Annotated in this window: 865 protein-coding genes, 12 tRNA genes, 1 rRNA gene, 2 other RNA genes, 4 pseudogenes and 4 riboswitches (2 of these 888 only partly in view); of the genes and pseudogenes, 591 read left to right on the top strand and 293 right to left on the bottom strand. The window is 72.8% G+C overall.

Annotation, left to right across the window (positions count from 1 at the left end; all coding sequences use genetic code 11):
- Positions 1-61, top strand: partial view of a methyltransferase domain-containing protein gene (locus BJZ21_RS14875; RefSeq protein WP_179664461.1) — the final stretch only. The gene continues 680 nt to the left of window position 1, outside the view; only the last 61 of its 741 coding nucleotides appear in the window; its start codon lies beyond the left edge, outside the window; its stop codon occupies positions 59-61.
- Between the two features lie 20 nt (positions 62-81).
- Here the strand turns inward: BJZ21_RS14875 and BJZ21_RS14870 are convergent, their stop codons facing one another.
- The 5 genes from BJZ21_RS14870 to BJZ21_RS21465 all read right to left on the bottom strand — a co-directional run bounded on the left by BJZ21_RS14870 (position 82) and on the right by BJZ21_RS21465 (position 4,733).
- The gene (locus BJZ21_RS14870) at positions 82-816 is read right to left on the bottom strand and encodes a FliA/WhiG family RNA polymerase sigma factor (RefSeq protein ID WP_179664460.1); all 735 of its coding nucleotides are present in this window, start codon (positions 814-816) and stop codon (positions 82-84) included.
- 72 nt (positions 817-888) lie between these two features.
- Positions 889-2,940 carry a peptidoglycan DD-metalloendopeptidase family protein gene (locus BJZ21_RS20640; RefSeq protein WP_218851507.1) on the bottom strand — a complete coding sequence of 684 codons (2,052 nt, stop codon included), beginning with the start codon at positions 2,938-2,940 and terminating at the stop codon, positions 889-891.
- 50 nt (positions 2,941-2,990) lie between these two features.
- A complete protein-coding gene (locus BJZ21_RS14860) occupies positions 2,991-3,566 on the bottom strand; it encodes a hypothetical protein (protein WP_179664459.1) in 576 nt (191 codons plus the stop codon).
- 34 nt (positions 3,567-3,600) lie between these two features.
- Complete coding sequence (locus tag BJZ21_RS14855; protein ID WP_179664458.1) at positions 3,601-3,972, bottom strand: hypothetical protein; 372 nt, start codon at positions 3,970-3,972, stop codon at positions 3,601-3,603.
- Positions 3,973-4,295: 323 nt separating this feature from the next.
- Complete coding sequence (locus BJZ21_RS21465) at positions 4,296-4,733, bottom strand: prepilin-type N-terminal cleavage/methylation domain-containing protein (protein WP_179664457.1); 438 nt, start codon at positions 4,731-4,733, stop codon at positions 4,296-4,298.
- A 241-nt stretch (positions 4,734-4,974) separates the two neighbouring features.
- Here BJZ21_RS21465 and BJZ21_RS14845 point away from each other — a divergent pair, with 241 nt between their 5' ends.
- From BJZ21_RS14845 to BJZ21_RS21835, 5 genes are read left to right on the top strand one after another with little or no spacing between them, the layout of a single operon-like run.
- Positions 4,975-5,481 carry a GspH/FimT family pseudopilin gene (locus BJZ21_RS14845; RefSeq protein ID WP_179665722.1) on the top strand — a complete coding sequence of 169 codons (507 nt, stop codon included), beginning with the start codon at positions 4,975-4,977 and terminating at the stop codon, positions 5,479-5,481.
- A complete protein-coding gene (locus BJZ21_RS14840; protein WP_179664456.1) occupies positions 5,474-7,246 on the top strand; it encodes a type IV pilus modification PilV family protein in 1,773 nt (590 codons plus the stop codon). The genes BJZ21_RS14845 and BJZ21_RS14840 overlap by 8 nt, the downstream gene beginning before the upstream one ends.
- The gene (locus BJZ21_RS14835) at positions 7,222-7,929 is read left to right on the top strand and encodes a PilW family protein (protein WP_425490517.1); all 708 of its coding nucleotides are present in this window, start codon (positions 7,222-7,224) and stop codon (positions 7,927-7,929) included. The genes BJZ21_RS14840 and BJZ21_RS14835 overlap by 25 nt, the downstream gene beginning before the upstream one ends.
- Positions 7,930-7,939: 10 nt before the next feature.
- Positions 7,940-9,337 carry a hypothetical protein gene (locus BJZ21_RS14830; protein WP_179664454.1) on the top strand — a complete coding sequence of 466 codons (1,398 nt, stop codon included), beginning with the start codon at positions 7,940-7,942 and terminating at the stop codon, positions 9,335-9,337.
- A gap of 15 nt (positions 9,338-9,352) precedes the next feature.
- Positions 9,353-10,162 (top strand): HNH endonuclease signature motif containing protein, encoded by an 810-nt coding sequence (locus tag BJZ21_RS21835; RefSeq protein ID WP_343052158.1) that lies wholly within the window; start codon positions 9,353-9,355, stop codon positions 10,160-10,162.
- 257 nt (positions 10,163-10,419) lie between these two features.
- Here the strand turns inward: BJZ21_RS21835 and BJZ21_RS14820 are convergent, their stop codons facing one another.
- The 5 genes from BJZ21_RS14820 to BJZ21_RS14800 all read right to left on the bottom strand — a co-directional run bounded on the left by BJZ21_RS14820 (position 10,420) and on the right by BJZ21_RS14800 (position 16,469).
- A complete protein-coding gene (locus BJZ21_RS14820) occupies positions 10,420-11,640 on the bottom strand; it encodes a type II secretion system F family protein (protein ID WP_179664453.1) in 1,221 nt (406 codons plus the stop codon).
- A gap of 31 nt (positions 11,641-11,671) precedes the next feature.
- Complete coding sequence (locus BJZ21_RS14815; RefSeq protein WP_343052157.1) at positions 11,672-13,054, bottom strand: type IV pilus twitching motility protein PilT; 1,383 nt, start codon at positions 13,052-13,054, stop codon at positions 11,672-11,674.
- 106 nt (positions 13,055-13,160) lie between these two features.
- On the bottom strand, positions 13,161-14,846 hold the full coding sequence (locus BJZ21_RS14810) for a GspE/PulE family protein (RefSeq protein WP_343052156.1): 1,686 nt from the start codon (positions 14,844-14,846) through the stop codon (positions 13,161-13,163).
- Positions 14,847-14,848: 2 nt separating this feature from the next.
- The gene (locus tag BJZ21_RS14805) at positions 14,849-15,364 is read right to left on the bottom strand and encodes an RsiG family protein (RefSeq protein WP_179664451.1); all 516 of its coding nucleotides are present in this window, start codon (positions 15,362-15,364) and stop codon (positions 14,849-14,851) included.
- A 4-nt stretch (positions 15,365-15,368) separates the two neighbouring features.
- A complete protein-coding gene (locus tag BJZ21_RS14800) occupies positions 15,369-16,469 on the bottom strand; it encodes a type IV pilus twitching motility protein PilT (RefSeq protein WP_179664450.1) in 1,101 nt (366 codons plus the stop codon).
- 223 nt (positions 16,470-16,692) lie between these two features.
- Here BJZ21_RS14800 and pilM point away from each other — a divergent pair, with 223 nt between their 5' ends.
- The 7 genes from pilM to BJZ21_RS14765 are packed head-to-tail and all read left to right on the top strand — an operon-like array spanning position 16,693 to position 24,074.
- Positions 16,693-17,856 carry a type IV pilus assembly protein PilM gene (gene pilM / locus BJZ21_RS14795; protein ID WP_179664449.1) on the top strand — a complete coding sequence of 388 codons (1,164 nt, stop codon included), beginning with the start codon at positions 16,693-16,695 and terminating at the stop codon, positions 17,854-17,856.
- Entirely contained in the window at positions 17,853-18,653 is an 801-nt protein-coding gene (locus BJZ21_RS14790; RefSeq protein WP_179664448.1) for a PilN domain-containing protein, read from the top strand. The genes pilM and BJZ21_RS14790 overlap by 4 nt, the downstream gene beginning before the upstream one ends.
- Positions 18,653-19,288 (top strand): hypothetical protein, encoded by a 636-nt coding sequence (locus tag BJZ21_RS14785; protein WP_179664447.1) that lies wholly within the window; start codon positions 18,653-18,655, stop codon positions 19,286-19,288. Before BJZ21_RS14790 ends, BJZ21_RS14785 begins: the two co-directional genes overlap by 1 nt.
- Before the next feature lie 28 nt (positions 19,289-19,316).
- Positions 19,317-20,678 (top strand): hypothetical protein, encoded by a 1,362-nt coding sequence (locus tag BJZ21_RS14780; protein ID WP_179664446.1) that lies wholly within the window; start codon positions 19,317-19,319, stop codon positions 20,676-20,678.
- 18 nt (positions 20,679-20,696) lie between these two features.
- Positions 20,697-21,506, top strand: coding sequence for a hypothetical protein (locus BJZ21_RS14775; protein ID WP_179664445.1), 810 nt, complete (start codon positions 20,697-20,699; stop codon positions 21,504-21,506).
- Complete coding sequence (locus tag BJZ21_RS14770; protein WP_179664444.1) at positions 21,506-22,324, top strand: prepilin peptidase; 819 nt, start codon at positions 21,506-21,508, stop codon at positions 22,322-22,324. The genes BJZ21_RS14775 and BJZ21_RS14770 overlap by 1 nt, the downstream gene beginning before the upstream one ends.
- Before the next feature lie 16 nt (positions 22,325-22,340).
- The gene (locus tag BJZ21_RS14765) at positions 22,341-24,074 is read left to right on the top strand and encodes a diguanylate cyclase domain-containing protein (protein ID WP_179664443.1); all 1,734 of its coding nucleotides are present in this window, start codon (positions 22,341-22,343) and stop codon (positions 24,072-24,074) included.
- 428 nt (positions 24,075-24,502) lie between these two features.
- Here the strand turns inward: BJZ21_RS14765 and BJZ21_RS14760 are convergent, their stop codons facing one another.
- Positions 24,503-27,697 carry a sensor domain-containing protein gene (locus BJZ21_RS14760; RefSeq protein ID WP_179664442.1) on the bottom strand — a complete coding sequence of 1,065 codons (3,195 nt, stop codon included), beginning with the start codon at positions 27,695-27,697 and terminating at the stop codon, positions 24,503-24,505.
- 413 nt (positions 27,698-28,110) lie between these two features.
- On the opposite strand from BJZ21_RS14760, the gene BJZ21_RS14755 reads away from it, so the two are divergent.
- Positions 28,111-30,138, top strand: coding sequence for a PAS domain S-box protein (locus BJZ21_RS14755; protein ID WP_179664441.1), 2,028 nt, complete (start codon positions 28,111-28,113; stop codon positions 30,136-30,138).
- On the opposite strand, the gene BJZ21_RS14750 is transcribed toward BJZ21_RS14755, so the two are convergent.
- The gene (locus BJZ21_RS14750; protein WP_179664440.1) at positions 30,120-32,954 is read right to left on the bottom strand and encodes a sensor domain-containing protein; all 2,835 of its coding nucleotides are present in this window, start codon (positions 32,952-32,954) and stop codon (positions 30,120-30,122) included. The two genes, BJZ21_RS14755 and BJZ21_RS14750, sit on opposite strands and share 19 nt — an antisense overlap.
- Positions 32,955-33,084: 130 nt before the next feature.
- Here BJZ21_RS14750 and BJZ21_RS14745 point away from each other — a divergent pair, with 130 nt between their 5' ends.
- The gene (locus BJZ21_RS14745; protein ID WP_179664439.1) at positions 33,085-33,891 is read left to right on the top strand and encodes a GGDEF domain-containing protein; all 807 of its coding nucleotides are present in this window, start codon (positions 33,085-33,087) and stop codon (positions 33,889-33,891) included.
- A 21-nt stretch (positions 33,892-33,912) separates the two neighbouring features.
- On the opposite strand, the gene BJZ21_RS14740 is transcribed toward BJZ21_RS14745, so the two are convergent.
- The 3 genes from BJZ21_RS14740 to BJZ21_RS21830 form a co-directional block, all read right to left on the bottom strand.
- A complete protein-coding gene (locus tag BJZ21_RS14740) occupies positions 33,913-36,657 on the bottom strand; it encodes an EAL domain-containing protein (RefSeq protein ID WP_179664438.1) in 2,745 nt (914 codons plus the stop codon).
- Positions 36,658-36,763: 106 nt separating this feature from the next.
- Complete coding sequence (locus BJZ21_RS14735) at positions 36,764-39,397, bottom strand: hybrid sensor histidine kinase/response regulator (RefSeq protein ID WP_179664437.1); 2,634 nt, start codon at positions 39,395-39,397, stop codon at positions 36,764-36,766.
- 66 nt (positions 39,398-39,463) lie between these two features.
- Entirely contained in the window at positions 39,464-40,597 is a 1,134-nt protein-coding gene (locus BJZ21_RS21830) for an RsbRD N-terminal domain-containing protein (protein WP_179664436.1), read from the bottom strand.
- Between the two features lie 89 nt (positions 40,598-40,686).
- Between BJZ21_RS21830 and BJZ21_RS14725 the strand changes: the two genes are divergently transcribed.
- Entirely contained in the window at positions 40,687-42,336 is a 1,650-nt protein-coding gene (locus tag BJZ21_RS14725; protein WP_179664435.1) for an FAD-binding dehydrogenase, read from the top strand.
- Positions 42,337-42,354: 18 nt separating this feature from the next.
- On the opposite strand, the gene BJZ21_RS14720 is transcribed toward BJZ21_RS14725, so the two are convergent.
- On the bottom strand, positions 42,355-42,678 hold the full coding sequence (locus BJZ21_RS14720; RefSeq protein WP_179664434.1) for a DMT family transporter: 324 nt from the start codon (positions 42,676-42,678) through the stop codon (positions 42,355-42,357).
- Between the two features lie 111 nt (positions 42,679-42,789).
- On the opposite strand from BJZ21_RS14720, the gene BJZ21_RS14715 reads away from it, so the two are divergent.
- Positions 42,790-43,341, top strand: a complete 552-nt coding sequence (locus BJZ21_RS14715; protein WP_179664433.1) for a TetR/AcrR family transcriptional regulator — start codon at positions 42,790-42,792, stop codon at positions 43,339-43,341.
- Here BJZ21_RS14715 and BJZ21_RS14710 read toward each other — a convergent pair.
- Positions 43,328-43,696, bottom strand: coding sequence for a YidH family protein (locus BJZ21_RS14710; protein WP_343052155.1), 369 nt, complete (start codon positions 43,694-43,696; stop codon positions 43,328-43,330). The two genes, BJZ21_RS14715 and BJZ21_RS14710, sit on opposite strands and share 14 nt — an antisense overlap.
- A 184-nt stretch (positions 43,697-43,880) precedes the next feature.
- Here BJZ21_RS14710 and BJZ21_RS14705 point away from each other — a divergent pair, with 184 nt between their 5' ends.
- A complete protein-coding gene (locus BJZ21_RS14705; protein WP_179664431.1) occupies positions 43,881-45,200 on the top strand; it encodes a hypothetical protein in 1,320 nt (439 codons plus the stop codon).
- Here the strand turns inward: BJZ21_RS14705 and nadE are convergent, their stop codons facing one another.
- Positions 45,201-46,220, bottom strand: coding sequence for an NAD(+) synthase (gene nadE / locus BJZ21_RS14700; protein WP_218851506.1), 1,020 nt, complete (start codon positions 46,218-46,220; stop codon positions 45,201-45,203).
- Positions 46,217-46,477, bottom strand: a complete 261-nt coding sequence (locus BJZ21_RS14695) for an acyl carrier protein (protein ID WP_343052154.1) — start codon at positions 46,475-46,477, stop codon at positions 46,217-46,219. The genes nadE and BJZ21_RS14695 overlap by 4 nt, the downstream gene beginning before the upstream one ends.
- A gap of 244 nt (positions 46,478-46,721) precedes the next feature.
- Between BJZ21_RS14695 and BJZ21_RS14690 the strand changes: the two genes are divergently transcribed.
- Positions 46,722-48,140, top strand: coding sequence for a DUF222 domain-containing protein (locus BJZ21_RS14690; protein ID WP_179664430.1), 1,419 nt, complete (start codon positions 46,722-46,724; stop codon positions 48,138-48,140).
- A 30-nt stretch (positions 48,141-48,170) separates the two neighbouring features.
- On the opposite strand, the gene BJZ21_RS14685 is transcribed toward BJZ21_RS14690, so the two are convergent.
- Complete coding sequence (locus BJZ21_RS14685; protein WP_179664429.1) at positions 48,171-48,782, bottom strand: hypothetical protein; 612 nt, start codon at positions 48,780-48,782, stop codon at positions 48,171-48,173.
- Between the two features lie 200 nt (positions 48,783-48,982).
- Here BJZ21_RS14685 and BJZ21_RS14680 point away from each other — a divergent pair, with 200 nt between their 5' ends.
- From BJZ21_RS14680 to BJZ21_RS14665, 4 genes are read left to right on the top strand one after another with little or no spacing between them, the layout of a single operon-like run.
- On the top strand, positions 48,983-49,738 hold the full coding sequence (locus tag BJZ21_RS14680) for a CHRD domain-containing protein (RefSeq protein WP_179664428.1): 756 nt from the start codon (positions 48,983-48,985) through the stop codon (positions 49,736-49,738).
- A gap of 16 nt (positions 49,739-49,754) precedes the next feature.
- Complete coding sequence (locus BJZ21_RS14675) at positions 49,755-50,468, top strand: sortase domain-containing protein (protein ID WP_179664427.1); 714 nt, start codon at positions 49,755-49,757, stop codon at positions 50,466-50,468.
- Positions 50,465-50,887, top strand: coding sequence for a hypothetical protein (locus BJZ21_RS14670; protein WP_179664426.1), 423 nt, complete (start codon positions 50,465-50,467; stop codon positions 50,885-50,887). The genes BJZ21_RS14675 and BJZ21_RS14670 overlap by 4 nt, the downstream gene beginning before the upstream one ends.
- 9 nt (positions 50,888-50,896) lie before the next feature.
- Complete coding sequence (locus tag BJZ21_RS14665) at positions 50,897-51,709, top strand: thioesterase family protein (RefSeq protein WP_179664425.1); 813 nt, start codon at positions 50,897-50,899, stop codon at positions 51,707-51,709.
- Positions 51,710-51,767: 58 nt separating this feature from the next.
- On the opposite strand, the gene BJZ21_RS14660 is transcribed toward BJZ21_RS14665, so the two are convergent.
- Both BJZ21_RS14660 and BJZ21_RS14655 read right to left on the bottom strand, forming a co-directional pair.
- Positions 51,768-53,141, bottom strand: a complete 1,374-nt coding sequence (locus BJZ21_RS14660) for a hypothetical protein (RefSeq protein ID WP_179664424.1) — start codon at positions 53,139-53,141, stop codon at positions 51,768-51,770.
- Between the two features lie 59 nt (positions 53,142-53,200).
- On the bottom strand, positions 53,201-54,754 hold the full coding sequence (locus BJZ21_RS14655) for a hypothetical protein (protein ID WP_179664423.1): 1,554 nt from the start codon (positions 54,752-54,754) through the stop codon (positions 53,201-53,203).
- 312 nt (positions 54,755-55,066) lie between these two features.
- Between BJZ21_RS14655 and BJZ21_RS14650 the strand changes: the two genes are divergently transcribed.
- Positions 55,067-58,360 (top strand): hypothetical protein, encoded by a 3,294-nt coding sequence (locus BJZ21_RS14650; protein WP_179664422.1) that lies wholly within the window; start codon positions 55,067-55,069, stop codon positions 58,358-58,360.
- Positions 58,361-58,640: 280 nt separating this feature from the next.
- On the opposite strand, the gene BJZ21_RS14645 is transcribed toward BJZ21_RS14650, so the two are convergent.
- Positions 58,641-59,642 (bottom strand): hypothetical protein, encoded by a 1,002-nt coding sequence (locus tag BJZ21_RS14645; protein ID WP_179664421.1) that lies wholly within the window; start codon positions 59,640-59,642, stop codon positions 58,641-58,643.
- Positions 59,643-59,693: 51 nt separating this feature from the next.
- On the opposite strand from BJZ21_RS14645, the gene BJZ21_RS14640 reads away from it, so the two are divergent.
- Together BJZ21_RS14640 and BJZ21_RS14635 are read left to right on the top strand one after the other, a co-directional pair.
- Entirely contained in the window at positions 59,694-60,098 is a 405-nt protein-coding gene (locus tag BJZ21_RS14640) for an NUDIX domain-containing protein (RefSeq protein WP_179664420.1), read from the top strand.
- Positions 60,099-60,102: 4 nt separating this feature from the next.
- Positions 60,103-60,414 (top strand): hypothetical protein, encoded by a 312-nt coding sequence (locus tag BJZ21_RS14635; RefSeq protein WP_179664419.1) that lies wholly within the window; start codon positions 60,103-60,105, stop codon positions 60,412-60,414.
- A 105-nt stretch (positions 60,415-60,519) separates the two neighbouring features.
- Here the strand turns inward: BJZ21_RS14635 and BJZ21_RS21460 are convergent, their stop codons facing one another.
- Positions 60,520-60,699: an excalibur calcium-binding domain-containing protein gene (locus BJZ21_RS21460; RefSeq protein WP_343052270.1), complete on the bottom strand. Its 180-nt coding sequence runs from the start codon at positions 60,697-60,699 to the stop codon at positions 60,520-60,522.
- A gap of 27 nt (positions 60,700-60,726) precedes the next feature.
- A pseudogene (locus BJZ21_RS14630) lies at positions 60,727-61,350 on the bottom strand (HNH endonuclease family protein); the annotation flags it as partial.
- A 119-nt stretch (positions 61,351-61,469) separates the two neighbouring features.
- On the opposite strand from BJZ21_RS14630, the gene mshB reads away from it, so the two are divergent.
- Genes mshB through BJZ21_RS14615 form a run of 3 tightly spaced genes read left to right on the top strand, consistent with a single transcriptional unit; the run spans position 61,470 to position 64,149 of the window.
- Entirely contained in the window at positions 61,470-62,369 is a 900-nt protein-coding gene (gene mshB / locus BJZ21_RS14625) for an N-acetyl-1-D-myo-inositol-2-amino-2-deoxy-alpha-D-glucopyranoside deacetylase (protein ID WP_179664418.1), read from the top strand.
- Positions 62,369-62,761: a hypothetical protein gene (locus tag BJZ21_RS14620; RefSeq protein ID WP_179664417.1), complete on the top strand. Its 393-nt coding sequence runs from the start codon at positions 62,369-62,371 to the stop codon at positions 62,759-62,761. The genes mshB and BJZ21_RS14620 overlap by 1 nt, the downstream gene beginning before the upstream one ends.
- A gap of 11 nt (positions 62,762-62,772) precedes the next feature.
- Complete coding sequence (locus tag BJZ21_RS14615; RefSeq protein WP_179664416.1) at positions 62,773-64,149, top strand: peptidoglycan binding domain-containing protein; 1,377 nt, start codon at positions 62,773-62,775, stop codon at positions 64,147-64,149.
- Between the two features lie 39 nt (positions 64,150-64,188).
- Here the strand turns inward: BJZ21_RS14615 and BJZ21_RS21825 are convergent, their stop codons facing one another.
- The 4 genes from BJZ21_RS21825 to aspS (BJZ21_RS14595) form a co-directional block, all read right to left on the bottom strand.
- Positions 64,189-64,755 (bottom strand): WHG domain-containing protein, encoded by a 567-nt coding sequence (locus BJZ21_RS21825; RefSeq protein WP_179664415.1) that lies wholly within the window; start codon positions 64,753-64,755, stop codon positions 64,189-64,191.
- Positions 64,748-65,569: an alpha/beta fold hydrolase gene (locus tag BJZ21_RS14605; protein ID WP_179664414.1), complete on the bottom strand. Its 822-nt coding sequence runs from the start codon at positions 65,567-65,569 to the stop codon at positions 64,748-64,750. Before BJZ21_RS14605 ends, BJZ21_RS21825 begins: the two co-directional genes overlap by 8 nt.
- Positions 65,570-65,693: 124 nt before the next feature.
- The gene (locus tag BJZ21_RS14600; RefSeq protein WP_179664413.1) at positions 65,694-66,773 is read right to left on the bottom strand and encodes a molybdopterin-dependent oxidoreductase; all 1,080 of its coding nucleotides are present in this window, start codon (positions 66,771-66,773) and stop codon (positions 65,694-65,696) included.
- 43 nt (positions 66,774-66,816) lie between these two features.
- Entirely contained in the window at positions 66,817-68,118 is a 1,302-nt protein-coding gene (aspS, locus tag BJZ21_RS14595) for an aspartate--tRNA(Asn) ligase (RefSeq protein WP_179664412.1), read from the bottom strand.
- 247 nt (positions 68,119-68,365) lie between these two features.
- On the opposite strand from aspS (BJZ21_RS14595), the gene BJZ21_RS14590 reads away from it, so the two are divergent.
- The gene (locus BJZ21_RS14590; RefSeq protein WP_179664411.1) at positions 68,366-69,364 is read left to right on the top strand and encodes a DUF389 domain-containing protein; all 999 of its coding nucleotides are present in this window, start codon (positions 68,366-68,368) and stop codon (positions 69,362-69,364) included.
- Positions 69,365-69,380: 16 nt separating this feature from the next.
- Here the strand turns inward: BJZ21_RS14590 and BJZ21_RS14585 are convergent, their stop codons facing one another.
- A complete protein-coding gene (locus tag BJZ21_RS14585; RefSeq protein ID WP_179664410.1) occupies positions 69,381-70,319 on the bottom strand; it encodes a GNAT family N-acetyltransferase in 939 nt (312 codons plus the stop codon).
- Between the two features lie 66 nt (positions 70,320-70,385).
- Here BJZ21_RS14585 and fdxA point away from each other — a divergent pair, with 66 nt between their 5' ends.
- Both fdxA and dapC read left to right on the top strand, forming a co-directional pair.
- Entirely contained in the window at positions 70,386-70,712 is a 327-nt protein-coding gene (gene fdxA, locus BJZ21_RS14580; RefSeq protein ID WP_179665717.1) for a ferredoxin, read from the top strand.
- Positions 70,713-70,717: 5 nt separating this feature from the next.
- Positions 70,718-71,854, top strand: coding sequence for a succinyldiaminopimelate transaminase (dapC, locus tag BJZ21_RS14575; RefSeq protein ID WP_343052153.1), 1,137 nt, complete (start codon positions 70,718-70,720; stop codon positions 71,852-71,854).
- Positions 71,855-72,053: 199 nt separating this feature from the next.
- On the opposite strand, the gene BJZ21_RS14570 is transcribed toward dapC, so the two are convergent.
- The 3 genes from BJZ21_RS14570 to dapD form a co-directional block, all read right to left on the bottom strand.
- Entirely contained in the window at positions 72,054-73,553 is a 1,500-nt protein-coding gene (locus BJZ21_RS14570) for a helix-turn-helix domain-containing protein (protein WP_179664409.1), read from the bottom strand.
- Between the two features lie 73 nt (positions 73,554-73,626).
- Positions 73,627-74,586 (bottom strand): VldE C-terminal domain-containing protein, encoded by a 960-nt coding sequence (locus tag BJZ21_RS14565; protein ID WP_179664408.1) that lies wholly within the window; start codon positions 74,584-74,586, stop codon positions 73,627-73,629.
- Between the two features lie 24 nt (positions 74,587-74,610).
- Positions 74,611-75,564: a 2,3,4,5-tetrahydropyridine-2,6-dicarboxylate N-succinyltransferase gene (gene dapD, locus BJZ21_RS14560; RefSeq protein WP_179664407.1), complete on the bottom strand. Its 954-nt coding sequence runs from the start codon at positions 75,562-75,564 to the stop codon at positions 74,611-74,613.
- Positions 75,565-75,792: 228 nt separating this feature from the next.
- Here dapD and BJZ21_RS14555 point away from each other — a divergent pair, with 228 nt between their 5' ends.
- The 7 genes from BJZ21_RS14555 (at position 75,793) to BJZ21_RS14525 (ending at position 83,796) form a co-directional block, all read left to right on the top strand.
- Entirely contained in the window at positions 75,793-76,614 is an 822-nt protein-coding gene (locus BJZ21_RS14555) for a hypothetical protein (protein ID WP_179664406.1), read from the top strand.
- Positions 76,615-76,902: 288 nt separating this feature from the next.
- Entirely contained in the window at positions 76,903-80,265 is a 3,363-nt protein-coding gene (gene ileS, locus BJZ21_RS14550; protein WP_179664405.1) for an isoleucine--tRNA ligase, read from the top strand.
- Between the two features lie 166 nt (positions 80,266-80,431).
- A complete protein-coding gene (gene dapE / locus BJZ21_RS14545) occupies positions 80,432-81,547 on the top strand; it encodes a succinyl-diaminopimelate desuccinylase (RefSeq protein ID WP_179664404.1) in 1,116 nt (371 codons plus the stop codon).
- Positions 81,547-82,278, top strand: a complete 732-nt coding sequence (locus tag BJZ21_RS14540) for an LOG family protein (RefSeq protein ID WP_179664403.1) — start codon at positions 81,547-81,549, stop codon at positions 82,276-82,278. The genes dapE and BJZ21_RS14540 overlap by 1 nt, the downstream gene beginning before the upstream one ends.
- Positions 82,279-82,301: 23 nt before the next feature.
- Positions 82,302-82,574, top strand: coding sequence for a DivIVA domain-containing protein (locus tag BJZ21_RS14535; RefSeq protein WP_425490537.1), 273 nt, complete (start codon positions 82,302-82,304; stop codon positions 82,572-82,574).
- Positions 82,575-82,589: 15 nt separating this feature from the next.
- Positions 82,590-83,015 (top strand): hypothetical protein, encoded by a 426-nt coding sequence (locus BJZ21_RS14530; protein ID WP_179664401.1) that lies wholly within the window; start codon positions 82,590-82,592, stop codon positions 83,013-83,015.
- 13 nt (positions 83,016-83,028) lie between these two features.
- Positions 83,029-83,796, top strand: a complete 768-nt coding sequence (locus BJZ21_RS14525; protein ID WP_179664400.1) for a M14 family zinc carboxypeptidase — start codon at positions 83,029-83,031, stop codon at positions 83,794-83,796.
- A 297-nt stretch (positions 83,797-84,093) separates the two neighbouring features.
- On the opposite strand, the gene BJZ21_RS14520 is transcribed toward BJZ21_RS14525, so the two are convergent.
- A complete protein-coding gene (locus BJZ21_RS14520; protein WP_179664399.1) occupies positions 84,094-84,900 on the bottom strand; it encodes an enoyl-CoA hydratase/isomerase family protein in 807 nt (268 codons plus the stop codon).
- Positions 84,897-85,718, bottom strand: coding sequence for a PaaX family transcriptional regulator (locus tag BJZ21_RS14515; RefSeq protein WP_179664398.1), 822 nt, complete (start codon positions 85,716-85,718; stop codon positions 84,897-84,899). Before BJZ21_RS14515 ends, BJZ21_RS14520 begins: the two co-directional genes overlap by 4 nt.
- Before the next feature lie 151 nt (positions 85,719-85,869).
- Between BJZ21_RS14515 and BJZ21_RS14510 the strand changes: the two genes are divergently transcribed.
- The 3 genes from BJZ21_RS14510 to BJZ21_RS14500 are packed head-to-tail and all read left to right on the top strand — an operon-like array spanning position 85,870 to position 87,969.
- Complete coding sequence (locus BJZ21_RS14510; protein ID WP_081795029.1) at positions 85,870-86,037, top strand: DUF3117 domain-containing protein; 168 nt, start codon at positions 85,870-85,872, stop codon at positions 86,035-86,037.
- A gap of 13 nt (positions 86,038-86,050) precedes the next feature.
- Positions 86,051-87,634, top strand: coding sequence for a M17 family peptidase N-terminal domain-containing protein (locus tag BJZ21_RS14505; protein WP_179664397.1), 1,584 nt, complete (start codon positions 86,051-86,053; stop codon positions 87,632-87,634).
- Positions 87,631-87,969 carry a hypothetical protein gene (locus BJZ21_RS14500; protein WP_179664396.1) on the top strand — a complete coding sequence of 113 codons (339 nt, stop codon included), beginning with the start codon at positions 87,631-87,633 and terminating at the stop codon, positions 87,967-87,969. Before BJZ21_RS14505 ends, BJZ21_RS14500 begins: the two co-directional genes overlap by 4 nt.
- A gap of 38 nt (positions 87,970-88,007) precedes the next feature.
- Here BJZ21_RS14500 and BJZ21_RS14495 read toward each other — a convergent pair whose 3' ends face one another.
- Positions 88,008-88,610, bottom strand: a complete 603-nt coding sequence (locus BJZ21_RS14495) for an O-methyltransferase (protein WP_343052152.1) — start codon at positions 88,608-88,610, stop codon at positions 88,008-88,010.
- Between the two features lie 317 nt (positions 88,611-88,927).
- Between BJZ21_RS14495 and sigE the strand changes: the two genes are divergently transcribed.
- The 3 genes from sigE (at position 88,928) to BJZ21_RS14480 (ending at position 91,598) form a co-directional block, all read left to right on the top strand.
- Positions 88,928-89,575 (top strand): RNA polymerase sigma factor SigE, encoded by a 648-nt coding sequence (gene sigE, locus BJZ21_RS14490; RefSeq protein ID WP_179664395.1) that lies wholly within the window; start codon positions 88,928-88,930, stop codon positions 89,573-89,575.
- Positions 89,572-90,111 (top strand): anti-sigma factor, encoded by a 540-nt coding sequence (locus tag BJZ21_RS14485; RefSeq protein ID WP_179664394.1) that lies wholly within the window; start codon positions 89,572-89,574, stop codon positions 90,109-90,111. Before sigE ends, BJZ21_RS14485 begins: the two co-directional genes overlap by 4 nt.
- Before the next feature lie 389 nt (positions 90,112-90,500).
- Entirely contained in the window at positions 90,501-91,598 is a 1,098-nt protein-coding gene (locus BJZ21_RS14480; RefSeq protein ID WP_179664393.1) for a trypsin-like peptidase domain-containing protein, read from the top strand.
- Between the two features lie 36 nt (positions 91,599-91,634).
- Here the strand turns inward: BJZ21_RS14480 and BJZ21_RS14475 are convergent, their stop codons facing one another.
- Entirely contained in the window at positions 91,635-91,874 is a 240-nt protein-coding gene (locus tag BJZ21_RS14475; RefSeq protein ID WP_179664392.1) for a helix-turn-helix domain-containing protein, read from the bottom strand.
- A gap of 101 nt (positions 91,875-91,975) precedes the next feature.
- On the opposite strand from BJZ21_RS14475, the gene BJZ21_RS14470 reads away from it, so the two are divergent.
- Positions 91,976-92,692: an SAF domain-containing protein gene (locus BJZ21_RS14470; RefSeq protein ID WP_179664391.1), complete on the top strand. Its 717-nt coding sequence runs from the start codon at positions 91,976-91,978 to the stop codon at positions 92,690-92,692.
- 2 nt (positions 92,693-92,694) lie between these two features.
- A complete protein-coding gene (locus BJZ21_RS21095; protein WP_179664390.1) occupies positions 92,695-94,056 on the top strand; it encodes a nucleotide-binding protein in 1,362 nt (453 codons plus the stop codon).
- On the opposite strand, the gene BJZ21_RS14460 is transcribed toward BJZ21_RS21095, so the two are convergent.
- Positions 94,019-95,362 carry a hypothetical protein gene (locus tag BJZ21_RS14460; RefSeq protein ID WP_343052151.1) on the bottom strand — a complete coding sequence of 448 codons (1,344 nt, stop codon included), beginning with the start codon at positions 95,360-95,362 and terminating at the stop codon, positions 94,019-94,021. The two genes, BJZ21_RS21095 and BJZ21_RS14460, sit on opposite strands and share 38 nt — an antisense overlap.
- Before the next feature lies 1 nt (position 95,363).
- Positions 95,364-95,726, bottom strand: coding sequence for a hypothetical protein (locus BJZ21_RS14455; protein WP_179664389.1), 363 nt, complete (start codon positions 95,724-95,726; stop codon positions 95,364-95,366).
- 136 nt (positions 95,727-95,862) lie between these two features.
- Here BJZ21_RS14455 and BJZ21_RS14450 point away from each other — a divergent pair, with 136 nt between their 5' ends.
- From BJZ21_RS14450 to pruA, 3 genes are all read left to right on the top strand, one after another.
- Positions 95,863-97,368, top strand: coding sequence for a WS/DGAT/MGAT family O-acyltransferase (locus tag BJZ21_RS14450; RefSeq protein ID WP_179664388.1), 1,506 nt, complete (start codon positions 95,863-95,865; stop codon positions 97,366-97,368).
- Positions 97,365-97,820: a DUF6912 family protein gene (locus BJZ21_RS14445; protein ID WP_343052150.1), complete on the top strand. Its 456-nt coding sequence runs from the start codon at positions 97,365-97,367 to the stop codon at positions 97,818-97,820. Before BJZ21_RS14450 ends, BJZ21_RS14445 begins: the two co-directional genes overlap by 4 nt.
- 97 nt (positions 97,821-97,917) lie before the next feature.
- Positions 97,918-99,546, top strand: coding sequence for an L-glutamate gamma-semialdehyde dehydrogenase (pruA, locus tag BJZ21_RS14440; RefSeq protein ID WP_179664387.1), 1,629 nt, complete (start codon positions 97,918-97,920; stop codon positions 99,544-99,546).
- 229 nt (positions 99,547-99,775) lie between these two features.
- On the opposite strand, the gene BJZ21_RS14435 is transcribed toward pruA, so the two are convergent.
- Positions 99,776-100,849 carry an oxidoreductase gene (locus tag BJZ21_RS14435; RefSeq protein WP_179664386.1) on the bottom strand — a complete coding sequence of 358 codons (1,074 nt, stop codon included), beginning with the start codon at positions 100,847-100,849 and terminating at the stop codon, positions 99,776-99,778.
- A gap of 169 nt (positions 100,850-101,018) precedes the next feature.
- Between BJZ21_RS14435 and BJZ21_RS14430 the strand changes: the two genes are divergently transcribed.
- Positions 101,019-101,174, top strand: coding sequence for a hypothetical protein (locus BJZ21_RS14430; RefSeq protein WP_179664385.1), 156 nt, complete (start codon positions 101,019-101,021; stop codon positions 101,172-101,174).
- On the opposite strand, the gene BJZ21_RS14425 is transcribed toward BJZ21_RS14430, so the two are convergent.
- Positions 101,159-101,641: a DUF2505 domain-containing protein gene (locus BJZ21_RS14425; protein ID WP_179664384.1), complete on the bottom strand. Its 483-nt coding sequence runs from the start codon at positions 101,639-101,641 to the stop codon at positions 101,159-101,161. The two genes, BJZ21_RS14430 and BJZ21_RS14425, sit on opposite strands and share 16 nt — an antisense overlap.
- A gap of 76 nt (positions 101,642-101,717) precedes the next feature.
- On the opposite strand from BJZ21_RS14425, the gene BJZ21_RS14420 reads away from it, so the two are divergent.
- From BJZ21_RS14420 to BJZ21_RS14390, 7 genes are all read left to right on the top strand, one after another.
- Positions 101,718-102,521, top strand: a complete 804-nt coding sequence (locus BJZ21_RS14420; RefSeq protein WP_179664383.1) for a tryptophan 2,3-dioxygenase family protein — start codon at positions 101,718-101,720, stop codon at positions 102,519-102,521.
- A 76-nt stretch (positions 102,522-102,597) separates the two neighbouring features.
- Positions 102,598-107,484, top strand: coding sequence for an NAD-glutamate dehydrogenase (locus BJZ21_RS14415; RefSeq protein WP_179665712.1), 4,887 nt, complete (start codon positions 102,598-102,600; stop codon positions 107,482-107,484).
- A gap of 140 nt (positions 107,485-107,624) precedes the next feature.
- Entirely contained in the window at positions 107,625-109,415 is a 1,791-nt protein-coding gene (locus BJZ21_RS14410; protein WP_179664382.1) for an ABC transporter ATP-binding protein, read from the top strand.
- The gene (locus BJZ21_RS14405) at positions 109,412-111,301 is read left to right on the top strand and encodes an ABC transporter transmembrane domain-containing protein (RefSeq protein WP_179664381.1); all 1,890 of its coding nucleotides are present in this window, start codon (positions 109,412-109,414) and stop codon (positions 111,299-111,301) included. The genes BJZ21_RS14410 and BJZ21_RS14405 overlap by 4 nt, the downstream gene beginning before the upstream one ends.
- A 58-nt stretch (positions 111,302-111,359) precedes the next feature.
- The gene (locus BJZ21_RS14400; RefSeq protein WP_179664380.1) at positions 111,360-112,766 is read left to right on the top strand and encodes an amidase; all 1,407 of its coding nucleotides are present in this window, start codon (positions 111,360-111,362) and stop codon (positions 112,764-112,766) included.
- 116 nt (positions 112,767-112,882) lie between these two features.
- Positions 112,883-113,779 carry an ATP-binding cassette domain-containing protein gene (locus BJZ21_RS14395; protein ID WP_179664379.1) on the top strand — a complete coding sequence of 299 codons (897 nt, stop codon included), beginning with the start codon at positions 112,883-112,885 and terminating at the stop codon, positions 113,777-113,779.
- Entirely contained in the window at positions 113,776-114,849 is a 1,074-nt protein-coding gene (locus BJZ21_RS14390; protein ID WP_179664378.1) for an ABC transporter permease, read from the top strand. The genes BJZ21_RS14395 and BJZ21_RS14390 overlap by 4 nt, the downstream gene beginning before the upstream one ends.
- A gap of 95 nt (positions 114,850-114,944) precedes the next feature.
- Here the strand turns inward: BJZ21_RS14390 and BJZ21_RS14385 are convergent, their stop codons facing one another.
- Positions 114,945-115,706 (bottom strand): VOC family protein, encoded by a 762-nt coding sequence (locus BJZ21_RS14385; protein WP_179664377.1) that lies wholly within the window; start codon positions 115,704-115,706, stop codon positions 114,945-114,947.
- Positions 115,707-115,884: 178 nt separating this feature from the next.
- Complete coding sequence (gene ku / locus BJZ21_RS14380) at positions 115,885-116,871, bottom strand: non-homologous end joining protein Ku (protein ID WP_179664376.1); 987 nt, start codon at positions 116,869-116,871, stop codon at positions 115,885-115,887.
- Between the two features lie 165 nt (positions 116,872-117,036).
- On the opposite strand from ku, the gene ligD (BJZ21_RS14375) reads away from it, so the two are divergent.
- The 6 genes from ligD (BJZ21_RS14375) (at position 117,037) to BJZ21_RS14350 (ending at position 122,405) form a co-directional block, all read left to right on the top strand.
- Complete coding sequence (gene ligD / locus BJZ21_RS14375; protein WP_246298509.1) at positions 117,037-118,029, top strand: non-homologous end-joining DNA ligase; 993 nt, start codon at positions 117,037-117,039, stop codon at positions 118,027-118,029.
- A gap of 12 nt (positions 118,030-118,041) precedes the next feature.
- Positions 118,042-118,764, top strand: a complete 723-nt coding sequence (locus BJZ21_RS14370) for a L,D-transpeptidase family protein (protein ID WP_179664375.1) — start codon at positions 118,042-118,044, stop codon at positions 118,762-118,764.
- Positions 118,765-118,767: 3 nt separating this feature from the next.
- On the top strand, positions 118,768-119,676 hold the full coding sequence (gene ligD / locus BJZ21_RS14365) for a non-homologous end-joining DNA ligase (protein ID WP_179664374.1): 909 nt from the start codon (positions 118,768-118,770) through the stop codon (positions 119,674-119,676).
- 237 nt (positions 119,677-119,913) lie between these two features.
- Positions 119,914-120,459 (top strand): hypothetical protein, encoded by a 546-nt coding sequence (locus BJZ21_RS14360; RefSeq protein WP_179664373.1) that lies wholly within the window; start codon positions 119,914-119,916, stop codon positions 120,457-120,459.
- A gap of 43 nt (positions 120,460-120,502) precedes the next feature.
- Complete coding sequence (locus tag BJZ21_RS14355) at positions 120,503-121,204, top strand: response regulator transcription factor (RefSeq protein ID WP_246298508.1); 702 nt, start codon at positions 120,503-120,505, stop codon at positions 121,202-121,204.
- Positions 121,197-122,405 (top strand): histidine kinase dimerization/phospho-acceptor domain-containing protein, encoded by a 1,209-nt coding sequence (locus BJZ21_RS14350; protein ID WP_179664371.1) that lies wholly within the window; start codon positions 121,197-121,199, stop codon positions 122,403-122,405. The genes BJZ21_RS14355 and BJZ21_RS14350 overlap by 8 nt, the downstream gene beginning before the upstream one ends.
- Before the next feature lie 33 nt (positions 122,406-122,438).
- On the opposite strand, the gene BJZ21_RS14345 is transcribed toward BJZ21_RS14350, so the two are convergent.
- The 3 genes from BJZ21_RS14345 to BJZ21_RS14335 all read right to left on the bottom strand — a co-directional run bounded on the left by BJZ21_RS14345 (position 122,439) and on the right by BJZ21_RS14335 (position 126,301).
- The gene (locus tag BJZ21_RS14345) at positions 122,439-123,914 is read right to left on the bottom strand and encodes an exopolysaccharide biosynthesis polyprenyl glycosylphosphotransferase (RefSeq protein WP_179664370.1); all 1,476 of its coding nucleotides are present in this window, start codon (positions 123,912-123,914) and stop codon (positions 122,439-122,441) included.
- Positions 123,915-124,181: 267 nt separating this feature from the next.
- Positions 124,182-124,865, bottom strand: a complete 684-nt coding sequence (locus BJZ21_RS14340) for a LuxR C-terminal-related transcriptional regulator (protein WP_179664369.1) — start codon at positions 124,863-124,865, stop codon at positions 124,182-124,184.
- The gene (locus BJZ21_RS14335) at positions 124,862-126,301 is read right to left on the bottom strand and encodes an ATP-binding protein (RefSeq protein ID WP_179664368.1); all 1,440 of its coding nucleotides are present in this window, start codon (positions 126,299-126,301) and stop codon (positions 124,862-124,864) included. The genes BJZ21_RS14340 and BJZ21_RS14335 overlap by 4 nt, the downstream gene beginning before the upstream one ends.
- Positions 126,302-126,912: 611 nt before the next feature.
- Here BJZ21_RS14335 and BJZ21_RS14330 point away from each other — a divergent pair.
- The gene (locus tag BJZ21_RS14330; protein ID WP_179664367.1) at positions 126,913-127,638 is read left to right on the top strand and encodes a helix-turn-helix transcriptional regulator; all 726 of its coding nucleotides are present in this window, start codon (positions 126,913-126,915) and stop codon (positions 127,636-127,638) included.
- Positions 127,639-127,825: 187 nt separating this feature from the next.
- A complete protein-coding gene (locus BJZ21_RS14325; RefSeq protein WP_179664366.1) occupies positions 127,826-128,617 on the top strand; it encodes an HAD-IIA family hydrolase in 792 nt (263 codons plus the stop codon).
- Positions 128,618-128,629: 12 nt separating this feature from the next.
- Here BJZ21_RS14325 and BJZ21_RS14320 read toward each other — a convergent pair whose 3' ends face one another.
- A complete protein-coding gene (locus BJZ21_RS14320; RefSeq protein ID WP_179664365.1) occupies positions 128,630-129,898 on the bottom strand; it encodes a glycoside hydrolase family protein in 1,269 nt (422 codons plus the stop codon).
- Between the two features lie 123 nt (positions 129,899-130,021).
- Between BJZ21_RS14320 and BJZ21_RS14315 the strand changes: the two genes are divergently transcribed.
- The 11 genes from BJZ21_RS14315 to prfB all read left to right on the top strand — a co-directional run bounded on the left by BJZ21_RS14315 (position 130,022) and on the right by prfB (position 140,379).
- Complete coding sequence (locus tag BJZ21_RS14315) at positions 130,022-131,431, top strand: cytochrome P450 (RefSeq protein ID WP_343052149.1); 1,410 nt, start codon at positions 130,022-130,024, stop codon at positions 131,429-131,431.
- A 140-nt stretch (positions 131,432-131,571) separates the two neighbouring features.
- Entirely contained in the window at positions 131,572-132,663 is a 1,092-nt protein-coding gene (locus BJZ21_RS14310) for a hypothetical protein (RefSeq protein WP_179664363.1), read from the top strand.
- 127 nt (positions 132,664-132,790) lie between these two features.
- Positions 132,791-134,203: a zinc metalloprotease gene (locus BJZ21_RS14305; RefSeq protein ID WP_179664362.1), complete on the top strand. Its 1,413-nt coding sequence runs from the start codon at positions 132,791-132,793 to the stop codon at positions 134,201-134,203.
- A gap of 153 nt (positions 134,204-134,356) precedes the next feature.
- Positions 134,357-135,610 (top strand): TadA family conjugal transfer-associated ATPase, encoded by a 1,254-nt coding sequence (locus BJZ21_RS14300; RefSeq protein ID WP_343052148.1) that lies wholly within the window; start codon positions 134,357-134,359, stop codon positions 135,608-135,610.
- Positions 135,611-136,465, top strand: a complete 855-nt coding sequence (locus tag BJZ21_RS14295) for a type II secretion system F family protein (protein ID WP_179664360.1) — start codon at positions 135,611-135,613, stop codon at positions 136,463-136,465.
- Complete coding sequence (locus BJZ21_RS14290) at positions 136,462-137,403, top strand: type II secretion system F family protein (RefSeq protein ID WP_179664359.1); 942 nt, start codon at positions 136,462-136,464, stop codon at positions 137,401-137,403. The genes BJZ21_RS14295 and BJZ21_RS14290 overlap by 4 nt, the downstream gene beginning before the upstream one ends.
- A gap of 79 nt (positions 137,404-137,482) precedes the next feature.
- Positions 137,483-137,680, top strand: a complete 198-nt coding sequence (locus BJZ21_RS14285; protein WP_179664358.1) for a hypothetical protein — start codon at positions 137,483-137,485, stop codon at positions 137,678-137,680.
- Positions 137,681-137,682: 2 nt separating this feature from the next.
- On the top strand, positions 137,683-138,075 hold the full coding sequence (locus BJZ21_RS14280) for a TadE/TadG family type IV pilus assembly protein (RefSeq protein WP_179664357.1): 393 nt from the start codon (positions 137,683-137,685) through the stop codon (positions 138,073-138,075).
- On the top strand, positions 138,072-138,521 hold the full coding sequence (locus BJZ21_RS14275) for a hypothetical protein (RefSeq protein ID WP_179664356.1): 450 nt from the start codon (positions 138,072-138,074) through the stop codon (positions 138,519-138,521). The genes BJZ21_RS14280 and BJZ21_RS14275 overlap by 4 nt, the downstream gene beginning before the upstream one ends.
- 14 nt (positions 138,522-138,535) lie before the next feature.
- Positions 138,536-139,045 (top strand): pilus assembly protein TadG-related protein, encoded by a 510-nt coding sequence (locus BJZ21_RS14270; RefSeq protein WP_179664355.1) that lies wholly within the window; start codon positions 138,536-138,538, stop codon positions 139,043-139,045.
- Positions 139,046-139,260: 215 nt separating this feature from the next.
- Positions 139,261-140,379 carry a peptide chain release factor 2 gene (gene prfB, locus BJZ21_RS14265; RefSeq protein WP_179664354.1) on the top strand — a complete coding sequence of 373 codons (1,119 nt, stop codon included), beginning with the start codon at positions 139,261-139,263 and terminating at the stop codon, positions 140,377-140,379.
- A 33-nt stretch (positions 140,380-140,412) separates the two neighbouring features.
- On the opposite strand, the gene BJZ21_RS14260 is transcribed toward prfB, so the two are convergent.
- Positions 140,413-141,072: a hypothetical protein gene (locus tag BJZ21_RS14260; protein WP_179664353.1), complete on the bottom strand. Its 660-nt coding sequence runs from the start codon at positions 141,070-141,072 to the stop codon at positions 140,413-140,415.
- A 41-nt stretch (positions 141,073-141,113) separates the two neighbouring features.
- Between BJZ21_RS14260 and BJZ21_RS14255 the strand changes: the two genes are divergently transcribed.
- The 8 genes from BJZ21_RS14255 (at position 141,114) to ssrA (ending at position 149,280) form a co-directional block, all read left to right on the top strand.
- The gene (locus BJZ21_RS14255) at positions 141,114-143,030 is read left to right on the top strand and encodes an alpha-amylase family protein (RefSeq protein WP_179664352.1); all 1,917 of its coding nucleotides are present in this window, start codon (positions 141,114-141,116) and stop codon (positions 143,028-143,030) included.
- 100 nt (positions 143,031-143,130) lie between these two features.
- A complete protein-coding gene (gene ftsE, locus BJZ21_RS14250) occupies positions 143,131-143,820 on the top strand; it encodes a cell division ATP-binding protein FtsE (RefSeq protein ID WP_179664351.1) in 690 nt (229 codons plus the stop codon).
- A gap of 79 nt (positions 143,821-143,899) precedes the next feature.
- A complete protein-coding gene (gene ftsX, locus BJZ21_RS14245; protein WP_179664350.1) occupies positions 143,900-144,811 on the top strand; it encodes a permease-like cell division protein FtsX in 912 nt (303 codons plus the stop codon).
- Between the two features lie 55 nt (positions 144,812-144,866).
- Positions 144,867-146,153: a peptidoglycan DD-metalloendopeptidase family protein gene (locus BJZ21_RS21820; RefSeq protein WP_179664349.1), complete on the top strand. Its 1,287-nt coding sequence runs from the start codon at positions 144,867-144,869 to the stop codon at positions 146,151-146,153.
- A gap of 68 nt (positions 146,154-146,221) precedes the next feature.
- Positions 146,222-146,713, top strand: coding sequence for an SsrA-binding protein SmpB (gene smpB, locus BJZ21_RS14235; RefSeq protein WP_179664348.1), 492 nt, complete (start codon positions 146,222-146,224; stop codon positions 146,711-146,713).
- Positions 146,714-146,720: 7 nt separating this feature from the next.
- The gene (locus tag BJZ21_RS14230; RefSeq protein WP_343052147.1) at positions 146,721-147,617 is read left to right on the top strand and encodes an amidohydrolase family protein; all 897 of its coding nucleotides are present in this window, start codon (positions 146,721-146,723) and stop codon (positions 147,615-147,617) included.
- A 151-nt stretch (positions 147,618-147,768) separates the two neighbouring features.
- Positions 147,769-148,857: a PNPOx family protein gene (locus tag BJZ21_RS21815; RefSeq protein WP_179664347.1), complete on the top strand. Its 1,089-nt coding sequence runs from the start codon at positions 147,769-147,771 to the stop codon at positions 148,855-148,857.
- Between the two features lie 52 nt (positions 148,858-148,909).
- Positions 148,910-149,280, top strand: a transfer-messenger RNA (tmRNA) gene (ssrA, locus tag BJZ21_RS14220).
- A gap of 201 nt (positions 149,281-149,481) precedes the next feature.
- Here ssrA and BJZ21_RS14215 read toward each other — a convergent pair.
- Positions 149,482-150,402, bottom strand: a complete 921-nt coding sequence (locus tag BJZ21_RS14215; protein ID WP_179664346.1) for a GNAT family N-acetyltransferase — start codon at positions 150,400-150,402, stop codon at positions 149,482-149,484.
- Positions 150,403-151,046: 644 nt separating this feature from the next.
- Between BJZ21_RS14215 and BJZ21_RS14210 the strand changes: the two genes are divergently transcribed.
- Positions 151,047-152,021 (top strand): ArsR/SmtB family transcription factor, encoded by a 975-nt coding sequence (locus BJZ21_RS14210; RefSeq protein ID WP_179664345.1) that lies wholly within the window; start codon positions 151,047-151,049, stop codon positions 152,019-152,021.
- A 238-nt stretch (positions 152,022-152,259) separates the two neighbouring features.
- Here BJZ21_RS14210 and BJZ21_RS21810 read toward each other — a convergent pair whose 3' ends face one another.
- Positions 152,260-153,234 (bottom strand): helix-turn-helix domain-containing protein, encoded by a 975-nt coding sequence (locus BJZ21_RS21810; protein ID WP_179664344.1) that lies wholly within the window; start codon positions 153,232-153,234, stop codon positions 152,260-152,262.
- 340 nt (positions 153,235-153,574) lie between these two features.
- Between BJZ21_RS21810 and BJZ21_RS14200 the strand changes: the two genes are divergently transcribed.
- The gene (locus BJZ21_RS14200; RefSeq protein WP_179664343.1) at positions 153,575-155,329 is read left to right on the top strand and encodes an ABC transporter substrate-binding protein; all 1,755 of its coding nucleotides are present in this window, start codon (positions 153,575-153,577) and stop codon (positions 155,327-155,329) included.
- A gap of 493 nt (positions 155,330-155,822) precedes the next feature.
- Positions 155,823-156,455, top strand: coding sequence for a nucleotidyltransferase domain-containing protein (locus BJZ21_RS14195; RefSeq protein ID WP_179664342.1), 633 nt, complete (start codon positions 155,823-155,825; stop codon positions 156,453-156,455).
- Between the two features lie 67 nt (positions 156,456-156,522).
- Here BJZ21_RS14195 and BJZ21_RS14190 read toward each other — a convergent pair whose 3' ends face one another.
- The 3 genes from BJZ21_RS14190 to BJZ21_RS14180 all read right to left on the bottom strand — a co-directional run bounded on the left by BJZ21_RS14190 (position 156,523) and on the right by BJZ21_RS14180 (position 159,023).
- Positions 156,523-156,876 carry a molybdopterin-binding protein gene (locus BJZ21_RS14190; RefSeq protein ID WP_179664341.1) on the bottom strand — a complete coding sequence of 118 codons (354 nt, stop codon included), beginning with the start codon at positions 156,874-156,876 and terminating at the stop codon, positions 156,523-156,525.
- An 81-nt stretch (positions 156,877-156,957) separates the two neighbouring features.
- The gene (locus BJZ21_RS14185; protein ID WP_179664340.1) at positions 156,958-158,340 is read right to left on the bottom strand and encodes a sensor histidine kinase; all 1,383 of its coding nucleotides are present in this window, start codon (positions 158,338-158,340) and stop codon (positions 156,958-156,960) included.
- Between the two features lie 2 nt (positions 158,341-158,342).
- A complete protein-coding gene (locus BJZ21_RS14180; protein ID WP_179664339.1) occupies positions 158,343-159,023 on the bottom strand; it encodes a response regulator transcription factor in 681 nt (226 codons plus the stop codon).
- 160 nt (positions 159,024-159,183) lie between these two features.
- Between BJZ21_RS14180 and BJZ21_RS14175 the strand changes: the two genes are divergently transcribed.
- The 5 genes from BJZ21_RS14175 to BJZ21_RS14155 are packed head-to-tail and all read left to right on the top strand — an operon-like array spanning position 159,184 to position 162,876.
- Positions 159,184-159,630 carry a hypothetical protein gene (locus BJZ21_RS14175; protein WP_179664338.1) on the top strand — a complete coding sequence of 149 codons (447 nt, stop codon included), beginning with the start codon at positions 159,184-159,186 and terminating at the stop codon, positions 159,628-159,630.
- A gap of 13 nt (positions 159,631-159,643) precedes the next feature.
- Positions 159,644-160,669 carry an FAD:protein FMN transferase gene (locus BJZ21_RS14170; protein ID WP_179664337.1) on the top strand — a complete coding sequence of 342 codons (1,026 nt, stop codon included), beginning with the start codon at positions 159,644-159,646 and terminating at the stop codon, positions 160,667-160,669.
- A gap of 58 nt (positions 160,670-160,727) precedes the next feature.
- Positions 160,728-161,366: a ferric reductase-like transmembrane domain-containing protein gene (locus tag BJZ21_RS14165; RefSeq protein ID WP_179664336.1), complete on the top strand. Its 639-nt coding sequence runs from the start codon at positions 160,728-160,730 to the stop codon at positions 161,364-161,366.
- Positions 161,366-162,661: an NADH-ubiquinone oxidoreductase-F iron-sulfur binding region domain-containing protein gene (locus tag BJZ21_RS14160; RefSeq protein ID WP_179664335.1), complete on the top strand. Its 1,296-nt coding sequence runs from the start codon at positions 161,366-161,368 to the stop codon at positions 162,659-162,661. Before BJZ21_RS14165 ends, BJZ21_RS14160 begins: the two co-directional genes overlap by 1 nt.
- Positions 162,661-162,876 (top strand): ferredoxin, encoded by a 216-nt coding sequence (locus BJZ21_RS14155; RefSeq protein WP_179664334.1) that lies wholly within the window; start codon positions 162,661-162,663, stop codon positions 162,874-162,876. Before BJZ21_RS14160 ends, BJZ21_RS14155 begins: the two co-directional genes overlap by 1 nt.
- A 218-nt stretch (positions 162,877-163,094) precedes the next feature.
- Here the strand turns inward: BJZ21_RS14155 and BJZ21_RS14150 are convergent, their stop codons facing one another.
- Genes BJZ21_RS14150 through BJZ21_RS14135 form a run of 4 tightly spaced genes read right to left on the bottom strand, consistent with a single transcriptional unit; the run spans position 163,095 to position 167,788 of the window.
- Entirely contained in the window at positions 163,095-164,765 is a 1,671-nt protein-coding gene (locus tag BJZ21_RS14150; protein WP_179664333.1) for a SpoIIE family protein phosphatase, read from the bottom strand.
- A 32-nt stretch (positions 164,766-164,797) separates the two neighbouring features.
- Complete coding sequence (locus tag BJZ21_RS14145) at positions 164,798-165,280, bottom strand: hypothetical protein (RefSeq protein WP_179664332.1); 483 nt, start codon at positions 165,278-165,280, stop codon at positions 164,798-164,800.
- Positions 165,277-166,149: a universal stress protein gene (locus tag BJZ21_RS21805; RefSeq protein WP_179664331.1), complete on the bottom strand. Its 873-nt coding sequence runs from the start codon at positions 166,147-166,149 to the stop codon at positions 165,277-165,279. The genes BJZ21_RS14145 and BJZ21_RS21805 overlap by 4 nt, the downstream gene beginning before the upstream one ends.
- On the bottom strand, positions 166,136-167,788 hold the full coding sequence (locus tag BJZ21_RS14135; RefSeq protein WP_179664330.1) for an APC family permease: 1,653 nt from the start codon (positions 167,786-167,788) through the stop codon (positions 166,136-166,138). Before BJZ21_RS14135 ends, BJZ21_RS21805 begins: the two co-directional genes overlap by 14 nt.
- Positions 167,789-168,189: 401 nt before the next feature.
- On the opposite strand from BJZ21_RS14135, the gene BJZ21_RS14130 reads away from it, so the two are divergent.
- A complete protein-coding gene (locus BJZ21_RS14130; protein ID WP_179664329.1) occupies positions 168,190-168,723 on the top strand; it encodes a DUF1269 domain-containing protein in 534 nt (177 codons plus the stop codon).
- Between the two features lie 57 nt (positions 168,724-168,780).
- Here the strand turns inward: BJZ21_RS14130 and galE are convergent, their stop codons facing one another.
- Positions 168,781-169,797 carry a UDP-glucose 4-epimerase GalE gene (gene galE, locus BJZ21_RS14125; protein WP_179664328.1) on the bottom strand — a complete coding sequence of 339 codons (1,017 nt, stop codon included), beginning with the start codon at positions 169,795-169,797 and terminating at the stop codon, positions 168,781-168,783.
- Positions 169,798-169,877: 80 nt separating this feature from the next.
- Here galE and BJZ21_RS14120 point away from each other — a divergent pair, with 80 nt between their 5' ends.
- From BJZ21_RS14120 to BJZ21_RS14105, 4 genes are all read left to right on the top strand, one after another.
- The gene (locus BJZ21_RS14120; RefSeq protein ID WP_179664327.1) at positions 169,878-171,302 is read left to right on the top strand and encodes a M15 family metallopeptidase; all 1,425 of its coding nucleotides are present in this window, start codon (positions 169,878-169,880) and stop codon (positions 171,300-171,302) included.
- 13 nt (positions 171,303-171,315) lie between these two features.
- Entirely contained in the window at positions 171,316-171,741 is a 426-nt protein-coding gene (locus BJZ21_RS14115; protein WP_179664326.1) for an HIT family protein, read from the top strand.
- A gap of 68 nt (positions 171,742-171,809) precedes the next feature.
- A complete protein-coding gene (locus BJZ21_RS14110) occupies positions 171,810-172,973 on the top strand; it encodes a hypothetical protein (protein ID WP_179664325.1) in 1,164 nt (387 codons plus the stop codon).
- A gap of 71 nt (positions 172,974-173,044) precedes the next feature.
- Positions 173,045-173,812, top strand: a complete 768-nt coding sequence (locus tag BJZ21_RS14105; protein ID WP_179664324.1) for an SDR family NAD(P)-dependent oxidoreductase — start codon at positions 173,045-173,047, stop codon at positions 173,810-173,812.
- 294 nt (positions 173,813-174,106) lie between these two features.
- Here BJZ21_RS14105 and BJZ21_RS14100 read toward each other — a convergent pair whose 3' ends face one another.
- On the bottom strand, positions 174,107-175,165 hold the full coding sequence (locus BJZ21_RS14100; RefSeq protein ID WP_343052146.1) for an IS110 family RNA-guided transposase: 1,059 nt from the start codon (positions 175,163-175,165) through the stop codon (positions 174,107-174,109).
- A 327-nt stretch (positions 175,166-175,492) separates the two neighbouring features.
- Positions 175,493-175,635, top strand: a riboswitch (cyclic di-AMP (ydaO/yuaA leader).
- An 18-nt stretch (positions 175,636-175,653) separates the two neighbouring features.
- Here BJZ21_RS14100 and BJZ21_RS20635 point away from each other — a divergent pair.
- The gene (locus BJZ21_RS20635; RefSeq protein ID WP_218851504.1) at positions 175,654-176,232 is read left to right on the top strand and encodes a C40 family peptidase; all 579 of its coding nucleotides are present in this window, start codon (positions 175,654-175,656) and stop codon (positions 176,230-176,232) included.
- A gap of 125 nt (positions 176,233-176,357) precedes the next feature.
- Positions 176,358-177,377 (top strand): DUF3048 domain-containing protein, encoded by a 1,020-nt coding sequence (locus BJZ21_RS14090; RefSeq protein WP_179664322.1) that lies wholly within the window; start codon positions 176,358-176,360, stop codon positions 177,375-177,377.
- Positions 177,378-177,413: 36 nt separating this feature from the next.
- On the opposite strand, the gene BJZ21_RS14085 is transcribed toward BJZ21_RS14090, so the two are convergent.
- Positions 177,414-178,094: a TetR/AcrR family transcriptional regulator gene (locus tag BJZ21_RS14085; protein WP_179664321.1), complete on the bottom strand. Its 681-nt coding sequence runs from the start codon at positions 178,092-178,094 to the stop codon at positions 177,414-177,416.
- Between the two features lie 136 nt (positions 178,095-178,230).
- On the opposite strand from BJZ21_RS14085, the gene BJZ21_RS14080 reads away from it, so the two are divergent.
- The 5 genes from BJZ21_RS14080 (at position 178,231) to BJZ21_RS14060 (ending at position 182,220) form a co-directional block, all read left to right on the top strand.
- Complete coding sequence (locus tag BJZ21_RS14080; RefSeq protein WP_179664320.1) at positions 178,231-178,761, top strand: hypothetical protein; 531 nt, start codon at positions 178,231-178,233, stop codon at positions 178,759-178,761.
- Between the two features lie 78 nt (positions 178,762-178,839).
- Entirely contained in the window at positions 178,840-179,397 is a 558-nt protein-coding gene (locus BJZ21_RS14075; RefSeq protein WP_179664319.1) for a YqgE/AlgH family protein, read from the top strand.
- Between the two features lie 57 nt (positions 179,398-179,454).
- The gene (locus BJZ21_RS14070; RefSeq protein WP_343052269.1) at positions 179,455-179,706 is read left to right on the top strand and encodes a DUF3039 domain-containing protein; all 252 of its coding nucleotides are present in this window, start codon (positions 179,455-179,457) and stop codon (positions 179,704-179,706) included.
- Positions 179,703-181,556 (top strand): DEAD/DEAH box helicase, encoded by a 1,854-nt coding sequence (locus BJZ21_RS14065; RefSeq protein WP_425490514.1) that lies wholly within the window; start codon positions 179,703-179,705, stop codon positions 181,554-181,556. The genes BJZ21_RS14070 and BJZ21_RS14065 overlap by 4 nt, the downstream gene beginning before the upstream one ends.
- A gap of 22 nt (positions 181,557-181,578) precedes the next feature.
- Positions 181,579-182,220 carry an IclR family transcriptional regulator gene (locus tag BJZ21_RS14060; protein WP_179664317.1) on the top strand — a complete coding sequence of 214 codons (642 nt, stop codon included), beginning with the start codon at positions 181,579-181,581 and terminating at the stop codon, positions 182,218-182,220.
- A 140-nt stretch (positions 182,221-182,360) separates the two neighbouring features.
- Here BJZ21_RS14060 and BJZ21_RS14055 read toward each other — a convergent pair whose 3' ends face one another.
- Entirely contained in the window at positions 182,361-182,858 is a 498-nt protein-coding gene (locus BJZ21_RS14055) for an Lrp/AsnC family transcriptional regulator (RefSeq protein ID WP_246298506.1), read from the bottom strand.
- A 59-nt stretch (positions 182,859-182,917) separates the two neighbouring features.
- Between BJZ21_RS14055 and hppD the strand changes: the two genes are divergently transcribed.
- Complete coding sequence (hppD, locus tag BJZ21_RS14050) at positions 182,918-184,162, top strand: 4-hydroxyphenylpyruvate dioxygenase (protein WP_179664316.1); 1,245 nt, start codon at positions 182,918-182,920, stop codon at positions 184,160-184,162.
- Between the two features lie 90 nt (positions 184,163-184,252).
- Here hppD and BJZ21_RS14045 read toward each other — a convergent pair whose 3' ends face one another.
- Together BJZ21_RS14045 and BJZ21_RS14040 are read right to left on the bottom strand one after the other, a co-directional pair.
- On the bottom strand, positions 184,253-185,521 hold the full coding sequence (locus tag BJZ21_RS14045; protein ID WP_343052145.1) for an MFS transporter: 1,269 nt from the start codon (positions 185,519-185,521) through the stop codon (positions 184,253-184,255).
- Entirely contained in the window at positions 185,518-186,057 is a 540-nt protein-coding gene (locus BJZ21_RS14040) for a MarR family winged helix-turn-helix transcriptional regulator (protein WP_179664315.1), read from the bottom strand. Before BJZ21_RS14040 ends, BJZ21_RS14045 begins: the two co-directional genes overlap by 4 nt.
- A 75-nt stretch (positions 186,058-186,132) precedes the next feature.
- Between BJZ21_RS14040 and BJZ21_RS14035 the strand changes: the two genes are divergently transcribed.
- The 3 genes from BJZ21_RS14035 (at position 186,133) to BJZ21_RS14025 (ending at position 189,897) form a co-directional block, all read left to right on the top strand.
- Entirely contained in the window at positions 186,133-186,678 is a 546-nt protein-coding gene (locus BJZ21_RS14035; protein WP_179664314.1) for a DUF1697 domain-containing protein, read from the top strand.
- Between the two features lie 129 nt (positions 186,679-186,807).
- Positions 186,808-188,670 carry a bifunctional metallophosphatase/5'-nucleotidase gene (locus tag BJZ21_RS14030; protein ID WP_179664313.1) on the top strand — a complete coding sequence of 621 codons (1,863 nt, stop codon included), beginning with the start codon at positions 186,808-186,810 and terminating at the stop codon, positions 188,668-188,670.
- Positions 188,671-188,919: 249 nt separating this feature from the next.
- Positions 188,920-189,897 (top strand): type IV toxin-antitoxin system AbiEi family antitoxin domain-containing protein, encoded by a 978-nt coding sequence (locus tag BJZ21_RS14025; RefSeq protein ID WP_179664312.1) that lies wholly within the window; start codon positions 188,920-188,922, stop codon positions 189,895-189,897.
- Between the two features lie 162 nt (positions 189,898-190,059).
- Here BJZ21_RS14025 and BJZ21_RS14020 read toward each other — a convergent pair whose 3' ends face one another.
- The 4 genes from BJZ21_RS14020 to BJZ21_RS14005 all read right to left on the bottom strand — a co-directional run bounded on the left by BJZ21_RS14020 (position 190,060) and on the right by BJZ21_RS14005 (position 193,574).
- A complete protein-coding gene (locus BJZ21_RS14020) occupies positions 190,060-190,830 on the bottom strand; it encodes an enoyl-CoA hydratase-related protein (RefSeq protein ID WP_179664311.1) in 771 nt (256 codons plus the stop codon).
- Between the two features lie 16 nt (positions 190,831-190,846).
- Positions 190,847-191,422, bottom strand: a complete 576-nt coding sequence (locus BJZ21_RS14015) for an isochorismatase family protein (protein WP_179664310.1) — start codon at positions 191,420-191,422, stop codon at positions 190,847-190,849.
- 84 nt (positions 191,423-191,506) lie between these two features.
- The gene (locus BJZ21_RS14010) at positions 191,507-192,277 is read right to left on the bottom strand and encodes an alpha/beta hydrolase (protein WP_179664309.1); all 771 of its coding nucleotides are present in this window, start codon (positions 192,275-192,277) and stop codon (positions 191,507-191,509) included.
- A 10-nt stretch (positions 192,278-192,287) separates the two neighbouring features.
- A complete protein-coding gene (locus BJZ21_RS14005; protein ID WP_343052144.1) occupies positions 192,288-193,574 on the bottom strand; it encodes a nicotinate phosphoribosyltransferase in 1,287 nt (428 codons plus the stop codon).
- A gap of 75 nt (positions 193,575-193,649) precedes the next feature.
- On the opposite strand from BJZ21_RS14005, the gene clpS reads away from it, so the two are divergent.
- The 6 genes from clpS to BJZ21_RS13975 all read left to right on the top strand — a co-directional run bounded on the left by clpS (position 193,650) and on the right by BJZ21_RS13975 (position 196,587).
- Entirely contained in the window at positions 193,650-193,946 is a 297-nt protein-coding gene (gene clpS, locus BJZ21_RS14000) for an ATP-dependent Clp protease adapter ClpS (RefSeq protein WP_179664308.1), read from the top strand.
- The gene (locus tag BJZ21_RS13995) at positions 193,943-194,530 is read left to right on the top strand and encodes a DUF2017 family protein (protein WP_179664307.1); all 588 of its coding nucleotides are present in this window, start codon (positions 193,943-193,945) and stop codon (positions 194,528-194,530) included. The genes clpS and BJZ21_RS13995 overlap by 4 nt, the downstream gene beginning before the upstream one ends.
- A gap of 71 nt (positions 194,531-194,601) precedes the next feature.
- Entirely contained in the window at positions 194,602-195,072 is a 471-nt protein-coding gene (locus BJZ21_RS13990; protein WP_179664306.1) for a hypothetical protein, read from the top strand.
- A gap of 90 nt (positions 195,073-195,162) precedes the next feature.
- Positions 195,163-195,591: a Mov34/MPN/PAD-1 family protein gene (locus BJZ21_RS13985; protein WP_179664305.1), complete on the top strand. Its 429-nt coding sequence runs from the start codon at positions 195,163-195,165 to the stop codon at positions 195,589-195,591.
- Positions 195,592-195,644: 53 nt separating this feature from the next.
- Positions 195,645-195,923, top strand: coding sequence for a MoaD/ThiS family protein (locus BJZ21_RS13980; RefSeq protein ID WP_179664304.1), 279 nt, complete (start codon positions 195,645-195,647; stop codon positions 195,921-195,923).
- A 67-nt stretch (positions 195,924-195,990) separates the two neighbouring features.
- Complete coding sequence (locus tag BJZ21_RS13975; RefSeq protein WP_179664303.1) at positions 195,991-196,587, top strand: NYN domain-containing protein; 597 nt, start codon at positions 195,991-195,993, stop codon at positions 196,585-196,587.
- A 58-nt stretch (positions 196,588-196,645) separates the two neighbouring features.
- On the opposite strand, the gene BJZ21_RS13970 is transcribed toward BJZ21_RS13975, so the two are convergent.
- Positions 196,646-198,970, bottom strand: a complete 2,325-nt coding sequence (locus BJZ21_RS13970; RefSeq protein WP_179664302.1) for a M6 family metallopeptidase — start codon at positions 198,968-198,970, stop codon at positions 196,646-196,648.
- 208 nt (positions 198,971-199,178) lie between these two features.
- Here BJZ21_RS13970 and BJZ21_RS13965 point away from each other — a divergent pair, with 208 nt between their 5' ends.
- Both BJZ21_RS13965 and BJZ21_RS13960 read left to right on the top strand, forming a co-directional pair.
- Positions 199,179-200,126 carry a cysteine synthase gene (locus BJZ21_RS13965; protein ID WP_179664301.1) on the top strand — a complete coding sequence of 316 codons (948 nt, stop codon included), beginning with the start codon at positions 199,179-199,181 and terminating at the stop codon, positions 200,124-200,126.
- A gap of 134 nt (positions 200,127-200,260) precedes the next feature.
- The gene (locus tag BJZ21_RS13960) at positions 200,261-201,238 is read left to right on the top strand and encodes a ribose-phosphate diphosphokinase (protein ID WP_179665704.1); all 978 of its coding nucleotides are present in this window, start codon (positions 200,261-200,263) and stop codon (positions 201,236-201,238) included.
- Between the two features lie 45 nt (positions 201,239-201,283).
- Here the strand turns inward: BJZ21_RS13960 and BJZ21_RS13955 are convergent, their stop codons facing one another.
- Entirely contained in the window at positions 201,284-202,609 is a 1,326-nt protein-coding gene (locus BJZ21_RS13955) for a PP2C family protein-serine/threonine phosphatase (RefSeq protein WP_179664300.1), read from the bottom strand.
- A gap of 155 nt (positions 202,610-202,764) precedes the next feature.
- Between BJZ21_RS13955 and murI the strand changes: the two genes are divergently transcribed.
- The 7 genes from murI (at position 202,765) to BJZ21_RS13920 (ending at position 210,524) form a co-directional block, all read left to right on the top strand.
- On the top strand, positions 202,765-203,595 hold the full coding sequence (gene murI / locus BJZ21_RS13950) for a glutamate racemase (RefSeq protein ID WP_179664299.1): 831 nt from the start codon (positions 202,765-202,767) through the stop codon (positions 203,593-203,595).
- On the top strand, positions 203,592-204,359 hold the full coding sequence (locus BJZ21_RS13945) for an MBL fold metallo-hydrolase (RefSeq protein WP_179664298.1): 768 nt from the start codon (positions 203,592-203,594) through the stop codon (positions 204,357-204,359). The genes murI and BJZ21_RS13945 overlap by 4 nt, the downstream gene beginning before the upstream one ends.
- 122 nt (positions 204,360-204,481) lie before the next feature.
- Positions 204,482-205,861 carry an IS1380 family transposase gene (locus tag BJZ21_RS13940; RefSeq protein ID WP_218851501.1) on the top strand — a complete coding sequence of 460 codons (1,380 nt, stop codon included), beginning with the start codon at positions 204,482-204,484 and terminating at the stop codon, positions 205,859-205,861.
- A gap of 395 nt (positions 205,862-206,256) precedes the next feature.
- The gene (locus tag BJZ21_RS13935) at positions 206,257-207,615 is read left to right on the top strand and encodes an ISL3 family transposase (protein ID WP_218851431.1); all 1,359 of its coding nucleotides are present in this window, start codon (positions 206,257-206,259) and stop codon (positions 207,613-207,615) included.
- A gap of 276 nt (positions 207,616-207,891) precedes the next feature.
- On the top strand, positions 207,892-208,356 hold the full coding sequence (locus BJZ21_RS13930; RefSeq protein WP_179664297.1) for a hypothetical protein: 465 nt from the start codon (positions 207,892-207,894) through the stop codon (positions 208,354-208,356).
- Positions 208,357-208,509: 153 nt separating this feature from the next.
- Positions 208,510-208,959, top strand: coding sequence for a hypothetical protein (locus tag BJZ21_RS13925; RefSeq protein WP_179664296.1), 450 nt, complete (start codon positions 208,510-208,512; stop codon positions 208,957-208,959).
- A gap of 185 nt (positions 208,960-209,144) precedes the next feature.
- Positions 209,145-210,524, top strand: coding sequence for an IS1380 family transposase (locus tag BJZ21_RS13920; protein WP_218851501.1), 1,380 nt, complete (start codon positions 209,145-209,147; stop codon positions 210,522-210,524).
- Between the two features lie 147 nt (positions 210,525-210,671).
- Here the strand turns inward: BJZ21_RS13920 and BJZ21_RS13915 are convergent, their stop codons facing one another.
- The 3 genes from BJZ21_RS13915 to BJZ21_RS13905 form a co-directional block, all read right to left on the bottom strand.
- Entirely contained in the window at positions 210,672-210,956 is a 285-nt protein-coding gene (locus BJZ21_RS13915) for a Fe-S cluster assembly protein HesB (protein WP_179664294.1), read from the bottom strand.
- Between the two features lie 158 nt (positions 210,957-211,114).
- Positions 211,115-211,780, bottom strand: coding sequence for a response regulator (locus tag BJZ21_RS13910; protein ID WP_343052143.1), 666 nt, complete (start codon positions 211,778-211,780; stop codon positions 211,115-211,117).
- Positions 211,777-212,937 (bottom strand): sensor histidine kinase, encoded by a 1,161-nt coding sequence (locus BJZ21_RS13905; RefSeq protein ID WP_343052142.1) that lies wholly within the window; start codon positions 212,935-212,937, stop codon positions 211,777-211,779. Before BJZ21_RS13905 ends, BJZ21_RS13910 begins: the two co-directional genes overlap by 4 nt.
- A 131-nt stretch (positions 212,938-213,068) precedes the next feature.
- Here BJZ21_RS13905 and BJZ21_RS13900 point away from each other — a divergent pair, with 131 nt between their 5' ends.
- From BJZ21_RS13900 to rdgB, 4 genes are read left to right on the top strand one after another with little or no spacing between them, the layout of a single operon-like run.
- Positions 213,069-213,983 (top strand): ATP-binding cassette domain-containing protein, encoded by a 915-nt coding sequence (locus tag BJZ21_RS13900; protein WP_179664292.1) that lies wholly within the window; start codon positions 213,069-213,071, stop codon positions 213,981-213,983.
- Entirely contained in the window at positions 213,980-214,789 is an 810-nt protein-coding gene (locus BJZ21_RS13895) for an ABC transporter permease subunit (RefSeq protein WP_179664291.1), read from the top strand. The genes BJZ21_RS13900 and BJZ21_RS13895 overlap by 4 nt, the downstream gene beginning before the upstream one ends.
- Before the next feature lie 19 nt (positions 214,790-214,808).
- Complete coding sequence (gene rph / locus BJZ21_RS13890) at positions 214,809-215,531, top strand: ribonuclease PH (protein WP_179664290.1); 723 nt, start codon at positions 214,809-214,811, stop codon at positions 215,529-215,531.
- Complete coding sequence (gene rdgB, locus BJZ21_RS13885) at positions 215,528-216,139, top strand: RdgB/HAM1 family non-canonical purine NTP pyrophosphatase (protein ID WP_179664289.1); 612 nt, start codon at positions 215,528-215,530, stop codon at positions 216,137-216,139. The genes rph and rdgB overlap by 4 nt, the downstream gene beginning before the upstream one ends.
- 425 nt (positions 216,140-216,564) lie before the next feature.
- On the opposite strand, the gene BJZ21_RS13880 is transcribed toward rdgB, so the two are convergent.
- Positions 216,565-217,155: a TMEM175 family protein gene (locus BJZ21_RS13880; protein ID WP_179664288.1), complete on the bottom strand. Its 591-nt coding sequence runs from the start codon at positions 217,153-217,155 to the stop codon at positions 216,565-216,567.
- A gap of 76 nt (positions 217,156-217,231) precedes the next feature.
- On the opposite strand from BJZ21_RS13880, the gene BJZ21_RS13875 reads away from it, so the two are divergent.
- Entirely contained in the window at positions 217,232-217,594 is a 363-nt protein-coding gene (locus BJZ21_RS13875) for a pyridoxamine 5'-phosphate oxidase family protein (RefSeq protein ID WP_179664287.1), read from the top strand.
- Between the two features lie 7 nt (positions 217,595-217,601).
- Here BJZ21_RS13875 and BJZ21_RS13870 read toward each other — a convergent pair.
- The 3 genes from BJZ21_RS13870 to bcp form a co-directional block, all read right to left on the bottom strand.
- Positions 217,602-217,683 (bottom strand) — tRNA-Leu (locus BJZ21_RS13870).
- A 13-nt stretch (positions 217,684-217,696) separates the two neighbouring features.
- Positions 217,697-218,236 (bottom strand): HNH endonuclease signature motif containing protein, encoded by a 540-nt coding sequence (locus BJZ21_RS13865; protein WP_179664286.1) that lies wholly within the window; start codon positions 218,234-218,236, stop codon positions 217,697-217,699.
- A gap of 28 nt (positions 218,237-218,264) precedes the next feature.
- Complete coding sequence (gene bcp, locus BJZ21_RS13860) at positions 218,265-218,762, bottom strand: thioredoxin-dependent thiol peroxidase (protein ID WP_179664285.1); 498 nt, start codon at positions 218,760-218,762, stop codon at positions 218,265-218,267.
- A 56-nt stretch (positions 218,763-218,818) separates the two neighbouring features.
- Between bcp and BJZ21_RS13855 the strand changes: the two genes are divergently transcribed.
- The 6 genes from BJZ21_RS13855 to gndA all read left to right on the top strand — a co-directional run bounded on the left by BJZ21_RS13855 (position 218,819) and on the right by gndA (position 224,209).
- The gene (locus tag BJZ21_RS13855) at positions 218,819-219,067 is read left to right on the top strand and encodes a DUF3618 domain-containing protein (RefSeq protein ID WP_343052141.1); all 249 of its coding nucleotides are present in this window, start codon (positions 218,819-218,821) and stop codon (positions 219,065-219,067) included.
- 38 nt (positions 219,068-219,105) lie between these two features.
- Positions 219,106-219,405, top strand: coding sequence for a GroES family chaperonin (locus BJZ21_RS13850; RefSeq protein WP_179665701.1), 300 nt, complete (start codon positions 219,106-219,108; stop codon positions 219,403-219,405).
- 49 nt (positions 219,406-219,454) lie between these two features.
- The gene (locus tag BJZ21_RS13845) at positions 219,455-219,907 is read left to right on the top strand and encodes an SRPBCC family protein (protein ID WP_179664284.1); all 453 of its coding nucleotides are present in this window, start codon (positions 219,455-219,457) and stop codon (positions 219,905-219,907) included.
- A gap of 4 nt (positions 219,908-219,911) precedes the next feature.
- Positions 219,912-221,537 (top strand): FAD-dependent oxidoreductase, encoded by a 1,626-nt coding sequence (locus tag BJZ21_RS21800; RefSeq protein WP_179664283.1) that lies wholly within the window; start codon positions 219,912-219,914, stop codon positions 221,535-221,537.
- A gap of 55 nt (positions 221,538-221,592) precedes the next feature.
- Positions 221,593-222,687, top strand: coding sequence for a YihY/virulence factor BrkB family protein (locus BJZ21_RS13835; protein ID WP_179664282.1), 1,095 nt, complete (start codon positions 221,593-221,595; stop codon positions 222,685-222,687).
- A 61-nt stretch (positions 222,688-222,748) separates the two neighbouring features.
- Entirely contained in the window at positions 222,749-224,209 is a 1,461-nt protein-coding gene (gene gndA / locus BJZ21_RS13830; protein ID WP_343052140.1) for an NADP-dependent phosphogluconate dehydrogenase, read from the top strand.
- Between the two features lie 43 nt (positions 224,210-224,252).
- Here the strand turns inward: gndA and BJZ21_RS13825 are convergent, their stop codons facing one another.
- Complete coding sequence (locus BJZ21_RS13825) at positions 224,253-224,672, bottom strand: PPOX class F420-dependent oxidoreductase (RefSeq protein WP_179664281.1); 420 nt, start codon at positions 224,670-224,672, stop codon at positions 224,253-224,255.
- Between the two features lie 88 nt (positions 224,673-224,760).
- On the opposite strand from BJZ21_RS13825, the gene BJZ21_RS13820 reads away from it, so the two are divergent.
- The gene (locus BJZ21_RS13820; protein WP_179664280.1) at positions 224,761-225,396 is read left to right on the top strand and encodes an RsmD family RNA methyltransferase; all 636 of its coding nucleotides are present in this window, start codon (positions 224,761-224,763) and stop codon (positions 225,394-225,396) included.
- Between the two features lie 27 nt (positions 225,397-225,423).
- On the opposite strand, the gene BJZ21_RS13815 is transcribed toward BJZ21_RS13820, so the two are convergent.
- The 3 genes from BJZ21_RS13815 to BJZ21_RS13805 all read right to left on the bottom strand — a co-directional run bounded on the left by BJZ21_RS13815 (position 225,424) and on the right by BJZ21_RS13805 (position 227,104).
- Positions 225,424-225,681: a CDGSH iron-sulfur domain-containing protein gene (locus BJZ21_RS13815; protein WP_179664279.1), complete on the bottom strand. Its 258-nt coding sequence runs from the start codon at positions 225,679-225,681 to the stop codon at positions 225,424-225,426.
- The gene (locus tag BJZ21_RS13810) at positions 225,678-226,628 is read right to left on the bottom strand and encodes an iron-containing redox enzyme family protein (RefSeq protein WP_179664278.1); all 951 of its coding nucleotides are present in this window, start codon (positions 226,626-226,628) and stop codon (positions 225,678-225,680) included. The genes BJZ21_RS13815 and BJZ21_RS13810 overlap by 4 nt, the downstream gene beginning before the upstream one ends.
- A gap of 80 nt (positions 226,629-226,708) precedes the next feature.
- The gene (locus BJZ21_RS13805) at positions 226,709-227,104 is read right to left on the bottom strand and encodes a hypothetical protein (RefSeq protein ID WP_179664277.1); all 396 of its coding nucleotides are present in this window, start codon (positions 227,102-227,104) and stop codon (positions 226,709-226,711) included.
- Between the two features lie 269 nt (positions 227,105-227,373).
- Here BJZ21_RS13805 and BJZ21_RS13800 point away from each other — a divergent pair, with 269 nt between their 5' ends.
- Positions 227,374-228,792 (top strand): VTT domain-containing protein, encoded by a 1,419-nt coding sequence (locus tag BJZ21_RS13800; protein WP_179664276.1) that lies wholly within the window; start codon positions 227,374-227,376, stop codon positions 228,790-228,792.
- A gap of 61 nt (positions 228,793-228,853) precedes the next feature.
- On the opposite strand, the gene BJZ21_RS13795 is transcribed toward BJZ21_RS13800, so the two are convergent.
- Together BJZ21_RS13795 and BJZ21_RS13790 are read right to left on the bottom strand one after the other, a co-directional pair.
- Positions 228,854-228,929, bottom strand: a tRNA-Lys gene (locus tag BJZ21_RS13795).
- 112 nt (positions 228,930-229,041) lie between these two features.
- Complete coding sequence (locus BJZ21_RS13790) at positions 229,042-230,610, bottom strand: FAD-dependent oxidoreductase (RefSeq protein ID WP_179664275.1); 1,569 nt, start codon at positions 230,608-230,610, stop codon at positions 229,042-229,044.
- A gap of 114 nt (positions 230,611-230,724) precedes the next feature.
- Between BJZ21_RS13790 and BJZ21_RS21795 the strand changes: the two genes are divergently transcribed.
- The 6 genes from BJZ21_RS21795 to BJZ21_RS13760 all read left to right on the top strand — a co-directional run bounded on the left by BJZ21_RS21795 (position 230,725) and on the right by BJZ21_RS13760 (position 237,912).
- Positions 230,725-232,746 (top strand): ATP-binding protein, encoded by a 2,022-nt coding sequence (locus tag BJZ21_RS21795; RefSeq protein ID WP_179664274.1) that lies wholly within the window; start codon positions 230,725-230,727, stop codon positions 232,744-232,746.
- A gap of 82 nt (positions 232,747-232,828) precedes the next feature.
- Entirely contained in the window at positions 232,829-233,773 is a 945-nt protein-coding gene (locus BJZ21_RS13780; protein WP_179664273.1) for a pirin family protein, read from the top strand.
- Positions 233,774-233,935: 162 nt separating this feature from the next.
- Positions 233,936-235,000 carry a glycosyltransferase family protein gene (locus BJZ21_RS13775; RefSeq protein WP_343052139.1) on the top strand — a complete coding sequence of 355 codons (1,065 nt, stop codon included), beginning with the start codon at positions 233,936-233,938 and terminating at the stop codon, positions 234,998-235,000.
- Between the two features lies 1 nt (position 235,001).
- Entirely contained in the window at positions 235,002-236,069 is a 1,068-nt protein-coding gene (locus BJZ21_RS13770; protein WP_218851500.1) for a glycosyltransferase, read from the top strand.
- Entirely contained in the window at positions 236,066-237,091 is a 1,026-nt protein-coding gene (locus BJZ21_RS21790; RefSeq protein ID WP_179664272.1) for a glycosyltransferase, read from the top strand. The genes BJZ21_RS13770 and BJZ21_RS21790 overlap by 4 nt, the downstream gene beginning before the upstream one ends.
- Positions 237,088-237,912: a galactosyltransferase-related protein gene (locus BJZ21_RS13760; RefSeq protein WP_179664271.1), complete on the top strand. Its 825-nt coding sequence runs from the start codon at positions 237,088-237,090 to the stop codon at positions 237,910-237,912. The genes BJZ21_RS21790 and BJZ21_RS13760 overlap by 4 nt, the downstream gene beginning before the upstream one ends.
- Before the next feature lie 19 nt (positions 237,913-237,931).
- On the opposite strand, the gene BJZ21_RS13755 is transcribed toward BJZ21_RS13760, so the two are convergent.
- Positions 237,932-238,366, bottom strand: a complete 435-nt coding sequence (locus BJZ21_RS13755; protein ID WP_179664270.1) for a ferric reductase-like transmembrane domain-containing protein — start codon at positions 238,364-238,366, stop codon at positions 237,932-237,934.
- Between the two features lie 64 nt (positions 238,367-238,430).
- On the opposite strand from BJZ21_RS13755, the gene BJZ21_RS13750 reads away from it, so the two are divergent.
- Positions 238,431-238,760, top strand: a complete 330-nt coding sequence (locus tag BJZ21_RS13750) for a hypothetical protein (protein WP_179664269.1) — start codon at positions 238,431-238,433, stop codon at positions 238,758-238,760.
- Positions 238,761-239,317: 557 nt separating this feature from the next.
- Here BJZ21_RS13750 and BJZ21_RS13745 read toward each other — a convergent pair.
- From BJZ21_RS13745 to orn, 3 genes are all read right to left on the bottom strand, one after another.
- Positions 239,318-240,100, bottom strand: coding sequence for an SCO family protein (locus BJZ21_RS13745; protein ID WP_179664268.1), 783 nt, complete (start codon positions 240,098-240,100; stop codon positions 239,318-239,320).
- A gap of 137 nt (positions 240,101-240,237) precedes the next feature.
- Positions 240,238-240,313 (bottom strand) — tRNA-His (locus BJZ21_RS13740).
- A gap of 40 nt (positions 240,314-240,353) precedes the next feature.
- Positions 240,354-240,998: an oligoribonuclease gene (orn, locus tag BJZ21_RS13735; protein ID WP_179664267.1), complete on the bottom strand. Its 645-nt coding sequence runs from the start codon at positions 240,996-240,998 to the stop codon at positions 240,354-240,356.
- Positions 240,999-241,059: 61 nt separating this feature from the next.
- Between orn and BJZ21_RS13730 the strand changes: the two genes are divergently transcribed.
- Genes BJZ21_RS13730 through BJZ21_RS13720 form a run of 3 tightly spaced genes read left to right on the top strand, consistent with a single transcriptional unit; the run spans position 241,060 to position 243,346 of the window.
- The gene (locus BJZ21_RS13730) at positions 241,060-241,533 is read left to right on the top strand and encodes a MauE/DoxX family redox-associated membrane protein (RefSeq protein ID WP_218852186.1); all 474 of its coding nucleotides are present in this window, start codon (positions 241,060-241,062) and stop codon (positions 241,531-241,533) included.
- A gap of 3 nt (positions 241,534-241,536) precedes the next feature.
- Positions 241,537-242,262: a DsbA family protein gene (locus BJZ21_RS13725; protein ID WP_179664265.1), complete on the top strand. Its 726-nt coding sequence runs from the start codon at positions 241,537-241,539 to the stop codon at positions 242,260-242,262.
- A 46-nt stretch (positions 242,263-242,308) separates the two neighbouring features.
- Positions 242,309-243,346 carry an adenosine deaminase gene (locus BJZ21_RS13720; protein WP_179664264.1) on the top strand — a complete coding sequence of 346 codons (1,038 nt, stop codon included), beginning with the start codon at positions 242,309-242,311 and terminating at the stop codon, positions 243,344-243,346.
- Between the two features lie 55 nt (positions 243,347-243,401).
- Here the strand turns inward: BJZ21_RS13720 and BJZ21_RS21435 are convergent, their stop codons facing one another.
- From BJZ21_RS21435 to BJZ21_RS21785, 3 genes are read right to left on the bottom strand one after another with little or no spacing between them, the layout of a single operon-like run.
- Positions 243,402-244,199 (bottom strand): glycosyltransferase, encoded by a 798-nt coding sequence (locus BJZ21_RS21435; RefSeq protein ID WP_218851498.1) that lies wholly within the window; start codon positions 244,197-244,199, stop codon positions 243,402-243,404.
- Complete coding sequence (locus BJZ21_RS13710) at positions 244,196-245,539, bottom strand: PIG-L family deacetylase (RefSeq protein ID WP_179664263.1); 1,344 nt, start codon at positions 245,537-245,539, stop codon at positions 244,196-244,198. The genes BJZ21_RS21435 and BJZ21_RS13710 overlap by 4 nt, the downstream gene beginning before the upstream one ends.
- A complete protein-coding gene (locus tag BJZ21_RS21785; RefSeq protein ID WP_179664262.1) occupies positions 245,536-246,597 on the bottom strand; it encodes an acyl-CoA dehydrogenase family protein in 1,062 nt (353 codons plus the stop codon). Before BJZ21_RS21785 ends, BJZ21_RS13710 begins: the two co-directional genes overlap by 4 nt.
- A 119-nt stretch (positions 246,598-246,716) precedes the next feature.
- Between BJZ21_RS21785 and BJZ21_RS13700 the strand changes: the two genes are divergently transcribed.
- The 3 genes from BJZ21_RS13700 to BJZ21_RS13690 all read left to right on the top strand — a co-directional run bounded on the left by BJZ21_RS13700 (position 246,717) and on the right by BJZ21_RS13690 (position 249,328).
- On the top strand, positions 246,717-247,373 hold the full coding sequence (locus BJZ21_RS13700; protein WP_179664261.1) for a LuxR C-terminal-related transcriptional regulator: 657 nt from the start codon (positions 246,717-246,719) through the stop codon (positions 247,371-247,373).
- Between the two features lie 234 nt (positions 247,374-247,607).
- Entirely contained in the window at positions 247,608-248,465 is an 858-nt protein-coding gene (locus BJZ21_RS13695; RefSeq protein ID WP_179664260.1) for a sigma-70 family RNA polymerase sigma factor, read from the top strand.
- Between the two features lie 212 nt (positions 248,466-248,677).
- Positions 248,678-249,328, top strand: coding sequence for a ribonuclease FAU-1 family protein (locus BJZ21_RS13690; protein ID WP_179664259.1), 651 nt, complete (start codon positions 248,678-248,680; stop codon positions 249,326-249,328).
- A 69-nt stretch (positions 249,329-249,397) separates the two neighbouring features.
- On the opposite strand, the gene BJZ21_RS13685 is transcribed toward BJZ21_RS13690, so the two are convergent.
- Both BJZ21_RS13685 and BJZ21_RS13680 read right to left on the bottom strand, forming a co-directional pair.
- Positions 249,398-249,474, bottom strand: a tRNA-Arg gene (locus BJZ21_RS13685).
- A 255-nt stretch (positions 249,475-249,729) separates the two neighbouring features.
- Positions 249,730-249,942: a hypothetical protein gene (locus tag BJZ21_RS13680; protein ID WP_179664258.1), complete on the bottom strand. Its 213-nt coding sequence runs from the start codon at positions 249,940-249,942 to the stop codon at positions 249,730-249,732.
- 91 nt (positions 249,943-250,033) lie between these two features.
- Here BJZ21_RS13680 and BJZ21_RS21430 point away from each other — a divergent pair, with 91 nt between their 5' ends.
- The 4 genes from BJZ21_RS21430 to BJZ21_RS20625 all read left to right on the top strand — a co-directional run bounded on the left by BJZ21_RS21430 (position 250,034) and on the right by BJZ21_RS20625 (position 252,419).
- A complete protein-coding gene (locus BJZ21_RS21430) occupies positions 250,034-250,165 on the top strand; it encodes a hypothetical protein (RefSeq protein WP_281380841.1) in 132 nt (43 codons plus the stop codon).
- 496 nt (positions 250,166-250,661) lie between these two features.
- A complete protein-coding gene (locus BJZ21_RS13675; RefSeq protein WP_218851497.1) occupies positions 250,662-251,690 on the top strand; it encodes an FtsX-like permease family protein in 1,029 nt (342 codons plus the stop codon).
- 10 nt (positions 251,691-251,700) lie between these two features.
- A complete protein-coding gene (locus BJZ21_RS20630) occupies positions 251,701-252,000 on the top strand; it encodes a response regulator (protein WP_218851496.1) in 300 nt (99 codons plus the stop codon).
- Between the two features lie 14 nt (positions 252,001-252,014).
- Complete coding sequence (locus tag BJZ21_RS20625; protein ID WP_218851495.1) at positions 252,015-252,419, top strand: winged helix-turn-helix domain-containing protein; 405 nt, start codon at positions 252,015-252,017, stop codon at positions 252,417-252,419.
- Positions 252,420-252,454: 35 nt separating this feature from the next.
- On the opposite strand, the gene BJZ21_RS13665 is transcribed toward BJZ21_RS20625, so the two are convergent.
- The gene (locus tag BJZ21_RS13665; RefSeq protein ID WP_179664257.1) at positions 252,455-253,027 is read right to left on the bottom strand and encodes a hypothetical protein; all 573 of its coding nucleotides are present in this window, start codon (positions 253,025-253,027) and stop codon (positions 252,455-252,457) included.
- Positions 253,028-253,337: 310 nt separating this feature from the next.
- Here BJZ21_RS13665 and BJZ21_RS13660 point away from each other — a divergent pair, with 310 nt between their 5' ends.
- The 7 genes from BJZ21_RS13660 to BJZ21_RS21780 all read left to right on the top strand — a co-directional run bounded on the left by BJZ21_RS13660 (position 253,338) and on the right by BJZ21_RS21780 (position 259,743).
- Positions 253,338-254,015 carry a response regulator transcription factor gene (locus tag BJZ21_RS13660; RefSeq protein WP_179664256.1) on the top strand — a complete coding sequence of 226 codons (678 nt, stop codon included), beginning with the start codon at positions 253,338-253,340 and terminating at the stop codon, positions 254,013-254,015.
- Positions 254,008-255,375, top strand: coding sequence for an ATP-binding protein (locus BJZ21_RS13655; RefSeq protein WP_179664255.1), 1,368 nt, complete (start codon positions 254,008-254,010; stop codon positions 255,373-255,375). Before BJZ21_RS13660 ends, BJZ21_RS13655 begins: the two co-directional genes overlap by 8 nt.
- Before the next feature lie 77 nt (positions 255,376-255,452).
- Positions 255,453-255,767 carry a PepSY domain-containing protein gene (locus BJZ21_RS13650; RefSeq protein WP_179664254.1) on the top strand — a complete coding sequence of 105 codons (315 nt, stop codon included), beginning with the start codon at positions 255,453-255,455 and terminating at the stop codon, positions 255,765-255,767.
- Positions 255,768-256,501: 734 nt separating this feature from the next.
- Complete coding sequence (locus BJZ21_RS20620; RefSeq protein ID WP_246298504.1) at positions 256,502-257,023, top strand: ATP-binding cassette domain-containing protein; 522 nt, start codon at positions 256,502-256,504, stop codon at positions 257,021-257,023.
- Positions 256,978-257,805: a Mu transposase domain-containing protein gene (locus BJZ21_RS13640; protein ID WP_246298503.1), complete on the top strand. Its 828-nt coding sequence runs from the start codon at positions 256,978-256,980 to the stop codon at positions 257,803-257,805. The genes BJZ21_RS20620 and BJZ21_RS13640 overlap by 46 nt, the downstream gene beginning before the upstream one ends.
- Positions 257,805-258,668: an IS21-like element helper ATPase IstB gene (gene istB, locus BJZ21_RS13635; RefSeq protein WP_281380840.1), complete on the top strand. Its 864-nt coding sequence runs from the start codon at positions 257,805-257,807 to the stop codon at positions 258,666-258,668. The genes BJZ21_RS13640 and istB overlap by 1 nt, the downstream gene beginning before the upstream one ends.
- 100 nt (positions 258,669-258,768) lie before the next feature.
- Positions 258,769-259,743, top strand: a complete 975-nt coding sequence (locus tag BJZ21_RS21780) for a helix-turn-helix domain-containing protein (RefSeq protein ID WP_179664253.1) — start codon at positions 258,769-258,771, stop codon at positions 259,741-259,743.
- 608 nt (positions 259,744-260,351) lie between these two features.
- On the opposite strand, the gene BJZ21_RS13625 is transcribed toward BJZ21_RS21780, so the two are convergent.
- Genes BJZ21_RS13625 through BJZ21_RS20615 form a run of 5 tightly spaced genes read right to left on the bottom strand, consistent with a single transcriptional unit; the run spans position 260,352 to position 265,477 of the window.
- Positions 260,352-261,074: a response regulator transcription factor gene (locus BJZ21_RS13625; RefSeq protein ID WP_179664252.1), complete on the bottom strand. Its 723-nt coding sequence runs from the start codon at positions 261,072-261,074 to the stop codon at positions 260,352-260,354.
- A gap of 9 nt (positions 261,075-261,083) precedes the next feature.
- Complete coding sequence (locus BJZ21_RS13620) at positions 261,084-263,708, bottom strand: FtsX-like permease family protein (protein ID WP_179664251.1); 2,625 nt, start codon at positions 263,706-263,708, stop codon at positions 261,084-261,086.
- Positions 263,705-264,418, bottom strand: coding sequence for an ABC transporter ATP-binding protein (locus BJZ21_RS13615; protein WP_179664250.1), 714 nt, complete (start codon positions 264,416-264,418; stop codon positions 263,705-263,707). Before BJZ21_RS13615 ends, BJZ21_RS13620 begins: the two co-directional genes overlap by 4 nt.
- Complete coding sequence (locus BJZ21_RS13610) at positions 264,415-265,065, bottom strand: ABC transporter ATP-binding protein (RefSeq protein ID WP_179664249.1); 651 nt, start codon at positions 265,063-265,065, stop codon at positions 264,415-264,417. Before BJZ21_RS13610 ends, BJZ21_RS13615 begins: the two co-directional genes overlap by 4 nt.
- A gap of 7 nt (positions 265,066-265,072) precedes the next feature.
- Positions 265,073-265,477, bottom strand: a complete 405-nt coding sequence (locus tag BJZ21_RS20615; RefSeq protein WP_218851489.1) for a hypothetical protein — start codon at positions 265,475-265,477, stop codon at positions 265,073-265,075.
- A 385-nt stretch (positions 265,478-265,862) separates the two neighbouring features.
- Here BJZ21_RS20615 and BJZ21_RS21035 point away from each other — a divergent pair, with 385 nt between their 5' ends.
- The 5 genes from BJZ21_RS21035 (at position 265,863) to BJZ21_RS13580 (ending at position 270,360) form a co-directional block, all read left to right on the top strand.
- A complete protein-coding gene (locus tag BJZ21_RS21035; protein WP_179664247.1) occupies positions 265,863-267,179 on the top strand; it encodes a HAMP domain-containing protein in 1,317 nt (438 codons plus the stop codon).
- A 47-nt stretch (positions 267,180-267,226) separates the two neighbouring features.
- Positions 267,227-268,018, top strand: coding sequence for a COG4705 family protein (locus tag BJZ21_RS13595; protein WP_246298502.1), 792 nt, complete (start codon positions 267,227-267,229; stop codon positions 268,016-268,018).
- Between the two features lie 29 nt (positions 268,019-268,047).
- A complete protein-coding gene (locus BJZ21_RS13590; RefSeq protein ID WP_179664246.1) occupies positions 268,048-268,485 on the top strand; it encodes a hypothetical protein in 438 nt (145 codons plus the stop codon).
- A gap of 100 nt (positions 268,486-268,585) precedes the next feature.
- Entirely contained in the window at positions 268,586-269,539 is a 954-nt protein-coding gene (locus tag BJZ21_RS13585) for an ABC transporter ATP-binding protein (protein WP_179664245.1), read from the top strand.
- Entirely contained in the window at positions 269,536-270,360 is an 825-nt protein-coding gene (locus BJZ21_RS13580) for an ABC transporter permease (protein ID WP_179664244.1), read from the top strand. Before BJZ21_RS13585 ends, BJZ21_RS13580 begins: the two co-directional genes overlap by 4 nt.
- A 665-nt stretch (positions 270,361-271,025) precedes the next feature.
- Here BJZ21_RS13580 and BJZ21_RS13575 read toward each other — a convergent pair.
- The 5 genes from BJZ21_RS13575 to BJZ21_RS13555 all read right to left on the bottom strand — a co-directional run bounded on the left by BJZ21_RS13575 (position 271,026) and on the right by BJZ21_RS13555 (position 277,266).
- Positions 271,026-272,345: an anaerobic sulfatase maturase gene (locus BJZ21_RS13575; RefSeq protein WP_218851487.1), complete on the bottom strand. Its 1,320-nt coding sequence runs from the start codon at positions 272,343-272,345 to the stop codon at positions 271,026-271,028.
- A 65-nt stretch (positions 272,346-272,410) separates the two neighbouring features.
- A complete protein-coding gene (locus BJZ21_RS13570) occupies positions 272,411-273,658 on the bottom strand; it encodes a cation:proton antiporter domain-containing protein (protein ID WP_179664242.1) in 1,248 nt (415 codons plus the stop codon).
- Positions 273,659-273,693: 35 nt separating this feature from the next.
- Entirely contained in the window at positions 273,694-273,846 is a 153-nt protein-coding gene (locus BJZ21_RS13565; protein WP_179664241.1) for a hypothetical protein, read from the bottom strand.
- Position 273,847: 1 nt separating this feature from the next.
- Entirely contained in the window at positions 273,848-274,306 is a 459-nt protein-coding gene (locus tag BJZ21_RS13560) for a DUF6325 family protein (protein WP_179664240.1), read from the bottom strand.
- Positions 274,307-274,362: 56 nt separating this feature from the next.
- Positions 274,363-277,266 (bottom strand): arylsulfatase, encoded by a 2,904-nt coding sequence (locus BJZ21_RS13555; protein WP_179664239.1) that lies wholly within the window; start codon positions 277,264-277,266, stop codon positions 274,363-274,365.
- A gap of 665 nt (positions 277,267-277,931) precedes the next feature.
- On the opposite strand from BJZ21_RS13555, the gene BJZ21_RS13550 reads away from it, so the two are divergent.
- Both BJZ21_RS13550 and BJZ21_RS13545 read left to right on the top strand, forming a co-directional pair.
- Entirely contained in the window at positions 277,932-279,077 is a 1,146-nt protein-coding gene (locus tag BJZ21_RS13550; protein WP_179663798.1) for an IS110 family RNA-guided transposase, read from the top strand.
- Between the two features lie 5 nt (positions 279,078-279,082).
- Positions 279,083-279,364 (top strand): integrase core domain-containing protein, encoded by a 282-nt coding sequence (locus BJZ21_RS13545; protein WP_218851485.1) that lies wholly within the window; start codon positions 279,083-279,085, stop codon positions 279,362-279,364.
- 26 nt (positions 279,365-279,390) lie between these two features.
- On the opposite strand, the gene BJZ21_RS13540 is transcribed toward BJZ21_RS13545, so the two are convergent.
- Positions 279,391-280,749 (bottom strand): ISL3 family transposase, encoded by a 1,359-nt coding sequence (locus tag BJZ21_RS13540; RefSeq protein WP_218851431.1) that lies wholly within the window; start codon positions 280,747-280,749, stop codon positions 279,391-279,393.
- A 228-nt stretch (positions 280,750-280,977) separates the two neighbouring features.
- Between BJZ21_RS13540 and BJZ21_RS13535 the strand changes: the two genes are divergently transcribed.
- Positions 280,978-281,904: a methylenetetrahydrofolate reductase gene (locus BJZ21_RS13535; RefSeq protein ID WP_179664238.1), complete on the top strand. Its 927-nt coding sequence runs from the start codon at positions 280,978-280,980 to the stop codon at positions 281,902-281,904.
- A 113-nt stretch (positions 281,905-282,017) separates the two neighbouring features.
- Here the strand turns inward: BJZ21_RS13535 and BJZ21_RS13530 are convergent, their stop codons facing one another.
- On the bottom strand, positions 282,018-282,467 hold the full coding sequence (locus BJZ21_RS13530) for a VOC family protein (protein WP_179664237.1): 450 nt from the start codon (positions 282,465-282,467) through the stop codon (positions 282,018-282,020).
- 279 nt (positions 282,468-282,746) lie between these two features.
- Positions 282,747-283,202 (bottom strand): MarR family winged helix-turn-helix transcriptional regulator, encoded by a 456-nt coding sequence (locus tag BJZ21_RS13525; protein WP_343052138.1) that lies wholly within the window; start codon positions 283,200-283,202, stop codon positions 282,747-282,749.
- Positions 283,203-283,275: 73 nt separating this feature from the next.
- Here BJZ21_RS13525 and BJZ21_RS13520 point away from each other — a divergent pair, with 73 nt between their 5' ends.
- Positions 283,276-283,947: a maleylpyruvate isomerase family mycothiol-dependent enzyme gene (locus tag BJZ21_RS13520; protein ID WP_179664236.1), complete on the top strand. Its 672-nt coding sequence runs from the start codon at positions 283,276-283,278 to the stop codon at positions 283,945-283,947.
- Positions 283,948-284,182: 235 nt separating this feature from the next.
- Positions 284,183-284,755 (top strand): DinB family protein, encoded by a 573-nt coding sequence (locus BJZ21_RS13515; RefSeq protein ID WP_179664235.1) that lies wholly within the window; start codon positions 284,183-284,185, stop codon positions 284,753-284,755.
- Positions 284,756-284,950: 195 nt separating this feature from the next.
- Here BJZ21_RS13515 and BJZ21_RS13510 read toward each other — a convergent pair whose 3' ends face one another.
- Positions 284,951-285,730 carry an SDR family oxidoreductase gene (locus BJZ21_RS13510; RefSeq protein ID WP_179664234.1) on the bottom strand — a complete coding sequence of 260 codons (780 nt, stop codon included), beginning with the start codon at positions 285,728-285,730 and terminating at the stop codon, positions 284,951-284,953.
- A 29-nt stretch (positions 285,731-285,759) separates the two neighbouring features.
- Positions 285,760-286,428 carry a Type 1 glutamine amidotransferase-like domain-containing protein gene (locus BJZ21_RS13505; protein WP_179664233.1) on the bottom strand — a complete coding sequence of 223 codons (669 nt, stop codon included), beginning with the start codon at positions 286,426-286,428 and terminating at the stop codon, positions 285,760-285,762.
- Positions 286,429-286,708: 280 nt separating this feature from the next.
- Between BJZ21_RS13505 and mraY the strand changes: the two genes are divergently transcribed.
- Positions 286,709-287,794, top strand: a complete 1,086-nt coding sequence (gene mraY, locus BJZ21_RS13500) for a phospho-N-acetylmuramoyl-pentapeptide-transferase (protein ID WP_179664232.1) — start codon at positions 286,709-286,711, stop codon at positions 287,792-287,794.
- 39 nt (positions 287,795-287,833) lie between these two features.
- Here mraY and BJZ21_RS13495 read toward each other — a convergent pair whose 3' ends face one another.
- Positions 287,834-288,418 carry a cysteine hydrolase family protein gene (locus tag BJZ21_RS13495; protein WP_179664231.1) on the bottom strand — a complete coding sequence of 195 codons (585 nt, stop codon included), beginning with the start codon at positions 288,416-288,418 and terminating at the stop codon, positions 287,834-287,836.
- 210 nt (positions 288,419-288,628) lie between these two features.
- Between BJZ21_RS13495 and BJZ21_RS13490 the strand changes: the two genes are divergently transcribed.
- Together BJZ21_RS13490 and BJZ21_RS13485 are read left to right on the top strand one after the other, a co-directional pair.
- Entirely contained in the window at positions 288,629-290,170 is a 1,542-nt protein-coding gene (locus tag BJZ21_RS13490; RefSeq protein WP_179664230.1) for an Ig-like domain-containing domain, read from the top strand.
- A 111-nt stretch (positions 290,171-290,281) separates the two neighbouring features.
- On the top strand, positions 290,282-290,671 hold the full coding sequence (locus tag BJZ21_RS13485) for a hypothetical protein (RefSeq protein ID WP_179664229.1): 390 nt from the start codon (positions 290,282-290,284) through the stop codon (positions 290,669-290,671).
- A gap of 22 nt (positions 290,672-290,693) precedes the next feature.
- On the opposite strand, the gene BJZ21_RS13480 is transcribed toward BJZ21_RS13485, so the two are convergent.
- Together BJZ21_RS13480 and BJZ21_RS13475 are read right to left on the bottom strand one after the other, a co-directional pair.
- Positions 290,694-291,923, bottom strand: a complete 1,230-nt coding sequence (locus BJZ21_RS13480; RefSeq protein WP_179664228.1) for a glycoside hydrolase family 3 protein — start codon at positions 291,921-291,923, stop codon at positions 290,694-290,696.
- A 120-nt stretch (positions 291,924-292,043) separates the two neighbouring features.
- Positions 292,044-292,214 carry a hypothetical protein gene (locus BJZ21_RS13475; protein WP_179664227.1) on the bottom strand — a complete coding sequence of 57 codons (171 nt, stop codon included), beginning with the start codon at positions 292,212-292,214 and terminating at the stop codon, positions 292,044-292,046.
- A gap of 156 nt (positions 292,215-292,370) precedes the next feature.
- Between BJZ21_RS13475 and BJZ21_RS20610 the strand changes: the two genes are divergently transcribed.
- Entirely contained in the window at positions 292,371-293,108 is a 738-nt protein-coding gene (locus BJZ21_RS20610) for a helix-turn-helix transcriptional regulator (RefSeq protein ID WP_218851484.1), read from the top strand.
- A gap of 15 nt (positions 293,109-293,123) precedes the next feature.
- Here BJZ21_RS20610 and BJZ21_RS13465 read toward each other — a convergent pair whose 3' ends face one another.
- Positions 293,124-294,548 (bottom strand): aminopeptidase P family protein, encoded by a 1,425-nt coding sequence (locus BJZ21_RS13465; protein ID WP_343052137.1) that lies wholly within the window; start codon positions 294,546-294,548, stop codon positions 293,124-293,126.
- Between the two features lie 58 nt (positions 294,549-294,606).
- On the opposite strand from BJZ21_RS13465, the gene BJZ21_RS13460 reads away from it, so the two are divergent.
- From BJZ21_RS13460 to ettA, 5 genes are all read left to right on the top strand, one after another.
- Positions 294,607-295,728, top strand: coding sequence for a PrsW family intramembrane metalloprotease (locus tag BJZ21_RS13460; RefSeq protein WP_179664225.1), 1,122 nt, complete (start codon positions 294,607-294,609; stop codon positions 295,726-295,728).
- Positions 295,725-297,476, top strand: coding sequence for a dynamin family protein (locus BJZ21_RS13455; RefSeq protein WP_246298501.1), 1,752 nt, complete (start codon positions 295,725-295,727; stop codon positions 297,474-297,476). Before BJZ21_RS13460 ends, BJZ21_RS13455 begins: the two co-directional genes overlap by 4 nt.
- 64 nt (positions 297,477-297,540) lie before the next feature.
- Positions 297,541-299,205 carry a GTPase gene (locus tag BJZ21_RS13450; RefSeq protein ID WP_179664224.1) on the top strand — a complete coding sequence of 555 codons (1,665 nt, stop codon included), beginning with the start codon at positions 297,541-297,543 and terminating at the stop codon, positions 299,203-299,205.
- A gap of 174 nt (positions 299,206-299,379) precedes the next feature.
- The gene (locus tag BJZ21_RS13445; RefSeq protein WP_179664223.1) at positions 299,380-299,871 is read left to right on the top strand and encodes a single-stranded DNA-binding protein; all 492 of its coding nucleotides are present in this window, start codon (positions 299,380-299,382) and stop codon (positions 299,869-299,871) included.
- Positions 299,872-299,985: 114 nt separating this feature from the next.
- On the top strand, positions 299,986-301,668 hold the full coding sequence (gene ettA, locus BJZ21_RS13440) for an energy-dependent translational throttle protein EttA (RefSeq protein ID WP_179664222.1): 1,683 nt from the start codon (positions 299,986-299,988) through the stop codon (positions 301,666-301,668).
- 82 nt (positions 301,669-301,750) lie between these two features.
- On the opposite strand, the gene BJZ21_RS13435 is transcribed toward ettA, so the two are convergent.
- Together BJZ21_RS13435 and BJZ21_RS13430 are read right to left on the bottom strand one after the other, a co-directional pair.
- Entirely contained in the window at positions 301,751-302,239 is a 489-nt protein-coding gene (locus tag BJZ21_RS13435) for a MarR family winged helix-turn-helix transcriptional regulator (RefSeq protein WP_179664221.1), read from the bottom strand.
- A gap of 63 nt (positions 302,240-302,302) precedes the next feature.
- The gene (locus tag BJZ21_RS13430; protein WP_179664220.1) at positions 302,303-303,532 is read right to left on the bottom strand and encodes an acetyl-CoA C-acetyltransferase; all 1,230 of its coding nucleotides are present in this window, start codon (positions 303,530-303,532) and stop codon (positions 302,303-302,305) included.
- A gap of 153 nt (positions 303,533-303,685) precedes the next feature.
- Here BJZ21_RS13430 and BJZ21_RS13425 point away from each other — a divergent pair, with 153 nt between their 5' ends.
- Positions 303,686-304,549, top strand: a complete 864-nt coding sequence (locus tag BJZ21_RS13425; RefSeq protein ID WP_343052136.1) for an acyl-CoA thioesterase — start codon at positions 303,686-303,688, stop codon at positions 304,547-304,549.
- On the opposite strand, the gene BJZ21_RS13420 is transcribed toward BJZ21_RS13425, so the two are convergent.
- The 3 genes from BJZ21_RS13420 to BJZ21_RS13410 form a co-directional block, all read right to left on the bottom strand.
- Entirely contained in the window at positions 304,516-305,079 is a 564-nt protein-coding gene (locus tag BJZ21_RS13420; RefSeq protein WP_179664219.1) for an RNA polymerase sigma factor, read from the bottom strand. The two genes, BJZ21_RS13425 and BJZ21_RS13420, sit on opposite strands and share 34 nt — an antisense overlap.
- 888 nt (positions 305,080-305,967) lie before the next feature.
- A complete protein-coding gene (locus BJZ21_RS13415; protein ID WP_179664218.1) occupies positions 305,968-306,663 on the bottom strand; it encodes a hypothetical protein in 696 nt (231 codons plus the stop codon).
- A gap of 126 nt (positions 306,664-306,789) precedes the next feature.
- Positions 306,790-307,173, bottom strand: coding sequence for a globin (locus BJZ21_RS13410; RefSeq protein WP_179664217.1), 384 nt, complete (start codon positions 307,171-307,173; stop codon positions 306,790-306,792).
- Between the two features lie 82 nt (positions 307,174-307,255).
- On the opposite strand from BJZ21_RS13410, the gene BJZ21_RS13405 reads away from it, so the two are divergent.
- Positions 307,256-307,681, top strand: coding sequence for an OsmC family peroxiredoxin (locus BJZ21_RS13405; RefSeq protein WP_179664216.1), 426 nt, complete (start codon positions 307,256-307,258; stop codon positions 307,679-307,681).
- 94 nt (positions 307,682-307,775) lie between these two features.
- Here the strand turns inward: BJZ21_RS13405 and BJZ21_RS13400 are convergent, their stop codons facing one another.
- The gene (locus BJZ21_RS13400) at positions 307,776-308,837 is read right to left on the bottom strand and encodes a mechanosensitive ion channel family protein (protein WP_179664215.1); all 1,062 of its coding nucleotides are present in this window, start codon (positions 308,835-308,837) and stop codon (positions 307,776-307,778) included.
- Between the two features lie 114 nt (positions 308,838-308,951).
- Between BJZ21_RS13400 and BJZ21_RS13395 the strand changes: the two genes are divergently transcribed.
- Positions 308,952-309,308, top strand: a complete 357-nt coding sequence (locus tag BJZ21_RS13395) for a hypothetical protein (RefSeq protein ID WP_179664214.1) — start codon at positions 308,952-308,954, stop codon at positions 309,306-309,308.
- Entirely contained in the window at positions 309,286-309,684 is a 399-nt protein-coding gene (locus BJZ21_RS13390) for a DUF5130 family protein (RefSeq protein WP_179664213.1), read from the top strand. Before BJZ21_RS13395 ends, BJZ21_RS13390 begins: the two co-directional genes overlap by 23 nt.
- A 613-nt stretch (positions 309,685-310,297) precedes the next feature.
- On the opposite strand, the gene pepN is transcribed toward BJZ21_RS13390, so the two are convergent.
- On the bottom strand, positions 310,298-312,853 hold the full coding sequence (gene pepN / locus BJZ21_RS13385) for an aminopeptidase N (protein WP_179664212.1): 2,556 nt from the start codon (positions 312,851-312,853) through the stop codon (positions 310,298-310,300).
- 83 nt (positions 312,854-312,936) lie between these two features.
- Here pepN and BJZ21_RS13380 point away from each other — a divergent pair, with 83 nt between their 5' ends.
- Positions 312,937-313,536, top strand: coding sequence for a mycothiol-dependent nitroreductase Rv2466c family protein (locus BJZ21_RS13380; protein ID WP_179664211.1), 600 nt, complete (start codon positions 312,937-312,939; stop codon positions 313,534-313,536).
- Between the two features lie 162 nt (positions 313,537-313,698).
- Positions 313,699-315,333, top strand: coding sequence for a CHAP domain-containing protein (locus BJZ21_RS13375; RefSeq protein ID WP_179664210.1), 1,635 nt, complete (start codon positions 313,699-313,701; stop codon positions 315,331-315,333).
- Positions 315,334-315,393: 60 nt separating this feature from the next.
- Here the strand turns inward: BJZ21_RS13375 and BJZ21_RS13370 are convergent, their stop codons facing one another.
- Complete coding sequence (locus BJZ21_RS13370) at positions 315,394-316,074, bottom strand: GOLPH3/VPS74 family protein (protein ID WP_179664209.1); 681 nt, start codon at positions 316,072-316,074, stop codon at positions 315,394-315,396.
- A gap of 68 nt (positions 316,075-316,142) precedes the next feature.
- Between BJZ21_RS13370 and metG the strand changes: the two genes are divergently transcribed.
- The 12 genes from metG (at position 316,143) to BJZ21_RS13310 (ending at position 327,864) form a co-directional block, all read left to right on the top strand.
- On the top strand, positions 316,143-317,957 hold the full coding sequence (gene metG, locus BJZ21_RS13365; RefSeq protein ID WP_179664208.1) for a methionine--tRNA ligase: 1,815 nt from the start codon (positions 316,143-316,145) through the stop codon (positions 317,955-317,957).
- A 76-nt stretch (positions 317,958-318,033) separates the two neighbouring features.
- Complete coding sequence (locus BJZ21_RS13360) at positions 318,034-318,546, top strand: ribose-5-phosphate isomerase (protein ID WP_179664207.1); 513 nt, start codon at positions 318,034-318,036, stop codon at positions 318,544-318,546.
- On the top strand, positions 318,539-319,393 hold the full coding sequence (locus tag BJZ21_RS13355) for an Fpg/Nei family DNA glycosylase (protein ID WP_179664206.1): 855 nt from the start codon (positions 318,539-318,541) through the stop codon (positions 319,391-319,393). The genes BJZ21_RS13360 and BJZ21_RS13355 overlap by 8 nt, the downstream gene beginning before the upstream one ends.
- Positions 319,394-319,418: 25 nt before the next feature.
- Positions 319,419-320,519, top strand: coding sequence for a PP2C family protein-serine/threonine phosphatase (locus BJZ21_RS13350; protein ID WP_179664205.1), 1,101 nt, complete (start codon positions 319,419-319,421; stop codon positions 320,517-320,519).
- 138 nt (positions 320,520-320,657) lie between these two features.
- Positions 320,658-320,731, top strand: a tRNA-Gly gene (locus BJZ21_RS13345).
- A 23-nt stretch (positions 320,732-320,754) separates the two neighbouring features.
- Positions 320,755-320,827 (top strand) — tRNA-Pro (locus tag BJZ21_RS13340).
- A gap of 34 nt (positions 320,828-320,861) precedes the next feature.
- A complete protein-coding gene (gene tig / locus BJZ21_RS13335) occupies positions 320,862-322,283 on the top strand; it encodes a trigger factor (RefSeq protein ID WP_179664204.1) in 1,422 nt (473 codons plus the stop codon).
- A 291-nt stretch (positions 322,284-322,574) separates the two neighbouring features.
- A complete protein-coding gene (locus tag BJZ21_RS13330; RefSeq protein WP_179664203.1) occupies positions 322,575-323,759 on the top strand; it encodes a PGAP1-like alpha/beta domain-containing protein in 1,185 nt (394 codons plus the stop codon).
- A 105-nt stretch (positions 323,760-323,864) separates the two neighbouring features.
- On the top strand, positions 323,865-324,470 hold the full coding sequence (locus tag BJZ21_RS13325; protein ID WP_179665690.1) for an ATP-dependent Clp protease proteolytic subunit: 606 nt from the start codon (positions 323,865-323,867) through the stop codon (positions 324,468-324,470).
- 5 nt (positions 324,471-324,475) lie between these two features.
- Entirely contained in the window at positions 324,476-325,087 is a 612-nt protein-coding gene (locus tag BJZ21_RS13320) for an ATP-dependent Clp protease proteolytic subunit (protein WP_179664202.1), read from the top strand.
- Positions 325,088-325,199: 112 nt separating this feature from the next.
- Entirely contained in the window at positions 325,200-326,483 is a 1,284-nt protein-coding gene (clpX, locus tag BJZ21_RS13315; RefSeq protein ID WP_179664201.1) for an ATP-dependent Clp protease ATP-binding subunit ClpX, read from the top strand.
- A gap of 178 nt (positions 326,484-326,661) precedes the next feature.
- A complete protein-coding gene (locus BJZ21_RS13310) occupies positions 326,662-327,864 on the top strand; it encodes a hypothetical protein (protein WP_179664200.1) in 1,203 nt (400 codons plus the stop codon).
- Positions 327,865-327,887: 23 nt separating this feature from the next.
- Here the strand turns inward: BJZ21_RS13310 and valS are convergent, their stop codons facing one another.
- Positions 327,888-330,518: a valine--tRNA ligase gene (gene valS / locus BJZ21_RS13305; protein ID WP_179664199.1), complete on the bottom strand. Its 2,631-nt coding sequence runs from the start codon at positions 330,516-330,518 to the stop codon at positions 327,888-327,890.
- 80 nt (positions 330,519-330,598) lie between these two features.
- Here valS and BJZ21_RS13300 point away from each other — a divergent pair, with 80 nt between their 5' ends.
- From BJZ21_RS13300 to BJZ21_RS13290, 3 genes are all read left to right on the top strand, one after another.
- The gene (locus BJZ21_RS13300; RefSeq protein ID WP_179664198.1) at positions 330,599-331,510 is read left to right on the top strand and encodes a GNAT family N-acetyltransferase; all 912 of its coding nucleotides are present in this window, start codon (positions 330,599-330,601) and stop codon (positions 331,508-331,510) included.
- Positions 331,511-331,597: 87 nt separating this feature from the next.
- Entirely contained in the window at positions 331,598-332,986 is a 1,389-nt protein-coding gene (gene folC, locus BJZ21_RS13295; protein WP_179664197.1) for a bifunctional tetrahydrofolate synthase/dihydrofolate synthase, read from the top strand.
- Positions 332,983-333,372 (top strand): DUF4233 domain-containing protein, encoded by a 390-nt coding sequence (locus tag BJZ21_RS13290; RefSeq protein ID WP_343052135.1) that lies wholly within the window; start codon positions 332,983-332,985, stop codon positions 333,370-333,372. The genes folC and BJZ21_RS13290 overlap by 4 nt, the downstream gene beginning before the upstream one ends.
- 36 nt (positions 333,373-333,408) lie before the next feature.
- Here BJZ21_RS13290 and BJZ21_RS13285 read toward each other — a convergent pair whose 3' ends face one another.
- The gene (locus tag BJZ21_RS13285) at positions 333,409-334,635 is read right to left on the bottom strand and encodes an aminotransferase-like domain-containing protein (RefSeq protein WP_343052134.1); all 1,227 of its coding nucleotides are present in this window, start codon (positions 334,633-334,635) and stop codon (positions 333,409-333,411) included.
- Between BJZ21_RS13285 and BJZ21_RS13280 the strand changes: the two genes are divergently transcribed.
- The 12 genes from BJZ21_RS13280 to BJZ21_RS13225 all read left to right on the top strand — a co-directional run bounded on the left by BJZ21_RS13280 (position 334,528) and on the right by BJZ21_RS13225 (position 347,390).
- Positions 334,528-335,259: a pyridoxamine 5'-phosphate oxidase family protein gene (locus BJZ21_RS13280; RefSeq protein WP_343052133.1), complete on the top strand. Its 732-nt coding sequence runs from the start codon at positions 334,528-334,530 to the stop codon at positions 335,257-335,259. The two genes, BJZ21_RS13285 and BJZ21_RS13280, sit on opposite strands and share 108 nt — an antisense overlap.
- Positions 335,260-335,269: 10 nt before the next feature.
- Positions 335,270-335,689 (top strand): nucleoside-diphosphate kinase, encoded by a 420-nt coding sequence (gene ndk / locus BJZ21_RS13275; protein WP_179664195.1) that lies wholly within the window; start codon positions 335,270-335,272, stop codon positions 335,687-335,689.
- Between the two features lie 250 nt (positions 335,690-335,939).
- The gene (locus BJZ21_RS13270; protein WP_179664194.1) at positions 335,940-336,968 is read left to right on the top strand and encodes a rod shape-determining protein; all 1,029 of its coding nucleotides are present in this window, start codon (positions 335,940-335,942) and stop codon (positions 336,966-336,968) included.
- A complete protein-coding gene (mreC, locus tag BJZ21_RS13265) occupies positions 336,968-337,885 on the top strand; it encodes a rod shape-determining protein MreC (protein ID WP_179664193.1) in 918 nt (305 codons plus the stop codon). Before BJZ21_RS13270 ends, mreC begins: the two co-directional genes overlap by 1 nt.
- On the top strand, positions 337,882-338,391 hold the full coding sequence (gene mreD / locus BJZ21_RS13260; RefSeq protein WP_179664192.1) for a rod shape-determining protein MreD: 510 nt from the start codon (positions 337,882-337,884) through the stop codon (positions 338,389-338,391). Before mreC ends, mreD begins: the two co-directional genes overlap by 4 nt.
- Positions 338,391-340,532 (top strand): penicillin-binding protein 2, encoded by a 2,142-nt coding sequence (mrdA, locus tag BJZ21_RS13255; protein WP_179664191.1) that lies wholly within the window; start codon positions 338,391-338,393, stop codon positions 340,530-340,532. Before mreD ends, mrdA begins: the two co-directional genes overlap by 1 nt.
- Position 340,533: 1 nt before the next feature.
- Positions 340,534-341,730 (top strand): rod shape-determining protein RodA, encoded by a 1,197-nt coding sequence (rodA, locus tag BJZ21_RS13250; protein ID WP_179664190.1) that lies wholly within the window; start codon positions 340,534-340,536, stop codon positions 341,728-341,730.
- A gap of 80 nt (positions 341,731-341,810) precedes the next feature.
- Complete coding sequence (locus BJZ21_RS13245) at positions 341,811-343,475, top strand: MDR family MFS transporter (protein ID WP_179664189.1); 1,665 nt, start codon at positions 341,811-341,813, stop codon at positions 343,473-343,475.
- A gap of 77 nt (positions 343,476-343,552) precedes the next feature.
- Positions 343,553-344,473 (top strand): TIGR03086 family metal-binding protein, encoded by a 921-nt coding sequence (locus tag BJZ21_RS13240; RefSeq protein ID WP_179664188.1) that lies wholly within the window; start codon positions 343,553-343,555, stop codon positions 344,471-344,473.
- A gap of 47 nt (positions 344,474-344,520) precedes the next feature.
- On the top strand, positions 344,521-344,703 hold the full coding sequence (locus tag BJZ21_RS13235) for a hypothetical protein (RefSeq protein ID WP_179664187.1): 183 nt from the start codon (positions 344,521-344,523) through the stop codon (positions 344,701-344,703).
- A 150-nt stretch (positions 344,704-344,853) separates the two neighbouring features.
- On the top strand, positions 344,854-346,824 hold the full coding sequence (locus BJZ21_RS13230) for a TIGR03960 family B12-binding radical SAM protein (protein WP_343052132.1): 1,971 nt from the start codon (positions 344,854-344,856) through the stop codon (positions 346,822-346,824).
- A gap of 20 nt (positions 346,825-346,844) precedes the next feature.
- On the top strand, positions 346,845-347,390 hold the full coding sequence (locus BJZ21_RS13225) for an AAA family ATPase (RefSeq protein ID WP_179664185.1): 546 nt from the start codon (positions 346,845-346,847) through the stop codon (positions 347,388-347,390).
- 20 nt (positions 347,391-347,410) lie between these two features.
- Here BJZ21_RS13225 and BJZ21_RS13220 read toward each other — a convergent pair whose 3' ends face one another.
- Complete coding sequence (locus BJZ21_RS13220) at positions 347,411-348,619, bottom strand: MFS transporter (protein WP_343052131.1); 1,209 nt, start codon at positions 348,617-348,619, stop codon at positions 347,411-347,413.
- Between the two features lie 75 nt (positions 348,620-348,694).
- Between BJZ21_RS13220 and BJZ21_RS13215 the strand changes: the two genes are divergently transcribed.
- Positions 348,695-349,909: a winged helix DNA-binding domain-containing protein gene (locus tag BJZ21_RS13215; RefSeq protein ID WP_179664184.1), complete on the top strand. Its 1,215-nt coding sequence runs from the start codon at positions 348,695-348,697 to the stop codon at positions 349,907-349,909.
- A gap of 306 nt (positions 349,910-350,215) precedes the next feature.
- Entirely contained in the window at positions 350,216-350,446 is a 231-nt protein-coding gene (locus BJZ21_RS13210; RefSeq protein WP_179664183.1) for a hypothetical protein, read from the top strand.
- A 340-nt stretch (positions 350,447-350,786) separates the two neighbouring features.
- Here BJZ21_RS13210 and BJZ21_RS13205 read toward each other — a convergent pair whose 3' ends face one another.
- Positions 350,787-351,323: a hypothetical protein gene (locus tag BJZ21_RS13205; protein WP_179664182.1), complete on the bottom strand. Its 537-nt coding sequence runs from the start codon at positions 351,321-351,323 to the stop codon at positions 350,787-350,789.
- Positions 351,324-352,176: 853 nt separating this feature from the next.
- Between BJZ21_RS13205 and BJZ21_RS13200 the strand changes: the two genes are divergently transcribed.
- From BJZ21_RS13200 to BJZ21_RS13140, 13 genes are all read left to right on the top strand, one after another.
- Positions 352,177-353,514 carry an HNH endonuclease signature motif containing protein gene (locus tag BJZ21_RS13200; protein WP_179664181.1) on the top strand — a complete coding sequence of 446 codons (1,338 nt, stop codon included), beginning with the start codon at positions 352,177-352,179 and terminating at the stop codon, positions 353,512-353,514.
- Between the two features lie 66 nt (positions 353,515-353,580).
- A complete protein-coding gene (locus BJZ21_RS13195) occupies positions 353,581-354,297 on the top strand; it encodes a TIGR03936 family radical SAM-associated protein (RefSeq protein ID WP_179664180.1) in 717 nt (238 codons plus the stop codon).
- Between the two features lie 336 nt (positions 354,298-354,633).
- Positions 354,634-358,065, top strand: a complete 3,432-nt coding sequence (locus BJZ21_RS13190; protein ID WP_179664179.1) for a ribonuclease E/G — start codon at positions 354,634-354,636, stop codon at positions 358,063-358,065.
- Positions 358,066-358,277: 212 nt separating this feature from the next.
- On the top strand, positions 358,278-358,580 hold the full coding sequence (rplU, locus tag BJZ21_RS13185) for a 50S ribosomal protein L21 (protein WP_179664178.1): 303 nt from the start codon (positions 358,278-358,280) through the stop codon (positions 358,578-358,580).
- Between the two features lie 45 nt (positions 358,581-358,625).
- A complete protein-coding gene (gene rpmA / locus BJZ21_RS13180; protein ID WP_179664177.1) occupies positions 358,626-358,880 on the top strand; it encodes a 50S ribosomal protein L27 in 255 nt (84 codons plus the stop codon).
- Positions 358,881-359,020: 140 nt separating this feature from the next.
- The gene (gene obgE, locus BJZ21_RS13175; RefSeq protein ID WP_179664176.1) at positions 359,021-360,574 is read left to right on the top strand and encodes a GTPase ObgE; all 1,554 of its coding nucleotides are present in this window, start codon (positions 359,021-359,023) and stop codon (positions 360,572-360,574) included.
- Positions 360,571-361,686: a glutamate 5-kinase gene (gene proB, locus BJZ21_RS13170; RefSeq protein WP_179664175.1), complete on the top strand. Its 1,116-nt coding sequence runs from the start codon at positions 360,571-360,573 to the stop codon at positions 361,684-361,686. The genes obgE and proB overlap by 4 nt, the downstream gene beginning before the upstream one ends.
- Positions 361,687-361,721: 35 nt before the next feature.
- The gene (locus BJZ21_RS13165) at positions 361,722-361,955 is read left to right on the top strand and encodes a hypothetical protein (protein WP_179664174.1); all 234 of its coding nucleotides are present in this window, start codon (positions 361,722-361,724) and stop codon (positions 361,953-361,955) included.
- Between the two features lie 68 nt (positions 361,956-362,023).
- Positions 362,024-362,443, top strand: a complete 420-nt coding sequence (locus BJZ21_RS13160) for a hypothetical protein (protein ID WP_179664173.1) — start codon at positions 362,024-362,026, stop codon at positions 362,441-362,443.
- 46 nt (positions 362,444-362,489) lie between these two features.
- Complete coding sequence (locus BJZ21_RS13155) at positions 362,490-363,719, top strand: cysteine desulfurase family protein (protein ID WP_179664172.1); 1,230 nt, start codon at positions 362,490-362,492, stop codon at positions 363,717-363,719.
- Positions 363,720-363,729: 10 nt separating this feature from the next.
- A complete protein-coding gene (mnmA, locus tag BJZ21_RS13150) occupies positions 363,730-364,851 on the top strand; it encodes a tRNA 2-thiouridine(34) synthase MnmA (RefSeq protein WP_179664171.1) in 1,122 nt (373 codons plus the stop codon).
- Entirely contained in the window at positions 364,848-365,855 is a 1,008-nt protein-coding gene (locus tag BJZ21_RS13145; RefSeq protein WP_179664170.1) for a uroporphyrinogen decarboxylase/cobalamine-independent methonine synthase family protein, read from the top strand. The genes mnmA and BJZ21_RS13145 overlap by 4 nt, the downstream gene beginning before the upstream one ends.
- Positions 365,856-365,935: 80 nt before the next feature.
- Entirely contained in the window at positions 365,936-366,472 is a 537-nt protein-coding gene (locus BJZ21_RS13140; RefSeq protein ID WP_179664169.1) for a type 1 glutamine amidotransferase domain-containing protein, read from the top strand.
- Positions 366,473-366,553: 81 nt separating this feature from the next.
- Here the strand turns inward: BJZ21_RS13140 and BJZ21_RS13135 are convergent, their stop codons facing one another.
- The 3 genes from BJZ21_RS13135 to BJZ21_RS13125 all read right to left on the bottom strand — a co-directional run bounded on the left by BJZ21_RS13135 (position 366,554) and on the right by BJZ21_RS13125 (position 369,562).
- Complete coding sequence (locus tag BJZ21_RS13135; RefSeq protein ID WP_179664168.1) at positions 366,554-368,146, bottom strand: MFS transporter; 1,593 nt, start codon at positions 368,144-368,146, stop codon at positions 366,554-366,556.
- Positions 368,147-368,177: 31 nt separating this feature from the next.
- Positions 368,178-368,777, bottom strand: coding sequence for a TetR/AcrR family transcriptional regulator (locus BJZ21_RS13130; protein WP_179664167.1), 600 nt, complete (start codon positions 368,775-368,777; stop codon positions 368,178-368,180).
- A 95-nt stretch (positions 368,778-368,872) separates the two neighbouring features.
- A complete protein-coding gene (locus tag BJZ21_RS13125) occupies positions 368,873-369,562 on the bottom strand; it encodes an alpha/beta hydrolase (RefSeq protein ID WP_343052130.1) in 690 nt (229 codons plus the stop codon).
- A 74-nt stretch (positions 369,563-369,636) separates the two neighbouring features.
- On the opposite strand from BJZ21_RS13125, the gene ligA reads away from it, so the two are divergent.
- The 9 genes from ligA to BJZ21_RS13080 all read left to right on the top strand — a co-directional run bounded on the left by ligA (position 369,637) and on the right by BJZ21_RS13080 (position 381,253).
- Positions 369,637-371,760, top strand: coding sequence for an NAD-dependent DNA ligase LigA (gene ligA / locus BJZ21_RS13120; protein ID WP_343052129.1), 2,124 nt, complete (start codon positions 369,637-369,639; stop codon positions 371,758-371,760).
- 127 nt (positions 371,761-371,887) lie between these two features.
- Positions 371,888-372,187, top strand: a complete 300-nt coding sequence (gatC, locus tag BJZ21_RS13115; protein WP_179664165.1) for an Asp-tRNA(Asn)/Glu-tRNA(Gln) amidotransferase subunit GatC — start codon at positions 371,888-371,890, stop codon at positions 372,185-372,187.
- Positions 372,184-373,728, top strand: coding sequence for an Asp-tRNA(Asn)/Glu-tRNA(Gln) amidotransferase subunit GatA (gatA, locus tag BJZ21_RS13110; protein WP_179664164.1), 1,545 nt, complete (start codon positions 372,184-372,186; stop codon positions 373,726-373,728). Before gatC ends, gatA begins: the two co-directional genes overlap by 4 nt.
- The gene (gatB, locus tag BJZ21_RS13105; protein WP_179664163.1) at positions 373,725-375,233 is read left to right on the top strand and encodes an Asp-tRNA(Asn)/Glu-tRNA(Gln) amidotransferase subunit GatB; all 1,509 of its coding nucleotides are present in this window, start codon (positions 373,725-373,727) and stop codon (positions 375,231-375,233) included. Before gatA ends, gatB begins: the two co-directional genes overlap by 4 nt.
- A gap of 568 nt (positions 375,234-375,801) precedes the next feature.
- Positions 375,802-376,950, top strand: coding sequence for a prenyltransferase/squalene oxidase repeat-containing protein (locus BJZ21_RS13100; RefSeq protein WP_179664162.1), 1,149 nt, complete (start codon positions 375,802-375,804; stop codon positions 376,948-376,950).
- Position 376,951: 1 nt separating this feature from the next.
- Positions 376,952-377,638 (top strand): hypothetical protein, encoded by a 687-nt coding sequence (locus tag BJZ21_RS13095; protein ID WP_179664161.1) that lies wholly within the window; start codon positions 376,952-376,954, stop codon positions 377,636-377,638.
- Positions 377,635-378,744 carry a CbiQ family ECF transporter T component gene (locus BJZ21_RS13090; RefSeq protein ID WP_179664160.1) on the top strand — a complete coding sequence of 370 codons (1,110 nt, stop codon included), beginning with the start codon at positions 377,635-377,637 and terminating at the stop codon, positions 378,742-378,744. Before BJZ21_RS13095 ends, BJZ21_RS13090 begins: the two co-directional genes overlap by 4 nt.
- Positions 378,741-380,333: an ATP-binding cassette domain-containing protein gene (locus tag BJZ21_RS13085; protein ID WP_179664159.1), complete on the top strand. Its 1,593-nt coding sequence runs from the start codon at positions 378,741-378,743 to the stop codon at positions 380,331-380,333. The genes BJZ21_RS13090 and BJZ21_RS13085 overlap by 4 nt, the downstream gene beginning before the upstream one ends.
- Before the next feature lie 20 nt (positions 380,334-380,353).
- Positions 380,354-381,253 carry an ECF transporter S component gene (locus BJZ21_RS13080; protein WP_179664158.1) on the top strand — a complete coding sequence of 300 codons (900 nt, stop codon included), beginning with the start codon at positions 380,354-380,356 and terminating at the stop codon, positions 381,251-381,253.
- On the opposite strand, the gene BJZ21_RS13075 is transcribed toward BJZ21_RS13080, so the two are convergent.
- From BJZ21_RS13075 to BJZ21_RS13060, 4 genes are all read right to left on the bottom strand, one after another.
- Positions 381,206-382,345, bottom strand: coding sequence for a PQQ-dependent sugar dehydrogenase (locus BJZ21_RS13075; protein WP_179664157.1), 1,140 nt, complete (start codon positions 382,343-382,345; stop codon positions 381,206-381,208). The genes BJZ21_RS13080 and BJZ21_RS13075 overlap by 48 nt on opposite strands.
- Entirely contained in the window at positions 382,346-383,296 is a 951-nt protein-coding gene (locus tag BJZ21_RS13070) for an alpha/beta fold hydrolase (protein ID WP_179664156.1), read from the bottom strand.
- Positions 383,297-383,592: 296 nt separating this feature from the next.
- Positions 383,593-383,847 carry a hypothetical protein gene (locus tag BJZ21_RS13065; protein ID WP_179664155.1) on the bottom strand — a complete coding sequence of 85 codons (255 nt, stop codon included), beginning with the start codon at positions 383,845-383,847 and terminating at the stop codon, positions 383,593-383,595.
- A 168-nt stretch (positions 383,848-384,015) separates the two neighbouring features.
- Positions 384,016-384,870 carry an EamA family transporter gene (locus BJZ21_RS13060; protein ID WP_343052128.1) on the bottom strand — a complete coding sequence of 285 codons (855 nt, stop codon included), beginning with the start codon at positions 384,868-384,870 and terminating at the stop codon, positions 384,016-384,018.
- Positions 384,871-384,955: 85 nt separating this feature from the next.
- Here BJZ21_RS13060 and BJZ21_RS13055 point away from each other — a divergent pair, with 85 nt between their 5' ends.
- Positions 384,956-386,038: a WD40/YVTN/BNR-like repeat-containing protein gene (locus BJZ21_RS13055; protein WP_179664153.1), complete on the top strand. Its 1,083-nt coding sequence runs from the start codon at positions 384,956-384,958 to the stop codon at positions 386,036-386,038.
- Positions 386,039-386,122: 84 nt separating this feature from the next.
- Here BJZ21_RS13055 and BJZ21_RS13050 read toward each other — a convergent pair whose 3' ends face one another.
- Positions 386,123-387,733, bottom strand: a complete 1,611-nt coding sequence (locus tag BJZ21_RS13050; RefSeq protein WP_218851481.1) for an amino acid permease — start codon at positions 387,731-387,733, stop codon at positions 386,123-386,125.
- A 280-nt stretch (positions 387,734-388,013) separates the two neighbouring features.
- On the bottom strand, positions 388,014-389,372 hold the full coding sequence (locus tag BJZ21_RS13045) for an MFS transporter (protein WP_179664151.1): 1,359 nt from the start codon (positions 389,370-389,372) through the stop codon (positions 388,014-388,016).
- Between the two features lie 299 nt (positions 389,373-389,671).
- Here BJZ21_RS13045 and ilvD point away from each other — a divergent pair, with 299 nt between their 5' ends.
- Together ilvD and BJZ21_RS13035 are read left to right on the top strand one after the other, a co-directional pair.
- A complete protein-coding gene (gene ilvD, locus BJZ21_RS13040; RefSeq protein ID WP_179664150.1) occupies positions 389,672-391,366 on the top strand; it encodes a dihydroxy-acid dehydratase in 1,695 nt (564 codons plus the stop codon).
- A gap of 70 nt (positions 391,367-391,436) precedes the next feature.
- Positions 391,437-392,690: an aminotransferase class V-fold PLP-dependent enzyme gene (locus tag BJZ21_RS13035; RefSeq protein WP_179664149.1), complete on the top strand. Its 1,254-nt coding sequence runs from the start codon at positions 391,437-391,439 to the stop codon at positions 392,688-392,690.
- On the opposite strand, the gene BJZ21_RS13030 is transcribed toward BJZ21_RS13035, so the two are convergent.
- Complete coding sequence (locus BJZ21_RS13030) at positions 392,576-393,601, bottom strand: DMT family transporter (RefSeq protein WP_179664148.1); 1,026 nt, start codon at positions 393,599-393,601, stop codon at positions 392,576-392,578. The two genes, BJZ21_RS13035 and BJZ21_RS13030, sit on opposite strands and share 115 nt — an antisense overlap.
- Positions 393,602-393,802: 201 nt before the next feature.
- On the opposite strand from BJZ21_RS13030, the gene BJZ21_RS13025 reads away from it, so the two are divergent.
- From BJZ21_RS13025 to BJZ21_RS12975, 11 genes and pseudogenes are all read left to right on the top strand, one after another.
- Complete coding sequence (locus tag BJZ21_RS13025) at positions 393,803-394,789, top strand: GlxA family transcriptional regulator (RefSeq protein WP_179664147.1); 987 nt, start codon at positions 393,803-393,805, stop codon at positions 394,787-394,789.
- 188 nt (positions 394,790-394,977) lie between these two features.
- Complete coding sequence (locus BJZ21_RS13020) at positions 394,978-395,394, top strand: VOC family protein (protein ID WP_179664146.1); 417 nt, start codon at positions 394,978-394,980, stop codon at positions 395,392-395,394.
- Positions 395,391-396,062, top strand: a complete 672-nt coding sequence (locus tag BJZ21_RS13015) for a VOC family protein (RefSeq protein WP_179664145.1) — start codon at positions 395,391-395,393, stop codon at positions 396,060-396,062. The genes BJZ21_RS13020 and BJZ21_RS13015 overlap by 4 nt, the downstream gene beginning before the upstream one ends.
- Positions 396,063-396,317: 255 nt before the next feature.
- The gene (locus tag BJZ21_RS13010; protein ID WP_246298499.1) at positions 396,318-398,084 is read left to right on the top strand and encodes an acetolactate synthase large subunit; all 1,767 of its coding nucleotides are present in this window, start codon (positions 396,318-396,320) and stop codon (positions 398,082-398,084) included.
- Complete coding sequence (gene ilvN, locus BJZ21_RS13005) at positions 398,081-398,626, top strand: acetolactate synthase small subunit (protein ID WP_179664143.1); 546 nt, start codon at positions 398,081-398,083, stop codon at positions 398,624-398,626. The genes BJZ21_RS13010 and ilvN overlap by 4 nt, the downstream gene beginning before the upstream one ends.
- A gap of 57 nt (positions 398,627-398,683) precedes the next feature.
- A pseudogene (gene ilvC / locus BJZ21_RS13000) lies at positions 398,684-399,724 on the top strand (ketol-acid reductoisomerase); the annotation flags it as partial.
- A 154-nt stretch (positions 399,725-399,878) separates the two neighbouring features.
- Positions 399,879-400,610, top strand: a complete 732-nt coding sequence (locus tag BJZ21_RS12995) for a DsbA family protein (RefSeq protein WP_179664141.1) — start codon at positions 399,879-399,881, stop codon at positions 400,608-400,610.
- A 456-nt stretch (positions 400,611-401,066) separates the two neighbouring features.
- Positions 401,067-401,984: an iron uptake transporter permease EfeU gene (gene efeU / locus BJZ21_RS12990; protein ID WP_179664140.1), complete on the top strand. Its 918-nt coding sequence runs from the start codon at positions 401,067-401,069 to the stop codon at positions 401,982-401,984.
- 106 nt (positions 401,985-402,090) lie between these two features.
- On the top strand, positions 402,091-403,260 hold the full coding sequence (gene efeO / locus BJZ21_RS12985) for an iron uptake system protein EfeO (protein WP_179664139.1): 1,170 nt from the start codon (positions 402,091-402,093) through the stop codon (positions 403,258-403,260).
- 2 nt (positions 403,261-403,262) lie between these two features.
- Positions 403,263-404,612: an iron uptake transporter deferrochelatase/peroxidase subunit gene (efeB, locus tag BJZ21_RS12980; RefSeq protein WP_179664138.1), complete on the top strand. Its 1,350-nt coding sequence runs from the start codon at positions 403,263-403,265 to the stop codon at positions 404,610-404,612.
- Positions 404,613-404,729: 117 nt separating this feature from the next.
- The gene (locus tag BJZ21_RS12975; protein WP_179664137.1) at positions 404,730-405,233 is read left to right on the top strand and encodes a GNAT family N-acetyltransferase; all 504 of its coding nucleotides are present in this window, start codon (positions 404,730-404,732) and stop codon (positions 405,231-405,233) included.
- 4 nt (positions 405,234-405,237) lie between these two features.
- On the opposite strand, the gene BJZ21_RS12970 is transcribed toward BJZ21_RS12975, so the two are convergent.
- Positions 405,238-406,890, bottom strand: a complete 1,653-nt coding sequence (locus tag BJZ21_RS12970) for an ABC-F family ATP-binding cassette domain-containing protein (protein WP_179664136.1) — start codon at positions 406,888-406,890, stop codon at positions 405,238-405,240.
- A gap of 188 nt (positions 406,891-407,078) precedes the next feature.
- On the opposite strand from BJZ21_RS12970, the gene serA reads away from it, so the two are divergent.
- Complete coding sequence (serA, locus tag BJZ21_RS12965) at positions 407,079-408,665, top strand: phosphoglycerate dehydrogenase (RefSeq protein WP_179664135.1); 1,587 nt, start codon at positions 407,079-407,081, stop codon at positions 408,663-408,665.
- A 50-nt stretch (positions 408,666-408,715) separates the two neighbouring features.
- On the opposite strand, the gene yczR is transcribed toward serA, so the two are convergent.
- A complete protein-coding gene (gene yczR / locus BJZ21_RS12960) occupies positions 408,716-410,179 on the bottom strand; it encodes a MocR-like transcription factor YczR (protein ID WP_179664134.1) in 1,464 nt (487 codons plus the stop codon).
- Between the two features lie 62 nt (positions 410,180-410,241).
- Here yczR and yczE point away from each other — a divergent pair, with 62 nt between their 5' ends.
- Positions 410,242-410,961, top strand: a complete 720-nt coding sequence (gene yczE, locus BJZ21_RS12955; protein ID WP_343052127.1) for a membrane protein YczE — start codon at positions 410,242-410,244, stop codon at positions 410,959-410,961.
- 63 nt (positions 410,962-411,024) lie between these two features.
- Here yczE and BJZ21_RS12950 read toward each other — a convergent pair whose 3' ends face one another.
- The gene (locus tag BJZ21_RS12950; protein WP_179664133.1) at positions 411,025-411,591 is read right to left on the bottom strand and encodes an O-methyltransferase; all 567 of its coding nucleotides are present in this window, start codon (positions 411,589-411,591) and stop codon (positions 411,025-411,027) included.
- Positions 411,592-411,989: 398 nt separating this feature from the next.
- Here BJZ21_RS12950 and BJZ21_RS12945 point away from each other — a divergent pair, with 398 nt between their 5' ends.
- The 5 genes from BJZ21_RS12945 (at position 411,990) to cimA (ending at position 418,060) form a co-directional block, all read left to right on the top strand.
- Positions 411,990-412,127 (top strand): hypothetical protein, encoded by a 138-nt coding sequence (locus tag BJZ21_RS12945; RefSeq protein ID WP_179664132.1) that lies wholly within the window; start codon positions 411,990-411,992, stop codon positions 412,125-412,127.
- A 10-nt stretch (positions 412,128-412,137) separates the two neighbouring features.
- On the top strand, positions 412,138-413,238 hold the full coding sequence (locus BJZ21_RS12940) for a 3-isopropylmalate dehydrogenase (protein WP_179664131.1): 1,101 nt from the start codon (positions 412,138-412,140) through the stop codon (positions 413,236-413,238).
- Positions 413,239-413,322: 84 nt separating this feature from the next.
- The gene (locus BJZ21_RS12935; RefSeq protein WP_179664130.1) at positions 413,323-414,396 is read left to right on the top strand and encodes a branched-chain amino acid aminotransferase; all 1,074 of its coding nucleotides are present in this window, start codon (positions 413,323-413,325) and stop codon (positions 414,394-414,396) included.
- A gap of 59 nt (positions 414,397-414,455) precedes the next feature.
- The gene (locus BJZ21_RS21420) at positions 414,456-416,219 is read left to right on the top strand and encodes a protein kinase domain-containing protein (RefSeq protein WP_179664129.1); all 1,764 of its coding nucleotides are present in this window, start codon (positions 414,456-414,458) and stop codon (positions 416,217-416,219) included.
- Between the two features lie 236 nt (positions 416,220-416,455).
- Positions 416,456-418,060, top strand: a complete 1,605-nt coding sequence (gene cimA, locus BJZ21_RS12925; protein WP_179664128.1) for a citramalate synthase — start codon at positions 416,456-416,458, stop codon at positions 418,058-418,060.
- Between the two features lie 95 nt (positions 418,061-418,155).
- On the opposite strand, the gene BJZ21_RS12920 is transcribed toward cimA, so the two are convergent.
- Complete coding sequence (locus tag BJZ21_RS12920; protein WP_179664127.1) at positions 418,156-418,629, bottom strand: hypothetical protein; 474 nt, start codon at positions 418,627-418,629, stop codon at positions 418,156-418,158.
- A 357-nt stretch (positions 418,630-418,986) separates the two neighbouring features.
- On the opposite strand from BJZ21_RS12920, the gene BJZ21_RS12915 reads away from it, so the two are divergent.
- The 5 genes from BJZ21_RS12915 (at position 418,987) to BJZ21_RS12895 (ending at position 424,479) form a co-directional block, all read left to right on the top strand.
- Entirely contained in the window at positions 418,987-419,538 is a 552-nt protein-coding gene (locus tag BJZ21_RS12915; protein ID WP_179664126.1) for an NAD(P)H-dependent oxidoreductase, read from the top strand.
- Positions 419,539-419,742: 204 nt separating this feature from the next.
- Positions 419,743-420,954: a sugar ABC transporter substrate-binding protein gene (locus tag BJZ21_RS12910; RefSeq protein WP_179664125.1), complete on the top strand. Its 1,212-nt coding sequence runs from the start codon at positions 419,743-419,745 to the stop codon at positions 420,952-420,954.
- Positions 420,951-421,727: an ATP-binding cassette domain-containing protein gene (locus BJZ21_RS12905; RefSeq protein WP_179664124.1), complete on the top strand. Its 777-nt coding sequence runs from the start codon at positions 420,951-420,953 to the stop codon at positions 421,725-421,727. The genes BJZ21_RS12910 and BJZ21_RS12905 overlap by 4 nt, the downstream gene beginning before the upstream one ends.
- On the top strand, positions 421,724-423,028 hold the full coding sequence (locus tag BJZ21_RS12900) for a sugar ABC transporter permease (protein WP_179664123.1): 1,305 nt from the start codon (positions 421,724-421,726) through the stop codon (positions 423,026-423,028). Before BJZ21_RS12905 ends, BJZ21_RS12900 begins: the two co-directional genes overlap by 4 nt.
- A gap of 59 nt (positions 423,029-423,087) precedes the next feature.
- The gene (locus BJZ21_RS12895) at positions 423,088-424,479 is read left to right on the top strand and encodes an amidase (RefSeq protein ID WP_179664122.1); all 1,392 of its coding nucleotides are present in this window, start codon (positions 423,088-423,090) and stop codon (positions 424,477-424,479) included.
- Positions 424,480-424,529: 50 nt separating this feature from the next.
- Here the strand turns inward: BJZ21_RS12895 and BJZ21_RS12890 are convergent, their stop codons facing one another.
- Genes BJZ21_RS12890 through BJZ21_RS12880 form a run of 3 tightly spaced genes read right to left on the bottom strand, consistent with a single transcriptional unit; the run spans position 424,530 to position 426,480 of the window.
- Positions 424,530-425,141, bottom strand: a complete 612-nt coding sequence (locus BJZ21_RS12890) for a CbiQ family ECF transporter T component (protein ID WP_179664121.1) — start codon at positions 425,139-425,141, stop codon at positions 424,530-424,532.
- Positions 425,138-425,827 carry an ATP-binding cassette domain-containing protein gene (locus BJZ21_RS12885; RefSeq protein ID WP_179664120.1) on the bottom strand — a complete coding sequence of 230 codons (690 nt, stop codon included), beginning with the start codon at positions 425,825-425,827 and terminating at the stop codon, positions 425,138-425,140. Before BJZ21_RS12885 ends, BJZ21_RS12890 begins: the two co-directional genes overlap by 4 nt.
- A complete protein-coding gene (locus BJZ21_RS12880; protein ID WP_179664119.1) occupies positions 425,824-426,480 on the bottom strand; it encodes a biotin transporter BioY in 657 nt (218 codons plus the stop codon). Before BJZ21_RS12880 ends, BJZ21_RS12885 begins: the two co-directional genes overlap by 4 nt.
- A 124-nt stretch (positions 426,481-426,604) precedes the next feature.
- Here BJZ21_RS12880 and BJZ21_RS12875 point away from each other — a divergent pair, with 124 nt between their 5' ends.
- Positions 426,605-427,171 carry a TetR/AcrR family transcriptional regulator C-terminal domain-containing protein gene (locus BJZ21_RS12875; RefSeq protein ID WP_179664118.1) on the top strand — a complete coding sequence of 189 codons (567 nt, stop codon included), beginning with the start codon at positions 426,605-426,607 and terminating at the stop codon, positions 427,169-427,171.
- A 61-nt stretch (positions 427,172-427,232) separates the two neighbouring features.
- On the top strand, positions 427,233-427,994 hold the full coding sequence (locus BJZ21_RS12870; protein ID WP_179664117.1) for an AAA family ATPase: 762 nt from the start codon (positions 427,233-427,235) through the stop codon (positions 427,992-427,994).
- Positions 427,995-428,039: 45 nt separating this feature from the next.
- Here BJZ21_RS12870 and BJZ21_RS12865 read toward each other — a convergent pair whose 3' ends face one another.
- The 5 genes from BJZ21_RS12865 to BJZ21_RS12845 form a co-directional block, all read right to left on the bottom strand.
- On the bottom strand, positions 428,040-428,657 hold the full coding sequence (locus BJZ21_RS12865) for a pentapeptide repeat-containing protein (RefSeq protein WP_179664116.1): 618 nt from the start codon (positions 428,655-428,657) through the stop codon (positions 428,040-428,042).
- Complete coding sequence (locus BJZ21_RS21010; RefSeq protein WP_179664115.1) at positions 428,650-428,964, bottom strand: DUF2087 domain-containing protein; 315 nt, start codon at positions 428,962-428,964, stop codon at positions 428,650-428,652. Before BJZ21_RS21010 ends, BJZ21_RS12865 begins: the two co-directional genes overlap by 8 nt.
- A complete protein-coding gene (locus BJZ21_RS12855; RefSeq protein WP_179664114.1) occupies positions 428,961-429,533 on the bottom strand; it encodes a M23 family metallopeptidase in 573 nt (190 codons plus the stop codon). Before BJZ21_RS12855 ends, BJZ21_RS21010 begins: the two co-directional genes overlap by 4 nt.
- Positions 429,534-429,604: 71 nt before the next feature.
- Complete coding sequence (locus BJZ21_RS12850; protein ID WP_179664113.1) at positions 429,605-430,873, bottom strand: DUF2254 domain-containing protein; 1,269 nt, start codon at positions 430,871-430,873, stop codon at positions 429,605-429,607.
- 9 nt (positions 430,874-430,882) lie between these two features.
- Positions 430,883-431,752, bottom strand: a complete 870-nt coding sequence (locus BJZ21_RS12845) for a 3-methyladenine DNA glycosylase (protein ID WP_179665684.1) — start codon at positions 431,750-431,752, stop codon at positions 430,883-430,885.
- A 41-nt stretch (positions 431,753-431,793) separates the two neighbouring features.
- On the opposite strand from BJZ21_RS12845, the gene BJZ21_RS12840 reads away from it, so the two are divergent.
- From BJZ21_RS12840 to thiD, 12 genes are all read left to right on the top strand, one after another.
- The gene (locus BJZ21_RS12840) at positions 431,794-432,603 is read left to right on the top strand and encodes a fumarylacetoacetate hydrolase family protein (protein WP_179664112.1); all 810 of its coding nucleotides are present in this window, start codon (positions 431,794-431,796) and stop codon (positions 432,601-432,603) included.
- A gap of 53 nt (positions 432,604-432,656) precedes the next feature.
- Positions 432,657-434,099: a glutamate--tRNA ligase gene (gltX, locus tag BJZ21_RS12835; RefSeq protein ID WP_179664111.1), complete on the top strand. Its 1,443-nt coding sequence runs from the start codon at positions 432,657-432,659 to the stop codon at positions 434,097-434,099.
- Between the two features lies 1 nt (position 434,100).
- Positions 434,101-435,063 carry a CPBP family glutamic-type intramembrane protease gene (locus BJZ21_RS12830; RefSeq protein WP_179664110.1) on the top strand — a complete coding sequence of 321 codons (963 nt, stop codon included), beginning with the start codon at positions 434,101-434,103 and terminating at the stop codon, positions 435,061-435,063.
- Between the two features lie 43 nt (positions 435,064-435,106).
- Positions 435,107-435,178, top strand: a tRNA-Gln gene (locus BJZ21_RS12825).
- A 90-nt stretch (positions 435,179-435,268) separates the two neighbouring features.
- Positions 435,269-435,341: transfer RNA gene (locus tag BJZ21_RS12820), tRNA-Glu, on the top strand.
- Between the two features lie 262 nt (positions 435,342-435,603).
- A riboswitch (TPP riboswitch) is annotated at positions 435,604-435,713 on the top strand.
- A complete protein-coding gene (locus tag BJZ21_RS12815) occupies positions 435,707-437,068 on the top strand; it encodes a purine-cytosine permease family protein (RefSeq protein WP_179664109.1) in 1,362 nt (453 codons plus the stop codon). Its footprint overlaps the riboswitch before it by 7 nt.
- A complete protein-coding gene (gene thiE, locus BJZ21_RS12810; protein WP_179664108.1) occupies positions 437,065-437,697 on the top strand; it encodes a thiamine phosphate synthase in 633 nt (210 codons plus the stop codon). The genes BJZ21_RS12815 and thiE overlap by 4 nt, the downstream gene beginning before the upstream one ends.
- Complete coding sequence (gene thiO, locus BJZ21_RS12805; protein ID WP_179664107.1) at positions 437,694-438,815, top strand: glycine oxidase ThiO; 1,122 nt, start codon at positions 437,694-437,696, stop codon at positions 438,813-438,815. Before thiE ends, thiO begins: the two co-directional genes overlap by 4 nt.
- On the top strand, positions 438,812-439,012 hold the full coding sequence (gene thiS, locus BJZ21_RS12800; RefSeq protein ID WP_179664106.1) for a sulfur carrier protein ThiS: 201 nt from the start codon (positions 438,812-438,814) through the stop codon (positions 439,010-439,012). Before thiO ends, thiS begins: the two co-directional genes overlap by 4 nt.
- A gap of 1 nt (position 439,013) precedes the next feature.
- A complete protein-coding gene (locus BJZ21_RS12795) occupies positions 439,014-439,790 on the top strand; it encodes a thiazole synthase (protein ID WP_179664105.1) in 777 nt (258 codons plus the stop codon).
- Positions 439,787-440,374 (top strand): thiamine phosphate synthase, encoded by a 588-nt coding sequence (locus tag BJZ21_RS12790; protein WP_179664104.1) that lies wholly within the window; start codon positions 439,787-439,789, stop codon positions 440,372-440,374. Before BJZ21_RS12795 ends, BJZ21_RS12790 begins: the two co-directional genes overlap by 4 nt.
- Positions 440,374-441,174, top strand: coding sequence for a bifunctional hydroxymethylpyrimidine kinase/phosphomethylpyrimidine kinase (gene thiD, locus BJZ21_RS12785; RefSeq protein WP_179664103.1), 801 nt, complete (start codon positions 440,374-440,376; stop codon positions 441,172-441,174). Before BJZ21_RS12790 ends, thiD begins: the two co-directional genes overlap by 1 nt.
- A 64-nt stretch (positions 441,175-441,238) precedes the next feature.
- On the opposite strand, the gene BJZ21_RS12780 is transcribed toward thiD, so the two are convergent.
- A complete protein-coding gene (locus BJZ21_RS12780; RefSeq protein WP_179664102.1) occupies positions 441,239-442,282 on the bottom strand; it encodes an LCP family glycopolymer transferase in 1,044 nt (347 codons plus the stop codon).
- Between the two features lie 181 nt (positions 442,283-442,463).
- Between BJZ21_RS12780 and BJZ21_RS12775 the strand changes: the two genes are divergently transcribed.
- Positions 442,464-444,002: an AlkA N-terminal domain-containing protein gene (locus BJZ21_RS12775; RefSeq protein WP_179664101.1), complete on the top strand. Its 1,539-nt coding sequence runs from the start codon at positions 442,464-442,466 to the stop codon at positions 444,000-444,002.
- A gap of 1 nt (position 444,003) precedes the next feature.
- Positions 444,004-444,477, top strand: a complete 474-nt coding sequence (locus BJZ21_RS12770; protein WP_179664100.1) for a methylated-DNA--[protein]-cysteine S-methyltransferase — start codon at positions 444,004-444,006, stop codon at positions 444,475-444,477.
- Between the two features lie 213 nt (positions 444,478-444,690).
- Here BJZ21_RS12770 and BJZ21_RS12765 read toward each other — a convergent pair whose 3' ends face one another.
- A complete protein-coding gene (locus tag BJZ21_RS12765) occupies positions 444,691-445,413 on the bottom strand; it encodes an IclR family transcriptional regulator (RefSeq protein ID WP_179664099.1) in 723 nt (240 codons plus the stop codon).
- Between the two features lie 129 nt (positions 445,414-445,542).
- Between BJZ21_RS12765 and leuC the strand changes: the two genes are divergently transcribed.
- Positions 445,543-446,967, top strand: coding sequence for a 3-isopropylmalate dehydratase large subunit (gene leuC / locus BJZ21_RS12760; RefSeq protein WP_179665683.1), 1,425 nt, complete (start codon positions 445,543-445,545; stop codon positions 446,965-446,967).
- 10 nt (positions 446,968-446,977) lie between these two features.
- Positions 446,978-447,577 carry a 3-isopropylmalate dehydratase small subunit gene (gene leuD, locus BJZ21_RS12755; protein WP_179664098.1) on the top strand — a complete coding sequence of 200 codons (600 nt, stop codon included), beginning with the start codon at positions 446,978-446,980 and terminating at the stop codon, positions 447,575-447,577.
- A 6-nt stretch (positions 447,578-447,583) separates the two neighbouring features.
- On the opposite strand, the gene BJZ21_RS12750 is transcribed toward leuD, so the two are convergent.
- Positions 447,584-448,279 (bottom strand): GNAT family N-acetyltransferase, encoded by a 696-nt coding sequence (locus BJZ21_RS12750; protein ID WP_179664097.1) that lies wholly within the window; start codon positions 448,277-448,279, stop codon positions 447,584-447,586.
- 454 nt (positions 448,280-448,733) lie between these two features.
- On the opposite strand from BJZ21_RS12750, the gene BJZ21_RS12745 reads away from it, so the two are divergent.
- Positions 448,734-449,474 carry an HU family DNA-binding protein gene (locus tag BJZ21_RS12745; RefSeq protein WP_179664096.1) on the top strand — a complete coding sequence of 247 codons (741 nt, stop codon included), beginning with the start codon at positions 448,734-448,736 and terminating at the stop codon, positions 449,472-449,474.
- A 45-nt stretch (positions 449,475-449,519) separates the two neighbouring features.
- Here BJZ21_RS12745 and cofC read toward each other — a convergent pair whose 3' ends face one another.
- Positions 449,520-450,152 carry a 2-phospho-L-lactate guanylyltransferase gene (gene cofC / locus BJZ21_RS12740; protein WP_179664095.1) on the bottom strand — a complete coding sequence of 211 codons (633 nt, stop codon included), beginning with the start codon at positions 450,150-450,152 and terminating at the stop codon, positions 449,520-449,522.
- Positions 450,153-450,160: 8 nt separating this feature from the next.
- On the opposite strand from cofC, the gene BJZ21_RS12735 reads away from it, so the two are divergent.
- From BJZ21_RS12735 to BJZ21_RS12725, 3 genes are all read left to right on the top strand, one after another.
- The gene (locus BJZ21_RS12735) at positions 450,161-450,445 is read left to right on the top strand and encodes a hypothetical protein (protein ID WP_179664094.1); all 285 of its coding nucleotides are present in this window, start codon (positions 450,161-450,163) and stop codon (positions 450,443-450,445) included.
- Positions 450,446-450,658: 213 nt separating this feature from the next.
- Complete coding sequence (locus tag BJZ21_RS12730; protein ID WP_179664093.1) at positions 450,659-451,429, top strand: 1-acyl-sn-glycerol-3-phosphate acyltransferase; 771 nt, start codon at positions 450,659-450,661, stop codon at positions 451,427-451,429.
- Positions 451,426-452,448 carry an NAD(P)H-dependent glycerol-3-phosphate dehydrogenase gene (locus BJZ21_RS12725; protein ID WP_179664092.1) on the top strand — a complete coding sequence of 341 codons (1,023 nt, stop codon included), beginning with the start codon at positions 451,426-451,428 and terminating at the stop codon, positions 452,446-452,448. Before BJZ21_RS12730 ends, BJZ21_RS12725 begins: the two co-directional genes overlap by 4 nt.
- A gap of 158 nt (positions 452,449-452,606) precedes the next feature.
- Here the strand turns inward: BJZ21_RS12725 and BJZ21_RS12720 are convergent, their stop codons facing one another.
- Positions 452,607-453,734, bottom strand: coding sequence for a trans-sulfuration enzyme family protein (locus BJZ21_RS12720; RefSeq protein WP_179664091.1), 1,128 nt, complete (start codon positions 453,732-453,734; stop codon positions 452,607-452,609).
- 32 nt (positions 453,735-453,766) lie between these two features.
- Here BJZ21_RS12720 and BJZ21_RS12715 point away from each other — a divergent pair, with 32 nt between their 5' ends.
- Positions 453,767-454,909, top strand: coding sequence for a D-alanine--D-alanine ligase (locus tag BJZ21_RS12715; RefSeq protein ID WP_179664090.1), 1,143 nt, complete (start codon positions 453,767-453,769; stop codon positions 454,907-454,909).
- 18 nt (positions 454,910-454,927) lie between these two features.
- Here BJZ21_RS12715 and BJZ21_RS12710 read toward each other — a convergent pair whose 3' ends face one another.
- Together BJZ21_RS12710 and BJZ21_RS12705 are read right to left on the bottom strand one after the other, a co-directional pair.
- Positions 454,928-455,416 (bottom strand): DUF3515 family protein, encoded by a 489-nt coding sequence (locus tag BJZ21_RS12710; protein ID WP_179664089.1) that lies wholly within the window; start codon positions 455,414-455,416, stop codon positions 454,928-454,930.
- A gap of 33 nt (positions 455,417-455,449) precedes the next feature.
- Entirely contained in the window at positions 455,450-455,686 is a 237-nt protein-coding gene (locus BJZ21_RS12705; protein ID WP_179664088.1) for an Lrp/AsnC ligand binding domain-containing protein, read from the bottom strand.
- A 116-nt stretch (positions 455,687-455,802) separates the two neighbouring features.
- On the opposite strand from BJZ21_RS12705, the gene BJZ21_RS12700 reads away from it, so the two are divergent.
- Entirely contained in the window at positions 455,803-456,762 is a 960-nt protein-coding gene (locus tag BJZ21_RS12700) for a thiamine-phosphate kinase (RefSeq protein ID WP_179664087.1), read from the top strand.
- Between the two features lie 628 nt (positions 456,763-457,390).
- On the opposite strand, the gene rpmB is transcribed toward BJZ21_RS12700, so the two are convergent.
- Positions 457,391-457,576, bottom strand: a complete 186-nt coding sequence (gene rpmB, locus BJZ21_RS12695) for a 50S ribosomal protein L28 (protein ID WP_179664086.1) — start codon at positions 457,574-457,576, stop codon at positions 457,391-457,393.
- Positions 457,577-457,796: 220 nt separating this feature from the next.
- Here rpmB and BJZ21_RS12690 point away from each other — a divergent pair, with 220 nt between their 5' ends.
- The 11 genes from BJZ21_RS12690 (at position 457,797) to smc (ending at position 471,156) form a co-directional block, all read left to right on the top strand.
- Entirely contained in the window at positions 457,797-459,494 is a 1,698-nt protein-coding gene (locus BJZ21_RS12690; protein ID WP_179664085.1) for a DAK2 domain-containing protein, read from the top strand.
- A 40-nt stretch (positions 459,495-459,534) separates the two neighbouring features.
- A complete protein-coding gene (locus tag BJZ21_RS12685; protein WP_179664084.1) occupies positions 459,535-461,775 on the top strand; it encodes an ATP-dependent DNA helicase RecG in 2,241 nt (746 codons plus the stop codon).
- Positions 461,776-461,794: 19 nt separating this feature from the next.
- A complete protein-coding gene (rsmD, locus tag BJZ21_RS12680) occupies positions 461,795-462,412 on the top strand; it encodes a 16S rRNA (guanine(966)-N(2))-methyltransferase RsmD (protein WP_179664083.1) in 618 nt (205 codons plus the stop codon).
- Positions 462,413-462,415: 3 nt separating this feature from the next.
- Positions 462,416-462,913, top strand: coding sequence for a pantetheine-phosphate adenylyltransferase (coaD, locus tag BJZ21_RS12675; RefSeq protein ID WP_179664082.1), 498 nt, complete (start codon positions 462,416-462,418; stop codon positions 462,911-462,913).
- A 379-nt stretch (positions 462,914-463,292) separates the two neighbouring features.
- Positions 463,293-463,733 carry a YceD family protein gene (locus BJZ21_RS12670; protein WP_343052126.1) on the top strand — a complete coding sequence of 147 codons (441 nt, stop codon included), beginning with the start codon at positions 463,293-463,295 and terminating at the stop codon, positions 463,731-463,733.
- Positions 463,734-463,775: 42 nt separating this feature from the next.
- Positions 463,776-463,961: a 50S ribosomal protein L32 gene (gene rpmF, locus BJZ21_RS12665; protein WP_135080093.1), complete on the top strand. Its 186-nt coding sequence runs from the start codon at positions 463,776-463,778 to the stop codon at positions 463,959-463,961.
- Positions 463,882-464,733, top strand: coding sequence for a ribonuclease III (gene rnc / locus BJZ21_RS12660; protein WP_179664081.1), 852 nt, complete (start codon positions 463,882-463,884; stop codon positions 464,731-464,733). Before rpmF ends, rnc begins: the two co-directional genes overlap by 80 nt.
- Positions 464,734-464,757: 24 nt before the next feature.
- Positions 464,758-465,708: a bifunctional DNA-formamidopyrimidine glycosylase/DNA-(apurinic or apyrimidinic site) lyase gene (gene mutM / locus BJZ21_RS12655; protein WP_179664080.1), complete on the top strand. Its 951-nt coding sequence runs from the start codon at positions 464,758-464,760 to the stop codon at positions 465,706-465,708.
- Positions 465,709-465,783: 75 nt separating this feature from the next.
- Positions 465,784-465,990 (top strand): hypothetical protein, encoded by a 207-nt coding sequence (locus BJZ21_RS12650; protein ID WP_179664079.1) that lies wholly within the window; start codon positions 465,784-465,786, stop codon positions 465,988-465,990.
- An 82-nt stretch (positions 465,991-466,072) separates the two neighbouring features.
- A complete protein-coding gene (locus BJZ21_RS12645; protein WP_179664078.1) occupies positions 466,073-467,329 on the top strand; it encodes an MFS transporter in 1,257 nt (418 codons plus the stop codon).
- 242 nt (positions 467,330-467,571) lie between these two features.
- Positions 467,572-471,156, top strand: coding sequence for a chromosome segregation protein SMC (gene smc / locus BJZ21_RS12640; RefSeq protein WP_179664077.1), 3,585 nt, complete (start codon positions 467,572-467,574; stop codon positions 471,154-471,156).
- 31 nt (positions 471,157-471,187) lie between these two features.
- Here the strand turns inward: smc and BJZ21_RS12635 are convergent, their stop codons facing one another.
- On the bottom strand, positions 471,188-471,970 hold the full coding sequence (locus tag BJZ21_RS12635) for an aminoglycoside phosphotransferase (protein ID WP_179664076.1): 783 nt from the start codon (positions 471,968-471,970) through the stop codon (positions 471,188-471,190).
- A gap of 44 nt (positions 471,971-472,014) precedes the next feature.
- Between BJZ21_RS12635 and BJZ21_RS12630 the strand changes: the two genes are divergently transcribed.
- The 12 genes from BJZ21_RS12630 (at position 472,015) to BJZ21_RS12575 (ending at position 483,737) form a co-directional block, all read left to right on the top strand.
- Complete coding sequence (locus tag BJZ21_RS12630; RefSeq protein WP_343052125.1) at positions 472,015-472,455, top strand: acyl-CoA thioesterase; 441 nt, start codon at positions 472,015-472,017, stop codon at positions 472,453-472,455.
- An 85-nt stretch (positions 472,456-472,540) separates the two neighbouring features.
- Positions 472,541-472,795, top strand: a complete 255-nt coding sequence (locus tag BJZ21_RS12625) for a hypothetical protein (RefSeq protein ID WP_179664075.1) — start codon at positions 472,541-472,543, stop codon at positions 472,793-472,795.
- Positions 472,796-472,817: 22 nt separating this feature from the next.
- Positions 472,818-473,978: a signal recognition particle-docking protein FtsY gene (ftsY, locus tag BJZ21_RS12620; RefSeq protein ID WP_179664074.1), complete on the top strand. Its 1,161-nt coding sequence runs from the start codon at positions 472,818-472,820 to the stop codon at positions 473,976-473,978.
- Positions 473,979-474,151: 173 nt separating this feature from the next.
- Complete coding sequence (locus BJZ21_RS12615) at positions 474,152-475,468, top strand: ammonium transporter (protein ID WP_343052124.1); 1,317 nt, start codon at positions 474,152-474,154, stop codon at positions 475,466-475,468.
- On the top strand, positions 475,465-475,803 hold the full coding sequence (locus BJZ21_RS12610; RefSeq protein ID WP_179664073.1) for a P-II family nitrogen regulator: 339 nt from the start codon (positions 475,465-475,467) through the stop codon (positions 475,801-475,803). Before BJZ21_RS12615 ends, BJZ21_RS12610 begins: the two co-directional genes overlap by 4 nt.
- Positions 475,804-475,971: 168 nt before the next feature.
- Positions 475,972-477,396: an ammonium transporter gene (locus BJZ21_RS12605; RefSeq protein WP_179664072.1), complete on the top strand. Its 1,425-nt coding sequence runs from the start codon at positions 475,972-475,974 to the stop codon at positions 477,394-477,396.
- Positions 477,393-477,731: a P-II family nitrogen regulator gene (locus BJZ21_RS12600; protein ID WP_179664071.1), complete on the top strand. Its 339-nt coding sequence runs from the start codon at positions 477,393-477,395 to the stop codon at positions 477,729-477,731. Before BJZ21_RS12605 ends, BJZ21_RS12600 begins: the two co-directional genes overlap by 4 nt.
- Positions 477,732-477,755: 24 nt before the next feature.
- A complete protein-coding gene (locus tag BJZ21_RS12595) occupies positions 477,756-479,987 on the top strand; it encodes a [protein-PII] uridylyltransferase (RefSeq protein ID WP_179664070.1) in 2,232 nt (743 codons plus the stop codon).
- A 57-nt stretch (positions 479,988-480,044) separates the two neighbouring features.
- Positions 480,045-481,619, top strand: a complete 1,575-nt coding sequence (ffh, locus tag BJZ21_RS12590; protein WP_179664069.1) for a signal recognition particle protein — start codon at positions 480,045-480,047, stop codon at positions 481,617-481,619.
- Between the two features lie 213 nt (positions 481,620-481,832).
- Complete coding sequence (locus BJZ21_RS12585) at positions 481,833-482,204, top strand: NYN domain-containing protein (protein ID WP_179664068.1); 372 nt, start codon at positions 481,833-481,835, stop codon at positions 482,202-482,204.
- A 34-nt stretch (positions 482,205-482,238) separates the two neighbouring features.
- On the top strand, positions 482,239-483,321 hold the full coding sequence (locus BJZ21_RS12580) for an amidohydrolase family protein (protein WP_179664067.1): 1,083 nt from the start codon (positions 482,239-482,241) through the stop codon (positions 483,319-483,321).
- Complete coding sequence (locus BJZ21_RS12575) at positions 483,318-483,737, top strand: VOC family protein (RefSeq protein WP_343052123.1); 420 nt, start codon at positions 483,318-483,320, stop codon at positions 483,735-483,737. The genes BJZ21_RS12580 and BJZ21_RS12575 overlap by 4 nt, the downstream gene beginning before the upstream one ends.
- Before the next feature lie 26 nt (positions 483,738-483,763).
- Here BJZ21_RS12575 and BJZ21_RS12570 read toward each other — a convergent pair whose 3' ends face one another.
- On the bottom strand, positions 483,764-484,720 hold the full coding sequence (locus BJZ21_RS12570) for a VanW family protein (protein ID WP_179664066.1): 957 nt from the start codon (positions 484,718-484,720) through the stop codon (positions 483,764-483,766).
- Positions 484,721-484,965: 245 nt separating this feature from the next.
- Between BJZ21_RS12570 and rpsP the strand changes: the two genes are divergently transcribed.
- The 7 genes and pseudogenes from rpsP to BJZ21_RS21005 form a co-directional block, all read left to right on the top strand.
- Positions 484,966-485,508, top strand: coding sequence for a 30S ribosomal protein S16 (gene rpsP, locus BJZ21_RS12565; RefSeq protein WP_179664065.1), 543 nt, complete (start codon positions 484,966-484,968; stop codon positions 485,506-485,508).
- A gap of 5 nt (positions 485,509-485,513) precedes the next feature.
- Entirely contained in the window at positions 485,514-485,756 is a 243-nt protein-coding gene (locus BJZ21_RS12560) for an RNA-binding protein (protein ID WP_179664064.1), read from the top strand.
- Between the two features lie 117 nt (positions 485,757-485,873).
- Entirely contained in the window at positions 485,874-486,437 is a 564-nt protein-coding gene (gene rimM, locus BJZ21_RS12555; RefSeq protein ID WP_343052122.1) for a ribosome maturation factor RimM, read from the top strand.
- 2 nt (positions 486,438-486,439) lie between these two features.
- Positions 486,440-487,585 (top strand): tRNA (guanosine(37)-N1)-methyltransferase TrmD, encoded by a 1,146-nt coding sequence (gene trmD, locus BJZ21_RS12550; RefSeq protein WP_179664063.1) that lies wholly within the window; start codon positions 486,440-486,442, stop codon positions 487,583-487,585.
- Positions 487,586-487,858: 273 nt separating this feature from the next.
- Positions 487,859-488,212, top strand: a complete 354-nt coding sequence (gene rplS, locus BJZ21_RS12545; protein WP_179664062.1) for a 50S ribosomal protein L19 — start codon at positions 487,859-487,861, stop codon at positions 488,210-488,212.
- Positions 488,213-488,247: 35 nt separating this feature from the next.
- Entirely contained in the window at positions 488,248-489,051 is an 804-nt protein-coding gene (lepB, locus tag BJZ21_RS12540; protein ID WP_179664061.1) for a signal peptidase I, read from the top strand.
- 8 nt (positions 489,052-489,059) lie between these two features.
- A pseudogene (locus tag BJZ21_RS21005) lies at positions 489,060-489,710 on the top strand (ribonuclease HII); the annotation flags it as partial.
- A gap of 9 nt (positions 489,711-489,719) precedes the next feature.
- Here the strand turns inward: BJZ21_RS21005 and BJZ21_RS12530 are convergent.
- Both BJZ21_RS12530 and BJZ21_RS12525 read right to left on the bottom strand, forming a co-directional pair.
- Complete coding sequence (locus BJZ21_RS12530; protein ID WP_218851478.1) at positions 489,720-490,544, bottom strand: YqjF family protein; 825 nt, start codon at positions 490,542-490,544, stop codon at positions 489,720-489,722.
- Positions 490,541-491,782 carry an FAD-dependent oxidoreductase gene (locus BJZ21_RS12525; RefSeq protein ID WP_179664059.1) on the bottom strand — a complete coding sequence of 414 codons (1,242 nt, stop codon included), beginning with the start codon at positions 491,780-491,782 and terminating at the stop codon, positions 490,541-490,543. Before BJZ21_RS12525 ends, BJZ21_RS12530 begins: the two co-directional genes overlap by 4 nt.
- Before the next feature lie 70 nt (positions 491,783-491,852).
- Here BJZ21_RS12525 and BJZ21_RS12520 point away from each other — a divergent pair, with 70 nt between their 5' ends.
- The 5 genes from BJZ21_RS12520 to BJZ21_RS12500 all read left to right on the top strand — a co-directional run bounded on the left by BJZ21_RS12520 (position 491,853) and on the right by BJZ21_RS12500 (position 496,378).
- Positions 491,853-492,161 carry a DUF2469 domain-containing protein gene (locus tag BJZ21_RS12520; RefSeq protein ID WP_179664058.1) on the top strand — a complete coding sequence of 103 codons (309 nt, stop codon included), beginning with the start codon at positions 491,853-491,855 and terminating at the stop codon, positions 492,159-492,161.
- A 115-nt stretch (positions 492,162-492,276) separates the two neighbouring features.
- Positions 492,277-492,651 (top strand): YraN family protein, encoded by a 375-nt coding sequence (locus BJZ21_RS12515; RefSeq protein ID WP_179664057.1) that lies wholly within the window; start codon positions 492,277-492,279, stop codon positions 492,649-492,651.
- Positions 492,651-494,240 (top strand): YifB family Mg chelatase-like AAA ATPase, encoded by a 1,590-nt coding sequence (locus BJZ21_RS12510; RefSeq protein ID WP_179664056.1) that lies wholly within the window; start codon positions 492,651-492,653, stop codon positions 494,238-494,240. The genes BJZ21_RS12515 and BJZ21_RS12510 overlap by 1 nt, the downstream gene beginning before the upstream one ends.
- Positions 494,237-495,373 carry a DNA-processing protein DprA gene (gene dprA, locus BJZ21_RS12505; RefSeq protein ID WP_179664055.1) on the top strand — a complete coding sequence of 379 codons (1,137 nt, stop codon included), beginning with the start codon at positions 494,237-494,239 and terminating at the stop codon, positions 495,371-495,373. The genes BJZ21_RS12510 and dprA overlap by 4 nt, the downstream gene beginning before the upstream one ends.
- A 105-nt stretch (positions 495,374-495,478) precedes the next feature.
- Complete coding sequence (locus BJZ21_RS12500) at positions 495,479-496,378, top strand: tyrosine recombinase XerC (protein WP_179665677.1); 900 nt, start codon at positions 495,479-495,481, stop codon at positions 496,376-496,378.
- A 177-nt stretch (positions 496,379-496,555) separates the two neighbouring features.
- Here BJZ21_RS12500 and BJZ21_RS12495 read toward each other — a convergent pair whose 3' ends face one another.
- Positions 496,556-497,221, bottom strand: coding sequence for a M23 family metallopeptidase (locus tag BJZ21_RS12495; RefSeq protein WP_179664054.1), 666 nt, complete (start codon positions 497,219-497,221; stop codon positions 496,556-496,558).
- A 389-nt stretch (positions 497,222-497,610) separates the two neighbouring features.
- Here BJZ21_RS12495 and rpsB point away from each other — a divergent pair, with 389 nt between their 5' ends.
- The 9 genes from rpsB to BJZ21_RS12450 all read left to right on the top strand — a co-directional run bounded on the left by rpsB (position 497,611) and on the right by BJZ21_RS12450 (position 505,063).
- Positions 497,611-498,612 (top strand): 30S ribosomal protein S2, encoded by a 1,002-nt coding sequence (gene rpsB / locus BJZ21_RS12490; RefSeq protein WP_179664053.1) that lies wholly within the window; start codon positions 497,611-497,613, stop codon positions 498,610-498,612.
- Positions 498,613-498,708: 96 nt separating this feature from the next.
- Positions 498,709-499,521, top strand: coding sequence for a translation elongation factor Ts (gene tsf / locus BJZ21_RS12485; protein WP_179664052.1), 813 nt, complete (start codon positions 498,709-498,711; stop codon positions 499,519-499,521).
- A 209-nt stretch (positions 499,522-499,730) separates the two neighbouring features.
- Positions 499,731-500,444, top strand: a complete 714-nt coding sequence (gene pyrH, locus BJZ21_RS12480) for a UMP kinase (protein ID WP_179664051.1) — start codon at positions 499,731-499,733, stop codon at positions 500,442-500,444.
- Positions 500,445-500,490: 46 nt separating this feature from the next.
- Positions 500,491-501,045, top strand: coding sequence for a ribosome recycling factor (gene frr / locus BJZ21_RS12475; RefSeq protein ID WP_343052268.1), 555 nt, complete (start codon positions 500,491-500,493; stop codon positions 501,043-501,045).
- Between the two features lie 22 nt (positions 501,046-501,067).
- Positions 501,068-501,955, top strand: coding sequence for a phosphatidate cytidylyltransferase (locus tag BJZ21_RS12470; protein WP_179664049.1), 888 nt, complete (start codon positions 501,068-501,070; stop codon positions 501,953-501,955).
- A gap of 13 nt (positions 501,956-501,968) precedes the next feature.
- A complete protein-coding gene (locus BJZ21_RS12465; protein WP_179664048.1) occupies positions 501,969-502,517 on the top strand; it encodes a histidine phosphatase family protein in 549 nt (182 codons plus the stop codon).
- 166 nt (positions 502,518-502,683) lie between these two features.
- On the top strand, positions 502,684-503,058 hold the full coding sequence (locus BJZ21_RS12460) for a hypothetical protein (RefSeq protein ID WP_179664047.1): 375 nt from the start codon (positions 502,684-502,686) through the stop codon (positions 503,056-503,058).
- Between the two features lie 35 nt (positions 503,059-503,093).
- A complete protein-coding gene (rlmN, locus tag BJZ21_RS12455) occupies positions 503,094-504,254 on the top strand; it encodes a dual-specificity RNA methyltransferase RlmN (RefSeq protein ID WP_179664046.1) in 1,161 nt (386 codons plus the stop codon).
- The gene (locus BJZ21_RS12450) at positions 504,251-505,063 is read left to right on the top strand and encodes an N-acetyltransferase (protein WP_179664045.1); all 813 of its coding nucleotides are present in this window, start codon (positions 504,251-504,253) and stop codon (positions 505,061-505,063) included. The genes rlmN and BJZ21_RS12450 overlap by 4 nt, the downstream gene beginning before the upstream one ends.
- Before the next feature lie 8 nt (positions 505,064-505,071).
- On the opposite strand, the gene BJZ21_RS12445 is transcribed toward BJZ21_RS12450, so the two are convergent.
- Genes BJZ21_RS12445 through BJZ21_RS12435 form a run of 3 tightly spaced genes read right to left on the bottom strand, consistent with a single transcriptional unit; the run spans position 505,072 to position 508,740 of the window.
- Complete coding sequence (locus tag BJZ21_RS12445; RefSeq protein ID WP_179664044.1) at positions 505,072-506,673, bottom strand: TIGR03767 family metallophosphoesterase; 1,602 nt, start codon at positions 506,671-506,673, stop codon at positions 505,072-505,074.
- A gap of 11 nt (positions 506,674-506,684) precedes the next feature.
- Complete coding sequence (locus BJZ21_RS12440; protein ID WP_179664043.1) at positions 506,685-507,791, bottom strand: SLOG cluster 4 domain-containing protein; 1,107 nt, start codon at positions 507,789-507,791, stop codon at positions 506,685-506,687.
- Positions 507,792-507,825: 34 nt separating this feature from the next.
- A complete protein-coding gene (locus tag BJZ21_RS12435; protein WP_179664042.1) occupies positions 507,826-508,740 on the bottom strand; it encodes a serine protein kinase RIO in 915 nt (304 codons plus the stop codon).
- 214 nt (positions 508,741-508,954) lie between these two features.
- Here BJZ21_RS12435 and BJZ21_RS21775 point away from each other — a divergent pair, with 214 nt between their 5' ends.
- Positions 508,955-510,436, top strand: a complete 1,482-nt coding sequence (locus BJZ21_RS21775; RefSeq protein ID WP_179664041.1) for a M1 family aminopeptidase — start codon at positions 508,955-508,957, stop codon at positions 510,434-510,436.
- Between the two features lie 15 nt (positions 510,437-510,451).
- Here BJZ21_RS21775 and BJZ21_RS12425 read toward each other — a convergent pair whose 3' ends face one another.
- Both BJZ21_RS12425 and BJZ21_RS12420 read right to left on the bottom strand, forming a co-directional pair.
- On the bottom strand, positions 510,452-511,840 hold the full coding sequence (locus tag BJZ21_RS12425; protein ID WP_179664040.1) for an NAD(P)/FAD-dependent oxidoreductase: 1,389 nt from the start codon (positions 511,838-511,840) through the stop codon (positions 510,452-510,454).
- The gene (locus tag BJZ21_RS12420; protein ID WP_179664039.1) at positions 511,837-512,322 is read right to left on the bottom strand and encodes an Lrp/AsnC family transcriptional regulator; all 486 of its coding nucleotides are present in this window, start codon (positions 512,320-512,322) and stop codon (positions 511,837-511,839) included. The genes BJZ21_RS12425 and BJZ21_RS12420 overlap by 4 nt, the downstream gene beginning before the upstream one ends.
- A 209-nt stretch (positions 512,323-512,531) precedes the next feature.
- On the opposite strand from BJZ21_RS12420, the gene BJZ21_RS12415 reads away from it, so the two are divergent.
- From BJZ21_RS12415 to BJZ21_RS12395, 5 genes are read left to right on the top strand one after another with little or no spacing between them, the layout of a single operon-like run.
- Positions 512,532-513,725 (top strand): polyamine ABC transporter substrate-binding protein, encoded by a 1,194-nt coding sequence (locus BJZ21_RS12415; protein WP_179664038.1) that lies wholly within the window; start codon positions 512,532-512,534, stop codon positions 513,723-513,725.
- The gene (locus BJZ21_RS12410; RefSeq protein ID WP_343052121.1) at positions 513,718-514,881 is read left to right on the top strand and encodes an ABC transporter ATP-binding protein; all 1,164 of its coding nucleotides are present in this window, start codon (positions 513,718-513,720) and stop codon (positions 514,879-514,881) included. Before BJZ21_RS12415 ends, BJZ21_RS12410 begins: the two co-directional genes overlap by 8 nt.
- 7 nt (positions 514,882-514,888) lie before the next feature.
- Positions 514,889-515,746, top strand: a complete 858-nt coding sequence (locus BJZ21_RS12405) for an ABC transporter permease (protein WP_179664036.1) — start codon at positions 514,889-514,891, stop codon at positions 515,744-515,746.
- 22 nt (positions 515,747-515,768) lie between these two features.
- Positions 515,769-516,620: an ABC transporter permease gene (locus BJZ21_RS12400; RefSeq protein WP_179664035.1), complete on the top strand. Its 852-nt coding sequence runs from the start codon at positions 515,769-515,771 to the stop codon at positions 516,618-516,620.
- Complete coding sequence (locus BJZ21_RS12395; RefSeq protein ID WP_179664034.1) at positions 516,617-518,122, top strand: CoA-acylating methylmalonate-semialdehyde dehydrogenase; 1,506 nt, start codon at positions 516,617-516,619, stop codon at positions 518,120-518,122. The genes BJZ21_RS12400 and BJZ21_RS12395 overlap by 4 nt, the downstream gene beginning before the upstream one ends.
- A gap of 91 nt (positions 518,123-518,213) precedes the next feature.
- Here BJZ21_RS12395 and BJZ21_RS12390 read toward each other — a convergent pair whose 3' ends face one another.
- Positions 518,214-519,647, bottom strand: coding sequence for an aspartate aminotransferase family protein (locus tag BJZ21_RS12390; protein WP_179664033.1), 1,434 nt, complete (start codon positions 519,645-519,647; stop codon positions 518,214-518,216).
- Between the two features lie 133 nt (positions 519,648-519,780).
- Between BJZ21_RS12390 and BJZ21_RS12385 the strand changes: the two genes are divergently transcribed.
- The 7 genes from BJZ21_RS12385 (at position 519,781) to BJZ21_RS12355 (ending at position 528,418) form a co-directional block, all read left to right on the top strand.
- Positions 519,781-521,439 (top strand): amidohydrolase, encoded by a 1,659-nt coding sequence (locus BJZ21_RS12385; protein ID WP_179664032.1) that lies wholly within the window; start codon positions 519,781-519,783, stop codon positions 521,437-521,439.
- 109 nt (positions 521,440-521,548) lie between these two features.
- A complete protein-coding gene (locus BJZ21_RS12380; protein ID WP_179664031.1) occupies positions 521,549-522,982 on the top strand; it encodes a gamma-aminobutyraldehyde dehydrogenase in 1,434 nt (477 codons plus the stop codon).
- A gap of 123 nt (positions 522,983-523,105) precedes the next feature.
- A complete protein-coding gene (locus tag BJZ21_RS12375; protein WP_179664030.1) occupies positions 523,106-524,359 on the top strand; it encodes a saccharopine dehydrogenase family protein in 1,254 nt (417 codons plus the stop codon).
- A gap of 1 nt (position 524,360) precedes the next feature.
- Positions 524,361-525,434 (top strand): ATP-binding cassette domain-containing protein, encoded by a 1,074-nt coding sequence (locus tag BJZ21_RS12370; RefSeq protein ID WP_179664029.1) that lies wholly within the window; start codon positions 524,361-524,363, stop codon positions 525,432-525,434.
- A complete protein-coding gene (locus BJZ21_RS12365; RefSeq protein ID WP_179664028.1) occupies positions 525,431-526,669 on the top strand; it encodes an ABC transporter substrate-binding protein in 1,239 nt (412 codons plus the stop codon). The genes BJZ21_RS12370 and BJZ21_RS12365 overlap by 4 nt, the downstream gene beginning before the upstream one ends.
- Before the next feature lie 2 nt (positions 526,670-526,671).
- Entirely contained in the window at positions 526,672-527,595 is a 924-nt protein-coding gene (locus BJZ21_RS12360; RefSeq protein WP_343052120.1) for an ABC transporter permease, read from the top strand.
- 7 nt (positions 527,596-527,602) lie between these two features.
- Positions 527,603-528,418, top strand: coding sequence for an ABC transporter permease (locus BJZ21_RS12355; RefSeq protein WP_179664027.1), 816 nt, complete (start codon positions 527,603-527,605; stop codon positions 528,416-528,418).
- 290 nt (positions 528,419-528,708) lie between these two features.
- On the opposite strand, the gene gabT is transcribed toward BJZ21_RS12355, so the two are convergent.
- On the bottom strand, positions 528,709-530,064 hold the full coding sequence (gene gabT, locus BJZ21_RS12350; RefSeq protein WP_179664026.1) for a 4-aminobutyrate--2-oxoglutarate transaminase: 1,356 nt from the start codon (positions 530,062-530,064) through the stop codon (positions 528,709-528,711).
- 135 nt (positions 530,065-530,199) lie between these two features.
- Between gabT and dxr the strand changes: the two genes are divergently transcribed.
- The 4 genes from dxr to BJZ21_RS12330 all read left to right on the top strand — a co-directional run bounded on the left by dxr (position 530,200) and on the right by BJZ21_RS12330 (position 535,201).
- Positions 530,200-531,309 (top strand): 1-deoxy-D-xylulose-5-phosphate reductoisomerase, encoded by a 1,110-nt coding sequence (dxr, locus tag BJZ21_RS12345; RefSeq protein ID WP_343052119.1) that lies wholly within the window; start codon positions 530,200-530,202, stop codon positions 531,307-531,309.
- Complete coding sequence (locus tag BJZ21_RS12340; RefSeq protein ID WP_179664025.1) at positions 531,306-532,667, top strand: M50 family metallopeptidase; 1,362 nt, start codon at positions 531,306-531,308, stop codon at positions 532,665-532,667. The genes dxr and BJZ21_RS12340 overlap by 4 nt, the downstream gene beginning before the upstream one ends.
- A gap of 31 nt (positions 532,668-532,698) precedes the next feature.
- Positions 532,699-533,850 (top strand): flavodoxin-dependent (E)-4-hydroxy-3-methylbut-2-enyl-diphosphate synthase, encoded by a 1,152-nt coding sequence (ispG, locus tag BJZ21_RS12335; protein ID WP_179664024.1) that lies wholly within the window; start codon positions 532,699-532,701, stop codon positions 533,848-533,850.
- Between the two features lie 385 nt (positions 533,851-534,235).
- The gene (locus BJZ21_RS12330; RefSeq protein ID WP_179664023.1) at positions 534,236-535,201 is read left to right on the top strand and encodes a universal stress protein; all 966 of its coding nucleotides are present in this window, start codon (positions 534,236-534,238) and stop codon (positions 535,199-535,201) included.
- Here the strand turns inward: BJZ21_RS12330 and BJZ21_RS12325 are convergent.
- A complete protein-coding gene (locus BJZ21_RS12325; RefSeq protein WP_179664022.1) occupies positions 535,133-536,770 on the bottom strand; it encodes a GAF domain-containing protein in 1,638 nt (545 codons plus the stop codon). The genes BJZ21_RS12330 and BJZ21_RS12325 overlap by 69 nt on opposite strands.
- A gap of 144 nt (positions 536,771-536,914) precedes the next feature.
- Here BJZ21_RS12325 and BJZ21_RS12320 point away from each other — a divergent pair, with 144 nt between their 5' ends.
- Genes BJZ21_RS12320 through BJZ21_RS12310 form a run of 3 tightly spaced genes read left to right on the top strand, consistent with a single transcriptional unit; the run spans position 536,915 to position 540,275 of the window.
- Positions 536,915-538,198: an alkaline phosphatase family protein gene (locus tag BJZ21_RS12320; RefSeq protein ID WP_343052117.1), complete on the top strand. Its 1,284-nt coding sequence runs from the start codon at positions 536,915-536,917 to the stop codon at positions 538,196-538,198.
- Complete coding sequence (locus tag BJZ21_RS12315; RefSeq protein WP_343052116.1) at positions 538,195-539,370, top strand: alkaline phosphatase family protein; 1,176 nt, start codon at positions 538,195-538,197, stop codon at positions 539,368-539,370. The genes BJZ21_RS12320 and BJZ21_RS12315 overlap by 4 nt, the downstream gene beginning before the upstream one ends.
- A 59-nt stretch (positions 539,371-539,429) precedes the next feature.
- Positions 539,430-540,275 carry a GNAT family N-acetyltransferase gene (locus tag BJZ21_RS12310; protein WP_179664019.1) on the top strand — a complete coding sequence of 282 codons (846 nt, stop codon included), beginning with the start codon at positions 539,430-539,432 and terminating at the stop codon, positions 540,273-540,275.
- Between the two features lie 70 nt (positions 540,276-540,345).
- Here BJZ21_RS12310 and BJZ21_RS12305 read toward each other — a convergent pair whose 3' ends face one another.
- Entirely contained in the window at positions 540,346-541,332 is a 987-nt protein-coding gene (locus BJZ21_RS12305; RefSeq protein ID WP_179664018.1) for a hypothetical protein, read from the bottom strand.
- An 89-nt stretch (positions 541,333-541,421) separates the two neighbouring features.
- On the opposite strand from BJZ21_RS12305, the gene BJZ21_RS12300 reads away from it, so the two are divergent.
- Positions 541,422-543,188, top strand: coding sequence for a proline--tRNA ligase (locus BJZ21_RS12300; RefSeq protein WP_179664017.1), 1,767 nt, complete (start codon positions 541,422-541,424; stop codon positions 543,186-543,188).
- Positions 543,181-543,894: an HAD-IA family hydrolase gene (locus BJZ21_RS12295; RefSeq protein ID WP_179664016.1), complete on the top strand. Its 714-nt coding sequence runs from the start codon at positions 543,181-543,183 to the stop codon at positions 543,892-543,894. Before BJZ21_RS12300 ends, BJZ21_RS12295 begins: the two co-directional genes overlap by 8 nt.
- 153 nt (positions 543,895-544,047) lie before the next feature.
- Here the strand turns inward: BJZ21_RS12295 and BJZ21_RS12290 are convergent, their stop codons facing one another.
- Both BJZ21_RS12290 and BJZ21_RS12285 read right to left on the bottom strand, forming a co-directional pair.
- A complete protein-coding gene (locus BJZ21_RS12290) occupies positions 544,048-544,482 on the bottom strand; it encodes a DUF4439 domain-containing protein (protein WP_179664015.1) in 435 nt (144 codons plus the stop codon).
- A complete protein-coding gene (locus BJZ21_RS12285; RefSeq protein ID WP_179664014.1) occupies positions 544,479-545,006 on the bottom strand; it encodes a hypothetical protein in 528 nt (175 codons plus the stop codon). The genes BJZ21_RS12290 and BJZ21_RS12285 overlap by 4 nt, the downstream gene beginning before the upstream one ends.
- Positions 545,007-545,157: 151 nt before the next feature.
- Here BJZ21_RS12285 and rimP point away from each other — a divergent pair, with 151 nt between their 5' ends.
- The 8 genes from rimP (at position 545,158) to BJZ21_RS12245 (ending at position 554,113) form a co-directional block, all read left to right on the top strand.
- Positions 545,158-545,673: a ribosome maturation factor RimP gene (gene rimP, locus BJZ21_RS12280; RefSeq protein WP_179664013.1), complete on the top strand. Its 516-nt coding sequence runs from the start codon at positions 545,158-545,160 to the stop codon at positions 545,671-545,673.
- Positions 545,673-546,647: a transcription termination factor NusA gene (gene nusA, locus BJZ21_RS12275; RefSeq protein WP_179664012.1), complete on the top strand. Its 975-nt coding sequence runs from the start codon at positions 545,673-545,675 to the stop codon at positions 546,645-546,647. The genes rimP and nusA overlap by 1 nt, the downstream gene beginning before the upstream one ends.
- A 188-nt stretch (positions 546,648-546,835) precedes the next feature.
- A complete protein-coding gene (locus BJZ21_RS21415) occupies positions 546,836-547,507 on the top strand; it encodes a YlxR family protein (RefSeq protein ID WP_343052115.1) in 672 nt (223 codons plus the stop codon).
- Between the two features lie 132 nt (positions 547,508-547,639).
- A complete protein-coding gene (gene infB / locus BJZ21_RS12265) occupies positions 547,640-550,552 on the top strand; it encodes a translation initiation factor IF-2 (protein ID WP_179664010.1) in 2,913 nt (970 codons plus the stop codon).
- Positions 550,553-550,735: 183 nt separating this feature from the next.
- Entirely contained in the window at positions 550,736-551,254 is a 519-nt protein-coding gene (rbfA, locus tag BJZ21_RS12260; protein ID WP_179664009.1) for a 30S ribosome-binding factor RbfA, read from the top strand.
- Entirely contained in the window at positions 551,251-552,126 is an 876-nt protein-coding gene (gene truB / locus BJZ21_RS12255) for a tRNA pseudouridine(55) synthase TruB (RefSeq protein ID WP_179664008.1), read from the top strand. The genes rbfA and truB overlap by 4 nt, the downstream gene beginning before the upstream one ends.
- Positions 552,127-552,149: 23 nt before the next feature.
- The gene (locus tag BJZ21_RS12250) at positions 552,150-553,091 is read left to right on the top strand and encodes a bifunctional riboflavin kinase/FAD synthetase (protein ID WP_179664007.1); all 942 of its coding nucleotides are present in this window, start codon (positions 552,150-552,152) and stop codon (positions 553,089-553,091) included.
- Positions 553,088-554,113 (top strand): hypothetical protein, encoded by a 1,026-nt coding sequence (locus BJZ21_RS12245; protein ID WP_179664006.1) that lies wholly within the window; start codon positions 553,088-553,090, stop codon positions 554,111-554,113. The genes BJZ21_RS12250 and BJZ21_RS12245 overlap by 4 nt, the downstream gene beginning before the upstream one ends.
- A 107-nt stretch (positions 554,114-554,220) precedes the next feature.
- Here the strand turns inward: BJZ21_RS12245 and BJZ21_RS12240 are convergent, their stop codons facing one another.
- From BJZ21_RS12240 to BJZ21_RS12225, 4 genes are read right to left on the bottom strand one after another with little or no spacing between them, the layout of a single operon-like run.
- A complete protein-coding gene (locus tag BJZ21_RS12240; protein ID WP_179664005.1) occupies positions 554,221-554,478 on the bottom strand; it encodes an HPr family phosphocarrier protein in 258 nt (85 codons plus the stop codon).
- A gap of 51 nt (positions 554,479-554,529) precedes the next feature.
- Positions 554,530-556,656 (bottom strand): PTS fructose transporter subunit IIABC, encoded by a 2,127-nt coding sequence (locus tag BJZ21_RS12235; protein ID WP_179664004.1) that lies wholly within the window; start codon positions 556,654-556,656, stop codon positions 554,530-554,532.
- Positions 556,657-556,658: 2 nt separating this feature from the next.
- A complete protein-coding gene (locus BJZ21_RS12230) occupies positions 556,659-557,618 on the bottom strand; it encodes a 1-phosphofructokinase family hexose kinase (protein ID WP_179664003.1) in 960 nt (319 codons plus the stop codon).
- Positions 557,615-558,388: a DeoR/GlpR family DNA-binding transcription regulator gene (locus BJZ21_RS12225; protein WP_246298496.1), complete on the bottom strand. Its 774-nt coding sequence runs from the start codon at positions 558,386-558,388 to the stop codon at positions 557,615-557,617. Before BJZ21_RS12225 ends, BJZ21_RS12230 begins: the two co-directional genes overlap by 4 nt.
- A gap of 94 nt (positions 558,389-558,482) precedes the next feature.
- On the opposite strand from BJZ21_RS12225, the gene ptsP reads away from it, so the two are divergent.
- The 5 genes from ptsP (at position 558,483) to BJZ21_RS12200 (ending at position 565,082) form a co-directional block, all read left to right on the top strand.
- Positions 558,483-560,240 (top strand): phosphoenolpyruvate--protein phosphotransferase, encoded by a 1,758-nt coding sequence (gene ptsP / locus BJZ21_RS12220; RefSeq protein WP_179664002.1) that lies wholly within the window; start codon positions 558,483-558,485, stop codon positions 560,238-560,240.
- A gap of 116 nt (positions 560,241-560,356) precedes the next feature.
- On the top strand, positions 560,357-560,602 hold the full coding sequence (locus BJZ21_RS12215; RefSeq protein ID WP_179664001.1) for a DUF6458 family protein: 246 nt from the start codon (positions 560,357-560,359) through the stop codon (positions 560,600-560,602).
- Between the two features lie 251 nt (positions 560,603-560,853).
- On the top strand, positions 560,854-561,129 hold the full coding sequence (gene rpsO / locus BJZ21_RS12210; protein ID WP_056862426.1) for a 30S ribosomal protein S15: 276 nt from the start codon (positions 560,854-560,856) through the stop codon (positions 561,127-561,129).
- 301 nt (positions 561,130-561,430) lie between these two features.
- On the top strand, positions 561,431-563,680 hold the full coding sequence (locus BJZ21_RS12205) for a polyribonucleotide nucleotidyltransferase (protein ID WP_179664000.1): 2,250 nt from the start codon (positions 561,431-561,433) through the stop codon (positions 563,678-563,680).
- 97 nt (positions 563,681-563,777) lie between these two features.
- Positions 563,778-565,082 carry a M16 family metallopeptidase gene (locus BJZ21_RS12200; RefSeq protein WP_343052114.1) on the top strand — a complete coding sequence of 435 codons (1,305 nt, stop codon included), beginning with the start codon at positions 563,778-563,780 and terminating at the stop codon, positions 565,080-565,082.
- A 216-nt stretch (positions 565,083-565,298) separates the two neighbouring features.
- On the opposite strand, the gene BJZ21_RS12195 is transcribed toward BJZ21_RS12200, so the two are convergent.
- The 3 genes from BJZ21_RS12195 to BJZ21_RS12185 form a co-directional block, all read right to left on the bottom strand.
- The gene (locus BJZ21_RS12195) at positions 565,299-565,850 is read right to left on the bottom strand and encodes a hypothetical protein (RefSeq protein WP_179663998.1); all 552 of its coding nucleotides are present in this window, start codon (positions 565,848-565,850) and stop codon (positions 565,299-565,301) included.
- The gene (locus tag BJZ21_RS12190) at positions 565,847-566,446 is read right to left on the bottom strand and encodes a transposase (RefSeq protein WP_179663997.1); all 600 of its coding nucleotides are present in this window, start codon (positions 566,444-566,446) and stop codon (positions 565,847-565,849) included. Before BJZ21_RS12190 ends, BJZ21_RS12195 begins: the two co-directional genes overlap by 4 nt.
- A gap of 77 nt (positions 566,447-566,523) precedes the next feature.
- Complete coding sequence (locus BJZ21_RS12185; protein WP_179663996.1) at positions 566,524-567,039, bottom strand: class I SAM-dependent methyltransferase; 516 nt, start codon at positions 567,037-567,039, stop codon at positions 566,524-566,526.
- A gap of 62 nt (positions 567,040-567,101) precedes the next feature.
- Between BJZ21_RS12185 and dapB the strand changes: the two genes are divergently transcribed.
- Both dapB and BJZ21_RS12175 read left to right on the top strand, forming a co-directional pair.
- Positions 567,102-567,854: a 4-hydroxy-tetrahydrodipicolinate reductase gene (dapB, locus tag BJZ21_RS12180; RefSeq protein WP_179663995.1), complete on the top strand. Its 753-nt coding sequence runs from the start codon at positions 567,102-567,104 to the stop codon at positions 567,852-567,854.
- Positions 567,855-568,060: 206 nt separating this feature from the next.
- Positions 568,061-569,662 carry a M4 family metallopeptidase gene (locus BJZ21_RS12175; RefSeq protein ID WP_179663994.1) on the top strand — a complete coding sequence of 534 codons (1,602 nt, stop codon included), beginning with the start codon at positions 568,061-568,063 and terminating at the stop codon, positions 569,660-569,662.
- A gap of 122 nt (positions 569,663-569,784) precedes the next feature.
- Here BJZ21_RS12175 and BJZ21_RS12170 read toward each other — a convergent pair whose 3' ends face one another.
- From BJZ21_RS12170 to BJZ21_RS12160, 3 genes are read right to left on the bottom strand one after another with little or no spacing between them, the layout of a single operon-like run.
- The gene (locus tag BJZ21_RS12170; RefSeq protein WP_179663993.1) at positions 569,785-570,093 is read right to left on the bottom strand and encodes an AzlD domain-containing protein; all 309 of its coding nucleotides are present in this window, start codon (positions 570,091-570,093) and stop codon (positions 569,785-569,787) included.
- Positions 570,090-570,797: an AzlC family ABC transporter permease gene (locus BJZ21_RS12165; protein WP_179663992.1), complete on the bottom strand. Its 708-nt coding sequence runs from the start codon at positions 570,795-570,797 to the stop codon at positions 570,090-570,092. Before BJZ21_RS12165 ends, BJZ21_RS12170 begins: the two co-directional genes overlap by 4 nt.
- 10 nt (positions 570,798-570,807) lie before the next feature.
- Positions 570,808-571,350, bottom strand: coding sequence for a GNAT family N-acetyltransferase (locus BJZ21_RS12160; RefSeq protein ID WP_179663991.1), 543 nt, complete (start codon positions 571,348-571,350; stop codon positions 570,808-570,810).
- A 128-nt stretch (positions 571,351-571,478) separates the two neighbouring features.
- Here BJZ21_RS12160 and BJZ21_RS12155 point away from each other — a divergent pair, with 128 nt between their 5' ends.
- A complete protein-coding gene (locus BJZ21_RS12155) occupies positions 571,479-572,483 on the top strand; it encodes an aldo/keto reductase family protein (RefSeq protein WP_179663990.1) in 1,005 nt (334 codons plus the stop codon).
- Between the two features lie 59 nt (positions 572,484-572,542).
- Here BJZ21_RS12155 and BJZ21_RS12150 read toward each other — a convergent pair whose 3' ends face one another.
- Entirely contained in the window at positions 572,543-573,136 is a 594-nt protein-coding gene (locus BJZ21_RS12150) for a DUF3043 domain-containing protein (protein ID WP_179663989.1), read from the bottom strand.
- Between the two features lie 125 nt (positions 573,137-573,261).
- On the opposite strand from BJZ21_RS12150, the gene BJZ21_RS12145 reads away from it, so the two are divergent.
- From BJZ21_RS12145 to BJZ21_RS12125, 5 genes are read left to right on the top strand one after another with little or no spacing between them, the layout of a single operon-like run.
- Positions 573,262-574,047, top strand: a complete 786-nt coding sequence (locus BJZ21_RS12145; RefSeq protein ID WP_179663988.1) for a PspA/IM30 family protein — start codon at positions 573,262-573,264, stop codon at positions 574,045-574,047.
- On the top strand, positions 574,044-574,322 hold the full coding sequence (pspAA, locus tag BJZ21_RS12140; protein ID WP_179663987.1) for a PspA-associated protein PspAA: 279 nt from the start codon (positions 574,044-574,046) through the stop codon (positions 574,320-574,322). Before BJZ21_RS12145 ends, pspAA begins: the two co-directional genes overlap by 4 nt.
- Before the next feature lie 47 nt (positions 574,323-574,369).
- Entirely contained in the window at positions 574,370-575,305 is a 936-nt protein-coding gene (htpX, locus tag BJZ21_RS12135; protein ID WP_179663986.1) for a zinc metalloprotease HtpX, read from the top strand.
- On the top strand, positions 575,305-575,877 hold the full coding sequence (pspAB, locus tag BJZ21_RS12130) for a PspA-associated protein PspAB (RefSeq protein ID WP_179663985.1): 573 nt from the start codon (positions 575,305-575,307) through the stop codon (positions 575,875-575,877). The genes htpX and pspAB overlap by 1 nt, the downstream gene beginning before the upstream one ends.
- Positions 575,874-577,079 (top strand): ATP-binding protein, encoded by a 1,206-nt coding sequence (locus BJZ21_RS12125; RefSeq protein ID WP_179663984.1) that lies wholly within the window; start codon positions 575,874-575,876, stop codon positions 577,077-577,079. The genes pspAB and BJZ21_RS12125 overlap by 4 nt, the downstream gene beginning before the upstream one ends.
- Positions 577,080-577,089: 10 nt before the next feature.
- On the opposite strand, the gene nadA is transcribed toward BJZ21_RS12125, so the two are convergent.
- Positions 577,090-578,274 carry a quinolinate synthase NadA gene (gene nadA, locus BJZ21_RS12120; protein ID WP_179663983.1) on the bottom strand — a complete coding sequence of 395 codons (1,185 nt, stop codon included), beginning with the start codon at positions 578,272-578,274 and terminating at the stop codon, positions 577,090-577,092.
- A gap of 19 nt (positions 578,275-578,293) precedes the next feature.
- Positions 578,294-579,175, bottom strand: coding sequence for a GNAT family N-acetyltransferase (locus BJZ21_RS12115; protein WP_179663982.1), 882 nt, complete (start codon positions 579,173-579,175; stop codon positions 578,294-578,296).
- Between the two features lie 85 nt (positions 579,176-579,260).
- On the opposite strand from BJZ21_RS12115, the gene BJZ21_RS12110 reads away from it, so the two are divergent.
- Positions 579,261-580,355 (top strand): glycerate kinase family protein, encoded by a 1,095-nt coding sequence (locus tag BJZ21_RS12110; RefSeq protein WP_179663981.1) that lies wholly within the window; start codon positions 579,261-579,263, stop codon positions 580,353-580,355.
- 104 nt (positions 580,356-580,459) lie between these two features.
- Positions 580,460-580,822 carry an iron-sulfur cluster insertion protein ErpA gene (erpA, locus tag BJZ21_RS12105; protein WP_179663980.1) on the top strand — a complete coding sequence of 121 codons (363 nt, stop codon included), beginning with the start codon at positions 580,460-580,462 and terminating at the stop codon, positions 580,820-580,822.
- A 99-nt stretch (positions 580,823-580,921) separates the two neighbouring features.
- Here the strand turns inward: erpA and BJZ21_RS12100 are convergent, their stop codons facing one another.
- Entirely contained in the window at positions 580,922-581,182 is a 261-nt protein-coding gene (locus BJZ21_RS12100) for a hypothetical protein (protein ID WP_179663979.1), read from the bottom strand.
- Between the two features lie 64 nt (positions 581,183-581,246).
- Between BJZ21_RS12100 and BJZ21_RS12095 the strand changes: the two genes are divergently transcribed.
- On the top strand, positions 581,247-582,230 hold the full coding sequence (locus BJZ21_RS12095; RefSeq protein WP_179663978.1) for a carbohydrate kinase family protein: 984 nt from the start codon (positions 581,247-581,249) through the stop codon (positions 582,228-582,230).
- Here BJZ21_RS12095 and BJZ21_RS12090 read toward each other — a convergent pair.
- The gene (locus BJZ21_RS12090; protein WP_343052113.1) at positions 582,223-582,465 is read right to left on the bottom strand and encodes a sulfurtransferase TusA family protein; all 243 of its coding nucleotides are present in this window, start codon (positions 582,463-582,465) and stop codon (positions 582,223-582,225) included. The two genes, BJZ21_RS12095 and BJZ21_RS12090, sit on opposite strands and share 8 nt — an antisense overlap.
- A complete protein-coding gene (locus BJZ21_RS12085; RefSeq protein ID WP_179663977.1) occupies positions 582,462-583,628 on the bottom strand; it encodes an aminotransferase class V-fold PLP-dependent enzyme in 1,167 nt (388 codons plus the stop codon). Before BJZ21_RS12085 ends, BJZ21_RS12090 begins: the two co-directional genes overlap by 4 nt.
- 145 nt (positions 583,629-583,773) lie before the next feature.
- On the opposite strand from BJZ21_RS12085, the gene ctaC reads away from it, so the two are divergent.
- The 4 genes from ctaC (at position 583,774) to BJZ21_RS12065 (ending at position 588,208) form a co-directional block, all read left to right on the top strand.
- Complete coding sequence (ctaC, locus tag BJZ21_RS12080) at positions 583,774-584,670, top strand: aa3-type cytochrome oxidase subunit II (RefSeq protein WP_343052112.1); 897 nt, start codon at positions 583,774-583,776, stop codon at positions 584,668-584,670.
- Positions 584,667-586,430 (top strand): aa3-type cytochrome oxidase subunit I, encoded by a 1,764-nt coding sequence (ctaD, locus tag BJZ21_RS12075; protein WP_179663975.1) that lies wholly within the window; start codon positions 584,667-584,669, stop codon positions 586,428-586,430. Before ctaC ends, ctaD begins: the two co-directional genes overlap by 4 nt.
- Complete coding sequence (locus BJZ21_RS12070; protein ID WP_179663974.1) at positions 586,430-586,828, top strand: cytochrome c oxidase subunit 4; 399 nt, start codon at positions 586,430-586,432, stop codon at positions 586,826-586,828. The genes ctaD and BJZ21_RS12070 overlap by 1 nt, the downstream gene beginning before the upstream one ends.
- 135 nt (positions 586,829-586,963) lie before the next feature.
- Entirely contained in the window at positions 586,964-588,208 is a 1,245-nt protein-coding gene (locus tag BJZ21_RS12065) for a L,D-transpeptidase (protein WP_179663973.1), read from the top strand.
- 646 nt (positions 588,209-588,854) lie between these two features.
- Here the strand turns inward: BJZ21_RS12065 and qcrB are convergent.
- Genes qcrB through ctaE form a run of 4 tightly spaced genes read right to left on the bottom strand, consistent with a single transcriptional unit; the run spans position 588,855 to position 593,235 of the window.
- Positions 588,855-590,600 (bottom strand): cytochrome bc1 complex cytochrome b subunit, encoded by a 1,746-nt coding sequence (qcrB, locus tag BJZ21_RS12060; protein WP_425490509.1) that lies wholly within the window; start codon positions 590,598-590,600, stop codon positions 588,855-588,857.
- Positions 590,601-590,602: 2 nt separating this feature from the next.
- On the bottom strand, positions 590,603-591,619 hold the full coding sequence (qcrA, locus tag BJZ21_RS12055) for a cytochrome bc1 complex Rieske iron-sulfur subunit (protein ID WP_343052266.1): 1,017 nt from the start codon (positions 591,617-591,619) through the stop codon (positions 590,603-590,605).
- 44 nt (positions 591,620-591,663) lie between these two features.
- Positions 591,664-592,533: a cytochrome bc1 complex diheme cytochrome c subunit gene (qcrC, locus tag BJZ21_RS12050; RefSeq protein WP_343052111.1), complete on the bottom strand. Its 870-nt coding sequence runs from the start codon at positions 592,531-592,533 to the stop codon at positions 591,664-591,666.
- 54 nt (positions 592,534-592,587) lie between these two features.
- The gene (gene ctaE / locus BJZ21_RS12045) at positions 592,588-593,235 is read right to left on the bottom strand and encodes an aa3-type cytochrome oxidase subunit III (protein ID WP_179663971.1); all 648 of its coding nucleotides are present in this window, start codon (positions 593,233-593,235) and stop codon (positions 592,588-592,590) included.
- Between the two features lie 66 nt (positions 593,236-593,301).
- Between ctaE and BJZ21_RS12040 the strand changes: the two genes are divergently transcribed.
- From BJZ21_RS12040 to trpD, 3 genes are read left to right on the top strand one after another with little or no spacing between them, the layout of a single operon-like run.
- Positions 593,302-594,285, top strand: a complete 984-nt coding sequence (locus BJZ21_RS12040) for a cytochrome c oxidase assembly protein (RefSeq protein ID WP_179663970.1) — start codon at positions 593,302-593,304, stop codon at positions 594,283-594,285.
- Between the two features lie 10 nt (positions 594,286-594,295).
- Positions 594,296-594,718, top strand: a complete 423-nt coding sequence (locus BJZ21_RS12035) for an Rv3143 family two-component system response regulator (RefSeq protein WP_179663969.1) — start codon at positions 594,296-594,298, stop codon at positions 594,716-594,718.
- 8 nt (positions 594,719-594,726) lie between these two features.
- Entirely contained in the window at positions 594,727-595,764 is a 1,038-nt protein-coding gene (gene trpD / locus BJZ21_RS12030) for an anthranilate phosphoribosyltransferase (RefSeq protein WP_179663968.1), read from the top strand.
- Between the two features lie 55 nt (positions 595,765-595,819).
- On the opposite strand, the gene BJZ21_RS12025 is transcribed toward trpD, so the two are convergent.
- Both BJZ21_RS12025 and BJZ21_RS12020 read right to left on the bottom strand, forming a co-directional pair.
- The gene (locus BJZ21_RS12025) at positions 595,820-596,098 is read right to left on the bottom strand and encodes an Lrp/AsnC ligand binding domain-containing protein (RefSeq protein ID WP_179663967.1); all 279 of its coding nucleotides are present in this window, start codon (positions 596,096-596,098) and stop codon (positions 595,820-595,822) included.
- A gap of 22 nt (positions 596,099-596,120) precedes the next feature.
- Entirely contained in the window at positions 596,121-597,902 is a 1,782-nt protein-coding gene (locus BJZ21_RS12020; protein WP_179663966.1) for a DEDD exonuclease domain-containing protein, read from the bottom strand.
- A gap of 105 nt (positions 597,903-598,007) precedes the next feature.
- Between BJZ21_RS12020 and BJZ21_RS21770 the strand changes: the two genes are divergently transcribed.
- The 5 genes from BJZ21_RS21770 to BJZ21_RS11995 all read left to right on the top strand — a co-directional run bounded on the left by BJZ21_RS21770 (position 598,008) and on the right by BJZ21_RS11995 (position 603,471).
- Positions 598,008-599,312 carry an NYN domain-containing protein gene (locus BJZ21_RS21770; protein WP_179663965.1) on the top strand — a complete coding sequence of 435 codons (1,305 nt, stop codon included), beginning with the start codon at positions 598,008-598,010 and terminating at the stop codon, positions 599,310-599,312.
- 91 nt (positions 599,313-599,403) lie between these two features.
- A complete protein-coding gene (locus tag BJZ21_RS12010) occupies positions 599,404-599,610 on the top strand; it encodes a hypothetical protein (protein ID WP_179663964.1) in 207 nt (68 codons plus the stop codon).
- A gap of 159 nt (positions 599,611-599,769) precedes the next feature.
- A riboswitch (cyclic di-AMP (ydaO/yuaA leader) is annotated at positions 599,770-599,918 on the top strand.
- Positions 599,919-599,979: 61 nt separating this feature from the next.
- Positions 599,980-600,963, top strand: coding sequence for a C40 family peptidase (locus tag BJZ21_RS12005; RefSeq protein ID WP_343052110.1), 984 nt, complete (start codon positions 599,980-599,982; stop codon positions 600,961-600,963).
- A 37-nt stretch (positions 600,964-601,000) separates the two neighbouring features.
- The gene (locus BJZ21_RS12000; protein ID WP_179663962.1) at positions 601,001-602,209 is read left to right on the top strand and encodes a hypothetical protein; all 1,209 of its coding nucleotides are present in this window, start codon (positions 601,001-601,003) and stop codon (positions 602,207-602,209) included.
- Positions 602,206-603,471 carry a M48 family metalloprotease gene (locus BJZ21_RS11995; protein ID WP_343052109.1) on the top strand — a complete coding sequence of 422 codons (1,266 nt, stop codon included), beginning with the start codon at positions 602,206-602,208 and terminating at the stop codon, positions 603,469-603,471. Before BJZ21_RS12000 ends, BJZ21_RS11995 begins: the two co-directional genes overlap by 4 nt.
- A 37-nt stretch (positions 603,472-603,508) precedes the next feature.
- On the opposite strand, the gene BJZ21_RS11990 is transcribed toward BJZ21_RS11995, so the two are convergent.
- Entirely contained in the window at positions 603,509-605,296 is a 1,788-nt protein-coding gene (locus BJZ21_RS11990; protein WP_179663961.1) for an AMP-binding protein, read from the bottom strand.
- 130 nt (positions 605,297-605,426) lie between these two features.
- Here BJZ21_RS11990 and BJZ21_RS11985 point away from each other — a divergent pair, with 130 nt between their 5' ends.
- From BJZ21_RS11985 to BJZ21_RS11965, 5 genes are all read left to right on the top strand, one after another.
- On the top strand, positions 605,427-605,879 hold the full coding sequence (locus BJZ21_RS11985) for an SRPBCC family protein (protein ID WP_179663960.1): 453 nt from the start codon (positions 605,427-605,429) through the stop codon (positions 605,877-605,879).
- A 21-nt stretch (positions 605,880-605,900) separates the two neighbouring features.
- Positions 605,901-607,121, top strand: a complete 1,221-nt coding sequence (locus tag BJZ21_RS11980; protein ID WP_179663959.1) for a TRC40/GET3/ArsA family transport-energizing ATPase — start codon at positions 605,901-605,903, stop codon at positions 607,119-607,121.
- A 65-nt stretch (positions 607,122-607,186) separates the two neighbouring features.
- Positions 607,187-607,627, top strand: a complete 441-nt coding sequence (locus BJZ21_RS11975; RefSeq protein WP_179663958.1) for a hypothetical protein — start codon at positions 607,187-607,189, stop codon at positions 607,625-607,627.
- On the top strand, positions 607,624-608,565 hold the full coding sequence (locus tag BJZ21_RS11970) for an ROK family glucokinase (RefSeq protein WP_179663957.1): 942 nt from the start codon (positions 607,624-607,626) through the stop codon (positions 608,563-608,565). The genes BJZ21_RS11975 and BJZ21_RS11970 overlap by 4 nt, the downstream gene beginning before the upstream one ends.
- 16 nt (positions 608,566-608,581) lie before the next feature.
- Entirely contained in the window at positions 608,582-609,586 is a 1,005-nt protein-coding gene (locus tag BJZ21_RS11965) for an ROK family protein (RefSeq protein WP_179663956.1), read from the top strand.
- Here the strand turns inward: BJZ21_RS11965 and BJZ21_RS11960 are convergent.
- The 3 genes from BJZ21_RS11960 to BJZ21_RS11950 all read right to left on the bottom strand — a co-directional run bounded on the left by BJZ21_RS11960 (position 609,519) and on the right by BJZ21_RS11950 (position 612,164).
- Positions 609,519-610,763, bottom strand: coding sequence for an ornithine cyclodeaminase, nickel-pincer nucleotide-dependent (locus tag BJZ21_RS11960; RefSeq protein ID WP_179663955.1), 1,245 nt, complete (start codon positions 610,761-610,763; stop codon positions 609,519-609,521). The two genes, BJZ21_RS11965 and BJZ21_RS11960, sit on opposite strands and share 68 nt — an antisense overlap.
- Positions 610,764-610,924: 161 nt before the next feature.
- Positions 610,925-611,308, bottom strand: a complete 384-nt coding sequence (locus tag BJZ21_RS11955; RefSeq protein WP_179663954.1) for a hypothetical protein — start codon at positions 611,306-611,308, stop codon at positions 610,925-610,927.
- Between the two features lie 85 nt (positions 611,309-611,393).
- A complete protein-coding gene (locus BJZ21_RS11950; protein ID WP_179663953.1) occupies positions 611,394-612,164 on the bottom strand; it encodes an alpha/beta hydrolase in 771 nt (256 codons plus the stop codon).
- Between the two features lie 131 nt (positions 612,165-612,295).
- Here BJZ21_RS11950 and BJZ21_RS11945 point away from each other — a divergent pair, with 131 nt between their 5' ends.
- From BJZ21_RS11945 to BJZ21_RS11925, 5 genes are all read left to right on the top strand, one after another.
- Positions 612,296-613,045, top strand: a complete 750-nt coding sequence (locus BJZ21_RS11945) for a 1-acyl-sn-glycerol-3-phosphate acyltransferase (RefSeq protein WP_179663952.1) — start codon at positions 612,296-612,298, stop codon at positions 613,043-613,045.
- On the top strand, positions 613,042-614,196 hold the full coding sequence (gene macS / locus BJZ21_RS11940; protein ID WP_179665669.1) for a MacS family sensor histidine kinase: 1,155 nt from the start codon (positions 613,042-613,044) through the stop codon (positions 614,194-614,196). Before BJZ21_RS11945 ends, macS begins: the two co-directional genes overlap by 4 nt.
- 25 nt (positions 614,197-614,221) lie before the next feature.
- Complete coding sequence (locus BJZ21_RS11935) at positions 614,222-614,731, top strand: flavin reductase (protein ID WP_179663951.1); 510 nt, start codon at positions 614,222-614,224, stop codon at positions 614,729-614,731.
- A gap of 90 nt (positions 614,732-614,821) precedes the next feature.
- On the top strand, positions 614,822-615,487 hold the full coding sequence (locus BJZ21_RS11930; RefSeq protein ID WP_179665668.1) for a response regulator: 666 nt from the start codon (positions 614,822-614,824) through the stop codon (positions 615,485-615,487).
- A 33-nt stretch (positions 615,488-615,520) separates the two neighbouring features.
- Entirely contained in the window at positions 615,521-616,420 is a 900-nt protein-coding gene (locus BJZ21_RS11925) for a hypothetical protein (RefSeq protein WP_343052108.1), read from the top strand.
- Here BJZ21_RS11925 and BJZ21_RS11920 read toward each other — a convergent pair.
- Positions 616,417-617,619 (bottom strand): FGGY family carbohydrate kinase, encoded by a 1,203-nt coding sequence (locus BJZ21_RS11920; RefSeq protein ID WP_179663950.1) that lies wholly within the window; start codon positions 617,617-617,619, stop codon positions 616,417-616,419. The two genes, BJZ21_RS11925 and BJZ21_RS11920, sit on opposite strands and share 4 nt — an antisense overlap.
- Complete coding sequence (locus BJZ21_RS11915; protein ID WP_179663949.1) at positions 617,616-618,455, bottom strand: DUF1028 domain-containing protein; 840 nt, start codon at positions 618,453-618,455, stop codon at positions 617,616-617,618. Before BJZ21_RS11915 ends, BJZ21_RS11920 begins: the two co-directional genes overlap by 4 nt.
- Before the next feature lie 111 nt (positions 618,456-618,566).
- On the opposite strand from BJZ21_RS11915, the gene BJZ21_RS11910 reads away from it, so the two are divergent.
- Positions 618,567-619,595, top strand: coding sequence for a 6-phosphofructokinase (locus tag BJZ21_RS11910; protein WP_179663948.1), 1,029 nt, complete (start codon positions 618,567-618,569; stop codon positions 619,593-619,595).
- Positions 619,596-619,636: 41 nt separating this feature from the next.
- Here BJZ21_RS11910 and BJZ21_RS11905 read toward each other — a convergent pair whose 3' ends face one another.
- The 3 genes from BJZ21_RS11905 to BJZ21_RS11895 are packed head-to-tail and all read right to left on the bottom strand — an operon-like array spanning position 619,637 to position 621,794.
- Positions 619,637-620,308: a response regulator gene (locus BJZ21_RS11905; protein WP_179663947.1), complete on the bottom strand. Its 672-nt coding sequence runs from the start codon at positions 620,306-620,308 to the stop codon at positions 619,637-619,639.
- Positions 620,301-621,527 carry a sensor histidine kinase gene (locus tag BJZ21_RS11900; RefSeq protein ID WP_179663946.1) on the bottom strand — a complete coding sequence of 409 codons (1,227 nt, stop codon included), beginning with the start codon at positions 621,525-621,527 and terminating at the stop codon, positions 620,301-620,303. The genes BJZ21_RS11905 and BJZ21_RS11900 overlap by 8 nt, the downstream gene beginning before the upstream one ends.
- A 45-nt stretch (positions 621,528-621,572) precedes the next feature.
- Positions 621,573-621,794: a hypothetical protein gene (locus BJZ21_RS11895; RefSeq protein ID WP_179663945.1), complete on the bottom strand. Its 222-nt coding sequence runs from the start codon at positions 621,792-621,794 to the stop codon at positions 621,573-621,575.
- Between the two features lie 159 nt (positions 621,795-621,953).
- On the opposite strand from BJZ21_RS11895, the gene BJZ21_RS11890 reads away from it, so the two are divergent.
- Positions 621,954-623,291, top strand: coding sequence for a class II 3-deoxy-7-phosphoheptulonate synthase (locus tag BJZ21_RS11890; RefSeq protein ID WP_179663944.1), 1,338 nt, complete (start codon positions 621,954-621,956; stop codon positions 623,289-623,291).
- Positions 623,292-623,304: 13 nt separating this feature from the next.
- Here the strand turns inward: BJZ21_RS11890 and BJZ21_RS11885 are convergent, their stop codons facing one another.
- Positions 623,305-623,622 (bottom strand): hypothetical protein, encoded by a 318-nt coding sequence (locus BJZ21_RS11885; RefSeq protein ID WP_179663943.1) that lies wholly within the window; start codon positions 623,620-623,622, stop codon positions 623,305-623,307.
- Positions 623,623-623,667: 45 nt separating this feature from the next.
- Here BJZ21_RS11885 and BJZ21_RS11880 point away from each other — a divergent pair, with 45 nt between their 5' ends.
- Positions 623,668-624,663 (top strand): GntG family PLP-dependent aldolase, encoded by a 996-nt coding sequence (locus tag BJZ21_RS11880; RefSeq protein ID WP_179663942.1) that lies wholly within the window; start codon positions 623,668-623,670, stop codon positions 624,661-624,663.
- 74 nt (positions 624,664-624,737) lie between these two features.
- On the opposite strand, the gene BJZ21_RS11875 is transcribed toward BJZ21_RS11880, so the two are convergent.
- The 3 genes from BJZ21_RS11875 to BJZ21_RS11865 all read right to left on the bottom strand — a co-directional run bounded on the left by BJZ21_RS11875 (position 624,738) and on the right by BJZ21_RS11865 (position 628,136).
- A complete protein-coding gene (locus tag BJZ21_RS11875; RefSeq protein WP_179663941.1) occupies positions 624,738-625,595 on the bottom strand; it encodes an NADase-type glycan-binding domain-containing protein in 858 nt (285 codons plus the stop codon).
- A 259-nt stretch (positions 625,596-625,854) separates the two neighbouring features.
- Positions 625,855-626,640 (bottom strand): peroxide stress protein YaaA, encoded by a 786-nt coding sequence (gene yaaA, locus BJZ21_RS11870; protein ID WP_179663940.1) that lies wholly within the window; start codon positions 626,638-626,640, stop codon positions 625,855-625,857.
- A 53-nt stretch (positions 626,641-626,693) separates the two neighbouring features.
- Positions 626,694-628,136, bottom strand: coding sequence for an HNH endonuclease signature motif containing protein (locus tag BJZ21_RS11865; RefSeq protein ID WP_179663939.1), 1,443 nt, complete (start codon positions 628,134-628,136; stop codon positions 626,694-626,696).
- 224 nt (positions 628,137-628,360) lie between these two features.
- On the opposite strand from BJZ21_RS11865, the gene BJZ21_RS11860 reads away from it, so the two are divergent.
- From BJZ21_RS11860 to BJZ21_RS11845, 4 genes are all read left to right on the top strand, one after another.
- On the top strand, positions 628,361-628,786 hold the full coding sequence (locus tag BJZ21_RS11860) for an ester cyclase (protein WP_218851466.1): 426 nt from the start codon (positions 628,361-628,363) through the stop codon (positions 628,784-628,786).
- Positions 628,783-629,205, top strand: coding sequence for a cupin domain-containing protein (locus BJZ21_RS11855; RefSeq protein ID WP_218851464.1), 423 nt, complete (start codon positions 628,783-628,785; stop codon positions 629,203-629,205). The genes BJZ21_RS11860 and BJZ21_RS11855 overlap by 4 nt, the downstream gene beginning before the upstream one ends.
- 101 nt (positions 629,206-629,306) lie before the next feature.
- Entirely contained in the window at positions 629,307-630,755 is a 1,449-nt protein-coding gene (locus tag BJZ21_RS11850; protein WP_179663937.1) for an RNB domain-containing ribonuclease, read from the top strand.
- Positions 630,756-630,821: 66 nt separating this feature from the next.
- Positions 630,822-631,559 carry a hypothetical protein gene (locus BJZ21_RS11845; RefSeq protein WP_179663936.1) on the top strand — a complete coding sequence of 246 codons (738 nt, stop codon included), beginning with the start codon at positions 630,822-630,824 and terminating at the stop codon, positions 631,557-631,559.
- 22 nt (positions 631,560-631,581) lie between these two features.
- Here BJZ21_RS11845 and BJZ21_RS11840 read toward each other — a convergent pair whose 3' ends face one another.
- The 5 genes from BJZ21_RS11840 to rnpB all read right to left on the bottom strand — a co-directional run bounded on the left by BJZ21_RS11840 (position 631,582) and on the right by rnpB (position 635,905).
- A complete protein-coding gene (locus BJZ21_RS11840) occupies positions 631,582-632,205 on the bottom strand; it encodes an isochorismatase family protein (RefSeq protein ID WP_179663935.1) in 624 nt (207 codons plus the stop codon).
- Between the two features lie 38 nt (positions 632,206-632,243).
- Positions 632,244-633,665, bottom strand: a complete 1,422-nt coding sequence (locus BJZ21_RS11835) for an MFS transporter (RefSeq protein ID WP_179663934.1) — start codon at positions 633,663-633,665, stop codon at positions 632,244-632,246.
- Positions 633,662-634,105, bottom strand: coding sequence for a MarR family transcriptional regulator (locus BJZ21_RS11830; RefSeq protein ID WP_218851463.1), 444 nt, complete (start codon positions 634,103-634,105; stop codon positions 633,662-633,664). Before BJZ21_RS11830 ends, BJZ21_RS11835 begins: the two co-directional genes overlap by 4 nt.
- A 252-nt stretch (positions 634,106-634,357) precedes the next feature.
- Positions 634,358-635,380 (bottom strand): cytochrome c oxidase assembly protein, encoded by a 1,023-nt coding sequence (locus tag BJZ21_RS11825; RefSeq protein WP_246299317.1) that lies wholly within the window; start codon positions 635,378-635,380, stop codon positions 634,358-634,360.
- A 109-nt stretch (positions 635,381-635,489) separates the two neighbouring features.
- Positions 635,490-635,905, bottom strand: an RNA gene (gene rnpB, locus BJZ21_RS11820) — RNase P RNA component class A.
- A gap of 59 nt (positions 635,906-635,964) precedes the next feature.
- On the opposite strand from rnpB, the gene BJZ21_RS11815 reads away from it, so the two are divergent.
- Together BJZ21_RS11815 and BJZ21_RS11810 are read left to right on the top strand one after the other, a co-directional pair.
- Positions 635,965-636,513, top strand: a complete 549-nt coding sequence (locus tag BJZ21_RS11815) for a GNAT family N-acetyltransferase (RefSeq protein WP_179663932.1) — start codon at positions 635,965-635,967, stop codon at positions 636,511-636,513.
- A 12-nt stretch (positions 636,514-636,525) separates the two neighbouring features.
- Positions 636,526-636,957: a tetratricopeptide repeat protein gene (locus BJZ21_RS11810; RefSeq protein ID WP_179663931.1), complete on the top strand. Its 432-nt coding sequence runs from the start codon at positions 636,526-636,528 to the stop codon at positions 636,955-636,957.
- Between the two features lie 571 nt (positions 636,958-637,528).
- Here BJZ21_RS11810 and map read toward each other — a convergent pair.
- On the bottom strand, positions 637,529-638,377 hold the full coding sequence (gene map, locus BJZ21_RS11805) for a type I methionyl aminopeptidase (RefSeq protein ID WP_179663930.1): 849 nt from the start codon (positions 638,375-638,377) through the stop codon (positions 637,529-637,531).
- Between the two features lie 36 nt (positions 638,378-638,413).
- Here map and BJZ21_RS11800 point away from each other — a divergent pair, with 36 nt between their 5' ends.
- Together BJZ21_RS11800 and BJZ21_RS11795 are read left to right on the top strand one after the other, a co-directional pair.
- Positions 638,414-638,635 (top strand): SPOR domain-containing protein, encoded by a 222-nt coding sequence (locus tag BJZ21_RS11800; protein ID WP_179663929.1) that lies wholly within the window; start codon positions 638,414-638,416, stop codon positions 638,633-638,635.
- 74 nt (positions 638,636-638,709) lie between these two features.
- The gene (locus tag BJZ21_RS11795) at positions 638,710-638,925 is read left to right on the top strand and encodes a hypothetical protein (RefSeq protein WP_179663928.1); all 216 of its coding nucleotides are present in this window, start codon (positions 638,710-638,712) and stop codon (positions 638,923-638,925) included.
- A 43-nt stretch (positions 638,926-638,968) separates the two neighbouring features.
- Here the strand turns inward: BJZ21_RS11795 and BJZ21_RS11790 are convergent, their stop codons facing one another.
- The 9 genes from BJZ21_RS11790 to BJZ21_RS11750 all read right to left on the bottom strand — a co-directional run bounded on the left by BJZ21_RS11790 (position 638,969) and on the right by BJZ21_RS11750 (position 646,860).
- Entirely contained in the window at positions 638,969-640,033 is a 1,065-nt protein-coding gene (locus tag BJZ21_RS11790) for a PQQ-dependent sugar dehydrogenase (protein WP_179663927.1), read from the bottom strand.
- A 231-nt stretch (positions 640,034-640,264) separates the two neighbouring features.
- Positions 640,265-641,467 carry a PQQ-dependent sugar dehydrogenase gene (locus tag BJZ21_RS11785; protein WP_179663926.1) on the bottom strand — a complete coding sequence of 401 codons (1,203 nt, stop codon included), beginning with the start codon at positions 641,465-641,467 and terminating at the stop codon, positions 640,265-640,267.
- Between the two features lie 47 nt (positions 641,468-641,514).
- On the bottom strand, positions 641,515-641,814 hold the full coding sequence (locus BJZ21_RS11780) for a hypothetical protein (RefSeq protein ID WP_179663925.1): 300 nt from the start codon (positions 641,812-641,814) through the stop codon (positions 641,515-641,517).
- A 155-nt stretch (positions 641,815-641,969) separates the two neighbouring features.
- On the bottom strand, positions 641,970-642,839 hold the full coding sequence (gene panB, locus BJZ21_RS11775) for a 3-methyl-2-oxobutanoate hydroxymethyltransferase (protein WP_179663924.1): 870 nt from the start codon (positions 642,837-642,839) through the stop codon (positions 641,970-641,972).
- Between the two features lie 124 nt (positions 642,840-642,963).
- Complete coding sequence (locus BJZ21_RS21765; protein ID WP_179663923.1) at positions 642,964-644,883, bottom strand: alpha/beta hydrolase; 1,920 nt, start codon at positions 644,881-644,883, stop codon at positions 642,964-642,966.
- Positions 644,880-645,203 carry a hypothetical protein gene (locus BJZ21_RS11765; protein WP_179663922.1) on the bottom strand — a complete coding sequence of 108 codons (324 nt, stop codon included), beginning with the start codon at positions 645,201-645,203 and terminating at the stop codon, positions 644,880-644,882. Before BJZ21_RS11765 ends, BJZ21_RS21765 begins: the two co-directional genes overlap by 4 nt.
- Entirely contained in the window at positions 645,200-645,709 is a 510-nt protein-coding gene (locus BJZ21_RS11760; protein WP_179663921.1) for a hypothetical protein, read from the bottom strand. The genes BJZ21_RS11765 and BJZ21_RS11760 overlap by 4 nt, the downstream gene beginning before the upstream one ends.
- A 77-nt stretch (positions 645,710-645,786) precedes the next feature.
- The gene (locus tag BJZ21_RS11755; protein ID WP_179663920.1) at positions 645,787-646,308 is read right to left on the bottom strand and encodes a hypothetical protein; all 522 of its coding nucleotides are present in this window, start codon (positions 646,306-646,308) and stop codon (positions 645,787-645,789) included.
- A gap of 75 nt (positions 646,309-646,383) precedes the next feature.
- On the bottom strand, positions 646,384-646,860 hold the full coding sequence (locus tag BJZ21_RS11750) for a VOC family protein (protein ID WP_179663919.1): 477 nt from the start codon (positions 646,858-646,860) through the stop codon (positions 646,384-646,386).
- Positions 646,861-646,974: 114 nt separating this feature from the next.
- Between BJZ21_RS11750 and BJZ21_RS11745 the strand changes: the two genes are divergently transcribed.
- The 8 genes from BJZ21_RS11745 to BJZ21_RS11710 all read left to right on the top strand — a co-directional run bounded on the left by BJZ21_RS11745 (position 646,975) and on the right by BJZ21_RS11710 (position 657,343).
- Entirely contained in the window at positions 646,975-647,748 is a 774-nt protein-coding gene (locus BJZ21_RS11745) for a methyltransferase domain-containing protein (RefSeq protein ID WP_179663918.1), read from the top strand.
- 37 nt (positions 647,749-647,785) lie between these two features.
- Positions 647,786-649,843, top strand: coding sequence for an NAD(+) synthase (locus BJZ21_RS11740; RefSeq protein ID WP_179663917.1), 2,058 nt, complete (start codon positions 647,786-647,788; stop codon positions 649,841-649,843).
- A 221-nt stretch (positions 649,844-650,064) separates the two neighbouring features.
- Positions 650,065-650,700, top strand: a complete 636-nt coding sequence (locus tag BJZ21_RS11735; protein WP_179663916.1) for a hypothetical protein — start codon at positions 650,065-650,067, stop codon at positions 650,698-650,700.
- A 111-nt stretch (positions 650,701-650,811) separates the two neighbouring features.
- The gene (locus BJZ21_RS11730) at positions 650,812-651,480 is read left to right on the top strand and encodes a hypothetical protein (RefSeq protein WP_179663915.1); all 669 of its coding nucleotides are present in this window, start codon (positions 650,812-650,814) and stop codon (positions 651,478-651,480) included.
- A gap of 356 nt (positions 651,481-651,836) precedes the next feature.
- Positions 651,837-653,174, top strand: coding sequence for a glutamine synthetase family protein (locus BJZ21_RS11725; protein ID WP_179663914.1), 1,338 nt, complete (start codon positions 651,837-651,839; stop codon positions 653,172-653,174).
- 13 nt (positions 653,175-653,187) lie between these two features.
- The gene (locus BJZ21_RS11720; protein WP_179663913.1) at positions 653,188-653,604 is read left to right on the top strand and encodes a hypothetical protein; all 417 of its coding nucleotides are present in this window, start codon (positions 653,188-653,190) and stop codon (positions 653,602-653,604) included.
- A 9-nt stretch (positions 653,605-653,613) separates the two neighbouring features.
- Entirely contained in the window at positions 653,614-654,357 is a 744-nt protein-coding gene (locus tag BJZ21_RS11715) for a glutamine amidotransferase-related protein (RefSeq protein ID WP_179663912.1), read from the top strand.
- A 7-nt stretch (positions 654,358-654,364) separates the two neighbouring features.
- Entirely contained in the window at positions 654,365-657,343 is a 2,979-nt protein-coding gene (locus BJZ21_RS11710) for a bifunctional [glutamine synthetase] adenylyltransferase/[glutamine synthetase]-adenylyl-L-tyrosine phosphorylase (RefSeq protein ID WP_179663911.1), read from the top strand.
- A gap of 99 nt (positions 657,344-657,442) precedes the next feature.
- Here BJZ21_RS11710 and BJZ21_RS11705 read toward each other — a convergent pair whose 3' ends face one another.
- The gene (locus BJZ21_RS11705; protein ID WP_218851460.1) at positions 657,443-657,889 is read right to left on the bottom strand and encodes a GNAT family N-acetyltransferase; all 447 of its coding nucleotides are present in this window, start codon (positions 657,887-657,889) and stop codon (positions 657,443-657,445) included.
- Between the two features lie 371 nt (positions 657,890-658,260).
- Between BJZ21_RS11705 and BJZ21_RS11700 the strand changes: the two genes are divergently transcribed.
- Positions 658,261-658,782, top strand: coding sequence for an ATP-binding protein (locus BJZ21_RS11700; RefSeq protein ID WP_179663909.1), 522 nt, complete (start codon positions 658,261-658,263; stop codon positions 658,780-658,782).
- A 41-nt stretch (positions 658,783-658,823) separates the two neighbouring features.
- On the opposite strand, the gene BJZ21_RS11695 is transcribed toward BJZ21_RS11700, so the two are convergent.
- Positions 658,824-659,774, bottom strand: coding sequence for a proline iminopeptidase-family hydrolase (locus tag BJZ21_RS11695; RefSeq protein WP_218851458.1), 951 nt, complete (start codon positions 659,772-659,774; stop codon positions 658,824-658,826).
- Positions 659,775-659,812: 38 nt separating this feature from the next.
- Here BJZ21_RS11695 and BJZ21_RS11690 point away from each other — a divergent pair, with 38 nt between their 5' ends.
- Positions 659,813-660,619, top strand: coding sequence for an isocitrate lyase/PEP mutase family protein (locus BJZ21_RS11690; protein WP_179663908.1), 807 nt, complete (start codon positions 659,813-659,815; stop codon positions 660,617-660,619).
- Positions 660,620-660,638: 19 nt separating this feature from the next.
- Here the strand turns inward: BJZ21_RS11690 and BJZ21_RS21760 are convergent, their stop codons facing one another.
- Genes BJZ21_RS21760 through BJZ21_RS11675 form a run of 3 tightly spaced genes read right to left on the bottom strand, consistent with a single transcriptional unit; the run spans position 660,639 to position 663,253 of the window.
- Positions 660,639-662,021 carry an ATP-binding protein gene (locus tag BJZ21_RS21760; RefSeq protein ID WP_179663907.1) on the bottom strand — a complete coding sequence of 461 codons (1,383 nt, stop codon included), beginning with the start codon at positions 662,019-662,021 and terminating at the stop codon, positions 660,639-660,641.
- Positions 662,018-662,680, bottom strand: coding sequence for a response regulator (locus tag BJZ21_RS21755; protein ID WP_179663906.1), 663 nt, complete (start codon positions 662,678-662,680; stop codon positions 662,018-662,020). The genes BJZ21_RS21760 and BJZ21_RS21755 overlap by 4 nt, the downstream gene beginning before the upstream one ends.
- Positions 662,681-662,719: 39 nt before the next feature.
- Positions 662,720-663,253, bottom strand: a complete 534-nt coding sequence (locus BJZ21_RS11675; protein ID WP_179663905.1) for a DUF2231 domain-containing protein — start codon at positions 663,251-663,253, stop codon at positions 662,720-662,722.
- 130 nt (positions 663,254-663,383) lie between these two features.
- Here BJZ21_RS11675 and BJZ21_RS11670 point away from each other — a divergent pair, with 130 nt between their 5' ends.
- Together BJZ21_RS11670 and BJZ21_RS11665 are read left to right on the top strand one after the other, a co-directional pair.
- Positions 663,384-664,589 carry a beta-eliminating lyase-related protein gene (locus BJZ21_RS11670; RefSeq protein WP_179663904.1) on the top strand — a complete coding sequence of 402 codons (1,206 nt, stop codon included), beginning with the start codon at positions 663,384-663,386 and terminating at the stop codon, positions 664,587-664,589.
- Positions 664,590-664,661: 72 nt separating this feature from the next.
- The gene (locus BJZ21_RS11665; protein ID WP_179663903.1) at positions 664,662-665,015 is read left to right on the top strand and encodes an Hpt domain-containing protein; all 354 of its coding nucleotides are present in this window, start codon (positions 664,662-664,664) and stop codon (positions 665,013-665,015) included.
- A 13-nt stretch (positions 665,016-665,028) separates the two neighbouring features.
- On the opposite strand, the gene BJZ21_RS11660 is transcribed toward BJZ21_RS11665, so the two are convergent.
- Entirely contained in the window at positions 665,029-665,754 is a 726-nt protein-coding gene (locus BJZ21_RS11660; protein ID WP_179663902.1) for a response regulator transcription factor, read from the bottom strand.
- A gap of 145 nt (positions 665,755-665,899) precedes the next feature.
- Here BJZ21_RS11660 and BJZ21_RS11655 point away from each other — a divergent pair, with 145 nt between their 5' ends.
- Positions 665,900-666,880: a patatin-like phospholipase family protein gene (locus BJZ21_RS11655; protein ID WP_179663901.1), complete on the top strand. Its 981-nt coding sequence runs from the start codon at positions 665,900-665,902 to the stop codon at positions 666,878-666,880.
- A 59-nt stretch (positions 666,881-666,939) separates the two neighbouring features.
- Here BJZ21_RS11655 and BJZ21_RS11650 read toward each other — a convergent pair whose 3' ends face one another.
- Complete coding sequence (locus BJZ21_RS11650) at positions 666,940-668,004, bottom strand: 5'-3' exonuclease H3TH domain-containing protein (RefSeq protein WP_179663900.1); 1,065 nt, start codon at positions 668,002-668,004, stop codon at positions 666,940-666,942.
- A 131-nt stretch (positions 668,005-668,135) separates the two neighbouring features.
- Between BJZ21_RS11650 and BJZ21_RS11645 the strand changes: the two genes are divergently transcribed.
- The 3 genes from BJZ21_RS11645 (at position 668,136) to BJZ21_RS11635 (ending at position 671,373) form a co-directional block, all read left to right on the top strand.
- Complete coding sequence (locus BJZ21_RS11645) at positions 668,136-669,449, top strand: amino acid permease (RefSeq protein ID WP_179663899.1); 1,314 nt, start codon at positions 668,136-668,138, stop codon at positions 669,447-669,449.
- Positions 669,450-669,685: 236 nt separating this feature from the next.
- Positions 669,686-670,042 carry a hypothetical protein gene (locus BJZ21_RS11640; protein ID WP_179663898.1) on the top strand — a complete coding sequence of 119 codons (357 nt, stop codon included), beginning with the start codon at positions 669,686-669,688 and terminating at the stop codon, positions 670,040-670,042.
- A 149-nt stretch (positions 670,043-670,191) separates the two neighbouring features.
- The gene (locus BJZ21_RS11635) at positions 670,192-671,373 is read left to right on the top strand and encodes a hypothetical protein (protein ID WP_179663897.1); all 1,182 of its coding nucleotides are present in this window, start codon (positions 670,192-670,194) and stop codon (positions 671,371-671,373) included.
- A gap of 74 nt (positions 671,374-671,447) precedes the next feature.
- On the opposite strand, the gene BJZ21_RS11630 is transcribed toward BJZ21_RS11635, so the two are convergent.
- Positions 671,448-672,068 (bottom strand): PAS and ANTAR domain-containing protein, encoded by a 621-nt coding sequence (locus BJZ21_RS11630; RefSeq protein WP_179663896.1) that lies wholly within the window; start codon positions 672,066-672,068, stop codon positions 671,448-671,450.
- 253 nt (positions 672,069-672,321) lie between these two features.
- Here BJZ21_RS11630 and ctlX point away from each other — a divergent pair, with 253 nt between their 5' ends.
- Entirely contained in the window at positions 672,322-673,356 is a 1,035-nt protein-coding gene (ctlX, locus tag BJZ21_RS11625) for a citrulline utilization hydrolase CtlX (protein WP_179663895.1), read from the top strand.
- Between the two features lie 85 nt (positions 673,357-673,441).
- On the opposite strand, the gene BJZ21_RS11620 is transcribed toward ctlX, so the two are convergent.
- Entirely contained in the window at positions 673,442-674,164 is a 723-nt protein-coding gene (locus BJZ21_RS11620) for a serine aminopeptidase domain-containing protein (protein WP_218851454.1), read from the bottom strand.
- An 86-nt stretch (positions 674,165-674,250) separates the two neighbouring features.
- Between BJZ21_RS11620 and BJZ21_RS21400 the strand changes: the two genes are divergently transcribed.
- Together BJZ21_RS21400 and BJZ21_RS11610 are read left to right on the top strand one after the other, a co-directional pair.
- Positions 674,251-675,576: a SpoIIE family protein phosphatase gene (locus BJZ21_RS21400; protein ID WP_218851453.1), complete on the top strand. Its 1,326-nt coding sequence runs from the start codon at positions 674,251-674,253 to the stop codon at positions 675,574-675,576.
- 58 nt (positions 675,577-675,634) lie between these two features.
- Positions 675,635-675,976, top strand: coding sequence for a DUF1801 domain-containing protein (locus BJZ21_RS11610; protein ID WP_179663893.1), 342 nt, complete (start codon positions 675,635-675,637; stop codon positions 675,974-675,976).
- Positions 675,977-675,996: 20 nt separating this feature from the next.
- On the opposite strand, the gene BJZ21_RS11605 is transcribed toward BJZ21_RS11610, so the two are convergent.
- Positions 675,997-679,221: an SNF2-related protein gene (locus BJZ21_RS11605; protein WP_179663892.1), complete on the bottom strand. Its 3,225-nt coding sequence runs from the start codon at positions 679,219-679,221 to the stop codon at positions 675,997-675,999.
- A gap of 219 nt (positions 679,222-679,440) precedes the next feature.
- On the opposite strand from BJZ21_RS11605, the gene BJZ21_RS11600 reads away from it, so the two are divergent.
- The 3 genes from BJZ21_RS11600 (at position 679,441) to BJZ21_RS11590 (ending at position 681,996) form a co-directional block, all read left to right on the top strand.
- Entirely contained in the window at positions 679,441-679,665 is a 225-nt protein-coding gene (locus BJZ21_RS11600) for a tautomerase family protein (protein ID WP_179663891.1), read from the top strand.
- A gap of 104 nt (positions 679,666-679,769) precedes the next feature.
- The gene (locus tag BJZ21_RS20970) at positions 679,770-681,386 is read left to right on the top strand and encodes a LuxR family transcriptional regulator (protein WP_179663890.1); all 1,617 of its coding nucleotides are present in this window, start codon (positions 679,770-679,772) and stop codon (positions 681,384-681,386) included.
- Between the two features lie 181 nt (positions 681,387-681,567).
- Positions 681,568-681,996, top strand: a complete 429-nt coding sequence (locus BJZ21_RS11590) for a hypothetical protein (RefSeq protein WP_179663889.1) — start codon at positions 681,568-681,570, stop codon at positions 681,994-681,996.
- Between the two features lie 108 nt (positions 681,997-682,104).
- Here the strand turns inward: BJZ21_RS11590 and BJZ21_RS11585 are convergent, their stop codons facing one another.
- Together BJZ21_RS11585 and BJZ21_RS11580 are read right to left on the bottom strand one after the other, a co-directional pair.
- The gene (locus BJZ21_RS11585) at positions 682,105-682,554 is read right to left on the bottom strand and encodes a VOC family protein (protein ID WP_218851450.1); all 450 of its coding nucleotides are present in this window, start codon (positions 682,552-682,554) and stop codon (positions 682,105-682,107) included.
- A gap of 98 nt (positions 682,555-682,652) precedes the next feature.
- Positions 682,653-683,186, bottom strand: a complete 534-nt coding sequence (locus tag BJZ21_RS11580; protein ID WP_218851449.1) for a GNAT family N-acetyltransferase — start codon at positions 683,184-683,186, stop codon at positions 682,653-682,655.
- Positions 683,187-683,465: 279 nt separating this feature from the next.
- On the opposite strand from BJZ21_RS11580, the gene BJZ21_RS11575 reads away from it, so the two are divergent.
- The gene (locus BJZ21_RS11575; protein WP_179663887.1) at positions 683,466-684,659 is read left to right on the top strand and encodes a sensor histidine kinase; all 1,194 of its coding nucleotides are present in this window, start codon (positions 683,466-683,468) and stop codon (positions 684,657-684,659) included.
- A gap of 97 nt (positions 684,660-684,756) precedes the next feature.
- Here BJZ21_RS11575 and BJZ21_RS11570 read toward each other — a convergent pair whose 3' ends face one another.
- The 4 genes from BJZ21_RS11570 to BJZ21_RS11555 all read right to left on the bottom strand — a co-directional run bounded on the left by BJZ21_RS11570 (position 684,757) and on the right by BJZ21_RS11555 (position 686,989).
- Entirely contained in the window at positions 684,757-685,152 is a 396-nt protein-coding gene (locus BJZ21_RS11570) for an ArsA-related P-loop ATPase (RefSeq protein ID WP_179663886.1), read from the bottom strand.
- Positions 685,153-685,165: 13 nt separating this feature from the next.
- Positions 685,166-685,936, bottom strand: a complete 771-nt coding sequence (locus tag BJZ21_RS11565; protein ID WP_179663885.1) for an NAD(P)H-dependent oxidoreductase — start codon at positions 685,934-685,936, stop codon at positions 685,166-685,168.
- Between the two features lie 149 nt (positions 685,937-686,085).
- On the bottom strand, positions 686,086-686,436 hold the full coding sequence (locus tag BJZ21_RS11560; protein WP_179663884.1) for a hypothetical protein: 351 nt from the start codon (positions 686,434-686,436) through the stop codon (positions 686,086-686,088).
- A 328-nt stretch (positions 686,437-686,764) separates the two neighbouring features.
- A complete protein-coding gene (locus tag BJZ21_RS11555) occupies positions 686,765-686,989 on the bottom strand; it encodes a hypothetical protein (protein ID WP_179663883.1) in 225 nt (74 codons plus the stop codon).
- Positions 686,990-687,345: 356 nt separating this feature from the next.
- Here BJZ21_RS11555 and BJZ21_RS11550 point away from each other — a divergent pair, with 356 nt between their 5' ends.
- The 6 genes from BJZ21_RS11550 (at position 687,346) to BJZ21_RS11525 (ending at position 692,562) form a co-directional block, all read left to right on the top strand.
- Complete coding sequence (locus BJZ21_RS11550) at positions 687,346-688,392, top strand: GmrSD restriction endonuclease domain-containing protein (protein ID WP_179663882.1); 1,047 nt, start codon at positions 687,346-687,348, stop codon at positions 688,390-688,392.
- A gap of 2 nt (positions 688,393-688,394) precedes the next feature.
- Entirely contained in the window at positions 688,395-689,213 is an 819-nt protein-coding gene (locus tag BJZ21_RS11545; RefSeq protein WP_179663881.1) for a zinc ribbon-containing protein, read from the top strand.
- 119 nt (positions 689,214-689,332) lie between these two features.
- Entirely contained in the window at positions 689,333-690,160 is an 828-nt protein-coding gene (locus BJZ21_RS11540; protein ID WP_179663880.1) for a hypothetical protein, read from the top strand.
- A 191-nt stretch (positions 690,161-690,351) separates the two neighbouring features.
- Entirely contained in the window at positions 690,352-690,732 is a 381-nt protein-coding gene (locus BJZ21_RS11535) for a hypothetical protein (RefSeq protein WP_179663879.1), read from the top strand.
- A gap of 46 nt (positions 690,733-690,778) precedes the next feature.
- The gene (locus tag BJZ21_RS11530) at positions 690,779-691,492 is read left to right on the top strand and encodes a hypothetical protein (protein ID WP_179663878.1); all 714 of its coding nucleotides are present in this window, start codon (positions 690,779-690,781) and stop codon (positions 691,490-691,492) included.
- Positions 691,493-692,064: 572 nt separating this feature from the next.
- Positions 692,065-692,562, top strand: coding sequence for a hypothetical protein (locus BJZ21_RS11525; protein WP_179663877.1), 498 nt, complete (start codon positions 692,065-692,067; stop codon positions 692,560-692,562).
- On the opposite strand, the gene BJZ21_RS11520 is transcribed toward BJZ21_RS11525, so the two are convergent.
- Entirely contained in the window at positions 692,552-693,820 is a 1,269-nt protein-coding gene (locus BJZ21_RS11520) for an IS256 family transposase (protein ID WP_179663876.1), read from the bottom strand. The two genes, BJZ21_RS11525 and BJZ21_RS11520, sit on opposite strands and share 11 nt — an antisense overlap.
- Before the next feature lie 280 nt (positions 693,821-694,100).
- On the opposite strand from BJZ21_RS11520, the gene BJZ21_RS11515 reads away from it, so the two are divergent.
- Positions 694,101-694,619 (top strand): tyrosine-type recombinase/integrase, encoded by a 519-nt coding sequence (locus BJZ21_RS11515; RefSeq protein WP_246299268.1) that lies wholly within the window; start codon positions 694,101-694,103, stop codon positions 694,617-694,619.
- Between the two features lie 207 nt (positions 694,620-694,826).
- Here BJZ21_RS11515 and glnA read toward each other — a convergent pair whose 3' ends face one another.
- Complete coding sequence (glnA, locus tag BJZ21_RS11510; RefSeq protein WP_179663874.1) at positions 694,827-696,251, bottom strand: type I glutamate--ammonia ligase; 1,425 nt, start codon at positions 696,249-696,251, stop codon at positions 694,827-694,829.
- 191 nt (positions 696,252-696,442) lie between these two features.
- Here glnA and BJZ21_RS11505 point away from each other — a divergent pair, with 191 nt between their 5' ends.
- Entirely contained in the window at positions 696,443-696,856 is a 414-nt protein-coding gene (locus tag BJZ21_RS11505) for an RDD family protein (RefSeq protein WP_179663873.1), read from the top strand.
- Positions 696,857-696,923: 67 nt separating this feature from the next.
- Here BJZ21_RS11505 and BJZ21_RS11500 read toward each other — a convergent pair whose 3' ends face one another.
- Both BJZ21_RS11500 and lipA read right to left on the bottom strand, forming a co-directional pair.
- The gene (locus BJZ21_RS11500) at positions 696,924-697,640 is read right to left on the bottom strand and encodes a DUF4191 domain-containing protein (RefSeq protein ID WP_179663872.1); all 717 of its coding nucleotides are present in this window, start codon (positions 697,638-697,640) and stop codon (positions 696,924-696,926) included.
- Positions 697,641-697,702: 62 nt separating this feature from the next.
- The gene (gene lipA, locus BJZ21_RS11495) at positions 697,703-698,647 is read right to left on the bottom strand and encodes a lipoyl synthase (protein ID WP_179663871.1); all 945 of its coding nucleotides are present in this window, start codon (positions 698,645-698,647) and stop codon (positions 697,703-697,705) included.
- A gap of 74 nt (positions 698,648-698,721) precedes the next feature.
- Between lipA and BJZ21_RS11490 the strand changes: the two genes are divergently transcribed.
- Complete coding sequence (locus tag BJZ21_RS11490; protein WP_179663870.1) at positions 698,722-699,159, top strand: hypothetical protein; 438 nt, start codon at positions 698,722-698,724, stop codon at positions 699,157-699,159.
- Between the two features lie 37 nt (positions 699,160-699,196).
- Here the strand turns inward: BJZ21_RS11490 and BJZ21_RS11485 are convergent, their stop codons facing one another.
- The 3 genes from BJZ21_RS11485 to lipB form a co-directional block, all read right to left on the bottom strand.
- Complete coding sequence (locus tag BJZ21_RS11485) at positions 699,197-700,168, bottom strand: hypothetical protein (RefSeq protein ID WP_179663869.1); 972 nt, start codon at positions 700,166-700,168, stop codon at positions 699,197-699,199.
- Entirely contained in the window at positions 700,165-701,118 is a 954-nt protein-coding gene (locus tag BJZ21_RS11480; RefSeq protein ID WP_179663868.1) for an ABC transporter ATP-binding protein, read from the bottom strand. The genes BJZ21_RS11485 and BJZ21_RS11480 overlap by 4 nt, the downstream gene beginning before the upstream one ends.
- Positions 701,119-701,237: 119 nt before the next feature.
- Positions 701,238-701,969: a lipoyl(octanoyl) transferase LipB gene (gene lipB / locus BJZ21_RS11475; RefSeq protein WP_343052105.1), complete on the bottom strand. Its 732-nt coding sequence runs from the start codon at positions 701,967-701,969 to the stop codon at positions 701,238-701,240.
- 71 nt (positions 701,970-702,040) lie between these two features.
- Here lipB and BJZ21_RS11470 point away from each other — a divergent pair, with 71 nt between their 5' ends.
- A complete protein-coding gene (locus BJZ21_RS11470) occupies positions 702,041-702,700 on the top strand; it encodes a hypothetical protein (RefSeq protein ID WP_179663867.1) in 660 nt (219 codons plus the stop codon).
- Here the strand turns inward: BJZ21_RS11470 and BJZ21_RS11465 are convergent.
- From BJZ21_RS11465 to lpdA, 4 genes are all read right to left on the bottom strand, one after another.
- Positions 702,685-706,266: an ATP-binding cassette domain-containing protein gene (locus BJZ21_RS11465; protein ID WP_218851445.1), complete on the bottom strand. Its 3,582-nt coding sequence runs from the start codon at positions 706,264-706,266 to the stop codon at positions 702,685-702,687. The two genes, BJZ21_RS11470 and BJZ21_RS11465, sit on opposite strands and share 16 nt — an antisense overlap.
- Positions 706,267-706,352: 86 nt before the next feature.
- Positions 706,353-707,264 (bottom strand): TIGR01777 family oxidoreductase, encoded by a 912-nt coding sequence (locus BJZ21_RS11460; RefSeq protein ID WP_179663866.1) that lies wholly within the window; start codon positions 707,262-707,264, stop codon positions 706,353-706,355.
- A gap of 297 nt (positions 707,265-707,561) precedes the next feature.
- Entirely contained in the window at positions 707,562-709,355 is a 1,794-nt protein-coding gene (gene sucB, locus BJZ21_RS11455) for a 2-oxoglutarate dehydrogenase, E2 component, dihydrolipoamide succinyltransferase (protein ID WP_179663865.1), read from the bottom strand.
- A 57-nt stretch (positions 709,356-709,412) separates the two neighbouring features.
- On the bottom strand, positions 709,413-710,804 hold the full coding sequence (gene lpdA / locus BJZ21_RS11450; protein WP_179663864.1) for a dihydrolipoyl dehydrogenase: 1,392 nt from the start codon (positions 710,802-710,804) through the stop codon (positions 709,413-709,415).
- A 140-nt stretch (positions 710,805-710,944) separates the two neighbouring features.
- Between lpdA and BJZ21_RS11445 the strand changes: the two genes are divergently transcribed.
- Complete coding sequence (locus BJZ21_RS11445; protein WP_246298493.1) at positions 710,945-711,310, top strand: hypothetical protein; 366 nt, start codon at positions 710,945-710,947, stop codon at positions 711,308-711,310.
- Between the two features lie 72 nt (positions 711,311-711,382).
- Here the strand turns inward: BJZ21_RS11445 and BJZ21_RS11440 are convergent, their stop codons facing one another.
- Entirely contained in the window at positions 711,383-712,879 is a 1,497-nt protein-coding gene (locus tag BJZ21_RS11440) for a leucyl aminopeptidase (protein WP_179663863.1), read from the bottom strand.
- A 56-nt stretch (positions 712,880-712,935) separates the two neighbouring features.
- On the opposite strand from BJZ21_RS11440, the gene gcvT reads away from it, so the two are divergent.
- The 4 genes from gcvT to BJZ21_RS11420 all read left to right on the top strand — a co-directional run bounded on the left by gcvT (position 712,936) and on the right by BJZ21_RS11420 (position 717,074).
- Positions 712,936-714,069 (top strand): glycine cleavage system aminomethyltransferase GcvT, encoded by a 1,134-nt coding sequence (gene gcvT, locus BJZ21_RS11435; protein ID WP_179663862.1) that lies wholly within the window; start codon positions 712,936-712,938, stop codon positions 714,067-714,069.
- Between the two features lie 3 nt (positions 714,070-714,072).
- On the top strand, positions 714,073-714,333 hold the full coding sequence (locus BJZ21_RS11430; RefSeq protein WP_343052104.1) for a hypothetical protein: 261 nt from the start codon (positions 714,073-714,075) through the stop codon (positions 714,331-714,333).
- A gap of 168 nt (positions 714,334-714,501) precedes the next feature.
- Positions 714,502-716,151 carry a SigE family RNA polymerase sigma factor gene (locus tag BJZ21_RS11425; RefSeq protein ID WP_179663861.1) on the top strand — a complete coding sequence of 550 codons (1,650 nt, stop codon included), beginning with the start codon at positions 714,502-714,504 and terminating at the stop codon, positions 716,149-716,151.
- Between the two features lie 59 nt (positions 716,152-716,210).
- Positions 716,211-717,074 carry a PhzF family phenazine biosynthesis protein gene (locus tag BJZ21_RS11420; RefSeq protein ID WP_179663860.1) on the top strand — a complete coding sequence of 288 codons (864 nt, stop codon included), beginning with the start codon at positions 716,211-716,213 and terminating at the stop codon, positions 717,072-717,074.
- Between the two features lie 6 nt (positions 717,075-717,080).
- Here the strand turns inward: BJZ21_RS11420 and BJZ21_RS11415 are convergent, their stop codons facing one another.
- Positions 717,081-717,227 carry a hypothetical protein gene (locus tag BJZ21_RS11415; protein ID WP_179663859.1) on the bottom strand — a complete coding sequence of 49 codons (147 nt, stop codon included), beginning with the start codon at positions 717,225-717,227 and terminating at the stop codon, positions 717,081-717,083.
- 366 nt (positions 717,228-717,593) lie between these two features.
- On the opposite strand from BJZ21_RS11415, the gene BJZ21_RS11410 reads away from it, so the two are divergent.
- The 3 genes from BJZ21_RS11410 to BJZ21_RS11400 all read left to right on the top strand — a co-directional run bounded on the left by BJZ21_RS11410 (position 717,594) and on the right by BJZ21_RS11400 (position 719,916).
- Entirely contained in the window at positions 717,594-718,403 is an 810-nt protein-coding gene (locus BJZ21_RS11410) for a thymidylate synthase (protein ID WP_179663858.1), read from the top strand.
- The gene (locus BJZ21_RS11405; RefSeq protein WP_179663857.1) at positions 718,393-718,887 is read left to right on the top strand and encodes a dihydrofolate reductase; all 495 of its coding nucleotides are present in this window, start codon (positions 718,393-718,395) and stop codon (positions 718,885-718,887) included. Before BJZ21_RS11410 ends, BJZ21_RS11405 begins: the two co-directional genes overlap by 11 nt.
- A 102-nt stretch (positions 718,888-718,989) precedes the next feature.
- Positions 718,990-719,916: an LLM class F420-dependent oxidoreductase gene (locus BJZ21_RS11400; protein ID WP_179663856.1), complete on the top strand. Its 927-nt coding sequence runs from the start codon at positions 718,990-718,992 to the stop codon at positions 719,914-719,916.
- On the opposite strand, the gene BJZ21_RS11395 is transcribed toward BJZ21_RS11400, so the two are convergent.
- Positions 719,863-720,765: a slipin family protein gene (locus BJZ21_RS11395; protein WP_179663855.1), complete on the bottom strand. Its 903-nt coding sequence runs from the start codon at positions 720,763-720,765 to the stop codon at positions 719,863-719,865. The two genes, BJZ21_RS11400 and BJZ21_RS11395, sit on opposite strands and share 54 nt — an antisense overlap.
- Before the next feature lies 1 nt (position 720,766).
- Positions 720,767-721,315, bottom strand: coding sequence for a flavodoxin domain-containing protein (locus BJZ21_RS11390; RefSeq protein ID WP_179663854.1), 549 nt, complete (start codon positions 721,313-721,315; stop codon positions 720,767-720,769).
- 109 nt (positions 721,316-721,424) lie between these two features.
- On the opposite strand from BJZ21_RS11390, the gene dapA reads away from it, so the two are divergent.
- The 3 genes from dapA to BJZ21_RS11375 are packed head-to-tail and all read left to right on the top strand — an operon-like array spanning position 721,425 to position 725,831.
- Complete coding sequence (gene dapA / locus BJZ21_RS11385) at positions 721,425-722,327, top strand: 4-hydroxy-tetrahydrodipicolinate synthase (protein WP_179663853.1); 903 nt, start codon at positions 721,425-721,427, stop codon at positions 722,325-722,327.
- Positions 722,328-724,013, top strand: coding sequence for a ribonuclease J (locus tag BJZ21_RS11380; RefSeq protein ID WP_179663852.1), 1,686 nt, complete (start codon positions 722,328-722,330; stop codon positions 724,011-724,013).
- Positions 724,014-724,034: 21 nt separating this feature from the next.
- On the top strand, positions 724,035-725,831 hold the full coding sequence (locus BJZ21_RS11375) for a sensor histidine kinase (RefSeq protein WP_179663851.1): 1,797 nt from the start codon (positions 724,035-724,037) through the stop codon (positions 725,829-725,831).
- 26 nt (positions 725,832-725,857) lie between these two features.
- On the opposite strand, the gene BJZ21_RS11370 is transcribed toward BJZ21_RS11375, so the two are convergent.
- Entirely contained in the window at positions 725,858-726,502 is a 645-nt protein-coding gene (locus BJZ21_RS11370; RefSeq protein WP_179663850.1) for a lysoplasmalogenase family protein, read from the bottom strand.
- Positions 726,503-726,639: 137 nt separating this feature from the next.
- On the opposite strand from BJZ21_RS11370, the gene BJZ21_RS11365 reads away from it, so the two are divergent.
- The 5 genes from BJZ21_RS11365 (at position 726,640) to BJZ21_RS11345 (ending at position 736,469) form a co-directional block, all read left to right on the top strand.
- Positions 726,640-729,261 (top strand): FtsK/SpoIIIE family DNA translocase, encoded by a 2,622-nt coding sequence (locus BJZ21_RS11365; protein WP_179663849.1) that lies wholly within the window; start codon positions 726,640-726,642, stop codon positions 729,259-729,261.
- Positions 729,261-731,165, top strand: coding sequence for a helix-turn-helix domain-containing protein (locus BJZ21_RS11360; RefSeq protein WP_179663848.1), 1,905 nt, complete (start codon positions 729,261-729,263; stop codon positions 731,163-731,165). The genes BJZ21_RS11365 and BJZ21_RS11360 overlap by 1 nt, the downstream gene beginning before the upstream one ends.
- Before the next feature lie 196 nt (positions 731,166-731,361).
- Positions 731,362-732,843 carry a MiaB/RimO family radical SAM methylthiotransferase gene (locus BJZ21_RS11355; protein ID WP_179665658.1) on the top strand — a complete coding sequence of 494 codons (1,482 nt, stop codon included), beginning with the start codon at positions 731,362-731,364 and terminating at the stop codon, positions 732,841-732,843.
- Positions 732,840-733,460: a CDP-diacylglycerol--glycerol-3-phosphate 3-phosphatidyltransferase gene (gene pgsA, locus BJZ21_RS11350; protein WP_343052103.1), complete on the top strand. Its 621-nt coding sequence runs from the start codon at positions 732,840-732,842 to the stop codon at positions 733,458-733,460. The genes BJZ21_RS11355 and pgsA (BJZ21_RS11350) overlap by 4 nt, the downstream gene beginning before the upstream one ends.
- A gap of 105 nt (positions 733,461-733,565) precedes the next feature.
- On the top strand, positions 733,566-736,469 hold the full coding sequence (locus BJZ21_RS11345) for an ExeM/NucH family extracellular endonuclease (protein WP_179663847.1): 2,904 nt from the start codon (positions 733,566-733,568) through the stop codon (positions 736,467-736,469).
- 10 nt (positions 736,470-736,479) lie between these two features.
- On the opposite strand, the gene BJZ21_RS11340 is transcribed toward BJZ21_RS11345, so the two are convergent.
- Together BJZ21_RS11340 and BJZ21_RS11335 are read right to left on the bottom strand one after the other, a co-directional pair.
- Complete coding sequence (locus tag BJZ21_RS11340; RefSeq protein ID WP_179663846.1) at positions 736,480-737,547, bottom strand: DUF2157 domain-containing protein; 1,068 nt, start codon at positions 737,545-737,547, stop codon at positions 736,480-736,482.
- Positions 737,548-737,653: 106 nt separating this feature from the next.
- Positions 737,654-739,423 (bottom strand): glycoside hydrolase family 15 protein, encoded by a 1,770-nt coding sequence (locus tag BJZ21_RS11335; RefSeq protein ID WP_179663845.1) that lies wholly within the window; start codon positions 739,421-739,423, stop codon positions 737,654-737,656.
- A gap of 36 nt (positions 739,424-739,459) precedes the next feature.
- Here BJZ21_RS11335 and BJZ21_RS11330 point away from each other — a divergent pair, with 36 nt between their 5' ends.
- Positions 739,460-739,948, top strand: a complete 489-nt coding sequence (locus BJZ21_RS11330) for a CinA family protein (RefSeq protein ID WP_179663844.1) — start codon at positions 739,460-739,462, stop codon at positions 739,946-739,948.
- A gap of 69 nt (positions 739,949-740,017) precedes the next feature.
- Positions 740,018-740,326 carry a helix-turn-helix domain-containing protein gene (locus BJZ21_RS11325; RefSeq protein ID WP_179663843.1) on the top strand — a complete coding sequence of 103 codons (309 nt, stop codon included), beginning with the start codon at positions 740,018-740,020 and terminating at the stop codon, positions 740,324-740,326.
- 35 nt (positions 740,327-740,361) lie between these two features.
- Here the strand turns inward: BJZ21_RS11325 and BJZ21_RS11320 are convergent, their stop codons facing one another.
- Both BJZ21_RS11320 and BJZ21_RS11315 read right to left on the bottom strand, forming a co-directional pair.
- Positions 740,362-741,159, bottom strand: coding sequence for an Fpg/Nei family DNA glycosylase (locus tag BJZ21_RS11320; protein ID WP_179663842.1), 798 nt, complete (start codon positions 741,157-741,159; stop codon positions 740,362-740,364).
- Positions 741,152-745,726 (bottom strand): ATP-dependent helicase, encoded by a 4,575-nt coding sequence (locus BJZ21_RS11315; RefSeq protein WP_179663841.1) that lies wholly within the window; start codon positions 745,724-745,726, stop codon positions 741,152-741,154. The genes BJZ21_RS11320 and BJZ21_RS11315 overlap by 8 nt, the downstream gene beginning before the upstream one ends.
- 135 nt (positions 745,727-745,861) lie before the next feature.
- Here BJZ21_RS11315 and BJZ21_RS11310 point away from each other — a divergent pair, with 135 nt between their 5' ends.
- The 12 genes from BJZ21_RS11310 (at position 745,862) to BJZ21_RS11255 (ending at position 755,414) form a co-directional block, all read left to right on the top strand.
- Positions 745,862-746,788: an ABC transporter ATP-binding protein gene (locus tag BJZ21_RS11310; RefSeq protein WP_425490508.1), complete on the top strand. Its 927-nt coding sequence runs from the start codon at positions 745,862-745,864 to the stop codon at positions 746,786-746,788.
- A complete protein-coding gene (locus BJZ21_RS11305; protein ID WP_179663840.1) occupies positions 746,788-747,621 on the top strand; it encodes an ABC transporter permease in 834 nt (277 codons plus the stop codon). Before BJZ21_RS11310 ends, BJZ21_RS11305 begins: the two co-directional genes overlap by 1 nt.
- A gap of 2 nt (positions 747,622-747,623) precedes the next feature.
- Complete coding sequence (locus BJZ21_RS11300; protein ID WP_179663839.1) at positions 747,624-748,436, top strand: ABC transporter permease; 813 nt, start codon at positions 747,624-747,626, stop codon at positions 748,434-748,436.
- A 117-nt stretch (positions 748,437-748,553) separates the two neighbouring features.
- Positions 748,554-748,748, top strand: coding sequence for a DUF3046 domain-containing protein (locus BJZ21_RS11295; protein WP_179663838.1), 195 nt, complete (start codon positions 748,554-748,556; stop codon positions 748,746-748,748).
- Positions 748,745-750,022, top strand: coding sequence for an MFS transporter (locus BJZ21_RS11290; protein WP_179663837.1), 1,278 nt, complete (start codon positions 748,745-748,747; stop codon positions 750,020-750,022). The genes BJZ21_RS11295 and BJZ21_RS11290 overlap by 4 nt, the downstream gene beginning before the upstream one ends.
- Positions 750,023-750,026: 4 nt before the next feature.
- The gene (locus tag BJZ21_RS11285; protein WP_179663836.1) at positions 750,027-750,857 is read left to right on the top strand and encodes an S-methyl-5'-thioadenosine phosphorylase; all 831 of its coding nucleotides are present in this window, start codon (positions 750,027-750,029) and stop codon (positions 750,855-750,857) included.
- Between the two features lie 220 nt (positions 750,858-751,077).
- Entirely contained in the window at positions 751,078-752,118 is a 1,041-nt protein-coding gene (recA, locus tag BJZ21_RS11280) for a recombinase RecA (protein ID WP_179663835.1), read from the top strand.
- Positions 752,108-752,827 carry a regulatory protein RecX gene (locus BJZ21_RS11275; RefSeq protein ID WP_179663834.1) on the top strand — a complete coding sequence of 240 codons (720 nt, stop codon included), beginning with the start codon at positions 752,108-752,110 and terminating at the stop codon, positions 752,825-752,827. The genes recA and BJZ21_RS11275 overlap by 11 nt, the downstream gene beginning before the upstream one ends.
- Positions 752,828-752,848: 21 nt before the next feature.
- On the top strand, positions 752,849-753,343 hold the full coding sequence (locus tag BJZ21_RS11270; RefSeq protein ID WP_179663833.1) for a phosphoribosyltransferase family protein: 495 nt from the start codon (positions 752,849-752,851) through the stop codon (positions 753,341-753,343).
- A gap of 72 nt (positions 753,344-753,415) precedes the next feature.
- Entirely contained in the window at positions 753,416-754,258 is an 843-nt protein-coding gene (locus BJZ21_RS11265) for a polyphosphate kinase 2 family protein (protein ID WP_179663832.1), read from the top strand.
- The gene (locus tag BJZ21_RS11260; protein ID WP_179663831.1) at positions 754,255-755,034 is read left to right on the top strand and encodes a HipA family kinase; all 780 of its coding nucleotides are present in this window, start codon (positions 754,255-754,257) and stop codon (positions 755,032-755,034) included. The genes BJZ21_RS11265 and BJZ21_RS11260 overlap by 4 nt, the downstream gene beginning before the upstream one ends.
- On the top strand, positions 755,031-755,414 hold the full coding sequence (locus BJZ21_RS11255) for a DUF3037 domain-containing protein (RefSeq protein ID WP_179663830.1): 384 nt from the start codon (positions 755,031-755,033) through the stop codon (positions 755,412-755,414). Before BJZ21_RS11260 ends, BJZ21_RS11255 begins: the two co-directional genes overlap by 4 nt.
- 65 nt (positions 755,415-755,479) lie before the next feature.
- Here the strand turns inward: BJZ21_RS11255 and BJZ21_RS20965 are convergent, their stop codons facing one another.
- The gene (locus BJZ21_RS20965; RefSeq protein ID WP_218851444.1) at positions 755,480-756,757 is read right to left on the bottom strand and encodes an alpha/beta fold hydrolase; all 1,278 of its coding nucleotides are present in this window, start codon (positions 756,755-756,757) and stop codon (positions 755,480-755,482) included.
- Between the two features lie 140 nt (positions 756,758-756,897).
- Positions 756,898-757,863: an NAD(P)-dependent alcohol dehydrogenase gene (locus BJZ21_RS11245; protein ID WP_179663828.1), complete on the bottom strand. Its 966-nt coding sequence runs from the start codon at positions 757,861-757,863 to the stop codon at positions 756,898-756,900.
- Positions 757,864-758,009: 146 nt separating this feature from the next.
- Between BJZ21_RS11245 and BJZ21_RS11240 the strand changes: the two genes are divergently transcribed.
- Complete coding sequence (locus tag BJZ21_RS11240) at positions 758,010-758,477, top strand: GNAT family N-acetyltransferase (protein WP_179663827.1); 468 nt, start codon at positions 758,010-758,012, stop codon at positions 758,475-758,477.
- Between the two features lie 55 nt (positions 758,478-758,532).
- On the opposite strand, the gene BJZ21_RS11235 is transcribed toward BJZ21_RS11240, so the two are convergent.
- Positions 758,533-758,940 carry a hypothetical protein gene (locus BJZ21_RS11235; RefSeq protein ID WP_179663826.1) on the bottom strand — a complete coding sequence of 136 codons (408 nt, stop codon included), beginning with the start codon at positions 758,938-758,940 and terminating at the stop codon, positions 758,533-758,535.
- Positions 758,941-759,051: 111 nt separating this feature from the next.
- On the opposite strand from BJZ21_RS11235, the gene BJZ21_RS11230 reads away from it, so the two are divergent.
- The gene (locus BJZ21_RS11230) at positions 759,052-759,648 is read left to right on the top strand and encodes a hypothetical protein (protein WP_179663825.1); all 597 of its coding nucleotides are present in this window, start codon (positions 759,052-759,054) and stop codon (positions 759,646-759,648) included.
- Positions 759,649-759,774: 126 nt separating this feature from the next.
- On the opposite strand, the gene BJZ21_RS11225 is transcribed toward BJZ21_RS11230, so the two are convergent.
- From BJZ21_RS11225 to BJZ21_RS11210, 4 genes are all read right to left on the bottom strand, one after another.
- Positions 759,775-760,518 (bottom strand): sirohydrochlorin chelatase, encoded by a 744-nt coding sequence (locus tag BJZ21_RS11225; RefSeq protein ID WP_179663824.1) that lies wholly within the window; start codon positions 760,516-760,518, stop codon positions 759,775-759,777.
- 85 nt (positions 760,519-760,603) lie between these two features.
- On the bottom strand, positions 760,604-761,350 hold the full coding sequence (locus BJZ21_RS11220) for a phosphoadenylyl-sulfate reductase (protein WP_179663823.1): 747 nt from the start codon (positions 761,348-761,350) through the stop codon (positions 760,604-760,606).
- On the bottom strand, positions 761,347-761,514 hold the full coding sequence (locus BJZ21_RS11215) for a hypothetical protein (RefSeq protein ID WP_179663822.1): 168 nt from the start codon (positions 761,512-761,514) through the stop codon (positions 761,347-761,349). Before BJZ21_RS11215 ends, BJZ21_RS11220 begins: the two co-directional genes overlap by 4 nt.
- A complete protein-coding gene (locus BJZ21_RS11210) occupies positions 761,514-763,241 on the bottom strand; it encodes a nitrite/sulfite reductase (RefSeq protein WP_179663821.1) in 1,728 nt (575 codons plus the stop codon). The genes BJZ21_RS11215 and BJZ21_RS11210 overlap by 1 nt, the downstream gene beginning before the upstream one ends.
- 428 nt (positions 763,242-763,669) lie before the next feature.
- Between BJZ21_RS11210 and BJZ21_RS11205 the strand changes: the two genes are divergently transcribed.
- Positions 763,670-765,118 carry a glycine hydroxymethyltransferase gene (locus BJZ21_RS11205; RefSeq protein ID WP_179663820.1) on the top strand — a complete coding sequence of 483 codons (1,449 nt, stop codon included), beginning with the start codon at positions 763,670-763,672 and terminating at the stop codon, positions 765,116-765,118.
- Positions 765,119-765,244: 126 nt separating this feature from the next.
- Here BJZ21_RS11205 and BJZ21_RS11200 read toward each other — a convergent pair whose 3' ends face one another.
- Positions 765,245-765,934: a response regulator gene (locus tag BJZ21_RS11200; protein WP_179663819.1), complete on the bottom strand. Its 690-nt coding sequence runs from the start codon at positions 765,932-765,934 to the stop codon at positions 765,245-765,247.
- On the bottom strand, positions 765,931-767,598 hold the full coding sequence (locus BJZ21_RS11195; RefSeq protein WP_179663818.1) for an ATP-binding protein: 1,668 nt from the start codon (positions 767,596-767,598) through the stop codon (positions 765,931-765,933). Before BJZ21_RS11195 ends, BJZ21_RS11200 begins: the two co-directional genes overlap by 4 nt.
- Before the next feature lie 131 nt (positions 767,599-767,729).
- Between BJZ21_RS11195 and BJZ21_RS11190 the strand changes: the two genes are divergently transcribed.
- Positions 767,730-769,136: a cation:dicarboxylate symporter family transporter gene (locus BJZ21_RS11190; protein ID WP_179663817.1), complete on the top strand. Its 1,407-nt coding sequence runs from the start codon at positions 767,730-767,732 to the stop codon at positions 769,134-769,136.
- A gap of 161 nt (positions 769,137-769,297) precedes the next feature.
- Here BJZ21_RS11190 and BJZ21_RS11185 read toward each other — a convergent pair whose 3' ends face one another.
- Positions 769,298-770,956, bottom strand: a complete 1,659-nt coding sequence (locus tag BJZ21_RS11185; RefSeq protein WP_179663816.1) for an acyl-CoA dehydrogenase family protein — start codon at positions 770,954-770,956, stop codon at positions 769,298-769,300.
- A gap of 17 nt (positions 770,957-770,973) precedes the next feature.
- Here BJZ21_RS11185 and BJZ21_RS11180 point away from each other — a divergent pair, with 17 nt between their 5' ends.
- From BJZ21_RS11180 to BJZ21_RS11170, 3 genes are all read left to right on the top strand, one after another.
- Positions 770,974-771,957 carry a YihY/virulence factor BrkB family protein gene (locus BJZ21_RS11180; protein ID WP_179663815.1) on the top strand — a complete coding sequence of 328 codons (984 nt, stop codon included), beginning with the start codon at positions 770,974-770,976 and terminating at the stop codon, positions 771,955-771,957.
- A 20-nt stretch (positions 771,958-771,977) separates the two neighbouring features.
- Complete coding sequence (locus BJZ21_RS11175) at positions 771,978-773,075, top strand: NAD-binding protein (RefSeq protein ID WP_179663814.1); 1,098 nt, start codon at positions 771,978-771,980, stop codon at positions 773,073-773,075.
- A gap of 97 nt (positions 773,076-773,172) precedes the next feature.
- Positions 773,173-775,359: an ATP-binding protein gene (locus tag BJZ21_RS11170; RefSeq protein ID WP_179663813.1), complete on the top strand. Its 2,187-nt coding sequence runs from the start codon at positions 773,173-773,175 to the stop codon at positions 775,357-775,359.
- A gap of 116 nt (positions 775,360-775,475) precedes the next feature.
- Here BJZ21_RS11170 and BJZ21_RS11165 read toward each other — a convergent pair whose 3' ends face one another.
- Positions 775,476-775,805 (bottom strand): STAS domain-containing protein, encoded by a 330-nt coding sequence (locus BJZ21_RS11165; RefSeq protein ID WP_179663812.1) that lies wholly within the window; start codon positions 775,803-775,805, stop codon positions 775,476-775,478.
- Positions 775,806-776,334: 529 nt separating this feature from the next.
- Here BJZ21_RS11165 and BJZ21_RS11160 point away from each other — a divergent pair.
- A complete protein-coding gene (locus BJZ21_RS11160) occupies positions 776,335-776,745 on the top strand; it encodes a hypothetical protein (RefSeq protein WP_179663811.1) in 411 nt (136 codons plus the stop codon).
- Positions 776,746-776,978: 233 nt separating this feature from the next.
- On the opposite strand, the gene BJZ21_RS11155 is transcribed toward BJZ21_RS11160, so the two are convergent.
- From BJZ21_RS11155 to BJZ21_RS11145, 3 genes are all read right to left on the bottom strand, one after another.
- Complete coding sequence (locus BJZ21_RS11155) at positions 776,979-777,233, bottom strand: hypothetical protein (RefSeq protein ID WP_179663810.1); 255 nt, start codon at positions 777,231-777,233, stop codon at positions 776,979-776,981.
- A 108-nt stretch (positions 777,234-777,341) separates the two neighbouring features.
- A complete protein-coding gene (locus BJZ21_RS11150) occupies positions 777,342-777,560 on the bottom strand; it encodes a hypothetical protein (RefSeq protein ID WP_179663809.1) in 219 nt (72 codons plus the stop codon).
- Between the two features lie 103 nt (positions 777,561-777,663).
- Positions 777,664-778,197 (bottom strand): GNAT family N-acetyltransferase, encoded by a 534-nt coding sequence (locus tag BJZ21_RS11145; protein ID WP_179663808.1) that lies wholly within the window; start codon positions 778,195-778,197, stop codon positions 777,664-777,666.
- Positions 778,198-778,256: 59 nt separating this feature from the next.
- On the opposite strand from BJZ21_RS11145, the gene BJZ21_RS11140 reads away from it, so the two are divergent.
- From BJZ21_RS11140 to BJZ21_RS11130, 3 genes are all read left to right on the top strand, one after another.
- Positions 778,257-778,967 carry a DinB family protein gene (locus BJZ21_RS11140; RefSeq protein WP_343052102.1) on the top strand — a complete coding sequence of 237 codons (711 nt, stop codon included), beginning with the start codon at positions 778,257-778,259 and terminating at the stop codon, positions 778,965-778,967.
- A gap of 391 nt (positions 778,968-779,358) precedes the next feature.
- Positions 779,359-780,531 carry a tyrosine-type recombinase/integrase gene (locus BJZ21_RS11135; RefSeq protein ID WP_179663806.1) on the top strand — a complete coding sequence of 391 codons (1,173 nt, stop codon included), beginning with the start codon at positions 779,359-779,361 and terminating at the stop codon, positions 780,529-780,531.
- A 56-nt stretch (positions 780,532-780,587) separates the two neighbouring features.
- Entirely contained in the window at positions 780,588-781,025 is a 438-nt protein-coding gene (locus tag BJZ21_RS11130; RefSeq protein ID WP_179663805.1) for a hypothetical protein, read from the top strand.
- A gap of 2 nt (positions 781,026-781,027) precedes the next feature.
- Here BJZ21_RS11130 and BJZ21_RS11125 read toward each other — a convergent pair whose 3' ends face one another.
- Together BJZ21_RS11125 and BJZ21_RS11120 are read right to left on the bottom strand one after the other, a co-directional pair.
- The gene (locus BJZ21_RS11125) at positions 781,028-781,441 is read right to left on the bottom strand and encodes a helix-turn-helix domain-containing transcriptional regulator (protein ID WP_179663804.1); all 414 of its coding nucleotides are present in this window, start codon (positions 781,439-781,441) and stop codon (positions 781,028-781,030) included.
- Between the two features lie 244 nt (positions 781,442-781,685).
- Complete coding sequence (locus BJZ21_RS11120) at positions 781,686-782,333, bottom strand: helix-turn-helix domain-containing protein (RefSeq protein WP_179663803.1); 648 nt, start codon at positions 782,331-782,333, stop codon at positions 781,686-781,688.
- A gap of 186 nt (positions 782,334-782,519) precedes the next feature.
- Between BJZ21_RS11120 and BJZ21_RS11115 the strand changes: the two genes are divergently transcribed.
- Together BJZ21_RS11115 and BJZ21_RS11110 are read left to right on the top strand one after the other, a co-directional pair.
- Positions 782,520-783,434, top strand: coding sequence for a hypothetical protein (locus BJZ21_RS11115; RefSeq protein ID WP_179663802.1), 915 nt, complete (start codon positions 782,520-782,522; stop codon positions 783,432-783,434).
- Complete coding sequence (locus tag BJZ21_RS11110) at positions 783,431-783,889, top strand: DUF4440 domain-containing protein (protein ID WP_179663801.1); 459 nt, start codon at positions 783,431-783,433, stop codon at positions 783,887-783,889. The genes BJZ21_RS11115 and BJZ21_RS11110 overlap by 4 nt, the downstream gene beginning before the upstream one ends.
- Positions 783,890-784,019: 130 nt before the next feature.
- Here the strand turns inward: BJZ21_RS11110 and BJZ21_RS11105 are convergent, their stop codons facing one another.
- The 3 genes from BJZ21_RS11105 to BJZ21_RS11095 all read right to left on the bottom strand — a co-directional run bounded on the left by BJZ21_RS11105 (position 784,020) and on the right by BJZ21_RS11095 (position 787,511).
- Positions 784,020-785,981, bottom strand: a complete 1,962-nt coding sequence (locus tag BJZ21_RS11105) for an AAA family ATPase (protein ID WP_281380952.1) — start codon at positions 785,979-785,981, stop codon at positions 784,020-784,022.
- 97 nt (positions 785,982-786,078) lie between these two features.
- Entirely contained in the window at positions 786,079-786,360 is a 282-nt protein-coding gene (locus BJZ21_RS11100) for an integrase core domain-containing protein (protein WP_218851442.1), read from the bottom strand.
- A 5-nt stretch (positions 786,361-786,365) separates the two neighbouring features.
- Positions 786,366-787,511, bottom strand: coding sequence for an IS110 family RNA-guided transposase (locus tag BJZ21_RS11095; RefSeq protein ID WP_179663798.1), 1,146 nt, complete (start codon positions 787,509-787,511; stop codon positions 786,366-786,368).
- A 359-nt stretch (positions 787,512-787,870) separates the two neighbouring features.
- Here BJZ21_RS11095 and BJZ21_RS11090 point away from each other — a divergent pair, with 359 nt between their 5' ends.
- Complete coding sequence (locus BJZ21_RS11090) at positions 787,871-788,224, top strand: flavoprotein (protein ID WP_179663797.1); 354 nt, start codon at positions 787,871-787,873, stop codon at positions 788,222-788,224.
- 444 nt (positions 788,225-788,668) lie between these two features.
- Here BJZ21_RS11090 and BJZ21_RS11085 read toward each other — a convergent pair whose 3' ends face one another.
- The 4 genes from BJZ21_RS11085 to BJZ21_RS11070 all read right to left on the bottom strand — a co-directional run bounded on the left by BJZ21_RS11085 (position 788,669) and on the right by BJZ21_RS11070 (position 791,695).
- On the bottom strand, positions 788,669-789,109 hold the full coding sequence (locus tag BJZ21_RS11085; protein ID WP_179663796.1) for a hypothetical protein: 441 nt from the start codon (positions 789,107-789,109) through the stop codon (positions 788,669-788,671).
- Between the two features lie 149 nt (positions 789,110-789,258).
- Positions 789,259-790,425 carry a hypothetical protein gene (locus BJZ21_RS11080; RefSeq protein WP_179663795.1) on the bottom strand — a complete coding sequence of 389 codons (1,167 nt, stop codon included), beginning with the start codon at positions 790,423-790,425 and terminating at the stop codon, positions 789,259-789,261.
- Entirely contained in the window at positions 790,419-791,207 is a 789-nt protein-coding gene (locus BJZ21_RS11075; RefSeq protein WP_218851437.1) for an ATP-binding cassette domain-containing protein, read from the bottom strand. The genes BJZ21_RS11080 and BJZ21_RS11075 overlap by 7 nt, the downstream gene beginning before the upstream one ends.
- Positions 791,204-791,695, bottom strand: a complete 492-nt coding sequence (locus tag BJZ21_RS11070) for a hypothetical protein (protein ID WP_179663794.1) — start codon at positions 791,693-791,695, stop codon at positions 791,204-791,206. Before BJZ21_RS11070 ends, BJZ21_RS11075 begins: the two co-directional genes overlap by 4 nt.
- 452 nt (positions 791,696-792,147) lie before the next feature.
- Between BJZ21_RS11070 and BJZ21_RS11065 the strand changes: the two genes are divergently transcribed.
- Entirely contained in the window at positions 792,148-792,354 is a 207-nt protein-coding gene (locus BJZ21_RS11065) for a helix-turn-helix domain-containing protein (protein ID WP_179663793.1), read from the top strand.
- Between the two features lie 100 nt (positions 792,355-792,454).
- Here BJZ21_RS11065 and BJZ21_RS11060 read toward each other — a convergent pair.
- From BJZ21_RS11060 to BJZ21_RS11050, 3 genes are all read right to left on the bottom strand, one after another.
- Positions 792,455-792,526 (bottom strand) — tRNA-Val (locus BJZ21_RS11060).
- 41 nt (positions 792,527-792,567) lie between these two features.
- Positions 792,568-792,638 (bottom strand) — tRNA-Cys (locus tag BJZ21_RS11055).
- A gap of 32 nt (positions 792,639-792,670) precedes the next feature.
- Positions 792,671-792,743: transfer RNA gene (locus BJZ21_RS11050), tRNA-Gly, on the bottom strand.
- Between the two features lie 138 nt (positions 792,744-792,881).
- On the opposite strand from BJZ21_RS11050, the gene BJZ21_RS11045 reads away from it, so the two are divergent.
- Positions 792,882-793,712 (top strand): aminotransferase class IV, encoded by an 831-nt coding sequence (locus BJZ21_RS11045; protein WP_179663792.1) that lies wholly within the window; start codon positions 792,882-792,884, stop codon positions 793,710-793,712.
- On the opposite strand, the gene BJZ21_RS11040 is transcribed toward BJZ21_RS11045, so the two are convergent.
- Positions 793,709-794,143 (bottom strand): SsgA family sporulation/cell division regulator, encoded by a 435-nt coding sequence (locus BJZ21_RS11040; RefSeq protein WP_343052101.1) that lies wholly within the window; start codon positions 794,141-794,143, stop codon positions 793,709-793,711. The two genes, BJZ21_RS11045 and BJZ21_RS11040, sit on opposite strands and share 4 nt — an antisense overlap.
- 170 nt (positions 794,144-794,313) lie before the next feature.
- Here BJZ21_RS11040 and BJZ21_RS11035 point away from each other — a divergent pair.
- Together BJZ21_RS11035 and BJZ21_RS11030 are read left to right on the top strand one after the other, a co-directional pair.
- Positions 794,314-794,385, top strand: a tRNA-Val gene (locus BJZ21_RS11035).
- A gap of 264 nt (positions 794,386-794,649) precedes the next feature.
- Positions 794,650-795,261: a hypothetical protein gene (locus BJZ21_RS11030; RefSeq protein WP_179663790.1), complete on the top strand. Its 612-nt coding sequence runs from the start codon at positions 794,650-794,652 to the stop codon at positions 795,259-795,261.
- 100 nt (positions 795,262-795,361) lie between these two features.
- Here BJZ21_RS11030 and BJZ21_RS11025 read toward each other — a convergent pair whose 3' ends face one another.
- Positions 795,362-795,616 (bottom strand): hypothetical protein, encoded by a 255-nt coding sequence (locus tag BJZ21_RS11025; protein ID WP_179663789.1) that lies wholly within the window; start codon positions 795,614-795,616, stop codon positions 795,362-795,364.
- Between the two features lie 46 nt (positions 795,617-795,662).
- The gene (locus BJZ21_RS11020) at positions 795,663-796,136 is read right to left on the bottom strand and encodes a DUF5994 family protein (RefSeq protein WP_179663788.1); all 474 of its coding nucleotides are present in this window, start codon (positions 796,134-796,136) and stop codon (positions 795,663-795,665) included.
- Between the two features lie 77 nt (positions 796,137-796,213).
- Between BJZ21_RS11020 and BJZ21_RS11015 the strand changes: the two genes are divergently transcribed.
- Both BJZ21_RS11015 and thrS read left to right on the top strand, forming a co-directional pair.
- Positions 796,214-797,008: an NAD(P)-binding domain-containing protein gene (locus BJZ21_RS11015; protein WP_179663787.1), complete on the top strand. Its 795-nt coding sequence runs from the start codon at positions 796,214-796,216 to the stop codon at positions 797,006-797,008.
- Positions 797,009-797,127: 119 nt separating this feature from the next.
- Positions 797,128-799,122, top strand: a complete 1,995-nt coding sequence (gene thrS / locus BJZ21_RS11010) for a threonine--tRNA ligase (RefSeq protein WP_179663786.1) — start codon at positions 797,128-797,130, stop codon at positions 799,120-799,122.
- A gap of 19 nt (positions 799,123-799,141) precedes the next feature.
- Here thrS and BJZ21_RS11005 read toward each other — a convergent pair whose 3' ends face one another.
- Positions 799,142-799,624 (bottom strand): GNAT family N-acetyltransferase, encoded by a 483-nt coding sequence (locus BJZ21_RS11005; RefSeq protein ID WP_179663785.1) that lies wholly within the window; start codon positions 799,622-799,624, stop codon positions 799,142-799,144.
- 34 nt (positions 799,625-799,658) lie between these two features.
- On the opposite strand from BJZ21_RS11005, the gene BJZ21_RS11000 reads away from it, so the two are divergent.
- The 16 genes from BJZ21_RS11000 to BJZ21_RS10925 all read left to right on the top strand — a co-directional run bounded on the left by BJZ21_RS11000 (position 799,659) and on the right by BJZ21_RS10925 (position 814,233).
- Positions 799,659-800,225, top strand: coding sequence for an HIT family protein (locus BJZ21_RS11000; protein WP_179663784.1), 567 nt, complete (start codon positions 799,659-799,661; stop codon positions 800,223-800,225).
- Complete coding sequence (locus BJZ21_RS10995) at positions 800,222-801,004, top strand: inositol monophosphatase family protein (RefSeq protein WP_179663783.1); 783 nt, start codon at positions 800,222-800,224, stop codon at positions 801,002-801,004. The genes BJZ21_RS11000 and BJZ21_RS10995 overlap by 4 nt, the downstream gene beginning before the upstream one ends.
- Before the next feature lie 55 nt (positions 801,005-801,059).
- Positions 801,060-801,599, top strand: a complete 540-nt coding sequence (locus tag BJZ21_RS10990; protein WP_179663782.1) for a GNAT family N-acetyltransferase — start codon at positions 801,060-801,062, stop codon at positions 801,597-801,599.
- 103 nt (positions 801,600-801,702) lie between these two features.
- Complete coding sequence (locus BJZ21_RS10985) at positions 801,703-802,317, top strand: antibiotic biosynthesis monooxygenase (protein ID WP_179663781.1); 615 nt, start codon at positions 801,703-801,705, stop codon at positions 802,315-802,317.
- Positions 802,318-802,358: 41 nt separating this feature from the next.
- Complete coding sequence (pgsA, locus tag BJZ21_RS10980) at positions 802,359-802,985, top strand: phosphatidylinositol phosphate synthase (RefSeq protein ID WP_179663780.1); 627 nt, start codon at positions 802,359-802,361, stop codon at positions 802,983-802,985.
- 87 nt (positions 802,986-803,072) lie between these two features.
- Positions 803,073-804,005, top strand: coding sequence for a pyridoxal 5'-phosphate synthase lyase subunit PdxS (pdxS, locus tag BJZ21_RS10975; RefSeq protein WP_179663779.1), 933 nt, complete (start codon positions 803,073-803,075; stop codon positions 804,003-804,005).
- The gene (gene pdxT / locus BJZ21_RS10970; protein ID WP_179665654.1) at positions 803,999-804,607 is read left to right on the top strand and encodes a pyridoxal 5'-phosphate synthase glutaminase subunit PdxT; all 609 of its coding nucleotides are present in this window, start codon (positions 803,999-804,001) and stop codon (positions 804,605-804,607) included. The genes pdxS and pdxT overlap by 7 nt, the downstream gene beginning before the upstream one ends.
- Before the next feature lie 31 nt (positions 804,608-804,638).
- The gene (locus tag BJZ21_RS10965) at positions 804,639-805,406 is read left to right on the top strand and encodes a YebC/PmpR family DNA-binding transcriptional regulator (RefSeq protein ID WP_179663778.1); all 768 of its coding nucleotides are present in this window, start codon (positions 804,639-804,641) and stop codon (positions 805,404-805,406) included.
- Between the two features lie 130 nt (positions 805,407-805,536).
- Positions 805,537-806,139: a crossover junction endodeoxyribonuclease RuvC gene (gene ruvC, locus BJZ21_RS10960; protein WP_179663777.1), complete on the top strand. Its 603-nt coding sequence runs from the start codon at positions 805,537-805,539 to the stop codon at positions 806,137-806,139.
- Positions 806,136-806,735, top strand: a complete 600-nt coding sequence (gene ruvA, locus BJZ21_RS10955; protein ID WP_179663776.1) for a Holliday junction branch migration protein RuvA — start codon at positions 806,136-806,138, stop codon at positions 806,733-806,735. Before ruvC ends, ruvA begins: the two co-directional genes overlap by 4 nt.
- 4 nt (positions 806,736-806,739) lie before the next feature.
- Positions 806,740-807,813 carry a Holliday junction branch migration DNA helicase RuvB gene (gene ruvB, locus BJZ21_RS10950; protein ID WP_179663775.1) on the top strand — a complete coding sequence of 358 codons (1,074 nt, stop codon included), beginning with the start codon at positions 806,740-806,742 and terminating at the stop codon, positions 807,811-807,813.
- 207 nt (positions 807,814-808,020) lie between these two features.
- Positions 808,021-808,311 (top strand): preprotein translocase subunit YajC, encoded by a 291-nt coding sequence (gene yajC, locus BJZ21_RS10945; protein ID WP_179663774.1) that lies wholly within the window; start codon positions 808,021-808,023, stop codon positions 808,309-808,311.
- Between the two features lies 1 nt (position 808,312).
- Positions 808,313-810,106 (top strand): protein translocase subunit SecD, encoded by a 1,794-nt coding sequence (gene secD / locus BJZ21_RS10940; protein WP_179663773.1) that lies wholly within the window; start codon positions 808,313-808,315, stop codon positions 810,104-810,106.
- Positions 810,106-811,353: a protein translocase subunit SecF gene (secF, locus tag BJZ21_RS10935; protein ID WP_179663772.1), complete on the top strand. Its 1,248-nt coding sequence runs from the start codon at positions 810,106-810,108 to the stop codon at positions 811,351-811,353. The genes secD and secF overlap by 1 nt, the downstream gene beginning before the upstream one ends.
- On the top strand, positions 811,350-811,904 hold the full coding sequence (locus BJZ21_RS10930; protein WP_179663771.1) for an adenine phosphoribosyltransferase: 555 nt from the start codon (positions 811,350-811,352) through the stop codon (positions 811,902-811,904). The genes secF and BJZ21_RS10930 overlap by 4 nt, the downstream gene beginning before the upstream one ends.
- A gap of 97 nt (positions 811,905-812,001) precedes the next feature.
- On the top strand, positions 812,002-814,233 hold the full coding sequence (locus tag BJZ21_RS10925; RefSeq protein WP_179665653.1) for a RelA/SpoT family protein: 2,232 nt from the start codon (positions 812,002-812,004) through the stop codon (positions 814,231-814,233).
- 256 nt (positions 814,234-814,489) lie between these two features.
- On the opposite strand, the gene BJZ21_RS10920 is transcribed toward BJZ21_RS10925, so the two are convergent.
- A complete protein-coding gene (locus BJZ21_RS10920) occupies positions 814,490-815,719 on the bottom strand; it encodes a DUF349 domain-containing protein (protein ID WP_179663770.1) in 1,230 nt (409 codons plus the stop codon).
- 121 nt (positions 815,720-815,840) lie between these two features.
- Between BJZ21_RS10920 and BJZ21_RS10915 the strand changes: the two genes are divergently transcribed.
- The 20 genes and pseudogenes from BJZ21_RS10915 (at position 815,841) to BJZ21_RS10820 (ending at position 839,758) form a co-directional block, all read left to right on the top strand.
- Positions 815,841-816,551 carry an MBL fold metallo-hydrolase gene (locus BJZ21_RS10915; RefSeq protein WP_179663769.1) on the top strand — a complete coding sequence of 237 codons (711 nt, stop codon included), beginning with the start codon at positions 815,841-815,843 and terminating at the stop codon, positions 816,549-816,551.
- A 6-nt stretch (positions 816,552-816,557) separates the two neighbouring features.
- On the top strand, positions 816,558-817,910 hold the full coding sequence (gene hisS, locus BJZ21_RS10910; protein ID WP_179663768.1) for a histidine--tRNA ligase: 1,353 nt from the start codon (positions 816,558-816,560) through the stop codon (positions 817,908-817,910).
- Complete coding sequence (aspS, locus tag BJZ21_RS10905; RefSeq protein ID WP_179663767.1) at positions 817,907-819,679, top strand: aspartate--tRNA ligase; 1,773 nt, start codon at positions 817,907-817,909, stop codon at positions 819,677-819,679. Before hisS ends, aspS (BJZ21_RS10905) begins: the two co-directional genes overlap by 4 nt.
- Before the next feature lie 177 nt (positions 819,680-819,856).
- Complete coding sequence (locus tag BJZ21_RS10900; protein ID WP_179663766.1) at positions 819,857-820,885, top strand: ABC transporter permease; 1,029 nt, start codon at positions 819,857-819,859, stop codon at positions 820,883-820,885.
- Positions 820,886-820,951: 66 nt separating this feature from the next.
- Positions 820,952-822,715: an ABC transporter substrate-binding protein gene (locus BJZ21_RS10895; RefSeq protein WP_179663765.1), complete on the top strand. Its 1,764-nt coding sequence runs from the start codon at positions 820,952-820,954 to the stop codon at positions 822,713-822,715.
- 110 nt (positions 822,716-822,825) lie between these two features.
- A complete protein-coding gene (locus tag BJZ21_RS10890; RefSeq protein ID WP_179663764.1) occupies positions 822,826-823,833 on the top strand; it encodes an ABC transporter permease in 1,008 nt (335 codons plus the stop codon).
- Entirely contained in the window at positions 823,830-824,933 is a 1,104-nt protein-coding gene (locus tag BJZ21_RS10885; protein WP_179663763.1) for an oligopeptide/dipeptide ABC transporter ATP-binding protein, read from the top strand. The genes BJZ21_RS10890 and BJZ21_RS10885 overlap by 4 nt, the downstream gene beginning before the upstream one ends.
- A gap of 116 nt (positions 824,934-825,049) precedes the next feature.
- A complete protein-coding gene (locus BJZ21_RS10880; RefSeq protein ID WP_218851904.1) occupies positions 825,050-826,231 on the top strand; it encodes an ABC transporter ATP-binding protein in 1,182 nt (393 codons plus the stop codon).
- 94 nt (positions 826,232-826,325) lie between these two features.
- The gene (locus BJZ21_RS10875) at positions 826,326-827,702 is read left to right on the top strand and encodes a replication-associated recombination protein A (RefSeq protein ID WP_343052100.1); all 1,377 of its coding nucleotides are present in this window, start codon (positions 826,326-826,328) and stop codon (positions 827,700-827,702) included.
- A gap of 11 nt (positions 827,703-827,713) precedes the next feature.
- Positions 827,714-828,199 carry a hypothetical protein gene (locus BJZ21_RS10870; RefSeq protein WP_179663761.1) on the top strand — a complete coding sequence of 162 codons (486 nt, stop codon included), beginning with the start codon at positions 827,714-827,716 and terminating at the stop codon, positions 828,197-828,199.
- On the top strand, positions 828,196-828,549 hold the full coding sequence (locus BJZ21_RS10865; RefSeq protein WP_179663760.1) for a DUF6167 family protein: 354 nt from the start codon (positions 828,196-828,198) through the stop codon (positions 828,547-828,549). The genes BJZ21_RS10870 and BJZ21_RS10865 overlap by 4 nt, the downstream gene beginning before the upstream one ends.
- A complete protein-coding gene (gene alaS / locus BJZ21_RS10860; RefSeq protein WP_179663759.1) occupies positions 828,549-831,281 on the top strand; it encodes an alanine--tRNA ligase in 2,733 nt (910 codons plus the stop codon). The genes BJZ21_RS10865 and alaS overlap by 1 nt, the downstream gene beginning before the upstream one ends.
- Position 831,282: 1 nt before the next feature.
- Positions 831,283-831,744, top strand: a complete 462-nt coding sequence (ruvX, locus tag BJZ21_RS10855; protein ID WP_179663758.1) for a Holliday junction resolvase RuvX — start codon at positions 831,283-831,285, stop codon at positions 831,742-831,744.
- A complete protein-coding gene (mltG, locus tag BJZ21_RS10850; RefSeq protein ID WP_343052099.1) occupies positions 831,741-832,988 on the top strand; it encodes an endolytic transglycosylase MltG in 1,248 nt (415 codons plus the stop codon). Before ruvX ends, mltG begins: the two co-directional genes overlap by 4 nt.
- Positions 832,989-833,014: 26 nt before the next feature.
- Positions 833,015-833,830: a shikimate dehydrogenase gene (locus BJZ21_RS10845; RefSeq protein WP_179663757.1), complete on the top strand. Its 816-nt coding sequence runs from the start codon at positions 833,015-833,017 to the stop codon at positions 833,828-833,830.
- Entirely contained in the window at positions 833,827-834,603 is a 777-nt protein-coding gene (locus BJZ21_RS21750; RefSeq protein WP_179663756.1) for a prepilin peptidase, read from the top strand. The genes BJZ21_RS10845 and BJZ21_RS21750 overlap by 4 nt, the downstream gene beginning before the upstream one ends.
- 34 nt (positions 834,604-834,637) lie before the next feature.
- Positions 834,638-835,816: a chorismate synthase gene (gene aroC, locus BJZ21_RS10835; protein WP_179663755.1), complete on the top strand. Its 1,179-nt coding sequence runs from the start codon at positions 834,638-834,640 to the stop codon at positions 835,814-835,816.
- Positions 835,817-835,824: 8 nt separating this feature from the next.
- Positions 835,825-837,459 (top strand): 3-dehydroquinate synthase, encoded by a 1,635-nt coding sequence (gene aroB, locus BJZ21_RS10830; protein ID WP_179663754.1) that lies wholly within the window; start codon positions 835,825-835,827, stop codon positions 837,457-837,459.
- Positions 837,456-837,887 carry a type II 3-dehydroquinate dehydratase gene (locus BJZ21_RS10825; protein WP_179663753.1) on the top strand — a complete coding sequence of 144 codons (432 nt, stop codon included), beginning with the start codon at positions 837,456-837,458 and terminating at the stop codon, positions 837,885-837,887. Before aroB ends, BJZ21_RS10825 begins: the two co-directional genes overlap by 4 nt.
- Before the next feature lie 604 nt (positions 837,888-838,491).
- Positions 838,492-839,758: pseudogene (locus tag BJZ21_RS10820) on the top strand (IS256 family transposase).
- 74 nt (positions 839,759-839,832) lie between these two features.
- Here the strand turns inward: BJZ21_RS10820 and BJZ21_RS10815 are convergent.
- Entirely contained in the window at positions 839,833-840,048 is a 216-nt protein-coding gene (locus BJZ21_RS10815; protein WP_179663752.1) for a hypothetical protein, read from the bottom strand.
- Positions 840,049-840,224: 176 nt separating this feature from the next.
- Here BJZ21_RS10815 and BJZ21_RS10810 point away from each other — a divergent pair, with 176 nt between their 5' ends.
- The 9 genes from BJZ21_RS10810 to BJZ21_RS10770 all read left to right on the top strand — a co-directional run bounded on the left by BJZ21_RS10810 (position 840,225) and on the right by BJZ21_RS10770 (position 848,376).
- Positions 840,225-841,562, top strand: a complete 1,338-nt coding sequence (locus BJZ21_RS10810) for an HNH endonuclease signature motif containing protein (RefSeq protein WP_179663751.1) — start codon at positions 840,225-840,227, stop codon at positions 841,560-841,562.
- Between the two features lie 73 nt (positions 841,563-841,635).
- Positions 841,636-842,142 (top strand): hypothetical protein, encoded by a 507-nt coding sequence (locus BJZ21_RS10805; protein ID WP_179663750.1) that lies wholly within the window; start codon positions 841,636-841,638, stop codon positions 842,140-842,142.
- 12 nt (positions 842,143-842,154) lie between these two features.
- Positions 842,155-842,559 carry a GNAT family N-acetyltransferase gene (locus BJZ21_RS10800; RefSeq protein ID WP_179665650.1) on the top strand — a complete coding sequence of 135 codons (405 nt, stop codon included), beginning with the start codon at positions 842,155-842,157 and terminating at the stop codon, positions 842,557-842,559.
- 134 nt (positions 842,560-842,693) lie between these two features.
- Positions 842,694-843,491, top strand: coding sequence for an SIMPL domain-containing protein (locus BJZ21_RS10795; protein WP_179663749.1), 798 nt, complete (start codon positions 842,694-842,696; stop codon positions 843,489-843,491).
- 140 nt (positions 843,492-843,631) lie between these two features.
- A complete protein-coding gene (gene efp, locus BJZ21_RS10790; RefSeq protein WP_179663748.1) occupies positions 843,632-844,195 on the top strand; it encodes an elongation factor P in 564 nt (187 codons plus the stop codon).
- On the top strand, positions 844,195-844,602 hold the full coding sequence (nusB, locus tag BJZ21_RS10785) for a transcription antitermination factor NusB (RefSeq protein WP_179663747.1): 408 nt from the start codon (positions 844,195-844,197) through the stop codon (positions 844,600-844,602). Before efp ends, nusB begins: the two co-directional genes overlap by 1 nt.
- A 50-nt stretch (positions 844,603-844,652) precedes the next feature.
- Positions 844,653-846,047, top strand: coding sequence for a dihydrolipoyl dehydrogenase family protein (locus tag BJZ21_RS10780; protein WP_179663746.1), 1,395 nt, complete (start codon positions 844,653-844,655; stop codon positions 846,045-846,047).
- A gap of 42 nt (positions 846,048-846,089) precedes the next feature.
- On the top strand, positions 846,090-846,923 hold the full coding sequence (locus BJZ21_RS10775; RefSeq protein WP_179663745.1) for a DUF1206 domain-containing protein: 834 nt from the start codon (positions 846,090-846,092) through the stop codon (positions 846,921-846,923).
- A 106-nt stretch (positions 846,924-847,029) separates the two neighbouring features.
- Positions 847,030-848,376: a MinD/ParA family ATP-binding protein gene (locus BJZ21_RS10770; protein ID WP_179663744.1), complete on the top strand. Its 1,347-nt coding sequence runs from the start codon at positions 847,030-847,032 to the stop codon at positions 848,374-848,376.
- A 27-nt stretch (positions 848,377-848,403) separates the two neighbouring features.
- Here BJZ21_RS10770 and BJZ21_RS10765 read toward each other — a convergent pair whose 3' ends face one another.
- Complete coding sequence (locus tag BJZ21_RS10765; RefSeq protein ID WP_179663743.1) at positions 848,404-848,811, bottom strand: PPOX class F420-dependent oxidoreductase; 408 nt, start codon at positions 848,809-848,811, stop codon at positions 848,404-848,406.
- Positions 848,812-848,870: 59 nt separating this feature from the next.
- On the opposite strand from BJZ21_RS10765, the gene BJZ21_RS10760 reads away from it, so the two are divergent.
- The 33 genes from BJZ21_RS10760 (at position 848,871) to BJZ21_RS10600 (ending at position 880,167) form a co-directional block, all read left to right on the top strand.
- Positions 848,871-849,893: an NADPH:quinone reductase gene (locus tag BJZ21_RS10760; RefSeq protein WP_179663742.1), complete on the top strand. Its 1,023-nt coding sequence runs from the start codon at positions 848,871-848,873 to the stop codon at positions 849,891-849,893.
- Between the two features lie 126 nt (positions 849,894-850,019).
- The gene (gene pyrR, locus BJZ21_RS10755) at positions 850,020-850,673 is read left to right on the top strand and encodes a bifunctional pyr operon transcriptional regulator/uracil phosphoribosyltransferase PyrR (protein ID WP_179663741.1); all 654 of its coding nucleotides are present in this window, start codon (positions 850,020-850,022) and stop codon (positions 850,671-850,673) included.
- Positions 850,670-851,635 carry an aspartate carbamoyltransferase catalytic subunit gene (locus BJZ21_RS10750; protein ID WP_179663740.1) on the top strand — a complete coding sequence of 322 codons (966 nt, stop codon included), beginning with the start codon at positions 850,670-850,672 and terminating at the stop codon, positions 851,633-851,635. The genes pyrR and BJZ21_RS10750 overlap by 4 nt, the downstream gene beginning before the upstream one ends.
- 5 nt (positions 851,636-851,640) lie before the next feature.
- The gene (locus BJZ21_RS10745; protein WP_179665649.1) at positions 851,641-852,936 is read left to right on the top strand and encodes a dihydroorotase; all 1,296 of its coding nucleotides are present in this window, start codon (positions 851,641-851,643) and stop codon (positions 852,934-852,936) included.
- Positions 852,937-853,031: 95 nt separating this feature from the next.
- Positions 853,032-853,427: a VOC family protein gene (locus tag BJZ21_RS10740; protein WP_179663739.1), complete on the top strand. Its 396-nt coding sequence runs from the start codon at positions 853,032-853,034 to the stop codon at positions 853,425-853,427.
- 135 nt (positions 853,428-853,562) lie between these two features.
- The gene (carA, locus tag BJZ21_RS10735; RefSeq protein ID WP_179665648.1) at positions 853,563-854,756 is read left to right on the top strand and encodes a glutamine-hydrolyzing carbamoyl-phosphate synthase small subunit; all 1,194 of its coding nucleotides are present in this window, start codon (positions 853,563-853,565) and stop codon (positions 854,754-854,756) included.
- A gap of 1 nt (position 854,757) precedes the next feature.
- Positions 854,758-858,084 carry a carbamoyl-phosphate synthase large subunit gene (carB, locus tag BJZ21_RS10730; protein ID WP_179663738.1) on the top strand — a complete coding sequence of 1,109 codons (3,327 nt, stop codon included), beginning with the start codon at positions 854,758-854,760 and terminating at the stop codon, positions 858,082-858,084.
- The gene (locus BJZ21_RS10725) at positions 858,074-859,255 is read left to right on the top strand and encodes a quinone-dependent dihydroorotate dehydrogenase (protein WP_425490507.1); all 1,182 of its coding nucleotides are present in this window, start codon (positions 858,074-858,076) and stop codon (positions 859,253-859,255) included. The genes carB and BJZ21_RS10725 overlap by 11 nt, the downstream gene beginning before the upstream one ends.
- A complete protein-coding gene (locus BJZ21_RS21745) occupies positions 859,252-860,145 on the top strand; it encodes an iron-sulfur cluster-binding protein (RefSeq protein ID WP_179663737.1) in 894 nt (297 codons plus the stop codon). The genes BJZ21_RS10725 and BJZ21_RS21745 overlap by 4 nt, the downstream gene beginning before the upstream one ends.
- On the top strand, positions 860,142-860,990 hold the full coding sequence (locus tag BJZ21_RS10715; protein WP_179663736.1) for a tRNA-dihydrouridine synthase: 849 nt from the start codon (positions 860,142-860,144) through the stop codon (positions 860,988-860,990). The genes BJZ21_RS21745 and BJZ21_RS10715 overlap by 4 nt, the downstream gene beginning before the upstream one ends.
- A complete protein-coding gene (pyrF, locus tag BJZ21_RS10710) occupies positions 860,987-861,886 on the top strand; it encodes an orotidine-5'-phosphate decarboxylase (RefSeq protein WP_179663735.1) in 900 nt (299 codons plus the stop codon). The genes BJZ21_RS10715 and pyrF overlap by 4 nt, the downstream gene beginning before the upstream one ends.
- Positions 861,887-861,918: 32 nt before the next feature.
- On the top strand, positions 861,919-862,386 hold the full coding sequence (locus BJZ21_RS10705; protein ID WP_179663734.1) for a hypothetical protein: 468 nt from the start codon (positions 861,919-861,921) through the stop codon (positions 862,384-862,386).
- Between the two features lie 160 nt (positions 862,387-862,546).
- Positions 862,547-862,867, top strand: a complete 321-nt coding sequence (gene mihF / locus BJZ21_RS10700) for an integration host factor, actinobacterial type (protein WP_179663733.1) — start codon at positions 862,547-862,549, stop codon at positions 862,865-862,867.
- Positions 862,860-863,489: a guanylate kinase gene (gmk, locus tag BJZ21_RS10695; protein WP_179663732.1), complete on the top strand. Its 630-nt coding sequence runs from the start codon at positions 862,860-862,862 to the stop codon at positions 863,487-863,489. The genes mihF and gmk overlap by 8 nt, the downstream gene beginning before the upstream one ends.
- A gap of 75 nt (positions 863,490-863,564) precedes the next feature.
- A complete protein-coding gene (gene rpoZ / locus BJZ21_RS10690; protein ID WP_179663731.1) occupies positions 863,565-863,897 on the top strand; it encodes a DNA-directed RNA polymerase subunit omega in 333 nt (110 codons plus the stop codon).
- Positions 863,898-863,901: 4 nt separating this feature from the next.
- Complete coding sequence (gene coaBC / locus BJZ21_RS10685; protein WP_218851898.1) at positions 863,902-865,158, top strand: bifunctional phosphopantothenoylcysteine decarboxylase/phosphopantothenate--cysteine ligase CoaBC; 1,257 nt, start codon at positions 863,902-863,904, stop codon at positions 865,156-865,158.
- A gap of 106 nt (positions 865,159-865,264) precedes the next feature.
- Positions 865,265-866,455: a methionine adenosyltransferase gene (gene metK, locus BJZ21_RS10680; protein WP_179663729.1), complete on the top strand. Its 1,191-nt coding sequence runs from the start codon at positions 865,265-865,267 to the stop codon at positions 866,453-866,455.
- A gap of 243 nt (positions 866,456-866,698) precedes the next feature.
- On the top strand, positions 866,699-868,741 hold the full coding sequence (locus BJZ21_RS10675; RefSeq protein WP_179663728.1) for a primosomal protein N' family DNA-binding protein: 2,043 nt from the start codon (positions 866,699-866,701) through the stop codon (positions 868,739-868,741).
- A 48-nt stretch (positions 868,742-868,789) separates the two neighbouring features.
- Positions 868,790-869,335 (top strand): peptide deformylase, encoded by a 546-nt coding sequence (gene def / locus BJZ21_RS10670; RefSeq protein ID WP_179663727.1) that lies wholly within the window; start codon positions 868,790-868,792, stop codon positions 869,333-869,335.
- Positions 869,336-869,340: 5 nt separating this feature from the next.
- Positions 869,341-870,267 carry a methionyl-tRNA formyltransferase gene (gene fmt, locus BJZ21_RS10665; RefSeq protein ID WP_179663726.1) on the top strand — a complete coding sequence of 309 codons (927 nt, stop codon included), beginning with the start codon at positions 869,341-869,343 and terminating at the stop codon, positions 870,265-870,267.
- Positions 870,264-870,431, top strand: a complete 168-nt coding sequence (locus tag BJZ21_RS10660) for a hypothetical protein (protein WP_179663725.1) — start codon at positions 870,264-870,266, stop codon at positions 870,429-870,431. Before fmt ends, BJZ21_RS10660 begins: the two co-directional genes overlap by 4 nt.
- The gene (locus tag BJZ21_RS10655) at positions 870,424-871,836 is read left to right on the top strand and encodes an RsmB/NOP family class I SAM-dependent RNA methyltransferase (protein WP_179663724.1); all 1,413 of its coding nucleotides are present in this window, start codon (positions 870,424-870,426) and stop codon (positions 871,834-871,836) included. Before BJZ21_RS10660 ends, BJZ21_RS10655 begins: the two co-directional genes overlap by 8 nt.
- A 129-nt stretch (positions 871,837-871,965) precedes the next feature.
- Positions 871,966-872,940 carry a non-homologous end-joining DNA ligase gene (gene ligD, locus BJZ21_RS10650; RefSeq protein WP_179663723.1) on the top strand — a complete coding sequence of 325 codons (975 nt, stop codon included), beginning with the start codon at positions 871,966-871,968 and terminating at the stop codon, positions 872,938-872,940.
- Positions 872,933-873,196: a hypothetical protein gene (locus BJZ21_RS10645; RefSeq protein ID WP_179663722.1), complete on the top strand. Its 264-nt coding sequence runs from the start codon at positions 872,933-872,935 to the stop codon at positions 873,194-873,196. The genes ligD (BJZ21_RS10650) and BJZ21_RS10645 overlap by 8 nt, the downstream gene beginning before the upstream one ends.
- A 46-nt stretch (positions 873,197-873,242) precedes the next feature.
- Complete coding sequence (gene rpe, locus BJZ21_RS10640) at positions 873,243-873,923, top strand: ribulose-phosphate 3-epimerase (RefSeq protein ID WP_179663721.1); 681 nt, start codon at positions 873,243-873,245, stop codon at positions 873,921-873,923.
- A gap of 165 nt (positions 873,924-874,088) precedes the next feature.
- Positions 874,089-874,244: riboswitch (FMN riboswitch) on the top strand.
- Between the two features lie 83 nt (positions 874,245-874,327).
- Positions 874,328-875,374 carry a bifunctional diaminohydroxyphosphoribosylaminopyrimidine deaminase/5-amino-6-(5-phosphoribosylamino)uracil reductase RibD gene (gene ribD, locus BJZ21_RS10635; protein ID WP_246298488.1) on the top strand — a complete coding sequence of 349 codons (1,047 nt, stop codon included), beginning with the start codon at positions 874,328-874,330 and terminating at the stop codon, positions 875,372-875,374.
- Positions 875,374-876,021 (top strand): riboflavin synthase, encoded by a 648-nt coding sequence (locus BJZ21_RS10630; RefSeq protein WP_179663720.1) that lies wholly within the window; start codon positions 875,374-875,376, stop codon positions 876,019-876,021. Before ribD ends, BJZ21_RS10630 begins: the two co-directional genes overlap by 1 nt.
- The gene (gene pnuC / locus BJZ21_RS10625) at positions 876,021-876,698 is read left to right on the top strand and encodes a nicotinamide riboside transporter PnuC (protein WP_179663719.1); all 678 of its coding nucleotides are present in this window, start codon (positions 876,021-876,023) and stop codon (positions 876,696-876,698) included. The genes BJZ21_RS10630 and pnuC overlap by 1 nt, the downstream gene beginning before the upstream one ends.
- Positions 876,695-877,945, top strand: a complete 1,251-nt coding sequence (locus BJZ21_RS10620; RefSeq protein ID WP_179663718.1) for a bifunctional 3,4-dihydroxy-2-butanone-4-phosphate synthase/GTP cyclohydrolase II — start codon at positions 876,695-876,697, stop codon at positions 877,943-877,945. Before pnuC ends, BJZ21_RS10620 begins: the two co-directional genes overlap by 4 nt.
- Positions 877,942-878,430 carry a 6,7-dimethyl-8-ribityllumazine synthase gene (ribH, locus tag BJZ21_RS10615; protein ID WP_179663717.1) on the top strand — a complete coding sequence of 163 codons (489 nt, stop codon included), beginning with the start codon at positions 877,942-877,944 and terminating at the stop codon, positions 878,428-878,430. The genes BJZ21_RS10620 and ribH overlap by 4 nt, the downstream gene beginning before the upstream one ends.
- A gap of 136 nt (positions 878,431-878,566) precedes the next feature.
- Positions 878,567-878,830, top strand: coding sequence for a phosphoribosyl-ATP diphosphatase (locus tag BJZ21_RS10610; RefSeq protein WP_179663716.1), 264 nt, complete (start codon positions 878,567-878,569; stop codon positions 878,828-878,830).
- A gap of 13 nt (positions 878,831-878,843) precedes the next feature.
- Positions 878,844-879,722, top strand: a complete 879-nt coding sequence (hisG, locus tag BJZ21_RS10605; RefSeq protein WP_179663715.1) for an ATP phosphoribosyltransferase — start codon at positions 878,844-878,846, stop codon at positions 879,720-879,722.
- Positions 879,706-880,167 (top strand): PH domain-containing protein, encoded by a 462-nt coding sequence (locus BJZ21_RS10600; protein WP_179663714.1) that lies wholly within the window; start codon positions 879,706-879,708, stop codon positions 880,165-880,167. The genes hisG and BJZ21_RS10600 overlap by 17 nt, the downstream gene beginning before the upstream one ends.
- Before the next feature lie 31 nt (positions 880,168-880,198).
- Here the strand turns inward: BJZ21_RS10600 and BJZ21_RS10595 are convergent, their stop codons facing one another.
- The 4 genes from BJZ21_RS10595 to BJZ21_RS10580 form a co-directional block, all read right to left on the bottom strand.
- Positions 880,199-881,122: an aldose 1-epimerase family protein gene (locus BJZ21_RS10595; RefSeq protein WP_179663713.1), complete on the bottom strand. Its 924-nt coding sequence runs from the start codon at positions 881,120-881,122 to the stop codon at positions 880,199-880,201.
- A 99-nt stretch (positions 881,123-881,221) separates the two neighbouring features.
- The gene (locus BJZ21_RS10590) at positions 881,222-881,764 is read right to left on the bottom strand and encodes a uridine kinase family protein (protein ID WP_343052095.1); all 543 of its coding nucleotides are present in this window, start codon (positions 881,762-881,764) and stop codon (positions 881,222-881,224) included.
- A 71-nt stretch (positions 881,765-881,835) separates the two neighbouring features.
- Positions 881,836-883,068 carry an amino acid deaminase/aldolase gene (locus tag BJZ21_RS10585; RefSeq protein ID WP_179663712.1) on the bottom strand — a complete coding sequence of 411 codons (1,233 nt, stop codon included), beginning with the start codon at positions 883,066-883,068 and terminating at the stop codon, positions 881,836-881,838.
- Positions 883,069-883,108: 40 nt separating this feature from the next.
- Positions 883,109-883,534 carry a hypothetical protein gene (locus BJZ21_RS10580; RefSeq protein WP_218851433.1) on the bottom strand — a complete coding sequence of 142 codons (426 nt, stop codon included), beginning with the start codon at positions 883,532-883,534 and terminating at the stop codon, positions 883,109-883,111.
- A 67-nt stretch (positions 883,535-883,601) separates the two neighbouring features.
- Here BJZ21_RS10580 and BJZ21_RS10575 point away from each other — a divergent pair, with 67 nt between their 5' ends.
- From BJZ21_RS10575 to pheT, 8 genes are all read left to right on the top strand, one after another.
- Positions 883,602-884,171, top strand: coding sequence for an SseB family protein (locus BJZ21_RS10575; RefSeq protein ID WP_343052094.1), 570 nt, complete (start codon positions 883,602-883,604; stop codon positions 884,169-884,171).
- Between the two features lie 262 nt (positions 884,172-884,433).
- Positions 884,434-885,180 carry a translation initiation factor IF-3 gene (gene infC, locus BJZ21_RS10570; RefSeq protein ID WP_179665642.1) on the top strand — a complete coding sequence of 249 codons (747 nt, stop codon included), beginning with the start codon at positions 884,434-884,436 and terminating at the stop codon, positions 885,178-885,180.
- Between the two features lie 81 nt (positions 885,181-885,261).
- A complete protein-coding gene (gene rpmI, locus BJZ21_RS10565; RefSeq protein ID WP_179663711.1) occupies positions 885,262-885,456 on the top strand; it encodes a 50S ribosomal protein L35 in 195 nt (64 codons plus the stop codon).
- 77 nt (positions 885,457-885,533) lie between these two features.
- On the top strand, positions 885,534-885,926 hold the full coding sequence (gene rplT / locus BJZ21_RS10560) for a 50S ribosomal protein L20 (protein WP_179663710.1): 393 nt from the start codon (positions 885,534-885,536) through the stop codon (positions 885,924-885,926).
- 2 nt (positions 885,927-885,928) lie between these two features.
- The gene (locus BJZ21_RS10555) at positions 885,929-886,735 is read left to right on the top strand and encodes a TrmH family RNA methyltransferase (RefSeq protein WP_179663709.1); all 807 of its coding nucleotides are present in this window, start codon (positions 885,929-885,931) and stop codon (positions 886,733-886,735) included.
- Between the two features lie 38 nt (positions 886,736-886,773).
- A complete protein-coding gene (locus BJZ21_RS10550) occupies positions 886,774-887,865 on the top strand; it encodes a sensor histidine kinase (protein WP_343052092.1) in 1,092 nt (363 codons plus the stop codon).
- A gap of 153 nt (positions 887,866-888,018) precedes the next feature.
- Complete coding sequence (pheS, locus tag BJZ21_RS10545) at positions 888,019-889,122, top strand: phenylalanine--tRNA ligase subunit alpha (protein ID WP_179663708.1); 1,104 nt, start codon at positions 888,019-888,021, stop codon at positions 889,120-889,122.
- Positions 889,123-889,125: 3 nt separating this feature from the next.
- The gene (gene pheT, locus BJZ21_RS10540; protein ID WP_179663707.1) at positions 889,126-891,609 is read left to right on the top strand and encodes a phenylalanine--tRNA ligase subunit beta; all 2,484 of its coding nucleotides are present in this window, start codon (positions 889,126-889,128) and stop codon (positions 891,607-891,609) included.
- A 470-nt stretch (positions 891,610-892,079) separates the two neighbouring features.
- Here the strand turns inward: pheT and BJZ21_RS10535 are convergent, their stop codons facing one another.
- Entirely contained in the window at positions 892,080-892,877 is a 798-nt protein-coding gene (locus tag BJZ21_RS10535) for a maleylpyruvate isomerase family mycothiol-dependent enzyme (protein WP_179663706.1), read from the bottom strand.
- 92 nt (positions 892,878-892,969) lie between these two features.
- On the opposite strand from BJZ21_RS10535, the gene argC reads away from it, so the two are divergent.
- The 12 genes from argC to BJZ21_RS10475 all read left to right on the top strand — a co-directional run.
- Positions 892,970-894,013 (top strand): N-acetyl-gamma-glutamyl-phosphate reductase, encoded by a 1,044-nt coding sequence (gene argC / locus BJZ21_RS10530; RefSeq protein ID WP_179663705.1) that lies wholly within the window; start codon positions 892,970-892,972, stop codon positions 894,011-894,013.
- Complete coding sequence (locus tag BJZ21_RS10525) at positions 894,010-894,459, top strand: ACT domain-containing protein (RefSeq protein ID WP_179663704.1); 450 nt, start codon at positions 894,010-894,012, stop codon at positions 894,457-894,459. Before argC ends, BJZ21_RS10525 begins: the two co-directional genes overlap by 4 nt.
- Positions 894,456-895,607, top strand: coding sequence for a bifunctional glutamate N-acetyltransferase/amino-acid acetyltransferase ArgJ (gene argJ / locus BJZ21_RS10520; RefSeq protein WP_179663703.1), 1,152 nt, complete (start codon positions 894,456-894,458; stop codon positions 895,605-895,607). The genes BJZ21_RS10525 and argJ overlap by 4 nt, the downstream gene beginning before the upstream one ends.
- 26 nt (positions 895,608-895,633) lie before the next feature.
- Complete coding sequence (gene argB / locus BJZ21_RS10515) at positions 895,634-896,566, top strand: acetylglutamate kinase (protein ID WP_179665641.1); 933 nt, start codon at positions 895,634-895,636, stop codon at positions 896,564-896,566.
- A complete protein-coding gene (locus tag BJZ21_RS10510) occupies positions 896,563-897,759 on the top strand; it encodes an acetylornithine transaminase (RefSeq protein WP_343052091.1) in 1,197 nt (398 codons plus the stop codon). Before argB ends, BJZ21_RS10510 begins: the two co-directional genes overlap by 4 nt.
- Positions 897,756-898,694, top strand: a complete 939-nt coding sequence (gene argF, locus BJZ21_RS10505; RefSeq protein ID WP_179663702.1) for an ornithine carbamoyltransferase — start codon at positions 897,756-897,758, stop codon at positions 898,692-898,694. The genes BJZ21_RS10510 and argF overlap by 4 nt, the downstream gene beginning before the upstream one ends.
- Positions 898,691-899,218: an arginine repressor gene (locus BJZ21_RS10500; protein WP_179663700.1), complete on the top strand. Its 528-nt coding sequence runs from the start codon at positions 898,691-898,693 to the stop codon at positions 899,216-899,218. The genes argF and BJZ21_RS10500 overlap by 4 nt, the downstream gene beginning before the upstream one ends.
- Before the next feature lie 76 nt (positions 899,219-899,294).
- Entirely contained in the window at positions 899,295-900,728 is a 1,434-nt protein-coding gene (gene argG, locus BJZ21_RS10495; protein WP_179663698.1) for an argininosuccinate synthase, read from the top strand.
- On the top strand, positions 900,728-901,201 hold the full coding sequence (locus BJZ21_RS10490; protein WP_179663696.1) for an NUDIX hydrolase: 474 nt from the start codon (positions 900,728-900,730) through the stop codon (positions 901,199-901,201). Before argG ends, BJZ21_RS10490 begins: the two co-directional genes overlap by 1 nt.
- Positions 901,198-902,661, top strand: a complete 1,464-nt coding sequence (gene argH, locus BJZ21_RS10485) for an argininosuccinate lyase (protein ID WP_179663694.1) — start codon at positions 901,198-901,200, stop codon at positions 902,659-902,661. The genes BJZ21_RS10490 and argH overlap by 4 nt, the downstream gene beginning before the upstream one ends.
- On the top strand, positions 902,645-903,241 hold the full coding sequence (locus BJZ21_RS10480) for a DNA-3-methyladenine glycosylase (protein ID WP_343052090.1): 597 nt from the start codon (positions 902,645-902,647) through the stop codon (positions 903,239-903,241). The genes argH and BJZ21_RS10480 overlap by 17 nt, the downstream gene beginning before the upstream one ends.
- A 479-nt stretch (positions 903,242-903,720) precedes the next feature.
- Positions 903,721-903,840: ribosomal RNA gene (locus BJZ21_RS10475) — 16S ribosomal RNA — on the top strand (it continues 1,398 nt past the right edge of the window).

Genomic DNA, 903,840 nt, shown 5'->3' with positions numbered 1-903,840 from the left:
GCGCGACGCCCCGGATCGGCCCGGGCGCGAGTGGGCGTTCGTGGCCCGGCGTACCGCCTGACGGGCGACGGACCGAGCGGATCAGCCGGCGGCGTCGAGCAGCTTGCGCCGCAGCGTCATGGTGGCCCGGCTGTGCAGCTGGCTGACCCGCGACTCGGTGACGCCGAGGACCTGGCCGATCTCGGCGAGCGTGAGCCGGTCCCAGTAGTAGAGCGCGACGACGATCTGGTCGCGCTCGGGCAGCTCGCGCACCGCGGCGAGGAAGCCGGCGGGGATGTCGTCGTCGCCGTCGGGCAGGTCGACCGCCGCGCGGGGGGTGTCCTCGTCGCCGAGGGTGGCGCCCTCGAAGCTGACCACGCTGGTGTGCGCGGTCTGGGAGTACATCGCGCGCAGTTCCTCGACGCTGATGCCGAGCTCGGCGGCGACCTCGGGGTCCTTCGGCGGCCGGCCGAGGCTGCGCTCGAGGCGGGCCTGGGCGGCGTCGATGTCGCGGATCTTCTCCCGCACCGAGCGCGGCACCCAGTCCGAGGCGCGCAGCCCGTCGACGATCGCGCCGCGGATGCGGGAGACCGCGTAGGTCTGGAACTGCAGGCCGCGCGCGGGGTCGAACTTGTCGATCGCGTCCATCAGCCCGATCACGCCGTCGGAGACCAGGTCGTTCTGGTCCACCGAGGACGGCAGCCCGGAGCGGACCCGGCCGGCGACGTACTTCACCAGCGGCGAGTACTGCAGCACCAGCCGGTCGCGGGCCTCGCGGTCACCGTTCTCCTTGAACCGTTGCCACAGCAGGTCGACGGAGTGGTCGATGGTCTCCAACGTCGTCCTCCCCCGCAGCGTGGTGGCGGTGCCGCCGGTCGGCGGGTTCCGGGGGTCAGGTTAGCCGAATCCTCAGCCCTCGTACTCGAAGTGCCACGGCTCCGGGCGGCTGCCGCCCGGCTCGGCCCACGACGGGTGGCGCCAGCCGTACGCCGGGCCGTGCGTCATCATCCACGCGTGCTCGGCGGTGTCGAAGCTCTCGATGCCGCCGCACAGGTCGACCGCGAGCCCCCAGCCGTGCACCGAGGTGCCGGGCGTGGCGGTGAGGTTGGGCTTGAGCACGTGCACCCGTTCCTGGCCCGCGCGGGAGCGGTAGGAGTCGGTGATGCAGAGCGGCGCGCCGTTGTCGGCCTCGAACTGCGCGCCCATCAGCCGGAACGCCACGGCCGCGTCGCAGCGCAGCTGCTGCACCCCGCCGGGGGTGGCGGCGCACAGCGCGTCGGCCGGCAGCTCGCCGTTCGTGTACGTCGGCCGCGGGACCTCCGGCACGTCGACCACCTGGGTGGGGTCGACCGGGATGCCGTCGAGCCGGACCTCGAAGTGCAGGTGCGGTCCGGTGGTGTTGCCGAGGTCGCCGACCAGCCCCACCGGGTCGCCGGCCTCGATCGTCTGGCCGGTGGTCACGTCGACGCGGGAGAGGTGGGCGTAGAGCGTCTCCACGCCGCCGCCGTGGTCGATCCGGACCAGGTTGCCGGCCCAGGACGGGTGCTCGACGGTCACGGTGCCGGGGCCGGCCGCGGCCACCGGCGTACCGATGGGGGCGGCGAAGTCCTGGCCGGTGTGTGCGCCCGAGGACCACAGCCCGCCGCCGTCGCCGAAGCCCGCGGAGATCCGGTAGCTGCCCGCCGCCATCGGCAGCGAGAGCGGTCCCGAGCCGTCGACGACCGGGATCGGGGTGGCCGGGCCGCAGACGCCGCCGGAGGGAGGCTGCGGGTTGTCGGTGGGGCTGGCCAGCGTGGCCCGGCGGACGCCGAGGAAGTGCGCCGGCAGCGGCTGGACGCCGGCGACGCCGGTGGCGGGGTCGGCGACGATGATCCGCTGCGCGCCGACGTAGACCGCGGTCTGCGCCAGGCCGTCGTGTTGGCCGCCGAGCACGACCACGTCGCCGGGCTGGACGGTGCTGCGGGGCACCGCGTGCAGGTCCTGCCACTGGCCGGTGGCGTCGGCGGGCAGGGTGGCCGAGGATCCCCAGGCGTTGGCGAGCAGGCCGCCGCAGGCGTACGTCGTGGCGTCGATGCCGTCGGGCACCGTCGACAGGCCGAGCCGGTGGAAGGCCTCGGAGACCGCGCGCACGGTCTCGCGGGGCAGCACGGTGACCGCGCGGCCGTCGCGGAGCCGGGCCTGCGCGACGCCAGGCACGGCGCGGTAGGACGTGTTGCGCAGCGGCTCGAGCGGCTTGTCCAGGTGGTGCGGGTCCTCGAGCTGCTTGGCGGCGGGCGGTACGACGGCGGCCGCGCCCAGGCTGTGCAGGTAGTGCGTCCACGCCCGCAGGGCCGCGCGGTTGCGGTGGTCCTGGTGGCCGGTCGCGTCGTACGCCGCCTGGAACTGCGCGTGGTCGATCGCGTCGGCGACGACCCGCTTGGCCGACCAGGTGGCCTCGAGGCGGTCCTGGTGCTGCTGGGCCTGCTCCCAGGTGAGCCGGTCCTGCTCGGTCCGGTCGATCGCCGCGTTGAGCGCCGCCTGGGCGGCGTCGGCGAGGGTGCGGGCGACCTCGGCGTTGTCGGCGGCCTCGGCGGCCTTGTCAAGGTCGGACTGGCCGGGGGAGAGCCAGTCGCCGAGCGACTGGATGATGCCGCCGTGGTCGTCGGCCACCGTCGCGCGCAGCCGGTCGGCGATCGCCGCGGCCGCCTTGGCGTTGGCGTTGAGGCGTTGGGTGTGGGCGCTCAGCGCCTCGACCTGCTGACGGCTCTGCACATAGGCGGCGTAGGCGTCGGCCACCTTCTGCTGGGTCGTCGCCGCCTTGGTCGAGGTGCTGGCGAGCGAGGTGAGGGTGCTCCCGCCGGTGCCGGCCAGGGCGGGGGAGGGGAGCGCGGTGGCGCCGACGGTGGCCAGCGAGAGCGCGGCCAGGGCAGCACGCACCCGCCAGCGGTGCGAGACCGGTGACGGGTGCGTGCGGCGGTTCATGTGCTCCTGCTCGTGGTGCCTGGTGGTTCGGGGTGCTGCGTGGTGGTGCGTCAGTCGTCGAGGAACGCGAGCTCCTGGAGCAGCGCGGCCCGGCGCTCGTTGGAGAGCGTCGCGACCTCGGGCTGGCGCGGCTCGATCGGCGCGGGCACCGGCACGATCGGCGGGACCTCGGCGAGCGTGGGCACGACCAGGGTCGGCGTCTCGAACTCGGGCTCGGGCTGCTCGGCGACCGGCACCTCGACCGCGGGAGCCGCCGTGGCGTCGCAGGTCTCGCCGCTCTCGTCCAGCGCCATGCCGGGGACCTCGATGCTGGGGAACTCGATCCCCGGCATCGGGATGCCGGCGGAGAAGTCGGGCATCGGGATCGAGGAGGGCCCGGTGGGCGCACCGTGGGCGGACACGCTGGGCTGTACGACGGAGAGCGTCGGCGCGGCCTGCGTCGAGAGCTGGGCGGCGTTCGCGGCCGCCTCGGCCTCGGCACGGGCAGCGAGCTCCGCCGTACGGCGCGAGGACTGCAGCCCCACCCCGAACACGGTGCGGATGACGGCGGCCATCTCGCGGATGGTCTGCTGGGCGGTGCCGGGCGTGAGCACCGGACCGGCCTGGTGGTTCGCAGCGATCGACATGACGTTCAGCTCCTCGAGAAAGCGGACGGGGGGATCATGAGACGTACGGGAGTGGGTCCACCGTGACGGTGGTGCTCACTCGTGCGAGAGGGGCGAGCCAGGAGAAGTGGTGGAACAGGATCGTGGGAGCGGTCTTGGTCCCGGTCAGCGTCACCTTGCCGCCGGGGTAGATGACGAACGAGGTGTCCTTGACGGTGATGCCGTGGCTCTCGGCATCACGCTCGGCCACGTGGAGGGCGACGACCGCCGCCTGCTGGTTGGTCGGCATCTTCTCCGCCACCGCGGCCGCCGCGTAGCCGGCGCCCCTCACGTCGTCGGGGGAGGACATCTTGGTCAGGAGAACCGAGCCGCCGTCGATCGCGAACAGCACGATCGCGGCAGTGACTAAGAACAGCAGTCCGCGCATGCTGACCAGCCGATAAGTCGACACGTTGCTGCTCCGTTCTGAGTTGCTCAGCTAGTCGATCGGCATTCTGCGGAGCAAAGTTGAGAGCGAATGGGAAAGGATTGAGGTGCAGTCGACCGGTGGTCGCATTGAGGAGACCTTGTCTGCGCCTTTTGGCGCGCGGCTCACGGTGCTGAAGGTTCAGGCGTGGCGATTTGGGTGGACTTATCCTCGTGGATCGGACTGTGAACGACGCGAGCCATAGGCTTCGGTGCACCGTTGAAACGACCCTAGGCGGTGGGTCGACTTGAGGTCGGCCCACCGCCGGATCGTGTGAAGGAGACTTAGAAGGAAGCGCAGGCGCCGCCGGGCTTGACGTTGGGCTTGTTGCTGAGACCGCCCGCGCTCGAGTCGTAGTAGAAAACACCGCCCGAGCCCTTGCTGCTCGTGCCCGAGATGCAGTAACCGTCACCGGCAGTCTTGATCACGTACGTGTTGTTGGTGGCGTCCGTTGCCCGGAAGTCCGTGAACGTCGACTGTGCGGCAGAGGTGCTGGCGGCGTTGGCGTAGCCCTGGTTGTCGACGTAGTACGTCTCCTCCAGATCGGCCAGTTGCTTGATGTCGGACTTGACGCCGGCGTCGACGCCCTTCTTCTGCTGGCTGAGGAAGATCGGGATGGCGATGGCGGCGAGGATGCCGATGATGATGATGACGACGAGGAGCTCGATCAGGGTGAAGCCCTGGTCCTTCTCCTTCATGGACTTCTGAAGTCGAGCGAGCATGTTGGATTCTCCTGTGGAGCTCGGTGGCTGCGCCTTCCCTGGGCAGTGCCAGAGCCTCAGCGCGACTTGTCGCTGAGAACTTCGGCCCCCGAGCGGTCCCGCTTTAGCCCCGGGTGAGAAAACTCCTCCGGACAGCGTGTTTGAGGGCGCGGTACTCAAGTGACACCGCCCCCACGCCGAAGACGACTCATGTAAGGGATCGCCCGCTCGGGGACGTCCGCCGGCTCCGATCGGAGGTCACATGTCGCCGCCTGTCCGCGACGCCGGCTTCACGCTCATTGAGGTGCTGGTGACCATCGCCCTGATGGGCGCCATGATGGCGATCGCGGTCACGGGCTTCTCCCACTACTCAGGAGCGCATGAGCAGGCAGGCACCGCGCGGTCCCTGCAGTCCGCGCTGCGCCAGGCCCAGCAGCGCGCCGTCACCGAGGGCCGGGCCATCTGCGTGAAGTTCGCAGACGGGGACTGGTCGGTGTGGCGCACGACGTGCGACGCCGCGACCGGACTGAAGCTCGACGGCCCCACGTCCACCGAGTCGACCAGTGTTCACCTGGACCCCAGCCACGACTCCGAACTGATCTTCACGCCGCGCGGGACGGCCACCTGGTCCTCGATCGGCACAGACCCGGTGGACGACGAGTGCGGCCACGTCCAGGCGTTCAAGCTGTGGGTGACACGCGACGGATCGACCAAGACCTACCGGCTCTGCGTGCCGGCGCTCACCGGCCGGGTGGAACTCAATGGCTGAGCCGAGAAACGGTATCCACCGGCGAGCGGGCGACGCCGGATTCACCCTGATCGAGGTCATCGTTGCCCTCGGCATCTTCGTCGTCATCGTCACCGCCCTCCTGCCGATGTTTGTCGGCGGCATCCGGTCGGTGGCGCAGGCCGACCACGAGGGAGTCGTCAAGGGACTGCTCCAGCAGGAGGTCGAGCAGCTGCGCGGCCTGCCGTACCGCGTGTCCCTCGGTGCCAGTGGCGACGGCACGGACGCGGACGTCGACCTGCTCGATCTCTACTACCCGAACGTCAGTGACCTGGCCCCGGTCAGCGTCACCTGTCCCGGAGTGGCGGGCTTCTCCATGAGTGACGTCCCCAGCTGGAAGGGGTACGTCGGGGCGGGTGCGCCGGCGGCGGCGCGGTGCTCGTTCGAGCCCCCGGGCGCCTTCTTCCGCACCGTCGTCACGAGGACGAACGCCCGGCTCGGACCGATCGCCATCGTGCGAGACCTACAGTTCCTCAGCGGGGGCACCCTCTCGTCGCCGACGCCGACCCCGAAGGCACCCAGCGCCACCTATGACAGCGCCCACGCCACGACCAACTACCCGCCTTCCACACAAGTCGGGGTGACGGTCAGCGTCGTCTTCACCGATCGCGGCACGACGAAGGTGCGCTCCCTGTTCAGCCAGATCGAGAAGCGCGACGCAGGACCGACGTTGGTGACCACGAAGGTGGACGCGCAGGCGGTCGAGATCAGCTCACTGGCCCCGGGGGGTGCCACCGAGTCGCTGTCTGGTGGCGGGGTCAGCCTGGCGGGGTCCGTGGGGGACATCAGCACCGCCAACGTCAGCCTCTCCGGGGTGGTGGCGCGCACCGCGACTGGCGACCCCACCACCAGCCAGTTCGCTTACGGCGCCGCTATGACCGTCTCCGCCCCACCCTCTGTGCCATCGCTGACGCCGGTCGACGTCACGCCGGTCTGGGGCGTGAGCGGCTGCACCGCCCTGCTCTGCTACGGCACCAGTCACACCGGCCCGGATTCCGGCGGCGGAGTGCTCACCGACGGCGGCCTGCCCAAGGCAGGCTCGAGCACCAGCCCGCTTCGTGCCGCGATCACAGACACCGGCGGAGACGCCCTGCGCTTCGACAACGTCGGCGCCTCGACGGCCGTGGGCGACCTGGCCAAGGTTGTGGTCCGGCTGGTCGGGACCGCGCCGGGCGCTTCGACGATCCCCGCCCCGACCGCGTGCCCCCAGGGTGCCGGCGCCTCGGCGCGCCTGTCGGGGGCCGGCTATCTGGACACCGTGCTCCACGACGGGTCCGAGACCTTGCGCGACACCGCGGCGTGCGCCTCGACGCGGTCCGCCGCTGTCGGCATCCTGCCCACTTCGTGGGCTCCGGACGGAGTGCTGAAGGTGACGATCAACCGATCGTTCGCGTGGTGCACCGTCACCGGCGGCGTGGCGAACGGCGGCATCGGGCTCAGCGCCACGGTGCAGGTGTCCAATGGAGACGGGACTTATCAGCCGGCCGTTCCGGCCCAGAACTTCGTCCTCGCGGACGCCAAGGTCTCGGATGCGAAGGGGATGGTCTCCAACTTCATCACCGGCTGGAGCTACGGCGCCGGTCAGACGCCGACCCCGACCGGCGGCCAGGTGAGGGCCGAGGTCCCGGGCATCCAGGTCACGACAGCGCCCACGCGCTATGAGGCTGACGGCACTACCAAGGACCTCGACTCATCGGTCGTCGTGACATTGGGCGCCGCCTCATGCAGCTCGGAGAGCACGTCGTGAGGCCGTGGACCGAGCGATCGCTGCGTCGCGACGCAGGCATGACGCTCATCGAGGTCCTCGTCGCCATGGGCATCTTCGGCGTCCTCGGCTCGCTCCTGCTCTCCTTCGGCATCGAGACCTCGCACATCACCGACGAGACCTCGAACTCCGTCGACCTCAACGAGGAGGCGCGGGTCGCGTTCGAGCGCCTTGCCCGGGACCTGCGCGACGCCGACCACGTCACCCAGGTCCTGCCGGACTCGTCGGGAAGTTGCGGCGCCGACGAGTTCGCCGGGGTGTCCTTCACCGAGGGCACGACCGAGGCTGCCGACGTGCCCCACGCCGTGTCGTACAAATGGGACACGGTCAATAAGCGGCTGATCCTCAGCGAGGCGATTCCGGACCCCGAGCAGCAGCCGATTCTTGCCGCGAAGGTGTCCCGGCTGTGCATCCAGCTCTGGAGCAGCCGATGGAGCCCGATCCCCGTCCAGCCGGACAAGGGAACCTCATGGGCCGAGCTCAACCCACCCAGCCCACCGAACCTGACCGACTGGTGGTGCACGGCCCAGCTAGCGGACGTGGACCGGGTCTCCTTGTCGATGACCGCCGAGATGCACGGACACGCGAGGACCTACACGACCGATGTGTTCCTCCGCAACGCCCGCATCGGAGAGGAGGCTGCTGATGGCTCCTACTGCCCGTAGAAGCTCCCAGGTGGTCGGCCACACGAGCCGCGACGAGGGCTCCGCGATCATCCTGGTGCTCATGGTCCTGGTGCTGGCCACTGCGCTGGGCACCACCCTCGCCGCGGTGACGCTGAACAACCTTCAGAGCGCACGCCGGTCCGACGAGGCGACGAAGGTGCTCAACGCCGCGGAGGCGGGTGTTTCCCAGGCAGTGACCTTCATGCGACAGAACGGCGTCGCCGCGCTTCGCTGCCGCGACACCGGCACCCCCGACAGCCCCAGCTGGACCGATTGCGGCACTGCGTACGGCCGGAGCAACCCGGTTGGGCCAGCCGGAGCCAGTGCCGGCGGCGCCCACTACTCCGCCTGGGTCGAGGAGGTCACGCGGCTCACTTCCTCCGTGGACCAAGGGGTCTACCGCGTGCACGCTGTCGGAACCCTCGCCCCGGGAGCTGTCGCCGACTGCGCGACGGTTGCCGCGGCCTGCCGCAGCATCACGGCCGAGGTCGTCGTGTCGAACTTCGACCTCAGGGGGGTCTACTCCAAGTCGATCGAGGGCAACAGCAGCGGCAACGCGACGATCAAGAACGAGAGCATCTTCACCACAGACTGCTTCCCGATGCGCGGACGTGCTTCGCTGTCGATCACCGGTTTTGACAGTGCCCACAACATCCCGGCCGGAGTGCACACCTCGGGGATCATCGTCAACGGTCCCGCCAGCCGCTGTAACGACTTGACCAAATCGATCCACCACAGCGGCCCGTGCAACCCAAGCTTTCCGTACGATCAGGACAGCCAGGGCGGCTCGCTCGGAGGAACGGGCTGCGAAGCGGGCACTGCCGCCTACCCCGGTGTCTACGGGGTCAAGAGCCCCGCCTCGGACGGTGTGTGGGGTTCGAAGATCGAGAGCCAACAAAGCATGCAGCAGGTCTTCGGTCTCGCCTACCCGCCCTTGACCGACGACGTGGTCGACAAACTCAAGGCCATCGCGGAGGAGGACGGCACGTTCAGGAGCACGAACACGTGGCCGACGCAGACGGTGGCGGCGGCCTCCCGTGGCGTGTTCTTCTTCGACCTGAGCGGCAAGACGGGGAATGCGGCCAAGCTCGACCTCGCCGGCCTGCCGTCGCCCTTCAATCAAGAGAGCGCCGCGTGCAACGGCCCGATCATCATCGTCAGGAATGGCAACGCGGTCATCTCTCCGAGCAACAGCGATGCAGTTGTCGGAGCGTCCGTCTTTCTGCTCTCGCCGGGGGGCGGCACCGGGATCGCAACGCTGAACGGCGGGCACCTGTATGGCGGGATCTTCGCGGAGGCGATCGACTTCAGCGGCAACACCTACCTCGAGCCTCCGACCTGCACTGACGGAGTGTTCAACGCCGCCCTGCTCGCGATCAGCATCAGGTCGTACTCGGAGGACGACTGAGTTGAGTCCGGGCTGATGCCCTCCGCCGCCAGCTCACTTGCACTGGCTGGCAGAGCATGTGGCGGCTCCGCGGATACAGCTCTGCGTCGGGTCGCCGAGACGCCGGCTCACGGCGGCTCACGGATCCTCAAGGCCGCCCTGCTGCCGTTGACCAAGCCCGCCCCCGCGATCGACCCCCGGAGACCCCGACAACCCGGAAGAGCAGGTGCAGGCCGACCCGCGGGATCACGGCACCCGGATGTGGGACGCCCTCGTCCAGGTCGCCCAGCACGCGCTGGCCGCCGATCTGCCGCCCGAGTGTCATGGGGCCCGGCCCAGGCTCGCGGTCCCGGGGGAACCGATGGCGGGGTCACCGAGGACGGTGGGCACCTCTCGCCCGGGGCGGTGCGGCGGCTGGCCTTTGATGCCGATGTGGTCCCCGTCGTGCTCGGCAGCCGGGGTCGGGTGTTGGACGTGGGCCTGGCCAACCGGCTGGTCACCGCCGCGCTGTGGACCGCGCTGGTCTGCCGGGATGCGCACTGCGCGTTCCCGGGTTGCACCCGGCCCCCGGTGATGTGCCAGGCCCATCACATCCATCACTGGGCCGACGGCGGCCCCACTGCACTGCCGAACCTGGTGCTGCTGTGTGCGGGCACCACCACCGGGTCCTCCACCAGACCCCGTGGCAGGTCCGCCTCGATCCCGCCGACGGGCGCCCGGAGTTCAGGCCCCCACCCAAACACGGCGTCGAGCAGGCGTGGCGCCGCAGCCGCCAGGAACGTCCCGCCCCAGGCGAGAAGCGCGAGGCCCCAACCGCGGACGACGCTTGCGGCGTGGGCCGGGTAGATCGTCGAGTGGATGCCGAACCAGCATCCGGTCACGGCGAGGCAGAGCGCCACGAGGAGGAGCTGGGCCAGCGGCCTGCAGCGACGGCCTGACGGCCAGAGCGACGAAGGCGCCCGTCACCACGACCGTGTAGAGGAGCCCCCAGCCGGTCTTGAGTAGGTAGCCGTCGTAGGAGCTGGGCGTCTGGACGATCGGCCAGAAGGCGAAGCCCCACCCCAGGGCAGACAGCGCGGCGATGCCTCGCGCCAAGGCGCCCCCTAACCGATCAGATCGAAGACCTTGAAGATCGGCATGTAGAGCGCCACGATCATCGACCCGACGACGGCGCCCAGGAAGGCGATCATGAGCGGCTCGATGAGGGCGGTCAACGACTCGGTCATCGCCTCGACCTCTTCGTCGTAGAACTCCGCGATCTTCTTCAGCATCTGGTCGATGGCCCCGGCTTCCTCGCCGGAGGCGATCATCTGCACCACCATCGGCGGGAAGACCGCATGCTCGGCCAGCGGGGCGGCGACGGACTCGCCGCGCCGTACCGACTCCTGCACCTGTGCCAGGGCGCGGGCGATGACGATCGAGCCCGTCGTCTCCGCGACGATGTCGAGCGACTGCAGGATCGGGACGCCGGAGGAGAGCAGGGTGCCGAGGTTGCGGGAGAAGCGGGTGAGCGCGAGCTTCTGGAAGAGCTTGCCGAAGACCGGCAGCTTCAGCTTCAGCGGGTCCACCACGTTGCGGACGCGTTCGGAACGGCCGAACTTCCGCCACCAGATCGTGAAGCCGATCATGGACACGATCCCGATCGGCATCAGGTACTTCATGGCACCCGAGAGCATCACCAGGATCTTCGTGGGCAGTGGCAGCTCGCCGCCGAGATCGCTGAACATCTTGCTGAAGACGGGCACCACGAAGATCAGCATGGCCGTGCACATCAGCATGGCGAGGATGAAGACGACGACCGGGTAGGTGAGCGCGGCCTTGATCTTGCCGCGCAGCCGGACGTCGGCCTCGAAGTTGTCGGCGATCTGGCGCATCGCGCTGTCCAGGAAGCCGCCCGCCTCACCGGCCTTGGTCATGTTCACCATCAGCGGTGGGAAGGTCTCGGGGAACTTCCCGAACGACGCCGAGAGGCTCAGGCCCGCCTCGACGTCGCCCTTGACCGCGCGCAGGATCCGGCGCAGCTCGGGGTTCTCGGACTGGTCGGCCATGATCGACAGCGCCCGGATCATCGTCAGGCCCGCGTCGATCATCGTGGCGAACTGGCGGGAGAAGACCGCGAGGTCCTTGGTCTTCACCCGCTTCTTCGGGCCGATGTTGATCTCGCGGTTCATGCCGGCGTTGGCGGCCTTGACCTCGAGGGGCACGTAGCCCATCGAGCGCAGCTTGTCGGCGACCGCGGCCTCCGAGGCCGCCTCGACCTTGCCCTCGACGAACTTGCCCGCGCCGTCGCGGACCTTGTAGGCGTACTGCGTCGCGGTGCTCACGGTCGTCTCCTGGGGTGGGGCACGGGAAAGGTCACTGCCAGCTGGGCCGCGCCGCCGACGAGCCCGCCAGGGTCTCGAAGTCCGCGCGGTTCGTGCACGCCTCGAGCCCTGCGGCGTAGGTGATCCGGCCGTTGCGCACCAGCGAGGCGAGGTGCGCGTTCAGCGTCTGCATGCCGTCCTTGGCGCCGGCCTGCAGGGCACCCTGGATCTGCTGCAGCTTGTCGTCGCGGATCATCGCGCGGATGCCGGTGTTGCAGACCATGATCTCCACCGCGGCCACCCGGGAGCGCTCGTCGGCGGTCTTGACCAGGGTCTGGCAGACCACGCCCTGCAGGGTCGCCGCGAGCTGGGTGCGCACCTGCTGCTGCTGGTCGGCCGGGAAGACGTCGACGATCCGGCTGATCGTGTCCTGCGCCGACTGGGTGTGCAGGGTCGCGAGCACCAGGTGGCCGGTCTCGGCGGCGGTCAGCGCCACCGAGATCGTCTCGAGGTCGCGGAGCTCGCCGACCAGGATCACGTCGGGGTCCTGGCGCAGCGCGTGCTTCAGCGCCGCCCGGAAGCCGTGGGTGTCACCGCCGACCTCGCGCTGGTTGACCAGGCAGCCGCGGTGCTCGTGCAGGAACTCGATCGGGTCCTCGACGGTCATGATGTGCCCGCGCCGGGTGCGGTTGATCTTGTCCAGCACCGCCGCCAGCGTCGTCGACTTGCCCGAGCCGGTCGGGCCGGTCACCAGTACCAGGCCGCGGGGGAGGCCGGCGAAGCCACCGACCACCTCGGGCATGCCGAGGTCCTCCAGCGAGATGATCTCCCACGGGATCACCCGCATCACCGCGCCGACCGCCTCACGCTGCTGGAAGACGTTGACACGGAACCGCGCGTGCCCCGGCACCGCGTAGGCGAAGTCGAGCTCGAGCTCCTCCTCGAAGACCTTGCGCTGCCGCTCGGTCATCACGCCGTAGATCGTGCGGCGCAGCTGCTCGCCGGTGAGCACCGGGTAGCCCGGGATCGGCTCCATCTCGCCGCGCACGCGCACCGTCGGCGGCGCGTCGGCGGTCAGGTGCAGGTCGGAGCCCTTCATGTGCAGCACCCGGATCAGCAGGTCGTCGAGCACCAGCCCGCCGCGGGTCGGCGGCAGCGACGCGTCCGGCTCCGCCACCGGCTGAGCGATCGGCTGCGCGGTCACCTGCGGCGCGACGTACGGCGTGGCCGCGTGCTGCGTCGGCACCGGGATCGACGCCGGCGGAGCCGCCTGCTGGGTCGCCGCCTGCGCGGGCGCAGCCGGAGGGGCCGCAACCGGAGGGGCCGCAGCCGGCGCGGCCGGGGCCGGGGCCGGGGCCGGTCGCTCCGCCTCCTTGGTGGCCGGCGGGTTGTTGGCGAACGACAGGCCGAAGCCCTGCTTGAGTACTTCGTTCACGGGTTGGCTCCTCCGAGCGGGGCGGTCGGGACTCGTCCACCCTGTTCATCGGCCACCCGTGGGCCCGCCTTGAGCCGTGCGCGCGGTCAACCAGCGCCGGCTCGCCTCAGGCGACGACCCGCAGGACCTCCTCGATCGAGGTCCGCCCGAGCAGCACCTTGCGCCAGCCGTCGAGCTTCAGCGCGGTCATGCCCTGGGCCTCCGCGGCCCGGGTGATCTCGTCGGTCGACGCGCGGGCGACGGTCAGCCGGGAGATCTCCTCGGTCACGCTCATCACCTCGTGCAGCGCGAGCCGGCCGCGGTAGCCGGTCCGGGAGCAGGCCGAGCAGCCGACCGCGCGGTGCAGCGTCGGCAGCGGCTCGTCGGGCTGCCACAGGAAGCCCACCCGCGTGAGCTCCTCCGGCTCGGGCGTGTAGGGCTCCTTGCAGCGCTCGCACAGCGAGCGGCACAGCCGCTGGGCCAGCACCGCGTCCAGCGCGGAGCCGACCAGGAACGGCTCGATGCCCATCTCCACCAGGCGGGTGACCGCCGACGGCGCGTCGTTGGTGTGCAGCGTGGAGAGCACCATGTGGCCGGTGAGCGCGGCCTCGACCGCGATCTGCGCGGTCTCGTGGTCGCGGATCTCGCCGATCAGCACGATGTCGGGGTCCGAGCGCAGGATCGAGCGCAGCGCGGAGGCGAAGGTGAGGCCGGCCTTGGCGTTGGTCTGCACCTGGTTGATGCCGGCCAGGCGGTACTCCACCGGGTCCTCGACGGTGATCACGTTCACCTCGGGCCGGTTCAGCTGGTTCAGCGTGGCGTAGAGCGTGGTCGACTTGCCCGACCCGGTCGGCCCGGTGGCCAGGATCATCCCGTAGGGCTTGGAGTAGGACTCGGAGTAGCGGTTGAAGTTGTCCTCGCTGAAGCCGAGGTCCTGCAGGTCGAGCTGGGTGTTGGTGTTGTCGAGGATCCGCGCGACGACCTTCTCGCCCCACACCGTGGGCAGCGTCGCGACCCGCAGGTCGATGCGCCGGCCCTGGTGGTTGACCGACATCCGGCCGTCCTGGGGCACCCGCCGCTCGGCGATGTTCATGTCCGCCATGATCTTCAGCCGCGAGGTCACGCCGTTCTGGATGTTCTTGGGGGAGTGGTGGGCGTCCTTGAGCACGCCGTCGATGCGGTAGCGCACCCGCAGCTCGCGCTCGGTGGGCTCGATGTGGATGTCGGAGGCGCGGTCGGAGATCGCCTGGCTGATCAGCAGGTTGACGAACCGGACCACCGGCGCCTCGTCGGAGACCTCGGTGAAGTTCGTGAGGTCCTCGGCCTCCTCGTCCGCGGTCAGGTTGGAGGTAAGGTCGTGCAGCTCGCCCTCGGCCCGGTAGACCTGGTTGAGCTTCGCGTTGATCTCCTGGCGGCCGGCGATCGCGAAGCGCACCCGGCGCTGGGTCATCCGGCTCAGGTCGTCCTTGAGCTCGATGTTGCCGGCCTGGCGGATGCTCACCGCGACCACCAGCTCGCCGTTCTCCATCCGCAGCGGCAGCACGCTGGAGCGGCGGGCGAAGTCGCCGGGCAGCAGCGAGGCAGCGCCCATGTCCACGGCGTACTCGGCGAGGTCGACCCACTCCAGCCCCGCGGAGGCGGCGGCGGTGCGGACCACGTCGGTCTTGTCCACGGTGCCGTTCTGCAGCAGCACCTCCAGCACGCTCAGGGAGCGCTGGTCGGCGACCTGCTCGGCCTCCTCGACCTGGGCGGTGGTCACCAGCCCGGCGTGCAGCAGCGTCTGGACGGTCTCGCGAGAGGCTTGAGGGACCACGGTCACTCCTTCGGGATGATGGCGAGCGCCGCGCGAGGGTCCTCGCGGTAGCGCAGGATGAGCTCCCGAGTGGCTTCGTCGATGTGCTCGTGCAGGGCACGGCGGTACGTCGTGAGCTGCTGCTCGGCGACCCGCAGCCGCTCCAGGGCGTCCGCGACCTGGCCCGGGTCGTGCGGGTCGACCTCGGTCACCCACATCTCGCTGAGCACCGGCAGGTCCGGCAGCGGGTCGGCCGCCCGGAACCGCACCAGCGCGCGCCGGCTCTGCCCCGACCCGGTGTCCCCGAGCACCCGGACCAGGTCCTCGACGGCGAGCGGCGTGCTGGTGTGGGACTCGGCCTCGAGCACGTCGAGCCGGGCGTGCACCAGGCGCCGCCAGTAGGAGACCTTCTCCTCCTCGGCCTCCAGGCCGTGGCGGTAGTCGCGCAGCTGCTGGAGCTCCAGCCCGGCGAGGTCGGGCGACGGCACCGTCGAGGTGACCGAGCGGCGGCGGGTGTCGGAGGCGGGCTTGGCGTTCACGGCCTCACACGCTCTCGTCGACCAGCGCGGGGTCGACCCCCGCGCGCTTGAGCATCACCGAGAAGTCGTGGGTGTTGGAGCTGGCCAGCTTCGCGTCCTGGATCGAGATGGTGCCGTCGAGCACCAGTCGGACCAGGTGCTGGTCGAAGGTCTGCATCCCCGAGTAGCCGCCCGAGGCGACGATGTCGTTGATCGAGTCGGTCTTGTCCGGGTCGGCGATCGCCTCGGCCAGCCGCGGGGTGTTGGTGGCGATCTCCATGATCACCGTGCGCCCGTTGCCGTCCGCGGTCGGCACCAGCCGCTGGCAGACGATGCCGCGCAGCGAGGTGGCCAGCCCGAGCCGCACCTGCTTCTGCTCGTGCGGCGGGAAGAAGTCGATGATCCGGTTGACGGTCTCGCGCGCGTCGGTGGTGTGCAGCGTCGACATCACGAAGTGGCCGGTCTCGGCGGCGGACAGGCCGGCCTTGACGGTGTTGGAGTCCCGCATCTCGCCGATCAGGATCACGTCGGGGTCCTGGCGCATCGCGGCGCGCAGCGCCACCGCCCAGTCGGCGGTGTCGGTGCCGAGCTCGCGCTGGTTGACGCTGGCCATCTTGTCCTTGTGCACGACCTCGATCGGGTCCTCGACGGTGAGGATGTGCACCGCCCGGCTTTCGTTGATCGCATCGACCATCGCCGAGAGCGTGGTGGTCTTGCCCGAGCCGGTGGGCCCGGTGACCAGCACCAGTCCGCGCGGCTCGAGCGAGAGCTGGCGGATCACGTCGGGCAGCCCCAGGTCGTTCAGCGACATCGGGTTCGCGCTGACCAGGCGGAGCACGCAGCCCGCCGTACCGCGGGCCCGGAAGGCGTTGACCCGGAAGCGACCGATCCCGGCGACCGAGAGCGCGTAGTCGGCCTCGTTGGTGGCGTCGAACTGGGCGGCCACCTCGTCGGACATGGTCTCGCGGATCAGCACGTTGGTCGCGGCCGCGGTCATCGGCGGCACCTGCAGCGGCACCAGGGTGCCGGAGATGCGGATCTTCGGGGGGCTGCCGACCTTGATGTGCAGGTCGGAGCCGTGGTTGGCCACGACGGCCTGCAGGTAGGGGGAGATCTGGAGAGTCAAGGGTGGTGCCTTCCGGGGGTGGCGGTCGAGGTGCCCGCGACAGATGACTCGACGGTGCTCTGTGTACCACGGTTCCCACCGGTTGCGTGAGCAACTTCCGACGAATGGCGCCCCACTGGTCAGCGGCTCGGGAAATACACCCGGGGCCGTCAAGTAGCCGCCCCGCCACGCCGATGAATCCGTCGTACCGAACTGATCGCCCACTACCGCCTGCGAGGTCTTGATGGCACGCACCCTGGTCGGACTGGACATCGGCAGCACCGGGGTCCGGGCAGCCGAGTTCGTCCCCGGCCGGCGTCGCTCCACGCTGCGCCGCTTCGCGTCGGTGCCGCTGGCGCCGGGCGTCGTGCGCGCCGGCACCGTGGTCGACGGAGAGGCGCTGAGCGCCGCGCTCAAGGAGCTGTGGTCGGCCGGCAAGTTCGGCACCAAGGACATCAGCCTCGCGGTCGCCAACTCCGGCGTGATGGTCCGCCAGATGGCGCTGGACTGGATGCCGGCCAAGGACTTCCGCCAGGCGCTGCGGTTCCAGGTTCAAGACGCGCTGCCGATGCCGGTGGACGACGCGAACCTGGACTACCACCTGCTCGACGAGGTCGAGGAGGACGAAGGCGAGGGGAGCCCGCGCCGGATGAACCGAATCCTGCTCGTCGCGGCCGCCCGCGAGGTCGTCGACCCGTTCGTCGACGCCGCCGGCGCCGCGGGCCTGCGCACCCAGAGCGTGGACCTGCTGCCGTTCGCGCTGGTCCGGGCCCGGACCAGCGGCGGCCTGGACCCCGAGGGCGAGGCCGAGGCGATCGTCGACATCGGCGCCGACGTGGTCACGGTCGTCGTGCACGCCGGTGGCGCGCCGCGCTACGTGCGGATCATCCCCGGCGTCGGCGGCGACTCGATCACCCAGGCGGTCATGCACCGCTACCAGTGGACCTGGGAGGACGCGGAGCGGACCAAGGTCTTCGTCGGGCTGCCCGGCCACGCCCACCTCGACGAGTCGCAGCGCGCGGCGATGCCGGTGCGCGACGACGGGCTCGACCACCCCGCCCAGCAGGTGGTCGGCGAGGCGGCCGCGGACCTGGTCGCCGAGATCAGCACCACGCTGGACTTCTACCGCGACTCCGCCCGCGAGTCGGCCCGGGAGTCGGCCAGGGAGTCGGCCGGCGAGCCCCTGAGCCCCGACGAGCCCCCGGTCGAGGTCTCCCGGGTGGTACTGACCGGCTCCGGCGCCCGGCTGGGCGGCCTGAGCGAGCTAATCGAGGAGCGGGTCGGCCTTCCGGTGGAGTGGCACGACCCGATGGTCCGGGTGAAGGCGGCGCGCAGCGCCCGGCTGTCCCCGGAGGACCGGTCCGCGCTGGCCGTGGCCGCCGGGCTGTGCGCGGGGGTGTCGCGATGAAGCTGACCCGCGAGAAGGCCCACCCGCGGCCCGGACTCCCCACGGTCAACCTGCTCTCCCAGTCACAGTTCGACCGGCTGGCGGTGCGCCGCCTGCGCAAGCGGTTCGCCGCGGGCGCGGTCGCGCTGGTGCTCGTCGCCGGCGCCGGCTGGTTCGTCCAGCACACCCGGGTCGCGGACCAGCAGAAGCTGGTCGCTGTCGAGCAGGCGCAGACCAGCCGGCTCAGCGCCGAGACCAGGACCCTGACCACCATCCGCACGTTCGTCACCGGCGTGGCCGCCCAGCAGCAGACGATCTCCACGACGATGGCCCACGAGATCTACTTCTCCAAGGTCCTCGAGGGCATCCGGCAGGCCAGCCCGTCGGGCACCGACCTGCAGTCGATCGCGGTCACGCTGGCCGCCGACCCCGCCGCCGGTGCCACCGGCGGCTCGGTGTGCCCCGGCCCGGACCCGTTCAAGACCGAGACGCTGGTCGGCTGCGTGACCCTGTCCGGCACCGCAGTGAGCCGTGCCGAGGTCGGTGACCTGGTCACCACGCTCGGCGGCATGGACCTGTTCGTGGAGCCGTTCATCTCCACGACCACCACCGGCGACCAGACCTCGGTCTCGTTCAGCGGCTCGGTCGGCCTCTCGGAGAAGGTCTACAGCAACCGCTACGCACCCGCCGCGGCGAAGCCGGCCGACGGCACCGACGGCACCGACGGCACGGGCAGCACCGACGGTGCCGACAGCAGCGCCGGCACGAGCGACTCGACGAACACCACGGCCGCCGCGGACGCGGGAGGTGAGTCCTGATGGACCTCAGCACGCCCAACGCGACCAAGGTCGTCGGCGGCCTCTCGCTGCTCGTGGTCGCCGCCGCGAGCTGGATGCTGGCCGTCGGCCCGGAGACCGGCAAGCTCGCCGACGCCCGCGCCGAGGTGGATTCGGCCCGCCAGCAGAACACCGTGCTGGCCCAGCAGCTCACCCAGCTCCAGCAGCAGCGCAGCCAGGTCGCCGCGACCCGTCGTACGGCGCGCAAGCTGGCCCTGAAGTTCCCGCCCACGGCCGACCAGCCGGGGCTCTTCCAGCAGGTCACCGACGCCGCGGTCGCCGCGGGCATCGGCCCCAAGGGCGTCACCACGCTCGCGCCGAGCCCGCCGGTGATCGGCGGGACCGAGAACGGCGTGCCGGCGGTGCCGCCCGCGGGCGGCTCGCACCTGCTGGCCAGCCAGACCGTGTCGGTCTCGGTCACCGGCACCTACGACCAGACCCAGCAGCTGCTCGAGAACCTCGAGCACATGCCACGGGCCTATCTGATCAACTCCGTGAGCCTCTCGGGCGGTGGGACCGACGGGGCGTTCACGACCACCATCGCGGGCCAGATGTTCGTCATGCCGCCGGTCCCGGACCCCGGCAAGACGATCAACATGAACGCGACGACCAACTAGCACCAGTGCCATGACCGGGGGGAAACCGATGACTACGACGACGCAGGCAGGGCTGGTCCTCGCCTTGCTCGCCATGCTCGTGCTGCTGCTCGGCCTGAGCCGACGCCAGCGCCGGCTGCGGGCCGAGGCGGCCCAGGGGGAGGGGTACGGCGAGTCCGCCGTGCCGGCCGACCCGCGCGACGAGCAGCAGGACGCGCAGCAGGACCAGCACGATGAGCCCGAGCAGCACGAGCCCGCGCGGGCCGCGACGTCCGACGAGTCGGCCACCGCGGTGCTCGCCGCCGTGCCGGCCGCGGCGGACGAGCCCGTCGCCGAGGAGCCCGTCGCGACGGCCGACGCCCAGGACGACCTGGACGAGCGCCTCGAGGAGGACTCGATCGCCGAGCCGCCGGCCGAGGTGCCGTCCGAGGCGGCCGCCCCGGCGCAGCGCCGACGCGGGCTGTTCCGACGCCGCAAGGCCGTGCCGGAGCCCGACTTCGGCGACCTGCCGCCGCTCGTGGTGGCGCAGGAGGCCGACGACCAGCCCGCCGACGAGGCGAGTCCCGAGGCGGTCGAGGCGACTGCCGACGAGCCGGCCGACGCCGAGGTGCGCGAGGGCGAGACCCGCGAGCAGGCCGAGCTGCGCACGCTGCGCGAGCAGCTGCGCGCGCTGGAGCAGGTGGTCCAGGAGCAGGCCAGCGAGCCGCCGACCGCCGCGTTGGCCCGGGTCGAGCAGGCGGCCGCCGAGCAGTCGGCGGCGTACCTGCGCCAGGTCTCGATGGTCGTGCAGGGCCTGGCTGCCCACGTGCCGCACGAGGAGCACCCGCAGCGCACGCTGGCCCGGGTCGCCGCCGCGGTGGAGCGACTCGGCGTGCCGAACACCATGCGCCGCCCGGTCCTGCCGGTGACCACGCAGCCGCCGACCAGGCGCGCGCCGAGCCACCGCCGCGAGGTGCCGGAGCTCGAGGGCCCGGCGTCCGGAGCCCCGGAGTCCGGAGCCGCGACCGAGGGGCAGGTGCCCGAGGCCCCCGCCGCGTACGAGCCGGACACCGTCGTCGACGTGTTCAGCAACCTCGACATCGCTGGCGAGGAGTACCACCGGACCCCGCCCTCGGCGGCGCCCACGACCTGGGCCGCCGAGCCGGTGGTCGACGAGACCGTGTCGCTCGACGAGGCCCCGCTCACGCACGCCCTGCTGACCGAGGACCCGCCGGTCGAGCAGGCCCACGGCGCGGTGGGCTTCGACCAGTCGTCCGCAGCCGCGGAGCTGTCCGGCGGCCTGCCCGGCGGCCTCGACGACCTGGTGATCCCGCCGCCGCTTGACGAGCCCGAGCTCGTGCTGCCCGTCCCCCCGCCCGCCGTCATCGCCCTGGACTCCCGTCGCCGGGGTCGCCGCCGCTCGTCCACCTGATCTCGAGGAGATGGACCCATGACCATGGTCACCGACCCCGACACCCCCGACGTCCCGGAGCGCCACAGCGTCCCGGAGCGGTTGGTGCGTCTGGCCGACCGCTACGCCGCCGAGGGCGACGTCCGCCGCGCGCAGATCGCGGCGTGGGCCGCCGACGTCTACGTGCTCGAGGAGCTGCTGTGGGAGAACGGCCTCGCCGAGGCCGCCGACCCCGTCGCCCAGCTCGCGGCCGTGGGCGAGGCGGTCGCGTCCGCGCTGGAGACCCTGGCCGACGGCACCACCGGTGAGCTGACGCCCCGCGCGGTCGCCGAGGCGGCCCGCTGGGCGATGGTCTCGACGTTCGACGAGTCCGTGCACGAGGTGCTCCTCGCGCAGCTGCCCGCGCTCGACGGGCTGGACGCGCTCGACCCGCAGACCACGGCGCCGCGACCGCCGCGCAAGGAGCATCCGGCCCTGGCCCGGCTGGACGGGCGCTGCCCCGAGGACCTGGTCGCCGAGCTGCGCGAGGCCGCCGCGGACTGCCTGCACGTCGGCGAGGTGATGCTCGTCGAGGGCGAGGAGACCGCGGCCGGCCGGATGGCCCACCAGGCCGACGTCGCGACGTTCGAGGCCTACCTGATCGCGGCCGCGCTGCACGCCGGGGACCACGACCTCGCCACCGTCGACCTGCGCTGGGACCTCGCCGGCGACCTCGACCCCGACGCGTTCACCGCGGGCAACGACCGCGGCGACGTGTTCGCGACGCTGCGCCGCGAGCTGATCTCGCTGGTCGGCTCGGCGGAGATGGAGACGCTCTGGCGCTCCTTCGAGTCCGCGGACGGCCCGTGATGGACACCTGGTCCACCGCGACCGACGCGCTGCCGGCGGCCGTCGTCTCGTCGTTCCTCGGCGTGCTGGGGCTGCTCATCGGCTCGTTCCTCAACGTGGTCGTGCACCGGGTGCCGGCCGGCCTGTCGCTGGTCTCCCCGGGCTCGGCCTGCCCGGCCTGCGCCCACCCGGTCCGGCCGCGCGACAACGTGCCGGTCGTCTCGTGGCTGGTGCTGCGCGGCCGCTGCCGTGACTGTGCGGCGCCGATCTCGATCCGCTACCCGACGGTGGAGCTAGCCACCGGCCTGCTGTTCGCGCTCACCGGCTGGCGGTTCGGCGCGTCGCCCTTCACCGGGGCGGCCCTGGTCGTGGTCGCCGCCGGCGTGGCGCTGTTCCTCATCGACCTCGAGCACCGCCGGCTGCCGTTCGCCGTCACCGGTGCCGCGGCCGCCGGCACGGTCATCGCGCTGGTGGTCGACGTCGTGCTGCACGGCCCGGGCCTGCTGCCCACGGCCCTGCTCTCCACCGGGCTCTGGCTCGTCGTGTACGGCGGGATCTGGCTGCTGACCCTGGGCCGGGGCATGGGCCTGGGCGACGTGGCCCTCGCCCCGGTGCTGGGCCTCGCGCTGGGCTGGCTCGGTTGGGGCCCGAGCGTGGTCGGGCTGGCACTGGGTTTCGGCATCGGCGCGGTGGTCGGCGTGCTGCTGATCGCCAGCGGCCGCAGCCGGGTCGGCATGCGGGTGCCGCACGGCCCGTTCCTGCTCAGCGGCGCGGCCGTGGGCATGTTCGCCGGCGCGCCGCTGTGGCACGGCTATCTCGGCCTCGTCGGCCTGGCCTGACGCGGGAGATCTCGGGATGGACGACCTGGAGACCCGCCGGCTGCGGCGTACCCTCACACCGACGGCCGTGACCGCCGCGCCGGTCGCCGCGACCGGCGTGAGCGCCGCGCCGGCCGCTACGACCACCGCGACCGGCGTGACCGCGGCCGCCCCGGCCCCCGTGGTCTGCGGGCCGTGGACCGCGTGCACGCTCTCGCTGGGTCTCGACGGCACGATCCTCGCCGCGGGCAGCGGGGCCCGCGAGGTGCTCGGCTGGGCGCCGGAGGACCTGCCGGGCAGCCACGTCCGCGGGCTGGTCCCGCAGCTGGCCGCGGAGCTCGGCGAGCGGCACCTCGACGCGCTGCTGGCCGACGGCGAGGTCGCGATGCTCGTCGAGGAGGGGCTGGCCCGCGACGGGCGGGCGTTCACCGCGTCGATCAGCCTGGGCGCCGAGCGGGGCCCCGCCGGTGAGCTCACCGGCGTGACCGCGGTCGTGCGTGACGTCTCCGCCGAGCTGGGGCGCGGCACCGGCGAGCGGGCCGGCGAGCGGGCCGGCGAGCAGGCCGTGGTGGTCACCGACGCCGACCTGTCGATCGCCTACGCCGCGCGCGCCGCCTCGCAGCTGCTGGGCTACGAGCCGGAGGAGCTGCTGGCCCGCGGCGTGCTGCAGCTCGTGCACGTCGCCGACCAGCCGGTCGTGACCGCGGCGGTGGACCGGGCGCTGGCGGACCCGGACCGCGACGAGCGGTTCCTCGCCCGCATCCACGACAAGGCCCGCCGCTGGCGATGGGTGGAGGGCACGGTCACCAACCTCCTCGACGACCCCGACGTGCTCGGGCTGGTGGTCGCGTTGCGCGACGTCACCGACCGGGTGCGCAGCCGCGAGGCGCTGCGCCTCTCGCGGGCCCTGCACCGGGCGCGGGTGGAGGCCGCCGAGGAGGGCATCGTGGTGGCCGGGGAGGACGGCGTCGCGAGGTACGCCAACGCGGCGGCCTCCCGGCTGCTGGGCATCCCCGCCGAGCAGCTCTACGGCGTCGACCTCGACGGGCTGCTGGACCAGCCGCCCGCGGGCGGCCCGGTGCCCGTGCCGCGCGCGCACGGCGAGGTGTCACCCCGCGAGATCGGCTACGCGCACCCGGACGGCACGCACCGGATCTTCGAGGTCACCCGCGACGCCCTCGGCGACGACGAGCCCGACGGTGCCGGCTGGCTGGTCACGGTCGCCGACGTCACCGAGCGGCGCCGCTCCGAGCGGGCGCTGCGCCACCGCGCGCTCTACGACCAGCTCACCGGCCTGCCGAACCGCTACCTGCTGCGCGACCGGCTGGAGATGGCCGCGGCCCGCCAGCAGCGCGCGGGCGGCCACGGGACCGCGGTGATCTTCCTCGACCTCGACCGGTTCAAGGCGGTCAACGACACCCGCGGGCACGCCGCCGGCGACCAGCTGCTGCGCCAGGTGGCCAGCCGGCTCGGCGCGGTGGTCCGGGCCACCGACACCGTCTGCCGGCTCGGCGGCGACGAGTTCGTGGTGGTCTGCGAGGACATCGACGGGCCCGGCGCCGAGTCGGTCGTGGAGCGGGTGCGCACCGCGCTGCGTCGTCCGTACGACGTGGCCGGCGGCCCGGTCGAGGTCGGCGCCAGCATCGGCGTCGCGCTCTCGCCGCCGCATCCGCTCGACGAGCTGGTGCACCTCGCCGACCTCGCGATGTACCGCGCCAAGCACCGCGACGGCGACCGGACCGGGCCCGCCGGACCCGACGACCAGCGCTGACCGAGGCCGCGGACCGGCTTCCGCAGCCCGGTCTCCGCGGCCCGCCCTGGCGACCGGTCTCGCGGGTGCAGGGATCCCCGGCCAGCCGGGGATCCCCTCGGTTGGGGGCCGTTGCAACGCCCATCAAGCGAGGGAACGGGCCCTCAAGTGGGGCTGGCGGGGCGGGTGTGGCGGCAGCCGAGACCGGGCAGACCCGGCGCTGGCCCGACCCGGCTGCTGACCCCGGTCAGCGGGTCGCGGACCCGGCCCGACGGCTGTGCTCGCGGGTGCAGGGATCCCCGGTCAGCCGGGTATTCCCTCGGTTGGGGGCCGTTGCAACGCCCATCAAGCGAGGGAACGGGCCCTCAAGTGTGGCTGGCGGGGCGGGTGTGGCGGCAGCCGAGACCGGGGAGACCCGGCGCGGGCCCGACGACGGCTGCTGCCAGAGGTCAGCGGGTCGCGGCCGTGCCCGGCAGCTCGTAGCGGCGGGTCAGCGCGCCGGTGGCGACGGCCTCCGCGCACGGGACGGCCTTGCTCCACAGCCAGCCCTGGGCAGCCTCGCAGCCGAGCCCCTGGAGCAGCTCGGCGTGCTGCTCGGTCTCCACGCCCTCGGCCACGACCGTCAGCCCGACCGCCCGGGCCAGGTCGACGATCGAGGCGGCGATCGCCAGCGCGCTGGGGTCGGTGGCGATCTCGGCGACGAAGCTGCGGTCGATCTTCAGCACGCTCAGCGGCAGGCTGCGCAGGTAGGCCAGCGAGCTGTGGCCGGTGCCGAAGTCGTCGACCGCGATCGGGAAGCCCCGCTCGCGCAGCCGGGTCAGCACGCCGACGGCGGTGGTGGTGTCGGCCATGATCGCGCTCTCGGTGACCTCGACCAGCACGTGGGCCGGCTCGAAGCCGGCCTCGGCCACGGTCGTGGCGATCCACCGGTCGAGCTCCGGGTCGCCGAGCGTCCGGGCGGAGAAGTTGACCGCGACGTAGCTGTCCGGACCCATCGCGCCGGACGCGCGCAGCTCGCGGGCGTCGGCGAGCGCGCGTCGCAGCGCCCAGCGGTCCAGCTGCGGCGCGAGGCCGACCTGCTCGGCGACCGGGACGAACCGGTCGGGGGTGACCACGCCGTGCACCGGGTGGGTCCACCGGGCCAGCGCCTCGGTGCCGATCACCCGGCCGGTGGCCAGGTCGACGACGGGCTGGTGGTGCAGCGTGAGCTCGTCGTCCTCCAGCGCCCGGCGCAGGTCGCCGCCCAGCCGTTGCCGCTCCGCGGCGTCGGCGGCCAGCACCGCGTCGAAGGCGCGCACCGCGTGGCCGCCGGCGCTCTTCGCCGCGTGCAGCGCGATGTCGGCGTGGTTGAGCAGCTCCTCGACCGTGGCGGCGGGCGAGGTGGCGACCCCGACGGAGGCGGTCAGCGTCACCTCGCCCTCGGAGACGCGGTACGGCGAGGCGAGCGTGTGCTGCACCGCCCGCGCCAGCTCGCAGGCCTCCTCCTGGTCGACGGACTCGCACACCACGAGGAACTCGTCGTCGGCGAACCGGGCCACGGTGTCGGTGGGCCGGACCACGGCCTGCAGCCGGGTCGCGACGTGCACCAGCAGCTCGTCGCCGGCCACGTGCCCCCAGACGTCGTTGACGATCTTGAACCGGTCGAGGTCGACGAGCAGCACCGCGGTCGCGCCGGTCTCGCGGACCAGTGCGCGCTCGAGCCGGTCGAAGAGCAGCGCCCGGTTCGGCAGCCCGGTGAGGCTGTCGTGCAGGGCGGCCCGTCGCAGCTCGTCCTCGAGGCGCCGGGCGTCGGTCACGTCGGAGACCATCGCCAGCGACCCCTCGCTCGCGCCGCCGGCGTCGTCCAGCGGCGCCGCGGAGACCCGCAGCGTGCGCCGCCGGCCGTCGGGGTGGAAGTACTCGACCTCGTAGCGCTGCGGGCGCCGTTCGGGCGTCGGCGTCGCGCCGGCGGCGAGGCGCCCGTCGGCGTCCAGCAGCTCCACCAGGCACCGGTCGCCGAGCCGCACGCCGTCCAGGCCGAGCATCTCGCGGAGCCGGGCGTTGACGTAGACCGAGCGGCCGTCGGGCGTGAAGACGCACAGGCCCTCCTCGGCGTTGTCGGCGATCGCCCGGTAGCGAGACTCCGAGGCCCGCAGCGCCGCCTCGGCCCGCACCCGGTCGTCGACGTCGCGCAGGTTCCACAGCACGCCGCCGACCGCGGTGTCGAGCAGGTTGGTGGCGGTCGCCTCCAGCCAGTGCCACGCGCCGTGCGCGTCGCGGATCCGCAGCGGCACCCCCGCGGAGCCGCCGCGGCGCAGCACCCGGGCCAGGGCCACGGCCACCGGACGCCGGGCGTCGGGGTGGAGCAGCCCGCCCCCGAGGGTCCCCGGGACGTCCTCGGCCGCGCGACCGGCCAGCGCCGCCGCCGCGGGGGAGACGTAGACGACCAGCCCCGCGGGGTCGGTGACCACGGCCAGGTCCCCGGCGCGCTGGGCCAGCGCCAGGAAGAAGCTCTCCTGCCGGTCCCGTCGGGCCTCGACCTCGCGCAGCGCGGGGAGGTCCTGGACCGAGGCGACCACCCCGGTGGCGCGGCCGGTGCGGTCGTGCAGCACGGTGCCGCTGACCACGGCCGGTACGCCGCGGCCGTCGCGTCGCTCGAGCACCCGCTCGCAGACCAGGCCGCCGCTGCCCGGGAGCAGCCCGTCGAGGGCGTCGGCGCCGCCCGGGTCGGAGCGGTGCAGCAGCTCGCGGGCGGGCCGCCCGACCAGCTCGGTCTCGGTCCGGTCGACCAGCGTGCACAGCGCCGCGTTGACCGCGGTCAGCCGGCCGCTGCGGTCCCACAGCAGCTGGGGGACCGGCGACCGGTCGAAGAGCGTGCGGATCCGCGAGGCGGCCAGCCCCTGCGCGCGTTCGGCCTCGCGCAGCTCCTGCACGTCGTGGGCGTTGCCGACGCTCGCGGCGACCTCGGGGTCCCCGCGGTGGTCGGTCAGCACCTGACGCACCAGTGACCAGCCCCGCCGGGCGTCGGCGAGGCGGAACTCCAGCACCTCCTGGCCACTGCCGCGCAGCAGCCGCGCCCAGGCGTCCCGCAGCGCGGCTCGGTCCTCGGGGTGGGCGAGCTCGAGCACCGAGCTGCCGAGCAGCGCGTCGAGCGGCCGCCCGACGTGGCGGACCGTCGCCGGGGTCGCGGTCAGCAGCACCCCGTGCTCGTCGGCGGTCCAGGCCGGGTCGGCCGACTCGGCCAGCAGCGCCTCCCAGAACCGCGCGCCCGCGGTCTCCCGGGCCTCGTCGAGGCAGAGCACCAGCAGCGACTCGGGCGCCCCGCGGGCGTCGCGGACCAGGGTCCAGACCAGTCGCATCCGCAGCGTGGGACGGCCGTCCCCGACGGACCAGCGCTGGGTGAAGCCGCCGCACGGCGTGCCCGCCCGCGCGGCGGCGAGCGCGCGCCGGCCGCGCTGGGCGTCGGTCGGGTAGGCGCTCAGCGCGCGCAGGTCGCAGCCGACGAGCTCGTCACGCCGGCGACCCACCAGCCGACACAACGCGTCGTTGGCGTCGACCAGATGCCCGTCGAGCGCCAGGCTCGCGGCCGGCAGGCTCGTCTCCACCACGGTCCGCACGAGGCCGGAACCCGTGGAAGTCGCGAGCAGCGCATCGTGCGCGTGCATTCGATCTCCCCCCACCATGGACCCCGAGCACGAGGGACACCGTAAGCACCAACGACCACATCTGTACCGGAAATGGGAGAACTGGTCCGCGTGTCGGGGCTCCGCGCGCCTCCCGGTGGTGTAGGGAGGCCTCGCGCGGGACCCGGTCGCAGTCCGCGGTGGGCGCCGCCACGGGAAATAGACGGAAATAGGCGGCGCCGGGGTGTCAAGTCGGCGACCGGGGCTGCCGATCAACTCGATACCACGGTCCGGACCAGTGGCGGCGGGGCACGGGGCCCGCCGCTGCCGGACCGCGGCGGGTGGGGGATGGGTCGGGGGGCCCCAGCGTGACAACGACGAAAGCGGCGCTCGGTCAGCCGCCCACATCATGTCGCCCAGCGGAGGATCCCGCGCGGGCGGCCATGGGGGGTGACGTGCAGCAGATCGACCAGGGCCAGCTGTTGGCCAGCATCGCCGCGACCTCGCACGACTGCATCGTCTCCGTCGACGCGCGCGGCACGATCCTCTGGGCCAGCCCGGCCACGCTGGGGCTGCTCGGCTGGCGACCGGAGGACCTCGCGGGCAGCGAGCTGGCCGTGCTCACGCCGCGGCAGGGCGGTGACGTCCACGCGGCGTACCTGGACCGGCTGCTCGCCGGCGAGCGGGTCGACCCGTTCCTCGACACCGTCGTGCGCCGCGACGGCAGCACCTTCAAGGCCTCGGTCACGCTCGGCCCGGTGCACGACGCGGCCGGCGCGATCACCGGGGTCACCGTCATCCTGCGCGACGTCACCGCCCACCTGCTCGAGCAGCGCGAGCTCACCCAGGCGCTCGAGGTCTCCCGGGCCCACTTCGAGCAGGTGGCCACCCCCCAGGCGATCCTCGACCTGCGCGGCCACCTCACCTCGGTGAACCCCGCCTGGTGCGAGCTGTTCGGTCACCCCGAGGAGCACTTCACCGACCGCGACCTGCTCTCGCTCGTACACCCGATGGACCTCCACCAGGCGGCCGAGCGGCTCGACGCGCTCGGCTGGGGGAGCCTGGACTCGATCACCTACCAGGGCGTGTTCTGCGACGCGGACGGCCGCAGCCTGTCGCTGCTGCTCGACGCCACCGCGCTGCGCGAGGCCGACGGGTCGGCGTACGCCGTGGCGGTCTCGGCGCGCGACCTCGCGCTGGTCGACGAGGCGCGCCGGGCCGCGGCCGTCCGGGCCAGCCTCTACGAGGCGCTCGGCCGGCGACCGTGGGCGGCCGCGCTGGTCATCGACACCGAGCTGCGGATCACCTCGGTCACCCCCGCGGTCACCGCGATGCTCGGCTACGCGCCCACCGAGGCGGTGCGGGTGGCGGCCTGGGAGGGCGTGGTGCACCCGGCCGACTCCGCGACCGTGACCGAGACCCTCGAGCGGGTCCGGGCCGAGCCCTGGCGCACCGAGCGGTTCGTGCTGCGGGCGCGTCACCGCGACGGGCGCTGGCTGTGGGTGGAGGAGACCGTCACCAACTGCCTGGAGGACCCCGACATCCGCGGGCTGGTGGCCAACCTGCGGGACATCACCGAGCAGGTGCGCACCGAGGAGGCGCTGCGGCTCTCCGAGGCGCTGCACCGGGCGCTGCTGGAGACCGCCCAGGACGGGATCCTGGCCGTCGCCCGCGACGGTCGCACCACGTTCGCCAACGCGCGGGTCGCCCAGATCCTGGGCCGCCCACTGGCCGAGATGTACGGCGTGGAGGCCGATCACCTGCTCGGGCTGCCGGCGTGGGAGGACACGGCCGGCCGGTTCGAGCTGCGCTACCGCCACCCCGACGGGCACGAGCGCACGCTCGAGGTCGCGCGCAACCCGCTCATGGGCGCCGACCCGGAGCCGCTCGGGTCGCTGGTCACCGTCGCCGACGTCACCGAGGCGCGCCTGGTCGAGCGCACGCTGCGCCGCCAGGCGCTGCACGACCCGCTGACCGGGCTGCCGAACCGCTACCTCTTCCTGGACCGGCTCGAGACCGCCGCGGCGCGACACCTGCGCACGTTCGGCCGCGGCACGGCCGTGCTCTACCTCGACCTCGACCACTTCAAGCCGGTCAACGACGGGCACGGCCACCAGGTGGGCGACGAGGTGCTCCAGGAGGTCGCCCGCCGGGTCGCCGGCGCCGTCCGCGCCACCGACACCGTCGGCCGGCTCGGTGGCGACGAGTTCGCGATCATCTGCGAGGACACCGACGAGGGGGCCGCGGTGCTGGTCGCGGCGAAGGTGCTCGGCGAGCTGCGCCGCCCGTTCAGCTCCGACGGCGAGGAGCACCAGCTCGGGGTCAGCATCGGGGTCGCGCTGGCCCCGCCGTACCACGTCGAGGAGCTGGTACGCCGGGCCGACGCCGCGATGTACCGCGCCAAGCAGCTCGGTGGCAGCCGGGTCGCGGTCTCGCGCCCCGGCGAGGCCGGCGGCGGGGACGGTCAGGCGCTGATGTCGTAGCGCCGGGCCAGCGCGCCGGTGCCCTGCGCCTCCAGCGGCGCGACCGCCGGGCTCCACAGCCAGCCCTGGGCGGCGTCGCAGCCGAGCTCCCGGAGAAGCCGGGCGTTGACGGCCGTCTCCACGCCCTCGGCCACGACTGTGGCCCCGACCGCGCCGGCGAGCTCGATGATCGAGGCGACGATCGCGCAGGCCCCGGCGTCCTCGCCGAGCTCGGCGACGAACGTGCGGTCGATCTTCAGGATCGTCACCGGCAGGTCGCGCAGGTAGGCCAGCGAGCTGTGGCCGGTGCCGAAGTCGTCGACCGCGATGCCGTAGCCGCGCTCGCGCAGCCGCTGCAGCAGCTCCAGCGCGCTGGCCGGGTCGACCATGATCGCGCTCTCGGTGAGCTCGAGCACCACGTCGCGGGGCTCCAGCCCGGCCGCGGCGACGCCGGCGTCCACCCACCGCTCCAGCGCCGGGTCGCCCAGGGTGTTCGCGGAGATGTTGACCGCGACGTAGGCCTCCGGCGACAGCGCGCCGGTCGCCCGCATGGTGCGCAGGTCGCGGGTCGCCCGGGCCACCGCCCAGCTGTCGAGCCGGGCGGTCAGGCCGACGTCCTCGGCGACCGCCACGAACCGGCTGGGCGGCACCGATCCCCGGTTGGGGTGGGACCAGCGGGCCAGCCCCTCGGCGCCGAGCACCCGGCCGGTGCGCAGGTCGACCACCGGTTGGTAGTGCATGTCGAGCTGGTCGCGGCTCAGCGCCCGGCGCAGGTCGTTGGCGAGCCCGAACCGGTCCTCGGCCTGCGCGGCCATCGCCGAGTCGAAGACCCGGACCCGGCTGCGGCCGGCGAGCTTCGCGGCGTACATCGCCGCGTCGGCGTGCCGCAGCAGCGCCGAGCCGGTCGTGGTCGTCGAGGTGACCGCGACCCCGACCGACGCCGAGAGCACCGCCTCGCCCCCGTCGACGACGAACGGCTCGTCGAGGACCGCGAGCAGCCGCTCGGCCACGGCGCAGGCGCCGGCCTCGTCGGTGTCCTCGCAGACCACGAGGAACTCGTCGCCGCCGAAGCGGGCCACGGTGTGGGCCGGCCCGGCGGCCGCCTTGAGCCGTCCGGCCACCGCCTGCAGCAGCGCGTCGCCGACGGCGTGGCCGCGGGCGTCGTTGACGATCTTGAACCGGTCGAGGTCGATGAACAGCACCGCGGTCCCCGCGCCGCCGCCCACGAGCGCGGCCTGCAGGTGCTGCATCAGCCGGGCGCGGTTGGGCAGCCCGGTGAGGTCGTCGGTGAGGGCCGCCTCCCGCAGCTGCTCCTCGGCGCCGCGGGCGTCGGTGACGTCGGAGACCATGGCCAGCCAGCCGCCGGGGGCGTCTCGCTCGCCCTCGAGCGCCACCCGGGCGACGCTGAGGATCCGCCGCCGGCCGCCGGGGTGCGGCCAGACCAGCTCGGAGCGGTCGGCGCCCGGGCGCGCTGCGCCGTTGGGGCCGGCGGGGTCGGTGGGGCCGGCGGGGCCGTGCCACACCTCGGCCGCCGCCAGCACCGCCGACATCGGGCGGCCGAGGATCTCGGACTCGGGCAGCCCGAGGATCTCCACGAGCCGGGCGTTGACATAGATGCCGTCGCCGTCGGGGGCGGTCAGCCACAACCCCTCGTCGGCGTGGTCGGCGATCGCGCGGTAGCGGGCCTCGGAGGCCTTGAGTGCGGCCTCGGCGCGGATCCGGTCGGAGACGTCGCGCAGGTTGAACACCACCCCGCCCACCGCGGTGTCCAGCAGGTCGGTGGCGGTCTGCTCCACCGTGTGCCACTCGCCGCCGGCGCCCCGCACCCGCAGCGTGGAGGTGGCCGACCCGCTCTCCGCGACCACGCGGGCGAACATCGCCGCCGCGTCGGACGCGTCGTCGGGGTGGACGAAGTCCAGGCCGCGGGCGTAGAGCACGTCCTCGGCGCCGTGGCCGAGCATCTGGGTCAGCGCGGGGGAGACGTAGAGGATCCGCCCCTCCGCGTCGCTGACCAGCGCCAGGTCGCTGGCCCGGCGGGAGAGCGCGAGGAAGAACTCCTCCTGCTGCTGGCGGCGCCGCTCGACGTCGCGCAGCAGCGTCAGGTCCTGGAAGTACGCCGCCGCGCCGGCCGGTCGGCCCGCGGCGTCGCGCAGCACGGTGGCGTCCACGAGCACCGGCACCGGCCGGCCGTCGGCCCGGGCCAGCGAGCGCTCGTAGCGGTCCGCGGCGACCTCGCCCCGCAGCAGGCGGGCGAGCCGCGAGTCGGCGGCCCCGGCGTCGGAGCGGTGACTGAGCGAGTGCACCGGCCGGCCGACCAGCTCGTCGGCCGGGTGGTCCACGAGCAGGCAGAACGCCGCGTTCACGTCGGTCACCCGGCCCTGCGCGTCGCAGACCGCCTGCGGGGCGGTGGACTCCTCGAACCCGGCGCGCAGCGGGGGGCGCCCGTCGACGGCCCCGTCGACCGCCCCGTCGCGGGTGCCGGTGCGGTCCAGCACGAACGCCGTGACCTCGCTGGGCGCCCCGTCGTGCCGGTCGGTCACGGCCCAGGCCAGGTGCAGCCGCAGCGGCCTGCCGTCCGCCTCCGGGTCGGTGTGCGGGTCCATCGCCAGCACCGTGTCCCCGGCCGGGACGCCGTCACGGACCGCGGCCAGCAGCTCCTCGACGGCGGCCGCATCGTCGGGGGTGTGCGCGAGGTCGCGCAGCCGGACCCCCTGCAGCGGCCGTCCGAGCAGCTCGGGGAGCCCCGGGCCGGCCCGCAGCACCAGTCCGTCGGGGCGCAGCACGAGCAGGGGCAGGCCCGGCACCGGCGCGGACCCGGATCGCGCTTGCTCGGACATCGTCTGTGTCTCCCCCTGCCCCGGTGCGCAGCGACACCGGACGCCGAGTCGGACTCTACCCACGCGGGTGCGGCGACATAACCAGGATCCGGCGGCGCGGCCTTCGCCGGGCTGTCACAGTTGTCGCACGATGGACACCCATGACCCTGCCGAGCCCCACGACCCCGCTGCGACGGCGGTCGTGCTGCGGGCGGTGCGCACCCTGCTCCGCGCGGAGACCCGGGCCGAGGCCGCGGCCGCCCTGCACACCGCCGTGCGCGAGCTCGGCGGCGAGGTGGTGCCCGAGCGCAGCGCCGGCCTCCGCGCCCTGCCGTACGAGATCTCGCTGGGGCTGGGCCCGGCGTGCCTCGCCGAGCCGGTCACCGGGCCGGAGGCCGAGCGGCGGCTCGCGACCCACCTGAAGCCGCTGCTCGACGACGCCGAGGCGGTCGCGGCCCGCTGCGACCGCTACCAGCGGCAGGCCACCCGGGCCCGTACCGACGCGCTCACCGGCCTCGCCGGCCGGGGCGAGGTCGACCTGCGGCTCGCGGAGGCCGCGGTCGACGACGTGGTCTGCCTGCTCGACCTCGACGACTTCAAGTCCCTCAACGACACCCGCGGCCACGCCGCCGGCGACGCGGCCCTGCGCCGGTTCGGCGAGCTGCTGCGCGCCGGGGTGCGGGACCTCGACATGGTCGGGCGGTACGGCGGGGACGAGTTCCTGGTGCTCTTCACCGGCATCCCGGCGCTCGTGGCCGTGGAGCGGATGCGGGAGCTGGTGCGCCAGTGGACCCTCGAGGGGGCCGGCTCGGGTGTCTCGGTGGGGCTGGCGGTCGTGGACGTCCGCGGCCCCGGCCGCGCCCTCGCCGCGGCCGACCGGGCCCTCTACCGCGCCAAGGCGGCCGGTGGTGGCGCGGTCGCGCAGGCCCACCTGGCCGACTACGAGAAGCCGGTCTGACCAGCGCGTCCGCGCCCGGGCTCAGGAGGCCGTCGAGCCGCGGAGGGTGCCGTGGTGCCAGGCGACGTGCTCGTGTCGGGTGCACACCTCGGCGTGCCGCAGGGCGAGCGGGTGGTCCGCGTCGTACCCGCACCAGACGGAGACCCCGGTGACGTCCTCGAGCTCCTCCCACAGGCCCTCGACCGCGGACGCGGCGGCCGGCTCGTCGTGCTGCTGCAGCAGCCCGGTGAGCTCGGCATAGATCCGCACGGTGGTGCTGCTGCGGTGCAGGTGGCGGACCAGCTCGCCGATCGAGCCGTCGAACCGCTCTCGGGAGGGGGCACCGCCGTCGCAGAGCCGGGCGAGGATGTCGGCCGCGTCCAGCTCGACGTACCCGCCACGGACCGCGGCCGCGACGTGGTCGGGGCCGAGCGCCGCCCGCAGCGCCTCGCGGTGCTCGTCGGTGGCCACGACCAGCCACGCCTCGCCGGCCTCCAGGCCGGCGCGCACCGCCTCGGCGACCTGGTGGCCGGCGTCCGGGGGCGTGGCGGGCACGGTCCCCGGCACCCCGCCGGGCAGGACCGCCGGCCCGGCGCCGGCGACCGGCGTACGCCGCCACCCGGCGCGGCCCCAGCGGCGACCGGGGTGGCCGCGGCGGGCGGCGTGCCGGCCGGGCACGAGCGGCGCCACCGGACTGCCGAGCGACGCCTGCGCCAGCACCTCCGCCAGCGGCAGCGCCCGGCTCCACAGGTGCCCCTGGGCGTTGGCGCAGCCCAGCCGGAGTAGCAGCGCACGCTGGTCCTCGGTCTCGACGCCCTCGGCCACGGTCTCCAGGCCGAGGCCGGCGGCGAGGTCGACGATCGACTGGGTGATCAGCCGGTCCTCCTGGTTGCGGGCGACGTTGCAGACGAACGAGCGGTCGATCTTGACCTGGGTGACCGGCAGCTCGCGCAGGAAGCTCAGCGAGGAGTAGCCGGTGCCGAAGTCGTCCAGCGCGATGCCGACGCCCAGCCCGCGCAGGCCCTGCAGCGACCGCCGGGCGGTGGCGATGTCCTGGAGCAGCGCGGTCTCGGTGATCTCCAGGACCAGCGAGTCCGCCGACAGCTCCTCGGCATCGAGCACGGCGCGGACCAGCGCCACCAGGTCGGGGTCGGCGAGCGAGCGGGCGGAGAGGTTCACCGACACGCGTACGCCGTCGGGCAGCGTGCCCGCGACCTGGCCCGCGCGGACCTGGCGGCAGGCCCGGGCCAGCACCCACCGGTCCAGCTCGCACACGAAGCCGCTGTGCTCGGCCAGCGGCACGAACTCCGAGGGCGGCACCATCCCGCGGGTCGGGTGGTTCCACCGGGCGAGCGCCTCCACGCCGACCAGCCGCTGCCCGTCGAGCGCGACGATCGGCTGGTAGTGCACCTCCAGCCGGTCCCGCGCGAGCGCGTCCCGCAGGTCGCCGGACAGGCTCAGCTGGTCGCGGGACCGCTCGGCGAACGAGACGTCGAAGATCTGGCTGCGCGAGCGGCCGCGGGCCTTGGCCTCGTACATCGCCGCGTCGGCGTGCCGCAGCAGGCTCTCCGCGTCGGGGTCCAGCGGCGGGGAGACCGCGATACCCATGCTCGCGCTGATGTGGACCGCCCGGCCCTCCAGCCGCACCGGCGCCGCCAGCGCCGCGAAGATCCGGTCGGCGATCGCCGCCGCGGCCGCGGTGTCGGTGTCGCGGCTGACCAGCACGAACTCGTCGCCGCCGAGCCGCGCCACCATGCCGTCCTCGGGCAGCAACCGCAGCAGCCGGCCGGCGATCTCGGCGAGCACCCGGTCGCCGGCGACGTGCCCCTGTGCCTCGTTGATCCGCTTGAACTGGTCGAGGTCGAGGAAGAACACCGCCACCGGACGCCCCTCGGCGGCGTCGCGGGCCAGCGTCCGGGAGAGCCGGTCGACCAGCGAGGCGCGGTTGGGCAGACCGGTCAGCCCGTCGTGCATGAACGCCCGGAGCAGCTCGTCCTGGAGGTAGCGGCGATCGCCGATGTCGCGGGCCAGCACCGTGACGCCGCGCAGCTCCCCGGTCGGCCCCGCCTCGGGGCAGGCCGTCAGCGAGACGTGCACCGGCACGCCGTCCTTGCCGTGCCGGACGGTCTCCAGCGCGCGCACCGGCTCACCCCGGCGCAGCGCGGACATGATCGGCGCGTGCTCGTGGGTGTCGGGCGGGTGCAGCAGGTCGACGTGCCGGCCGAGGACCTCCGCGGAGGTGTAGCCGTAGAGCTGCACCGCGCCGTGGTTCCAGGAGGTGATGATGCCCTCCGGGTCGTGGCAGTAGATCGCGTCCGGCAGCACGTCGAGGATCGCGGACATCCGCCGCGTCGCCTCCTCGCTGGTGCGCAGCTCGCTGATCACCCGGGCCCGGTCCAGGAGCCGTCGCCAGAGCCGGGGGGTGGGCGGACCGACGAGCAGCTCGCGGCCGATCACCTCGTCGGCCAGGTGCAGCCCGGCGTGCGCGTCGTCCTCGGACCCGTCGACCAGCGCCAGCAGCACCGCGCCCCGGCTGTGCGCGCGCAGCGCCCGCCAGGTCTCCGGGTGGTGGGCGTCGGGCAGGCCGAGGTCGACCGCCACGCAGTCCACGGGCCGGGAGGCGAGCAGGTCGAGCGCGGCGGCCAGTCCCGGGGCGCGCAGCATCGCCGGCGGACCGACCGGAACGTCGGTGCCGGTCCGTGGTCCGTCGTACCCTCCGGGTTCGGGTCCGACGAGGAGCACGGAGGCCGTCACCGAGGAGGACGGCGGAACGGTGCCCTCCAACATGGCTCCTCGTGCCTTCCCAAGATCTGCGGTGCACAGTCTGCCTGTTCCGGGTGGGACTCGTGGGGTTTTCGCGGAATGCGGGTGGCGAGGGGCCGGTGGCGAGGGCTCAGGTGGCGGCGGGGAGCCAGCGGCGCAGCGCCGCGTCGAGCTCGTCGGGCATGACGGGCTTGGCCACGTAGTCGTCCATCCCCGCGGCCAACGCGCGCTCGCGATCGCCGGCGACCACCCCGGCGGTCATCGCGAGGACAGGCGTGCGGAGCCCCTGCTCGCGCTCGCGCTCGCGCAGCCGCCGGGTGGCCTCGTAGCCGTCCATCCCCGGCATCTGGCAGTCCATCAGTACCGCGTCGAAGCGGCCCCGGGCCAGCAGCGCGAGCGCCTCCTCGCCGTCGGCGGCGACCTCGCTGCCGAACCCCAGGTGCGCGAGCATCCCGACCGCGACGAGCTGGTTGGTGACGCTGTCGTCGACGACCAGCACGTGGCCCCGGACCGGGTCGGGCACCGGCGGCGCGGCGGCGGTGGGGGCGGAGGCGATCGGCGCGGTGGGCGCGGTCCCCGGTCGCGGGTGGGGGATGGCCTCGGCCTCGGCATCGCCGTCGGCGCCCGGCGCCAGCGCGTCCAGCAGCGCCGCCCGCAGCCGGTCCAGGTGCACCGGCTTGGTGAGCACCGCCCGGATCCCGGCGCGGGTCGCGTGCGCCGGGTCGACCTCGGGCGCGGAGCTCAGCAGCACCAGCCCGATCCCCGCCAGCTCGGGCGCGGTCGAGATCCACTCGGCCAGCTCGATCCCGTCCATGTCAGGCATGCACTGGTCGAGCACCGCCAGGTCGTACGCCGCGCCACGGGCGGCCGCCGCCCGCAGCCGATCCAGCGCGGTGGGCGCGTCGGCGACCGCGTCGGGGAGCATCCGCCACGCCCCGAGCTGCTTGACCAGGACCATCCGGTTGGTCTCGCTGTCGTCGACCACCAGGACCCGGCGGCCGGCCAGCTCCTCCTCCAGCCGGGGGAGGGGCCGGCGCGGCTCGTGGGCCAGCGGCAGTGGCAGCGTGAACCAGAACCGGCTGCCGGCGCCGGGCCGGCTCTCCACGCCCAGGTCGCCGGCCATCAGGCCCACCAGCTGGTGGCAGATGGCCAGCCCGAGCCCGGTGCCGCCGAACCTGCGGGTGGTGGAGGAGTCGGCCTGGGAGAAGGGCGTGAACAGGTGCCGCAGGGCCTCCGGCTCGATGCCGATCCCGGTGTCGGCGACCTCGAACCGGACCAGCACGCCCCGGTCGGTGACGTCCTCGAGCCGGGCGCTCATGGCGACCTCGCCGGACTCGGTGAACTTCACGGCGTTGGCGGCCAGGTTGAGCAGCACCTGGCGGATGCGGGACGGGTCGCCGCGCAGCTGCACGGGCAGCTCGGGGGAGCAGAAGGCGAGCAGCTCCAGCCCCTTCGCGCGGGCCGGGCCGCTGACCAGCTCGGCGACCTCCTCGACGACCTCGAGCAGGTCGAAGTCGATCGCCTCGATGTCCAGCCGGCCGGCCTCGACCTTGGAGAAGTCCAAGATGTCGTTGATGATCCCGAGCAGCGACTCGCCGGCCTGGTGCACGCCCTCGGCGTACTGGCGCTGCCGGCGGTCGAGGTCGGTGGTCAGCAGCAGGCCGGTGAGCCCGATGACGCCGTTCAACGGCGTGCGGATCTCGTGGCTCATCGTGGCCAGGAACGACGACTTGGCGAGCGAGGCCGCCAGGGCGGCGTCGCGGGCCACGGCGAGCTCCGTGCGGGCCCGGGCCTCGGAGCGCAGCAGTCGCTCGGTGCGGAAGAACGCCAGCGTCAGCAGGGCGATCAGCCCGAGCGTCGGCTCCAGCGGGTTGAGGCGGTGGCCGACCGCGGTGCTGACGATCCGGATCGCCGGCGGCACGGCCAGGGGGAGCACGGCGATCGCCAGCGTCCGCCGGACGTGCCGGTGCTCGGTCGTGTCCGGCAGGAGCGGCTGCGGGACCGGTGGCCACCAGGTGGACAGGGCCACCAGCACCGCCCCGAGGATCCAGCCGCCGTCCTGCCAGGGGGTCCACGCGTTCGAGGCCTCGGGGAAGAGGCGGCCGAGGTCCGCGCCCAGCCAGCACAGCACCCCCACCGCGAGCGGGAGGCCGGCGTCGCTCAGGTAGCGCCGCGCGGTCAGCGCGCGGAGCACCAGCGCCAGCAGGATCGCGTCGGCGATGGGGTACGCCGCGAGCAGGGCGCGCGTCCCGGCCGGCATGCTCGAGTCGCGCACGACCGAGCCGATGGAGACCGTCCAGAGCACCAGCACGCTGACCACGACGATCGTGAGCGCGTCGATGACCGCGTCGACGTCGAGGCGCCGGCCGCCGTCGGTGCGGACGAGCAGGACGACGGTCAGGGAGGCGCCGATCAGCAGGTAGCCGGCGAGGTGGAGGACGTCGGCGAGCAAGGGATCGGGCTCGCGGCCGCTCCACAGGAACAGGCGCCGGACCAGGTCGCCCACCGCGGCACACGTGAGGCCGACCGCGACCAGGGCCGGCACCAGGTGTCGCCGCGGGGGCGCCACGCGCACGCCCCACCAGGCCACGGCCGCGGCCGCCCAGACCCCAAGGAGGTAGCCGGTCTCGCCCAGGCCACCGGCGGGACGCCACAGGTGCAGCGCCAGCAGGGCGGCGGTGACGCCGGCGACCGACCACAGCGTCGTACGCCGGGTCCGCGGCCGCGCCGCGACCCGCCGGGGCGGTGGCTCGACCGGGAGCATGGCGCAGAGGGTACGCGGCGACGACTCTCCTCGCGTCGTCCGCGCGCCGGTGGGGGGCCGGCCGGGCTACCGCGCGGGCGCGGGCGCGGGACCGTCCGCTGCGGCGATCGTCCGGGCGACCTCCAGCACGAACCGGTCCCAGGGCCGGCGCGGGTCGCGGCCGGTGCGCTGGACGAGTCGGCGCAGCCGGTGCCGCATGGTCTGCGGATGCAGGCCCAGGGTCGCGGCCGCCGCGCTGGCGCTGCCGGTCTCGAGGTAGGCGTCGAGGCCGGCCACCAGGTGCGGCTGGTCGGCCAGCGGGCCGAGCACCAGCCCGGCCAGTCGGGCGGGGTCGGCGTCGCGGTGGGCGGCCAGCAGCGCCAGCACCAGCGCGTCCGCCTCGCCGAGCGGGCCGCCGGCGGTGGCCCGGGCCGGAGCGTGCTCGACCGCGAGCGCGGCCAGGCGGTGCGCGCGCGGCACGTCGTCGGTGCTGCGGGCGGTGACCAGGCAGCAGGTCACGGGCATGTGGGGGAGCGGGCCCTGCGGCGCCCGCTCACCCGCACGACCCGGGTCTGCCAGCAGCGCGACGGTGGTCCGCTCCCGGGTCCGGGCGAGGAGGGCATCCGCCGGCGCCGGCCCGGTGGTCACCAGGACCGCGGGCGCGGCCGGCAGCGTGACGCCGAGCTCGCGGCACCGGTCGGCGAGCGCGGTCCGGGTGGCCTGGCGACCGTCGAGCAGGTCCTCGAGGAGGTCCGCCAGCGCCCGGTCCCGGTCGCCGCTGAGCCGTTCGCTGGCCGCGGAGTGGCCCGCGTAGAGCGCCTCGGAGAGCGTGTCGACGCTGGCCATCCACAGCCGGGCCAGGGCGAGCGCGTCCTCGACGGTCAGCCGGTCGCCGCCGGCCTCGGCGACCAGGTCGGTCACCCGGGTGCCGGCCACCCGGTAGGCCCGGAGCACCACCGGCAGCGGCCGGCCGTCCAGCGCCCGCGCGGCGCCGATGCCCCGGAACCGCGCCACGTCGGCGGGCGCCAGCTGCTCGTCGGCCACCCACAGCTCGAGGATGCGCGAGGCGGCCCAGCCGGCGATCGCCGAGACCTCCTCGAGCTGGGCTGGCGAGAGGGCGCGGTACGCCGGGATCTGGGCCCGGATCGCGCCCACCACGTCGTCCACCACCCGGGCCGGGTCGGCGACCAGGGCCCGTCGTACCGCCTCACGCTGCTCCACGACCCCATTGTCACCACATGACAACACCCGTGCGCGAGGAGTGAGCGACCTCCTTGACCGGTGCGCCCGGTCCTCCCGACGATGCCCGCATGGACACCGACGTCGTCGTGGTGGGGGCCGGGCTGGCCGGGCTGGTCGCGGCCGCCGAGGCCGCGGACGCCGGCCGCCGCGTGGTGCTGGTCGACCAGGAGGGCGAGCAGTCGCTGGGCGGCCAGGCGTTCTGGAGCCTCGGCGGGCTGTTCCTCGTCGACACCCCCGAGCAGCGGCGGATGGGCATCCGGGACTCCCACGACCTCGCCCTGCAGGACTGGCTCGGCAGCGCGCAGTTCGACCGCGCCGAGGACCACTGGCCGCGGCAGTGGGCCGAGGCGTACGTCGACTTCGCCGCCGGCGAGAAGCGCGCCTGGCTGCGCGCGATGGGCCACCGGCTGTTCCCGGTCGTCGGCTGGGCCGAGCGCGGCGACGGCCGGGCCGAGGGGCACGGCAACTCGGTGCCGCGGTTCCACCTCACCTGGGGGACCGGGCCGGGCGTGGTCGAGCCGTTCGAGCGGCGGGTGCGCGAGCACGTGGCGAGCGGGCGGATCCGGTTCGCGTTCCGGCACCGGGTCGACGAGGTGCTGGTCGAGGACGGTGCGGCGGTGGGCGTGCGGGGCGCGGTGCTCGTGCCGACCGGCGTCGACCGGGGCCGCCCGAGCAGCCGGGTCGTGACCGGCGACTTCGAGCTGCGCGGCCAGGCGGTGATCGTGACCAGCGGCGGCATCGGCGGCGACCACGACCTGGTCCGCCGGTCGTGGCCGGCGCGGCTCGGCGAGCCGCCGCGGACCATGGTCTCCGGGGTGCCCGCGCACGTGGACGGCCGGATGCTCGCGATCAGCGAGGCCGCCGGCGCCCGGGTGATCAACCCCGACCGGATGTGGCACTACGTCGAGGGCATCCGCAACTGGGACCCGATCTGGGAGAACCACGGCATCCGGATCCTCCCCGGCCCGTCGTCGCTGTGGCTGGACGCGACCGGCCGCCGGCTGCCCGCGCCGTACTTCCCGGGCTTCGACACGCTCGGCACCCTGCGCCACCTACGCACGACCGGGCACGACTACTCGTGGTTCGTGCTGACCCAGAAGATCATCGAGAAGGAGTTCGCGCTCTCCGGTTCCGAGCAGAACCCCGACCTCACCGGCAAGGACGTCCGGCTGCTGCTGTCGCGGGTGAAGAAGGGCGCGCCCGGGCCGGTCGAGGCGTTCAAGCAGCACGGATCGGACTTCGTGGTCGCCTCCACGCTGCGCGAGCTGGTCGAGGGCATGAACCGGGTCGGCGAGCCCGGCCTGATCGACGAGACCGCGCTGCGCCGGCTGATCGAGCAGCACGACCGCGAGATCGACAACTCCTACGGCAAGGACGCCCAGGTGACCGCGATCCACTGCGCCCGGCGCTACCGCGGCGACCGGCTGATCCGGGTTGCCCGGCCGCACAAGCTGCTCGACCCGAAGGCCGGCCCGCTGATCGCCGTCCGGCTGAACATCCTCACCCGCAAGACCCTCGGTGGTCTCGAGACCGACCTGTCCGGACGCTGCCTGACCCCCGCCGGCCCCCCGCTGCCCGGGCTGTACGCCGCCGGCGAGGTCAACGGTTTCGGGGGTGGGGGCATGCACGGCTACAACGCGCTCGAGGGCACCTTCCTCGGCGGCTGCCTGTTCAGCGGCCGGACCGCGGGCCGGGCCGCGGCCGCGGCCTGCCTGTAGGGCGGCCCCCGGCCCGGCTCAGTGCGACCCCGCCAGGTTGAGCCCGACCACGCCGACCACGATCAGCGCCAGCGAGGTGGCCTTGACCCAGCTCATCGACTCGCCGAGGAACATGAAGCCGATGCCGGCGACCACCGCGGTGCCGACGCCGGACCACACGGCGTACGCCACCGAGACCGGCATCGTGCGTACGACGATCGCGAGCAGCCAGATCGACACCGCGTAGCCCACGAGCACGACTGCGCTCCAGCCGAGGTCGGTGAACCCCTGGGCGCGGGGGAGCAGGGCCGTCGAGGCCACCTCCATGCCGATCGCGATCATCAGCAGCACTGCGCCGAACATGTCCCACTCATCCGAAGTCGTCGTGCGGGTCCGGGCTCGTCGAGGGAGCCGCCGGAGCCCGATGTAGCACTCGCTACATCACGCCAATGTAGCACTCGCTACGCTGGGACGGTGAACCGTCGCGAGGACCTGCTCGACCAGGTGACCGACCACGTGCTCGAGCACGGGCTGATCGGGTTGACCCTGCGCCCGCTGGCGGCTGCGATCGGCACCAGCGACCGGATGCTGATCTACCACTTCGGCGGCCGGGACGCCCTGGTCTCGGAGGTCGTCGACCGCTGCACCGAGCGCGCGATCGCGGCCGTGACGGCGATGCCGGGCGCGCCCACGGTCCGGTCGGCCGTGAACCGGCTGTGGGCGGCCTACCGGACCGAGCCGCTGCACGGCTGCCTCGACGTCTACTGCCAGGCCGCGGCGAGCGGGCTGATCGGCCGGGAGCCCTACCTCAGCGGCGCCCGGGCGAGCAACGAGCGGTGGAGCGCCGGGCTGCGCGACTACTTCGTGCGCAGCGGCGCCCCGCCGCGCCGCGTGGCCCGGGTGGTCACGCTGGTCGACTCCGCGCTCTACGGCTTCCACCTCGACCTGACCACCGACCGGCCCGAGGAGCTCGCCCGCGGCGTCGACGACCTGGCCCGGGCGGCCCAGCAGATCAGCGGCCGCTGACCGCCAGCACCAGCGCGAGCAGCACCGAGACGAGCACGATCGCGACCGTCAGCCACATGCCGGCCGCGAACGCCGGCAGCGGGGCCCGGTGGCGCATCGCCCGCTCGACGCGGGCCCAGTGCAGGTAGGCCAGCCCCGCCATCAGCCCGCCGAAGAGCATCAGCCCGACCACCACGGTCGTCCGCAGCGCGGTCGAGGTGGGCAGCCCCAGCTGGTGCAGCGCCACCGCCCCGGCGATGACCGCGAGGGCGGTGCGCACCCAGGCCAGGAAGGTCCGCTCGTTGGCGAGGCTGAAGCGCGGGTCGGGCTCCTCGCCGGCATCGTAGACCCAGTGCGGGCGGCGGCGTTCGGTCACGCCGCCCACTCTAGGAGCAGGGCACACTCGAACACGCAGTCTGCTCATCCGCGGTAGGGCCGTTCGGCCGGGACACCGCGAATTACCCGGAATCGGGTGCCCCGGCCCACCAGAACTGGTGAAGGCGGCGCCGTCCGGATCAGTCGAGCCCTCCCGCGTCTCACGGTCCTCCCAGGAGGCAGCCATGGACCGAGGTCGGCGGGTCGTCGTGAGGGCGCTCACTGTGGCCGTGGGCCTGGCGGCGGGCCTCGGTGGCACCCCGGTCGCGCACCCGACGCCGTACGCCGCCGCCGGCCGCGACCCGGCCGGGGGGGTCATCCGGTCCAGCCCCGACGACACGGTCTCGTGGCTCCGGGCGACCGAGCTGCCCGGCTGGCAGAACCAACCCCAGGACCGCGGCCCGTGGTCGTTCCGCACCTGGTCCTTCGCGCAGTACCCGCTCAACTGTGGCGCGCAGTCCGGCGTGGCCTACCAGTTCATCTGGGCGCAGCGGGCCGGGGACGCGCACGCCTCGCTGCTGGCGACCCGCCGGCCCGCCGTACGCGCGGCGGTGCGTCGGGCCAGCTCGGTCTTCGCGGCGTCGTGGGCGCACGTGATCGACTCGGCGCCCGCCAAGCTGGCCGACCACACGCCGCGGGTGGTGACCGAGCCCGGGCCCGACGGTCTCTGCCAGGTGGCCTACGACCGGGTCCAGGTCCCCATCGACGTCTGGCGCCGCGAGCCCTACGAGAACTACGACAACGACGGCGACCCGGCAACCCCGCGCCGGCAGGGCCTGTTCCCCTGGCTCGAGGCGCTCGGCTACGACCGGCCGGACCGCCGCTACGTGGTGATCGAGCAGGGACCCGGCGGCTGGAACCCCGGTGGTGGCGCCGCCGTCATCGCCGCGGACGGGACGTTCCAGCGCCTCGACGACCAGCCGGGACCGCAGAACCGTAACGAGGCGGCGGGCACGTGGATCGCCGTCAACGTCCGCCAGGACGGGGCGAACCTCGACCCGGCCGCCGGCGGCAGCCTCGGGGAGGTCCTGGCCCACGAGTGGGCGCACAGCCTCGGCGCGATGCTGCCGTCCGCGCCGCACTACAACCCGCTGAACCCCGTCGGTCACGCCTCCGACTGCGCCGACCTGCTCTGCTACAACGACTACGACGCGGACGGGCAGCACTACGACGCGTGCGGCGGCGCCACGGCGGACACCTTCGCGGCGTTCGGCACCGACCCGGACGACCCCAAGTGGGGCCTGAACGCGCCGGAGTGGAGCCGGGCGGCCTACCGGCTGGACTGCCACCGCGACGACTACTGGGGCGTGGACGCTGGCACCGGAGCCGAGAAACGCTGGGTCGACCGGCGCTGGTCCATCCACCGCTCACGCTGGCTGTGGGGCAACCCCGACGTCTACACCGGCCCGGATCTCGACATCAGCGCCTACGACGTACCGCCGGAGTGTGCCTACGACCCCGGCGGCTGGTGCCCCGACGGCACGCCGGGCGGCCTGCGAGGCTGACTACGTGAGGGACCGGATCTCCGCAACCGGCTCCACCAGACGCGACGCGAGGTGCTGGCGGCGGGTCTCCCGGCGCCGCTGGTCGAGGTCGCGGAAGACCCGCTCGACCTGCTCGGGGCTGAGACCGGCGGCGGCCGCCGCCGCGGCGGCCGGCAGCGCCCGGTTGTGCGCGAAGAGGCACAGGTCCATCTGGGCCGGGGGCAGCGCGAAGCAGAGCTCGCCGCCCGAGCGGGGCGGCGCCAGCGGGTCGGTGCTCGGGGGGCGGTTGCGGACCGGCCCGGGGATGCCGAGGTACGCCGCCAGCGCCTGCACCTGGGTCTGGTAGAGGTGCGCGAGCGGCTTGATGTCGCCCTCCCCGTCTCCGAGCCGGACGAACAGCCCCTGGTCGTGCTCGAGGCGGTTCGAGGTCCCGGTCGTGACGAAGTTGAGGCGGTCGGCGTGGTGGTGCTCCAGCATCTTGCGCACCCGCGGCTTGAGGCTGAGCGCCGCCAGCAGTGCCAGGTAGGAGTCGGGGGTGAGGCGGTGCTGCTCCGGGGGCCCCTCCGGCGGCTGGACCAAGACCGAGCACAGTCGGATGCCGTCGGACTCCAGGACGCTCGGCAGCACCAGCTTGGAGCGCCAGCCCTCGCCGTACGCCGGGCAGACCAGCCGGACCGCGTCGTCCCTCCTTCGGTAGCAGCCCACCGCCTCGAGCGCGGGTGTCACGTCCTCGAGCAGCGTCTCGACGCCGAGCGAACCGGCCGCCAGCCGGGCCAGCCGCAGCATGTCCTCGGCGGACTCGCGCTCGGGCAGCAGGAGCGCGAGCACGCGGTCCTGCCCGATCGCCCGGACGCAGAGCGCGGCGGTGACCGCGGAGCCGACGTCCCCGGCGAGCGCGACCACGGCGCCGCGGCGCATCGAGCGGCCCGCGTGGTCGACGACGGCCCGGCAGATCCGATCGGCCTCGCCTTCGACGTCGATAGCGAGGTCCTCGAGGCTGAGCGGCCGCCCGCCGCCCACGGAGCCGACGACGCTGCTCAAGCGACGGCGCACTTGGTGAGGACGAACCGGGTCAGCCCGGAGATGCTGTCGAGGTTGCCGAGCACGGTCTCGTCGTCACACACCTCGATGCCGAACTGCGCCTCGAGGAACTCGATCAGCTCGAGCACCCCGGCGGCGTCGAGGATCCCTCGCTCGAGCAGGGAGTCCTCGTCGCCGGGGAAGCGCGAGACGTCCCCGAACAGGTAGTTCGCGCTGATGAACTCCCTCAGCTCGGTCCTGACGCTCTGCTCCACCACCGTCGTCTCCTCCGCCTCCGCTGGCCCGGTCCGACGCCCGCCGTCCCGGCCCCCACCTTGGCGACCGGAGCGGCTGCCCGTCCTGAACGCTGGGTGGGAATACCCAAAAGTCGACGGCAACGGCCCCCGGTCGGGACTGCGCCACCGCGGCGGCCGTCACCGAAACCTGTCGAGGGTCAATTCCGCGCCCTGTGGATTATTCGAAGACCTTGACGAATAGCGTCCTTGGTGCCTATCCTGTGGTATGGCTCCGATCGACGACCTCGACCCCCAGGCCCTGCTGGCCCGGGCCGAGCAGTGCGTGGTCGAACGCCGTCGCAGTGGGCTCACCGAGCTGCTCCTGGCCTCGCAGTGGGCGGTGCTGCATGCCACGGACCCGAAGGACGATCCCGGGCACCGCGAGGTCCCCGGCGGGGACCGGCTGGTCCGGGTCGGTGGCGAGGGTACGCCGCGGCTGCGACAGCTCAGCCTGGCCGAGCTCGGCATCGCGTTCGACACCCACACCACCGGGGCCCGCGCGCTGGTCGCCGACGCCCTCGACCTGGCCCACCGGCTCCCACAGACCTGGGCCGCGGCCCAGGAGCTGGGCTGTGATACCTGGGTGGTCCGCAAGGTCGCCAAGCTGACCCGCGAGCTGTCGGCCCAGGCGGTCGGCCTGGTCGACACCGCGGTCGCCCCGGTGCTCAACACCCTGCCGACCGGGAGACTGCTCGCGCTGGTCGAGGCGAAGGTGATCGAGGCCGACCCCGAGGCCTACGCCGAGAAGGTCGAGGCCGAGCTGCGCCGCCGCTTCGTGGGCCTCTCCCGCACCGACACCCACGGGCTGCGCACCGTCTACGCCCGCCTCGACGCCGGCGACGCCACCTGGCTCGACGCGATCATCGACCAGCTCGCCGACATCCTCGACCAGCGCGAGGACCTGCGCCCCCAGACCCCGCGCGACCTGGGCCGCGACGAGCTGCGGGCCCTCGCGTTCGGATGGCTGGCCCGGCCCGCCGAGGCCCTCGAGCTCATCTTGGACTCCACCCACGGCCAGGCCCCCGCGGAGGTGGAGGAGGAGCCCTCCCGCGCGGTCGCGCTGTCCGAGCGGGCCCTGGAGCTGCTCGGCTCCCTGGACCTGACCAGGCTGCGGCCCACCGCCCAGCTGTTCTGCCACCTCCACCAGGACGCCCTGACCGGCCGGGTCCCAGGCGTGGCCCGCATCGAGGACCTCGGCCCCCGGCTGCTGGCCCACCTGGCCACCCTGCTGGGCCACACCAACGTGACCCTGACCCCGGTGCTCGACCTCGCCACCCAGCGGGCCGTGGACGGCTACGAACACCCCACCAGCATGCGGACCCGCACCCGGCTGCGGAACCCCGCCGACACCTTCCCCGGCTCGACCACGATCACCGGCACCGGCCGCCAAGCCGTCGACATCGACCACCCGGTGCCCTACGACCCCGACGGACCACCCGGCCAGACCCGCGACACCAACGCCCAACCCCTCACCCGCGGCCACCACCGAGCCAAGACCCACCTGCCCTACCAGGTCTGGATCATCGACTCCACCACCAAGCTGTGGAAAACCCCCCACGGCCGCTGGCGCATCGTCGACCACCAAGGAACCCACCTGCCCCAGGTCCTCGAGCTCGACCCCACCTTCCCCACCTGCGTCGCCTGATCGACTGCGTGGATCGCGGCACCTCCGTGGTCACTCGCTCCAGCAGCCGACGACCGCGGCCGCGACGCCGTAGGCCACCTCGGTCCGGGTGAATCCCGCGGGCAGGCTGGTCGCGGAGAGGTCGCCGGCCTGCACCCACAGGGTCTTGTGGTCCTTGAGGAAGACGACGTCGCCGGTGGTGGTCTCGTACGCCGGGAGGCCGAGGTTCTCCAGGCCCCGGATCGCGGTGGCGCCGTCGAGACGGTGGCGCAACCGGTCGAACCAGGCCCGGCCCTGCGTGGCATCGGAGAGGTCCTTGACCGAGAGCCGCAGGGTCTGCGCGCCGATCGGGTAGTCGCAGGTGTAGAGGCGGTTGCGCCAGGTGTCGCGGCCGGTCGGCGGCGCCGCCAGGTCGAGGGTGCGTTGCACGGCGCCGGCGATCTCGTCGCTGCACACCATCCGCGCCGCCGGGGACGGTTGAGCGCCGTTCATCTCGGCGTCCGTCATGACGGTGCCGTCGGCCATCGTGTGCGAGCCGGAGGCGACACCGTGGGGGGTGTGGCGGGTCGCGTCGTCCGATGCCTTCGTCGACGAGCCGCAGGCCGAGACCAGCAGTGTGAGTGACAGCGCGACAGCCGCGCGCCCCGTTCGGTTCCTGTGCATGCCGGCTCCTCGCGTGGTGGTCCTTCGCCGGTGGTTCGGCACCGGTAGTTCGGCGCCGACCGGGCCCCGGTTTGCCCCGAGGTCGGCCCGGGACCAATCCGGAGGCCGCACGGCAACGGATGACCCACGTCAGAGTCCCGGGGCGGGAGACAGATGGTCCGCCGGCAGGGGCGCACGGACCGATCCGATTCGAGGAGCACATGCGCAAGGCACTGCACATCCTGGTACCGCTCGCGGCCGCGGCAGTCCCGCTGGCCATGGCCACGGCTGCCCACGCCGAGGGAACGTCCTACCAGGCCACCCTCGATCCGCTGAATCACTCCGGCGGCTCGGGCATGGCGACGGTCACCCTCACCGGCAACACCGCCGACATCGACGTCAGCTGGTCGGGGCTCGCCTCGACCTTCGGGGGGAATCCCTACCCGCACGTCCAGCACATCCACATCGGCGGACAGGGCACCTGCCCCACCCCCGCGGCGGACACGAACGGCGACGGCGTGATCAGCACGACCGAGGGCGGCCCGGCGTACGGCGGCATCGGCACCACGCTGTCGGTCAAGGGCGACACCTCCCCGGCCGCGGGCACCAACATCAAGATCGCCCCCAGCGGGGACTCGACCGACTACCACCGCACCATCACCCTGGATGACAAGACCCTGGCCTCGCTGAAGTCCGGCACCGGCGTCGTCGTCGTCCACGGTCTTGACCCGGCCACCTTGTCCAAGCAGGCCCAGAACGAGAAGAGCGACCTGGTCAAGAGCCTGCCCCTGGCCGCGACCTCCCCGGCGCTGTGCGGTGCGCTGACCGCGATGCCGGCCGGCGGCGTGGCCGCCGGTGCCGGGACCACCGCCGGCATCGAGGACGCCGGGCTGCTGGCCGCGGGCGGCGGGCTGGTGGCCGGTGCCGCCGGGCTCGCGCTCTACGCCGTACGCCGCCGCCAGGCCGCCGAGGCGTGAGCTGAGCGGGGACCCGGTGAGCTCTGCTTCGCACGACCGGCGCCCGCGCCGCCGGGGCCGGCTGCTCGTGCTGGCCTTGGCGGTCGCGGTCCTCGGGGCCGTCCTCGTCACGGTGGCGGTGCGCGACCAGCAGAGCGCGCCGAGTCCCCGGGCCGCCGGACGGGTGCAGGCACCGACCCGTCCGGCCGCCGCCGGCCCGGACGGCCCGGGCGGCGGCAGGGGGAGTCGGCAGCCGGTGCCCCTGGGACCTTCGCGGCCGGTGCGCATCGCGATCCCCGCGATCGGCGTCGACTCCCCGGTCAACCCGATCGGCCTGGCCGAGGACGGCTCTCTCGCGGTGCCGCAGCCGGGCCCCCGTCTCGACGAGGCCGCGTGGTTCGAGAACTCTCCCACCCCGGGGCAGCCGGGCCCGGCGATCATCGAAGGCCACGTCGACAGCCCCGAGGGGCCGTCGGTCTTCTTCCGCCTCGGCGCGGTGAAGCCGGGGGAGATCATCAGGGTCTGGCGGGCCGACGGCATCGTGACCACCTTCCGGATCAACGCGGTCCGCGACTTCTCCAAGGCCAGCTTCCCGACCCAGCTGGTCTACGGCGGCGACCTGAGCGCGCCGACGCTGCGCCTGATCACGTGCAGCGACTTCAACACCACCACCCATCACCACGAGGGCAACGAGGTCGTCTTCGCCCACCTGGTCCACCACACCGACCACCCCGGAAGGGATGCCTCATGATCGCCCTGCACTCCCCGTGGCGGTGGGCCGTCGCGTCGCTGCTGCTGATCGATGCTGCCGTCCACGTGCCGCTGATCGGGGAACACCTCGAGGAGGCCCCCTACATCGGGGTCCTGTTCATCGTGCTGGCCGCGGCCTGCGTGCTCCTGGCAGCGGTGGTCGTCCTGGTCGACAGCCCGCTGGTGTGGCTCGGTTGCGGGATGTCGAGCCTGTTGGCGCTCGCCGCGTTCCTGCTCTCCCGCACCGTCGGCCTGCCCGAGATCGGTGACGACGTCGGCAACTGGGGCGAGCCGCTGGGCTACCCCGCGATCGCGGCCGAGGTGCTCACCATCTCGTTCGCCGCACTGGTGCTGGCCTCCGGCCAGCGGACGGCCCACAGCCACCGGCGTGGCACGCCCGCCAGGACGTCCCACCCGTAGGGTTTCGCCATGGGCTACGAGTTCGACGAGCAGGTCGAGGTCAGAGGCGCCGACGGTGAGTACGCCGCGGAGCTGTCGCCGGGCTGGCTGGTGGGCGGTGGCCTCAACGGTGGCTACCTGCTCGCGGTGGTCGGCAACGCGCTGCGCGCCTCGCTGCCCGGCAAGCCGGACCCGCTCACGATCAGTGCCTACTACCTCTCGGCCTCGGTGCCGGGCCCGGCGACGGTGAGCGTGGAGGTCCGCCGCGACGGCGGCAGTGTCGCCACCGCGGCGGTCGACCTGCGGCAGGGCGAGGAGGCTCGGCTGACCGCGCTGGCGACGTACGGCGACCTCGGCCGGCTCGGCGACGACGTGCGCACGACCGCGGAGGAGCCGGTGATGCCGCCGCCGGAGGAGTGCGTCTCGCACGCGTTCGCTCCGGAGCAGGTGCGCCGGATGGCGCCGATGCTGCAGCGCTTCGATATGCGCTTCCATCCCGGCCAGGTGGGCTGGGCGGTGGGGCAGCCCAGCGGCAACGGCCTGCTGAGCGCGTGGTTCCGGCTGGCCGACGGCCGGGAGCCGGACCCGATCTCGCTGCTGATGGTGGTCGACGCGCTGCCGCCGGTGACCTTCGACCTGGGGATGCCCGGCTGGGCGCCGACGCTCGAGCTGACCGCGCACGTGCGTGCGACGCCGGCCCCCGGCTGGCTGAAGGTCCGTCACGCGACGCGGAACATGGCCGGCGGCATGTTCGAGGAGGACTGCGAGGTGTGGGACTCCGCCGGGCGCCTGGTGGCCCAGAGCCGCCAGCTCGCCCGCCAGCCCCGGCCAGCGGCGGACTAGGCGCCCGCGCGGAAGCGACACGAGGCCCGGACCAGGGGCTGGTCCGGGCCTCGAGGGCTCAGTGCGTCGGCGGCGGCGGGGGAGGCGGCGGGGGCGGGTCGCTCGGCGGTGGGGGAGGCGGTGTGGATCCACCGCCGCCGGTTCCACCGCCTCCGCCACCACCGGTGCTGGGTGGAGCCTTGGTGGTGAGCTTCATCGCCGAGGAGCTGTTGCCGACGGTGCCGCCACCGTTGCCGACCTTGATGCGCCAGTAGCTGGTGCCGACGGTCGACGCCTTCAGGGAGACGCGGAACCTGCCGTCCCTGCCGCTCCTGCCGCTCTTGACCGCCTTCCACTGCTTGTGGACGTAGTGCTGGAGCACGACCTTGGCGGCTCGGCCAGGCAGCACCCGGCCGGTAGTGGTGAAGGTCTTGCCCTTGGTCACGGTCGCGTCGACGAGCCCGGCCTTGACCTTCGAGCGGACCAGGATCTTCAGCACCTTCGAGCCGCTGGCCTCGTACTTGGCGTTGCCGGCGTACTTCGCGTGGTAGGCCGAGTTGCGCGACGGGTACACCTTGAGCTGGTGGCCGGCCCTCGCGACCTTGAACGACTGGTGCTTGGTCCACTTCTTGCTGGACAGCGCCCGGGAGTCGAGGCGCAGCTTGCCCGCCATCGCCCTGCCGCCCACGGCCTGCCGCAGCAGTGCGGTCAGGCGGACGCTCTTGCCGTAGTCGATGGTGATCTTCGAGGGCGTCTTGCTGCCCTTGTTCAGCAGCGTCCGGGTGCGGTACCCCTCGAAGTCGTAGATCTTGTTGCCGTCGGCGCTGGCGACGCTGAGCCCGTCGACGTAGAAGGCGTTTCCGTCGCAGCCGAAGATGAAGCCGATGCGCGCCCCCTGGGCGTCGCCGCCGTGGGCTGCGACGAAGTCGGCGAGCGTGGCGTTCGGAGCGTCCTGGTCAGCGGTGCCGGTCGCGTCATAATGACGCCATTGGTACGAAGGGGTCGCGACGTTGATCGCGTGCCAGCCGGTGGAGGAGTCGGCCGGGAGCACGTACCTGCCTCGCCACAGGCCGGTGTCACCGTTGGGAACGAAGTCGACGATCGATTGCCCGCTTGCGTGGTCGCCGGGCGCGAAGACCCGGATCTGCGTGCCCGTCACGGTCGACGGGCTGGACACGTGCACGGTGGGCCCGTCTCCGAAACCGCTCTCCGAGGGCGCCCAGCCGATGGAACGGGTGCCGTACGGGGGCTGCTTCGGTCCCTTCGCGATCCGGAAGGCAGCATGCTGGTCGGCGTTGGCACTGGGGTCCAGGCAGCCGCGGTCTGCGATCTTGATGTCGCTGGCGGCGAAGTGATCGCCGTCCACGCGGGTGGTGCCGACAGCGGTCGCGGTGGCCATTGACGTCAGGACGAGCGCGGCGGTGCTGAACGCACCGATGAGGACTCTGCGCATGATCTTCCTCGCCGAGAGTGGGTGGTTCCCCGAGCCGGTCTCAAGGGGGCGTCAAGGTATCACCGGACTCCGACGAGCTGGTCGGGATCGACGTCGCCGTCGTGCACGGCCGGACCGTGCTCTACCCACCACCGGGCACCCGCGGCCGCCCAGTGGCCGTCGTGCCCGGCCAGCTCCGTCAGCTGGGGTGCGCCACTCATGCCGAGCGCGAACATCGCTGCATGCTGCTCGACCGGTCGGGAGGACTCGGTGATGCCGCCGAGGATCTCTTCGGCCTCGGGGGCCGGCAGCGCACCGCGGGCCAGCCCGATATTCAGCAGCGACCGGGAGCGCACCGAGCTGCGCTGCTCCTCGAGTGCTGCCTGCAGCAGGTGACGACGACCGTGTGGGTGACCCACGCGCATCAGGACGGTCCAGGCGCGGGCCGCGATGACGTCGTTCTCATGCCCACCGAGCTCGAGGCACTCCTGGGCGACGGCGGGGGCGTAGGGACTCGCCGCCAGCAGCAGTGCGGCCTGGTGGCGGCGTGCCTTGTGGGCGTGGAAGAGCGCCTCCCGCATCAGCCGGGTGAGCATCGCGTCGGGGTCGGCAGGGCCGTGTGTCGGCGTCCCGCGCTGCACCTTCGTCGAGATCTCCTGGACGACCGCCGCGGTCTGGGACCACGGCAGCAGCTCGCCGTCCTGGCGGGCGCGGGTCACGAGCTGGTAGGCACGCCGGGTGCGCAGGGCGCCGGAGAGCCGCTCCCACGACCAGTCCGGCAGCTGGACCGCGAGGTCGAAGGAGTCCAGGCGGGTGTCGAGCGAGTCGCCGCGGCGCAGGTTGCCGACGACGTGGCGTTCGAGCTCCTCACACACCTCGTCCGGGAGGTGGCCGCGCGCGAGCTTGGTCGCGGACACCGACTGTGCGGCGCGGCGTAGGCCGGGGTTGTCGGAGTGCAGCATCCGCAGGACCAGGTCGTTCGCCGCCGGGTTCGGCACTTCGGCCAGCAGGTTCAGCACCGGGGCCATGACCTGGCTGTCGGGGTGGACCACGAACGAGCCGAGCGCACGCGTCAGGTGGCGCTGGCCCTCGGGATGACGGATGAGAAGCGCCGCGGCCTCATAGCGTCGGACGAAGCCGGCGCCGCTGGCCGTCGCCAGCTCCCTCACCAGGCGGTTGCACAGCCGCTGCCACTCGGCGGACCGGAGGAAGACTCGGTCATAGCCGGAGAGCTCGCTGACCAGGCGTAGCCACTCGCCGCCATGGGCGAGTCCCCCCACGGCTCGGTCGATGAGGTCGTCGACGTCGTCAGCCGTGATCGTGTTCTCGGTGGCGGCGACCTCACGTAGCGATTTCCCGCTGCCGAACGCCCGGCGGAGACCCGCCACGACGGCCACCAGGGAGCCTTCCGCTGCGCCGAGGGCGGTCTCGTAGGAGGCGATCACGTGTAGCGGAAGCGGCTGTTGCCCAGACTCCCACCGCGAGACGCGGGAGTTGTCGACCTTCACCCCGCGGTCTCGCAGAGCCTTGAGGAAACCCTCACGACGGGCGAGTGCGGCGTCCGGGCCCAACAGCCTGGAGGTGGTCAGCAGCCACGCGATCCGCTGGTCACAGCCGATCGCGTGTGAGGCCATGGGGGAGCGGTCCTCAGGCAGCCGTTGCGGTCGCCCGCGCCGCCGATCTGCGCCGTCCGAAGCCCCCGGCTGCGGCATTCGTCTTCCCCCCGATCCCCCGGTTCCCATCCCAGCCCCGCGACTGGCGGGCCCATTTATTGCAGAAACCTGTGACCTCTGCAACAAGAACGCTCGAACTGGTCTGGTCTCCCTACTGTCCCAACTGTCACCTGAGGAATCAGTGCTCGGGTGCTTCGAAACCTGGGCCCTCGTGTCGGCCCGATGCTCGGGCGGGGGAGTGCCTCGGCCGAATCTTCATCCGGAAGGAACAACATGAACAGCAGCGGCATCAAGCGGGGGCTGGCGGCTGGCGCCATCTCCGCTCTGGCGGTGACGGGTCTCCCGTTCCTCGCCTCTTCGGCCTCGGCCAACCCGGCGGTGGACCAGCTCCCGGCGAACGCCGTGGTGCTGCAGACCCCGGACGACCTCGGCGCGGCCTCCATCAAGAACGACGGCCAGAACGCCACCGTGCACCTGCTCGCCAACGCGGGCAGCGACGCGGTCCAGGTCCGGTTCGAGTACTCCACCACCGGTGTGGCCGGCAGCTGGTCCACCATCGCGACCGTCGGCCGTAGCAACGGTGTGTTCTCGACCGAGTGGGCCCCGCCGACCTCGGTCTACAACCTGGACGTCCACGTCCGTGCGACCGCGATCAACAACGTCGGCACCGACGGCGCCAGCGACGACAACGTTGCGACCGTGACGAGCAACGCCGACTCGATCGACATCTCCAACGCCGCCGGCTCGGCTGTCGGCGTCTTCGACCAGCCGTACGCCACGACGGGTGGTGGCCGCGCGACCGCGGCGACCTCCGAGCTGGGTGCGGCCTCCGCCACCACGTCCGACGTGTCTTCCAACCCGGCCGTGAAGTTCTCGACGCCGTACAACACGACGACCACCGACGAGGACGTCGCCGGTACGCCGGCCGACGGCTCGCGCTCCGTCTCCGGGCCCGTGGACTTCTCCGGCTACAACTGGGGCACCGCGACGGACGCCGACCAGGCGATCGTGAAGGCGAACGTCGGCACCGGCGGCTCCGACGCCGAGGCCGTCACGCTGTACCAGCAGAAGATCACCGCGGTGACTGCCGCGGCGACCTCGCCGACCGTCCAGGGCAGCAAGCCGACTTCGGCCACCGTCACGGTCAAGGACCAGAACGGCAACCCGGTCGTCGGCGCCGAGGTCGTGCGCGAGGACAACAACGCGATCAAGTACACCGACTCGAAGGGCGAGGCGTCCTTCGACAACCTGACCGGCTCGACCTCCGGCACGACGTACAAGTTCTACGTCAACACCGGTGACGACGTGACCTACAACAACGGCGCCGACTTTGAGCGCTCCGTCACGGTCACCTCGTACAGCGCGAGCGCTGCGTCGATCACCCCGTCGTCGGCCGACGGCACCGCCTTCGACGACAACGAGTACTCGACCGGTGACATCACCGCGGTGGTCAAGGACCAGAACGGCAACCCGCTCGACGGTCAGGTCGTCCGCTACTACTGGACGGTCACCCCCTTCGACGCCACCACCGGCTACCCGAAGGACCTGCCCGAGTCCTCGGCCACGTCCCAGAACGGCGGGGTCGCGACTCTCGACTTCCCGACCGGCCAGCCCTCGGGCACCTACGTCCTGCACACCTACATCAACCAGGACGGCACGCCCGGCCAGGGCGACAAGGACCTCGGTGGCCAGGCACTCACGGTGAAGGCCGGCCAGGCCGACATCGAGTGGGCCGACGGCTCCGTGGCGCAGGCGCAGTCCAACAGCACCAAGACCTTCGGTGCCTCCCTCGTGCTCGAGGACGGCACCCCGCTGGCGGGTCGCAACATCCTGCTCAACTGGAGCCCGACCGGCAACGCCATCGTCGCGGCGCAGTCGGCGCAGCCGGCGGGCACCACCCGCACCGGTGACACCACGGCCAAGACCACGACGGGCGCCGACGGCTCCTTCGCAGTGGCGCTGACCGACCCGCCGGCGACCGGCACGCCGCCGACCCCGGCGAACGAGAAGGGTGGCAAGCTCACCGCCTCCACCACTGCGACGCCGAAGATCGGTGACGCCGGTGACTCGAGCGACCTGACCGTGGACTTCCTCAAGTCCACCGCGCCGGCCGACGCGAGCGACATCACCGTCAAGATGGATGACCTGATCAACGGCGAGGCGACCCCGGGTCGTCCGGTCGACCTGGACATCAGCGTCACGAACGCCGACGGCGACACGCTGACCGACTACCCGGTCACCGTCTCCGTTGACCACGGCTTCCTCAGCCCTGACGCCGAGACGGCGAGCAAGCTGACCGCCGACCCGGCTGCGGCCGAGGGTGGTCTGTACGGCGAGTGGAAGCCGGTCGGCACGTCGAAGGAGCTCAGCACCGACGACACTGGCGCCACCGGCATCGTTGCGGCGATCGAGGACGACAAGGGCTTCGACACCAGCGACACCGTGACCACGACGGTCACGATCAAGGCCGGTGACATCACCGTGACCAAGTCGATCAACTTCGAGTCGATCGACCCGCTCAACGGTGGTGCTGTCAAGGTGGAGCGTGCGGCTGCCAACCAGCAGTCGGTCACGATCCTGCCGAAGGCCCCGACCAACGAGTCGGTCGAGTACAACGTGTTCACCACCGACCAGTTCGGCAACCTGGTTGAGGGCGAGAACGTCGACCTGACCGACGACCTGGCCGGCGCGTACATGAACACCCATGACGACAGCGAGACGGTGCAGTCCCAGCTGAAGAACCAGAGCCCCGCTCTGGAGGTCAGCTCGGATGTCGAGGGCGACCAGACCGTTACCGGCACCTGGACCGCCCCCACCACCACGTGGACCGACGGTCAGCCTCTGGTCGATGGCTTCCAGAAGGAGACGACTCTCGGGGCGAACAGCACCAAGAGCGGCACGAAGAAGCTCACCGACGACGGCGAGACCGTCAACTGGTACATGATCGACTTCGCCAAGTCCACCTACACGATGACCCACGACACCGCGGACACCGTCCCGGTGGGGAGCACCGTGCTGGAGACCTACAAGGCGATCGACCAGAACGGTGAGCCGATCGAGGGCGTTCAGGTCGGGTTCTTCCGCACCGGCCCCGACCAGTACCAGGACGGCGACTTCAACAGCTACGTGACCACCAACTCGGCCGGTCAGGCGAGCTACGTGTTCGCAGGTGCTGACGAGGGCAAGGCCACCATCCAGGGTCTGATCACCGACTACAGCAACTACGGCGGTGACCAGATCGTCCCCGAGAGCCGGGCGACCGACACGGTCACCTTCGCCCGCAAGGCGGTCCACTACCTGAACATGAAGCTTCAGGCGTGGAACAACGGTGGTCACGACGACGTGCTGCACGTCAACGCCAACAAGTACGGTGCTGGCCTGACCGCCACCATCTACCGCCACACCAAGCACGGCCTGAAGAAGGTCACCTCGGTCGTCCTGAACGGCCACGGCAACAACAAGGTGACCGTGGCGGACAAGAACGGCCGCAGCTTCACCAAGTACGTGGCTCGCGTCGCTGCGACCGACGCCACGCACAAGGCCCACGCCAAGCGTCGGGTTCGCTGACCTAGCGGTCACACGGTGAGAGATTCCCGGGGCGCCTCTGGCGCCCCGGGATGACCTCCCAGAAGGGGGCCCTGCTCCCGCAACCCCCAGCACTCTTGGTAGTACCAAGTCGGGACACACAGACGCGGTCCGGGCCATTCCCTGTTTGCCGCTGCGCGAGAATGGTCCGGACCGCTTGTCTCACCCTAGGGCATGTGGTCTAGCAAGCCCGGCAGCAGGCGCCACTCAGCGAGTGGCGCCTTTCTGCGTTTCCCGGGCGATTCGGCGGTCGAATCCCGGGTCACCCGGGTGGGCGGAGCGCGACGAGCCAGCGGCGGCGCGGGTGCTCGGTGACCGTCCACAGCTGGTCGCGGGACGGCCAGGCCGACAGGTCCTCCGGGCCCATGGGGGACGCCCAGCGGTGGGACCGGAACGAGCCGGGCGTGCCGGCGTACAACGAGCCCGGCGTGCGGGTGCCGTGCGAGACCGACAAGAACGTGCGCCCACCGAGGCAGGCGACGCCCTGCACGCCCTTGACCCCGAGGTCCTCCACCGCCAGCGGCGCGGCGACCCCGCCGGCGTCGGTGGCGGGCAGCTGTGAGACCGGGTCCAGCGCGAAGCGGGCGAGCCGGGTGGTCTGCCGGCCGCGGCCGTACTCGCCGACGACCAGCTGCGGTGGAGCGGTGCTGCGGTCCAGCGAGAGGCAGGAGTAGCGCAGCGGCTGGGTGCCCTCGTCACTGTCCGCCCGGTGCTGGAATCGGGCCGGCAGCGCGTAGCGGTAGCCGAGCGCGTCACGCGGGTCGCGGACCCGCACCAGGTCGTCGAGGCGGAACGTCCAGAACCCCCGGGCGGTCGCGGTGACGTGGAGGTGGGGACCCCACCACACCAGGCCGCCGGCGTGCACCCGCAGCGGCTTCCCGCCGGGAGTCAGCAGCAGCACGTGCTGGTAGCACCGCGCGTCCAGGTCGAGGAACGAGATCCGCGTGCCGTGCGTGGGCTCCCCGCCGACGGGTTTGGCATACCAGGACACCGCCACCATCCGCCGCCCGTGCACCTCGCCGGTCTCCGAGGCGTCCGCGGAGGTCGAGACGCCCTGCGGCCACCACTGCGTCGTACGCCGGTCCTCGCGGTCCCACGTGAGCGCGTGGCGCACCCGCAGGCCGGGGCCGAACCCGCGCCGGGCCCGACGCGCCAGGTCGTCGAGCACACCGGGCAGCCCCACCCGCTCGCCCAGCCGCCGCACGAGCGCGTCCAGCTCCGGGCCCGGGTCGGGCGAGCGGGTCAGGCGCAGGGCGGACGTCATGAGCTCACCGTAGGCGAGCAGCGGCGGCCCGGCTTCGCTACGGTCACGGGCGTGATCGACGTCGTCGGAGCCGCGCTGGTGCACGAGGGCCGGGTGCTCGCGGCCCGGCGTACCCACCCTCCCGAGGCCGCCGGCCGCTGGGAGCTGCCCGGCGGCAAGGTCGAGGACGGCGAGACCCGCGACGCGGCCCTGGTCCGTGAGATCGCCGAGGAGCTCGGCTGCCGGATCGTCCTCGACCACTGGCTCGACGGCGCCGTCCGCATCGGGCCGCGCCACCGGCTGCTGGTGGCCCTGGCCCACGTGGTCGAGGGCGAGCCCCGGCCGCACGAGCACGACCTGGTGCGCTGGCTCGGCCCCGACGAGCTCGACGACGTCGACTGGCTCGAGCCGGACCGGCCGTTCCTGCCCGAGCTGGGCAGGCTGCTGCGCGGCCACGTCGGCCGACCGGGACAATAGAGAGGTGCGTGGCATCTTCTTTGACGAGGGCGACGCCCGGGCGGTGGCCGCCCGGCTGATCGGCGACGGGTACGACGCCTCCGTGGTCCGCGAACGCCTCGCCGGCGAGGACGACGACGAGGACCACCCCTGGGCGGTGCTGACCGACGCGCCGGCGATCGCGCTGGAGCTCCTGGTCGACGAGTACGCCGGCTGGCTGGACGAGGATCTCGACGGGCACGGCCACCGATCAGCCGGGTCCGATCAGCGGTCGGTGGGCCCCGCCGTGCCGCCGCTGGACCTGCCGAGCGCGCCGAAGCGGATCAAGAAGCCGTAGGCCGCCGGCCCCAGGCCCAGGTTGAGCTCCGGAGTGTACGAACGTGCGTACACCGCGGAGCGAGCTGTGACGCCCGGAGCCGCCTGCTCGATCCGGCCGACGTTCTCACTCGCAGGCGACCCCGTCGCCGTCGCCGTCCAGCCGGGTCGAGTAGCCCGGATCGCCCCGGTGCAGCGGCGCCGCGCCCGCCGCCCGGGCGGCGTCGCAGCTCGCGTACGGGTCGGAGCCAGAAGCGCCGTCCGCGGTCGGCGAGGCGGGCGGGTCGGCGGGGTCGGTGACCCGCACCGGCACCAGCACCGGCGCCCCGGAGTCGGCCGGCAGTCGCTGCTCGGGGCAGGAGCCCAGCACCCGCTCGATCGCGGCCCGTTCCGCGGGGGTGACCCACAGGTCGTACTTGGTCTTCACCGCGACCTGCCGGGCGACGTAGCTGCAGCGGTAGGCCTTGTGCGGGGGCAGCCAGGTGGCCGCGTCGCCGTCGCCCTTCTGGCGGTTGGCCGAGGCGTCGACCGGGAGCAGGTTGAGCGGGTCGTTGGCCAGCGCGGCCCGCTCGCGGATCGGCTCCCGGAACGCGCCGGTGGCCCAGGCGTCGCCGAGCGCGACCACGTGGTCGATGTCGACCAGGGTGCCGTCGCCGCGCACGAAGTGGATCGTGGTGTCGGTGTAGGGGTCCGCCAGGTCCCCGGCGGTGACCACGCAGTCGTGGGTGCCCGGCTCGACGACCACGTCGGTCAGGTGGGCGGCGAGCACGTCGTTGCGGGTGTCGCAGCCGTTGCGGTCCGCGTCCAGCCACGCCGGCCCGAACCGGTCCCGGTCGTAGCCGGTCATCGGCGCCCGGCCCTTGACCGGCAGCCGCTCGAGCGCGGCCAGCGCGGCGCCGCCGCCGGCCGGTGCCCGGGTGTGGCCGGGCCGACCGCCGGTCGCGGCCGGCACGTCCACCGCGCAGCCGGCCAGCCCGGAGGCGAACAGGGTCGGCAGCAGGGCCGCGAGCAGGGTCGGGGCGGTCGGGGGGAACGGCACGCGCCGTATCGTGCCGGGTCGCTCACTACGATCGACGCATGACCCCTGACCAGCGTCTCCTGCTCGTGCACGCCCACCCCGACGACGAGTCGATCAACAACGGCGCCACCATGGCCAAGTACGTCGCCGAGGGCCGCGGCGTCACGCTGGTGACCTGCACGGGCGGCGAGATGGGCGAGATCCTGGTGCCCGAGCTGGAGCACCTCGAGCCGCACGAGCTCGCCGAGCACCGCCGCGGCGAGCTGGCCGCCGCCATGAAGGCGCTCGGCGTCACCGACCACCGCTACCTCGGCGGCTTCGGCACCTTCCACGACTCCGGCATGCAGTGGCACGAGCAGGGCCACGCGGTGATCGGCGACGAGGTGGGGGAGCAGGCGTTCTGGAACGCCGACCTCGCCGAGGCCGCCACCCACCTGGTCGAGGTGATCCGTGAGGTCCGTCCGCAGGTGCTGGTGACCTACGACCAGTTCGGCGGCTACGGGCACCCCGACCACATCCAGGCCCACCGGGTGGCGATGTACGCCGCCCAGCTGGCCGCGGTCCCGTCGTACCGCCGCGACCTCGGCGAGGCCTGGGACATCGCGAAGATCTACTGGACGGCGATGTCGGAGAGCCGGATGCGCGAGGGCCTGCGCCGGCTGCGCGAGGCCGGCGACACGGTGAGCTACGAGGGCATGGACCCCGACGGGCCGCTGCCGTACTTCGTGGTCGCCGACGAGGACCTCACCGCCGCGATCGACGCCCAGGAGCACGTCGAGGCCAAGATGGACGCGATGCGCGCGCACGCCACCCAGATCACCACCGAGGGCCCGTTCTTCGCGCTGTCCAACAACGTCGGTAGCGCCGCCTGGGGCATCGAGCACTACCGGATCGCCAAGGGCACCCCGGGGCCGGCCGGCCCGGACGGCCTGGAGACGGACCTGTTCGCCGGGCTGTGATGCGGCTGCTCACCCGGGTCGCGGTCGCGGTCGCGCTGCTGGCGCTCGGCGCCGGCACCGCGGTCGCCTCGGTCGCCGTGCACGAGCTGGGCTGGGCGCTGCCGCTGGCGGTCGCGGCCACCCTGCTGACGCTGGTCGCGCTGCCGGCGGGCTGGTGGACCCGGCTGCCGTTCGCGCTCGGCTGGACCTGCCTGGTCGCCTGGGTGGTCGGTCCGCGCCCGGAGGGCGACTACGTGATCAGCTCCGACGTCCAGGGGTACGTCGTGGTCGGGCTGGCGCTGCTGGTGCTGGTCCTCGGCATCGCGACTCTGCCGCGGCCGGGCGGCCGGGCCCGCGAACCGGACGCCACCGGGACGGCGGGTGAGCGCGAGAGCGCCGGGATCCGCTCCTAGGATCGGTGCCCGTGGAGGAGCGACGCGAGCGGGCCGGCGGCGGCGTCGTGCTGCTGGTGGTCGCGGTGCTCGCGCTGCTGGTCGGCGGCGGCTGGGCCGCGGCCTACTACCGGGCCGGCGACACCCTCGCCCACGGCACCAGCGTCGCCGGCGTCCGCGTCGGAGGCCGGACCGCCGCCGAGGCGGCGGACGTGCTGCGGGCGGCGTTGCGCGGTCGGGCCACCCGGCCGATCACCGTCAGCACCACCCGGCGCACGCTCGCGGTCAGCCCGGTGCGGGCCGGCCTCGGCATCGACTACGCCGCCAGCGTCGACCAGGCCGCCACCCGGCGCAGCTGGCGGCCGGCGAAGCTGTGGCAGCACTACTCCGGCGGCTCCGACCTCGACCCGGTGATGAGCGTCGACGAGACCCGGATGGCCGCGACCGTCGCCCGGCTGAACCGCCGGCTCGGCACACCCGCCCGCGACGGCGCGCTCGCGTTCCACGGCGACCGGGTCCAGGTCACCCGGCCCCGCACGGGTCACCAGCTCGACCCCGCCGAGACCGCGGCCGCGTTGGAGGCCGCGTTCGTCGACGGCGTGCCCCAGGCGCAGCTGACCCTGCACGACGTCGCGCCGGTGATCGACGACGCGGACCTGCAGCGGGCGCGCAACCAGGTGGTGAACCCGGCGCTCTCCGGGTCGGTCCGACTGCTCTTCGGGGCCACCCCGGTGCGGCTCCAGCCGCGGGCGTTCACCGCCGCGCTGCGCCTGGTCGCCCGCGACGGCCGGCTGGTGCCGCGGGTCGACGCCGGCCGGCTCGCCCGCGTGGTCGGCGACCCTGCGACCTACGACCGGCCCGCGGTCGACGCGACCGTCCGGCTGGCCGACGGCCGGATCTCGGTGGTGCCGCCGACGCCGGGGGTCGGCTACCGGGCCGACGACGTGGCGCGGGCGTTCGGCCGGGCGGTCCGCCGGCCGCCGGGGCGCCGGACGGCCCGGGTCGCTGGCCACGCCGTACCTCCTCGGGTGACCGCCCGCGACGCCCGGGCCTGGCGGGTCCGCCAGGTGGTCGCGACCGCGTCCGCGCGGACCCGCAGCGACCGGCTGGGCCCAGCCGTGCAGGCCCTCGACGGCGCGGTGCTGGCGCCGGGCCGGACGCTCGTGCTGTCTCAGGTGCTGCGCGACCTGGACACCACCCCGGGCGCGGACCGGCTCGCCGGCGCGCTCGGCACGGCGGGGGAGCGGGCCGGGCTCGAGGTCAGCGGCGACGGCACCGGACTGCGGCTGCGCAACCCGGGCGGCTCGGCCGTGCTGCTGCACGTGACCATTCATGGCTCGGCGCACGGCTCGGGGCACCGCGCGGGACCGCAGTGGGTGGTGCGGGTGCAGGCCTGGTCCCGCGGCTGACCGCCCGGCCGGCCGGGCCGCCGCCTCGCCGACCGGCGCTCAGCGCGCCCAGCCCTGCAGCGTGGTGTCGAGGCTCGCGACCAGCCGGGTGTAGCTGCGGTCGACGTCGACCGGCAGGCCGAACCCGCCGCCGGCCTCCAGGTGCACGAAGCCGTGGAGCCCCGCCCGGAGCGCGCGGGCGGCGTCGATCGCGTCGTCGCCCGCCAGGCGATAGCCGCGCAGGATGGCCTCGATGACCTCCATCGCCGCGGCGGCCGCCGCCACGTGCTCGGCGTCGTCGGCCGAGGGGGCCGGGATGCTCGCCTCGTAGAGGCCCGGATGGCGGTGGGCGAAGTCGCGGTAGGCGACGGCCACCGCACGCAGCGCCTGACCGCCCGCACAGCCCAGCGCCGCGCTCCTCATGGCCTCGGCCAGCTCGCGGGTGGCGTGGGTGCGTACGCCGGAGCGCAGCGCCTCAAGGGAGGCGACGTGCTTGTAGAGGCTCGGCAGCCGTACGCCGAGCCGCTCGGCGACCGCCGCGAGCGTGAGCCGGTCCCAGCCGAGCTCGTCGGCGACGTCGGCCGCCTCGCGCACCACCTTCTCGGGGGTCAGCCCGGCCCTAGGCACCGGCGGTCACCCGCCGGCAGAACCCGACCAGCCGCGGATTGACCTGCTCGGGGTACTCCGTGTGCGGGTAGTGCCCGGAGCCGGTCACCAGCAGCGTCTCGGCGTGCAGCCGGTCGGCCACCCAGGCGGCCTCGGCGGCGGCATCCTTGAAGTCCGGGTCCGCGGTGCCCATCACCACCAGCGTCGGTGCCCCCACCTCGGCGAGCCGCGCCTCGGCCGGCGCGTGGCTGGTACGGGTGGTCCGGGAGAACGCCCGGGCGTGACCGGGCCGGCGCATGCTCTCGCGGATGAGCCGGCGGTGCTCGGCGAAGTCCTCGGGCTTGCGACCCGGGTAGAGCGAGGGCAGGTAGCCGCCCCACACCGCCGGCGCCCAGGGGCCGGACATCGCGGCGCGGAACGCCAGCGCCAGGAGCGGGTTCATCGGCGGGTTGCGCACGAACGGCCCGACCAGGGCCAGCCCGGCGACCGCGGCGGGCCGCTCGGCGGCGGCCCACACCGCGGCGCCGGCGGACATCGAGCTGCCCACCAGTACGGCGGGGCCGCCGAGCTCCTCGACCAGCGCCAGCGCGTCGCCGCCGGCGGCGACGTCGTCGTACCGGCCGAACGTCGCGTCGCTCTCGCCGTGGCCGCGCAGGTCCAGGGTGGCCACCCGGAAGCCGGCCGCGACCAGGGCGGGCACGGTGAAGCGGTAGGAGCTGCGCAGCTCGCCCATCCCCGGCAGGCAGACGACGAGCGGGCCCTCGCCGGCCACCTCGTAGGCGAGACGACCCTCGGGCCGGGTCAGGTGACGGGTGGTGCTGGGGGAGTCGTTCATGGGAGACCTCACGGGTGGCTTGGTTGAGTAGCCATAAAGCTAATGTCATTAGCCAAGGATGTCAAGGGTGCGCCGGACCGGCCTGGACCGGACCGGCCTGGACCGGACCGGATCGGGCGGCTGCCTACTCGACGATCACCGGGTGCCGCAGCACCGCGTCGAAGAGGTAGCCGTCCTCGTTGTCGGCGGCGAGCTCGGGCTGGGTGCGCCCGTCGCTGTCGGTGGCGCGGGCGAGCAGCACCTGCTCGCCGGGGGCCGCGGGCGTCCAGGGGTGCTCCCAGGCGGCCCAGGCCGACGGCTGGTTGTCCCCGGTCAGCGACGCCTCGTCCCAGGTCCGGCCGCCGTCGGTGCTGACCTCCACCATCCGGATCGACGCCTCGCCCGACCAGGCGCGCCCGCGCAGCACGGTCAGCTGCCCGGCGCGCAGCGGACCGGTCGCATCGATGACGCTCTTGGGTGGCATCCGGTCCAGGACCGCGTCGGCGCCGGACCAGCCGTCGCCGTGCATCCGATACCACCGGGTCGTCCACGGCGAGTCCTCGGCCGTGGTGGTGACCCGGAGCTCGCCGAGCCACTTGATGCTCGCGATCCCGATCCAGCCCGGCACCACCAGCCGCGCCGGGAACCCGTGGTCGGTCGGCAGCGGCTCGCCGTTCATCTCCCAGGCGACCAGGGTGTCGTCGAGCGCCTTCGCCAGCGGCAGCGGCCGGCGTACGTGCCCGTGGTCGACGCCGTCCTCGACGTACGGCGCGTCGAGCCCGACCGCCATCACCTGCACCGCCGCGGGGCGCAGGCCGGCGCGCTCGAGGACCGTGCGCAGCGGTACGCCGGTCCAGCGCGCCAGCCCGATCGCGCCCATCGCCCACTGGGTGCCCGGCCGGACACCGCCCTGCTGCTCGGCGAAGTAGCGGCGGCCGTTGCCGGTGCACTCCAGGGTCCGCTCGTAGCTGGCCTCGCCGAGCGCGCGCAGGTCGGCCAGCGACAGCTCCAGCTCGCGCTCGACCCCGTCGCCGGTCACCCGGAGCCGCCAGGTGGCCGCGTCGAGGCGGGGCGGCTCGGTGTGGTTGCGCACGAAGAACCGGGCGGTCGGGGTCAGGTGCGGGACCCAGTCGTCACGGCCGTCCCAGCGGGTCTCGACATCGGTGCCGTGGGCGACGAACCAGCCGCCCTCGTCGATCGGGCGTCCCTCGGAGTCGCGCAGCACGCTCGCCACCCTACAAACCGGGGCGGCCACCGTCCCCGGTTCCTCAGGGGGTCAGGCGGTGCAGGTCGCGCGGGAACAGCGTGACCTCCCGGACGTTCGCGGCCTCCACCAGCCGACCGGTCCACCGCTCGAGCCCGATCGCGAACCCGCCGTGCGGGGGCATGCCGTGCTCGAAGGCCTGCAGGTAGGCCGCGTAGGCGGCCGGGTCCTCGCCGCGGGCGCGGATCGCGGCGTCGTACGCCGAGGGCCGGTGCAGCCGCTGCCCGCCGGTGACCAGCTCCAGGCCGCGGAAGAGCAGGTCGAAGCTGTTCGACCAGCGCGCCTCCTCGGCCCCGTCCCGAGACCAGGGGTGGGTGTAGAACGGCCGCTTCGCCATCGGGTAGCCCTCGACCGCGACGAAGTCGCTGCCGTGCTCGGCCTTCGCCCAGGCGCCGATCGCCCGCTCGTGCTCGGGCGCGAGGTCGGGCTCGTCGGCGGGGGCGCCGACCAGCGCCAGCGCGTCGCGGAAGTGCAGCACCGGGATCTCCTCGGGCACCACCGGCACGTCCGCGCCGGCCAGCCCGACCGCGGCGCTCGCGTGCTCGTGCACGCTCGCGACCATGCCGGCCAGCACCTCCCGCAGCACCCGCAGCACGTCGCGGTGGTCCTCGACGAAGCCGAGCTCGGCGTCCAGCGAGACGTACTCCGCCAGGTGCCGCACGGTGTCGTGCGGCTCGGCCCGGAACACCGGCCCGACCTCGTAGACCCGCTCGAAGACGCCCACCATCTGCTGCTTGTAGAACTGCGGGCTCTGCGCGAGGTAGGCCGGCCGGCCGAAGTAGTCGACGCAGAACACGTTGGCCCCGGACTCGGTCGCGGACTCCACGAACTTCGGCGTGTGGATCTCGGTGAAGCCGGCCGCGTCCAGGGTCTCCCGGAAGCCGCGCAGGCTGGCCGCGGCGAGCTGCCAGCGGGCCTTCTGCGCCGGGTGCCGCCAGGTCACCGGCGCGTGGTCGAGCAGCGTCGGCAGCGAGACGTTGAGCGCCGGGCGCCACAGCTCGACCGGCGGGGTCGCCGCGGGCTCGGTCAGCGCGGTGATCGCCGGGTCGGTCACCTCGAGGCCGCCGGGCGCCTGCGGGTTGGCGGTCGCCGTACCGACCACCTCCACGGTGGTCTCCTCCGGCGGCACAACGAGGTCGGTGTCCTTCACGACCACCTGGGCCAGGCCGGTGCGGTCGCGCAGGACCAGGAAGGTGAGCGCCGCGAGCTCGCGGCGACGGTGCACCCAGCCCTGCAGCCGCACCGTGGAGGCGGGCTCGGCGGCGGGCAGCTGGGCGCAGAGCGTGCGGGGTGGTGAAGACGTCATGGTGACCTCCAGTCGCAGGAAGCCCTGGAGGTGTGGGCGGGGGCAAGGTCGCGGTGCCACCACACCTTCGCCGGCGGTCCGCCCCGCAGGGCTGCCGGCCTCTCGTCGGTACGCCGATCCGCGCGGGCACACGCTCCGGCCGGACCGGGCGAGGGTCGTCACTCCTCGCGTGCTGCCGGGGAGATCGTAGGACGGCCCGGCGTACCGGGGAAATCGGATTGCCGTCGTCCCGCCTTACGCTGTCGCCGTGCTCGTCCACTTCCGGCTCACCGTGCCCGACGACCTCTCCCAAGACGTGCAGCAGCTGCTCGACGACAACGAGTGCGTCACCAACCTGACCGTGCACGAGGGCGTCTGCCGCGCGCCGCGGGGCGACCTGGTCGAGGCCGACGTGGCCCGGGAGCGGGCCGGCGTGCTGCTGCACCACCTCAACGAGCTCGGCCTCGACGAGCGCGGCGGGATCCTGATCGAGACCCCGACCGGGGCGCCGTTCCAGGAGGCGGACCGGCTCGAGGCGCTCGCGCCGGGCCACCCCGACGACGCGGTGATCTGGGAGCAGGTGCTCGCCGAGGCCGAGGACGGCGCGCAGCCCACGGTGTCCTACCTGGTGTTCCTGGTGCTCGCGGTGATCCTGGCCGGGATCGCGGTGATCACCGACTCCGCGGTGCTGGTGGTCGGGGCGATGGTGGTCGGGCCGGAGTTCAGCGCGATCGCCGCCGCGTCGATCGCCCTGGTCTTCGGCCGGTGGGGACTGCTCGGGCGCAGCATGCGGCTGCTGGCGCTGAGCTTCGTGTTCGCGATCCTGGTCGTGGCCGCGCTGGCGTTCCTGGCCAGCCGGATCGGGCTGGTGGACACCGCCATGATCACCAAGTCCCGGCCCAACACGGGCTTCATCTGGAAGCCGGACCTCTGGTCGTTCGTGGTCGCGCTGGTCGCCGGCGCCGCGGGCGTGCTGGCGCTCGCGATCGAGAAGACCCAGACCATGGTCGGCGTCTTCATCAGCGTCACCACGGTCCCGGCCGCCGGCAACCTCGCCCTCGGCCTGGCGCTGTGGCAGACCAGCGAGATCGTCGGCTCGCTGGAGCAGCTGGGCGCCAACATCGGTGGCATGCTGCTCGCCGGCGTGCTGGTGATCGCGTTCATGCGCGGTTGCTGGGGCTGGATCACCGAGCGCTCCGAGCGGGTCTTCGGGATGCGCCCGTTGCGCCGGGGGCTGCAGCCCAAGCGGGTGCGGTCGGCGGGCTGAGCCCGCCCGGTGCGCGTCAGCTGGGCGATCCGCCGCCCGCCGGCGGGACCAGGTAGCGACAGGTGTGGTGCCGGGTGAAGCCGAGCGCCTCGTAGAGCGCGATCGCGGGGGAGTTGTCCACCTCGACGTGCAGCCACGCGGTGGTGGCGCCGCGCTCGGCACCCCACTCCAGCAGCTCGCCGACGACGGCGGTGGCCAGCCCGCGCCGCCGGTGAGCCGGGTCGACGGCCAGGCCGTGCAGGCCGAGCCAGTCGTCGCGGTAGGCCGCCCGGCCGGACGCGGCCCCGTCCAGCCGGACCACCGCTGCGTCACCGTCCTCCTCGAGCACCGGCTCCCCGAGGTCGGCGGCGCGGCGGTGCCGCCGCGCGGCCCGCAGCGCCCACGACAGCGAGGCGAGCAGGAAGTGCGCGTCGCCGCCGGGCACCGGGGTCCAGCCGCGGTCGACGAGCGCCGACTCGAGCTCGCCGGCGAGCGGCAGCTGCACGACCACGTCGCGGCCGCGGGCGGCGTAGAACTCCTCGACCCGCGCCAGCGCGGCCGGGAGCGGCAGCCCCGGTGAGCCGAAGGCCAGGCAGGAGTTCGCGCGCTTGAGCAGCCGACCCACCGGCGCCGGGTCGCTGCGCAGCTGCCACTCGCCGAGCGCCTCCACCTCGAGGTGCGGCCACAGCCACCGGGTGTGCTCCTCCGCGGCGCGCGGGGAGACCCGCAGCCGGGGGGAGGGCCGCGGCGGCACCGGCTTGCCGGAGACGATGTCGGCGATCGCGATCGAGACCGGCTCCCCGGACTCCGGCGCGATCACGCAGCGGCCGTCGCCCCAGGCCAGGCAGACGCCGAGCAGGTCGGTCATCGCGGGGCCGCCCGAGGGGCCGGTCTCGCCGGGCAGGACCCGTCGTACGACCACTCGTCGGCCGACCACGTGGGGGCCCAGTCGGTGGGCTTCCGAGGGTGCGGGCACCCCGGGATACTAGGCTTGTCCCTGAAGAAGCAGCAGTGCTGTCCCGCGCTCCCTCAGGAGGACCTGGTGACCTACGTCATCGCCCAGCCGTGCGTCGACCTCAAGGACCGCGCGTGCGTCGACGAGTGCCCCGTCGACTGCATCTACGAGGGGAAGCGGATGCTCTACATCCACCCCGACGAGTGCGTCGACTGCGGCGCCTGCGAGCCGGTCTGCCCGGTGGAGGCGATCTTCTACGAGGACGACACCCCGGAGGAGTGGAAGGAGTACTACAACGCCAACGTGGGCTTCTTCGACGACCTCGGCTCGCCCGGCGGCGCGGCCAAGATGGGCGTGATCGAGAAGGACCACCCGTTCGTCGAGGCGCTCCCGCCGCAGAACCAGGACAGCTGAGCCCGGTGCCGGCGCCGGGTCGGCGGCCGAGCCGGCCCACGGTCTCGGGCCGGCTGCCGGACTTCCCCTGGGACCACCTCGCCGCGCATGCCGCGCGCGCCCGGGCGCACCCCGACGGCCTGGTCGACCTCTCGGTCGGCACCCCCGTGGACCCGACCCCGGCCGTGGTCCAGCGCGCGCTGGCCGAGGCCGCGGACTCACCGGGCTACCCGACCACGCTCGGCCGGGCCGACACCCGGCAGGCCTGCCTGGACTGGCTGGCCCGCCGGCACGGCGTGACCGGGCTCGGCCTGGACGGCGTGCTGCCGGTGATCGGCTCCAAGGAGCTGATCGGCTCGCTGGCGCTGCACCTCGGCCTGGGGGCCGGCGACCTGATCGCCTACCCCGAGCTGGCCTATCCGACCTACGAGGTCGGCGCCGCGCTGGCTGGCGCCCGGGCGGTGGCCCGGGACTCGCTGACCTCGTTCGGGCCCGAGGTGCCGGCGCTGCTCTGGCTGAACTCCCCGTCCAACCCCACCGGCCGGGTGCTGCCGCCCGAGCACCTGAAGAAGGTCGTGGACTGGTGCCGCGAGCGCGGCACGATCCTGGTCTCCGACGAGTGCTACCTGGAGTGCGCCTGGGAGACCACCCCGGTCTCGGTGCTGCACCCGTCGGTCTGCGGCGGCTCCTCCGAGGGCATCCTCGCGGTGCACTCGCTCTCCAAGCGGTCCAACCTCGCCGGCTACCGCTGCGCCTTCGTCGCCGGCGACCCGGCCCTGGTCGGCGAGCTGCTGGCGGTGCGCAAGAACCTCGGGCTGCAGATGCCCGGGCCGCAGCAGGCCGCGATGATCGCCGCGCTCGACGACGACGAGCACGTGCGCGAGCAGCACGCGCGGTACGCCGCGCGCCGGGCGAGGCTGCGCGAGGCGCTCGAGCGCGCGGGCTTCCGCATCGACCACTCCGAGGCCTCGCTCTACCTGTGGGCCGCCCGCCAGGTCGACGGGGCCGACGAGGACTGCTGGGACACCGTCTCCTGGCTGGCCGACCGGGGCATCCTCGCCGCGCCCGGCACCTTCTACGGGCGCGCCGGTTCCGGTCATGTCCGGGTGGCCTTCACCGCCACCGACGAGCGGATCGACGCCGCGGTCAAGCGGCTGGCCTGACCCCCCGCTGATCCGCCAGCCGATCCGCCAGCCGTTCCACGCCGTTCCATGAGCCGGCCGATGTGAAACAAACTCGGCGCGCGGCCGAGGTTGTGCCTACCCTCTTCCCGCTCGGGTCTCCCTTGACGTTGGGATCCGGGCGGCCAGTGGGGTGGGCTGCCTCGACGGGGGAAGGTAGCCCACTCCGCCCGGCCCGCCGTCAGCGCGGCAGCCGGCCGCCCCGGTCGCGCCACCACCGGGCGCCGCCGCGGACCCAGCCGGCCCGGGTCGGGTCGTTCTCGATCTCCTCGAGCCGCCGGTCGTCGCCCTGCATGCCCAGGCAGTAGAGGGTCCGGCGTACGACGAGCTCGTCGCCGGCCAGCCCGCGCGCGACGACCTCGGGGTCGAGCGGCCGGTCGAGCCGGCTGGCCAGGGTCAGGCCGTGGGTCACCTCGACCGGGTCCGCGCTCCCGAGCAGCCGGTCCAGGGGGACCGGGTCGCCGGCGTGGCAGAAGGCGGCGAGCCGCAGCGCTTCCAGCCAGCTGGTCCGGTCCGGTGCCGCGTCGGGCCGCTCCAGGATCAGTCCCGCCACGTGCGCGGAGAAGGGCGACGCCACGAGCAGCATCTGGGCGTTGGCCCGCCGCACCCCACGCGGGTCGAAGAACGACTCGAACAGCAGCCGGGCCAGCAGCGGCTCCTCGGCGTGGCCGAGCCGCGCGCAGGTGTCGGTGGCGAGGGACTCGGCGTAGACGTAGTGGGGGTTGCGGCGGTCGCGGCTCCACCTTCGTGGTGCCGGCGCGTAGGCGGGGTCGGGGCAGCAGACCTCGGGGACCCGCTCCCTCAGCTGCGGAGGCAGGGCGTGGCAGAGCTCGCGGAGCGCGGCGCGCCGAGCGGGATCCCCCTCGACGGGCTCCCAGGCCCGCGCCAGCCGGGGCACCATCGGGAACCAGTCCTCGAGGGTGAGGACCCCCTTGAGCAGCAGGGTCTGCAACAGGAAGGTGGCGCCGAGCACGTTGTACGTCGACGGGTCCGAGAGCAGGTCGCCGGCCCAGGGGATGAGGTCCGGCGTCGGCGAGGAGGACAGGGTGTCCATCAGGTCCCAGTGGCCCTGCGAGCTGGGGTCGGCGACCAGTCGGCGTGCCACGTCGGCGACCACCCCGGCGTACGGACCGCGCCGGAGCAGCGTCACGGCCATCCGTCTGGAGAGCCGCGGTCCGGTGAGGCTGCGGGCCGTCTCGAAGGCGAGTCGCTCGATCTCGCGCTCCATCAGCCGCCCGGGGAGCCCGAAGCCGGAGCCGCCGAGGTGCATGCGCGCGAACTCCAGCCAGTCACCGGCGGTGCCGACGTCGGAGGAGACGGCCTGGTACGTGCGGCTGAACTGGGCCAGCGTCACGGGTTCGGTCGGGGTCGGGAACAGGGTGTGGCGGAACGTCTCCGACAGCGCCTCGGCCTGGGACCGCAGCGACCCCGCCGGCAGCCCCAGCACGGTGGCGTACCCGTCCAGGGCGGTGGCGGAGAGCTGCCCCTCGTTCTCGATCCGGCTCAGGGAAGCGGGGGAGAGCGCCACGCCCCGGTCACGCAGCGCTGCCGACATCTCGCGCAGCGAGAGCCCCGCGACCGTGCGGTGGGTGCGCAGCAGCCAGCCGATCCGGGCCCCGATGTCGAGCCGCGGCCCGGCGATCGGCGTACGGTCGTCGACCGGCTGGGAGGAACGTGACACCGGTCCATCATCGGCGAGTGTCCGATTCTCCGTGAGATTTAGTTCGTTGTGTCCGCTGACCGCAACCGAATCGTCACGCGAAGACGTCGACGTGCACGTGGTCGCGGTGCTCGAGCACCGCCCGGTCGCCGGACCGCTCCGGCGGCGTGTAGGTCCGCCAGCCGTCGGCGGAGGAGTCGGCGGACCAGATCCGGCCGTCGAAGATCACGTGCTCGATGTCGAGCCGGTCGGCCTGGGCGACGAGGTACTGCGCGATCGCCCAGCCCCGGATCTTGTGCTGGGCGGTGACCGGCCGCTCGAAGATGTCGATCGCGCGGCCGTCGTAGTGCGCCGAGCCACCCATGTGGCCGCTGGAGACGCCCCCGGGGGCGAAGCCGCCCAGCGACTGCTTGCCGAAGACCGCCTCCACCTCCCGGCGGACCCTGGCCGCGCGGCGGGTCAGGCCCTGGGCGTCGAGCTTGCGGCTGGCTGGGGCCACGTCGCCGTCGACGGTGCAGCTGAACGCGTGGGGCGAGTTCCCGGTCAGCGCCGAGGCCAGCACGCGAGCGTCGCTCTCGTGCGCGGCGTACGCCTCGGGGAAGCCGGAGCGCTGCACCTCCTGGGCCGCCTCGGTGATCCGCATCGTGTCGTAGCCGTGCACCTTGTCCAGCGCGTCGTAGAACGCGGTGGTCGCGTAGTAGGGGTTCATCAGCTGCCGGCGGGTGCCCCAGCCCTGCGACGGGCGCTGCTGGAACAGCCCGACCGAGTCGCGGTCGCCCTGCTCGAGGTTGTAGAGCTTCGACTCCTGGTACGCCGTCGCGAGCGCGATCGAGGCCGCGCGCGCCGGCATCCCGCGCTGCACGGAGACCGCCGTGATCAGCGCGGCGTTCTCGGCCTGTTCCTGGCTCAGGTCGACGGTGCGGCCGGCCACGGTCGCGGTGCAGTCGGCGCGCGGCAGCAGCGGGCCGACGTGGTGCAGCACGAAGTAGCCGGTGACCGCGACCACGACGAGCGCCGCCGCGGCGGCCAGCCCGGCGGCGGTGCGTAGCCTCATCGGGACCTCACCGGTGCCGGGCCGCTAGTTGGCGTGGAGCGAGGCGTTGAGCGCCACGCCCTCGCTTTTCCACGGCACCGCCTCGACCGCGCCGGACACCGAGTTGCGGCGGAACAGCACGTTGCTGGCCCCGGAGAGGGTCAGCGCCTTGACGACCTTGGGCTTGCTGTCGATGTCCTTGATCGTCACCTTGGTGCCGGCGGTGACGTAGCAGCCGGCCTCCACCACGCAGTCGTCGCCGAGCGAGATGCCCAGCCCGGCGTTCGCGCCGAGCAGGCAGCGCTCGCCGATCGAGATGGTCTCCTTGCCGCCGCCGGACAGCGTGCCCATGATCGAGGCGCCGCCGCCCACGTCGGAGCCGTCGCCGACGACCACGCCGGCGGAGATCCGGCCCTCGACCATCGAGGCGCCGAGCGTGCCGGCGTTGTAGTTCACGAAGCCCTCGTGCATCACCGTGGTGCCCTCGGCCAGGTGGGCGCCGAGGCGGACCCGGTCGGCGTCGGCGATGCGGACGCCGGTGGGCAGCACGTAGTCGACCAGCCGCGGGAACTTGTCCACGCCGAACACGGTCACGTGCTGGCCGCTCGCGCGCAGCCGGGCACGGGTGGTCTCGAAGCCGGCCACCGCGCACGGGCCGGCCGAGGTCCACACGACGTTGGTGAGCAGCCCGAAGACGCCCTCCATGTTGATCGAGTGCGGCCGGACCTGGCGGGTCGAGAGCAGGTGCAGCCGCAGCCAGACGTCCTCGGTGGTCGCCGGGGCCGCCTGCAGGTCGGCGATCTCGACCAGCCGGACCTCCCGGCTGACCCCGCGGACGTCGTCCCTGCCCTCGAGCGCGGTCAGCTCGCCAGGCGCCTGCGCGCCCTCCTGGGGGGCGCCGAGCGCGGGCTCGAGGAACCACACGTCGAGCACCGTGCCCTCGGAGTCGAGGGTGGTGAGGCCATGGCCGTGGGCTGGACCGGTGACGGGGGAGGTCATGGCCGGCAAGTCTACGGACGGACGCCGGGCCGCAGCCCGCCCGGGATCCCGCCCCGGATTGCCGGGGGACGGCGATCATGCCGACACCCCTGCGGGCGCTAAGGAGAAGGGCACACCTGCGCCCCTCTCCTTAGCGCCCGACGGGGGGCCCGAGGGGCGGGCCGGTCTGGGCCCTCGGGTGCGCGCAATCGACCGTGCGGAGCCCCGAGGAGCGGCTATCGTGCGCCCATGCAACGACCGTTCCGCAGCTGGCCGCTCGCCTGCGTGGCCCTTCTCGTGGCGACCGGTCTTCCCCTGATCACCGGGAGCCCGGCGTCGGCGGACATGGTGGACTTCTGGACCTTCGACCAACGTCCGGACGGGGTGACGCCGTCGAGTGAGCCCACGCACGCCCTGGTCTCCGCCAGCGGCTCCGTGCTGTACGGCGCGGACGTCGAGGTCGAGGTGCAGGTCCAGCTGGGTGACGTGCCGACCGCGGACGACGTGGCGACCCTGCACGTGGCCCTCGGGTCGCCCGACGAGGCGGGTTCGTGCGTGCCGGCCTGGGAGACCACCGTGCCCACGTGGGACCCGGTGGCCCCGGCCGCGACCCCGGAGATCGAGGTGAGCGGGACCTCCGCGCTCGGTGCGGAGCCATGGAGCTGCGGCGCCGTGTGGCTGACGTCTCCCGACGGTGGGCAGACCTACGACCGGCTGGACGGCAGGGTCGCCGGCCACGTGATCGCGGACCCCGGAGCCTCGCTGCGGCTCGACAGGATCCGCGGTACCCGGGTCACGCCGCACCGCTGGCAGACCCTGCACCTGCGGGTGAGGAGCTTCGGCAGCCCGATCGACGGCGTACGGATCCGGGGTCGCGGCCACCAGGTCAGGGTGCGCCGCGGCTGCATCGCCACGCCCCTGGACAACGGGGAGTCGGCGCGCATCGCGGTGCGCGTGCGCCTCGACGCCACGCATCCGCGCCGGCTCCTGCTCGAGGTCACGCCGTACGGCCACCTGGCCTTCCGGCACAGCGCGCTCGAGCGCGTCTGGCTGACCCCGCGGCACGTCTGAGTCGCCGGCACGAGGCAATCGGTTTCCGTGCGGCCCGGCCCACGCCGTACCATCTGCAGCACAGGCGCTCGAGCCGTCATCAGCGGCGATGCCTCCGGAAGAACAGCGGCCCCGACCCGGGGGCGCGCCCAGTAGAACCGGACGGGTAGGCCCGTCACAGCCGTGAACGAGCGGTCGTTCCCCCGGTGGTCGAGCTAGTCGGCACCGGGCAGCGACAAGCGAGGTGGTACCGCGGTCCTCGGATCGTCCTCGCGCCGGCCAGCGCGACGACGTACCAGGAGATGACCCGTGACCTATCCCAAGGTCTCCACCGCAGGCTCGAGCAACGTCCCCTCCTCCCCGAGGTTCCCGGAGATCGAGGAGCGGGTGCTGGCGTACTGGGAGCAGGACGGCACCTTCGCCGCCAGCGTCGAGCAGCGCGACCCCGGCGAGCGCGGCGAGAACGAGTTCGTCTTCTACGACGGCCCGCCGTTCGCCAACGGGCTGCCGCACTACGGCCACCTGCTGACCGGCTACGTCAAGGACCTGATCCCGCGCTACCAGACGATGCGCGGCAAGCGCGTCGAGCGCCGCTTCGGCTGGGACACCCACGGGCTGCCCGCCGAGCTGGAGGCGATGCGCCTCAACGGGATCAAGACCACCGACGAGATCCTCGAGCTCGGCATCGAGAAGTTCAACGCCGCCTGTCGCGAGTCGGTGATGAAGTACACCGGCGAGTGGCGCGAGTACGTCACCAGGCAGGCGCGGTGGGTCGACTTCGACAACGACTACCGGACCATGAACCCCGACTACATGGAGTCGGTGATCTGGGCCTTCAAGCAATTGCACGAGAAGGGCCTGGTCTACGAGGGCTTCCGGGTCCTGCCGTACTGCTGGAACGACGAGACGCCGCTGTCCAACCACGAGCTGCGGATGGACGACGACGTCTACCAGAACCGCCAGGACCCCGCGGTGACGGTCGGCTACCGGATGGACGGCACCGGCCCGGACGACGACCTCGCCGGCGCGCTGCTGCTGATCTGGACCACCACGCCGTGGACGCTGACCTCGAACCTCGCGGTGATGGTCGGCGAGGACATCGACTACGTCGTGGTCGAGTCCGACTACACCGGCGTCACCGAGCGCTACGTGCTGGCCGAGGCGCGGCTGGCGACCTACTCCCGCGAGCTGCGCAACGAGGACGTCGAGGACGTCTCCCAGCAGGTGGTACGCCGGCTCAAGGGCAGCGAGCTGGTCGGGCGCACCTACACCCCGCCGTTCTCCTACTACCTCGACCACGCCTCGCCGGAGCACGGCGCGGCCTTCCGGGTGGTGGCCGCCAACGACGCGGTGACGACCACCGACGGCACGGGCCTGGTGCACACCGCCGGCGCGTTCGGTGAGATCGACAAGGAGGTCACCGACCGCGAGGGCATCGAGCCGGTGATGCCGGTCGGCAAGGACGGCCGGTTCACGTTCCCGGTCACCGACTACGAGGGCATGCAGGTCTTCGACGCCAACCTGCACGTGATCGACCACCTCAAGGCCGCCACCCGGGGCGTGTCGGCGGAGCAGGGGGCGGTCACGCCCGGCACCGTGCTGCTGCGTCGCGAGACCTACGACCACTCCTACCCGCACTGCTGGCGGTGCCGCCAGCCGCTGATCTACAAGGGCGTCTCGTCGTGGTTCGTCGAGGTGACCGCGGTCAAGCAGCGGATGCTCGAGCTGAACGACAAGATCCGCTGGGTGCCCGAGCACATCAAGCACGGCCAGTTCGGCAAGTGGCTGGAGAACGCCCGGGACTGGTCGATCACCCGCAACCGGTTCTGGGGCTCGCCCGTGCCGGTGTGGAAGAGCGACGACCCGACGTACCCCCGCCTCGACGTCTACGGCAGCTTCGAGGAGCTCGAGCGCGACTTCGGCCGGCTGCCGCGGGACCAGGACGGCAACCCGGACCTGCACCGGCCCTTCGTCGACGACCTGGTCCGGCCCAACCCCGACGACCCCCGGTCGATCGAGGAGGGCAAGTCGATGATGCGCCGGGTCCCCGACGTGCTCGACGTGTGGTTCGACTCCGGCTCGATGAGCTTCGCCCAGGTGCACTACCCGTTCGAGAGCGCGGAGTGGTTCGCGGGTGCCGAGGACGGGTCCAAGGTCGGGCACTTCCCGGCCGACTTCATCGTCGAGTACATCGGCCAGACCCGCGGCTGGTTCTACACGCTGCACATCCTGGCCAGCGCGATCTTCGACAAGCCGGCCTTCGCGACCTGCCTGAGCCACGGCATCGTGCTCGGCTCGGACGGCAACAAGATGTCGAAGTCGCTGCGCAACTACCCCGACGTGCGCGAGGTCTTCGACCGCGACGGCGCCGACGCGATGCGCTGGTTCCTCATGTCCAGCCCGATCCTGCGCGGCGGCAACCTGGTCGTCACCGAGCAGGGCATCCGCGACTCGGTGCGGCAGGTGCTGATCCCGCTGTGGAACAGCTGGTACTTCCTCTCGCTCTACGCCAACGCGGCCGGCGGTGCCGACGGGCAGGGGTACGACGCGCAGTGGCGCACCGACTCCAGCCACCCGATGGACCGCTACATCCTGGCCAAGCTGCGCCAGTACGTCGGGGCGATGACCGAGCAGCTGGACGACTACGAGGTGGCGAACGCGTGCGACTCCACGCGCTCGTTCCTCGACGTGCTGACCAACTGGTACATCCGGCGCTCGCGCGAGCGGTTCTGGGCGGCGGACGGCGACCTCGACCGCGACGCCTTCGACACCCTGCACACCGTGCTGGAGGTGGTCTGCCGGGTGACCGCCCCGCTGATGCCGCTGACCACCGAGGAGGTCTGGCGGGGGCTGACCGGCGGCCGCTCGGTGCACCTGGCCGACTGGCCGGCCGTCGAGGACCTGCCCGGCGACGACGCGCTGGTCGCGGCGATGGACGAGGTGCGCGAGGTCTGCTCGGCCACGTCGGCGCTGCGCAAGGCCGGCAGCCTGCGCAACCGGCTGCCGCTCGCGCAGCTCACGGTCGTGGTGGCCGACGCCGCGTCGCTGGCCGGCTTCGAGTCGATCGTCGCCGACGAGGTGAACGTGAAGTCGGTGCGGCTGCTGGACGCCGACGCGCCCGAGGCGGCGTCGTACGGCGTCTCGCGGAAGCTGACCGTCAACGCCCGCGCGGCCGGCCCGAGGCTGGGGCGCGACGTGCAGACCGCGATCAAGGGCTCGAAGTCCGGCGACTGGTCGGTCGCCGACGACGGCACCGTCACCGCCGGTGGGCTGGCGCTGGTCGAGGGGGAGTTCACCCTCGAGACCGTCGCCGGCTCCGCCGACGAGGGGGCGGCGGTCGGCATGCTGGCCGCCGGCGGCTTCGTCGTGCTGGACACCACCGTGACGCCTGAGCTGGCGGCCGAGGGCCTGGCCCGCGACCTGGTCCGCGCGGTCCAGCAGGCCCGCCGCGACGCCGGCCTGGACGTCTCGGACCGGATCGCGCTGGTCCTCGGCGGCTCGACGGCCGTGCAGGAGGCGGCCCGCACCCACGAGGCGCTGATCGCCGGCGAGACCCTGGCCACGTCGTACGAGGTGGTCGAGGACGGCGGCCCCGGCGAGGGCAGCGGCGCGACCGTCACCGTCACCGTCGGCGACAACGAGAAGGCGAGCATCCGGGTCGCCCGCGCCTGAATGTTGAGTTGGGCCCCGCGCCGGTCCGAGTTGGGCCTTGTGCCGGTCCGAGTTGGGCCTTGTGCCCCGCCGGCCCGGCGGCGGGCCCAACTCAACGCGGTGGCGGGCCCAACTCAACGCGGTGGCGGGCCCAACTCAACCGGGCGGCGGGTGGTTGGATGGGGCCATGCCACGTCTCGACCTGTCCGCCGACGTCGTCGCGCTCACCGAGCAGCTGGTCAACATCGAGTCGGTGAGCCACCACGAGCGGGAGATCGCCGACGCGGTGGAGGAGGCGCTGCGGGCGCTCGGCCACCTGCAGGTCAGCCGGCACGGGCACACGATCGTGGCCCGCACCGACCTCGGGCGCGCCGAGCGGGTGGTGATCGCCGGACACCTCGACACCGTGCCGCTCAACGACAACCTGCCGGCCCGCCGCGAGGGCGACCTGCTGCACGGCCTCGGCACCTGCGACATGAAGGGCGGCGACGCGGTCATCCTCAAGATCGCCGCGACCGTGCCGGAGCCCAACCGCGACCTGACCTTCATCCTCTACGAGGCCGAGGAGGTCGAGGAGGCGCACAACGGCCTGAACAAGCTGGCGGCCAGCGCGCCGGAGCTGATGGCCGGCGACTTCGCGATCCTGATGGAGCCCTCCAACGCCGGTGTCGAGGCGGGCTGCCAGGGCACGATCCGCGTCGACGTCCGCACCACCGGTGTGCGCGCCCACGCGGCACGCAGCTGGCAGGGGGAGAACGCGATCCACGCCGCCGCGGGGATCCTGAACCGGCTGGCCGGCTACGAGCCGCGGCGGCCGGTGATCGACGGGCTGACCTACCACGAGGGCCTCAACGCGGTCGCGATCCGCGGCGGCGTCGCCGGCAACGTCATCCCCGACGCGTGCGTGGTCGAGGTCAACCACCGGTTCGCCCCCGACCGCAGCGAGGCCGAGGCGGAGGCGTTCCTGCGCGAGTTCTTCGACGGGTACGACGTGGTCGTCACCGACAGCGCCCCCGCCGCGCTGCCCGGCCTGCACCTGCCCGCCGCGAAGGCGTTCCTCGACGCGGTCGGCGGCGAGGCCCACCCGAAGTTCGGCTGGACCGACGTCGCCCGGTTCAGCGGGCTCGGCGTGCCCGCGGTGAACTTCGGGCCCGGGGACCCGCTCTACGCCCACAAGCAGGACGAGCAGGTCCCGGTCGAGCACATCGAGCGGTGCGAGCGGCTGCTGCGCGCCTGGCTGGGCGCCGGGCCGGACGCTGGGCCGGACGCTGGGCCGGAAGCCGGGCCGGGAGCCGCCTCGTGATGGACAAGCTGACCGGGCCGATCCTGCGGCGGCGCGGGCAGGCCCAGGAGGCGAGCACCACCGACCAGCGGCTGCTCGACACCCGGGGCCCGAGCGACTGGGTGCACCAGGACCCCTGGCGGGTGCTGCGGATCCAGGCCGAGTTCGTCGAGGGGTTCGGGGCGCTGGCCGAGCTCGGCCCCGCGATCGCGGTCTTCGGCTCGGCCCGGACCGCGCCCGACGACCCGACGTACGCGCTCGCCGAGGAGGCCGGCCGCAAGCTGGTCGAGGCGGGCTTCGCGGTCATCACCGGCGGCGGCCCGGGCGCCATGGAGGCCGCCAACAAGGGCGCCTCCCAGGCCGACGGGCTCAGCGTCGGCCTCGGGATCGAGCTGCCCTTCGAGTCCGGCCTGAACCCGTGGGTCGACAAGGGCATCAACTTCCGCTACTTCTTCGCCCGCAAGACGATGTTCGTGAAGTACTCCCAGGGCTTCTTGGTGCTGCCCGGCGGCATCGGCACGCTGGACGAGACGTTCGAGGCGCTGACGCTCGCGCAGACCCGCAAGGTCACCCGGTTCCCGATCGTGCTGGTCGGCGTGGAGTACTGGTCGGGGCTGCTGGCCTGGCTGCGTGGGACCGTGCTCGCGGACGGCAAGATCACCGAGGCCGACCTCGACATGCTCACGCTGACCGACGACCTCGACGAGGCGGTGGCGCTGATGGTGGCCGCGCGGGACGGGGAGAGCTGGTGACCTGGGTCTTCGCGATCCTGATCGTGCTCGTCCTCGGCGGGGTGGCGGTCGTCGCCGCCGGCCGGGGCACGCCGATGGCCGAGGTGTACGACGACCGCCCGGACGCGACCGTGCCCGCCGGCGGCCCGCTGAGGGCGGAGGACCTGCGCCGGGTCCGGTTCTCCGTGGCCCTGCGGGGCTACCGGATGTCCGAGGTCGACGCGCTGCTCGACCGGCTCGCCAGCCAGCTCGAGGGGCCCGCGGACGGCGAGCGGCCGGTGGACGGGGAGGGTCGTGGCGACGAGGACGCCGGGTAGGGCACACTTCCCGCCATGTCCACCGCGGCCATCGTCTACGTCCTGACCGTGCTGGCGGCCGTCGTGGTCGTGCTGACCCGGGTCCGCCTGGCCCGGCCGGCCGGCGGCGCCGGGCGCTTCGAGGTGGGCCGGCGGCTCGTCGACGTCCACACGGTGGCCGGCGTACTCGCCCTGGTGGTGTGGACGGCGTTCCTCGTCGCCGGGGAGGACTCGACCCTCGGCAGCGCCACCGCCGGCATCATCGCGCTCGCGCTGTGGTGGGTGGTGGTGGTCGCCGGGCTGCTGATCCTGGTGCGCTGGATGCCCAGCCGCGGACGGCACGCCAACGAGGCGCGCCGGGACAGCTGGTCGGAGGGGCCCGGCCTCTCGGTGCTCGCGCACGTCGGGATGTTCGTCGGCGTGTGCGTGTTCACCTGGGCCTACCTCACCTCGGCGGTGTGAGAGCGTCGTCATCATGAGACGACTCGGGATCGCGCTGACCACCCTGGCCCTGGCCGCCGGTGGACTCGTCGGCGGAACGGGCGGCGCCCCGGCGTACGCCCGCACCGCCGCCCCCGCCCCGGCCCGCCCGGCGGTGCTCGGGACCCGCACGATCGGCCACTCGGTGCAGGGCCGCAGGATCGTCGCCTGGCACCTCGGGCAGCCGGGGAAGCCGAAGGTGGTGCTGATCGCCACCATGCACGGCAACGAGCAGGCGCCCCGCCAGATCCTGCAGGTCCTGCGGGACGGGAGGCCGATCCGCGGCGTGAACCTGTGGGTGGTGCCGACCTACAACCCCGACGGCGCCGCGCACCACACGCGCAAGAACGCCCACGGCGTGGACCTCAACCGCAACTACCCCCGCGGGTGGCGCGACCTGGACGGCAACTACGAGTCCGGCACGCACGCGGCCTCCGAGCCGGAGACCCGGGCGATGATGGGGTTCCTGCGCTGGGTCAAGCCCCGGTGGGTGCTCAGCTTCCACCAGCCCCTGCACGGCGTGGACACCGACACCAAGCGGCCCGCCTTCGCCCGCAAGGTCGGCCGGCACCTGCGGCTGCCCGCCAAGCGGTTCACCTGCGGTGGCGTGTGCCACGGGACGATGACGATGTGGTTCAACCACTGGTTCCACGGCACCGCGCTCACCGTCGAGTACGGCGACCGTCCGTCGCGCCGGCTGCTGCGCCACCGCGCGCCCCGGCAGGTGCTGTCGATCTGGGGCGCGCGGCGGGTCGCCCGCTGACCCTCCGCTCGCGGCGCCTGGTTGCGGCGCGGCCTGGTTGCGGAATGGCGACAGTCCGCAGATCTGGGGGTGGCTGGGTTGCGGTCTGTCGCCATTCGGCGGCGGCGGGGGCGGGGGCGGGCCGAGTGGCTGGGTTGCGGAATGGTGACATTCCGCAGGTCGGAGGGTGGCTGGGGTGCGGTTTGTCGCCAGTCCGCAGGTCGGTCCTGGCGCGGCGGCTGACTGCACCCGAGCCCACTGCCCCCGAGGCCACCGCCCCCGAGCCCACCGCCCCCGAGCGAGCCGGCGCCCAGGGCCTCAGCGCCCGTGGAAGACCGGCTTCTCCTTGGCCACGAACGCGGCGACGGCGGCGGCATGGTCCTCGGTGGCGCCGGTGAGCGTCATCATCGAGCTCTCGAAGGCCAGCGACTCCTCGAAGGAGTGCCCCGCGGCGTACGCCACCGCCTGCCGCATCGCGCCGAGGGCGACCGTCGGCCCGGCCGCCAGCCGCCCGGCCAGCTCGGCCACGGTCGCGGACAGCTCGTCGGCGGACACCACCCGGGTGGCGAGCCCGAGCGAGAGGGACTCCTCGGCCTTGACCGTGCGCGGGAAGTAGAGCAGCTCCAGCGCCCGGGCGCGGCCAACCAGCCGCTGCAGGTGGTAGCTGGCGCCGGTGTCGCAGGACAGCGCGACGTTGGCGAAGGCGAGGTTGAAGCCCGCGGTGTCGGCCAGGATCCGCAGGTCGCTGGCGAACGCCAGCGAGGCCCCGGCGCCGGCCGCGACCCCGTTGACCGCGGCGATCACCGGCTTGGCCATCCCGGCCAGGGTGCTGACGATCGGGTTGTAGTGCTCGTCAACGGTGCTGAACAGCGAGGCGCTGTCCTGGCTGCGCAGGATCTCGATGTGCTCCTTGAGGTCCTGCCCGGTGCAGAACGCCCGGCCGGTGCCGGTGAGCACCACGCACCGGGCGGCCGGGTCGTCGGCGACCTCCCGGACCGTCGCGAGCAGCAGCTCCTTGGTGGCGACGTCCAGGCTGTTCATGGTCTCGGGTCGGTTCAGCGTGATCGTGGCGACCCCGTCGGTGAGGTCGAGGAGCACGGACGGGTCGGCAGCGGGGTCGGTCATGGCAGGCAGTCTGCCGGATGGTCGGGGCTCGCCGGCCCGGGCGGCCCGCCCAGGCAGGAGGCCACGAACCGGTCCGACCCGGGCCGCAGTCGCTCGGCCTCGGTGGCGAACAGCTCGGCGGCCGCCCATCCCGGCCAGTCCTTCGGCAGCAGCTCGCGCGGCAGGTCCGGGTCGCCGAAGAGGAACTTGCGCCACTCGTGCACCAGGTGGAAGCGCGCCGCGAACGCCGCCTCGTCGGGCTCGGCGTGCCCCTCGAGGTGGTCGGCGATCAGGCGGGGGGCGGTCTCCAGCCACTGGGCGTACGCCGTGCGCAGGGCACCGAGGTCCCAGGCCTCCACGGGCGGCGGGACGAAGTCCACGGCCCGGGCCGTGCGGGCCGTGGCGCCCGCGCGGTCGAGCAGCGAGTCCAGCTCGGCCCGCGGCCGGGGGCTGACCCAGACGTGCTCGGCGAGCTCGGCGTACCCGACGAAGACCAGATCGGCGCGCAGCCGGGACCGGGCCGGCCGGGCCGCGGGAGGCGTGACGAACACCAGCTGCCAGCTGCCGTCCCAGGCCCCCTCGGCACGCCGGTAGATCCGCTGGGCGGCCTGGTCGAGCCGGCGGATCGCGCGCGGCGTGGCGCGGTAGCCGCGGCCGGTGCCGATCTGGGCTGCCTCCAGCCAGCCCTGCATGACCATCCGCGAGATCGCGGTCCGCACCGCCGGCGCGGCGATGCCCACCGGGTCGAGCAGCCGCACCAGCGCGGCCACCGGCGCCTGGTCGCCCCGGGACCGCAGGTGGTCGCCGTACACGTCGAAGAGGGCGGAGCGTGCGTGCATGCACGGAGTCTGCCAGCAGCCGCCGACGAGGCGGCCCGGAGACGCACGGGGCCTGTGGGCCGCATCACCGGCCACATGGGGGATAATGGTCGCGTGCGGGGTCGTTCGGGCCTCGCACCGCTGTGACACGACAACAGGAAGAGGTGCGCGGATGGCGGCCATGAAGCCGCGGACGGGCGACGGTCCGCTGGAGGTCACCAAGGAAGGGCGCGGCATCGTCATGCGCGTCCCGCTCGAGGGTGGGGGCCGCCTGGTTGTCGAGCTGAACGCCGAGGAGGCGGGCGCGCTCGGGAACGCTCTCAAGGACGTCGTCGGCTGAGCCGGCACCCGTCGTGAGCACTTCTGAGAACCCCACGTCCCTGCCCGCCCAGGTCTCCCCGCCGGAGTTCGCGCTCAGCGCGACCGCGCCGCACGCCTTCCTCGGAGCCGAGGTCGTCGCGCTGCCCGTGCTGCCTGCAGAAGGGGCCGCAGAGGGGGCCGGAGAAGGGGCAGACGGGGGCGTCCTGATCGGCCCGGGCGCCGAGGAGCTCTCGACCCTGGTCGGGACCGACCTGCTGGCGCTGCTGGAGATGCACGGCAGCACCGGCCGGGCCGGCGAGGTCGTCTCGCTGCCGGTGCCCGGTGGCGTGACCGGCAACAGCGGGCTGCGGTGGGTGCTGCTGGTCGGCATCGGCGACCAGCGGCCCGCCGACTTCCGGCGCGCCGGCGCCGCGCTGGCCCGCGAGACCCGCAACCGCGACAGCGTGGCCACCTCGGTCCCGGCCCTGGCCACGGCCGACGGGCTGGAGGCGTTCGTGGTCGGCGCGATGCTGGGCTCCTTCGCGTTCCACTGGCGCTCGCAGCCGCCCGAGCAGGTGCCGGTACGCCGGGTCGTGCTCGCCGGCCTGCCCGAGCCCGAGGCGCTGGCCCCCGCGCTGGAGCGCGGCCTCGCCCTCGGCGGCGCCGGCTGGCGCGCGCGGATGCTCGCCACGGTCCCGTCGAACCTGAAGAACCCCGCCTGGCTGGCCGAGCAGGCCCACGAGGTCGCCGGCGAGTGCGCGCTCGGCATCACCGTGTGGGACGAGCAGCAGCTGGCCGCCGAGGGCTTCGGTGGCATCGTCGGCGTCGGCCAGGCCTCGGCGACCCCACCGCGGCTGATCCGCCTCGACTACAGCCCGCCGAAGGCCGGTCGCAAGACCCCCACCGTCGTCCTGGTCGGCAAGGGCATCACCTTCGACTCCGGCGGCCTGTCGATCAAGCCCGGCGAGGCGATGGTCAACATGAAGCGCGACATGACCGGCGGCGCCGTCGTCATCGCGGTGATGGGCGCGCTGCGCGCGCTCGGCTGCCCCGTGAAGGTGGTCGGCCTGATCGCCGCCGCCGAGAACGCGGTCAGCGGCAACGCGCTGCGCCCCGGCGACGTCGTCCGCCACTACGGCGGCCGCACCAGCGAGGTCAACAACACCGACGCCGAGGGCCGGCTGGTGATGGCCGACGCCCTCGCCTACGCCGTCGCCGAGGTCAAGCCGGCCGCGATCGTCGACGTCGCCACGCTCACCGGCGCGATGAAGGTCGCGCTCGGCCAGCGCCTGGGCGGCTTCTTCGCCAACCACGACGGGCTGGCGGAGGTGGTCGCCACCGCCGCGGAGGCCGCCGGCGAGCCGCTGTGGCGCCTCCCGCTGGCCGAGGTCTACGAGGACAAGCTCGCCTCCGAGGTCGCCGACGCCGACAACGCGCCCGGCGGGCCGGGCGCGATCACCGCCGCGCTGTTCCTGCAGCACTTCGTCGGCGACGTGCCCTGGGCCCACCTCGACGTGGCCTCGGTCGGCGACTCGCCGAGCGAGCACTACGAGTGGACGACCGGCCCCACCGGGTACGGCGCCCGCGCGCTGCTGCAGTGGCTCGGCTCGGAGCAGCCCCTGGCGGTGCTGTCGTGAAGGCGCTGACCGTCCGCTGGTCGCTGGCCGACGCCCCCGCGGGGGTCGAGGAGCGGCTGGCGTCGTACGTCGCCGACAGCTCGCACGCCCGCTTCACCGGCATGGACGGGCTGCGCTTCAAGACCTGGCGGATGCGGCCGGGGGAGTGGTTCGAGGGCTGCTACGTCTTCGCCACCGACGAGGCCCGGGCCGCCTTCCAGCGCAGCTTCAGCGAGGGCGCGGCCGAGTCGCCGGGCTCGCAGATCGTCGGCAGCTCCCCGGTGCTGATCGAGGAGTGCGACGTCGTCGCGGTCGCCGAGGGGGCCGACGGCTTCCTCGCCGCCCCGCGGTACTGAGCCCGGCGCGGCCTCCGCGCCGGCGGTCCCCGGGAGGCTCAGGCCTCGGGGGACCACTCCTTCTTGGCGACCAGTAGTCCGTCGCCGACCGGCAGCAGCACCGAGACGAGGTCCTCGTGCTCGGCGACGGCGCGGCCGAGGTCGCGGATCGCCACGGTCTCGGGGTCGCGCTGGGCGGGGTCGGCGACCCGGTCGTGCCACAGCGCGTTGTCGAAGGCCACCACGCCGCCGGGACGCAGCAGCCGCAGCGCCTCCTTGAGGTAGGCGGCGTACTCCCGCTTGTCGCCGTCGCAGAACACCAGGTCGTAGTGCCCGTCGGTGAGGCGGGGGAGCACGTCGAGAGCGGCGCCGGAGATGGTGCGGGCGCGCTGCGGGGGGATGCCCGCGTCGGCGAAGGACTGGCGGGCCAGGCGCTGGTGCTCGGCCTCGATGTCGACGGTGGTGAGCACGCCGTCCGCGCGCATGCCGCGCAGCAGCCACAGGCCGGAGACACCGGTGCCGGTGCCGATCTCCACCACCGCGCGCGCGTCGAGCGCCGAGGCCAGGAAGCGCAGCGCGGCGCCGCCGCCGGAGCCGATCGGGGCGACCCCGACCTCCTGTGCCCGCGCCCGGGCCGAGGCCAGGGCCTCGTCCTCGGTCACGAACCCCTCGGCGTAGCTCCAGCTCGCGGGCTTGATCGGCGTGGTGATGGCGGGCCTCCTGGTCGATGCGTCGTCGGCGGGCGACGACGGCGGCGGGGGTTACCGTACCGCGTGTGCCGGCCCCGGCCCGGGAACACCGGCGGACTGCCGCTCGTTCCTGCTGACGAGGGCCGAACGGCCCCGCCGCCTCGGGACCCTGCTCACAGGGTCTTCTCAGTCGGCTCCCCTACGGTGAGAGGGTCAGGACGCTGTTCTCCAGGCACACCGGACCGACGGCCGGATCGAGCAGGCACCGTCGGCGCGACGAGGAGGCCCCCATGGACCCCAGGAACCACGCCGGCGCCGGCGAGGGCGACGGCGAGGCCGACGCTGCCGTCGAGGGCGTGCCGACCTGGGACCAGATCGTCGAGCGGCACTCCGACCGCGTCTACCGGCTGGCCTACCGGCTGACCGGCAACCGCCCGGACGCCGAGGACCTGACCCAGGAGGTGTTCGTCCGGGTCTTCCGCTCCCTCGACACCTACACGCCGGGCACCTTCGAGGGCTGGCTGCACCGGATCACCACCAACCTCTTCCTCGACCAGGCCCGGCGCAAGCAGCGGATCAGGTTCGACGCGCTCTCCGACGAGCGTGCCCACCGCCTCAGGAGCTCGGCGCCCAGCCCGGACGCGGCGTACGCCGACCAGACCTTCGACGACGACATCGAGCGGGCGCTGGCGACGCTGCCGCCGGACTTCCGCGCCGCGGTCGTGCTGTGCGACGTCGAGGGCCTCGCCTACGAGGAGATCGCGGAGATCCTCGACACCAAGCTCGGCACCGTGCGGTCCCGGATCCACCGCGGCCGCGCGATGCTGCGCAGCGCGCTGGCGCACCGCGCGCCCGCCCCCGGACGGGCCCGCTACTCCGGACCGCGGGTCCCCGACGGCGGGCTGACCGGGCTCACCGGACAGGCGACGGCGACGTGATCGGACACCTCGGCTCCCGCGTGAGCGCGCTGCTCGACGGCCAGCTCTCCCCCGAGGAGACCGAGCGGGCCTGGTCGCACGTGCACACCTGCCACCTGTGCCGCGACCTGATCGAGCGCGAGGGCTGGGTCAAGACCCGGCTGGCCGGGCTCTCCGTCGGTAGCGCGCACGCCCCGGCCCACCTCAAGGGCTCGCTGCTCGGCGGTGGCGGCGGTGCCGGCGGTGGTGGCCTGGCCGTGGCCGCCGACGTGTTCCTCGAGGACCACCGCCCGGCCGGCACCCGCCGCACCGCCGGGCTGGCCGCGCTCGGCGGCGGTGCCCTGGGCGCGGCCGTGATGGGCGTCCTCGTGCTCGGGGTCGGGCCGGCTCAGGCCCCGACCATGGAGCAGCGCGCGCCGGTCAGCCAGCTCAACCCGCCCACCGCCCGGCTGGTGGCCCCGGTGCCCAGCCCGGTGCCCAGCCGGGTGCCCAGCCGGATGCCCAGCGTCGGCGCCTCCGCGACCCCCGCCGCCCACTCCTCGCGCGCCGCCCGCTGAGGCTCCGACCGGCGCGGGCACGACCGCGTTCGACCGGATTTCGGGGTTCGCGCCAAGATAGGGGCGTGAACGAGGACGACGAGGGCCGCGCGCCCGAGCCCGAGAGCGACCCGAGGCCCGACACCGGGCCGGACGCGGGGCCGGACGCGGGGCCGGAAGTCGGGCCGGACGCCGAGCCGACGCGGCCGTTGTCCGCCGGCCGCCCGCCGGCCGCCCCGTCGTGGCTCCCCCCGACGAACCAGCCCCCGCCGGGCTACTGGCCGGGCCACCCGCCGCCGGCGCACCAGCCGGGACACCAGCCGGCCGGCGGACCCTCACCTCTTGGGCCGCCCCACCTCAACGAACCGTTCCCGGCCGCCCCGGCGCCCCCTTCTGCGCCCCGCGGGAGGGTGCCCGCCGCGCTCTGGCCGGTGGTGTGCGCGCTCGCGCTGGTGGTGGGCGTGGTCGGCGGCGTGTTCGGCAGCGCGGCCTACGAGAGCGTCCTCAACGCCCAGCACCCGGGCAGCGTGCGCTCCGGGCTCGCCGGGGTGGACACCGTCTCGACCCCGCCGCTGAGCGCCCGGAAGGGCTCGGTGGCCGCTGTCGCACAGTCGATGCTGCCGAGCACGGTCCAGATCTCGGCGGAGTACGCCGGCCAGAAGGGCGGCGCCACCGGCTCCGGCTTCGTGCTGGACCGTCAGGGCCACGTGATCACCAACAACCATGTCGTCGCCGACGCGGCCTCCGACGACGGCCCGATCGAGATCGTCGACCAGGACGGCAACCGCTACGAGGCCACGCTCGTGGGGCGGAGCCCGGTCTACGACCTCGCGGTGCTCTACGCCGACGGGATCCGCCAGCTCAAGCCGGCCCCGCTCGGCGCCTCCCAGGCGCTCCGGGTCGGCGACGGCGTGGTCGCGTTCGGCTCCCCGCTGGGGCTGAGCTCCACCGTCACGGCCGGGATCGTCAGCGCCCTGCACCGGCCGGTCACCACCGGCGACAGCGCCAGCGAGTCGTCGTACATCAACGCGGTCCAGACCGACGCGGCGATCAACCCCGGCAACTCGGGCGGCCCGCTGGTCAACCTGCGGGGCCAGGTGGTGGGCGTGAACTCGGCGATCGCCACCACCGGCAGCGGCACCGACGGCGAGTCCGGCAACATCGGGGTGGGCTTCGCGATCCCGATCGAGCAGGTCGAGGTCACCGCCGACCAGATCCTGCGCACCGGCGAGGCGCGCTACCCGGTCATCGGTGCCCAGGTGCGCACCGGCGAGGAGGGTGGCACCGGCGCCCAGGTGACCAGGGTGCTGCACGGCACCCCGGCGGAGCGGGCCGGCCTCGAGGACGGCGACGTGATCACCGCCGTCGACGGCCGACGGGTCACCGACGGGATCGCGCTGATCGTGGCGATCCGCGCCCACCAGCCCGGCGAGACGGTGCGGTTCACCGTCGAGCGCGACGGCGACCAGCTCAAGGTGCCGGTCACGCTCGGCTCCGAGGTCGGCTGACCCGGGCCGCCCCGGCCGTTGCGGGCTGGCCCGGGGTCACTCCGGGGCCTGGTCGGCCTCCACGAACGGGTGCTGGTCGACGAAGTCGCGGGTCTCGGCGTACATCCGCGCGATGAACTCCTCGAGCTGTGCCGACTCGACCCGCCACTGCCCCCGGCCGCCGATCTTGATCGCCGGCAGGTCCCCGCGGCGCACCAGGGCGTAGACCTGGGCGCTGGAGGTGTTGAGGACCTCGGCCACGTCGGCCAGGGTCAGGAATCGGGGCGTGCCGGCCATGCCCCCATGCTCGCACCTCGCGCCGGACGCCGGTGGGACCGACCCGGGGCCGTTGTGGAGAACCGGCTGACCCGACCGCCGTTCAGCGGCATCATGGCGGCGTGGCCACTGACCTCGGGGCACCCGCGACCTCCACGAGCGCGACCGGGAGCCCGCCCGCGACCAGGGCCCCCCGCGCCGGGTGGCGCGACCCACGGCTGTGGATCGGTGTCCTGCTCGTCGCCGTGTCGGTCGTGGCCGGAGCCCGGCTGGTCGGGGCCGCCGACGACACCACCCGGGTGTGGGCCCTGGACCGGGACCTCGCCGCCGGCGAGACCGTGCAGCCCGAGGACCTGACCGCGACCCGGGTGCGGTTCGCCGAGGGCGACACCGGTGCCGGCTACTTCACCGTGGACGACCAGCTGCCCGCCGACCTGACCCTGGCCCGCGGCGTGTCGGCCGGCGAGCTGCTGCCGCGCGCCGCGATCGGGGCCGCCGACCGCACCGACACCCTCGAGGTGCCCGTCGCCGTCGAGGGCGACCAGGTGCCGCCCTCGGTGGGCCCGGGCTCGGTCGTCGACGTCTGGCTCCTCGGCGCCGGCACGGGCAGCCGCCGAGCGGCGCCCGGACCGTCCGGGGCGTCCGGGCCGTCCGGGGCGCGCGACGGCCCGGCGCTGTCCGCGGTGCGGGTGGTCTCCGCCCCGCCGCCGGACCAGGGCTTCACCGCCAGCGGCAAGCGACAGCTCGTGCTGGCCGTCGGCGAGCAGGACGCCCGGGCGTTCTTCCGGCTGCTCGGCTCCACCGACACCCCGGTCCTCACCGTGGTCCGCCGGGACTGAGCGTGGTCGTCGTCCTGATCGTGGCCGCCGGCGCGGCGTGGGAGTCCCGGGCGCTGGAGCACCTCCGCGGGCACCCCGGCACCGTGGTGCTGAAGCGGTGCGTCGACGTCGCGGACCTGCTCGCCGCCGCCACGGCCGGGCAGGCGGGGGTGGCCGTGGTCGGTCTGGACGCGCCGGGCCTGGACGCCGCCGCCACCGAGCACCTGCGCCGCCACGGCGTGCAACCGGTCGTGGTGGTGCCCGACGGCCTCGACGGCGACGCGGCCCGGCTGCGGGCCGCGCGGATCGGGCTGCGCACGCTCGTGCTCGAGGCCGACCTCGCCGCGCTGCCCGCGACGGTCTGCGCCGCCGACCGGCCCGCTCCGGAGCCTGCCGGGGCCGAGCCGGGGCAGCCGGGTCCCGCGCTGCCCGGCACCGCAGCCCGGGCCGGCACCGGGCCGGTCGGGCACGTGCCGCCCGGTCGCGTGATCGCGGTGTGGGGCCCCGGCGGCGCTCCGGGCCGCACCACCCTGGCCGCCGGCCTGGCCGCGGAGCTCGCCCGGCGACGGCTGCGCACCGTGCTCGTCGACGCGGACCCGTACGGCGGTGCCGTCGCCCAGCAGCTCGGGATCCTGGACGAGGTCTCCGGACTGCTCTCGGCGGCCCGGCTGGCCGCCGCCGGCACCCTGGCCGAGGGCTTCGCCGGCGTGCAGCGCAGCCTGGACGCGCACCTGTCGGTGATCACCGGCCTGCCCCGTCCCGACCGCTGGAGCGAGGTCCGGACCGGCGTCGTGGAGGAGCTGCTGGACGCCGGCCGCGAGCAGGGGTTCGTCGTGGTCGACACCGGCTTCGGCCTGGACTCCGACCCGGGGGCCGACCTGGGCCGGCCCACCCGCAACCAGCTGACGCTGGCCGCGCTCGAGGTCGCCGACGAGGTGGTCGTGGTCGGCAGCGCCGACCCGGTCGGGCTCTCCCGGCTGGCCCGCGGCCTGGTGGACCTGCGCGAGCTGACCGGCCCGGTGCGGGTGGTCGTGAACCGGATGCGGCCCACGCTGGGCTGGTCGGAGAAGGAGCTCGCCGGCATGGTGTCCGGCTTCGGGCGGGTGCACGACCTGCACTTCCTGCCCGAGGACCGCGCCGCCGTGGACCGCGCGCTGGTCGCCGGTCGCACGCTCCTCGAGGTGGGGGACTCCCCGCTGGCCCGCGCGGTCGCGGCCGTCGTCGACGCGCTGGTCCCGGAGCTCGCGCCGGCGGGGACGGCCGGGACTTCGGGCTCGCCGCCGGGGTCGTCGCCGGGGTCGCCCGGCCCGTCCGGCTCGGTGCCCGCGCCGCGCGCCCCGGCCCGGCTCAGGCGGCGAAGAGCAGGTAGAGCCCGCCCACGGTGAAGGCCACCATCGCGAGCAGCAGCGGCAGCTGACCGGTGAGCTGGTGGCGCCGGGGCAGGATGCGGACCGCCCGGTCGTGCGCCGCGATCACGCCGACGACGTGGCCGAGCACCACGCAGAGCACCTTGAGGCTGGCGAGGAACGTCGGGTGGTAGGAGAGCCAGTAGTTCACGCCCAGGTCCGCGGTCCCGAACCAGTTGCTGCCGGTGCCGAACGGGTCGGAGGCCTCGATCAGCGTCTGCTGGCCGACCTCGACGAGGTAGGTCAGGTAGTGGGCGAAGATGTAGCCCACGATGATCGGCACCACCGAGTGGGCGAACAGGTTCGGCAGCTCGCGGTGCCGCAGGTCGTCGCCGACGCCGGTGAGCACGCAGCCCAGCGAGAAGACCAGGCCGACCACGAGGCAGAAGCCGAGCAGCCCGAGGTTGTCGAGCAGGAACGCCGGCCACCGGGAGTCCTGCACGCGGGTGACCCACGGGACGGAGTCCTTGAAGGAGTCGAACGCCGTGCTGCCGAACAGCACGGCGACGACGGCGACCAGGCCGCGGCGCACCGGGACCGTGTCGAGGTTGGCCAGCGGGCTGCGCAGCACCAGCAGCCCGTCGCGGCGGCCCCACACCGAGAGCCGGCCCACCAGGCTGGAGTAGACCTCGAAGGGGTCGGCGTACTCGAAGAACCGGCTGCCGAACAGCGCGCCGCCGACGATCATCACGGCCAGGTAGACCGCGCACCACAGCCGCACCGGCCCCAGCTCGACGGCGTGCGGGTAGACCAGCTCCATCCAGACGAACGCGAACAGCCCGACCGCCGCGGGCCAGTGGCCGAGCTTCTCGGGGTAGTCGTACATCCCGCGCTCCGGGTCGCTGCGGGAGACCCGGGCGATGGCCAGGTGGATCGTCCGCACCGGGCTGATCGCCTTCCAGACCGGGCCGAACAGCAGCGAGGCCGGCACCAGGCCGACCCACCACCAGACGTAGAAGATGCCGAACAGCGGGTTGGTGACCAGGTCCTTTCCGAGCACCGCCGTCATCGCGGTGTAGGCCAGCAGCAGCATCCCCACGACCCGCCACAGCACCGCCCAGGCCGCCGAGTCGACGATCCGGGTCAACCGGCCCGGCGCGGGCCGGCCGGACGTCGCGGCGTCGTACCGCGGCTCGCGCCACGCGACCGCGAGCACCGTGAACGAGACCACCAGCGCGGCCACCGCGCCGGCGATCGCCAGCTCGGGGGAGACCGGCAGGTCCTTGGCGCCGCCGATGCCGTGGGCGAACGGCACCGCGGCCAGCGGCAGCGGGCCGAGGCTCACCTCAGCGGACCTCGAGCTGGACGATGGTCTTGTCGAGCGCGTGCGACTCGACCTCGACGATGCCGGGCTTGTCGATCGGCTGCAGGTCCACGGTGGAGGTGCCCTTGTCGTAGGACAGCTCCTGCTCGGGGGAGGAGTGCACGTGGATCTCGCCGGGCGCGTCCGCGGTCACCTTCAGCTCGATCGGCTGGCCGACCGAGACCTGCACGCGGTCGCCGTTCGGGGTGACCGAGTCGCCGGAGAAGGTCACCTCGATCACCTTCGGCGTCGTGCTCGAGCCGGAGGAGCCCGACGAGGAGCCGCCGCAGCCGGCGAGCGCGAGGGCGAGGAACGCGGCGAAGACCAGGGCCAGGACGCGACGCATGCGTGAGGATCCTTACTTGTGGGTAGCACGTGAGGGGACGGCCCGCGGGCGCGCCGTCGCCTCTGGCAGGATCCCACGGTGAGACAGTCACCGGGCCGGCACCCCCGGGCCGGCCGGTGCGACGAAAGGGCAACAGATGAGCGAGCGGCTGCGGCCGCGGGACGTGGCCTTCCTGGCCGCCGAGTCCCCCTCGACGCCCATGCACAACGCCACCGTCGAGGTCTTCGACCCGGGTGAGTCCGGCTTCGACCACGACCGGCTGCTGCGCCTGATCGAGGAGCGGATCTCGTTCGTCCCGCGCTACCGGCAGCGGATCCGGACCGTGCCGGGCCGGCTCGCGAACCCGGTGTGGGTCGACGACGAGCACTTCGACCTCGCCTACCACGTACGCCGCTCCGCGCTGCCGCGGCCGGGCAGCCTCGACCAGCTGCGCGAGCTCGTCGCCCGCATCGTGTCCCGGCCCCTGGACCGCAGCCGCCCGCTGTGGGAGATGTACTTCGTCGAGGGCCTCGCCGACGGCCGGGTGGCGCTGCTGTCGAAGTCCCACCAGGTGCTCGTGGACGGGGTGCACACCGTCGACCTCGGCCAGGTGCTGCTCGACACCTCGCCCGAGCCCAAGGAGCTCGGCGCCGACGAGTGGCGCCCGGGCCGGCCCGCCTCGGCGCCCGCGCTGCTGCTCGAGGCGGCGCGGGACACCGCCCTGCACCCCCGCACCGCCCTGGACACGGTGCGCAGCCGGGCCGGGTCGCTGCTGCGCAGCGCCGACGCCGCGAGCCGGCGTACCTCCCGGGTCGTCGGCGGCCTCGCCGGCCACGACCCCGAGCGGGAGACCCCGATCAACGGGCCGCTGTCCCAGCAGCGGTGGGTGCTGGCGGTGCGCACCGAGCTCGCCGACCACCGGGCGGTGAGCCGGGTCCACGGCAGCACCGTCAACGACGTGGTGCTCGCCACCGTCGCCGGTGCGCTGCGCGCCTGGCTGATGTCGCGGCCGGACTCCTCGCGCGAGCTGCGCCAGATCCGCGCCCTGGCCCCGGTCTCGGTCATCGACGAGGAGCGCGAGGCCACCTCGCTCGGCAGCCAGATCGCGCCGCACTTCGTCGACCTGCCGGTCGGGGAGCCCAGCCCCGTGGTGCGGCTGCACCAGGTGTCGTACTCCTTCCTCGCCCACCGCGAGACCGGACGCGGCGTCGCCGCCAACCGGCTCGCCGGCATCGCCGGCTTCGCCCCGGCGACCTTCCACGCCATCGGCTCCCGGGTCGCCGCCGAGGAGCTGCGCCGCGGCTTCCAGCTCTGCGTCACCAACGTGCCCGGCCCGCAGTCGCCGCTCTACGCCGCCGGCGCCCGGATGGTCCGCACCTACCCGGTGCCCCCGCTGCTGCCCGGGCACGGCCTCGCGATCGGCGTCACGTCCTACGACGGCGGGGTCTACTACGGGCTGACCGCGGACCGGGCCCTGCTGCCCGACGCCGACCTGCTGGTGCCCTGCCTGCGCGAGGCGCTCGACGAGCTGGTCGACACCACCTCCGGAGCCCGCCCCCGGGCGCCGCGTGGGCGCACGCCCGGCGGCAGGTCCGCCCGGTCGGGCGGGTCGTCGAAGTCGTCGGGGTCGTCGGGGTCGTCGAAGGCGGGGGAGCGGTCGTGAGCGTGCGGATCTACCTGCCGGCCACCTCCTCGCTGCTCGCGGCACTGCAGTCCGAGGGGCGCCTGGCCGGGCCGCTGCGGGCGCACGCCGTGACCGACGCGCTGCGGGCGCAGTGGCCGGAGGGCGACGAGGAGTCCCTCGAGTACGCCGCGATGATGGCCGCCGCGGCCGACTCGCGGTCCCTGCGCGGGGTCGAGGACCGGCCCCGGCGGTACGTCGTGGCGGCCGACGTGCCCGACGTCGTACCCGTGCCGGGGGAGGACCCCACGCTCGTCGACGTGGCCGTGGACCTCGTGCTCAAGCGGGTCGCCGCGGTCCACGCCGACACCGAGGATGAGGACGCCGGGGACCAGGACGCCGGGGATCAGGCCGGGGACCAAGCAGGGGACCGGTCTGGGGAGGACGACGACCTCGCGTGGTTCGCCACCCAGGAGCTGCCGTACCTGCTCTGAGGACGCCGAGTGGGCGCTCGTCGACCTCCGCGCTGCCCTCCTCCGGTCGAACCGCGCCGACTCGGCCGCGACCCGTTCCGCTCGCTACCCTCGCTTCATGGACGCGATCACTTTCCCTCCGGCTCCGACCAACGAGCCGAACCAGACGTACGCGCCGGGCAGCCCCGAGCGGGAGGCCCTGCTCACCGAGATCGACCGGCTGCAGGCCACCCAGCACGATCTCCGGGCCCACATCGGCGGCACCTGGCGCGACGGTGGCGGCGAGGAGATCCAGGTCGTGCAGCCGCACGCCCACAGCCACGTCCTCGGCACGATGCGCAACAGCACCCAGGCCGACGCCAAGGACGCCGTCGCGGCGGCTACCGAGGCCGCGCCGGAGTGGCGCGCGATGCCGTTCGACGAGCGCTGCGCGATCCTGCTCAAGGCCGCCGACCTGCTGTCCGGCCCGTGGCGCCAGCGGCTGAACGCCGCCACGATGCTCGGCCAGTCCAAGACGGCCTTCCAGGCCGAGATCGACAGCGCCTGCGAGCTGATCGACTTCTGGCGGTTCAACGTCCACTACGCCAAGCAGATCCTCACCGACCAGCCGATCGCGAACAGCCCCGGCGTGTGGAACCGCACCGACCACCGCCCGCTGGAGGGCTTCGTCTACGCGATCACGCCGTTCAACTTCACCGCGATCGCCGGCAACCTGCCGACCGCGCCGGCGCTGATGGGCAACACGGTCCTCTGGAAGCCCTCGCCCACCCAGCAGCTCGCCGCGCACCTGACGATGCAGCTGCTCGAGGAGGCCGGGATGCCCCCGGGCGTCATCAACATGCTGCCCGGCGACGGCCTGGAGGTCTCCGAGGTCGCGCTGGCCCACCCCGACCTCGCGGGCATCCACTTCACCGGCTCCACGCCGACGTTCCAGCACCTGTGGCGCACGGTCGGGGAGAACATCAGCTCCTACCGTTCCTACCCGCGCATCGTCGGCGAGACCGGCGGCAAGGACTTCGTCGTCGCCCACCCCTCGGCCGACCCCGACGTGCTGGTCACCGCGCTGATCCGCGGCGCCTTCGAGTTCCAGGGGCAGAAGTGCTCGGCCGCGTCGCGGGCCTACGTCGCCCGCTCGGTGTGGGACAAGGTCAAGGACCGGCTCGTGGCGGAGACCGAGGCGATCTCCGTCGGCGACGTCCGCGACCTGTCCCACTTCATGGGCGCCGTGATCGACCGGCGCGCGTTCGCCAAGCACGAGGCCGCGATCACCCGGGCCAAGGAGTCCTCCAGCCTCGACGTGATCGCCGGCGGCACCGTGGACGACTCCGAGGGCTTCTTCGTGCGGCCCACGATCGTCGAGACCGGCGACCCGACCGACGAGATGTTCGCCACCGAGTACTTCGGCCCGATCCTCGCCGTGCACGTCTACGACGACGCCGACTTCGAGAAGGTCGTCGCGCAGATGGAGTCGTTCGCGCCGTACGCGCTGACCGGCGCGATCCTCGCGCAGGACCGCCGGGTGATCGCCTGGGCCCAGGAGCAGCTGCGGTTCGCGGCCGGCAACTTCTACATCAACGACAAGCCCACCGGTGCGGTCGTCGGCCAGCAGCCCTTCGGTGGCGCCCGCGCCTCCGGCACCAACGACAAGGCCGGCGCGGCGGTCAACCTGCTGCGCTGGAGCAGCCCGCGCTCGATCAAGGAGACGTTCGTCCCGCCGACGGACTACCGCTACCCCTACATGGGGTGAGCCCTACCTGGGGTGACTGAGCGCCCCGACGGCCCCACCGGTCTGCCGGTGGGGCCGTCGTCGTCGTGGCGGCTGCAGGAATCCCCGGCCAGCCGGGGATTCCCTCGGTTGGGGGGCGTTGCAACGCCCCCCAACCGAGGGAACGGGCCCTCCGGCGGGGCGGGTGGGGCGGGTGCGACACCGCGCCGAGGGCGCAACTCGCGGCGACCCCGGCCGGCCTCGACCCGGGTCAGTCCTCGAGGAACGGGTAGTCGGTGTAGCCCTCGGCCCCGCCGCCGTAGAAGGTGTCGGGGTTCGGCTCGTTCAGCTCGGCGCCGGTCTCCCAGCGACGCGGCAGGTCGGGGTTGGCGAGGAACAGCCGGCCGACGGCGACCGCGTCGGCGAGGTCGTCGTCGAGGATCGCCTGGGCCTTCTCCCGGGTGGTGATCTCGCCGAAGCCGTCGTTGAGGATCACCACGCCGCCGAAGTCCTTGCGCAGCCGCTGGGTCAGGTCGGCCCGCGGGTCGGCGAGGATCGAGAGGTACGCCAGGCCGAGGGGCGCGAGGCCCGCGATCAGCGTGGAGTACGTCGCCTCGACGTCGGCGGGGTCGTCCTCGGTGGCGCCCTGGATGTTGTGCGCCGGGGAGATGCGGATGCCGACCCGCTCCGGGCCGATCGCCTCGGCCACCGCCCGGGTGACCTCCAGGGTGAGCCGCGCGCGGTTGTCCGGCGACCCGCCGTACTCGTCCTCGCGGTGGTTGGACCCCGGCGCGAGGAACTGGTGCAGCAGGTAGCCGTTCGCGGCGTGCACCTCGACGCCGTCGAGGCCGGCCTCCACCGCGTTGCGCGCGGCACTCACGAACTCCGCCACGACCGCGGGCAGCTCGTCGGCCGCCAGGGCGCGGGGGACCGGGTGCGGCTTCATGCCGTCGGCGGTGAACATCTGGTTCGGGGCGGCCAGCGGGCTCGGCGCGACCGTCTCGAGGCCGTGCTTGTTGTCGGGGTGCGCCACCCGCCCGGCGTGCATGAGCTGGGCCACGATGCGCCCGCCCTTGGCGTGCACGGCGTCGGCGACCCGGCGCCAGCCGGCCACCTGCTCGGGGCTGTGCAGGCCGGGGGTGTTCAGGTAGCCCTGCCCCACGGCGCTGGGCTGGGTGCCCTCGGTGATGATCAGGCCGGCCCCGGCGCGCTGGGAGTAGTACTCCACGGCCAGGTCGCCCGGCACCCCGTCACCGTCGGCGCGGTTGCGGGTCAGCGGCGCCATCACCAGCCGGTGGGGCAGCTCCCAGGACTTCACGGTCAGGCTGTCGAACAGATCGGGCACGATCTCGCACTCCTCGTCCAATGGTCGTCCAGTGAAAGTTGAACATTGGACAAAATGCCCGCGGGGGCCCGGATCAATCCCGATCCGGCGGTGAGGAGCCTCACCCGTCGGACGGGAAGAGGACGGGCCCCGCCGGCAGCACGGCAGGAACCGGCCGGAGAATGGGCCGATGACGACGCCGGTCCCGCCGCTGCACCTGGGCGGCCTGCACCCCTACGAGCAGGGGCTCACGCTGCTGCTCGCCTTCGGTCCGTTCCTGCTGCTCGCGGTCGTGGTGGTGCTGCGCCGGCGCCAGGACCGCCGCGAGGATCAGCGCGACAGGTAGTCGCGGCCCACCTTGTTCTCGGCCTTGAGCGCCTTGAGCAGCATGTCGGCGACCAGGCCCTCGATCTTGGCCCCGACCAGCGGGATGCCGACCCGGATGTCGAAGCGCACCTCGTGGGTGGTGGCGCCGGCGGCCTCGACCAGCGTGCCGGTGCCCTTCATCTCGCCCGGCTTGCCGGGGATCACCACGTGGATGTCGGCGCCGTCCATGGAGGTCCAGGTCTCGCGCTGGACGATGTTGATCTCGTCGCCGACGATCTTCGTGGCGAACGACGGGAGCCCACGAGCCTCCTGCACCTGGTCGACCACGACCTCCATCCCGCTGCCGGTGCGCTCGATGGTCACCGAGCGACGCAGCACCCGCTGGTAGTCGCACACCTCCTCGCGGAAGGCGGGGTCGGCCAGCATCGCGGCGACGGCGTCCGCGGGGGCGTCGTAGGTGAGGTCGTGCGCGAGCTTCTTGGTCATCGGGTTGCCTTCCCTTCGTCCGGCACATCATGGCCCACCCGCACCTGCGCCGAAACGTGCCCTAGCCTCCAGCCTCATGAGTGAAACGTTCGTCTCCTTCGGTGAGCAGGGTGCCCAGCTGACCTACGGCAGCTACCTGCGGCTGCCCCAGCTCCTGGACTCCCAGCACCTGGAGTCCGACCCGCCGGCCCACGACGAGCTGCTCTTCATCACGATCCACCAGGTCTACGAGCTGTGGTTCAAGCAGCTGCTGCACGAGGTCGAGGCGGCCCGCGACGCGATGGCCGGCGGCCTCGAGGGCGGCCGGCTGTGGTGGGCCCAGCACCTGCTGGGCCGGGTGCACGTCATCGAGCGGGTGCTGGTCCAGCAGGTCGACGTGCTGGAGACGATGACCCCGCAGGACTTCCTGGAGTTCCGGCAGCGGCTGGCCCCGGCCAGCGGCTTCCAGTCCGTGCAGTTCCGGGAGCTGGAGTTCCTGTCCGGCGCGAAGGACCCGTCGTACGTCCGGCGGTTCAAGGGCCTCACCGAGGCCGAGCAGGACCGGCTCGCCGGCCGCCTCGCCGAGCCGACGCTGTGGGACGCGTTCCTCGACGTGCTGCGCTCCTTCGGGCTGCCCGCCGGCAGCGACGAGGAGGTCTCGGCGTCGTTGCGCACCGCCGCCCACGACCGCACCCAGTACGCCGTGGTCTGGGCGCTCGCCGAGGCGCTGCTGCAGCACGACGAGCTGGCCGCCGGCTGGCGGGCCCGCCACGTGGTGATGGTCGAGCGGATGATCGGCGCCAAGTCCGGGACCGGCGGCTCGAGCGGCGCGGGCTACCTGCGCTCGCGGCTGCCGCTGCAGTACTACCCGCTGCTGTGGGAGCTGCGCTCGGAGCTGTGATCCGGCCCGCGAGACACCCTGTCATGGGGCCGTGTTGGCGGCGTCACATCCGGGGTCCTAGGGTCGGAACGTGTCAATGACGACGCTGGACCAGGACAAGGCTGAGCTGATCAAGAAGGCCATCGAGGTGGCCGTCTCCCGGAGAGGGACCGGCGGACCGCCGCACGAGCAGGCCGACACCCTGCTGCGGGCCTACTACCGCCACGTCGCCCCCGAGGACGTCTGCGACCGCAGCGAGGTCGACGTGTACGGCGCGCTCGCGTCGCACTGGAAGCTCGGCCTGGCCCGGCCGCAGGGCACCGCCCAGGTCCGGGTGTTCACCCCGACGCTCGCCGAGCACGGCTGGTCGGCCAGCGGCCACTCGGTCGTGGAGGTCGCGGTCGACGACATGCCGTTCCTCGTCGACTCGCTGACCATGGAGCTCTCCCGGCAGCTGCGCGACGTGCACGTGGTGATCCACCCGCTGCTCGACGTCGAGCGCGACATCACCGGGGCGCTGCAGCGGGTGCGGCCGGTCGAGGACGGCTCGCTGGAGCCGCCGGCCGGCTTCGTCCGCGAGTCGTGGATGCACGTGGAGATCGACCGGATCCGCGAGGACGACGACACCACCGCGATCGAGGACGACATCCAGCGGGTGCTCCGCGACGTCCGCGAGTCGGTCGAGGACTGGGACAAGATGCACGCCCAGGTGGACGCGATCGTGGCCGACCTGCAGTCCGACCCGCCGCCGCTGGACCCCGAGGAGCTCCGGCAGGGCCGCGAGCTCCTCGAGTGGCTCGCCGACGAGCACTTCACCTTCCTCGGCTACCGCGAGTACCGGCTCGAGCGCAAGGGCGACGACGAGCTGCTGCGCGCGGTCCCCGGCACCGGCCTGGGCATCCTGCGCGCCGACCAGGACATGTCGGCCTCCTTCGGCAAGCTGCCGGCGATGGTCAAGGCCAAGGCCCGCGAGAAGACCCTGCTGGTGCTGGCCAAGGCCAACTCCCGCTCCACGGTCCACCGCCCGGCGTACCTCGACTACGTCGGCGTGAAGACCTTCGAGAACGGCGAGGTGGTCGGCGAGCGCCGCTTCCTCGGCCTCTACTCCAGCGCCGCCTACACCGAGTCGCTGACCCGGATCCCGCTGCTGGCGGAGAAGGCGGCCGCGGTGCTCAAGCGGCTCGGCTTCGACCTGCGCAGCCACGCGGGCAAGGCGCTGATGGACACCCTGGAGACCTACCCCCGCGACGAGCTCTTCCACACCACCGTCGACGAGCTCGCGCCGATGGCCGAGGCGGCCATGCACGCCCGGGAGCGGCGGCAGCTGCGGATGTTCATCCGTCGCGACACCTACGGCCGCTACGTCTCGGTGCTGGTCTACCTGCCGCGCGACCGCTACAACACCAGCGTCCGGGAGAGGTTCTCCCAGATCCTCAAGGACCGGCTCGGCGGTGAGTCGGTCGAGTTCAACGTGATGCTCGGCGCCTCGACCACCGCGCGCGTCCACTTCGTCGTGCACCCGCCGAAGGGCGGCACGGTGCTGGAGGTCGAGGACACCGACGACCTCGAGCGCCGGCTCACCGACGCGTCCCGCTCGTGGCGCGACGACTTCGTCCAGGCGGTGATCGCGGAGTACGGCGAGGAGGTCGGCGCGACCCTGGGCCGGCGCTACCTGGACTGCTTCCCCGAGGCCTACAAGGAGGACTTCGACGCGCGCACCGCCGCGGTCGACCTCGGGCGGCTCGAGGCCCTGCAGGGCGAGGAGGGGATCGACCTCTCGCTCTACGAGCAGATGGACGCCGGCCGCGGCGAGGCCCGGCTGAAGGTCTACCGGATCGGCTCGCCGCTGTCGCTGTCCCAGATCCTGCCGATGCTCAGCTCGATGGGCGTCGAGGTCGTGGACGAGCGGCCCTACGAGCTCGAGGGGCTGGCCCGCCCGACCTACGTCTACGAGTTCGGCCTGCGCTACGGCACCGCGCTGCCGGCCCACGCCCGGGAGCTGTTCCAGGACGCGCTGCGCGCGGTGTGGGACGGCTTCAACGAGATCGACGGCTTCAACGCGCTGGTGCTGGCCGCCGGGCTGACCTGGCGGCAGGCCACCGTGCTGCGGGCCTACGCCAAGTACATGCGGCAGGGGAACTCGCCGTTCGCGCTGGACTACATCGAGGGCGCGCTGCGGGGCAACGTCGACATCACCCGGCTGCTGGTGCAGCTGTTCGAGGCCCGCTTCCAGCCCGGCAACAACGGGCTCGGCGCCCGGTCCGAGGCACGGCTGGCGCGCATCGAGGCCCTCGAGGAGCGGATCGGGCGGGCGCTGGGCGACGTCGCCAGCCTCGACCACGACCGGATCCTGCGGTCCTACCTGACCCACATCAAGGCGACGCTGCGCACCAACTACTTCCTGCCGCTGGAGGACCACGACGGCGGCGGCCCGCGGACCTACATGTCCTTCAAGCTCGAGCCCTCGGCGATCCCGGACCTGCCCGAGCCGCGGCCCCGCTTCGAGATCTTCGTCTACTCGCCGCGGGTCGAGGGCGTGCACCTGCGCTTCGGCGCGGTGGCGCGCGGGGGACTGCGCTGGTCGGACCGCCGCGACGACTTCCGCACCGAGGTGCTCGGCCTGGTCAAGGCCCAGATGGTGAAGAACACCGTGATCGTGCCGGTCGGCGCCAAGGGCGGCTTCTTCTGCAAGCAGCTGCCGCCCGCCTCCGACCGGGACGCCTGGCTGGCCGAGGGCATCGCCTGCTACCGCACCTTCATCTGCGGGCTGCTCGACATCACCGACAACCTCGTCGACGGCGAGACCGTGCCGCCGCGCCACGTGGTGCGCCACGACGGGGACGACTCCTACCTGGTGGTGGCCGCGGACAAGGGCACCGCGACGTTCTCCGACATCGCCAACAAGGTGGCGCAGGACTACGGCTTCTGGCTCGGCGACGCGTTCGCCTCCGGCGGCTCGGTCGGCTACGACCACAAGGCGATGGGCATCACCGCCAAGGGCGCCTGGGTCTCGGTGCAGCGGCACTTCCGCGAGCGCGGCATCGACTGCCAGGCCGAGGACTTCACCGCGGTCGGCATCGGCGACATGTCCGGCGACGTGTTCGGCAACGGGATGCTCTGCTCCGAGCACACCCGCCTGGTGGCCGCCTTCGACCACCGCGACATCTTCGTCGACCCCAGCCCGGACGCGGCCACGTCGTACGCCGAGCGCCGCCGGCTCTTCGACCTGCCCCGGTCGAGCTGGCAGGACTACGACCGGTCCCTGATCTCGGCCGGCGGCGGGATCTGGCCGCGCTCGCTGAAGTCGATCCCGGTCGGCCCGGAGATGCGCGAGGCGCTCGGCCTCGCCGCCGAGGTCACCGCGATGACGCCCGCGGAGCTGATGAAGGCGATCCTCCAGGCGCCGGTCGACCTGCTCTGGAACGGCGGCATCGGCACCTACGTCAAGGCCGCCGACGAGACCCACGCCGACGCCGGCGACAAGTCCAACGACCCGATCCGCGTGAACGGCCGGGACCTGCGGGTGAAGTGCGTCGGCGAGGGCGGCAACCTCGGCTTCACCCAGCTCGGCCGGATCGAGTACGCCCAGCTCGGTGCCGACGGGCGCGGCGGCCGGATGAACACCGACTTCATCGACAACTCCGCGGGCGTGGACACCTCCGACCACGAGGTGAACATCAAGATCCTGCTCGACCGGGTGGTCAAGGACGGCGACCTGACCGAGAAGCAGCGCAACGCGCTGCTCGCGGAGATGACCGACGAGGTCGGCGAGCTGGTGCTGCGCGACAACTACGAGCAGAACCTGGCGCTGGCCAACGCCGCGGCCCACGCGCCGTCGCTGCTGCACGTCCACGAGGACTGGATGCGCCGGCTGGAGCGCAAGGGGGTGCTCAACCGCGAGCTCGAGGGGCTGCCCAGCACCCGGCAGGTCAAGCGCCGCCTCGAGCGCGGCGAGGGCCTGACGACGCCGGAGCTGTCGGTGCTGCTGTCGTGGACCAAGATCGTGCTGGCCGACGAGCTGCTCTCGACCGACCTGCCGGCCGACGCCTACCTCGACGTCGACCTGCGGGCCTACTTCCCCTCGGGGATGCGCGAGCGCTTCGAGCCGCAGATCCACCAGCACCAGCTGCGCCGGGAGATCATCGTGACCCAGGTGGTCAACGACCTCGTCAACGGCGCCGGCATGACCTTCTGGCCGCGGCTCGAGGGCGAGACCGGGGCCACGGCGGCCGAGCTGACCCGGGCGAACTTCGTGGCCCGGGAGATCTTCGGCTCGCTGCCGCTGCGCGAGGAGCTCAACACCTACGACAACGTGCTCGACGCCGCGGTGCAGACCCGGATGCGGCTGGAGATGCGCACCCTGGTCGAGCGGGCGTCCCGGTGGCTGGTGACCAACCGCCGACCCCCGCTGGACAGCCAGGCGGCCGTGGAGTTCTTCTCCGGGCGCGTGCAGGCGGTGATGGAGCAGCTGCCCGAGCTGGCGACCGGACGCGAGCTCGCCGCGCTCCAGAGCCGCCGGGACGCGCTGGTCGCCCAGGGGGTGCCCGAGCCGCTCGCGACCCGGGTCGCGGTGCTGCCGCCGGCGTACGTGCTGCTCGGCCTGGTGGAGATCGCCGAGCGGGAGGGCATCGACCCGGCCGAGGTCGCGCGGGTGCACTTCGCGCTCGGCGAGCGGCTCGGCCTGTCGGCGCTGACCCAGCGGATCCTGGCGCTGCCCCGCGAGGATCGGTGGCAGACGATGGCCCGCGCCGCGCTGCGCGACGACCTGAACGCCGTGCACGCCCAGCTGACCGCACAGGTGCTGCGCACGACCTCCTCCGAGGAGTCCGCCCCCGCCCGGATCGCGGCGTGGGAGGACCAGGACAGCGTGGTCGTGCCGCGGGCGGCCGGGACGCTCGAGGAGATCTGCGTCGACGAGGCGGCCGACCTGGCGCGGCTCTCGGTCGGGCTGCGGGTGGTGCGGGGGCTGCTGGCCACCGGCTGAGCCCCGGGGGCGGCTCCGGCATCCCCCGCACGCCGTGCGGCGACCCGCTGTTCATCGGGGTGGACCTGTGACCCCGGCGACGGCCGGGCACCGATAATCGGTTTCCCGAATGTCGGTGCGTCCGCCTAGGATGGATGACGATGTCAACCATCTCTCGCACGGACCCGCCCGCCGGGGTCCACTCGCTGTGGCGCCTGCGCGGCTACCTCCGCCCCCACGCGCTGTCCCTGACCGTGATGGCCGCCGCCTCCGTCGCGGGGGTCGGGTTGACCATCGCGATCCCGCTGGTGACCAAGGCGCTGATCGACGGCCCGATCACCGACCGGGAGATCGGGCCGGTGCTGCCGCTGGGGCTGCTCGCGCTCGGCCTGGGCATCCTCGAGGCGGTGCTGATCTTCATCCGCCGCTGGGTCCAGTCCAACGCGGTGCTCGGCCTCGAGACCGCCATGCGCCACGACCTCTACGAGCGGCTGCAGCAGCTGCCGATGAGCTTCCACACCAAGTGGCAGTCCGGCCAGCTGCTCTCCCGGGCGACCACCGACCTGTCCGCGATCCGGCGGTTCAGCGGCTTCGGGCTGCTGTTCCTGGTCATCAACATCCTCCAGGTCACGGTCGTCACCGGCGTGCTGCTGCACATGTACTGGCCGCTCGGGCTGGTGGTGGCCGCCACCGCCGCCCCGATCGTGTGGCTCTCGATGCGCTTCGAGAAGGCCTACGTCGTGGTCTCGCGGCGGGTCCAGGACGAGCAGGGCGACCTGGCGACCCGGGCCGAGGAGGGCGCGGTCGGCATCCGCGTGATCAAGTCCTTCGGCCGCAGCGCGCACGTCTCCGAGCAGTACGACGCGGCCGCCCGGCAGCTGCACGCGACCAGCATGGACAAGGTCCGGCTCTCCGCGCGGTTCTGGACGTTCCTCGAGGTGATCCCCAACCTGGCCGTGGTCGTGGTGCTGCTGCTCGGCGCGATCGGCGTCGGCCACGGCCGGCTCACCCCCGGCGAGCTGGTCGCGTTCATCACGCTGATGCTCTCGCTGGTCTGGCCGGTCTCCTCCCTCGGCGTGATCCTGGCGATGGCCCAGGAGGCGATGACCTCGGCGGCCCGGATCCTGGAGATCTTCGACACCGAGCCCGACATCGTCTCCGGCACCACCGAGGTGGCCGAGCCGCGCGGGCACCTGCGCTTCGAGCACGTCGACTTCGCCTTCCCCGACGCCCCCGACGAGCCGGTGCTGCGCGACGTCAACCTCGACCTCGCGCCGGGCGAGACGGTCGCGCTGGTGGGCGCGACCGGGTCCGGCAAGACCATCCTCACCGGCCTGGTGCCGCGGCTCTACGACGTCACCGGCGGCCGGATCACGATCGACGGCGTCGACGTGCGCGACCTGCCGCTGCCGCACCTGCGGCAGCTGGTGGCCACCGCCTTCGAGGAGCCCACGCTGTTCTCGATGAGCGCCCGGGAGAACCTCACCCTCGGCCGCGCCGACGCGGGCGAGGACGAGATCGCCTCGGCCCTCGACGTCGCCCAGGCCGGTTTCGTGCACGACCTGCCCTGGGGCCTGGACACCCGGGTCGGGGAGCAGGGCATGGCCCTCTCCGGCGGCCAGCGCCAGCGGCTGGCGCTCGCCCGCGCGGTGCTGGCCCGGCCCCGGGTGCTCGTGCTCGACGACACGCTCTCGGCGCTCGACGTGCACACCGAGCGGCTGGTCGAGGAGGCGCTGCGCCGGGTGCTCGCTGACACGACCGGGCTCGTGGTCGCCCACCGCGCCTCGACCGTGCTGCTGGCCGACCGGGTGGCGCTGCTGCAGGACGGCACGATCACCCACGTCGGTGACCACCGGGTGTTGCTGGAGACCGTCCCGGAGTACCGCGAGCTGCTCTCGGCCGAGAGCCTTGACCCCGAGCTCGAGCTGGACCCCGAGGCGGTGGAGGCGTGAGCACGACGACCGGGACGACCCAGCCGTCCACCCCGCCGCCCGGCCAGCCGGCCACCCAGCCGGTCGAGGAGCAGGAGTGGCGCGGCGTCGCCGCCGACGACCTCGGCGAGGAGCTCACCCACGCCACGTCGGTGCGGCTGGCCGACCGGTCCCGCCGGCTGCTGCGGTCGCTGCTCGCGCCGTACGGCCGGGCCCTGAAGCTGCTGCTGCTCGTCGTGGTCGTGGAGAACGTCGCGCGGCTGTCGATCCCCTACCTGGTCAAGGAGGGCATCGACCGCGGCATCCCGCCGATCCGGGCCACCGGCGACACCGGCCCGCTGCTGTGGATCGTCGGGCTGGTGCTGGTCGCGACGCTGACCCAGGCGATCGCCCGCAACCGCTTCCTGGTCAGCTCGGGGAAGATCGGGCAGGACATCCTGTTCGAGATCCGGCGCCGGATCTTCCGGCACTTCCAGGCGTTGAGCCCGGCCTTCCACGACCGCTACACCTCGGGCCGGGTGATCTCGCGGCAGACCTCCGACGTGGACGCGATCTACGAGATGCTCGAGACCGGCTTCGACGGCTTGGTGACCGCGGCGCTGACGCTGGTCGGCACCGCGATCCTGCTGCTGGTCCTCGACGTCAAGCTCGGCCTGGTCGCGCTGCTGTGCGGGCCGCTGCTGGCCTGGCTGACCAACTGGTTCCGCCGGTCCTCGGCGAAGAGCTACCGGGTCACCCGCGAGAAGGTCGCGCTGGTGATCGTGCACTTCGTGGAGTCGATGGGCGGCATCCGCGCGGTCCAGGCGTTCCGCCGCGAGCCGCGCAACCAGGAGATCTTCGACGACGTCAACGACCAGTACCGCCGGGCCAACCTGCACGCGTTCCGGCTGGTCGCCTGGTTCATGCCCGGCATCAAGCTGATCGGCAACGTGACCATCGGCGTGGTGCTGCTCTACGGCGCCTACCGGGCCTACCACGGCGACGTCACGGTCGGGGTGCTGGCGGCGTTCCTGCTCTACCTGCGCCAGTTCTTCGAGCCGATGATGGAGATCTCGCAGTTCTACAACACCTTCCAGTCCGCCTCGGCGGCCCTGGAGAAGCTCAGCGGGGTGCTCGAGGAGGAGCCGTCGGTGCCCGAGCCGGCGCAGCCGGTGCCGCTGTCCGCGCCGGCCGGCGAGCTGCGCTTCGAGCACGTCCGGTTCGCCTACGTCGACGACGCACCGGTGCTGCCCGACCTCGAGCTGACCATCCCCGCCGGCCAGACCGTCGCCCTGGTCGGCACCACCGGCGCCGGCAAGACCACGCTGGCGAAGCTGGCCACCCGCTTCTACGACCCGGTCGACGGCCGGGTCCTGCTCGACGGCGTGGACCTGCGCGAGCTGTCCTCGCAGTCGCTGCGCGAGGCCGTGGTGATGGTGACCCAGGAGAACTACCTCTTCTCCGGCACGGTCGCCGACAACATCCGCTTCGGCCGGCCGGAGGCGACCCGCGAGGAGGTCGAGGCCGCCGCCCGGGCGCTGGGCGCCCACGCGTTCATCAGCGCGCTCCCGCAGGGCTACGACACCGACGTCGCGAACCGGGGCGGCCGGCTCAGCGCGGGCCAGCGCCAGCTGGTCGCGTTCGCACGCGCGTTCCTCGCCGACCCCGCCGTACTCATCCTCGACGAGGCGACCTCGTCGCTCGACGTGCCCTCCGAGCGGATGGTCCAGCACGCGCTGCGCACCGTGCTCGCCGGCCGCACGGCCGTGATCATCGCCCACCGGCTCTCCACCGTGGAGATCGCCGACCGGGTGCTGGTGATGGAGCACGGGCGGATCGTGGAGGACGGCAGCCCGGCCCAGCTGATCGCCGGCGGCGAGGGGCGTTTCTCCGACCTGCACCAGGCCTGGGTCGACTCGCTGGCCTGAGTCCAGGCCGGCCCGTCCACCTGAGCCGTCGTTCTGGTACACGTTCTAGGCTGGCCGGATGACCGACCTAGCACGCGCCGGCGTCGCCGAGACCGCCCGGCTCCTCACCACCGGGAAGACCTCGGCCCGCGCGGTCGTGGATGAGGCGCTGGCGCGCATCGACGCCGGCAACGCCGCCCTGAACGCGTTCACGGTCGTCCTCGCCGAGCAGGCGCGGGCCGAGGCCGACGCGCGCGACCGGGCGCTGGCCGCGGGGGAGACGCCCGGTCCGCTGCACGGGGTGCCGATCGCGATCAAGGAGGAGGTCGACGTCGCCGGCTGCGTCACGACGTACGGCGGGGACGGCAACGAGACGCCGGTGACCGCGGACGCCGAGCTGGTCCGCCGGCTCCGCGCGGCCGGCGCGGTGGTGATCGGCAAGACCGCGATGCCGGAGTTCGGCGCCTGGCCGTTCACCGAGTCGGTCTCGCGCGGCCTGACCCGCAACCCGTGGGACCCCTCGCGCACCCCCGGCGGGTCCAGCGGGGGCACGGCCGCGGCGGTCGCGGCCGGCCTGGTGCCCGCCGGCATCGGCGGCGACGGGGGCGGCTCGATCCGGATCCCCAGCGCCTGCTGCGGCCTGTTCGGCCTCAAGCCGCAGCGCGGCCGGGTCTCCACCGCGCCCGCGCCGCACCTGTGGTGGGCGCTGGGGACCGCGGGTCCGCTCACCCGCAGCGTGCGTGACAGCGCGCTGGTCTACGACGCGATCCGCGGCAACGTCGAGGGCGACCTCTTCCGGGCCGGGGAGAGCGAGTCGTTCGTCGGGGCCGCCGAGCGCGAGCCCGGCCGGCTGCGGATCGGCTGGACCACCACGCCGTCGGCCCGGGGCGTGCGGCCCCACCCGCGGCACGTGCAGGCGGTCCAGGACACCGCCCGGCTGCTGGCCGACCTCGGCCACGAGGTGAGGGAGGTGGACCCGGCGCTGCCCGACCCCACCGCGGCCTTCGTGCCGCAGTTCTTCGCCGGGATCCGCGCCGAGGCCGGCGAGGTCGAGCACTACGACCGGCTCGAGCGGCGCACCCGCCAGACCTGCCGTCTCGGCGGCTGGGTGACCCCGCGGGTGCGCGAGTGGGCGCTGCGGGAGACCGGCAAGGTCTCCTCCCGCGCGAACCGGGCCTTCGACGACATCGACGTGCTGCTCACCCCGGCGATCGCGCCCCGGCCGCCGCGGGTGGGCCGGCTGGAGGGCGTCGGCTCGCTGCGCGCCTCGCTCCGGGCGATGCCGATGATCGCCTATGCCGCGCTCTGGAACGTCGCCGGCAACCCCGCCGCCGCGGTGCCCTGCGGCCCGGCCGCAGACGGGCTGCCGGTGGCCGTCCAGCTGGTGGGCCGCACCGACGACGAGGCGACCCTGCTCTCGCTCTCCGCGCAGCTCGAGCAGGCACGCCCCTGGCCGCTGCTGGCCGGGGACCGAGCCGGAGGCTGAGGGCCCCCGACCTTGGTCGGGGGCCGGGGCGACCATCGGCGACTTCTGCCGGTCGCGCCAGGTGCATCCGGGGAATGTCGCCGACGCGGGCGCCCGGTCCTCGCTAGGGTCCGGCTGTGGTAGCGATCGAGGTGGTCGACCTCGCACTCGCCTACGGGGAGCTGCGAGCGGTCGACGGTGTCAGCCTGGACGTGGCGGAGGGCGAGTTCGTCGGCATCCTCGGCCCGAACGGCGCGGGGAAGACCAGCACGCTGGAGCTCGTCGAGGGCCTGCGGCGCCCCGACTCGGGGACCGTCCGGGTGCTGGGGGAGAGCCCCTGGCCGCGCAACCCTCGGCTGCTGCCGAGGATGGGCGTCCAGCTGCAGGCCTCGTCGTTCTTCGAGCGGCTGACGGCCCGGGAGCAGCTGCGCACGTTCGCCTCGTTGTACGCCGTGTCCGCGGGGCGCGCGGACGAGTGGCTGGAGCGCGTGGGACTGGTCGAGAAGGCGGCGACCCGGGTCGGCGACCTCTCCGGCGGCCAGGCGCAACGGCTCTCGATCGCCTGCGCGCTCGTGCACGACCCCGAGCTGGTCTTCCTCGACGAGCCCACCGCGGCGCTCGACCCGCAGGCCCGCCGCAACCTGTGGGACCTGCTGGTCGGCATCAACGAGGCCGGCCGGACCGTGGTGCTCACCACGCACTACATGGACGAGGCGGAGACGCTGTGCGACCGCGTCGCGATCATGGACCGCGGGCGGGTGCTGCGCTTCGACACCCCGGCCAAGCTGGTGCGCGGGCTGGACGCGCCGACCCGGATCACGGTCGCTCCCGGGCCGGACCTCGAACGGTTGCGCGTCGTTCCCGGCGTCGGCGACGTCGTGGCGACGCCGGACGGGACGGTGCTGACCACGCGTGAACCGACCCTGGTGCTGACCGGGCTGGCCGAGCGCGACCTGCTCGACGGGGTGCAGGTGCACACCGGCACCCTCGAGGACGTCTTCCTCGACCTGACCGGACGGGAGTACCGCGCATGAGCGCGTCCACGTCAGCCTTCCGCAGCCTGTCGGCCGCGATCCTCAAGGGGTTCGTGCGCGACCGGGCGTCGGTCTTCTTCGCCGTCGTGTTCCCGCTCATGTTCCTCGTCCTCTTCGGCGGCATCCTCGGCGACCAGGGTCAGTCCCGCGTCGAGATGATCGAGATCGGCGATGTCGCGGTCTTCGACTCGCTGCCGGCCGGCGCCGAGCAGGCGTTCATGCACACCTTCGAGGTGAGCCACACCCAGGACCGGGCCGCGGCGATCGCCAAGGTCCGCAAGGGCGACGCGGACGTGGCGGTCGAGATGGACGGCGACCGCGTCGTAGCCCACTACACTCAGACCGACCGGACCAAGGCGGCGATGACGCAGGGCGCGCTCGCGTCGTTCGTGGACGCCAGCAACCTCGCCGCCAGTGGTCAGCCGCCGCGCTACTCGCTCGATGTCCAGCAGGTCGAGGACGACTCGCTGGGTGCGATCCAGTTCGCGACACCGGGGCTGCTCGGCTGGGCGGTGGCGATGAGCGCGAGCTTCGGAGCCGCCGCGACGCTGCAGGGCTGGCGGCAGAGCAAGCTGCTGCGCCGGCTCCAGCTCGCCCCGGTCTCCACGCGCACCGTGGTCGGGGCCAGGGTCGCGGTGACCGTGACGATCGCGCTGGTCCAGATGGCGATCTTCGTCGGGCTGGGCTCGGCGGCGTTCGGACTGCGGCTCACCGGGGCGTGGCCCGCGGCCGTGCCGCTGCTCGTCGTCGGCACCCTGTGCTTCATGGCGGTGGGGCTGCTGGCCGGTGCGGTGGCCCGCACCACCGAGGGCGCCGTGAACATGGCCAACTTCTGCGTTCTGCCGATGTCGTTCCTCAGCGGCTCGTTCTTCCCACTGGACTTCATGCCGCACTGGCTCCAGGTGCTCTCCGAGATGCTTCCTCTGCGGCACCTCAACGACGGCATGCTCGACGTGATGGTGCGCGGCGAGCCCGCCTCGGCGGTCCTCCTCCCGATGGCGATCCTCGCCGGTTTCACGCTGGTCCTGACCCTCCTCGCGGCGCGGCTGTTCCGCTGGGAAACCGTCTGAACCACGTTGAGTTGGGCCCCGCGCCGCGTTGAGTTGGGCCCTGCGCCGCGTTCAGTTGGGCCCCGCGCCGCGTTCAGTTGGGCCTGGTCAGTCGGTCAATCGGTGGCCGGCCCCATCAGGGCGAACGGCACGCCCTCGGGATCGAGCAACACCGCCGGCCGGCCGTACGGCGTGTCATCGGGCGGCACGACCACGGAGCCGCCGGCGCCGACCGCCCGCTCGACCGCGGCGTCGGTGTCGGCGACCTGGAGGTAGCACTGCCACCGCGACGGTCGCTCGCCCAACATCGCGGCGGCGTCCATGATCCCGGCCCGCGCGTGCTCGTCGCGGCCCAGCGTCGTGTAGCGGAAGTCCGGGGTGTCGCTCATGGTCTGCACGTCCCACCCGAAGACGTCGGCGTAGAAGCGCACGGACGTCTCGTAGTCCTTGCTCAGAACCTCGAACCACGCCGGCGCCCCGTCCACGGCCCGGTCGACGGTCCCCGGGAACGACAACGCCTGCCACGCGCCGACCGCGGCCCCCGCCGGGTCCACGACCATGGCCATGTGGCCGAGTTCGCCGACCTGCATCGGCTCCACGACGACCTGGGCGCCGGCGTCCCGCGCCTTCCGCACGGTCGCCGCGGCGTCGTCGGTGGCGAGGTAGACCGACCAGGCGCTGGGGCCAGCCATGGAGGCGTCCTTGCGCATCAGACCGGCGACCGGCCGGCCCTCGCGCTCGAACATCCGGTAGCCGCCGTACTGCTCGTCGGGCTCTGTGGCGGTCCAGCCGAACAGCCGGCCGTAGAAGGCCGCCGCGGCATCTGTATCGGTGGTGAACAGCTCGATCCAGCAGGGCTCCCCGGGCATGGTGCTCATCGCGTACTCCCGTCGTCGTGTCCTGCCGATGCTGACCGCCGCGGCGTGCGGAAGTCATCGCCGAAACAGGCCGGCCCGACTGAACCCGGGGCGAGGCCCGACTCAACCCGGCGGGAGGCCCGACTCAACCCGGCGGGAGGCCCAACTCAACCCGGCGGGAGGCCCAACTCAACCTCGCTCAGCTGGCCTTCTTGCGGGTCGAGGACTTCGCCGGGGACTTCTTGGCAGCGGTCTTCTTCGCGGGAGCCTTCTTGGCCGGGGCCTTCTTGGGGGCCTTCTTCGCAGCCGGCTTCCGGGCGGGTGACTTCTTCGTCCCGGTCTTCTCGGCCGGCTCCTCCTCTGCAGCCTCGGCCGCTGCCTCGCCGGCGGACCCGCCCGCGGAGGCGGACTCGCCCCGGGCGGTCTTGGCGGCGTCGACCGAGCGCTGGAGGGCGGCGAGCAGGTCGACGACCTCACCCGAGGACTTCGTCGAGGTGGGGGTACGGCGGACCTCGCCGCCCTCGATCTTCGTCTTCACCAGCGCGTCGACCGCCTCGGCGTAGTCGTCCTCGAACTCGGAGGCGTCGAAGTCGCCGGCGAGCGTCTCGACCAGCATGTGCGCCATCTTCACCTCGGCGTCCTTGACCTCGCCGGTCTCCACGGAGAAGTCGGGCGTGCGGATCTCGTCCGGCCACATCATCGTCTGCAGGACGATCACGTCGTCGCGGACCCGGAGCACCGCGACCGTCGTGCGCTGCCGCAGGGCCACGGTCACGACCGCCATCCGGTCGGCGTCGAGGAGCGCCTGGCGCAGCAGCGCGTAGGGCTTGGCCCCGGACTTCTCCGGCTCGAGGTAGTAGGACTTCTCCAGCAGCATGGGGTCGATCTGACCGCTCGGCACGAACTTCTCGACCGAGATCTCACGCGAGGACGTGGACGGCAGCTCGGCCATGTCGTCGTCGGTGAGGACGACCATCTCGCCGTCCTCGGTCTCGTAGCCCTTGGCGATGTCGGCGTAGGCCACCTCCTCGCCGTCGATCGCGCACACCCGCTGGTAGCGGATCCGGCCGCCGTCCTTGGCGTGGACCTGGCGGAAGGACACGTCGTGGGACTCGGTGGCGGCGTAGAGCTTCACCGGCACGCTGACCAGCCCGAAGGACACCGCGCCCTTCCAGATCGCACGCATGGGGAAGCCTCTCGGGTGGACGACTGTTCGGTCGCGGGCATCGTTGCCCCCGGCCAGTATCGCCACAGTTCCCGGCTCCCGCATCCCACATGCATGCGGGCGGGGCCCGGGGTTCCGGTACGGGGTTCAAGTGCGGGGTTCGAGCGCGGGGTTCGAGTGCGGGGCATGATGGTGCGCATGCTGCCGATGCTCGCCTCCCCGGGCCGGCACGTCCCCACCGGTGAGGCGTGGGCGCACGAGGTGAAGTGGGACGGCGTGCGCATCCTCGCCGACGTCACCGCGGGCGGCGACACCGCCCGGCTCACCACCCGCAACGGCAACGACGTCACGATCGCCTGGCCCGAGCTGAGCACGCCCCCGCTCGGCGCCCGCGACCTGCTCGTCGACGGCGAGGTCATCGCGCTCAACGCCGAGGGCCTGCCGGACTTCCGCGAGCTCGCCGAGCGGATCCACGTACGCCGGGCCACGGCCGCGGCCCGGCTGGCCCGCGCCACGCCCGCGACCTACATGGTCTTCGACCTGCTGCGCCTCGACGGCCGCGACCTGACCCGCGAACCGCTCGAGCGGCGCCGCGAGCTGCTGCTCGGCCTCGGCCTGGAGCAGTCGACGTGGCAGGTGCCGCCGTCCTACGACGACGGATCGATGCTCTTCGACGCGACGCTCCAGCAGGGCCTGGAGGGCATCGTGAGCAAGCGTCGCGACTCGCGCTACGACTTCGGGGTCCGCTCACCGCACTGGTTGAAGTTCGCCCACCGGCACCGGATCTCCTACGTCGTGGGCGGCTGGCGGCCGGTCGAGGGGACGACGGACCGGCTCGGCGCCCTGCTGGTGGGGGAGCCCACGGCCGCGGGGCTGTCCTATCGGGGCCGGGTCGGCAGCGGCATCGGCGCGCGGGCGGCCCGGGTCCTCACCGAGTTGCTCGCCCCGCTCGGCCGAAAGGACAGCCCGTTCGACGACGAGGTGCCCCGGGAGGACGCGCGCGGGACCCGGTGGGTCCGGCCGGTCGTCGTGGTCGACGTGGACACCCACCACGCCTCGCGCCGGCAGCGGTTGCGGCAGCCGTCGTACCAGGGGGTCCGCAGCGACCTGGCGCCCGACGACCTGGCGCCCGCCGCGCCGACCGATCCGGCCGGGCCCGGCCGGGCGCCCAGGATCTGACAGGGTGAGTTCGTGCGCTCCCTCCAGGCTCCGCTCCTCGCCGCCGCGCTGATCGCCACGACGCTCGTGCTGGCGCCCGGCTCACCCGGGACCGGCCCGGCCCAGGCCGCGACCGACTCGGTGGTCCTCGACGGCGTCACGGTCCACCCGCGCCGCGGCACCCGCCAGGTGGTGACCGTGCGGCACACCCGCGGCTACCACGCGCGGGTGACGCTGTGGGCGCTGCGCCAGCGCGGCTGGGTGCGCCGGATGCGGGCCGCCGACGGCCGGATCGGGTACGGCGGCCTGGTCGCCGCAGGCCGGCGCGAGCAGGGCACCGGCACCACCCCGCTGGGCACCTTCCGCCTCCCATGGGCCTTCGGCACGCACGCGAAGGCCGCGGGCTGGGACCTCGGCTACCGCCGGATCCGCGCGGGCGACTTCTGGGTCGAGGACAACGGCTCGCGGTTCTACAACCGCTACCGCAACCAGCGCCAGGGCGGCTTCCGCTGGTGGCTGCCGGCCAGCGACGAGAACGGCTCGGAGCGGCTCAGCGACTATCCCGTGCAGTACGAGTACGCGCTGGTGACCTCCTTCAACCACCGGCAGGTGCGCCACCGGGGCGCCGGGATCTTCCTGCACGTCAACGGCCGGGGCGCCACCGCGGGCTGCGTCAGCGCCCCGCGCTGGTTCCTGCGCCGCCTGCTGACCCGGCTCGACGGGGCCCGGGTCCCGGTCGTCGCGATCGGACGTTGAGCCGTGGCGTCGGGGGAGGAGGTGCACGTCGACGTCGACGGCCGGACGCTGCGGATCTCCAACCTGCACAAGGTGCTCTATCCCCGCACCGGGACGACCAAGGGCGAGGTCCTCAACTACTACGCCCGCGTCGCGCCGGTGCTGCTGCCGCATCTCGCCGACCGGCCTGTCACCCGGATCCGCTGGCCGCACGGGGTCGGCGGCGCCAGCTTCTTCGAGAAGAACGTCCCCGCCGGCACCCCCACCTGGGTCCGGACCGCGACCGTGCCCACGACCGGGTCGCGCTCCGGTTCCGGGACGAGCGACACGATCACCTTCCCGATCATCGACGACCTCGCGACGCTGACCTGGCTGGTCAACCTGGCCGCGCTGGAGCTGCACGTGCACCAGTGGACGGTGGGGCGCAACGGCCGTCCGCGCAACGCCGACCGGCTGGTCATCGACCTCGACCCCGGGGAGCCGGCCGGGCTGCACGAGTGCTGCCGGGTGGCGCTGCTGGTCCGCGACAAGCTCGAGCAGCGGGGGCTGGCCGCCCGTCCGGTCACCAGCGGCAGCAAGGGCCTCCACCTGTACGCCGGGCTGCCGCGACGGCTGCCGCCGGAGGAGTCGACCGCGCTGGCCCGCGAGGTCGCCGAGGAGCTCCAGGGCGAGCACGCGCGGCTGGTCACCGCCACGATGACCAAGGCGAAGCGGTCCGGGAAGGTGTTCTTGGACTGGTCGCAGAACGCCGGCTCCAAGACGACGGTCTCGCCGTACTCCCTGCGCGGCCGCGAGCGACCGCTGGTGGCCACGCCGGTGACCTGGGCGGAGGTCGAGGCGGGAGCGGAGGACCCGCTGGGGCTGGAGCAGTTCTCCTTCGAGGAGGTGCTCGGCCGGGTGCAGGAGCGCGGGGACCTGTTCGCGGAGTCCTGACGGCGGCCGTTACCGAACCGTTGAGCTCCCGTGGACCTGGTGTTGCCCCGGCGCGGGCCGCCGAGCCGTAGGCTCCCTCCGGGCCCGGGCGACCGGACCCACAGGGGGCGGGAGGTCGGCAGGTGCTCGGGGAGGGAGCACCCGCCGGTCGCCCGACACCGTGAGTGGGTGGCCGGTTCGGGGCGGGGGGCTCCGGGTCGGCCGCCGCTCCAGCTCCTGTCCTCGGGAAAGGGCTCGATGGAGATCGTCGTCTCGTCGTCACGGCCGGCCACGTCGTCGTGGTTCCGGCTGCTGGTGGTGCTGGCCATCTGTCTCCCGGTCACGCTCCTGGTGCTGCTACCGGCCTGCTTCGGCCTGCACCGCTACGTCGTGACCGGTGCCGACCTGCTGCCCGGGGTGTCCCGGGGGACCCTGCTGATCGAGCGGGCGGTGCCGCTGAGCGACGTCCGGGTGGACGACGTCGTCACGTTCCGGGAGTCCACGGCGCAGGGTCCGCGGACCGTGACCCGCCGGGTCGTCGCCGTCGACCACGGCCGGGTCCGCACCGCCGGGGAGCCGCCGTCCGCGGCGGGCTCGGGGACCCCGGAAACGCTGGCGACCGGGCGGCCGACCGTGCACCGGGTGGTGCTCGCGGTGCCGTGGGTCGGCTACCCCTACCTGGTGCTGCTCGCCCTGGGACCGCCGGCCCGGGCCGGCCTGCTCGTGGGGGCCGGGCTGCTGCTGGTGCTCGCGGTCGTGCTCGGTCGGCGCGATCGGGCCGGCCGGGCACGCGCCGCCGGCTGACCGTTCGTCCCACGAGTCATCCCCTGCCTCTATGCTCCCTCCCATGGCACAACGGGTCCTCGTGGTGGAGGACGAGGAGGACATCGCCTTCCCCCTGGTCCGCACGCTGGAGCGCGAGGGGTACGACGTCACCTGGCTCGACAGCGGCGAGAAGACGCTGGAGCACGTCGCCGGCAACCCCGTCGACGTGATGATCCTCGACCTCGGGCTGCCCGACATGGACGGGCTCGAGGTCTGCCGACGGGCCCGCGAGAGCGGGTTCTCGGGCGCGATCATGATCGTCACCGCCCGGGCCGGCGAGCTGGACCGGGTGGTGGGTCTCGACTACGGCGCCGACGACTACCTCTCCAAGCCGTTCGGGCTGGCCGAGCTGCAGGCCCGCGTGCGCGCGCTGCTGCGGCGCACCGCCACCGGCGGGGCCACCGACGGGCACGGGGACGAGGCCGCCCAGGGCCTGCGCATCGACGTGCCGGCCCGGCGCGTGTACGCCGGCCAGGACGAGGTGGCGCTGACCGGCAAGGAGTTCGAGGTGCTGACCATCCTGGCCGCCAACCGCGACAAGGTGGTCTCCCGGAGCCGGCTGATGGCCGACGTGTGGGACGCGAACTGGTACGGCTCGACCAAGACGCTCGACGTCACGATCGGTCGGCTGCGCCAGAAGCTCGAGGGTGTCGGCGTGACCGACCGTGTCGTGGCCGTCCGGGGCGTGGGTTTCCGCCTCGAGGGCGGCCCCCCGGATGCGTAACCGTCTCACCGCGGCCTTCGTCGTCCTCTCCATCCTGGTGCTCCTCGGGGCCGGCATCGTGCGCGCCTTCGTGCTCCGCGACCTGGTCCGGGAGCAGGAGAGCGAGCACCTGCAGCAGGAGGCCGCGCTGATCGTGCGCATCCTGGACGCCCGCGAGACCTCCGGCGGCCGCGTCGACCGGGAGCTGCTCACCGAGCTGGTGCCGAGCGCCAGCCGCCTGACCTACCTGCCCCACCAGGGTCGACCGATGAGGGTCGAGGGGCCCGGGTACGACGGCTCCGGCGACGACCTGTCCGCGACCGCGACCGTCTACGACGGGACCGTCGTGGTCGCGCACTCGGCCGAGGTGGTGAGCGACGTGATCCGCCGCGACATCGGCTCCGCGATCGTGCTGCTGGGGGTGCTCTCCACGCTGGCCGGCCTGCTGGGCTGGCTGCTCTCCCGGATGCTGTCCGCGCCGTTCCGCCAGCTCGCGGTCGCCGCCGCAGCGCTGGGCCGTGGTCGCTTCGACCTCGAGCTGCCCCGCTCCAAGATCCCCGAGGCCCGGGCGATCGCCCAGGCGCTGCGCACCAGCGCGGGCCAGCTGGAGGACCGGATCCGCCGCGAGCGGGACTTCGCCGAGCGGGCCTCGCACGTGCTGCGCACCCCGCTGACCGGCCTCCGGCTGGAGCTGGAGGAGCTCGCGCAGCGTGCGGACCTGCCGGCCGACGTCCGCGCTTCGGCCGGGCGCGGGCTGGCGCGCCTGGACGCGATGGACGAGGTCACCGGCGAGCTGGTCGAGCTCTCCCGCGGCGGCACGCTGGTCGCCGGGGCCGAGCTCCCGCTCGTCGACCTCGCCACCCAGCTCGCCCAGCGCTGGGCCGACCGGCTGGCCGCGCGGGGCCGGACGCTGTCGGCCTCCGCGGAGGGCGACCTGGCGCTGACCTACACCCCGGGCCCCGTCGAGCAGGTCCTGGACCTACTCCTCGCCGACGTCGTCCACCGGGGCACCGGCGCCGTGCGCATCGTCTTCCTGGGCCAGGACGGCGGCCACCTGCGCGTGCGCGTGACCTCGGAGGGCCTGGCCGGCGTGACCCAGGGCGCCCGCGCCGCCGACCTGACCCGCCTCGAGGCGGCCCGGGCCGTGGCGGAGTCCCTCGGCGGGCGGATCCTCGGCGACGACCCCTCGCGCACGATCGTGGTGCTGTTCCCGCGCCGCTGAGCGTCCCCGGCCGCGGACCGGCAGCTGGCCCCTTCAGTAGGCCCCGCGCCGCCCGACCACGGCACCGAAGGTGCGGGCCAGGATGGCCAGGTCCCCGCGCAGCGTCCAGTTGTCCACGTAGGTCTGGTCCAGCCGGACCGCCTCGTCCCAGGGCAGGTCGGAACGGCCGGAGACCTGCCACAGCCCGGTGAGACCGGGCTTGACCACCAGCCGGCGCCGGACGTCGTGCTCGTAGGCGTCGACCTCGGTCGGCAGCGCCGGCCGCGGGCCGACGAGCGACATGTGGCCGCGCACGATGTTGATCAGCTGCGGGAGCTCGTCGAGCGAGGAACGCCGCAGCAGCCGGCCGAGCCGGGTCACCCGCGGGTCGCTGCGGATCTTGAAGAGGTTGCCGTCCACCTCGTTGTGCTCGGCCAGGGCAGTGCGCCGGTCCTCGGCGTCCACGGTCATCGTGCGCAGCTTGAGCATCGAGAAGGGGCGGTCGTGCCGGCCGACCCGGGTCTGGCGGAAGAGGGCGGGGCCGGGGGAGTCGAGGCGCACCGCGACCATCAGCACCAGCAGCGCCGGCGCGAGCAGCAGCAGGGCGAGCGTCGCGGCGAGTCGTTCCCAGATCTCCTTGACCACGCGGGCCGGCCCGCGCAGCCGGGCGTGCCGCACGTGCACCATCGGCAGGGACGGGTCGCCGACCGCGGCGAGCCGGGCCCGCGACGCGGCCACGCCGTGCAGCGGGGTCCCGACCAGGAGCCGGGTGCCGCGCGCCTCCAGCTGCCAGGCGGTCCGCCGGACCGTGGCGGCGTCGAGGTGGGAGCAGGGCAGCAGTACGACGGTGTCCGCCCGCGACATCGCCACGACCCCGGCCAGGTGACCCAGCCCCGCCGCGACCGGCACGTCGTCGCTCAGCCGCAGCAGGTCGACCTGCTGGTCCAGCAGGCAGACCCCGACCACCTCGAGGCCCTCCGCGCGGGCCCGGGACGCCTCGCGGGCCAGCTCGTCGACCGCGCCGGGGTGACCCACGACGACGGCACGGTGCCGGTGGCCCGGCAACGCGACCCCGCGCCGGCTCGCCCAGGCCCGCAGCGCCCGGCGGTGGCCCAGGCTGCCGGCCGCGACCAGCGCGGCGACCAGCGCGAGGACCTCGCCCGGGAGGCGGTGGCCGGTCGCCGCCGCCAGGGTCCAGCCGGTGGCGGCGAGCAGCACCGCGTTGCCCAGCAGGGAGTCGCTGCGGGTCCGCGGCCCGGCGTACCAACCGGTGCCGGCGAGCAGCGCCACCCACATGACGGGCACGGCCGTCAGCACCAGCAGGCTCCCGGAGGCGGGACCGCTGAGGCGCCAGCCGAGCACCACGACGGCGGCGGTCACGAGGTCCGCGGCGGCGAGGCAGAGAGCGAGCGTGCGCACCCGCCAAGAGCCCAGCGCCGCGATCCGCGGACGCCGGGCGGCGAGCTCGGGTGCCGGATCGGTGGCGGGCTCGGGCGCGACCGCCAGGCCCTTCCTGACCGCGAAGCTCATCCGAGCACCGCGTCCCGTCCGGTCGGCATCGACCGGCTCGCCCCCCGGCTTGCTGAACTCATCGGCTTCCTTCCCCCCCTGCCCGGCCCGCGCCAGTCCCGAGCCGGTGCACTCAACGTAGGGAGCGGCCGAGGGGAGGTCATGCCGAAATTGGGGCATCCCCCGCGCGCCGCCATAGTCCCGGCGGGGTACGCCGCGCCGCGTCAACGGCGCAGCCCACCGGCGGCGGCACGGAGCCGCCGCCGGTGGGCCGGTGGTCTGGACGGGTCAGACGTCGGAGGGCCGCCAGCCGGCCTCGTGGGCGAGGCCCACGGCGGCCAGCTGGGAGGAGACCTCCAGCTTGGCGAGGATCGACTTCACCTGGGTGCGCACGGTGGCCTCGGAGACCACGTTGATGCGGGCGATGTCGCGCACCTGGTGGCCCTGCATCAGCTGGCGCAGCACCTCGCGCTCGCGCGGCGTCAGGTCGTCGAGCCGGCGCCGTGCCTCGTGGTTCTCGACCCGGTTCTGGTGCCACTCGGCGATCAGCTCCTCGCGCACGGCCCGGTCGATGACGGGGAAGCCGTCGTTGAGCCGGCGGACCGTGGCGAGGATGTCGTTTAGCGGTGAGGTCTTGGTCAGCACCGTGCGGGCGCCGTAGCGCAGGCACTCGCCCCAACGGGTGCGCTCCAGTGAGCCGGTGACCACGACGACCGCGATGCCGGCCTTGGCGAGCGGCTCGATCAGGCGTACGCCGTTGCCGTGCGCGCCGAGGTCGAGGTCGAGCAGCACGATCCGGGGCTGGACGCGGAGCACGCTGGCCAGCACCGCGCCCAGCGAGCTGGGTCGCGCCGGCAGTGGGATCCGGCGGACCTGGTAGCCCTCCATGCCGAGCGCGATCTCGAGCGACTCGGCGAACAGCAGATGGTCCTCGACCAGGGCGACCTTGGTCGATCCACGCGGGTTTCTCATGGCGTCCCCGGAGGGCAGCTCGGGATGGTGAGAACGAAGGTCGCGCCCCCCGGGCGACCGCGGTCCTCGAGCGTCAGGTTCCCCGCCTGTTCCAGCATCAGCCGCTTCGCCAGCTGCAGGCCGATGCCCTGCCCGGGCGATCCGGCGCGGCGACCCCCCCAGGTGAACAGCGAGGCGCGCAGCGAGGCCGGGACCCCCGGCCCCTGGTCGGCCACCCGGACCTCGGTCCGGCCGTCGGTCGTCCGGCTGGCGCGCACCGTGACCGGCGCGCCCGGAGCGTGCCGGGCCGCGTTGCTGAGCAGGATGTGCACGACCTCGGCCAGGTCGTCGGCCCGGCCGAGCACCCGCAGCGGGGTCGGCTCGAGGTCGATGTCGGCGCCCAGCGTCAGCTGCGTCTCGACCAGGGGCCGGAGCAGCTCGTCCAGGCACACCGCGCCGACCGGTTGCCGCCCCCGCCGGCTCAGCATCCGCTCGAGGCGGGCCATCTCGGAGTCGAGCAGCGCCTCGAGGCGGCGCCGCTGTCCGCCGGACGGGCCGCCGCCGTGCAGGAGCAGCCGGGAGGCCTGGGCGATGCCGGCCACGGTGGCGTGCAGCTCGTGCATCCGCTCGCGGCCGTCCCGGACGTTGACCTCCGCCGCCGCGGCCCGGTGGGCCAGCGTGGCCAGCTGGCGGACGTTGTCGCGGATGCCCTGACGCAGCATCACCGCGGCGGCCCCGAGCAGCGCCGCGACACCGGCGACCAGCACCAGCACCGACAGCGCGGAGCGCAGCTGGGACGGGGACCCGGTCGCCAGCAGGCGGCTGGCCACCAGGCAGCCGAGGAACGCCCCGAACCGCAGGCGGGCCCAGCCCGGCAGCAGGTGGGAGCGGGAGAGCACCACGATCGTCGCGACCACGACCAGGGCCACCAGGACGGCGTCGACCACGCGGGCCGGGCCGTCGAGGGCCAGGCTCGGGTCGAGGCCGGCGCGGAAGAGCACCAGCCGCGCGGCCGCCACGGCGCCGCCGAGGAGGAGGCCGGTGGTGAGCGGATTGCGCACCGGGATCCAGGTGCCGCGCGCCGCCATCGCGACCAGCGCGAGCACGACCACGGTGGCCGGGACCTGGGCGGTGCCCACGACGGAGTCGAACCGGCCGGCTGCCGGGGCCTGCAGCGAGAGCAGCGCGAACGGGATCGTCTGGGCGGCCTGGAAGCCGAGCGCCATCGCGAGCCAGCCGGTGCTGGCACGGCGGGTGAGCCGCCACTCGTACTTGAGGATCACCGCCGCCGCCAGGATGCCGTTGGTCGCGAGCAGCCGACTCATCTCGTCGGCGGTGTGGAGCCGCTCCGCCCCCGTCGAGGGCAGCGCGAGCACGAGCAGGTAGGGGTGCAGCAGCACCGCGAACATCAGGATGGATCCGCGCCAGGACCACCCGCCGGTGATCGGCAGCGCCACGGGGAGGTGCGCCAGTCTGGTCAGCCGGCGTGCGCGCCGGCGGCTGCGATCGGGCCGGACGTCCGTCGCCTCCCGAGCTACGAGCGTTACGTGCGGCGGTCGCGTTGCGAACGTGATTCCCGCCATGTCCAGGAACGCTACGGCGCTCCTTCGGGACTCGTACCGCGTTTTGACGACGGATACCATTTATTGAGGAACACTTGCGTGTTGCGCTTGACCCGCCCCTCCCATGCGTCCCCATGCTCCGTCGAACACCCGACGACCCACCAGTCGCGTCGCGGCGATCCGCCTCCGCGGGGGCCGCGCGGCGACACCGCTGGACCGTGCCGACGACCTGCGGCCGCCGAGCTGTCGGTCCATGACGCGACTGGTGAGTCGCTTCAATCGAGTGGGGGGACTCGACCACTCAACTGTCCGCCTGGTGCCCGGATCGGGGAATCCCCAAAAGTAGGGGACTACCGCCTAGCCGCCGTCGGGGCCCGCGTCGCCGCCGCCAGCATGAGGGAAGCGACGATCGATGAGGGGACGGACCGTGCCACCATCAACACCACGTGCACCCGCGCACCCAGGTGTGGCCCACGTGGTGCCCACCGGACCACCTCGGGGGACCGATGACCATGACCTCCGCGAACCCGGGACCTGAGCCGCGGCGGACACCGGTCGGACTCTTCGCCGACCAGTACCTGGTGGGGCAGGCCGTCCGCACCGCGCTCGCCACCCGGGGCTTCCCGGTGGCCAACTACCGGTGGCCGACCGGTCCCCGCCAGCTGCGCGAGGCCGCCGCCCACCTGGTGCAGATCGAGGCAGTCGTCGGGGTGCTGCTGTGCGACCTCGACCGGCCCGAGCGGCTCGCCGAGGTCGCGGACATGGTCGAGACCGCCGACTCGGTCCGGTGGCTGCTGCTCACCAACGCCCCCGAGAGCCCCCGCTGGGGAGCGGCGCTGACCCACGGCGTGCTCGCGGTGATGCCGACCTCGACCGGGCTGGACGACCTGGTGGTCGCGGTCTCGTCGGCGGCGGCCGGCGGCACGGTGATGGACGAGACCGTCCGCCGCCGGCTAGTGCGGGAGTGGCGCGAGGTCGAGGAGGACGAACGCCGGCTCGTCGCCCGCATGGACTCCCTGACCGCCCGCGAGCTCAACGTGCTCTCCCTGCTCTACGACGGCCGCTCGGTCCGCGGCATCGCGGAGATGGCGGGGGTCTCCGAGGCCACCGTGCGCAGCCAGGTCAAGGCCGTGCTGCGCAAGCTCGAGGTCAACTCCCAGCTGGCCGCGGTCGCGGCGTACCGCCGCGCCAAGGACGTCGCCCGCACCCACCGCCCCGCCCGCAACCACTGACCCCCTGCCACTGACTCCCTGCGGGTGGGCGTGGCGGTGCAGGAATCCCCGGCTGGCCGGGGATCCCCTCGGTTGGGGGCCGTTGCAACGCCCATCAAGCGAGAGAAGAGCCCATCAACCCCTCGTGCCGAGGCGCCAGGGAGTGCCGCCCGGCGACCAGGAGCCGGGGTCCACCACAATGGCCACCATGACCTCGACCCGCCCGGTGCATACGTGGCTGACCGACATGGACGGCGTGCTGGTCCACGAGGAGGTGCCGATCCCTGGCGCGCAGGAGTTCATCGAGGCGCTGAAGGCCTCGGGGCTGCGCTTCCTGGTGCTGACCAACAACTCGATCTTCACCCCGCGCGACCTGCGCGCCCGGCTGCTGGGCAGCGGCATCGACGTCCCCGAGGAGGCGATCTGGACCTCGGCGCTGGCCACCGCGCAGTTCCTCGCCGACCAGCGTCCGCACGGCACGGCGTACGTCGTGGGCGAGGCGGGACTGACCACCGCGCTGCACGACATCGGCTACGTGATGACCGACCGGGACCCCGACTACGTGGTGCTGGGGGAGACCCGGACCTACTCCTTCGAGGCCATCACCAGGGCGATCCGGCTGATCGAGGGCGGGGCCAGGTTCATCGCGACCAACCCCGACCCCAGCGGCCCGAGTATCCAGGGCACCCTGCCGGCGACCGGCTCGGTCGCGGCGCTGATCTCGACCGCGACCGGACGCCAGCCGTACTTCGTCGGCAAGCCCAACGCGCTGATGATGCGCAGCGCGCTGAACCGGCTCGAGGCGCACTCCGAGACGACCGTCATGGTCGGTGACCGGATGGACACCGACATCATCAGCGGGCTGGAGGCCGGGCTGCGCACGGTGCTGGTGACCACCGGCTCGACCCGCCCGGACCAGGTGGAGACGTTCCCCTACCGCCCCACCCGCGTCGTGGACTCGGTCGCGGACCTGGTCGAGGTCGTGCAGCAGCGCTCCTGAGCGTGGCGCGCCTCAGAGCGGCCAGACGCGCAGGGCCCCGCGGCCGGCGAGCAGTCGGTGAGGCGGTGCGAGCGCACCGCCCAGCAGCCCGTCAGCGCCGGCCACCTCGACCACCGGCCCGTCCACGAGCACCCGCAGGTCGCCCCCTGACCAGGGCATCGACGAGTCCGCGTGGCCAGGCCGCTCGAGGGTCACGGTCCCGTGCCCGACCACGAGGCTGGTGCTCGCGCCGGAGGGGGGGACCAGCTCGAGCCGGTCGCCGTCCGGGTCGGGCGACCACTCGAGGTCGACCGGGCCCGCCGCGAGGTCGGGCTCCGGGTCCGGGGACGGCCCCCGACGTGCGGCCAGCTCGGGGTGCGGGGTGGCCCGCAGGCGCCCGTCGGCGACCGAGAGCACGTACGGCACGCTCAGGCAGCCGCTCCAGCCCGCGTCGGCGCCGCCCACGCCGCGCATCCAGAAGATCAGGCAGGGTCGGCCCGCGCTGTCCTCGAAGTACGACGGGGCGTAGTAGGCGTCACCGAAGCTGAGCCGACCCCAGTCAGCCGCCACGAACCGGCCCCGGTCGGAGGAGCCGAGCCCGTAGCCGACGTGATGCAGCACCTCGGCCTCCCACACCGACGCCAGCAGCACCGTGTGACCGTCCACCTCGACCAGCTGCGGGCACTCCCACAGCGAGCCCATCCAGACCGGGTCGCGCTCGGTGGTCGACCGCGAGGCCGCGACCCCGTCGTACGCCCACGCCTCGAGGTCGCTCGACGTCCAGGTCAGGGCCATCGCCTCGCCGCTCGCGGTGCCGGCGCCGACGAACATCCGCCAGCCGGGGCCCTCGCGCACGACGAACGGGTCGCGGAAGGCGACCAGGTCCAGGCCGTCGGGCGGCTGCAGCACCACGTCGCCCTTCTTCCAGGTGTCCCAGCCGTCGTCGGTCGGGGTCGCCACCCGGACCCGGCCGAGCCCGAGGTCGGGGTGGGTCACGGAGGTGTAGAGGATGCGGGCGCCGGCCCCGTCGGTGACCAGGCAGCCGGTCCAGACGCCGTCGTCGCCGTCGCCGGGGGCGAGGGCCACGGGCCGCTGCTCCCAGCGCAGCAGGTCGGTGCTGACCGCGTGGCCCCAGTGGCAGTGCGGCGCCCAGACCGGGCTGTCCGGCACGTACTGGTGGAAGAGGTGGTAGGCGCCGCGGTGGAAGGTCAGTCCGTGCGGGTCGTTGATCCAGCCGGTGGGCGCGGTGAAGTGCAGCAGCGGGCGAGTCGGGTCGGCGCGGCCGCCGGGGTGGTTCGTCACGCTCCCATGATGGCGGAGACCGGCGACGCCGGTGCGGAGGGCCGTTGACAGCCGCACCCGACGCACCGGAGGCTGGACACCTGCTACTGAATCGGCGTCAACAACCCGTTGGGGGGGCGCAGCGTGCGCAACGACTGGTCCGGCCAGGTGCTCCCGCACGCCCCCGGGCGGCGCCGCCTCGTCGGCGACCTCGCCGGCCTGGCGCCGGAGACCGCCGTCCAGACGATCATGGCCCGCAACGCGGCCAGCGGGCCGATCTTCGAGCAGCGGATCTTCCGGCAGAAGTTCGTCTTCGTCGCCAGCGGCGAGCTCTGCGCCGAGCTCTGCGACGAGTCCCGGTTCGAGAAGGCGCTGCCGCCCGCGCTGGTGGCGCTGCGGGACTTCGCGGGCGACGGACTGTTCACGGCGTACAACGACGAGCCGAACTGGCAGCTGGCCCACGACCTGCTGCTGCCCGCGTTCACGCGTCCGGCGATGCAGCGCTACCACGGGGTGATGCTGCAGGCGGTGCGCGAGCTCTTCGAGGTGCTGCCCACCGACGGCCGCTCGGTCGAGGTGGCGCCGCTGATGACCAAGCTGACCATGGAGACCATCGCGCGCACCGCGTTCAGCCACGACTTCGGGTCGTTCACCCGGCCCGAGCCGCACCCGTTCGTGCCTGCGATGGTCACCGCGCTGGAGACCGGGCGGCGGCTCGGGGCGCTGTCGTCGCTGCCCGGGTCGTTCCTGCTGCGCCGGCGGCTGCGGCGCCGCAACGCCGGCCACCAGGCCTACCTCGACTCGATGCTCGACGAGCTGATCTCCGAGCGCCGGACCGGCGGGCGCCACGAGCCGGACCTGCTCGGGATCATGCTCGAGCAGGCGCACCCGGAGACCGGCGAGCGGCTCAGCGACCGGGCGATCCGCTACCAGATCCTCACGTTCCTCGTCGCCGGCCACGAGACCACCTCCGGGGCGCTCTCGCTGGCGCTGCACCACCTCGCCCGGCACCCCGAGGTGCTGGCCCGGGCGCAGGCGGAGACCGACGCGGTGCTCGGGCCCGACCCGGACGCCGAGCCGGCCTTCGAGCAGGTGCCCCGGCTCCGCTTCGTACGCCGGGTCCTGGACGAGACGCTGCGGCTGTGGCCGACCGCGCCGGGCTTCGCCCGCACCCCGCGGGAGGCCACGACCCTGGCCGGCTACCGGATGCGGCCGGGGGACTGGGCGCTGGTGCTGCTGCCGATGGTGCACCGCGACCCGGACGTGTGGGGGCCGGACGCCGAGGCGTTCGACCCGGACCGGTTCCTGCCCGAGCGCAGCCGGGGGCGGCTCAAGCACGCCTACAAGCCGTTCGGGACCGGCGAGCGGGCCTGCATCGGCCGACAGTTCGCCCTGCACGAGGCGGTGCTCGTGCTCGCCCGGATCCTGCACCGCTTCGACCTGACCGGCGACCCGGCGTACCAGCTGCGGATCACCGAGCGGCTGACGCTGATGCCCCGCGACCTGCGGCTGGTGCTGCGGCCCCGGGTGCCCGCGCCGACCGCGGGGGCCTGACCCCGGAGGCGGTGCCGCGGGGTCCCCGGGGGGCGTGGCGGCGAGCGGTCGTGACATCGCTGGGCGCACCCGCGTCCGGACCCTCCGGTGGGGCGGTTGGTCCCTACCCCGGGCGGTCGGCGGCCACGCACGCTGGAGACGTGTCGAGGAAGCGGCGGGTCAGGTGGGCGGTCATCGCCCTGGCCGCGGCGGCCGCGGCCGGGATGGCCGCCATCGCCGCGCAGGTGCCCGCGCAGTCGGCCCTGCCCGTGTGGACGGCGCGGCTGGCGACCGCGGAGCCGCCGGCGGCACCGGCATCGCCGGCCCGCATCGACCCCTCGTCGCTGCGGCGAGGCGCCGACCCGTCGGTCCCCTACCTCCGCCACAACACGATCCGCGACGGCCCGGTCGCGGTGCGTGCCCCCGCCGGCGCGCACAGCAAGCTGTGGGAGGTCGCGCGCGGCTACCTGGTGCTCAACGGCGGCGGCCGGCTCACCTACGTCAGCCGGCACGGCGACCAGCAGCTGCTCGGGACCAAGGTCTACACGGTGGCGGTCTCGCCGGGGCTGCGCCGCGTCGTCTGGGGGTCCTACGACGACCCGAGCTTCGGCCCGCCGGTGCACCTGACGGTCGCCGACACCGTGGACGGCCGGTCCCTCGGCCGTCGTACGTTCCACCAGGTGCGGTGGGCGACCACCGTCGAGCGGGACCGGGTGATGCTCGCGACGTCGTTCGCGGCGCCCGCACCGGCGACCTGGTGGTGGCATCCCGGCCACGCCCGGCTGCACCGGATCGCCCGGCAGGCGGCGCTGGGGGCGGACCTGCCACACGACCGGATGACCTTCTCCATCGGCAACCCCGACGCCTTCTGCAACCGGGTGGCCCGGGTCTCGCACCCGCACGCGACGCTGTGGCGCAGCTGCCGGCGCATCCCGCACCAGTGGTCGCCCGACGGGCGGCACGCCCTGGCCACGCACAGCTACTTCGACGACACCGGCACCGACTACTGGGCGGTCCTGGACGGCGCGACCGGGCGCGGCCTCTCCCGGGCGGCCGGTCGCCTGGACTGGAACGCGGTCTGGGAGGACAGTCGGCACTTCCTGACCTCCGCGATGGGCGAGGACGGGAACGCGGCCGTCGTCCGCTGCGACCTGCACCGGCACTGCGAGCGGGCCAGCCGCCTGTGGCAGACCGGCTGGACCGAGTGGCCCCCGTTCTACGTCGGCCCGCCCGTGCTGCTCGCGCTGAACTGACGCCCGTCCCCCCAGCGGTCGCCCAGTGGCCGCCCAGCGGCTGGTCGCTATTTCGCGTCCTCGGCTCAGGTCGGGCCTGTTTGGAGCCGATACCCAGATTGATCGCGCTCCGACATTGAAGGAAGTCATGCGCAGGACGTCCGCATCCCTCAAGCTCGCGACGCTCGTCGCGGCCGGCCTGGTCGCCGTCGGCGTGGCGGGCCCGGTCGGCGCCGTCACCCCTGGCCCGGCGACCAGCACCACGGGGACGGCCGCGGCCGTGCCCCTGGCGCCACGCGCGGGAGCCTCGGAGGGGGAGACCCGCATGGTCTCCTTCGGGTTCCCCTCCACCCACGAGTGGGAGACCGCCCAGGTCGTCGGTGTCCGCGCCGAGGTCGACACCACCCAGCCGACCGTCCTGCGGCTCCAGCGGGCCGTCGGCGGGGACTGGACCGACGTGGCGGTGGTCGCGGTGCCGACCGGGGGCTATCAGCACGACTTCGTGCTGCCCACCGAGCAGGCCGGCTCGGTCACGCTCCGGTTCGTCGTCGACGCCGACCCGGTGTTCCCCGCCTACGTCTCCGCCGAGTACGCCTACACCGTCACCGACCCGACGCCGGTCGTGAGCGAGCCCGCCACGATCACGCTGACCGAGCCCGGTGTCGCCGCCGCCACCTTCGGCAAGGCGCTCACCGTGACCGGCCGGGTCGGCGGGCCGGACCCCGCCGGCCGCGCCGTCCGGCTCGAGCTCGACACCGAGAACGGCTGGACGGGGCTGACGAGCGTGCGCACCGATGCCACCGGCGGCTACACCGTCGAGGTACCCACCGACTGGTACTACTCCGGCACGCTGCGCGCGCAGGTGCTGGCCACCGAGACCGACGAGGCCGCGGTCTCGCCGGCCACGTTCCCGATGCGGGTCCGCCCCGGCTACCGGCCCGGCGGTCGGGCGCACCAGTGGAACGCCCTCGTGCGCGGCTACCGGTGGAACCCGTGCGACGCGATCAGCTACCGGGTGAACCTCACCGGCGCCCCGAAGCACGCACGGGCCCAGGTCGAGCGGGCGTTCGCGGCGGTGCACGCGGCGACCGGGCTCACCTTCGTCTACGACGGCGCCACCACCGCGATCCCGTACCGCACCGACCACCGAGGGTCCCAGCGCAGCGGCGCCGAGCTCACCCTGGCCTTCGCCACCGCTCGACAGGTGCGCGGCCTGGCCGGGAACACGATCGGCCGCGGCGGCTGGCTGAGCGGTTCGGGCGGCGAGATCCAGGAGGGCGCGGTCGTCCTGGATCGCCGGGCGCACCTGCGGTCCGGCTTCGGCGAGGGCGCCACCTGGGGCGGCCTGCTGCTGCACGAGATCGGGCACGCGATGAACCTCGACCACACCCGGGCGCGCAACGAGGTCATGCACGCGGGGCTGGGCAGCCACTCCCCGGGCCACTACCAGGCCGGGGACCTGACCGGACTGGCCAGGATGGGCGCGATGTCCGGCTGCATCGGCGCTGGCGACGCGACCGTGAACCGGGCCGGCGCGCCGCGGTGGCACGTGACGTCCTGACTCGCGCCGGCCCGCCGACCGTCTCCGGCAGCCGCCTTCCGACGGGCATGGTCTGTACCTTGTCCACAGATTCCGAAGTGACCCTCGCGGGCCGCGCCGGTTGGCCCTAGTGTCGGCAGCAGTTCACTCCGGACGGGGGACGTGACGGTGCCGGTGACTGCCGCGGACGCGCACGGCGAGCTGGTCGAGCTGCTCGACGGCCACGTGCGTGACCTGGTGCGCCGCGAGGGCGTGGACCCGCAGCGCGACGCCGGGGTCGTACGCCGGATCGCCGAGAGCGTGGTCCGCGAGCACGACGAGCGCAGCCTGACCGGGGTGGTCGCGCCGGTCGCGGACGTCGACGCGGTGGTGGGCGAGCTGGTCGCCCGGGTCTCCGGGTTCGGCCCGCTCCAGCCCTTCCTCGACGATCCGGAGGTCGAGGAGGTGTGGATCAATGATCCGAGCCGGGTGTTCCTCGCCCGCAACGGCCGCCACGAGCTGACCAACCTGGTGCTGACCGCCGCCCAGGTGACCGAGCTGGTCGAGCGGATGCTGAAGTCCAGCGGCCGGCGGATCGACCTGAGCCAGCCGTTCGTGGACGCGATGCTGCCGCAGGGGCACCGGCTGCACGTGGTCCTCGAGGGGATCAGCCGCGGCTTCTCGGCGGTCAACATCCGCAAGTTCGTGCTGCGGGCCGCGCGGCTGAGCGACCTCGTCGAGCTGGGCAGCCTGACCGCCACCGCCGCGGCGTTCCTCGAGGCCTCGGTGCGCGCCGGGCTCAACGTGCTCGTGGCCGGAGGCACCCAGGCCGGCAAGACCACCATGCTCAACTGCCTGGCCGCCGCGATCCCGGGTGGGGAGCGGGTGATCTCGGCCGAGGAGGTCTTCGAGCTGCGCTTCCCCCACCCCGACTGGGTGCCGTTGCAGACCCGGCAGTCCGGCCTCGAGGGCACCGGCGAGATCCGGCTGCGCGACCTGGTCAAGGAGTCCCTGCGTATGCGGCCGAGCCGGATCATCGTGGGCGAGGTCCGCTCCGAGGAGTGCCTCGACCTGCTGCTCGCCCTGAACGCCGGGTTGCCCGGCATGTGCACGATCCACGCGAACAGCGCACGGGAGGCGCTGGTCAAGATGTGCACGCTCCCGCTGCTGGCCGGGGAGAACATCTCCGCCCGGTTCGTGGTGCCGACGGTCGCGTCGTCGGTCGACCTGGTCGTGCACCTGGGCCTGGGGCACGACGGCGTACGCCGGGTCAACGAGATCGTCGCCGTGCCGGGCCGGGCCGAGAACGACGTCATCGAGACCGAGCCGGTCTTCCACCGGCGTGGCGGCGAGCTGCGGCACGCCGGCGGCATGCCGCCGCGGACGGAGCTCTACGAACAGGTCGGCATCGACGTGCACCGGATCCTCGCCCGGGACGGGGTGGCCTGAATGGGCGCGCTGGTCGGGCTGGGTGTGGGGATCGGGCTGCTGCTGGTCTGGTCGGCGTTCTTCCTGCCCCGCCGGCAGCGGCCGGCGACGCGACGCCCCGGCCGGACCGCGCAGCTGCTGGCCCGGGCCGGTCTGGGCCAGGTGTCGGTGACCGGGTTCGTGCTGCTGTGTGTCTGCCTCGGGGTCGTGGCGACCCTGCTGGTCGAGGTGGTCTCCCGGACGCCGCCGGTGGCGCTCGCGTTCGGCTTGATGGGGGCCTGGTCACCGGTGGCGGTGGTGTCCGGTCGGGCCCGGCGCCGGCAGCGGGAGTTCGCCGAGGTCTGGCCCGAGGCCGTGGACAACCTCGCGTCGGCGGTCCGGGCCGGCATGTCGTTGCCCGACGCCCTGGCCGCCCTCGGCCACCGCGGTCCCGAGCCGCTGCGGCCGGCGTTCGACGCGTTCGCGCTCGACTACCAGGTGACCGGCCGCTTCGGGGAGTGCCTCGACCGGCTCAAGGACCGGCTGGCCGACCCGGTGGGCGACCGGGTGGTGGAGGGGCTGCGCATCGCCCGCGAGGTCGGGGGCGGCCAGCTCGGCCGGCTGCTGCGCAACCTCTCCGGCTACCTGCGCGACGAGGCCCGCACCCGCTCGGAGATGGAGTCCCGGCAGTCGTGGACCGTCAACGGGGCCCGGCTGGCCGTCGCCTCGCCGTGGCTGGTGCTGCTGTTCATGTCGTTCCAGTCCGAGATCATCCACCGCTACGCCTCGCCCGGCGGCGTGGCGGTGCTGGTCTTCGGCGCGGTCGCCTGCGTGGTGGCCTACCGGCTGATGATGCGGATCGGGCGGCTGCCCGCCGAGCGGCGGATCCTCTCGTGACCCCGGCGGCGTGGGGCGGGCTCCTCGGCGCGGTGCTGGGGGCCGGGCTGCTGGTCGTGGCCGGCCGGGTCGCCGCCCTGCGCCGCACCCAGCTGTCGGTGCGCGTGCTGCCCTACGTCCGCGACCTGCCGCAGGTGGGGCAGGCCCGCGGGCTGCGCCCGGTGCCGGGTCCGGCGACGTCCGCGGCCGCCGGCGTGTTCGGCCCGCCGCTGCGCTCGGCCGCGGACGCGGTGGAGCGGGTGCTCGGCGGGGCCGCGTCGGTCCGGCGGCGCCTCGAACGCGCCGACCTCGACAAGAGCGTCCACGACTTCCGCGTGGAACAGGTCCTGTGGGGACTCGCGGGGTTCGCGATCGCCGCGGCGTACGGCGTGCTCCGGGCCCTCACCGACCCGTCCGGCGGGCTCGTGTCCCTGGTCCTGTGCCTCGTCGCGTTCGTCACCGGGGTGCTGGCCCGGGACACCCACCTGTCCGGCCAGGTGAAGCGTCGCGAGCGGCAGATCCTCGCGGAGTTCCCCACCCTGGCCGAGCTGCTGGCGCTCGCCGTGGCGGCCGGGGAGAGCCCGGTCGCGGCGCTGGACCGGGTGGTCCGCCGTAGCGGCGGGGCCCTCTCCACCGACCTGGCCCGGGTGCTCGCGGCCATCCGCACCGGCGAGCCGGTCGGCGCCGCGTTCGACCGGATGGCCGCCGCCAGCGGGCTGCCGCTGGTCGCCCGGTTCGCGCAGGGGATCGCGGTGGCGGTCGAGCGCGGCACACCGCTGGCCGACGTGCTGCACGCGCAGGCCGCCGACGTCCGCGAGGCGGGTCGGCGCGAGCTGATCGAGGTCGCCGCGCGCAAGGAGGTGCTGATGATGGTGCCGGTGGTGTTCCTCGTGCTCCCCGTCACCGTCCTGTTCGCCTTCTGGCCCGGCGTCATCGGCCTCCACCTGGCGACCCCCTGACCACCCCCGACCGCCCCCCTGTCGCCTGGCCGCCCCTGCCCCATGACCCCCGGTTCGCGTTCGGAGAAAGGACGAACCCATGGAACACCTCTCACTGGCCCTCGCCCGGCTGCTGCTCACCGTGCAGGCCCGGCGGCCGCGAGACGACCGCGGCGACGTGCCGGGCTGGGTGCTGATCACGGTGATGACCGCCGGTCTGGTGATGGTCATCTGGGGCATCGCCCGTGACCAGCTGGGCGCGATGCTGCGCGACGCCCTCAGCTCCGTGCACAACTGACCATGCTCGTCATTCGGGGCCGGCGCCTCGAACGGGGCGCCGCGGTCGTCGACTTCGTGCTGGTGCTCGTCGTGCTGGTGCCGCTGTTCCTGGGGATCGTGCAGGTCGGGCTGGTGCTGCTCGTGCGCAACACGCTCGCGGCCGCGGCCTCGGAGGGCGCGCGGTATGCCGCCACCCGCGACGCCGACCTCGCCCAGGGGGCGGCCCGCACCCGCGAGCAGATCGCGGGCGCGCTCACCGGACGCTTCGCCGAGGACGTCGCCGTACGCCGGACCGCGGTCGACGGCGCCCCCGGCGTGGAGGTGGTGGTCCACGCCCGGGTCCCCGCGCTCGGCCTGGGCGGTCCCGCGGTGGAGCTCACCGTCAGCGGGCACGCGGTGGAGGAGCAGCCATGAGGGCGGGTGGCCGGCGCCGGGGCGACCGGGGGAGTGCGCTGGTCGAGGTGAGCTGGCTGGGCATCCTGCTGCTGGTGCCGATGCTGTGGATCGTGCTCTCGGTGTTCGAGGTCCAGCGCGGCGCCTTCGCCGTGAGCGCGGCCGCCCGGGCCGCCGGACGCGCCTACGCGCTGGCCCCGGACGACGCGCAGGGCCGAGCCCGCGCGCTGGCTGCCGCGCGGCAGGCGCTGGCCGACCAGGGCGTGGCCGACCAGCCGCTGGCGGTCGACGTGACCTGCCGGCCGTTCCCGGGCGACTGCCACAACGGGACGTCGGTCATCACGGTGCGGATCCGGTCCCGGGTCGATCTCCCGATGATGCCCGACGTCTTCGGCGGCCAGGCCCCCGGCTTCGCCCTCGACGCCAGCCACACGGTTCCCCTCGGGCAGTTCCAGGAGGTCCGGTGACCCGGGTTGAACAAATGTATGTTCAACCGGCGGGGGCACCTGTCGGCCCCCGCCCCCGCCCCCGCCCCCGCCCCCGCTCCCGCTCCCGCCCCGAGCAGGGCCAGGCGACCGTCATGATCATCGGCCTCGCGGTCGTGCTGGCGATGCTCGTGGCGGTGGTCGTCGACGCGTCCGCGGCGTACCTGCAGCGTCAGGGCCTCGACACCGTCGCCGACGGTGCGGCGCTGAGTGGCGCCGACCTCGGGGCGACGGGGCAGGAGACCTACACGACCGGTGTGCCCGAGGAGGAGCTGCGGCTCACGCCCGAGGCGGTCCGGGACGCGGTGCGTGCCTACCTCGCGGCCACCGGTGCCTACGCGCACTACCCGGGGCTCACCTTCGACGTCGCCGTCGACGCCAACGAGCACCGGGTGCTGGTGGAGGTCCGCGCCCCGATCGACCTCCCGCTCACCGTCCCCGGCGCGCCGGGCCGGGCCTCGATCGGCGCCACCGGCTCGGCCGTGGTCGCCGTGGACCGGCCCTGAACCCCGAGCAGATCTCCTTCGGCCACCACACCCGACACGGGCGGCGTGATCCGGTTTTCGGTCTCGGTCGCCAAGATGCGCCCCCGCTCGTCGCGTCCCGGCCAGTCTGGGCCGATCGCCGCCCGCCTGGACTCACCCCGCCCGGGTGAGGTGTGGACTCACCCCGCCCGGCTGAAGTTAGGGCGGACCCCGGCCGCCGGGTAGGCTCGTCCCTCGTGGCAGGCCCCGACTTCGACACCGAGATCAAGCAGCTCCAGGCAACGATGCACACCGTCGAGCAGGTGCTCGACGTGGACGCCATGCGCAAGGAGGTCGCCGACCTCGGCGAGCAGGTCGCCGCACCCGACCTGTGGGACGACCAGGCCAACGCCACCCGGGTGACCGGCCGGCTCTCCGCGCTCCAGGGTGAGCTGGAGCGGTTCAGCAACCTCATGAGCCGCGTCGACGACCTCGAGGCGCTCGTCGAGCTCGGGCAGGACGAGGGCGACGCCGACTCGATGGCCGAGGCCGAGACCGAGCTCGTGCGGATCAAGAAGGCCGTCGAGGCCCTCGAGGTCCGCACCCTGCTCTCCGGCGAGTACGACGCCCGCGAGGCGCTGGTGACCATCCGCGCCGGAGCCGGTGGCGTCGACGCCGCCGACTTCGCCGAGATGCTGATGCGGATGTACACGCGCTGGGCCGAGCAGCACAAGTACCCGGTCGAGGTCTTCGACACCTCCTACGCCGAGGAGGCCGGCCTGAAGTCGGCCACCTTCGCGATCCACGCGCCCTACGCCTACGGCACCCTGTCCGTCGAGGCCGGCACCCACCGGCTGGTCCGGATCAGCCCGTTCGACAACCAGGGCCGCCGCCAGACCAGCTTCGCCGCGGTCGAGGTGGTGCCGGTGCTGGAGCAGACCGACGAGATCGACGTCCCCGACGAGGAGATCCGCGTCGACGTCTACCGCTCGGGCGGCCCCGGCGGCCAGTCGGTCAACACCACCGACTCCGCCGTACGCCTGACCCACCTGCCCACCGGCACGGTCGTCAGCTGCCAGAACGAGAAGAGCCAGCTGCAGAACAAGGCCAGCGCGATGGTCGTGCTCAAGGCCAAGCTGCTCGCGCTGAAGAAGGCCGAGGAGAAGGCCCACCTCGACGAGATGCGCGGCGACGTCGCGGCGTCGTGGGGCGACCAGATGCGCAACTACGTGCTGAACCCCTACCAGATCGTCAAGGACCTGCGCACCGGCTACGAGGTCGGCAACCCGGCCGCCGTGTTCGACGGCGACCTCGACGGCTTCCTCGAGGCCGGCATCCGCTGGCGCCGCGGCGCCGACAAGGCCGCCGCTAACTGACCTTGGCCCGCGACGGGCCCGGACGGCCCGCGGCTAGGCGGTCCCCGAGGCCGCCTGGGCGACCGCGGCGCACCACCGGTCGGCGCGCTCGACGAGGTCGGGCGGCTCGGTGGCCGCTGTGGTGCCCAGGGTGCAGCCGAGCCAGGCGTCGCCGAAGAGGCCGAAGTAGCCCAGCTCGGTCCCCTTGCCGGTGGCGCGCGGCCCGCACGACGTGGCGACCGACGGCGCGCCGAAGCCGGCGCCTGCCTTGATCGCCGAGCAGCCGGGGCGCAGCTGGGCGTGCGCCAGCCGGCGGCCCTGGGCACGGGTGACCGGGGGAGCGAAGACCCACGCCTTGGCCACGACGCCGTCGGAGGTCCGCCACGAGCAGCCGTACTCGTGCGCCACGTCCGTGACGCCCCGGGCCAGCCGGGCCCGGTCCCCGTTGCCGTACGACGCGTCGTCGTAGACGTGGCTGTCCAGCGCCGCCTCCACCGCGGTCGGCGCCACCGCGTCGCAGAAGGGGGCCCGGGCGACGACCAGCCGGTCGGTCGCCAGCGACGCCAGCGGCGTGCCGACCTCGGTGGGCGTGGCCCGGGGTGCGGGCGCGCCCGCGTCGTCCCCGTGGTCGCAGGAGGTGACCCCGACGAACGCCAGCGCGGCGAGCGCGACCGCGGGCAGCAGGCGGCGCAGGTCGGAGGCGGAGGCGGACACGGGCTCAACATACGGCGTCGGGTGCGCTTGAATGCATACCGATGGAGACCCCTGCCGACCTCCGCGTCGCCGTCGCCGAGGAGCTGCACGCCGTGCCGGCCGAGCGGCGGGAGGCGTTCGCGCTGCGCGTGGACCGCTGGTGGCCCGACCTGTACGACGGGGTCCGCGCGGTCCACCCGGACCCGGAGCCGGTGGCCCGGCGGCTGGTGCTGCTCGCGGCCCGCGCCTACGCGGCGCGCCCCGACGACCTGCACCGGCTCGACCAGCGGCGGCTGCTGAGCCCGGACTGGCTGCAGCAGCCCGGGATGTTCGGCTACGCCTGCTACACCGAGCGGTTCGCCGGCGACCTGCCCGGCGTGGCCCGCCACCTCGACCACCTCGCCGACCTCGGGGTGACCTACCTGCACCTGATGCCGCTGCTGCAGCCCCGTCCGGGCGACAACGACGGCGGCTACGCGGTGCAGGACTACCGCCGGGTCCGGCCCGACCTCGGCACGAATTCGGACCTGCGCGAGCTCGCGACCACGCTGCGCGGCCGGGGGATCAGCCTGGTGGTCGACCTGGTGCTCAACCACGTGGCGCGGGAGCACGAGTGGGCCGAGAAGGCGCGAGCCGGCGACCCGGCGTACCGCTCCTACTTCCACGTGTACGACGACCGCACGCTCCCGGACGCCTTCGAGCAGTCGCTGCCGGAGGTCTTCCCGGACTTCGCGCCGGGCAACTTCACCTGGGACGAGGAGCTGGCCGGCTGGGTGTGGACCACGTTCAACGAGTTCCAGTGGGACCTGAACTGGGCCAACCCCGAGGTGATGCTGGAGCTCGCCGACGTGATCTTGTGGCTGGCCAACCTGGGCGTGGAGGTGCTGCGGCTGGACGCGGTGGCGTTCCTGTGGAAGCGCCTCGGCACCAGCTGCCAGAACCAGCCCGAGGTGCACGCGATCGTCCAGGCGCTGCGGGCCACGGCCCGGATGGCCGCGCCCGCGCTCGCGTTCAAGGCCGAGGCGATCGTCGGCCCGCGGGACCTGGTGCAGTACCTCGGCACCGGGCCGCACACGGGCCGGATCAGCGACCTCGCCTACCACAACAGCCTGATGGTGCAGGTGTGGTCGATGCTGGCCACCGGCGACACCGTGCTGGCCCGGCACGCCCTGGCCGCGCTGCCGCCGGCGCCGACCACCTCGACCTGGATCACCTACGTCCGCTGCCACGACGACATCGGGTGGGCCATCGATGACGGCGACGCCGCGGCGGTGGGCCTCAGCGGCCCGGCGCACCGCCGCTTCCTCGCCGAGTGGTACGCCGGGGAGTTCCCAGGCTCCTGGGCCCGGGGGCTGGTGTTCCAGCGCAACCCGGCCACCGGCGACATGCGGATCAGCGGCACCGCGGCGTCCCTGGCCGGCCTGGAGCACGACACCGACGGCGGCCTGGCCCGGCTCTTCCTCGCGCACGCGATCGTCGCCGGCTGGGGCGGCATCCCGGTGCTGTGGAGCGGGGACGAGCTCGGCCAGGCCGACGACGCCGACTGGGCGGGCGAGCCCGGCCACGCGGACGACAACCGCTGGGCGCACCGGCCGCGGCTGGATCGGGAGCTGGCCCGGCTGCGCCACGACCCGACCACGGTGCCCGGCCGGGTCTTCTCCGGGCTGGCGCACCTGGCCCGGGTCCGGGCCGGCCTGCCCCAGCTGCACGCGGCGGCGACGAGCCGGGTGCTCCCCGACACCGACCCCGGGATCCTGGCCGTGGTGCGCAGCCACGCCAGCGGCACCCTGGTCGGGCTCTACAATGTCACCGGCGAGCCGCGGCCGTTCCCGGTCGACCGGCTGCACGCGGCCGGCCTCGGCACGCCGTACGACGCACTCGGTGGCCATCTCGTGACCACGGGCGCCGACGGCGTGGCCTGGCTGCCGCCGTACGCCGCCTGGTGGGTGGTCGAGGCGCCCGGGACGGAACCCTCGTGAGTCCGCACGTCAGCCCCTACTCAAGCCCGCACGTGAGCCCCGACACGACGCGCGTCGCGGTGTCGGTGACTCTCAGGTTGCTGGTCTAGGCTCGCTGCCCGTGATTCGCTTCGAGAAGGTCTCCAAGACCTACCCCGGCACGGGCCACCCTGCCCTCGACCAGGTGTCGGTGGATATCGAGAAGGGCGAGTTCGTCTTCCTCGTGGGCGCCTCGGGGTCCGGCAAGTCCACATTCCTGCGCCTCGTGCTGCGGGAGTACCGGCCCACGTCCGGCCGTGTCTACGTCGCGGGCAAGGAGATCAACCGGCTCGCCGGGTGGAAGGTGCCGCGGCTGCGCCGCTCGATCGGCACGGTCTTCCAGGACTTCCGGCTGCTGCCCAACAAGACGGTCGCCGAGAACGTCGCCTTCGCGCTGCAGGTTATCGGCCGGCACCGTGGCGACATCAGCAAGGTGGTCCCCGAGACCCTGGAGCTGGTCGGCCTGGAGGGCAAGGCCGACCGGATGCCCGACGAGCTGTCCGGCGGTGAGCAGCAGCGGGTCGCGATCGCCCGGGCCTTCGTGAACCGGCCGATGATCCTGATCGCTGACGAGCCCACCGGCAACCTGGACCCGACCAGCTCGGTGGGGATCATGAAGCTGCTCGACCGGATCAACCGCACCGGCACGACCGTGATCATGGCCACCCACGACGCCGGGATCGTCGACCAGATGCGCAAGCGCGTCATCGAGCTCGACAACGGCCGCGTGGTGCGTGACCAGGCGCAGGGCGTCTACGGCTTCCAGCACTGACCCCGTCCACCGACCGCACGACCAGCCACCCGACTCCCAGCCACCCGACTCCCAGCCCCGAAGAGAGCAACCACTCCTCATGCAGCTGCGTTACGTCTTCTCCGAGCTCGGCCAGGGCCTGCGCCGCAACCTGTCGATGCACATCGCGGTGATCTTGACCCTCATCGTCTCGCTGACGCTGGTGGGCCTCGGCGTGCTGTTGAACAAGCAGGCCGAACGGGCCGCCGACCAGTGGGGCTCGGAGCTGCAGATCACCGCGTTCCTCTGCAAGGCCAGCGACGACAACCCGGCCTGCACCAGCGAGGTCACCGACGCCCAGAAGAAGGCGATCCTCAAGGTCGTCGAGCAGAACCCGGAGGTGGCCGGCTACCACACCGAGTCCAAGCAGGAGGCCTTCGCCAAGATCAAGGAGCTGCTCGGCCCGGACAAGTTCGAGGGCCCGAACCCGGCCGCGACCGCCGCGGACATGCCGGAGTCGGTGTGGATCACGCTGAAGGACCCCAACAAGTACCAGGGGATCGAGAGCGCGATCGTCGGCCTGGACGGCGTCTCCAAGGTGCGCGACCAGCGCCAGGTGGTCGGGCCGGTGCTGCAGGGGCTGGGGCTGATGCAGAAGGGCGCCCTGGGCATCGCCGCGTTCCTGGTGCTAGCGGCGCTGCTCCTGGTCGCCAACACGATCCGGCTCGCCGCGTTCGCACGACGGCGTGAGATCGGCATCATGCGGCTGGTCGGCGCCTCCACCCTCTACATCGCGCTCCCGTTCCTCCTGGAGGCGCTGGTGACCGCGGCGATCGCGGTGGCGATCGCCATCGGCCTCCTCGGTGCCTTCATGTGGTTCGGGGTTCGCGGGCAGCTGGAGAACCTCGTGGGGTTCATCCCGTGGATCGGGGTGGACGCGTTCACGGTCTCCGCCGTCGCCGTCGCGATCCTCGGGCCGGTGCTCACGCTGCTGCCGACACTCGTGCTGACCCGCAAATACCTCAAAGTCTGACCTCGAGCCGCTACGGTCGCAGCGTTCATCTTCCCCGGAGAACGAAGGCAGAACGGTGCGCTCCTTCCCCCGTACCGCCGGCCGACGTCTCGCAGCGGCCTCCCTGGCCGGTGCGGTGTCGCTCGGCGTGCTCGCCGCCCCCTCGGCGCAGGCCGACGACCACAAGCTCAAGGACCGGCAGAAGCACGTCCAGGGCCAGATCCACTCCGCCTCGAAGGACCTCGACGAGTCCAGCGCCCGGATGCGCCGGGCCGCGGCGGCCCTCGACCAGGCCCGGGCCCAGCTCGACCAGGCCCGCGGCGAGCTGCACGCCGCCCAGGCCAAGCGCGACGCCGCCCGGCTGCGCGACCAGCAGATGCAGGCCGCGCTCCAGGCGGCCCAGGCGCGGCTGACCCAGGCCCAGTCCGACGTGAGCCAGGGGCAGCAGGCGGTCCTGGACCAGCAGGACCAGGTCACCGACACCGTCACCTCGATCTACGAGGGGGGCGACCCGCAGCTGACGGCGTTCTCCTCGATGCTGGACGCCCAGAGCCCGTCCGACCTGACCCGCCGGATGGAGGCCAACAGCGTCATCGTCGGCCGCGAGACCCGCGCCTACGACAGCCTGCACGCCGCCGAGGTGCTGCTCCAGGTCCGCGAGGACGAGGTGCAGCAGGCGCGCGACGAGGTCGAGGCCCAGCGCAAGGCGGCCGCCCGGCACCTCGTGGTGATGCGCCAGCTGGTCGGGCAGACCCACGACGCCAAGGACAAGGTGCGCCAGCTGGTCGACTCCCGGCGTACCGCCAAGCAGGGGGCGGTGGCCGCCCACCAGCAGGACCGCCGGCAGCTGGCCAACCTCCGGGCCCACGAACGCAAGATCAAGCAGCGGATCATGCGCCAGGCCCGCCGCGCCGCCCGGCTGGCCGCCCGGCGCCACCACACCGTCGGCTACCGCGGCAGCACCGGCGGCTTCCTCGAGCGTCCCGTGGCCAACAGCTACGTGACCTCGCCGTTCGGCTGGCGCGAGCACCCGATCTACCACTACTGGGGCCTGCACGACGGCGACGACTTCCACGCGCCGTGCGGCACGCCGCTGCACGCCGCCGGCACCGGCCGCGTGATGTCGGAGTACTACTCCTCGGTGTGGGGCAACCGGCTCTACCTCAACCTCGGCATCGTCAACGGCAAGAACGTCACGGTGATCTACAACCACCTGACCAGGTACGCCGTGGGCAGCGGCGCCACCGTGGCCCGCGGCCAGGTGGTCGGCTACGCCGGCACCACCGGCTGGTCGACCGGCTGCCATCTGCACTTCACGGTGATGGTCAACGGCACCGCCGTGGACCCGATGAAGTGGTTCTGACACCTCCACGCGGCGCACCCGGCGCACACCCGGCGAACCGGATTGACCCAACCTGAGAGACTTGCGGGATGGCGAAGGACGCGAAGGACAAGGCGGGCGCGCAGAAGGTCGTCGCGCAGAACAAGAAGGCGCGCCACGACTACGCCATCGAGGACACCTACGAGGCCGGCCTGGTCCTGATGGGCACCGAGGTCAAGTCGCTGCGGGCCGGGCGGGCCTCCCTGGTCGACGGCTTCGTCGACATCGACGACCACGAGGCCTGGCTGCACGGCGTGCACATCCCGGAGTACTCCCACGGCACGTGGACCAACCACGCGGCCCGGCGCAAGCGCAAGCTGCTGCTGAACCGCTCCGAGCTGGACAAGATCGAGCGCCGGGTCACCGAGAAGGGCCTGACCATCGTGCCGCTCGCGCTCTACTTCGTGGACGGCCGGGCCAAGGTCGAGATCGCGCTCGCCCGCGGCAAGAAGAGCTGGGACAAGCGGCACGCGCTCGCCGAGCGGCAGGCGGACCGCGAGAAGGAGCAGGCGCTGGGCCGCCGGCTCAAGGGCATGGACTGAGCCGCCGGTGTCCGACGCGAGGGGGCTGGACCCGGTGATGCAGGACGAGGACGTGCCGGGCTGGTGGCAGGCGCTCGGCCTGCCCGGCCTCTTCGGCGCGCACGTGCACTTCCTGCCCGAGAACGTCCAGCGCAAGGTCTTCGCGCAGTTCGACCAGGCCGGCCCGAAGATCGGCCGCGAGTGGCCGATCCGCTACCGGCAGAGCCACCAGGAGCGGGTCGAGCACCTGCGCGCGATGGGGGTGCGCCGGTTCCCGTCCCTGCCGTACGCGCACCGGCCGGGCATCGCGACCTACCTCAACGACTGGTCCCGCGGCTTCGCCGAGGATGTGCCCGAGTGCCTGTGGTCGGCGACGTTCTTCCCCGAGCCCGAGGCCGCGTCGTACGTCGGGAAGCTGCTCGCCGACGGCGTCGAGGTGTTCAAGGTGCACGTCCAGGTGGGGGAGTTCCACCTCGACGACCCACTGCTCGACGAGGTGTGGGGCCAGCTCGAGGACGCCGGCACGCCGATCGTGGTGCACGCCGGCTCCGGGCCGGTCGGCAACGCCTTCACCGGCCCCGACCCGCTGGAGCGGGTGCTGCGCCGCCACCCCCGGCTCACGGTGCTGATCGCCCACATGGGCGCCCCCGAGTACGACGCGTTCCTCGGCCTCGCCGAGCGGTTCGAACGCACGCACCTCGACACCACCATGGTCTTCACGGGCTTCTTCGAGGCGGAGGCGCCGTTCCCGCGCGAGCTGCTGCCGCGGGTGGCCGACCTGGGGGAGAAGGTGCTGTTCGGCAGCGACTTCCCGACCATCCCGTACCCCTACGCCCACCAGCTCGAGGGGCTGGAGCGGCTGGAGCTCGGCGACGACTGGCTCCGGGCCGTGTGCTGGCACAACGCCGCGCGTCTCTTCGGCTGAGACGACCGTCCCGCCCCTCGGACGGGAGATCCCGGTCGGCTGAGGACCTTGGTCCCTGTGACCCTTCTGTGACCTGGGGTGAACTGGAGGCCATGCACCCCTTCACCCCTGTTGACACGCGCGTGCAGGCGCTCGACGTGGGACGACGCCCGTGACGGTGTCGACCCGCGACTCCGTGGTCGCGGCGCGCACGGAGGTGCCCACCCGGGCCCCCTCTGTCGTGCGCTGGACGGCGCTCTGCGCCGCCGCGGAGGCCCTGGGCATGACCGCAGCAGCCGGAGCATCCCGAGTCGGACACACGCTGGCCGACCGGACCGGACTGCTCGGTGGTGCCGGGGCGGCGCTGGCCGTCGTCGTGGTCGGCGGGCTGGTGGAGGGGGTGGCGCTGGGCTCCGCCCAGGCCTGGCCGCTGGGACGCTGGTTGCCGGCGTTCCGCCGCGGTCGCTATGTGCTCGCGACCGTCCTGGTCGCGGGCATCGGGTGGGCGGGGGCCTCGGCGCCCGCCGTCCTCACGGGGGAGGGCGGCGGGACCGGACCGCCGTTCTCGCTGGTGCTTCCCGGCGCCGCGGGACTGGGACTGCTGATGGGCGCCCTGCTGGGCTCCGTCCAGGCGATCGCCCTACGCGGTGCGACGTCCCACCCGTGGCGCTGGGTAGCAGCCAACGCACTGGCCTGGCCTCCGGCCATGGTCGTGATCTTCGTCGGCGCCGGGCTGCCGTCCGCCGACACCCCGCTGGCGCTGCTGCTGCTCGACGGCGCGGTCACCGGGGCCGTCGCCGGCGCGGTGCTGGGCGTGGTCACCGGGTGGCACCTGGCGTCGCTGACCGGGCCACCGGCGCACAACCGGGTCGTGCTCGACCTGCTGGCCTCGCCGTGGCGGGGCCGCCTGGACCGTCGGGTGCTGGGCCTGGAGGTGCGGGGCCGCGCCACCGGACGCCGCTACCGGCTGCCGGTCCAGTACGCCGTGGACGACGACGGGCTCGTGGTCGTGCCCGGTCGCCCCGAGCGCAAGACCTGGTGGACCAACCTGACCGCGCCGGCCACCCCGGTGGCGGTGCTCTGGGGCGGGGACTGGGTCCCCGGCGCGGCCGAGGTGCTGCGCCCCGGCCGACCCGGCTACGAGCACGCGCGGACGACGTACGCCCGGCGCTGGCGCCGCACCCGGCTGCCGGCGGCCCAGCCCGTCGTACGGATCCGGTACGCCGGGCCCCGGATCGAGTCCCGTGCCGGGAATCCCTGATGCACGCGCCTTGTTGAGTCAGGTAACCTGCCGTTGCAGGCACAACTCAAGAGGGGCTGATCGGTTTCGACTTGGGACGTTAGTTCCAGGGGAAGCGGGTCGAGGAGCCAGCGTCATCTCGTAAACGATCGCTGGAAACCAATAACTGCCAACGCTAAGCGCAGTTCCTTCGCTCTCGCCGCCTGAGCGGTGATCGAAGCGTCCAACCGGGTATCCGTCTCCGGCCCGGACCTGGGCGTCATCTAGGAGACTTGCTGATCGACTGCTGTCGGGGTGGTTGATCGGGACTTAAACCCGACTGAGCCTGTCGGGGACGTGTCCGTGCGAGCCCCGGGGCTGAGAAATGCGACATCACGGACTGCACCCGGAGAAGACCTGGATCGACGCTCGAGGACGCGGGTTCGATTCCCGCCAGCTCCACGAGCGGGGCCTTCGCAGAATTAGCGGAGATCTTCGCACAATCGCCGGTCCCGATGGGGTAGCCCATCGAGAGCCAGCCCTCTTGAACGAGAGCCGCTCCGACATCCGTCGGGGCGGCTCTCGTGCTGTCTTCCGGTGGTCGAGGAGGTCGCGCAGCGATCCTCGCGACACCACACGCGAGCCAGTCCGCTTCGGCGAGAGCCTTCAGGCGAGTTCCTGAGCGACGTCGACGTAGCCTGACGCTCGCACGAAGCCGAGGGTCCGGTTGGCCGCCAGGATCGCCTCGTTCCCCTCCATGTTCTGGGTGAACACACGCGCGACGCCACGGTCAGCCATCAGCAGCGCTTGCCGGGTCTTGAGCGCCGTCGCGATCCCGCGACCGCGCGCGGCCGCGCTGACGCCGGTGAAGAATGTGTTCATCGCGCTCGGGTCGCCCGGGCGCCGCATCACCTGCGTGACCCCGACCAGCACAGCACCGTCTCGTGCCGTCAGGAGCATCCACGGCTCGTCGACCATGTCGCGAAACGACTCGTAGGGCAGGTCACCTCCTCCGTCGGTCGAGTCCGGGGCCTCGCGGAGCCGGGCTTGGACGAACTCATGGAGCGCACGCCACGCCGCGTCGTCCGAGTCGCCGAGCGCCAGCTCGGCGATCTCGACTCCCGGCACGATCGCCGTGGCCCTGTAGTGCGCCTGGTCGACCGCTGCCAGGTCGAGCACGCTCTCGTGGTGGTGACCGACCACAGGCAGACTCCACGCGCGTACGGCGGCCTCGCTGTCGGCCTCGCCCTCGACGTAGCTGTATGTCAGGCCGGGTCGCTGGCCGCGGGCCACGTTCTCCACCACCCCGCGCAGGGCGCTCCCGAGGCCACGTCGTCGATTGTCGGGGAGCACGTGGACGATCGCCGCCCCGTTGCCTCCCGCAGCGACCGGCAGCGGACACACCGCAGCGAACCCGGCGGGCACCCCGTCCACCAAGCCGATGAACCACCGGATGTCCATCGTGGCCGACAGGTCCTGCCACCACACCGCCTGCCAGGCCATCGGGTTGCCGGCGTTCACGGTCGCCAGGTCATCCTCGTCAGTCATGCGCCGCACGGTCACCAGATCGCTCACGTACCGCAGCATCGCACCGGGGCGCGACGTACGCGGTGGATAGAAGACTTCGAGGAGCAGGTCGACGGCGTCGTGGCGATCCGCAGCGCTACGCCGAGCTGGCCGCCGAGGCCCGCTGGTTGCCCCGCCGCTCGGGCCCGTCGCGACGCACCGAGTGGCAGTATTTCGATGTAGAGCGTCATCTCTGCCACTCGTGGGGGCGCGGGGGCGGCTCGAGGATCGACGCATGGCCGCCATTCGCTTGCCGAGCACGCGCAATCCAGGCGCGGGACCTCGAACGTGGATCGGCCTCGGGCGAGGTCTGCTCGGACGCCTGCGGGAGGCCACCGCTGCCCAGGCCGAACTGCACGAGCGGGCGACGTTGCGCCGGGAGCCCTGGCTGGAGGAGTTGCTGCACTGGTCGCACGACGGTGGGGAGTGGCGGCTGCACGGCACCCGCATCCCCCCTGACGGCCGTCGTCGAAGCGTGACTCGAAGTGGCTGGTGTCCCCGCTCCTCCTTGCCGGCCTGAGCGGGAGGAGCGCCCCCGCGCCTCATGGCGGTCGGAACGGCCGCCAGCCGAAGCGAACCGCAATTGAGGTGCCCGCGCTGCTTGCCTCATGATTCGATTCCCGACCGGCCGTTCCCCAGACGGCCCCGACACAGGACGGGCAGCCATGGCCATCCACCTCAGCCTCGAGACGCAGGACCTCCTGCAGGTCAGGTTTGCTCCCAGCACGCTGTGGGAGACGACCGGCAGCCTGCACGTCCTCGGGGACCGGCAGCCGACGTACGTGCACCAGAGGTTCCGCAGCCGGCTGCTGCGGCGGGCGGATCGCGACCTTCTCTCGCTGCTGGAGTTGACCACGATCTCCGGCTGGATTCCCGACACGCTGACCCCGATCCCCGGCGGCACGAGGGCCTCTGCCGTCGAGGAGCTGGCGGCGGTCGCCGCGACGCCGGACGAATCGGTCGACGCCGATCTGGCGGTTCTCGGGCGGCACCGGCCGCGTTCGTCATGGGCCGGCATGACCCGCGTCGAGTTCCGGGAGCGGCTGGCCGAGATGCTGGTGCGCTACTGGCGTGCCGAGCTCGAACAGCACTGGGAGCGGGTCGAGGCGATCTGGGCCTCTGACATCGCGCACCGGCAGCGCATTCAGAGTCGTCACGGCCTGGAGACGACGTTCCACTCGCTGGGGAACGCCATCACCTATCAGAGCTCAAGCCTGGTCCTCGGTTGCTTCCCAGGCGTCTCCACACTCGACGTCGGCGGACACCGGGTCTTGCTGGTGCCCTCCGTGTTCCAAGGACAGGGGCTGGCGACCGCCCCGGGACAGCCGGCCGGCATCAGCTATCCGGCGCGGGGGGCCGGGACGATGTGGGAGACCGAGCTGGCCGCGAGCCGCGAGCTCGGGGCGTTGATCGGTCGCACCCGAGCACGCATCCTCAGCGAGCTCGGGTTGCCGCGCACGACCACCCAGCTGGCACGGTCACTCGAGCTGGCGCCCGCGACCGTCAGCGCCCACCTGGGTGCGCTCGCAGCCAGTGGGCTGGCTCGCGGGGTCCGTGACGGCCGGGCGGTGAGGTACGAGCTGACCGCGATCGGCAGCCAGCTTCTCGACGCCTCGGAGTGTCACGAGCAGTCCGCCTGACCCGGCGGGCGTTCGCCCCTCGCCGAATCGTGGCAGCACACGTGGGCCGTCGGCAGTCTGTTCGGGCCACGTGCGCGCACCAGCCGTCGCGCCTCGTGGGCGCCGGGCCCTGGAGAGAACGCCGTCCCCCGGCAGCGTTGGGCCTGGCACCGTCTGCGGCCCGTGTCCCTCCCCCTAGGGCTTCCGAAGCACGGGTTGGGGTGACAGGTCGACGTCTCTGGCTTGCTTGACCGGATGGTCAGGCAGCAGTCTGCCGGATGCGGCGCTTGAGTTCCTTCTTGACCTGCAGCGGGGTCCGGCCGGCCATGTAATCACCGTGATTCGGACGCTCGTTGTTGTAGTCGGTGACCCAGGCCTGCAGCGACCGGTCGAGCAGAGCGACGTCCTCGACGCGGCCGCGGTGGAAGTGCGGGCGGTAGAACTCGTCGAGCACGGTGCCGTGGAACCGTTCGCACACGGCGTTGTGGTTCGGCGACCTGGGCGGGATCCGGTGATGGTGGAGCCCCAGCTCGCCCACGCGGCTTTGGAAGGCCTTGCCGACAAACTCGGGGCCATTGTCGGTCAGGATCCCTTCCAGGGTGATGCCGTGCTTGCGTAGCGCCTTCTTCAAGTGCGTCAGGAGGAGCGCTGTGACCGCGGCGGTCTTGTCGCCCACCACGAGCTGGACCACCGCGACACGGGTCGCGATGTCGACCGCGGTCAGCTGCCATACCGCGCCGACGCCCTTGAGCTTGCCGACGTAGAACGCATCGAGGGCTACGACCTGCCCCGGCCGCGAGGCGTACTGGCAGAACCCGAACGGGCCCTCCATCGCGGCCTCAGTGAGCTGACCGGTCTCGGTCGCGGTCAACGACGCCAACGCGATCACCCGCTGCTTCGCGGTGCCGAGGTTGTGCCGTCGCAGGACCTTCGCGACCCCCGATGCTGACCGGTCGACACCACGCTTCCTGAGGTGGCGCAGCAATGACTTCGGACCCAGCGTCGGTCGGGCGATCGCCTCGGACACGATCACCGCGACCTCCTCGGAGGTCATCTCGTTCGGCTGGTGCGGCCTACGTCGATCACGCGGTAGCAACGCTGAGAGGCCGTATTGCTCGGCCATGTTGACCCACTCGTAGTAGGTCTTCCTGGAGACGCCGAAGACCCGGCAGGCCTCGCTGACGTTCCCGATCTTGGCGGCGTGCTCGATGAGCCGGACACGCCTGTCGTACACAATGTCCTCGTGGGCCACGGAATGACTTCCTGTTCTCTAGATCTCAGCAATCCAGAGACTGTCTTCCGTGGCCCACACCTACGTGCAGGCTCACCGGGTGTCACCCCAACCCGTGATTCCTAAGCCCTAGGGACACGGGCCGCGCGCCACTTCGAGCTGTGCCGCGTGCACTGGCCGTGACCAGTTCTTGACCGTTCCGAGATCGGAACGCTGCGTGTCCGGCAGGACCTTTCCGCTGAGGACGAATCGTCCCCCGGCTCAGCAGCGCACCGGCATGCTCCACGCCTCTGACTCAGTCGCCCGGCCGATCGGCGGGCGGCATCACCTGAGAGGTAGGCACATGAGACTGAGCAAGCCGTTGGCGGCCCTCGCGGGCGTCACGATGTTCTCTCTCGCTGCGTGCGGAGGCTCCGGGGGCGCAGCCCCTTCGGCCCGCGGCAGCTACAAGGACATGCAGGGGTCGGTCGCACAGGACCCGAACCGGACGGGACCGGCGCCCGAGGTGGTCGGCGCCCGCACCGGAGGAACGGTGACGGTCTACGTCACCAAGGATCCCGGCTTCGACGACCTCGACCCGAGCAATGCCTGGTCCGCACTCGGCAACACGCTGCTCCAGGACTTCACCAGCAGATCGCTCACGCAGTATTCGCGGGACCCCAAGACCGGGGACATGGTCCTGGTGCCGGACCTGGCCACCGACCTGGGTCACCACAACGCCGACTACACCGAGTGGACCTTCACCATCCGCAAGGGCGCCCGCTGGGAGGACGGCTCGCCGGTGACGGCGAAGCAGGTGGCCTTCGGTATCAGCCGTTCGATGGACACCGGCACGTTCCCGGGTGGCCCGGGGACCGAGTACTCGCAGACGTACTTCAAGGGGGCCGGCTCCTACAAGGGCCCCTACAGCGACCCGGGTGCGCGGTGGGACGGCGTCACCGTGGACGGGGACAAGGTGACCATCCACATGGCCCGGCCGTTCGCGGACATGCCGTACTGGGGTGCGTTCCCGGCGATGGGGGCCGTGCCGCTGGGCAAGGCGAGCAACCCGCCCGACTACGGCCTGCACCCGATGTCGGACGGCCCCTACAAGGTCCAGAGCTTCGGGCCCAACGAGGAGCTGGAGCTGGTCAGGAACAACCAGTGGGACGCCAAGACCGATGCTGGGCGCCACCAGTACGTCGACAAGTGGGTCATCAAGTTCAACCAGGACCAGGCGAAGGTCGACCAGATCATGCTGAGCGGCAATGCGATGTCGCAGACCGCACTCAGCACCGCCCTGGGGTCGAGCAACTACAACGTGGCGAAGGCGAAGCTGGGTGACCGGCTCGTCCAGACCGCCACCCAGTGTGGCGTCTACCTCGAGCCGGACTACACCAAGATCACGGACATCCGGGTCCGGAAGGCCATCGCCTACGCCTACCCCTACGACGACAAGTGGCTGTCCGAGGGCAACGTGCCCGGTGTGACCCGGGTGCCTGCGGACTCGATCATGCCTCCGGCCATGGCGGGCAAGCACGACTACTTCGTTGACGGCCAGCAGTTCACCTACGACCCGGAGGAGGCGAAGGAGCTCCTGAAGCAGGCGGGCTACGCGCCGGGGGAGTTCCAGCTCACGATGATGTACTACGAGCCCGACGCGTTGGCCGTGGCCAGCCAGAAGGTGCTGGTCAAGGGGCTGGAGAACGCCGGGTTCAAGGTGAAGTCGATCCCCGTGCAGGAGTCGGTCTACGCGATCGCGACGAACCCGGACGATCCGGTGAACAAGCAGCTCAACGTCCGGTACCTCTCCTGGTGCGCGGACTGGCCGACCGGTCTGACGATGCTGCCTCCGATGGTTCGTTCCGGAGCGGCCTACAACTTCTCCCACTTCTCGGAGAAGTCCATCGACGAACGCATGAGCAGGATCAGCTCCCTGCCACTGGGCAAGCAGGCGGACGCCTGGGGCGCGCTGGACGAGGAGATCGGACGGAAGTACCTGCCGATCATCCCGACGGCGTTCCGCAACGAGCTGTTCCCATTCGGTTCGCGGATCGGCAACGCGTCCGGTGACACCGAGATGGGAATGCCGAACTTCAAGGACCTCTACGTCAAGTGAGCAGCAGGGCCGGCCGGGGAACTCCCGGCCGGCCCTGTCGCCCGTGGCGGACCTGACGCCGAAGGAGAGGTTGAGCCAGCCAGTGGCTCAACCTCTCCTCCGGGATCTCGTGGCCCCGATTCGAGCAGCAGGTCAGTCGCGTCCACCACCCTGACCCTGCCATGGCCGGTGTCCTGGGGGCCGGCGGCGTCAGGGGCGCATCAGCGGGCGCCAACCCGGCGATTTCGCCGGTGCGTCACGACCGAGAGGGCCCCTAGAGTCGCGGGATGATGATCAACCCTGCCGGCCCGACGACGAGCCGGCCCGAATGCGACCATGCCCCCTGTCGCGGCGTCGACCCGCGGAGTATCCCGGAGCGGTCCACAGGTGGCTGGCCGGCCGCCGCACACGGATCCGCCGCTCGGCCGCGCACGATCGCGCCCGCCTCTCGGGCCACCGAGTGAACCGCGCAGACACCTCCGCCGCATCGCCGTCAGCCGGGCAGCCGCCCTCGGTGCAACCTCCCGCGGCCGGCCACCTCCCTCCCGAGGAGTTCACCCGCTGGTACGGCGGCTGGGACCCGCTGGACCCGACCAGCATCGCCGAGTTCATGGACGGGTTCGACCGACCGTGGTGGATCATCGGGGGCTGGAGCATCGAGGCGTTCACCGGGGTCGCCCGCCCGCACGAGGACATGGACATCTCGATCCTGTCCAGCGACGCCGAGGCGTTCCGGCGTTTCCTCGGCGACCGGTGGACCCCGTGGAACGTCGACGAGGGCTGGTTCCGGCCCTTCGACGCCCGGTTCACCGACGTCCGGCCGGACAGCCAGGTGTGGATCCGCCGGGACGCCCGGTCGCCATGGGTCCTGGATGTCCCCTTCACCCCGGGCACCGGCGGCCGGTGGACCAACAAGCGTCACCTCGCGCACACCGAGGAGCTCGAGGACGTCACCTGGGTTCGGACCGACGGTCTGCGCTACGCCCGGCCCGAGGTCACCTTGATGTTCAAGGCGGCCCAGGCCAGGGCGAAGGACCAGCGCGACGCCGAGGTTGCCCTTCCGCTGCTGGACGCGGCCGCCCGCCGGTGGCTGCGCGACGCGGTCGCCCGCCTGAGCCCGGACCACCCATGGGTGCGCGAGCTGTAGGGAACCCGCCGGTCGGGCCTACGACGCGAGGATCGCGCAGGGATCGCGCGGGGATCGCGCGGCGCGATCACCGAGGGTGGGCGGCCCCAGTCGGCTGGCGCCACGCAGCCACGCTGCGCGCGGCCCAGCTCAGTCGTGCCGCGGCGTCGCCGGCCAGCCGTCGGACGCCGGCACCGAGCCAGGAGCCGCCGACATGCACGGTGACGGCGTGGATCCCGCGGACCCCATGCGGGTACGGCGTGGTGGTGCCCTGCTCCTGCCACTGGCCGGTGGTCGTGCGGCACCGCACCCGTAGCTCGTGCCGGCCGGGCGTGGCCCGCCAGCTCATCGACCAGGGCCGCCAGGCGTCCGGGCCGAGGTCGACTCCCAGGGTGGCCTCGGCCCAGGGGCCGTCGTCGATCCGCACCTGCACGGCGTCCACACCGACGGGGGGAGCCCAGGCGTAGCCGAGGACCTCACCCGACGCCAGGTGAACACCTCGACGGGCGGTCCGCGTCCACGATCAGCGTTCGTCCCCTCGAGGCGCGCCGTCGACCGCCCCTGGAAGCTCCAATGACACCACAGCCCCACCCCCGGGCCGGTTGCGCGCCGCCGCGCGCCCGCCGTGCGCGCGCGCGATGGCGCTCACGATGGCCAGGCCCAGGCCGGCGCCCCCGTCGCTGCGAGCACGGCTGGAGTCCGGGCGCGCGAAACGCTCGAAGGCGTGGGGAAGGAACTGTTCCGGGAAGCCGGGGCCAGAATCCGCCACCTCGAGCGTCAGGTCGCGGCCGACCGCCCGGCCACGGATCACGATGGCCGTCCCCGTGGGGGCGAACCGCAGGGCGTTGTCGACCAGGTTGTCGATCGCCTCGCCCACGCGGTCGGGGTCCACGTCTGCTGTCAGGTCGGCAGGGGCGTCGACCTGGCACCGGACACCGCCCGCGCGGGCGCGGGTGGCTGCGTGGTCCGCGCTGCGGTCGAGCAGCTCCCTGACATCGGTCCGCTCCTGCTGCAGGGGGAGCCTCTCCTCATCGCCTCTGGCGAGGAACAGGAGCTGATCGGTGAGCCGCGCCAGCCGCGCTGCCTCCTCGCCGGCTCGCTCCACGGCCGCCGCGAGCTCGTCGCGGCTCCTGCCGGGGAGGCCGGCCAGCTCGAGCTCGCCTCGCAGCACGGCGAAGGGCGTGCGGAGCTCGTGGCTGGCATCTGCGACCAGCGCCCGCTGCCGCGCGAGCGCGCCCTGCAGCCGGCTCAGCAACAGGTTCATCGTCGTCGCGAGTGCGGCGATCTCGTCCCGCGTGTGCGGCACCCGCACTCCTGCCGCCGCGTCACGCTCGGAGAGCGCAGCGACCTCGCGACGCATCCGCTCGACGGGGGAGAGGGCGGCGCGGGCCAGCCCGTAGGCGCCGGCCCCTGCGCCCAGCACGAGGATCCCGCCCGCGATGAACAGCTCCCTGACGACATGGCTCAGCGTGCTGTCGAGCGCTTCGAGCGAGACGTCCGCGACCGCGACCCAGCCCGGGTGCTGCTTCAGCGGCCCGGCCAGCACGCGCTCGCGCTCGCCCTCGACGGAGCTGGTCCGCAGCACCCGGCCGTGCTGCGCCTGCCTGATCTCGGCCGGGCTGAGCAGCGGGGTCGCCCCTACATCCGCGCTCGCGCCACGGACCCGACCGGTGGAGTCGATGACCTGCACGACGTACTCGCCGGGCGCGGGGACCCGCCCGGTGGGTGTAGCTGCACCCGAGGGCGTCAGGTAGCGGTCGGCCTGCGCGAGCTGGGCGGCGAGCTGGGAGTCGATGGCCGCCTGCTGGGAGGAGGCGAGCTCGCTGACGAAGAGCCAACCCGCCAGGCCGAGCACGACCGCAGAAGCGATCGTGAAGACGACTGCGAGCCTGAGGCGGATCGACATCGTTATCCGGGTTCCTCGTCGCGCAGCCGGTATCCCATGCCCCGCACGGTCTGGAGGTCACTGCGCCCGAACGGTGTGTCGACCTTGCGGCGCAGGTAGTTCACGTACTGGTCGACCACGTTGGACGTGCCGTCGTAGGCGAAGTCCCACACGGCCTCGATGATCTGGGAGCGAGTCAGCACGACGCCCGGGTGGCGGAGGAAGAGCTCGAGCAGGGCGAACTCCTTGGGGGAGAGGTCGACCTCGGTGCTGCCGCGCCACGCCCGCTTGGTCGCGGGGTCCAGCTTCAGCTCCCCGACCGAGAGCACCGCTGGGCGGCGGTGGTCGTCTCGCCGGGTGAGCGCCCGTAGCCGGGCGGCGAGCTCCATCAGGCTGAACGGCTTGACCAGGTAGTCGTCCGCGCCCGCGTCCAGGCCCCGGACCCGGTCGCCCACCTCGTCGCGCGCGGTGAGCATCAGCACCGGCGCCCAGACATCGGCCTCGCGCAGCCTCCGGCACAGCTCGAAGCCGTCGAATCCCGGAAGCATGACGTCCAGCACGATCGCGGCATAGGCGTTCTCGGTGGCCATCCACAGTCCCTCGGGGCCATCCCCGCAGACGTCCACCGCGTGGCCCTCCTCCTCGAGGGCGCGCTTGACCAGCCGCGCCATGCGCACCTCGTCCTCGATCACGAGCACCCGCATGCCAGCGAGGCTACGAGGCCCGGCGCGGGATCGAGCAGAGCCGGAAGACCGGCAGATGTGAGGCCTCACATCGTTCTCTCACGGTTGGCACACGCCCCCGCGCGCACTCTGGAATCGCCGGAGTGGATCCGGTCATGACGAGCCCGGAAGGGGGCCCCTGATGAACAACGAACGTGATCCCCGCAGCGGGCAGGTGCCGCTGCCGGGAGTCACCCGCCCCGCCCCGGCCGACGGCTGGGTGCCCCTACCGGACCTCGGCCGGAGCACTCCCGAGGGCAGGGCCAGGCAGGCGCGGGACCAAGGCCTCCGCCGAGTACGGCGGATCTCCAACTGGACCGCGGCCGCCCTGGTCGTCGGCACCGGCGCCGCGGCCATCACCTTGGCGCACAACGCGGTCCCGATCACGCCGCCCGCGTTCCCGGGCAGTGCGACGTCCGGCACCACGCAGACCGGCACCACTGCGGTCACGCACGGAGCGAGCGGACCCCAGGTGGGGCACTCCGTCGCGACGACCAGCGCGTCCGGCGTGACGACGACCACCACCACGCTCCCGAACGGCAAGACCGTGGTCGCTCACAGCGGGCACGCCACCTACCACGACGACTGATGAGGTGACCCCGATGCCTGCACCCAGCCTGACCGCCGCGTGGCGGCCCGTCGACACCGGTGACGACACCGTCGCCGTTGCCGAGCGCGCCGCCATCGGCACCACCGCCCGGGTGGCGGTGTGGCCCCCGGACGACCTCCCCGCGGCGCTCGCCGCCACGGACGATGTCCTCGACGCCCTGGATCACCAGGCCAGCCGCTTCCGGGAGGATTCCGAGATCTCCTGGCTGCACCGGCGCAACGGCGGCCTGTTCCTGCTCAGCGACGGGCTCGCGGAGGCCCTCAGCGTCGCGCTGGCGGCGGCGCGCTGGACCGGCGGGCTGGTGGATCCCACCGTCGGCGAAGCGTTGATCTCCCTCGGATACGACCGCGACTTCGCGACCATCGATGCATACGGACGTGAGGCCGCCGGCCCCTCGGCCCCGGTGCCCGGCTGGCGGACCGTCTGGCTGGACGGCCCGATGCTCCGCCTGCCGACCGGTGTGCGGCTCGACCTGGGCGCCACCGCCAAGGCCCTGGGGTCCGACCGCGCGGTCAGGGCGGCGATGGCGGCCACAGACGGAGCCGGCGGCGTGCTGGTCAGCCTGGGGGGTGACCTCGCGGTCGGCGGACGTCCCCCTTGCGACGGATGGCCGATCCAGGTGGCCGACGAGCCGGAGCCGGGCGCCTCGGCCCGGACCCAGTCGATCCGGCTGGTCAGCGGGGCGGTGGCGACCTCGTCGACCACCTGCCGCCGGTGGCGACGGGCGGACCGGGTGATGCACCACATCGTCGATCCCCGGACGGGGCTGCCTGCGAACGGCCCCTGGCGCACGGTGACGGCCGGTGCGGCGACCTGTGCTGACGCCAACGCTGCGGCCACGGCCGCGATCGTCGCTGGCGACCTGGCGGAGGACTGGCTGGCACGAGCCCGCGTGCCGGCGCGACTCGTCTCCCACGAGGGGGAGGTGCGCCACGTGGGCGGCTGGCCGGACACCGACGGCGACCCGATCGCGGTCCGATCGCGCAGCCACGTCTACGACCGGGCCTCTCGGCCCTGACGCGGGGCTGCAGCGCCCCGGCAACCTCGAGACACAGATGACGCGAGGAGCGACCACGATGACAACGGCAGCACCGATGCTGGCCGGGGCGACCTCCGCCACCGGCTCCCAGGGCCTGTGGTTCGTCTCGCGTGCCAGCGGGCTGACGCTGCTGGTCCTGCTCAGCGTCGTGATGGTGCTCGGCGTCTCGACGCGGCTGGGTTCGGCGCCTCGTCGATGGCCCCGCTTCGTCTTCGCCGAACTGCACCGAACGCTGGCGCTGCTCCTGGTCGCGTTCCTCCTCCTGCACGTGGTGACCGCACTCCTGGACCCGTTCGTGACGATCGGCTGGGCGGCCACGGTGCTGCCCTTCATGTCCGGCTACCAGAGGCTCGCGATCGGGCTGGGCACCCTGGCGGTGGACCTGGGCGGCGCCGTGCTGGTCACGAGCCTGGTGCGCCGCCGACTGGGCTTCCAGGCATGGCGGATGGTGCACTGGCTGGCCTACCTGGCGTGGCCGCTCGCGTTCGTGCACGCGCTGGCCGCCGGCCCCGACCGGGGGCTCTGGTGGGTGGCGCTGATCGTGTGGGCTTCTGCGGCCGCCGTGGCCACCGCGGCGCTGGCTCGCGTCCTGGCCACGCTCACGCACACCGCGCGGCCGGCCAGGCCGTCGCCCGGGTTCGAGCGGCTCACGCCGCCGGAAGCGCGAGGTGGGTGATGGGCACCACCGAGCGCGTGCGACGGCAGGGAGAGGCAGCCGGCACACCTTCGCCGGTCCACCTGCCGCGCCTGCTGCCGGCCGGCTCGCCGGCAGGCCCCACCGGCCTGCCGGCCCATCTCGACCGGTACGGCGGGCTGCGGTCGGTCGGCTCGGTCCGGCAGCGGGACGCTCTCCTCGAGGAGGTGAGCCGGGCGGGGCTCACCGGCAGGGGCGGCGCCGCGTTCCCCACCGCCAGGAAGCTTGCTGCGGTGGCTGCCGGACGCCGTCCCGTCGTGGTCGGCAACGGGACCGAAGGAGAACCCGCGAGCGCGAAGGACAAGGTCCTGCTCGCCCAGTCACCGCACCTGGTGCTCGACGGGGCTGCTGTCGCCGCGGAGCTGGTCGGCGCCAGCCGGGCGATCGTCGTCGTGCATCACTCCGTGCGCGAGATCGTGGACGATGCAGCCGCGGAGCGCCGCCGTGCTGGATCCGACCGGATCCGGATCGAGATCATGACCGGCGCCGACAGATTCGTCGGCGGCGAGGCCAGCGCCCTCGTCCACTGGATCGAGCGCGGCGTTCCCACGCCGACCAGGACACCGCCGAGGGCTTCCGAACGAGGGCTCCGCGGGAGGCCGACCCTAGTCCAGAACGTCGAGACCCTGGCACACGTCGCCCTCATCGCCCGCTACGGCGCCGACTGGTTCCGCGCCGTCGGCACGAGCCGGGAACCGGGCTCGATGCTGGTCACCGTCCAGGGAGCGGTGAACCGGCCCCGCGTGGACGAGATCACGATCGGCACCCCGATCCACGAGGTGCTCAGCCTCGCCGACGGCGCATCCGCGCCGCTTCAGGCGCTGCTGCTCGGCGGGTACTTCGGCACGTGGGTGCCCGCAGCCGCCGCGGACCTCCCCTTCAGCCGGGCGGCGCTGGCGCCCTTGGGTGCGAGCGTGGGTGCCGGCCTGGTCGCGGCACTGCCCGACGACGTCTGCGGACTCGTGGAGACGGCGAGGGTCGTGCGCTTCCTCGCGGACGAGTCGGCGGGCCAGTGCGGGTCTTGCCTCTTCGGCCTGGACGCGATCGCCGGCGAGCTGCACCGACTCGCTGACGGCAGCGCTGCTGACCAGGGCACCCTGCGGCGCTGGCTCGGCCAGGTCGAGGGCCGCGGCGCCTGCAGCCTTCCCGACGGCGCCGTCCGGCTCGTCCGCAGTGCCCTCACCGTCTTCGGGTCCGAGCTGGAGCAGCACGCACGGGGCTGGTGCTGCGCGACCCGCACGGCCGGCATCCTGCCCCTCCCGCCGCGGAGGCCGTGATGGCCACCGGCATCAGGCTGCGAGTCGACCCCATTGCCTGCGAGGGGCGCAGGCTCTGCGCCGAGATCCTCCCCGAGCTGATCACCCTCGACGACTGGGGCTTCCCCATCGTCAGCGACGACGACGTGCCTGTCGACCTGCTCGACGAGGCCCGTGAGGCCGTCCGCGTCTGCCCCAAGCTGGCGCTCTGGCTCGAGGGCCCCCGTCAGACCTGACAGCCGGACGACCCCGGCCAGGGTGGCTCCTCCTCGGGTCGGCTCGAACCTAGGCGGTCCGGCGGCACCCGCCGTACCAGCTGTCACCGGCGCGCCCTCGGCAGCGGACGTCGGCGCGTCAGCCGCTGGGGGTTGTCAGGGCGTTCCCTCGCTTGATGGGCGTTGCTACGGCTGACAACCGAGAGAATCCCCGGCTGGCCGGGGATTCCTGCAGCGGCTCACCAAGCCAGCCGTGCCCACACGGTCTTGCCCTCGAGCTCCTCGACCACACCCCACTCGGCGCAGACGGCCTCGATCATCAGCAGGCCCCGGCCGCCGGTGGCGTCGAGGTCGGTGTCGCTGAGGACGGGCATCCGGTGCCCGCGGTCGAAGACCTCCACCCGCACGCCCCGGTCCTCGGCCTGGAGGGTGGTGCGCACCGCGCCGTCGGCCTGGCGGACCGCGTTGGTCATCAGCTCCGAGACGACCAGCAGCACGTCGTCGCGGTGCTCGACCGCCACCTGCGCGGCCAGCCAGCCCTCGGCCCAGGACCGGACGAGCGGGACGGACATCGGCTGGGCCGGCAGCTTGCGCACCACCCGGCGCGCCGACCCGCCCGGCACCGGCGGGACCCGCGCGGCCAGCACCGCCACGTCGTCGCCGCGGCTGCCGATGGGCAGCAGCTCCAGGGCCTGGTCGAGCAAGCGTCCCGGACCGGCCTGGGGCGGCACCGTGGCGATCAGGGTCTCAAGCCGGTGGATGCCCTCGTCGATGTCCCAGTTGCGGGTCTCCACCAACCCATCGGTGTAGAGGAGCAGGTAGGCGTCCGCCGGCAGGTGCGTGCTCCGCTCCTCCCACACCTCGCCGACGCCCAGCGGCGGCCCGGGCTCCACCTCGATCGGGCACAGCGTCGTGCCGTCCTCCTCGATGCCCAGCACGACCGGCGGCAGGTGCCCGGCGCAGGCGATGGTGGCCAACCGGGCGTGCGTGTCGAGGTGGACGACGAGCACGGTGGCGAGCAGGTCGCTGCCGAGCCGCTCGAGGTAGTGCGCGGTGCGGGCCAGCACGTCGGCCGGCGGGTGTCCGTCGGAGGCGGTGGCGCGTACGACGGTGCGCAGCTGGCCCATCATCGCCGCGGCCTGGATGTCGTGACCCTGCACGTCGCCGACGACGAGGACCAGGCCGTCCTCGACCTCGATCGCGTCGAACCAGTCACCGCCGACGTGCACGCCGGGGTCGCCGGTGCGGTAGCGGGCGGCGAGCTCGACGGCGCCGATGCGGTTCGGGATCTGCGGGAGGAGGCTGCGCTGGAAGGCGGTGCCCAGGGCCCGCTCCTCGGCGAGCTCCCGCTCCCGCTCCTCGTCCCAGCGGCTCCGGTCGATCGCCATCCCTACGGTGCGGACCAGCACGTCGATCAGCGCCAGGTCGCCGGCCTTGGGGCGGGAGGGCGCGGGGTAGTACATCGCGAACGTCCCGAGCAGCCGCCCGCCGCCACCGAAGATCGGCGTGGACCAGCAGGCGCGCAGCCCGGCACCCACCGCCAGGTCGCGGAAGTCCGCCCACAGGGGGTCGGCCTCGATGTTCTCGACGATCACCTGGCGCCGTCGCCAGGCCGCGGTGCCGCACGAGCCCACCGACGGCCCGATCCTCAGTCCGTCGATCGCCTCGTTGTAGTGGTCGGGCAGGCTCGGCGCGGCGCCGTGCCGCAGTTGCCTGCCGTCCTCGCTGAGCAGCAGCACGGAGGCCAGCAGGCCGCCCGTCGAGACCCGCTCGACCACCCGCAGCAGCGCGTCGAGGGCGGGTCCGAGCTGGTGTCCCGACACCACCCCGGACAGCAGCTCGAGCTGGGCAGCCAGGAGCAGGGCGTCCCGGCTCTCGGCGGGCGCCGTCGCCCGGGCGGTGGAGGTCATGATCGTTCGAGGGTACGACAGAACCGTCGTGTTCAGTGCAGCAAGGACTTCAGCACGATCATGGCCAGGCCCAGGGCGGTCGCCACCGCCGTCGAGAGCCCCCGCTCCCTCCGGCTGAGGGCGCCGTGGCGGCCCATCTCCCAGCCGGCCAGCGCGAGCAGCAGCGTGCTGCAGCCCAGCCCCAGCAGCACGGCGGTGTCGAGGTCCGCGCCCACCCGGCCTGCCACCGAGAGCACCGCCAGGGGCAGCAGGGTGGCGGTGACGATCTCCCACCCGGTGGCGAGCTCGCGGCGTACCTCCTCCCGGCCCGGGCGGTGCCCGGCGTGGATGCGCCGGGCGACCAGCCGGGCGTACCGCTCGGCCGTCCAGTAGACGAGCAGCGTGCCCAGGACCGCCGCGTCGAGGGCCGCCACCGACTCCGCGTGCGCCGCGGCCATCACGGCCGCCCCGACGATTACGCCGTAGACCCCCGCAGTGGTGCTCTCCTGGGTGTCTCGGTGGGCCAGGAGCCTCAACGCGCGATGACCACCGGGCAGCGGGCGTGGTGCAGCACCGCCTGCCCGACCGAGCCGAGCAGCATCGCGGCGAACGCGCCGCGGCCCCGCGCGCCGACCACCAGCAGCCCGGCCTGCTCCGAGGCGTCGCTGAGCACCCGGCCCACCGAGCCGGCGACGACCTGCCGGTCGAGGTCGACCGAGGGGTGCGCCCGGGCGTCGGCGGCGAGGGCCTCGTCGATCAGCGGCTCCGCCTCCGAGAGCTGGCGGGCGAACCGGTCCGAGACGTAGCGGCTGGCGTACGGCGGGCCCGGCGCCCAGGTCTGCAGCACGTGCAGCGCGGTCAGGGGCGCCCCGGTGCGCTCGGCGTGCTCGAAGGCGAAGCGCATCGCCGGCGCGCAGCCCTCGGAGGCGTCGACCCCGACCACCACCCGCCTCTCCTCGGGGCTCGACGGCTCGCGCACCACCACGACCGTGCACGGCGCGTGCATGGCGACGTGCTGGCTGACCGAGCCGGCCAACGCGCTGGACACCCGGCCGTGGCCGCGGCTGCCGAGCACGATCGTCGAGGTCGGGTCGGCGCCGACGATCAGCGCCGGCGCCGGACCGGCGTCGACCAGCTCGAGGCTCTCCGGCGGCAGCGGCGCGGCCGCGACCGCGGTCCGCGCGTCAGCGGTCAGCTCCGCGAGCCGGTTGCGCTCCCATTCCTGGTCGAGCTCGGTGACCTGGCGCATCCGCATGTCGCCGGTCGCCACAACAACCCGCAGCGGTGACTTCATGTCCTCGGCGTACCTCGCACCCCACGCCAGGGCGCGCTTGGCGTCCGGCGACCCGTCGTAGCCGACGATCACCGTGCCGTGGCCCGGCCCGGTCGTCTCAGTGCTGGACACCGGCCACTCCCTCCTCCTCGGGCAGCACGACTTCGCTGATCATCGCCTCGATCTGCTCGCTGGACAGGGCGACCTGCATCGCCCAGAAGTAGATGACGAGGCTGAAGCCGGCGACCACGGCCATGTCCCACCACAGCGGGATCCAGCCCTTCGGGCCGAACGTGCTCATGTAGACGATGGCGCCCATGCCGAGGAGGTACGGCGGCAGCCACATCGCCGCGTGCCAGTTCAGCACCGGCGGCTTGTCGTTGAGGTGGAAGACGCGGCTGATCGCCAGGATCACGTAGCCGAGCAGGATCGCCACGCCCAGCTTCCAGTCGGTGGTCCAGCCCGACCACAGGATGATCAGGTTGGCCACGATGAACGCGAACGGCGACAGCACATGCGCCCACGGCAGCCGGTAGGGCCGCTCGGTCTCGGGGAGGCGGCGCCGGAACACGCCCAGCGACAGCGGGGCCCCGGCGTACATCAGCACGCTCGCGCTGGTGATCAGCCCGACCAGCGACTGCCAGCTCGGGAACGGCAGGAAGCAGATGCAGCCGGTGAGGAACGCGGCGATCAGGCCGACCCACGGGACCGCCCGCGTGTTGGTCCACTCGAACGCGGTCGGGACGTACCCGTTGCGGCTCAGCCCGTAGGAGACCCGGGAGCTGCCGGTCGTGTAGATCAGGCCGGTGCCGGCGGGGGAGATGATCGCGTCGGCGTAGAGGATCGCCGCCAGCCAGCCGAGCCCGACGAGCGTGGCGATCTCGGCGAACGGTCCGGTGAAGACCGTGTAGTAAGCCGTGCTGCTGGTGTCCGACCAGGTGCTGCCGATCGCGCTCGACGGCAGCGCGCCGAGGAACGCGATCTGCAGGGCGGTGTAGATGATGATGCCGAGCACGATCGAGCCGATGATGGCGATCGGGATGTCGCGGCGGGGGTTCTTGCTCTCGCCGGCGAGCTGGTCGGCCTGCTCGAACCCGAGGTAGCTGAAGATGATGCCGCCGGTGGAGACGGCGGCCAGGATCCCGTGGGCCTTGTCGGGGTTGAAGCCGTTGGCCGCGGAGAAGTTCCCCGGGTGGAAGTTGGCCAGCGCCAGCACGAAGATGGTCAGGAGCGGGATCGCCACCTTCCACCACGTCGCCGCGCTGTTGGCGGCGGCGAGCCTGCGGATCCCGAGGAAGTTGATCGACGTCAGGAACGCCATCAGCAGGACCGCGACGATCAGGCCGCTGGTCGTCAGCACGCCGGTCTTCGGGTTCAGCCAGCCGTTCGCGAAGGAGTAGTGCTGGCCGTAGGTGATCATCGCCGAGACCTCGATGGGGGCCACCGTGGCCGCCTGCAACCAGGAGAACCACCCGAACGACGCTCCGGCGAAGCCGCCGAAGGCGTAGTGCGGGAACCGGGCGGTGCCGCCGGAGACGGGGTACATGCCGCCGAGCTCGGCATGGACCAGGGCGAGGGCCAGGATCACCACGCCGCCGATCACCCAGGAGATGATCGCCGCGGGCCCGGCGACGATGAGCGCCTTCTGGGCGCCGAAGAGCCAGCCGGAGCCGATGATCGAGCCCATCGAGGCCCAGGTGAGGCCGACGAGGCCGACCTCGCGCTTCAGGGACGTCGTGTGACGCCGCTCGGCGTCGGCAGGAGCAGCCATCTCGCATGACCTCCCGTGAGGAGAGGCCTGGCCGACGGTGGTCAGGCCTCACGAGGCTAGGCCGGACGGGCCTGGTCCCGGCACGGGCGAAAGTCCCTAGCGAAGGACGGCTGGGGCTCGTGGGGCGTGCTGGTGGAAGGCGCCGGCCCCGGTGCGGCGTCGCGGCAGCGGTTGGATCAGGCCCCGGCCGGACCGTCGAGCCGGGAGAACCCCTTCCGGGGTGGACGAACGTTCGTCCACCACCCCGGACCGGCGACCGGGACAACCGACACGCGAGGGGCGCCCGGCGCACCCTGCACGGCCGGGGCGGATCGTCGGGGGTCATCCGCCACGGGCGATGCCGGCCGGAGGCGCCGCGACGACCGTGGGTCGGGACGGCGACAGCCCCAGGAGGACTCCCCATGGCCAAGCAGGAGAAGGACACGCTCTACGTGATCGCGGCGGCGTACGACGACGTCGACTCCGCGGTGCAGGACTACGAGAACGTCAAGGCGCTCTACCGCGAGATCAAGACGTCCAACGACTTCGACGCCTCGGTGATCGCCAAGGGCGAGGACGGCAAGATCCGCATCGTCAAGAAGCACGAGCAGCCCACCCGCCACGGCGCCGCCAAGGGCCTCGGCTGGGGCCTGGCCGTCGGGGTCGCGGCGGCGATCTTCCCGCCGGTCGGCATCGGGATCGCCGGTGCGGGCGCGGGTGGCGCCGCGATCGGCGCGGTGGTCGGGCACGCGACGGGCGGCATGTCCCGCGCGGACCTCAAGGACCTCGGGGAGACTTTGGACGCCGGCCAGGCCGGGCTGATCGTGGTCTACGAGACCAACCTCGCCGACCAGGTGGCCGCGAACATCAAGGCCGCCAACCGGATGGTCTCGAAGATGGCCGACGTCCGCGCCGACGAGCTCGCCGAGGAGATCCGGGCCGCCCAGTCCGCCTGAGCGGACCGACCATCGGCCGACGACCCAACGACCACGGGCCGACCACCGGCTGGGGCGTCAGCCGACGGGGTAGCCCTCGGGGTTGGCCGACTGCCAGCGCCACACGTCGGCGCACATGTCGTCGATGCCGCGCTCGGTGCGCCAGCCGAGCTCCTCCGCGGCCCGGGACGGGTCGGCCCAGTACGCCGGGAGGTCGCCGGCCCGGCGGCCCACGATCTCGTGCGGGATCGGACGCCCGACGGCCCGCTCGAACGCGTGCAGCACCTCGAGCACGCTGGTACCCCGGCCGCTGCCGAGGTTGTAGGCCCGCACCGGGGTGGCCATGGCGTCGAGGTGCTCCAGCGCGGCGACGTGCCCCGCCGCGAGGTCCTGGACGTGGATGTAGTCGCGCTCGCAGGTGCCGTCCGCGGTGGGGTAGTCGTCACCGAAGACCGACAGCTTCTCCCGGCGCCCCACCGCGACCTGGGCGAGGAACGGCACCAGGTTGTTCGGGATGCCCTGCGGGTCCTCGCCCATCCGCCCGGACGGGTGCGCCCCGACCGGGTTGAAGTAGCGCAGCAGCGCGACCCGCAGGTCCCCGGCCCGCGCGACGTCGGTGAGCACGTGCTCGATCATCACCTTGGTGCGGCCGTAGGGGTTGGCGGCGACCAGCGGCTCGTGGTCCTCGCGGTACGGCACCGGCGCGTCGCCGTACACCGTCGCCGAGGAGGAGAAGACCAGCCGGCGCACGCCGTGGCGTCGCATCGCCCGCAGCAACGAGAACGTGGTGTCGAGGTTGTTGGTGTAGTAGTCCAGCGGCTTCTCGACGCTCTCCCCGACCGCCTTGAACCCGGCGAAGTGCACGACCGCGTCGATCCGCTCGGTGGCGAACAGGTGGTCGGTCTTCTCGGTGTCGGTCAGGTCGAGCGCGTGCACCGGCACGTGCACGCCGGACAGCTCCTCCACGCGGTTGACCACGGTGGGCTTGCTCATCGAGAAGTCGTCGACGACCAGCACCTCGTGACCGGCCTCGAGCAGGGGCAGGACGGTGTGGGAGCCGATATAGCCGGCACCCCCGGAGACCAGGACGCGCATGGTCCGGCAGCGTAGGCGACCGGCTCGCCCGGGTCGGGGAAGTGGCGGCCGGCGCGTCCGGGCTCGGGCACAATCGCCCCATGCGACTCGGGTCACGCACCCTCACCAGCCTCCTCGCGGTCCTCACCGTCCTCGCCAGCACGCTCGTCGGCACCGGGCTGGTCGGCACCGGCCTGCCGGCCCGGGCCGAGGAGCCGCCCCCGACCACGCTCACGCTCGCCGGGGAGCCGGCGCACGCCGACCAGGCCGTGCCGCTGCAGGTCGACCTGGTGCAGTCCGGCGACGAGGCCCCGGTGGCCGGCGCGCAGGTCGTGGTCGAGCGGCGCACCGACGGCGCCTGGGCGACGCTCGGCCCGGTCGTCACCGACGAGGCCGGCCACGCCGAGGTCGAGGCGACGCTGGCCCGCCGCAAGGAGGACAACGTGTTCCGGGCGTCGTACGCCGGGGACCCGGGGCACGCGCCGGCCGAGACCGGCCCCGTGCAGGTCGCCCTGCAGCGCCGCGACAGCCGGGTGCGGCTCACCGGACCCGACTCGGTCGTCGACGAGGACCGGGTGAGCCTGCAGGTGCGCTGGACCGCCGGCGACGGCACGCCGGTGAGCGGGCCGGTGGCCGTCTACCGCCGCAAGGCCGGCGGCGCCTGGAAGCACGTGCTCGACGTCGCCACCGACGACCGCGGGCAGGCGACGTTCTCGGCGCGGCCGCGCACCGACACCCAGTGGCGAGCGACCGCGCCCCGGCTGGACTGGGTCCGCGCCGGCCGCAGCCCCGTGCACGCCGTCGACAACCTGCCGCCCGGGCGACCGGTGGCGCTGCCCGGCCGGGCGCCGCGGCCCCGCGTGCACGTGCCCACGCAGCCGCACGCGAAGGGCGCGGGCGCGCACGTCGTGACCACGCGGATCCCCGCCGCGGTGTGGCGCCAGATGGTGGGCCGGACCTGGCACCCCGGCTGTCCGGTCGGCCGCGCCTCGCTGCGCCTGGTCCGGATGAACTACTGGGACTTCCGGGGCTATCGCCGCCGGGGCGAGCTGGTCGCCAACGCCGACGCGGCGGGGCGGATCGCGGGCGCGCTGGCCGAGATGTACGACGACCGGCTGCCGATCCGCTCGATGTATCGCGAGGACCGCTTCGGCTGGTCGCAGCGGGTCCACGGGGCCGACGACTTCCGGTCGATGGCCGCGGGCAACACCTCCGTGTTCAACTGCCGCGAGGTCGTCAACCGGCCCGGGGTCCGCTCCCCGCACGCCTGGGGGCGCGCCCTGGACCTCAACACCTGGGAGAACCCCTACCGCTCGGCCCGCGGCATCGTGCCCGACACCTGGTGGCAGTCGCACTCGCACCCGCGGGTCGCCTGGCGCTCCAGTCGCCACCAGGTGGTGCAGATCATGGCCCGGCACGGCCTGCGCTGGACCTACGGCCTCGGCGACACCCAGCACTTCGACGCGCCGGCCGGCAACGGCCGCTACGCCGCCCGGCCGGCCGGCTGCCGTGGGGTCTGCGAGTGACGGGCGGGCGGCGATGAGCACCGGCGACTGCGTCTTCTGCGCGATCGCGGCCGGTGAGGTGGCCGCCGAGAAGGTGCTCGAGACCCCGGACCTGGTCGGCTTCCTCGACCAGCGACCGGTCTTCAAGGGGCACGTGCTGCTCGTGCCCCGCGAGCACGTCGTCACCCTGCCGGAGCTCCCGGCCCGGCTGCGCGACCCGTTCCTCGCCGCCGGGCAGCGGCTCGCGACGGCGATGGTCGAGGGGCTCGGCGCCCAGGGCTCGTTCGTGGCGATGAACAACACCGTCAGCCAGTCCGTGCCGCACCTGCACCTGCATGTCGTGCCGCGCACGAAGGGCGACGGGCTGCGCGGCTTCTTCTGGCCCCGGCACAAGTACGCCGACGACGAGGAGCGCGCGGCGTACGCCGGTCGGATCCGGGCGGCGCTGGAGAAGTCCTGACCGGGTTCGCAACCCCGGGACGCCGCCGGGCGTCTCCCCAGAGAACCCCTCGACCTCCCGGAGGACCCGTGCCCCTGCGACTCGCCGCGCGCACCCTGCTCGCCGCCACGACCGTCATCGCCCTCGCCGCCGGCGGATGGGCCGCCGCCGCGACCCCGGGGGGCAGCCCCGCGACCGCCCGGGGCGCCGCCACCGCGCGCGCGGTGCCCACGCCGGGCTCCGGGTGGTTCCTCACCGTGGTCGAGCACGGCCGGCGCAACCGGTACGGCGAGCTCGAGGCGCGACGTCAGCGCCTGGAGCTGGTCAGCCCGGCGGGGGAGCGCACCGGCGTCTACGCGCGGGACCTCGGGCCGCACGGGAGGGGCGCGTTCCTGATCGCCGACTGGTCCGCCGACGGCCGCACCGCGCTGCTGGTGACCAACCCCGGCCTGAAGTCCCAGCACGCCCTGGTCGTCGACGTCGGCACCCGCGTCGTGCGCAACGTGTCGCTCGGCGACTCGGTCGCCTCGGCACTGCTCGACGGCGACGGCGGCCTGCTGCTCACCGGCTACAGCAAGGGCGGGGACCGCGGCGCGCCGCTGTGGCGGCTGCCGCAGGACGGGCAGCGGACCAGGCTGGCGGCCCGGGTGGACGGGCCGGTGCTGCCCTCGCCGGACCACCTGTCCCTGGTCACGGGTACGACGAGCTGGCGGGGCCACGGCCTGCGCGTGCTCGACCGCAACGGCGAGCTGCAGAAGCGGATCGCGACCGGCGCCCACTGCACGCCGGTGCGCTGGTGGGACACCTCGACGGTGGAGGTGCAGTGTGCGCACCGCTCGACCCTCACCCTCTCGCTGGTCGACCTGACCACCGGGTCGGTCACCGCGTTGACCCGTCCGCACGGACGCGACAGCGCCGACCTCGGCGACCTCGACGCCCGCCGGGTGGCCAGTGGCCTCTATCTGCAGGCGTCCGGCCCCTGCGGCTACCTCTTCCTCGCCCGCCAGCGAGACGACGGCTCGGTGGCCGAGGTGCGGGTGCCGCACGCGGTCGGCAACGTGCTGCTCATCGGTGCCGAGGACGACCGGCTGGTCATCGAGCACGCGGCCAGCTGCGACGGCGCGACGCCGCGCGCGGTGCTGGCCCGCTTCGACCCGGCCAGCCACGAGGAGCAGCCGATCGTGAGGCTGGGGCGGCACGCCGACTTCGGCCGGGTGCTCGCCTACGGCGAGCGGCCCGCCTCGTCGTACTGATCACGACCCCCTAGGGTGTGCGGGCAGGCTCGGCCACCGAGAGCCGGCCGCTCACCGGACGAGGAGCACCCATGGGTCGTTACGACGGACGTGTCGCACTGGTCACCGGAGCCGCCCGCGGCATCGGGTTCGGGACCGCCAGCCGGTTCGCCGAGGAGGGTGCCTCGGTCGCCGTCATCGACCTCGACGAGTCCGCCGCGGCCGAGGCCGCCGGGCGGCTGCCGCTGGTCGAGGGTGCGAAGGCCGTCGGCGTCGGCTGTGACGTCAGCGACGCCGGCTCCGCGGACGCCGCCGTGGCGCGCGTGGTCGAGGAGCTCGGCGGCCTGCACGTGCTGGTCAACAACGCCGGCATCACCCGCGACAACCTGCTGTTCAAGATGACCGAGGAGGACTGGGACCTGGTCATGAACGTGCACCTGCGGGGCGCCTTCCTGATGACCCGGGCGGCGCAGAAGGTCTTCGTGGCGCAGAAGTACGGCAAGATCCTCAACCTCTCCAGCGTCTCCGCGCTCGGCAACCGCGGTCAGGCCAACTACTCGGCCGCCAAGATGGGGATCCAGGGCTTCACCCGCACCCTGGGCCTCGAGCTCGGCCCGTTCGGCATCAACGCCAACGCGATCGCCCCCGGCTTCATCGCCACCGAGATGACCGACGCCACCGCCGCCCGGCTGAAGATGGACGTCGAGGAGTTCCGCCGCCTCAACGCCGAGGCGAACCCGGTCAAGCGGGTCGGCGCACCTGAGGACATCGCCGCCGCCGCGGCGTTCCTGTGCAGCGACGAGGCCTCCTACATCACCGGCCAGACGCTCTACGTGGACGGCGGCGCCAAGCTCGGCTGATATGTAGGCCCTGGCTGTCAAGGGCATGGTGAGGCGCCGTTCGGCACTGGTTGTGTCGGCGGCGCCTCGTCTTGGTCCGGTCAGGTCACCTGTCGCAGCGTGTTCGTGTACGACGCGCGGTCAATGCTGATATGCGCGGGTTGGTTACCGCAGGACGATGTTCGGCAGGAGCGTTCCGCGGGTCTGAGGTCGAGCGTCACGAGCGTGGCTCGTGGCTCACAGCCGAATCGCGGGTGGTCTCCTCGCGCTGCTTCGTCAGGTTCGTCGACCGGCCAAGGTCATGGGGGGTCGGGCCTAGTCCAAGGTGGCCAAAGACCAACACCAGCCAGCGAGCTCGCGAGCGATGGCGGTGTTGGCGACGGTGTGCTTCTTGTGGCGGCGGGCGTAGCCGGTCCACCGGTCGTGGAGGCGTTGGTTGCCGGTGTGGGCGCGGATCCGGGCGGCTTCGGGGGCCTGCTCCCAGCGCGAGCGTAGGACGGCGCCGACGACATAGCGGGGCTTGTGGTGCCAGGCTGCTTCGATCAGGAGTCGCCGGGCGTGGCTGTTGCCGGTCTTGGTGATCGCACCAAGTCGGCGTGAGCCGCCCGAGGACTGCTCGGAGGGCACGAGCCCGAGATAGGTGCCGATGCTCGAGCCGGTGAACCGGTGCCAGTCGCCGAGCTCGACAGCGAGCGCGAACCCGGTCAGGGTCGAGATCCCGCGCAGGCAGCACAGACGTCTGGTCACCGCGGCGAACTCACTGTCAGCGGCCATCGCGGCGATCGCCTTGTCGAGCCGGTCGCGGCGAGTCAGGGCGAACTCGACGGCTTCGAGCTCGGCTTCGTAGGCGGCCTGAGTGCCGGCCAGGTCGAACCGGATCCGGTGCAGCCAGGCGTGGTGTTTGCCGGTCCAGGCCGCGCCGCCGTAGTAGACGTGACCGTGTCGCAGGAGCAGCTTCGAGACCCGGTGCCGGGCCCGCATCAGGTCGCCACGGACATCCTCGCGGGCCCGGACCAGATCGCGGGCGGCCTCCTCGGTCACGGTCGGGATCCGGATCGGGGTCAGGTCATCGTTGCGCAGCAACCGCGCCAGCAGCACCGCGTCGCGGGCATCGGTCTTGACCCGCTCACCGGCGGGTCGGTTCAGCTTCGAGGGCGCCGCGACCTGGCAGCGGATCCCAACTGCGTCTAGGGCACGGACCAATCCGAAACCAGTTGGACCGGCCTCGTAGGCCACCGCCACCGGACCCGGCAGTCCCCGCAGCCAGTCAATGACGACCTCGTTGGACGGGACCAGCCGCTCCTTGAAGAACTCTCCGGTCGTGGTGTCGATCGCCGCAGCAGAGATTGATCGGGCGTGCACATCCAGTCCCACACTCGTACGCTCAGTGAACACCGGGGCCTCCTATGCCTGTGGATAGGTCGAGCAGGCCGCTCCTGCCCGACAACCCACGTACATGCATGTGAGAGGCCCCGGCCTGCAACCCCCTCACCCCGAGGCGGTCACGTCATAGCGTCTGACCACCCGGTCGGCCCCCGTCCGACCCCCATGTGGGGGACGGAAGTCCCCCTGATCGGGACTTTCGTCCCCCAGACGGGGGAGCGGCGCTTTTCCCGCGGCTCCGCTTCTGCCTAGTTTGCCTCGTCGCCATTCGCGACCGAGGCCGGGTACGCCGAGTCCTGCCCGCCCGGCCCTCGACCCCCTGATCGCACCAGGGCAGGAGTGGGGGACCCACAGTTCGATGCCGCACCCAGGTGCGGCTCGGGGTGAAGCCGGCGCCGACTTTCTCGGGCAGGCCCGGCGGAGGACCTTTCCACCTCCAACCCGACAGCTCACCTCACAGGCGTGGGAAAGGCCCGACCATGTCCGTACGCCTGCGCGCCCTCCTCGCGCTGCCCGCCATCCTCGCCAGCGTGCTCACCGCCGCGGTCACCACCGACGCAGCCACCGCCCCCGCGGCCAACGCAGCGAGCCACCACCACGGCCACCACCACCGCCACCATGGCCACCACCACGCGCATCACGCGCATCACCACAGCCAGCACGCGTCGCACCACGCCGCCGGCCAGCCCACCAAGATCCTGCACGCCCGCAACATCGCGCTGCAGCACGTGGGTGCGCCGTACAAGTGGGGCGCCGCCGGCCCGCACGCCTTCGACTGCTCCGGGCTGGTCTACTACAGCTACCGCCACGCCGGCCTCTCCGTGCCGCGGACCGCGGCCGAGCAGTCCGGCGTCGCGCGGCACATCCCGCGCAGCCAGATGAAGAGCGGGGACTTCTTGTTCTTCAGCAACGGAAGTGGCGTCTACCACGTCGCGATCTTCCTGCACTGGGCGAACGGGCACGCCGTGATGCTGCAAGCGCCGCGCCCCGGCGAGCGCGTGCAGCGGGCCGTCCCCTGGACCAACAGCTGGTTCGCGGGCACCCTGCGGGGCCGCTGAGCCGGGAGCGGCTGCTACCTTCCAGCCGGTCTGCCGTCCGCCGCGGGCGCGCCTCCTCCGGGGGGCGCGCCCGCGCGGCAGACTGGAAGTCGACTGGATCACTCACACGAAACGGAGCTCGCCCCGTGCGCCGTGCCCCCCTGCCCCTCGCCGTCCTGGTCAGCGCGAGCCTGCTGCTCGCCGGCTGTGGAGGCGGTGACGACGGGAGCCCGTCCTCCGAGAGCTCCTCGCCCGCCGCGCAGAAGGTCGCCGGCGGCGCCACGCTGGACGCCACCTGGCCGCTGACCGGGTTGCCGGTCTCCGGCGACCAGAGCGCCTCGCAGGACCACCCGGTGCTGGTGGCGAAGATGGACAACACCGCGTCCAGCGCCCCGCAGATCGGCCTCGGCAAGGCCGACATGGTCGTCGAGGAGCTCGTCGAGGGCGGCCTGACCCGGCTGGCGGCGTTCTACTACTCGCAGATCCCCGGCACCGTGGGGCCGGTCCGTTCGATGCGCGCCAGCGACGTCGGCATCGTCTCTCCGGTGGACGCCGACGTCGTCACCAGTGGCGCCGCGCCGCGGACGATCGCGCTGATCAAGAACGCGGGCATCCGCTTCTTCGGCGAGGGCACCAAGGGGTTCGCGCGTGACAACAGCCGGCCAGCGCCGTACAACCTCTTCGCGAACCTGAGCGAGGTCGCCTCCACGATCAAGCAGGGCGACAAGCGGCCCGCCGACTACCTGCCCTGGGGCGACGAGAAGGACCTGCCCAAGGGCGTCGCCGCCAAGACCATGGCCGCGCAGTTCTCCGGCGGGCACACCACCGACTGGGTCTACCGCGGAGGCGGCTACATCAACGAGAACACCTACGCCGCGGACGGCGACGAGTTCCCGGCCGACACCGTGCTGGTGCTGCGGGTCCAGGAGGGCGACGCGGGCTACCTCGACCCGGCCGGCAACCACGTCCCCGAGACCAAGCTCGTCGGCAAGGGCGCCGCGATGCTCTTCCACGGCGGCCGGATGGTTCGCGGCACCTGGTCGAAGGACAAGCTGGACAGCCCGCTGCAGCTCTCGACCAAGGGCGGCAAGCTCACCGTCCCGGCCGGGCACACCTGGATCGAGCTGGTCCCCGCGCAGGGCGGGAACGTCACCTTCAAGAAGTGACCCCGTTGCCGTGACCCCGTCGTAGGGACCCCGTGGTCAGGGGCTGGTGGGCAGCGCGGCGCCGTGGTCCACCAGCTCGCGGAACCCGGCGAGGATCACCCCGATCGCGGTCTCGACCCGCGCGGCCGCGGCCACGGGGTCGTCGGCGCTGGAGACCGACTCGCCCGCCGAGGACATCGCCCCGAAGAAGATCCGGGCGAAGGTCTGCACCATCGCGTCGTCGAGGTCCCAGGTGCTCGCGCTCAGGACTCCCTCGACGATGTCGAGGACGTTGGCGAAGGTCGAGCGCTCCTCCTGCTCGCGGTAGCGCTCGTAGCCGAGCACCGAGGGCCCCTCCTGGATCACGATCCGGCGGTAGCGCGGCTCCTGCACGACGCCGAGGAAGGCCCGCAGCCCGGCGCGCGCCTTCTCCCACGGGTCCCGGTGGCCGCGCAGCGACTCCTGGATGGTGCGGGACGCGTCGGCCTCGGTGCGCTCGAAGACGGCCTCGAACAGCGCCTGCTTGCCGCTGAAGTGGTGGTAGAGCGCGCCCTTGGTCACCCGGGCGCCCGCGACGACCGCGTCCAGCGAGGTCGCGGCGTAGCCGTTGGTGGTGAACAGCTCCTCGGCCACGTCGACCAGCGCGCGCTTGGTGGAGGCGGAGTACTCCTGCCGCCGGCTCGCCCCGGGCACGTGCGGGACCTTGGGCACCAGCCGGGAGACCGAGGACTTCGTCATCCGCGCAGTCTAGATACCGCCCGGGCGCCGGGGTGAGTGACGTCACCGCCGACCAGGTTGAATACCGGGAGTATGTCTCCGTACCGTGGGTATGTACATACCGTCGGTATGCACGAGCTCGAAGCAAGGAGCCCCCATGACCTGGAAGTCCTTCCACCGGCGCGGAGAGATCCTCCGCGCCGTCCTCGCCACCGTCGACCAGCGCCGGGACGGACTGCTCCCGATGGACCTCGACGGAGTGGCCGAGACCTTCGGGGACGAGACGGCGCTGCTCGCGGCGCTGCAGCTGCGCTGGCACGCCCGCCTGGCGGGTCGCATCGAGCGCGAGCTGATGGAGCAGCCGATGGACCTCGAGCGCGGCGTGGTCGCCGCGTGGCGGACGACCGCCCGCGAGCTGCCCGGGCTGCGGGCGGTGATCGACCACTACCGCGCCGAGCCCGTCGACGCCGCCATGGCCGAGATGCTGGCCAGGTCCGCGCGCAAGGAGCGGGTCCTGCTCGCCTCGATGGCCGGCCGCGCCAGCAGCGCGGACGCGGCCGCGGTCCGGGTGGGGGAGCGGATCGAGGAGGCGGCCCGGGCGTCGTACCCGCGGGGACCGGTGACCGGCCACCGCGCCGACCCGGCCCCGGGCCTGCTCAGCCGGCTCCGGGCCGCGCTCGCGGCCTGAGCCCCGCCCGTCTGCGCACCTCGGCGAGCCCTCCACCGGGGTGATGCCAACACGGGCCGGGCGCGCGATGATGGAACCGTGATCGAGGTGGAGGCGGGCGTGCTGCTCGTGGCGACGCCTGCCCTGCTCGACCCCAACTTCGCCCACACCGTGATCCTGCTGCTCGACGCCGACGAGGACGGGGCGCTCGGCGTGGTGCTCAACCGGCCCTCTCCAGTGCTGGTCTCCGACGTCCTCGAGGGCTGGGGCGAGGTGGTCGCCGAGCCGGAGGTGCTCTTCCACGGCGGCCCGGTCAGCACCGAGGGTGCGCTCGCCGTCGGCGTGCTCAGCGCCCCCGATGACGTGCCGGTCGGCTTCCGCGAGGTCGCCGGGCATCTCGGCCTGGTCGACCTCGACACGCCCGTGGAGCTGATCGACGGCAGCCTGGCGGGCGTGCGGATCTTCGCGGGGTACGCCGGGTGGGGGGCCAGCCAGCTCGCCTCCGAGATCGAGGAGGGCAGCTGGTACGTCGTGCCGTCGGTGCCCGGCGACGTGTTCCGCACCGACGCCGGCGACCTGTGGCGCGCGGTGCTGCGGCGTCAGCCCGGGGAGCTGGCGTGGCACTCCACCCGCCCGGTCGACCCGGACCTGAACTGACCTGCGCGATCCGCTGGATCGTCGCCTCGTCACCTAGACTCGACCCTCGTGACCACCATCGGATTCTCGACCGACACGGACATCCGTGAGGACCGGCGGACCGTCCCGACCGACGAGGGCGACCACGAGCGCTTCTCGCACTACGTCGACAAGGACAAGCTGACCGAGGCCATGGTGATGGGCACCCCCGTCGTCGCCCTGTGCGGCAAGGTGTGGGTCCCGAGCCGGGCTCCGGAGAAGTTCCCGGTCTGCCCGGAGTGCAAAGAGGTCTGGGAGTCGATGCGCGACTCGGGCGGGGGCGACGAGTGACGGGACGGCCCGCCCAGGACCCCGCCCGCCACGACCCGACCGACTCCCGGCTCGACCTCGACATCGACCCGGCCCTCCCGCCCGCCTATCCCGACCGGGCGGCGTGGGGGACGGCGCCGTCGCTGCGCGCCTGGCAGACCGCGGCGATGCACAAGTACTTCGCCGACCTGCCGCGGGACTTCCTCGCGGTGGCGACGCCCGGCGCGGGCAAGACGACCTTCGCGCTCACGGTCGCCGCCGAGCTGCTCGGCCGGCGGCTGATCGACCGGGTGACCATCGTCGCGCCCACCGAGCACCTGAAGGTGCAGTGGGCCGACGCCGCGGCGCGGGCCGGGATCCCGGTCGACCCGACGTACTCCGCCGGCAAGGGCCGGACCTCGCAGGACTACGTCGGGATCGCGGTCACCTACGCCGGCGTCGCGGTCAACCCGCTGGCGATGCGGATCCGCACCGAGCGATTCAAGACCCTGGTGATCCTCGACGAGGTGCACCACGCCGGTGACGCGCTGTCGTGGGGCGACGGGGTCCGCGAGGCGTTCGAGCCGGCCGCCCGCCGCCTGGCCCTGACCGGCACGCCGTTCCGCTCCGACATCAACCCGATCCCGTTCGTCACCTACGCTCCCGGCGAGGACGGCATCCCGCGGTCGGTGGCCGACTACGCCTACGGCTACGCGCACGCGCTGGCCGACCACGTCGTGCGGCCGGTGCTGTTCATGGCGTACTCCGGCGAGATGCAGTGGCGCACCCGGGCCGGCGACGAGATCGCGGCCCGGCTGGGGGAGCCGCTGACCAAGGACATGACCGCGCAGGCGCTGCGCACCGCGCTGGACCCCAAGGGCTCGTGGATGCCCTCGGTGCTCGCCGCCGCCGACAAACGGCTCTCGGAGGTACGTCGGCACGTGCCGGACGCCGGCGGCCTGGTGATCGCCTCGGACCAGGAGTCCGCACGGGCCTACGCCAAGCTGCTGCGCGAAATCGCCGGCGAGGCGCCCACGGTGGTGCTCTCGGACGAGAAGGCCTCGTCGAAGAAGATCGCGGCGTTCGGCGAGAACACCGACCGGTGGATGGTCGCGGTCCGGATGGTCTCCGAGGGGGTCGACGTGCCGCGGCTGGCCGTCGGCGTCTACGCCACGACGTACTCCACCCCGTTGTTCTTCGCCCAGGCCGTCGGCCGCTTCGTGCGGGCCCGCAAACGCGGCGAGACCGCGTCGGTGTTCCTGCCGTCGGTGCCGAACCTGCTCGGGCACGCCTCGGAGATGGAGGTGCAGCGCGACCACGTGCTGGGCCGCAAGGTCACCGACGAGGGCGACATCTTCGCGGCCGAGGACGCCCTGATGGCGCAGGCCAACGCCTCCGAGCAGGCCTCCGCGGAGCTCGAGCTCAGCTTCGAGGCGCTCGGGTCGCAGGCCACCTTCGACCGGGTGCTCTACGACGGCGGCGAGTTCGGCCACTCCGGCGAGGTGCACGTGGGGTCGGAGGAGGAGATGGACTTCCTCGGCATCCCCGGCCTGCTGGAGCCCGACCAGGTGCGCGAGCTGCTGCACTCGCGGCAGAGCGAGCGCGCCCGCAAGCAGAAGCGGGACGCCGCCGACCGAGCCGGCCGGGACGACGCGGGGGACCGGGGTGACTCGGTGGCCCAGGTGTCGACCCACGAGCAGCTCGCGGTGCTGCGCCGGGAGCTCAACGGCCTGGTCGCCGCCTGGCACCACCGGACCGGCCAGGCGCACGGCATCACCCACGCCGCGTTGCGCAAGGAGTGCGGCGGGCCCGCGGCGGCGGTGGCGACCGCGGAGCAGCTGCACGCCCGCATCGACCGGATCCGCGAGTGGGCGATGCGGAAGTCCTCCTGACCGGCGGCCCTACACTCTGGCCATGCCGGCCGAGACCTCCCAGACCCTCGACCGCGGGTTGCGCGTCCTCGACGTGCTCGCCTCTGCGCCGGGGGGTCTGACGGTCACCGAGCTCTCGGTCCGGCTGCAGGTGAACCGGACCGTGGTCTACCGGCTGGTGAGCACCCTCGAGCAGCACGCCCTGGTGCGCAAGGACGCCCGGGGGCGGCTGCACGTCGGGCTCGGCGTGCTGCACCTGGCCTCGGCGGTGCAGCCGGTGCTGCGCGACCTCGCCGTACCCGTGCTGCGCCGGCTCGCCGAGCAGGTCGGCTGCACCGCGCACCTGACCGTCGCGGACGGGGAGGAGGCCCTCGCGCTGGCGGTGGTCGAGCCGTCCTGGACCGACTTCCACGTGAGCTACCGGATCGGCTCGCGCCACCCGCTCCGGCAGGGGGCCGCCGGCAAGGCGATCCTGCTCGGCCGCGCCCCGCGCGACCCGGCGCACCCCTACGAGATCACCGAGGGCGAGCTCCAGCCCGGCGCGCGCGGCCTCGCCGCGCCGGTCCGCGGCGTCGAGGGGCTCGACGCCAGCGTCGGCATCGTCACCCTGGGTCCGCTGGACGTGGAGGCGATCGGCCCGGTCGTCGCCGCCGCGGCCGCCGAGGTCGCCGCCGCCGTCCGGTGACCCGGGCCTGCTGCGGCGTGGGGCCCGACTCAACGCGGCGGGGGGCCCGACTGAACGCGGCGCGGGGCCCAACTCAACGCGGCGGGGGGGCCCAACTCAACGCGGCGGGGGGCCCAACTCAACGCGGCGGGGGGCCTAACTCAACGGTCGGCGGCCTCGTGGGCGAGCGGGAGGACGCGGTAGGGGACCTGGGTGGCGAGGGCGATCACGGTGGAGCTGCGCACGATCGCGGGGTCGGCGAGCACCCGGTCGATGACACGCTGCAGGTCGGTGTTGGAGCGGGCCACCACCCGGGCCCACATGTCGCCGGCGCCGGTGATCGTGTGCGCCTCGAGCACCTCGGGGATCGCGGCGAGGTGCCGGCTGACCGCGTCGTGGCCGCCGTGCTCGCTGGCGTCCTGGCGGATCTCCAGGGTCAGGAACGCGGTGACCGGGTAGCCGAGCGCCTCCGGGGCGAGGTCGGGACCCCAGCCGGTGATGACGCCGTGGTCGACGAGCTTGTCCAGCCGCGCCTGCACGGTGCCGCGGGCGACGGCGAGCCGTCGGGACGCCTCGAGCACACCGATCCGCGGCTCGTGCGCGAACAGATCGATCAATCTGCGGTCGAGCTCGTCCATCATCGCTCCCGGAATGGTCAAGTTGTACAGGAGAACGTCGTACTGTTGCACAGTATGTCGCAGCCCGACAGTCTGGCCCCATGACTTCCACGGTTTCGACAGGCTCAACCACCGACCAGGCCTCCACCGGCGGGGCGCTCACCGTCGACGAGCTCCGCGCCGACCTGACCCTCGACCAGCTGCAGCAGCTGGTCGGCCTCGTGGAGTACGACGAGGACGGCGACGTCTTCCCGGTCACCGGCTGGGACGCGATCGTGTTCGTGGTCGGCAACGCCACCCAGGCCGCGCACTACTACCAGTCGGCGTGGGGCATGGAGCTCGAGGCCTACTCGGGCCCCGAGAACGGCAACCGCGACCACAAGTCCTACGTGCTGCGCTCCGGCTCGATCCGCTTCGTCCTCAACGGCGCCGTCGACCCCGACAGCGCGCTGGTCGAGCACCACCGCAGGCACGGCGACGGCGTCATCGACATCTCCCTCGAGGTGCCCGACGTCGACCGGTGCGTCGCGCAGGCCCGCAAGGCCGGCGCGCGGGTCGTGCGCGAGCCCGAGGACGTGACCGACGAGCACGGCACGGTGCGGATCGCGGCGATCGCGGCGTACGGCGAGACCGTGCACACGCTGGTCGACCGCAGCCGCTACGAGGGCCCGTACCTGCCCGGCTACGACGCGGCCGCGAGCACCTTCAAGAAGCCCGCCGGCCAGCCCAAGCGGCTCTTCCAGGCCCTCGACCACGTGGTCGGCAACGTCGAGCTGGGCCACATGGACGAGTGGGTCGAGTTCTACAACCGGGTGATGGGCTTCGTGAACATGGCGGAGTTCATCGGTGAGGACATCGCCACCGACTACTCGGCGCTGATGTCGAAGGTGGTCGCGAACGGCAACCACCGGGTGAAGTTCCCCCTGAACGAGCCGGCCCCCGGCAAGCGCAAGTCGCAGATCGACGAGTACATCGAGTTCTACCGCGGCGCCGGCGCCCAGCACCTCGCGCTGGCCACCGGCGACATCATCGCCACCGTCGACGCGCTGCGCGACAACGGCGTGGAGTTCCTCGACACCCCGGACTCCTACTACGAGGACCCCGAGCTGCGTGCCCGGATCGGTGAGGTGCGGGTGCCGATCGAGCAGCTCCAGCAGCGCGGGATCCTGGTGGACCGCGACGAGGACGGCTACCTGCTGCAGATCTTCACCAAGCCGATCGGTGACCGCCCGACGGTGTTCTTCGAGCTGATCGAGCGGCACGGCTCGCTGGGCTTCGGCAAGGGCAACTTCAAGGCGCTCTTCGAGGCGATCGAGCGCGAGCAGGAGAAGCGCGGCAACCTCTGAGGTCGGCCGGAAAACATGTAACGCCCGGTTAGGGGCTCAGGTGCGCCGTTCCACCGGCGCCCTGGACCACCTAACCGGGCGTTACATGTCTCAGCCGATGTCGCCGACCAGCTCGGCCTCCGCCTCGTCCCGGCTGTGCGGGGCCGGCGCGCCGCCGTGCAGCGCGGTGCGGATGGTGCGGGAGCCGGCGGCTACGACGACCACCCCGACGGCCACCGCGATCGCGCCGAACCAGAACGGGGCGTGCACGTCGATGCGCTCGCCGAGCTTCAGCGCGACGAACGGGCCGATGGCGCCGCCGGTGAACCGCACGAACGAGTACGCCGCGGACGCGACCGGGCGCTCGACCGGGGCGGCGCCCATGACCGCCTCGGTGACCAGGGTGTTGTTGATGCCGATGAAGGCGCCGGCGACGATGATGCCCACCGTCACCACGGGCTCGTGCTCGGCGAAGACCGCCATCACCCCGAGGTCCACGGCGAACAGCGCGAGCACCGTCGTCAGCGTCGGCAGCGTGCCGAACCAGCGCTGCAGCACCGGGGCGACCCACACCGAGGTGACCGCGAGCAGCACGCCCCAGCCGAAGAACGTCCACCCGATCTGCATGATGCCGAAGGTCGGCAGCGCGAACGGCCCGGCGGCCAGCAGTGTGAAGAAGCCGAGGTTGTAGAAGACCGCGACGAGGGCGAGCAGCAGCAGCGCGGGGTAGCGCAGCGCGCGGAACGGGTCGGCGAGCGACGTACGACGGCCGGTCGGCGGGGTGGCCGGCAGGAAGAACGTGGTGGCGATCAGCGCGATGGTCATCAGCACCGAGACGCCGAAGAACGGCCCGCGCCAGGACTGCTCGCCGAGCAGGCCGCCGATCAGCGGCCCGGAGGCGATGCCCAGGCCGAGCGCCGCCTCGAAGAGGATGATCGCCTGGCCCACCGAGCCCTTCGAGGCGCTGACGATCGTGGACAGGGCGGTGGCGACGAACAGCGCGTTGCCGAGGCCCCAGCCCGCGCGGAAGCCGATGACCGCGCCCACGCTGCCGGAGGAGCCCGCGAGGCCGGCGAAGACGATGATCAGCACCAGCCCGGTGAGCAGGGTGCGCTTGGGCCCGATCCGACTGGACACCACGCCGGTGACGAGCATCGCGATGCCCATGATCGCCATGTAGCTGGTGAACAGCAGCGAGACCTGGCTCGGCGTCGCCTGGAGCTTGGCCGCGATCTCCTTGAGGATCGGGTCGACCAGGCCGATGCCCATGAACGCGATCACGCAGGCGAAGGCCACGGCCCACACCGCGCGCGGCTGGTTGAGGAACGAACCGGCGGACGCGGAGCCGTCCGATCCGTGGGTGGTGCTGGGGGAGGTCACGGGGTTCCCTTCTCGGTGCTGGACCCGGGGAGAGGCCCGGGGCTGGACTCGTGGCTGGACTCTGGGCTCGACGCGGGGCTGGCCCCGGTGCTGGACCCGGGGTTGGGCTCGGGGCCGGCGTCGAGGACGTCGCGGAGCACGGCGACCGCCGTGGCCAGGTCCTCGAGGCTGTGCGGGTGCGGGGCCGCCGCGAGCCGGGCCGCCACGAACTCGCCGTTCATCCGGCGGATGCGGTGCAGCTCGGCGCGCCCGGCGTCGGTGAGGGTCACGACACTGCTGCGGGCGTCGGCCGGGTTGGGCTGCTTGTCGACCCAGCCGCGCTCGACGAGTCCGGCGATCGCGCCGGACATGGTCGGCTGGGAGCTGCGGTCGGCGGCGGCCAGCTGGGTGACGCCGAGCGCGCCGTACTGGTCGAGGAGCGAGAGCACCCGCATGCCGGCGGGCTGCTCGAGGGCCCGGCGTACGGCGCGGACCAGTCGCACGGCGTGCACGACCAGGTCGCTGCTCAGCTCGCGGAGCTCCTCCGGGGTGGCCATGCCCCCACTTTACATCGGAAACCTATGCAAATGGAACGTGAGGCCGGCCACGCGCGACTGCGGCATGATGCGCGGATGGCGACCTACATCGCGTTCCTGCGGGCGATCAACCTGGGGGCGACGCGCAAGTTCCCGAAGGACGCGATCCGGGCGGCCACCGAGGCCGCCGGCGGGCAGCGGGTCGAGACCTACATCAACACCGGCAACGTCCGCCTGGACTCCCGGCTGCGCTCCCGCGAACGCGTCGAGGAGGTCCTCGAGGAGGCCTACCTGGCCGACCGCGGCTTCCCGGTGCCGACGATCGCGTTCACGCCGGAGGAGCTGGGCGCGATCGCCGAGGATGCGAAGCGGTTCGCCGACGAGCACCGGGACGGCGGCGGGGGCGGGCACTACGTCTCCCTGCTCAAGCAGGAGCCCTCCGCAGAGGCGATCGCGGCGCTCGAGGAGCGGAGCTCGGCCGGGCAGGTGGCCCGGGTCGGCGGGCGCGCCGTGCACCTGCTGATCTCCACGGACTACCACCGGGCGACGCTCACCAACACCCAGGTCGAGCAGCACCTCGGGGTGTCGACCAACCGGAACCTCACGGTGGTCCGCACGCTGGCGGAGCGCTGGGGCGGCTGACGTTGTTGCCCCACGGGGAGCCCGAACGGGTGATCTTCTGAGGAGATCGGCGTGGTCCGCGAGACGTGGGCCAGATCACGGGGTACAACTGTTCGGCTCGACCCGTCCGAATCCTGAGAGGTACTCCGCATGACCAACCCCATGACCTCGCGTCGTTCCGTGCTCACCAGCGGCGCGGCGCTCGCTGCCGTCGGCTTCGTGGCCAACCCCGCGCTCGCCGACGTCAGCAGCGGTCGCCTCGACCGGCACTACACCAAGCACAGCAAGCACGTGCGCCTGACCGTGCTCGGCACGACCGACCTGCACGGCCACGTCTTCAACTGGGACTACTACAAGGACGCGGAGTACGACGACAAGGCGCAGAACGACGTCGGCCTGGCCAAGGCGGCCACGCTGATCAAGGCGATGCGCAAGGAGCGTCACGGCGAGCCGATCCTCACCCTCGACGCCGGTGACACCATCCAGGGCACCCCGCTGGCCTACTACTACGCCAAGGTCGACCCGATCACCGGCGGCGCGACGCACCCGATGGCCAACGGCATGAACCTCGTCGGGTACGACGCCGCCGCGCTCGGCAACCACGAGTTCAACTACGGGATCGAGACGCTGCGCACCTTCGAGTCGCAGCTGAACTTCCCGCTGCTGGGCGCCAACGCCGTCGACCCGGCCACGAAGCGCCCGGTCTTCCAGCCCTACGTCATCAAGACCTTCCACGTGGGCATGGGGCGGACCCTCAAGGTCGGCATCCTCGGCCTGACCAACCCCGGCATCGCGATCTGGGACAAGGCCAACGTCGAGGGCAAGATGGAGTTCCCCGGCCTGGTCGAGCAGGCGAAGAAGTTCGTGCCGGAGATGAAGGCGAAGGGCTGCGACATCGTCATCGTCTCGGCGCACTCGGGCGCCGACACCTCCTCGTCGTACGGCGACGCGCTGCCCTACCCGGAGAACGCCGCCTCGCTAGTGGCCTCCGAGGTCAAGCACGTCGACGCGGTCCTGGTCGGCCACGCGCACGTGGAGATCCCGCAGCGGTTCGTGCAGAACAAGCACACCGGGCAGCAGGTGCTGCTCTGCGAGCCGTACTACTGGGGCATGCGGGTGGCCGTGATGGACCTGGTGGTGCGCGAGGTCTACACCAAGCACGGCCGCCAGAAGTGGGCCCTGGTCGCGACCGGCTCGCAGCTGCTGAACTCCAACACCGTCGACGCCGATGACAAGGTCCTGGCCGCGGTGCAGAAGCAGCACGACACCGTCATCGACTACGTCAACTCCGTCGTCGGCACCTCCAAGGAGGAGATGCCGGCCGCGCGGGCGGTGGTCGAGGACGTCGCGATCATCGACTTCGTCAACTACGTCCAGGCCGACGCGGTCAAGGCGGGGCTGACCGGCGACGACGCGAAGCTGCCGGTGCTGGCGATCGCGGCGCCGTTCAACCGGGCCGCCTCGTTCAAGGCCGGGGACGTGACCGTCCGCGACGTGGCAGGCCTCTACATCTACGACAACACGCTGCTCGGCGTGAAGGTCTCGGGCAAGGACGTCAGGGACTACCTGGAGTACTCCGCCCGCTACTACAAGCAGGTGTCCGGGACCGGCCCGTTCACGATGTCCCAGGTCACCAACGCCGTCACCCCGACGGCGCCGAACGGCACGCCCGACTACAACTACGACGCGATCGCCGGCCTGGACGCGCCGCTGACCTACGACATCGACATCGCGCAGGCCGTGGGGTCGCGGATCAAGAACCTCGCGTACGGCGGGGCGCCGGTCACCGACGACATGATGTTCGCGATGGCGGTCAACAACTACCGCCAGTCCGGCGGTGGCGGCTTCCCGGCGGTCTCGACCGCGCCGGTGGTCTACAACCGGCAGAACGAGATCCGCCAGCTGCTCATCGACTGGGTCACCGCCAACAAGGTCATCGACCCGAGCCAGTTCGCCTCGGTGGACTGGAGGCTGGTCTCCGACGGCAAGGTGATCTCGGTCCTGCCGGACTGAGCCGGCGGCGTCGTACCGCATGTAACGCCCGGTTAGGGGTGGCAGGAACCCGTTCGAACGGGTGTCTCGAGCCCCTAACCGGGCGTTACATATTTGGCCCGGGCGGTCGCACGTTCGTGCGCCGGGCGGCCCGCGAACCGTCCACAACGGGTGCTCCCGCACGCTCGTCCCCAGGTCGAGAGGCAGCGGCCGCCGCGACGGAGCCGGAGTGGCGACCGTGGGGCGATGAACAAGGGGATCGCGGCCGTCATGACCGAGCAGAGTGGGCTCGTCCTGCGTCGTCAGGCGCTGGCCACCGGGATGTCGGCCGAGGAGATCAAACGTACGGTGCGTCGGGGGGAGTGGGTGGCGGTCCGCCGCGGCGTCTACACGACCCGAAGCCTGTGGGACGCGCTCGAGCCGCGCGAGCGTCCGCTGCTGGAGGTGCGTGCCGCCAGCCTCAACATGGTGATGCCGCACGTGATCAGTCACGACTCGGCGGCCCTGCTGCACGGCATGCCCATCCTCGAGGCGTCCCCGGCCCTGGTCCACATCACTCGGTTCGGGGTCCAGGGCGGTCGGACCCGGCACGGTGTCAAGCACCATCTCGCCCCCTTCGAGTCCAAGCAGATCGTCTTCATCGACGGCCTGCCCGTGCTCGACGTGGCCCGGACGGCGGTGGACATCTGCCGCGAGCACGGGCGGCGCCACGGGCTGGTGGCCTGCGACTCGGCGCTGAGGCTGCTCGGCGACCGCAGCCTCCTCCACGAGGCCGCCGCGCCGATGCGCAGCTGGCGCCACATCACCGTCGTCCGCGACTGCGTGGACCGCGCCGACGCGGGGGCGGAGTCGGTGGGTGAGGGGCTGTTCCGAGACCTGCTCGACGAGCTGGGGCTGGGGCCGGTCGAGACTCAGTTCGGGCTGCGTGCCGACGGACGCGTGGTCTTCTGCGACATGCGCGTCGGGCGTCAGATCTTCGAGTTCGACGGGCACCTCAAGTACCGGCCCGAGGCCGAGGGTGGGGTGGCGAAGCGCGATCCGGCTGACGTCTTGTGGGCGGAGAAGAAGAGGCAGGACTTCGTCTGCGGCTTCAAGCTCGGCATGTCCCGCGCGGTCTGGGCCGACCTCATGCCCGACCGCCGGGAGGCGACGAAGCGGCGTGTCCTGCGTGAGTACACCGACACCTGTGCGCGCTTCGGAACCTCGATCGAGGACCTCGCGCCGTACGTCGTCCGACGTCTTCGCTGACGCCCCGCCGGCGGCTGCGCTGGCGCCCGCCCCGTCGGCGGCTGCGTCGATGAGCTCCGGTCCGCGGCGACCCGTCATATGTAACGCCCGGTTAGGGGGCCGACGCGCCCGTTCTACCCGCGCGGTCGAGCCCCTAACCGGGCGTTACAAGCAGAGGGCCGGCTACTCGCCGCGGAAGGTCGGCCGGCGCTTGGCGGCGAAGGCGCCGATGCCCTCGGCGGCGTCGGCGGTGCGGAGCAGGACCGACTGGCCGGTGCGCTCGCGCTCGAGGGCGTCGTCGAGGTGGGGGAGCGTGGCGGCGTTGACGGCCTTCTTGGCGGCGGCGAGGGCGAGCGGGGGACCGGCGGCCAGCCGGCGCGCCAGGGTCGCCACCAGGTCGGGGAAGTCGGCGTCGGCGGCGAGGTGGGTGACCAGGCCGGCGTCGTACGCCTCCCGCGCGGTGAGCGGCTCGGCCAGCAGCGCCATCCGCATCGCCCGGGCGCGGCCGATCGAGGCGGCGACCGTGGCGGTGGCGCCGCCGTCCGGCATCAGCCCGACCCGCGCGAAGGCCAGCAGGAACGACGCGGACTCCGCCGCGACCACCACGTCGGCGGCCAGCGCGATCGAGCAGCCCACGCCGGCGGCGATCCCGTTGACCGCGGCGAGCACCGGCGTGTCCAGCCGGGTGATCGCCCGGATGATCCGGTTGGCCCGGTCCAGCGCGGTGACGTCGAGGCCGGCGTGCGCCTCCGGGCCGGCGATGTCGGCGCCGGTGCTGAACGCCGCACCGGTGCCGGTCAGCACCACCACCCGGACGTCGTCGCGGGCGGTCGCCGCCTCGAGGGCGGTGGCGAGCGCGTCGGCCAGCGCCCCGCTGAGCGCGTTGAGCACCTCCGGCCGGTCGAGCCGCAACCACAGGGCGCCGTCCTCGGCCCGTACCTCCAGGCCCGCCACTCCCGGTCGGTCCGCGTCAGCCAACGCTCACGCCCGCCTCGAGCATCTCCTCGAGCGCCCGCTCGGTGGTCTCCGGCGCGACGCCGGCACACAGCGCCGGCAGCAGCCGGGTGCGGAAGCCGTGGGTCACCGCGTCCAGCGCCGTGGCCCGCACGCAGTGGTCGGTGGCGATCCCGCACACGTCGAGGTCGGTCACCTCGTGCCGGCGCAACCAGTCCGCCAGGGAGGTGCCGGAGGTGGTCCGCCCCTCGAAGCCGGAGTACGCCGCGGCGTGGTCGCCCTTGAGGAAGATCGCGTCGAACGGTTGCGGGTCGAGGTTGGGGTGGAACGCCTCCCCGTCGGTGCCGACCCGGCAGTGCACCGGCCAGCTCTGCACGAAGTCCGGCTCGCGCGACCAGTGCGCGCCCGGGTCGACGTGGTGGTCCTTGGTCGCCACGATGTGGGCGTAGTCGGGCGCGTCGAGGTCCTTGGCCGCCCAGTGGTGCACCAGCTCGGCGATGTCGTGCGCGACCTGCGCGCCGCCGGCCACCGGCAGCGACCCGCCCTCGCAGAAGTCGTTCTGCACGTCGACCACGACCAGTGCGCGCTTCATGCCGGGAGCCTAGCCACAACCGGCCCGGCAGGCCCAGGATCCTCAGGCCAGCATCCTCCGGCCAGCATCCTCAGGCCGGCGCCCTCAGGCGGGGGAGGTACGCCGGGGAAGCCAGTCGATCACGTCGCGGACCACCGCGTCCCACAACCCCCACTCGTGGTCGCCGGGGCGGTAGTCGGTGGTGACGTCCGCCCCCGCTTCGAGGGCCGCGGCCGCGAACCGCTGGGTCCCGTCGAGCAGGGCGTCCCCGGTGCCGCAGGAGACGTGCAGGGCGGGCAGCCGCTCGCCCCGGCGGCGCCCGAGCAGCTCGAGGAGGTCCTCCTCCGGGGCCGGGTGGCCGTCGAAGACCCGGGCGAAGAGCTCGCGCCGCTCGGGCTTGCGGACCAGTTCGGCTAGGTCGAGGGCGCCGGAGAGCGACGCGGCGGCCGCGTACCGCTCGGGATGGGTGAGGGCCAGCCGCATCGCGCCGTACCCGCCCATGGAGAGGCCGGCGACGAAGGTGTCCTCGGGGCGGTCCGAGACGCGGAAGAACGTCCGGACCACCTCGGGCAGCTCCTCGGAGACGTAGGTCCAGTAGGGGTGCCCGTGCCGCTCGTCGGCGTAGAAGCTGCGGCCCACCGCGGGCATGACCACGGCCAGCCCCGCGGCCGCGGCATACCGCTCGATGGAGGTGTAGCGGGTCCAGGCGGTGTGGTCGTCGGAGAGCCCGTGCAGCAGGTAGAGCACCGGTGGCGGGCCGAGCGGCCCGGACGACGAGACCCCGATCTGGGCCCGGGTGGGCTGGGGGAGCACCACGGAGACCGAGGTGCCGACCTCGAGCGCCTCGGAGAAGAAGTCGCAGGTGAGCGTGGCCATCCCGGTCTCCTCAGCCGCCCACGTGCAGGGTCTCGAGGACCGGCTCGCCGCGCGACAACGACTGCGCGGCGACCGGGAGCTCGGCACGGGAGCGCTCGTGCCTGGCCCGCGCCTGCTGCAGCGGCTCGCGGCCCACGATCTCGCCGTCACGCACCAGCGGCACCAGCAGCGGGCGGTCGTCGCCGTCGTCGACGGGTGGTTCGCCGATGCCGACCACCTCGGCCTCCGCGACGCCCCGGGGGTCGCGGCGCCGCAGGGCGTACTTCCGACCGCCGATCGAGGCCTTGTCCTTGCTCTGCTTGGCCACCGACACCATCTCCCCGGTGTCGTCCTCGTGCGCCACCAGCTTGTAGACGAAGCCGCAGGTGGGGTGCCCGGAGCCGGTGACCAGCTCGGTGCCCACGCCGTACCCGTCGACGGGGGCCGCGGCGAGCGAGGCGATTGCGAACTCGTCGAGGTCGCTGGTGACGATGACCCGGGTGCCGGTCGCGCCGAGCGAGTCGAGCTGGGCGCGCACCTGGTGCGCGAGCACGCCGAGGTCGCCGGAGTCGATGCGCACCGCGCCCAGCCCGGGGCCGGCGACCTCCACCCCCAGCCGGACCGCCTCGGCGACGTCGTAGGTGTCGACCAGCAGCGTGGTGCCCTTCCCGAGCGACTCGACCTGCGCGCGGAACGCCTGCTCCTCGGAGTCGTGGAGCAGCGTGAAGCTGTGCGCGGAGGTGCCCGCGGTCGGGACGCCGTAGCGCCGGCGGGCGGCGAGGTTGGAGCTGGTGGCGAAGCCGGCGACGTACGCCGCCCGGGCGGCCGCGACCGCGGCCTCCTCGTGGGTGCGGCGCGAGCCCATCTCGATGCACGGTCGCTCCCCGGCCGCCATCGTCATCCGGGAGGCGGCCGAGGCGATCGCGGAGTCGTGGTTGTAGATCGAGAGCAGCACGGTCTCCAGCAGCACCGCCTCGGCGAACGGCGCCTCGACGGTCAGCAGCGGGGAGTAGGGGAAGTAGGTCTCGCCCTCGGCGTAGCCCCAGATGTCGCCGGTGAAGCGGTAGGACGCCAGCCAGTCCAACGTCGGCCGGTCGACGATCTCCTCGAGGACGGCCAGGGTCTCGTCGTCGAAGCGGAACGCCTCGAGCGCGTCCAGGGCGCGGCCGACGCCGGCGACCACGCCGTACCGCCGGCCGGTGGGGAGCCGGCGCGGGAACAGCTCGAACACCGACCGCCGGTGGGCGGTGCCGGAGCCCAGCGCCGCCTGCAGCATCGTGAGCTCGTAGTGGTCGGTCAGCAGGGCGGTGGAGGTCACGCCGCCACCCTAGGGGGCCCGCGGGTGGTCGAGCGTGGTGCCGGCCGAGCCGCTCGGGTGTGCCACGATGGAGACGTGTCCGCCGCCAGTCCGGTCGAGGTCGAGCCGACCCCCACTTCCGACGAGGTCGTCGTCCCGGCGGTGCCGTGGGTGACGATCGTCTGGAACGACCCCGTGAACCTGATGTCCTACGTCACCTACGTGTTCCAGAAGTACTTCGGCTACCCGAAGTCCCGGGCCGAGAAGCTGATGATGGAGGTCCACGAGGACGGCAAGTCGGTCGTCAGCACCGGCAGCCGCGAGGAGATGGAGCGCGACGTGCAGGCGATGCACGAGTACGGCCTGTGGGCCACCCTGGAGCGTGCCGAGTGAGCGGTGGCTTCGCCCGGCACCGCCGCAGCCGGCGGCTGATCGCGAACTTCACCGGCTTCGAGGCCGACCTGCTGCGGTCGCTGGCCGGTCAGCTGGTCGAGCTGCTGCGCAACGAGGCGGCCCAGCCTCGCGACGACGTGGACCCGTTCGAGGCGCTGATGGACTTCTCGGGGCCGACCACCGAGCCCGAGGACCCGGTGCTGGCCCGGCTGTTCCCGACCGCCTACCCCGGCGACGAGGAGTCGGCCTCGGAGTTCCGGCGCTTCACCGAGGGCGCGCTGCGCGACGGCAAGGCGGCCGCCGCCTGCACGATCATCGAGGGCCTCGAGGAGGCCGGCCTGCCGCCGGAGCTCACCGAGGACGGGCTGATGATCGACGTCGAGCTGGACGAGCCGGCCGCGGAGACCTGGCTGCGCTCGTTCACCGACCTGCGGCTGGCGCTGGCGACCCGGCTGGGCGTCGAGGACGGGGACGAGGCCTACTGGCACTCGCTGCCCGACGAGGATCCGCGGGCCCAGGCGCACGACATCTACGAGTGGGTGGGCTACCTGCAGGAGACGCTCGTCGACGCCCTCTCGTCCTGACCTGTCCTCCTGGCCGGTCCCCAGACCCCCACCCGGCCGGGCCGGGTCCGCCGGATGATGTGATCGGACGCATGCGTCTTCTCACCCGCACCATGCTCACCGTGTCCGCCCTCGGCCTGGCCGTCACGGCCTCCGCGTGCAGCAGCGACGACAGCACGAGCGACGCCAGCGCCTCCGCGGCCGAGCCCAGCGCCGCGGCCACCACGGAGGCCCGCACCAGCTGCCGGGTGCAGGTCGCGCTCACCGGGGACGTGCAGGCCACGTGGAAGGGCAAGGGCTTCGCCACCACCGAGAACACCTCCGGACCGCCGGCGTTCTACCAGGCCGCGGGCAAGGGCTTCACCCTCTCGATGTATGCCGAGGGCAACGGCTTCGACCACGCCAGCGCCGTCGTGACCGCCGACAAGGTGACCTACACCACCCAGCCGGGCTCGGGCCACGTGCAGGTCGACGACAGCGGCAAGGGCGGGCAGGTCGATGCCGACGCCACCGGGATCAAGCCGCACACCCAGGTCCACGTGAAGGCGTCCTTCGACTGCTGAGCCCGGCTCCGCACCGGGGCGGCCGGTCGACCGTCCGCATCGTGGCCCCGGGCGGACCCCGCCGACCGGGCGGCAAATAGGCTGGCCCCCGTGCTGACCATCTCCCAGGCGACGTACGACGCGATCGTGGCCCACGCCCGGCGTGACCATCCCGACGAGGCCTGCGGCATCGTCGCCGGCCCGGAGGGCACCGACCGGCCCGAGCGCGTGGTCGAGATGGTCAACGCCGCCGGGAGCCCGACGTTCTACGAGTTCGACTCCACCGAGCTGCTGCAGCTCTACAAGGAGATGTGGGCGAACGACGAGGAACCGGTCGTGATCTACCACTCGCACACCGCCACCGAGGCCTACCCCAGCCGCACCGACATCGGCCTCGCCAGCGAGCCCGGCGCCCACTACGTGCTGGTCAGCACCCGGGAGCACGGGAATAACGACGGCCCCGTGGAGTTCAGGTCCTACAGGATCGCCGACGGCGAGGTGACCGAGGAAGTGGTCGCCGTGGTGCCCGAGCTGACCTGAGACACCCACCTGAGAACCCCCCAGAACCCCCCCGAGCACCGAGGAGCTTCCGCATGGCCATCGAGGTCCGGATCCCGACCATCCTGCGCACCTACACCGACGGCGAGAAGGCGGTCACCGGCGACGGCGGCAGCCTGAGCGCGCTGATCGACGACCTGGAGGCCAACCACCCCGGCCTGAAGGACCGCCTGATCGAGGACGGCGACCTGCGCCGCTTCGTCAACGTCTACGTCAACGACGAGGACGTCCGGTTCATCGGTGGCCTCGAGGCCGAGCTCAGCGACGGCGACCAGGTCGTCGTGCTGCCCGCGGTCGCGGGCGGGGCGGCCTGACCTGCCCCGGTCGACCCAGCCAGGTGTCGCCGGGCGCGCGGGCGCCCGGCGACCCTAGAGTGCTCGGATGAGCACCACCTCCTCGGCCGTCCCCGCCGCGTCGACCCCCGGCGGCGGACGCCGCACGTTCGTCCTGGTGGACGGCGAGAACATCGACGCCACCCTCGGCAACTCCGTCTTCAACCGCCGCCCGAACCCCGACGAGCGGCCGCGCTGGGAGCGCGTGACCGCCTACGCCGAGGCGGTGTGGGGACAGCCGGTCACCGGGCTGTTCTTCCTCAACGCCTCCAACGGCCAGCTGCCGACGTCGTTCGTGCAGGCGCTGCTGGCGATGGACTACCGCCCGGTCCCGCTGTCGGGCCGGGCGGACCAGAAGGTCGTCGACATCGGCGTCCAGCGCACCCTCGAGGCGCTCGTCGACCGCGACGCGGACGTCTTCCTGTGCAGCCACGACGGCGACTTCGTGCCCCAGCTCAAGGCGCTGGTGGGCGAGGACCGTCGGGTCGGCGTGATCGCGCTGCGGGAGTACGCCAACGCGCAGTTCACCGCGATGGGGCTGCGCATCCACGACCTCGAGGAGGAGGTCGGCGCGTTCAACGTCGCGCTGCCGCGGGTGCGGGTCATCCCGCTGGACGAGTTCGACCCGGCGGTCTTCCTGCGCTGACGCGCAACGGGGCCCCACGACCGAGTCGTGGGGCCCCGCTGCTCGCGCTCGAGCGGTGCTACTGCTGGCCACCGCCGGGCTGGGCCACGCCGTTCACCGTCAGGGTGTACGGCGCGTACTTCGTCGACAGCTCGGTCGGGTCGTCGTACATGACGACCGCGCCGACCTTCCGGGACTCGCCGAGCGCCTTCGCGATCGCGTCACCCGACAGCGAGCCGTGGAAGGAGCCGTCCAGCTTCAGCGTCTTGTGGTACGCCGGAGCCTTCCGGCCGCCCAGGCCGACCAGCTGCACGGTGTAGCCGGCCACCGCGACCGGGTGGGTCTGGGTGATCGACTTCCAGCCGTCCAGGGAGTCGGTCGGCACCGTGGTGCCGCCCACCTGGACGTTGCGCACCCAGAAGCCGCCGAGCTCGTAGGCCGCGTCGGTCAGGTAGCGGAAGTTGATCAGCACCTGCTTGCCGGCGTAGTCCGACAGGTCCGCCTTCTCGGTGGTCCAGCCGTCCGAGCTGCCGGTCAGGCCGGGCAGCTGGGCGGTGATGCGGGCCTCCGCGTCCGGGTCGTGGTCGCTGGTCGCGTCGGTCAGCGCCAGGCTCTTCCAGCTGGCGCCGCCGTCGGTCGAGACCTGGGCCATGCCGAAGTCCCAGCCCTCCTCGATGTCGTAGAGCGCGTCGAAGGAGAGCGTCGGGTCGTCGGCCGGCACGGTCACCTGGCGGACGATGGAGTTGTCGAGCTCGTCACCGCAGTCGGACCACAGCGCCGCCGGGCCGGTGCCGTCGGGCAGTCCGGCGTTGACGTCGTCGCAGGTGCCGTTGCCGTCCGCGTCCGCGGGGACCGAGTCGGGCGGGGTGCTGTCGGCCTTCCACATCACCGGGTCGGTGGGCAGCGTGCCGGCCCCCGCGAAGTCGATCGACTCGATGTCGCCGGCGGGGAGGAACTTGCCGGCGGCGTCGCGCAGCCGGACGTAGTCGGCACCGTTGGAGGGGGCGCCCGGGGTGTCGTAGGCCTGCGGGTCGCCCCACTTGATGCGAGCCTTGAGCGTCTCGGTGGTGTAGTGCTTCACCCCGCCGCCCACGAGCCGGTGGCCGTTGCGGTCCACGGCGTGGTCCAGGGCCAGGCCGGCCGCCCAGCGGTGCAGCAGGGTCTGCGCCGACATCCTCTTGCCGGACTGGTCCAGCACGGCGTCCAGGCCCGCCAGGCCGTTGCCCTGGGCACGGTGCAGCGCCGACATGAAGTCGTCGCCGAAGTGGCTGTCGAGGTACTCCATGAACGAGTACGCCGCGCCGTAGTCGCAGAGGATCTCGGGACCACCCTGGTCGCCCCAGCGGGTCAGCGAGTTCTCCGGGCCGCCGTACGAGCGGGGCAGGTAGCCCTGGATGCAGCCGAGGTGGCTGTCTGCGTCGTCGGCCTTCGGGGAGGTGTTCGGGTTCACGTAGCCGGTGGCGGTCTGTGCCCAGTCCGAGAGCCCCTCGTTGATCCAGCTGACCTCGTCGGAGTCCTGGTAGTGCTCGAGGAGGTGCTGGTACTCGTGGGCGAAGGTGCCCTCGTAGTCGTGGGCGCGCGGCTTGCCGGTCAGGCCGCACTGAGCCCAGGCCGGGTCCGAGCTGTCGTCGGGCGGGTTCGCGCCGGTGCGGTGCCGCCAGTCGAACGCGTCGATCGTCATCACGTTGCGACCGGTGTAGTCGTTGAACTGGGAGGAGAAGAACCCGGCGATGTAGGTCTGGCCGTCGGGCGTGGTCGGGTCGTAGAAGTTCGCGTCCCGGACGTTGTCGACGAGCACCACGATGTCGTCGGACTGCCGCTTGCCGACCTTGTAGTAGTTCGGGTCCTTGAGGACCGGCCCGGCGATCAGCGACTCGCTGCCGTCGAGGCGCGGCGGCTTGGAGAACGCCTTCGACTCGATCGGGTACATGTGGTCGTCGAACGCGTTCACGAACTGGTGCACCTGGGCGTCGGTGACGTCGGTGGTGCCGAGGTTGTTGCGGCAGTCGTCGGTCGGGAAGGCGCGGTCGTTGGCGACCCACACCTGGACGTGCTTTCCGACGCCGCGCAGGGTGTAGCGCTTGAGGTAGACCGACCCGTCGGTGTCGTCGTTGGCCAGCCAGGTCTTCTGCTGCCCGATGGTCATCGGCCGGCCGCGCAGCGCGTCGCGGTTGGCCTCCTTGATCGCCTGGCGCGAGGCCGCCTTGTCCAGCGGCAGCGGCTTGCCGCCGTTCAGGTCCGGGCTGTCGGGGCGGACGTCGTCGGCGGTGCCGGCCGGGTTGGCCGTCGGTGCCGGGTGGGGGTGGGACGAGTCCGCGACGGCGGCTTGCGAAGACAGGCTGAGGCCGGTCAGGGCAAGGGCGCCGGCCGCGGTCAGGGCGCGAGCCCGTGTCCAGCGATGCATGCTGCTCCTTCACGAGGGGAGTGGAGGCGCATGAGAAAGAAGGGGCCCCCGTGGCTCCCGAGATCGGTGTGACCCGTGAATTAGATCACGGTTCGTCAGGCGTCGAACCGGGAACGGGAGCAGGCTCGAGTCGGGACGAGCCGGGACGGGTCCCGGTCGTGCCCCGGACGGGTCCCGGGCGTCGGACGCCGGGTGGCATGCTGGACCGGTGCGCTACGACAACCTCCTCGCCTCCGTCGGCCACACCCCGCTGGTCGGGCTGCCGCGGCTCTCGCCCACCCCCGAGGTGCGGCTGTGGGCGAAGCTCGAGGACCGCAACCCGACCGGCTCGATCAAGGACCGCCCGGCGCTGCGGATGATCGAGGAGGCGGAGAAGGACGGCACCCTGCGACCGGGGTGCACCATCTTGGAGCCGACCTCGGGCAACACCGGGATCTCGCTGGCGATGGCGGCGAAGCTGAAGGGCTACCGGCTCGTGTGCGTGATGCCGGAGAACACCTCCGAGGAGCGCCGCCAGCTGCTGCGGATGTGGGGCGCCGAAATCGTCTCCTCGCCGGCCGCGGGCGGCTCGAACGAGGCCGTCCGGGTGGCCAAGCGGATCGCCGAGGAGCACCCCGACTGGGTGATGCTCTACCAGTACGGCAACGCCGCGAACGCGCTCGCGCACGAGGAGGGGACCGCCCCGGAGATCCTCGAGGACCTGCCGTCGGTCACCCACTTCGTCGCCGGCCTCGGCACCACCGGCACGCTGATGGGCGCCGGCCGATTCTTCCGCCGCGCCCGGCCCGAGGTGAGGATCGTCGCCGCCGAGCCGCGCTACGGCGAGCTGGTCTACGGGCTGCGCAACCTCGACGAGGGGTTCGTCCCCGAGCTCTACGACGCCGACCTGATCGACGCCCGGTTCTCGGTGGGCCCGCGCGACGCCGTACGCCGGGTCCGTGAGCTGCTCGAGCTCGAGGGCATCTTCGCCGGCATCTCCACCGGCGCGATCCTGCACGCCGCGCTCGGCCAGGCCGCGAAGGCGGTCCGGGCGGGGGAGCGCGCCGACATCGTGTTCGTCGTCTGCGACGGCGGCTGGAAGTACCTCTCGACCGGCGCCTACGAGGGCACCGTCGACGAGGCCGAGGACCGGCTCGAGGGCCAGCTCTGGGCCTGACCCCCAGTGGTGGTGCCACGCGCCGCGACGTCCGGGGGCGAGCGACCGCACCGGTGGGCCGGACGTGGTGCCCGGAGGTCGTCGCACGGCTAGGGTGGGCACGCCCCCCTTGGCCTGCTCACTTGGAGTCGCTCGTGCGCGAGATCGTGGTCTTCAGCGGCAGTGCCCACCGCGGCCTGGCCTCGGCCATCTGCGACGCCCTCGGGGTGCCGCTGTCCTCGGTCGAGCTGACCCGCTTCAGCAACGACTGCCTGCAGGCCCAGCTGCAGACCAACTGCCGGCAGCGGGACGTCTACATCGTCCAGCCGCTCGTGCCGCCCACCCAGGAGCACCTGATGGAGCTGCTGTTGATGGTCGACGCCGCGCGGGGTGCCTCGGCCGCCCAGATCACCGCGGTGGTGCCTTACTACGCCTACGCCCGCTCGGACAAGAAGGACGCCTCGCGGCTCTCCATCGGCGGTCGCCTCGTGGCCGATCTGCTGGCCACCGCCGGCGTGCACCGGGTGATGACGATGACGCTGCACGCCCCGCAGGTGCATGCGTTCTTCTCGGTGCCGGTCGACCACCTGACCGCCCTGGGCGTGCTCGCCGACCACTTCCTCGCCCAGGACCTGACCGACTCGGTGGTCGTCTCACCAGACTTCGGCAACGCCAAGACCGCGACCCAGTTCTCCCGGCTGCTCGGGCTGCCGGTGGCTGCGGGCAGCAAGAAGCGGCTGGCCGACGACCGGGTCGTGATCGACGAGATCGTCGGGGACGTCGAGGGCAAGCGGGCCATCGTGCTCGACGACGAGATCGCCACCGGCGGCTCGATCGTCGAGCTGCTCGACCGGCTCGCCGAGCGGGGCTGCACCGGGGCCGCCGTCGCCTGCACCCACGGTCTCTTCGTCGCCAAGGCCGTCGACCGGCTGCGCGACCACCCGATGATCACCGAGGTCGTGACCACCGACACCGTGCCGCCGCCGGCGGACTGGCCCGCGCTACGGGTGCGCTCGGTGGCCGACCTGTTCGCGCGGGCGATCGAGGGTGTGCACGCCGGGGAGTCGGTCAGCAGCCTCTTCGACGGCGTCGACCCCTCGCTGGCGCCACCGCAGCCGCGGCTGTTCGACTGAGCCCAGCCTCGCTCCGGGGCCCGCGACCCCCGACCCGCCCCGAGGTCAGCGGCCCCCGGGTGAGCGGCCGGAGTCCGGGTGGATGTCGGCGCCGTTGAAGGTGTCCCGCTCGCGCCCATGATCGCCGTGCCAGTCGAGGCAGAGCACGGTGGCGTCGTCACCGAGGGCGCCACCGCAGACCTCGAGCACACGATCGGCCATGGCCCGGACGGCGTCGCGGGGGTGGGACCCGCGGCTCTCGGCGATCACCCGGGCGAGGTCGAGGCCGGTGGCGTTGCGCTCGAGCATGCCGTCGGTGACCAGGACGAGCCGGTCGCCCGGGCGCAGGACGAGCTGGGTGCTGCGATAGGTGGTGTCGGGGAACAACCCGAGCGGGAGGTCCGCGGGCAGCTCCACGGGCATGATGTCCGGGCCGCGGGCGAGGTACGGCGAGACGTGCCCGGCGTTGACCAGCTCCATCGAGCTGCTCGCCAGGTCGACCCGGCCGATCAAGCCGGTCACGAAGTCCTCCTGGCCGGTCGCAGCCGTGTGGTCGTGCAACTCGGAGTTCGCCGTGGCGACCTGGTCGAGGAGGGTCGCTCCGACGTACCGCGTGTTGCGCAGGCTTCCGACGCACAGCGTCGCGCTGAGCGCGGCCGCGACGCCGTGTCCCATCGCGTCGGTCAGGGACAGGTGCAGCAGGTCGCGGTCCAGGCTGAAGTCGAAGGTGTCGCCGGCGATCTGCGCGGACGGCTCGAGCCACGCCGCCAGCGTGAACGCTCCGGCCTCGCACGTCTGGGGGCCGGGGAGCAGCCGGTGCTGGATCTCCGCCGACAGGCTCAGCGGTCGGGTGCGTTGACCCCATTCGTAGAGATCGGTGTGCCTGCGGTTGGCGATCACGACGAACGCGAGCAGATGCGCCAGATGGGCCACCTGCTGGGTCGTGCGGACCGACGGAATGTCCGGAAGCAGGAACTCGAGGAGACCGATCACCTCACCACGCTCGGTCACCGGGGCGAGGACCCGCCACTGGAGCGGATGCCGCGGGTCGGAGAACTCGGTCGCCGGAGGGACCACCCGCACCTCCTGGGTGACCACCGCCTGCTCCTCCGGGCCTCCGTCGAAGGGCAGCACCATGGCCCGCTCGCGCGCGTTCCAGCGTTCGGCCTCCGCCGGGTGTCCCCCGCGCGTGCGGTCGGTGGTCGTCAGCGGCACGTACGCCAGCCGGACCAGCCCGCGCCCGGAGAGATCGGCGATGAGGAAGGACACCGCCGAGGCGCCGAGGGCCAGCCCGAGCGCGCGGCTCACCGCCTCCACGGCCTCGACGGGGGAGGCGTTCTCGGCGGCGGTGAGCACCTCGCCCACCGCCCCGACACGCCAGTCGAGCTCCATCCCCAGAGCCTAGGGCAGTCCGCGGCCGCGTCAGGGCCTGAAGGCCATCAGCCCGGGCCCGGCCCGGCTCGCGCTGAGATCGCGGTCACCGCGCCACGGGCCGAGGACACCGATGCCCTGACGTCCGTCGCCGCGCTGATCTAGCCTGTGCTCTTGTGTCGGTCCTGAGCAGCCCCGAGCGGCGTGATGCGCCCATCGGCATCTTCGACTCCGGCTTCGGCGGCCTCACGGTGGCCCGGTCGGTGATCGACCAGCTGCCGCACGAGTCGATCGCCTACGTCGGCGACACCGCGCGGGCGCCGTACGGGCCCAAGCCGATCGGCGAGGTGCGCGAGTACGCCCTTGAGTGCCTCGACCACCTCGTCGAGCGCGGCGTGAAGGCGCTGGTCATCGCGTGCAACTCCGCCAGCGCCGCGATGCTGCGCGACGCCCGGGAGCGGTACGACGTGCCGGTGGTCGAGGTGATCCTGCCGGCCACCCGCCGGGCGGTCGCGGCCACCCGGACCGGCCGGATCGGGGTGATCTGCACCCGGGCCACCGCGGAGTCGCTGGCCTACGAGGACGCCTTCGCCGCCGCCCCGCACGTGGAGCTGGTGACCCGGGCGTGCCCGCTGTTCGTGCCGTTCGTCGAGCGCGGCATCACCGGCGGCGAGGAGCTGCTCGCCGCCGCCCACGAGTACCTCGACCCGCTGGTCGCCGCCGAGGTCGACACGCTGATCCTCGGCTGCACCCACTACCCGCTGCTCACCGGCGTGATCTCCTACGTCGTCGGCGACCAGGTGACGCTGGTCAGCAGTGCCGAGGAGTGCGCCAAGGACGTCTACAAGATGCTGGTCCGCACCGGCCTGATGCGCGAGACCGGGGACCCGGCGTACGACTTCTGGACGACCGGGGCCCCCGAGGAGTTCGAGACGATCGGCCGGCGGTTCCTGGGCGCGGAGATGGCGGCCGCCTCGCAGTTCGCCGGGGGACGGGTCCGCCCGTGAGGCTGACGGTCGTCGGCTGCTCGGGGTCCTACCCCGGGCCTGACTCGCCGGCCAGCTGCTACCTGCTCGAGGCCGAGCACGACGACGGCACCGGCAGCCGGACCTGGCGGGTGCTGCTGGACCTGGGCAGCGGCGCCCTCGGCGCCCTGCAGCGCTACGCCGACCCGCTGGCCGTGGACGCCGTGCTGCTCAGCCACCTGCACGCCGACCACTGCCTGGACCTCGCCGGCTTCTACGTGCTGCGCAAGTACCACCCCCACGGCCCCCAGCCGCGGATCCCGGTCTGGGGACCGGTCGGGACCGCGGACCGGATGGCCCGGGCCTACGACCTGCCGGTCGACCCGGGCATGACCGAGGAGTTCGACTTCCACGAGTGGGACGGGCCGGTCCAGGTGGGGCCGTTCGCGGTCGAGCCGATCGCGGTCGACCACCCGGTGCCGGCGTACGGCCTGCGGGTCGCCGCGGACGGGGCGACGGTGGGCTACAGCGGCGACACCGGCCCGTGTGCCGGGCTGGACGCGGTCGCCAAGGACGCCGACCTGCTGCTCGCCGAGGCGTCCTTCCGCTCCGGCGACGCCAACCCGCCGCGGCTGCACCTGACCGGCACCGACTGCGGCGAGGCGGCCGCGCGGGGCCGGGCGCAGCGGCTGCTGCTCACGCACGTGCCGCCGTGGTTCGACCCGCAGGACGCGCTGGCCGAGGCCCGGGCGGTGTACGACGGGCCGGCGTCGCTGGCCCGGGCGGGCCAGGTCCACGACCTCTGAGCCCTGATCCACCGATGAGGGTCGGCGTGTGAGCGTGGCGTAGAACGAGAATGCCCTTGCTGGGCGGGAGAATCTGAGTTACCACACCAAGATTCGATCGCCGAGCAAGGGACACCTCGTAAGTGAAAGCCTCTCACGCCGTGCGGCCTGTTTTCGACGATCCGAATCTCGTGTCGGCCGCGGGTCTGGTGCCGGCGCTGCGGCTGGCCGAGTCGGCGGGTCTGCATGACCTCCTCACCGGGCGGCTGCGAGTCGCGTCGCCGAACCCGGTGGCCAAGTCGGTCAGTGTGATCGGGGGGATGCTGGCCGGGGCGGACTGCATCGATGATCTCGATCTGCTCCGTCATGGCGGGTGGGGCGGGTCTTCGTCGGGGTCCGGGCACCCTCGACACTTGGCACGTTCCTGCGCTCCTTCACCCACGGTCACGTTCAGCAGGTCGACGCGGTCGCCTCCCGGGTCCTGGCCGGGCTCAGCGAGCAGGGTCCCGGGGCTGCTCGCGGGCGCCACCACGCTCGACGGGCTGGCATTCCTCGATGTCGACGACACGATCCGCGAGGTCCACGGCTACGCCAAACAGGGCGCCGCCTATGGCTACTCGCGGGTGCGGGGGTTGAACGCCCAGCTCGCGGTCCTCTCGAGTCCGACCGCGGCGCCGGTGATCGCCCGGGCCCGGTTGCGTCGCGGCAACGTCGCCTCGGCGGCCGGGGCGGGACGGCTGCTGGCCCAGGCCATCAGCACCGCCCGCAAGGCCGGCGTCAGGGCCAGGATCCTGGCCCGAGCGGACTCGGCCTACTACGGCCACGCGTTCGTCGCCACCGCGCTGCGCCACGGCGCCTGGTTCAGCGTGACCGCACGCATGACCGCGACCGTGAAGGCCGCGATCACCAGCATCGGCGAGGACGCGTGGGAACCGATCGCCTACCCCCACGCGGTCTTCGAGGAGGCCGAACAGCGCTGGATCAGTGACGCCGAGGTCGCCGAAGTGCCGTTCGTCGCGTTCACCGGACGCCGCAAGGCCGAGCACGTCACCTGCCGCCTGGTCGTGCGACGCGTCAAGAGGTTGCAGGCGTTGGCCAGCGATGGCACCGAGCAGGGCGAGCTGTTCGCGACCTTCCGCCACCACGCGTTCATCACCAACTCCACCCTGGGCCTGGTCAAGGCCGACCAGACCCACCGCGACCACGCGATCGTCGAGCAGGTCATAGCCGAGCTCAAGGACGGACCGTTGGCGCACTTGCCGTCCGGGAAGTACGCGGCGAACGCAGCCTGGCTGGCCCACGCGGTGATCGCGTTCAACATCGCCCGCGCCGCCGCGGTGGCGGCCGGGCAGGCCAAGGCCCGCTGGGCGACCCTGCGCAGCCGGATCATCAACGTCCCCGCCCGGATCGCATCCACCAGTAGGCGCCTCGTGCTGCACCTACCCGAGCACTGGCCATGGGCACCGGCATGGCTTTCGCTGTGGTCGGTCGCAACAGGGCCACCAGCAGCCGCCACGACCTGACCACCCAGCCGAAGACGGCACAACCCGAGGACCAAGTGGAAGAGCCGGACAGACCGGCCGATCACCCACGCCCCTATCACCGCGGAACACCACCGACCCCAGAACTCAGCGCCCCAGAATCATCGTCGGTGGATCAGGGCTGAGCCAGAACACCTGGGCAAGGCGGAGGTCGGCTGGACACGCGGGGCTGAGGCCGTTGACAAGCCGATATGCGGGCGACAAACTCTGCCTCCCAAACAACGTACGGGGGAGATTGCATGACAAGAACGACAATGCGGCTCTTCTTACCTGCGGTGGGGGCAGTGAGCGACACGACCTGAGCGCCTGACCCAGACAGGGGTCGAGGCCTTCCAGGATCGGTAGCGACCAAGCTGACCGACCGAAAGGCCTCGACGATGCTCGAGCCTACGGCGTGCGACCGCGCGCGCCCACGTTCTCAACGCTCCTGCTACTGCGACCGGTGTGACCTCCTCGTCGGCCTCGATGGGTTCCACGTCATCGGCGTCGGCGAACACGCCGGCGCGGTCCGTGTCGTTGTCGAGACACCGCCTGAGCCGACGGGCTGTCGTAGGTGTGGGGTGATCGCACACAGCCACGGTCGACGCGACGTGCGCCTGATCGACGTGCCCTGCTTCGGGCGCCCGGTCCGGCTGGTCTGGCGCAAACGAACGTGGCGCTGCGGCGAGGAGAAGTGCACGGCCAGGTCGTTCACCGAACAGCGCGAGGATCTGGCGGGCCCGCGGGCGTTGCTGACGGTGCGTGCGTGCTGGTGGGCGATCAACCAGCTCCGCCGCGAGCACGCCTCGGTCGCCGGCCTCGCGCGGCAGCTCGGCACGACCTGGCGCACGCTATGGCGCTCGATCGAGCCGCTGCTCGAGGCCATGGCCGTCGACCCGGCACGCTTCGAGAACGTCACCAGCCTGGGCGTGGACGAACACATCTGGCACCACGTCTCGACCAGACCGATCAAGGACGGCGGCCGCGGCCCGAAAGAGCTCACCGGGATGGTCGACCTGAGTCGTGACCAGGAAGGACGCGTGCGTGCGCGGCTGCTCGACCTGGTCCCGGGCCGATCCGGCAAGGCCTACGCCGACTGGCTCGAAGAACGCGGCAACGCCTTCCGCGACGGCGTGAAGGTCGCCGCCCTGGACCCTTTCCAGGGCTACAAGACCGCGATCGACGACAAGCTCGAGGACGCCGTCGCGGTGGTTGATGCGTTCCATGTCGTGAAGCTCGGCACCGCCGCGGTCGATGAGTGCCGGCGCCGGGTCCAGCAAGAGACCCTGGGTCGCCGCGGCCGCAAGGGCGACCCGCTCTACGGCATCCAGAAACTGCTGCGCGCGGGCGCGGAGAAGCTCACCGACAAGCAGTGGGCCAGATTCGAGAAAGCCATCGCAGCCAGACCCGATGAGCACCTGCAGGTCTGGATCGCCTGGTCGTGCGCCCAACAACTCCGCACCGCCTACCGCCACCCCGATCCGGCCGAGGGCCGCAAGATCGCGACCAAGATCCTCGACTCGTTCCCGACCTGCCCGGTCCCCGAGATGGCCCGACTCGGTCGCACACTGAAGCGCTGGAAAGAGGCGTTCCTGGCCTACTTCGAGACCGGCCGATCCAACAACGGCGGCACAGAGGCCATCAACGGCCTGATCGAGCTCCATCGACGCGTGGCCAGAGGATTCCGCAACCGCGAGAACTACCGCCTACGCATGCTGCTCATCGGCGGCGGGCTCAGCCACCCCCACCTGAAGTAAGAAGAGCCGACAATGCGCCACGGGCGCAGCGCCGAGAGCAGGCTCGCGCTGCCACTGTTGGCCAGCACGATCCTGTTCGCGGGGTTTATGGTCGGATGGCTGGCTTCACCCGCCTCCGCGGCAAATGATTCCAAATCCTGCATTTCGAACGCGGACAAGTCCGTAGTCGGCTGGGAATACGCTGGCTCGTCTTTCGACAACAACTCGAAGGGAACCGAGGCTAGCATCTGGGCGCCGTCCGGTTCTGCGCAGTGCGAGCGGATCAGCAGTGCCTAAGTGCTTTCGACTGACAAGTTGTCAGACGCAGAGGTCGGGATCTTTATTGGCTGGAACGCCTGCGATGCATCAGATACGCACTTTTACATCAACCCGACGGTTTTCCGACAAGGTCACAGCGAGGGCGGGGTGGCCCAGTGCACTGCCTTCACGACCTATCACCCGGACGATGACACGTTCGATACCTACTCGGTGTCGGACGTAAACACAGCCAACACCTACCAGTTCTTCTGGAATGGAACCTCGTTGGGAACGCATTCATACGATTTCACCCAAGGCTATAACGCGGTGGGCACGGAACGTAAGAGCGACGATCCCGGTAAGGCTAAATTTCACGATCTGAATGAGTTCCACGAAGGCAACGGGTGGACAGTGTGGAACACCCTTAGCCTTTACAGCGACAATGATTCAGATTGGAAACTCGATATCGTGGATGGTCATACGGGGAACGTGGTGACGCAATGATGCAGGCTCGATGGATGCGAGTCTCAGTTCGAGTTGGACTCGCCGTCACTCTCGCGGTCGTCGGCTACGCGACGGCTTCGTCCCTACGACCCGACCCGAAGGCCGTCACCGGGGGGGGCTCGGGCCGTTGACTCGCGGCCGTACAACGCCCGGATGGATGCCTTTCTGACGCGTGCCGACCTGAAGCCCGGGCAGCCGTGCGCGAACGCGGCACAGGTTGCGGTCGACGAGGCCGCAGCGAGTAGCGACAAGCCCGATTGGCTGCCTTTGTCAGAAGGTCGGCCCACCGACGCGTGGACGTGTGGCCAGGCCCCTTATTTCGGGTTCGGACAAGGCGCTCAGGCCGTGTTCGTCACTCTGGAGTCGGGGTGGGCAGGCTTCGATCCGAGCACGGGATTCGACGATTTGCTCGGGCCAGGTGGGAGCATCCAGGAGTTGCACGGAAACCCGATGCTCATCCAGCCCGCCGTCAGTAGCGAATACTCGAATGAGGTCATCGTCGTTCATGACGACGAAGCCGTGAAACTTCTGTCGGCCTCGGGTGTGTCGATAGACAAGTTGGTGGGTATCGCGCACGCATTCGCGATTCCGGGTAAGAACTGAGCTTGACGAAGCCGTCCCTACGAAATTGCGGGGGGCTACGCGCTTGCTGCCTTGGTCGGCTGAGCCCTGATCCACCGATGAGGGTCGGCGTGTGAGCGTGGCGTAGAACGAGAATGCCCTTGCTGGGCGGGAGAATCTGAGTTACCACACCAAGATTCGATCGCCGAGCAAGGGACACCTCGTAAGTGAAAGCCTCTCACGCCGTGCGGCCTGTTTTCGACGATCCGAATCTCGTGTCGGCCGCGGGTCTGGTGCCGGCGCTGCGGCTGGCCGAGTCGGCGGGTCTGCATGACCTCCTCACCGGGCGGCTGCGAGTCGCGTCGCCGAACCCGGTGGCCAAGTCGGTCAGTGTGATCGGGGGGATGCTGGCCGGGGCGGACTGCATCGATGATCTCGATCTGCTCCGTCATGGCGGGTGGGGCGGGTCTTCGTCGGGGTCCGGGCACCCTCGACACTTGGCACGTTCCTGCGCTCCTTCACCCACGGTCACGTTCAGCAGGTCGACGCGGTCGCCTCCCGGGTCCTGGCCGGGCTCAGCGAGCAGGGTCCCGGGGCTGCTCGCGGGCGCCACCACGCTCGACGGGCTGGCATTCCTCGATGTCGACGACACGATCCGCGAGGTCCACGGCTACGCCAAACAGGGCGCCGCCTATGGCTACTCGCGGGTGCGGGGGTTGAACGCCCAGCTCGCGGTCCTCTCGAGTCCGACCGCGGCGCCGGTGATCGCCCGGGCCCGGTTGCGTCGCGGCAACGTCGCCTCGGCGGCCGGGGCGGGACGGCTGCTGGCCCAGGCCATCAGCACCGCCCGCAAGGCCGGCGTCAGGGCCAGGATCCTGGCCCGAGCGGACTCGGCCTACTACGGCCACGCGTTCGTCGCCACCGCGCTGCGCCACGGCGCCTGGTTCAGCGTGACCGCACGCATGACCGCGACCGTGAAGGCCGCGATCACCAGCATCGGCGAGGACGCGTGGGAACCGATCGCCTACCCCCACGCGGTCTTCGAGGAGGCCGAACAGCGCTGGATCAGTGACGCCGAGGTCGCCGAAGTGCCGTTCGTCGCGTTCACCGGACGCCGCAAGGCCGAGCACGTCACCTGCCGCCTGGTCGTGCGACGCGTCAAGAGGTTGCAGGCGTTGGCCAGCGATGGCACCGAGCAGGGCGAGCTGTTCGCGACCTTCCGCCACCACGCGTTCATCACCAACTCCACCCTGGGCCTGGTCAAGGCCGACCAGACCCACCGCGACCACGCGATCGTCGAGCAGGTCATAGCCGAGCTCAAGGACGGACCGTTGGCGCACTTGCCGTCCGGGAAGTACGCGGCGAACGCAGCCTGGCTGGCCCACGCGGTGATCGCGTTCAACATCGCCCGCGCCGCCGCGGTGGCGGCCGGGCAGGCCAAGGCCCGCTGGGCGACCCTGCGCAGCCGGATCATCAACGTCCCCGCCCGGATCGCATCCACCAGTAGGCGCCTCGTGCTGCACCTACCCGAGCACTGGCCATGGGCACCGGCATGGCTTTCGCTGTGGTCGGTCGCAACAGGGCCACCAGCAGCCGCCACGACCTGACCACCCAGCCGAAGACGGCACAACCCGAGGACCAAGTGGAAGAGCCGGACAGACCGGCCGATCACCCACGCCCCTATCACCGCGGAACACCACCGACCCCAGAACTCAGCGCCCCAGCATCATCGTCGGTGGATCAGGGCTGAGGGGTCAGGAGGCGCGCCGGACCACGAACTCGATGCGGCCCTGCGGGTCGGTGCGGGCGTCGAGGCGACCGCCGTCGTACCGCTCCGCCGCCAGCGGACCGAGGAAGACCCGGGCGCCGTCGTCGTCGAGGACCTCGTCGCCGCGCCGCGGGGCGTGGGTGAGCGAGGTGAGGAACACGCCGTCCCCGGCCTGGGACCGGGAGATGCGCAGTCCGGCGCCGGGGCCGAGCTCGGGCTGGTGGGGAACCTTCCGCAGGATGTCGCGGGCGTTCTCGGTCAGGGTGAGCATCGGTGCTCCTTTCGTCGCGAGGCCTCCCACCGTGTCCCGGGCCACGGGGCGACGCAACCGGGGTCACGCTGGGCCCGTGACCAGGTGTTGTGACGTTGTTATCGGCCCGTGACCCGTTGTCGGCCCGTGACCCGCCGAGCGGCGCGGCCGGGCCGGGGTCAGGCCAGGCCGGCGTCGTGGACGCAGATCGCGATCTGCACCCGGTTGGTGACCTCGAGCTTCTCGAACAGCCGGGACACGTGCGCCTTGACCGTCGGCACCGAGAGGAACAGCTCGCCGGCGATCTCGGCGTTGGTCAGCCCGCGGCCGACGGCCAGCGCGACGTCGCGCTCCCGGCCGGTGAGCCGGCCCAGCCGCTCCTGCGCGGCCGAGAGCCGCTCGGCGGCCAGCCCGTCGGCGTGGTCCGAGCGCAGCCGGCGCAGCAGCGTCCGGGTCACCGAGGGGGAGAGCATCGGCTCGCCGTCGGCGACCTTGCGGATCGCGTCGAGGATCTCGGCGGGCGGGGTGTCCTTGAGCAGGAACCCGTCGGCGCCGGCGCCCAGCGCGCCGACCACGTGGTCGTCGGCGTCGAAGGTCGTCAGCACGATCACCCGGGGCGGGCCGGGCTCCGCGTGCAGCTGCCGGGTCGCGTCGAGCCCGGACAGGTGGGGCATCCGGATGTCCATCAGCACCACGTCGGGGTCGAGACGGCGGGCCAGCGCCACGCCCTCGCGGCCGTCACCGGCCTCGCCGACGACCTCCAGGTCCGACTGCCCGCCGAGCATCAGCGCCAGCGCCGAGCGGACCAGCGGGTCGTCGTCGACGATGAGCACCCGCGTCGTCACGTCGCCCACGGTATCCACCCCTGGAGCACGAACGACGAGCCGTCCCGCCGGTGCTCCAGCCGGCCGCCGCGCAGCTCCGCGCGCTCGGTCAGGCCGACCAGCCCCAGGCCCGCACCCGGGGTCGCGGTGCCGAAGCCCAGCGGGTTGCGCAGCACCACCCCGACCCCCTCGCCGGGGGACCCGCTCACCCGGATGGTCAGGTGGCTGCCCGGCGCGTGCTTGCGGGCGTTGGTGATGCCCTCCTGGACGATCCGGTAGACGGTGCGCCCGACCACCTCCGGCATCGGGTCGTCGTCGGGGTCGAGCTGGTCGTGGAAGTCCACGTTCAGCCCCGAGTCCCTGGCCTCGGCGACCAGCTCCACCAGGTCGTCGTACGTCGGCTGCGGGGCGCCGAGCAGCTCGCCGGTCCCGGCGTCGCGCAGCACCCCCAGCACGCCGCGCAGGTCGGTGAGCGCCTCGTGCGCCTTCTCCCGGATCACCCCGGCGCTGGCCCGCATCTCCTCGGCGCCGAGATCCTCGCGGAAGGCCAGGGCCCCCGCGTGCAGCGAGATCTGCGAGATCCGGTGCGCGAGCACGTCGTGCATCTCCCGGGCGATCCGGGCGCGTTCGTTGCCGCGCGCCTGCGCCACGCGCAGCGACTGCTCGGCCTCGGCCCGCTCGGCGCGGTGCTTCAGGGTCCAGATCAGCTCGCGGCGCGAGCCGAGGTACATGCCCCAGCCGAGCACCCCGATCGTGAAGACCGCGGTCACGGTGAGGTTGAGCCACATCGGCTGGGTCTGGTCGGTCGGCTGGACGCGCACCACGACCATCCCGGCGACCACGTTGGCCAGCCCCACCAGCGCGACCTGCCACAGCCGGCGCCGGGTCGCGACCGAGACCGCCGCCAGCACCGCGGGCCCGGCCGCGATCCCCGAGACCGCGCCCAGCGCGGCGGTGACCAGCGCCACCGACAGCGGCCACCGCCGCCGGCGTACGACCAGCGCGAACCCGACCGCGCCGCAGCCCAGGTCGAGGGCGAGCAGGCCGTGGTGGTGCAGCTGGCGGGGGAGCATTGGGCCCCACGCGATGCCGACCACGACCAGCGCGCCCAGGATCCGCCAGGCGTGGCGGGCGGGGGTCAGCGCCGGCTGGCACTGGTCGGGGGTCGGGCGATCCACGAGATGAGGTTAGGCGCAGGCCCGGTCGGCGCGCAGGCTGCCGGCGTCGCGGTCAGGACGCTACTTTGGTCACCCGCGACACGTGCCGCAGCACGATGCGGCGGTCGGCGGCGTACGGCAGGGTTGAGCCCATGATCAAGGTCGAGGGGCTCACCAGGACGTACGGCGCGTTCACCGCCGTGGACGACGTCAGCTTCGAGTGCCGGCCCGGCACCGTCACCGGCTTCCTGGGGCCCAACGGCGCTGGGAAGACCACCACGATGCGGATCATGGTGGGGCTGACCCCCGCGACCCGCGGCGAGGTGACGATCGGCGGGCTGCACTACGGCGACATCCCCAACCCCGGGCGCCATGTCGGCGTCCTCCTCGACGCCTCCGCCCAGCACGCCGGCCGCACCGGCCGGGAGGTCCTGACCCTGGGCGCCCTGGCGATGGGGCTGCCGTCCTCCCGGGTCGACGAGATGCTCGCGCTGGTCTCGCTGGACGAGCGGGAGGCCAAGCGCCGGGTGCGCAACTACTCCCTCGGCATGCGCCAGCGGCTCGGGATCGCCCACGCCCTGCTGGGCGACCCCTCGGTGCTGATCCTCGACGAGCCCGCCAACGGGCTGGACCCCGCCGGCATCCGCTGGATGCGCGGCCTGCTCAAGGGGTATGCCGAGCGCGGCGGCACCGTGCTGCTGTCCAGCCACCTGCTGCACGAGGTGGAGATCATCGCCGACGAGATGATCCTGATCGGCCGCGGCCGAATCGTGGCCCGCGGCGACCGGAAGTCCCTGATGGCCGGGGCCGGCAAGAGCGCCACCTTCGTGACCGCGCTGGACAACGAGGCGCTCGCGACCGGCCTGAAGGAGAAGGGGCTGGCCGTCAGCGGCGCCGGCGAGGGGCTGCGCGTGGAGGCGGAGCCGGTGGAGGTCGGCCGCGTGGCCGCCGAGCGCGCGATCGTCCTGACCGACCTGCGGGCCGCCGACGGTGGCCTCGAGGACCTGTTCCTCTCCCTCACCGCCGACACCCAGCGGGAGACCACCACCGAAGGAGCCCCGGCATGACCGGCCAGACCGCTGCCCTCCCCGCCCGCCTCGACGTCTCGGGCACGTCCGCCATCCCGTTCTCGCGGCTGGTGCGCCTCGAGGGCCGCAAGCTCGCCGACACCCGCGCCGGGCGCTGGCTGCTGATCTCCATCGCGGCGCTGACCGCGCTGGTGCTCGTCATCCAGCTCGCGGTCGTGGTGGCGCAGGACCTCGTCGTACGCTTCAGCGACTTCCTGGTGGCCATGAACACCCCCATGGGCGTGCTGCTCCCGGTGCTCGGCGTCATGTCGATCACCAGCGAGTGGAGCCAGCGCACCGCGATGGTGACCTTCGCGCTGGAGCCGTCGCGCCAGCGCGTGGTGGCGGCCAAGCTGGTCAGCGTGCTGCTCGTGGCCGTCGTGGCCGTCGTGATCGGGCTGCTGCTGGGCGTGCTGGCGAACCTGCTCTACGGCGGGCTTTCGGGCAACGACGTGGTCTGGTCGATCGGTGTGCGCCAGCTCTTCGGCTTCCTGCTGCTGCACGTGTTCGGCATGTCCACCGGCTTCGCGTTCGGCATGCTGTTCCTGAACACGCCCGCCGGGATCGTGGTGTTCTTCGTCTACTCCTTCGTGCTGCCCGGCCTGTTCCAGCTCGGCGCCGCGCTGATGCACTGGTTCGGCCAGCTGCAGCCGTGGATCGACTTCAACGCCGCCCAGGCCCCGCTCATCGTCGACCAGGGGATGGCCGGCAAGGAGTGGGCCCAGCTGGTGGTCTCCGGGCTGCTCTGGCTGGTGCTCCCGTTGGTGGTCGGGGTGTGGCGGGTGCTGCGGACCGAGGTGAAGTAGCCCGGCTATCGTGCCGGGCATGACGACACGCGCCGACGGCCGCTCCGATGACGAGCTCCGTCCGATCACCCTCACCCGCCACTGGCTCGACCACGCCGCCGGGTCGGTGCTGGTGGAGTTCGGCAAGACCCGGGTGCTGTGCGCGGCGTCGGCCTCCGAGGGGGTCCCGCGCTGGCGCAAGGGCTCCGGGCTCGGCTGGGTGACCGCGGAGTACGCCATGCTCCCGGCCTCCACCAACACCCGCTCCGACCGCGAGTCGGTCAAGGGTCGCATCGGGGGGCGGACCCACGAGATCAGCCGCCTGATCGGCCGGTCGCTGCGCGCGGTCATCGACTACCAGTCGCTCGGGGAGAACACGATCGTCCTCGACTGTGACGTACTGCAGGCCGACGGCGGCACCCGCACCGCCGCGATCACCGGCGCGTACGTCGCGCTCGCCGACGCGATCACCCACCTGCGGTCCTCCGGGGCGCTGGCCGGTGAACCGCTGACCGGGTCGGTCGCGGCGGTGAGCGTCGGCATCATCGACGGCGTGCCCCGCCTCGACCTGCCCTACGAGGAGGACGTGCGCGCCGAGACCGACATGAACGTCGTGATGACCGGGGAGGGCAAGTTCGTGGAGGTGCAGGGGACCGCCGAGGGCGTCGCCTTCGACCGGACCGAGCTCGACGCGCTGCTGGCGCTGGCCGAGAAGGGCTGCGCCGACCTGACCCGGCTGCAGTCCGAGGTGCTGTCCACGTGAGCCGCGTCTTCCTCGCCTCGCGCAACCGCAAGAAGATCGAGGAGATGCAGCGCATCCTGCGTGAGCACGCCCCCGACCTCGACGTCCTCGGCATCGACGACGTGGACGGCTACGAGGAGCCCGTCGAGGACCAGCCCACCTTCGAGGGCAACGCGCTGCTCAAGGCCCGGGCCGGGTTCGCCGCCACCGGGCTGCCCTCGCTCGCCGACGACAGCGGCCTCTGCGTCGACGCCCTCAACGGCATGCCCGGGGTGCTCTCGGCCCGCTGGTCCGGCACGCCCAAGAGCGACCCCCGCAACAACGAGCTGCTGCTCCAGCAGCTCGCCGACGTCCCCGACGAGCGCCGGGGCGCCCACTTCGCGTGCGCGATCGCGTTCGTCCACCCCGGCGGCGAGGAGGTCGTCGAGGGCCGGATGTCCGGCCGGGTGATCCGCGAGCTGCGCGGCACCGGCGGCTTCGGCTACGACGTGCTCTTCGTCGCCGACGAGCACGACGCGGAGGGCCTCACCTCCGCCCAGCTCGACCCCGCCGAGAAGGACCGGATCTCCCACCGAGGCCGAGCCCTGCGCGAGATCGCGCCCCGGGTCGCCAAGGCCGTCGCGGGCTGACGTCGCTGGGCCCTGGGTCTGGCCTGGGTCTGGTCCGGGGCCGGCCGCAGGTCTGGTCCGGGGTGGTTGCGGAATGGCGACAGACCGCAGTTTTCGGGCCGGGTCGGCTGCGGTTTGTCGGCATTCGGTGTCGGGCCGGAGCTCGGTGCGGGGGTCGGCGGTGGGTGAGCCACCGATTTCTGGTCGGGATCGGTGGAGGACTCACCGCTGGCGGGTGGGCCCGGGTCCGGTCGGGAGTGGCTTGGTCTGGCAGTCGGGGGTGGTTGCGGAATGGCGACAGACCGCAGTTTTCGGGGCGGGTCGGCTGCGGTTTGTCGGCATTCGGTGTCGGGCCGGGGCTCGGTGCGGGGGTCGGCGGTGGGTGAGCCACCGATTTCTGGTCGGGATCGGTGGAGGACTCACCGCCACCGTCGCGCGGCCGGGAGCTACTCCGTCAGGCCGTGCTCGGCGACGTACGACTCCATCCGCCGGTCGGGGACCAGCCAGATCGCGGCGACCACGGCGTAGAACACCAGGGCCGGCCAGCCGGCGAGCCAGGCGGCCAGGGTGCCGGCGAGGTAGATCAGCGGCGAGACCTTGCCCTTGACGTCACGCCCGACGGCCTCGCGCAGCAGCCCGTCGGCCCCCTCAGCGCGGAAGATCGCCAGCTGCAGCAGGTAGTAGGCGAGGGCGGCCGCGAGCAGGTTCAGGCCGTAGGCGACCAGGGGAGTGCGGGCCAGGTCGGTCTCGTCCATCCAGGCCGTGGTGAACGGGTAGAGCGAGAGCCAGAACAGCAGGTGCAGGTTCGCCCAGAGCACCGTGCCGTTCACCCGGCGGACCAGCTGGAACATGTGGTGGTGGTTGTTCCAGTAGATGCCGATGTAGACGAAGCTCAGCACGTAGGTCAGGAAGCCGGTCGCTGAGTCGGCGAGGTCCGCGAGCCGCGGGCCGTCCGGCACGTGCAGCTCGAGCACCATGATCGTGATGATGATGGCGAGCACGCCGTCGCTGAACGCCTCGAGCCGGCTGGTGCGCATGGCGTCAGGATGCCAGCCGGACGCCGTGATGACCCGAGGTTGACCTCGAGCGCGCTGGAGGTCCTAGCGTCAGGCCGTGATCCCACCGGACCTGGACGAGTTCTGGGCCGAACCGCGCCTCGCGACGCTCGGCACCGTGCGCCCCGACGGCAGCCCGCACCTGGTGCCGGTCAAGGCGATGCGTCAGGACGAGGCCTTCTGGGTCCTGACCCGGCGCGACTCCGTCAAGGTGCGCAACGTGCTCGCCACCGGCCGCGCCTCGTTGGCCGAGCACACGCGTACGACGTGGGTCAGCGTCGAGGGCAAGGCCCGGATCCGGTACGACGCGGACCTGCTCGCTGCCGCGCGCACGGCGTACGAGCGCCGGCACGGCAACCCGTCGACCTGGGGGGACTGCGTGCTCGTCGTCGAGGTCGACCGCGTCCTGCACGGGAGCTGACCAGCTGTGCCGAAGGGGGGACTTGAACCCCCACGCCCGAAGGCACGGCATCCTAAGTGCCGCGTGTCTGCCTGTTCCACCACTTCGGCTGGCGTCGTGATTCTAGGAGTCTTCCCCCTCGCGGTCGGCTGGAGTGCCACCTGAGAGCCCCGGCCAGGCCACCTGGCTGTACCTGCCACGGCTGAGCCCGCTGAAGTTGTCAGTTTGGGTATGGCAGTTGGGGCAGAGGTACCTCAGGTTCTCGGCTTCGTTGTCGTGGTAGTCACCGTCGATGTGATCGATCTCGAGCCGAAGTGGTTTGCCCTGCCAGAAGCCGGGGTTCCCACAAAGCACACAACGTCTCTCCCTGCCGATCTCGTCGAGGGCGCGACGCAACAACGGCGGCTTTGTCCGCTTCGATCCCCTCGGGATCCGCACGAGCAACTGGTCGGCTGTGAGACGCGGTCGACTCCCGCCTCCCTGGAAACGCACGAAGTGGGAGGTGTCGATCCCAAACGCCTTGATGGTCCGGCTGATGTGAGCATGAGTTCCACCGGCTTGATTCAAACCGAGCTCCCGCAAGACACCGGCTACAGATGTGGAACGGGACACTGCATCCCGCAAAATCTCTTCGGTGTACTTCCGCCACACGCCCTTGCCCATGCCCGGACGTTAGGCCGGACCACCGACATCAGGCGCCGTTGTGCGGCTCCTCCTCGGCGTTGTTGAGCGCGAGGTCCTTGCGCAGCTTGGCGACGTGGCCGGTGGCCTTGACGTTGTACTGGGCGAGGAAGACCTTGCCGTCCTCGTCGACCACGACGGTGGAGCGGATGACCCCCTCGACGGTCTTGCCGTAGAGCTTCTTCTCGCCGAACGCGGCGTACTGCTGCATCACCCGCTTGTCGGGGTCGGAGAGCAGGGTGATCGTCAGCCCCTCCTTCTCGCGGAACTTCGCCAGCTTCTCGGGCTTGTCCGGCGAGATGCCGAGCACCTCGTAGCCCGCGGCCCTCAGCGACTCGAGGGAGTCGCTGAAGTCGCACGCCTGCTTGGTGCACCCCGGCGTCAGGGCGGCGGGGTAGAAGTAGACGATCACCTTGCGGCCCAGGAGGTCCGAGAGCGCGACCTGCTCGCCGCGGTCGTCGGTCAGCGTGAACTCGGGGGCGGTGTCACCGGGGGAGAGCCGTTCCATGGGCGAAACCCTAGGACACCGGACCGACTCCGCGAACCGGTTGGTAGCCTGCGCGGGTGAGCAACGAGATGTCTTCCCTCGAGCGCGAGATCGAAGAGACGCGCCAGCACCTGGCCGTCACGATCGATCAGCTGCTCTACCGCGCCCACCCGAAGACGATCGTGAGCCGCGAGGTCAACAGCGTCAAGGCCCACTACGTCGACCTCGAGACCGGCCGGCCGCGCACCGACAACATCCTCAAGACCGTCGGCGCGGTCGCGGGCGTGGTCGTGCTGTTCGCGGTGATCCGCAAGATCTCCCGCTGACCCGGCTGCCGCCCGTGAGCGACAAGACCCCGATCAAGATGCTCCACGACCGGATCCTGGTCGAGCTGGACCGCGAGTCCGGCGAGCGTCGTTCCTCCGGCGGCATCGTCATCCCCGCGACCGCGGCGATGGGCGCCCGCCGCCTGACCTGGTCCAAGGTCGTCGCGTTGGGCCCGCAGGCCCGCGCCGTCGAGGTCGGGGACCGGGTGCTGTTCGACGCCGAGGACAAGGCCGAGGTCGAGGTGCACGGCGAGCTGTACGTCGTGATGCGTGAGCGCGACGTGCACGCGGTGGCCGCCGACCGGCTCGGCGACGAGGCCACCGGTCTCTACCTGTGAGGTCCCTCGGCCGTGGGTGGATCCCGCCCCGGCGGGGTACCTAGAAGGCATGAGCCACAACACGCGCGTGATCGCGACCACCCCGGACCGGGTCTGGGCGGTGCTGGCGGACGGCTGGCTCTACCCGCTGTGGGTGGTCGGCGCGACCCGGATGCGGGAGGTCGACGACGACTGGCCCGCCGCCGGCAGCCTGCTGCACCACTCGGTGGGCGTGTGGCCGCTGGTGATCAACGACAACACCGAGGTCCTCGAGTGCGAGCCGGGCCGGCGGCTGCTGCTGCGCGCCCGCGGCTGGCCGCCCGGCGAGGCCGACGTGGAGCTGACGCTGCGGGAGGTCGAGGGCGGCACCGAGGTGCTGATGCTGGAGGACGTCACCTCCGGCCCGGCGAAGATCGTGCCGAAGCCGGTGCGTGCCCCGCTCATCGCCTGGCGCAACACCGAGAGCCTGCGCCGGCTGGCGTTCCTCGCCGAGCGGCGGGCGGCCCGCCGGGGCGACGGGTGAGCGGGTGAGCAGCGAACACGACGCGATCGTGATCGGCGCCGGCCCCAACGGTCTCGCCGCCGCCAACCACCTCGCGGACGCCGGCTGGTCGGTGCTGGTGCTGGAGGCCCAGCCCGAGGTCGGCGGGGCCGTGCGCAGCGACCGGGAGGTGCACCCGGACTTCGTCCACGACACGTTCAGCGCCTTCTACCCGCTGGCGGCGGCCTCGCCGGCGCTGCTGGCGCTGGACCTCGAGCGGTACGGCGTCACCTGGCGGCACGCGCCCGCCGTGCTGGGCCACCTGCTCGGGCGGCTGCCGGGGCGCGACCCCGGTGACGCTCAGGGCGAGCCCCGCTGGGCGCTGCTGCACCGCGACCGCGAGGTGACCGCGACGCTGATGGACCAGCAGCACGCCGGCGACGGCGAGGCCTGGCTGGACCTCTGCGCAATGTGGGACAAGATCGGCGAACAGGTGATCGGCGCCTTCCTCTCGCCGTTCCCGCCGGTGCGCTACGGGCTGGGCACGATGGCCCGGCTGCCCCGGGTCGGGGGCCTGGACTTCGTCAAGACGCTGCTGACCCCGGTGGTCGAGCTCGGCCGGGCCCGGTTCGGCGGCGAGGCTCCGCGGATCCTGCTGGCCGGCAACGCCGGTCACGCCGACATCCCCCTGGACGCGCCCGGGTCCGGGCTGATGGGGCTGCTGATGTCGATGCTCGGCCAGACCGTGGGGTTCCCGGTGCCCGAGGGCGGCGCGGGGGAGCTCTCCCGGGCGCTGGCCCGCCGGCTCACCGACCGCGGCGGCGACGTCCGGTGCGGCGCCGAGGTGGCCTCGGTCGAGGTCCGCGACGGCCGCGCCGTGGGCGTGCGCACCCGGGACGGCCAGGCCTTCGCGGCCCGGCACGCGGTCGTCGCCGACGTCGCGGCCCCGCACCTGTACGGCGGCCTGGTCGCGGCCGAGCACCTGCCCCGGCGCACCCTGGACCGGATGCGCGACTTCGAGATGGGCCCGGGCACGGTCAAGGTCGACTGGGCCCTCTCCGGGCCGATCCCGTGGGCCGCGGAGCCGGCGTACGCGCCGGGCACCTTCCACGTCGCGGACTCGGTCGAGCAGATGAACGAGGCGCTCGCCCAGGTCGCCTCCCGGCGCATCCCCGCCCGGCCGTTCATGCTGGCCGGCCAGATGACCACCACCGACGCCACCCGCTCCCCGGCGGGCACCGAGTCGGCGTGGGCCTACACCCACGTGCCCCAGCAGACGGTCTCCGACGCGGGGGACGGGGGCGTCCGGGGCGTGTGGGACGAGGCCGACAAGGAGCGCTTCGCCGACCGGATGCAGGCCCGGGTCGAGGAGCTGGCGCCGGGCTTCGGCGACCGGGTGTTGGCCCGCCGCATCCTCGGCCCGCGTGAGCTCGAGGCCCGCGACGCCAACCTGATCGGGGGCGCGCTCGACGGGGGCACCGCCCAGCTCCACCAGCAGCTGGTGTTCCGGCCGGTGCCGGGCTCCGGGCGGGCCGAGACCCCCGTGAAGAACCTCTACCTCGGGTCGGCCTCAGCGCACCCGGGCGGGGGCGTGCACGGGGCCGCCGGCCGCAACGCGGCCCGGGCCGCCCTGGCGCACGCCCGGTTCCGACGGTGGACGCTGCGGGGGTGAGCCGCCCCGGGCACCGATCGGTGTGGCGAGCGCTGGCGGGGGGTACGAGTCCGGTATGAGCCATGCAGCCCACTCGCGTGACGTCCCCGCCGACCGGGTGGAGGACGACTCCGACCCCGACTCGCCCCTGGCGCTGACCAAGCGGTCCTGGCACTACGTCGCACGCAAGACGCTGCGCGAGTTCTCCAAGGACCAGTGCACCGACCTGGCTGCCGCGCTCACCTACTACGCCGTGCTGGCGATGTTCCCCGCCGCGATCGCGCTGCTCTCGCTGGTCAGCCTCGTCGGTCAGGGCCAGCACTCGGTCGACACCATCGTGACGATCCTCAGGCAGATCGGTGCCCGTTCGCAGGCTCACACGATCAAGCCGATCCTGACGGACCTCAGCAACACCCCCGGCGGTGGCCTCGCGCTGGTGCTGGGACTCCTCGGCGCCCTGTGGTCGGCCTCGGGCTACGTCGGGGCGTTCGGCCGCGCGATGAACCGGATGTACGAGATCCAGGAGGGGCGACCGATCTGGAAGCTGCGCCCGACGGTCCTGCTGGTCACCGCGCTCCTGGTCGTGCTGGCCGCGGTGACGATGGTCGGGCTGGTGGTGTCCGGGCCGGTGGCTGGGGCGATCGGCGCCCAGCTCGGCCTCGGCTCGACCGTGGTCAACGCCTGGAACATCGTCAAGTGGCCGGTGATGCTGCTGATCATCGGCCTGATCGTCGCGATCCTCTACTGGTCCACGCCGAACGTGCGCCAGCCCCGGTTCCGGTGGCTCAGCGTCGGTGCCGGCGTGGCGATCGTCGGGTGGATCGTCGTGTCGGCGCTGTTCGCGCTCTACGTCTCCCACTTCTCCTCCTACGACAAGACCTACGGCTCGCTGGCCGGGGTCATCGTGTTCCTGCTGTGGCTGTGGCTGACCAACCTCGCGCTGCTCTTCGGGGCCGAGCTGGACGCCGAGCTCGAGCGCGGCCGCGAGCTGCAGGCGGGCATCGCCGCCGAGGAGCGCATCCAGCTGCCGCCGCGCGACGACCGCAACATCAAGAAGGCGGAGAAGAAGCAGCGCAAGGACGTCGAGAAGGGCCGCCGGATCCGCCTCGAGAACGGCAACGGCAACGGCAACGGCTCGAGCGCGGGCGAGGACGCCGGCTCGCGACGCTGACCGCGGGCTCGGGACCCCCGACCGACCACCCGCCCCATCCACCGTCGAGCAGAGGAGAACCGTGCCTGAACAGCTGGCCACCATCGGAGTCACCGGACTCGCGGTGATGGGCCGCAACCTGGCCCGCAACCTGGCCCGCAACCTGGCGCCCGACGGGCAGCGGGTCGCCGTGCACAACCGGACCGCGGCGCGGACGACCGCGCTGCTCGAGGAGTTCGGCGGCGACGGCGACTTCGTCGGCTCCGAGAGCCTCGAGGACTTCGTCGCCTCGATCGAGCGTCCCCGGGCGATCGTCGTGATGGTCAAGGCGGGCGAGCCCACCGACGCCGTCCTCGACGAGCTGGTCCCGCTGCTCGACGAGGGCGACATCGTCGTCGACGCCGGCAACGCCCACTACACCGACACGATCCGGCGCGAGGCCGCACTGGCCGACCGGCGGCTGCACTTCGTCGGCATGGGGGTCTCCGGCGGCGAGGAGGGCGCGCTGCGCGGCCCCTCGATCATGGTCGGTGGCTCCGACGAGGCCTACGAGCGGCTCGGGCCGATCCTGGAGCGCATCGCGGCCCAGGTCGACGGGACGCCCTGCTGCGCCCACGTGGGCGCGGGGGGCGCCGGGCACTTCGTGAAGATGGTGCACAACGGCATCGAGTACGCCGACATGCAGCTGATCGCGGAGTCCTACGACCTGCTGCGCGAGGTCGCCGCGCTGGAGCCGGCCGGGATCGCCGAGGTGTTCCGCGACTGGAACGACGGCGACCTGGAGTCGTTCCTGATCGAGACCACCGCGGACGTGCTGACCCACACCGACCCCGACGGCACGCCGTTCGTCGACGTGGTCCGCGACGAGGCCGAGCAGAAGGGCACCGGCCGCTGGACCGTGCAGAGCGCCCTCGACCTCGGCGTACCGGTGACCGGCATCGCCGAGGCGACCTTCGCCCGCAGCCTCTCCGGGCACGGCGAGCAGCGTGCCGCGGCGCGGGCGGCGTTCGCCGACGCCCCTGCCGCCGCCGGTGACGGGCCGGGTGACGGGGCCGGTGAGGCGTTCGTCGACGACGTCCGAGCGGCCCTCTACGCCTCGAAGGTCGTGGCCTACGCGCAGGGCTTCGACCAGCTCGCCGCCGGCGCCCGCGAGCACGGCTGGCACGTCGACCTCGGGCAGTTGGCCACGATCTGGCGCGGCGGCTGCATCATCCGGGCGCAGTTCCTGGACCGGATCCGCGAGGCGTACGCCGAGGAGCCCGACCTGACCACGCTGCTGACCGCGGCGTACTTCGCCGACGCGGTGCGCGACGGCCTCGAGGCCTGGCGCCGGGTCGTGGCGACCGCGGTCCGGGCCGGTGTCCCGGTGCCGGCGTTCTCCTCGTCGCTGGCGTACTTCGACGCGCTGCGGCGCGACCGGCTGCCCGCCGCGCTGATCCAGCTGCTGCGCGACGACTTCGGCGCGCACACCTACCAGCGCACCGACCGCGAGGGCACGTTCCACACCGACTGGGCGGGGGACCGGGCCGAGCAGCGGATGTGACGACCCCGCCCCGGGTGCCGGGGCACACCCGGGGCGGGAGGCGTCAGCGGAGCAGCCCGTAGGCGTAGGTCGGGCGGATCCGGACCACGACCCGCTGCTCGCGGACCATCGCCGCGCGGTAGTCCTCCCAGTCCTCGTGCTCGCCCGAGAGCGAGCGGTAGAGGTCGACCAGCTCCTCGACCGCCGGGTCGTCGGGGGCGGCGGCCACCTCGGAGAGCTCGACGTCGCCCTCGAGCACCACGTAGGACCAGAAGTCGTCGCCGTTGACGTGCAGCGCGGCCCACGGCGTACGCCGGAGGTTGGCGTACTTGGCGCGGTCGGCGGTGGTGGAGATGCGGATCAGCCCGGTGTCGTCGACGCCGTGCAGGACGTTGGAGAGCTGTGGCCGGCCGTCCCGACGCAGGGTGACCAGCGTGGAGCGGTGGTGGTGGCGTGCGGTGGTGAGGGCCTGGTCGATGTCCATGGCGCCAGCATGCCGGGTCCGGTCCGGACGCGCAGTCGGACACCGGCGCGCAGGTGTGACCGACCCCGGCACCGGGTACCTGCTGAGCATGACCGGACTCGGGAACTCGGTCGTGGCTCGCAGCAGCGGCTTCGGCGACCTCATCATCGACTTCGACGACCGGGTGCTGGAGCCGCGGCCGTGGACCGTCGCCCAGTCCCGCTGGGCGGCCGAGCTGCTGCGCAACGCGCCGGACGCGCCGGTGCTGGAGCTCTGCGCGGGCGCCGGCCAGATCGGGCTGCTGGCCATCTCCCACGAGCCCCGGCCGCTGGTCAGTGTCGACCTCAACCCGATCGCCTGCGACTACACGCGGGCCAACGCCGAGCGCGCCGGACTGGCCGACCTCGTCGAGGTCCGGGAGGGCGCGATGGACGCGGTGCTCGCGCCCGAGGAACGGTTCTCGCTGGTCATCGCGGACCCGCCGTGGGTGCCGAGCGCCGAGACCGGCCGGTTCCCCGCGGACCCGCTGCTCGCCATCGACGGCGGCTCCGACGGCCTCGCGCTCGCCCGGCAGTGCTGGCTGATCGCCGACCGGCACCTGCAGCCCGGGGGAGCGGCCCTGCTCCAGATCGGCACCGCCGCGCAGGCGCGCCAGCTGGCCCGCGAGCTGCGGGGGAGCAGCCGGCTGCGGGTGCGGGAGACCCGCAGCTTCGCCCGGGGCGTCCTGGTGGCGCTCACCGCGTGACCTCGCGGACGGGGCAGGCGGCCCGCGTCAGGGGCGTGCCTGCGGCGGCAGCACCTTGTGGGTGCCGTCGCACCACGGCTTGATCGCGGACTTGCCGCAGCGGCAGACCGCGCTGACCGGCCGCGTCGTGCGATGGCGGCGGCCGTCCTCGTCGGTGACGACGTGGTCGCCGCGCAGCAGCATCGGCCCGCCGGGGCAGAGGATCACGTCGGGGTGGCCGGTCTCCTCCGCCGACGGTGCGCCGGCCGGCTCGCCCCGACCCCCGGCCGGGCGCGGGGTGCTCATGCCGCCCACGACGCGAGCAGCGAGCGGGCGACCCGGTCCTCGAGGTCCAGGCAGCTGAACGCCCCGAGGAACACGTCGTCGATCAGGGCCGGCTCCTCCTCGACCAGCGCACCGCAGATGGTGCGTACGGCGAGCTGCTCGTGCACGGCGTCGGCGGCCACGTGCTCGTCGTAGTAGTCGATCATCTCCTGCGCCATCCCCAGTCGGGCCAGCCCCTGGGCCATCCGGCGTGAGGGCATCGAGCTGGTCGCCTCGAAGGCCGCGAGGTGGCCGAGGGCGGCGCCGCGCAGCCGGCGGTGCAGCCCGAAGAGCGCCATCGCGTTGTTCTGCTCCAGGACCTCCAGGGGCACGTCGTCGACGTACCAGCCGTACTCCGAGCGCAGCCCGATCGCCTCCATGCCACGGACGAACAGGTGGCTGTGCAGGCGGTTCGGGTCGCCGGCGCCGTACTCGTCGTACATCAGCTCCATCAGCGCGGCCTTGGGCCGGGTGCCCAGCCGCGGGATCACCCACGCGGTCGGGTCGGCCTCCTTGAGGTGGTAGACCGACCGCATCCGGAACAGGTCCAGGACCTGGTCCTCGTCGGCCTCGCGGTGGACGTAGGAGGCCAGGGAGGCGCCGTCGTGCCCCTCGATGAACGCGAACAGCGCCTCGGCGAACGTCTCGGGCCCCGGCAGCGGCGGCGCGGTCCACCGGTCCCGCAACCGACCCTCGAGCGAGGCCTCCAGCCGTCGGCGCAGCGCCAACAGGCCGGGATGCCACTCCAGCTCGTCGTCGACGTCGTCGAAGCCGCGGTGGTGGAGCTCGTAGAGCGTCCACAACGAGATCTGCTCGTCCTCGGGTCCGTCCGGCTCGAGCTCGAGCACGGCGCCGAGGTCTCGCGGCTGATGGCGCAGGGCCGGGAAGAGCGCGTCGCTGAGCGGACCGCGCGGCTTCGGGGTCAACATGTCGTCCTCGTACCCCGCCCGGTCCGGCGCCATGCCGGAATCGGGGGTCGGCCCCGCGGCGGAGGGGCGCAGCGCCAGGCTCAGCCGCGCCGGTGGACCGCCTGGGGGCTGCGGCGCAGCGTCCGGGCCGCGATGATCGACACTGCGGCCTCGGCCGCGACGGCGGGGAACCCCAGTGGTTCGGTCCAGTTGCCGACGTCGTCGCCGAGCTCGGGCAGGCCCGCGGTCCGCGAGGCCACGAACGCGAGGAGCGCCAGCAGCGTCACGAGCCCGCTGGCCGCCCACACCAGCCGGGTGTCCCTGGTCACCAGGAGTGCAGCGAGGACGACGCTGACCACCGCCAGCGCGAGGAAGAGCACCCCCACGTAGGGCGCCTCCTCGAGGTGGTCCGGCACCAGCGGCACGTGGACGGCGGCGACCACCACGAGCAGGGCCGCGGCCGGCCACCGCAGCGGCGAGGTCAGGGACCGGGACACGATCGGGCCTCCCAGAGCTCGGAGTTCACCCGCGCCGGCAGGCGTCGGGTGCGCGAGGGGATCAGGGTACGCCGGGCCGTGTTCCCCGGTGGCCGGGACGCGGGGCGCGCCGGTCGGGGGTGTGGAGGCGGAGCGGGCTTCATGGTGCGCTCATTCGCAGATACCTAGGTTCATGGGGTGACGCCCAGCCGGACCCCGATGACCGAGGCACTCGTGCCTGCCGTGAGAGACGGTGCCACGACTGCCACGGCGCCCGGCGGTGAAGACCGGTGACCGACCGCGTCGCGGCGATCGTGCTCGGCCTGCCCGGATGGGCGGTGCTCGTGGTGGTGTTCGCGCTGCCGGCGTTGGAGTCCTCCGCGTTCGTCGGGTTCGTGTTCCCGGGTGAGATCGCGCTCCTGCTCGGCGGAGTGCTCGCCGAGCAGGGCCGGGTGCCGCTGTTCGCGGTGCTGGCCGCCGGGTTCGTCGGCGCTGTCGTCGGCGACAGCGTGGGCTACGCCGTGGGTCGTCGCTACGGGCGGCGGCTCGTCGAGGGCACGCTCGGGCGGTTCGTGAAGCTCGACCACCTGGATCGCGCGGAGCGCTACCTGGCCGCCCGGGGCGGCCGCGCGGTGTTCGTCGGCAGGTTCACCGCGGCGTTGCGGGTCATGGTGCCCGGGGCCGCCGGCATGGCGAGGATGCGCTACCCGACGTTCTTGGTCTTCAACGTCGCGGGCGCGGCGGGGTGGGTGGTGCTGTCGGTCCTCCTCGGCTACCTGGGCGGCAGCAGCTGGCGCCACGTCGGGCACGTCGCATCCCGGATCGGGCTGGTCGCCCTGGCGGCGCTGGTGCTGCTCGTCCTCGGGGGTGCGGCGTGGCGGCGGGCCCGCGGGGTCTCCTGGGCGGCTCTGGCCGAGCGGCTGCAGGACCTGCCCCTGGCTCGCCGGACCCAGGCCCGCTTCCCGCGAGCCGCGGGCACGATCGGGCGCCGGCTCGACCCGCGGCTGCCTCGGGGGCTCCCGGCCACCCTGGCCGCAGCCGTGCTCGTCGCCTCCACCTGGACCTTCCTCGGTCTCACCGAGGACGTCGTGGCGGGCAACGGGCTGGCCCGCGACGATCGGGGCATCCACGACTGGGTGGTCGCGCACCGCGTGCACTCCTTGGACGTGCTCTTCGGGCTCGCCACGCACCTGGGTTCGAACGCCGTCGTGGTGCCGTTGCTGGTCGCGGTCGTCGGCCTCGTGTCGTGGCGGCTGCGGTCCTGGCGGCCGGTCGTGGTGACCGGCATCGTCTACGGGGTCGCCGTGGCGCTCCACGCCGGCATCGCGGCGGGGGTGCACCGGGCTCGGCCGCCCGCGGCCGACTGGATCGCGCCCGCGTCGGGCTGGGCCTACACCTCCGGGCACACCACGCAGGCGTGGGCGGCCTGGGGCATGCTCGCGCTGCTCGCGCTCGTCCACGCCGGACGCCGGGGCCGGATCGCCACCGGGCTGGTCTCGGTGACGGTCGCGGTCCTGGTGACCGTGAGCCGGGTCTACCTGGGCGTGCACTGGCCCACGGACGTGCTCGCGGGCGCCACCATGAGTATCGCCCTGCTGGCGGGCTGCAGCCTGTGGTGGCTGCTCCGGTCCCGGGCGCCCGAGGTTTCCCCGCCCGACCCGGGGGAGCGGGGCGGGGCCCGGGCGGTGGCGGCTGTCCGAGACTCGTGAGCGCAGGAACGTCACCGCAACGACGAAGGCCAGGACGTCGGTGACGTCCTGGCCTTCGATGTGGTACGCCATCAGGGACTCGAACCCCGAACCCGCTGATTAAGAGTCAGCTGCTCTGCCAATTGAGCTAATGGCGCCCGGTGAAGCGAGTGAAACTCTAGCAGCGCCCGGGTGGCGGAGAGAAATCGGGCCCGGGGGTATCGACAGGCTCGACCACCGACTCGACCTCACCCCGACCTCACCTCGACCTCACCTCGACGCCAGCACCGCCTGGGCGGCGTTGTGGCCGCCGATGCCCGAGACGGCGCCGCCGCGGCGGGCGCCCGACCCGCAGAGCAGCACTGAGGGGGACTCGGTCTGGACCCCCCACTGCTGGGCGGGCGTGTCGAGCCGGGCGCGGTTCGCGGCCCAGGGCCACTCGAGGTCGCCGTGGAAGATGTGCCCGCCGGGCATCGCGAGGTCGCGCTCGACGTCCTGGGGGATCTTCGCCTCCAGGCACGGGTTGCCGTCCCGGTCCCGGGCGAGACAGGTCGCGATCGGGTCGACCAAGTGCTCGTCGAGCGCGGCCAGCGCGCGGGAGACCGCGAGCTGCTTGGTGGCCTCCGGGTCCTGCGCGAACAGCGAGGCGGGGGTGTGCAGCCCGAAGTAGGTCAGCGTGTGGGTGCCGTCGGTGTCGCCGAGGATCGAGGGGTCGGTCAGCGAGTGGCAGTAGACCTCGCCGGGCAGCGTCGCGGGCAGTCGGCCAGCGGCGGCCTCGGCGTACGCCGATTCGAGCCGGCCGTAGTCCTCGGCGAGGTGCAGGGTGCCGGCGAACGCGACCGCCGGGTCGACGCCCGAGCGCAGCCGCGGCAGCCGGTCGAGCAGAAGGTTGATCTTCAGCTGCGAGCCCTCGGGCTTGGTCTCCGGCTCCTCGGCGTCACCGAGCAGGATCCTCAGCACCCACGGCGCCACGTTGGCCAGCACCTGCCGCGCGGTCACCGTGTGCGAGCGGCCGCCGTCGTGCCAGGTCACCTCGGCGCCGTCGCCGGTCTCGCGGATCCCGCTCACCCCGGCCGAGGTGATCACCTCGGCACCCGCCCGGTCCGCCGCGCGGGCGAGCGCGTCGGTCACCGCGCCCATGCCGCCGACCGGCACCCGCCACTCACCGGTGCCGTTGCCGATCAGGTGGTAGAGGAAGCAGCGGTTCTGCACCAGCGAGGGGTCGTGCAGCGAGGCGAAGGTGCCGATCAGCGCGTCGGTGGCCACCACGCCGCGCACCAGGTCGTCCTGGAACCGCTTCACGATCGTCTCGCCGAGCGGGGAGGTGACGAAGTCGCGCCACAGGCCGGCGTCCACCTGCTCGCGGACCTGCCGCTCGGTGGGCAGCGGGGACAGCAGCGTGGGGGCCACCACCTGCGCCAGCTCGGCGGCGTCGGCGTAGAACGCGCGCCACGCGGCGTACTCCTCCTCGCTGCCGGTGAGCTCGGCGAACGAGCGCCGGGTCGCCTCGCCCTCGGTTCGCTCCACCAGCAGGCCGAGGTCGCGGCCGTCCCGGCGGACCGGGGTGTAGGACGCGGTCGGACGCGAGACCAGCCGGATGTCGAGCTCGAGGTCGCTCACGAGCTGCTCGGGGAGCAACGAGACCAGGTAGGAGTAGCGGGACAGGCGGGCCGGGCGGCCGGCGAACGGCTGCGCCGAGACGGCCGCGCCGCCGGTGTGGCCGAGCCGCTCCAGGACGAGGACCGAGAGGCCCGCTCGGGCGAGGTACGCCGCGGAGACCAGCCCGTTGTGGCCGCCCCCGACGACGACGACGTCGTACCGCTGCTTCGCCGAAGTCACCCGGTCAACCTAACCGTCCCGCCGAGTCGGGCGGCAAACCGCCGATCCGCGCCGGGGGCGAGTCGAGTGTGATTGGATCCTTCCCGTGGGTGCTCGGGCCACCAGGAGGAGCGAGTGAGGACGTCTCGGCCGCTGCTGCTGGCGGCCCTCGCGCTGGGCGTGTCGGGCTTCGGGGTCGCCGCGGTGACCGCGGTCCCCGAGGGCGGCCACGGCATCGGGATCTGGCCGGTCGGCGGTGCCACGGCCACCCTGCTGCTGGCACCGCGCCGGTGGGTCCCGGCGCTGGCGGCCGGGGTCGGTGTCGTCGCGCTGCTCACCTTCCTGGCCGGCGGGCTGCCGGGCGCGTTCATGCTGGCCGTGGCGGTGGGGATCGCCGTCGGCGTGTGGGCGAACTGGCGCGTGCTGACGGCCGGCCGCGAGGGCCGCCCGGCGCTGAGGACCAGCGAGGACCTGGTGCGGTTCTTCGGCGGTGCCGGCCTCGGGGCGCTGGTCGTGGGCGTCGCCGCCGCGCTCGGCTCGCTGCTCTCCGACTGGGGCAACCCGCTGCTGGTGGGGCTCACCGTGATGGCCGCGCAGGCCGCCTCCCACCTCACCGTGGTGCCGTTCTTCCTGCGGCTGCGCAGCCGCGAGTCCGTCGCTCCCGCAGGCGAGCGCGTCCTGCAGTGGGTGCTGCTGTCGGTGGTCACGATGCTGGTCTTCCTGCCGCACGACTTCCCGAGCCTGGTCTTCGCGGTGCTGCCGGTGCTGGCCTGGGGCGGGCTGCGCGCCAACCCCTACGAGGCGCTGGCGCAGGGGTTCGTCGTGTTCGCGATCGCGATCCAGCTCACGAGCTACGGGTTCGGGCCGTTCTCGGACATCCCACAGGCCTACGGACTCCCGGTGGACACCCGGCCGCTGCTGCTCGCCGTCTTCGGCGTGGACTGCGCGGCGGTCGTGGTCCCGATGGTGCAGGTCGTGGGGGAGCAGCTGGTCCTGGCGCGCGAGGCCGCGGCCGAGCGCGACAAGGTGCAGAGCATCGTCAACGGTGCGACCGGTGTCGCGATCATCGGCACCGACGCCCAGGGGCGGATCACCCTGTTCAACCCCGGAGCCCAGCGACTGCTCGGCTACGCCCCGGAGGAGGTGATGGGCAGGTCCACCCGGATGTTCCACACCGAGCAGGCGATCCGCGAGAAGGCCGCCGAGCTGGGCGTGCGGGACGACTTCGGGGCGGTGGCGCTCGCGATGGCGGCGCCGGCGCGGGGCTCCGACGACATCCGGTTCGTCCGCAGGGACGGCACCGAGCGCACCCACTCGATGACGCTGGACCGGATCGTCGACGACCGGGGGCGGGTCACCGGCTACGTCAGCACCTCCGAGGACGTCACGGAGCGCGTCGAGCTCCAGCGCACCCTCGTCGAGGCGCTGGCGACCGAGCGGACCGCGGTCGAGCGGCTGCGCGAGGTCGACCGGGTGAAGGAGACGTTCGTGTCCAGCGTCAGCCACGAGCTGCGCACGCCGATCACCAGCATCGTGGGCTACCTCGAGATGCTGGACAGCGGGGACTTCGGGACGCTCACCGAGGCTCAGGCCGACGCCGTACGCCGGGTCAGCGTGAACAGCTCCCGCCTGCTGCTGCTCATCGACGACCTGCTGACGCTCTCCCGGATCGAGGACGACGGCCTGGTGATCTCCGACCGGGCCCTGGACCTGCGGGTGCTGCTGCGGACCGGCTACGACGTGGTCGCGCCGGCGTGGGCGGGCCGGGACCTCGACGTCCGCCTGGAGATGCCGGCCGAACCGGTGCCGTTCCTCGGCGATCGCGACATGATCGAGCGGGTCGTGGTCAACCTGCTGGGCAACGCGGTGAAGTTCACCCCCGAGGGCGGCGAGGTCGCCCTCTGCCTGGCGACCCGCGGCGACAGCGCGCTGGTCGAGGTCCGCGACACCGGCATCGGGATCCCCGCGGAGGAGCACGCGCGGATCTTCAGCCGCTTCTTCCGCTCCTCGACGGCGCAGCGGAACGCCATCCCCGGCAGCGGCCTGGGGCTGTCGATCGCCCGAGCCGTGGTCGAGCGCCACGGCGGCCGGATCGAGCTCGCCTCGGGCGAGGGACGCGGGACGACGTTCCGGGTCTGGCTGCCGATCGTGGTCTGACCGGGCCCGCGGCCTGGAGGAATATCCAACTTTCAACTACCGTTGGACTCGGTGTCACCCCCGACGCCGCGAAGGAGCCCCCATGCCTGCGATCACCGTGCCCGACCTGACCGTGCTCGACCGCCTCCGCACACCCGGCCTGGGCGACCAGCCGCGCCCGGTGTGGCAGGTGACGACGGCGCCGCAGGGCTACGAGGGCGAGGGCTTCCCGGTCCGGCGCGCGTTCGCCGGCATCGACCTGGCCCACCTCGACCCGTTCGTGATGATGGACCAGATGGGGGAGGTGGAGTACGCGCCGGGCGAGCCGAAGGGCACCCCCTGGCACCCGCACCGCGGCTTCGAGACCGTGACCTACATCATCGACGGGGTCTTCGACCACCAGGACAGCCACGGCGGCGGCGGCACCATCACCAACGGCGACACCCAGTGGATGACGGCCGGCAGCGGGCTGCTGCACATCGAGGCGCCCCCGGAGTGGCTGGTGCAGCAGGGCGGTCTGTTCCACGGCATCCAGCTGTGGGTGAACCTGCCGCGGGACGCCAAGATGAACGACCCCCGCTACCAGGACCTGCGCTCCGGCGAGGTCGCGCTGCTGACGTCCCCGGACGCCGGCGCGCTGGTGCGCGTGATCGCGGGCTCGGTCGACGGCCACGACGGCCCCGGGTCGACGTACACCCCGATGACGCTGGTTCACGCCACGCTCGAGCCCGGCGCGCGCCTCGAGCTCCCGTGGGAGGTCGACTTCAACGCGCTGGTCTACGTGCTCAACGGCCACGGCACCGTCGGGGACGGCTCCCCGGTGCACACCGGCCAGGCGGCGGTCCTCGGTGCCGGCGACTACCTGACCGTCACCGCCGACGGCAGCCAGGAGAGCCGGTCGCCGAAGCTCGACGTGATCGTCGCCGGCGGCCGCCCGATCCGCGAGCCCCTCGCCTGGGCCGGCCCGTTCGTGATGAACACCAAGGCCGAGGTGCTGCAGGCCTACGAGGACTTCCAGCGCGGCCACTTCGGGCACATCCCGGCCTAGGTCCGGCGGCCGCTCACCCCGCCGGGTGAGGGTCGGCCGGCGCGGCCGGGGTACTGCCCATGGGTGACGACCCTCTCCACCTCTTCGACCTCCCGCTGGACCGGCCGTTCGGCCCCCGCCTCCGCCCCCCGTTCGACCGGCGCCGGGGCCGATGACGCCCCCGTGGTGGTGGCCTCGGTCCCCGCCAACCACGTCTACGTCCGCCACCTCGCCCCCGAGCTCGGCGAGGGACCGCGGAGGCTGCCCGACCCCGACCCCGACGACCCGCGCCGGTCCGCCGCGCAGCGGTGGTGGCCGCCGGCGATGCTGGACCCGCACTGGGCGGCCGAGGCGGAGTTCGACGTGTTCCACGTCCAGTTCGGCTTCGACTCCCGCGACCCGGCGGACCTGCGTGACCTGGTCGAGGTGCTCCGCAGTCGCGGCAAGCCCTACGTGCACACGGTGCACGACCTGCGCAACCCCCACCACGCCAGCAGGGAGCTGCACGACGCCCAGCTCGACGTGCTGATCCCCGCGGCGGACGCCGTGGTGACCCTCACCCGCGGCGCCGCCGACGAGATCGCCCGCCGCTGGGGCCGCGAGGCGATCGTCCTGCCACACCCCCACGTCGTCGACCTCCCGACGATGCGCCAGGCCCAGGAACGGCGCCGTGCTCGGCCCCGGGACACCTTCCGCGTGGGGCTGCACGTGAAGTCCCTGCGGGCGAGCATGGACCCGCTGCGCCTGCTGCCCACGCTGATCCGGACGGTGGGTCGGCTGCCGGGGGCGGTGCTGCAGGTCAACGCCCACCACGACGTCCTGGACGACGACGGGCCGCGCCGAGACGCGCAGCTCGCCGAGCTCCTCACCACCGCGGCGGCGGCCGGCGACCTCGATCTGCGGGTGCACGACTTCCTCCCCGACGACGAGCTGTGGGCCTACCTGTCCTCGCTCGACGTGTCGGTGCTGCCCTACCGGTTCGGCACCCACTCCGGCTGGCTCGAGGCCTGCCGCGACCTCGGCACGACCGTCGTCGCCCCGACCTGCGGCTACTTCGCCGACCAGGGTCCGGTGCTCAGCTACCGTCACGACGAGGACGGCTTCGACCCCGACAGCCTCATGGACGCCGTCGGCACCGCCTACCGGGACCGGCCGGACCTCGGCGCGAGCGTCGAGGAGCGGCGACGGCAGCGCCGGGACGTCGCCGACGCCCACCAGCAGCTCTACCGATCCCTGCTGGGGGCCTGACTTGCGGATCTGCCTGATCGCGTCGAGCCGCCACCCGGTGCGCCAGCCGTTCGCGGGCGGCCTCGAGGCCATGACGCACACGCTGGCGCGCGGGCTGGCCGCACGCGGCCACGAGGTCGCGCTGTTCGCGGCGCCTGGCTCCGACCCGGACCTGCCGGTGGAGCACCTCGCCCACCGCCCGTTCGCGCCCAGCGAGATCTCCCTCGGCGACGTCAACGCTCCGTCGCGGGCGTGGATGGCGGACCACCACGCCTACCTGTCGCTGATGATGCAGCTCGCGCGGGACGGCGCGCGCCGCTTCGACGTCGTGCACAACAACAGCCTCCACCACCTGCCGGTGGCGATGGCCTCCATGGTGCCGGTGCCGGTCCTGACCAGCCTGCACACGCCGCCGCTGCCCTGGCTCGAGTCCGCGGTCGCGCTCGACCCGGACGGATCGCGGTTCACCGCGGTGAGCCGGGTCATGGCGCGCGCGTGGGCCCACGTCGTCACCAGCAGGCCGGTGCTCAACGGGATCGATGTGCGGGCGTGGACCCCCGGCGAGGGCGGCGGCCCGGCCGTCTGGTTCGGGCGGATGGTCCCGGAGAAGGCGCCGCACGATGCCATCGACGCATGCCGGCTGGCGGGCGTGCCGCTGGTCCTCGCCGGGCCGGTGTCGGATCCGGGGTACTACGCCGCGGAGGTGGCGCCCCGTCTCGGACCGTACGCCGTGCACGTGGGGCACCTGGACCACGCGGCCCTGGACCGCCTGCTGGGCCGGGCGTCGGTGGCCGTGGCCACGCCGGCCTGGGACGAGCCCTACGGCCTGGTCGGTCCGGAGGCGATGGCCTGCGGGACCCCGCTCGCGGCGTACGCGCGCGGGGCGCTCCCGGAGCTGGTGGACGACGAGGTCGGCGCGCTCGCCGAGCCGGGCGACGTCGCGTCGCTGGCCGAGGCCGTGCTCGTCGCCGCGACGCGGGACCGGGCCGCGACCCGCCGGCACGCGGAGCTGGACTGCTCCCTCGACCGGATGCTCGACGAGTACGAGGAGTGCTACGCGGAGCTGCTCGAGGGGGACCGGGTCGCGTGATCGGCTACTACGTGCACCACCAGGGCCGCGGGCACCTCCACCGGGCCCGGGCCCTGGCCGCGACGCTGGACGTCGAGGTGGCCGGGCTCTCGAGCCTCGAGCGGCCCGCGGGCTGGCGCGGCCCCTGGATCCAGCTGCCCCGGGACGACGACCACCCTCCCCACCGCGAGGTCACGGCCGCGGGTCGCCTGCACTGGGCCCCCCTCGGACACCGGGGCCAGGCGGCGCGAGCGGCGCGGGTCTCGCGGTGGATCGAGCAGAGCGCCCCGCAGGCGGTCGTCGTGGACGTCTCGGTCGAGATGGTGCTGCTGTGCCGCCTGCACGGTGTCCCCGTGATCTCCGTGGTGCTGCCCGGCTGCCGGGACGACGCGCCGCACCGGCTGGGGTTCGACATCGCGGAGGCGCTGGTGGGGTTCTGGCCGGACGGTGACGGTCGGGCGACGACCACGCTGCTGCCCGCGGTCCCGGCGGAGGTTCGCGACCGGGTCCGAGCGGTGGGCGCGCTGGCGCGGTACCCCGTCGCCGAGGGCGCCGCCCCGGTCCCACACCCTCGGGGCCAGCAGCGCCGGGTGACGGTGCTGCTCGGGAGCGGGGGAGACGTGCTGGACCGGAGCCGGCTCGCCCGGATGCAGGCCCAGGCCCCGGGCTGGGCATGGACGGTCCTGGGTGGCGACCACGCCTGGGTGGAGGATCCCCGCGAGGCGGTCGCCGGGGCCGACGTGGTGCTCACCCACGCCGGGCAGAACGCGCTCGCCGAGGTTGCGGCGCTGCGGCGTCCCGCGGTCGTCGTGCCCCAGCGGCGGCCCTTCGACGAGCAGCACTGCACCGCGGTGCTCCTCGCCCACGGGCCGTGGCCGGCCACCGTGCTGCCCGAGCTGCCGGAGAACCCGGCCGCCGGGTGGGGCGCCGTGCTGGCGGCCACCGCGCGCCTGGACGGCGGCCGCTGGGAGCAGTGGTGCGACGGCGGTGCGGCGGCCCGGTTCGCCGCGGTCGTCGACGAGGTGCTGGCGGCGGCGGCGTGAGGCGCGTCGCGGTGGTGACGATCGCCCGCGGCCGCCACGCCCACCTGGCCGCCCAGCACCGCTCGCTCGCGGCGCAGGAGCGGATCCCCGACCGGTACGTCGTGGTCGCCATGGGAGACCCGCTGATCCGTCCGGTCGTGCGCGACGGGCTGCGCCGCGAGGTCGTGGCGGTCGACATGGCGCCGGAGGCCGGGGCGCGCCTGCCGCTCGCGCACGCGCGCAACCGCGGGGTGGCCGCGGCACTCGGGGCGGGGGCGGACACCGTGGTGTGCCTCGACGTCGACTGCCTGGCCGGGGCGGGCCTGGTCCAGGCCTACGAGGACGCGGTCCGCGAGGAGCCGGAGGTCGTCTGGTCCGGTCCGGTCACCTACCTCGCGCCCGCCGCGGACCATGCCCCCGGCGCCCTGGCCGACCAGGACGCACCCCACCCCGCCCGACCCGCCCCGGCGCCGGGCGAGCGGCGGAGCGGCGCCGACCCGCGGCTGTTCTGGTCGCTCTCCTTCGCCCTGTCCGGTGAGGCGTGGCGACGCAGCGGCGGCTTCGACGAGGCCTACACGGGCTACGGGGCCGAGGACACCGACTTCGGGTTCCGGGTCGAGCGCGCCGGGCTGGAGCTCGGCTGGGTCGGCTCGGCACGCAGCTACCACCAGCACCACCCGACGCAGGACCCTCCGGTCCAGCACCTCGAGGACATCTTGCGCAACGCGCGCACCTTCCACGACCGGTGGGGGGAGTGGCCGATGCCGGGCTGGCTGGAGGCGTTCGCGCGGCTGGGCCTGGTCGAGCGGACCGACGACGGCTGGCGGCGCGCCGAGGTCTGACCCACCGGCCCGGCGTTCGTCAGCGCCAGTCGAAGTGCTCGCGGTGGATCCGCAGGGCCGAGACGCCGTCCGCGCGGAACCCCTGCTGCAGGTCGCGCACCATCGGCTCGGGGCCGCACATGAAGATCGACAGGTGCCGGGGGTCGGCGCCGGAGCGCTCCAGGACGCGCCGGGCGGTGAGCCGGCCGTCGACGGCGGAGCGCACCACGTGCAGGTCGACCTCGGGGTGGCGCTCCAGGATCGCGCGCATCTCGGCGAGGTAGGGCACCTCGCCGTCGGACTCCTGGGAGACGGAGTAGAAGAAGTCGACGCGGTCCGGCGGCGGCTGCTCGTCCAGGGAGCGCAACCAGCTCAAGAACGGGGTGACGCCCACCCCGCCGGCGATCCAGACCTGGCGGTCGGTGCCCTTGCCGTGCACGAACCGGCCGTGCGGCCCGCTGAGCACGGCCGGCATCCCGGGCCGGGCCAGGGTGTCGACCCGGGAGGTGTAGTCGCCCAGCGCCTTGATCGTGACCCGGATGTCCGGCTCCGACGGGCTGCTTGGCGAGCGTGAACGGGTGGCGGTGCCAGCCGTCCTTGGCCTCCAGGTGCAGCATCGCGAACTGGCCGGGCCGGTAGTCCAGGGGCCGGCCGAGCGGGCGCAGCACGATCTCGGTCAGGCCCTCGCCCACCGGGCGGAGCTCCCGGACCTGGTAGTCGCGCAGGCCGTGGCCGCGCCGGGCGAGCAGCTCGCGGTAGGCGTAGACGGCCAGCCCGATCCCGCCCACCACCAGGTAGGACCAGCGCAGCAGTGGGCTGTGCGCGAACGGGGAGGCGTCGCCGAGGCCGTGGGCGAAGCCGATCGCTAGGAAGATCCCGGTGGTGCGGTGCACGGCCCGCCAGATCTCGTAGTCGCCGAGCACCCGGGCCACCAGCCGCGACGGCGCCCAGTCGTGCGCGGCGCGGATCAGCCGGCGCCCCAGCTCGGGCACCACCGACCGCCATCTCGGCAGGATCGCCCACACCGCCAGGGCGACCAGGCCGACGGTCGCGATCACGCCCGCGGGGTTCGCCCACCCGGCGCCGCCGTGGTGGGACATCAAGATGTGCGGCAGCAGCAGCACCAGGCCGGTGATCGCCACCCGCCGGTGCCAGACCGCCGCCCGGTCGATGCCGTCGAAGTAGGTGTCGAGCCAGGGCAGCGTGCTGACCAGCACGACGCCGATCGACATGAGCAGGACCGACTCCGCCCCGAGCAGCTGGCCGTAGTAGGAGCCGGTGTCCTCGCCGGCGGGGCGGGCCCACCACCACAGCAGCGCCTGGCCGAGGACCAGCGCCCACAGCACGATGGGCCCCAGGTGACGACGCAGGAAGCTCGCGGTCAGCGGCATGCGCCGACCTTAGGCCAGGCGAGCCCGGATCCGGGTCAGGTGGGACGGTGGTGCAACCAGGCCAGCACGCCCAGGGCCTGGGTCGCGGTCCAGCCCGAGTCCCTCCGCTCGTTGCGGTGCCCCCGCGCGCTCATGAAGCGCTGGAGGTCGCCGGGGATCCGGCGCTCGCCGAGCGAGGGCATCCCGTCGAGCAGGTACTGCTCCGCGCCGCTGCCGTCGAGGAAGAACACCTCGTCGGAGTGCTGCACGTCGTAGGTGAGGGGCTGCCCGGTACGCCAGTTCCGGACGGCGCCGTCCTGCGGGACCTTCTCGACGTAGACGCCGAGGAACTTCCACAGCGCGGCCAGGTCCGCGGGCGAGCCGGTCAGCAGGTGCCACTGGGGCAGCTGGTCCCCGGCGCCGGCGTACTGCCTGCGGTAGGCGCGCAGCTGGGCCGGCGTGTCCCGTTCCGGGTCCACGGTGACGCTGAGGAAGACGGTGTCGGAGGGGTCGTCGGCGCGGTCCTGGTACTGCCGGGCGGTGCTGACGAACGTCGCGGTGTCGATCGGGCACAGCTCCTGGCACAGGGTCGTCACGTCCTGCAGGACGACGGTCCTGCCGGCGTAGTCGGACAGGTGGACCGTGCGGCCCTGCTCGTCGGTGAGGGGCATCCGCCTCAGCCCGGCCGGCAACGGCCGGCCCACCTCGGTGCCGGAGGCGTAGTGCGGCGCCGATCGGGGAGTGTTGTGGGCGGAGCCGCCGCACGCCGTCAACTGGACGGCGGCCAGCAGGCCGACCGCGCCGCGCAGCAGCGCCGAGCGGAGGCGAGAGGAGGTCACGGACTCCGAGGCTAACGCGCGGTCCTTCCCGCGGTGGCCGCCCCCCGGTCCACGGCACGGCAGGCGGGGAGACCATAAGCATCGAGCCCCTGACCGCATCTCTGCAGGTCAGGGGCTCGAGGCCGCCGCTTGGGCACTGGGGTGAGTGACGGGACTTGAACCCGCGGCCACCTGGACCACAACCAGGTGCTCTACCAGCTGAGCTACACCCACCATGCAAGATCCCGGCGCGGCCGGGATCGAGAGAACTGTACTAGGCCCCCGCCGGATTCCCGGAATCGGGCTCCTCGGTGAGTCCGGTCAGCGCGCCGCCGTGCCGCGCGGCGATCCGGCGGGCCGCCTCGCTGTCGGGGCCAGGGGAGGGCACGAAGACCGCCTCGCGGTAGTAGCGGAGCTCCTCGATGCTCTCCCGGATGTCGGCCAGCGCCCGGTGGTTGCCCCGCTTGGCGGGCGCCTGGAAGTAGGCCCGGGGGAACCAGCGTCGCGAGAGCTCCTTGATCGAGGAGACGTCGACGATCCGGTAGTGCAGGAAGGCCTCGAGCTCGGGCATGTCGCGGGCGAGGAACGCGCGGTCCGTGGCGACCGTGTTGCCGGCCAGCGGAGGCCGGCTGCCCTCGGGGCAGTGCTCGCGGATGTAGGCGAGGACCCGGTCCTCGGCCTCGGCCATCGTGATGCCGTGGTCGAGCTCCTCGAGCAGGCCGGACTTCTCGTGCATGCTGCGCACGAAGTCGTTCATCTGCGCGATCGCCTCGGTGGGCGGCTTGACGATGAGGTCGACACCCTCCCCGAGCACGTTGAGGTCGAAGTCGGTCACCAGGGCCGCGACCTCGATGAGCGCGTCGGCCTCGAGGTCGAGCCCGGTCATCTCACAGTCGATCCAGACGAGTCTCTCGTTCACGAGGGCACCATACTGCGGGGTTCTCAGGCGCGATTCAGACCCGCCTTCTAGGGTCGAGGGTGTGAAGGAGTGGTTCGGGCTGGCGGCCAGGCTGGTCGTCGGTGCGGTGTGGATCGTCGCCGGCGCCATCAAGCTGCCCGACCCGGCCAGCAGCGTGCAGGCCGTGCGGGCCTATCAGCTGCTGCCGTCCTCGATGGTGCCCACGGTGGGACAGCTGCTCCCGGTGATCGAGATCGTGATCGGGCTGGCCCTCGTCGTCGGCGTGCTCACCCGGGGTGCCGCGGTCGCCTCCGCGCTGCTGCTGGTCGGCTTCATCGCCGCGATCTGGTCGGTGTGGGCGCGGGGACTGACCATCGACTGCGGCTGCTTCGGCGGTGGCGGCTTCGACCCGAACGCCGCGTCGAAGTACCCGTGGGAGATCGCCCGGGACGTCGGACTGCTCCTCCTCTCCGGCTACCTCGTGTGGGTCGGCCGGACCAGGCTGGCGGTGGACCGCCTGCTCTTCCACCCCACCACCGCCTCCGAAGGATCCTGAGCAATGTCGAAGCAGACCCCTGAGAGCCGCAGCGACCGCGCGGCCGCCGCGCTGCGCGACCAGCAGCGCGCCGAGCGCCGCCGCGCCACCCGGATGATCGCGATCGTGGTCGCGGTGATCATCGTGCTCGTCGGCGGCGGCTTCCTGCTCACCCGTTCCCTGGACACCAGCACCAACGTCTCCGCCCCACCGGCCGGGGCCGGCACCTGGGGCGTGACCGTCGGCGACAAGAACGCGCCGCACTCGGTGGTCGTCTACGAGGACTTCCTGTGCCCCTACTGCGGCGAGTTCGAGCGCGCCACCCACGACAAGCTCGCCACCCTCGCCGACCAGGGCAAGGTGTACGTCGAGTACCGCCCGTTCAACCTGCTCCAGACCGACTACTCGGTCGCCGCCGCCTCCGCGTTCAAGGTGGTGCTCGCCGACTCCGGACCCGCCGTCGCCAAGAAGTTCCACGACCTGCTCTACGCCGACCAGCCCCAGGAGCAGGGCCCCTACCCGTCCAGCAGCTGGCTGGTCGACAAGGCGGTCGCCGCCGGGGCGTCGGAGTCCGCGGTCAGGTCCGACATCGAGCAGGAGTCGCAGAAGGCCTGGGTGGACCGGGCCACCCAGGCCGCCGCCGACGCCGGCGTACGCAGCACCCCGACGATCCTGCTCGACGGGAAGGTCTTCGTCGACGGCACGACGATCGACCAGCTGGCGCAGAACCTGCTCGCCCGCGTGGGGTGACGCCGGATTTGGGGTCCGCGCACCCCGCGCTGAGATGATCGGCCCGATGACTACCTCGCACCCTCTCTCCAGCTTCATCGCCGGCCTCCCGAAGGCCGAGCTGCACGTCCACCACGTCGGCTCGGCGTCCGCCCGGATCGTCAGCGGCCTGGCCGCGCGCCACCCCGGCACGGTTCCGAGTGACCTGGAGGAGCTCAAGCGCTTCTACGAGTTCCGCGACTTCGCGCACTTCGTCGAGGTCTACCTCGCGGTGGTCGACCTGATCCGCACCCCCGAGGACATCCGCTACCTCACCTACGAGGTCGCGCGCGAGATGGCGACCGCCCAGAACCTCAGGTACGCCGAGCTGACCTGCACGCCGTACACCTCCGTGCGTCCGCACGAGGAGGGCAAGGGGATGCCGATCGAGGCCTACACCGAGGCCGTCGAGGACGCCCGGGTCGCCGCCGAGCGGGACTTCGGCCTCGTGCTGCGCTGGGTCTACGACATCCCCGGCGAGTTCGGTCTGCCCGCGGCGGAGGCGACGCTGGACTACGCGCTCAACCACCGGCCCGAGGGCCTGATCGGCTTCGGCCTCGGCGGCCCCGAGATCGGCGTGCCGCGCCCGCAGTTCCAGCCCCACTTCGACGCCGCCCGCGCCGCCGGGCTGCGCAGCGTGCCCCACGCCGGGGAGACCACCGGCCCGCAGACCGTCTGGGACGCCCTGACGCTGCTGGGCGCGGAGCGGATCGGCCACGGCACCTCCTCCGCGCAGGACCCGGCCCTGCTGGCGCACCTCGCCGAGCGCGGCATCCCGCTCGAGGTCTGCCCCTCCTCCAACATCGCGACGCGGGCGGTCAGCACCCTCGAGGAGCACCCGCTGCGCGCGTTCCGCGACGCCGGCGTGACGGTCACGATCAACTCCGACGACCCGCCGATGTTCGGCACCGACCTGAACCGGGAGTACGAGATCGCCGCCGACCTCCTCGAGCTCGACGAGGGCGGCGTCGCCGACCTGGCCCGGGCCGCGGTGCACGCGTCGTACGCCGAGGACGACGTGCGGAAGCGGCTGCTCGCCGAGATCGACTCGTACGCCGGGGCCTGACCGCATCGGCCGGGGCCCCCGGCGCGCGGTCGAGGACGCACTCGGCCCCGCGCACTCATACTGCGCGGGGCCGTTCCTCTTCTACCCGGCCCGGGGCGCCGCAAACCGCCTCGGGCCCGGTCGCGGGGGCCGGGCGGGTGACGTCGGTCGCGTGCAGGTCGCGGAGGAACCCCGCGAAGCCCCCGCTCACCCGGCTCCGGCGGCGGGCCGAGGTGGTCACCTCGGTGGTCGCGGTCGCGCACCACGGCAGGCCCGCCCGCTGCACCGCCCGGACCAGCAGGACGTCCTCGCCGACGGCGACCGGGGCGAAGCCCCCCACCCGGTGCAGGGCCGCCAGGGAGACCCCCAGGTTCGCGCCGTGGACGTAGGGGTGGCCCTCGCCGAGCGAGTGCACCCGGTGCCACGCGCGCAGCACGGCCGGGTCGAGATCGAGGTGGTCCGGCCGGACCGTGCCGACGACCATCCGGTGCCCGGTGTCGGCGAGCGCGAGCTGCCGCAGCAGCCAGTCGCGGGGCACCACGGTGTCGGCGTCGGTGTTGGCCACCCACACCCGGTCCGCCGCGACGGGGCCGGCCAGCTCGGTGGCCCGACGCACCCCCGCCTGGCGGGCCCGGCCCACGCAGCCGGCGTCGAGCTCGACCAGGTCGATGCCCGCGGCGCGGGTCAGCGCGGCGGTCGCGTCGGAGCACCGGTCAGCGACCACGGTCACCCGGGTGAGGACCTCCGGACGGTGCCGGCGCAGCTGCGAGGTCGCGGCGCGCAGCGAGCGCAGGCAGGCGGGGAGCAGGTCCTGCTCGTCGTGGGCGGGCACGACCACGTGCACCACGGCGTACGGCGGGGCGGGTGCGCTCACGCGGTCGGGTCCGGCCAGAGGTCGGGCGAGCACAGCACCGAGATCTCGACGTCGCGATCCTCGTAGCGCGCGACCTCCGGCGGCAGCCGGCTGGCCCGGAACCGCTCGTGGACGTCGGGCCCGTCCAGGACCCAGCCCTCGACCGGGTGGCGCCAGTGGCAGAGCACCACGGTGCCGTCCGGTTCGAGGCTGTCGCCGATCCGGGCCACGAGCCGGTCGAGGTCACCGGGGCTGAGGAAGTAGCCGACCTCGGAGACCACGACCAGGTCGAAGCGGCCGGCGGGCCACTGGGTCGGCACGTCTCGGACCTCGACGACCGCGTGCGGCAGGTCCGCGAGCCGGGCCTCGGCCCGGGCCGCCGCGGTCGGGCTGCGGTCGACGGCGACCAGCTCGGTGCAGCGGCCGGCCAGCTCCTCGGCGAGCGCGCCGCGCGAGCAGCCGACCTCGAGCCCCCGCCGGAAGGTCGGCCGGGGGAGCGCGGCCAGGGTGAGCTGGCGCTTGCGCTGCTCGTACCAGCGCACGTCGACCCCCCACGGGTCGGGCTGGTCGCGGTGCAGCCGGTCGAGGGTCTCGTCGTCGGCGGCCTCGGTGACGAAGTGCTCGACGGGGGTGCGGAAGTGGGCGAGCACCCCCGCGGGCAGCATCGCCCCGTCCTCGGGGTGCGAGGAGAGCGGCCGGACCTGGCTGGCGTGGGCGTGGATGGCCAGCCACTTGCGCTGGCTGACCTGCGGGGAGAGGTCGACCCGATTCATCCGCGGCCACGGCGCGTCGTCGGGACCGTCCTTGTGCCACATCCACACGGGGTACTCCGCCAGCCGGGCGCCGGTGCGCAGCGCCGCCGCCGCCGCGGCGCGACCGGCGGCCTCGTGGTCGGTGTGCCCGTCACGGCGCCACGGGGCGACCAGCAGCGTGCTGCGGCCGTCGCCGATCAGGTCGACCAGGCTCGAGGTCACCTCGGCCTCGACCTGGGCGACCTTGCCGTCCGAGGCACCCAGGAACACCAGCGGCGCCTCGGGCGCGAGGATGCCCAGGGCGCGCTCGGCCTCCGCGAGGCGCCGGGTGGCCAGCGCGTGCCGGGTCAGGGTGGGGGATTCGGGGTGCGAGGCCTCGCCGGCGGTGAGCAGCACGACGTAGACCGAGAGGCCGACGGCGGAGGCGGTGGCGATCAGCCCGCCGGCCCCCAGGCTCTCGTCGTCGGGGTGGGCGGCGACCACGACCAGCCGGGTGCACGGGACCTCGCCGTTGACCAGCGTGAGCTCCGGCACCGTGCCCCAGGCGGGGTGCCGGCGCCACTCCTCGGCCGCGGTCCCCGTGCCGTCGTGGGTGAACGAGGCGGTCACCAGGGCGACCCCTCCGCGGGCAGGTCCTCGACGAGGCGGGCTCCGAGCGCCGCCGCGTCGCGCTCGGCGTGGTGCTGGCGCAGGTAGAGCCGCAGGTCGGCGACCCGCCCGGCGTGCACCGGCTCCAGCGAGAGCGGCCCGGGCCCCAGGCCGTGGTCGACGGCGGTGAGGACCCGCTCGGCCGCGTCCGCCACCACGTGGCGCAGGCGCAGCGCCAGCAGCGCGCCGGTCTGTCCGCCGGCCGCCCCCTCGTCGACGCGGAGAGCGGCCTCGACCAGCGCCGAGCGTGCGGCGGCCAGCGCGGCGTCGACCGTGCCGAGGTGCATCAGCGCCACCTGGTCCGGGGTCCGCTCGCGCGCCGCCTGCAGCAGCCGGCGCGCCACGCCCACCGCCCCGCCGTACCAGATAGCGGCCACGCCCATGCCACCCCAGGCGAAACCGTCGCGCTGGAGGTACCATCCGGGCGCGCCCACGGCCCCGGCCGGTACGTCGGTGAAGCGGACCGGGCCCGAGCGGACCTCGCGCAGCCCGCGGGCGTGCCAGGTGCCCTCCAGGGGCTCGACCCCGGGGTGGCGCAGGTCGACCGCGAAGAGGCCACGATGGCTGTCGTCGACCCAGGCGGTGACCAGCGCGTGGGTCAGGTCGCCGGCCAGCGAGCACCACGGCTTGAGCCCCGCGAGCCGCCAGCCCTCGCCGTGCTCGCGCGCCTCCAGGCGGGCGCCTGGCCCCTCGGCGGCGTACACGCCCCAGCTGGTGTCCTCGTCCGGCGCCGGGGCCCCGGACTCGGCGAGGATCGCCAGCGCGTCGACGTGCGGCTCCATGATCCGGGCCACCGAGAGGTCGGTGGCCGCCACGGTCGCCAACGCCTCCCAGAGCTCGGTGGTGGCTCCGCGGCCGGGAAGCGGGAGCCGGCTGCCCCAGGTGCGGGCCAGCTCGACGGCCGCCGCCGGCAGGTCGTCGGCCGCGGCGCGAGCGGCTTCGGCGACGAAACCGAGCGAGGCGGTGACCAGGCCGGGTTCGGGGCGAAGCACGACGGGCGAGGGGGACTCGTCGGGCACAGCTGTCCTTTGTCCTTCGGATCGGGGTGCGGCCGCCCGGACGGGTGGCACGTCAGGTTAGGAGATCACGACACGTGGTCGCCTCCTCCTCGCGGGTGAACGGTGAATAGAGTTGGGCCATGTCCACCGACCAGACGTCGCCGATCAGGCTGGCCATCGTCAACGACTACGAGATCGTGGTGGCGGGGGTCGCGGCGATGCTGACGCCGTACTCCGACCGCGTGGCGATCGTCGAGCTCGACTCCGGCATGCCGGTGGCCAGCGACGTCGACCTGATCCTCTACGACACGTTCGGCCAGGTCCAGGGCGACGGTGTCGACCTGGACAGGCTGCTGCACGGCAACGACGCGCGGCTGGTGGTCTTCAGCTGGAACGTGCAACGCGACCTGGTCCAGCGCGCCCTCGAGCACGGCGCGGCGGGCTACCTGTCCAAGGGCATGACCGCCGAGGAGGTGGTCGACGCGCTCGAGCAGGTGGCCGAGGGGAAGATCGTGATCCCGGCGGACCGGCGACTGGACCACCACTCGGGTCAGTGGCCCGGCCGCGAGCACGGCCTCACCGAGCGGGAGGCCGAGGTGCTGGCCCTGATCACCCAGGGGCTGAGCAACCAGGAGATCGCCGAGCGGACCTACCTCAGCATCAACTCCGTCAAGACCTACATCCGCACCGCCTATCGCAAGATCGGGGTGGTGCGCCGCTCGCAGGCGGTGGTGTGGGGCATGCAGCACGGCTTCGAGCCCGATCGGACGCGCGTGGTGGAGTCCGCCGGCGACTGAGCCCTGCTCCCGGGAGCTGCGGGGGCCTCGATCCCGGGTCGCGGCGGGACGTCGGCCTTGAGATCTGGAGAGCAAGGGACGGATGGGGGTCTCCGGGGCCGCTGTGACCTGAGGATTCCCCAAGACTCTCGGTGAGGATGTGTGATCCTCGCGAGAACGGGCACGGGCAGGGGAGTACGTCATCTGCTCCGCTGAAACAGTCCGGTGGGCGATCGCACGACCTCGGGAGCCCGCATGACCATCGCAGCTTCGCCATCCCCCGCCCCGGACACCTCCTTCGCAGACCTCGGTCCCGAGCGCTCCGGCACGCTCTCCCTCCCGCGCGAGAGGAGGATCCGGCTGACCGCGGAGCTGCTGCAGCAGGCCGCGGACACCCGCGACGCGGCCCGGCGCGAGGAGATCCTCGACCGTGTCGTGCTGATGAACATGGGCGTCGCGCGCACCATCGCGCACCGCTACGGCCAACGCGGCGTGCCGAGTGAGGATCTCGAGCAGGTGGCCTACCTGGCCCTGACCCGGGCGGCCCGCCACTTCGACGTCTCGATGCACCACGACTTCCTCTCGTACGCCGTGCCGACGGTGCGCGGCGAGATCCGCAAGTACTTCCGTGACCTCGGTTGGTTCGTGCGCCCGCCCCGCCGGGTGCAGGAGACCCAGTCGAAGGTCGTCGCGGCCCGCGACAGCCTGAGCACCGCCGGCGGGCGGCCGGTCACGGCCGCGGAGATCGCCGAGAAGCTCGGGGAGGACGTCGCGACCGTGGAGGAGGCGCTCGCCGCCCAGGGCTGCTTCACCCCGACCTCGCTGGACCTGCCCGTGCACGACGGCGCCACGGCCACGCTCGGGGACGAGCTGACCGACTCGGTGGTCGACGGTCTCGGTGCCGCCGAGGCGAGGGTCGTGCTCGCGCCGCTGATGCGCAGGCTGTCCGATCGGGACCGCCGGATCGTGTGTTTGCGGTTCTTCGTCGACCGGACCCAGCAGGAGATCGCCGAGGAGATCGGGGTGACCCAGATGCAGGTCTCCCGGCTGCTGGCCCGCATCCTGCGGGACCTGCGCCGCATGATCGAGGAGGAGGAGGCGGTCGCCTCCTGAGCGGTGAGGGATGACCGGGAACCGACGGGGGAGACGGCCCCCGGCCATCACGGCAAGCCTACGTCGGCGGCCCGCACGATCCGACAGCGCGCAGCGGCGCGGCGAACGGATGAGACCGATGATCTGCTCGCGACGCCGAGCGCGTGCCTCACTCGCTGATGTCCGACACCCCGGACGGCGAAGGTGGGGCGGGCGCATGCTTGGGTCGGCGCATGTTCTGGCAACCGGGTGAGCACGTCTACTGGCACTACCGCCGCCCACGCTGGGAGCCTGGCGACGCCGAGTACGTCGACCCGGTGACGGTTGTCCGCGACGACGACCGTGGCTTGGTCGCCTGGCTCGCGCCGGGGACCGAGCTACTGAAGTCGGTCTTGCCAGACGGAGGGCCGCCAAGATCTGCGCCGCCGGACGTTGCGTTCTCGATCGGCCGGGTCTCCGCGCGTGGTCGTTGGCAGGGCCCGGGCATTCTGCGCATCGCCCCGTCCGGGGTGCCGTGGAGCGTCTGGCTGTTCTGGGACGAGGACTGGACCTTCGAGGGCTGGTACGTGAACCTCGAGGCGGTCCATCGTCGGGAGGGGCGCGATCTGTTCTCCTGCGACCACGTGCTGGACGTCTGGATCGCCGCGGGCGGCGACTGCCAGATGAAGGACGAGGACGAGCTCGAGGCCGCTGTCGAGCAGGGGCTGTTCACCCCGGCGGAGAGACAACAGATCGAGGACGCCGCCGGCGCCGCCCTGCGCACGTTTCGGGCCGGCCGGTTCCCCTTCGACGAACCGTGGTCGGACTGGCGCCCTGATCCCGCCTGGGAACGGCCGAGCCTCCCCGACGACGCCACGTGGGAGTTCGACCAGCTGGATGCGTAGCCCGGTGGTGGGGAGATGCCGGATCCGCTGACCGGCGGATTCGTGGGCTCCGCTCGACTTCGCGAGTGGTGGCGCCCCCGGCAGGACTCGAACCTGCGACCTAGAGATTAGAAGGCTCTTGCTCTATCCAGCTGAGCTACAGGGGCGGGGGGTAGGAACTCCAGTCGAGCAAAACATAGGAAATCCAGCTTTGTAGTTCTGCGCGCCCGGGGGCCTACCCGGCCGCCAGTATGCCGCATGGGGAACGGGGCCACGGCGGTCCCGTGCAACCGCGCCTCCGGCGATCGTGGGCGCGCTCCCTAGTAGGGGGCCGACGGATTTCGACGAGGCTCGCAGGCGGCGAGGTGACGCAGGCGGTCGCTCCGAACGCCACCGGCTTCAGCAGGAAGTGGGCCGGCTACCTACTCCTCGTCCGCCGTCGCGACCCCTTCGGCCGAGCCCTGGACCAGTTCAAGGGCTGGCCGGTACACGAATGGCACCCAGTAGTCACCGAAGCGCGGCTCGAAGAAGCCGATGACCACGAGTTCCTCGGCGAGCCTCGCTGCCTCGGCTTCCGGAACCCCCCAGACCGCGGCCAGGCTCGCGGCGTTGTGGCGCGTCTTCTGGCCCTCCATCTTCTCGATGTAGGGACGCAACGTCGGGTGCTCTGCGTACAGAGTCTGCCGAAGGCGCGCCTCTGACGACAGGGCAGCGGGAGCACACGTCGTGAACGTGCTGCTCCAGGCCGCCGACCAGCTGGGGGCCGGACTGGTCCTGGCCACCCACGACGCGACGGTGGCCGAGCGCCTCGACGCAATCTGGAAGATGCACGACGGAGAGCTGGTGATCACCTCATAACGTGGATCTGGCTGGCCGGTCTCCTCCGCAGGAGGCCCGCTCGGGTGCTCGCGGCGGCGGGGGGGCATCGGAATCGCCGTTGCGCTCGTCGCCGGGCTAGGCAGCTTCCTCGTCACCTCCGAGTCCACGATGACGCAGCGAGCGGCAGCCCAAGTGGCAGTGGACTGGCAGGTGCAGGTCGCGGCCCACCACAACCCGGCGCCGGTGCTGCGCGCCGTGCGGGCGACCCCAGGCACCGTCTCGGCGCTACCGGTCGGCTTCGCCGACTCCCCGGGCCTGCGCGCCACCGCGGGAGGCACCACCCAGGAGACCGGCGCCGCCCGCGTGCTCGGCCTTCCCCAGGGCCTTGCGCACACGTTCCCGCTGGCGATCCGGCTGCTGACCGGGCACGCCCAAGGTGCGCTGGTCGCCCAGCAGACCGCCGCGAACCTGCACGTGGGCCCCGGGCGACCGAGTGCTCGTCCGGCGCGCCGGCCTCCCGGCGTACTCCGTCAAGGTGGCCGGCATCGTAGAGCTCCCTCAGGCCGACTCCCTGTTCCAGCGAGTGGTGGCCCCGCCCCAGTCGCAGCCGGCCGCGCCTCCGGACAACGTGGTCCTTCTCCCCGCCGCCCGGTTCGCCTCGGAGTACACCCGGATGGCTCACACCCGGCCGGACCTGGTCACCACCCAGATCCATGCGGTCCGTGACCACGCCGGCCTTCCTTCCGACCCCTCCTCCGCCTTCATCGAGGAGACCGGTGCGGCCAACAACCTAGCGTCCCGCCCGGACGGCGTCCTTGTCAGCGCCGAGACCGTGAACGACTTCCAGCTCAATCAGGGCGACCTCATCCGGCTCCGGCTGCAGGACGCGAAGACCCACACCTACCGGACCGTGCCGTTCCACTACGTCGGCATCGTCAACGAGTTCCCGACCGCACCGAAGGACAGCTTCCTGGTGGCCAACTCGGGCTACGTGGCGCAGCAGACCCACAGCAACGCTGTCGGCACCTTCCTCGTCAACACCGGGGGCAGCGATGTGAACGGCGTGGCGAGCCGGATCAGGGGCGCGATCGGCACCAGCGGCAGTGTCGCCACGTTCAACCAAGCACGCGGGCTCGTCGGGTCCAGCCTGACCTCCGTGGATCTGTCGAAGCTGACGCGGCTCGAGCTCGGCTTCGCGCTGCTGATCGCGGCCGCCGCGGGCGGCCTCGTCATCGGACTCGGCATCGCCGAACGACGGCAGACCGTCGCTGTGGCCACCGCCCTGGGCGCCACCCGACGGCAGGTACGCCGGTTCGGGTCGGCCGAGCCCGTCTACGTGCTGCTCGTGGGCACCGTGTGCGGGCTGACCGCCGGCTGGGGACTCTCCTACCTGCTCGTCAAGGTCCTCACCGGCGTCTTCGACCTACCGCCCACCGTGCTCTCGTTCCCGTGGGGCTACCTGACGGCACTCGTCCTCGTGACCGCCGCGGCGGTCGGGGTCGTATCGGCGGCAGTTGTGGAGCGCGCCCGCCGACAGGCGCGGGACCTGCTGAGGACGATCTAGGCTGCCTGTCGTGGCGCAGGTGCTGGTCGTTGAGGACGAGGCGAAGATCGGCGCACTGCTGTCCTCGGCCCTGGAGGCCAATGGCTCCGGCGTGACGTGGTGCCGAGACGGCCGGGCGGCGCTGTCGGCGGTGAACGCCCGCGCCTTCGACCTCGCGCTGCTCGACCTCGGGCTTCCCGACGTCGACGGCATCGAGGTGTGCCGGCTGCTGAAGCGTCGCCAACCCCAGTGCGTGGTGGTCGTGCTCACCGCTCGGCGCGACGAGATGGACGTCATCGAGGGCCTGAGTCGGGGGCGGACGACTACCTGACCAAGCCGTTCCGCATGACCGAACTGCTGGCGCGGGTGCGGGCCCATCTGCGGCGCGCCTCGGTGGGTGACTTCGTGACCGGCGTCTTCACCAGCGGAGACCTCACTCTCGACCCGGCCGCGCGGCGACGCCTGGTCGGCGGCCGCGAGGTGCCTCTGCGGCCGAAGGAGTTCGACCTCCTGGCACGGCTGGCCTCGGACGCCGGGCGCGCTGTGACTCGCGAGGTGCTGATGGACGATGTCTGGGACCGCAACTGGTTCGGCTCCACGAAGACCCTGGGTGTCCACGTCGCCGCGCTGCGGCGGCGGCTCGCCGAGGCTGCCGAGCTCGTCGAGCCGCCCGCCCGGGTCCCTGCCATCATCACGTTGCGCAACCACGGCTACCGGCTGGACGTGGAACCTGGTCCGGCGGCCGACTGACCTTGCGGCTACGCCGGGGCCCCAGGTGCCGGGCGTCAGGGCCGGTGCACCGAGACCAGGTGGAACGACTCGTGGCCGCCGGCCATGTCGCCCTCGCGGATGATCCCGAGGTGGGGGCCGTAGAACTTCACCGACACCACGCCCTTCTCCAGCCGGCTCCACTCCAGCGACCTGACGACGTGGTGCACGGTGCCATAGGCCACTTTCGCGGTGAATCCCCGCTGCACGATCCAGGCCTGGTCCTCGGCAGACCCGCGCTGGTACTCCTGCCGGTAGGCGTCGGTGGGCCGCGGGTTGTGCGGCATGATCACGCCCGGCACGGCGCCCTTCATGCCCGCCTGCCAGGAGCCCTCGCGGCTCTGCACGTGGCCGTGCTTGTCGTAGGTCGCGGTTCGCTCGCCGAAGTACCAGACGTTGCCGGTGTTGTCGGCGGCGTACCAGTCGGACGTCTTCTCGGCGAGGCTGCCGTCGGTGCGGCGGAGCACGTCGGAGAGCACCCGGGTGCGGACGCCCTCGATCATCTTCGTGCGGTGGGTGATTGCCAGCGTCTCGCGGTAGTGCTGCGGCCCGTCGGTCCCGCGGTAGCGGAACACCGTGCCCGGAGCCATCGGGAAGTAGACGTTTGGCCTGGGGTGGGCGAAGTGCGCCGGGTCGACTGCGCGGGCTGCGTGAGTGTTGTGTGCTGCATCTGCGGAGGTGGCGATGGTTGCCACCGTTCCGGCCGCACCGGCTGCCAGCACGGCTGCTGCGGTGATGGCGATCCTTGTCCTCATGGGTGTGCTCCTTGGCTTGTGAGCTGATCTCCTGCCTGGCACGAGCCTTCATCACCAGCCCTGAAGCCACGCTGAAGAGCGCGCTCAGACGACTGGGTGCCGGGGTTCAGTGTGTATTCAGCAACGGCGTGGCACCGTTCGGAGCATGCGGATCCTGGTGGTCGAGGACGACAAGCGCGTGGCCTCCGCGGTGCGCCGCGGCCTGCAGGAGCACGGGTACGCCGTCGACGTGGCGCTGACTGGGACCGACGGCCACTGGCTGGCCACCGAGAACGCCTACGACGCGATCGTGCTCGACTCGATGCTGCCGGGGATGAGCGGCGAGGAGATCTGCAATGACCTGCGCGAGCAGGGCGACTGGACGCCGATCCTGATCCTGACCGCGCGGTCGGGCGCGGCGGAGGAGGCGACGGCGCTGGACGCGGGTGCGGACGACTTCCTGGCCAAGCCGTTCTCCTACGTCGTGCTGCTGGCGCGGCTGCGGGCTTTGCTGCGCCGTGGTGGGAAGGAACGGCCGGCCGTCCTGACCGCGGGCGATCTTCGGCTCGACCCGGCCACCCACCGGGCCTGGCGGGGCGATGCCGAGCTCGCGCTCACGCCTCGGCAGTTCTCGCTGCTCGAGTTCTTGTTGCGCCGCAAGGGCGAGGTGCTGCCGAAGTCGGAGATCTTGGCCCACGTGTGGGACTTCACCTTCGACGGCGACCCCAACATCGTGGAGGTCTACGTCCGCCAGCTGCGCACCCGCATCGACGAACCGTTCGGGCGGGCCAGCGTGCAGACGGTCCGGCTGGTCGGCTACCGGATGGACCCCGACGGTGGCTGAACGACGTCTCGCGCCCTCCGTCCGGCTCCGCACCACGCTGCTGGCGGCGGCGCTGGTCGCCGTCGCCCTCGTGGTCGCCTCGCTCGCCCTGGTCGCGACGCTGGACCGCTCGGTGGTCACCAACGGTGACGGCCTGGCGCGTTCGCGGGTCAGCGACCTCGCGGTGCTGGCCCGGCACGGCGACCTGCCGGCCGTGCTAGCCGCCGTCGGAGGCAACGGTGTGGCGCAGGCCGTCACCGCTGGCGGCCGGGTGCTGGCTGCCTCGCCCAACGTCCGGAGCGCGGGCCCGATCACCGGGTTACGCCCTCCGCTCGGCGCGCCTCCCGAGGTGCACACCCTGCGGGGTGCGCCGGACGACAACCAGACCGAGGACTACCGGGTCTGGGTGCAGACCGCGCCGTCGCCCGACGGGCCGGTCACGATCGTGGCCGGCTCGAGCCTGGAGTCGGTGCACGAGGCGTCCCTCGCGCTGCGCCGAGCCCTCTGGGTCGGTACGCCAGTGACCGTGCTCGTGCTGGGCGTGCTGATCTGGCTGGTCATCGGCCGCGCGCTGCGACCGGTCGAGGAGATCCGCGCCCGCGTCGAGAGCATCTCGGGCAGCGCCCTGGACCGGCGGGTGCCCGTGCCGCGAACGCACGACGAGATCGGCCGGCTGGCGGTCACCATGAACCAGATGCTCGACCGGCTCGAGGCGGCCCAGCGTCGGCAGCGCGAGTTCGTGGCCGATGCCTCCCACGAGCTTCAGAGCCCGGTCGCCGCCATCCGCGCCCAGGTCGAGGTCGCGTCGGCGCACCCGGAGGGCACCGACTGGCCGGAGCTCGCGCGCGGCATCCTGGCCGACTGCGACCAGACCGAGCGCCTGCTGCGCGACCTGCTCTTCCTGGCCCGCCACGACGAGTTGGGCGTGATCGAGGCGGCACATCCGCTGGACCTCGACGACTTGCTGCTGGAGGAGGTGGCGCGGGTGCGCCCGATGGCCGCCGTGACGATCGTCACCGGCGGCGTCTCGGCCGCCCCCGTCGACGGGCGCGGCGACGAGCTGCGCCGCATGGTGCGCAACCTGCTCGAGAACGCGGTGCGACACGCCGAGCACCGGGTGACGGTCACGGCGGGCTGCGTCGACGGGCGGGCCCGGGTCGAGGTGCTCGACGACGGCAACGGCGTCCCGGACGATGAGCGGGACCGCGTGTTCGAACGCTTCCACCGCGCCGACCCCTCGCGCGCCCGCGACACCGGCGGCACGGGCCTCGGGCTGGCCATCGCCCGGACGGTCGCGGAGCGCCATGGCGGCACCCTCGACCTCGCGGACAGCCAGCGCGGCGCCCGCTTCGTCGTCGAGCTGCCCCGGCCAGCGCGCTGAGGCCGCGCGCTCATTCAGGGAGGCTTCAGCGGCCGCCGGGCACGATGGACGCTCCGACAACCAGAGGAGTGTCAACCATGAGGAAGCGCTCAGCTGCCCTCGCCGGCGCCGCCGGCGTGACCGTGGCCATCGCCATCGGCGGCGTGGCCGCCGCGACGAACGGCGACGACGGCCAGATCAGCCACCAGTACACCCAGCAGCAGGCCGACGTCGCGAAGAAGGCGGCCCTGGCATCCACCGGCGGCGGCCGGGTCAACAGCCTCGAGACCGACAGCGAGAACGGCGCGACCTACGAGGTGGAGGTGACCAAGCCCGACGGCGACACCGTCGACGTTCGACTCGACGAGAACTACAGCGTGGTCGTCATCGAGGGCGACTCCGAGAGTCACTGAGCGCGCGAGCGGTTCCTCGCCGGGCTCCCGGGTACCCGCCCGCTACGCATCGCAGCAGCTCTGTGTGATGTTTACTTGGCCTCCGCTCTCCACGGGACCCTGATCGTTGCGAACATCCCTGGTTGGCCGTGAGCACGGACTGGAGTCACGACACGTGCCTCGGTTGGGACCTGGTGCCCTGTGGAGGGGTTCAAGCCGAGGCGGTAGGCGATCCGGCGGGGCCCGGCGTCGGGTCACCCGCGGCTTCACGATCCACCGCTGGGCGCGCTGGGGCGGGAGGACCGATCGACCATTCGGGTCTTCACCGACTCGCGGTAGCGAACGGCCCACCGCCGGGCGTTAGCGATGCCGACCGAGGGCCGTTCGGCCGCGGGAGGTAGGTCCAGCCCTTGTCGACGCTGAGCTGAGCCAGACGCAGCGCTACGGCAGGGGTCAGGCGGCGTTGGCGGGCCTCCTCTTGGAGTCGGCGGACCTGCGGCCGCTCACCCGCATGACAATCGGCACGCCCGGCGCCTCAACAGCACCTCTCGGCGGGGACCGAGAGGAGCTGCAGCGCGAGGTACGCGACCGCGTGTCGGGCCAGTCACCGGCGCCGGCAGACGGATCTGCGACCCTGTCAACCGCGGCGGATCCTCGCCGGCGCGAGGCTACGGTGCAACATTGCTCCCTGGCGGTCAACCGAAATCTCGCGCGTGTTCAGCGTGGCTTCAGCGTCAACTTGCGAACCTTGGGTCATGACCCTCGACAACGCCATCGAAGCCGAGGGTCTCAGCAAGTCCTATGGAAATCTGCGTGCAGTCGACTCATTCACTCTGGAAGTTCCGCAGGGCGTGGTGCTGGGTTTCCTGGGTCCCAACGGGGCGGGCAAGACCACGGTCATCCGGATGCTGGCGACCCTGATCGAGCAGGACACCGGCACGTTCAGCGTCGCCGGGGTGCCGGGTTCTCGTCCCGCGGAGTTGCGTCGAAAGGTCGGCGTGCTCGCCGAGAGCGCCGGATACCCCGAAGGGCAGTCTGGCCGGACCTGGCTGACCTACCATGCCGAGCTCTTCGGGCATCGGCGCGTCGCCGCCGAGGGCGGGCGCGGCCGACAGGCTTCTCGCCGATGTGGGTCTGAGCGAGCCCGCGCCTGGCGACGCGGCTCAGTGCGATCTGTGGTTCCCGCCGAAGAAGATCCCGCTCGAGGACGGCACGAAGGCGCCTGCCGGTCATGGTCATCACCGCGGCGCACTCGCGGTTCATGGTCGGACGGATGATCCCGACCCGGCACACCGAGGATCTGCTGTTGGGGATGTGGGAGTTGCTCCAGGAACTCGGCCGGGTTCCGCGACGCTTGATTTGGGACAACGAGTCCGGCATCGGGCGCGGTGAACGCCATGCGCAAGGTGTGGGCGCGTTCACCGGCACCCTGGCCACCACGCTGGTCCGGCTCAAGCCCTACGACCCCGAGTCCAAGGGCATCGTGGAGCGACGCAACGGATTCTTCGAGACCTCCTTCATGCCGGGCCGCGACTTCGCGTCGCCGGCCGACTTTGACGCCCAGTTCACCGACTGGTTGACCAAGGCGAACGCCCGGATCGTGCGGACCATCAAGGCGCGTCCGGTTGACCGACTCGACGCTGATCGGGCCGCGATGCTGCCCCTTCCGCCGGTCGCGCCGGCTGTCGGGTGGGTCAACCGGGTCGGGCTGGGACGCGACTACTACGTCCGCGTCGACAGCAGCGACTACTCCGTCGACCCTGCCGTGATCGGCCGGTTCGTCGATATCCGTGCCGACCTGGCCCGCGTCGAAGTCCGTCACGAAGGACGCCTCGTCACGGCCCATCACCGAGTCTGGGCGCGCGGCCAAACCATCACCGACCCCGCCCACGTCGCCGCCGCGAAGCAGTTGCGCGAGCAGTTCCAACAACCCCGGCCCGCGAGCGATCCGCACGACGGCCTGGTGCGGGACCTGGCCGACTACGACCGCGCGTTCGGCCTCACCTACGGCGGTGCCGACCAGCCGGCCGAGACCCTCGCTGATGGTGAGGTGGCCTGATGGCAGCCAAGACCAAGAGCGACGCGACGGAGGCGCTCAAGCAGCTGACCTACCTCGCATCCGCGTTGAAGGCACCCCGGATCACCGAGTCCGCAGCACGACTGGCCGGCCACGCCCGTGACGCCGGCTGGACCCACGAGGAGTACCTCGCCGCGGTGCTCGATCGTGAGGTCGCCGCCAGGAACGCGTCCGGTGCCCAGTTGAGGATCCGGGCCGCCGGGTTCGCCGCCAGGAAGACGATCGAGGAGTTCGACTGGGACGCCCAACCCGCCGTGCGCCAGCAGATCGCCGCGCTCGCATCAGGTGGGTTCCTCACCGAGGCACGCAACGTCGTCTTGCTGGGGCCGCCCGGCACCGGCAAGACCCACCTGGCCACCGGCCTGGGCATCGCCGCCGCCAACCACGGTCACCGCGTGTTGTTCGCGACCGCGACCGAGTGGGTAGCCCGGCTCACCGACGCCCACCACAGTGGCCGGCCGCCCCAAGAGCTGGCCAGGCTGCGGCGCTACGGGCTGATCATCGTCGACGAAGTCGGCTACCTCCCGTTCGAGCAAGACGCCGCGAACCTCTTCTTCCAACTCGTGTCCAGCCGCTATGAGCACGCGTCGTTGATCCTTACGACCAACCTGCCGTTCAGCGGCTGGGGTGGCGTCTTCGGCGATCAGGCCGTCGCCGCGGCGATGATCGACCGCGTCGTCCACCACACAGCTCCTCGGCGAGCAGCTCGGGGAGCTCTCCGACGTCCTCACCCTGAAGGGCGCCAGCTACCGGCTACGCAACCGCGGCATCGACACCCTGCCCAGCATCCACGAGACCGTGGACCACGAGCAGCACTAGGCCTTAGGAATCACGGGTTGGGGTGACACCCGGTGAGCCTGCGCGTAGGTGTGGGCCACGGAAGACAGTCTCTGGATTGCTGAGATCTAGAGAACAGGAAGTCATTCCGTGGCCCACGAGGACATTGTGTACGACAGGCGTGTCCGGCTCATCGAGCACGCCGCCAAGATCGGGAACGTCAGCGAGGCCTGCCGGGTCTTCGGCGTCTCCAGGAAGACCTACTACGAGTGGGTCAACATGGCCGAGCAATACGGCCTCTCAGCGTTGCTACCGCGTGATCGACGTAGGCCGCACCAGCCGAACGAGATGACCTCCGAGGAGGTCGCGGTGATCCTGTCCGAGGCGATCGCCCGACCGACGCTGGGTCCGAAGTCATTGCTGCGCCACCTCAGGAAGCGTGGTGTCGACCGGTCAGCATCGGGGGTCGCGAAGGTCCTGCGACGGCACAACCTCGGCACCGCGAAGCAGCGCGTGATCGCGTTGGCGTCGTTGACCGCGACCGAGACCGGTCAGCTCACTGAGGCCGCGATGGAGGGCCCGTTCGGGTTCTGCCAGTACGCCTCGCGGCCGGGGCAGGTCGTAGCCCTCGATGCGTTCTACGTCGGCAAGCTCAAGGGCGTCGGCGCGGTATGGCAGCTGACCGCGGTCGACATCGCGACCCGTGTCGCGGTGGTCCAGCTCGTGGTGGGCGACAAGACCGCCGCGGTCACAGCGCTCCTCCTGACGCACTTGAAGAAGGCGCTACGCAAGCACGGCATCACCTTGGAAGGGATCCTGACCGACAATGGCCCCGAGTTTGTCGGCAAGGCCTTCCAGAGCCGCGTGGGCGAGCTGGGGCTCCACCATCACCGGATCCCGCCCAGGTCGCCGAACCACAACGCCGTGTGCGAACGGTTCCACGGCACCGTGCTCGACGAGTTCTACCGCCCGCACTTCCACCGCGGCCGCGTCGAGGACGTCGCTCTGCTCGACCGGTCACTGCAGGCCTGGGTCACCGACTACAACAACGAGCGTCCGAATCACGGTGATTACATGGCCGGCCGGACCCCGCTGCAGGTCAAGAAGGAACTCAAGCGCCGCATCCGACAGACTGCTGCCTGACCATCCGGTCAAGCAAGCCAGAGACGTCGACCTGTCACCCCAACCCGTGCTTCGGAAGCACTAGGCTGCCCCCGCACCGTTCACTTTTCGAGCGTCGGAACCGACCAGAGTTCGAGCGTTGTCGACAATCGCTCGGACAGCGGTGGTCATGTCTGCGACGGTACGCCGTTCCAAGGCGCAGGGAATCGAGTCATCAGCATTCGCCGAAGTTCTGATCGCGGCAGACATGCGACTTGCTGCTGGTCCATTTGGGTTGGACAGCGCGTGCACACGCCGGGCCCGGCACCTGACGGGCCGGTTCCAGCGCCCCGGGACCGATGAGCGTGACTGCCGGACTTCTACGACATCTTCGGCAGCCGGCCATCGCAAGCCGGTCGCCATCAGCGAGACCGCCGCCCTGTACGCACCCCATGCGGGCGGCGCCGACGAGAAGAAGCCCAAGTCCGCCTGGTGGCGCCAGGTGTTCGCCCCGCGTCTGCTCCAGCGGCTTCCCCCGGTGGCCGCGCCTACGTCGCAGGCACGCGCTCACTCAGGTCCGTCGTACACCACTCTTGTGGACTCCACTCCGGTTCACGACCCGCGCCGACAGGCGGTGGAAGGGGCGACCGTCACCGGAATGGGTTGGCTTCCGGGGACTCCAGCCGGTACCCGTGACCGCGCAGGGTCGTGATGGCGGGCACGACTGCGGCCGGCTCGAAGGACTCCGCCGCTTCGCAGAGCCGGTGGCGCAGTGCCGCGATGTGCACGTCGAGGGTCTTGGTGGAGCCGAACCAGTTGCGGTCCCACACGTCATCCATGAGCGCCTCGCGTGTGACCGCTCGCCCGGCTTCGGCGGCGAGGCGTGCGAGCAGGTCGAACTCCTTGGGTCGCAAGGCGACCTCGCGGTCCCTGACCAGGCAGCGTCGGGCCGCGGTGTCCAGGACGAGCTCTCCGCCGGAGAACGTCGTCTGGGAGCCGAAATCACCCACAGATGACCGGCGCAGGTGGGCTCGCACTCGCGCCAGGAGCTCGGCCATCCGGAAGGGCTTCGTGAGGTAGTCGTCGGCTCCTGCTTCTAGCCCCTCGATGACGTCCATCTCGTCACGACGGGCCGTCAGCACCACTACCAAGGACTGGGGTTGGTGTCTCTTGATCAGGCGGCACACCTCGATACCGTCCAGATCTGGCAGGCCGAGGTCGAGCAGCACCAGGTCGAACGAGGCGCCGAGTGCCGCTTGTACCGCTTCTGCCCCCGACCGGAACCAGGTCACCTGGTACCCGTTGGCGCCCAGGGAGGAGACGAGAAGCTGACCGATCTTCTCCTCGTCCTCCACCACCAGCAGCTCGACCATTCCCTGAGCCTAGATCGCGCGCAGCAGGTCGGGTGCCTGGCGCCTCGCACGTTCGATCACCAGGACCGAGACGACACTGACGGCACCTATCGTGCAGACGACCAGGGTGGACAGGTACAGCCACGGAACCGTCAGGGCTGTCGGGGGTGGGTCGAACACGCCGGTGAGCACCTTGACGAGCAGGTAGGACAGCCCCCATCCGGAGCCGAGCCCGCAGAGCGTTCCGATGACGAGCACGAAGGCGGGCTCCGCGAATCCGAACCGACGTACCTGTCGACGGGTGGCGCCCAGTGAGGTGGCGACCGCGATGGCCCGGCGGCGTTCCGCGAGTCCGAGGCCGATCACCAGCCCGCCAGCGGCAGCCGCGATGACCAGGGCGAAGGAGAGTTCGAGACGTGTCAGGTGGCCGAGGTCGACGGAGGTCAGGCTCGATCCCACGAGTCCTCGCGCGTCCCTGATGGTGCCGACCCTGCCGGTCGTGCCGACCACGGCGCGTACCCGGTCTGCGACCGCGGACACGTCGTGTCCGTTGGTGTTGACCAGGAAGGTGCCGACGGCGGCGCTGCCAGTCTGTTGGGCGACGTAGTCGGCGTTGGCGACCAGGAAGCTGTCCTTCGGGGCGGTGGGGAACTCGTTGACGATGCCCACGTAGTGGAAGGTCACCGACTGGTAGGTGTGGGTGTGGGCGTCTTGGAGGCGGAGCTTGATGAGGTCGCCGAGGTTGAGCTGGAAGTCGTTGACGGTCTCGGCGCTCACCAGCACGGCATCGGGTCGAGAGGCAAGGCGTTTCAGGGACTCCGCAGCGGTGGCGCCCTGGAAGTAGGCGTCTTGGAGGGTGGTGGCCCGGGTGAGCATGGCCGGGTCGATGCCGTAGAGGTCCTGCAGGTCGTTGCCGACGTAGGCGAACCGGTGCTGGAGCGGCGAGACGGCCGTGACGCCGGGGATGGAGGAGAGCTTCGTGGCGTCGGCCGGTCGTGCGTCCGCACCGGGGGACTCGGTCACGGTGACGTCGGCGCCATTGGTGAGCTGGGCGTCGACCTCGGCCTGTACTTGGTAGGTCACGTTGAACGTGGCCGTGGAGATCGCGAAGGCCAGGGCGAGCGCAACGAGCACCGCAGAGCGTGCCACGAGCCGGCGCTGTCGCATCAGCATTCCGCTGACGGCACGCGCCAGGGGGCCCAGGAACGGTGTGGCCGCGAGGGCGACCACCGCGCGACCCCGTACGAGCAGGGTGTCCGCGATCCGCCAGCAGAGCAGGGCACCACCGAGCCAGGCCAGGGCCGGGGCGAGGAATGCCCAGTAGCTGACTGAGATCGTGGGGACGCCTTCTGGGGCGAGCACGAGGGTGTACTTGTTGCGGCCTGCCGCCCAGAAGACGGCTAGGCCCAGCGCGATGAGTGCCAGGTCGAGGCCGAAGCGCAACCAGATGGGCCGGGTGCGGTGTTGTTGCCGGTGGCCCTGGTTCGCGGCGAGGGACCTGAGGTCCCGCGCAGCTGGGATGGCGACGACCAGGCCGGCGATCAGCAGACCGGTCAGCGCGGCGGCCAGGTCCCAGGGCCACGAGGTCGCAGCGCCGATGGCCGCCGCGACCCCGAGACCGATCAGGGCGCCGAGCACACCGACAACGGCGGCCTCGACGAGGACGAGCCTGAGCAGCTGGGTGGGGCTGCTTCCTCGCGCCCGCAGGAGTGCCTGCTCCTTGCGGCGTCGCTCGGCACCGGCCTGAGTGATCGCGGCGGTCAGCGCGCCGGCCAGCAGCGCACCCGGCGCACCGAGGAAGAGGAACAGGATCCGTGAGTAGCTGGCGTCCTCGCGTGCCGCGTCCAGGGAGGCGCCCAGGTTGTTGCCCACGATCGCGGCTCCGCTGGTGCGAACCGACAGGTTGTTCGCCGCGCCGGTCTCGGCCACGAATGCGGACGAGGGGTCCGAGGCCAGGGCGGCGTGGTCGCGCTTGACGTGGATCTGGGTGGAGACCAGGTCGGGCCGGGTCCGGGACAGCGCGTGGTAGTGGTTCGCGAACTGTGGCGCTGGCAGCAGGACGACGTTGTCGGGCGGGGCGACCGGCTGCGACTGGCTCGGAGCCCCGACGTCCTGGAAGAGGGAGTCGGCCTGCGGGAGCTCGACGATGCCGGCGACGTGTACCGAGTAGGGGGCACTGCCGGCTCGCTTGACCTCGATCCGGTCACCAGGTGCGACGTGCAGGTTTGCAGCGGTCTGCTGCGCCACGAGCGGTCCGTCGAGGCTACCGGTGAGCAGCCTGATCGAGAGCGGAAAGGTGTCGACGTAGCCCGCCGGGAGCCCGAGCACCTTCGCGGCGCCGGTCTCCTGGGTGGTGCCGTCGGTGGTGGCACGTAGGCCCGGTGAGTCGGCGAACCCCACCGGGAGCGCCTTCAACGTGCCCGGTGCGGCGGTGACGGCTTTGAGGACCGCTGCGGGATCACGATGCGCCGCCACCTTGACCTGCCAGTCGACGGCCACCTGCGCGGCCGCCCGGGTGGTCATGGTGGCTTGGGAGGTGACCAGGAAGCTGCCCAGGCCCGCCACGAGCGCGACGGCGATGGCGATGCCGGCCGCGGCGGCAAGCAGCCGTGCCGGACTTCTGCGGAGGAGACCCGCGAGCCAGAGGTGGATCATGTCGTCACCACCAGCTGGCCGTCGCGCATTCGCCACTGCTCGTCCAGTCGTGCCGCGACGGTGGAGTCATGGGTCGAGACGACGAGGCCGGCACCGAGGTGGGCGGCCGCCTCGAGGAGCACATCGATCACCCGTTCGCCCGAGACGTGGTCGAGCTGGCCGGTGGGTTCGTCGGCGAAGATCAGCCGGGGGCCGCTGGTCACGACCCGGGCGGTCGCGACCCGTTGGGCCTGGCCGCCGGACAGCTCGTCGGGGAGCTTGTCGCCGAGCGCGCCGATGTCGAGCAGCGCCAGTGATCCTCGGGCCCGAGACATCGCCTCGCGGTCCTCGACCCCTTGCAGCAACAGGGGGAAGGCCACATTCTCCGCAGCGGTCAGTCCCGGGATCAGGCTGAGGCCCTGGAAGATCACCCCGGCACGTGACGGGTCCTGGAACGGTCCCCCCGGCCAAGCGGGCCAGGCGATCGTGCCGGAGGTGGGCTGGTCGAGCCCGGCCATCAGCTGCAGAAGTGTCGACTTGCCTGATCCCGAGGGTCCGAGCAGTGCGATCCGGCTCGTCGAGGTGATCGTGCACGAGACTTCGTGCACCGCCACGACCGCCACGTTGCCCTTGCCGAACGTGCGACCGGCGGCCTCGCAGACGACCAGGGTCTCGACCGGTGTCTGGCGGCTTGTGCTCGACCGCACCGATGAGGGAGTTGAGCCGGTCATGCGACGAGGCTCCCGTCGTCGAGGATGAGCACGCGGTCAGCGGTGCGACGGACCGCAGGACTGTGGCTGGCGACCAGGACCGCGCATCCGGCGTCGGCGCGGTGGCGCACCAGCGTCAGGAGGCGGGCTTCGGTCGCCTCGTCCAGCTCGCCGGTCGGCTCGTCGGCGAGCAGCACTGCCGGTGCGTTGACGAGCGCGACGCCCAGCGACGCACGGGCCAGCTCGCCGCCGGACAGCTGGTGGGGCCAGGCCTTGGCCCGGTGGTCGATTCCCAGGTCGCTCAGGAGCTCCTGGATGCTCGCCCTCCCACCGCGGATGTAGCGGGCGAGGCGCAAGTTGTCGGCCAGGGACAGGTGCGCCACCAGGTTGCCCGACTGTGCCATGGTGCCGATGTGGCGTCCCCGCAACGCGGCGCGGGTGGCCTCGGAGCGGCCACTCATCCGGTGTCCTTCCACCCAGACTGTCCCGCCCGACGGTTCGTCGGTGCCCGCCAGGCAGGCCAGCAGGGTCGACTTGCCTGAGCCCGAGGGTCCAGAAAGTGCCACGACCTCGCCGGGCAGGATCTCCAGGGAGACCCCCTGGACGGCGAGGGTCTCCTCGTCACCTGCTCGGTAGAAGCGGTAGAGGTTCTCCGCACGCAAGCTCATCGGCTGCTCACTTCCACTGCAGGGAGTCGGAGACGATCCGCCAGGGGTCGACGTTGTCGGCGTGCTGGGGGCCGGTGAGGGTGAGGATGGCCTCCTGCCCCTGGTGCCAGAACTCGAAGCGCTCGGCCACGTCGCGCACCACCTTGTCCGTGACCGGGTTGGGCGCGGAGTCGAGTAGGTAGGTGATGTGGACGGCGGGGCCGTGGGCGCGGGTGACCATGCTGACCTCGCCCGGCGCGAAGTTGGGGACGGACCGTCGCAGCTCCGGGATATCCTCCCGCTTCGCGCTGGCCACCGTTGGCGCCGTTGCTCGCTTCCGCACCTTGATGCTGATGCTGTTGTACTTGTCGGTGAACGTCGTGACGGGACCAGAGGTGGATCGTGCCCAGCCCTCCGGGACCGAGAAGTGCACGGCGGATCCCGGTGCGGTGTGGTCGACGAAGACCGCGTTGTCGGGGATGTCGCCCGGTGGGTTGAACTCCGTGGCGTGCGGCGCAGACGGGGACGCCGAGGACGAACCGCCTGATGATGGCGACGGCGCGCCGGACCCGCCACCGGTCCCCGGGGTGGCTGCTTGTGAGGTGGCCGCGGTTGCCGGGTCCGCGCTGGGCGAAGTGCCGGTTCCGGAGCTGCAACCCGCCGTGAGGACTGCGAGAGCGATGAGCGCGGCAGCGGGAGGGGCGTTGGTGGGTCGCATGAGACCAACCTAGAAATCCGCGGGCCAGGGGTTGGCCAACGCCGGGTTAGCGTTCGGCAAGAACGCCGGCCGTGGGGCGTCGCGGTGAGAGGCTGTCGGCGTGCGCCGCCGGATCCTGACCGTAGCCCTGTCGGCGGTCGTCCTCGCGGTCGCACTTCTCGGTCTGCCGCTGGCCATCGCGATCCAGCGGAACGCGGTTGCCGCAGAGCGCAGCGAGCTCGAGCGCGCGGCGCTGCAGGCCGCCGTGATGGTCTCGCCCAGCTACCGCACCGGGGATCCCGTCGAGCTCCCCCCGGCACCGGCCGGCAGCCAGGTGGGGCTCTACTCCGCAGACGGGACACGGGTCGCGGGGACCGGCCCGTCCCGGCTCGAGCCTCCGGTCGGCAGGGTGGTGGGAGGCGCCGTGGTTGACGCTGCCACCGAGCACGACCTGGTCGAGGCGGTCCCGGTCAGCGTGGACGAGCACGTGATCGGCATCGTCCGGGCCGCTTCCCCCCGCTCCGCAGTACGCGCCACCATCCTCAGGGACCTGCTCGCGCTCGCAGGCCTGGCCCTGCTGGCACTGCTCGGTGCCGGGTCGCTCGCCTTCGGGCAGTCGCGGCGACTCACCAGACCGATGCGGGCACTCGCGATGGCAGCCAGGGATCTGGGTGCCGGCGACTTCTCCGCCCGCCCCCCCGTGAGCGGCGTGAGCGAGATCGACCAGACCGCAGACGCTCTCGCTGCCACGGCTCGACGCCTCTCCGAGCAGATCGCTCGGGAGCGCGCCTTCGCGACCCGGGCCTCCCACCAGTTGCGGACACCACTGACCCGGCTGCGCCTCGAGCTCGAGGCCGGGCTCGAAGGGGATGTCACCGCACTCGTACCCGCCGTCCGCGAAGCGCTCGTCACCGCCGACCACCTGTCCCAGACGATCGATGACGTGCTCGCGCTGGCCCGGGAGCGACCCGAGGTGTCCTCGACCTTCGACGTCGACCACCTCCTCACAGAATGCGTGGCCCAGTGGCAGGGGATCTTCGCGACCGCCGACCGCCCACTGCGCCTGATCATCGACGACCCGCCGGTGGCCTCGGCGTCCCAGGTCGCGGTGCGCCAGGTGCTCCAGGTGCTGATCGACAACGCCTACCGTCACGGCCAGGGCGCGGTCACTCTGACCGGCCGCGAGAGCGGCGACGCCGTCGCGATCGACGTGGCCGACCGAGGCACCCAGCCCTTCACCTGGCCGACCCAGGAGACCTCACCGGGCCGGCTTGGCTTGACGATGGCCCGGGCCCTGGCCGCCTCACAGAACGGTCGACTCCTCCTGGCACACGAACCGTCCGGCACCAGGTTCACGCTCCTGCTCCCCGCTGGTGGTCCAGGAGACGCAGAAGGTGCGGCGAGCAAGAGCCCGCCGCACGTGGCTGGACCGAGCTGACGGCTCGGTCAGGTCTTTGGCAGGGTTGTGGGCACAGCATGGGGTGTATGACGACTGCGAATGTCACATCGACGAGCCGCCGGATGCTCAACAAGGTCCCCGAGGTCACCGTGTACTTCTGGGTCATCAAGATCTTGTGCACGACGGTGGGTGAGAGCTTTGCGGACTACATCAACGAGACCCTCGGCTTCGGTCTGACGAACACCACGCTCGTCTTCTCCATCGCCCTGGTCCTCGTGCTGGTCGCGCAGTTCAAGGTGAACCGCTACGTGCCTGGGATCTACTGGCTCGCGGTCGTCCTCATCAGCGTGGTCGGCACGTTGCTCACCGACAACCTCACCGACGGCCAGGGCGTGCCGTTGTGGATCAGCTCGACGGTGTTCGCGGTCCTGCTCGCCGCGGTCTTCGGTATCTGGTACTCCCGCGAGCGGACCCTGTCCATCCACACGATCGTCACCACCCCCCGTGAAAGCTTCTACTGGCTGACCGTCCTCGTCACGTTCGCCCTCGGTACCGCGGTGGGCGACTGGACACTCGAGCTGACCGGCTGGTCGCCGGGAGTGTCGGTCCTGCTGCCGCTGGGCCTGATCCTTGCGGTGCTGGTGGCCTGGAAGCTCGGCGCCGGCCCGGTGCTGTGCTTCTGGCTGGCCTACATCCTCACCCGCCCACTCGGCGCCAACATCGGTGACTACCTCGGCTCCGACAAGAGCGAGGGCGGCCTGGGGTTGGGCACGTTCGGGACCAGCATCTTGTTCCTCGGCACGATCCTCGCCGTCGTGGTCTACCTGACGGTCACCGATAAGGACCGCTCCGAAGCCATCCACTCGGACCACGACTGATCTTGCTCGCGTCACACAAGGAGCCCGTCATGCTCGAAGAGCGAACCCTGCGCATCCTGGTCGTCTCCGACCACGCCGAACCGACTCCCGAGCTGCGGGAGGCCATCCGGCACCGTGCGGCGGCCGGAGGCGTCCAGTTCCGGCTGATCGTGCTCAACCCCGCTCGTGCCGAGCTGCACCTGCTCCATCCCGAGCGGCACGACAAGGCCACAGAGGCGGAGCAGACCCTGCGGGCGGCGCTGCCGCAGCTCGAGCAGGCGGCCGGGGCGCCGGTGATCGGTTCGGTCTCGGTGCGGCACGACCCGATGGATGCCATCGAGGAGACCATCTACAGCGAACCGGTCGACGAGATCATGCTGGCCATCCCCGCCCATCACGTCTCGACCTGGCTCCACCAGGACCTGCCGCACCGGCTGCGGCACTTCGACCTCCCGGTCACCGTCGTCGGCGCCGCCCCGACCGACTGACCCCGGCCCCGGCCCGCAGGCGAGCGGCAGCAGGCCTGACGACCAGGGGGTCGGCGGGGACCCCTGCCTATGCTGGCTAGAGCTTGAGGAAGGGACACCGATGATCGAGGCACGAGGGCTGACCAAGCGGTACGGGGAGAAGGTGGCCGTCGACGACCTCACCTTCGACGTCAAGCCCGGGATGGTCACCGGCTTCCTGGGTCCGAACGGGGCAGGGAAGTCCACGACCATGCGGATGATCCTCGGCTTGGACACACCCACCTCGGGCTCGGTGACCGTGGACGGTCAGCCCTACTCCCGTCTGGCCAAGCCGATGCAGGCCGTCGGAGCGTTGTTGGAGGCACGCGCCGTACACACCTCGCGGTCGGCCTACAACCACTTGCGGGCGCTCGCCGCCACCCACGGCATCTCCCGCACCCGGGTCGACGACGTCATCGACATGGTCGGGCTACAGGACGTGGCTCGCAAGCGCGCCGGCGGCTTCTCCCTGGGCATGGGGCAGCGCCTGGGAATCGCCTCGGCCCTGCTCGCCGATCCCACCACGCTGATTCTGGACGAGCCGGTCAACGGCCTCGATCCGGAGGGCATTCGCTGGATCCGAGACCTGCTTCGACAGTTCGCGGCGCAGGGACGCGCGGTGTTCGTCTCGAGCCACTTGATGAGCGAGATGGCGCTGACCGCCGAACACGTGATCGTGATCGGCCGGGGCCGGCTGATGGCGGACATGCCGATGGCTGATCTCATCGCCCAGGCCTCCAGCAACGTGGTCACCGTGCGCGCCCCGCAAGCCGCGGCGCTCGCCGCCGCACTGGCCGGGCCGGACGTCACCGTCACCAGCAGCGCCTCGGACCTGCTCGAGGTGAGCGGTCTGACCGCAGCGCAGATCGGCGAGCACGCCCGCGCCCTCGACATCGCGCTGCATGAGCTCACACCCCAGCAGGCATCGCTGGAAGAGGCATTCATGGAGATGACCCGCGACCAGATCGACTATCACGCCCACGCCACCGGCAGGGACCACGCCGATGCCGGCGACAACTCCGGGAGCATCGCATGAGCACGACCGATGCCCGTCCCGGCGGCGTCCGGTCAGCGGTCCGGGTCGCGCCGGTGACCCAGGGCCGGGTGCTGGCCTCGGAGTGGATCAAGATGCGCTCGCTGCGCTCCACGATGCTGACGCTGCTGGCCGCCGTGATCGCGATGCTGGCCCTGGCTTGGCTGGTGGGCTGGGCCACCAACGCCCACTGGTCCTCCATGCACCCCGACGAGCGGGCGAGCTTCAACCCGATCGACCGCAGCCTCGCGGGGGTCAACCTGGCTCAGCTGGCCATCGGCGTTCTCGGCGTGCTGCTGATCACGGGGGAGTACGCCACCGGGATGATCCGGGCGACCTTCGCGGCGGCCCCACGCCGCCTACCGGTTCTCTGGGCCAAGGCGGCCCTCTACGCCGTGGTCACGTTCGTGTTGATGCTCGTCTCGGCGTTCCTCGCCTTCCTCATCGGGCAACACTTCCTCGCCTCCCACGGGACCACCCTCGGCGCACCGCACGCCTGGCGCGCCATCGTGGGTGTTGCTGCCTACCTGACCCTGGTAGGTGTGCTGGCCATCGCCTTCGGGTGCCTGATCCGCAGCACAGCCGGCGGTATCGCAACCCTGTTCGGTCTGCTTCTCGTGCTGCCCGGCGTCGGCCAGCTGCTGCCGACCAGCTGGCAGTCTCACACCCTGCCGTACCTTCCCAGCAACGCCGGCTCGGCGATCTTCAGCGCTCGCCCCGACCCCACCGCGCTCTCCCCGGCGACCGGCCTGCTGGTGCTCTGCATCTGGGTGGCGGTTGCCCTCACTGCAGCGGCAGTGATGCTCCGACGTCGCGACGCCTGACGGCCAAAGGCACTTGGGCTCTGGTGCCCGGAGAAGCTGACCGCGGGTGCCCGCGCCAGGGCTCGGAGTAGGCCTGGTTCTCTGGGGACTGAGGCGGTGCCGCAACGACGGGAAGGACAAAGATCGGGAACCTGGCCACGGGCAGCTGCGCGGTCGCGGCACCGTCCGCTGCTGGCGTTCCGAAGATGCGGTTGTGCCGTTCCGGATCAGCGAGAGCGACCGTGCGGAGATGCGACCTCGGCGCAGGTCAGAACTGGATTTTCTACCCCCCACAGGGGCGGGGGGTAGGAGATCCAGTCGAGCAAGACTTGGGAAATCCAGCTTTGTAGTTCTGCGCGTCAGATGCCTACCCGGCCGCCAGTATGCCGCATGCGGCAGGCGTCCCCGGCGGTCGTGTGCAGCTCCGGCGGCGGTGTGTGCGTCGCCGCGCGTCGGAGCCGCCATGCCGGGGCGTAGCGCGTCGTTGCTTCAGCGGAAACCTTCCTCCGGGGAACGCGACCGCCGTAGCACGTTCGGCGCCGCCGTCAGGCCGCCGAATGGGATCGGCGTTGCCGAGATCGTGGTACAGGTCGACGAGTTAGAAGTCGCCCGGCTGGACCGTCGCCGTGACGTCCCGTACGCGCGCGAGGACCCCGATTGGGCGCCTCCATCAGACCCCGGGCGATTCAACGACGTCCTGGCCGAGGGCTGCCGCCGCGCACCGATCCGTGGCACTTCTTCCACTTCTTGCCCGAACCACAGGTGCAAGGCTCGTTGCGGCCGCGGGCCGCGTCGTCGCGGGCGTAGACGGGCATCAGCTCTGACGGGGCACGGCCCTCCCGCAGCAGCAGGACCATCGCCTGCATCGGCTCGCGGACGTGGTGGAAGAACTCCAGGTAACCCGGGCACAGGTAGTGCTGACCGGATTCCCCGTTCGGAGCGGTCGTGAATCGATCCTTGGGGCAGCCCCCGTTACAGGCGAAACGTACGTCGCAGTCGCGGCAGAACTGGGTCAGCGTGTCGCGCTTGTCCTGCCCGAACTTCCGCTGCTGCGGCAGGTCGATCAGCTCGAGCATGGTCCGATCGCCGATGTTGCCGAGTAGGTAGTTCGGCTCGACGAAATGGGCGCAGGAGTACAGGTCGCCGTTGTGTTCCAGTGCCAGCTGGGATCCACAGGTCTCCGCGTGGACACACAGGCCTCCGCCCTCGCCGTACCAAGAGGCCAGTGCCGTGTCGAACGCCAGGACGTACACCGCCCCGATGTCGTGGCGGACCCATTCTTCGAACACCTCGATCATGAACCGGCCGTACTGTTCAGGGGCGACCGAGCGTCGCGTCACCAGCGAGCCGGCCTGGACGTACAGGGGTCGGCTGCGCACCTCGCTGCCCCAGCCCTCGTCCGCGATCGGTAGGGTCTCCGGGGTCGCCCGCTCGATGATCGGGATGAACTGGATGAACGACGCGCCCAGCTCGTCACGCAGGTAGCGGTAGACCTCGCCACCGTGGTGGGCGTTCGCGGAGTGGATCGTGGTCAGCACGTTCCATTCGACGCCGTGCCTTCTCAGCACGTCGAGACCTTTCAGTACCCGGTGCGACGTGGGCTTGCCACCCTTGTCGACCCGGTAGGCGTCGTGCATCGCCGGCGGACCGTCGATCGAGATCCCGACCAGAAAATTGTTCTCCCGCAAGAAGGCACCCCACTCGTCGTCGAGCAGGGTTCCGTTGGTCTGCAGGGTGTTCAGGACCTGCTGGTCCGGACGTTTGTACCGCGCCTGGAGCTCCATCGCCCGCCGGAAGAAGTCCAGCCCCATCATGGTCGGCTCGCCGCCCTGCCAGGCCATCACGACCTCGGACGAGCTCGGGTGGGCCTCCAGCAATTGACGGATGTACGCCTCCTGCAGGTCCTCGGCCATCCGGAACCTGCTGCCGGGGTAGAGCATCTCCTTGGACAGGAAGAAGCAGTACTGGCAGTCCAGGTTGCACACGGCACCCGTCGGCTTCACCATCACGTGGAACAGGCGTCCGGGCCCTACCCCGGTGGGGGTGGGGCCCGTCGTGACCGGCCTCTGCGTCATCGCCCCAGCCCCCTGCGCAGAGGGGTGACCGTGACGGGCTCGCCGGGCTCTGGCCCCGACGCAGCCGCGACCCGGCCGTAGCGACGTGCGAGCGGTGCCGCGGTGAGCCCGTGGGCGACCACACTGATCAGGATGGTCGTTGCCAGCACGGTCACGGCGTCGTCGGCGTGCGTCCCCAGCGCCTCCAGGGCCAGGAGCGCGAAGACCAGCGAGGCCAGGCCGCGCGGGCCGAACCAGCCGACGAACAGGACGGTGGTGCGGCCCAGCCCCGCACCGATCGAGGCCACCGCGACCGGCAGCATGCGCACCACGGTGAGGCTGAGGGCGGCGTAGACGACATCGCTGGTGCCGATGCGGTCGATCATGATCGGGACGGCGACGGCTCCGAACGCCATCCACACCAGCGAGGCCAGCAGGGTTCCCATCTGCTCGAGGAACTCCAGCTCGGCCGGCGCCCGGCGACCCGCGCAGGCCCCGAACGCCACGCCGCCGCAGAACGCCGCCACGAACCCGTTTCCGTTCAGCGTCAGCGCCAAGGCATACGCCGCCAGCGCGAGGGCCAGGACGGCGATGCCGGCGAACTCCTCGGCGGCCGTCCCGTGTCGGCGGGCCTCGCGCAGCGCCACACCGCCCGCCCCGCCGACCCCGGCGCCCACCGCCCCCCCGATGAGCAGCTCGAGGGCGGCCCGCCCGGGGCTCTCGGCGTGCTCCAGACCCGCAGCAGCGGCGGCCCCCGCGATGGCCAACATCACCACCGGGGTGGCGATGCCGTCGTTGAGGCCGCTTTCGACGGTGATGAGCTGGCGGATCCGCGAGGGAACGACCGGGTTGGTCACCACCGGCACACCGAGGGCGGCGTCGGTAGGGGCCAGCGCCGCTCCGACGAACAGCGCCAACCACAGCCCGAGGCCTGGGAACATCCAGGCCGCCAGACCCCAACCGAGAAGAATGGTCAGCGGCAAGCCGACCGCCAGCAGTCGCAGGTAGCGGCCGACGTCACTGCGCAGCTCCTGCACGGGCAACCGCGCCGCGTCGGAGAACAGCACCCACACGAGCGTGAGCTCGACCAGCGGGGTCAGAGACTCGGGCCCCGCCGGGCCGTCGACCAGGTCACACCCGGCCAGAGCGACGCCGACGGTGATGAACGCGATCGGCGCCGTGACGTCCGCCCGCTCCAGGCGATTCGAGACCAGCCCCCAGGCGAACAGCGCCGCGGTCGCGACCGCGACGGCCGTGACGTCCATGGCGGGCGCTCCGATATCAGTCGGACGGGGCCGGGTCAGCGACGGTCGCGCCGGTCGTCGCGGCGGTCGCGCCGGTCCTCACGCCGGTCCTCGCGCCGATCGCTTCGACGGTTGATGCCGTGCGCCACCACGACGGCTCCTCCGACCGCGGCCACGGTCCTGCGCCTGCGCCTTGCTGCCATGGGCATGTCAGTCTCCTTCCTCGTCCGCCTCTGCGGCGTCGGCCTCGACAGCCGCGACCACCGCCTGTACTGGGATGCGGCCACTGGCGGCCAGCTGCCCGCCGGCACGGCGGACGGCGGAACCGAACGGGGCGGCCCACAGGTTCTCCCACACGAGCACGGCGGCAGAGCTCCCCGGTTGGATGGTCTCGACCAGGTCGGTGACATCCTGCTCGCTCAGCAGCATCGCCAGCTCCGTCTCGTAAGTGCGCAGCGCACCGATGTCGCTGTCCTCCATGTCGGTGGCCTCGAAGACCTCGTAACCGCCGTTCTCGTCCTTGCTCAGGAAGATCAGGTCCAGGACGCGGATCAGCTCGCGGTCGACCAGGTCCTTCAGGATCGGGGCAACCTCCCCGGTGAACTTCGGTTCAGGGAACTCGACCACGATCCAGTCGACCGGGCCGAGCTCGTCGACGTTGATGCTCATGCGTGACTCCTCTCGTGCTGCGGGTGCGCCGGACCGATCGGTCCCGGCGCGGACGCTCAGCCGGCTGCCCCGTGGGCGAGTGCGGCCTGGGCGGTGGACTCGTGGAGGGAGAGGTCGTCGTCGTGGGCATGGGGCGCGAGGTCGAAGACGACGTTGCGGACGGTGCCGGTGAACGGGTATGGCGCCCGGTCCTCGTAGTCGAGGTCGACGACGCCGCCGTTGTCCCGGGAGATGTCCATGCCTGCGTAGGTGGTGAAGATCAGCGAGACGGTGCGCGGGATGTCTCCCTCCCCGATCTGCTTGCCATCGGCCCACAGGGTGACGTGGCCACCGGTGCCTGGGGTCGCCTGGTCGGCGTCGAACAGCATCTTGAGGGTGACGTCGCCGCTGGGGATCGGCTCGGTCGAGGTCTGCCGGTAGGTGTCGATGCCGAGATACTGATAGGTGTGGTTCAGCAGCCCATTCTCGTCGACCCACAGCGCGAACCCACCGATGAAGTCCGCGAAGGCCACCAGGACTCCCTCTGCCCCACTCTTGGGCACGTGGACATCGGCCTCGATGGCGTAGGAGCGTCCGATGATCCGTGGGATCTGCGTGGTCTGGATGTTCTGCACGTCGCCGGCGAACGGGAACCGGGTCTGGGTGGGCACCGGCGGCAGCATCCCGAAGAACACCGCGAACCCGCCCAGGAGTGGCAGCACCCGGTTGCGCTCGGCCTCGGCCCAGAAGAGCTCGACCAGCTCCGCGACCTTGTCGGGGTGCTCGGCCGAGAGATCGTGGGCCTGGGAGAAGTCGTCGGGCAGGTAGTAGAGCTCCCAGTGATCCTTCCCGGGATCCCAGTCGCTGCCGGGCCCGAACCGGGCGAGGGTGGCCGGTGAGAAGTCCCAGGGCAGCTTGTCGAGCTTGGTGCAGGCCCACCAGCCGTCCTTGTAGATCGCGCGACTGCCGTACATCTCGAAGTACTGGACCGTGTGCTGCTCGGCGGCCTCGGGGGCGTCGAAGGTGTAGGCGAAGCTGGTGCCGTCCATCGGCTCCTGCTCGACACCGTCCACGACGGTCGGCTCCGGGAGTCCGATGACGTCCAGGACCGTGGGGACGATGTCGATGCAGTGGGTGAACTGCGTCCGCAGGTCGCCGCCGCCGGTGATCCTCTTGGGCCACGAGATGACCATCGGGTCGCGCGTCCCACCGAGGTGGCTGGCCATCTGCTTGCCCCACTGGAACGGCGCGTTGTTCGCGTGCGCCCAGGCTGCCGCGAAGTGCGGGGCGGTGTGGAAGCCGCCGAGCTCCGCGAGGCCGCCGTACTTGTCGATCATCTCGAACTGCTCCTCGGCGTCGAGCACCACGCCGTTGAAGAACGTGGTCTCGTTGAACGAGCCCGTCACCGTGCCCTCCATCGAGGCCCCGTTGTCGCCCCAGACGTAGATCACCAGCGTGTCGTCGAGCTCGCCCATCTCCTCGACCGCGTCGAGCATCCGGCCGACGTTCCAGTCGGCGTTCTCCGAGTACCCGGCGAACACCTCCATCTGACGGGCGTACAGCTTGCGCTCCGCGTCACTAAGGCCGTCCCAGGCGGGGTACGCCGCGGGTCGCTCGGTGAGCTCGGTGTCGGCCGGAACGATGCCGAGCTTCTTCTGCCGTTCGAGAGTCTTCTCGCGGTACACGTCCCAGCCGTCGTCGAACTGGCCCTTGTACTTGTCCGCCCACTCCTTGGCCACGTGATGCGGGGCATGGGTCGCACCGGTGGAGTAGTAGACGAACCACGGCTTCTCGGCGTCCTGGGCACGGACCGCGTGCAGCCACTCGACCGCCTTGTCGGTGATGTCGTCCGGGAAGTAGTACAGCTTCCCGTCCGCCCCCTCGGGAACGCCGAGGGTCGAGTTGTCCTGGGTGATGATCGGGTCGTACTGACCCGCGGCCCCGGTCAGGAAGCCCCACCAATGGTCGAAACCCCACCCCGTGGGCCAGTGGTCGAACGAGCCCGCCGCGCCCATGTCATGCCCAGGAGTCATGTGCCACTTGCCGAACCCGCCGGTGACATACCCGTTCTCCTTCAGGATGCGAGGCAGTGCGGTGCAGGACCGCGGGCGGATACCGGTGTAGCCGGGGAACGGGGCGGGGAACTCGGCGATCCCGCCCATTCCCACGCGGTGGTGGTTGCGACCGGTCAGCATCGCGGCGCGGGTCGGGGAGCACACCGCGGTCACGTGGAACCTGTTGTAGGTGATGCCCTGCTGCTGCACGCGGGTGAGGTTCGGCGTCCGGATGCCACCGCCGAAGGTGTCGGGGCCGCCGAAGCCGGCGTCGTCGATGAGGATGATGAGGACGTTGGGCGCACCGTCGGGTGCCTTCGCCGGCGCCACGATGCTCCAGTCGCCCTCGGACTCGTCGATCGTCCGACCGCCGACCCCGCTGAAGCTTCGGTCCGGCATCGGGAGGACGCTGCGATCGGGCTTGAACTTGCCCATCGCCTCGGACAGCTTCGCCTTGAGCTCGTCGATCCCGCGCTCGTCGCTCTCCACCACGGACTTGAGGGGTGCGCCCGGAAGGGCCCGCTCGACGTCGAGGCGGGACTCGGCCGGGAACACGCCGATGATCACCGCGGTGCCCGCCTTCAGGGCGGCACCCACCTGCGCCTGGACGGTCGCGGTGAGCTTGTGGCCGGCGAAGTGGCCGACGACCCCACCGGCCGCCGCGCCCACCGCCACCGCACCGAGCATGGGCGGCGCGAATACCCCCACGAGCAGGCCCGCGCCCCCGCCCCAATCCGCGCCACGACGACCGAGGTGGTTCCCTGTGTCCAGCAGTCGAGGTGTCCCGTCGGTGTCCTTGCCGACGAGGATCATGCCCTGGCTCGACAGCTTCCTGGCCCCGACCTGACCCGCCAGCGCGCGGAACTCGGCGGTGGCGACCTCGACATCGGGGTAACCCGCCACGATGAGCATCTGCGTACTGGACATGGTCCGACCCCGTCTCTCGGCTCCGGTCTGAGCGCTCACTAGGAGGCTGGCCGCGGCCCTCGGGGGTGCCACAGAGGCAAAAGACCCGGGTAGGCCGCGGTGCGACCCGGCTCCGACGGGCAGCGGGCGGCGGGCGAGACTCCGGGTTTCGCGGAGGGACCCATCGTTGCCCCGGTCTCAACCCGGACGCCGGAGTGATCACCGGTGGCCATTACTTCCCAGGTAAGGGCCTTCTCGACGGACCGTGCAGCCCGTCATGGCGACAAGGTTGACTTCACCGGCTGCGACTAGCCGGCCAAGACCTCACCGGACTGACGCACCACAGCGACTGAGGAGTCCAGTATCGAGCGATCCGCTACACCGAGAGATTGGCCGAAGCTGAGGCCGTCGCTCCGGTTGGGTCGAAGGGCGATTCGTATGACTGCGAGCATCCTGTCTGCGCCACCCCCTGGGGTCTGACCCTTGCTTATGACCGGCCCTGCGGGTGCCCTCGCGTTGACGTGTCGGCCTCGGGTGGTGGCGTTCACCAGGCTGCTGGCCGGGTGGGCAGTGACCTGATAGGAGCCTGACTCGACCAGGGTCTCATCGCAGTCCTGTCCGCCCACTCCGGCCAGCTGAGCCATGGACAGCCCGCCCGGAAAATGCGAGAGAGGATCCACAGCCCGATGCCCAGCATGCAGCTTCGCCGCGACGATGTCATCGTCGGCGTCGACACCCACAAGGACAACCACGTCGCCGTCGCGATCGACGGCCTTGGCGGTCGACTCGGCGACATCATCGTGCCCACCACCATCGCCGGCTTCGAGGAGCTCCTCGCCTTCTGCCTGGCATTCGTCGGGCCCGCCGGTCGCCTGATCGGGTTCGGCATCGAGGGCACCGGCTCCTACGGAGTCGGTCTGGCTCGCTACCTGCGCAACCACGGCCACGACGTCCACGAGATCGCCCGGCCCGCACGCGCGGTGGAACGCCGACTCGCAGGCAAGAACGACACCATCGACGCCGAGCACGCCGCACGCCAACTCCTCGCTGGACACGGGCTGTCGACACCCAAGACCGCCGACGGCGCGGTCGAGATGATCAGGCTGGTCAAGATCGCCTACGACGGTGCCGTTCAGGCGCGCACCACCGCGATGATCACGCTCAAGGCGACCCTCGCGACCGGGAGCGAAGCACTTCGTGCCGAGCTGGAGAAGCTCACCGACCACAAGCTGATCACCGCGTGCGCGGCACTGGAAGGCCCGGCTCCTCTGCCGCCCGTCCGGCGTGGAGCGCCCGCTGTGGTCGTGCCTGGCGACCCCGACGCTGCGATGCGGCACGTGCTCTCATCGATGGCGAAGCGTTGGCTCGCGTTGCACGAGGAGGCCAAGGCACACGCCGCATCGCTGAAGGCCCTCACGGCAGCCGCGGCGCCCCAGCTCGTCGAGGCCGTCGGCGTCGGCTACGACACCGCCGCGCAGATGCTGATCACCGCCGGCGACAACGCCAACCGGATCAAGTCCGAGGCGGCATTCGCCAAGATGTGCGGTGCGTGCCCGATCCCAGCCGGATCAGGCAAGACCAACAACCGACACCGCCTGTACCGCGGTGGGAACCGCCAGGCCAACGCAGCGCTGTATCGCGTTGTCATCGTTCGCATGAGATGGCACCAGCCGACGATCGACTACGTAGCCCGCCGCACAGCCGAGGGCATGTCGAAGCGAGAGATCATCCGGTGCCTGAAGCGCTACCTGGCTCGCGAGCTCTTCCGGCTTCTGCCAGCACCGGACGCCGTCGCCAGTCCAGTCGGCAGAGAGCTCGAAATCGCGGCCTGAACGACTTGACGATCTATAGGAGCATCAACGCGATGGCCGAGGCGCTCAACTCGCTCTTCAAGGCCGAGTGCATCCGCAACCCGGTCATGCGGCCCAAGGGCGGCTGGAACAACGTGAGCGACGTCGAGATCGCGGTCGCCGAATACGTCGACTGGTTCAACCACCGACGCCTGCACGGCGAGATCGGCCAGGTCCCACCAGCAGAGTTCGAGGCCACCCACTGGGCATCGGTCAAGAACGAGAACTACCCTGCAATCCCGGTCCCGATCGAGGTCGGTTCCAACTAAACGAGCCTCCACGAAACCGGCTCTTCTTACTTCAGGTGGGGGTGGCTGAGCCCGCCGCCGATGAGCAGCATGCGTAGGCGGTAGTTCTCGCGGTTGCGGAATCCTCTGGCCACGCGTCGATGGAGCTCGATCAGGCCGTTGATGGCCTCTGTGCCGCCGTTGTTGGATCGGCCGGTCTCGAAGTAGGCCAGGAACGCCTCTTTCCAGCGCTTCAGTGTGCGACCGAGTCGGGCCATCTCGGGGACCGGGCAGGTCGGGAACGAGTCGAGGATCTTGGTCGCGATCTTGCGGCCCTCGGCCGGATCGGGGTGGCGGTAGGCGGTGCGGAGTTGTTGGGCGCACGACCAGGCGATCCAGACCTGCAGGTGCTCATCGGGTCTGGCTGCGATGGCTTTCTCGAATCTGGCCCACTGCTTGTCGGTGAGCTTCTCCGCGCCCGCGCGCAGCAGTTTCTGGATGCCGTAGAGCGGGTCGCCCTTGCGGCCGCGGCGACCCAGGGTCTCTTGCTGGACCCGGCGCCGGCACTCATCGACCGCGGCGGTGCCGAGCTTCACGACATGGAACGCATCAACCACCGCGACGGCGTCCTCGAGCTTGTCGTCGATCGCGGTCTTGTAGCCCTGGAAAGGGTCCAGGGCGGCGACCTTCACGCCGTCGCGGAAGGCGTTGCCGCGTTCTTCGAGCCAGTCGGCGTAGGCCTTGCCGGATCGGCCCGGGACCAGGTCGAGCAGCCGCGCACGCACGCGTCCTTCCTGGTCACGACTCAGGTCGACCATCCCGGTGAGCTCTTTCGGGCCGCGGCCGCCGTCCTTGATCGGTCTGGTCGAGACGTGGTGCCAGATGTGTTCGTCCACGCCCAGGCTGGTGACGTTCTCGAAGCGTGCCGGGTCGACGGCCATGGCCTCGAGCAGCGGCTCGATCGAGCGCCATAGCGTGCGCCAGGTCGTGCCGAGCTGCCGCGCGAGGCCGGCGACCGAGGCGTGCTCGCGGCGGAGCTGGTTGATCGCCCACCAGCACGCACGCACCGTCAGCAACGCCCGCGGGCCCGCCAGATCCTCGCGCTGTTCGGTGAACGACCTGGCCGTGCACTTCTCCTCGCCGCAGCGCCACGTTCGTTTGCGCCAGACCAGCCGGACCGGGCGCCCGAAGCAGGGCACGTCGATCAGGCGCACGTCGCGTCGACCGTGGCTGTGTGCGATCACCCCACACCTACGACAGCCCGTCGGCTCAGGCGGTGTCTCGACAACGACACGGACCGCGCCGGCGTGTTCGCCGACGCCGATGACGTGGAACCCATCGAGGCCGACGAGGAGGTCACACCGGTCGCAGTAGCAGGAGCGTTGAGAACGTGGGCGCGCGCGGTCGCACGCCGTAGGCTCGAGCATCGTCGAGGCCTTTCGGTCGGTCAGCTTGGTCGCTACCGATCCTGGAAGGCCTCGACCCCTGTCTGGGTCAGGCGCTCAGGTCGTGTCGCTCACTGCCCCCACCGCAGGTAAGAAGAGCCACGAAACCCGGGGCCCTTCAGTAAGTCGCAAGTCCGTCGTCGTGCGGATCGCAGGTGTGTCCGGGCGGTATCGGGGCGGCGGCGCCGATCAGTCCGTTACGGTCGCGGCGTGGATCTCCAGAGGCGCATCCGCGAACGTCGGGGCGAGTTCCTGCTCTTCGCGCTGACACCACCACGTCGAGCGACCTCCCCGGAGAAGAGTCAAGAGATCGCCGACGTGACACTCGAGCGCCTTCAGGAGTTGGACCTGGACGGCCTGGTGCTTTACGACATCGATGACGAGAGCGACCGAAACTCTGAGGAGCGCCCGTTCCCGTTTCTGCCGACCCTGGACCCCGCGGAGTATCTGTCCAGGCATCTCAATCACTGGAACACCCCGGTTGTTGTCTACCGCGCGGTCGGGAAGTACGACGAGGCCCAACTCGGATCATGGCTCGAGGCGCAAGAACCCGATCGGGTGCTGTCGGTCTTCGTCGGGCCCTCCTCCCGCGACAAGCCGGTGGCGACCACGTTGACGCGAGCCCAGGCGCTGGGGACCAAGATCAAGCCTGACCTGTTGCTCGGCGGGGTCGCGATCCCGGAGCGCCATACACGCAATGGCGATGAGCATCTGCGACTGCTCGCCAAACAGGCGGCCGGCTGCGCCTTCTTCGTGACCCAAGTGGTCTACGACCTCAACGCAGCAAAGAACCTTGTCTCGGACTACCGCTACGAGTGCGCCGCACGGGGCCAAGATCCGGTCCCGATGGTGTTCACGTTCTCGGTGTGCGGCTCGATGAAGACACTGGAGTTCCTCCGGTGGCTCGGCGTAGACGTCCCACGCTGGATCCAGAACGACCTTCGGCACGCCGACGACACCCTCGACGCGTCCTTCGAGCAAGCACTGGCGACGGCTCTCGAGCTGATTGCATACTGCCGACGTCTCGGCGTGCCATTCGGGCTCAACGTCGAGAGCGTCTCGATCCGGCGTACCGAGATCGAGTCTTCCGTGAATCTCGCCGCCCGTCTGCAGGCCGAACTCCGCCGCTCGGAGTGACCGCCCAATCCAGCGGATCCAGTCCGCACGGTGCGCCGACTGGCGGGGGTAGGACGCAGTACCCGGTCCGGCAACCGTCGCTTCCCGGAGCCGGCCGTCTCGGTGATGAGGGACTACCGGTCCGGCGGCCGCGGCGTCATCGTGCTCCCGCCCCACTCCTCGGGTGCCACGTCGGCCAGCGTCTGGTTGATGACCCATTGGTGGCCGAACGGGTCGTCGAGTGTGGCCTGTCGCTCGCCGTACTGCCAGTCGTGCGGTGGATCGACCAGGGTCGCGCCGCGACTGACCGCAGTGTCGACCACGCGCGCAACATCGTCGACCTTGAACATGATCTGGTGAGAACGTCCGCGCTCTGGTGTGCGCCGACCTGGCCGGACCTCGCTGAGCACGAGCTCGGCCGGAGGGCCGTTCGGCAACCCGAGCTGTGAGCGGTGCCCGTCGCCGACGCGGACGTGTTCGACGAAGCCGAAGACCTCGCTGTACCACGCGACGGCAGCTCGGACGTCCGCCACGGTCAGCACCGGGGTCACCCGGGCGCGCGGCGCCGAGCGGTTCACGAGCACGGGGTCACCATAGGTCCGCGAGCTCACGAGCGCACGGCCGTCCGTGCGGATTCCTCATCCTGCCCTCCGGCGCAGCCCGACCAGGCATGTCATACGACAGCCCCGGTGGCACCCTGGCGGCGGCGTGACGCACTTGCTCGGAAGGGGTCAACGACTTGCCTAAGACCGATCTGCGCGACCGCCGAAGCGTCTCGTGTTTCTTGTCGCGGCTGGGCGTGGTCGATGCCCTTATGACACTGCGCACCACGCGTGACGACTCGATCTCGAGCGGGCACAGAGTCACTCTCCGGACTGCACGTCGGTGATCTCCTTGAGCTCCTCGAGCATGTGCCGCAGGTCCGTCATCCGTTGCGAGCCGAGTCGGGCCTCCCACTCCGCCTCGACGCGCCGCTGCTCGACCAGCGCGACCGCCACCACGTCACGGCCGCGAGGAGTGATCCGGATCAGGCGGGCTCGCCGGTCCGTGGGGTCCGGGACGCGTTCGACGTAACCACCGGCCTCGAGGTCGTCGATGAGGAAACCGGCCGCCTGCTTGCTTACCTGAGCGGCCCGCGCAAGATCGGTGAGGCGCGAGCCGTTGCGGTCCAGACGCTGGAAGAGCCGGGCCTGGGCCAGTGAGATGTCGTAGCCCCCAGTCGTCACCGCGACCAGGATTCGCTGCTCCATGTGCCGGTAGGGGATGAACAGCAGCACCCCCACACTGATCGGCGTCTCCTCGGGTTCGATGATCGTCACGAGAACCCCCTTGCCGGATCGGTCGTCTCAGTTGCACAGTAGTCAAAGAACTTGACTACTGGTGGTGGTAATCATGGATGAGCCGGTATGGCACCTGATCCGTGACGAGCGCCTGAGCCTGGCTCAGATGCTCGAGGGCCTGCCCGAGGAGCGATGGGCCACCCGATCGTTGTGCGAGGAGTGGTCCGTGCGCGACGTGCTCGCCCACTTGGTCATGACGCCGGCCGGCGAGCCCCGCCCTTGGACCATGACGAAGGCGCTCTTGCGAGCGCGTGGCCGCCTGTGGACCGCTGGTCGAGACGTCGCTGTCACCTACGCGCGACGGAGCCCGGGGGAGCTGGTGTCATCGCTGCGGGCGAGCGCCGAGCTGAGGACCAAGCCGGTGTTCGTGGTCAGCCAGAACATCCTGCTCGACCTCGTTGTGCACGGCCAGGACATCGCCGTACCGCTCGCCCTGCCCAGACCTGTGCCGGACGCTGCTGCGGTCCTCAGCCTCCAGCGGATCTGGGCCATGGGTTGGCCCTTCCGAGCTCGCCGGCGCCTGGCCGGGGTGCGCTTGGAGTGCCAGGGCGACGCAACGCCAGAGCTGGTGTGGGAGGCCGGCTCTGGCCCACAGGTCCGTGGTTCGGCGGGCGACCTCGCTCTGCTCATGACCGGTCGGATCCGCGCCGCGCTGCCGCATCTGGTTGGACCCGGGGTGGAGATGATCGCCGCCCGACTGCATCCCGCGGGAGCGTCTTATTGAGACCCGACGGACTGCGTCCGTTTATCGAGCTGGTGGTCTGCACCACCCTGCCGCCCCCAGATGAAGTTCCGCGACGACTGGCCGTCTGGTCGCGACGAAGACGCGCACTACCCACGAGAGAGGAACAGAGAGAATCAGCGGGCGTACGACAGGGATGCTTGGCGGCGATCAACGCACCACCTGGAGCTTCCTGCGGGCCAAACCCGGGTGCGCCCGGCTGTGACAGGCTGCGCGCATGGTCACCGCACCCAAGGAAGTGCTTAAGGACTACCTGCAAGGGGCTCGCGATGTGCTGCTTTGGAAGCTGGAGGGCCTCTGCGAGCGGGACCTGCGACTGCCTCGCACGCCGACCGGCACCAACCTGCTGGGTCTCGTCAAGCACGCCCTGAACACCGAAGTGATCTACTTCGGACCTACCTTCGGCCGCGAGTGGCCGACACCAGGCGAGCTCGTTTCTCCCAACAACCCCGACCCGCTGGCCGGTTGGCACGCCACCGAGGCAGAAACCGCGGCCGGGATCGTCGACCTCTACCGCCGAGTCCAGGCCTTCGCCGACGAGACCATCGACGCCCTGCCGCTGGACGCGCTCGGGCACGTGGCCCACTGGGGCGACGCGAAGGTCACGCTCGACGAGATCCTGGTCCACACGACAGCCGACCTGCAGCGCCATGCGGGCCACGCCGACATCCTCCGCGAGCAGCTCGATGGCTCGGTCGGCCTGCTGCCGAACCACAACAACCTTCCCGACACCATCGACTGGCCGTCGCACAACCAGCGCCTGACAGAGATCGCCGCCCGATTCGAGTGAACAGGCTGAAGCGGCTCGGTCGCGAAACAGGTCGCGCCGTGCGGTGGCGATGCAGGCGACCTGCAGCCAGCGTCGCTGGGGTGGTGGTGTCCTCAGACGACTTCGCGGGGCGTCGCGAGGGTGACCCGGCCGTGCCTGGACCGTCCGGTTCGGGGACCCCCAGCGCGGCAGTTCCTAAGGTCCGGTCGTGGGTGGTCAGCGACGGAATCCGCCCTCGGAGTTGAGCACCTGTCCGACCATCCACTCGCCCTCGTCGCTGACGAGCCAGGCGATCAGGCGCGCAGGGTCCTGTGGTGCTCCGAGCCGGTGTTGCGGGAACCGGTCGAGCACGGCCGGCGGAGCACCATCGAGGTATCCGGTGTTCACGGGACCGGGGTTGATGGTGTTCAGCATGATCCCCCTGCCGACGAGGTCGTCCGCGACGGACCACGTGGCTCCTGCCAACGCAGCCTTCGACGCGGCATAGGCGAGGTTGTCGCTCATCGGCCCCAGAGCCTGTCCTGAGGTCATCCAGATCACCCTGCCGCCGGTGCGGCCGTCGTGTTGGGCCGCGAAGGCCTTGGTCAGCAACAGCGTCGCTCGCGTGTTGACAGCCCAGTGCCGGTCGAGACTCGTCGCCGTGAGGTCCGCAAGCCCGACCGCGTCACCGCCGTGGGCGTGGTTGCAGACGAGCACGTCGACATGGCCGAGCATGCCGTTCACGGCGTGGATCAACCCCTCTGCTGTCTCGGCGTCGCCCAGGTCGCCGGCCACGTCGACGATGCTTGCGTTCCCACTGAGGCGGGCCCGAAGGTCTGCAAGGAGCTCAGCGAGATCCTCGGAGGCGCCGTACTCGTCCGAGTCATGCCGAAGGTGGTGGTGGACTGCCAGGGAGGCACCCATCGACGCCAGTCGAGATGCGACCGCGAAACCGATGCCCCGCCTCCGGCTGACACCTGTGACCACCGCTGTACGTCCCGCGAGAGGTAGCGACATGCACGCGAGCCTAGGGGGGCCCGCGGCCGTCAGGTCAACCGCTTCCAGTGCCCTTCCGACACGACCTCGACCGCGCCGTCGACCACCTTGATGGCCGTCTGGTCGTCGATGGCGTACGCCGGGGCGGAGATGCTGGCCGCCCATTGCTCCGCCTCCGCCATGGAGTTGCCCGGCAGGCCGTCCGGAGCCAGGTGTGGGCAGATCGAGAAGTCGACGAGGCCCAACGTGCTGTCGTCACCCGTCGCCGGCCTCCACTGGATGAAGTCCTCCCCGACCTCGGGAGTCATCACCATGCTCCCGGCGCTCAGTCCCACCCACACCGTCTCGGTCAGCGACGGAAGGAGGTCGGCGAGTCCGGACTGCCGCATCCAGTGGCACAGGTAGAGGACGTCTCCGCCCGCCACCAGCAAGACGTCCGTCTTCCGGACCAGCGGGATCCAGTGCTCCTCGTCGATGCTGGGCAGCGCGGTGAGCTCCAGCACGCCCATCGACTTCCAGCCCAGGTCGACCATGGGATTGCCGGACTTCCCGCTGATGAACTGCCAGGCCCTCTCGCCCGGTCCGACCGAGGGGTGCCCGTACTGCGCGGTGGGGATGCACAGGGCGTCGGCATCGGAGATCGGCTTGCCCAGCAGCTCGACCAGGGCCTCGCGGATGCTGGTGTTCGTGACGCCGCCGGACGTCAGCAGAAGCTTCAAGATTCCTCCCGATTCGATCGCGATGGATCGTTGCGGGATACGGACCGGTCGCCACCGCGAGACTCATCGCCGCTGAAGGGGGCAAAGGTATCCGAAGTCGGGCCGCTCGCTGCGGACGCCGGGCGGTGATCCAAGGAGTCCGAACCGTGACCCGGGCGTCGACACGCGCCGAGGTCGTTGATGCTCGCCTGTTGATGTGATGTCGTGTCGAGTTCTGACCACGGCGAGCCGACGAGACCGGACGGTCTTGATGGGGCGCCCTCACAGGATCGGCACGAGGTTGAAGGTCATTCTGATGAGCGGCACGTGCGCGCTCGTGGTGTCGTTGTTCGCTACTCGCTGGGCGATCCGGCAGTTCGCCTCGTGGGGGCTGGGGCAGCTGATCCGGGAGGACGGCCCGCAGACGCATCACGTGAAGCGGGGCACCCCCACGATGGGCGGCACCGTCATCGTGATCTCGGTGCTGATCGGCTACGGCTTCGCCAAGCTGTTGATGTGGGAGGCGCCCACGCGATCCGCGCTGCTGGTCCTGTTCCTCCTGGTGGGCATGGCCGGCGTGGGCTTTCTCGACGACTTCATCAAGGTCAGGATGCAGCGCAGCCTGGGTCTGCGAAGCAAGGCCAAGTTGATGGGACAGACCGTTGTCGGTCTCGTGTTCGGAGTCGTGGCACTGCACCCTGCCCTCGGAGACGCGGCCACGGTCGTCTCTCACCGGCTGTCCCTCGTTCGTGACGTCGGACCGGCACTGCCCTGGATGATCGTCCTGGCGCTCGTCTGGTTCATGGTGAGCGGGACCAGCAACGCCACCAACCTGATCGATGGTCTCGACGGGCTGCTGACCGGGAGCGCCGTGATGGTCTTCGCGGCGTACACGATGATCGGCATCTGGCAGAACAACCACCTGTGCGGGTCCTCCAGTGCGACCAGCGGACTGTGCTACCAGGTGGCCTCGCCGCTCGACCTCGCCGCCGTCGCCGCCGGGCTGACCGGCGCCTGCTTCGGGTTCCTGTGGTGGAACGCGTCGCCGGCGAAGATCATCATGGGCGACACGGGCTCCCTCGCGCTGGGAGCAGCCATGGCCGGGCTGGCACTGATGACGCGGACCGAGCTGCTCCTGGCCGTCCTCGGCGGCTTGTACGTCGCAGTCACCGGGTCGGTGATGCTCCAGGTGTCGTGGTTCAAGCTGACCCGTCGTACGACCGGAGTGGGGAAGAGGATCTTCCTCATCGCGCCGCTGCACCACCACTTCGAGATGGCGGGCTGGGAGCAGGTGACGGTGGTGATCCGCTTCTGGATCATCGCCGGGGTCTGCGTCGCGGCTGGGCTCGGGATCTTCTACGGCGACTGGCTGGGAAGCCTCGCCTGAATCGTCGGCCGCCCGGGCGCGCGTGGACCTCGCTGGGTCTCAGAGCCGGCCTATCGCGGCGCCCCCGAGGGCACGGACGACCTGGGCGCTCGTCACGACGGTGGCGAACTCTCCGTGCAGGTTCGTTGCCGTGGCCCGGGCGAGCTCCTCGGCGGTCATCGTCGTGCCGTCCGGGCCGGTGCGGTCGAAGGTGTGGGTCGCGTCGAGCGCGAACCACACGTCGTAGCCGAGGTTTCCGCCGACCCGCGCCGTGGTCTCGCAGCAGTGGTTGGTGGTGATGCCCACGACCACGATCGTGCCGACGTCTCGCCCCCGCAGCCACGCGTCGAGGTCGGGGTCGCCGTGGAAGCTGGAGTTGACCGACTTGGTGACCACCAGGTCCGGCCGATGCCGGGCCAGGTACGGCTTGAGGGCGTTGCCCGGCCGTCCGGGGTGGAGCGGACTGTCCGGGTTCTCCGACTCGTGCCGGACGTAGACGACCGGCCGGCCGGATCCGACGAAGGCGTCGGCCAGCGCGGCGATGTTCGCGTCGCAGTCCGGGTTGTCGCGGGGCCCCCACCACGGATCGTCGAAGCCGACCTGGGCATCGACCACGACCAGCGCGGTGTTCTCGGGCAGCTGCATCGGATCCCTCCAGATCGGCCTGCTTCATCGGTGGCCGGCTCGCCACGAGACAGCTCGGCCGGCTCCCGCCCTTCCCGGAGGTCAGTATCCCTGGGCCGGCCACCGCTGTCTGCCTCGACCGCTGCGAGCCGCCCCGAAGAGACGGCTGCGGAGGCGGCGGCGTCGTGCCACGATGAGGCGCACCAGTCGCGCTCCTCGGGGGAGGACCCAATGCCCGTCTCCATGGCCACCGCGGTCAGGGCCTGGGTGGCCGTCGCGGCCGCGGGTGCCCTGCTCGGTGCCGGCGCGTCCGTCCCTGCGTCGGCTGCCGCCGCCGCGGCACCCGACACGTCGTACCTCAACCCCTGCGTGATCCCCGACAACGCGCCGCCGACGGTCGAGTCGGTGACCTTCTCGCCGTCGGCCGTCGACGTGAGCGACGGGCCGCGGGACGTCACGCTGACGATGCAGATCCCCGACGCGGGCGGCCCCGGCGCCGCGAGCGGTGTCCACCACGCCACGGTCTCGGTGCTCGCGCCGGGCCATTCGTTCGGAGCGCGGCTCGAGCTCGAGCACGGGGACGGCGATGCCTGGTCCGGCACGTTCACCGTCCCGCAGTACGCCGGGACCGGCGACTGGACGCTCGGCCCGGCGTACATCTTCGACCACGCCGGCAACTACGCCGCGCCGCCGCCCGACACCAGCCTCACGGTGACCTCGGCGGCACCGCCGGAGACCGACCCGCCCAGCGTGACCGGCCTGAGCGTCAGCCGGACCGTCGACGCCTCCTCGCACCCGGGCACCGCGCACGTCGTCGTCCAGACCTCGGACGGAGAAGGCGGCAGCGGCGTCGAGGAGGTCCGCGTGCGCGTCCAGCACACCAACGACCACCAGGTGGCGGGCACCCTCGCCGACGAGGGGGACGGCACCTTCGCCGGGGACCTCAGGATTCCGCGCTGGGTCACCGGGACGTGGAAGGTCAAGGAGATCTACCTGCGCGACCGGGCCGGCAACACGCGGGACTACCGGTACCGCTGGGTCAGGGCGCTGGGTGACACCGCCTTCGAGGTGACGGGCCGCAACGACGCCGCTGCGCCGGTCCTGCGCCACCACCGGGTCGGTCCCCGCCGCCTCGACGTGCGGCGGCACGCCGGCTCGGTCACCGTCACGGCGCACCTCCTCGACGCCAGGTCCGGTGTCGCCGAGGTCGAGGCCGGCATCGGCTGGGCCACCGGCCGGCTGACGCGCGTCAGCGGCACCCCGCAGGAAGGGATCTGGCGCGGCCGGGTCCGGATCAGCCCGTGCCTCCGGCTGCTGGGCCACCGCCTGTGGGTGTCCCTGGACGCCCGGGACCGCGTCGGCAACCTCGCCGACGAGCTCCTGGCGCGGGTGAGGATCCGGCACCAGGACCTGCGGCCGCCGCGAGCCGGCATGCCGGTTCACCGGACCGGCCCCGACGGGCCGGTGGCGGTGACCTTCGACGAGCCGGTGCACGGCCTCGACGACGCCAGCGTCGTCGTCCGGGCGTACGGCGGGACCGCCACGGTCGCCGGCAGCTGGGCCTGCCGCGACGACGCGAGCGCCGCGGTGCCGTGCCGGACCGGTCCGGTGAGCACCGCGAAGTGGACGCCGGACGAACCGCTCCCGGCCGGCTCGACGTACGAGATCGTGCTCAACCCGACCGGCAACCTCGGCGTGGTCGACCTCAACGGCATCCCGGTCCGCAAGCCGGGTCCGGACGACGACCACCCGCTCACGTTCGGCATCGAGTGACCGGGCGGGTCGGGCCCGGACGCGGACGCAACGGCCATCGGTCCCTGTTCCTGCGCAACCGGATGTGCCCACGCTCGTAGGGACGGGGGCCGACACCCATGGAGGTGGGTCATGAGACTCAAGCATCTGGCCGTCCCGGCACTCGCCCTCGGCGTGGCAGCGGGGTTGACGACGAGCGGTTCGGTGGCGGCGGCCGCCGGCGACTCCGCCACCACGGTGACCATCAAGGCGCAGGGCACGGACCTGTCCGGGCTCGTGAAGAGCTCCCACAGGAAGTGTGTCGACGGCCGCAAGGTGATCGTGTTCAAGCAGAAGGGCGCCCGCGGCGGCGGTGACGACACGCGGTTCGCCAGCGACACCGCATCGCTGACCATGAGCGGAGCCGCGCAGTGGTCCACCGGGAACACGGGCACCCCCGGCCGGTTCTACGCCAAGGTGCGCCACATCGACGGCTGCCGGGCCGACACCAGTCCGACGATCCGGGCGAGCCGCAACTCCTGACCCGGCCGGGGGACCGGTCGCGTCAGCGGCCCAGGAGTCCCTGGCGCTGCTTGAGCTCGAGCAGCCGCAGCGCCGACTCCCGGACGCGCGCGCGGAAGTGCCGGTCGGTGCGGGCCCGATGCAGCACCGCGGCGTACATGGCCGGGGTCGTGCGCGGGTCGACGGTCAGCACCAGGTCACCGCCCGCGCGCAGGAAGGACACCGCGCGGGCGCCGTACGACCACGGCGCGACCTGCCGGGCGAGGCCCAGGTCGTCGGAGACCACGACCCCGTCGAAGCCGAGGTCGTGGCGCAGCATCGTGCGCAGGACGAACGGCGAGAACGCCGCCGGACGCTTCGGGTCGAGCCGGGCATAGATGGCGGTCGACACCATCACGGCCGGAACCCCGGCGTCGACGGCCCGCTGGAAGGGGACCAGGTAGCGGTCGTGGCGGCGGGTCACGCGGTCGACGACGTGGGTGTCGGTGTCGGTGTTGGCGTGCACACGGCCCAGGCCCGGGAAGTGCTTGGCGGTGGGCACCACACGCCCGGAGCGCATGCCCCGGGCGAAGGCGAGACCGTGCCGGGAGACGGTGCCGACCCGGTAGCCGAACTCCCGGTCGTAGTGGCCGATCGGCGGGTTGTGGGCAGCGGCCCGAGGACCCGGGACGGTGTCGAGGATCGGCGCGAGGTTCATGTTCACCCCCGCCCGGTGCAGCTGCCCGGCCCAGGTCGTCGCCGCGTGCTCGAGCCGCCCCGGTGACCAGGAACCCTGGGTCAGGGCGGTCGGGATGCTTGGGAGTCCACGGCCTCCCAGCACCTGGACCTGGCCGCCCTCCTGGTCGGTCGCGACCAGCAGGCGTACGCCGCCGGTGGCGGCCGACGTGGCCCGCGCCTGAGCGGCCGCCGCGACCCGGGCGGGGGCGCGGACGCCGGCCCGGCTGCGGCCGGTCAGCATCACGTTGCCCACGTGCAGCCGGCGGATCTGGTCGAGCGTGGCCGGGCTCGCCGAGGTGGCGGGCGTGCCGACCATGAACAGCTGGCCGACCTGCTGCGGCAGGCTAAGCCGCGCCAGGCGCCGGGCGGCCGGGGAGCGGCGCTCGAGGGGCTGGTGCCGGTGGACGACCCGCTGGGGAGAGGCGACCAGCTGGGGGGAGAGGTCCGCGGTGGGCAGCAGGTCGGCGACCGGCGCGGACGAGGGACCGGTCAGACCCACCACGAGGGCGACCGCTGCCGCGCACGCGGCGGTGAACCAGACCGAGACCCTCACCACCTGACCGACTCCCCGTCACGACGACATCACCGACGCCGTCCGACGAGGACGGCCTCGCCCTAGGCTGCCACGCGAATGCCATCCGCGCCGTCCCGGGACACGCAACCGGGCGCGTGAGCCTCAGCACCGTGGCTGCGGCCCGTCCAGGCCGACGTTCCAGTGCGCCTGGACGATGAAGCAGGGACGGTCGTGGTGACCGGTCTGGCCGGCGGCGGAGACCGGGACGGCGAGGGCGGCGAGGCCGGAGGCCACGAGCAGTGCGGCGAGCCGGCGGAGCAGGGTGTGCGACATGGTGTGCTCCTGGTCGGGGGTGGGCCCGAGAGCCACTCCTCACGCTAGGAAGGTCGGCCGCCCGACGGAATCCGCGGTTCCGCGTATGTCGCGCCCGGCGAAACGGTCCTACCCTGGAGGAGGTGGGGGGAGCCGCCGGTCGGGCGTGGAGGAACCATGGCGGGCATCACCCTGAGCGAGCGCGACACCTCGTTGCTCCAGGAGATCATCGACGAGCTCGCGCGGCTCGAGCCCGAGCCGATCCCGTGGCCAGCGCTCGAGAAGCTGGCGGAGCTGTTGCACACCGACCAGGTCAACCTCGGCGGCTACTGCACCGCCCCTGCGCACGTCTGGTTCCTCAACGCCGTCGACCACGACGGCCACGGGACCGAGCAGGAGACCCCCGAGGAGGCGCTCGCCAACCCGTTCTGGCAGCACTACTGGCGCGTGGACTGCAGCTACCCGGACCGCTCCGGCGACTACGACTCCATCACCACGCTCTCCGACTTCACCAGCCTGCGTGAGCTCCGCCGGACCAGGGTCGAGCCGGTGCCCTACGAGCGCGAGATCATGGCGTGCATCCCGCTCGCGGCGCATCGTCAGCTGCGCCTGCTGGGCTGGCGCCACGGTCCGGACTTCACCGAGCGGGATCGCTTCCTGCTGCGGCTGCTGCGCCCCCACGTCCGCGAGCACTACCTGCGCTGGCGCCAGCAGCACACGAGCGCGAACGAGCTCACGCCGCGTCAGCTCGCGGTGCTGTCCCTGGTGCGCGAGGGCTACACCAACGGCCAGATCGGGCGCCGGCTGCAGCTCTCGGAGGGCACCGTGCGCACCCACCTGAACAACGTCTACGAGCGGCTGGGCGTGCAGAGCCGGACCGCCGCCGTCGCGGCGGTCTACCGCGACGCCGGCTGACGCCGCGCCGGACGGTCAGCCCCGGCGGCTGCCCATCCACTCCTCGACGTCGGCCGACGTGCGCGGCAGCGACGCCGAGAGGTTCCGGTGGCCGTCGGCGGTCACGAGGATGTCGTCCTCGATGCGGATGCCGATGCCGCGCAGCTCCTCGGGCACCAGCAGGTCGTCCTCCTGGAAGTACAGCCCGGGCTCGACCGTGAGCACCATGCCCGCCGCGAGGTCGCCCTTGGGGTAGACGTCCATCGCGGCGTTGGCGCAGTCGTGCACGTCCATGCCGAGCATGTGGCTGGTCCCGTGCAGGGTCCAGCGGGCGTAGACCTTGCTGTCGGGGTCGAGCGCCTCCTCGGCGGACACCGGCAGCAGCCCGAGGTCCTCCAGGCCGTGGGCCAGCACGCTCATCGCGGCGTCGTGGGCGGCCAGGAACGGTACGCCGGGCCGGACCGCCTGGATCCCCGCCTCCTGGGCGGCGTGCACGAGGTCGTAGAGGTTGCGCTGCAGGTCTGTGAACCGGCCGTCGACCGGCAGCGTGCGGGTCACGTCGGCGGTGTAGAGGTTGTGGCCCTCCACGCCCATGTCGAGCAGCACCAGCTCGCCGGGCGTGATCGGCCCGGAGTTCTCGATCCAGTGCAGCGTGGTGGCGTGCCGGCCGCCGCCGACGATCGAGTCGTAGCCGACGTCGTTGCCCATCGCCCGGGCCCGGCGGAAGAACGTGCCCTCGAGCCAGCGCTCGCCGTACTTGAGCACGTCGGCCCACTCGCGCACGGAGTCCTCGAAGCCGAGCGCGGTGATGTCGCAGGCCTCCTGCAGCTCGCCGACCTCCCAGTCGTCCTTGACCAGGCGCATCTCGGAGACCACCCGGGCGAAGTCCTCGTCGCGGGTGGCGTCGGCGGCCACCAGGCCGTCGACCAGGGCCGAGACGCCGCGGTGGACGCGGGTCTTGCCGGAGCCGGCCAGCGCCTGCGGCAGCTCGTCGACGTGGCGCACCGGCAGCCCGAGTGAGCTGGCGATCTCGTGCGCCGAGGGCCGGCGACCGGCCCACAGCTCGCCGTACTGCCGGTCGCGGAAGAACTCGTCGGTGTCCCGCGAGGACCGCGGCCGCGCGTAGAGGGTCGCCTCGCCGTCCTCGATCACCAGCACCGCGTCGCTGGTCTGGTTGCCGGAGAAGTAGGTGTGGGCGGTGTCGGGACGGAACCGGTAGTCGGTGTCGTTGCTGCGCACCTTGTAGGTGCCGGCCGGCAGCACCAGTCGCTCACCGGGGAACGCCTCGGCCAGCGCGGCGCGACGCCGGGCGGCGTGCTCGGCGATCGGGTGCGCTGGCAGGTCCAGCTCCCTCTCGCCCCACCCGGTCCGCATGAAGCGGGCCCAGGCGTCGGGCACCTTCGGGTCGTGGGACTCGGTCTTCGGCTCGGCCGGGGCGTCGTGCTGGGTCTGGTCGCTCACGTCGTCATGGTACGACGGGACGGCGGGCCGTGCCTCGACTGCCGATAGGCTGCAGCCCATGCCCGGGGCCCGTCGCGACAGCATCGCGTTCACGGTCGTCGTCACCGTGCTCGTGGGGCTGGGTGCGCTGGCGATGCTGCTGCTGATCGCGCTGTCGGGGGCCCCGTCGTCCCTGCTGCTGGCGACCGTGCTGGCCGCGCTGCCGGTGGGGCCGCTGGTGGCCTGCTACCTGTGGCTGGACCGCTACGAACCCGAGCCGCGACGGCTGCTCGCGCTCGGCCTGCTCTGGGGCGGCTTCGCAGCCACCGCGGCGGCCCTGCTGATCCAGGGCGTCGGCGGCTTCGTGGTCGGTTTCAGCGACCGCACCAGCCTCGAGGTCGTGGCCCCGATGTCGGAGGAGGCCAGCAAGGGCCTGTTCCTGATCCTGCTGCTGTGGTGGCGCCGCGCCGAGCTCGACGGCGTCCTCGACGGGCTCGTCTACGCCGGGATGGTCGGCATCGGGTTCGCGTTCACCGAGAACATCCTCTACCTCGCCGCGGCGTACAACGGCACCGACGGGACCGGCCCGGGCGGCACCGACGCGCTGACCGGGACCTTCGTGGTCCGGTGCCTGTTCTCGCCGTTCGCGCACCCGTTCTTCACCACGTTCACCGGCATCGGCGTCGGCATCGCCGTCAACGCCCGAGGCCGGGGGCTGCGCGTGCTCGCCCCGCTGGCGGGCTACGTCGCCGCCGTGGTCGCGCACGCGGCGTGGAACACCTCGACGGTCTACGGGCTGCAGGGGTTCGTGGGGGTCTACCTGCTGCTGATGACGCCGGCGTTCATCGGAATCGTCGCGCTGGCCACCTGGGCGCGCCGCTCGGAGCGGCGGATGCTGACCGCCTCGCTCGGTGACGCCGCGGCCCGCGGGCTCATCCCGGCCACCGACATCGGCTGGGTGGTCGACCTCGGCGCCCGGCGCCGCAGCCGCGCCTTCGCCCGCCAGCAGGGCGGCCGCCCGGGGGAGCGGGCGATGCGCGACTACCAGCAGGCCGCGATCGAGCTCGGCTTCCTCCACCACCGCTTCCTGCGCGGCACCCCGCCGCCCGACTTCGCCGCGCGTGGGCACGAGTACGTTGCGCGGATCAGCGCCGTACGCCCCACGATCGCCTTTCCCGGACAGGTGGTACCCACCCGATGAGCACGCCCCCGCAGTCCCCGGCCGCGGAGCCGCCCGCGGACGCGCAGATGCTGACCGCGCTGGTCCGGCTGCGCGGCTCGTTGCAGGACGCGTCGCTGCCGCTGGAGCTCGCCGACGTCGCCGAGCAGCGGGCGGCGCGAGAGGAGATGGTCGACCAGCTCGAGGACTACGTGCTGCCCCGACTGACGACCCTCGACGCGCCGCTGCTCGCGGTCGTCGGCGGCTCGACCGGCGCCGGCAAGTCCACGCTGGTCAACACCCTCGTCGGCCGGCGGGTCACCGAGTCGGGCGTGCTGCGCCCCACGACCCGGTCCCCGGTGCTCGTCCACCACCCCGACGACGCGGCCTGGTTCGGCCAGGACCGGCTGCTGCCCGACCTCGAGCGGGTCGCCCGGGCCACCACCGACCCCGGCGCGCTCCAGCTCGTGGCCTCCGAGACCGTGCCCGCCGGTCTGGCGATCCTGGACGCGCCCGACGTGGACTCGGTGGAGGAGCACAACCGGCACCTCGCCGCGCAGCTGCTCGCGGCCGCCGACCTCTGGCTGTTCGTCACCTCCGCGGCCAGGTACGCCGACCAGGTGCCCTGGAAGTTCCTGCGCCAGGCGGCGGACCGCTCCACCGCGGTCGCGATCGTGCTCGACCGCACGGCCGCCGACGCGGTGCAGACCGTCGCCACCCACCTGGCCCGGATGCTGGCCAGCCGGGGCCTGAAGGACTCCCCGCTGTTCACGGTCCCCGAGGGCCCGGTCTCCGCGGACGGGCTGCTCGACGCCGGCTCGGTGGCCGACATCAGGGGGTGGCTCGCCTCGCTGGCCGACGACGCCGAGGCGCGTGGGGCCGTGGTGCAGCAGACGCTCGACGGGGCGATCCGCACGATCAGCCGGCGCAGCCACGCGGTCGCCGACGCGGCCGGCGAGCAGGTCGAGGCGTGCCTCCGGCTGCGGGCGGACGCGGACTCGGCGTACGACCGGGCGGTCGAGGCGGTCGCCGAGGCCTCCTCCGACGGCACCCTCCTGCGCGGCGAGGTGCTGGCCCGGTGGCAGGAGTTCGTCGGCACCGGCGAGCTGCTGAAGTCCCTGGAGAACCGGGTCGGCTGGATCCGGGACCGGATCGTCAACGCGGTGAAGGGCAAGCCGGCGCAGGCCGAGCGGGTCACCGTCGCGGTGGAGTCGGGGCTCGAGACCCTGATCCTCGAGCACGCCGAGGCCGCGGCCGAGCGGGCCGCGGGGTCCTGGCAGTCCTTCGGGCCCGGCAAGGCGCTGCTCGCCGACGCCGGGGAGGACCTCGGCCGCGCGTCCCGCGACCTGCGCCTCCGGGCCGAGCGCGCCGTGCGCGACTGGCAGCAGGACGTGCTGGAGATGGTCCGCACCGAGGGCGCGGACAAGCGCAGCACCGCCCGCTTCCTCGCCTTCGGGGTCAACGGGCTGTCGGTGGCGCTGATGGTCGTGGTCTTCGCGCACACCGCCGGGCTGACCGGCGCCGAGGCGGGCATCGCCGGGGGCTCGGCGGTGCTCGGCCAGAAGCTGCTCGAGGCGGTCTTCGGCGACCAGGCCGTGCGCAGCCTCGCGGAGCGCTCGCGGCGCGCGCTCGACGCGCGCGTCCGGGCGCTGCTGGAGGCGGAACGGGCCCGCTACACCGACCTGCTGGACAGCCTCGGGGTGGACGCCGAGGCCCCCGAGCAGGTCCGGGCCGCCGCCCGCCGGGTCGACGACCTGCGCTTCGCCCGGACCCAGCGGAGCACCGATTGAGCCGGGTCGGCCGGGGAGGCCCTAGGGTTGGCCCCGCACCAACGGACCGGGGTCGAGGGGAACAATGACGTCCTTGCTGGAGGGGGCCAGGAAGCTGGTCACCCGAGGCTCCGACATCGGCGCCCGCATCGAGGGGCTGCAGGCGGCGACCGAGGCCGCCCGAGGTCGCCTGGACGACGAGGCCGTCGACCCGGCGAGCGCGGTGGTCGAGCGGGCGTCCGGACGGCTGCGGCTCTCCGCCGACCACACGGTGGTCGCGATCGCGGGCGCGACCGGCTCGGGCAAGTCCTCGACGTTCAACGCGCTGACCGGCCTGGAGCTCTCCGCGGTGGGAGTGCGGCGGCCCACCACGTCGTGGGCGACCGCCTGCGTGTGGGGCCGTGAGGGCGCCGACGAGCTGCTGGAGTGGCTCGGGATCCCGCCGCGCCACCAGACCACCCGCGACTCGATGCTCGACACCGGCCGGCGCGGCCGCAGCGAGAACGAGCTGGACGGCGTCGTGCTGCTCGACCTGCCCGACCACGACTCCACCGAGGTCTCGCACCACCTCGAGGTCGACCGGCTGGTGCAGCTCGCCGACCTGCTGGTCTGGGTCCTGGACCCGCAGAAGTACGCCGACGCGGCGATCCACGACCGCTACCTCGCGCCGCTGGCCGGGCACCAGGGCGTGATGGTCGTGGTGCTGAACCACATCGACACCGTGCCCGAGGACCGGCGGGAGGCGATGGTCGCCGACGTACGCCGGCTGCTGGTCGCCGACGGCCTCGACCAGGTGCCGGTGCTGCCGGTCAGCGCCCGCCAGGGCCTCGGGATCGCCGAGCTCAAGCGCGAGATCGCCGACCGGGTCGCCGCCAAGAAGGCCACCCGGGCCCGGCTGGAGGCCGACGTCCGGGCCGCCGCCGCCCGGTTGGACGCGGCCTGCGGGGACGCGCGCACCCGCGCCCTGTCCGAGGACCGGGTCGCGGCGCTGGAGGAGGCCTTCGCCGAGGCGGCGGGTGTCCCCACCGTCGTGGCAGCCGTGGAGCGCTCGACCCGGATGCGCGCCGGCCGCGCGACCGGCTGGCCGGTCGTGGCGTGGTTCTCGCGGCTGCGTCCGGACCCGCTCAAGCGCCTGCACCTCGACCTCGGTGACGCCGGGCGGCAGCTCACCGGCCGCGCCCGCACGTCGGTGCCCGCGCCCAGCCAGGTCCAGCGGGCCCGGGTCGATGCCGAGGTGCGCGCGCTGGCCGACGACGTCTCGACCGGGCTGGCCCGCCCCTGGACGGCCTCGGTGCGCCGGGCCTCGACCGCCCGCCTCGACGAGCTCGGCGACCGGCTCGACGCCGCGCTGGCCGAGACCGACCTGGGGGCCTCCCGCACCCCGCTGTGGGTCGGCGCGGTCCGGGTGGTCCAGTGGGTGCTGCTGCTGGCCGCGCTGGTCGGCGTGCTGTGGCTGCTCGCCCTGGCCGGGGCCGGCTTCCTGCAGCTGCCCGCGCCGCCCACGCCCGACGTCGGAGGGCTCCCGGTGCCGACGCTGCTGCTGGTCGGCGGCGTCGCGGCCGGCGTGCTGCTGGCCCTGCTGTCCCGCGCGCTCGTGCGGGGCACGGCGCGGCGCCGGGCCCGGGCCGCCGACCGCCGGCTCCGGGAGTCGGTCGGCTCCGTGGCCCGGGAGCTGGTCGTGGCGCCGGTGGAGCAGGAGCTCGCGGCGTACACCTCGGTGCGCTCCGGGATCAGCCGGGCCCTCAAGTAGCCCCCGGCGCCGGGTCCGGACCGCCGTCCGCCGGCCCGGATCCGGTCCACAGGCGCGGTTGCCGCACGGCCCTCCACAGGCGGACCCCGCGGGCGCCGACGATGTCGGTCCGGTCCTCCAGCCTCGTGCCCGGACGGGGAGCCTCCCCGGCCGGTCGACTGAGGGGAGACCGAGATGAACGAGACCATGGTGACGCTGCAGGGCTGGCTCGGCGGCGACGTCGTGCTGCGCCAGGCGGGCGAGGCGCAGGTGGCGACCTTCCGGGTGGCCTGCACCCCGCGGCGCTACCGCAAGCAGTCCAACGAGTGGGTCGACGGCGAGACCCAGTGGTACTCCGTCAACGCCTGGCGGGGGCTGGCCGAGAACTGCGAACGCTCGTTGCGCCGGGGCGACCCCGTCGTCGTGCACGGGCGCCTCAACGCCCAGACCTGGACCAACTCCGCCGGGGTCGCCGTGACCTCCTTCGAGGTCGACGCGCTGCTGGTCGGCCACGACCTGAACCGCGGCACCAGCCGGTTCACCAAGGCCGGCGCCACCCGGCCGCTGGGGGGCGACGCTCCCGAGCCCGGCTCACCCGTCGGCCCGGCGCCCGCATCCGGGCCCGAGGGCGAGGACGCGCCTCAAGGCGAGGGGGAGGGAGCGGGGGAGGGGGCGGCCGCGGCCTGACCGCCGAGTCGGCGCAGGTTGACGGCACACGGAGTGGCAAGGGGCGCCGCCGCCGCCTCGGCGCCCGAGACCCCGGATCGGCGTACGGCGGCTGTGCCCGTAGGCTCATGGACCATGGCGGAATATGTGTTCACCCTGCGCAACGTGCGCAAGGCCCATGGCGACAAGGTCGTCCTCGACAACGTCACGCTGTCGTTCCTGCAGGGCGCCAAGATCGGCGTCGTCGGCCCCAACGGCACCGGCAAGTCCACCCTGCTGAAGATCATGGCGGGGCTGGAGCACGCCAACAACGGCGACGCGATCCTCGACCCCGAGGCGACCGTGGGGATGCTCCAGCAGGAGCCGCCGCTCACCGAGGGCAGGACGGTGCTGGAGAACGTCGAGGAGGCCGTCGGCGACATCAAGGGCAAGCTCGACCGGTTCAACAAGATCTCCGAGGAGCTGGCCGACCCCGAGGCCGACTACGACAAGCTCCTGGCCGAGATGGGCGACCTGCAGACCGACCTGGACCACGCGAACGCCTGGGACCTCGACAGCCGCCTCGACCAGGCGATGGACGCGCTGCGCTGCCCGCCGCCGGACGCGCTGGTCGACAACCTCTCCGGCGGCGAGCGCCGCCGGGTCGCGCTCTGCAAGCTGCTGCTCCAGCAGCCGGACCTGCTGCTGCTCGACGAGCCCACCAACCACCTGGACGCCGAGTCCGTGCAGTGGTTGGAGGGCCACCTCGCGACGTACCCCGGCGCCGTGCTGGCCGTCACCCACGACCGGTACTTCCTGGACAACGTGGCGCAGTGGATCCTCGAGCTGGACCGCGGCAAGGCCCACCCCTACGAGGGCAACTACTCCACCTACCTGGAGACCAAGAAGGATCGCCTCAAGATCGAGGGTCAGAAGGACGCCAAGCGCGCCAAGATGCTCGAGAAGGAGCTGGAGTGGGTCCGCTCCAACCCGAAGGCCCGCCAGGCCAAGAGCAAGTCCCGCCTCGCGCGCTACGAGGAGATGGCGGCCGAGGCCGACCGGATGCGCAAGATCGACACCTCCGAGATCAACATCCCGGCCGGGCCGCGCCTCGGTGACGTGGTGCTGGAGGCGAAGGGCCTGGGCAAGGGGTTCGAGGGCCGCACCCTGATGCACGACCTGTCCTTCAGCCTGCCCCGGGCCGGTATCGTCGGCGTCATCGGCCCCAACGGCGTCGGCAAGACCACCCTGTTCCGGATGATCACCGGCCAGGAGCAGCCCGACGACGGTGAGCTGAACGTCGGCCAGACGGTCAAGATCTCCTACGTCGACCAGAGCCGCGGTGGGCTCGATCCCACCAAGAACGTCTGGGAGGTCGTCTCCGACGGGCTGGACTTCATCAAGGTCGCGAACTTCGAGATGAACTCGCGCGCCTACGTGGCGTCGTTCGGGTTCAAGGGTCCCGACCAGCAGAAGAAGTCCGGCGTGCTCTCCGGTGGTGAGCGCAACCGCCTGAACCTCGCGCTCACCCTGAAGATGGGCGGCAACCTGCTGCTGCTCGACGAGCCCACCAACGACCTCGACGTGGAGACCCTGTCCTCGCTGGAGGACGCGCTCCTGGACTTCCCGGGCTGTGCCGTGGTCACCTCGCACGACCGGTGGTTCCTCGACCGGGTCGCCACCCACATCTTGGCGTGGGAGGGCGACGACGAGGACGACGCCAAGTGGTTCTGGTTCGAGGGCAACTTCGCCGCCTACGAGGAGAACAAGGTCGAGCGCCTCGGTGTCGAGGCGGCCCGGCCGCACCGGGTCACCCACCGCCGCCTGACCAGGGACTGACGAGCTGACCCCGCGCCGGCGAGAGACCAGCCCGCGCGAGATCGGCCCGCGCGAGACCGGGTAGCCCCAGCGCGCGCTGGGGCTACCTGATCTCCATCTCGGGGTGGGCGGGGACCAGGTGATCGGCCACGGTGTTCATCACCCGGCCCACCGCCGCGAGGTCGTCGCTGCCGACCAGGTCGACGAGGTGCTCGCGGACTCCGCGGACGTGGACCGGCGCGGCGCGCACGAGCAGGTCCCAGCCCGCGTCGGTCATCCGGGCGACCACGCCGCGCCCGTCCTCCTGGGAGGTGCAGCGCTCGACCAGGCCGGCCTTCTCCATCCGGGAGACCGTGTGGGTGACCCGGCTCCGGCTGTGCGCCAGGGCGTCGGCGAGCTGGGCCATCCGCATCTGGCGGCCCTCACGCTCGGAGAGCCGGACGAGGATCTCGTACTCGGTCATCGACAGGTCGAACGTGCGCCTGAGCTCGTCGTCGAGCCGGTCGAAGAGCAGCGTCGTGCCCAGCACCAGGCCGCGCCAGGAGCGCTGCTGGCCCTCGTCGAGCCAGCGTGTGTCCGGGGAGCCCGTCATGCGCCCAACCCTAGTGGCGGTCCTCGCGCGGGCGCCGGAGGACCGCCGTACGACGTGAGCCGGTCAGGAGAGCCGCTCGAGGATCAGCGCCATGCCCTGGCCGCCACCGACGCACATGGTGATCAGGCCGGTGGTCTTGTCGTGCCAGTCCAGTGAGTTCAGCATGGTGTTCTGCAGGCGGGCGCCGGTCATGCCGAAGGGGTGCCCGACCGCGATCGCGCCGCCGTTGACGTTGAGGCGGTCGAGGTCGATGCCGAGGTCCTGGTAGGAGGGCACCACCTGTGCGGCGAAGGCCTCGTTGATCTCGACCAGGTCGATGTCGCCGATCGTCATGCCGGCGCTCGCGAGGGCCTTCTTGGTGGCCTCGACCGGACCCAGCCCCATGATCTCGGGGGAGAGCCCGCTGACCCCGGTGGAGACGATCCGGGCCAGCGGCGTGACGCCCAGCTCGGCGGCCCGGGTGTCGGACATGATCACCACGGCGGCCGCGCCGTCGTTGAGCGGGCAGCAGTTGCCGGCGGTCACGACGCCGTCGGGGCGGAAGACGGGCTGCAGCTGCGAGATCGCCTCGTAGGTCACGCCGGCGCGCGGGCCGTCGTCGGCGGCGACGACGGTGCCGTCGGGCGTGGTGACGGGGGTGATCTCCCGGGCCCAGAAGCCGTCCTTGATCGCCTTCTCGGCCAGGTTCTGGGAGCGCACGGCGAACTCGTCGAGCTCCTTGCGGTCCAGCCCGCGCAGCCGTGCGACGTTCTCGGCGGTCTGGCCCATCGCGATGTAGACGTCGGGCAGCTCGCCGTTCTCGCGCGGGTCCCGCCACTCGCTCTGTCCCTCACTGGCGCCCTCGGCGGTCTTCGCGGTGCGCGCCTTGGCGTCGTCGAAGAGCGGGTTCTGGGTGCCGGGGAGGTGGTCGGAGGTGCCCTTGGCGAACCGGGAGACCGTCTCCACCCCGGCCGAGACGAAGATGTCGCCCTCGCCGGCCCGGATCGCGTGGAACGCCATCCGGGTGGTCTGCACCGAGGAGGAGCAGTAGCGGGTGATCGTGGCCCCGGGGACGTCGTCCCAGCCGTTCAGGACGCTCACGACCCGGCCCATGTTGTTGCCGGACTCACCGCCGGGGAGGCCGCAGCCGAGCAGCAGGTCGTCGATGTCGTGGGGGTCGAGCCCCTCGACCTTCCCCACCGCCTCCTTGACGATCAGCGCGGCGAGGTCGTCGGGACGGAAGTCCTTCAGCGACCCCTTGTTCGCGCGGCCGATGGGGGAGCGGGCGGCGGAAACGATGACTGCCTCGGGCATGGGAACTCCGTTCGAGTGGGATCTGCTGCGCTCGTCACCCTAGACGGTGGGAGGTGGGGCCGGACGAGGCGTTGGTCACGGCCGCCCGGCCGGGATCGCTCACGCACTGACCGGCGGCGCGGCCGCGGCACGGCGTCTGGCACCATCGGGCCCGTGCGCCACGTCTACGAGTGCCCGATGCGTTGGGCCGACATGGACCTGCTGGGTCACGTCAACAACGTCACGTACGTCGACTACCTCCAGGAGGCGCGGGTCGACATGCTGCGCACCCACGGGCCCGCGGCCCGGACGGGGGAGCTCGCCGAGGGCGTCGTGGTGGTGCGGCACGAGGTCACCTACCTCTCGCCGCTGACCTTCCAGTTCCGGCCCGTGAAGATCGAGTCCTGGGTGACCGAGCTGCGCGCGGCGTCGTTCACGATGGCCTACGAGGTCTTCCACGACGAGCCGGACGGTGGGCGCCGGGTCTACCTGCGGGCCGCCACGGTGCTCACGCCGTACGTCTTCGCCACCGAGCGTCCGCGCCGCCTCAGCGAGGGCGAGCGGGAGACGCTGCAGGCGTTCCTCGAGCCGTGGGACCGGGCGCCGCGCGTGCCCCTGACGCCGACGCGTCGCGAGGAGATCGGGCACTTCCCGGTGCACGTGCGGTTCTCCGACGTCGACGTCTACGGCCACGTCAACAACGTGAAGTACTTCGAGTACCTCCAGGAGGCGCGGATCCAGCTGATGGACCGGTTGTGGAGGGACCTGCCCGAGGGCACGCCGCGGGTCAGCATGGTGGTGGCGCAGACCGACGTGGACTACAGGGTGCCGATCCTGTTCCGCCCCGAGCCGTACGACGCCTGGTCGTGGGTGTCCCGCGTGGGCAGCCGCTCCGCGACCATCGAGTCGGTCATCTGCGACGGCGACACCTTGCTCTCCCAGGCCCGCGTCTCGATCGTCTTCTTCGACCAGGCGACCCAGCGCTCGACGCCGCCGCCCGAGGTCTACCGCGAGCGGCTGATGGGCGTGCTCGCTTGAGCAGGCGCTGAGTCCTTCGCGCGCAGCCGCTTCAGGGCCCGGTGCCGGGCGACCCGCACGGCGACCGCGCTGATGTCGAGCGCCCGGGCCGTGCTCTCCACGTCCAGGCCGACCACCTCGGTGCAGGCGATGACGTCGCGCTCGCGCGGCGGCAGCCCCCGCAACGCGAACTCGACCCAGTCCCGGGCGACGAGCGCGGGTTCGGGGCCCTCGGCGTGCTCGCGGTCCGGCAGCTCGGGCACCGGTTCGGTGAGCCTGCGCCGGCTCCGCCGTGTCGAGTTGGTAGAGAGGTTGCGGGCGATCCCGAACAACCAGCCGGCGAAGTCGGAGGAGGTGCCGGTGAATCCGTGGATCTTCTGGGCGGCGGTCAGCCAGGCCTCGGCCGCGAGGTCCTCGGAGGAGATGGCGGCATCCTCGCTGGGCCGGACACCCAGCCAGACGACCAACCTGCCCGCATGGGTGCGGTAGAGCTCTCGCCATGCCTGTGCGTCGCCGGCCTTGGCCCGCGCCACCAGGTCGTCGTCACTCATCCAGCCGTGAGTGGTCCGACGCCGCCGCTGCTGCCTGCGGTGCCGTGACCGCTGTGGGAGCCGGAAGCGGGGTCGATCGCCCGGCCATCGCCGACGCTCCCGTCGTCGGCGGACGGCACGCCCGGATCTGCGCTCAGAGCCGCGTCCGGGTGGGTGCCCGGGCCCGTGCCGGCGTCCGTGCCCCGGTGGGACCCGCCGTGGTCGGCCGATGGGGAGTGGTGGTTCCCGTGCTTGCCCTGGGCTCGGCCGTGGCCCCGCTCCTGCCCGGGGTCCTGGCCGTGGCCCCGATCCTGGCCGTGGCCCCGATCCTGGCCGTGGCCCTGACCCTGGCTCCCGGGGTGGGCGTGGATGCTCGCCTGGGGTGGCAACGTGTGCCGGGGCCGGGTGGGAGCGGTCCCGGTCGTGGCCCCGGGGCCCCGGTCGGTCGGTGACGGTCCGTCTGTTGCCAGCGGACCTCGGGCGCCGTCGGACGTGGCGGGCCGGTCCGGTCCGCTGGTGGAGGCGGGGAGCGGAGCAAGCGGGCCGGGGGTCTTGGTGGATCCGGAGGCCGGGCCGGGCGCGTGATGGTGGGGAGCGTGGTGCTCGGAAGCCGTCATCGCCGCAGCGACCCAGGTGCCACCGCCGACCACGGCGCCGACACTTGCCGCGGCCACGCCGATCCGCCAGCCGGTCCGGGCGCGTCGCGCGGCGCCAACGGCCGGTCGGGAAGCGGCCGCGATCGTCGCGAGCCGGCCGACGAAGTCGTCGGCGGGCTCGAGCGTCGGCACCGGCAGCCGCAGCTGCCCGGGTCGGGGGTCGTCGGTCATCACTGGCCTCGGGTGGAGAGGGGCGCCCCGACGGTAGCGCAGGGGAAGCTACCGTCGGGACGCCGATCGGGGAGGACGCGGATCAGTCGTCGCCCTGGGTGTCGTCGCCCTGGGTGTCGTCGCCCTGGTCGTTCGGAGCGGAGTGGCCGTGGCTCTCGGTGGACTGGCCGTGGCTCTCGGTGGACTGCTCGCCGCCCTGGCCGTGGTCCGCCTGGTCGCCGCGCGTGGTGGCGTGGGCGTTCGGGTGGTCTCCGGCGTCGGGGCTCGGACCGCTGTGCGCGGTGTGGTCACCGTTGGCCACCGCGTGCTCGTCGGGGTGGTCGCCGGCGTGCTCGTTCGGGGTGGTGCCCGGGTGCTCCGACGAGGCGCCGGAGGTCGTGTCGGACGTGTCGTCGGACGTGGTGGTGTCATCGGACGTGGTGTCGTCGCCCGCGGTCGACGTGGAGTCGTCGGTCGAGGACTCGGTGGTCGAGTCATCTCCCGTGGCCGTGCTGTCGTCCGTGCTCTCCGGGTCCGTGCTGGGGTCCGTGTCGTCCCCGGTCGTGTCGCCCTGGTCGCTGGTCGCCTGGTGCTGGTCGCGAGCCAGAGCGGCGCGTGCCTGCCCCTGGGCGGCGTGCTCGTCGACGGCGTGTCCGTTCTTGTTGACCGCGGTGGCGGTGTCGGCCCGGCCGGTGTGGTCCTCGGTGTGGGCTCCGGAGGCGTACGCCGCCCCGAACGAGGTGACGGCGGCAATGGCGGCGCTGGCCGCGATGGCCCGAGCTGCGGTGGTCCTGCGCATGGTGTGACTCCTTGGATCGTCGGCGGACCGCACGGCCCGCGTCGGCGTTGGTCACTCACTACCTGTCGCGACCGGCCCCGGGCGTTACACCTCGATCGGAACCTTCTCGGAGAACCTTCGTGGGCGTCACTCCAGCGCGTTGACCATGAACTGCGCCGCGTGCGTGACGTACTCCCAGAATCGCGCGTCCTGCTCGGGCGTGAGCTCGACGGCGTCGAGCCCGGCGCGGAAGTGCGTGAGCCAGTGGTCGCGGGCCTCCGGCGTCACCTTGAAGGGCGCGTGCCGCATCCGCAGCCGCGGGTGGCCGCGGGTCTCGGAGTACGTCGTCGGGCCGCCCCAGTACTGCACGAGGAACAGCAGGAACCGCTCCTCGGCCGGGCCGAGGTCCTCCTCGGGGTAGAGGGGCCGCAGCACGTCGTCGGTCGCCACCCCTTCGTAGAACCGGGCGACGATCTTCTGGAAGGTCTCGAAGCCGCCGATCTCGTCGTAGAAGGTCGTCACGGGTCCCATTGTGCCGAGCGCCGGGCGGCGGCCGTGCACCGGCGTGGAAGACTCGAGCCGTTCACCACGCCTATGTCGAAACGAGGAACACATGGCAACCACCCGCAAGGCCACCACGCGCTGGGAGGGCTCGCTCTTCGAGGGCGCCGGCAAGGTCACGCTGGAGTCCTCCGGTCTCGGGACGTACGACGTGTCGTGGCCGAGCCGCGCCGAGGAGCCCAACGGCAAGACCAGCCCCGAGGAGTTGATCGCGGCCGCGCACTCGTCCTGCTTCTCGATGGCGCTGTCCAACGGCCTGGCCCAGGGCGGCACCGCCGCGACCTCGCTGGACACCAGCGCCGAGGTCGAGTTCACCCCGGGCACCGGGATCACCGGCATCAAGCTCACCGTCCGCGGCGTCGTCGACGGCATGAGCAACGAGGACTTCGTCAAGGCCGCGGAGGCCGCGAAGACGGGCTGCCCGGTCAGCCAGGCGCTGTCCGGCACCACGATCACGCTGGACGCCGCGCTCGCCTGAGCGGCGCGGAGCCGAGTACGACGCGGGGCGGTGACCAGAGGGTCACCGCCCCGCGGTGCGTCTCGGCCGCGATGCGTGTCGGGCCGCGGAGTGGTCAGGCGGTCGGAGTGGGGTCCCCGAAGCGCGGCGCCTGCGCCTCTGCGGTGCGCTCCTCGGCGGCCCGCGCCTCGGCCAGATCCTGCCGGTGCCAGACGACCCGCTGGGGGAGCGGGATCTCGATGCCCTCGTGGTCGAAGCGCGCCTTGACCCGCTGGCGCAGCTCCCGGGCGACGCCCCACTGCTCCATCGGGGCGGTCTTGAGCAGCACCCGCAGCGTGATGGACTCGGGGTCCAGCGCCTCGACGCCGGTGACCTCGGGCTCCTCGATGATGCGCCCCTTGAAGTCCTCGTCGTCCCACAGGTCGTGGGCGACGTCCTTGAGCACGCGCGTGACCCGGGCGAGATCCTCGTCGTAGGCGACGCGCACGTCGACGACCGCGCGCGACCAGTTCTGGCTCATGTTGCCGACTCGCATGATCTCGCCGTTGGGGACGTACCAGACGGTCCCGTTGAGGTCGCGGAGCCGGGTGACCCGGAGGCTGACCGCCTCCACGGTCCCGGTGGCCTCGCCGATGTCGACCACGTCGCCGACGCCGTACTGGTCCTCGAAGATCATGAAGACGCCGGACAGGAAGTCTTTGACCAGCGACTGGGCGCCGAAGCCGAGGGCCAGGCCGATGATGCCGGCGCTGGCGATGATCGGCGCGATGTTCACGTCCAGCTCGCTGAGCGCCATCGTGCCGATGATGGCGACGAGGACGCCGGTGATCACGCTCTTGAGCAGGTCGCCCATGGTCTTGGCCCGCTGGACCCGGCGGGTCGCCGTCGCCATGTCTCGGGCGGCCGCCGCCTGCGCGGTGGAGCGGCCCCGCATCCCGAACCGGGTCACCCGGTCGGGAAGCACGCCGTCCTGGGCCTGGGCCACCAGCCGGTCGACCAGCCGGTGCAGGACCCATCGGATCACCAGTCCCAGGACCACCAGCCCGAGGATCGACAGTGGCTTGCCGATGAAGACGTCGGAAGCGTGGGCGAGCGGTTTGCTGTTGGTCCATTCGTAGACCTGCTGGCAGACCTGCTCGCCGTCGGCGCATCCCTGGGTGCTGTCGAGGCCGAACATGGGGCCCAGTATGTACACGGCGCAGGGGCGGTTATCGAGTCCCCGCACCGTGGTGTGACCCAGTCGACGAGGCTCCCTTCGGCGAGGGAGGGGGATGCCGATATCCTCGTGCGCGTGACCCACACGCTCCCCTTCGTCCGTCGCGCCGCCCTCGTCCTCACGACCTCGGCAGGCCTCGGCCTCGTCGGTCTGGCGGGTCCCGCCAGCGCGGCCGTGCCCGAGGGGTGGAGCAACCCGCCGTCGGTCTCCGCGCTGCACGCCGTGCTGCTGCTCGGCGGCGTCCCGCTGCTGGCGTACGTCGTGCTCACGCTGCTGGTCTACCTGCCGTCCATGCTCCGCGGCGAGCGGCGCTCGTCGGGCGCCCACCCGGGGGAGAGCCAGTGGTTCGGCGGCCCGAGCAAGGGCACCTCGGAGCTCCCCGCGCCGGACAACGAGGAGTCGAAGGCCGGTGGCGCAAGTGGCCGCTGGTGACTTCAGCGACGCCGAACGCTATGTGATCGACGAGGCGATCCGCCGCGCCGAGACGCTCTGCCGCTTCGAGTTCTCGGTCTTCGTCGGCAGTGCTGCCGGCGACCCTCGGGCCTTCGCCACCCAGCTGCACAACTCGCTGGTGGCGCCCTCGCGCAGCATCTTGATCATGGTCGACCCGTCGGCGCACGCCCTCGAGGTCGTCACCGGCGGCCTCGTGCGCCGCAACGTCACGGACAGCGAGGTCGAGCTCGTCATCCTCGAGATGGGCACCCGCTTCGCGGAGGGTGATCTCGTCGGCGGTCTCAAGCGCGGCATCGAGATGCTCGCCGAGCACGCCAAGGCGCCCCAGACGCTGCACACCGAGCCCCAGCCCTGACCGCCGGGCCCGACCGGCGATCCCGCCGAGTCGGCGCTCGTTGACGGGTGTGGGGCGGGGCGTGGGGCGCGTGCGGTTGTCGTACGGCGTCAACCTGCGCCGACTCGGCGCTCGTTGACGGGTGGGCGGGGCGTGGGGCGCGTGCGGTTGTCGTGTAGGGCGTCAACCTGCGCCGACTCGGCGTTCGGTGATGGGGCGCGCGGTCGTCGTACGGCGTCAACCTGCGCCGAGTCGGCGTTCGTTGACGTGTGTGGGGCGGGGTGTGGGGCGCGTGCGGTTGTCGTACGGCGTCAACCTGCGCCGAGTCGGCGTTCGTTGACGGGTGTGGGGCGGGACTTGGGCTTCGTGCGGTCGTCGTACGGCGTCAACCTGCGCCGAGTCGGCGTTCGTTGACGGGTGCGGGGCGGGCGTGGGCCCCGCGGGGTCGGCGTACGGCGTCAACATGCGCCGACTCGGCGTTCGGTGATGGGGCGTGCGGTCGGCGTACGGCGTCAACATGCGCCGACTCGGCGAGATGACGAGGGCCCCCACCGGATGATCCGGTGGGGGCCCTCATCGTGCTCGTGGCCGCGGTCCCGGAGTGTCGGGGCCGGGCCGCTCAGACCTGGTGAGGCTACGCGTCCTTGGCCTGGGCGTCCTTGGCCTGGGCGGCCAGGGCCCGGGCGACGTCATCGCGGCCCTCGTGGACGTAGCGCTTCGCCGCAGGGTTGGCCTGCGAGCTCTGCAGCCAGGCGTCCACCCGGTCGAGCAGCTCCTGGCTGGCCAGCGGGCTGGGGAAGATGTACTCCAGCGCCGTGGACGCGCGCTGGGTGCCCTTGTCCTCCCACATGGTCTCAGCCGCCTCGAGGTACTTCTCGACGTACGGCGCCAGCACCTCCTCCTGGCCGTGGGCCTGGAAGGCCAGCACGATGCTGCGCTGGGTCTCGTTCGCGACGTCGTCGCGCACGATGGCCAGCTCCCACGCCTCGGCCTTGGCCTCGGCGGTGGGACGGGAGGCGCGGGCCGCGGCGGCGTGCTCCTGGCCCGAGATGGTGTTGTCGCGGGCCAGCTCGGCGTCGATCCGCTCGGCGTCGGCGCGGCCGGCGCGCGCGAGCGCGGTCAGCAGCGTCCAGCGCAGGTCGGTGTCGACCTCGAGCCCCTCGAGCGTGCGGGTGCCGTCGATCAGCGCCTCCAGCTCGTCGAGCGCCTGGTCGCTGTGGGCGGCCGCGGCGTACGCACGCACGAACGAGAGCTGGTGGTCGCTGCCGGCCGGGGCGTTCTCCAGCAGCTTGCGCAGGCCCTGCTCCCAGGTCTGCTGCAGCGCCGCGCGGTTCTCCGGCGCGCTGAAGGTGTTGGCGGCCTGGGCGGCGTACGACGGGATCCGGCTGACGCCGAACGCGTCGGTCTCCGCGGCGATCCCGGAGAGCACCAGCGCGACGAAGTCGGTGGCCGACAGCTCCGCGTCCCGCGTCATGTCCCAGGCGGCACCCCAGCACAGGGCCCGGGCGAGGGAGTCGTCGAGGGTGGAGATGCCACCGATGACGGTGGCCAGCGAGCGCTCGTCGAGGCGGATCTTGGCGTAGGCCAGGTCGCCCTCGTTGAGCAGCAGCAGCGCCGGCTGCTTCACGCCGACCAGCTCGGGGACCTCGGTGAGCTCACCGGCCACGTCGGTCTCGAAGGAGGACCGGCGCACGAGGCGGCCGTCGACCTCGTCGTACAGGCCCACGCCCACCCGGTGGCGGCGCAGCGTGGCGTGCTCCGCGGCGGCGGTCTGGCGGATCGCGAACGAGGTGTAGGCGCCGTCCTCGCCGAGCTGGAACTGCGGCGCCAGCGTGTTGACGCCGGCGGTCTGCAGCCACTCCTGCGCCCAGGACTGCAGCTCGCGGCCCGAGGACTTCTCCAGCGCGGCGAGCAGGTCGCCGAACTCGGAGTTGGAGTACTCGAAGTCCTTGAAGTAGGCGCGGACGCCCTCGATGAAGTTCTCCAGCCCGACCCAGGCGACCAGCTGCTTGAGCACCGAGGCGCCCTTGGCGTAGGTGATGCCGTCGAAGTTCACCTCGACCGCGCGCAGGTCGTAGTTGTCGGCGGCGATCGGGTGCGTGCTGGGCAGCTGGTCCTGGCGGTAGGCCCAGTTCTTGCGAGCGTTGGTGAAGCCGGTCCAGGACTCGGTGAACTCGGTGGCCTCGACGGCGGCGTGGTAGCAGGCCCACTCCGCGAAGGACTCGTTGAGCCAGAGGTCGTCCCACCACTTCATGGTGACCAGATCGCCGAACCACATGTGGGCCATCTCGTGCAGGATGACCTCGACGCGGAACTCGTAGAACGCGCGGTCCTGGCGGCTGCGGGGGAGGTACTCGTCGCGCAGCGTCACGCAGCCGACGTTCTCCATCGCGCCCATGTTGTACTCCGGCACGTAGAGCTGGTCGTACTTGCCGAACGGGTACGGGTAGTCGAAGAGCTCCTCGAAGAACGCGAAGCCCTGCTCGGTCACCTTGACCAGCTCCTCGACGTCGAGGTGCTCGGCCAGCGACTGGCGGCAGTAGTGGCCCAGCGGGATGTCGCCGTGCTTGCCGCGGTAGACGTGCGTCACCTCGTGGTACTCACCGGCGACGATCGCGGTGACGTAGGTCGACATCGGCTTGGTCTGCGGGAACGCCCACAGCTGCTTGTCCCCGGCGAGGTCCTGCGGCTCGGGGGCGGGCGCGTTCGAGACGACCTTCCAGCCGGCGGGCGCGGTGACGTTGAAGGTGAACGGCGCCTTGAGGTCCGGCTGCTCGAAGGTGGTGTAGACGCGGCGGGCGTCCGGCACCTCGAACTGGGAGTACAGGTAGACCCGGTCGTCGGCGGGGTCGACGAACCGGTGCAGGCCCTCGCCGGTGCGGGAGTAGGTGCAGTCGGCGCGCACGACGAGCTCGTTCTCGGCGGCGAGGCCGCTGAGCGCGATGCGGTTGTCGGCGTACGCCGTGGCCGGGTCGACCGACTCGCCGTTCAGCGTGATCTCGTGGATGTGGGCGTCGACGAGGTCCGCGAACGTGGAGGCACCGGGCTCGGTGCAGCCGAAGCGGATCGTCGTGGTCGAGCCGAAGGTCTTCTCGCCAGTCGTGAGGTCCAGGTCGACGGAGTACGACGTGACGTCCAGGAGGGCGGCGCGGGTGGCGGCCTCGTCCCGGGTCAGGTTGGTTCCAGGCATGGTGAGCATCCTCTCACCCGTCCGGGCCGGGTTGTGAAATCGTTATTCCGGAATGCATAGGCGTCCGATGGTGTTGCCCGGACATGACGAATGCCGAGTTCTGGTTCGACCCGCGCTGCCCGTTCGCCTGGATCACCTCGCGGTGGATCCTCGAGGTGGAGAAGGTCCGTGACATCGACGTCACCTGGCACGTGATGAGCCTGGCCTACCTCAACGAGGGCAAGGACATCCCCGAGGACTACCGCAAGGCGCTGGCCGATGCGTGGGGCCCGGTGCGCGTGGTGATGGCGGCGGAGCAGAAGTTCGGCAAGGACGCGCTGCTGCCGCTCTACACCGCGCTGGGCACCCGGCTGCACAACGAGCAGCAGCCCCAGTCGCGTGAGCTGGTCGAGGCGGCGCTCGCCGAGGCCGGGCTGCCCGTGGAGCTGGTCGAGGCGATGGAGGACCCGTCCTACGACGAGGACATCAAGAAGTCACACCACCTCGGCATGGACCAGGTGGGCGAGGAGGTCGGCACCCCGACCATCGCCTTCGAGGGGGCCGCGTTCTTCGGCCCGGTGATGACCTCGATCCCCAAGGGCGAGGAGGCCGGCCGGGTCTGGGACGCCGCGGTCGAGCTCGCGCGCTACCCCTACTTCTTCGAGCTCAAGCGCACCCGCAACCGGCCCCTCGACTTCAGCTGAGCCCCGGCGTACGGTGGACAGGAGACGGCACGTGAGTCGTCTCCTGTCACACCGGCACCGTTGGTAACGGTTTCGTAAAGATAGATTTTCCCCGGCGTGTCGCTTGACGGCAGGCCCTACGGTCCCCAAGTGCTCATCGTCCGGGGAGGTCCGCGATCCCGAGTGCGGCTGGTCGTCGCCGCGCTCGTGCTGTCGCTGGTCCCGTTCCTCTTCGCTCCCGCCCCCGCCCGCGCCGACTACACCGCGCTCTGCAACGGCTACGCCGGCTGCCGGGCCGCCGGCCTCGGCAACGCGGGGTACGCCAGGCACAACGACACGATGTACTGGCGGATGTACGGCGGGCACAACTGCACCAACTACGCGGCGTACCGGATGGTGCACGCGGGCATGCCGAACAGCCGTCCCTGGACCGGTGGCGGCAACGCCGAGAACTGGGGCCACGCGATGGCCTACCTCACCGACCAGACGCCCACCGTCGGGGCGATCGCCTGGTTCGACGCCTACGACGGGTACGCCGGCAGCGCCGGCCACGTCGCCTACGTGGAGCAGGTCGTCTCCAGCACCGAGATCGTGGTGTCGGAGGACATGTGGGGCGGCGACTTCCACTGGCGCCGGATCACGAAGTCCGGCCGCGGCTGGCCCAGCGGCTTCATCCACTTCCACGACGTCGCGCTGCAGAACCAGGGCGCGCCCACGATCAGCGGCACCGCCCAGGTGGGCCAGGTGCTGACCGCGACACCCGGCGAGTGGTCGAGCACCCCGTCGACGGTCGCCTACCAGTGGTTCGGCGACGGCCAGATGATCACCGGCGCGACCGACCCCACCTACACGCTCCCGGCCGGCCGGGTCGGCCAGCAGATCAGCGTGCAGGTGGCCGTGACCGCCACGGGCTACGCCTCGGCCATCGCCACCTCGACGGCCACCGACCCGATCGCCCCCGGGGTGATCACCCCTGTCGCGACCCCGGTCATCAGCGGTGACCCCGAGCTCGGCCAGGTGCTGACCGCGAGCAAGGGCGACTGGGCCCCGGGCACGACCAGGAAGAGCGTCCAGTGGCAGTCGGACGGCGTCGTGATCCCCGGCGCCACCACCTGGAGCCTGGAGCTCGGTGCCGACCAGGTCGGCACCCGCGTCACCGCGGTCGTGACTGCGACCCGGAAGGGGTACGACCCCGCCACCGCGGCCACGCCGCCGACCGAGTCGGTGCTCGGCGGGGACGTGAAGGTGACCTCGCCGTTCGCCGTCGACGGCGCCGCGCCCGGTGGCCCGCGGCTCGGCCAGACGCTCACTGTCGCCCCGGGCACCGTGGAGCCCGCCGACGCGACCGCGGCGTACACCTGGCTGCGCGACGGCACGCCGATCGCCGGTGCGACCGCCGACCACTACCAGCTGACCGCCGACGACGTCGGGGCCCGGCTCTCCCTGCAGGTCGCGCTGACCCGTGACGGCTACAAGCCGCTGACCGTCACCACCGAGCCGACCGCGCAGGTCCTGACCGTGCCGACGCTGGCCGTGCGCACCGTGGGCCGGCCGCAGCGGGCCGTGGTGGTGGTCAACGTGACCGCGCCCGGCCTCGACAAGGTCACCGGCAGCCTGGTGATCCGGGTCGGCAGGCACCGGCAGAGCGTCGACCTGGTCCGCCGCGGCCACGCGCGGCTGGTGGTCACCGACCTGCGCGCCGGGACGCGAGCCGTCGTGGTCAGGTACGCCGGCGACGGCGCCCTGGTGGTCGCGGCCCCCCGGGCCCGCGCGTCGGTGGACGTGCTGCGCCCGAAGCGGCCGTCGAAGGGGCACTAGGAGCGGCCGGGGAGCTGTCGGCCGGGGAGCTGTCGGCCGGCGACCGCCGCGGACCGACTCTCAGCTGCTCCCGGCGGACGACGCCGCGGCCGAGGACGCCGCGATCGCGGCCACCGTCGCCGCGGTCGCCGCCTGCACGGCCTCGCGGACCGCGTCCGCGGCCCAGTCGCCCTCGGCGACCTGCTTGGCGCGCCGGCGCACCTCCCGCGAGGACAGCCCCTCGTGGTCGACGCTGCGGTGCGCGCGGTCGACGGCGGACAGCAGCGCCACCAGCGTGCCGGTGCGCTCGTCGGGCTCGGCGCCGGCGCACAGCGTGGCCGTGAGCTGCCGGCGCAGCTGCTCCTCGTGCGTGGAGTCGACCTCCGGCCACCGGGTGCGGGGGAACAGCCCCAGGACCCGTTCGTCGCGGCGCTGGAGGATCCCGCGTGCCACCAGTCGCTCGCCGAGCCGCTCGCGCAGGCCCTTCCCGAGCCGGCGGACCAGGTCCTGCGCCGAGCGCTCCTTCTGCGCGACGAGCGCCAGCCCGTCGCGGAGCACCTCGTCCTCGACCACCGCTCCGGGCACGACCCGCACCCTGGCGGACCGCCACATCCCCTTCCGCTCGGAGACCGTGACGGCCCCCAGCAGGGCGAGCTCGGCGAGCACCGCTCCGCCCAGGCAGAGGTCGGTGTGCTGGCTCGCGGGTGTCCCTCGCCGGTCGTCGAGCAGGAGCAGCAGCAGGTCCTCGGCGATGAGCCTCATGTCACGGAAACGTACGCCAGCCGGATTCGGTTGCGGGACCTTCGCGGGCGACTCCTAGGATCAAGCCCATGAGCACAGTCCTGTCCGCCGTCGCCTGGCCCTACGCCAACGGCCCGCGCCACATCGGCCACGTGGCCGGCTTCGGCGTGCCCTCCGACGTCTTCAGCCGATACATGCGGATGGCGGGCCACGACGTACTCATGGTCTCCGGCTCCGACGAGCACGGCACGCCGATCCTGATCGCGGCCGACGAGGCGGGGCTCACCCCCCAGCAGCTCGCGGACCGCAACCACCGGATCATCGCCGAGGACCTGGCCTCGCTGGGCTGCACCTACGACCTCTACACGCGCACGACCACCCGCAACCACCACGCGGTCGTGCAGGAGCTGTTCCTCGGCGTCTACGAGAACGGCTACTTCGTCGAGCAGACGACGTTCGGCGCGATCTCGCCGTCGACCGGTCGCACCCTGCCCGACCGCTACATCGAGGGCACCTGCCCGATCTGCGGGTACGACGGTGCGCGCGGCGACCAGTGCGACAACTGCGGCAATCAGCTCGACCCGATCGACCTGAAGAACCCCCGCTCCAAGATCAACGGCGAGGTGCCGCAGTTCGTCGAGTCGCAGCACTTCTTCCTCGACCTGCCCGCGCTGGCCGACGCGCTGGGGGAGTGGCTCGACGAGCGCGAGGCGTCCGGCACCTGGCGGCCCAACGTGATCCGGTTCAGCCAGAACATCCTCAAGGAGATCCGCCCGCGGGCGATGACCCGCGACATCGACTGGGGGATCGCGGTCCCGCTCGACGGGTGGCGGGAGAACCCGACCAAGAAGCTCTACGTGTGGTTCGACGCCGTCATCGGCTACCTGTCCGCCTCGATCGAGTGGGCCCGCCGCAGCGGCGACCCCGAGGCCTGGCGCCGGTGGTGGAACCCTGCGACCGGCTCAGGGACCGAGACCGCGCTGTCCTACTACTTCATGGGCAAGGACAACATCACCTTCCACAGCCAGATCTGGCCCGCGGAGCTGCTGGCCTACTCCGGCAAGGGCGCCAAGGGGGGATCGCCGCGGACCTACGGCGAGCTCAACCTGCCCACCGAGGTGGTCTCCTCGGAGTTCCTCACGATGGAGGGCCGCAAGTTCTCCTCCTCCAAGCGCGTCGTGATCTACGTGCGTGACCTGCTCAGCCGCTACCAGGCCGACGCGTTCCGCTACTTCGTGGCCGCCGCCGGGCCCGAGAACCAGGACTCCGACTTCACCTGGTCGGAGTTCGTCCGGCGCACCAACGACGAGCTGGTCGCCGGGTGGGGCAACCTGGTCAACCGGACCGCGAACCTGATCGCCAAGAACTTCGGGGAGATCCCGCCGGCGGGCGCGCTCACCGCCGAGGACGAGGCGCTGCTCGCGGCCACCGAGAGGGCCTTCGACGTGGTCGGGGACCTGATCGCGCGGCACCGGCAGAAGCAGGCGGTCGGCGAGGCGATGCGGGTCGTGGCCGAGGTCAACAAGTACGTCTCCGACACCGAGCCGTGGAAGCTCAAGGGCGAGGAGCAGCGCGAGCGGCTCGGCACCGTGCTGCACGTCGTGGCCCAGTGCGTGGCCGACCTCAACCTGGTGCTGGCCCCGTTCCTGCCGTTCGCGGCCAACGAGGTCGACCGGGCGCTGGGCGGCAAGGGCGAGATCGCGCCGATGCCGCGCATCGAGGAGGTCGACGACCTCGACGGCGGTGCGCCGTACCCGGTGATCACCGGCGACTACACCGGCGCCCCGGCCTGGCACCGGCACCCGCTCGTGGTCGGCACCCCGGTCGCCAAGCCCACCCCGGTCTTCACCAAGCTCGACCCCTCGGTCGTCGACGAGGAGCTCGCGCGGCTGGCCGGCGACTGACGGCCGGCCCCCGCCGCACAGGATCCTGGGGCAGGTGGCCGGCTCCCGGCGCGGCCCCTCTGAGAAGATCTCCGCCATGCGCGTGCACCTGGGCTCCGACCATGCCGGACTCGACCTGAAGGACCACCTGCTCACCTGGCTGGCCGACCACGGCTACGAGGCCGTCGACCACGGGCCGTTCGTCTACGACGCCGTCGACGACTATCCGGTCTTCTGCCTGCGCGCGGCCGAGGCCGTCGCGGCGGAGCGGGCCGAGGGGCACGACAGCCTCGGCGTGGTCATCGGGGGTTCCGGCAACGGGGAGCAGATCGCGGCCAACAAGGTGATCGGCGTCCGCGCCGCGCTGGTCTGGTCCGAGGAGACCGCGGCGCTGGCGCGGGAGCACAACGACGCCAACGTCGTCTCCGTCGGCGGCCGGCTGCACCCGCTGGCGGACATGACCAGGTTCGTCGAGGTGTTCCTGACCACGCCGTTCTCCGGCGAGGAGCGGCACGTGCGCCGGATCGGCCAGCTCGCGGTCTACGAGACCACGCGCGAGCTGCCGCCGCTGCCCGAGTCCGCCCTCGGGGGCCCGGCGGCCGATGCCTGAGGGGCACACGCTCCACCGGTTGGCCCGCGGGCTCACCGAGGCCTTCGCCGGTCGGGAGGTGCGGGTGACGAGCCCGCAGGGCCGGTTCGCCGACTCCGCCGCGATCCTCGACGGCGGGCGGGTGGAGGGCGCGGAGGCCTGGGGCAAGCACCTGTTCGTGGAGTTCGCGGAGGAACGGTTCGTGCACGTGCACCTCGGCCTCTACGGCCAGTTCGCCGTGCACCGCGACCTGTCCGGTGCCGTGGATCAGGTGCCGCCGCCGGTCGGGCAGGTGCGGCTCCGGCTGGTCTCCAGGGACGGGCGGGCGTACGCCGACCTCCGGGGCGCGACGACCTGCGAGCTCGTGACCACCGAGCAGCGCGACGCGGTCGTGGCGCGCTCCGGGCCGGACCCGCTGCGCCCGGACGCGAGCTGGGAGCCGTCCTGGGCCCGGGTCCGCCGCAGCCGCGCGCCGATCGGCGGGCTGCTCATGGACCAGACCGTGCTCGCCGGCGTCGGCAACGTCTACCGCGCGGAGCTGCTCTTCCGGCACCGGATGCACCCGCTGCGACCCGGCCAGAGCCTGCGGGTCGGCCAGTTCCGGGTCCTGTGGGCGGACCTGGTCGAGCTGATGGCCGAGGGCGTGCGGACCGGACGCATCGACACCGTGCGGCCCGAGCACACGCCGGAGGCGATGGGCCGGCCGCCGCGGGTCGACGACCACGGGGGCGAGGTCTACGTCTACCGTCGTGCCGGGCAGCCCTGCCACGTCTGCGGCGCGACCGTGCGGACCGAGGAGCTGCTCGGGCGCAACCTCTTCTGGTGTGCGCGTTGCCAGCCGCGCTTCCGTTCCCGCGCCGTAGAGTGAACCGACCAAGCCCGAGGATCCGACCATGACCGCGCTGCGCGAGCCCCTGAGGCCGGCCCGTCCCACCGGGACGCGTCGTGCCTGGAACGGCCTGCTCCGGCGCGCCTCGAGACCCGAGGGCCGGACCACCACGGGGCTGGTGATCGGCACCCTGCTCATCGCCGGGCTGATCGACCGGTTCGACGTCGTACCGCTGAGTGCCCTGGTGGTGCCGCTGCTGGTCGGCAGCCTGCTGCTCGGACCCCGGCAGCTGCCCTGGTTCGTGGTGTTCGTGCTGGTCGTGCTGATGCTGCTGCTCACCACGCGGCCGCACCTGGACGCCCGCACCGTCGGCGCGGTGACGATCCTGTTCCTGCTCAGCTTCATCATCCTGCTGACCAGCTTCCGCCGTTCGCGCCTCGGGGTCGCCGGCGCGCTGGGGGAGTCGATGCTGGTCGACCTGCGCGACCGGATCCTCAGCCAGGGCGGCATCCCGCCGCTGCCGGCGGGCTGGTACGCCGAGTCCGCGCTCCGCTCGTCCGGCGGCACGCCGTTCGCCGGGGACTTCATCGTCGCGGCCAAGTCGCGCGCCGGCGACCGGCTCGACGTGGTGGTCGTCGACGTGTCCGGCAAGGGGGAGCAGGCCGGCACCCGGGCCCTGCTGCTCTCCGGCGCCTGCGGGGGGCTGCTGACCTCGCTGCCCTCGGCGGAGTTCCTGCGCGCCTCCAACGACTACCTGCTGCGCCAGGAGTGGGAGGAGGGCTTCGCCACGGCCGTGCACCTCTCGCTCGACCTGGTCAGCGGGGCGTTCCAGCTGCACTCGGCCGGCCACCCGCCGGCCGTGCACTTCGCCGCGGGGGCGGGGCGCTGGTCGGTGCTGGACATCGAAGGGCCGGTCCTGGGGCTCATCGAGGACGCCGAGTTCCCGGTGGTCGAGGGCGTGCTGCGGCCGGGGGACGCGCTGCTGCTCTACACCGACGGTCTGGTGGAGACCCCGCGACGCGACATCAGCCTGGGCATCGACCGGCTGCTGGGGCAGGCCGAGCGCCTGCTGCGGGGCGGCTTCGAGGGCGGGGCGGCCCGGCTGGTCGACGCGGTGGGCTCCGACAACGACGACCGCGCGCTGCTGCTGGTCCATCGGGCCTGAGGCGCCACGCGGTCGGCGCCGGGCCGGCGAGCCGGGGACCGGTCGGGTCCGCCTCGGTTGGGGAGGTCGGCCGGCCTTGTGGCACGATGACACCGGCGGACTCCCCCCTTCGACCCCGAGGGGAGGGCGATCTCGCGCGCGGATGTAGCTCAATGGTAGAGCCCCAGTCTTCCAAACTGGCTACGCGGGTTCGATTCCCGTCATCCGCTCCAAGGAGCCTCTCGGGGCGACTTGGCGGGGCGTAGCGTAGTGGCTAGCGCGCCTGCTTTGGGAGCAGGAGATCGCAGGTTCGAGTCCTGTCGCCCCGACGCACAACCGGAACCCCAGATGAGGAGACAACCTGTGAAGAGCGCCGTCGAGACCTTGAGCCCGACCCGGGCCAAGCTGACCGTCGAGGTGCCCTTCGAGGAGCTCAGGCCGAGCCTCGACGCGGCGTACAAGAAGATTGCCCAGCAGATCAACGTGCCCGGCTTCCGCCGCGGCAAGGTGCCGCCGATGGTGATCGACCGCCAGGTCGGTCGCGGTGCGGTCCTCGACCAGGCCATCAACGACGTGCTGCCCCAGAAGTACATCGAGGCGCTGCAGGAGAACTCCCTGACGCCGCTGGCGCAGCCGGACATCGAGGTCACCAAGTTCGAGGACAACGCCACGCTCGAGTTCACCGCCGAGGTCGACGTGCGTCCCGAGGTCGAGATCCCGGCGTACGACGGCCTCGAGGCCGAGGTCGAGGACATCGAGGTCTCCGACGAGGACGTCGAGGAGCAGGTCAAGGCGCTGCGTGAGCGCTTCGGCACCCTCAACGACGTCGAGCGCGAGGCCGCGGACGGCGACTTCGTGGTGATGGACCTCCAGGCCCGCAAGGACGGCGAGGTGCTCGAGGGCGCCGAGGTCGCCGGGATGTCCTACCAGGTCGGCCGCGGCGGCATGCTCGACGGTCTCGACGAGGCGCTGACCGGCATGAAGGCCGGCGAGACCAAGACCTTCTCCTCGCAGCTGGTCGGTGGTGACCTGCTCGGCGAGGAGGTCGAGGTCGAGGTCACCGTCTCCCAGGTCCAGGAGCAGGAGCTGCCGGAGTTCGACGACGAGTTCGCCCAGATGGCCTCGGAGTTCGACACCGCCGAGGAGCTGGCGGCCGACGTGCGTGAGCGCCTGGGTCGCGGCAAGCGCCTCGAGCAGGCCGCCGCCGCCCGCGACGCGGTGCTCGAGGCCCTGCTGGAGAAGGTCGAGATCCCGCTGCCCGAGACCATGGTCACCGACGAGCTGAACGCCCGGCGCCAGAACATCGAGCAGCAGCTGATGTACGCCGGCATCACCATGGAGAAGTACCTCGAGGACGCGAAGCAGACCCAGGAGGAGTTCGAGGCCGAGCTCGAGCGCCGGGTCCGCGACGCGGTGGCCGCCCAGTTCGTCCTGGACGAGATCGCGAAGACCGAGGACTTCAACGTCAGCCAGGAGGAGCTCTCCGAGCACCTCGTGCGTCGCGCCCAGCAGTCCGGCCAGGACCCGCAGGAGTTCGCGAACCACATGTTCGAGCACAACCACATCCCGGACCTGGTCCAGGAGATCCTGCGCGGCAAGGCGCTGGCCACGATCGTGGAGGCCGCGGTCGTCAAGGACGCCTCGGGCAACGTGGTGGAGCTGAAGAACCTGCGCCCCGACGGCACCATCGGTGAGCCCGAGGCCGCCGAGGAGGCTGCTCCCGAGGCAGCCGACGCCGAGGCCACCGAGGCTGAGGCCACCGAGGAGTCGGCCGACAAGGCCTGACCTTCGCGCTCACCCAAGCCTGACCACCGACCCGCCGGGAGCTCCCGGCGGGTCGGTGTCATTGGGGGCCGGTCGCTGCAGGTCGCTGCAGGAATCCCCGGCCAGCCGGGGAGTCTCTCGGTTGGGGGCCGTTGCAACGGCCCCCAACCGAGAGAAGAGCCTGACAAGTCGGGCGCCCCGGCCCCGGGCCTCCTGCGGCCGCGACCTCGCCACGCCGGGCCACGGTGCGCGCCACGCCGGGCGGGCGGCATTCGGTGCACATCCGTGCACTCGATTGGGTACGGTGCGGCCGTGTCCCCCACGCGAGGTCGTCCCACCACCGAGCCGGGCCTGCTCGATGCCCTGTCCCTGCTCTCGCAGGTCGCCGACGAGCTGGTCGTCCACACGGTCCGCGACACCCACCTCGCCTGGGCCGACCGGTTCCACGGCCTGACCCGTCGTACGACGGGCCCCGCGGCCGCGGTGCCGCACCTGGCGCACCGCGGGATCGCGGCGGCGGTGTACGGCGGGCTCTCCGCCGGGCTGCGGGCGACCTCCCGCGGCCTGGACCGGGCGGCCGCGACCGGGCTCGGACCGCGCCTCGACGAGCGGCCCGCCGGTCGGTTCCTGGCCTCGGCGGTCAACGGGCTGATCGGCGACCGGTTGCGAGACGAGCGGCCGCTGATGGCCATCCCGCTGGCGGTGCGGGTGGGCGGCCGCGACGTGGTCCCGCGGGCCGACGCGCTGGCGGAGGCCTTCCCGGACGCGACCGGTCGCGTGGTGGTGCTGCTCCACGGCCTGTGCGAGGACGAGTCCCACTGGGGCAGGGGGCGGGAGCAGGTCGGCGCGACCTACGCCGAGACGCTGGCGGCCGCGGGCTGGACGCCGGTGCTGCTGCGCGCCAACACCGGGCTGGGGCTGCGGGAGAACGGCGCGGGGCTCTCGGCGCTGCTGCAGCACCTCGTCGAGCAGTGGCCGGTCGAGGTCGAGCGGATCGCGCTGGTCGGGCACTCGATGGGCGGGCTGGTGATGCGGGCGGCGGGCGCCGTCGCCGCCACGGCCGAGCGGCCGTGGGCGCAGCGGGTCTCCGACGTGGTCACGCTCGGTACGCCGCACCTCGGCGCGCCGCTGGCCCGGGGCGTGGGCCACGGCAGCCGCGGGATGGCCGTGCTGCCGGAGACCGCCGCGTTCGGCCGGATCCTGGACTGGCGCTCCATAGGCGTGCACGACCTCGTGGCCGGGCTCACCGAGGACGTCCCACCGCTCCCGCACGCGCGCTACCACCTGGTCGCCGCGACGCTGACGCGCTCGGCGGGCCACCCCCTCGCGGAGGTCCTCGGCGACCTGCTCGTGCGCCCGGAGTCGGCGTACGGCCGGGACGCCCGGGGCCGGGAGCTGTTCCCCGGGGCGGACCTGCTGCACGTCGGCGGCACCGGCCACTTCGGCTTGTTGAACCACCCCGAGGTGCACCGGGCCCTGACCGCCTGGCTGGCCTGAAATCTGCTGTCGGCGAACAGCGAGGGGCAAACCGTGGAAGTGTCCCCGCTTGCGACTAGGGTCGCTCTCGTGACCCAGAATCCCAGCCCCAGCCTCGCGCCCCAGATGAACGGGGCGTCGGGCTTCAACGTCCTCGACGACCACATCTACCAGCGCCTGCTTCGTGAGCGGATCGTCTTCCTCGGCTCCGAGGTCCGCGACCAGAACGCGAACGCGATCTGTGCGCAGCTGCTGCTGCTCTCGGCGGAGGACCCCGAGGCCGACATCTTCCTGCACATCAACAGCCCCGGTGGCTCCGTCGACGCCGGCATGGCGATCTACGACACGATGAACTACATCCCCAACGACGTGGCGACGGTCGGCATGGGCCTGGCGGCGTCGATGGGCCAGTTCCTGCTCTGCGCCGGCACCAAGGGCAAGCGCTACGCGCTGCCGCACGCGCGGATCATGATGCACCAGCCCTCCTCCGGCATGGGTGGCTCGGCCTCGGACATCAAGATCCAGGCCCAGCAGTCGCTGCACATCAAGAAGGTCCTGCTCGAGCTGATCGCCGAGCACACCGGCCAGCCGGTCGAGCAGGTCGAGGCCGACGCCGACCGGGACCGCTGGTTCACCGCCGAGCAGGCCGTGGAGTACGGCCTGGTCGACCAGGTGGTCAAGAGCGCCCGCGACGCGGCCGACCACGGCCGCCCGGCCCACGAGAAGGGTTGATCGACATGAACTACTACATCCCGCAGTGGGAAGAGCGGACGTCGTACGGCTTCCGTCGCATCGACCCCTACGCCAAGCTGTTCGAGGACCGCATCATCTACCTCGGCACCCCGATCTCCGACGACGTCGCCAACGCCGTGATCGCCCAGCTGATGTGCCTGGAGTCGATGAACCCCGACCAGGACATCCAGATCTACATCAACAGCCCCGGTGGCTCGTTCACCGCGCTGACGGCGATCTACGACACGATGAACTTCATCAAGTGCGACGTGCAGACCGTCTGCATCGGGCAGGCCGCCTCGGCCGCCGCGATCCTGCTGGGCGCCGGTGCCGCCGGCAAGCGGATGGCGCTGCCGAACAGCCGGATCCTCATCCACCAGCCCTACACCGAGGGCACGTTCGGCCAGACCTCGGACATCGAGATCCAGGCCAACGAGATCCTGCGGATGCGTGAGCTGCTCGAGAAGATGATCAGCGACCACAGCGGTCGCAGCATCGAGCAGGTCTCCAAGGACATCGAGCGCGACAAGATCCTCACCGCCGAGGGGGCCGTCGAGTACGGCCTCATCGACGCGGTGGTCGAGTCGCGCAAGGGCACGCCCGCACTCTCGGCCTGACCCATCAGCTCGTCGACGCGAACCTCGTGTCCCGCCCCCGTCCGGGGGCGGGACGGGGTACCGTCGAGGGGCTTTGAAGATCTTTGGATTTCGAACCGGAGGATGACCGCCCGTGGCACGCATCGGTGACGGAGGGGACCTGCTGAAGTGTTCCTTCTGCGGCAAGAGCCAGAAGCAGGTCAAGAAGCTGATCGCCGGTCCCGGTGTCTACATCTGTGACGAGTGCATCGATCTGTGCAACGAGATCATCGAGGAGGAGCTCAGCGAGGGCGCCGAGGTCGGTCTCGAGGAACTGCCCAAGCCGCGGGAGATCTTCGAGTTCCTCAACTCCTACGTGATCGGCCAGGAGCAGGCGAAGAAGTCGCTGGCGGTGGCCGTCTACAACCACTACAAGCGGGTCCAGGCCGGCCTCCAGCCCGTCGCGGGCAAGCACAGCAAGGAGGAGTCGGTCGAGGTCGCCAAGTCCAACATCCTGGTGATCGGCCCGACCGGCTGCGGCAAGACCTACCTCGCCCAGACGCTGGCCCGGATGCTCAACGTCCCGTTCGCGATCGCCGACGCCACCGCGCTCACCGAGGCGGGCTACGTCGGTGAGGACGTCGAGAACATCCTCCTCAAGCTGATCCAGGCCGCCGACTACGACGTCAAGAAGGCCGAGACCGGCATCATCTACATCGACGAGATCGACAAGGTGGCCCGTAAGGCCGAGAACCCCTCGATCACCCGTGACGTCTCCGGCGAGGGCGTGCAGCAGGCGCTGCTGAAGATCATCGAGGGCACCACGGCCTCGGTGCCTCCCCAGGGTGGGCGCAAGCACCCCCACCAGGAGTTCATCCAGATCGACACCACGAACATCCTGTTCATCGTCGGCGGCGCCTTCGCCGGGCTCGAGCACATCGTCGAGCAGCGGGTCGGCAAGAAGACGCTGGGCTTCACCGCCGAGGTGCGCGGGCAGGCCGAGCGCGAGGCCGAGGACCTGCTGTCCCAGGTGCGCCCCGAGGACCTCACCAAGTTCGGGCTGATCCCGGAGTTCATCGGCCGCCTGCCGCTGATCGCGTCGGTCTCCAAGCTCGACCAGGCGGCGCTGGTGCAGATCCTCACCGAGCCCCGCAACGCGCTGGTCAAGCAGTACCAGAAGCTCTTCGACATCGACGGCGTCGAGCTGGAGTTCACCGCCGAGGCGGTCGAGTCGATCGCCGACAAGGCACTCGAGCGGGGCACGGGCGCGCGCGGACTCCGCGCGATCATCGAGGAGGTGCTCCTCCACGTGATGTACGAAGTGCCGTCGCGCGGCGACGTCAGCAAGGTCATCGTGACCCGCGAGGTGGTCATCGACGACGTGGCCCCGACCCTGGTGCCACGCGAGTCCGAGGCGAAGAAGAAGAAGTCCGCCTGACGACCGGCCGACGCCGGCCGCGAGCCGGCGTCGGACAGATGGACTAGTCATTTCCGACTAGTTCATCTGGGTCGATCGGGTCATGGTCCCCTGGCGCCCGTCCCGGTTGGATGGAGTCTGGGTCGCTCCACGCCCTTCTTTCCGGACACCGCCTCTCGGACATCGAGGACTTCGACTGATGAGCGCCGACCACAAGCGACCGCTGTACGCGTTCGTGCTCGTCGCCATCATCTGCGCGCTGATCATCGCGAACGCGCTGCGCAGCCAGGCGGTCGTGGGGGTGCTGCAGGCCGACGTCGCCCGGGTGCTGCCCGGCGTGGAGCTGCAGCACCGGGTGCCCGCCGAGCCGCCGCTGCTGGCCGTGCCGGCGCCCGCCCCGCCCGCGCCCGCCTCGCCGGCGCCCGCGGCCTCATCGGCGTCCTCGTCCTCCGCGGCGGGATCCTCCGCGACCGGCGGGTCGCCCGCGGCTCCCGCGTCGGCTCCGGCCCTGCACGGCCAGCACGGCCAGCAGCCCGGACACATCGCGCACCACCCCGATCCGGGGGCCTCCACCTCGCACCAGTCGCCCCAGTGGCCCGGGGCGCCGGTCGCCGGGCTCGCCCACCACGCCGTCGGCCAGGTCGCCCACCACGCCGTCGGCCAGGTCGCCCACCACGCCGTCGGCCAGGTCGCCCACCACGCCGTCGGCCAGGTCGGCCACACGGTCGGCCACACAGTCGGCCAGGCCGGACACGGGATCGGTGGCGGGGTCGGGGGCGGGTTCGGCCACGCGGTCACGTCCGCGATCGGCCCGGGTGTCGTGCACCAGGTGTTGCCCGGCGTCACAGAGCCGGGTGGGCCGCGGACCGCGCACCTCGCAACCGGCGTTCACGACGGCCACCCGGCCCGCGGCCCGCTCGCCGCGCCATCCGGCCTGATCGCCCACCCGCTCGGTGGCGCCATCGGGTCCCGCCACGGCCACGGGTCCACTCCTGGCCACCGCCACGGGTCCACTCCTGGCCACGGCCACGGGTTCGCTGCGGGCCACGGCCAGGCCCACGGTCACGGCCTCGGGCATGTCGTCCTCGGCCCGCTCGCCGCGGGCGGCGCGCTCGGCCAGCACTGGCCGGTGGTCCCGCACCCCGGCCACCACGGAGCTCAGGGCGGGGGCCAGCACGGCCACGGCCAGCGCGGCCACCGCGGCCACGACGTCAGCCACCGGCCCGGCCACCGCGGCCACGACGTCAGCCACTGGCCCGGGCCACCGGCACGCCGGGTAGCGCTTCGCCTCACCGGATCGGTGAGGACCGGCTGGGCTCCAACGCTCCAGCGAACCCGGTCGACGCCGAGCGGGTCGTCGACGAGCCGCGCCCCCGGTCCTCAGGGACCGGGGGCGCGGTGAACCGTCAGGGAATCAGCCGGGAATCAGGCCGGGGGAGTCTCGGCCAGCTCGGCCTCGACGCTGATCTCGCTGTCGTCGGTGGCGGTGAACACGAGGTCGCCGGTGATGCGACCGGTCTTGCGCAGGTCGTCGGCCGCCCGCTCGGCGGCGCGCACCTTGGCCTCGGGGCCGCGGACCTCGACCCGGGCCAGCTCGGCGCGCATCGAGACCTTCGCCTTCGACTTGGCGCCGCGGATCCCGATCAGCACCGCCGCCACCGCGTCGACCATCGACGGGTCGGCCGCCGCGGCCGAGCCGAGGTCGAGCTCGGTCGGCCACGCCGCCCGGTGGATCGAGCCCTCCTGCCACCACGACCAGACCTCCTCGGTCACGTAGGGCAGGAACGGCGCCAGCAGGCGCAGCTGCACCTGCAGCGCCAGGGCCAGCGTGGCCCTGGCTGACGCGGTCGCGGTGCCCCCCGCGCCGTCCTGGTCCGTGCTGGCGTACGCCCGCTCCTTGACCAGCTCGAGGTAGTCGTCGCAGAACTCCCAGAAGAACTTCTCGACGGTCTCCAGCGCGGTGGTGTAGTCGTAGGCGTCGAAGGACTCGGTCGCCTTGGTGATCACGTTGGCCAGCCGGCCGAGCAGGGCGCAGTCGATGGGCTCGGAGACCTCGAAGGCATGCAGCTCGGTCGCGCCGACACCGCCGAGGACGAACTTCGAGGCGTTGAGGACCTTCATCGCCAGGCGCCGGCCGACCTTCATCTGGCTCTCGTCGAACGGCGAGTCGAGGCCCGGGCGGGCCATCGCCGCCCGCCAGCGCACCGCGTCGGCGCCGAACCTGCCCAGGATCTCGTCGGGGACGATCGCGTTCCCCTTCGACTTCGACATCTTCTTGCGGTCGGGGTCGACCACGAAGCCGGAGATCAGTGCGTGCGACCAGGGCGCCACGCCGTTCTCGAAGTGCGCACGGACGACCCGGGAGAACAGCCAGGTGCGGATGATCTCGTGGGCGTGGGTGCACAGGTCCATCGGGAAGACCCGCGCGAACAGGTCGTCGTCGCTCTCCCAGCCGCCGGCGATCTGCGGGGTCAGCGACGAGGTGGCCCAGGTGTCCATGACGTCCGGGTCGCCCACGAAGCCGTTCGCCTTGCCGCGCTGGTCCTCGGTGTAGCCCCGCGGGGCGTCGGTGGACGGGTCGACGGGCAGCTCGGCCTCGGTCGGCATCAGCGGGTGCTCGTAGTCGGGCTCGCCGTCGGCGTCGAGCGGGTACCAGACGGGGAACGGGATCCCGAAGAAGCGCTGGCGCGAGATCAGCCAGTCGCCGTTGAGGCCGCCCACCCAGTTGTCGTAGCGGTGCTTCATGTGGGTCGGGACCCAGGTGATCTCCGCGCCCCGGTCCAGCATCTCCTGGCGCAGCGCGGCGTCGCGGCCTCCGTTGCGGATGTACCACTGGCGGGTGGCCACGATCTCGAGCGGCTTGTCGCCCTTCTCGTAGAAGTTCGCCATCCGCTGCGTCGGCCGGGGGTCGCCGTCGAGGTCGCCGCTCTCGCGCAGCAGCGCGACCATCGCCTCCCGGCCGGAGAACGCGGTCTTGCCGGCTAGCTGCTGGTACGCCGCCGAGGCCGCCTCACCGCTGAGCCATGCGGGGGTCTCGCGGGAGAGCCGGCCGTCGCGGCCGATCAGCGTGCGGACCGGCAGCTGCAGCTCGCGCCACCAGGTGACGTCGGTCAGGTCGCCGAACGTGCAGCACATGGCGATGCCCGCGCCCTTGTCCATCTCCGCGAGCGGGTGGGCGAGCACGGGGATCTCCACGCCGAAGACCGGCGAGGTGACCGTGGTCCCGAACAGCGGCTGGTAGCGCTCGTCGTCGGGGTGGGCGATCAGCGCCACGACGCTGGGGATCAGCTCCGGGCGGGTGGTCTCGATGTGGACCGGGGAGCCGTCGGGCCGGTGGAAGGCGACCCGGTGGTAGGCCCCGGCGTACTCCCGCGCCTCGAGCTCGGCCTGGGCCACGGCGGTCTGGAAGGTGACGTCCCAGAGAGTCGGCGCCTCCTGGAGGTAGGCCTCCCCGCGGGCGAAGTTGCGCAGAAAGGCGCGCTGGCTGACCGTCTGGGACTTCGGCCCGATGGTCGTGTAGTGCTCCTTCCAGTCCACCGAGAGCCCGAGGGTGCGCCACAGGGACTCGAAGACCTGCTCGTCCTCGACGACCAGTCGCTCGCACAGCTCGATGAAGTTCGGCCGGCTGATCGGGACCTGCTTCTTGGGGTCGGGCTTCTCGGGCGGGGTGAAGTCGGGGTCGTAGGGGAGGCTCGGGTCACAGCGGACGCCGAAGTAGTTCTGCACCCGCCGCTCGGTGGGCAGGCCGTTGTCGTCCCAGCCCATCGGGTAGAACACGGACTTGCCGCGCATCCGCTGGTAGCGGGCGATCAGGTCGGTGTGGGTGTAGGAGAACACGTGGCCCACGTGCAGGCTGCCGCTCACCGTCGGCGGCGGGGTGTCGATGGAGAAGACGTTCTCCCGCGGCTGGCTGCGGTCGAAGCGGTAGGTGTCGTCGTCCTTCCACCGCTTGCTCCAGGTGGCCTCGAGGCCCTCGAGCGCAGGCTTGTCCGGTACGACGGCGGCACGCTGGTCGGTGCTCGTCGCGTTCGGGGCCTGGGGGTGGGTCTCGGTCATGGCAGAAATCCTAGGGTGAGGGACGCCACGCGGGGAAACCGGTTGCGCCACGGGGACGGCACGGACCTACGCTGCGGCCCATGAGCGCTGCCACCGGGCGAGTCGAGCACCGCGTGCTCCTCACCGAGGACCCGGCCGAGTTCCTGGTCCTCGCCGAGGCGCACCTGGCCGCCGACCCGGTGCTCACGACGGTCGTCTCGACGGTCACCCACCGCGCCCTCGCCGAGGTCCGGGAGGGGCGGCCGGCGCCGTCGTACCCGCGCTGGTGGGCGGTGGTGCGCGACCCCGCCGGCGGGGTCGCCGGCGTGGCGATGCGCACCGCGCCGTTCGCGCCGTACCCGCTCTTCGTGCTGCCCATGCCCGACGCGGCCGCCGTTGCCCTGGCCGGGGCGTTGCGCGAGCGCGGCGAGGAGGTCCGCGGCGTCAACGGCGCGCTGCCGGCGGTCCACGCGCTGGCGGGGGAGCTGGCCCGGCTGCAGGGCCGGACCGCGGAGGTCTGGGAGCACACGCGGCTCTTCGAGCTCGGCGAGCTGGTGGAGCCGGCGCCGGTGGCCGGCCGGTTGCGGGTGGCCGGCCCGGACGACGTCGAGGTGTGCCTGGCCTGGTTCCGGGCGTTCTTCGACGACGCGGCCGAGCAGGCCGGCCGCTCGGAGGACGAGGAGCGGGAGGAGTACGTCACCCGCGAGGACATGCTGGAGCGCTGCGCCGCCGGCCGCGTGTGGTTGTGGGAGGACGGCGGCGAGGCGGTGCACATGACCGGCTTCAGCCAGCCGAGCTTCGGTGTCGCGCGGGTCGGGCCCGTCTACACGCCCAAGCGGCACCGCGGCCGGGGGTACGCCAGCGCCGCGGTCGCCGCGGTCTCGCGGATGCTGCGCGACCAGGGTGCCCGGGTCTGCCTGTTCACCGACCAGGCCAACCCGACGTCGAACCGGATCTACCAGGCGCTGGGCTACCGACCGGTCGTCGACATGGCGAACCTCCGCATCCGCTGAGCCCGGGCGGTCACGTCCGTGGTCACCCCGGTCGGGGCGCCGCTCGGTTCGGGCCGTCGGCAGCCGCGCCCCTAGACTCGGGGGGACATGAGTGAGACCCCCGCCGCCCCCCGGTACGCCGAGACCTTCGAGGAGGTCGAGGACGCGCTGCTGTCGCGGTGGCCCGAGACCCGGCTCGAGCCGTCCCTGGACCGGATCCGGGCCTTCACCGAGCTGCTCGGCGACCCGCAGACGGCGTACCGCGTCGTCCACCTGACCGGCACCAACGGCAAGACGTCGACGTCCCGGATGATCGACACCCTGCTGCGCGCGCTCGAGCTGCGCACCGGCCGGTTCACCAGCCCGCACGTCGAGCGGATGAACGAGCGGATCTCCATCGACGGGGAGCCGCTCACCGACGAGGCGTTCGTGCGCGCGTTCAACGACGTGGCGCCCTACACCCACTTGGTCGACGAGGACCAGGAGCACCCGCTGTCGTTCTTCGAGGCGGTCGTCGGGATGGCCTACGCCGCGTTCGCGGACGCGCCGGTCGACGTCGCCGTGGTCGAGGTCGGCATGGGTGGCTCGTGGGACGCGACCAACGTGGCGGACGGCGACGTCGCGGTGGTGCTGCCGATCGCGCTCGACCACGCGCAGTACCTCGGCTCCTCGCCGGTCGCCATCGCCGAGGAGAAGGCCGGCATCATCAAGCCGGGCGCGTCCGTGGTGCTGGCCGAGCAGTCGCCGGAGGTGGCCGAGGTGCTGCTCGCCCGGGCCGCCGAGGTCGGTGCCACGGTCGCCCGCGAGGGCCTGGAGTTCGGGGTCGTCTCCCGCACGCCCGCGGTCGGCGGCCAGCTGGTCTCGCTGCAGGGGCTCCAGGGCCGGTACGACGAGGTGTTCCTGCCGCTCTACGGCGCCCACCAGGCGCAGAACGCCGCCGTCGCCCTGGCCGCGGTCGAGGCGCTGGTCGCCAGCGGCCCGCAGGCCCAGGCCCTGGACGAGGAGATCGTCCGCGCCGCCTTCGCGGAGTTCACCTCGCCCGGGCGGCTGGAGATCATCCGGCGCAGCCCCACGATCGTGCTGGACGCCGCGCACAACCCGCACGGCGCCGAGGCGCTCGGGGCCGCGCTCGACGACTCCTTCGCGTTCTCCCCGCTCATCGGGGTGCTCGGCGTGATGGCCGACAAGGACCACGAGGGGCTCCTGGTCGCCCTCGAGCCCCACCTGGCCCACGTGATCTGCACCCAGAACTCCACCAAGCGGTCGATGCCCGCGACCGAGCTGGCCGCGGCCGCGGTCGAGGTCTTCGGCGAGGACCGGGTCTCGGTCGCCGTTCGCCTCGCCGACGCCATCGACCAGGCCGCCGCGCTGGCCGAGGCCGGGGAGGCCTTCGGCGACCCGCTGGGCTCCGGCGCGGTCCTGGTGACCGGCTCGGTCGTGACGGTGGGCGAGGCGCGCAGGCTGCTGCGCCCGCGTGGCACGGAGGCCGAGGCGTGAGCGGCGGCCCGCGGGACGAGCGCACCCGCTCGCCGCGGCGCGGCATGTGCGCCGCGGTGCTGAGCCTCGAGGCGATCACGCTCGGCCTCACCACCCCGGTGATGGTGTCGGTGACCGGCGTCGAGCTCGGCACGGCACTGTGGGTCGGGCTCGGGCTGACGGTGGCCTGCCTGGTGCTGGCCGGGATGCTGCGCGCCGAGTGGGCCTACGGGGTCGGCTGGCTGATCCAGGCGGCCGCGATCGCCCTGGGGACCGTGGTCCCGTTGATGTTCTTCCTCGGCGCGGTCTTCGGCCTGCTGTGGGGCACGGCGTACTTCCTGGGGCGCAAGATCGAGCGCGAGCGCGCCGCCGCCTTCGCGGCGTACGACGCGCGCCGCGGCGCCTGAGCCCCGGGCCCCCGGTGAGGCCGGCGGCGCGCGGGCTCAGCGCAGCGCGCCGACCAGCACCGCCAGGGCCGCGTCGAGCTCGGCGTCGCTGACCCCGCCGAAGCCGACGACCAGGCCGGTCAGCCGCGCGGAGCGGCAGTAGTCCGAGAGCAGGTTGACCCGGAAGCCGGCCCGGGCGGCCGCGTCCCGGGCCCGTCGGGCCGCGGCCTCGGGCAGCAGCCACGTGGAGTACATCCCCGCGGGCGTGCCGGCCAGCTCGGCGTACGGCGCGAGCGCCGCCACCACCCGGGGCGCCCGCTCGGCGTAGACGCGCCGGGCGGTGCGGACGACCTTGTCGACGTAGCCCTCCCGCAGCAGCGCGACGAACGCCCGCTGCACCGGCCAGGGCGTCGCGTCGTGGGTGACCCGGCGCCGCTCGTCGATCGCCGCCAGCAGCCGCGGCGGGGGCACCAGCCACCCCAGCCGCAGGCTCGGCGCCACCGACTTCGAGGCCGTGCCGAGGTAGGCCACCCGGTCCCGGTCCAGCGTCGCCAGCGCCGGCACCGGCGCCACGTCGTAGCGGAACTCGGAGTCGTAGTCGTCCTCCAGCAGCAGCGCGTCCGCGTCCCGGGCGGCGGCGAGGGCCGCGAGGCGGTCCGGCGCGGGCATCACCCGGCCGAGCGGGTGCTGGTGGGCGGGGGTGAGGTACGCCGCGGCAAGGCCGGCCAGGTCGGTGACCGGCTCGGTGGCCGGCAGATCGTGCACGCGGCGGCCGGCGCCGCGGATCGTCTCCACGGCCGCCCGGTAGCCCGGGTCCTCGACCGCGACATCGCCCGGAGCCAGCGCCGCCAGGACGTGGCGCAGCGCATCGGTCGTGCCGTTGGTGACCAGCACCTCGTCCGGGTCGACCCGCAGCCCGCGGGTGCGGGCGAGGCGCTCGGCCAGGGCCCGGCGCAGCTCGGGCAGGCCACGGGGGTCGTCGTACCCCCGCGGCGGCCGGGCGGCGGCGACCTCGCGCCACGCGCGGCGCCAGCCGGCCGCGTGGCGGGGGTCGATCCACGGGGTGCCCGCGTCGAGGGGGAGCAGCGCGGGCTCCGCGGGTGCCGCGGGCGGCCGTCCGCGAATGAGCCTTGATTGGCCCGTGACGACGGGCCACTCGCGGACGACGATAGGCGGGTGACCAGCACCAGCACCAGCACCGGCGGCTCGCCGCTCTCGCCCACCGCGCGCACCACCGTGACCCGCGGCCGCAACCGGGCGGTGGTCGACCGCGCCGCGCTGCACGCCCTGCTCGCCGATGCGCTGGTGGCCCACCTCGGGGTGGTCCTCGACGGGCACCCGCTGGTGCTGTCCGCGGCGTACGCCTTCGACCCCGCCGGCCCGGACCGCGACGGCACCCTCTATCTGCACGGGTCGGTGGCGGCCCGCTGGCTGCGCGCCTCGGGTGCCGCCACCGTGTGCGTCACCGTGACCCAGCTCGACGGGCTGGTGGTGGGCAGGTCGGCGTTCCACCATTCGATGAACTACCGCTCCGCGGTCGTGATCGGGCTCGCCCGTCCGGTCGTGGACCCGGCCGAGAAGGACCGGGCGCTGGCGATGGTCGTCGACCACATGCTGCCCGAGCGCTCGGCCACGCTGCGCGCGAGCACCCGCAAGGAGCTGGCCGCGACCGCCGTGCTCGCCGTGTCCCTGCACGAGGCCTCGGTCAAGGAGCGGGCCGGCGGCCCCGGGGACGAGCCCGAGGACGTGGCGGCGGGGACCTGGGGCGGGCACATCCCGCTGCGGGTGGTCGCGGGCGCTCCGGTTCCCGACGAGGACGCCCGCGGCGCGGTGCCGCCGGACGTGACCGCCCGCGCCGTCCGGATGGCGCCGGGAGGCCCCGCGGCGAGCCGGCCGGGCGCTCGGTAGGGTGCGGGCCATGACGCAGCCGTCGACCCAGCGCACCCTCGTCCTGCTCAAGCCCGACACCGTCCGGCGCGGGCTGGTGGGCGAGGTGATCGGCCGCTTCGAGGCCAAGGGCCTGTCCCTGGTCGCGATGGAGCTGCGGACCATCGATGCCGCCAAGGCCGACGAGCACTACGCCGAGCACGTGGAGCGCGACTTCTACCCGCCGCTGCGCGCGTTCGTGACCAGCGGCCCGCTGGTGGCGATGGTGCTCGAGGGCGACGAGGCGATCGAGGTCGTCCGCGCGCTCAACGGCGCCACAGACGGTCGCAAGGCGGCCCCCGGCACCATCCGCGGCGACCTGTCGCTGTCGAACCGCGAGAACCTCGTGCACGGGTCCGACAGCCCGGAGTCGGCCGAGCGCGAGATCAAGATCTGGTTCCCCGGCCTCTGACCCTCGCCGGCGGCCGCCGCCCGGCGCCGCGCCGGCCCGGTCCCGGCCCTGATCCCGGGCCCAATTTCTGGCCGGATTCCTGGCCGGCCCCCGGATCCTCCGGCCCCCCTGCCGCGAGCTCACCCCTGACCGCGTGTCCTGCCGGGGTTGGGCCCCTCGCCTTCCTACGCTTGCCCTGGGACCGTCACACCAGCACCTGGCGCCCCGACTTCCCCACCCAGCGCTAGTCAGCTTGCGAGGCACCACGGCAATGGCGAACAGCTTCATCGGTCGGGACATGGCCGTTGACCTCGGCACCGCCAACACGCTCGTCTACGTCCGCGGCAAGGGCGTGCTGCTCGACGAGCCCAGCGTCGTGGCGCTCAACGCCACCACCGGCGAGATCCTCGCCGTCGGCCACGAGGCCAAGCGGATGATCGGGCGCACCCCCGACAACATCACCGCGATCCGCCCCATGAAGGACGGCGTGATCGCCGACTTCGAGGCGACCGAGCAGATGTTGCGGTTCTTCATCCAGCAGGTGCACCGGCGCCGCTACTTCGCCAAGCCCCGGATGGTCATCTGCGTGCCCAGCGGCATCACCGCGGTCGAGCAGCGCGCGGTCAAGGAGGCCGGCTACCAGGCCGGCGCGCGCCGCGTCTACATCGTCGAGGAGCCGATGGCCGCGGCCATCGGGGCCGGGCTGCCGGTGCACCAGGCCACCGGCAACATGGTGGTCGACGTCGGTGGCGGCACCACCGAGGTCGCCGTCATCTCGCTGGGCGGCATCGTCACCAGCCTCTCGATCCGCACCGCCGGCGACGACCTGGACCAGGCGATCGTGCACTGGATGAAGAAGGAGTACTCCCTGATGCTCGGGGAGCGCACCGCCGAGGAGGTCAAGATGACCCTCGGATCGGCGTTCCCGCTGCCCGACGAGCCGGAGGCCGAGATCCGCGGCCGCGACATGGTCTCGGGCCTGCCGCGCACGGTCGTGGTGTCCAGCGCGGAGGTCCGCCAAGCGCTCGAGGAGCCGCTGCACGCGATCGTCGACGCGGTGCGCGCCACGCTGGACCAGACGCCCCCCGAGCTGGCCGGCGACATCATGGACCGGGGCATCGTGCTCACCGGCGGCGGCGCGCTGCTGCGCGGCCTCGACGAGCGGCTGCGCCACGAGACCGGGATGCCGGTGCACGTGGCCGAGCACCCGCTCACCTCGGTCGCCCACGGCGCAGGCAAGTGCGTCGAGGAGTTCGAGGCCCTCCAGCAGGTGCTGGTCACCGACCCCCGGCGGTACTGATGGCGCTGCTCGACAAGCGCTTCCGCGGCCCGCTGGACGACCGGCGGCGCCCCTCCCGCGCGCTGCTGGTCGCGCTGGTGCTTGCCAGCCTGACCCTGATCACCCTCGACTACCGCGGCGGCGATGACTCCCCGGTGGAGCCGGTGCGGCGCGCGGTCGGCGAGGCGCTCGGCCCCATCGAGAACGGCACCGCCGACGCGGTCCGGCCGTTCACGGCGGTCCCCGACTGGTTCCGCTCCCGCAACGACCTGCGCGACGACGTGGCCCGCCTCCAGGCCGAGAACTCCCGGCTGCGCTCGCAGGCGGCCACCGCGGACTACGACCGCAACCGGCTCCAGGAGTACGACGGGCTCACGGCCGCCGCGAAGGACCTCGGCTACGCCCTGGTGCCCGCCCGGGTCGTGGCCCTCGGCAGCGCCCAGTCGTTCAGCGACACCGTCACGATCGACGCCGGCTCCGCCGCCGGGATCCACCCGGACATGACGGTCCTGAACAACGACGGCCTGGTGGGACGGGTGCTGCGGGTGACCCGCACCACGGCCACCGTGCTGCTGATCATCGACAGCGACTCGGTCGTGGGCGGCCGGGTCGGCCAGAGCATGGAGGTCGGCTTCCTGCACGGCCGGGGCGAGCTCGGCGACGGCGGCAGCCTGGACCTCCAGCTCGTCGACGAGGCCCAGCCGCCGGCCAGGCACGACACGGTCGTGACCTGGGGCAGCCGCGACGGCGCGCCGTACGTCTCGGGCATCCCGGTCGGCACCGTCACCAGCGTCTACAGCAGCGTCCGCGAGACCACCCAGCGCGCCGTGATCGACCCGTTCGTCGACTTCGGCTCGCTGGACCTGGTCGGCGTGGTGGTGCCCTCCGGCACCCGCAGCGACCGCGCGGTCGTCGAGGCCGACGGGAGCATGCGATGACGTTCGTGCGCGGCGCGGTCGCCGCGCTCGCGGTGCTCGTGGCGCTGGTGCTGCAGGTCTCGGTCTTCCCGCACTTCGCCTGGGAGGGCGTCGTGCCCAACCTGTGCCTGCTGGTGGTCGTCGGGGCCGCCCTCACCCGCGGCGCCCAGTTCGCGGCGGTGCTGGGCTTCCTGGCCGGGGTCGCGCTCGACCTGGCGCCGCCGGCCGACCACGTCGCGGGCCGCTGGGCCCTCGCGCTCGTCATCGTCGGGTACGTCGCGGGGCGGGTCCGGCAGGACCTCCGGCCCGGCGCCGGCGCGATCGTGGCGACGGTCGCGGCCTCCTCCTTCGTCGGCACCTCGATCTACGCGATCAGCGGCCTGCTCCTCGACGACCCGGGCCTGGGCGTGCCGCAGCTGCTCAAGATCATCCTCGTCGCGGTCGCCTGGGACGTGCTGCTCACGCCCTTCGTGCTGCCGCTGGTGATGCGGGCGTTCACGCGCCTCGAGCCGGCGCGGGTCGCCTGATGGCGCCGCCGAACCTCTCCGGGCGGCTCTCCGCCGGCCAGACCACCAAGAGCCGGCTGCGGCTGCTGGTGATCCAGGCGCTGGTCTTCTCGCTGTTCGTCACGCTCTTCGCCCGGCTCTACTACCTGCAGGTCGTCGGTGGCGACGCCTACCACGCCCAGGCGGCCTCGCAGTCCGTCCGCGAGGTCGTCGTGCAGCCGCAGCGCGGCCTGATCGTCGACGACGAGGGCCGGCCGCTGGTCGCCAACCGTCCGTCGTGGGTGGTCTCGGTGGATCGCACGATGCTGGACAAGATGTCGCACGGCGAGCGCACCCGGCTGGTCGAGCGTCTCGCCGCGGTGGTGGGGGAGCAGCCGGGCACCATCCGCAAGCGGCTGGTCACCTGCGGGGACCCGGGCAGCGTGACCGGTGTGTGCTGGAACGGCTCGCCCTACCAGCCGGTCCCGGTCGCCAGCGACGTCCGCCGGACCGTCGCGCTGCGCATCCTCGAGCAGCCCGAGGACTACCCGTCGGTGGTCGCCGAGCAGCAGAGCGTGCGCGCCTACCCGCAGCCCTACGGCGTGAACCTCGCCCACGTGCTGGGCTACCTGAGCCCGATCACGAAGGAGGAGTACGACACCGCGCAGGCCGACGGCGACCACTCGCTCAACGGCGCCTCCTCGGTCGGGCGCGCCGGCGTCGAGAAGCAGTACGACGCGTGGCTGCGCGGCATGCCCGGCTACAAGCGGGTGGCGGTGGACTCGATGGGCCGGATGCTCGGTGACGACAGCGAGGTCGGGAGCCAGCCCGGAGACACGCTGGTCACCTCGATCGACGCCAAGGTGCAGGGCGTGGTCGAGCGGCAGCTCGCGCAGACCATCCGGACCGCCCGGCACACCTACGACCCGGTCACCCACCAGAACTACAAGGCCGACTCCGGCGCGGTGGTCGTGATGGAGGCGAAGACCGGTCGGATCGTGGCGATGGCCAGCCAGCCGACGTACGACCCCTCGGTGTGGGTCGGCGGCATCACCGCCAAGCAGCTGGCGCACCTCTACTCCGACAAGGCCGGCACGCCGCTGCTCGGCCGGGCCACCCAGGGCCAGTTCGCGCCGGGCTCGACCTGGAAGCCGATCATGACCGTCGGCGCGCTGAACAACGGGTTCACCCCGCAGACCCGGCTGGACTGCTCCTCGGGCTTCCAGGTCGGCAACCGGTGGTTCAAGAACTACGAGTCCGAGTCCTACGGGATGATCGACTTCGCCCGGGCCCTCCAGCTGTCCTGCGACACCTTCTTCTACCGGGTCGGGTTCCACTTCTGGCAGAAGTACGGCTCGGACCCGACCGACGTGAACGCCAAGGACCCGCTCGTCGAGGCGGCCAAGGGCTTCGGGTTCGGCAAGGAGACCGGCATCGACCTGCCGGGGGAGGCGTCCGGGCGGATCGCCGACCGGCACTGGAAGCTGGCGTACTGGAAGTCCATGAAGGACTACTACTGCAAGATGGACCGGCAGCACAGCGCGCCGAACTCCTTCCTGCGGCTCTACTCCCACGAGTTCTGCCTCGAGGGCAGCTACTACCGGGCCGGCGACGCGGTGAACTTCTCGATCGGGCAGGGCGACACGATCGTCACCCCGCTGCAGCTCGCCCGCGCCTACGCCGCGCTCTCCAACGGCGGCACGCTGTACGAGCCTCGCATCGGCAAGGCGGTCGTCAGCCCCGGCGGCAAGGTGCTCAAGCGCATCGCACCCCAGGTCGCGGGCCACGTGCACTACTCGAAGGCCAGCCTGCGCTACGTCAACCAGGCCCTGCTCGGCACGCCCAAGGTCGGCACCCTGGCCTGGAAGTTCATCGGCTTCCCGCTCGACAAGGTCCACATCCGCGGCAAGACCGGCTCTGCGGAGGTCTACGGCAAGCAGTCCACGTCCTGGGTCGCGACGTTCGACGACAACTACGTCGTGGTCATGATGGTCGCCCAGGCCGGCACCGGCTCGGGCACCTCCGGCCCGGCGGTCCGCAAGATCTGGGAGTCGCTCTACGGCATCCGGGGCACCCACGTCGACCCCGGCAAGGCGGCGATCCCGGGCACCACCCCGCCGGCCGGGATCCCCACGTTCATGAAGGACGGGTCGATCCTGCCGCCGGCCCGGAAGGAGCACTGAGGTGTCGTCCGCAGCCACCCCCCGACCCACGCGTACGACGCTGCGCGCGCCCGGGATCGACTGGGTGCTGCTGCTCGCGGTGCTCGCGCTGGTCGGGCTCGGCAGCCTGCTGGTGTGGTCGGCCACCAGCCACCGCGAGGACCTCACCGGCGGCGACCCCACGGCGTACCTGAAGAAGCAGCTGGTCAACGTGGCCATCGGCCTGGTTCTGCTGGTCATCGTGATGGCGACCGACCACCGATGGGTCCGGATCGTCGCGCCGCTGGCCTACCTCGCCTCGATCCTGGGGCTTCTTCTGGTGCTGACCATGGGCTCGACGATCAACGGCTCCCGCTCCTGGCTGGAGTTCGGCGGCATGTCCATCCAGCCCTCGGAGTTCGCCAAGCTCGCCGTGGTCATCGGCATGGCGCTGCTGGTCGCGGAGCGTGCCGAGGGGCACTGGCAGAACCGCGTCGGCACCGTCGAGGTCGCCGGGATGCTGGTCATCGCCGGGGTCCCGGCGGCGCTGATCCTGCTGCAGCCCGACCTCGGCACGATGCTGGTGCTCTCGGCCACCGTGTTCGGGGTGCTGGCGACCTCGGGCGCCCCGCGGCGCTGGCTGGCGCTGCTCGCCGCCGGCGGCGTCACCGCGGCGGCGGCCGCGGTCGCGCTGGGCTTCCTCAAGCAGTACCAGGTGGACCGGTTCATGGCGTTCACCAACCCCGACCTCGACCCGCGAGGCGCCGGCTACAACACCGAGCAGGCCCGGATCGCGGTCGGCAACGGCGGGCTCTTCGGGCAGGGGCTCTTCCACGGCAGCCAGACCCGGGCCGGCTTCGTGCCCGAGCAGCACACCGACTTCATCTTCACCGTCGCGGGGGAGGAGCTCGGGCTGGTCGGTGCCGGCGTGCTGATCGCGCTGCTGGCGCTGGTGATCTGGCGCGCCCTGGCGATCGCCCGGCACACCGACGACGTGTTCGGCCGGGTCGCCGCCGCGGGGATCGCCTGCTGGTTCGGCTTCCAGGCGTTCCAGAACATCGGCATGTGCCTGGGCATCATGCCGGTCACCGGCGTGCCGCTGCCGTTCGTGTCGTACGGCGGCAGCTCGATGTTCGCGGGCATGCTCGCGATCGGGCTGCTGCAGAACATCCACCTGCGCTCGACCGCCTCGCTGCCCACCCGCTACGTCATGCCGGTGCGGGTGCTCGCCTCCCGCTGAGCCTGCCCCCCCTGCGGCGCAACCCCGTCCCACGCTCGGGCGAGGCCGGCGTGCTGGGCGGTGCGCCTAGGCTCGAGCCGATGAGCACCCGAGCCGATGCCCCCGAGACGGGTGGGTACACACACGCGCAGGTCCTGACCATCCTCTCGGGGCTGATGCTGGGCATGTTCCTGGGGGCGCTGGACCAGACGATCGTCTCCACCGCGATCCGCACCATCGCCGACGACCTCCACGGCCTGTCGGTGCAGGCCTGGGTGACCACGGCGTACCTGATCACCTCGACCATCGCGACGCCGATCTACGGCAAGCTCGGCGACCTCTACGGCCGCAAGAAGCTGTTCATGTTCGCGATCACGATCTTCATCCTCGGCTCCGTGCTGTGCACGTTCGCAACCTCGATGTACATGCTCGCCGCGTTCCGCGCGGTGCAGGGCATCGGCGCCGGCGGGCTGTTCTCGCTGGTGCTGGCGATCATCGGCGACATCGTCTCCCCGCGGGAGCGGGCCCGCTACACCGGTTACTTCATGGCCATGTTCGGCACGTCGAGCGTGCTCGGTCCGGTCATCGGCGGCTTCTTCGCCGGGCAGAGCACGCTGCTCGGCGTCGCGGGCTGGCGGTGGGTGTTCCTGGTCAACGTGCCGATCGGGATCGCCGCGCTGATCGTGGTGGCCCGGACGCTGCACCTGCACCACCATCGTCACGAGGTCCGCATCGACTGGTGGGGCGCGGTCTGGCTGGTGGTGGCCCTGGTGCCGCTGCTCACCGTGGCCGAGCAGGGCCGGGACTGGGGCTGGAGCTCGCCGCGCTCGCTGACGGCGTTCGCGGTGGGGGCGGCCGGCGTCGTGGCGTTCGTGGCCACCGAGGCCCGGATGCGTGACGCGGCCCTGATCCCGCTGCGGATCTTCCGGATCCGGGCCGCCGCGGTGGCGATCGGTGCCAGCGTCATCGTCGGCATGGCGATGTTCGGCGGCATCATGCTGCTGCCGCTCTACATGCAGATCGTCCACGACGCCTCGCCGACCGAGTCGGGCTTCCTGATGCTGCCGATGGTCGTGGGCATGATGAGCGCGTCCATCGGCTCCGGGCAGGTCATCGCCCGCACCGGGCACATCCGGCTGTTCCCGATCGTCGGCTCGCTGGTGGTCACCATCGGCCTGCTGCTGCTGTCCTTCACCGGCGCCGACACGCCGCTGCTGCTGGTGATGGGCGCGATGTTCGTGCTCGGCCTGGGGCTGGGCAACTGCATGCAGCCGCTGCTGCTGATCCTGCAGAGCGCGGTGCCACCGCGGGAGATCGGCGTGGCCTCGAGCTCGTCGACGTTCTTCCGGCAGATCGGCGGCACGCTGGGCGTGGCGATCTTCCTGTCCATCCTCTTCGGCAGCGTCGGCGGCAACATCGCCGATGCGGTGCGCGCCGACTCGCACACCCCGGCCTGGAGTGCGGCCGTGCACGACCCGCAGGTGATGGCGAACCCGGTGAACCGCGCGGTGGTCGGGTCCCTGCAGCACCCCGGCACCGGCGGCGGCGTCCTGGCCCGGGTCCAGGACGACTCCTCGATCATCGGCCGGATGGACGCCACCCTGGCCCACCCCTTCAAGGTCGGCTTCGCCGACTCGATGAGCACGGTGTTCGGGATCGCCTCGGCAGCGGCCTTCGTGGCGTTCCTGATCCTGCTGCTGATGCCGGCGGTCGAGCTCCGGGCGACCTCGGCGAGCGTCGCGGCACGGTCCGAGGCGGTCGACTGATCCCCAAGCCGGGTCATCGGCGCAACGACCCGAGCGGACCATGGTCCGGGGCCCGGTCGTGGTGTGACCGTGGAGAGATGGACCTGGGCACCCTGTACGCACGGACGGTGGAGGGCTGGGCGGAGCGGGTGAACGCCGTACCTCCCGAACGGTGGGACGACCCGACCCCGTGCCGCGACTGGACGGTGCGCGACCTGGTGAACCACGTGTGCGGCGAGGACCGGTGGACGGCCCCGTTGGTCGAGGGCCGCACGATCGAGGAGGTCGGCGACCGCCTCGAGGGCGACCTGCTCGGCGACGACCCGATCAGCAGCGCGCTCGCCGCGGCCGCCGACGCGACCCGGGCGGTGGCCCACGGCCTGCCCGAGGACCGGCCGGTGCACCTGTCCTACGGGGACGAGCAGCTCGGCGAGTACGTCCACCAGCTCGCCGCCGACCACCTGATCCACGGCTGGGACCTGGCCGTGGCCACCGGCGGCGACCCCCGGCTCGACCCGGCGCTCGTGGCCGAGGTGTCGCGGTGGTTCGCCGAGCGCGAGGAGCTCTACCGCTCCGTGGGTGCCGTCGGCCCCCGGGCCGCCGCCTCGCACGGCGACCCGCAGAGCGAGCTCATCGCGGGCGCCGGCCGCGACCCTGGCTGGGGGCCGAACCACGCCGCGCTCACCCGCTTCTCCCGCGCCTTCGGGGACCGTGACGTCGACGCGATCATGGCGCTGATGACCGAGGACTGCGTCTTCGAGGCCACCGGGCCGGCGCCCGACGGGGTTCGCCACGAGGGCGCGCCGGCGGTCCGCGCCGCCTGGACGCAGCTGTTCGACGACACTCGGGACGCCACCTTCGCGGAGGAGGAGGCGTTCGTCTGCGGTGACCGAGGCGTGCTGCGCTGGCGCTTCGCGTGGACCGACGAGCAGGGCGCGCCCGGCCACGTCCGCGGGGTCGACGTGCTGCGGCTGCGGGACGGGAAGGTCGCCGAGAAGCTGTCGTACGTCAAGGGGTGAGGTCGCGGCCGGGCGGGCCCGCCGGGCGGGCGTGCTTGGATGGGGGCATGACCGAGCAGACCATTGACCCGGCCATTGACCCGGCCATCGACCCGGCCATCGCCGAGGCGGTGCAGTCCGTCGCCAACCGCTTCGGCGTCTCGGGACTCGAGGACCTGATCGCGGAGGCCCAGCGCGAGCTGCGCGAGGCCCGGGCCGCCTACGCCGAGCTCGCGCCCGACACCGACTGACCGAAGACCGGTCCGAGCGGACCGGCCCGGCTCCCCGGCGGGCGGGGGCTCCTGCAGCCGCCGGCCGCGACCCGCAAGTTCGCCGCGAGCCGGAGGGTCGACGTACCCTTGGCCGTTCCCGATCCTGTGAGGTTTCCCTTGTCTGCCAGCGTGACGGCCAGCGTCTTCCCCCGTCTCGAGCCCCGCCTCTCGTCGGTGTCGAAGCCGATCCAGTACGTCGGCGGCGAGCTCAACTCGACCCTCAAGGACTGGGACTGCGGCGCCGCCGCCACCGGGGAGGGCGAGACCGTCCGGTGGGCGCTGATGTACCCCGACGCCTACGAGGTCGGGCTGCCCAACCAGGGCGTCCAGATCCTCTACGAGGTGCTCAACGAGCGCGACTGGATCGTCGCGGAGCGCACCTACGCGGTGTGGTCCGACATGGAGAAGGTCATGCGCGAGGGCGACGAGCACGGGCCCATCCCGCAGTTCACCGTCGACGCCCACCGGCCGGTGCGTGACTTCGACGTCTTCGGCCTGAGCTTCTCCACCGAGCTGGGCTACACCAACATGCTCAACGCGCTGGACCTCGCGGGCATCCCGCTGCACGCCGCGGACCGCGGCGAGGACGACCCGATCGTGCTCGCCGGCGGCCACGCGGCGTTCAACCCCGAGCCGATCGCGGACTTCCTGGACGCCGCCGTCCTCGGCGACGGCGAGGAGGTCGTGCTCGCGATCTCCGAGGTGGTGCGCGAGTGGAAGGGCGAGGGCCGGCCGGGCGGTCGGGACGAGCTGCTGCGGCGCCTCGCCGTCAGCGGCGGGGTCTACGTGCCGCGGTTCTACGACGTGGCGTACGGCGACGACGGGTCGATCGAGGCGGTCGTGCCGAACCGGCCCGGCATCCCGTTCCGGGTGCGCAAGCACACGCTGATGGACCTCGACGCCTGGCCGTACCCCGCCAAGCCGCTGGTGCCGCTGGCCGAGACCGTGCACGAGCGGTTCTCGGTCGAGATCTTCCGCGGCTGCACCCGCGGCTGCCGGTTCTGCCAGGCCGGCATGATCACCCGGCCGGTGCGCGAGCGGTCCATCGAGACCATCGGCGACATGGTGGAGAACGGCATCCGCAAGTCCGGCTTCGAGGAGGTCGGCCTGCTCTCGCTGTCGAGCGCCGACCACACCGAGATCGGTGAGGTGGCCAAGGGGCTGGCCGATCGCTACGAGGGCTCGAACGTCTCGCTCTCGCTCCCGTCCACCCGGGTCGACGCCTTCAACATCACGCTGGCCAACGAGTTCTCCCGCAACGGCCGCCGGTCCGGCCTGACGTTCGCCCCCGAGGGCGGCTCGGAGCGGATGCGCAGGGTGATCAACAAGATGGTCACCGAGGAGGACCTGATCCGCACCGTCGCCGCGGCGTACTCCCACGGTTGGCGCCAGGTCAAGCTCTACTTCATGTGCGGGCTGCCGACCGAGACCGACGAGGACGTGCTCGCGATCGCGGACCTGGCGAAGAAGGTGATCGCCAAGGGACGTGAGGTCTCGGGCCGCAACGACATCCGCTGCACGGTCTCGATCGGCGGGTTCGTGCCCAAGCCGCACACCCCGTTCCAGTGGGCGGGGCAACTCGACCACGAGACCACCGACGAGCGGCTGAAGAAGCTGCGCGACACCGTGCGCGAGGACAAGCGCTTCGGCCGGGCGATCGGCTTCCGCTACCACGACGGCAAGCCCGGCACCATCGAGGGACTGCTCTCCCGGGGCGACCGCCGGGTCGGCCGGGTCATCGAGGCGGTGTGGCGTGACGGCGGTCGGTTCGACGGCTGGAGCGAGCACTTCTCCTACGACCGCTGGGTGGCCTGTGCCGAGCAGGGGCTCGCCGGCACGGGCGTGGACCTGGCGTGGTTCACCACCCGCGAGCGGGAGTACGACGAGGTCCTGCCCTGGGACCACCTCGACTCCGGCCTCGACAAGGACTGGCTCTGGGCCGACTGGGAGGACGCGCTCGCGGCCGCCGACGGTGCGGACATCGAGGTCGAGGACTGCCGCTGGACGCCCTGCTACGACTGCGGCGTCTGCCCGGAGATGGGCACCGAGATCCAGATCGGCCCCACCGGCCAGAAGCTGCTGCCGCTGTCGGTGGTCTGAGCCGCCGCTACCCTCCGGACGTGGCCAGGCTCATCCACCTCAACGGCGCTCCCGGCGTCGGCAAGAGCACGATCGCCGAGCGGTACGTCGCGGAGCACCCCGGCGTCCTGAACTGCGACGTCGACCGGCTTCGCGGCCTGGTCGGCGGCTGGCGGGAGGACTTCGGTGGCACGGGCGCGATCATCCGCCCGGTGGCGCAGGCGATGATCCGCGCGCACCTGGCCGGCGGGCACGATGTCGTGCTGCCCCAGCTGCTGGCGGACGAGGTCGAGCGGGCCAGGTTCCGCGCGGTGGCACTCGAGTCCGGGCACGCCTACGTGCACCTCCTGTTGCAGGCGCCGCCCGGCGCGGCCCGCGCTCGGTTCTACCGACGGCCGCCGGGCGACCCGCTGCACGCGGTGGTCCGCGCCGTCGTGGACGGCGAGGGCGGCGGCGACACGATCGATGACCTGGACGTTCGTCTCGCGGGCACCGCCGCCTCGGCGCGCGGGGCGATCCGCATCGACGCCGGGGCGGGCATCGAGGACACGTACGCCGCAGTGCTCGGAGCGCTCGGCGGGGCCTGAACCCCCTCCCTGATGGGCCCTCAGGCCTGTTGGGGCGCGCGGTCGCGGGCGCGCAGCTGGTCCTCGAGGAACACCGGGCGGGCGACGTAGAGGCCGATCGCGATCTGGGGCACGGTCAGCGCGGTGAGCATCACCAGCGGCCACGTCCAGCCGCCGGTGGCGTCGTGCAGAGTGCCGACCCCGAACGGCCCGATGGCCGCCATCAGGTAGCCGATCGACTGGGTGAAGCCGGAGAGCGCGGCGGTGCCCTGGGGGGTCCGCGAGCGGAGGCCGATGAGCACCAGCACGATCGGGAAGGTCACCGCGCCGAGGCCCACGAGCAGCGCCCACACGATGGCCAGGGCGTGCGGGGCGAGCATCAGGCCGCCGTACCCGACCGGGTAGCACAGCATCACGGCCAGCAGGATCCGGCGCTGGTCGTCGCGACGGGCCACGGCGGCCGGCGCCCACAGCGACAGCGGGATCGAGACGGCGGCGACCAGCCCGACGAGCGCACCCGCCTCGGTGGCGCTGAAGCCGTTCTCACGCCACAGCTGGGCGAACCAGCCGAAGACGGCGTACGCCTGCAGCGACTGCAGTCCGAAGAACAGCGCCATCGCCGGGCCGATCCGGGTGCGAGCGACGTCGCCGAACCGGATCGACCTCGGGGTCGGCTCCAGGGACCGGTCGTGGGCGATCAGGCCCAGCCACGGCACGGCCGCGACCAGCGCGACGAACGCCCACGCGCCGAGGCCCTCGCGCCATCCGCCGAAGGTGTGCGAGATCGGGACGGTGAGCACCAGGGCGCCGGTGAGGCCGATGGACAGGGCGGTGGTGTAGATCGCGGTGACCGGACCGACCTTGTCCGGGAAGTGCAGCTTCACCAGGGAGGGGAGGAGCACGTTGACCATGGCCATCCCCGCGAGCGCGAGCATCGAGAGCAGCAGGAAGAGTGCCTGGCTGTGGGTCAGCGCGCGGCCCAGCAGGCCGGCGGCGACCAGCAGCAGCGCGAGCAGGGTGACCCGGTGGACCCCGAGGAGGCGCGCGGCGACCGGAGCCAGGGCGCCGAAGAGGGCGAAGGCCAGCACCGGCAGCGAGGTCAGCAGGCCGGCGGTCGCGCCGGACATGCCGAGCCCGTCGCGGACCTCGGCGAGCACCGGCCCCACGCTGACCGCCGCGGGTCGCAGGTTGAGCGAGAGCAGGACCAGTCCGAGTAGGACCAGGAGCGAAGCGCGGCGGGAGGGGGTCACTGCCTGATTCTCCCAGCCGGTCCGGGCGCCCGCGGCGGCGGTCCGCCTGTCGGCGGCGTCGTGGAGGATGGTGGCATGCGGGAGCTAGGGGACGCGGAGCGGCGGGTGCGCCTGGCCCGCAGGCACGGCCTGGCGCCCGGGCACCGGCTGCCCGACCCGGTCGCGGTGACCCGGGCGATGACGGTGCTGCACGCGACGGAGTTGGCCAGCGTCCACCTCGCGCTGCACGCGCGGATCGACGGGCTGGCGGTCGCCGACGTCGAGGCCGCGTTGTACGACGACCGGGCGCTGGTCAAGCAGCTGGCGATGCGCCGCACCCTGTTCGTGTTCCCCCGGGAGCTGCTGCCGGCGGCGTGGGGGAGCGCCTCGGCCCGGGTCGCGACCCAGCTGGCCGCGCGGCTGGTGAAGGAGGTCGAGGGGGCCGGCATCGCGACGGACGGCGCGGCCTGGCTCCAGGCCGCCCGGGCGGCGGTGCTGGAGCGGCTCTCCGGTGGGCAGGAGCTCTCCGCGCAGCAGCTGCGGGAGGAGGTCCCCGAGCTGGCAGGGCGGCTGGACCTGGCCCCCGGCAAGTCCTACGGCGCGAACGTGCCCGTCGCGCCGCGGGTGCTCACCCAGCTCGGCGTGGAGGGTGCGCTCGTGCGTGGCCGCAACGACGGGCACTGGCGCACGTCCCGCCCCCGGTGGACCCGGATGGACACGTGGCTGGGGGAGGTGCCCGCGGCCCTGAAGGCGGACGAGGGGTACGCCGAGCTCGTGGCGCGCTGGTTGGCCGGGTTCGGTCCCGGCACGGCCGCCGACCTGCAGTGGTGGCTCGGTGGCACGGCCACCGCGGTCCGGGCCGCGCTGACGGCCGTGGGAGCCGTGGAGGTGGCCCTCGAGGACGGCTCGACCGGGTTCGTGCTTCCGGACGACGTGGCCGCCGAGCCGGCTGACGATCTCGGCCCGGAACCGTGGGCAGCCCTGCTGCCGGTCCTCGACCCGACAGTGATGGGCTGGAAGGACCGCGCGTTCTTCCTCGGCCCCCACGGCGCGGCCGTCTTCGACAGCAACGGCAACGCCGGGACCACCGCCTGGTGGGCCGGCCGGGTCGTCGGCTGCTGGGTGCAGGACCCGGACGGTGTCGTGCACGTGGACCTGCTCGAGGAGCTGCCGGCCGCCGGCCGGGAGGCCCTCGCCGTCGAGGCCGAGCGGCTGACGTCGTGGCTCGGCGGCACGGTCGTCAACACGGTCTACCCGTCCCCGGCCATGAAGGCGGCTCGTGCGCGTATCGCCGCGCTCCAGGAGAGGTGAGCACGGGCGAGCAGGCCCCCCTCAGCGCCGTCCCTCAGCGCCATCCCGATGAGGTGCTCGAAACCGTCAGGGCTCCCGCCTTCGGTTGATACAAAGGGTTCGGTCAAGGTGCACACGGTCGTGTTGAGCGTGGCAGGTGGGGCCGATCCTGCCGGTGTGCCGCACCGACTCGAAGGGCGCTTCAAGCGGCGTCTCGTGCGGCACCATGGATTCATGAATGGAACGACACCCTTGGCTGGCCCCCGCTCGCCTGCACGATGGAGCGTCTCGCCAGCCGGTCGTCTGTGCGCGGGCGCGGCGGCCAGCGTGTCGGTGAACCTGGCGGTCGCCGTCGTCGCCTGGCTCTGGGCGCCGTCGATCGACGGGGAGCTGGTGTTTCTGACGCCGGTCACGATCGCGTTCGTGGTCTCCGTGGCGGTCGGGGTCGTCCTGCTGAGGAGGTTCGGGCGGCGCTGGTCCGGAGCGGGGGTCGTCGTGGGCGCGCCGCTGGCGGTCGTGCTGACCCGTCCGGTGCTGACCCTGCTGTTCGGCTGGTAGCTCGCCCCCGCGCCGGGACGGCCCGGGCAGTCAGTGCAGGTGCGCGCCGGCGGTGATGCCGACCCACTGGACCGGGGGGCCCTGGTGGGCTTTCGAGGTAGTCGCGGATGCGGCGGGCGTGGTCGTCGACCTGGCCCCGACCGCGGCGGTGCAGGCGTCAGGTCCCGCAGCCGGCTGGTCCGCACGGTGTTGCGCAGTAGTTGGGAGCGGTCCTTGATTGCGGACCGGATCGTGGCCAGCTAACTAGGTGTGTCCCATTTGGGGTCGAGGCCTGAATCCGGCTGCTTACCGGATCTGTAGCCGATGAGCGGTTATCGCTTACGCGGCGGTGGATACTCGGTCAGCCGCGTGACACCCACGGACTGAAGCTCAGGAACTTGTTCGGGACCCTGTCTCGCTTGTGGGTGAGGCTCACAAGCATGACGTTCGCTCGGACCCGTTCGTCATGGGGTTTGCTCATGCAGGAACGTGGGAGGCGGATGTCGGCCCGGTCGTTTGCCCAAGTCAGCTTCAACCGGGCACACGGGGGCAGTGTCGTGCCGCCTTCGGCGTAGAGCCGCACCCACGACAGCCGCTTGGCGAACCCGCCGTGTGCACGTCGCTTGAAGACGATCACGTACCCCCGACCGAGTAGCTTGCCGACATCCAGCTCCGACCTGACCAATCGGACGCGGGACCTGTGCAGGTCTGCGAAGTGCATATGGATCCGTACGGCGTGCTGCGCGTTGTCCACGCGGATCCGGGTGACGTCAATGGCCCGTGGTGCGTCGCCTTTGGGGTCCTGCACGGCGACGGACTCCGCAGATGCCACGGCCGCCGTCGTGACCAGAGCGATCGTGGCGAGCAGGCTGATTGCGAGGTTCATTACGAAACGCACGGATTCCCTCCTTGTCCTACGGCCGCCCTGCCGCCGTCTGCGTGGTCCGAGGGCAGGGGCGTCCTCGCATCGGCCACGCTAGGCGGACGAGGGGGACGGAAAGAGAGCCGAATGTCCCGTGCCGCCCGAGCTGCTCGCACAAACGCGAAGCAGGTTCAAGAACACCCTGACCTTTGGGCACGATTCGAGTCGCACTCAAATGCCGCAATCCGCGCGCTTGGTCAGGGGTCGACCGGTCAGGCTGCAGTGCTGGGCGCCGGTGGGTCTGCTCTCGGGGCAGGTGGCGCAGCGTGGTGGCGATGCAGGCGACTTGGAGCCAGCCGGTGGCTGAGGCGGTGGTGTTCTCGAACGACTTCGCCAGCCGGCAGGAACGGCCAAGGCGGCCGTGGGCGACCTCGACGCGCCAGGCGTGCCGGATGGGTCGGAAGGTCGGCTGCTTGTCGTCCCACCCGACAGCCTCGAGCCCGCCGATCGACTTCGGCAGGTGCCGGGGCCGCCGGGTCACGAGGTCCTCGCGGATCCCCGCGTGGCGGACCATCCAGGTCAAGACGGTATTCGTCTGCCACTTCCGCACGAGCTTGAAGCAGGCGTCACAGTCATCGACTGAGCGGAGCGCCCGGTCGGCGGCGCCGGCCCGCGCGGTGCGGGCGGTGCACATAGGCGACCCGGGAGCCGACCGCGACCACCGCCTGGGCGATCACCCGGCCGCGAACCCGTGCTGCGGGCCCTCGAAGTCAGCGTCTATGTGTCAACCGATTGCGGAAGCCAACCGTTATCGTTTCGTGATCTAGGGCCTGTGGGTAACCCGTCCGGAGGGGCTCTGACCGTCGGTGGTCGCTGGTTGAGTCGTCTCATGGAGCAGCCGCCGACCCTCGCACCGACCAGCCCCGCGGGCGTGGTCGCGGCGGCCAACGCCCTGGTCGGGGATGTCGATGGTGTGCTGTGGGCGGCCCGGTCGGGCGAGGAGCTGGTGGCGGCGAACGAGCAGATCGAGGTTCTGCGCTCTCACTTGGCCGCGGTGCAGGCCTCGATCGTGACGGAGGTCGAAGCCCGCGGTGTCGCGAAGCGGGAGTTGGCGTGGGGGTCGACCGGGGACTGGTTCACCCACACCGCGGGCCGGCACCGCCGGTCGGGGCGGCGAGTGGTGCGGCAGGCGCCGGTGCTCGTGGGCGAGCGGACCGCGACCCACGTCGCGCTGACCCGTGGGGAGGTGTCGCCGGAGCAGGCGGCGGTGATCGTCGACGCCGTCGACGCGCTGCCCCACGACGAGGCCCTGCGCTGCCGCGCCGAGCAGGTGCTGCTGGCGGAGGCTGCCAGGTTGGATGCCACCGCGCTGGCGGTGGTGGGCAAGAAGATCGCCGCGGTGGTCGACCCAGACGGCGAGGAACGCCGCCAGCAGCAGAAGCTCGACCGCGAGGAACGCGCCGCCCACCTGCACCGGTTCCTCTCGATCACCGACGACGGTGCGGGTGGGGCGTGGTTGAAGGGCCGCGGGACCGTGGAGGACGCCGCGATCCTCAAGGCCGCCCTGCTGCCGCTGACCAAGCCCGCCCCCGCCCTCGACCCCGACCACCCCGACGAGCAGGTGCAGACCGACCCGCGTGACCACGGCACCCGGATGTGGGACGCCCTCGTCCAGGTCGCCCAGCACGCGCTGGGCACCGATCTGCCGCCCGAGTGCCACGGCGCCCGGCCCCGGCTCGCGGTCACCACCGACCTGGACTCGCTACGCACCCAGCTCAGATCACGGAGCCCCGGCGGGACAGATGGCGGGACGACCGAGGATGGTGGGCACCTCTCACCCGCCGCGGTCCGGCGGCTGGCCTGCGACGCCGACGTGATCCCCGTCGTGCTCGGCACCCTGGGCCAGGTGTTGGACGTGGGCCGGGCCAACCGGCTGGTCACCGCCGCGCTGTGGACCGCGCTCGTCTGCCGCGACGCGCATTGTGCGTTCCCCGGCTGCACCCGGCCACCGGTGATGTGCCAGGCCCACCACATCCATCACTGGGCCGACGGCGGTCCCACCTCCCTGCCGAACCTGGTGCTGCTGTGTGGCCACCACCACCGGGTCCTCCACCACACCCCCTGGCAGGTCCGCCTCGATCCCGCCGACGGGCGCCCGGAGTTCCGACCCCCACCCAGACACGGCGTCGAACAGGCGTGGATCCGGTGGAGACCCCGACGAGAATGAGGCTCGGCGCGGCTTCCGACGCCGCCGGATGAGGCCCTGACGCGCCAAGCCCTCTAGCCTGCTGCGGTGCGTCAACAGCCCGAGCAGCAGGCCCCGCCCGTCCAGCGACTGCGGATCCGCTACGCCAAGCGTGGCCGCATGCGCTTCACCAGCCACCGCGACTTCAGTCGGGCCTTCGAGCGCGCCGTCTTCCGGGCCCGGGTGCCCATGGCCTACTCCTCCGGCTTCAACCCCCACCCGCGCATCTCGTACGCCGGAGCGGCGCCGACCGGCTCCGCGAGCGAGGCGGAGTACCTCGAGATCGGGCTGGCCGAGGTCGTGAGCGTCGACGAGGTCCACGGAGCCCTGGCCGAGGCCCTGCCCGACGGGCTGGACATCCTCGAGGTCGTGGAAGCCTCCGGCGGCTCCCTGGCAGACCGTCTCGAGGCGAGCCACTGGGAGCTGGACGTGGCCGCGCCGCTGGCCGATGCCTCCGCCGCGGTGGAGCAGTTCCTGGCCACGGACTCGGTGCGGGTCGAGCGGATGACCAAGAAGGGTCTGCGGGAGTTCGACTGCCGGGCCGCGGTGGTCTCGTTCGCGGCGGCGCCGTCCGAGCGCGGAGCGCGCCTCGACCTGGTGCTGCGACACGCCGTGCCCGCCGTACGCCCCGACGACGTGCTGTCCGGGCTGGCCCGGGTCTCCGGGCTGGTGGTGGGGGGGGCGCCGCTGCTGACCCGCCTGGCCCAGGGCCCCCTGGACGAGACGACCGGTTCGGTCGGCGACCCGCTGCACTCGTCGGTATAGGGGCGAATCGGGGGCCGTGTGCGATACTCGCCGTGGTCGACGACGTACGGCTTGCCGTGCACCAGTCGATCCGACGACGTTCTCGCCGTCCCGCTCGCGGGTCGGCACAGTGGGACACGTCCTCGCCAGACCGCGACGCGGCAGAGGTTCGGTGACAGCGGACCTTGGCAGTCCCAGGACTGCGCCCGGCGACCGCGGCAGGTGGGCGATGTGCTTCCAGTGACGCACTGCGGAGGGTGTCGCCGCCACCGAAGGCTTTGCGCCGTCGGCCCAGCCTGACCGGGTCCACGGCGTCCGACACGCCCGGTGCCACGGCGCCGGGTCGAGGAGCAGTACATGCCCGACGAACTCCAGCCCGCAGGCACCACCACGGAACCGGAGGTCGCCGACGGCGCCCCGGTGACGTCCGCGCCGGCGAAGAAGGCCGCCAAGAAGACGACGGCCAAGAAGGCCGCCGCCAAGAAGGCGCCGGCGAAGAAGACCACCACGAGGAAGAGCGCGGCCAAGAAGGCCACCGCTCCCGCTGAGCAGCCCGACGCCACGGACGACCCCCTGCTCGTCGACGCGGGCGAGGCGCAGGTGCCCGGCGCGGAGGCTGAGCCCCCCAAGGCAGCCGCGAAGAAGACCGCCCGCAAGGCCGCGGTGAAGAAGACCACGACCCGGAAGAGCGCGGCCAAGAAGGCCGCCGCCCCCGCGGAGCCGACCGACCCGGCGCAGGACGTCCTGATCGCTGCGGCCGAGGACGCCGAGGAGACCGAGGAGACCGAGGCCGCGACGTCCGTCGCCGCGGCCCCGATGGTGCTCTTCCAGGCTCCCGAGCCCACGAAGAAGGCGCCCGCGCGACGCGCCCGCAAGACCACGAAGCCGCCGGTCGAGCCCGCCGAGGCCGCGCAGGACGAGAGCGTCGAGACCGCAGCCGGCGAGACCGAAGCCGCCGTCATCGAGGCCGGCCCCGAGTCCGCTGAGACCAAGCCGAAGCGGGGCCGGGGCCAGCAGTCCGAGGCCAAGCAGTCCGAGGCCAAGCAGGCCGAGGCCAAGCAGTCCGAGGGCAGGCAGCCCAAGGCCAAGGCCGGCCGGCCCGAGCAGCACCAGCCCGACGTCGAGGAGGCCACCGCCTCCGCCGAGGACGAGGACGAGGCCGGGACCGCCACCGCGGAGGAGTCCTCCGGGGTCACCGAGGAGTCCGGCGACCAGTCCGGCGAGCAGGAGTCCGAGGGTGGCGGCCGTCGTCGTCGCCGCCGCGGGGGCCGTCGGCGCCGCAAGTCCGGCGACGGGGACAACGCCGGCCAGGACAACCACGACCACCACGACGAGCAGGGCGAGACCGGCGCGACCCAGCCGAAGGACTCCGAGGGCTCCGACAAGGAGGCCGAGGGCGAGTCGGGCGAGGGCACATCCCGCCGCCGCCGGCGCCGTCGCCGCTCCGGGGACGACTCGGGCGACGGCTCGACCGACGACTCGTCGAGCACCGTCACCCGGGTCCGCCGCCAGCGCTCGGCGGAGGACGAGATCACCGCGGTCTCCGGCTCGACCCGACTCGAGGCCAAGAAGCAGCGTCGCCGCGAGGGTCGCGAGGCCGGCCGACGCCGGGCCCCGATCGTCAGCGAGGCCGAGTTCCTGGCGCGCCGCGAGGCCGTCGACCGGGTCATGGTCATCCGCCAGCACGAGGAGCTCACGCAGATCGCGGTGCTCGAGGACAAGGTCCTCGTCGAGCACTACGTGGCCCGCGAGTCGCAGACCTCGCTGATCGGCAACGTCTACCTCGGCCGGGTGCAGAACGTGCTGCCCTCGATGGAGGCCGCCTTCATCGACATCGGCAAGGGCCGCAACGCGGTGCTCTACGCCGGTGAGGTGAACTGGTCCGCGCTGGGCCACCGTGACGGCCAGCCGCGCAAGATCGAGTCCGTGCTCACCTCCGGCCAGCCGGTGCTGGTGCAGGTCACCAAGGACCCGATCGGCCACAAGGGCGCCCGGCTCACCAGCCAGGTCAGCCTCGCCGGACGGTTCCTGGTCTACGTGCCGGACGGCACCACGAGCGGCATCTCCCGCAAGCTCCCCGACACCGAGCGCAACCGGCTCAAGGCGCTGCTGAAGGAGATCGTGCCGGACAGCGCCGGTGTCATCGTGCGCACCGCCGCCGAGGGTGCCAGCGAGGACGAGCTGACCCGGGACGTCGAGCGGCTCAAGGCGCGCTGGGAGGACATCGAGAAGAACGCGAAGTCCGGCAGCGCCCCCAAGCTGCTCTACGGCGAGCCCGACCTCACCCTCAAGGTCGTCCGCGACCTGTTCACCGAGGACTTCGGCAAGCTGGTCATCCAGGGCGACGACGCGTGGGACACCGTGCAGGGGTATGTCACCCACGTCGCCCCCGACCTCGAGGAGCGCCTGGAGCGGTACGACGGCGAGGGTGGCAAGGACGTCTTCGCGGCGTACCGGATCGACGAGCAGATCGCCAAGGGCCTCGACCGCAAGGTCTGGCTGCCCTCCGGTGGCTCCCTGGTCATCGACCGCACCGAGGCGATGACGGTCGTCGACGTCAACACCGGCAAGTTCACCGGCTCCGGGGGCAACCTCGAGGAGACCGTCACCAAGAACAACCTCGAGGCGGCCGAGGAGATCGTCCGGCAGCTGCGGCTGCGCGACATCGGCGGCATCATCGTCGTCGACTTCATCGACATGGTCCTGGAGTCCAACCGCGACCTGGTGCTGCGGCGGCTCGTCGAGTGCCTGGGTCGCGACCGCACCCGTCACCAGGTCGCCGAGGTCACCTCGCTCGGCCTGGTCCAGATGACGCGCAAGCGGATCGGCACCGGCCTGCTCGAGGCCTTCAGCGAGAACTGCGAGCACTGCCACGGCCGCGGCGTGGTCGTGAAGGACGCGCCGGTCGAGCCCAAGCGCGGCGAGGACGAGTCCCGCCGCAGCGGCGGCAGCAGCAGCAGCGGCCGCCGCAGCCGGGGTGGCCGTGGCCGGGGTCAGGAGGCCGAGAACGAGCAGGCCCGCAGCTCGGACGGCCACGACCACGACCACAAGGCGCCCTCGCCGAAGGACGTCGCCGCCATGGCCAAGGAGCACGCAGCCGAGCGTGCCGCCGAGGAGCCGGTCGAGGCGTCGAGCGACGGCCAGCCCCACGACAACCAGCCCCACGACAACCAGCCCCACGACGGCCAGTCGGGGGACGGGCAGCCTCGTGACGGCCGGTCGAGGGGTCGGCAGGCCCCCGCCGCCTCCACGCCCGCACCGGCGCAGGCCGCCCAGGCCGAGGAGGCGACTCCGGAGGCGCTCGAGCCGGCCCAGCCCGCCGCGGAGGCCTCGCCGCAGCCGGCCGCCGAGCCGGCGCGCCCGCAGGTCGTGACCCGCACCCGCACCCGCCGGACCGCGAGCCGGCCGGCGGGGCAGCCCGAGCACCTGCCTGCCCCCGAGCCGGTCGTGCTGGAGGCCCCGGTCGCGGCCCCGGTCGCGACCGAGCCGGTCGAGCAGGCTGCCCCGGTGGAGCAGGCCGCCCCGGTGGAGCGCCCCAAGGTGGTGACCCGCACCCGCGGCCGCCGCGCCACCCGTCCGGCCGGGCCTCCGACGTCCGCTGCTTCCGGGCCGTCGGGGCCGGGCAGCGTCGGCTCCGTCGGCGCGCCGCCGGAGCACGGGGCCGTGGAGCCCGGCACCGCGCTGAGCGAACCCGGCGCGGCCGGGGACGGTGAGAACGCCGACGACGCGCACCTCGAGGCGCACGTCGAGCACGTGCCGATCAAGAAGAAGGGCTCGCGCAAGCGCTGAGCAAGGACGCGCCCGGTCATCCCCAACGGGGCACCGTTTTGCGGTGACCGGGCGCGATCCGTAGTATTGACCTTCGGTGCGCCACGGCGCGCCCTCTCTGTGCGGCGGTTCTCCGTAGTCACGTTGCCGGCCCGAACTCCTGAGCCTCGGTGTGTGCGACCCGCCCCAGACCAACAGACGCAAGCCAAGAAGTTTCGACGAAGGAGACCGCGGTGTACGCGATCGTGCGCGCTGGCGCCAAGCAGCAGAAGGTTGCCGTGGGCGACGTCATCGAGATCGACAAGGTCGCGACGACCGTCGGCGAGACGGTGACGCTGCCTGTGGTCATGGTCGTCGACGGCGAGCAGGTCACCGCGACCGGCCTCGACAAGGCCGCCGTGACCGTCGAGGTGCTCGGCGCCACCAAGGGCCCGAAGATCGTCATCCAGAAGTACAAGAACAAGACCGGCTACAAGAAGCGCCAGGGTCACCGTCAGAAGTACACCCAGGTCAAGGTCACCGACATCTCCCTCTGAGCCTCCGGGCTCGCACCAGGCCCAGCAGACACCTAAGGACTCGAAATGGCACACAAGAAGGGCGCGGCGTCCACCAAGAACGGTCGCGACTCCAACTCGCAGCGGCTCGGCGTCAAGCGCTACGGTGGCCAGGCGGTCAACGCGGGCGAGATCATCGTGCGCCAGCGTGGCACCCACTTCCACCCGGGCAGCGGCGTCGGCCGCGGCGGTGACGACACGCTGTTCGCGCTGGTCGCGGGTGCGGTCGAGTTCGGCACCCGGCGCGGTCGCCGGGTCGTCAACATCGTCCCGGGTGAGTGACTGACGCTCACCACCTGAACTTCATCGAAGGGCGTCCCTGGTCACCGGGGACGCCCTTCGACATTTCGTCCCGAACCGCCTCACCCGGGCCGCACCCGGGCCCGATCCGATCGAACCCTCCGGCTGATAGGAACCCCCCCATGGCTGTCCCGACCTTCGTCGACCGGGTGACGCTGCACGTCAGCGCCGGCCGCGGCGGCAACGGCGTCGCGTCGGTGCACCGCGAGAAGTTCAAGCCGCTCGGCGGCCCCGACGGCGGGAACGGCGGCCCCGGCGGTTCGGTGATCCTGCGGGTCGAGCCCAACGTGACCACGCTGCTCGACTACCACCACAGCCCGAAGCGGCGTGCCGAGCACGGCGGGCACGGCGCCGGCAGCCACCGCAACGGTTCCCACGGCGCCGACCTGGTGCTGCCGATCCCGGAGGGCACGGTGGTCAGCGACGCCGAGGGGACCGTGCTCGCCGACATGGTCGGGATCGGCACCGAGCTGGTCATCGCCCAGGGCGGGCGCGGCGGACTCGGCAACGCCGCCCTGGCCTCGTCCAAGCGCAAGGCCCCGGGGTTCGCGCTGCTCGGCGAACCGGGGGACGAGCTGGAGATCGTGCTCGAGCTCAAGGTTGTCGCCGACATCGGCCTGGTCGGCTTCCCGAGCGCCGGGAAGTCCAGCCTGATCGCCGCGATCTCGCGGGCCCGCCCGAAGATCGCGGACTACCCGTTCACCACCCTGGTCCCCAACCTCGGGGTGGTCACCGCCGGCGACCTCACCTTCACCGTCGCCGACGTCCCCGGCCTGATCGAGGGCGCCAGCGACGGGCGGGGCCTGGGCCACGACTTCCTGCGGCACATCGAGCGCTGCGCCGCGATCGTGCACGTCATCGACACCGCGACCATCGAGCCGGGCCGCAACCCGGTCGAGGACCTCGACATCATCGAGAACGAGCTCAGCAGGTACGGCGGGCTGGAGGACCGGCCCCGCCTGGTGGCGCTGAACAAGGTCGACGTCCCCGACGGGCGGGACATCGGCGAGTTCGTCATCGACGAACTGCGGGAGCGCGGGCTGCGGGTGTTCCCGGTCTCGGCCGCGTCCGGGGAGGGGCTGCGCGAGCTGACCTTCGCGATGGCCGAGATCGTCGCGCAGGCCCGAGCCGACAAGCCGGTCGCGGAGGCCAAGCGGATCGTGCTGCGACCCGCCTCCGCGGACGGCGCCGACGACTTCACCGTCAAGGCGACCGGCGAGGGCTGGCGGGTGCGGGGCGAGAAGCCCGAGCGCTGGGTCCGCCAGACCGACTTCAGCAACGACGAGGCCGTCGGCTTCCTCGCCGACCGGCTCAACCGCCTCGGGGTGGAGAGCCGGCTGCTCGAGCTGGGCGCCGAGGAGGGCGACGCGGTCCTCATCGGCCACCCCGACAACGCGGTGGTGTTCGACTTCAAGCCGGGCATCGACGCGGTCGCGGAGATGCTGGGCCGCCGCGGCGAGGACCAGCGCTTCGACCACTCCCGGCCTGCGGCCCGCCGCCGCCGCGCGATCGACGAGGCGATGGAGGACCGCGAGGAGGGCGAGACCCGCGCCGACGTGGCCCGCCGGCTCGATGGGCCCGCGCGAGGCGGGTCCGGGCACGGACCCACGTCGTACGAGATCGGTACCAGGGAGGACCCGGACTGGCTCGAGGAAGACCCGGGGACGGCGGAGTGAGCTCGCGGCGGGAGGTCACCGACGCCCGACGGGTCGTGGTCAAGGTCGGCTCCTCGTCGCTGACCACCGCCGCGGGCGGCATCGACCCGGAGCGGGTCAGCCGGCTGGTCGACGTCCTGGCCGGGCTACGCGCCCGGGGCCGGGAGGTGGTGCTGGTGTCCTCCGGCGCGATCGCCGCCGGCCTGGCTCCGCTCGGGTTGGCGCGCCGGCCACGCGGCCTGGCGGCGCAGCAGGCCGCGGCCTCGGTCGGCCAGGGGTTGCTGGTGCACCGCTACACCGAGGAGCTCGCCCGCTACGGCGTGATCGCGGGGCAGGTGCTGCTCACCGTCGACGACGTCACCCGCCGCGCGCACTACCGCAACGCCTACCAGACCTTCGCCAAGCTGCTGGAGCTCGGCGTGCTCCCGATCGTCAACGAGAACGACACCGTGGCGACCTCCGAGATCCGCTTCGGCGACAACGACCGGCTCGCCGCGCTCGTGGCGCACCTCGTGCACGCCGACCTGCTGGTGCTGCTCTCCGACGTCGACGGCCTGTACGACGCCGACCCGGCCCACCCGGACAGCTCGCTGGTCTCCGACGTGGTCCACCCCGAGCAGCTGCAGCAGCTGCGCATCGGGAGCACCGGCGCCGGCGGCCTCGGCACCGGCGGCATGCAGACCAAGGTCGAGGCGGCCCGGATCGCCACCGGTGCCGGCATCCCCGTCGTGCTCACCTCGGCCGCCAACGCGGGGGAGGCCGTCGCGGGTGCGTCCGTCGGCACCCTCTTCCACGCCCACGGACGGCGCCGGCCCACCCGACTGCTGTGGCTGGCGCACGCGACCGAGCCCCGGGGCAGCCTGCACCTCGACCAGGGCGCGGTGCGCGCGGTCGTCGAGCGCCGGGCCTCGCTGCTGGCCGCCGGCGTGACCGGCAGCGAGGGCTCCTTCGTCGCCGGGGACCCGGTCGACCTGTGCGACCCCGGCGGGATGCCCGTCGCGCGCGGACTGGTCAACTTCGACGCCGCGGAGGTCCCGCAGCTGCTGGGCCGCAGCTCCCACGAGCTCAAGCGCGAGCTGGGCGCGGGCTACGAACGCGAAGTGGTCCACCGCGACGACCTGGTGCTGCTGTGACGGGTGGCGGAGTGAGGCCGCGGTAGCGTCACGCGGTGACCAGCTGGCAGCCCACGCCCGAGGAGGACGCCGAGGAGCGGGAGTTCCAGCGGCCTTACGGTCCGTGGGAGGCCTTCGACCGGCCCAAGGACCGGCCCAAGAACCGGCCCAAGGACCGGGCCGACCTCGAGGTCACCTGGCCGCGGCTCGGCCGGGCCGAGCAGGAGTGGCTGCGCGCCGCCGTACGCCGCCTGCACCCCGGCCACGCGCGGCCGGAGCGCCCGGGCTGAGGGAACCGGCCGGTGCTCCGGCTCGTCCGATCATCAGGCACCGGACGGTCCGAGCCGGGAGGGGAAGCATGGGAAGGCAGCCGAGAAGAGTGCGACTGGCCGGGCTCGCCGCGCTCGCGGTGGTGCTCAGCGCCTGCGGGAGTGCCACGACGACCACGGACGCGGGGGAGGCCGGGCGGTCTCCCGGACGGTCGCAGGCCCCGTCCCCGTCGCCCGCGCCGGTTCCGCACTGGCCGGCGCAGGGCTGCGCCACGCACTCGCGGTCGGTCATCGACTACGCCGCGGACAGCCACGGCGCGCCCAGCCGGCGGGCCGCGATGGCGAGGTACGTCGACGCCGGCACCCACGTCGTCCCGGCGCGCCGCACGCCGCACGGCGAGCCCAGCTGGCTGGTCGTCAAGGACGACGGCGAGATCGTCCGCGCGGTCTACGTGGAGCACTTCGACGGCGGCTGGCTGGTCAGTGGCGTGGAGCAGTGCAGCGGCTGAACCGGTTGGGCGCGGCGACCGGTCGCGCCGTACTCTGGTCGCTGCCATGTCAATCGCGACGTCCACCCCGACGGTCTACCTCGACCACGCCGCCACCACGCCGATGCGTCCCGAGGCGGTCGAGGTGATGACCCGGCACCTGCTCGAGGTCGGCAACCCGAGCTCGCTGCACGCCTCCGGGCGCAAGGCCCGCCGGATCGTGGAGGAGTCCCGGGAGACGATCGCCCGGGTGATGGGGTGCCGGCCCGGGGAGATCGTGTTCACCTCCGGCGGCACCGAGGCGGACAACCTCGCGCTCAAGGGCATCTATTGGGCCCGCCGGGCGGCCGACCCGGGCCGCACCCGCCTGTTGACCACGGCGGTGGAGCACCACGCCGTCCTGGACCCCCTGCACTGGCTGGCCGAGCGCGAGGGCGCCGAGGTGGAGCTGTTGCCCGTCGACGCCCGGGGTCGGCTCGACGTCGGCGCCCTGCGCGCCTGCGTCGAGCGCGACCCCGGCTCGGTCGCGCTGGTCTCGGTGATGTGGGCCAACAACGAGGTGGGCACGCTGCAGCCGCTGGACGAGGTCGTGGCGATCGCGTCGGAGCACGGCATCCCGGTGCACACCGACGCGGTGCAGGCCGTCGGGTCGGTGCCGGTCGACTTCGCCGCGTCCGGCGTCGACGCGCTGACCCTGACCGGGCACAAGGTCGGTGGGCCCTACGGCGTGGGCGCGCTGATCGTCCGGCGCGAGGTCGCGGTCACCGCGCTCGTGCACGGCGGGGGCCAGGAGCGTGACATCCGCAGCGGCACCATCGACCCCCCGGCGATCGCCGGGTTCGCGGCCGCCGTCGAGCTGGCGGTCAAGAACCAGCCCCACCACGCCGCCCGGGTCGGCGCGCTCCGCGACGACCTGGTGCACCGGGTTCTGGAGGCGGTGCCGGACGCCCACCTGCACGGGGCCGCGCTGGACGGGCCCGCGCCGGACGGCGCCCCGCTGGACGGGGGAGCGGTGCACCGGCTGCCGGGCAACGCCCACCTCGGGTTCCCGGGTTGCGAGGGCGACTCGCTGCTGATGCTGCTGGACGCTCGCGGCATCGAGTGCTCCACCGGCTCGGCCTGCTCGGCCGGCGTCCCGCAGCCCTCCCACGTGCTGCTGGCGATGGGCTGCGACGAGGAGTCCGCCCGCCACTCGCTGCGCTTCACGCTGGGCCACACCTCCACGCAGGCCGACGTGGACGCCCTGGTCGAGGCGATCACGCCGGTCGTCGAGCGAGCCCGCGCGGCGAGACGCTGACGGGGCCTCGATGAGGGTCATTGCAGCCATGTCCGGCGGCGTGGACTCCGCCGTGGCGGCCGCCCGCGCCGCCGAGGCGGGCCACGACGTCACCGGCATCCACCTGGCGCTCTCGCGCAACCCGCAGTCCTACCGGTCGGGGGCGCGGGGCTGCTGCACGATCGAGGACAGCAACGACGCCCGGCGCGCCGCCGACGTGATCGGCATCCCGTTCTACGTCTGGGACCTCAGCGACCGCTTCCACGAGGACGTCGTCGAGGACTTCGTCGACGAGTACGCCGCGGGCCGGACCCCCAACCCCTGCCTGCGGTGCAACGAGAAGATCAAGTTCGCCGCGGTGCTCGACCGGGCGCTGGCCCTCGGCTTCGACGCGGTCGTCACCGGCCACTACGCCCAGCTGCGGACCGGGCCGGACGGGCTGGTCGAGATGCACCGGGCGGTCGACCCCGGCAAGGACCAGTCCTACGTCCTCGGCGTGCTCGACCAGCAGCAGCTCGCCCACTCGCTGTTCCCGCTGGGGGGCTCGCGCAAGGAGGACGTGCGCCGCGAGGCCGCCGAGCGCGGCCTGCTGGTCGCCGACAAGCCCGACAGCCACGACATCTGCTTCGTCGCCGACGGGGACCACGCCGGCTGGCTGCGCGAGAAGCTCGGCGACCGGGTCGCGAACCCACCGGGCGACGTCGTCGACGAGGCCACCGGTGAGGTGGTCGGCCACCACGACGGGACGCTGGGGCTGACCATCGGCCAGCGCCGTGGCCTGCGCCTGGGCCGGCCCGCGCCGGACGGCCGGCCGCGGTTCGTGCTCGACATCGAGCCCGTCTCGGGCACCGTCACCGTGGGCGCCCGCGAGCGGCTCGCGGTCCGGCGCCTCGAGGGCATCCGGCCGCGCTGGTGCGGCACCGTGCCCGGCCGGCTCGACGGGCCAGCCGTGACCGTGCAGCTGCGGGCCCACGGCACCGAGCACCGGGCCGTGGTCTCGACCAGCGGTGACCCGGTCGACCGGGTGGAGGTCGAGCTGCTCGACCCGGCGTACGGCCTCGCCCCGGGGCAGGCCGCGGTGGTCTACGACGGCACCCGCGTCGTCGGCTCGGCCACCATCGCCGCCACCGAACGGGTGGGCCCCCCGGCATGACCGGCGCGACCGGCGTCGGGTCGATGCCCGGCGACACCCAGCACGCCTACGCCGAGGCGGTGCGCGCCGTGCTCGGTGAGCTGGGCGCGAGCGGGCTGCCGTACCTCCCCGAGGTCCCCGGACGCGGCGCCCCCGCCGGCATGACCGGGCGAGCGCTGGCCGTGGTCAGCGAGCTCGGCGCCGACCTGCAGCCGGCCGGCTGGCGGCTCACCGGCAACGACGGCTCCGGGGCCGACCACCGGCGCGCGCGCAGCCTGCTGGCCCAGGACCTCGACGGCCTCGAGGAGCAGACCCAGGGCTACGAGGGCGCGCTGAAGATCCAGGTCACCGGTCCCTGGACGCTGGCCACCACCGTGGAGAAGCCCCGCGGCGACAAGGTGCTCAGCGACCGGGGTGCCCGCCGGGAGCTCGCCCAGGCCCTGGCGGAGGGCCTGCGCGAGCACGTGCGCGACGTGCGGCGCCGGGTCCCCGGCGTACGGCGGCTCGTGGTGCAGGTCGACGAGCCGGCGCTGAGCGCCGTGCTGGCCGGCTCGGTGCCCACCGCGTCCGGGTTCCACCGGCATCGCAGCGTGGACCTGCCGGAGGCCTCGGCCACGCTGGCGTGGGTCCTGGAGGCGGTCGACGGCGCGGGAGCCGAGCCCTGGGTGCACACCTGCGCCGCCGGCACGCCGCTGCGGCTGCTGCGGGGCGCGGGCGCCCGGGGGCTCTCGGTCGACCTGGACCTGATGAGCGCGGCCGACCACGACGAGCTCGCCGAGGCGCTCGAGTCGGGGGAGTCCGTGGTGCTCGGCGTCCTGCCGGCCACCGACCCGGCCGACCCGCCCACCGACGCGGCCGTGACCGAACGGGTGCTGCGCTGGCTGGAGATGCTCGGGCTGGACCCGGCCACGACCGGCGACTCGCTGCTGCTCAGCCCGGCCTGCGGGCTCGCCGGCGCCTCGACCGCGTGGAGCCGGCGGGCGCTCGCCCTCGTGCGCGCCGCGGCCGGGCACCTGAGTGACTGACGCCGCCCGCGCCGGGCGCATCCGCACCCCGGGTGCCGGGTAAGGAGAGCAGGACAGCAGCCCGACCGAGAGGAGACTCCATGAGCGACCTGACCGGCAAGAAGGTGGCGATCATCGCGACCGACCACTTCGAGGAGGCCGAGCTGGTCCAGCCGCGCGACGCGCTGCGGGCGGCCGGCGCCGAGGTGCGGATCTACTCCACCGGCACCGACCCCATCCAGGCCGTCGAGGGGGACACGAAGCCGACGCAGAAGATCGAGGTCGACGGCACGTTCGACGACCTCGACGCGTCGGCCGTCGACGCGCTGATCGTCCCCGGCGGCACCGTCAACGCCGACACCATCCGCACCGAGGAGAAGGCCCGGGAGGCCGTGCGTGCCGTCTCCGAGGCCGGCAAGCCGCTGGCGGTCATCTGCCACGGGCCGTGGCTGCTGGTCTCCGCCGGCCTGGTCCGGGGCAAGCGGTTGACCAGCTACGCCAGCCTCGCCGACGACGTCCGCAACGCGGGCGGCGAGTGGGTGGACGAGGAGGTCGTGGTCGACGGCAACCTGATCACCAGCCGGAACCCCGGCGACCTGCCCGCCTTCATCAAGGCCATCGAGGCCGCGCTGGGCTGAGTCGGTCCCCACGCACGGGGGCCCGGTCACCCCCATGGTGACCGGGCCCCCGTCGTACGTCGTGCGCCGCGGCGCCGAGCGTCAGCCGACGTGCACCGCGCCCTCGGGGCCGTCGGTGGCGAGCTCCTGGTGCTTGACGTTGAGGAACACCCAGGTGACCAGCGAGGCGACCAGCATCAGCCCGGCACCGAGCAGGAACGCGTCGGTCGCGCCCTCGGTGAAGATCTGGTGCGAGGCGACCGCCTGCGCGGCCTTCTGCTGGGCCTCGCTCATCTGCTGGCCCCCGCCGGCCATCGCCTGCTGGGCCGCCGCGGACAGCTGGTGGACCCGGTCGTTGATGGTCTGGGTGGCGATGGTGCCGAGCAGCGAGAGACCCAGCGCGCCGCCGACCTGCTGCATGGTGTTCAGGACCCCGGAGCCGATGCCGGAGTCCTCCGAGCGCAGGTGGTGGACGGCGGTGAGGGTCAGCGGCACGAAGGTCAGCCCCATGCCGACCGACATCATCACGATGAACGGGAAGACGTTGCCGAGGTAGCTGCCCTGGACGTCGGTCACCGGGAAGGTGGTGTCGTAGGGCAGCCGCGAGAAGCCGTAGAGCGCGCCCGCGGCCAGCAGCGTGCCGGCGCCGGCGAGGTAGCGCGGGTCCATCCGGTTCGCCAGGTTCGAGGCCAGGCCCGCGGCGGCGACGAGTCCCACGCAGAACGGCAGGAACGCGACCCCGGCCTGGATCGGGCTGTAGCCCATCACGGTCTGGATGTACTGGCTGAGGTAGAAGAACATCGCGAACATCGCGGCGGGCGCGAAGAACATCGCGACGAAGCTCGCGGCGCGGGTCCGGTTGACGAACACGCGGACCGGGAGCAGCGGGTGCGCGATCCGGCGCTCCACCGCGAGGAACGCGGCCACGAGCACCAGGCCGGCCGCGAGGCTGGCGACGGTCCAGGTGTCGCCCCACCCGTCGGTGCCGGCGCGGCTGATGCCGTAGACGATGCCGAGCACGCCGAGCGTGCCGGTGACGGCGCCGGGCAGGTCGAGCTCGCCGGGGTGCGACTCCGACTCGGCGAGGAAGCGCGGCGCGAGCAGCGCGGTGACGATGCCGATCGGGGTGTTGATCAGCAGCGTCAGCCGCCAGCCCTCGACCCCGAGACCGAAGACGCTGTCGAGGCCGGTGAGCCAGCCACCGAGCAGCAGCCCCACGGCGGCGCCGACGCCGGACATCGCGGCGTAGACGGCGAACGCCCGGTTGCGCGCGGGGCCGGCGGGGAAGGTCGTGGTGATCAGCGCCAGGGCCGCCGGCGAGGCGAGGGCGGCACCGAGTCCCTGGAGGCCCCGGGCGGCGAGCAGCAGGCCCTCGTTGCCGGCCAGGCCGCCGAGCAGCGACGCGACGCCGAAGACCACGAGGCCGATCATGAAGATCCTGCGTCGGCCGTAGAGGTCACCGAGCCGGCCACCGAGCAGCAGCAGGCTGCCGAAGGCGAGCGCGTAGCCGGTGACGATCCAGCGCAGGTTCGCGTCGGAGATCTGCAGGTCGCTCTGGATGTAGGGGAGCGCGATGTTCACGATGGTGCCGTCGAGCACCACCATCAGCTGGGCCACGGAGATGAGCACGAGCGCCCACCCCAGGTGGCGGTGCTGGCCGGGTGCGCGCACCTCGGCCTGCTTGAGGTCGGTCATGGGGGTCCTTCGGTTGCTTGGAGGTGAGAGGTCAGCGCCGGCCGGTCGCGGCCGGAAGGATGATCTGGTCGATCACGCGGGTGATCAGGGCCTCGTCGGGGGCCTCGCCCAGGAGGAAGATCCGGTGCAGCACGATGCCGGCCAGGGACGGGGCGAGCAGGTCGAGGTCGACGTCGACCGGGATCTCGCCGCGGTCCCGGGCGCGTTCGAAGACCGTCCGGGACGCCTGCGCCTTCGGCCCGATGACCTGGGTGCGGAAGGCGTCGGCGAACTCGGGGTCGTGGGTGATCGCGGTGAGCACGGCGGTGAACGTGCCGACCGACGTCGCGTCCGTGAGCCCGCCCAGGCCGCAGAACGACGCGATCAGGTCGCCGCGCAGGGTGCCGGTGTCGGGCAGCGGGGCGACGTCGTGCACCGAGAGCAGCGCCTCGACGACCAGCGCCTCCTTGCCGTTCCAGCGGCGGTAGAGGGTGGCCTTGGAGGCCTTGGCCCGGCTCGCCACCGCGTCCATCGTCAGCCGGTCGTAGCCGACCTCGGTGAGCACGGCGAGCGTGGCGTCGAGGATCTGCTGCTCACGGTCACCCTCGACCCGGGGCCGCGTGGGACCCGTGGCGTCGACGTGGGTGGACATGGCGGCTCCTCGCTGGGACTTTCAGGGATGAAACGAAACCGTTTCGTTTCATCGAACAGCGTAGGTCGCTGGGACATTCCCGCCGGATTCCGGCCTCACCGGTGGTCTGGTCCACCCGCGGTCAGCTGGTCGAGCACCCCGGAGGCCGCGACGTCGTTCCAGGCCGCCACCCGCGTCAGCAGGTAGTGGCCGACCCGCCCCATGTCGCGCAGCTCGGCCCGGCGTGCGACGCCACGGGCGCGGTCCACGAAGCGCTCGGTGGCGCGGTACGACGTGATCCGGTCGTGCCGGCCGTGCGCGGCGAGCAGCAGCTTGCCGGCCAGTGCGGCCACCGGCTCGTCCCGCGGGAACCACGGCGCCAGGCCGACCACCCCGACCACCGACGGGTCGTCGGCCACGTGGACGGCGGTGCGGGCGCCCATCGAGTGGCCCAGCAGCACCACCGGCACGGGTCCGTGCACCCGGCGTACCTCCGCCAGCGCCGCGCGGGCGTCCGCGACGGGGGACGCGCCGCCGTTCCAGCCGCGCTGGGAGTAGCGCAGCAGCCAGGTCGCCGCGCCGGCGGCGTGGAGGCGGGGGTCGACCGCCCGCTGCAGCGCCGCGGCGCGTCGCCACGAGGCGCTGCGGCCGTCGACGGGCCGGGTCGAGCGCTCCTTGCCGCCGTGCAGCAGCAGCACCACCGCGCTGGGCGGGCCGGCAGGGCCGGCCGGCTCGTGGCGGGTCAGCGCGTGCGGGGGCAGGGCGTGCGGGGCCTGGGCGGGCGGGGGAGTCTCCGGGGGAGCCACGCAGGTGGTTCGCCGCGGACCCAGTGGCGGATGGGTGGCGGATGGGTGTCGGCGGGGTTGGGCAAGATGGTGCCGTGGACACCCAGCACGACACCGCCCCCGCCCCGGCGACCGACCCGGCGACCGGCCCGGCCCCCGAGGAGGCGCTCGAGGAGCACCGCCGGCTGGCCGAGGAGGTCGACGAGGCGCGCTGGCGCTACTACGTGCTCGACTCGCCCACGCTCTCCGACGCCGACTTCGACCGGCGGATGCGGCGGCTGGAGGAGCTCGAGGGCCGGTTCCCCGAGCTGCGCACGCCGGACTCCCCGACGCAGAAGGTCGGCGGGGCGGTCTCGACCGAGTTCACCGCGGTCGACCACCTGCAGCGGATGGAGAGCCTCGACAACGCGTTCTCGGCCGAGGAGCTCCAGGCGTGGTACTCGCGCCTCGCCCGCGACGGCGTCGAGAAGCCCTCGCTGCTGTGCGAGCTCAAGGTCGACGGGCTGGCGATCAACATCCTCTACGAGGACGGCCGGCTGGTGCGCGCGCTCACCCGCGGCGACGGCCGCACCGGCGAGGACGTCACCCCGAACGTCCGGACCATCGACTCGGTGCCGCACCGGCTGGCCGCCACCGCCGAGCGTCCCGTCCCGCGGCTGCTGGAGGTCCGCGGCGAGGTCTTCCTGCCCGTGGAGGCCTTCGAGCGCCTCAACGAGGCGATGACCGACGCCGGCAAGCCGGTCTTCGCCAACCCGCGCAACGCCGCGGCCGGGTCGCTGCGCCAGAAGGACCCGCGGGTGACCGCGACCCGCGCGCTGGGCATGGTCTGCCACGGCATCGGCGCCCGGGAGGGCTTCGAGCCCGCCTCCCAGTCCGGTGCGTACGACGCGCTGAGGGCCTGGGGCCTGCCCACCTCCGATCGGGTGCGGGTCCTCGACACCCTCACCGAGGTCGAGGAGTTCATCGCCCACTACGGCGAGCACCGCCACGACGTCGAGCACGAGATCGACGGGGTCGTGGTCAAGGTCGACGACGTCGCGCTGCAGCGGCGGCTGGGGTCCACCAGCCGGGCGCCCCGGTGGGCGATCGCCTACAAGTACCCGCCCGAGGAGGTCAACGCCCGGCTGCTCGCGATCGAGGTGAACACCGGCCGCACCGGCCGGGTCACGCCGTACGGCGTGATGGAGCCGGTCCGGGTGGCCGGCTCGACGGTGGAGATGGCGACCCTGCACAACGCCCACGAGGTCAAGCGCAAGGACGTCCGCCCCGGCGACACCGTGATCCTGCGCAAGGCCGGCGACGTGATCCCCGAGATCGTCGGGCCGGTGCTGCCGCTGCGGCCGGCCGACGCGCCGGAGTGGGTGATGCCGACCCGCTGCCCCGCCTGCGGCACGACCCTGGTGCAGCAGAAGGAGGGCGACAAGGACCTGCGCTGCCCCAACCACCAGAAGTGCCCCGCGCAGGTGCGCGAGCGGGTCTTCCACGTGGCCGGGCGCGGGGCCTTCGACATCGAGGGGCTGGGCTACGAGGCGGCGGTGGCGCTGCTCGAGGCCGAGGTGATCACCGACGAGGGGGACGTGTTCGACCTCGACGAGGCCGCGCTGCTGCGGGCGCCGCTGTTCACCCGGGCGCCGAAGAAGGGGGAGGGGGACCACCCGGTGCTCAGCGCCAACGGCCAGCGGCTGCTCGACAACCTCGGCCGGGCCCGCGAGGTGCCGCTGTGGCGGGTGCTGGTGGCGCTGTCCATCCGGCACGTCGGCCCGACCGCCGCCCGGGCCCTGGCGACCGAGTTCGGGTCGATGGAGGCGATCCGAGCCGCGTCCGAGGAGCAGCTCGCCGCGGCCGAGGGGGTCGGCCCGACCATCGCGGAGTCGGTCATCGAGTGGTTCGGGGTCGACTGGCACCGCGCGATCGTCGAGAAGTGGCAACGGGCCGGGGTCTCGATGGCCGACGAGCGCGACGCGTCGGTGCCGCGCACCCTCGAGGGCCTCACGGTCGTCGTGACGGGGTCGCTGGTCGACTTCAGCCGCGACTCGGCCAAGGAGGCGATCCTGGCCCGCGGCGGCAAGGCCGCCGGCTCGGTGTCGAAGAAGACCGACTACGTCGTGGTCGGCGAGAGCGCCGGCTCCAAGGCCGACAAGGCCGAGCAGCTCGGCGTCCCCATCCTCGACGAGGACGGCTTCAAGCGGCTGCTCGAGGGCGGGCCGGACGGGCTCTGACCGGGCTTCGATCAGGCTCTGACGGGGCTCCGACCGGGCTCTGACCGGGGCGGTGGCGGTGGCGGCGGTGAGGGCCGGCCCCGAGCCGCGCGCCGGGGCCGCCCCGGGCTCTCCTAGGATGGAGCCCATGCCCGATATCACCCGTGACGAGGTCGCGCACCTGGCCGACCTCGCCCGGATCGACCTCTCCGAGGCCGAGCTCGACCACCTCGCACCGCAGCTGTCGGTGATCCTCGAGTCGGTCGCCTCGATCCGCGGGGTCGCCGGCGACGATGTCCCCCCGACCTCCCACGCGCTGCCGCTGACCAACGTCTTCCGCGACGACGTGGTGCGACCCGGCCTGACCGCCGAGCAGGCGCTCTACGGCGCTCCCGCGCAGGAGCAGCAGCGGTTCGCCGTCCCGCGCATCCTCGGGGACGAGCAGTGAGCGGGCTGACGCGGCACACCGCCGCCGAGCTCGCCGACGCGCTCGCGGCGGGGGAGACCACCTCCGTCGAGATCACCCGGGCGCACCTCGACCGGATCGCCGAGGTCGACGGCACCGCCGCGTCCGGCGGGGTGCACGCGTTCCTCCACGTCGACGCCGAGGGCGCGCTCGCTCAGGCCCGGGCCGCCGACGAGCGCCGTGCCGCCGGCTCACCTGCCTCCGCGCTCGACGGCGTCCCGATCGCGGTCAAGGACGTGCTGGCCACCGAGGGGCTGCCCACCACGTGCGGATCGCGGATCCTCGAGGGCTGGATCCCGCCGTACGACGCCACCGTGGTCGCGCGCCTGCGGCGGGCCGGGCTGCCGATCCTCGGCAAGACCAACATGGACGAGTTCGCGATGGGCTCCTCCACCGAGCACTCCGCGTACGGGCCGACCCGCAACCCGTGGGACCTGGACCGGATCCCCGGCGGCTCCGGCGGCGGGTCGGCCGCGGCCGTCGCCGCGTTCGAGGCGCCGCTGGCGATCGGCACCGACACCGGTGGCTCGATCCGCCAGCCCGGGGCGGTCACCGGCACGGTCGGCGTCAAGCCGACGTACGGCGGGGTCTCGCGCTACGGCTTGGTGGCGCTGGCCAACTCCCTGGACCAGGCCGGCCCGGTGACCCGGACCGTGCTGGACTCCGCGCTGCTGCACGAGGTGATCGGCGGCCACGACCCGCTGGACTCCACCAGCATCGACCAGCCGCTGCCGCCGCTGGTCGACGCCGCCCGGCGCGGCGCCACCGGCGACCTCACCGGGGTCCGCGTCGGCGTGGTCAGGGAGCTCGGCGGCGAGGGCTACCAGCCCGGCGTGTTGAGCCGCTTCCAGGAGTCGGTCGACCTGATGGTCAAGGCCGGCGCGGAGGTCGTCGAGGTCAGCTGCCCGCACTTCGTGCACGCGCTGGCGGCGTACTACCTGATCCTGCCGGCCGAGGCCTCCAGCAACCTCGCCAAGTTCGACGCGATGCGCTACGGCCGGCGGGTGCTGCCCGACGGCGCCGACAACCCCTCCGCCGAGCAGGTCATGCGCGCGAGCCGGGACGCCGGCTTCGGCGACGAGGTCAAGCGCCGGATCATCCTGGGCACCTACGCGCTGTCCAGCGGCTACTACGACGCCTACTACGGCCAGGCCCAGAAGGTGCGGACCCTGATCAGCCGCGACTTCGCGGCCGCCTTCGAGAAGGCCGACGTGCTGGTCTCGCCGACCGCCCCCACCACGGCGTTCAAGCTGGGCGAGAAGCTCGACGACCCGATCGCGATGTACCTCAACGACCTCGCGACCATCCCCGCCAACCTGGCCGGCGTGCCGGGCATCTCGGTGCCCAGCGGCCTCGCCGACGAGGACGGACTGCCTGCCGGCGTGCAGGTGCTCGCCCCCGCCCTGGCCGACGACCGCCTCTACCGCGTCGGCGCCGCCCTCGAGGCGGCCCTGGTCGACAAGTGGGGTGGCCCGCTGCTCGACCGCGCCCCGGCCCTCGCCACGAACGGAGCTGTCCGATGACCGCCGACGTCCTGGTGCCGTTCGAGCAGGTGCTGGAGAAGTTCGACCCGGCGCTGGGCCTGGAGGTCCACGTCGAGCTGAACACCGCCTCGAAGATGTTCTGCGGCTGCCCCACCGAGTTCGGCGCCGAGCCGAACACCCAGGTCTGCCCGACCTGCCTCGGCCTGCCCGGCGCGATGCCGGTGGTCAACGTCAAGGCGGTGGAGTCGGCGATCCGGATCGGGCTGGCGCTGAACTGCGACATCGCGGAGTGGTGCCGGTTCGCCCGGAAGAACTACTTCTACCCCGACATGCCGAAGAACTTCCAGACCTCGCAGTACGACGAGCCGATCGCCTTCGACGGGTTCATGGACGTCACCGTGCCCAACGAGGCGGGCGAGGGGGAGACGTTCCGGGTCGAGATCGAGCGCGCCCACATGGAGGAGGACACCGGCAAGTCGCTGCACGTCGGCACCTCCGGGCGCATCCACGGCGCCGACTACTCGCTGGTCGACTACAACCGCGCCGGCATCCCGCTGATCGAGATCGTCACCAAGCCGATCCGCGGCGCCGGGGAGAGGGCCCCCGACGTCGCCCGGGCGTACGTCGCCCAGCTGCGCGACCTGATCGTGGCCCTCGGCGTCTCCGACGCGCGGATGGACCAGGGGTCGATCCGCGCCGACGTGAACCTCTCCCTCGCGCCCAAGGGATCGGGCACGCTCGGCACCCGCACCGAGACCAAGAACGTCAACTCGCTGCGCTCGGTCGAGCGCGCGGTGCGCTACGAGATGTCGCGGCACGCGGCGGTGCTCGAGGAGGGTCGCACGATCCTCCAGGAGACCCGGCACTGGCACGAGGACACCGGCATCACCACGAGCGGGCGGGAGAAGTCCGACGCCGAGGACTACCGCTACTTCCCGGAGCCGGACCTGGTGCCGGTCGCCCCGTCGCGGGAGTGGGTCCAGCAGCTGCGCGGCACCCTCCCGGAGAACCCGACCGCCCGCCGGGCCCGCCTGCAGGCCGAGTGGGGCTTCTCCGACCTCGAGATGCGCGACACCGTGGGTGCCGGGGCGCTCAGCTCGATCGAGCAGACCATCGCCGCCGGGATCTCCCCGCAGGCCGCCCGGAAGTGGTGGCTCGGCGAGCTCGCCCGCCGCGCCAACGAGCAGGGCGTCGAGGTCTCGGCGCTGTCGGTGACCCCGCTGGAGGTGGCCCGCGTCCAGACGCTGGTCGACGAGGGGAAGATCAACGACAAGCTGGCCCGGCAGGTCTTCGACGGCCTGCTGGCCGGCGAGGGCACCCCCGACGAGGTCGTGGAGGCGCGCGGTCTGGCGATCGTGTCCGACGACGGCGCCCTCGGGGCGGCCGTGGACAACGCGATCGCGGCCAACCCAGACGTCGCCGACAAGATCCGCGACGGCAAGGTCGCCGCGGCCGGTGCGCTGATCGGTGCGGTGATGAAGGAGATGCGCGGCCAGGCCGACGCCGGACGGGTGCGCGAGCTGATCCTCGAGAAGCTCTCCTGACCCTGACCCTGACCCAGACCCTGCCCCCGCCCGACCCCCGAGGGGCACGCCGAGTCGGCGCTCGTTGACACCCAGGGCTGGGCGAGGGGCACGCCGAGTCGGCGCTCGTTGACGCCCAGGGGAACGCCGAGTCGGCGCTCGTTGACGCCCAGGGGTACGCCGAGTCGGCGCTCGTTGACGCCCAGGGGTACGCCGAGTCGGCGCTCGTTGACGGATTGGCTGTCAAGCTGCGCCGACTCGGTGTGCTGGGGGCGTCAAGCTGCGCCGACTCGGCGTACTGGGGGTGTCAAGCTGCGCCGACTCGGCGTACTGGGTGGTGACGGACGGCACGAGAGGCGGGCCTCGGATCGTTGGTAGGCTGCGGCCACCAATCATCACGCCCGTAGCAGGGGAAGCCGGTCCGAGTCCGGCGCTGACCCGCAACCGTAGGCCGCCCCGGAGCATCCGGGGCTGCGAGCCGGAGCACCTGCTGCGACGCGTCCTGACTACACGCTGTCGAGGAAAGCAGCGGGTGGTGTCCGCGGGCAGCAGCCTTCGGTCCTCCCGTTGTGCAGCGGGAAGGAACCCCATGTCGCACCGCCACCAGTCCCCGTTCCGGCGCACCGCATCCCTAACCGGGATCGGAGCGCTCGCCCTGCTCCTGTCGGCCTGCGGGTCGTCGGACCCGGACCCGGGCCAGCAACCGGCCGACCGGCCCGCCCACGACACCGCCGCGGTCGCCTCCGGCGCCGCCTGGCTCGCGGCCCAGGCGCCGCACGGAATCGTGCACAACGACCAGTACGACGTCGACGACCAGGGGCTCTCGGTCGACGTGGCGCTCGCGCTGCAGGCGGTCGGTCAGCAGGACGACACGGTCCGGCAGGTCGGCGACCACCTCGCGTCGAACATCAAGGCCTACGTCGCCCCGGGCTACGGGACCCTGACCTCGGCCGGCAGCACCGCCAAGGCAGCGGTCCTGGCCGAGGCGATGGACGAGGATCCCACCGACGTCGGCGGGCTCGACCTGGTGAGTCGGCTGGAGGGCACGGTCGCCGGGTCGGGCGCCGCGACCGGCCGGGTCGAGGACCAGCTCGACCCGAAGCAGAAGGGCGCCGCGGACTACGCGAACACGATCGCCCAGGCGTACGCCGTGCTGGCGTTGGACGGGGCGCACAGCGACGCGGCCGGCGACGCGACGACGTACCTCCTGCAGCAGCAGTGCCCCGACGGCTGGTTCCGGCTGGACCTCCCGGCTCCGGAGGCCAAGGACCAGGGCTGCGCCGCCGACCCCAAGAGCAGCCCGGACGTGGACGCGACCGCGTTCGCCGTGCGCGCGCTCCACGGCTCCGACGACCCGAAGGCGGCCGCGGCCGTGCAGAGAGCCGTCTCCTGGCTGGAGCGGGTCCAGGCGGCCGACGGGTCCTTCGGCGGCGCGCCGGTCGGCCAGGACCCGAACAGCAACAGCACCGGACTGGCCGGCTGGGTCCTCGGCGACCTCGGCGAGACCGACGCGGCCGAGCAGGCGGCGACCTGGCTCGCCGGCCGACAGCTGCGCGACTGCCCGGGCACCGCGAAGGCCGACGTCGGCGCGGTGGCGTACGACGACGCCGCGCTGTCCGCCGCGGCCTCGAAGGGCATCACGCCCAAGACCCAGGACCAGTTCCGCCGGGCGAGCGCACAGGCCGTGCCTGCCCTGCAGTGGCTGCCGGCCGGCGCCGCCGCGAAGGCCAGCTGCTGACGTGACCTCCTGCGGCCGCCTCGCGCGCCTCGCCGCCGCCACCCTGCTGGCGGCGGCGGCCGGAGTGCTGCCCGCGCTCGCCCCCGTGGTCGCTCCCGCGCTGGCCGCCGACGGCTGCCGGCCCGGCCACGGGGTCACGGTGGTCGTGGACTTCCACCGGCTGCCTCACGACGACGTGCGTGCCTGCGTCCCCGGCGGGGGCGGCTCCGATGCCGCCGCCGTGCTCGCGGACGCGGGGCTGGCGCTCACCGACGTGCAGCGCCAGCCCGGGTTCGTGTGCCGCGTCGACGGGCTGCCCGCCGACGACCCGTGCGTGAACACGCCGCCGTCCGACGCCTACTGGTCGCTGTGGTGGTCCGACGGCTCGTCGGGCGAGTGGACCTATTCCACCGTGATGGCCTCCGCGCTGGAGGTGCCCGACGGCGGCTTCGTCGGCCTGGTCTGGCAGCGGGGTGCGGCCGAGCTCCGCCCCGCGGTGCCTCCGGTCGCGGGCCGGGGGAGCGGGCCGACGCCCGCGCCGACGCAGGCAGCCCGAGCAGGACAGGCGGGGCAGGCAGGGCAGGCGGGCCACACCCGTGCCCCCGGAGGGCTGCCGGTCTGGGTGACGCCGGTCGCGGTCGGCGTCCTGCTGGTCGGCGCGGCCGGCACCGCCGCCGCCCGCCGTCGTCGAGCCGGAGGCGGCTCGTGAACGCCCGGCTGCCCCGCGACCTGCACCCGGTGGCCTGGTGGCTGTGGGCGATCGGCCTCGCCACGGCCGCCTCGCTGACGACCAACCCGTTCGCGGTGCTGCTGGTCGTGGCCGTCACCGTGGTCGTGGTCGTCGCCCGCCGGTCCGGGCAGCCGTGGGCGCGCTCGTTCCGGCTCTACGTCGCCATGGCGGCCCTGGTCGTGGCGGTGCGGGTGGCGTTCCGGCTGCTGTTCGGGGGCGGGTACGGCGGGCACGTGCTGCTCGACCTGCCGGCGGTGCCGCTGCCCGGCTGGGTCGCCGGCGTCACGCTGCTCGGCCCGGTGACCCGCGAGTCGCTGCTGGCCGGGCTCTACGACGGCCTGCGGCTGGCCACGATCGTGGTCTGCGTGGGGGCCGCGAACGCGCTGGCCAACCCCAAGCGGCTGCTGCGGTCGGTGCCGCCGGCGCTCTACGAGATCGGCACCGCCTTGGTTGTGGCGGTCTCGGTGCTGCCGCAGTTCGCCGACAGCGCCCGCCGGGTGCGGGCCGCGCAGAGCCTGCGCGCCGGTGACACCCGGCGGGTCGGCCGACTCCGACGGTTCCTGGTGCCGGTGCTCGAGGACGCGCTCGAGCGCTCGCTGGCCCTCGCGGCCGGCATGGACGCCCGCGGCTACGGTCGTTCCGGACACCTGACCCGGGGTCGGCGCCGGCTCACCGGGACCTTGATGCTCGTCGGCCTGGTCGGCACCTGCGTCGGCGTCTACGCGGTGCTGGACCGGACCGCCCCCCGCTACCTGGCGCTGCCGATGCTCGCGGGGGGGACCGGGGCTGCGGTTGCCGGCCTGCTCACCGCCGGCCGCCGGGTGGAGCGCACCCGCTACCGGCCGGACCACTGGCGGTGGCCCGAGCTCGCGGTCGCGGGCTCCGGCGTGGTCGCCGGCGCGCTCGGCTGGTGGGTCGCCGGCCACCAGCTGGCGCTGGCCTACCCGGCCCTCGACGGTGTCCCGCGGGTCAGCGCGTGGACGCTGGCCGCCGCGGTGCTCGCGCTGGCCGGCGGCCTGTGCGCCCCGCCCCCGGCCACGCCGTACCTCCCGACGCCGGCGCTCCCGCAGGAGGTGGCGGCGTGATCGAGCTGCGCGGCATCGGGTTCGCCTACGACGAGGTGCGGGTCCTCGACGGCGTCGACCTGAGCATCGAGGAGGGCGAGCTGGTCCTGGTCTCGGGCCCCACCGGCGTGGGCAAGTCGACCCTGCTCGGCGTGGTCGCCGGGCTGGTGCCGCGGTTCAGCGGCGGCCGCCTGGACGGCGACGTGCTGCTCGACGGGGTCAGCGTCGTCGGCCGCCCGCCGCGCGAGCGCGCCCACCTGGTGGGGTACGTCGGCCAGGACCCGGCCGCCGGCTTCGTCACCGACACCGTCGAGGAGGAGCTCGCCTACGGCATGGAGCAGCTCGGACTGCCCCCCGAGACGATGCGGCGACGGGTCGAGGAGACGCTGGACCTGCTCGGGATCGCCGACCTGCGCGCCCGCGCGCTGTCCACGCTGTCGGGGGGACAGCAGCAGCGGGTGGCGATCGGCTCGGTGCTGACCATGCACCCCCGGCTGCTGGTCCTCGACGAGCCGACCTCGGCGCTCGACCCGACCGCGGCCGAGGAGGTGCTGGCCACGCTCACCCGGCTGGTGCACGACCTGGGCGTCTCGGTGCTGCTCGCCGAGCACCGCCTCGAGCGGGTGGTGCCGTTCGTGGACCGGATGTGCCTGATGCCCGGCGACGGGAGCGTCCGGGTGGGCGAGCCGGCCGACCTGCTGGCGACCTCCCCGATCGTCCCGCCGATCGTGGAGCTGGGTCGCGCCGCCGGCTGGCACCCGCTCCCGCTGAGCGTGCGCGACGCCCGGCGCCGGGCCCGCGGGCTGAGGCTGCGCGCCCCCGAGAGCGTGGAGCGCCCCCGACCGGAGGGCCCGGCCGCGACCGCCGAGCCGGCGCTGCGGGCCCGTGGGGTGAGCGTGGTGCACGGCAGCACGGTCGCGCTGCGCGGGGTCGACGTCACCCTCGGCGCCGGACGGGTGACCGCGCTGATGGGCCGCAACGGCGCCGGCAAGTCCACGCTGCTGTGGGCGCTGCAGGGCAGCACCCGACGGCGGGCCGGCGAGGTCCGGGTCGGCGGCCGGGACACCGCGTCGCTGGACCCGGCCGGTCGCCGCTCGCTGGTGGGGCTGGTCCCGCAGACCGCCGCCGACCTGCTCTACCTGGAGACGGTCGCCGAGGAGTGCGCGGCCGCCGACGGCGGGACCGGTGCGGCCCGCGGGATCCTGGAGCGGCTGGTGCCCGGCGTCCCCGACGACCAGCACCCCCGCGACCTCTCCGAGGGTCAGCGGCTGGCGCTCGCGCTGGCCCTGGTGCTGGCGCCGCGCCCGCCGCTGCTGCTGCTCGACGAGCCCACCCGCGGCCTCGACTACGCCGCCAAGCGCGTCCTCGCCGGCATGCTGCGCGCCCTGGCCGCCGAGGGGCACACGGTGCTGGTCGCCACCCACGACGTCGAGTTCGTCGCCCAGGCCGCGGACGACGTGGTGGTGCTGGCCGACGGCGAGGTCGTCTCCTCGGGCCCGGTGCGCCGGGTCGTCGCCGAGTCGCCGGCCTTCGCGCCCCAGGTCACCAAGGTGCTCGGCGCGCCCTGGCTGCGGGTCGACGAGGTCGTGGCCGCGCTGGACGCCTCATGACCCGGCCGAGGACCCGGCCGATGATCCCGCCCGCCGTGGCCCTCGCGCCGCGCTCGGCGCTGGTGCTCGCGCTGGCCTCCCTGGCCGGGCTGATGATGCTCGCCTGGCCGCTGCTGGTGCGGGTGCCGGAGCACGCCCGCGTCGACCCGCCGTTCCTCTTCCTGGCGCTGCTGCCGGTGGTGATCGTCGTCGTCCTCGCCGAGCTCAGCGAAGGCGGCATGGACCCCCGGGTGCTGGCGGTGCTGGGGGTGCTGAGCGCGGTCAACGCGCTGCTCCGGGGGCTCTCGGCGGGCGTGGCCGGGGTGGAGCTGGTGTTCTTCCTGCTGATCCTCGCCGGGCGCGTCTTCGGCCCCGGGTTCGGCTTCGTCCTCGGCTGCACCTCGCTGTTCGCCTCGGCGCTGATGACCGCCGGGGTCGGCCCGTGGCTGCCGTTCCAGATGCTGGTCTCCGCGTGGGTCGGCATGGGCGCCGGGCTGCTGCCCCGGCGGGTCACCGGGCGCGCGGAGGTCGCGATGCTGGTGGGGTACGCCGTGGTCGCGGCGTACGCGTTCGGCCTGCTGATGAACCTCTCCACCTGGCCGTTCGCGCTCGGCGTCGAGGTGCCCGGCCACCCGGGTTCGCTGGCGTTCGTGGCCGGGGACCCGCTGGTGGCCAACCTGCACCGCTTCGCGGTCTACACGCTGCTCACCTCGACCGGCAGCTGGGACACCGGCCGGGCGATCACCAGCTCCGTCGCGATCATCGTGCTCGGCCCGGCCGTGCTCACCACGCTGCGTCGCGCGGCCCGCCGAGCCAGCGTCACCGGCAGCGTCAGCGGCGGCGTGGCCGGCAGGGGCAGCGGCAGCGGGGCCGGGACCGCGGGGAGCGGCGGGTCAGGTCGGGTCGACGAGGAGGATCCGGTCGTCGCCGGCGACGGGTGACCCACGACCGTCCCGGTTGCTGGTGGTCACCCAGAGCATCCCGTCGGGTGCCACGACCACCGTGCGCAACCGGCCGTACGCGCCGACGAAGAACGCCCGCGGGTCGTGGGCCCGCGCGCCGGTGACGTCGACCCGCCACAGCCGGGCGCCGTGCAGGGCCGCCAGCCAGAGGTGCCCGTCGAGCCACGCCAGCCCGGAGGGCGAGGCCTGGTCGGTGGGCCAGACGAGCTGGGGATCCACGAGGCCGCCGGTGCCGCCCTTCCCCTCCACCAGCGGCCAGCCGTAGTCGCGTCCCGGGCGGATCAGGTTGAGCTCGTCCCACGTGTCCTGGCCGAACTCCGAGGCCCACAGCCGGCCGGCGTCGTCGAACGCGAGACCCTCCACGTTGCGGTGGCCGTAGGACCACACCGGGGATCCGAACGGGTTGCCCGGGGCGGCTTCGCCGTCGGTGGTGATCCGCAGGATCTTGCCGCCGAGCGAGCCCTTGTCCTGGGCGAGGCTGGAGTCGCCGGTCTCCCCGGTCGAGGCGTAGAGGTAGCCGTCGGGCCCGAAGGCCAGCCGGCCGCCGTCGTGGATGAACCCGGCCGGGATGCCGTCGAGGACGGTGCGGAGCGGGCCGAGCCGGCCCCCGTCGTACGTCGCCTCGACGATCCGGTTGCCGGAGGTCGTGGTCTCGTAGAAGAACAGCAGGTGATCGGTCGCGAAGTCGGGGGAGACCGCGACCCCCAGCAGCCCGGACTCGCCCGCGGCGCCGGGGTCGACCGGGTCGGCGAACGTGGCGATCACGCTGACCCGGTGGGTGGTGCCGTCGATGCGCAGCACGCGCTTGGTGTCGCGCTCGGTGACCACCGCGTCGCCGCCGGGCAGGAACGCGATCCCCCACGGGACCTGGAGGTCGCGGGCGACGGTGCCGACCACACGCGGGCCGCCGTGGGAGCCGCCCTGGGAGCCCGCGGAGGAGCCCGCGGAGGAGCCGGTGGGGGAGCTGGTGGGGGAGCCGGTGGGCGAGCCGGTGCCGGGGTGGTCGGAGCTCGTGCAGGCGGGGAGCGCCAGGGCCGCGAGGGCCACCACGAGCGCCGCGCCCCGGCGCATTCAGCCCACCCGGTCCAGGAACTCCAGCAGCAGCTCGTGCACCCGCGTGGGCTGTTCCATCTGCACGAAGTGGCTGCCGCGGAGCTCGACGTACGTCGCATCCGCCATCCGCTCCGCCGCGGTGGCCATCTGGCGGGCACCCGCGAGCACGTCGTAACGCCCCGCGACGAAGACCGCCGGCGCGTCGATGCGGCTGAGCGGGACCCGGCCGTGGCGGGCGGTGTGCAGCGCCAGGTGGGCGTACCACTCCACCGGCGTGCGCAGGAACTCACGCACCGCGCGGACCGCGAGCTGACGGTCGGGCACCGGGAACATGAATCCGGAGTGGCTGATCAGCACCAGCCCGCGCGGACCCACGGGCAGCCGGGTCACGACCGGCGTCAGCGCCCGGCCCCCGAGCCGCAGCGCGCGGGAGGCGCCGCCGGCGACCGCCTTGGCGGCGAACCGCGGCAGCCGCAGCGGGCCGAGCATCGTCGAGAACGTGTCGCCCGGGACCCCCGCGACCGCGAACAGGCCGGCCACGCGCTCGGGATGGGTCAGCGCGAGCTCGAACATCGTGTTGACGCCCATCGACCAGCCCACCAGGACGGCCCGGTCGAGGCCGAAGTGGTCCATGACCGACAGGGCGTCCTCGACGAAGGCGTCGATGCCGACGCGCTCGGGGTCGGCGGGTCGCGCGGAGCCACCGGTGCCGCGGTGGTTCCAGGACACGACGCGGACCCCGCAGTCCGGGTCGAGCAGTGCCGGCCAGGCCCACGGGTTGGTGCCGAGGCCGTTGCAGAGCACCACGGTGGGACCGTCGATGCGACCCGCGGGGTCGTTGGTCCACGCCCGCAGGTGGGTGCCGTCGTCGGATCGGATGTCCTGGAACCCGATCCGCGCCGCCGGCTCCGGCGACCCCTCGGCGCTGTCGTCGGGGCCTTCGTGGGCACTGTCGGAACGGGCGGGCATGGCCCGATTGTGCCCCAGCGGCCCGGGGGTGGGCGGGATCACCGGGAGGGGTCACCGGGATCGGCCGCCTGCAGGAATCCCCGGCCAGCCGGGGATCCCCTCGGTTGTCAGCCGTTGCAACGCCCGACAACCGAGGGAACGCCCTGACAACCCTGGGGTGATCGGCCCGCCACGTCCCGGCACGTCCGCCACGTCCCGGCACGTCCGCCACGGCCCCGGCCGGGCTGCCGGCGTGGCATTGGGAGGCGTACGGCGGCCGGGCCCGCCGGTTCCCGGAGAGGCGGGCCGTCGCCGCGTCAGCCGCGCCGCGCGCGGGGCAGGGAGGAGTCCCCGACCGGCGCGTGGACGGTGACCCGTGCGTGCGCGGCGAGGAACTCCTCGACCTCGAGCCGCTCCGCCCGTCGTCGGGCGAGCGCGGTGGAGGCGAACAGCGCGTTGCGTCGAGCCCGCTGCTGGGACTCGACCGGCCAACGCCGCACCCCGTCGACCAGTCGCCGCACCGGCTGCGTGAGTGGTGCGAGCGGTCGGGCCGACGGTGTGGCGGTGTCCATGTGCTGCTCCCCGGTTCCGTGGTCGTGGCTCCACGCTAGGAGCGGTACGCGTCGCCGGCGTCAACGTCGTGTGTCGTCCGTGTGAACTCGTCGGCGACCGACGCGCCGGGGCTCGGACTCAGCCGGGGCTCGCACTCAGCCGGGGCGCGGACTCAGCCGGGGCGCGGCTCAGTCGGGCACCGGCTCGGAGAGCGTCGCCGAGGTGCGCGTGGCGCCGATGCTGGCGGCGACCACGCAGCCCATCGCGAGCCACTGGGCGGGGGCGAGCATCTCCTGCAGCACGACGATGCCGGCCAGCGCCGCGGCGGCCGGTTCGAGGCTCATCAGGATGCCGAACACCGACGGGGGCAGGCTGCGCAGCGCGACCAGCTCGCAGCTGTAGGGGATCACCGAGCTGAGCAGCCCGACGGCCGCGCCGAGCAGCCACACGCGGCCATCGCCCAGGTGACCGCTGCCGAGGTGCAGCGCCGCCGGCGTCAGCAGCAGGGCGGCCACCACGCTGGCGACCGCGAGGCCGTCGAGGCCGGGCCAGTGGCGCCCGGTCTGCGCGCTGAGCAGGATGTAGCACGCCCACGCGGTGCCGGCGAGCAGCGCGAAGAGCACCCCCGCGAGCGTGAGGTGGCCGGGCTCGAGGCCGAGCAGGGCGACCCCGGCCGCGGCCAGCAGCACCCACACCAGGTCCCGCGGGCGTCGGGAGCCGAGCACCGCCAGCGACAGCGGCCCGATGAACTCGACGGTCACGGCCACACCCAGGGGGATGCGGGCGAAGGACTGGTAGATCGCCCAGTTCATCACGCCCAGGCTGGCGCCGAACCCGACCACCACCAGCCAGTCCCGGCCACTGCGCCGTCGTACGCCGGGCCGCGCGATCGCGACCAGGACGACCGCGCTGGTGACCAGCCGCAGCCACACGATCAGCGTCGGTGGCACCTCGCCGAACAGGCTCTTGGCGATGCCCGCGCCGAACTGGACCGACAAGATCCCGATCAGCACCAGCCAGACCGGTGAGAATCGGGAGGTCACCGGGTCAATGTAGGTGTCGGCGCCGCATGCTGGGATCACAGGGGTCGCAGCGAACCCGCGCGGCGGCCGCGCGAAGGGAGCAGGGATGGAAACCGTGCTGATGGTCGGCACCCGCAAGGGCCTGTGGTTGGGCCGGTCGGACGAGGAGCGCAGGGACTGGGAGTTCACCGGCCCGCACTTCGACATGGAGGAGGTCTACTCCTGCCTCGTCGACAAGCGGGGCGACCGGCCGCGGCTGCTGGCCGGCACCTCCAGCCCCTGGCTCGGGCCACAGGTGCGCCGCTCGGAGGACCTGGGCGCGACCTGGACGGAGACGCCCGGCGGGGCGATCCGTTTCCCCGAGGGCGCCGACGCCACGGTCGAGCGGGTCTGGCAGCTGGTGGCGGGCGCCGAGCCGGGGGTCGTGTACGCCGGGACCGAGCCGGGCGCGGTGTGGCGCTCGGCGGACGGGGGCGAGACCTTCGCGCTCGAGCAGGCGCTGTGGGACCACCCGCACCGCCCCCAGTGGGACGCCGGCTTCGGTGGCCAGGCCTTCCACACGGTGCTCCCGCACCCGGCCGACCCGCGCTCGGTGACCGCCGCGCTCTCGACCGGCGGGGTCTACCAGACCGCCGACGGCGGCGCGTCCTGGGAGCCGCGGAACCAGGGGGTCCGCGCGGAGTTCCTGCCCGAGGGCGAGCAGTATCCGGAGTTCGGGCAGTGCGTGCACAAGGTGACCCGCCACCCCTCCCGGCCCGAGCGGCTCTACCTGCAGAACCACGGCGGTGTCTACCGCTCCGACGACCACGGCGGCTCGTGGCAGTCGATCGCCGACGGGCTGCCCGCGCAGTTCGGCTTCCCGATCGTGGTGCACCCCCACGATCCCGACACGGTCTACGTCTTCCCGATCAACGGCGGTGACCGGCGCTACCCGCCGGACGCCCGGGCGAGGGTGTGGCGCTCGCGGGACGCCGGCGAGAGCTGGCAGGAGCTCGGCGACGGGCTGCCCGACGGTTTCTGGGTCGCGGTGATGCGCGACGCGATGTGCACCGACGACCACGCTCGCGCGGGGATCTACTTCGGTGCCCGCAACGGCGCGGTGTGGGGCTCGGCCGACGAGGGCGAGACCTGGCGGCTCCTGGTCGCCGACCTGCCCGACGTGATGGTGGTCCGGGCCGCGGCCCTCTGAGCGACAACCGGGGCCCAAATGGCGGTCGGCCCGTCCGCGGGACGCGGACGGGCCGACCACCTGTTTCTCCGGAAGGGGAGAAGATCACGGAGCCGCGCCGAGGCTCTCCTCCTCGACCTCGGACTCCCGGCGGGACTGCTCGATGTGCTCGGCGGCCTCGTCGGGGTGCAGCGCGGTCTTCTGCGCGATCGCGTAGATGACCACCGAGAACACGAAGACGACCAGGAACGACCACCCGAAGTTGAACGCGCCGAGGTTGCCCGCGCCGGCGCTCTTCTCCGGGAAGTTGCCCAGGTAGGAGATCAGCGCCAGGCCGGCCAGCCACGGCAGCAGCCAGGCCGCACCGGCCTTGAAGTCCAGCTTCGGCGCGGTCACCCGCCCGGTCACGTGGAAGACGCCGAGCAGCACGAACCCGATCAGCACGGCGATGAACAGCTTCCAGTTCACCAGCCAGCCCGACCAGTAGACGATCAGGTTCGAGCAGTAGAACGCCAGGATCGGGATCACGTGGCCGCCGGGCACCCGGAACGGCCGCTCCTTCTCGGGCTTCTGCTTGCGCAGCGCGGAGAGCACCAGCGGGCCGGAGGCGAAGGACAGCACGGTGGCCGAGGTGATGAACCCGACCAGCTGCTGCCAGCTCGGGAACGGCAGGAAGACGATCAGGCCGACCACGAAGGCGAGCACGAGACTCACCAGCGGCACGCCCCGGTCGGAGGTCTTCGCCAGCGACTGCGGGGCGTTGCCGTTGCGGGCCATCGCGTAGGAGATCCGCGAGGTGATGGTCGTGTAGATCAGGCCGGTGTCTCCGGGGGAGATGATGGCGTCGGCGTAGAGCAGCACCGCGAGCCAGCCCAGGCCCAGCAGCGTGGCGACCGCAGCCAGCGGGCCGAAGTCGTTGGCGAAGCTGAGGTTGCTCCAGCCCTTGTCGAGCAGCTCCGGCTTCAGCGCGCCGATGAACGCGATCTGCAGGGCGACGTAGATGACGCCGGTCAGCAGCACCGAGCCGATCACCGCGATCGGCACGTTGCGGCGGGGATTGTCGGTCTCACCGGCCAGCTCGATGCCCTGACGGAAGCCGAGGTAGGAGAAGACCACGCCCGAGGTGGAGATCGCGGTGAAGACGCCGTGCCAGCCGGTCGGCATGAAGCCCTGGCTGGAGAAGTTCTCGCCGTTGTAGGCGGTGAACAGGAACGCGGCGATGACGAGCAGGATGATGAACAGCTTCCACCACACCAGCACGTTGTTGACACGGGCGAACCAGCGCACGCCGTAGTAGTTGACGACGACGAACACCGCCATCAGCACTACCGCGGCGCCGTAGCCCAGCGCGGTCAGCGTGTGCACGGTTTCGCCGTTCACCTGGTTCGCGGCCGTGAACGGGGCGTACTTGGTGGCGTACTGCAGGGCGGCCTCGACCTCGATCGGGGCGGTCGTGGCGACCGCGACCCAGGTGATCCAGCCGGTCGTGTAGCTCGCGAACGAGCCGAAGGAGAGGTGCGGGTAGCGCACCACCCCGCCCGAGAGGGGGTACATGGTGCCGAGCTCGGCGTAGACGAGGGCGATCATCAGGATCATCACCCCGCCCAGAGCCCAGGAGATGGTGGCCGCGGGGCCCGCGGTCACGGCGGCGTTCAGGGCGCCGAAGAGCCAGCCGGAACCGATGATGGATCCAACACTGGCGAACAGCAGTCCCACGATGCCGACGTGGCGTTTGAGCTGTGGTTGCTCCGTCGACGTTGATGGGGGGGTGGTGTCCGTGGTCATGTTCACCTTCTCTGTCCTGGTGGTCACGGCATCCGGCCGAAAAGAGGCCGAACACCCTTCCCTACCCGCCCGGATGCCGGACAAACCCGTTCGGTGACCGGCGGGTCAACCGCAGGGGTCCCGCGCGTTGGTAGGGGGCTGGGGGGACATGGCTGGACCCGGCGTCGGTGGAGGCCGGGTCCCGCGCACGTCCGGAGGGGTACGGCGGCGCTCAGCCGCCGGCCCTCGCATAGGTCGCGTCGTCCTCGATGTCGCTGTCGGTGTGGTCGCGCAGCAGGGCGCACGCGATAAGCGTGATCACCGCGGAGATGAGCATGTAGCCGGCGACGGCGTACCCGGTGTCGAAGGTGTGGATCAGCCACACCGCCACCAGCGCGGCCGGTCCGCCGGCCACGACCGAGGCGAGCTGGTAGCCGAGCCCGGCCCCGCCGTACCGCAGGCTGGTCGGGAACGACTCGGCGATCAGCGAGGCCTGGGGGCCGTACTGCATGGCGTGCGGGATCAGGCCGACGCACAGCGCGAGGAAGACCAGCCAGGAGAGCCCGCTGTCGAGCATCGCGAAGTACACGAAGCCCCACACGCCGGTGACCGCGGCGCCCGCCATGTAGACCTTCTTGCGGCCCCGGGAGTCGGAGAGATGGCCGAAGTAGGGGACCAGGAAGAACTCCAGCCCGGCGGCGACCAGCGTCCCGATCAGCACGAAGTTGCGGCTGTAGCCGTGGGCGTCGTCGGTGAGGTAGGAGAGCACGAACGCGGTCACGATGTAGAACGGCATCTGCTCCGACATCCGCAGCAGCGCCGAGAGCAGGATCTCGCGCGGGTGCTCGCGGATCACCTCGAGCACCGGCGTACGCCGGATCCGCTGCTCCTTGACCGCCTTGGCGAAGATCGGCGTCTCGAGGATCTGCAGCCGGATGTAGAGGCCGATCGCGACCATCAGCAGGCTGATCAGGAACGGGACCCGCCAGCCCCACGAGAGGAAGGCGGCGTCGGAGAGCGCGCTGTTGAAGATCGTGAGGAACAGCGTGCCCAGGATCAGGCCGCAGGCCACGCCGAGCTGGGGCCAGCTGCCCATCAGGCCGCGCCGCTTCTGATCGCCCCACTCCATCGAGAGCAGCACCGAGCCGCTCCACTCGCCGCCCACCGCGATCCCTTGCAGGACGCGCAGCGCGATCAGGGCGACCGCCGCGCCGTTCCCCCAGGTGCCGGCGCCGGGCAGGAGGCCGATCAGCGCGGTCGAGAGCCCCATCAGCACCAGGGTGACGATCAGCGTCGCCTTGCGGCCGATCCGGTCGCCCCAGTGGCCGAAGATCGCCGCACCGATCGGCCGGGCCGCGAAGCCGACGAAGTAGGTGGCGAAGGACTCCAGGGTCGCCACGTAGTGGGAGGAGTGCGGGAAGAAGACGTCGGGGAAGACCAGGGCGGCCGCGGTGCCGTAGAGGAAGTAGTCGTACCACTCGATGGTGGTGCCGACCGTGCTGGCCAGCGCGGCCTTGCGGACCTGGCGGCGGTGTTCGGCGGTGCCCTCGGCACCCGTCGCGGCTTCGGCGGAGTGTGGGTCAAGTGTCATAGGGACGCCTCTCTCGCCCGCGGCCCGAGGTCGCAGGTCGTTCGGCTCCCGGGTCGTTCCCGAGAGACCCGGCAACATCTCTACCCCCGATGTGGTCCGGACCACAAGCACCGTGAACCGGCGTGGCGGGCGCGCGGCGCCGGTGCCGGCGCCCCCGATCACGGGTGGCCGCGGGCGGTCCGGCGGGCGGTCCGGCGGGCGGTTCCGCGGACGGTTCCGCGGGCGGTCCCGCGGTGGGGGCCTCTCGCGGACCGAACGCGGCGCCGGACCGGCCCGCCGGCGCGGCTAGTCTCCTCGCCATGACCGACGAGCGACCCCAGGACGGCCGGATCGACATCAAGCCCCGCTCTCGCGACGTCACCGACGGGTTGGAGCGGGCCGCCGCCCGCGGCATGCTCCGCGCGGTGGGCATGGGCGACGAGGACTTCGCCAAGCCGCAGATCGGGGTCGCCTCGAGCTGGAACGAGATCACCCCCTGCAACCTCTCGCTCGACCGGCTGGCCAAGGCCGTGAAGAACGGCGTGCACGCCGCCGGCGGCTACCCGCTGGAGTTCGGGACCATCTCGGTGTCCGACGGCATCTCGATGGGTCACGAGGGCATGCACTTCTCGCTGGTCTCCCGCGAGGTGATCGCCGACTCGGTCGAGACCGTGATGATGGCCGAGCGGCTCGACGGCTCGGTGCTGCTGGCCGGCTGTGACAAGTCGCTGCCCGGCATGCTGATGGCCGCCGCCCGCCTCGACCTGTCCAGCGTCTTCCTCTACGCCGGCTCGACGATGCCGGGCCAGGTCGACGGCCAGGACGTCACGATCATCGACGCCTTCGAGGCCGTCGGCGCCTGCCTGGCCGGCCGGATCAGCCGCGAGGAGGTGGACCGGATCGAGCGCGCCATCTGTCCCGGCGAGGGCGCCTGCGGCGGCATGTACACCGCCAACACCATGGCGTCGGTCGCCGAGGCCATCGGCATGTCGCTGCCGGGCTCCGCGGCCCCGCCGGCGGTCGACCGGCGCCGCGACGGCTTCGCCCACCGCTCCGGCGAGGCGGTCGTCAACCTGCTGCGCCAGGGCATCACCGCCCGCCAGATCATGACCCGGGAGGCGTTCGAGAACGCCATCACCGTGGTGATGGCGCTGGGAGGGTCGACCAACGCGGTGCTGCACCTGCTGGCGATGGCCCGCGAGGCGGAGGTGGACCTGACCATCGACGACTTCAACCGGATCGGCGACAAGGTGCCGCATCTCGGCGACCTCAAGCCGTTCGGCCGCTACGTGATGAACGACGTCGACAAGATCGGCGGCATCCCCGTGGTGATGAAGGCGCTGCTCGACGCCGGCCTGATGCACGGCGACGTCCTGACCGTCACCGGGCGGACCATGGCCGAGAACCTCGAGGACCTGGCACCGCCGGCCCTCGACGACGACGTGATCCGCCGGCTCGACCGGCCGATCCATAAGACCGGTGGCCTGACCATCCTCAAGGGCTCGCTGGCGCCTGAGGGCGCGGTCGTGAAGTCCGCCGGCTTCGACGAGTCGGTGTTCTCCGGCACCGCCCGGGTCTTCGACGGCGAGCGCGCCGCGATGGACGCGCTCGCCGCGGGTCAGATCGTCGCCGGCGACGTGGTGGTCATCCGCTACGAGGGCCCCAAGGGCGGACCGGGGATGCGCGAGATGCTCGCGATCACCGGCGCGATCAAGGGCGCCGGGCTCGGCAAGGACGTGCTGCTGCTGACCGACGGCCGCTTCTCCGGGGGTACGACGGGGCTGTGCGTCGGGCACGTCGCCCCCGAGGCGGCCGACGGCGGCCCGATCGCGTTCGTGCGCGACGGCGACCCGATCACCCTCGACGTGGCGAACCGGCTGCTCGAGGTCGAGATCGACGACCTCGAGGCGCGTCGGCCGGGCTGGCAGCCCAACCCCCCGAAGTACACCCGCGGCGTGCTCGGCAAGTACGCCAAGGTGGTGCAGTCCGCGGCGCACGGCGCCGTCACCAGCTGACGCCGGGATACCTGGGACACCTGGGCCACCCGGAGCGCTCGGGCTCCCGGGCTGCGGTAGACATGTCCGCGTGACCCACAGCACCGCAGGCCGCCCCGCCGACCCGACCACCCCCTCGACGGCCGAGCGGCTCGACCGCGACGACCCGCTGGCGTCGTACCGGGACCGCTTCGTCGGCGCCGCGAGCCCGCTGGTCTACTTCGACGGCAACTCGCTGGGACGACCGCTGCAGGGGACGGCGGAGCGGCTGGCCCGCTTCGTCACCGAGGAGTGGGGCGGGCGGCTGATCCGCGGCTGGGACGAGCGGTGGATGGAGCTGCCCGCGGCGATCGGCGACGAGATCGGCCGGGTCTGCCTCGGGGCCGGCCCCGGCCAGACCGTCATCGGCGACTCCACGACGGTGCTGCTCTACAAGGCGATGCGCGCCGCGCTGGCCGCGCGCCCCGGGCGCGCGGAGATCGTCGTGGACCGCGACAACTTCCCGACCGACCGGTTCCTGGCCGAGGGCCTGGCGCAGGAGTGCGGGGCCACCCTGAGGTGGCTCGACGTGGACACCTCCACGGGCGTGAGCGCCGAGCAGCTGGCCGCGGCGGTCGGCCCGGGCACGGCGCTGGTCGTGCTCAGCCACGTCGCCTACCGGTCGGCCTGGCTCGCCGACATGCCCGAGCTGACCCGGATCGCCCACGAGGCCGGCGCGCTGGTCCTCTGGGACCTCAGCCACTCGGTGGGGTCGGTGCCGATGCAGCTGGACAACTGGGAGGTCGACCTCGCCGTCGGCTGCACCTACAAGTACCTCAACGGGGGCCCCGGGGCGCCCGCCTTCATCTACGTCGCCGCCCACCACCAGGGCGTGCTGGTGCAGCCGATCCAGGGCTGGATCGGCGCCGCCGACCCGTTCCGGATGGGCCCCGAGTACGCCCCGGCGCAGGGGATCCGCCGCTTCCTCTCCGGCACCCCGCCGATCCTCGGCATGCTGGCGATGCAGGACATGCTCGCGCTGATCGACGAGGCCGGCATGGACGCGGTGCGCCGGAAGTCGGTCGCGCTGACGGAGTACGCCGTACAGCTCGCCGCCGAGCTGCTCGCGCCGGCCGGGGTGGTGCTGGCCTCCCCGCTCGACCCGGACCGGCGCGGCGGCCACGTCACCCTCAACCACCCGGGGATGCGGGAGGCGACCGCCGCGCTCTGGCGCCGCGACGTGATCCCCGACTACCGCGACCCCGAGGGGCTGAGGATCGGGCTGTCGCCGCTGTCGACCTCGTTCGCCGAGGTCCGGCGCGGGCTCGAGGCGGTCGCGGAGGTGCTCGCCGCGCCGGCTCGCTGAGCTCGCCGCCCGTCCCGGCGGCCCAGCAGGTTGTTGGCCACGAGGGCGCCCAGCGTGAGGGCCACGCCGACCAGCTCGCCCGCGTGCGGGGCGTCGCCGCGCAGCGCCTGGATGGTGAACGTCGTGACCGGGACCAGGTTGATGAACAGCACGCCGTCCTGGGCGCCGAGGACCCGCATCGCGTGGTTCCAGCACAGCACGGCCACCACCGCGGCGACGACGATCACGTAGGCCAGCTGCCAGCCGATCGCCGCGACGTCGCCGGCGGTCGGCACCACGAGGACCCCCGCGGCCGAGAGGGCCAGCGCCAGCACGACGATCACCACGCTGCCGGCCGTGGCGCTCAGCGCGGTGTAGCGCAGCGGCGACCACTGCGGGAACCCCGCGGCCCCGGTCGTGTAGACGACCCACGAGGTGGCCCCCAGGAGCACCAGCAGGTCGCCCCGGTTGAGGCCGCCGTGCAGCACCGCGGCGGGGTCGCCGTCGCCCAGGACGGTGGCCACCCCCACCAGGGCCACGGCCCCGGTGGCCCAGGTGAGCGGCCTGGGCCGGACGCCGGTCCGCGCCCAGAGCACGAACGCCGTGAGCAGCGGCATCGTCGAGACGATCAGCGAGGCCGCCTGCGGCGTGGTCCACCGCAGGCCGACGAACGCGAGCAGGTTGAACCCGGCGAACCCGATCGTGCCCAGCGCGGCGACCGGCAGCAGCTGCCGGGAGGGCGTGAACGCGGCGCGGCCCTCGCGGAATGCGAGGAGCACCAGGAACACCACGCTGGCGGCGCCGTACCTCAGCGCGGTCTGCCACACCGCGTCGACGTGCGCGAACGCGGACTCGGCCACCACGAACATGCCGCCCCACGACAGCGTGGTGACCGTGGCGGCGAGGAGGGCGGGGGGACGGCTGCTGGACATCGGCGGGCTCTTTCGTCGTCGGGGGATGGTCCGGCCAGCGTGCAACCGGTACCGCCGCCGCACCAGTGGCCCGGGGGACGGCTCCCGCTCGGTTCGGGCCAACAACGATCGGATGGCCCGAATCCATCGGGAGCTGGCCCGTGGGCCACCCTCGGACGGCGGCCGGCGGCCCTAGGATCGGTCCGTCGAGAGGAGCCCCCGATGGCCGTGATCGTCGTGGTCGCGATGGACCGCACCCCGTTGTTCCACCTGTCGGTGCCGTGCGAGGTGCTCGGCGCGGACCGAAGCGACATGGGGCTGCCCCGGCACGACGTCCGGGTGGCGCGGGTCGGGCGGGGGCCGGTGCGGTCCAGCAGCGGGGTGACGCTGCAGGCGCCGTACGGCCTGGAGGCGCTCGACGACGCCGAGGTCGTGATCGTCCCCTGGTGGGGGCGGCTCGAGGACGAGCAGCTGCCGGCCCGGTTGCTCACCGGCCTGCGGCGGGCGCACGCGCGGGGCGCCCGCATCGTCGGGCTCTGCGGGGGCGCCTTCGCGCTCGCCGAGGCGGGGCTGCTCGACGGGCGGCGGGCGACCACGCACTGGAGGTACGCCGAGGAGCTGGCGGCCCGCTACCCGCAGGTCCGGGTCGATCCGCGCGTGCTCTACGTCGACGAGGGCGACGTGCTCACCTCCGCCGGCACTGCGGCGGCGATCGACCTGTGCCTGCACCTGTTGCGCTCGCTCAGCGGCGCCGAGGTCGCCAACGCCGTCGCCCGGCGGATGGTCGTGCCGCCGCACCGCGCCGGCGGCCAGGCCCAGTACGTCGACGTGCCGGTCCCCGATGTCCGCGCCGACGACGGGCTCGCGAGCGCGATGCGCTGGGCGCTGGAGCACCTCGACCGGCCGCTCGGCGTCGAGGAGCTCGCCGAGCAGGCGGTGATGAGCCGGCGCACCTTCACCCGGCAGTTCCGCCGGCGCACCGGCACCAGCGCCCACCAGTGGCTGCTGCAGCAGCGCACGATCCTCGCCCAACGCTTGCTCGAGACCACCGACCTCCCGGTCGAGCTCGTCGCCGGGCGCAGCGGCTTCGGCTCCGCGGTGACGCTGCGGACCCACTTCCAGCGCACGCTCGGCACCTCACCGCGCGACTACCGCGCCACCTTCTCCCGCGCGGCGCACCCCGAGCCGGAGCGGATCGCCGCGGTCTGAGGTCGAGACGGCACTCGCGTCAACACTCAGCGCGCCGAGACGGCACTCGCGTCAACACTCAGCGCGCCGAGACGGCGGTCGTGGTGGCTGTCCGGGTCGCGACCGTCCGGTCCGCGATCGCGCGTCCCCGGCTGGGGCGGGGCGGCCGGCCGGCGCGCGCCGTCCGCGGGCTGTGCCAGAGTGACCGGATGGACCAGCGCGTCAGCTTCATCACCCTGGCCGTGCACGACCTCGACGCCACCCGTCGCTTCTACCTCGACGGCCTGGGCTGGACGGCCGACCTCGACGTGCCGGGGGAGGTGCTGATGATCCCGGTGGGGGAGCACCTGGTGCTGTCGCTGTGGCACGAGGCCGGCTTCGAGGCCGAGGTCGGAGCGATCCGACGCGGCCCGGGGCTCGCGCCGCTCACGCTGGCCCACAACGTGGCCAGCCGTGAGGAGGTCGACGCCGTGCTCGAGACCGCCCGACGGGCCGGGGCGGACCCGGTCCAGGACGCGCAGGAGCGTGCGTGGGGCGGCTACACGGGCTACTTCGGCGACCCCGACGGGTTCCGCTGGGAGGTCGCCTGGAACCCCGGCCCGATCGGTGAGAAGGTGCTGCCGTGACCGACGACCGGGTGATCCTCGACGGCGCCGCCGTCGAGGCCGAGGGGCTGACCGACTGGCGCCTGCTCTTCCAGGCCCTGCACGCCCGGTTCCGCACCGGCGACTTCGCCACCGGGCTGCGCCTGGTGCAGGCGGTCGGCGAGGCCGCCGAGGAGATGGACCACCACCCCGACCTGGACCTGCGCTACGGCCAGCTGCACGTGCGGTTGTTCAGCCACGACGTCTTCGGGGTCACCCGGCGCGACGTCCGGCTGGCGCGCCGGATCAGCGGGCTGGCCGCCGAGCTCGGCGTCACCGCCGACGTCGCCGCCCCGCAGGTCCTGGAGATCGCCCTCGACGCCGTGGACGCGGCCGCGGTCCGGCCGTTCTGGCGGGCGGTGCTGGCGCTGGAGGACTCCCCGGTCGACGACGAGCTGATCGACCGGGGCGGCATCCTGCCCACCCTGTGGTTCCAGGCCACCGACCCGCACGAGCCGCCCCGCCAGCGGTTCCACCTCGACATCCGGGTGCCCCCGGAGCAGGCCGAGGGGCGGGTCCGGGCCGCGCTCGAGGCCGGCGGCACCCTGGTCAGTGACGACCGCGCCCCGACGTTCTGGGTGCTGGCCGACCCCGAGGGCAACCGGGCCTGCGTCACGACGTGGGTCGGTCGGGGTGCCCCCTCCGCCTGAGTGGCCACGATGTGGGACCGTTGTCCCAGATGTTGGGACGAGTGGCAGACTCGGTTCCAGCCGCGAGGGCCGAGGGCTAGGTTGGACGCATGCGCCAGCAGATTCTCGTACGCACGCGACGCGTGAGCTGAGTCCACCGATCTCAGCACGCGCGTCGTCCCCCTCGTTGCCTCGCGGCCGAGGGGTTTTTTGTTGCCGGACGACCCCGGCCGGGAACCGCCGGCCCACCACACCGCGAAGATGAGGAACCAACCGATGAGCGAACAGGTCACGGGCGCGCAGAGCCTGGTGAAGTCGCTGGAGGCCGCAGGGGCGGAGAACATCTTCGGCATCCCCGGCGGCGCGATCCTCCCGGCGTACGACCCCCTCATGGACTCCACCGCGATCCGGCACATCCTCGTGCGCCACGAGCAGGGGGCCGGCCACGCGGCGCAGGGGTACGCCGCGGCCACCGGCAAGGTCGGCGTCTGCATGGCCACCTCGGGGCCGGGCGCGACCAACCTGGTCACGCCGCTGGCCGACGCGCACATGGACTCGGTGCCGCTGGTCGCGGTCACCGGCCAGGTCGGCGCCTCGATGATCGGCACCGACGCCTTCCAGGAGGCCGACATCCGCGGCATCACGATGCCGATCACCAAGCACAACTTCCTGGTCACCGACCCCGCCGAGATCCCCCGGACCGTCGCGGAGGCGTTCTACCTCGCCTCGACCGGGCGGCCCGGGCCGGTGCTGGTCGACGTCGCGAAGTCGGCGCTGCAGGCCATGACGACGTACTCGTGGCCGACCGAGCTGCAGCTGCCCGGCTACCGCCCGGTGACCAAGCCGCACTCCAAGCAGATCCGCGAGGCCGCGCGGCTGATCCTCGAGTCGAGGCGTCCGGTGCTCTACGTCGGCGGCGGCACCATCCGCTCCGGCGCCACCGCCGAGCTGCGGGTGCTCGCCGAGCTCACCGGGATGCCGGTCGTGACCACGCTGATGGCGCGCGGCGCGTTCCCCGACAGTCACCCCCAGCACCTCGGCATGCCCGGCATGCACGGCACCGTGGCCGCGGTCGCCGGCCTGCAGCGCAGCGACCTGATCATCAGCCTCGGCGCCCGCTTCGACGACCGGGTCACCGGCAACCTCGACTCGTTCGCGCCGGGCGCGAAGGTCATCCACGCCGACATCGATCCCGCCGAGATCAGCAAGAACCGGGTCGCGGACGTCCCGATCGTGGGCGATGCCCGGGAGGTGATCAGCGACCTCATCGTGGCGCTGAAGTCCGCCGCGGACGCCGGGCACACCGGTGACTACGAGGCCTGGGTGGACTTCCTCGCCGACACCAAGAAGCGCTACCCGCTGGGGTACGACGAGCCCTCGGACGGTGGCCTGGCCCCGCAGTACGTCATCGAGCGGCTCGGCCGGCTGGCCGGCCCGGACGCGATCTTCGCCTCGGGCGTCGGTCAGCACCAGATGTGGGCCGCCCACTTCATCCAGTACGAGAAGCCCGGGACGTGGCTGAACTCCGGCGGGCTGGGGACCATGGGCTACTCGGTGCCGGCCGCCATGGGCGCCAAGGTCGGCTGCCCCGACCGCACGGTCTGGTCGATCGACGGCGACGGCTGCTTCCAGATGACCAACCAGGAGCTGGCCACCTGCGCGATCAACGACATCCCGATCAAGGTCGCGGTGATCAACAACGAGTCGCTGGGCATGGTGCGGCAGTGGCAGACGCTCTTCTACAACGAGCGCTACTCGAACACCGACCTCCACTCGAAGCGGATCCCGGACTTCGTCAAGCTCGCCGAGGCCTACGGCTGCGTGGGCCTCTCGTGCGAGAGCCCCTCCGAGGTCGATGCGACGATCCGGAAGGCGATGGAGATCGACGACGTGCCGGTGGTCGTGGACTTCCGGGTCCACCGCGACGCGATGGTGTGGCCGATGGTCGCCGCCGGCACGAGCAACGACGACATCAAGTACGCCCGCGACATGGCGCCGAGGTTCGACGGCGTGGACGACGACTGGGAGGTCCGGGACGCATGAGCAAGCACACCCTGTCGGTGCTGGTGGAGAACAAGCCGGGCGTGCTGGCGCGCATCGCCGGCCTGTTCAGCCGGCGCGGCTTCAACATCGACTCGCTGGCGGTGGGCCCGACCGAGCACGACGAGATCTCGCGGATGACGATCGTCGTCAATGTCGAGGAGTCGCCGCTCGAGCAGGTGACCAAGCAGCTGAACAAGCTGGTCGAGGTCATCAAGATCGTCGAGCTCGACGGGCCGGCCTCGGTCAACCGGGAGCTGCTGCTGGTCAAGGTCAAGGCGGATGCCGAGTCCCGCGGCCAGGTCCTCGACGCGGTCGCGCTGTTCAAGGCCCGCGTGGTCGACGTGGCGACCGACGCGGTGACCATCGAGATCACCGGCAACACCGACAAGCTCGCGGCGTTCCTCAAGGTCGTCGAGCCCTTCGGGGTCCGCGAGCTCGTGCAGTCCGGCATGGTCGCGATCGGCCGCGGCTCGCGGTCCATCAGCGAGCGCACCATGCGCCCGGTGCCGATCCCCGCGCCGCGGTCCGCGGTCGCCGGCTGAGCGGCGCCCCCGCAACCCCCGACGTGCCTACCTGACGTACAGAGAAGACAACAAGAAGGAGAAGCCCCCGTGGCTGAGATGTTCTACGACGACGACGCCGACCTGGCCCTGATCCAGGGCAAGAGCGTGGCGGTGATCGGCTACGGCAGCCAGGGCCACGCCCACGCGCTGTCCCTGCGTGACTCGGGCGTCGACGTGCGCGTCGGGCTGCAGCCCGGCTCGAAGAGCCGCGCCAAGGCCGAGGCCGAGGGCCTGCGGGTGCTCACCCCCGCCGAGGCGGTGGAGGAGTCCGACGTCGTCGTGATCCTCGCCCCCGACCAGCACCAGCGCAAGCTGTACGCCGAGGAGATCGAGCCGCACCTCGCCGAGGGCGACACCCTGGTCTTCGGCCACGGCTTCAACATCCGGTTCGGCTACATCACCCCGCCGGCCGGCGTCGACGTGTTCATGGTCGCCCCCAAGGGCCCCGGGCACCTGGTCCGCCGCGAGTACGTCGACGGGCGCGGCGTGCCGGTGCTTGTGGCGGTCGAGAAGGACGAGTCGGGCAAGGCCTGGGACCTCGCGCTGTCCTATGCCAAGGCCATCGGCGGCCTGCGCGCGGGCGGCATCAAGACCACCTTCACCGAGGAGACCGAGACCGACCTGTTCGGCGAGCAGGCGGTGCTCTGCGGTGGCGCCAGCAAGCTGGTGCAGTACGGCTTCGAGGTGCTCACCGAGGCCGGCTACCAGCCCGAGGTCGCCTACTTCGAGTGCCTGCACGAGCTGAAGCTGATCGTCGACCTGATGTACGAGGGCGGCATCGCCAAGCAGCGCTGGTCGGTCTCCGACACCGCCGAGTACGGCGACTACGTCTCCGGCCCGCGGGTCATCGACGAGCGCGTCAAGGAGAACATGAAGGCCGTCCTCGAGGACATCAAGAACGGCTCCTTCGCGCAGCGCTTCATCGACGACCAGGAGGCCGGCTCGCCGGAGTTCAAGAAGTTCCGCGAGGAGGCCGAGCAGCACCCGATCGAGAAGACCGGGCGCGAGCTGCGGAAGCTGATGTCGTGGGTGAAGTCCCACGACTCCGACTACGTCGAGGGCACCTCCGCCCGCTGACCTGCCTGCTGCCCTCGCCGAGTCGGCGCTGGTTGACACCTCCCACGGTGTCGGTCGGCGCCGACTCGCGCGTTCTGGGGCGCTCCGGCCGCCGTGGACCCGGTCCCGCCGGTCCGTCGGAATAGCCCGGGGGTGGCGGACGGTTCCACCCAGCGTGCTTATCGAGATCTGGAGTGACATCGTCTGCCCGTGGTGCTACGTCGGCAAGCGCCGGCTGGAGGGGGCGCTGGCGCGGTTCGAAGCGGCCCACCCCGAGGCGAGCGAGCAGGTGGAGGTCGTCTACCGCTCCTTCGAGCTCGACCCGAGCGCGCCCCGGCACGGCCACGAGCCCACGACCGGGGTGCTCGCCCGCAAGTACGGCCGCACCGAGGCCGAGATGCGCCAGATGCAGCAGCAGCTCATCGACGTGGCCGCCGGCGAGGGGCTGGCGTTCCGGCTCTTCGACAACGTGCACACCAACACCGTCGACGCGCACCGACTGCTCCACCTGGCGCTCGACGAGGGCGGGCCGAGCCTGCAGCGGGAGCTGAAGGAGGCGCTGCTCGCGGCGTACTTCCTCGACGCGCGCGACGTCGGCGACCACGGCGTGCTCGCCTCGGCGGCGGCCGCGGTGGGGCTCGACGAGATCCGGGTCAAGGAGGTGCTCACCTCCGACGCGTACGCCGCCGAGGTGCGGGCCGACATCGACCAGGCCCGGGCGTACGGCGCCACCGGCGTGCCGTTCTACGTGCTCGACCAGAAGTACGGCGTGTCCGGTGCGCAGCCCGGTGAGGTCTTCGACCAGGTCCTGGAGCGGGCCTGGGCCGACGCCCGCCCGAGCCTGCAGGTGATCGGGGACGGGGCCGGTGGGGGAGAGACCTGCGGCCCCGACGGCTGCGCCCTCTGACGACTCGGCGCTGATTGACGCGCAGCCGCGCCCAGTCGGCGCAGGTTGTCGCGTAGGTACGTCGAGTCGGCGCAGGTTGACGCGTAGGTACGTCGAGTCGGCGCAGGTTGACGCGCAGATACGCCGAGTCGGCGCAGGTTGACGCGTAGGTACGTCGAGTCGGCGCAGGTTGACGCGCATCGGGTGTCAACGGGCGCCGACTCGGCGTGCTCCCGGGTGTCAACGGGCGCCGACTCGGCGTACTCCCGGGTGTCAAGGAGCGCCGACTCGGCGTACCCGGGTGTCAACGAGCGCCGACTCGGCGTGCCCGGGGTGTCAACGAGCGCCGACTCGGCGTACTCGGGGGAGTCGGTGTGGCCGAGGTCGCAGGGCGGGACGGGTTCACGCGTCGAGGTGCCATGTGTAAGGTTAGGCGTGCCTAAGTAAGGACAGCCTCACCGCACCGAAGGACATCCCGTGATCGGCAACTACCTGATCGGCCTCCGCGAGGGACTCGAGGCCTCGCTCGTCGTGAGCATCCTGGTCGCCTACCTCGTCAGGTCCGACCGACGGCACCTGCTGCCCCGGATCTGGAGCGGCGTGGCGCTGGCCGTGGCGATCAGCCTCGGGTTCGGCGCGTTGCTCACGTGGGGCCCCAGCGGGCTGACCTTCGAGGCGCAGGAGGCCATCGGCGGGACGCTCTCGATCGTCGCGGTCGGGTTCGTGACCTGGATGATCTTCTGGATGGCCCGCGCCGCCCGTGCGATGGGCGGGGAGCTGCGCGGCCGGATCGACAAGGCCGCCGAGGGGGCCCGCTGGTCGCTCGTCGTGGTGGCGGTGCTGGCCGTCGGCCGGGAGGGCCTCGAGACGGCGCTGTTCCTGTGGGCGGCCACCGAGGCCGGCACCCGCGACGCCGCCGGGGCCGCGGCCACCGCGACCTGGCAGCCGCTGCTCGGCGCCGCCCTCGGCCTCGCGACCGCGGTGGTGCTCGGCTACCTGATCTACCGCGGCGCGGTGAAGATCAACCTGAGCCGCTTCTTCGCCTGGACCGGTGGGTTCCTGATCATCGTCGCCGCCGGTGTCCTGTCCTACGGCGTGCACGACCTGCAGGAGGCCGGCATCCTGCCGGGCCTGACCACCATCGCCTTCGACGTCTCCGGCGCGATCCCGCCGAGCTCGTGGTACGCCACGCTGCTCAAGGGCGTCTTCAACTTCTCGCCGACCACCACGGTCCTCGAGGCCGCCGCCTGGCTGCTCTACGTCGTGCCCACGATGACGCTCTTCGTGCGCGGCATCCGCCGCCGCGCGGTCGCCCCGCCGGTCGCCCCGTCGGCTGGCCACCCCGGCCAGTCGGCCCAGCGGACCCAGCCCGCGACGGCCCCGGCCGCCCGCTGACCCGTCAGCCCCGACGCAGCCGCTGAGCGGCCGCCGCGCGGTCGCTGCGGTCCCGCGACGCGCCGTACCACCCCTGCCCACCCCACGAAGCCCGAGACGGACTCCGATGCGCCTTCCCCTGCCCCTGCTCGCCGCGACCCTGGTCGCCCTGCCCGCGCTGGCCGCCTGCACCCAGAACGCCGCCTCCGAGACGACCGGCTCCTCCGGTGACGGCACCGTGACCGTCAGCTCGACCGACGACGCCTGCCGGCTCTCCAGCACCGAGGCCCCCTCGGGCAGGCTCACCTTCGAGGTCACCAACGACGGCTCGCAGGTCACCGAGTTCTACCTGCTCGACCAGGACGGCAAGCGGATCGTCGGCGAGGTCGAAAACATCGGACCGCAGCTGACCCGGCAGCTCGTCGTGCAGGCCGCCCCCGGCACCTACACGACCGCCTGCAAGCCGGGCATGAAGGGCGACGGCATCCGCGCGGACTTCACCGTCACCGACTCCGGCACGAAGGTCGAGACCTCCGCCGACGAGCAGGCGATGGTCGAGGAGGCGCAGGAGGACTACCGCGCCTGGGTCCAGCAGCAGTCCGACCTCCTGGTGCAGCGCACCCGGGCGTTCGTCGAGGCCTACGAGGCCGGCGACGACCGCACCGCCAAGGCGCTCTACCCGCGGGCGCGCACGCCCTGGGAGCGGATCGAGACCGTCGCGGAGTCGTTCGGCGACCTGGACCCGAGGATGGACGCCCGCGAGGTGGACCTCGAGCCCGGCCAGGAGTGGACCGGCTGGCACCGCCTCGAGAAGGACCTGTGGCCGGCCCGCGCCGAGAAGTACGCCTCGCTGACGCAGCAGCAGCGCAAGCAGTACGCCGAGGGCCTGCTCGCCAACACCGTGGACCTCGACAAGCGGATCGGCGGTCTCACCTTCACCGTCGACCAGATCGCCAACGGCTCGCGCGGCCTGCTCGAGGAGGTCGCCAAGAGCAAGGTGAGCGGTGAGGAGGAGTACTGGTCGCGGACCGACCTCTACGACTTCCAGGCCAACGTCGACGGCGCGCGCAAGGCGCTCGACGTGCTCACGCCGCTGCTCCGGGCCCGGGACCCCCAGCTGCTCACGACGCTGCAGCACCGGTTCGACGCGCTGCAGCAGCTGCTCGACGCCCAGCGCTCCGGGGACGGGTTCCGCTCCTACGACCAGCTCTCCCAGCAGCAGGTGCACCGGCTCGCCGACGCCGTCAACGCGGTGGCGGAGCCGCTGTCCCGGCTGACCGCGGCGGTGATCTCCTGACCATGCAGCAGCGATCGGGGCAGCAGCGACCCGACCAGCAGCGACCCGACCAGCAGCGACCCGACCTGCAGCGACTCGAGCAGCCGCCGGCGCCGCGCGGCGCCCGGGTCTCCCGGCGCGGGCTGATCGGCGGCGGCGCGGCCGCGGCCGGACTGGCCGGCGCGTTCGTGGCCGGTCACGCCAGCGCCCAGTCGCCGTCGGGGACGTCGGCCGGGACCTCGTCGTACGCGTTCCGCGGCGCCCACCAGGCCGGCATCGTCACGCCCGCCCAGGACCGGCTGCACTTCGCGGCCTTCGACGTCACGACCGGCTCGCGCGCGCAGCTGGTCGCGCTGCTCAGGGCCTGGACCGACGCCGCGGAGCGGATGACCCGGGGGCTGCCGGCCGGCGGCGGCGCCGTGGAGGGCGCACCCGACCTGCCCCCCGACGACACCGGCGAGGCCATCGGGCTGCCGGCCAGCGGCCTGACCATCACCTTCGGCTTCGGGCCCGGACTGTTCCGCGACGCCCACGGCCGGGACCGGTTCGGCATCGCCGACCGGCGGCCGGCCGCCCTGGCGCAGCTGCCGCACTTCCCCGGCGACGTGCTCGACGAGGCGCGGTCGTACGGCGACCTCTGCGTGCAGGCCTGCGCGGACGACCCGCAGGTGGCGGTGCACGCGATCCGCAACCTGGCCCGGATCGGCTTCGGCACGGTGGCCGTGCGCTGGTCGCAGCTGGGCTTCGGGCGCACCTCCACCACCTCGACGTCGCAGTCGACCCCCCGGAACCTGTTCGGCTTCAAGGACGGCACCCACAACGTCAAGGCCGAGCAGGCCAGCGCGGTCGACGAGCACGTCTGGGTCGCCGCCGGTGACGACCCGGCGGCCGAGTGGCTGGCCGGCGGCTCCTACCTGGTGGCCCGGCGCTTCGACATGGCCATCGAGGTCTGGGACCGCCAGACGCTCGGCGACCAGGAGGACTCGATCGGCCGCACCAAGGGCACCGGGGCGCCGCTGTCGGGTGGCGGGGAGTTCACCCGCCCGGACTTCACGATGGCCGGCAGCCACGGCCCGGTCATCCCGGAGGACGCCCACGTCAGCGTCGTGCACCCCGACCACAACGGCGGGGCCCGGATGCTGCGGCGCGGCTACAACTTCGTCGACGGCACCGATGCGCTGGGCGGGCTGAACGCCGGGCTGTTCTTCCTCGCCTACGTCCGTGACCCGCGGACCCAGTTCATCCCGATCCAGGCCAAGATGGCCAAGGCGGACGCGCTCATGGAGTACCTCCAGGTGACCGGGTCGGCGCTGTTCGCCGTGCCTCCCGGGGCCGGGGCGGGGGAGCACGTCGGGCAGGCCCTGTTCACCTGAGGTTCGCCTGACGCTCGCCTGACGCCGGGACACCCGGTCCAGACACTGCCCGGTTGTCCCGTGCCCACGGGACGGGGCGCCTCCTACGCTGCTCGTCCACCCGACAGGAGGACGACGATGACCGCCGAGACCTGGCTGCCCGAGGACTGGCAGCACCCCACCCGCGTCGAGCTCCCGACCGGCCACCACCTGCGCCCGATCCACCCCGACGACACCGAGCTCGACCTGCCCGCGGTGATGGGCTCGCGCGACCGGCTGTGGTCGATCTACGGCGAGGCGTGGGGCTGGCCGCCGGCGGCCATGACCGCCGAGCAGGACCGCGCGGACCTGCAGCACCACTGGGACGAGGCGCTCGCCCACGAGTCGTTCAACTACGCCCTCTTCGACGCCGGGGAGACCGAGCTGGTCGGCTGCGTCTACATCGACCCGACCGACAAGGCGGGCGCGGACGCCGACATCTCCTGGTGGGTGCGTGACGAGTACGTCGGCTCCCCGGTCGCCGCCGCCCTCGACGAGCTGGTGCCCCGGTGGATCGCCGCGGACTGGCCGCTGCACCGGCCGAGGTACGTCGGCCGCGACCTGAGCTGGGCCGAGTGGCTGGCGATCCCGCGCGAGCGCTGAGCGGTCAGAGTGCCCGGACGGTGACGACGCCGGCCTCGACGTGCCAGCGGTGGGTGAGGCCGACCGCCTCGACCAGCGCCTCGTCGTGGCTGACCAGCAGCAGCGTGCCGGCGTAGTCCGCGAGCGCGGACTCCAGCTGCTCGATCGCCGCGACGTCGAGGTGGTTGGTCGGCTCGTCGAGCACCAGCACGTTGACCTCGCGGGCCTGGAACAGCGCCATCAGCGCCCGGGTCCGCTCGCCCATCGACAGGGTGCGGGCGGGCCGGTCGACGTGCTCGCTGCCGAGGCCGAACTTGGCCAGCAGCGTGCGCACCTCCCCGCGATCCGGCTCCTGCCCGCCCACGCCGGCCAGCTCCCGGCGTACGACGTCGGCCACCGGCCGGTCGGTCTCCAGCAGCGTGCGCCGCTGGTCCAGCACGCCCAGCCGCACCCGCGAGCCGAGCGTGTGGCGACCGCCGTCCAGCGGCAGCTCGCCGAGCAGCGCGCCCACCAGCGTGGTCTTGCCGCTGCCGTTGTCGCCGCTGATCGCGACCCGGTCCCCGCGGCCGAGCCCGAGGTCGACCGGGCCGAGCCGGAAGTCGCCGCGGACCACCACGGCCCGGTCCAGCGACGCGACCACGGCCGCGGGCTCCGGCCCGGCGGCGATCGCGTAGCGCAGCTCCCACTCCTTGCGCGGCTGCTCGACGACCTCCAGGCGGTCGGCGGCGGCGCGCAGCCGGGAGCCCTTCGCCGCCTGCCGGTCGGCGCGGGCGCGGTGCTTCTCGCGGATGTGCTTGTCGGGTTCGCCACCGGCGGAGACGTTGCGCTGCCCCTGCGCGGCCCACTCCTCGCGCCGACGCGCCTGGGCGACCAGGTCGTCGCGTCGCGCCGCATAGGTCTCGTACGCCGACCGGGCCTGCCGCCGCGCCAGCGCCCGGGCCTCGGCGTACTCCGACCACCCCCCGGCGTAGTGGCCGATCCGCTGCTGGGCCAGGTCCAGCTCGACGACCCGGGTGGCGACGGTGTCCAGGAACGCCCGGTCGTGGCTCGCGACCAGCACCGGGCCCTCGTGCCCGACGACGAAGTCGGTCATCAGCGCCAGGCCCCGCGCGTCGAGGTCGTTGGTCGGCTCGTCGAGCAGCAGCACGTCGTACCTGCTGAGCAGCACCGCGACCAGGGCCGCCCGCGCGGCCTGCCCGCCCGAGAGGCTGCCGAGGGGACGGCCGGGGTCGACGTCCAGGCCCACCGGCCCGGCGACCTGCGGGAGCCGGTCCTCCAGGTCGGCCGCCCCCAGCGCGAGCCAGCGCTCCAGCGCCGTGGCGTAGCGGTCCTCGGCGCCCGGGTCGCCGGCGGCGAGCGCGGTCGCGGCCCGCTCGAGCTCCAGGTCCGCGGCGGCCACGCCGGTACGCCGGCGGGCGTAGGCCAGCAGCGACTCCGCCGGGTCGGGGACCACCTGCGGCAGCCAGCCGATGGTGGCGTCACGCGGCGCGAGCCGGACCGACCCGGTCTCGACCGGGAGGTCGCCGACGATCGTGCGCATCAGCGTGGACTTGCCGGACCCGTTGGGCCCGACGACGGCGGTCACGCTGCCGTCGGCGAGCACCAGGTCGAGGCCGCGGAAGAGGGTGCGGGCGGCGAACGAGACGTCGAGGCCCGCGACGGTGAGGGTGGTGGACATGCTGCTCCGGAGCTGATCGGTTCGGTCCCGCGGGGGCGGGTGGGGCAGGGCGATCAGGCGAGGTCCACGCCGCCACCCTACCGACCGTCCCGGTCACCGACACAGCCATTTTCGCCGGCCCGCTCGGGTAGGGTGGGAGACCGCACAGCGTCGTGCGTCCCTGCCGGCACCCCGCACGAGGACCCGCTGTGACCAAGCCCGTCGTACTGCTCGCCGAAGAGCTGAGTCCCGCCACGGTCGACGCCCTCGGGCCGGACTTCGACATCCGCACCTGCGACGGCGCCGACCGCGGCGCGCTGCTGGCCGCGCTCCCAGACGCCGAGGCGGTGCTGGTGCGCTCGGCCACCCGGATCGACGCCGAGGCGCTGGCCGCGGCGCCGCGGCTGAAGGTGGTCGCCCGCGCCGGGGTCGGGCTCGACAACGTCGACGTGCGCGCCGCCACCCAGGCCGGGGTGATGGTGGTGAACGCGCCGACCTCCAACATCGTCTCCGCCGCCGAGCTGGCCGTCGGGTTGATGCTGGCCGCGGCCCGGCACCTCTCCGCCGCCCACCAGTCGCTGCGGAAGGGGGAGTGGCAGCGGTCGCGCTACACGGGGACCGAGCTCTACGGCAAGACCGTGGGCATCGTCGGGCTCGGCCGGATCGGCGTGCTCGTGGCGCAGCGGCTGGCGGCGTTCGGGATGCAGCTGCTCGCCTACGACCCCTACGTCCAGGCCGGCCGGGCGGCGCAGCTGGGCGTCCGGCTCGTCGACCTGGACACGCTGCTGGCGCAGGCGGACTTCATGTCCGTGCACCTGCCGCGCACGCCGGAGACCGTCGGCCTGATCGGGGCCGAGCAGCTGGCCCGGGTCAAGCCGTCGCTGGTGCTCGTCAACGCCGCCCGCGGCGGGATCGTCGACGAGGAGGCGCTCTACGCCGCGCTCAAGGAGGGCCGGGTGGCCGGCGCCGGGCTGGACGTCTTCGCCCGCGAGCCGAGCACCGACAGCCCGCTGCTCGAGCTCGACAACGTGGTGGCGACCCCGCACCTGGGGGCCTCGACCGACGAGGCCCAGGAGAAGGCCGGGCTGGCCGTGGCGCGCTCGGTGCGGCTGGCCCTGGAGGGCGAGCTGGTGCCCGACGCGGTCAACGTGCAGGGCGGGGTGATCGCCGAGGACGTGCGGCCCGGCATCCCGCTCACCGAGAAGCTCGGGCGGATCTTCACCGGGCTGGCCGGGGAGGTCTGCCAGCAGCTCGACGTCGAGGTGCGCGGCGAGATCGCCGACTTCGACGTGAAGGTGCTCGAGCTGGCCGCGCTGAAGGGGCTGTTCACCGACATCGTCGGCGAGCAGGTGTCCTACGTGAACGCGCCGCTGCTGGCCGCCGAGCGCGGCTGCGCCGTACGCCTGGTGACCGAGCCGGAGAGCCCCGACCACCGCAACCTGATCACGCTGCGCGGCACGCTCGCGGACGGCTCCCAGGTGTCGGTGGGCGGCACCCTGATCGGCCTGGCCCACAAGGAGCGGCTGGTCGAGGTCAACGGCTTCGACGTCGACATCGAGCCGACCGAGCACCTGGCGTTCTTCAGCTACGGCGACCGGCCCGGGATGGTCGGCACCGTGGGCGGCATCCTCGGCGACGCCGGGGTCAACATCGCCGGCATGCAGGTGGTCCGCGACAGCGCCGGCGGCCGGGCGCTGGTGGTGCTCTCCGTGGACTCCCGGATCCCCGCCGAGGCGCTGGTCGAGATCCAGCACGCGATGGACGCCACCTCGGTGCGCGCGGTCGACCTGGCCTGACCGAGCCCCGCCCCCGACCGGGGCCGGATCGCCGCCGACCGCGCGAGCGGTCAGGCGACCATCACCCGGCCCGACCCCCGGCCGGACCCGCGTCCGGCGCCGCGGGAGGGGCCGCCGGCGCGGCCCCGGACGACCGCCCAGGCGGTCGCCAGCCGGTCCACGGCGGTCTCCAGCTCGGCGACCGGCCGGGTCCAGGGGATCCGCACGAACCGGTCGAGGCCACCCTCGGCGGCGAAGACCGGACCCGGCGCGACGATCACCCCGTGCCGCTCGGCCTCGGTGGCCAGCGCGGTGCCGAGCGGGCCGGGGAGCTCGCACCACAGCGCGAGGCCGCCGCCGGGGACGACGAAGCGCCACTCCGGCAGCGCCCCGGCGACCCGGCGCACCAGCGCGTCGCGCTGCTCGCGCAGGCGCGCCCGGTGCTCGGCCAGCACCTGGGCGGGGTCGGCCAGCAGCCGCGCCAGCACCAGCTGCTCCATCACCGGCGTCCCGAGGTCGAGGGAGACCCGGGCCTCGGTCAGCTGCTCCATCCGCTCGTGCGGCGCCCGGATCCACCCCAGCCGCAGCCCGCCCCAGAAGGTCTTGCTGGCGCTGCCGATCGTGATCGCGTCGGGGGCGTGGGCCGCGAACGGCCGCGGCATCGGCCGCCCGTCCAGCGCCAGCGCCTGGTGGGCCTCGTCGACGACCGCGGTCGTGCCCGAGCGTCGCAGGTGCGCGGCGTACTGCTCGCGCTGCACGTCGGACATCAGGTGCCCGGTCGGGTTCTGGAAGTCGGGGATCAGGTACGCCAGCCGGGGCCGCGTCCGGCGCAGCGTGTCCGCGACCGCGGCGAGGTCCCAGCCGGTCGGGTCCACCTCGCTGACCACCAGCCGGGCCCCGGCGTGCCGGATCGCCTCGGTCGCGTTGGGGTAGACCGGCGACTCGACCAGCACCCGCTGGCCGGGGCCGCTGCACGCCTGGGCCACCACCGAGGTCGCGCTCAGCGCCCCCGGGGTGACCATGACCTGCGAGGGGTCGGTCGGCAGCCCGCGGGCGTCGTAGGTCGCGGCGATGGCGGCCTGCAGCTGCGGCAGCCCGGCCGGGAAGTAGCCGTGCCCGCCCAGGTAGGCGGGCAGCTCGGCGGCGGCCTCGGCGTACGCCGTGGCGAGGCCGGGCGGGGCGGAGGCCGCGGCGCAGTTCAGGTCGATCGCGTCCTGGTCGCCGGGCCGGGGGAGCAGGGCCCGGTCGTGGGCGCGGGCCCGGCCGCCCGGCACCGTCGTGTAGGTGCCCGAGCCCTGCCGGGCCTCGGCGTACCCGGTCTCCCGCAGCGCGGCGTAGGCCCGGGTCACCGTGGTCCGGGAGACCCCGAGCGCCTCGGTCAGCTCCCGCTCGCTGGGCAGCCGGGCGCCGAGCCCGATCCGGCCGTCGCCGATCAGGAGCGTGAGTGCCTCGGCGAGGCCGGCGTAGGCGGGGCTGCGGTCGAAGTCGCCGATCAGGGCGGCGACTCGCGTCGCGCTCACGGTGGACTGGCTCATGCAGGCCACTGTTCCACAATTGGCTATTGAGGAGAAGGCCAATCGGCCGGGACGATGGTCCGGTGACCTCGACCGCCCGCTCCGCCGACCCGACCACGCCCGCCGCCGCGCCCGCCGCCGCGTCGTGCGGCCCGACCGCGCCGTCCGGCCCGATCGTGCTGGCCGAGCTCGGCCCGATCGCCCAGCTGCGTGCCGGCCGCCTCGGCCGGCGGCTGCCGCAGCTCTACGTCGGGCTGGTGCTCTACGGCGTCTCCATCGCGATGATGGTGGCGGGCGACCTGGGCCTGGCGCCCTGGGACGTGCTGCACTCCGGGCTGATCCGGCACGTGCCGCTGAGCCTGGGCCAGGCCGTGGTGGTGATGAGCTTCGTGGTGCTCCTGGCCTGGATCCCGCTCCGCGAGGTGCCCGGCATCGGCACCGTCTCCAACGCGGTGGTGGTCGGGTTCTCCGCCGACCTGGCCCTCCGGATCCTCGGCCAGCCCCAGGAGCCGGTGCTGCGGGTCGCACTGATGCTCGGCGGCATCGCGCTCTGCGGGCTCGCCGGCGCGATGTACATCGGCGCCCAGTTCGGCCGCGGTCCGCGCGACGGGCTGATGACGGGGCTGCACCGGCGCACCGGCCTCTCGCTGCGCCTGGTCCGCACGCTGCTGGAGGTCGCGGTCGTGCTGGTCGGCCTGCTGCTCGGGGGCGTGGCCGGGGTCGGCACCGTGCTGTTCGCGTTCACCGTCGGGCCGCTGACCCAGCGCTGGCTGCCCCGGTGGATCGTCCCGCTCCACCGCTGAGGTCCGGCCCGGCGGCGGCTCAACGCCGGTCGGCCCGGCCCTGGTCGGCCAGCCTCGGGTGACTCAGCGCCGGGTGGCGAGGATCGTGGAGGCGTCCGGGGCGACCATGACCTCCACGGCGGTGAACCGCTCGTCGGTCAGCCACTGCTCGCGCAGGCTGTCCACCCGGCCGCCGGTGATCGGTGGCCACATCTCGCAGGGGACGAAGTCGTCGAGCACGACCAGGCCGCCCTCCTCGACCAGGTCGGCGATCGCGTCGACACCCACCTGCGTGGGCTCCCCGGAGTCGAGGAAGAGCAGCGAGAACGGGCCCTTGTCGAGCAGCGTCGACCAGTCGGCGGAGAGCACCTCGACCTGCGGGTCGTCGACGAAGATCTTCGCGGCGGCGCCGGCCAGCCGGTCGTCGAGCTCGGCGGTGAGGATCCGCGCGTCGCCGCGCAGCCCCGAGCGCAGCCAGGCGGTGCCGACGCCGCAGCCGGTGCCGAACTCCGCCATCGTGCCGCTCCGGGTCGCCGCCAGCGTCGCGAGCAGACGGCCGGTCTCGTTGCGGCAGAACGACACGTAGCCGGCGGTGCGGGAGACCGCGAACGCGCGCGCGACGATCTCGGGCAGGTCGGGGGGAGCGGACATGTCGAGGAGTCTCTCATCCTGGTCGCGTCGTCTCGCATCGTGAGCAGTTGACGGAAATCGCGTGTCACGTCCCCGGCCCCCGTCGTACCGTGGACGCACCATGCGGAGCGTCTTCGTACTCATCGAAAGCCGCGGCGAGGCCTGATCGGTAGGGCCACCTCGTCGCGGAGTTCGGCGTGAGCGGCCCCCATCCCCGGCCTTCCGGCCCGGTACCCCGGGCCGACCGGAACCGAAGACCTCCGCGGCGGTACGCCAGCAGCGCGACAGCGATCCTGTGCGACCCGCATCCGGCTCAGCTCTCTCACGCGATCCGTGGGACGACCCTCATCGCCACGCGAGGCCTCGTCATTCCCGAGTCATTCCCGACCGACCACGAGACACCAGAGAAGAGACAAGCGATGTACGACATGTACCCCGACTGGGGACCGGCCAGCCACCACCCGGAGAACCCCCGCAGCGCCGAGAACACCACGGCCGCCGTCCAGGCCTCGCTCGACCTGCGGGACAACGGCGGGTTCCGCCCCGAGGACAACTAACGTTCCGGGCATGACTGACACGACCCCGGCCGTCGCCGCCGCCTCGGGCACCGTCCGCCTCGCCGTCATCCCCGGAGACGGGATCGGGCCGGAGGTGACCGCGGAGGCCCTGAAGGTCCTCGAGGCCGCGGCGCCGGCCGGGGTCAAGTTCGAGCCCACCCGCTACGACCTCGGCGCTGAGCGCTACCTCGCGACCGGTGAGGTGCTGCCCGACTCGGTGCTCGAGGAGGTCCGCGGCCAGGACGCGATCCTGCTCGGCGCCGTCGGCGGCCGGCCCGGCGACCCGAACCTGCCGCCCGGCATCCTCGAGCGCGGGCTGCTGCTGCGGCTGCGCTTCGAGCTCGACCACTACGTCAACCTGCGCCCCTCCCGGATCTTCCCGGGCGCGGTCTCGCCGCTCCGTCCCGAGATCACGGGGCACCCCGGCGAGGTCGACTTCGTGGTCGTCCGCGAGGGCACCGAGGGCCCCTACACCGGCAACGGCGGCGCGGTCCGGGTCGGCACCCCCCACGAGGTGGCGACCGAGGTCTCGCTCAACACGGCGTACGGCGTCGAGCGGGTGGTGCGCGACGCGTTCGCCCGGGCCCGGCGCCGGCCGCGCCGGAAGCTGACGCTGGTCCACAAGACCAACGTGCTGGTCAACGCCGGCAAGGTCTGGAGCCGGCTGGTCGACGAGGTCGGGCGCGAGTTCCCCGAGGTGGCCGTGGACTACCTGCACGTGGACGCCGCGACGATCTTCCTCGCCACCGACCCGCGGCGCTTCGACGTGATCGTCACCGACAACCTCTTCGGCGACATCCTCACCGACCTGGCCGCCGCGATCACCGGCGGCATCGGGCTGGCCGCGTCGGGCAACATCAACCCCGACCGCACCGCGCCCTCGATGTTCGAGCCCGTGCACGGCTCCGCGCCGGACATCGCGGGTCAGCAGAAGGCCGACCCCACCGCCGCGATCCTCTCGGCGTCGTTGCTGCTCGACCACCTCGGGTACGCCGACGCCGCGGCCGCCGTCGAGCGTGCGGTCGTGGCCGACCTCGCCGAGCGCACCCCGGGCGCCACCCGGCGCACGGCCGAGATCGGCGACGCCGTGGCCGCGCGGGTCGGCGGCTGAGACCGCGCCGGGATCCCCGGGCTGCCGGGGATCCCACCACGTCCGCCGGCGCCGCCGGCAGGAAGGTCGGCTAACGTGCCTCCCATGCAGATCAGCACCACCCACAACGCCCAGCCGGTCACGGACGCGCGTCTCGCGGAGATCCTGGCCAACCCCGGGTTCGGTCAGTACTTCACCGACCACATGTTCACCGTGGAGTGGACCCCGGCGGAGGGGTGGCACGACGCGCGGATCACGCCGTACGGCCCGCTGACGCTGGACCCGGCGACCGCGGTGCTGCACTACGCGCAGGAGACCTTCGAGGGCATGAAGGCCTATCGGCACGAGGACGGCTCGATCTGGTCGTTCCGCCCGGAGGAGAACGCCGCCCGGATGGCCCGCTCGAGCAAGCGGCTGGCCTTCCCGGTGCTCGACGAGGCCGACTTCGTGCAGGCCGTCGACGAGCTGGTCGCCGTCGACCAGCGGTGGGTGCCGGACTCCACGGGCGAGAAGAGCCTCTACGTCCGCCCGTTCATGATCGCCACCGAGAAGTTCCTCGGGGTGCGCCCCAGCCAGCACGTCACCTTCATGGTGATCGCCAGCCCGGCCGGCGCCTACTTCAAGGGCGGGGTCAAGCCGGTCACGCTGTGGCTGACCGAGGAGTACACCCGCGCCGGCCGCGGCGGCATGGGCGCCGCCAAGACCGGCGGCAACTACGCCAGCTCGCTGGTCGCGCAGCAGGAGGCCTCCGCCCACGGCTGCGACCAGGTGGTCTTCCTCGACGCGCAGGAGGGGAAGTACGTCGAGGAGCTCGGCGGCATGAACATGTACTTCGTCTTCGACGACGGCCACATCGTCACCCCGGCGACCGGCACCATCCTCGAGGGCATCACCCGCTCGAGCATCATCGAGCTCGCCGGCAAGCTCGGCCACCAGGTCGAGGAGCGCCGGTTCTCCATCGACGAGTGGCGCGAGGGCGTGACCAGCGGCCGGATCACCGAGATCTTCGCCTGCGGCACCGCCGCCGTGGTGACCCCCGTGGGCAGCCTGAAGTGGGAGGGCGGCGAGGTGCCCGCCCCGGTCGGCACCGAGCTGACGATGAAGGTGCGCCAGGCGCTCGTGGACATCCAGTACGGCCGCGCCGAGGACGCCTTCGGCTGGATGCACCGGATCGTCTGAACTCAGTAGCGGGGGCCGGGACTCCCGTGTCCGGCCCCCGACCCCGGTAGCCTCGGTCCGTGACGACCGCGCCGCGCCCCGACCTGCCCGAGAGCCGGAGCGTGGGTGGCTACACCCTCCTCGCCCGGATCGGCGAGGGCGGCATGGGCGTGGTCCACCTCGCCCGCCGGCCCGGCGGGGAGCGGGTCGCGCTGAAGGTGCTGCGGCCGCACGTGGTCGGCGACGACGAGGCCCGGGCCCGGCTCGCGCGCGAGGTCGGCTCGCTGCGCCGGATCCGCAGCCGCTGGGTCGCCGAGATCGTCGACGCCGACCCCTGGGCCGAGGTGCCCTACGTCGCCACCCGCTACGTCCCCGGCCTCTCGTTGCACGACCACGTCGTGGAGGAGGGGCCGATCACCGGCGAGGACCTGACCTGGTTCGCCGGCTGCCTGGCCGAGGGGGTCGCCACGGTGCACGCCGCGGGGGTGCTGCACCGCGACATCAAGCCGTCCAACGTGCTGATGGAGGGCCGCACCCCCATCCTCATCGACTTCGGCCTGGCCCGGGTCGCCGACGACCCGAAGCTCACCCACACCGGCTGGCTGCTCGGCACGCCGGGCTACCTCGCGCCGGAGATCCTCTACGGCGACGACGCCACCACCGCCTCCGACGTGCACTCGTGGGCGGCCACCGTGGCCTACGCCGGGACCGGACGCGCGCCGTTCGGCCGCGGGCCCACGATGGCGATCATGGACCGGGTCCGCCGCGGCGAGCACCGGCTCGACGGCCTGCCGGAGCCGCTGCGCGGCGTCGTGGAGCAGGCGCTCGACCCCGACCCCGGGCTCCGGCCGAGCGTGGCGGACCTGCGCGCCTGGCTGCGCCCCGACGACGGCGGCACGCGCCGACACCCGGGGCTCCCCGGCCACCGGGGGCGACCGGTCGACCCGCTGACCGTGCCGCTCGCGGCCCTCTCCCAGCAGGCCGCCGACCGCCCGACCGACGGGTTCGACGGCGGGTTCGCCGACGGGGTTGACGGCGAGCAACCCCCCGGGACCCTCGTCGACCCCGACGGCCACGAGCCGACCCGCGCGCTGCCGGGGGAGTGGCGCGACCCGGCCTACCGCGCCGCCGAGCCCTGGGCCGAGGGGGCCGCGTGGCCCCAGGACGACGACCGGCCGCAGCAGGCCTGGGACCAGCAGCAGGCCTGGGACCAGGAGGAGGCCTGGCCGCCCGCCCCGCGGCGGGCGCCGTGGCCCGAACGGCTGCGCCGCGGGGTGCTGCTCCTCACCGGCGCGGTCGCGGCCGGGGCCGCGGTCGCGGCGTACCCCTGGCCGGTCGCCGCCCTGCTGCTCGGTGGCACCTGGCTGCTGCGCAGCGGGTCGTCGGCGGCGAGCGCCGCCGGGGACCGGCGCCGCCTGCGCGGACGCAGGTGGTACGACGGGGTCCAGTTCCTGCTCGCCGCCCCCTGGCACCTGACCCGCTCGATCGTGGGCACCGTGGTGCTGGCCCTGTGGAGCCTCGGCCTCGCGCTGGCCGCCCTGCTCGTCTGCTACGCGGTCGCCGCCGGGCCGACCGCCACCCTGTTCGCCGGCGGCACGGTGTTCGCCGGCTCCCTGTGGCTGGGGCCCGGGGCGTCGCGGGTGCGCTCGCCGCTGGCCCGGGTCCTGCACCCGCTCTCGGCGGCGCCGCAGCGCTGGCTGGCTGCCCTGGCGGTCCTGCTCGCGGTCGTCGTCGGCCTGGTGCTGCGGGTGGATTCGGCCGGCACGTCGTGGTTCCCCGGGACCGACCAGCCGTTCGCCGGCCTCTCGCTGCCCCACGGCCTGCCGTCCCTGCCGGGTCGCTGAGGCACCGCCCGCCGCCGCGCGGCCCGCGGGCCGGCCCGCATCGCGAGACCACCGCCCGCCCCGTGGACAGCCGTGGCAGCATGGGCCGCATGCAGCAGCAGGGCATCATTCCCTAGCGCGTCGTCGCCCCGCCCCGGGGCAGCCGACGCGCCGACCTCTCGTACTCCGGGAGGTCTTTTTGTTGCCCGACCAGCACCGGCGACCACCGGGCGCCGTGACCACGAAGGATGAGACCGATGGACCTGCAGGGCGCGTTCCACGTCTACGACACCACGCTGCGCGACGGCGCGCAGCAGGAGGGGCTGAACCTCACGGTCGCGGACAAGCTCGCCATCGCGCGCCAGCTGGACGGGCTCGGGGTCGGCTTCATCGAGGGCGGCTGGCCGGGCGCGAACCCCAAGGACACCGAGTTCTTCCGCCGGGCCGCGCAGGAGCTGGAACTGGGGCACGCGCGGCTGACGGCCTTCGGCGCCACCCGCCGGGCCGGGGTGCGGGCGGCCGACGACCCGCTGGTCGCCGCGCTGCGCGAGAGCGGGGCGGGGGTCGTGACGTTGGTGGCCAAGTCCCACGACCGGCACGTCGAGCTGGCGCTGCGCACCACGCTGCAGGAGAACCTCGCGATGGTCCGCGACACCGTCGCCCATCTGCGGGCCGAGGGACAGCAGGTCTTCCTCGACGCCGAGCACTTCTTCGACGGCTACCGCGCCAACCGCGACTACGCGCTGGAGGTGCTGCGGACCGCCGCCGAGGCCGGCGCCGAGGTCGTGGCGCTGTGCGACACCAACGGCGGGATGCTGCCGGGCTGGGTCGCCGATGTGGTGTACGACGTCATCGAGACCACCGGGGTGCGGGTGGGCATCCACTGCCACAACGACACCGGCTGCGCGGTCGCCAACACGCTCGCGGCGGTGGAGGCCGGCGCCACCCACGTGCAGGGCACGATCAACGGGTACGGCGAGCGCACCGGCAACGCCGACCTGGTGACCGTGGTGGCCAACCTCGAGCTCAAGCTGGACCGCACGGTGCTGCCGGCCGGGCTGCTGCGCGACGCCACCCGGATCGCGCACGCGGTCGCCGAGGTGACCAACGTGCCGCCCTCCTCGCGTCAGCCGTACGTCGGGACCTCGGCGTTCGCCCACAAGGCCGGCCTGCACGCGAGCGCGATCAAGGTCGACCCGAACCTCTACCAGCACCTCGACCCCGTGACCGTCGGCAACGACATGCGCCTGCTGGTCTCCGACATGGCCGGGCGTGCCTCGATCGAGCTGAAGGGCCGCGAGCTCGGCTTCGACCTCTCCGACGGATCACCGGAGGACAAGGCCCTGGTCTCCCGGATCACCCAGCGGGTCAAGGAGCTGGAGGCCCGGGGGCACACGTTCGAGGCCGCCGACGCCTCCTTCGAGCTGCTGCTGCTCGAGGAGGTGGAGGGCGCGCGGCCGTCGTACTTCGAGGTCGAGTCGTGGCGGGTGATCACCGAGACGCTCGACCGGCGCAGCACCTCCGACGAGGCGGTGTCGGAGGCGACGGTCAAGCTGCGCGCCGGCGGGGTCCGCTTCGTGGTCACCGGGGAGGGCAACGGCCCGGTCAACGCCCTGGACCAGGCGCTGCGCGAGGCGATCGGGCAGGCCTACCCCGAGGTGGCCAAGTTCGAGCTGATCGACTACAAGGTGCGCATCCTGGACCAGGGCCACGGCACCGACGCGATCACCCGGGTGCTGATCGAGACCAGTGACGGCGAGTCGTCCTGGGTCACGGTGGGCGTCGGTCACAACGTCATCGAGGCGTCCTGGCAGGCGCTCGTCGACGGGCTGACCTTCGGGCTCCGGCGCCAGCAGGCCTGAGCCCGGCCCCGCCCGCCCCTGGCCGGCCCCGGCCCGGCAGCACGGCACCGGGCCCCTCCTCCCGGCTGGGAGGAGGGGCCCGGTGTGCGCGGCGATCAGCGACGCAGGTAGATGGTGCGCCCGGACGCGTGGTCGTAGGTCCAGCCGTTGGCCGGGTCCTCGGTCGCGAACACGAAGTCGAAGACGCGCGCGGCGCCCTTGACCCAGTGGAAGCCACCGGTGGGCCGGCGGACGGGCAGGTAGACCCACTCCTCGTTGCCGTTGCACTCGAAGGCGTTGTACGCCGCGAGCACGCCGGTGTTCTCCTGGGCGTTGCCGTGGGTCACCTGCGCGAGCGTGCCCTCGAGCCGGGCGTCGGTGACGTCGGGCGAGCAGGTCACCTTGACCTTGATCCACGCGATGTTGCGGCTCTTGCTGAGCAGTCCGTGCTTGGCGATCTTGATGATGGTGCTGCCGTTGCTGGTCCCGCCACCGCCGTCGTCGGTGTGGGCGAGCGCCGAGCCTGCCGGCAGGGCGACCAAGGTGAGCGATGTGGCGCCGGACGCGATCGCTTTGGTGATGGTGTGCATGTGTTGGCCCCCTAGGCCTCTCGATGCTGGGAAGGCCTGTCCTCCCATGCGTTTGACGCTAGGAACGGCCGTCTGGACCGGTCATGCCACAAATTGATGGTGTGGCCCGGATCCCCTTGCCCTTTAGGGCAAAGCCGTCCTCAGGCTGGGGGACCCGTCCTCAAGCACGAGGAGTGCGCGCGACCGCGCGGCCGGGGCCCCGACCGGCCCCATCGCGGCGCCCTCGCCTACCGGGGCTCGCCGCCGTGACGCGTCTCGTCGCGGGGAGGGCTTCCTCACACGCCCCGGTGGAAGCGAACCGGTCCGCGGTCGGTTCCAACTATCGACGTCTCTTTCCCACCCCCGAGGAGAACCGCCATGCCCCACACCCGTGTCGCCGTCCTGGTCGGCAGCCTGCGCGCCGACTCCGTCAACCGCCGGCTCGCCGAGAGCCTCCGCGAGCACGCGCCGGCCGGCGTGTCGGTCGAGCTGGTGGACGGCCTCGACCAGGTCCCGTTCTACAACGAGGACGTCGACCGGCCCGGCAGCGTGCCGGCCGCCGCGGCCCGCCTGCGCGAGCAGGTCGCGGCCGCCGACCGGGTGCTGGCCGTGACGCCGGAGTACAACGGGACGATGCCGGCGGTGCTCAACAACGCGATCGACTGGCTCTCCCGGCCCTACGGCGCGGGCGCGATCCAGGGCAAGCCGTTCGGCGTCGTCGGCGCCACGCCCACGCCGTACGGCGGCAAGTGGGCGCACGCCGACACCGTCCGCTCGGCCGGCATCGCCGGGGCGGTCGTGGTGGAGGACGTCACGGTCTCGCAGTCCGCGCTGGAGGTGGACGTGCTCACCGACCCCGAGGTCCGTGACCGCCTCGACCGTGCGGTGGCCGCGCTCGTGGAGTTCGAGGCGGAGACCGCCGCGGCCTGAGCCTGGGCCGCGGCTCGACGCCGGCGCCGGACGAGGCGCGGGTGCTCACCGGTGGGACGGGACCGACGGTCCCGTCCCACCGGCCCTTCGCCCCTGACCCCCGACGAGGTCCGGACGGACGCTGGGCGGTGCGCCGCACCCTGCGGTGCCCGGACGGGGGATCCGGCCTCGAGGCCAGGAACAGGCCAGGGACAGGGGAGCACCATGCGACTCAACCGTCGGGCCGCCGCCGTCAGCGCGGTCGCCCTCGCCGCCAGCAGCCTCGCTGCCTGCGGTGGGGGGAGCCACAACAACAACTCCGGCAGCAACCCGAGCTCGTCGAGCAGCGTGCCGGCGATCTCCAACTCCGACTTCACCTCGGACTTCTCCGCGATGGAGACGCTCAAGCCGCTCGCCCAGCAGGGCAAGGGGATGGTGGCGGTGCTGCTCCCCGACACCACGACGTCCGCGCGCTACACGACGTTCGACGCGCCGTACCTCAAGGAGGCCTTCCAGAAGGCCGGGCTGAGCTCCTCGCAGTTCAAGATCCAGAACGCCCAGGGCAGCGCGAGCACCATGCAGACGCAGGCGGAGGCCGCGATCACCGCCGGCGCCTCGGTGCTGCTGGTCGACGCGCTGGACTCCGGCTCGGGTGCCGCGATCGAGCAGAACGCGACGTCCAAGGGCGTCAAGGTCATCGACTACGACCGGCTCACCCAGGGTGGGCCCTCGGACCGCATCTACGTCAGCTTCGACAACGTCAAGGTCGGCAAGCTGATCGGCGAGGGCGAGGTCAGCTGCATCCAGGACTGGGGCGTGAAGAACCCCAACGTGCTGATCATGGACGGCGACCCGACCGACAACAACGCCAAGCTCTTCGCCCAGGGCTACAACGGCGTGCTGGACCCGAAGTTCAAGAGCGGGGACTACACCAAGGTCGGTGAGCCGGCCGGCACCTGGGACCCCGACAAGGCGCAGACCACGTTCGCCCAGCAGTACACCGCACACCCGCAGATGAACGCGGTCGTGACGCCGAACGACGACAACGCCAACGCGGTGATCTCCTACCTGCAGAGCAAGAAGGTGCCTGCCAACACCTTCCCCACCACCGGCCAGGACGCCTCCCTCTCCGGGCTGCAGAACATCCTCAAGGGCTACCAGTGCGGCACCGTCTACAAGCCGATCTACCTGGAGGCGCAGAGCGCCGCGGCGATCGCGCTCTACCTCCGGGCCGGCCAGCCGGTGCCCTCGGGGCTCGTCAACGGGTCCACCAAGGACGACACCGTGGGCAAGGACGTGCAGTCCAGCCTCCAGACGCCGCTGTGGGTGACCAAGGACAACATGGCTGACACGGTGGTCAAGGACGGTGCGGTGAAGACGTCCGACCTGTGCATCTCCTCGCTCCAGCAGGCCTGCAAGGACGCGGGGATCCAGTGACCGGGGCCGCGGGCCCGCTGCTGCGACTCGAGCACATCGACAAGCACTTCGGGCCCGTCCAGGCGCTCACCGACGTCAGCCTGGACGTGGCCGCCGGGCAGGTCACCGCGCTGGCCGGCGACAACGGCGCGGGCAAGTCCGTGCTCATCAAGTGCATCGCGGGGATCCATGCGCCCGACGGCGGCCGGATCGTGTGGGAGGGGCAGCCGGTCGAGCTGCACAGCCCGCGGGACGCCGCCGCGCTCGGCATCGAGACCGTCTACCAGGACCTCGCGCTCTGCGACAACCTCGACATCGTCCAGAACATGTTCCTGGGCCGGGAGCGGCTGCGCCGGTGGCTGCTGGATGAGGAGAGCATGGAGATCTCGGCACGGGAGACGCTGACCAGCCTGCGCGTGACCACGGTCCGGTCGATCCGGCAGCCGGTCGCGTCGCTCTCCGGCGGCCAGCGGCAGTCCGTCGCGATCGCCAAGTCCGTGCTGTGGAACTCCAAGCTCGTGATCATGGACGAGCCCACCGCCGCCCTCGGCGTCGCGCAGACCGAGGTGGTGCTCTCGCTGATCCGCAGGCTGGCCGACCAGGGCCTGGCCGTGCTGGTGATCTCGCACAACATGAACGACGTGTTCGAGGTCGCCGACCGGATCGCGGTGCTCAGCCTCGGCCGGCTGGTGGCCATCCGCCCGGTCGAGGACCTCGACCGCAAGAGCGTCGTCGACCTGATGACCACCGGCTCCTCCGACCGCCTCGGGGCGAGCCGGACGGAGGCGCCATGACCACCGGAGGCACCGTGCCGCGGACCCCCGAGCCGCCGGAGGAGGCCGACCCGACCGGCGCCGACGCCGCCGCCGTCGCGATCGACCCGTCGCTGACCGCGACCTCGCTGGGGGAGTACCTGCGCGGGCAGTGGGTCCGGATCCGAGGCGGCGAGACCGGCGCGCTCCCCGTGGTCGCCGGGCTGATCCTCATCGGGGCGTTCTTCCAGTACCTGAACTCCAACTTCCTCACCGCCGGCAACATGGTCAACCTGCTCGTGCAGGGGTCGGTGTTCATGCTGCTGGCGATGGGCGAGGTCTACGTCCTGCTGCTCGGGGAGATCGACCTGTCCATCGGCTACATCGGCGGCCTGGGCGGGGTGATCATGGCCGAGCTGATCTCGAACAAACACAACTGGCCGTGGTGGGCGGGGGTCGCCGCCGCGCTGCTCGCCTGCACCGCGATCGGCGTGTTCCAGGGCACCATCATCACCCGGATCGGCCTGCCCTCGTTCGTCGTCACCCTCGCCGGCCAGCTCGGCTGGCTCGGCGTGATGCTGCTGATCCTCGGCAGCGGCGGCGTGGTCCCCGTCAACGACGCGACCATCAACGACATCGCCAGCGGCCAGCTCTCGCCGGCCGCGAGCTGGGTGGTCATGCTGGTCGTGGTCGGCGTCTTCGGCGTGTGGTCCTGGTTCCGCGACGAACGGCGCCGGCGCAGCGGCCTGGTGGCGCCGCCGCGGAGCCTGACCCTGATCAAGATCCTGCTGACGCTGACCGCCGGCGTCGTGGTGGTGGCCATCTGCAACACCGACCGGGGCGTGCTGGTGCCGATCAAGGGCGTCCCCTGGGTGCTGCTGCTGGTGCTCGCGGTGCTGCTCGCGTGGACGGTGGTGCTGGCCCGCACCCGCTTCGGCCGCTTCGTCTACGCGATCGGCGGCGGCCCCGAGGCGGCCCGCCGGGCCGGCGTGAACCTCGCGCTGATCCGGACGGTGGCGTTCGCGCTCGGGTCGTTCACGGCGGGCATCGCCGGCATCGTCTACGCCTCGCGGCTGCGGTCGGTCTCCACGTCGTACGACGGCGGGACGCTGGTGCTCTACGCGGTGGCCGCCGCCGTCATCGGCGGCACCAGCCTGTTCGGCGGCCGGGGGAAGCCGCTGCACGCCGTGCTCGGCGGCCTGGTGATCGCCGCGATCGACAACGGCATGGGCCTGCAGGGCTACAGCGCCCCGTCGAAGTTCATCGTGACCGCGATCGTGCTGGTGCTGGCGGTGACGATCGACGCGCTCGCCCGGCGGGGCCGCGCCGCGGTGTCCCGCTGACGGTGCCGAGCCGCGCCGAGCCGGGCCGGCCGGGGGACCGCGCGCGGTAGCGTCGCGCCATGGCCGAGCTGCACGACCTGACCGCCCTCGAGCAGGGAGCGCTGGTGCGCCGCCGCGAGGTGTCACCGCGCGAGCTGGTCGACCACTACCTCGACCGGGTCGAGCGCCTCGACGACGTGGGCGGGTTCGTCACCGTGACCCCGGAGCGGGCCCGGGCGCGCGCGGACGCGTGGGAGCAGGGGGAGTCGCCGCTCTCGGGCGTGCCGACCGCGGTCAAGGACCTCAACCTGACCGCCGGCGTGCGGACCACCTTCGGCTCGGCGGCGTTCCGCGACTTCGTGCCGGAGGTGTCCGACGGGGTGGTGCTGTCGCTCGAGGCGGCCGGCCTGGTCAGCCTCGGCAAGACCAACACCCCGGAGTTCGGGTCGCCCTGCTACACCGAGCCCGACGTCGCCCCGCCCGCGGTCACGCCGTACGACCGGAGCCGCACGGCCGGCGGCTCCTCCGGCGGCGCGGCGGCCGCGGTCGCGGCCGGGCTGGTGCCGCTCGCCCAGGGCTCCGACGGCGGCGGCTCGATCCGGATCCCGGCGTCCTGCTGCGGGCTGGTCGGGCTCAAGCCCACCCGGGGGCGGATCAGCGGCCACCCGATGTACGGCGACCCGGTGGGGCTGGCGACGGCCGGTCCGCTCGCGCGCACGGTCCGGGACGCCGCTGCGCTGCTGGACGTGCTGGCCGGCCGCCGACTCGGCGACCCCTCCTGGGCGCCGGAGCCGTCGGGGACCTTCCTCGCCGCCTGCGAGCGGGAGCCGGGCCGGCTCCGGGTGGCGAGGTTCGTCCGGCCGGTCATCGCCGACGTGGCGGTGGAGGCGGACTGCGTGGCCGCCTGGGAGCAGGCGTCCTCGCTGCTGGCGTCGCTCGGGCACGAGGTCGTCGACGTCGACGTCCCGCTGCCGCGGGAGGCCGTGCCGGTCTTCGAGACCTGCTGGGCGGTGCTGACCGCCCTGTCGGTGGTGCCGCCGGACCGGGAACCGCTGCTGCGCCCGCTGACCCGCTGGCTCGCGGAGCGCGGGCGGGCGGTCAGCGGGCCGGAGTTCGGGCTCGCGATCGGGGCGATGCGGCGGTTCGCCGCGGGCGCGCTGACCGCGCTCGCGCCGTACGACGCCGTGCTGACGCCGACCCTGGCCGCGCTGCCCCCGCTGGTGGGGGCGATGCGCGACGACGCCGACCCGACGCGGGACTTCGCCGCCCAGAAGGCGTTCACGCCCTGGACCTCGGCCTGGAACGTCACCGGCATGCCCGCGGTCTCGCTGCCCCTGCACTGGACGCCGGCCGGCCTCCCGGTGGGCGTGATGCTCGCCGCCCGGCCCGCCGAGGAGGAGCTGCTGCTCTCGCTCGCGGCCCAGCTCGAGGCGGCCGCCCCCTGGGCGGACCGTCGCCCGCCCGGCTGGTGAGGCCGCCCCGACGGAGGTGACGCCGAGGGCGCGCCCGCTGTGTGTGCGCGTCAGTCGTCGCCGATGCCGCGGGCGTGCAGGGCGTCGCCGGTCGCACGGGCGTGGGCGACGACCCGGATCACCATCGGCGTCAGCCGGGCGCGGGGGTCGCGCTCGAGGCCCCGCGCGAGCGCGGCGTCGCGGGTCTCCCCGGCGATCTCGAGGGTGGTCGGGATCGCGCGGATCATCAGCGAGAACGCCAGGGCCACCTGCTCGGGGTCGACGCCGACCCGGCGCAGCGGCCGCAGCCCCGCGGCGATCGCGTCGAGCACCTCGTCCACCGGCGTGGTGGTGGTGAGCACGGTCGCGAGCAGCACCAGGGTCAGCAGGTCGCCGACCGACTCCACGGCGAGCGGCCAGCCGTGCTGCCAGGCCTGGTACGCCGCCAGCAGGACGGCCATCACCAGGACGCCGCGCAGCGCGCCCAGCGTGGCCCGCAGCCCGGTCCTGGCCCAGGCGCAGGTCGCGACCGCAGCCGCCAGCAGCGCCAGGGCGCCGGCCGGACCCCGCAGTGCCACCACCACCCCGCCCACGACCAGGAAGCCGAGCAGCTTCGCGCCGGCCGGGGCCCGGTGCAGCGGGGTCCGCCCCGGCCGGTAGGCGCCGAGCAGGGTGCCGGTCACGCCGTGGCCCGGTAGCGGGCGACCGCCGCCTCGGCGGCCCCGTCGAAGACCACGCGGCCGCCCTCGACCACCAGCGCCCGCTCGCAGCGGGCGGCGAGCTCGAGGTCGTGGGTGACCAGCAGCAGCTGCTGGGGCAGCGCGAGCAGCAGGTCGCCGACCCGGCGGCTGTTGCCGAGGTCGAGCAGCGTCGTCGGCTCGTCGGCGACCAGGACCGCGGGCTCGGTGGCCAGCACCCCCGCCAGCGCCAACAGCTGCCGCTGGCCGCCGGAGAGCGCGTGCACGCTGCGGTCCGCCAGCCCCTCGAGGCCGTAGGACGCCAGCACCGCCAGCGCGGCCCGGCGCCGGGCCGCCTTGTCCCGGTGGGTGCGTCGCAGCGACAGTGCGACGTCCTCGACGGCGGTGGGCATCACCAGCTGCGCGGCCGGGTCGGTGAACGCGAACGCCACCCGGCGGCGTACGGCGCGGCCCTCCTCTGCGACGTCCAGACCGTCGACCACCACCCGCCCGGTGGTCGGCGTGACCAGGCCGTTGACCAGCCGGGCCAGCGTCGACTTGCCCGACCCGTTGGGGCCGATCAGCGCGATGCGCTGCTCGGTGAGCGTCAGCGAGGTCTCGTCGAGGATGAGCAGGTCGCCGTCCGCGGCGGGGACCCGGACGCTGACCCGGTCGAGGTCGATGCGGCTCACGCGACGACGGGGTTCTCCGGGGAGCCCTCCGTGGTGCCCCCCGTGGGGCCGTCGGCGGGAGCGGTGTCCCGGCGACCGGGCCGGCGGCCGAGCAGGTCGGGGAAGGCGCGGTGGACGGCGGTGGCGACGACCGCGACCAGCAGGCCCTTGAGCAGGTCCCCGATCCAGAAGACCTTGTCGATGTCGAACGCCGCGGCCCAGGAGATGTCCAGCCGCCACACCAGGCCGGCCATGCCGAGCGCGTGGTTGAGCAGCACGCCGGCGACGGTCGCGAGGAAGATCAGCGGCACGCTGGTCTGGATGGCCCGGCGGGGCAGCCGCTCGACGACCAGGCCGCACAGCCCGGCCGCGAACGGGAACGAGACGAGGTAGCCGACGGTCGGGCCGGAGAAGACCCCGAGGCCGGCGGTGCCGCCGGCGAAGACGGGCAGCCCGGCGGCGCCCACCGCGAGGTAGAGCAGCACGGCGAGGAACCCGCGCCGGGCGCCGAGGACGGCGCCGGCGAGGAGCAGCCCGAAGGTCTGCAGGGTGATCGGGACCGGGCCGGCGACGTTGATCGAGGGCAGCACCGCGCAGACGGCGACGAGCGCGCCGAACCCGGCGATCAGTGCGAGGTCGGTGCTGGAGCTGCGGCGGGGCGAGGAGGCGGTCATCGGGGGATCCTTCTGCTGCGGGCCGACCTGAACGGTGGTCAGGTGAACGGCGTTCAGGTTAGGGTGGACGTCGGTGGGTCGTCAACGCGGCCCGCCACCCGGACCGACCGCACAGGGGGAGTCGATGCGCTACCGGCGTACGGACGTCGTCGAACGGGCGCTGGAGGTGCTCGACCGCTACGGCCTGGCGGACCTGACCATGCGGCGCCTCGGCGCCGAGCTCGACGTCCAGCCCAGCGCGCTCTACCACCACTTCGCCAACAAGCAGACGCTGCTGGCCGCCGTGGCCGACGAGATCCTGGCCCGCGGGCAGCGGCCGCTGCCCGATCCGGCCGACTGGGAGCAGCGCGTCGTCGCGGTCTGCGTCGGACTGCGCGAGGCGATGCTCGCCTACCGCGACGGTGCCGAGGTCGTGGCCACCGTGCACGCGTTCGGGCTCGGCGCTGACGGCCCCACGGCCGACCTCGGGTCCACCCTGCGTGCCGCCGGGCTGGGGGACAGCCTGGCGCGCACCGCCGCCCGGACCCTGCTGCACTACGTCTTCGGCCACGTCTCCGAGGAGCAGACCCACCTGCAGGCGGGCAGCGCCGGAGCGATCGCCGACGAGCCGCGCGAGGAGTCCGACTTCCTCACCGGCCTGGCGCTGGTGCTCGACGGGATCCGGCTGCGGCGGGAGTCGCTGGCCCACTGATCGCTGGCCCGCTCACCGAAGTGGGCGGTGCCGTGGTGGCCGCGCCGGTAGCGTCTCGGCCATGGCCGAGACCGGAGCCGGGACGCCCGGCGGCTGGGCGCGCGATCACCGGATCGTGCGCCGGGTGGCCGCCAACGACCACGCCCCTACGGGCAGCGGGGAGTGGCCCGCCTCCGTCCCGGCCGTCGACCAGCTGCTGCGCGAGGGACTCGACCTCGCCCCCGGCGTGACCTTCCTGGTCGGGGAGAACGGCAGCGGCAAGTCCACGCTGGTCGAGGCCGTCGCCATGGCCTTCGGGCTCTCGCCGGAGGGCGGCTCGACCGGCGCCCGGCACTCCACCCGGTCGACCGAGTCGGACCTGTGGCGGTGGCTGCGGCTCGACCGGTCCCTCGGCGGCTCGCGCTGGGGGTTCTTCCTCCGGGCCGAGAGCATGCACAGCTTCTACACCTATCTCGAGGAGAACCCCGGCAAGCGCGATCCCAGGTTCCACGAGATGAGCCACGGCGAGTCGTTCCTGGAGGTGCTGCGGACCCGGTTCGACTCACCCGGCCTGTACTGCCTCGACGAGCCCGAGGCCGCACTGTCCTTCAGCGCCCAGATCGCGCTCGTCGGCACCCTGCACGACCTGGCCGCCGGTGGCGCCCAGGTCCTCTGCGCCACGCACTCACCTCTGCTGGTGGCGCTGCCCGGCGCCCGGATCCTCGAGGTCGGCCCGTGGGGGATGCGCGAGGCGGCCTGGGAGGACCTCGAGCTGGTGCAGCACTGGCGGCGCTACCTCGACGCGCCGATGCGCTACCTGCGCCACGTCCTCGACGACGTCTGACCGGCGCCGGCCGGGCGCCGGCCCCGCTCCGGCCCGGGGTGCCGCTCAGTCCTCCGCCGAGGTCTCCACCCGCGCGCCGTGCAGCTCGGCGAGCAGCACCGCCCCGGCGAGATCCAGGCGGGTACGCCGCAACTGGGCCGCGGCGAGGTCGACCCCGTCCAGGTCGGCACCACGCAGGTCGGCACCGTCGAGCTCGGCCTCGCGCAGGCTGGCGCCGGCGAGCCGGGCGCCGCGCAGGTCGGTGCCCGTGAGGTTGGCCAGGGAGAGGTCCGCCTCGCGCAGGTCCAGGCCCGCCAGGTCGAGCCCGGACAGGTTGGCGCCGCGGGCGGTGACGCCCCGCCACTGACCGCCGCTGACTCGGATCGGGCGCAGCGTGCACTCACTGAAGACCGAGCCGAGCAGCTTGCAACCCTCGAACGTCGCGTCGAAGAAGCTCGTGCGCCGGAAGTCGCACGCCACGAACGCCGAGCCGTCGTGGACCGAGGCGTTGAACCGGCAGCCGTGGAAGGTGCAGCGGTCGAAGAGCGCCCCGGCGGTGGTGACCTCGCTGAGATCGACACCGGTGAACGTGCACTCCTCGAAGCGGACCGCGCCCAGGTCCTCGCCGTACCAGTCCTCGTCGCGCCGGTCCTGCCGCACGACCGGGGGCTCAGGCTCAGGCATCGGCGGCGCCGTACGCCTCGGTGCCGTCCGCCGCGGCGCCGTCCGTCACGGTGCCGCCGCTGCGCCAGTAGCTGCCGTTCTCCCGGGTGAGGAAGAGGCTCTCCACCAGGTAGCGGCGCAGCGCGGCGTAGTCGGGGTGGAAGCGGGTGAGGATCTCGTTGACCTCGGCCTCCGGGTAGTGCACCCCGGGCTCGAAGGACTGCGCGAGGTGGTCGAGCACGACCAGCAGCTTGGCGCGCTTGGCGGGGATGGTGTGCAGCCGGCCGTCGGCGGTGAGGAAGTTGGCCAGCACGCGCTGGTCGCTCACGAGCGCCTCTCCTTCGGGGTCAGGTCGAGCAGCCGCCGCGGCCGGACGGCGGTCGCCAGGTCGCCGTGCAGCGCACGTCGCTCGAAGTGCAGGTGGCAGCCGTCGGGTGCGCCGTTGTCGCTGGCGAGCGCGATCCGCTGGCCCCGGTGGATCCGGTCGCCGGGGTGGGCGAAGACCCGGCGGGTGTGGCCGATGACCAGGTCGTAGCCGCGGGCCCGGTTGCGGATCAGCACCGGGTTGTCGCCGTACGCCGGGCCCAGCGACGCGTGCGAGACGACCCGGCCGCCGAACCGCGCGAACAGCGGGGTCCCGCACCGCATCGCCACGTCGATGCCGTGGTGGAAGCCGCGCTCGTGCGCGCAGCGCGGGTCCGGGGAGTAGTACGGCGCCCGGGTGCAGCCGAACGGGACCATGATCCGGTGCGCCCCGGCGAACCACGGCGAGGTGTAGCGGGTCGCGTCGTGGCTGTAGAACACCCAGCGCGGGTCGCCCGCCCGAGCGGCGGGTGCCAGGACCCCGACCAGCAGCGGCACCACGAGCAGCAGGATCAGGGCGCGTCCGGGTCGCATGCGGGCCACGCTAGACCGTGCCGCGGACGTCGCGCTCGCCGATCCGGCGTCGTCCGGGCCGCGGCGCCGGCTCATCGGGCCTGTGGTCCACGCAGCTCGTGGACCTCGGCGGGATCGCCGTGGGTGGAGGCCAGCTCCCAGGATGAGTGCACCTCCTCGGTGCGGACCTGCCGCAGTGCGGCCAGCTGTTCTCGCACGGCCTGCTCCCGCTCCACCGGGACATGCCGCTCGAGGTCGTGCAGCATCGTCTCGAGCCGACGGTGCACCCGCAGGTACCCCATGCCCCAGTGCCGGATCTCGTCGCAGGCCAGCCCGAGGTAGTCCTCCCAGGTCGGCACCGCCAGTCGAAGCCGGACCACGCCGTCGAGGACCGTGTCGCCGACGGCGAGATCCTCGCGGGCGAGCCGGGCGAGCAGCGAGTGGATCCGGTCCAGGCACTGCACCGCGGTGGTCGGGTCGTTGACACCGGGGGACAGGGCCCGCTCGGCGATGTCGACCAACAGCCGGAAGCCGTAGGCCGGGTCGCGGGCCACCTGCCGCTCGTGGCCGAGGCCGAGGGCGGCGTCGGCGTCGACGTCCTCGTCGGTTCGGCCGTGCACCATGAGCAGGGGCCGTCCCGCGACCACCCACGAGCCGGCCGGGACCAGCACCTCGATGCTGAGGTCCTGCTCGGCCGCCAGCCGCACGAGGGCGTCCCGGTCGTACCACGCCAGCACGCCGTCGCGCCGAGCCGTCACCATCCGGCGCGGCCCCTCGACCAGGGCGCCGGCCCGCTCCTGGTCCCCGCCGTACCACGCGTCCAGGGCGGCCGCGGTGTCCCGGAAGGTCCGGTCGATGATCGTGACCACGCGCAGCGACTGCGCGATGTGCTGGATGAAGCCGACCAGGGCGCTGATCGCCGTCAGCGCGAGCACGAGCGCCAGCCCGACGGCGAGCCCTGGCACGAAGGCCTCCCGCTCCGCCGTCTCGCTCTGCACCTCGCGCAGCACCATCAGGCAGTAGGCGAACGTCCCGACGAACGTCGCCAGCGCGCTCCCGGTCCAGCGGTCGCGCAGGAGCGGGCCGAGCACCCGCGGGCTGAACTGGCTCGACGCGAGCTGCAGCGCCACCACGGTGATGGAGAAGGTGAGGCCGGCGAAGGTGAGCACCGAGGTGGCCACGGTCTGCAGGATCGCCTGCGCCGAGTCCGGGCCGCCGCCGAAGAGCAGGCCGTCGTGGCCGCCCAGGCGCAGGTCGATCCGGGGGGCCAGCCAGCCGAACACCACGCCGAGCACCGCTCCGACGGCCGGGATCGTCCAGAACGCGGCGCCGAGCCGGGACAGGGCCTGCCGCACTCGCATCCGGGCACCCTAGCCGTGACCCGCAACCTCCAGGAGCTCCCGGCACTCGTCGATGAGGCGCTGCCGCAGCGGCGCGGCCCGGTCGGCGAACACGCGCTGCGCGGCGGCGTACTGCTGCTTGCCCTCGGCCGTCTCGACGCGCACCGGGTCGAAGCCGAGGTCGGCGAGGTCGTACGGCGACGCCCGCATGTCGAGCACTCGGATGTCGCGGGCCAGCTCGAAGCAGTCCGCGACCAGATCGCTGGGGATCATCGGGCTGAGCCGGAACGCGTGCTTGTAGAGGTCCATCCCGGCGTGCAGGCACGCCGGCTGCTCGAAGTCCGGCCGATCGGCGGAGGTGGGCTGCAGCGTGTTCAGCGGACGCGCGGGCCCGGTGAAGAACCGGTAGGCGTCGAAGTGGGAGCAGGCGATGCGATGGGACTCCACGACCTGGTCGGTGGCCGCCGGCCCCAGGCGCAGCGTCCGGTCCGCGTGCCGGGTCTCGTCCTCGTCCAGGCGGTAGACCATCGCCCACTCGTGCATCCCGAAGCAGCCGAAGTTGGGGGACCGGCCGGCGGTGGCGGCCAGCAGCCGGTGCAGGGACTCCAGCAGCGGCCGCCGGGACGCGACGCACTCCTCGCTGACGGTCACGGGCCGGCCGGCGACCCCACCCTCGTAGCCCTTCAGCCCGGCGTACTCCGACGCGTCGCCGGCGAGCGCGACGCCGTACCCCGGGTGCCAGCGCCGCAGCTGCGCCGGCCGGTGGGAGTAGTAGGTGAACAGGAAGTCGTGCACGGGGTGCTTGACCCGCGCCTCGCGACGGGCCAGGTGCGGTCGCACGAAGTCGTCGACGCGCGCGGCGTGTGCCGCGGCACACGCGCGCCACTCGGGCTCCTCCATCACCTCCACGGCACGAAATCGTAGGTGGATAGGCTCGCGGCGTGCGCATCGCGAGATTCACCACCGGAGAAGACCCCATGTACGGCGTCGTGACCGGCGACGTCGACGAGTTCGGCCAGCCCGACGAGGACAGCGTCGTCGTGGCGCTGGCTGGCGACCCGCTCTACGTCGGGGTGAAGCTGCTCGACCAGGAGCACAAGCTCGCCGACGTCCGGCTGCTCGCCCCGGTCCTGCCCCGCAGCAAGGTGATCGGCATCGGCAAGAACTATGCGGCGCACGCCGCCGAGATGGGTGGGGAGGTGCCGGCCGAGCCGCTGATGTTCCTCAAGCCCAACACCAGCGTGGTCGGCCCCGGCGACCCGATCTTCTACCCGAAGCAGACCCAGAACCTGCATTTCGAGGGGGAGCTGGCGGTGGTGATCGGCCGGATCTGCCGGGACGTGCCGCGCGAGCAGGCGACCGACGTGATCCACGGCTACACGATCGCCAACGACGTCACCGCCCGCGACCTGCAGCGTTCCGACGTGCAGTTCACCCGCGCCAAGGGCTTCGACTCCTTCTGCCCGCTCGGGCCCTGGATCGAGACCGACCTCGACCCCAACGACTTCGCCGAGGGCCGCAGCGTCCAGACGTTCCTCAACGGTGACCTCAAGCAGGACGGCAACACCCGCGACCTGATCTTCGACATCCCCACGCTGGTCGCGCACGTCTCGAGCGTGATGACGCTGCTGCCTGGCGACGTCATCCTCACCGGCACCCCGGACGGTGTCGGTCCCATGAACGTCGGCGACGAGGTCGAGATCTCGATCGCCGGACTCGGCACTCTCACGAACAAGGTGGCACTGCGTTGAACGACCAGGGGTTGACCGACCAGGGGTTGCGCACCCGTCCCATCCGCGTCCGCATGGCGCCGAGCCCGACCGGCTCGCCGCATGTCGGGCTGGCCCGCACCGCCCTCTACAACTGGGCCTTCGCCCGTCGTCACGGCGGCACGTTCGTGTTCCGGATCGAGGACACCGACAAGGAGCGGAACACCGAGGAGTCCTACAACTCGCTGATCGACCTGTTCCGCTGGCTGGGCCTGGACTGGGACGAGGGTGTCGAGAAGGGCGGCGAGCACGGCCCCTACCGGCAGTCCGAGCGGACCGAGATCTACGCCGACGTGCTGGCGAGGCTGCGCGCCTCGTCGTTCACCTACGACTGCTACTGCACCACCGAGGAGGTCGACGCGCGCCGCAAGGCGTCGGGCTCCAAGGTGATGGGGTACGACGGCTTCTGCCGCGACCTCACCGAGGAGCAGGTCGCGGCGTTCCGCGCCGAGGGCCGCCGGCCGTTGGTGCGGTTCCGGATGCCCGACGGGTCGGTCACCTGGGACGACCTGGTCCGCGGCGAGATCACGTTCCAGACCGAGCACGTGCCCGACTTCGCGCTGGCCCGAGCCAACGGCGACCCGCTCTACACGCTGACCGCGCCGGTGGACGACGCCACGATGGAGATCACCCACGTGCTGCGCGGCGAGGACCTGCTCTCCAGCACGCCGCGCCAGATCGCGCTGTTCGAGGCCCTCAAGGCGATCGGCGTCGCCACCGAGACGCCGGCCTACGGCCACCTGCCCTACGTCATGGGCGAGGGCAACAAGAAGCTGTCCAAGCGCGACCCGCAGGCGCACATGGAGCTCTACCGCGCGCAGGGCTTCCTGCCCGAGGGGCTGCTCAACTACCTGGCGCTGCTGGGATGGGCCATCGCCGCGGACCGCGACGTGTTCACGCTCGAGGAGATGGTCGAGGTCTTCGACCTGAAGGACGTGAACCCGAACCCCGCCCGCTTCGACCTGAAGAAGTGCGAGGCGATCAACGCCGCGCACATGCGGATGCTCAGCGTCGAGGAGATGACGCGGCGGGTGTTGCCGTTCCTCAAGAAGGCCGGCGTCGTCGGCGATCCGGTCCGGGACTCCGACGCGCAGCTGCTCGAGCTCGCCATGCCGCTGGTCGCCGAGCGGATCAACAAGCTGACCGAGGCCGTGGACATGCTGGGCTTCCTCTTCGTCGAGGAGGCGGCCTTCACGCGCGACGAGGCGGACGCCGCCAAGCTCCTCGACGAGACCGGGCGCGGGGTCGTCCGGGCCGCGCACGACGCGGTCGCGGACGTGAAGTCCTGGTCGACCGCCGACATCCAGGCCGCCCTGCAGGCGAAGCTGGTCGACGAGATGGGCCTCAAGCCGCGGCACGCGTTCGGGCCCGTCCGTGTGGCCGTGACCGGTCGCCGGGTCTCGCCGCCGTTGTTCGAGTCGATGGAGCTGCTCGGCCGGGAGCGGTCCCTCGCCCGCCTGCGCGGCGCGCTGGCCTGACGTGACCGGCCTGCCCGTCCCGGCGCCCCGGCCGGGGCTCGACTACCACCAGGTCCACCGGGGAGGGCGGCCCGGCTGGTGGCGCCCGGTCGTGGGGACGTTCGGGCTCGTGGTGGTGATGCTCGGGCTGGTGCCGCTGCTCGTGCAGCTGCCCTTCGCCGCCGGGTACGCCGCCGCCGGTGACGACGTCGGCGCCAAGATGCACCGGCTGGTCGACCTGCAGGACCCGACGCCCGCCGGACTGGCGTACCTCAACCTGGTGCTCGCGGCGGCGATCCCGGTCACCTGGGCCCTCCAGCGGCTCGTGCACGGCCTGCGACCCGGCTGGCTGGCCTCGGTGCGGCCGCGGCTGCGGTGGCGGTGGTTCGCGACCTGCCTGGGGCTGGCGGTGCTCTCGCTGGTCGCGACGCTGCTGGTCTCGTCCTTGGTGCCGTCCTCGTCGAGCGACCCGCAGCTGAGCGGGCACCTCAACAGCTTCACCGACACCACCCGCGGCTTCCTGCTCGTCGTGCTGTTCCTCACCCCGCTGCAGGCGGCGGGGGAGGAGTACGCGTTCCGCGGCTACCTCACCCAGGCCTTCGGCGGGCTGTTCCGCAGTCGGTGGGTCGCGGTGGTGGGGCCGGCGGTGCTGTTCGCGCTCGCTCACGGTGCACAGAGCGCGCCGGTCTTCTTCGACCGGTTCGCCTTCGGCGTGGTGGCCGGGGTGCTGGTGATCGGCACCGGCGGGCTCGAGGCGGGGATCGCGATGCACGTGCTCAACAACTGGCTGGCGTTCGGTCTCGCGCTGGCGTTCGGTGACATGGGGTCGACGCTCAACCCGACCGGCGGCAGCTGGTGGAGCATCCCTGTGACGCTCACCCAGTCGCTGGTCTACCTCGGCCTCGCGCTGCTCGCGGCCCGTCGTACGGGCGTCCGAACGGCCACCGAGAGGGCCGTTTTGCTCGCCCCGAAGGGGCGCGTGTAAGGTTCCATCTCGGCTCGGCGGGAAACCGGACGGGCCCGGCCATTGGGATATGGTGTAATTGGCAGCACGACTGGTTCTGGTCCAGTTAGTCTAGGTTCGAGTCCTAGTATCCCAGCGAAGTCCCGGTCCAATCGGCCGGGATTTGGTGTGAAAAGCCCAGTTCTACTAGGGTTTCACCCGCTGCTCGATCAGAGCGGCAAGGCAAGCCCCCGTTGTGTAGCGGCCTAGCACGCCGCCCTCTCAAGGCGGTAGCGCCGGTTCGAATCCGGTCGGGGGTACAGAGGCGAAGTGAGGCCCTGGCCAGCGAAAACGCTGGCCAGGGCCCCATTGTCATTTCGCTGTGACGCGCGCTGCGGCAAGAGCGGATCGGCCCGGGCGGCAAGCCGCAGCTCGGTGCACGGGTGCGTGCGGCTTCGCGGGCCCGGTTCAGGGTCGATCAGGAACGCGCCCAGTGCGCGGAGCGACCGACCAGGTCGGAGATCAAGGGGCCACCAGCATCTGGTCGGTGTCGGGCGGGACGGGATCGAGGTATACGGTCGAGCACAGCAACGCGGGAGCTCGTGCAATCGGGCTGAGAGGGTGTCTGCTTCGACACCGACCGCCGAACCTGTCCGGGCAATGCCGGCGGAGGAAGGTGCTTTCGATGAGCGACACCACCACGGACCACGGGGTGAACCGGCCCGGCTCCGCCACCCACGACGCACCGCTCACGCTGGAGCAGCCGACGGTCGGCTCCCTCGGGTTGACCGACACCCTTGGCCTGTGGGGCAACCTCGGCATCAGCCTGCTGCTGCCGGTCGCGGCGAGCTACGTGGTGCTGGCCGACCGGCCGCTGTCGGTGACCCTGCTGGCCATCGTGGTCGGCGCCGTGATCGGATCCGTGCTGCTCGGCCTGGCGGCGGCGCCGGGTGCCCGCCAGCGGGTGCCCGCGATGGTGCTGCTGCGCGGCGTGCTCGGCCGGCACGCCTCGGCGCTGCCGACGGTGCTCAACCTGGCCCAGTGCGTCGGGTGGGCGACCTTCGAGATCGTGATCATCGCCGAGGCCGCCTCCACGGCCCTGGGCACCCCGCGGTGGCCGTTCGTGCTCGCCGCCGGAGTCGTGGCCACCGGGATGGCGCTGCGGCCGGTCGGTGCGATGCAGGTGCTGGCCCGATACGCCGTGTGGGTCGCCCTGGCGGCTGTGGTCTACCTGTTCGTCCGGGTGCTCGCCCACCCGCTGCCACCGCTGCACGGCGGTGGTGCCCCCTCGTTCTGGGCCGCCGTCGACATCGTGATCGCGCTGCCGGTCTCGTGGTTCCCGTTGGCCGCCGACTACACCCGCCACGTTCGGTCGGGGCGGGCGGCCTTCACCGGCTCCGCGGTGGGGTACGGAGCCGCCACCATCGCCTTCTTCACCTTGGGCGTGCTGGCTCTGGCGGCCTACGGCACCGAGGGGCTCGACGTCATCGGGGCCCTGGTGGCGGTGCCCTTCGGCGCGGCGTCGGTGCTGGTGCTGGTCGTGGTCGAGGTGGACGAGGCGTTCGCCAACATCTACTCCACGGCGATGTCGGCGCAGAACCTCGTGTCCCGGGCCGACCGGCGGATCCTGGCGGCCGGCGTCGGGGTGCTCGCGACGCTGTTGGCGCTGACCTTCGACATCGCCAGCTACGAGGCGTTCCTGTTCCTGATCGGCGCGGTCTTCGTGCCGCTGGCGGGCGTGTTCGTCGTGGCTTACTACCTGCTCCCGCGGGACCGGTGGGACGTCTCGTCGACGGCGCCGACGCGCCCGGCGCTGCTGCTGGCCTGGGCGGCCGGGTTCGTGGCCTACCAGCTGACCCTTCCGACGTACTTCGACGGCCCCGGCGCGGGCTGGACCGACTGGTGGACGGCCCGCCAGCACGACCTCGGGATCGACCCGGCCAACGGCTGGTCGGCCTCGCTGGTGAGCCTGGCGGTGGCCTCGGTGCTCGCCGTGCTGCTCGCCGGGCCGGGAGCGCTGGCCGCCCGGTCGAGGAGGCGGTCGTGAGTCGTGACGTCCGCGGCCTGCACGTCCTGACCGACGTCCGCGACGGGCGTGACTGCCTGGTGGCGGTGTCCGCGGCGGTCGCCGCCGGCGCCCACGTCGTCCAGGTGCGCGCCAAGGGCGTCACCGACCGCGAGCTGTTCGACCTGGCCGGCCACGTCGTGCAGCGGTGCCGCTCGTACGACGCCTTGTGCATCGTCGACGACCGGGTCGACATCGCGCTGGCCGTCGGCGCCGACGGTACCCATCTCGGGGAGCACGACCTGCCGATGGCGGCCGCGCGCCGGCTGGCCGGCGCCGGCCACCTCCTGGGCGGCACCGCCCGCACGCCCGAGGCCGCCCGTGAGCTGGTGGCGGCCGGGGCCGACTACCTCGGGGTCGGCCCGGCCTTCGCCACAGGGACCAAGACCGGACTGCCCGACGCGCTCGGCCCCGAGCGCGTCGGGGCGGTCGCGGCCGCGGTCGACGTGCCCGTGATCGCCATCGCGGGCGTCACCGCCGACCGGGTCCGTTCGCTGGTGGCCGCGGGTGCCGCCGGGGTGGCGGTGGTCTCGGCGGTCTCCGAGGCCCCCGACCCGGCTCGGGCGGTCCGTGACCTGCTGGCGGCGCTGGGACGGGACGGCACGAGATGACCGGGTCGGTGGTGATCGCCGGCGGCGGCCTGATCGGGGTCGGGATCGCCTGGCGCTGCGCCCAGCGTGGTCTGCGCGTCACCGTCGTGGACCCCCGGCCGGGTGCCGGTGCGTCGTACGCCGCCGCGGGGATGCTGGCCCCGGTGACCGAGGCGGCCTACGGCGAGGAGCGGCTGCTGCAGCTGTGCCGGGCCAGCCTCGACCGGTTCCCCCGCTTCGTGGAGGAGGTGCAGCAGGCCAGCGGCCTGCAGGTCGGGCTCCGCACGGTGGGCACCCTGGTCGTGGGGTTCGACGCCGACGACATGGCGGCCCTGCAGGAGCAGCACGAGTTCCAGCGCCAACTGGGCCTGGAGGTCGAGCGGCTCACCCCGCGCGAGGCCCGGCGGCGGGAGCCGGCGCTGTCGCCACGGATCCGCGGCGCCCTGGCCGTCGACGGCGACCACTCCGTCGACGGACGCAGCCTGCACGCGGCCCTGCTCTCCGCGGCCGAGGCCGCGGGTGTCCGGGTCGTCCGTCGGAGGGCCACGTCGCTGGTGGTGCACGAGGGCCGGGCGAGCGGGCTGGTGCTGGACGACGGCAGCACGGAGTCCGCGGAGTCCGTCGTGGTCGCCCTGGGCGCGTCCTCCGACCGGCTGCCGGGCGTGCCCCGGTTGGGGGTCCGGCCGGTGAAGGGCCAGATCCTGCGGCTGGCCGGCGCCGGCGGCCTGCTGCGCGGGACGGTCCGGGCGCTCGTGCACGGACGGCAGGTCTACCTCGTGCCCTACGGCCAGGACCGGCTCATCGTGGGCGCCACCGTGGAGGAGCGCGGGTTCGAGACCACCGTGACCGCCGGTGGTGTCCACGACCTGCTGCGCGATGCGGTCGCGGTGGTCGCCGGCGTCACCGAGCTGGAGTGGGTGGAGGCCATCGCCCGCTGGCGTCCGGGCACGCCGGACAATGCCCCCGTGATCGGTCCCACCTCGGTGCCCGGGCTGGTGGTGGCGACCGGGCACTACCGCAACGGGGTGCTGCTCACCCCGGTCACGGGGGACGTGGTCGCGGAGCTCCTGGCGACCGGTGTGCTGCCGGACGTGGCGTCCCCGTTCGCCGTACCCGACCTGACAGGGAGCAGACCATGAGGCTGACGCTGAACGGGACCGACACTGAGCTGAGCGACGGCACCACGGTCGAGCAGATGGTCGCCGAGCGGGCCGGGACGCAGTCCCGGGTGGCGGTGGCCCGCAACGGTGAGGTGGTGCCCAGGAGCGCCTGGGCGGCGACAAGACTGATGGAGGGCGACGACGTCGAGGTGCTCGTCGCCGTGGCAGGAGGATGAGGTGAGCGACGTGGAGCAGTTCGAGGTCGGCGGGGAGAGGTTCAGCTCCCGGCTGATCCTGGGGACCGGCGGCATCCCGAGCCTGGACGTGCTCGAGCGGGCGGTCAAGGCGTCGGGGACCCAGCTCGTCACGGTGGCGCTGCGCCGGGTCGAGAGCTCGCGCAGCGGCTCCCTGTCCCAGGTCCTGGAGGGCTGCGGGGTGCGGCTGCTGCCCAACACCGCCGGCTGCCGGACCGCGCACGAGGCGGTGCTCACCGCCCGCCTCGCGCGAGAGGCGTTCGAGACCGACTGGGTCAAGCTGGAGGTGATCGGTGACGAGGACACCCTGCTGCCGGACCCCGTGGAGCTGGTCGACGCGGCCGAGCAGCTGGTCGCCGACGGGTTCACCGTGTTCGCCTACACCAACGACGACCCGATCACGGCGCGCCGGCTGGCCGACCTCGGCTGCGCGGCGGTGATGCCGCTGGGCTCCCCGATCGGCAGCGGGCTGGGCATCCGGAACCCGCACAACATCGCGCTGATCCGCGAGCAGGTGGAGGTCCCCGTCCTCCTCGACGCCGGCATCGGCACCGCTTCCGACGCCGCGCTGGCGATGGAGCTGGGCTGCGACGCGGTGCTGCTGGCCTCCGCGGTCACCCGGGCGCGCGACCCCGAGCAGATGGCGATGGCGATGCGGCACGCCGTCGAGGCCGGTCGGCTGGCCCGCGGTGCCGGGAGGATCCCCAAGCGGTGGCACGCCGAGGCCTCCACGCAGCGGGAGGGGTTGCCATCGCTGTGAGGCTGCCGGGGCTGCTCGTCGTGACCGACCGCGCGCAGGCCGGCGAGCCCCTGGAGGACGCGCTCGTCCGGTTGGCCGACAACGGGGTCCGCGGCGTGGTGCTGCGCGAGAAGGACCTGCCGTACGACGAGCGGAGCCGGTTGGTCGACCGGGTCGTCGACCGGCTGGCGGACCACGACGTCGTGCTGCTGGTCGCGATCGGCCGCGACGGCCGACCCGCGGGACCCCGTGTGCACCTGGCCGCCGACGCGGACTTCCCGACCCCCCGCCCCGAGATCGTGGGCAGGTCCTGCCACGACGCGGGTGAGGTCGGCCGGGCCGCCGCGGAGGGGTGCGACTACGTGACGGTGTCGCCCGTCTTCCCCAGCGACTCGAAGCCGGGCTACGGCCCGTGCCTGGGGCCCGACGGACTGGGTCGTCTGCTGGCCGGTGCGCCGCCGGCGTACGCCCTCGGCGGTGTCCTGCCCGGGCACGTCGAGGCCTGCCTGTCGGCGGGCGCCGCGGGCGTCGCGGTGATGGGACCCCTGATGCGCGAGCCCGCCCTCGCCGCCGACTACCTCGCCGCCCTCGGACAGGAGACCTGATGACCCCGACCGTCGCTCTCACCATCGCCGGCTCGGACTCCTCCGGCGGTGCCGGTGTCCAGGCCGACCTGAAGACCTTCGCCGCACTCGGCGTCTTCGGTGCCTCGGCGATCACCGCCCTGACCGCGCAGAACACCACGGGCGTCGTCGCGGTGCACACCGTCCCGCCCGAATTCGTGCTCGCCCAGGTGGAGGCCGTGCTGGCGGACCTGCCGGTGGCCGCGGTGAAGACCGGGATGTTGGCTGACGCCGGGATCGTCGCGGTCGTCGCCGAACTCGCCTCCGCTGGTCGGCTGCCCCGCCTGGTGGTGGACCCGGTGATGGTCTCCTCCAGCGGCGACCGGCTCCTCGAGCGTGACGCCGAGCGGGACTACCGGTCGGCACTGCTCCCGCACGCCGCCGTGGTCACTCCCAACGTCCACGAGGCCGGGGTACTGCTGGACCGACCGATCGGCACCCTCGCCGACCAGCACGAGGCCGCCCGGGCCCTGGGGTCGACAGGTGTCGCCGTCGTGGTGACAGGGGGACACGAGGTCGCCGAGACCGGACAGGAGGCCGTTGACGTGGTCTGGGACGGCAACCGCACCTATGAGCTGCGCTCCCCCCGACTGGTGGCGTCGAACAACCACGGCACCGGCTGCACCTTCGCCTCCGCGGTCGCCGCGGGCCTCGCCCGCGGCCTCGACCTCGAGCCGGCGCTACGCCGGGCGAAGGCCTACGTCGCATCGTCGATGGCCTCGTCCGCGCAGTGGCACCTGGGATCCGGGCACGGGCCCCTGGACCACTTCGGCTGGAACTGACGCGGTCGACGCCGCGATCCGGAAGCACCTGCGCCATCGCGCCCAATGACCACCGCGGGAGGGCTCAGGCGCAGAGGCCGTTGGCGGCGGCGTCCTCGCGTGGACCGTGCGGGTGCTCGGCGGTGATGGCGCCGTGTCCGAGCCGGCCGAGCGGCTGGTCGTGGATGACGCGTCGCCACAGCTTCGGCGCCTCGTCGGTGAGCTGCAGCCGACCCCAGCGAGGATCGCCGACCGGGAAGTCCGAGGTCGGCGCGGTGACGAACCTGATCTGGTCGAGCTCCACGTGTCGCAGCGAGGACCCCAGCCGGGCGAGCGGGGCCGCGCCCGCCAGGTCCGGGCTGGTCTCCAGCGAGCCGGCGAGCTCGCTGGCGAAGTGGAAGAGCCGGTCGGGGCGACCGAGGGTGTCGCTGGACATCACCTTGTCGATCATCGAGGCGAGGAACGCCTGCTGCCGCTTCATCCGGCCCAGGTCGGAGTTCGCGGTGGAGTGCCGCTCGCGCACGTACTCCAGCGCCCGCTCGCCGTCGAGGGTCTGCACCCCTGCGTCGAAGTGGATGTGGGCCGTCGTGTCGTCGACCTGCTGCGGCAGGCACACCTCGACGCCGCCGATCGCGTCGACCATGCCCTTGAAACCACCGAAGTTCACGGTGAGGTACTCGTCGACGTAGATCCCGGTGACCGCCTCCACCTGCTCGACGGTGCACTCGGGGCCGCCCACGGCGTACGCCGTGTTCCAGGTGGCGTCCTCGGCTCCGGGGACGGTGTGACCGTCCTCGGTGCAGTCGGGCCGGTCGACGAGGGTGTCACGCGGGATCGAGATGCCGTACGCCGAGCGGCGACCATCGGCGATGTGCAGCAGGATCGTGGTGTCCGACCCGCCCTTGCCGGTCGCGTGGTCGATGCCGCATCCCGCACAGTCCCGGCGATCGGTGCCCATCAGCAAGATGTTGAGCTCGGAGTCGTCGCGGGCCGGCTGCTGCCGGTGTGCGTGGTGGTGGATCCGCTCGCCCGCGGAGATCCTGCCGTCGATGTGTCGGTAGGCGAAGGCCACGGTCGACGCGGTGGCCAGGGCGACCACCAGCTCGGCGACCAGGATGACGCGCAGCACGGTGGCCCCGTGCCGAGGACGGGGGCGTCGCGGGAAGGCAGCCGGCATCGTGGTCCCTCGGTCGGTGGCTGGGAGGACTGTCGAGACTAGGACGGACCGAACGGCCCGTCGGTTGCCTCGACGCGGCGGCCGTGTCCGAATCCCGCGAGATGTGATCGCCGGCATGGGTGATGATGGAGCCATGGATGCGGACGCAGTGGGCACGGCCGGCCTCGACATCGAGTCCTGCTACCGCGCGGTGAAGTCGCGCGACCGGCGCTTCGACGGGGTGTTCTACACCGCCGTGAGCACCACGGGCATCTACTGCCGGCCGTCCTGCCCGGCCCGCACGCCGGCGTACGCGAACGTCACCTTCCACCGCAGCGCCGCGGCGGCACAGGCCGCCGGTTATCGCGCGTGCAAGCGGTGCCTGCCCGATGCCACGCCCGGCAGCCCCGACTGGGACGTCGCCGCGACCGCTGCCGGTCGCGCGATGCGCCTGATCGCCGACGGAGTGGTCGACCGGGAAGGTGTCGACGGTCTGGCCCGCAGGGTCGGCTACACGTCACGACACCTGTCCCGGATCCTCGCCGCCGAGCTCGGAGCAGGGCCCCTGGCGCTGGCGCGGGCGCGACGGGCGCAGACGGCCCGGGTGCTCATCGAGACCACCTCCCTGACGTACGCCGAGATCGCGTTCGCGGCGGGCTTCTCCAGCGTCCGGCAGTTCAACGACACCGTGCGCGAGGTGTACGCCGCCACGCCGACCGAGCTCCGGGGCCGACGCGGGGGCGGCCGTGCCTCGACCGGCAGCGTCACCATGCGACTGGCCGTGCGCACGCCGTTCGCGGGCAGGGCGCTGCTGGACTTCCTGGCCCACCACCTGGTGCCGGGCGTCGAGGTGGCGGGCCCGGGCTGGTACGCGCGCACGCTCGACCTCCCTCACGGGCCGGGCACCGTGCGGCTGGCGCTCGGGGACGAGCCGCAGGAGGGTCAGACGGCGCTCGTGACCGCGTCGTACGAGCTGACCGACCTCCGCGACACCGCCGCCGCGGTGGAGCGCACCCGTCGGTTGCTGGACGCCGACTGCGACCCGCTCGCGATCGCCGCGCACTTCGCCGGCGACCCGGTCATCGGGCCGCTGGCCCGGCGGCACCCCGGCCTGCGGGTGCCCGGACAGGTCGATGGCGACGAGGTCGCGATCCGGACGGTGATCGGCCAGCAGGTCAGCGTCGCGGGCGCCTGCACGGTCACCGGGCGGCTGGTCGCCGCGCACGGCCGGCCGGTCGCCAGCGCGGTCCCCGGGCTGACCCACCTGTTCCCGGACGCGGCCACGCTGGCCGAGGTGGATCCTGCGTCCCTGCCGATGCCGCGGTCGCGGGGGCGGGCGCTGGTCGCGCTCGCGGGCGCGCTGGCCGCCGGTGCGGTGGCGCTCGATCGCGGCCCGGACCGAGCCGCCGTCCGCGAGGCGCTGCTGTCGCTGCCCGGCATCGGGCCGTGGACGGCCGACTACGTCGCGATGCGTGCGCTGGCCGACCCCGACGTCTTCCTGCCCACCGACGTGGGCGTGCGCAACGCGCTGACCGGGCTCGGCCACGACCCCGTGACCGTGGTCGGCCGGGCCGCCGAGTGGCGGCCGTGGCGCTCCTATGCCCTGATGCACCTGTGGAACACCCTGATGCCGCCGACCGCGGCGACCGTACAGACCGTCCCGACCGTCTGGGCCGGGACAGAGGAGGCCTGACATGTGGACCCTGATGGACAGCCCCGTGGGCGAGCTGCGCCTCGTCGAGGAGGAGGGCGCGATCACCGCCATCCACTTCGCGCCCGACGAGGCGCGAGCCGACGACGGCGGGCGCGAGGACACTCGCCCGGTGCTCGTCGAGGCGGTGCGGCAGCTGCGTGCGTACTTCGCCGGCGAGCTGGAGGAGTTCGACCTCCCGCTCGCGCCCGCGGGCACGCCGTTCCAGGCCAAGGTGTGGGAGCAGCTGCGCACCATCCCCTACGGCGAGACCCTGACCTACGGCCAGATCGCCCTGCGGCTGGGACTGACCGGCCACGGCTCACGGGCGGTCGGGCTGGCGAACGGCCGCAACCCGATCCCGATCGTGGTCCCGTGCCACCGGGTGATCGGCGCGAACGGCACCCTCACCGGCTACGCCGGCGGTCTCGCGCGCAAGCAGACCCTGCTCGAGCTCGAGCAGACCGGCCTGTTCTGACCGTCAGGCGCCGAGTCGGCGCAGGTTGACGTGCTGGGCGCGTCGAGTCGGCGCAGGTTGACGCGGGGTGCGCCGAGTCGGCGCAGGTTGGCGCGCTGGCTGCGCCGAGTCGGCGCAGGTTGGCGCGTGTGTACGGCGTACCTGGGTGCCAACGAGCGCCGACTCGGCGTGCGGCGGATGTCAACGAGCGCCGACTCGGCGTGCCGAGGCGCGCTACTCCGCGGCGGCGCGACGCAGGGACTCGGAGAGCCGCTCGGCGGCGGCGAGGACGGCGGGTGCGTGCATCCGGCCGGGCTGCCGGGAGAGCCGTTCGAGGGGGCCGGAGACGGAGACGGCGGCGAGGATCTTCCCGCTGGGGGAGCGGACCGGGGCGGACACCGAGGCGACGCCCTGCTCGCGCTCGCCGACCGATTGCGCCCAGCCGCGGCGACGGATGCCGGACAGGGCGGCGGCGGAGAAGGCGGCGTTCTGCAGTCCGCGGTGCATCCGCTCGGGGTCCTCCCAGGCCAGCAGCACCTGGGCGGCGGAGCCGGCACGCATGGTCAGCTGGGAGCCGACCGGGATGGTGTCGCGCAGGCCGCTGGGTCGCTCGGCGGCGGCCACGCAGACACGGTGCTCGCCCTGGCGCCGCCAGAGCTGCGCGGACTCACCGGTGATGTCGCGCAGTCGCGCCAGCACCGGTCCGGCAGCGGCGAGCAGCCGGTCCTCACCGGCGGCCGCCGACAGCTCGGCGAGGCGCGGGCCCAGCACGAAGCGCCCCTGCATGTCCCGGGCCACGAGCCGGTGGTGCTCGAGGGCGACCGCGAGCCGGTGCGCCGTCGGGCGGGCCAGGCCGGTGCCGGCCACCAGTCCCGCGAGCGTGGCCGGGCCCGACTCGAGGGCGGTGAGGACCAGGGCGGCCTTGTCGAGAACGCCTACTCCGCTGCTGTTGTCCATATGGCAATACTGCCGTCTCAGAAGGTGGGATGCAAGCGCTAGGGTGTTCCATGTCGCCGCCACCGGGGTCGAACCTCCTGTGCAGCGGGCAGTCGTCGTTGAGAGAACCGAAGTGTGAGGGAGACAGTCATGGGCAAGACCCTGGCCGAGAAGGTCTGGGACGAGCACGTCGTCCGGTCCGCCGTGGGGGAGCCGGACCTGCTCTACATCGACCTCCACCTGATCCACGAGGTGACCTCGCCGCAGGCCTTCGACGGGCTGCGGCTGGCCGGCCGGAAGGTCCGCCGCCCCGACCTGACGCTGGCCACCGAGGACCACAACGTCCCGACGCTGAACTGGGACAAGCCGATCGAGGACCCCGTCTCGCGTACCCAGGTCGAGACCCTGCGGCGCAACACCGAGGAGTTCGGCGTCCGGCTGCACCCCCTGGGCGACCTCGAGCAGGGCATCGTCCACGTCGTCGGCCCGCAGCTCGGCCTGACCCAGCCCGGCATGACGATCGTCTGCGGCGACAGCCACACCAGCACCCACGGCGCGTTCGGCGCGATCGCGTTCGGCATCGGCACCTCGGAGGTCGAGCACGTGCTCGCCACCCAGACGCTGCCGCAGGCCAAGCCGAAGACCATGGCCGTCACCGTCAACGGCACGCTGCCCGAGGGCGTCACCGCCAAGGACCTGGTGCTGACGCTGATCGCCCACACCGGCACCGGCGGCGGCCAGGGCTACATCGTGGAGTACCGCGGCGAGGCCATCGAGGCTCTCTCGATGGAGGGCCGGATGACCGTGTGCAACATGAGCATCGAGTGGGGCGCCAAGGCCGGCCTGATCGCCCCCGACCAGACGACCTTCGACTACATCCACGGCCGCCCCGAGGCGCCCGAGGGCGCCCAGTGGGACGCTGCGGTCGAGCACTGGCGCAGCCTGCGCACCGACGACGACGCCGTGTTCGACGAGGAGATCGTCCTCGACGCGAGCACGATGACGCCGTTCGTCACCTGGGGCACCAACCCGGGGCAGGGCGTCCCGCTCGGGGCGAGCGTGCCCGACCCCGCGTCGTACGACGACGAGGGTGACCGCGTCGCGGCCGAGCGGGCCCTGGAGTACATGGCCCTCGAGGCCGGCACCCCGATGCGTGAGATCAAGGTCGACACGGTCTTCGTGGGCTCGTGCACCAACGGCCGGATCGAGGATCTGCGCGCCGCCGCCGAGATCGTCCGGGGTCGCCACGTCGACAAGAACACCCGGCTGCTCGTGGTCCCCGGCTCGGTGCGGGTGCGTCTGCAGGCCGAGGAGGAGGGCCTCGACGTGGCCTTCAAGGAGGCCGGCGCGGAATGGCGCGGGGCCGGGTGCTCGATGTGCCTGGGCATGAACCCCGACCAGCTGCAGCCGGGGGAGCGCAGCGCGTCGACCTCCAACCGCAACTTCGAGGGCCGCCAGGGCAAGGGTGGTCGCACCCACCTGGTGTCGGTGCCGGTCGCGGCCGCGACCGCGATCCGCGGCACGCTGTCCTCGCCCGCTGACCTGGAGCCGGTCACCGCCGGCGCGAGAGACTGAGAGGCCCGCCATGGAGAAGTTCCGCACCCACACCGGCGTCGGCGTGCCGCTGCGCCGCAGCAACGTCGACACCGACCAGATCATCCCGGCGGTCTACCTCAAGCGCGTGACCCGCGACGGCTTCGAGGACGGCCTGTTCGCCGCCTGGCGCAACGACCCGTCGTTCGTGCTCAACCAGCAGGCGTACGCCGCCGGCTCGGTGCTCGTGGCCGGTCCCGACTTCGGCACCGGCTCCTCCCGCGAGCACGCGGTCTGGGCGCTGCAGAACTACGGCTTCAAGGCCGTCATCTCGCCCCGCTTCGGTGACATCTTCCGCGGCAACGCGGGCAAGGCGGGGCTGCTCGCGGCGCAGGCGGACGAGAAGGTCGTGCAGCGGCTCTGGGACCTGCTCGAGGCGGAGCCCGGAGCCACCGTGACCGTCGACCTCGAGGCCCGCACCGTGCGTGCCGGCGAGGGCCCGGACGCGATCGAGGACTCCTTCGACATCGACGACTACACCCGGTGGCGGCTGCTCGAGGGCCTCGACGACATCGGCATCACGCTCGGCCACGACGACGAGATCGCGGCCTACGAGCGCAGTCGCCCGAGCTGGAAGCCCGCCACCCTCTAGGGAGTCTCAGGCGGGGCGCAGCGCCAGCTGGGTGCAGTACGCCGCGAACCCGAGCCGGCGCGCGGTGGCCAGCGAGCCCAGGTTCGTGTTCCGGGCACCCCAGCGCGCGAGCCCGTGCGCGGTGACGGCGTACGACGCCGCGTGCCGCGCGACGACCGGGGCCAGGCGCCGGCCCCGGGCCTCGGGCGCGACCAGCACGCCGACGTCGCGCGGCAGGCCGTCCCACGCGTTGAGGTTCGAGGCGGCCACCAGCACACCGTCGCGCTCGAGCCCGAACGGCCTCGAGGTGTCCGCGAAGCCCGACTCACGCCAGTCCGCGTCGCCCGCCCTGGAGCGCAGGGACGCGAGCTGCTCGACGGTCGGCACGACCACCCCGGGGACCGGCCCCGGGTCGACGTCGAGGTAGTGGTGGGTGCTCGGTCCGATCAGTGCGACCCCGCGCTCCTCCGCGAGCTCCGCCCAGAAGGCGTCTTGCCGCAGGAGGTCGGGCGCCGCCCGGACGAGGTGGGCCGCGAGGTCTTCGACGTCGTCGGCGGGAGCCGAGACGTGCACGCCCTCGCCGCGAAGGGCGACGAAGAGCCCGGGGTAGTCGCCGAGCACCCCGTGGGGCCGGACGGTCACCGAGGACCACAGGGACCGCTCCTCGATGGCGAATACCCCGGACCACCACCGCTGCAGATACTGCTCGTTCTCGGGCCGCATCGAGCCGATGGTAGTCATCGGCGTGGCGCGGCAGTGGGCAATGGGCGGGCGGCAGTGGGCGGTGGTCAGGATCGGTGGGCGGCGAGAACTCCAACAACGGCGGAGGATCCGCGGACGAGAAGGGTCCGCGGAGTACGGCGGCCGCGCGGTGGCGCACGCTCTCGGATCGCGCCTCGGGCGGCCCGCGCGCGGTCCCTCCGGCCCGCGTTCTCGAGCCTCGGCCAGGCCCGGATCCCCTGTGCTGACTGGGAAATCGAGAACTTCGCTGTCACCGACCGGTGATGATTCCCTGACCGGAAAAGGTCGAAAGCCCCATGGTTGAGCGCATTCCGGGCGGTAAAAAGGTCGAGAAATCGTCGGCGTGGCGATTGTGGGAATGCTCGCGAAAACCTAGCGTGCGTGCAAGAACGTCGAGCACGGGCTCGGCCGCAGAGGTTCATTGGAAGGGAAGCTAGTGAACAAGTCTCAGCTCATCGATGCACTGGCCCAGCGCTACGAGGGAAATCGCAAGGCCGCCCAGCACGCGCTCGACTCCGTCCTCGACACCATCACGCGCGAGGTCGCGAGGGGTGAGAAGGTCGCGATCACCGGTTTCGGCTCGTTCGAGAAGCGCATCCGCCAGGCGCGCTGGGTCCGCAACCCGCAGACCGGCGAGCGGATCAAGGCGAAGAAGACGGCGGTTCCGAAGTTCAGCGCCGGTGCCGACCTCAAGAACGTCGTGTCCGGCGCCAAGAAGCTGCCGAAGCTGACGCTGACCGCGTCGGGTGCGGCCGCCAAGAAGGCGACGGCTCCGGCCAAGGCGGCGGCCTCCGCGGCCAAGAAGGCCGCTCCGGCGAAGAAGACGACGGGCACGGCCAAGAAGACCGCGGCCAAGAGCACGCCCGCCAAGAAGACGACGACGGCGAAGAAGGCCGCCACCACGACCAAGAAGTCGGCGCCGGCGAAGAAGGCGCCCACCTCGAAGTCCACCGCGTCGAAGTCGACCGCGTCGAAGTCGACCGCGTCGAAGTCGACGGCGGCGAAGTCGACGGCGGCCAAGAAGTCCTCGACCGCCAAGAAGTCCTCGACCGCCAAGAAGTCCGCGCCGGCGAAGAAGACGACGGCGAAGAAGACCAGCGCGGCGAAGTCCGCCCCGGCCAAGAAGACGACCACGGCCAAGAAGACGACGGCGAAGAAGGCCGCCAAGAAGTCCTGAGCAACAGCGTCACACGGTGGCGGGTCTCCCTCGGGAGGCCCGCCATCACTGCGCCAGGACCGGCCCCGCGGCCGCGACCGTGTGGTCGCCGAGACCGAGCGCCAGCACCTGGCGCAGATCCTCGAGGTCGTCGACGTCGTGGCGCAGCGTCCGCAGGTCCCCGCCGAGCTCGACCGCGCCGGTTCCCAGGTGGGCCAGCCGCGACCCCACACCGAACCGCGGGTCGAAGTGGTCGAGCGGCGCGGCGTACATCGTGGTGCCCACGCCCGCCGCGTCGGAGACGAAGCACGGCCTGGCCGCCGGCACCGCGGCCAGCGCCTCGTCCAGGTCGCCGGGTCGCAGCGCCGGCAGGTCGGCGCAGACGGCGACCGGCTCCAGCTCCGGCCACCGACGCCCGGCCTCCGCCGCGGCCTGCCGCAGCGTCGCGTTCAGGTCGCCGGACACGCCGTCAGGGATGGCCGCGCAGCCGGCCTCGGCGAGCCGCTGCGAGAAGGCCGCGTCGTCGGTGACGGCGAGGACCGCCGCCACGCGGCCGGCAGCCAGGCACGCCGCGACGGTGTCGAGCGCGAAGGCGGCGGCGAGGCCGCGGCGCAGCTCCTGGGACGGCGCGACCAGCCGGGACTTGCCCTGGGCGGGCGGCTTGACCGGGACCAGCACGGCGAACTGCGGCGACGTCATCGTCGCCATTGTCCCACTGGGCGGGTGCCACCGGCCTCCCCGGCCGGACCCTCGGCCGACCGACAGGGGCGGCGTCCCCCTTCGTCCCCGACGACGAGCTGCGCCGGGCGCTCTCCGAGGACACCGCCGACGCGATCGTCCGGGAGAACGAGGAGTCCCGCCTCGCCGGGTTGCGGGCCTCGCTGTTCGTCCTGGCCCTGCTCGCACTGCTCGCGCTCTTCGTCTCCGAGGGCATCCCGAGCCGCCAGCCCGGCGCAGCGGATGCCACGGGACCGGCTCGAGCCGCCCGGTGACGCCGCGTGGCCCCTGACGGGTCGGGTGCGTCCGCACCGACGAGCCGGCCGTGCCCGGGTGTGCGTGGCGAGACCAGCGGCGGTCCGCGACCCGCCGCGCGCCGCGCGGGGATCGAGCGTGTCGCGACTGGGGGAGCGGCCCGCCCGACCGGATAACCTGCACTCGACGGGTGGCAACGCGGTCCGGAGGCCGCAGAGACGACAGGGACGTACGTGACGGTTCGGAAGCTGCAGCAGCCGCGTGGGTGGGCGTTCGACATCGCCGTGGCGCTGATCAAGCCGGCGCTGCTCGCCACGACGAGACGCAACTGGATCGACGGCGAGAAGATCCCCGCCGAAGGCGGTTTCATCCTCGTGCTCAACCACGTCTCGCACGTCGACCCGCTGACCGCCGCGCACCTGCTCTACGACCACGGCCGGCTGCCCCGCTACCTCGCCAAGTCCGGGCTGTTCAAGAACAAGGCGCTCGCCTACTTCCTCGACGCGGCCGGCCAGATCCCCGTCGAGCGGCTGAGCAAGAACGCCGTCGGCGCGTACGACGCAGCCGTGCGCGCCGTGCAGGCCGGCCAGTGCGTGGTGGTCTACCCCGAGGGCACGATCACCCGGGACCCGGACATGTGGCCGATGACCGGCAAGACCGGTGCGGCCCGGATCGCGCTGGCGACCGGCTGCCCGGTGATCCCCGTCGGCCAGTGGGGGGCGCAGCAGCTGCTCGCGCCGTACGCCAAGAAGCCCGACCTCTACCCGCGCAAGCTCGTGACCATGAAGGTGGGCGACCCCGTCGACCTCGACGACCTGCTCGCGCTGCCACCCGCCACCGCCGTGACGCAGCAGGCGACCGACCGCATCATGGCCGCGATCACCGCGCTCGTGGAGGACATCCGCGGCGCGAAGGCGCCGGCCGAGCGGTTCGACGTGCGCAAGGCCGGCGTGCCGGAGACCGGCAACCCCTACAAGGTCGACCGCAAGAAGGAGCGCCGATGAGTCTCGAACCGACCCCGCACGGCAAGGTCGCCGTGTTCACCGCCGGGTCGTGGGGGACGGCGTTCTCGATGGTGCTCGCCGACGCCGGGAACGAGGTCGCGATGTGGGCGCGGCGCGACGAGGTCGCGCGCGCCGTCAACGAGCAGCACGAGAACCCCGACTACCAGCCCGGCGTCGAGCTCCCGCCGTCGGTGTCGGCGACCACGGACGTGGAGAAGGCGTTGCACGGCGCCGACATGGTCGTGCTCGCCACGCCGTCGCAGTCGCTGCGCGCCGGCCTGACCGAGTGGGCGCCGTTCATCGAGAAGGACGCCGTGATCGTCTCGCTGATGAAGGGCGTCGAGCTCGGGACCCTGGAGCGGATGAGCGAGGTCATCGCCCAGGTGACCGGCGCCGGACCCGAGCGGATCGCGGTCGTCAGCGGCCCGAACCTGTCGCCCGAGATCGCCCGGCGCGAGCCGGCCGCCTCGGTGGTGGCGTGCGCCGAGGAGTCGGTGGCGAAGCTGATCCAGGCCCGGATCCACTCGCCGGCGTTCCGTCCGTACACCAGCACCGACGTCCTCGGCTGCGAGCTCGGCGGGGCCTACAAGAACGTCGTGGCGCTCGCGGTCGGGATGGCCGTCGGGCTCGGCTTCGGCGACAACACCACCGCCTCCGTGATCACCCGGGGGCTGGCGGAGACCGCCCGGCTGGCGACCCAGCTGGGCGCCAACCCGCTCACGCTCATGGGCCTGGCGGGGCTCGGGGACCTCGTGGCGACCTGCTCCTCGCCGCTCTCGCGCAACCGCACGTTCGGCGAGAAGCTCGGCCGCGGGATGACGACCGAGGAGATCTACGCCAGCACCCGGCAGGTCGCCGAGGGCGCGAAGTCCTGCTCCTCGCTGCTCGCGCTGGCCCGCAGCCGCGGGGTCGACGCGCCGATCGCCGAGCATGTCGAGGCGGTGGTCGCCGGCCGGATGACCGCGCAGCAGATGATGGACTCCTTCATCGCCCGGGACACGAAGGCCGAGGCCGACTGATGAGACGGCCAGGCGCGACCGAGGTACGAGGTCGGGCCGTCGGCCGGCCAGGTTGAGCAAGCGACGCGACCGAGGAACGAGGTCGCGCGAGCGCGTCGAAACCCGGTGACGTGCTCGCCGGGGGTGTGGACGTCGACCGGGCCGCGCCGCCGCTCGGCTCAGACCACCCCGTCGAGCGCGCGGACCAGGTCGTCCCACAGGTCGTCGACGTCCTCGATGCCGACCGAGAGCCGCACCAGCCCCTCGGGGATCGTGGCCGGCTCGGACTTCCAGCGCCGCCGGCGCTCGAACGTCGACTCGACCCCGCCGAGCGAGGTGGCGTGGACCCACAGCCGGGTCTTGTGGGTCAGCAGGTCGGCGGCGAGCGCGCCCTGGGCGAGCACGACCGAGACGATGCCGCCGAAGCCGGGGTAGCGGACCTCGCCGACCGCCGGGTGCGCGGAGAGCCGGCGGACCAGCTCCTGGGCGTTGGCCTGGGCGCGCTCGACCCGCAGGTGCAACGTGCGCAGCCCCCGCAGGGCCAGCCAGGCCTCGAGGGTGCCGGGCACGGCGCCCAGCAGGTCGCGCCGGCCCTTCAGCACGCCGTACAGCTCCTCGCTGCGGGTGACCACCGCACCCATCAGCACGTCGCTGTGGCCGGCGAGGTACTTGGTGGCCGAGTGCACGACCAGGTCGACGCCCAGGTCCAGCGGCTTCTGCAGCAGCGGGGTCGCGAAGGTGTTGTCGACGACCACGTAGGCGCCCGCCTCGTGGGCGGCCACCCGGATGGTCTCGATGTCGGCCACCTCGAGCGCCGGGTTGGTCGGCGACTCCAGCCAGACCAGCGCGGCGCCGTCGCAGGCCTTGACCACCTCGTCGGTGTCGGTGACGTCCACCAGCTGCGTGCGCAGCCGTCCGCGCGCCTCGAGGTCGCCGAGCTGCATGACCGTGCCGTTGTAGGCGTGCCGCGGGACGACCACCTTGGCGTCGGTCCCGACGAGGTCGAGCACGGTCGCGACCGCCGCGAGGCCGCTGGCGAAGCTCAGCGCCCGGCCGCCCTCGAGCGCGCCCAGCGCCTCCTCGAACGCCGCCCAGGTCGGGTTGCCGTAGCGGCCGTACTCCAGGTCGCCGCCGGCGACGTACGTCGAGGCCATCACGATCGGCTCGTTCAGCGGCTGGTCGGGGGAGTGCGCCGGCCGGCCGGCGGCCACCGCGACCGTCGACGGCTTCCACGCGGGGTCGAGGCCGGTGCGGCTCGGGGTGCTGGGGGACACGGGGGAGGGGCCGGTGGGCGGGTCCGCGGACATGGACCCGACTCTAGGCCGCTAGTGTCGGGCCGGTGAACGAGCCCACCGTCCCGGACTCCTCCGGGACCCGCAAGCCCCGCGTCGCCGTCGTGTTCGGCGGCCGTTCGAGCGAGCACGGCATCTCGTGCGTCACGGCCGGCAGCGTGCTGCAGGCCATCGACCGGAGCCGGTACGACGTGGTCCCGGTCGGCATCGCCCCCGACGGCCGTTGGGTGCTGGAGTCCGGCGACCCCGAGCGGCTGCGGATCGAGAGCGCCGACAAGCTGCCCTCGGTCGACGCCGCCGGCGCCTCGGTCGCGCTGTCCCAGCACGTCGGCTCGACCGACCTCGTCGTCACCGAGCCGTCCGAGCCGCCGCGCACGCTCGGCGAGGTCGACGTCGTCTTCCCGCTCCTGCACGGCCCGTGGGGTGAGGACGGGACCATCCAGGGCATGTTCGAGATGGCCGGGGTGCGCTACGTCGGCGCGGGCGTGCTCGCCTCCGCGGTGAGCATGGACAAGGCCTACATGAAGGTCGTGCTGCAGGCCGCGGGGCTGCCGGTGATGCCGTCGGTGACGGTCACCGCCCGGGAGTGGCAGCGCGACCCGCAGGGCTGTCGCGAGCGCGCCGCTGGGATCGGCTACCCGCTGTTCGTCAAGCCGGCCCGCGGCGGGTCGAGCTTCGGCATCTCCAAGGCCCACGACGCCGCGGAGCTCGACGCGTGCGTCGAGGAGGCGATGCGCCACGACCCCAAGGTGCTGCTGGAGGTCTCCGCCGAGGGCGCGCGCGAGGTCGAGTGCGGCGTGCTGCAGGCCTTCGACGGCAGCCCGGAGACCAGCGTGCCCGCGGAGGTGCGGGTCCAGGGGGAGCACGAGTTCTACGACTTCGCCGCCAAGTACCTCCCCGAGGAGGCCACCGAGCTCGACATCCCGGCGAAGCTGGCGCCGGAGAAGACCGCCGAGCTGCAGTCCCTGGCGGCGAGGGCCTTCGAGGCCGTCGGCTGCGAGGGCCTGGCCCGCGTGGACTTCTTCGTGATGCCCGATGAGTCGTTGGTGGTCAACGAGATCAACACGATGCCGGGCTTCACGCCGACCTCGATGTACCCCCAGATGTGGGCGGCCAGCGGCGTGGACTACCCGGCGCTGGTCGACCGGCTGATCGGCCTGGCCCTGCAGCGCGACACCGGCCTGCGCTGAGGGGGGCGACCCGCCGCCTCAGTGGCAGTGCTCGACCAGCCGCAGGTCGCGGTGGACGACCTCCCCGATCTCGGCGGCCGCCTGCACGAACCCGTCCGGCCGGTACCCGCCGGGCAGGAACACCTGGACCCGCGGGCGGTAGCCCACCGCGGTCATCGTCACGTCCCGGGTCTGGTCGTCGGACATCAGCACGGAGTCGGGGACGTACCACTCCATGTCCGCGGTCTGGATGCAGGTCGAGGTGTTGTTGAAGCCCGCCGGCACGGGGACCCCGCAGGTGAGCACGATCGCGGGGTCACCCCACGCCGCGCCGAGATGCTCGTCCCCGGAGACCTCGCGCCGCTCGTGACCGGCGACGGTCCTGGGGAGGTCGTCGACCAGCTTGCGGCAGGCCGCCGCGTCCGCCGAGGGCATCGAGGGGGCGTCGATCTCGACCGCGCCTCCGCCGCAGCCGGCGAGCAGCGCCAGGCAGCCGCACGCGACGGCGCCCCGTGTCCACGTGGACACGGGGCGCCGGCGGGTGGAGCGTGGGTCGCTCACTCAGATGTGCACGACCGGGCAGGTCAGCGTGCGCGTGATGCCCTCGAGGTTCTGCACCTTGGAGACCACGAGCTTGCCGAGCTCGTCGACGTTGCGGGCCTCGGCGCGCACGATCACGTCGTACGGTCCCGTGACGTCCTCGGCGAGCGTGACGCCCTTGATCTGGGCAATGGCGGCGGCGACCTCGGCGGCCTTGCCGACATCGGTCTGGATCAAGATGTACGCCTGGACGACCATCGTGGACTCCTCGTCTGTACGGGGCTCGTGTGCGGTCAACCTACCGTGCCCGCCGCGGCCCGCGATAGGCGCGCCCAGGTGCCGCGGGGCGGCACCGATCTGGTGGGATGGTCGCCATGGCCTTCCCCCCTGACGCCACCCTCGCCGACGTCGGCGAGTTCGGACTCATCGCAGCCCTCACCGAGCTCTTCGCCCAGGGCGAGCAGGTGCTCGTCGGCCCCGGTGACGACGCCGCCGTGCTGCGCGTCAAGAACGGGCACGTGGTGGTCTCCACCGACCTGATGGTCGAGGGAAGGCACTTCCGGCGGGAGTGGGCCTCGGCCGAGGACGTCGGCCACCGCGCCGCTGCCCAGAACCTCTCCGACGTCAACGCCATGGGCGGGCGTGCCAGCTCGCTGACGATCGGGCTGGCGGCGCCGGCGGACCTGCCGGCGCAGTGGGCGCTGGACTTCGCCCGCGGCTTCGCCGACGAGTGCGCGGCGGTCGGGGCGAGCGTGGTCGGGGGCGACGTGACCCGCGCCGACCAGGTGGTCATCGCGGTGACGGTGCTGGGCGCCTGCACCGAGGCGCCGGTGCTCCGCTCGGGGGCCGAGCCGGGTGACGTGGTCGCGCTGTGCGGCCGTCAGGGCTGGGCCGCGGGCGGCCTCGCGGTGCTCGGGCGGGGGTTCCGCTCGCCGCGGGTGCTGGTGGAGGCCTACCGCCGACCGGAGCCGCCGTACGACGCGGGCCGGGCGGCGGCCGAGGCCGGCGCGACCGCGATGATCGACGTCTCCGACGGGCTGCTCGCCGACGCCGGGCACGTGGCCGAGGCGTCCGGGGTCGCGATCGACATCCACCGGGCCGCGTTCGCGGTGCCCGACCCGCTCCAGGCGGTGGGCGCGGCCCTCGGCGCCGACCCGCTGCAGTTCATCCTCGGCGGCGGCGACGACCACGCACTGCTCGCGACCTTCCCGGACGACGCGGTCCCCGCCGGCTGGACGGTCGTCGGCGCCGTGGCCGAGGCGGGCCCCGACGGCCCCGCCGTCACGGTCGACGGCGCGGCGTACGACGGCCCGACCGGCTGGGTGCACTTCTGACCACGCCGAGTCGGCGCTCGTTGACACCCCCGGGCCCGCCGAGTCGGCGCTGCTTGACGGGCGAGTACGCCGAGTCGGCGCTGTTTGACGGGCGGATACGCCGAGTCGGCGCTGCTTGACCTGCTGCGCGCTCCTCCCACGACGAATCATCCCTCCAGGGGGAGGCGACACCTGTGGTCGATGGGGACCGTGTGCACAGGAGACGAGGAGAGGGGCTGCCGATGGTCGTCATGATCGGACACGCCGGTGTCTACCTGATCCTGGCGCTGGTGTTCCTGGCCATCATCGGGGGCGGGGTCTACCTCGCCTACCGGAGGAGCCGCTAGCCGGTGCCGGAGATGGCTCAGCTCGCTGCGTTCTGCGGGCCATGGGCACGTCGTCGAGTCGGCGCAGGTTGACGGGCAGGTACGCCGAGTCGGCGCAGGTTGACGCGATCGAGCGTCAACGAGCGCCGACTCGGCGTACCGCGCGTGTCAATGAGCGCCGACTCGGCGTACCGCGCGTGTCAATGAGCGCCGACTCGACGGACCGAAGGTGTCAACGAGCGCCGACTCGGCGTGCTTGTGGACACAAAGCAGAAGACCCCCGAGAGCCGCGGAGCAGCTTTCGGGGGCCTTCGTGGGTTACGTCAGCGGGTGACCTTGCCGGCCTTGAGGCAGCCGGTGCACACGTTGAGGCGCTTGGGGGTGCCGTTCACGGTCGCCCGGACGCGCTGGATGTTGGGGTTGAAGCGACGATTCGTAATCTTGCGCGACCACGGCCGGTTGTGACCGAAGCCCGGCTTCTTGGCGCAGATGTCACAGACGGCAGCCACCGTGAACTCCTGAAGTCGAGGTTGCAGAACTAGGGGCCCGCGGCAGCGGGCAACCGGACGAGGATATCCGATGCTCCCGTCCGCGGGCGAATCGAGGACCGGAGGACAAGCTGCCCGCCGGGGCCTCGCCCTCATCGTCGCACGTCCTATCCTGTGTCCTCCACCCGGCGCGGGGACGTCCCGCGCCGGGGCACGGGGTCCGGTGACACGAGGGCAGGCGATGGAAGTTCCGCACGGGGGCACGATCGAGCTCGCCGTCGTGCAGCGATTCGTCGAGATCGCCACCGACGCGCTGGCCGGCGCCCGGGAGGAGATCGACGCCCTCAACGTCTACCCGGTGCCCGACGGCGACACCGGCACCAACATGTTCCTCACGGTCTCCGCCGCCCGGGAGGCGCTGGCGCAGGCCGCCGGCGGCGACTCCGACGCGGGGCGGACCACGGCGCTCGCCGCCTGCAGCCGCGGTGCGCTGCTCGGCGCCCGCGGGAACTCCGGGGTGATCCTCAGCCAGATGCTCGGCGCCATCTGCCACCGGCTCGCCGAGGCCCGGCCGGGGGAGCGCAACGCGGTCGTGATGGCCGAGGCGCTCGAGCGGGCCGCCGACGCCAGCTACGCCGCGGTCGGCACGCCGGTGGAGGGCACCATGCTCACGGTGGTGCGCGCGGCCGCGGCCGCGGCCCGCGGCCGGGCCGAGGACCCCGCCGCCCGCTCCCGCGACGTGTTCACGACGGCGGCCGCCGCCGCCCGCGAGGCGCTCGCGCGCACCCCCGAGCAGCTCCCCGCACTGCGGGAGGCCGGCGTGGTCGACGCGGGCGGGCGCGGGGTGAGCGTGATCCTCGACGCCGCCGAGACCGTGCTGACCGGCCGGCGGCCGGCTGCGGTCACCGGACCGCGGGGCCCGCTGGGCAGCCACCACATCCCGGTCCCGCACCCGGCGGAGGCCGGCGACCTCACCGCCGACGGTCCCGCCTACGAGGTGATGTACCTCCTCGATGCCGAGGAGGGCCGCATCCCCGCGCTGCGCAAGGCCCTGGCCGCCCTCGGGGACTCCCTCGTGGTCGTGGGCGACGAGGGCCTGTGGAACGTGCACGTGCACGTCGACGACGTCGGCGCCGCCCTCGAGGCCGGCATCGAGGCCGGCCGGCCGCACCGGGTGCGGGTCACCCACTTCGCCGAGCAGGTGTCCTCCGCCGCCGAGCAGGCCCGCGGGTCGCGGGACGGGCGGCGGATCGTCGCGGTCGCCGCCGGCCCCGGGCTGGCCGCGCTGTTCGAGGAGGCCGGGGCCACCGTGGTCGTCGGCGGCCCCGGGCGCCGCCCCTCGGCGGGCGAGCTGCTCGAGGCGATCACCGGCTGCGGTGCGGCCGAGGTGGTCGTGCTGCCCAACGACGCCGACTCGGTGCGGACCGCCGAGATCGCCGCGCGCACCGCCGAGGAGGACCACGGCGTCCGCGTCACCGTCATCCCCACCCGGGCCCAGGTCCAGGGGCTCGCCGCGCTGGCGGTGCACGAGCCGGGCCGCGCCTTCGCCCAGGACGTCCTCGAGATGACCGCCACCGCCCGGCACGCCCGGCACGGCGCCGTGACGGTCGCCGCCCGGCGGGCGATCACGATGGGCGGCCCCTGCGAGCCGGGCGACGTGCTGGGCGTCGTCGAGGGCGACTTCGCGCTGGTCGGCCACGACCTGCTCGCGGTGGCGACCGGCGTCCTGGACCGGCTGCTCGGTGGCGGTGGCGAGCTCGTCACGATCGTCGCTGGGACGGTCGACCCCGCCGAGCACGCCGCGGCGTACGCCGGGGTGGACCCCGGGGACCTCGCCGCCTGCTGTGCCGCCTGGGTCGAGGCCCACCACCCCGCTGTCGACGTCGTGGTGTACGACGGAGGCCAGGAGCGCTACCAGCTCCTGGTGTCGGTCGAGTGACACCCAGCAGTCGGGCGTCGGAAACGATGCGGAGCCGCGCATGATCACCCCCTCCTCGCCGATCGAGGCCGTGCTGGGTGCCGGGATCAAGCCCAAGAAGCGCCAGCGGATCGTCGACGGGCTCGGCCTGCACACGGTGGGGGACCTGCTGCGGCACTTCCCCCGGCGCTACCTGGAGACCGGCCGGCTGACCCGGGTCGAGGAGCTCGAGGAGGGGCGGCTCCTGACGCTGGTGGGTGACGTGGTGACCAGCACGGTCAACACCTACAACGACCGCCGCACCGGCCGCCCGGCGTACCGCCTCGACGTGACCGTGCGCACCGACGGGCCGCGGCTGCGGATGTCGTTCTTCGCCAAGAGCCGGCGCACCGCGGAGTGGAACGCCGGCCGGCTGGCCCCCGGGACCCGGGGCATCTTCCTGGGCAAGCTCGGCAGCTTCCGGGGGGAGTGGCAGCTGACCAACCCGCAGACGGTGCTGACCGGCTCGGAGGAGGAGAGCGCCGCGCAGATGTCGCTGGACGCGCTGGGGGAGTACTACCCGATCTACCCGCTCACCCACGGCGTCGACTCCTGGGACCTGCAGCGCGCGGTGACCTTCGCGCTCACGGTCCTCGACGACGTCCCGGAGCTGCTGCCCGCCGAGGTGCGGGAGCGCTACGACGTCCTCGACGCCCGCACCGCCTACGACTGGATCCACGCCCCCCACGACCTGGGCCAGGTGGGCCGGGCGCAGCGCCGGTTCCGCTTCGAGGAGGCTCTGGTGACCCAGCTGGTGCTGGGCCGGCGCCGCCGCGAGCTGACCGCGCTGGGCGCGCAGGCCCGCACCGGCGACCAGGGGTCGCTGCTGAAGCGCTTCGACGAGCGGCTGCCGTTCGAGCTCACCGCCGGGCAGCGGGAGGTCGGCGCCGAGGTCGAGCGCGAGCTCGGCCTGCCCCACCCGATGCATCGGCTGCTGCAGGGCGAGGTCGGGTCCGGGAAGACCGTCGTGGCGCTGCGCGCGATGCTGCGCGTCGTCGACTCCGGCGGGCAGGCCGCGCTGCTGGCCCCCACCGAGGTGCTCGCCCAGCAGCACCACCGCTCGATCACCGCGATGCTCGGCGACCTGGCCGCCGGCGGCATGCTCGGCGGCGACCCCGACGCCACGACTGTGGAGCTGCTCACCGGCTCGATGGCCAAGGGCCAGCGCACCGGCCCGCTCTCCCGGATCGCCAGCGGCGAGGCCGGCATCGTCATCGGCACCCACGCGCTGCTCGAGGACACGGTGATGTTCGCCGACCTCGGGCTCGTGGTCGTCGACGAGCAGCACCGCTTCGGCGTCGAGCAGCGTGCCGCGCTGACCGACAAGGCCGGCACCCCGCCGCACGTGCTGGTGATGACCGCCACCCCGATCCCGCGGACGGTGGCGATGACGGTCTTCGGCGACCTCGAGACCTCCACGCTCACCGAGCTGCCCGCCGGGCGGGCGCCGATCCAGACCAACGTCGTCCCGCTCGCCGACCGCCCGCAGTGGGTCGACCGGGTCTGGGAGCGGGTGCGCGAGGAGGTCACCAAGGGCCACCAGGCCTACGTCGTGTGTCCGCGCATCGTCCGCGACGAGCTGGAGCAGGGGGAGCACGACCAGCTCGACCTCGACGAGGAGGGCAACCTCGTCGTCGACCGGACCGGCACCGGCCTGGCCTCGGTCGCCGACGTCTCCGCGGACCTCGCCGACGGGCCGCTGCGCGGCCTGCGGATCGGCGTGCTCCACGGCCGGCTGCCGGCCGAGGAGAAGGACCGCACGATGCGTGCCTTCGGCGCCGGGGACCTCGACGTCCTGGTGTCCACGACCGTCATCGAGGTCGGGGTCGACGTGGCCAACGCGACGGCGATGGTGCTGCTCGACGCCGAGCGCTTCGGCGTCTCCCAGCTCCACCAGCTGCGCGGCCGGGTGGGGCGTGGCGGGTTCCCGGGCCTGTGCCTGCTGCTCACCCGCGCCGAGGTCGGTTCGGCTGCCCGCGACCGGCTGGACGCGGTGGCCGCCACCACCGACGGCTTCGAGCTGAGCCGGGTCGACCTCGAGCAGCGCCGGGAGGGCGACGTGCTCGGCAAGTCGCAGTCCGGCTACCGCTCCAGCCTGCAGAACCTCCGCGTGCTGCGCGACGAGCAGACCATCCTCGACGCCAGGTCCGCCGCGGCGGACCTGCTCGACGCCGACTACGAGCTGCGCCAGGTCCCGCACCTGGCGGCGGCCGTGGTCGAGCTGGAGCAGTCCGTGGCGTCGGAGTTCATGGAGAAGTCATGAGGGACCACGGGGGCTGCACATGACGAGGATCATCGGCGGCGCAGCCGGCGGACGCCGGATCGCCACACCGCGGGGCTCCAGCACGCGGCCGACCAGCGACCGGGTGCGCGAGGCGCTGTTCTCGGCCGTGGAGTCGTGGTGCGGCTCGCTGCACGGGCTGCGGTTCCTCGACCTCTACGCCGGGTCCGGTGCGGTCGGGCTGGAGGCGTGGTCGCGGGGCGCGGGCGTGGTCACCCTGGTCGAGCAGGACCGCCGCACGGCGGCGCTGATCGCGGCGAACGCCAGGTCCCTGGGCTACCCGCGGGCCGACGTGGTGGCCGGGTCGGTCCCCACGACGCTGCGCCGGCCCCCGGCCGCGCCGTACGACGTGGTGTTCGCGGACCCGCCGTACCCGCTCTCAGAGGAGGCCGTCGCCACCGACCTGAGGGCGCTGGTCGACTGCGGGTGGCTGGTCCCGGGCGCGCTGGTGGTGGTCGAGCGCTCGGTGCGCAGCCCCGAGCCGGGCTGGCCGCCGGGGTTCGAGGACGTGCGCGCGAAGAAGTACGGCGAGACCGTGCTTTGGTACGGTCACGCCCCGTCGACCCAGCAGTCGACCCAGCCGTCGATCCCACCGCCCACGCCCCTGTCGGAGGAGTAGCCCGTGCGCCGAGCCGTCTGCCCGGGGTCGTTCGACCCGGTGACCAACGGTCATCTCGATATCATCGGCCGGGCCTCGCGGCTCTTCGACGAGGTCGTCGTCGGGGTCGGGGTCAACCGGTCGAAGAACCGCCTGTTCAGCCCCGAGGAGCGGATCGCGATGCTCGAGGAGGTCTGCCGCGACTTCGCCAACGTGCGGGTGGCCGGCTTCCAGGGGCTGCTGACCGACTTCTGCCAGGAGCACGACATCCACGCGATCGTGAAGGGGCTGCGCGCGGTCAGCGACTTCGACTACGAGCTGCAGATGGCGCAGATGAACGCCTCGCTGGCGCCCGTCGAGACCGTGTTCGTGCCGACCAGCCCGGAGTACTCCTTCCTCGCCTCCAGCCTGGTCAAGGAGGTGGCGACCTTCGGGGGAGACGTCTCCGGTCTGGTCCCGGGCTCGGTGCACGAGCGGCTCGTCGCCCGCCTCGCGGAGCGCGCCGCGGCCCGCGACGACTGATCCCGCCCCCCAGGACACCCCGGGACACCCCGGGGCACGCCGAGTCGGCGCTCGTTGACACCCAGGGGTACGCCGAGTCGGCGCTCGTTGACAGCCCCGGGCGTCAACATGCGCCGACTCGGCGACGTACTTGGCCCCGAGCCGGGCGTCAACATGCGCCGACTCGGCGCCCGGGGGTAGAGCGGTTTTGCTCCCTCGGCAGCGCGACAGGTACGATTCCCGACGATCTGTTTGTGCCCGGAACCGGAAAGTCAGTCCCCTGAGCAAGTTGGACCCGAGAGCGCCGCTCGTGCTCGATACACGCGAGCTCGGCCGCCGCCCGGGGTCCCAGCGCGAGGTGACACGGACCGTACCGGCACCGGCAGATCTGGGCATCGAAGTGCTCCGTGTCCCCGAAGGTTCACAGGTCGAGCTCGACCTGCGGCTGGAGGCGGTCATGGAGGGGGTGCTGGTCACGGGCGCGGCGCATGCCGGGCTCGAGGGCGAGTGCGTGCGGTGCCTGGAGCCGATCTCCGAGGAGTTGGAGGCGGGTTTCCAGGAGCTGTTCGTCTACGACGACCCTGACCACCGCACCACCTCCGAGGAGGACGACGAGGTCAGCAAGCTCGAGGACGACCTGCTCGACCTCGAGCCCCTGCTGCGGGACGCGGTGGTGCTCGCGCTACCGTTCCAGCCCAAGTGCCAGGACGACTGTCCCGGACTGTGTCCCGACTGTGGGGCCCGTCTGGCCGACGACCCCGACCATGGGCACGAGGCGCCGGTCGACCCGCGGTGGGCCAAGCTGACCGAGCTCGAGCAGCAGCCCGAACGACCTGAGTAACGAGACGGCCGGAGATCCCGGTCCTGGTTTGAGGAGATAACAGTGGCAGTCCCGAAGCGGAAGATGTCGCGGAGCAACACGCGTCACCGTCGCTCGCAGTGGAAGGCCGTCGCGCCTTCCCTGGTGACCTGTGCGAACCCTGCCTGCGGTGCCAAGCACCTCCCGCACCGTGCGTGCGGCGAGTGCGGTCAGTACGGCGCCCGGGCCGACCGTCGTCAGGTCCTCTGAGTCGGGTCCCGGTCCGCTGACCAACTACGACGCGCTGCGAGCAGCCCTCGGGAATCCTGAGCTGGATCCCGAGCTGCTCGAGCGCGCCCTGACCCACCGGTCCTACGCCTACGAGAACGGCGGCCTGCCGACCAACGAGCGCCTGGAGTTCCTGGGCGACTCGGTGCTCGGCGTCGTCGTGACCGAGACGTTGTACCGGACCCACCCGGACCTCTCCGAGGGACGGCTGGCCAAGTTGCGCGCCGCGGTGGTCAACGCCCGGGCGCTGGCCGAGGTGGGCCGCTCGATCGGCCTGGGCGAGCACGTCAAGCTCGGCCGGGGCGAGGAGTCCACGGGCGGCCGCGACAAGGCCTCGATCGTCTCCGACACCGTCGAGGCGGTGCTCGGCGCGATCCACCTCAGCGGCGGCTTCACCGTCTCCGCCGAGGTGGTCCACCGGCTCTTCGACCCGCTGATCGAGGCGGCCTCGGCGATGGGTGCCGGCCTGGACTGGAAGACCTCCCTGCAGGAGCTCTCCGCCGAGCACGGCCTCGGCGTCCCCGAGTACGTCATCGAGGACGACGGCCCCGACCACATGAAGACGTTCACCGCGAAGGTCAGGGTCGGCGACGGGCTCTACGGCAACGGCATGGGCCGCTCCAAGAAGGAGGCCGAGCAGGCCGCCGCGGAGACGGCGTACGGCGAGATCGCCGCCGACCTCGGCGGCGAGCCCGCTGCCGGCACCGCCGTGGTCCGCTCCGCCGACCGCGCCAGCGGCGACCTGCCCGACTGACCGCCGGCCGACCCACCCACCACCGTGCCGGAGCTGCCCGAGGTCGAGGTCGTCCGTGCCGGCCTGGAGCGGCACGTCATCGGGGCGAGGATCGCCCGGGTCGACGTCCTGCACCCGCGCCCGGTCCGCCGCGACCCCCGCGGGCCCGCCGGGTTCGCGGACGCGCTGACCGGCCGCCGCATCGAGGCCGCCCGCCGGCGCGGCAAGTACCTCTGGCTGCCGCTCGACAACGGTGACGCGCTGCTGGGGCACCTCGGCATGAGCGGCCAGCTGCTGGTCCAGCCCCCGGACGCCCCCGCGGAGCGGCACCTGCGGGTGCGGATGGCGCTGGAGGGGGGCCCGCGAGACGCCGCGCCCCTCGCCGCCGCGACGACGACCGCCGGCGACCTCGAGCTCCGGTTCGTCGACCAGCGCATGTTCGGCGGTCTGTCGGTCTCCACGGGCGGCGCGGAGCTCCCGCCCGAGATCGCCCACATCGCCCTCGACCCGATGGACCCCGCGCTCGACGAGGACGAGGTGGTGCGCAGGATCCGGCGCCGGTCCTCGGGCATCAAGCGCCAGCTGCTCGACCAGAACCTGCTCTCCGGCGTCGGCAACATCTACGCCGACGAGGCGCTGTGGCGCGCGCGCCTGCACGGTGACCGCCCCGGCGAGCGGCTCACCGGCCGGCAGGTGCGCGAGCTGATCGGCCACGTGCGCGAGGTGATGACCGACGCGCTGCGCCAGGGCGGCACCTCCTTCGACTCGCTCTACGTCAACGTCAACGGCCAGTCCGGCTACTTCGACCGCTCCCTGCACGCCTACGGCCGCGAGGGCGAGCCGTGCGACCGGTGCGGCACCCCGATCCGGCGGGTGGCGTTCATGAACCGGTCGTCGTACTTCTGCCCCTCCTGCCAGCGCCCGCCACGGACCGTGCGGCCGCGTGCGGACCGGCTCCGCGGGGCGGCGTCCGAGGCCTTGCCTGCGCCGGATTGACCCGGCGCCGATCGAGTGGGACTCTTGAAGACGGCCCGCTACCGCGGGCTTCCCTCCCACCCGGAAGGCTCGCCCATGGCCAAGGCGCTGATCGGCTACATGAACAGCGACCTGCGGACCCCGGCTCGACTGACTGCCGAGAACGACCGGCTGCGCACCCGCGTGCGCGACCTCGAGTCGTTGGTCCGCCGACTCAGCGAGGAGAACGACCGGCTCGCGCAGGCGCAGGCCGCGCTGCTCGACCTGGAGTCCGCCTCGTTGTCGGAGATGCAGCCCGTCTGACCGACGGTCTGCCTCGCACCCAGCCCGCGCCCGGGAAATCCGGGTGACGCGGAGGGTCGTTCGCGGCTAGCGTCGCCCAGTTGTGAGCAGTCGCCTCGTCGAGACCGTCGTCCCCGCGCGCCTCGGCAGCGGATTCCGGTGGCTGCTGGCCTCGTCGTGGATCTCGAACCTCGGCGACGGCATCGCGATCGCCGCGGGCCCGCTGCTGGTGGCCTCGCAGACCCACGACGCGTTCCTGGTCGCGCTGGCCGCGCTGCTCCAGTGGCTGCCGCCGCTGGTCTTCGGGCTGTACGCCGGGGCGCTCGCCGACCGGCTCGACCGGCGGCTGCTCGTGGTGGTCGTGGACCTGCTCCGCGCCGCGGTGCTCGTCGTGCTGGCGCTCTCGGTGCTGACCGGTGTCGTGTCGATCGCGGTGGTGCTGGTCGCGATGTTCCTGCTCGGCACCGCGGAGGTGTTCGCCGACACCACGTCCAGCACGCTGCTGCCGATGCTCGTGCACCGTGACGACCTGGCCGTCGCGAACTCGCGGCTGCAGACCGGGTTCATCACGGTCAACCAGCTCGCCGGACCGCCGCTCGGGGCCGCGCTGTTCGCGACCGCGACCGCGGTGCCGTTCGCGACGCAGGCCGTGCTCGTGGCGCTGGGCGCCGCGCTGATCTCGCGGCTCTCGGTGCCGCGGCCCGGGGGACACCCCGGCGAGGGCGAGCAGGGGCCCGGGCAGGTGGGACGCGACGTGCTCGAGGGCTTCCGCTGGGTGTGGCACCACGCCGCGGTGCGGACGCTCGTGCTCACGATCTTCATCTTCAACATCACCTTCGGTGCGGCCTGGTCGGTGCTGGTCCTCTATGCGACGCAGCGCCTCGGGATGGGTGCGCTGGGCTTCGGCCTGCTCACCACGGTCTCGGCGGTCGGCGGACTGATCGGGACCCTGTCCTACGGCTGGATCACCCAGCGGATCAGCCTCGGCGACCTGATGCGCGTGGGGCTGGTCGTCGAGACGCTCACCCACCTGGCGCTGGCGCTCACCACGAGCTCGCGGATCGCGATGGCGATCTTCTTCGTCTTCGGCGCCCACGCGTTCATCTGGGGCACCACCTCGGTCACGGTCCGGCAGCGCGCGGTGCCCTCCCACCTGCAGGGCCGGGTCGGCGGGGTGAACCTGATCGGCGTCTTCGGCGGCCTGGTCGTCGGCTCCGGTGTCGGCGGCGTGCTGGCGCAGCACGGCGGCGTGACCGCGCCGTTCTGGTTCGCCTTCGCCGGCTCGGCGGTGTTCGTGGTGCTGATCTGGCGCCAGCTGAGCCACATCGCGCACGACGAGCCGGTGCCGCTGGCCCGCTGACCCACGGACCCACTGGCCCGGTGACCCGCAGGCCCGGCGTACCGACGCCGCGGGGACCGCCGCGCTGACCCCTGCGCTGACTCCGCGGTGACTCCGCTCCGCCTCCCGCGTGCGGGGGGTGCCGGCCGGTAGGGTGAGCCGCGCTGAGCTTCCCCGACGCCGGTGGCGACCCTGCCCCCGGCCTCTCAGTGACCAGGACCGGTGGACCGACCCCCGGCTCGTCGATGGTGAGGAGCCCCGCGTTGTACCTGAAGAGCCTGACCCTCAAGGGGTTCAAGTCCTTCGCCTCCGCGACCACGCTCCAGCTCGAGCCCGGCATCACCTGCATCGTCGGGCCGAACGGGTCGGGCAAGTCCAACGTCGTCGACGCCCTGGCGTGGGTGATGGGCGAGCAGGGTGCCAAGTCGCTGCGCGGCGGCAAGATGGAGGACGTCATCTTCGCCGGCACCTCCGGGCGGCCCCCGCTGGGGCGCGCCGAGGTGCTGCTGACCATCGACAACTCCGACGGTGCGCTCCCCATCGAGTACGCCGAGGTCACGATCAGTCGCACGATGTTCCGCAGCGGCGGCTCGGAGTACGCCATCAACGGCAGCTCGTGCCGGCTGCTGGACGTGCAGGAGCTGCTCTCGGACTCCGGCATCGGTCGCGAGATGCACGTGATCGTCGGGCAGGGCCAGCTGGACACGATCCTGCACGCGACCCCCGAGGACCGGCGCGGCTTCATCGAGGAGGCCGCGGGCGTCCTCAAGCACCGCAAGCGCAAGGAGAAGGCGCTGCGCAAGCTGGACTCGACCGACGGCAACCTCAACCGCCTGGGCGACCTGCTCACCGAGATCCGGCGCCAGCTCAAGCCGCTGGGGCGGCAGGCCGAGGTCGCCCGCAAGGCGGCCGCGGTGCAGGCCGACGTCCGCGACGCCCGCGCGCGGCTGCTCGCCGACGACCTGGTCACCGCCCGCACCTCCCTGGAGCAGGAGCTCGCCGACGAGTCGGTGCTGCTCCAGCGCCGCGAGCAGGTCGAGCAGGCCATCGCCACCGCCCGCGAGCACGAGTCGCGCCTCGAGGCGGCGCTGCGCGAGGACCTGCCGGCGCTGTCGGCGGCGCAGGAGACCTGGTTCGCGCTGTCCGGGCTGCGCGAGCGGATCCGGGGCACCCAGTCGCTGGCCGCCGAGCGGGTCCGCAACGCCGCCGGCACCTCCGAGACCGAGGCCGGCCACTCCGGGCGCGACCCCGAGCAGCTGGAGGCCGAGGCCGAGCGGGTGCGCGAGCAGGAGCAGCGGATCGCCGCGGAGGTCGAGACGCACCGGGCGGCGCTGGAGGAGGCGGTCGACGCGCGCAAGCACGCCGAGGACGCCGCGGCGGAGGAGGAGCGGCGGATCACCGCGCTGCAGCGCGCCGCCGCCGACCGGCGCGAGGGGCTCGCCCGCCTGCACGGGCAGGTCAACGCCCTGAAGTCCCGCGCCGCCGCCGCCGAGGACGAGGTCGGCCGGCTCACGCTGGCCCGCGAGGACGCGCTCGCCCGCGCCGAGCGCGCGCAGCGGGACTTCACCTCGCTGGAGACCCGGGTCGCGGGGCTGGACGCCGGCGAGGAGGGGCTCGACGCCGAGCACGAGGCGGCCGCGGGCCAGCTCGACGACGTCGAGGAGCGGCTGGCCAAGGCCCGCGAGGAGGCCCAGCAGGCCGACCGGGACCGCGGGGCCCTGGCGGCGCGCAAGGAGGCGCTGGAGCTCGGCCTGCGGCGCAAGGACGGGGCCGGTGCCCTGCTCGCGGCCTCCGAACCGGTCTCCGGCCTGCTCGGCTCGGTGGCCGCGCTGCTGGCGGTCCGCGCGGGCTACGAGACCGCGGTCGCCGGTGCGCTCGGCTCGGCGGCCGACGCCGTGGCCGTGGACGGCGCCGACGCCGCGGTGGCCGTGATCGGCCGGCTCAAGGACGACGACCTCGGCCGTGCCGGCATGCTCGTCGCCGGTGCCGGTGCCGGTGCCGGTGCCGGCGCCGGCGCCGGTGCCGAGGACCGGGCCGCCTGGCCCGAGCTCGGCGGGCGGGCGACCTACGCCGTGGACGTCGTCGACTGCCCGTCCGCGCTGCGCCCCGGGCTCACCCGGCTGCTCTGGCGGGTGGCGGTCGTCGACGACCTGCCCGCGGCCCGGGCCCTGGTCGCCGACCACCCCGAGGTGGCCGCGGTCACCCGCGAGGGTGACCTGCTGGGCGCCCACTTCGCGGCCGGCGGCTCGTCGAGCCAGCCCAGCCTGATCGAGATCCAGGCCGCCGTCGACGAGGCCGCCACCCAGCTCGCCGACGCGGTCGCGGCCACCGAGCGGCTGGGCTTCGACATCTCCCGGCTGGAGGCGGAGCGGCTGGAGGCCCACAAGCGCGTCGACGTCGCCCTGGCCCGGCTGCACGAGTCCGACGCGACCCTGGCCGCCGTCGCCGAGGAGCTCGGCCAGTACGGCTCGCAGGCGCGCGCCGTGCGCGGCGAGGCCGAGCGGCTCGCCCAGGCGATCGAGAAGGCCGAGGCCGCCCGCGACCAGAACCTCGCCGGGCTGGCCGAGCTCGAGGCCCGGCTCGGCCGGGCCGAGGACGACCCGGAGGAGGAGCCGGACACCTCCGGGCGCGAGCGGCTCGCCGAGCAGGCGCGCGAGGCCCGCCAGGCCGAGATGGACGCCCGGCTGGCGCTGCGCACCTCCGAGGAGCGGGCCCGGGCCATCCACGGCCGGGCCGACTCGCTGCTGCGGGCCGCCCGCGCCGAACGGGAGGCCCGGGCGCGGGCCGCCGAGCGGCGCGAGCGGCTGCTCCGCGAGGGCCGTGCGGCCGAGGCGGTCGGCGCGGCCGCGGCGTACGTCCTGCGGCGGCTCGAGGTGTCGGTGCAGCGGGCCGCCGAGGCCCGGGCGCAGGTGGAGCAGGCCCGCGCGGGCCGGGAGCAGGAGCTGCTCGCCGTCCGGTCCGCCCTGCGCGACCTGCAGCGCGAGCTCGACGAGCTGGTCAGCTCGGTGCACCGCGACGAGATGGCCCGGACCCAGCAGCGGATGCGGATCGAGCAGCTCGAGGAGCGGGCGCTGGAGGAGCTCGGCCTCGACCCCGACGCGCTGGTGGCCGACTACGGCCCCGGGCAGCCGGTGCCCGCCACCGCGCCGGACGAGGACGGCACGATGCCCGACCCGGTGCCGTTCGTGCGCGAGGAGCAGCAGAAGCGGCTGCGCGCCGCCGAGCGGGCGCTGTCGATGCTCGGCAAGGTCAACCCGCTGGCGCTCGAGGAGTTCTCGGCGATGGAGGAGCGGCACAAGTTCCTCACCGAGCAGCTCGAGGACCTCAAGAAGACCCGCAAGGACCTCCTCGACATCGTCAAGGAGGTCGACACCCGGGTCGAGCAGGTCTTCACCGAGGCGTACGCCGACGTGACCCGCGCCTTCGACGCCACCTTCGCCCGGCTCTTCCCGGGTGGCGAGGGCCGGCTGGTGCTCACCGACCCCGCCAACATGCTCACCACCGGCATCGAGGTCGAGGCGCGGCCGCCCGGCAAGAAGGTCAAGCGGCTCTCGCTGCTGTCCGGCGGGGAACGCTCCCTGGTGGCGGTCGCGTTCCTGGTCGCGCTGTTCAAGGCGCGGCCCTCGCCGTTCTACATCCTCGACGAGGTCGAGGCCGCCCTCGACGACACCAACCTCGGCCGCCTGCTGGAGATCTACGAGGAGCTGCGCGAGAACTCCCAGCTGCTCGTGATCACCCACCAGAAGCGCACGATGGAGGTCGGCGACGCGCTCTACGGCGTGACCATGCGCGGGGACGGGGTCTCGGCCGTCATCAGCCAGCGGCTGCGGGAGGCCGAGTCGGCCTGACCGCCCGCGGCCGGCTCAGCCCAGCACCGGCTCAGCCCAGCACCGGCGCCAGGGCGGCCTCGTAGCGGTCCAGCGGCGGGTCGACATCGCTGAGCAGCCGGAACAGGGCGGCCCGGAGCATCGCCTGGCGCTCGGGTCCGGCCGCCCAGTCGTGCAGGCGCGCGAGGGGCGCGCCCAGCCACAGCGCCGCGTCGAGCACGGTGACCGCCTCGGCCCAGCGCGCTGGCCGCCAGGCCGGCGCCAGGTCGAGGACCACCGGGGCGCCGGCCGCGTCGAGCAGCACGTTGCCGGCGAGGTCGGCGTGGACGAGCTGGTCGGGGCCCAGGGGGGTGTCGTCGCGCAGGCCCGCGAGGCGGCGTACGAGATCGGGGCCGGCGGGGGAGCCCTCGAACGCCTCCCGCTCGGCGCTCGCCCACCGGTCGTCACGGCGGGCGAGCCCTGCCGGCCGCGACGGCACGGCGCCGGCCAGCTCGGCGTGCAGCAGCCGGCCGGTCGCGACCAGCACGTCGACGTCGGTGCACGACGTCGTGCCGGGCTCCCACCGGCTGGCACCCCACCCGTCGACGACCCACTCGCCGTCCCGCGCCGGGACGGGCATCGCGATCCGCAGGTCGCGGAAGGACCGCGCCGGCCGCTCGTCGAGCCGGACCGCCAGGCGGGCCAGCACCGGGTTCAGCCACGCGCACACCGCGGGGTCGCGGCCGGGGGAGAGCACCAGGTCGCCGGCGCGGACGCTGGCCCCCTGCCCGCCGGCCAGCGGCTGCACGTCGGCGGGCACCGCGAAGAGGTCCAGGACGCGCTCGGAAGGCAGCACGGTGCCGAGCCTAGGGCGTGGGCCAACCCCCTAGGCTCGGCGCCGTGACCCGTGCCATCCCCACCCGCGACGACTACGTGGCCTGGACCACGATGACGACCCGGTGGGCCGACATCGACGTCTACGGCCACATGAACAACGCCCGTTACTTCGAGCTCATCGACACGGTGGTCAACAACCACCTCGCCGCGGCCACCGGGACCGACATCCGGCAGCTGCCCGCGATCGGAGTGGTGGCGGAGGTGTCGTGCCGCTACTTCGCGGAGGTCGGCTACCCCGAGCCGGTCGAGCTGGGCCTCGTGGTCGACAGGGTCGGCCGGTCCAGCGTCGTCTACCGCGTGGGGCTCTTCCAGGGCGACCGGGAGGAGGCGGCCGCCGAGGGGCGCTTCGTGCACGTGTACGTCGACAACGCCGACCCCGCCCGGCCGGTCACGCCGATGCCGGAGGTGGTCCGCGCCGCCGTGACGCCGCTGCTGCGGGCCTGACCGCGGAGCCACCCGGTGGGTGTGGGACCGTGGGCGCGGGGTACTTCTCTGCTGCCTCGCCCACGTCCGTCCGGGAGGACTCCCCATGCTCGTCATCGCCCTCGTGATGCTCGTCATCCTCGCGCTCGCCGCGCTGGTGATGACGTTCGCCGCCTTCCCGAACCGGGGCCACGGCGTCCCGCGGGCCGCGTGGCTCGGCGAGGCGATGAACCGCGCGGTCGGGGCGATGCCCACCGTGGAGAACGTCGACGGCGTGCCGTCGCGGGCCGCCCGTCCCGCGGACCCGCGCCAGCCCGCCCCGGCCGTCACCGCGCCGAAGGCCAGCGCCCGGGCCAGCTGAACCCTCTGGTTGGATGACGGCCATGACCCTGCTCGTGCTCATCGTCCTGATCGCCGTCGTCGCGCTGGTCGTCGTCGGCGTCGGCGTCGGCCTGCTGGTCGGCGGCAACCGTCGCAAGACCCCGCCCGCCGGCGGCGGCACCGGGGTCATCAGCCCTCCGGAGGCGCCGACCGAGCGCCCGGTGGAGGCCACCGTGGAGGCGCCGGTCGAGGTGCCGCCCGCGCCCGCCGAGGTGCCCGCGGCGCCGACGCTGGAGAAGCCGGAGAGCACCGCCTCGCGGCTGGTGCGACTGCGCCAGCGACTGGCCGGGTCCCAGGGCGGCCTGGGCCGGGGCCTGCTCGCGCTGCTCTCGCGGGACCGTCTCGACGAGGACACCTGGGAGTCGATCGAGGACACCCTGCTCACCGCGGACGTCGGCGTGGCGCCGACCCAGGAGCTGGTCGAGAAGCTGCGGACCCGGCTGCGCGTCGAGGGCGGCTCGGCCGCTGACGTGCGCGCGGTCGTGCGCGAGGAGCTGCTGGCGCTCGTCGACCCCACCATGGACCGGCGGCTGCAGGTCACCGGCGCCGACGGCAAGCCCGGCGTGGTGCTCGTGGTCGGCGTCAACGGCGCCGGCAAGACCACCAGCGTCGGCAAGATCGCCCGCATCCTGGTCGCCGAGGACCGCCGCGTCGTGCTCGGCGCGGCCGACACCTTCCGGGCGGCCGCCGTCGAGCAGCTGGCCACCTGGGGCGAGCGGGTCGGCGTCGACGTCGTGCGCGGGCCCGAGGGCACCGACCCGGCCAGCGTCGCCTTCGACGCGGTCAAGGAGGGCGTCGACACCGGGGCCGACACGGTCATCGTCGACACCGCCGGCCGCCTGCAGAACAAGGCCGGCCTGATGGACGAGCTGGGCAAGGTCAAGCGGGTCATCGAGAAGCAGGCCCCGGTCACCGAGGTGCTGCTGGTGCTCGACGCCACGACCGGCCAGAACGGGATGATCCAGGCCCGGGTGTTCCGCGAGGTGGTCGACGTCACCGGCATCGTGCTGACCAAGCTCGACGGCTCCGCCAAGGGCGGCATCGTGGTGGCCGTCCAGCGCGAGCTCGGCGTACCGGTCAAGCTCGTCGGCCTCGGCGAGGGCGCCGACGACCTGGCGCCGTTCGATGCCGGCGCGTTCGTCGACGCGCTGCTCGGCGGCTGAGCACGGCGTAACGCCGAAGTAACACCCGCCGGGCACCCGTATCCTCCCGGCAACACACGACGGCGTACGACGAAACCCGCGCCCCCGAAGGTTGCTGCCACCGGGACGAGCGCCCGGGCCGACAGTGCGGTCGGCCCGGCGTACGTCCCTCCGGAACGCAACCTGGAGGTCCTGTGGACGGCTACTACGCCTGGATGATCGTGGCGACGGCCCTCGTCCTGATGATGACGACCCCGGCGCTGGCCCTGTTCTACGGCGGCATGAGCCGGTCGAAGTCCGTGCTCAACATGATGATGATGTCCTACGTCGCGCTCGGGGTCGTCGGCATCGTCTACGTGCTGTGGGGCTGGTCGATGTCCTTCGGCCCCAGTGACGTGGGCGGGGTGTTCGCCAACCCGTTCTCGCTCTTCGGGCTCGAGGGCGTGGCCGGGGGCTCCTACATCGCGGTGTGCTTCCAGATGACGTTCGCCGTCATCACGGCGGCCCTCATCTCGGGCGCGATCGCCGACCGCGTCAAGCTCTCGGCCTGGGTGGTCTTCCTGCCGCTGTGGGTGACGCTCAGCTACTTCCCGCTCGGCCACATGGTGTGGGGCGGCGGGTTCATCTCCCAGCACCTCGGTGCCCAGGATTACGCGGGCGGCACCGTCGTGCACATCAACGCCGGGGTGGCCGGCGGCGTGCTCGCGCTGATCATCGGCAAGCGGGTCGGCTTCGGCAAGGAGCCGATGAAGCCCCACAACCTGACCCTGACCATGGTCGGCGCGGGCCTGCTGTGGTTCGGCTGGTACGGCTTCAACGTCGGCTCGATCGTCCTCGCCGGCGGGGGGGAGAAGGCCGACACCCGGCAGTTCATGACCGAGACCGGGGTCACCTTCCTCAACACCACGATCGCCACCTGCGCGGCGATGCTGGCGTGGCTGGCGGTCGAGCGGGTGCTGCACGGCAAGGCCACCTCGCTGGGCGCCGCCTCCGGCATCGTCGCCGGGTTGGTCGCGATCACCCCGTCCTGCGGGGCGGTCGACACCCTCGGCGCCATCGTGATCGGCGCGGTCGCCGGTGCGCTGTGCGCGTGGGCGGTCGGGCTGAAGTACAAGATGGGCCTCGACGACTCCCTCGACGTCGTGGGCGTCCACCTGGTCGGCGGCATCGTCGGCACCGTGCTCATCGGCTTCCTGTCGACCTCCTCGGCCCCCGGCGGGATCGACGGCCTGTTCTACGGCGGCGGGCTCGGGCCGCTCGGGGACCAGGTCGGCGCGGCCGGGATCGCGATCGCGTGGTCGGCCGTGTGCACCACGGTCATCGGCCTGGCGATCAGGCACACCATCGGCTGGCGGGTCTCCGACGAGGCCGAGGTCGAGGGCATCGACAGCGACCAGCACGGCGAGGCGGCGTACGACCTGGGCACCGGCCTGGGCCGTGGCCTGCCCAGCTCGGGCGTGCTCGCCGCCACCCAGGGCCGGGCGCCCGTCACGGAAGGAGCACCGGCATGAAGCTGGTCACCGCGGTGATCAAGCCGCACAAGTGGGAGGACGTCCGCGAGGCGCTCGAGACCTTCGGGGTGAACGGGATGACCGTCAGCGAGGTCAGCGGCTACGGCCGGCAGAAGGGCCACACCGAGGTCTACCGCGGCGCGGAGTACGACATCGCGCTGGTCCCCAAGATCCGGATCGAGGTGGTCGTCGACGACGCGGACGCCGACGACGTGGTCGGGATCGTGGTGAAGGCGGCCCAGACCGGCCGGATCGGGGACGGCAAGGTGTGGGTCAGCCCGGTCGACACCGTGGTCCGGGTCCGCACCGGCGAGGTCGACGGGGCCGCGCTGTAGGGAGCGCCCCCGGCATGTAACGCGGGGTTAGGGGCTCGACGTGACCGTTCGAACGGTGCGGGAGCGACCCTAACCCCGCGTTACATGTTCTCGGCCGCGGCGCTCGTTTACGCGGGTGAAACATTTCCAGCGGCCGTCCGTAACAGCGACTGGCGAGGGTGAGGGGCCATGACCGCCCTCGCCGCCGCCCCCACCGTCCTCGCCGCCGGGGCGGGCGCGGGACTGGACCCGGGGCTGGACCCGGGGGACACCGCGTGGCTGCTGGCCGCCACGGCGCTGGTGCTGCTGATGGCGCCCGGGCTGGCGCTGTTCTACGGCGGGATGGTCCGCTCCAAGAGCGTGCTGAACATGATGATGATGACCTTCGGGGCGCTCGCGGTGATCACCGTGGTGTGGGTGCTGGTCGGCTACTCCCTCGCGTTCGGCGACGACCTGGGGGCCGGCCTGCTCGGTGACCCGCGGCAGTACGCCGGGCTCGGACAGCTGATGTCGGCGGCCAGCAACGGTTCCGCGCACGTGCCGCTGATCTTGTTCGCGGCGTTCCAGGGTCTCTTCTGCGTGATCACCGGCGCGCTGGTCTCGGGCGCGATCGCCGACCGGGCCCGGTTCGGCGCCTGGCTCGTCTTCGTCGCCCTCTGGACCGTCGTGGTCTACGCCCCGGTGGCGCACTGGGTCTTCGACGTCGGCCGCGCCGGCCGCGCCGGCCACGCCGGTGGCTGGCTGGTCAACCGGCTGGGCCTGGTCGACTTCGCCGGCGGCACCGCCGTGGAGATCTGCTCGGGGGCCTCGGGGCTCGCGCTGGCGATGGTCCTGGGCCACCGGATCGGCTTCGGCAAGGACCCGATGCGCCCCCACAACCTCACGCTGGTGATGCTGGGCGCCGGCCTGCTCTGGTTCGGCTGGTTCGGCTTCAACGCCGGCTCCGCGCTGGGCGCCGACCAGGCGGCCGCGGTGGTGTTCACCACAACGCTGGTCGCCGGGGCCGCCGGCTCGCTCGGCTGGCTGGCCCTGGAGCGCTACCGCGACGGCCACGCGACCTCCCTCGGAGCGGCCTCCGGCCTGGTCGCCGGGCTGGTCGCCATCACCCCCTCGTGCGGCTCGCTGTCGCCGCTGGGCGCGATCGTGATGGGCGGGGCCGCCGGCGCCGTGTGCGCCTGGGCGGTCGGCCTGAAGTACCGCTTCGGCTACGACGACTCCCTCGACGTCGTCGGCGTCCACCTGGTCGGGGGCGTGGTCGGCACCGTGGGCATCGGGCTGCTCGCCACGGCGGCGGCCCCCACCGGCGTCGACGGGCTGCTCTACGGTGGCGGCGTCGCCCAGCTCGGCCGCCAGCTGACCGGGGGAGGGGTGGTCCTCGTCTACGCGCTGGTCGTCTCCGGGGTCCTGGGCCTGGTCGTGGACCGGGTGCTGGGCTTCCGGATCGACGAGGAGCACGAGGTCACCGGCATCGACCTGGTCGTCCACGCCGAGACGGCGTACGACCTGCACGCCACCGCCGGCGCACGCACGGCGGGACACGGGATCCTGGGTGCGATCACCCAGCCCGCCGCTCAACCCAGCAGCCCACGACGAGAGGGGGAGCCACGCCCATGAAGCTGGTCACCGCGGTCATCAAGCCGCACAAGTGGGAGGACACCCGCGCCGCCCTGGAGACCGTCGGGGTCACCGGGATGACGGTCAGCGAGGTCAGCGGCTACGGCCGGCAGAAGGGCCACACCGAGGTCTACCGCGGCGCGGAGTACGACATCGCGCTGGTGCCGAAGCTGCGCGTCGAGATCGTCGTCGACGACGCGGACGCCGACGCGGTCGTGCAGGCGATCGTCGCCAGCGCCGCCACCGGCCGGATCGGCGACGGCAAGGTCTGGGTCACCCCGGTGGAGTCGGTCGTGCGCGTGCGCACCGGCGACCGGGACGAGGCCGCGATCTGACCCCCGCTCGATGACCCCCGCCCGATGACGTCAGCCGAGCGCTCCGCGCGCACGACCGAGGCCGACGCGCTGTGCGCGTCGGCCTACGAGCGGTGCGGCGGCCCGGACACCGGGATCGCGCTGGTCGCGGTCGGCGGCTACGGCCGCGCGGAGCTCGCGCCGTACTCCGACCTCGACGTGGTCCTGGTCCACGACGAGGACGTCGACGTCGGCGAGCTGGCCGAGCAGGTCTGGTACCCGTTGTGGGACTCCGGGGCACGGCTGGACCACTCGGTCCGCACGCTGCCGCAGATGGTGGCGGCCGCGGCCGCCGACCTGCGGGTGGCCCTCGGGCTGCTCGACGTGCGACACCTGGCCGGCGACCCGAACCTGACGTTACGGGTGCGGACCACGGTGCTGGCGCACTGGCGGCGACAGGCGCGCCGGCAGCTGCCCGCGCTGCGCGAGCTGGTGCGCGCCCGCCACGAGCTGGTCGGCGAGCTCGCGCACCTCTCGGTGCCGGACCTGAAGGAGGCCGAGGGCGGGCTGCGCGACGCCACGGTGCTCAAGGCGCTGGTCGCGACCTGGCTGGTCGACGTGCCGCACGCCGACCTCGAGCGGACCCGTCAGGCGCTGCTCGACGTCCGCGACGTGGTCCAGCAGCTGGCTGGCCGGCCCACCGACCGGATCGGCCCGGAGGCGTGGGGCGGCCTCGCCGCGGGGCTGGGCCTCGAGGACGACCTCGCGGCCCAGCGGCAGGTCCGCGAGCTCGGCCGCCGGGTCACCCACCTGTCCCGGCTCACCTGGCGCCGGGTCGGCGCGGTGCTGGCCGGTCCGGCGGCCACGGGCGTACGACGCCCCGCGCTCACCCCGCTCGCCCCGGGGGTGGCCCTGGCGGCCGGCGAGGTGGTGCTCGACCGCCGGGCCCGGCCGGCCGAGGACCCGGCCCTGCTGCTGCGCGCCTGCGCGGCGGCGGCCGAGCACGACGCGCTGCTCGCCCCGCCGACCGCCGCGCGGCTGGCCCGGGACGGCGCGCCGCTGCCCGACCCGTGGCCCGACGAGGCCCGCGACCTGTTCGTCCGGCTGCTCGCCTCCGGGCGCGGGCTGCTGCCGGTCTGGGAGACGCTCGAGGAGACCGGCGCGCTGGACCGGATCCTGCCGGAGTGGGAGCGGGTGCGGCTGCTGCCGCACGCGAGCGCGATCCACCGCTACACCGTCGACCGGCACCTGGTGGAGACCTGCATCGAGGCCTCGGCGCTGATCCGGGAGGTGTCCCGGCCCGACGTGCTCATGGTCGCCGCGCTGCTGCACGACATCGGCAAGGGCGGGTCGGCCGACCACAGCGTCGAGGGCGAGCCGGTCGCGGGGGCGGTCGCGGCCCGGATGGGGTTCGCCCCGGAGGCGGTCGACCTGGTGGCCGCGCTCGTGCGCCGGCACCTGCTGCTGGCCACCACCGCCACCACCCGCGACCCCGCCGACCCCGCCACCGCGGAGGTGGTCGCGGCCGCGGTCGGCAGCGCGGAGGCGCTGGCCCTCCTGGCCGCGCTGACCCAGGCCGACGCCCGGGCCACCTCCGCCCAGGCGTGGACCAGGTGGCGGGCCGGCCTGGTGGGCGAGCTGACCCGCCGCACCGCGGCGCTGCTGGAGAGCGGCGCGTTGCTGGAGAGCGGCGCCTCGCAGGCGGCCCCGGAGCTGCCGCCGCTGCCTCCGGGGGCCCGGCCGGGGACGGTGTCGTTCACGGTCGAGGCGGCCGCGGACGGGGCCCGGGTCACGGTGGCCGCGCCCGACCGGGTCGGCCTGCTCGCGGACGCCGCGGCGGCGCTCGCCCTCGGCCGGCTCCCGGTCCGCAGCGCCCGGGCCTGGGCGCGCGACGGGATGGGGGTCTCGGTGTGGGACGTCGCCGCGGAGCAGCCGGACCCGGCGGTGCTGCGGACCCGGTACGACGCGGTGGTCGCGGGCCGGATCGACCCGGCGACGCGGTTCCGGCCGGTCGACGCCGGCGGGCTGGCCCCGGCGGTCGTCGTACGCCCCGAGGCGTCGCGGCAGGCGACCGTCCTGGAGGTCCGCACCGCCGACCGCCCGGGGGTGGTGCACCTGGTCTGCGCGGCGCTGGCGGGGCTCGGCGTCGCGGTGCGCTCGGCGCACGTGGACACCCTCGGTCCGCAGGCGGTCGACGTGTTCTACCTGCAGGAGGAGTCCGCGGGGGCGCTCGGGAACGCCCGCGCCGCGGAGGCGGCGCACGCCGTCAGGGCGGCCCTCTCGGCAGCCGCCCGTTAGGCTGGCACTCGCAACGCCCGCGTCCGGGCCGACGTACCGACACCCTCGAGGACCGACTTGTTCGCCACACTCTCCGACCGCCTCGCCGACACCTTCAAGAACCTCCGCGGCAAGGGGCGGCTCTCCGAGGCCGACATCGACGCGACCGCGCGCGAGATCCGCATCGCGCTGCTCGAGGCCGACGTCGCGCTCCCCGTGGTCAAGGAGTTCGTCGGCGCGATCAAGGAGCGCGCCCGCGGCGAGGAGGTCAGCCAGGCGCTGAACCCCGCCCAGCAGATCGTCAAGATCGTCAACGAGGAGCTCGTGGGCATCCTCGGTGGCGAGACGCGGCGGCTGCGCTACGCCAAGAACGGCCCGACCGTCGTCATGCTGGCCGGCCTGCAGGGCGCCGGCAAGACCACGCTGGCCGCGAAGCTCGCGCTGTGGCTGAAGGACCAGGGCAAGGCGCCGATGCTGGTCGCGGCCGACCTCCAGCGGCCCAACGCCGTCAAGCAGCTGCAGGTCAACGGCGAGCGGGTCGGCGTGCCGGTCTTCGCGCCGGAGCCGGGCAACGGCGTCGGCGACCCGGTGGCCGTGGCGCGGGCCTCGATCGACGAGGCGAAGCGCAAGCTCCACGACGTCGTCATCGTCGACACCGCCGGCCGCCTCGGCGTCGACGCCGAGATGATGCAGCAGGCCGCGGACATCCGGGACGCCGTGGACCCCGACGAGGTCCTCTTCGTCGTCGACGCCATGATCGGCCAGGACGCCGTGAGCACGGCCCAGGCCTTCCTCCAGGGCGTCGGGTACGACGGGGTCGTGCTCACCAAGCTCGACGGTGACGCCCGCGGTGGTGCCGCGCTCTCGATCGCCTCGATCACCGGCAAGCCGGTCATGTTCGCCTCCGCGGGCGAGAAGATGACCGACTTCGACCTCTTCCACCCGGACCGGATGGCCTCGCGCATCCTGGACATGGGTGACGTGATGACCCTGATCGAGCAGGCCGAGAAGGCCTTCGACCAGGAGCAGGCCGCCAAGGCCGCGGCCAAGCTGAGCGGCCAGGGCGGGGAGTTCACCCTCGACGACTTCCTCGAGCAGATGCAGCAGGTCCGCAAGCTCGGCTCGATGTCGAAGATCATGGGGATGCTGCCCGGGATGGGGCAGTTCCGCGAGCAGCTGGAGAACTTCGACGAGCGCGAGATCGACCGGATCCAGGCGGTCATCCAGTCGATGACCCCGGCCGAGCGGGCCAACCCCAAGATGATCGACGGCTCCCGGCGGGCCCGCATCGCCCGCGGCTCGGGGCGCCAGGTCTCCGACGTCAACCAGCTCGTCGACCGCTTCTTCGAGGCCCGCAAGATGATGTCCTCCCTCGCCCGTGGGGGCGGGATCCCCGGCATGCCCGGGATGCCAGGGATGCCCGGCATGGGGGGCGGCAAACGGGCCAAGGCCAAGCAGCCGAGCAAGAAGGGGAAGGGCCGCCGGGTCTCCGGGAACCCCGCGAAGGCCGCCCAGCAGGCCGCCGCGGAGAAGGACCGGCCGGCGGCCGCCGCGGCCAACCCGTTCGGCCAGCCCGCCGGCGAGGACGTCGACTACGAGCAGGCCGCGGCCGCGCTGAACCTGCCCAAGGACTTCTCCAAGTTCCTGAAGTGAGCCGCCCAGCCGTGCCCGCGGAGCGGGTACGGCGTCGGGCGGCCAGGTCGAGCAAGCGACGCGACTGAGGGACGAAGTCGCGCGAGCGCGTCGAGACCCGGTGAGACGAACGGCAGCGGTGACCACGCGCGAGCGCGTCGAGACCCGGTGAGACGAACGGCAGCGGTGACCACGCGCGAGCGCGTGAGACCCGGTGAAACGAAGGGCATCCTGATGGCCACCGTCCTGATCGTCGACGGCGCCAACGTCGTGGGCAGCCGCCCCGACGGCTGGTGGAAGGACCGCGCGGGCGCCGCCCGCCGGTTGCACGAGGGGCTGGTCGTGGCCGACGTGCCCCAGGACGAGGTCGTCCTCGTCCTGGAGGGGGCGGCCAAGGGTGGCGTGCGCGCCGGCCGCGACGGCCACCTGCGCACGGTGCACGCGAGCCGCGACGGCGACAGCGCCATCGTGGCGGAGTCCCGCGCCGCACTCGAGCGGGGCGACCGGGTCACGGTGGTCACCGCCGACCGGATGCTGCAGGCGCGGGTCCAGGGGCTCGGGGCGATGGCGCTCAGCCCGTCCTGGCTGCTCGACCTGCTCGGCTGACACGAGCCGCCACCGGACCGGTAGCGTCCGGCGCATGACCTCCTCACCCGTGCTGAAGTTCTCCGGTCCGGTGCTGCCCGACGGCGAGGCGCGTGACCTCTACGTCGTCGACGGCCACGTCACCTACGAACCGGTGGCCGGCGCCGAGCCCGCCGGCAGCGGCTGGATCGTGCCCGGGCTGGTCGACGCCCACTGCCATGTCGGCCTCGACAACCACGGGGCCGTGGACCAGGCGACGACCGAACAGCAGGCGATCACCGACCGGGACGCCGGGGCGCTGCTGCTGCGCGACTGCGGCTCGGCCGCCGACACCGCCTGGGTGCATGACCGGGAGGACCTGCCGCGACTGATCCGCGCCGGACGGCACATCGCCCGCACCAAGCGCTACATCCGCAACTACGCCCACGAGGTCGAGCCCGGCGAGCTCGCGTCGTACGTCGCGAAGGAGGCCGAGCGCGGTGACGGCTGGGTGAAGCTGGTGGGGGACTGGATCTCCCGCGAGGAGGGTGACCTCGCGCCGTCGTTCCCCGCGGAGGCGTTCGCCGAGGCGATCGCGACCGCCCACGAGCACGGTGCGCGAGTGACCGCGCACTGCTTCGGCACCACGGTGCTGCCCGAGCTGATCGGGGCCGGCATCGACTGCATCGAGCACGGCACCGGGCTGACGACCGACCTGATCGACGAGATGGTCGCGCGTGGCACCGCACTGGTGCCGACGGTGATGCAGCTGAACAACTTCCCCGGGTACGCCGAGGCCGGCGAGGCGAAGTTCCCGGCGTACGCCGCCACGATGCGCGACCTCTACGCCCACCGGCGCGAGACGATCATGTCCGCCCACGACGCCGGGGTGCCGATCTATGCCGGCACCGACGCCGGGGGCGTGCTGCCGCACGGCGGCATCGCCGGTGAGGTGCTGGAGCTGCACGCCTACGGCTTCTCCGCCGAGGCGGCGCTGGCCGCCGCCTCGTGGAAGGCCCGGGAGTGGCTGGGCTGGAACGCCACGCTCGAGGAGGGGGCCCCGGCCGACTTCGTGGTGCTCGACCGGAACCCGCTGGAGGACCTCTCCGTGCTGCGCACCCCGAGCCGGGTGGTGCTGCGCGGGCGGGTGGTGGCGTGAGCGAGCGCCCGGCGATCTCCCTGGGCACGCTCTGCCTCGACTGCGACGACGCCCACGCGATGGCGGCGTTCTACGGCGGTCTGCTGGGCTGGGAGGTCACGGCCACCGAGCCGGACTGGGTGCTGATGCGCGACCCCGCCGGGGGTGTGGGGCTGTCGTTCCAGGCCGAGCCCGCCTACGAGCCGCCGACCTGGCCCGAGCAGCCGGAGACGCAGCAGAAGATGATGCACCTCGACGTGCGTGTGGTCCCGGCCGCCGGCGGCGACCCGTGCGGGCCGGCCGGCCAGGAGGCGCTCGAGGCGGCGGTCGCGGTGGCCGTCGCCGCCGGCGGTCGGCTGGCGGAGCACCAACCGCGGGAGGACCTGCGGGTCGTCCTGGACCCGGCGGGCCACCCGCTCTGCCTGTTCCTGCACTGACGGCTCGGGGGAGACGTTCGAGGGCCTCACCGCGCGGGGTGGCCCGGCGAGACCGGTGCCGGACGGCCGGATGGCCGGGAGGAACCCTGCGCGGGCCCCTCGGTGTCCACGATGAGCTCCTCCGGCGGGGCGTACTTCACCAGGGCGCAGTTGCGCTTGACCAGCTCCTCACCGAGCACCGCGCCGGTGCGCCGGTCGATCCGGGTCCGCCAGATCTCGTTCTGCCGGAACACACGCCCCTCGTGGCGCCAGAACCGCTCGTCGCGCGCCTCGACCCGATAGGTCTCCGCCGGCCGCCGGTCGGCCCGCAGCTCACCGCGCAGGTGCCGCTCCCCGACGCGGACCCGCAGCTGGAGGGTCGCCGCGGTGTCGTTGCGCACGACGAGGTCCACGTAGTTGTAGACGATCGAGCAGCCCACCCCCCACGGCAGCACCCGGCCCTTGTCCGGGAACGGGTCGAAGCTGTGCTCCGAGCGCTCCACGACGGTGAGCGGCGAGTGCAGGAACATCCAGTGCAGCAGGTTCGCGAGCTGGCAGATCCCGCCTCCGACGCCGGGCACGGCCTCCCCGTTGGAGAGCCGCATGCCCTCGACGTACCCCTTGCGTCGGGTGCAGCTGCCCACGACCTTGTTGAACGAGAACGTCTCGCCCGGCCGGATCAGCAGCCCGTCGACCCGCGCCGAGGCCAGCCGCAGGTTCACCACCTTGTTGCGCTGCAGCCTCATCTCGGCCGGGGACAGCTCGCGCAGCAGCAGCGAGCCGTGCTTCTTCACCCGCACCGGCAGGTCCTCGGTCTCGCGGTCGTGGGCCCACACGGCGCCGCTGAGCAGCCACGCCACCCGCCTCCGCGCCCGGTGTGCGCGGACCGCCCACGGGAACAGCCAGGGGTGGCGCTCCGAGGGTCGGCGCGGGTCCCGGACGCGCGGCGAAGGGGCGAGGGTCGTGGCGGGGCGGGTGGTGAGGTGTGTGGCCGGCGTGGACATCGGGCTCCTCCCTGGGGTCCTGGGTCACTGGTGGGACGCCCCGGGTGGCAGACTTGGTTGCGCAGCCTGCCTGTCCCGGCCGATTTCGATCTGTGCCGCAGGATCTGGCAGAATCCTGCGCTGAGTCCTGCGCGCCCGGCCCCTCTCATCCGGTCGCTGCAGTGCCCATCGAGGAGCCCGGCCCGGTCCCCACCTGGCGTGCGGGTTCCTCAACCACACACAACTTCCGAGGAGACACCACAAACGTGGCCGTCAAGATCCGTTTGAAGCGCCTGGGCAAGGTCCGGGTTCCGCAGTACCGCATCGTCATCGTCGACTCGCGCAAGAAGCGCGACGGTCGAGTGATCGAGGAGATCGGGAAGTACCACCCCAAGGAGGACCCGTCCTACATCGACGTCGTCTCCGACCGGGCGCAGTACTGGCTGGGTGTCGGCGCGCAGCCGACCGAGGCCGTCGAGGTGCTCCTCAAGGTCACCGGTGACTGGCAGAAGTTCAAGGGCCTGCCGGGCACCGAGGGCACGCTGAGGACCGCCGAGCCGAAGCGCGACAAGCTCGAGATCTTCAACGAGGCGCTCAAGGAGGTCGCCAGCGAGCCCAAGGGCGGCGCGGTGACCAAGAAGACCTCCGCCAAGAAGGCCGAGCCCAAGGCCGAGAAGGCCGAGGAGGCTGAGAAGGTCGAGGAGGCCCCGGCCGAGGTGCCGGCTTCCGAGACCCCCGAGGGTGCGGCGGACCAGGCCGAGGCGGCCGAGACCGTCACGCCTGAGGACGCCGGCAAGGGCGAGTCCTGAGCGCCATGCTCGCCGAGGCGCTCGAGCACCTCGTGCGCGGCGTCGTGGAGCACCCGGACGACGTGGTCGTCCGGGACAGGGAGCTGCGCCGCGGCTCGATCCTCGAGGTGCGGGTCAACCCCGAGGACCTCGGCAAGGTGATCGGCCGGGGCGGGCGCACCGCGACCGCCTTCCGCACGGTCATCTCGGCGCTGGCCGGCCGGGGTGGGGCGCGGATCGACTTCGTGGACGTCGACCGGAGCCGCTGAGGCGCACAGCCATGCAGTGCATGCAGTGAACGGGTGCCGCCCCCAGGGGTGGCACCCGTTCATCATTTCGGAGGCACCGGCCCGGCCCGGGCCCGACACCAGCGAGGAGACGCAGGCGTGGACACCATCGAGGTCGTCGTCGGCCGCATCGGCAAGCCGCACGGCGTGCGCGGCGAGGTCACGGTCGACGTGCGCTCCGACGAGCCCGAGCGCCGGTTCGCGCCGGGCTCGGTGCTCCTGGTCCAGCCGCCCCGCGGGTCGGCGTACCCGCACACCACGCTGACCGTCGAGCGGGCGCGCTGGCACCAGACCACGCTCCTGGTGACCTTCGAGGAGATGGACGACCGGTCGGCCGCCGAGGCGGCGCGCGGCGTGCTGCTGCGCGCCGAGATCGCGGCCGACGAGTCCCCCGAGGACCCCGACGAGTACTACGACCACCAGTTGGTCGGGCTCGCGGCGTACGACCTGGAGGGGACGCTGCTGGGCGAGGTCACCGCGCTGGTGCACGGGGGCGCCCAGGACCTGCTGACCATCCGCACGACGGACGGCCGCCAGGCGCTGGTGCCGTTCGTGAAGGCCCTGGTGCCCGAGGTCGACCTGGCCGGCCGTCGCCTCGTGGTCGCCGACCGTCCCGGCCTGGTCGCGCCCATGCCCGACGACACCGTCGCCGAGGACGGCTGAGGATGCGCATCGACGTCGTCTCGATCTTCCCCGACTACCTCGCGCCGCTGGGGCTCTCGCTGCCCGGCAAGGCGCAGGCGACCGGGCTGCTCGAGCTGCACGTCCACGACCTGCGCGGCTGGACCCGCGACCGGCACCGGACCGTCGACGACACGCCGTACGGCGGCGGCGCGGGCATGGTGATGAAGCCCGAGCCGTGGGGTGAGGCGCTCGACGAGCTGCTGGAGCCGGGCGTGACGCTGGTGGTGCCGACCCCGTCCGGGGAGCCCTTCACCCAGGCGCTCGCCCGCGAGCTGGCCACCCGGGACCGGCTGCTGTTCGCCTGCGGTCGCTACGAGGGGATCGACCAACGGGTCCTCGACGAGGCGCACGGCCGGGCCGAGGTGCGCGAGATCTCGATCGGCGACTACGTGCTCAACGGCGGCGAGGTCGCGGCCCTGGCGATCACCGAGGCGGTGGTCCGGCTGCTGCCGGGCTTCATGGGCAACCCCGAGTCGCTGGTCGAGGAGTCCCACGAGGACGGGCTGCTGGAGTACCCGGTCTACACCAAGCCCGCCTCCTGGCGCGGCCGGGAGGTGCCGCCGGTGCTGCTCTCCGGCGACCACGCGGCCATCGCCGCCTGGCGCCACGAGCAGGCGGTACGCCGCACCGCGGCGCGCCGGCCCGACCTGGTGCCGGCCTCGGTCGTGCTCGACGACGTCGAGGTGCGCCCGGCCCGGCCCGGCGACGCCGGCGAGCTGTGGACGTTGCAGCTGGCCTGCTGGGTCCAGGAGGCGCACGACAACCCCGGAGTGCGGATCCCGGCGCTGCACGAGTCGCTCGACGACGTGCGGGCCTGGCTGGCCGACCAGGTCGTGCTGGTGGCGCACTCGGCCGGCCGGCTGGTCGGCGCCGTGCGCGGGCGGCTCGCGGGGGAGCAGTGGGAGATCGGCCGGCTCATGGTCGCCCCCGACCTCGCCAGCCGCGGTCTGGGCCGCGCGCTGCTGGGTCGGATCGAGGGCCTCGCGCCGGCCGCGGCCACGTCGTACTCGCTGGTCACGGGGGCGGGCAGCCTCCGCAACCAGCGGATCTACAAGAAGGCCGGCTACCGGCTGCGTGGCGAGGTCGAGCCGGGCGTCGTGCGGCTGACCAAGCGGCGGACGGCGTAGTCCGTGACGTTCGGGCCCCTGGTGGGACCCAGGAGGGGCCCGAACGTCACGGACTAGCCGGGCCGGTCCGATTTCCGGGCGCCGCCCCGCTGTGGCAGACTTGCCGATCGGCCCGTCGGCCAAACAGGGGTCGCCCCGTGGACTCGTTCCGGGCGGGGGACCCGCGTCAGCACCTGCCACAGGGGGAGCATGGCGCCGCCGGCCACCACGACCGGCCACAACTGAACCGTTCCCCGTACCGCGGCTGGCCTGTGGCAGCTGTGAGGAGAGACCATGAGCAGCAACGTCATCGCCGAGCTCGGCAACGCGATCAAGCGCACCGACGTCCCGGACTTCCGCGCCGGCGACACCGTCAAGGTGCACGTGAAGGTCATCGAGGGCAACCGGTCCCGCGTCCAGGTCTTCCAGGGTGTCGTCATCCGCCTCCAGGGCGCCGGCGTGGGTCGCACCTTCACCGTCCGCAAGGTCTCCTTCGGCGTGGGCGTGGAGCGCACCTTCCCGCTGAACTCCCCGATCTTCGAGCAGATCGAGGTCGTGAGCCGCGGTGACGTCCGCCGGGCGAAGCTCTACTACCTGCGCAACCTGCGCGGCAAGGCCGCCAAGATCAAGGAGCGTCGGGAGGCCTGAGCGGCGACCAGCCACTCGCTTCATACACTCTGCGCGTGACTTCCGAAGACCGCGACACCGTGTCCGCCGCCGAACAAGACGGAACGGGGTCGCGGTCTTCGCACGTCCCGGGCAAGCCCCGCAAGAAGCACCTGCCGATCTGGCAGGAGACGATCCTGCTGCTCGGGATCGCCCTGGTTCTGGCGATCGTGATCAAGGCGCTGTTCATCCAGGCCTTCTACATCCCGTCGGAGTCGATGGAGCCCGGCCTGGTCAACAACGACCGGATCCTGGTGGAGAAGGTCTCCTACTGGTTCGGCGGTACGCCGGAGCGCGGCGATGTCGTGGTCTTCAAGGACCCGGGCGACTGGCTCAGCGCGGAGGAGAAGGCCGGACCCCAGAGCGGAATCGCCGAGCTGATGGCGCAGATCGGGCTCTACCCCACCGGCGGACACCTGGTGAAGCGGGTCATCGGCGTCGCCGGTGACGTCATCCACTGCTGTGACAAGAAGGGCCGGATCTCCGTCAACGGCCACCCGCTCGACGAGGCGTCCTACGTCAAGGAGAAGGGGATCGCCTGCAACGGCCCGATGGTCACCGACTGCAAGGCCGACTGGACCGCCGGTCCGGTGCCGCCCGGGCACATCTTCGTGATGGGGGACAACCGCGGCCACTCCGCGGACTCGAGCTACCACATGTGCAAGCCACACCTGGAGACCGACTGCGTGCCGGGGGACGAGTACGTCGCGACCGACCTGGTGGTGGGCAAGGTCTTCGTGCTGCTCTGGCCCAGTGACCACTTCCGCTGGTTCCACCGGCCCGCGACCTTCGCGGGCGTGCCCGACGACCCGTCCTCCTGAGCCTGGTCGTGAGCGAGCTGCCCCGGGGAGCGACGGTCCGGCGTGACGCCGGGCTCTACGGCTACGAGCGCGCCCTGCGCAGGCACGGCATCGAGCCGGTCGCCGGGGTGGACGAGGCCGGTCGCGGCGCCTGCGCCGGCCCGCTGGTGGCCGGCGCGGCCGTCCTGCCGCCGGGCCGGGCGGGGGTCGTCCCGGGCCTGGCCGACTCCAAGCTGCTCACCGAGCGGGCGCGGGAGCGCTGCTACCGGGAGGTGGTCAGGCGGGCCGTGGCCTGGTCGGTCGTGGTGGTCTCCCACGAGGAGTGCGACCGGCTCGGCATGCACGTGGCCAACATCGAGGCGCTGCGCCGGGCGGTGGCCCTGCTGGAGGTGCCGCCGGCCTACGTGCTCACCGACGGGTTCCCGGTCGACGGCCTCGGGGTGCCCGGGCTGGCGGTCTGGAAGGGCGACCGGGTCGCGGCCTGCATCGCGGCCGCCTCGGTGCTCGCGAAGGTCACCCGCGACCGGATGATGACCGAGCTCGATGCCGACTTCCCGGCGTACGACTTCAAGACCCACAAGGGCTACATCACCGAGAGCCACACCGCCGCGCTGCACGAGCACGGGCCCTCCCCGGTGCACCGGATGCGCTTCGTGAACGTACGCCGGGCCGCCGGGCTCGAGGTGACCTCAGCGGCGACGGACGCGGAGACGTTGACGGGGTCGTTGGGGGAGTCGCTGGGGGAGTCGCCGGTCGAGTCGTTGGGGGAGGCCGAAGGTGGTCCGGACGCCGGGGGAGAACAGCACCGACTCGGGGCGTGAGGCGGCCAGCCGGGCGGGCAGCCCGGCGGCGGCGAGGAGCGTGTCCTCGAGGTGGGTCGGCCGTGCCCGGTGCAGGGGCCAGGGTCCGTGGGTGTTCGGCACCCACAGCGTCCGCCCGAGCACGCTGGTGTGCAGGCCGAAGCGGGCGGTGAGGAAGTGCTCGAGCGGGGAGGGGGCGGCGACCAGCGCGCCGACCTCGACGTCGATCCGCCCGCCGGCGCCGGAGCCGCGGCGGCGGGTCCGGTAGGACAGGCGGGCCCCGGCCGGGTCGGGCCCGGCGGACCGCGGGGTCAGATCCATGGCCGCCCAGCGGTAGGGCACCCCGACGGCGAGGTTCGCGCCGACCACCACGGCCAGCCGCTCGGCGTCCAGGGAGCGGAACACGACCCCGTGGCGGCCCTGCTCGTCGATCGAGTAGAGCCTCACGTTGGTCTCCAGGAAGGTGCCCAACCACGGGACCGGCCGGCCGCGGCCGAGCCCGGCGTCGACCATGCGGAACGCGATGAGGCCCACCCAGGCGCTGCCGTCGTGGAGATCGGGACGGACTCCAGCGGGCAGCAGCGGCGCGACCACGGCCGCGGGCACCCGCCAGTGCAGGAAGGTGGCGTCGCGCCACCACTGGCTCATCACCTGCGGCGTGGGCAGTGGTGGCCCCTGCGGGTCGAGGACGTCCCCGGCTCCGGCCCCGGTCATGCGACGGCAAGGTGCTGGTGCACGGCCGTGGCCGTGCGCGCGCCGGAGACCAGCGCGCCCTGCAAGGAGGAGGTGTCGCGGTGGTCGCCGGTGACGAACAGCCCGTCGCCGAGGTCGACGGGACGGCGCGCCTGCAGGGGCGGGCGGACCTGCGGCAGCGCCTCCGGGAGGTCGTGCCGGGCCACGACCTGCCAGCGCTGCGTCGACACGGCCCACAGCTCGTCCAGGTGCCGGCGGACGTCCTGCTCGCCGGCGTCGGAGGGCAGCAGCGTGGTCGCCTCGACGAGGTGGCGGCCGGGTGGGGCGTACGACGGGGCCGCGTTGCTCATCACGACCGTGTTCACCACCGGCCCCGCGGCGGCACCCCGGCCGTCGACCCGCAGCAGCGCGGAGCAGGCCGGAGGCTGCTCGGCCGCGAACCACCAGGTGCGCAGGCCGCCGAGCAGCGGCGCCGCCACCCCCGTCAGCTGCGCCGCGGAGACCGGGTCCGTGGCCACGACCACGGCCCGGCCGCGCAGCCTGAGGTCGCCGTCCACCTCGACCCCGCCGGCCACCCGCGCGACGCGGGTGACCCGTGCGCCGGTCGTCACCGTGCCCGGCGGCAGCTGGGCGAGCTGGTCGGCCAGCGCCTGCATGCCGAGGGACGGCACCGCGGGGGTGGCGCGCAGGAAGCTGCGCAGCAGCAGACGCACGAAGGTCGCGGACGTGGCGCCGTCGGCCTCGGCCAGGACGCCGGCGAGGAACGGCTCGAGCACCTCGTGGCGCAGCCGTCCGTCGACGGCCGCCCGGTCCAGGGAGTCGGCCAGCCTGCGGTCGGGACCGGCGAGCAGCCGGTCGACCGGCCCCACAGCCGGCGCCAGCCAGCGGCCCAGCCGGGCGAGCTCGCCGGGACGCAGGTAGCCGCTGCGCAGCGTGGCGGCCAGCAGGGACGGGTGGCGCAGCGGATCGGCCAGGGTGGACCGGCCCCGCGCCGTCAGCACCTCCACCCCCCGCCCGAACGCGCGCAGGTCGAGCCCGGGGAGGTCGACGTACCGGCGCACCGCGGGGTAGGCGGGGTTCAGCAGCTGGAACCCCCGGTCGCACCGGAACCCGTCGACGAGGTCGGTCCGGACCCGGCCCCCGGGGGCGTCCCCGGCCTCCAGCACCCGGACGACGTGGCCGCGCTCGCCCAGCCGGCGCGCGCACAGCAGACCCGCCAGCCCTGCACCCACCACGATGACGTCGGCATCCGTGCTCACGCGTCTACGATGCCAGTGGAGTCCAGCGGAGGCGGGACTCGACCTGACGACTGGTGGCGAGGAGCGCGTGATGAGTGCCGAGGATCTCGAGAAGTACGAGACCGAGATGGAGCTCACCCTCTACCGCGAGTACCGCGACGTGGTCTCGATCTTCAAGTACGTCGTCGAGACCGACCGCCGCTTCTACCTGTGCAACCAGGTGGACGTGAAGGCCCGCACCGAGGCGGGCGAGGTGTTCTTCGAGGTGTCGATGAGCGACGCGTGGGTCTGGGACATGTACCGCCCGGCGCGGTTCGCCAAGAACGTCAAGGTGCTCACGTTCAAGGACGTCAACGTCGAGGAGCTCAGCCCCGCCGACATCGAGCCGCCCAAGGACTGAACCGGCCCCCCAGACCTCCACAGGGGAGACTCCCGCAGCGTTCTCCACCGGGCGACCGGCCACGCACCCCGCCGTCCACGATCCCGGCCACGCTGGTGGCCAGGAGGTGTGGAGGATGACGGGATCGGCGACGGCGGCCAGCAGGCAGGCCCTCGGACAGTACGGCGAACGGCTCGCCGCGCGGCACCTGTGCGCGCAGGGGATGGTGCTCCTCGACCGCAACTGGCGCTGCGACGAGGGCGAGATCGACCTGGTGCTGCGTGAGGGCGACGTGCTGGTCGTGTGCGAGGTCAAGACCCGCAGCAGCGTGGACCGCGGCACGCCCCACGAAGCGGTCGACGACGCCAAGCTCGAGCGCCTCCACCGGCTCGCGGGGCGCTGGGCGCTCGCCCACGACGTCACGCCACCCGACGTCCGGGTCGACCTGGTCGCGATCCTGCGGCCGGCCCGCGGCCCCTCGGTCCTCGAGCACGTGGCGGGAGTCGGGTGATGGCCTTCGCGACCGCACGCACGGTCTCCCTGCACGGCGCGATCGGCCACCTCGTGGACGTGCAGACCGACGTATCGCCCGGCCAGGTGGGCCTGACGCTGGTGGGGCGGCCCGACGTCACGCTGAACGAGGCGCGGGACCGCTGCCGGATGGCCATCGTCAACAGCCGGCTGGACTGGCCGGCGACCCGCCGGATCACGGTGCTGCTCTCGCCGGCCGACCTGATCAAGAGCGGCACCCACTTCGACCTCGCGATCGCGGTCTCGGTGCTGGCGGCGGCCGGCGGCCTGCCCGCCGCCGCGCTCTCGGGCACCGTGTTCATCGGCGAGCTCACCCTCGACGGTGGCCTGCGGTCGGTGCCGGGCGTGCTGCCGATGGTGCTCGCCGCCTCGGCGCGCGGCGTGGGCCGGGTCTTCGTCCCGGAGCCGCACGCGCAGGAGGCCGCGATGGTGCCGGGCATGGAGGTGATCGGGGTCCGGTCGCTGGCCCAGGTCGTCGCCGAGCTGCGGGGCGACGAGATCCCCGAGGCGCCGCCGGTGGCGCCGATGTCCGGCAGCCGGCTGCTGAGCTGGCGCGGCGCCGAGCGCCGCGAGGAGCTCGACATGGCCGACCTGTTCGGGCTCGAGGACACCCGGTACGCCGTCGAGGTGGCCGCGGCCGGCGGCCACCACCTGATGCTGTCCGGGCCGAAGGGGGCCGGCAAGACCAGCATCGCCGAGCGGATCCCGGGGATCCTCCCGGACCTCACGCCCGAGGAGTCGCTGGAGCTCACCGCGATCCACTCGCTGGCCGGCGCCCTGGAGCCGGGGGACGGGCTGGTGGTCCGGCCGCCGTACTCCGCGCCGCACCACGACGCGAGCAAGGCCAGCCTGCTGGGCGGCGGCCTGAACGCGGTCCGCCCCGGCGAGCTCAGCCGGGCCCACGCCGGCGTGCTGTTCCTCGACGAGTTCCCGCTGTTCCGCTCCGACGTGATCGAGGCGCTGCGCCAGCCCTTGGAGAGCGGTGAGGTCACGGTGGCCAGGCGGGACGAGTCGGTCACCCTGCCCGCCCGCGGCATGGTGGTCCTGGCCTGCAACCCCTGCCCCTGCGGGGAGTACGCCCCGCAGGTCGGGAAGAGCCAGTGCCAGTGCAAGGAGACCCAGCGACGTGACTACCGCGCCAGGATCACCGGCCCCGTGGCCGACCGCATCGACATCCTGCGGCACGTGGTGGGGTTCACGCCCGGAGACCAGAGGGACCGCTTCGAGCGTCGTGAGTCCAGTGCCGAGATCCGGGTGCGGGTCGAGGCCGCCCGCCGGCGCCAGGCGCGTCGGTACGCCGGCTGCAGCTGGCGGCTCAACGGCCAGGCCTCGGCCCCGGCCCTGCGGGACCGCTGGCCGGTGACGCCCGCGGCCCAGGCGCTGGTGGACGACGAGACCTGGGCGGGCCGGCTGACCCAGCGCGGCGCCGTCCGGGTGCTCCGGCTGGCCTGGTCGGTGGCCGACCTGGCGGGCCTGGACCAGCCCGACGTCGCCGAGGTCAACGCGGCGCTGGCCCTGCGGACCGGCGCCCCGCTGATGGTCGACGTGCTCTCCAGGAGGGTCGGATGAGCGCGCCGGAGGCGGAGCGGCTCGCGCGGGCCGCGCTCTCGCGGCTCATCGAGCCCGGCACGCTCAAGCACCTGTGCCTGGTCGACCAGCTCGGCGCCCAGGCCCTCTACGAGGGGCTGCTGGCCGAGTCCGAGATGGACGACCTGCGCAACGACGTGAGCGCCCGACTGGCGGGCATCGACCCCGCGCGGGAGCTGGAGCAGGCCGCGGCCAGGGGGGTGCGGTTCGTGGTCCCGGGCGACGACGAGTGGCCGGCGGTGCTGCAGGACCTGGCCGGGGCGGATCCCGTCCAGGAGCGCGGCGGGGTCCCGGTGGGGCTGTGGGTGCAGGGCCCGATGCGGCTCGACGAGCTCGCCGGCTCGGTGGCGGTGGTGGGCTCGCGCTCGGCGACGACGTACGGCACGGCGACCGCGCGGGACCTCGCCGGACGGGTCGGGCACGCGGGCCGGGTGGTGGTCTCCGGGGCCGCCTTCGGCATCGACCAGGCCGCCCACCGGGGCGCGATCGCGGCGGGCGGCCGCAGCCTGGCGGTCCTCGCCTGCGGCGCGGACCGGGTCTACCCCCAGGGACACCGGGACCTGGTCGAGCACCTGGCCCAGGAGCACGCGGTGGTCTCGGAGACCCCGCCCGGGGGTTCGCCGACCCGGCTGCGCTTCCTCTCCCGTAACCGCCTGATCGCGGCGCTCACCGCCGGCACCGTCGTGGTCGAGGCCGCGGCCCGCAGCGGCGCGCTGAACACCGCCAACTGGGCCACCCGGCTGAACCGGGTGCTCATGGGCGTGCCGGGGCCGGTGACCAGCGCCCCGTCCGAGGGCGTGCACGAGCTGATCCGGGTCGGCGCGGCCACCCTCGTCACCGGCGCCGCCGACGTGCTCGAGCTGCTGGGCGTCTCCGGCGAGCACCTCGTCGAGCCGCCGCGGGGCCGGGCCCGGCCGCGCGACCGGATCAGCGTGCGCCAGCAGCAGGTGCTCGACGCGGTGCCGGTGCGACAGGCGGCCGGCGTGGACTCCATCGCCCGGGCGGCGGGCGTGGGGATCGTGGAGGCGAGCACCGTGCTGCACGCACTGCTGCGCCAGGGCCTGGTCGAGCAGGCCGGCCCGGGCTGGCGGCTCGCCGCGCACGCGCTCACCTGAGCCGTGGCCCCGGCGGCCTAGACTCCCTTCGTGACGCAGGAGGCTGGAGGGGCCGACGTGACGGGGGAGGACCCCGTCGTGCAGCCCGACGCGCTGCCCGAGCCGATGGCCCGGGTGCTGGGAGCCTACGAGCGCCACCTGGCGGCCGAGCGCGACCTCAGCCCGCACAGCGTGCGGGCCTACGTCACCGACGTCGCCGGGCTGCTCGAGCACGCCGCCCGGCTCGGCTGCACCGACGCCGCCGAGCTGGACCTGCGCACCCTGCGCAGCTGGCTGGCCAAGCAGCAGACCCTCGGCCGGTCCCGGACCACCCTGGCCCGGCGGGCCACCGCGGCCCGGGTCTTCACCGCCTGGCTGGCCCGCACCGGCCGCGCGCCGGCGGACCCGGGGACCAGCCTCGGCTCTCCCAAGGCGCACCGCACCCTCCCCGCCGTGCTGCGCGTCGACGAGGCCGAGGAGCTGATCCGGACCGCGGCGGAGCGGGCCGACGACGGCAGCCCGGTCGGGCTGCGCGACGTGGCCATGCTGGAGCTGCTCTACGCCACCGGCATCCGGGTCGGCGAGCTGGTGGGGCTCGACGTCGACGACGTGGACCGCGACCGGTTCGTCGTCCGGGTGCTCGGCAAGGGGCGCAAGGAGCGCTCGGTGCCGTTCGGCCGGCCGGCCGCGCGCGCCCTGGACTTCTGGCTCCGGCACGGCCGGCCGCACCTCCTGGTCGACGGCTCGGGCCCGGCGCTGTTCCTGGGCGCGCGCGGACGACGGATCGACCCACGGGCCGTACGGACGCTGGTGCACCGCCGCATCGCCGACGTCCCCGGCGCCCCCGACATCGGCCCGCACGGGCTGCGGCACAGCGCCGCCACGCACCTGCTGGAGGGCGGTGCGGACCTGCGTTCGGTCCAGGAGCTGCTCGGCCACGCCTCCCTGGCCACCACCCAGCTCTACACCCACGTCACCACCGACCGGCTGCGCCGGGCCTACCAGCAGGCGCACCCCCGCGCCTAGCGGAGACGCGCCAGCGGATCCGCTGATGGTGGTCGAGCGAGCCGCGCGACCGAGGCACGAGGTCGCGACCGGCGTGTCGAGACCTGGAGACGCGCCAGCGGATCCGCTGATGGTGGTCGAGCGAGCCGCGCGACCGAGGCACGAGGTCGCGACCGGCGTGTCGAGACCTGGAGAGGCTCAGCGGAACAGCCGGCCCAGGGGAAGCCAGCCGGCGTACGGACTCGCCGGCGCCAGCGGCCCCGGAACCGCGACGAAGCCGGACGGCGCGGCCCGCCACAGCGGCAGCAGCCGCACCGGCCCGGCGCCCACCAGGCGCAGCGGATCGAGGTACGCCGGGCCGCGCAACCATCCCCAGTGCAGGCAGGTGCGGGGCAGGCAGTGGGAACCCGCCCCCTCCAGGATCCCCAGGCGGTCCCCGGCCGCCAGCGGCGTCCCCACCGTCACCGCCGCGCGCACCGGCTCGTAGGTGGTCCGGGTCTCGCCGTGGTCGACCACGACCACGCCGCGCCCGGCGATCACGCCGGCGAAGGTCACCACGCCCGCCAGCGCGCTGTGCACGGACTGCCCCGGCCGGCCGAGCAGGTCCACGCCCCGGTGACCGGCGCCCCAGGGTGAACCGGGTGGGTCGAACCCCGCGACCACCTGGGGGCGCGGACGAAGCGGCCACTGGCCGACCGGGTCTGCCGGGTCTGCCGGGTCTACCGGGGCGGCCAGGCCGGGGGTGGGCACCAGGACGAGCAGGGCCGGCACGAGGAGGACCAGCGCCAGCAGCGCCCGCGGGAGCGGGCCGACGGTGCGAGCGGGCCGGACCGGCGAGCGCCGGTCGGGGATGAGTGCGGGCATGCCGACAGGCTGCCGGGCCGGCCGGGTGGTCGCTCGGTCCGGCGGTCCGGCGGTGGACGTCCGGGACCGGACCCCTCACGGTGGACGGCTGCCGGGCCACGGATTCGCCCGCCGGCGCACGGCTGGACTACTCTGGCCGGAGCGATCCCCAGCGGGATCGACTTCGCACGCCCGCAGACCGCGTCGGAGCCTGCTTCTGGACTCCGGTCACCCGTGGGCGAGCCCCTCAGTCCTCACCCCCGTGGCGAGGTCCGGGTCTCGCGCGAGCGTCAGGGCAGCCGGGCACCCGCCCGGTCGCAGCAACTGAAAACCACATCGGAGCGTGCTCCGGCCCGTCCTGGTCCAAGGGCGGGCGGACGGTGTCGCGCTCCACATCACAGGAGACACACATGGCAGTCGTCACCATGCGCCAGCTTCTCGAGAGCGGCGTGCACTTCGGACACCAGACCCGGCGCTGGAACCCGAAGATGAAGCGCTTCATCATGACCGAGCGCAACGGCATCTACATCATCGACCTGCAGCAGTCGCTGGCCTACATCGACCGCTCCTACGCCTTCATCAAGGAGACCGTCGCCAAGGGCGGCGCGATCATGTTCGTCGGCACCAAGAAGCAGGCGCAGGAGGCGATCGCCGAGCAGGCGACCCGCGTCGGCATGCCCTACGTGAACCAGCGGTGGCTGGGCGGCATGCTCACCAACTTCCAGACCGTGCACCAGCGGATCAACCGCCTCAAGGAGCTCGACGAGGTCGACTTCGACGACGTCGCGAGCAGCAGCCGCACCAAGAAGGAGCTGCTGCAGATGCGTCGCGAGCGCGACAAGCTCAACAAGTCGCTCGGCGGCATCCGCGAGATGACCCGGACCCCCGCCGCGGTGTGGATCGTGGACACCAACAAGGAGCACCTCGCCGTCGAGGAGGCGCGCAAGCTGCGCATCCCGATCATCGGCATCCTGGACTCCAACTGCGACCCCGACGTCGTCGACTTCCCGATCCCGGGCAACGACGACGCGATCCGCTCCGTCGGCCTGCTGACCCGCGTCGTGGCCGACGCGGTCGCCGAGGGCCTGATCGCCCGTTCCGGTGGCAAGGCCGGCGGCGAGACCGCCGAGGTGGCTGCCGCGGAGCCGCTGGCCGAGTGGGAGCGTGAGCTGCTGGGCGGCGAGGCCGACAAGGCCGCCGTCGAGGCCACCGGCGGCGACGCCGCCGCCCAGGCGACCCCGGCCGCCGAGGCCACCGGCGCCTCCTCCGAGGCCGCCGAGTCGACCGAGGCCGCCGCCGCGGCCACCGACGAGTCCGCTGCTCCGGCCGAGGCCGCCGCTACCGAGACCGCCGCCACCGAGGAGGCTCCGGCCGAGTCCGCGGCCGCCACCTCCGACGAGGCCAAGGCCTGACGGAACCCGCGCGATCGCTGTGCGCCGGCCTCCAGGCCGGCGCACAGCGCAGCGGCGACCGAACCACCACCCACACCTCTCGAGGGAAGAAGGAACATGGCTAACTTCTCCGCGGCCGACGTCAAGAAGCTCCGCGAGCTCACCGGCGCCGGGATGATGGACTGCAAGAAGGCGCTGGACGAGAGCGACGGCGACTTCGAGAAGGCCGTCGAGCTCCTCCGCGTCAAGGGCGCCGCGAAGGCCGCCAAGCGTGGCGCCGAGCGCGAGGCCTCCGCCGGTCTGGTGGCGCACGCCCCGGGCGTCCTGGTCGAGCTCAAGTGCGAGACCGACTTCGTGGCCAAGGGCGAGGACTTCGTCGCCACCGCCCAGAAGATCGCCGACGCCGCGTCCGAGGCCGCTCCGGCCGACGTCGAGGCGCTCAAGGCCGTCCCGCTCGGCACCCAGACCGTCGGCGAGGTCGTCGAGGGGCTGGCGATCTCGATCGGCGAGAAGATCGAGCTGGGCCAGTACGTCCACTTCGCCGGCCCGGTCGTCGCCTACATGCACAAGCGCGCCGCGGACCTGCCGCCGGCCGTGGGTGTCCTCGTCGAGTACGACGGTGACGCCGACGCCGCCCGTGCCGCCGCGATGCAGATCGCCGCGATGCGCCCGCAGTACCTCAGCCGCGACGAGGTCCCGGCGGACATCGTCGCCAAGGAGCGCGAGATCGCCGAGGCCACCTCGCGCGAGGAGGGCAAGCCCGAGCAGGCGATCGCCAAGATCACCGAGGGTCGCCTCAACGGCTTCTTCAAGGACGTCGTGCTGCTCGAGCAGCCGTCGGTGACCGAGAACAAGAAGACCGTCAAGGCGGTCCTCGACGCGTCCGGCACCACCCTGAAGCGGTTCGCCCGCTTCGAGGTCGGCGCCTGACCGCAGCGTCCGCACCAGGGGCCGGTCCCGCGAGCTTCACCGCTCGCCGGACCGGCCCTGTGCTACTCCAGCAGCCCACACCGAGACCGGGTGCCGCCGTCTGGTCGTGGCCGGGCCCGAGCCGGTCGCGAGGGACGACGGCCGAGTCGGGCCGGACCGGCCGGATCCGATAGGTTGCAGGTGGGCGACGACGATCAGGGAGGTCCTGGATGACCGGCTACAAGCGAGTCCTGCTCAAGCTGTCCGGCGAGGTGTTCGGCGGTGGTCAGGTGGGGCTGGACCTCGACGTCATCAACGCGATCGCCGCGGAGATCGCCGAGGTCGCCCGTTCGGGTGTCCAGGTGGCGATCGTCGTGGGAGGTGGCAACTTCTTCCGGGGCGCGGAGCTCCAGCAGCGCGGCATGGAGCGCGCGCGGGCCGACTACATGGGCATGCTGGGCACGGTGATGAACTGCCTGGCGCTCCAGGACTTCATCGAGAAGCACGGCGTCGAGACGCGCGTCCAGACCGCGATCACCATGGGCCAGGTGGCCGAGCCGTACATCCCCCGGCGCGCCATCCGGCACCTCGAGAAGGGTCGAGTCGTCATCTTCGGCGCCGGCGCCGGCATGCCGTTCTTCTCCACCGACACCGTGGCGGCCCAGCGGGCGCTCGAGACGCGCTGCGAGGTCATCTTGATGGGCAAGCAGGGCGTCGACGGCGTCTACGACTCCGACCCGCACCAGAACCCTGCCGCGGTGATGTTCGACGCGCTGACCTACGACGAGTTCCTGGCGCGCGGGCTGAAGGTCGCCGACGCCACGTCGGTCAGCCTCGCCCGCGACAACGACCTCGACATGGTCTTCTTCAACCTCTCGACGGCGGGCACCATCGGCCGCGCCGTGACCGGTGAGAAGATCGGTACGACGGTCTCGCGCGACTGAGCGCCCGGTCCCGCCGCAACATCCCACGACGTAGGAGCACACCGTGATCAACGACATCCTCAACGAGGCCGACAGCAAGATGGACAAGTCGGTCGAGGCGACGCGCGAGGAGTTCGCGGCGATCCGCGCGGGCCGGGCCCACCCCGGCATGTTCAGCAAGATCGTGGTGGACTACTACGGCTCGATGACGCCGCTGCAGCAGCTCGCGTCGTTCACCGCACCCGAGGCCCGCGTCATCTTGATCTCGCCCTTCGACCAGGGCGCGATGAAGAACATCGAGAGGGCCATCCGCGACTCCGACCTCGGCGTGAACCCGGCCGACGACGGCAGGGTCATCCGCTGCGTGTTCCCCGAGCTGACCGAGGAGCGGCGCAAGGAGTACATCAAGGTCGCGCGGTCCAAGGCCGAGGACGGCCGGGTCGCGGTGCGCAACCTGCGGCGCTCGGCCAAGCAGGGCCTGGAGAAGCTCGAGAAGGACGGCGAGGTCGGCAAGGACGACGTCACCGGCGCCGAGAAGCGGCTGGACTCGATCACCAAGAAGCACACGGACGCGATCGACGAGATGCTGAAGAACAAGGAAGCCGAGCTGCTCGAGGTCTGAGCCTCCCGAGCCTCCCCACCACATGACCGAGACCTCGCCCGGCCCGGGCCCCGGGTCCGTGCCCCCGCCCGTCTACGGGCGCGCGGGGCGCGACCTGCGCAAGGCGGTCGCGTCCGCCGTCGTGCTGCTCGCGGCGGTCGCCGCGTCGCTGCTGGTCTGGAAGACCGCCTTCATGCTGATCGTGGCCGCGGCCGTGGTCGTCGCGGTCTGGGAGCTCCACCGCGGCATGCGGGCCAAGGACATCGACGTTCCCGAGCAGCCGCTGATGCTCGGGGGAGTCGTGATGGTCGTGGTGGCCTACGTCTGGGGTGCCGACGCCCTGGTCACGGCCACCGCGGTCTCGGCGCTGGTGGTCATGCTGTGGCTGCTGCGCCGCGGCATCGACGGCTACGTCAAGAACGCCACCGCCGCGGTGTTCACGCTGGTCTACGTGCCGTTCCTGGGCTCGTTCGTGGCGCTGATGCTCTCCGAGGGGGGCGCGGGTGGGGGCGGCGGCCTCGACGACGACGGCGTGAAGGGCATCATCGCCTTCGTGCTGGTCACGATCGCCTCCGACATCGGCGGCTACATCGCCGGCGTGCTGTTCGGCAGGCACCCGATGGCCCCGGTCATCTCGCCGAAGAAGTCCTGGGAGGGCTTCGCGGGCTCGGTGCTGTTCTGCGTGGTCGTCGGCTGGGCGCTGGTGGTCTTCCTGCTCGAGGGCGACTGGTGGGTCGGCGTGCTGCTCGGCCTGATCGCGGTGGTGATGGCCACGCTGGGCGACCTGTGCGAGTCGGTGATGAAGCGCGATCTCGGCATCAAGGACATGAGCCAGGTGATCCCGGGGCACGGGGGTCTCATGGACCGACTCGACTCGCTGCTCGCCACGATCGCGCCGATCTGGCTGCTGCTGCACTACCTGGTGTTCTGAGGCGGACGATCCGATGACTCTCTTCCTCGTGCGACACGGTCGCTCCGCGCCCCGGTCCGGGGTTCCCGCCCACGAGTGGGAGCTGGACCCGGCGGGCTACGACGACATCTGGGCCCTGCGCGAGTCCGGCCGGCTCCCGGACCGGGCCGCCTGGTTCACCTCACCGGAGCCCAAGGCGATCGGCACCGCCTCGCTGCTCACCGACGGCGAGGTCGGCGTGATGCTCGACCTGCGCGAGCACGTGCGCGACTCCACGGACCTGATCGAGGACTTCCCGGCGGTCGTGGAGCGCGCGTTCGCCGAGCCCGAGCGGTCGGCGTACGTCGGCTGGGAGCCGCTCGCCTCCTGCCGGGAACGGGTGAGCCGGGCCGTCGAGGGCATCCTCGCCGCCCACGCCGAGGAGGACGTGGTCCTCGTGGGCCACGGGACCGCCTGGACGGCGCTGGTCGCCGCGCTCACCGGGGAGCCCGCCGACCTCGCGCGCTGGCGGACGCTCGCGATGCCCGACCTGATCGTGGTCACCCTCGACCCGGACGGCAGGCCCGGCACGGCCGCAGGCTGATCCCCCCACCGGCCTGCCGGCGGGGCACCCGATCGAGGCCCGGGAGGGCTCCGCCGGGCAGCACGGCCGGGTCGGGCGGGACGGGCGTGCGGCACGTGTCACATGGTGCGCACAGAACCGGCGCGGGTGGCTGACTCGCGGGCCCGGCTCTGCGAGGATCGTCTCGATGACTGACGAGCAGACCCGCCCCGGGACTGCCGCGCCGCCGGCGCGGCAGCCGGACTGGTGGCACCGCGACCACCCGACCTTCACGGCGATCACCGGGTTCTTCACCGGCCTCGCCTACGTGATCGTGGTGCCGAGCCTCTTCGCCGCCATCTTGTACTGGGCCTTCGACGAGCAGACCGCCGCGGACGCCTACCCGTTCGTGCTGATCTCCCTGGCGGTGCCGATCGGCCTGGCGGTGGCCCCGCCCACTCGCAGGTTCGGCGGCTACATGCTCGTCGGCGTGGTCACCACGGCCCTGGTGGTCCTCGGCGTGGCCGCGGTGGTGCTGTGGGTCCTGGTCGGGCGTGAGAACTCTCATGGAGGCTCGCTTTAGCCCCGTCCGGGGTCCGGGTGCGATGATCGAGGCCTATGTCCGATGCTGCTGAGTCCACCGCGCCCGCCCCCCAGGAGGGGGCGGCGACGCTTCCCCTCGTCTTCGACGAGCCACGCGGCCGGCGCAAGCCGCCGCGCCACCTCGCCGACCTCACCGCCGAGGAGCGCAGCCGGCGGGCCGCCGAGCTGGGCCTGCCCGGCTTCCGGGCCAAGCAGCTGTCCACGCACTACTTCGCCCGACTGGTCGACGACCCGGCGCAGATGACGGATCTGCCGGCCGCGCAGCGCGAGCAGCTCGTGGCGGCGCTGCTGCCGCCGCTGATGAGCCCGCTGCGGACGATGGAGGCCGACCGGGGGACCACCCGCAAGACCCTGTGGAGGCTCTTCGACGGCGCCCTGGTGGAGTCGGTGCTGATGCGCTACCCCGATCGCGCCACCGTGTGCGTCTCCAGCCAGGCCGGCTGCGGGATGGCCTGCCCGTTCTGCGCCACCGGTCAGGGCGGGCTGCAGCGCAACATGTCCACCGCCGAGATCGTCGAGCAGGTCGTGGCCGGCGCCCGGGCGATGCACCGCGGCGAGGTCCCCGGGGGACCGGGCCGGGTCTCCAACGTGGTGTTCATGGGGATGGGCGAGCCGCTGGCCAACTACAAGGCCGTGATCGGCGCCGTCCGCCGGCTCACCGACCCGACCCCCGACGGGCTGGGGATGTCGGCGCGTGGCGTCACGGTCTCGACCGTGGGCCTGGTGCCGCGGATCAACCAGCTCGCCGAGGAGGGCATCCCGGTGACGCTGGCCCTGAGCCTGCACGCGCCCGACGACGAGCTGCGCAACGAGCTGGTCCCGATCAACACCCGGTTCTCGGTCGACGAGACCGTCGACGCCGCCTGGAACTACGCCCGCACCACCAAGCGCCGGGTCTCGATCGAGTACGCCATGATGCGCGGCATCAACGACCAGGCCTGGCGGGCGGACCTGCTCGGCGACGTGCTCAACGCCCGGGGCGACTGGGGCTGGGTGCACGTCAACCTGATCCCGCTCAACCCGACCCCCGGGTCGAAGTGGACCGCCTCCGACCCCGCCGACGAGCGCGAGTTCGTGCGCCGGCTGGAGGCGAAGGGCATCCCCACCACGGTCCGCGACACCCGCGGCCGCGAGATCGACGGGGCCTGCGGGCAGCTGGCCGCCACCGAGGCATGACCCGGGACCCGGCCGGCGGGGGCGGGATCGGCCACGAGCGGGTGGCCGCGGCCGCGCGCGCGTGGCTGTGGTACCCCGACGACGCCGTCGTGGTGCACCGCGACGACCTGGTCGTGGTGCGGTGGCCCGACTACTTCGCGGCCTCCGGGCCCGGCGTCCTGCGGCTCGGCGGCGACACGCCCACCCCGGTGCTGCTCGACGAGGCGCTCGCCCTCGCCCGCCGGTGGGGCGCGGGTCGGGTCACGGTCTGGGTCACGCTCGACGCGCCCCCCGACCTCGAGCCGCTGCTGGCCGAGCGCGCCGCGCGCCTCGACGAGACCCTCGACGTCTTCGCGCTCGACCTGACCGGGCCGCTGCCGGCGCTCGACGTCCCGGGCGACCTGGAGCTGGGCTGGCAGCGCGACCCCGCGACCACCCGGGAGGTGCTCGAGATCGGGATGGCCGCCTTCGGCGAGGGCTCGATCCCGCCGGAGGCCAAGCTGGCCGAGCTCGGCGCCGAGGCGGACGCCTCCTACCGGGCCGGGCGCGGTGGCAGCGTGCTGGCCCGGCTCGCCGGGCGGGCGGTCGCCGCCGGCGGGCTGGCGGTGGCCGAGGACGTCGCGCGGCTGTGGGGCGGCGGCGTGGTCCCCGCCGCCCGCGGCCGCGGCGCCTACCGGGGCGTGCTCGCGGAGCGCCTGCGCTACGCGGTCGAGCACGGCTGCACGCTCGCCCTGGTCAAGGGACGGGTGGAGACCTCCGGCCCGGTGCTGCGCCGGGCCGGCTTCGCGGCGTACGGCCAGGAGCGGTCCTACACCCTGCCGGTCGGCTGACCGGCCGGTCAGCCGCGAAGGACCGCCGGGGCCGGCAGCACCAGCTCCACGTTGCGGTCGCGACGCTTGCCGCGCCGGTCGGTGGACTGCTCCTGCGGGTCGTTGGCGGCGAGCAGCCGGCCCAGGGCCGCCAGCCGGACCGGGCCGTCGAGGTGCGAGGGCATCCGGACGGGCGCGCCGTGGTCGACCATGGTGGCGAAGATCGACACCGTGCCGTCGTGGTTGTCGACCATCTCGATGATCCGCGACTGCTGGGGCCAGTCGATGTGCGAGGCGGTGTTGATCTCCCAGAAGCCGCCGCCGGCCGGGCGCGAGTGGGCCCGGACCGTGTTGCGGTGGGTGTGGCCGTTGACCCAGGCCACGACGTTCTCGTGCGCGAGCAGCTCCTCGACCAGCTGCCCGCCCAGCACCCGGTCGGCGGGCGCCCCCGTGGGCACGGTCGCGTTGGTCATCGACCAGGACGGGTGGTGGCAGGCCACCACGACCAGCCGGTCGGCGGCGTCCTGGAGCTGCTGCTGCAGCCAGGCGAACTGGGCCGGGTCCAGCGAGCCGTTCTGCCCGCCGTACGGGTTGACGGAGTCCAGGACGATGAAGCGCACCAGGCCGTCGGTGCCGCGGTCGACGGTGTAGTAGGCCGTGCCGTCCTGCCGGTTCTGCTCCGTGAACCCGTGGCCCACCGGCAGGCCGGTCGTCGTGAAGTGCTCGGCGACCATCTCGGACGCGCTGAGCAGCCGCCGGTCCGGGTCGGCGGTGACGGTGCGCACGCCCTTCGAGGTGTTCTTGCGGTCGCCGACGGCGATCGCGTTGTCGGGGTCGGTGTGCACGAAGTTGCCCTGCCAGAGCCCGTCGTGGTTGCCGAAGGCGGTGAACCACTGCATGCGCAGGCCGTGGGCGCGGAAGGGCCGCCGGCACTCGTCGAGCAGTCCGGGCCGCCTCGGGAACCCGGCCTGGCGGTAGCGGTCGACCGGCAGCCCCGCGGGTGCGCCCGGGTGCCAGAACTGCGGGTCGTAGTACGTCGGGTCGTCGTCCATGACGCCCTCGTAGCGGGTCAGGTCGCCGGAGTCCTGGCGCACGGTGCCACCGTCGAGCAGGTCGATGTTCCACCGGGTCTCGTTGTACTGGCCGTTGTCGGAGTTGTCCCCGGTCTGCAGGGCCAGCGCCAGGTCGGTGCCGGTCACCGGGCCCCGGCCGATCTGGTTGATCTCGCGCACCATCGCCTCGGCGATGTGGGCCGTGAGCACCTCCTGCGGCCGGTAGGCCGAGCTGGAGAGCACCTCGGCCATCTCCTTGCGCAGGGGGGACTGGGCGTCGACGATGTGCACGTCGGAGAGCTGGACGAAGGCCAGCAGCGGCGTCCGCCGCTTCCCGCGGCCGCTCCGGGGACCGGCGAGGTCGCCGCGGACCAGGTGCGGCTCGCCGGCGCCGCTCACCACCGGGCGCCAGCCGTGCCTGCCGGCGGGACCACGGAGCAGCACCCGGTCCAGCGTGGTCCTGCCGACGCTCCACGCGCCGGCGACGGCCTCCTCGGCCAGCCCGGTGACCCCGGTGACGGCGGCCACGCCCGCGACGGCTGCGGCGGAACGGAACAGGGCGCGGCGGCTCAGGGTCATGGACACGAACCCTAGGGTCTGCCGGCCCCCGCGGTGGTGGATTCGACGAGGTCCGCGGCCTCGTCGACGGTGTCGACGAGATGGGCGTGCGGCTCCATGGGCCGACCCCGCGCGAGCGACCGCAGCAGCGGCCAGGCCGGGACCGTCTCGGTCCAGTACCGGCGCCCGACGAGCACCATCGGCGCCACCGAGGACTCGTCGGCGTAGAAGTTCTCGCAGCCGTCCTGGAACACCTCCTGGACGGTGCCGCCGACGCCCGGGAGGAAGACGATCCCGGCGTCGCAGACCTGCACCAGGATCGCCTCGCGGGTCGCGTTGCGGAAGTACTTCGCGATCGCGGTGGCGAAGACGTTCGGCGGCTCGTGGCCGTAGAACCAGGTGGGGATGCCGAGCGTCTCGGTCTCGCCGGGCCACTTCTCCAGCACGTCGAGCGCGATGTCGGCCCAGGCGCCGATCGTGGGGTGGTACGACGGGACCGTGGCCAGCTCCGAGAGCGCCTGGCCGTGCTCGTCCTCGGTCCGGTCGGCCAGCCGCGCGCCCAGGTTGGCCGCCTCCATCGCGCCCGGACCGCCGCCGGTGGTCACGGTGTGGCCGGCCGCGAGCAGCCGGCCGAGCCGGGCCGCATCGGCGTACCCGGTGTCGTCGCGCTCCAGTGCGTGCCCGCCCATCACGCCGACCAGCCGGCGGTCGCCCACCCAGGCGGTGAGGGCCTCGTCGATCGCGTGGTCGTGCAGGGCGCGGGCCAGCATCGCCCGGGGCGCCTGGGGCCCGCGCGACCACGCATAGGCGCGGGCGTCGAGGCTGGCGGCGTACGGACGCTCGTCGAACAGCTCGCCCGCGGTGTAGAGCCGGCTGCGGTAGGGGTCGACCGGCACGCCCGGCAGCGCGGGGAACACGATCGCGCCCCGCCCCTCGATCCGCTCGGCGTCGCCGTCGGCGAAGGTGCACGCCAGGAACGACGCGCCCGCGACGTCACAGGCGGCCAGCTGCTCGGTGCGGCCCGACAGGTCCACGCCGTGCACCCACCAGCCGGAGAGCCGGGTGGTGCCGCGGGCCAGCCGCCGGTCGAAGTCCTCCAGCGAGTCGATCTCGACCTGCCGGCCCCGGGTGCGTCTCACAGCCGCAACCTACCCGGGACCGGTGGGTGGGAGATCAGAACGCGTGGGCGAGCAGCTCCCCGAACAGGTCGTGCTCGTCGACCTCCAGCCCGCGGGCCCGGAACCAGCCGCAGACGTTGGCGCAGTCCCGCATCAGGAAGTCCATCCCGGACGCGTTGCCCACCAGGTCGACGATCTGGGGCAGGTCGATGATCACGAGCCGGTCCCCGGCCGCCAGGATGTTGTAGGCCGACAGGTCACCGTGCACCACGCCGTGCTGCACCATGGCGGCCAGCGCCTCGCGCAGCTGCTCGAAGTACGACGCGAGCAGCGCCGCCGAGGGTCTGGTCTGCGCGAGCCGGGGTGCGGTCTCGCCGTCGACGGTGATCCACTCCATGAGGAGCTCGGTCCCGTCGACCTGCACCGGGTAGGGCACCGGCAGCCCGAGCGACCAGAGCCGCGTGAGCGCGTCCCACTCCGAGACCGCCCACTCGCCGGCGGCCACGATCCTGCCCCAGGTGCTGTTGCGCCGGAGGGCCCTCTCGTCGCGGGACCGCTTCGTGCTCCGGCCCTCGGTGTAGGCCGCGGCCCGGTGGAAGGCCCGGTGCCGGCTGTCCCGGTAGCGCTTGGCCGCCATCACCACCCCGGCGGAGGGGTCGTGGGGATCGGCCCGCTCGAGGAGGAAGACGTCGGCCTCCTTCCCGGTCTTGAGGATGCCGAGCTCGGTGTCGATCGCGCCGCGGGAGGTCACGACCCAGTCGGGCCGCGGCTCCGGCCCGCGGCTGAGCGGCTCGACGTCGTGCCAGGTCGACCAGCGCTGGTCGTCGTCGAGGTCGTCGTAGGCGGCGAACTCGAAGACGAACGACGGGTCGATGCCCTCGAGCCGGGTCTTCTCGTCGCTCGGCTGCTCCGGCAGCCGGACGAGGTTGTCAGAGACGTACTGCTGGTCCTGCGTGAAGTCGTGTGACATCGCTGGAGGTGCTCCATGAGGTGAGAGGGGAACGGTCTGCGGACAGGCCGAGGACAGTGATGGTCATGTCACGGCTCCTCTCGGTCATGGGCACGGCTGCGCGGCTGGAGGCGCAGCGCCCGGGTGCGGCCATGGTGACCACCGGCCGGCTCCTCGCGCAACGCAATTAGCGACGGCGCGCGAGCGGAGGCCCTCCTCGGCTAGGTTGCGCCACGTGCACCGTCTCCCGCCCGGTCGCGGGCTCCGGCCGCGCCGGACCCCCGCCCTCGCGGGCCTCGCCTTCGCGGGCCTGGTCCTCGTGAGCCTCCTGCTCGCGGCGTTCGTCCCCGGCCCGGTCCACGCCGCGGACCCCGTGCCCTACGGGGCCGCCGGCATCGGCGACGCCTACTTCCCCGAGGACGGCAACGGCGGCATCGACGTGCAGCGCTACGAGGTGCACGACCGCTGGCGGTTCGCCGACCGGTCCCTGCGGGGGCGCACCCGGGTCACGCTCACGGCCACCGCGTCGCTGCGCGGCTTCGACCTCGACCTGCTGCTGCCGGTCCGCGGCGTCACCGTCGACGGGGTCGCGGTCCCCTGGAGCCGGCCGGACGCACACGAGCTGCGGGTCGAGGCGCCGGTCGACGCGGGCGCGACGTACGACGTGGTGGTCCGCTACGCCGGCCGGCCCGGCGAGCTGGGCTGGGACGGCGAGCACAGCTGGCTGGCCGACGAGACCGAGGTGGTGGCGATGGGGGAGCCGCACATGGCGCCGTGGTGGTTCGCCGCCAACGACCACCCCTCGGACAAGGCGGTGTTCGACCTGCACCTGCGGGCCCGGCGCGGGCTGGACGTGGTGTCCAACGGCCGCCGGGTCTCCCGGGTCGACCACGGCGGCTGGACCACGACGCACTGGACGGCCGCGGAGCCGATGGCGCCGTACCTCGCGTTCGTCGCCGTCGGCGACTTCGTGGTGCGGCGCGGCGTCCACGACGGGCTGCCGTGGCTGGTGGCGGTCTCGCGTCAGGTGCCGGTCCGCACCCGGCGCCGCTCGCTGCACCTGATGCTGCAGTCGCCGCGCGTGGTGCACTGGCTCGCGCAGCGGCTGGGGCCCTACCCGTTCTCGACCACCGGCGGCCTCACGACCAGCCTGGCTCCCGGGTTCGCGCTGGAGAACCAGACCCGGCCGACCTACCCGGTGCTGGCCGCCGGGGCGATCGGCACGGTCGTGCACGAGCTCGCCCACCAGTGGTTCGGCGACGACGTCTCGATCGCGGCGTGGCGCGACGTCTGGCTCAACGAGGGCGCGGCGACCTTCATGCAGGTGCACTGGACCGAGACGCACGGCGGTGAGCCGGCCCGGCGCTGGCTCGAGCGCTGGTACGACGCGAACCCGGCCGGCGCGTCGTTCTGGGACCTCGACATCGCCGACCCGGGGCCGGCGCACCTGTTCGACCGGTCGGTCTACGAGCGGGGCGCGATGACCCTCGAGGCGCTGCGACAGCGGATCGGCGAGGACGCCTTCTGGACGCTGCTGCGGACCTGGCTGCAGCAGCACGCGGCCGGCACCGGCTCCACCGGACAGTTCCAGGCGCTCGCGGAGCGGGTGAGCGGTGCGGATCTCTCGGGCTTCTTCGACGCGTGGCTGCGGGCCACCGAGCGGCCCGCCCGCACGGCCGCCAACGGTCTGGACACCGCGGCGCAGGCGCGGCGCTGACGCTCCCGCGCGGGGTCAGCCGCCGAGCAGCGGCGCCACGGCCCGGGCGACCAGGCTGGGCCGCCGGGTGAGCCGCTCCTCGGCGTCGGCCAGCGTCGTCGCGCGCAGCCCGGCGTTGATGCCCAGCCAACGCAGCGGCTCGGGCTCCCACCGGCGGGAGCGGTGGCCGACCCACGGGAGCCGGGTGAGGTCGGTGTCGTGCCCGAGCACCAGGTCGCGCAGCGTCCGGCCGGCGAGGTTGGTGGTGGCGACGCCGTCCCCGACGTACCCGCCCGCCCACCCCAGGCCGGTGCTCCGGTCCAGGCCGACCGAGGCGCACCAGTCCCGCGGGATCCCCAGCGGGCCGCCCCAGGCGTGGGTGACCCGGGTGCCGGCGAGCGCGGGGAACATCTCCAGCAGCGTCGCGTAGAGGCGCATGAAGACCCGCTCGTCGCGGTCGAACTCCGGACGGACCCGGGAGCCGAGGTGGTACGGCGCGCCGCGGCCGCCGAAGACCAGCCGGTCGTCGGCGGTGCGCTGGCCGTAGATGATCAGGTGCCGGTGGTCGCTGAAGGTCTCGCGGCGGGCCAGCCCGACCTGCTCCCAGACCGCGGGGGACAAGGGCTCAGTCGCGATCACCAGCGAGTAGACCGGCGCCACGGCGCGCTCGTGGCCCGGCAGCCGGGGCGTCCACCCCTCGGTGGCACGGACCACGACGTCGGCGCGCACGAGGCCGTGCCGGGTGTGCGCGCGGCCCGGTTCGATGGAGGTCACCCGGGTGCCCTCGAAGAGGTCCACGCCCCGGCGCAGCACGGCGTCGGCGAGTCCGTGGACCAGCCGGGCGGGGTGCAGGGCCGCGCAGTCCGGGGTGTACGTCGCGCCGCGGGTGCCGGCGCCGGCGAGGACCCGTCGCGCCTCGTCGGCGCCGAGCAGGAGCAGCTCGTCCTCGCCGCGACCCCACTCCCGGGCGGCCCGCACCTCCTCCCGCGCGCGCTGCCACTGGGCCCGGCTGCGGGCCAGGATGATCGTGCCGCCCTTGGCCACGTGGGCGTCGATCCCCTCGGCCGCGGCGACCCGGACCACCTCGTCGACCGTCGCCCGCATCGCGCGGTGCTGGGCGAGCGCGCCGGCGCGGCCGGCCAGCCCGGCCGGCCCCGCCAGCCCCGCCAGCGCCGGGAGCGACGCCGGGAACAGCGCCGAGCACCAGCCGCCGTTGCGGCCGGACGCGCCGTACCCCGCGGTCTCGGCCTCCAGCACGGCGATGCGCAGCGACGGGTCGGCCTCGGCCAGGTAGTACGCGGTCCACAGCCCGGTGTAGCCCGCCCCCACGATCGCCACGTCGACGTCGAGGTCGCCGGGCAGCGCCGGCCGGCGGGTGCGGCCGGGGCGGGCCGTCTCGTGCCAGAACGAGAGCCCGCCGGTCATGACTGGGTGAGCGGGACGCCCCAGGAGTAGGTCTGCTTGCGCAGCCTGAGGTACATGAACGTCTCGGTGGCGACCACGCCCTCGATCATCCGCAGCTTGGCGGAGATCAGCTCGAGCAGGTGCTCGTCGCTCTCGCAGACGACCTCGACGAGCAGGTCGTAGCTGCCGGCGGTGACCACGACGTAGTCCACCTCCTCGAGCTCGGCGACCTGGTCGGCGACCGGCTCGAGGGGCCCGGACACCCGCACGCCGACCATCGCCTGGCGGGCGAACCCGAGCTCCAGGGGGTCGGTCACGGCGACGATCTGCATGACGCCGCCGTCGATGAGCCGCTGCACGCGCTGGCGTACGGCGGCCTCGGAGAGACCAACGACCTTGCCGATAGCGGCGTAGGACCGTCGACCGTCCTGCTGGAGCTGCTCGATGATCGCCCTGGACACCTCGTCGAGCTGGGCGCCGGGGCGCGCGGTCTTGCGGGTCATGGGCGCATGCTCGCAGGGGTGAGGGCCGCGGTCAAAGGTTGCGGAGGCGAGGCACACGTGGCGGATGGTTCGGAGGGTCCGGTTGTGCTGTCCGCCTCGGACGAGCGATTTCGTTGCGAGCAGGTTTTATCTCGACGGTTTCGCTTGTCGTGGGGTCGAGGTCGTGGCACGATCCCAGCCATCGATGCACCCACCCGAAGGGGAGTGGAATGCCGCCTGACCAGCCGTACACCGGCCCCGGCCTGAGCCGGCGCGGACTGCTCCGCGGGGCCGGGGGCGTGGCGTTCGCGGGCGCCAGCCTGGCCGCGCTGAAGCTGCCGTTCTTCGCGGTCGACGGAGCCCAGCAGGTCCCGGCGAACTGCCGCGCCACCGACGTCTCGGCCCAGGACAAGCAGCTGGTGATCTCCAACTGGCCGGGCTACATCGACCCGAGGAAGAAAGCGACCTCCACCTTCCAGGTGTTCGAGGACCGCACCGGGATCAGCGTCAGCTACACCGACGACATCAACGACAACGCCGAGTTCTACGCCAAGGTGAAGAACCAGCTCAGCGCCTGCCAGACCATCGACCGCGACATGATCATCCTGACCGACTGGATGGCGGCCCGGATGATCGGCCTCGGCTGGATCCAGCCGCTGGACAAGAAGAAGGTCCCGAACCTCCACGCCAACCTGATCGACCCGCTGCGGAACAAGCCCTGGGACCCCGACGAGCGGTTCCACGCGCCGTGGCAGAGCGGCCTGACCGGCATCGCCTACAACGCCTCCATGGTCAAGGAGGTCGGCAGCTTCGAGGATCTGATCACTCGCTCCGACCTCTCGGGCCGGATCACCCTGCTCTCCGAGATGCGGGACACGATGGGGTTCATGCTCAAGATCGTGGGCGCCAACCCGGAGAAGTTCACCCCGACCCAGTGGGGGCAGGCGATCGACAAGCTGGATGCCGCGGTGCAGGGCGGCCAGGTCCGCTCCTTCACGGGCAACGAGTACATCCAGGACCTCGCGGCGGGCAACATCGTGGCCTGCGAGGCGTGGTCGGGCGACGTGATCCAGCTCCAGTTCGACAACCCGGACATCAAGTTCGTGACGCCTGAGGAGGGGTTGTCGCTGTGGAGCGACAACATGATGGTGCCCAACCAGGCCACCCACGAGGCCAACGCCGAGGCGTGGATCAACTACTACTACGAGCCCGAGGTCGCCGCGAAGCTGGCGGCCTGGGTCAACTACATCTGCCCGGTCAAGGGAGCCCAGCAGGAGATGGAGAAGATCGATCCGTCCCTCGTGGACAACCAGCTGATCTTCCCCGACGACTCCATGCTCTCGGTGACCTGGGGGTTCATGGCCCTGGACGACAAGCAGATCGTCGAGTACGAGAGGGACTTCGCCAATGTCACAGGTGGCTGAGCACGACCACACCGCTCCGGTCGCCGCGGGCGACCACTTCGACGGTCTCCGGCTGCGGGGGGTCACGAAGTCCTTCGGCGGCTTCACCGCCGTGCGCGACCTCGACCTCGACATCCCGAGCGGCTCGTTCTTCGCGCTGCTCGGCCCGTCGGGCTGCGGCAAGACGACGACGCTGCGGATGGTGGCGGGTCTGGAGACCCCGACCTCGGGGTCGATCACGCTCGCCGGTGAGGACATCACGACGGCCAAGCCGTACCGGCGTCCGGTGAACACCGTCTTCCAGAGCTACGCGCTCTTCCCGCACCTCGACATCTTCGAGAACGTCGCCTTCGGCCTGCGCCGGCGCAAGCGGCCCGAGGTGGAGCGGCAGGTCAACGAGATGCTCGAGCTGGTCGAGCTGACCACCCAGGCGCGCAAGAAGCCGGCCCAGCTCTCCGGCGGCCAGCAGCAGCGGGTCGCGCTCGCCCGCGCGCTCATCAACGAGCCGCAGGTGCTGCTGCTCGACGAGCCGCTGGGCGCCCTGGACCTCAAGCTGCGGCGGTCGATGCAGATCGAGATCAAGCGGATCCAGACCGAGGTCGGCCAGACCTTCGTGCACGTGACCCACGACCAGGAGGAGGCCATGACCATGGCCGACACCGTCGCGGTGATGAACGGCGGCCTGATCGAGCAGATGGGCTCGCCCTCGGAGCTCTACGAGAACCCCCGGTCGACCTTCGTGGCGAACTTCCTCGGCCAGTCGAACCTGATCGAGGGGGCGGTCCGCGAGCGGGCCGCCGACCTGGTCAGGGTGGAGATGCACGGCATCACGGTCTCGATCCCCGCCGCCCGCGCCCACGCCGACGGCGACAAGGGCTGGGTCGGCATCCGGCCCGAGAAGGTCCTGATCGGCGAGGAGGGCGAGGAGCTCGACGCGCCGGGCAACAGCGTGCCCGGGGGCGTGGTCAGCGACGTCAGCTTCGTCGGCGTCAGCACGCAGTACCTCGTGCGGATGCCGTGGGGCCAGGAGCTCCAGGTCTTCGCCCAGAACACCGGGCACCGGCGGCTCTTCCGCGTCGGCGAGCGGGTCGAGCTGTCCTGGCGCCCGGAGTACTCCTTCCTGCTCGACTTCAGCCAGGACGCCTCCGCCGGCGCCCAGCGCGGCGACGAGGGCTGAGCCGGCGATGAGCGACGTCCGCCGTCGGGGGGCCATCGGCTACCTGCTCCTGATCCCGGCCGCCCTGTGGCTGGTGCTGTTCTTCGTCATCCCGTTCTACTCGCTGCTGGCCACCAGCCTCTTCGACCCCTCGGGGTCGGACTTCCGGGGCTACACGATGACCTACGAGTGGAGCAACTACTGGCACGCGCTCCAGGACTACTGGCAGCCGCTGGTGCGCGCGCTGGCGTACGGCGCGGCCGCGACGCTGCTCTGCCTGCTGCTGGGCTACGTGCTCGCTTACGCGATCGCGTTCCGGTCCGGGCGCTGGAAGAACCTGCTGCTGGTGCTGGTGATCGCCCCGTTCTTCACCAGCTTCCTGGTCCGCACGCTGGCGTGGAAGCTGATCCTCGCCGACGACGGGTTCGTCGTGAACAGCCTGCAGTTCCTGCACCTGCTCGGCCCGGACGGCCGGCTGCTGGCCACTCCGGTGGCGGTGATCGCCGGCCTGACCTACAACTTCCTGCCGTTCATGGTGCTGCCGCTCTTCGCCAGCCTCGACAAGATCGACCCGCGGCTGATCGAGGCCTCCAGCGACCTCTACGCGAACCCGTTCGTCGGGTTCTTCAAGGTGACCTGGCCGCTGTCGCTTCCCGGCGTGGTGTCGGGGACGCTGCTGACCTTCATCCCGGCCGCCGGCGACTTCATCAACGTCCAGCTGCTCGGCAGCCCCAACCAGCGGATGGTCGGCAGCGTGATCCAGAGCCTGTTCACCAACGCCAACGACTATCCGGCGGCGGCGGCGCTGTCGATGATCCTGATGGTGCTGATCGTCGGCATGGTGCTGGCCTACGTGCGCCGCGCCGGGACCGAGGAGCTGCTGTGAGCGAAGCGAACGGAGTCCGCTGATGCGTTGGATCCGCGACCACCTGGTGCTGCTGCTGGGGCTGCTCGTCCTGGCCTACACGTTCATCCCGATCGCCGTGGTGGTCCTGATGAGCTTCAACAGCCCCGCGAACCGGCTCGTCTACCAGTTCAACAGCTTCACGCTGCACAACTGGCTGAACCCGTGCGAGGACCCGAGCATGTGCCACGCGCTGGGCCGCAGCATGGAGATCGGGCTGCTGGCGACCCTGGGGGCGACGATCCTCGGCACGCTGGCGGCGTTCGCGCTGGTGCGCCACGACTTCGCCGGCCGGTCGGCGTCGAACCTGCTGATCTTCCTGCCGATGGCCGCCCCCGAGATCGTGCTGGGCTCCTCGCTGCTCGCGCTGTTCGTGGCCACCGGGTTCTCGGGGCAGCTGGGCTTCTGGACCATCCTGGTCGCCCACATCATGTTCTGCCTGTCCTTCGTGGTGGTGACCGTGCGCGCCCGGCTGGCCGGCATGGACGACGACCTCGAACAGGCCGCGATGGACCTCTACGCCACGCCCGGGCAGACGTTCTGGCGGATCACCTTCCCGCTGGTCTTCCCCGGCATCCTCGGCGCCGCGCTGCTGAGCTTCTCGTTGTCCTTCGACGACTTCATCATCACCAACCTCAACGCCGGCAACACCACGACCTTCCCGATGTACGTCTGGGGCGTCGCCCAGCGCGGCGTGCCGATGCAGGTCAACGTGGTCGGCACGGTGATGTTCCTGATCTCGATCGCGATCGTGCTCGGCGCCGAGTTCCGCAGCAGGCAGCGGGCCCGCGGCCTGGCCCGGTCGACTACCGTCACGGAGACCGCCAGCCACCTTCCCGCGAGGAGTGCCGCATGACCGAACCCACCCGCATCGACCACTGGCGCGACGGCGCCCGCTGGGCCGGCACCGGGGGGAGGTACGGCGACGTCCACGACCCAGCCACGGGCCGGGTCACCGGCCGGGTCGCGTTCGCCACCGCGGCCGACGTCGACGCGGTCGTCGCGGAGGCGCAGGAGGCCGGGCGGACGTGGGCGGCGATGTCGCTGTCGCGTCGTACCTCGGTGCTGTTCGCGTTCCGCGAGGCGCTGCACCGCCGTCGCGAGGAGCTGGCCGCCGTGATCACCGCCGAGCACGGCAAGGTGCTCGACGACGCGCTGGGTGAGGTGCAGCGCGGGCTGGAGGTCGCGGAGTTCGCGTGCGGCGCCCCGCACCTGCTCAAGGGCGGTTTCAGCGACGGCGTGTCCACCGGTGTCGACGTCTACTCGCTGCGCCAGCCGCTCGGCGTGGTGGGGGTGATCTCGCCGTTCAACTTCCCGGTGATGGTGCCGCTGTGGTTCGTGCCGGTCGCGATCGCCTGTGGCAACGCCGTGGTGCTCAAGCCGAGCGAGAAGGACCCCTCGGCCGCGCTGCTGCTGGCCGAGGTGTGGGCCGAGGCCGGCCTGCCCGCCGGTGTGTTCAACGTCGTGCACGGGGACAAGGAGGCCGTCGACGCCCTGCTGGAGAACCCGACGGTCAGGGCGGTCTCGTTCGTCGGCTCGACGCCGATCGCGCGCTACGTCTACGAGACCGGCACCCGCCACGGCAAGCGCGTGCAGGCCCTCGGCGGGGCCAAGAACCACATGGTGGTGCTGCCCGACGCCGACCTGGAGTCCGCCGCCGACGCCGCGGTCTCGGCCGGGTTCGGATCGGCGGGGGAGCGGTGCATGGCCGTCTCCGTGGTGGTGGCGGTGGACCCGGTGGGCGACGCGCTGGTCCCGCTGATCGAGAAGCGGATGGCCGCGCTGCGCACCGGCGACGGCCGCCGGGGCTGTGACATGGGGCCGCTGGTGACCGGCGCGCACCGCGACAAGGTCGCCTCCTACGTCGAGGCCGGGGCCGGCGAGGGCGCGGAGCTCGTCGTCGACGGCCGCACGGTGGCGCCGGACGGGGAGGCGGACGGCTTCTGGCTGGGCCCGACGCTCTTCGACCGGGTCCGACCGGGGATGTCGCTCTACGACGAGGAGATCTTCGGGCCGGTGCTCTCGGTGGTCCGGGCCCCGTCGTACGACGAGGCCCTGGCGCTGGTCAACGCCAACCCCTACGGCAACGGCACCGCGATCTTCACCCACGACGGCGGCGCCGCCCGGCGCTTCCAGCGCGAGGTCGAGGTCGGCATGGTGGGCGTCAACGTCCCGATCCCCGTCCCGATGGCCTACTACTCCTTCGGTGGGTGGAAGGCCTCGCTGTTCGGCGACACCCACGCCCACGGCATGGACGGCATCCACTTCTTCACCCGCGGCAAGGTCGTCACCTCCCGCTGGCCCGACCCCCGCGCCACCCGCCCGGGCATCGACCTCGGGTTCCCCCGCCACGACTGATTGTTGAGTTGGGCCCCCCGCCGGCATGAGTTGGGCCCCGCGCCGGCGCGGGGCCCAACTCGGACCGGCGGGGGGCCCAACTCAACGTTCGTCAGAGCATCGCCCCGGCCTTCTCCAGGACGACGCGCATGATCTGCTCGATCTCGTCGAAGTGGGACTGGTCGCAGATGAGCGGGGGAGCGAGCTGGACCACTGGGTCGCCCCGGTCGTCGGCGCGGCAGTAGAGGCCCTCGGCGTAGAGCTGCTTGGAGACGAAGCCGTAGAGCAGCCGCTCGCACTCCTCGTCGCTGAACGTCTCCTTGGTCGCCTTGTCCTTGACCAGCTCGATGCCGTAGAAGTAGCCGTCGCCGCGGACGTCGCCGACGATCGGCAGGTCGAGCAGCCGCTCCAACGTGGCGCGGAAGGCCGCCTCGTTGCTGCGCACGTTCTCCAGCACCTTCTCGTTCTCGAAGATGTCGAGGTTCGCGAGCGCGACCGCGGTCGAGACGGGGTGCCCGCCGAAGGTGTAGCCGTGGGCGAACATCTCGCCGGAGCCGTGCTCGGCCCGCGCGCCCGGCGGGATGTGCTCGTGCTCGAGCTTGGCGCCGGGGCCCAGGAACGGCTCCATCAGGCGGTCGCTGGCGATCATCGCGCCGAGCGGGGCGTAGCCGGAGGTGATGCCCTTGGCGCAGGTGATCATGTCGGGCTGGTAGCCGTAGCGCTCGGCGCCGAACATGTGGCCGAGCCGACCGAAGGCGCAGATCACCTCGTCGGAGACCAGCAGCACGTCGTACTCGTCACAGATCTCGCGCACCCGCTGGAAGTAGCCGGGCGGCGGCGGGAAGCAGCCACCGGCGTTCTGCACCGGCTCGAGGAAGACCGCCGCGACGGTGTCGGGGCCCTCGTTCTCGATCGCGATCGCGATCTGGTCGGCTGCCCAGCGGCCGAACGCCTCGGGGCTCAGCCCGTCGGGGGCGCCGTGCTCGGAGGACCGGTAGATGTTGGTGTTCGGCACCCGGAAGGTCGAGGGGACCAGCGGCTCGAACTGCTGCTTGAGCAGCGGCAGCCCGGTGATCGACAGGGCGCCCTGGGTGGTGCCGTGGTAGGCGATGGAGCGGCTGATGACCTTGTGCTTCATCGGCTTGCCGACGAGCTTGAAGTAGTTCTTGGCCAGCTTCCACGCGGTCTCCACCGCCTCGCCGCCACCGCTGGTGAAGAACACCCGGTTCAGGTCGCCGGGGGCGTAGCCGGCGACCCGCTCGGCCAGCTCGATGGCCGGCGGGTGGGCGTAGGACCACAACGGCATGAAGGCCAGCTCGCGGGCCTGCTTGGCCGCCGCCTCCGCGAGCTCGACGCGGCCGTGCCCGAGCTGGCTGACGAAGAGTCCCGCCAGCCCGTCGAGGTAGCGCTTGCCCTTGTCGTCGTAGATGTAGGCGCCCTCGCCCCGGACGATCACCGGCACGTCCGCATGGTCGTAGGTGGAGTGCCGGGTGAAGTGCATCCACAGGTGGTCCTTGGCGGCCTGCTGGAGGTGGTCGTGGTCCATGTCCCCATGTTGTCGGTCATTCGGCATTCCGGCAAGTGATTCCGTGGTCGACCTTCGGTGAGAACGCGGAATCCGTCGCCGATGTAGACCCTGGCGGATGACCTGCGCGACCCCCGCTGGTTCAATGGCGCCCATGGTGACCACCGTCCTGCGCGGGGGAACGCTCTTCGACGGCCATCGGTACCTCGGGCCGGGCGCGGTCGTCCTGCGCGACGACCGGATCGCGCTGGTCCTGGCCGGCCCCGAGCTCGAGGCCCTCGCCCCCCGCCTGGCCGCCGCCCCGGAGCAGGTGCGCGTGGTCGACCTGGCCGGAGGCCTGGTCGCCCCCGGCTTCGTCGACGCGCACGTGCACCCCGTCCAGGGCGGCCTGGAACGGATCCGGTGCGACCTCTCCGTGCTCGACACCCGCGAGGAGTACCTCGCCGCGGTGGCGGCGTACGCGCGTCGGCACCCCGACCGGCCGTGGGTGCTGGGCGGCGGCTGGGCGATGCCCGCCTTCCCCGGCGGCACGCCGACGGCTGCCGACCTGGACCGCGCGGTGGCCGACCGGCCGGTGTTCCTGCCCAACCGGGACCACCACGGGGCCTGGGTCAACAGCTGTGCGCTGCAGCTGGCCGGCATCGACGCGCGCACCCCCGACCCGACCGATGGCCGGATCGAGCGCGGTCCCGGCGGGCAGCCCACCGGGACCCTCCACGAGGGCGCCATGCGCCTGGTGTCCCGGCTGGTGCCGCCCACCGCCGAGGAGGAGTACGACGCCGCGCTGCTGGCCGGCCAGGGGTTCCTCCACTCGCTGGGCGTGACCGGCTGGCAGGACGCGATCGTGGGTGAGTACGCCGGGATGGGCGACCCGGGCCCGGCGTACCGGCGGGCGGCCGAGCGCGGCGACCTGACCGGCCATGTCGTCGGGGCGCTGTGGTGGGACCGCGACCGCGGCGAGGAGCAGGTGGCCGAGCTCGTGGCGCGGCGCGCGGCGTACACGCACGGTCGGTTCCGGGCCACCAGCGTGAAGTTCATGCAGGACGGTGTGGCCGAGAACGGCACGGCCGCCCTGACCGCGCCGTACCTCGACCGCTGCGGACACCGGACCGGCAACCGCGGTCGCTCCTTCCTCACGCCCGACGAGCTGTGCCGGCACGTGGCCCGGGTGGCGGCCGAGGGCTTCCAGGTGCACGTGCACGCCATCGGCGACCGGGGCGTGCGCGAGGCCCTGGACGCCTTCGAGGCCCTCGGCGCCGACGGCCGGGACCTGCGCCACCACGTGGCGCACCTGCAGCTGGTCCACCCCACCGACGTGGCCCGGTTCGCCCGGCACGGCGTGGCCGCCAACATCCAGGCGCTGTGGGCCTGCCTGGACGAGCAGATGGTCGACCTCACGCTCCCGTTCCTGGGGGAGGAGCGGGCCCGGTGGCAGTACCCGTTCGGCGACCTGCACCGGGCCGGGGCCCGCCTCGTGGCCGGCAGCGACTGGCCGGTCAGCTCGCCGGACCCCCTGGCGGCCCTCCACGTCGCGGTCAACCGCCGCCCGCACGAGCCGGCCGGGGCGGCCGGTCCGCTCGGGTCGGAGGCGTTCCTGCCGGAGCAGTCGCTGGCGCTGGAGACCGCGTTCGCGGCGTACACCTCCGGCTCGGCCTGGGTGAACCACCGCGACGACGCCGGCCGCCTCGAGCGCGGCGCGGCCGCCGACCTGGTGGTGCTCGACCGCGACCCCTTCGCCGCGCCGGCCGACCAGGTCGGGGCGGCCCGCGTGGTGTCGACGTGGGTCGACGGGGTGCCGGTCTTCGAAGCCTGATCGCAGAAAAAGACGGATTCCGTCATCGTGGACCGCAGAGCCCTACTCAATCCGTTGTCATCTGGTTAGGGTGGCGCCACCCACCACCAGGACCGGAGGGACCACAGCCATGGCAGACACGACGTTCCGGAACGTCATCGACGGCGAGCTCGTCGACTCGGCGTCGGGGGAGACCTACGACGTCATCGACCCGACCACCGGCGAGACCTACGCCCGTGCGCCGATGTCGGGGAAGGAGGACGTCGACCGGGCCTACGCCGCCGCGGCGAAGGCGTTCGAGTCCTGGGGCGCCAGCACCCCGCAGGACCGCGGCAACGCGCTGCTGAGGATCGCCGACGCGATCGAGGCGCGCGTGGACGAGATCAACGCGGTGGAGTGCCGGGACACCGGCAAGCCCCTCGGGCTGACGATGGCCGAGGAGATGCCCTACGCCTCCGACCACTTCCGCTTCTTCGCCGGCGCGGCGCGGGTGCTCGAGGGACGCTCGGCCGGCGAGTACATGGCCGACCACACCTCCTGGGTCCGGCGCGAGCCGATCGGCGTCGTGGGGCAGGTGACCCCCTGGAACTACCCGCTGATGATGATGATCTGGAAGATCGCGCCCGCGCTCGCGGCCGGCAACACGATCGTGCTCAAGCCGAGCGACACCACGCCCGCGAGCTCGACGCTGCTCGCCGAGCTGTGCCAGGAGTTCCTCCCGCCCGGCGTGCTCAACGTCGTCACCGGCGACCGGGACACCGGCCGCGCCCTGGTGGCGCACCCGACGCCGCAGATGGTGGCCATCACCGGTTCGGTGCGCGCCGGCATGGAGGTGGCCGGATCCGCGGCGACCGACCTCAAGCGCGTGCACCTCGAGCTCGGCGGCAAGGCGCCGGTGATCGTCTTCGACGACGCCGACATCGAGAAGGCCGCCGAGGGCATCGCCGGCGCCGGCCTCTTCAACGCGGGCCAGGACTGCACCGCGGCGACCCGGGTGCTGGCCGGGCCGGGCATCCACGACGAGTTCGTCGCCGCGCTCACCGAGGCCGCCCGGGGCATGAAGACGGGGCTGCCCGACGACGAGGACACCTACTACGGGCCGTTGAACAGCCAGAGCCAGCTCGAGCGGGTCTCCGGCATGGTGGACCGGCTGCCCGACCACGCCAGCGTCCGGACCGGCGGCACCCGGCAGGGCGACAAGGGCTACTTCTACGAGCCCACGGTGCTCTCGGGGCTGAGGCAGGACGACGAGCAGATCCAGACCGAGATCTTCGGCCCGGTGATGACCGTGCAGCGGTTCAGCGACGAGGCCGAGGCGCTGCGCTGGGCGAACGGCGTGGAGTACGGCCTCGCCTCGAGCGTCTGGACCAAGGACCACGGCCGGGCGATGCGGATGTCGCGGGGCCTGGACTTCGGCGTGGTGTGGATCAACACCCACATCCCGTTCGTCTCGGAGATGCCGCACGGCGGCTTCAAGCACAGCGGCTACGGCAAGGACCTGTCCATGTACGGCCTGGAGGACTACACGCGCGTCAAGCACGTCATGTCCTACATCGGTGACTGAGCAGCGGGCCGCGAGGGACGAGCGGGTCGCGTTGCGAAGGAGGGTCGAGCAAGCGCCACGACCGAGGAACGAGGTCGTGACGCGCGGGTCGAGACCCAGTGAGATGAAAGGCAACGTGAATTCATGAGGATCCTCCTGATCGGCGCGGGGGGCGTCGGCGCGGCGTTCGCCGCGATCGCGGCGCGCCGGGACTTCTTCGAGGCCATCGTGGTGGCCGACTACGACCCCGCCCGGGCCGAGCGGGCGGCCGAGGTCGACGGCCGGTACGTCGCCGCCCAGGTCGACGCCTCCTCCGCCGAGTCCATCGTGGCGCTGTGCCGGGAGCACCGGATCACCCACGTGATGAACGCGGTCGACCCGGTGTTCAACATGTCGATCTTCGCCGGCGCGTTCGAGGCCGGCGCCGACTACCTCGACATGGCGATGTCGCTGTCGAGGCCGCACCCGGACGCGCCGTACGAGCAGCCGGGCGTGAAGCTGGGCGACGAGCAGTTCGCGCTCGCCGGCGACTGGGAGTCGGCCGGCCGGCTGGCGCTGGTCGGCATCGGCGTCGAGCCCGGGCTCTCCGACGTCTTCGCGCGCTACGCCGCCGACCACCTGTTCAGCGAGATCGACGAGCTCGGCACCCGCGACGGGGCCAACCTCGTGGTGACCGACGAGGACGGCAACGAGATCTTCGCGCCGTCGTTCTCGATGTGGACCACGATCGAGGAGTGCCTCAACCCGCCGGTGATCTGGGCCGGCGACGGGTCCGGGCAGGGCGAGTGGCACACCACCGCGCCGTTCAGCGAGCCCGAGGTGTTCGACTTCCCCGAGGGCATCGGGCCGGTGGAGTGCGTCAACGTCGAGCACGAGGAGGTGCTCCTCATGCCGCGCTGGATCGACTGCAAGCGCGCGACCTTCAAGTACGGCCTCGGCGACGAGTTCATCAACATCCTCAAGGTGCTGCACACGCTCGGGCTGGACCGCACCGAGAAGGTGCGGGTCAAGGCCGCTTCGGGTGGGCACTGCGAGGTCAGCCCGCGCGACGTGGTCGCGGCGGTGCTGCCCGACCCGGCCACGGTCGGGCCGCGGATGAGGGGCAAGACCTGCGCCGGCCTGTGGGTCACCGGCACCGGCAAGGACGAGCAGGGCAGCCCGACCGGTCCGCGCTCGACCTACCTCTACCACGTCGTCGACAACGAGTGGACGATGCAGGAGTACGGCCACCAGTGCGTGGTCTGGCAGACCGCGATCAACCCGGTCATCGCGCTGGAGCTGCTCGCCCGCGGGACCTGGAAGGGCGCGGGGGTGCTGGGGCCGGAGGCGTTCGACGCGGTCCCCTTCCTCGACCTGCTCACCGAGTACGGCAGCCCGTGGGGACGCAAGGAGCTCTAGCGTGCCGACCGCCATCGAGCTCCGGGGACTGAGCAAGCACTTCGGGGAGGTGCGCGCCGTCGACGAGCTCGACCTGGACATCGTCGACGGCGAGTTCTTCTCGATGCTCGGCCCCTCGGGGTCCGGCAAGACGACGGTGCTGCGGCTGGTCGGCGGCTTCGAGCAGCCCACCGCCGGGACGATCCTGCTGGGCGGGGAGGACGTGACCGACCGGCCGCCGTTCGGCCGCGACGTCAACACGGTCTTCCAGGACTACGCGATCTTCCCGCACATGAGCGTGCGCCAGAACGTCGAGTACGGCCTGCGGGTGAAGCGGGTGCCGCGGACCCAGCGCCGCGACCGGGCCGAGGAGGCCCTGGCGACCGTGCGGCTCGAGGGGTACGGCGACCGCCGGCCGCACCAGCTCTCCGGGGGCCAGCGCCAGCGGGTGGCCCTGGCCCGCGCGCTGGTCAACCGGCCCAAGGTGCTGCTGCTCGACGAGCCCCTCGGCGCGCTCGACCTCAAGCTGCGCCGGGAGATGCAGATCGAGCTGAAGCAGATCCAGCGCGACGTCGGGATCACCTTCGTGTTCGTGACCCACGACCAGGAGGAGGCGCTGACGATGAGCGACCGGATCGCGGTCTTCAACCAGGGCCGGATCGAGCAGCTCGCCACCCCGGTCGAGCTCTACGAGCAGCCGGCCAGCGCCTTCGTGGCCGGCTTCGTCGGCACCTCCAACCTCCTCACCGGCGAGGTCGCCGGCAAGCTCCTCGGTGAGGACGGGACATTCGTGGTCCGCCCCGAGAAGGTGCGGATGACCGCGCCCGAGGAGGCCCCGGCGCCCGACGACCGGACCTGCGTCGCGCGCGGCGTCGTGCGCGAGGTGGTCTACCTCGGCGCCTCGACGCACTCGGTCGTCGAGCTCGACGCCGGCACCACCCTCACCGTGTCGCACCAGAACACCGACCGCTCCATCGACGCCGCCCTCGAGCGGCGTGACCGACCCGTCGCACTGGTCTGGCAGCGCGACCACCTGGTGGCGCTGGCTGGGGGAGCCCCCCACCCGGCGACGACCCCCGAGGAGGAGACAGCATGAGGAAGATCAGCCCTCGGCGGACCGGCACGCGCCGGTCCGGCGCGCGACGGCTCGGCGTACTCGCCGGCGTCGCCCTGCTCGCAGTGGTCTCGGGATGCGGCACCAGCGGTGGCGGCGGCTCGAGCCCCAGCGCCAACGGCGGCTTCACCCCGCCCGACGTACCGATGAAGCAGTCGCTCGGCAGCATGGAGGGACAGGTCAACATCCTGGCCTGGCCGGGCTACGCCGAGGACGGCAGCAACGACCCGAAGGTCGACTGGGTCACGCCGTTCGAGAAGCAGACCGGCTGCCAGGCCAACGTGAAGTACTTCGGCACCTCGGACGAGGCGGTGAAGCTGATGAAGACCGGTCAGTACGACGTGGTGTCGGCCTCCGGCGACGCCTCGCTGCGGCTGATCGCCGCCGGTGACGTGGCCCCGGTCAACACCGACCTGGTGAAGAACTACGCCGACATCTCGCCGTTCCTCAAGGACCGGGACTGGAACTCGGTGAACGGGCAGATGTACGGCATCCCGCACGGCTGGGGCGCCAACCTGCTGATGTACAACACCGACGTGGTCAAGCCGGCCCCGACCAGCTGGGGCTCGGTCTTCACCGGCGCCTCGCAGTACGCCGGGAAGGTGACCGCCTACGACTCGCCGATCTACATCGCCGACGCCGCGCTCTACCTGATGAAGCACCAGCCCGGCCTGAAGATCACCAACCCCTACGCGCTGGACTCCGACCAGCTGCAGGCGGCGGTCGACCTGCTGAAGAAGCAGCGGCAGAACGTCTCGGAGTACTGGTCGGACTACCTCAAGGAGGTGCAGGCCTTCTCCACCGGCGACTCGGTCATCGGCACCACCTGGGAGGTCATCGCGCAGGTGGCCCAGGGCGAGAAGGTCCCGGTCAAGGCGGTGCTGCCGCAGGAGGGCTCGACCGGCTGGTCGGACACCTGGATGGTCAGCTCGAAGTCGCAGCACTCCAACTGCGCCTACGCGTGGATGGACTACATCACCGGCCCGCAGGCCCAGGCGGACGTCGCGCAGTACTTCGGTGAGGCGCCGGCCAACCCCAAGGCCTGCGACCTGACCGCGAAGAACTTCTGCGACGCCTACCACGCCAGCGACGCGCAGTACGCCGACAAGATCTGGTACTGGACCACCCCGATCAGCAACTGCCTGGACGGCCGCAAGGACGTCCAGTGCACCGACTACGGCGACTGGACGCAGGCCTGGACCGAGGTGAAGGGCTGAGCGTGACCGCGACCAGCCTCGAGGAGCCCCCGGCGCCGGACGGACCCCCGGGGGCGGACCGGCCGCCACCGTCCCGGGCGCGCCGGCGGCGACCGCGGCCCGGCGTACGCACGGGGCTGCTGCTCCTCCCGCCGATGCTCTGGCTCGGTGTCGCCTACCTCGGCGCGCTGGCCGCGCTGCTGATCACCGCGTTCTGGAGCCAGGACGACTTCACCGGCGAGATCCAGCGGGTCTGGACCCTGGACAACTTCCGGCAGCTGTTCACCATCGACGTCTACCGCACGATCACGGTCCGGACGCTGCTGATCGCCGCGCTGGTCACGGTCGTCGACGCGGTGCTGGCGTTCCCGATCGCGCTGTACATGGCCAAGGTGGCCTCCGCCCGCGCCCAGCGGCTGCTGGTGATCGCGGTGCTGATGCCGCTGTGGGCGTCGTACCTCGTCAAGGCCTACGCGTGGCGCGCGATGCTGTCCGAGAACGGCCTGATCTCGTGGCTGCTGGCGCCGTTCGGGCTCGACACACCCGGCTACGGGCTGGTCGCGACCACGGTGACGCTGGCCTACCTGTGGCTGCCGTACATGATCCTGCCGGTCTTCGCCGGGCTCGAGCGGCTGCCGGGCTCGCTGCTCGAGGCGTCCTCCGACCTCGGGGCGCACTCGTGGACCACACTGCGGCGGGTCGTGCTGCCGATGGCCTTCCCGGCGATCGTCGCCGGGTCGATCTTCACGTTCTCGCTGTCGATGGGTGACTTCATCGCGGTCACGATCGTCGGCGGGACCGGCCAGCTGCTCGGCAACGTGGTCTACAACAACGTCGGTGCCGCCAACAACCTGCCGTTCGCGGCCGCCGTCGCTACCATCCCGATCGCGGTCATGCTCGTCTACCTCGCCGTCGTACGCCGTACCGGCGCGCTGGAGAACCTGTGAGGCCGCGATGACGCAGATCTCCCGCGGCCTGCGCGCCGTCCTCGTCGGGTTCACGGCGCTGGTGCTGGTGGTGATCTACACCCCGCTGCTGCTGGTGCTGCTGAACTCGTTCAACGCCGACAAGACCTTCACCTGGCCGCCGAGCGAACTGACCCTGCACTGGTGGGACGTGGCCGCGCACAGCACCGGCGCGCGCTCGGCGCTGTGGACCAGCGTGGAGGTCGCCCTCGCCGCCACCGCGGTCTCGCTGGTGCTGGGCACCCTCGCCGCGCTGGCGTTGCGACCGACCCGGTTCTTCGGTCGCAACGTGATCTCGCTGCTGATCATCCTGCCGATCGCGCTGCCCGGCATCGTCACCGGCATCGCGCTCAGCAACATGTTCACCACGGTGCTCGGGGTCGGGCTGAGCCTGTTCACGGTGGTGGTCGCGCACGCGACGTTCTGCATCGTGACGGTGTTCAACAACGTCCAGGCCCGCGTGCAACGCCTCGGCAGCAACTACGAGCAGGCCTCGATGGACCTCGGCGCGGGCCGGTGGACGACGTTCCGGCTGGTGACCTTCCCGATGCTGCGCTCGGCGCTGCTGGCCGGGGCGCTGCTCTCCTTCGGCCTGTCCTTCGATGAGATCGTGGTCACCACCTTCACGATCAGCGCGACCGACCAGACCCTGCCGATCTGGATCTTCCAGAACCTGTTCCGCCCCAACCAGGCGCCCGTGGTCAACGTGGTGGCCGCGGTGCTGGTGCTGCTCTCCGCGGTCCCGATCTACCTTGCCCAGCGGCTCTCGGGCAGCCACGCCGAGGGGCTCACCGGCGCCCGCTGACCGGAGACCCCGCCGAGTCGGCGCTGGTTGACGGGAGGTGTGCGCCGAGTCGGCGCTGGTTGACAGGGGAGTACGCCGAGTCGGCGCTGGTTGACGGGGGGTGTACGCCGAGTCGGCGCTGGTTGACCGAGCCGGGCGTCAACGAGCGCCGACTCGGCGTTGCTCTTGGTGCCGCTACGTGTCAACGAGCGCCGAGTCGGCGTTCCTCGAGGTGCCGCGACGTGTCAACGAGCGCCGACTCGGCGGTGCTCTTGGTGTCGCGAGCGTGTCAACGAGCGCCGACTCGCGTTTCAGGCGGTGGCGCGGAACGCCTCCGCGACCACGTCGAAGGCCTCGTGCAGCAAGGCGTCGGAGATGGCCAGCGGCGGCAGGAAGCGGAACACGTTGCCCCAGGTGCCGCAGGTCAGCGTGACCACGCCCTGGGAGTGGCAGTACGCCGAGATCGCGGCGGTGCGGACCGGGTCCGGGAGTGTGGTGCCGGGCTCGGTGAGCTCGACGGCCATCATCGCGCCGCGGCCACGGACGTCGCCGACGACCGGGTGCTCGGCCGCGATCCCGGTCAGCCGCTCGTGCATGATCGTGCCGATCTCGCGGGCGCGGCCGGCCAGGTCGTGGCTTCGCATCTCCTCGATCGCGCCGAGCGCGGCCGCGCAGGCGACCGGGTTCCCGCCGTACGTCCCGCCGAGGCCGCCGACGTGGACGGCGTCCATGATCTCTGCGCGGCCGGTGACGCCGGCCAGCGGCAGGCCGCCGGCGATGCCCTTGGCCGTCGTGACCAGGTCGGGCACGACGCCCTCGTGGTCGCAGGCGAACCAGTCGCCGGTGCGGCAGAACCCGGACTGGATCTCGTCGGCGACCAGCAGCACGTCGTTGCGCCGGCACCATTCGGCCAGTGCGGGCAGGAACCCCGGCGCGGGGACCACGAACCCGCCCTCGCCCTGGATCGGCTCGATCACCACGCACGCCAGGTTGGCGGTGCCGACCTGCTTCTCGACGACGTCGAGGGTGCGGGCGGCGGCCTCCTCGCCGGCGAGCCCGTCGCGGAACGGGTAGGACATGGGGGCCCGGTAGACCTCGCCGGCGAACGGCCCGAAACCCTGCTTGTACGGCATGTTCTTGGCCGTCATCGCCATCGTGAGGTTGGTCCGGCCGTGGTAGGCGTGGTCGAAGGCCACCACCGCGTCGCGGCCGGTCGCCACCCGCGCGATCTTCACCGCGTTCTCGACCGCCTCGGCGCCGGAGTTGAACAGCGCCGACTTCTTGGCGTGGTCGCCGGGCGTCAGCTCGGCCAGCGCCGCGCACACGTCGAGGTAGCCGTCGTACGGCGTGACCATGAAGCAGGTGTGCGTGAAGGCCGCGACCTGCTCCTGCACCCGGGTCACCACCCCGGGCGCGGCGTTCCCCACCGTGGTCACCGCGATCCCGGAGCCGAGGTCGATGAGGGAGTTGCCGTCGACGTCGACGAGCACGCCGCCGCCGGCTGCGGTCACGAAGACGGGCAGCGTGGTGCCGACGCCGTCCGCCACGAGCGCGCGCTTGCGCTCGAGACGCTCGAGCGAGCCCGGGCCGGGGATCTCGGTGACGAGGCGGCGCTCCTGGGGCAGGGCGGGCCCGCCGGTGCGGCTGGCGACGGTGGATTGGGTCATGTGGAGAGCCTAGATGCTTCGGTTCCGGTTGTGCAGGGGCGGTGGGGCGACGTATTCCCGGCCGCCACGGCCGTCCTCTCGGCGCCGGCCCGGTGCCTCGACGGAAGGCGGTCGGGGGCCTGCGAGGATGGACCGGTGAGCTCTCCCCACGGCCCCCGCTCGATCGTCGTCCTCGGTTCCACCGGGTCGATCGGCACCCAGGCGCTGGACCTGGTGCGCGCCAACCCCGACCGGTTCCGGGTCGTGGGACTGACCGCGGGCGGCGGCAACCCCGAGCTGTTCGAGCAGCAGGTGGCGGAGTTCCGCCCCGTGGTGCACGGCCTCGGCGAGGACGCCTCCTGCGAGGCGGCCGGCCTCGCCTGCGACGTCGTCCTCAACGCGATCACCGGCGCGGTGGGCCTGCGCCCCACGCTGACCGCGCTGGATGCCGGCAACACGCTGGCGCTGGCCAACAAGGAGTCGCTGATCATCGGAGGCCCGCTCGTCCTCGAACGAGCGAAGCCGGGCCAGATCGTCCCGGTCGACTCCGAGCACTCCGCGATCGCGCAGTGCCTGCGCGGTGGAAGCCCTGCGGAGGTACGCCGGCTGGTGCTGACCGCGAGCGGCGGCCCGTTCCGAGGCCGGACCCGCGCGGAGCTCGCGGACGTGACCCCGGAGCAGGCCCTCGACCACCCCAACTTCTCGATGGGCCCGGTCATCACCATCAACTCCGCGACCCTGGTCAACAAGGGCCTGGAGGTCATCGAGGCGCACCTGCTGTTCGGCGTCCCGTTCGACCGGATCGACGTCGTCGTGCACCCCCAGCAGATGATCCACTCGATGGTCGAGTTCCACGACGGCTCGACGATCGCCCAGGCGTCGTGGCCCTCCATGCTGATCCCGATCGCGCTGGGTCTGGCCTGGCCGGACCGCGTCCCCGACGCCGGACCCGGCTGCGACTGGTCGAAGGCGTCGAGCTGGGACTTCTTCCCGCTCGACGACGAGGCGTTCCCGGCCGTGTCGCTGGCCCGCCGGGCGGGGGAGAGCGGCGGCACCGCCCCGGCGGTCTACAACGCCGCCAACGAGGTGTGCGTCGACGCGTTCCGCCGCGGAAGGCTGGCCTTCACCGACATCGTGCCCACGGTTGCCGCCGTGCTCGCCGAACACGCCGTACCCTCGAAGCAGCGGCTCTCCGTCGAGGACGTCCTGGACGCTGACGGATGGGCTCGCAGCGCTGCTGACCGCCGGATCGAAGGGGCTTCATGACCGCCGTCTACTACACGCTGGGAGTGCTGATCTTCGCCTTCGCCATCCTGGCGTCGATCGGCCTGCACGAGCTCGGCCACATGATCCCGGCCAAGGCGTTCGGCACGAAGGTGACGCAGTACTTCGTCGGGTTCGGCCCCACCGTGTGGAGCAAGCAGGTCGGCGAGACCGAGTACGGCGTCAAGGCGATCCCGCTCGGCGGCTACGTCAAGATCGTCGGGATGCTCCCGCCGGGGGCGGAAGGCGTGGCCGATGAGGTCACCCACGACGCGGAGGGCAACACCGTCGTCCGGGTGCGCAAGTCCAACACGGGCATGTTCACCCAGCTCATCACCGACGCGCGTGCGGCGGAGTGGGACACGATCGGGCCCGAGGACAGCGACCGACTCTTCTACAAGAAGGCGTGGTGGAAGAAGGTCATCGTGATGGCCGCCGGCCCGTCGGTGAACCTCCTGATCGCCTTCGCGATCTTCTGGGCGGTCTTCGCGACGTACGGCACCCGGGAGGCGGTCGCCGACCCGGGCCAGCCGGTCATCTCCTCGGTGTCGCGATGCGTGATCCCCTTCGAGGACAACCGCACCCGCTGCCGGCCGAGCGACCCGGTGAGCCCGGCGGCCGAGGCGGGGCTGCGGCCCGGTGACGTGATCACCAGCTTCAACGGCACGAAGGTCACCGGCTGGGACCAGCTGCGCGCGCTGATCCGCGGCAACTCCGACGGCCGCGCGGTGATCGGCTACCGGCGCGACGGCAAGGAGCTGTCCGGCACCACCAGCACCACGGTCGAGGCCCGTCCGACCTCGAACACCGACATGACCCTGCACCAGGTGGGCTTCCTGGGCGTCTCGCCCACCACCCATGAGGTGGTCACCAAGGGCGGACCGCTCTTCACGCTCCAGCAGATGGGCACGATGACGGTCACGACGGTCAAGGCCCTCGCCACCCTCCCCGTGAAGGTGTGGGGGGTGGCCGAGGCGATCGCTGGGGTGCACCCGCGGTCCATCGACAGCCCGGTGAGCATCGTGGGCGGCGGCCGGATGGCCGGCGAGACGGTCTCGGCGCAGGGCTTCCCGCTGGCGGAGAAGGCGGTGTTCCTCGCCTCGCTGATCGGCGGGTTCAACTTCTTCATCGGCATGTTCAACTTCGTGCCGCTGCTGCCGCTGGACGGCGGGCACATCGCGGGCGCGCTCTGGGAGGCGCTGCGCCGGGGCCTCGCGCGGTTGCGTCGGCGTCCCGATCCCGGTTACGTCGACGTGGCGAAGCTGCTCCCGATCGCGTACGCCGTGGCCGCCTGCCTGCTGGTGATGGGCGTGGTGCTGATCGTCGGCGACCTCGTCGTACCCCTCCACCTCTCCTCGTGAGCGTGCGGTGCCGGCCGGTAGCCTCTGGGGCATGACCGAGATCAACCTGGGCATGCCGGCGGCACCGCCGCCCGTGCTCGCGCCCCGCCGCCGGACCCGTCAGATCCAGGTCGGCAAGGTGGGCGTCGGCAGCGACCACCCGATCTCGGTGCAGTCGATGACCACCACGCTGACCGCCGACGTGAACACGACGCTGCAGCAGATCGCCGAGCTGACCGCCGCCGGCTGCGACATCGTGCGGGTGGCCTGCCCCAGCCAGGACGACGCCGACGCGCTGGCGGAGATCGCGCAGCACTCGCAGATCCCGGTCATCGCCGACATCCACTTCCAGCCCAAGTACGTCTTCGCCGCGATCGAGGCGGGCTGCGCCGCGGTCCGGGTCAACCCCGGCAACATCCGGAAGTTCGACGACCAGATCAAGGAGATCGCCCGGTCCGCGAAGGACCACGGCACCTCGATCCGCATCGGCGTCAACGCCGGCTCGCTCGACAAGCGGCTGCTGGAGAAGTACGGCAAGGCCACCCCCGAGGCGCTCGTCGAGTCCGCGGTGTGGGAGGCGAGCCTCTTCGAGGAGCACGACTTCCACGACTTCAAGATCTCGGTCAAGCACAACGACCCGGTGGTCATGGTGCGCGCCTACGAGATGCTCGCCGAGCGGGGCGACTGGCCGCTGCACCTCGGGGTCACCGAGGCCGGGCCGGCGTTCCAGGGCACGATCAAGTCCGCGACCGCCTTCGGCGCGCTGCTCAGCAAGGGCATCGGCGACACCATCCGGGTCTCCCTCTCCGCCCCGCCGGTGGAGGAGGTCAAGGTCGGCCTGCAGATCCTGGAGTCGCTGAACCTGCGTCCGCGGCGCCTCGAGATCGTCTCCTGCCCCTCCTGCGGCCGCGCCCAGGTCGACGTCTACAAGCTGGCGGACGAGGTGACCGCCGGCCTCGAGGGCATGGAGGTCCCGCTCCGCGTGGCGGTCATGGGCTGCGTCGTCAACGGCCCCGGCGAGGCCCGGGAGGCCGACCTGGGCGTCGCCTCCGGTAACGGCAAGGGCCAGATCTTCGTCAAGGGCGAGGTCATCAAGACCGTCCCCGAGTCGCAGATCGTCGAGACGCTGATCGAGGAGGCCCTGCGGATCGCCGAGGGCATGGAGTCCGTCGACGGCGCAGGCGCCAAGGTCACCGTCTCCTGACGGCTCGCCGGCGCCACGGTCGGGCGGGTCCGCCCACCACGATGGCGTGAACCCCGGGTTCCGGCGCCCCGGGCCTCGCTCCGCGGTGTACGCACGTGCGTACACCCGGGAGCGGCACCGGGTGGATGCGGCGGCTGTCAGCCGCGAGCCGGCGAGGCAACCGAACGTCGCCTCGGGGGACGCCGCAGTCGGAGTCCCGGCGCCCCGGGCCTCGCTCCGCGGTGTACGCACGTGCGTACACCCGGGAGCGGCATCGGGCGGACACGGCGGGCGGTGGCCGGGGGCAGCGACGCCCCCGCGCGACGCCGCAACCGGGCCCTTGGTCCCGCGGCCGCCGTGCCGTCCGCCGCTGCCGGTCCGCAGGCCGGACCGCAAGGGTGAGCCCATGGCAGGCGAGGTCCCCAGCGGTGCGATCACGGTCGGTGTCGACGAGTCCGAGGTGAGCCTGGTCGCGCTGCACCGGGCGGTGCGCGAGGCCGAGCTGCAGGACCGTCCGCTGTGCATCGTGCACGCCTACGACCCCCGGCCCACCGTCTACTCCGCGCTTGGCGCCATGGTGCCGCCGCTGGAGCTGACCGAGGCGCTGGACCAGGCCGCGGAGGAGGTCCTGCACCACGCCGGCCACCTCGCCCGTGCCCAGGCGCCGAAGGTGCGGGTCACCCTGGTGTGGAGCACGCTCGACGCCCGCGAGGCGCTCGCGGAGTGCGGCCGCAGCTCCTCACTGCTGGTGCTGGCCTCCAGGGGGCGGAGCACGATGCGGCACCTGCTGCTCGGGTCCGTGGGCCTGTGGGTCTCCCAGCACGCGCCGTGCCCGGTCCTCGTGGTCCGCGGTGAGCACGACGAGCGGGGTGAGCCGGTCGGGCGGCGGTGGATCGTGGTGGGCACCGACGGCACGCCCCAGGCCGAGGCCGCCGTCGGCTTCGCCTTCGACCAGGCCAGCCGTCACGGTGCGCCGCTGACGGTGACCCGGTGCCTGCCCGTCGAGGTGGGCGGGCACCACCGGGTCCACGAGGGCCCGGTCACCGGGGACACCCCGGAGGGCAAGGTGCTGGCCGAGCAGGTGGCCGCGCTGTCCGACCGCTACCCGCACGTGCGGGTCGAGAGCGAGCTGGTCCGTGGCCCCGCGGTGGGCCACCTGACCCGGCTGTCGGAGGCGGCCGGCCTCGTCGTGCTCGGCAGCCGGCCGCGCCACGGTCCCGGGCCGTGGGGGCTGGGAGGTGTACGCCGGGCCGTGGCCGAGCACGCCCACTGCTCGGTGGCCGTCGTACCGGCCCACCCGACCTCAACCGACCCGAGCGGTCCAGGTGACCCGGGTGCCGGGAGCGCGGTCCTCGAACGAGAGCGTCCCTGAGCGGCGCTTCGCCCGGCGCCGGATGTTGTCCAGCCCGCTGCGCCGGCCGACCTCGCCCAGCCCGACCCCGTCGTCGGTGACGGTCACGGTCATCTGCTCGGTGGTGCCCGACACGAGCACCTGGGCACCCGAGGCGTTCGCGTGCCGGGCGATGTTCGTCAGGCCCTCGCGGACCACGGCCACGACGTCCGCGGTGAGGTCCGGGTCGCTGAGCAGGTCGACGGGGCCGCTGAAGCCGACGTCGGGGGAGAACCCCAGCGCCGGGGTGACCTCGGCCGCGGCCTCCAGCACCGCCTTGCGCAGCTGGCCGCTGAACCGCTGGGGGGTGAGCTGGAAGATCGAGGACCGGATCTGCCGGATCGCCTCGTCGACCTGCCCGACGATCCGCTCCACCTGGGCGGCCTCCTGCCCGGCGAGGCCTGCGGCGACGCCCTGCAGGCCCATGCCGGCGGCGAACAGCTGCTGGATCACGTGGTCGTGCAGGTCGCGGGCGATCCGGGCGCGGTCCTCGAGCAGCAGCACCCGCTGCTGGTCGCGTCGTGCCTCGAGCAGCTCCAGGGCGATCGAGGCGTGGTTGGCGAAGCCGCTGGCCATGTCGACCTCGTCGTCGTCGAAGCGACGGCGCCCCCGCAGCCGGCCCACCATCAGCACCCCCCGGGGCTTGGCCGTGACGGTGCCGACCAGGGGCAGGACCATCACCGGCCCGACCGGCACCACCGCGGACAGGTAGACGCTCAGCGGCTGGGGGAGCCGGTCGCGGGTGCTGTCCACGACCACGGGGGTGCCGGTCTCCAGCACGTGCTTGGTCAGCGTGCCCGCGCTGGGGTAGGACGAGGCCATCAGCTCCTCGGCCCCGGCGCCGACCGCGACCTCGACGACCAGGGACTCCCCGTCCGCCGCGGGCTGGATGACCGTGACCACGTCGGCCTCGGAGAGCTCCAGCACGCTGCGGGCGATGGACTCGAACATCTCCACCGGCGTGCCGGTGAGCATCCGCAGCGTGGTGTCGCTGGAGGCCTGCAGCCAGCGTTCCCGACGCTGCCCGGTGTCGTAGAAGCGGGCGTTCTCGATCGCGGTGCCCGCGACGTTCGCCAGCCAGACGACCAGCTGCTCGTGCCGCTCGGTGAACGCCCCGGGTTCCGACGTCGCGAGGTAGAGGTTGCCGAACACCTTGTCGCGGATCCGCACCGGCGCCCCCAGGAAGCCCCGCAGCTCGGGGTGCCCGGCAGGGAAGCCGCTCGAACGAGGGTCCTCGGAGAGGTTCGCGAGCCGGATCGGCCGCGGGTCGTCGATGAGCGCGCCGAGCAGGCCCTTGCCCTCGGGGAGATGGCCGATCGCCTCGACCGTCGCGGCGTCCATCCCGACGTGGACGAACTGCTCGAGGTCCCGCCCGTCGGCCGCGACCACGCCCAGGGCGCCGTACCGGGCGCCGGTCAGCTCGAGGCCGGCCTCGACGACCCGCCGCAGCACCGTCGGCAGGTCCAGGACGCTCGAGATCCGGGCCTGCACCCGTAGCAGCACGCTGAGGTCGCCCTCAGGCACCACGGCGTCCCCGCGCTCACCCTCCACGCGACGAGGGTAGACGAGGAGCAGTCGGGCGGGCAGCGTGCTCGCCGACGGCCGGGCGACAATCGGGCGGCATGCGGGTGACGGGCCGGTGAACAGTGGGATCGGGCGGTGGCCGGCGGCGCGGCGATCCGGGATAGTGCGGGCGTGACGCTCTCGCGACGAGACCTGCTGGGTACGGCCGCGGCTTCGGGACTCGTCGTCGCGGCTGCCGCCGGCCGGTGGTGGCCCGACCAGGCGCAGGCGGCCGCCCCTCCGCTGCCCGACCCCGCCCACTCCGGCATCGAGCACGTGGTGGTCGTGATGATGGAGAACCGCTCCTTCGACCACTTCCTGGGCTGGCTGCCCGGCGCGGACGGCAGGCAGGCCGGCCTGAGGTTCCGCGACCGGTACGGCCGGGTCCATCCCACCCACCACCTCGAGGTCTTCGCGAGCTGCGGCTACGCCGACCCCGACCACTCCTGGGAGGGCGGCCGGATCCAGCTGGACCGGGGGCGCTGCGACGGCTTCCTGCGCTCGGGGGAGAACGACCTGCTGGCGATCGGCTACTACGAGCAGGACGACCTGGCCTTCCTCGGCCGGGCCGCGGGGGACTGGACGACCTTCGACCGCTACTTCGCCGCGACCATGGCCGAGACCTACCCCAACCGCTTCTACCAGCACGCGGCGCGCACCGACCGGGTCCACAACAGCACCGCGCAGTGCACCCTCCCGACGATCTGGGACCGGCTGGCCGGCCAGGGCGTCACCGGTCGCTACTACTTCTCCGACGTGCCGTTCACGGCCCTCTGGTACGACAAGCACCTCGACATCTCGGTGCCGTTCGCGCAGTTCCTCACCGACGCCGCGGCCGGCACCCTGCCCGCGGTGTCGTTCGTCGACCCCCAGTTCACCGACGAGGGGTCCGGCACCTCCAGCGACGACCACCCGCACGCCGACATCCGGGCCGGGGAGCACTTCCTCAACCAGGTGTACGACGCCGTCCGCAACGGTCCGGGCTGGGAGAAGACCGTGCTGGTCGTCAACTACGACGAGTGGGGCGGCTTCTACGACCACGTCGCCCCGGCCCACGCCCCCGACGCCTGGAGGAAGATGTCGCTGCGGGGCTTCCGGGTGCCGGCGGTGCTGATCTCCCCGCTGGCCCGCCGCGGCCACGTCGCGCACCACACCTACGACCACACGTCGATCCTGCGGATGATCGAGTGGCGCTGGGGTCTGGAGCCGCTCACGCCGCGGGACCGCCACGCCCGCAACATCGCCGAGGTCCTGGACTTCGAGCGTGGCCCGGACCTCTCGTCGACCACCTACCAGGTGCCGCCCGTGGTGCCGACCGGGTGCACGGCGGGGGAGGGTGAGTCCGCCGCGGAACGCGCTGAGTGGTCGGAGCTGAGGGAGCTCGCGACCCGACTGGGATGGAGGCTGCCGCAGTGAGGACCGTGAGGACGTCGACCGGGCACCGCCTGCCGCTGCTGCTCCTGCTGCTCACCGTGGCCGCCCTGGTGCTGCCGCCCGCCGTCGCCGCGCCGCACCCCGGCTCGCCCTCGGCGCCGCGGGCCTCCGGGGCGCCGGCCCGGGCCGCCACCGCGAGGTACGTGCCGCCGATCCGGCATGTCTTCGTCGTCAACATCGAGAACAAGGGCTACGACGAGACCTGGGGCCCCGACTCGGCCGCGCCGTACCTCGCGCGGACCCTGCGCCGCCGGGGCGTGCTGATGAACAACTACTACGGCACCGCCCACAACTCGCAGCCCAACTACGTCGCGCAGGTCTCCGGCCAGGGGCCGAACCCCCAGATGCAGGGCGACTGCCAGGTCTTCTCCACGTTCGTGCAGACCGGGACGGTCGCGCCCGGCCAGGCCCAGGGGACCGGCTGCGTCTTCCCGAAGGGCGTGGCCAGCCTCCCGGTGCAGCTGACCCGCCACGACCTGACCTGGCGCGGCTACATGGAGGACATGGCGCGCCCCTGCCAGCACCCGGCCCCGGACACCCGGGACCGGACCCAGCAGGCGAGCGCCACGAGCCAGTACGCCGCCCGGCACGACCCGTTCGTCTACTTCTCCTCGATCGTCGACCGCCCGACCTACTGCAAGCGGCACGTGGTGCCGCTCAGCCGGCTCACCCACGACCTCGCGAAGGCACGGCACACCCGCAACCTCACCTACGTCACGCCGGACTTGTGCCACGACGGCCACGACGCGACGTGCGCGGACGGTGGCCCCGGTGGGCTGAAGGGCGTCAACGCCTGGATGAAGCGGTGGATCCCGCGGATCCTCGCGTCTCCCGCCTTCCGCCGCAACGGCCTGCTGGTCATCACCGCCGACGAGTCCGACGGCCCCCAGAGCGACGCGAGCGCCTGCTGCGGGGAGGGCGCGTCGGCCAACAGCCCGGCGCCGGGGATCGCCGGACCGGGCGGCGGCCGGATCGGCGCGCTGGCGATCTCGCCGTTCGTGCACCCCCACACGTGGAGCACGACGCCCTACAACCACTACTCCCTGCTGGCCTCGATCGAGGAGGTCTTCGGGCTGCGCAAGCTCGGCTACGCACGCGCCGACGGCCTGGACCGGTTCGGGCTCGACGTCTACAACAGCGGCTGGAACGAGTGAGGCCGCGGCCGGGCCGATCGCTGCTGCCGCCACGGCCGGGTGCCGCGTAGGCTCGCGGCGTGCTGACCACCCGCCACGGGGTGCGCCCCCTGGGGCCGCCGGACCTCGACGACTTCCTGCACCTCGCCGAGCGGGATCCGGTGGTCAACGTGTTCGCCGACCACCGGGCTCGCACCACGACCCTGGAGCCGCGCTGGCTGGGGGGTGAGATGTGGGGCCGGTTCGAGGACGGCCGGCTGGTGGCGGCCTGCCACGTCGGCGCGAACCTGGTGCCCGTGCAGGCGCGCCCGGCGGACGCCCGGGCGTTCGCGGACCGGGCCCTGGTGCGCGGCCGCTCCGTCTCGACGATCGTCGGACCCCAGGACGCCGTGCGCGTGTTCTGGAACGAGGTCGCCCATGCCTGGGGCGCTCCGCGGGAGATCCGCTGGAATCAGCCGCACCTGGAGATCGCGACCACCCCGGCGGTCCGCCCCGACGCCGGCGTACGCCGGACCACCCGCGCCGACCTGGACCAGCTCTACCCGGCCTGCGTGGCGATGTACACCGAGGAGGTCGGGCTCTCACCCGAGTACGGCGGGGGCGCGGAGCTCTACCGCGCCCGGGTGACCCAGCTGGTCAGCCGCGGCTGGTCGTTCGCGCGCTTCGACGACGACCGCCTGGTGTTCAAGGCCGAGGTCGCCTGCGCCACGCCGTACGCCGCCCAGGTCCAGGGCGTCTGGGTGCCGCCCGACCGCCGCGGCGAGGGCCTGGCCACCGCGGGCATGGCCGCGGTGGCGGAGTTCGTGCGCCAGGAGATCGCGCCCGTGGTCTCGCTCTACGTCAACGAGTGGAACGAGGCCGCCCGGGCCGCCTACGAGAAGGTCGGGTTCCGGGAGACCGCCCGCTTCGCGACCGTGATGTTCTGACCGGGGCTCCCTCTCTGCTCCGGGAGTGCTCCGAGACTCCGGGGACCGGGCCGGATCCCCGCGGGCCGGGTCACCGCAGGTCGGGCAGCGGACGCAACGCCGAGGCGCGCTCGCAGTCGGCGACCACGCACCGCACCGTGGCGGCCTTGCGAGCCCCGTTGGTGTCGAGCAGCAGCGCCTTCTCGGTCTCCCACGTGAGCAGCCCGAAGTAGCGGGCGGAGTAGTGGGCGAGCAGCCGGCCGCCCGCGGCGCGCACCCAGGTGTCCCGGGCGCCGAGCCCGTCGGCGAGGATCGGGATCGTCGCCATCCGGCCGTGGCGCGGCGAGAAGACCTGCACCCGCTCGTCGCACGAGCGCCACACCCGGTCGCGCCCCCGCAGCGTCGACACGACCGAGCAGCCGCCGTCGTAGGGGTCGCGGTCGTAGGTCGCGACCCGGTCCGCGCTGATCTTCGCCGCATAGCCGGGACGCTGTGCGATCCGCCTGGTCCCGTCGGTGCCGGTGTTCCACCAGAAGGTGCGGTCGGGGCCCCAGCCGCCCAGCACCATCCGGGTCCCGGCGAAGTCGAGGATGTTTACCGCACCCAGGAAGCGCCGGTGCGCCTCCAGGCGGCCGTCGCGGCTGTCCCACACCCGGATCCCGGTGCGGTGCCGCCCCTGGTCGGCCCAGGCGAGCCGGGCGCCGTCACCGGACAGCCACGTGTCCCAGATCGGCACGCCGCGCAGCACCACGGTCCGGCCGCCGGACGCGGTGAGCCGCAGCACGCGGAAGTGGTCGGTGCCGGAGCTGTCGCTCGCGCCCACGACGTACGCCGGGCCGGAGGTGCCCAGCAGCCGCACCTGGCCGGCGGGCACCCGGATGCGGGTGTCGCCGTCCACGACGGTCGTCCCCTCGATGTGGGGGATCGTGACGTCGGGGCCGCGCTCGAGCGCGCCCGGTCGCAAGCGGGTGTCGGGGACCGCGGCGGCCGGCGCCGCGAGGCCGAGGACCAGGCCGACGACCAGGGCGGGGAGCAGGGTGGCGGAGGCGGCCGCGACGGCGGCGAACGAACGCTTCATACCTGCATGACGAGCCGCCGGCCGGGAAGGTTGCGGTCGCGGCGGAACTGGTTCGCGGCGCCGCGGGGCCCACGGCTAGCCTTGCCCGCATGATCTTGAGGATGTCGAGCCTGTTCGTGCGGACCCTGCGAGAGGACCCCGCGGACGCCGAGGTGCCGAGCCACCGGCTCCTGGTCCGGGCGGGCTACATCCGGCGCGCCGCCCCGGGCATCTACACCTGGCTGCCCCTCGGCCTCCGGGTGCTGCGCAAGATCGAGAACATCATCCGTGAGGAGATGGACGCGATCGGTGCCCAGGAGCTGTCGTTCCCCGCGCTGCTGCCCCGCGAGCCCTACGAGGCGACCGGACGCTGGACCGAGTACGGCGACAGCCTGTTCCGGCTCCAGGACCGCAAGGGCAACGACTACCTCCTCGGGCCCACCCACGAGGAGATGTTCACGCTGGTCGTCAAGGACCTGTACTCGTCGTACAAGGACCTGCCGCTGTCGATCTACCAGATCCAGACCAAGTACCGCGACGAGGCGCGGCCCCGGGCCGGCCTGCTGCGCGGCCGCGAGTTCGTCATGAAGGACTCCTACTCCTTCGACGTCGACGACGCGGGCCTCGAGGCCAGCTACCAGAAGCACCGCGACGCCTACATCCGGATCTTCGACAAGCTCGGCTTCGAGTACGTCATCGTCAAGGCGACCTCCGGTGCCATGGGCGGATCGAAGTCCGAGGAGTTCCTGGCCAAGGCCGCGGTGGGTGAGGACACCTACGTCCGCTGCACCCGGTGCGACTACGCCGCGAACGTCGAGGCGGTCGAGGTGCGCGCCCCCGCCCCGCAGTCGTACGACGGCGTGCCCGACGCGCACGCCGAGGCGACCCCGGACACGCCCACCATCGACTCGCTGGTCGGCCTCCTGAACGCGAAGTTCCCCCGCGAGGACCGTCCCTGGGCCGCGGGGGACACCCTGAAGAACGTGCTGGTCACCCTCAAGCACCCCGACGGCACCCGCGAGCCGATCGCGATCGGCCTCCCCGGCGACCGTGAGGTCGACCAGAAGCGGCTCGAGGGCCAGCTGGAGCCGATCGAGGTCGAGCCCTTCGACGAGGCCGAGTTCAAGAAGCACCCCGCGCTGGTCAAGGGCTACATCGGGCCCGGCGCGCTGGGGGAGAAGAACGCCACCGGGATCCGCTACCTCGTCGACCCGCGCGTCGTCGAGGGCACCCGGTGGGTCACCGGCGCCGACGTCGAGGGCAGCCACGTCATCGACCTGGTCGCGGGCCGCGACTTCACCCCCGACGGCACGATCGAGGCCGCCGAGGTCCGCGACGGCGACGCCTGCCCCAGCTGCGACGAGGGCACCCTCGAGGCGGCGCGCGGCATCGAGATGGGCCACATCTTCCAGCTCGGCCGCAAGTACGCCGACGCGCTGGACCTGCAGGTGCTCGACGAGAACGGCAAGCTCGTGACCGTCACGATGGGCTCCTACGGCATCGGCCCGTCCCGCGCCGTGGCCGCCATCGCCGAGGGCACCCACGACGAGCTGGGCCTGGCCTGGCCCCGCGAGGTGGCCCCGGCCGACGTGCACATCGTCGCCACCGGCAAGGACGAGCACGTCTTCGCGGTCGCGGAGCGGGTCGCGCACGAGCTGGCCGGGCAGGGCGTCGAGGTGCTCTACGACGACCGTCCCAAGGTCAGCCCCGGCGTGAAGTTCAAGGACGCCGAGCTGCTCGGCGTGCCCACCATCGTCGTGGTCGGCAAGGGCCTGGCCCAGGGCACGATCGAGATCAAGGACCGGGCCACCGGGGAGCGGCAGGAGGTGCCCGCCGACCACCTGGTCGACCACGTGGTGAGGCGCGTGCGTGCCTGAGGGCCGGGGCGTCGAGGCGGTCATCTTCGACTGGGGCGGCACCCTCACCAAGTGGCACGACATCGACTTCCACGCCGAGTCGCTGGCGCTGGCCCGGGCCGTGGTGAACTCCGAGCACGACCACCACGTCAACGCGCGGCGGCTGCACGCCGCCGGCGACGTGGTCTGGGGCCGCAGCCGCGACCAGCACCGGAGCGCGGGCCTCGGCGACCTGTTCGACGCGGCCGGCCTCGAGCACGACCCGGAGCTGCTCGACGCCTACTACGAGTTCTGGGAGCCGCACACCGCCACCGATCCGGAGGTGGGGCCCCTGTTCGAGGCGCTGCGTGCCGAGGGCCTGAAGGTCGGCGTGCTCTCGAACACCATCTGGCCGCGGGAGTGGCACCGCGGCTTCTTCGAGCGCGACGGCGTGCTGCACCTCATCGACGGGGACGTCTACACGAGCGAGATCTCCTGGACCAAGCCGTCGCCGCACGCGTTCGCGGCCGCGATGGCCGCGGTGGGCGTCGAGGACCCGGCCCGCTGCGTGTACGTCGGGGACCGGCTCTACGACGACATCTGGGGTGCGCGGAACGCCGGGCTGCGTGCGGTCCACGTCCCGCACAGCGCGATCCCGGCGAACCAGGTCGGGCACACCGAGGGCGAACCGGACGCGGTGGTCGAGCGGCTCTCCGACCTCCTGGCGGTCGTCGCCGGCTGGGCCTGACCTGCGGGCCCGGTTGCAGGTTCCTGCAATGCGAAATCATGAGGGGGAGCGGATCTCGCCCTTGAACCGGCCGCTGCTGCATGATCTTGCACAGGAGATCGTCAGTCCCCCCACGTCGGGCGAGATCCTTCCGGCCGACCTCCAGCCTCGGCCTCAGCGGTCCGTGTACTCGTCAGCTCCGGGGAACATCTCGGGAGTTCCCCGGAAGGCGAGCACACGGACCGCTGCGTCTTCCAGGGCCGTCACCGCCCAGCGGCGCCGGTGCCCGGTGGTGCTCGCCACGAGGGCGGCGTAGGTCGCCGCGCAGGCGTCCTCCACGTCGCGCGCGACGCGGCACAGCTGGGCGGGGGCGCGCAGCGGCGCCGGCACGTCGTAGGCCGCCGCGGCCGCGACCGGGTCCGCCCCGAGGTCGGTGAGGTCCCGGGTCAGCACGTCCCGGCGGCCCCGGTGCGTCGTGTAGGCGCTGGTGACCGCGGCGAAGAGGGCCGGCTCCCCGGACTGCGTGGTCTGGCCACCGAGGACGCCGTACACGTAGACCGCGGCGTGCTCCGCGGCCAGCGTGGCCTGCAGGGCCTCGATCTCGCTCACGCGGCCGCGACCTTCCCGTGCTGCGCGTCGGCGGCGAGCCGTTGGGCGGCGCCGGCGGCCATGGCGGCCAGCACCCTCGCCAGGCTGCCGCTCGCGGCTGCCACGGACGCGTCGGCGAGGTGGCGTCGCCCGAGCTGTTCGTGCCGGGTGAGCTCGTGCCACGCGGCGGCCGGGGTGCGCGCCGTGGCGTCGCCCGGCGCGCCGCCGCCGTCCACCGGCGCGGGGGCGTCGAGCGCCTGGAGGTGGGCCGTGTGCAGCTCGCGCCACGGTCGCAGCCGGGAGCGCAGGGAGGGGAAGCGCGCCTCGAGGGCGTTGACCTGGCCCAGCAGCTCGGTGAGCTGGCCGGTGACCCGGTCGACCAGCGCGAGGTCCGGATCCGGCGTCGCCGACACGCCCGGGGCGGCTGCCGTCCCGCCGCGATGAGCATCACACCCGGAGGCGGCCGCGACCCCGAGGACCAGGCCGGCGGCGAGGGTCCGGCGGCCGAGCGCCGGCGGCGCGGTGCGGTGGCGGTGGTCGGACACGCCGCCGACCCTATCGCCGCGGGCCGGCCGGGGGCCCGCGGAGGACGACGTACGCCGTGGGCGTGGTCCCCGGCCGGCTCCGGCGAGATGAACCGGGCGGTGACCAGCGGCTATCGTGGTTCCTCGACAACAGCACAAGGAGGTCGCACCCGTGAGCAGTGCCAGGCAGGACGCCGTCCGGGACCGGATCGAGCAGGAGCTGGTCGACCCCCTGAGCGCCCTCGGCCTCGATCTGGAGGCCGTCGAGATCTCTCCGGCCGGCAAGCGCCGGGTCCTGCGGGTCGCCGTCGACAGGGACGGCGGGGTCACCCTCGACGACGTGGCCGACGCGACCCGCAAGGTCTCGGAGGTGCTCGACAGCTCCGACGTGATGGGGGAGCAGCCCTACACGCTCGAGGTCACCTCCCGGGGTGTGGACCGTCCGCTCACGCTTCCGCGCCACTGGCGCCGCAACGCCGACCGGCTGGTGAAGGTCACGCTGGCCGACGGCTCCAGCCACACCGGCCGCATCCTCGACAGCGACGAGGACAAGGCCACCCTGGACGTCTCGGGCCACCGGCAGGACGTGGCGTACGCCGACGTCGCCAAGGCCCTCGTCCAGGTCGAGTTCAACCGCAAGCCGGGCTCCGGCGCCCGCACTGAAGACACCGAGGAAGAGGACGCCTGATGGACATCGACCTGAGCATCCTGCGGATGCTGGAGCGGGAGAAGGAGATCTCCTTCGACGTCCTGGTGGAGGCGATCGAGCAGGCGCTGCTGACGGCGTACCACAAGACCCCGGGCGCGCGGGACAACGCGCGCGTCCAGCTGGACCGCAAGACCGGGCACGTCACGGTGCTGGCGGCCGAGGTCGACGAGGACGGCAACGTCGTCGGTGAGTACGTCGACACGCCCGAGGGCTTCGGCCGGATCGCGGCCACGACCGCGAAGCAGATCATGCTGCAGCGGCTGCGCGACGCCGAGGACGACATCAAGTTCGGGGAGTTCTCCGGCAAGGAGGGCGACATCATCTCCGGGGTGATCCAGCAGGGTCGCAACCCCGACGACGTGATGGTCGACCTCGGCAAGATCGAGGCGCTGCTGCCGGCCGGCGAGCGGGTGCCCGGGGAGCGCTACCAGCACGGCGACCGCATCAAGTGCCTGGTCGTCTCGGTGCGCAAGGGCATGCGCGGCCCGCAGATCACCCTGTCGCGCACCCACCCGAACCTGGTGAAGAAGCTCTTCGCGCTCGAGGTGCCCGAGATCGCCGACGGCACCGTCGAGATCGCCGCGCTGGCCCGCGAGGCCGGCCACCGCACCAAGGTCGCGGTGTTCACCCGGGCACAGGGCGTCAACGCCAAGGGCGCGTGCATCGGCCCGATGGGACAGCGGGTCCGCAACGTGATGTCGGAGCTGCACGGCGAGAAGATCGACATCGTCGACTGGTCCGAGGACCCCGCCGAGCTGGTCGCGCACGCACTCTCGCCCGCCCGGGTGTCCTCGGTCGAGATCGTCGACGCGGCCGCGAAGTCCGCGCGCGTGGTCGTGCCGGACTTCCAGCTCTCGCTGGCCATCGGCAAGGAGGGCCAGAACGCCCGCCTCGCCGCCCGCCTCACCGGCTGGCGCATCGACATCCGGAGCGACGAGGCAACCGAAGGCTGACGAGGAGCGCCGACTCGGCGGAAGCCGCACTGCCTGAACCTGCCCACGAGCCCGGCGAGCGCAGCGAGCGGCGGCCGCGGGGTGGGCTCGGTCGCCGTGGGGCTGCCACCTGGATCTGCGGTTTGGCGGCAAACCGCAGATCTCCGGGCCGTCTGGGTGCGGTTTGTCGCCAATCCGCAGCGGCCTGGGTGGGGGTCTGGGGTACGGCGGTGGGTGGGCCACCGTTTCCGCGCTGGGTTCGGTGGAGGGCTCACCGCTGGCGGGGGCGGTTGCGGTTTGGTGGCAAACCGCAGATCTCCGGGTCGTCTGGGTGCGGTTTGTCGCCAATCCGCAGCGGCCTGGGTGGGGGTCTGGGGTACGTCGTCGCGTCCACCGGGATCCGGCCCGCCCCCCTCCCGAGGGGTGGACGGCTCGTCGGGTCAGGGGGGAGGAGACCGGAGATCGTGGGTGCGCACGCACGCTGGCCGGGGCCGGGTCGGCCGGCCGCGAAAACCTCGGTTCGGTATCCGCTGCCCGGGCACGGTAAGGTTGCCTCAGTGGTTCGCCAACACGCCCCTGTTCCCTGCCCGGAGACCGACCTCGTGTCGGGGCCGGTCAGGACCTGCATCGGTTGTCGGAAGCGGGCCACCAAACGCGAGTTGCTGCGGGTCACCGCCGGCTCGGACGCGCACGGCGCCAGCGCCGTCGTTCCCGATCCCGACGGCACCGCACCCGGGCGGGGCGCACACCTGCACCCCACGTCCGAGTGCTTCGACCTCGCGGTGCGGCGGAAGGCCTTCACCCGCGCCCTCCGGGCCGGGACCGGGCTGTCCTCCACGCTGGTGCGTGAGTACCTCGACTCGTGGCAAGCCAAGCCCTGATGACCGACAAGAAACTGGAGCAGCAGCTCATGAGCACTCGATGAGTACTTCGCGATGAGTTTGCACAACCACTAACGGTCTCGAGGATCCCCAGCTCGGCTGGACCCGGGTCTCGAGGCCATAAGGAGAAGCGTGGCCAAGACCCGAGTTCACGAGCTCGCCAAGCAGTACGGCGTTGAGAGCAAGTTCGTTCTCGAGAAGCTCAAGGAGATGGGGGAGTTCGTCAAGTCGGCGAGCTCGACAGTCGAGCCCCCCGTCGAGATGCGATTCAAGAAGGAGTTCGGCGAGCAGCTGAAGGCTGCCGGTGCTTCGGCGCCGTCCGAGACTCCCGCACCGCAGCAGCAGGCGGAGGCCGCCCCGGCGCCGAAGCCCGCCGCCGCCAAGCCTGCCGCGGCCAAGCCGTCGGCCCCGGCCGCCGAGCAGCCTGCTGCGGAGAAGCCCGCCGAGCGGCCCGCCGCCCCGGCACCGACCCCCGAGGCTCCCGAGGCCCCGGCCGCTGCGGCGCCGGCCGCTGCGGCGCCGGCCCCCAGGGCTCCCTCGGCCCCCAGGCCCGGCCCCAAGCCGGCCCCGGCCCCTGCGCCTGCCCCGGCCGCCGAGAAGCCGACCCCGCCGGCCCAGCCGGAGGCGCCGGCCGCGAAGGCGACGCCTTCCGCGCCCGCCCCGAAGGCTCCGGCGCCCCGTCCGGTCGGTCGACCCGGCTCGCCGCGTCCGGGCAACAACCCGTTCGCGTCCAGCCAGGGCATGGGCCGTCGTCCGGCGCCCAGCGACCGTCCCCAGGGCGGTGCCGGTGCTGGCGCTGGTGCCGGTGCTGGTGCCGGTGGCGACCAGCGCCCGCCGCGTCCGCCGGCCGGGCGTGACGGTGGCGCCCCCGGGCGTCCCGGCATGCCGCGCCCCAACCCGGCGATGATGCCGAAGTCGCCCGCCGCGTTCGGCACCGGTCCCGGTGGCCGTGCGCCCGGCGGTCGTCCGGGTGCCCCCGGTCGTGGTGGCGCCCCCGGTCGTGGTGGTGCCCCCGCTCGTGGTGGCGCCGGCGGTCCCGGTGGTGGCGGTCGTCCCGGTGGGTTCGGTCCCAGCGGTGGCGGTCGTCCCGGTGGCGGTCGCCCCGGCCAGCGTGGCCAGACCCAGGGCGCGTTCGGTCGTCCCGGCGGCCCGTCGCGCCGCGGTCGCAAGTCGAAGCGGGCGCGTCGCCAGGAGTTCGAGGCGATGCAGGCCCCGACGATCGGGGGCGTGCGCGTCCGCAAGGGCGACGGCGAGATCGTCCGGCTGCCCCGCGGGGCGTCGCTGACCGACTTCGCCGAGAAGATCAACGTCGAGCCGGCCCAGCTGGTGCAGATGCTGTTCAGCCTCGGCGAGATGGTCACCGCGACCGAGTCGGTCAACGAGGAGACCCTGCAGCTGATCGGCGAGGAGCTCAACTACATCGTCCAGGTCGTCTCCCCCGAGGACGAGGACCGCGAGCTGCTCGAGTCCTTCGACATCGAGTTCGGTGAGGACGAGGGCGACGAGTCCGACCTGGTCGTGCGGCCCCCGGTCGTCACGGTCATGGGTCACGTCGACCACGGAAAGACCAAGCTCCTCGACGCGCTGCGCAAGGCCAACGTCGTCGCCAAGGAGGCCGGTGGCATCACCCAGCACATCGGTGCCTACCAGGTGCAGACCGAGGTCGACGGCGAGGACCGCCGCATCACCTTCATCGACACCCCCGGTCACGAGGCGTTCACCGCCATGCGTGCCCGTGGTGCGCAGGCCACCGACATCGCGATCCTCGTGGTCGCGGCCGACGACGGTGTGATGCCGCAGACGATCGAGGCGCTCAACCACGCCAAGGCGGCCAACGTGCCGATCGTGGTGGCGGTCAACAAGATCGACAAGCCGGACGCGGACCCGACCAAGGTGCGTGGCCAGCTGACCGAGTACGGCCTGATCCCCGAGGAGTACGGCGGCGACGCGATGTTCGTCGACGTCTCGGCCAAGTCCGAGCTGAACCTCGACAAGCTGCTCGAGGCCGTCGTGCTCACCGCCGACGCGTCCCTGGACCTGCGGGCCAACCCCGACCAGGACGCCCAGGGCCTCGTCGTCGAGGCGCACCTCGACCGCGGTCGTGGTCCGGTGGCGACGGTGCTGGTCCAGCGCGGCACGCTGCACGTGGGCGACTCGATCGTCGCCGGTCCGGCCCACGGCCGGGTCCGCGCGATGCTCGACGAGCACGGCAACGAGCTCAGTGTCGCCGACCCGTCGCGTCCGGCGATGGTCCTCGGCCTGAGCGCCGTGCCGGGTGCGGGCCAGAACTTCATCGTCGTCGACGATGACCGGATGGCTCGCCAGATCGCCGAGAAGCGTGAGGCGCGCGAGCGTGCGGCCATGCAGGCCAAGCGCCGGGTCCGTCGTACGCTCGAGGACTTCATGGCCTCCATGGAGAAGGGCGAGAGCCAGGAGCTCAACCTCATCCTCAAGGGCGACGTGTCGGGTTCGGTCGAGGCCCTCGAGGACGCGCTGGCCAAGATCGACGTCGGTGACGAGGTCGGCATCCGGGTCATCGACCGCGGTGTCGGTGCGATCACCGAGACCAACGTCGACCTGGCCGCGGCCTCCGACGCCATCATCATCGGCTTCAACGTCCGGCCCCAGGGCAAGGCGACGGAGATGGCCGACAAGGAGGGCGTCGAGATCCGCTACTACTCGGTCATCTACCAGGCGATCGACGAGATCGAGGCGGCGCTCAAGGGCATGCTCAAGCCCGAGTATGAGGAGCAGGCCCTCGGTCAGGCGGAGATCCGCGCGATCTTCCGCTCGTCGAAGATCGGCAACATCGCCGGCTGCATGGTCATCGGTGGCGTGATCCGGCGCAACGCCAAGGTACGCGTGATCCGGGACGGTGCCGTCGTGGCCGACAACCTCGACCTGGCCTCCCTGAAGCGGGAGAAGGACGACGCCTCCGAGGTCCGCGAGGGCTTCGAGTGTGGTCTGGTGCTCCGCAACTTCCAGGACATCAAGGAAGGCGATGTCGTGGAGGCCTTCGAGATGCGCGAGATCCCCAGGAGCTGACGCTCCTGCCGCCCTCGGCGGAGGGGAAGCGTGGTCCGGCCTCGCCGGGCCGCCTTTCCTTCCGCCGAACCAGGCTGCTGCCGCCTTCGGCGGAGGGGAAGCGTGGTCCGGCCTCGCCGGGCCGCCTCTCCGTCCGCCGCACCAGCGGTTCGACCGGTCGTCATCGAAGAGTAGGAATGAACCATGAGCAACCCACGGGTGCGCAAGATCGCCGACCGGATCCAGGTCATCGTGGCCGAGATGCTCGAGCGGCGGATCAAGGACCCCCGCCTGGGCTTCGTCACGGTCACCGACGTCCGCGTCTCCGGTGACACCCAGCAGGCGACGATCTTCTACACCGTGCTCGGCGAGTTCGGTGCCGAGGAGGCCGCGCTGCAGGGCACGGCGGCGGCGCTGGAGTCGGCCAAGGGGCTGCTGCGCTCCGAGGTCGGCAAGCAGCTGGGCATGCGCCACGTCCCGAGCCTGACCTTCATCCACGACGCCCTGCCCGAGACCGCCCGGCACCTCGACGAGGTGCTCGCGAAGGCCCGGGCCGCCGACGAGCAGGTGGCGGCGCAGCGTGCGAGCGCGGCGTACGCCGGGGAGACCGACCCCTACCGCAAGCCCCGCGAGGACGACGACGAGGACGCTGACGAGCACGCCGAGGTCGCCGGAGACCCGGCCGGCCGCACGGACTCCGACGAGGACGACGCCGGCCGGTGAGTGCCCAGGTCGCCGGGTCCGGGCTGGTGGTCGTCGACAAGCCCGCCGGGATGACCTCCCACGCGGTGGTCGCCCGGGTCCGCCGGCTGGCCGGCACCCGCAAGGTCGGCCACGCCGGCACGCTCGACCCGATGGCCACCGGCGTGCTCGTGGTCGGGCTGAACCGCGCCACCCGGCTGCTGGGGCACCTGATGCTGACCGAGAAGGCCTACGACGCCACCGTCCGGCTCGGCGAGTCGACGACCACCGACGACGCCGAGGGCGAGACGACCGCGACCACCCCGGCGGCGGGGCTGGACCCGGCGGCCGTCCGGGCGGTGCTCGGGGAGTTCGTGGGCGACATCGAGCAGGTGCCGACGGCGGTCTCGGCCATCAAGGTCGACGGCAAGCGCGCCTACCAGCGGGTTCGGGACGGCGAACAGGTCGAGCTCGCCGCCCGGCCGGTCACGATCCACGACCTGCAGGTCCATGACCTGCGGCCCGCGGGCGGCTGCCTCGACGTCCGGATCTCGCTGCGCTGCTCCAGCGGCACCTACGTGCGCGCCGTCGCGCGCGACGCGGGGGCGCGGCTCGGCGTGGGCGGGCACCTGACCGCGCTGCGGCGTACCGCCGTCGGGCCCTACGACCTGTCCGCCGCGCACACCCTGGAGGAGCTCGAGGACCACTTCGCGATGGTCCCGATCGCGGAGGCGGCCCGGTCCGCCTTCCCGGTGCGCGACCTCGACGACGCGGGCGCCGCCGACGTACGGGTCGGGCGGCCGCTCGACCTCGACCTCGCGGGGCTCACGGCGGTCTTCGCGCCGGACGGCGAGTTCCTCGCGCTCTACGAGCCGCGCGGGGCCCAGGCACGGGCGGCCGCGGTCTTCGTCTGAGCACCGCCAGTAGTGTTCTCGCCGTGCACCTGTGGCGATCCCTCGACGAGGTCCCGGCCGACCTGGGCCCGACCGCCGTCGTCATCGGCAACTTCGACGGCGTCCACCTCGGACACCGGCACGTGCTCGCCCGGGCCCGGGAGGTGGCCGGCGAGCAGGGCCTGACCCTGGTCGCGGTCACCTTCGACCCGCACCCGATGGCGGTGCTGCGTCCCGAGCACGCCCCGACCTCGCTCACCTCGCTCGAGCGCCGGGCCGAACTGCTCGTCGAGGCCGGTGCCGACGCGGTCCTGGCGCTCCCCTTCGACCGGGGGGTCGCCGCGTGGACGCCCGAGGAGTTCGTCGAGCGCGTCCTGGTCGCCGGCCTGCACGCCGCCGTGGTGGTGGTCGGCGCCAACTTCCGGTTCGGCAACCGGGCGGCGGGCGACGTCGCCACCCTGCGCGCGACCGGCGAGCGGTTCGGCTTCCGCGCCGAGGGGATCGCCCTCGACGGTGGGCCGCAGGTCTGGTCCTCGACCTACGTCCGGACCTGTCTGGCGGCCGGCGACGTGGCCGGTGCCGCCGAGGCGCTCGGCCGGGCGTACGCCGTGCGCGGCGTCGTCGTCAAGGGCGACCAGCGCGGCCGCGAGCTGGGCTACCCCACAGCCAACGTCCCCACCGGCACGCAGACCGCCGCGCCGGCCGACGGCGTCTACGCGGGCTGGCTGCGCCGCCGCGACACCGACGAGGTGTTCCCCGCCGCGATCAGCGTCGGCACCAACCCGACCTTCGCCGGCCAACGGGAGCGCCGGGTGGAGAGCTACGTCCTCGACCGCACCGATCTCGACCTCTACGGCGTGGAGGTGGAGGTCTCGTTCGTGGAGCGGCTGCGCGGGATGACCGCGTTCTCCTCGGTCGAGGAGCTCGTGGAGCAGATGGCCCTCGACGTCGAGCGGGCCCGCGCCGTCCTGGGGGCGGCTGGGTGAGCGCGGCCACGGCGCACACGAGGGCGGCCGCCGAGGAGTGGTTCCTCCACCACGGCCTGACCTACTTCGTGCCCGAGCAGCGCGCGCACGTCCGCCGGGCGGCCCGCCCGGGCCGGGTGGTGCCGTTCCTCGTCGTGGTGGCCGTGGTCGCGACCGGCGCCGGGGGAGCGGTGGCCTGGTTCGCCGACCAGCTCACGCTCGGTCCGGCGACCCTGGCCTCGCTGCTGCTGCTCGCGGCGGCGTGGTACGCGCTGACCAGGCTGCATGCCGCGCCGATCGTCACCTGGGCGCTCGCGCGGACCACGGGCAGCCTGCGCACGCTGCTGCCGATGACCACCCGGGCGCTGCCGCTGCTGCTGCTGTTCATCACGTTCCTGTTCATCAACACCGAGGTGTGGCAGGTCGCCTCCAACCTCACCGCGGGTGCGCTGTGGCTGACCGTCGTGCTCTTCTTGGTGCTGGCCGTCGGCTTCCTGCTCGTCCGGCTGCCCGAGGAGGTGGACCGGGCCGACGACGCGGTCACCGACGACTTCCTGCTCGCCACCTGCCGCGGGACCCCGCTGGAGCGGGCGTCCCGCGAGCTGGTCGAGGACCCCGACGCCGACCCCGCCGCGCACGCGGAGGTGACCGGCTACGAGCGCTGGAACCTGATCCTGGTGCTCGTGGTCGTGCAGGCGGTCCAGGTGCTGCTGCTGACCCTGTCGGTGTTCGTCTTCCTGATGGTCTTCGGAGCCCTCACGATGACCGACCCCGTGATGAAGGCCTGGCTGGGCTCCTCACCCGCGAGCCTCCCCGGCGTGCACAGCGTGTCGGTGCCGCTGCTCCAGGTCGCGACGTTCCTCTCGGCGTTCTCCGGCCTCTACCTCACCGTCTCGTCGGTGACCGACGAGACCTACCGCGAGCAGTTCTTCGGCAGCGTGGTGCACGAGCTCGAGCGGGCCGTGGGGATGCGCGAGGTCTACCTCGCGCTGCGCGAGCGCGACCGGCCCGCCGTCGATGACGGCAGGCCGGTCGGGGGCTGAGCTTCGCGCGCGGCTCACCGGGTCTCGACACGCGCGGTCGCGACTTCCTTCGTCATCCGCGGGCGCTGCTCGACCACCAACGAGGTGATCCGCTGGCGCGGCTCACCTCAGGCGTCGAGGTCCTTCTCGACCAGCGCGGCGATCGCGTCGAGGGCGGCCTGGTCCTCGCTGGAGACCTCGACGGTGTCGCCCTTGGCGGCACCGAGGGTCATGATCAGCAGCGCGGAGCTGGCGTCGACCGGCTCGTCGCCGGGGACGCCGATCAGCACCTCGTGGTCGAGGTCGGCGGCCGCCTCGGAGATGATCGCGGCGGGGCGGGCGTGGAGGCCGACGGCGGAGCCGACGACGACGGACTTGGTGGGCATGACTCTCCTTGCGGTGGTGGACGGGTCGGACGTTACGCGGTCAGGGGCCGGTCACACCGGCTCCAGCTCGGCGTCGCTCTCGCCGATCGACTTCAGGGCGACGACGCAGGCGGCGGCGACGAGGGTGCCGGCGGCCAGGGCGATCAGGAAGCCCCAGATGTGGCCGACGGCGAAGAGCACGAAGATCCCGCCGTGCGGCGCCCGCAGGGTCACGTCGAACGCCATCGCGAGACCACCGGCCACGGCGCTGCCCGCCATGATCGAGGGGATCACGCGAACCGGGTCGCCCGCCGCGAACGGGATGGCGCCCTCGGTGATGAACGACGCCCCGAGCGCCCAGGCCGCCTTGCCGTTCTCCCGTTCGGGCAGGCTGAACAGTCCGGGCCTGATCACGGTGGCCAGCGCGAGACCCAGCGGCGGCACCATGCCGGCGATCATGACCGCGGCCATCACCTTGAGCTCGGGCGCGTCGGTCGCGGTGGCCGCGGCGGCGAGCCCGGTGGTCGCGAAGGCGTAGGCGACCTTGTTCAGCGGGCCGCCCATGTCGAAGGCCATCATCAGGCCGAGGATCACACCGAGCAGGATGGACAGGCTGGAGTGCTGGCTCATGTTGGTCAGGCCCTCGCTGAGCTTGTCCATCAGCTTGCCCAGCGGCTTGCTGAGCACCACGATCATGACGATGCCGCTCAGCAGCGTGGTCAGCAGCGGGATGACCAGCACCGGCATCAGGCCGCGAGCCCAGGTCTGGACCTTCCAGCGAGTGATCCACAGGGCGATGAAGCCGGCGAGCGCGCCGCCGATGATGCCGCCGAGGAAGCCGCTCTGGGGCAGGCCGAAGCCACCCAGGTCGACGGCCAGGGCGCCCATCACGAAGCCGGGCGCGATGCCGGGCCGGTCCGCGATCGCGAACGCGATGTAGCCGGCCAGCGCGGGCACCAGGAACTTGAACGCCGTGGCGCCGAGCACGAAGAGGACCGCGCCGACGTAGGCGAAGAACCCGTTGTCCAACAGCGCGTGGTCGAGCCCGAGGGCCGAAGGGTCGGGCAGGTCGAAGATGTTGTTGTCGGCCATGATCTTGATCGCGGCCGCCCCGCCGTCCTTGGCGATCTCGTAGCCGGCGAAGAGGAAGCCGAGGGCGATCAGCAGGCCGCCGGCGGCGACGAACGGGATCATGTAGGAGACGCCGGTCATCAGCACCCGACGGACGTGGTGGGTCCAGCGCTCCCCGCCAGCGGCCGCCTCGGCCGCGGAGGCGTGGCCCTCCACCCGGGGTGCGTGCGGGTCGTCGGCATAGCGCAGTGCCTCCGCGATCATCGCGTCGGCGTCGTCGATCGGGCGCTTCACGCCGGAGGAGACCACCGGCTTGCCCGCGAACCGGTGCCGGTCGCGGACCCCCACGTCGACCGCAAAGATCACCGCGGCGGCCTCCGCGATCGTGTCGTGGTGCAGCGGCGTGGAGCCCGCCGAGCCCTGGGTCTCGACCCGGATCTCGACGCCTGCGCGGGCCGCGGCGGCCTCGAGTGCCTCGGCCGCCATGTAGGTGTGGGCGATGCCGGTCGGGCAGGCGGTGACCGCGACCAGGCTGCGGTGCCCGGCGGCGGGGGTCGCCGTGCCGGCGGCTGCGGCCTCGGCGCCGGGAGCGGCGGCCGACTCGGGCGGCCCCGCGGTGGCGGTGGCCGAGGCGCCCGCGGTGGCCGCTGCGGGTGCCGCGCTGGCCGGGGCGGGTGCGGGGCTGACGACCTCGGTGACCAGGGCGACGACCTCCTCGCGGGTCTCGGCCGCGCGCAGGGCATCGGTGAACGAGGCCTTGACCAGCGCCCGGGCCAGCTTGGTCAGCAACTGGAGGTGGGTGTTGTCGCCGCCGGCGGGCGCCGCGATCAGGAACGCCAGGTCGGCCGGGCCGTCCTTCGCGCCGAAGTCGACCTTCGGGCGCAGGCGGGCGAAGACCAGGGTGGGCTCCTCGACGCCGGCCGTGCGGCAGTGCGGGATCGCGATGCCGCCGGGCAGTCCGGTCGGCGACGTGGCCTCCCGGGCGAGGGCGTCCTCGACGAGCTGGGACGTGTCGGTGGCGCGGCCGGCGCTCCTGACCACGTCGGCGAGGGCGCGGATCACGTCGAGCTTGTCGGAGCCAAGTTCGACGTCGAGGCGAACCAGATCGGTGGTGATCAGGTCGGACATCGTCACCCTCCTTGGGTGAGGTCGAGGTCGCGGACCGAGACCAGCTCGGGCGTGACCTGCGCGGGATGCGGGATGGTGGTGCCGGGCAGCCCGGCTGCCGCGCTGCCGTAGGCCACGGCCAGCGCGAGTCGTTGGGCGGGGCTCCGTCGCCGGAGGTCCCCGAGGAGGTAGCCGAAGAGGCTGGAGTCGCCGGCGCCGACGGTGCTGACGACCGTGGTGGGCGGGGGAGTCGCGTGCCAGGCGCCCTCGGCCGTGACCAGTACGGCGCCGTTGCCGCCGAGGGTGACGAGAACGGTCTCCACGCCGCGTTCGACGAGCACCCGGGCCGCCTGGGCCGCGGCGAGCGGGTCGGACTCGAGCTTCTCGGCGTCCGCGCCGGTGAAGGAGGCGAGCTCCTCGCCGTTGGGCTTCATCAGGTGGGGGGCGCTGCCGGGCAGGCCCTCGACCAGGGCCTGCAGCGGCGCGTCGCTGGTGTCGACGGCGACCCGGGCGCCGTTCGCGCACAGCACGGCGACGAGGTCGGCGTACCAGTCGGCCGGCGTGCCCGGGGGCAGCGAACCCGCGAGCACCGTCCAGTCGGCCGAGGGGGCGCGGCGCAGCATGGCCTCGGTCAGCGCGGTCAGCAGGGCCGGGGTCGCGGTCGGGCCGGGGCTGTTCAGCTTGGTGGTGGTGCCGTCCGGCTCGCTGATCGTGATGTTGACCCGGAGCATCCCGTCGGTGGCGACCGGACGGCAGTCGATCCCGGCGGCGAGCAGCTCCAGCACGAACGGGTCCTCGGCCGGGGCGGGGAGCACCGCGATCGTGGGGATGTCGGCGGCCACCGAGGCGCGCGAGATGTTGACGCCCTTGCCGCCGGCCTGGTCGGTGACCGACTCGGCCCGCAGCACCGCACCGCGCTCGAGCGGGACCGACAGCGCGACCGTGCGGTCGTGGCTGGGGTTGGGGGTGAGGGTGAGGATCATGCGACCACGACCTCGACCCCGGCGCCCTCGATCCGCTTGCGGTCGTCGGTGGCGACCGCGTCGTCGGTGACGAGCACGTCGACCTGGTCGAGGGAGGCGAACCGCTGCGAGGACTCGGTGCCGACCTTGGAGGCGTCCGCGAGCACGACGACCCGGCGCGCGGTGTCGACCATCGCCCGCTTGGTGGCCGCCTCGTCCCAGTCGGGGGTGGTGAGGCCGTGGTCCGGGGTGAGGCCGTTGGTGCCGAGGAACAGCACGTCCACCCGCAGGTTCGCCAGCGCCGAGACGGTCTCCGGGCCGACCGCGGCCTGGGTCGTGGACCGCACCCGCCCGGGCAGCAGGTGCAGCTCGATCTGCGGGTTGCCGGCGAGCCGGGCTGCGACCGGGACCGCGTGGGTGACGACGACGAGCCGGTGGTCGCGCGGCAGCGCGCTGGCGAGCCGGTTGGTGGTCGAGCCGGCGTCGAGGAGGACCGTCGACCCGGGCGGCGGGAGCAGCTCCACGGCGGCGCGGGCGATCCGGTCCTTCTCGTCGGTGTTGGCCCGGTCGCGCTCGACGAGGCCGGACTCGATGACGGCCAGGCTGTGCGCCGGCACGGCGCCACCGTGCACCCGCCGCACCAGGCCGATCCGCTCCAGCACGGAGAGGTCGCGGCGCACGGTCTCGGTGGTGACGTCGTACTCCTCGGCGAGCATCGCGACCGACAGCCGGCCACGCTCGGCCACCAGCTGGGCCATCGCCTGCTGACGTTCCTCTGCATACATCGTCATCGGTGTCCTCCTCTCCCTCGGTCAATCTGTGCATATGTTGTTTTACGCCCGAACGTGTTGACTGTCAAGGGTGCCTCGGGGTTAACTTGTGAGCATGGTCACCAGCTCCGACACCCACCGGTCCCCGGACGCCACGCCGGACGCCACCCCGAGCGCCACGCCGAGGGCAACACCGGGCGCCCCCGCCCTCCTGCACGGCACGCCGGTCGTCCCCGGCGTCGCCCACGGACCCGCGCTCGTGGCGCGGGCCGAGGTCGATCCGGCCGCGGTCGCCGCCTTCGGGGCCGGCGGCTTCGCGGGCGAGGAGGAGGCGCTGGCGGCGTACGACGCCGCCGTGGACGCGGTCGCGAAGGGCTTCGAGCACAAGGCGGGCCGGGCCTCCGGCGCGGCGGCCGAGGTGCTCCTCGCGAGCGCGGGCCTGACTCGCGACAAGGGCCTGCGGTCGGCGGTGCGCAAGCAGCTGCGCACCGGCGCGGACCTGTTGGCCGGCGTCGGCGCCGGCGTCGAGCAGTTCGTCTCGGTGTTCACGAGCATGGGTGGGCTGATGGCCGAGCGGGTGACCGACCTGCACGACATCGAGCGCCGCCTGGTCGCCCGGCTCGTCGGCGAGCCCGAGCCCGGCGTCCCCAACCCGTCCCGACCCTCGGTCCTGGTGGCCGAGGACCTCGCGCCCTCCGACACCGCCGGCCTGGACCCGGAGGTCGTGCTCGCGCTGGTCACCGAGCGCGGGGGGCCGACCAGCCACACCGCGATCATCGCCCGCCAGCTGGGCATCCCCTGTGTGGTGGGCACGGCCGGCGCGACCGGCATCGCCGGCGGCACGGCCCTCCTGGTGGACGGCACCGCCGGCACCGTCGAGGTCGAGCCGGAGGAGTCGCTGGCCCGCCAGCGGGTGGAGGCCGACCGCGCGATGCGGGCGGTGCTCGCCACCTGGGGCGGTCCCGGCGCCACCGCGGACGGGACCCCGGTCAAGCTCCTGGCGAACGTCGCGGACGGCGAGTCCGCGCGCGCGGCCACGCAGGCGCCGGTCGAGGGGGTGGGCCTGTTCCGCACCGAGCTGTGCTTCCTCAACCGCCGGGACGAGCCGTCGGTCGAGGAGCAGGCCGAGATCTACGCCGGGGTGCTCGAGCCGTTCGTCGGGCAGGGCGGCCACGTCGTCGTACGCACGCTGGACGCCGGGTCCGACAAGCCGATCGCCTTCGCGACCCACGAGGGCGAGGAGAACCCCGCCCTCGGCGTGCGCGGGCTGCGGCTGTCCTTCGACAACCCGGGCCTGCTCGAGCGGCAGCTCGACGCGATCGCGTCCGCGGCCGAGCGCACCGGGGCCGAGGCCTGGGTGATGGCGCCGATGGTCGCGACGGTCGCGGAGGCCGCGGAGTTCGCCGGCCAGGTGCGTCGCCACGGCCTGCGGGCGGGCGTGATGGTGGAGGTGCCGAGCGCCGCGCTGCTGGCGCACCGGATGCTGGAGGTCGTGGACTTCTTGTCGATCGGCACCAACGACCTGACTCAGTACACGATGGCCGCCGACCGGATGGCGACCGACCTCGCCCACCTGACCGACCCGTGGCAGCCGGCCGTGCTGCAGCTGATCGCGATCACCGCCGAGGCGGGCCGGCAGGCCGGGAAGCCGGTCGGCGTCTGCGGTGAGGCGGCCGCCGACCCGCTGCTGGCGTGCGCGCTGGTCGGCATGGGCGTCACCTCGCTGTCGATGGCCGCCGCGGCGGTCCGCCCGGTGGGCGCGCGGCTCTCGACGGTGTCGATCGAGACCTGTGAGGAGGCGGCGGAGGCGGCCCTGTCGGCCTCCGACCCCCGGGCCGCCCGGGACGCCGTGCTCGCGCTGCTCGGCGGCTGACCGCCCGGGCCGGTGCGTTTATCCGCCGGTCGGGCCGGGCATCGTCTCGTCGACCAGGGGGTACCTCCCTGGCTGGACCGTCCCGCCGGGGCGGCGGACGAAGGGAACGAGTAGCAATGGGTTACGGACTCGGTGTCTTCCTGCTCGCGCTGGGCCTCATCCTGGCCCTCGCGGTGCAGGATGCGCTCAGCGGTGTGAACCTCACCATGGTCGGCTGGATCCTGACGCTCGCCGGCCTCCTGGTGATCGCGCTGACCGCCGTGCAGGCCAACCGGAGCCGCCGTACGTCGGCGGTGACCACGCACGCGGACGGGTCGCGGACCGTGACCGAGCGCCGCGACGACGTGCCGCCTGCGGTCTGAGCTCCCCCCAGAGGACTCCCAGGGCGACTCCCGGGCCTCCCCGCGTCGGCGGGGCGGCCCGGGCTGCATTTTGGGGCCCGACCCGGCGCGCTGCTAGCCTTGCCCGGTTGTCCGGCCCGGTCTGTCGACCGATCCGGGCGGCGATCCACCGCACGACTGCCGTCCAACGGCCGCGGATCGAGAGTGCCCGGGTGAACAGGCCCCGGCGCGCCGCGCAACGAGCAGGCCCACCGGGCCGGAAGGAGCCCCGCATGTCGATCGGTACCGACGCGGAGACCAAGAAGAAGATCATCGCCGAGTACGCCACGACCGAGGGCGACACCGGCTCGCCCGAGGTGCAGATCGCGCTGCTGAGCCACCGCATCAGCCACCTCACCGAGCACCTCAAGCAGCACAAGCACGACCACCACAGCCGTCGTGGTCTGCTGCTGCTGGTCGGTCAGCGCCGTCGCCTCCTGAACTACCTGCAGAAGACCGAGATCGCGCGCTACCGCTCGATCGTCGAGCGCCTCGGCCTGCGTCGATGACCTCACGGAGCGGCTGCCCCAGCTCGGGGCGGCCGCTCCGCTCGCATTTCGGTCCGATACCGCTAGTGTCGGACCAGCACCACAACTGAAATCATTGCCACCAGGAGCGACCCGCACGTTTCGGCCCGGTCCTCGGTAGTGGCTCTCAGGATCCCGACCACGCTGAACGCAGCCGTGGGGGATCTGCGGGCCTCGATCGAAGACCGGCCCCCCTTCACGAGAAGGCGACCGGCGGGAGACTCGAGCTCTTCGAGCCCCGCCTCCGGCGGGACGCCGCGGATCGCTCCGCGAATCGATAGGAATGAACCCCTTGACCGAGAACAACGCCGGGGGTCCCGTGATCTCCGCCGTCGAGACCGTGATCGACAACGGCAAGTTCGGCCAGCGGACCGTCAAGTTCGAGACCGGGCTGCTGGCCCGTCAGGCCGCCGGTTCGGTGACCGCCTACCTCGACGACGACACGATGCTGCTGTCGGCGACCACCGCCGGCAAGCACCCCAAGGACCACTTCGACTTCTTCCCCCTCACCATCGACGTCGAGGAGCGGATGTACGCCGCGGGTCGCATCCCGGGCTCGTTCTTCCGCCGTGAGGGTCGCCCGTCCGAGGACGCGATCCTGACCTGCCGCCTGATCGACCGCCCGCTGCGCCCGACCTTCAAGAAGGGCCTGCGCAACGAGGTCCAGGTGGTCATCACCGTCCTGGCGCTCGACCCCGACACGCCGTACGACGTGCTCGCGATCAACGCGGCCTCGATCTCCACCCAGCTGTCCGGCCTGCCGTTCTCCGGCCCGGTCGGCGGCGTGCGCGTCGCGCTCATCGAGGGCCAGTGGGTGGGCTTCCCCAGCCACAGCCAGCTCGAGAACGCCGTCTTCGACATGGTGGTGGCGGGTCGCGTCACCGAGACCGGCGACGTCGCGATCATGATGGTCGAGGCCGAGTCCACCGACAAGACGTGGCACCTCGTGCAGTCCGGTGTCCAGGCGCCGACCGAGGAGATCGTGGCCGGCGGCCTGGAGGCTGCCAAGCCGTTCATCAAGCAGCTGTGCGAGGCCCAGGCCGAGCTCGCGCGTGAGGCCGCCAAGCCGGTCCAGGAGTTCCCGGTCTTCCTCGACTACGAGGACGACGTGTACGCCGCGGTCGAGGCCGCGGTGCGCGAGGAGACCGCGCAGGCGCTGACGATCGCCGGCAAGCAGGAGCGCGAGGAGCGCATCGACCAGATCAAGGCCGGCCTGCTCGAGAAGATCGCCGGTGACTTCGAGGGCCGCGAGAAGGAGATCGGCGCGGCGTTCCGCTCGCTGAACAAGGAGCTCGTGCGCCAGCGGGTGCTCCGCGACAAGGTGCGCATGGACGGGCGCGGCCTCGCCGACATCCGCCCGCTGCACGCCGAGGTCGGCGTGATCCCGCGCGTCCACGGCTCGGCGCTGTTCGAGCGCGGCGAGACCCAGATCCTGGGCGTCACCACGCTGAACATGCTGACCATGGAGCAGAAGCTGGACACGCTCTCCCCGGAGACCAGCCGCCGCTACCTGCACAACTACAACTTCCCGCCGTTCTCCACCGGCGAGACCGGTCGCGTCGGCTCGCCGAAGCGGCGCGAGATCGGCCACGGCGCGCTGGCCGGGCGGGCACTGCTCCCGGTGCTGCCCAGCCGCGAGGAGTTCCCGTACGCCATCCGTCAGGTCTCCGAGGCGATGGGCTCCAACGGCTCGACCTCGATGGGCTCGGTCTGCGCCTCGACCCTGTCCCTGCTGCAGGCGGGTGTGCCGCTGCGCGCCCCCGTGGCCGGCATCGCGATGGGCCTGGTCTCCGGTGAGGTCGACGGCAAGACGGAGTACGTCGCGCTGACCGACATCCTCGGCGCCGAGGACGCGTTCGGCGACATGGACTTCAAGGTCGCCGGCACCCGCGAGTTCGTCACCGCGCTGCAGCTCGACACCAAGCTCGACGGCATCCCGGCCGAGGTCCTCGCGCAGGCGCTGACCCAGGCCCGCGACGCCCGGATGGTGATCCTCGACGTGATGAACGAGGCGATCGAGGCGCCCGAGGAGATGTCGGTGCACGCGCCGCGCATCATCACCGTCAAGGTGCCCGTGGACAAGATCGGCGAGGTCATCGGCCCCAAGGGCAAGGTGATCAACCAGATCCAGGACGACACCGGCGCGACGCTGTCCATCGAGGACGACGGCACCGTCTACATCGGTGCGACCAACGGCGAGGCCGCCGAGGCGGCCCGGGCCGCGGTCAACGCGATCGCGAACCCGACGATGCCCGAGGTCGGCGAGCGCTACCTCGGCACCGTGGTCAAGACGACCAACTTCGGTGCCTTCGTCTCGCTCATGCCGGGCAAGGACGGCCTGCTGCACATCAGCAAGCTGCGCCCGCTCGCCGGCGGCAAGCGGGTCGAGGCGGTCGAGGACGTCGTCTCGGTCGGCCAGAAGATCCAGGTCCAGATCGCCGAGATCGACGACCGCGGCAAGCTGTCGCTGACCCCGGTGGTCGAGGAGTCCGAGGGCTCCGCCGAGGCCGCCGAGGACCAGGCCGCGGAGTGATCACTGCGTGACCAGGCATGACGCCCGGACGACCGGCCAGCAGGCTTCTGCTGGCCGGTCGTCCGGTTCTACCCCCGCGAAGACCCGGAGGGCCCTTGTGACCGGCAACCAGACCACGCGCACCATCCAGACCGTCACCGACGACGAGGGCCAGGTGACCTCGCAGGTCCGGCGTACCGTCCTGCCGGCCGGGTTGCGGGTGATCTCCGAGCAGATGGCCGGCGTCCGCTCGGCCAGCATCGGGGTCTGGGTCGGCGTGGGCTCGCGGGACGAGACGCCCAGCCTTCACGGCTGCTCGCACTTCCTGGAGCACCTGCTCTTCAAGGGCACCGAGGAGCGCTCGGCGCTGGACATCTCCGTGGAGCTGGACGCCGTCGGAGGCGAGTTCAACGCGTTCACCGCCAAGGAGTACACCTGCTTCCACGCCCGGGTCCTCGACGAGGACCTGCCGTTGGCCGTGGACGTGCTCGGCGACATGATCACCAGCTCGCGGCTGGCGGCCGAGGACGTCGAGGCCGAGAGGGACGTCATCCTCGACGAGATCGCGATGCACGACGACGACCCCGACGACGTGGTGCACAACCTCTTCGCCGCGCAGGCGTGGGGGGACACCCCGCTGGGTCGTCCGATCGCCGGCACCGAGGAGTCGATCGCGAGCCTGACCCGCGACCAGATCGCGCGATTCCACCAGCGCCACTACCGGCCCGCGACCGTCGTGGTGGCCGCCGCCGGCAACATCGACCACACGGCGCTGGTCAGGCAGGTCAAGAAGTCCTTCGGCCGCGGCGGCTGGCTCGACCGCGAGGAGGCGCCGGTGCCGCCCCGGCACGCGACGCGGACCCGGCGGGTCGCGCCCGGGGTGGTGCAGGCCCGCCGCCCGTTCGAGCAGGTCAACGTCGTGCTCGGCGTGGAGGGCCTGACCCGCCACGACGAACGCCGCTTCGCGCTCGGCGTGCTCAACACCGCGCTGGGCGGCGGCACCTCGAGCCGGCTCTTCCAGGAGGTGCGCGAGCATCGCGGCCTGGCCTACTCGGTGTTCTCCTTCGCCAGCCACCACGCCGACTCCGGCCTGGTCGGGGTCTCGGTCGGCTGCCTGCCCAGCAAGCTCGACGACGTGCTCGCGGTCGTGCGCGCCGAGCTGGCCAAGGTGGCCGCCGACGGCATCAGCGCCGAGGAGCTGGCCCGCGGCAAGGGCATGCTCCGCGGCGGGCTGGTCCTCGGGCTGGAGGACTCCGGCTCCCGCATGTCGCGCATCGGCAAGGCCGAGCTGGTCCACGACGAGCTGCTCAGCATCGACGAGGTGATGCGCCGCATCGACGGCGTCACCCTCGAGGAGGTGCGCGGGCTGGCCGCCGAGCTGTTCACCCGCGCCGAGGTGCTCGCCGTGGTGGGCCCGGCCTGAGCCGTCCCGCCGGGTCAGCCGGGTCGGCCGGCGAGAACGGCTTGGCGTTGGTTGAGGCTGCTGTGGTTGCTGGGGCCCGAGAGCGCTGCAGGAATCCCCGGCCAGCCGGGGGTTCCTGCGCTTGATGGGCGTTGCAACGCCCCTCAAGCGAGAGTTTCCCCGGCCAGCCGGGGATTCCTGCACCCGCCCAGGCAGGGCCGGGGCGAGGCCAACGCCTCAGGCGACCAGCACCACCACGCCCGCGCAGGCGGCGGCCCAGAGCACGCTGGTGAAGGTGCCGATGATGAACCGCTCGGCGGCGCCGGTGCGGACGCCGTTCTCGGCGGCCCGCAGCTCGGGGTAGCGGCCGAGGCCCTTGAGGGCCAGCACGACCGCGAGGCCCTCGGGCCAGCCGGTGGTGAGGGAGACGAAGATCGCGATCCGCTCCAGCGCGCCGATCCAGGCGCCGCCCCGCAGCACCTGCCCGGCCCGGTCCATCGAGCCGGCCGGCGGCTCGCCCCGGTCGACGAGCCCGAAGACCCGGCTGGTGACCGGGCCGCCGCCCAGGACGGCGAGCGCGCCCGCGAGCGTGACCAGCGCGGTGTGCCCGAGGTGGCCGGCGAGGTCGACCCGGTCGGGCAGGGCCGCACACAGGGCCGAGGCCGCGAGCAGCACGAGCGCGGCCGGGGCCCACACCCGCTGGCCGAGCGGGGACCAGCCCCAGGCGGCCGCGAGGACGCCCGCGGCGAGCAGCGCGAGCAGCAGCTGCCCGTAGTTCGCGGCACTCATGTGGCGCTGCCCTCGCTCAGCAGGCCGGTGGCCAGCTCGGTGGCCAGCTCGCGGGCCCGGCGGCCCTCGACGAGGCCGGCGGCCTGCGCCCGCTGGCTGACCGCCGACTGGCTGATGCCCAGCCGCTTCGCGCACTGCTCGTAGGAGAGTCCCTGCTCGACGAGGTCGGCGACCTCCCAGCCCCGGGCGGTGCGCCGCCCGAGCACGACCGCCCACAACCACAAGGTGGTCTCCAGCGACCTCGCCGTCGGGGGGTCGCCGACCACCCGCAGGTGCCACGGGCTGGTCTTCGCAGCGGTCACGGCGCTGCGTGCGTGGAGGTACGCCGGGCCGCGGCCGGCCCGGGCGTGGTCGGGCAGCGGCTCCTCGACCTCGCCGATGCCCACCCCGATGTTCCAGGCGTCCTCGCGGAGCAGGTGCTCGACGACCCTCACCAGCGTCCCCGCGTCGTCGACGAGGCCCTGGAACTCGTCGCCGGCGGTGCGCTCGAAGCCGCGCAGCAGCGCGACGTCTCCGAGCGCGGCCAGCGTCCCGGGCACGAGGTCGGGACCCGAGCGACTGCTGCGCTGGTCCACGGTGAGCACGGCCACCGACATCTGCCCTCCCCGGTCATTTCCTGAACCGAAGATACATTAGGGAATCGCCTAATGTGAAGGGAGATAAGGCTCAGGTCTCAACGCTTCCCGATGATGCCGACCACGGCGGGGGCCTTCTGCTCCACCACGGAGACCCGGAACCCGGCGCCGGAGAGCGCGGCGGACGTCTTCTGCACCATCGTGGGCACCAGCTCGGAGCGGTTGGCCTCGTAGAACAGGTAGACGGCGCCGCCGGGCAGCACCCGCTCGTGCAGCAGGGCGACCTCGTCGGCGCAGTCGCGCACCCAGAACAGGTTGACGTTGAACGCGAAGACCTTGGTCAGGCGCTTCACGGGGACCCGCAGCGTGGCCAGGTCGATCTGGCGCACGGTGAGCCGCCCGGCGTCGACGTACTTGGCGTTGCGGCGCTTGGTGCGGTCCACCCCGGACTCGGAGCGGTCGATCGCGAACAGCTTGCCGCTCTGCAGGCGACTGCAGATCAGCTCGGCGCCGGCGCCCGGTCCACAGCCGATCTCCAGCACGTGGTCGGCGGGCTGGATGTCCATCATCTCGACCGCCCAGCGGATCCGCGGAGGAATCGTCTGCACCACCATGGGGCACAGCCTGCCAGACGGTCCGACGCCCGGTCATCGGACCTCGCCGCTAGGTTGTCGGGATGACTGTTACCAAGGTGGGTGTGCTGGGGGCGCGCGGCAAGGTCGGTTCGGAGGTCTGCCGGGCCGTCCGGGACGCCGACGACCTCGAGCTGGTCGCCGAGATCGACGCGGGGGACCCGCTCGAGGACCTGACCTCCGCCGGAGTGGAGGCGGTGGTCGACTTCACCCATCCCGATGTCGTGATGGACAACCTGGAGTTCTGCGTCCGGCACGGCATCCACGCGGTCGTCGGCACCACCGGCTTCGACGAGGAGCGGCTCGCGACGCTCCGCGGGTGGCTGGCGGACGCGTCCGGCGTCGGGGTGCTGGTCGCGCCCAACTTCTCGATCGGCGCGATCTTGATGATGCGCTTCGCCGAGATCGCCGCCCCCTTCTACGAGTCGGTCGAGATCGTCGAGCTGCACCATCCGGAGAAGGCGGACGCGCCGTCGGGCACGGCCCGGCGTACCGCCGAGATCGTGGCGGCCGCCCGGCAGAAGGCGGGGTGCGGCCCGGTCCCGGACGCCACCAGCACCGCGCTCGAGGGCGCCCGCGGCGCCGACGTCGCCGGGATCCGCGTGCACGGGCTACGCATCCGCGGCATGGTGGCCCACCAGGAGGTCGTGCTCGGCGGGCTGGGGGAGACCCTGAGGATCCGCCACGACTCGATGGACCGGGCGTCGTTCACGCCGGGAGTGCTGACCGGGCTGCGCGCGATCGCCGACCACCCCGGCCTCACCGTGGGCCTGGAGGGCTTCCTCGACCTGGCCTGAGCCTCGGACCACGGCGCACCCACCCGCGCACCCGCCCGCGGACCCCGGGTGGGCAGAGTTGCAGGTTCCTGCGCTGCACGAACCTGCAGGTGATTGGTGGTTCCCCCGCTCGTTGCTCCCTTGCGAGGATCTGCGGGCTTCGACCGCGCAGGGTGCGAGCCCGGCTGACGGAGCGCGTCAACTTCGGGCACGACGAGAGGAACTCCATGCGTAGGACACTGGGTCTCGCCACCGCCGCGGTGCTCGCGGCCGGCACCTTGGGGCTGCAGGCCGCGGCCAACGGCCAGGTCACCCACCGCCCGGGGGTCGCGGCCGCCGCGATCACGGCGCTCCAGCACCACCCGGCCGCGGCGCGCGCCACGGACGGCCAGGCCTTCCGGGTGATCGACGTCATCACCGACGCCGACGGTGCGACGCACGTGCGCCTGCAGCGCACCGTCGACGGGATCCCGGTTCTGGGTGGCGACCTCGTCGTCCACCGCGGCCCGGGCGCGGCCTGGGAGGGCGTCAGCCAGACCCTGCGGGCGCCGGTCGACGTGAGCACCAGGCCGTCGGTGGCGGCCTCGACCGCGACCGCGCACGCCCTGGCCCCCTCGAAGGTCACGCGGGCGATCAGCGGGCTGCACAGCACCACGGCGCCGCGACTGGTCATCGACGCCACCGGCGCCCACCCGCGGCTCGCGTGGGAGGTCCTCAGCGGCGGCACCCAGCAGGACGGCACGCCGAGCCGGCTCGCGACGTACGTCGACGCGCACAGCGGCCGGGTGCTGCGCACCGAGCAGCAGATCGAGACCGTGGACGGCTCCGGCCAGACGCTCTACAGCGGCACGGTCCCGCTGAGCGTCACCAAGTCCGGCTCGACCTACCAGCTGAAGAACGACGGGGTGCGGGGCAACACCTACACCACCGACATGAAGAACAAGTCCGACTCCTACGCCTGCCAGCTGTTCGGCATCAACTGCGCCACGGGCACGCTGATCACCAGCAGCACGACGACGTTCGGCAACGGCAGCAACAGCAACCGGGCCACGGCCGGCGCCGACGCGCAGTACGGCAGCAACGAGACCTGGGACTTCTACAAGCAGACCTTCGGTCGCGACGGCATCTTCGGCAACGGCCAGGGCTCCTACAACCGGGTCCACTACGGCAACGGCTACGTCAACGCCTTCTGGGACGGCACCAAGATGACCTACGGCGACGGGGACGGCAGCAGCTACGGGCCGCTGGTCTCCCTCGACGTGGCCGGGCACGAGATGTCGCACGGCGTCACCGAGAACACCGCCGGCCTGACCTACTCGGGCGAGTCCGGCGGGCTGAACGAGTCCACCTCGGACATCTTCGGGACCATGGTGGAGTTCTTCGCCAACAACGCCAACGACCCGGGCGACTACCTGATCGGCGAGCAGTTCGACCTCAAGAACCACCTCGGCTTCCGCCGGATGGACGACCCCGCGTCGGACGGCTCCTCGTTCAATTGTTGGAGCTCCACCGCGGGCTCGGCGGACGTGCACTACTCCTCGGGCATCGGCAACCACTTCTTCTACCTGCTCTCGGAGGGCTCGGGTGCCAAGACGCTGAACGGCGTCTCCTACGACAGCCCGACCTGCGACGGCTCGACGGTCACCGGCATCGGTCGCGACGCCGCAGCCGCCATCTGGTACCGCGCGCTGACGGTCTACATGACCTCCAGCACGGACTACTCAGGGGCACGCAGCGCGACGCTGAGCGCAGCGAAGGACCTCTACGGCAGCGGCAGCACGCAGTACGCCGCAGTCGCCGCGGCCTGGAGCGCGGTCAACGTCAGCTGACCGCCCGCCCTTCCCCGCGGGTCGAGTTGGGCCTCGCGCCGGGTTGAGTTGGGCCTCGCGCCGTGTCGAGTTGGGCCTCCCGGGGCGCAATTGCGCGGCCGGGCCCAACTCGACCCGGCGGGTCAGAGGCGGAGCAGGGCCGCGGTGAGGGCCGCGGCGACGACCACCACCAGGAACGGCGCGCGGAGCAGCAGCAGGCCGACCGCGACGACCAGCCCGGCGAGCCGGGCGTCGACCACCAGCTCGTGACCGGTGGAGAGCACCTGCACGGCCACCAGGGCGGCGAGCAGCGCGACCGGGATCAGGTCGGCGACCCGCTCGACCGCGGGGTGGTCGAGTACCCGCGGCGGGACCGCCAGGCCGGCGAGCTTGAGCAGGTAGCAGCCGATCCCCGCGCCCAGCACCGTCACCCAGGCCACGGTGTCGCTCATCGGGGTTCCTCCGGGATCTCCGTGGGGTCCGGGCGCCTGCTCAGCGCACCCACCAGCAGTGCGACGCCGGCCGCGGCGAGGACCGGGACGCCTGCGGGCACCACGGGGACGACGCCCAGCGCGACCGCCGCGGCGGCGACCGCGACCAGCTGGTTGCGGCGGTCGGCCAGCCGCGGCCAGAGCAGCGCGAGGAACGCGGCACCGACCGCGGCGTCCAGTCCGTAGGTGCGCGGGTCGCCGAGCGCGTTGCCGGCCAGCGCCCCCAGGAGCGTGGCGGTGTTCCAGAGCACGAAGACCGACCAGCCCGTCGCGAGGAAACCGACCCGGGCGGCCGCGCTGCTGGTGCGGTTGACCGACATCGCGGTCGACTCGTCGATGACGACGTGCGCCGCCGCCAGCCGGCGGAGGCCCGCCCAGCGCAGCAGCGGCGCGAGCCGCAGCCCGTAGAGCGTGTTGCGGGTGCCGAGCAGCAGCGCGGTGAGCGCGCCCGAGAGCGGCGCCCCGCCGGCGGCCAGCACGCCCACGAGCGCGAACTGGGAGGCGCCGGTGAACATCACCAGCGACAGCGCGCAGGTCTGGGCCACCGAGAGCCCCGTGGCCACCGCCACGGCGCCGAAGGACACGCCGTACGCCCCGGTGGCCAGGCCGACGCCGAGGCTGTCGCGGACGATCGAGGTGCGCTCCGCGGGGGACAACGCGGTCACGGGCGCCCCGTCACGCCAGGGCGGTGTGTAGGCGGACCTGCCGCACGGTCGCGGAGCCGGGGACGGTCGCGTCGAGCTCGCGGTGCGCCCCGTCGGGCGCCCAGCCCGCGCCCTCGAGGAAGGTCCGCAGCTCGTCGGCGGTGGAGCCGACCCACAGCACGGCCCGCTGGAACCGGTCGGCCCGCATGGTGTCGACGGCGGCCTGGAGCAGGCGGGACCCGTGGCCGCGGCGAAGCTCGTCGGGGTCGACGGTGAACTCCATCAGCTCGGCGTCCGACGCCGGGTCGCTGTCGGGGTCCCCGGCGGGGCAGGTGATCGCGAAGCCGACGACCCGGTTGCGCTCGAGGGCGACGAGCACGCGGTTGCGGGCGTCTCCGGGGCGGGCCAGCGACTGCTGCCACGCCGCGGCGGCCGTGTCCGCGGCGGGCAGGGCGTCCGGCGGCAGCACCCCGGCGTACTGCTGGCGCCAGGCCCGCAGCTGCAGGTCGGCGATGGCGGCCGCGTCGTCGGCCCACGCCACCCGCACGGACACGTCGGAGATGGGTCCCGTCATGGACCCATCCAACCAGCGCCCCGCCCAGCGCCCCGACCAGCGCCCCACCAGCGCCATGCGTGCGGGCCCCCAGGGTGCTCCCGGGTACGGCGGGTCCCGGACTTGGTGCGGACCCCTAGGTTCGGGGCATGGAGATCCGCAACCTCGGAGCGAGTGGCCTGAAGATCTCGGCCATCGCGTACGGCAACTGGCTCACCCACGGTTCCCAGGTCGAGGAGGAGGCCGCCACCGCGTGCGTCCGCCAAGCCCTCGACGAGGGGATCACGACGTTCGACACCGCCGACGTGTACGCGAACACGAAGGCGGAGTCGGTGCTCGGCAAGGCGCTGCAGGGGGAGCGCCGCGAAGGCCTGGAGATCTTCACCAAGGTCTACTGGCCCACCGGCCCGGGCAAGCACAACGACCACGGCCTCTCGCGCAAGCACATCATGGAGTCGATCGACGGCTCGCTGGGACGGCTCGGGACCGACTACGTCGACCTCTACCAGGCCCACCGGTACGACTACGAGACCCCGCTCGAGGAGACGATGGAGGCCTTCGCCGACGTCGTGCGCGCGGGCAAGGCGCTCTACATCGGCGTCTCGGAGTGGCGGGCGGAGGAGATCCGCGCCGCGCACGCCCTGGCCCGGGAGCTGCACGTCCCGCTGGTCTCGAACCAGCCGCAGTACAACATGCTGTGGCGGGTCATCGAGACCGAGGTCGTCCCCGCCTGTGAGGAGCTCGGGGTGGGCCAGATCGTCTGGTCGCCGATCGCCCAGGGCGTGCTGACCGGCAAGTACAAGCCGGGGGAGCAGCCGCCGGCGGGTTCGCGGGCCACCGACGACAAGGGTGGCGCGAACATGATCAAGCGGTGGATGGACGACGACGTGCTCGAGCGGGTCCAGCGGCTCGTGCCGATCGCGGAGGAGGCCGGCCTGGGCATGGCCGAGCTGGCCGTCGCCTGGGTGCTGCAGAACGACAACGTCTCGGCCGCCATCATCGGGGCCAGCCGCCCCGAGCAGGTGACCCAGAACGTCAAGGCGGCGGGCGTCAAGCTGGACCCGGCCACCCTCAAGGCGATCGACGAGGTGCTCGACCCGGTCGTGGAGCGCGACCCGGCGAAGACCCAGTCGCCGGCCCGCCGGGACTTCTGAGCGCGGGACCGTCGTACGACGAAGGCCGCCCCGGGGTCCCGGGGCGGCCTTCGTGGTGCTCAGCGGTAGTGCTCGGGCAGCTTCTGCCCGATCTTGACCTTGGACTTGGGCAGCCGCATGAACTTCATCTGCAGGGCCCGGGTGATGGCGTAGTAGGTGAGCCCCTTGGTCGGCTCGTCGGGGAACCGCCGGGCGAGCTCGCGGCCCAGCCGGAAGCGCAGGAACAGCATGTCGCCGGCCACGAGCAGGATCGTGCCCATCAGCACCATGTTGCCGATCGCGGCCAGCCGGGTGCTCCCGGAGTAGCCGAGCACCATCGTCACCACGAGCAGGGGCACCATCAGCTCGATGAGGGAGAAGCGGCTGTCGACGAAGTCGCGGACGAACCGGCGCACCGGGCCCTTGTCGCGCGGCAGGTAGTAACGCTCGTCGCCGGCCTTCATCGCCGCACGGACCTGCTGGCTGGACTCCGCACGGGAGGACCGCTGGGCCCGCGCGAGCTCCTTGCGAGAGGTCGGCGCCTTGGCCCGGGCGCGCGCGGCGGCCTCGGCCTCCCTGCGGGTCGGCGTGGGACGCCCCTTGCCGCCGGGCCGGGCCTGGGCCGGATCGGTGACAGTGGCGTCGGTGGACTCGGTCTTGCTGCGACGGAACAACGCGGGGCCTTCGGGAGTGGTGGTGGTACGGCGGACCCAACCCTACCGAGGTCCTCGCACCGCCTTGGTTTTGCGCCTAGGGTTGACATACACCGAGAACCAGCAGAAGAGGGACCGCACACCCCATGAGCCTCATGAAGCGCATCAGCCTGATCTTCCGGTCCAAGGCCAACAAGGCCCTGGACCGGGCCGAGGACCCCCGCGAGACCCTCGACTACAGCTACCAGCGGCAGCTGGACCTGCTCTCGAAGGTGCGCCGCGGCGTCGCCGACGTCGCGACCAGCCGCAAGCGGGTCGAGCTCCAGGTCAACCAGCTCGAGCAGCAGTCGGCGAAGCTCACCGACCAGGCCCAGAAGGCGATCTCGATGGGCCGCGAGGACCTCGCCCGCGAGGCGCTGACCCGCAAGTCGGGCCTGACGGGCCAGATCAACGACCTCCAGGCCCAGCACGCCCAGCTCCAGGGCGAGGAGGAGAAGCTCACGCTGGCCCAGCAGCGGCTGCAGGCGAAGGTGGAGTCCTTCCGCACCCGCAAGGAGACGATCAAGGCGACCTACACCGCCGCCGAGGCCCAGACCCGGATCAACGAGGCCATGTCCGGCATCGGCGAGGAGATGGGCGACGTCGGCATGGCCATCCAGCGGGCCGAGGACAAGACCGCGCAGATGCAGGCGCGCGCGGGCGCCATCGACGAGCTGATCGCCTCGGGCGCGCTCGAGGACGTCTCGGCGCCCCACGGCGGCGACGACATCGCGCGGGAGCTGGAGTCGATGAGCTCCCAGTCCGACGTCGAGGCCGAGCTCGCCCGGCTCAAGGCCGGTGCCCAGCCGCAGGCCATCGAGCCGGGCCAGGACGGCGCCGACGTGCTGCGCCCCGAGGGCGAGCGCACGACCGGTGAGGGAGGCCGGTCGTGATCGTCAGGATCCTGGGCGAGGGACAGTTCGACGTGCCCCAGGACGCCGTGACCCGGCTCAACGAGCTCGACGCGGCCGTGGAGGCTGCGGTGGAGTCCGGCGACGCCGCGACCTTCACCTCGGCGCTGGCCGCGCTGCTGGACGGCGTGCGTGGCGCCGGTGCGCCCCACCCCGCTGAGGCGCTCGACGAGTCCGACTCGATTCTGCCTCCGGCCGACGCGACCCTCGACGAGGTGCGTGGTCTGCTCACCGACGAGGGACTCATTCCGGGCTGAGGCCGCAACTCGCTCACACAGTTGTCGATCACTGCTTGACTTGACCCATGGCGCACTCGCGGTTCATCAAGGACACCGGGCTCACCGCCCGGATGACGGCGGTGATGTTCATCCTCGGCGCGCTCTTCGTCGTGGTGATCGTCGGTCTGATGGTTGCGGTCCGGTCGCCGGGCCTGTCGCTGCTCATCGGCGTCGCCGGCCTGGGCGTGGCGTGGTTCCAGTGGTACAGCTCCGACAAGGTGGCGATGCGGGCGATGCGCGCCCGCGAGGTCACCCCCCAGCAGGCCCCCGAGCTGCACGGCATGATCGACCGGCTGTGCGCGCTGGCGGACATGCCCAAGCCTCGGGTCGCGGTGGCCGACACGCCCATGCCGAACGCGTTCGCCACCGGCCGGTCTCCGGAGCGGTCCGTGGTGTGCGTGACGACCGGCATCCTGCAGAAGCTCGACGCGGAGGAGATGGAGGCGGTGCTCGCCCACGAGCTCTCCCACGTCGCCCACCGCGACGTGCTCGTCATGACCGTCGCGTCCTCGGCGGGCATCGTCGCCGGCATGCTCACGCGGGGGGCGCAGTACGGCGGCCTCGGCCTCTTCGGCGGCCGTCGCGACAACAACAACAACGGCCTGCCGGTCTGGCTGATCGTGCTGGTCGTCAGCCTGGTCGTCTACGCGATCAGCTTCCTGCTGCTCAAGCTGCTCTCCCGCTACCGCGAGCTGGCCGCCGACCGTTCCGGCGCGTACCTCACGATGAAGCCCGGCGCCCTGGCCTCGGCCCTGCAGAAGATCACCGGTGAGATCAACCTGATCCCGCAGAAGGACCTGCGCGCCTCCAGCGCCATGAACGCCTTCTTCATCGCGCCGGCGGTCCGTGGCGTCTCGCTGAGCACCCTGACCTCCACGCACCCGACGCTCGAGCAGCGTCTCGAGCAGCTCGCCCGGATCCAGGCCGAGCTCGGTCGCCCCGACGCCGGTGGCGCGCTCTGATGGGTCTCTGGGACGTCATCACGGGACGAACGCGCCCCAAGGCCGCGAACCTCGACTCGCTGTTCCTGGTGCCGAGCGCCGCGATCACGCTGCAGACCGCGCTGGGCCTGCGTCCCACGGGGGAGGGGGCGGTCTGCTACCGGGCGGCCGCCGGTGCGGCCTTCCAGCAGACCCAGGACGACTTCGTGGCGCTGCTCAACGACGACCCGGCGGCGCCGGACGTGACCGTGGCCCGCGACGACTTCGGCTTCACCTGGCTGGTCGCGCACCGCGACCCCGACGACACCTCCGGGCTGTGCACCGACCTGCACGCCGTCAACACCAGCCTGGAGGCGCAGGGGTTCGGCTCCGGGCTGCTGTGCTCGCTGGTGCCGTTCGCCGACGCCGCGGGGCGCCGGGTCGGCCTCGTGTACCTCTACAAGCAGGGCACCTTCTACCCGTTCGCGCCGCGCGGTCCGCAGCAGCGCGACAACCTGCTGGAGATCCAGGTGCGCGACCAGCTCGCCGGCGAGCTGCCGGTCGAGCAGGAGCTCAGCCGCTGGCTCGCGCTGTGGGGCGCGCCCGGGCTGTGAGCACGACGTACGAACGCGACGCCGAGCGGGTCGCCCAGCTGGTCGGGTACGGCGTGCTCGAGGAGCCCCCGCGGCGCGACCTGGTCGCCCTGGTCGAGGTCGCCGCCCTGGTGGCGGGGGTGCCGATGGCGACGATCAACCTGATCACCGCCACCGAGCAGCACCAGGTCGCCACGGTCGGGTTCGACGCCTCGGTCTGCCGGCGCGAGGACTCGATGTGCGACCTCACCCTGGCCGCCGGGCACCCGGTGGTCGTGCCGGACGCCCGCACGGACCCACGGTTCCACGACAACCCGTTCGTGACCGGCGTGATCGGGCAGGTGCGGTTCTACGCCAGTCATCCGCTGGTGACCCCGGACGGGATCGCCATCGGCACGCTCTGCGTGTTCGACGAGGAGCCCCGCTCGCTGGACCAGAGCCAGGAGCGGGCCCTGGCCGGGCTGGCCGACCGGGTGGTCGACCTGTTGGAGCTGGAGCTGCGCACCCGGCGGCTGCACGCCTCGATCGCGGCGCTGCGGCGCACCCATCACGAGCTGGCCCGCTCCAACGAGGACCTGGCCGCGTTCGCCGGCCGGCTCAGCCACGACCTGCGCAACCCGCTCGGTGCGGTCTCGATGTCGCTGCGCCTGCTCGACCACCAGATCGACGAGGGCGCGGGCCCCGACCAGCTGCACTGGCTGACCGAGCGGGCGGCCTCCGGTGTGCGGCGGATGGAGGCCATGATCGAGGACCTGCTGGTGTATGCGCGCCTGGGCGGCGAGCTGCGCCGCGAGGACGTCGACCTGGCCGCCCTGCTGGCGGAGGTCCAGGAGGACCTGGCCGACGCCCTGGCCGGCGCCGTGGTCTCGGTCGGGCCGTTGCCGACCGTGACCGGCGACCCGGTGCAGCTGGCCGCGGTGCTGCAGAACCTGCTGGCGAACGCCGCGAAGTTCACCCGGGACGGCCGGCCCGCCCGGATCGAGGTGGGGGCGGACCGCACCGCCGACGGCTGGCGGGTGCTCGTCGTCGACCACGGCCCGGGCATCCCGGAGCAGGACCGCGAGCGGGTCTTCGAGCCGATGGTGCGGGCCCACACCCGGATCCCGGGGCAGGGCATCGGGCTGGCCACGGTGCGCCGGGTGGTCCAGGCGCACGGCGGCCGCGCCGGGCTCGAGGAGACGCCGGGCGGCGGCGCCACGGCCTGGGTGGAGCTGCCCGGCTGACCTGGCGGGGTCAGTCCCGGCTGCTGCGGCCCGGCAGGTCGAGCATCCGCTGCAGGGCCAGCTTCGCCCAGCGCTCGGTCTCGGGGTCGACCTCGATCCGGTTCACCACGGTGCCGGCGACCAGCGACTCCAGCGCCCACACCAGGTGCGGCAGGTCGATGCGGTTCATCGTCGAGCAGTAGCACACGGTCTTGTCGAGGAAGACGATGCGCTTGTCCGGGTGGGCGGCCGCGAGCCGCTTGACCAGGTTCAGCTCGGTGCCGATGGCCCAGCTCGAGCCCGCGGGCGCGGCCTCGATGGTCTTGATGATGAACTCGGTCGACCCGACCAGGTCGGCCCGGGTGACGACCTCGTGCGTGCACTCGGGGTGCACCAGGACCTGGACGCCGGGGATGGTGGCCCGCAGCTCGTCGACCACCTCGGCGGAGAACCGGCCGTGGACCGAGCAGTGGCCCTTCCACAGGATCATCTTCGCGTCCCGCAGCTGCTCGGCCGTCAGCCCGCCGTTCGGCTGCCGGGGGTCCCACACCACGCAGTCGTCCAGGGACAGGCCGAGCTGCAGGACCGCGGTGTTGCGGCCGAGGTGCTGGTCGGGCAGGAAGAGCACCTTCGCGCCGCCCTCGACGTCGGGCAGCTGCTCGTAGGCCCACTCCAGCGCCACCTCGGCGTTGGACGAGGTGCACACGGCGCCGCCGTGGCGGCCGCAGAAGGCCTTGATGTCGGCGGAGGAGTTCATGTAGGTGATCGGCACCACCGCGTCGGCGACGCCCGCCTCGGCCAGCGCCTCCCACGCGTCCTCGACCTGGGCGAGCCGGGCCATGTCGGCCATCGAGCAGCCGGCGGCCAGGTCGGGGAGGACGACCTGCTGTGCGGCGCCGGTGAGGATGTCGGCCGACTCGGCCATGAAGTGCACGCCGCAGAAGACGATGTACTCCGCCTGGGGACGCGCCGCGGCGTCCTTGGCGAGCTTGAAGGAGTCGCCGGTGACGTCGGCGAACTCGATGACCTCGTCGCGCTGGTAGTGGTGGCCGAGCACGAAGACCCGGTCGCCGAGCGCCTCCTTGGCGGCGCGGGCCCGGGCCACCAGGCCCGGATCGGAGGCCGGCGGCAGGTCTCCGGGGCACTCGACCCCCCGCTCGGCGGACAGGTCGCGGCCGGGGCCGAGCGGCAGCAGGGGGAGGTCGACGGTGGTCATGAGCCGATTCTAGTGAGTTTCACAGCAGAGCCCCGTTGTGGAGGTACGGCGTGGGCGGCTTCATCCCCCGCAGCCCCAGGTAGCCCTCCTGGTGCAGCGTGAGACGCGCTGCGAACCCGACGTCGAGCGCCCACTGGTTCGCCCCGGTCACGTGGGTGATGGTGGCCGCAGGCGGCCCCTCGGCGAGCGCTGCCCACAGCAGGCGGGTCGCCGTACGCCGGTTGGAGGCGGCCATCAGCGCCGGCCGGCCGCGCCCGTCGAGGTAGGCGTACCCCGAGCCGGTCGAGCTGTCGGACACGAGCAGGCGCCAGCTGCGCAGCATCAGATCGTGGTCAGGTCCGTGGCCGGCGCCGCGCGCCCCCCGGTCCAGGGAGTCCATCAGCTCGATGTCCGAGGCGCTGCCCTCGCGCACCTTCTCGACCACCGGCACGACGCTGCGGTCGACGGTCCCGGTCAGGTACATCTGCGGATGCAGCTCGAACCCGGCCTGGTGGTAGAGGCGCACCGCGCGCGGGTCCGAGGACGCCGACAGCATGGCGCGGGTGCAGCCCCGGCCGTGGTTCGTCGCCGCGACGAGGAGGGGCTTGCCGATGCCCTGACCCTGCCGGCCGGGGAGCACCGCGTAGGTCGCGAGGCACCACAGCGTCTCGCGCCGGAACGAAGTGCAGATGCCGACCGTGCCGGAGCTGTCCTCGGCGACCCAGCAGCCGCCGGGATCGGTGCGCACGAGATGGCGGGTGCGCTCGATCCAGGCCGCCCGGTGCGCCGCCGAGCGCCGCTCCGGGGCCGGCTGGTCGCGCCGACGGGTGCGATGGTCGAGCTCGAAGAAGCCCTCGTCGCTCACCCGCTCGGCCTCGGGCACGTCGGCCTCGGTCATCGGCCGGATCCGCAGCTCTCCCACGCGCCGACCCTAGCCAGCCGCGGTCTCCCCCCGGCGTGGGGCAGCGGCAGGGACGTGGGGCAGCGACGTGGGACAGGATGGGCGCATGCGGATCCTCGTGGCCCCGGACAAGTTCGCCGGCACCCTGAGCGCGGTCGAGGCCGCGCGGGCCGTGGCGCTCGGGTGGCGGCGCCATGCCCCGGCCGACGAGATCGACCTGGCGCCGATGTCGGACGGCGGGCCCGGCTTCGTCGACGTGCTGCACGCCGCCATCGGCGGCGACCTGCTCGCCGTCACCGTGCGCGGCCCCGCCGGGCAGCAGGTGCCGGCCACGTTCCTGCGGCACGGCCGGGTGGCCTACGTCGAGAGCGCCCAGGCCTGCGGCCTCCACCTCACCGGCGGCGAGGGGGCCGAGGAGGCCACGACGTACGGCGTGGGCCAGCTCGTGGGCGAGGCGGTCGCCTCCGGCGCGTCGACGGTCGTGGTGGGGCTCGGCGGCAGCGGCACCAACGACGGCGGGGCCGGGCTGCTGGCTGCGCTGGGAGCCCAGGCTGACCGCCCCCTGGACCGTGGCGTGAGCGGCCTGGACGGGGTGACCCGGGTGGACCTCGAGGCGGCCCGGGCGCGACTGGCGGACGTCCGGCTGGTGGCCGCCTCGGACGTGGAGAACCCGCTCACCGGCCTGTTCGGGGCCACCAAGGTGTTCGGTCCCCAGAAGGGAGTGGCCGAGGAGCGGCTCCCGGTCCTGGACGCGGTCCTCGAGCAGCTCGCGGCCGCGGTGGACCGGCGTACCGCCCTGGAGAAGGGAGCGGGGGCGGCCGGCGGGCTCGGCTTCGCGCTGTTGGCCCTCGGCGCCGTCCGGGGGCCGGGGATCGGGCTGGTCGCCGGGGCGGTGGGTCTCGCCGAGCGGGCCCGGGCCGCCGACCTGGTCGTGACCGGTGAGGGCGCCTTCGACTACTCCAGCCGGGCCGGCAAGGTGCCGTACGGCGTGGCCCAGGTGGCCTGCGAAGCGGTCCGGCCGTGCGTGGTGCTCGCCGGCCGGGTCGCGGTCGGCGCCCGGGAGATGCGCGCGCTGGGCGTGGAGTCGGCGTACTCGCTGGTCGACGTGGTGGGGGAGGAGCGGTCCTTCGCCGACCCCGCGGGCGCCCTGGCCGAGGTCGCCGAGCGGGTGGCCCGCACCTGGTCGCCCCAACCCTCCTGAGGCCCTCCTGAGGCCGGTCCGGGGCGCCGGACCGTGAGGGAATATCCGGTGGTGTGCGACCATTGAGACAAGCACCAACCACTCAACCGCCTGGGAGCACGCACATGACCGAGCAGGTCGAGACCACCACCGAGCACCGCACCGACCAGATCAACCTGAGCCCGGTCGCCGCAGCCAAGGTGAAGAGCCTCCTCGAGCAGGAGGGCCGCGACGATCTCTCCCTGCGCATCTCCGTGCAGCCGGGCGGCTGCTCGGGCCTGCGCTACCAGTTGTTCTTCGACGAGCGCACGCTCGACGGCGACGCCGTCACCGACTTCGGCGGCGTGAGCGTCGTCGTGGACCGGATGAGCGTCCCCTACCTCAACGGCGCGACGATCGACTTCGTCGACACCATCGAGAAGCAGGGCTTCACGATCGACAACCCGAACGCCACCGGGTCGTGCGCCTGCGGCGACTCGTTCCACTAGTCCGAGGCGGCCGCAGCCACCGCTGCCGCGACCTTCGACAACCAGAGAGCCCCCGGCCGACCGGCCGGGGGCTCTCTGCGTCCTGACGCAGGTCCCGGCTCAGTCCCCGTCCACCTGCAGGTTCATCGCGGCCGCGAGCCGGGCAGCGGCCTCGGAGATCTCGATGTCGCGCTTGGCGACGTCGCGGGGGTAGTCCTCGAAACGGAGGCTGGGGGCCGGGCGGACGGCCGCGCGGGCGGCCCGCCGCAGGTGCAGGTTCGCGCCGGCGGCTCGGCAGTCGGCCGACATCTCCGACGGCGTGGACGCGTCGTCGTAGGCGAGGCGGTCGGCGGGCCCCGGCGAGGGGTGGGCAGCGGTCATGCCTTCGACAGTATTGGTTACCGCGGGATACCGGTAGCGGTACCCGCAGGTAGTGTGGGCTGACATGTCGCTGCTCATCGCCGGATCGATCGCCACCGACCACCTGATGACGTTCTCGGGGAAGTTCGCCGACTCGCTGGTGGTGGAGCAGCTCGACAAGCTCTCGGTCTCGTTCCTCGTCGACGACCTCGAGATCCGCCGCGGGGGAGTGGCCCCCAACATGTGCTTCGGGCTGGGCCAGCTCGGGCTCCGCCCGGTCATGGTGGGCGCCGCGGGTGAGGACTTCGCCGACTACCGCTCGTGGCTGGAGCGGCACGGGGTCGACTGCGACTCGGTGCACATCTCCGAGTCCCGGCACACCGCCCGCTTCGTGTGCACCAGCGACGCGACGATGGCCCAGTTCGCCTCGTTCTACCCCGGCGCGATGAGCGAGGCCCGGCTGATCGAGCTGGCCCCGATCGTGGCGCGGGTGGGGGAGCCGGACTACGTCCTGATCGGCGCCGACGACCCCCAGGGGATGCTGCGGCACACCGACGAGTGCCGGCAGCGCGGCTACCCCTTCATCGCCGACCCGAGCCAGCAGCTCGCGTTCGGCGAGGGGGACCTGATCCGGCAGCTCATCGACGGCGCGGCCATCTTGTTCTCCAACGAGTACGAGTCGCACATGATCGAGTCGAAGACCGGCTGGAGCACCGAGGAGATCCTCGACCGGGTGGGCTTCCAGGTCACCACCCTGGGCGCCGATGGCGTGCGCATCCTCCAGCAGGGCGAGGAGCCCATCGAGCTGTCTGCCGCGAAGAACGTCGCCGCCCTCGAGCCCACCGGCGTCGGGGACGCGTTCCGCGCCGGCTTCCTCGGCGCCCTGACGTGGGGGGTCGGCCTCGAGCGCGCGGCCCAGGTCGGCTGCGTGCTGGCCGCCTACGTCGTGGAGACGGTCGGCACGCAGGAGTACTCGTTCACGGCTGCGGAGTTCACCGCCCGGGTCGAGGAGTCGTACGGCGCGGCCGCGGCGGCCGAGATCGCGCCGCACCTGAAGGCCGTCAGCTGATCCGGCGCACCACGTAACGGGGGGTGCCGTCGGGCGCGGTCTGCTCCCCGACGTACTCCTGGCCACGCATGCGGCACCAGGCGGGCACGTCCACGCGGGCGGCCACGTCGGTCGACACGACCGCGATCGTGCCCCCGACCGGGACGTCGGCCAGGTGCTTGCCCAGCTCGATCACCGGCAGCGGGCACAGCATCCCCCGGCAGTCGAGCTCGAGGTGGGCCCCGTCGCCGCTCACAGGCCGGCCTCCGCGCGGATCCCCGCGACCACCTCCGGCAGCGCGGCCAGGAAGGCGTCGACCTCGCTCGCGGTGGTCCCTCGGGTCAGGGAGACCCGGACGTTGCCGTGGGTGAGCACGCCCATCGCGGCCAGCACGTGGCTCGGCTCGAGGGTCGAGGCCGTGCACGCGGAGCCGCTCGCGACCCCGAACCCTCGTCGGTCGAGCTCGCTCACCAGGGCCTCGCCATCGACGTAGAGGAACGAGAACGTGACCAGGTGTGGGAGCCGGTCGACCGGGTCGCCGACGACCTCGACGTCGGGGACGGCGGCGACCCCCCGGCGGATCCGGTCCACCAGGGCGTGCTGCCGGGCGTTGACCTCGTCCCGTTCGGCCACGACCGCCCGGAGGGCCGCGGCGGCGGCCAGGGCCGCGGGGACGTTCTCGAAGCCGCTGGAGCGGTCGTCGACCCGGTCGTCCTCGGGGAACGGGCTCTCCCAGCGGGTCCCCTTGCGGACCACGAGCACGCCCACGCCGGCCGGTCCGCCCCACAGGTGCGCGGAGCCGGCCAGCGCCGCCCAGCCGCCGGGGAGCGGCAGCCGCCCCATCGAGGCCCGGGCGTCGACGAAGAGCGGGACGCCGTCCGGCAGCTCGAGCTCGCCCACGGGCTGGAGGGTGCCCACCTCGTGGTTCGCGCTCTGCAGCGCCACGACGGCGCAGTCGGGCCCCCCGGCGTGCTCGACCAGGTCGCCGTCGCGGACCCGACCGTCGTCCATGACCCCGACGACGTCGGGCTCGCCGCCCCAGGCGGCCGCGTGGTGGACCGCGGAGTGCTCCACGGCCGAGAGGACGACGCGGGACCCGCGGCGCCGACGGGCCCGGGCCAGGCCGACCAGCCCGCGGTGCACGGCGTCGGTGCCCGAGGAGGTGAAGGTGACCTCGTCGCGGCGCACGCCCAGCGCGTCGGCCACCACCTCGCGCGCGTTGTCCAGCAGCAGCCGCGCCGACCGCGCGGGCAGGTGCAGCCGCCGCGGGTCGGCGTAGCCCTGGTCGAGCGCCGCGAGGAGGACCTCGCGCGCGGCCGGGTGCAGGGGCTCGGAGGACGCGGAGTCGAGGTAGACATAGGGGGCGCCGGGGCCGGTGGCCGGCGGCGCCGGCTCGCCCGAACCGGAGACGGGGGTCACGCCTCGAACCTAGTCGACACTCGGCCCGGACGCGCGGGGGTACCCGCCGGACCACACGAGGGGCGATTCCGATACTGTTCGGGCTATCCGTGATCGTTGAGAGAGAGGCTCGTTCGTGGGTCTGCAACTCCCCAAGCGTGCGGCCGTGAACCTTCGCCGAGTGGGCGTGTCGGCCGCGCTGGGTACCAGCCTGCTGCTGCTGAGCAGCTGCTCATCCGCGACGAGGGGGGAGTGGGAGCGTGGCGCGATGCCCGACCCCGCCTCCACCCAGGGTGAGCACATTCTGAACCTCTGGCAGGGCGCGTGGATCGCGGCACTGATCACCGGCTTCGTGGTGTGGGGCCTGATCTTCTACGCCGTGTTCCGCTTCCGGCGGCGCAGCGAGGACGAGGTCCCGATCCAGACCCGGTACAACCTGCCGCTGGAGATCTTCTACACGATCGCCCCGATCATCATGGTGATCGTGTTCTTCCAGCACACCGTCAATGTGCAGAACACCGTCCTCGACGACAGCCTGCCGGTGGACAACACCGTCGAGGTCACCGGCCAGCAGTGGTCGTGGACCTTCAACTACGGCATCGGTCAGATGGACGCCTCGGCGAACGACGACGCCGCCGACCAGAACTACCCCTACCAGTCCTACGCCTACGAGGCCGGCACCGCGTCGTACATCCCGACGCTGGTGCTCCCCATCGGCGAGACCACCCGCTTCAACCTGCACTCGCCCGACGTGATCCACGACTTCGGCGTCCCCGGCTTCCTCATGAAGATGGACGTCGTCCCGGGCCGCGTGAACCACTACGAGATCACGCCCACCCGCGAGGGCTGGTACAAGGGCAAGTGCTACGAGCTCTGCGGTGTCTACCACTCGCGGATGCTCTTCAAGGTCCATGTGGTCAGCAAGGCCGACTACCAGAAGTACCTCTCCGACCTTCAGGCCGAGGGCCGGACGTCGACGACGCCGCTGATCGGCGCTGAGAACGCACGCACGCAGGCCGGGCTCGCGTCCGGCACGACGGAGTCCAACGGAGGCGCGGAGTGACCGCCACAGCTGCCCACCCGACGACCTTTACCGGTCGCAAGACCCTCGGCCAGCAGGTCGTGCGGGTCCTCACCACGACCGACCACAAGCTGATCGGCAAGCTCTACCTCGGCACGTCGTTCGCCTGGTTCCTCATCGGCGGCATCATGGCGCTGCTGATGCGTTCCGAGCTGGCCTACCCGGGCATGCAGATCGTCAACGACGAGGTCTACAACCAGCTGTTCACGATGCACGGCACGATCATGCTGCTGCTGTTCGCGACACCGCTGTTCTTCGGCTTCGGCAACGTGATCATGCCGCTGCAGATCGGTTCGCCGGACGTCGCGTTCCCGCGGCTGAACATGTTCAGCTACTGGCTGTTCCTGTTCGGTGGCCTGATCGCCGCCTCGGGCTTCCTCACGCCCCAGGGCGCCGCCGACTTCGGCTGGTTCGCCTACACGCCGCTGTCCGACGCGGTGCGCTCGCCCGGTGTGGGTGGCGACCTGTGGATCATGGGCCTGTGGATGGCCGGCCTGGGCACCATCTTGGGTGCGGTCAACTTCATCACCACGATCATCTGCATGCGTGCCCCCGGCATGACGATGTTCCGGATGCCGATCTTCGTGTGGAACACGCTGGTCACCAGCCTGCTGGTGCTGATCGCGTTCCCGGTGCTGGCCGGCGCGCTGCTCTCCCTGGAGGCCGACCGCCAGCTCGGCGCCCACGTCTTCGACGCCGCCCACGGCGGCGCGATCCTGTGGCAGCACCTGTTCTGGTTCTTCGGCCACCCGGAGGTCTACATCATCGCGCTGCCGTTCTTCGGCATCGTGACCGAGATCTTCCCGGTCTTCAGCCGCAAACCGACCTTCGGCTACGTCGGCCTGGTCGGCGCGACGCTCGGCATCGCGATCCTCTCGGTCGCGGTGTGGGCCCACCACATGTTCGTCACCGGCGCGGTCGACCTGCCGTTCTTCTCCGGCATGACCTTCCTGATCGCGGTGCCGACCGGCGTGAAGTTCTTCAACTGGATCGGCACGATGTGGGGGGGATCTCTGTCCTTCGACACACCGATGCTGTGGTCGCTGGGCTTCCTGACGACCTTCCTGTTCGGCGGCCTGACCGGTGTCATCCTGGCGAGCCCGCCGCTGGACTTCCACGTCTCGGACTCCTACTTCGTGGTCGCGCACTTCCACTACGTCGTCTTCGGCACCGTGGTGTTCGCGATGTTCGCGGGCTTCTACTACTGGTGGCCGAAGATGACCGGCCGGATGCTCGACGAGCGCCTCGGCAAGCTGCACTTCTGGCTGCTGTTCATCGGCTTCCACACCACCTTCCTCGTCCAGCACTGGCTGGGTGTCGAGGGCATGCCGCGCCGGTACGCCGACTACCTGCCGCAGGACGGGTTCACGACCCTCAACCAGGTCTCGACCATCGGGTCCTTCATCCTGGCCTCGTCGATGCTGCCGTTCTTCTACAACGTCTACGTCTCGCGTCGTGCCCCGCTGGTGGAGACCGATGACCCGTGGGGCTGGGGCCGGTCGCTGGAGTGGGCGACCTCCTGCCCGCCGCCGCGGCACAACTTCGTGACGATCCCGCGGATCCGCTCGGAGTCGCCGGCCTTTGACCTGCACCACCCCGAGGTGGCGGCCATCGAGCTGGACCAGAACGTCGCCGCGCGTGACGGTGCGCTGGCCGACGCCCCCGACATGCGAGGCCGCGCCGAGCACGTGGCCGGCACCGCCGAGAACGAGCCCCGCAAGCCGGGGGAGGAGAACGCCTGATGAAGTCCGAGGCCTGGATCTTCGCGATCTGCAGCGTGTTCTTCCTGGTGGTCAGCCCGGCGTACTGGCTGATCACGGGGGACTGGACGGGCTCGTCCGCGCTCACCATGACCTTCCTGCTGGCCGCCATGGTCACCATCTACCTCGGCGTGCACGCCTCGAAGATGGACCCGCGCCCCGAGGACCGCAAGGACGCCGAGATCGCCGACGGTGCCGGCGAGCTCGGGTTCTTCCCGCCCTACTCCTGGTGGCCGCTGTGGTGCGCCGCCACGCTGGGCGTGTGCGTCTTCGGCATCGCCTCGGGCGCCTGGTGGCTGTTCATCATCGGCGTCGGGCTCGGCGCGCTGGCGCTGTCGGGCTGGATCTTCGAGTACTACCGGGGCGTCCACGCCCACTGATCGCCCTCGATCCCGGCACAGAGCCCCGCACGGACCCCGCGTGAGTGTTCACACGAACACGCGGGGTCCGTGCTTTTCAGGTGCTGCCGTTACCCTGGGAGGGCCATCTGCTTGTTCTACAGGGGAGTTGTTTGCATGTCCTGGAGTCGTTCCCGCGTACGGTTCAAGACGCCGGCCGCCCGCCGCGTCCTGACCGGAGTGGCGGCCCTCGCCCTGGCGACGCCATTGGCGGCGTGCCAGGGCAGCGACACCGGTCCCGGTGCCGTTGCGCCCGCCGCCGGCAGCGGGACCGGTAGCGCCGCTCCCGCGGCCGCCGTGGACCCGGTGCGCATCCACCTCAACGTCAAGCGCGGTGCCACCGACGTCCCGGTCGACCGGATCCTCGAGGTGTCGGCGACCGGCGGCAGCCTGGACTCGGTGCAGGTCAGCTCGCACGCCGGCGACCTGCCCGGGACGCTGTCCCAGGACGGCTCCTCCTGGACCGCGGGCGCCCGGCTCGAGCCCGGCCGCCGGTACGTCGTCACCTCGGTCGCCCACCGATCCGACGGTCAGCAGGTGACCCGGAAGGCCCACTTCCGCGCCCAGGACCTCACGCTCGACCAGCAGACCTATGCCTCCGTCGCCCCCCTCGAGGGCGAGACGGTGGGCGTGGGGATGCCGGTGATCGTCACCTTCGACGTCCCGGTGACCGACAAGGCGAGCATCGAGAAGCACATGTCGGTCTCCGCGTCGCCGCGGCAGCCGGGCTCCTGGCACTGGATCAGCGACACCGAGGTGCACTGGCGCCCGCGTACCTACTGGAAGGCCGGCTCGGACGTCTCGGTGAACGTCGACGTCAACTCCGTGCCCGCCGGCGCCGGCATCTACGGCCAGGAGGACCGGCACGTCGACTTCCACATCGGCGACGCCCACGTCTACAAGGTCAACCTGCAGACCGACGAGCTGCGCGCGTTCTCCAACGGGAAGCTGCTGCGCACGATCCCGGTCACCGCCGGCAAGGACGGCTTCACCACCCGCTCGGGCACGAAGGTGATCATCGAGAAGTTCAAGTCCAAGCGGATGGACTCCGAGACGATCGGCATCGGCAAGAACAGCCCCGAGTACTACAACCTCGCCGACGTGAAGTACGCGATGCGGCTGACGTACTCCGGGGAGTTCCTGCACGCGGCGCCGTGGTCGGTGGCCTCGCAGGGCTACGACAACGTCTCCCACGGTTGCACCGGCATGAGCACGGAGAACGCCAAGTGGCTCTTCGACCTCTCCCGCCGGGGCGACGTCGTGGAGTACACCGGCACCGACCGGCCGATGACACTGACCAACGGCTACGGCGACTGGAACGAGTCCTACTCCGAGTGGAAGCAGGGCTCGGCCCTCGCCTAGGGCCGGCGACTTCACGTTCCCGCTCGGCGGACCGGCCGACCGCCGGCGTACCGGCCCATGCCGTCGCCGTACCGGCTACCGGCCGACCGTCGCCGTCCCTACACCGGTGGCCGCCGGGGTTGTCAGGGTGTCCTCTCGGTTGGGGGGCGTTGCAACGGCTGACAACCGAGGGAATCCCCGGCTGGCCGGGGATCCCCGCAGCGGCGTCCGGCGTACCGCCCGGTGGCGCGGCCCCCCGCTGAGGGCCGGCCGGCGCCTGCCTCGGCGTCGGCCGGAGCCGCGGGCCCCCGGGCGGGCGCGAGGGTTGTCAGGGTGTCCTCTCGGTTGGGGGGCGTTGCAACGGCTGACAACCGAGGGAATCCCCGGCTGGCCGGGGATCCCTGCAGCGGCGTCCGGCGTACCGCCCGGTGGCGCGGCCCCCCGCTGAGGGCCGGCCGGCGCCTGCCTCGACTTCGGCCGCAGGCGGGGCTCTCCTCGGGCGCGGGGTTGTCAGGGTGTGCCCTCGGTTGGGGGGCGTTGCAACGGCCGACAAGCGAGGGGATCCCCGGCTGGCCGGGGATTCCTGCAGCGGCGTCCGCACCCGCCACCACTGACGAAGGGCCCGCCCGGAGTTGATCCGGACGGGCCCTTCGATGTCTCTCGACGCTCAGTGCGAGCGCAGGTTCTCCTCGTCGACGGTGTGGTGGCCGTCGAACTGGTGGCCGTCGGCCGCGTGGTCGAGGCCGGCCTGGAGCTCGTGCTCGTGGTCGGTGTGGTGGTGCGCCTCCTCGAGCTCCTCACTGGTCGGCTTCTGCACGTTGTCGGCGTACATGAGCGTCGCCAGCTTGCCGCGCAGCTTCTGGCCGGGGGAGTGCGGAGCAGGTACGCCGTTGGCGTCCGGCTCGCCGCCGAGCGACGGGAACTCGTCGCGCGCCCGGGCGGTCAGCGTGTAGGCCTTGTCGACCGGCAGCGGCAGGTGCCGCTCGCTGTAGCCACCCTCGGGGGAGCGCATGATGATGCCCGACTCGTAGCCGTGCAGCAGCGTCTCCTTGTCGTGGCGCTGCAGCGAGATGCACCAGCGGCGGGTGATGAAGAACCCGATCGCCGGCCCGATGAACAGCGCCGCCCGGTTGAAGTAGGTGATCTGGTTGATGCTCGCGTGCAGCTTGATCGCGATGATGTCGTTGCCACCCGCCATCCAGGCCACCCCGTAGAACACCATCAGCGAGACCATCACGGCCGTGCGCGTGGGGGCGTTGCGGGGACGCTCGAGCAGGTGGTGGTCGCGCTTGTCGCCGGTGACCCAGGACTCGATGAACGGCAGCAGCAGCAGGACCGTGAACATCAGGCCCGGCATCAAGATCACCGGGAGGAACACGTTGAACGGGAACGTGTGGCCCCAGAACGTGAACTCCCAGCCCGGCATGATGCGCAGCAGGCCGTCGGGCCAGCCCATGTACCAGTCAGGCTGTGAGCCCGCGGTGACCTTGGTCGGGTCGTAGGGGCCGAACTTCCACACCGGGTTGATCGACAGCAGCCCGCCCATCGTGGCGCAGACACCGAAGACGATGAAGAAGAAGCCACCGGCCTTCGCGGCGTAGACGGGGAGCATCGGGAAGCCGACCACGTTGTCCTCGGTGCGGCCGGGGCCGGGCCACTGCGTGTGCTTGTGGTAGACGAGCAGCAGCATGTGGGCCGCGATCAGGGCCAGCAGCAGGCCGGGGATCAGCAGCACGTGCACGGTGAACAGGCGCGGGATGATCGCGTCGCCGGGGAACTCGCCGCCGAAGATGAAGAACGACAGGTAGCTGCCGACCAGCGGGATCGACTTCATGAAGCCGTCCGCGGCGCGGACGCCGGTGCCGGAGAGCAGGTCGTCGGGGAGCGAGTAGCCGGTGAAGCCCTCCAGGGTGCCGAGCAGCAGCAGCAAGCAGCCGATCACCCAGTTCACCTCACGCGGCTTGCGGAACGCGCCGGTGAAGTAGACGCGCAGCAGGTGGATCATCATCGCGGAGATGAAGATCAGTGCCGCCCAGTGGTGCAGCTGGCGCATCAGCAGGCCGCCGCGCACGTCGAAGGACAGCGTCAGCGCGGAGTTGAAGGCCTCCGAGACGGTCACACCGCGTAGCGGGTCGTAGGACCCCTGGTAGGTGACCTCGCCCATGCTGGGGACGAACCACAGGGTCAGGAACACGCCCGAGAGCAGCAGGACCACGAAGCTCCACAGCGCGATCTCGCCGAGCATGAACGACCAGTGGTCGGGGAACACCTTGCGGATGTTCTTCTTCATGGCCGAGGCGAGGCCGAGGCGGTCGTCCGCCCAGGCGGCCACGGCTCCGGCCTTGCTGGACTTGCCAGGTGTGGCGGCCGTGGTCGCGTTGCTGGACGCGACCTTGCTGGTGTCGATACTCACTGTCAGCCACGCTCCCAGAAACTTGGTCCCACGGGTTCGGTGAAGTCGCTCTGGGCGATCAGGTAGCCCTCGCTGTCCACGGTGAGCGGCAGCTGCGGGAGGGCGTGCCCGGCCGGGCCGAAGATGACCTTGCCGGAGTCGGTCAGGTCGAAGGTCGACTGGTGGCACGGGCAGAGCAGGTGGTGCGTCGTGCGCTCGTTGAGCGAGATCGGGCAGCCGACGTGGGTGCAGATCTTGGAGTAGACGACGATCCCCTCGACCGACCAGTTGCGGGTCTGCTCGGAGATGATGTCGTCGGGCTCCATGCGGTGCACGATCACGGCCGCCTTGACCTTCGCCTGCTGCAGGTCGGTGCCCTCGATCGGCGGGTAGCCGTTGGCCTCGGTGGGGAAGAGCGCCTCGGGCTCGGCGTTGACCAGGTCACCGATCTCGAGGTCGGAGACCTTGATCGGGGTGCCGACGACGTCGCGGACGACGCGCATGCCCTTCTCCCAGATCGTGTGGCTGAGCTTGTCGCCCGGCAGCGGGCCGAGGTCGCGCAGCATCACGATCGCCGGCAGGCCGAGGATGCCGACGGCGCCCAGGAGGCTGTTGCGCACCAGCGGACGCCGGGCGATGCCGGACTCGCTGACGCCGGCGTCGAGCGCGGCCAGCGCGGCCTCCCGGTCGCTCTCCGGGGAGGCGGCCGGGTGGCGGTACTCGACGATCTCGTGGTCGACCATCAGCTTGCGCGCCCACTGGATCGTGCCGCTGCCGATGAACAGCAGGGCGCCGCCCAGGGTCAGTCCCAGCGCGAAGGTCGAGGCGCCGAGGCCGCCGATGGTGTCCCAGTGGTCGCCGACGTGGAAGACGAAGTAGGAGACCAGGAACAGGACCGTGCAGACCAGCGAGAGCCCGTAGAGGGTCGCGACCTGGCGCTCGGCGCGCTTCTCGGCCTTCTCGTCGACGTCGGAGGGCCGCCAGTGGTGCGGGGGCAGGCCCGGGTTCGCGATCGGCTCGTCGGCGAACGTCGCCGGCACGGACCCGTGCGAGTCCTGCTCGGGGACGTTGTCGTGCGTGTCGCTCACGCTTCCACCTTCTTCTTGCTCGAGCGCGTGGTGTGGGCCGCGATCCAGACGGCGAAGCCGACCAGGGCGCCGATGCCGATCAGCCAGCCGGCCAGGCCTTCCGGCACCGGGCCGAGGCCGCCGAGGCCGAAGCCGCCGTAGGCGGGGGCCTCCTTCAGGGAGCCGAGGTAGGCGATCACGTCCCGCTTCTCCTCCGGCGACAGGTTGCCGTTGGAGAAGGTGTCCATGGCCTGAGGACCGGTCAGCATGGCCTCGTAGATGTACTTCGGCGGGACCCCACGGATCCGGGGGGCGTAGCCGCCGCGGGGCATGGCGCCGCCGGAGCCTTCGAAGTTGTGGCACGCGGTGCAGTTGGTGAGGAAGATCTGGCCACCGCGGACGATCGCCTCCTCCTTCTGCGCGTCGCTCAGGCCCGCGGTCGAGTAGTCCTGCGCGGTCGGCACGGCCGGGCCGGGGCCCAGGGAGGCGACGTACGCCGCGAGCTGGGCGATCTCCTCGTCGGTGTAGACCGTCGGCTTGCGAGGCGCCTGCTGCCCGGGCTGGGCCATGGGCATCCGGCCGGTGCCGACCTGGAAGTCGACCGCGGCGGCACCCACGCCGACCAGCGGCGGCGCGAGCTCGTTGCCGTTCTGGGTGCGGATGCCCTCGCCGTTCTGGCCGTGGCAGAAGGCGCAGCCGACGAGGAACAGCTGGCGGCCCTTGGCCGCCTGGTCGGCGTCGCTCTGGGCCTGCTGGGCCTGGGCGGGGGAGAAGGCGGCGTAGAGGCTGCCGACCATCAGCAGCCCGAGCACCAGCACCGCGATGCCGGCGAGTGGTCCGCGACGGTGCCGGGAGAGTCGACCGGCGGAGCGGTTCAGGAGACGCACATCGATTCCTTGCTGGGAGTCCTGGTGGGTTCCGACGTCATCAGTACTTCGGCGTCACTGGATGAGGTAGATGGTGGCGAACAGCCCGATCCACACGACGTCGACGAAGTGCCAGTAGTAGGACACGACGATGGCGCTGACCGCCTGCTCGTGGGTGAACCTGCGGGCCATGAACGTGCGGCCGAGCACGAACAGGAAGGCGATCAGGCCGCCGGTCACGTGGATGCCGTGGAAGCCGGTGGTCAGGTAGAACATCGTGCCGTAGGCGGAGTCCTGGATCGTGGTGCCCTCCTTGATCATGGAGGCGTACTCGCTGGCCTGGCCACCGATGAAGACCGCGCCCATGATGTAGGTCAGGACGAACCACTCGCGCAGGCCCCAGCCCTTGACCTTGAACACCGATCCGGTGCGCCCCACCTGGCCGCGCTCGGCGGCGAACACGCCGAGCTGGCAGGTCAGCGAGGAGAGCACGAGGATCGTGGTGTTCACCGCGGCGTACGGCACGTCGAGGCGCTCGGTGTTCTGGGCCCACAGGTCGGGGCTCACCGCGCGGATCGTGAAGTACGACGCGAAGAGCGCCGCGAAGAACATGAGCTCGCTGGAGAGCCAGATGATCGTCCCGACGCTGACCATGCTCGGCCGGTCGTGGTGCCCGTGCAGTCGGGATGCAGGAATCGCAGTTGCTGTCGCCACGGACGTCATTATGTCCTGACCTCCGGCCCGGGGCACCCCGACCCCCTCCCCTTGTGCCGACTTATCCTTCGTCACATGCTGGGTGCCGCGTCCGTCGCCGTCTGGGAGGCCGTGGCGACCCTGCCGAGGTTCACGATCGGAGGAGTCCTCACCGCCTGGTCGTTCGAGCCGCTGCCCCTGGTCCTGACGGTGTGGGCGGGGGGCCTCTACCTGGTCGGCGTGGCGACGCTCCGCCGCCGTGGCGACCGCTGGCCGGTGGGCCGCACGGTCGCCTTCGTGCCGGTCGGCATGGGCGCGTTCTGGTTCGCGACGGCCTCGGGCCTGGGCACCTACGACCTCACGCTGCTCAGCGTGCACATGGTCCAGCACATGATCCTCGCGATGCTGGTGCCGCTCGCGCTGGCGCTGGGCGCGCCGGTCACGCTGGCGCTGCGTACCCTGCCCGCGCGCCCGCGCGCGTGGCTGCTCGCGCTCCTGCACTCCCGCGTCGCCCGGGTGCTGTCGTTCCCGCCGCTGACCCTCGCGCTCTACGTGGTCTCCCCGTGGGCGCTCTACTTCAGCGGGTGGTACGACGCGTCCCTGCACTCGACCTTCGTGCACGAGATGATGCACGTCCACCTGGTGCTGGTCGGGGCGCTGTTCTTCTGGCCGCTCGTGGGCGTCGACCCGGTGCCGGGTCGGGTGGGCTACCCGGCCCGGATGCTGCTGGTGGTGCTCACCCTGCCCTTCCACGCCTTCCTGGGCGTCACGATCATGGGGCAGGGCACGCTGATCGGCCACGACTGGTATCCGTCGCTGCACGACGGACGGATGGGTGCCTGGTTGCCCGATCCCGCCGCCGACCAGCACCTCGCCGGCGGGATCCTGTGGGGCTCGGGCGACCTCGTCGGCCTGGCCTTCTTCGGCGTGCTCTTCGCCCAGTGGGTGCGCGCCTCGACGAAGGAGGCCGCCCGCGAGGACCGTCGCCTCGACCTGCTGGAGGCGCGGGCGGCCCGGGCGGCCGACCCGCGCGCCACGCGGCGTGCGGCCCGGCCGGACGCGCCGGCCCTCGACGGGTAGCATCGCGGCCGTGACCGACACGACCTCGTCCCGCACCGCGCCGCTGAAGGTGCTCGTCTACAGCGACGACGTGAACACCCGCCAGCAGGTCATCCTGGCCCTCGGCCGCCGCCCCCACCCCGACCTGCCGGAGGTGGAGTACGTCGAGGTCGCGACCGAGCCCGTGGTCCTGCAGAACATGGACGCCGGCCGGATCGACCTGGCGATCCTCGACGGCGAGGCCGTGCCCGCCGGTGGGATGGGCATCGCCAAGCAGCTCAAGGACGAGATCTACCGGTGCCCGCCGCTGGTGGTGCTCACCGGCCGCCCGCAGGACGCCTGGCTGGCCACCTGGTCGCGCGCCGACGCGGCCGTGCCGCACCCGCTCGACCCCGTCCAGCTCGCCGAGACCGTGGTGGCGCTGCTGCGCTCGCGGGTGCCGGCCGGCACCTGAGCGCGGCGATGACGGTGACGACGACCTGGCCGGAGGTGCTCAGCGCCCTGGTCGCGGGGACCGACCTGACCTCCGAGCAGACGGCCTGGGCCATGGGCGAGATCGTGGCCGGCGAGGCCACCCCGGTGCAGGTCGCCGGCTTCGCGGTGGCGCTGCGCGCCAAGGGTGAGACGACCGAGGAGGTCACCGGGCTCACCGAGGCGATGTATGCCGCCTGCCAGCCGCTGAGCGTGCCCGGACGCCTGCTCGACATCGTCGGCACCGGCGCGGACCGCTCCATGTCGGTGAACATCTCGACGATGGCCGCGATCGTCGCCGCGGGCGCCGGCGCCCGGGTGGTCAAGCACGGCAACCGCTCCGCCTCCTCCAAGTCCGGCTCCGCCGACGTGCTGGAGGAGCTCGGGATCCGGCTGGACCTGCCGGTGCACCGCGTGGGGGCGGTGGCCGAGGAGGCCGGCATCACGTTCTGCTTCTCCGCGGTCTTCCACCCGGGCATGCGCCACACGGCGGTGCCGCGGCGCGAGCTGGGCATCGGCACGACCTTCAACTTCCTCGGCCCGCTGGTGAACCCCGCGCGGCCCCAGGCGCAGGCCATCGGCTGCGCGGACCTACGGATGGCGCCGGTCATGGCCGGGGTGTTCGCCCGCCGGGGAGTGGACGCCTGGGTGTTCCGCGGCGACGACGGCCTCGACGAGCTCACCACCACGACCACGTCCTCGGTGTGGACCGTGCGCGCGGGGGAGATCGAGCGCACGACCATCGACCCGCGCGACCACGGCCTGTCGCTGTCCTCCCTGGAGGCGCTGCGGGGCGGTGAGCCGGCCTACAACGCCGAGGTGGTGCGGCGGGTCCTGGCCGGCGAGCGCGGGCCCGTGCGTGACGCGGTGCTGCTCAACGCGGCCGCAGCGCTGGCGGTCCACGACGCGCCGTCCGAGCCGGTCGGCCAGGCGCTCGACGCGGGACTGGCCCGAGCGAACGAGGCGGTGGACTCCGGCGCCGCGCAGGCCACCCTCGAGCGGTGGGTGGCCGCCTCGTCGGCCTCCTGACCGCCGGCCCCGCGCCGGCTCCGCGTGAGCCCCCGCGCCGGGGCTGCGACGGGCGCTAGTCGAGCCCGAGGGAGAACGCGGACTCCAGATCGTGGCGGGAGTAGGCGCGGAACGCGATGTGGGTCTCGGTCGAGGTGACGCCGGGGACCTTGTTGAGCCGGTCGGCGACGACGCCGGCGACGTCGTCGTGGTTGCGCACCCGCACGAGCGCGATCAGGTCGATCTGGCCGGTCACCGAGTAGACCTCGCTGATGCCGTCGAGGGCGGCGATCGCCTCGGCGACCTCGGGGATGCGGGCGACGTCGGCCTTGACGAAGACGATGGCGGTGATCACGACCACAGGCTAGGACATCGGGTCACCGCGCGGGCCGGTGCACGGGGGTCAGCCCGCGCCGATCCTCGAACGGCACCAGGGAGAGCCGCGACTGGTTGACCGCGTCGTGGATCGCCAGGTGCCGGGTGGCGCCGGCGACGGGGCAGGTCCACTCGCCGTCGACCTCGACCAGGCGGATGCCCGGCGACTCCAGCCAGCGCAGGATCTTCTCGGTCTCCTCGGCGCTCGCCGCCGGCACCGGCCCGGGGGCCGCCCGGACCGTCTCGGCGGAGGCGCGCAGCTCCGCGACGTACTGGTGGGCGTCGGCCCCGGGCGGGATGGTGCCGGCCGCGGCGAGCCGGCCGTGCCGCACCACGTGGACCGACCAGCGGCCGTCGTCCTCGCGCCGGGCGGCGACGACCTCGGGGCACCGGGTGAGCGCGGAGAGCCGCTGGGTGCGCGCCGCGGCCCGCACGAACGCCGCCAGCCGGTCGCGGTGCGCACCGGCCTCCTCGAAGCGCTCGTCGGCGGCGAGCGTGGCCATCCGCGCGTTGATGGCCGTCACGACCTCGTCGGGGCGTCGCAGCAGGGAGTCGCGCAGCTGGCGCACGACCGCGGCGTACGTCGTCTCGTCGACGCTGCCGTCGCAGGGGGAGAGGCACCGGCCCATCTCGGCCAGCACGCACGGCGACCGGGAGGGCTCCCGCGACAGCCGCTCGGAGCACTGCCGCACGGGGAAGGTGTCGTGCAGGGCCGCGAGGCACTTCTCCGCGGACTTCTTGGAGGAGAACGGGCCGAGGTAGTCGGCCTGGTCGTCCAGCACGCGCCGGACCAGCGACAGCCGGGGCCACGGCTCGCGGGTCAGCTTGAGGAAGTGCACCTTCTCCGGGTAGCGCGAGCGGCGGTTGTACTTCGGCTTGTGCTCGGCGATGAGGCGCAGCTCGCGGACCTCGGCCTCGAGCGCGGTCGCGCACTCCAGGCCGTCGACCGCCGAGGCCAGGCCGACCATCTCGCCCATCCGCGAGCGGGTCTCCGAGGCGGTGAAGTAGGACCGGACCCGGGTGCGCAGGTCACGGGAGGTGCCGACGTAGAGCACCCGCGACCGGTCGTCGCGGAAGAGGTAGACGCCCGGCGCGTGGGGGAGCCCCTCGGCCAGGTGACGCTTGCGACGCTGCGCGGTGGTGACCCGGGAGGAGAAGGTCTGCAGCTCCTCGAGGGTGTGCACGCCGAGCGCGCCGAGCCGCTCCATCAGCCCGTGCAGGACGTCCACGGTCGCCCTGGCGTCGGAGAGCGCCCGGTGGTTGGGCGTGGTCGAGGCGTTGAAGACCCGGGCGAGCGAGGAGAGCTTGCAGTTGGGCGCGTCGTCGCGGGTGATCACGCGGCGCGCCAGCCGGGCGGTGTCGAGCACCTCGAAGCGCGGCCAGGGGCGTCCCTGCTGCTCGGCGAAGTGCTTGAGGAAGCCCACGTCGAACGGCGCGTTGTGCGCGACCAGCACGCAGCCGGCCGCGAACTCGAGCAGCGCGGGCAGCGCGGTCTCGATCGAGGGTGCGTCGGCCACCATCGTGTTGCTGATGCCGGTGAGCACGGCGATGAAGGCCGGGATCTCGGTGTGCGGGTTCACCAGGGTCTGGAACTCGCCGAGGACCTCGCCGCCCCGCACCTTGACCGCACCGATCTCGGTGATCATCGACCCGGCCTGGGCCGAGCCGCCGGTCGTCTCGAGGTCCACGACGCAGAACGTCGTCTCCCGCAGCGGGCGCCCCAACTCGTCGAAACTGCGTTGCGCCTCCCACTGCGAGGGCGCACCCTGAACGGCGCTGCTCATGCCCGTGACGCTAGAGCCGAGCGCCGACAACCCGGGTGTGCCGCGCGGACTAGGGTGCAAGTGAGAGCACGAACACCCGTGCCGCACCCGACCCATGGAGCCCTCGTGACCGCCGTGTCCCAGCCCCCGCTCGCCCTCGGCGAGCTGCCCGACGCCGTGCGCGTGCGGGTCGTGGCGCTGACGGCCGAGGTGCTGCCCCAGGTCGTCCGGCTCCCGCCGGCGCTGCGCCGGGTGGCGGGCTTCGCGCCGCAGCGCCGGACCCGGCTCGGCGCCACCGCGATCACCGACGCCCTCGACGGCGACGAGGACCTGCGCGAGCGGATCGGCACCCAGGTCGCGGCCCGGTCGTCCCACGAGGCCGCCGCGCTGGTCGCCGGGGACGCCGAGGGCGACCCGGCCGAGGTGGCGGCGCTCGCGTGGCTGGTCCGTCCGGAGGGGTGGGAGCAGCTGGTCGCGGCCCGCACCGAGGAGATCCGCACGCGCCACGAGGCTGCCTCGAGGGACACCGGGGAGGCGGTCCGGCTGCGGGACCGGCTCGCCGAGGCCGAGCAGGCGCTGCGCGACCTGCGCCAGCGCAGCCGGGCCCAGGTCGAGGAGTACAAGGCCGAGAACGCCTCGCTGCGCCGCAAGCTGGGCGAGTCCCGCGCCGCCGAGCGGGCCACGCGGGAGGCCGCCGCCGGCTACGAGCACGAGGCCGAGCAGGCCCGGACCCGGGCCGCCGCCCAGGCGGCCGTGCAGGACAAGGAGCTGCGGCGGCTGCGCGAGCGGATCGACCAGCTCGAGGCCGAGGTCGTCGCCGGCAGGCGCGCCGCGAGGTCCGAGCGCGACGAGGTGACGCTGCGGGCGCGGCTGTTGCTGGACACGGTCATCGACGCCGCCTCGGGGCTGCGGCGCGAGCTCGCGCTGCCGAGCGTCGACGGCGCGCCGGGCGACCGCCTCGAGGCGGGGCTGGCCCGCGCGGCCGGCGAGCGGGCGGGTGGGTCCGTGTCGGCGCCCTCGGCCAACTCCTCCAGGCTGGAGCGGGTCCTGGCGCTCCCGCGGGCCCGCCTGGTCGTCGACGGCTACAACGTGAGCAAGACCGCCTGGCCGACCGCCCCGCTCGAGGCCCAGCGCGGCCGCCTGGTGGCCGGCCTCGCGCCGCTCGTCGCCCGGCTGGGCGTGGAGACCACGGTGGTGTTCGACGCGGCCGCCGCCACGGCACGCACCGCCGCGCCGGCCCCGCGCGGCGTGAAGGTCGTCTTCAGCCCGGAGGGGGTGATCGCCGACGACGTGATCCGTGACCTCGTCGCCGCGGAGCCGGCGGGCCGGGTGGTCGTGGTCGTCAGCAGCGACCAGCAGGTGGCCTCGGACGTGGCCCGGGCCGGGGCCCGGCCCTTCGCGTCGGGCGCGCTGGTCGAGCTGCTCAGCTGAGCCCCGATCCGGGCCGGTCCGGTGCTCGCGACACGCCGTACGGCGCCCTGTCGGCCCCGGGGTGTCGGTGGTCGCTGCGAGGGTCCCGGACATGACGACGAGAATCGACTGCGACAGCTGCGCCGTGCGCGGGCTGGCCTGCCACGACTGCGTGGTGACCGTGCTGCTCGGGCCCCCGCCCGAGCTGACCTTCGACGACGACGAGCGCCGGGCCCTCGACGTGCTGGCCGGCTCCGGGCTCGTGCCGCCGCTGCGGATGGTCCAGCCCCTGGACGGGACCCACATCGAGTCCGCGTGACAGACGTGGTCTGTGTGACCTGTGGGGTCGGAGGTCTCGGAGTGACGGGAAAAGTCCCCGACATGCAGGGGGCGGTTTGTTGCAGGGGTGTCCGGACCACTAATCTGTGGCGCTCAGGTGCCCGTGAACGTGGATCAGACCGGATCCGCGCGGGCGCCGCGCTTAGTCCCGGACCTGCTCGGAGGCCCGGGAGCCGGGGAACCAACCCACCTGGGGTGAATCACCCGCAAGGCGATGGCACGGGGGCCGTCGAGGAGCGGGTGTAGGGCGAGTCGTGCCCGAACCCGTCAGCTCACCCGGTAGGCGTACGACACGCAAGGGAGACCGCCCGCTCACATGAACGGTCGGAAGCGAATCACCGCACGCCCCGTGGGCGCCGCGCTGTCCGGACTGGCCCTCGCCGCGGTCGTGGGGATCATCCCCGCCACCTCTGCCCAGGCGCAGCCCAACAAGCCCAGCATCGACAACGTCCAGGCCCGGGTCGACACCCTCTACCACCAGGCCGAGCAGGCCTCGGAGCGGTACAACGACGCCAAGCTCCAGCTGCAGGACATCCGCAAGGACCTGGCCTCGCTGAAGTCCGACCAGAAGCGCCAGGACGATCGGCTCTCGGCCGTCCAGCAGCAGGTCCAGGACTCCGTCGTACGCCAGTACGAGGGCCAGAGCATCGGCGCGGTCGGCCAGGTCGTCGTCTCCAAGGACCCGAGCCAGTTCCTGGCCCAGCTCTCGACCATGTCGGCGTTCAACGACCTGCAGGGCCAGCTCTTCGAGGACTACTCGACGCAGGTGAGGGCCCTGCAGATCCGCAGCTCCGCGACGCAGAAGCGGGCCGCGCAGCTCGCCGACGTCGAGCACCAGCTCGCCCAGGAGAAGTCGACCGTCGACGAGAAGCTCGCCGAGGCGCGTTCGCTGCTCGGCAAGCTCAAGGCCCAGCAGCGCGAGCGGATGGTCTCCCGCAGCAGCACCGTGCGCACCCCGGTCGCCACGACCTCCGTCCCCGCCTCCGGACGGGCGGGTGCCGCGGTCAGCTTCGCGATGGCGCAGGTCGGTGAGGCCTACGTCTACGGCGCCGCCGGGCCGAGCGCCTGGGACTGCTCGGGCCTGACCATGGTGGCGTGGGCGCAGGCCGGCGTCTCGCTGCCGCACTCCTCCAGCGCCCAGTACAGCTCGGGCCCGCATGTCTCGGAGAGCGAGCTGCAGCCGGGCGACCTGGTCTTCTACTACCAGCCGATCAGCCACGTCGGCATGTACATCGGCAACGGCATGATCGTGAACGCCGAGAACCCCAGCGTCGGTGTGAAGGTGACCAGCCTGCACTCCATGCCGTACGTCGGTGCGGTCCGTCCTGGCTGATCCCGCTCGCGCGAAGGCCGGTCGCCCACGCTGGTGGGTGGCCGGCCTTTCGCTGTCCGTGCTGGTCGTGGTCGGCCTGGTGGCCTGGGCCGTGCTCGACCGGCAGCCCTACGTGGCGCAACCGAGCCGGCACGAGGCGGCCCGGGCGCAGCCGGCGGCCGCCGCGGACGCCCTCCACCGGCTGGAGCGAGCAGTGGACCGCGGGCACCCCGCGGCGGCGCGCGCGCTCGCCCCGACGGGCGACCAGGCCGCCGCCCGGCTGCTGGGCGGCGTCGTCGCCAACGCCCGCCGGCTGCACGTCGAGGACTTCACGCTGCGCTACGTCGACGAGGAGGGCGGCGTCGCCCCGGGCGGCGGCTGGTCGGCCTCGGTGGCGGCCACCTGGCGGTTCGCCGGATTCGATCGCACGCCCGCGCACGCGGAGACCACCGTGCGGTTCGTGGCGCACGGACCGGAGGTGACGATCGCCGGCGTCGGTGGCGGCGACCACCGCACGCCGCTGTGGCTCAGCGGCCCCGTCCAGGTGCGCCGCAGCCCGGCCACCCTCGTGCTCGTGGCCGGTCCCGCCGGCGAGGCCGACGCCTACGCCCGCCGGGCCCGCACCGCGCTCACGGTCGTGCGCCGCGTGCTGCCCCGGTGGCGGTCCGGGCTCGTGGTCGAGGTGCCGGCCTCCGCGCAGGCGCTGGACCGCACGCTCGACGCGGACCCCGGGCAGTACGCCAACATCGCCGCCGTCACCGCCACGGTCGACGGCTCGACCCGGACCGACGCCCCCGTCCACGTCTTCGTGAACCCGGCGGTGTTCGGTGAGCTGCGGCCGCAGGGGGCCCAGGTGGTGATGAGCCACGAGGCCGTGCACGTGGCCACCGGCGCCGCCACCAGCGCCATGCCGCTCTGGCTGGTCGAGGGGTTCGCCGACTACGTCGCGCTGCGCGACGTCGACCTGCCGCTGCGGACCACCGCCGGTGGCATCATCCGCCAGGTGCGCCGCCACGGCCCACCCGAGCACCTCCCGGGCGCCGCCGAGTTCGACACGACCACGACGCACCTGGGCGCGACCTACGAGAGCGCCTGGCTCGCCTGCCGCCTGGTCGCCCGGACCGCGGGGCAGGCGGCGCTGGTCCGGCTCTACGACGACGTCCGGGCGGGCGACCCGCTCGGTCGGGCGCTGCGTGCCGACACCGGCCTGACGACCGCGGACCTCACCCACCGGTGGCGGACCCTGCTGTCAGACTTGGCGTCGTGACCGCCACCGCCACGAGGACCTCGCTGGTCGTCCTCCTCGTAGGAGTGGTGCTGATGGTCGGCCTCGCCGCCTGGCTGGTGCCGTGGCACCCGGTGCCGGGCGGCACCCCGCCGCCGGCGCCCGCCGACTCCGTGTTCAGCGCCGCGCAGGTCCGCGAGGCCGAGGCGTTCTCGCGCTGGGCCCGGGTCTGGAGCTGGAGCTCCCTGGCGGTCGGGCTGCTGGTGGCCTGTTGGCTCGGCTTCAGCCGGTACGGCGCCGCGCTCGTCGCGCGGCTGCCCGGCCCGTGGTGGCTGCAGGCCGTGCTGGCCGTCGCCGCGCTCGCGGTGATCGGCCGGGTGATCACGCTCCCGTTCGCCGTGCTGCTGCGCCGACTGGTCCGCGAGCACGGGCTGAGCCACCAGTCCTGGACCGGCTTCGCGGCCGACATGGCCCGCAGCGAGGCGGTCGCGATCGTCACCACCTCGATCGGCGTGGTGGTCCTGCTCGCCTGTGCCCGGCGTTGGCCCACGGCCTGGCCGGCGGTCGCCGGCGGCCTGCTCGCGGCGCTGGTGCTGCTCGGGTCGTTCGTCTACCCGGTGGTCGTCGAGCCGCTCTTCAACGACTTCACGCCGCTGCCGGTGGGCGAGCTGCGCAGCGAGATCCTGCACCTCGCGGCGGTCGAGCACGTGCGCGTCGACGACGTGCTGGTGGCCGACGCCTCCCGGCGCACGACCACGCTGAACGCCTACGTCTCGGGCTTCGGCAGCACCCGCCGGGTCGTGGTGTACGACAACCTGGTCAACGACCTGCCGCCGCGCGAGGCGCTCTCGGTGGTGGCCCACGAGCTCGCCCACGCCCGCCACCAGGACCCGCTGATCGGCGCGCTGATCGGCGCCGCGGGGTCACTGGCGGCGGTGGGGCTGCTCGGCCTGCTGGTCTCGGCGGGACCGTGGCGCCGCGACGTCGGCGACCCCCGGGTGGTGCCGCTGCTGCTCGCCCTGGTCGCGGTCGGCACGCTGCTCGCCAGCCCGGGGGTGAACCTGGTCAGCCGGAAGATCGAGACCCGGGCCGACGTGGATGCGCTCGAGGCCACGCACGACGCCGGCGCCTTCATCGACATGCAGCGCGAGCTGTCCGTGCGCGCCCTGGCCGACCCCGTGCCGCCGGCGCTGTCGCAGCTGTGGTTCGGCAGTCACCCGACGGCCCTGACCCGGATCGCGATCGCCCGCCAGCTCGAGCGGCGCGGCGACGCGGCGGCCGACCCGCCCTCCGCCGGCGGGTGATCGGCCGGGCGGCCCGCGAGCCGCCCGGTGGTGCGGGTCAGCTGTAGAGGGCCGCGACCTCGTCGCGGAACTCCCGCATCACCACGCTGCGCTTGAGCTTCAGGCTGGGGGTGAGCTGGCCGTCCTCCTCGGTCCAGTCCTCCGAGAGGATCCGGAACTTGCGGATCGACTCCGCCTTGGACACCGCCTTGTTCGCCTCGTCGACCGCCGCCTGGATCTCCTGGCGCAGGTCCGGGTCGTCCACCAGGTCCTTGATCGAGCCGCTCTTGTGGTGGGCCTCCTGCCAGGCGGGCAGGGACTCGGGGTCGAGGGTCACCAGGGCCGCGATGAACGGCTGCCCGTCCCCGACGACCATGCACTGGCTCACCAGCGGGTGCGCCCGGAGCCGGTCCTCGAGGACGGCCGGGGCGACGTTCTTGCCCCCCGCGGTCACGAGGATCTCCTTCTTGCGCCCGGTGATCCGGACGAAGCCCTCCTCGTCGACCTCGCCGACGTCGCCGGTGTGGAACCAGCCGTCCCCGAGGAACGCCTCGGCGGTGGCCTCGTCGTTGTGCCAGTAGCCGTGGAAGACCTGGCCGCCCTGGAACAGCAGCTCCCCGTCCTCCGCCACGCGGACGGTGGTGCCGGGCAACGGCCGGCCCACCGTGCCGATCTTGACCGCGTCGGGGAGGTTGACGGTGAGCGCGGCGGTGGTCTCGGTGAGGCCGTAGCCCTCGAGCACGGTCAGGCCGATGCCACGGTAGAAGTGGCCGAGCCGGTCGCCCAGCGGCGCGCCCCCGGACACGGCGTACTGGCAGTGGCCGCCGAGCGCCTCGCGGAGCCGGCTGTAGACCAGCCGGGAGAAGACCGCGTGGCGCGCCCGGAGCAGCAGCGAGTGGCGGCCCCGGTCCTGCCCGCGGGACCAGGCGATCGCGGTCTCGGCGGCGAGGTCGAAGATGCGCCCGCGGCCGTCGGCGGTCGCCTTCTGCGAGGCGGTGTTGAAGACCTTCTCGAAGACCCTCGGCACGGCCAGGATGAACGTCGGCCGGAAGGCCTGCAGGTCGTCGAGCAGGTTCTTGATGTCCGCGCTGTGCCCGAGACGGGTGCGCGACTTGACCGCGCCGACCTGGATGATCCGGGCGAAGACGTGCGCCAGCGGCAGGAACAGCAGGGTCGAGGCGTCCTCGGTGGTGAACAGCCGCTCCAGCTCGTCCACGGCCACGCCCAGCTCGAACATGAAGTTGCCGTGGGTGAGCATGCAGCCCTTGGGGCGGCCGGTGGTGCCCGAGGTGTAGATCAGCGTGGCCAGGTCCTCCGGGCCGGCGGTGCGCCGCCGCTCCTCGAGCACCTCGTCGCCGATGTCGGCGCCGAGCCGGCTCAGCACGTCGACCGCGTTGTCGGTGATCGACCAGACGTGGTTGAGCTGGTCGAGGTCCCGGCGAGCCTCGACGACCCGGGCCATGTGGTCGGGGGTCTCGGCGACGACCGCGCGGGCCGCCGAGTCACGGAGGATCCACTCGATCTGCTCGGCCGAGGAGGTCTCGTAGACCGGGACGGTCACCGCGCCGGCGAACCAGATGGCGTAGTCGAGCAGCGTCCACTCGTAGCGGGTCCGCGAGATCAGTGCGACCCGGTCGCCGGCCTCGATCCCGGCGGCGAGGAGCCCCTTGGCCACCGCGCTCACCTCGGTCAGGAACGTCGCCGCGGTGACGTCCTCCCAACGGCCGCCACGGCGACGGTTGAACACGACCGCGTCGGGGGCCTCCTGGGCGTTGGTCACCACGTCGTCGGTGAGGTTCGCCGTGCGTGGGACCTCGATCGTCAGGGGCGTGGAGAACTCACGCACGGATGCCTCCTCAAGGCGTGGGTCGACCTCCGTCGCTGGCGACGGTGGGGTGCTGCGCTGGGGGAACGAGGGTCGTCGGGTGAGGTTACCGCCGCGTCACCCACCCCAGGTATCCGGTACTCTCCGGCCCATGGCAGAGCAGACGACGTCCTCGATCGACATCGAGGCCGGTCCCGCCGAGGTCATGGGCGTGATCGCCGACTTCGAGGCCTACCCGCAGTGGGCCAAGGGCGTCACCACCGCCGACATCGTCTCCTCCTACGACTCCGGTGGGGCGGCCGGTCGCGCCCGCGAGGTCTTCTTCGAGCTCGACGTCTCGCCGATCCGCGACGAGTACACCCTGTCCTACGACTGGCAGGGCGACCTCGCGGTCACCTGGACCCTCGTCGAGGGCAAGATGCTGCGCGCGCTGGACGGCGCCTACCTCCTGCGCGAGCGCGACAGCGGCGTCACCGAGGTCACCTACCAGCTGGCCCTCGACGTCTCGATCCCGCTGATCGGGATGCTGAAGCGCAAGGGGGAGAAGATCCTCATCGACACCGCGCTCAGGGGCCTGAAGAAGCGCGTCGAGTCGTTGGCCTGAACCGGCCGCGACCACCCCACCGTGCGCATCCTCCTGTTCACCGGCAAGGGTGGCGTCGGCAAGTCGACGGTGGCCGCCGGGACCGCCGCGCTGGCCGCCTCCCGGGGGCTGCGGACGCTGGTGCTGTCCACCGACCCGGCACATTCCCTGGCCGACGCGTTCGGGGTGCGGGTGGGGCCCGACCCGACCCCCGTGGCCGACCACCTCTTCGTCCAGCAGGTCGACGCCCAGCTCCGCTTCGAGCAGTCCTGGGCCGACGTCCAGCGCTACCTCCTGTCGGTGCTCGACGTCGCGGGCGTCGACCCGGTCGCCGCCGAGGAGCTGACCGTGATCCCCGGCGCGGAGGAGGTGCTCGCGCTGCTGGAGCTGCGGTTGCACGCGCTCTCCGGCGCCTGGGACGTCGTCGTGGTCGACTGCGCGCCCACCGGCGAGACGCTCCGGCTGCTGGCGCTGCCCGAGGCGCTCGGCTGGTACATGCGACGGGTGTTGCCGGTCCAGCGCGGCCTGGTCAAGGCGCTGCGCCCGGTGCTGTCCCGGGCCGCCGGCGTGCCGATGCCCGGGGACAGCGTGTTCGACGCGGTCGAGCGCCTGCACGCCGAGCTCGACGAGGTCCACGCCCTGCTCTCGGGTCCGGACGCCGGCGTACGCCTGGTGCTGACGCCGGAGAGCGTCGTGCTCGCCGAGGCCCGCCGCTCCTACACGACGCTCTCGCTGTTCGGCTACCGGGTGGACGGCGTGGTCGCCAACCGGGTCTTCCCGGCCGGGGGCGAGGACCCGTGGCGCGCGGGCTGGGTCGCGGCCCAGGCCGCGGTGCTGGCCGAGGCGGCCCAGTCGTTCCCGGGTCTGCCGCTGTGGCGGTCGGTCTATCGACCCGGGGAGCCGGTGGGCGTGGGCGCGCTGGCCGACCTGGCCCGCGAGCTGTACGGCGCGGACGACCCCTTCGCGCGTCCCGCCACCGCCGGCCCGTTCCGTGTGACCCGGGGCGCCCGCGGGGTGGTGCTGCGACTGGCGCTGCCGAACATCACGCGCGCCGAGGTCGACCTGGCCCGCCGAGGCGACGACCTGGTCGTGACCGTCGGGTCGTATCGTCGTCTCCTCACCCTGCCCGCCGGGCTGGTGCGCCACCGCGTGGCCGGGGCCCGGATGGAGGAGGGGGAGCTGCAGGTGAGGTTCGAAGAACCCTCGGCGCCGGAACCGACGACACCGGACACGGACAACATGGGGTCAGGAGCGGGATCGTGAGTGAGTCAGGAGGTCCCGGGACGGGCCCGTCGGGCGGCCCTGGGCCGGACGACCGGGTCGGAAGCGTGTCCGAGGAGGCGCTGAAGCTGGTCGGGGCGCTGTCGGACTGGGCCCGCGAGCACGGCTCCGACCTCGGGACCGGGCTGTCCGGGCTGGCGGATCACGCGGCGGGGGCCGCCCACGGCGCGGACGAGCACCTGGCCACCGGGGCTCCGGAGTGCACCTGGTGCCCGGTGTGCCGGGTGGTGCACGTGGTCCGGCAGACGAGCCCCGAGGTGCGGGCCCACCTGGCCGTGGCAGCATCCTCCTTGCTGCAGGCCGCGGCCGGGCTGCTGGCGACGGCGGTGCCGGAGGACGCCGGGAGCAGGACGGCGGGGGTCGAGCACATCGATCTCGAGGACGAGCCCGCCGACGGCGACATCGGCGGGGACACTGACGGGGACATCGGCGGGGACATCGACGGGGACACTGACCGCGGGCACTGGCCCGGGGAGGACGAGGAATGACGCTGGCCTGTGGGATTGACGTCGGCGGCACCAAGATCGCCGGCGGCGTGGTGGACGAGGACGGGAAGGTCCTCGAGGAGATGCGGGTCGAGTCGCCGGCGAGCGACGCCGCGGCCATCGAGGAGGCCATCGCCGGCCTGGTGAGCGAGCTGCGCTCGCGCCACGACATCGAGACCGTCGGGGTCGGCGCCGCGGGCTACGTGGACAAGGCGCGCGCGGTGGTGCTCTTCGCGCCGAACGTCGCCTGGCGCAACGAGGACCTCAAGGGCGAGCTCGAGCAGCGGGTGGGCCTGCCCGTCGTGATCGAGAACGACGCCAACGCGGCTGCGTGGGGCGAGTTCCGCTACGGCGCCGCGCACGACGCCCAGGATCTCCTGCTGGTGACGGTCGGGACCGGGGTCGGCGGCGGGCTGGTGCTCGACGGTGAGGTCTACCGCGGGGCGAACGGTGTCGGTGCGGAGATCGGCCACATGCGCGTGGTGCCCAACGGGATCCTGTGCGGCTGCGGCAAGCACGGCTGTTTCGAGCAGTACGCCTCCGGGTCGGCGCTGGTGCGCGAGGCCCGGGCGCTCGCGCTGAGTGGCGCGATGATCGCCGAGGGGATGCTCGCGCGGGCGGGGGGCGAGCTGAACAGGATCACCGGTCCGCTGATCACCGAGGCGGCGCAGGCCGGCGACGCCGGCGCGCTCCAGCAGCTCGCCGAGCTCGGTCGCTGGCTGGGCGAGGGGATCGCGTCGTTGACCGAGATCCTCGACCCGGAGGTCGTGGTGATCGGCGGCGGCGTGAGCGAGGCCGACGACCTGCTGCTCGAGCCGACCCGGACCGCCTTCGCGGCCCAGCTCGTCGGTCGCGGGTTCCGGCCGATCCCCGAGATCCGGAAGGCGCGGCTGGGCAACCACGCCGGCCTGATCGGCGCGGCCGACCTCTCCCGCCGCTAGGACCGGGGCTCCGGGCGTGGCTCTGTTCATCGGCGTCGACATCGGCGGCACCAAGGTGCTGGCCACCGCGGTCTCGTCCTCGGGGCGGGTGCTGCGCACGGCGCGGCGCACCACGCCGGGCCGGCGGGTGGAGGCCCGGCTGGTCGAGGACGCGCTGACCGAGGCGGTCGAGGAGATCGCGGGCAGCCGCCGGGTCCGCGCCATCGGGATCGCGGCCGCCGGGTTCGTCGACGCGCAGGGCGAACGGGTGCGGTTCGCCCCGCACCTGCCCTGGCGTGACGAGGGCGTGCGCGCCCGGCTCTCCGAGCGCTGGAGCGCGCCGGTGGTGCTCGACAACGACGCCAACTGCGCGGCCCGCGCGGAGCTGACGTACGGCGCGGTCGGTGCCGCGGGGGACGCGCTCGTCGTGACGATGGGCACCGGCATCGGCGGCGCGCTGGTCCTCGAGGGCGCGGTGCACCGCGGCTACAACGGGATGGCGGGGGAGTTCGGGCACATGCAGGTCGTCCCCGACGGCCGCCCCTGCGAGTGCGGGGGCAACGGTTGCTGGGAGCAGTACTCCAGCGGCAACGCCCTGGTCCGCCTGACCCGGGACCGGCTCGGTCGCGAGCCCAGCCTGCTGGACGCCACGGCCGGCGACCCGGAGCGGATCACCGGGCCGATGGTGACCGAGGCGGCCGCCGCCGGCGACCCGGTCGCCCTGGCGGCGTTCGCGTCGGTCGGCGAGTGGCTGGGCATCGGGTTGGCGAACCTGGTCGCGGCGTTCGACCCGGAGATCGTGGTCGTCGGGGGCGGGCTGTCCGGTGCCGGCGACCTGCTGCTCGAGCCGGCGCGGGTGGCGATGCGCGCGTCGCTGGTCGGCGCCGCGCACCGCACGGTGCCGCCGGTGGTCCGGGCCGCGCTCGGTCCGGAGGCGGGCGCCATCGGCGCCGCGGACCTGGCCCGGCAGACCTTCAGGCTCGGCGGTAGTCGGGCACGAGCTCGACTGCGAGCTGCTCGAGGAACAGCCCCACGTCGGTGACGATGCCGCGGGCCTGCGAGGAGCCGCGGTCGGCGAGCTTGGTCACGGTGGCGGGGTTGATGTCCACGCACACCAGCGGGATCGAGGCCGGCAGGATGTTGCCGGTCGCGACCGAGTGCAGCATGGTCGCCACCATCAGGCAGAAGCCGACGTCGGTGAGGTGGCTGCGCATGGCGCGCTGCCCCTCGAGCACGTCGGTGTAGACGTCGGGCAGCGGGCCGTCGTCACGCACCGAGCCGACCAGCACGAACTCCTTGTCGTGGGTCACCAGCGCGTGCATGATCCCGCCGGTGAGGACGCCGTTCTCGACCGCCTTCGCGATCGACCCCTCCTTGCGGATGGTGTTCAACGCGCGGATGTGGTGCTCGTGGCCGTGCTCGACGCCGCTGCCCATCGCCAGGTCGATGCCGAGGCTGGTGCCGTAGAGGGCGGCCTCGATGTCGTGGGTGGCCAGCGCGTTGCCGGCGAACAGCACGTCGACGTACCCCGCGTTGACCATCGCCACCATCGCCGGCGCCGCGCCGGTGTGCACGACGCCGGGCCCGCCGACCCACAGGACCCTCTTCCCGGCGGCCTTCGCCTCACGCATGCCCTCGGCGACCTGGCGCACCAGCACCGCCTGCGGCTTCTCCGAGGAGACCTCGGACTCCATGAAGCCGAAGGTCCCGGCCGCCTTCGCCGGCCGGGGGATGCTGACCTGGACACCCGAGGCGCCGCAGACCACCTGCATGCCGGCGCGGACGTCGGACATGGGCAGCGTGAAGACCCGGTGGGGCGCGCCGTGCTCGTTGCGTTCGAGGACGAGGCCGCAGTCCATCTCGGGGTTGCCGACGTTGAGCCAGCGGCCGTCGATGCGGACCCGGGTGTCGAGGTTGGTGCTGGAGTAGAACCCGTCGGGGAACACCCCGTCCATCGTCGCGGCGGCCACCTCGGCCTCGCCGGGGTCGACCATGTTCACGCCGCGGGTCTGCAGGCGCATGAGCAGCCGCTGCAGGCCCTCCTCGTCCTCGGTGGTCACCGTGATGACCGCGTGGGACGCGTCGTCGGTCTCGCGGCCGACGTCGAAGCGGTCGATGGTGTAGTCACCGCCGTACTCGCGGATGTCGTCCAGGACTCGCGACAGGATGCCCTGGTCCATCAGGTGGCCGGTGATCTCGACGGTCTCGCTCTCACTCACGGGCCCGAGCCTAACGCCGAGTCGGCGCATGTTGACGGGTCCGGGTGTCAACGAACGCCGACTCGGCGTGCCCTGGGTGTCAACGAGCGCCGACTCGGCGTGCTCTGGGTGTCAACGAGCGCCGACTCGGCGGGCCCTGGGGCGTGGCCCGCCCGCGGCCGTTAGAGGCGGGCGCCGTCGTCGCCGGGGTCGCGCGGACCCCGCGGCATCTGGAAGACGAGGTAGACGAAGCCGCCGACGAACCCGATCACCATGGCGGCGCCGAGCCAGGTCGGCAGCGTCACGCGCAGCAGCAGCGCGAGCACCAGCATCACCGGCGCGCCGAGCACGCCGGCCCACGCGGCGTACCGGTCCGGCGTGGTGTGCGGCAGGGGAGGCGGGGTGGGCGGGACGAACCGCTCGTCGTCCTGCGCCGGGGGATCGAGCGTGGAGGCCGTCGCTGCCCACTCGGGGGCGGCCGCCACCTCCTCGGGGGCCAGCTCGACCCGGTCGCCGTAGTTCTCGACGATGGTGCGCCACACCTCGTCCTCGCTGTCGCGCTGCACGGGTCGAGGGTAGGTGGTCCCGGCGGTCGGGACCAGTGTCCGTCCCCCAGATGAGCCTTCTGGGTGAGGAACCGTGACGCGTGGGTCAGGACGCGGTCACCCGGGCGATGAAGTCGGCGCTCTCCTCGAAGATCCTCGGCGCGTCGTTGTCCAAGGTGGCCACGTGGTAGCTGTCGGTCAGGATCCGCTCCTCCTTCTCGCGCGAGCCGACCGCGTCGAGCACGGTGGCGCTGCTGGAGGGGTCGATGACGTGGTCAACGGCCGAACGGAAGTAGAGCAGCGGCTGGGTGACCCTCGACAGCTCCGGGACCAGCACCCGCCACATCTTCACGACCTCGTGCAGCCCGCGCAGGGGGAGCCGGGGGTAGCCGACCTCGTCCTGCCCGGGCTTCTTGATGTCGTTGACGACGCCCTTGGTGGCCGGCACCAGCCGCTTCATCACCGGCAGCGCGACCAGCTCCTTGCGGGTGCTGGACACGAACGGGTTCACCAGCACCAGGCCGGCCACGTCGGCCCCCCGCTGCTCGGCGAGCCGCAGGGCGATCGAGCCGCCCATCGACAGCGCCCCGACCACGACCGCCTCGGTGGTCGCGTGCAGCCGGTCGAGCGCGGCCTCGGCCTCGGCGTACCAGTCGGTCCAGGCGACCGTGTTCAGGTCCTGCCACCGGGTCGCGTGGCCGGGGAGCAGCGGCAGCTCCACCGCGTACCCGCGCTCGTTGAGGTAGCGCGCCCACGGCGCCATCGACGCCGGCGAGCCGCTGAACCCGTGCAGGAGCAGCACGCCCAGCGGCCGGTCACCGGTGAGCTCGGGCCGGGCCGGGAGCGAGAGCGGCGCGGCCGCGGGCGGGGTGCTCATGCGGCGCATTGTGCCGCAGCGGCGACGCGGACGCCGGCGTGTCGGGAAGACCGGGTCCAGGGACTAGGCTTCGCTCGTCGCAGCTGGGTCGGCCGGTGCACCCCGGCCAGCAGGGATCGGGGAGGGTCACGGTGTTCTACTGGTTCCTGAAGTGGATCGCGCTCGGCCCCTGGCTGAAGCTGGTCTTCCGGCCCAAGCTCGAGGGCGAGGAGAACGTCCCCGCGACGGGGCCGGCGATCCTGGCCAGCAACCACCTCTCGTACGCCGACTGGCTGTTCATGCCGCTGCGGCTGCCGCGCCGGGTGACGTTCGTGGCCAAGGCCGAGTACTTCACCGGCAAGGGGGTCAAGGGCTGGCTCCAGCGACTGTTCTTCGGCGGCTCCGGCCAGGTCCCGATCGACCGGACCAGCGGCTCGGCCGCCGAGGGCGCGCTGTCGGCCGCCAAGCGGATCCTCGCCGAGGGCAACCTCTTCGGCATCTATCCCGAGGGCACCCGCTCCCACGACGGCCGGCTCTACCGTGGCAAGACCGGCGTGGCCCGGCTGGCGCTGGAGTCCAAGGTCCCGGTCATCCCGGTCGCCGTGGTCGGCACCGACGTGGTCGCGCCGCCCGGCAAGAAGTTCGGCCAGTTCACCCGGCCGTTGGTCCGGTTCGGCAAGCCGCTGGACTTCTCCCGCTACGAGGGCATGGAGAACGACCGCTACATCCTGCGGTCGATCACCGACGAGATCATGTACGAGATCATGCGCCTCTCCGGGCAGGAGTACGTCGACGTGTACGCCAGCCGGGCGAAGGAGGAGGCCAAGCGGGCCGAGAAGGAGCCCCCCGAGGGCCCCGGCGACCCCGGCGACCCCGTCGACGAACACAGGAAGGCGTCCTGACCCGAGCGTCGGGGCCGGCCGCCCTCGCCGTCGAGGACCGGCTCCTCCGGGCCCTGGCGGTGCTGCGCGCGGTCGTGCTGGCCAACGCGCTGGTCCTCGACGTCCGCCGTCTCGACGACGCGGCGCACCCACGGGGGCTGGCGGGCTGCCTGCTGCTGCTCGTGGCCTGGACCGCCCTCGCCACCTGGGGGTACGCCGTCCCGGGGCGCCGGACGCCGACGCTGCTGGTGGCCGACCTGCTGGTCGCGGCCGGGCTGCTGCTGGTCTCGCCGGTCGTGCTGGGCGGCGAGCTGGACGCCACCGTCCCGGGCTTCTGGGTGATGGCGCCGCTGCTGGCCTGGGCGATCCACTGGAGGTGGAGCGGCGGGCTGGTCGCGGGCGTGGTCCTCTCGGCGTGCGACCTGGCCGTCCGTGACCACTTCACGCAGGCCAACTACGGCAACGTCTTCCTGCTGCTGGTCGGCGGCCCGGTCGTCGGGCTGATGTCGGCGTCCGTGCAGCAGATGGCCGAGCAGCGCGACGTGGCCGAGCGGAACGCCGCCGCGGCCGCGGAGCGCGCACGGCTGGCCCGGGCCGTGCACGACGGCGTGCTGCAGGTGCTGGCGCTGGTGCAGCGCCGCGGCGCCGAGCTGGGCGGCGAGGGCGCCGAGCTGGGTCGGCTCGCCGGTGAGCAGGAGGCGGCGCTGCGCGCGCTGATCCGCCGGCAGGACAGCCTGGGCACCTCGCCGGCCGCAGGTCCGGGCGCCGATCCTGTCGCCGGGCCGGTCGACCTCGCCGAGGACCTGGCCCGGCTCGAGTCCACGCGCCGGGTCACCGTCGCGGTGCCCGGCTCGCCCGTGCCCGTGCCGGTCCGGGTGGCCCGCGAGCTGGTCGCCGTGGTCGAGGCGTGCCTGGACAACGTGGCCCGCCACGTCGGACCGGCCGCCCCCGCGTGGGTGCTGATCGAGGCGCTGCCCGGTGAGGTGACGGTCTCGGTCCGCGACGAGGGGCCGGGCATCCCCGCGGGCCGGCTCGACCGGGCCGAGCGCGAGGGCCGGCTCGGCGTGACGGAGTCGATCCGCGGCCGAGTCGCCGACCTCGGCGGCACGGCGACGCTCAGCACCGGCCCGTGGGGCACCGAGTGGGAGCTGGTCGTGCCGGTCGAGGGGTGAGCGCGGCCCGCCGTACCCTCGCTGCGTGACGATCCACAGCGAGCACCCGTTCCTCGACCCCGATCCCGACCCGGTACGCCGGTTCCGCGGCCGGCTCGGTGGCGCCGTGACGCTGTGGACCGCGGCCGACGCGCGGGGGCGGGCGGGCCTGACCGTCTCCTCCCTGATGGTCGCCGCCGGCGAGCCCGCGCGGGTGCTGGCTCTGCTCGACCCCGACTCCGACCTCGCCGAGACCCTCCAGCGCAGCGAGCGGGCCGTGGTGTCGCTGCTGACGTGGGAGCAGCGCGGGCTCGCCGATGCGTTCGCCGGGGTCGCGCCGGCCCCGGGCGGGGCGTTCCGGATGGCGGAGTTCGAGGACACCGCCTGGGGGCCGCGCCTGGTGACGGACGGCTCGTGGGCCGGGGTCGTGCTCGAGTCGACGACCGAGGTGGGCTGGTCGGCCCTGGTCAGCTGCACGGTCGAGCACGTGGAGATCGGTGCCGACGAAGCGGCACTGGTGCACCGCCGCGGTCGCTACGCTCGCGCCGAGCGATAGCCGGGCCGAGGAAGCACGACGGCAGGCGGGACGGCACGCGGGACGGTGGGAGGGGGAGCGGTGGCCGAGGCGGCCGAACGGATCCGGGTGATGGTCGTCGACGACCACCCGCTGTGGCGCGACGCCGTCGAGCGCGACCTGGCCAGCGCCGGCTACGACGTGGTCGCGGTCGCCGGCACCGGTGAGCAGGCGCTGACCCGCGCCGCGGCGACCCGGCCGGCGCTCGTCGTCCTGGACCTGCAGATCCCACCGCCGTCGGGCGTCCAGGTGACCGCTGAGCTGCTCCGGGGGGACCCCTCGGCGCGGGTGCTCGTGCTCTCGGCCTCGGGCGAGCAGGCCGACGTCCTCGCCGCGGTGAAGGCGGGCGCGACCGGCTACCTGGTGAAGTCCGCGTCGCGGGAGGAGCTGGTCGAGGCCGTACGCCGGGTCGCGGCCGGCGACACCGTGTTCACCCCGGGGCTCGCCGGACTGGTGCTCGGGGAGTTCCGCCGGCTGGCCGCCGGCGGGCCGGAGCCCGTGTCCGGCCAGGACGAGGAGGGGCAGGACGGGGGGCGGCCGCGGCTGACCGAGCGCGAGACCGAGGTGCTGCGGATGGTGGCCAAGGGCTCGTCGTACAAGCAGATCGCCGAGCGGCTCGTGCTGTCGCACCGGACGGTGCAGAACCACGTGCAGAACACGCTGCGCAAGCTCCAGCTGCACAACCGGGTCGAGCTGACCCGCTGGGCGATCGAGCAGGGCATCGACGATGCCGACTGACCCGCCCCGGCGGCCGGCCCCGGAGGGGCGACCGTGACCGACCCGCTGCTGGAGGTGGCCGACGAGCTGTACGGGCTCGCGATGGCCGACTTCACCCCCGCCCGCGACGCCCGCGCCAAGGAGCTGAAGAAGGACGACCCCGAGCTGTCGGCGCGGATCAAGCGGCTGCGCAAGCCCTCGGTGGCGGCCTGGGCGGTCAACCTGCTGGTGCGGCGGGAGGCCGACCAGGTCGGCCAGGTGCTCGAGGTGGGCTCGGCGCTGCGCGACGCGGCGGCCAACCTGGCCGGCGACGAGCTGCGCGCGCTCACCCGGCAGCGGCGCCAGCTCACCGCGGCCGTGACTACCCGGGCCCGCGCCGTCGCGGCCGAGAGCGGCCAGCGGCTCACCCAGGCCGTCGCGGACCAGGTCGAGGCGACGCTGACCGCCGCGATCCTCGACCAGGGGTGCAGCGAGGCGGTGCGCAGCGGCCTGCTGGTCACCGCGCTGGCCGCCACCGGGGTGGACGAGGTCGACCTCGGGTCGGCCGTCGCCGCGCCGGAGGCACTGGGCTTCACCGCCACCCGCCGGGAGGCGGCCCCGGCGCCCCGCCCCGAGCTGCGGGTCGTGCCCGACCCCGACGCCGACGCCAAGGCCCTCGCCGCGGCGCGCGAGGAGCTGGCCGGGGCGGAGGAGGAGCTGGCGGGGGCGAGCGGGGCGCTCGACGACGCCACCGCTCGGGTCCACGACCTCGAGGCGCGCAACCTGCAGGTGCAGGGCGAGATCGACGAGCTGCGCCGCCGGCTGGCCGAGCTGGAGGAGCAGGCCGAGGAGGTCGACGAGGAGCTCGAGGGCGCCGAGGAGGCCCGCGCCGAGGCCGAGGAGCTGGTGCTCGAGGCCCGTCGGACCCGCGACGCGGCCGCCGAGGCGGTCGCCCGGCTGGGGGTCGAGGGCTAGTCGGCCCGCCCGGCCGGTTCGAAGCGGCGGTCCAGGCGCCACGCGTGGCGCAGCTGGTCGGTGGAGGACCACACCCCGGCGCCGAGGCCGGCGAGGAAGGCGGCGCCGAGCGGGGCGGTCTCGAGGACGGTCGGGCGCTCGACCGGGACGCCGACCCGGTCGGCCAGGAGCTGGCAGCGCAGGTCGTCGGCCGCCGCGGCGCCGTCCACCCGCAGCGCGGTGGGCGGCGGGATGGCCGCTAGCAGGTCGCGGACCTCGGACGCGATCGCCTCGGGGGTCATCCCGCAGCCGGGGAGCGCACCCTCGAGCGCGTAGGTCAGCTCGCCGTCGGGGGAGCGCCACCCGGCGGTGGGCAGCAGTCCGCCCCGGGCTCGCGGCAGGGTGGTGCCGACGGTGGTGAGCACGGCCGCCCCGGGGGCGTAGCCGCACCTGGCGTCACCCTCGTCGAAGCAGGCCTGGCCGAACAGCGCCGCCTGCTGATCGCCGGCGAGCCCCGCGATCGGCAGCGACAGGTCGAGGAACGAGCGACGGTCGGTCGTGGTGACCTCGCCCCAGCTCGGCACCAGGTCCGGCAGCGCGTCCCGGGGCACCCCGAACAGCGAGCACAGCTCGTCGGACCAGTCGCCGGACCCCAGGTCGAGCAGCAGGGTCCGGCAGGCGTTCGACACGTCGGTGACGTGGTAGGTGCCGCGGGTCATCCGGGTGACCAGGTAGGAGTCGACGGTGCCGACGGCGTACCGCCCGGACTCCACCAGCGCCCAGGTGTGCGGCTCGTGCTCGGCGATCCAGGCGAGCTTGGTGCCGGAGCAGGACGGGTCGAGCCCCAGGCCGGTCAGCTCGGCGAGGCGGTCCTCGTGGCCCGCGGCGCGCAGGCGGTCGCAGACCTGGGCGGTACGACGGTCCTGCCACCCGATCGCCGGCCGGGGTGACCCGAGGGTCTCCCGGTCCCACAGCAGGATCGTGCCGCGCCGGCCGGTGACGCCGACCGCCTCGAGCGTGGCGCGGTCGACCCGGCCGAGCACCGCCCGGACGGCGCCGAGCGTGGCCTGCCAGAGCTGCTCCGGCGCGTGCTCGACCCAGCCGGAGGCGGGGGAGTGGCGGGCCAGCTCCTGGTGGCCGGTGGCGACGACGCGGCCGTCGCGCTCGACCACGACCGCGGTGACGCCGGTGGTGCCGGCGTCGATCGCCAGGACGCTCACGAGCCCGCCGCGCCACCCCGCACGATCTGCAGGATCTGCCGGTCGACCCAGGAGAGGTCCGGCGCGACCCGCATCTCGTAGTTCTCGGTGCCGACCCAGGCGTGGAAGTCGCGGTGCCCACCGGCGTGGGCGAACTCCTCGAACTCCTGCTCCAGCTCTGGGGTGACCGGGACCTTCTCCTCCTCGGTGGAGGCGGTCAGGTAGAGGTCGTTGAGGTCCAGCAGCCGGCCCAGCTCGGCCACCGGGTCGCCGCCGCACGGGGTGGCGTCGTCCACGCGCAGGTCGACCGCGATGTCGTCGAGCCCGCCGTACCCGGCCCCCTCCTCGACCACCAGCAGGGCTGCCGACTGCCGCCCGCGCCGGTCGCCGCCGGCCGCGTCGCCGGCGGCGAGGGCCGCGAGGAGCCGGCGGGCCAGCGGCGTGTCGGCGCCGGACTCGTGCCAGGCGCGCTCCATCGCGAGCACCACGTCCTCGCCGGTGAGGATGTTGCCCTGGATCGCGAAGCCGTCGCCGGTGATGCTGCCGGCCCAGTCCAGGCACTCGTGCCCGGTGTGCGAGGCGGCGTTGCCGTCCATGTCGACGATGCCGACCTGCCGGTGCTCGCGCCCTGTGTCCTCCTCGAGGAGCCGCTGCAGCGCGACGTCGGCGGTGGCGCCGTCGTCGAGGTGGGCCAGGGCCAGGCCCTTGAAGGCCACGTTGGCGTCGGCCTGCGTGGCGATGGCGCCGACGCCGGCGACCGCGGCGGGCACCGCGGACCCCACGGCCAGGAACTTGGAGGCGACGGCCACGCCCCAGGACTCTCCGTCGGCGGAGCGGGCCACGATCGAGAACGTCATGGCGCGACCCTAGTGGGGGGCCGGTCGCTGCGTGAGACCACTGGCCCGCGCGTGACCGGGACCACTAGAGTCGTCGACTGCCGTTGTGAACGATCCAACCCAGGAGTTGTCATGCGTGTCGGAGTGCTCACCGGAGGCGGGGACTGCCCCGGACTGAACGCCGTGATCCGGGCGGTGGTGCGCAAGGGGGTGCGCCAGCACGGCTTCGAGTTCCTCGGCTACCGCGACGGGTGGCGGGGGCCGCTCGAGGGCGTGACGATGGAGCTCGGCGTCGAGCAGTGCCGCGGGATCCTGCCGCGCGGCGGCACGATCCTGGGGTCCTCGCGCACCAACCCGTTCAAGATCGACGACGGCGTGCAGCGGATCAAGGACAACCTCGCCCGCGACGGCGTCGGGGCGCTGGTGGCCATCGGCGGCGAGGACACCCTCGGCGTGGCGACCAAGCTCGCCGACCTGGGCGTGAACGTGGTCGGGGTGCCGAAGACGATCGACAACGACCTGTCCGGCACCGACTTCACGTTCGGCTTCGACACCGCCGTCAACATCGCCACCGAGGCGATCGACCGGCTGCACACCACCGCCGAGTCCCACCACCGGGTGCTCGTGGTCGAGGTGATGGGCCGGCACGCCGGCTGGATCGCGCTGCACTCGGGCATCGCCGGCGGCGCCAGCGCCGTGCTGATCCCCGAGCAGCCCTTCGACATCAACGCGGTCTGCGAGCTCGTCGAGACCCGCTTCCGCAGCGAGTACGCCCCGATCATCGTGGTCTCCGAGGGCGCGATGCCCGCCGAGGGCGGCGACATGACCCTGCAGTCGGGGCAGAAGGACGAGTTCGGCCACGTCCGCCTCGGCGGCATCGGCGACCGGCTGGCCGGCGAGATCGAGAAGCGCACCGGCAAGGAGGCCCGCGCGGTCGTCCTCGGCCACGTGCAGCGCGGCGGCACGCCCACGGCGTTCGACCGGTGGCTGGCCACCCGGTTCGGGCTGCAGGCGATCGACGCCGTGGCCGACGGGGAGTTCGGCACGATGGTCGCGCTGCGCGGCACGAAGATCATCCGGGTTCCGCTGATCGAGGGCACCGGCGAGCTGAAGGTCGTCAGCCCCGAGGAGTACGCCGAGGCGGAGGTCTTCTTCGGCTAGGTCCTCCCCGGGCGGGTCCGGGCCGGGTGCGTGGCTGCGGCTCAGGGCCAGTGTGGGTCCAGCTGCTCGCGCAGCCCCAGCTCCAGGGCCCGGACCCGGGCCTGCTCACGGTCGCTGACCCCGAGCTTGGCGAAGATGTTCGTGATGTGGTTGCGTACGGTCTTGTCGCTGACCACGAGGTCGCGGGCGATCTGGGGGTTGGTGCGGCCGCGGGCGATCAGGCCGAGGATCTCGGTCTCCCGCTCGCTGAGCCCGCCGACCCGCGGGACCGTCGCGGGACCGGTCAGCATGCCGGCGAGCTGATCGGCGAGCTGCGGGCCGACCACCAGGCCGCCGTGCGCGGCCGCCCGCACCGCCCCGACGATCTCCTCCTGGTCGGCGCCCTTGACCAGGTAGCCGCGGGCGCCGGCCTCGAGCGCGGCCCGCAGCGCCACCTCGTCCTCGTACATCGTGAGGATCACGATCGCCCCGGCCCAGCCGCTGCCGCGCAGCGTGCGGGTGACCTCGACCCCGTTGCCGTCGGGCAGGTTGAGGTCGAGCAGCACCACGTCGGGCTGCGCCCGCGTCACCGCCTCGACGGCGGCGGCGGCGGTGGGAGCGGTGCCGCACAGCTCCACGCCCTCGGCGTCCTCGAGCGTCGCGACCAGGCCGCGCAGGTAGACCGGGTGGTCGTCCACCGCGAGCACCCGCAGCGGCCCGGGGTGGTCAGGCACGGGAGACCTCCGCCGACACCGGCAGCCGTGCGGTGACGGTGGTGCCGCACGCCTCGCTTCGTACGTCGAGGGTGCCGCCGACCGCCTCGGCCCGCTGGCGCATCGAGTCCAGGCCGGTGCCCTCGGGGCGCGGGCCGGCCCCGCCGCGTCCGTCGTCGGCGATCTCGAGCTGCAGGACGTCCCCGTGCACGGCGACGTCGACCCGCGTGGAGGTGGCGCCCGCGTGCCGGGCGACGTTGGTCATCGCCTCGGCGCCGATGTGCCAGGCGGCCACCTCGACCGCGGCCGACAGCGGCGGCAGCTCACCGGCGGTCACGCGGGTCCGGCAGCCGGCGCGGGCGTCGAAGGAGCGGGCCAGCTGCTCGAGCGATCCGACCAGCCCGACCTCGTCGAGCATCGGGGGCCGGAGCCCGTCGACGACCCGGCGGACGTCGGCGACCAGCGCGGTGACGTCGGCGCGGACGTCCGCGAGCAGGGCGGTGGCCCGGACGGGGTCCTGTTCGACCGCGCGGCCGGCCGACTCCACGCCGAGGGCGATGCCCGCCAGGGTGGGGCCGACCCCGTCGTGGATGTCGCGCCGCAGCCGGCGCCGTTCCTCCTCCACCGAGCGCACCAGGGCCTCGCGCGCCGTGCGCAGCTCGGCTGTCAGTGAGGCCGCGTGCAGCACCAGCCCGATCTGGCCGGCGGCCGCGCGCAGCAGCCGACGGTCCCGATGGTCGAAGGCCTGCGCCCGGCGCGCGGCGCGGAGCTCGCCGAGCGGGGTGCCGGCGTGCCGCACCGGGAACGACTCCACCGCTGATGAGGGGTCCCCGACGGCCACCACCGTGTGCTCCCCGGTGCCGGTGTGCAGCACCGCGGCGACGTGGGTCAGGCGCAGGGTCCCGGCCAGCGCCGCCACCAGGGACTCCAGCGCGTGGTCGTCGTCGACGTCCTCGAGGGACCGCGAGAGCCGGGCGGTGGCCGCCGCCGGGTCGTCCCGCTGGCCGTAGAGCAGCCAGTCCACGAACCGGTGCAGCCGGCCACCGACCAGCTCGATGACCAGGACGAGGAGCACGGCCTCGCCGATGATCTGCTCGTGGGTGCCGGAGTACTGCCGCAGCGGGGGCACCACCAGCGTCGCCGCGGCGACGGCGATGATCGCGAACAGCAGCGTGTAGACGACCCGGTGGAGCGACACCTCGAGGAGGCGGCGCACCGACCCGGCGGCCAGGTCCAGCATGGACGTCAGCCTGCCACCTGCGCGGGCCGCGCGGGGCGGTTCGGCTCAGGCCCGGCTGCTGCGGTTCCGGCCGAGCGCCATCACGGCCGCCGCGACGGCGAGCACCGCGAAGACCAGCGCCATGATCAGGAAGCCGAACCAGCCGAAGGCGCTGATGTAGTACCACGCGCCGCTGGTGGCGTGGGCGCCCGGCGCGGACAGGAAGAGCAGGCCGACGGCCACGACGGCGACGACGGACAGGACGCGGAACGGGTGGGTCTTGAGCATGACGGTCCTCCTGGGATCAGGATCCGGCACCGCGCCGGAGGCGTCCAGCGTGGCCGCAGGGCTGTCCCGGGCGCATGGGACAGCCGGTCCCGACCCGGTCCCGTCTCGTGGGGGACCGACGGTTCTGAGCGGCCGGCTGCCCGCGCGTACCCTTAACGGGTGAGCGCCATCCCCGACCTCGAGGCCCTGCACGCCCTCGGCCCGGCCCAGCAGCCGACCTACCCCGACGCGGGTGCGGTCGACGCTGCCGTCGCCCGGCTGCGCACGATGCCGCCGCTGGTCTTCGCCGGTGAGTGCGACGAGCTGAAGGAGAAGATCGCCGCGGTCACCCGCGGCGAGGCGTTCCTGCTCCAGGGCGGCGACTGCGCCGAGACGCTCGCGGGCGTGACGGCCGACAACGTGCGCAACAAGCTGCGGGTGCTGCTGCAGATGGCGGTCGTGCTGACCTACGCCGCCTCGGTCCCGGTCGTGAAGGTGGGCCGCCTGGCCGGCCAGTACGCCAAGCCGCGCTCCTCGGACCTCGAGACCCGCGACGGGGTGACGCTCCCGGCGTACCGCGGCGACGCCGTCAACGGCTTCGACTTCACCGCGGAGTCCCGGGTGCCGGACCCGCAGCGCCTGGTCGACGTCTACAACGCCTCCGCGGCGACGCTGAACCTGGTCCGCGCGTTCGTCACCGGCGGGTACGCCGACCTGCGCCAGGTGCACACCTGGAACACCGACTTCGTGCGCTCCTCCCCGGTGGGCCAGCAGTACGAGGCGATGGCCAACGAGATCGAGCGCGCCCTGACCTTCATGCAGGCCATCGGCGCCGACCCCGACGAGTTCCACCGCGTCGACTTCCACTCCAGCCACGAGGCGCTGGTGCTGGAGTACGAGCACGCGATGACCCGCATCGACTCGCGCACCGAGCAGCCGTACGACGTCTCCGGGCACTTCATGTGGATCGGGGAGCGGACCCGCCAGCTCGACAACGCCCACGTCGAGCTGCTCAGCCACATCCGCAACCCCATCGGGGTGAAGCTCGGGCCCACCACCACCCCCGACGACGCGCTGGCGCTGGCGGCGAAGCTGAACCCGGAGAACGAGCCCGGCCGACTGACGTTCATCACCCGCTTCGGGGCCGGGAAGATCCGTGACGGCCTGCCGCACCTGGTCGAGAAGGTGCAGGCCGCCGGCGTGCAGGTCGCGTGGGTGTGCGACCCGATGCACGGCAACACCTTCGAGGCCAGCTCGGGCTACAAGACCCGCCGGTTCGACGACGTGATCGAGGAGGTGCAGGGCTTCTTCGACGTGCACCGCGCGCTCGGCACCTGGCCGGGCGGGATCCACGTGGAGCTCACCGGCGACGACGTGACCGAGTGCGTCGGCGGCGGCGAGGACCTGACCGACCTCGACCTGGCCCACCGCTACGAGTCGGTCTGCGACCCGCGCCTGAACCGCGTGCAGTCGCTGGAGCTGGCGTTCCTCGTCGCCGAGATGCTCCGCAAGGCCTAGCTGTTCTGTCCGCCTAGCGCGGGCCCAGCTCGACCGGCGGCCGCAGCGCGATCCGCGGCCGCAGCTCGTCGAGCCGGGGCGAGATCGGCAGCACGTGCGGCATCGGCACCGGCGGGGGCGTGGGCGGCACCATCTGCGGCATCGGGACGGGTTGGGGCGGCTCCGGGAGGGGCGCAGGAGGCGGCACCGGCCGGGCGGGTTCGAGCTGCGGCGCCGGGCGGGCGGGCCGCTGGTGCGACGACGCGTGCGCCGCCGGCAGGGCACCGGGCGCCGCGCTGAGCAACGCCCCCACCAGCCCCGCGGCGATCGTGCCCCGGCGCATCCTGCGCATGACTCGATGCTAACGCCGCCGGGGCGTCGTGATAGTCAAGGTCCCGTGATCGACCTGCGCAGCGACACCCTGACCCGCCCGACCGACGAGATGCGCCAGGCGATGGCGCGTGCCGAGGTCGGGGACGACGTGTACGGCGAGGACCCGACCGTCGCCCGGCTCGAGGAGAAGGTCGCGGGGCTGCTCGGTCACGAGGCCGCGCTGTTCACCCCGACCGGGTCGATGGCCAACGTGCTGGCCGTGCGCACGCTGGTGGGGGTGGGCCAGGAGGTGCTGTGCGAGGCGAGCGCCCACATCGCGCGCGCCGAGCTCGGCGCGCACGGCGCCTACACCGGGCTGACCATGCGCACCTGGGTGCACCCGCGCGGCCAGGTCGACCTGGACATGATCCGCTCGATGCACGCCCCCGACATGGGGCCGTTCTTCGTGCGGACCGCGGCGATCTCGGTGGAGAACACCCACAACTTCGCCGGCGGCGCCGTGCTGGCGCTGTCGGACCTGCGCGACCTCCGCGAGCTCGCCACCGGTCTCGGGGTGGCCGTGCACATGGACGGCGCCCGGATCTGGAACGCCCACGTCGCCACCGGCGTCCCGCTCGCGGAGTACGGCGCCGTCGCCGACGTGATGGCCGTCTGCCTCTCCAAGGGCCTCGGCGCCCCGGTCGGCTCGCTCGTGGTCGGCAGCGCGGACGCGATCGCGGAGTCCCGGGTCTGGCGCAAGCGGATGGGCGGCGGCATGCGCCAGGTCGGCGTACTGGCCGCGGCCGGCCTGCACGCGCTCGACCACCACGTCGAGCGGCTCGCGGAGGACCACGCGCACGCCCGGCTGCTGGCGGAGGCGTGCGGCGTCGACCCGGCGTCGGTGGACACCAACATCGTCGTGGCGCCGCGGCCCGACGCCCCCGCGTTCGTGGCGCGCGCCCGCGAGGAGGGCGTCCTGGTCTCCGCCGTCGGTCCGACCACGGTCCGCCTGGTCACCCACCTCGACGTCAGCCGCGACGACGCGGAGAAGGCCGCCGCGGTGCTCGCCCGGCTCGGCTGACGCGCTCGGCTCGGTGGACCGCTCGGCTCGGCTGACACGCTCGGCGCGGGGGACCGCTCGGGGGATCCGGCCGCTCAGCCGGGGGTGCCGAGCAGCGTGACGTCGCTGATCGGCGTGTAGTCGCGGGCGGCCGGGCCGTGCCCGGGCGCGGAGACCTTCACCAGGTGCAGCTGCACGGTGCTGGTCGTGACCGGGTGGTCGAGGTCGACGGTCTGCATGTCCCGGGTGTCGCCGAGGTCCTGGGTGAGCTTGCTGCCGTCGTCGAAGCTCCACTCGACGCTCAGCACCCGGCGGTCGCCGTGGTACCAGTCGAGCTCGTGGCCGGCTCCGTCCGTCGCCGACTTGGCGTAGCCGTTGATCAGCCCGACCGACGTGAGCCGGGTCGGCTGGGCCAGCTTGAAGGTGATCGTCCGCCCGGTGCCGTCGCCGGCCATCCGCCAGCAGGTCGTGGGCACGCCGTCGAGCATGTTGCGGCCCTCGTAGCGGACCATGTTGCCGTCGGTGTCCTGATTCGGAGGCGCGGTGGCGGGCACCTCGACGGTGGCGCCACGGGCCACGTCGGTCGCGTCTGCGGAGCCGGCGCCGGGGTCCGCACCGGCGCTGCCGGGCGCGCCCGTCGCGGTGGCACCGCCCGTGGGAGCCGAGCCCAACGGCCCGGTCGCCAGCCAGTAGCCGAAGACCGCGAGCAGCACCACCACCACGGCGGCCACGCCCCAGAGCAGCCGCCGGGACCTCCCCGGCTCGGTGGGCGTGGGCGCGAGGTGGCTGGGCGGCCTCGGGGAGGCCGGCGCGACCGTGGGCACCTCTCGGGTGGCCGTCGCGGAGGCCTCGTCGGCGAAGAGGGGGAACCGTGGTCCCTGGCCGGCGGCTGCCGGCGGCGCCGGGGGCGGCGGCGAGGAGGGACGCCGGGCCGAAGCCGCTGGCGGTGCCATCGGGGAGGGCGGCGTGGCGGGTGCGGGGGGAACGGGCTGCGTGTCCGTGGCGACGGCGGGACGCTCGGCCGTGCTGGTCCGCCAGTCCTCAGCGGGGGACGTCTCGGCGACCCCGGGTCCGGTCGTCTGCGGGTGGCCGCAACTGGTGCAGAACCGGCCTCCCGTCGACTCCGCACCGCAGCGCTCGCACGTGGTCATCCGGCCTCCTCGGTCGCCTTCACCTTCCCCCCGGTCCGCAGGCCAGCGTAGGGGAACCGGTTCACACCTGGTCGACCACCACGTCCAGCCGGGTGCCCGTGGGGCCGGGGTCACCCAGCTCCACCTTCCAGCCGAGTTCGCGCACCAGGTCGGCCAGGCGACCGGGGGTGCGCGGGGTGCCACCGTGCTCGAGCAGCGCGCGCACCAGCCGCCCCTTGGTGGCCTTGTTGAAGTGGCTGACGACCTTGCGGACGCCGTCCACCTCGTGCAGCACCCGCACCGTCGCCACCTGGGGCGCCAGGTCCGCGGGGGGTCGCCAGAACCCGGCGTACGTGCTCGAGCGCAGGTCCACCAGCAGCCCGCGCCCGGTGCCCAGGACCCCGTCCACCGCCTCGCCCAGCGCCTCCCGCCAGATCGCCGCGACCGGGCCGAGGCCGGGGAGCGTGGTGTCGCCGGAGAGCCGGTACGCCGGGATCCGGTCGCCGGGGCGCACCAGCCCGAACAGCGAGGAGGTGATCGCGACCCGCGAGCTCGCCCGGCGTCGGGCCGCCGGGGAGAGGGACGCGAACCCGAGCGCGTCGTAGAGCACCCCGGAGTAGACCTGGTCCGCGCGCGCCGTCGGCGCCGACGCCAGCGCCGCGTTGCGGGCCACCAGGTCGAGCTGGGTGGTCCCGAGCCCGAGCGCGCCGGCGGTCCGCTCCGGGTCGGTGGCGCAGGCGGCGACGAGCGCGTCGAGCACCCTCGTCCGGGCCGGCGTCAGTTCGGGGAACGCCAGCGCCTCGAGGTCCAACGGCTTGCCACGTGCGGGAGCGGTCTTGCCCTCACTGGGCGGGAGCAGGATCAGCACCGGGACAGCCTAGGAGTCGGCGGCCACCGGGCGGTCCTGGCATGGCGGAGTGCTCAGTTGGGGTGGAGCTCGATGGTGCCGAACGGGGCGACCAGGTAGCTGCGGCGGTGTGGGCCGGACCACTCGAAGGTGCCGTCCGGCAGCCGTCGGTATCGCCAGCGACCCGAGGTCTTGCAGCGGTGGTGTCTTCGACAGAGGGGCGCGAGGTTGTCGGGGTTGGTCTGACCCGGCGGCCCGCCCTCGTCCATGGGGACGTAGCTGCGGATGTGGTCGAGGTCGCAGGCCCTCGCCTCGGCCTGGCACCAGGGGAAGACGCAGTGCCCGTCGCGCAGGATGACCTGCTCGCGCATCGCCTCCGGGGCGTCGTGGCCGTCCACGGCCCACTCCCGGTCCAGGTCGAGGACCGGGGTGATGGTCGACTCGGAGTCGCCGACCCAGGCGCGGATCCGGTCGAGCACGACGTCGCCGAGCCTCTCCACGTCGCCGCAGCTCAGCTGCTGGCCGGGGTGGAGCCCGAGCACGTCGCACAGCGAGGCGTGCAGGTAGAGGTGGGTCCTCGGCCCCCGGAGGCCGCGCCGTCTCCTCGGGGTGGTGTCGGCCGCCTCGGCCGTCCCGGCTCCCTCGGCCACCGAGGGCTCGGTGCCGATCAACGCTCCCTCGGCCACCGAGGGCTCGGTGCCGATCAACGAGAGCAGGTCGGCCTCGGCGCCGTCCACGCCCTGGCGGGCGAGCACGCCGAGCGCCTTGGCCCTGCGGGCACCCAGTGGGTCCTCGTCGCCGGCCTCCGCGAGCTCGGCGGCGATCTGGGTGATCCGGTCGTAGAACGCGGTCAGGTCCAGGCTGTCGCCGGTCGCGGTCAGCCAGCTGGTGCCGGTGAACCGGTCGGGCCGGGGGTGGCCCAGGGTGACGTCCCAGGTGTCCTTGGCCAGGGCGGTCCCGGCCGCGACCAGCTCGGGATGGTGAGTGGCGACGGCATGGGCGACCGCGCGCTCGATCGCGGCGAAGGAGCAGGAGGCGAGCACCGGGGCGAGCGCCGCGTCCACGTCCGCGGCAGCAGCCCTGCTGAGGGGGTGGCTGAGCTCGGCGACCTTCCGGGCCTTCCACGGCTCCACGGCCAGCACCTCGACCCGCTTCCAGATCTGCGGCAGCCGGTGCTGCAGGTCGAGGGCGTCCGCGATCAGCTTCTTCGCCGCGTGGGTGGAGACGCCCAGGGCGGCGCCGAGCGGCTCGGCGGCGAACCCCGCGACCGCCGGAGTGCCCTCGCCGCCGAGGGACTCGTCCTCGGTGAGCACGCCGGGCAGCCCGGAGGGGTCCCAGCAGGCGACGCCGGCGTCCGCGGTCGCGGGGTGCAGCACGCACCACTGGGCGGCCACCCGGAGCTTGTCGCGCTCCACGCCGCGGCCACGGAGCCGGTCGCCCTCGAGCACCGACAGCAGGCCGGCGGCGTCGAGCTCATCGAGCTCGACGGGTTCGCCCCAGGCATCGGTGATCAGCATGGAGCCATCCCAGCACCGACCGCCGACACCACCCCCGTCGTACGGCCCTTGTTGCACAGGAGACCCCGGATCGAAAGTGAAGAAATCGGCGTGCACCCGCGGATCCGTGCCCGGCGCGCCGCTCGGACGTCCTGACGGGACCTCGGCCTCTGCCCGCGGGCCCCGAGCTGCGGAAGCGTCGGGTCGGCAAGGGAGCCACAGAGATGGGAGGACACGACATGTCCGTGACCACCGAATCCGTCGCCACGACCGCCCGGGCCTTCTTCGACGCCTGCGAGACCGGCCGCGGCTGGTCGGAGTGCAGTGCCTTCTGCCGACCGGACGCGACCTTCGCGGCCCAGGCCGAGCCGCTCGCCGAGATGACGACCCTCGCGGAGTACACCGAGTGGATGAAGGACATGTTCACGCCGCTGCCGGACGCGAGCTACAGCGTCAGGTCCTTCGCCTTCGACCCCGAGCGGAACAACGTCTGCGTCTACGCGGTGTTCACGGGCAGCCACACCGGTGACGGTGGTCCGGTGCCGCCGACCGGCCGGAGCACCCGCACCGACTACGTCTACGTGATGGAGCTCGACGACGGCAGGATCAGCCACCTGACGAAGATCTGGAACGCCGGCTGGGCGCTCCGGGAGCTCGGCTGGGGCGAGTGAGCGACCGGAGCGGCGGCCGTCCCTCCCGGGCCGACGACCCGGGGGAGGTCACCTGCGTCCACCCCGCGGACCGCCGCCTGGCTGACCCGACCCCGGGCAAGACCCGCGAGCAGGCGATCGCCGTCGAGGGCCTCTGGTCCGGGCTGGTGCGCACCGAACCCGGGGTGGCGTCCGGCTGGCACCACCACGGCGACCACGACACCTCCGTCTACGTCGTGGAGGGCACCGTCCGCATCGAGTTCGGACCCGGCGGCCTCGAGGCCCGCGAGGCCGGGCCCGGCGACTTCGTCCACATCCCCAAGGGCCTGGTGCACCGGGAGGTCAACGCGGGGCCGACCCGGTCGCGGGAGATCATCAGCCGCTCCGGGACCGGCCCGGTCACCATCAACGTCGACGGGCCACCGGCGGCCTCGTCCTGACGGCGGCGAGGGGGCGGCAGGACGTCGCCGCCGGACACCCGGGCGCACGCCGGATGAGATCGGCCCTGACGGGCGGCGTGGAGATCGTTAGGGTTCCGGACATGCCCGACAACCGAGTGGTGCGAGTCCGCAGGGCCGAGGAGGGCGTGGCCGCGGCGTCGCTGCGCGCGGGGATCGCCCGCATCCAGGCCGAGCTGGAGGTGACGCCGGGCTTCCCGGTCGAGGTCGAGGAGGCCGCGGCGAAGGCGGCCGCCGATCCACGGATGCCGGACCTCGACCGCACCGAGATCCCGTTCGTCACGATCGACCCGCCGGGCTCGATGGACCTCGACCAGGCGCTGCACCTCGAGCGCGACGGCGACGGGTTCGTGGTGCACTACGCGATCGCCGACGTGGCCGCCTTCGTCACGCCGGGCGACCCGGTCGACGTCGAGGCCCACCGGCGCGGGGAGACGCTGTACGGCGCGGACTCGACGGTGCCGCTGCACCCGCCGGTGCTGTCGGAGGACGCCGCCTCGCTGCTGCCCGACCAGATCCGACCCGCGCTGCTGTGGACGATCCGTGTCGACGCCACCGCCGAGGGCACCGACGTGAGCGTCGAACGGGCCCGGGTCCGGTCCACGGCCCGCCTCGACTACGAGACCGCCCAGCGGGCGATCGACGACGGCTCGGCGGCGGAGTCGCTGCGGCTGCTCGCCGAGCTCGGCCCGCTGCGGCTCCAGCGCGAGGCCGCCCGCGGCGGGGTCTCGCTGCCGCTGCCGGACCAGCAGGTCGACGTCTCCGACGACGTGTGGGAGCTCGAGTACCGCTCGCTGCTGCCGGTCGAGGAGTGGAACGCCCAGCTCTCCCTGCTGACCGGGTTCGGTGCGGCCTCGCTGATGGTCTACGCGCGGGTCGGGCTGCTGCGGACCCTGCCGCCGCCGGACCCGCGTGACGTGCGGCGGTTGCACCGCACGGCCCGCGCGCTGCACGTGGACTGGCCGGCCGAGCAGCTCTACCCCGACTTCATCCGCTCGCTGGACCCCCGCCGGCCCAACCACGCCGCGATGGTCAACGCCTGCACCCGGCTGCTGCGCGGCAGCGGGTACGTCGGCTTCGACGGGGCGGTGCCGGCCGAGCCGCAGCACGCGGCGCTGGCCTCGGAGTATGCCCACGTGACCGCGCCGCTGCGCCGCCTCGGGGATCGGTACGCCGGCGAGATCTGCGTCGCCCTGTGCGCCGGCACCGCGGTGCCCGCCTGGGTCCTCGACCAGCTGCCCAGCCTCCCCGGAGTGCTGCAGGGGGCCGCCCAGCGGGCCCACCGCTATGAGTCCGCGATCCTCGACCTGGTCGAGGCCGGGGTGCTGAAGGACCGGGTGGGGGAGCGGTTCTCGGGCGTGGTGGTCGACCTCGACGAGGAGCAGCCCACCCGCGGGGTCGTCACCGTGCAGGACCCGGCCGTCGAAGCGCCGGTCACCGCGACGGGCGATCTGCCGCTGGGCAAGGACGTCGTCGTCGAGCTGGTCCGCGCCGACGTCACGGCCGGTCAGGTGGAGTTCCGGCTGGCCTGACGCGGCGCTGGCCCGCCGACGCTGGGCGGGCGCAGAATCGAGTCCTCCGACGAGAGAGGACCGACCATGAGGATTCCCGTCGCAGTCGTGGCGACCGTCGTACTGGCAGTCGGTGGCGTGGGGACCGCAGCCGTCGTCACCAGTTCCGCGGACGTCGCGGACCGGGCGCACCACGGCCACGCCGTCGACCCGGGCCGGTTCCGGCATCCGGAGCCCAACGCCTACTTCCCGCTCACCCCCGGCACCGTGTTCCGCTACCGGGGCACCGACGAGGGCGCGCACTACCGGGAGCGGTTGAGCGTCACCCACCGCACGAAGCCGATCGAGGGCGTGCGGACCCGGGTGCTGCGCGACGTGCTCCGGCGCGCCGACGGCAGCCTCGCGGAGAAGACCTCGGACTGGTACGCCGCCGACGACGACGGCAACGTCTGGTACTTCGGGGAGCGGACCGCGACCTACGACCGGCACGGGCACGTGGCCAGCCGCGAGGGGTCCTGGCAGGCGGGGGTCGGGGGAGCGGTGCCCGGGATGATCATGCCGGCGCGGCCGCGGCCCACCGACGCCTACCGCCAGGAGCTCGACCGTGGGAACGCCGAGGACCAGGCCTGGGTGGTGCAGCGCGGCTTCTCCGCGCACATCGCCTACGGCCGGGTGCACCACGTGGTCCGCTCCCTGGAGTGGAGCCGGCTGGAGAAGGGCGTGGTCTCGGAGAAGCTCTACGCCCCGCACCTCGGCACGATCTGGGAGCGGGACCTCTCGGGCGGCAGCGAGCGGTTCGAGCTGGTGTCGGTGCACCGCCCCTGATCCGCGGGCCGCGGAGCCGAGGTCAGGCGGCGCCGCCCGTGCCGCCCGTGCCGCGCGTGTCCCGCTGGGCGAGCAGGGCCAGGACGTCGGCGGTGGTGCCGGTCTCGGCCAGGCGCGGGAAGACCCGCTCCACGCTGTTGCGGTGGCGCTCGGGGTCGCCGTCCGCCATCGCGTCGACCGGCAGCGTCACGTGGTAGCCGTGCTCATGGGCGGCCCGGGCGGTCGACTCCACGCCCATCGCGGTCGCGATGCCGGTCACCACGACCTGGGTGACGCCGCGACGTCGCAGGTGCACGTCGAGGTCGGTGCCGTGGAAGGCGCCCCAGTTGCGCTTGGTCACCACGATGTCGTCGGGGTGCTCGCCGGGCCGACCGGCGATCTCCTCGGCGAGCACGTCCCAGCCCGCGGGGCGGGCGGCGGCCGGGCCGGCGTCGGTGCGGCCGGGCGGGGCGTCGGCGCCGTCCGGGGCGAAGCTGACCCGGACCAGCACCACGGGCAGGCCCCGGGCGCGGAACGCCTCGGCGAGCTCGACGGAGCGGGCCAGCACCTCGCGGGTGTCGTAGGGCTGGGTGCTCATGCCGAGCACGCCGTGCTGCAGGTCGACGACGACCAGGGCGGTGTTGGGGTCGAGGGTGGTCAGCGGCATGGGTCCTCCTGGGGTCGGTCGGCAGGGAGCCGGGGGGATCAGGCCTGGGCCGCGGCAACGCGGGCGCGGCCCAGGGAACGGTCGACGAGGCTGGCGAGGAGCAGCAGCACCGAGCACGCCAGCATCACCACGGTCAGGTGGTGCAGGCCGGCGCTGGAGGCCCGGCGCGGGAAGGCGGCCGCCACGGCGGCCGAGGCGGCGATGGCGCCGAGGTACATGAAGGTGCGCAGCAGGCCGGCCGAGGAACCCATCCGGGACGGATCCGCCTGCAGGTAGAGAGCGTTCTGGTTGGCGAGCCCGACCAGGCCCTGGGTGACGCCGCAGAGCACGCCCACGACGACGAGCAGCCCCAGCGGGCTGGCGGCGTCGGCCACCAGCAGCAGCAGGCAGGTCGCGGTGAGGGCCAGCGAGCCGGCCACCAGCTTGCCGCGCAGCTCGGGGTGGCGGCCGGTGAGCAGCGAGACCACCACGGCGGTGCCGAACGTCGGCAGCAGCACCGCGCCGGCCTGCGAGGCACTGTAGCCACGGCTGTCCTCGAGCCACTGCGTGTAGCCGTACATGAACGCGTAGGTGGCGGTGTAGCACAGCGTCTGGCGGGCGTAGGTCCGCAGCAGCGGGGCGTTGCCGACCAGCACCCTGAGGTCCAGGAACGGGTCCGGCACCCGCAGCTCGCGCACGACCAGGCCGACCGCGCAGGCCGTCGCGAGCACCGGCAGGAACCACCGGGCGCCCGAGGGGGCCATCACGAAGAGCAGCAGCGTGGTCAGCATGGCCGCGAACAGCGCCATCCCGGGGACGTCGAGCCCCTCCGCCGTACCTGCGTCCGTATCTGCGTCGGCGGCCGGGGGCGGCATCTCGCGGGGGAGACGCAGCGAGCCGAGGACCAGGCACGCGATCGAGAGCGGCACGTTGACCGCGAAGATCGCCCGCCAGCCCGCGAGACCGACCAGCAGGCCGCCGACCGAGGGGCCGATGACGCCGGTGGTCTGGTTGGCGATGGAGAGCACCGTCAGCACCCCGCCCGGGCTGTGCTGGCCGGTCCGCCGGGCCTCGCTGCGCAGCAGCGACATCGCGGCCGGGTAGCCGGCGCAGGTGCCCAGGCCCAGCAGCACCCGGGCGCCGACCAGCACGCCGAGGGACGGGGCGAGCGCGCCCAGCAGGCCGGCGAGGCCGACGAGGGTGGTGGCCGCCAGGTAGAGGCGGCGGGGGCCGAAGGTGTCGACCAGGCGACCCACCACCGGTTGGCCGACCGCGGTGGCCAGGTAGAGCCCGGAGACCAGCCACACGGTCTCGGAGGGCGGCGCGCCGAAGGCCAGGCCGATCGGGATCAGCGAGACCGCGATCATCGAGCTGTTGACCGGGTTGAGGATCGAGCCGAGCACCAGCGGGGTGGTCAGCCGCCGGTCGAACGCCGGACCGGACACGGTCCCGGCGGCGTTGTCACCGGTGGGGGAGGTCACGAGGTGGTCAGCCGCTCGAGCAGCGCCATCGCGTCGATGACGGTACGCCGCTCCGCGTCGGTGAACCGGTCCTCGAAGGCCCGGCCGAGCCACTCCTGCCCGACCCGGCGACCCCCCTGGAACATCTCCTCACCGGCCGCGGTGAGGGAGACCAGGTGACGCCGACCGTCGCCCGGGTCCCGGTCGCGGCGCACCAGGCCGCGCTCCTCCAGCACCGCCAGGGTCGCCGAGGCCGACTGGGGACGCACCCGCTCGGCGGCGGCCAGCTCGCTGGCGGTCGCGGGGCCGTCCTTGCCCAGCCGGCTGAGCAGCGAGGTCTGGGAAGGGGTGAGCTCGCGGTTGTCGTAGAGCTCGACGAGCCGGCGCCGCAACCGGCCGACCACCACGCGCACGTCGCGGGCGGCGCGCGCGGAGGTGGGGGAGACGGGGGTGTCGGTCACGATCCCCACCGTAGGAAGCACAGCCTGAACTGTCCAGTTCAGACTGTGCTTCTGGAGGCGCATCCGATCCGGGACGTCGGGTACCGCCCCGATCCCCGACGTACGAGAGAGGTGGCACGAATGCGGATGACCCGCCCCGAGTCCAGCATCTGGGTCCAGGTGATGTTCATGGTCGGCGCCCTGGTGGTGCTGGCGATCATGCTGCTGATCGCGAAGGCCGTGCTCGGGAGCTCGTAGCCCGGCGGGCGGCGGTCACGCCTCCTGGTCGCGGAGCCGGGCGAGCATCCGGTTGTAGGCGTCGAGCGCCTCGTCGCTGTCCGCGTCGATCAGGTCCGCGTCCTCGCGGCTGAGCGGCTGGGCGCCGCTCTGCTCCACGTGCTCCACCAGGGTCGCGCGGCGCACGCCCTCCAGCCAGGTCCCGACGACCCGGGACCGGCGGGACGGGGAGGACAGCACGCTGATCCACAGCCCGATGCCGATCGCCATCATCAGCCCGTCGCCGGCCGCCCACATCAGCGCGCCGGCGGTCTGGGTGTCGGTGAGCGGGTCCGGAGCCCAGGCCGGGTGCATCGACATCATCACCGGGAACGGGACGTGGTCGGTCTGGAGCAGCACGATGCCGACCACGGTGTCCGGGATCATCGCCACCACCAGGATCATCACCCGCAGCAGGTACGACGGGTTCGCGCGGATCGGCTCCTCGCCGAGCAGCGGCAGCAGGAAGAGGTAGCCGGCCCCGACGTACAGCACCTGTTCGCCGGTCATCAGCCAGGCGTGCTGGGCCATCTGGTCCATGAACCCGGTCAGGTGCGTGCCGATGATCACCACCGCGTAGAGCAGCAGCCCGGTGGTCTGGTGGGTCAGCACCGAGACCGGCCAGGACCGCAGCGCGGCCCGTACCCGTGGCTGGCGGTCCGCCGGGAACGCCTCGACCAGCACCGTCAGCGGGTGCCCGAGGACGAGCAGCGCGGGCACCACCATGATCAGCGAGAGGTGCAGCACCATGTGCATCCAGAACAGCGACATCGCATAGGTGCCGATCGCGGAGGCGACGCAGACCCAGAGCAGCACGACCCCGAGGCCGAAGGTGACGACCCGCCAGCGGCGCACCGTCGAGCGTGGCCCGGCGGCCACGCGGCCGGCCAGGTAGCCGCCCAGCAGCACCACGGCGACGGCCAACCAGACCGGCTTCAGCTCCCAGGTGCTGAAGAAGGTGCCCCAGTCCAGCGGGGGCAGTGCGCCCGCGCCGTCGCCCATGCCAGCCATGCCGTCCATGCCGTCCACGCCTGCGAAGGTACGCCGCGTGTCCTCGGCGCCGTTACCGGGTGGGCCGTGATGCGACCCAGGTCACCTCGTCGCGCGCGCTGACGGCGAGGACGTGGTGCGGACGGGCTGGCCTGTAGGCCGGGTTCTGTCCCGGGGGCCCTTGCGGGCGTCCCGGGGGCGACCATCCATCTACGGCTGCCGTTGCCGACAGCCTCCAGCGGTCTACCCGTGCACTCGGGCGGGCAGCCCTCGAACGTGCACGCGCACCGCGCCCGGAGGCGCGGAGCTTCTTGACCTTGCTCCAGGTGGGGTTTGCCGAGCCGGCCCGGTCGCCCGGGCCGCTGGTGGTCTCTTGCACCACCGTTTCACCCTTACCGCCCTGCCTCGCCGAGGCTCAGCCGGGAGGCGGTCTGTTTTCTGTGGCACTGTCCCGCGGGTCACCCCGGGTGGGTGTTGCCCACCACCTCGCCCTGTGGAGCCCGGACCTTCCTCGGCGCCTCCCGAGGGAGACGACGCGGTCGCCCGGCCAGCCCATCCGCACCCCAAGGATAGGGCAACCATCCCGGTTGCCCGTCCCCGACTAGTCTGGCCGGGTGCTGCCAGCCGGGTACGAGCTCCGTCCGTTGGCCGGCGACGACGCGCCGGCGCTGGCCGCGGCGTACGCCCGCAACCGCGACCACCTCGCCCCCTGGGACCCGCGGCGCAGCGAGGAGTTCTTCACCGAGGCCGGGCAGCGCCGGGACACCGACGCCAAGCTCGAGTCCGCGCGGCTCGGGCTGCAGGACCCGTGGCTGCTGTGGCACGACCAGGTCGTCGTCGGCCGCGTCAACCTCAACAACATCGTGCGCGGCGTCTTCCAGAGCGCCTCGGTCGGCTACTGGGTGGACCGGCAGTACCTCGGCCGTGGCCTGGCCGGCGCGGCGGTGGGCTTCGCGCTGCGTCGCGCGAGCGAGATGGGGCTGCACCGGGTCGAGGCCGGGACGCTGGTGGGCAACCTGGCGTCCCAGGCGGTGCTGCGCCGCTGCGGCTTCGAGCAGTACGGCGCGGCCGCGCAGTACCTGTTCATCGCGGGCGCCTGGCAGGACCACCTCCTGTTCCAGCGGATCCTGCACGACCGGCCGGCCGGCCCGGCCGCCGCCTGAGGGAGGGCAGACGTGGACGACGAACTGCAGGCACCCCCGCTGATCTTCCCCGGGCGCGGCCCGGAGACGGCCTACCGCACCGCCCATGACCTGCTCGCGCGCCGCGCCCCGCGGGAGGCGCTCGAGGTGCTCGAGCCCGCCCTGGCAGAGGAGCCCGGCAACACCGGCCTGCGCTCGCTGCGGGCGTTGGCCTACCTGTTGCGCGCCCAGCTCGGCCCGGCCGAGGCGGAGCTCGCGGCCCTCGTCGAGGAGCGTCCCGACGACGACTGGGTGCGCCATGCGCTCGGCCGCAGCCTGGAGCGGCAGTCCCGGCTGGCCGAGGCGCTGCCGCACCTGCGGCTCGCCGCCGCGATGAGCGGCGACCCCGAGCACGAGCTCGCGGTGCTGCGGGTCGAGCGGCGGCTCGCCGAGACCGGGGAGCGGTCCTTCGACGACCTGGCGTGAGCTCTGGGATCCCGCCGCCGCAGCACGGCCCGCCCGCACGCCGGCGGTGAGTCAGCCACCGATGCCGAGCCGACACCGGTGGCTCCCACGCCGCCCACCCGGCGGACCCGCCTCGCCGGCCATCTGGTCCAGACCGCTCGTCGAATGTCGGCAGACCGCAGCCTTACCGCCCCGGGATCTGCGGTCTGTCGCCAATCCGCAACCGGACGCCGCCCCCCTGGTCGACCCGACTCGCCGGCCATCTGGTCCAGACCGCTCACCGAATGTCGGCAGACTGCAGCCGGACCGCCCGGAGATCTGCGGTCTGTCGCCAATCCGCAACCGGACGCCGCCCCCCTGGTCGACCCGACTCGCCGGCCATCTGGTCCAGACCGCTCACCGAATGTCGGCAGACTGCAGCCGGACCGCCCGGAGATCTGCGGTCTGTCGCCAATCCGCACCCGGACCGCCTCCAAGGGCCAGCAGGGGGCAACCGGAGGCACCGGCCCGCCTGGCAGCCGAAGGTCGGACGCTCGGTGTCCAGGTCCGGGGGCAGGGGCGGGTGGAGGCTGAGCAACCACCCGGTCAAGGGTCAAGGGTGGGTGAGCACCTCGGCGCCGTCCGGGGTGACCAGCAGGGTGTGCTCGAACTGGGCGCTGCGCTTGCCGTCGCGGGTGACGACGGTCCAGTCGTCGTCCCACATCACCCACTCATGGGTGCCGAGGTTCAGCATCGGCTCGATCGTGAAGGTCATGCCGACCTCGATCAGGTCGTCGTACTCCGGTGTGTCGTAGTGGGGGACGACCAGGCCGCTGTGGAAGGCGGTGCCGATCCCGTGGCCGGTGAACTCACGGACCACGCCGTACCCGAACCGCCGGGCGTAGGACTCGATCACCCGGCCGATCACACTGATCCGCCGGCCGGGCTTGACCGCCCTGATGCCGCGCTCGAGGGCCTCGCGGGTGCGCTCGACGAGCAGCCGGGACTCCTCGTCGACGTCGCCGGCGAGGAAGGTCGCGTTGGTGTCGCCGTGCACCCCGTCGAGGTAGGCGGTGATGTCGATGTTGACGATGTCGCCGTCCTCGATGCGGCGAGTGTCGGGGATGCCGTGGCAGACCACCTCGTTGACGCTGGAGCACAGCGACTTGGGGAAGCCGCGGTAGCCGAGCGTGGAGGGGTAGGCGCCGTGGTCGCAGAGGAACTCGTGACCGATCCGGTCCAGCTCGTCGGTGGTGACGCCCGGGGCGACATGGGAGCCGACGAGCTCGCGGGCCTGCGCGGCCAGCCGACAGGCGGCGCGCATCCGGTCGATGGTCCCGGCGTCCTTGACCTCGCTGCCGGTGAACCGCGCGGGCGCGGGCTGGTCGACGTACTCCGGGTGCGGGATGTGGGCCGGCACCGGCCGGCGGGGAGAGATGGTCGCTGCTGCCACGGGAGTCACGGCGCCACTGTAGTTGTGGCTGTGGTTTGCTCAGGCATGGCCAAGTACTGGTACTGCGTGAAGCACTCCCGGGTCGAGGAGGGCGAGGGCATCTGCCCGCCGATCGACCGGCTGGGGCCCTACGGCTCTCGCGAGGAGGCGGAGCAGGCGCTCCAGAAGGCCGAGCAGCGCAACCAGGACTGGGAGCAGGACCCGGACTGGAAGGACGTCGAGGGCGGTCCCGGCACCGGGGGCGTCAGCTGGACCGGCCAGGGCTGAGCGTGGCGCGACCCGGCCGCGCGCCCCGAGGTCGCGCGGACGTCTCGCCATGGCCGTTCGTCGGCATGGCCGGGATGGCTGCGGCCCTCTTCCTGTACGCCGCGTCGGGGCGGGTCGCGCCCTGGTGGGGCGTGGTGGTGCTGCTCGTGGTCTGGGTGGCGCTGTTCGTGCTGGCCTGCCGCTGGTGGACGCCGCACCCCGGCCGGCTGCCCTGGGTGGCGCTCGGCGCGGTCGTGCTGTGGTTCGCCCTGGTCAGCGCCGGCGGTGCCTGGCTGGGCTGGCGCGCCTGACCCCGCCTCACAACGCCTCCGGCTGTCCCGGTCGAGTGCTCGGTCAGCGGGGACTGACCCTGAGGATGGCGTCCTGTCCGTTGCCGTTGTCGGTGGTGATCAGCAGGTCGTTGTTCGGTGCGACCGTGACCGACCTCAGCCGGCCGTCGTGCTGGAGCGCCGCGGGGGCACGCACCTTGCGGAGATGCCCGGAAGCGTCGAAGGTCAGGAAGATCACCCGGCTCGCCTTGAGCGCGGCGACCGCGAGGGTGCCGTCCAGCGCTCCCCACTTGCTGCCGCGCACGAAGCGACAGCCGCTCGTCGCCAGCGTGGGGGACCCCGAGCGCCATCGGGCCTGCACCTGCTTGCCCGGCAGCGAAGGGTCGGTCATCGGAGCGTTCTCGTTGTACGCCGTCCCGTGGGCGCTGACCGGGTTGAAGCCGTAGTCGCCGCCGTTGACCAGCCGGTTCACCTCGTCGTCGACGTAGGTGCCCTGCTCGACCTGCCACAGGGATCCGTCGCTGCGCTGGGCCAGGCCTTGGATGTTGCGGTGGCCATAGGTCTGGACGTAGCGCTTGTGGCGGTCGCGGGCGTGCACGAACGGGTTGGTGGGCCAGGGCCTGCCGGTGAACCGGTTCAGCCTCAGGGTCTTGCCGCCGAGGGAGGTGAGGTCCTCGGCGTTGGTGCCCACGTAGCCGTCCCCGGTCCCGACCAGCAGGGACCCGTCGCGCACGATCAGCAGCCGGCAGCCGGAGTGGCGGGCCTGCGGGTCGGCGGGGATGCCGCCGAGCAGCTCCCCGACCTCGCGGGCCCGGGTCGCACGGTCGTCGAGGTGCCAGGCGAGCACGTGGATCTGGTGGCCGCCACCGCGGGTGTAGCCGCCCTGGCAGGTGTAGAAGCGGCCGTTGTGCGCGAAGTCCGGATCGACCTCGAGCGACATCAGGCCGGCGCGTCCCTTGACCCACACCTGCCCGCTCGGGAACTTCACGCGGTGGTGGTGGCCGTGGTCCCACACCGAGAGCGTGGCCCGGTCCCGCTGCGTGTAGAGCAGCCGACCTCCGCCGATCGGTTGCACGTCCCAGGGGTGGTCCAGCCCGGTGACGAGGGTGCGGACCCGGAGGGCGGGCACGCCCCTCCTGGCGGAGTGCCCCGGCTGCTCGGCGGCGTTGCGCCCCCGATCCGCTGCCGACGTCGCTGCCGACGTCGCCGGTGGCGAGCCGAGCGCGACCAGGACCAGAGCCAGTGTGGCGCACAATCCCGCCGTGATCCCCCGCATGACGTGACCGTAGGTGGGTCCTCCGGACCGGGCGTCATCAAAATCCGGGCTCTGTGACGCTGGGCCGGCGCTGGGCGGGGCCGCTCAGCGGGGGCTGACGCGCAGGATCGCGTCGCTCCCGTTGCCGTTGTCGGTGGTGACCAGCAGGTCGTGGTTGGGCGCGACGGTCACCGAGCGCAGCCGGCCGTACCGCCGCAGCGCCCGCGGGGCGCGCACCTTCCGCAGGTGCCCCGTGCGGTCGAAGGTGAGGAACAGCAGTCGCTCGTCCTTCAGTACGCCGACCGCGAGCGCCCCGTCGAGCGCGCCCCACGCCTTGCCGCGCACGAACGTGGCGCCGCTGGTGGCCAGCGTGGGATCGCCGGAGCGCCAGCGGGCCCGGATCTGCTTGCCCGGCCGCGACCGGTCGGTCATCGGGACGCTCTCGTTGTAGCCGGGGACCGGGTTGTAGCCGTAGTCCCCGCCGTCCTTGAGCTTGTTGACCTCGTCGTCGCGGTAGGTGCCCTGCTCGACCGACCACAGCGAGCCGTCCCTGCGCTGGGCCAGGCCCTGGACGTTGCGGTGCCCGTAGGTCTGGATGAACCGTTGGTGCCGGTTCTTCGCGTGCACGAACGGGTTGGTCGGCCACGGCTTCCCCGTCTGCGGGTCCAGGCGCAGGGTCTTGCCGCCGAGGGAGTGCAGGCTCTCGGGGTTGGTGCCGATCGCGGCATCTCCGGTGCCGACGAGCATGGAGCCGTCGCGGGCGATGAGCAGCCGGCAGCCGCCGTGCCGGCCGCTGCTGGCCGGGAACCCGCCGATGACCTCCCCGACCCGCGTCGCGCGGGTGGCGGCGTCGTCGAGATGCCACGCGACCACGTGCACCTCGTGCCCGTTCGTCGTGGTGCCGCCCTGGCAGGTGTAGAAGCGGCCGGTGCCGGCGAAGGACGGGTCGATCGCCAGCGACATCAGGCCGGTCTCCCCGGACACCCACACCTTGTCGCTCGGGAACGCGACCCGGTGGCTCCTCCCGTGCTGCCACACCGACAGCGTCGCCCGGTCGCGCTGGGTGTAGAGCAGCCGGCCGTGCCCGATCGGCTGCACGTCCCACGGGTGGTCGAGGCCGGTGATCATCCGGATCACGTGCAGCCGGGGCACCTGCCGGGCGTGGACGGGAGCAGCGTCGGCGGCCACGGCGGCCGACACCGGCACCGTGTACGCCGGGGCCGGCCGGGCGTTCGCCTCCGACGGCGCTGCCGGCGCCAGGACGGCGAGTACGACGGCTGCGGCCAGGGTTGCCGAGAGCGAGCGCATGGGAGGCACCGTACGGCGACGGCCGGGTGCTGGCCAGGGGTGCGCGGTCAGGACGGGCTGCAACTGGCCGCCGACGTGGCGAGCCAGCCCTGGCGGCCGCGGTGGTGCAGCTCGTACCTCGAGGCCGGACGGCCGTCGACGATGGTGAACACGACCGCCGAGGTGTCGGTCCGGTCGCGGACCTCGACCGAGTCGCTGCCCTGACGGTAGTGGTCGATGGCCTCGTGGAGGCTGTCGTAGCCCTGCGAGCTCGAGGCGTAGTCCGCCCTCGACGCGGCGTACTGACAGTCCACGATGCCCCCCGAGCAGCCGCTCATCAGCGCCGAGCCCGACAGCAGTCCTGACACCAGCGACACGACCGTCGTTCCACGCGTGATCCCCCGCATGCCGCGAGCTTCCCCCCCGGCCGGCCACCCGGGGCCCGGCGCGCCATAACGATCCGACAACGTCGGACCGGTCAGGGCTCCTCCCGCGACGTCGGGTCAGGGCTGGCGAGACAGGTCTAGAAGGTGTGCTCCGGGCCGGGGAAGGAGCCGGCGCGGACGTCGTCGGCGTAGGCCCGGGCGGCGTCGAGCAGGACGCCGCGCAGGTCGGCGTACTGCTTGACGAACCGCGGCATCCGGCCGGTGCGCAACCCGAACGCGTCCTGCCAGACCAGCACCTGCCCGTCGCAGTCCACGCCCGCGCCGATGCCGATCGTCGGGATCGAGACCGCCTTGGTGACCTCGGCGGCGACGTCGCCCGGCACCATCTCCATCACGACGGCGAACGCGCCGGCGGCCTCCATCCCGCGGGCCTCCTCGACCACTCGGGCGGCGGCCTCGCCGCGGCCCTGGACCCGGTAGCCGCCGAGGTTGTGCTCGGACTGCGGGGTGAAGCCGATGTGCGCCATCACCGGGATGCCACCCTCGGTGAGCTTGCGGACCTGCGGCACCATCTCCAGGCCGCCCTCGAGCTTGATCGCGTGGGCGTTCGCCTCCTTCATGAACCGCACCGCGGTGAGGTAGGCCTGCTCCGGGGAGGCCTGGTAGGAGCCGAACGGCAGGTCGGCCACCACCAGCGCCCGGCGCACCGACCGGCTCACCGCACGGGCCAGGGGGATCAGCTCGTCGACGGTCACCGGCAGGCTGGTCTCGTTGGCGAACACGTTGTTGCTGGCCGAGTCGCCGACCAGCAGCACGTCGATGCCGGCCTCGTCGAAGGTCTGGGCGGCGTACTGCTCGTAGGCCGTCAGCATGGTGAACTTCTCACCGCGCTGCTTCATCTCCCGCAGGTGGTGGGTGCGCACCCGCTTCACCGGCGGGGCGGAGGCGGCGGCGGCGGGGCCGGTGCCGTACGGCGCCGGCTGCTCGGCGGACTTCACGTCAGTCATGACGGGGCACTCCTCGAAACGTCATCTCGCGGCTCCCTGCTGGAGTCCACGGACCGCCTCACACGCTAGTCGTGCGGCCGCGTGGCGGCCCTGTGTCGATGGTCACCCGGGGGAGCGCGACGGGTCAGCGCCACAGGTCCTGGAAGGAGCCGACCGGGTCGGTGATCAGGTGTGCCCCGCCGACCAGCACGTCGTGCCCGGTCTCGTACGCCGCCTGGCCGGCCGCCACGGCTCCGTCGAGGGCGTGCTCTCCGGCCTCGACCAGGTGGTCCGCGACCGGGTCGGCGTAGTGGTGGTAGGCCTGCTGGGCCTGGTACGCCGCCTCGCGCTCGGCCCAGTTGCGGGCCAGGTCGTTGGCCGGCTCGTGCCGGCCCTCCACCACGGTCGGTTGGTCTCCCGCCACGATCGAGCCGAGGTTGTCCAGCGAGGTGCTCGGATCGTCGAAGTAGGAGGTGTGGTTGCGGATCCCCTGCCCCAGGTCGTCGGCGTGGAACGAGGGGCCGGGGTCCACGGCGAACCGCGTCGCGCCGAAGCCGGCCTGGGCCGGGTCCTGCCCCATCCCGAGCGACCCGTCCCGCCCGAGCCAGGTCACGACGTCGTTGTCGGCCGAGCCGACGTAGACGTGGCCGGCCGGCATGTGCAGCCCGGACACGTCGTGCACGCCACCGCCGGCGCCGGGACTGCCGATCAACGTGAGCGAGTCGGCGTGCAGGCCGTCGTGCGCAGCGTGGGCGGCCGTGGTCGAGCCGTAGCTGTGGCCGATGACGGTGAGGTGGGAACGGCCTCCCTGGTCGGTGACACGCAGCCCGTCGACGAAGTCCGAGAGCCGGTGGCCGCCGTCCTCGGCGAGATCCTCACGCGTCACGCCGCCGACGTCGAGCCCGTCGCCGGGCACGTCGAACAGCCGCTGCGGGTCCCAGCTGGGGGCGTCGTAGCCCATCCAGGCGATCACGGCGGTGGTCTCGTGGTGGTTCGACGCGTTCTGGAACAGGTGCAGCGCGTCCTGGCCCTGGGAGGCGATCGAGGAGAGGTCGTTGGTCAGTCCGGGCACGAGCACCGCGGTGTCGGTCGCCGTGTCGGGGTCGCCGAAGCTGACCGCGCCGGCACCATCGCCCCCGAAGGCGCCGGGCAGGTAGAGCAGGAGCTGGGTGACGACCGGCTTCCCGGTGTTGAGGTCCGTGGCGGTCCGCCCGAGGTCGAGCGCGTCGCGCGTGGCCTGCGCGCGTTCGAGCATCCGGTGCTGGGCATCGGTGAGGGCGATGCCGTCCTCCTGCAGTGCGTGCAGGTGGTCCAGGTCGTGCTGCAGGGAGCCGCGGTTGGCGTCGTCCCGGTCGCCGCACGGGATGCCGTTGGTGTTGCCGACCAGCTCGGGGCTGTGCAGCTTCAGCGCCTCCTGCTCGGCCGGGGAGAGGTGGCTCCACCAGGCGTGGACCGCCCGGGGGTCGTGGCCCAGCGCCTGGAGCTGCCGGACCAGCGCGTCGGGGTCGGGGACGGACGGGTCGTGGGAGCGCTGCTCGGCCTCCCGCTCGGTGTCGACCGACCTGAAGGCCGCGATGAGCCGGTCCTCGGCTTCCTTGACGTGTCGCTGCCAGGCGTCGAGGCGTCGTACGAGGTCCCGGGCCCGGGCCGCAAGCCGATCCGCGTCCGCCTGGAGGCCGGCGGCTTCGGACTCCTCGGCCGACCGGACCGCTCCGGCCAGGTCGTCGATCGACCGGTTGAGCTCGACGCGCTCGGACTCGAGGTGCTCGCGCTCGCTGGTCAGGGCGGTGACCGCGGCGACGTACCGGTCGCAGGCGAGCGTGACGACCTCGAGCGCCGCCACGGCCGCCCGGGTCGCCTCGGCGAAGAGCGTCATCTGGTGCTGGGCGGCCTCGGCCGTGCGGCCGGTCCACTCGGCCGGCGCTCCGCCGCCCTCGATCGCCGAGCCGGCGTCGCTCACGGCGACGCCGGTGGCGCGCAGCGAGTCGGTGACCGCCGCGGCGCCGGGATCGGCCTCCAGCTCCGGGAACGCAGGCACGTGGGGTGGCAGGAGGACGGTGGTCACCAGATGCCTCCCGGGCCGGCGGACCGGGCGGTCCAGGGCAGCAGCTGCTGGAGGCTGCCCACCTGGTCGAGGTCGGTGACCAGGAAGCGGCTGCGGGCCAGCGCGAGCGCAGCCGCGTGGGCGTCGGCCTCGTCGCTCAGCTGCCCCAGCCGCTCGGACCACCGGGTCACGAACTCGTCCGCGGCGGCGGCGACCCGGGGCCCGAGCAGGGAGGTGTCGGCGCTGAGCAGGCTCCTGCGGGCATCGCCGAGCGTCTCGGCCTGGTCGTCCCACACCCGGCCGGCGCTCGCCAGCTCGCCGAACCAGACGTTGATGCTCATCGACGGGCCCCCAGCTCCGGAAGCTGCTCGCGGGCGAGGCGCAGGGGAGCCGAGACGAGCTCGACATCCACGGCGCCGCCGACGACCCGCGCGGAGACCTCGAGGTCGCCCTCGGCCGAGGCGGCGTCCAGGGCCGGCACCGGAGCGGTCGCCGGCCCGGCGGACCAGCCGTGGTCGAGCAGCGCGTCGCCGAGGTCGCGCAGCAGCTGTACGGCGTCGTCCGGGTCGAGGTCGCGGAAGCTCTCGCGCACGACCAGCCGGTGGACGTCGGGCCGGTCCTGCCGCCACCAGAGCTCCACGCGCGCCGACGGCTCGCGCCGCAACCTCTCCTCGACGTGGCTCAGCGCGGACCGCCCTCGCGCGAGGAGGTCCTGCGCCTCGGCGGGCGTGGACGGGTCGACCGCCGCGGGCAGCTCGGGCAGCACCACGACGTCCACGTCGGGATGGCGCCGGCGCAGGCCGCGCAGCACATCGAGCGGGTCAGGTTCTGGTTGCCCCCGAGTCACGAGGGCATCATGCCGCGTCTCGAGCCCCGGGACATCCGCTTGTCCCCAGGCTCAGTCCACCGCGCGGGCCGGGATCCTCAGCCGACCAGGTCGGCGTAGTCGGCCCGGGTCGCCTGCTCGGCGTACCGGTCATCGTGGTCGGAGTAGTTCTCGCACTGGTCGCCCGCCCGGACGAAGTCGATGCGGACCATGGAGAAGTCGACCTTCCGGGACCGCAGCAACCGGGAGACCACGATCCTCACCTGACCGCGGGTGCCCGCGATCCCGGCCTTGCCCGAGGTGACCTCGAAGCCCTGGTCCTCGAGCACCGCCCGGCTGGCCGAAGCGAGGTGGGTCGCGCCGCCCGCAGGGTCGTGCACCTCGCCCTGCGCGACGTAGCGCCACAACCCGGCGACCTGGCACCCGACGAAGTACGCCGGCATGGCGTCGAGGGTGCCGCCCAACGCCTGGACCAGCGGCGGGAGCACGTCCTCGGCGGCCTGGCGGAACTCGGTCTGCAGCCTGCGGGCGTGCCCGTCCGGCGTCGAGCCGAGGGCGTCGTCGGCCGAGCAGGCGCTGGTCGCGACGGCGGCGCACAGGAGGAGGGACACGAGCCTCATGCCGGGCAACCTACCCAATCGCGCGTGCCTGGCCCCGCGGTTCGCGCCTCGGTGCGGCGGCCGCGCTGCTCGCGCTCAGGCGGTGGCGGCGGCGGCCTCCAGCTCGGCGACCACGAGCTTGCGCATGCCGAGCATCGCCCGGGCAGCCGCCTCGGCCCGCGCGGGATCGGGGTCGCCGAGCAGCTCGTAGAGGCGCGCGGGGACGATCTGCCAGGACAGGCCGAACCGGTCCTTGAGCCACCCGCACATGGACTCCTCGCCGCCCGCGACGAGGTTCTCCCAGTAGTAGTCGACCTCGGACTGGTCGGTGCAGGTCACGCTGAACGAGACGGTCTCGGTGAAGCCGGCGTGCATGGGGCCGCCGTTGATGCCGCGGAACGACCGCCCGTCGAGCACCCACTCGCCGGCCATCACCGTCCCCGGCTCGCCCGGCCCCGCCTCGCTGTAGCGGGCCACGCCGGTGATCCGGGAGTCCGGGAAGATGCTGGTGTAGAACTCCATCGCCTCCAGCAGGTCGTCGTCGAACCACAGGCACGGGCTGATCGCGCTCATCGCCGGCTCCTTCGTCCACGGCCGGACCCCGACGGTCGGCTCCTGCAGGGCAGACCCCCCGGGGTCGGCGGATTCATCGGCGCCTCGCGGCGCGGGGCGTCGTACAGTTCGGGGGTGGGGTTCGAGAAGGTCAGCGGCGCCGCGTACGGCCGCTTCATGGGCCGGTTCGCCGAGCGGCTGGCGCCGAAGTTCGCGGATCTCGCCGGCGTACGGGCCGGTCAGCGGGCGCTCGACGTGGGCTGCGGACCGGGCGCGCTGACCGCGGTGCTCGTCGAACGGCTCGGCGCCGACGCGGTGCGAGCGATCGATCCGTCACCGCCCTTCGTCGCGGCCCTCCGGCAGCGGCTGCCGGGCGTCGAGGTCCGCCAGGGCCGGGCCGAGCAGCTGCCCTACGACGACGCCGGACCGGACACCGGGTTCGACGCGGCACTGGCCCAGCTGGTGGTGCACTTCATGACCGACCCGGTCGCCGGGCTGGGGGAGATGCGCCGGGTCACCCGGCCCGGTGGCGTGGTCGCCGCGTGCGTGTGGGACCACGGCAGCGGCCGGGGGCCGCTGACCCCGTTCTGGGGCGTCGTGACCGAGCTGTGGCCGACCGCGGGCGGCCAGGACTTCGACGCCGGGGCCCGCGAGGGCCAGCTGATCCGGCTGGCGCAGCAGGCCGGGCTGCGCGAGGTCGAGCAGTCCGAGCTGACCGTGAGCGTGCCCTACGACTCGTTCGAGGACTGGTGGACGCCGTTCACCGCGGGGGTCGGGCCGGCCGGTGAGTGGCTGGCCGGCCTCGAGCCCGATCGACGCGAGCAGCTTCGTCGCGCCTGTGCCGAGCGGCTTCCGCAGGGGCCGTTCGAGGTCACCGCGACCGCGTGGGCGGTGACCGGCCGGGTCTGACCGGGTTCGAACCGGCCTGCGTGGGAAACTTCCCAGCGTGGACTTCTTCTCCGCCTACGCCCACGGGTTCGCCCGCGTCGCGGCCTGCACGGCGCCGACCGCGCTCGCCGATCCCGCCGCCAACGCGCGCACGGTGATCGAGGAGGTGCGCCGCTGCTCCGAGGACGGCGTCGCGGTGGCGGTCTTCCCCGAGCTGAACCTGGTGGGCTACTCGGTCGAGGACCTGCACCTGCAGGACGTCGTGCTCGACGGCGTCCAGGCGGCGATCGCGGAGATCGCCCGGGCCACGACCGACCTGCTGCCGATCGTGGTCGTCGGCGCCCCGCTGGTGCACGGCAACCGGGTGCTGAACTGCGCGGTCGTCGTCCACCGGGGCCGGGTGCTCGGGGTCTCTCCGAAGTCCTACCTGCCGACCTACCGCGAGTTCTACGAGCGGCGGTGGTTCGCGCCGGGTGACGACCGGCGCGGGGCGACCGTCCGGGTCGGCGACCAGGAGGTGCCGCTCGGCCCGGACCTGATCTTCGCGGCCACCGACGTCCCCGGCCTGCGGCTGCACGTCGAGGTCTGCGAGGACATGTGGGTGCCGATCCCGCCCAGCGCCGAGGCCGCGCTGGCCGGGGCGACGGTGCTGGCGAACATCTCCGGCTCCCCGATCACCGTGGCCCGGGCCGAGGACCGGCGGCTGCTGGTCCGCAGCGCGAGCTCGCGCTGCAGCGCGGCGTACCTCTATGCCGCCGGTGGCCAGGGAGAGTCGACCACCGACCTGTCCTGGGACGGGCAGACGATGGTCTACGAGTGCGGCCAGCTGCTGGCCGAGTGCGACCGCTTCCCCGAGGGGCCGCGCCGCGCGGTCGCCGACGTGGACCTCGACCGGATCCGCCAGGAGCGGCTGCGGCAGGGCACCTTCGACGACAACCGGCGCACCCACGACCAGCGGGTGGCGGAGTTCCGCACGATCGAGCTCGAGCTGCGTCCCCCGGCCGGCGACCTGGGGCTGCGGCGCAAGGTGGACCGGTTCCCGTTCGTGCCCGACGACGCCGACCGGCTCGCCCAGGACTGCTACGAGGCCTACAACATCCAGGTCTCCGGGCTCGAGCAGCGGCTGCGCGCCATGAGCGGTCCGTCCTGGCAGCCCAAGGTGGTCATCGGTGTCAGCGGCGGCCTGGACTCCACCCATGCGCTGATCGTCGCGGCCAAGGCGATGGACCGCCTCGAGCGGCCGCGCAGCGAGATCCTCGGCATCACCATGCCCGGCTTCGCCACCGGGGAGACTACGAAGTCCTATGCCTACCGGCTCGGCAAGTCCCTCGGCATCACCTTCGAGGAGCTCGACATCACCGGCGCCGCCCGCCAGATGCTCGCCGACCTCGACCACCCGTTCAGCCGGGGCGAGGAGGTCTACGACGTCACCTTCGAGAACGTCCAGGCCGGGCTGCGCACCGACTACCTCTTCCGGCTGGCCAACCACCGCGGCGGCATCGTGCTCGGCACCGGCGACCTCTCCGAGCTCGCGCTGGGCTGGTGCACGTACGGCGTCGGCGACCAGATGTCGCACTACAACGTCAACGCCGGCGTCCCCAAGACGCTCATCCAGCACCTGATCCGGTGGGTGGCCGAGACCGGCCAGTTCGACGACGAGACCAGCGAGGTCCTGACCGAGATCGTCGAGCAGGAGATCACGCCCGAGCTGGTGCCGCAGAAGGACAGCGACAAGCCGCAGTCGACCGAGGAGTCGGTGGGGCCGTACGCGCTGCAGGACCTCACGCTCTACTACGTGCTGCGCCAGGGGTTCCGGCCCAGCAAGATCGCCTTCCTGGCCTGGCACGCCTGGCACGACGCCGACGCGGGGGAGTGGCCGCCGAACTTCCCTCACGACCGCCGGGTCGCCTACGACCTCGCGACGATCCGCCGGTGGCTGCTGGTCTTCGTCCGCCGGTTCTTCGCCAGCCAGTTCAAGCGCTCCGCGCTGCCGAACGGGCCCAAGGTCAGCGCCGGCGGCACGATGTCGCCCCGCGGTGACTGGCGGATGCCCTCCGACGCCGCGGCCGATGCGTGGGTCGCCGAGATCGAGGAGCTCGTCCCGGCCGGCGACTGACCACCGGTGCCGGCGGGACCGTTGACCCTGCCCCGGCGTACGACCCGGGCGCATCGCCCGGCGCCGGCGCCCGTGGCGGGCTCGCGCCGGGGGACCGGCGGGATCGCCCCGGGGGACCGGCGATGCAACCGGAACCCCGGCTGCGGCGTACACCTCTCGACATCGGGGGGACGCGTCGTCCAGGGTGGGCGGGGCCGCCCGGTGGGAACCGGAGAACCGCCATGACCACCACCATCGCGCGGCGCCTCGCCGCCACCCTCGTGGGCCTCGCGGGCCTCGCGTCGGTCGCCACGGCGACCTACGCCGCCGCGCCCGCCGACGGGTCCTCGCCCGCCACCACGACCGCGGCCGCCGAGCGGCCCGGTCACCGCACCGCCCTGACGCTGGAGATGCCCGGCTGCGGCGGCTGCGTCGTGCAGCTGCTCCAGGGCACGGGCGCCGGCACCGACCACCCCGGCGCCTGGGAGTCCCGGAGGAAGACCGTCGAGGGTGGGACGGTGACCTGGCGCGTGCCGAGCCGGCGCACCTGGGGCATGTCGATCATCGTCCGCGCGCCCTGGGAGGGACGTACCGGCTACCTCACCGCGGTGGCGATGCGGTACGGCGGCGAGCTGGTCGGCGACCACGTGTCCTTCCGCGAGGCGCGGAGCAAGCACCGGGCCGCGGCTTGCTGGGAGGGCACCCGCAGCGATGCGGTGACCCTGCCGGTCGTCGTGCGCAAGGTCCGGGTGCAGGGCCAGATCCACCGGGTGCCCGGCAGCATCGCCTACCTGCCGACCACGACCTCGTGGCTGGCGCCGATGTTCCCGGCCCGGCACGGGGTCCTCGGCACCCAGGAGGTGCCGACCTGTCGGTGACGCGGACAGGGGCCCGGCGCAACAAAGCACGACCCGGGGGCGTCTCCCCACCCGACGGACCGGACGGGCGCTCATCGGGGGCGCCGGCCGTCCCGAGAGAAGGAGATCGACATGACCCGCATCGGCCCGCTCCGCCGGGGACTCCTGCTGGCCACCGGCCTGCTGGTCGCGGCCGGTGGCTCGCTGACCGCCGCCACCGCCGCCACCGCCACGGCCGACGCCGCCGGCACCCCGGCCGCCCCGCACGCAGCCGCGACGGCCCCCGCGGCCGCGACGGCGGCGAGCGGGCAGCGGACCACCGTGGCCTTCCTCGTGGACGGCTGCAACCGCTGCCACGTGCGGCTCTACCAGGCGGTCCGCGGACGCCAGCACGTGTGGGAGTCCAGGGCGCACCGGGTGCGCGAAGGACGGGTCAGCTTCGACATCGCCACCCGGCACACCCACGGCCTCAGCGCCTCGGTGACCGCGCCGTGGGAGGGCAACACCGGAGCGGTCACCCAGATCGCCTTCCGCTACGCACACGAGCCGGTCGACGCCCAGGTGACCAACCGCGAGGCGAGCCACAAGCACCGGGCGTCGGGCTGCTGGGCCGGCACGACCCGCACCGCCGCGCTGCTGGACCTCACCGTCCGCAGGGTCAGGGTCCCCGGCGTGGACGGCTCGCCCACGACGGCCGCACGCGCCTGGATCGCCACGACCGTGCCGTGGTGGAAGCCGATGCTCCACGCCTACAGGGGCATCCTCGGGGCGCAGGACGTGATCTTCTGCGAGCGTCCGTGAGGCGCGCCGGCGCCTCGTAGGCCAGGCAGGTCGGTCCGCGTCGGCGGGCTGTCCGCGGCGGCTACCCGACAGCTCAGGCCCGGTCGAGGGTGACGGGCTCGGCGACTCGTTCAATTGCTCGAGCTTTGGGGGGTTACCGGTCGGTAGGCCGGCCTGAGTCCAAACAATTGAACGAAACCTCGGCACCGGACGCGCCGGGCGAAGCTCCAGCGGCGCGGGGCCACGGCACAGAGGTGGCCCCCCGACCCCGGAACCGACCCCGGGAACCGACCCTTGAACCGGCCGGTGCTGCGTCCGGGTGCTGAACCCCGCAGACCCTGGCGTGGCCGGTGCCACCGATGCGCCATAGTTGGCCCATGGGCAAGCAGGAAGACTTCGTTCTCCGCGCTCTCGAGGAGCGTGACGTCCGGTTCGTCCGGCTCTGGTTCACCGACGTGCTCGGGTTCTTGAAGTCGGTGGCGGTGGCGCCGGCCGAGCTCGAGGGCGCGTTCGCCGAGGGGATCGGGTTCGACGGCTCGGCGATCGAGGGGTTCGCCCGGGTCTACGAGGCCGACATGCTCGCCAAGCCCGATCCGTCGACGTTCCAGATCCTGCCGTGGCGGGGCGAGGGGCCCTCGACCGCGCGGATGTTCTGCGACATCGTCATGCCCGACGACTCCCCGTCGTACGCCGACCCGCGCTACGTGCTCAAGCGGACGCTCAGCCGCGCCGCGGAGCAGGGGTTCACGTTCTACACGCACCCCGAGATCGAGTTCTACCTGTTCAAGAACACCCCGGCGGCCGGCGACGAGCCGGTGCCGGTGGACCGCAGCGGCTACTTCGACCACACCGCCCAGTCGATGGGCGCGGACTTCCGCCGCGAGGCGATCACGATGCTGGAGTCGATGGGGATCTCGGTGGAGTTCAGCCACCACGAGGCCGGGCCCGGCCAGCAGGAGATCGACCTGCGGTACGCCGACGCGCTGTCGACCGCCGACAACATCATGACGTTCCGGACCGTGATCCGGGAGGTGGCGCTCAGCCAGGGCATCTGGGCGACGTTCATGCCGAAGCCGTTCACCACCCACCCCGGCTCGGGCATGCACACCCACGTGTCGCTGTTCGAGGGCGACACCAACGCGTTCTTCGAGGCCGGCGCGGAGTACCAGCTGTCCAAGGTGGGCCGGCAGTTCATCGCCGGGGTGCTGCGGCACGCCAGCGAGATCAGCTGCGTCACCAACCAGTGGGTCAACAGCTACAAGCGGATGATGTTCGGCGGCGAGGCCCCGTCGTACATCTGCTGGGGCCACAACAACCGCTCCGCGATGGTGCGGGTGCCGATGTACAAGCCCAACAAGGGCCAGTCCACCCGCATCGAGCTACGCACGATCGACGCCGCCTGCAACCCCTACCTCGCCTTCGCCGTGGTGCTCGCGGCCGGGATGAAGGGGATCGAGCAGGGCTACGAGCTGCCGCGGGAGGCCGAGGACGACGTCTGGTCCCTCTCCGAGCGCGAGCGCAAGGCGCTCGGCATCGACCCGCTGCCGCGCAACCTGCACGACGCGATCGGCATCGCCGAGGAGTCCGAGCTGCTGGCCGAGACGCTGGGCGAGCACGTCTTCGACTTCTTCCTGCGCAACAAGCGCCAGGAGTGGGAGGAGTATCGCGGCCAGGTCTCGGCCTTCGAGCGCGACCGCATGCTCCCCGTCCTGTGACGGCCCTCCTGTGATGGCCCGTTCGGACCGGTCCCCGACCGGGAAGGCGCAGCGCGAGCCGTACGTGCCCGAGCGGGCGCGCCAGCTGCTGATGACCTTGTGGGTGGTGGTCGCCCTCGGCGGGTGGCTCCTGGTCTGGGGGGTATGGCTGCTGTTCGCCGGTGCCGCCGTCGGGCTGGTGGTCATGCTGGTGCTGCTGCCGGCCATCGCGATGCTGACGCTCGCCGGCTGGAGCCGCGGGGTCCTGCACGAGGGCGACGCGTCGGCCCGGGTGGCGGTGCCGGTCACGGCCACCGTCACCACCGTGGCTGGGCTGCTGCTGAGCAGCCGGGTAACAGGGGTCCTGCTCCTGCTCGTCGGCATCCTGCTGCTGCTCCTGGCCCTGCTCCCCGGGCGGGACGACGACCACGCCCCACCCGCGGGCCGGTAGGTTGCGGGCGTGAGCGAAGCGACCGTGCTCGTGGTCCAGCACGAGGACATGTGCCCGCCGGCCCTGATCGGGCGCTGGCTGGTCGACGCCGGCTGCACCGTCGAGGTGTGCCGGCCCTACGCCGGCGACGAGCTGCCCGACCCGGCGGCGTACGACGGGCTGGTGGTGCTGGGCGGCTCGATGGGCGCGAACGACGACGCGGAGCACCGCTGGCTCGGCCCGGTCAAGGACCGGGTCCGGGCCGCCGCCACCGCCGAGGTGCCGACCCTGGGCGTCTGCCTGGGCCACCAGCTCGCGGCCGTGGCGCTGGGCGGCACCGTCGGGGTCAACCCCCGCGGCCAGCAGCTCGGCCTGCTCGACGTCGGCTGGCACGAGCGCGCGGCCGATGACCCGCTCTTCGCCCCGGTGGCCACCCCGCGCCGCGGCGTGCACTGGAACAACGACGTGGTCCTCACGCCCCCGCCGGGCGCGGTGGTGCTGGCCCGCTCCGGGGGTGACGTGCAGGTCGCCCGGCACGCGGCGACCGTCTGGGGCGTGCAGCTGCACCCCGAGGCCGACCTGGAGGTGGTGCGGCCCTGGGCGGCCTCCGACGAGGGCTCGCACCGGGCCCGGGGCATCGACCAGGAGGCGCTGCTGCGCGACATCGACGTCGCGCGCACCGAGCTCGACGAGGCGTGGCGGCCGTTGGCGGCCTCGTTCGCCGCGCTCGCCCGGGCCCGGGCCCGGGCCTCGGTGCCGGCCACGGACCGCTGAGCCCGCGGTGAGCCGGCCGACCACCACCACCAAGGGGTCCCTGCTGCGGCTGGGGTTCCGCGATCCCGAGGCGTCGCTGGCGGCCCTGGGAGGGCTGGGGTCGGCCGCGGAGCCGCTGCTGGCGCTGCTGGCCCGCAGCGCGGACCCCGACCTGGCGGTGGCGACGCTGCGCCGGCTGTCCGAGCGGCTCGACGACGCGGAGGCGATGCTGGCCGAGGTCGCCGACGACGAGGGCACCGCGATGCGGCTGCTGTCGGTGCTCGGCGCCAGCGAGGCGCTCGGCGACCACCTGGTCCGGCACCCCGAGCAGTGGCGGGAGCTCACCGACCCGCTGCTAGGGGCCACCCGGCCCCCGGCGTACGCCCTGCGCGCCGACCTGCTGCGCGCCGTCGGCGCGGACCCCGGGGACCCGAGGCCGGTCGCGACGCTGCCGGACACCGAGGCCGTGGACACGCTGCGCGTGGAGTACCGTCGCGCGCTGCTCCGGCTGGCCGCCCGCGACCTGGCCCACGACCTCGGGGTCGACGACACCGCCGCCGAGCTCTCCGACCTCGCCGCCGGGACCCTGGAGGCGGCGCTGGCGATCGCCCGGGCCCGGGTGGGCGAGGACGCCGGCCTGGCCCGGCTCGCGGTGGTCGCGATGGGCAAGTGCGGCGGGCACGAGCTGAACTACGTCTCCGACGTCGACGTCATCTTCGTCTTCGAGCCCGCGGAGGGCTGTGACGAGAACGCCGCGGCTCGGGTCGCGAGCCAGCTGGCCGGCCACCTGATGCGGATCTGCTCCGAGCACACCGGCGAGGGCACCATCTGGCCGGTCGATGCGGCGCTGCGCCCGGAGGGCAAGGCCGGGCCCCTGGTCCGGACGCTGGCCAGCCACCGCGGCTACTACGAGCGCTGGGCGAAGACCTGGGAGTTCCAGGCGCTGCTCAAGGCCCGGCCGGTGGCCGGCGACCCGGCGCTCGGGAGCGACTACCTCGAGATCGTCACGCCGCTGGTGTGGACCGCCGCCGAGCGGGAGGGGTTCGTGGCCGACACCCAGGCGATGCGGCGCCGGGTCATCGAGAACATCCCGCCTCGGGAGGCCGACCGGCAGCTCAAGCTCGGCGCCGGCGGGCTGCGCGACGTGGAGTTCGCCGTCCAGCTGCTGCAGCTCGTGCACGGTCGCGCCGACGAGCGGATCCGGCCGCCCACCACGCTCAGCGCGCTGGCCGAGCTGACCCACGGAGGGTACGTCGGCCGCGAGGACGGGGAGGCCCTGCACGAGGCCTACGTCTTCCTGCGCACCCTCGAGCACCGCCTGCAGCTCTACGGCCTGCGCCGCACCCACGTGGTGCCCGAGGACGAGGACTCCCTGCGGCGGCTGGGCCGGAGCATGGGGATGGCCCGGGAGCCGGCCGCCTCGCTGGAGAAGACCTGGCAGCACCACCGGCGCGAGGTCCGCCGGCTCCACGAGAAGCTCTTCTACCGACCGCTGCTGGCGGCGGTCGCCAGGATCCCCGGCACCGAGGCGCGGCTCTCGCTGGAGGCCGCCGGCGAGCGGCTGGCGGCGCTGGGCTACCTCGACCCGAAGGCCGCGCTGCGCCACCTCGAGGCGCTCACCAGCGGGGTCACCCGCAGCGCGAACATCCAGCGCACGCTGCTGCCCGCGATGCTCGAGTGGTTCGCCGACGCGCCCGATCCGGACGCGGGGCTGTTCGGCTTCCGCCGGATCAGCGAGTCGCTGGGCGACTCGCCGTGGTACCTCAAGACGCTGCGCGACGAGGGCCAGGTGGCCGAGCGGCTCGCGCGGATGCTCGCCACCTCCCGCTACGCTTCCGGCCTGCTCGAGCGCGAGCCGCAGGGGGTGCGGATGCTGGGGGAGGACCTCCAGCCGCTCTCGGCCGAGGCGCTCACCGAGGAGATGCTCGCCTCCGGGCGCCGGCAGGTGGACCACGAGAAGGCGACCCGGGCGGTCCGGGCGATCCGCCGTCGCGAGCTGCTCCGGATCGCCGCCGGCGACCTGCTGGGGCTCGTCGACGTCGCCGAGGTCGGCGCCGGGCTGTCCCGGCTCACCGACGCCACGCTCGAGGCCACGCTGGAGATCGCCGGCCGGGCGGTCCGCGAGCAGCGCGGCATCGACGATGCGCCCACCCGGATGGCGGTGGTCGCTATGGGCAGGTACGGCGGGTTCGAGCTCTCCTACGGCTCGGACGCGGACGTGCTGTTCGTGCACGACCCGGAGCCGGGCGCCGACCCGCAGCAGGCCTCGTCGTACGCCCAGGGGGTGGCGAACGAGCTGCGCCGGCTGCTCTCGCTGCCCGGCCCCGACCCCGCGCTGGAGGTCGACGCCGACCTGCGGCCCGAGGGCAAGCAGGGGCCGCTGGTGCGGACCCTGGACTCCTACGCCGCCTACTACGGCAAGTGGTCGAAGGTGTGGGAGGCCCAGGCCCTGCTGCGCGCCGACGCGGTCGTCGGCGATCCCGAGCTGCGGCGGCGGTTCGTCGAGCTGGTCGACCCGTTGCGGTTCCCGGCGGAGGGGATCTCCGAGGACGACGTGCTGGAGATCCGCCGGATCAAGGCCCGGGTCGACCAGGAGCGGCTCCCGCGCGGCGCGGACCCGCAGACCCACCTCAAGCTCGGTCGCGGCGGCCTGGCCGACATCGAGTGGACGATCCAGCTGCTGCAGATGAGGTACGCCGGCCAGGTGCCCGGGCTGCGCACCTCGCGGACCCTGGAGGCGCTCACCGCCGCCCGCGAGGTCGGCCTGCTCGAGGCCGAGGACGCCGACGAGCTCGTGCACGCCTGGCGCACGGTCAGCCGGGTGCGCAACGCGGTCACCCTGGTGCGCGGCAAGCCGGGGGACCACCTGCCCCGCGACCCGCGCGAGAAGGCCGCCGTCGCCAGCGTCCTCGGCTACCCGCTCGGGGCCTCGGACAGCATGGTCAACGACTACCTGCGCGTCACCCGGCGGGCCCGCGCCGTGGTCGACAAGGTGTTCTGGGGCTGACCCGCCCCCCATGTTGAGTTGGGCCCCCTGCCGGGTTGAGTTGGGCCCGCTCCCGAGTTGAGTTGGGCCCGCTGCCGGGTTGAGTCGGGTCGTCGACCTTCAGCCGGCGAGGTCCTTGCGGAGGTGTACGTCGGCCTGGCCCGCGACCGGGACGCCCTCGGTGCGCGCGAACTCGGCGTACCCGTGCCGCTCGTAGAACCCCGGCGCCTGGAAGGTGAACGAGGACACCACGACCTGCGTGCAGCCGCGGGCGCGGGCCTCCTCCTCGGCGGTGGCCAGCAGCCGCCCGCCCCAACCGTCGCGGCGGCTGTCCTCGCGCACCCAGACCATGCCGATGCCGGCGCACGTCGCCCAGGTCCAGCCGCTGAGCCCGGCGACCAGCTGGCCGTCGGAGTCCTCGACCTTCACGGTCAGCTCGCGCAGGTCGTCGCGTCCGGTGGCGGCGAAGTTGTGGGCGTCCAAGCCGGCGGACAGCTGCCGGTCGAGCTCGGGGTCGGCGCCACCGGTGCGGAGGACGAGGGGAGTCTCTTGGCGGTCGTCGGTCACGGCGCAGGACCCTAGCCTGGCCATGCCGGGCGCCCGGGACCTCCTGCTCGGTGCCGGGGCGCGGTCTCCCTGGGCCCGGTCAGAACCCTCGCCCGCTCCTCGGCCGAGAGGTCCTGCTGTCGTGCCCGAGATCCCAGAGGAGACTTTGAGCCGCTGGGTGGCTCAACCTCTCCTCCGGGCTGAGGCCGGTGGCGGTCCGGGCGGCGCGCGAGGGTGCCGGGCCACCTTCTGGGCCCGCACGATCGGCCGCGGGCCCGCGCCCCGCGAGGGGCCGCTGAAACCAACGGGGACAGCGGTGTGCGTCACCGTTTCGCCGGTGCTCGCAACGGGCAAGCAGTGTGGGACACGAACCCCAGACCAGAGGGCGGACCATGGCATCCCTGAACGACCCGGACTCCACGCCTTCGGAGCCGGCACCCGCGCAGGTGACGGCCGGGGGCTCTCCCCCCGACAACGCCCCGCGGCTGGACCTGTCGGTGAACCTGCCCCGCGAGAGCGTGAGCGTGCCCGTGGTGCGGCGGCTCGCCGCCCAGGCCCTGCGGGCCTTCGGGGTGCTCGACGACCAGATCAGCGACGTGGAGCTGGCGATCACCGAGGCCTGCGCCAACGTGATCCACCACGCGACCGACACCGACACCTACGAGGTGCAGGTCGCGCTGGCGGCCGACCGGTGTGCGATCACGGTGCTCGACCACGGCGGGGGCTACGACGGCGCGGCGGTCGAGCGCGGCGAGGACGACGAGACCGGGCGGGGACTGCAGCTGATGCGGGCCCTGGTCGACCGGCTGGCGTTCCGTCACGAGCCCCAGGAGGGGACCGTGGTGCACATGGTCAAGAACCTGGACTACGACGACGACCACCCGCTCTGGCAGCGGCTGCGCGCGGACTCCTAGCGAGCAGGGACGCTGGGCGGGGCCGGCCGGTCAGAGGTCGGTCAGAGCCCGCCCAGGAACTCCAGCAGGCCGCGCATGTAGGTCTCCTGGTCGTCCACGAGCGCGAGGTGGCTGCCCTCGGGGCTGTGGTGGTAGCGGCCGGCCGGCAGCTGCTCGGCCATCCACCGCATGTGCGCCGGGTCCATGGTGTCGTGCTCGGCGCCCATCACCAGCGCCGGCACCGTGATCCGGTGCAGGTCGCCGGTGCGGTCCCAATCGACGAGCTTGCCGCTGGCGCCGAGCTCACTGGGCCCCTGCAGCGGCACGTAGATGTCCTGGTTGATGTGCGCGAACCCGCGCACCACCGGCTCGGGCCACTCCTCGGCGGGCATCCGGCAGACGTGGTGCACGTAGTGGTGCTCGAGCAGCAGCGCCTCGTACGACGGGTCGCCGGTCGCGCCGGTCGCCTCGAGCCGCATGATCTCGGCCAGCGCCGCGGGGTCCATCCGCGGCATCAGCACCCGCTCGGCGTACTCGTTGTAGGCGGGGATGCTGGCCATCATGTTGGACACCACCAGGCCCTTGAGGTGCTCCTGGTGGGCCAAGGCGTACTCCAGCGCGAGCAGGCCGCCCCAGGACTGGCCGTAGAGGACGAAGTTGTCACTGGAGAGGCCCAGGGCGACCCGGACCTGCTCGACCTCGTCGACGAACCGGTCGATCTCCCACAGCGAGGGGTCCTCGGGGTGGTCGCTGCGCAGCGACCCGAGCTGGTCGTAGTGGTAGTACTCGACACCGGCGCCCGGCAGCCAGGAGTCGAACGGCTCGAGGTACTCCGAGGTGGCCCCGGGCCCGCCGTGCAGCAGCAGCACCTTCAGGCGCGGGTTGTTGCCGAACCGCCTGGTCCACACCCGGAACTCGCCCGCGGGCGTGTCGACCGGCACCATCCGGACCCCGCCGGAGAGGCGGTCGGGGCGGCCGGTGTCGTCGAGATAGCTGGCGAGGTCGATGTCCACGAGCGGTACTGTGCCACCGCCGACGCTAGATTCGCTGCATGGCCGACCCCGCGTCCCGATCCGTGACCCTCACCCCGACCGCCCGGAGGGGCGCCGAGCTGCTGCGCCTGCACCGTGATCCGGCGCTGCTGAGGGTCGTCAACGTCTGGGACGTCGTCAGCGCCACCACGGTCGCGGCGGTGGAGGGCACCCGCGCGCTGGCGACCGCGAGCCACTCGATCGCCGCCACGCTCGGCTACGAGGACGGCGAGCACATCCCGGTGGACCTGATGCTCGACATGGTGGGCCGCATCGTGCGGGCCACCGAGCTGCCGGTCACCGCCGACCTCGAGGGCGGGTACGGCGACCCGGCCGAGACCGTGCGGCGCGCCATCGGCCTGGGCGTGGTCGGTGCCAACATCGAGGACCAGCTCCGGCCGGTGGCCGAGGCCGCCGCCAACGTCGAGCGGATCATGCGGATGGCCGAGCAGGAGGGGGTCGACTTCGTGCTCAACGCCCGCACCGACGCCTTCTCCCTCGGGCGGAACCGCGAGCCGGCGGTGAACCTCGCGGACGCCGTCGAGCGCGGCCGCGCCTACCTCGACGCCGGTGCCCCGGTCGTCTTCGTCCCCGCGCGGCTGGACGAGGAGCAGGTCGGGGCGCTGGTCGACGCGTTCGGCCCGCAGCGGTTGACGATGATCGCCATCCCCGGCGTGCCGCCCCTGGCCAGGCTGGAGGAGCTCGGGGTGGCGCGGGTGTCCTACGGCCCGATGAGCCAGAACGTCGCGCTCACCGCCCTGCAGCACCTGGTCGAGGACGTGCACCGGGGTGGGGGCGTGCCGGAGACGATGCGCATCCTCAACTGACGTCGGGGGAGGCGCGGCCTCACAGCCGGGGCACGCGTACGACGAAGGTCGCGCCCGGACCGTCGTCCTCGGCCAGCTCGACGTCCCCGCCGATGCTGCGCGCCACCCGCCGGGCGATCCCGAGCCCGAGGCCGGTGCCGCCGCCGGGCCCGACCGTGCCGGGGGCGAACAATTGCTCGCGAACCGAGTCGTCCACGCCGGGGCCGTCGTCGTGCACGTGCAGCTCCACTGCGGAGGCGGACGCGACCGCGCGCAGCGAGATCGCCGACCGCGCGTGCCGGACGGCGTTCTCGATGACGGGGGAGAGGGCCCGGACCACGAGGTCACGCGGAGCGGCCAGCCGGACCGCCGGGTCCGGGACTGCCTCGGACCACCCGGTGCCCCCAACGCCCCCGTCCCCGGTGCCCCCAACGACCCCGCCCCCGGCGCCCCCGGCGCCCTCGGGGCCGGCGGGCACCAGCGGGCGCACGGCCTCCACGACGTCGCCGAGCCGGCAGGTGGCGGTGGGCTCGTCGCCGGCGCGCCGGGCCAGGTCGAGCAGCGTCGAGATGGTCTCGGCCATGACGCGCGAGGAGGCGGCGACCTGCTCGAGGTCGGCGCGGACCTCCTCGCTCAGCCCTCCGCGCAGCAGCGCGAGGTCCGCCGACCCCTGGATCGCGGCCAGGGGGGTGCGCAGCTCGTGGGCCAGCTCGGCGGTGAGCCGCTGCTCGGCGCGGATCGTCATCGCCACCCGCTCCAGCAGCCGGTCGAGCGTGGCCCCGAGCGAGGAGATCTCGTTGATGGGCGGGCCGAGGCCGAAGCGCCGGCCGAGGTCGTGCTCGCTCCAGTCGGTGGCCCGCTCGGCCATCTGCGCGACCGGCGCCAGCGCCCGGGCGGTGGCCCAGCGGGCGATCACGCCGACCGTCACGACCACCAGGGCGCCGACCACCAGGCTGGTCAGCAGGATGTAGAGCTCGGTCTCCTCGTAGGGGTGCCGGGACTCGCTGACCACCACGACCCCGTGCCGGCCGGACGAGGTGGTGAAGGGGCGGGCGTAGAGGCGGTACTGCTCCCCGATGTCCAGGCTGCGCGGCGAGGTGGCGTGCGACAGCTCGGCCATCTCGGCCGCGACCCGCCGCCACTCCGCCCCCGCGACCGGCCGGCCGTCCGCGTCGTACACCCGCGAGCCGGGGTCGAGGACCTCCTCGGGCACCACGAGCTGGGACCCGGAGGCGGCGTCGGCGCCGGCGATGACCGCGTCCGCGCGCTCGTGCAGCACCCGGTCGAGGTTGCCCTGGATCACCCGGTGCATGATCAGCTGCAGGCCCAGGGTCACCACCAGCATGCCCAGGGCGGTCAGCACCATGGTGGTCAGCACCATCTGGGACCGGAAGCTGGTGGCCAGCCAGCGGGGCGTCCTCACCGCAGCTGGAACCCGACACCGCGGACGGTGCGCAGCGTCACGGGCGCGTCGATCTCGCGCAGCTTGACCCGGATCCGGCGGATGTAGGAGTCGACGGTGTTCTCGCTGACCCGGGCGCCGTCCGGCCAGGCGGCGGAGACCACGGCCTGGCGGCGCACCACCTCACCGGGGCGGGAGGTGATGGCGGCGAGCATCCGGAACTCCGTGGGGCTGAGCAGCACCTCGGCGTCCGCGTGCCGCAGCGAGTGCCGGCCAGGGTCGAGCGTCAGCCCGGCGACCGGAGCCGGCGCGGGCCGCCCGCGGCGGGCGAGCGCCTCGACCCGGGCGAGCAGCTCCTTGACGTCGAACGGCTTGGGCAGGTAGTCGTCGGCGCCGGCGCTGAAGCCGGAGAGCCGGTCGTGGACGGCGCCGAGCGCGGTCAGGAACAGCACCGGCGCCGACTGGCCGGCCGACCGCAGCGCCTGGCAGACGTCACGGCCGTCCGCGTCGGGGAGGCCGATGTCCAGCACGATGGCGTCGAGGACAGCGTCGTTCCCGAACCGGCGCAGCGCCTCGGCGCCGGTGTGGGCGGTGACCACCGAGTGGCCGGTCAGCTCGAGGGCCTGCGTGACGACGCGCCGGATCGCCGGGTCGTCCTCGCAGAGCCCTACGGTCGCCACTGCTCTCCTCGTCGTGACCGCGCCGGGGCGCGGAGCCGGTCAGTCGCTGTCGCCGGACCCGCTGCTCGAGGCCTGGACCTGGCTGCCCCAGGCGGCGCGCGCGCCGCTGTCACCCACACGGTAGACCTGCACGCTGGTCGCCAGCGCCGCCACCACGGCGAGCACCGCGACGACCTTCAGCGCGGTGGCGGAGCTGCCGGCGGCCGAGCTGCCGGCGACCGAGGTGCCGGTGGCGGTGCCGGTGGCGGTGGCGATGGCGGCGCGGCGGTCCATCCAGACCAGGGCGGCCGCCAGCACGACCAGCGGGATCACGAACCAGATCAGCTGGTCGCCGAGCTCGGCGTGCTCGCCGGGATTGCCCACCCGCTTCTCGAGGGCCTCTCCGCTGCTGGTGGCAATCGGGATGAAGATCACCGACAGCACGCCGAGCCCGACCACGACCGGGCCGTAGTGGTGACGCCACCGAGGTCGTACGGCGAGGGCGATGGTGCCGAGCGCGGTGAGCGGCACGAGCACCACGACCGCGTGGACCACGAGCGTGTGGACGGGCAGACCGTTGATCAGGTCGAACACAGGGATCTCCTCCAAAGGGGGCAGTGCGACCATCGTTCCCGGCGCAACCTGCAAGCAACCTGACCGCGCTCCCGTCCCACGGGGGCATATCGCGTTGCGTGCACCACACCTGCACCGCGAGGGTGTCCCGGTGACCCACGAAGACCAGAACGGTCGGGCCGGCGATGCGGCCGCCCCGGACCCCGTTCCCGCCGCCACCCCCGCCACCAACCCCGCCACCGAGCCCGCCACCGACCCCGAGCCCGCCCCCGACCTCACGGAGCGGCTGCGTGCCGCGTCGCGCGCCTGCACGGTGATGGTGCCGTGGCACCGCCGGACCACGCCCGCGGAGATGCTCGCCTCGTGGGCCGCCGGCGCCGAGGAGCTCGGCCTCGACGAGTGGGACATGTACGCCGACGGCGGTGCCGTCACCCGGCTCGAGGAGCAGGTCGCGGAGCTGCTCGGCAAGCCCGCGGCCGTGTTCTTCGTCAGCGGCACCATGGCCCAGCAGGCGATGCTGCGGGTCTGGTGCGAGCGGCGGGGGTCGCACCGGGTCGCGCTCCCGGACCTCTCCCACCTGCTGCACCACGAGGCGGACGGCCCCCGGCTGCTGCACGACCTGCGCTTCGAGTGGCTCACCGAGGGCCGCCGCACCGCCACCGCGGCCGACCTGCGGGCGTTGCCCGCCGGGCTCGGGTCGGCGCTGGTGGAGCTGCCGCTGCGCGATGCCGGCTGCCTGCTCCCGGCCTGGGAGGAGCTCACCGAGCTGGGGCAGGCGGCCCGGGAGCTCGGCGTCCCGCTGCACGTCGACGGCGCCCGGGTCTGGGAGTCCCAGCCGTTCTACGGCCGCCCGCTGGCCGAGATCGCTGCGGTCTGCGACAGCATGTACGTCTCGTTCTACAAGGGGCTCGGTGGCCCCGCCGGCGCCGCGGTCGTGGGCGAGCAGGACGCGATGGACGAGCTGCGCGCCTGGCGGCAGCGGATGGGCGGTCGGCTGCACAAGATGACGCCGTACGCCGTGCCGGCGTTGCTCGGCCTGCGGGACCGGCTGCCGCGGATGGGGGAGTACGTCGCGTGGGCGCGCGCGTTCGCGGCCGAGCTGGTGGCCGCCGGGCTCCGGGTCAACCCCGAGCCGCCGCACACGAACACCTTCCAGGTCTTCGCCGAGGCCCCCCGCACCGCGGTCGAGGAGCGGTTGGCGGCGTTCATGGAGCGTGAGCGGATCCAGCCGTGCGGGTCCTGGGTCGACGCCGCGGTGCCCGGGGTGTCCACCTGCGAGTTCGCGGCGTACGACGCGGCGCTGGAGCACGACCCGAAGGTGGTGGCGCGCTGGTACGCCGAGCTCGCCGGGGTGTAGGCGGCCGAAGGCTTGCGCAATCCTTGAGCCGACGCCGCGGCGGACCTGAGGTGCGGGGCCCATCATGACCCCATGACCGCGGTGGTGACCTTCGATGAGGCTGCCCTCCGACGCATCTCCGACGAGGTCGACGACCGCCACTTCGTGTGGCTGTTCGCCCGCCGCTACCGCCAGCTGCTCATCGGCCGGGTGTCTCGGATCACCGCCGCGCTGCAGCGGCAGGACGAGGACGCCGCGCTGGACGCGGTGCTGAGCCTGAAGGTGACCTCGGCAACCGTCGGCGCCGGTGAGCTCGCCGCGCTGGCGGCCGGGCTGGAGGACGACGTACGCCGCAGCGACCTCGCCGCGGCCCGGCTCCGCGCCGGCCGGCTGTGGCCGGCGGCGCAGCGTGCGGACCGCGCGCTGGAGACCTACCTGGCCGGTTGACCGGGCGCCCGGATCAGTCGGCGGTCTCCATCCGGTAGCCGACGCCGCGCACGGTCCGGATCAGCCGGGGCGTGCCCGGGCCCTCGCCCAGCTTGCGGCGCAGGTTGCCGACGTGGACCTCGACCAGGTGGGTGTCGGTGGTCCACTCGGTGTCCCACACCGAGCGGAGCAGGGCCTCGCGGGTCCACACCCGGGCGGGCGTGCGCATCAGCTCGGTGAGCAGGTCGAACTCCGTGCGGGTCAGCGAGAGCTCCGCGTCGTCGAGGAAGGCGCGCCGCCCGTCCACGTCGACCCGGATCCGGCCGTGCTCGAGCACCTCGTGGCCGTTGTCGGCCGCCCCCTGCGCCGGGGACGGGCGCCGGGGCCGGCGGAACATCGCGTTGACGCGGGCGTTGAGCTCCCGCGGGCTGAACGGCTTGGCGAGGTAGTCGTCGGCGCCGGTCTCCAGCCCGATCAGCTTCTCCACCTCGTCGTCACGGGCGGTGATCATCACGACGTAGGCGTCGCTGATCTCGCGGATCCGGCGGCAGGCCTCGATCCCGTCGATGCCGGGCAGCCCGAGGTCGAGGGTGACCAGGTCGGGATCGTGCTCGCGGACCGCGTCGACGCCGGCGATGCCGGTGCCGACGCTGATCACGTCGAACCCCTGGGTGCTCAGGGTGAACTCGATCAGGGAACGCATGTCCTCGTCGTCCTCGACGACGAGCGCCATCCTGTCGTTCCCCGAGCCCACCCGCATGTGCCGAATGATGCCAGAGGAACGGGCACTTGCCCGGCGGTTGACCAACCGCGGCGCGCGCGATCCGGGGCGGGCTGGACCGCTGCCGGCCGGCGCCACCGCGGCCCGCTGTCGCGTCCGTGACCGGATGCGACATCCTGGAGGCATGGGCTCGGTGGGTCTCGTGCTGGGGGCCGGCGGCGTCGTCGGACAGGCCTACCACGCCGGCGTGCTCGCCGCGCTCGAGCACGACACCGGCTGGGACCCCCGCACCGCGGACGTCGTGGTGGGCACCTCGGCCGGGTCGATCACCGGCACCCTGCTCCGGGTCGGGGTCCCCGCCTCCGAGCTGGCTGCCTGGATCGTGCAGGCGCCGCTGTCCACGGAGGGGACCGTGCTCGAGCAGATGCTCGGCACCGAGATCCCCGTGTTCGAGCCGTTCCGGCTGCTGCCGCTGCTGCGCCGCCTGCCCGATCCGCCCGGCCGCGCGATGGTGCAGCGCGCGCTGATCCGGCCCTGGAGCTTCCGCCCGTTGACGGCGGCGATGGCGCTGCTGGCGCCGGGCCGGCTCGACATCGCCGAGCGGCTCTCGATGCTCCGCGAGGTGGAGGGGCACGAGTGGCCCGAGGAGGACCTGTGGATCTGTGCGGTGCGCCGCCGCGACGGCCGCCGCGTGGTCTTCGGCCGGGTGGGCAGCCCGAAGGTGCCCCTGCACCTGGCCATCGCCGCGTCCTGCGCGGTGCCCGGCTACTTCGCGCCGGTGCGCATCCGCGAGCACACCTATGTCGACGGCGGTGCGCACTCGCCGACCAACGCCGCGATCCTGCGGGAACGCCAGCTCGACCTGGTGATCGTGGTCTCGCCGATGTCCGGGCCCGCGGGGGTCCTCACCGACCTGTACGGCGTGTCCCGCGGCCACGCCGCCCGGGTGGCTCGCCGCGAGGTGCGGGCGTTGCGCGAGGCGGGCAGTCAGGTCGTGGTGTTCCGGCCCGGGCGGGCCGAGCTCGCGGCGATGGGCAACGACTTCATGGCCCGCGACCGGGTCGCGGAGATCGTCCGGGAGTCCTTCCTCGGCGCCGGCGCCTACGCGGCGGGTCCGGAGGTGCGCGAGATCCTCCAGTCGTCGGGGCTGCGGCGACCTCGGTGACCTCGAGGGCCTGATGACTTCGGGAACCGCTGTGACCGGAACGACCACCCGGTCCGGAGTCAGTCCGTCGAGGCCGGCGGCTCGGTGAGCACCCGCAGCGCCAGGTCGGTGGTGGGGCCGACCCCGAGGAAGTCCACGACCCGGGTGACCCGGTCACGGTCGAGAGGGAGCAGTCCCGGCGAGCCCGGGACGTCCGGCGTCAGGCCCAGGTCGAGGTCGGTCCGGCCCGACATCAGCGCGTGGTTGAACAGGTAGCGCTCGCGGGCGCCCGGCGCGACCAGGCTCCGGCGCACCCGGGCGCCCAGGCGGCGTACGCCGGTCTCCTCGCACCACGAGTCGAGCGCCGCCACGAGCGTGGCGCCGTCGCAGTGCTCGATGTCGGCCCAGACGGCCTGCATCGAGCCCATCTGCGCGAGCAGGACCGCCGCGGTCTTCTCGCCGATCCCGCTGACGCCGGGGAGGTTGTCGCTGGGGTCCCCGCGCAGCGCCGCGAACTCCAGGTAGTTCTCCGCAGCGACCCCGTAGAGCGTCTGGAGCCGGCCGGGGTCGAGCACGGGGGAGCCGCCGATGCCGCCGTCGATGACGCGGAGCACCCGGGTGTGGTCGCTGATGTGGGCGAACGAGTCGCGGTCGGAGGTCACGATCACGCAGTCCCATCCGGACCGGACCGCCCAGGCCGCGGCCGAGGCGTTGACGTCGTCGGCTTCGAGCCCGTCCGGGGTCACGGTGCGGAAGCCCAACGCCTCGAGCAGGGTGGCGGCACGCTCCAGCTGGTCGACCAGCGTGGGGTCCTTGGGGGCGCGCCCCGCCTTGTAGGCGGGGTAGTCCCGCTCCCGCACCGAGGCCACGCGGTCGTCCAGCCCGAAGACCAGGGCGTCGGGGGCGAACCGGTCGACGGCCTCGAGGATCTGGCGCAGCATCCCGTGCAGCGCCCAGGCCGGCCGGCCGTGCCGGTCGCGCAGGTCGGTCGCGGCCCGCGCGTGGTGGTTGCGGTGCAGCAGTGAGGGCGCGTCCACCGCCAGCAGCAGCCGGCGCTCGGCAGCCTCGGCGGTGGGCTGGGCAGCCGGGCGAGCGGCGGGACGAACGGTGGGGTGCGCGGTGGGTTGCGCGGCGGTGTTCGACATGGCGGAGCCCCACCCTAGTGGCCGTCGCCCGGGGCCGCCTCGGACCGCCGGGGCCCCTTCGTCCGGATATCGACGATGGTTGGCGCAGATCCGACTCCCGGGCCCGTCGTGGCAGAAATACGATGAGCGTCGTGATTCAGCCATCCACGACCCCCTCGCTCGGCCGGGCCCGCGGCGTCGCCCTCTATCTCGCCTCACTGCTCGGTGCCGGGCTGCTCGTGATGCCCGCGCTGACCTACCGCGCCGCCGGCCCCGCGTCGCTGCTGGCATGGGTGCTGCTGCTCGCGCTCTCCCCGCTGGTGGCGTTCACCTTCGCCGAGCTCGGCGCCCGGCGGGCCGACTCGGGAGGGGTGGCCACCTACGTCGGTGACGCGTTCGGCGATCGCGGTGCGGCCACCGTCGGGTTCTGGTTCGTGCTCGCGCTCCCGCTCGGGGCGCCGGCGACCGCCGTGGTGGGCGGTGGCTACGTCGCCGAGGCGCTCGGGCTCGGCCCCGGTGGCCGGTACGCCGCCGCGGCGGTGCTGCTGCTCGCGGCGATCGGGTCGGCGCTGGCCGGGGTGCGGGTGGCCGGGGGCGTGCAGCTCGCCCTGGTGGCGGCCCTCGCGCTGGTCCTGGTCATCGCCTCGGTCGGTGCCCTGCCCCAGGCGCACCCGGCCAACCTGACGCCGTTCTCCGTGCACGGCGTCGGCGGGATCGCTGCGGCGGTCGGGGTCCTCTTCTTCTCCTTCGCCGGGTGGGAGGCGGTGGCGCCGCTGACCCAGGAGTTCGGCGACCCGCGACGGGACGTCCGGCTCGTCACGATCGCGACGCTGGCGATCGTGACGGTGCTGTACCTGCTGGTCGCGGTCACCAGCGTGCTGGTGCTCGGGCCGGGCCTGGCCGGGAGCACGACCCCGGTGCAGCAGTTGCTGGCCCTGCGGTTCGGCGCGGGCTCGTCGGCGGTCACGGCGGCCCTGGCGGCCGCGCTGACCTACGGCGCGATGACGTCGTACCTGACCGGTGCGTCGCGGATGGCCGCCGCGCTGGCCCGGGACGGCTGGCTGCCCGCGGGCCTGAGCCGGGGCCACGAGCGTGGCGGCACGCCTCGTCGGGCCGCGGCCGTGATCGGGGTCGCCTGCGTCGTGGTGCTGACCGCGGTGTCCGGGCTCGGTATGCCGCTGCGCGAGCTGATGGCGCTGCCGTCGGCCATGTTCATCACGGTGACCGCGGCCGGGCTCTGGGCCGGCGCACGGCTGCTCACCGGCGGGGGACGGCTGCTCGCCACGGCGGCCGCGGTGGTGCTGTCCCTGGTGCTGCTGGGCTGCGGTGCGGCGGCGCTCTACCCGCTGGCGGTCGCGGTCCTGCCGGCGCTGTCCCGGCGGCGGGTCGGGTCGCGCCGGGCGGTCGAGGTCGCCCCGGAGCCGGTCGGGTGCGGGCCGGCGGGCGAGGCCACCGTCGGGGTCTGAGCCGGCGTCCGGCCGCCGCTCCGGGGGACGCATTCGCAGCCCGGGAGCGCTCGGCGGGGAGCGAGTGCCCGAGGTCACAGGGGCGCGTCGGGCGGAAGCGTCACCGGCACCTGCCCGTGAGCCGGATAATCGGGTCATCGCCCGAGCACGTACGAGTCGGCGCCCAGCACCACCTGGTGTCGACGACGAGGACACGCCCGGCACTCGGCCCCTCCTGCGTAGAAAGACCCACGCCCGTGTCCCCGCTCGTGCTCCTCGGGAGCCTCGGAACGCTGCTGTCCACCGTCGCGATCGTCCCCCATCTCCTCCTTGCGGTGCGGATGAGGAAGCCGTCGGGCTCCCCCTTCGCCTGGTCGCTGGGAGCGGTCTGTTCGGCGGTGTGGTTCGCCTACGGCCTGGTGGACGGGGACTTCCTGGTCGCCGCGCCCGGCCTGGTGACGATCCCGGTCGGGCTGCTGCTGGCGGCGTGGTCCCACCGGGAGCAGGAGGCGCCCGCCGCGCTCCCCGCGATGGTGGTGCTGCCCCCGTGGGAGCCGCCGCTGGACGTGGTCCGCGCCGGCGACACGATCGAGATGCCGCGCGTCGTCGCCTGAGCGCGGACCTCCCTGCGCCCGCACCCTGCCTCGGCTCGGACTCTGCCTCGGCGCCGGCTGGGTGCGCCGCGAAACGGCAAGGCTGAGGCGCCGGTCACGGTCCGTCCGCCGAGGCATCGAGCGGCGCCGGAGCGGGAACGACTCAGGTCGTGGAGCGCATCAGTCCGCCCCGAGGGGGCGTCCGGCCGGTCGTCGACGTGCTCGTCCTGCTCGACGTGCTGGCGGAGGACGGCTCCGAGCCGCCGGTGCAGCCGGCGACCCTGGCCGGCCTGCTCGACGACCGGTTCCCCGCCGGCCGGTGGGCGGTGCACGTCGGGCACGTCGCCGCCGGGCAGCAGGACCGGGAGCCGCGGTCCCAGCGTGCCTCGGAGGCGATGGCGGGGGCCCGGCGAGCGCTGTTGCGCGCGGACGCGGACGTCGTCCTGCTGGTCACCGATCGTCCGCTGACCCTGCACGGGCGGGAGGTGCGCGCACACACCAGCCCGGTCCAGCGGTGCGCGGTCCTCTCGGTGGCGCCGCCCCGGCCGTCGGCGCCGGGTCCGGGCGCGGGACCCGCGCGCGAGCTGGTCTCGCTGGTCGGCGAGCTGCTCGACCTGGACGGTGACGAGGGGGACCGGCCGGTGCTGGAGTCGCTGGCCGAGGACGACGTACCCCAGCAGGCCGGCGCCGCCGACGACGGCAACGGGCGCGGGGAGGGCGGCCGTCGTGGGCCCAACCTCCTGAGCGAGACCCGGCAGCTGCTCGGCCAGGTCGCCGCGAGCCGGCCATGGCTGATGACGCTGCACCTCTCGCGGAGCCTGGTGGGGGCGTCCGCGGCCGCGTTCCTGGCGATCGTGACCCCGGACTTCTGGATGCTGGCGGACCGGTTGAGCGCCACCAGGCTGGTCCTGATCCCGGCGCTGGTCCTGGTGGTCGGCGTGGCGGTGCTGGTGGTCGGTGGCGATCTCCGCGAGCGCCCCGGCCCCGGGCGATCCCGGCGCAGCGTGCGGCAGCACAACGCGGCGGTCTGGCTGGGTGTCGGGCTCGGGGTGCTGACGCTGTTCGCGGTGCTGGTGCTGGCCAGCCTCGCGATCACGCTGGTGGTGCTGCCCGGGTCGCTCGTCTCGGGGGCGATCGGCCACCATGCGGGGTGGGCGACGATGACCAGGATCGGCGTCGTGACCGCGATCGTGTCGCTGGTGGGCTCGGTCTTCGGCGCCGGGCTCGAGGACGACGAGGACGTCCAGGAGGCGACCTTCACCGGCTCCGACGACGTCCGGTTCGCCGAGGACCAGCCGGAGCCGGCCGTGCCCGGGGCGCCCCTCCCACGGCGCGCCCCGCGAGCCCCCTGACCCGCGGGCTCCGAGAGCGCCACGACCCGTGGTGGCGGCCCGAGCCGTGGTCGGGGGTCAGTGCCTCAGGACGGTCAGGACGGGCCGGGCCGCCGGTCCGCGGCCGCGAGCAGGGACTCGACCTCCGCCACGGTCCGCGCGGGCCGGTCCGGCCCGGTCGGACCGGAGGTCAACAGCTCGATCAGCGAGCCGGCCAGGTCGTGGACCCTGCGGTTGGTGTGGTTGGAGATCGCCCGCAGCACCGTGAAGGCCTCCTCGGGATCGAGACCGTAGCGCGCCATCAGGCAGCCCTTGGCCTGGTCGATGACGCCGCGGGTCGCCGTCGCCCCTTCGACGGCCGCGGCGGTGGCCTGCCGGGTGTCGTGCGCCAGCTGCCGGGTCACGTCGGCCACCGTGCCGCGGACCGAGCGCACCTCGCCAGAGGGGTCGTGCTGGGGGAAGCCGAACGCGACCACGGTGCGCTGGTGCTGCTGGGCGTCGATGATGCGGTGGCGGCAGACGAAGGCCCGGCCCTCGCGGAGCGCGGCGCCGAAGACGGTCCGCACCGAGGCCACGTCGTCGGGGTGCTTGTGGCGCAGGAGCAGGTCGGTGGTGGGCATGATCTCGCCGGGCTCGAAGCCGTGCAGCCGGAACATGGCGTCAGACCAGTCCCACCGGTCCTCGCGGGCCCAGTAGACGTAGGACGCGGTGGGCATGCGCGTGTGCTCGTCCACAGGTGGCGGGGCAGGCGTGGCGAGCTGCCCTCGAGGCTGTCGCGTGGTTATGGCACCGGGCGCCTACCCGCCTCCGACGGCCGGGAAACGCCGGAGCAGACCGGCGAAGGTCCCCTCTTGCCGAGACCTTCGGGGGATGAGCGGCCGACGGCCGGCCGAGCGCGGCCCGGGCGGATCCGACCTGCTCCGGGTGCCCGCGCCCCCGGCCGCCGACCGCGTGCTCTACATTCCCCTCGTGAGTGCGCAGGCCCCTTCCGCCGTCATCCTGATCCGGGCGGAACGATTCATCCCCAACCCCGCCACGGCCGCCGACAACGCCTTCCAGCGGGACGTCCCGACCGGTCAGTCGGAGGAGGCGACCTCGGCCAATGCGGTGGCCGAGATGGACGCCGTCGCGCAGGCGCTGCGGGACGCCGGCGTCCGGGTCCACGTCTTCGACGACGAGGACCACACCCGGCCCGACAGCGTGTTCCCGAACAACTGGATCTCCACCCATGCCGGCGGCATGGTGGCCGTCTACCCGATGTACGCCTCCAACCGGCGCCACGAGCGCCGCTCGGACGTGTTGGAGATGCTGAAGTCGCAGTACCGCGTGCAGACGATCGTCGACTACTCCGGGCTCGAGCCCGACGGCATCTTCCTCGAGGGCACCGGCGCGATGGTGCTCGACCACGTGTCGCGGGTCGCCTACACCGCGGTCAGCCACCGCGCGGACACCCACGTCCTGGAGCGGTTCTGCGCCGACTTCAACTACGAGCCGATGGCCTTCGAAGCCGTGGACTCCGCGGGCGTGCCGGTCTACCACACCAACGTCCTGGCCTGCGTCGGCACCGATGTCGCGCTGATCGCGCTCGAGATGATCCCGGACGAGGTACGGCGCGAGCAGGTCCGCGAGCGGCTCACGGTCAACGGCCGCACGGTCGTGGAGCTCACCGAGCAGCAGGTCCGCGAGTTCGCCGGCAACGCCGTGGAGCTCTGTGGCCGCACGCCCGAGGGTCGGCGTCGCTACCTGATGGCGATGTCCGCCCGGGCGCGGCGCAGCCTGCGGCCCGAGCAGGTCGCGGCGATCGAGGAGTCCTGCGAGATCATCTCCGTGGACATCCCCACCATCGAGCTGGCCGGCGGATCGGTGCGGTGCATGATCGCCGGCGTCCACCTCGACCGGCGCCGCGGCGTCGAGCTGGAGCCCACCCCGGCGGTCGAGGCGATCGACGAGGACCCGCACACGCGCGACGGGCAGGACCTCGCGATGGCCGAGGCCACCGACTGACCCCCGGGCCCACGGCGGGACCCTGCACCCGTCGCGCGTGGGCGCGGCGCCGGCGCGGACGGGAAGCCCCCGCCTGTACGCCGGCTCAGCTGCCGAGGAAGTCCTCGATCGCCCGCCAGTAGGCGGGGTCCTCCGCCAGGTCGGCGTGGCCCGCCCCGGGCAGCACGACGACCCGCGGATCGCCGGGAAGGGCGCGGAGCAGCCGCTCGGTCCGGGCCGGGCGCACGAGCTGGTCGCGCCCCGCGCGGACCACGAGGAGGTCCGACCGCAGCCGGCCGGCCACCGCGGCCGAATCCCACCGGTCCCGGATGAGTCGGTGGACGGGCAGCCGCGGGAACAGGTCCGCCGCGGTCGCGGCCAGGCTGTCGAACGGCGTCACCAGGACCACGCGTCCGACGGGCCGCCGGACGGCGACCTGCACGGCGACCCCGCTGCCGAGGCTGCGGCCGATGACGTCGACCGGCGCGTCGCGGTGCCGGCGCCCGACGTGGTCCACCAGCGCGAGCGCATCGTCGGTCAGGGCGCGCTGGCTGGGCCGGCCGCCGCTCGCGCCGTACCCCCGATAGGCGATCAGGTAGCTCGTGTGCCCGGGGAACCGCCGTTCCAGCTCGGGTCGCAGGTGGTCCAGCGGCTCGCCGTTCCCGCCGAAGTAGACCAACGACCGCTCCCGGCCCGGGTTGACCACCCAGCCGCGCAGCTGCGCGCCGTCGGCCGCGAGGGCGTACGACGTGGACGCGACGGGGACCCGCGTCCCCTTCGCGGGGTAGATCAGGCGGCGGGTCACGGGAGCGAGCAGCGCGGCGAGCACGCCCTGCACCCTAGGAGACCACGCCGACGAGCCCGGGGTGCCCCTGTGTCCGACGGACCGCGGCACGCCGGGCCTATGCTCCCGGTGTGGATGTGGGTCGAGGCCACCGAGCCCTCTCGGCCATCGCCCGGGCGATGGAGGCCGCGGAGGCTGTCTCGCCGGTCGAGGCCGTCGAGGCGGTCACCCGCGAGATCGGCCTGGCCTTGGACGCGACCCGCGTGTCCTTCCTCGTCGCGGACCTCTCCGGCCGGGCGCTGGTCCGGCTGGCCCACGTCCGGCTGGACACCGCCGACGGAACGACCGGGCCGCCGCTGGGACCGGCAGAGCGGCGCGCCGTCGAGGAGTCGGCGACCGTGCTTCCGTTCGACGGGGGGCCCGCCGAGCAGGCGATCCGTTCGCAGCAGGTGAAGGTGCTCCCTCCCGACGCCCGGCACGGGCGGTCCGACGGCGCCGGGCAGTGGCGGCTGCTGGCCCCGGTGACCCAGCGCGGCGAGGCCATCGGCCTGCTCGAGTTCCTCCTTCCCGAGGAGCCGGACCACGACACGGTGGAGGAGATCGCCCGGCTCGCCCACTTCCTGGCCTTCGTGATCATCGCCAACCGGCGGCACACCGACCTCTACGAGTGGGGGCAGCGCACCCGACCGCTGAACCTGTCGGCGGAGATCCAGCACCGGCTGCTCCCCGGGCCGCAGACCTGCGAGGCCGGCGCCTTCACGCTCGCGGGATGGCTGGAGCCGGCCGCCGGGATCGCGGGGGACACGTTCGACTTCAGCGTCGCGCGCGACACCCTCCACCTGTCGCTGACCGACGCCATGGGCCACGGGGTGGGCGCCGCCCTGGCCGCCACCTTGTGCGTGGGCAGCCTGCGCAACGCGCGCAGCGAGGGTGCCTCCCTGCTCGAGCAGGTCGGCTCGACGAACCGGGCGTTGTTCGAGCACGCCGCCGACTACGGGCTCGAGGACTTCGTCACCGGCCTGATCGGGCGTATCGACCTGCGCACCGGCTCGATGGATCTCGTCAACGCCGCCCACGTGGCGCCGTACCTGGCTCGCGGCGACGATGTCAGCACGCTCAGCCTGCCCGTGGACCTCCCCATCGGCCTGTTCGCCGACACCACCTATCGCGCCAGTCGGGCCACCCTGCTGCCGGGGGACCGGATCGTGTTCGTGACCGACGGCATGCTCGAGCGCAATGCCGACGACGTCGACCTCCCGACCGAGATCCTGGCCACCCGGTCCCTGCACCCGAGGGAGGCCGTGCGGAGCCTGGCCGACCGCGTGCTGGAGGCCACCGCGCACGCGCTCAGCGACGACGCGACCGTGCTGTGCCTGGACTGGCACGGTCGTCACGGGCGCGACCGCGGGAGCGTCCACGGGGCGGAGCCGCTCCGGGTGAGCCGACCGCTGGGGTGACCGTGGCGAGCGCTCGCCGCTGCGCCCGGGGCGGCTCGCCCGCGGGTAGGGTCCTCCCGTGAGCGACGACTGGCGGGCCGGGACCGTGGAGAGGCTGCGCGCCCTGATCCTCGCCGCCGAGCCCGAGATGGTGGAGGAGGTCAAGTGGCGCAAGGCGTCCAACCCCGACGGGGTGCCGACGTTCTCCTGCGCCGGGCTGGTCTGCACCCTGGAGACCTACCAGGACAAGGTGAAGGCCACCTTCGCCCGGGGCGCCTCCCTGGCGGATCCGTCCGGGCTGTTCAACGCCAGCCTCGGGGCCGGCACGCGGCGGGCCATCGACGTGCACGAGCACGACCTGCCCGACGAGGACGCGTTCGTCGCCCTGGTCCGTGAGGCGGTCGCCCGCAACCGGTCCTGAGGCGCAGCCCCCCATGCGGCTCAGTCGAAGAGCGCCCGGACGTCCTCGGCGCTCAGGTCGGCCGCCATCGCCCCGTCGCCGTCCAGGACCCGGGCGAAGAGCTCGGCCTTGCGCTGCTGCAGCGCCAGCACCTTCTCCTCGATGGTGTCGGTGGCGACCATCCGGTAGACCATGACGTGCTTGTCCTGGCCGATGCGGTGGGTGCGGTCGACCGCCTGCGCCTCGACGGCCGGGTTCCACCACGGGTCGAGCACGTAGACGTAGTCGGCCTCGGTCAGGGTGAGCCCGACGCCGCCGGCCTTGATGCTGATGAGGAACACCGACGCCTCCCCGGAGGTGAAGCGGGAGATCGCCTCGGCACGCTTGCGGGTGCGCCCGTCGAGGTAGGCGAGGCTGAGCCCGTCGTGCTCGAGCCGGTCGCGCACCCGGGACAGGAAGCTGGTGAACTGGCTGAAGACCAGCGCCTGGTGACCCTCGGCGACCACCTCGGCGAGCTGCTCGGCCAGCAGGTCGATCTTCGCGGAGCCGACCCGATCGTGCGCGGGGTCGACCAGCGCCGGATCGAGGCTGAGCTGGCGCAGCTTGGTGAGCGCCCGGAAGATCGCGATGCGGTTGCGGGCGAAGTCGTCGACCAGGCCCAGCACGGTCTGGCGCTCGCGCTGCAGGTGGGTGTCGTAGATCCTGCGGTGCCGGGCGCTGAGCTCGACGTCCAGCACGAGCTCCTGCTTCGGCGGCAGGTCGTCGGCCACCCGCTCCTTGGTGCGGCGCAGCAGGAACGGCCGGATCCGGCGCCGGAACCGCGCGAGGGCCTCCTCGTCGGCCTGCTGCTCCACCGGTTTCGCCACGCGCTCCCGGAAGCGGGTCGGCGAGGCGTAGAGCCCGGGGGCGACGATCGAGAGCAGCGACCACAGCTCCATCAGCCGGTTCTCGAACGGCGTGCCGGTCAGCGCGAGCCGGAACGGCACCGGCAGCCGCCGGATGGCGTGGTAGGTCTTGCCCTGGTGGTTCTTGACGTGCTGCGCCTCGTCGAGGACCAGCCCGCCCCAGGCCAGCCCGGCGTACTGCTCGGCCTCGAGCCGATAGAGCGTGTAGGTCGTCACGACGATGTCGGCGCCGTCGTGGAGCTCCTCCAGGGTGGCCTCGCGGCGCGCTGCGGACGCGCCGACGGCTCGTACGACGAGGCCGCTCGTGTGCGTGGCCGCCTGCCCGACCCAGGCCGTGACGACGCTGGTCGGCGCGACGACCAGGAAGGGTGCGGCGCCCTTCTCCCGGGCGTGCGTGATCAGGGCCAGCGCCTGGAGGGTCTTGCCCAGCCCCATGTCGTCGGCGAGGACGCCGCCCAGGCCGGCCTCCCAGAGGAAGGCCAGCCAGTTGAGCCCGCTCTGCTGGTAGGGGCGAAGCGTGGGCACGAGGCCGCCGGGGTGGACGTCGGGCAGCTCCTCGAAGTCGGCGAGCGCCCGAGCCGCCCGTAGCCACTCCTCGGCCTGGGCGTCGACGATCCCGAGCGCCTCGAGGTCGGCCCACAGCGCCAGGTCGGTGCGCCCGACCCGTACGCCCTGGTCGGGCTGGTCGGTCAGCTCGGCGGCGGCGGCGACCAACTGGGCCAGCTGGGTGAAGGCCTCGTGGCTGGTCGGCACGTGGCGCCCGGAGGCGGTGAAGATCAGGTCGTCGCCGCGGGTCAGCGCCGCGAGCGCCTCGGACAGCGGGACCGCCTCGTCCTCCACGGTGAGGGAGACCGTGAGGTCGAGCCAGTCGGTGCTGGCCGCGTCGGCGAGCTCGAAGCTGATCTCGGGGGCGGTGGTGGCCGGCCGGTAGTCCCGTTGCCGTCCGGTCTCGCGCAGCGTGAGGTCGCCTGCCTGCGCCGCGGCCCGCAGGCCCGGCAGGACGTCCTCGACGAAGGACACCAGGTCGATCCCGGTCCAGGTCCGGTGCGGGTGGAGCGTCCCGGCCTCGTCCCGCAGCCCGGGCTCCGTGAGCGCCAGCCCGGCCAGCACGGCCTGCTCGCTCGCCGGCTCCCGCACCCGGGCCAGCCCGTCGGTCGAACCTAGCCCGAACTGCTCGGCGCCGTAGCGCCACGACCACCCGGTCTCCACCCGGTGGGTCTCGCCCCAGGTGATCAGCAGCTCCAGCCGCGGGGGTTCCACCTCGGGCACCGTCACGCTGCCGTCGCGGGAGCCGACGACCAGCTGCCGCCGCAGCCGCGGGAGGTAGGCCTCCTCGAACCGCTGGCGCTGGCTCGCGGGCACCACGACGGGGGAGTCGAGCAGCCGGTGGGTGGTCGCCGCCACCGGACGGTCCAGCGGCGCGAGCCGCACGCTGAAGTGGGGGGAGCGGCGCTTGCCCGGCGGCGGCACCGCGCGCAGCAGCGCGGCACCGTGCGCGGGTCGGCCCATGAGCGCCAGCGCATGGTCCGCGGAGGGCCACCAGGCCCCGTCGTGGCGCACGCCCGCCCGCAGGCGTACGCCGTCGGCCGCCTCCGCGGCGAGGTCGACCTCGACGGTCACCGGGTCGATCACCTCGATCGAGGTCAGTCCGTTGCCGGCCACGAGCGGGATGCCCGCCTCCTCGGCCTCGCGCAGCAGCGGCCACAGCAGGGGGCCGAGTGCGAGCAGGTTGGGGTTCTGGTTCGTGTACAGCTGCGAGAACGCCTGCGCCATCTCGACCAGCACGGCGACCTGGGCCGGGTCGTGGTCGTGGTCGTGGCGGTAGTGGAGGTGGTGCTGCACGTCGTACCAGGACACGCCGTTCTTGATCCACTTCTCCCGGGTGCCGCCGCGCACCGGCCGCAGCGCGAGGGTCCGGGTCGTCGCGTCCGCCCACCCCGTCGTGACCTGGGCGTGCTCGACCAGCAGCCCGAGCGGGACGTGGTCCGCGCCGGGGGCGCGCAGCTCCTCCAGACCCGTCAGCACCTGGTCGAGGTGGTCCTCCCAGGCCGGCCTCGCGGGGCCCGACGGCTCCGCGAGGCTGAGCAGCAGGGCTGCGGCGTGCTTGCAGTCGAAGCCCACGGGACAGCTGCACTCGGAGTCGATCAGCCACCCTCGTCCCGTGCTGTGCACGGCGACGTCGACGGAGTACGGCGTGGGCGCGGTCCCGGCGACCGTGCCCGTCACCCAGGTGTCCCCGGCTCGGGATTGGACCTTGCTGGCAAGCACTGCGCCGGAGGCCGCGATGGGCACCGCCCGGCGCAGGGTCGGGAGGCCGAAGACCTGGCTGAGCGCGCTGCGGGGGAGGTCCAGGGAGCGCACGCCGCACACGATAGTGGGGCGCGCCGACCACCGGAGTGCCGCCGGGCCGCCGGCGGGGGGCCGCCGGCGTGGGGTCGCCTGCCGCACCGGTCTGGCCCGTTCGGGCCACACGCGGCCGCCGCCGAAGATGGCCGGTGCGGGCGACGCGCGGGCGCCTGCGGCGGCGGCATCGTGGTCGGCACGCGCTCACCCGGAGCGCTCCGATCGAAGGGAACCATCATGCCGCTCATCCAGGTCAAGGTCATCGAGAACGTCTTCACCGGCGAGCAGAAGCAGGAGATCGTGCGCCGGCTAACCGACGCCATGGTCGGGATCGAGGGCGAGAGCATGCGCCCGGTGACGTGGTGCGTGGTCGAGGAGGTGCACAGCGGCGACTGGGGCATCGCCGGGAACCCGCTGACGACCGCGGACGTCAAGGCGCTGGCGGCGGGCGTCAGCGCCTGATCGCCGCCCGGTCCCGCCCGCCCCGCCCAGTCCCGCCCGGTCCGCGAACGGACCGGACGGCTGGTGGCTTACCAGCAGGCCCCGCCGGCGCGACAATGAGGACGATGTCATCGCTGGAGACCGCTCAGGAGGCGCTGGCCGCCGGCTCGTGGAGCCGCGCGGACAGCGCCTTCCGGGCGGCCATCGAGGAGGACGCCGACCCCCGGGCCTACGAGGGCCTCGCCCAGGCCGGCTGGTGGCTCGACGACGCCCCGACATGCCTGGGGGCACGGGAGAGCGCCTATCGCCGGTATCGCGAGCTCGGGGACCCGGTCGGCGCGGGCCGGGTGGCCACCGCGCTGGCCTGGGACTGCCTGCTGTTCGGCCTCGGGGAGTCGGTGGCGCTGGGCTGGCTCGGCCGCGCCCGGGACCTGCTCGAGGGGGTCGAGGAGCGGCCCGAGCACGGCTGGTGCTGGGTCCGCGAGGCCGAGCTCGCGCTCTCGGTGCGCAAGGACCCCGCTCGCGCCCTGGAGTGCGCGGTCCGGGCGACCGGGGTGGGCCGGCACACCGGCGACGACGACCTCACGGTCGTGGGGCTCGCGCTGCAGGGACTGGCGCTTACGCGCCGGGGTGAGGTCGAGGCGGGGATGTCCCGTCTCGACTCCGCCGCGGCGGCGGTCACCGCCGGCGACGTCGCCGACCTGATGTGGATGGGCAAGGTGCTGTGCTGGCTGATCGCCGCCTGCCACGAGGCCCAGGACGTCACGCGGGCGGGGGAGTGGTGCCGCCGGGTCGAGGCCATCTGCCGGGACCGCGACCTGGTCCCCCTGCTGCACGTGTGCCGGATCACCTACGCCTCGGTGCAGGTGGCCGGCGGGACCTGGGTCGAGGCCGAGAGGGAGCTCACCCGGACGGTGAGCAGTCTCGGCGCCTCGTCCCGGGCGTCCCGCGTGGAGGCCGTCGTCCAGCTCGGTGAGCTGCGCCGACGCCAGGGCCGCCTCGCGGAGGCCGAGGCCTTGTTCGCGCAGGCGGAGTTCCACCCGGTGGCGGTGGTCGGCCGGGCCCTGGTCAAGTTCGCGACCGGGGACGCCGCCGGGGCCTGGTCGAGTCTGCAGCGGCTGCTCCGGGCCCTGCCGCCCGAGAACCGCCTCGCCCGGGCCGACGTCCTGCTCCCCGCGGTCCGGGTCGCCCACGCGCTCGGCGAGGGGGAGGCGGCGCGCGTCGCGGCCGACGAGCTCCGGCAGACGGCCGCGGCGGTGCGGACCGACGCCCTGGTGGCGATGTCCGCGACCGCGGACGCGGTGCTGGCCGGCCCCGAGGAGGCGCCGGTGCTGCTCCACGAGGCGGTGCGCCGCTATCACCGGGCCGGACTGCGGCACGACGAGGCCGCGGCCCGGCTGGCGCTCGCCGCGTCGCTCCACGCGACCGGGGACGAGGCCGGCGCTCAGGAGCAGCTCGACACGGCCACCGCCTGTCTGGCCGAGCTCGCGGACGAGGTCGGACTGGCCGAGGCCCGACGGATCGCGGGCTCACTGCACCCACGCTCGGCCCACCCGCTCACCCCGCGCGAGGTGGAGGTGCTCGGGCTGGTCGCCCGCGGCCTGAGCAACGACGAGATCGCCACGGCCCTCACCCTCAGCAGCCACACCGTGCACCGCCACGTGGCCAACATCTTGACGAAGCTCGACCAGCCCACCCGGACCGGCGCGGTCTCGCACGCGTTGGGTGCCGGACTCCTCTGAGCGGCCGCCTCGGCCCTGGCCACGAGCGCTATTGCTGGGAGCTTGTTCATTCGTTGCTACTGGCGGCTGACGAGGCGCTCCCGCCCCTGTAACTGCGAGTTCCCTCGCCGTGCCTACGTTCGTCGCGCGCCCTGCGGCCAAGTTGCGGTGGTGCGGCCGCCAGCGCCGTAGCGTTCGGGACATGGCTCATCGGACCGTGAAGCTCGCCGGCACGGCGGCGGGGGCGCTCGCACTCGTCGGGGCCGTGCTGGCCCTGTCGGCGGGGGGTGGTGACGAGGGGCTCGACCCGGCTGCCGCGACGGTCGCTGACCTACCGACCGTCACAGACTTCTCGATCCATTTCGAAGGTGACGGCTGTGTGTTCGACCAGGACCGCGGCGGCTTGGTGTACGACGATCTGACGGTCGGGTCGAAGGCGACCGGCGTGCTCGAGCTCTCCTTCTACGTGCAGCGTGAGAGTCTCGACGACATCCTGCCGGGCTATGTCTCGACCGTGCTCACGTTCGACGAGGGCTCCCGCAGTCACACCTTCGACCTCGTCGTTCCTGTGACTCGGGATGACTACGAAGCGGGCTACGACGACTGCCAGTGGAGCACCGGCGGGGGATGACTCCGGCCCCGCGCCACGAGAGGGCACCGACCCGTCCGCTCATCGGCTAGGCGAAACTCGCCGGCCTGACGGTGGCGTCGTGACGTCCGTGGGCAACGCGCCCGGGTGTCAGCCGATCTGCTCGAACAGGGACACGATGATCCCTTCGGGCCCGCGCACGTAGGCCATCCGCACGCTGTTCTCGTACTCTCCGATGCCGCCGACGAGCCCGTACCCGTCCGCGGCCACCGCAGCGAGGGCCGCCTGGAGGTCGCCGACCTCGAAGGACACGTTGCGCAGGCCGAGCTCGTTGGCCATCGCCGTCGGTGATCCCGGCACGTGCTCGGGCGTGACGAAGCTGGAGAGCTCGAGTCGGGACCCTCCGTCGGGTGGCCGCAGCATCGCGATCTCACAGTGCGCGCCGGGGATGCCGCAGACGGTCTCCACGAACTCGCCCTCGACGGATCCGGTCCCCTCGACCTCGAGACCGAGGCGGACGAAGAACGCCGTCACCGAGTCGAGGTCAGCGACGGTGATGCCGATGTGGTCGAAACGTCGTACGTGTGCCACGGAATCCATCCTCCGGTTGTTGCCTTGCCGATTCGATGGAGCGCTGGACCGCATCAGCCGCGCGCGCTCGGGGCCACCTCGCGCACCATGACGCAGTTGCCCAATCCCTAGGGGCGGTCGTAGGTGAAGCCCTCGCGCTCGTACATCGCGCGGGTGCCGTTGTAGAGGAACGACGAGTTCTTCTTCCGGATCCCGCCGGTGTCGTGCGGATAGCCTTCGACGAGGCCGCCGCCGGCCTGGGCGATCAGTTCCACGGCTCCGCGGAGGGCGATCGCCGCTAGACCGTGACCGCGAAGGCCGCGCTCGACCAGGATGCAGGTGACCCGGTAGTCGGGCAGTCGCTCGGCAGTGGCGACGTACTCCTTGCGGTGCTGGATGCTGGGCAGCTCCTCGGGGATCCGTACTCGGCCCAGGCGACGGCCCGGTCCCCGTCGTAGACCAGCGCCGCGTGCGCGAGGCCCGTCGGCCACCAGACGTTGCTTGAGCGACCGGTTCCCCTCGGCGCTCTGGCCCTTCTCCGCACAGTCGGGATGGAACTTCGTGCACCAGCAACTGGCGAACATGCCCTTGTTCCGCTCAACGAGCGCTGCGAAGTCGTCGAACGTCTCCGGCGTGAGCGCCTTGATCGTGAACTCGGACATGCCGGCAACGTACCCCTGATTGCGGACGTTCAGCGTCCGTAACGCAGCCGCCGGGGCGGCGTACGCGCCGTCGCCGTCGAGGAGCGCGGCCGGCGTGCGGGTCCCGTTCCCTGGGCCGAGTAGACGTCCTCGGCGGCGAACAGACGCAACTTCAAGAACGCCCGCACCGCGGCTAGATCCGGACGTTCTTGTCACTTGTGGGGTAGTTTGCGGCGGGCGGGGGCCGGCTCGACAACGCGTATCTACGGTGCATGGTTGTGACCACTCTCGGAGGTTGTGATGGACTCTGAACGGCTGGATGTCGCCCGACCGGTGAGCATGTCACTGTGTGAAGCCGCGCTTTCCGAGAGCAGCGAACGCTACGCCTCCTTTTTCATGCACCACCCGCACGCGACGTACTCAGTGGATCGGGACGGCTACTACACGGACGCGAACCCCATATCGCTGGCGATGACCGGGTTGAGCCTGGAACAGATGAGGGAGATCCACTTCTCGGAAGTCGTGCACCCCGACGACCTGCACATCATCCAGAACTGTTTCGAGCGCGCCCTGGCGGGCGACCCCCAGTTGGTTGAAGCCCGGGTGTTGCGTACCGACGGACAGATCGTCGAGATTCGATGCACCATGATTCCGGTGGTCATTGACGAAGAGGTCGTGGGCGTACACGGGGTCTCCGAGGACATCACCGAACCCAAGCAGGTGCTCCGTCAGCTAGCGGAGGCCAACGCCGCCAAGAGCCTGTTCCTGGCCAACGTCAGCCACGAGGTCCGGACACCTCTGGCCTCGGTCATCGGCGCGACCGAAATGTTGATGGACGGCCAGCTTGCACCCGAGCAGCGCCATTTCGTGAACATCGTGCACCGCAACGGCCAACGGTTGCAGCGCTTGTTGGACGACATCTTGGACTTCTCCCGCCTCGAAGCCCGCCAGGTGTTGTTGCGCCCCCGGCCGTTCGGTGTCTCCACCGTTCTTGAAGGCATCGCAGATTGGGCGGTCCCCTTGGCGGAGGGTCGCAACCTGACAATCTCCTTCGTCGTCGACAGGTCAGTCCCGAGTTCGGTCGTTGGAGACGGTCTGCGGGTCGCTCAGGTGGTGACCAACCTGGTGCAGAACGCGATCAAGTTCACCGAGCGTGGCGGCGTCAACGTGCGAGTCAGCGCGCGCACCGCTGCACCGAACCAAGACGAGGGCACCCAGGGGCCCGACATCTGGGTCGAGTTCGCGGTCACCGACACCGGCATCGGTATCGCAGAAGACCAGCTGCAGGCCCTGTTCGAGCCGTTCACCCAGGTTGACCCCACCGCCACCCGGGGCTATGACGGTGTCGGCCTCGGTCTGGCAATCTGTCGTGACCTGGTCGATCTGATGGGCGGGCAGCTCCAGACCGTCTCCACGCTCGGGGAGGGAAGCACGTTCACCTTCGGCGTTCCACTGCGGCCCGTCAGCGAAGGCGACGTCGACCAGGACCAGTAGCCGTCGGTGGCGGTGCGGGACCTCGCCGAGCAGGCTGCCGCGACCGAGCGGTGTCTGCTGGCGCTCGCCGACCGACTCAGGGCCGACAGCGGCTTCGTCACCCTCGACGTGGTCCGGGCCATGACCTCCAGCAGTCCCTGGGAGCTCGCCGTTGGGCAGCCGCCCACCTGGTGAGCGTGCCGCGATAGGGAGCAAGGACGCGCTCGCGATAGGCGTCGGCTGCCACCTGAGGGTCGAGGTCGAGCACGTCGAGCCGTGGCACCGCGACCACAGGCACCGGCCGCTGTTCGCCGGTGGCGGCCCCGAGGACGTCGCGGAGGTTGGAGGCCGGGTCGGTGCTGACCAGGAGGACGCGGTGCCCGGTGTCGGCGAGGTGAACGGCGACCGCCGCGGCGATCGTGGTCTTGCCGACGCCGCCCTTGCCGGTGAAGAACAGGTAGGGGGTGTCCCAGTCGTCCCAGTTCAGCGAGGGGAGCGACGTGGTTGGCTCCATGAGCAGACCTGGCTCAGCGCGGTGGTTGGGCAGGAGCCGGCCCGCGGTCGAAGTCACGGCCGAGCTGGTGGGCGTGGGCGAGGTACGCGGCGATGCGCTCCGGCGTTCCCGAGGTCGCCGCGTAGAAGTACACGTGCTCGACGTCGGGGATGCCGGGGTAGCGGAACCCCCACTCGTCGACGACCTTACTGATGGCGGAGCGGAGGCCGTCGTCGTAGGCGGCCTGGTCGAAGATCGTCGAGGTCATGAGAAGCGCACGCTGATGGTGTAGGAGCGGCACGCGGCCGTTGACGTCGCCGTGCCAGCCTTCTGGGGTGAGGCCGAACGCGAAGTCGTAGCACCAGACCCGGTCGATCCAGCCCTTGAGGATGGCGGGGAAGCTGCAGAAGTAGATGGGCGCGATGAAGGCCAGTCCGTCGGCCCATCGGATCTTCTCGTGCATGGCCAGCACGTCCTTGGGCATGCGGGACCGCAGCATCCCGGCGACCTCGGAGTGTGACTTCCCACGGATCGCCCGACGGATCAGCCACCGCTGCAGCGGGTTGCGGGTCGAGCGCAGCACGTTGCCCCGGATGTCGTGGAGCTCGGCGATGTCCTCGGGCATGGTGTCGTTGATCCAGCTCGGCTGGTCGCGTTGGCGCAGCACCGGATCGAAGTCGATGCCGTACAGGTCGACCACCTGGCTGGTGTGGCCGGCGTCCTGCAGCCCGGCGGTGAACCGCTCGAGGACGCTGTGGCAGAACGAGTGCGGGTCCGGGTGTGCGTACACGGTCAGGACCTTCATGACGACCTCCGCGGCTCGGGCCGCGGGAGGCTCGGCCCGCGACTGCCTTTCCTTGACGGTGGTCGGTGGGTACGGACGCGCGACAGGGGCCAACGGCCCCGGCTCGCGGCCATCGCCTGGCTGGCAGCTCGCGCGATGAACGACCGGGGTCAGAGCCGGTCGACGATGTCGCCGGCGGTGGCGCGAGCCGACTCGGCGACGCCGGCCAGGGTGACGGACGCGGGGCCGACCCAGTCGCCGTACCCCACCATGTAGACCCGCGGGTCGCGGGCGGAGCGGGTGCCGGAGGGTCCGCCGACTGCGACCCGTCCTTGGTGCTCGTGGAGGTGGAGCGGCGCGAGGTGGTGCAGGGCGGGGCGGAAGCCGGTGCACCAGATCACGGCGTAAGCGGGCTGGTGCGTGCCGTCGGCCCAGGCGATCCCGTCGTGGGTGTGGAGGGTGAACATGGGGTGGGCCTTGAGGACGCCGCGGTCGCGCGCCCCGCGCACGCTGGTCACCATGGCGATGTCGCCGAGTCCCGCGATGTCGGTGTCGTCGCGGCCCTCGCGCAGGGCCGTGTGATCGGCGCGCAGTCGAGCACCGGGTGGCGTGGGTTCCGCACGGCGGCCCCCGTCGGGGAAATCCGGGGGATTCCTCCGTGGGGGCCGCGCGTTCGTGCAGGTCAGGCCCGCAAGGGGGCCTGAGGATCAGATGTCGTAGTAGAGCGGTGGCCCGGGTTGTCTACGCTGTTGACCTGCGGTAACGCTTCGGCGCTACCAATGTCGGCGCACCGTGGGCGCACACGAGCCGCTCTCTGCGTGGCTGAGAGGGCTGTGAGATGGGTTCGAATCAGGTGTCTGGTCGTGCGAGATCTGCGGGCAGACCGCAGTGCGGCTGCTTGGAATGGCAGCCGGCGTCAAGCTCGACGACGGCGGGGTTCAGGTGAGAGCCGTTGTCCGTGGCTTCTGCGCCGCGCACCGCGAGGATGTCGCGCCAGCTTTCCGCGAGGAGCTCGAGGCGGCCGGGGAAGTGGCGTGGTTCGGCGACCCGGTTGATGAACTGCGCCCACGTCATGCACGTGACTGGCTGCGGTGGGTCGATGGCACCGTGATTGCGCCGCACGCGGATGGGCGTGGACTCGTTGAGTCCCTCGACGGCACGTGCCCGCACTGCAGGCGAGAGGTCCGGTGGAGCGCCGGACCCCACATTAAAGATGCCCAGGCCCGCGGCGGAACCCCATGGGAGTGTGACTGCGGTGCCGCGGGCGTCGCGTACTTGCTGCCGTAACCGAGGGGCGGGTGGGGTTCTCGGGTGCGCAGAGGCTCCGCGCAGCGCGAAGCGGCGGGTGGAGGGGCGTAACCACCCGCCCCACAGTGCGGCGCTGTGGATGAACCGATGCCGGCGGCCCTCGAGTTCGGTAGCCTGCGGCAGTGCTTGAGCCTCTATCCGTCACTCGGACGACCTACACCGTCATCGACTTCCTCGAGTGGCAGCGCCAAGGGTCGTTGGAGCTGCAGCCCTACTACCAGCGTCGAGCTGTCTGGAACCCTCGGGTAAAGAGTCTTCTGATCGACTCGCTGCTGCGAGGATTTCCACTGCCGCTGATCTTCCTGCACAGCCGGCTGGATGTAGTGACGTCGAAGACCATGCGTCATGTCGTCGACGGTCAGCAAAGGCTGCGCACCATCCTTAGCTACGTAGATATCGACTGCTTGGCTGAGAGGGATGAATGGGACGACTTCACGGTCCTCCGCTCGCATAACCGGGAGTTCGCGGGTCTCGCCTTCACGCAGCTCCCGGACGAGACGCAGCGACACATCCTGCAGACCCCGCTGTCGGTCAACGTTCTTCCAGCAGACGTTGACGATGTCACGGTCCTAACGATCTTCCAGCGCATGAATTCAACTGGCTACAAGCTGAACGACCAGGAGATTCGGAACGCGACCTACTTCGGCGAGTTTAAGGACACCGCCTATCAGCTGGCGTACGAGCAGTATCAGCGGTGGCTGAAGTGGCAGGTATTCGGCGTTCAGGAGATTGCTCAGATGCGCGAGGTCGAACTGACGTCCGACTTGATGGGCTTCCTGATGCGCGGGATCCAGGCACGTACCAAGGCGTCGTTGGACGGGCTCTACAAGTCGAACGACGAAGCCTTCCCTGAGCGACCTCGGGTCGAGGATGAATTTCGGGCCGCCTTCGACTACCTCGATGCGATCTACTCCCCGAGCGCGAGCCGTTCTGGGCTCAAGCGCTTCAGGTCGTCTGCGTGGTTCTACACGATTTTTGCCGTCGCTGCTGGCGCTGTGAGAGGACAGGTCGACGCAACGCCCGCCGCCCTCGTTGAACGACTCGAGGGGGCGGAGCTTGAACTTCGAAAGCCGCAAGACCTCGATGAGGATGTGGCGAAGGTGCTTCGGGGAGCAACGGCGGATCGACGAAGTCGTGAGATTCGGCTGGAATACCTCCTGAGCTTCTAACGATGTCGTATCTGGACGACGCGAAGAAGCGTCTAACGGACGGGATCGACGCGCTCAAGAATGTGGTACTTGACGCTCAGCGCGCCAAGATCGAAGCCGAGACGCTTGACGGAGTTGTCGAGCTGGTCGCACTTCGTGCCTTTTCCCTGCTCGAGACGTACCTCGAAGAACTCTTCTATCTCTGCATGTTGCTGCAGCACGGCGCCGCGTGCATTGCTCCGGTGCTGCCCGTTTCCTCCCGCGCCGAGGTTGAGCTCCTCATCTACTCGGATGGCAGACGTCGAGAGAGCTTCCTGACGTGGCTGCCGTACGACGCCAGCCTTGACCGGGCCGACGCATACCTCGTGCGAGGGGAGCCGTACTCCTGGCTTCGAAATCGGCCGGTTGAAGTGGCCGCCCTGAAGGAGCTCACGGTCGTTCGGAACGCGGTCGCCCATCCGAGTGCTCACGCAGCCACGTTCCTGTCGGATCTCGCGAAGGACAAGGGTTACCAGGTCACGCGCCCAGCGGATTACCTGAAGAGCTTGCGAACTGGGTCGTGGGAGGTGTTGCTGATGCTTACTCAGGTTTCTGTCATCGCGACAGCACTAGCTGAGACGTCCGAATTGGGCGCCGATGCGATCCTTCAGCCTGAGGCGTCGTTTCAGGCCGGCCAGAAGGCCCCGGCTGGCACCTTCGCGTGCACGCATTGCGGAGAAGAGAAGACGATCGAGGTTCGGGCCAAGCTTGGGACCTGCCCGAGTTGCGGCGTGACCGAGCGTTGCGCCGAGTGCGGTCACACCAAGGCTTCGTCGACGACCTGGGCTCGGCGGCTCGTCTGAGGGTGCGCGATCTGTAACACAGCACCCTCAAACTGCAAAGAGCGCTGTCGCAAACGCCATTGAGCGAAGGAAGGCTCTACGGTTGCCGAGTGACAGCTCGGTACCGCACGCGTCCGCAGGTGCACTTCGAAGCCTTCCGGACGCTCGAACAGAGACGGATCGACGCCGGGAACGCGATCTGGGCCATCTTGGCGGGTTCGAAGATCGCCTCGAACACGTTGAACCTCACCGAGGGATCCACTCGGACCCTGGCCGAGATGTTCCCAACCGTCGAGCACATTGAGCGCTTCAATCTGCGGTCCGACATCGCCCGGTCGCTGCTCGGAGATGCTGAGGCCGATCTGTGCACGATGGGGATGTCCTACGCGATCGCGCTGCACGAGGACTTCGTCAAGACGTGCTTGGGATGGCTTCTTCCCCTGGGATTGGTTACGCGCTCGCAGCTTCGGGATGCGAAGACGTTCAACGTTCACGAGAAGATCGAAGCTGCCTCCGGCGTCGCTATGGATGTAGACGCGCTGGCGCTCTTCCACCTAACCAGACTGATGCGTAACTGCCATATTCACGCGGGCGGGCTAGGTAGCAAGGAGCTGGAACGCTATACGACTGGGATGACCCCAACGCAGATTGCGGGCTGGGAGGAATTGACCAAGAGGCCGTTCCAAGTGCTGGTTGAGGGCACTCCTGTGGAAGTGGGCGTCGGCGAGCTCATCGCGACGCTTGCGATCGGAAAACGGCTCTCCTACGACGTCAACCTCGCGCTGCAGTCCGCTATCCCGCGCGACGAGTGGGCGAACATGGCGGCCAAGGAGTACTTCGCGCTGGGCGCCAAGAGCCCGAGCCACAACTCGGCGCTGCGGTCGCTTGTGGGCTACACGAGGGGGACGTACTCGGCACTCGCACTGACGGCAGATGAACTAAGTGCCGCCATCGAACGCCTGAGATAAGAAAAGTGGGATGCTCTTCCATTGAGCTACGGCACGGCCGTCAGGAATCGAACCTGAGTCTCCCAGTTCTGTGAAGCACCCCAGTTGCGAACTGGCAGGCCGTACGCCTGTGCTTCGTGACCTCAAGATACCACCCCGCTGCTGCGGCGTTGTCGACGAGCGCTGTCGGTGACAGTCGCTAGCGTGGGACTGTGAGCGACTTCCGATCGGACCCGATGCCCTCGCCCGAGGGGCGCGGGCTGGCTCGCGCGGCTTGGGATGCCTACGTCGGCGCAACCAAGAAGTACGTGAATCCCGCCATCGAGAAGACGCCATTGGGTGACGCGATCACCAGCATCTCGGCGAACAAGGTGTCGGACCTGGTTGGGTTCTGGCTGCTGTGGCATCTGTACGGCGGCTTCGAGGGTCTTGAGGCGCTTGGCATGAGCAGGTCGTCGATCTACCGGAAGGTGGCGACGTTCCGGAAGCTGTTCGGTTCGCACCCCGACGAGTACAGCTTCCCTGGCATCTCCATCGACGTCGACGCGTACCTCGGGGGGAGTGGCGCGCAGCGCGACACGCACGGCAGCTAGTCGCAAATGTTGGACTAGAGCGGCTTTTTTATCTACAGTCCCAAATGTGGGACTGGTTGACGCTGGTGAGCTCGTTGAGCTCGCGTCTGGCGTGGACTCGTTCTATCTCTCCGGGCGCGGGTCGATGTCGGAAGCGCTGCTGGAGGATCTGGACGAAGCACGGACCTCGGCGCGTGAGACCCGGACGCGGTCGCAGTTCGATGTAGGCGGTGATCGATTCTGGGTCGCCGGGGGAGCGCTCAACCGGTATCCCTACCGCCTCGAGCACGCCCACGGTTTGATCGGGCTGACAACCAGTGCGTCGTTGACGACGGTGCACGTGCAGCCCTCGGCCGCGTTCATCCACGCCGTGGGGATCGTTCAGGCGCTCCAGTGGTTCATGGACGTCGCGGAGCTCCTGCTCGGTCGCGCTTCCTGGAAGGCATCCAGCATCGATGTCTTTATGGACTCGCATGGCTGGGGGATCGACTCGGCGGACCGCGGGAACTTCGTCTGTCGTGCCAAACAGCGGGTGACCTATGAGGACGAGGACACCCTTCGCACCCTGGTGTTCGGCACGCGGAGGGCGGGCGTGATGGCCCGCATCTACGACGAGTCGGAGAAGTCGCGGAAGAAGGGCACGGACTGGTGGCCTTCCGTCTGGGGCGACGCCTACACGCCCGGTGAACGGGGTGATCCGTGTCGAGTTTCAGGTGGGCCGACCTGTGCTGCGGCAGTCGCGGATCGACTCGCCGGCAGATGCTCTCGAGCGATTGCCTGAACTCTGGGGCTACCTCACGGACCGTTGGCTGTCACTTCGTCAGGAGTCGGACGACCAGACGCGCTCTCCCTGGCCGGTGGCTCCGGAGTGGCGTCAGATCCAGTCGGCGTCTCTCAGAGGGAACGCAGCGGGATTGACGAGGATCGCCGCCGGAGCGTCGAGTGGCGAGCTGCGGCGGATCATGCCGGCACTGCGGGGCTGCCTCGCCCGCGCCGGGGCGCTGCTGGACGCTGAGACTCTCGAGGAGACGCTGCATCGCGTCGGTCGGCACCTTGCGCTCGATGAGCTCGAAACTGGTCGGTCGTTTGCCGGTCTTCTCGCCGAGCGTCGGATGGCGGTGAGCGCATGAGTCCGCGGAGATCGCCGACGATGCCGGAGCGACTGTGGACGCTCGAAGAGAGACCGCTGACTTCCTAGCGATCCCGGTCTCGACCCGCTACAAGCTGAATCACAAGCGGACCGGCCCGCGGTTCTTCCGAGTCGGTCGTCGCTGTCGCTACGACCCGCGAGACGTTTTTGCTTGGTTGCAGGGACCGCACTGTCAGCCCGGCTGACTTCCGAAGGAGGAGCGCATGGCGTCGATTGCCGATCGATGGCACACCACAGAACGCGGATCGGGACGGCGGGTGCGCTCGTCTCTGTATGGCAGCGGCAAGCGCTGGCAGGTTCGCTACCGCGATCCCGACGGCCAATCACGGAACCGCTCGTTCGATCCGGAGGTCGACGCCGTGCGATTTCTTGCCGATCTTCAGCACAGACTGAACCGCGGGTCGTATGTGGACGAGCGCGCGGGCCGCGTCTCGTTCGCTGACTTCGCAGGCGAGTGGCTCGACCGCCAAGTCATGCAGCCGACGAGCCGCACTGCTCTCGAGACCCGGTTGCGGGTTCACATACTCCCGGAGTGGGGAACGTGGCCTCTGGTGCGGATCACCTCTGCGGCGGTTCAGCGCTGGCTGCGGGCAGTGTCGGTCGACTTGTCCGCCGGCTACGTGCGGCTGTTGCTGGGGTCAAGTCCCGTGGCGTGGTGTACGAAGTTGATCCTTCGTTCGGGCGTGTCGGTCAGGCGGTGAGTGCCTCCTTGTCGGTGGTGTTGTCGGTGGTGGCTTCGCCGGTCACCAGAGTCATGCGGGAGCGGGCCAGGACGTCGAGGCCGAGGTAGCGCCGACCCTCGGCCCATTCGTCGTGCTGCTCGGCCAGGACCGCGCCGACCAGGCGGATGATCGCGTCGCGGTTGGGGAAGATGCCGACGACGTCGGTGCGGCGGCGGATCTCGCGGTTGAGCCGCTCGTTGGGGTTGTTGGACCAGATCTGGCGCCACACCTCCCGGGGGAACGCGGTGAAGGCGAGGATGTCGGCGCGGGCGCCGTCGAGGTGGTCATGAACCTTCGGCAGTGTCTGGGCGACGGTGTCGAGGAGCTTGTCGAACTGGGCATGGACGGCTTCGGCGTCGGGCTGGTCGTAGACGCTGTGCAGCATCGCCTTCACACCCGGCCAGGCCGACTTCGGGCAGGCGGCCATCAGGTTGGCCGCGTAGTGGGTGCGGCAGCGCTGCCACGACGCGCCGGGCAGGGCTGCGGCGATCGCCTCGACGAGGCCGGCGTGGGCATCGCTGGTGACCAGCGCGACCCCGGCCAGCCCCCGGGCGACCAGGTCGCGGAAGAAGGTCAGCCAGCCGGCGTGGGTCTCCCCGGTGGCCACCTGGATCCCGAGGACCTCGCGATGTCCGTCGGCGTTGACGCCGGTGGCGACCATGACCGACACATTGAGCACCCGGCCGCCCTCGCGGACCTTCATGGTCAGCGCGTCGGTGGCCACGAACGTGTACGGACCGGCGTCTAGTGGCCGGCTGCGGAAGTCGGCGACGTGGGCATCGAGATCGCGGGCCATCACGCTGACCTGGGACTTGGACAGGCCCGTGATGCCCAGGGACTGCACCAGCTTGTCCATCCGCCGCGTCGAGACCCCCAGCAGGTAGCAGGTCGCCACCACCGAGGTCAGCGCGGACTCCGCGCGGCGGCGTCGCTCGAGCAGCCACTCGGGAAAGTAGGTCCCCGAACGCAGCTTGGGGATCGCCACGTCCACGGTGCCCATCCGAGTGTCCAGGTCGCGGTGCCGGTACCCGTTGCGGGAGTTGACCCGCTCGGTCGACCGGCTGTTGTAGGCCGCCCCGCACACCGCGTCGGCCTCGGCGCCGAGCAGCGCGTTGACGAAGGTGGACAACAGCTCGCGCATCAGGTCCGGGGAGGCCTGCGCGAGCTGCTCGTGCAAGAACTCACCCGGGTCCAACGTCGTGGTCAGAGCAGGGTCGATACTGGGTCCAGCGGTCATCGTGGTGTCCTTCTTCGAGTCGGTTTTCGCAGATCACTCGAAGGATCCACCCGGTGGCCGCGCCTACGTCGCAGGCACGCGCTCACTCAGGTCCGTCGTACACCACTCTGCTGGACTCCACTGTTGCTGGGGAACTTTGGAGCCATCCTGAACGCTGCCGTCGAAGAGGGCTTGCTGACCCAAAACCCGGCGCGGTCAGCCAGCGTACGCGCGCCCGCTCAACCGGTCCCGAAAGGTGCGACCGTGGTCCGCGGAGCGAGTCTTCGCGGTCGTGGACGAGATGCCCGAGGCATCCAGAGCGCTGGTCGTCGTTGCTGCCGGATGTGGCTTGCGCCAGGGCGAAGCCTTCGGCGTCCGAGTCCAGGACGTTGACTTCCTGCGTCATGAGCTGCACGTGCGACAACAGATCCGGCTCGAGGGCGGACGGCCTGTGCCGGCTCTTCCGAAGTACGGCCGGGTCCGGTCGGTGCCGATGCCGGAATGGGTCGGGTTCGAGCTCGCGCAGCACCTCGAACGGATGGCGCCGCTGAGTGGCGAGCGGCTCGAGGCTCCGGCTGCTGGTGGGCTGATCTTCTACAGCCGGGAGCGCAAGCCGCTGAACCGGAACTACTTCAACCAGGCGGTCTGGCGGCTGGCCCTCCGTGCGGTCGGGATTCCGAACGAACGCGACAACGGGATGCACGCGCTCCGCCACACCTGCGCACCGCTCTGGCTCGAGCACGGGGTCAGCATGAAGCTGTGTCTGAGTACCTCGGGCACGCCGATCCGGGGTTCACCCTCAGGGTCTACACGCACGTGATGCCGAGCTCGGGCGACAAGGCGCGCAAAGCGATGGACACGGCGCTCGGAAGGGGCGGAGCCCCGACGCGCGCCGGGGTCGACGCTGGCGCACCGTGGGCGCACGAGGCGGTGACCGAGAGTGGACAATGATGGAAAACAACGAACGGCGTTTCCGCAGGTCAGATGGCCTACGGAAACGCCGTCGCTGGTCAGCGAACCGCGCTGATCAGATGTCGTAGTACAGCTCGAACTCGTGCGGGTGCGGACGCAGCTGCACGGGCAGGATCTCGTTGGTGCGCTTGTAGTCGATCCAGGTCTCGATCAGGTCGGGGGTGAACACGTTGCCCTGGGTGAGGAAGTCGTGGTCGCGCTCGAGGTTGTCGAGCACGGCGTTCAGCGACGTCGGGACCTGGTCGATGTCGGCCATCTCGTCCGGCGGCAGCTCGTAGATGTCCTTGTCGACCGGGGCGGCCGGCTCGATCTTGTTCTTGATGCCGTCCAGGCCGGCCAGCAGCAGCGCCGAGAAGGCCAGGTAGGGGTTCGCCGACGGGTCCGGGCAGCGGAACTCGATGCGCTTGGCCTTGGGGTTCGAGCCGGTGATCGGGATCCGGACGCACGCCGAGCGGTTGCGCTGGGAGTAGACCAGCGAGATCGGGGCCTCGAAGCCGGGCACCAGGCGGTGGTAGGAGTTCACCGTCGGGTTGGTGAAGGCCAGCAGCGACGGGGCGTGCTTGAGCAGGCCGCCGATGTAGTAGCGGGCGATGTCGGAGAGCCCGCCGTACCCGGTCTCGTCGTAGAACAGCGGCTCACCGCCGTTCCAGATCGACTGGTGGCAGTGCATGCCGGAGCCGTTGTCGCCGAAGATCGGCTTGGGCATGAACGTCGCGGTCTTGCCGTTGCGCCAGGCGACGTTCTTGATGATGTACTTGAACTTCATCACGTCGTCGGCGGCCTTGAGCAGCTCGTCGAAGCGGTAGTTGATCTCTGCCTGGCCGGCCGTGCCGACCTCGTGGTGGGCGCGCTCGACCTGCAGGCCGGAGCGCTCGAGCTCCACGACCATCTCGTCGCGCAGCTCGCCGAAGTGGTCGGTGGGGGCGACGGGGAAGTAGCCGCCCTTGTACTTCACCTTGTAGCCGCGGTTGTTGGACTCGAAGCTCGCGCCGGTGTTCCAGGCGCCCGCCTCGGAGTCGATCTCGTAGTAGCCGGCGTTGGCCTTGGTCTCGAAGCGCACGTTGTCGAAGACGTAGAACTCCGCCTCCGGGGCGAAGAACGCCTTGTCGCCGACCCCGGTGCTGGCCAGGTAGGCCATCGCCTTGCGGGCGATGTTGCGCGGGTCGCGGGAGTACGCCTCGCCGGTGAGCGGGTCGTGGATGAAGAAGTTCACGACCAGGGTCTTCTTCGACCGGAACGGGTCGAGGTAGGCCGTGGTCGGGTCCGGGAACAGCGACATGTCGGACTCGTGGATGGCCTGGAAGCCGCGGATCGACGACCCGTCGAAGCCGAGGCCGTCGTCGAAGACGGACTGGTCGAACGACGAGACCGGGACGGTGAAGTGCTGCATGACACCCGGCAGGTCGCAGAAACGGACGTCGACCATCTCGACGCCCTCGTCCTTGATGTATGCGAGCAGCTCGTCGCTGTTCTGGAACATTCGTCCTCCTTGGCTGCCTCGGGGAGGCAACCGGCAAAGTCGTGCGAAACGAGGGGACCGGGGCGACGCTGCCTCGGACCTGCCCGCCAACGTAGGCAAGGCCAGTTTCTTGACCGTATCCGGTTTGTTTCAGCGGTGTAACAGGTGGCCCGCCCCGTGGGCGGTCGCCGGCGGCTGTCTACGCTGGCGGGGTGAGTGAGCCCGCCCGCCCCCGGGAGACCGCGTCCTGGGGGCGCCGCATCCTGGCCCTCTTCGTGGACTGGATCGCCTGCACGCTGACGGTCTCGCTGTTCACCCCGGTGTACGGCGTGCAGAACCAGGCCGGCCAGTGGTGGGTGGTGCTGCTGTTCGTCGTCGAGAGCGCCCTGCTGACGGCGCTGTCCGGTGGCTCGTTCGGCCAGCTCGCCACCCGGCTGCGCGTGGTCCGCCACGACGGCAGCGGCCGTCCCGTGGGCCTCCTGCCGGCACTCGCGCGCCAGATCCTGGTCGCGGTGGTGATCCCGCCGCTGGTCTTCCGTCCGGACGGCCGCGGCCTGCACGACATGATGGCCGGCACGGAGACGGTCACCCTCGAGACGGCCAAGGGCGTCCCGGCCCGTCCCTGAGCAGCGGACCCGACCCGGCGGTGTCTCGGTCCCGCGCCGTCTCGGTCCAGCGCGGGGGATCGGCCGCTCAGCGGCCCCGCATGTTCTGGCGCATGCCCTTCATGCTGGTCGGGACCGGGCCCTTGGGCAGCGGCACGTTCGGACGGTTGGCGTCCAGCGCCCGCAGCCGGCCGAGGATGTCGGTCATCTCGCCGGGCTTGACCTGGCGCTTGAGCTTGCTGACGTGCTTGACCAGGCGGGGGAGCGGGACCTCGCCGTCGCCGTTGCCGCAGATGACCTCGTGCACGGGGACGTCGGAGACCACGCGCTCGTGCTTGCGGCGCTCGTTCGCCAGCAGCTGGCGGACCCGACCCTGGTTGCCCTCGCCGACCAGCACGATGCCGGGCGGGCCGACCACCCGGTGCACCACGTCCTGCTGCCTGGTGAACGCCACCACCGGGTCGGTCTGCCAGCCCCGGCGCAGCATGCGCAGCGCCGCGGCGGCGGCCCCCGGCTGGCCCTCCATCTGGCCGTACGCCGCCTTCTGGGCACGGCGGCCGAACACGATCATGGCGGCCAGCGCACCGAACAGCAGCGCGCCGACGATCGCGGCGACCACGCCCAGCACGCCCCGGCCGGGCAGCAGCCAGAACAGCACGAAGCCGATGACCGCGCCGAGCAGGAACGAGCCGCCGACCCAGGCGCCGAGCGCGGGGTCGCTGCGCTTGGCCATCCGGTAGGTCTCGACGAACTGCTTGCGCCGGCTCGTCTTCGCGGGGTCCGGGATCTGGGGGGCCTTGGCCATGGCGGTCTGCTGCCTTCTGGGGTCTGTCGCGGGTCGGTGTCGGAACGCGGTGTTGCGTGCGGTCAGGCGGGGGTGGTCTCCCGCGCCTCCATGGCCTGACGGTACAACCGGCCGGCCCGGTAGGACGAACGCACCAGCGGACCCGACATCACGCCGGAGAAGCCGATCTGCTCGGCCTCCGCGCTGAGCTCGACGAACTCCTCGGGCTTGACCCAGCGCTCCACCGGGTGGTGCCGCAGCGAGGGGCGGAGGTACTGGGTGATCGTGATCAGCTCACAGCCGGCCTCGTGCAGGTCGCGCAGCGCCTGGCTGACCTCCTCGCGGGTCTCGCCCATGCCGAGGATCAGGTTGGACTTGGTGACCAGGCCGAAGTCGCGGGCCTGGGTGATCACGTCCAGCGAGCGCTCGTAGCGGAAGCCCGGACGGATCCGCTTGAAGATCCGCGGCACGGTCTCGACGTTGTGGGCCAGCACCTCGGGGCGCGACTCGAACACCTCGCGCAGCAGGTCGGGCTTGCCGTTGAAGTCCGGGATCAGGTTCTCGACCCCGGTGTCGGGGTTCAGCTCGTGGATCGCGCGCACGGTCTCGGCGTACAGCCAGGCGCCGCCGTCCTCGAGGTCGTCGCGGGCCACCCCGGTGATGGTGGCGTAGCGCAGCTCCATCGACCGGACCGACTCGGCCACCCGGCGCGGCTCGTCGCGGTCCAGCGGCTGCGGCTTGCCGGTGTCGATCTGGCAGAAGTCGCAGCGCCGCGTGCACTGGTCGCCGCCGATGAGGAACGTCGCCTCCCGGTCCTCCCAACACTCGAAGATGTTGGGACAGCCGGCCTCCTGGCACACCGTGTGCAGCCCCTCGGACTTCACCAGGTTCTGCAGGTGCTTGTACTCCGGCCCCATCTTCGCCCGGGTCTTGATCCACTCGGGCTTGCGCTCGATCGGGGTCTCGCTGTTGCGGACCTCGAGGCGGAGGAGCTTGCGTCCTTCTGGGGCGGCAGGGGCGGTCGTCACGTCGCCCAACTGTACGCCGGGGCCGGGGGCCGCCCAATTCGGTCCGGACGACCGCGAGATACCTTTCACCCACCATGAAGACGACTCGTGCGCCGCGGCTGCTCGCCGCCTCCTCGCTGCTCCTCGTCGGCGTCCTCCTCGCCGGCTGCGACGACGGCTCCTCCTCGGACTCCAACGACGCGGCCGGCTCCGGCGACGCCACCGGCAACCCCACGAGCATGGCGGTGCCCTCCGGCGCCGCGAACCCGTTCTCGGCGACGTTCACCGGTCCCGAGCACGGCAAGCCCGGCCAGACGCTCACCGAGACGCTGACCAACACCGGCCGGCTCCCGGACTTCTACCAGGTGCTGATCGCCCCCGCCGACGCCGCGACCGTGAAGAACCCCGACCTCCACCTCTCGCCCGGGGAGAGCGCCAAGGTGCGCATCCAGGTGCGCAGCACGCCGTTCGACGTGCAGCTCAAGAGCGTCGGTGGCGGCAACCCCGAGGTCGTCGCCATGACGGTGCACTGACCGGGCCACCCACCCCGGTCGAACCCGGGTCGCCGGCTCAGCCGACGTCCCGGCGGCGGAACGAGATCGTCGAGGCGCCCACCGCGAGCAGCAGCGCGACCCCGTAGTAGCCGACCCCGGCCCGGGCCGGCAGCGCCACCTCCGGGTCGCAGCGCGAGCCCTCGACCGTCGCGCGGTCCTCCTGGACGCCCGTGAAGCAGGAGTCGGGCACGGGCCGGTAGTAGGTCGTCCCGTTCTTGACGATCGCGGCGACGTTCTTCTGCGGCTGCCAGTGCTCGCTGATGCCCAGCATCGCCACGAACAGGCCGCCGGCCACCGAGACCGCGAACAACACGCCGATCGTCGCCACCGTGCTGCGGAAGAGCGTGGTCAGCGCGAACCCGCCCAGCGCGGCGGCGGCCGCGAAGCCCGCGCCGCGCAGCCCGAAGGCGAGGGAGTCGACCAGCGCGCCGTCCTGCACGGGCAGCCCGCGCCCGGCCATCACGCCCCACACGCCCAGCCAGTACGCCGTGCTCACGACGGCCGCCGTCACCAGGGCCACCGCCGTGACCGCGACCGCCTTGGCCGCCCACACCCGGCCGCGACGTGGCTCGAAGAGCAGCTGGTTGCTCATCGAGCCGGTGTTCCAGTCGTGGCCGGCGAACGTGGTGCCCATCAGCAGCAGGAGCGCGGTGAGGACCGCGACCACGCCGACCCCGGTCCCGTTGGTGCGGTCCCCGGCCAGCGTCAGCTTGTCGCGGTGCAGCTGCCAGCCGACGATGGTGCGCTCACAGGCGCGCGCGGAGTGCTGGCGCGGCACGCCGTACCGGCGGGGGTGCGCCCGGCACTCGGCGATCTGGCCGGCGGCGTCGGTGCGGATCTGGGCGATGTCGGCCTGGGACAGCGGCCGGGTCGTCCACGCCCGGGCGGCGAAGATGACGGCCGGGACGGCGACGGCCAGCAGCAGCAGGAGCACCGCGGCCCGGCGCCAGCGGAGCCGGGTCAGCTCGACCCGCAGCAGGCGCGTCATCGGGTCCCCACCTCCGCCGGGGCCGCGGCCGTGCCGAGCCGGTCCTGCGCGGTCAGGTCGAGGAAGAACGCCTCGAGGTCGGCCCGGACCGGGCTCAGCTCGGAGAGCCAGATGCCGGCCTCGGCCAGCGCCCGTGTGATCGACTCGGGGCGATCGGTCTCCACCCGGAGCTGGCCGTCGCCCTCGGCCGTGGTCGAGAGCCCCGCGGCCGCGAGCACCCCGGCGGCCCGGGCCGGGTCGTCGGGCACCCGGACCCGGAACGCGGCGTCGCCGGCGAGCAGGTCGGCCACCGTGCCCGAGGCCAGCAGCCGTCCGTTGCCGATGATCGTGGCCGAGGTGCACACCTGTTGCACCTCGGCGAGGATGTGGGAGCTGAGTAGCACCGTGACCCCGCGCTCGCCGAGCGTGCGGATGGTGTCGCGGATCTCGCGGATCCCGGCGGGGTCCAGCCCGTTGGTGGGTTCGTCCAGGATCAGCAGGTCGGGGTCCTTGAGGAGCGTCGCCGCGATCGCCAGCCGCTGCTTCATGCCCAGGGAGAAGGACTTGTACCGGTCCCGCTCCCGACCGGTCAGGCCGACGGTCTCGACCGCGGCGTCGACCTGGTCGTCGCCGGCGCCGATCGTGCGGGCGAGCAGCAGCAGGTTCCGGCGGGCGGTGAGGTTGGGGGAGAACTTCGGGCTCTCGACGACCGCCCCGACCCGGCCGATCACCACCGGCAGCCGCCGGGGGACGGGTTCGCCGAACAGCCGCATCGAACCGCGGGTCGGCCGGGCCAGGCCGAGCAGCATCCGGATCGTGGTGGTCTTGCCCGACCCGTTGGGGCCCAGGAACCCGTGCACACCGCCCCGGGGCACCGCCAGGTCCAGGTCGGCCACGGCGACCCGCCGCGCGCCTCGCCTGGTGCGGAACTCCTTGCGGAGCCCCTCGGTCTCGATGACCAGCTCGCTCATCGGCGCGCCCTCCCCGTCGCGGGGCGGCCTCGGCGGCCGCCCCGGACCGCCGATCCTGACAGGTCCGGGGCCGGGCCGGAGGCGGGACGCGCCGTCGGGCGGCGGGTCGGGTGCTGGGGTCAGAGGTTGGGCTTGAGCAGCTCGATGCGCGGCGCGCGCCCGGGCTCGGGGCGCGGCTCGTAGTCCGGCGTCGCGGTGTAGGGACCCCAGGCGAGGTAGGTGTCGAGGTGCCGCTCCACGCTCGGCAGCACCTCCGCGACGGTGACGTCGCGGTCGAGCTCGCGGGTCAGCGAGGTCACGCCGGCATCGGAGATGCCGCACGGCACGAACCGGTCGTACCAGCCCAGGTCGACGTCGCAGTTGAGCGCGAAGCCGTGCATGGTGACCCCCCGGCTGACCCGGATGCCGAGCGCGGCGATCTTGCGTTCCGGGCCGCGCTCGTCGGCCTGCAACCAGACGCCGCTGCGACCGGGGACCCGCGCGGTGGTGACGCCGAGGTCGCGGCACACGGCGATCAGGGCCTCCTCGACCCGGCGTACGTAGTCGACGACCTTGACGTGGTCGGGGAGGACGACGATCGGGTAGCCGACCAGCTGGCCGGGACCGTGGAAGGTGATCTTCCCGCCGCGGTCGACGTCGATGACCTGGGCGCCGCCGGGGTCGGCGGGTCGCTCGTGGGGGTCGGTGCGCTTGCCGGCGGTGAAGACGGGCGGGTGCTCGAGCAGCAGCACGGTGTCGGGGTGCTGACCGTCGGCGACCGCGGCGTGCACGTCGCGCTGCAGGTCCCACGCGGCGAGGTAGTCGACCGCCTCGTCGCCGAGGCCCACGGTGCGGAAGGTCAGGTCGCTCACGGCGTCGACCCTACTCCCGCGCCTGTGGAGGACCGACGGCGGCGGAGCGCGGATCGGGGTAGGCAGGGACCATGGAGTCCACCGTGCGCCCGCCCCGGCTGCTGGTCGCGCTGCTCGCGGCCAGCGTCCTGGTGACGAGCGTCGTGCTCACGGTGGGCCTGGTCCGCGCCGGCGGCTCGCGGCCGGTGGCCGGGACCGTCGGGGGCAGGGCGGCGCCCCGGCCCGCCGGCTCGCTCCGGGACGCGGCGGTGGGCCCGGCGGTGGGCCCGGCGGCGGGCCCCGTGGCCGGCGGCGAGGCGGTGCCGGCCACGGCGGCGCTGCACGCGTGGGACCGGCGGCGGGCCCGGGCCTGGGCGCGGGGGGACGTCGCCGGGCTGCGCGCGCTCTACGTCGCGGGGTCGCGGGCGGGGGCGCACGACGCGGCGATGCTGCGGGCGTGGGTACGCCGGGGGCTGCGGGTGCGCGGGATGGAGACCCAGCTGCTGCGGGTGCGCGTGCGGGGGCACGCCGCCGACCGGCTGGCGCTCATGGTGACCGACCGGCTGACCGGCGCGGTCGCCGTCGGGGGCGGCCGGGGCGGGGCCTCGCCGTCACGCGGAGGGCCCGGGCCCCCACCGGCGCCGATGCCCCTGCCCGTCGACGCACCCTCGACCCGGAGGGTGGTGCTGGTGCGGCAGGCGGGGGCGTGGCGGGTGGCGTCGGTGCGGCCGTGGGGTCAGCCGGCCAGGTGACCCCAGCGGCCGACGAGGTCGGACCAATGGCCCGAGGCGGCGACCCGGCCCTCCACCAGCACCACCACCCGGTCGGCCTGGGCCAGCGCGGCGCGCTTGGAGGTCGCCCCGACCACGGTGACCCCCTGCGCGCGGAGCGCCGACCAGAGCTCGATCTCGGTGGCCGCGTCCAGCGCGGAGGACACGTCGTCGGCGAGCAGCAGCTCGGCCTGGCAGGCCAGGCCCCGGGCCAGGGCGAGGCGCTGCACCTGGCCTCCGGACAGGCGCACGCCGCGGTGCCCCACCAGCGCGTCGTGGCCGCCGGCCGACTCCACGTCGGGCGACATCCGGGCGGTCTCCAGGGCCGGGCCGATCGGCCGGTCGCCGTGGTCGAGCAGCACGTTGTCGGCGAACGTCCCCGACAGCACCCGCGGCACCTGGGCGACGTGGGCCACCCGTCCCGGACGCAGCTCGGCCTGCGGGTCCTGCACCGGCCGGTCGTTCCAACGGATCTCGCCGGTGGACGCGACCAGGCCCGCCAGCGCCGAGAGCAGGCTGGACTTGCCCGAGCCCACCTGCCCGAGCAGCAGCACCAGCTCCCGCGCCCCGATGGTCAGGTCGACGTCGCTGACCCCCACGGTCCCGTCGTCGTGGACGGCGGAGAGACCGACCAGCTCCAGGCTGTGCAGCGGGTCGCGCTCGGCCGGGCTCGGGAGGGGCGCCGTGCCGTGCACCAGGTCGACGTCGGCGGGCAGGTGCATCAGGTCCCCACCGCCGGCCAGCCGGCTGGTCGCCTGCATCCAGTGCCGGGTGCCGGGGGCCTCGGTGATGACCGAGCCGGCGACCCGGCCGAACCAGTCGAAGCCGTTGACCGCGCCGGCCACCAGCAGGGCCGTGGCCAGGCCCCAGCCGCCGGTGAGCAGCACCGCCCAGGCCGCGACCACCCCGCACTGCACCATCACGATCGGCACGCCGTCGAGCAGCGCCTGCACGCGGTGCTCGCGCACGGCGGCGTCGACCCGTCCGCCGTCCACCGCGCGCAGGTGCGCGTGGACGCTCGGCGTCGAGGCCGCCAGCTTGACCGTGCGCACCGAGTCCAGCGCGGAGACCAGGGAGCGGCCGAACCGCGCCCGCGCGGCCGCGGACGCCGCCGCGGAGCGGCCGGCGACCCGGCGGCCGAGGGACGAGGCCAGCGAGGAGGTCACCATGACGGCCAGCAGCACGCCGCCGGCGAGCAGGCTGTGGGCGACCAGCGCGGTCACCGCCACGATGGCCAGGCCGTTGAGGAAGTCGACCCAGCGGTCGGCGTACCTCGCCAGTCGGTCGGCGTCCATCGTGCGGGCGACCACCTCGCCGGGTGGCGTGCGGTCGAGCCGGTGCTGTGCGGTCTGGCCGGCGAGCACGCTGGTGCGGACCCGGAGCATGACCGAGATCCACCAGCGCGGGTAGCGACGGAACGCCTCGGCCACCAGCAGCGGCGAGACCATCAGCGAGACCACCAGGGCGGCGGTCAGCTCGACCGGGGTGCGGCCCGCCTGCAGCTCGGTGACCAGGTGGCCCCAGATCCAGCCGGTCACGGCCCCGAACGCGCCCGAGAGCGCCGCGGCGAGGAACAGCCCGATGCTGACCAGGCCCCAGCGCGGCTCGACGAGCAGGGCCGAGGTGGTGGCGCGGGCGAGGCCGGGCAGCGGCCGCAGCGGTGCCGCCGCCGGCGGCCGGCCGGTGCGACGCACGGTGCCGAGGTGGCTGCCGGCGGGCGGCGCCTCCGCCGCAGAGCCGGCGGGCGTCGCGGCCGGGGCGGCCACCGGCGTCGGGGCCGGCGGCGGGCTCGCCGCCGCTGCGGGCAGCGCCTGGTCCTCGGCGGCGGCCGTCAGCAGCTCGCGGAACGGACCGGGCTGCCGGGCGAGGCGGGAGCGCGGGCCGTGCTGGACGACCCGGCCGCCCTCGAGGACCGCGACCTGCTCGGCACGCTGGGTGGTCGACAACCGGTGGGCGACCAGCAGGCCGGTGCGTCCGGCGAGCAGGCGCTCCGCCGCGCGGACGACGTTCGCCTCGGTCACCGGGTCCATCCGCGCGGTCGCCTCGTCGAGGACCACGACCCGCACGTCCCGCACGAGCAGCCGGGCGAACGCGACCAGCTGCTCCTCGCCGGAGGACAGGCTGGTGCCCCCGGGGCCGAGGAGCGTGTCGAGGCCCTGGGGCAGACCGGCGACCCAGCCCTGCAGGCCGAGCTCGGCGACGGCGTCCTCGACCTGGGCGCGGGGCACCGGGCGGAACAGCGTGATGTTCTCGGCGAGCGTGCCCGCGAGGATCTCGGTGCGCTGGGTCACCACGCCGACGGCGGAACGGAGCAGCTGCAGGTCGAGGTCGAGGACGTCGACACCGCCGAGCAGCACCGTCCCGGGCTCCGGCTCCACGGCGCGGGAGACCAGCGAGGCCAGGGTCGACTTGCCCGACCCGGTCCGGCCCACCAGCGCGCAGGTGGTGCCGGCCGGCACGTGCAGGTCGACGTGCTGCAGGGCGAACCGGCCCTCCTCGTAGGCGAAGTGCAGGTCCTGGAACGAGACGTCGAGGGCGCCCGTCGGCAGCTCGCCGCCGCCGAGCGGCTCGCGCTCGGTGGCCAGCAGCGCGCGCAGCCGGATCACGGCCCCCAGGCCGGCCTGCAAGTCCGGCAGCTGGCGGGCGAGCTGGTCGACGCGGCCGACGAACATGGTCGTGACCAGGAACAGGGTGACCAGCGCGGAGGTGTCGAGACGGCCGTCGACCACCAGCACCACGCCGACCAGGGCGGTGGCGGCCAGCACGCCGTGCAGCATGGTGCCGGTGCGGCGGCCGATCCGGCTCTCCAGGCCGAGCACGATCGCGAAACGCTCGTGCACGGTGGCGGCGAGCTCGGTGCAGCGCCGGATCACGTGGGCCTGGCCGAGGCTGACGCGCAGGTCGTCGCGCGCCGCGACGCCCTCCTCCATGGCCGCGGCGTGGTCGGTCCAGGCCATCTCCTCCTCGACCTTGCGGGCCGACACCTGCGGCAGCAGCGGTCGGACGACGGCGAGCGCGCCGACGCCGGCGAGGGGGAACAGCACGAAGGCCGGCCACCAGGTCAGCCCGGCGACGATCCAGAGCGGACCCGAGCCCAGCACCGTGCGGATCGCCTGCCAGGCGCTCTGGCGCAGCAGGGTGCCCACCTCGTGGGTGTCGTCGTCGACCCGGTCGAGCACCTCGCCGACGGCCTGGTCGGTCAGCGTCGAGAGGGGCTGGTGCAGGGCGGCGTCGAGCAGGTCGGCCCGGAGCCGGCCCTCGGCCCGGTCGACGACGACGGCCCACAGCGTGCGGGCCGCGGTGTCGAGCACCGCGGCGCCGACGACCGCCGCCGCCAGCAGCCAGACCAGCGTGGCGGTCGCGTGCTCGGCGAGGCGACCGGCGACCACGGAGCCCAGCGCGGTGCCGACGGCGGCGACCGCGCAGGCCACCAGCGCCCAGAAGGCGACCGGACGACGCAACCGCCTCCAGTCGACGGTGTCGTCGAGCGGGGCGGCCGGGGGCAGGTCCCGCACGGGGCGCTGGGTGTCGAGCTGGGTCATCGTCATGGCCGACCCACGCTATGTCGGACCACCGACACTCGTCGCGCGATTTACCGCAGGCGCTGCCCGGCGCTGCCCGCCGCGGCGGTGGACTATCGGGCGGTGGACATTCCGGTGGCCAACCCCGTGGCCAGGATCGCCTCGACGTCGGGGTCCTGGAAGGCGAAGCCGCTCTCCTGCAGGGCCGCCGGACGGGCGTTGACCGAGTTCAGCAGCTCCGGGGCCATCCGGCCGGCGCCCAGGCGCAGCGCCGCCTTCGGCACGCCGGGCAACGAGATCCGGTGCACCGCACGGGCCAGCGCCCGGGAGAACTCGGCGTTGGTCGGCGGCTCCGGGCAGCACAGATTGAACGGCCCCTCGGCCCGGTCGTGCTCGGCGAGGTGCGCGACCGCGCCGACCCAGTCGCGCAGCGAGATCATCGGCATGTACTGGCCGCCGTCACCCAGTCGTGCGCCCAGGCCGGCCCGGAACAGCAGCCGCAGCGACCGCAGCGGCTCGCTGCGCCGGTCCATCACGGGGGAGGTGCGCAGTACGCAGACCCGGGCCCCCGCCTCGACCGCGGGAGTCGTCGCGGCCTGCCACTCGCGGGTCACCTCGGTGAGCAGCCCGTGGCCACGGCTGTCGGAGGCCTCGGTCAGCGGCCGGTCGCCGTGGTCGCCGTACCAGCTGATGCCGTTGCCGGCCAGGAACGCCGGCTCGCCCCCCGTCTCGGCGATCGTCCGGGCCAGCAGCTCGGTGGTGCGGACGCGGCTCTCCCGCAGCTCACGCGCCCACTTCTGCGAGTGCGGATTGCCGGCGGTGGGGGAGCCGGCGAGGTTGACCACCACGTCCGCGCCCGCCACCAGGTCGCGGTCGAGGGTGCCGGCGTACGGGTCCCACGTCGACTCGTCCTCGGCGGACGTCTCCCGCCGCACCAGCCGGGTGACCTGGTGGCCGCGGTTGCGCAGCTCGTCGGTGAGGTTGCTGCCCAGGAAGCCGGAGGCACCGGCGATCACGATCCGCATGCCGCCAGCCTGCCAGCCCGTTCAACGCCGCCCCCGCCGAGTCGGCGCTCGTTGACACGCAGGGGTGCGTCGAGTCGGCGCTGGTTGACACGCAGGCGTACGCCGAGTCGGCGCTCGTTGACGCGCAGGGGTGCGTCGAGTCGGCGCTGGTTGACGCGCAGGGGTACGCCGAGTCGGCGCTGGTTGACGCGCAGGGTGTCAACGAGCGCCGACTCGGCGTGTTTTCTTGGGCCTTCTCGCGCCGGACAGCAGTCGGCCCCCCACGAGCGAGCTCGTGGGGGGCCGACCGGCTGGTGCTCAGACCTCGAACTGGCCGGACTCCAGGCGCTGCTTGACGTCCTTGAGGAAGCGGCCCGCGTCCGCTCCGTCGACCAGCTGGTGGTCGTAGGACAGCGAGAGGTAGACCATGTAGCGCACCGCGATCGTCTCGCCGAGGTTCGGGTCGTCGATGACCACCGGACGCTTGACCACGGCACCGGGGCCGAGGATCGCGACCTGCGGCTTGTTGATGATCGGGGTGTCGAACAGGGCCCCGAAGCTGCCGAGGTTGGTGATCGTGAACGTGGCGCCGGACAGCTCGTCGGGACCGATCTTGTTGCTGCGGGTGCGTCCGGCGACGTCCGCGATCTTCTTCGCGAGCCCGGCGACGGACAGGTCACCGGCGTCCTTGATGACCGGGGTGAGCAGGCCCTTCTCGGTGTCCACCGCGATCGCGAGGTGCTCGCGGTCGAAGTAGGTGACCTCGCCGGCCTCGGTGTCGATGGTCGCGTTGAGCGCCGGGTGCACCTTGAGCGCGTCGATCGCCGCCTTGGCGAAGAACGGCAGGTAGGTCAGCTTCACGCCCTCGCGAGCCAGGAACTCCGCCTTCGCCGCATCACGCAGCCGCGCGATGTTGGTGACGTCGACCTCCATGACCTGGGTCAGCTGGGCCGAGGTCTGCAGCGACTCGACCATCCGGCTCGCGATGATCTTGCGCAGCCGCGACATCTTCTCGGTCTTGCCGCGCAGCGGCGAGGGCGCCGAGGACGGGGCGGAGGCGGCCGGGGCGGAGGCCGCCGGTGCGGCAGCCGGGGCCGCGGGTGCCGGGGCCTGGTTGGCCTTGGCCGCGTCGAGCACGTCCTGCTTGCGGATCCGGCCGCCGACACCGGTGCCGGTCACCGACGACAGGTCCACGTCGTGCTGCGAGGCGAGCTTGCGCACCAGCGGCGTGACGTACGTCGACGCGTCGCCCCGGTCGGTCTCCTGCGCGGCCGGCTGCTGGGCCGGCTGCTGGGGGGACTCCTGCTGGGCGGGGGTCTCGCGCGACGGCTCGGGCGCCTGCTCGGCGGCCGGAGCTGCCTGCTCGGGCTCCGCCGCCTTCGGGGCGGGCTCCGGCTCGGGCTCGGGCTCGGGCTCCGGCTCGGGCTCGGGCTGCTTCTCCTCGGCCGGGGCCGGGGCGGCGGAGGCGTCACCGATGATCGCCAGCTCGGCGCCCACCTCGACGGTCTCGTCCTCCTCGGCCTTGATCTCCAGCAGGGTGCCGGCGACCGGCGAGGGGATCTCGGTGTCGACCTTGTCGGTGGAGACCTCCAGCAGCGGCTCGTCGACGGCGACCTCGTCGCCGACCGACTTCAGCCAGCGGGTCACGGTGCCCTCGGTGACGGACTCGCCCAGCGCCGGGAGGGTGACCGAGGTGCCGGAGCCGCCCGAGGGCTTCGTGTCGGCGGAAGGCTTCTCGGCCTCCTCGGCGGCCGGTGCCGGGGCCTCGGCGGCCGCGGGCTCCTCTGCCTCGGCGACGTCCTCGGGCTCCTCCTGCTCGGCCTGCGGCGCCTCGTCGGCGGAGCCGTCCTGGTCACCGGAGCCGCCCGACTCGCCCTCGTCGCCGACCAGGGCCAGGACCGCGCCCACCTCGACGGTGTCGTCCTCCTTGGCCTTGATCTCCAGGAGGGTGCCGGCGATCGGCGAGGGGATCTCGGTGTCGACCTTGTCGGTCGACACCTCCAGCAGCGGCTCGTCCACCGCGACCGTGTCCCCGACCTCCTTCAACCAGCGGGTGACAGTGCCTTCGGTGACGGACTCTCCGAGTGCCGGCAGGTTGACTTCGGTGGCCATGGGCTTCCTTCGCTCGCGTCTTTTCGTGTGGAGTCGTGCAGAGTTCGTGCAGTTCGATCAGGAGTGGGCGTGCAGCGCCTTGCCGGCGAGGGCCAGGTGGGCCTCGCCGAGTGCTTCGTTCTGGGTCGGATGGGCGTGGACGAGCGGCGCCACGTCCTCGGCGTGGCCCTCCCAGTTGTAGATCAGCTGCGCCTCGCCGATGAGCTCACCGACGCGGTCGCCGACCAGGTGCACGCCCACGACCGGCCCGTCCTTGGCCCGGACCAGCTTGACGAAGCCCTGGGTCTTCAGGATCTGGCTCTTGCCGTTGCCGCCGAGGTCGTAGGTGACGGTCTCGATGCCGTCGGCGCCGTACTTCTCGGCGGCGGCGGCCTCGTCGAGCCCGACCGAGGCGATCTCGGGGGAGGAGTAGGTGACCCGCGGGATGCCCGTCTCGTCGATGGGCCGGGGGTCGAGGCCGGCGATGTCCTCGGCCACGAAGATGCCCTGCTGGAAGCCGCGGTGGGCGAGCTGCAGCCCCGGCACGATGTCGCCGACGGCGTACACGCCCTCGAGATTCGTGCGGCACCGCTCGTCGGTGAGGACGAACCCGCGCTCCATCGCGACGCCCTGCTCGTCGTAGCCGAGACCGTCGGTGCTCGGGCCGCGCCCGACCGCCACCAGCAGCAGGTCGGCCTCGAGCACGCTCTGCTCACCGCGGGCGTCTTCGACGGTGACGGCGACGCCGGTGTCGGTGACCTTCACGCTCTGGAACGGCGTGCCGGTGCGGAAGTCGATCTTGCGCTTGCGGAACGCACGCTCGAGCGCCTTCGAGGAGGCCTCGTCCTCGGCGGCGACCAGGCGGGGGAGCGCCTCGACGATCGTCACCTCGGCGCCGAAGCTCTTCCAGACGCTGGCGAACTCGCAGCCGATCACGCCACCGCCGAGCACGATCACCGACGAGGGCACGCGGTCCAGGCGCAGCGCGTGCTCGGAGGTGATCACCCGCTCGCCGTCCACCTCCAGGCCGGGCAGGCTCTTGGCGTAGGAGCCGGAGGCCAGCACCACGTGCTGCCCGGTGTACGTCGTGTCGCCGACGGTGACCTGCCTCGGGCCGGTCAGCCGCCCCTCGCCCTCGATCACCGTGATGCCGCGGCCCTTGACGAGGCCGGTGAGTCCCTTGAAGAGCCGGGAGACCACGCCGTCCTTGTAGGCGTTGACCCCCTCCATGTCGATGCCCTCGAGCGAGGCGCGCACGCCGAACTGCTCCGACTCGCGGGCGGAGTCCGCGACCTCGGCCGCATGCAGCAGCGCCTTGGTGGGGATGCACCCGACGTGCAGGCAGGTGCCGCCGAGGTTGCCCTTCTCGACCAGGCCGACCGTCAGGCCCAGCTGGGCCGCCCGTAGCGCGCAGGCGTAGCCGCCGGATCCCGCACCGAGGATGAGTACGTCGAAGTCGGCGTCGGCCACGCTGGTCCTTCCGAGGAGTCTGGTCTCGAGGTCGGTCGCCGGGTCGCGGCGGCTCGGTCGGGGCCATCTTTGCACTAACGACAACCGTGTCGACACCGGCCTCGACCGACTGGGCAGTAGCAGCAGGCACAATCGGAGGCATGGGATTGTTCGACCGCTTCCGCCTTGGCAGCCGTACCCGGATGAGCCGACCCGCCCGCGAAGCAGCCCGCACCGGCTCCACCCGGGTGCGGGCCGCCGACCGCGCCGACGAGCAGCACCTCCACGAATGGGTCACCGCCCGACGTGGGGTGGAAGGGTTCGTCGAACCCCGCACCGCGGTCAGCGACGTGACCCTGCTGCTCGTCGCCCATGACGGCGAGTGGACCCGCCGCCGGGTCCCCTCGGTGGACTGGGCGCACCGGTTCTGCAACAGCCACCAGGTGCCGTCGTACGACGCCGCGGTGGTGGGCATCCCGCAGCGGATGCGGGACTACAACCGCCGCAAGAAGCTCGGGCTCGACTGAACATCGTCCGCGGGGCGTCAACCTGCGCCGACTCGGCGTCGGCGGGGCGTCAACCTGCGCCGACTCGGCGGGTCAGCCGGCCAGTGTGCGGGCGTAGTCGACCAGGGTGGCGACCGCCGAGCCGGTGCCGCCGGGGGTGGTGTGGCCCCAGGCGCCGCCGCTGTTGAACGCCGGTCCGGCGATGTCGAGGTGCGCCCACGGCAGCCCGGCGGTGAACTCGCGCAGGAACGCCGCGGCGAACAGGCCGCCGCCCCAGCGGACCCAGTCGTGCTGGGCGACGTCGGCGATCTTGCTGCTCTTGATCCGCTCCTGCATCGACTCGGGGATCGGCATCGGCCACATCTCCTCGCCGGCGGTCTCGGCCGCGGCGAGCACGTCGTCAACGACCTCCTGCGAGCCCAGCACGCCGGCGACCCGGTCGCCGAGCGCGACGACCATGGCGCCGGTCAGCGTGGCGACGTCGATGATCACGTCGGGCTTCTGCTCGGTGGCGCGGACGATCGCGTCGGCGAGGACCAGGCGACCCTCGGCGTCGGTGTTGAGCACCTCGACGGTCTTGCCGCCGTACATCTTGAGCACGTCACCGGGCCGGGTCGCGGAGCCCGAGACCATGTTCTCGGCCATGGGGGCGTAGCAGGTGACCTTGACCGGCAGGCCGAGCTCGGCGATCGCGAACGTCGCCTGCACCACGGCCGCCGCGCCCGCCATGTCGCACTTCATCGTGTCCATGCTCTGCGCGGGCTTGATCGTCAGGCCGCCGGAGTCGAAGGTGATGCCCTTGCCGACGAGCGCGAGGTGCTTGGTCGCGCCCTTGGGCGCGTAGGTGAGCTCGACCAGCCGCGGCGGCGCGTCGGAGCCGGCGCCGACGCCCAGGATGCCGCCGCAGCCGAGCTCGGCGAGCTCGGCCTCCTCGATCACGCGGATGCCGACCTTGGGGGCGCCGCGGCCCTTGGTGAGCTCCTTGGTGGCCGCGGCGACGGCGTCCGCGAACTTCGGCGGGGTGAGGTCACCGGGCGGGGTGTTGACCCAGTCGCGGGTGCCGGCGACGGCCTTCGCCACGACCTGGGCCTGCTCGAAGGCGGTGACGACCGCGGACTTGCGCGCCTGGCCGGTCAGCAGCAGCACCTCGCCGGGCGCGTCGTCGTTCGCGTCGTTCTTGTACGACGTGTAGCGGTAGCCGCCCAGGATCCAGCCCTCGGTCACGGCGCGCACCGCCTCCGGGCCCTCGGCCGGGAGCGCGATCGCGGCGGTGGCGGCGTTGGTGACGGCCCGCGCGGCCGCGCCCGCCGCCCGGCGCACCGCCGGGTGGCTGGCCTCCTTGCCCAGGCCGACCAGCACCAGCAGCGGCGAGGTGAGCGTGTCGCCGGTGGGCACCTTGACGACCTCGCCGGCCTTGCCGGTCACGCCCAGCGTGGACAGCAGCGGGCGGAGCTTGCGGCCGTAGGCCTTGGCCACCTCCTCCCCACCCGGCGCCAGCGTGGCGCCCTTCGGGTCCTGGAGGACACCGACGACGACGACGTCGGCGCGGGTCTTGGCGGGGCTGGCATTGCGGAGGCTGTACGACGTCACCGGGGCAGGATAGCCACGCCGGGGAACCGGATGGCGGCTGCGGTAGGTTCCGGTGCATGTCCGACCAGCCGGCCACCACCGACCTGATCGCCTCGCCGCTGCACGAGCGGCACCTCGAGCTCGGCGCCAAGATGGCGCCCTTCGGGGGGTGGTCGATGCCCCTGGAGTACCCGACGGGCGTGGTCAAGGAGCACACGGCGGTCCGCGAGTCGGTCGGGATCTTCGACGTCAGCCACCTCGGCAAGGCCCTGGTCAGCGGGCCCGGCGCCGCGGCGTACGTCAACGCCACGCTGACCAACGACCTCGGCCGGATCGGTCCGGGCAAGGCCCAGTACACGCTGTGCTGCGACGACGCGACCGGCGGCATCGTCGACGACCTGATCGTCTACCTGCACGACGACGAGCGGGTGCTGCTGGTGCCCAACGCCGCCAACACCGCCGAGGTGGTGCGCCGGCTCGCCGCCCAGGCGCCCGAGGGCGTCACCGTCACCGACCAGCACCGCGACCACGCGGTCCTCGCGGTGCAGGGCACCCGGTCCGACGAGGTGCTGGCCGCGGTCGGGCTCCCGAGCGGGCACGAGTACATGTCGTTCGTGGAGGCGACCCTGCCCGACTGGGGCGGCGGCGCGACGGTCGTGGTGTGCCGGACCGGCTACACCGGCGAGCGCGGCTACGAGCTGGTCGCGCCGGCGGAGGTCGCCGTACCCCTGTGGGACGCGCTGCTCGCCGCCGGCGAGGACTTCGGGATGCTGCCCTGCGGCCTGGGCGCCCGCGACACGCTGCGCACCGAGATGGGCTACCCGCTGCACGGCCAGGACATCTCCCTCGACGTCACGCCCAGCCAGGGCCGGCTCGGCTGGGCCGTGGGCTGGGGCAAGGAGGCGTTCTGGGGCCGCGAGGTGCTCAAGGCGGAGAGGGAGCGCGGCCCCGAGCGGGTGCTGCGCGGACTCCTCGCCGTCGGTCGCGGCATCCCGCGGCCCGGCATGAGCGTGTCGCTGAGTCCCGACGTGCCGCTCTGCGAGGTCACCTCCGGCACCTTCTCGCCGACGCTGCGCAAGGGCATCGGCCTGGCGCTGGTGCCGTCGTTCGTGAACCCCGAGGCCGAGGTGGGCGTGGACGTCCGCGGCCGCCGCGAGATCTTCCGGCTCGTCAAGCCACCCTTCGTGGACCCGTCCGTTCGAGAGGCGTGACCTGTGGTGAACCTGCCCGACCAGCCCCCGACCTTCCGCTCTCCGGTGGTCTCCGACCGTCCGTGGTGGTGGCGCCTCGAGGACGCCGCCGGCACCGAGGTGGAGGTGCCCGAGGAGTACGCCGGCGAACGCTTCGCCAACCAGGCCGACGCCGAGTCGTGGGTGGGGGAGTACTGGTCCGACCTCGCCGCCGAGGGCGTCGACGCGGTGACGCTCTTCGAGCACGATCGCCAGGTCTACGGCCCCATGTCCCTCCACGCCTGACCGGATTCGACGCCTGACGGGCCCCCACGCCTGACGGGTCCCGCGTGTCCCGGGGGCATCCGGTTCCGGCCCGGCTACGAATGACCCCAGGGGACCGGCACGACGGGACGGGAACGGCGGGGCCATCAGCACTGGTCGTCCCCCGCCCGGACGGCGAAGGGTGGACGGATGCGGGAGGACGCGGACTTCACGGACTACGTGGAGGCACGCTGGCCGACCCTCGTGCGCACGCTGGTGCTGCTGGGTCGCACGCCCGCCGGGGCCTGCCGAGTCGCCGAGCGGTCCCTGGCCTCCTGCCAGCTGCGCTGGCGCACGATCCGCACCGCCGACGACATCGACGTGCGGGTCTACGGCGAGGCGTACGCCGAGCTGCTGGCCGCGCGACGCCGACCGGCTGCCGACATCGACGGGGCCGACGAGGCCGACGCCTCCGGTCCCCCCGAGGCCGCGGCCGCCGCACCGGCGGACGCCGTACTCGTGCTGGAGTCGCTGCTGGCGGCCCTGGACCGGTTGGCCGAGCCCGACCGCGTCGCCGTGGTGCTGCAGCACGGGGCCGGACTGGGCGCCGTGCAGGTGGCCGAGCTGCTCGAGGTCGACCCGTTCGAGGTCGAGCAGCGCGTCGACTCCGCGGTGACGGCCCTCGACGTCGAGGGCGTCCGGGGCGCGCCGAGGACCGTGTTGTCGTGGCGCCCCGGGCCCCAGGAGGCCGTCGACGAGGTGTTCGCGGTGGCGGGGAGCGCGATCGAGGTGCCGGTGCCTCCGCTCGCAGCCATCGAGGCGCGGGCCGGGGCGCACCGCCGGCGGCGTCGCCGCCGGGCGGCCGCGGCGGTGGCCGCGGTGCTGCTCGTGGCCGGCCTGGGGACGTACGTCGGCGCCCGTCCCGTCCCGGGGACGACGCCGACGCCGCCACGGGTCCTCGACCTGGACAACCCCGCGCCGGCCGCGTGGTGGGCCAACGGCGTGCTGCACCTGGCCGGCGTCTCGGTGCTGCTGCCGCGGGTCGAGGAGCTGGTGGACCTCGGCGGCGGCGCCGTCATCGGCGAGGAGGACGGCGCGGTCGTGCTGGTCTCGGCCACCGGCGAGCTGACCACGATCGGGCGCAAGATCCCCGGGGCGCCCCTCGCGGCGACCGCCGAGCACGGGCTGGTGGCCTGGGTGGACCCGGGCGACCAGCGGCCCCGGCTGGTGCTCTACGACATCGACCAGAAGCGGGTGCGCGCGGAGAAGGACCTGCAGTACCGCGGGCCCCGGTGGGGCGAGCTGGACGAGGGCAGCTACCCGATCGCCATCGATGGCGAGACCGTCTACTACGCCGACCAGTTCGGCGACTGGCGCTGGCGGCCGCCCTACCAGTCCGCCGACCCGGTCGACCACCGAGGACTCGTCGACGTGTCCTCGGCCGTGGTGCTGCGGCAGCTCGACCAGCGGACCCTCGACGTCGTGCAGCCGTTCTTCAGCGTCGACCACCAGCTGGAAGGTGCCGCCGGGGCCCAGCTGTCCCCGGGCGGGGAGTACGTGCTGACCCGGGTGCCCGGCGGCCCCGCGTTCGGTCCGGTGCGCATCTACGACGCCAGGTCGGGCGAGCGGCTGTGGACCGGGCTGCGGCCCGGGGACCAGGTGCTCGACGCGAGCCTCGGGCCGGAGGACGTGGTCACCTACGTCACCGCCCACCGGGCCGACCAGCCGGAAGCCGGCGAGTTCGTGCGGATGTCGTTCACCGGGCCCTACGAGCTGCGCGTCTGCCGGATCGGCGAGCGCACCTGCTTCCGCGTCACCCGGTTCCCGCACACCGGCGCCCTGCCCGTGCTGGCCCGCTGACCCGCTGACCGGCTGACCGGCTGACCCCGGAGCGGGGCGCCCCGCTAGCGTTGCCCGGCATGCGCCGCTTCAGCCAGGTCGACGTGTTCTCCGCCGAGCCGATGCTCGGCAACCCGGTCGCGGTCGTGCACGGCGCCGACGGCCTCAGCACGGAGGAGATGGCGCGCTTCGCCCGCTGGACCAACCTGTCCGAGACCACGTTCCTGCTGCCGCCGACCCGGCCGGGCGCCGACTACCGGCTGCGGATCTTCACCCCCGGTGGCGAGCTGCCGTTCGCGGGTCACCCGACGATCGGGAGCGCCCATGCCTGGCTGGAGGCCGGCGGGGTGCCGGCCTCCGAGGACGCGGTGGTGCAGGAGTGCGGGGCCGGGCTGGTGCAGCTGCGGCGGGAGGCCGCGGCCGGCGGTCGGCTGGCGTTCGCGGCGCCGCCGCTCGTGCGCTCCGGACCGGTCTCCGACGACCACCGCCGAGCCATCTGCCGGGCGCTGCGCCTCACCGACGCCGAGATCGTCGACACGGCCTGGGTCGACAACGGGCCGGGCTGGGTGGCGGTGCTGCTCGAGGACGCCGACGCGGTGCTGGCGGTGCGGCCGGACTACGCCGCGTTCGGTGATCTCGAGATCGGGTTGGTGGCCCCGTACCGCAAGGTCGGGGGGGTGGGGAGGTCCGAGGCGTCGGCCGCCGCCGATGTCGAGGTGCGTGCGTTCGTGCCGACGATGGGGATCGGTGAGGACCCGGTGACCGGCAGCTTCAACGCCGGCGTCGCCCAGTGGCTCGCCGGCGACCGGCTGCCCACGTCGTACGTCGCGGCGCAGGGCACCGTCCTCGGTCGCCGCGGCCGGGTGCACGTGTCGGTCGAGGACGGCGTCGTGTGGGTCGGCGGCGACGCGCGTACGACGGTCTCCGGCGAGGTCGACCTGTAGGCGTCGCTACCCGGCGTCCGGGGGCCAGCGCAGGCAGAAGGCCTCGTGGTGCACCGGCACCGTGGTCGAGCCGGCCTCCTCGCAGGCGCGGCGCACGACCGCGGCCGCCCGGTCGAGGGGCTGGTGGCGCTCGGCCGTGTCCAAGCGGGTCACGGCGGAACTGGTCGCCAGGTTCCCGGCGTACTGCTCGGGGGTGAGGTGCCAATTCCACGGGAACCCGGCCGTCTCGGTGAGGCCGGTCCTTCGTTCAATTGTTTGGAGATCGGCCGGCCTACTGGCCAGTAACCCCGGAAGTCCGAGCAATTGAACGGACACCCCGCGAACGACCGAGTTGCCTCGGTCCGGGCCCCGGACGGATGTCGGACCCCATGACCACCAGCGACCTGCCCGTCGGCATCGACTTCGGCGGCATCGAGGGGGTCCGCCCCGGCATCGAGGCCGATTGGCGAGCGGCCTTGCGCCGTACCGGTCCGCCGGTCAGAGCCCGGCACGTCCGCGCACGGCGGTAGGGTCGGCACCGTGCAGGCCTACCTCGACCTCCTCCGCCGCGTCCTCGACGAGGGAGTGAAGAAGAGCGACCGCACCGGGACGGGCACGCGCAGCGTCTTCGGTCACCAGATGCGCTTCGACCTCACCGAGGGCTTCCCGCTGGTCACGACCAAGAAGATCCACACCCGCTCGGTGTTCGCCGAGCTGCTGTGGTTCCTGCGCGGCGACACCAACGTGAAGTGGCTCCAGGAGCGCGGCGTCACGATCTGGGACGAGTGGGCCGACGCCGACGGGGAGCTCGGACCGGTCTACGGCTACCAGTGGCGCAGCTGGCCCACGCCGGACGGTCGCCAGGTCGACCAGATCGCGCAGGTCGTCGAGCAGATCCGTGGCAACCCCGACTCGCGCCGTCACATCGTCAGCGCCTGGAACGTCGCGGACATCCCGCAGATGGCGCTGGCGCCGTGCCACGCGCTCTTCCAGTTCTACGTCGCCCCGCAGACCGACGGTCCCGGGCGGCTGAGCTGCCAGCTCTACCAGCGCTCCGGCGACGTGTTCCTCGGCGTGCCGTTCAACATCGCCTCCTACGCCCTGCTCACTCACATGGTCGCCCAGGTCACCGGTCTCGAGGTCGGCGACTTCGTGCACACGCTCGGGGACGCCCACCTCTACCTCAACCACCTCGACCAGGCGCGGCTCCAGCTCACCCGCGACCCCCGCCCGCTGCCCACGCTGCGGCTCGACCCGGCGGTCACCGCGCTCGACGCGTTCGACCTCGAGCACATCACCGTCGAGGGCTACGACCCGCACCCCGGCATCAAGGCCCCCATTGCCGTCTGAGCAGCAGGTCACCAGCAAGAGGGTGGTGCTCGTCGCCGCGGTGGCCGAGAACGGCGTGATCGGCAACGGGCCTGACATCCCGTGGCGGATCCCCGGCGAGCAGGCGGAGTTCAAGGCGCTGACCCTCGGACACACCCTGGTCATGGGCCGCACGACGTACGAGTCGATCGGGCGCCCGCTGCCGGGACGGACCACGATCGTGCTCACCCGCGACCCCGCCTGGCGGGCCGAGGGGGTGCTGGTGGCCCACGACGTCGCCGACGCGCTCCGCCTCGCCGCCGAGCTCCCCGGCGAGGTGATGGTGGCCGGCGGGGCCGAGGTCTACGCCGCGGCGCTGCCGCACGCCGACGAGCAGGTGCTGACCGAGGTCCACCTGCGACCCGAGGGCGACGTCCGCTACCCCGACTTCGACCGCGGCGAGTGGGTCGAGACCCGCCGGGAGCCCGGCGAGGCCTACGACCGGGTGTGGCTGCGCCGACGCTGAAGGCCGACGCTGAGGGGCCGACGCTGAGGGCCGCCGGTGAGCGGCCGCCGGTGAGGGGCCGCCGGTGAGGGGCCGCTGGCGCGTCGGTGGCAGGGTGGCCCCATGGAGCTGCGCATCTTCACCGAGCCTCAGCAGGGCGCGACGTACGACGACCTCTTGGCGGTGGCGCTGACCGCCGAGGAGTGCGGGTTCGGTGCGTTCTTCCGCTCCGACCACTACCTGGCCATGGGCGCCGACGGGCTGCCCGGACCGAGCGACGCCTGGGTGACGCTGGCCGGCCTGGCCCGCGACACCAGCACGATCCGGCTCGGCACGCTGATGACCAGCGCCACCTTCCGCCACCCAGGTCCGCTGGCGATCGCGGTCGCGAACGTCGACCAGATGAGCGGCGGCCGGGTCGAGCTCGGCCTCGGCGCGGGGTGGTACGAGCAGGAGCACACGGCGTACGGCATCCCGTTCCCCGACACCGCCGAGCGCTTCGACCGGTTCGAGGAGCAGCTCGCCGTGATCACGGGGCTGTGGGAGACACCGGCGGGGGAGACCTTCTCCTTCGACGGCCAGCACTACCGGCTCGAGGAGTCACCGGCGCTGCCCGCACCGGTGCAGCGGCCCCGCCCGCCCGTGCTCATCGGCGGCCGTGGGCGGAGGCGCACCCCGGCGCTGGCCGCGCGCTACGCCGACGAGTTCAACATGCCGTTCGTGGGCGAGGACGAGACCGCGACCCAGTTCGCCCGGGTCCGCCGGGCGTGCGAGGAGGCCGGCCGCGACCCCGGGGAGCTGGTCTGGTCCAACGCGCTCGTGCTCTGCGTCGGCAGGGACGAGGCGGAGCTGGACCGGCGCGCCGGGGCGATCGGCCGCGACAAGGCCGAGCTGCGCGAGAACGGCCTGGCGGGCACGCCCGCGGAGGTCGTGGAGAAGCTCGGCCGGTACGCCGCGCTCGGTGCCCAGCGCGCCTACCTGCAGGTCCTCGACCTCTCAGACCTCGACCACGTGCGGCTGGTCGCCGAGGAGGTCATGCCCCACCTCTGACGGCTGCACCAGCGCGCCGTCCGGGCTCTCCGGCCCGGATGCCGGCTCGGATGCCGCCCGAGGGGAGGCCTGGCCCGCTGCCGCTGCCGCCTCGCGGCGCAGGAACGCGCCCAGGTCGCCGATCGTGCTCATCAGCGGCGCCGGGAAGACCACCGTGGTGTTCTTGTCGACCCCGATCTCCATCAGCGACTGCAGGTTGCGCAGCTGCAGCGCCAGCGGGTGCGCCATCATCACGTCCGAGGCGTCGCCGAGGGCCGCGGCCGCGGCCGCCTCGCCCTCGGCGGCGATGATCTTCGCCCGCTTCTCGCGCTCGGCCTCGGCCTCCTTGGCCATCGCCCGCTTCATCGTCTCGGGCAGCTGGATGTCCTTGAGCTCCACGAGCGTGACCACCACGCCCCACTCGGTCGTGGTCGCGTCGAGGATCTCGCGGATGCTCACGTTGATGTTGGCGGTCTCGGCGAGCGCCTGGTCCAGCGAGTGCTGGCCCACGACGTTGCGCAACGTCGTCTGGGCGAACTGGTTGATCGCCGCGGCGACGTTCTCGATGGCCACCACCGACTTCACGGCGTCCACGACGCGGTAGTAGGCCACGCCCGCCACGTCGATGCTGACGTTGTCGCGGGTGATGATGCCCTGGCTCTGGATCGGCATGGTGACGATCCGCAGCGAGACGCGGTGCATCCGGTCGACCAGCGGGATGATGAACCGCAGCCCCGGGTCCCGGACCCCGATCACCCGGCCGAGCCGGAAGACGACGCCGCGTTCGTACTGCTTGACGACCCGCACCGACAGCGCGACCAGGCCGAGCACGACCAGGACGGCCGCGCCGACCACCAGCCAGGTCCACATCTCAGGCTCCCTGGCTACGGTCGGCGGTGCCCTGCAGCCGGTCGGCGATCCCCCGCGCCCAGGCGTCGATCTCCTCCCAGTCGCGGAAGTCTCCTGCCGGCAGCCACCTCCGGCCCGACGGCAGCCGCCGGATCAGCCGGTCCAGCGGGCGGAGCCGGCCCGGCTCGAGCGCACCGTAGAAGACGCGCAGGTCCTGCGGGGCGAGGGTGTCGCGGAGCTCGACGAACTCCGCGGGACGGGTGAGCTCGAGCAGGTCCCGGCCGCGGTCGTCGCGCCGTGCGTGGCCCAGGGGCCCGCTGCTGAACAGCCACACCGGCCGCTCGGCGAGCAGGTCCGCGTGCCGCCGCACGAACTCCACCGGACCCCGCAGCCAGGAGCCGCGGTAGGCCGCGCTGCCGACGACGAACGCGTCGTAGGGCCGGGCGTCCAGCCGTGCCGTCGCCTCGCGGACGTCGGCGTCCAGGCCGGCTGCCCGCAGCGTCTCCCCGAGGCGCTCGGCGATGGCGCGGGTGGCGCCGTACCTGCTGCCGTAGGCGACCAGGACCGTCATGGGAACCTCCTCGGCTGCCACCCTGCGCGAGGCGGCACCCGGGCGGCAGGGCAGAAAGACCCGGGCCGGCTGGTCCGAGGACGGTCCCACGAGCGATAGCCTGTGGGGCATGACGAACCCGCCCGAGGCGCCCTTCGGCCGCGTGCTGACCGCGATGGCGACGGCCTTCCACGACGACGGCTCCGTCGACCTGGACGGCACCGCCCGGATCGCCGCCCACCTCGTCGAGCACGGCCACGACGGCGTGGTCGTCTCCGGCACCACCGGGGAGTCCCCGACCACCACCGTCGCCGAGGACGGCCAGATCCTCGCGGTGGTCAAGGACGCGGTCGGCGGCCGGGCCAAGGTCGTCGCCGGGGTCGGCACCAACGCCACCGCGCACTCGATCGAGCTGGCACGCCAGGCCGAGAAGGTCGGGGCCGACGGCCTGCTGCTGGTCACCCCCTACTACAGCAAGCCCGGCCAGGCCGGGGTGCTGCACCACTTCCGCTCCGTGGTCGAGGCCACCGACGTGCCGGTGATGCTGTACGACGTGCCCGGCCGGACCGCGACCGAGATCTCGCTCGGCGTCTACGAGCAGATGATCGCCATGGCGCCGGTCGTCGCCGTCAAGGATGCGGTGGGCAACTACGCCCGCGGGGTCCGGATCATGCAGCTGGGCTACGCCCTCTACTCCGGCGACGACGCCAACAACCTCGGCTGGCTGGCCCACGGCGCCGCCGGGGTGGTCTCGGTGGTCGGCCACGCGGCCGGCGACCAGACCCGGGCCATGGTCGACGCCTTCCTCGCCGGCGACACCGCCGGCGCCCTGGAGATCTTCACGCGGCTGCTCCCCGCGATCGACGCCGTGATGGGCGTCGCCAACTACGGAGCGACCACCGCGAAGGCTGCCCTGCAGCTGCTCGGGGTCCTCGACAACCGCAACGTCCGCGCGCCGCTCGTGCCGCTGGACGACGACGAACTGGCCGGGCTGCGAGCAGGGCTCGCGGCGTCCGGCCTGCTAGGGACCTAGATGTCACACCCTCATCCCGAGCTCTCCACGCCGGCCCCGCTGCCGAACGGAGCGCTGCGGGTCATCCCGCTCGGGGGCCTGGGCGAGATCGGTCGCAACATGACCGTCTTCGAGTACGACGGCCGCCTGCTGATCGTCGACTGCGGCGTGCTGTTCCCCGAGGACAACCACCCGGGCGTCGACCTGATCCTGCCGGACTTCGAGGCGATCCGGGACCGCCTCGACCGGGTCGAGGCGCTGGTGCTCACCCACGGCCACGAGGACCACATCGGCGCCACGCCGTACCTCCTGCGCGAGCGCGGCGACATCCCGCTGGTCGGCTCGAAGCTCACCTTGGCGCTGCTCGACAGCAAGCTGCGCGAGCACCGGCTCCGGGAGACCGTGCACCACGTGGTCAAGGAGGGGGACCGGATCACCCTGGGCCCGTTCGACCTGGAGTTCGTGGCGGTCAACCACTCCATCCCCGACGCGCTGGCCGTCGCCATCCGGACCGGTGCCGGCACCGTCCTGCACACCGGTGACTTCAAGATGGACCAGCTGCCGCTGGACGGCCGGATCACCGACCTGCGCTCGTTCGCGCGGCTGGGGGAGGAGGGCGTCGACCTCTTCCTGGTCGACTCCACGAACGCGGAGACCCCGGGGTTCACCCCGTCGGAGCGGGGCATCACCCCGGTCATCGACCAGGTCTTCCGCGACTCCGAGCAGCGGGTCATCGTGGCCTGCTTCGCCTCCCACGTGCACCGGGTGCAGCAGGTGCTCGACGCGGCGTACGCCCACGAGCGGCAGGTCGCCTACGTCGGCCGCTCGATGGTGCGCAACATGGGCATCGCGCGCGACCTGGGCTTCCTCAAGGTGCCGCCGAACACGCTGGTCGACGCCAAGGAGCTCGCCGAGCTGCCGCCCCAGCACCAGGTGCTGATCTCCACCGGGTCGCAGGGCGAGCCGATGAGCGCGCTGAGCCGGATCGCCCAGCGCAACCACAACTTCGTGCACATCGAGGAGGGCGACACCGTCCTGCTCGCCTCGAGCCTGATCCCCGGCAACGAGAACGCGGTCTTCCGCGTGATCAACGGCCTGGCCCGGTGGGGCGCCCGCGTGGTCCACAAGGGCAACGCGATGGTGCACGTGAGCGGCCACGCCAGCGCCGGCGAGCTGCTCTACTGCTACAACATCGTCAAGCCGCGCAACGTGCTCCCGGTGCACGGGGAGATGCGGCACATGATCGCCAACGCCGAGCTGGCCCGCGCGACCGGCGTGCCCAACGTCGTGGTCGCCGAGGACGGCGTGGTCGTCGACCTGGTCGACGGCGTGGCCTCGGTCACCGGCAAGGTCGACTGCGGCTACGTCTTCGTCGACGGCTCCTCGGTCGGCGACGTCACCGAGTCCGACCTCAAGGACCGCCGCATCCTCGGCGAGGAGGGGTTCATCTCGGTGATCGTGGTCGTCGACTCCGTCACCGGCAAGGTGTGCGGGGGCCCGGAGATCCACGCCCGCGGCAACGCCCTGGACGACTCGGTCTTCGACGAGATCAAGCAGCCGATCATCGACGCCCTCGACCGCGCTGTGGCCGAAGGCAACACGGACTCCTACCAATTGCAGCAGACTGTGCGTCGCGTCATCGGTCGCTGGGTCAACCAGACCCACCGGCGACGCCCGATGATCATCCCGGTGGTCGTCGAGGCCTGAGGTCTGTTCTGGGGGACTCCGATGGGCGCAGCGGACACCGCGCACGCCGAGGGGGTGCGCCGGCTGTACGACCTGATGCGCCGGGTCAACTCGCCGAGCGACCTGGGCGAGGTGCTGGAGGAGGCGGCCAACGCCGTGGTCGAGGGTCTCGGCTACGGGGTGGCGGCCATCTCCCGGCTCGAGGGTGACACGCTGGTGATGACCGCCGTCGCTGCCCCCGAGGACGTGCGGCGCCAGATCCTCGGTCGCCGCACCCCGGTCGCCGAGACCTTCGCCGAGTTCATGCAGGCCGACCGGTGGGGGATCCTGCGCTACGTCCCGTACGGTCGGGTCTCCACCGACTTCTACAAGAACATGTGGGTGCCCGACATCGTGCCGGGCGACGCCCCCGACAGCTGGCACCCGCTCGACGCCCTCTACGCACCCCTCGACTCCGCGGACGGCGCCCTGCTGGGCAACATGGCGGTCGACCTGCCGCCGGGCAACCGGGTGCCCGACCAGCAGCAGCGCGAGCTGCTCGAGATGTTCGTGGTGCAGGCCGGGCTGGCCATCTCCAACGCCCAACAGCGCGAGCGACTGGCCGAGCAGGTGCGCCTGGGCCAGGCGGTCAAGGAGGTGGTCCTCACCGCGGTCTCCGGTGACCTGGACGAGGTGCTGGCCACCGCGGCGGCGGCCGTTCACCGGGGCATGCCGGCCGCCCAGGTGTCCCTGCGCTGCTTCCCGGACCCGCTCGACAACCGGCGTGAGCAGGTCGCCGGCTTCCCCGGCGAGAATCCCGCCAGCGGGCCGCTGCCCGCGTTGCGGGCCGACCTGGTGGCCCACGTGGCCGCCCACGGCGCCCGCCCGATCGTGATGCACGCGGACGGCCGGGGTTGCGAGGCCCTGCCGGGCAGCCGGGACGCCCTGGCCGCGCACATCCGACGCCACGACTGGAGCCGGATGGTCGTCTCCCCGGTCGGTGCCGGCACCGAGGTGCTCGGCTACCTCGGCGTGATGCGCGGTCAGGACCAGCCGGAGTTCAATGAGGCCGAGCTCGACGCCATCCACGAGGCCAGCAGGGAGCTGGGCCGTGTGGTGCTCGAGGCGCGGGTGCGCGAGACCCAGCGTCGGCTGATGGCCGAGCTGCAGGAGGTGGACCGCTACAAGGGGGAGCTGATCGCCACGATCTCCCACGAGCTGCGCACGCCGCTGACCTCGATCGTCGGCCACGCCGAGCTGCTCGAGGACAGCCATGTGCACGTGCCGTCGGTCTCGGCGATCAGCCGGAACGCGGCCCGCCTGCAGCGGCTGGTCGGAAGCCTGCTGGACTACGCCCGCATCCAGGACAAGCGCGAGCACGTCCGGATCCCGGTCGACCTCGGCGAGACGTGCCGCGCCAGTCTGGACATGCTCGCCATCCAGGCCGAGTCGGCTGGCGTGGCCCTGTGCCTGGTGGTGCCCGAGCACGAGGTCGTCGTCGCCGGCGACCCCGACGAGCTGGCCCGCGCGATCGACAACATCTGTGGCAACGCGGTGAAGTACACCCGCCCCGGCGGCTCGGTCGACGTCGTGGTGCGCGCGGTCGAGGGCCATGGCGAGGTCGCGGTCACCGACACCGGCCTCGGCATCGCGCCGGCCGACCAGGCCCGGCTGTTCTCGGCCTTCCACCGGACGACCAACCCCGAGGCGCTGACGATCCCCGGCACCGGGCTCGGGCTGGCGATCGCGCGGCGCATCGCCGACGTCCACGGCGGCACCATCGAGGTGGACTCCGCCCTCGACCGGGGCAGCACCTTCACCCTGCGCGTGCCCATGGCCGGCCGCCCCACTGCCCCCTGACCCGCTCCGGCGTCGAGCTGCTCAGCTCAGGTGGTCGCGACGAGGACGCCGGCCGTGACCAGCCCCTGCCCCAGGTGGTAGGTGACCATCACCAGCAGGTGGGCGTGGGGGAGTGGCCGCACGAACCGGTCGACGGACAGGACGGCGTCGCTGACCACGAAGACGGCGGCGCCCACGGCCACGAGCGGCTCGCCGGTCCACCACGCGCCGAGCAGCATCGCGGCGATGACCAGCATGTAGGCGGCCACCGGCACCGCCAGAGCCGGGCCGTCCAGCCGGAGCGTGGCGGGCAGCACCCGGCGGGTCGCCGCGAGCACCCCCACGAGGACCAGCACGCCCAGCCAGGACCAGCTCGCCCCGGGGAGCCCGAGCCGCGCGAAGCAGACCAGGTAGGCCAGGTGGCCGAGCAGGAAGGCGCCGAGGCCGGCCCGGAAGCGGCCCAGCGTGCCGCCGAGCAGGAACACGTCGCCGGCGAGGCCGAACGCCAGCGCGACGAGCAGCCAGCGCCCGGGGACGGACCCGGTGCCGCCGAGCGCGGCGGCGGTCCCGAGCAGCGCGAGCAGGGTGGCCGGCTTCGCCCAGGTCTCGGTACGCCGGGCCCCGGTGGCCACCGCCCACCAGTCGACCCCGGCGAGCACGGCCGGCACGACCCACACGACCCCGGTGCGCACGCGCGCAGCATGGCAGCGCCCGTGGCGACCCGGGAAGGGTCGCGCGCCCCGCCGTACCGTGCCCGGTGCCGGACGGCACCCCGACACGCTCCCTGTGGTCCCTGTGACAGGTGGGACCATCGATTACGTTGATGACCATGGCGACCCGTACGTCTTCCCCGCCGGGGTCGCGGAGCAAGAGCACGTCCACCACCGGCACGCGCAGCACCGGTAAGGGCGGCTCGAGCACCCGATCACGGAGTAGCGGAAGCACCTCCCGGAGCAGGTCCGGCTCGAGCAGCACGTCCCGCAGCCGGGCGTCCTCCACCAAGAGCCGGTCCTCCAGCGCGCGGCGCCCGGCGCCGCGCGCTGTGCGTAGTGGGCCGGGGCCGGTCGCCGGCGCGTTCACCGCGCTCGGCCACGGGCTGACCGCGCTCTGGCTGGGCATCGCCCACGCCCTCGGGGCGCTGGCCCGCAGCATCGGCCACTCCGCGCGTGAGCTCGAGCCGGAGCTCCGCCGCGACGGCGCCGGCCTGCTGCTGGTCGGCCTCGCGATCATCTCGGCCGCGGCCGTGTGGTGGCAGCTGCCGGGCTCGGTGATGGGCGGCGTCCGCACGATCGTCGAGGGCTCGGTCGGCAAGGTCGGCTTCCTGGTGCCGCTGGCCCTGGTCTGGGTCGGCTGGCGCAACATGCGCGACCCCGAGCACAACGGTCCGGCGGGTCGCCAGGCCGTCGGCTGGACGGCGCTGTGCTTCGGCGTCCTCGGGATCGTGCAGATCGCCAACGACAACCCGCAGCCGGTGCTGGGCGACGCCAGCGACCTGCGCGATGCCGGCGGCGCGGTCGGGTACGTCGTGGCCAGCCTGCTGCTCGACCTGCTGCGCACGGCGTACGTCGTGGTGCCGCTGCTGGTCCTGCTGGCCTTCTTCGGCGTGCTGGTCATCACCGCCACGCCGCTCTACCAGGTGCCCGCCAAGCTCGCCCTGACCCGCGACAGCCTGCTGGGCCGCCATCCGGACGAGGACGAGGAGCGCGACGCTCCCAAGCCGTCGGCCCGGAGCCGCAGGTCCCGGCCCCAGGACGACCTCGACCTCCCGATGGGCGACCCGGCGTACGACAGCCCGGTGCTGGAGGACCGCGAGGTGAAGAAGCGCCGCGGGCGCCGGACCCCCGACGCCGTCGACGTCGCGCTCGCCGAGACCGACCCGGTGGGCATCGACGCCGTGCCCGAGGCAGCGGAGAAGGTCGAGCTGGCCCCGCCGCCGCACACGCCGCTGCCCCCGCGCGTCGAGCAGCTCGCGCTCTCCGGCGACATCGCCTACACGCTGCCCGGGAACGAGGTGCTCAAGCCGGGGTCGCCGCACAAGCCCCGGTCCAAGGCCAGCGACGCCGTGGTCGACCGGCTCACCCAGGTGCTGGAGGAGTTCTCGATCGACGCCCAGGTCACCGGCTACACCCGGGGGCCGACGGTCACCCGCTACGAGGTCGAGCTCGGCCCCGGCGTCAAGGTCGAGAAGATCACGAACATCCAGCGGAACATCGCCTACGCGGTGGCCTCGGCCGACGTGCGGATCCTCAGCCCGATCCCCGGCAAGTCCGCGGTCGGCGTGGAGATCCCCAACGTCGACAAGGAGATCGTCTCGCTCGGCGACGTGCTGCGCTCCAACACCGCGCGGTCCGACCACCACCCGATGGTCGCCGGCCTCGGCAAGGACGTCGAGGGCGGCTTCGTGGTCGCGAACCTCGCGAAGATGCCGCACCTACTCGTCGCCGGCGCCACCGGCTCGGGAAAGTCGAGCTTCATCAACTCGATGATCACCTCGATCCTGATGCGCTCCACGCCCGACGAGGTGCGGATGATCATGGTCGACCCCAAGCGGGTCGAGCTGAACGCCTACGAGGGCGTCCCGCACCTGATCACGCCGATCATCACCAACCCCAAGAAGGCGGCCGAGGCGCTGGCCTGGGTCGTGCGCGAGATGGACCTGCGCTACGACGACCTCGCGAACTTCGGGTTCCGGCACATCGACGACTTCAACAAGGCCGTCCGGGCCGGCAAGGTCGAGCTGCCGCCGGACAGTGAGCGCGAGCTGACGCCGTACCCCTACCTGCTGGTGATCGTCGACGAGCTCGCCGACCTGATGATGGTCGCCCCGCGCGACGTCGAGGACGCGGTCGTGCGCATCACCCAGCTGGCCCGGGCCGCGGGCATCCACCTGGTGCTCGCCACCCAGCGACCCAGCGTCGACGTCGTCACCGGCCTGATCAAGGCCAACGTGCCCTCCCGGCTGGCGTTCGCCACCTCCAGCCTGGCCGACAGCCGGGTCATCCTGGACCAGCCGGGCGCCGAGAAGCTCGTCGGCCAGGGCGACGGCCTGTTCCTGCCCATGGGTGCCTCCAAGCCGGTGCGCGTCCAGGGGTCGTGGGTGACCGAGCTGGAGATCGCCCAGGTGGTCAAGCACTGCCGGGGCCAGCTCGAGCCGACGTACCGCGAGGACGTCACGGCGCCGGCGCAGAGCAAGCGCGAGCTCGACGACGACATCGGCGACGACCTCGACCTGGTGATCCAGGCGATCGAGCTCGTGGTGTCGACGCAGTTCGGGTCGACCTCGATGCTGCAGCGCAAGCTGCGCGTCGGCTTCGCCAAGGCGGGTCGACTGATGGACATCCTCGAGAGCCGGGGCGTGGTCGGACCCAGTGAGGGGTCCAAGGCACGCGACGTGCTCGTGAAGCCAGACGAGATCGACGGCGTCATCGCCACGCTCCAAGGAGAGATGTGATGGAGGCACGTGCCCTGACCGACGAGACCCTGGACCAGCCGGGGTCCTACGACGACACGCCGGCGGAGCCCCTCGGGCTCGCGCCGCACCCGGTGGAGATCCGCCGGAACGGCGGCCTGGCCGCGCTGCTCGGTGGGCTGGCCTCCGCCGTGGCCATCGCCTACCTGGCCCGGGCCACCGGCACCGGCTCGTGGCTGGACTGGGCGCTGGTCGTGGTGATGGGTGTGCTCGGAATCGCGCACCTGCGCGCCTTCGTCGACGCCCGCACCCCGCTGCTGGTCGCCGACACGCAGGGCGTCCGGATCCGGCTGGGGCGCACCTGGCGCGGGATGCCGTGGGGCGCGCTGGCCCGGGTCGAGCACCGGCCCCGGCGCGGCGTGCTCCGCGACGGCCGGGTGGTCCTGGTCGCCCGCAACACCGACCGGGTGCTCGAGGAACTCGACGGCAGCGGCCGACGCCAGTCGCGGGTCGCCGAGCGGATGTACGGCGCCCCGTTCGCCGTCCCGCTCGCGCTGTCCACCCGGGTGAGCGGCGCCGGCGACGACCTGACCGCGGCGCTGGTCCGCCTGGCCGGTGGCGCCAGCGACATCGTCGAGGTCGGGCCGGTCCCGACGGCGGCCGACGAGGTGGCGCCCGCGCCGGAGCCCGAGGCCCCCGCGGTGGGGCGTGCCCGCCTCGGCCGGGCCCTTCGGGATCCTGACGAGGCAGTGGACGAGCAGGACGTCGCCGGGGAGCCCCGGCGCTGGCCCGACCCGCGTCCGGTGATCGCCCGCGGCATCGGCGTCGTGTCGGCGCTGCTGCCCGGGCGCCGCATCCTCGTCGACGAGGAGGCGGACCCGGCGCCCGCGTCGGAGGCAGGGCCGCTCGCCGCCCCCGCCGCGGCGCACAGCGAGGACCCGGACATGGTGGCGAGCGCCACCCCGGTGCCGCTGCGCGAGCCCGTGACCGCCGTCCGCGCCGAGTTCCGCAGCGACCTGGCACTGGACGTCACGCCGGGGGCAGCCGCCCTGGCGCCGGACCGGGACGACGCGGAGCGCCGGGGGCTGTCCGAGGCCCGCGAGCTGCGCCGGCCCGGCCGGGTCAACCTGGTCGAGGAGACCGTGGTGTGGAGCGACCGGGTCCGCCCGATCGCCCGGGCCGGCTCACCGGTCGAGCCGCTGGTGATCGACGACTTCGCCGTCGAGCCCGCCGAGGACCCGGTGGTCGGGCCCGAGCTGGTCGCGGCGCGCACCCGTCTGGGTCTCTCGGTCGACCAGCTGGCCGAGCGCACCCGGATCCGCCCGCACGTGATCGAGTCGATCGAGGTCGACGACTTCGCCCCCTGCGGCGGGGACTTCTACGCCCGCGGCCACCTGCGCACGCTGGCCCGGGTGCTGGGCGTGGACGTGACGCCTCTGCTCACCGCCTACGACGAGCGGTACGCCGACGCCCCCATCAACCCGCGCCGCGTCTTCGAGGCCGAGCTGGCCACGGGGGCGGGCGGCTCTATCCGCGGGACCCGGGGCGGGGCGAACTGGTCGGTGCTGGTCGCCGCGGTGATGACGCTGGTCCTGGCCTGGTCCGTGGCCCGGCTGGTCATGGACAGCCCGGTCGAGCTCACCCCGCCGGCGCCGCGCCTCAACGGCTCGGCCGGGCCGAACAGCAACGTGCGGCTGGGCGACCCGGTCCCGGTGGTCCTGTCGACCGCCAAGGGCGGCGCCCACGTGGTCGTGAGGGACGGGTCGGGCAGCGTCGCGTGGAGCGGCGACCTCTCGCTCGGTGAGCGGCACGTGCTGAAATCGGTCGTCCCGCCGGTGCGCGTGCAGTCCTCGGACGGCTCGCTGCGGATCAAGGTCGACGGTCACGACCGCGGAGCCCTCGGCGCCGACGGCCAGCCGGCCCAGGACACCTTCACGGTGCGCTGAGGGTCCACGGAACCGGCGATCCGGGGACGGGGGCGGTGAGCACGGTCACCGCCCCCGCGGCACGATGTGTGTCGGGTCGCGCGGAGCGGGCATACTCGTGACGATCATGACGACGCTGAGCACTACCGGCATCCCCGGCACACCAGGCACCACCGACACCGCCGCCACGGGAGACGACTCCCCGAGGTCCGCGCCGATGTCGGTCGCCCTGGTCACCCTGGGCTGCGCCCGCAACGAGGTCGACTCCGAGGAGCTGGCCGGCCGCCTGGAGGCCGACGGCTTCCGGCTGGTCGGCGACCCGGCCGACGCGGAGACGGTGGTGGTCAACACCTGCGGCTTCGTCGAGGCCGCCAAGAAGGACTCGGTGGACACGCTGCTCCAGGCCGCGGACCTCAAGCAGAGCGGCCGCACCCAGGCCGTCGTGGCGGTGGGCTGCCTGGCCGAGCGCTACGGCAAGGACCTCGCGGACTCCCTGCCCGAGGCCGACGCGGTGCTCGGCTTCGACGACTACCCCGACATCGCGGCCCGGCTGCGCTCGATCGTCGCCGGCGAGACCCACCAGGCCCACACGCCCCAGGACCGCAGGCGGCTGCTGCCGATCTCGCCGGTGGAGCGCGCGGCCAGCACCGCCGCGGTCCCCGGGCACGCCTCGGTCCAGCCCGCCCCGACCGCGGACCTCGGCGTCGGTGGCCCGGCGACCGGCCCCCGCGCCGTACGCCGCCGCCTCGACGGCGGTCCGGTGGCCCCGCTGAAGCTGGCCAGCGGCTGTGACCGCCGCTGCTCGTTCTGTGCGATCCCCAGCTTCCGCGGCTCGTTCGTCAGTCGTCGGCCCTCCGACGTGCTCGCCGAGGCCCGCTGGCTGGGCGAGCAGGGGGTGCGCGAGCTGTTCCTGGTGAGCGAGAACTCCACCTCCTACGGCAAGGACCTCGGCGACCTGCGCCTGCTGGAGACCCTGCTGCCCGAGCTCGCGGCGGTCGACGGCGTGCAGCGGGTGCGGGTGTCCTACCTGCAGCCGGCGGAGACCCGGCCGGGGCTGATCGAGACGATCGCCGCCACGCCGGGCGTGGTGCCGTACTTCGACCTGTCCTTCCAGCACGCCAGCGCCGCGGTGCTGCGCCGGATGCGGCGGTTCGGCGACCCGGAGAGCTTCCTGGGGCTGCTCGAGCGGATCCGCGCGCTGGCCCCCGAGGCCGGGGTGCGCTCCAATGTGATCGTCGGGTTCCCCGGGGAGACCGAGGACGACCTGCAGACCCTGTGCGACTTCCTCGTCGCCGCGCGGATGGACGTGACCGGCGTGTTCGGCTACTCCGACGAGGACGGCACCGAGGCGGCGACCTACGACGGCAAGCTGGACGACGACGAGGTGCGCGCGCGTGCCGAGCACGTCACCGCCCTGGTCGAGGAGCTCAACGCCCAGCGGGCCGAGGAGCGGATCGGTGAGCAGGTGACCGTGCTGGTGGAGTCATTGGGCGACTCACTGGCTGACTCACTGGCTGACTCACTGGGCGGCGACCGGGCGGCCGAGGGCCGCGCCGACCACCAGGGGCCGGAGGTCGACGGCACCACCTCGCTGGAGAGCGTGCCGGCCGGCACGGTCGTCGGCGACCTGGTGCCCGCGCTGGTCGTCGCCTCCGAGGGCGTGGACCTCGTGGCCCGACCGATCGCGGAGGGCCCGTGACCACTCCCGAGCGACAGGTCAGCAACCTGAACCTGCCCAACCTCCTGACCACGCTGCGCATCGTGATGGTGCCGTTCTTCGGCTGGGCGCTGCTGATCGACGGCGGGGACTCCGTGCTCTGGCGCACGGTCGCGTGGGCGCTGTTCGCGGTGGCGATGGTGACCGACAAGATCGACGGCGACATCGCCCGGGCCCGGGGCCTGGTGACGAACTTCGGCAAGATCGCCGACCCGATCGCAGACAAGGCGATCACCGGCATGGCCTTCGTCGGGCTCTCGGTGGTCGGTGACGTGTGGTGGTGGGTCACGATCGTGGTGCTGGTGCGGGAGTGGAGCGTCACGCTGCTGAGGCTCTCGTTGCTCAAGGACGTCGTCATCCCCGCCGCCCACAGCGGGAAGGTCAAGACCACACTGCAGGCCCTGGCGCTGGGCCTGTTGTGCCTGCCCCTGCGGCAGGTCGACGGGGCCCTGGACACGCCCGGCGAGATCGTCTTCTACCTCGCCCAGGTGCTGCTGGCGGCCGCGGTCGCGATGACGCTGTGGTCCGGCTACGAGTTCTTCAGGGACGTGCGGCGCCAGCGTCGCGCAACGGCAGCTGATCACGAACTGTTGACCTGACGTTCGGCTCTCCTTGCGCTCAAGTGGGCGTAGGCGAGGGTTAGGGTGAGCCGTCTCACACCACATCAGTGGTCTCTCGGCACACGCACCTCGGAAGGCTCACCTATGCCCTCACCACGCAAGATCACGGCCGTCCTGGGCGGCTTCGCGCTGGTCAGCAGCGGGGTGGCCCTGGCCGCCACCGCTCCGGCCGTCGCCAGCACCGACGGCACCGGCCTCGTCATCAGCGAGGCGTACGGCGGTGGTGGCAACTCCGGCGCCACCCTGAAGAACGACTTCGTCGAGCTCTACAACCCCACGTCGGCGCCGATCAGCGTCGAGGGCCTGTCGATCCAGTACCGCAGCAGCGGCAGCGCGAACCCGGCCAGCGGTGTCACCGAGCTGCACGGCAGCGTGCCGGCCGGCGGGCACTACCTGGTCGAGGAAGCGGCGGGGGCCGGCGGGACCACCGACCTCCCCACCCCGGACGCCACCGGCACCACGGCCATGTCCGGCAGCGCGTTCACCGTGTGGCTCGCCGAAGGCACGGCCGCGCTGAACCCGCCGACCGGGGACGCTGCGGGCACCACCGGGGTCGTCGACCTCGTCGGGGTCAACAGCAACACCTTCGAGGGCGCGAAGACCGGCGGGGTCTCCAGCACCGCGTCCGCACAGCGGGCCGCCGCCGGCACCGACACCGACGTCAATTCGGCCGACTTCACGATCACCGCGCCGACGCCGGAGTCCTCGAACGGCGACGGCGGCGCTGGTGGCGGCGGCGGTGGCGACACCGGCACCCCGGTGGACGCGACCATCGCCGAGATCCAGGGGACGGGCAGCAGCTCGCCGCTGGCCGGGAAGGACGTCACCACGGTGGGCGTCGTCACGGCGGCGTACCCCTCGGGTGGTTTCTACGGCTACGTGATCCAGACCCAGGGCACGGGTGGCGCGGACGACGCGACGCCGGGCGCGTCCGACGGGGTCTACGTCTACCAGCCCTCGGGTGCCGTGACGGTGCAGCCGGGCGACTACGTGCAGGTCACCGGCTCGGTCAGCGAGTACGGCGGCCTCACCGAGCTGACCGTGCCGGCCACCGGCGTCACCGAGCTGAGCGCCGCTCACCAGGAGGTCACGGCCCTCAAGGGCGATCTCCCGACGACGGACGCCGGCCGGGAGGCCCACGAGAGCGAGCTGCTCGACCTCTCGGGGCAGCACTTCACGGTCACGGACAACTACACCACCAACCAGTACGCCGAGATCGGGCTGGCCACCGGCGACACGCCGCTGATCACCCCGACGGAGATGGCCGACGCCCAGGACGCCGCCGCGGTCGCCGCGGTCGAGGCCGACAACGCCGCCCGTGCGATCACGCTGGACGATGGGTCGAGCACCAACTTCCTGCCGTACGGCGGCGGCGACAACCAGGACATCCCGCTGCCCTGGCTCGGCACCGACAACCCGGTGCGGGTGTCCTCGGCCGCGACCTTCCACCAGCCGGTGGTGCTGGACTACCGCAACAAGACCTGGAAGCTCCAGCCGACCCACCAGGTCACCGACGAGGGCAAGGACGTCGTCACCTTCAGCGACACCCGCTCGGAGAACGCCGCTCCGCAGGACGTCGGCGGCGACCTGAAGCTGGCCACCTTCAACGTGCTGAACTACTTCCCGACCACGGGTGAGGAGTACGTCGCGGCCGGTGGCTCCTGCACGTACTACGAGGACCGCGACGGCGACCCCGTCACCGACAGGGACTGTGGTGAGAGCGGTCCGCGCGGCGCGGCCCAGGCCGAGGACCTCAAGCGCCAGCAGGACAAGATCGTGGCCGCGATCAACACCATGGACGCCGACATCGTGTCCCTGGAGGAGATCGAGAACTCGGTGAAGTTCGGCAAGGACCGGGACTACGCGCTGTCGACGCTGGTCGATGCGCTCAACCAGGCGGCCGGCACCACCCGATGGGCCTACGTGCCGTCGCCGGCCGCGAGCGACCTTCCCCCGCTCGACGAGCAGGACGTGATCCGCACCGCGTTCATCTACAACCCCGCGACCGTCCAGCCGGTGGGTGACTCCGAGGTGCTCGTCGGCTCGGCTGCGTTCTACGACGCCCGGGAGCCGCTGGCCCAGGCCTTCAGGCCGGCGGGCGCGAACGACGACACCACCTTCGGAGTGATCGTCAACCACTTCAAGTCCAAGGGCTCGGGGACCGATGACCACACCGGCCAGGGCAACGCCAACCCGGACCGCGTCGCGCAGGCCCACGACCTGCTGACCTTCGCCGACAAGTTCGAGGCCGACCGCGGCATCGACACGCTGTTCATGACCGGTGACTACAACGCCTACTCCATGGAGGACCCGGTCCAGGTCCTCGAGGACGGCGGCTTCACCAACCTTCAGTCCGACCAGGCCGACGAGTGGACCTACGACTTCGGGGGGATGGTCGGGTCGCTGGACCACGTGTTCGCCAACGCCGCGGCGTTCGCGGACGTCACGGGGGTGGACATCTGGAACATCAACGCCGACGAGGCGGTCGCGTTCGAGTACAGCCGCGACAACTACAACGCGACCGACTTCTACCAGGCGAACCAGTTCCGGGCCTCGGACCACGACCCGGAGATCGTCGGGATCGACATCCCTGGCTTCCCGGCCGAGGGGACCCTCCACGCCAAGGCGACGCCTCGCACGGTGACGGCGGGACGCACCCGGGTGAAGGTCCACGTCGACGTCCGGTCGGCCTCGGGCGCGACGCCCACCGGGACCGTGCAGGTCGTCGCGGACGGCAAGACCTACACCGTCGAGCTGGACCACGCGGGCCGGGCCCGGGTCCGGCTGGACCCGTTCGCCTCAGCCGGTACGCAGACGGTCGAGGTCTCCTACCTCGGTGACTCCGAGACCGGGCCCTCGAGCACCTCGGTGCAGGTCGAGGTGCTTAGCCAGCCGGGCCACGGTCACGGGGCCGGCCACGGCCACCACGGAGGCAGGCACGGCCACCACGGCGGCAGCCACGGGCACCACGGCGGTCACGGGCGCTGAGCAGCCCTCGTCAGTCCCGCACAGGGGGTCGGCCTTCGGGTCGGCCCCCTGTGCCGTTGCGCGGCCGGCCCGGTTCGGACAGTGCGGTCGGGCCGCCCTGGTGTCGGGCGACCCACACCGCGGCGGCCACGAGCAGCCCGCCGGTGACGATCAGGGTCAGCGCTGCCGAGAGCCGGCCAGGGAACCACGCCACGGCGGCGCGGGGCGTCGACTGCAGGACCGCCACGGCCGCCACGCCCAGCCAGGGCAGGCTGCGCTCGTAGAGGGCGAGGACCACCAGCGCCACCGCGGTGCCCAAGGCGAGCGCGATGCCCAGATCGTTGTCGATCGAGAGCCCACCGAAGGTGGCGACCAGGCCGCCGAGGGGCACGCCCGTCACGCGCGGTCGGAGCCAACCGGCCCACGCCGCCGCGGCCCAGACGGTCGCGGCGATCCAGACCATGCCGCCCGGCCAGGAGCTGTCGGTTCCGCCGATCTGGAAGCCGACGCCGATGGCGGTGAGCACCACGGGCACCAGCAGCGCCAGCTGCTGCAGCCAGGTCGGGCGCCGCCACCACAGCACCGCCGCGACGGCGGCGGTGCACGGCCCGACCACCAGCAACGACGACTCGTCCTGGCGATCGAGCACGTCGCTGGTGAAGACCACCATGAACGCGCCGGTCGCCGCCACGGCGAGCGCCCACAACACCGAGCGCAGCCGGGCCGCGGCGTCTCCCAGCCGCTCGGGCACCGCAACGCCGGCCGCGACCAGCGCGCACGCGGCCAGGGCGATGAGGAGCAGCCGCACGCCCGTCGGCAGGTCCGCCCAGAACAGGCTCCCCAGCAGGAGGGCGCCGACGAGCATGATGATCCCGCCGAGGTAGCCGAGCGCCTCGACGACGAGCGAGCCCTCTGCCGGCGGCCCGGGGACCGGACCGCCCGGGGCCGGACCGCCCGGGGCGGTGGCTCGCCGGGCCTCGTGCTCACCGACGGCGCGTGCCTGATCCGGGGAGATCAGCCCGGCGGTCACCCACTCGGCGAGGAGGTCGGGCAACGGGGGCGCGGGCGTCGGGCGATCGTGCTCGGTCCTGGTTCTCACGGACCCACGGTCGTGTTCGCACGGGTGCGGCCGGTAGGGCCGATGAGCCGGGGTGCCGGGGGCCGACGGACCACCCGTGCCCGGTGCCGGTGCACGGGTGGAGCCGTCAGCGCCCGGCCAGGTCGAAGGCGGCCTGCACCAGCGCCAGGTGGCTGAACGCCTGGGGGAAGTTGCCGACCATCCGTCCGTTCGCGGCGTCGTACTCCTCGGAGAGCAGGCCCACGTCGTTGACCAGGCCCACCAGCCGGTCGAAGAGGGCGTGCGCCTGGTCGCGGCGACCCGCCAGCGCGTAGGCGGACACCAGCCAGAACGAGCAGGCGAGGAACGGGTGCTCGTCACCGGACAGGCCGTCGACGCCGGACTGGGTGCGGTAGCGCAGCACCAGCCCGTCACGGATCAGGTCCTCCTCGATCGCCTTGATCGTGCCGAGGATCCGCGGGTCGTCACCGGGCAGGAACCCGATCTGGGGCAGCACGAGCAGCGAGGCGTCGACCTCGGTGGTGTCGTAGTGCTGGGTGAAGGTGCCGCGCTCGTGGTCGAAGCCGTGCGCCAGGATCTCCTCGTGCACGGCGTCGCGGATCTGCCGCCACCGCTCCACGGGGCCCTCCAGGCCGGACTTCTCCACCGCTCGCACGGCCCGGTCGAACGCGGCCCAGACCATCGCCCGGGAGTGCGTGAAGTGCTGCGGCTTGCCGCGGATCTCCCAGAGCCCGTTGTCGGGCTCCTGCCACTTCTCGGCGAGGTTCTCCACCAGCGCCACCTGGAGGGCCCAGGCGTTGCTGTCGGAGTCCGCGCCGGCATCGCGGGCGTGCTCCAGGGCGACCATCACCTCGCCCAGGACGTCGGACTGGTGCTGGTCGACCGCGGCGTTGCCGATCCGCACCGGCCGGGACTGCTCGTAGCCGGTCAGGTGGTCCAGGGTGCGCTCCGGGAGCCGACGGGCTCCGTCGACGGCGTACATGATCTGCAGGTCCTCGGGGTCGCCCGCAACGCTGCGCAGCAGCCAGCTCCGCCACAGCGTCGCCTCGTCGACGTAGCCCGCACGGACCAGCGAGGTCAGGGTCAGCGCGGCGTCGCGCAGCCAGCAGAAGCGGTAGTCCCAGTTGCGCTCGCCGCCGAAGTCCTCGGGCAGTGAGGTGGTCGGCGCGGCGACGATGCCGCCGGTCACCTCGTGGGTGAGCAGGCGCAGCGTGAGCAGGGAGCGCAGCACCACGTCGGCGTGCGGCAGGTCGTCGGGACAGCGGCCGGCCCAGGCCTCGTCGGCCTCGACGGTCGCGCGGATCCGGTCGCGCAGGTCGCCGAGGTCGTGCGGCTCGACGTGGGAGGGGAGCCAGGTGGTGGAGAAGACCAGCTCCTCGCCCTCGGTGACGTCGAAGGTGTCCTCGTGACGGTGGTCGGTGGCCCGGGGCAGCCGCGGACCCCGCAGCAGCAGCTGGTCGGGCCCGGCGATCGCGCTGATCACCTGCTCGCCCCCGATGGTCTGGCGGCGGACCCAGGGGCGGACCTTGCCGTAGTCGAACCGGATCACCCAGCGGTGGTGCATCCGGACGGTCCCGCGCACGCCGGTCACGCTTCGCACGACGTCGGCGCGCTGGTCGCCTCGCGGCATCAGGTCGGTCAGCGTCACCACGCCGGTGGCGGTCGTGAAGGTCGTCTCGAGCACCGCCGAGCCGCCCAGGTAGCGGCGGCTGGTCTCGTAGTCCCCCTCCGGGTGCAGCTGCCAGTGACCGTTCTCGTCGGAGCCGACGAGACCCGCCAGACAGGCGGGGGAGTCGAACCGCGGCAGACAGAGCCAGTCGATCGATCCGTTGCGGCCGACCAGCGCCGCGGTGCGCAGGTCGCCGATGAGTGCGTAGTCCTCGATAGGCAGTGCCATGCCGGCGAGACTACTGCCCGGGCTAGCATCGCGCGCATGACCGATCTCGACACCCGGGTGCACCTCCTGCTGCGCGCGGCGGCCCACACGGTGGCGACCGCGGAGTCGTTGACCGGTGGGCGGTTGGCGGTGCACTTCACGACCGTCCCGGGGTCGTCGGAGACCTATCTCGGCGGGGTCGTGACCTACGCCACCGAGGTGAAGGCCGCCATGCTCGACGTCCCCGGCGAGCTGATCGAGGAGCACGGCGTGGTCTCGGCCGAGTGCGCCAAGGCGATGGCCACCGGAGTCCGGGTGCTGACCGGCGCGTCGTTCGGCGTGAGCACCACCGGGGTGGCCGGACCGACCGAGCAGGAGGGCAAGGAGCCGGGGACGGTGTTCGTCGGCATCTCCGGCCCGGGCATCCTGGAGGCGGTCGACCTCCACCTGGAGGGCGGCCGGGAGGAGATCCAGGACCAGACCTGCGACCGGGCCCTGGAGGCTCTCGCCGCGATCCTCGCGGCGGAAGAAACCCCGCTCGGGTAGCGTTGACCCATCGACTCGTCACGGTCTGTCCGCGACGGGTGCAGGAGACCTCAGGGAGAGGAGACCCGCATGGTGCTGTTCCGTCGACTGCTCGGCGACGTCCTCCGCGGCCGCCGGATGCAGCGCGGGATGACCCTGCGCGAGGTCTCGGCCGAGGCGCGGGTCAGCCTGGGCTACATCTCGGAGATCGAGCGGGGCCAGAAGGAGGCGTCCTCCGAGCTGCTCGCGTCGCTGTGCCTAGCGCTGGACGCCCCGCTCTCCGACGTGCTCCGCGAGGTCTCCGACGCCGTGGCGATGGAGGAGTCGATGCTGGCGGCCACCCCGCTCACGGTGGCGCCGCAGGTGCGCGGCGACGAGGTCGTCGCCTCAGCCGCCTGAGCCGACCCCCGCTCCGGCGGTCGGCGTCGGCGGGGTCAGCCGGCCGTGGGCTGGCAGGCCGGGCACCAGTACGTCGCGCGCTCCCGGCCCTCCGGTCCGGTCATGTCCACCTCGACGGGGGTGCCGCACCGCCGGCAGGGGCGCTTGTCGCGGCGGTAGACCCACATCCGTTCGCGGTCGCGCAGGTCGCCGGTGGTCGACTGCACCGCGCGCTGCTTGTTCAGCTCCAACATCTGCTTGGCCCGCAGGACGAGGCGGCGCAGGTCGGGGACCTCGCCGACCGGGGTGCGGGGGTGCACGCCGCCGGTGAAGCAGAGCTCGGCCATGTACATGTTGCCGATCCCGGCCAGCCGGGTCTGGTCGAGCAGCACCTCGTTCAGCGGCCGGGCCGGGTCCTCGAGCAGCCGGCGCAGCGCTTCCTGCTCGTCCCAGTCCGGGCCGAGGAGATCGGGGCCGAGGTGGCCGACAACCTCGTGCTCCTGGGCCCGGGGCAGCAGCTCGACCACGCCGAGGGAGAAGCCCACGGCCTCGGCGCCCGCGGTGCGCAGGACGACCCGGGCCTGGTGGGCCGGCCGTCGCCAGCGCTCCCCGGGGGCATGGACCCGCCAGGCGCCCTCCATCTTCAGGTGGGTGTGCAGCGTCCACGCCTTCTGCGCGGTGTCGATGCGGGTGAGCAGGTGCTTGCCGCGGGAGACGGTCTCGAGCACGGTCGCGCCGGCGAGGTCGATCGTCGCGAGCTGCGGCACCCGGAAGTCGGTGGCGAGCAGGACGTGACCGGACAGCCGCCTGTCCAGCAGCCGGGCCGCCCGGTAGACGGTGTCGCCCTCAGGCACCGCTCGCCGTCCTCAGCCGCAGCCCCTTGGGGGTCGAGACGAAGCCGGCGGCCTGCAGCGCCTCGCGCAACGGCGTCGAGCCCGAGCCGAGCAGCTGCGCCCCGTCCGCCTTCTCGACCGTCATCCGGCCCAGGGTCCCGCGGTGCGCGGCAGCGGCCAGCGCGGCGGTTGCCGGCCCGAGCCGGTCCGGGTCCTCGCTCCAGGTGAGCAGGGTGCGCCCGCCACGCTCGACGTACAGCACGAGGCCGCCGTCCACCAGCACCGCCAGCGCTCCGGCCTTCCGGCCCGGACGGTGGCCGCTGCGCTCGTTCTCGGGCCAGGGCAGCGCCGCGCCGAACGGGTTCGCGGGGTCGGTGGCGGCCAGGGCGAGGGCCGTCGGCTCCCCGTCGTCGCGCCCGCGGGAGCCGGTCTCGGAGAACGTGCGCAGCCGGTCGATCGCGCCGGCCGTGCCGAACTGGGCGGCGCCGAGCCCGTCGACGAAGTAGCCCCGGCGGCAGCGGCCGGACTCCTCGAAGGCCGACAGCACCTTGTAGACCGCGGCGAAGCCGCCCGGCACCCGCTCGCTCACGGCGGCGCCGCGGATCACGACGCCGTGCCGGTCGAGGAGCCGCTCGGCGGTGGCGTGCGCCCGGCGGGTGGGGTCCTGGTCGAGGTCCGGCAGCACCGCCCAGCGGCCGGCGGTCTCGGGGGGCCCGCTGCGCGCGGGCATCCGGCCGCGGGTCGTGGAGGACATCCGCACCCGCGGGGGTGGACGGCGACTGCGGTGGCTGGGGGTGCCGCTGCGGGTCAGCGCGCGCAGCGGGGCGAGCGTGTCGTTGCTGATCCGTCCGGCCCAGACCAGGTCCCACAGGGCTGCGGACAGCGCACGGTCGTCTGCGGCGCCGACGCCGGCGGCGAGCTGGCGGAAGAACCACGCGCCGCCCGGCGCCAGCGCCTGCAGCACCGCCTCGTGCAGCTCGGAGAGCTCGAGCGGCTGGGGCTCGGGCAGGGTCAGGGGCGCGGAGTCGGCGAGGTGCAGCGACACCCAGCCGTCGGCGCCCGGAAGGCTGGCGTGGCCGGCCCAGACGACCTCGCCGGAGGTGGTGAGCTCGTCGAGGTAGGACGGCTCGTAGTCGCGCACGCGGCAGGCGAGCACCAGCGGCTCGAGCGCCGAGGCCGGCACCGGGCAGCCCGCGAGCTGGTCGACGACCGCCAGCACCCCGTCGACGCCGCGCAGCCCCTTGCCGGCCGAGCCCGCCGGGGCCACGTGCTGCCAGGCCGCCAGGAAGCGGGCGAGCGCGGCCGGCTCCACCGGCTCGACCTCCTTGCGCAGCCGCGCGAGCGAACGACGGCGCAGCCGACGCAGCACCTCGGCGTCGCACCACTCGGTGCCCGACCCGGCGGGCCGGAACTCGCCGTCGAGCACCCGTCCGTGGGCGGCCAGCCGCTGGAGGGTGTGGCGGACGACCGCCGCCCCCAGGCCGAAGCGCTCGGCCACCTGCTCGGTGGTGAACGGGCCGTGGGTGCGGGCGTAGCGCGAGACCAGGTCGCCCAGCGGGTCCTCGACCGGCTCGGTGAACGCCTCGGGGGTGCCGGGCGGCACCGGGACCCCGAGGCCGTCGCGCAGCCTCGGCACGTCCTCGACCTGGGCCCACCGCTCCTCGCCCGCGACGCGCACCAGGACGGCCCGGCGCTGGTCGGCCAGGCTCCCCAGCCACGCCCCGGGATCGCCGTCGTCGGTGCAGCGCTGCGCGACCTCCGCCCCGCTGAGCGGGCCGAGCACGCGCAGCAGGTCGGCGACGCCCTCGGCGTCCCGGGCGCGGCGGTCGGCGGCGAGCCGCTGGAGCTCGGCCTCGGTCTCGGCGAGCACCTCGGGATCCAGCAGCTCGCGCAGCTCGGCACGGCCGAGCAGCTCGGCGAGCAGGCCCTGGTCCAGCGAGAGCGCGGCGGCCCGGCGCTCGGCGATCGGGGAGTCACCCTCGTACATGAACTGCGCGACATAGCCGAAGAGCAGGCTGCGCGCGAACGGCGAGGGTGCCGGGGTGGAGACGTCGACCACCTGCAGCTCGCGGCGCTCCACCCGCTGCATGAGCGCGACCAGCGAGGGCAGGTCGTAGACGTCCTGCAGGCACTCGCGCACGGCCTCGAGCACGATCGGGAAGGACGGGTACTGGGCGGCCACCTCGAGCAGCGCCGCCGAGCGCTGCCGCTGCTGCCACAGCGGGGACCGGCGACCCGGATCGCGGCGGGGGAGCAGCAGCGCCCGGGCCGCGCACTCCCGGAACCGGGCGGCGAACAGCGCCGAGCCGCCGACCTCGTGGGTGACGAGGTCCTCGATCTCGGCGGCCTCGAAGACGATCACGTCGCCGGCCGGAGGCTCGGCGTCGCTGTCGGGGATGCGGATCACGATCCCGTCGTCGGAGGCGACCGCCTGGCCGTCCACGCCGTACCGCTCCCGCAGCCGGGCGTTGATCGCGAGTGCCCAGGGAGCGTGCACCGGCGTGCCGAAGGGGGAGTGCACCACCAGTCGCCAGTCGCCGAGCTCGTCGCGGAAACGCTCGACCACCAGGGTGCGGTCGCTGGGCAGCGCGTTGGTCGCCTCGGCCTGCTCGTGCAGGTAGGTGACCAGGTTGCCGGCCGCCCACTCGTCCAGGCCGCCGTCGCGCGCCCGGCGGGTCGCCTGGTCGCGGGGGAGCGCCGCGAGCTCCCGGGTGAAGGCGCCGATCGCCTCGCCCAGCTCGGCCGGCCGGCCGAGCGCGTCCCCCTTCCAGAACGGCAGCCGACCGGGGACGCCCGGGGCGGGAGTGACGAGGACCCGGTCGTGGGTGATGTCCTCGATCCGCCAGCTGGTGGCACCCAGCGCGAAGATGTCGCCCACCCGCGACTCGTAGACCATCTCCTCGTCGAGCTCGCCGACCCGGCGGCCGGGGCCCTCCCCTCCGACCAGGAAGACCCCGAAGAGGCCGCGATCGGGGATCGTGCCGCCACTGGTGACGGCCAGCCGCTGGGCGCCCGGACGCCCGGTGAGCACGCCGGTGACCCGGTCCCAGACGATGCGCGGCCGCAGCTCGGCGAAGTCGTCGGAGGGGTAGCGGCCCGAGAGCAGGTCGAGGGTCGCGTCGTAGGCCGACCGGGGCAGCGAGGTGAACGGCGCGCTGCGGCGCACGAGGTCGAACAGGTCGTCGGCCGTCCAGGCCTCCAGCGCCGTGGTCGCGACCACCTGTTGGGCGAGCACGTCGAGCGGGTTGGCCGGGACGCGCAGTGACTCGATGTCGCCCGAGCGCATCCGCTGCACGGCCACGGCGGTCTGGGCGAGGTCGCCGCGGTGCTTGGGGAACAGCACGCCCCGGGAGACCTCGCCGACCTGGTGACCGGCGCGGCCGACGCGCTGCAGGGCGCTCGCGACGCTGGGCGGCGACTCGATCTGGACGACCAGGTCGACCGCGCCCATGTCGATGCCGAGCTCGAGGCTGCTGGTCGCGACCACGCACGGCAGCCGGCCGCGCTTGAGGTCGTCCTCGATGACCGCGCGCTGCTCCTTCGACACCGAGCCGTGGTGGGCCTTGGCGATCACGACCTCGGCGCCACCGCCGGAGCCGGACTGCGCCATCAGCTGGGCCGGGCTGGCGTCCGGCTCGGGCAGGGCCGCCCCGGCGCGGGCGGTGGCGATCTCGTTGAGGCGTGCGGTGAGCCGCTCGGACAGGCGCCGGGAGTTGGCGAACACGATCGTGGAGCGGTGCTGCTCGATCAGGTCGACGACCCGCTCCTCGACGTGCGGCCAGATCGACTGGCTGCGCTGTGGGTCCTCGCTGTCCTCGTCGTACTCGTCGGGGGCGGTCATGTCCTCGACCGGGACGACGACCTCGAGGTCCCACCGCTTCTCCGACGGCGGGGCGACGATCTCGACCGGAGCGGTGCCGCCCAGGAACCTGGCGACCTCCTCCAGCGGGCGCACCGTCGCCGACAGCCCGATGCGCTGCGCGGGTTTCTCGAGGAGCGCGTCGAGCCGCTCCAGGGAGACCGCGAGGTGGGCGCCGCGCTTGCTGCCCGCGACCGCGTGCACCTCGTCGAGGATCACCGTCTCCACGCCACGCAGGGACTCCCGCGCCTGCGAGGTCAGCATCAAGAAGAGCGACTCCGGGGTGGTGATGAGGATGTCGGGCGGCGTGCTCGAGAGCCGGCGGCGGTCCGCGGCGGTGGTGTCGCCCGAGCGCAGGCCCACGGTCACCTCGGGCACCTTCGCGCCCAGCCGGTCGGCGGTGTGCCGGATGCCGGTCAGCGGCGCGCGCAGGTTGCGCTCGACGTCCACCGCCAGCGCCTTGAGCGGGGAGACGTAGAGCACCCGACAGCGCTTGCTGCGGTCCTCCGGCGGCGGTTCGGCCATCAGCCGGTCCAGGGACCACAGGAACGCCGACAGCGTCTTGCCCGAGCCCGTCGGCGCCACCACCAGGGCGTGGCGCCCGGCTCCGATCGCCTCCCACGCCCCGGTCTGCGCCGGGGTCGGCTCGGCGAACGCCGCGCCGAACCAGGTGCGGGTGGGCTCGCTGAAGCGCTCGAGGACGTCGGTCACCTCCTCATCCTTACCCATGGCACCGACACCGGGCCCGTCGTGAGGCGCGGCGCCCGGACGCGCGTGGCCGCGCCCGCTCTTCGGCCCCGACCGGAGCGACTAGTGTCGAAAGTCGGATGTGACTGTCGGTGGAGTTGTCTAGGGTTCTGCCACGTGGACGAATCGATGATCCTGGCGCGCGGCCTGCGCAAGTCCTTCGGTGACTTCGAGGCGGTGCGTGGCATCGACGTCGACGTGCGTCGGGGAGAGGCGTTCGGCTTCCTCGGGCCCAACGGTGCCGGCAAGTCCTCCACGATGCGGATGGTGGCCGCGGTCTCGCCCGTCAGCGGAGGCGAGCTGCGGATCCTCGGGCTCGACCCGGCGGTCGACGGTCCGTCGATCCGGGCGCGGATCGGGGTCTGTCCGCAGGAGGACACCCTGGACACCGAGCTCACGGTGCGCGACAACCTCTACGTCTACGGGCGCTACTTCGGCCTGCCCCGCAAGGAGGTCCGGGAGCGCGTCGAGGAGCTGCTGGAGTTCGTCCAGCTGACCGAGAAGTCCGGCGCCATGGTCGAGGACCTCTCCGGCGGCATGAAGCGACGGCTCACCATCGCGCGGTCGCTGATCAACCGGCCCGACGTGCTGCTGCTCGACGAGCCCACCACCGGCCTCGACCCGCAGGCGCGACACGTGGTGTGGGACCGGCTGTTCCGGCTCAAGCAGCAGGGGGTGACCCTGGTGCTCACCACCCACTACATGGATGAGGCCGAGCAGCTGTGCGACCGCCTGGTGGTGATGGACAAGGGCCTCATCGTCGCCGAGGGGTCCCCGCTGGAGCTGATCGGGGCCCACTCCACCCGCGAGGTGGCCGAGCTCCGGTTCGGGGTGGGGGAGCACGAGGCGCTCGCGGAGAAGGTGGCCGACCTCGGCGACCGGGTCGAGGTGCTGCCCGACCGGCTGCTCGTCTACAGCGACGACGGCGAGGAGGTCATCGCCCGGGTGCACGAGCGGGGCCTGCAGCCGGTCGCGGTGCTGGTGCGCCGGTCGACCCTGGAGGACGTCTTCCTGCGCCTCACCGGCCGGACGCTGGTCGACTGATGGCTCTCGATCACCTCGACCAGGTCGACCACCGGGAGAGCTCCGCGCCGCGCGGCCTCCTCGACGGCGCGGGCCGGCTGCTCGACTACTGGACCATCGTCTACAAGCGCACCTGGAAGGGCAGCGTCATCTCGTCCTTCGTGACGCCGCTGCTCTACGTCCTGGCGATGGGGGTGCTGCTGGGCGGCTTCATCAAGGGCGACCCCGCCAAGCTCGACGGCGCCACGTCGTACCTCGCCTTCGTCGCGCCCGGCATGGTCGCCGCCCAGGCGATGACCACGGCCTTCGGCGAGGTGACCTACCCGGTCATGGGCATGGTGAAATGGCACAAGACCTACTTCGGCATGATCGCCAGCCCGCTGAGCGTCTCCGAGGTGATCCTGGCCCACCTCGGCTTCGTCACCTTCCGCGTCGCGACCACCTGCGCGGTGTTCCTGGCCGTGATGGCGCCGTTCGGCGTCTTCGCCTCGGTGGCCGGCGTCGTCGGCGCCTTCTTCGTGCAGCTGCTGCTCGGCCTCGCGTTCGCCACGCCGATCTATGCCTTCTCGGCGGGGCTGAAGGACGAGAGCGCGTTCGCCCTCGTCTTCCGGCTCGGGATGATCCCGCTGTTCCTGTTCTCCGGGGCGTTCTTCCCCATCTCCAACCTCGACGCGTGGATGGAGGCGCTCGCGCGGATCACCCCGCTGTGGCACGGCGTCGACCTCACGCGGATGCTCACGCTCGGGCACCTCGACTGGCCGATGGCCCTGGTGCACGTGGCCTATCTGGCCGCGCTGGCCGTCGCCGGCTGGTTCTGGGCCGTGCGCCGGCTCACCCGAAGGATGGTGTCGTAGCCATGGCCATGCTGACGACGAGCGTCGGGCGCGCCGCGGCCTCCCCGGTGTCCGCGGGCGAGGCGACCGGCCTGCTGCTCTACCGCAACTACCTGGCGTACCGCCGGGCCTGGTACATCTTCATCAGCGGCTTCCTCGAGCCGGTCTTCTACCTGTTCTCGATCGGCGTCGGCGTCGGCCAGCTGGTCACCGGCTTCCAGTTCAACGGGCAGACCATCCCGTACGCCGAGTTCGTGGCGCCGGGCATGCTGGCGGCCTCCGCGATGAACGGCTCGCTGCTGGACTCGACGTTCAACTTCTTCTTCAAGCTGAAGTACAACAAGCTCTTCGACCAGATGCTGGCGACGCCGTTGACCACCATGGACATCGCCCGCGGCGAGCTGAGCTGGTCGCTGCTGCGTGGCGGCATCTACTCCGCGGCGTTCCTGGGGGTGATGCTCGCGATGGGGCTGGTGAGCTCCTGGTGGGCCGTGCTGGTGGTGCCCGCCGCGCTGCTGATCGGCCTGGCGTTCGGCGGCGTGTGCATGGCGCTGACCACCTGGATGCGCAGCTGGCAGGACTTCGAGTTCGTCACGCTGGCGACACTGCCGATGTTCCTGTTCTCGGCCACGTTCTTCCCGGTCACCGCGTTCCCGCCGGTGGTCCGCTGGATCGTGGAGTGCACCCCGCTCTACCGCGGCGTGGTGCTGTGCCGCGAGCTCGCCACGGGTGCGCTGTCGTGGGGCTCGGCGGTCTCGGTCGTCTACCTGGTGACGATGGGGCTCGTCGGGCTCGTCGTGGTGGGACGCCGGCTCGACAAGCTGCTGCTCACCTGAGGGTCCCTGGGTCGAGGCCGCCCCGGTGGTCCGGCGGCCGGCGTCGGTCGACAGCCCCCTCGCCGGGGACCGGCCGCCGTTGAGAGGATGTCGGCCTGCCACGACGAGGAGGGAAGCATGAGGCACACGGAGTTCTGGGCGCGGATGGACGCGGCGCTCGGTCCGGCGTACTCCCGGACGTGGGCCGACCAGTTCGTCATGGCCGAGCTCGGCGGTCGCACGGCCGCGCAGGCGCTGGCGGACGGCGTGTCGACCAAGCAGGTCTGGGCGGCGGTCTGGCAGGCCCTGGGGCTGCCGGCGTCCGAGCGATGAGCGACGCCCCGCCGCATCCGTCGCGTCCGCTGCTGGACGCGGGCGAGGCACAGCGGCGCACCGTGCGCACGCTGGTGGCGGCGCAGGCGGTCGGAGCCATGGGGATCACCATCGGCATCACCACCGCCTCCCTGCTGGCCCGCGACCTCTCGGGGTCGGAGAGCCAGGCGGGCCTGGCACAGACCTTCCAGGTGCTCGGCGCCGCGGTGGCGTCCTACCTGCTGGCCCGGCTGATGTCCCGGCGCGGGCGCCGGGTGGGGCTGGTGACCGGCTACCTGCTGGGCGCGTGCGGCGCGCTCACCGCGGTGCTGGCCGGCGTGGTGGGGTCGATGGCGCTGCTGCTGGCCGGGGCGATCCTGCTCGGCGCGACCACGGCGGCGAACAGCGGTGCCCGCTACGCCGCGACGGACCTCGCCCCGGCCGCCCACCGCGGCCGCGCGCTGTCGCTTGTGGTCTGGGCGTCGACGATCGGAGCCGTGGCCGGGCCCAATCTCACCGGGCCCGCCGGCGCTCTGGCCCGGACGATCGGCATCCCGGTGCTGACCGGTCCGTTCGCGATCGGCAGCCTCGGCATGCTGGCGGCCGCCGCGGTCGTCTGGGCGCTGCTGCGGCCCGACCCGCTGCTGCTGTCCCGGGAGCTGGAGGGGACGCCCGCGACGGGTGTCCGCCCCGGCACGTCGTGGGCCCGGGTGCTGGACGCGGTGCGGCAGCGGCCGGTCCTGGCGTACGCCGTCACCGGCCTTGCCGCGGCGCACGCGGTGATGGTCGCGGTGATGGTGATGACGCCGCTGCACATGGCGCACGGCGGCGCCGAGCTGCGGGTCATCGGGATCGTGATCAGCGTCCACGTGCTCGGCATGTTCGCCTTCTCGCCGCTGGTCGGGGTCGCCGCCGACCGGTTCGGTCGCGCCCTGACCATGGGCACCGGCGCGGTGGTGCTCTGGGTGTCGCTGGTGCTCTGCGCCGAGTCGCCCGAGGGCAGCTCGTGGCAGATCCTCGCGGGACTGTTCCTGCTGGGCCTGGGCTGGTCGTTCGCGACCGTGTCCGCCTCCACGCTGATCGCCGACCATGCGCCGCTGGACGTCCGTCCCGACGTGCAGGGCGCCGCGGACCTGGTCATGGGCGTCACCGCCGCGGCCGCCGGGGGCGTCGCGGGCTGGGTCGTCGGCGGCTGGGGCTACGTGATGCTGGCCTGGTTCGCGGCGGCGCTGGTCATCGCGGTCGGCGTGGGCGCCCTGGGCGCCGGCCGGTCGGCCACGCTGCTGGCAGAGTGACCCCATGACCGCGACGCCCCCCGACAGCCTCGTCCACGCGCCGGTCGGCGTCGCCGTCATCGGCGGCACCGGCTTCTACTCGTTCCTCGACGAGCCGCAGCACGTCACCGTCGACACGCCGTACGGCGCTCCCTCGGCGGCCATCGCGGTCGGCAGCGTCGCCGGGCGCCGGGTGGCGTTCCTGCCCCGGCACGGGGTCCACCACGAGCACCCGCCGCACCGGATCAACTACCGGGCGAACCTCTGGGCGTTGCGCTCGCTCGGCGTCCGGCATGTGCTGGCACCGTGCGCCGTCGGGGGACTGCGTCCGGAGGTGGCGCCCGGCGACGTCGTCGTGCCCGACCAGCTCGTCGACCGCACCAGCGGGCGGATCCAGACCTACGTGGAGACCGGGGCGGTGCACCTGCCCTTCGCCGACCCCTACTGCCCGCGGCTCTCCGGCACCGTCGCGGCCGCCGACCCCCGGGTGCGCAGGGGCGGCACGATGGTCGTGGTCGAGGGGCCGCGGTTCTCCACGCGCGCGGAGTCGCGGCACTACGCCGACCAGGGCTGGACGCTGGTCAACATGACCGGCCACCCCGAGGCGGTGCTGGCCCGGGAGATGCGGCAGTGCTACACCGCGATCGCGCTGGTCACCGACATGGACGCGGGTGCCGACACCGGTTCGGGCGTGGGCCAGGAGGAGGTGTTCGCGCTGTTCCGCGCGAACCTCGAACGGCTCAAGGACCTGCTCACCGCCACGATCAAGGACCTGCCCGAGCCCGACGGGTGCACCTGCACGACGTGGGCGCAGGGCCTCGAGCTCACCTACGAGATCCCGGGCGGGGATCGCTGAGCGCGTTCGTGACGACACGCCGGGCCCGCTCCGTGAGTCGAACACGTGTTCGGGCTACATTGGCCGCACAGGTGACGCGAGGGTCGACGTCGTCCCCAGCTCGCCGGTCTCCCGACCGGCACTGTCGGCGGTCCCGTCTAGCGTCTGGCAGACGATGACAACACAAGGACGAACCCGACCACGACGCGGGGCCGCGACGCCCCCGAAGGAGAAGAACGACATGGCTGGAGACCGCGACAAGGCGCTCGACGCCGCGCTCGCCAACATCGAGCGCCAGTTCGGCAAGGGCTCGGTGATGCGGCTCGGCGACGAGACCCGCGCCCCGCTCGAAGTGATCCCCACCGGTTCGATCGCGCTCGACGTGGCGCTGGGCCTCGGCGGCCTGCCGCGCGGCCGGGTCGTCGAGATCTACGGCCCCGAGTCCTCCGGCAAGACGACGGTCGCCCTGCACGCGGTGGCCAGCGCGCAGCGCGCCGGTGGCATCGTCGCGTTCATCGACGCCGAGCACGCGCTGGACCCGGACTACGCGAAGAACCTCGGCGTCGACACCGACGCACTGCTGGTCTCCCAGCCCGACTCCGGTGAGCAGGCCCTGGAGATCGCCGACATGCTGATCCGCTCCGGCGCGCTGGACCTGATCGTGATCGACTCCGTGGCGGCGCTGGTGCCGCGCGCCGAGATCGAGGGCGAGATGGGCGACAGCCACGTGGGTCTGCAGGCCCGGCTGATGAGCCAGGCGCTGCGCAAGATGACCGGTGCCCTGAACAACTCGAAGACCACCGCGATCTTCATCAACCAGCTGCGCGAGAAGATCGGCGTGATGTTCGGCTCGCCGGAGACCACGACCGGTGGTCGCGCGCTGAAGTTCTACGCGTCGGTCCGTCTCGACGTGCGCCGCATCGAGACGCTCAAGGACGGCACCGACATGGTCGGCAACCGCACCCGCGTCAAGGTCGTGAAGAACAAGGTCGCCCCGCCGTTCAAGCAGGCCGAGTTCGACATCATGTACGGCAAGGGGATCAGCCGCGAGGGCGGCCTGATCGACGTGGGGGTCGAGGCGGGCCTGGTCCGCAAGGCCGGCGCTTGGTACACCTACGAGGGCGACCAGCTCGGCCAGGGCAAGGAGAACGCCCGCAACTTCCTGCGGGACAACCCCGACCTGGCCGACGAGCTCGAGAAGAAGATCCTCGAGAAGCTCGGCGTCGGGCCGCAGGTCGACGCCGAGGCGCCGGCGGACCCGCTGGGCGTCGATGCGTTCTGAGTCGGATCCCGACGGGTTCGGGGACGACCGGCCGCCCCCCGGGTGGCTCGGTGACGTCGCCGCCGGGGTGGACGCCTGGACGCAGCGCGCGTCCGGCCCCACCCCGGCGGTCCCGGACGAGGGGCCGCAGCCACGAGGTCGGCGGGGGAGGCCCGGAGCCGCGTCGAAGACGCGGCGGCGGGAGCCGGCGCCCGAGGACCCGGCCGCGCGCGGCCCCGAGGCCGACCCCGAGTCGGTGGCGCGCAAGATCCTGCTCGACCAGCTGACCGGGCAGGCCCGTAGCCGTCAGCAGCTGGCCGACAAGCTGGCGGCCAAGGACGTGCCGGCCGACCTGGCGAACCGGTTGCTGGACCGGTTCGAGGAGGTCGGCCTGATCGACGACGAGGCGTTCGCCCGGGCGTGGATCGCCTCCCGGCAGCCGGGCAAGGGCCTGGCCCGCCGGGCGCTGGCCCAAGAGCTGCGTCGCAAGGGGGTCGACGACGAGGTCGCACGCACCGCGCTCGACGAGATCGACCCCGCGGACGAGGAGCAGGCGGCCCGCGCGCTGGTGCGCAAGAAGCTCCGGTCGCTGACCCGGGTCGACGACACGACCGCCACCCGTCGGCTGGTGGGGCTGCTGGCCCGCAAGGGCTACGCCTCGGGCCTGGCGTTCTCGGTGGTGCGGCAGGAGCTGTCGGCCGCCGGCCGGGACGAGCCCGCCGGCGATTGACAGCCCGGCCAGAATGTCGGCGTGGCTGACGAGCGCGAGGTCCTGACCTATGAGCTGTTCGGGAACGCGGTGCAGGACCTGGCCCGCCAGGTCGTGGACTCCGGCTACGAGCCCGACCTGATCCTCTCGATCGCGCGCGGCGGCCTCGGGCTCGGGATGGGCCTGGGCTACGCCCTGGACGTCAAGAACCTCTCCGCGGTCAACGTGGAGTTCTACACCGGGGTCGACGAGCGCCTCGAGGTCCCGATCATGCTGCCGCCCACGCCGGCGGCGGTCGACCTGGCCGGGCTGCGGGTGCTGGTCGCCGACGACGTCGCCGACACCGGCAAGACCCTCGAGATCGTCCGCGACTTCTGTGCCGCCCACGTCGCCGAGGCCCGGATGGCCGTGATCTACGAGAAGCCGTGGACGGTGGTGCATCCCGACTACGTGTGGCGGCGCACCGAGCGATGGATCGACTTCCCCTGGTCGTCCGCCCCGCCGTTGGTGGACCGCCGCGGTGGTCTCGCGCACTGACCGGCGCGGCCGGCTGACCGGCTCGCCGCGCGCACGAGGTGCGGCGTTTGGCCGGCTGACATGATGGCGGCCATGACCTCGCACCCGCTGCGCCTGCCCCCCGGTCGCGTCGACCTCACCGAGATCGACCCCGGCAGCACCGCACTCTTCGACGGAGGCAAGAAGGACGCCAAGGCGGCGCTGTTCGCCATGGGCGAGGAGCTCTCGGATCTCCAGGAGCGGCTGTTCGCCCAGGGGAGGTCCGGTGCCACCCGCCGGCTGCTGCTGGTGCTGCAGGGCATGGACACCTCGGGCAAGGGCGGGGTGCTCAAGCACACCGTCGGCCTCGTGGACCCGCAGGGGGTGCGGATCACGTCGTTCAAGGCCCCCACCGAGGAGGAGCGCCACCACGACTTCCTCTGGAGGATCCGCCGGGCGCTCCCCGAGGCGGGCTACCTCGGGGTCTTCGACCGCTCGCACTACGAGGACGTGCTGATCGGCCGGGTCCGCGAGCTGGCCGATCCGGAGGAGATCGAGCGCCGCTACACGGCGATCAACGACTTCGAGCGGGAGCTGGTCGACGACGGCACCACCGTGGTCAAGTGCATGCTCCACATCTCGCCGGACCAGCAGCGTGAGCGGCTGCTGCGCCGGTTGGACAAGCCGAGCAAGCACTGGAAGTACAACCCGGGCGACATCGACGAGCGCGGCCAATGGCCGCGCTACCGCGAGGCCTACGAGGTGGCGCTGGAGCGGACCAACACCGAGCACGCCCCGTGGTTCGTGATCCCCAGCGACCACAAGTGGTACCGCAACCTGATGGTCGGCCGGCTGCTGCTCGACGTGCTTCGCGGCCTGCAGCTGGAGTGGCCGGAGGCCGACTTCGACGTCGAGGTCGAGCGCAAGCGGCTGCTCGACGAGTCCCCGATCGCATGATCGAGCGCGTCGCCGTCACCCGCTACGCCACGCCGTTGCGCGAGGGCGGCTCGCTGCCCGGATTGGTCGAGGCCGAGGACCTGGGCACCTACGTCTGCAAGTTCCGGGGCGCCGGGCAGGGCCTGCGGGTGCTGGTGGCCGAGGTCGTGGTCGGTGAGCTCGCGCGCCGGATCGGGCTGCGCACCCCGCGGCTGGTCGGGCTGGACCTCGACGTCGAGATCGCCCGCTACGAGGCCGACGAGGAGGTGCAGGACCTGTTGACCGCGAGCGTCGGCCTGAACCTCGGGGTGGACTTCCTGCCCGGGGCGTTCGGCTTCGACGGTTCGCTGCCCGCCGCCGACACGGTGGAGCCCGACGTCGGCGCCACGATCCTCTGGCTGGACGCCTTCACCGCCAACGTGGACCGCAGCTGGCGCAACCCCAACCTGCTGGTCTGGCACGGGCAGGTGTGGGTCATCGACCACGGGGCCGCGCTGTACTTCCACCACGGCTGGTCCGGCGGGGTGGGGGACCCGGCGCGCTTCGCCGCCCAGCCCTGGGACGCCGGCGACCACGTGCTCGGCGCGCACGTGAAGGGCCTGGCCGCCGCGGACGAGCGGATCCGGGCGGGGCTGGACCGCTCGGTGTTCGCCGAGGTGCTCGACGAGGTCCCCGACGAGTGGCTCGAACCTGTCCCGGGCACCGAGACGCCCGCGGCCGTGCGGGCGGCGTACGTCGACTTCCTGACCGCCCGGCTGGGCACCCGGCAGTGGCTTCCGGTGGAGGGTCCGGCATGAGCGCCCGGCTCGCCTACCAGTACGTCGTGGTCCGGTGCGTGCCCCGCGTCGACCGCGAGGAGTTCCTCAACGTCGGGGTGGTGCTCTACTGCCAGGCGGCCGACTACCTCCAGGGCGCCTGGGAGGTCGACCGTGACCGGCTGGCCGCCCTCGACCCCGGGATCGACTGCGACCAGGTCTGCGAGGGGCTGGCGTTCATCGAGGGCGTGTGTGCGGGGGACGCGCGGGGCGCGGCGGCCGCCGGGGTGCCCCTCGGCCAGCGGTTCGGGTTCCTCAAGGCGCCGCGCAGCACGGTCCTGCAGCCGGGCCCGGTCCACGGCGGCCTCACCTCCGACCCGGCCCGTCAGCTCGACCACCTGCTCTCCACCCTCGTCCGCTAGGCGGAGCCGGCGCGATGCGCGCCGGGGGTGGAGGGCCTGTCGGCTGCCGGGCTCGGCAGCCGACGTCACGGTCGCAGCGGCTGGCCGCTCCGGCTCGAGTCGACGACGTTGAGGATGGCCTGGGCGGTGTCGACGGCGTACTGCCTCTCGTCCAGCAGTCCTTGGTGGCTGGCGCCGGGGATCACCCGGTGCACGCTGTTCGCGGACAGCGTGGTGGTCCTGTTCTGCGCGGTCATCCAGGACGCGGGGTGCCCCCCGGCGGTGATCACGACCAGCGGCTTGTCGCCGAAGTCGCGTAGCGAGGCAGCTTCCTGGCACGAGTCGCCGGCTCGCAAGTACTCCTCGGCGGTGCTGCGGACGGTGGCCGCCTGCGCGGCGTCGAACCGCAGCTGCTCTTCGGAGCGGGCCGGGAGGCTGCCGCCGGCGAGCTCGCCGTACAGACGCGTCAGTCCGACGCGAGCGGTGAGGGAGGCCAGGACGGAGACCCTACCCACGGCGTCGTAGGAGCCTTCGCCTCCCGTCGAGGGGATGACGGACTCGGCCGGTTCGCTCGATGCGGTGGAATCGATGAGCACCAGCCCGGCGACCTCGTGGGGGTAGTGCGCGGCGAAGATCCGCACGTAGAGGCCCCCGAAGGAGTGCCCGGCCAACACGTAGGGCCCCGAGACTCCCGCCCGGTGCAGCAACGTGTGCAGGTCGGTGGCGATTCGTGCGCCGTCCTGGGGGCGGTCGGCGGCCTGGCTCCCGCCTCGGCCGGCCCGATCGTAGACGCAGACCCGGGTCTGGGCCGCCACGGCGGGGGCGATCCACCCCATGCTGGCCGACGTCCCGCCGGCGCCGGGCTCCAGGACGACCGTCGGGCTCCCGGAGCCGGCGCAGGCCAGCCGCAGTTGATAGCCGCCGACGTCGATCAGACGACCGGAGCCCAGATAGGGGTTCGGGTCGGCGGCTTCGCGCACCGTTTGCCAGCCGCCTCCGACCGCGCACAGCGCCAGGATGGTGAACACGAGATAGAGCTGCACCCGCCCGCCGCGGCTGCCCATGTCCCGGCGCACCCGGACCACCATCCAGACCACCAGGGCCAGGAGCAGCGGCGGCCACACCCAGCTGAGCACCTCACGCATCGCCGAGCCGAAGGCCAGCAGCAGTAGTCCGCCCAGCCCCATGACCAGCGCGGGGACCGCGGCCCACCGCTGGGGTTGGTCGGTGAAGCGCTGCGAGAGCAGGAGCAGCACCGTCCAGCCCAGCGCGAAGCCGCACAGGACCGCGCCGGTGATCGCACTCTCCTCGACCGGGATGAACGGGACGGCGACCAGCAGCAGCGCGGCCACCGATCCCGTCACCAACGAGACCGCGACGAGCCGACCCAGAGGCCCCCTCGGCCGGGGCGGAGATCCACCCGCGACGTCCTGGCCGTCGAGCCCGGGGACGGACGCGGCAGCGGCGGGCTGGGGCCGCGGCCGGGGGAGGAAGGCCATCGGCGTCAGACCATCAGGACGATCCGCCCCGACGCTGACCCGGCTTGCAGGGTCGCGACGGCGTCGGCCGCCTTCACCAGGGGATAGCTCGGTCCCAGCACCGGGCGCACCTGGCCGGCCGTGACGAGCTCGTTGAGCTGGTGCAAGGTGTCGGCGTTCTCCTTCGCCACGAAGACGCGGAGGGACTGGCGCACGAACGGCGAGAGCACCATCGCCCCGAGCTGGCGCTGGAGGCCGCCGATCCACCGGTCCGCTTCGCCGCCGACGATCACCAGCCGGCCCCGCGGGGCCAAGGCGCGGCGTAGCCGACGGATCGGCGTGCGGCCGAACACGTCGAGGATGACGTCGTAGTGGCGGCTGCCGTCGGTGAAGTCCTCGCGGGTGTAGTCGATGACGACGTCCGCGCCCATCTCGGCGGCGAGCCGCTGCCCCCGGGGGCCGCACACGGCGGTGACCTCGGCACCCGCTGCCTCGGCGACCTGCACCGCGATGCTGCCGACCGCCCCCGAGGCGCCCACGACGAGGACACGCTCGCCGGGCCGCACCCGGCCGTGGTCCCGGACGGCCTGGAGGGCCGCGAACGCCGCGTAGGGCAGCACCGCGGCCTCCTCGAAGCTGAGCTCGGCGGGCTTGGGAGCGACCTTGCCCTGCGGGGTGGCGACGTACTCGGCGTAGGCGCCGCGGCCCGCGCCGTACACCTCCTCGCCCACGACGATGCCGGCCACGTGGGGACCGACCGCCGCCACCCGGCCCGCGAAGCTGACGCCGGGCACCCTCACCTTCGGGACCCGCAGCCCCGTGCCCAACCGCATCAGGTAGGGCCGCCCGGTCATGAAGTGCAGGGCGCCACGATCGACCCCGGCGGCCACCACCTGCACCAGCACGTCGTCGTCGCCGACCGCGGGGCGAGCGACGTCCTGGGCGGTGAGCGTCGACGCGCCGCCGTACTGGTCCTGCACGATGGCCTTCATCTCGAGCGTCCTTCCGAAGGAGCAGCCTTACCGCCGACCCTGCTGCTCATGCCGACCGTGGGCCAGCGGCCTCCTGCCCCCGACCCGGAGTCGAACGACCCTCCCGGCGCGCGAGGCGACGTGCTCACGACAGGTAGGTTCCGCGGGTGGACATCACGCGGATCGGACCCGCCGACTGGGAGAGCTTCCGGGCCGTGCGACTAGCGTCGTTGTCCGATGCTCCAGCGGCCTTCGGGTCGCGATATGCCGACTGGGTCGATGCCCCCGCCGAGCGCTGGCAGGCCCGCCTGAGCCAGGTCCCGCTGACCCTCCTCGCGCACGAAGCGACGACGGTGGTCGGCGTCGCCAGCGGACAGCCTGACGGAGAGGGATGGGTCGAGCTGATCTCGATGTGGGTGGCTCCGGCCGCCCGAGGCACGGGGGTGGCCGGTCGACTCATCGGCGCGGTGGTGGAGTGGGCCGCCGGCCAGGACAGGAATACCTACCTGATGGTTCGCAGCGACAACACCCGCGCGCGAAAGTCGTATGAACGCGCTGGGTTCGTCGACACAGGGATCCCCCAGGACTGGCCGGCCGACGAGGCCCCGGAGCATCGGATGGAGCTGCGCACCTGACACCGCCGCCCGATCCCACCGCGCGGTGTCGGGGCTCGGAGAGAGCCTGCGGAGTTCAGGCCCGAGCTTGGACATGCCGACGAACGGCGGCGGTCAGGAGCGGCAGCGCCTGCCCCAGGTAGGCGATGGCCAGGACCGCGGCGCGGCCGCTGTCGAGAGCGGCGAGCCCGAAGATCACCGCGCCCATCAGGGCCAGGACGACCACGAGGCCGCGAGCCACGCGGCTGCGCCGCGTGTAGACCAGCCGCAACAGGACAACGCCGATCGCCAACCAGAACACGGCCGCAGGCCCCGCGTCGGCGCCGTAGTCGGTGCAGGCGACCTGCAGCAGCAGGAAGGCTCCCGACGCCAGCAGCCACCGGCGCACGGCCGAGGCATCGGCCCCGGGAGCGCCGGCGGCGCTACGTCCCGAGTCGGCGCGCGTGCGTGCCGATCCGCTCACCGTGCCCTCGATCGGCGCCATGGAGGCCATTGTGCCGCTCGACGGTCGCCGAGTTCGGCAAACAGGTGGGATAGCGGCGCCTGTTGCCGAAGTTGCACTTCAGCAAGGAGCCTCGATGGCACACTCCAACCCGTGAACTCGGACACGACGCCCGGCCCCCAGGCGCCGGACGGGACAGGACCGGCGCGGAAGACCCGTCGTCGCACGCTGAGGGTGACGTCGGCAGCGGCTGGCGTGGTGTTGCTCGCAGGACTGGCGGCGGCGGGATGGTGGTGGCGGCATCCGGCGGCGTTCACAGAAGCTGGTGGCTGGGGCGTCGGCAACAAAGACTTCCCCCTGGGGGTCCCGCTCTATGTCGGCATGAGCTACGAGGAGCGCGGCGCCAGCGGCGCAGCCACCATCCACGCCGTCCGAACCCACGTCGTGTCGGACTCGGCCGGGGCGCGCATCGAGTTCTTCGTCTGCACCATCGACAAGTCGGCCGGCGTGGGTGCCATCGGCACGTACCGCGGATCGACGATCCACCATGACTGCTCATCGTTGCTGCCCGCCGAGGGCGCCACGCTGAGGTTGAACGCCGACCCTCGCCAGCAGCTCGTGATGGCCGTCAGCCTGACGCACGCTGGGCGGGTCCAGATCCAAGGCGTCGACCTGGACTACAACTACGGCTGGCAGCACGGGACTCAGCGCATCGGCGGCGACGTCGACGTACGGCATCGCAACCACTGACCACGGCCCACTCGCCCGAAGCCCGGACCGGCCCCGCTCCCCGGGCGACCTCGCAACAGGCGTCGTCCAGCCAAGCTGTTCGCCGAACCTGCAGCAGTCTGCCGAACTCGACCCTGCCGGCGGAACCTAGACCGGCACGAGCTCGACGGCCCCGACGGCGTACCTGGCCAGGATGATGCGGGCCAGCTCGGGGTGCGCGCCGAGGGGGTCGGAGACCGCGATGGCGCCGGCCTCGAGCGCCAGCTCGGCGGCCCGGTCGGGCAGGAACCCGGGTGCCAGGAAGAGCGAGGCCACCGCGATGTGGCGCCGGCCCTCGGCGCGGAAGGCGCGCACGGCCTCGCCGGCGGCCGGGGGAGCGGCCGAGGCGAACGCCGCGGACACCGGCAGCTTGTGGCGCTGCCCCCACACCCGGGCCAGGCGGGCCACGGTCTGGTTGGCCAGCGCGTCGCTGGAGCCGGCGGCGGCCAGCACCAGCGCGTCGAGCTCGCGGACCCGGGCTGCCCGCAGCGCGTCGCGCATGCGCACGTCGAGCACCTCGAGGAAGCAGGCCTCCAACCCGAGGATCGAGGTGGTGCGGATCCTCAGGCCCTCGTGCCGGGCGGTCGCCTCGGCCACGGCTCGGGGCACGTCGACCTTCGCGTGGTAGGCCTCGGTCAGCAGCAGGGGCACCACGACGATCTCGTCGTACCCGGCCTTGACCAGCCGGTCCACGACCGTCTGGAACGACGGCTTGGCCAGCTCGAGGAACGCCTTCTCGATCCGGAGGTCCGGACGCATCGCGCGGACCTCGTCGACCAGGGCGGTGATCGTCGCGGCGGACCGGGGGTCACGGCTTCCGTGAGCCAGGGCCACCAGGGCAGGAGCAGCCATCAGCTCGGCCTCCTCTGTGTTGCCGGTGCATCCGGGGTGGTGGGGTGACGACGACCGACGGCGCTGTCGGCCAGGGTGCGGGGGGTCATGAGTGGATCCCGCACTCGGTCTTGGTGGTGCCGGCCCAGCGGCCGCTGCGCGGGTCCTCGCCGGGGGCGACGCGACGTGTGCAGGGCCAGCAACCGATGGAGGGGTACCCGTCGTGGACGAGCGGATTCACCAGCACGCCGTTCTCGGCGACGTAGCGGTCCACCTGCTCGTCGCTCCAGCGGGCGAGGGGGGAGACCTTGACCTTGCCCTTGCGGGGGTCCCAGCCGACGACCGGCGCGATCACGCGGTTGTGGGTCTCGGCGCGGCGCAGGCCGGTCGCCCACGCGTCGTACCCCTCCAGGGACTCGGCGAGCGGCCGGACCTTGCGCAGCTGGCAGCACAGGTCGGGATCGGTCCGGTAGAGGTCCTTGCCGTACGCCGCGTCCTGCTCGGCCACCGTCTGCCGGGGCGAGATCGTGAGCAGGTTGACGTCCAGCGTGGCCTCGACCGCGTCGCGGGTGCCGAGGGTCTCGACGAAGTGGTAGCCGGTGTCGAGGAAGACCACGTCGACGCCCGGCGCTACCGACGCCGCGAGGTGGGCCAGGACGGCGTCGGCCATCGAGGCGGTCACGCAGAACCGTTCGCCGAAGGTCGCCACCGCCCACTCGATGATGTGCTCGGCGGGCGCGAGCTCCAGTTCGGCCCCGACGTGGGAGACGAGGTCGCGCAGCTCCTCGGGCGAGCGCCCCTCGGTGTGGGTGCCGCGGAAGTTGCGGGCCGAGGCGGTCGCGGCGGTGGTCATGACGCACCTCCCGGGGTGGGCGAGGGCCGCAGCTGGCCGAGCATCTTCACGGTGAAGGCGCGCAGGCAGGACCGGCACTCCCAGCCGCCGTGGGCGGCCTCGTGCGGCCACAGGTCGGTGTCGCCGCAGTAGGGGCAGTGGAAGGGGACGGCGCGCTCGGACATCAGACCGCCTCCAGCGAGCGCTCGCCGCGCAGCGAGGCCTCGTCGGCCCGCGCCACCCAGGCGGCGAAGCTCTCGCCCTCCTCGCGCTCGGCGAGGTAGGCGCTCACCACGTCGGTCACGTAGTCGTCGAGCCCGGCGCTGGTGACCTTGTGGGCGCGCAGCTTGGCGCCGAAGCCGTTGGTCAGCCCGATGCCGCCGCCGAGGTGCACCTGGAAGCCCTCGACCTGGGAGCCGTCCTCGTCGAGCACCAGCTGACCCTTGAGGCCGATGTCGGCGACCTGGGTGCGCGCGCAGGCGTTCGGGCAGCCGTTGACGTTGATGCTGATCGGGGTGTCGAGGTCGGGGAACCGGCGCTCGAGCTCGGCGATCAGGTCGTGCGCCCGCTGCTTGGTGTCGACGATCGCCAGCTTGCAGAACTCGATGCCGGTGCAGGCCATCGTGCTGCGCCGCCAGTTCGACGGGCGCGCCGAGAGGCCGATCCGGTCCAGCTCCTCGATGAGCGGTTCGACGCGGTCGGCCTCGACGCCGATCACCACCAGCTTCTGGTACGCCGTGAGCCGGGCGCCGGCCGCGCCGTACTGCTCGACCAGGTCGCCGAGCGCGACCAGCGTGTCGCCGTCGATGCGGCCCACGGTCGGCGCGACCCCGATGTAGAACCGGCCGTCGCGCTGCTCATGGACGCCGATGTGATCCCCGCTGTGCGCGGCCAGTCCGGGGGACTCGGCGCGGGGCAGGCGCCGGTGGAGGTACTCGTTCTCGAGGACGTCGCGGAACTTCTCCACGCCCCAGTCCGCGACCAGGAACTTCAGCCGCGCGCGGGAGCGGAGCCGGCGGTAGCCGTAGTCGCGGAAGACCCCGATCACGCCCTCCCAGACGTCCGGCACGTCGTCGAGGGCGATCCAGACCCCGAGCTTCTGGGCGAGCATCGGGTTGGTGGACAGCCCACCGCCGACCCACAGGTCGAAGCCGGGGCCGTGCTCGGGATGGTCGATGCCGACGAAGGACACGTCGTTGATCTCGGGGGCTCCGTCGAGCGAGGGGTGGCCCGAGATCGAGGTCTTGAACTTGCGCGGCAGGTTGGAGTACTCGGGGTCGCCGATGTAGCGGCGCTTGATCTCGGCCAGCGCGGGGGAGCCGTCGAGGATCTCGTCCTTGGCGACGCCGGCGACAGGGGAGCCCAGGAAGCCGCGGGGGGAGTCGCCGCAGGCCTCCTGCGTGCTCAGGCCGACCTCGGCGAGCCGCGACCAGATCTCCGGGACGCTCTCGATCTCGACCCAGTGGTACTGGATGTTCTGCCGGTCGGTGATGTCGGCGGTGCCGCGGGCGAAGTCCCGGGAGATGCCGCCCAGGGTGCGCAGCTGCGCGGGGCCGAGCAGCGCGCCGTCGCTGCGCACGCGCATCATGAAGTAGCGGTCGTCGAGCTCGTGGGGCTCCAGGGTGGCGGTCTTGCCGCCGTCGAAGCCCGGCGCGCGCTGGGTGTAGAGGCCCATCCAGCGGAACCGGCCGCGCAGGTCCGCGGGGTCGATGGAGTCGAAGCCGCGCTTGCTGTAGATCGTGCGGATCCGGTCCTCGACGTTCAGCGGGTTGTCGTCCTTCTTCTGCTGCTCGTTGGCGTTCAGGGGCTCGGAGTAGCCCAGCGCCCACTGACCCTCGCCCTTGTTGCGGCGCGGCCGGGTGGCGCCCGGGCGGGTGGGGGAGTTGGTGGCGGCGGGGTGCGCGGCGTTCATGCGAGGCGTTTCCTTGACGTGAGAAGACGCAGGGGCATCGTCAGGGTCCCGACCTCGTCGTCGGGGTCGGCCTGCCGGACCGTGCGCCCGTGGACTGGAGGTCTGGGGCGAGGAGCCGCCGGAAGAACGCCCGGCGGGCGTTCGGACCGAGGCGGCGGTCAGGAGGGCCAACACATCATGCTGCGGGTGCGCCCGAGGTCCACGTGGCGTCGAACCACGAGGTACGCGTGCGTCGCAGCGATGTTCATGTCAAGCAGTCTCAGGGATCGGACGAGCCGATCACAAATCCAAATCTCGCATACTGAGAAGTAACGCCACATAGTGAGATGGATGAGCGGATCCGGGCCGGCGTCCCGTCCGCTCCGGCCGGCGGACCATCCCCGGACGCGGGATGGGCCCGTGGGCGCCTCGTCACTAGGCTGGGGCCCATGACGGACTCCGACGCCCTTGACCGGCTCACCAGCAGCGCCTACCAGCAGGCCCTCGAGGTCATCGCCTCGGTCGAGCCCCGGATCGCCGACGCGACCCGCCAGGAGCTCGCCGACCAGCGGTCGTCGCTGAAGCTGATCGCCAGCGAGAACTACGCCTCGCCCGCGGTGCTCATGACGATGGGCACCTGGTTCAGCGACAAGTACGCCGAGGGCACGATCGGGCACCGCTTCTACGCCGGCTGCCAGAACGTCGACACCGTCGAGTCGATCGCCGCCGAGCACGCCCGCGAGCTGTTCGGCGCGCCGTACGCCTATGTCCAGCCGCACTCGGGCATCGACGCCAACCTGGTCGCGTTCTGGTCGATCCTGGCCCATCGCGTCGAGACCCCGGCGCTGGAGAAGCTCGGCGCCAAGAACGTCAACGAGCTCAGCGAGGCGGACTGGGAGACGCTGCGCCACGAGCTGGGCAACCAGCGGCTGCTCGGCATGTCGCTGGACGCCGGCGGCCACCTCACCCACGGCTTCCGTCCGAACATCAGCGGCAAGATGTTCCACCAGCAGCAGTACGGCACCGACCCGGAGACCGGGCTGCTCGACTACGACGTGGTCGCGGCCAAGGCGCGCGAGTTCAAGCCGCTGGTGATGATCGCCGGCTACTCCGCCTACCCGCGGCGGGTGAACTTCGCCAAGATGCGCGAGATCGCCGACGAGGTCGGCGCGACGCTGATGGTCGACATGGCGCACTTCGCCGGCCTGGTGGCGGGCGGGGTGTTCGCCGGCGAGGAGAACCCGGTGCCCTACGCCCACCTGACGACCACCACCACCCACAAGTCGCTGCGCGGCCCGCGCGGCGGCCTGGTGCTCGCCCAGGAGGAGTACGCCGGGGACGTCGACCGCGGCTGCCCGATGGTGCTCGGCGGCCCGCTCTCCCACGTGATGGCCGCGAAGGCGGTCGCCCTCGCCGAGGCCCGCCAGCCCTCGTTCCAGACCTATGCGCAGCGGGTGGCCGACAACGCGCAGTCGCTGGCCGCCGGCTTCCTCTCGCGCGGCGCGAGGCTCGTCACCGGCGGCACGGACAACCACCTCGTGCTCCTCGACGTCACGTCGTTCGGCCTCACCGGGCGCCAGGCCGAGTCGGCGCTGCTCGACGCCGGCGTGGTCACCAACCGCAACTCGATCCCGGCCGACCCGAACGGCGCGTGGTACACCTCCGGCATCCGGCTGGGCACCCCCGCGCTGACCACCCGCGGCTTCGGGCACGACGAGTTCGACCGGGTCGCGGAGCTGATCGTCGAGGTGCTGTCCGGCACCGAGGCCGGCACCACCAAGGCCGGCGGCCCCTCCAAGGCGTCCTACCTCACCGCTGACGGTGTGGCCGCCAAGGTCAAGGACGCCGCCGCCGAGCTGCTCGACAAGCACCCGCTCTACCCGGGCCTCGAGCTCTGATTCGTTGAGTTGGGCCCCCCGCCGGGCTGAGTTGGGCCCGCCGCCGGGTTGAGTTGGGCGTCCCGCCGGGTTGAGTTGGGCTCGCCGCCGGCGGGAGGCCCAACTCGCACCGGTGCGGGGCCCAACTCAACGTGACGCCCGCCAGAGGTACTCCACCTCGGGGCGGCCGCTGCCGCCGTAGCGCTGGCGCCGGGCGGCCAGCCCGGTGTCGGCGAGGTGCTCGAGGTAGCGCCGGGCGGTGACCCGCGAAGTGCCGACCAGTTCGGCCACCTCGCTGGCCGACCGCCCTGCACCGGCCTCGCGGAGGGCGTCGGTGACCCCGCGCAGGGTCTCCACGCTCATGCCCTTGGGCAGCTCGCTGCCGGGCGCCGCACCGCGCAGCGAGCCGAACAGCCGGTCCACCTCGTCCTGCACCACCTCGGCCGGTGCGGCGGCGAGCTGCTCGCGGTAGCCGGCGTACTGCTCGAGCTTGCTGCGGAAGCCCGCGAACGTGAACGGCTTGAGCAGATAGAGCACCACCCCCTGGGCGACCGCGTGCCGCACCACGTCGGCGTCGCGGGCCGAGGTGACCGCGATGACGTCGCAGAGATGGCCGGCGGCGCGCAACCGCTGGAGCAGCCCCAGCCCGTGGCCGTCGGGCAGGTGCATGTCGAGCAGGATCAGGTCCACTCGCCGGTCGGCGGCGAGGAACCGCATCGCCTCGGCGGCGGAGCGGACCACGCCGGCGACCTCGAAGCCCTCGACCCGGGCCGTGTAGGTGGCGTGCGCCTCCGCGGCGAGCGCCTCGTCCTCGACGACCAGCACCCGGACCGTCATGCCTGGATCCCGCCGACGCCGACCTCCGAGCCCGAGACCGTGGGCGACCCGGTGCGCGACCCGGTGCGCGACCCGGGGCGGGGCAGCAGGACGATGAACTCGGCGCCGCCCAGGGGTGAGCTGCCGACACTCACCTCGCCACCGTGGCGCCGGGCGACCTGGCCGACCAGGGCCAGCCCGACGCCGCGGCCGCCGTTCTCGGCGCCCTCGACCTTGGTGGTCCAACCGCGGTCGAACGCACGCGCCGCCTGCTGCTCGGTCAGCCCGGGGCCGCTGTCGCCGACGGTCACCCGGACACCGTCCGGACCGCCGGCCAGGTCGACCGAGACCCGGGCGTGGGGGAGACCGGAGACCGCGTCCAGGGCGTTGTCCACGAGGTTGCCCACAACCGTGACCAGGTCGCGCGAGGCGACGCCGAGGTCGGCGGCGGGCAGCTCGCCCTCGACCTCCAGGTCCACCCCGCGCTCCGCGCCCTCGGCGCTCTTGCCCAGCAGCAGCGCGGCGAGCACCGGGTCGCCGACCGCGCCGACCACCTGGTCGGTGAGCCGCTGCGCCAGCCGCAGCTCCTCGGTGGCGAAGGCCACCGCCTCCTCGGGCCGTCCCATCTCCACCAGCGAGACCACGGTGTGCAGCCGGTTCGCCGACTCGTGGGTCTGGGCGCGCAGGCTGTCGGTGAGACGGCGTACGACGTCGAGCTCGCCGGTCACCGACCGCAGCTCGGTGTGGTCCCGCAGGCTGACCACGGCGCCCACCTCGTGGCCCTGCCACGAGGCCGGCGCGGTGCTGACGACCAGCACGTGGTCGCCGGTGACATAGATGTCGTCGGACTCGGGGGTGCTGCCGAGCACCGCGGCGACGAGCGCGGGCGGCAGGTCGAGGTCGCCCAGTGGCCGCCCCACCACGTCGTCGGGGAGGTCCAGGAGCCGGCGCGCCTCGTCGTTGACCAGCTGGACCCGCTCGCGGTCGTCGATGAGCAGCAGACCCTCGCGGACGGCGTGCAGCACCGCGCTGTAGTACTCGTACATCCGGGTGATCTCGCGCTCCCCGAGGCCGTGGGTCTGGCGGCGCAGCCGGCGACTGATCAACCAGACGCCGAGGGCGCCCACCCCGGCGACGAGCAGCCCGACGAGCAGGATCAGCGCCAGGTCCCGGCGTACCTGCTGGTCGATGTGGGTGATGGTGATGCCGACCGAGACCAGCGCCACCACCCGGCCGGTGTCGTCGAAGACCGGCACGACCGAGCGCATCGACGGCCCGAGCGTGCCGGTGTACTCCTGGGTGAAAACGTGGCCACGCGGAGCCTCGCCCAGGTCACCGACGAACGGCTCCCCGATCCTGCTCGGGTTGGGATGCGTGTAGCGGGTGCGGTCGGGCTTCATGACCACCACGAAGTCGACGCCGGTGTCGTGGCGGATCCGCTCGGCCAGCGGCTGCAGCGTCTTGGAGGGGTCGGCGTCGTCGAGCGCGTCCAGCACCGTGGGTGAGTCGGCCACCGACTCCGCCACCGCCACCGCCCGGGCCGTCGCGGAGCTCCGGGCGTTCTGCCGCGCGTCGTAGAGCGCCAGCGCGGTGGCGACGACGACGAGCACCACCACGACGAGCACCTGCAGCCACAGGAACTGACGGGCCACCGACGGCTCGTCACTGCTGCCAGGCCTGCCCATGACAGGGATTGTGCCGCACCGCGCGGGCCGTGAACTCAACGACCAGAACGGTGACCGCCGTCACAGTGGCGCCCACGATGGTCGACGACCGCCCGAACCCCGGACCGGCAAAGCGATGCACGGAGGAACCGATGAGCGTCACCGTCCCCCCACCGCGGAAGCCCGCCGCGGCACCCCCGCGGAACCGCACCCACTACCTGTATCTGGCCGTCATCGTCGCGGTGGGCCTCGGCGTCCTGGTGGGCCTGCTGGTCCCTGACACCGCGGTGCAGCTCAAGCCGATCGGCACCGGGTTCGTCGCGCTGATCCGCATGATGATCCAGCCAGTCATCTTCTGCACGATCGTGCTCGGCGTCGGGCGGGTCGCCAGCGCGGCGAAGGTCGGCAAGGTCGGCCTGCTGGCGCTCGTGTACTTCCTGGTGATGTCCACCTTCGCGCTGGCGATCGGCCTGGTCGTCGGCAACGTGCTGCACCCGGGCTCGGGCCTGCACCTGGACGGCACCGCCGCGGCCGCCGGCCAGAGCGCCGCCGCCGACGGCGCCGGCAGCACGACCGACTTCCTGCTGGGCATCATCCCGGACTCGATGTTCTCCTCGCTGACCTCAGGTGAGGTGCTGCAGACGCTGCTGGTCGCGCTGCTGATGGGCTTCGCGCTGCAGGGCATGGGTACGGCGGGGGCGCCGATCCTCACCGCGGTCGAGTACGTCCAGAAGCTGGTGTTCCGCGTGCTGGCGATGATCATGTGGGCCGCCCCGATCGGCGCCTTCGGCGCAATCTCGGCCGTGGTCGGCGCCACCGGCATCGACGCGCTCAAGAGCCTCGCCGTCTTGATGCTGGGCTTCTACATCACCTGCCTGATCTTCGTCTTCGGCATCCTCGGGACCGTGCTCAAGGTCGTCACCGGCGTGAACGTGTTCTCGCTGTTCCGCTACCTGGCCCGCGAGTTCCTGCTGATCCTGTCGACCTCGTCCTCGGAGTCGGCCCTGCCGCGGCTGATCGCGAAGATGGAGCACGCCGGGGTGGAGCGCACGACCGTCGGCATCGTGGTGCCCACCGGCTACTCCTTCAACCTCGACGGCACCGCGATCTACCTGACCATGGCCACGCTGTTCGTCGCCGACGCGCTCGGGCAGCCGATGGGCATCGGGTCGCAGATCTCGCTGCTGGTCTTCATGGTCATCGCCTCCAAGGGCGCGGCCGGCGTCACCGGCGCCGGCCTGGCCACCCTGGCCGGCGGGCTGGCCTCCCACAAGCCGGCGCTGGTCGACGGGGTCGGCCTGATCGTGGGCATCGACCGGTTCATGTCCGAGGCGCGGGCGCTGACGAACTTCGCCGGCAACTCCATCGCCACCGTCCTGGTCGGCAGCTGGACCGGCGGCCTGGACCGGGCCCGGCTCGACCGGGTGCTGGCCGGGGAGCTGCCCTTCGACGAGAGCACCATGCTCGACGACCAGCCCATCCACCAGCCCACCCACCAGCCCGACCCCGGCGTGGTCGCGGGCCAGCACGGAGCCCCCACGGCGGCCCAGCCCGCCTGACCCGTCGAGTTGGGCCTCCCACCGTGATGAGTTGGGCCTCGCGCCGGTGCCAGACCGGTGCGAGGCCCAACTCGGTGCGGCACGGGGCCCAACTCAACGAGGGGTCAGAGGGCGGTGCGAGGCCCAACTCGGTGCGGCACGGGGCCCAACTCAACGAGGGGTCAGAGGGCGGGTACGGCGCGGTCGACGATCGTGCGCAGGTCGCCGGAGGCGAGGGCGAGGGCGCCGAACGTGCCGTCGTAGGACGTGCCGAGGCGCGAGGCGCAGAACGCGTCGGCGACCTCGGCCGGGGCGAAGCGGACCAGTAGCGCCCCCTGCAGGCAGGCGGCCATCCGACCGGCCAGCCGGCGGGCCGAGCCCTCCAACGCGGCGGAGTCGCCGAGCAGGGCGAGGGTGTCGTCGACGGCCCGGTCCAGCCGCGGGTCCCCGCCGCGGGCCAGGCCGACCTCGGTGATCCAGGCGTCCAGCACCTCCGGCTCCCGGGCCAGCGCCCGCAGCACGTCGAGCGCGTTGACGTTGCCCGACCCCTCCCACACCGAGTTCAGCGGCGCCTCGCGGTAGAGCAGCGGCAACCCGGACTCCTCGACGTAGCCGTTCCCGCCCAGGCACTCCAGGGCCTCGGCCACCATCGCCGGGGTCCGCTTGCAGACCCAGAACTTCGCCAGCGGCAGCGCGATCCGGCGCAGCGCCGCCTCGTGCGGGTCGTCGGCCCGGTCCACCGCCGCGGCCAGCCGCATCGCCAGCACGGTCGCCGCCTCGGTCTCCACCGCCAGGTCGGCCAGCACGTTCTGCATCAGCGGCTTGTCGACCAGCAGCGACCCGAACGCCGAGCGGTGCGAGGCGTGCCAGCCGGCCTCGTTCAGCGCCCGCCGCATCAGCGACGTCGAGCCGAGCACGCAGTCGAGCCGGGTGGCCGCCACCATCTCGATGATCGTGCGCACCCCGCGCCCCTCCTCGCCCAGGCGGCGCGCCCAGGTGCCGCGGAACTCCAGCTCGGAGGAGGCGTTCGAGCGGTTGCCCAGCTTGTCCTTGAGGCGTACGACGTCGAGCCGGTTGCGGTCGCCGTCCGGCAGCACCCGGGGCACCACGAAGCAGGTCACGCCGGCTGCGGCCTGGGCCAGCACCAGGAACACGTCGTTCATCGGTGCGGAGGTGAACCACTTGTGCCCGTACAGGGTGAACTCGCCGTCCACCGACGTGGGCTCGGCCCGGGTGACGTTGGCGCGGACGTCGGAGCCGCCCTGCTTCTCGGTCATGCCCATCCCGGCCAGCGCACCGCGCTTGTCGGAGACCGGTCGCAGGCCCGGGTCGTAGCTGGTCGAGGCGAGCAGCGGCGTCCACTCCTCGGCCAGCGACCGATCGGCCCGCAGCGCCGGCACCGCGGCGTAGGTCATCGAGACCGGACAGCCGTGGCCGGGCTCGGTGTGCGACCAGGCCATGAACCCCGCGGCCCGGCGTACGTGCGCGTGCGGCGCCCCGGCCTCCTGCAGCTCCCAGGGCCGGGCGGCCAGGCCGTGGCCGACCGCGCGCTGCATCAGCCAGTGCCACGAGGGGTGGAAGCGCACCGCGTCCACCCGGCGGCCGTAGCGGTCGTACGGCGCGAGCTCGGGATGGTGCTCGTTCGCGAGCATCCCGTGCTCGCGGGCCTCGGCGGTGCCGGCCTCCGCGCCCAGCTCGAGGAGGTCGTCGAGCACCTCAGGCGAGCCGTGCCGAAGGACCGCCTCGACCAGCGGGCGGTCCGTCGTCACCACGTTGTGGCCGACGAGCGGCGGAGCCTGGTTCGTGACCTGCCGGATGTCGTCCGGGGTGAGCGGCGTCATGTGGTTACCGTAGGCCCATGGCGCATCCGGGGACCCGCCCGTCCGGGGCGGCTCCGGACCGGACCGCACGGGTTTCCGCATGGGCGAGCCGCGCCCGCGAGGTGATCTGGCGGCTGGTCGTGACGACCGTGAGCTCCTGCCTGCGGCACCGGGTCACCGGCCTGGCGGCCGAGGCGGCGTTCTTCGCGGTGGTCTCCGTGCCGCCGCTTGTCTTCGCGATGGCCGGGGCGATCGGCTACGTCACCGAGCGGTTCAGCCCGGCCCAGGTGGCCGACGTGCGGCAGGCGGTGATCGACCTCTCCGGACGCGCGCTCACCGAGAGCGCGGTGGACCGGATCATCGTGCCCACCATCGACGACGTGCTCAAGGGCGGCCGCTTCGACGTCATCTCGCTGGGCTTCGTGCTCGCGCTGTGGTCGGGCTCGCGCGCGCTCAACGTCTTCGTCGACACCATCACGATCATGCACGGCCTGGGGGGCCGGCGGGGCATCGTGCGGACCCGGGCGCTGTCCTTCGCGCTCTACGTCCTCGCGATGATCACCGGGGTGCTGACGATCCCGCTGGTGGTGGCCGGCCCGAACCTGGTGGGACGGTGGTTGCCGCCGAGCGCCGAGGTGCTCATGCACTTCTACTGGCCGTTCGTGGTCGTGCTGTGCATCTGCTTCCTGGCGACGCTGTACCACGTGTCGGTGCCGGTGCGGACCAACTGGAGCTTCAACCTGCCCGGGGCGACCTTCTCGCTGGCCGCCTGGATCGTCGGCTCTTACCTGCTGCGCTGGGTGCTGACGGTGACCGCGGCGGACTCCCGGTCGATCTACGGCCCGCTGGCGGCGCCGATCGCGGTGCTGATCTGGCTCTACCTGGTCGCGATCGCCGTGTTGATCGGGGCCGCGGTCAATGCCGCGTTCGACACGGTGTTCCCGCAGAAGAACACCCAGCGCGCCCGCCTGGAGCTGATGCAACGGCTGCGCGCCATGGCCGTCCGCGACCGGTCGTCATGATCGTCCACTAGGGTCCTCGCGTGTCCGACCCGTTCCGTGCCCCGACCTCGGGCTCCACCCGAGGCAAGGTCTCCCTGCCCGAGCGGGTCCGCTCGCCGTGGTGGGAGCTGTCCCGGCGGCTGGTGCTCGCGATGGTGATCCTCTTCGGCACGGTGCTCATCGTCTACCTCGACCGCGGCGGCTACCACGACACCAACGACCCCACCGGCCGCGTGAACCTGCTGGACTCGCTCTACTACACGACGGTCACGCTGAGCACGACCGGGTACGGCGACATCGCGCCGGTCTCCGAGCGCGCCAGGCTGGTCAACGCATTCGTCATCACCCCCGCCCGCATCGCCTTCCTGGTGCTGCTGATCGGGACCACCCTGGAGGTGCTCGCCTCGCAGGGCCGCGAGATGTTCCGGGTCGCCCGGTGGAGGAAGAGCATGGGAGAGCACGTCGTCGTCGTGGGCTACGGCACCAAGGGGCGCAGTGCGGTCGAGACGCTCGTGAACAACGGCCAGGACCGCGAGTCGATCGTGGTGGTCGACCCGAGCTCGACCGCGCTGCAGGACGCGCACGCCGACCGTCTCGCCGTCGTCACCGGGGACGCCACCCGGCGCGAGGTGCTGCGCCGGGCGGGGGTCGCCGAGGCCAGCCACGTCATCATCACCACCAACCGCGACGACTCCAACGTGCTGGCCACCCTGACCGTGCGGCAGCTCAACCCGGAGGCGTGGATCGTGGCGGCGGTCCGCGAGCAGGAGAACGTCGCGCTGATGCGCCAGTCCGGCGCCAACTCGGTGATCACCTCCTCCGACGCGGTCGGGCGGCTGCTCGGCCTCTCGTCGCTGTCCCCGACGCTGGGCTCGGTGATGGAGGACCTGCTGACCTACGGCGAGGGCCTGGAGGTGGCCGAGCGGGACCTGCTCGTCTCCGAGGTCGGCCGGCAGCCGCAGAGCCTGCCCGACCAGGTGATCGCGGTGGTCCGCGACGAGAAGGTCTACCGCTACTTCGACCCGGTCGTCACCCAGCTCGCCCGCGGCGACCGGCTGATCGTCGTACGCCCGGCCCGCGAGCTGCCCTGGGCCCCCCGGCCCGGCACCCACGGCGAGGACTTCGCCACCGACGACTGAGCCGGGGCCACCGACCCAGTTCCGGAATGGTCCGCCCGCGGTCGGCGCGGACGGCTAGCCTCGTCCTGAGGTCGGGGGTCCGGGATAGGGGAAGACGATGGCGGGGACGCGACAGCCCCGCGTGTGGTCGACGCCGGCGGCGGTGTTCGGCTTCACGCTGCTCTACGGGGTGCTGGGGATAGCGGGTCGGCTGACGGTCCACACCGGCAGCCTGTTCGCGCCGCTGTGGCCGGCCGCCGGCGTGGCGGTGATCTGGTTCCTGGCTCGCGGGGCCGGCGTGCGGAGCGTGGACACGGTTGCCCTGGCCGCGGCCGCCTTCGCCGTGAACGCGCTCACGGGCGCGCCGGCCGACATCGCGATGCTGTTCGCCCTGACCAACCTGCTGCAGACGCTGCTGACCGCCGGCCTGCTGCGGCGCTGGACGCCGGAGCTGTGGGGCTGCGGCGGCGACCGGCCGCTCGACTCGCCGCGCGTGCTGAGCAGGTTCGTGGCCGCGGCGATGCTCGGCGCCGCCGCCACCGCGCTCGTGGGCGGCGCCGGTACGTCGCTGCTGACGGCGACGGGCGACCTCCTCGGTGGGCTCACCGACTCGCTGGTGTGGTTCGGCCGTGACCTGGGCGGCGTGCTCGGCATCGCGTCGTTCGGCCTGCTGCTCGGCCAGCGCCTGGACACGCCGCGCGCGCGCCGCCCGAGCCTGCGCACCACCAGCACCACGGAGCTGGTGGCGCTGGTGCTGTTCAGCGTCACCGTCTACGTCCTGGCCTTCGCCGTGGACGACGCACCCCTGGGGTTCCCGCTGCTGACTGCCTCGGTGTGGGTCGGGCTGCGGTTCCGCACGCTCATCGTCGCAGCCCACTACGTCGCCGTCGGCGCGGTGGCGATCCGGTTGACCCTGGCCGGCATCGGCCCCTTCGCCTCCGTCGACGCCCCGACGGTCTCGGCGCTGGTCGTGCAGCTCTACGTGGTCACGATCGTGCTGACCTCGCTGACCCTGGCCACCGGCCGCGACGAGCGCGAGCAGCTGCAGCGGGCGCTGCGGCACTCCGAGGCCGAGACCGACTTCGAGATGCGGGTGCGTGAGGCCGCCATCGGCTCGATGACCTCCGGCCTGCTCGTCGTCGACGAGATCGGCGACGTGCTCCTGCACAACGCTGCGGCCCGCGAGCTGTTCGCTCCGGCGGGGGAGGAGGTGAGCCGATCCTCCCTCGCCGACGTCCGGCTCACCCGCCCCGACGGCTCCGAGGTTGCCTTCGGGGAGCGGCCCACGCAGCGTGCGCTGGCGGGGGAGGCCGTGCCGGAGACGGAGCTGCTGATCGCGGTGGACGGTCGTCCGGAGCGGGTGCTCGCCGTCTCGGCGGTGCCGTTGCCGCGCGACGACCTGGGCGGCCGGGCCCGGGCACTGCTGCTCTGCCGGGACTCCACCACCGACCACGCCAGCCGGGAGGAGCTGTCGGCGTTCGCCCGGGTGGTGGCCCACGACCTGCGCAACCCGCTGGCGGCCATCGACGGCTGGACCGAGCTGGTCGCCGACGAGATCGCCGCCGGTCAGCCGCCGCTGGAGCTCACCGCGCAGCTCATCGGCCGGGTGCGCTCCTCGACCGCGCGGATGCGCGAGCTGATCGGCGACCTGCTGACTCATGCCACCAGCGGCCGGGGCGAGCTGGAGCTGGTGAGCGTCGACGTCCGGGCCCTGGTCCTCGACGTGGCCCGCACCCGCCACGCGGAGCGCGAGGTCGACTGCGGCGACCTGCCGCCGGTCGCCGGCGACCCCGTCCTGCTGCGCCAGGTCTTCGACAACCTGGTGGGCAATGCGCTGAAGTACGTCGCCCCCGGCGAGCGGCCACGTGTGACCGTGCGGGGTCACCGCACCGGCGACCTGGTCGCGGTCGAGGTGGCCGACGAGGGCGTCGGGCTGCCCGGGGGCGAGCACGATCGGGTCTTCGAGGAGTTCCACCGGGCGCACCGCGGCGACTACGAGGGCAGCGGCCTGGGGCTGGCGATCTGCCGGCGCATCGTCAGCCGGCATCGCGGCACGATCGTGGCCCGGGACAATCCGCTGGGGCATGGCACGGTCTTCGAGGTGACGCTGCCCGCCGCCGCGCCCGCGGACCAGGTCGGGGAGCGGTGCGGTGGCTGCCCGGTGGATCCAATGGACCCGGTGGACCCGGCGGTTTCGGTCGGCCCAGTGGGCCCGGGTGGGAGCACCGGGGCGGCTCGCGGGACGGCTCGCGGGGCGGGCGCCGACGACGGGTCCGCGGGCGAACCCGCCGTACCCGTGGGGTGATGCTCACCCCTTCGGGTGTGTTGTCGCCCTGCCGGAGCAGCGAGTCTGGGGGCGCCCGCGGCGACGCGGCTCACCGTCCCCGTGGCACGGGGGTCCGGGGACGGTGAGGTTGCCGCTCAGCTGGCGACGGCGGCCTTCGGCGGGTCGGAGAGCAGTGAGCTCAGGCCGGTCAGCAGGCACAGTCGCAGCACGACCGGGCTGAAGGACACGATCTCCATCGTGCCGGCGCAGCTGCGCATCAGGTCCCGGGCGCGGGCCAGCACGCCGAGCGCCGAGGCGTCGACGAACGTCACCTCGCTGGTGTCGAGCAGCGCCCGACGACAGCCGGACCACAGGGCGCGGTCCACCTCGCGGCTGACCTGGTCGGCGGTGAAGATGTCGAGCTCGCCCGAGAGCTCGAGGGTGACGTCCGGGGGAGTGACGGTGGACTGGAGTGAGAACTGCATGTTGCCGGCATTTCCGAAGCCGCGGCGGCGGATTCAACTTGATCGTGAGGCCGGGAACGGAGACGCCTGGGCCGGCGGAACGCGAGTGACTCTCGGCTGCTCTCGACTGTACGCCTCTTTACCTCCGTGCGCTCGTGCCTCATCCCTGGGGGTGAGGGGCCCCGGCGGGACGATCTTGAGTGAATCTTGAACCAAGGGCGTGGTGCGACGGCCCGGCCCCGGCTATTGTTGTCCTCAGAACCGCCGGTGACCCGAGACACCGGCGGTTCTCTTATTTCCGGGAGCGCCAGCGGTCTGGGCCCAGCGAGGTCTGCAGGAGTCCCCGGCCAGCCGGGGATTCCCTCGGTTGGGGGGCGTTGCAACGCCCCCCAACCGCAGGAACGGGCCCCCCAGTGGGGCGGGTGGGGGACAGGTGTCGTGCCGGTCCGGCGGATGCGGAGGCTGCGTCCGCGCTGCCGAGAACTCCTGAGGCCGTAGGGTCCCTGAGACTTGTGGTCCCTGAAGCCCGTCGTCCCCGAAGGAGGAGCCGGTGCTCGACTCGGCGCTGATCGACGTCCGTGTGCTGCCCTGGCGTCCTCGCGCGCGCGTCATGCGGGCCGACACGCTGCGGGACAACGCCGACCCGTTCACGGCGTTCGACGACCTCCAGGGTGTCGTGGTCGGGCTGGTGCTGTGGCTCGTCATCCTCATCGCCGCCCCACTGCTGGTGCTGGTGCTGGCAGTGGGGCTGCTGTCGATCGAGGTGCCTGTCGTCATCGGCCTGGGCCTGCTCCTGCTGCTGATCCGGTTCGCCGGGCTGGTGCCGTGGCAGGTCCTCGTCATCGACGGGCTGACCGGCGAGGAGCGACACGAGAGGCACCGCAGCCTGCTGCGCGCTGCCAGGCGGGTCCGAGCGGTGAACGGCGACCGCCGGGTGCGGGTCCGCTGGGCCTGGTGCTAGCGGCCGCGGGAGAGGGTGGCGGTTCCTCGGCCAGCTTGCAGGCCCCACTCGCAGGCCCCCCGTGCCCAAGGGAGACGAGACCGAGGCCGGCAGCCGCAGCGGCGTCGACGTGAGCTCCTCGAGGAGCGTGACCGCGCTACGGCGACGCAGTGAGGGGCAGGTATGCGGTCCCGGGGACGATCCGCGCGAGCGAGCGGCCGGCGCGCTGACCGAGCGCCCCGCTCCGCGCCGGGTCAGGAGTAGCGGTGGCTCTTGGCTGCATGCCCCTGTTCGCGCGTGCAGGTGCGGCCGCTGATGGCCCGGTGACCGCAGAGCGCGGCCTCCAAGGCCTCGGAGCCGTCCGCGGCCGGTGCGGACGCGACGGGCGTGGACTCGACGCGCGCGGGCCGCTGCCGCTTCGGGGGCGTGGCGACCGGCTTGGCGGCGCGTGCGGTCATCTGCTCGTAGCGAGCCTCGCGCATGGCGCGCAGGTCATCCATCTTGCTCATCGGCGGTTCACCCGCCCGAGCATACGGCCGGCGCCGGGTGCCGCCGCGGACGCACCGCCGTACGACGGGGCCCGGTGACGCGCGACCAATCGAGAGCCGGGAGTGGACTCAGAGCTTCGCAAGCTTCGCGAAGGGGCTCGTGAGGCGCAGCACCTGGTTGCGGAAGTCGACGGTCACGGCGCTGGCCTCGACCCCGACGACGCGACCGACGCCGTGTGCGTCGTGGGAGACCAGCTCACCGAGCTCGAACACTGGGATGACCGGCTCAGGGTCGGCCTTGAAGGGGCTGCTGGCAAGGTGTCGACGCCGTACGGCTGAAGTTGTCATCACCTCCATTATGCGCCCTCGACCACAAGGCTGTGAACCCCGAGCCGATCATCGGCGGGGCCGGCCCGTCAGCGGCAGCCGATCCGGGGCGCAGGGGAGGGGGTCACCAGGCGTCACCGGGTCGGTCCTCGCAGGTCACCCGCGTGGCCAGGTCCGGGACGACGGACGGGTCCACGCGCAGGATCATCAGGCCACCGTGCTCGCCGTCGGGCACCACACCCGCGGCGGTGCGGGTGTACGACGGGCCGCGCCAACGCTCCCAGCCGAGCCGCTCGTAGAAGCCCGTCGCCCGCCCGGTGGAGAGGAGCGCCACCGGCCAACGGGAGCGGATCTCCTCCTGGAGCCTCGTCATCGTTCGCCGGCCGACGCCCTGGCCCTGGCACGCGGGGTCGGTGGCCACGGCCTCGACGTAGCCGACGGTGAGCCAGGGTCGGTCACCGAACCCGATGCGCCGAGGAACGGCGCTGGCGTGCCCGACGATGCGGCCGCCGTCGCGAGCCAGCACGTGCACCCCGCCGTAGGCGTGATCCGCATCGTCGTCGCTGAACCGCTCGCCGAAGGCCCGGTCCCACAGCGCCCGCAGCGCCAGCCGGGTCGCCCTATCGACGTGGCAGCTGTCGACGACGATGATGTCCACGCGCGTCAAACTACGGCGTGAGTCGGGCAGGTGTCGGGACGCCGATGGATACTTCCGGGGTGGCGAGATTCGAGAACCAGGATCTGACCGATGCCGAGTTCCGCGAGTGCGACCTGACCCGCTCCCGGCTGGTCGGTGTGGTCATGCAGGACGCGGTGATCGACGGGCTGGTCAGCAATCTGGTGGTCAACGGGGTGGAGGTGACGGCGTACGTCGAGGCCGAGCTGGACCGGCGGCATCCGGTGCGGCTGCTGATCCGATCGGGCGACCCGGCCGATCTCCGGGAGGCCCATCGGCAGCTGCAGGCCAACTGGGCAAAGACGGTCGAGCGGGTTCGCCGGATGCCTCAGGGCTCGGAGCACCAGCGCATGGATGGTGAGTGGTCGGCGGTGGAGACTCTTCGGCACCTGGTGTTCGTGCATGACTCGTGGTTCCGTCGCTGCTGCCTGGGATCGCCCCAGGCGTTCACCGGGATCGGGTTGGCGTCTGGCTTCGTCCCTGACCAGGAGGAGCAGGGACTCGATCCAGCGGCGGCCCCGGGCCTCGACGAGGTATTGGCTGTGCGCGACGAGCAGGCCGCCGAGCTGGAGCGTTGGTTGGCGACCGTGACAGCAGACGAGCTGTCGGCGACTGCGCCGGTGCCCGCGGGACCAGGCTGGCCGCCGTACGCCCGCGGGAGGTCGGTGCTCGAGTGCCTGCACGTAGTGCTGAATGAGGAGTGGGCGCACCACGGCTTCTGCGTGCGCGACCTCGACCTGCTCGACGCATAGCTGCCACCGATCCGCCCAGTCGCGCAAGACGTTGAGGATCGAGGTCGAGCCGGTCGAGCGCTTCATCGATCCCGGGCCGGTTGGCCACTGGCGATGAGGCGGCGCCACGTCAGGGGAGGTGACCTGTGGCTGTTTCTTGTTCCCCGGATGTTCCCGGGATCGCAGAGCGGCCCCAGAAAGGGCCTCTGAGCTGTCGTTATCTGGTGGGCGATACTGGGTTTGAAGTGTTGAGAAGCGGGTTACCACGACCGCTCCACCGACGTCCAGTTTCACGGTAAACTCCCAGGTCAGAGGGCATTTTGGTCCGGGACATGTCAAGACGCATCAGGACAGACATGGACCGCGCTATTCCTCGTATGTTCCACGAAAGGCGATACTGGGAGGACACAAGATGGCTCGGGCCCACCAGCGGGCACGGCGCAGTTTCGGCCGGGTCGAGCGGCTGCCGTCGGGCAACTACCGGGCCGGCTACACCGGTCCGGACGGCCAGCTCTACCGAGCCTCCACGACCTTCGACGCCAAGGACGACGCCATCGCCTGGCTGTCCGCTCGTCGTGCCGAGATCCAGATGGAGGTCTGGGCGCCGGACGTCGCGAGCCGTGGTGCGAGGCGACGCGAGTCGCCGACCTTCCGGGCCTACGCCGACCTCTGGCTGGAGAACCGCAAGACCAAGGGCCGCGAGCTGCGGCCCACGACCCGTCGGCAGTACCGCATGCTGCTCGACAAGTTCATCCTCCCGACCCTCGGCGATCAACGAATAGACCGGATCAACAACGATGACGTCAACGCCTGGTACGACGATCTCGCGCCCGGTCGGGAGACGATCCGGGCGCAGTCCTACAGCCTTCTCCGGACGATCTTTGCCTGCGCGGCCTCGGAGCGGCCTGCTCCATTCATCCCGTACAACCCTGCGCACATCCGGGGTGCTGGCAGCACCAAGCGCGCGCACCAGGTGCAGCCAGCGACGCTGGCGGAGTTGGAGATGATCGTCGCCGAGCTGCCCGACCGCTACCAGCTGATGGCATTGCTCGCCGCCTGGTGCGCGATGCGCTTCGGCGAGTTGGCCGAGTTGCGCCGCGGCGACATCGACCTTGGGACCAACCGGGTGAAGATCCGCAGGGGAGTGGTGCGCGTCGACGGCGAGTTCATTGTCGGCCCGCCGAAGTCCGATGCGGGCAGTCGTGACGTTGCGATCCCGCCGCATCTGCTGCCGATGGTCAAAGAGCACCTGGCCAAGCACACCGGCCCGGGTAAGGACGCCCTGCTCTTCCCGGCGGCCGCCGACGGCAACCATCACATGGCGCCGTCCACTTTGTACAAGGTCTACTACCCGGCCCGGAAGGCCGCCGGACGCGAGGACCTGCGCTGGCACGATCTCCGCCACACGGGCGCCGTTCTCGCCGCCCAGACCGGCGCGACCCTCGCCGAACTCATGGGCCGGCTCGGCCACTCAACTCCTGGCGCTGCCATGCGCTACCAGCACGCCGCCGCGGACCGGGACGCCGAGATCGCAAAGCGACTCTCTGCGCTTGTCGGTGCACAACGCGAGGATGAACCGCGATGAGCCCAGACCCACGCGATCGCCGAAAGCAAAGACGGCCACGGCCGAAGGTGCCTGCGGTGCGCACCGGGCCGTCGCCAGATGACGAACACCAGATCGTCTTCTTCAGGCGTCACAAGGACGACGACCCGAAGCAGCCGACCCCGGGCCGTGAAGCGCTCGACGGCTATCCGACGACGGTGCGAGCGAAGATGCGCGCCGCGCTCGTCGCTGTCGCCACCGCACCGCCCAAGCGGTTCTCTGGTGGCGGCTACTGGGAGGCGATGAAGGGCGAGATGAGCGCATGGTTCGAGCTGCGCATCGATGGCCCTCGCCGTCATCACTACCGGCTCTTCTGTCTGCTCGACTACGACGCCAAGGGCGAGGGCAAGCCCTTGCTGGTTGTGATCGATGGTCGCGACAAGCCGTTCCGGACGACGCTCTCGGACGCCGACTACGCGGCCGTCCGCAGCCTCGGGGATGAGTTCCGCGGGCGAAACCCACGCTCGCTCGCGTGAGGTCAGGCGGGCACCTTCGGTTTCCGGGTCCGCATCGCGTCGAGGTGTTTGGCCAACTTCTTCGGGTCTGCGACGCGTCCTTCGAGGAGGGGGCCGGTGACTTGTGCTCTCTCGTCCTTGCCCAGCGGCTCGACCGTGATGCGCAGCCCGAGTGCAGCGGCGACTTCGGCGAGCGTGCCGAGCGTTGGATTCATCTTGTCGGACGAGAAGAGCCGTCGGATGGTCGCCGGCTCAGCCTGAATGGCTCGGGCCAGCTCTGCCTTCGACAGCCCCGCCGCCTCTCGGGCGGCATCGAGAGCATTGACGATCGCGTCGATGGTCGCGATGCGCATCGACTCGGCGACGTACTCCCGCAGGAACTCAGGGTCCTCAAGGTCGCGGGCCAAGTCGTCCCAAAAGGCGGTGTGCTTCGTCATTTCCATCAACTCCCGTCGCGCCAGAGCGTATCACATATGTTACGCTTGGGAGACGAGTCGGAGGTAAGAGACGTCAGCCCTGGGTGCTGATTCCATCAGCGTGTCCGGGGCCTTCTTCCTCGCACCGGAGCCCTGGGGACGGCGTTCCCCAGAGTAGCCCTTCGCTGTCGTACATCGCGTCGAACTTCCACGCCACTCCGCCGATCAGGTGCACTCAGCGGCCGGGGCGGTTGGATGGGCGGGCTCAACTGCTGGGGCGGTCCTCGTGCTCGTCTTTCCCGAGCCGCAGATGACGGGCTCGCTCGCTGGGTCGGAGTCGGATGAGCGCACCTGGTGGGCGTTCGCTACCGGCCCCGGTCGCTCGCGGGCGGCGGCGCGTGGGCAGGGTCTTGTGGATGAGCGGCTGCCAGGCACGGCGGATGGGGTCGGGCAGGTCGAGCTCTCTCCAGATGTCGACGAGCAGCGCGCCGTCGATGTGGTCGAGCAGGTCGCGCGGGCTGCCCTCCCGGAGGATCAGCTCGTAGGCGCGGGCCCGGTCGGTGCGGTCACGGAGGTAGTACGGCCGCCGCGGTGCCGGCCAGTGGTGGTCGGGCCCTGGAAGCAGGACCGTGCTGAAGGCGCGTTCGGGATCGAGTCGCCACAGCTGGTTGGCGAGCCAGAACGGGTGAAGACCGTGCTGGCCGGGAACCTCCACGAACTCCAGGTTCGGCACGACCTCGAGCCGGTGACCTGCTGCTTCGATGATCCGCTCGGCGACGGCCAGCGAGGGCGACTTCGTGCCGCGCTCGTATGCCGACAGGGTGGGCTGCGACGTGCCGGCGAGGCGGGCGAGGGCGTCCTGGGTCAGCCCGGCCGCGTGGCGGGCGTACGCGAGCAGGGAGCCCCCGGACACGCTCCGAGGATATCGGATCGGATCTGCTCGGCCAGATCGTTCGTTTTGGCGCCTCACCTGGGCAGATGCGACAGCGGACGGACAGTCGCGGCCAGGTCGTACGGGGTGTCTATGCCAAATCCGGACATGCCTTGCACACCTACCTCTTGACAGGGGTCTGCCCTGGCACGGAAAGGGGTGATCACCATGAGCGTCGCGACGTGTCTCGGCCTCGACGACGTCGACGGTCCGGCGATGGCGGCCGCGGGCGAGGCGTGGCAGCGCTGGTGTCATCAGGAGCCGGAACTGGCGGTCGTTGACGACCTGCTCGACCTACCCGACTGGACGCGTCGCGTTTCGACCGCGACCAAGGACGGTCTGCTTGCCCGTCTGTCCCAGTTGGCTCAGAACGACGCCGAGGCGGCAGTGGTTCTGGCGTGGCTGCTGCTGCCGGGCGTGACGCGCCTGGCCGACAGCCTGCGGGACCTCTCGCCGGACATCGACGCGCTGACGGCCGGCGAGCTCTGGCTGCAGATCCGGACCGTGCCGTCGCAGCGATGCGTGGCCGCGAACATCCTCCGCGCCGTACGACGGTCCCTGCTCGCCGAGCTCGGGCGCACCGAGGCCGCGCAGCGACGTTATCGCACCTGGGCAAGCACCACGCTGTGTGACAACGCCGCGGACCTCGACCTCCTCGCCGGGCTCCCCGAACTCCCCGCGGACGCGGTGTTCGAGTCCAGCCATCTCGTCCAGCACGCCCTGCTGGGCGGGGTGCTGAGCCTGCCGGACGCCTCGCTGTTGCAGCAGCTCGCCGTGGCGGCAGCCGAGCACTCCGCCCCGGCACGGAGGGGGCGTGCTGGGCTCACCTCGCCGGCCGTCGTCGAGTTCGTCACTCGCTACAGCCCCCAGTCGGCGCGTTCGGTACGACGCCGCGCGTCAACGCTCATGGACCGGCTCGGTCGATACGCGAACGAAGAACGACTCGTCGACGACCTGCGACACTTCGTCGCCGCGCACGACCTGCCGCCGATGAGCCTCGACGAAGTCCTCGAGGAGTACCTGTGGCAGCACATCGAGGTCTACGTCAACGCCCGCGACCGGGAGATCGACGAGTCCGCGTGATCGAGCACGTTGTTGTGAGGGGATCTGCCGCCGACGGGCGGATGCCGAGACAGGGTCTGTCACGTGTCAGGCTGGCGCGTATGAACGCAGAGCAGCAGGTGATTGCGGCTGCCGAAGATCGGGCTTCGGCCCTCGCGGCGGGCGATGCCGAGCGACTCGCGGGGCTCCTGCATAAGTGCTTCAGGTGGACGTCACATACGGGGGAGTCCTACAGCCGGTCCGAGTACGTCCGTCGGAACACCAAGGGGCACACGGTCTGGCGTTCGCAGCGGCTGAGTGGCGTCGAAGTCGTCGTTGTCAACGACACCGCCGTTCTCCACGCCGAGGTGACCGATGAGGTGGTGGGAGAGGGCGATGAACTCGAGACCTTCCGGATGCCGATGACGCAGGTCTGGGTCCGCCAGGAAGGCGACTGGATGTGCCTTGCGGGCCACGCGGGACCACGCCGTTCCTGACGTCCCACCATGCCGCTGCCGGGGCGTTCAGGCGCAGGTCGTCGATCCGATCTGGAGTAGCCGATGGACCTCAGGACCGAAAGGCGCAACCGTTCAGCGCCGCATCGGCCTCGGACGGCCGATGCGGCGCTCACATCCCGATGCCCCGCGCCTGGTGTGAAGGCGCCTGGCGGTGGTGGTCGACACCGGGGACCTCGTGGCGTGGCCGCTTGGCCGCGAGCTGCTTGCGGATCCGATACGCCAGCGCCGCGGTCGGGTGCTCGGACGGCAACGGTCGGATATTCGCCCTCATCAGCAAAGGCTCTGGGTCTCGGCCCTGTCGCTTGAGTCGGTCGAGCTCGCGCGCCAGTGTGAGGGTGTGCTCGTCGGCGCGGCCGACGTAGGCAACAACCCGGCGTTCCCACAGGTGGACGGCGTCGTCGTAGCGGCTGTTGACGGTGCGGATGAGGCTGCGGCGGTACGCTGCGGCGCGGTCGTCGTCGGACGCGGGACCGGCGATCGTGCGTTCGTCTGGTGGGATGCCCTGGGCGGCCCGCCAGACCGCGATGTCGGCGCGCAGCTCTGGGGTGAGGACGTCGGCGTAGTCGTCGAGCCAGGGAGGGAGAGTCGCGTCTGTGCGGTCTCGGACCTGAGCCGCGAGGGTGCTCACGAGGCGTGTCCTCGCCGCCAGGTACGGACCCCACCGCGGGTGCTCGGCAACATCTGTCGGGATGTCGGGCAGCCAGGGGAGCGGGCCTGGTGCAACCGGTTCGTCGTCACCGACGAGGACCTTCTGGGTCGCGACCGCGAGGGCGTCGGCGTACCTCGTTGCTGCGTCGTGGAGACGAGTCTCTGGTGTGGCGGCCCGTTCGCGGGTGGAAGTCGCCGAGATGGCAGCGCCGTCGCGGGCGAGCACCCGCTCGAGGGTTTCGGTGGCGGTGAGCTGTGAGGTGATGCCGGGCAGCTCGAAGTCGCGCTCACTGCTGAGGTCGTCGGTGATGACGTGGACGTGGTTCTCGGTGCGGCCGCGGGTCAGCATTGTGTAGAGCAGTTGCCGGGTCTCCTCGCCGGTGATGATGCCGTGCATGACGTCGGCGGTCAGGCCCTGAGCGGTGTGGACGGTGGAGGCGTAGCCGAGCTCGACATGGGCGGCGACGTACTCCGCGGGCAGCGCGGTGGTGAGTCCGGAGTCGCGGTGTCGGACTATCAGGGTGCCGTTCTGGATGCTGGTGACGGTCCAGCGGTTGCCGTTCTTGACCCAGTCGGTGCTGCTCACACCGAGCCGACGGTCGTTGAGTCGGGTCAGTACGGCGTCGCCGACCGACGCGTGGGTGCCATCGCGCAGCCGCACCTCGTCGCCAACGGTGGTGTCCCTGAGCCGGGCGAATCGAGCTCGCTCGTTGAGCTGCCGCACGAGTTCGCGGGTCGGCGCCAGCATCAAGCAGTCGCGGCCCGCGTCCTGCTCACGTTGCCACGCGTCGAAGACCTCGTCGACGACGGTCTGTTCATCGCCGGCGTGGATGCGCTCGTGGTCGAGGTAGTAGCCGAGGGCCGCTCTGTCGCCCTCTCGCAGCGCCATGGATGCCTCGGCCTCGACCGGCTCGACGAACCGGACGACCTCGTCCAGGCGTACGACGCCCTGCGCGCGGGCGATGTCGCGGAGGACACCCCCTGCGCCGATGGCGGCGAGCTGCTGGTCGTCGCCGATCAGCCGGACGGTGGCACCGTGCTCGACCGCGAAGCCGATGACCCGGTCGAGGGTGATGGTGTCCGCCATGCCGGCCTCATCGACGACGAGCAGAGTCCGGGGACCGACAGAAGCGGCCAGGTCGGAATCGTGCTGGGTGTCGAGGTCGTGGACGAGCTTGGCGAGCGTCTCGCACGGCATGCCGGTGGCGTCGCGGAGTGCGGCCGCGGCGGCCGCCGAGGGTGCGAGGCCGAGTACGTCGGCTCCCGCCTCGGTCCACACCCCTGCGAGCACCCGCATCGCGGTCGTCTTCCCGGCCCCCGCTGGTGCGAGAGCGAGCTGCACACGTCGACCGCTGGTGGCCATCGCGCGGACCAGCTGCTCCTGGCCGGCGTTGAGCTCGGTGCCGTCGAGGCGCGCGGCCAGGATGGCCAGCTCGACGTCCTCGATGGACCATGCCGCCGCGTTGGTGCTCGCGGCGGCTGCGACGATGTGAAGCGCCCCGGGTTTCGTGGAGGCTCGTTTAGTTGGAACCGACCTCGATCGGGACCGGGATTGCAGGGTAGTTCTCGTTCTTGACCGATGCCCAGTGGGTGGTCTCGAACTCTGCTGGTGGGACGAGGCCGATCTCGCCGTGCAGGCGTCGGTGGTTGAACCAGTCGACGTATTCGGCGACCGCGATCTCGACGTCGCTCACGTTGTTCCAGCCGCCCTTGGGCCGCATGACCGGGTTGCGGATGCACTCGGCCTTGAAGAGCGAGTTGAGCGCCTCGGCCATCGCGTTGATGCTCCTATAGATCGTCAAGTCGTTCAGGCCGCGATTTCGAGCTCTCTGCCGACTGGACTGGCGACGGCGTCCGGTGCTGGCAGAAGCCGGAAGAGCTCGCGAGCCAGGTAGCGCTTCAGGCACCGGATGATCTCTCGCTTCGACATGCCCTCGGCTGTGCGGCGGGCTACGTAGTCGATCGTCGGCTGGTGCCATCTCATGCGAACGATGACAACGCGATACAGCGCTGCGTTGGCCTGGCGGTTCCCACCGCGGTACAGGCGGTGTCGGTTGTTGGTCTTGCCTGATCCGGCTGGGATCGGGCACGCACCGCACATCTTGGCGAATGCCGCCTCGGACTTGATCCGGTTGGCGTTGTCGCCGGCGGTGATCAGCATCTGCGCGGCGGTGTCGTAGCCGACGCCGACGGCCTCGACGAGCTGGGGCGCCGCGGCTGCCGTGAGGGCCTTCAGCGATGCGGCGTGTGCCTTGGCCTCCTCGTGCAACGCGAGCCAACGCTTCGCCATCGATGAGAGCACGTGCCGCATCGCAGCGTCGGGGTCGCCAGGCACGACCACAGCGGGCGCTCCACGCCGGACGGGCGGCAGAGGAGCCGGGCCTTCCAGTGCCGCGCACGCGGTGATCAGCTTGTGGTCGGTGAGCTTCTCCAGCTCGGCACGAAGTGCTTCGCTCCCGGTCGCGAGGGTCGCCTTGAGCGTGATCATCGCGGTGGTGCGCGCCTGAACGGCACCGTCGTAGGCGATCTTGACCAGCCTGATCATCTCGACCGCGCCGTCGGCGGTCTTGGGTGTCGACAGCCCGTGTCCAGCGAGGAGTTGGCGTGCGGCGTGCTCGGCGTCGATGGTGTCGTTCTTGCCTGCGAGTCGGCGTTCCACCGCGCGTGCGGGCCGGGCGATCTCGTGGACGTCGTGGCCGTGGTTGCGCAGGTAGCGAGCCAGACCGACTCCGTAGGAGCCGGTGCCCTCGATGCCGAACCCGATCAGGCGACCGGCGGGCCCGACGAATGCCAGGCAGAAGGCGAGGAGCTCCTCGAAGCCGGCGATGGTGGTGGGCACGATGATGTCGCCGAGTCGACCGCCAAGGCCGTCGATCGCGACGGCGACGTGGTTGTCCTTGTGGGTGTCGACGCCGACGATGACATCGTCGCGGCGAAGCTGCATGCTGGGCATCGGGCTGTGGATCCTCTCTCGCATTTTCCGGGCGGGCTGTCCATGGCTCAGCTGGCCGGAGTGGGCGGACAGGACTGCGATGAGACCCTGGTCGAGTCAGGCTCCTATCAGGTCACTGCCCACCCGGCCAGCAGCCTGGTGAACGCCACCACCCGAGGCCGACACGTCAACGCGAGGGCACCCGCAGGGCCGGTCATAAGCAAGGGTCAGACCCCAGGGGGTGGCGCAGACAGGATGCTCGCAGTCATACGAATCGCCACGCGACCCGACGGACGCGACGGCCTCGACTTCGGCGAGCCGCTCGGTGTAGCGAATCGCTCGATACTGGACTCCGCGGTCGCTGGGTCAGTGCAGAGCATGTGGCGCTGGCGGCCTGGGCAGACGCCATCCTCATCGCGCCGTGCACCGCCAACACACTCTCCAGCGTGGCGCACGGGCGTTGCGACAACCTTCTGACAGCCACCGTCACGTGCGCCGAGCTCCCGGTGGTCCTCGTGCCCAACATGAACAGTCGAATGTGGTCCAATCCGGCCGTGCACCGCTGCGTCGAGACGGTTCGCTCGGACGGTCACATCGTTGTCGACATGGAGGACAGCCTCGCCTACGAGTTCGGGACGCGCGAGACGCATCTTGACCTCGCCATGGCAGGACCTGAAGTGGTTGTTGATCATGTTCGCCGCGCCGTGACGAGCCGCCGCGTCAGCGCGAGTTGAGGCCTGGCCAGCCTTCGCGGGGCAGCTCCCGGTGTCGTATGCACTTGTAGTGACGACCCGTCTGGACCCAAGGTCACGCGCCGGCGCCACAACGTCCCAGTCAGAACTTGGCGGTTATTCGCCCGACCCTGCGCGTCGAGACGTGTAGGGCAGCGCCCGATCTCTCAGCCGCGACAAGGGCACGATGCGCACGTTAACTCGTGAGCGGCGGTTCGACGCAGCTCGCATGCGACCCGGTGGTCAGCGGCTCAGTCGACGTCGGGCGGCGCTACCCGTCCCACAGGACGAACGGCTTGCGGTACATCGCACGGCGCTGGGGCCCGGAACTGCAGCGGACGGCATTGGGGCGATGGCGAAGCCTTCGCCCCCCCACGTGTCTGGGCGGCTGAACCAGACGGTAGGCGGTGGGGGTGTTTGTGTGGCCGGAGTAGTTGGCCACTCGGCTCACGAGTGGGCGGCGGTCTGTTCACCCCGCCACACCCAGACCGTCAGCGTAGTGAGGAGGGCCATGACCGCGACGGTCAAGGAGCCGGTGCTCGGCGGCCGTAGCAGGACCGCCCAGGCCAGGGGGGCGCTTCTCTCGTCCAGCCCGTAGAGCCAGGTCGCCCCGGTGACGAGCACCGGCGCAATCCACGACGTCTGAACGCCGAAGAGGGTGGCGGAACCCGCGGCGAGCGCGACCGACAACGCCGTGTTGCGCAGACCGGCGTCGACGGGCCGATCGATCAGCGCGCACGCGACCGTGGCAACGACGATCGCGGTCAGCGCGATCACCACCGCGGTCGCCGCCCGCAGCTGCCACGGCCGGCGCGGCAGAGCGGCGGCGAGCGCCGCACCCGGACTGCTCAGCGCCGCCGGCAGTGCCGCCCCGAGGAGGGCCAGCACAGCTGGCCACGCCTCCCCGCGGACGCCCCCTCGGAGGGGCACGTCGATCGGGTCGGCTGGCAAGAGCACCGCGCCTGCGACGACCAGGACGGCCCCGAGACCGAGATGCCACCAGCGGTGACTCCGGGCGAGCGCGACTGGGACCGTGATCATGGTCGACAATCGATCTCGTCGAGCGCAGCCTTGGCCGCCGAGCGGGTGACTGGCTTCTGGTCCGGCGACACCTGACCGCCGGCGCCGTAGGAGAGGTACGCGACGACCGTATCGATCTTCCCGAACGGCGGGGGGTTCCAATCCCGCGAGCAGGGGAGGGAGGACTCCAGGACCTTGAAAGCAAGCGCGGGCAGCTGATGGTCCAGCCCGAAGTAGCCTCCCTCGGGCCGGTCCGCGCCGACGATCTGTCGGAACTCGCTCGGCACGTGGGGGAGGCCGAGCGCGGTGAGCTCGTCGGCGTACCCCGAGACTCGAGGCGCGAAGTAGTTGAGCTCGTCCTCGTACTCACGAGTCACGCAGACGCTCGGCGTGTCGCCCGCGCACACCCAGGTCACGCTGGCCTCCTCGAACCGAGTGTCGCCGCTGCTCCCGAGCCAGAGGGTGGCGCCCGCCATCGCCGTCCACAGCGCGACGCCAGCGAGCAGTCGGGAGGAGGCGCGCCACCCGTACACGCTCACCGCGATGAGCAGCACGCCGAGGAGCCCCAACCAGACCGCCTGGGCGGTGACGACCTCCATCCGCTGCCGGAGTCCGATCAGCAGAAGACTTGCGCCACCGAAGTCGCTGAAGAGGCGGCTCGCCACCTGGCGCTCGAGCACCTCGTAGCCGTACACCACCAACATCGCCAGAGGAGCCGCTAGCAACGAGCCGCTCCCCAGCCGGGACAGCAGGGCTCCGAAGCCGCTGGCCGCCACGAACGCCGCCAGGACGACGACGGTCGGTGCGGGGTTCGGCGCTCCCGGAACCCCGCGCGACAGGTCGACGACAATCACGCCGGCGAGGAATGCTAGGTGGACGATCGAGAAGACGCCGGCGTTCGCCAGCACCGGACCAGCCAGCGCCCGCAACCCCCCGTCGGGCAGGGGTCGGATCATTTCCTGCTGCCGGATCACCGAGGAGTACCCGGCCGCGGCCACCCCGGCTGCGAGTGGTGCCAACAGGACGTAAACGCCATTGACCACGTCGAGCGTGGTGGTCCATTGGATCCCCACAAGCCTGGGCCGGCGGTGGTTCGCGTACTCCACCGCGAGGATCAGCGGGATGGTCCAAAGACAAGCGAAAGGGATCAGTTGTCGCGTCCGGCTCCGGACCAGCCTCAGCATTGGCCCGAGATCCCTTCGTTGATCGTGCGCAGGAAGCCCTGCTCAATCGCACGCGAGCCGCCGACGTCGTCCCAGGAACGCTCGCCCAACTCGGCCGGCGAGCCGTCAAAGGCGATCCGCCCGGCGTGAAGCACCAGCACGGTCGACGCGACGTCGGCCACGTCCTCGAGCAGGTGGGTGCTTAGGAGCACGCAGCGGCTCTCGGCGAACTCGGCTAAGACCCGGCGGAAGTGGTGCCGCTGTTCTGGATCCAGTCCGACAGTCGGCTCATCGAGGATGAGCAAGGCGGGCTCGTGAACGATGGCCGAGGCGAGCATCGCTCGCTGGCGTTCTCCGCCGGAGAGGGTCGACAGCCGGCGGCCCGCCATCCGGGTGGTGTCAGTCCGCTCCAGTGCCCGCTTCACCGCACCTTGGCGTGTGCGTCGCGGTAGCCGGCGCAGCCAGGCGAAGTACTCGACGAACTCGGCAACGTTGAGGGAACCCGTCCAGCTAGCTTCCTGTGGCAGGTAGCCGAGGGACGATCGGATCGTCCTCAGTGCAGTCGTCGATGCGGCGTCGCGTCCAAGCACCTCAACAGTTCCGGCTGCGGGCTGCGTCACGGTCGCCAGCAGGTTCAGGACCGTGGTCTTCCCGGACCCGTTCACCCCCAGTAGGGCGGTCACTCCTACCGACGGGACGGTGAGGTCGATGCCGGTCAGGACAGGCCGGTCGCGGTATGCGAACGAGACGGCGCCGAGCCGCGCAGCGGTCGACGCCGTCTCGCCGGAGTGGTGGTGTGTCACGGCTCCAGGTATCCGGCGCTGTCACACGCATCGGGCTCGTTGTTCTGGTCCTCGCACACCTTGGCGTTCACCCGCCAACGAGACACGTTGGCGTCGGACTCGCGCAGGTAGCTGGTGCGCCAGCCGTAGGCCGTGCCGTACCGGTCAGTCTGGTCCTCGTTGGTCCACGCCCAGGTGTAATAGGTGCAGCACCGGGGCGCGGTGATCTTGTCCCAGGCCTGCTGGACGGCCACTCCGTAGGCGCCGTCACCGTCGGCGCGGACATCGCGGAAGCGAATGTTCTCGGTGATCGTCCTGCCGTTGCCGGTGCCTTCGTAGTAGATGGAGCCGCCGCTGGATTCCGCGACTTCCTGGCTGCCCTCGTAGGCGTGCAATGAGCCGAAGTAGGCCGTGGCATGCGCGGCAGGAGCCGTTGCCACCGCTGCCGCCCCGAGGGCTGCCAGTGTGATGCCGACCTTCTTGAAGCGGTGAGCAGGTGTACTTGTCATGATTCCCCCGTTCAGTTGGTCGCCGCAGCGTACGTCGGTCGTGACGCCGAAACAGTCAATGGCTGTCTCATATTCATGCAGTGCACGAAAGAGAGGTCGCCGTCGACTGAAGCCTCCTGATCGTTTGTGCCACGTCGCCTATCACGGGGTCGTCCGCAGTCTCGCCGGGCTTCGTTCTCGCTCATCTCGGGCTCTCAAGACGTTCCGCCAGCCGAACGTCGTATGGCTCGCCGCTACGGCCCAGTGCCGGCCACGGCGCGCGTTCGCCATTCGCCGCAGGGGATCCCCAATCGGTGACGCACGCGACCGAAGCGGGTGTCGCCGTTGGACGGGGTCTGACCGGGGCCAAGAAGCGATCGGAACATCGCGGCAGCCTTGGCCACTCGCGGCCTCTCGGCGGCCTTGGGGGATGAGGGCGGTCAAACGGGCCGCCACCGTCCCAGGAGAAGACCATGGCTGCCACCATCACCCGCAAGCTCGTGTCGCTGACCGACGCGGCCGACATCCTCGCGGTCTCGACGAAGACCGTGCGCCGCTACATCGCCGACGGGCACCTCGAGGCCGTACGGCTCGGGCGCAAGACGTTGCGGATCAAGCTCGACTCGATCGAGAGGTTCATCGACGCTCGACCGGTCGGCGGGTGGCGCCGGGCTGGGTGAGTGTCCGAACGTGCCCAGAAGGGCCCGCTGGCTGTTCCTCGTATGTTCCTCGAAATCAAGTCGAGGCCCTCGAAAGGGCCTCTGACCTGCGGTTTCTCTGTGGGCGATACTGGGTTTGAACCAGTGACCTCTTCCGTGTCAAGGAAGCGCGCTACCACTGCGCCAATCGCCCTAGAGCAACAAGGGTCCCACATGTGGGACCGATGGTGTTCGAGGTGGAGACGGGATTTGAACCCGTGTAGACGGATTTGCAGTCCGTTGCCTCGCCTCTCGGCCACTCCACCGTGGAGGCCAAACCGTGAGAGAGACCTCTCCGAGCGGACGACGAGGCTCGAACTCGCGACCTCAACCTTGGCAAGGTTGCGCTCTACCAACTGAGCTACGTCCGCTTGTCTCTCCGCTTCCCGGTGGCCCGGGCCGCGGCGACGTGAGAACAGTAGCCGATGCCCCCGGACGTGCAAAATCGGGTCCTGGGGGCGGCGTTTCGTGCCGGAAACACCCGCATGGAGCCCTTCTAGAGTGGCTTCATGCGCGCCTGGATGAACGGTGAACTGCTGCCCGATGCGACCTCTCCGGCGCTTCGGGTCTCCGACCACGGCTTCACCGTGGGCGACGGGGTCTTCGAGACGGTGAAGGTCGTCGAGGGCCGGCCGTTCGCCCTCAGGCTGCACCTCGAGCGCCTGGCGCGCTCGGCGGCCGGGCTCGGCCTGCCCGAGCTCGACCAGGACGCCGTACGCCGGGGCGTGGCCGCCGTCCTCGACGGTCCCGGGCTGGTCCTGGGCCGGCTGCGGATCACCTACACCGGCGGCCCGGCCCCACTCGGCTCCGCACGAGGGGACCAGCCGCCGACCTTGGTGGTGGTGGGCGACGCGATGTCGCCGACGCCGGCGACGACCCGGGTCGCCACCGTGCCGTGGCCGCGCAACGAGCGGGGCGCGCTGACCGGCCTCAAGACCACGTCGTACGCCGAGAACGTCGTGGCGCTCGCCGAGGCGGCGCGCCGGGGAGCGAGTGAGGCGGTCTTCGCGAACCTGGCCGGGCAGCTGTGTGAGGGCACCGGCTCCAACGTCTTCTACGTCGTCGACGGCGAGGTCCGCACACCGACGCTCGCGAGCGGTTGCCTCGCGGGCGTGACGAGGGCGCTGGTCCTCGACTGGTGCGGTGGCGTCGAGGTCGACGAGCCGCTGGCGGAGGTCGCCCGCGCCACCGAGATCTTCCTGACCTCGACCACGCGTGACGTGCAGGGCGTGGCGGCCTGGGACGAGCGCGAGCTGCCCGCCCCGGGGCCGGTCACCCGTGAGTTCGCCGAGACCTGGCGCCGGCGCGAGCCGGAGCTGCTCGGCATCGACCTCCGCTAGTCCGACCGGGAGCCGAGCAGCCCGGTGAGCATCGCGTCGACGTCCAGCTGGTCGGACTCGGTGCCCAGCGGGACGACCGCGAGCGTGCGGGTCAGGAACCGGTAGACCTCGTGCGTGTGCGCCTGGGCCACCAGCCGGCCGGCGGGGGAGCGGAACTCCAGCACCACGACCGCCCGGCCCTCGTGGTCGATGCTCGGCCACATCTCGAGGTCACCCGCGCCGGCGGGGTCGGTGAGCCCCTTGAGCAGCGTCTGGCGGCACATGGCCCACCGGATGTCGCCCTGGGCCGAGGGGAAGGTGATCCAGACGGCGAACGGGTCCTCGGGGTCGTAGCCGAAGGAGGCCACGAGCTCGACGCCGCGCCCCTTGGCGTCGATGCACTGCAGCGTCAGCTCCTGCGAGAGTGCCTTCAGACCCGGCTTGTGGCTCACGTGCGGTTCCCCGTCCTGCCCTGACCGCCCCCCTGGTCGGTCTGCTGAGTCGACGGTGCCCCCTGGCGATGGTGGCGCGACAGGGACCTTGGGCCCGGAATGTGAGTCCGACAGCGCCATGCGCTAAAGTCCGTGACCGCACCGCGGGCCCCGCCCGCGGCCCGCGACCGGGGCGATTGGCGCAGTGGTAGCGCGCTTCGTTCACACCGAAGAGGTCACTGGTTCGAACCCAGTATCGCCCACCGAACTACCGCAGGTCAGAGCCATGATCGGCCGACCTGGCCCCGTGTCCGGAAGCCCCTTGGCGCCGCCCGGTCCGTGGCACATCCGCACCGCCGAGCCCGCCGGGGACTTCTCCTCCCGGGAGGATCAGCCGGATTGCGCTGCGACGCCCGCGCTGGCCCGTGGTCGCGGACTCGTGCGGCGAACCGGACAACAAGTGCGGGTCGACAGGCGTCTTCACCTCCGGGGACACCCCGATCAGCAGACTGCCTAGAGGACCGGTCGTGGGACGCATCTCGTGCGCCATGCTCGCGCTGTTCGTGCTCGTTGCTTCGATGAGCCTCGAGGCCTGTGGCTCCGACGGGGCCGCTGAGCCGGCGTCCGCCGCGCCCACCACGCGGGCTCCGCTCTCGCCTTCCTCGACTACGCAGCGGACCGGCGACACCTTGCCGCCGTCGTCCGGCACGTCAGCGGCCGAAGCATTCACGAGGTTCGCCGGAGGCGGCCGCCCAGCCGTCCCGTGGGCGGCTGCAGTCGTCTATCGCATCAGCGGCGAGCAGGTGGCACGGTTTGGTCCCGACGTCGCCGATCGCCCTGAGACCTGGGACGGCTGCCCGGAACGGACGACGACGTACGAAGGACGAGACTGCCCCGTGTCGCCGCTCGGCACAATTGCGAGCTTGAGCCAAGACGGCGGTCATGTCGTCTACTCGACCGAGACCCCGACCGCTGTCGGCTGCAACAGCTACCGGCCGCCGGCCGCCGACGCCGGAACGACGGTCTGGATCCGACCCCAAGAGGAGCGCCGCGACTGCTTCTCCGACTTCGCGGTGGCGGTGGCGCTCGACGGATCCGGCAGGGTCGTGTCGGTCGACCTCGCGCTGAGCGGCCCCTGATCGCGATCCGGTGGCCGGGGGAGAACCGCCCGCGCCTGCCGCGCGGACAGCGCGCGCTGCGGCCGTCTGGATCCGGCAGCCGTGATCCGGGCGGTCAGGCTCAGGGGTACTGCCCGGCCGGCTCGGCCGGGCTGCCCGGTGGGCCCTGCTCGGAGCCGAGGACGACCGCGGTCGCCACGTGCCGCCAGGCCACCACCAGCGTCGTCGTCTCCTCCGAGCCGGGGTCGACCACCTGGACGTGCGTGGTCTCGTCGCGACCCACCCGGTCGATCTCCTCCTTGACCTCGGCCACGGCGCCATCGGCGATGCGCCAGCGCTGGGTCCAACCGACGCCGTAGAGCATCAGGTACGCCATCGCATCCTCCTTGACCTCGGGCTTGTCGTCGGGCTTGTCGTCGGGCTCAGCTCGAGGGGTGCTCGTCGTCCCATCTCGCCAGGTCCGCCTCATCGTCACGCTCGAGCTCGAGCCCACCCGCGGCGTGGACGCGCCGCGCGGCCTCGACCGGGTCGGTGTCGCTGGGGACGACGACCAGCCTGAGGCGACGCCCGGACGCCACGCTGAGCACCATCAGGTGGGTGTCGTCGCTCGCGAACGAGCCCGCCTGCACCCACCCGCGCCGGGCGCGGATCCGCGACACGCCCCGACCGCCGACCGTCGGGCTGTCCCAGTCCGGCCGGGAGAACAGGAGGCGATCGACCTGGCCCGCCTCGGGCGGGAAGTTGTCGACCAGGTCCGCGGCCTCGGCCTGGAGATCGCGGGACTGCGGCCACCAGGCGCCGTCGACGTGCTCGGCGCCGGTCGGGTTGCGGAGCCGGAGTCGCAACGGCTCTCGCACGGGAAGCGTGCCGGAGTGCGCTGTCGGTGACGTCGCCATGACGCCCGCCCTTCATTCCTGCCCCGCAACTCCGCGAGCTGGCCGGCAGGTCGGTTGATCCCGAGCCTACCCGCAGGGTGCTCGGTGGCAGCGGCCGTCGAGGGCCGTCGAGGGGGCGGGAGGCCGTCCGCGACCGACGACGGAATGATCGGACCGGCGCCGCCGTTCTGCCTTCCATGACAACCATCGGACTGATCGGAAGCGGACACATCGGCAGCACCGTCGCGCGCCTCGCGGTGAATGCGGGACACGACGTGGTGCTCAGCAACAGTCGCGGCCCCGAGACGCTGGCGGACCTGGTGGACGAGCTGGGCGAGCACGCCCGCGCGGCCACCGCCGCGGAGGCGGCCGAGGCCGGCGAGATCGTCGTGGTGACGATCCCGCTGAAGAACTACCGGCAGGTGCCGGTCGAGCCGTTGCGCGGCAAGGTGGTGATCGACACCAACAACTACTACCCGCAGCGCGACGGCCACATCGCCGAGCTCGACGAGGAGTCGACGACCACCGCCGAGATGCTGCAGGCCCACCTGCCGGACTCGCACGTGGTGAAGGCCTTCAACAACATCTACTTCGGTCACCTGCTCGAGCTCGCCCGTCCCGCCGACAGCCCGGAGCGCAGCGTGCTCGCCATCGCCGGTGACGACGACGACGCGAAGCAGACCGTGACCGGCTTCCTCGACAGCATCGGCTACGACGCGTACGACGTGGGCCCGCTCGCCGAGGGCTGGCGCTACCAGCGCGACACCGCGGCGTACGCCACCCTCTACGACGGCGGCGACGGCAGCACCTGGCCGCCCACCCAGCCGCGCCAGGTGACCGCGGACTTCCTCCAGGAGAAGCTGGCGGAGGCGAAGCGGTACCGCGACATGTGAGCGCCGCACGACCAAGGGGCGCTCCGGGCGGAAACCCGAGCGCGTCGGGAACGGACCGGTCGATACGATCGACCGGTCCGTTCCGCATCAGCGGAGCTACCACTGCAAGGAGCACTCCTGTGTCCGACATCAAGGTCGTCCTCGCCCACGCCGACGCGCGCGAGGAGAAGACCGTGACGACGGGCACCAAGGCGTGGGAGCTCTTCGCGGGCGACGACTCGGTCATCGCCGCGCGGGTCGGTGGCGTGCTGAAGGACCTGGCGTACGAGGTCGGCGACGGCGACGAGGTCGAGGGTGTCGCCATCGACAGCGCCGACGGCCGCGACATCCTGCGGCACTCGACCGCCCACGTGATGGCCCAGGCCGTGCAGCAGCTCTGGCCCGAGGCGCGGCTCGGCATCGGCCCGCCGATCGAGAACGGCTTCTACTACGACTTCGACGTCGAGACGCCCTTCGTGCCCGAGGACCTCGCGAAGATCGAGACCGCGATGCGCAAGATCATCAAGGAGAATCAGCGGTTCTCCCGCCGACCGGTCTCCGACCACGACGCGATCGCGGAGCTCAAGGACGAGCCCTACAAGGTCGAGCTGATCGGCCTGAAGGGCTCCGGCAAGGGCGAGGACGCCGCTGAGGGCGCCTCGGTCGAGGTCGGCGCCGGTGAGCTGACCATCTACGACAACATCCGCCGCAACGGCGACGTCGCGTGGAGCGACCTCTGCCGCGGGCCGCACCTGCCCACCACCAAGCGGATCCCGGCGTTCAAGCTGATGCGCAGCGCCGCGGCGTACTGGCGCGGCGACGAGAAGAACAAGCAGCTCCAGCGCATCTACGGCACCGCCTGGGAGACCAAGGAGGCGCTCGAGGAGCACCTGCACCGCATCGAGGAGGCCGAGCGCCGCGACCACCGCAAGCTCGGGCGCGAGCTCGACCTGTTCAGCTTCCCGGACGAGATCGGCTCGGGGCTGCCGGTCTTCCACCCCAAGGGGGGCGTGATCAAGCGCGTCATGGAGGACTACGTCCGCCAGCGCCACATCGAGGAGGGCTTCGAGTATGTCGGCACCCCCCACATCGCCAAGGAGGGGCTCTTCTACACCTCCGGGCACCTGCCCTACTACGGCGAGGGCATGTTCCCGGCCCTCGACGTCGACGGCATGGACTACCGCCTCAAGGCGATGAACTGCCCGATGCACAACCTCATCTTCCGTTCGCGGCAGCGCTCCTACCGCGAGCTGCCGCTGCGGCTCTTCGAGTTCGGGTCCGTCTACCGCCACGAGAAGTCCGGCGTGGTCCACGGCCTGACCCGCGTGCGCGGCTTCGCCCAGGACGACTCGCACTCCTACGTCACCCCGGAGCAGGCGCCCGCGGAGATCCAGCACCTGCTCGACTTCTGCCTCGGCCTGTTCCGCGACTTCGGGCTCGACGACTTCTACCTCGAGCTGTCCACCCGCGACGACTCCAAGCCCGACAAGTTCATCGGCTCCGACGAGGACTGGGAGCTGGCCACGTCGGTGCTGGCCAAGGTCGCCACCGACTCCGGTCTCGAGCTCGTGCCCGACCCGGGCGGGGCCGCCTACTACGGCCCGAAGATCTCGGTGCAGGCGCGGGACGCCATCGGTCGCACCTGGCAGATGTCGACCATCCAGTACGACTTCAACCAGCCGTCGGCCGACCGGTTCGACCTCGAGTACGTCGCCCAGGACGGCTCGCGCCAGCAGCCGGTGATGATCCACTCGGCCAAGTTCGGCTCCATCGAGCGGTTCATCGGTGTCCTCGTGGAGCACTACGCCGGGGCCTTCCCGCCCTGGTTGGCGCCGGTCCAGGTCCAGGGGATCCCCGTCGCCGAGCGGCACAACGACTACCTCTACGACCTCGCGCGGCAGATGAAGGCGCGTGGGCTGCGGGTGGAGGTCGACGACTCCGACGACCGGATGCAGAAGAAGATCCGCAACGCCCAGCTGCAGAAGGTGCCGTTCATGATCATCGCCGGCGACGACGACGTCGAGGCCGGTGCGGTCTCGTTCCGCTACCGCGACGGACACCAGGAGAACGGCGTCCCGGTCGCGGAGGCCATCGCCCGGGTGGTGGCGGCCGTGGAGTCCCGCGAGCAGGTCTGAGCCCCGAAGTCGCGGGAGGTCAGCGCAGCCGCTTGGTGTAGCGCCGGCACGGCGAGACGAAGGTCTCGCCGTGCGCGGTGACCTCGTAGGGCAGGTCGCCCTCGTCGGCCCAGCCACGCCGCTCGTAGAACCGCCGCGCCCGGGCGTTGCCCCCGACCACGGCCAGCCAGGCCACGTCGTACCCCGTCGCCGCGACCTGCCTCTCGGCCTCGTCGAGCAGCGCCGCGGCCAGCCCGCCGCCACGGTGCGCCCGGTCGACGAAGACCTGCTCGACCTCGTCGCCGACCACCATCACGAAGCCGGCGACCCGGTGGTCGACCACGGCCACCGTGGTGACTTCGACGGCGGCCGCGGCGCGGTCCCGGAAGGCCGCCAGCGTCCGAGCGGCGGTCAGGCCGTCGGGCACGTGGCCCGCGTGGCCGTCGTGCCAGCCGCGGTGCCAGACCTCGGCGACCTCGGCGGCGTCCTCGGGGGTCCCGGGGCGGAGCAGGGCGGTGTCCATGGGACCCACCGTAGTGAGCCTAGGATCGGCAGCCATGGAGGGCTACGAGGACGTCGACGAAGGCACGGTGCGCCAGGACGGGATCGGCGGACCCGACGGGCTCGACCGGCTGTGGACGCCGCACCGGATGGCCTACATCCGGGGTGAGAACAAGCCCGCGGACGACACCGCGGGGGAGTGCCCGTTCTGCCGGATCCCGCGGCTCGAGGACGCCGATGGGCTGGTCGTGCACCGAGGCGAGCTGGCGTACGCCGTGCTGAACCTCTACCCCTACGCCCCGGGGCACCTGCTGGTCTGCCCGTACCGGCACATCGCGGACTACACCGAGACGACCGACGCCGAGGCCGCGGAGATCAGCGACCTCACCCGCGAGGCGATGCGGGTGGTGCGGGCGGTCTCGGGGGCCAAGGGCTTCAACATCGGCATGAACCAGGGCTACATCGCCGGCGCCGGCATCGCCGCCCACCTGCACCAGCACGTGGTGCCCCGCTGGCCCGGCGACCAGAACTTCATGCCGATCATCGGCCGCACCAAGACCCTGCCCGAGCTGCTGGCCGACACCCGGGAACTGCTCGCGAAGGCGTGGGGGAGTGCCGGATGACCGGCTCGCTGCCGTCGTTGGCCGCGGATGCGGCGCTCGCCGGCGAGCTGGTCCGCGAGGCCGGCCGGCTCGCGGCCCGGATGCGCCGGGGCGGGCTCGAAGCCGAGCAGAAGACCTCGGTGTCGGACCTGGTCACCGACGCGGACCACGCGGCCGAGCGCCTCGTCGTGGAGCGCCTCGGCCGCGAACGGCCGGAGGACGGGATCCTGGGCGAGGAGGGCACCGACCGCACGAGCACCAGTGGCCGCTCCTGGGTGATCGACCCGGTCGACGGCACCTACAACTTCCACCGGGGCCTGAGCTGGTGGTGCTCGGCGATCGCCTTGGTGGACGGCGAGGACGTGCTCCTCGGGGCGATCTACCACCCTCACGACGACGTGCTGTTCGTCGGCGGCCCCCAGCTGCCGTCCACGCGCAACGGCGCCCCGATGGCCGCGCTGGTCGACGTCAGCCTGGGGGAGACGTGCGCGAGCACCTACCTGCACCCGCCGTACGACGACCACCCGCGGGTGGCGGCGTTCTCGCGGGTGGCGTCGAGGGTCGCCACCCTCCGGATGCTCGGCTCCGCCAGCATGGACGCCACCGCGATCGCGCAGGGCCAGCTGGGCGTGAGCTTCCAGCACGGGGTCGCCGACTGGGACCGGCTGCCCGGGGCGGCCATCATCCGCGGCGTCGGCGGGGTGGCCCGCCAGGTCGAGGCGGGCGGCGTGACCTGGTCGGTCGCCGGGGCGGCCACGGCCGTGGCCGAGGCGTGCGAGGCGCTGGCCGGACGCGGCTGACCGGGTGTGTCGGGTCGCGCACCCCGGTGCGCCCGCTCGTGGCTACCCTGCCGGCATGCTGGTCCGGCCCTACGAGCGCTCCGACCGGGCCCTCGTGGTGGCTCTGGGCGTGCACACCGAGGTGCGTTCGGTGGCGGAACTCCGTCTGGTCGACGGGCGGCTCGGGTGGTCCGAGTCGACACTCCCGACGCCCCGGACGAAGAGTCACGACCTGGCGGGGTATCTCGACGAGGCTCCGCCTCCGTGGAACGACGCGTTCGTCGCGGTCCGCGCTGGGCGCGTCATGGGCTTCACGGCGACCGCCCTCAGCGGGTGGAACCGGCGCCTGGTGCTGTTGCACATGTACGTCGACGCGGCGGCTCGGGGGCAGGGTGTCGGAACGGCGCTCCTCGGCGCGGCGATCGACAGCCACCGAGCCGCAGCCGCTCGACATGTCTGGCTCGAGACCCAGACGGACAACGTCCCGGCGATCCGGGCCTACGAGCGGATGGGCTTCCGCCTGGTCGGCCTCGACCAGACCATGTACGGCGACCACCCGGGCGCGGACACCGCGGTCTTCATGAGCCGGCCGATCGTCCGCCGCTCGACACGGTGACCGGACTGGTCCGACTTGGTGATTGCCGCAAGCCCAGGGCCGGACGCATCGTGGTGGGAGCGGCGGCGCCGCAGGGGTGTCGCCCCCGGTCCGAGGAGATCCCATGTTCGTTCGCTCCACGACCATCGACGGCGACCCGGCCGCCATCGACGCCGGCATCACGCACGTGCGCGACTCGATCCTCCCCACCGTCACCGCGATGGACGGCTGCCTCGGCATGGCGCTGGTCGTCGACCGCGAGTCCGGCCGCGGCATCGCCACCACCGCCTGGGACAGCGAGCAGTCCATGCTGGCCACGGCGGCGTCGGTCATGCCGATGCGCAACCGGGCCACCGAGATCTTCGGCGGGCCAGCCACCGTGGAGGAGTGGGAGGTCGCGGTGATGCACCGTGACCACACGAGCACGCCGGGCGCCTGCTGTCGCATCACCTGGACCAGCGCCACCGACATGGACGGTGTCGGCGACATGTGGCGCTCGACGGTGCTGCCGCGGGTGGAGACGATGGAGGGGTTCTGCAGCGCGAGCTTCCTCATCGACCGAGGCCGTGGACGCACCTGCGGCACGGTCGTCTTCGACTCCCGCGAGGCGCTCGAGGGCAGCCGCGAGGCCGCGGCCTCGATCCGGGAGCAGGCGGCGAGGGAGGCCGACGTCCAGTTCCTCGACGTGGCCGAGTTCGAGCTGGCGCTGGCGCACCTGAGGTTGCCCGAACTGGTCTGATGCGCGAGGTGGTCGCTCCGGACCGGTAGCCTGCGGCCACCATGCTCGAACGCTTCCGTGCCTTCTGGACCAGGTTCTTCTCGCCGATCGCCCGCCTGCTCATCCGACTGGGCGTGAGTGCCGACGCCGTCACGCTCGTCGGCACCATCGGCGTGAGTGCCGGGGCGCTGGTGTTCTTCCCGCAGGGGATGCTGCTCACCGGCGTCCTGGTGATCACGCTGTTCGTCTTCAGCGACCTCATCGACGGCCACATGGCCCGGCTGACCGGCAAGAGCAGCCCGTTCGGGGCCTTCCTCGACTCCACCCTCGACCGGATCGGCGACGGCGCGATCTTCGCCGGCCTCGCGCTCTACTTCGCCGGCGACGGCGACAGCCGGCTCTACCTCGTGCTCAGCCTGGTCTGCCTGGTCATGGGCGCGGTGACCTCCTACGCCCGTGCGCGGGCCGAGGGGCTCGGCTTCCAGGCCAAGGTCGGCATCGCCGAGCGTGCGGACCGGTTGGTGGCGATCCTGGTGATGACCGGGCTCTCGGCCATCTTCGACCTGCCGGTGCTGATGTACGTCACCCTGTGGGCGCTCGCCGCGGCCAGCACCATCACGGTCGTGCAACGGATCTGGGTCGTGCGCCAGCAGGCCCTGGCACTGCCGCCGGTGGAACCGACGGCCTGAGAACCAGGTCGGGGACCGCACCGGGACCGTGTCCACACGCGCTCCCCGAATGGGTCCGGCCCGGCGTGTCGCCGTACGATAGACGTCATGGTCGACACCCCCGAGAACACCCCCAGCACCCCCCTCGAGACCCCCGAGAACGGCACCGGCACCACGCGTGTGAAGCGTGGGATGGCCGAGATGCTCAAGGGTGGGGTGATCATGGATGTGGTCACCCCCGAGCAGGCCAGGATCGCCGAGGACGCCGGGGCGGTGGCGGTGATGGCGCTGGAGCGGGTGCCGGCCGACATCCGGGCCCAGGGCGGTGTCTCGCGGATGAGCGACCCGGACATGATCGACGGCATCATCGAGGCGGTCTCGATCCCGGTGATGGCCAAGGCCCGGATCGGCCACTTCGCCGAGGCCCAGGTGCTGCAGAGCCTGGGGGTGGACTACATCGACGAGTCCGAGGTGTTGACCCCGGCCGACTATGAGAACCACATCGACAAGTGGGCGTTCCCGGTGCCGTTCGTGTGTGGGGCGACCAACCTGGGCGAGGCGCTGCGCCGGCTCACCGAGGGCGCGGCGATGATCCGCTCCAAGGGCGAGGCCGGCACCGGTGACGTGTCCAACGCGGTCACCCACATGCGCACGATCCGCAAGCAGATCCGCGGTCTCGCCGCGCTCTCGCCCGACGAGCTGTTCGTCGCGGCCAAGGAGCTGCAGGCGCCCTACGAGCTGGTCAAGGAGGTCGCCGAGCACGGCAAGCTGCCCGTGGTGCTGTTCACCGCCGGTGGCATCGCCACCCCGGCGGACGCGGCGATGATGATGCAGCTGGGCGCCGAGGGCGTGTTCGTGGGCTCGGGCATCTTCAAGTCCGGCAACCCCGCGCAGCGCGCCGAGGCGATCGTGAAGGCCACGACCTTCTTCGACGACCCCGACGTGGTCGCCAAGGTCTCCCGCGGCCTGGGCGAGGCGATGGTCGGCCTCAACGTCGAGGAGATCCCCCAGCCGCACCGGCTCGCCGAGCGCGGCTGGTGACCGCACCCACCATCGGCGTCCTCGCGCTCCAGGGCGACGTCCGCGAGCACCTGCGGGTCCTCCGCGAGCTCGGGGTCGAGCCGGTCACGGTCCGCCGGGTCGCCGAGCTCGACGCCTGCGACGGCCTGGTGATCCCCGGCGGCGAGTCCACCACGATGGCGAAGCTGGCCCGGACGTTCGAGATCTTCGAGCCGCTGCGTGACCGGATCAAGCAGGGCCTGCCGGTCTTCGGCACCTGCGCGGGCATGATCCTCCTGGCCGACCGGGTCCTCGACGGGGCAGCCGGCCAGGAGACCTTCGGCGGACTCGACGTCACGGTCCGGCGCAACGCGTTCGGGCGGCAGGTCGACTCCTCAGAGCGGGACCTCGAGCTCGCCGGCCTGGCCGCTCCCGTGCACGCGGTGCTGATCCGCGCGCCATGGGTGGAGGAGGTGGGCGACGGCGTGGAGGTCCTCGCCCGGGTGGCCGACGGTCCCGCCGCGGGTAGGATCGTCGCGGTCCGGCAGGGCCCGCTGCTGGCGACGTCGTTCCACCCCGAGGTGGGGGGCGACTCCCGGGTGCACGAGATGTTCGTGGACCTGGTGCGAGAGGCCTCGGCGTGACGATGCGCGAACGGAAGACGAAGAGGGACTGATGTCTGGGCACTCCAAGTGGGCGACGACCAAGCACAAGAAGGCCGTCATCGACGCCAAGCGCGGCAAGATGTTCGCCAAGCTGATCAAGAACGTCGAGGTGGCGGCGCGGATGGGCGGCGGCGACCCCTCCGGCAACCCCACGCTCTACGACGCCATCCAGAAGGCCAAGAAGTCCTCGGTCCCCAACGACAACATCGACCGCGCGGTCAAGCGCGGCTCCGGTGCGGAGACCGGCGGGGCCGACTACCAGACGATCATGTACGAGGGCTACGGGCCCTCGGGCGTCGCGATGCTGATCGAGTGCCTCACCGACAACAAGAACCGCGCCGCCATGGAGGTCCGCACCGCCATGACCCGCAACGGCGGCTCGCTGGCCGACCCGGGTTCGGTGTCGTTCCTCTTCAACCGCAAGGGTGTCGTGGTCGTGCCCGCCGAGCAGGACGGCCGGATGGTCAGCGAGGACGACGTGCTCGAGGCCACCCTCGAAGCCGGTGCCGACGCGGTCAACGAGCTGGGTGACTCCTTCGAGGTCATCTCCGAGTCCGGCGACCTGGTCGCCGTGCGCCAGGCGCTCCAGGCCGCCGGCATCGACTACGACTCGGCCGAGGCGGAGTTCCGCCCCGACATGCAGGTCGAGCTCGACCAGGACGCGGCGGCCAAGATGTTCCGGCTCGTCGACGTGCTCGAGGACCTCGACGACGTGCAGAACATCTTCGCCAACTACGACGTCCCCGACGAGGTCATGGCGGCGCTCGAGGAGGAGTGACGACGCGGGGCGACGCGTCCCCGCACCGGCCGCGGTCTTCGTCCGAGCCGTGCCAGCGTGTCCTGCGGAGTCCTGTCCGCGCTCCCCGTTAGCGTTGCTCCGAACACACGTTCGGACGGAAGGCTGACGCATGCGCGTGCTCGGGATCGATCCCGGCCTGACCCGCTGCGGCATGGGCGTGGTCGAGGGCCAGGTGGGCCGCCCCCTGCACCTGGTCGACGTCAACGTGATCCGCACCTCGGCCGACCTACCGGTCGCCGAGCGGCTGGTGACGATCGAGAAGGGCATCGACGCCTGGCTCGACGAGTACGCCCCGGACGCGGTCGCGGTCGAGCGCGTCTTCGCCCGCTCCGACGTCAGCACGGTGATGGGCACGGCCCAGGCCAGTGGCATCGCCATGGTCGCCGCGGCACGCCGTGGGCTCCCGGTCGCGCTGCACACGCCGAGTGAGGTCAAGGCCGCGGTGTCGGGGAGCGGCCGCGCGGGCAAGGCCCAGGTCGGAGCGATGGTGACCCGGATCCTGCGGCTGGACGCGCCCCCGCGACCGGCCGACGCCGCCGACGCCCTGGCGCTGGCCATCACCCACATCTGGCGCGGCGGCGCGCAGGCGCGCATCGACGCCGCCGTGGCGGCCGCCGGCGCCGCCCGGCGTACCACTCCGCCTACCGCCCCGCGTACCACCCCGCCCGCCCGGCCGGCGCGCGCGGAAGGACCCACGAGGAGCAGCAGATGATCGCGTTCGTCCGCGGCCAGGTGGCCGCCGTGACCCTGTCCAGCGCCGTGGTCGAGGTGGGCGGTGTGGGGCTGGAGCTGCTGTGCACGCCGGGCACCCTGGCCACGCTGCGCCCCGGCCAGTCGGCGACGCTGCCCACGAGCATGGTGGTCCGGGAGGACTCGCTGACGCTCTTCGGCTTCCTCGACGAGGACGAGAAGACCGTGTTCGAGCTGGTGCAGACCGCCTCCGGCGTCGGGCCGAAGCTCGCCCAGGCGATGCTGGCCGTGCTCGGCCCGGACGAGCTGCGCCGCGCGGTCGCCGGTGACGACGTGAAGACCCTGACGAGGGTGCCCGGGATCGGCCAGAAGGGCGCGCAGCGGATCATCCTCGAGCTGAAGGACCGCATCGGCGCGCCGGTCGGGGCGCGTACGACGGCGCCGGGCACGTCCGCCGCCGCCCCGTGGCGTGACCAGGTCCACCAGGGGCTGGTCGGCCTCGGCTGGCCGGCCCGCGACGCCGAGAAGGCCGTCGAGGCGGTGGCCCCGCAGGCCGGTGACGCCCCTGACGTGGCGACGCTGCTGCGTGCCGCCCTGCGCACGCTGAGCAGGGCCTGAGCGCATGCACGACGAGGAGCTCGCGGCCGCCGAGGAGACCCACCTCCGGTCGTTGACCGCGGCCGAGGCGGAGGGCGACGAGCGGGCCGTCGAGGCGGCGCTGCGCCCCCGCACCCTGGACGAGGTGGTCGGCCAGTCCCGGGTCCGGGCCCAGCTCGGACTGGTCCTGGAGGCCGCCCGGCGCCGTGGCCGCGCGCCCGACCACGTCCTGCTCTCGGGGCCGCCCGGGCTCGGCAAGACCACGCTGGCGATGATCATCGCCGGCGAGATGGGCTCGCCGCTGCGGCTGACCAGCGGCCCCGCCATCACCCACGCCGGCGACCTCGCGGCGATCCTGTCGGGCATGAACGAGGGCGACGTCCTCTTCGTCGACGAGATCCACCGGATGTCTCGCCCGGCCGAGGAGATGCTCTACATGGCCATGGAGGACTTCCGGGTCGACGTGGTGATCGGCAAGGGCCCCGGGGCCACGGCGATCCCGCTGGACATCCCGCCGTTCACGCTGGTGGGGGCGACCACCCGGGCCGGCCTGCTGCCCGGGCCGCTGCGCGACCGCTTCGGCTTCACCGGGCACCTGGAGTTCTACGAGCCTCACGAGCTCGACCGGATCGTGCACCGCTCCGCGGGCCTGCTCGGTGTGGAGCTGACCGGGGAGGGGGCGGCCGAGATCGCCTCCCGCTCGCGCGGCACGCCACGGATCGCCAACCGGCTGCTGCGCCGGGTCCGCGACTATGCCCAGGTCAAGGCCGACGGCGTCGTGACCCGACCGGTCTCCCAGGCGGCGCTCGACCTCTACGAGGTCGACGAGCTCGGGCTCGACCGGCTGGACCGCGCCGTCATCGACGTGCTGTGCCGCCGGTTCGGCGGTGGACCGGTGGGCGTGTCCACGCTGGCCGTGGCGGTGGGGGAGGAGCGGGAGACCGTGGAGGAGGTCGCGGAGCCCTTCCTCGTGCGCAACGGGTTCCTCGCGCGCACCCCGCGGGGACGCATCGCGACGCCGGCCGCCTGGGAGCACCTCGGCCTCGCCGCCCCGGTCGTGGCGGCGCCGAGCGTGGACGCGCCGCTCTTCGAGGGCTGACGGCCGCCTGTCCGACGCCTCGTCCGGTGGCCGGTCGGGCTCCGGTCGGGCTCGGGTCGCGCACTGGCCGCCGCCCTGGCGGGGGAGGTCCGACGCGCCCGTGCGGCCGATAGCGGCCTGCGTCACAGTCGCAGTTACACTTTCCCGTCGGTCGGCACGGCTCGACCCTGCACACCCACCATTTCTCCCTGCTCGAGAGGTTCTCGCGTGTCCCAGCTCGTCTCGCTCCTGCCCCTGGTGGCGATCGCGCTGCTGTTCTGGCTGCTGCTGATCCGCCCGCAACAGCGGCGGGCGAAGGAACTCGGGCGCATGCAGGCCTCGTTGAAGGTGGGTGACGAGGTGATGCTCACCTCGGGCATCTTCGGAATCCTGCGGGACACCGGCGAGGACCAGGTCCACGTCGAGATCGCCGAGGGCGTGACCGTCAAGGTCGTCCGCGGTGCCGTGGGGCAGGTGGCACAGCCAGGGACCGCCGAGCGCGGTCCGGAGGAGAACTGACATGGCACGCAGGACCGCTCGCCCGGGTCGCACCCTGGTGGTGTTCTTCCTGGCGGTGGTGATCGCCTACGGGCTGGTGGCGCTCGGCGGCACCTGGAAGCCGGTGCTCGGCCTCGACCTCCAGGGCGGCACGCGCATCCAGCTCCAGGCCAAGGGCAGCCCCACCGCCCAGAGCCTCAACGAGGCGCGCGGGATCATCGACCAGCGGGTGAACGGCTCCGGCATCACCGAGGCCGAGGTCACGACCCAGGGCGGCAACCTGATCGTGGTCGAGATCCCGGGCAAGACCCGCCGCGACCTCGTCGACACCGTCAAGCGCCAGGCCCAGCTGCGGTTCCGCACCGTGGCGTGCACCGAGAGCCCGAGCGGCTCCACCGGCCCCTGCTCGCCCGCGGGCAGCGGCGCCCCGTCCGGCGCGGCCACCCTGCCGGGCGCGGGCAGCTCGCCGTCGACCGCGGGCGGGGGCTCGTCCTCCGGCCCGGCCAGCAAGGGCTCGGCCGGCAAGGGCTCCGGCGGCAAGAGCTCCGACGAGGGTGCGACGAGCTCCAGCAAGAACCGGCCGCCCTTCCTGATGGCCGACAAGCACAGCAAGAACGCCAAGACGAGCCCGAGCGCCTCGTCCAGCCCGAGCGCCTCGTCGAGCCCCTCGGCCAGCGACTCCGCCGGCGCCTCGTCCTCGCCGGCCCCCTCGGCCGGCGACTCCCCGGCCCAGGCGGCGCTGGCGTTCATGAAGAGCCCCGGCCAGGCCGCGATCAAGGCCTTCAACGCCTACAGCTGTCCGGCGAAGCAGCCGGTCAAGGACGACCCCACCCAGCCGTTGGTCACCTGCGGCACCGGTGACGACGCGCACACCAAGTACCTCCTCTCCCCGGCCGCCATCGAGGGCACCGACCTGAAGAGCGCCAGCGCCGGCATCCCGGCACAGTCCGTGAGCTGGCAGGTCAACCTCACCCTGGGCGGCGAGGGCAAGCAGGTCTTCGCCGACCTCTCGCGGGCCATGGCCGGCAGCCCCCAGCAGTTCGCCGTGGTGCTCGACGGCCGCGTCATCTCGGCCCCGACGTTCAACGGCGTGATCCCGGACGGCTCGGCCCAGATCAGCGGCAACTTCACCGAGGCCAGCGCCAACAGCCTCGCGACCAGCCTGAAGTACGGCGCGCTCCCGATCGCGTTCGACCAGGGCGCGACCCAGGTCGTGACCGTGGGTCCCTCGCTCGCGGGTGACCAGCTCTCCGCAGGCATCACGGCCGGCATCATCGGCCTGGTGCTGGTGATGATCTACTGCCTGCTCTACTACCGCGGTCTGGGCCTGGTCGTCGTCACGTCGCTGATCGTCGCCGGCATCGTGACCTACGCGATGGTGCTGCTGCTGAGCAAGGGCGCCGGCTTCACGCTCTCGCTGCCCGGCATCGCCGGTCTGATCGTCGCGGTCGGCATCACCGCCGACTCGTTCATCGTCTACTTCGAGCGCATCCGGGACGAGATGCGCGACGGCCGGTCGATGCGGGTCGCCGTGCAGGCCGGCTGGCGCCGGGCACGGAACACCTGCCTGGCCGCCGACGCGGTCTCGCTGCTCGCCGCGGTCGTCCTCTACATCTTCGCCGCCGGCGTCGTGAAGGGCTTCGCGTTCGCGCTCGGCCTCTCCACGATCATCGACCTGGCGATCTTCTTCTGGTTCACCCACCCGATGGTCACCTTGCTGTCCCGGTTCCGGTTCTTCAACCGCGGGCACAAGCTCTCCGGCCTCGACGCGGGCAATCTCGGCATCGACCGCATCACCGTGGAGGGGCGCGCCTGATGGGCAAGTTCTCACGAATCGGCAACGACCTCTACACCGGTCGCAAGTCGATCGACTTCGTCGGTCGCAAGTGGCTCTGGTACGCCCTCTCCGGCCTGATCGTGATCCTGGCGGTCGGCGGCCTGTGGGCCAAGGGCCTCAACATGGGCATCGAGTTCACCGGCGGTGCGCAGTACCAGGTCTCCCTGTCGTCGAGCCAGGTGAACCAGGCGGAGGCCGACAACCTGCGCAACGCGGTCGCGGCCAGCGGCGTGGACGCCGCCGCCTCACCGGTCGTGACGACCTCGGGCCCGAACTCGATCATCGTCCAGACCGAGCCGGTCAACGACGCGGAGAGCGCGAAGATCGTCGACGCGATCGTCAAGGAGACCGGCGTCGACCCCGAGAAGGCGATCTCGCAGGACGAGATCGGCGCGAGCTGGGGCAAGGAGGTCGCCAAGCGCTCGATCATCGGCCTGGGCGTCTTCCTGGTCCTGGTCGTCCTCTTCATCTGGGCCTACTTCCGCGAGTGGAAGATGTCGGTCGCGGGCATCGTGGCGCTCGCCCACGACGTGCTGATCACCGTCGGCGTCTATGCGCTGTCCGGGTTCGAGGTCACCCCGGCGACCGTGACCGGCGTGCTGACGATCCTCGGCTTCTCGCTCTATGACACGGTCGTGGTCTTCGACAAGGTCCGTGAGAACACCAAGGGGCTGCGCGAGCGGCGCACGACGTACGCCGCCGAGGCCAACCTCGCGGTGAACCAGACGCTGGTCCGCTCGATCAACACCTCGATCGTGGCGCTGATCCCGGTCGGCGCGATCCTCTACGTCGGTGCGGTCCAGCTCGGCAGCGGCTCGCTGAAGGACCTGGCGCTGGCGCTGTTCGTCGGCATGGCGGCCGGTGCCTACTCCTCGATCTTCATCGCGACCCCGCTGCTGGTGCAGCTGAAGTCCGGTGAGGACTCGGTCAAGCTGGCCGAGAAGCGCGCGAAGGCGCGGGAGCGGCACCAGGCCGACCGCTACGCCTCGGTGCCCGCGTTCACCGAGGACCTGCCGGCGGGGAGCGAGCGCCGGGAGGCGGCGGACCCCTACGACGAGGACGCCGAGGAGGCGCCGGTCGCCGGTGCCCCCGCCACCCCGCGCGCCCCGGAGGCGAGCGGCCGCGGACGGGTCGCCCCGCCCGCGCGCGGACCGGTACGACCCAGCGGCGCGGCCGGCCGGGCTCAGCCCTCCCGCCAGTCGCGCTCCAAGCGGGGCAAGAAGTGAACGATGACCTCGTCGGCGCGGCCCGCGAGGCGCTGGCCAAGCTGGTCGTCGACGTGCCGGACTTCCCCGAGCCGGGCATCCTCTTCAAGGACATCACGCCGTTGCTGGCCGACCACTCCGGCTTCGCCGCGGTCGTGGCCGCCCTGGCCGCGGCGGGCTGCGACGCCGACGGCACGCCGGTGGTCGACAAGGTGGTCGGCATGGAGGCCCGCGGCTTCATCCTCGCCGCGCCGGTCGCGCTGGCCCTGGGCACCGGGTTCGTGCCGGTGCGCAAGGCCGGCAAGCTGCCCCGCCACACCCACGCCGTCTCCTACGCCCTGGAGTACGGCGAGGCCACCCTGGAGCTCCACCAGGACTCGGTCGAGCCGGGCGACCGGGTGCTCCTGGTCGACGACGTGCTCGCGACCGGCGGCACCGCCCGCGCGACCCGCGAGCTGATCGAGGCCTGCGGTGGCACCGCCCACGGGCTCACCGTGCTGATGGAGCTGGGCTTCCTGGCCGGACGCGACGCGGTCGGGGACCTGGCCGTCTCGACCCTGATGACGGTCTGATCGCCCTCGTGGGCACCCCTAGACTGTGGGGGTGACCGAGGAGCGCGCCGCCCAGCCCATGCGGGAGCGCCCGGAGAGCCCGGGCTCCACCCGCAGCATGCGGGCGCGCCTGGCCCGGATGGGCCGCAGCGGCCAGTCGCAGAACCCGGTGCTCGAGCCGCTGTTCCGCGCGGTCCGCGCCAACCACCCCAAGGCCGACCTCGCCCTGCTGGAGCGGGCCTACAAGACGGCCGAGCTGCAGCACGGGTCCCAGATGCGCAAGAGCGGGGACCCCTACATCACCCACCCCCTCGCGGTCACCACGATCCTGGCCGGCATCGGCATGACCGAGCCGACCCTCGTGGCGTCGCTGCTGCACGACACGGTCGAGGACACGCCGTACACGCTCGACCAGCTGCGCGAGGACTTCGGTGACGAGGTGGCCCGACTCGTCGACGGCGTGACCAAGCTCGACAAGGTCAAGTACGGCGACTCGGCGCAGGCCGAGACGATCCGCAAGATGATCGTCGCGATGTCGCGCGACATCCGGGTGCTGGTCATCAAGCTGGCCGACCGGCTGCACAACATGCGCACGCTGCGCTACGTCCCCCAGGCCAGCCAGGAGCGCACCGCCCGGGAGACCCTCGACATCTACGCCCCGCTGGCGCACCGGCTGGGCATGAACACCATCAAGTGGGAGCTGGAGGACCTCGCGTTCGCCACCCTGCACCCCAAGATCTACGACGAGATCGTGCGGATGGTGGCCGAACGCGCCCCCTCGCGGGACCAGTTCCTCGCCGAGGTCATCGCCCAGGTCGAGGCCGACCTGCGCGAGGGCAAGATCAAGGCGACCGTGACCGGACGCCCGAAGCACTACTACTCGATCTACCAGAAGATGATCGTCGGGGGCCGCGACTTCTCCGACATCTACGACCTGGTCGGCATCCGGATCCTGGTCGAGGACGACCGAGACTGCTACTCCGTCCTCGGCGTGCTGCACTCGCGCTGGAACCCGGTCCTGGGCCGGTTCAAGGACTACGTAGCGATGCCGAAGTTCAACATGTACCAGTCGCTGCACACGACGGTCATCGGCCCGCACGGCAAGCCGGTCGAGATGCAGATCCGGACCTTCTCCATGCACCGCCGCGCGGAGTACGGCGTCGCCGCGCACTGGAAGTACAAGGAGGACGGCCGCAACGGCGTCGACACCGAGCGCCGCGCCGACCTCGACGACATGACCTGGGTGCGCCAGCTGCTGGACTGGCAGAGCGAGGTCGAGGACCCGGGGGAGTTCCTGGAGTCCCTGCGCTTCGAGATCAACCGGGCCGAGGTCTACGTGTTCACGCCGCGCGGTGACGTGATCGCGCTGCCGACCGGGTCGACGCCGGTCGACTTCGCCTATGCGGTGCACACCGAGGTCGGGCACCGCACCATCGGCGCCCGGGTGAACGGGCGGCTGGTGCCGCTGGAGTCGACGCTCGAGAACGGCGACGTCGTCGAGGTCTTCACCTCCAAGGCCCCCACGGCGGCCCCCTCGCGCGACTGGCTGAACTTCGCCAAGTCCCAGCGCGCGCGGTCCAAGATCCGCCAGTGGTTCACCAAGGAGCGCCGCGAGGAGGCCATCGAGCGCGGCAAGGACCAGATCGCGCGGCTGATGCGCAAGGAGGGCCTGCCCCTCAAGCGGCTGCTGTCCCACGAGTCGCTGATGCTGGCGGCCGACCACTTCAAGCTGGCCGACGTCTCGGCGCTCTACGCGGCGGTCGGCGAGGGCAACCTGTCCGCCCAGGCCGTCGTACGCCGCGTGATCGACCTGCACGGCGGGGCCGAGGGAGCCCAGGAGGACCTCGCCGAGGGCGTCACGATCACCGGCCGCCGCGGCCGGTCCAAGGTGCCGACCGGTGGCGATGCCGGGGTGGTCGTCAAGGGCGCCCCCGACGTGTGGGTGAAGCTGGCCAAGTGCTGCACGCCGGTCCCACCCGACGCGATCCTCGGCTTCGTCACCAAGGGCGGCGGTGTCTCGGTGCACCGCACGGACTGCACCAACGCCAAGAGCCTGCAGGCCCACCCCGAGCGGCTGCTCGACGTCGAGTGGGCGGTCACCGGCCAGTCGACGTTCCTGGTGAACATCCAGGTCGAGGCGCTCGACCGGAACCGGCTGCTCTCGGACATCACGATGGTGCTCTCCGACGCCCACGTGAACATCCTGTCCGCGAGCCTGAGCACCAGCCGCGACCGGGTCGCCAAGAGCCGGTTCACCTTCGAGATGGCCGAGGCCAAGCACCTCGACACCGTGCTGAAGGCGGTCCGCTCGGTCCCCGGCGTCTTCGACGCTTACCGCGTCACCCAGTAGCGCGAGACGGCACTCGGGGGCACTCTCAGGCCGCCGAGGCGGCACTTGCCGGCACCCTCAGCGCGCCGACACGGCACTTGGGGCGCGTGAGGACCGTGCCCTCGTTTGACGGATCGCCCGCTCACGCGATTGATGGTGCCCCGAAGTGCCGTCTCGCGCTCCCGAGAGTGCCCCGAAGTGCCGTCTCGCGCTCCCGAGAGTGCCCCGAAGTGCCGTCTCGCGCTCCCGAGAGTGCCCCGAAGTGCCGTCTCGCGCGTCAGGCGGAGAAGTCGGCGGAGGCCTGGCGGGCCATCTCCAGGAAGGACCTGCGGGAGGCGAGGTTCTCCTCGAGGTCCCGGACCTTGCGCTCGTCGCCGGCCGCGCGGGCGCGCTCGAGATCGGCCTCGACGCCGGCGATCGCGGACTGGAGCTGGGTGACCATGTCGGAGGCCCGGGCGGACTTCTCGGGGTCGGAACGACGCCACTGCTCGTCCTCGACACCCCGGATGGCCTGCTCGACGCGGCGCATCCGGCCCTCGAGGTCCTTCATCCGGTCGCGCGGGACCTTGCCCGCGGCGTCCCAGCGCTCGGCGAGGTCGCGGAACGCCTTTCGGGCGGCCTCCACGTCGGTGACCGGGAGCAGCGCCTCGGCCTCGACCAGCAGTCCCTCCTTGACCTCGGCGTTGCCGGCGAACTCGCGGTCCTGCTCGGCGTTGGCGGCGTCGCGGGCGCCGAAGAAGGTGTCCTGGGCGGCGCGGAACCGGCGCCACAGCGCCTCGTCGACCTCCCGGGGCGCCGGGCCGGCGGCCTTCCACTGCTGCATCAGGTCGCGGTAGCGGCCGGCGGTCGGGCCCCAGTCGGTGGAGCCCGAGAGGGCCTCGGCCTCGTCAGCGAGCCGCTCCTTGACCGTCCGGGCGCCCTCGCGCTGCTCGTGCACCTCGGCGAAGTGCGCCTTGCGCCGCCGGGTGTAGGCGGTGCGGGCGGTGGAGAAGCGGCGCCAGAGCGCGTCGTCGGAGGCGCGGTCGATGCGGGGGAGCGCCTTCCACTGGTCGAGCAGCTCGCGCAGCCGGTTCGCGCCGTTGCGCCAGTCGCTGCCCTCGGCCAGCCGCTCGGCCTCGGTGACGATCTTCTCCTTCTCGACCTTCGAGGCGGCGCTGCGCTGGGCGCGCTCGGCCTTGCGAGCCTCCCGCTGGCTCTCGATCACCGGGGTGAGGGCGTCCAGCCGGGCGAGGAGCGAGGCCAGGTCACCGACCGCGTGCGCGCCGTCGACCTGCTCGCGGACCGTCCGGACCGAGCCGGCCGCCTCGTCGGGGGACAGCACGCCGGACTTGATCCGCTGCTCGAGCAGGTCCACCTCGAACGCGAGCGCGGCGTACCGCTCGGTGAAGAAGCGCATCGCCTCCTCGGGGCTGCCCTCGGGATACTGACCGACCGGGCGCTCCCCGTCGGCGGTCCTCACGTAGACGGTGCCGTCGTCGTCGACCCGACCCCACTGCTGACTGGTCACTGCCTGTTCCCCGATCGATACGTGTGCTGAGAACCCCATGCTAGTCAGGGCCCCGGCGGCCTCCCTCGGTGTGGGCGGCACCAGTGAGGCGTGGTGGCGCAGACCGGGATAGTGTTCCGGGGTGCTGATCGCCGGTTTCCCTGCGGGTCCCTGGGGCACGAACTGCTATGTCGCGGCCACCGCCGCCGGCAGCGAGTGCGTCGTCATCGACCCCGGCAAGGACTCCGCCGCCGGAGTCGCCGAGGTCGTCCGCGAGCACCGGCTCAAGCCGGTCGCCGTGCTGGTCACCCACGGTCACGTGGACCACATGTGGTGCGTGGCCCCGGTCGCGGGGACCTACGACGCCACCGCGTGGATCCATCCGCGTGACCGGCACCTGCTGACCGACCCGATGGCCGGCATGTCGCCGGAGACCAGCCGGATGCTGCTCGGTGGCGGCTACGAGTGGGCCGAGCCCGACGACGTCCGGGAGCTCGCCGACCACCAGGTCCTCGAGCTGGCCGGGCTGCAGTTCCTGGTCGACCACACCCCGGGGCATACCGAGGGGTCGGTCACCTTCCGCGCGCCGTACGACGCCGCGGACGTCTCGGAGGTCATGTTCTCCGGCGACCTGCTCTTCGCGGGCTCGATCGGTCGCACGGACCTGCCGGGCGGTGACCACGCCACGATGCTGCGCAGCCTCACCGAGAAGGTGCTGCCGCTCGCCGACGACATCGTGGTCCTCCCCGGTCACGGCGAGCAGACGTCCATCGGTCGCGAGCGTGCGACCAACCCCTTCCTGCGCGACCTCCTCGAGGACGGCGACGCAGGACGAGTCACCCGAGGTCTGTGATCACCCATGAGCACCAAGCCGACCCCGCTGAGCGGGTTCCCTGAGCTGCTGCCCGAGCAGCGCTTCGTCGAGCAGCAGGTCGTCGACACCCTGCGCCGCACCTTCGAGCTGCACGGTTTCGCCGGCATCGAGACCCGCGCCGTCGAGCCGATGGACCAGCTGCTGCGCAAGGGGGAGACCTCCAAGGAGGTCTACGTGCTGCGCCGCCTGCAGGAGGCCGACGCCGGGTCCGACTCCGGGATCGGGCTGCACTTCGACCTCACCGTGCCGTTCGCGCGCTACGTCCTGGAGAACGCCGGCAAGCTCGAGTTCCCCTTCCGCCGCTACCAGATCCAGAAGGCCTGGCGGGGGGAGCGGCCCCAGGAGGGCCGGTACCGCGAGTTCACCCAGGCCGACATCGACGTGGTGATGAAGGACGAGCTCCCCTTCCACTTCGACGTCGAGGTGGCCCGGGTCATGGCCGAGGCGCTCTCGGGGCTGCCGCTGCCGCCGCTGCGGCTGCGGGTGAACAACCGCAAGCTGATCGAGGGCTTCTACCGCGGCATCGGCGCGGCGGACCCGGCTCGGGTGATCACGATCATCGACAAGCTGGACAAGATGCCGGCCGAGGAGGTCGGCGCGCTGCTGGTCTCCGACGCCGGGCTCAGCGAGAAGCAGGCCGAGCAGTGCCTGCAGCTGGCCACGATCAGCACCACCGACACCTCCTTCGTCGACCGGGTGCGGGCGCTCGGTGTCGAGCACGAGCTGCTCGAGACCGGCCTCGACGAGCTGGCCGCGGTCGTCGACGGCTGCGCGGCGGTGCGCAGCGACCGGTTCGAGGTGGAGGCGAGCCTCAGCCTCGCCCGCGGGCTGGACTACTACACCGGCACGGTGTTCGAGATCCACATGGTCGGCTTCGAGTTCCTCAAGTCGGTCGGTGGCGGTGGCCGGTACGACGCGCTGGCCTCCGACGGCCGCAGCACCTACCCCGGCGTGGGCATCTCGTTCGGCATCTCGCGCACGCTGGTGCCGCTGATGAGCCGGGGGCTGCTGAGCAGCGACCGGAAGGTCCCCAGCGCGGTGTTGGTGGCCCTCGTCGACGAGCAGAGCCGCGGGGCGAGCGACGCGGTGGCGCAGGCGCTGCGCGCCAGCGGCGTGCCCTGCGAGGTGGCCGCGACCGCCCAGAAGTTCGGCAAGCAGATCCGGTACGCCGAGCGGCGGGGCATCCCGTACGTGTGGTTCCCCTCGACCGAGGGCGAGCACCAGGTGAAGGACATCCGCACGGGGGACCAGGTGGTGGCCGATCCGGCGACCTGGACCCCGCCCACCGAGGACCTGCGTCCTCGGGTGAGGACGAGCAACGAGGAGAAGAACCAGTGATCCGCACCCATGACGCCGGCGCCCTGCGCGCCGAGCACGTCGGCCAGACCGTCACCCTCGCCGGGTGGGTCGCGCGCCGGCGCGATCACGGGGGCGTCGCGTTCCTCGACCTGCGCGAGGCCAGCGGCGTGGTCCAGGTCGTCGTTCACGACGCCGACCTCGCCCACCACCTGCGCAGCGAGTACTGCGTCAAGGTCACCGGCGAGGTGAGCCGACGCCCCGAGGGCAACGCGAACCCGCACCTCCCCAGCGGGGAGATCGAGGTGATCGCCAAGGACATGGAGGTGCTCAGCGCCGCGGCGCCGCTGCCGTTCCCCATCGACGAGCACGTCGAGGTGGGGGAGGAGGCGCGCCTCAAGCACCGCTACCTCGACCTGCGCCGGCCGGCGCCGAACGCCGCGCTGCGGCTGCGCAGCAAGGTGAACAAGGCCGCGCGGGACGTCCTCGACGGCCACGACTTCGTGGAGATCGAGACCCCGACGCTGACCCGGTCCACCCCCGAGGGAGCCCGCGACTTCCTGGTGCCCGCGCGCCTGCAGCCCGGCAGCTGGTACGCCCTGCCGCAGAGCCCGCAGCTGTTCAAGCAGCTGCTGATGGTCGCCGGGATGGAGCGCTACTTCCAGATCGCGCGCTGCTACCGCGACGAGGACTTCCGGGCCGACCGCCAGCCGGAGTTCACCCAGCTCGACCTGGAGATGAGCTTCGTCGACCAGGACGACGTCATCGCGGTCTCCGAGGAGATCCTCGCCGCCCTGTGGCGCCTGATCGGCCACGAGGTCACCACGCCGATCCCGCGGATGACCTACGCCGAGGCGATGGCCCGCTACGGGTCGGACAAGCCCGACCTGCGGATGGGCCAGGAGCTCGTCGAGTGCACCGAGTACTTCAAGGACACCACGTTCCGCGTCTTCCAGGCCGAGTACGTCGGGGCCGTCGTGATGCCGGGGGGCGCCGGCCAGCCGCGCAAGCAGCTCGACGCGTGGCAGGAGTGGGCCAAGCAGCGGGGCGCCAAGGGCCTGGCCTACGTGCTGGTCGGCGAGGACGGCGAGCTGGGCGGCCCGGTGGCCAAGAACCTCACCCACGAGGAGAGGGCCGGCCTGGCCGCGCACGCGGGCGCGCAGCCCGGGGACTGCATCTTCTTCGCCGCCGGTCCGACCAAGGCCAGCCGCGCACTGCTGGGCGCGGCCCGGCTGGAGATCGGGCGGCGCTGCGGCCTGATCGACGAGGACGCGTGGAGCTTCCTGTGGGTCGTCGACGCGCCGCTGTTCGAGCCGACCGCCGAGGCCACGGCCTCGGGTGACGTCGCGCTGGGCTACAGCGCCTGGACCGCCGTGCACCACGCCTTCACCTCGCCGCAGGACCTCGAGCGTTTCGACGAGGACCCGGGCTCCGCGCTGGCGTGGGCCTACGACATCGTGTGCAACGGCAACGAGATCGGCGGCGGCTCGATCCGTATCCACCGAGAGGACGTCCAGAAGCGCGTCTTCGCGATCATGGGCATCGACGAGGCCGAGGCGCAGGAGAAGTTCGGGTTCCTCCTGGAGGCCTTCAAGTTCGGCGCGCCGCCGCACGGTGGCATCGCGTTCGGGTGGGACCGGATCGTCGCGCTGCTCTCGGGCAGTGACTCGATCCGCGACGTGATCGCCTTCCCGAAGTCGGGCGGCGGCTACGACCCGCTGACGGCCGCCCCGGCGCCGATCACGCCGGAGCAGCGCAAGGAGGCGGGTGTGGACGCCCGTCCGCCGAAGGATGTCAGCGCGGCGCAGTGAACGACGGGCGCTTCGTCGCCCGGACCGATGCGCCACGACAGATCGTGCGCCGCGGGTCGAGACCAGATCGTTACGCGAGGGTGATCGCAGGTGCGGTCTCTGTCACATAGAGTCTCGCTTCGGCGTGCAGGACGCAGACCGGGATGATCCTCGGTCTCTACCGATGATGGGAAGAGCATGTCGGCACAGACAGCTGGGCCAGAGACCCTGGGCGACCTGAGCGAGGAGCCTTCGCAGCCCGACCCCGGGAGCAAGAAGGCGGAGGTGATCGCCGGGAAGTCCCCGATGCGGATCGCCCTGGGGCGGCTCGCCAAGGACAAGATCGCGGTGGTCTGCGCCGCGACCGTCCTGTTCTTCCTCCTGGTGGCGGTCTTCGCCGGGCAGATCTGCGCGATCTTCGGCGTCAGCACCGCGACGGTGCTGCCCAGCCAGTACCTCGACTCGCTCGGCGGCGGTCTGCCGCTGCCGCAGTACGGTCCGCCCAACGGCGGCTTCACGATGGACCACCCCTTCGGCATCGCGCCGCTCTCGGCCACCGACAACCTGGCCTTCTGGGTCTACGGGGCCCGGACCTCGCTGGAGATCTCCGCGACCGCCACGCTGTTCGGAGCCACCGTCGGCATCGTGCTGGGCCTGGTCGGCGGCTACCTGGGCGGTCTCGCCGACAAGGTGATCTCCTTCTTCACCGACCTCTTCCTGACGATCCCCTTCCTGCTGGCCGCCCTGGTGATCGCGCCGATCATCAACCAGCGGTTCAACGACAGCAGCAACTACCCGCGGATCCAGTTCTGGGCCCTGATCGTGGTGCTGGCCGGCTTCGGCTGGATGCCCATGGCCCGCCTGATCCGCGGCGAGACGCTCTCGCTCCGGGAGCGCGAGTTCGTGCAGGCCGCGAAGGTCATCGGCATGCCGACCCGTCGGATCCTGGTCCGGGAGCTGCTGCCGAACCTCGCGGCACCGATCGTCGTCGCCACCTCGCTGATGCTGCCGGCCTTCGTGGCCGCCGAGGCCGGGTTGGCCTATCTCGGCATCGGCGTGACGTCGGGCATCTCGTGGGGCCAGACGATCAACCACGCCACGCCGTTCTTCGAGACCTACTCGCTCTACTTGTGGGAGCCCATGATCGGCATCGTCGCGCTGGTCCTGGCCCTCAACCTCCTCGGCGATGCGATCCGGGACGCGCTCGACCCGAAGACCCGTCGCTAGGCGGGGCACAGAACGTCGTTCCCGACTCTCCACGGGGGCACGATCAAGAAACAGAAAGGCTGGACAATGAGACGGACCAAGCCACTGGCGGTAGTCGCCGGTGCTGCGCTGTTCGCCCTAGCCGCATGTGGCGGCTCGGGCGGCAGCGGCGAGAAGAACCCTTCGTCCACGCGGACGTTCACCAAGGAGGGTGAGGTCACCAAGGACGCCACCCGCCAGGGTCCGGCCCCGGACATCTCGGGCGCCTCCTCCGGTGGCACGATCACGGTGTACCTGCCCGGCGACCCCGGTCCGGACTCCATGGACCCGACCGGCGGCTGGTCCGTGACCGGCAACTCGATCCAGCAGGCGCTGACGAGCCGTTCGCTCACGCAGTACTCGCGTGACCCGAAGACCGGACAGATGGTGCTGGTCCCGGACCTCGCCACCGACCTGGGCAGCCACAACGACGACTTCACCGAGTGGTCGTTCACGATCCGCGACGACGCCACGTGGGAGGACGGCTCGCCCGTCACCCCGGAGCAGGTCGCCTGGGGCATCCAGCGCTCGATGGACTCCGACACCTTCCCGGCCGGCGCCGGCACCGAGTACTCCCAGACCTACTTCGAGGGCGCGGGCGAGTACAAGGGCCCCTACACCGAGCCCAAGGCGAAGTGGAACGGCGTCACGGTCGACGGCCAGAAGATCACCATCCACATGGCCAAGACGTTCCCCGACATGGACTACTGGGGCGCGTTCATGGCGATGGGCCCGGCCCCGCTGGGCAAGGCCAGCCAGCCGCCGGACTACGGCAAGCACATCATGTCCAACGGCCCCTACAAGGTGGAGTCCTTCCGCCCGAACGAGGAGCTGACGCTGGTCAAGAACGACCAGTGGGACCCGGCTTCCGACCCGGCCCGGCACCAGTACGCCGACAAGTGGGTCTTCAAGTTCAACCAGGACCAGTCCAAGGTTGACCAGATCATGCTGAGCGACAACACCGAGTCGCAGACCTCGCTGTCGACCTCGCTGGGCTCGAACAACTACGAGAAGGCCAACACCCAGATGGGTGACCGCCTCGTGCAGCAGTCGGACCAGTGCGTGAGCTACCTCTCGCCCGACTACACCAAGATCACCGACATCAACGTCCGCAAGGCCCTGGCGTACGCCTACCCGTACCAGGACATGTGGCTGGCGACCGGTGAGGTCCCGGGCGTGACCCGCGTCCCGGCGAACTCGATCATGCCTCCCGGCATGGCGGGCAAGCACGAGTACTTCGTCGACGGTGAGCAGTTCACCTACAGCCCCGACAAGGCGAAGGCGCTGCTGGCCAAGGCCGGCTACGCCAACAAGCCGTACCCGATCACCATGGTCTACTACGAGCCCGACCCGCTGGCCGTCGCCGGCCAGAAGGTCTTCGAGAAGGGCATGGCCGAGGCCGGCTTCAAGGTCAAGGGCATCCCGGTCCAGACCTCGCCGTACAACGTCTGGCTGAACCCCGACGACAAGACGAACAAGCAGCTCAACCTGCGTGGCGTCAACTGGTGCTCCGACTGGCCGTCGGCGCTGACCATGCTTCCGCCGCTGCTGCGCACCGGTGCTGCCTACAACACCGCGCAGTTCTCCGAGAAGTCCGTCGACGACCGCATGAACGCGATCCCGTCGCTGCCGCTCGACCAGCAGGCCGACGCCTGGGGTTCGCTTGACGAGGAGATCGAGACGAAGTACTTCCCGATCATCCCGACCGCGTTCCGCAACGACCTGTTCGTGTTCGGTTCCAAGATCGGCAACCCGGCCGGTGACGGCCAGATCGGCGCGCCGAACTACAAGGACCTCTACGTCCAGCAGTGATCGACTCCCCATGAGTTGATCTGAGGTACAACTAGCGGTGGGGGCTCCCAGAGTCTGGGGGCCCCCACCTGCAAGCCCCCCCGGTTTTTCGACCGAAGAGAGTCCCCCCGATGTTTGCCTATGTCGTCAAGCGTGTGCTCAGCGGCTTCGTGGTCATCGCCCTCGTCTCGATGGCGATCTTCCTGCTGTTCTGGTACGGCCCCTCGAGCCCGGCGCAGCCCCTGTGCGACCGGGAGACGAGCAACCGCTGCACCCCCGAGCGCCTGGTCCGCTACGAGCACCAGCTCGGTTACGACAACCCCGTCTACGAGGAGTACGGGAAGTTCGTCAAGGGCGTCTTCGTGGGCCGTGAGATCACGATCGGCCCCACGACCTACCCGTGCAAGGCGCCCTGCTTCGGCTACTCCTACCGCACCAAGGTCCCGGTCTGGCAGGAGATGAAGACGCGGCTCCCCGCGACCTTCTCCGTGGCCATCGGCGGCGCGGTCATCTTCTTGTCGCTGGGGGTTCCCATCGGCGTGGCAGCCGCCCGAAGACGCGGCACGCTCGCGGACAAGGCACTGGTCTCGAGCTTCCTGGTGATCAGCTCGATCCCGTACTACCTCTTCGCGCTGCTCGCCTGGCTCTACCTCACCGTGATCTTCCAGGTGCCGTTCTTCAGCGACACCGGCTACCACCCGATCCTGCAGAACCCTGCGAAGTGGTTCTCCGGCCTGTTGCTGGCGTGGATCGCGCTGGGCATCTTCTACTGCACCGCCTACACCCGATACTCTCGTGGGTCGATGGTGGAGGTGCTCTCCGAGGACTACATCCGCACCGCGAAGGCCAAGGGACTCCCCCCACGGAAGATCGTCTACCGGCACGGCCTACGAGCCGCGCTGGTGCCGATCGTGACCATCTTCGGCATCGACTTCGGCGTCCTGCTCGCCGGCACGATCTTCACGGAGAGCATCTTCGACATCCAGGGCATCGGCTTCTGGAGCCTGCAGGCGGTCCAGTCCCGCGACCTGCCGGTCGTCCAGGCCACGGCCCTGTTCGCGGCCGCCATGCTCATCATCAGCAACATCTTGGTCGACATCGTGTACAGCATCTTGGATCCGAGGGTGAGGCTTTCGTGACCCAGCAGACCAGCACCGCCACTGCTCCGCAGCGCACCGGTGCCGATCCGAACGAGCCGTTCCTCGTGGTCGAGGACCTGACGGTCACGTTCCCGACCCAGGACGGGCCGCTCACCGCGGTCACCGACCTCAGCTACTCCGTCGAGATGGGCAAGACCCTCGGCATCGTGGGCGAGTCGGGGTCCGGCAAGTCCGTGTCCAGCATGGCCGTCCTCGGACTGCACGACGCGAAGTCGAGCAAGATCACCGGCTCGATCCGGGTCGGCGGCACCGAGGTCGTCGGGCTCTCGGAGCCGCGGATGCGCAAGCTCCGGGGCAACCAGGTCGCGATGATCTTCCAGGACGCCCTCGCCGCCCTGCACCCCTTCTACAAGGTGGGCGGCCAGCTGGCCGAGGCGTACCTCGTGCACCATCCGAGCGCGTCCAAGCGCGACGCCCGCCGCAAGGCCGTGGAGATGCTGGACCGGGTGGGCATCCCGCAGCCCGACCGTCGGGTCGACGACTTCCCGCACCAGTTCTCCGGCGGTATGCGCCAGCGCGCGATGATCGCGATGGGCCTGATCAACGACCCGTCCCTGCTGATCGCCGACGAGCCCACCACGGCGCTCGACGTCACCGTGCAGGCGCAGATCCTCGACCTGCTGCAGGACCTGCAGCGCGAGTTCAACTCCGCGGTCATCATCATCACCCACGACCTCGGCGTGATCGCGGAGATGGCCGACGACGTGCTCGTGATGTACGCCGGCCGCGCGGTGGAGTACGGCCCGGGTCGCGAGATCCTGACGCACCCGGAGATGCCCTACACCTGGGGCCTGCTCTCCAGCGTCCCGGACGTCACCGCCGACACCGACGCGCGGCTGATCCCGATCCCGGGCAACCCGCCGAGCCTGCTCAACCTGCCCACCGGCTGCGCTTTCCACCCGCGTTGCGTCCACACCAGCAAGGTGCCCGGCGACCTGTGCTCGACGGAGCTGCCGCTCCTCCTGCCCGGCAGCCACGGCAACAAGCACGTGAAGCGCTGCCACCTGGCCGACCCCGACGCCGTCTACCAGTCCGAGGTGCTCCCCGAGATCGCGCCCGAGCTGGCCGAGGAGAACTGATGTCCGACCTGAACGTCGAGAAGAGCGACGAACGCCCCGACGCGGGTGCGGTCGACGCCGAGACCCCGTCGGCGTCGGCGCCGGCGGCCCGCGACGGCGAGCGCCCCCTCGCCGCCATGGGGCACGCGGCCAGCAGGCTCGACCCGAACGCCGAGCCGGTGCTCTCGGTCGAGAACCTCAAGATGTACTTCCCGGTGAAGTCCTCGGGCGTGCTGCGGCGCACCGTCGGCCACGTGCAGGCGGTCGACGGGATCTCCTTCCAGGTGCCGAAGGGCGGCTCGCTGGGCCTGGTGGGGGAGTCGGGCTGTGGCAAGTCCACGACCGGCCGACTGATCACCCGGCTGTACTCGCCGACCGGCGGCTCGATGAAGTTCGGCCACGACCAGGTCGACATCGCCAAGATGTCGAACCGGCAGCTCAAGCCGCTGCGCCGCAACGTGCAGATGATCTTCCAGGACCCCTACACCTCGCTGAACCCCCGGCACACGGTGGGCTCGATCGTGGGTGCGCCGCTGGCTGTGCACGGCGTGGTGCCGAAGGACAAGATCCTGCCGCGGGTCCAGGAGCTGCTGGAGGTCGTCGGCCTCAACCCCGAGCACTACAACCGCTACCCCAACGAGTTCTCCGGGGGCCAGCGCCAGCGCATCGGCATCGCCCGGGCGCTCACGCTGAACCCGAAGCTGCTCGTGGCCGACGAGCCGGTCTCGGCGCTGGACGTGTCGATCCAGGCGCAGGTGATCAACCTGCTCCAGGACATCCAGCACGAGTTCGACGTCGCGTTCCTCTTCATCGCCCACGACCTCGCCGTGGTGCGGCACTTCTGCCCCGAGGTCGCGGTGATGTACCTGGGCAAGATCGTCGAGATCGCCGACCGCGAGACCATCTACGGGTCGTCGTACCACCCGTACACGCAGGCGCTGCTGTCGGCGGTCCCGGACGTCAAGCAGGCCGCGATCGGCGGCCGGCGTGAGCGGATCATGCTCGAGGGTGACGTGCCGAGCCCGATCAACCCGCCGTCGGGCTGCCGGTTCCGCACCCGGTGCCCGCTCGCGCAGGAGATCTGCGCGAAGGTCGAGCCGCCGCTGCTGCAGATCGGGGCGCGCCACAAGGTCGCCTGCCACTTCCCGGGCGAGCTGGGCAAGCACCCGACCGAGCCGGTGACCACCGGCCTGCTCGGCGTGGACGCGCAGGGCAGCCCGTCCTCGACGGGCGACCAGCCGATCGAGCCTCCGGAGGCGGGGCCGGGCTTCGCCGACCGCTGGTTCGACGTCAAGAGCAAGACCATGGTCTCGGCCTGACCGAGGCCGCAGAGCACCGCCGTCCGGCCCGCGGGCCGGACGGCACGGGGACCTCCACGAACAGGCCGTCCCACGGGCACCGTACGGTGATCCCGTGGACGGCCTGTTCGACGTTCCCGGGACCACCGGTGGCGGCTCTCTCAACGCGAACACCCATGCCTCGGCACCGCTGGCGGTCCGGATGCGGCCGCGGACCCTCGAGGAGCTGGTCGGGCAGGAGCAGCTGCGGGCGCCCGGCGCGCCGCTGCGGCGCCTGATCGAGGGCGACCAGTCGATGTCGCTGCTGCTGTGGGGCCCGCCGGGCACCGGCAAGACCACGATCGCCTCGATCGTCAGCCAGCAGACCGACCGTCGCTTCGTCGAGGTCTCCGCGGTCTCGGCCGGGGTGAAGGAGGTGCGGGCCGCGATCGACGCCGCACGCGGCGAGCTGGTGCGCGGTGGTCGCGAGACCGTGCTCTTCGTCGACGAGGTGCACCGCTTCAGCAAGGCCCAGCAGGACGCGCTGCTGCCGGGCGTGGAGAACCGCTGGGTCACCCTGGTCGCCGCCACCACCGAGAACCCCTTCTTCTCGGTGATCTCCCCGCTGCTCTCGCGCAGCCTGCTGCTCCGGCTGGAGTCGCTGACCGACGACGACGTCCGGGCGGTGCTGGCGCAGGCCCTGGAGGACGAGCGTGGGCTCGGCGGCCGCACCAGCATCGACGACGACGCACTGGACCACCTGGTGCGGCTGGCGGGCGGCGACGCCCGCCGCTCGCTGACCTACCTGGAGGCGGCGGCCGGCGCGGCCGCCTCACGCGGCCTCGACGCGATCGACCTGGAGACCGCCGAGACCGCCGTCGACCAGGCGGCGGTGCGCTACGACCGGCAGGGCGACCAGCACTACGACATCACCAGCGCCTTCATCAAGTCGGTGCGCGGGTCGGACGCCGACGCCGCGCTGCACTACCTGGCCCGGATGATCGAGGCCGGTGAGGACCCGCGGTTCATCGCCCGCCGACTGATGATCCTCGCCAGCGAGGACGTCGGCCTGGCCGACTCCACCGCCCTGCAGACCGCCGTCGCGGCCGCGCAGATCGTCCAGCTGATCGGCATGCCGGAGGCCCAGCTGACCCTTGCCCACGCCACCATCGCGCTGGCCGTGGCCCCCAAGTCCAACGCGGTCACCACGGCGATCGGGGCCGCGCTCGCCGACGTGCGGGCCGGCAAGATCGGACCGGTGCCGGCGCACCTGCGCGACGCCCACTACGCCGGTGCCAAGAAGCTCGGCCACGGCTCGACGTACAAGTACAGCCACGACGAGCCGTACGGCATCGCCGAGCAGCAGTACGCCCCCGACGCGGTGCTCGATGCGGAGTACTACCGGCCCACGTCGCTGGGCGCCGAGGCCGCGGTCCGCGAGCGCTGGGAGCGGATCCGCCGGATGATCCGCGGAGCCGGGCCGGAGCGCGGGACGCGCCGCCGCCCGCGATAGGGTCGGGCACCATGCAGCAATGGATCGCGACCGGGGTGATGGCCGTCCTCACGCTGGTCCTGCTCGTGCTGCTGGTCCGCGAGCGCGCGCGCACCGGACGCGAGCTGAGCGCGGCCCACGCCGAGGCCGCGTCGCTGCGCGCCCAGGTCGACGAGATCGAACGCCGGCTGGCGACCCCGCCCGCTCCGGCGTCCCCACACCGGCCACAGACCGAGTTCGTCATCACCCACCTCGGCGACCGGCCCGAGCCGGTCGCCGACGACGCGCCGGCCCCGCTGGACCGGGCGCTCTTCGCCGACCTCGTGCTGCGCGAGAGCGTCGTCAAGGCCGGCTCGCTCGCCCACGGGCTGCGCCGCGCGCTGGCCCCCGAGACCCGCCACCGGATCCGCTCCGAGGTGCGGCGGCAGACCCGGGCGGCGCGCAAGCAGCGCCGCCGCGAGCTGCGCGACCTCGCGCGGCGCCGGCGCTCGGCCGACCCGACCGCGGACGCCGCATGAGCCGGGGCATCTGGTTCGTCGCCGGCGCCGGCGCCGGCGTCTACGCGATGGTGCGCGGCCGCCGGATGGCCGAGGCGCTCACCGCCGAGGGGCTGCGCGACCGGTGGCACGGGCTGGAGGCGGGCGCCCGGCTGTTCCGCGACGAGGTGGCCCAGGGCTACGCCGAGAAGGAAACCGAGTTGCGGCAGCGCTACGGGCTGGTGCCTGATGGACGGCCACAGCTCGCCGCCGGCCGGCACCGCGCCGCACCGGACCCGCTCGGCGCCCCCGTCGCAGCTGGCCAGCACCCCGAAGGCCCCGGGCAGCACCCCGACCTCAGCACCACCGACATCCAGGAAGGCAGCCACTGATGGACACCGCGGAGATTCGCCGGAGGTTCGTCGCTCACTTCGAGCGCAACGGCCACCAGGCGGTGCCGTCCGCCTCGCTGCTGCTCGACGACCCGAACCTGCTGTTCGTCAACGCCGGCATGGTGCCGTTCAAGCCCTACTTCCTCGGCCAGGAGACCCCGCCCTACCGGCGGGCCACCAGCGTGCAGAAGTGCGTGCGGACCCCCGACATCGAGGACGTCGGCAAGACCACCCGGCACGGCACGTTCTTCGAGATGTGCGGCAACTTCTCCTTCGGCGACTACTTCAAGCAGGGGGCCATCGAGCTGGCCTGGGAGCTGGTCACGCGCTCGCGTGAGGACGGCGGCTGGGGGCTGGAGGAGAGCCGGCTCTACCCGAGCGTCTACGACGACGACCCCGAGGCGCTCGAGCTGTGGAAGAAGATCACCGGACTGCCCGAGGAGCGGATCCTGCGCCTGGGCAAGAAGGAGAACTACTGGTCGATGGGCGTACCGGGCCCCGGCGGCCCGTGCTCGGAGATCCTCTACGACCGTGGCCCGGCGTACGGCCCCGACTTCGACGCCGCCCGGCTCGGACCCGACATGCCCTTCGCGCTCGAGGACCGGCTGCTGGAGATCTGGAACCTGGTCTTCATGCAGGACGAGCTCAGCGCGGTGCGCTCGAAGTCCGACTTCGACATCGCCGGGAGCCTGCCGAAGAAGAACATCGACACCGGCATGGGCCTCGAGCGCGTCGCCTTCCTGCTCCAGGGCAGGGAGAACATGTACGAGATCGACGTGATGTTCCCGGTCATCGAGAAGGCCATGGAGCTCACCGGCCGCCGGTACGGCGCCGGAGGCCAGCAGGGCCACGAGGACGACGTCCGGTTCCGGGTGGTCGCCGACCACGTCCGCTCCTCGATGATGCTGATCGCCGACGGTGTGGTCCCCGGCAACGAGGCCCGCGGCTACGTGCTGCGCCGGCTGCTCCGTCGCGCGGTCCGCTCGATGCGGCTGCTCGGCTTCGAGGACCGCGCGCTGCCGGAGCTGATGCCGGTCAGCCGCGACAAGATGGGCGAGACCTACGGCGAGCTGCACCGCGACTGGGAGCGGATCTCGACCGTCGCCTACGCGGAGGAGGACGCGTTCCGCCAGACCCTGCGCGCCGGCACCGCGATCTTCGACCTGGCCACCACCGAGCTCAGGTCCGGGGGCGGCTCCCAGCTCTCCGGTGACAAGGCGTTCGCGCTCCACGACACCTACGGCTTCCCCATCGACCTCACCCTCGAGATGGCCTCCGAGCAGGGGCTCAGCGTCGACGAGGCGGGCTTCCGACGGCTGATGACCGAGCAGCGCGAGCGGGCCAAGGCCGACGCCAAGGCGAAGAAGGGCCAGCACCGCGACGCGCGGGCCTACCGCGAGGTCGCGGACTCCCTGGGGCGGGCGGTCGAGTTCACCGGCTACACCGACGTGGTGACCGAGGGAGCCGTGCGCGGCCTGGTCACCGCCGGTGGCGTGGTCGCCTCGGCGCGTGAGGGCGACGAGGTCGAGCTCGTGCTGGACCGCACACCCTTCTACGCCGAGGGCGGCGGACAGCTCGCCGACCAGGGCGTCATCGAGCTCGAGAACGGCGCGCTGCTGCAGGTCCGCGACGTGCAGTCGCCGATCACCGGCCTGGTCGTGCACAAGGCCCTGGTGCTCTCCGGCGAGGTGACCCCCGGCCTGGCCGCCCAGGGCCGGGTCGACATCGAGCGCCGGCGCTCGATCTCCCGGTCGCACACCGCGACCCACATGGTGCACAAGGCCTTCCGCGAGGCGCTGGGGGAGACCGCCACCCAGGCGGGCTCGGAGAACTCCCCGGGCCGGTTCCGGTTCGACTTCTCCGCCACCGGCTCGGTCCCGACCTCGGTCATGCAGGACGTCGAGGAACGGGTCAACGACCTGGTGCTCGCCGACCTCGCCGTGCACGCGGAGCTGATGAGCCAGGAGGACGCCGTGAAGTCCGGCGCCATGGCGCTGTTCGGGGAGAAGTACGGCGACCAGGTGCGGGTGATCTCGGTCGGCGACTGGGCCCGCGAGCTCTGCGGCGGCACGCACGCGCACCGGTCCGGCCAGCTCGGCGTGGTCAAGCTGCTCGGGGAGTCCTCGATCGGCTCCGGCGTACGCCGGGTCGAGGCGCTGGTCGGCGGCGACGCGTACCGCTTCCTCGCGCGCGAGCACGTGCTGGTCGCCCAGCTCTCCGAGGCGCTGAAGGTGCGCCCCGAGATGCTGCCCGAGCGCGTTCACGACATCGTGGAGAAGCTGCGCACGGCCGAGAAGGAGATCGAGAAGGTCCGCCTCGCCCAGCTGCTCGCGAACGGTGCCCAGCTGGCGGCGGACGCGGTCGACGTCAACGGCGTCAAGGTCGTGGCCCACCGCGCCGACGGCGCCGGTGGCGGCGACGTCCGCACGCTCGCGCTCGACGTCCGCGGCCGGCTGGCCGCGGGCGAGCCCGGCGTGGTCGTGATCATCGGGTCGACCGGGTCCGGGGCCGACACCAAGGTGGCGGTGGTCGCGGCGGTCAACGACCAGGCGCGCAGCCGCGGGGTCAGCGCCAACGAGCTGGTCCGGGCGGTGGGCCCGCTGGTGGGCGGCCGCGGCGGCGGCAAGGACGACGTGGCCCAGGGCGGCGGCGGCGACGCCTCCCGGCTCGACGAGGCGATCGCGCTGGTCGGCACCGAGGTCGCCCGCGCCACCGGTCAGCCCGGGGCCTGAGGTGCGGTCCGGCGTCCGGCTCGGGATCGACCCGGGCGACGCCCGCATCGGCGTCGCCCGCAGCGACCCGAGCGGGATGCTGGCCACCCCGGTCGAGACGGTCAGGGCCGGCAAGGGCGACCTCGCCCGCCTAGCCCGCCTGCTGGCGGAGGAGGAGGCGGTCGAGGTGGTGGTCGGGCTGCCCCGGTCGCTCTCGGGCAGTGAGGGCCCGGCGGCGGCGAAGGTGCGCGAGTTCGCCGGCCGGCTGGCCCGCCGGGTGGCTCCGGTCCCGGTGCGGCTGGTCGACGAGCGGCTGACGACGGTGTCGGCGGAGGCTATGCTGCGCGACCGTGGCCGCAAGGGCGGCCGACGACGGGCCGTGGTCGACCAGGCAGCGGCCGTCTTGATCCTGCAGCACGCACTGGACACCGAGCGCGCAACGGGGGCGGCGCCGGGCGAGATCGTCGAGGAGACGGACGAGTGACCCATCACGACGAGGCCCAGCCCCATCCCTCCGGGAGCACCACACCCCGCGACGAGGAGGCGCTCGAGGCGCCGGCGCCGCGAGCGCCGTACGACGACCAGGTCCCGGCGGCCGACGAGGACGACCTCGTTCCGATGCACCCCGGGCGCGGCGGTCGCCGGCGCAAGCGAAAGGGCGTCAAGAGCTGCCTGGCCGTGCTGGTGGCGCTGGCGATCGTGGTCGCGGTGTTCTACGTCGGCGTGACCCGCGGCGTCGGGTTCCTGCGCGACCAGTTCAGCTCGCCGGAGGACTACGCCGGCCCCGGGCACGGGAAGGTCACCTTCCAGGTCCACGACGGGGACTCGGTCGCCGAGATCGGGCGCAACCTGAAGGCGGCCGGGGTCGTCGCCTCGGTCGAGGCGTTCACCGGCGCCGCGAGCGCCAACCCCGACTCCACCGGCATCCAGGTCGGCTTCTACCCGCTGAAGAAGGAGATGCCGGCCGCCGACGCGCTGGAGGTCCTCGTCGACCCCGGGAACCTGATGAAGAACTCCGTGACGATCCCCGAGGGCCTGCGCGTGACCGATGTGGTCGGCCTGCTGGCCGATGCCACCGACTTCTCGCGCGGCCAGTTCACGAAGGTGCTCGCCAAGCCGGCGAAGCTGGGGCTCCCGCCCTACGCGCACGGGAACGCCGAGGGCTACCTCTTCCCGGCGACCTACGACTTCGGGCCGAAGGCGACCCCGACCTCGATCCTGCGCGACATGGTCACCCGCTGGAAGCAGGCGGCCGCCGACGCCGACCTGAAGGGTGCGGCGAAGCGGCTGGGCTACAGCCCCGGTGACCTGATGATCGTCGCCAGCCTGGTCCAGGCCGAGGGTCGCGGCAGCTACATGCCGAAGATCGCGCGGGTGATCTACAACCGGCTCGAGGGCAGTGAGACCGGCCACCTGTTGCAGATCGACGCCACGGTGGACTACGCCGCGGACAACAAGCTCACGGCCGTGCCCACGACCGACGACCTGAAGATCGACTCGCCGTACAACACCTACCAGAACCCGGGCCTGCCCCCGACGCCGATCGAGGCGCCCGGCGACGACGCCCTGCGGGCGGCGACCCATCCCGCGGACGGCGACTGGTACTACTACGTCACGGTCAACCTGAAGACCGGCGAGACGAAGTTCGCCAGCAGCTACGACGAGTTCCTGAAGTACAAGGACGAGCTGCGCCAGTACTGCGCGACCGAGTCGGCCGGCGCCTGCTGAGCGAGGGACGGGACCGGGCGGGGACGATGAAGTGCGCCGTGCTGGGCGACCCGATCGCCCACTCGCTGTCGCCGGTGCTGCACCGGGCCGGCTACGCGGCGGCGGGCCTCGAGGGCTGGAGCTACGGCTCGGCCCGGGTCGGTGAGGACGACCTGGCCGGCTTCCTCGCGGGCCTCGACGAGGGGTGGCGCGGCCTGTCGCTGACGATGCCGCTCAAGCGGGTGGCGTTGCGGCTGGCAGCGCGCTGCACCGACCGGGCGCTGCTCGCGGGGGCGGCCAACACGCTCGTGCTCGAGGGCGGCGTGCCGGTCCTGGCGGACAACAGCGACCTGCCCGGGGCGGTCGCGGCGGTCCGGGAGCGGTACGACGGGCCGGTCACCGCGGCCACGGTGCTGGGCGGAGGGGCGACGGCCGCGTCGACCGGCCTGGCCCTGTGCGAGCTCGGTGCGCGCACGGTCACGCTGCTCGTGCGCGCCCCGGAGCGGGCGGCGGAGGCGGTCGAGGCCATCGCGCGACACCCGGCCGGCGTCCACGTCGAGGTCGCAGCGCTGGCCGACGGTCCGGTCCGGGGCGAGGTCGTGGTCTCGACGATCCCGGCGGTGGCCCAGGAGCCGCGGCTGGTGGCTCGCTGCGCGGACGCCCCCGTGATCTTCGAGGTGCTCTACGACCCCTGGCCCACGCCGCTGGCCACCGCGAGCTCGGGGGTCCTGGTCACCGGGCTGGACCTGCTGGCGCACCAGGCGGCGCTGCAGTTCGAGCTGTTCACCGGGGTGGCCGCGCCGCTGGAGGCGATGCGCGGGGCGGGTGCCGAGGCGCTGGCCCGGCGCCAGGCCTCGTTGTGAGTGCCGTCCCCACGGCCGCGCTCGTCGCGGCCCCGGTGTGCGGCCTGGTGTGCGGCCTGGCCGGGCTCGGCGTACCGACCCTGATCCGCCGGCTCCCCGCACCGTCGTCGGGCGCGGCGCCGGATCCGCCCGGTCCGCCGCCCGATGCGGAACCCGGTCCGCCGCCGGCTCCGACGCCGGCGTTCTCGGCGGTCGCCGCGCGCGCCGGCCTGCGGTGGCGCACCGCTGGCCTGTCGGCGGCCGCGGCCGTGGTGGTCGTGGCCAGCGTGGGCTGGTCCTGGCCGCTGCTGTTCCTGCTCCCGACGGTGCCCGTCGCGGTGCTGCTGGGGTATGTCGACCTGCGCACCCGGCTGTTGCCGAAGGTCGTCGTGCTGCCGATGACCTGGCTGGCGATCGCGCTCGTCGGTGCGTGCGCGGCGGTCACCGGGGACGGTCACGCGCTGGTGCGGGCGCTGGTCGGGATGGTGGCCGCCCGGTCCGTCTTCTGGGTGCTGTGGTGGGTCGACTCGGCCGGGCTCGGCTTCGGCGACGTCCGGCTCGCCGCGCTGCTGGGCCTGGAGCTGGCGTGGTTCGGGTGGGCCGAGCTCGCCGTCGGGACCTACGCCGCGTTCCTGGTCTTCGGGGTCCCCGGCCTGCTGGTGGCGCTGTGGCGCCGGGACCGCCGGCTGTTGCGCACCGCGCTCCCGTTCGGTCCGGCGATGCTGCTGGGCGCCCTGGTCGGGCTCGCCGCCGGGGCCGGCCTGTGGTCCCATCTCGCCGGTGGGGCGGCCTGAATCCGCGGCGATGCGCTCGTGAAACACTGACGCCATGCTGCGCTGGCTCACCGCGGGGGAGTCCCACGGACCGTCCCTGGTCGCGATCCTCGAGGGTCTCCCCGCCCACGTGACGGTCACGACCTCCGACATCGCCGACTCGCTGGCGCGCCGCCGCCTGGGCTACGGGCGCGGGGCCCGGATGAAGTTCGAGCAGGACGAGGTCACGATCGTCGGCGGCGTCCGCCACGGCCGCACCCTCGGCGGCCCGGTCGCGATCGAGGTCGGCAACACCGAGTGGCCCAAGTGGGACAAGGTGATGTCGGCCGACCCCGTCGACCCGGTGGAGCTTGAGGCGCTGGCGCGCAACGCCCCGCTGACCCGGCCGCGGCCCGGACACGCCGACCTCGTCGGCATGCAGAAGTACGACTTCGACGAGGCCAGGCCGGTCCTCGAGCGGGCCTCGGCCCGCGAGACCGCCGCCCGGGTCGCGCTGGGCCGGGTCGCGTCGAACTTCCTCGAGCAGAGCGTGGGCGCGCACGTGGTCTCCCACGTGGTGGAGCTCGGCGGCGTGCGGGCGCCGGCCGGCAGCATCCCGGGCCCGGGCGACGTGGCCCGGCTCGATGCCGACCCGGTGCGCTGCCTGGACCCCGAGGCGAGCGCCGCGATGACGGCCCGCATCGACGAGGCCCACAAGGACGGCGACACCCTCGGCGGCGTGGTCGAGGTGATCGTGGAGGGCCTGCCCCCGGGGCTGGGGTCCCACGTCCACTGGGACCGGCGCCTGGACTCGCGGCTGGCCGGCGCCCTGATGGGCATCCAGGCCATCAAGGGCGTCGAGATCGGGGACGGCTTCGCGCTGGCCGCGACCCCGGGCTCCCTGGCCCACGACGAGATGGTCCCCACCAGCGAGGGCATCCGGCGCACCGGCGGGCGCTCGGGTGGCACCGAGGGCGGCATGACCACCGGCGACCTGCTGCGGGTCCGCGCGGCGATGAAGCCGATCGCGACCGTGCCGCGCGCGCTGCGCACGGTCGACCTGGCCACCGGCGAGGAGGCCGTGGCCCACCACCAGCGCTCCGACGTGTGCGCCGTCCCGGCGGCCGGCATCGTCGCCGAGGCGATGGTCGCACTGGTGGTCGCCGACGCGGTGCTGGAGAAGTTCGGTGGCGACTCGGTGCGCGAGACCCGCCGCAACGCGCAGTCCTACCTCGACACCCTGCGCTTCCGGTGAGCCGGCCGATGAGCCCGCGCGTGGTGCTGGTCGGTCCCATGGGCGCCGGCAAGACGACGGTCGCGCGGCTGCTCGCCGACGCCTGGGGGGTCACCGCCCGGGACACCGACGCTGACATCGAGGCGGCCGTGGGCCGCAGCATCCCCGACCTGTTCATCGAGTCGGGCGAGGCGGAGTTCCGGCGCCTCGAGAAGAGCGCCGTCGCTGCGGCGCTGAGCGAGCACGACGGGGTGCTGGCCCTGGGCGGCGGCGCCGTCCTCGACCCCGAGACCCGCGAGCGTCTGGCCGGGCACCGCGTGGTGTTCCTCCGGGTCGGGCTCGCCGACGCGGTCAAGCGGGTGGGCCTGGGCTCCTCGCGGCCGCTGTTGCTCGGCAACGTGCGCGGCCGGATCAAGGCGCTGCTCGACGAGCGCACCCCGATCTATGAGTCCGTGGCCGGCCTCGTCGTCGAGACCGACGGGCGCACGCCCGAGGACGTGGCCCGGGAGGTCCTCGCCGCCCTGGCGGACGGCCCGGCGTCCGGCGAGCCGCACGCCGCGGACACCGTGCTGCCGGTGCGCGGGGCCGCGCCGTACGACGTCGTGGTCGGCACCGACCTGGCCGGCCGGCTGCCCGAGCTCCTCGGCTCGGGCGTGCAGCGGGTGGCCGTGGTGCTGCCCGAGACCCTCGAGCAGCTGGCGGAGCCCGTGCTGCGCACGCTCGCGGCGTCGTACGACGTGCTCCGGCTGCCGGTCCCGGACGGCGAGTCGGCCAAGACCCCGGCCGTCGCGGCGGCCTGCTGGGAGGCGCTCGGCGAGGCGGGGTTCACCCGGTCCGACGCGGTCGTCACCGTCGGCGGCGGCGCGACCACCGACCTGGGCGGGTTCGTCGCGGCGACCTGGCTGCGCGGCGTGCGGGTCGTGCACGTGCCCACGACGCTGCTCGCGATGGTGGACGCGGCCGTGGGCGGCAAGACCGGGGTGAACACCGGCTCCGGCAAGAACCTGGTCGGCTCCTTCCACGAGCCCGCCGGCGTGCTGTGCGACCTCGGACTGCTGCGCTCGCTGCCGCGGGCGGAGCTGGTCGCCGGCCTGGGGGAGGTCGTCAAGTGCGGCTTCATCGCCGACCCGGCGATCCTGGACCTGGTCGAGGGCGTGGCCCCCGAGGAGATCACCGCGGACTCACCGGTGCTGCGCGAGCTGGTCGAGCGCGCCATCGGGGTCAAGATCGCCGTGGTGGTCACCGACCTGAAGGAGACCGGCGGCGTGGACGGCCACCCGGGCCGCGAGGCGCTGAACTACGGGCACACCCTCGGTCATGCGATCGAGCGCGCCGAGGGCTACCGCATCCGGCACGGCGAGGCCGTGGCGCTCGGCTGCGTCTTCGTCGCCGAGCTGGCCCGCCGCACCGGCGTCCTGTCCGCCGACGTCGCCGCCCGGCACCGCAGCGTGCTGGCGCGGGTCGGCCTGCCGACGACGTACGCCGGCGCCGGCTTCGAGGAGCTGCTCGCCGCGATGAGGGTGGACAAGAAGGCGCGCGGCTCGCAGCTGCGGTTCGTCGTGCTCCGCGACCTCGGCCGGCCCACGGTGCTGGCCGGGCCGTCGGAGGAGGACCTGCGCGGCGCCTTCGCGGCGCTGTCACGAGGGGGAGAGGGGCAGGCATGAAGGTGCTGGTGCTGAACGGACCCAACCTGGGGCGCCTGGGCCGGCGACAGCCCGAGATCTACGGCACCACCACGCACGCCGAGCTCGCGCACCGCTGCGTGGAGTGGGGGCGCGACCTGGGCCTGGACGTCGAGGTCCGGCAGACCAACCACGAGGGCGTCCTGCTGGACTGGCTCAACGCGGCCGCGGACGACCGGACCGCGGTGGTCCTCAACGCGGCCGCCTGGACCCACTACTCCTACGCGATCTACGACGCCTGCGCCCAGCTCGAGGCGCCGCTGGTCGAGGTCCACATCTCCGACCCGTCCCAGCGCCCGGAGGAGTTCCGGCACACCTCGGTGGTCTCGCCGCACGCGGTGGACGTGGTCGCCGGGCACGGGATCGACGGCTACCGGATCGCGCTGGAACGGCTCGCCGCCGGCGCCTAGCGGTGATGACCACGAGGGTGGTGCCATCCCAAGACCGGGCAGCCGCACCGCTGCACCGAGACACTCCCACGCGTCGTGGCCGTCTCCGGCGAGGCACACGCCTGCCCGGAGTGCCAGGCCACGCTTGAGCCGTGGAAGGGCCGGCCGGCGCCCCGGCGCGACCTACCGCAGCACCGCAGCCGCGGTCCGCGAGCGTGCGGGGCGGGGAGCTCTTCAAGCAGCCTGGTACCTCCTCAGCCACGCCGCTTGCCGCGCAGCGTGCTGGAGAACCCGGCCGACCCCCCCCTCAACGGCGCGCCTGCGCTCCGCACAGCTCGCGGTGGAGCAGTGGGATGGCTACCGCGCCACGCCGCGAAACGCAACGGCTGGGTTCACCACGACCGCTGGACCAGCCTCATCCGCGACCACCTCGCCGCCCGCCGCGGTCACCCATCAGAGCAGCGCCGCCACACCGACCGGCGCAGCGCGCCGTCCCTGCGCTGAGTGGAGTCCAGCAGAGTGGTGTACGACGGACCTGAGTGAGCGCGTGCCTGCGACGTAGGCGCGGCCACCGGGTGGATCCTTCGAGTGATCTGCGAAAACCGACTCGAAGAAGGACACCACGATGACCGCTGGACCCAGTATCGACCCTGCTCTGACCACGATGTTGGACCCGGGGGAGTTCTTGCACGAGCAGCTCGCGCAGGCCTTCCCGGACCTGATGCGCGAGTTGTTGTCCACCTTCGTCAACGCGCTGCTCGGCGCCGAGGCCGACGCGGTGTGCGGGGCGGCCTACAACAGCCGGTCGACCGAGCGGGTCAACTCCCGCAACGGCTACCGGCACCGCGACCTGGACACTCGGATGGGCACCGTGGACGTGGCGATCCCCAAGCTGCGTTCGGGGACCTACTTTCCCGAGTGGCTGCTCGAGCGACGCCGCCGCGCGGAGTCCGCGCTGACCTCGGTGGTGGCGACCTGCTACCTGCTGGGGGTCTCGACGCGGCGGATGGACAAGCTGGTGCAGTCCCTGGGCATCACGGGCCTGTCCAAGTCCCAGGTCAGCGTGATGGCCCGCGATCTCGATGCCCACGTCGCCGACTTCCGCAGCCGGCCACTAGACGCCGGTCCGTACACATTCGTGGCCACCGACGCGCTGACCATGAAGGTCCGCGAGGGCGGCCGGGTGCTCAATGTGTCGGTCATGGTCGCCACCGGCGTCAACGCCGACGGACATCGCGAGGTCCTCGGGATCCAGGTGGCCACCGGGGAGACCCACGCCGGCTGGCTGACCTTCTTCCGCGACCTGGTCGCCCGGGGGCTGACCGGGTCGCGCTGGTCACCAGCGACGCCCACGCCGGCCTCGTGGAGGCGATCGCCGCCGCGTTGCCCGGCGCGTCGTGGCAGCGCTGCCGCACCCACTACGCGGCCAACCTGATGGCCGCCACCCCCAAGGCGGCCTGGGCAGGGGTTAAGGCGATGCTGCACAGCGTCTACGACCAGCCCGACGCCGAAGCCGTGCACGCCCAGTTCGACAAGGCTCCTCGACGCCGTCGCCGAGACCTGCCGAAGGTTCATGACCACCTCGACGGCGCCGGCGCCGACATCCTCGCCTTCACCTGCTTCCCCGTGGGGTGTGGCGCCAGATCTGGTCCAACAACCCCAACGAGCGGCTCAACCGCGAGATCCGCCGCCGCACCGACGTCGTCGGCATCTTCCCCAACCGCGACGCGATCATCCGCCTGGTCGGCGCGGTCCTGGCCGAGCAGCACGACGAATGGGCCGAGGGTCGGCGCTACCTCGGCCTCGACGTCCTGGCCCGCTCCCGCATGACTCTGGTGACCGGCGAAGCCACCACCGACAACACCACCGACAAGGAGGCACTCACCGCCTGACCGACACGCCCGAACGAAGGATCAACTTCGTACACCACGCCACGGGACTTGACCCTGCGCTGAGCGGGTTCGGGCTACTGCTTGGCAGATCTTCGCACGCGTGCCATCGCCACTGCCACGATCGCCAGGATTACCACCGCTACCCCAGCTACAAGCATCGGAGGCATTCCTTCGTACCACAGGGCGAACAGGAACTCTGCCAGGAACGCAGCACCCGTCAGCAGCGCCAAGGCCGCAACGAAGCCCACGACCCATCGGGCACGTTTGCTTCGGGGCACGCGGTCGCTCATGCCGCTGATCGTGCCGTCCAGGCCATCCCGACGCAATCAACCGGATGGTGGCGCCGCTCGAGCGTCGAATATCCACGCTGAGCGACACAGGAACCGTTATCGTTTCGTGATCTGGGGCTGTGGGTAACCCGTCCGGAGGGGCGCTGACCGTCGGTGGTCGCTGGTTGAGTCGTGGCATGGAGCAGCCGCCGACCCTCGCACCGACCAGCCCCGCGGGCGTGGTCGCGGCGGCCAACGCCCTGGTCGGGGATGTCGATGGCGTGCTGTGGGCGGCCCGGTCGGGCGAGGAGCTGGTGGCGGCGAACGAGCAGATCGAGGTGCTGCGCTCTCACCTGGCCGCGGTGCAGGCCTCGGTCGTGGCCGAGGTCGAGGCCCGTGGGGTCGCGAAGCGGGAGTTGGCGTGGGGGTCGACCGGGGACTGGTTCACCCACACCGCGGGCCGGCACCGCCGGTCGGGGCGGCGAGTGGTGCGGCAGGCGCCGGTGCTCGTGGGCGAGCGGACCGCGACCCACGTCGCGCTGACCCGTGGGGAGGTGTCGCCGGAGCAGGCGGCGGTGATCGTCGACGCCGTCGACGCGCTGCCCCACGACGAGGCCCTGCGCTGCCGCGCCGAGCAGGTGCTGCTGGCCGAGGCCACCCGGCTGGATGCCACCGCGCTGGCGGTGGTGGGCAAGAAGATCGCCGCGGTGGTCGACCCAGACGGCGAGGAACGCCGCCAGCAGCAGAAGCTCGACCGCGAGGAACGTGCCGCCCACCTGCACCGGTTCCTCTCGATCACCGACGACGGTGCGGGTGGGGCGTGGTTGAAGGGCCGCGGGACCGTGGAGGACGCCGCGATCCTCAAGGCCGCCCTGCTGCCGCTGACCAAGCCCGCCCCCGCCCTCGACCCCGACCACCCCGACGAGCAGGTGCAGACCGACCCGCGTGACCACGGCACCCGGATGTGGGACGCCCTGGTCCAGGTCGCCCAGCACGCGCTGGGCACCGATCTGCCGCCCGAGTGCCACGGCGCCCGGCCCCGGCTCGCGGTCACCACCGACCTGGACTCGCTCCGCACCCAGCTCAGATCACGGAGCCCCGGCGGGACAGATGGCGGGGTCACCGAGGATGGTGGGCACCTCTCACCCGCCGCGGTCCGGCGGCTGGCCTGCGACGCCGACGTGATCCCCGTCGTGCTCGGCACCCTGGGCCAGGTGTTGGACGTGGGCCGGGCCAACCGGCTGGTCACCGCCGCGCTGTGGACCGCGCTCGTCTGCCGCGACGCGCATTGTGCGTTCCCCGGCTGCACCCGGCCACCGGTGATGTGCCAGGCCCACCACATCCACCACTGGGCCGACGGCGGCCCCACGTCCCTGCCGAACCTGGTGCTGCTGTGTGGCCACCACCACCGGGTCCTCCACCACACCCCATGGCAGGTCCGCCTCGACCCCACCGACGGACGCCCGGAGTTCCGACCCCCACCCAGACACGGCGTCGAACAGGCGTGGATCAGGTGGCGACCCCGACGAGAATGAGCGGCGTCTGCTCGTGGGTCCGGCCCTGGAAAGGTCTTTGACGGGCTCTTGCGCTCCATGAGTGGATGTCGGCGTGACGGACGATCTGGTCGCTAGGTGGGACTGCGTCAGCGCCACCTGGACGCCCCATCAGCGCCTTCACCCGGGCAACGTCGCCTGGTCGCACAGCCGTGGCGACGGCAGCCCGGCCCCGGATGCGACGTTCGCCTGGGGCGAGCCGCTCACTGGGTTCGCAGACGTCTGGAAGGACGCATCGCCCAACGGCTCGGTGGAGGTGTCGCTGCACGTCTCTCCCCGAGCGGCTTCCGAGCAACGGTCACGGATCGTGCGGGAACTGATCGATGCCTTTCCCGCGATGACGGTGGAGGTGTCTCGGCAGGACGCGTCACTGGTGGAGGTCTTGACAAATGCTGGGTTCCGAGCAGAACAGGGGCCCTGGTTCGCGCAATTGTGGAGAGAGCTCGGTGACACCTCTGACCTCGAGCAACACGGCTCTCCCGCGGGCTACCGGATCCGAAGTGTGGACACCGCCGACCCCGAGGACGTGCTGGCTCGTGTCGAGGTCCACCGACGGGCCTAGGCGCCGGCGCGTATCAAGGGGCTTCTTGGCCTGCGAGTCACGGGCGACGAGCCCGGATCGAGCTACTCGATCGACAAGCACCGCGCCGTCAGCGAGACCCCCGGGTATCGCCCCGAGCTCGATCTGGTCGCCGTAGGCGCCGACGGCGACCTCGCTGCTTACGCGTTGGGGTGGCTGGACGAACGTAGCCAGTCGTTGTTGTTCGAGCCCGTGGGCACCGACCCCGCGCACTCCGGCCGTGGACTCGCGCGAGCCCTCTGCGCACAGATGCTCCATGTCGCACGTGACCTCGGTGCCCACACCGCCGTCGTGGGCCCTCGCGGCGACGCCGGGTACCCGCTCCCACGGCGGGTGTACGAGGGGCTGGGCATGCGCGAGGTCGCCCAGTTCGTGCCCATGACCAACTGCCAGGACTGACGCCCGCTCGGCCTCGCACGCACTCGCCGGCGACGGCACAGACGGTGTCTCCCGGCAACCGCCGAACTGCCCGGGAACCACCTCTCCACGGCCGCCGTCCAACCGCTGACGACCACGAGCGGGAGGACATGGACATGGGCCGGACGGTGACGGTGAGCGTGCGGGGGCTGCTCACGACGGCGGTGGTGCTGCTGGGACTGCTGAGCGCCTATCTGTGGGGAGCGGCGGGCGGGCACGGGGCACCCGCGCGAGCCGAGACCCCGGCGCTCGTCAGCGCCGGCGAGAAGCCGCGGACGCTGACGATGGGCGGCTCGGGGGAGGCCACGGCCGTCCCCGACCAGCTCTCCTTCGACCTCGAGGTCACCCTGCTGCGCCCTGACCTGGCGACCGCGCTGGACGAGGCCAACGCCAAGATGGACCGGGTGCTCTCGACCATCGGCGGGCTGGGCGTGCGCCGCAGCGACGTGCAGACCACCGGCCTGTCGATGTACCCGGTCTACGACTACCACTCCTCCGGGCCGCCGACGCTGCGCGGCTACCGCGTGAGCCAGCGCGCCGCGGTGCTGGTCCGTGAGCTCCGGGCCGGGGGCAAGGTCGTGAGCGCGGCGGTGGCCACCGGCGGCAACGACGTACGGGTCAGCGACATCCGGCTGAAGGTCGGCGACGTCGACGCCGTGCTCGCCAAGGCGCGGGCCGCGGCGGTCGCGGACGCCCGCGACAAGGCGCAGCAGTACGCCGGGGCGGCCGGGCTCGAGCTCGGCGACGTGCGCACGTTGCACGAGGTCGGCCCCAGGCAGCGCTTGGCCCTTGCGCACGGCTACGCCGTCGCGGACGCGGCCCGGGCCCCCGCGGCCGGCCTCGCCGCGCTGCCGATCCGCGCGGGCAAGGACACCACCCGGGTGCGGGTCCAGGTGGTCTGGGAGCTGCGCTGAGGAGCGCGGGACTGCGGGTTGGGTGGTCGAGGTCACCGGTCTGTAGACTCGGGCGCTGCTGCCGCTAGCGGCGCCCTCGGGCGTCCGGCACGGTGGCCCACCCACTTCGGACCGATCGACCAGAAGGCTGACACGCGCGCATGGCAACCACGAACGACCTGAAGAACGGCATGGTGCTCAACCTGGACGGCCAGCTCTGGTCGGTCATCTGGTTCCAGCACCACAAGCCCGGCAAGGGCGGCGCGGTCGTGCGCACCAAGCTGAAGAACGTCGAGTCCGGCAAGGTGGTCGACAAGACCTTCAACGCCGACATCAAGGTCGACGTGGCCAACGTCGACAAGCGCACCATGCAGTACCTCTACAACGACGGCACCAACTACGTCTTCATGGACACCGGGACCTACGAGCAGCTCGAGGTCACCCCGGAGATCGTCGGTGCCGCCAAGGACTTCATGCTCGAGAACCAGGAGGCCATCGTCGCCACGAACGACGGCCGGGTCCTCTACATCGAGCTGCCGGCCTCGGTCGAGCTCGAGGTGACCTACACCGAGCCCGGCCTGCAGGGCGACCGCTCCACCGGCGGCACCAAGCCCGCCACCGTGGAGACCGGGGCGACCGTGCAGGTGCCGCTGTTCATCACCACCGGCGAGAAGATCAAGGTCGACACCCGCGACTCCTCCTACCTGGGGCGCGTCACCAGCTGATGGCCGCGCGTTCCAAGGCTCGCAAGCGGGCCCTCGACCTCCTGTACGCCTCCGAGCTGCGGGGTGAGTCGGCGACCGAGGCGCTCGAGCGGGTGACCACCGAGGGCGAGGCGCCCACCAACGCCTACACCGTCACCCTGGTCCGCGGCGTGGTCGAGCACCAGGAGCGGATCGACCAGCTGCTGCGCGACTACTCCGAGGGCTGGACCCTGGAGCGGATGCCGGCAGTGGACCGCAACGTGCTGCGCCTAGGCGTCTTCGAGCTGCTCTACGCCGAGGACGTCCCTGACGCGGTCGCCGTGACCGAGGCCATGGCGCTGGTCCGCGACCTGTCCACCGACGAGTCGCCGGCCTTCGTCAACGGCGTCCTGGGCACGATCGTGCGCAACAAGGAGTCGCTGGCCTGAGCGCCGGAGCGGGACTGTCCCGGCTTGGCCGGTCCCGCCATGCTGGGGCCATGAGCGAGCAGAGCGAGCCCCAGGACCGCACCGTCGACCTTGTCGTGATCGGCGCGGGACCGGGCGGCGAGGCCCTGGCCACCGGGGCGGCCCGGGCGGGGCTCGACGTCGTCGTCGTGGACCGGCACCTGGTGGGCGGCGAGTGCCCGTACTACGGGTGCATCCCGTCGAAGATGATGCTCCGCGCTGCGGACTCGCTGGCCGAGGCACGGCGGGTCGGGGTGCTGGCCGGCGACGCGCTGGTCACGCCGTCGTGGACGCCGGTGGCCACCCGGCTCGACCAGGAGGCCACCAGCGGCTGGGACGACACGATCGCGGTCGAGCGGCTGCAGGACGCCGGGGCCACGGTGCACCACGGCGTGGGCCGGCTCGACGGAGCCGCCCGGGTGCGGGTGGAGCTCACCGACGGCTCGTCGGTCACCTACGAGGCACGCCGCGGCGTGGTGCTCAACCCCGGCACCAGGCCGGCCGCGCTGCCGATCGCGGGGCTGGAGGGCACGCCGTACTGGACCAACCGGGACGCCGTCCGGGTGACCGAGCTGCCCGGCTCGCTGGTCGTCATCGGCGGCGGCCCGATCGGCTGCGAGATGGCCCAGGTGTTCGCCCGGTTCGGCGTCCGCGTGAGCGTGCTCGAGGCCGGTCCGCGGCTCCTCGGGCCGGACGAGCCCGAAGCGGCGGCGATCCTCGAGGACGTCTTCGTCTCCGAGGGGATGCGGGTGATGACCGGAGTCGAGATCGCGGCGGTGTCGTACGACGACGGCGCGTTCACCGTCGCCCTCGGCGACGGCGAGCGGCTGGTCGCCGACAAGCTGCTGGTCGCCGCCGGCCGGACGCCCAACCTCGACGACCTCGGCCTGGAGAGCGTCGGCCTCGACCCGACCGCCCGGTCCGTCGAGGTCGACGAGCGGATGCGCGCCGGCGACCGGTTGTGGACCATCGGCGACGTCACCGGCAAGGGCGCCTTCACCCACGTCTCGATGTACCAGTCCGCCATCGCCCTGCGCGACATCCTCGGCGAGGACGGCCCCCCGGCCCGCTACCACGCGGTGCCGCACACGACGTTCACCGATCCGGAGGTCGGCGGCGTCGGGATGACCGAGCGGCAGGCGCGTGACTCCGGGCTCGACATCCGGGTCGGCACCGCGCCGCTCGAGCAGTCCTCGCGCGGGTTCGTCCACGGGCCCGGTGCGCGTGGCTTGGTCAAGGTGGTCGAGGACGCCGCGCGCGGGGTGCTCGTCGGAGCCACCGCGATGGGTCCTGCGGGGGGCGAGATCCTCGGCTTCCTGGCGGTCGCCGTGCACGCCGAGGTGCCGACCGCCACGCTGCGCTCGATGATCTACGCCTATCCGACCTTCCACCGCACGATCGAGACCGCGCTGGCCGACCTGTCCTGAGCGGCGAGGTTCGACACGCCCGGGCGTGGGTATAGACCGCGCATGGGTGACATGGCGCAGTCGGCGCAGGCGATGGGGAGACGGGCCAACGGCGAGGAGTGGCTCGACCGGGCGATCAGGTTCGGGTTCGTCGTCTACGGGGTCGTGCACCTCGTGGTGGCGTGGCTGGCGCTGGAGCTGGCGTTCGGCGACCACTCGGGCTCGGCGAGCAGCACCGGCGCCCTGAACAAGATGGCGCACACGACGTTCGGTGGCGTGCTCGTGTGGCTGGTGGCGCTCGGCATGCTCGCGCTGGTGGTCTGGCGGCTGCTCGACGCGGCGTTCGGCCACAAGGAGGAGAGCGACGGGGGCAAGCGGGCCCGCAAGCGCCTGGTCGCCCTCGGCAAGGCGGTGATCTACGGCGCCATCGCACTCAGCGCGTTCCGCATCGCGACCAGCCCGGCCCACCAGTCCAAGAAGGGCGGTGGCACCGACGACACCACCGCCACGATCATGCACTGGCCGGGCGGCCCGTTCATCGTCGGGCTCCTCGGCCTGGCGGTCATCGCCTACGGGCTGAACCTCGCCCGCCGGGCGTGGACCGAGAAGTTCCGTGAGCACCTCGACGCCGAGGGCCAGAGCGGCGAGGCGGGACGGGCCTACATCAAGTTCGGCAAGGCCGGCTACACCGCGAAGGGCGTGGCGTTCGTGATCGTCGGCGGCCTGTTCTGCTACGCCGCGCTCACCCACAACGCGAAGAAGTCCGGCGGGCTCGACGTCGCCCTGCACAAGGTGCTGCAGCAGCCGTTCGGTCAGTGGCTGCTGGCCCTGATCGCCCTGGGCATCGGCTGCTACGGCCTGTTCTGCTTCGCCCGGGCGCGGCACCTCTCGCGCTGACCGGCACCGCGCGGCGCCCCTGCGCGTGAAGCCGGTCCGAGCTGGGTAGGAGGACGACCGGCAACGTGTCCTCCCACAGGACCGTCCACCCGTAACGGAGGAACCGATGACGCAGTCACCGCAGGGCCCGGAGCGGCGGCCGGTCGACCACGACCTGTCCGACACCAGCGACCGCCTCTACACGCCCGAGGAGCTCGGCGCCTACGCGTCGGGGTGGGAGCGGCAGCGGGCCACGGGGCCGGCCGCGCCGCCGCAGCGCACGGTGTACGGCGACCCCCTGAGCGATCCCTTGGGCGACCCGCTGGGTGATCCCCTGGGTGACCCGCTGACCGGTCCGGCGCCCGGGCAGGCCGCGAGCCGAGCCTCGACCCAGTCACCGGTGCCGCCTCGCGCGCCGGTGCAGGCGCAGGCGCAGAGCCCGGATCCGGCCAGGGCTGGCGCCCGGACCGGCCCGGAGATCGGCCCGGCGCCCGTCGACGGCGCGGCGGCTGCCGAGCCGGGCACCGAACCTCGCCGTTTCATGACCGCGACGGACTTCCTGGACCGCCGCGCGGAGGGCCAGGACCACGGGCCGGCGACCTGGGGCTGGCGCGGCGCCGTACGCCGCTGGAGCGGCGGCCTGGTCAACCCGCGCATGGGCGCCGCCGAGCTCGCCTTCGAGCAGGACCGCGCCACGATCCAGCGCGACTTCGACGGTCCCCGCACGATCGCGTTCATCAACCCCAAGGGCGGCGCCGCCAAGACCACCGGGGTGCTGGCGGCCGGCTGCACCTTCGGCACCGTGCGGGGCGGCGGCGTGGTCGCGTGGGACAACAACGAGACCCGCGGCACGCTCGGCATCCGCGGGACCCGGAGCACCCATCGCAACACCACCCGCGAGCTGCTGGAGGACCTCGAGCGGTTCAGTGACGTCTACCAGTCGCGGATCGGCGACCTCGGGGCCTTCGTCCGGTCCCAGGGCGACGCGCACTTCGACGTACTGGCCTCCGACGAGCGGCCCGACGTGACCGGCACGATCCGGGCCTCGGACTTCGAGTCGGTGCACAGGCTGCTGGAGCGGTTCTACCGGATCATCCTGGTCGACACCGGCAACAACATGCGCGCCGAGAACTGGCTGGCCGCCGCGGAGGCCGCCGACCTGCTGGTGGTGACCAGCACGGTCCGGGAGGACACCGGCTACAGCGGACTGTGGATGCTCGACGCGCTCCAGGACGCTGGCTACGCCGACCTCAAGCACAAGACCGTGACGGTGCTCTCCGACCCGTCGGCGCAGGTGGACCGCAAGCTCGTCGCCGACCTGACCGACGTCTACGAGCAACGGACCCGCGGGGTCTACCGGGTGCCCTACGACCCGGCCCTGGTCGCCGGCTCGGTGGTGCCCTACGCCCAGCTCTCGCAGGGCACCCGGATGTCCTGGCTCAAGGCGTGCGCGGGGATGGCCGCCGCCCTCTGACCCCCGGCCGGGGGAACCGGGGGCCGCTCAGTGGCTCGCGGCGCCCCAGCCGTGCCAGCGCTCCACCCGCATCCAGGCGCTGACCCGCGGGCTGTCCCGGGTCGGGTAGGGCTCGCCGTTGTAGTGGGTGCTCAGCGCGTCGATGTCCGCGAGCCGCTCGTCGTCGTACAGCTCCTCGGCCCGGCCGATCAGCGAGACATGGGTGTACCAGCTGGCCTCGTCGAGCACGGTGAGGGTGAGCCGCGGGTCGCGCCGCAGGTGCTGGAGGCGGACGCGGGAGTGGTCCATGTTCAGCAGCACCCGGTCGTCCTCGCCCAGGAGGTACCACGTGGCCACCGACACCGGCTGACCGTCGGAGCGCAGCGTGCTCACCACCGACGGGTTCGGCTTGCGGAGCAGGTCGCGCACGTGGTCGGGGAACGGCAGGTCGGGCATGGATCCTCCTCGGAGTGGGTTACTACGACTCCAGGACTTCTACCCAGAAAGGCCGACGCATGCGCGCAGTGGTGTACCGCGAGACCGGACCGTCCTCGGTGCTGCAGGTGGTGGAGCGGGAGCTCCCCGACCCCGGACCCGGGGAGGTGCGGGTCCGGCTCGCCCGGGCGGGCGTGAACCCCACCGACTGGAAGTTCCGTGCCAACGCGATGAACGGGGACTGGTCGGAGGTGGTGCCCGGCCAGGACGGTGCGGGGGTCGTGGACGCGGTCGGCCCCGGTGTCGAGGGGCTGAAGCAGGGGGAGCGGGTGTGGACCGTGCTCGCCCAGTACCAGCGTCCCGGAGGCACGGCGGCCGAGTTCACCGTGCAGCCGGCCGAGCGGGTGGTGCCGCTCCCGGTCGGCGCGTCCTGGGACCTCGGCGCCGCACTCGGCGTCCCCGCGGTGACCGCGCACCGGGCGCTGACCGCCGGCGAGGACGTCACCCGGCTCGCCCCCGGCTCGATGTCCGGCATGCGCGTGCTGGTCGCCGGGGGAGCCGGCGCGGTCGGCAACGCCGGCATCCAGCTGGCCCGGTGGGCCGGTGCGACGGTGGTCTCGACGGTCAGCAGCGACGAGAAGGCCGCGCTGGCCGTGGCCGCCGGCGCCCACCACACCGTCAACTACAAGGTCGGTGACCCCGCCGCGGAGATCCAGGCGCTCTGCCCGGAGGGCGTCGACCTGGTGGTCGAGGTCGCCTTCGCCCAGAACATCGGCTTGGACGTCCAGGTGCTGCGCAACCGCGGGACCATCGCCTACTACGCCGACAACGGGGGAGCGGAGGCGTCGGTGCCGGTGCGCGGCACCTTCGCCAAGAACCTGCGGCTGCAAGGCGTGCTGCTCTACACCCTCGGCGCCGACCTGGTCGAGGCCGCGACCGCGGACGTCAACGCGGCCGTGTCGGCGGGTGCGTTCCGGGTCGGCGAGGACGCCGGCCTGCCGCTCCACCACTACCCGTTGGAGGAGCTCGCCGCCGCCCACGACGCGGTGCAAGGTGGCGCCGTCGGCAAGGTGCTGGTGGACGTCTCCGACGACCTCGGGTGAGCCCCCGGGGACCCGCCGGCCGTCGCGCACGCAGTGCGTCGGCCGGCGGGTCCGCTGGTAGGGTCGAGGCGATCGACATCCTTTAACGAGCCGTCCCGTGAGGCGGAGAAGGAGGTCCGGCACCCGATGTCCGTGCCCACCCCTGCAAGCAGTCCGGCCGGCGACGCCCCCGTCGACACTCCCGTCGGCCTCGCCCCCGACGCAGCCGGCGCCTCCGACGCAACCGGCGTCCCGGGTCGCACCGTCCTCGACGCCCGCGACATCTCGCGGGCGCTGACCCGCATCTCGCACGAGATCCTGGAGCGCAACAAGGGCGCCTCGGACCTGGTGCTGCTGGGCATCCCCAGCCGCGGGGTCCCGCTCGCGGAGCGGATCGCGGAGCGGATCGCGGCGGTCGAGGGGTACGACGTGCCCGTCGGCTCGCTCGACGTGACGATGTACCGCGACGACCTGCGGCTCAAGCCGGCCCGCGCGCTGCTGCCGACCTCGATCCCGCCGGGCGGCGTGGACGGCCGCACCGTCGTGCTGGTCGACGACGTGCTGTTCTCCGGCCGCACCATCCGCGCCGCGCTCGACGCGCTGGGCGACATCGGCCGACCGCGGGCCGTGCGCCTCGCGGTCCTGGTCGACCGCGGGCACCGCGAGCTGCCGATCCGGGCCGACTTCGTCGGGAAGAACCTCCCCACATCGCTGGTCGAGCGGGTCCGGGTGTCCCTGGCGGGCGTCGACGACGTGGACGCCGTGACCATCCTCGGCTCCCCCGCGGAGGTCCGGTCGTGAAGCGCCACCTGCTGAGCGCCGCCGACCTCGACCGCGACGACGCGGAGCTGGTCCTGAGCACCGCCGCCGAGCTGCGCTCGCTGGCCGACCGGCCGATCAAGAAGCTGCCCGCGCTGCGCGGCCGCACCGTGGTCAACCTCTTCTTCGAGGACTCCACCCGCACCCGCATCTCCTTCGAGGCCGCCGCCAAGCGGCTCTCCGCCGACGTCATCAACTTCGCCGCCAAGGGCTCCTCGCTGTCCAAGGGCGAGAGCCTGAAGGACACCGCGCTGACGCTCGAGGCGATGGGCGCCGACGCGGTCGTCGTACGCCACTCCGCCAGCGGCGCCCCGCACCGGCTGGCCAACTCCGGCTGGGTGCGCTCCAGCGTCGTGAACGCCGGCGACGGCACCCACGAGCACCCCACCCAGGCGCTGCTGGACGCGTTCACGATGTGGCGCCATCTCGGGCAGTCGAAGCCGGGCGGGCTCGACGGACGCCGGGTCGCGATCGTGGGCGACGTGCTGCACAGCCGGGTGGCCCGGTCCAACGCGCTGCTGCTCAACACGCTGGGCGTGGAGGTCACCCTGATCGCGCCGCCGACGCTGCTGCCGGTGGGCATCGAGGGCTGGCCGGTGGAGACCTCCTACGACCTCGACGCGGTGCTGCCGAAGGTCGACGCGGTGATGATGCTGCGGGTCCAGCGCGAGCGCATGCACGGCGGCTTCTTCCCGACCGCGCGGGAGTACTCCCGCCGCTACGGGCTCGACGGCCGCCGGATGGCGACCCTGCAGGACCACACGATCGTCATGCACCCCGGGCCGATGGTCCGCGGCATGGAGATCACCGCCGCCGTGGCCGACTCCGACCGCTCCGTGATCGTGGAGCAGGTCACCAACGGCGTGGCCGTGCGGATGGCCGTCCTCTACCTGCTCCTGGGCGGCTCCGCCCCCGCCGTCTCGACCGAAGGGGTCCCCGAGTGACCAGCGTGACCAGCTACCTGATCAAGAACGCCTCGCTGCTCGGCGGGGAGCCGACCGACCTGCTGCTCGCCGACGGCGTGGTCCGCGAGGTCGCCAGGTCGATCCACTTCGAGTCGTCGGGCCCGGTCGAGACCATCGACGCGACCGGACTCGTGGCGCTGCCCGGCCTCGTCGACCTGCACACCCACCTGCGCGAGCCCGGTCGCGAGGACGCCGAGACGGTGGAGTCCGGCACCCGCGCCGCGGCCATGGGCGGCTTCACCGCCGTGCACGCGATGGCCAACACCGAGCCGGTCGCCGACACCGCCGGCGTCGTGGAGCAGGTCTGGCGGCTGGGCCGGGAGGCCGGCTACTGCGACGTCTACCCGGTCGGGGCCGTCACCGTCGGGCTGCGCGGTGAGCAGCTGGCGGAGCTCGGCGCGATGGCCGACTCGGCCGCCGGCGTCCGGGTGTTCTCCGACGACGGCAGGTGCGTCAGTGACGCGGTGCTGATGCGCCGCGCCCTGGAGTACGTCAAGGCCTTCGACGGCGTGGTCGCCCAGCACGCCCAGGAGCCGCGGCTCACCGAGGGCGCGCAGATGAACGAGGGCGAGCTCTCCGGCCGGCTCGGGCTCGCCGGCTGGCCGGCCGTCGCCGAGGAGGCGATCATCGCCCGCGACGTGCTGCTCGCCGAGCACGTGGGCTCGCGACTGCACGTCTGCCACGTTTCCACGGCCGGGTCCGTGGACATCGTGCGCTGGGCCAAGGCCAAGGGGGTCGACGTCACCGCCGAGGTGTGCCCGCACCACCTGCTGCTCACCGACGAGCTCGCCGCGACCTACGACCCGATCTACAAGGTCAACCCGCCGCTGCGCTCGGCCGCCGACGTCGAGGCGCTGCGCGCCGGGCTGGCCGACGGGACGATCGACATCGTCGCGACCGACCACGCCCCGCACCCGCTGGAGGACAAGGACTGCGAGTGGGCGGCGGCCGCCTTCGGCATGCTCGGTCTGGAGACCGCGCTGTCGATCGTGCAGGAGACCATGGTCGACCCCGGCCTGCTCGACTGGGCCGGTGTGGCCGAGCGGATGTCCTACGCGCCCGCGCGGATCGGCCGGGTCACCGACCACGGTCGCCCGCTCGAGGTGGGTGCGCCCGCCCACGTCGTGCTCTACGACCCGGCCGTGCGCCGCACCGTCGAGCCCGCCGAGTCGGCCTCGCTGTCGCGGAACACGCCGTACGCCGGGATGGAGCTGCCGGGCCGGGTCGTGGCGACGTTCCTGCGGGGCCGCGCCACGGTGCTGGACGGCAAGCTGGCCTGAGCGCCCGCCGCACGGCCCCCCGAGCGGTCCCCGCGGGACGCCCCACCCGACGGCACGCGGGTGCAGAATGGGGAGGGGCAGGCGAGGGAGGACCCATGTCACGGGTGGTGCACTTCGAGATCCAGGCCGAGGACGTCGAGCGGGCGAAGTCGTTCTACGGCGCGGTGTTCGGCTGGACGTTCCAGAACTGGAGCGAGGTCGCCGGCTCGGCGTACTGGGGGATCCTCACCGGCCCCGACGACCAGCTGGGCATCAACGGCGGGCTGCTCCAGCGCCCCGCCCCCGCCCCGGCCCCCGAGCAGGGCACCAACGCGTTCGTCTGCACGATCGGCGTGGGGGACTACGACGAGACCGAGCGGCGCATCCTGGAGGCCGGCGGACGCGTCGCGCTGCCCAAGAGGGCGCTCACCGGGATGGCCTGGCAGGGCTACTACCTCGACCTCGAGGGCAACACCTTCGGGATCCACCAGCCCGACCCCGACGCGAGGTAGCCGCCCGGGTTGGACCGGCGGTCCTGAGGAGCGGGACAGCGTGCCGGCCCGGCCGCGCGCGCTGGTAGGGTCGGCCTCGCTCGACATCCTTTAACGATCCGTCCCGTGAGGCGGAGAAGGAGGTACGGCGTGCCCCTGCATGCCCCAGCACACCCCGACCGGCCCGACCGGTCGGCTCCCCGCCCCGCGATCCTGGTCCTCGAGGACGGTCGCACCTTCCACGGCGAGGCCTACGGCGCCGAGGGCGAGACCTTCGGCGAGGCCGTCTTCAACACCGGCATGACCGGCTACCAGGAGACGCTGACCGACCCGTCCTACCACCGCCAGGTCGTGGTCATGACCGCCCCGCACGTCGGCAACACCGGCATCAACGACGAGGACGCCGAGTCCGGCCGGATCTGGGTCGCCGGCTACGTCGTCCGCGACCCCGCACGCGTCCCGTCGAGCTGGCGCTCGCGCCGCACCCTCGACGACGAGCTGCGCGCGCAGGGCGTCGTCGGCATCTCCGGCATCGACACCCGGGCGCTGACCCGCCACCTGCGCGAGCGCGGCGCCATGCGCGTGGGCATCTCCTCGACCGGCGCCGACGCGACGGCGGTGCTGGCCCGGGTCCGCGAGTCCGCCGAGATGACCGGCTCCGAGCTGGACGGCGAGGTCTCGACGGGGGAGGCGTACGTCGTCCCCGCGCTCCCCGGTCCGTGGGGGAGCGAGAAGCGCTTCACCGTCGCCGCCCTCGACCTCGGGATCAAGGCGATGACCCCCCACCGGATGGCCGAGCGCGGCATCGAGGTGCACGTGCTGCCCGCCACCGCGGCGCTCGACGAGATCGAGGCGGTCGCACCGGACGGGTTGTTCTTCTCCAACGGCCCGGGGGACCCGGCCGCGACCACCCACCAGGTCGAGCTGCTCCGGGGCGCGCTCGCCGCCGGGCTTCCCTACTTCGGCATCTGCTTCGGCAACCAGCTCTTCGGCCGGGCCCTCGGGTTCGACACCTACAAGCTCACGTACGGCCACCGGGGCATCAACCAGCCGGTGATGGACCGCACGACGACCAAGGTCGAGGTCACCGCCCACAACCACGGCTTCGCCGTCCGGTGGCCCGAGGGAGTGCCGCTCGCCGAATCCGTCCCGACACCGTACGGCCGGGCGAGTGTGAGCCACGTCTGCCTCAACGACGACGTGGTCGAGGGGCTCGAGCTCCGCGACGACCGGGGCCGGCTGAAGGCATTCTCGGTGCAGTACCACCCCGAGGCCGCGGCCGGGCCGCACGACGCGGGCTACCTGTTCGACCGGTTCTGTCAGCTCATGTCCGAGCAGAAGGAGGCCTGAGATGCCGAAGCGTGAGGACATCCGGTCGGTGCTGGTGATCGGCTCCGGGCCGATCATCATCGGCCAGGCCTGCGAGTTCGACTACTCCGGCACCCAGGCCTGCAGGGTGCTCAAGGCGGAGGGCCTGCGGGTCATCCTGGTCAACTCCAACCCGGCCACGATCATGACCGACCCGGAGTTCGCGGACGCGACGTACGTCGAGCCGATCACCCCGGAGTTCGTCGAGAAGGTCATCGCCAAGGAGCGCCCCGACGCGCTGCTGCCCACGCTGGGCGGCCAGACCGCGCTCAACGCGGCCACCGCGCTGCACGAGAACGGCGTGCTGGAGAAGTACGGCGTGGAGATGATCGGCGCCAGCTTCGAGGCCATCCACCGCGGCGAGAACCGCGAGCAGTTCAACGCGATCGTGGACAAGGTCGGCGGCGAGGTGGCCCGCAGCTTCGTGTGCCACTCGCTCGACGACTGCGAGAAGGCCGTCGCCGAGCTCGGCTACCCGGTCGTGGTCCGGCCCTCGTTCACGATGGGCGGCACCGGCTCCGGCATCGCCTACGACGAGGGCGACCTCGCGCGGATCGCCGGCGCCGGCCTCGCCGCCAGCCCGACCACCGAGGTGCTGATCGAGGAGTCGATCATCGGCTGGAAGGAGTACGAGCTGGAGGTGATGCGGGACAGGGCGGACAACGTCGTCATCGTCTGCTCCATCGAGAACCTCGACCCGATGGGCGTGCACACCGGCGACTCGATCACGGTCGCCCCGGCGATGACGCTGACCGACCGGGAGTACCAGCACCTGCGCGACCTGGCGATCCGGATCATCCGCGAGGTCGGGGTCGACACCGGCGGCTGCAACATCCAGTACGCCGTGAACCCCGCTGACGGCCGGGTGATCGTCATCGAGATGAACCCGCGCGTCTCGCGGTCCAGCGCGCTCGCCTCCAAGGCGACCGGCTTCCCGATCGCGAAGATCGCCGCGAAGGTCGCCATCGGCTACACCCTCGACGAGATCCCGAACGACATCACCGTCCGCCCCGACGGCCAGAGCACCCCCGCGGCCTTCGAGCCCACCCTGGACTACGTGGTGGTCAAGGTGCCACGGTTCGCCTTCGAGAAGTTCCCCGGCGCCGACCCGAGGCTCACCACGCACATGAAGTCGGTGGGCGAGGCGATGGCGATCGGCCGCAACTTCACCGAGGCCCTGCAGAAGGCGCTGCGCTCCCTCGAGAGCAAGGACGCCGTCTTCGACTGGAGCCACGAGTGGGTCGACCTGGACAAGGCCGCCCTGCTCGAGGAGGTCGCCACCCCGCACGACGGGCGGCTGAAGAAGGTCATGGACGCGATCCGGGCCGGAGCCACGCCGCAGGAGGTGTTCGAGGCCACCGCGATCGACCCGTGGTACGTCGACCAGCTGGCGCTGATCAACGAGGTCGCCGGCGAGATCGCGGCGGCCGCCGAGCTGACCCCCGCGGTGCTGCGCCGGGCCAAGCGGCACGGCTTCTCCGACGCCCAGATCGGGAAGATCCGCGGCATGAGCGCCGACGTCGTGCGCGGGGTCCGCCACGCGCTGGGCATCCGGCCGGTGTTCAAGACCGTGGACACCTGCGCCGCCGAGTTCGCCGCGGCCACGCCGTACTACTACTCGTCGTACGACGAGGAGAGCGAGGTGCGCCCGCGCGAGAAGGAGGCGGTGATCATCCTCGGCTCGGGCCCGAACCGGATCGGGCAGGGCATCGAGTTCGACTACTCGTGCGTGCACGCCAGCCTCGCGCTCGCGGACGCCGGCTACGAGACGATCATGGTGAACTGCAACCCCGAGACCGTCTCGACCGACTACGACACCTCCGACCGGCTCTACTTCGAGCCGCTGACGCTGGAGGACGTGCTCGAGATCGTGCACGTCGAGCGGCAGGCCGGCCCGCTCGCCGGGGTCATCTGTCAGCTCGGTGGCCAGACCCCGCTGGGCCTGGCCCAGGCGCTGAAGGACAACGGCGTGCCGATCCTCGGCACCTCCCCGGAGGCGATCCACCTCGCCGAGGAGCGCGGCGCGTTCGGCCGGGTGCTCGCCGAGGCCGGCCTGCCCGCCCCCAAGCACGGCATGGCCACCTCGTTCGCCGACGCGCGCTCGATCGCGGCGGAGATCGGCTACCCGGTGCTGGTGCGGCCGTCGTACGTCCTGGGCGGTCGCGGCATGGAGATCGTCTACGACGACGACGCGCTCGAGGGCTACATCCAGCGGGCGACCGAGATCAGCCCGGAGCACCCGGTGCTGGTCGACCGGTTCATCGACGACGCGGTGGAGATCGACGTGGACGCGATCTTCGACGGCGAGGAGCTCTTCCTCGGCGGCGTCATGGAGCACATCGAGGAGGCCGGCATCCACTCCGGTGACTCCTCCTGCGCGCTGCCGCCGATCACGCTCGGCGAGGCCGAGATCGACCGGATCCGGGAGGCGACCGCCGCGATCGCCCGCGGCGTCGGGGTCCGTGGGCTGCTCAACATCCAGTACGCCCTCGGCTCCGACGTGCTCTACGTGCTCGAGGCCAACCCCCGGGCCAGCCGGACCGTGCCGTTCGTCTCCAAGGCGACCGCCACGCCGCTGGCCAAGGCCGCCGCCCGGGTGATGCTCGGGGAGTCGGTGGCGTCCCTGCGCGCCGCCGGGGTGCTGCCCGCGAGCGGGGACGGCGGGTCGCTGCCCGGCGACCAGCCGATCGCGGTCAAGGAGGCCGTGATGCCGTTCAACCGGTTCCGGACCCCCGACGGCCAGCAGGTCGACACGGTGCTCGGCCCGGAGATGAAGTCGACCGGCGAGGTGATGGGCCTCGACGCCGACTTCGGCACCGCGTTCGCGAAGGCGCAGACCGCGGCGTTCGGCTCCCTGCCCTCGCAGGGCCGGGTGTTCGTCAGCATGGCCAACCGCGACAAGCGGCACATGATCTTCCCGATCAAGGTGCTCGCCGACCACGGGTTCGAGATCCTCGCGACCCAGGGCACCGCGGAGGTGCTGCGCCGCAACGGCGTGCGCGCCGGGGTGGTCCGCAAGCACCACGAGGGCACCGGCCCGAACGGCGAGAAGACCACCGTGCAGATGATCCTGGCCGGCGAGATCGACCTGGTGATCAACACCCCGCACGGCTCGGCCAGCGGCGGCGGCCGGGGTGCCTCGGCGCGCATCGACGGCTACGAGATCCGCACCGCCGCGATCATGGCCAACATCCCGTGCATCACCACCGTCCAGGGCCTGGGCGCGGCGGTGCAGGGCATCGAGGCCCGGGAGCGCGGCGACATCGGCGTGCGCAGCCTGCAGGACTGGGCGCTGCGCGGTGCGCGGTGAGGCCCCGGCCGGTGCCGGTGCCGGCGCGGCCGGGGTGGCGCCGACGGGCCCGGGACCGAAGCTGATGGGCCGCCCCTACCGGCTGCTCTTCGACCGGGTCCTGACCCGGACCGATCCCGAGCGGGCGCACCACGCGGCGTTCCGGGCCCTCCGGGCCGCCGGCCCGGTGATCTCCGCGAGTCGGCGCAGCTTGACGCGCCCGGGCCGCCCGGGCCAGGCGGCCGGGCCGGGCCACGCGGCCGGGCCGGTCCGGGCGATGGGCCTGGCCTTCCCCAACCGGCTCGGGCTGGCGGCGGGGTTCGACAAGAACGCCGTCGGCATCGACGCGCTGGCCGCGCTCGGCTTCGGTCACGTCGAGGTCGGCACCGTGACCGGCGAGGCCCAACCCGGCAACCCCCGGCCCCGGCTGTTCCGGCTGCCCGAGGACCGGGCGGTCGTGAACCGGATGGGGTTCAACAACGACGGGGCCGAGGTGGTCGCGCGGCGGCTGGCGCAGCGCGAGGCCCGGCTGGCCCGGACCCCGGGACGGGACCGCCCGGTGCTGGGGGTCAACATCGGCAAGACCAAGGTCGTGCCCGAGGACGACGAGGCCGCGGTGCTGGCCGACTACGCCAAGAGCGCGCGGCTGCTCACGCCGTACGCCGACTACCTCGTGGTCAACGTCAGCTCCCCGAACACCCCGGGGCTGCGCAACCTCCAGGCCGTGGAGCGGCTCGAGCCGCTGCTCCGGCACGTGCGCCGCACCGCCGACGAGACCACGGAGTCGAGCGGACGGCGGGTGCCCCTGCTGGTCAAGATCGCCCCCGACCTCTCCGACGAGGACGTGCTCGCGGTGGCGGACCTGGCCCGCGGGACCGGGCTGGACGGCATCATCGCCACCAACACGACGACCTCCCGGGCCGGCCTGCGCTCGGACCCGGCCGAGGTCGAACGCGTCGGCGCCGGTGGGCTCTCGGGGCGACCGCTGGCCGCCCGCGCGCTGGAGGTCATCGGGCTGCTGCGCGGCCGGGTGGGTCCCGACCTGACGCTGGTCGGTGTCGGCGGCCTCACCACGGTGGAGGACGCGCGGGCCCGGCTCGAGGCGGGTGCGACCCTGCTGCAGGGGTACTCCGCGTTCATCTACGAGGGGCCGCTCTGGCCGCGCCGGATCGTGGCGGGGACGACCGGGTGAGCCCCGGCCCGGGCCCCGGCGCGGACCCCGCCGTCCAGCACGCCGGCCCCGTCCACGTCACCGCCGAGCTGCTGGCGACCAAGCGGATCGGCGCCCACCACCACCTGACCCTGGTGGCGCCGGGGGTGCCCGAGCGGTTCCGGCCCGGGACGTTCATCGCGGTCTCGGTGGGCGAGTCGCACCTGGCCCGGCGCGCGCTGTGGATCCACCGGGTGCGCCCGGTCGGCGGCTACGGTGCCGCGGTCGAGGTCGTGGTCGAGCCGCGCGGCGTCGGCGGCAGCTGGCTGACCCGGCTCGCGCCGGGGGCCCGGCTCGAGGTCACCGGCCCGCTCGGCCGGCCGTTCGCGCTGCCCAAGGAGCCGGTGTCCTGCCTGCTGGTGGGGGAGGGGTACGCCGCGGCGCCGCTGTTCCCGCTGGCCGAGCGGCTCCGCGAGCGGGACTGCCCCGTCACCCTGCTGCTGGCCGCCGAGGACGAGGCCCACCTGCTCTCGGCGCTCGAGGCCCGCCGCTCGGCCCGCGCCGTCACCGTGGTCACCGGCGACGGCTCGGTCGGTCGCCGGGGCAGCGTCCCGGCCGTGATCGACGACGTGCTGGCCCAAGCGGGCGCCGACGTCGTCTACGCCGCCGGCCCGCTGCCGACCCTGCACGCGGTGGCCGCGGCCGCCGAGGCCCACGGCGCGTGGAGCCAGACGGCGCTGGAGGTGCCGCTCACCTGCGCCACCGGCCTGTGCCACGGCTGTGCCGTCCCCGTCGTCGGCGAGACCGGCGTCGCGCGCACGGCCCGCGTCTGCCACGAGGGACCCGTGCTCCGGGGCGACCGGGTCCGCTGGGCCGAGCTGCTGGCCGGACCGGCGACCGCGCCGGCGACCGGACCGGTGGTGACCCCGTGACTGTCGAGCTGGCCGGCCTCACGCTGCCTTCGCCGGTGCTGGTGGCCTCCGGCTGCGGGGGCACCGGCCGCGAGCTCGCGGCGTACGCCCCCCTCGCCGACCTGGGTGGCTTCGTCACCCGCTCGCTCACCCTCAACGCCCGGCTCGGCGGCCCGCAGCCGCGGATCGTGGAGACCCCCTCGGGGCTGGTGCACGCCGTCGGCCTGCCCAACCCGGGGCTCGAGCCGTTCCTCGCCACCGAGCTGCCCTGGCTGGTCCAGCACGGCGCGCGGGTGGTCGTCTCGATCGCCGGCAGCTCGCTGGGGGAGTACGCCGAGCTGGCGCGGCGGCTGGGAAGTGCTCCCGGCGTCTCCGCGATCGAGGTCAACCTGTCCTCGCCCGACGCGTCGGCCGCCGGCGTCTTCGACGTCCGCGAGCCGTTCCACGCCGCCTCGGTCGTCTCCGCGGTCCAGCGGGACCTGCCCCGCGGGGTGCCGGTCCTGGCCAAGCTGCGCAGCGACCCGGTCCGGGTCGTGGAGAGCGCCCGCACGGTCCTCGAGGCGGGCGCCGCCGCCGTCGTCGTGGGCAACGCGCTCCCGGCCGCGATGCCCGACGGGCGCGCTGCGGGCTTGAGCGGCCCGGCGATCCGCCCCCTGGCGCTGCGGTGCGTGGCCGACGTGTGCGCGGCGCTGCCCGGTGCCCAGGTGGTGGGGGTCGGTGGCATCCTCGGCGTCGATGACGCGCGCAGCTTCCTGGCCGCCGGCGCCACCGCCGTCCAGGTCGGCACCGCGCTGCTGCACGATCCGACCGCGGCGGCCCGCCTCGCCGCCGCCCTGCACCACGACTCCGAGGAGACCGCCTCATGACACCGCAGCCCACGGGACCGCGCCCGGACGCCGCGCCGCGCGAGCCGGAGGCGACGTCGCCGGGAGCCCGCACCCCCTTCGGCACCCGCCTGCACGCCGCGCTCGCCGCGCGCGGCCCGCTGTGCGCCGGCATCGACCCGCACGCCGGCCTGCTGCACGAGTGGGGCCTGGCCGACGACGTGGCCGGGCTCGAGCGGTTCGCGCTGACCGCGGTCGAGGCCCTCGCCCCGGTGGTCTCGGTGGTCAAGCCCCAGTCCGCGTTCTACGAGCGGTTCGGCAGCAGGGGGGTGGCCGTGCTCGAGCGGGTGGTGGCGGCGTCGCGGGCCGCGGGGGCGCTGGTGCTGCTGGACGTCAAGCGCGGCGACATCGGCTCGACCTCGCAGGCGTACGCCGACGCCTACCTCGACCCCGCCTCGCCGCTCGCCTGCGACGCGATCACCGCGAGCCCGTACCTCGGCTTCGGCTCCCTCGACCCGATGTTCGACACCGCCCGGCGCCACGACGCCGGGGTGATCGTGCTGGCGCTGACCTCCAACAAGGAGGGGCCGGAGGTGCAGCACGCCCGCCTCGAGGGCGGCGGCACCGTGGCCGGGCGGGTCCTGGACCATCTGCGCGAGCTGAACGCCGGCGCCGAGCCGCTGGGCTCCTTCGGCGCGGTGGTGGGCGCCACCATCGGGGAGACCTCCGAGCGGCTCGACGTCAACGGACCCCTCCTCGCGCCGGGCTACGGCGCCCAGGGCGGCACGGTCGAGGACCTGCGACGGATCTTCGGCGTCGCCTCGGGTGCGGTGCTCGCGAGCAGCTCCCGCGGCCTGCTGCGGGCCGGGCCGGACCCGCGCGCGCTGGCCGACGCCGCCCGCCGGGCCAACGACGAGCTCGCGGCGCTGCGCCCGTGACTGGGCCCGTGACTGGGCCCGTGACTGGGCCCGTGACCGCGCCCGGGACGCCGGCGACCAGGCGCCTGCGGCCGGTGGCCGCCGTCGTCGCGCTGGTGCTGCTGCCGCTGGCCGGCTGCGGCGACCAGCAGGACCAGTACTGCTCGGCGGTCAGCGACCACCAGCGCGAGCTCACCGACCTCACCACCGGGGGCGACAGCGACGCGCTGATCCGCGCCCTGCCCATCTTCGAGGACCTGCAGAGCAAGGCGCCCGGCGACATCACCGACGACTGGCAGCAGCTCGTGAGCCGCGTCAAGGCCCTCGACGCCGCCCTGCGCGCCGCCGGCGTAGACCCGGCCGACTACGACCGCGCCCACCCGCCGGCAGGACTGGACGCCGAGGAGAGGACGCGCATCGACGCCGCCGCCCGCGAGCTGGGCAGCGGAACGACCGTCGCGGCCCTGCAGGCGCTGGACCAGGAGGCCCGCGACGTCTGCCACACGCCACTGACCATGTGACCCGCCGACCACGGGACGGATCGACGGGGCGCCGGTGGGGGCCGATTGCAGCGCTTCGCGGCTTCTGACTACATTGAGCCAGCACCGACCGCCTCACCCGATCGATCCCGTGCCCCACGTCCGGGACTCGGGCCCGACCGCGACCGAAGGACCGACGCCCGTGGCCTTGCCTCCGCTCACCCCCGAACAGCGCCAGGCAGCGCTCGACAAGGCCGCCGCCTCCCGCAGGGAACGAGCCGAGGTGAAGAACCGCCTCAAGAACTCCGGTGCCTCGATCGCGGAGGTCCTCAAGGAGGGCCAGGAGAACGAGGTGATCGGCAAGATGCGGGTCGTCGACCTGCTGCAGTCGATGCCGGGGCTGGGCAAGGTCCGGGCCCGCCAGATGATGGAGCGGATCGGGATCGCCGAGAGCCGCCGAGTGCGGGGGCTGGGCACCAAGCAGGTGGCCGCGCTCGAGCGCGAGTTCGCAGCGCGTGACTGAGCCCGTCCCGGGCCCCGACCGGCGCGTCGACGCCGGAGCGCGACGCTCGCGGCTCGTCGTGCTCGCCGGACCCACCGCGGTCGGCAAGGGCACCGTCGCCGCGGAGGTCCGGGCCACCCACCCCGAGGTGTGGATCTCGGTGTCCGCGACCACCCGCCGGGCCCGGCCCGGCGAGGTGCACGGCGTGCACTACTGGTTCGTCTCCGACGAGGAGTTCGACCGGATGGTCGACGGCGGCGAGCTGCTGGAATGGGCGATCGTGCACAAGGCCGCGCGGTACGGCACTCCGCGGGGCCCCGTGGAGGCGGCCCTCGCCGCCGGGCGGCCGGCGATGCTGGAGATCGACCTCCAGGGCGCACGCCAGGTGCGCGAGACGATGCCCGAGGCGATGTTCGTCTTCCTCAAGCCCCCGTCGTGGGAGGAGCTGGTGCGTCGCCTGGTCGGGCGCGGCACCGAGACCGAGGAGGAGCGGGCCCGGCGGCTGGAGACCGCCCGCGACGAGCTGGCGGCGGAGCCGGAGTTCGACGTGACGATCGTCAACCACGAAGTTCACGCTGCCGCCGAGCAGTTGGTAGCCTTGATGATGGTCGGTGACGAGCGTCCCGCCGACGGCAGCAGCTGACGGCTGCGGCCGAGGGGCGCCGAGCCCCGACCGCACGGTCCGACCAGCCCCTACTCCACCAGCGAGGCTTCACGCGTGTCTGCCCCCAACATCGCCGCCGAGGGTGTCACCAACCCCCCGATCGACGACCTGCTCACCAAGACCGACAGCAAGTACAAGCTGGTCCTCTACAGCGCCAAGCGCGCCCGCCAGATCAACGCCTACTACTCCCAGCTCGGCGAGGGCCTGCTGGAGTACGTCGGCCCGCTGGTCGACACCCACGTCCAGGAGAAGCCGCTCTCGATCGCGCTGCGCGAGATCAACGAGGACCTGCTGACCTGTGAGGACGTCGACCCCGCCGAGCTCGCCGCCGAGAAGGCGGCGGCTCAGGCCGCCTCGGTCGACGTCTCCTACAGCGACAGCGAGTGATCCGCTGAGCACCAGCACCGTCGACGAGGCCGCTTCCCCTGAGGGGAGGCGGCCTCGTGTCGTCCTCGGCGTGGCCGGCGGGATCGCGGCGTACAAGGCCTGCGAGCTGCTGCGCCGGTTCACCGAGTCCGGCCACGACGTGACCGTGGTGCCGACCGCCGCGGCGCTGGAGTTCGTCGGCGCCCCCACCTGGGCGGCGCTGTCCGGCAAGCCGGTCGCGACCGACGTGTGGAGCGGGGTCCATCAGGTCCCGCACGTGCGGATCGGTCAGCAGGCCGACCTGGTCGTGGTGGCCCCGGCCACCGCCGACCTGCTGGCGAAGGCCGCCCACGGGCTGGCCGACGACCTGCTCACCAACACGCTGCTGACCGCGCGCTGCCCGGTCGTGTTCGCGCCCGCCATGCACACCGAGATGTGGGAGCACGCCGCGACCCGCGCGAACGTCGCGACCCTGCGCGAGCGCGGCTGCGTCGTCATCGAGCCCGCCGAGGGCCGCCTGACCGGCAAGGACACCGGCAAGGGCCGGCTGCCCGAGCCCGGCGAGATCTTCGAGCTCTGCGGCCAGGTGCTGGCCCGGGGGTCCGGAGCCCTCGACCTGGCGGGTCGCCACGTGCTGGTGTCGGCCGGCGGCACCCGCGAGCGGCTCGACCCGGTCCGCTTCCTCGGCAACCGGTCCTCCGGACTGCAGGGCTACGCGCTCGCGCGGGCCGCGGCCGCGCGCGGCGCCGAGGTGACGCTGGTCAGCGCCAACGTCGCGCTCCCCGACCCCGCCGGCGTGAAGGTCGTGCGCATCGAGACCACCGGCGAGCTGCTCGACGCGGTCACCGCCGAGACGGGCTCCGTCGACGCGGTGGTGATGGCCGCCGCGCCCGCCGACTTCCGGCCGGCCCGGGTCAGCGAGGCCAAGATCAAGAAGGCCGCCGACGGGTCCGCACCGGCCATCGAGCTGGTCCAGAACCCCGACGTACTCGCCAAGATCAGCCAGGACCGGGCCAGAGCCGACCAGGTCATCGTCGGCTTCGCGGCGGAGACCGGGGACGACACCGGGAGCGTGCTCGAGCTCGGCCGGGCCAAGCTCGCCCGCAAGGGTTGCGACCTGCTGGTGGTCAACGACGTGAGCGGAGGCGCGGTCTTCGGCAGCGCCGACAACGAGGCCGTCATCCTCGGGGCCGACGGTGCCGCGGTCGAGGTGGCCCGGGGCAGCAAGTCCGCGCTCGCCCACGTCATCTGGGACGAGGTCGTGCGCCGCCTGGCCCCGTGAGCGGCCATCCTCATTTTGATGAGTTCTCAGTACGGACCGCCGTCCCACTTCGCGGGACGACGGATAGTGTTGAGTCATTCGCCAACGAACGGGAGTGGGTAGCACTGTGGCTGGACGTCTCTTCACCTCGGAGTCTGTGACCGAGGGGCACCCGGACAAGATCGCTGACCAGATCAGCGACTCCGTCCTCGATGCCATGCTCGCCCAGGACCCGGGCAGCCGGGTCGCGGTCGAGACCCTGCTGACCACCGGTCTGGTGGTCGTGGCCGGCGAGGTGGACACGACCGGCTACGTCGACATCAAGAAGATCGTCCGCGACCGGATCCTCGAGATCGGCTACGACTCCTCCAGCAAGGGCTTCGACGGCGCCTCGTGCGGCGTGATGGTGGCCATCGGCGGCCAGTCCGGCGACATCGCCCAGGGCGTGGACACCGGCCACGAGAGCCGCACCGGCTCGGTCGACGCGATGGACAAGCAGGGCGCCGGCGACCAGGGCCTGATGTTCGGCTACGCCTGCAACGACACCGACGTGCTGATGCCGCTGCCGATCGTGATCGCCCAGCGGCTCGCCGAGCGGCTCTCCACCGTCCGCAAGGACGGCAGCCTCGGCTACCTGCGCCCCGACGGCAAGACCCAGGTCACCATCGAGTACGACGCCGCGAACCGCCCGGTCCGCATCGACACCGTGGTGCTCTCCACCCAGCACACCGAGGAGACCGAGCTCGGCAGCCTCGAGGACGACGTCAAGAAGCACGTCATCGACCCGGTGCTCGAGACCTTCGACCTGCCCTCGGAGAGCTACCGGCTCCTGGTCAACCCCACGGGGCGCTTCGTCGTCGGCGGCCCGATGGGTGACGCCGGCCTGACCGGGCGCAAGATCATCGTCGACACCTACGGCGGCATGGCCCGCCACGGGGGCGGCGCGTTCTCGGGCAAGGACCCCTCGAAGGTGGACCGGTCCGCGGCGTACGCCATGCGCTGGGTCGCCAAGAACGTCGTCGCCGCCGGCCTCGCCGACCGCTGCGAGGCGCAGGTCGCCTACGCCATCGGCAAGGCCCAGCCGGTCGGTGTCTTCATCGAGACCTTCGGCACCGGCAACGTGCCCGACGAGCAGATCCAGCGGGCCGTGCTCGAGGCCTTCGACCTGCGCCCGGCCGCGATCATCCGCGACCTGGACCTGCTGCGCCCGATCTACGCCCAGACCGCGGCGTACGGCCACTTCGGGCGTGAGCTGGACGACTTCACCTGGGAGCGCACCGACCGCGCCGCCGCCCTCCAGGCCGCCGTCCGCGGCTGACGCCCCCGCCCCCGGAGGGGGTCGGGCGGCGGCAATCCGGCTGAGGGAATCCCCGGCTGGCCGGGGATTCCCTCGGTTGGGGGCCGTTGCAACGCCCCCCAACCGCAAGCACACCCTGACAACCCCGCGGGCCGAGCCGCGCCCGGGGCCGGCCGCACGGCACCCCGGCCAGCCCACACGGCACCCGGCCGGGGCGTCACCGCCCCGGCCGCGCCGTCGGCAGCCGCTGGTAGAACTGCGCCCATGACCGACCCCGAGGACCATCCCGAGTTGCTGCCCGGGCTGGTGCGCGCCTCGGTGCAGGCCTCCCGGGCCAAGGCTCGGGCGACCCGGCAGCGCAAGGCCGCGGAGCAGGCGATCGCGGAGGTCGACCCGGTGGCCCGCGTGCTCGTGGACGTCCCGCTCGCCCACCTCGACCGGCCCTTCGACTACGCGGTCCCGGAGGCGGTGGCGGCGGTCGCGCAGCCCGGGGTCCGGGTCAAGGTGCGCTTCGCCGGCCAGGACGTCGACGGCTACGTCCTGGCCCGGGCCGCGGCCAGCGAGCACCCGGGGCGGCTCGCCCCGTTGCGCCGCGTGGTCAGTGCGGAGCCGGTCCTCTCGGCCGAGGTGGCCGCGCTCACCGCGGACCTCGCCGAGCGGTACGCCGGGACCAGGTCCGACGTCCTGCGCCTGGCCGTGCCGCCGCGGCACGCCACGACCGAGAAGGAGCCCACGCCCGCGAGCCCGCCGCGGCAGCCGTGGCGCGTCGCCGACGCGGAGCCGGCCTGGGCCGGTCACGAGCACGCCGCCGCGTTCCTCGCCCGGCTCGCCGACGGCGGCGCCCCTCGGGCGGTGTGGTCGGTCGCGCCGGCGAGCGACTGGCCGCTGGCGCTGGCGCACGCCGCGGCCGCGACGTACGCCTCGGGCCGGGGGGCGCTGCTCTGCGTGCCCGACGGCAGGGACGCGGCCCGCGTCGACCGGGCTCTGGCGACGGTGCTGGGGGAGGGCCACCACGTGCTGCTCTCGGCCGAGGCCGGGCCGGCGCAGCGCTACCGCGACTTCCTGGCCGTACGCCGCGGGGCGCGTCGCGTCGTGGTCGGCACCCGCGCCGCGGCGTTCGCGCCGGTCCACGACCTCGGCCTGGTCGCGGTCTGGGACGACGGCGACGACCTGCACGCCGAGCCCCGGGCGCCCTACCCGCACACCCGCGAGACGCTGCTGGTCCGGGCCGAGCGCGAGGACGCCGGCGCGCTGGTCGGCGGCTTCGCGCGCACGGTCGAGGGCGAGTACCTCCTGCGGACCGGCTGGGCCCACGAGCTCGCCCCGGCCCGCGGCGTGCTGCGCGAGCGGGTCACGGTCTCGGTCGCGGGTGCCTCCGACCGCGACCTCGAGCGCGACCCGCTGGCCCGGGCCTCTCGGGTGCCGCGCCAGGCCTTCGACGCGATCCGTCGCGGCCTGGAGGAGGGGCCGGTGCTGGTGCAGACCCCCCGCACCGGGTACGCCGCCGCCCTGGCCTGCGAGCGCTGCCGCGCCCCGGCGCGCTGCACCACCTGCCAGGGGCCGCTGGTCCTGACCGGGGCCACCACGCCGCCCGCCTGCCGCTGGTGCGCGGCCCCGGCGCCCGCCTGGGCCTGCCCGGAATGCGGCCACCGGGGACTGCGCGCCCCCGTGCTCGGCGACGCCCGGACCGCCGAGGAGCTCGGCCGCACCTTCCCCCGGACGAGGGTGCGCACCTCCAGCGGCGACCGGGTGCTGGCCGAGGTGGACGAGGAACCGGCCATCGTGGTGGCCACCCCCGGTGGCGAACCCGTGGCCCGGGGTGGGTACGCAGCGGTCCTGCTGCTCGACACCTGGCTGCTGCTGGCCCGCACCGACCTCCGCGCCGGTGAGGAGGCGTTGCGCCGTTGGCTCGGCGCCGCCGGGCTGGTCCGCCCGGGGGGAGCCGTGGTGGCCGTCGGCGACCCCGGCCATCCCGGGCTCCAGGCCCTGGTGCGCTGGGACCCGGCCGGCTTCGCGGCCCGGGAGATGCAGGAGCGGCAGGAGGCGCACCTGCCGCCGGCCAGCCGGCTGGCGACGATCACCGGCGAGCCGGGGGCGGTCGACGACGCGCTCACGCTGTTCGACCCGCCGCCGGACGCCGAGGTGCTCGGGCCCGTCGAGCTGGGGGAGGGGGAGTGCCGGGTGGTGATCCGGGTGCCCCGGGCACGGGGCCGGGACCTGTCGCTCGCGCTCGGCGCCCTCCAGCGCCTCCGGTCGAGCCGCAAGCTCGACGCGGTCCGCGTGCAGGTGGACCCGCTGACCCTGTGAACCCGGGCTCTCTAGACTGTGCCCCGCACCCCGATCGCTAGGAGTTCCGTGGCCGTCCAGCCGATCCGCCTCTTCGGCGACCCCGTCCTGCGCAAGCCCGCCGTCGAGGTGGTCGACTTCGACAAGGAGCTGCGGCGGCTGGTCGCCGACCTGACCGACACGATGCTCGCCGCGCCCGGGGCGGGGCTCGCGGCGCCGCAGATCGGAGTCGGGCTGCGCGCCTTCACCTGGAACGTCGACGGCGAGGTCGGCCACCTCATCAACCCCCGGCTCGAGCTCTCGCAGGAGCTGCAGGACGGCCCCGAGGGGTGCCTGTCGATCCCCGAGCTCACCTTCGACTGCCGGCGCGCGCTCTCGGTGGTCGCCCACGGCTTCGACATGCACGGCGAGCCGGTGACGCTCACCGGGTCGGACTACCTTGCCCGGGCGATCCAGCACGAGACCGACCACCTCGACGGTGTGCTGTTCGTCGACCGGCTCGATCCCGAGGCCCGCAAGGCCGCGATGAAGGCGATCCGGGAGTCGGAGTGGTTCGGGCTGGAGCGGCCCACCGTGAAGGTCTCGCCGCACGTCACCCGCGGACTGGGCTTCTGAGCCGGATGAGGATCGTCTTCGCCGGCACCCCCGAGGCCGCCGTACCCTCCCTCGACGCCCTCGCGGCCTCCGACCACGAGCTGGTCGGGGTCGTCACCCGCCCCGACGCCCCCGCGGGCCGGGGGCGCCGCCTCACGGCCAGCCCGGTCGCCGACCGCGCCGAGCAGCTCGGCCTCCCGGTGCTCAAGCCGGAGCACCCCCGCGACCCGGAGTTCCAGCAGGCGCTGCGCGACCTGGCGCCCGAGTGCTGCCCGGTGGTCGCCTACGGCGCGCTGCTCCCGCAGTCGGCCCTGGACATCCCCCACCATGGCTGGGTGAACCTGCACTTCTCGGTGCTGCCGTCCTGGCGCGGTGCGGCCCCGGTCCAGCACGCGCTCTGGGCCGGTGACGAGGTGACGGGCGCGACGACGTTCCGCATCGTCAAGGCGCTCGACGCCGGCCCGATCTTCGGGGTGATGACCGAGCGGATCCGGTCGGACGACACCGCGGGCGACCTGCTGGCGCGCCTCGCCGAGGGCGGTGCCGGCCTGCTGGTGGCCACCCTCGACGGCCTCGAGGACGGCTCGATCGAGGCCCGCCCGCAACAGGCCGAGGGCGTGAGCCTGGCCCCGAAGATCACCGTCGACGACGCCCGCGTCGACTGGCGCGAGCCGGCGGTGGCGGTGGATCGGAGGGTGCGGGCCTGCACGCCGGCCCCCGGCGCGTGGACGACCTTCGAGGAGCAGCGGATCAAGCTCGGTCCGGTGGTGCCGGTGCCCGGCGCCGCCCCCGTCGCGCCGGGCGTGCTCGCGGTGGCGCGGAACGAGGTCCTGGTCGGCACCGGCGCCGGGCCGGTCCGCCTGGGCGAGGTCAAGGCCTTCGGCAAGAAGCAGATGCCGGCCGCCGACTGGGCGCGCGGCGTGCGGCTCGAGACGGGAGCGGAGTTCCGGTGAACGCGACCACGACCGGCGTCACGGTCGGGCTGTTGAGCCGACCGGCGACCGCTGAGAAGTACGTCGACCTCCTGGCCCTCCGCACCGGCCCTGCCGAGCTGATCACCGGCCCCCGGCCGGCGCGAGCCTCGCGGCCCCTGGCGAGGTCGTTCCTCGATGGCTGAGCCGTCCGCCGGCCGGGGCCGCAGCGGGGGCACTGGGCCGGCCCCGACCCGCGCCGCCTCCGGGCGTGCGGCCGCGGACCCCGCCCGCCTGGCGGCCCTCGACGTGCTCAAGGCGGTGCGCGTCGACCAGGCCTACACCAACCTCGTGCTGCCCACCGTGCTCCGCCAGCACCAGCTGAGCGGCCGCGACGCGGCGTTCGTCACCGAGCTGGTCTCGGGGACGATCCGCCGGCGCGGCACCTACGACGCGATCCTGGCCGCGTGCGTGGACCGGCCGCTCAGCAAGGTCGAGGCGAAGGTCCTCGACGCGCTGCGGCTCGGCACCCACCAGCTGCTGTCCATGCGGGTGCCGGCGCACGCCGCGATCAGCACCACCGTGGACCTGGTGCGCGCGAAGGTCAGCTCGGGCGCCGCGGGCTTCGCCAACGCGGTGCTCCGCCGGGTCTCCGAGCAGGACCTCGAGGCCTGGATCGGCCGGGTCGCGCCGGACCCGAAGGTGGCCCCCGTGCGCTACGCGGCGATCGCGTACAGCCACCCGCAGTGGGTGGTCGAGGAGCTGCGCAACGCGGTCGGCTGGACCGAGCTGCACGAGCTGCTCGAGGCCGACAACGCAGCCCCGAGCGTGACGCTGGTGGCCCGCCCGGGGCGGGCCACCCGCGAGGAGCTGCCGGGCGAGCCCACGCCCTGGTCGCCGTACGGCGTGGTCCTCGACGGCGGCGAGCCCGGTGCGGTGCCTGCGGTGGCCGAGGGACGGGCCGGGGTGCAGGACGAGGGCTCCCAGCTGGTGGCGATGGCGCTGGCCGCGGCCCCGATCCACGGTCCGGACCGGACCTGGCTGGACCTGTGCGCGGGCCCGGGGGGCAAGGCGGCGCTGCTGGCGGCGCTCGCGGCCCGGCGGGGCGCCGGCGTCGTCGCGGGGGAGCGCCAGCCCCACCGGGCGCGCCTGGTCGCGCGCGCCCTGGACGGCGCCGAGGGCGTGCTCGGGGTCGTGACCGCCGACGGCACCGCGCCGCCGTGGCGCGCCGGCACGTTCGACCGGGTCCTGGTCGACGCGCCGTGCACCGGGCTGGGGGCGCTGCGGCGCCGTCCCGAGGCGCGCTGGCGGCGCAAGGCCGACGACCTGCTCGCGCTGGTGCTGCTGCAGCGGTCGCTGGTGGCCGCCGCGCTCGACCTGGTCCGCCCCGGTGGGGTGGTGCTCTACGCCACCTGCTCCCCGGTGCTCGCCGAGACCGAGGGCGTGGTGGCCTCGGTGCTGCAGTCCCGGAGCGACGTCCGGCTGGAGGACGCGACCACGCTGCTGCCCGGCGTGCCGAACTGTGCCGGTCCCATGCCTGGCACGGTCCAGCTGTGGCCGCACCGGCACGGCACCGACGCGATGTTCATGGCGCTGTTGCGCCGGGAGTGAAGAGCGCTGCTGCGCCGGGAGTGAAGAGCGCTGCTGCGCCGGGAGTGAGCCGCCCCGCGGCCGCCCCACCGGTGGCCGGTCGGAGTCGAGGTCCGCACCGCGGGCCCACCCACCCCCTAGATTGACCTCATGCCCTCGAAGTCGCCGTCGGTCGAGATCGAGGTGGACGACCGGGTGGTGCGGGTCAGCAACCCCGACCGGGTCTACTTCCCCGAGACCGGGGCGACCAAGCTCGACCTGGTCGAGTACTACCTCGCGGTCGGTCCGGGGATCGTGAACGCGCTGTTCGAGCGACCGTGCATGCTGCACCGCTTCCCGAAAGGGCTGGCCGGTGAGAAGGTCCACCAGAAGCGACTCCCCGCGGGTGCGCCGCCCTGGGTGGAGACGGTCCGGGTGCACTTCCCCCGCTGGAACCGGACCGCCGACGAGCTCTGCGTCACCGAGCTGGGCAGCGTCATCTGGGCGGTGCAGATGTCCACGGTCGAGTTCCACCCGTGGAACAGCCGCCGCGAAGACACCGAGAAGCCCGACGAGTGGCGCATCGACCTCGACCCGGGGCCGCTGTGCGACTACGCCACGGTCCGCCGGGTCGGCCACGTGGTGCACGAGGTGCTCGACGAGCTCGGCGCGGTGGGCTACCCCAAGACCAGCGGCAGCAAGGGGCTGCACGTCTACGTGCGGATCGCGCCCGACCACGGCTTCCCGGACGTACGCCGGGCCGCGCTGGCCTTCGCGCGCGAGGTCGAGCGCCGGGCTCCCGACGACGTCACCACGGCGTGGTGGACCAAGGACCGCGATCCCCACCAGCTGTTCGTGGACTACAACCAGAACACCCGGGACCACACCATCGCCGCGGCGTACTCCGTGCGCGGCCTCCCCGACGCCCGCGTGTCGACACCGGTCCGCTGGGACGAGGTCGACGAGGCCGACCCCCGGGACTTCACGATCGCCACTGTTCCGGCCAGATTCGCCGAGCTCGGCGACCTGCACGCCGACCTCGACGACCACGTCTTCGACCTGGCCCCGCTCCTGGAGTGGGCGGCGCGCGACGAACGAGCCGGGGAGCCGACCCCGGACGGACCCGAGGGGGACACCGATGCCTGACCAGTTCGCCACACCCGTCGACGAGCTCACCGAGGTGCACGTGGCCGGGCGCGTGCTCGAGTGCCTGGTGTGCGCCGGCCGGACCTTCGCCCGCCGCGAGATCAAGCTGAACACCACCGGCATGTCGTTCATCGGCCTGGACTGGGCGAACCGGTCCGGGCAGGGCGTCATCTGCCGCACCTGCGGCTTCGTCCACACCTTCCTCGGCGGGGCGCTGGAGTGGCGGCGCCCGGACGCGGTGGCGCGCGAGCCGTGACGGGCGGGTCCCGGCGGCGCGCGCCCGGCCCCTAGGATCGTGGCCCGTGGGCATCCAGATCACGCCGAGCATCCTGAACGCCGACTTCGCGAACCTCGGGGCGGAGGTCGCCCGGATCGGCAGCGCCGACTGGGTGCACGTGGACGTGATGGACAACCACTTCGTCCCGAACCTGACGTTCGGGCCGGCCATGGTGGAGGCGCTGGCGCGCAGCACGGACACGCCCCTCGACGCGCACCTGATGATCGAGGACCCCGACCGCAACGCGCTGGCGTACGTCGAGGCCGGGTGCGGCTCGGTCACCTTCCACGTCGAGGCCGCCAGGGCGCCGGTCCGGCTCGCCCGCGAGATCCGCGCGCACGGCGCCCGGGCCAGCATGGCGCTCAAGCCCGCGACGCCGGTCGAACCCTACGAGGACCTGCTGCCCGAGCTGGACATGCTGCTGCTCATGACCGTCGAGCCGGGCTTCGGCGGGCAGAAGTTCCTCGACCTGTGCCTGCCCAAGATCCGCCGGGCCCGGGAGCTGATGGCCAAGCACGGCGTGCAGACCTGGCTGCAGGTCGACGGCGGGGTCTCGTTGGAGACCATCGAGCGGTGTGCCGAGGCCGGCGCCGACGTCTTCGTCGCCGGGTCGGCGGTCTACTCCGCAGAGGACCCCGACCGGATGGTGGCCGAGCTGCGGGCCCGCGCGGAAGCGGCCGGGGCCCGCCGAGTCGGCGCTCGTTGACAGGCCGGAGCCCGCCGAGTCGGCGCTCGTTGACAGGCCGGAGCCCGCCGAGTCGGCGCTCGTTGACAGGGTCCGCGCGACCCGACCCAGCGGTCTCTGTGGGCGACCTCACCCGGCGGTGTCGACCGGCCCTGTGGCAGACTCGTCGCGACGAGTTCTAGAAACTCGCGTGCTCTGGGGTCGGTGCAATTCCGAGCCGGCGGTGACTGAGCGGAGGCCCTCTTCGCCCGGAAGTCCGCGACCCGGCCGCAGCCAGCGGCCGGTTGACCAGGTGGAACTCCTGGACCGACGGTCAAAGTCCGGATGGGAAGACGCACGCAGGTGAGGACCGCCGTCGGCCCTGCGGCCGTCGCGCCCCCTCCGCACCGTCGCCCCGGAGTCCGCGACCGGACATGAGGGGCGAGATGGGATCCACCGCAGCCGAGGAGCGGGCGATGCGTCGCGCGCTCGAGCTCGCCGCGGCCCCCGGCGTACCGCTCGGGCCGAACCCCCGGGTCGGCTGCGTGCTGCTCGCTCCCGACGGAAGCACCGTCGCCGAGGGCTTCCACCGCGGCGCCGGCACCCCGCACGCGGAGGCCGATGCGCTGGCCCGGGCCGGGGAGCGGGCCCGGGGCACGACCGCCGTGGTCACCCTCGAGCCGTGCAACCACACCGGCCGGACCGGCCCGTGCGCCCAGGCGCTGGCGGCCGCGGGGGTACGACGGGTCGTGTTCGCGCAGCCCGACCCGAACCCGGTGGCCGCCGGCGGCCGGGAGACGCTCCGCGCCGCCGGCGTCGACGTGGAGCACGGCCTCCTCGAGGAGGCGGCTCGCGAGGTCAACCGGGTCTGGTCGATCGCGGTCGGGCGGGGCCGGCCGTTCGTCACCTGGAAGCTCGCGGTGAGCCTCGACGGGCGCAGTGCGGCCGCGGACGGCACCAGCCGCTGGATCTCCTCGACCGCCGCCCGCCGGGACACCCACTGGCTGCGGGCGCTCGCCGACACCATGCTCGTCGGCACCCACACCGTCGAGGTGGACGACCCCCTGCTCACCGTCCGGGACGAGCACGACCGGCCGCGGGAGCGGCAGCCGCTGCGCGTGGTGATGGGGGAGCGGGACCTCGATCCCGGGCGACGGGTGTTCAACGGCGATGCCGAGACCCTGCACCTGCGCACCCGCGACCCGCACGCCGCACTGGCCGAGCTGCACGCGCGGGAGCGTCGCCACGTCTTCCTCGAGGGCGGCCCGACCCTGGCCGCGGCGTTCCTGCGGGCGGGCCTGGTCGACGAGGTCGTGGCCTACGTCGCGCCGATGCTGCTCGGCGACGGCCCGCAGGCGGTGGCCGGGCTCGGCATCCGCACGATCGGCGACGCCCTGCGCCCCACGGTCACGGACGTGACCGTGCTGGACGGCGTGCCCGGCGAGGCCCCGAACGTGCGCCTCACGATGACCCCCCACCCCGAAGGAGCCTGATGTTCACCGGAATCGTCGAGGAGCTCGGCACGGTCGAGTCCATCGAGGAGCAGGGCGATGCCATCCGCCTGACCCTGCGCGGCGCGACCGTCCTCGAGGGCACCGGGCTGGGCGACTCGATCGCCGTCAACGGCTGCTGCCTGACGGTCGTCGCCACCGGCTCCTCGGCCGACGGCGACGCGGTCGACCTGTGGACGGCCGACGTCATGCAGGAGACCCTCGACAAGACCAGCCTCCGTGGCGTCGCCCCGGGCGACCGGGTCAACCTCGAGCGCGCGGTCACCGTCGAGAAGCGCCTGGGCGGCCATCTCGTCCAGGGCCACGTGGACGGCGTCGGCACGGTCGTGAGCCGCACCCCCAGCGAGCACTGGGAGGTCGTCGAGATCGCGCTCCCGGTGCCCGACGAGCGGGGCGGCCTGGCCCGCTACCTGGTCGACAAGGGGTCGATCACCGTCGACGGCGTCAGCCTCACCGTGGTCGAGGCCCGCGACGACAGCTTCACCGTCAGCCTCATCCCCGAGACGCTGGCGCGCACCACCCTCGGGTTCCGCGGTCCCGGTGACCGGGTGAACCTCGAGGCCGACGTCATCGCCAAGCACGTCGAGCGACTGCTCGCCGGCGGCTACCTCACCCAGAAGGACTCCTGATGCTCGACTGGCTCCTCCACGGCACCATCCCCGTCGGCGACACCGGACTGTCGGTGCGCGAGGTGGTCGGCAACCTCTTCGGCCTGGCCAGCGCCCTGCTCGGCATGCGCCGCGTCGTGTGGGCCTGGCCGGTGGGCCTGGTGGGCAACGCGCTGCTGTTCACGGTGTTCGTGACCGGCGAGCTCAGCAACCACACCGGCGGCGAGCCGTTGTGGGGGCAGGCGGGCCGGCAGATCATGTTCGCGGTCGCCAGCCTCTACGGCTGGTGGCGCTGGTCCCGCGTCCGGGACACCGCCGACGGCGGGGCGATCAGCCCGCGGTGGGCCACCGGCCGGGAGCGGGCGCTGCTGCTGGTCCTGGCGGCGGTGGGGTACGCCGCGGCGTACCAGCTGCTGCAGTGGATCGGGTCGTGGAACCCGACCACCGAGGCCTGGATCCTGGCCGGGTCGCTGCTCGCGACCTACGGCATGGCCCGGGGCTGGGTGGAGTTCTGGCTGGTCTGGGTGGCCGTCGACGTCGTGGGCGTGACCACGCTGATCCAGGCCGGCTACTACCCGACCGCCGCGATGTACCTGTTCTACGGCGGCTTCTGCCTCGTCGGCTTCGCCGCGTGGTGGCGGGTCGAGCGACGCGGCCGCAGCACCGCGCCGGTCGCCGAGGAAGGGGTGCTCGCATGACCGGCACCGACGACAGGGTGCGGCTCGACCCGGTCGAGCAGGCGATCGAGGACATCGCGGCCGGCCGGGCCGTGGTGGTGGTCGACGACGAGGACCGGGAGAACGAGGGCGACATCATCTTCGCCGCCAGCAAGGCGACCCCGGAGCTGATGGCGTTCACGATCCGCTACAGCAGCGGCGTCATCTGCGTCCCGATGCCGGCCGACATGCTCGACCGGCTCGAGATCCCGCTGATGACCCCGCACAACAAGGACAAGCTGCGCACGGCGTACACGATCTCGGTGGACGCGCGCGACGGCGTCAGCACCGGCATCAGCGCCGCCGACCGCGCCCACACCGTGCGGGTGCTGGCCGACTCGGCCACCGAGCCCTGGGAGATCACCCGCCCCGGACACGTCTTCCCGCTGCGCTACCGCGAGGGCGGCGTGCTGGTCCGGCGCGGGCACACCGAGGCGGCCGTCGACCTCGCGACGCTGGCCGGGCTGACCCCGGCCGGGGTGCTGGTCGAGGTGGTCAACGACGACGGCACCATGAAGCGCGCGCCGGAGCTGCGCGCGTTCGCCGACGAGCACGGCTTGTCGATGATCTCCATCGACGAGCTGGTCCGCTACCGGCGTCGGCACGAGACCCTCGTCGAGCGGGTGGCCGAGACCCGGCTGCCGACCCGGCACGGCGACTTCACGGCGTTCGGCTACCGGATCACCGTGGACGACTCCGAGCACATCGCGCTCGTGCACGGCGACGTGAGCGGCCCGGAGCCGGTGCTCACGCGGGTGCACTCGGAGTGCCTGACCGGTGACGTGTTCGGCAGCCACCGGTGTGACTGCGGGCCGCAGCTCGACGAGGCGCTGGCGCGCATCGTGGCCGAGGGCCGCGGCGTCGTCGTCTACCTGCGCGGCCACGAGGGCCGGGGGATCGGGCTGGTGGCCAAGCTGCAGGCCTACCAGCTGCAGGACGGCGGGCGCGACACCGTGGACGCCAACCTCGACCTCGGGCTGCCCGCGGACGCCCGGCACTACGGGACCGCCACCCAGGTGCTGCGCGACCTCGGCGTCGAGAAGGTGCGGCTGCTGACCAACAACCCCGACAAGGTGAGCAGCCTCGAGGACTTCGGCGTCGCGGTCGCCGAACGGGTGCCGCTGACCCCGCACCCCAACGACCACAACCTCGCCTACCTGCTGACCAAGCGCGACCGGATGGGGCATGACCTGCCCCACCTGCCCCTCGAGGAAGGAACCCGACGATGAGCGGAGCCGGAGCTCCCGACCACAAGCCCCTCGACTGCCACGACCTGCGGATCGCGGTGGTGGCCGCCAGCTGGCACGAGCAGGTCATGGACGGCCTGATCGCGGGCGCCCGCCGGGCCTGCGAGGACTTCAAGGTCGAGGCCCCCACCGTCGTGCGGGTGCCCGGCACCTTCGAGCTGCCGGTGGTCGCCGCGGCGCTCGCCGGCCAGGGGTACGACGCGGTGGTCGCGCTCGGCGTGGTGGTCCGCGGCGGCACCCCCCACTTCGAGTACGTCTGCTCCGCGGCCACCGAGGGGCTGACCCGGGTGGCCCTCGACCACCAGACGGCCGTCGGCTTCGGCGTGCTCACCTGCGACGACGACGCCCAGGCCCTCGACCGCGCCGGGCTCGAGGGCTCGAAGGAGGACAAGGGCTACGAGGCCACCGCCGCGGCCCTGCACACCGCCCACACCCTGCGCACCATCAAGCGGGGGTACGGCGGCTGAGCGCGCCACCGACGGGAATCCCCGGCCGGCCGGCGGGGCTCGCCGCACTCCGCATGTGACGCACGTGACCGCCGCGCAGCCGGCGGGGTGGACACCCGACCGGCCGGGACCGGCGTACGCCGTAGGCTGGGCGACCGTGAAGACGTTCGACGAGCTGTGGGCCGAGCTGAGCGAGAAGGCCCGCGAGCGCCCCGAGGGATCCGGCACCGTGGCCCAGCTGGACGCCGGCGTGCACGCGATCGGCAAGAAGCTGGTCGAGGAGGCCGCCGAGTCGTGGATGGCCGCCGAGCACGAGGGTGCCGAGCGCACCGCCGAGGAGATCAGTCAGCTGCTCTACCACGCCCAGGTGCTGATGCTCGCCAGCGGCATCTCCCTCGCCGACGTCTACTCCCACCTGTGAGGACCGGACTGTGATGAGTGACAGGGTCACCACCCCGACGACCAGCGGCCTCCTGCGGGTCGCGGTCCCCAACAAGGGCGCGCTGTCCCAGGCGGCCTCCGAGATGTTGCGCGAGTCCGGCTACCGCCAGCGCAGCGACTCCAAGGAGCTCACGCTCGTCGACGTCGACAACGGCGTCGAGTTCTTCTACCTCCGCCCCCGGGACATCGCGCTGTACGTCGGGGAGGGCACCCTCGACGTGGGCATCACCGGGCGCGACCTGCTCCTGGACTCCGGCGCCAAGGCCGACGAGGTGCTCGAGCTCGGCTTCGGGCGCAGCCGCTTCCACTTCGCCGGGCCGGCGGGCCGCTACTCCGACCTCAGCCAGCTCGCCGGCGCGCGGATCGCCACGTCGTACGTCGGGGTGGTCCGCTCGTTCCTGGAGGAGCGCGGGATCGAGGCAAGCGTCACCCGGCTGGACGGCGCGGTGGAGACCAGCATCCAGCTCGGCGTCGCGGACGTGATCGCCGACGTGGTCGAGACCGGCAGCACGCTGCGCCAGGCGGGCCTGGAGACCTTCGGCGAGGTCATCTTGGAGTCCGGAGCGGTGCTGATCACCCGGTCCAGCGCGGTGCCCCCGGGGTTCGAGGTGTTCCGGCGCCGCCTGGAGGGTGTGCTGGTCGCCCGCAGCTACGTGATGATGGACTACGACATCGAGAGCGCGCACGTCGCCCGCGCCTGCGCCCTGACCCCCGGCATCGAGAGCCCCACCGTCTCGCCGCTGCAGCGGGAGGGCTGGGTCGCGGTGCGCGCGATGGTGCCCCGCGATGGCGCGCACCGGCTCATGGACGAGCTGTACGAGGTCGGCGCTCGCGGCATCCTGCTCACCGACATCCATGCCTGCCGGCTCTGAGGGCGGGCCCGGCGTGCCCGCGGTGACCCTCCCGCACACCTGGCGTCCCTTCGGCGCCCGCATCGCGGGAATCGTGTTCGGTGTCGCGCTGCTGGTCGTGTGCGTCTTCGCCTGGTTCTCCTTCGACGCCGAGACCCGGGCGAAGTTCACGTTCTTCCAGCGCAGCACGCTCGTCTTCCTCGGGCTGCTGGGCTTCGCCGCCTGGTACGCCCTGGTGCGCTCCCGGGTCGTCGCGACCGACCGGTGCCTGGTCGTCGTCAACGGCTACCGGCGCCGGGAGTACGACTGGGCCGAGGTGGTGGCCGTGCACCTGCCGCCCGGGGCCCCGTGGGTGACCCTGGACCTCAGCGACGGCACCACCGCGTCCGCCCTCGGCATCCAGGGCTCGGACGGCGAGCGCGCGCACACCGCGGTGCGCCAGCTGCGGGTCCTGCTCGACCACTGAGCGTGCCGCCCGGGGGCGGCGCCGCAGGCGCTCAGTCCAGGGCGCGGATGCCCCAGGAGGCCGAGTGCTCGTCGCCGGTCTCGCCGGCGGGGGCGAGCGTGAGGAGGTCCTGCCCGGACCGGAACGCGTTCGCGGGCGCGGTCATCGGCTCCACGGCCAGGGACCGGCGGGCGGTCGCGGGCGCGTCGTCGGCGGTGTAGACCTGCAGCCACCGGTGCTGCCGGTCGGCCCAGAGGGCCACCCCCTCGCCGCTCGCCGGATCACGCAGCACGACGGTGGCGACGCCCTGCTCGTCGCGTTCGAGGTCGGTGAAGCCGTCGTCGAAGTGGGTCTGCCGGATCGGCCGCGCCATCCGGAAGTCGTACGCCGTGTCCTCCACCGGCTCGCTGCCCACCGGGATCAGCCGGTCGTCGACCAGCGCCCGGGTGGCCGCCGGCACGGTCAGCTCCAGCCGGTCGACCGGGCCCGCGCCGACCCGGAGGTAGGGGTGGGCGCCACTGGCGTACGGCGCCGCCGCGGCGGACATGTTGGTCGCGGTCTGCGTCACGGTCAGGCCGTCGGCGGAGAGGTCGTAGAGCACGTGGAGGTCGAGCGTCCACGGATAGCCCGTCTGCGCCATCAGCCGGTAGACCAGCGAGACCGAGTGCGGCGTGTGCTCCTCGAGGGTCCAGGCGGTCCAGCGCACGAGGCCGTGGGAGGCGTTGCTCCGCTTCGGCTCGCTGAGCGCCAGCTGCAGGTCGCGGCCGCCGAAGGAGTACGCGCCGTCGCGGAGCCGGTTCGGCCAGGGCATCAGCAGCTGGCCGCGGCCGCCCCAGGCGGCCGCGTCCGCGTCGTACCCGTCGAGCAGCGGCCGGCCCTGGTGCTCGAGCACCCGCAGGCCACCCCCGCACTCCGTGACGACGGCGCGGTAACCGCCGCCGCCGATCTCGAACTGGTCGCCGCTGGGAGAGAGCATGGGGGACACCCTAAGGTCGACCACCCCCGTTGCCGGCCTCCCCTCCACGCGAGTCGGCGATCGTCGACCGGCATGCGGCCGGCCTCAGGTGATCGGGCCTCAGGAGCCGTCGACGACGACGTCGGCCCGGGCCGCGGTCCGCTCGCGGGCCAGGTGCTCGGCCTCGTCGCGCATCCACCGCTCCCACTGGGGCGCCATCGACGCCCCGTCGCGCTCCAGCCCGCGACGCAACCGCAGCTCCGGCGGGGCCGTGACCCAGACCAGCAGCGTGATCAGCCGGGCGATGCTCCGGGCGCCGGCCCCGACGCCCTCGAGGACCAGCAGCGGGGCGGGCCGCACGGTGACGGTCTCGGCGTAGCTCCCGGCGTGCCAGTCGTAGCGCCGGTAGCGTCCCGGCTCGCCGCGGGTGAGCGGCGCGAGCAGCGCGGCCAGCTGGCCGGGGAGCCGGGGGAGGCCCTGCCAGCCGTCGTAGAGGTCGTCCATGTGCACGACCGGCGTGTCGGTCCGGCCGGCGGCCACCGCCGCGGCGAGCGTGGTCTTCCCGGAGCCCGCCGGCCCGTCGATGCAGAGCAGCCGGCCGGCGCCCAGGCTCGCGGGGCGGGCCTCGGCCCGTGCCAGCAGCAGGGCGGCGGTGTCCTCCACCGACGGCGCCGGCCGGGGACGGGGATGGGGCTGGGGACGCGGACCGGGCCGGGGATCGGGAGCGGCCACGCTCAGAACGCCAGGCCCAGGCCGCGGTAGGTCGGCACGGAGTCGACGATCCGGTCGCCCTGCAGCAGGTGGACGGTCCCGGTGTGCTCGAACGGCTCGCCGGACTTCGCGTGCCGGAACCACACCAGGTCGCCGATGGACAGCAGCCCGGTCGCGTGACCGGTCAGCGGCGTCTGCACCTCGCCGGCGCCCTCGAGCGACGTGAGCTGCAGCCCGGCCGGCGCCCACGGCACCGGCAGCCGGTCGGGGCCGGCCGCGCCGGAGGCGACCAGGCCGCCGCCGTGCACGGTGACGACCTGCGGCGAGGGGCGCCGGGTGACCGGCAGGGCGAAGTACGACGCCTGCCGCGGCTCGAAGCTGCGGTAGTGGTCGAAGAGCGTCGGCACCAGCAGCCCGGAGCCCGCGCTGACCTCGGTGACCACGGGGTCGGTGGCGGACTCCGCGACCGAACCCGAGCCGCCCGCGTTCCACAGCTCGAGGTCCGCGACCCCGGCGAGCGCGTCCGCGACCTGCCCGCGACGCGTCGCCAGCTGGGTCAGCGAGGCGCCCTTGAGCCGCCGCACGAGCGCCGACCGGGTCCGCTGGTCGGGCACGTCGTCGGGCACCCCGGCGACCTGGCCCTCGTAGGTCATCGCGCCCACGAGCCGGAAGCCGTCCCGGGCCACCACCTCCCGGGCCAGGGCGACCACCTCGTCGGCCTCGTGCAGGGGCGAGCGCTTCGGTCCGATGTGCCGGCCGCCGACCCACAGGCCGGCGTCCACGTCGATGGCCACCCTCACCGGCACGGCGTGGGAGGCGCGGACGGAGTCGATCATGTCGAGGTGGGCGACGTCGTCGATCATCAGCGTGATCTGCGCGGCGGCCGAGGGCGAGACCACCAGCCGGGTGAGCGCGGCCCGGTCGACGGTGGGGTAGGCGACCAGGATGTCGTCGCACACGTCGTGCTCGTGCAGCCACCACGCCTCGGCCAGGGTGTAGGCGAGCACGCCGCGGAACCCCGGGTGCCGCAGCGCCCGCTGCAGCAGCGCAGGCACCCGCAGGGACTTCGAGGCCACGCGGACCGGCTTGCTCCCGGCCCGGCGTGCCAGGTCGTCCGCGTTCGCGTCGAAGGCGTCGAGGTCGACCAGCATCAAGGGGGTCGGCAACGGCTCGCCGTGCGCGGCGACGGCCTCGTTGAGGCGCGCCCACAACCGGTTGCGCGCGATCCCGGCGTGCGCGGGCTGGGTGCTCGTCATCGGCGGGCGGCGACCCGGGTGCGGTCCTCAGCGGCGGGCATCAGGAGATCCCGCGCTTGCGCAGGAGGGCCTCGATCTCGGCCATGTCGTCGTCCGCGGCCGGTGCCCGGCCGTGCTGCGGCGCCTCGGGGAGCGTGCTCCTGCCCCGACCGGAGCCGACCTTCGCGGGCGCCCGCTTCCGCAGGAACCCCGAGACCACGAACAGCACGACCGAGATCCCGGCGACCACCACGCCGGACCACACCATCGGGTTGAAGACGAGGCTGGTCGCCCAGTCGGCGACGGCCTGGCCGATCCTGGTGAACATCCGCAGCGTGCGGGTGAGGTAGGCCGCCAGCGGCAGCAGCGTGAACGCCAGCGCGCGGAGGCCCGAGGCCAGGCCCCGGTGCCGGAAGGTGTGCCAGGTCCAGATCCCACCGAGCACGGTGAGGCTCAGCGTCAGGGCTGCCCAGCTCACGTCGTCCACACCCCCAGCGTGTCACATGTGGTGCCCCCGACAAGGCGTCCTCTGACCCAGCGGCGAGGATGGTGTCGTGACCCAGCCCGGACCCGACGGCCGCTCGCCCCGGCAACCCCAGCAGCCGCCCCCGCACCAGCAGCCGCTGCGCCGGATCCCCGACCCGGGCTTCGACGGCGACACCGGCGAGGTGGAGGCCGAGCTGGCCTCCGCGCTCGCGTCGTACGCCGCGGACGCGGGCGCGGGGTGGCCCTCGGTGCTCGCGGCGCTGCGGGGGTCGCGGCTGCTCGTCCCGGTGGTGGCCGTGCTCGGCGAGGTCGAGCACGACGAGGCCGGCCTGGCGCACGACAAGTCCAGCGACATGGCGTCGGTGCTGCTCCGCGGCGCCGACGGGCGCCTCGGGCTGCTGGCGTTCTCCGGGAGCCGCCCGTTGCAGGCCTGGAACCCCGAGGCCCGCCCGGTGCCGGTCCCCGCCCGGGTGGCGGCGCAGTCCGCGCTCCAGGACGGGGCCGCCGCGCTGGTGGTCGACGTGGCCGGGCCCGTGACCGTGGTGGTCGAGGGGGAGGACCTGCAGGGGCTGGCGTTGGGTTGGCGGGTGGCCCGGGTCGGCGATCGTGTGGCCTGGATTCGGCCCGGACCGGAATGATCGGCTAGCATCACGTGTTGACCGATCAGTTCCCTCGTCCGCCTCGGCGGCTGGGGGAGCCGATCCGACAAGCGGAGACCAGGCACCACATGATCTCCCACCCGCATCGACCGCCGCCCCGGCCCGCCGGAGCACAGGTCGTCGGGTCCGGTCCGGCGAGAGCACTCGCCCGGCGCGCGAGCACCGGGCGGTTCCCCCGCTGAGTGCCCCGGGAGGGCGCGTTCGACTGGCTTCCGCTTGCTGACAAGCGGAAGCCTTCGTCATTTCCGGGCGCGAGTCCCGGGAGCGACGAGGACCTCCGGCCAGAACGCCACCAGGAGGACACATCAGCACCGAGCTTCGTATCAACGACCGGATCCGGGTTTCCGAGGTCCGTCTCGTTGGACCCAATGGCGAGACCGTCGGCATCGTGCCGACGGCTGACGCGCTGCGCCTGGCGCAGGAGGCCGACCTCGACCTGGTCGAGGTCGCCCCGACGGCGCGGCCCCCGGTCTGCAAGCTCATGGACTACGGGAAGTTCAAGTACGAGAACGCCCAGAAGGCCCGTGAGGCCCGTCGCAACCAGACGAACGTGATCATCAAGGAGATGAAGCTTCGTCCGAAGATCGACGCCCACGACTACGAGACCAAGAAGGGTCACGTCGTGCGGTTCCTCCGGGCCGGGGACAAGGTCAAGATCACGATCATGTTCCGCGGTCGTGAGCAGCACCGCCCCGAGCTGGGCTTCCGCCTGCTGCAGCGGCTCGCCGAGGACGTCACCGACCTCGGCTTCGTGGAGTCCGCGCCGAAGCAGGACGGCCGCAACATGACCATGGTGCTCGGCCCGCACAAGAAGAAGGCCGACGCCAAGGTCGAGATGCAGGCCGAGAAGGAGACCCGGATGGCCGAGCGGGCCGCCGAGGAGGCGGAGGAGCGCGCCGAGCGCACCGCGGCCAACGCCGGGCGCCCCGCGGCCCCGAAGAAGGAGCGCGGTCGCTCCGAGAACCTCGACCCCGAGATCGAGGCCTGACGCGGCCCTGCCGCGTCCCCACGCCGACGACACGATCGGCTGCCCCCGGGCGGCCCGACCACAGAGATAGAGAGCGAAGACATGCCGAAGAACAAGCCCCACTCCGGTGCCAGCAAGCGGTTCCGGGTGACCGGTTCGGGCAAGATCCTGCGCGAGAAGGCCGGCAAGCGCCACAACCTCGAGAAGAAGCCCTCGAAGGTCACGCGTCGGATGACGGGCACCACCGAGATCGCCAAGTCCGACGTCAAGCGTGTCAACAAGCTGCTGGGTCGCTGACCGACCCGTCCCCGTACCTCCGCCGGCCGACCTGGTCGTGACCGGCGTCCCCGAACCAAGCAACAAGGAGTAACAACGTGGCACGCGTCAAGCGGGCAGTGAACGCCCAGAAGAAGCGCAGGGTCGTCCTCGAGCGGGCCAGCGGCTACCGCGGCCAGCGCTCGCGCCTCTACCGCAAGGCCAAGGAGCAGGTCACCCACTCGCTGGTCTACAGCTACAACGACCGGCGCAAGAACAAGGGCAACTTCCGCAAGCTGTGGATCCAGCGCATCAACGCTGCGGCCCGCGCCCAGGGCATGACCTACAACCGGTTCATCCAGGGCCTGAGCCTGGCCGGCGTCGAGGTCGACCGGAAGATCCTCGCCGAGCTGGCCGTCAACGACCTCCCCGCGTTCAACGCGCTGGTCGAGGCCGCGAAGGCCGCGCTGCCGGAGGACGTCAACGCCCCCAAGGCCGAGGCGACCGTCTGACGATGCGACCCCCGACCTCTGCTGTCCCGCTGACCGCGGGCAACGGCCGGGTCAAGGAAGCGCGGAAGCTCAGCCGCCGCTCGGTTCGCGCCGAGCGGCGGCTTTTCCTTGCCGACGGCCCCAAGGCCGTCGAGGGTGCCCTCGGGGCCGACGGCTGCGTGGTGGAGGTCTTCGCCACCCCCACGGCCACCGGGCAGTACGCCGGGCTCGCGTCCGCCGACGTCCCCTGGACGCTGGTCGACGACAAGGCGCTGGCCGGCCTCAGCGACAGCGTCAGCCCGGCCGGGGTCGTGGCACTGTGCCGGTTCCTCGACCGGCCGCTGGCGGACCTCCTGGGCTCACAGGAGCGCCGGCTGCTGGCGATCTGCGCCGACATCCGCGACCCGGGCAACGCCGGCACCGTGATCCGCTGCGCGGACGCGGCGGGGGCCGACGCGGTCGTGTTCGCGGGTCACTCGGTCGACGCCTACAACCCCAAGACCGTGCGCGCGAGCGTGGGCTCGCTGTTCCACCTGCCGCTCGCGGTCGAGCCCGACCCGGCGGACGCCGTACGCGCCGCCCAGGCGGCCGGCCTGGTGGTCCTGGCCGCCGACGGTGCCGGCGAGGTCGATCTCGAGCGGGCCGGCGAGCTGCTCGCGCGGCCCACCGCCTGGCTGTTCGGCAACGAGGCCTGGGGCCTGCCGGCCGAGCTCGCCGCGCTCGCCGACCACCGGGTGCGGATCCCGATCCACGGCCGCGCCGAGAGCCTGAACCTCTCCACCGCCGCCGCGCTGTGCCTCTACGCCTCGGCGCGCGAGCAGCGCCGCTGAGGCGTCGCGCCCCGGGCCCGACCGCCTAGGGTGAACGGGTGAGCGCCGACCACCCCGACGACCCTGCCGGCCCCGACGGCCCCGACGACCTGGACCTGCTGGCCGACGGCGTGGTGGTCGCGAACGCCGAGGGCTGCGTCACCCGGGTCAACGCCGCGGCGGCGCAGATGCTGGGCCTCGACGCCCGGGCCGCCGTCGGTCGGCCCCTGCACGAGGCGTTGGCGCTGCAGGACCAGGAGGGGCGCGACTGGTGCTCCACCAACTGCCCCTACCGGGGGCTCGCCACCCGCACGGCGGTCCCCGAGCAGGCCTGGGTGCTGCCGGACGGCAACGAGGTGCTGGTCGTCGCACGCCTGCACCGGCCCTCGCTGCGCGAGCCCGTGGACCGGGTGGTGGTGAGCCTGCGCTCCGGTCGGGGCCGGGCGCGACTGGACCGGGAGCGCTCCGACCTGGTGGCGACCGTCGCGCACGAGCTGCGCTCGCCGTTGACGGGCGTCAAGGGCTTCGTCCAGGCGCTGCTCAACCGCTGGGACAAGCTCTCCGACGACCAGAAGAAGCTGATGCTGACCACGGTCAGCGCCGACTCCGACCGGCTCAGCCGCCTGATCGCGGAGCTGCTCGACGTGGCCCGCATCGACACCGGGCGGCTGCAGCTCTACCCGCGCCCGAGCGACCCGACCGTGCTGGTGGAGCGCGCCGTGGAGTCGGTGCGCACCAGCACCAGCCGCCCGATCCTGCTCGAGATGGAGCCCGCGCTGCCGGAGATCAGCGTGGATCCGGACAAGTTCACCCAGGTCGTCACCAACCTCGTCGAGAACGGCGTGCGGCACGGCGACGGCGACGTCCGGGTGGTCCTGGAGACCACCGGCGAGGGCGAGGCCGGGAGCGAGACCGGGGAGCGCGCCGTACGCCTGGTGGTCGAGGACCAGGGCGCGGGCATCCCGCCGGAGCTGCGGCGCCGGGTGTTCACGAAGTTCTGGAAGGGCGGCGCCCGCGGAGGTTCCGGCCTCGGCCTCTACATCGTCAACGGGCTGGTCCGCGCCCACGGCGGCAGCGTGGCGATCGAGGACGCCGAGGGTGGCGGCGCGCGGATCGTGCTCACCTGGCCGTGCGAGGACCGCCGGCCGTAGCCGGGCGCCGCCGGGCGAGCCCGCCCCGGCGGGGCCGAGGGACCCGGTGTGTCCGCCGCGGACAACCCGGTCGCGTGCGGTGCGGGCGGGTTCCTAGACTTGGCGCACGTCAGCCCCGCGCACCCGGTGCAGCACCAGCCCGAAAGGCAGTCCATGTCGGGACCGAACTCCCAGTACGACCCCGTCGAGGTCACCCCGCTGAAGCCCGAGGAGGTCGAGGCGGCCCGCGACGCGGCCCTGGCCGCGATCGCCGGCGCCGGTGACCTCGAGGAGCTCAAGCGGGTGCGCCTGGAGCACGCCGGGGACCGGTCGCCGCTGGCGCTGGCGAACCGCGAGATCGGCGCGCTGCCGCCGCAGGCCCGCAAGGAGGCCGGCCAGCGGGTCGGGCAGGCGCGGGGCGCGGTGAACCAGGCGCTCGCCGCGCGACAGGCGGTGCTGGAGCGGGAGCACGAGGAGCGGATGCTCGTCGAGGAGACCGTCGACGTGACGCTGCCGGTGGCCCGCAGCCCGCGTGGCGCGCGGCACCCGCTGACCACGGGGGCGGAGATGATCGCCGACATCTTCGTCTCGATGGGCTGGGAGGTCGCCGAGGGACCGGTCGTCGAGGCCGAGTGGCTGAACTTCGACGCGCTCAACCTCGGCCCGGACCACCCGGCGCGCACCATGCAGGACACGTTCTGGGTGGAGCCGGCCGAGGACCACATCGTGCTGCGCACCCAGACCTCGCCGGTGCAGGCGCGCACCATGCTGACCCGCAAGCCGCCGATCTACGTCGTCTGCCCGGGCCGCGTCTTCCGCACCGACGAGTACGACGCCACGCACTCCCCGATGTTCCACCAGGTCGAGGGCATCGTCATCGACGAGGGCATCACCCTGGCTCACCTGAAGGGCACGCTCGACCACTTCGCGGAGGCCATGTTCGGGGAGGGGATCGTGACCCGCTTCCGGCCGTCGTACTTCCCCTTCACCGAGCCGTCGGCCGAGGTCGACATGCGCTGCTTCGTCTGCCGTGGCGCCGAGGGCGCGGTCGAGTCCTGCCGCACCTGCAGGGGCGAGGGCTGGATCGAGTGGGGCGGCTGCGGCGTGGTGAACCCGCGGGTGCTGGTGGCCTGCGGCGTGGACCCCGAGCGCTACACCGGCTTCGCCTTCGGCATGGGCATCGACCGGAGCCTGATGTTCCGCACCGGTGCCACCGACCTGCGCGACTTCTTCGAGGGCGACGTGCGCTTCTCGTCCTCGTTCGGAACGGAGATCTGAATCGTGAAGGCCCCTGTCTCGTGGATTCGCGAGTACGTCGACCTGCCTGCGGAGCTGTCCGTGGAGGACCTGGCGCACGCCCTGACCGCCCTCGGCCTCAAGCTCGAGGCGCTGGAGAAGCCGGGGGAGGACATGCGGGGCCCGCTGGTCGTGGGCCGGGTGCTCACGATGGAGCCGGAGCCGCAGAAGAACGGCAAGACCATCAACTGGTGCACCGTCGACGTCGGGGACGCCAACGGCACCGGTGAGCCCCAGGGCATCGTCTGCGGCGCGCACAACTTCGCCCCCGGGGACCTCGTGGTCGTGGTGCTGCCCGGCGGGCTGCTGCCCGGCGACTTCGAGATCTCGGCCCGCAAGACCTACGGCCACGTCTCGGCCGGGATGATCTGCTCCGCGCGCGAGCTCGGCCTCGGCGACGACCACGACGGCATCATCGTGCTGCCCGAGGACGCCGGGAAGCCCGGCGACGACGCCTTCGGGCTGCTGCACCTGCGCGACGAGGTCATCGAGTTCGAGATCAACCCCGACCGCGCCTACGCCCTGTCGCTGCGTGGTGTCGCGCGCGAGGCGGCCCTGGAGTACGCCGCGGCGTACCGCGACCCGGCGCTGCGCGACACCCCCGCGCCGAACGGCGAGGGCTACCCGGTCGTGGTCGACGACCCCGCCGGCTGCCCGGTCTTCGTGACCCGGACCGTCACCGGCTTCGACCCCTCCGCGCCCACCCCGGCGTGGCTGGCGCGACGGGTCCAGCTCGCCGGCATGCGGCCGATCTCGCTGGCCGTCGACGTCACCAACTACGTGATGCTCGAGCTCGGGCAGCCGATCCACGGCTACGACGGCGACAAGCTCTCCGGCCCGATCCGGGTGCGGCGGGCCGGCGCGGGCGAACGGCTGCGCACCCTCGACGGCGTCGACCGGGAGCTCTCGGTCGAGGACCTGTTGATCACCGACGACTCCGGCCCGATCGGACTGGCGGGGGTGATGGGCGGCGAGACCACCGAGCTGTCGTCGACGACCAGCCACGTGGTCATCGAGGCCGCGCACTTCGACCCGGTGTCGATCTTCCGCACCGAGCGCCGCCACAAGCTGCCGTCGGAGGCGTCGAAGCGCTTCGAGCGCGGCGTCGACCCGACGCTGCCCGAGGCGGCCGCGGACCGGGTCGCGGAGCTGCTGGTCCGGTTCGGTGGCGGCCGGATCGAGGCCGGCGTCACCAAGGTCGGCGAGGCACCGGCCCCGCGCACGATCACCATCGGCTACGACCTGCCGGCGCGCGTGACCGGCATGGACATCCCCGCCGACGCCGTGGTCCGGCACCTGGAGTCGGTCGGCTGCGGGGTCCGTCGCGACGACACCACGCTCACCGCGGCCGTCCCGCCGTGGCGCTCCGACCTCAGCGACCCCTTCGACCTGGTCGAGGAGGTGGCGCGGATCGTGGGCTACGCCAACGTGCCGTCGGTGCTGCCGCCCGCGCCCTCCGGCGGCGGCCTGACCCGCACCCAGCGGCTGCGGCGCCGGGTGGGTCGGGCCCTGGCCGGCGCCGGTTGGGTCGAGGTGGTCAGCTTCCCGTTCGTGGGGCAGGCCGAGCTGGACGCCCTGGGCCTCGCGGCCGACGACGACCGGCGGCGGACCCTGCGGCTGGCCAACCCGCTCTCCTCCGAGCGTCCGCTGATGACCACGACGCTGCTCCCCGGCCTGCTCGAGGCGGTGGCGCGCAACGCCGGCCGCGGCACCAGCGACGTCGCCCTCTTCGAAGCGGCGACCGTCACGCTGCCGCGCGGCGGTCAGGGTGCGGCGATCCTGCCGGTCGACCGGCGCCCGTCCGAGGGGGAGTACGCCGACCTGCTCAAGGCGCTGCCCGAGCAGCCGTGGCACCTGGCCGTGGTCGGCTCCGGCGAGCGACTGCCCTCCGGTTGGTGGGGCAAGGGCCGGCACGTCGACTGGTCCGACGCCGTCGCCGCGGTGCAGGAGGTGGCCGCCGCGCTCGGTGTCCGCGTCGAGGTCTCGGCAGACTCGGTCGCCCCCTGGCACCCCGGCCGCTGTGCCCGGTTGTCGGTGGGCGAGGTCGTGCTCGGCCACGCCGGCGAGCTGCACCCCCGGGTCTGCGCCGCCTACGGCGTCCCGGCCCGCACGGTCGCAGCCGAGATCGACCTCGACCGGCTGATGGAACTGGCCCCCGAGGCGGTCCTCGCCCCGTCGTACTCCTCCTTCCCGGTGGCCAAGGAGGACGTGGCGCTCGTCGTCGACGCCTCGGTGCCGGCCGCCGAGGTCGAGGCTGCGCTCCGCGACGGCGCCGGTGAGCTCCTGGAGTCGATCCGGCTCTTCGACGTCTACACCGGCGAGCAGGTCGCCGAGGGCCACAAGTCACTCGCGTTCGCGCTGCGCTTCCGGGCGCCGGACCGCACCCTCACCGAGGAGGAGACCGCCGCGGCCCGGGACGCCGCCGTCGCCGAGGCGGCTCGGCGCTGCGGCGCCGTGCAGCGGGCCTGACCGCCGCCGGCCGACCCGGGTCTGCTTCGACGTCCCGGGGGAGGAGCCGGCTCGTGCGTCCAGGCTGCGGAATGGCGACAATCCGCAGCTTTCCGGGCCGAGATCGTGCGGTCTGTCGCCATTCGTTGGCGGGGTGTGGCTGGGGCCGGGAGACGGACGCAGCCGCTCAGGTCGCGGCGACCGGTCTGCGGAATGGTGACAGTCCGCAGACCTGTGCCCACCGAGTTGCGGACTGGCGACAATCCGCAACTTTCCGGGCCGAGATCATGCGGTTTGTCGCCATTCGTTGCCGGGGCGTGGCTGGGGACCGGGAGCCGGACGCAGCCGCTGGGTCAGTGGCGACCGGATTGCGGAATGGTGACAGTCCGCAGACCTGGGCCCCCCGAGCTGCGGAATGGCGACAGTCCGCAACGAGCCCACCCGAGGCCGCGCGGCCGCCCTCAGCCGCCCTCAGCTGACCCGAGCCGGCCTCAGGTGATCGGGTGGTTGACCGCCAGCCGGAAGTGGTCGTAGACCGCCTTGTCGCCGGTCACGTGGATCTCGCTGTCGTCGCCGCGGCGCCACAGCCAGGCGTCGACGGCGCCGGCGGGTCCGCTCACGCACGCGTCCGGCTCGACACCGGGGTCGGCGACCACATGGATGTCGTCCTCGTCGTGGTGCACGTCGTCCTCGGGGTTGGTGCCGGTGAACCGCCCGATCTGCACCCACAACGACTCGCCGACGTCGCGGAGGTCCAGGCGCACGTGGTGGGGGAGCCCGTGGAACTCGCCCCACGGCGGGCACCCGCCGAACATCACCTCGAGGCACTCCAGCACGCCGTCGGCGGCCAGCAGCGGGTCGAACGGCGTGACCGAGCCGGCCGCCTGCTCGGCGTCGAGGCGGTGGATCAGCGCCTCGTGCGCCTGCCGCCGGTGGATGAACCCGACGGTCTGGTCCTCGGCCCAGGTCCACGCCTTCTCGGAGGGGTCGGCGGACCCCAGGTGCGTCGCCAGCTCGCCCGACCAGTCGTCGAAGGCGGCCAGCAGCCCGTCGTACGACGTGGGCCGCGACGGCCCCTCGTCGTCCTTGCCGGGCGCGTCGGGGCGGGTCCGGACCGTCTTCGCCCAGAACCACTGCACCTCCGCGAGGTGCCAGAGCAGGTCGGAGGCATTCCAACCGGGACATCCGGGTATACGTGCCCCAGGAGGGCAGGAGGCGAGCACGTCCCGGAAGCGCCGGGACTCCGTGCGGAGGTGGCGGACGTAGTCAGCGGTGTCGAGGTGGACCATGACGGCACGCTAGTCGCCGCTCCCGACACCCGACAGGGTTCGAAGGTCCCCCGGTTGCACATGGACATACGGTCTCCTGTATGGTCATACACATGACGAGGAAACGCGTCGCCGTCGCCGGCGCCAGCGGGTACGCCGGGGGCGAGCTGCTCCGGCACCTGCTCGCCCATCCCGAGGTGGAGATCGGGGCGCTCACGGGCGCCTCCAACGCCGGGCAGGCCCTCGGGTCGCTCCAGCCGCACCTGCTGCCGCTGGCCGACCGGGTGCTGGAACCGACGAACCTCGACACCCTCGCCGGCCACGACGTGGTCTTCCTGGCACTGCCGCACGGCCAGTCCGGGGCGATCGCCGCCGAGCTGGGCGACGACGTCGTCGTGGTCGACTGCGGCGCCGACTTCCGGCTCGCCGACCCGGCCGCCTGGGAGCGGTTCTACGGCGGTGACCACGCCGGCACCTGGCCCTACGGCCTCCCCGAGCTGCCCGGCCAGCGCGACCGGCTGCGCGGCGCGACCCGCGTCGCGGTGCCCGGCTGCTACCCCACGGTCTCCACGCTCACCCTCGCCCCCGCGGTCGCGGCCGGCATCGTCGAGCCCGACGTCGTGGTCGTGGCCGCCTCCGGCACCAGCGGCGCCGGCAAGGCCGCCAAGGCGCACCTGCTCGGCAGCGAGGTGATGGGCAACGCCAGTGCCTACGGCGTCGGCGGGACCCACCGGCACACTCCGGAGATCACCCAGAACCTCTCCTCGCTCGTCGGCGGCACCGTGGCGGTGAGCTTCACGCCGGTGCTGGTCCCCATGCCCCGCGGCATCCTGGCGACCTGCTCGGCCCCGCTCGCCCGCGACCTCGCCGGCGGCCTGACCGCCGAGGAGGCCCACGAGCTCTACGCCAAGGCGTACGCCGACGAGCCGTTCGTGCACGTCCTGCCCCCGGACCAGTGGCCGCAGACCAAGTCGGTCATCGGCTCCAACGCCGTGCACGTCCAGGTCACCGTGGACGAGGCGGCCGGCCGGCTGGTGGCCGTGGGCGCCGTGGACAACCTGGCCAAGGGCACGGCGGGCGCCGCCGTGCAGTGCATGAACCTCGCCCTGGGCCTCGACGAGGGCCTGGGCCTGACCACCGTAGGGATCGCCCCGTGAAGCTGAGCCGCTACCCCGAGACCCTGGCCGTCGTCCGACTCGGCCCCGGCTCGGAGGTCCCGGGCTGGGCGGAGTCCTCCTCGATCTTCTCGGTCACCGCCACCGCCACCGAGACCTCGGTCGTCTGCGCCGCCCGCAGCGTCCCGACCAAGGCCGCGGCCCGGCGCCCGCTCACCGCCTTCGAGGTCGAGGGGCCGCGCGACCTCGCGCTGACCGGCGTGCTGGCCGGGCTGCTCGCCCCGCTCGCCGAGGCGGAGATCAGCGTCTTCGCGCTCTCGACGTACGACACCGAGTGGCTGCTCGTCCCGGGCGCCGACGCCGAGCGCGCCACCGAGGCGTGGCGCGACGCCGGCCACGAGGTCGTCGCTGCCGTGCCGGTCTCCCCGGCTGGCGCCACCGGCGGCAAGTCCAGCCACCCGCGCAGCGGAAAGGGTTCGAAGAAGTGAGCGTGACCAGTCCCCAGGGCTTCCGGGCCGCCGGTGTGTCCGCCGGCCTGAAGTCCACCGGCGCGAAGGACCTCGCGCTGGTCGTGAACGACGGCCCGGCCTACGACTCGGCGAGCGTGTTCACCAGCAACCGGTGCAAGGCCAACCCGATCCTGTGGAGCCAGGAGGTGGTGAAGGACGGCACCGTCCGCGCGATCGTCCTGAACTCCGGCGGCGCCAACTGCTACACCGGGGCCGAGGGCTTCCAGACCACCCACGCGGTGGCCGAGCAGGTCGCCGCGCGTGTCGGCATCGGAGCGGGCGACGTCGTCGTCTGCTCCACCGGCCTGATCGGGCTGGCCAATCCGCGGCAGAACCTGCTCGACGGCGTCGACGCCGCGCACGCGGCCCTGGACGGATCCGGCGGCGCGGCCGCGGCCGAGGCGATCATGACCACTGACAGCGTGAGCAAGCAGGTGGTGGTCGAGGGCGCCGGCTGGTCGATCGGCGGCATGGCCAAGGGCGCCGGCATGCTGGCACCGCAGCTGGCCACGATGCTGGTCGTGCTCACCACCGATGCGCTCGTGCCCCACGAGGACCTCGATGCCGCACTGCGCGCGGCGACCCGGGTGAGCTTCGACCGGCTCGACTCCGACGGCTGCATGTCCACCAACGACACCGTCACGGTCATGGCCAGCGGCGCCAGCGGGATCACCCCCAGCCTCGACGACTTCACCGCGGCGCTCACCCAGGCCTGCACCGACCTGGCGATGCAGCTGCTCAAGGACGCCGAGGGCGCCGACCACGAGATCGCGATCACCGTGCTGAACGCGGCGAGCGAGGACGACGCGGTCACCGTCGGCCGCAGCGTGGCCCGCAGCAACCTGTTCAAGGCCGCGGTCTTCGGCAAGGACCCCAACTGGGGACGGGTGCTCGCGAGCATCGGCACCACCGACGCGGTCTTCGACCCCGCCGACCTCGACGTCGCGATGAACGGGGTGTGGGTGTGCCGGCAGTCCACCCCGCACGACGATCCCGCCACGGTCGACCTCGAGCCCCGGGAGGTCAGCGTGACCATCGACCTGAAGTCCGGCACCGAGCGCGCCACGGTCTGGACCAACGACCTCACCCACGCCTACGTCCACGAGAACAGCGCGTACTCCTCATGAGCCATCCTGCGACCGATCCCGCCAACATGGTCTTCAGCGAGGTCCCGCCCGCGGACCCGGACAAGGCCTCGGTGCTGGCCGGGGCGCTGCCCTGGCTGAAGCGCTACCACGGCAAGGTCGTGGTGGTGAAGTACGGCGGCAACGCGATGACCGACGACACCCTCAAGCGGGCGTTCGCCGAGGACATCGCGTTCCTCCGCTTCGCCGGCTTCAAGCCGGTGGTCGTGCACGGCGGCGGCCCGCAGATCTCCACGATGCTCGACAAGCTGGGGATCGAGTCGGAGTTCCGCGGCGGCCTGCGCGTCACCACCCCCGAGGCGATGGACGTCGTCCGGATGGTCCTCGTCGGCCAGGTCCAGCGTGAGCTTGTCGGGCTGATCAACGAGCACGGGCCGCTCGCGGTCGGCATGTCCGGCGAGGACGCCGGTCTGTTCACCGCGGAGCCCACGAACACGATCATCGACGGCGAGGAGGTGGACCTCGGCCTGGTCGGCGAGGTCGCCAAGGTCCGGCCGGAAGCGGTGCTCGACATCATCGAGGCCGGCCGCATCCCCGTGGTCTCCTCGGTCGCCCCGGACGTGCAGGGCGCCGTCCACAACGTCAACGCCGACACCGCCGCGGCGGCGCTCGCCGTGGCCCTCGGCGCCGAGAAGCTGCTGGTCCTCACCGACGTCGAGGGCCTCTACCGCGACTGGCCCGACAGCGACGACGTGATCTACGAGATCAGCCCCGAGACCCTCGGCGAGCTGCTTCCGGCGCTGGCCAGCGGGATGGTCCCGAAGATGGAGGCGTGCCGCAAGGCCGTGGCCGAGGGGGTGCCGCGGGCGACCGTCGTCGACGGTCGCGAGCCCCACGCGGTGCTGCTCGAGCTGTTCACCGACGAGGGCGTCGGCACGCAGGTGCTCCCCGGCGTCGACACCAAGATCCGCAAGGCCCGGCAGAAAGCGGTGGTCAAGTGAGCCCGACCGATGCGAGCAGCTCCGACATCCAGGAGCGCTACGCCGCGTCCCTGATGAACACCTTCGGCCCCCCGAAGCTGGCCCTGGTCCGGGGCAAGGGCGCCCACGTCTGGGACGCCGACGGGCGGGAGTACGTCGACCTGCTCGGCGGCATCGCCGTGAACGCGCTCGGGCACGCCCACCCGGCCCTGGTCCAGGCGGTGTGCGAGCAGCTCGGCACGCTGGGCCACGTCTCGAACTTCTTCACCACCGAGCAGCAGGTCGGGCTCGCCGAGAAGCTCCTGCAGGTCCTCGACGCCGGGCCCGGCAAGGTGTTCTTCACCAACTCCGGCACCGAGGCCAACGAGGCCGCGTTCAAGCTGACCCGCCGCACCGGCCGCACCCACGTGGTGGCCGCCCAGGGCGGGTTCCACGGTCGCACGATGGGCGCGCTCGCGCTCACCTCCAAGGAGGCCTACCGCACGCCGTTCGAGCCGCTGCCCGGCGAGGTCACCTTCGTGCCGTACGGCGACGCCGACGCGCTCGCCGCCGCCGTGACCGACCGGACGGCCGCCGTCCTGCTCGAGCCGATCCAGGGTGAGGCGGGCGTGGTCGTCCCGCCGGCCGGGTACCTGGCCGCGGCCCGCGAGGTCGCGAACGCGCACGGTGCCCTGCTGTGGATCGACGAGGTGCAGACCGGCATCGGCCGCACCGGCCGGTGGTTCGCGTTCCAGGAGGCCGGGATCACCCCCGACGTCGTGACCGTCGCCAAGGGCCTGGCCGGCGGCTACCCGATCGGTGCCTGCCTCGCGCTCGGCGCGGCCGCGGACCTGCTGCAGCCCGGCAACCACGGCACCACCTTCGGCGGCAACCCGGTCGCCTGCGCGGCGGCGCTGGCGGTCATCGACGTGATCGAGGCCGAGGGCCTGCTCGAGCAGGTCACGGACCTCGGCGCGCACCTGCGCGCCGGCCTGGCCGCCGACCCGCGCGTCACCGAGGTGCGCGGCGCCGGGCTGCTGATCGGGCTCGACCTGACCGCCGAGAGGTCCGCGGAGGTCACCGCTGCGGCGCTCGAGCACGGCTTCATCATCAACAACCCCACGCCGGGGCGGATCCGGCTCGCGCCGCCCCTGGTGCTCACCCGTGAGGACGCCGACGCGTTCCTGGCCGCCTGGCCGGCGATCCTCGACCAAGGCCTGGGGGAGACCACGTGATCCGGCACCTGCTCCGCGACGACGACCTGTCCCCGGATGAGCAGCGGCAGGTGCTCGACCTCGCGGTGCGGCTCAAGGCCGCGCCGTACGACGCTCGCGCGCTCGCGGGCCCCCGCACCGTCGCGATGATCTTCGACAAGCCGACCCTGCGCACCCAGGCGTCGTTCGCCGCGGGCATCGCCGAGCTGGGCGGCCACCCGATGCTGGTCGACGGCAGCCTGGCCGGCATCGGCGTCCGCGAGTCCGTCGAGGACGTGGCCCGCATCCTCGGCCGCCAGGCCTCGGTCGTGGTCTGGCGGACCTTCGCGCAGGCCGACCTGGAGACCATGGCGGCGTACGCCGGGGTCCCGGTGGTCAACGCCCTGACCGACGAGTTCCACCCCTGCCAGCTGCTCGCCGACCTGCTCACCGTGCGCGAGCACAAGGGTGACCTGGCCGGACGGACCGTCGCGTTCGTCGGTGACGGCGCCTGCAACATGGGCAACTCCTGGTTGCTCGCCGCCGCCACGGCCGGCATGCATGTGCGGGTGAGCGCCCCGGAGGGCTACCTCCCCGACGCCTCGGTGGCCGAGCGGGCCTGCGGCATCGCCGCGGACACCGGGGGCTCCGTGGAGCTCACGGCCGACCCCCGGGACGCGGTGGCCGGCGCCGACGTCGTGGTCACCGACACCTGGGTCTCGATGGGCAAGGAGGCCGAGGCCGCCGAGCGGGCCGAGGTGTTCGGGGCCTGGCGGGTCACCGGGGAGCTGATGTCCGCCGCCGCCCCCGACGCGATCGTCATGCACTGCCTGCCGGCCTACCGCGGCCGGGAGATCGACGCCGACGTGCTCGAGGGCCCGCAGAGCGTCGTGTGGGACGAGGCCGAGAACCGGCGGCACGCGCAGAAGGCGCTGCTGGCGTTCCTGCTCGAGCAGTCCGCGGGGCAGCGGCGATGAGCGACGCCTCGCTGCGCCCCACCACCAAGAACGCCCGGCACCGCCGGATCGTCGAGCTGGTGACCCAGCACGAGGTCCGGTCCCAGACCGAGCTCGCCGAGCTGCTGGCCGAGGGCGGCGTCCGGGTCACCCAGGCGACCCTGTCCCGCGACCTGCTCGAGCTCGACGCGGTGAAGATCCGCACCCAGTCCGGAGCGTTGGTCTACGCGGTGCCCGCCGAGGGCGGGGACCGCCGGCCGGTCGCTCCCAGCGAGAGCGCGGCCGCCACCCACCGCCTGGGCCGGATGTGCAGCGAGCTGCTCGTGAGTGCGGAGGCCAGCGCCAACATGGTCGTGCTGCGCACGCCGCCCGGCGCCGCCCAGTTCCTCGCCTCGTCGTTCGACCGGGCCGAGCTGCCCGACCTGCTCGGCACCGTCGCCGGCGACGACACCGTGCTGCTGATCAGCCGGCACCCCACCGGCGGCGACGCGCTGGCCCGACGAATCCTGGCGCTGGCCGACGCCCACGTCCCGCCGCCGCCCTGATCCCCGAGCGAACCAACCCCTGACCCGGTGGCCGGGCCCGCCCCGCCACCACCCCCCGAACGCGGAGGAAGTTGTTGTGAGCAAGGTCCTGACCTCCCTGCCCAAGGGTGAGCGCGTCGGCATCGCGTTCTCCGGCGGGCTCGACACCTCGGTGGCCGTCGCGTGGATGCGCGACAAGGGCGCCGTCCCGTGCACCTACACCGCCGACATCGGCCAGTACGACGAGCCGGACGTCTCGGGCGTGCCCGAGCGCGCCCTGCAGTACGGCGCCGAGCTCGCGCGCGCCGTCGACTGCCGGCGCCCGCTCGTGGAGGAGGGCCTGGCCGCGCTGGCCTGCGGCGCGTTCCACATCCGCTCCGGCGGCCGGGCCTACTTCAACACCACCCCGCTCGGACGCGCGGTGACCGGCACCATGCTGGTGCGCGCCATGCACGAGGACCACGTCGACATCTGGGGCGACGGGTCGACGTTCAAGGGCAACGACATCGAGCGGTTCTACCGCTACGGGCTGCTCGCCAACCCCGAGCTGCGCATCTACAAGCCCTGGCTGGACGCGGACTTCGTCGCTGAGCTCGGCGGCCGTGCGGAGATGAGCCAGTGGCTCACCGAGCACGGCCTGCCGTACCGCGACAGCTCGGAGAAGGCGTACTCCACCGACGCCAACATCTGGGGCGCCACCCACGAGGCCAAGACCCTCGAGCACCTCGACGTCTCGCTGGAGACCGTCGAGCCGATCATGGGCGTGAAGTTCTGGGACCCGGCGGTGGACATCGCCACCGAGGACGTCACGATCCGCTTCGAGGCGGGCCGTCCGGTCGCGATCAACGGCACCGACTACGCCGACCCGGTGGCGCTGGTCCACGAGGCCAACGTGATCGGCGGCCGCCACGGGCTGGGCATGTCCGACCAGATCGAGAACCGGATCATCGAGGCCAAGTCGCGCGGCATCTACGAGGCGCCGGCGATGGGGCTGCTCTGGATCGCCTACGAGCGGCTGCTCAACGCGGTCCACAACGAGGACACGATCGCGAACTACCACGCCGAGGGCCGGCGCCTCGGCGTGCTCCTCTACCAGGGCCGCTGGCTCGACCCGCAGGCGCTGATGCTGCGCGAGTCGATCCAGCGCTGGATCGCCTCGCTGGTGACCGGTGAGGTGACGCTCCGGCTGCGCCGCGGGGAGGACTACACGATCCTGCGCACGTCCGGCCAGCACTTCTCCTACCACCCGGACAAGCTGTCGATGGAGCGCACCGACAACGCCGCGTTCGGCCCGACCGACCGGATCGGTCAGCTCACCATGCGCAACCTCGACATCGCCGACTCGCGCGACAAGCTCGAGGCGTACGCCGCGCAGCCGCTGGACCAGGGCCAGGTCCTCGTCGAGCACGGGACCCTGTACGGCGAGCTCGAGCCCGGCGGCGCGGACCGGATCACCAGCAACCCGGCGGCCGCGGGCGAGCCCAGCGAGGAGGCGCTCGACCACGCCGCCATGGAGGCCGGCACCGACTGATGACCCCCGTCGAGCGCGTCACCGCCCGGGTGCTCCCGGTCGACCCGGGCGGCGAGGTCCTGCTGCTGCAGGCGCAGGACCCCGCCCGGCCCGGCGACCTGCACTGGGTCTCGGTGGGCGGGGCGCTGGACCCGGGGGAGACCCACGTCGACGCGGCGCTGCGGGAGCTGCGCGAGGAGACCGGCGTGGTCGCGGCGGCGGAGGCGTTGACCGGGCCCGTGCACGTCGGCTCGCACGCCTTCTCCTGGGACGGGGTCGCCTACCTCAACCGCTCGACGTTCTTCGCGCTGCCGCTGCCGCGCGACACCGCGGTGAGCCTGGACCACCTGGAGCCGGCCGAGGTCGGTAACGTCCTCGGTGCCCGCTGGTGGACCCCCGAGGCGCTCGCGGCCGAGGGGAACGCCGCCTCCCCGGACCTCCCCGACATCATGATCGCCGCGATCGCCGCGGTGAGAGGAGAAGCTTTCGCGTGAGCACCACCAGCAGGGGCACCAACACCGGCAAGCTGTGGGGCGGCCGCTTCGCCGGCGGTCCGTCGCCGGAGCTCGAGGCGTTGTCGCGCTCGACGCACTTCGACTGGCGGCTGACGCCCTACGACCTCGCCGGGTCGCACGCCCACGCCAACGTGCTGCACGGCGCCGGGCTGCTCAGCGACGACGAGCTCGCCGAGCTGCACCGTGGCCTGGCGGCGCTGGGGGAGCGGTACGCCGCCGGCACGCTGCTCCCGGACCCCACGGACGAGGACGTCCACGGCGCCCTCGAGCGGCTGCTGCTCGAGGAGGTCGGCCCGGAGGTGGGTGGCCGGCTGCGCGCCGGGCGCAGCCGCAACGACCAGGTGGCGACCCTGTTCAAGTCGTTCCTGCGCGACCATGCCGACACCATCGGGGGCCTGGTGCTCGACCTCGTCGACGCCCTCGCCGCCCAGGCGGCGGCGCACCTCGCGCCCGGCCGGACGAGCATCATGCCCGGCCGCACCCACCTGCAGCACGCCCAGCCGGTGCTGCTGGCCCACCACCTGCTCGCGCACGCCTGGCCGCTGTTGCGCGACGTCGACCGGTTGCACGACTGGGACGCCCGGGTCGCCGCGGACTCGCCGTACGGCGCGGGGGCGCTGGCCGGCTCCAGCCTGGGGCTGGACCCGGAGGCGGTCGCCGCCGAGCTGGGCTTCACGGGCTCGACGCCGAACTCGATCGACGGCACGGCCGCGCGCGACTTCGTCGCGGAGTTCGCGTTCGTGACCGCGATGATCGGAGTCGACGTCAGCCGGCTCGCCGAGGAGGTCATCCTCTGGTCGACCCGGGAGTTCGGCTTCGTGACGCTGCACGACTCCTGGTCCACGGGGTCGAGCATCATGCCGCAGAAGAAGAACCCGGACATCCCGGAGCTCGCCCGCGGCAAGGCCGGCCGGCTGATCGGCAACCTCGCCGGGTTGCTGGCGACCCTGAAGGCGCTGCCGCTGGCCTACAACCGGGACCTGCAGGAGGACAAGGAGCCGGTCTTCGACTCGGTGGACACGCTGGAAGTGCTGCTGCCCGCGTTCACCGGCCTGGTCGCGACGCTGACCTTCCACGCCGACCGGATGGCCGAGCTCGCGCCCCAGGGCTTCTCGCTGGCCACCGACGTCGCCGAGTGGCTGGTCCGCGAGGGCACGCCGTTCCGGGTCGCCCACGAGGTGGCCGGTGCGTGCGTGCGGCGCTGCGAGGAGCTGGGCATCGAGCTGGACCAGCTCACCGACGAGCAGTTCCGCGAGATCTCGCCGGCGCTGACCCCCGGCGTGCGTGAGGTCCTCACCGCGGAGGGCTCGGTCGCCTCGCGCAACGGTCGCGGTGGCACCGCTCCGGACCGCGTGCGCGAGCAGCTCGACGAGCTGCGGGCCCGGGCCGCCGACGTCCGCCGGCGGCTGACGGGAGCCGACGGTGGCGCGCACCACTGAGCTGCGCGACGTCCTCGCCGGGCCGGTCCTGGACGTCGCGCCGCGGCTGCTCGGCGCGGTGCTGCGGCACGGTGAGGTGGCGGTGCGGCTGACCGAGGTGGAGGCGTACGACGGGGAGAACGACCCCGGCTCCCACGCCTTCCGCGGCCCGACCCGCCGCAACGCGACGATGTTCGGACCGCCCGGGCACCTCTACTGCTACTTCACCTACGGCATGCACGTGTGCTGCAACGTGGTCTGCGGCGCCGAGGGCCGCGCCGGCGCCGTGCTGGTGCGCGCCGGCGAGGTCGTCGAGGGGATCGAGCTGGCGCGGGCCCGCCGGGCGGGCGCCTCCGACCGGGACCTGGCCCGCGGCCCGGCCCGGCTGTGCCGGGCCCTCGGCCTCGACCTCGGCCACGACGGCGTCGACCTGACCGCCGGTGCGGTGCGCCTGACCCTGGGGGAGCCGCTCGCCGAGGTCTCGACCGGGCCGCGGGTGGGCCTGCGGGGCGCGCCCGACCGGCCCTGGCGGTTCTGGGCGACGGGGGAGCGCAGCGTCTCGGCCTACCGCCCCGCCAAGCGGCTGCCCGGCCGGGACTGAGACCTCCCCACTCCCCGCAGACGGCCCCGCGATCGGCCCCCCGAGCGGCCCCGGCAACCGATTTTGGACATGCGGCGGGCCGCTGCTACTGTTCTTCTCGTCGCGGCAAGCGGCTCCCACAGACAGCCGAGAGGCAAAGATCGGTGGGTGTTGCGTGCCCCGGCCAGAGACCTCCTCAGGAGGATCCGGACCCCGCAGCTGCCAAGTTGACGGACACAGATCCTCCCGGTAAGTTTCTGCAGGTTGCCCCGCCGCCAGGCCCGACAGGGTCCGGGACGGTGTGCGTCTGATTCTTGAGAACTCAACAGTGTGTCATAGTCGACGAATTAGTTTGTTATGCCCCGTGTTCTGTGGTCTTTTGGTCATGGGATTCGGATTTCTTTGGTGAGACGATAATTCTGACATTGTCAGTTTTGTTCTCTTGTCAGGCATCTCTTTTTCTCATCACTGGCTTGGTTGTTGGTGGTGGGTGTTGTTTTTCAACGGAGAGTTTGATCCTGGCTCAGGACGAACGCTGGCGGCGTGCTTAACACATGCAAGTCGAGCGGAAAGGCCTCTTCGGGGGTACTCGAGCGGCGAACGGGTGAGTAACACGTGAG

Origin of the sequence: Nocardioides panaciterrulae, assembly GCF_013409645.1 — a bacterium.
Taxonomy (GTDB): domain Bacteria; phylum Actinomycetota; class Actinomycetes; order Propionibacteriales; family Nocardioidaceae; genus Nocardioides; species Nocardioides panaciterrulae.
This window is presented reverse-complemented; position numbering and strand designations above follow the sequence as displayed.

What these genes read in the sequence shown, in the direction of transcription:
- BJZ21_RS11970 (WP_179663957.1), top strand. Translation starts at nt 607,624, where the DNA reads ATGACGCTGGCCTGTGGGATTGACGTCGGCGGCACCAAGATCGCCGGC.
- BJZ21_RS12385 (WP_179664032.1), top strand. Translation starts at nt 519,781, where the DNA reads ATGGTGACCACCGTCCTGCGCGGGGGAACGCTCTTCGACGGCCATCGG.
- BJZ21_RS14390 (WP_179664378.1), top strand. Translation starts at nt 113,776, where the DNA reads ATGAGCGCGTCCACGTCAGCCTTCCGCAGCCTGTCGGCCGCGATCCTC.
- BJZ21_RS13025 (WP_179664147.1), top strand. Translation starts at nt 393,803, where the DNA reads ATGGCCGTGATCGTCGTGGTCGCGATGGACCGCACCCCGTTGTTCCAC.
- BJZ21_RS20610 (WP_218851484.1), top strand. Translation starts at nt 292,371, where the DNA reads ATGGCGGGCATCACCCTGAGCGAGCGCGACACCTCGTTGCTCCAGGAG.
- gcvT (WP_179663862.1), top strand. Translation starts at nt 712,936, where the DNA reads ATGTCCGACCAGCCGGCCACCACCGACCTGATCGCCTCGCCGCTGCAC.
- BJZ21_RS12700 (WP_179664087.1), top strand. Translation starts at nt 455,803, where the DNA reads ATGGCCTTCCCCCCTGACGCCACCCTCGCCGACGTCGGCGAGTTCGGA.
- BJZ21_RS12065 (WP_179663973.1), top strand. Translation starts at nt 586,964, where the DNA reads ATGTCCTGGAGTCGTTCCCGCGTACGGTTCAAGACGCCGGCCGCCCGC.
- rpmI (WP_179663711.1), top strand. Translation starts at nt 885,262, where the DNA reads ATGCCGAAGAACAAGCCCCACTCCGGTGCCAGCAAGCGGTTCCGGGTG.
- BJZ21_RS13580 (WP_179664244.1), top strand. Translation starts at nt 269,536, where the DNA reads ATGAGCACGACCGATGCCCGTCCCGGCGGCGTCCGGTCAGCGGTCCGG.
- BJZ21_RS13640 (WP_246298503.1), top strand. Translation starts at nt 256,978, where the DNA reads ATGGTCATCACCGCGGCGCACTCGCGGTTCATGGTCGGACGGATGATC.
- BJZ21_RS12775 (WP_179664101.1), top strand. Translation starts at nt 442,464, where the DNA reads ATGGATGCGGACGCAGTGGGCACGGCCGGCCTCGACATCGAGTCCTGC.
- mshB (WP_179664418.1), top strand. Translation starts at nt 61,470, where the DNA reads ATGACCCCTGACCAGCGTCTCCTGCTCGTGCACGCCCACCCCGACGAC.
- BJZ21_RS12940 (WP_179664131.1), top strand. Translation starts at nt 412,138, where the DNA reads ATGACTGACACGACCCCGGCCGTCGCCGCCGCCTCGGGCACCGTCCGC.
- BJZ21_RS14520 (WP_179664399.1), bottom strand. Translation starts at nt 84,900, where the DNA reads ATGACCGACCCCGCTGCCGACCCGTCCGTGCTCCTCGACCTCACCGAC.
- BJZ21_RS11195 (WP_179663818.1), bottom strand. Translation starts at nt 767,598, where the DNA reads ATGGGCAGGCCTGGCAGCAGTGACGAGCCGTCGGTGGCCCGTCAGTTC.
- BJZ21_RS13620 (WP_179664251.1), bottom strand. Translation starts at nt 263,708, where the DNA reads ATGATCCACCTCTGGCTCGCGGGTCTCCTCCGCAGAAGTCCGGCACGG.
- BJZ21_RS12770 (WP_179664100.1), top strand. Translation starts at nt 444,004, where the DNA reads ATGTGGACCCTGATGGACAGCCCCGTGGGCGAGCTGCGCCTCGTCGAG.
- BJZ21_RS12600 (WP_179664071.1), top strand. Translation starts at nt 477,393, where the DNA reads ATGAAGCTGGTCACCGCGGTCATCAAGCCGCACAAGTGGGAGGACACC.
- BJZ21_RS10490 (WP_179663696.1), top strand. Translation starts at nt 900,728, where the DNA reads ATGACCCCCGTCGAGCGCGTCACCGCCCGGGTGCTCCCGGTCGACCCG.
- pdxS (WP_179663779.1), top strand. Translation starts at nt 803,073, where the DNA reads ATGGTCGACACCCCCGAGAACACCCCCAGCACCCCCCTCGAGACCCCC.
- sigE (WP_179664395.1), top strand. Translation starts at nt 88,928, where the DNA reads ATGGACCCCAGGAACCACGCCGGCGCCGGCGAGGGCGACGGCGAGGCC.
- BJZ21_RS14340 (WP_179664369.1), bottom strand. Translation starts at nt 124,865, where the DNA reads ATGAGAAACCCGCGTGGATCGACCAAGGTCGCCCTGGTCGAGGACCAT.
- BJZ21_RS14295 (WP_179664360.1), top strand. Translation starts at nt 135,611, where the DNA reads ATGGGCGCGCTGGTCGGGCTGGGTGTGGGGATCGGGCTGCTGCTGGTC.
- BJZ21_RS10985 (WP_179663781.1), top strand. Translation starts at nt 801,703, where the DNA reads ATGTTCGTTCGCTCCACGACCATCGACGGCGACCCGGCCGCCATCGAC.
- BJZ21_RS13405 (WP_179664216.1), top strand. Translation starts at nt 307,256, where the DNA reads ATGGCAACCACCCGCAAGGCCACCACGCGCTGGGAGGGCTCGCTCTTC.
- nusA (WP_179664012.1), top strand. Translation starts at nt 545,673, where the DNA reads ATGGACATCGACCTGAGCATCCTGCGGATGCTGGAGCGGGAGAAGGAG.
- BJZ21_RS14420 (WP_179664383.1), top strand. Translation starts at nt 101,718, where the DNA reads ATGAGTGAAACGTTCGTCTCCTTCGGTGAGCAGGGTGCCCAGCTGACC.
- BJZ21_RS13360 (WP_179664207.1), top strand. Translation starts at nt 318,034, where the DNA reads ATGCGCGTGCACCTGGGCTCCGACCATGCCGGACTCGACCTGAAGGAC.
- BJZ21_RS10845 (WP_179663757.1), top strand. Translation starts at nt 833,015, where the DNA reads ATGAAGTGCGCCGTGCTGGGCGACCCGATCGCCCACTCGCTGTCGCCG.
- BJZ21_RS10775 (WP_179663745.1), top strand. Translation starts at nt 846,090, where the DNA reads ATGGGTGACATGGCGCAGTCGGCGCAGGCGATGGGGAGACGGGCCAAC.
- BJZ21_RS11070 (WP_179663794.1), bottom strand. Translation starts at nt 791,695, where the DNA reads ATGACAAGTACACCTGCTCACCGCTTCAAGAAGGTCGGCATCACACTG.
- BJZ21_RS12865 (WP_179664116.1), bottom strand. Translation starts at nt 428,657, where the DNA reads ATGCCTGAGCCTGAGCCCCCGGTCGTGCGGCAGGACCGGCGCGACGAG.
- BJZ21_RS10500 (WP_179663700.1), top strand. Translation starts at nt 898,691, where the DNA reads ATGAGCGACGCCTCGCTGCGCCCCACCACCAAGAACGCCCGGCACCGC.
- BJZ21_RS20620 (WP_246298504.1), top strand. Translation starts at nt 256,502, where the DNA reads ATGACCCTCGACAACGCCATCGAAGCCGAGGGTCTCAGCAAGTCCTAT.
- BJZ21_RS12330 (WP_179664023.1), top strand. Translation starts at nt 534,236, where the DNA reads ATGGCAGGCGAGGTCCCCAGCGGTGCGATCACGGTCGGTGTCGACGAG.
- BJZ21_RS12305 (WP_179664018.1), bottom strand. Translation starts at nt 541,332, where the DNA reads ATGAAGCGTTCGTTCGCCGCCGTCGCGGCCGCCTCCGCCACCCTGCTC.
- BJZ21_RS13190 (WP_179664179.1), top strand. Translation starts at nt 354,634, where the DNA reads ATGCCCGACGAACTCCAGCCCGCAGGCACCACCACGGAACCGGAGGTC.
- BJZ21_RS20635 (WP_218851504.1), top strand. Translation starts at nt 175,654, where the DNA reads ATGTCCGTACGCCTGCGCGCCCTCCTCGCGCTGCCCGCCATCCTCGCC.
- istB (WP_281380840.1), top strand. Translation starts at nt 257,805, where the DNA reads ATGGCAGCCAAGACCAAGAGCGACGCGACGGAGGCGCTCAAGCAGCTG.
- BJZ21_RS14510 (WP_081795029.1), top strand. Translation starts at nt 85,870, where the DNA reads ATGGCGGCCATGAAGCCGCGGACGGGCGACGGTCCGCTGGAGGTCACC.
- BJZ21_RS11300 (WP_179663839.1), top strand. Translation starts at nt 747,624, where the DNA reads ATGGCCATGCTGACGACGAGCGTCGGGCGCGCCGCGGCCTCCCCGGTG.
- BJZ21_RS13075 (WP_179664157.1), bottom strand. Translation starts at nt 382,345, where the DNA reads ATGCGCCGGGGCGCGGCGCTCGTGGTGGCCCTCGCGGCCCTGGCGCTC.
- BJZ21_RS11205 (WP_179663820.1), top strand. Translation starts at nt 763,670, where the DNA reads ATGACGGACTCCGACGCCCTTGACCGGCTCACCAGCAGCGCCTACCAG.
- BJZ21_RS14765 (WP_179664443.1), top strand. Translation starts at nt 22,341, where the DNA reads ATGGACGACCTGGAGACCCGCCGGCTGCGGCGTACCCTCACACCGACG.
- dapD (WP_179664407.1), bottom strand. Translation starts at nt 75,564, where the DNA reads ATGACCTCCCCCGTCACCGGTCCAGCCCACGGCCATGGCCTCACCACC.
- argC (WP_179663705.1), top strand. Translation starts at nt 892,970, where the DNA reads ATGACGAGGAAACGCGTCGCCGTCGCCGGCGCCAGCGGGTACGCCGGG.
- BJZ21_RS11875 (WP_179663941.1), bottom strand. Translation starts at nt 625,595, where the DNA reads ATGGCACCGCCAGCGGCTTCGGCCCGGCGTCCCTCCTCGCCGCCGCCC.
- BJZ21_RS13610 (WP_179664249.1), bottom strand. Translation starts at nt 265,065, where the DNA reads ATGAGCTTGCGTGCGGAGAACCTCTACCGCTTCTACCGAGCAGGTGAC.
- efp (WP_179663748.1), top strand. Translation starts at nt 843,632, where the DNA reads ATGGCAACCACGAACGACCTGAAGAACGGCATGGTGCTCAACCTGGAC.
- BJZ21_RS10770 (WP_179663744.1), top strand. Translation starts at nt 847,030, where the DNA reads ATGACGCAGTCACCGCAGGGCCCGGAGCGGCGGCCGGTCGACCACGAC.
- BJZ21_RS14175 (WP_179664338.1), top strand. Translation starts at nt 159,184, where the DNA reads ATGAACAACGAACGTGATCCCCGCAGCGGGCAGGTGCCGCTGCCGGGA.
- BJZ21_RS13510 (WP_179664234.1), bottom strand. Translation starts at nt 285,730, where the DNA reads ATGTCGCTACCTCTCGCGGGACGTACAGCGGTGGTCACAGGTGTCAGC.
- BJZ21_RS14130 (WP_179664329.1), top strand. Translation starts at nt 168,190, where the DNA reads ATGGCCAAGCAGGAGAAGGACACGCTCTACGTGATCGCGGCGGCGTAC.
- BJZ21_RS13200 (WP_179664181.1), top strand. Translation starts at nt 352,177, where the DNA reads ATGGAGCAGCCGCCGACCCTCGCACCGACCAGCCCCGCGGGCGTGGTC.
- pgsA (WP_179663780.1), top strand. Translation starts at nt 802,359, where the DNA reads ATGCTCGAACGCTTCCGTGCCTTCTGGACCAGGTTCTTCTCGCCGATC.
- BJZ21_RS10795 (WP_179663749.1), top strand. Translation starts at nt 842,694, where the DNA reads ATGGGCCGGACGGTGACGGTGAGCGTGCGGGGGCTGCTCACGACGGCG.
- BJZ21_RS10620 (WP_179663718.1), top strand. Translation starts at nt 876,695, where the DNA reads ATGACCGGCACCGACGACAGGGTGCGGCTCGACCCGGTCGAGCAGGCG.
- BJZ21_RS20640 (WP_218851507.1), bottom strand. Translation starts at nt 2,940, where the DNA reads ATGAACCGCCGCACGCACCCGTCACCGGTCTCGCACCGCTGGCGGGTG.
- valS (WP_179664199.1), bottom strand. Translation starts at nt 330,518, where the DNA reads ATGACCGAGACCCACCCCCAGGCCCCGAACGCGACGAGCACCGACCAG.
- smpB (WP_179664348.1), top strand. Translation starts at nt 146,222, where the DNA reads ATGGCGAAGGACGCGAAGGACAAGGCGGGCGCGCAGAAGGTCGTCGCG.
- BJZ21_RS14540 (WP_179664403.1), top strand. Translation starts at nt 81,547, where the DNA reads ATGGACAAGCTGACCGGGCCGATCCTGCGGCGGCGCGGGCAGGCCCAG.
- BJZ21_RS14785 (WP_179664447.1), top strand. Translation starts at nt 18,653, where the DNA reads ATGGACCTCAGCACGCCCAACGCGACCAAGGTCGTCGGCGGCCTCTCG.
- BJZ21_RS14530 (WP_179664401.1), top strand. Translation starts at nt 82,590, where the DNA reads ATGTCCACCGCGGCCATCGTCTACGTCCTGACCGTGCTGGCGGCCGTC.
- BJZ21_RS12040 (WP_179663970.1), top strand. Translation starts at nt 593,302, where the DNA reads ATGCTGGGTGCCGCGTCCGTCGCCGTCTGGGAGGCCGTGGCGACCCTG.
- BJZ21_RS14135 (WP_179664330.1), bottom strand. Translation starts at nt 167,788, where the DNA reads ATGGCTGCTCCTGCCGACGCCGAGCGGCGTCACACGACGTCCCTGAAG.
- BJZ21_RS12725 (WP_179664092.1), top strand. Translation starts at nt 451,426, where the DNA reads ATGAGTCTCGAACCGACCCCGCACGGCAAGGTCGCCGTGTTCACCGCC.
- ettA (WP_179664222.1), top strand. Translation starts at nt 299,986, where the DNA reads ATGGCGGAATATGTGTTCACCCTGCGCAACGTGCGCAAGGCCCATGGC.
- metG (WP_179664208.1), top strand. Translation starts at nt 316,143, where the DNA reads ATGAGCACAGTCCTGTCCGCCGTCGCCTGGCCCTACGCCAACGGCCCG.
- BJZ21_RS12095 (WP_179663978.1), top strand. Translation starts at nt 581,247, where the DNA reads ATGTCGCTGCTCATCGCCGGATCGATCGCCACCGACCACCTGATGACG.
- BJZ21_RS13415 (WP_179664218.1), bottom strand. Translation starts at nt 306,663, where the DNA reads ATGCGCAGGACCACCGCAGCTCGGGCCATCGCGGCCAGCGCCGCCATT.
- BJZ21_RS12450 (WP_179664045.1), top strand. Translation starts at nt 504,251, where the DNA reads ATGACCCGGGACCCGGCCGGCGGGGGCGGGATCGGCCACGAGCGGGTG.
- BJZ21_RS12850 (WP_179664113.1), bottom strand. Translation starts at nt 430,873, where the DNA reads ATGCGAGTGCGGCAGGCCCTGTCCCGGCTCGGCGCCGCGTTCTGGACG.
- BJZ21_RS11155 (WP_179663810.1), bottom strand. Translation starts at nt 777,233, where the DNA reads ATGAGCAAGATGGATGACCTGCGCGCCATGCGCGAGGCTCGCTACGAG.
- BJZ21_RS13555 (WP_179664239.1), bottom strand. Translation starts at nt 277,266, where the DNA reads ATGTCCAGTACGCAGATGCTCATCGTGGCGGGTTACCCCGATGTCGAG.
- BJZ21_RS12205 (WP_179664000.1), top strand. Translation starts at nt 561,431, where the DNA reads ATGAACCCCTTGACCGAGAACAACGCCGGGGGTCCCGTGATCTCCGCC.
- BJZ21_RS14010 (WP_179664309.1), bottom strand. Translation starts at nt 192,277, where the DNA reads ATGGCCACGCTCACCTGCGACTTCTTCTCCGAGGCGCTCGAGGTCGGC.
- BJZ21_RS21835 (WP_343052158.1), top strand. Translation starts at nt 9,353, where the DNA reads ATGCCCTCCGCCGCCAGCTCACTTGCACTGGCTGGCAGAGCATGTGGC.
- rbfA (WP_179664009.1), top strand. Translation starts at nt 550,736, where the DNA reads ATGAGCAACCCACGGGTGCGCAAGATCGCCGACCGGATCCAGGTCATC.
- BJZ21_RS11285 (WP_179663836.1), top strand. Translation starts at nt 750,027, where the DNA reads ATGACCGCGACGCCCCCCGACAGCCTCGTCCACGCGCCGGTCGGCGTC.
- BJZ21_RS14185 (WP_179664340.1), bottom strand. Translation starts at nt 158,340, where the DNA reads ATGTCGATCCGCCTCAGGCTCGCAGTCGTCTTCACGATCGCTTCTGCG.
- cofC (WP_179664095.1), bottom strand. Translation starts at nt 450,152, where the DNA reads ATGACGTCGCCGCAGTTCGCCGTGCTGGTCCCGGTCAAGCCGCCCGCC.
- trpD (WP_179663968.1), top strand. Translation starts at nt 594,727, where the DNA reads ATGACGGTGACGACGACCTGGCCGGAGGTGCTCAGCGCCCTGGTCGCG.
- BJZ21_RS14330 (WP_179664367.1), top strand. Translation starts at nt 126,913, where the DNA reads ATGACCATGACCTCCGCGAACCCGGGACCTGAGCCGCGGCGGACACCG.
- BJZ21_RS12340 (WP_179664025.1), top strand. Translation starts at nt 531,306, where the DNA reads ATGACCGCCGTCTACTACACGCTGGGAGTGCTGATCTTCGCCTTCGCC.
- BJZ21_RS11565 (WP_179663885.1), bottom strand. Translation starts at nt 685,936, where the DNA reads ATGAAGGTCCTGACCGTGTACGCACACCCGGACCCGCACTCGTTCTGC.
- BJZ21_RS11225 (WP_179663824.1), bottom strand. Translation starts at nt 760,518, where the DNA reads ATGGCTGCTCCTGCCCTGGTGGCCCTGGCTCACGGAAGCCGTGACCCC.
- BJZ21_RS14030 (WP_179664313.1), top strand. Translation starts at nt 186,808, where the DNA reads ATGACCAACCCCATGACCTCGCGTCGTTCCGTGCTCACCAGCGGCGCG.
- BJZ21_RS12515 (WP_179664057.1), top strand. Translation starts at nt 492,277, where the DNA reads ATGACGGGATCGGCGACGGCGGCCAGCAGGCAGGCCCTCGGACAGTAC.
- BJZ21_RS11485 (WP_179663869.1), bottom strand. Translation starts at nt 700,168, where the DNA reads ATGACGCGCCTGCTGCGGGTCGAGCTGACCCGGCTCCGCTGGCGCCGG.
- BJZ21_RS14770 (WP_179664444.1), top strand. Translation starts at nt 21,506, where the DNA reads ATGGACACCTGGTCCACCGCGACCGACGCGCTGCCGGCGGCCGTCGTC.
- erpA (WP_179663980.1), top strand. Translation starts at nt 580,460, where the DNA reads ATGACCGAGCAGGTCGAGACCACCACCGAGCACCGCACCGACCAGATC.
- BJZ21_RS11345 (WP_179663847.1), top strand. Translation starts at nt 733,566, where the DNA reads ATGCCCTCACCACGCAAGATCACGGCCGTCCTGGGCGGCTTCGCGCTG.
- BJZ21_RS13935 (WP_218851431.1), top strand. Translation starts at nt 206,257, where the DNA reads ATGCTCGAGCCTACGGCGTGCGACCGCGCGCGCCCACGTTCTCAACGC.
- BJZ21_RS14705 (WP_179664431.1), top strand. Translation starts at nt 43,881, where the DNA reads ATGGACCGAGGTCGGCGGGTCGTCGTGAGGGCGCTCACTGTGGCCGTG.
- BJZ21_RS13810 (WP_179664278.1), bottom strand. Translation starts at nt 226,628, where the DNA reads ATGTTGACCCCGAAGCCGCGCGGTCCGCTCAGCGACGCGCTCTTCCCG.
- BJZ21_RS10900 (WP_179663766.1), top strand. Translation starts at nt 819,857, where the DNA reads ATGTCGGCACAGACAGCTGGGCCAGAGACCCTGGGCGACCTGAGCGAG.
- BJZ21_RS14680 (WP_179664428.1), top strand. Translation starts at nt 48,983, where the DNA reads ATGCGCAAGGCACTGCACATCCTGGTACCGCTCGCGGCCGCGGCAGTC.
- BJZ21_RS12935 (WP_179664130.1), top strand. Translation starts at nt 413,323, where the DNA reads ATGCAGATCAGCACCACCCACAACGCCCAGCCGGTCACGGACGCGCGT.
- aroC (WP_179663755.1), top strand. Translation starts at nt 834,638, where the DNA reads ATGCTGCGCTGGCTCACCGCGGGGGAGTCCCACGGACCGTCCCTGGTC.
- BJZ21_RS14745 (WP_179664439.1), top strand. Translation starts at nt 33,085, where the DNA reads ATGGACACCCATGACCCTGCCGAGCCCCACGACCCCGCTGCGACGGCG.
- BJZ21_RS14725 (WP_179664435.1), top strand. Translation starts at nt 40,687, where the DNA reads ATGGACACCGACGTCGTCGTGGTGGGGGCCGGGCTGGCCGGGCTGGTC.
- BJZ21_RS21465 (WP_179664457.1), bottom strand. Translation starts at nt 4,733, where the DNA reads ATGCTCGCTCGACTTCAGAAGTCCATGAAGGAGAAGGACCAGGGCTTC.
- obgE (WP_179664176.1), top strand. Translation starts at nt 359,021, where the DNA reads ATGGCTGTCCCGACCTTCGTCGACCGGGTGACGCTGCACGTCAGCGCC.
- BJZ21_RS14280 (WP_179664357.1), top strand. Translation starts at nt 137,683, where the DNA reads ATGCTCGTCATTCGGGGCCGGCGCCTCGAACGGGGCGCCGCGGTCGTC.
- BJZ21_RS14060 (WP_179664317.1), top strand. Translation starts at nt 181,579, where the DNA reads ATGCCGGCCGAGACCTCCCAGACCCTCGACCGCGGGTTGCGCGTCCTC.
- BJZ21_RS12460 (WP_179664047.1), top strand. Translation starts at nt 502,684, where the DNA reads ATGACTGACGAGCAGACCCGCCCCGGGACTGCCGCGCCGCCGGCGCGG.
- BJZ21_RS10760 (WP_179663742.1), top strand. Translation starts at nt 848,871, where the DNA reads ATGCGCGCAGTGGTGTACCGCGAGACCGGACCGTCCTCGGTGCTGCAG.
- BJZ21_RS10825 (WP_179663753.1), top strand. Translation starts at nt 837,456, where the DNA reads ATGAAGGTGCTGGTGCTGAACGGACCCAACCTGGGGCGCCTGGGCCGG.
- BJZ21_RS11210 (WP_179663821.1), bottom strand. Translation starts at nt 763,241, where the DNA reads ATGAACGCCGCGCACCCCGCCGCCACCAACTCCCCCACCCGCCCGGGC.
- BJZ21_RS12110 (WP_179663981.1), top strand. Translation starts at nt 579,261, where the DNA reads ATGCGGATCCTCGTGGCCCCGGACAAGTTCGCCGGCACCCTGAGCGCG.
- BJZ21_RS12690 (WP_179664085.1), top strand. Translation starts at nt 457,797, where the DNA reads ATGGAAGTTCCGCACGGGGGCACGATCGAGCTCGCCGTCGTGCAGCGA.
- pyrH (WP_179664051.1), top strand. Translation starts at nt 499,731, where the DNA reads ATGACCGGCTACAAGCGAGTCCTGCTCAAGCTGTCCGGCGAGGTGTTC.
- BJZ21_RS12185 (WP_179663996.1), bottom strand. Translation starts at nt 567,039, where the DNA reads ATGGTGGTGCAGACGATTCCTCCGCGGATCCGCTGGGCGGTCGAGATG.
- BJZ21_RS11480 (WP_179663868.1), bottom strand. Translation starts at nt 701,118, where the DNA reads ATGAGCGAGCTGGTCATCGAGACCGAGGGGCTCCGCAAGGAGTTCCGC.
- BJZ21_RS11525 (WP_179663877.1), top strand. Translation starts at nt 692,065, where the DNA reads ATGGCGTCGATTGCCGATCGATGGCACACCACAGAACGCGGATCGGGA.
- BJZ21_RS12235 (WP_179664004.1), bottom strand. Translation starts at nt 556,656, where the DNA reads ATGTCCGACCTGATCACCACCGATCTGGTTCGCCTCGACGTCGAACTT.
- BJZ21_RS10585 (WP_179663712.1), bottom strand. Translation starts at nt 883,068, where the DNA reads ATGACGAGCACCCAGCCCGCGCACGCCGGGATCGCGCGCAACCGGTTG.
- BJZ21_RS14285 (WP_179664358.1), top strand. Translation starts at nt 137,483, where the DNA reads ATGGAACACCTCTCACTGGCCCTCGCCCGGCTGCTGCTCACCGTGCAG.
- BJZ21_RS13895 (WP_179664291.1), top strand. Translation starts at nt 213,980, where the DNA reads ATGACCGGCCAGACCGCTGCCCTCCCCGCCCGCCTCGACGTCTCGGGC.
- BJZ21_RS13595 (WP_246298502.1), top strand. Translation starts at nt 267,227, where the DNA reads ATGACGACTGCGAATGTCACATCGACGAGCCGCCGGATGCTCAACAAG.
- BJZ21_RS14170 (WP_179664337.1), top strand. Translation starts at nt 159,644, where the DNA reads ATGCCTGCACCCAGCCTGACCGCCGCGTGGCGGCCCGTCGACACCGGT.
- gatB (WP_179664163.1), top strand. Translation starts at nt 373,725, where the DNA reads ATGACCGCCGACGTCCTGGTGCCGTTCGAGCAGGTGCTGGAGAAGTTC.
- BJZ21_RS11000 (WP_179663784.1), top strand. Translation starts at nt 799,659, where the DNA reads ATGGAGGGCTACGAGGACGTCGACGAAGGCACGGTGCGCCAGGACGGG.
- BJZ21_RS14740 (WP_179664438.1), bottom strand. Translation starts at nt 36,657, where the DNA reads ATGTTGGAGGGCACCGTTCCGCCGTCCTCCTCGGTGACGGCCTCCGTG.
- BJZ21_RS11730 (WP_179663915.1), top strand. Translation starts at nt 650,812, where the DNA reads ATGACCCGCATCGGCCCGCTCCGCCGGGGACTCCTGCTGGCCACCGGC.
- BJZ21_RS12560 (WP_179664064.1), top strand. Translation starts at nt 485,514, where the DNA reads ATGCTCGCCGAGGCGCTCGAGCACCTCGTGCGCGGCGTCGTGGAGCAC.
- BJZ21_RS13755 (WP_179664270.1), bottom strand. Translation starts at nt 238,366, where the DNA reads ATGCCGGCCGTGCTCAGCGGGCCGCACGGCCGGTTCGTGCACGGCAAG.
- BJZ21_RS13270 (WP_179664194.1), top strand. Translation starts at nt 335,940, where the DNA reads ATGGCGAACAGCTTCATCGGTCGGGACATGGCCGTTGACCTCGGCACC.
- BJZ21_RS11355 (WP_179665658.1), top strand. Translation starts at nt 731,362, where the DNA reads ATGTCGGTCGCCCTGGTCACCCTGGGCTGCGCCCGCAACGAGGTCGAC.
- aspS (WP_179664412.1), bottom strand. Translation starts at nt 68,118, where the DNA reads ATGACGTCTTCACCACCCCGCACGCTCTGCGCCCAGCTGCCCGCCGCC.
- pruA (WP_179664387.1), top strand. Translation starts at nt 97,918, where the DNA reads ATGGACGCGATCACTTTCCCTCCGGCTCCGACCAACGAGCCGAACCAG.
- pnuC (WP_179663719.1), top strand. Translation starts at nt 876,021, where the DNA reads ATGCTCGACTGGCTCCTCCACGGCACCATCCCCGTCGGCGACACCGGA.
- BJZ21_RS11735 (WP_179663916.1), top strand. Translation starts at nt 650,065, where the DNA reads ATGACCACCACCATCGCGCGGCGCCTCGCCGCCACCCTCGTGGGCCTC.
- BJZ21_RS11445 (WP_246298493.1), top strand. Translation starts at nt 710,945, where the DNA reads ATGGGATTGTTCGACCGCTTCCGCCTTGGCAGCCGTACCCGGATGAGC.
- BJZ21_RS12395 (WP_179664034.1), top strand. Translation starts at nt 516,617, where the DNA reads ATGACCGAACCCACCCGCATCGACCACTGGCGCGACGGCGCCCGCTGG.
- BJZ21_RS14410 (WP_179664382.1), top strand. Translation starts at nt 107,625, where the DNA reads ATGTCAACCATCTCTCGCACGGACCCGCCCGCCGGGGTCCACTCGCTG.
- BJZ21_RS11115 (WP_179663802.1), top strand. Translation starts at nt 782,520, where the DNA reads ATGAGCGTCGCGACGTGTCTCGGCCTCGACGACGTCGACGGTCCGGCG.
- yczR (WP_179664134.1), bottom strand. Translation starts at nt 410,179, where the DNA reads ATGAGCCAGTCCACCGTGAGCGCGACGCGAGTCGCCGCCCTGATCGGC.
- BJZ21_RS14515 (WP_179664398.1), bottom strand. Translation starts at nt 85,718, where the DNA reads ATGCACGCACGCTCCGCCCTCTTCGACGTGTACGGCGACCACCTGCGG.
- BJZ21_RS14255 (WP_179664352.1), top strand. Translation starts at nt 141,114, where the DNA reads ATGGAGACCCCTGCCGACCTCCGCGTCGCCGTCGCCGAGGAGCTGCAC.
- BJZ21_RS11470 (WP_179663867.1), top strand. Translation starts at nt 702,041, where the DNA reads ATGGAGTCCACCGTGCGCCCGCCCCGGCTGCTGGTCGCGCTGCTCGCG.
- BJZ21_RS11490 (WP_179663870.1), top strand. Translation starts at nt 698,722, where the DNA reads ATGAAGACGACTCGTGCGCCGCGGCTGCTCGCCGCCTCCTCGCTGCTC.
- BJZ21_RS14660 (WP_179664424.1), bottom strand. Translation starts at nt 53,141, where the DNA reads ATGCGCAGAGTCCTCATCGGTGCGTTCAGCACCGCCGCGCTCGTCCTG.
- BJZ21_RS10865 (WP_179663760.1), top strand. Translation starts at nt 828,196, where the DNA reads ATGAGCCGGGGCATCTGGTTCGTCGCCGGCGCCGGCGCCGGCGTCTAC.
- BJZ21_RS11700 (WP_179663909.1), top strand. Translation starts at nt 658,261, where the DNA reads ATGGCATCCCTGAACGACCCGGACTCCACGCCTTCGGAGCCGGCACCC.
- BJZ21_RS11080 (WP_179663795.1), bottom strand. Translation starts at nt 790,425, where the DNA reads ATGCTGAGGCTGGTCCGGAGCCGGACGCGACAACTGATCCCTTTCGCT.
- BJZ21_RS11170 (WP_179663813.1), top strand. Translation starts at nt 773,173, where the DNA reads ATGGCGGGGACGCGACAGCCCCGCGTGTGGTCGACGCCGGCGGCGGTG.
- BJZ21_RS11180 (WP_179663815.1), top strand. Translation starts at nt 770,974, where the DNA reads ATGGCGCATCCGGGGACCCGCCCGTCCGGGGCGGCTCCGGACCGGACC.
- BJZ21_RS12420 (WP_179664039.1), bottom strand. Translation starts at nt 512,322, where the DNA reads ATGACCCGCAAGACCGCGCGCCCCGGCGCCCAGCTCGACGAGGTGTCC.
- BJZ21_RS14430 (WP_179664385.1), top strand. Translation starts at nt 101,019, where the DNA reads ATGACGACGCCGGTCCCGCCGCTGCACCTGGGCGGCCTGCACCCCTAC.
- BJZ21_RS10810 (WP_179663751.1), top strand. Translation starts at nt 840,225, where the DNA reads ATGGAGCAGCCGCCGACCCTCGCACCGACCAGCCCCGCGGGCGTGGTC.
- dapA (WP_179663853.1), top strand. Translation starts at nt 721,425, where the DNA reads ATGACGAACCCGCCCGAGGCGCCCTTCGGCCGCGTGCTGACCGCGATG.
- BJZ21_RS13300 (WP_179664198.1), top strand. Translation starts at nt 330,599, where the DNA reads ATGAGCGCTGCCACCGGGCGAGTCGAGCACCGCGTGCTCCTCACCGAG.
- BJZ21_RS13140 (WP_179664169.1), top strand. Translation starts at nt 365,936, where the DNA reads ATGAGCGACCTGACCGGCAAGAAGGTGGCGATCATCGCGACCGACCAC.
- BJZ21_RS13590 (WP_179664246.1), top strand. Translation starts at nt 268,048, where the DNA reads ATGCTCGAAGAGCGAACCCTGCGCATCCTGGTCGTCTCCGACCACGCC.
- BJZ21_RS14085 (WP_179664321.1), bottom strand. Translation starts at nt 178,094, where the DNA reads ATGACGAAGTCCTCGGTCTCCCGGCTGGTGCCCAAGGTCCCGCACGTG.
- BJZ21_RS13835 (WP_179664282.1), top strand. Translation starts at nt 221,593, where the DNA reads ATGAGCCATGCAGCCCACTCGCGTGACGTCCCCGCCGACCGGGTGGAG.
- BJZ21_RS11150 (WP_179663809.1), bottom strand. Translation starts at nt 777,560, where the DNA reads ATGACAACTTCAGCCGTACGGCGTCGACACCTTGCCAGCAGCCCCTTC.
- BJZ21_RS14775 (WP_179664445.1), top strand. Translation starts at nt 20,697, where the DNA reads ATGACCATGGTCACCGACCCCGACACCCCCGACGTCCCGGAGCGCCAC.
- BJZ21_RS12895 (WP_179664122.1), top strand. Translation starts at nt 423,088, where the DNA reads ATGGCCGAGCTGCACGACCTGACCGCCCTCGAGCAGGGAGCGCTGGTG.
- BJZ21_RS10645 (WP_179663722.1), top strand. Translation starts at nt 872,933, where the DNA reads ATGCCTGACCAGTTCGCCACACCCGTCGACGAGCTCACCGAGGTGCAC.
- sucB (WP_179663865.1), bottom strand. Translation starts at nt 709,355, where the DNA reads ATGGCCACCGAAGTCAACCTGCCGGCACTCGGAGAGTCCGTCACCGAA.
- BJZ21_RS20625 (WP_218851495.1), top strand. Translation starts at nt 252,015, where the DNA reads ATGACCGAACTGCTGGCGCGGGTGCGGGCCCATCTGCGGCGCGCCTCG.
- bcp (WP_179664285.1), bottom strand. Translation starts at nt 218,762, where the DNA reads ATGGAACGGCTCTCCCCCGGTGACACCGCCCCCGAGTTCACGCTGACC.
- hisS (WP_179663768.1), top strand. Translation starts at nt 816,558, where the DNA reads ATGAGCACCAAGCCGACCCCGCTGAGCGGGTTCCCTGAGCTGCTGCCC.
- BJZ21_RS14360 (WP_179664373.1), top strand. Translation starts at nt 119,914, where the DNA reads ATGGAGATCGTCGTCTCGTCGTCACGGCCGGCCACGTCGTCGTGGTTC.
- BJZ21_RS11245 (WP_179663828.1), bottom strand. Translation starts at nt 757,863, where the DNA reads ATGAAGGCCATCGTGCAGGACCAGTACGGCGGCGCGTCGACGCTCACC.
- BJZ21_RS13880 (WP_179664288.1), bottom strand. Translation starts at nt 217,155, where the DNA reads ATGCGCACCAGCCGGCTCGAGGCGTTCAGCGACGGCGTGCTCGCCATC.
- BJZ21_RS12160 (WP_179663991.1), bottom strand. Translation starts at nt 571,350, where the DNA reads ATGACGGGACCCATCTCCGACGTGTCCGTGCGGGTGGCGTGGGCCGAC.
- BJZ21_RS12195 (WP_179663998.1), bottom strand. Translation starts at nt 565,850, where the DNA reads ATGAGTGCCGCGAACTACGGGCAGCTGCTGCTCGCGCTGCTCGCCGCG.
- BJZ21_RS13130 (WP_179664167.1), bottom strand. Translation starts at nt 368,777, where the DNA reads ATGTCCACCCACGTCGACGCCACGGGTCCCACGCGGCCCCGGGTCGAG.
- BJZ21_RS13065 (WP_179664155.1), bottom strand. Translation starts at nt 383,847, where the DNA reads ATGGACACCGCCACACCGTCGGCCCGACCGCTCGCACCACTCACGCAG.
- BJZ21_RS11655 (WP_179663901.1), top strand. Translation starts at nt 665,900, where the DNA reads ATGGGCTCGGTGGGTCTCGTGCTGGGGGCCGGCGGCGTCGTCGGACAG.
- BJZ21_RS11255 (WP_179663830.1), top strand. Translation starts at nt 755,031, where the DNA reads ATGAGCGCCCGGCTCGCCTACCAGTACGTCGTGGTCCGGTGCGTGCCC.
- BJZ21_RS13585 (WP_179664245.1), top strand. Translation starts at nt 268,586, where the DNA reads ATGATCGAGGCACGAGGGCTGACCAAGCGGTACGGGGAGAAGGTGGCC.
- BJZ21_RS11915 (WP_179663949.1), bottom strand. Translation starts at nt 618,455, where the DNA reads ATGACGTTCTCGATCGTGGCCCGCTCCGCCGACGGAGAGTCCTGGGGC.
- ctaE (WP_179663971.1), bottom strand. Translation starts at nt 593,235, where the DNA reads ATGACGTCCGTGGCGACAGCAACTGCGATTCCTGCATCCCGACTGCAC.
- BJZ21_RS14325 (WP_179664366.1), top strand. Translation starts at nt 127,826, where the DNA reads ATGACCTCGACCCGCCCGGTGCATACGTGGCTGACCGACATGGACGGC.
- BJZ21_RS14750 (WP_179664440.1), bottom strand. Translation starts at nt 32,954, where the DNA reads ATGTCCGAGCAAGCGCGATCCGGGTCCGCGCCGGTGCCGGGCCTGCCC.
- BJZ21_RS12225 (WP_246298496.1), bottom strand. Translation starts at nt 558,388, where the DNA reads ATGACGATGTATGCAGAGGAACGTCAGCAGGCGATGGCCCAGCTGGTG.
- hisG (WP_179663715.1), top strand. Translation starts at nt 878,844, where the DNA reads ATGAGTGACAGGGTCACCACCCCGACGACCAGCGGCCTCCTGCGGGTC.
- BJZ21_RS11660 (WP_179663902.1), bottom strand. Translation starts at nt 665,754, where the DNA reads ATGCGGGTGGGCTCGGGGAACGACAGGATGGCGCTCGTCGTCGAGGAC.
- BJZ21_RS11800 (WP_179663929.1), top strand. Translation starts at nt 638,414, where the DNA reads ATGGCCAAGTACTGGTACTGCGTGAAGCACTCCCGGGTCGAGGAGGGC.
- BJZ21_RS11630 (WP_179663896.1), bottom strand. Translation starts at nt 672,068, where the DNA reads ATGCCCACCGCGTCCTACGTCTACTGGGCCCGCGAGGACCGGTGGGAC.
- BJZ21_RS13990 (WP_179664306.1), top strand. Translation starts at nt 194,602, where the DNA reads ATGCGTCTTCTCACCCGCACCATGCTCACCGTGTCCGCCCTCGGCCTG.
- BJZ21_RS11290 (WP_179663837.1), top strand. Translation starts at nt 748,745, where the DNA reads ATGAGCGACGCCCCGCCGCATCCGTCGCGTCCGCTGCTGGACGCGGGC.
- BJZ21_RS14670 (WP_179664426.1), top strand. Translation starts at nt 50,465, where the DNA reads ATGATCGCCCTGCACTCCCCGTGGCGGTGGGCCGTCGCGTCGCTGCTG.
- BJZ21_RS12465 (WP_179664048.1), top strand. Translation starts at nt 501,969, where the DNA reads ATGACTCTCTTCCTCGTGCGACACGGTCGCTCCGCGCCCCGGTCCGGG.
- BJZ21_RS11045 (WP_179663792.1), top strand. Translation starts at nt 792,882, where the DNA reads ATGCGCGCCTGGATGAACGGTGAACTGCTGCCCGATGCGACCTCTCCG.
- BJZ21_RS12215 (WP_179664001.1), top strand. Translation starts at nt 560,357, where the DNA reads ATGGGTTACGGACTCGGTGTCTTCCTGCTCGCGCTGGGCCTCATCCTG.
- BJZ21_RS10600 (WP_179663714.1), top strand. Translation starts at nt 879,706, where the DNA reads ATGCCTGCCGGCTCTGAGGGCGGGCCCGGCGTGCCCGCGGTGACCCTC.
- thiD (WP_179664103.1), top strand. Translation starts at nt 440,374, where the DNA reads ATGACCCCGACCGTCGCTCTCACCATCGCCGGCTCGGACTCCTCCGGC.
- BJZ21_RS14120 (WP_179664327.1), top strand. Translation starts at nt 169,878, where the DNA reads ATGCGACTCGGGTCACGCACCCTCACCAGCCTCCTCGCGGTCCTCACC.
- BJZ21_RS20970 (WP_179663890.1), top strand. Translation starts at nt 679,770, where the DNA reads ATGTCATCGCTGGAGACCGCTCAGGAGGCGCTGGCCGCCGGCTCGTGG.
- BJZ21_RS13310 (WP_179664200.1), top strand. Translation starts at nt 326,662, where the DNA reads ATGAGCGCCGACCACAAGCGACCGCTGTACGCGTTCGTGCTCGTCGCC.
- BJZ21_RS11500 (WP_179663872.1), bottom strand. Translation starts at nt 697,640, where the DNA reads ATGGCCAAGGCCCCCCAGATCCCGGACCCCGCGAAGACGAGCCGGCGC.
- BJZ21_RS10630 (WP_179663720.1), top strand. Translation starts at nt 875,374, where the DNA reads ATGTTCACCGGAATCGTCGAGGAGCTCGGCACGGTCGAGTCCATCGAG.
- BJZ21_RS12415 (WP_179664038.1), top strand. Translation starts at nt 512,532, where the DNA reads ATGCCGCCTGACCAGCCGTACACCGGCCCCGGCCTGAGCCGGCGCGGA.
- BJZ21_RS13160 (WP_179664173.1), top strand. Translation starts at nt 362,024, where the DNA reads ATGGGAAGGCAGCCGAGAAGAGTGCGACTGGCCGGGCTCGCCGCGCTC.
- BJZ21_RS14080 (WP_179664320.1), top strand. Translation starts at nt 178,231, where the DNA reads ATGACCTGGAAGTCCTTCCACCGGCGCGGAGAGATCCTCCGCGCCGTC.
- BJZ21_RS13235 (WP_179664187.1), top strand. Translation starts at nt 344,521, where the DNA reads ATGACCGAGCAGACCATTGACCCGGCCATTGACCCGGCCATCGACCCG.
- BJZ21_RS11420 (WP_179663860.1), top strand. Translation starts at nt 716,211, where the DNA reads ATGCGCCGCTTCAGCCAGGTCGACGTGTTCTCCGCCGAGCCGATGCTC.
- BJZ21_RS12880 (WP_179664119.1), bottom strand. Translation starts at nt 426,480, where the DNA reads ATGACCGCCTCCTCGCCCCGCCGCAGCTCCAGCACCGACCTCGCACTG.
- BJZ21_RS12070 (WP_179663974.1), top strand. Translation starts at nt 586,430, where the DNA reads ATGAAGTCCGAGGCCTGGATCTTCGCGATCTGCAGCGTGTTCTTCCTG.
- BJZ21_RS11295 (WP_179663838.1), top strand. Translation starts at nt 748,554, where the DNA reads ATGAGGCACACGGAGTTCTGGGCGCGGATGGACGCGGCGCTCGGTCCG.
- thiS (WP_179664106.1), top strand. Translation starts at nt 438,812, where the DNA reads ATGAGGCTGACGCTGAACGGGACCGACACTGAGCTGAGCGACGGCACC.
- BJZ21_RS14155 (WP_179664334.1), top strand. Translation starts at nt 162,661, where the DNA reads ATGGCCACCGGCATCAGGCTGCGAGTCGACCCCATTGCCTGCGAGGGG.
- BJZ21_RS13515 (WP_179664235.1), top strand. Translation starts at nt 284,183, where the DNA reads ATGGTCACCGCACCCAAGGAAGTGCTTAAGGACTACCTGCAAGGGGCT.
- BJZ21_RS12530 (WP_218851478.1), bottom strand. Translation starts at nt 490,544, where the DNA reads ATGACCGGGGCCGGAGCCGGGGACGTCCTCGACCCGCAGGGGCCACCA.
- BJZ21_RS14105 (WP_179664324.1), top strand. Translation starts at nt 173,045, where the DNA reads ATGGGTCGTTACGACGGACGTGTCGCACTGGTCACCGGAGCCGCCCGC.
- BJZ21_RS12920 (WP_179664127.1), bottom strand. Translation starts at nt 418,629, where the DNA reads ATGCACACCATCACCAAAGCGATCGCGTCCGGCGCCACATCGCTCACC.
- BJZ21_RS11305 (WP_179663840.1), top strand. Translation starts at nt 746,788, where the DNA reads ATGGCTCTCGATCACCTCGACCAGGTCGACCACCGGGAGAGCTCCGCG.
- BJZ21_RS10595 (WP_179663713.1), bottom strand. Translation starts at nt 881,122, where the DNA reads ATGCTCTCTCCCAGCGGCGACCAGTTCGAGATCGGCGGCGGCGGTTAC.
- rplS (WP_179664062.1), top strand. Translation starts at nt 487,859, where the DNA reads ATGAGCAGCAACGTCATCGCCGAGCTCGGCAACGCGATCAAGCGCACC.
- BJZ21_RS11460 (WP_179663866.1), bottom strand. Translation starts at nt 707,264, where the DNA reads ATGCGGATCGTGATCGCCGGTGCCTCCGGCTTCCTGGGCAGCAACCTC.
- BJZ21_RS12240 (WP_179664005.1), bottom strand. Translation starts at nt 554,478, where the DNA reads ATGCCCACCAAGTCCGTCGTCGTCGGCTCCGCCGTCGGCCTCCACGCC.
- folC (WP_179664197.1), top strand. Translation starts at nt 331,598, where the DNA reads ATGAGTGAGACCCCCGCCGCCCCCCGGTACGCCGAGACCTTCGAGGAG.
- BJZ21_RS11235 (WP_179663826.1), bottom strand. Translation starts at nt 758,940, where the DNA reads ATGGCGCCGATCGAGGGCACGGTGAGCGGATCGGCACGCACGCGCGCC.
- BJZ21_RS10535 (WP_179663706.1), bottom strand. Translation starts at nt 892,877, where the DNA reads ATGGTCCACCTCGACACCGCTGACTACGTCCGCCACCTCCGCACGGAG.
- BJZ21_RS11795 (WP_179663928.1), top strand. Translation starts at nt 638,710, where the DNA reads ATGGCTGCGGCCCTCTTCCTGTACGCCGCGTCGGGGCGGGTCGCGCCC.
- BJZ21_RS13970 (WP_179664302.1), bottom strand. Translation starts at nt 198,970, where the DNA reads ATGCATCGCTGGACACGGGCTCGCGCCCTGACCGCGGCCGGCGCCCTT.
- BJZ21_RS12425 (WP_179664040.1), bottom strand. Translation starts at nt 511,840, where the DNA reads ATGACCGGCGGGCTCTCGTTCTGGCACGAGACGGCCCGCCCCGGCCGC.
- BJZ21_RS12650 (WP_179664079.1), top strand. Translation starts at nt 465,784, where the DNA reads ATGGCCAAGGCGCTGATCGGCTACATGAACAGCGACCTGCGGACCCCG.
- BJZ21_RS11265 (WP_179663832.1), top strand. Translation starts at nt 753,416, where the DNA reads ATGACCTCGCACCCGCTGCGCCTGCCCCCCGGTCGCGTCGACCTCACC.
- BJZ21_RS14665 (WP_179664425.1), top strand. Translation starts at nt 50,897, where the DNA reads ATGGGCTACGAGTTCGACGAGCAGGTCGAGGTCAGAGGCGCCGACGGT.
- BJZ21_RS14025 (WP_179664312.1), top strand. Translation starts at nt 188,920, where the DNA reads ATGACCGAGCAGAGTGGGCTCGTCCTGCGTCGTCAGGCGCTGGCCACC.
- BJZ21_RS13355 (WP_179664206.1), top strand. Translation starts at nt 318,539, where the DNA reads ATGCCTGAGGGGCACACGCTCCACCGGTTGGCCCGCGGGCTCACCGAG.
- fmt (WP_179663726.1), top strand. Translation starts at nt 869,341, where the DNA reads ATGAGGATCGTCTTCGCCGGCACCCCCGAGGCCGCCGTACCCTCCCTC.
- BJZ21_RS11125 (WP_179663804.1), bottom strand. Translation starts at nt 781,441, where the DNA reads ATGACGAAGCACACCGCCTTTTGGGACGACTTGGCCCGCGACCTTGAG.
- BJZ21_RS13080 (WP_179664158.1), top strand. Translation starts at nt 380,354, where the DNA reads ATGATCCCGCCCGCCGTGGCCCTCGCGCCGCGCTCGGCGCTGGTGCTC.
- BJZ21_RS10765 (WP_179663743.1), bottom strand. Translation starts at nt 848,811, where the DNA reads ATGCCCGACCTGCCGTTCCCCGACCACGTGCGCGACCTGCTCCGCAAG.
- ruvA (WP_179663776.1), top strand. Translation starts at nt 806,136, where the DNA reads ATGATCGCGTTCGTCCGCGGCCAGGTGGCCGCCGTGACCCTGTCCAGC.
- alaS (WP_179663759.1), top strand. Translation starts at nt 828,549, where the DNA reads ATGGACACCGCGGAGATTCGCCGGAGGTTCGTCGCTCACTTCGAGCGC.
- BJZ21_RS10995 (WP_179663783.1), top strand. Translation starts at nt 800,222, where the DNA reads ATGACCGGCTCGCTGCCGTCGTTGGCCGCGGATGCGGCGCTCGCCGGC.
- BJZ21_RS11465 (WP_218851445.1), bottom strand. Translation starts at nt 706,266, where the DNA reads ATGACGATGACCCAGCTCGACACCCAGCGCCCCGTGCGGGACCTGCCC.
- carB (WP_179663738.1), top strand. Translation starts at nt 854,758, where the DNA reads ATGCCGAAGCGTGAGGACATCCGGTCGGTGCTGGTGATCGGCTCCGGG.
- BJZ21_RS12170 (WP_179663993.1), bottom strand. Translation starts at nt 570,093, where the DNA reads ATGAGCGACACCGTGGCCTGGGTGACGGTGCTGGGCGCGGGGATCGGC.
- gltX (WP_179664111.1), top strand. Translation starts at nt 432,657, where the DNA reads ATGGCGCCGAGCCCGACCGGCTCGCCGCATGTCGGGCTGGCCCGCACC.
- BJZ21_RS12875 (WP_179664118.1), top strand. Translation starts at nt 426,605, where the DNA reads ATGCGCTACCGGCGTACGGACGTCGTCGAACGGGCGCTGGAGGTGCTC.
- BJZ21_RS12720 (WP_179664091.1), bottom strand. Translation starts at nt 453,734, where the DNA reads ATGTCCGCGGACCCGCCCACCGGCCCCTCCCCCGTGTCCCCCAGCACC.
- rpsB (WP_179664053.1), top strand. Translation starts at nt 497,611, where the DNA reads ATGGCAGTCGTCACCATGCGCCAGCTTCTCGAGAGCGGCGTGCACTTC.
- BJZ21_RS11020 (WP_179663788.1), bottom strand. Translation starts at nt 796,136, where the DNA reads ATGGCGACGTCACCGACAGCGCACTCCGGCACGCTTCCCGTGCGAGAG.
- nusB (WP_179663747.1), top strand. Translation starts at nt 844,195, where the DNA reads ATGGCCGCGCGTTCCAAGGCTCGCAAGCGGGCCCTCGACCTCCTGTAC.
- ruvB (WP_179663775.1), top strand. Translation starts at nt 806,740, where the DNA reads ATGCACGACGAGGAGCTCGCGGCCGCCGAGGAGACCCACCTCCGGTCG.
- BJZ21_RS13980 (WP_179664304.1), top strand. Translation starts at nt 195,645, where the DNA reads ATGGCCATCGAGGTCCGGATCCCGACCATCCTGCGCACCTACACCGAC.
- BJZ21_RS11825 (WP_246299317.1), bottom strand. Translation starts at nt 635,380, where the DNA reads ATGGACGGCATGGCTGGCATGGGCGACGGCGCGGGCGCACTGCCCCCG.
- BJZ21_RS12405 (WP_179664036.1), top strand. Translation starts at nt 514,889, where the DNA reads ATGAGCGACGTCCGCCGTCGGGGGGCCATCGGCTACCTGCTCCTGATC.
- BJZ21_RS13660 (WP_179664256.1), top strand. Translation starts at nt 253,338, where the DNA reads ATGCGGATCCTGGTGGTCGAGGACGACAAGCGCGTGGCCTCCGCGGTG.
- BJZ21_RS13955 (WP_179664300.1), bottom strand. Translation starts at nt 202,609, where the DNA reads ATGGAGCTCGACTGGCGTGTCGGGGCGGTGGGCGAGGTGCTCACCGCC.
- BJZ21_RS11765 (WP_179663922.1), bottom strand. Translation starts at nt 645,203, where the DNA reads ATGAGCATCAACGTCTGGTTCGGCGAGCTGGCGAGCGCCGGCCGGGTG.
- BJZ21_RS12175 (WP_179663994.1), top strand. Translation starts at nt 568,061, where the DNA reads ATGCGTAGGACACTGGGTCTCGCCACCGCCGCGGTGCTCGCGGCCGGC.
- BJZ21_RS14400 (WP_179664380.1), top strand. Translation starts at nt 111,360, where the DNA reads ATGACCGACCTAGCACGCGCCGGCGTCGCCGAGACCGCCCGGCTCCTC.
- BJZ21_RS14200 (WP_179664343.1), top strand. Translation starts at nt 153,575, where the DNA reads ATGAGACTGAGCAAGCCGTTGGCGGCCCTCGCGGGCGTCACGATGTTC.
- BJZ21_RS13625 (WP_179664252.1), bottom strand. Translation starts at nt 261,074, where the DNA reads ATGGTCGAGCTGCTGGTGGTGGAGGACGAGGAGAAGATCGGTCAGCTT.
- BJZ21_RS14555 (WP_179664406.1), top strand. Translation starts at nt 75,793, where the DNA reads ATGCAACGACCGTTCCGCAGCTGGCCGCTCGCCTGCGTGGCCCTTCTC.
- BJZ21_RS13490 (WP_179664230.1), top strand. Translation starts at nt 288,629, where the DNA reads ATGCCCGTCTCCATGGCCACCGCGGTCAGGGCCTGGGTGGCCGTCGCG.
- BJZ21_RS11335 (WP_179663845.1), bottom strand. Translation starts at nt 739,423, where the DNA reads ATGGCACTGCCTATCGAGGACTACGCACTCATCGGCGACCTGCGCACC.
- BJZ21_RS11895 (WP_179663945.1), bottom strand. Translation starts at nt 621,794, where the DNA reads ATGCTCAAGACCCACCCGTTCCGCGTCCTGTCCGTCGTCGCCGTCGTG.
- BJZ21_RS12845 (WP_179665684.1), bottom strand. Translation starts at nt 431,752, where the DNA reads ATGGAGGAGCCCGAGTGGCGCGCGTGTGCCGCGGCACACGCCGCGCGC.
- BJZ21_RS14645 (WP_179664421.1), bottom strand. Translation starts at nt 59,642, where the DNA reads ATGACGTCCGCCCTGCGCCTGACCCGCTCGCCCGACCCGGGCCCGGAG.
- BJZ21_RS11025 (WP_179663789.1), bottom strand. Translation starts at nt 795,616, where the DNA reads ATGGCGTACCTGATGCTCTACGGCGTCGGTTGGACCCAGCGCTGGCGC.
- BJZ21_RS12155 (WP_179663990.1), top strand. Translation starts at nt 571,479, where the DNA reads ATGGAGATCCGCAACCTCGGAGCGAGTGGCCTGAAGATCTCGGCCATC.
- BJZ21_RS12445 (WP_179664044.1), bottom strand. Translation starts at nt 506,673, where the DNA reads ATGACCCTGAGCCGCCGCGCCCTGTTCCGTTCCGCCGCAGCCGTCGCG.
- recA (WP_179663835.1), top strand. Translation starts at nt 751,078, where the DNA reads ATGGCTGGAGACCGCGACAAGGCGCTCGACGCCGCGCTCGCCAACATC.
- BJZ21_RS14455 (WP_179664389.1), bottom strand. Translation starts at nt 95,726, where the DNA reads ATGCGTCGCGTCCTGGCCCTGGTCTTCGCCGCGTTCCTCGCCCTCGCG.
- BJZ21_RS10740 (WP_179663739.1), top strand. Translation starts at nt 853,032, where the DNA reads ATGTCACGGGTGGTGCACTTCGAGATCCAGGCCGAGGACGTCGAGCGG.
- BJZ21_RS11260 (WP_179663831.1), top strand. Translation starts at nt 754,255, where the DNA reads ATGATCGAGCGCGTCGCCGTCACCCGCTACGCCACGCCGTTGCGCGAG.
- BJZ21_RS12495 (WP_179664054.1), bottom strand. Translation starts at nt 497,221, where the DNA reads ATGCCCGCACTCATCCCCGACCGGCGCTCGCCGGTCCGGCCCGCTCGC.
- BJZ21_RS12585 (WP_179664068.1), top strand. Translation starts at nt 481,833, where the DNA reads ATGGCCACCGTCCTGATCGTCGACGGCGCCAACGTCGTGGGCAGCCGC.
- rsmD (WP_179664083.1), top strand. Translation starts at nt 461,795, where the DNA reads ATGACGAGGATCATCGGCGGCGCAGCCGGCGGACGCCGGATCGCCACA.
- BJZ21_RS10815 (WP_179663752.1), bottom strand. Translation starts at nt 840,048, where the DNA reads ATGAGCGACCGCGTGCCCCGAAGCAAACGTGCCCGATGGGTCGTGGGC.
- ptsP (WP_179664002.1), top strand. Translation starts at nt 558,483, where the DNA reads ATGGTCACCAGCTCCGACACCCACCGGTCCCCGGACGCCACGCCGGAC.
- BJZ21_RS12705 (WP_179664088.1), bottom strand. Translation starts at nt 455,686, where the DNA reads ATGGTCGTCCAGGCGTACATCTTGATCCAGACCGATGTCGGCAAGGCC.
- BJZ21_RS14015 (WP_179664310.1), bottom strand. Translation starts at nt 191,422, where the DNA reads ATGAAGCGCGCACTGGTCGTGGTCGACGTGCAGAACGACTTCTGCGAG.
- BJZ21_RS12010 (WP_179663964.1), top strand. Translation starts at nt 599,404, where the DNA reads ATGACGACGAGAATCGACTGCGACAGCTGCGCCGTGCGCGGGCTGGCC.
- pilM (WP_179664449.1), top strand. Translation starts at nt 16,693, where the DNA reads ATGGCACGCACCCTGGTCGGACTGGACATCGGCAGCACCGGGGTCCGG.
- BJZ21_RS11950 (WP_179663953.1), bottom strand. Translation starts at nt 612,164, where the DNA reads ATGAGCACCCCGCCCGCGGCCGCGCCGCTCTCGCTCCCGGCCCGGCCC.
- BJZ21_RS13325 (WP_179665690.1), top strand. Translation starts at nt 323,865, where the DNA reads ATGAACGGGGCGTCGGGCTTCAACGTCCTCGACGACCACATCTACCAG.
- BJZ21_RS12605 (WP_179664072.1), top strand. Translation starts at nt 475,972, where the DNA reads ATGACCGCCCTCGCCGCCGCCCCCACCGTCCTCGCCGCCGGGGCGGGC.
- BJZ21_RS13455 (WP_246298501.1), top strand. Translation starts at nt 295,725, where the DNA reads ATGAGCACGCCCCCGCAGTCCCCGGCCGCGGAGCCGCCCGCGGACGCG.
- BJZ21_RS10990 (WP_179663782.1), top strand. Translation starts at nt 801,060, where the DNA reads ATGCTGGTCCGGCCCTACGAGCGCTCCGACCGGGCCCTCGTGGTGGCT.
- ilvN (WP_179664143.1), top strand. Translation starts at nt 398,081, where the DNA reads ATGAGCAAGCACACCCTGTCGGTGCTGGTGGAGAACAAGCCGGGCGTG.
- mreD (WP_179664192.1), top strand. Translation starts at nt 337,882, where the DNA reads ATGACGTTCGTGCGCGGCGCGGTCGCCGCGCTCGCGGTGCTCGTGGCG.
- BJZ21_RS14040 (WP_179664315.1), bottom strand. Translation starts at nt 186,057, where the DNA reads ATGGCCACCCCGGAGGAGCTCCGCGAGCTGAGCAGCGACCTGGTCGTG.
- BJZ21_RS11095 (WP_179663798.1), bottom strand. Translation starts at nt 787,511, where the DNA reads ATGCCCAGCATGCAGCTTCGCCGCGACGATGTCATCGTCGGCGTCGAC.
- BJZ21_RS11165 (WP_179663812.1), bottom strand. Translation starts at nt 775,805, where the DNA reads ATGCAGTTCTCACTCCAGTCCACCGTCACTCCCCCGGACGTCACCCTC.
- BJZ21_RS11200 (WP_179663819.1), bottom strand. Translation starts at nt 765,934, where the DNA reads ATGACGGTCCGGGTGCTGGTCGTCGAGGACGAGGCGCTCGCCGCGGAG.
- BJZ21_RS10870 (WP_179663761.1), top strand. Translation starts at nt 827,714, where the DNA reads ATGCAGCAATGGATCGCGACCGGGGTGATGGCCGTCCTCACGCTGGTC.
- BJZ21_RS13550 (WP_179663798.1), top strand. Translation starts at nt 277,932, where the DNA reads ATGCCCAGCATGCAGCTTCGCCGCGACGATGTCATCGTCGGCGTCGAC.
- gabT (WP_179664026.1), bottom strand. Translation starts at nt 530,064, where the DNA reads ATGACCCAATCCACCGTCGCCAGCCGCACCGGCGGGCCCGCCCTGCCC.
- BJZ21_RS12470 (WP_179664049.1), top strand. Translation starts at nt 501,068, where the DNA reads ATGACCGAGACCTCGCCCGGCCCGGGCCCCGGGTCCGTGCCCCCGCCC.
- cimA (WP_179664128.1), top strand. Translation starts at nt 416,456, where the DNA reads ATGGACCTGCAGGGCGCGTTCCACGTCTACGACACCACGCTGCGCGAC.
- BJZ21_RS11585 (WP_218851450.1), bottom strand. Translation starts at nt 682,554, where the DNA reads ATGGATTCCGTGGCACACGTACGACGTTTCGACCACATCGGCATCACC.
- BJZ21_RS14720 (WP_179664434.1), bottom strand. Translation starts at nt 42,678, where the DNA reads ATGTTCGGCGCAGTGCTGCTGATGATCGCGATCGGCATGGAGGTGGCC.
- BJZ21_RS12610 (WP_179664073.1), top strand. Translation starts at nt 475,465, where the DNA reads ATGAAGCTGGTCACCGCGGTGATCAAGCCGCACAAGTGGGAGGACGTC.
- BJZ21_RS11005 (WP_179663785.1), bottom strand. Translation starts at nt 799,624, where the DNA reads ATGGACACCGCCCTGCTCCGCCCCGGGACCCCCGAGGACGCCGCCGAG.
- BJZ21_RS11330 (WP_179663844.1), top strand. Translation starts at nt 739,460, where the DNA reads ATGACCGATCTCGACACCCGGGTGCACCTCCTGCTGCGCGCGGCGGCC.
- BJZ21_RS13720 (WP_179664264.1), top strand. Translation starts at nt 242,309, where the DNA reads ATGACTACCTCGCACCCTCTCTCCAGCTTCATCGCCGGCCTCCCGAAG.
- BJZ21_RS13825 (WP_179664281.1), bottom strand. Translation starts at nt 224,672, where the DNA reads ATGGACATCGACCAGGCCCTCACCACCGCACGCCACCACCACCGCTCC.
- thiO (WP_179664107.1), top strand. Translation starts at nt 437,694, where the DNA reads ATGACCGGGTCGGTGGTGATCGCCGGCGGCGGCCTGATCGGGGTCGGG.
- BJZ21_RS14305 (WP_179664362.1), top strand. Translation starts at nt 132,791, where the DNA reads ATGCGCAGGACGTCCGCATCCCTCAAGCTCGCGACGCTCGTCGCGGCC.
- nadA (WP_179663983.1), bottom strand. Translation starts at nt 578,274, where the DNA reads ATGACCACCGTCGACCTCCCCCTGCTGCCGCTCGGCCCCGGCCGCGAC.
- BJZ21_RS11785 (WP_179663926.1), bottom strand. Translation starts at nt 641,467, where the DNA reads ATGCGCTCGCTCTCGGCAACCCTGGCCGCAGCCGTCGTACTCGCCGTC.
- mnmA (WP_179664171.1), top strand. Translation starts at nt 363,730, where the DNA reads ATGAGGGTCATTGCAGCCATGTCCGGCGGCGTGGACTCCGCCGTGGCG.
- BJZ21_RS10890 (WP_179663764.1), top strand. Translation starts at nt 822,826, where the DNA reads ATGTTTGCCTATGTCGTCAAGCGTGTGCTCAGCGGCTTCGTGGTCATC.
- BJZ21_RS14350 (WP_179664371.1), top strand. Translation starts at nt 121,197, where the DNA reads ATGCGTAACCGTCTCACCGCGGCCTTCGTCGTCCTCTCCATCCTGGTG.
- BJZ21_RS11575 (WP_179663887.1), top strand. Translation starts at nt 683,466, where the DNA reads ATGGACTCTGAACGGCTGGATGTCGCCCGACCGGTGAGCATGTCACTG.
- BJZ21_RS11720 (WP_179663913.1), top strand. Translation starts at nt 653,188, where the DNA reads ATGGCCCGTTCGGACCGGTCCCCGACCGGGAAGGCGCAGCGCGAGCCG.
- BJZ21_RS14620 (WP_179664417.1), top strand. Translation starts at nt 62,369, where the DNA reads ATGCGGCTGCTCACCCGGGTCGCGGTCGCGGTCGCGCTGCTGGCGCTC.
- BJZ21_RS13865 (WP_179664286.1), bottom strand. Translation starts at nt 218,236, where the DNA reads ATGGGCAAGGGCGTGTGGCGGAAGTACACCGAAGAGATTTTGCGGGAT.
- BJZ21_RS11135 (WP_179663806.1), top strand. Translation starts at nt 779,359, where the DNA reads ATGGCTCGGGCCCACCAGCGGGCACGGCGCAGTTTCGGCCGGGTCGAG.
- BJZ21_RS12910 (WP_179664125.1), top strand. Translation starts at nt 419,743, where the DNA reads ATGCGACTCAACCGTCGGGCCGCCGCCGTCAGCGCGGTCGCCCTCGCC.
- BJZ21_RS11590 (WP_179663889.1), top strand. Translation starts at nt 681,568, where the DNA reads ATGGCTCATCGGACCGTGAAGCTCGCCGGCACGGCGGCGGGGGCGCTC.
- BJZ21_RS13135 (WP_179664168.1), bottom strand. Translation starts at nt 368,146, where the DNA reads ATGACCGACCTCAAGCAGGCCGAGGTGCGCGCACCCGGCCAGCACCGC.
- BJZ21_RS11650 (WP_179663900.1), bottom strand. Translation starts at nt 668,004, where the DNA reads ATGTCGAACACCGCCGCGCAACCCACCGCGCACCCCACCGTTCGTCCC.
- BJZ21_RS13245 (WP_179664189.1), top strand. Translation starts at nt 341,811, where the DNA reads ATGAGCACCCGAGCCGATGCCCCCGAGACGGGTGGGTACACACACGCG.
- BJZ21_RS14565 (WP_179664408.1), bottom strand. Translation starts at nt 74,586, where the DNA reads ATGAGGCTACGCACCGCCGCCGGGCTGGCCGCCGCGGCGGCGCTCGTC.
- BJZ21_RS11520 (WP_179663876.1), bottom strand. Translation starts at nt 693,820, where the DNA reads ATGACCGCTGGACCCAGTATCGACCCTGCTCTGACCACGACGTTGGAC.
- BJZ21_RS13430 (WP_179664220.1), bottom strand. Translation starts at nt 303,532, where the DNA reads ATGCCCGAGGCAGTCATCGTTTCCGCCGCCCGCTCCCCCATCGGCCGC.
- efeO (WP_179664139.1), top strand. Translation starts at nt 402,091, where the DNA reads ATGCGCCTTCCCCTGCCCCTGCTCGCCGCGACCCTGGTCGCCCTGCCC.
- BJZ21_RS11215 (WP_179663822.1), bottom strand. Translation starts at nt 761,514, where the DNA reads ATGTCCGAGCGCGCCGTCCCCTTCCACTGCCCCTACTGCGGCGACACC.
- BJZ21_RS12975 (WP_179664137.1), top strand. Translation starts at nt 404,730, where the DNA reads ATGACCGCCGAGACCTGGCTGCCCGAGGACTGGCAGCACCCCACCCGC.
- BJZ21_RS13850 (WP_179665701.1), top strand. Translation starts at nt 219,106, where the DNA reads ATGCTCCACGACCGGATCCTGGTCGAGCTGGACCGCGAGTCCGGCGAG.
- BJZ21_RS13410 (WP_179664217.1), bottom strand. Translation starts at nt 307,173, where the DNA reads ATGGGACCCGTGACGACCTTCTACGACGAGATCGGCGGCTTCGAGACC.
- BJZ21_RS14475 (WP_179664392.1), bottom strand. Translation starts at nt 91,874, where the DNA reads ATGGCCGGCACGCCCCGATTCCTGACCCTGGCCGACGTGGCCGAGGTC.
- ilvD (WP_179664150.1), top strand. Translation starts at nt 389,672, where the DNA reads ATGACCGACGAGCGACCCCAGGACGGCCGGATCGACATCAAGCCCCGC.
- mreC (WP_179664193.1), top strand. Translation starts at nt 336,968, where the DNA reads ATGGCGCTGCTCGACAAGCGCTTCCGCGGCCCGCTGGACGACCGGCGG.
- BJZ21_RS12400 (WP_179664035.1), top strand. Translation starts at nt 515,769, where the DNA reads ATGCGTTGGATCCGCGACCACCTGGTGCTGCTGCTGGGGCTGCTCGTC.
- BJZ21_RS13020 (WP_179664146.1), top strand. Translation starts at nt 394,978, where the DNA reads ATGGACCAGCGCGTCAGCTTCATCACCCTGGCCGTGCACGACCTCGAC.
- galE (WP_179664328.1), bottom strand. Translation starts at nt 169,797, where the DNA reads ATGCGCGTCCTGGTCTCCGGGGGTGCCGGCTATATCGGCTCCCACACC.
- BJZ21_RS13055 (WP_179664153.1), top strand. Translation starts at nt 384,956, where the DNA reads ATGGAAACCGTGCTGATGGTCGGCACCCGCAAGGGCCTGTGGTTGGGC.
- BJZ21_RS13420 (WP_179664219.1), bottom strand. Translation starts at nt 305,079, where the DNA reads ATGAGTGACGACGACCTGGTGGCGCGGGCCAAGGCCGGCGACGCACAG.
- ndk (WP_179664195.1), top strand. Translation starts at nt 335,270, where the DNA reads ATGACGCAGCCGTCGACCCAGCGCACCCTCGTCCTGCTCAAGCCCGAC.
- BJZ21_RS14840 (WP_179664456.1), top strand. Translation starts at nt 5,474, where the DNA reads ATGGCTGAGCCGAGAAACGGTATCCACCGGCGAGCGGGCGACGCCGGA.
- BJZ21_RS10880 (WP_218851904.1), top strand. Translation starts at nt 825,050, where the DNA reads ATGGGGCACGCGGCCAGCAGGCTCGACCCGAACGCCGAGCCGGTGCTC.
- BJZ21_RS14165 (WP_179664336.1), top strand. Translation starts at nt 160,728, where the DNA reads ATGACAACGGCAGCACCGATGCTGGCCGGGGCGACCTCCGCCACCGGC.
- BJZ21_RS11900 (WP_179663946.1), bottom strand. Translation starts at nt 621,527, where the DNA reads ATGCTGGACCTGGCCGCCGGGTCGGTGCGCCGCCTCCTCGAGGTGTCG.
- secF (WP_179663772.1), top strand. Translation starts at nt 810,106, where the DNA reads ATGGGCAAGTTCTCACGAATCGGCAACGACCTCTACACCGGTCGCAAG.
- BJZ21_RS12365 (WP_179664028.1), top strand. Translation starts at nt 525,431, where the DNA reads ATGAGGAAGATCAGCCCTCGGCGGACCGGCACGCGCCGGTCCGGCGCG.
- ruvC (WP_179663777.1), top strand. Translation starts at nt 805,537, where the DNA reads ATGCGCGTGCTCGGGATCGATCCCGGCCTGACCCGCTGCGGCATGGGC.
- BJZ21_RS13350 (WP_179664205.1), top strand. Translation starts at nt 319,419, where the DNA reads ATGACCGCGCTGCGCGAGCCCCTGAGGCCGGCCCGTCCCACCGGGACG.
- BJZ21_RS11555 (WP_179663883.1), bottom strand. Translation starts at nt 686,989, where the DNA reads ATGACGTGGGCGCAGTTCATCAACCGGGTCGCCGAACCACGCCACTTC.
- secD (WP_179663773.1), top strand. Translation starts at nt 808,313, where the DNA reads ATGGCACGCAGGACCGCTCGCCCGGGTCGCACCCTGGTGGTGTTCTTC.
- BJZ21_RS14150 (WP_179664333.1), bottom strand. Translation starts at nt 164,765, where the DNA reads ATGACCTCCACCGCCCGGGCGACGGCGCCCGCCGAGAGCCGGGACGCC.
- BJZ21_RS13565 (WP_179664241.1), bottom strand. Translation starts at nt 273,846, where the DNA reads ATGCCCATGGCAGCAAGGCGCAGGCGCAGGACCGTGGCCGCGGTCGGA.
- dapB (WP_179663995.1), top strand. Translation starts at nt 567,102, where the DNA reads ATGACTGTTACCAAGGTGGGTGTGCTGGGGGCGCGCGGCAAGGTCGGT.
- panB (WP_179663924.1), bottom strand. Translation starts at nt 642,839, where the DNA reads ATGACTGACGTGAAGTCCGCCGAGCAGCCGGCGCCGTACGGCACCGGC.
- pyrR (WP_179663741.1), top strand. Translation starts at nt 850,020, where the DNA reads ATGTCCGTGCCCACCCCTGCAAGCAGTCCGGCCGGCGACGCCCCCGTC.
- BJZ21_RS12500 (WP_179665677.1), top strand. Translation starts at nt 495,479, where the DNA reads ATGGCCCGGGTGCTGGGAGCCTACGAGCGCCACCTGGCGGCCGAGCGC.
- rlmN (WP_179664046.1), top strand. Translation starts at nt 503,094, where the DNA reads ATGTCCGATGCTGCTGAGTCCACCGCGCCCGCCCCCCAGGAGGGGGCG.
- BJZ21_RS13400 (WP_179664215.1), bottom strand. Translation starts at nt 308,837, where the DNA reads ATGTTCGGCCTCGACAGCACCCAGGGATGCGCCGACGGCGAGCAGGTC.
- BJZ21_RS11690 (WP_179663908.1), top strand. Translation starts at nt 659,813, where the DNA reads ATGGCCGACCCCGCGTCCCGATCCGTGACCCTCACCCCGACCGCCCGG.
- BJZ21_RS14355 (WP_246298508.1), top strand. Translation starts at nt 120,503, where the DNA reads ATGGCACAACGGGTCCTCGTGGTGGAGGACGAGGAGGACATCGCCTTC.
- BJZ21_RS13695 (WP_179664260.1), top strand. Translation starts at nt 247,608, where the DNA reads ATGACCATCGCAGCTTCGCCATCCCCCGCCCCGGACACCTCCTTCGCA.
- BJZ21_RS14780 (WP_179664446.1), top strand. Translation starts at nt 19,317, where the DNA reads ATGACTACGACGACGCAGGCAGGGCTGGTCCTCGCCTTGCTCGCCATG.
- BJZ21_RS11325 (WP_179663843.1), top strand. Translation starts at nt 740,018, where the DNA reads ATGGTGCTGTTCCGTCGACTGCTCGGCGACGTCCTCCGCGGCCGCCGG.
- BJZ21_RS13370 (WP_179664209.1), bottom strand. Translation starts at nt 316,074, where the DNA reads ATGAGGCTCATCGCCGAGGACCTGCTGCTGCTCCTGCTCGACGACCGG.
- mrdA (WP_179664191.1), top strand. Translation starts at nt 338,391, where the DNA reads ATGGCGCCGCCGAACCTCTCCGGGCGGCTCTCCGCCGGCCAGACCACC.
- BJZ21_RS11065 (WP_179663793.1), top strand. Translation starts at nt 792,148, where the DNA reads ATGGCTGCCACCATCACCCGCAAGCTCGTGTCGCTGACCGACGCGGCC.
- BJZ21_RS13540 (WP_218851431.1), bottom strand. Translation starts at nt 280,749, where the DNA reads ATGCTCGAGCCTACGGCGTGCGACCGCGCGCGCCCACGTTCTCAACGC.
- ligD (WP_179663723.1), top strand. Translation starts at nt 871,966, where the DNA reads ATGCCCTCGAAGTCGCCGTCGGTCGAGATCGAGGTGGACGACCGGGTG.
- BJZ21_RS10675 (WP_179663728.1), top strand. Translation starts at nt 866,699, where the DNA reads ATGACCGACCCCGAGGACCATCCCGAGTTGCTGCCCGGGCTGGTGCGC.
- BJZ21_RS12815 (WP_179664109.1), top strand. Translation starts at nt 435,707, where the DNA reads ATGAGCGACACCACCACGGACCACGGGGTGAACCGGCCCGGCTCCGCC.
- BJZ21_RS14160 (WP_179664335.1), top strand. Translation starts at nt 161,366, where the DNA reads ATGGGCACCACCGAGCGCGTGCGACGGCAGGGAGAGGCAGCCGGCACA.
- BJZ21_RS11395 (WP_179663855.1), bottom strand. Translation starts at nt 720,765, where the DNA reads ATGTGGACCTGGCTGGTGGTCGGCGCGGCCGTCCTGGTCGTGCTCGGC.
- dprA (WP_179664055.1), top strand. Translation starts at nt 494,237, where the DNA reads ATGAGCGCGCCGGAGGCGGAGCGGCTCGCGCGGGCCGCGCTCTCGCGG.
- BJZ21_RS13700 (WP_179664261.1), top strand. Translation starts at nt 246,717, where the DNA reads ATGTCCACCGACCAGACGTCGCCGATCAGGCTGGCCATCGTCAACGAC.
- BJZ21_RS14605 (WP_179664414.1), bottom strand. Translation starts at nt 65,569, where the DNA reads ATGAACGACTCCCCCAGCACCACCCGTCACCTGACCCGGCCCGAGGGT.
- BJZ21_RS13070 (WP_179664156.1), bottom strand. Translation starts at nt 383,296, where the DNA reads ATGCCCGCCCGTTCCGACAGTGCCCACGAAGGCCCCGACGACAGCGCC.
- BJZ21_RS11220 (WP_179663823.1), bottom strand. Translation starts at nt 761,350, where the DNA reads ATGACCACCGCCGCGACCGCCTCGGCCCGCAACTTCCGCGGCACCCAC.
- BJZ21_RS14425 (WP_179664384.1), bottom strand. Translation starts at nt 101,641, where the DNA reads ATGACCAAGAAGCTCGCGCACGACCTCACCTACGACGCCCCCGCGGAC.
- BJZ21_RS13010 (WP_246298499.1), top strand. Translation starts at nt 396,318, where the DNA reads ATGAGCGAACAGGTCACGGGCGCGCAGAGCCTGGTGAAGTCGCTGGAG.
- BJZ21_RS13845 (WP_179664284.1), top strand. Translation starts at nt 219,455, where the DNA reads ATGAGCCACAACACGCGCGTGATCGCGACCACCCCGGACCGGGTCTGG.
- BJZ21_RS14035 (WP_179664314.1), top strand. Translation starts at nt 186,133, where the DNA reads ATGGCGACCTACATCGCGTTCCTGCGGGCGATCAACCTGGGGGCGACG.
- BJZ21_RS11665 (WP_179663903.1), top strand. Translation starts at nt 664,662, where the DNA reads ATGACCGCGGTGGTGACCTTCGATGAGGCTGCCCTCCGACGCATCTCC.
- BJZ21_RS11400 (WP_179663856.1), top strand. Translation starts at nt 718,990, where the DNA reads ATGGAGCTGCGCATCTTCACCGAGCCTCAGCAGGGCGCGACGTACGAC.
- BJZ21_RS11750 (WP_179663919.1), bottom strand. Translation starts at nt 646,860, where the DNA reads ATGAGCGCGATCAGCCCGTGCCTGTGGTTCGACGACGACCTGCTGGAG.
- BJZ21_RS12510 (WP_179664056.1), top strand. Translation starts at nt 492,651, where the DNA reads ATGGCCTTCGCGACCGCACGCACGGTCTCCCTGCACGGCGCGATCGGC.
- BJZ21_RS12950 (WP_179664133.1), bottom strand. Translation starts at nt 411,591, where the DNA reads ATGTCCGCTCCCCCCGACCTGCCCGAGATCGTCGCGCGCGCGTTCGCG.
- leuC (WP_179665683.1), top strand. Translation starts at nt 445,543, where the DNA reads ATGGGCAAGACCCTGGCCGAGAAGGTCTGGGACGAGCACGTCGTCCGG.
- BJZ21_RS13045 (WP_179664151.1), bottom strand. Translation starts at nt 389,372, where the DNA reads ATGACACTTGACCCACACTCCGCCGAAGCCGCGACGGGTGCCGAGGGC.
- BJZ21_RS14270 (WP_179664355.1), top strand. Translation starts at nt 138,536, where the DNA reads ATGTATGTTCAACCGGCGGGGGCACCTGTCGGCCCCCGCCCCCGCCCC.
- BJZ21_RS11570 (WP_179663886.1), bottom strand. Translation starts at nt 685,152, where the DNA reads ATGGAGCCAACCACGTCGCTCCCCTCGCTGAACTGGGACGACTGGGAC.
- BJZ21_RS14760 (WP_179664442.1), bottom strand. Translation starts at nt 27,697, where the DNA reads ATGCACGCGCACGATGCGCTGCTCGCGACTTCCACGGGTTCCGGCCTC.
- BJZ21_RS11390 (WP_179663854.1), bottom strand. Translation starts at nt 721,315, where the DNA reads ATGACGGTCCTGGTCGCCTACGGCAGCAGGTACGGCGCCACCCGCGCC.
- BJZ21_RS13575 (WP_218851487.1), bottom strand. Translation starts at nt 272,345, where the DNA reads ATGGTGAAGCCGACGGGTGCCGTGTGCAACCTGGACTGCCAGTACTGC.
- BJZ21_RS11985 (WP_179663960.1), top strand. Translation starts at nt 605,427, where the DNA reads ATGGCAGAGCAGACGACGTCCTCGATCGACATCGAGGCCGGTCCCGCC.
- trmD (WP_179664063.1), top strand. Translation starts at nt 486,440, where the DNA reads ATGCGCATCGACGTCGTCTCGATCTTCCCCGACTACCTCGCGCCGCTG.
- BJZ21_RS14415 (WP_179665712.1), top strand. Translation starts at nt 102,598, where the DNA reads ATGACGACGCTGGACCAGGACAAGGCTGAGCTGATCAAGAAGGCCATC.
- BJZ21_RS13750 (WP_179664269.1), top strand. Translation starts at nt 238,431, where the DNA reads ATGTCCGGCTCCGACGGGCTGCTTGGCGAGCGTGAACGGGTGGCGGTG.
- ku (WP_179664376.1), bottom strand. Translation starts at nt 116,871, where the DNA reads ATGCGTGCGATCTGGAAGGGCGCGGTGTCCTTCGGGCTGGTCAGCGTG.
- BJZ21_RS13615 (WP_179664250.1), bottom strand. Translation starts at nt 264,418, where the DNA reads ATGACCGGCTCAACTCCCTCATCGGTGCGGTCGAGCACAAGCCGCCAG.
- BJZ21_RS14655 (WP_179664423.1), bottom strand. Translation starts at nt 54,754, where the DNA reads ATGGCCTCACACGCGATCGGCTGTGACCAGCGGATCGCGTGGCTGCTG.
- dapE (WP_179664404.1), top strand. Translation starts at nt 80,432, where the DNA reads ATGCCACGTCTCGACCTGTCCGCCGACGTCGTCGCGCTCACCGAGCAG.
- BJZ21_RS12520 (WP_179664058.1), top strand. Translation starts at nt 491,853, where the DNA reads ATGAGTGCCGAGGATCTCGAGAAGTACGAGACCGAGATGGAGCTCACC.
- BJZ21_RS12020 (WP_179663966.1), bottom strand. Translation starts at nt 597,902, where the DNA reads ATGAGCAGCGCCGTTCAGGGTGCGCCCTCGCAGTGGGAGGCGCAACGC.
- BJZ21_RS14860 (WP_179664459.1), bottom strand. Translation starts at nt 3,566, where the DNA reads ATGTCGATCGCTGCGAACCACCAGGCCGGTCCGGTGCTCACGCCCGGC.
- BJZ21_RS13145 (WP_179664170.1), top strand. Translation starts at nt 364,848, where the DNA reads ATGACCGGCGCGACCGGCGTCGGGTCGATGCCCGGCGACACCCAGCAC.
- BJZ21_RS14210 (WP_179664345.1), top strand. Translation starts at nt 151,047, where the DNA reads ATGGCCATCCACCTCAGCCTCGAGACGCAGGACCTCCTGCAGGTCAGG.
- tsf (WP_179664052.1), top strand. Translation starts at nt 498,709, where the DNA reads ATGGCTAACTTCTCCGCGGCCGACGTCAAGAAGCTCCGCGAGCTCACC.
- BJZ21_RS13570 (WP_179664242.1), bottom strand. Translation starts at nt 273,658, where the DNA reads ATGGACGTCACGGCCGTCGCGGTCGCGACCGCGGCGCTGTTCGCCTGG.
- BJZ21_RS13560 (WP_179664240.1), bottom strand. Translation starts at nt 274,306, where the DNA reads ATGAGCATCAACGTCGACGAGCTCGGCCCGGTCGACTGGATCGTGGTC.
- rph (WP_179664290.1), top strand. Translation starts at nt 214,809, where the DNA reads ATGACGACACGCGCCGACGGCCGCTCCGATGACGAGCTCCGTCCGATC.
- BJZ21_RS11185 (WP_179663816.1), bottom strand. Translation starts at nt 770,956, where the DNA reads ATGACGCCGCTCACCCCGGACGACATCCGGCAGGTCACGAACCAGGCT.
- BJZ21_RS10555 (WP_179663709.1), top strand. Translation starts at nt 885,929, where the DNA reads ATGCGACCCCCGACCTCTGCTGTCCCGCTGACCGCGGGCAACGGCCGG.
- BJZ21_RS11755 (WP_179663920.1), bottom strand. Translation starts at nt 646,308, where the DNA reads ATGAGGCTCGTGTCCCTCCTCCTGTGCGCCGCCGTCGCGACCAGCGCC.
- BJZ21_RS12915 (WP_179664126.1), top strand. Translation starts at nt 418,987, where the DNA reads ATGCCCCACACCCGTGTCGCCGTCCTGGTCGGCAGCCTGCGCGCCGAC.
- BJZ21_RS12100 (WP_179663979.1), bottom strand. Translation starts at nt 581,182, where the DNA reads ATGACCGCTGCCCACCCCTCGCCGGGGCCCGCCGACCGCCTCGCCTAC.
- gatC (WP_179664165.1), top strand. Translation starts at nt 371,888, where the DNA reads ATGCCCGATATCACCCGTGACGAGGTCGCGCACCTGGCCGACCTCGCC.
- BJZ21_RS12230 (WP_179664003.1), bottom strand. Translation starts at nt 557,618, where the DNA reads ATGATCCTCACCCTCACCCCCAACCCCAGCCACGACCGCACGGTCGCG.
- BJZ21_RS14275 (WP_179664356.1), top strand. Translation starts at nt 138,072, where the DNA reads ATGAGGGCGGGTGGCCGGCGCCGGGGCGACCGGGGGAGTGCGCTGGTC.
- BJZ21_RS12945 (WP_179664132.1), top strand. Translation starts at nt 411,990, where the DNA reads ATGTACGACATGTACCCCGACTGGGGACCGGCCAGCCACCACCCGGAG.
- BJZ21_RS11840 (WP_179663935.1), bottom strand. Translation starts at nt 632,205, where the DNA reads ATGCCGCTGACCACCCTCGACCCCAACACCGCCCTGGTCGTCGTCGAC.
- BJZ21_RS13520 (WP_179664236.1), top strand. Translation starts at nt 283,276, where the DNA reads ATGGATGAGCCGGTATGGCACCTGATCCGTGACGAGCGCCTGAGCCTG.
- BJZ21_RS13380 (WP_179664211.1), top strand. Translation starts at nt 312,937, where the DNA reads ATGACGAATGCCGAGTTCTGGTTCGACCCGCGCTGCCCGTTCGCCTGG.
- BJZ21_RS13725 (WP_179664265.1), top strand. Translation starts at nt 241,537, where the DNA reads ATGTCGAAGCAGACCCCTGAGAGCCGCAGCGACCGCGCGGCCGCCGCG.
- BJZ21_RS13690 (WP_179664259.1), top strand. Translation starts at nt 248,678, where the DNA reads ATGTTCTGGCAACCGGGTGAGCACGTCTACTGGCACTACCGCCGCCCA.
- BJZ21_RS10965 (WP_179663778.1), top strand. Translation starts at nt 804,639, where the DNA reads ATGTCTGGGCACTCCAAGTGGGCGACGACCAAGCACAAGAAGGCCGTC.
- BJZ21_RS11930 (WP_179665668.1), top strand. Translation starts at nt 614,822, where the DNA reads ATGGTCGTCGACGACCACCCGCTGTGGCGCGACGCCGTCGAGCGCGAC.
- BJZ21_RS11600 (WP_179663891.1), top strand. Translation starts at nt 679,441, where the DNA reads ATGCCGCTCATCCAGGTCAAGGTCATCGAGAACGTCTTCACCGGCGAG.
- BJZ21_RS13435 (WP_179664221.1), bottom strand. Translation starts at nt 302,239, where the DNA reads ATGACGGGCTCCCCGGACACACGCTGGCTCGACGAGGGCCAGCAGCGC.
- BJZ21_RS11725 (WP_179663914.1), top strand. Translation starts at nt 651,837, where the DNA reads ATGGGCAAGCAGGAAGACTTCGTTCTCCGCGCTCTCGAGGAGCGTGAC.
- pheS (WP_179663708.1), top strand. Translation starts at nt 888,019, where the DNA reads ATGTCGGGACCGAACTCCCAGTACGACCCCGTCGAGGTCACCCCGCTG.
- BJZ21_RS13450 (WP_179664224.1), top strand. Translation starts at nt 297,541, where the DNA reads ATGACGTCCTTGCTGGAGGGGGCCAGGAAGCTGGTCACCCGAGGCTCC.
- BJZ21_RS12570 (WP_179664066.1), bottom strand. Translation starts at nt 484,720, where the DNA reads ATGTCCACGCCGGCCACACACCTCACCACCCGCCCCGCCACGACCCTC.
- rpmA (WP_179664177.1), top strand. Translation starts at nt 358,626, where the DNA reads ATGGCACACAAGAAGGGCGCGGCGTCCACCAAGAACGGTCGCGACTCC.
- BJZ21_RS13815 (WP_179664279.1), bottom strand. Translation starts at nt 225,681, where the DNA reads ATGAGCACCCCGCGCCCGGCCGGGGGTCGGGGCGAGCCGGCCGGCGCA.
- BJZ21_RS10925 (WP_179665653.1), top strand. Translation starts at nt 812,002, where the DNA reads ATGCGGGCGCGCCTGGCCCGGATGGGCCGCAGCGGCCAGTCGCAGAAC.
- ispG (WP_179664024.1), top strand. Translation starts at nt 532,699, where the DNA reads ATGACCGAGATCAACCTGGGCATGCCGGCGGCACCGCCGCCCGTGCTC.
- BJZ21_RS13155 (WP_179664172.1), top strand. Translation starts at nt 362,490, where the DNA reads ATGTCAATCGCGACGTCCACCCCGACGGTCTACCTCGACCACGCCGCC.
- BJZ21_RS13820 (WP_179664280.1), top strand. Translation starts at nt 224,761, where the DNA reads ATGACCGGACTCGGGAACTCGGTCGTGGCTCGCAGCAGCGGCTTCGGC.
- BJZ21_RS11850 (WP_179663937.1), top strand. Translation starts at nt 629,307, where the DNA reads ATGCCCGACAACCGAGTGGTGCGAGTCCGCAGGGCCGAGGAGGGCGTG.
- BJZ21_RS11365 (WP_179663849.1), top strand. Translation starts at nt 726,640, where the DNA reads ATGGCGACCCGTACGTCTTCCCCGCCGGGGTCGCGGAGCAAGAGCACG.
- BJZ21_RS11910 (WP_179663948.1), top strand. Translation starts at nt 618,567, where the DNA reads ATGCGTGTCGGAGTGCTCACCGGAGGCGGGGACTGCCCCGGACTGAAC.
- efeB (WP_179664138.1), top strand. Translation starts at nt 403,263, where the DNA reads ATGCAGCAGCGATCGGGGCAGCAGCGACCCGACCAGCAGCGACCCGAC.
- BJZ21_RS11360 (WP_179663848.1), top strand. Translation starts at nt 729,261, where the DNA reads ATGGAGGCACGTGCCCTGACCGACGAGACCCTGGACCAGCCGGGGTCC.
- BJZ21_RS11375 (WP_179663851.1), top strand. Translation starts at nt 724,035, where the DNA reads ATGGGCGCAGCGGACACCGCGCACGCCGAGGGGGTGCGCCGGCTGTAC.
- BJZ21_RS11190 (WP_179663817.1), top strand. Translation starts at nt 767,730, where the DNA reads ATGAGCGTCACCGTCCCCCCACCGCGGAAGCCCGCCGCGGCACCCCCG.
- BJZ21_RS14115 (WP_179664326.1), top strand. Translation starts at nt 171,316, where the DNA reads ATGAGCACCGGCGACTGCGTCTTCTGCGCGATCGCGGCCGGTGAGGTG.
- BJZ21_RS13320 (WP_179664202.1), top strand. Translation starts at nt 324,476, where the DNA reads ATGAACTACTACATCCCGCAGTGGGAAGAGCGGACGTCGTACGGCTTC.
- BJZ21_RS13975 (WP_179664303.1), top strand. Translation starts at nt 195,991, where the DNA reads ATGAGCACCACCTCCTCGGCCGTCCCCGCCGCGTCGACCCCCGGCGGC.
- BJZ21_RS12145 (WP_179663988.1), top strand. Translation starts at nt 573,262, where the DNA reads ATGAGCCTCATGAAGCGCATCAGCCTGATCTTCCGGTCCAAGGCCAAC.
- ftsX (WP_179664350.1), top strand. Translation starts at nt 143,900, where the DNA reads ATGCAGCTGCGTTACGTCTTCTCCGAGCTCGGCCAGGGCCTGCGCCGC.
- BJZ21_RS10780 (WP_179663746.1), top strand. Translation starts at nt 844,653, where the DNA reads ATGAGCGAGCAGAGCGAGCCCCAGGACCGCACCGTCGACCTTGTCGTG.
- BJZ21_RS11580 (WP_218851449.1), bottom strand. Translation starts at nt 683,186, where the DNA reads ATGTCCGAGTTCACGATCAAGGCGCTCACGCCGGAGACGTTCGACGAC.
- BJZ21_RS11515 (WP_246299268.1), top strand. Translation starts at nt 694,101, where the DNA reads ATGCCCGAGGCATCCAGAGCGCTGGTCGTCGTTGCTGCCGGATGTGGC.
- BJZ21_RS13915 (WP_179664294.1), bottom strand. Translation starts at nt 210,956, where the DNA reads ATGCTCACCCTGACCGAGAACGCCCGCGACATCCTGCGGAAGGTTCCC.
- BJZ21_RS12435 (WP_179664042.1), bottom strand. Translation starts at nt 508,740, where the DNA reads ATGTCACACGACTTCACGCAGGACCAGCAGTACGTCTCTGACAACCTC.
- BJZ21_RS12750 (WP_179664097.1), bottom strand. Translation starts at nt 448,279, where the DNA reads ATGCGGCCCGAGAACGAGCAGTATCTGCAGCGGTGGTGGTCCGGGGTA.
- BJZ21_RS14180 (WP_179664339.1), bottom strand. Translation starts at nt 159,023, where the DNA reads ATGCGGGTGCTCGTGATCGAGGACGAGGTGCGCATGGCGCGGCTGGTC.
- BJZ21_RS13900 (WP_179664292.1), top strand. Translation starts at nt 213,069, where the DNA reads ATGATCAAGGTCGAGGGGCTCACCAGGACGTACGGCGCGTTCACCGCC.
- BJZ21_RS14450 (WP_179664388.1), top strand. Translation starts at nt 95,863, where the DNA reads ATGAGCGAGCGGCTGCGGCCGCGGGACGTGGCCTTCCTGGCCGCCGAG.
- BJZ21_RS14345 (WP_179664370.1), bottom strand. Translation starts at nt 123,914, where the DNA reads ATGAGCTTCGCGGTCAGGAAGGGCCTGGCGGTCGCGCCCGAGCCCGCC.
- BJZ21_RS13240 (WP_179664188.1), top strand. Translation starts at nt 343,553, where the DNA reads ATGGACCTGGGCACCCTGTACGCACGGACGGTGGAGGGCTGGGCGGAG.
- BJZ21_RS14215 (WP_179664346.1), bottom strand. Translation starts at nt 150,402, where the DNA reads ATGCTGCGGTACGTGAGCGATCTGGTGACCGTGCGGCGCATGACTGAC.
- BJZ21_RS12580 (WP_179664067.1), top strand. Translation starts at nt 482,239, where the DNA reads ATGACCTCCTCACCCGTGCTGAAGTTCTCCGGTCCGGTGCTGCCCGAC.
- BJZ21_RS12190 (WP_179663997.1), bottom strand. Translation starts at nt 566,446, where the DNA reads ATGTCGGTGGCCGTGCTCACCGTGGACCAGCGCAGCAGTCGCTCGGGT.
- BJZ21_RS13925 (WP_179664296.1), top strand. Translation starts at nt 208,510, where the DNA reads ATGGATGCCTTTCTGACGCGTGCCGACCTGAAGCCCGGGCAGCCGTGC.
- BJZ21_RS13030 (WP_179664148.1), bottom strand. Translation starts at nt 393,601, where the DNA reads ATGTCCAGCAGCCGTCCCCCCGCCCTCCTCGCCGCCACGGTCACCACG.
- BJZ21_RS12765 (WP_179664099.1), bottom strand. Translation starts at nt 445,413, where the DNA reads ATGGACAACAGCAGCGGAGTAGGCGTTCTCGACAAGGCCGCCCTGGTC.
- ribH (WP_179663717.1), top strand. Translation starts at nt 877,942, where the DNA reads ATGAGCGGAGCCGGAGCTCCCGACCACAAGCCCCTCGACTGCCACGAC.
- BJZ21_RS11560 (WP_179663884.1), bottom strand. Translation starts at nt 686,436, where the DNA reads ATGGTGACCAGCGTGCGCGGGGCGCGCGACCGCGGCGTCCTCAAGGCC.
- pepN (WP_179664212.1), bottom strand. Translation starts at nt 312,853, where the DNA reads ATGCCTGGAACCAACCTGACCCGGGACGAGGCCGCCACCCGCGCCGCC.
- BJZ21_RS13495 (WP_179664231.1), bottom strand. Translation starts at nt 288,418, where the DNA reads ATGCAGCTGCCCGAGAACACCGCGCTGGTCGTGGTCGATGCCCAGGTC.
- BJZ21_RS11845 (WP_179663936.1), top strand. Translation starts at nt 630,822, where the DNA reads ATGAGGATTCCCGTCGCAGTCGTGGCGACCGTCGTACTGGCAGTCGGT.
- BJZ21_RS13475 (WP_179664227.1), bottom strand. Translation starts at nt 292,214, where the DNA reads ATGTCGCACACCCTGCTCCGCCGGCTCGCCGCACTGCTCGTGGCCTCC.
- BJZ21_RS11545 (WP_179663881.1), top strand. Translation starts at nt 688,395, where the DNA reads ATGTCGTATCTGGACGACGCGAAGAAGCGTCTAACGGACGGGATCGAC.
- BJZ21_RS12595 (WP_179664070.1), top strand. Translation starts at nt 477,756, where the DNA reads ATGACGTCAGCCGAGCGCTCCGCGCGCACGACCGAGGCCGACGCGCTG.
- BJZ21_RS11315 (WP_179663841.1), bottom strand. Translation starts at nt 745,726, where the DNA reads ATGGGTAAGGATGAGGAGGTGACCGACGTCCTCGAGCGCTTCAGCGAG.
- BJZ21_RS13780 (WP_179664273.1), top strand. Translation starts at nt 232,829, where the DNA reads ATGCCTGCGATCACCGTGCCCGACCTGACCGTGCTCGACCGCCTCCGC.
- ribD (WP_246298488.1), top strand. Translation starts at nt 874,328, where the DNA reads ATGGGATCCACCGCAGCCGAGGAGCGGGCGATGCGTCGCGCGCTCGAG.
- BJZ21_RS12970 (WP_179664136.1), bottom strand. Translation starts at nt 406,890, where the DNA reads ATGTCCACCACCCTCACCGTCGCGGGCCTCGACGTCTCGTTCGCCGCC.
- BJZ21_RS14855 (WP_179664458.1), bottom strand. Translation starts at nt 3,972, where the DNA reads ATGCGCGGACTGCTGTTCTTAGTCACTGCCGCGATCGTGCTGTTCGCG.
- BJZ21_RS12375 (WP_179664030.1), top strand. Translation starts at nt 523,106, where the DNA reads ATGAGGATCCTCCTGATCGGCGCGGGGGGCGTCGGCGCGGCGTTCGCC.
- BJZ21_RS11885 (WP_179663943.1), bottom strand. Translation starts at nt 623,622, where the DNA reads ATGCGCAGGATGCGCCGGGGCACGATCGCCGCGGGGCTGGTGGGGGCG.
- BJZ21_RS12380 (WP_179664031.1), top strand. Translation starts at nt 521,549, where the DNA reads ATGGCAGACACGACGTTCCGGAACGTCATCGACGGCGAGCTCGTCGAC.
- htpX (WP_179663986.1), top strand. Translation starts at nt 574,370, where the DNA reads ATGGCGCACTCGCGGTTCATCAAGGACACCGGGCTCACCGCCCGGATG.
- BJZ21_RS13100 (WP_179664162.1), top strand. Translation starts at nt 375,802, where the DNA reads ATGTCGCACCGCCACCAGTCCCCGTTCCGGCGCACCGCATCCCTAACC.
- BJZ21_RS13215 (WP_179664184.1), top strand. Translation starts at nt 348,695, where the DNA reads ATGCGGGAGCTAGGGGACGCGGAGCGGCGGGTGCGCCTGGCCCGCAGG.
- BJZ21_RS11865 (WP_179663939.1), bottom strand. Translation starts at nt 628,136, where the DNA reads ATGCTGATCACCGATGCCTGGGGCGAACCCGTCGAGCTCGATGAGCTC.
- ftsY (WP_179664074.1), top strand. Translation starts at nt 472,818, where the DNA reads ATGACCCTGCTCGTGCTCATCGTCCTGATCGCCGTCGTCGCGCTGGTC.
- BJZ21_RS14845 (WP_179665722.1), top strand. Translation starts at nt 4,975, where the DNA reads ATGTCGCCGCCTGTCCGCGACGCCGGCTTCACGCTCATTGAGGTGCTG.
- leuD (WP_179664098.1), top strand. Translation starts at nt 446,978, where the DNA reads ATGGAGAAGTTCCGCACCCACACCGGCGTCGGCGTGCCGCTGCGCCGC.
- BJZ21_RS12870 (WP_179664117.1), top strand. Translation starts at nt 427,233, where the DNA reads ATGGCCGAGACCGGAGCCGGGACGCCCGGCGGCTGGGCGCGCGATCAC.
- ligD (WP_246298509.1), top strand. Translation starts at nt 117,037, where the DNA reads ATGATGGTGCGCATGCTGCCGATGCTCGCCTCCCCGGGCCGGCACGTC.
- BJZ21_RS12685 (WP_179664084.1), top strand. Translation starts at nt 459,535, where the DNA reads ATGATCACCCCCTCCTCGCCGATCGAGGCCGTGCTGGGTGCCGGGATC.
- BJZ21_RS11380 (WP_179663852.1), top strand. Translation starts at nt 722,328, where the DNA reads ATGTCACACCCTCATCCCGAGCTCTCCACGCCGGCCCCGCTGCCGAAC.
- BJZ21_RS13680 (WP_179664258.1), bottom strand. Translation starts at nt 249,942, where the DNA reads ATGGAGGGCCAGAAGACGCGCCACAACGCCGCGAGCCTGGCCGCGGTC.
- BJZ21_RS14735 (WP_179664437.1), bottom strand. Translation starts at nt 39,397, where the DNA reads ATGCTCCCGGTCGAGCCACCGCCCCGGCGGGTCGCGGCGCGGCCGCGG.
- BJZ21_RS13485 (WP_179664229.1), top strand. Translation starts at nt 290,282, where the DNA reads ATGAGACTCAAGCATCTGGCCGTCCCGGCACTCGCCCTCGGCGTGGCA.
- BJZ21_RS10655 (WP_179663724.1), top strand. Translation starts at nt 870,424, where the DNA reads ATGGCTGAGCCGTCCGCCGGCCGGGGCCGCAGCGGGGGCACTGGGCCG.
- BJZ21_RS14835 (WP_425490517.1), top strand. Translation starts at nt 7,222, where the DNA reads ATGCAGCTCGGAGAGCACGTCGTGAGGCCGTGGACCGAGCGATCGCTG.
- BJZ21_RS12855 (WP_179664114.1), bottom strand. Translation starts at nt 429,533, where the DNA reads ATGCGACCCGGACGCGCCCTGATCCTGCTGCTCGTGGTGCCGCTGCTG.
- BJZ21_RS13445 (WP_179664223.1), top strand. Translation starts at nt 299,380, where the DNA reads ATGAACGAGACCATGGTGACGCTGCAGGGCTGGCTCGGCGGCGACGTC.
- BJZ21_RS13665 (WP_179664257.1), bottom strand. Translation starts at nt 253,027, where the DNA reads ATGGCTCCGGGCACGGTGTTCCGCTACCGCGGGACCGACGGGCCGCAG.
- pyrF (WP_179663735.1), top strand. Translation starts at nt 860,987, where the DNA reads ATGACACCGCAGCCCACGGGACCGCGCCCGGACGCCGCGCCGCGCGAG.
- BJZ21_RS12355 (WP_179664027.1), top strand. Translation starts at nt 527,603, where the DNA reads ATGACGCAGATCTCCCGCGGCCTGCGCGCCGTCCTCGTCGGGTTCACG.
- argB (WP_179665641.1), top strand. Translation starts at nt 895,634, where the DNA reads ATGGTCTTCAGCGAGGTCCCGCCCGCGGACCCGGACAAGGCCTCGGTG.
- BJZ21_RS14385 (WP_179664377.1), bottom strand. Translation starts at nt 115,706, where the DNA reads ATGAGCACCATGCCCGGGGAGCCCTGCTGGATCGAGCTGTTCACCACC.
- BJZ21_RS13460 (WP_179664225.1), top strand. Translation starts at nt 294,607, where the DNA reads ATGCCCGGGGCCCGTCGCGACAGCATCGCGTTCACGGTCGTCGTCACC.
- hppD (WP_179664316.1), top strand. Translation starts at nt 182,918, where the DNA reads ATGACTTCCACGGTTTCGACAGGCTCAACCACCGACCAGGCCTCCACC.
- BJZ21_RS10895 (WP_179663765.1), top strand. Translation starts at nt 820,952, where the DNA reads ATGAGACGGACCAAGCCACTGGCGGTAGTCGCCGGTGCTGCGCTGTTC.
- BJZ21_RS14685 (WP_179664429.1), bottom strand. Translation starts at nt 48,782, where the DNA reads ATGCACAGGAACCGAACGGGGCGCGCGGCTGTCGCGCTGTCACTCACA.
- BJZ21_RS14790 (WP_179664448.1), top strand. Translation starts at nt 17,853, where the DNA reads ATGAAGCTGACCCGCGAGAAGGCCCACCCGCGGCCCGGACTCCCCACG.
- glnA (WP_179663874.1), bottom strand. Translation starts at nt 696,251, where the DNA reads ATGTTCCAGAACAGCGACGAGCTGCTCGCATACATCAAGGACGAGGGC.
- BJZ21_RS12390 (WP_179664033.1), bottom strand. Translation starts at nt 519,647, where the DNA reads ATGGACCACGACCACCTCCAGCAGGCCGCCAAGGACCACCTGTGGATG.
- pspAB (WP_179663985.1), top strand. Translation starts at nt 575,305, where the DNA reads ATGGGTCTCTGGGACGTCATCACGGGACGAACGCGCCCCAAGGCCGCG.
- BJZ21_RS14690 (WP_179664430.1), top strand. Translation starts at nt 46,722, where the DNA reads ATGGCTCCGATCGACGACCTCGACCCCCAGGCCCTGCTGGCCCGGGCC.
- BJZ21_RS14650 (WP_179664422.1), top strand. Translation starts at nt 55,067, where the DNA reads ATGAACAGCAGCGGCATCAAGCGGGGGCTGGCGGCTGGCGCCATCTCC.
- BJZ21_RS14525 (WP_179664400.1), top strand. Translation starts at nt 83,029, where the DNA reads ATGAGACGACTCGGGATCGCGCTGACCACCCTGGCCCTGGCCGCCGGT.
- BJZ21_RS12300 (WP_179664017.1), top strand. Translation starts at nt 541,422, where the DNA reads ATGATCTTGAGGATGTCGAGCCTGTTCGTGCGGACCCTGCGAGAGGAC.
- aroB (WP_179663754.1), top strand. Translation starts at nt 835,825, where the DNA reads ATGAGCCCGCGCGTGGTGCTGGTCGGTCCCATGGGCGCCGGCAAGACG.
- rpsO (WP_056862426.1), top strand. Translation starts at nt 560,854, where the DNA reads ATGTCGATCGGTACCGACGCGGAGACCAAGAAGAAGATCATCGCCGAG.
- BJZ21_RS11425 (WP_179663861.1), top strand. Translation starts at nt 714,502, where the DNA reads ATGCGGGAGGACGCGGACTTCACGGACTACGTGGAGGCACGCTGGCCG.
- BJZ21_RS12900 (WP_179664123.1), top strand. Translation starts at nt 421,724, where the DNA reads ATGACCACCGGAGGCACCGTGCCGCGGACCCCCGAGCCGCCGGAGGAG.
- BJZ21_RS11275 (WP_179663834.1), top strand. Translation starts at nt 752,108, where the DNA reads ATGCGTTCTGAGTCGGATCCCGACGGGTTCGGGGACGACCGGCCGCCC.
- BJZ21_RS13650 (WP_179664254.1), top strand. Translation starts at nt 255,453, where the DNA reads ATGAGGAAGCGCTCAGCTGCCCTCGCCGGCGCCGCCGGCGTGACCGTG.
- BJZ21_RS12625 (WP_179664075.1), top strand. Translation starts at nt 472,541, where the DNA reads ATGCTCGTCATCGCCCTCGTGATGCTCGTCATCCTCGCGCTCGCCGCG.